Raw genomic sequence first — 700,554 nt, 5'->3', positions numbered from 1 at the left:
CGAGGTCTTCGCGAGCTTGCGAGCGAAGGCTCGTCAGAGCTTGCTCTGACGGTGGATGCGCATCGCAGGCCGCAGGCCGAGAAGCGCAATCGGCTGGGGAGGGTTGTGGCTGTCTGCGGTGCCGTGCGAGGCAGGTGCTGTTTCTGGCGGACTGAACGGGCGAGGCGGGCTCGCGTTTATCCAGTCGCCTGAGCGGCCCCTATCCGAAGCGGCCCCCGGCCGCGAGGATATGCCGCTCAGCGACCGCGAGCGCGTCGAGGGCTTTCAACGCCCACTGTTCCCTGCGGTTGCAGTCTTTTCTCCTGCTATCGAGCGCGCCGAAGAATTCCATCACCCAGCTAGATCTACAGTGAAAATACTACTCTAGCGTCGCGTTCGCGAGCGTCACCGACTGCGTGTCACCGCGCAGCGATCCCGTCCAGACGACGCGCACAGAATCACCGTCTTCCAGATGGAACCCGACGCTCCGGTCGCTGTCCAGGTAGCTCTCGTCGCCGTTCGAGTCCACGGACGGGTCGTCGACAGTCAACGAATCACCGGACTGGATCGGGTAGCCGGCCCCGCGCTTGGTCGGGCCGCGGTCGTCGCTCACCCACGTCACCCGTTCAGTGTTGCCGGCGCTCTCGTCGACGACGACCACTGACAGTCGCTCGGTCGTGCGGTCGACGACCGAGTCGCCGCCGGCGTGTTCGACGGTCAGCGCGCTTGCGTCGGAATCGTACGACACCGAGAAGTCGGCGTCGGGACTGGTGCGGCGAAACTCGTCGCCGAAGTAGGCGACCGAGCCGACGACGGCGGCAGTGATCGCGAGCACGACCAGCCAGACGACCCACCGCTCGACGCCCCCGCGCTCGTCGTCGACGAATCCAGAGCGACCGCTCATCAGTACCGTAACCCACTCGCGCCGGGTAGTTAGGTGTCGGGGTCGCGCAGTCGGGCACCAGTGGATTCGAGGAGAGGCTGTTGGTCTACCGACGGTCAGGTGATCGTCAACACGAGGAAGAAGGCGAGGACGACCTCGTTGACGATCCAGGCGTTGTCGTTCATCCAGTCGCGGACCCGGGGGAGCACCGTCTCGGCGCGAGCACCCAGCAGCGCGACCGCGATCGATGGCAGCGCCAGCAGCGAGAGCGTGAGCGCGACGAACGGCGTCGCGTCGACCAGCGGGAGGTCGTTCGCGACGAGGTGCGACCCGACGGCGACCGAGGTGACGATGTCGGTCGGAAACACGCCGAGCAGGAGAAAGCCGAGACGGAAGGAGAATCGCGGGGTGGCCTCCTCGAGTCTCCCCATCCACTTCGGCGGCTCGGAGTTCTCGCGTCCGAGGAACGTGGATATCATCGCGGCGACGATCAGCACGATGACCACCGTCGAAAGGAGTCCGTTCGACTCCCCGCCGCCGCCCACCGACACGCCGCCGAGGAGATAGGTCAGCGAGACCACCGCCGAGATCGAGAGCGCGGCCCCGAACACGAACAGCGCGGAGTTGCGGCGCCAGTCGCGGCTCGTCGCCAGAAAGATAGCGCTGAGCAACTGCGGCCCGGCGACCATCACGATCGCGAGCGGCAGTATCGTGAGGAAGCTCATCCGTCGGCGACCTCGCTGGGACCCGTCGCCGTCCCGCCGGCCGCTTCGTTGCCCCCCGGCTCGATTAGATGTAATTTCATAAACACGAATTCGACCAGACCCGGTATCGAGATGCTGCAAGCACTCTCAAGCCCGCGAACCGAAGTTCTGTCACAGTGGCGGTCCGCTCCGGGCGCTTCGGAACGAACGAGTCGACTTTGCAAACGAACGTCTAACGGGCAGAGCATTGAGGGGATGGGCCGCCGAGATACCGGTATGGCCGATTCCGCCATCGAGACGCTGACCGCTCGGCCCGCCCTGAGCTCCGCGACACTCGTCCCCGAACACGACGCGCTCGCGCAGTGGTACAGCGATCCGGACGGCGAGAAGCGGCTCCGGCTGTGCGACTACGAGAGCGGCGAGACGGAGCCGGTCCCGTTCGAGAGCGACGCGCTGGACCCAAGCGACGTGATTCGGACGTTATGGACGGGGTCGGCGTTCCTGCTCCAGTCCCGGCCGGACGTGTATCGAATGCCTATCGGCGGCGACCCCGAACCGTTCGAACTGCAGGACGAGTACACGCTCGTCGAAGACGTCGACGGCGCCGGCCGCCGGTTCCTCTACGTTCACTACGACGACCCGTGGACGCTCCGCCTCCGTGACCGCGACGCAGGTACCGACCGTCTGCTCACCCGACACCCAGAGCAGAGCGGCCACGCCGGATTCAGCCCCGACGACGAGCGGATCGCCTACCGGACGAACCCGGGCGAATCCTTCGGCGCCGGTCGGCAGGTCGTCGCGAGGGCCGACGGCGAGGTCGAGGCGGAGTTCACCGTCGGCGACCCCGAGTCGCGGACGCGACAGCGGGCGTGGCACCCCGACGGCAGGCGCATCCTCGTCGACGACCGCTCGACGGGCTGGTATCGGGCCGCCCTCCACGACTGGCGGACCGGTGAGACGACGTGGTACGGCACCGGCGACCTCAACGAACTCCCGGCGGCCATCTCGCCCGACGGTGAGACGCTCGTCACGGTCAGGCGCGAGGAGGGGCGCTGTTCGGCGGTTCGCTACCCGGTCGACGCGCCCGAGGACGGACGGCCGCTCGACGTCCCGGCCGGCGAGATCGACGCATCCGCGGTGACCGCCGTCGACCTGCCGAACGCGAGGAACGAGGTCCTGCTCCGAGTCGGGACCGCGACAAGGCCACTCAGAGCGTTCGCGTACGACCTCGACACGGACGAACGTCGGGTGCTGGCGGACACCACCACCGACGCGCTCGAAGCCGCCCCGCTGGTCGAACCCGAGTACGTCACCTACGAATCGACCGACGGGCTCGACGTCGACGCCGTGCTGTATCGCACGGACCGTGACGACGGGTCCGAACCGGGTGAGCCCGCGCCCGCGGTCGTCTTCGTCCACGGCGGCCCGGCGACGGCGGAGTGGTGCGACTTCGACCCGTTCGCCCAGTTCCTGGTCGATCGCGGGTATCACGTCCTCAAACCTAACTACCGCGGGTCGACGAACCGCGACCGTGCGTTCGAGGGAGCGCTCCGGGGTGACGCCGGGTACGGCGACGTGGACGACGTGGCCGAGGGCGGACAGTGGCTCGCCGCCCAGCCGTGGGTCGACGGCAACCGACTCGCAGTGATCGGTCACTCTTACGGTGCCGGTATCGCGGCACTCGAGTCGGTCCGCTATCCCGACCTGTGGAACGCCGCCGTGGTCGAGAACGGCAGTCTTGACCGCGTGGAGACACTCGGTGACCCGAACCAGTACGCCCGCCGTCGCATCATCGACGACCCCGAAGTGGAGACGACGGAAGCGTATCTCCGAGAGATTTCACCGGTCCACCGGACCGATGACGTGGGAACGTTCGTCTGCGTCGTCCATGGTGGCGAGGGACCGTGCCTGGAGATGGCTGAACGGTTCGTCGACGGCCTCCGCGACCGCGGCTGGACCGAGGGCGAACAGTTCCGATTCGAGGTGTTCGAGGACGAGGGCCACGTCATCGACGACGTGGAACCGTACTGGCGACTGGTGGCTGACGTGCTCGACGAGCGAGTGTGAAGGGGAGAATCCCCGAGTCACTCCCGATCAGTCGCTCGCCCCCTCGTGGAGCGCCTCGCCGCGATACAGCCGCTCGGCGATAGTGAACGTTTGTTCGGCCTCCCGACGCGTCGGGAAGTGGGCAGCCATGTACCGCGCCGGCGCGATCAGGGCCAGCCGGCGCTCGTGGTCGCTCTCGGCCGCTTCGAACTGCGCGAATCCGCCCTCGACGTTCTGGAGCGTGTGGAAGCCAGCGTCCTCCCGCAGGAGGCCCTCGGCTATCGTCCGCTTCAGGGTGTCGGGGTCGCCGCCGGCGTCGAAGTGCCGGCTCACGATCCGGCCGGCCTCGTCGACGCGACCCTGCTCGTCGAAGGTCGAGAGCAGGCGCTCTCGCAACTCGGCGGGGTCCTTGCCGCTCCCCTCGCCGGGATCCGGAAGGGGTGCCTTCGGCTGGTTGAGGAACCGGTCAAGGTACACGGACATCGCGCCTTGCCAGCAGGCACGGTAGCAGTCGTCGGCGTCCGTCCGACCCGCGAGCTGTTCGACTGCGTTAGCGAAGGAGAAGGTGTGATGGACCGTGTTCCAGTCGCTGAACTCGTTGCTCGTCGCGAAGTGCGCCACCCGGCGGAGCGCCGCCACGGCGACCGCGTGGGCCAGTTGTTCCGTCGTCGCGCCCGCTCGGATCGCGTCCCGAAGAGCCTCGTCGATGGCGTGCGGGTCGTCGCCGAGTAGCGTCTCGACGAAGTCGTCGGGCCGCTCCCAGGACTTCCCGTCGCCGGCGGTCGACAGCTCGGGAATGGCGTCGTCGGCGTCGAAGCACAGCTCCGCCACGTCGATCGGCTGGCGCCAGGCGTTCGTCTCCTCGGCGCGCGAGCCGTCTGTGATGGTGTCGACCGTCGACGCAAGCACGTCGTCAGCCCGGTCCCAGCCGACGTGGTCCAGCGTCTCGAACGCCTTGTTGATGAAGTCGACCGTGTGACTCGCGTTCATGTAGAGGTGGTCGGTCGCGGCGGCGACGAGTATCTCGACGACGTCCTCGGGCGGGAGCGTCGCCGTCGCCGCCCGCAGACAGCGCTCGGCGCCGTCGCTATCGCGGACCTCACAGGTCTCGCGGAACCACGACTTCAGCCGTTCCTTCGAGAGGTCCTCGTTGCCGAGCGCGTACTGGTCGAACCGCGGGGGTTCGCCGGCGCAGTTGGCTGCCACCTCGCGGACGCCGACGAACATGGCACGCTGCTTCTCGTCGTGGTCGACCTGGTCGTAGAGATTCGCCATCGCGCCGAGCGTGGTGAGCCCGCGGCCCCAGCCGTCGGCGCGGTACTTCGTCCCGAAGTCGACGGCGGTCGAAAGCGGCGTCGTGAACCCCTCCCCGTGGTGGTCGAGGTGGATCGCGCCCTTGGCCAGCACCAGCGAGAGGTTCTCGCGCATGCCGTCGACCAGCCGGTTGCGCCAGTGGACCTCCGGTGCCACGTCGGACTCTGGGTCGGGATCGACGTACACCTCCCCGTTCCGGACGGCCGTCGGGAACGTCTGCACGTCGTCGGCCCAGATGTCGAAGGTGTCCCCGCAGGAGAGTTCGAACCGCGCGTGGTGCCAGTGGCAGGTCAGCAGGCCGTCCTCGACGGTCCCCTTCGAGAGCGGGAACCCCATGTGCGGACAGCGGTTGTCGACGCCGTACACCTCGCCCTCGTGGTGGAACAGGGCGACGCTGTGGCCGCCGACGCTGGCCACCGCCCGTCCCTCCTCGCGCAGCGATTCCAGATCGGTCGCCCGCTCGTAGCCGTCCGGCACGTCTGTGGACTCTGTTGCCATGTCACATTGATCGCCCGCAGTTCCTATAGACGTTCGCTGAAGCGGCTTTTTGAAAGCGAGCGATCACGTCTGCCGAAGCGACGGTGCCCGTGCGGATCCGGGGAATGCAAGTCCGGACCGGAGAAAACGTGATGGACGACCGACGAGTATCCGGTCGGTATGGACGTCGCGACCGTCGTAACGGACGCGGGCATCCTCCTCGTCATCGCCGGCGCGTAGCGCTCGTCGGGTGGCTGATCTACATCAGGACGGGCCACCGAGAACACTACAGCCTCGGCTCGTTCGGGGAGACCGACCCGGACGCGATGACGAACTGCCCCCACTGCGGGGCTCGTAACGGTGACGATCGGGAGGTCTGCGAGTATTGCTCGGAACCGATCGGTCCCGAGACGGACGCTCCGGAAGCCGCCGCTGACGACCGCTGGGGCGCCGGTAAGCGGCCCGAGTGAGCCTAGCGGGAGCGTCGGGATCCACCCACAGACCTCCGACCGGCCACAGCGTTAACAGCGCAGGAGCCCTACAGACAGGAGATGCCAGACGACAAAGCGGGGAGAGAGAAACAGGCCCGAGACGAGGAGAACAGACAGCGAATGCGCGCGATGCTGGAGGAACTCGAACGCGGCGACGAGACCGAACCGCCGGTCGACGAGGAGGAACTCGACGACCTCGATCAGGAACTACAGACGGCCGAGTTCCCGGCGACGGGACTGGACGTCGTCGAGGCGTTCGGGTACCACGAGGTCGAGACCGAGGAGGGGACCTACGAGCTTGCCGAACTCGTCCCGCAGACGGAGGACGTGACCTTCGAGTCCGCCGAAGAGGTCCGCATGCGAGTCCAGCGCCCGACGGTCGCCGCGGCGATGAAGCGGGTGACCGAGGCCGCCGGGCGGCTGGACAACGCCCGGCTCGACGGCTCTCAGCGGAAAGCCTACGAGCGGACGTTCCGGGAGCTGAAGGCGGTCGACATCGTCGACGACGATGAGGGGATCACCGCGGTTGCCGACTGGATCGTTGCCCGGATCGAGGAGAAAGGAAAGCTCCCGGGGTCGCGAGACGTGCGCCGGCAGGGCGCGAAGGTCTGCCGCGAGAGCGGCTACGAGATCAGCAACGACGAGTGGCTCGGCGTGTAACCGGCCCCCAACGATTTCTCGCTCCCGACCGTCCGTCCGGGCGTGCAACGAGTCGCCATCGACGACCTGTCGCCCAGTCCGGGGCTGGACGCCGACCGCCGCGGCCTGTCCGGCCCGCTCGAAACGAGCGACGTGGCAATCAACCGCTACCGGGTCCCGCCCGGTGAGGGGCTGCCCAGCGGCCTCCACACCCACGTCGACCAGGAGGAGATCTTCGTCGTCCTCGACGGGACCGCGACCTTCGAGACCCTTCCCGAGTCCGATCGGCCCGACGACCCCGCCGATCCACCGCGCACCGGAAGCGAAGTGACCGTCACAGCCGGCGGAGCGGTCCGGTTCGCGCCCGGCGAGTACCAGTCCGGCCGCAACGCCGGCGAGACCGACCTCGTCGCGTTCGCGATCGGCGCCCCGCGCGAGAGCACGGATGTCCGCGTACCGGTGCGGTGTCCGGAGTGTGGCGACGTCGACCTCCGACTCGACGCCGGAGGAGATGCTCTCACGTTCGTCTGCCCCGACTGTGGCGCCGAGCGGGTTCCCGCATCGTGTCCCGACTGCGGCGCGGATGCGATGACGTTCACGCTCGACGACGAGGGAACGGTCGTCAGTGCCTGCGAGGACTGCGGCGTCGAGTTCGAGCGGCCGCCGTATCGGTAGTGTGAGAGCGTGACCGTTCGTGGCGGCCAGAAGACATTTACCATCGACTCCGGGAGCGTGTGTATGCGCCGTCGCCAGTTCGTCGCCGCCCTCCCGCTCGCGAGCGGCCTCGCCGGGTGTCTCGGCGAATCGGGACCGACGGATTCGGCCGGCACGTCGCCCGACTCTACCGAGACTGTGTCCACCGCGGCGGGCACACCCGAGACCGTGTCGGCGACACTCCGGTCGTCGTATCGCTACGGGATCAACGACGACGCGATCGGTGTCACTCCGCCCGAACAAGCGCAGTTCGCGTTCGTTCGACCGCCCGACGCAGCCGAGGAGCGATCGCCGGAGACCTATGCGCTGGAACTCGGCTCGGAACGCTTCGTGCCGGCCTCGTCAGTCACGGGGTTCATGTCGTGGACGCCCGGCATCGACTCGGTGTACACCGATGACCGCAGGTCCGGATCGCTCCGCTTCGATGTTCCCACCGTCGAAGCCGAGACCGCCGCGCTCGTCGGCGAAGACGAACGCTGGCCGCTAGAACAGTCCGCCCGCGAACACCTCGCCAGCGCGCCCGATCTCCGTCTCGAATCGATGCACGTCCCGAATTCCGTCGAGCCGACCGAGCGGATCGAGCTCGGCGTGACCGTCGCCAACGGCGGTGAGCGGACGGGGACGTTCCTCGCCGGCTTCCGGCGCGGCGGGTATCCGAAGACTATCGAGGTCACGGTAGACCCCGGCGACAGTAACTCCGGATCTGTAGCCTACGACGCGGGCGACAGCGAGGGAGAGCTATCGTTCGCCTACAGCGGTCCGGGAACCGACGACCGCGTCTCGGTGGCGGTCCAGGCCGAGACGGACACACCCCGGTCGACGACCGACCGGTAGGGCGTGACGGAGTCGGTGAATCCAGACCCGTTCTATTGAAGTGTCTCAATCTTGTACACCGCGACAAGCGATGAGCGAGGACTTCTACGAAGTGCTCGGGGTTTCCCGGGACGCCAGCGAGGACGAGATTCAGCAGGCCTACCGGGAGAAGGCCCGGGAGTACCACCCCGACGTGAGCGACGACCCCGACGCCGAGGAGAAGTTCAAGAAGGCCAAGAAGGCCAAGGAGGTCCTCACCGACGAGGAGCAGCGCCAGATGTACGACCAGCTGGGCCACGACCGTTACGTCGAGGCCGACAAGCACGGCGCCACCGACAACGGCGGCCGCGGCGCCGGCGGCATGGGCGGAATGGGTGGCGGCATGGGCGGCGGACAGGGCCCGTTCGGCGACATGTCCGACATCTTCGAGACGTTCTTCGGCGGCGGCGGTGGCCGCGGCAACTCTTCGCGTCCGCGACAGGGCCGCGACCTCCGCACGACACTCGAAATCGACCTCGAAGACGCCTACCACGGCGTCGAGAAGGAACTCAACGTCACGCGCCCGGACACCTGTCCCGACTGCAACGGCCAGGGCCACCCGCCGGACACCGACTCCCAGCAGTGTCCCGAGTGCAACGGCCGCGGACAGACCACGACCGTCCAGCAGACCCCGATGGGCCGCGTCCAGCAACGCCAGACCTGCCGGCGCTGCGAGGGCGAGGGCACCATCTTCGAGGAGACCTGCTCGACCTGCCGCGGCGACGGCGTCGTCCGCGAGGACGCGTCGCTCTCCGTCGAAGTCCCCGCAGGCATCGAGGACGGTCAGACCCTCCGGATGGAACGCGAGGGCGCCCCGGGCGAGCGCGGCGGTCCCAAGGGCGACCTCCTCATCGAGGTCGCCGTTCGCGACCATCCCGACTTCGAGCGCGACGGCGACGACCTCCACCGACAGGAGGCTATCTCCTTCCCGCAGGCGGTCTTCGGAGACACGATCGAAGTCCCGACCATCGACGGCGCCGTCGAACTGGACGTGCCCGAGGGCACCCAGAGCGGTGAGACCTTCCGCCTCTCCGGCAAGGGGATGCCTCGACTCCGCCGGCGCGGCAACGGCAACCTCTACGTCCAGGTGCAGGTCGTCACGCCCGAGAGCCTCAACGAGGAACAGCGCGAGGCCCTCGAGGCGTTCGCCGAGGCCGGCGGCGAGGAAGTCGACGTCGAACAGGGATTCTTCGAGAAGATCAAAAGCTCCTTCTGACCCCGGACGAAGAGCCGGCTAGTCGGGTTTTCCGCAGAGCTAGTCGTCGGTCAGCGATGCCACTCGGCGGGCCGCGTATCCGATCGATACGACGCGACAATTATATTCGGAAGTTCCCGAGGGCCACAGTATAAAATTCGAAAATCGTAGAGGTGCTCGCCGCACGGCCCGGATTTCCGTTTTCTCAATCCGGTGGCTTCGAACTCTCTCGTAGGAGTTGTATCGTCGTTCGATTTTGGCGAAAGCGAAACGTAGCGCCCTCGTATTTCTATTTTCCACGTATTGGATGCTGCGAAACCAATATACGTATTCGGAACCGAATACTGGTGATGACGAGGACTGACGGGTCACTGAAGTACAGCAACAAATCGCTCGCGTACGACGCGCTGTCCAGCCCTCGCCGCCGCGCTGTCGTGCGAGTGCTCGACGATACCGACGGGTCGCTGCCGCTGCGCGAACTCGCTGTAGAAGTCGCTCGCGAGGAAGCCCAGTCCGAAGACGACACCGACGAAGACGACCGGATCGAACGGATCCAGACGACTCTGTATCACGTCCACGTTCCGAAACTGGCCGACGCGGGCATCGTCCGGTACCGGGAAGAAAGCGAGCGGGTCACGCTCACGCACGCGGTCTCGCTCGATGCCATCGACGTCCTCGGCGACTAACTCGTCTGCCGACGGTTTGCTGTGTTCGAGGGGCCTGGGGAGACTTCCCACTCGACCCGTGGGGGACAACCCCCTCGATCCGCACCGCCCTGTAAACGCCCACGATAGCGGGTCGGACTCCTTTTCCCGCGACCGACCGAACCGGGGGTATGGACGTCATCGGGGATCTAGTCGCGCGAGAGCGGCGCACCGACGACCTCGCGGTCCGGACGGACAGCCGCGCCGGGTCCTACAGCTACGAGAAGTTCTGCACGAACGCCTGGAAGAGTGGGAACCTCCTCCGACACTACGGCGTCCGCGGCGGCGCGTCGGTGGCCATCGACCCCGGCGAGTCGCTGACGGTGCCCCCGCTGGTCGCCTTGTTCGGGTCCGCCCTGCTCGGGGCGACCGTCCGGTTCGACCCGCGAGCGGCCGCCGACGCGAAGGCGCTGCTCGTCCCCGGCGGGGCAGCCGACTCCTATGACCCGGAACCGGGCACGAAGACGCTCGGCTACGGTGACGTACCGAACGACCCCGAAGTCGCCCACTTCGAGGCCGAGATGTGGAGCGAGAACCCGACGAACCCGCCTGACGTGGTCGAACCGAACGACACGGCGCTCGCGACCGCCGACGAGCGGTTTACGCACCGCGAACTGCTCGACAGATCCGAACAGATCGTCGAAGACTTGGGCCTCGACGAGACCGACGAGGTCGCCATCCGTGCTCCACTTTCGGAACCCGGGACGGTCGTCGCGGGCATCCTGGCACCGATCTGGGCCGGTGCGACAGTGCTCCTCGATCGCGATCAGGCAGGGTCGGTGGCAGTCGCAGCCGACGAGGAAAAAGCGGAAGCGCCCGAGGAGACGGTTATCGACCCGGCGGACGTGTTCTGAGAGCGGCCGATCGATCGCTGGCTGCTCACTCGCCGGTCGGGCGGATGAAGTCCGCCAGCGCGACGGTGATGCCGAGCAGCCACCCCAGCGGGACTGAGACCCCGATCCAGATGAGGACGTAGGCGAACTCCGTCATGTCGAACCGCTCGGCGACGTCGTCACGCAGGCCGATCGGTTCGAGGATCTCCGTCCGGGCGAGTTCGGCGATCTGTTCGGCGTAGACGATGCTGAACTGCGCGACGTCGTCGGAGACGAGCGCGGCGACGACCGGCGGCAGGAAGATGGCCGTCATCCCGAACGGGTAGGCGAAGACGACCGTCGTGATCCGACCGCCGATGCTCCGGAACAGCACCGCGAGCGCCGACGAGATGACGGCCACGACGCTGGCCGCGATGATCGCGTTCGCCTCCTGGCTGGAGAACTGCGCCTGCAGCCGGAACTCGACGAGCGCGGACAGGCCGCCCCAGACGAGGATCGTCAGCAGGACGACGCCGACCGCACCGAGCTTCTCGACTGAAACGTCGATCTTGCGGGCGTGAAAGCGGACGATGACGCCGAACAGCGCGAGCGGATAGAGAACGGCGACGACGAGTGCGCCGAGCGCCGACCACGCCACGTACGATACCTTCTCGCGGGCCGTCTGCGGCTGCCACTTCCCGAGGACGGTGTCGCTCGCCCCCCGCTGGCGCGGATAGAGCAACCCCATCCAGGTCTCGTGGAACTTGTTCAGGTCGAAGCGAATCGCTTCGACGACCCCCTGACTGTTCCCGACGGACATATCGGATCGGTTTGGCAGCGCCGTGTATACCTCTTCTGTTGCTCGGCGACTCTCGGCACTGTTCTCGGCCGACAGGTCCGCTCTACGACAGGATCGAAGGGTTCGAAACGGAAGGCAGATCGTCCACGCCGGCCCCCGCGATCGGGCTTGACCGCGCTACTCGTCGGTCGACTCCTCGTCCGCGCCCGAATCGTCGTCGTCCTCCGAAACGTCCGCATCGTCGGTGTCGTCGGGAGCGTCTTCTCCCTCCACGACCGTCTGTGCGGCCTGGACGTCCTGGTTCTCGTCGGTCGCCGGCTCGGTAGTCTGCGGGCCGTCCCCACCGTCGTCGCCACCGTCGCCGGTGTCAGTCGGCGCAGCACCGCCGGCCTCCTCGTCGGGCCCGGCGACGTTCCCGTCGTCACCGGCGAGGAACCGGTTGTAGAGCACGCCGCCCCCGCCGAGCGCGAGGATCACCGCACCGACCCCGATCGTCACGAGCGAGAGCCCACCGTCGCCGGCGGCCGTCGTGGTTTCCGCACTCCCGTCGCCGGGCGCCTCGCCCCCGGCGCTCGCAGTCGTTCCGGTCGGCGTGGGAGCGCCCCCGTCGGCCCCGCCGTCGCCCGCTGCGACGGTCCCGTCGGAGTCGTCTGTCGGCGTCGGCGAGAACGTCGGCGTGTTCGAATCGGCCGGCGTGGCCGTCGGCGTCGGAGTCGGCGACGGCGTCCGCGTCGCGACCGCTTCGCCGCCGATCTTCACGCTCCAGGCGCTCGAGTGACCGTCGGCCGCCGCGTCGCCCACGGCGACGACGCCGCCATCGTCGGCCAGGTGGAACCCCGTGAAGCCGCTGGTGCTGTCGCCCCAGGTGCCCGACCACTTCATCGCACCGTCGATGCCGAGGTGGGCTGCGTAACCGCGCGCGTCCGTCCCGTTCCCGTCGGTGGCCGTCTCGCCGACGACGTAGTACTCGAGGTTCGTGTAGGTGATGTCGCGCAACTCCGTGTAGTTGTTCTCGGTGTAGCGCTTGTCCCAGAGCTTGCCGCCGTTGATGTTGAACTCCAGAGCCCACCCGCGCTGCTCGTTGGTCTTCGGGTCGAAGGCGTTGGCACCGACCGCGACGAACCCGTTTCGCGTCTCGGTGACGTCGTAGAAGACGTTGTAGTCGTCGTAGGGGTTGGTCGAACTCTCGGACTGCTTCTTGAACTGCTGGGAGAACTGCTGGGTGCCGTCCTCCCCGAGCTTGTTCGCCCATCCCACGGTGTTCCCGGACGTGTCGTCGGTCTCGCCGACGACGACGTAGCCGCCGTCCGAATCCGTGACGACGCCGTGATACCTGCTCCGGGACCCCGGCCCGTACCGCTTCGCCCAGTCGATATTGTTCTCGTCGGTCATCCGCACGACCCACGCGTCCTTGAACCGGCTGGTCCACCCCGCGAAGATAAACCGGCCGTCTCCGTCGACGTCGACCGCCCGTATCGTGTCGGTCGTGCCGGGTCGGACGTGGAACGTCCGGCGCCACTGCTCGGTCCCGTCGGCGTCGATCCGGAGTGCGACGGCGTCCTGCGCGTCGGCGTCGTCCTCCCGCGTGTGGCCGACGACGATGAACCCGTCATCGGCCCCAGCCACGTCGAACCCTTCGGTCACCGCGCGTTCCGCGAACGTCCGCTCCCAGACGACCTGCCCAGCGGTGGACAGCCGGGAGACCCAGATTTCCCGCTCGTTGTCGCTGTCCGCGGGTTCGATCGTCCCGACAGCGACGAACCCGCCGTCTCCCGTCGGTGCGATGGCTTCCGCCTCCGAAGCGGTCGCTTCGGAGTACGTCCGGTCCCAGCGCGTTTCCGGGGCCGACTTGCGTGTCGAGTCGGCGGCCGCGCCGGTCGCGAATCCACCCGCCGCCAGCGTCCCTGCGCCCGCGACACAGCACCCCCTGAGGAATCGTCGTCTGCTCTGCTCCCTGTGCATGCGAGTGAGCGCGGACTGGAGCGGTAAAATCTTGTTGGGTCGCAGACTCGCCGACTGACCGTCTTTCCGGGCTCAGACGCCGAGTCGCTCCCGCGCGAACCGCACGAGTAGCGGGAGGTCGTCCAGGTGGATCAGGTTCCGCATCGCGAGCCGGTCCCCGTTGTTGACCTTCGCGAGCGTGTCGCCGTCGGCCTCGCGCAGGTCGGCCATCAACCGGTCGTACCGCTCGTTCGGCGTGAGGTACAGCAGCTCGGTCATCAGCAGCCGGGTCTTCATCTTCGGCGCGACGTCCGTCTTCCAGAGCTTGTTGTAGATCTGCATCTGCTCGGCGGAGGTATCGACCGACCCCGTCAGTGCCCGATCGGCCGTCGCGGCCGCCGCCCGCGCCGACAGCATCCCCTTGTGGATGCCCTCGCCCCACAGCGGGTCGATCGTCGGGACGGTGTCGCCGATGGCGATGAAGCTATCCGTAGTCATCTGGCCCGGCTCCTGGATGTGCGCCGAGCCGCGGTGTTGCTTGCCGTCGAGACGGCGCGCGTCCTCGAACCGCGGGTCGGTCTCCAGCCAGTACTCCAGGTAGTCGTCGATACCCATGCCCTCGCGGGCGTAGTCGCGGTGGCTCTCGTTCTGGATGTAACAGAGGCCGACCTTCGCCGTGTCCTCGCCGGTGTGGAAGATCCACGAGTACCCGCCCGGTGCGAGGTCGTGGTCGAGCCGGAGCATCATCGCGTCCCGGCAGTCGGCGAACTCGGGATGGTCGACGTCGACGCCCTCGAACTCGTACTCGACGCCGATGGCCTGCCGGTCGCGCTTGAGATCCGTGACGCCGAGGTCCTTCGCGAGCGGCGCGGCCGGACCCGTGGCGTCGACCACCACGTCGGCGTAGACCTCCTTCTGCCCGTCGTAACGGACGCCGACCACGTCGCCGTCCTCGGTGATCGGCTTCGAGACGCGCGAGTCGAAGCGGTACTCCGCGCCGTTCTCACGGCCCTCCGCGACGAGCCAGCGCTTGAAGTCGGCGAACTCCAGGACCGCGCCGGGCTGGTCGCGCACGAAGTGGTCGTTCGGCGACTCCAGGACGACGGTCTCGGTGAAGTTCATGACCACCTCGTCCGGGACGTTGAACGACGCCATCATCGAGGGGAAGGTGCCCGCGGTCGACTTGTTGCTCTGACGCGGGAAGTCGACCTCGGGCTCGGTCTCGAGCACGAGGACGTCGTAATCTCTCGCCGCCAGATCGCGCGCGCACTGCGCTCCGGCGGGTCCCGCGCCCGCGATCACCACGTCAAAGCGGTCGCCCATAGACTTTGGTCCGGCGTCTGCGTCATTAGTGTTGCTGAACGGCCCGAACCCGTGCGACACGTTTCCGCCCGGCGCGGACCGGCTCACTCGCGCAGCAGCCAGACCAGCACGACCCCGCCGATCAGGAGCGCGACCACTCCGAGCGATCCCCCGCCGGGAACCGCCTCGAAGAGGAGGTAGCCGATTCCCGCGGTCAGCGTCGCGACCGTGACGCTCCCGACGGCGTGGAGCAGTTCGACCCGCGTCGTCGCCACCGCCGCGTCGGCGTCCCGGTCGATCCCGACGGCGAACGTCCCTAGGTCCGCCGCGACGACCGCACCGAAGGCACCGATCAGTACCGACTCGGCGTCCGCCGGACCGGTGGCCGCCAGCACCGCCGCGGCGAACAGCGTCGCGCCGGCGAAGACGACGGGCGGCTCCGACCGGCGGACCAGTCCCGCGACGAGCGCGACCGAGCCCGCGATTCCGATCAGGACGGCCAGCGTCGACCCGCGGACCGCCGACAGCACTGCCAGCGCCGCCACGACGGAGAGCGCGTGGCTGGCTCGCGGCCGGCGGCGGTCCCGATCCTGGTTCGGCTCCCGCTCGCGACTCACCGCCACTCGTCGTCACCTCCGTCGGTCGCGACGGCGGGGCCGGACGAACTGGACGCGCTCGGACGCGTTCCCGCGGCGTCTCGGGTTTCCCACTGGACGACCGAGACCCCAGCGCGGCGGCAGTCGTCGAGTCGAAGTCGGCGCTCGGTCGCGGCGAGTCGGCGGTAGGCGGAGTCGCTGGCGGTCACGTCCGGGCTCACGACGGTCACGTCGTGACCGCGGGCGTCGAGCGAGCGCGCGACCGACGCGGCTCTGTCGTCGACGAACGGGGAACAGAAGACGATCTGCGCGTCGCCGGGCAGCTGCGCGAGCAGGCGGTCGAACCCGTCGCCTTCCGAGGGAGCCGCAGCTCTCTCGGAGTCCAGTGACTCCCCGGGGGGACGCCAGCCGAACGCGTCGTGGGTCGTGAGCGCCTCGTGGACTCGCTCTCGGTGGCTCCGGCCCGACGCCGGCGGGAGCCAGCAGTTTCGCGGCGACAGCGCCGCCAGCCCGACGTGACAGCCGGCGTCCGCGAGGCCGCCCACGAGCGCGCCCGCCGCGTGGACGCAGGCGTCGACGGCCGGTCGCCGGCCGCGACCACTAGTCACGTACGCCTCCTGTCGCGCGTCGACGAGCAGGACGACTTTGACGGTGCGGGGCTGGTCGAACTGCCGCGTCGCGAGTTCGCCCTCCTTCGCGTAGCGGTTCCAGTCGACGCTCGACAGGGAGTCACCCGGGCGGTACTCCCGCACGGAGTGGAAAGAGATGCCCTCGCCCGTCTCGGCGACGGGCTGGTTCCCCGGCAACCGAGTCGCCAGCTCACCCAGCGGGGCCGAGTGCGATTCGTAGGCCGGTCGGCAGACGACGGTCGAGCGGTCGGTGGGCTGCCGCGCAGTCCGCCGGCTCGCGCCACTGAGGTCCCGCGTCACGACGGTGAGGCTGTCGAACTCGTGGCGGCCGCGGACCGCCTTGAACTCGTAAGCGATCGAGGCCCGCTTGCCCGGCCGGAGCGCGGTCGTGTGCCGAGCGGTCCCCTCGACGACTTCGAGGCCGGCGGGCACGTCGTCGCAAAAGCGCAGATCCGGGAGCATTCGCCCGCTCTCGTTCTCGACGGTGAGCGTGACCCGGACCGTCTCGCCGGGGTCCGGATCGGTATCGCTGATTCGGCGTTCGACGGCGAGCGCGGGATCCGGCGCCTCGGCGAAGCGGCTGTACGCCGCGAAGCCGACGCCCGCGAGGCCGGCGAGGATGGCGATGGGCTCCCCGACGACGATGGCGACGGCGGTAGCGGCGAGCGCGAGCGCGTGGATCCCGTCCCAGCGGCCGGTCCGTTCGAGTCGCTGCTCGCCGCGTGCGAGCCCGGCCCCCAGCGTCGCCTCAGTCATCGGCGACACCTCCCGAGCCCCGGGACACGCTGCTGCGGTCGTCGTCGGCCCCGAGCCGGGCGACGGCAGCGGCGGCTCGCTCGGCGCGGCGGTCGAATTCCGCTTCGACGCCGCTGTGGACCGAGTCGTCGTCCTCGGCGAACAGCGCCGTGGCGTCCGGGTCTTCGGTCCACGTCCCCTCGTCGAGTTTCGCTTCGGCCGCCGCCCGGCTGACTCCCTCGTACCGAGTCAGCGCGTCCACGGTGGCCGCCCGCAGTCGCTCGCGGATCCGGTCGCGCTCGGCCGCGTCGCGCTCGCTCGCGCCGACGGCACCGACCGCGTCGGCCAGATCGTCGCCCGGGACGTCGTAGGCCGGTCTTTCACCGGCTCTCGGGAGCGCGCCTATCGGTTCGTCGTCACTGTCGAGTCGCTCGAACGCCGCGAGGCCGACGCCGACCAGCGCGACCGCCCAGATCGCGAGCGACAGCACCATCGCGAAATCGAACCGAACCAGGTCGGGACGGAACGTCAATGCGATCCCGCCGACGACGGCGACGAAACCGAGGGCCAGCAGTCCGCGTCGGCGGTTCACGCCTCGTCACCCCCGGAGCGGCTGGCACCGTCCGCGTCGATCCGGTCGGCCAGTCGGTCCGCGCGTCGCTGCTGCTCCTCGGTGGGCGATTCCCGGCCGTACCTGACCGTCTCGAACTGTCCGGTGATCCCCTCGACGGCCTCCGTGGGGTAGCCGCGGTCGAGCGCCGCCGAGGCGGTCTCCCCGGGCGTCGTCGTGTCGTCGACGCCGTCGATCCGTTCGGTGAGCCCGCGCCACGCCCGTACGACCGCGTTGTCGGCGGGCGGGTCGTACGTCGGTTCGACCGGAGGTGTCGGCGGACCGGAGCTGGACCCGTCGTCGGTGCCGCCGTCCCGCGGCGGCGCACGGGTGTCGTCGTCGGTCAGCACGACCGTGAGGACGGCTGCTACGAGCAGGGCGCCGACGAGGCCCGCGACGATCAGCGACGAGACGCCGCCGTCGCCACCGCTGCCAGCGCCGGAATCGACCGGGACGCCCGTCGTCCGGTCGACGACTTCCGCGGACTGAGTGGCGTTGGGACTTCCGGCCCCACCACTCCTGTTCACGTCGATGGGGTCAGGCGGGATAGTCGTCGAATCGGCACCGAGCGTCGGCTGGTCGAAGCCGCTACTGAGAGAGCCGCTTGCTCCGGCGAGCGCGACCAGCGCAAGGAGGGCGATCAGGGCGGTCGCGAAACGTTTCACGAACGGAAGTGTTCGGGCCGTCTACAAGTTTTTAACGACCGTCGCTCGGCGGCTGTTCGGCGCTGTCGGTTCGTGTCGGTTCGGGGTCTCCGTCCACGGTTTCGGCAGCTTCGTCGAGCCTCTCGGCTGCAGTTTCCGCGTCTGCGACCGCCCCCTCGGTCGGCGTCTCGTCGCCGTACCGGACGTCACGAAAGCGGTCGGTGACTGTCGAGACGGCGTCGCCGGGCAACCGCCGCTTGACTGCTCGGGCGGCGACGTCACCGGGAGTCGCCGTCTCGTCGGCGTCGACGCGGTCGCGGAGGTCTCGCCACGCCGCGACCACCGCGTTCTCCCGAGTGGTTTCGTAGTCGGGATCGACAGCAGGCACTGGATCCTCGACTCCGAAGTCGTCGCCGTCGACGGGTAGGTCTGGCGCGCGCTCGTCGTTCCCGGTCAGGAGGACGACGAGGAGTCCGCCGGCCAGCACGGATCCGGTCACGGCCGGGACGACGAGCGGCGAGACACCGCCTCCGTCACTGGCCGCTCCCGCGGGCGTTTCGGGTGGCGTCTGCCGGAAGCCCGATTCGTTGCTGCCCACGGGTGCGTTCGTCGGCGGCGGCACGTCGGTGACAGTCGCCCGCCCGGATGGCGTCCCGTCCGCCGCGATCGACGGTCCCTCGACGGCGTCGAACGTGCCCGCTGCTCCGGCGAGCGCGACGACGGCGAGGACCGCGACCAGCGCGGTTCCGAGACGCTGCACGTCGACACCTGACGGTCGGGGCGGTCAAGTGATTTCCGACTGAAACGAAGTAGCCCGGTTGCAGTAGCGGGGCGGTGCGGAGCAGTCGTAGCTAGCGTCCGGCGCCGAAGGCGCCGGTTCACCGCTCGCGCTTCGCGCGAGCAGCTTTTTCACCCATGTTTTTGGCGGTCGGGTTCCCGCAGCGAGCCTTCGGCTCGCGAGGAAACCCGGCCGCGAAAAAGATGGTAACGAGGTGGTCTCTAGTAGAACTCGCGAACGAGATCCATCGCGTCTTCGGGAGCGCCGTCGGGGATGTCGGACATGTCCTGGTCGATGCCCTCGCGCTTTTCCCACGGGACGGACTCGTCGTCCTGGTAGATGACGCCCATGTACTCCTTGTCGCCCTCGAGGATCTTGTCCTTGGCCGCCTGGCGGTCGGTCGGGTCGTGATCCTCCTCGTCGAGGTCCACGATGGAGTCGCGGAAGTAGTCGTAGGTGTCGACGTCGTTGAACGTGACACACGGCGAGTAGGTGTTGACGAAGCCGAAGCCGTCGTGCTCGATGGCTTCCTGGATGATCTGGGCGTGACGCTGGGAGTCCGAGGAGAACGACTGGGCGATGAAGGTAGCTCCCGAGGCCAGGGCGAGCGCGAGCGGGTTGACCGGGGGCATCTGCGGGCCCTCGGGGGTCGTGCTCGTCTCGAAGTCCTGGCGGCTGGTCGGCGACGCCTGGCCCTTGGTGAGGCCGTAGATGCGGTTGTCCATGACGACGTAGGTCATGTCGACGTTCCGCCGGACGGCGTGGACGAAGTGGCCCGCGCCGATGGAGTACCCGTCACCGTCACCGCCCGCGACCATCACTTCGAGGTTCGGGTTGGCGAGCTTGACGCCGATACCGACGGGCAGGGCGCGACCGTGGACGCCGTGGAGCGCGTAGCTGTGCATGTAGGTGCCGATCTTGCCGGAACACCCGATGCCCGCGACCACGAACGTGTTGTCGGGGTCGTTGCCCGTCTCGGCGAGCGCTTTCATCATGCCGTTCATCGTCCCGAAGTCGCCGCAGCCGGGACACCACGTCGGTTGCTTGTCGGATTTGAAGTCTGTGAATCGAACGTCGGAGCTCATTCTGCCTCCACCTCCTGGGAGCCGGCGTCGGCTCCAGTGAGTGTGTTCTCGATCTCGGTCGCGAGTTCGTCCGCCTTGAAGCGGACGCCGTTGTACTTGTTGACCCGCTGGACGCGCTGGAGCACGTCGTGTTCGATGACGTCGGCGAACTGCCCCGTGGCGTTACACTCGACGACGATGACGTCTTCGGCCGCCTCGATCTCCTCGCTGAGGTCCGGACGCGGGAAGATGTAGGGCACCGAGATGAAGCGCACGTCGTGACCGCGCTCGGAGAGGAACCCGAGGGCTTCGCGCATGGCGCCCTCGTTCGAACCCCACGAGATGACGAGCGTGTCGGCGTCCTCGTCACCGAACTCGCGGTAGTCCCAGTCCTCCTCTTCCTTCGCGGTCTGGACCTTCTGGTTGCGCTTGTCGACCTGCTCGATGCGGACCTCCTCTTCCTCGGTCCGGCGACCGAGTTCGTCGTGCTCGAGGCCGGTGGTCATGTGCGCGCCCTCGGTCGTGCCGGGGAACGCCCGCGGGCTGATGCCGTCGGCGGACGGGAAGTGTGGCTGGAACTGCCCTTTCTCGTTGAGCCAGGAGTCGATCTCGTCCTCGTCGACGACCTTCCCGCGCTCGATCTCGACCTCGTCCATGTCGAACTCCTCGGGTGGGAACGTCTGTTCGGTCACCGCGAGCGCGAGGTCGGCGACCAGGAAGACCGGCGTCTGATACTTCTCGGCGTAGTTGAACGCCTCGACGGTCTTCCAGAAGCACTCCGAGACCGTCGTCGGCGCGACGACGAACCGCGGGATCTCGCCGTGGCCGCCGTACAGCGTCATGTTGAGGTCGCCCTGTTCCTGCTTGGTCGGCATCCCGGTCGAAGGACCGGAGCGCATCACGTCGCAGATGACAAGCGGCGTCTCAGAGGTGGCGACCAGCCCGAACGTCTCGGTCATCAGGTCGATACCGGGACCCGAGGTAGCCGTCATCGCGCGTGCGCCAGCGCGTGCCGCGCCGAGGGCCATGTTGATGGCGGAGAGTTCGTCCTCGGCCTGGACGACTTTGCCGCCGTACTGTTCGACGCGACCGGTCATGTACTCCATGACGTCCGTCGCGGGCGTGATGGGGTAGCCCGAGTAGAAGCGACAGCCGGCAGCGATGGCGCCCATCCCGATGGCCTCGTCGCCGTTGAGGAGGACGTAGTCGTTGTCCGTGGTCTCGATGTCGTAATCGAAGTCGTGGTCGTACTCCTCCTGGACGTGCTGCTGACCCAGGCGGGCGGCCTCCTTGTTGTTCTCGACGATGGCCTCGCCCTTGTCGCCGAAGCGCTTCTCCAGCGACTCGTCGAGGTTCTCGATCGGGAAGTTCGCCACTTCACAGGCCGCGCCGAGCGCGACGACGTTCGCCATGATGGCGCCGCCGGCGTCCTCGGCGAGGTCCTGGAGTGGGACCGATAGGCCGATCATCCCCTCGGGAACTTCGACGTCCTGCATCGTGGAGCGCTCGCCGTCGTAGATGATTACGCTCCCCTCGTGCAGTTCGTCCATGTTCTCGTCGATGGTGCGCTCGGTGAGCGCGATGAGGATGTCGAGCCTGTCGACGACGCTCTCGACGCGGTCGACCGACGTCCGGACCTTGTAGGCGGTGTACCCGCCCCGGATCCGCGACGCGAAGTCCTTCGAGGTGAAGACGTGACGGCCGGCACGTGAGAGTGCCTGAGCGAATATCTTCCCGGTAGAGTCGATCCCGTCACCGGCTTCACCGCCGATGGCCCAGTTCAGGTCCTCGGGCATATTGCATTGGAGTATCTTCCGCCCGGCAAAAAGACTTCTGTAATGGTCCCGTTCTCGGACCCTCGCTTTCGTCGCAGAAGTGGACAGATGGGCGGAAATCAGCGGTTTCGAACAACCGGTAACACTGTCCGCCAACGCCGAACGACGGTTCGTTCGACGAACGTCCAGCGGGATCGAATGTCGCCGGGAGGGAACGAAAGGACCTTGCGCCGGGGCGTGCGAACGGCGAGCATGGAAGACACCGAGGTCACCGTCGTCGCCGTCGAATCGGTCGGCGACGACGCCATCGCCATCGACTTCGAGACGCCAGACGGGTTCGACGCGCGCCCGGGGCAGTTCGTCAAGGTCGCCCTCGAGGGCGTCGAGGAGTCGCGCTTCTACACGATCTCGTCACCCGACGTGCACGAGACATTCGAGATCACCGTCGGCATCGACCCCGAGGGCGAGGTCGGGCCGCAACTGGAGGAACTCGAGGCCGGCGACGGTGTCGAGATCTCAGGCCCGTTCGGCAACGCCTACTACGAGGGCGAACAGCGAGTCCTCGTGCTCGCGGGCGGCCCCGGCGTCGGCCCGGCCATCGGCATCGCCGAGCGGGCGCTGGACGAGGACGGCGAGGCCGCGATCGTTTACCGGGACGCCGCGCCGATCCACGACGACCGACTGACGGAGCTGAACGAGCGCGGCGCGTCGATCGCGGTCCTCGCGCCGGAGTCGCCCCTCGAACAGTCCGTCGCGGACGTGCTGACCGACGACACGCAGGTGTTCGTCTACGGCTTCGCCGAGTTCCTCGACGACGCGACTGCAGCCATCGCGGCCGCGGGCGGCGAACCGGACGCCGCGAAGGTCGAGAACTTCGGGTGAGCGGTCGGCGCTCGTCCCCATTTCTCTGCACGGCGGCCACCGCCCAGCGACTTCGGGGCGCCGGCAACCGCAGTTGGCAACGGTTAAAAACCGTGAGAGGATACGGAGTGGTATGAGCGAGAGCCAACAGAAACGCCAGCAAAAGTGCGTCTCGTGCGGCATCAACATCGCCGGCACGAACGCCGCCGCGTTCAAGTGTCCCGAGTGCGGCCAGCAGATCTACCGCTGCGCGAAGTGCCGAAAACAGAGCAACCTCTACGAGTGCCCGGACTGCGGGTTCATGGGGCCGTAACAATGGGGAAAGTAGCCGCGCAGATCAAGGTCATGCCGCAGAGTCCCGAGGTCGATCTGGACGCGCTCCAGGAGCGCCTCGAACAGTCCCTGCCCGAAGGGGCGAAGATCAACGGCTTCGAGCGCGACGACGTGGCCTTCGGGCTCGTCGCTCTGCTCCCGACGGTCGTCGTCCCCGACGAGGCCGGCGGCACCGAAGCCGTCGAGGAAGCGTTCACCGAAGTCGAGGGCGTCGAATCCGTCGAAGTCGGCGACGTCGGGCGCCTCTAAGACGCACTGCGCTCTTTCTCCGGACGGCGACGACCGCCGAGCGACGGGACCAGTTTCATCAGTTGCCGTCGACTCGGGCGCTTGACCGCCACACCGCCCACCACTGAACGCAGTTCGTCTTTCGGTCGCCGCCGTTCACCCATCGTTGTTCGCCCACCCCGATTCTCGAAGTGTAAACTGGCCCTGTCGACTTCTCACCCGGTAAGGCCACCAATTTCGCCCCAGATAACTATTTATCATTGCTGATATTGCGCAGGAATATTTAACCCAACATGTACTGTCGGGAGTGCTATGGACCGTCGGATATCGAGATTCCTGCCGGATAGGGTCCGAAGCAGTTACGTTCGACAGTTTGCGACAGCCGTGGCCGTGATCCTCCTCGTACTCGTGTTGGTTCTCGGGGGAGTCTACGTGGCGGAAGCGAGTTCCCAGCGTGCGTCAGTACAGGACTCGCTTCAGTCCACGACGGACGGGAACGCGGCCGAGGTCGGAAACTGGAACAGCCAGTATCGATCGTCGACGCGACTCGTCTCGCAGTCGGGGAAACTCCGCCCCAGCGAGATGGGAACCATTGATACGCACCTCCAGAGCCTCGCCCGCTCGATGCCTGACGAGGTCGTCGACGTCCACTACATCAGGTGGGAGAACGGGAGCATCATGGGAAGTTCCGGGTCGATCCCGGAGGACCGCGACCAGCGCTTCCCCTGGCTCTCGGAGATCGACCTCGAAGGGGTCGGCGTGACCGCCGTCCAGACGACCGACGCCTACCGGGTGAACAACGACACGAGAATCACGTTCGTCAGCCCGACCCAGTACGGCATCGGGTACGCCGCGGCCATCGAGGTCTCCGTCTCGGAGTCGTTCGACTTCGAGGAACCGGTCGCGGGAAGCGAGACGAACCTGCTCTACCGGAACGCGACGTACCTCCACGGTGAGGACCCCGAGCGACTCGGGACCACCTACGAGGGACCGGACGCACAGGCACTGTACAATCGGACCGAGTTCATCCCCGCGCTCCGGAGCTTGAGTGCGAACACCGGCGCCGAGAACGCGACGCTCGTCCAGCAGGACGGGCGGGTCGTCAGTTACGCCGGCGTCTCCGACGCGCGCATGGCCGTAGTAACGACCGCCTCGACCGGCGTCTACGGCGTTCCCACCCAGACAAAGCTCTACCTCGGGCTGGTGTTCGTCTTCGTCGCGCTCAGCCTGGGGACGGTCGGCGTCCTCATCGAACGACCCGTCTCCCGGTCGATCAGCACGCTGGCCGACCGGACCGAAGCCATCGAGAACGGCGACCTCGACGTCGACCTCGAAACCCACCGGAAAGACGAGATCGGGACGCTCTACCGTCGGTTCGCCTCGATGCGCGACTCGCTGGCCGAGCGCATCGACCAGATCGAGACCGCACGCGAGGAGGCCAGGGCCGAGGCCGACGAGGCCCGCCGAGAGGCCGAACGCGAGCGCGAGGCCGCCGAGGAATTCACCGAACACCTCGAAGAGACCGCCGACGAGTACGGCGAGACGATCCGCGCCTGCGCCGACGGCGACCTGACCCGCCGGCTCGAACCGGACGGCGAGAGCGACGCGATGGCGGAGATCGCCCGCTCGTTCAACGACATGATGCACGACCTCCACGAGACGGTCGGCCGCGTGCTCGCGTTCACCGACGAGGTGGCCGAGTCGACGACGCAAGCGGCCGCCGCGACCCAGGAGGTCCGGACGACCAGCCGTGACGTGAGCGAGTCGGTGTCGAGCATCGCCGCTGACGCCACCGAGCAGGACGAGTACCTCGGCGAGGTGACCGAGGAGATGAACGACCTCTCGGCGACCGTCGAGGAAGTCGCTGCGACGACCGACACCGTCGCAGACCTCGCCGAGGAGACCGAGTCGCTCGCCGACGACGGCTCGACGGCCGCCACCGAGGCGATGGCCGAGATGGAGACCATCGAGTCCCGAACCGACGAGACCGCCGCAGAGATCCGCGCGCTCGACGAGGAAGTCGAGCAGGTCGCCGAGATCGTCGACCTCATCGACGACATCGCGAGCCAGACGAACACGCTCGCGCTGAACGCCTCGATCGAGGCCGCACGCGCCGGCGAATCCGGGTCCGGGTTCGCCGTCGTCGCCGCGGAAGTCAAGGAGCTCGCCGAGGAGACCAGCGAGGCGACCCAGGAGATCGACGACCTGCTGACCCAGCTCACCGACCGGACCGGCGAGGCCGTCTCCGACATCGAGTCGATGCAGTCCGACGTCGAGAGCGGCGTCGAGACCACCCAGCACGCTCTGGACGCGCTCGACGAGATCGCCGAGCAGGTGCGCGAGACCAACGACGGGGTTCAGGAGATCAGCGACGCGACGGCCGACCAGGCCGACTCCGCCCAGGAAGTCGTCTCGCTCGCCGACCAGGTCTCCGAGATCAGTGGCCGGACCGCCTCCAGCGCGGAGACGGTCGCCCAACAGACCGACGACCAGGTGACCAGCATCGAGGAGGTGGGCGACACCGCCGAGGACATCGAGTCGCAGGTCGAGGAACTGCGTGACCTGCTCGACAACTTCACGGTCGAGATAGACGACGGTACCGACGAGAGCGCCGAGATGGCCGTCGAACCGGTCGCCGACGGCGCCGGTGAAGAAGGCGGTGTCGTGGCCGTCGATCAGGGCGACGCGGACATCGAGCCGGGAGCGATCGACGCGGACGACGCCGCGGACGAACCGACGGATCTCGAATCGAAGGACGACACCACGAACGGCGACGTGGATAGTACGGACGGCGCAGCGGTCGAGAGCGACGAACCGGAGGAGACTACCGATTCGGAGGGAGCCGCCGATGCGGAGGAGACCGGCGAAGCAGAGACCGAAGTCGACGAAGCGGACGACGAGTCGGCTGACGCCGCCGGCGAATCGGACGACGCGGACGATGCTGACGGCGCAACAGGCGAGAGAGACGAGGAGACGCGCGATATCGACGACTCGGGCGAAGCCGACGGAGAAGAGTCCAACGTCGACGACGAACCGGACGATGTCGGCGACGAGAAAGCCGATATCGGTGACGAACCGTCCGAGAGCGACGGTGACGGCGACGCGGTGGCGGACGGCGGCCGCTCGGACTGACTGGTCCGACGACCGCGTAACGCACGTTTTATAACCGTGACCGGATAACGGAACCGCACGAATGCCTAACTCCAACGGACCCCAGAAGAAGTCGCGCAAGAAGCTCCGAAACAAGCCCCGAGAGAGCGGAACCTCCCCGCCCCAGCGAGCGGTCGCGGAGTACGAGGTCGGCGAGAAAGTCCACCTGAAGATCGACCCGAGCGTTCCCGAGGGCCGCTACCACCCGCGCTTCGACGGACGCACCGGCGAGGTCGTCGGCGAGCAGGGCGCGGCGTACAAGGTCGAGATCGTCGACGGTGACACCGAGAAGACGCTCATCGTCAAGCCCGCCCACATCCGCAGCCAGGCATGACGATCTTCAAAGAGAAGGTCGACGAAGAGTTCCTCACGGTCGCCGAGACCAAGGAGATCCTCGCCGAACTCGAACGCGAGCGGGCAGCCGACGAGGACCGGGAGATGCGCTACGAGCTCGCGCGCGCCATCGAGCACGTCAACCGATTCGCGACCCTCGACCCCGAGGAGTCCCGCGAGTTCGTCGACGAACTGCTCGACCTCGAGAAGGTCGACGAGCCGACCGCCTACAAGGTCGCGAACCTGCGACCGCGGGACCGAGACGAGCTGCGCGCCATCTACGCACAGGAGCGGTTCACGCTCTCGGGCGACGAACTCGACGCCATCCTCGAAGTCGTCGCGAAGTACGCCTGACTCCGGCGCTATTCTCCCGCGACCACCCGACTGCGGGGGTTTAAGTTCCGTCTCGCCCTACTCATCTGTCATGAGCGACACCGAGCGCGGCGACGACGCGTCGGGGGGTCCCACGGCCGTCGTCCTCGACTTTCTCGCACACGGCCGCACCGAGGACGACCGCCCGCAGTACCAGAAACAGCCCCTGGCCTACACGCTCGGGCGCGAGGACTTCCGCCTGTACGAGGTGGTCCTCGCACCCGACGCGGACGTCTCCATCGGCGACGACCTCGTCGTCGACCGGGCCGCCGACCACATCGAGCGCGCGGGCGAGGTGGAGTACGAGGACCTCCCCGGCGGCGCCCAGTCGGAACTCGACTACGCCGTCGAGGACCTGGTCACCGAAGAGGAGCGCCGGTTCGTCGACTTCTACAACGACGCCCAGCCCATCACGCTCCGGCTCCACCAGCTAAATCTCCTGCCGGGCATCGGGAAGAAACTCCGCAACTCGATCCTCGACGAGCGCAAGCGCGGCCCCTTCGAGAGCTTCGAGGATCTGGAGGAGCGCGTCGACGGCCTGCACAACCCCCGCGAGGTCGTCGTCGAGCGCATCCTCGAAGAGATCCGCGAGGACGACCTGAAGTATCGGACCTTCGCCCGGCGGGACGACGAGGAATGAACGGCGAGAACGCAGCCGATGCGGACGGCGACCCAGGTGCCCGCCGGGAAGCGGGCACCCGCGACCCGGACGCCCTCATTCGGCGGGCCGGCGTCCGCGGCGACCCCGACAGCGACCAGCACTTCCTCGTCGACGACCGCGTGCTCGATCGCCTCCCCGGGTACGCCGAGGAGGCCGACGTCGACCTCTCGCACGTCCTCGAAATCGGTGCCGGGACGGGCGCGCTGACAGACCGCCTGCTCGCGGTCGCCGACCGCGTGACCGCCATCGAGCGCGACCCCGACCTGGCGGCGTTCCTCCGTGAGGAGTTCGCCACGGCGATCGACGACGGGCGGCTCACCGTCGTCGAGGGCGACGCGCTGGAGGTCGACCTCCCGGACTTTTCGGCGTCCATCTCGAATCTCCCCTACGGTCCCTCCAGCGAACTCGCCTTCCGGCTGCTGCCCGAGGGAAAGCCGCTGATCCTGATGTTCCAGCGGGAGTTCGCCGAGCGGATGGCCGCCGAGCCGGGGGGCGACGACTACGGCCGCCTCTCGGTGACGGCTGGCCACTACGCGGACGTGGAGGTCGTCGAGCCCGTCCCCAAGGAGGCGTTCTCGCCGCCTCCCGCCGTCCAGAGCGCCGTCGTGCGGACGACGCCCCGGGACCCGGACTACGAGGCGCCGGACGTCGACTTCTTCATGGACTTCCTGAAGGCCGTGTTCACCCAGCGCCGCAAGACGATGCGCAACGCCGTCCGCAACACGGCCCACATCTCCGGACTGGGCGACCCCGACGCCGTTGTCGAAGCGGCGGACGAGGACCTGATGGGCCGCCGCGCCGGGAACGTGACGCCCGCGGAGTTCGCCGACCTGGCGGCGCTCGCCCGCGAGGTGGGCGAGCCGGGCGAGCATCCGTCGGCATGACCGACGGGAACGAAGCGGGCGGGGCTGACGGCGGTAGCGCGAACGGATCCGACGGTGGCGCGGACGGATCCGGTGGCAAGCCGGGCCTCGCCGACCGCCGCGGCGTCGAGCAGGTCTACCAGCCCGCCGAGGACTCGAAGCTGCTCGCCGACGCCGTGGTCGAGCACGTCGAAGCGGGCGAGCGGGCGCTCGACGTGGGAACCGGGTCGGGCTACGTCGCTGCGCGCCTGCGTGAGGCGGGTGCCGACGCGGTGGGCGCGGATCTCAACCCCCACGCCTGCCGGCAGGCCGCCGACGAGGGGATTCCTGTAGTCCGCGCCGACCTCACGACAGCGTTCCGCGAGGGGGCGTTCGACGTGGTGACGTTCAACCCGCCGTACCTCCCGACGGAGCCCGAACAGGAGTGGGACGACTGGATGGAGCGGGCGCTCTCGGGCGGCGAGGACGGTCGCGCCGCCATCGCCCCGTTCCTCGACGACGTGGCGCGCGTGCTGGCGCCGGACGGCGCGGCGTACCTGCTCGTCAGTTCGCTCACCGACCCCGACGCCGTGCGGGAACTCGCTGCGGAGAACGGGCTGGCGAGCGAGGACGTCGACAGCGAGTCCCACCCGTTCGAGACGCTACTGGTGATGCGATTCACTCGCGACGACGGTTGAGCGCTGGCTGCGTCCGCGCTGGTTGTGTCGACCGTCTCAACCCGGGGGCGGTCCCGAGTCGCGAGGCCCACGCTTTGATGATAACTGGTCTCGAATTCGTCCACAATGACTGACGGGAACAGATCGTCTCCGGTCGCGTTCGGCGTCTTCCTCATCCTCGCGTTCGGCTGGTCGTGGGCCTTCTGGGGACCGCAGGCGCTCGTCGAGACCGGTTATCTCGGCAGTTCTCCGAATCTCCCCCAACTGGGCGCCTTCGGCCCGTCCGTGGGCGGAATCGTCGTCATCGCGTGGCGACGCGGGCGCGCGGGGCTCTCCGACCTCGCTCGCAGGACCGTCGACGTCGGGTTCGCCCGGTGGCTCTGGGTGCCGATACTCGGCCTGTTTCCGGTCGTCGCCGCCGTCGCCGCGGGCTATGCTCGCCTCGCCGGTGCGGCGCTCCCGACGCCCCCCTGGGCGGGAGCGCCGGTGGCCCTCCCCGTCGCGTTCGGGTACATCCTGCTCCTCGGCGGCCCGCTCCAGGAGGAGTTCGGCTGGCGAGGGTACGCACTCGAACCACTGGTCGACCGGGCCGGACACCTGGGCGGGAGCGTCGTCCTCGGGCTGCTGTGGGGGCTGTGGCACCTCCCGCTGTTCTACATCCCCGGGCGGACGATCTACTACCAGAAACCGATCTGGGGCTTCGTCGCCTCCATCGTCATGGTGACGGTCGTGATGACCTGGCTCTACGACCTGACGGGCGGGAGCCTCCTCGCGATGCTCCTCGTCCACACGTCGTTCAACTGGACGACCTGGGCGATTCCGGTACTCGATGTCGATCCCGGCTCGCTCGCGTTCGTGATCGGACAGTTCGTCGTGGTCATCGCAATAGTTGCCCGATGGCGGTCGAACGGAGCGCTCCGTTCCCGAGCGCGTCCCGGTTCCGAGGGGTGACTGCGCGGCACCGATCGCCGGCTGAGACCAGCCCTCGCGGGACCGCCGCTCAGTCGACGTAGACGGTCCCGTCCGCTTCGACGCGGCCGTCCGTCCCGGTCCGGTACCACTCCTCGGCCGGCCGGCCGTCCGAACCGAGTCGGCCGACCGTCACCGTCGGACCGCGGACCAGCAGTTCGCCGTCCTCGGAGTGGGCGAACTCCAGGCCGGCCACGGGGCGGCCGGCCGTGCCCTCGAAGGACGCCTCGGGGGTCGCTATCGCACCCACGCCGGCGGTCCCGACCGTGCCGTAGAGGTTCCGGACGGGGATGCCGAACCCGGCGAACAGCGACAGGAGATGCTCGTCCAGACGGCCGGTGCCACAGAGGGCGTACTCCAGGTCTGCGAGTCCGAACTCCTCCCGGAGCGGTCCGTAGACGAGGCGGTTCGCGGCGGCGTATTTCAGCGGCGTCCCGCTGCCCTCCAGTTTGCCCCGGCCGTAGGAGGCGACGCGGCCGCCGACCTTGCGTTTCATCCAGTTCATCGACCCGATGCGGTCCTGGAGCGCGCCGTAGACGCGCTGATAGACGACCGGAGTGCCCACGAGGACCGACGGGCCGACCGCCGCGAGACTTTCGACGAGTCCCTCGGACCCGGCGTAGGCGACGGCGCCGCCCGTCGACCAGAGGTAGTACGTCGCGACGCGCTGGTAGACGTGCGCCAGCGGGAGGAAACACGTCCCCGTTGCGCCCGGGGCGACCGGCAGGTCGGCTTCGAGCGCCGCAGCGGCGGCCAGCAGCGACCGATGGGCGAGTGCGTGTCCCTCGGGGTCGGCGGCGGCGGGGTCGAACACGACCGTCGCCACCTCACCCCCACCGACCAAGCGGCCCGGTAACTGCCCCGGGTCCGCGCTCGGGAGGTCGTCGATGTCGGCCCGGACGGGCACGTCGGACAGCGGCCCGTCTCCCGGCGTCTCCGCGGTCACGACGCCGGCGAGACCGACGCGTTCGACGGCGCGACGCCGCTGGTCGACGTCGAAGGAGGGGAACAGCGGGACCGAGACGAACCCGGCGTACTGGCAGGCCAGGTCGGCGACCGACCACTCGTACCCGGGATCGGCGACGATCCCCACGCGGTCGCCGGGGTCAAGGTCGGTCTCCAGCAGGCCCGCCGCGACGCTGCGAGCGCGCCGGTCGAGGTCCGCGAACGTGTGCTCCTCGTAGCCGTCGGCCGCGGGGACCAGCGCGGCGGTCCGGTCCCCGTGGGTTTCGGCGACCGACGCGAACCAGTTCGCGACGGAGCCGTTGGGGACCTTCAGGGGATCCCCCTCGCTGGTCGGACCAGCGGGGGAGACGGCCTCGTCCGCTGGACCGGCGTCCGCCGGGTCCGCGGCGTCCCCGCCGGGACTGTCGGCCACCGCCGAGTGACGCTCCGTCCGGAGGGTCCCGGGGGCGTACTCGTAGTCGTCGTCGACCTCCGAGCGGTAGTAGTCGGCGTAGTTCTGGTCCTCGTCGAGGGCGGCGATGTGGGAGTCCAGCCAGTCCCGGAGGAAGGTCAGCACCTCCATCGTGACGTACTCGCCGTTCTCGTGTTTCTCGCGGAACTCGGCGACCCTGGCGGCGAAGTCCTCGTGCATCTCGCGGTGGTCGTAGAAGCAGTCGGCGCAGTCCATGGCGTACCCGCAGTCCTGCATGAACTCCTCCTCGTCCCCGAAGTGGTACTCGGTGTAGCGTTCGAGTTCCCGCAGAATGTCGCCGATCTCCTCCTCGGAGTGGCCCTCGTCCATGGCCGCGTGGAGGTCGTTGAGCAGTCCGAACAGGCGTCTGTGCTGCTCGTCGAACCGGTCGATGTGGGTGCTGTATCGCTCGCCGTCCCAGTCGGCGAACTGCTCGTCGGAGGGCGCTTGCATACCCACCGATCCCGAGCGTTCCCTGAAAACGCCGTTCCGCGTTCCCGATCGCTGGGAACGGGCCCCACTCACAACTCCGGGCCGGTGCTACAGTCTGACGGATGACTCCCCTCAGCGACGACGAGATCAGCGACCTGCTCGCCCGCAATGGGGTCGGAGTGATCGCGTTTCGCGGCCCCGTGGCTCCGTACCCGATCCCCGTCTCGTTCGGATACGACACCGCCTCTGATGTACTCGCCGTGCAACTCGAGGGCTCGGAGTCGGACCGCAAGTTCGACTGTCTGGACCGCTCGCCGGCGGTCGGGTTCACCGTCTACGAACACGACGAGAACGAGCGCGTCTGGCGCAGCGTCGTCGTCACCGGCCGCCTGGTAGAGACGGCCTACGGCGACGCCGAACCAGCGTTCGCCGCGCTCGCCCGCAACAGCCAGTCCGCACCGAACCCCGTCCGGTGGAGCGACGCGACCGACGTGACTCCGTTCGAACTCGTCGTCGACCGCTGGAGCGGCCGATCGTTCGACGTCTGAGAGCGAGCGACGGCACTCGCCTGCGACCGACCAGCGACTGATCCCCAGTCCGGCCACCCCGTGAAATAACTACTGGACATCAAATTAGATGAGAAATATTATAGGGCGTCATGTCGTAGCTCGCTTCAATGACGGAAGTAGTTTCCACGACGCCCGGGCTGTTCCCGTTACCGGACTGGGCGAAGGACGAGCTCGCGGATCTGAAGGGACGACAGAAGGGCGGTCTCGTCACCGGCGACGAGAGCCCGGAGATCGCAGACGCCTACGAACGAGCGCGCGAAGAGATCGTCGAGCTGCAGACCGACGCCGGCCTCGACCTGCCCGTCGAGGGCCAGCTGCGGTGGGACGACATGCTCACCCACCCGCTGTCGGTGGCCGACGCCGTGGAGACCCGCGGCATCGTCCGCTACTTCGACAACAACAACTTCTACCGGGAGCCGGTCGTCACCGACGACCTCTCGGCGACGGGCGACGTCGCCCGCGAACTCGAAGCGGCCGGTGACCTCACCGACGACGGCCTGAACGCCGTCCTCCCCGGCCCGTACACGCTCTCGCAGCTCGCGACCGACGAGCACTACGGCGACGAGGCCGCCTTCCTCTCGGCGCTCGCCGACTTCCTCGCCGCCGAAGCCGAGCAGTTCCCCGACGTCGAGACGCTGTTCCTGCTCGAACCGTCGCTGCTGGAGTCCCCGCCCGGCGACGGCGCGGACGAGCGCGCCAGCGAGGCCATCGACGCGGTCGCGCAGGCGGTCGAGGCCGACGTGGTCGCCCACACCTACTGGGAGTCCCACGGCGGCGACGGCGGCATCGACGAGAAGGTGTACGCCCATCTGATGGACGCTGATGTCGACGCCGTCGGCTTCGACTTCGTCGCCAATCACGAGGACAACGCCTACGTCCTCTCAGAGTACGGCGCCAAAGACGACATCGCGCTAGGCATCGTCGACGGGCAGAACACACTCGTCGAGGACGCCGAGGAGATCGAGGAACGCGTCGAGTGGACGCTCGACAACGCCCACGGCGTCGACTTCGAGACCGCCTACGCGACGATCAACACGCCGACGTTCTACCTGCCGTCGGGCAAGTTCGAGGAGAAGCTCGCGGCGCTCGGCGCCGTCGAGCGCACGGAGGTGAAAGCATGACCGACCGACCCGCCGACAACCGCGAGCAGTTCCGCCCGGCCGACCACGACAACGACCACTTCCTGCTGACCTCGGTCGTCGGCAGCTACAAGAAGCCCAAGTGGCTCGACCACGCCCGCGAACTGTACGAGGACGACGACGTCAACTTCGGCGACGAGGAGTGGGAAGAGGCCAAGGACGACGCCGCCCGTCTCATCACCGAGGAGCACGAACGCGCCGGCCTCGACACCGTCGTCGACGGCGAGATGCGTCGCAACGAGATGGTCGAGTACTTCGCCGAGCGCATCGAGGGCTACGAGTTCAACGGCCGCGTGAAGGTCTGGGGCCACAACTACTTCAACAAACCCAGCGTCGCCGACGAGGTCGAGTACGGCGAGCAGTGGCTCGTCGACGAGTTCGAGTTCACCGACGCCGTCGCCGACCGCCCCGTCAAGGTGCCCATCACCGGGCCGTACACGCTGGCCAACTGGACGTTCAACGAGGCCTACGAGGACGACGAAGCGCTGGCCTACGACCTGGCCGAACTCGTCAACGAGGAGATCGAGCAGCTCGTCGACGCCGGCGCTCGCTACATTCAGATCGACGAGCCCGCGCTCGCCACGACGCCCGACGACCACGCCATCGTCGGCGAGGCCCTCGAACGCATCGTCGAGGACATCCCCGAGGAGGTCCGCATCGGTCTCCACGTCTGTTACGGCGACTATTCGCGGATCTACCCCGAAGTGCTCGACTACCCGATCGACGAACTCGACCTCGAACTCACCAACGGCGACTACGAGCAGATCGACGTGTTCACCGATCCCGAGTTCACGCTCGACCTGGCCCTCGGCGTCGTCGACAACCACACCGCCGAAGTCGAGACCGTCGAGGAGATCAAGGAGAACATCAAACAGGGCTTCAAGGTCGTGCCCCCGGAGCAGCTCACCGTCTCCCCGGACTGCGGTCTGAAGCTCCTCCCCCGCGAGATCGCCTACCAGAAGATGGAGAACATGGTCACGGCCGCCCGCGAGATCGAGGCCGAACTCGACGCCGGCGAGATCGACGTGCCCGTCGCCGGCGAGACCGCCTCCGCCGACGACTGAGCCGGCCCCGATTTTTCGACCGATTCGGTTTCGAACTCGCGACTCCGGTTTGCTGGACGGCGCTGGTACCGGCTGGATCCGTCCGGCCAGTAAGTCCAGCTATCCGTGACCGACGGGCACGTATCCGCCCACTTAGGCCCCTAGGATCCCTCGAAGGGATCCCGCGGAAAGTGTTTTGAGGGGGCCACCCGAGGAATCGATCAAGTGAGAGACACCATGACCGACACAGACGGCTACCGAGTCGAACTCTACCTGCGCGGGGACACGTACGGCAGCTACGACCGCCAGCAGCGCGTCCTCGAACGCGTCGAGGATCTGGATGCCGACGGCGTCGTCGCCGACGCGGAGGTCGACGCCTCGTGGCAACGCATCCGGACGCCCGAACAGGACAGCCGCGACGAGGCGCTGGCCACCTACGAGGAGCTGCGCGAGTGGGCGAGCGAGAACGGCTATCGACTCGAACCGGCGTTCCAGCGCCGCCAGCGTTCCTACATCGGGACCGACGTCGTCCACGACGTGGTCGTGTTCCCGATGGCGTCGCTCGCGGTCTACGCCGAGAACGACCTGCAGGCGGTGTTCCCCTGCGCCGACGAATCGGGGGAGATCCACTACTCCGTGCAGGATTTCCTCGACGCCTTCGAGAGCGGCGAGACGGACTGGCTCGAGCAGTTCGCGCCGGTGACCGTCGACCGCGCCGAGCCGCGGCTGACCGCCGGCGCGGATTGAGCGGGCGTGCGGGCTAAGTGGTAGCTGGACCGGGGGTGACGCGGCCGAGATGCCGGCGATACCGACCGAGCGTCGGCGATATTAGTTTCGGCGCGTGGTCAACTTTCTTGAGCGGCTCGCGCAACCTCCCGGTATGGGTAGCTGGAACGGGTATCACCTGACGCTGGGAGTCGAACGGCGGGATCCGCACGCGGTCGCCGCCGAGTTGCGCCGGGAGATGGAACGACTCGTCCCGGAGTTCACCCACGAGCGGCGGGCGCGCGTAGAGGTCGAAGACGATGCCGTCCACTGGACGACCGGCAGGGAACACCGCGGGGGCGTCCTCGACGCCCTGTGGTTCAACGACTTCGTCACCGACCTCGACGCGCGGGCCGCGTGGGCGCTGGGGATCCGCGAACAGGAGGTCGAGTACAACGGCGGCGGGACCCTGTACGCCTGGATCGACGGCGGCTACGTCGAAGTCGACGACTACTGCGGAGTCTTCGGTCGGGGCGCCAGAGACGCGGTCGAACACTTCCGACGCCAGTGGGGCGTCGAGGGGGAGACGGTCGACTCGTGGTGAATCCCGACTCGCTTGCGGGGTTCGCTTCCCGCGTGACCGACGCCGACCCGGAGAGCCGCCGCGAGGCGCTCGCCGCGCTCCAGGAAGCCGACGAAGCGGCGATCGGTGACGAGCTACGGGCGCTGTTCGCCGTCGCCGCGGACGCCGACGACTCGGACCATCGCCACCGGGCGCTCGATGTCGCCTACGCCGTCGTCGAGGACGCGCTCTCGTCGCTCGACGCGCTCCCACCGGCGCTGTTCGCGTCGCTGACGGCCGACGAGACGCGGATACGTGCGAGCGCGGTCGTCCGGGCGCTCAACTGCTCGGCGGCGACCATCGAGGCCGCGCTCGACGCGGATGACCCAGCCAGGAGGCGTGCTGCGGCGCAGTACTTGCAGGTCGTCGCGGTCGACGAGACGCCGTTCGAGCGCCTCGAAGCGCTGCTCGCCGACCCGGACGCCGACGTGCGGGCGGCGGCCGCGAGGGCGCTGCTCCGAGCGATCGAGCGCGAACAGTGTAACGACCATTTCGGGGTCTCCCAGCAGTCCCGCGACGTCTTGCCGTCCCTGATCGAAGCGACCGAGGACGAGGGCCCGCGGGTCCGTGCGGCGGCGGCCGTCGCCGCGGGACACGTCGTCCTGGACGAGGAGGTACCGTCAGATCGCGCAGCGACGGCCGCACGGCGGCTGGGGCGTTCGCTGGGCGATACCGACGAACGGGTTCGCGAAGACGTGACGGAGTTCGTCGACGTGCACAGGCCGTTCGAAGAACGCGCGCCGGTGCTCGTGGTCCTGTGGTACGCAGTGGGTGTGGCCGAAGCGACCGTGGCCGACACCGCAACGCCGGACACCGGGGGCGAGGAAGTCGAGATCCCCGACCGCGCACGAGTGGGAGGGAACTACCTACCCGCGTCTGACGACCCGCAGTGCGAATCGGCGGTCGAGGAACTGATCCGACTCGGGTGGGACCCGGAGTCGCCCGCCCCTACCGCGCAGCGGCTGATCGCGCGGATCCCCGACGAGTATCACGAGGCGGTCGCCGCGTCGTTCGACCGCATCGGCGACGGCGTCACGCGGGGCGTCGGCGTCGAACACGGGGCGACCACCCTCGAAGCCATCGCGGCGGCGCACCCGGAGCGGACCGGGGAAGTCGTCGAGACGCTCCGGGAGTGTCTCCCCGACGAGTCGGCAGCCGCGCCGGCGCTGGCGAGCGTAGCGACGACGGCCGGTCGCGTCGACGACGTGATCGCGGATCTCCGCCGAACCGTCGAGACGGATCCGACGCCGGCGGCGGTCGACGGACTCGTAACAGCTACGGGCGGTGGGGGGACTCAAAGCGACGTCGACGCGCTGTGGCAGTGTGCGGACGAGGTGTCACACGACCGCGAGACGCGCCTGACTGCGGCGAGTGGCGTCGCGACGCTTCTGGAACGCGGGGCCGGGTCCGGAGGGAAGGTCGCAGCCGCCGGCGAGCCATTCACCGACCTGAACGCGCTGGTCGACCTCCTGGTGTCGTTCCTCGCGAGTCCCGAAGAGGCCGAACGGACCGAGGCAGCGACGGCGCTCGGGTCTATCGGCGCCGCCGAGACGGAAGCAGCGACACCCGAGAGCGCCGATGCCGCCGGAGTCGTCGACGCCTTCGCCGCGAGTTTCGGAGACGGCGGCGACGAAGAGCCGCTGGCGGTGCTCGCCGGTGCCGCGCCGGACCGTGCGCGGGACGTGGTCGCGACGCTCTGTTCGGCACTCTCGCCGGGAGACGACTGGCGGACCTTGGACCGGCTCGACCCGGTCGAGGAGGCGATCGAAGTCGACCCGAGCGTCGGCACGGCGGCCGTTGCAGACCTCGCCGCGGCCGCCCAGCCGTGGGGCACCGACCGGGGCCGGGCGAAGGCGCTCGACGCGCTCGCGGCCGTCGCCGAGAGCGAACCTGCCGCGGTCGCCGACGAGGTCACGTCGCTCACTGGCCTGTTGACCCACCGCAGCGAGCGGATCAGGGACGCCGCAGCGACCGTCGTCGCCTCGGTCGGTGCCGAACGGCCCTCGGCCGTCCCGCCGTCGCTCCGCTCCCTGGCGGAGACCGACCGCGACGACGACCGGTGGCCGATGGGCGTCCTCGCGCGCGACGCGCCCTCCGTCGCCGAGGCCGCCGTCGACGCGTCGCTGTCGGCCAGTCACTGGGACGGCGAGGCCGCCGCGCGCTTGCTCGCACAGGTCGGCCGGACGAATCGCGACGTCGCGACCGACGGCACCGACTGGATGGCGGACATGCTCTGGGGAGGCGTCAACGTCAGGTCGACCGCGTCCGTGGTCGAAGCGCTCGCCCCCCGCGATCCCTCGCTCGCAGTCCGCTGCGTCGAACCGCTCGCCGAACACGTCACCGAGGGGACGCCCCGCTGGGAGCGAGGCGCGGCGATAGAAGCGCTCGCAGCCGTTGCGGAGCATCGGCCGGAACCAGTGCGGGTCGCCGTCCGTAACGCCGTCGACCGCTCGCTAGTCGCGTTCCGGAAGGACATCTACTGGCAGTTCGAAGACGACGTGGAGGACCTGTTCGCGGCCGCTGGTCTCGAAGCGGACGGTTCGACCGGATCTAATCCCGCGGAAGACGAGGGTGCGCCGGACGACAGGGACAGGGGAACGAACACCACCGAATCAGGTTCAGACGGTGGCGCGGCCGCGTTCTGGGAGACTGTCGACCGGTACCGCCGATAGCGGAAAGCGGTGCCGGGTCAGCTCCGTAGCGCCTCGACCGGGCGCTCGTTGGCGGCCTTCCACGCCGGGTACAGCCCGCTGAGGAGGCTGGTCCCGACACCGAAGCCGAACGCGAGACCGATGTAGAGGAAGTTCTGCGGGCGGAACGCGGCCATCGCGTCGCCGGCGATGAAGTGGTTGATGGCCATGCCGGCGACGACGCTGAAGGCGACGCCGACGATACCGCCGAGGATGCCGAGCAGCACTGCCTCCGAGAGCATGATCTTCAGCACGTCGCGTTTCTGGAAGCCGACGGCGCGCAGGACGCCGATCTCCTGGCGGCGCTCGACGGTGCTCATGAGCATCACGTTGAGGATGCTCACGCCGGCGACCAGCAGTGAGATCGAGCCGATGCCGATCAGGAAGAGGTTCAGCGCCTGGAACGACTGGCCGATCTGGTCGGCGATCGACGAGTAGTCCCGTACCTGCACGCGCTCGCGGCGGTCGTTCAGCCGGGAGCGAATGGCCATCGCCGTCTCGTTCGCAGTGGTGCTGTCGCGCTCGGTGATCGTGATCGCGTTGTACCCGCGCTGGTCGAACTCCCGCGTCGGGAGGACGATCTGGTTGCTCGGGTTCGTGTAGCCGAAGCCCTGGCTGGGCGCGAGCACCGCGGAGATGCGTTCGGTCGATCCGTTGACCGAGATCGTGTCGCCGGGGGAGAGGTCGTACTCGTCGGCGAGTTGCGGGCCGACGAGCGCACCGCTCCGGTAGGGTTCGGGGATCGTCCCCTCGCGGGCCTCGAACAGTCGCCGCGGTTTGTCGATCCCCATTACCATCCGTGTCTCCGACGTCCCGCTCCCGTACGACACGAACGTGAACCGCCGTTTCGCCGGAGCGATGGTCGCGCCGGAACTCGCGGCCGACTCGATCTGGCGGAGGTCGCGCTCGGTGAGCAGTTCTGGCGCCTGCGCGGAGTCGGCCGGTTCGACCATAACCTGATTCCCGATACTCCCGAGGTTCTCCGTCATCTGGTACCGTAGTGTGAGCCCGAACATGCCGAGCGACGCGATGGCGATGACGCCGATGACGATGCCCAGCGCCGCCAGCACCGAACGGACCTTCGTCCGCCCGATGTTGCGACGGGCCATCAACAGCGCCGGGAACCGCCGGCGCAGCCAGCCCATCACGGCAGGTCACCCCCACTGCCGCTCTCGCTGGGGAGGGTCGCACCGTCGGAACCGGCCTGTTCGCCGCCGTCGGTCGGCACTTCTTCGCCCATGTAGCCGTCGACGAGTTCGACGGTCCGGTCGACGTACTCGTTGACGAGTTCGTCGTGCGTGACGGCGATGACGGCCACGTCGCGTTCGGTGATCTCGACGAACTCGTCGAGGATCTTCCGGCCGGTCTCTCGGTCGAGGTTCCCCGTCGGCTCGTCGGCAAGCAGCACGCGCGGTTCGTTGATGAGCGAGCGAGCGATGGCGACCCGCTGTTTCTGCCCGCCCGAGAGTTCGTCGGGTTTGTGGTCGAGGCGGTCGCCCAGTCCCATCCGCTCGAGCAGGTCGACCGACCGCTCCTCGACGGTCGGGTCGTGGTCGAACAGCGCGGGGATCTCGACGTTCTCCTTCGCCGTCAGCGTGGGGATGAGATAGAAGTTCTGGAAGACGAACCCGATGGTTCGCTTGCGCGCGGTGGTCTGTTCGCGGTCCGAGAGGCCGGTGACGTCTTCCCCGTCGAGCAGCACTTCCCCCTCGCTGGGGTCGTCGAGCAGGCCCAGCAGGTTCAGCAGGGTCGTCTTGCCACTCCCGCTGGGGCCCATGATCGAGACGAACTCGCCGGGTTCGACGGCGAAGTCGATCCCCTTCAGGGCCGTCAGCGTCTGGTCGCCGCTCCGGTAACGCTTGACGACGTTCCGGGTCTCAATCACCGCCACGACTCGCCCTCCAGGCGCGGACGATGAGCACGGCGACGCCCGCTGCGACGAGGAGGCCGATGACCGCCGGCAGGAGGAAGCCGCCGCCCCCGGAGCCACTCGGGTCCGGCTCGGGCCCGGCGGCGAGCGCGCGACTGGCGCCCGCGGCGTCGACCTCGACGGTCCGGGTGTGTTGCTCACCGTCGACGAGGTACTCGACGTCGAGCGGGACGGTCGAGACGTTGCCCTGCACGGTCGCGTACACGTCGAAGGAGACGAAGTCGCTCGCCGGGACCTTTCCGACGAAGTACTTGCGGTTGGGCGCGGTGGGCGTCACGCGTTCGGTGTCGGCCACGCTGACGACGACGCTCTGGGCGAGGGTCGTCCCGAGGTTGCTCGCGCTCCCGGAGATGCGCAGGCGGTTGCCCTCCGGGACGACTTCCAGTCCGGTGAGGCCGATGGTCCCCGGCGTCTGCGTCAGCGCCGTCGAACCGCTCGCCTGCCCGCGCTGCTCGCCGACGTCGTAGGTCGATCGGACGTCGACGGTCGCGCTGTTCTCCGACAGCGAGGCGTTCAGCCGGACGGTCCGCGACTCACCAGTCGCCACCCGGTCGAGCAGCGCCCGTCCGACGGTCGCGTTGGGCGACGAACCGCGGACGCTGACGTTCGACAGCGGCGCGTTGCCCTGGTTGAGCACCGTCACCTTCACGGCCTGTGAGTTGCCGCCCTCGGCCGAACTCAGATCGAGCGCGACGCGGTCGCGGAGCGGTTCGACCTCGACCGGGACCGTCTCGGTGACGGTACGGGTCGTGCCGCCGCGCGTCGAGTAGGTCAGCGTCGCCGTCAGTTCGTGTTCGCCGGCCTCGGCGGGCTGGAAGTCGAAGTTCGCCCGGGCCGACTCGCCGTCGGCGACGCGCGTGAACACCGACCGGTCGTTGCTGACCGTCACGCCGTCGCCGGAGACGGTCACTTCGGCGCTGGTGATCGCCGCTCCCAGCCCGTTAGCGACCCGCACCGTCCCCTCGGATTCGATCCCCGCGGTGGAGCCGTTCGTGTCGATGTCGAGCTGCGGGCGTTCCTCGGTCGTGCGGACGGACACCGTGTCGGTCACCGTGTCGGTCACGCCACCGGAGGTAGTGTAGGTGAGCGTCGCCGTCAGTTCGTGCGTTCCCGGTTCGTCGGCGCGGTAGTCGAACGAGACGGTGCGCGTCCCGTTGCTCGCGACGGACGCCAGCACGGAGCGACGGTTGGTGATCCCCACGTCCTCGCCGTCGACGGTGAGTTCCACGTTCTCGATGGAGCTTCCCAGACTGTTGGCGATCGTTACCGTCCCACCGGTGCGGACGCCCACCGCGGAGTCGTTCGCGTTCACGTCTACCTGGGGCTGGCGGTCCCTGACGGTGATCGTCAACGGATAACTTACCTGCGTCCGCTGGTCGTTCTCGGTTTCACGGCCGGACACCCGGACCCGGAGGTTGTACGTCCCGGGGTCCTCGAAGGTAGTCGAGAGCGGCACGGTTTTCGACCCGCCGATCGGGATCGTGCCGATGTCTTTCACGTCGGCGAACTCGTCGGGGTTATTGCCATCGTTGGCCTTCACAACGTGGACTCTGTCGACGAAGTAGCCCGCGGAGCTACTCTCGAAGTTCTCGATCGTCGCCTCGATCGCGACCTCGTCGCCCGGAACCGGCTCGGAGGGTCGGACGTCGACGTCCGAAACGGTCACGTCGACGCTGGCCGCGGCGGAGACGACCGGAAGCGTTGCGACTGCGAGCAGTACCACGAATGCGAGCGTCTGGTTTCGGTTCATTGTTCAGAAGAGCAAGGTTCCAACAGCGAACAGGGCCAGCTGGAGGACGACGACGATTCCGACCGGAATACCGACCGAGATGGCAGCTTGCCGGGTACTCACGTCCCGTGCCCGTTTCGTCGCGAACATCCAGATGAACGCCGCCCAGATCGTGAACAGGAGCCCGAGCACCGCCGTCAGTGTGACCAACGGCCCGCTCTGGGCCTCCTGGAGGGCCCGAGTGTACGCGAACGCCTGTTCGCCGGACATCTGCGACGGCGGCGTGTCGGCGATCCCGCTCGGGAACGTCACCGAGACGCCCCGGACGTTCCAGCGGTAGAACTGCACGAGCGCGGTCACCGCCGATCCCACGACCTGTGGGGCGAACCCGTAGCCGACGAACGCCAGAATCGTCTTGAAAGCCCCCTCACCGTCGAAGAGACCCGAAAGCAGGTAGAACAGCCCCGCGTAGAGGACCCACGCGAGGAAGGGGAGCGCGGCCGCTGTGGCGAACGCGATCGGTCCCGATCCGGCCCCCGACGCCGGCAGGCCCTGCTGGGAGACCAGCTCCGAGAGACCACGGGAGGTGATCACGCTCGCCGCCACTCGCAGGGCGGCGACCAGCGCGACGATCGCCAGGGGCCACTTCAGCGACAGCCCCGACGTCCGCGACCGGAAGAACCCGTCCGGATCGGTAAGCAACGACTGAATGGAGGGCATTTCGGCGGGAATTCCGTAGAGTGACGACTTAAAATCTTCGCATCTCCAACAAGTCTGCTGAGGAACAGATATCGGGACGGTTCGCGACCCGCCGGTCGCCGTTATCGCGGTACAGCGTCGAGGAGGCGGTCGAACTGCTGGCGGTACTGGAATTCGGCGCGCGCTCGGCCGAGGTCGTCCTCGTCGAAGGCGTCGTCGAAGCCGGTCATGCGCCACAGCAGCGTCGACAGCTGGTAGATCGGTTTGCACTGCTCGTAGTCCTCGCCGGGCTGGAACTCGTGGTGGGTTCGGTAGCCTTCGTAGAGCTTCCCGCGGAGCGTCTCCCGAACTGTCGGGTCGTCGAAGGTGGAGTCGATGTAGAGGAACTCCGACTGGGCGAGCTGGTAGTCCCGGTGAGCGGCGAGGGTGTCCTGCCAGTCCAGGACGGCGGTGATCGGGTCCGGCTCGTCGAGCATGCAGAGGAGGTTCGTCGGCTGCATGTCGTCGTGGACCAGCCGGGGCATCCCGTCTTCGGGCACCAGCGGGAGGGCGTCCTCGATGGCCTGGCGCGCTCGCGACTGGACGCCCTCGAACGGCGTCCCGTCGAGCCGATCGATGTGCGAGCGGGTGAGGTCGCCGAAGTACTCGCGCCAGTTGCCCCGCCAGTTGCGGATGGTGAGCCGGTCGTCGTAGAGGATCAGCCGGCCGAACGCCTCGAAGGCGATCTCCGAGTGGATGTCGCCCATGATCTCGCCGACCTGCTCGATGACCCGCTCCCAGTGGGACTGCTCCATCGCCCCGTACTGATCGGCGAGGTTCTCCCCGCGCACCCGTTCGGTGACGAAGTACGGCGGCACCGACCGCTCGGGTTCCTGCTTGAAGACGAGAATCCGAGGAATCGGGATGTCCGTCCGATCGGCGACGTACTCGTGGAGCTTCGGTTCGACCGCGAATCGCTTCTCGCCGGCCGGCTTGAACTTCACGTAGACCTCGTACTCGGTCCCCTCGTAGACGAGCGTGACCATGTACACGTCAGCCCGCGTCCCACCCGTCGCCGACTCGTAGCTGAAGTCCTCGTAGTCAGGCCCGGACTCGTCGAGGACGGCTTCGATGTCGGCCGCCGATGTCGTCTGCACGCACACGTATTGATCAGGGGGTGCCAAAAATGTATCAGTCCCGGCGACGCGGGCGCGCCGCTACGTTCGGGCGATCGAAGTAAGCCTCTCCAGCCAGCGAACGCTGTCGCTCACCGCGAAGCGTCGGGGAAAAGCGAGAGTGCGATTAGTGGTCTTCGTCTTCGTAGACCCAGGGTTCGTCCGCCCGGGTGTACTCGACCAGCTCGTCCTCGTCGAAGAACAGCTCGATCTCGCGTTCGTTGGCGCCCTCGTCCTCGTGGTCCGAGCCGTGGATGACGTTCTGGCTCAGGTCGAGGCCGTAGTCGCCGCGGATGGTGCCGGGAGCGGCCTCGGCGGGGTCGGTCGCGCCCATCATGCGGCGGACCTGTCGGGTCGCGTCGGCGCCTTCCCAGACCATCGCCATGACCGGACCCGAGGTGATGAACTCGACCAGGTCGTCGAAGAACGGCTTGTCCTCGTGCTCGCCGTAGTGCTGCTCGGCGAGGTCACGGTCGATCTGCATGAACTTCGCGGCGACGAGCTTCAGGCCGCGCTCCTCGAGGCGAGAGATGACCTCGCCGGTCAGGTTGCGCTGGACTCCGTCGGGCTTGACCATCACGAAGGTGCGCTCGTCGTGGTGGCTCATGCCTCGGCCTCCTCTTCGTCGGCCTCCGCCTCGTCGGCGTCGGCTTCGTCACTCTCGTCGTCGGCTGCTTCCTCACCCTCGTCAGCGTCGGCCTCGTCGGCTTCCGCCTCGGATTCGGCTTCCTCGGTCTCCGTCCCGTCCTCGGCCTCGTCGGCGTCGGCGGTCTCGGTGACCTCGGGCTCGGGTTCCTCGGTCTCGTCGACGTCGGCTTCGCGCTCCTCGCCGGCCCACTCGAGGTCGCGGGACTCGCGACCGAGGTTGGCGTTCTTCTCGCACTTCGAGGAGCAGTAGTGGATGGTCGAGCCGCTGGTCCGGACGAACATGGTGCCCGTCCCGGGCTCGATGTCGGTGCCGCAGTAGTCACATTCGCGCGTTCGTGGCATTATTGGCCTCCGATCTGGTCGGCCTCGCGCGCGGTCTCGCGGAGCTGGAGCACGTCACCCTCGCGGACCGGTCCGAGGACGTTTCGCGTGATGATGCGGCCCTGGTTCTCGCCGGCGCGGATCCGGCACTTGACCTGCATGGCCTCGCCGTGCATCCCCGTTCGGCCCACGACTTCGATGACTTCGGCGGCCGTGGAACCGCCGTCTCCGTCGTTTTCTTCAGCAGACATACCGAGTCACCTACCGGAGTTCCTCGACCTTGCCGGCGATGTCGTCGACGTCGTCCTGGGCGTCCCCGGCGTCGACGATTGCGGCGGCCGCGCTGCCGACCTCGAGGCCGGCCGCGTGACCGACGTCGTCCTGCGTCGCGATGAAGACGAACGGGATGTCTTTCTCGTCGGCGAGCTCGGGGAGGTGCATGACGATCTCCTCGGGCTGGACGTCCTCGGCGACGAAGACGAGCTCGGCGTTGCCGCGCTCGACGGCCTTGGTGGTCTCGTTGGTTCCTTTCTTCACTGTCCCTGTGTCTCGTGCGACCTCGAGGGCCTCGAGAGCGTCGTCTTCGAGGTCCGCGGGTACGTCGAAATCTACGTATACTGGCATTTGTGGATCACCTCCCGCGCGTGGGCTCGCGCTCCCCCGCCAGTCCGGGCGTTACCCGGGCACCGCGAGAAATCGCGGCGGAATATCCTGAGAGGCTAGGAGCATCATCAACCCCGCACGGGCTGTACACGCATCTGGCAGAGGAGTACTAAAAGCCCTTTCGAAGACGAAACGGCGTGTGAGGGGGCTGCACACGCTGCGACCGCTTGCGCTGGCCTCCCACGATCCGCCGCCGGGCGGCCGCTCTCGACGGCGACGTTTCACGGGGGAAGTTCGCAGTCGCCAGCGGGCTCGGCCAGCGGTCAGGAATGCCGCTGGGATACCGTTGCTCGTGACGCTTCTGCAGTCGCAACTGGACCGCTCTTGGACGCCGCTGGCTCTGTCGTAAAAACTTCCCGACAGTTCGAGGCCCGACGGCGAGCGGGTCCCTATCCGATCGGCGGTTCTTTGCCGCTCGACGGCGGACGGGGAGCCATGACCGTCGGTCGCGTCGCCGCCGCACTCCGCGAGGAAGCCCGCGCTACGAACGAGCGCCGCCTCCTCGTCCTCGCCGGCGACGCGGCTGCCACCCGCGAGGCAGCCGTCGAAGCGCTCGACGTCGCCGACGTCGACGCCCCGGATGCGACCTACGTCGGGGAGTCGACGGAGACGCCGTGGGAACGAGTACCGCCGGCGCGCGCCGGCGACCTGCTCGGGACGACCCACGCCGCGCTCGTGCTCGACTGTCACGAGGAGTGTCGTCCCAACGCGCTCGGCCGGGCGGTCGGCGCCGTCGACGGCGGTGGCCTGCTCGTCCTCTGTGTCCCGCCGCTGGACGAGTGGCCGAACCGCCGCGACGCTTTCGACGAGTCCCTCGCCGTCCCTCCGTTCGACGTCTCGGACGTGACCGGTCACTTCCGGTCGCGGCTGGTCGAACTCCTTCGCGCCCATCCGGGCACCGCGATCGTGACCGTCGACGCGGCGGGAACTGCAACCGTCGAGCGAGACGGCCTCACTGACCCGGCGCCGCGCGTCCCGTCACCTCCACCTGCACCGCCCGATGACCCCTTGTTCCCGCTCGACGTGTACGATCGGTGTCTCACCGGCGATCAGGTGAGCGCCGTCGAAGCGCTCGAAGCGCTCGGCGAGCCCGGCCACGCCGTCGTCGTCGAGGCCGACCGCGGCCGCGGGAAGTCGAGCGCCGCCGGGCTCGCCGCGGGCGCGCTCGCGCTCGACGGCCGCGACGTGCTCGTCACCGCGCCCCAGTACCGGAGCGCCGCCGAGGTGTTCGCCCGGGCGCAGGAAGTGCTCGCAGGCGCCGGCGCGCTGGCCGGCGACCCGAGCGAGTCCGATCCCGAACGGCTCGACGTAGTGGACGACTCCGCCGGCCGCGTCCGCTTCGAGACGCCCGCGACGGCCGCCGAACTCCCCGGCGACCCGGACGCCGTCGTCGTCGACGAGGCCGCGGCGCTCCCCGTCCGACTGCTCGAACGGTTCCTCGACGCGCCCGCGGCGGCGTTCGCCACGACCGTCCACGGCTACGAGGGTGCCGGACGCGGCTTCTCCGTGCGGTTCCGGGACCGCCTCGACGAGAGCGACTTCGACGTGGGTGAGGCGTCGATGACCGACCCGATCCGCTACGCCGCCGGCGACCCCGTGGAAGTGTGGGCGTTCCGCGCGCTCTTGTTGGACGCCAGTCCGGCCGTCGACCCGCTGGTCGAGGACGCCAGCACCGGCTCGGTCAGCTACGAAGGGTTCGAGGCCACCGACCTGCTCGCCGACGAGCACCTGCTCCGGGAGGTGTTCGGCCTGCTCGTCGCCGCACACTACCGGACCGAGCCGGACGATCTGGCCCGCCTGCTCGACGCACCGAACGTCGCCGTCCGCGCGCTCACGTTCGAGGGGCGCGTCGTCTCGGTGGCCCTGCTCGCCCGCGAGGGGAACCTCCCCGCGGACTTGCGAGCGCACATGTACGAGGGCGGCCGCGTCCGCGGGAACATGATCCCCGACGTGCTGACCAGTCAGTTGCGCGACGAGGAGGCGGGCGTCCCCGGGGGACTGCGCGTTCTCCGCATCGCTACCCACCACGCCGTCCGCTCGCGTGGGCTCGGGTCGCGCCTGCTCTCGGAGATCCGCGGGGAGTTCGCCGACGACGTGGACTGGCTGGGGACGGGCTACGGCGCGACGCCCGAACTCCTGCGCTTCTGGCGGGCGAACGGGTTCTCGACCGTCCACCTCTCGACGACGCGCAACGAGTCCAGCGGCGAGTACTCCGCGGTGATGGTGGCGCCGACGAGCGACGTGGGGCGAGCGCTCGCCGAGCGCCACGGCCGGTGGTTCGTCGACCGCGTCGCGGCCATGCTCTCGGACCCCCTCGACGATATGGATCAGGACGTGGTGCGCGCGGCGCTCCGGAGCGTCGACGCCACGCCCGCGCTCGACCTCTCGGAGTGGGAGTGGCGACTACTCGCCGGCATGACCGGTGGGGCCGGCATCTTCGACACCTCGCCGCGGCCGCTTCGCCGTCTCACGATCCGGTATCTCGTCGACGCCGGATCCGTAGACGACGACCCGCTCCTGAACCCTCGCCAGGAGCGCCTGCTCGTCAGGAAGGCGCTCCAGGGACACTCCTGGAACGCGGTCGCCGACGAACTGGACTTTCACTCGCTGGGACAGTGCATGCGGGCGCTCGGAGAAGCGGTGCGACCGCTGCTTTCACGGTTCGGCGGCGCCAACGTGGAGGCAGAACTGGAGCGATTCGAATGATGCAACTCCCCGCAGTCGGCGCCCTCCCCGTCGACCTGTTCGTGCTGGTCGCGTTCGTCCTGCTGATAGCCGGCGTCGTCGGCAGCGTCACGCCGCTGGTTCCCGGCGGCATCCTCTCGCTGGCCGGCGTCGTCGTCTACTGGTGGGGGTCGGGCTTCTCGGAGCCGAACCTGCTCGTCCTCTCGGGCGTGATCTTCGTGGCGCTCGTCGCCGTCCTGACGGACTGGCTGGCCGGCGCCATCTCCGCGAAGGCCGGCGGCGCGTCGCTGCGGACGACGGTGATCGCTACCCTCGTCGGCCTCGTCGGACTCACGTTCGGTCCGATCGGCTTTCTGCTCGGCACCGCCGGGACAGTGTTCCTGCTCGAACTCGCCGAGGGCGGCGAACTCGAGGAGAGCGCCCGCGCGGCCGGCGTGACGCTGCTGGGGATGCTCACTTCAAGCGTCCTCCAAATCCTGCTGACCGCCGGCGTCCTTGTCGCGATGGTCGGCGTCTACCTCCTGTAGGCGCCCGTCGCCGTCCTGCCGGCGGGAAAGACTCTCCTCGCGGCGCTCGTAGTGGACCCATGGTCGAGTGTGCGGAAGACGGCTGTGACGCCGAAGCCGCCGTCGAGTTACACGTGCCGTGGGCGGACAACCGCCTGGTCTGTGCGAGTCACGCGCGAGTGCTCGCCAGACAGGACGGCGTCGTCGCCGATCCGCTCGACGGCCGCGGGGACGCCTGGCCCTGAAAATCGCGTGATCCCGGTGTCACTCGGAGCACCGGCGGGCCCACTGCCCCGAATTCGTCGTGTTCACGACGTCGAGACAGCGTTCCAGTAGCGGTGCGGAGTGGTAGTGGACGACCCTCGGCCCGGGGTCGAAGTCGATCACCCCGGCGTCGTCGAGCTTCGGGAGATGGGTGTGATAGAGGGCCGGCGCCAGTTTCTCGGGGTCGTCCCCGGTTTCGGACGCGACGCCCTCGACCAGGACCGGGAGGTCGAGAGAGCCGTCGGGCGCCGTCCGCAACACCTCGATCACTGCACGCCGCCGCCCGTCCGCGAGCAGTTCGAATGCCGTGTCCAACCCGCCGTCCTCGTCGCCACCCATCATGTCGTTCGTGTTCGCGACTTTTCCATAAAAACGATTGTGGTGATACGCCAACCATCGGCGCGGATACGGCAGAAACTGCCGGATATCGGGTCTGAGTCAGGGCTTCGTCGCCAGCATGACCTCGTCGAGGTACTCGCCGCCGTACTTGTAGTGGTCCTCGCGGACCGCCTCGACCTCCCAGCCGTGGGCCTTCAGGAACTCGATGGCTCCCTCGTTCGAGTCCGGGACGCTGTTGTAGATCTTCTCGTAGCCGTTCTCGGTGGCCCAGTCCAGTCCGCGCTGGAGTAGCTCGCTCCCGATGCCGTGGCCGCGGTACTGTTCGAGGACGCCGACGGTGAGTTCGGCCGTGTGGTCCAGTTTCTCCGTCTCGTTCGTGTTGAGGTTCACCCAGCCGACGACGTCGTCTTCGACGGTCGCGACGAAGAACACTCGCGACTGGAGTTCGTTGTGCCGCAGGAGTACCTCCTCGTGGTCGACGACGTCGGCGACCGTCTCGGCGTCGACGTACGTCCCGTCGCCGATGGCCTGTCGAATGACGCCGACGAGTCCCGTCAGGTCCTCCTCGCGAGCCCGGCGGATCGTCACCTGTACGCCGTCGGACTTGAACTCCGCTTCGAGTTCGTCCTCGTAGGCGATGCGCAGCTCCCCCTCCGATTCGAGGAGCACGCCGTCGCGCTTGAGGATGGCAACGTGGTGACCGAACGCACGCGGTTCCATCTCCAGCGCCCGCCGGGCCTTCCCCGGTTTTACCGACCCGTGGCGCTCGACGTAATCGTAGATGTCTCGCCTGTCGTCGTGGTCGAAGGATAGCTCTGCCGTGAGTTCCATGTGGATCGGTACCATCCCACGCTACTTATCATTTATCACGGTTGATCAGTAAGGAACAACCGCTGTTTCCGCCGACTTCGGCTGTCTTCGGATCGGCCACCGCGACGGCAGAGTACCGACCGGGGACACGCAAATAGAGGCGGCGAACGGTTCGAGCGGGCGTCAGCGACCGTCGGATCGATCGGGGACGCTCGTCAGGATGCGGGCCACGTCGGCGACGTTGTGCGTGTCGATCAGTGCTTCCGCCGCGGTCCGGACGGAGTACTCGGCGTCGAGTTCGACGCCGTAACAGCGGGCGTACAGTTCGAGGTAGTCGTTCAGCGCCCGTTCCAGTCGGTCGAACTCCGCCTCGCCGAAGCGGTCCCACTCGCCGCTGCGGGCGTCGACGTAGACGGCGACGGCCTCGCCGACACCTTCGCGGCAAAACCGCATCGCACGCGCCTCATCGGGCGGTTCGGTCGGCGGGTCGAACGACTCGCGGGCGCGCTCGGCGTCCGCGGCGAGTTCGGCGATGCGGTCGCTGTACTGCGAGGACATGCTGGCCGACGCTCACCCCTCCTTGTACTCGACGCCCTTGCCACCCCGCGGGTGGGTCCAGTCGGTGTCGGCGACGACGGCGCAGGTGCCACACTCGACGCAGGGCTGGGTGTCGAGGCTGACGACGTGTTCCTCGCTCCCGTTCGTCCCGACGTACTCGTCGCGGTAGCAGCCGCCGCCGAAGTCCTCCGCGCTGACCGGACAGGCCGTCACGGCCGTCCCGCTGGCCTCGAAGGAGTTGTCCCGCAGTTCGATGTGCGGGTTACCCTGGTCGACGTCGTAGGTCAGCTCCCCGATGCGGTCGTCCAGTTCCGGCGGTTCGATGGTGTTGACGCCGTCGACTGGCTCGCCCAGTTCCTCGGCGATAACGGTTGGGACGGTGACGTACCCCATCCGCGTGTCAGGGAGCATCCCCATGAGGAACGGCGAGTTGAACAGCGACTCCGCCCGCTCGCCCAGCGCGGAGATGGCCGTCCGACCGACGACGGAGTCGGTCACCGCGTTCATCGCCGACGCGACGGGGCCGACCTCGCCGAGCCGCCCCAGCGTCTTGTATCGTCTCGGCCGGAGCTTGTCCATCACGCCCTCGGTTTCGAGCTTCGTCACGTAGCGCTCGCCCGCCGCCCCCGTGTCGCCGCGGGACTTGGCGTCGACGAACGCCTCCGCTGCGAGCGCACCCGCGGTGACGGCGTGGTTCATCCCCTTGATGATCGGACCCTGCGCCTGCATCTGCCCGGCCGCGTCCCCGACGAGGAGGAGTCGGTCGCGATACGGCGAGGGGTGGGCCACCTTCTTCGAGTCCGGTACGAGCTTCGCGGAGTACTCCAGTTCGGTGTACTCGTCGCCGAGCCAGTCGGCGAGCAGCGGATGAGTCAACAGGTTGTCGAGCAGTTTCTGAGGTTCGGCCCGCTCGTTCGCGATGGAATCGAGGTGGAAGACCGTCCCGATCGAGAGGGATCGATCGTTCGTGTAGAGGAACCCGCCGCCCCGGACGTTCTGGAACAGGTCGCCGGAGAAGAGGTGGGCGACGCCCTCCCCTTCAGCCACGTCGAACCGCTCCTCGATGGCGCCCTCGGGCATCTCGGCGACCGCCTTGACGCCCTGGAACCACTCGTCGGGTTCCTGCCAGTCCATCAACCCGGCGTCGCGCGCCAGTTCGGAGTTGACGCCGTCCGCGGCGATGATCACGTCCGCCTTGATGGGGTCGATCTCGTCGCAGGTGACGCCGACGATCTCCGCGCCTTCGCGGAGGAGCCCGTTGACGCGGACCTCGGTGAGGAGGCCGCCCCCGGTCTCGCGGGTCATCTCGTGGACCTCGCGGGCGAGCCACGAGTCCATCTTCCGCCGGAGGACGGAGTCGGCCCACTCGGTGTCGTGGTGATGCAGGTCGTGCAGGTCGAACGTCTTCACGTTCTGCCCGGCGATGTTGTGGATGTAGTGGTCGGTGACCTCGCGGTCGCTCGCCTCCGCGCGGAAGCCGGGGAACAGTTCGTCGATGGTGTACGGCGAGGACTCCTCCGCGTAGAGGAGGCCGCCCGAGACGTTCTTCGACCCGGCGTCGACGCCCCGCTCGAGTACCAGCGTCTCTACTCCGTTCCGTGCCAGCGTGGCGGCCGCGGCGGCGCCTCCGGGACCGGCGCCGACCACGACCGCTTCGTAGTGTTCGTAGTCGTCTGTCATGGTCAGTCGTCGCTCGCCTCCGCGAGTGCCGCCGCCAGTTCGCCCGACTCGACCGCCTCGGTCAAGCGGGGGAGCACCTCGAACAGGTCGCCCTCGATGTAGTAGTCCGAGAAGCCGCGGATGTCCGCGTCGGGGTCGGTGTTGATCGCGAGGATCGTGTCGGACTCGTCCATCCCGACCTTGTGCTGGATCGCCCCGGAGATGCCCGCGGCGATGTAGACGTCCGGTTCGACCACCTGCCCGGACTCGCCGATCTGGCGGTCCTCACCGACGTACTGCTCGACGTGGCCCTCGAAGTTGTACGAGGAGGTGATCACGCCCCGGGAGAGGCCGAACGCGGCGTCGTCGAACGCCTCGACCAGATCGAGACCGAGTTCGATGCCCTCGGTCGGCGAACGGCCGATGCCGCGGCCCATCGCCACGATCACGTCGTGGCCGGTCAGGTCGACGCCGCTGTCGAGCGTGTCGAACTCCGTCACGTCGACGCCGAACCACTCGTCGTGCAGGTCCATCTCGTGTTCGATCACCTCGCCCTCGCGCTCGGGGTCGGCCTCCGGGATCTCGAAGCTCCCCGGGATGACCGACGCGCCCTGCGGGTGGAAATCGCGGAAGGGCTTGTCGATGCAGAGGATCGTCGAGTACTCGAACCCGGAGAAGTCCGGCCGCTTCATGTGCAGGATGCGGTCGAACTCCTTGCTATCTCCGGGATTACCCGTCTTCGCGGGGTTCGAGATCATCGCGTCCTCGATGTACAGCCCCGAGCAGTCCGATGCCAGCCCGGAGTCGAGTTCGCCCTGCACGAGCGCCGAGAGGTCGCGGCCGTTGTTCGTCGCCGGGAAGACGGCGTAGCGCGGTTCGTCGTAGTCCTTCCATTCGACGTCCTCCTGGCCCTCGTCGGCGACCTGCCCGCCGGCGCGAGCCATCGAGCAGAAGATTTCGGTGTAGGGCCGGTGGCGGAACCGCTCCAGCCGGTCGTCTTCGAGATAGACGACCCGGTCGGCGCCGTACTCGACGACCTGCTCGGTAAGTTCGCTCACCCCGTCACCGATGAGGACCGCGACGACGTCCTCGGGTTCGCCGTCTTCGGATCCACCGTACTTTCCGGAAGACGAGTCTTCCGACTCCCCGCTCGCGTCGCTCGCGGGAACGTCGTTGTACTCGTCCATCAGCTGGCGGGCCTTCCCGAGCATCTCCATCGACACGTCGATGAGTTCGCCGTGCTGGGTCTCACAGTAGACCCACATGTCCCGGTACTCTCCGTCTTCGACGCTCTCGACCCACTGCTTGTCGTTGGTCGGGTGATCGAGGTCGGGATGTTTCTCCTCGGGCGGGACGTACTCCAGTTCCTCGCCATCGCCCTCCTCGCTGCCCTCGATGGACTCGATTCGGTCCTCGATCTGCCCCTTGGCGGTCTTGCGGTCCTGGCCGTCCTGCTCACGTTCGAGCAGGTCTTCGAGGACCGCCACGTCGTCGATATCTCTGACGAGGTTTGCGATGTCTGCGACGGTCAGGTCCGTCAGGTCGACCGTTTCGGGGTCGATCTCCTCGTCGTCGCCCTCGACCTTCTCGATTCGGTCCTCGATGAGCGTCTTGACGGGCGCGCGGTCCTCACCGCCCGCTTCGAGTTCCAGCATCTCCCGCAGCTCGTCGGCGTCGTCGACGTCCTTGATCTTCGGGCCCAGTTCCGCGATTTCGTGTTCTGTGGGGTCTATCTCCGGCATGGTCAGTCACCCGCCGCGTACGGCGTCAGTTCCCCGACGACCTGTTCCATCCCCTCGTCGTCTGCCGGGTCGACGATCGTGGCCTCCCGTTCGGAGGGGGCCTTCGGGATCGGATCGACCCCGGCGACGATGGTGGGCGAGCCGTCGAGGCCGATGTAGTCGGGGTCGAGGTTGAGCGCCGCGTGGTCCCACATCGTGAAGCGGTCGTAGTCGGCCGGATCGAGGTCGGTGTCGTCGTCGAGGTACTCCCCGAACTCGTCGGCTCGCTCCTGGGTCCGCTCGCGAAGGTCCTTGTGTTTCAACCGGTGTTCGGCCCGCCGGTAGGTGGGTTCGAACTCCGGGTCGGCGACGACGAACGCCGGCAGCGGCGCCTCGACGGTCTCGATCTCTTCCACGTCGCCCTCGACCAGCCGCTTCGCTCGCAGGGTCCCCTCCTCGTCGTCGATGTCGAGGGAGATGACGTGCGTGATGAGCGGCATGTCGAGACACCAGGCGGTCTGCGGGCCGGTGTGGCCGGTCTCCCCGTCGGCGGTCTTGAAGCCGGCGAACACCAGGTCCGGCGGGTCCTCCATCTTCTGGATACCGGTCGCGACGGTCATCGCGGTCGCCCACGTGTCCGCCGCGCCCATCTCGCGGTCGGAGAGGAGATACAGATCGTCGGCGTAGACGTCCCGCATTCCCTCCTGGAGCACTTCCATGTACCCCGGCGGGCCCATGCTCGTCAGCGAGACGGTCCCACCGTTGCGCACTTTCGTCTGGAGTGCCGCCCTGAGCGCGTGTTTGTCGTTCGGGTTCATCACCGTCGGCGTCTTGCCCCGCTCCAGATGGCCGTCCTCGTCGAAGGAGACCTGGCCTTCCCTGAAGTCGGGGACGCCTTTCGTCAGTACGACACTGTGCATGTTGTTATCACACAGTTTGGTAACCACACGGACAATGGGTAAGTTTTTCGTCCACCGAAAGTTCGAACGCGGGACGTGCCCCGCGTCAGCGGCGGCGGAACGGGTCAGTGCCGCGGCTCTGAAGCGGTGAGTTGTCCGTAGAACGACGTGACGGCCACCGAGGATTCGACGGCGTCAGATGCGACCGGCGCGGCCGGGGTCGACGTCGATGGCGTCGACGGGGCAGACGTCGACGCAGAGCATGCAGTCGATGCACTGGTCCTCGTGGGCCGGGTCGGCCTTGATCTCGCTCTCGGGGTGGTCGGGCGTGTCGACCCACTCGAAGACGTCGACCGGGCAGTCCTCGAGACAGGCGCCGTCGGCGATGCAGATGTCGAAGTCGACGGCGACGTGCGTCCCGTGGATGCCGAGGGTCTCCGGCTCCTCGACCGGTCCCCAGACGTCGTGTCCCTCGTGTTCTTCCACTACCTCGCGGTTGGTCTCGAACTCCGGATCGATGGCCATCGGTAGCTAGTTGCAGCGGTCCGGCGCACCTAAAGGTTGTCCCGTCACGTCGGGGCAGAACCCGGCGTTCGTCGGTCTTCGGGCGAAATCAGGCAATAACTCCCGGTTCGAACGGCCGGTTCAGCGCCCGGATGCCGCCCGAGTCGCCGATCAGGGATGCGTGTAGTACGCGACCGCCGGGTCCGCGTCCAGATCGTCCAGCCGAGCGAAGCCGACGCGCTCGAACTGGACCAGATCGCCCTCGTCGTAGTCGAGAACGCCCGGTTCTACGACACCCGTCGTGTCTCCGTCCATCGTCCGCAGACGGAGGCGCGGCCCCTCGGCCGGCGCCCAGTGGATCACCGACACGTCGCCCTCGCGGACCACGTCGAGGTCGTCGCCCGTCGCGACGAGTTCGCCGTCCTCCAGCCGGACGCAACCGTACCCCTTGAGCCAGACGCGCTCGCCCTCCTCGGGTTCGTCGGCCGCTTCGATCACGACCGAATCTTCCACGGGGACGTGGCGCCGACCGCGGTCCTCGTGGTTCGGGTGGACGAGCGGTTCGCCCGCGTCCCGGCCACCCGAAACCGGCAGTTCGATGGCACCCTCGGTACCCGGGCCGTCCTCGCGGACGAAGAAGGCGCGGTCGGTCTCCTCGTCGACGAGGTCGCGGTTGTTCGAGTAGATGGAGGACATCGCGAGATCGACGTTCGACGTCGAGGTGCCGAGTTCGGCCATCGCGTCGACGATGGCCTCGCCGCGGATGCCCCGCCGTCGCAGGCTCGCGATGGTGGGTGCCCGGGGGTCGTCCCAGCCCGTCAGCTGCCCGGACTCGATCTTCTCGATGATGGTCGAGGTGCTCATCGGCACGTCGTAGGCGTCGATCTGGACGTGGCCCCAGTGGACGACCTCGGGATACTCCCAGCCGAAGTAGTCGTAGACGAACCCCTGGCGCTTCGCCGAGTCCTGCAGGTCGATCCCACGGATGATGTGGGTGACGCCGGTCAGGTGGTCGTCGATCCCGCTCTGGAAGTCCAGCATCGGCCAGCAGCGGTACTCCGCGGCCGCCTCTCGGGGATGGGGCGTGTCGATCATCCGGAAGGCGACGAAGTCCCGCAGCGCGGGGTTCTTGTGCTCGATGTCGGTCTTCACGCGCAGGACCATCTCGCCGCTCTCGTACTCGCCGTCGACCATCGCCTCGAACTCCTCGCGGACCGTCTCGACGTCCTTGTCGCGGTGCGGGCAGGGCTCGCCCGAGTTCTTCAGCTCGGAGAACTCATCGCCCGGGCAGGAACAGGTGTATGCGCCGCCCAGATCGATGAGTTCGCGGGCGTGGTCGTAGTAGACGTCCACCCGGTCGCTCGCCTTGATCACTTCGTCCGGTTCGAAGCCGAGGTAGTCGATGGCGTCGAGAATTTCGTCGTAGGCGTCGAGGTCGGGGCGCTTGGTCTCGGGGTCGGTGTCGTCGAACCGGCAGAGCATCCACCCGTCGTACATGTCCTTGTACGTCCCGATGACCGCGGGCATCCGGGCGCTCCCGAGGTGCCACGGGCCGTTGGGGTTCGGCGCCAACCGCATCCGGATCTCGTCGTACTCCTCGGCGTTCGGCAGGTCCGGCAGGACCTGGTCGTCTTCTTCTTCTTCGGCGTCGAGTTCCTCGACCCGCTCGGGAGCGAGTTCCTCGAGGCGTTCGCGCTTCTCGGCGGCGTCCATCCCGTTGACCCGCTCGACGACGGGCGCGATCACGCCGGCTATCTCGTCGCCGTACTCGCGGAACTCGGGGTTCTGACCCATGAGCGGGCCCATGATGGCACCGACCTGCGCGTCGCTGTCGTGTTTCAGCGCGTTGAACAGCGCGTTGACCTCTGCGGCCTCCTCGGCCTGCTCGCGTACGTCGTCGTCCATTACCGAGGCGTTCGATTCCGGGGGTGAAAATCCCGTTGGGTTGGGGCCGGCGACGGCCGTCTGGACGGTACAGTTTTCATCTTCCCCGTTGGACCCCCGGACATGGCACGGGAAGTCGTCGCGTTCCTCGCGGGCTCGCCCGACCGCCTCGCCCTCCTCGAGTACCTCGTTGAGGAGCCCGCAGCGCCCCGGGACGTGGCCGACGCGCTCGACGTCTCCGGCAGGAGCGCCCAGCGCAACCTCGCCCAGTTCGCCGAGCGCGGCTGGACGGAGAAGCGCGACGGCGCGTACCACCTGACGACGCGCGGCCGCCTCGTCCGCGAGACCTACGCCGACTGCCTCGACCGGATCGCCCTGATCGACGACCTGGCCGGGTTCTACGAGCACCTCCCCGACGGCGACGACGCCCCGGACCCGGCGTGGCTCGCCGACGCGACCGTGGTCTCCGCCGACCCCGACCACCCGCAGGAGCCCGTGACCCGATACGTCGACGCCGTCAGGTCGCTCTCGACCGACCGAGTCAGGATGGTTTCGCCGGTGCTCTCGCGCATTTTCGAGCGGCCGCACGCGAAGCTCGTCCGCACGGGAGCGAGCACCGACCTCGTTCTCCCCGCCGACCGCGTCGCCGCCGCTCGCGAGAGGAACCCCGCGAAGTTCGACACGGTCGTCGCGGTCCCCTCGTTCTCGCTCTACGAGACCGACGACCCCGTCAACGTCGGCCTGACGATCACCGACGACCGGACGTTCGTCCTCGCCTACGACGGGGACGGCCACCTCCGGGCCTGCATCGACGGCACCGATCCCGACCTCCGGGCGTGGGCCGTCGACCGGTTCGAGAAGTACCGCCGCGATGCGCGGGAAGTCGACGGCCCGGGCCCGTTCTGATCGGGCCCCGCTCAACCGCGCCTCGTCGCTAGCGACAGCCCCTGTCGTCGGCGCCAGCGAATGACGTGAAGGTCGTCGCCGCCCCATCTGAACGTATGAACGTACTCGTCGCCGGCGGCACCGGCTTCGTCGGCACCGAACTCTGCCGCACGCTCGCCGACCGCGGCCACGACGTGACCGCGATGGCCCGGAACCTGGACGACGCATCGCTCCACGACGCGGTCGAGACGGTCGCGGGCGACGTGACTGACCGGGAGTCCGTCGCGGCGGCGGTCGACGGCCGCGACGCAGTGGTCAACCTCGTCGCCCTCTCGCCGCTGTTCGAACCCGACGGCGGGAATGAGGCGCACGACCGGGTCCACCGGGGCGGGACCGCGACCCTCGTCGCCGCCGCCGAGGACCGCGGCGTCGGCCGGTTCGTCCAGATGAGCGCGCTCGGGGCCGGCCCAGAGGCGTCGACGGCCTACCTACGGGCGAAAGGCGAGGCGGAGGAACTCGTCTGCGAGTCGGATCTCGACTGGACGATCGTCCGCCCGTCTGTGGTCTTCGGCGACGGCGGCGAGTTCGTCGGGTTCACGAAGCTCCTGACGACGCCGTACGTGACCGGACTGCCCGGCGGCGGGAAGACGCGCTTCCAGCCCATCTGGGTCGGCGACCTCGCGCCGCTGCTCGCCGACTGCGTGACCGACGACCGCCACGTGGGCCAGACGTACGAACTCGGCGGGCCCGAGGCGCTGACGCTCGCCGACGTGACTCGGGCGGTGTACCGCGCCGAGGGCAAGTCCACCGTGGTCCTGCCCGTCCCGATGCCCCTCGCGCGAATCGGCCTGACGCTCGCCGGGTTCGTCCCCGTTGTCCCCTTCGGCGCCGACCAGTACCGGTCGCTCCGCCTCAACAACACCGTCGACGACAACGACGTGACCGCCTTCGGTCGTGACCCCGAGTCGCTCCGCACGCTCGACGACTACCTCCGCGGCGACGCCACGGAGACGGACCTGTCACGTCCCGCGGCCGGCCGAACGGAACACCGGGGATAGCGTTCAGGACGAGACGCGCCTCCCGCGCGGGGTGTGTTCGATGTTCGGCCCGTCCGGCGGAGATTCACACTCTGTCGAGGGCTTTTCGCAACACCCGCCGGTCGATCTGTCGCGTCTGCTCCGGGGACGAGAGTATTCGGTCCGTGGACCAGAACGCGACCTCCGACGCTTCCTCACCGGGGGCGGGGCTCCCGTCCGTGGCCGAAACGTCCAGGGTGTACGTGATCATGTTGTAGTGAACCTCCCCCAGTGCGCTGTGGACGACCGAGAGGAGTTCCAGGTCGGACTCGCTCGCCGCGAGTCCGGTCTCCTCTTCGAGTTCCCGAACTGCCGCACGTGAGGGCTCTTCGTCGAACTCGGGGTGGCCACCGGGCAACTGCCAGGCGCCGTCACCCGGGGGGTCTATCAGCAGGACCTCCGTCCCCCTGCGAACGATGGTATCCACCGACGGGACGGCGTCCCGGAAGTGGAGGTGGCCACATTCGGGACACGACCGTCGTGCTCTCCCGTCGATCTGTCGCGTACCTAACTCTGCCCCGCACTGGTGACAGTACGACGGCTCAATCGCGACCATGGAGAGGTGTCTCTCGTCTAACATAGAAGTTCCTCCGGTCCGACATCGCCTCTGCCGGACGGATCGGTCACCGCTGTCACGTGGACTCAAAAGCCTTGCCGAACCGCGACCTACGGGACGTATGAGTGAGCGCGGCGACCGAATTGAACCGTTCTCGCGCCGCCGACGCGGGACGGTCGACTACATGCGCGCGGCGGGGCGGCGAAGCAACGTCCACGGTCTCGTCGAGATCGACGTCACCGAAGCGAGAAGCGCCATCCGGACCATCGAAGCGGAAACGGGCGAGGACGTCTCGTTCACCGCGTTCCTCGTGAACTGTCTCGGACGCGCCATCGAGGACCACCCCCGTCTGAACGCGTATCGTGACTGGCGGGGACGACTGCACGTCTTCGACGACGTCGACGTGAACGTGCTCGTCGAGACGGAGATCCGCGGCGAGCGGATCGGCGTCCCGCACGTCCTTCGCGGAGCGAATCGACGGTCGCTACGGTCGCTCCACGACGATATCCGGGCCGCACAGAAGTCGCCGGATCCCGCGGAACTCTCGCGACTGGCCGAACTGGCGCTCCGGCTCCCCGGACCTGTCCGGCGGCTCGTCTGGCGGCTCCCGCAGTGGTTCCCCCGCCGCTGGAAGGACACGGCGGGGACCGCCTCGGTGACCTCGGTGGGGATGTTCGGTCGCGGCGGTGGGTGGGCTATCAGCCCCACGAACTACACGGTGCAGTTGACCGTCGGCGGCATCGGCGAGCAACCGCGACTCGTCGACGGGGACGTCCGGAACCGCGAGTTCCTCCACCTCACGGTGACCGTCGACCACGACGTCGTCGACGGTGCAGCCGCGACCCGGTTCGTCCGACGGCTCGGAGAACTCGTCGAGGATGCATACGGCCTCGATTCGTGGACCGAACCGTGACCGGACTCGGCCGTGCGTCGGCAGCCACTGCCGACCTGCGGCCGTGAGTCGGAGAAAGCGAGAGAACCGTGAAACCGACTCGGACGCGAGCTAGTACTCGCGCTCGATGAGGTAGTCGGCGATGTCTTCGAGTCGGTCGCGGGCGGGGTTGTCGGGAAGCACCCGCAGATTGTCCTTGCCGCTGGCGATGAGGTCGCGAGCGGTCTCGCGGGCGTAGTCGATGCTGCCCGCCTCCCGCAGTCGGTCGACGGCGGCCTCGATCTCGGCCTCGTCGACTGCCTCGACGGACTCGGTCTCGACGAGGTTGTCGACGTCGACGCCCTGCTCGCGTGCGTGGAGCGTGATGAGCGTCTGCTTGCCCTCGACGAGGTCGGAGCCGCGCTGCTTGCCCAGTTTCTCGCTGGGGGTGGTCAGATCGAGCAGGTCGTCCTGGATCTGGAACGCGCGGCCGACGTCGAGGCCGTAGCCGTACAGCGAGTCGATGGTCTCGTCGTCGGCGCCGAGCAACATCGCGGGGATGGCCGCGCTCGCGGCGTACAGGACCGCGGTCTTGAGTTCGACCATCTCGAGGTACTCGTCGGTCGCGACTGCGTCGCGGGACTCGAAGTCGATGTCGAGAGACTGGCCCTCGCAGATCTTCGTGCACGCGGTCGAGAGCTGCATCAGCGCCGAGTTGGTGCGCTCGGGCTCGGCGCCGGTTTCGAGGAGGTGCTTGAAGGCTTTCGAGTAGAGGGTGTCCCCGGCGAGGATCGCCGTCGAGAGGTCGTACTCGCGGTGGACCGACGGGACGCCGCGACGGAGGTCGTCGTCGTCCATGATGTCGTCGTGGATGAGCGTAAAGGACTGGATGACTTCGACGCTCACCGCGGCCTTCAGCACGTCGACGTCGTCGCCGTCGGCCGGGAACGACCGGTAGTCGGCGGTCTCGGGGTCGGCGTCCACGTCGGCCAGCGACTCGGCGACGAGGAGGACGACGGTCGGGCGGAGCCGCTTGCCGCCGGCGTCGAGCAGGTACCGGGAGGCCTCGTAGAGGCGCTCGGGCTCGTCGATCGGCAGCTCCTCCGGGATGGCCTGGTTGACCCGCTCGCGGCGCGCGGCGATCGCCCGTTCGACGGCCGCCTGGGACTGCCCGCTCATGTTACTCGACCAGCTGGATCATGTTGCCGTTTCTCGTGACGTGCAGGTCACGGCCCATCTTGTACCCCTCGCTCTCGCAGAGGTTGACGTAGTCCGAGAAGCCGGAGAGGTCCTGGTGGGCGGGGATGACGTGCTGGGGCTGGAGCGCGTCGAGCATCTCGTAGTGGCCCTCCTTGTTCAGGTGGCCGGAGACGTGGATGTCGTCGTAGATGCGTGCGCCCTGCATGCCGAGCAGTTTCTCGGACTGGTAGCGCTGACCCTCGTTGGTCGGCTCGGGGATGACCCGCGCCGAGAAGATGACCTTGTCGCCGTCGTCGATCTCGTAGGGGGTCTCGCCGCGGCCCATGCGGGTGAGCATCGCGCGCGGTTCGCCCTGGTGACCGGTGACGATGGGCAGGAAGTTCTCCTTGCCCTCGTTCATGATCCGCTTGAACGTGCGGTCGACGGACTTGCGGTGGCCGTACATCCCCAGGTCGTCCGGGAAGTCGACGAAGTCGAGTCGCTCCGCGGTGCCGGAGTACTTCTCCATCGAGCGGCCGAGCAGGACGGGCTGGCGCCCGATGTCGTCGGCGAACTCGACCAGCGAGGTGACCCGCGCGATGTGGGAACTGAAGGTAGTGGCGATGATGCCGCCGTCGTAGTCCTCCAGGGAGTACATCACGTCCTTGAGGTGCTTGCGGGCGACCGACTCGGAGGGCGTGCGGCCCTTCTTGCCGGCGTTGGTACAGTCCTCGATGTAACAGAGGACGCCCTCGCCCTCGCGACCGATTTCGCGGAACCGGTCCATGTCGATGGGGTCGCCGATGACCGGCGTGTGGTCCATGCGCTTGTCCAGCCCGTAGACGATAGCGCCCTCGGGCGTGTGCAGGACCGGGTTGATCGCGTCGATGATCGAGTGGGTGACGTTGACGAACTCGAGTTCGTTCTTGTCGCCGATCGACATCGTCTCGCCGGCCTCCATCTTCTGGAGGTCGTTCTGGACGCCGAACTTCTCCTCGCCCTTGATCTGCTGTTTGACGAGTTCGATCGTGAACGGCGTCGCGACGATGGGTGCGTCGTAGCGATGGGCCAGTTTGGAGATGGCGCCGATGTGGTCGAGGTGGCCGTGGGTCGGCACGATGGCCTTCACGTCACCTTCCAGATCGGACATGACGCGGTCGTCGGGGATCGCGCCCATGTCGATCAGGTCGAGGCTGTGCATGCGTTCGGTCTCGACGTTGTCGTGGATGAGGACCTTCGAGAGGTTGAGGCCCATGTCGAACACCACGACGTCGTCGCCTGCGCGAACTGCCGTCATCTGGCGGCCGACTTCCTCGTAGCCGCCGATGGTTGCGATTTCGATTTCCATGGTTTGCACTCCGAGGAAGGCTCGCCCGCGGAGGCGGTGGCGACCGGCGAACAGTGGACGCTCGCGTGACTGGTGTGTTCCGGACCGTCACGGTCCGCCGACTCGCAGGCCGGGGGCGCCCCAGCCCGCGCGTCACCAGTGACGGTCGGAACCCAGTCCGCATCGGCGTCCGATGCGTCAGCCGGCCGCCCCTACCGCGACCCGGGCGGCCGTATACTCGGTTATACCCATCTATACGGCGAGGTTTTAAAAAGCGTACGACTCGTCTCCGAAGCCTGTCACTCTTCGTCGCCGATGTGCCCGGGGCCCGTGGTCCAGCCGCCGCTCGTGCCCCCGTCGTCCGCCTCGGTATCATCGTCGCTCCCATCGCCCACTGCACCGGCCGCCGAATCGTCGCGCGCGGCCGTATCATCGTCAGCGACGGACGGTTCTCCGTTCTCCTCGCCGGTCGCGGGCGACTCGTCCGTCGCCGGCGCCAGCGGATCCGACTCGCCGCCGGTGTCGGGAGCCAGCGGGTCGTCGTCCGCCCCTCCGCTCGGCGCCAGCGGATCCGACCCATCGTCGGCGTCGCCGGCCCGTTGGTCAGACGAGTCGTCCGTGTCCGGGGCCAGCGGATCTGCGGTGTCGCGGGAGTCCGGCGCGAGCGGGTCCGTTTCCCCGTCCGAGTCCGGTGCGAACGGGCTATGCTCGCCGTCCGCGCTGGATTCCGTCGGATCCGCTTCTCCGCCTTCGTCGGAGTCAGGATCGGCAGCACCGGAACCGGGATCGGCAGCGCTGGAACCGGATTCGGCCGGCGCGAGCGGATCCGAGTCCGCCCCGTCGGAGTCGTTCCAGTCGTTCGCGTCGTCTGTCTCCGCGGCCGCAGGGGGTTCGGGCTCCTCGGCGTGGGCGTCCGCCTGCCCGACCGCGTCGGGGTCGACCCTCGTCGGCGCGGACTCCAGTGCGTCGTCCGGTTCGGGGTCGGCATCGTCGCTACCGTGGAAACCCGCGTCGTTCATCTCCGTTCCCTCGGGCGCCGGTTCGCCGCGGCGAGGGGGCCCGCCGCCCTGTCCGAAGCCGAGTTCTTCCGCGATCTCGCTGTCGCTCGCCACGTCCTCCGGCGACTGGACCGAGCCGTCCGCGGCGTCGTCTCCGGCCGCTCCGCTGCTCTGACCGTCCGTGGCCGGGTCTTCGGCCGCCGGTTCCGCGTTCGGCGCCTCAGCCGCCGGTTCCGCGCTCGTCGATTCCGTGGCCGGCGAATCCCGAAACGCAGCCTCCTCTGGCGCTGTGTCGTCGCTCTCGGCGCCGACGGCCCCCGTCTCGCCGGCGTCCCCGTCGTCGAGCCCGCTGGCATCGACCGGCTCGTGGAACGGATCGTCGTCGGCCGACTCGGCGAACGTACCGTCCCCGACCGGCTCGCCGAGTCCACTGTCGTCACCTACCGTCGGTTCCGTCCGTTCTCCGGCCGATTCGTCGATCACGTCGGCCGACTGGTCACGTGGGTCCGAAACGTCCCGCTCCGCCGAATCGTCCGGGGTCCACGGGTCGTCGCTTTCGTCCTGTTCCGTCTCGACCGACTCGCTTCCGCCCGGCCCGGATTCGGCCGTCTCTCGGGAGGGCGGGTCGTCTCCAGCGGCCGAGGATCCGCCCGCCGCAGCACCCGCCGCGGCTTCACCGGTCGACGGCGTCTCGTCAGTGACGGTCCGCTCCGTCTGGTCCGGTTCGTCGGGGGTCGACGTCGTTCCCGAAGACTCCGCGGGGTCGGTTTCCCCAGTCTCGGTCGATTCCCCAGATTCCGGGCCAGTGCGGGCCTCGGCGCGGTGTTGCGTCCGCGGTTCCGGTTCGGGCCGTTCGTCGTCCCGGTCGCTGCCCGACTGAAGCGGATCGTCGCTGTTCGCACTCGGAGCGGTGGTCGTACTCTCGTCGTGGTCGGCCTCGGCTCCGGTGGAGTCACCGTCCGTCGCGTCGTCCGCGGCAGCGGCCGGATCCGCTGGGACCGCCCGGGCCACCCCGACGGTCGTCGCGTCGGCCACGAGCTTGTAGGCGAGTCCGGCCTGTCCGGCGCCGAAGACGAGCGCGCCGAGCACGACCGCGAAGCCGGCGACCGCGGCCACGGCGCCGTCCTCGTTCGCGCCGACGCTGCCGGTCTGGACCTGCTCCGAGAGCAACCAGCCGCCGCCGGCGACCAGCGCGGCGCAGACGACGAGCAACACGAGCCAGTACGAGAAGAGGTAGAAGCCGTAACGAAACGCCGATCGGCGGGGAACCGATGTCATATCACTCTCATTGCATAGCCCGACCTAATAGGTTACGACGGTCCGCCGCCGGAAGGCCCGCGTTCTCACCGTCGAGCGGGCAGGGCGACCTCGCTGCGCCGGGCCCGAACGTCACTCCGCGCCGTCGACGACCGTCCCGGGCGAGTCGCCGGCGAGAAACGCCGACAGCCCGTCGGGGCCGAAGACGTGCGCCGGCGCCGACAGCGCCAGCAGTTTCTCGACCTTGGCGGCCATGCCGCCGGTCACGTCCGTCGCGTCGCTCGCACCCACGGCGTCGGCCACGTCGGCGAAGCGCTCGACGCGGTCGATTACCGCGCCCGAGGCGTCGAGGACGCCGGGTACCGTCGAACACAGGCCGACGCGGTCGGCCTCCAGCCCGCGGGCGAGCGCGACGACGAGGTCGTCGCCGCTCGTGATCGTCACGCCCGAACCCGCCTGCACGACGCCGTCGCCGTGGAGAACGGGCGTGAACCCCTCCTCCAGCATCGTCGCGACGCTCCCCGTCGGCAGCGAGAGGTCGCCCTGAGCGTCCCGGCTGGCGACGGACAGCGGCCGGACCGGGAGGGCCTCGACTCCCTCGGCGTGTAGGGCGTCGAGGACGGCGCTGTTGAGCCGACCCATCGCGTCGTGGATCGCGACCGCGTCCGCGGCCGATCGGGTACCTTCGTCTGAGCTGACACCGCGTTCGGCGGCGGCGTGGTGGCCGAAGCTTCCGCCGCCGTGGACGAGGACGAGGTCGCCGTCGTAGTCGACCACGGCCGACGCGGCGCGGGCGAGCGCGTCCTCGTCGACGGTCTCGGGCGTGTCCTTCTCGGTGACGACGCTGCCGCCGAGTTTGAGGACGGTCGTCATTCGACCCGGACCCCTTCGGTGTCGAGTTCGGCCCGGAACGTCTCCTCGCAGCCGGGGAGGTAACGGAGGGCCGTCTCGGTCTCCGCGCTGTCGTCGAGCGCGACGACGCATCCGCCGCCGCCGGCGCCCGTGAGCTTCGCCCCGAACGCGCCCGCGTCCCGGGCGGCCCACACCATCGAATCGAGCGACCGCGAGGAGACGCCGAGCGCCGAGAGCAGCCCGTGGTTGAAGTCCATCAGCTGTCCGAGTTCCTCGATGTCGCCCGTCGCGAGGGCTTCCTCGCCCGCGCGAACGAGATCGCCGATGGCAGCCACCGTGTCGGCGGCGAAGTCGTACTCGTCTTTCAGTTCGCGGACGCCGGCGACGAGCGCGCCCGTATCGCCGGCGCCGCCGTCGAACCCGACGACCAGGGGGAGTTCCGGCGCATCGAGCGACCGGCAGTCGTCGCCCTCGACGCGCACTGCGCCCCCGGTCGCCGAGCAGAAGGTGTCCGCCCGCGAGGCGTTGCCCTCCTGAACGGCCAGTTCGGCACGGTACGCCCGATCGGCGACCTCCTCCGAGGAGAGATCGGTGTCGAGTTCGCGCGCCGCCGCGAGGATGCCCGCCGCGGTGACTGCGGCCGACGACCCAAGCCCGGCCCCGAGCGGGATCTCGCTCTCGATGGTGATGTCGAAGCCCGCCCTCGGGGCGTCTGCGGCCTCGCGGGCCTGCTCGACCGCGGCGTCGACGTACCCCGTGGCCGCCTCGACGAGCGACTGCGGGACGTTCACGTCGGGGTCCGCGTCGGTCGTGCCGCCGTACTCGACGGTGAAGCCGTCGAGGCTCAGGTCCTCGGCGTGCACCCGCAGGTGGTCGTCGTCGCGCTCCTCCACCGTCACCCGCGCGCGGCGGTCGATGGCACAGGGCACCGCCGGCTCGCCGTACACCACTGCGTGCTCCCCGAAGAGGTAGACCTTCCCGGGCGCGCTCGCGGTAACCATGCCCGCCCCTCGAACCCGCGGGGAGTTAGGGGTTTCCGAACGCCCGCGACTACAGCCAGCGGGCCGGATCGAGGTCCCAGTCGGTGTGTCGCCGCGCCCAGACCCCGACCGCGCCGCCGACTGTCGACAGCCCGACCGTGTACGCGAGAAACATCGCCGCGACGAGCGCGAGAAAGACCGGGTAGGCGGAGGAAGACGGCGCGACGCCCACACCGAGCCACGCAACCGCGCGGATCGCTGGCACCAGCAGGAGCGCGAGCGGCAGCGCCGCGAAGACGCCCGCGAGCAGCCCGAGACCGACGCCGTCGAGATACCCGCCCTCGCTTCGGTACGCCGCGACGGCACCGCCGGCGAGCGGTGAGAACGGGATCACCGAGAGCGCCAGCGTGACGATAGCGCCGTAGCCGGCGTCCCAGAGCGGACCGTCGCGGTTGCCGTCGCCCCGGCCGTCCGGCATCGATCAGAGTTCGATGTCGGTGTCGTACTTGATGTAGTTGCCGAGCCAGCCGCCGAGGGCGCTGAACCCGACCGTATAGACTGCCATCACTACGGAGATGAACACTACGATGACGCTGCCCAAGGCGAACGGGAAGATAGCATCAGCGCTCCCCAGCGAGATGAAGCCGATGAAACTGAGGATCAGGAAGAGGATGGCGACCACCGGAACGAGCGCGATCGCGCCCGAGATGGCACCGACTTTCGCGCCGTCGGAGCGGGTCCCGCCCTGAAAGTATCCGGCGAGCGCACCGCCGAGCACCGGCGCGAACGGGAGGAACGAGCTCGCCACTGCCGTCACCACTGCCCCAACGAACGCGTTGACGAGGGTGTCGCCTTCGTCCATGTCCAGTCGTTCACCCACTGGGGGCTTAAAACTCCGACTCCATTCGACAGGTCACAGGGGTCGGACGCCGGTGTCTCTTCACACCGAGACGGTCACGGAGTGCCACCCCGTCGACCCGCCGGGATGGGGACCGGTCTCCTCGCGAGTCTGTCGGTCCCCTTCCCCGTCCGTGGCACGAACGACGACGTCTTTCGGGCCGGAATCGGGCAAGTCTGCGACAATCCGGAACCGCCGCCAGGCGTGTGGAGAGGGCGGCGCTTCGAGGTCGGCGTCGGTCCACGAGTCACCGCCGTCGAGGCTCACCTCGACGCGGTCGATCCCGCGGCGTCCGGCGTAGGCGACGCCGCCGACCGCGACTCGATCCCCGCGGCGCTGGACTGCCCGAACGTACGAGAGCGTGTTGACGACCGCCTCTTCGACCCAGCCGCGGGCTTCCCAGTAGGCCTCGTGGTCGTCGGTACTGACCTCGATCGCCTCGACCCACTTGGTGGATTTCATGCCGTAGCGGCCGGGGATCAGGAGCCGCGCGGGGAACCCGTGTTCCTTCGGGAGCGTCTGCCCGTCCATCCCGACGGCGAGAACCACGTCCTCGCGGTCCCGGACGCCCTCCCAGGGGATCGCTTCGGTGTAGCCGTCCGCCGCCCGCGTCACCACGTCGACGGCGTCGTCGGCGACGCCCGCTTCCTCCAGCAGCGCGCGCACCGGCACCGCTCGCCACTCGACGGTGCTGATGAGGTTCCCGCCGACGTCGTTGGAGATACAGGCCGTCGTGACCGTCATATCCCTGGCCTCCGAGTGGTCCAGAAGGTCAGACATGCCGAGTTCGAACGACTCCGAGACTGCCCCGCGGACCGACAGCGACCATCGCCCGGCGTCGACGTTCGGATTCGAGACGGCTTTGTCCACGACGTAGTGGTCCTCGGCGTTTCCAACTGCTGGTGGCATCCCCGCGAAATCGTACCCGAACGGGGCCTCGGTGTCGGCGACCGAGACCACGACGTTCTCGGTCTTTCGGCGGTTCTCGACTGTCCCGCGGTCGGCCACTGGCGTCGCCGACCCCGTGTCGGGCGTCGTCGTCCCCTGATCCCGCTTCTCCGCGACCGCGTCGAGCGATTCGCCGGGCCGCGGCCCCGCGCCCGTTCGCTCGCCGCCGATCGACCGCGCTGCCAGCCCGCCGCCGACCGCGGCGCCCGCGGCGCCGACGACGTTCCGTAGCGTCCGGCGTCGACCGACGGCAGGTCGCCCCCCATCGCGGAACAACCGGAGAATGGCCGGCCCAGTGAGCGCGAGCGCCGTCGCGAGCGCCCACCGCCAGAATATCCCGTCGCCTGCGGCGCGGAACCCGGCCGCCGTGAGGACGACGACGAGCAGCGCCATCCCGTTTCTGAGGTGCTGCCGCTGACGGCGGTTCATTTCGTACCCATCGGCGAACGCGGCGATCCCGGCAGCGCCGGCCACGACGAGGATCGCGATCCCGGCCATTAGCGCCGGCTGGGCCAGCGACCCGAGCATCTCGATGGCGACCGTCGCGACCGGCCCCGGCGCCGCCTCGATCACGAACTGGGCGGCGACCGCGAGCGGGTGGCCCCCGACGAGCGGTGCGACCACAAGGATCCCGAGTAGCCACACCGCTGCCGCCGCGGCCCACCCAAACGCCGCACTGTCACGGCTGTCCATGTCACGCTCTCAGGACTGCGCGCGGTAATAGCTTGCGCGGCCGCTCGGCGGCGGTCAGTCGGTTTGCGACCGCAAGAGGTCGACGAGACACGTCGCTGTCGACAGGTAGTCTACGAGACCGGAAATTCGGAAAAACGGGCGTTAAATCTCGGTCTCGAAGTCGTCGAGCGAGTAGCTGGGCTCGGCGCCGCGCCGGTCCAGCGTCTCGTTGGCCAGCAGCCAGTAGACGACCGACAGGGCCTTGCGACCCTTGTTGTTCGTCGGGACAACCAGATCCACGTTGGACGTCTGGTTGTTGGAGTCGCACATCGCGATGACCGGGATGCCGACGGTGATGGCCTCCTTGACGGCCTGGGCGTCGCCGATCGGGTCGGTGACGACCACGACGTCCGGCTCGATGTAGCCCTCGTAGTCGGGGTTGGTCAGCGTGCCCGGGATGAAGCGGCCGGTGCGGGCGCGAGCGCCCACGGCGTCGGCGAACTTCTCCGCGGGGAAGCGACCGTACTGGCGCGACGACGCCACGAGGATCTGCTCGGGGTCGTAGTTGGCCAGGAAGTCCGCGGCCGTCCGGATGCGCTTGTCCGTCATGCTCACGTCGAGCACGTACAGCCCGTCCGTCCGGACGCGGTGGATGAACCGCTCCATGTCCTTGGTTTTCTGCTGGGTACCGATGTGGGCGCCTGCCGCGAGGTAGTCCTCGACGGGGATGAGGAGGTCTGCCTCGTCGTCGGGCATGACGTCCTCGTCGAGGGCCGGTCCCTCGTCGGCCTCGTCGGCCGCCTCGTCTTCGACGTCCTCGGCCACGTCGTCGGCCCCAGCGGCCGATTCCTCAGTCTCTGCCTCGGTAGCCACTTCCTCGTCGTCGACCTCGGGGTCGACGTCGGAGTCCGCGGCGTCGAGGCCTTCGTTTTCGTTTCCGCTCATACTGCGTTGTCCTCGATTCGGATGAGTTCGTTCAGCTTTGCGGTGCGCTCGCCGCCGACCGCGCCCGTCTTGATGAACGGGGCGTCGGTCGCGACGGCGAGGTGTGCGATCGTGGTGTCCTCCGTCTCGCCGCTGCGGTGGGAGACCACGTGGCCGTAGGCGTTCTCGACCGCCAGTTCGATGGCGTCGAACGCGTCCGACAGCGTCCCGATCTGGTTCGGCTTGATCAGGATGCTGTTGGCCGCGCCCTGCTGGATGCCGTCACCCAGCCGGCCGGTGTTGGTCACGAACAGATCGTCGCCACAGACCAGCGTCCGGTCGCCGACCTGCTCGGTGAGGTCGGCGAAGCCCTCGTAGTCGTCCTCGTCGAGGGGGTCCTCGACGTACTTGAGGTCGTACTCGCGCACGAGGTCGGCGATGTACTCGACCTGCTCCTCGGTGGAGCGCTCGCGGTCCGAGTACTGGTAGGCGCCGTCCTCGTACATCTCGGCGGCGGCCACGTCGAGTCCGAAGCGGATCTCGAAGCCCACCTCGTCGGCGACGGCCTTCGTCGCCTCGTCCATGATCTCGAAGGCCTCGCTGTCGTCGATGGAGGGCGCCCACGCGCCCTCGTCGCCCTTGCCGCTGGGCACGTCCCGGTCGATCAGGATGTCGTGGACCTTCTGGTGGACCGCCGCGTTGGCGAAGATGGCCTCGGAGACCGACGGCGCCCCGACGGGCGCCGAGAGGAACTCCTGAATGTCAGTCGCGTCGGCGGCGTGTTCGCCGCCGCCGATGACGTTCCCGAGCGGGATCGGGAAGGAGTTCCCGCGGAAGGTGCCGCCGAGGTGCTGGTACAGCGGCGCGCCGGTCACGCTGGCGCCGGCCTTCGCGGCGGCCATCGAGATGGCGACCGCACTGTTTGCGCCGATCCCGGAGAAGTCGTCCGTGCCGTCGGCGGCGTGCAGGGCCGCGTCGACCTCGCGCTGGTTGCCCGCGTGGACCTCCCCGACGAGTCGGGGAACCGCGTCCTCGCGAGCCTTCGCGATGGCCTCGCTCGCCGGCAGCTCGATGGCTTCGTACTCGCCGGTGGAGGCGCCGCTCGGTGCGGCGGCGCGGCCGAAGCCGCCCTCCTCGGTGAGCACGTCGGCCTCGACCGTCGGGTTGCCCCGCGAGTCGAGCACGCGGCGCAGACGGACGTCGGTGACGAGCGTCATTGCTCACCCCGACGGACGGTAAAGGGTAGCACGCCCTCGTCGTACTCCTCGGCGGCGATCAGGATGGGCTGGGTCTGCTCGCTGTCGACGAGCACGGGCGCCCCGTAGGCCACCTGCAGCGCTCGCGCGCCGATGATGCGTGCCTTCTCGTAGCGGTTGTACGACTGACTCATTGATAGGGTGCGACGATGTCGACCAGGTCCTTGTGCGAGACGAGCATCCGCCGGCAGCAGTGCCGTTCGACGCCCAGCTCGTCGAGGACCTTCTCCGGGTCCTCGGGCTCGTCGGCTTCGCGGGTGCGAGCCTTGAACTCCTCCCAGTGCTCGCCGACGACGTTACCACACGTGAAACACCGGACCGGGACCATCATGGCGAGATCACCTGTAGGACTTCTGGTAGCGGGCCCGTGCACCGGGACCGCCCCACTTCTTGGACTCGCTCTGGCGCACGTCGTTGACCAGCAGCGACCGGTCGAACTCCATGAACGCGTCGCGGAGTTCGGCATCGTTGGTGTGCTGGACGAGTCCGCGGGCGATCGCCGTGCGGGCCGCGTCCGCCTGGCCCATGACGCCGCCGCCCTGAACGTCGACGTCGACGTCGACGTCTTCGCGGAGCTCGTCGTCCGCCAGGCGGAACGGTTCGAGCATCTTCAGCTGGGCCAGCTCCGGCTCGGTCAACTCGACTGGCTGTGCGTTGATGCGCACACGGCCCTCACCCTCGCGAACCGTCGCGCGGGCTACGGCCGTCTTCTTCTTGCCTGAGGTGTTCGTTACCATGTTTTGTTCGCTCCCAGCGCCTCGCTCACGTCGCCGAGCGAGACGAACCTGATGTTCGATAGCCGGTCCAGCGAGGTGCCCTCGAGCACTTCGCCGTCCTCGTCGTAGGGGTTGCCCATGTAGACGCGGACGTTCTCGAAGGCCTCGCGACCGCGCGTGGTCTTGTACGGGACCATGCCGCGGATGGACCGCTTCAGGATGCCGTCCGGGCGCTTCGGGTAAGCCGGACCGCGGTCCGAACCGATCTCGCGGCGCTTCTCGAACGTCTCCATGATGTCGTCCTCGCCGCCGGTGATGACCGCCGCCTCGGCGTTGACGACCGCCACGCGCTCGCCGTCCATCGCTCGCTCGGCGACCTGCGAGGCCACGCGGCCGAGGATGCAGTCTCGCGCGTCGACGACCACGTCGGCGTCGAACTCGGCGAGGCTCATCGGATCACCCGCACGTTGGATCCGTCGGGATTGTCTTCGAGTGCCTGTTCTAGCGATGCCGCCTCGCCGACCTGGTCGATCTTCGTCCGGGCGGTCCCGGAGAAATCGACCGCGGCGACGGTGACGTCCTTCTGCAGGACACCACTACCGAGCACCTTGCCGGGCACGACCACGGTCTCGTCCTCCTGGGCGTATCGCTCGATGCGACCCAGGTTGACTTCGGCGTGGGTGCGCCGCGGACTCTCTAAGCGCTCGGCCACGTCGCCCCAGACGTCGCCGCCCGAATCGCGGGCGGTCGCCTTGAGGTCAGCGATGAGGCTACTGAGTCTCGGATTGCTCTTGCTCATACGTTTCTCCTAGAAAAGTGCAGGGAGCAGGATTTGAACCTGCGGACCCCTACGGGACAGCGCCCTGAACGCTGCGCCGTTGGCCTGACTTGGCTATCCCTGCTCGCGATTCCGTATTTCGTCGGCCCCCTCAAACCGCTTTCGATCCGGGCCCCGGATCGACTCCCCGTCCGCGCGTTTGCAGCCGGACGAGCGGGACGCTCGCGGCCGCCGGAGCACTCCGGCGACGGTGTGCGAACGCCGTGGGTCTGAGGGGTGTCGTTCATCGTTACAGTTGCACCGACTGTCGCAGTTCGTCCGCGCGGTCGCGCAGCGAGTCGATCGCCCGGACGACCAGATCGTCGACCGTCAGCGACCCGTCGGTCTCGACGTGGAAGACGAAGGCGTTGGGCACGTCCTCGACTTCCACCTCTTTGCCGGGGTAACGCTCGGTGAGGTCGTTATCGAACTCGTCGGTCGGGATCAGCTCGCCGTCTTCCTCGATGACCCCGCGCAGGATGTTGGGGTCGTCGTCGGCGAACTCGCCTTTGTCACCGACGACGTTGACCCGCTGCAGATGCCGGTAGCCGACGGCCACGCCGCCCTGGTGTTTGGCGTGTTCGCGGCCGCGGTCGAGCACCGCGTCGGCCTCGACTTCGAGCCGCTGACCGGCCTTGAGGTCGATGATCGGGATGTTGTCGTCGGCCGGTTCGACCAGGCCGTCGCTGGAGACGATGTCGCCCGAGTAGGCGGTCACCGTCTCGGTGGTCTCCTCTCGGCTCGGGCCCTCGACGTCGAGGGCCAGCGTCACCTCGTCGCCGATCTCGAACTCGTCGGCGGGAGTCGTCAGCGGGACGAGCCCGAGTCGGAGTCCGATCTGCTCGTCGAACATCACGCTGGAGTTCTCCACGACGCGCAGCTGGTCGATGGAGAAGGTCGGCACGTCCGCGATCATCGCGCGGCGGATGCCGTTGGCGAACGCGGGGGTGATCCCCCGCACCAGGAAGCGCGCTTCCCGGTCGCCGCGTTCGACGAACTCGACCTCGTAGTCCTGCATCGTTAGAAGCCCGTGTTCTTGGGACCGCGAGTGCCGTCGTGCGGGATCGGGGTGACGTCCTCGATCCGGCCGATCTCGAGCCCGGCTCGCGCCAGCGCACGGATGGTCGCCTGCGCGCCCGGACCGGGGTTGGTCTGCTGGTTGCCACCCGGACCGCGCACGCGGACGTGAACGCCCTCGACGCCCTGGGCCTGGACCTCTTCGGCGACGACTTCGGCCATCTGCATGGCGGCGTACGGCGACGCCTCGTCGCGGTTCTGCTTGACGACGGTCCCGCCCGAGGACTTCGCGAGCGTCTCGGCGCCCGTCTCGTCCGTGATCGTGATGATCGTGTTGTTGAACGATGCGTGCACGTGGGCGACGCCCCACTTGTCGTCCTGTGTCTCGCTCATGTTATTGCTCCTCCGCGCGTTCGGGGTGGAGTTCGTCCGTCAGCGGACTGTTCTCGTCGAACTCGACCGCACCCTGCTCGTCGACGGTGATCTTCTTCGACGGCCGGGTGACGCGTTGACCTTCGACGGTCACGTGCCCGTGACTGACGAACTGACGGGCCTGTCGCGTCGTGTTGGCCAGCCCCTTCCGGTAGACGACCGTCTGGAGTCGCCGTTCGAGGATGTCCGTCACGTCGAGCGACAGGATGTCGTCCAGCGAGTCGTTCTCGTCGAGGACGCCGATGCGCTTGAGTCGCGAGAGGAACTCGTCGGTCTCCTTGGCCGCGCCGGAGACGTCGGTCTGGCCGAGGAGCTTCCGCGCCTCGCGGCGGTACGCGCGCAGTTCGGACTGGGCGCGCCAGAGCTCTTCTTTGTTCTTGAGGCCGTACTGGCCGATCAGGCCGGACTCCTCGCTGATGCGTTCGCCCTGATAGGGATGGTTCGGCGTCTCGTAGAACTTGGTGTTGCTACCGAGCGCCATTATTCTTCATCCCCCTCTGCTTCGGCCGCTTCCGCCTGCTCTTCCTTGATCGCCTCGACGTTGACGCCGATGGTCCCCTCGGAGCGGCCGGTGGACTTCGTGCGCTGACCGCGGACCTTCTGTCCGCGCTTGTGTCGGACGCCCTTGTAGGAGTCGATCATCTTCATGCGGTTGATGTCCTGCCGGCGAGTCAGGTCGAGGTCGTTGCCGGTCTCGTGGGTGGTCTCGCCGGCGAAGAAGTCGTTCCGGTGGTTCGTGAGCCACTCGGGCGCCTCCTCGGCGAAGCCCTCCACGAGGTCGACGATCTCGTCGATGTCCTCCTCGTCGAGTTTGCCGAAGACGGCGCGGCGGTCGATGCCGGCCTCCTCGGCGATAATGCGGGCCGCGCGATGGCCGATGCCGTTCATGTCGGTGAGCGACCGCTCGACGGACTTCGTGCCGTCGAGGTCGGTCTGGCCGATTCGGACGAAATAGCGGATATCCTCCTCGTCATCCGCTCCGTCCGGGTCTTGGTCTTCTGCACTCATGTGTCTGTGATTCGAGTGTGAGCGTCGTGGCGGGGATTCGAACCCCGGAGGCTGTACGCCACAGAGTTAGCAACCCTGCGCCTTGGGCCAGGCTTGGCTACCACGACACGCACTTTGCCGCGTGCGGTTGTATACTACCGCCCTCACGCATACCGTCGCGTGGGACTCGGGACCCGGCGCCCCTGCACGAGCGTACCTGAATTAGCTACCGGCCTGTATTTAAACGTCACGAAGTGGTCCCCTCTCGTGAATTGCTGTCACAGTCTACCCCACGCCGATCCGTACACTCCCCCCGACACCGCCTCTCCGACATCACTGCTTTGGCAGTCCGTACCGAACTATCGGTATGACCGACAGCGACGCCGAGCCCGTCGACCCGACCGACACCGCGGCCGTCCGCGACCACCTCGACCGGTTCGCGGGCGCCGACGCCGTCTCCGAGCGCGACGACGGCGCGCTGGTCGCGCAGTTCCGCGGCGTCACACACGTGACCGTCCACGCCGACGGCCGCGTCGAGACGGGGATGCCGCTCCACGAGTTCTCGGGCGCGCCCGACCGCCTCGTCTTCGACCACGACGCCGGCGAACTCGGGGTCGAACGCGACGACGGCGTCTCCTACACCTTCCGCCGGCCGTGATCCGACCGAGCTAACACGGGTCCGCTCGACCGCCCACCGATGACGAACACCCCTCCCGACTTCTGCGGCTACTGCGGCCACGAACTCGCCGACTCCGACCTCGCCCCTGGTGCATACCGCTGTGAGTCCTGCGACCAGTACGTGTTCCACAGTCCCACGCCCGCCGCGAGCGTCACCGTCGTCGACGACGAGCGGGTCCTGCTCGTCCAGCGCGCGGTCAGCGACGACGCCGGCCAGTGGGGCACACCCGCCGGCCACGTCGACTGGGGCGAAGGCCCCGCACACGCGGCCGCGCGAGAACTGGAAGAAGAAACCGGACTCTCGGTCGACCGCCGGGACCTGACGCTGGTCGCCGGCCGCGGGACCTGGGTCGCCGAGGACAAGCACATGGTCGGGTTCGAGTACGCCGTCCACCGCGATGCGACCAGCGGCGTGTTGGAAGCGGGCTCCGACGCGCAGGCCGCGCGGTTCTGGTCGGCCGAGGAGTGGAGCGCCGCCGACGAGCGGATGCGCGACGTCTCTCGAAAGCGGTACGGGACGACCGACGTGGACGAGATCGTCGAGAAGACGCTCGCTGAACTGGACTGCTGACTAAATGGTATAGTTTCGACCGCTGCAGACAGTGAACGTCGAACGCGCTCGCTAGCAGTAACTGAGACCTCGACCGGATGGAACAGCAGGCGATGAAAGCCCTCGGCGCGTTCGCGGTCGCTGAGGCGAGATATCCGCGCTCTCGGCACCGCCCGCGCGGATAGTGCCCGCTCAGCCGACTGAACTGCACGCGAGCCCGCCTCGCCCGTTCAGTCCACCAGGACCGCAACCGCATGGCTCGGCACCCGCACAGCACCGCGGACGGCCACACGCCTCCCCAACCGATTCACTCAGTCGCTCCGCTCCATCGCTCATCCCTCGCACGACTATTTCGAGCGGCCCGCCAAGCGGCGGGCACGCTCGACAGCGCGCGCCAAGTAGAAAGTCACACAGCCGCCACCGACTCCGTCGGGAAGAGGTAGTTGTAAGACGGGGCGGTCGGAACTGCGGGCAACGAATGACGGGACCGGACGAGACGGTCGACAGGAAGGACGACCACGTCAGGATCGTACGCGAGGAGGACGTCGAGGAACCGGGAACTGGCTTCGCGGACGTCTCGCTCGTCCACGAGGCGCTCCCGGGGATCCACCGCGACGAGGTCGACACGAGCGTCGACTTCCTCGGCCACGAACTCGCAGCGCCGGTCGTCATCGAGAGCATGACCGGCGGCCACCCCAACACCACGGAACTCAACCGGGCGCTCGCGGCGGCCGCCGAGGAGGTCGGCATCGCGATGGGCGTCGGCAGCCAGCGCGCCGGCCTCGAAGACGAGGACACCGTCGAGTCCTACTCGGTCGTGCGCGAGGCCGCGCCGACCGCCTTCGTCTACGGCAACATCGGCGCCGCCCAGCTGGAGGAGTACGGCGTCGCCGGGGTCGAGCGCGCGGTCGAGATGATCGAGGCCGACGCGGTCGCCGTCCACTGCAACTTTCTGCAGGAGGCCGTCCAGCCCGAGGGCGACGTCGATGCCCGCGGGTGTCTCGACGCCATCGAGCGCGTCGCCGACGGCCTGTCGGTGCCCGTGATCGTCAAGGAGACCGGCAACGGCTTCTCCCGGGAGACCGCCGAGCGACTCGCCGAGGCCGGCGTCGACGCCATCGACGTGGCGGGGAAAGGGGGCACGACGTGGTCCGGCGTCGAGGCCTACCGCGCCGCGGCCCGCGACGAACCCCGGGGAGAGCGCCTCGGCGAGCGGTTCCGCCAGTGGGGGATCCCGACCGTCGCGAGCACGCTCGAATGCCTCGAAGCCCACGATACGGTGATCGCCAGCGGCGGCGTCCGCTCGGGGCTGGACGTCGCAAAGGCCATCGCCCTCGGCGCGACGGCGGGCGGCCTCGCGAAGCCGTTCCTCGCGCCGGCCGCACACGGGACCGACGCCGTCGTCGAGGTCGCCGAGGACGTGGTCAGGGAACTGGAGACCGCGATGTTCGTCACGGGGTCACCGACCGTTTCAGATCTCCAGGAAACCGAGGTCGTCGTCGGCGGACCGACGCGGCAGTACCTGACAGCGCGTGGCGTCACCGACTACTGATCGCCGTCAGATCAGAACCCAGACGAGCGCCGTCGTCGCGGCGGCGAACGCGACGGCAGCGACAGTTATCTTCGCGGCGTATTCGTGGTCGGCCCGCCGGTGTTCGGGATCGCCAACCGCCCCTGTCTTCCCGCCCCCGTCGCCCGTCGAGAAGTCGTAGCGGTTGAGGAACGCGAGCCTGACGCAGAACCCGGTCGACGCCTGGATAGCCCACTCGAAACCGACGGCGAGCGGCACGAAGACGCCGACGAGCAGCACTTCGGGAACGACCCCGGCGACGACAGCCCCGACGTAGACGGCCGCGCCGACGAAGGCGACCGCCGCCACGCGTAGTCGCCGGCGTCGCTGTCGCCGGCCGATGTTACACGACGCTGGCTGGTACGTGCTCACATCTGAACGGAGAACTCGAACCGATTCAGGGTTTTGCACCCGGCAAGGACCGATTCGGTCAGTCGTCGCTCCGGGCAGCCGTCTCCTCGGGGGACAGGCCGGGCTCGCCGCTCTCGTCGACGGACCGGTCGCCGCCGTCGAGGTACTTCTCGTTGACGACCCACTCGCCGTCCTCCTCGACCATGTACTCGCCGTAGAAGGGGACGCGGTTCGCGACGGTCTCACGGAAGGCTTCGCGGATCTCCGAGCGTGTCATCTCACCCATCGGCCGCAGGTCGTCGTTGCGATTCAGGCAGCCCTTCAGGTATCCTTCGTGCGTCACGCGCACGCGGTGGCAGTTCGCGCAGAACGTCGGGTTCTCGACGGGGTCGACGATCTCGACCATGCCCGCCCGCGACTCGTCGATCGTGCCGTCGTCGCTGCGGAGGTCGTCCGCATCGTCCACGCTGACCCCGTCGGGAGTCACCCAGTAGCGCGCCCGATCGTGCATCTCGCGGCGTTCGACGAAGTCGGCCTGTTTGCCCAGCCAGTCGTGGACGCGCTGGATGTCGATCGCCCACTCAGGGTGGCCAGCGATTTCGGGCATATACTCGATGAGCTGCAGGCGCAACCCCTCGTTCTCGGCGACGTGCTCGACCATCTCGGGGACGTACCCGGCGGTCTGCTCGAAGACGACCATGTTGAGCTTGACCGGCGCCAGCCCGGCCTCAAGCGCGGCGTCGACGCCTTCCAGCACGGCGTCGTAGGCTCCGGCCTGGGTCACCTGCTTGAACGTCTCCCGGTCGAGCGCGTCCTGGGAGACGTTCACGCGTTCGAGTCCCGCGTCGACCAGGTCCTCGGCGCGACCGGGCAGCATCGTCCCGTTCGTCGTCAGTGAGACCTCCATGTCCTCGGGCGTGCGGCGGACGATCTCCTCGACGTCCTCGCGCAGGAGCGGTTCGCCGCCAGTGAACTTCACCGAGTCGACGCCGAACTCGGAGACGACTTCGAGGAACCGAACCACGTCGTCGGTTCCCATCTCGTGCTCGCGGGGGGCCATGGGGCCGCGGGTGTCGCCGAGGCCCTCGTTGTGGCAGTAGACGCAGTCGAAGTTACACCGGTCGGTCAGCGAGACCCGAACCCCGGACACTTCCCGACCGAACTCGTCCGCGAGCATACCCCCACTTTCCGCCCTGCGGTAATAAGGCCGGTGCCCGTTCCAAGTTTTCTGGACACCCGGTCGCCCGCGTCGCAGGGATCGCCACTGACGACAGGTTCAAACGGCTATGCCACGCAGTAGCGTGACGTGACCGCCGATCGCCGCGGCACCGAATCGGCGCCCGACGAGCCCGGAACCGACGAAACGCCGGAGCCGGACGTTCCCTCACCGAGCGACGCGTTCGGCGCCCTCGGCGGCGAGACGAGACTCGACGTCGTCCGCGCGCTCGACGACGACGCGCCGCTGCCCTTCTCGGAACTGTTCGACGCGACGGACGAGGACACCTCGGCAGGTTTCGCCTACCACCTCCGCCAGCTCACCGACCGGTTCGTCCGCCAGCGCGACGACGAGCGATACGAGCTGACCGACGCCGGTCGATCGGCCGCACGCGCACTCAACGCGGGTACCTACACCACCAGCGTCGACCGCGACCCCATCGACCTGGACGACGACTGCCCGTTCTGCCGCGAGTCGGCGCTCGCCGCGACGGTCCACGACAACGTCGCCGAAATCACCTGTGACGCCTGCGGCGCACCGGTGCTCCGCCTCTCGGTTCCCCCGGGAGGCTTGGACGGACGCGACCCGGCGGACGTTCCCGACGCCCTCGACACGCACCATCGCCGGCGCATCGAATCCTTCAGCGACGGTGTCTGCCCCGACTGCGCCGGCACGGTCGCGACGGGAATGGAAGTGGTCGCCGAGGTGGAAGCCGACGAATCGGCTACCTCTCACGGGAGAGCATCGGGGAGCGATCCCACCGAGTCGGCGAACGCTCCCCTGCCCGTTCAGGTTGTCTTCGAATGTGAAACCTGCAGCGGAGACCTGCGCTGTCCCGTTTCGCTCACACTGTTGGGCCACCCCGCAGTCGTCGCATTCTACCACGACCACGCACGCGACGTCCGGGATCGCCCCATCTGGAACGTCGGCACCGAGTGGCGCGAGCGGGTAGTCTCCCGCGACCCGTGGTGCGTGGTCGTCAGCGTCCGCCTCGACGGCGAGGACCTGGTCCTCTACGTCGCCGGCGACGGCACCGTCGTCGATTACCGCCGCCCCGACCACGACGACTCCGAAACCCCCGGGAGACCCGCGGAAGTCACTGCCCCCGACGAGACGGGCACCGAGTCGGAATCCGGTCGCTCTCCCGACGGGGACCGTCACGGCGAAGACGGAGGGACCGAAGAAGCGGTCGCCTGAAACGGTCGGATCCGCCGCCTCACGACGCCGACGAGAGGTCCGCGCGGTCGAGCGCGGTCGCTCGTCGCTCCCGATCGAACGCTTCGAAGCCGCCCTCGTCGAGGACTGCCACGTCGACTTCCGACGCGACTAGATCGCTGTCGGTCCCCTGGTCGAGTGCCGCGAGCGCGAGCGAGACGCCCGCGTCGGCGCCCGTCCCTGCCTCGTACTCCGCTTCGAGATGGCTCCGGATCGCCTCGCTGCCGCTGCCGACTGCTGTCGCGCGCCACTCGCTCGGCGTCCCCGACGGGTCGATTTCGTAGAGCGCCGGGTCGCCGTCGACGACGCCGCCCACCAGCAGCGCCGCGCCGAACGGCCGCGTCCCGCCGGTCTGGGTGGACTCCTGGATCTGGTCGGCCACGGCCTTCGCGACCGGTTCGACGCCCGGCGCCTCGCCGTAGCGGAGTCGCTCGCGCTGGGCGTACTGCCGGCCGTAGTCGACGAGGCGGCGCGCGTCGGCGACGTGACCCGCCGTGGCGACCCCGAGTCTCCCGTCCAGGTCGTGGACCTTTTCGATGCTGTCCGGCTCCATCAGCGGCGACCGCGGTTTGCCGTGCGCGGCGAAGACCACGGCGTCATCGGTCCGCACGCCTACTACCGGGCTGCCGCGCTCGACTGCCTCGCGCGCGTACTCGACCTGATAGAGACGCCCGTCCGGCGAGAAGACGGTCACCCCGCGGTCGTAGGCTCGCTGATCGTTCGACTGCATCAGGCGACCTCCTCCGCGTCGCCGGCGTTACCGGACCCGTCTGCGGTATCGCCTGATTCGTCGAGGGCTTCGATCTCGACGCCGTCGGCCGAGATGGTGGCGACGGTCACGCCGTTCCCGCTGGCGGTGTCGCGCTCGCTCGCCGCCTCGACCGCGGCGCCCGCAGTCTCGGTCGCGTCGGCGACTGATGCTCCGGGCTCGTATCGGCCTTCGAGCACGCCGTAGGCGACTTGCATCCCGCTACCCCCCGCGGCGTAGTCGTCTTCCATCACGCTCCCACCGCCGTCGAGTTCGTAGACGTGTCCGCCGGTGTCGTCGACCCCTCCGAGAATCGGCGCGATCGGGAGTCCGCGCACGATGTGACCGGCGGTCTGCGAGAGCGCCCGCATACTCATCTGGTCGCCGCGGCGGGACTGGTAGAGACCCGCCTCGGCACGGATCGACCGGATCACGTCCTGCGCCGGCCCGACCGACCCCGAGATCGCCATCGCCGCTCGCGGGTGGACCCGGGAGATCTTCCGGACGTTCTTGTTGGCGGTGAACCGCCCGCCGAGACTCGCCCGCTGGTCGGCGGCCATCACAACGCCGTCGTCGGCGGTGACCGCGACGATTGTCGTCCCGGTGTCGAACGTCGGCGCGTCGCCCCCGGCGGTCGGTTCGGTGTTCCTGTGGTCGGCTGGCAAGTCGTGCAATCGCGACCCGCTGTGAGGGCCGAAGTCTGGCGGCGTCATCGACAGGGGGTCGGGTCGGAGTGGGGAAATATGTTATCTAAAATATATTTTAGCAGGTCGAGTGACAGGGCAAGTAGCTGGTCACTTCGCCGATCGATTATGCAGTGTTACGTTTCCGGCTGCCCTATCCATTTCCCTGACAAATTGCTCTTGAGAAGACGTCATATTGCTCTCAGTGTCCCAATACTGTTCGGTGAATTCGGGTCCGCTAATATCGCCCAAATAGTAATCGCGTGCCAGCGACGTATTGACGTATAGTGTTTTCGGGCTTGAATCCGTGTTATTCACCTCAGCGATCCGCAAACGGCTTGGGATCTTACCGTTGATCCGGCCGCTGTCGTGATAGAAGACAGTTTGTGCGTAACCGCTCGTCACCAGTGTATTTACTTGCTTTATCCTATGAAGTTCGTCTACAGAAGGGGCAGTCAAATTCATCGCCACTATCAAGACTTGGCCTTCAACTACCTCCCAGCCACGAATCCGTACTGGAACTTCAGCGTCAATTTCAGTTTCGCCGAAGAGCGTACTCACGAAATGGTCGTATAGATCGTTGGTCGCAAGGTCAGGAGTCGGAGATCTTGCAGGGGTAGGTGTTTCCGGAGGCAGAGAAGTGTCGGTAGGGCCTAAAGCCGGTGTTGCCGTTGGAGCCGTTGATCTGATCGGCGTAGGTCCCACTTGATCTGTGGGTACCGGGGCCGTCGTACTGGTTGATTCTTCCGGTTGTGGTGTAGGCTTAAATGTAGTTGTACTCATTTGGTCCTCAACCGAATCCGTGGGTCCTCCAAATACGATAGCAACAGCCACGACAGAACCTAAGAGAAGGGCTATTGCTATCACCAGCGCAACTATCGAACCCTGTGCACTAGTATCTCTCATTGAGGCCCCCCTTCCATCGGTCTGATTTAGGGATGAACGACATTATCAAAATCCTCCATATCCGCCCCGCCCGGGTGGGACTCGGCCTGTTCGGGTGTTAGGATCGTTTTCTTCGGTATCACTATCCTCGGTAGCATCGTTTTCTTCGTTATTACTGTTGTCAGTAGTGTCATCACCTCCGCTATTGTCACTGCTTTCACCTCCACCATCGGTATCTTCATTTCCATCTTCCCCATCGGTAGATCCATTGTCTCCATTATCGTCACTAGAAGACCCACCAAATCGGTTACTGTCATTGTCATCCTTCTCTGAGTCCGCTTCCTCTTGGTTGTCTGTATTTTCGGTAGTGTCAGTATCTGGATCAAGAATGACTTCATCGACATTGAGCGCACTTGTATACGCCTCTTGACTCTCGAATTCGACGACACCGTCGGTTGAATCGTAGGAAACACCATCGTGATTCTGTGCGAACTCTTCATCCATCGTCTGGCCGCCCCACTCCGTCGTCCCGTCGTTGTCGGTGTCAGAGATGGTAATGCCATTACTGTCGAGGGTCATCCGGTCGTTGTTGCAGTAGCGGTCGTCGTCTCTGTTGAATTGCGAGCATTCTCTCCCGGCGCTGTCACCCCCGGTAGTGCTTCTGCTCTCGGCAGTCGGTTCGTGGACGGTAACCGCTTTGGTCGCCGTTTGCTCCCGCCCGAGGCGGTCGACGACGGTCACACTGACCGTCTGGTCCCCGCTTGTCGAGAACGCGTGGAGATACGCGGCGGTCGCACTCTCGCCGGAGATCCCCGTCCGGTTCTGCCAGTTGCCGTCGACGCGCCACGTGACGGCCGTGAGTTCGGCGCTCCCAGCTTCGATGGAAGCCGAATATCCCACGACTTCACCCGCGTTCATTTCACCGGGCCCGGAGAGTGTCACGGTCGGCCCGTCTGACTCCTGCACGTGGACGCGCAACGTGTCGCTGCTGGTCGTACCGTCGTCGTCGGTAACGGTGACCGTCGCGTTGTATATCCCGACCTGCCGTGCGACGAAGGAAGTCCGGCCACACGTTCGACAATCCGGACGAGTGTAGGTGCCGTCCGGTCGTTCGAGTCGCCACTCGTAATCGGTGACTTCCCCATCGGGGTCGCGCGACCCGGAGGCGTCTAGATAGACGGTGGCGTTGACGGTGACGTTCTGGTCGAGTCCCGCTTCCGCTAACGGCGCCTCGTTTTCCGCCCCCGCAGCACCTGCGGTCCCCGACAACGTCACCCCCGCCACTGCTGCGACAAGGACGACACACAGCGCCGCCGTCACGCGTCGCCACCCACCAACAACCATCCTGTACTCGCTGTGTTCTCGCCCTTTACCATAAAAACGTTCGCAATAACACATTATCAGTATACACGAACGGCCGAGACGACTCGTACAGGGGGGAAATCCGAGATCAGTCATTTCGTGGGTGTGGAGCTATCGGACTCGGTCGCCGCGGCGAGCGAATCCGACGTCTTCACAATCCTTTTCGCTCGGACAGACGGAGACGACGTATGGACGAAGACGACGTGCTCGACCTGCTCGGGACGGTCGAGGACCCGGATCTGGGCGACGACATCGTCTCGCTGGGGCTAGTCAACTCGGTCGAGGTCACCGACGAGGAAGTGCACGTCTCGCTGGCGCTCGGGGCGCCCTACTCGCCGACCGAGACGGACATGGCGGGCGCGGTCCGCGAAGCGCTGGCGGACCTGGACCGGTCGATCGAGCTCGACGCGGACGTGGAAAGCGGCCTCGTCGCCGAGGGGTCGGTCCTCCCCGGCGTCGAGAACGTCATCGCGGTTGCCTCGGGGAAGGGCGGCGTCGGCAAGAGCACCATCGCCGTCAACCTCGCTGCCGGGCTGGCCCAGTTGGGCGCCCGCGTCGGGCTATTCGACGCCGACGTCTACGGCCCGAACGTCCCGCGGATGCTCGACGCCGACCAGCAGCCACAGGCGACGCCCGACGAGACGCTGGTCCCGCCGGAGCAGTACGGGATGAAGCTGATGAGCATGGACTTCCTGCTCGGCGAGGACGACCCCGTCATCTGGCGCGGTCCGATGGTCCACAAGGTGCTCACCCAGCTCTGGGAGGACGTCGAGTGGGGTGGTCTGGACTACATGGTCGTCGACCTGCCGCCGGGCACCGGCGACACGCAACTGACGCTGCTCCAGAGCGTCCCCGTCACCGGCGCCGTCATCGTGACGACGCCCCAGGAAGTCGCCATCGACGACGCTCGGAAGGGGCTGGAGATGTTCGGCGAGCACGAGACGCCCGTGCTCGGCATCGTCGAGAACATGAGTTCGTTCCGGTGTCCGGACTGCGGGAGCGACCACGCCATCTTCGGCGAGGGTGGCGGGGAAGCGTTCGCCGCGGACGCGCAGATGCCGTTCCTCGGGGAAATCCCGCTCGACCCAGCGATCCGCGAGGGCGGCGACGCCGGGGAACCGATGGTCCTCGACGAGGACAGCGAGACCGGCGAGGCGTTCCGCTCGTTCGTCAGGAAGACGGCGAACAATCAGGGCATCGTCCACCGGCGGCGCCACGCCGAGATGCACTGAACCGGATTCGAGAAAGGTCCGCAGTTATTCCTCGGGATACTCCAGTTCGCTCTGCTCGACGCGATAGACGACCACGTCGTTCCACTGCTTCTCGACGCTGACGCCGGCCATCGACTCGAACACCGAGAGCTCCTCTTGGGAGTAGCCGTGATCGTCGTTCGGCCCGTCTGCTCGCTCGTTCGACCCGACGTAGATGTACTCGACGTCGTACTGGTCGAGGTAGTACGCGCGCTGTGCCGGGGATCCGGTGTAGATGGTGTTCACGTGATCCACGCGCGTGCGGTACGGGTCGCCGCCGCGGTAGCCGACCTCGTGGGCCCAGCCGGCGATCGTCGGCACGCCGGTCAGGCTCGATATCGGGTTCGTCCACTGGTACATGTTCTGCCCCGGCGCGGACGCGATGTTGGGCTGGCCCTCCAGGTCCCCGAACCACTCGACGGCAGCGTACTCCTCGGGGTGGGTCTCGTTGATGAACGTGAACCCGTCGAGCGTCGGATCGTCGGGGTGATTGAAGCGGCTGAAATACGATTCGCCCGCGAAGTGTCCCGAGAGGGCGAAGGCGCCGAACACCGAGGTGCCGACGATGAGAACGACTGCGAGCGCCCGGAACGCCGTCTTCCACCGGTCGCCCGAGAGCGCGAGCGCAGGTGAGTGATTTTCCACGAGGTGTGCGAGGATGGCGCCGGCGGCGGTAGCCCAGAGGACCCACACGTCGGCGTACGTCTTGAAGACGGTGTTCATCCGCTCGGGACCGGCCTGTTCATTGATGTAGACGAACTCGACAATGACGACGATCCCAGCGCCGGCGATCACCAGCAGCGTCTCGAAGCCGACGACATCGCGGATACGCGTAACGGCGTTCGGGGCATCCGCGTCGGCCTGTCCGGTGGCGGTCGTCCCGCCGTCGGAGACCGCGCGCTTGGCTGACCCGGCCGCTCGCGAGCCCGCCCTGACGAGGTCGTCGGCCTGACTACGCAACAGAACCCAGGCGACGACGATCATCGGTCCGAAGACGGCGAGCGCGGCCGACGAGGCGCCCAGCCAGGCTATCACGACGCCGATAGCGAGCATGACCAGCGACTCCCCGAGGAACTCGCGGTCGATTTCCGGGATGGCGTGGCGAGCGAGGTAGGTCACGAAGAGAAGCACGAACCCGCCGTGAACGAGCAGGAGTTCGCTCAGCGTACTCTTCTCGGGCAGGAACGCGATCGACCGACCGCTGCCGTTGGCCGCGCCGAGCCAGAACGGCATCGACCACAGCGCACCGAGGGCGACGACCGTGACCGCTCCGGCGAGTGCGACGCCGTGCCGAGACAGTTCTCGCTGCCAGTTCTCCCGTCGCGGGATACGACCGACGACGGCGTCGGGGAGCAACGAGACCGGATCCGCTGGCGCGAGGGCGAGCGCGAGGAAGACCAGTCCGCCGACCGTCGCGAACGACCACGTGTTGACGACCGCAAGCATGCCAGCGAGCGGCGGGACGGTCCCCAGCACGAGCAGTAGTCGCCGTGTCCGGGCCTCCGCCGGCGTTCGATAGTAGCTGAACAGCAGCGCGGCGACGAGCAGGACGAACGGCGTGCTCATCATGTGGGCGTGCATGTCCCCGTTGAGCCACGCGAACAGCGGGAATTCGTTTATCGTCCCGTCGATGACGCGGCTCGCGTCCCAGTACCGAAACTCGCCCGGACCACCGGCGCCGACCCGCCCGAGTTCGGTGCCGAGGAGACCTGTCAGGAACGACGACAGGCCGTCGGGGAGGACCCAAGCGAGGAACTGGACCGGCGTCGAGAGGTTGCTCGCGAACCCGGCGAAAAAGGCGCCGAACGCGCCTGCACGGACCCGGGAGATGCCGCGGCTCGCCGCGATCGACCCGGCGAGGCCGTAGACGGCGGTGACGAGCATCCCGAAGAAGCCGGCGAGCGCGAGGTTGTAGGCGAACCGCGCCTGTGTTCCGGTGATCTTCGTCAGCAGCGCGGCGATCAGGTGGCCGCCGTAGTAGTACTTCACCGGGCGGCCGGCGAACCACATGTCCTCGGGAGGGAGCGCGTCGGCGCGGAGGATCGACTGCAGGAGGCCGAAATCGAGGAACTTCTCGCCGAGGAAGGGGTGGACCCCGGCGTCGACCGCCCGGACGGCGATCATGAACAGGAACGCGACGGTGAACACCGCGGCCGCTTCCCCGTAGCGGCGGCGGTTGAACTCGGCGCCGCGGTAGACCGCTGCCACGGCGGCGAGCGCGAGGAGTGCGAGGCCGGCGAACAATCCGGCGGTCAGCGAGACGTGCCCGACGAGGTAGGCGACGACCCAGAGGACTGCCAGCGCCGTCGGGAGCGCCACGCCCGCCCCGCGGTCCGCGAGGCGGGGGAACAGGACCGCCGCCAGCGGCATCCCCACCGCCATGAAGGCGAGGTACGTCACGAGCCACCAGAGGACGAGACCGTACTCCATTACCAGAGTGGGCGTCTGCGTGGCCTATACCTCTTGTGGACCGCTGTACCCGCGAACGACGGCCAGTCCGGGTTCGTCGGAGCAGTGGCAACCTCGGTCGGTGGTACTCGTCGGTCACGCCGCCACCGGCCGATTCCCCAGTTCCGAACAGTTTTTACTCGGCGCGGTGGTCACAACGGGCAATGAGCGCGTCCGTCGGTATCGTGGTCCCCGCCTTCCGTCCCGACGTCGATCGCCTCTCCTCGTACGTCCGGTCGCTCGACGCGGAACTCGACCCCGAGACCATCCGTATCGAACTCGACGACGCCGAGGAGGAGGTCGCCGCGGCGCTGGCGGACCTCCCCGCGACGATCAGTGTGTCTCCCTACCGCCGCGGCAAGGGCGCCGCGATAACCGCCGGCTTCGAGGCGCTTGAAACCGACGTCCTCGGCTTCGTCGATGCCGACGGCAGTACGGCACCCGAGGAGTTCGCGGACGTCGTTGCGGCCATCACAGACGGTGGCGCCGACGTGGCCGTCGGATCGCGCCGCCATCCCGACTCGGAGATCACCAGCCACCAGACCTTCGCCCGCCGCTTCCTCGGCGACGGCTTCGCCTGGCTCGCCCGCCGGATGCTCGACGCCGACCTCTACGACTACCAGTGCGGCGCGAAGGCCATCACCGCCGAATCGTGGGACGCCGTCCGCCAGCACCTCTACGAGCCGGGCTTCGCCTGGGACGTCGAACTCGTCGCGATGGCCGGCGCACTGGAACTCGACGTGGCGGAGGTCCCGATCACCTGGGAAGACCAGCCGGGTTCGACCGTCTCGCCGGTCCGCACGTCGCTTCGCCTCGCCCGCGCGTTGCTCTCCTCGCGCCACCGGGCGAAACAGATCCGCAACAGCCGCGTGCACAACGCCATCGCCGCCACGCGCGAAGACCCGACGGCGCTGGTGGAGAAGAATGACTGACGGGAACGAACCGATCGGGGCGCGCCTCTCCTCGCTGGTCTCGGGCGTCCGGTTCGGGAAGTTCGTCTCGGTCGGCGTCGTCGGATCGGTCTGTGACACGGCCGTCCTGATGGTTCTCTCGGAAGTTCTCGAAGCGCCCGCGACGCTCGCCTGGGCAGCAGGCGTCGAGACGGCGATCCTCGTGATGTTCCTGGTCAACGAGAACTGGACGTTCGCCGACCACAGCAGCGGGGGCCGGGAGTCGTTTTTCGCGCGACTCAAACGATCACACGCCGTCCGCGCGGTCGGCGTGACGACGCAGTTCGTCGTGTGGTGGACGATCTACAACCCGCTGTTCGTCGACCTGACGTTCGGCGACGTGGCAGCGCTGTCGGGCATCGCCGGGGCCGTCGGTCTGGCGTCGATGCTGTCGGGGATCGATCTGTGGCTGCTCGTCGCGAAGGGCTGTGGCGTCGCCATCGGGATGGTCGTCAACTACGTCTTCGAGAGTCTGTTCACCTGGCAGGTCCACGAAGGGTGACCGCGGGACTAATTCACGGACGGCGAACGAATCACAACCCTTAATGGGTGGTCGCCGGTATGAATGGGTAGCGGGATGGGATAGCCAGGAGATTCCGGCGGGCTCATAACCCGCAGATCGGTAGTTCAAATCTACCTCCCGCTATCATTCTTCGACTTCACTCGACCGTGAGTCCCTTTAATACCGAACGCGTCGCGAAATCCGAGTATCGCCGCTACCGTTTTGCGGACCTGCCACGAGCCGCTGAGCGACGGCTCCGCTATCGATAGGTATCGGCGGGTCGGGTGCCGAGAAGGAGAGTTGCGTCCGAGTGTCGGGAGCGTCCGGGCGTGGATTCAGGCGAACGACCGCAATCGAATGAGCCCGTCGCTCGTGACGACCACTTCGTAGCCGTGGTACTCGAACGAGAGCGTGGTCACCGAGGCCTCGCCGGCGTCGAGAAAGCCGTTGAGGAACTCGGGATCGATGCTGTCGCGCAGCGGTGGGAGCGACTGGGGGTCGGTCCCCAGCTCGTCGGCGATCGCCGTCAGGACTACCGTCCCGAACTCGTCGTCACGCGAGGGGTGTGCCTCGATGATGATGTCCGGTTCGCGGTCGTCGTTTGACTGGTTCATGGATTGCTGTTCGGATGCGCGTTACGCCGGCACGCGCGGGCCACCCCGGGTAGCGTCGCCACTCCCGCTGGGCAACGCTTTTACCGACGGGGGGAGAAGGACGACATGTCCTACCAAGCGCCTTCTCCGCGCACTCGCCGTTCTAGCAGTTCCTATACCACCGGTTGGGTTATTAGTTTTATTCTGCAAACATGATAATCGATGTGATGGTAAACGGATAGTTGCCTCGCCGTCCCGTGATTCGATGAAAATGTACAACATCTCTCTGAACTGTAATACGCGGGGCAAAGGGACAGCCGGGGCTCGAAGAGATCGGTCGTCCACCGAGTCCGTACACTAGACGTGTCCGCGGACCGACAGAGAGTCTTCGCGCTCGATCTTCTCCGATCAAGCGTGCGCCGACATCTGCAACACCAGCAGAGTGACCGGCGATCGATCCGGAGTTGCTTTGGCGGAACTGATCCGTATCGGGTGTCCACCCGTCAGTCGGTGATATCGTATCTATACCCAATCGCCGGGCTCGCGTAACCAGTCGGTAACAAAGTATCTCAGTACCGGCAGGGAAGGTATGGCCAGCGTTGCAGTCGTCGTGCTCGACACGCTCAGGTACGATACGTTCGAAGAGGCGTTCGATTGGCTCCCCGGCCGCCGGTTCACACGGGCGTACGCGCCCTCTCACTGGACGATCCCGGTCCACGGGTCGCTGTTCACCGGGCTGTACCCGAGCGAGGCCGGCGTCCACGGCCACTCCCCGTCGCTCGACTGTCCAGAGCCGACGCTGGCCGAGCGACTCCGCGAGGCCGGGTACACGACGCGGCTGTTCACCGCGAACACCCAGCTCCAGCACTACGAGGGGTGGGACCGCGGGTTCGACGAATTCGTCGGCTACTGGAGCCTGGAGGGCGGGAGAGACGAGGCATACGACTGGGGACAGTGCTTCGACGAGATCGACGCGAGCGGTCTCGAGAAATATCTCCGCGCCGTTATGCGGTGTATACGGGCCGATTGCGCGACGGTCTCCTCGCTCCGAAAGGGGGTCGAACTCTACACGCGGTCGGAGGCCGACGGCGGCGCACGACCGGTCCTCGACCGCATCCGGGCGACCGACTTCGGGGAAGCGGAGTTTTGCTTCGTCAACCTCATGGAGACGCACACGCCCTATCACCCGCCCTCGGAGGACGACGACCCGGTGACAGTCGTCGCCGCCGACGCGTTCGCCGACGACCCGATCGACCTCGACCACGTGCGGGAGGCGTATCACACGTCGGCCGCGTATCTCTCGGACGCGTACCGGGAGGTCTTCGGGGAACTCAGGGAAGAGTTCGACTACGTCGTCACGCTCGCCGACCACGGCGAACTGCTCGGGGAACACGGGATGGTGAACCACTCCTTCGGGCTGTGGCCGGAGCTAACGCACGTTCCACTCGTCGTCAGCGGACCGGACGTCACCGACGGGGTCGACAGCCGGGTGACGAGCCTCCTCGACGTCCATCAGACGGTCGCGGACCTCGCTGGGGTGTCGGTCGACTCGCGCGGCCAGAACCTGTTCCGGAACCGCGATCCGATGCCGGCGCTGTTCGAGTACCACGGGCTGCTCCCGTTCCACGAGGTGCAGTTCGAACGCAAGGACGTACCGGCCGTCGAGTACGAGCGTCGGGAGAGCCCGCTCCGGGGATTCGTCACCGAGAACGGGGCGTACGCCCACGAAACGCACACCCGCGGCTTCCGAACTATCGGTTCGTTCGAATCCGACCCGCGGTCGCTGCTCGAGCACTACTTCGCCGATCTCGACCAGCGCTCGGTCGGCGACGAGGAGATCGCCGTCTCCGACGATGTCATGGCCTCGCTGGAGGACCTCGGGTACGCGTGACCCGCCGACGGGCTACCCGTCGCCCTGGTCGTCGACGATGACGACCTCGCCGTCCTCGACGACGACGTTGATGAGCGTCTTCGCGTCGTATCCCGCGTCGGCGAGCTTGTTCTGCCCGTCGTCTTTCTTGATGACGCAGACGATGTCGACGATGTCGGCGCCGATCTCTTCGAGCGCACCGGTGATCCCCGAGAGCGTCCCCCCGGTCGAGAGCACGTCGTCGAGGACCAGCACGCGGTCGCCCTCGTAGACGTCGTTGACGTACATCTCCGACTCGGAGTAGCCGGTCACCTGCGACAGCGCCACTTCCCCGTCAAGCCCGTACTGGCGCTTCCGGATGACGACGATGGGGATGTCGGTCATCAGCGAGACGGCGGTGGAGATGTGGATGCCCATTGCGGCAGGCGTGACGATCTTGTCGACGTTCTCCAGTTCCGCCTTGCGGATGATCTTGATGACGATCTCGCGGAGCAACTCCGGGCGGAGCATCGGCACGCCGTCGCTGATCGGGTGGACGAAGTAGTGATAGCCCTCCTTCTCGACGATCGGGGCATCGAGCAGGGACTGCTTCAGACGATTCATGCCCGGTGAATGGAAACCCGAGGGGAAAAGCCTGACTAGGTCGGCCCGATCAGGCAGACGATAGCACGTCGGCGAGGCGGTCGACCACCGGGAGCGCGTACGGTCCGTACTGGAAGTAGACCAGCGCGGACAGCACGAGGAGGTCCGTCCCGAGCGCGGCCGCGAGCGCGCCCGTAGCGGCCGTCGCCCTGTCGAAGCGGTCGTCGAACGTGCTCGCCGTGACGACCAGTGCGAACGCGGCCGCGACGACGAGGCCGGCGATGGCATGCAGCTGGAGGGCACCGCCGCGTCCGAACGTCCCGACCGTCGCGAAGACGAACAGCAGTTGTGCACCGACGAGGACGCCCGCGAGATACGTCCACAGCGCCGTTCGACCGTGGGTATCGAGGGCACGACGGACCGACTGCTGTCGAAGGACCCCGTAGACCCCGAGGGGATACAGCGGGAGGAGATACCGGACCGTGACCTGTGCGTGCAGGGGAAGCCGCGGGATGTAGACGAGGAAAAACAGGACTGCGAGAAGCACCACAAACGCATCGGTCGCCCGGTCGGGAGTCAGCCGCCGAGATCGCGCCGCATCGACCACCCGCGTCGAGAGCGAGTGCCGCGATCCATCGGTCCTCGCCGCAGCGATCCGTCCTGCGGCCGTCCCAACGATCCCGACGATACCCGCGACCAGCGGCGCCGACTCGACGATCGTCAGGTTGATCGCCTGCTGGTTGTCCCGTCCGCTCACCGACGGGATGTAGCCGGCCCGCACGAGGGTCTGATAGACGTCGCCGGGCTGGGTCACCGCCGCGTGGGCACCGCCGACGAACGGTCCGAAGAGCAGTTCGGCTCGTCGTGAGAGTTCCGCTATCGGGCCGGCCAGCGCGGGCGGCACGAGCCCCGTTCCTCCGGCCCCGTCGCCCTCACCCGAACCGGATCCCGAACCCGACCCAGAGCCGAACGCCGAATCGTCGGCGAACTCGCCGAACTGGTCGAGCATTCGCGGCGGACGAACCGGGTCGCCGGAGATGAGCGCGTTCGTCAGGAAGAAGGGGACCAACGAGACGAAAAACGCTCCCGCCACGACCGCGAGCGTCCGTCGGTCGTTCGACCGTGCGGTCGGCAGGTCGACGGCGGCGAGCGCCAGGAACGCGACGAACCCCTCGCCAGCGTGGATCCAGGTCACCAATCCGACCAGCGCGTACGCGAGGCCGCGGAACCCTGTCGGCGAGAGGAACGAATCGCCGGTCGGTTCCGTCCGACTCCGATAGAAGGCGTAGACGACCCCGATCAGGAGGGCGACGACGTACCCGTGCCGTTTGGGGATTGTCGCCCAGAACCCGACCGGTGTCGCGAGGACGACCGCCGCGCCCGCTACGACACCCATTCGACGACCGTGCATCCGGACGAACAGCCTGTAGGCCGTGCTCGCCGCGAACGCCGTCGCGACCAGCGCGCTGAGCTGGAGCGCTGCGAGCGCAGCCAGGCTCGTCGTGAGCGGTTCGGCGAAGTGCGCGTTGAGAACGAACGCCGGGAGCGCCACCGCCGAGCCGACGGCTGCCATGAGTGCCGATCGGTCGAGGATCCGCCCGATCTGGACGGCGAGCGTGAGGACGAGTAGCGACCAGAGCGACGCGAAGACGAGACCGAAATCGGCGACGGTCAACGTCGCCCGGAGCGCCCAGAGGAACGGAACGGCGAACGCGACCTGCCCGTAGTTGCGACCGTAAACTCGCCCATCGTGGATCTGCATCCCCGGCGCCTCGAGCGACCCGTAGAGCGCCTCGTCGACGACTAAACTGCCATCTGCGAGCGCCGCGAGTGCGTTGGCGGGCGTGTAGTTGTCCGTGATGAAAAAGCCGAACCGCCAGGTGAGTCCGAACACGGCTAGCGTTCCGAGGAAGACGACGAGGCCGAGACGATCGCCGACCGCGATCCTGACGAGCGCGTCGGAGAGTTCTGCCGCCTGCTCTCGAGAACGCTCGAGGTCGAACGACCGTCCGCTGTCGGTGCTCATCCGGTCACCTCCACGGCAACCGACTCGTTGTAGAGGACGGATTTCCCCTCACTCGTTCGCATCACGAGGGATAACTCTCCCGCGTACGCTTCCCCGGGCGTGACTCCTTCGGAGAACGTATCGGTTTGCAGTGAGACCGAGACCCACCCCGTCCGGTCGCCGCTCAGGAAGTGCGTCGTCGATCGCGAGTAGTTGAACGCCGGGATCTCCAGCCCGTACGCGACCGTCGGCTTCCCCGATATCGACGAGAAGCGGATGCGAGCGTCGGGAACGTCGAGGTAGAACGTCTCGGACTGGTACTCGCGCTCGATAGAGACCGACGCCGGGGCATCGACGCGGTCGACCGTCGCGTTGCCCTCGCCGATCCCGGCCATATCGTACCGGGGCGTCGTCAGATCGACGAGCCCGATCGCCGGCCCCGACAGCAGCGTAACGCACAGAATCACTGCGGCAGTGGCGTAGACAAGCACCCGCGACCGGTTCATTGGCGAGTCACCGCTCCCGATCGGCATAAAGCCGTTGGCAGCAATCGAGCAAAAGCGGACGACAGGCGCGTACGGGAACTGGAATCGGCCATCGTGTTCCTATCGCTTGAACTGGTCGGGGGCGTACCCCTCGTCGCCGAGCCGCATGTCCGCGCCGCTGTAGGTATGGTACGCGGCGGCGACAGTAAATGTCGCGGCGATGACGGTCGCCCACTCGAGCGGTGTGAGTAACGTAAGCGGGAACAGATCCGTCCACAGCGCCGCGACGACGGCGCAACTGACGGACCCGAGCGAGAGATAAAACTCCCGCCAGGGGAACTCCGACCCGGGGACGATCTCCAGATAGACGGTCAGTTCCTCCGTGTACGGCGTCCGCCGCACGAGGTTCTGGTCGGTATCGTATTCGACGATGCCAGCGTCTTCCATCTTGCCGAGATGGGTCTGCTGGAGCGTCGTGTACACCCGCTTTTTCTGGTCGTTCGTCACCTCCTCGACTGGCGTCTGGTACTCCCAGGCGGCGACCTGCCTCGCGAGGTCGCTCAGCTCGACCGGTTCGTCGAACCGCTTGAGATATTCGAGGACGTATCGGCGCCGCTGGTTCTGCAAGACGTCGAATATCTCGCCCTTCGACAGCTCTCCCTCCCCGCGCGTCGGTAGTCGTCTCCGTTGATTACTCATAGTGTCGGACCCGTTCTCCCGGACGGAACCCCGGCCGCCCGTTCGGATGCTGTGAGTTAGATTGCTCATCCGCTAAGACAGTTTCGGGATGAACGACTCGCGCTGGCCACCGCATGGCCACGATGCTGGCCCCATCGCATTCACGGAGACGCCCGCGGATAGGGACGACAATATCAAACCCGAGATCGGTGATTTTGGATATCGATATCAAAGATGGAATAAAACGGTCGGCAGGCGGTCCGCGTCGACCGCCAAACGAACGCGTGAGATATGCCGAGCCGGTTAGGCCGTCGGGCCGGTCCACTCCTTCAGCGTCGAGGAGCTGTCGCCGGCTGTACTCTGCCAGACTACGCGGGCGTCGCCGTCGGAGCCCACGTCGGCGATCTCGATAGCCATACCTGCCTGAACGTCTGAAGTCGCGCCAATTGAGGAGCCGCCACCTGCGGTATTATAACTATCCCAGCTTTGACCTAAGCTAGCGCCGCCCGAACCAGGGGAACCGCGAATGTAGAGGTTCTGTGCCTGAATCGTCTCACCGCCATCGTGAGTGATCTCGAGCGGGGCCGTGCCACCCGCCTCACCGTTCCATTCGAAACTGAAGGATGCCTGGGGGGCTGTGCTGCTCACCTGGTCGCCGAGACCGAGGACGAACGTCGCGATGACGGCCGCGAGGATGACCGTGATCGCGACCATCAGGATGACGCCGATAACCGGCGACACCGCGTCGTCGTCCGCGAAGAGTTGGTTGAGTTTCATTGTTGTGTCGTCACGCCCGATGCGCGGGGCCGAACCCCTTCTCTCGCCATCGACCGGGGCGACCCCCAGCGCGGACGGCGATCGGTGCGTGTCATCTGTGGGTCACCCAGCCCCATACATAAGCCTCACTGCCGTATTATCAAAAACGTAAATTCAAGCCTTCCTGCCCGATTCCAAATTTGATTCTACGCAGTGTCGCCCGGCCTGAATCGTGCCAGTAGCGGGACGAGGTAGAAGGGTCTGCCGACAGAATTCGGTGCGCTCGGCGGTGGACGGTCGACGGAGACGAGAAGTGTTAAGTCCCGTCTCGAATCAGAAACGGGTGTGCAACCGGACCGGTTCGTAGTGCTCGCCGTGGTGGCACTTCCCTTTCTCGGAGCGGTGCTGGCACCGCTGATCCATCGCGTCCTCGGCGAGCGGACGGCTTACTTCGCTGCCGCCGTCGCCGCGGCCTGTCTCGGGCTGATCGCGTTCCTCGCGGACGCCGTCGGGACGCACGGCACCACGTTCGTCGTCCCGTGGATCCCGAACTACGGCGTCTCGCTCGCGTTCTACGTCGACGGGCTCTCACTGCTGATCGGGACGCTGGCCAGCGGCGTCGGCGTGCTCGTGTTCACCTACTCGGGTGGGTACATGCACGGCGAGCCGGGCCAGGCGAAATACTACGCGACGCTGCTTGCGTTCATGGGCTCGATGCTCGGCGTCGCCTTCGCCGCCGACCTCATCGCGCTGTTCGTCTTCTGGGAGCTGACGAGCGTCTCCTCGTTCCTGCTCATCGGCCACTACCAGGACGCCGACGCCTCCCAGTACGCCGCCCGCAAGTCGATGCTCATCACGGTGGCCGGCGGCCTGTTCATGCTCGTCGGCTTCCTCCTGCTGGCCGTCGTCGCCGCGGACGTCCCCGGGGTCGACTCGGCGTTCCGGCTCGCCGGCCACGGCTCCATCCTCGAAGCAGCGGAACCGATGGTCGACGCCCTGCGTGCGCAGGGACTGTTCGTTCCCGTCCTCCTGCTCGTCGGGGTCGGTGCGGCGACCAAGTCCGCGCAGATCCCATTCCACATCTGGCTCCCGAACGCCATGGAAGCCCCGACCCCCGTCTCGGCGTTCCTCCACTCGGCGACGATGGTCAAGGCCGGCGTCTACCTCGTCGGCCGGTTCCGCCCGCTTCTGTTGACCGACGAGTGGACGCTCGTCTTCGGGGTGCTGGGACTCGCGACGATGACCGTCACCGCCGTCCTCGCCGTCGGCGCCAGCGACATCAAGGAACTGCTGGCGTACTCGACGGCCTCCCATCTGGGGCTCATCGTCGCCGGCTACGGCATGTCGGGCTACCTCGGCGCAGAGACCGGCGCCTTCCACATCCTCAACCACGCGCTGTTCAAGGCCGCGCTGTTCCTCGTCGCCGGCATCGTCGCCCACGAAGCGGGCACGCGGGCCATCGACGAACTCGGCGGCCTCGCAGCTGACCTCCCGATAACCGCGGGCGTCACCGTGGTCGCCGCGCTCGGAATGGCCGGTGTCCCGCCGTTCAACGGCTTCTACTCAAAGGAGTTCCTCTTCCACGCCGTCTATGAGACAGCCCACCACTTCGTCGCGGACGGCGGCTCGGTCCTGTGGTGGGCACTGCCCGTCGTCGCGGTCCTCGGCAGCGTGTTCACCTTCCTGTACTCGATCCGCTTCGTGATGCTGTTCTTCGGCGACAAGCCCGACGCTCTCGGCGAAGTCCACTCCCCGCCGGTGGCGATGTGGCTACCGGCGGCCGTCCTCGGCACGCTCGCGCTCGTTGTCGGCCTCGGGGGCGTGACCGGAACGTTCGGCGTCCACCTCACACCGGTCGAGGACTTCGTCGGCGCGGTCATGGCGAGTTCGCTCGGCCACGGCGGCGGCGAACACGGCGAGTTCGCCTACTACCTCCCAACCGAGGTGCACCCGTGGGTGATCATGAGCGCCGCGACGATCGGTATCGGTGCGGTCGCCTACCCCTTCTTCGGCCGTATCCGCGACGGCGTCCGCGCCGTCCGGAGCGTCGACCCGCTCCGGCCGAACTGGTACTACGACGGCGTCACCGAAGGGCTCGACCGCTCGTCGGCCATCGACCTGATCCAGACGGGTCATCTCCGCACGTACGCGCTCGCGCTCTCGCTCGCGCTCGCGGGCCTCGCGCTGGGTGCGTACGCGGCCGCGGGCGTCGCGCTCCCCTCGATCACGTACGCCGGTCTCGAACCGGCGCTGGTCGTCGTCCTCGGCGTGGCGGTGATCGGCGCCCTCGCCGTCACGGCCGCGCCCTCACACATCTCCGGGGTGTTGACCCTCTCGATCCTCGGGTTCATGGTCGCTATCTTCTACATCCTCGGGAGCGCTCCGGACCTGGCGCTGACCCAGCTGGTCATCGAGACGCTCGTGCTCGTCATCTTCCTGCTGGTGCTCGACAAGCTGCCGGCGTTCTACGGGACGATAGACAGGGTCCGGGCGGCCCGGGACGCCGTCGTCGCGGGTGCGGTGGGACTCACCGTCGCAGTGACGGTGTTGCTCTCGACGGCGGGGACGCCCGACGATATGATCGCCCAGTACTTCGTCGAGAACGGCGGCGTCCCGGCCGAACACGGTCCGGTCTTCGTCGACGGAGGCGGTGGCGGAAACATCGTCAACGTCATCCTCGTCGACTTCCGGGCGTTCGACACGATGGGGGAGATATCGGTCGTCGCGATGGCCGCGCTGTCGGTCATCACGCTGATCGCGATGCGCGAACGAGGTGAATACCAGTGACACTCGACAGGGAACCGACGGTCATCGCCCGTACCGTGACGCGACTGGTCGTCCCGATGATACTCGTGACAGCCATCGCGCTGCTGTTGCAGGGTCACAACCTCCCCGGCGGCGGCTTCATCGCCGGCGTTCTCACGGTGACGGCGTTCGCGCTCGTCTACATCATCTACGGGCTCGACTACCTCGAGACCGAACTGCTCGACCGAACCGCCGCCGTCCGCTACGAGACCGAGTCGGGGATCGTCCGCGAGTACGGTCAGGTCTTCGCGCTCGGCCTCGCCGTCGCCGCCGGGAGCGGCGTCGCCGCGATGGCACTTGGCTATCCGTTCCTGACGCAGGCGGTCGCGTTCCTCGAACACCTCCCGGTGTACGGCGAACTCGAAGTCGCCTCGGCGCTCGTGTTCGACCTCGGCGTCTACGCCGTCGTCGTCGGGGCGCTGCTGACGATCCTCGCGGAGGTGGGCGCGGAATGACCCAGGTGATCCTCGCGGCGGTCCTCGGACTGCTGTTCGCGCTGGGGACTTTCCTGATCCTCCGGCGTGACGTGGTCCGGGTCGTCTGGGGCGTCACGATCATCAGCCAGGCCGCGAACGTCTACCTCGTGACGATGGGCGGACTGACGGGGCAGTCGCCGATCCTCGGGCACGGCGGCGAGCATCCGGTCGCCTGTTCGGTGCCCGACGCCGGTGCAGGGTGCGTGACCGACCCGCTCGTCCAGGCGCTGGTGCTGACCGCCATCGTCATCGGCTTCGGGACGACCGCCTTCGCGCTGGTGTTGACCTACCGGCTCTACGAGGAGCACGGCACGCTCGACCTCGGGGAGGTGACCGTCGAATGAGCGTCGACCTCGCGGTGTCGACCACCCACGTCGTCATCGCGCCGATGCTCGCCGCGCTGGTCACCGCCGTCGCGACGCTGGCGACCCGGCGCCACGACCGCCTCCAGCGCGCACTCAGCCTGCTGGGCATCGGCGCCTACGCCGTCGGGGTCACCGTCCTCGCCGACCGCATCCTGTCCGGCGGGACGCTGACCTACCAGCTGTCGGCCTGGCCGGCGCCGTTCGGCATCACCCTCGTCGCAGACGCCCTCGCGGTGTTCATGCTCTCGATGGCGGCGCTCGTGACGGTCGCGCTGCTGGTGTACTCGGTCGTCTACGTGGACGACCAGGGCCAGCGCGTCTCCTATCACCCCCTGTTCCACTTCATGCTGCTGGGGGTGTCCGGCTCCTTCCTCACCGGCGACGTGTTCAACCTCTTCGTCTGGTTCGAAGTGATGCTCATGCCGAGTTACGTCTTCGTCGTCTTCTACAGCGGACCGCGCCACACCGCCGCTGCGCTGCAGTACACCGTCCTCAACCTCTTCGGCAGTGCCCTGATGCTCGTCAGTATCGGCGGTCTCTACGCGACTACCGGGACGCTCAACATGGCCGACATCGCCAGACGGCTGGCCGCGCCGGCCGAGTTCGGGATCGACCCCGCGCCGGTCCTCGGGCTGTCGGCCATCCTGCTGGTCGTCTTCGCGCTGAAGGCGGGGATCGTCCCCTTCCAGTTCTGGGTCCCGCCCGCCTACCGCGCCGCCCCGGCGCCCATCTCCGCGTTCCTCGCCGGCGTCACCAAGAAGGTCGGAATCTACGCCATCGTCCGCCTGTACTTCACCGTCTTCGCCGCCGGCGCGGTCGAGGGCGGCCTCGGACTGCCCGGGCTCTCGGGCGAGTCGTTCCTCGCCTTCTTCGGGCCCGTTCTGTTCGCGATGGCGCTGGCGAGCATGCTCGTCGGCGGGGTCGGCGCCGTCAGCCGCGACAACCTGGACGACGTCTTCGCCTACTCCAGCATCGGTCAGGTCGGCTTCATCGTCCTGCCGCTGGCGGTCGTCGCGACCGTCCCCGACCCGGCGATACGGACGCTCGGCGTCGTCGCCGCGCTGATCTACTCGCTCAACCACGCCGTCGCGAAGTCGCTGCTGTTCCTCGTCAGCGGCGCCGTCTACGACGCGACCGGAACCACCGAATTCGACCGCCTCGGAGGGATCACGACCCGGTTCCCGGTCCTCGCGGGGTCGTTTTTCCTCGGGTCGCTGGCGCTCGTCGGAATCCCGCCGCTGTCGGGCTTTTTCGGCAAGCTACTGGTGTTCGACACGGGCGCGAGCGCCCTCGCGGCGGACGCGCCCGGAGCGGGGCTGGCGCTGGCCGGCGCGCTCGTGGGGGCGATATTCACCATCGCCTACCTCTCGCGGGCCTGGACGCGGGGATTCTGGGGCGAAGTCACGCCGTCGGTCGAGCACGGCTCGCAGTCGACTGTCCTCGTCGCCGTGGTCGCCGTACTCGCGCTGGTAGTCGTCGCCGTCGGTATCGGCTTCGACCCGGTCTACGGCTTTGCCGAGTCCGCAGCGCAGGCGGCGCTCGACACCGACGCGTACGTCGACGCCGTGGACCCGGAGGTGGTCGCCCATGAGTGACCGACCGCGCTCCGCTCGCGGGTGCCGGGAGGTGGCGCGATGAAGCGCTGGATCGGCGTCGGCACCGGACTGGCGGTCGTCTGGCTGTTCGTCCGCGGCGTTACACCCGATGTCGTCGTCGGCGAGTTCCTCATCGGACTCGCAGTCGGGCTCCCGATCGCGTTCGCCTTCCGGCGATTCTACCGGCCAAACCTGGCGGTCGGCGCACGCATTGGCGGTCTCCCCTACGTAGGCGCCTATCTCGTGACCTTCCTGTGGGAACTCCTGACGGCAAACGTCGACGTGGCGTACCGCGTGCTCGCGCCGTCGATGCCCATCGAACCCGACGTGATCGAGGTGCCGCTGCGCGTCGAGACAGATCTGGCCATCACCACCATCGCGAACAGCATCACGCTGACGCCGGGGACGCTGACGATGGACTACGACGCCGAGCGCAACTCCCTGTACGTCCACGCGATCGACAGCCGGGACCACGAGTCCGTCACGAACCCGATCCGGACGTGGGAGGACTACGCCCTGCGCATCTTCGACGAGGAGCGCGACCCCGGCGACCCGGTCCCGGACCCGGACCGCCGCGCCGCGGCCGACCACGAGGGCGAGACCGCCGAACCGGTGGCCGACGCGGGAGGTGAGACCGATGGCGAGTGAGCTTCCGGCGTTCCTCGAGACGGCTATTCTTGGCGGACTAATGCTGGCTACCGTCGTGACCCTGCTGGCGGGCTATCGGGTCATCAACGGCCCGACCGTCCCGGACCGCGTCGTGGGGCTGGACACTATCGGGACGAACGTCGTCGCCATCGCCGCGTTGTTCGCGCTCCAGACCGGCGAGGGACTGTTCGTCACCGTGAGCCTCGTCCTCGCGATCATCGGGTTCATCAGCACCATCGCCGTCGCGCGCTTCATCACAGAGGGTGACATCATCGAATGATCTCCACAGTTCAGGCAGTCGTCGTGACCGCGCTCGTCGTCGTCGGGAGTTTCTTCCTCCTCGTCGGGACGGTGGGACTCCTGCGACTTCCGAACGTGTACAACCGGATGCACGCGACGAGCAAGGCCGCCACGCTCGGTAGCTCGTCCATCCTGCTGGCCACCACCGTCTACTACGGTCCCGTCGGTGACGGACTGGCCGCGCTCGTGACCATCGTCTTCCTCTTTTTCACGGCGCCGACCGGTGCACACGTCATCTCGCGGGCCGCCCAGAAGATGGGCGTCCCCTTCCTGGAGAGCGGCGACTGGCCCGGAACCGTCCCGATGCGAGACGACGCCGAAGACGACTGACTATTCGGCCGTCACTCCGTCACACACCACCGCGTCGTTTTTGCCACCGGGCGTCGTCGCGCCGGTATGACCCACTGGACCGAGGTCGCCTACCGCGAGCAGTCGGAGATCTTCCGGCCCCACCTCGAACGACGGGTCGACGACGCCGCGTCGGAGACCGACGACCTGCTCGGGCTGCTGGCCGACCACGGGATCGACCCCGAGACGGCCCTCGACGTAGCCTGCGGCATCGGCCGTCACGCGGTCGAACTCGGCGAGCGCGGCGTCGACGTTCGCGGTATCGACATCTCCGAGAGTTACCTCGAGCGCGCCCGGGAGCGTATCGCCGAGCGCGGCGTCGGCGACCGAGTTACCGTCGACCGAGCGGACATGCGAGACCTCTCCGAGCGAGCCGGTCGATATGACCTCGTCTACAACCTCTGGACGTCGTTCGGGTACTACGACGACGCGACCAACCGCGAAGTCCTGCGGGGGATGTACGACCGGACGGCGGACGACGGCGCCCTCGTCCTCGAACTCGTCAACCGCGAGGGCGTCCTCGCCGACTTCCGCGCGGCGGCCGTCCCCGACGACGCCGAGGCCTTCGTCGTCGAGTCGGCCGAGTACGACCCCGAGACCGCGCGGATGGAGACGACCCGTCGCGTGTTCACGGAGACGGCCGACGGGTACGACTACGAGGGGGAGATGGTCTACGACGTGCGGCTGTACGCGCCGGTGGAGCTGGCGGCGAACTGTCGCGAAGCCGGCTTCACCGACGTGTCGCTGTACGCCGACCTCGACGGTGAACCGCTGAAGCGGGAGTCGACCCGGCTGGTCGTCGTCGCCGAGCCCTGACGGGCCACCAGTCCCGGTCCCCGCTGCCGGCCGTCGACGGCTCCCAGTCCCGTCGCGGTCCCGCGATCGTTGGCTCAAACGTCTCTTTGATGGGACGGAAGACATTCATACCGGTCGACAGTATCGGCGATTATGTCACTGCTGGGACGGCTGTGGGCGCGCCGGCGCGAGCGGCCGGCGCTGGTCTGCACCGTCGTCGCCCTCCTCGTCGCGCTGGCCGCCTACCCCTTCGTCGACTGGTGGCTGCGTGCGAACTTCGAGTTCGCCTCGACCTTCCGGTTCGGGGACTTCGGCGCGTACAACGCGGCCGTCGAGCGCTGGCAGTCCGGCGAGTCCCTCTACCGCCGCACCGACGACGGCGGTTTCTGGGGAAGCTACCTCTATCCGCCCGTGGTCGTCCTGCTGTTCTGGCCGTTCGCTACCCTGCTGGAGTTCCGCCCCGCCGCGATCGCGTGGGTCCTCTCGACGGCCCTGCTCCTGTGGGCCGGACTGCAGGCGCTGATCGCCGCGCTCGGCTACGACCTCCGCTGGTTCGAGCGACTCGGCCTCGCGTGGCTCGTCGCGGGCTTCCAGCCGGTACTGCTGGCCGCGAAGCTCGGGCAGACCGCCCTGTTCATGGGCGGACTCCTCTCGTTCGCGGGCGCTGCGATGATCTGGGACGGGCGCCGCGCGGCGGATCCCGCAGACGCGTCCCTGTTCGAGTCGTGGCTGGCGCTCGCGAGCGGCGCCGCGACGGCAGTCGTCGGCATCGTCAAGTTCGCCTACGCCCCCGTCGGCGCGCACCTCCTGCACGACCGGCGACGCATGGCGGGCGCGCTCCTGACGACGATTCCGGTCCTGTGGCTGTCGATCCGGTTTTTCGACGTCGGGTCCTACCGGACCTATCTGGAGGTGCTCCAGTGGGGCGTCCAGAAGGGCAGCGGCGGCGCGCGGTCGCCGACGCTCTGGCTCCCGCCGTACTTCAAGCCGCTCGCGTGGCTGCCCGGCGCGCAGGTGATCCGCGCCGTCGCCTGTCTCGCGATCGCTGGGCTGGCCGTGCTCGCACCGGCCCGCGCTCGGCGGAGCGTCTTCGCGCTTGGCGTCGCCGCCGTCCCGCTGTTTACGCCCCAGACCTACGCGTACTACTTCGTCGCCCTGCTCCCGGTCGCGGTGGTGCTGCTGGCCGTCGAGCTCGAACGCGACGGCTACCCCGAGCTCGTGGCGGTCGGCCTCCTGCTCGTGCACCTCCACGCCTACGGGTTGAAGTTCGTAGTCCACAACGTGCCCGACGCGATCCCCGCCTTCGAGGCGCTCCGGCCCGCGTACCTGCTCTTTCAGCCCGGCCTCTGGGGGAACGCACTGCTGGTGGGTCTCGCAGCACTCAGAGTCGCCCAGTCGACCGACCTCTCGACGACGCTCCAACCTGCCCTCGGCGGTGTGGGAAGTCGAGCGAACGAGAGGGACGGATAGCACACGGGGACGACGCCGAGAACCCCACAGGACGGAGAACCGGCGACGCCGCTCAGAGTTCGTCGACGAGTTCGTCCGCGATTCGAGCGCCGAGTCCCGCCTTCTCGCCCTCGTACTCGCTCACGTCGTCGGCGCGGACGATCAGCGCACGCGTCTCGTCGGCGGCCATCACGCTGGCGTCGTTGCCGACGACGAAGGCCATCTCGGCACGGTCGAGCAGGTTTTGGGCGGCCGCGACGACGTCCTCGTCGTCGCCGTCAGTTTCGGCCTTGAACCCGACGATGGGGAGGTCCGGGCGGGCCTCGCGGACGGAATCGACGAGTTTCGGCGTCGGTTCGAGTTCGAGCGTCAGCGACTCCTGTCCCGAACGGATCTTCGAGGGGCGGCGCTCGACGGTGTAATCGGAGATGGCTGCCGCCGAGACGAGCGCGTCGGCGTCGGCGACGGCATCGAGCGTCGCCTCGCACATCTCCGCCGCCGACTCGACGGACTCGACGGTCGCGTACGGAACGTCTTCCCCGTCGTAGACGAGCGTCACGTCCGCGCCACGGACGTAGCACGCCCGCGCGACGGCGCGACCGGTCTTGCCCGAAGCGCGGTTCGAGAGCGTCCGGATGGGATCGATCGACTCGGTCGTCGCGCCGCTGGTGACGACGACGTGACGGCCGGAGAGCGGGTCCGGCGTCGCCGCGCGAGCGGTCGCCAGCGCGATGGCGTCCTCGGTGGCGATCTTCGCCTTCCCTTCCTCGACGCGCGGGTCGACGAACTCGACGCCCCACGACTCGACGCGGTCGATGGCCTCCAGCACGCCGGGGTGGTCGTACATCGGTTCGTGCATCGCCGGGGCGACGACGACCGGGACGCCCGCGCCGAGCGCCGTCGTCGCACAGGTGGTAACCGGCGTGTCGTCGACGGCGGCGGCGATCTTCCCGACGGTGTTGGCGGTCGCGGGCGCGATCAGGAACACGTCGGCCCACCCCTCGCGGCCGCAGAGTTCGACGTGTTCGACGGCGCCGGTGATCTCCGTTACCACGGGCTCGTCGGTGGCGAACTCCAGCGCCCACGGGTGGACGATCCCTTCCGCGGCGCCCGTGGTGACGGCCCTGACGCTCGCGCCGCGGCGTCGCAGTTCGTGGGCGAGCTCCACTGTCTTCACGGCCGCGATCGAACCGGTGACACCGAGCGCGACGTTGACGCCGTCCAGCATCGCTCGCACGTTAGCCCCCGCGTGACTTATAAGAGACGGCTCGACACGGACGGAACGATAGAGAGCGGCGGACGCGGGGCTCACCGTGGACGCGTTCGAGAGAATCGGGGACCGAGAGGGGGGAGACGGGTGTTCGATCCGATAGGGATTGCCTCTGACACCCGTTCGATACTGGTCGGGAGCGTCCTAATGAGTGTTCCGTTCGTTGACGGTCGGGGCTACCCGTTGGACCCGTCCAAGGGCCGCAATACGGCGCCTCAAGGTCCGCAATACGACGTTTCAATCCGGAACGGTGGACGATTGATCGATATCTTCACCGCCGGACGGCGAACGCGAACGCGACGAACGAACACAGGACGAGGACGAGCGCGACCATCGCCCGGTCGTCGGGTATACGGAGCGGCACGGCGAAGTAGCCGACGGCGGTCGCGACCACGACGCCACCGAACAGGGCGCTCCCCGCGGCGGTCGCGTGGACGACTTCGGTCCGGGTCGACGGCCTGACACCCCCGAGGTCCCGGTCGAGGCCGACCGCGTGAACGCCCACGTCCCACACGAACAGGCAGACCGCCGCGCCGACCACGACCGCGACGGCGGGGAGGTCGTTCGAGAGCAACAGGGTGCCCGCGAGCAGCGCTACCGCGCTCACGCTGAACCCACCTCCCGCGGGGTCCGCGCCGTCGACGAGGACGTGGGCGCCGAGTATCAGCGCGGCCGTCGCGAGGAGCGAGACGAACACGCCGACCAGCGCCTGGAGGGCCGGGCCGAACGCGGCGAAGTTCGTTCCCGAACCGACCACGGCTAGCCCGTCAGCAGCCAGTCCGACTACGGCGAGGACGCCGACGGCCAAGGCACCGACGGCCCCGGCGAGACCGCCGGCCGCGAACGCCAGCGTGTACCCGGGCGACGTTCCCGTCCAGAAGACGACGGCCCGCTGGATGGACGAACACAGCGAGACGGCAGCGAGCGCGGCCGCCACAGCGGCGATCCCGATCTGTGTGGCCCCGGAGAGGAGCAGTATCTCCACGGCTCGCGCGGCTTCCGGGCGCGCGGCCAGGAACGGAGCGAGTGCGTCCGGCGCGAGCGTCGCGAAGACGAACTGCACGGCCAGTGCGACGAGGTACCAGCGCGGTACGTCCGAGAGCTGGAACCTGAACTGCGCCGCGAGCCCCTGGTCGAGCGCGGCGTCGGTCGGCGCCCACCTACCGACGACCCGCGCCGCCCGCTCGGCGAGCAGCCCGACGCAGAGCACCTCCACCTGTAGCCACCACAGTGCCACCAGCGCGGAGTACGTGGATAGCGACAGTGCCCTTCGGAGGAGTGCCGCAGCGAAGCCGGTCCCGAACAGGAACGCCGCGAGTCCGAACCCGATGCAGCTCACGACCGTCACGAATCCCGATTCCGAGACCGTGCGGTACAGCTCCGATATCACCTCGGCGTCGAACCCGTCCGACGCCGCGACTGCGGCGACGGTCGTCCCGACGAGAACGACGACGTATGCTGCGCCGTCCGTCTGAGCCACCAGTACGGTGCCGGCGAGGAGTGCGACGCTCCCGAGCACCAGCGCCACGCTCCCGGCCGCGACCCGTCGCTTGCGCTCGCCCGCGACCGCGCCGCTGCCCCAGCCAGCCGCCAGCGCGCCGGCGATGCCTGCACCAGCCGCTGGCACCGCGTCGATCCCGACGGCGACCAGCGCGGCCAGCCCGACCGTGACCGCGAGCGCCGCACGCATGGAGACGACGCCGCTCTGTCGAGCGCGCTCGGTCATGCGTCCCACCTCGCGCTCGCGCGGTCGACAGCCGCCTGCAGCGGTTCGTCCGGCGACCAGTCGACGACTCGCACTCGCTTCGTCCCGGTGACGGAGCCGAGCCGTTCCGAGCGGAGAACCCGCTCGACCGCGCCGCCCGGCGTCGACCCGTCGGTCACGTCGGGGCTGACGACGGTCGTCGCATGCTCGCGGGCCACCAGTTCGTCGACCGCACGGACCGCCACGTCGTCGAGCAGCGGCGTGACGAAGACCACCTGTGCGCCCTCCGGGAGTCGATCGAGGAGGCTGTTGCTGCCCCGAGTGGCGCTCTCCGACCCGGGGCCGGTCGCGGTGCGCTGTTCGTCATCAGCTTCGGCCCCGGATCCCGACTCTGCCCCGTGACGGGCGGAGACGTGCAGGTCGTCGACCTCGACGCCGAGTTCGCGTTCCAGCAGCGACCGGATCCGCAGCGACTGCTCCGTTCCGCGGTCGGGCGCAACCGTCCCGAGCGTCGCGAACTCTATCGACCGTCGGTGGTCGAACACCGACGCGCCGACGAGGTTCTGCTCGTCCAGCACGGCGTCAGCGATCCGGACCGCGGCATAACTGCAGAGTTCGCGTGGGGTAGGGTCCCCGGGTGCGCGCCGGCGGACGAAGCGGCCGTCGACGACGGCCATCACGGTCGCCGCCCTGGACTCCCGGTAGGTGACGGTCGTGAGTTCGCCCGTCGTCGCGTAGCGGTTCCAGTCGACGCGGCTCGCGGGGTCGCCGCGGGCGTACTCCCGCGTCGCGTAGAACTCGACGCCCTCGCCGCCGCTGTCGGTCTGCACGCGGCCCGCACCGATCCCCGTCTGCCCGGTCAGCGCCACGGATTCGACCGGTGTGTGGCAGACGAGCGTCTCGGCGGCGTCGTAGACCGTCCGCCGGACGCCGACGCCGCTCGCGCCGCGCGCGACCGCGACCACGTCGCCGAACCCGTGTTTCCCTCGGGTGACCCGCAGGTCGTAGTGCAGCTCCATCGTCTCGCCGGTTTCAACCGTGGCCGCCTTGCGAGTCTCCCCGTCGATCACCTCCAGCCCGGCGGGCGGGTCGTCGGCCAGTCGCAGGTCCGCGATCGGTGCCGACCCGACGTTTTCGGCCCGGACCGTCACCGAGACTCGATCGCCGGGTTTCGGCGCCACCGGGGCGACGACCCGCTCGACGACCAGCGCCGCCTCGGGCGGCCCCGTCAGCGAGACGTAGCCCGCGTAGACCAGCCCCACGATCGCCGCGAGGAACGCCCCCGTATTCGAGAGGACGACGCCGGCGCTCCCCGCGACCAGCGCGAGAGCGAGCCCGACCAGCCACCGACCTTCGCCGTCGGTCCCGATCGTCTCGGAGGCGGTCGTCGTCTGGGTCACCACGGGCTCGTCGCCGGGGCCGTCCGCGGCAGTCCCGCTTCGCTCCCACGCGTCCGATCGGTCAGCGTCCACACTCAATTCGCTACTCACGGCGACTCCACCTCCGTTTCGACGTCGGCGATGGCCGCGAGTTCGGCCACGGTCGCCTCCACCTGCCGCCGGTACGGATCGCCGCTGGCCCAGTCGATCACGCGGAGCCGCACCGGTAGTTCCACGTCGCCGATGTACGCGGCGGCGCGCGGGTCGTCGGTCCAGGTCCCCTCGTCGATCGCGACCGCCACGTCTTCGAACCCGGCGTCGGACTCGTTCCGGAGAACGTCGATCGCCAGCTCCCGGATCTCCCGCTCGACACCGATGCGTCCCCGCAGTCTGATCCCCTCCGACGGATCGGCGAGCCGCTGGAGCGTCTCGTCGACGCTTCCACCGACGATCCTGTCCGATATTTCGTCCGCGTCCCTGGGTGCCGGCAGCGTCGTCGGCCCCGCTTCCTCGCTGTCGCTCCGGGCCGTCCACAGCGACCAGAGCCCGAGCGCGACGGCCAGATGGGCAAAGAAGTAGACGAGCAGGCGCGCCGGAGCGGCCAGCGCGCCGACCGCGTCGTCGACCCGCGGGCCCCCGATGCCGGCGGCGATCGCCACCGCAGCTACGAACGAGAGCGCACCGACGACTCCCGCGACGTGGCGGGCGAACCGGTGGTCTCCGCCGAACGTCGCGACGAACCGCCCCGGATCCGGGCCGGGTGGATCCTCTGTCGAGCGGTCGCTCATCGGTCACCCTCCCGGCCCCGTTCGGCGAGGATGTCGCCGACGGCCTCGATGGCCGAGCGCGTTCGCTCGTCCGAGGACGGCTGTCCCCCGTAGCGCACGTCACGGAACACCCGGGTTAGCTGCCGGACCGGTTCGGACGGGTCCCCGTGTTCGATCCCCAGCCGCGCGAACTCGGCCGGAGTGCGTGCCTCGGGCCTGCTCGCGGGAAGCGGCTCGGCGAACGCTTCCCAGGCCTCCTCGACGGACCGGATGGCGTCGTCGGACTCCGACTCGGGATCGACGTCCGTCACCGAGCGAGCGTCCGCGGACGGTGAGTCGGTCGACCCACTGGTCGACTGACTGCCGCCCGCACCGGAGAACAGCCCCGCGAGCGAGAACGTCGGCCCGCTGGGCAGCGAGAACAGCCCCGTCAGTCCCCGACCGAGACCGCTCGTCAGCGATCGCGACCCCGCGCCGGCGACTAACGCGAGTCCACCCGCGACCTCACCCGCGATCGAACCGGCGGTGCCCAGCACCCGGGCCGTCCCCGTCGAAACGCCGACGAGCGCGACCATCGTGAACTGCGGGATCCGGGCGGCGATGCTCGTCGGCGAAGCGCCGCCCAATCCGCCGAGCCAGCCGAGAATGCCGGGGGATCCGGAAGACCCCCCGTCTGAACCGCGGCGAGCGGCCAGAAGCGCCTGGACAGTTCGGCCGAACACCAGAACGCCGACCGTCGTGACGAACAACAGCACGGCCCCACTCACGATCGAGTTCCAGTCGATCCCGCCCCCAGCGGGCGTCGGCGTCCCGTCCGGTATCGGCGTGGGGCTGGAGGTAGCGTTCGGGGTAGCTGTCGGCGTCGACGTGGCCCCCTCCGTCGCCGGCGTGTCCGGTGCGAGCGTCACTGTCTCGCTCGCGTCGGTCGGCCCGGCGTCCGGACCAGTTTCGCTCGAGTCGGGAGCAGTTCCTTCACCGGCGACGACCGTCCCGTCTCCGGACCGCGGCGTCGAATCACCCGCCGGTCCGTCGCCCGGAGCAGAGCCGGCCGGACCGACGAGGTCCGTCTCGGAGGCGGGTGCGGACCCGAATCCCGTCGCCGGGAAGAGGGCGCCCCCTAGCGCCACCGCGGCGACTCCCAGCGCCACCAGCACCGTCCGGTACCCTGATCGCGTCACACCGGACACTGGATTGTTCGAGACAAAACTGTTGCCTTCGCGAACTGTCCCATCGATCGGACAGTTTTTGCCACGGCACCGCGAACGCATTCGACGTGTCTCTCAGCAGCGACCGCGGGCTGGCGGTCAGGATGGTGGCTGCGCTGGCCACCGTACTCGTCGCCAACGCCCTGTTCGTCGGCGTGCTCGTCTATCTCGCCGCACCGTGGGTCGACGAGGCAGCACGCCGCGCCGTCGACGCGGTCGGTCTCCCGTCGGTAGCGGCCACGCTGTGGTGGCTCCCGCTGGCCGCGGTTCTCGTCACCGCCTGCGTCTGGGCGCAGTTGCGATACGTCCGCAGCGAGACCCTCGACGCCGTCGACGCGGAGCCCGCGACGGCGGACTCACATCTCGACCTCGACCGTCGAGTGACCCGACTGGCAGCGCAAGCGGACGTCCCGACGCCGGAGTGCTACGTCGTCGACAGCGAGACGCCCAACAGCTTCGCCCTCGGCGGCGCCGGGCGGCCGACGCTCGTGGTCAGTACCGGCCTGCTCGCGACGCTCGATGGCGACCGCCTCGACGCCGTCCTCGCGCACGAACTCGCGCACCTCCAGCACCGCGACGCGACGGTGATGACCCTCGCCTCGTTCCTCCCGGCGCTGACGAGCGACCGCCACTCGCTGCTCGATTCGCTGGGGCCGTGGGCCCGCAGCCGGATTCTCTGGGCGACCGCGCTCGGCGTGATCTACGTCGTCGGCGCCATCGCGGCCGGGACGAACCCCTTCGATCCCGGATACGCCTTCGGATTCGTCGTCGGCCTCGCGGCGGTCGTCGTCGGCGGCGGCATCGCACTCGGTGCGCTGGCCACCGCGGCCGTCATCGCAGCCCGCCGACTCTCCCACTACCGGGAGTTCGCCGCAGACGGCGGCGCCGCTGCCCTCACCGGCGACCCGGTCGCCCTCGCCGACGCGCTCGCGACGCTCGACGAGGAATCGGCGAGCGCCCCGAACGTGGACAAGCGCCTCGCCTACGACGAGGTCCGCGGCCTCTGTCTGCTCCCCCACGGGTTCGACAGCCCTGGCGACGGGGACGGCGATGGCGGAGATAGTGAGGAGTTCCACGTCGAGACGCGCTCGCATCCGCCGACCGACGAGCGCGTCGCGCGGCTCCGCGAACTGGTCGACCAGCTGTGACTCACTGAATTAGCTGGACCGCCCGAAAACGGGGCTCAGTCGAACCGTTCGTCCCGACTACGAGAGATCGAACCGCTCGGCGGCGGTCTCCATGTCCTTGTCGCCGCGGCCGCTGAGGTTAACGAGGATGGTCTCGTGGTCGGTCTCCTCGGCGACGCGCTTGGCCATCGCCAGCCCGTGGGCTGTCTCCAGCGCCGGGATGATCCCCTCCTCCTCGCTCAGCGCGCGGAAGGCCTCCAGCGCTTCGTCGTCGGTGATCGCGCGGTACTCCGCACGCCCCATCTCCCGGAACATCGCGTGTTCGGGGCCCACGCCGGGGTAGTCCAGCCCGGCCGACACCGAGTGGACCTCCGTGTCGTCGTCGATGACGCGGGTCTTCATCCCGTGGATCACGTCCTCGTGGCCGTCGTCGAGCGGCGCGGCGTGGCGGGCCGAGTCGCTCCCCTCACCGCCGCCCTCGCCGCCGTAGAACGCCACGTCGTCGTCGCGGAACGCGTGGAACAGGCCGATGGCGTTCGACCCGCCGCCGACGCAGGCCACGGCGGCGTCGGGGAGTTCACCCGTCCGCTCGCGGAACTGCTCGCGGGCCTCCCGGCCGATGACCGACTGGAACTCGCGGACCATCCGCGGGAACGGGTCCGGCCCCACCACGGAGCCGACGAGGTAGTGGGTGTCCTCGACGTTCTCGACGAAGTCCTCCAGCGCCGCGTCGACGGCGTCGGCCAGACCCTCGCCACCGCGGGTCACCTCGTTGACCTCCGCGCCCATCAGGCGCATCCGGAAGACGTTCATCTGCTGGCGCCGGACGTCTTTCCGACCCATGTAGATCTCCGTGTCAAGGTCGAACAGCGCGCCGACCATCGCGGTCGCCGTGCCGTGCTGGCCGGCGCCGGTCTCGGCGATCAGCCGCGATTTGCCGGCCTTCTCCGCGAGCAGCGCCTGCCCGACGGCGTTGTTGATCTTGTGGGCGCCGCCGTGAAGCAGGTCCTCGCGCTTGAGGTAGATCTCCGCGCCGTAGCGCTCCGAGAGATTCTCGGCGTGGTAGATGGGCGTCGGCCGCCCGGCGAACTCCTCCAGGATTGCGCGGAACTCGTCGCGGAACTCCTCCGTCTGCACGACCGTCTCGAAGGCGTCGGCCAGTTGCGCGAGCGGTTCCTGCATCGGTTCCGGCACGTGTCGACCGCCGAACCCACCGAACTCGTGGTCTGTATCGTCGCTCATGGAGTAGGCTGTCCACGTTCGTCCCTATAGGTCTGTCGCCGTCGTCCGGTTCGGCCGCATCCCACGATTCGCCATTTCAAACCCCGATACGGGCGGATTTAGCACATACGCTTATCGTGTGAGAGAACCTATAGATACTATGGCTACGAAATCTACGGATTCGTTCGTCGCACAGCGCGAGGGTGACTTCTGGGTGAACGCGCTCATCGGCGCCGTCGCGATGGTACTGCTGTCGTGGATCCCCTTCGCGACGATCATCGGCGGTGCCGTCGCCGGCTACCTGCAGCGGGGGACGCGCATGGACGGCGCGAAAGTCGGGGCGGTATCCGGGCTCATCGCCGCGATCCCGATCTTCGGGGGACTCGTCCTCGTCTTCAGCATCATCAGTTTCGGCACGGTCGTCGGCGGCGAGGCGCTGGGCACGGCGATCGTCATCGGGATCATGGTGTTCGCACTCGCCGTCACCGCGGCGGTCGTCGCGGGAACCGGCGCAGTCGGTGGCTACCTCGGCGTCGCGTTCCGGGAGCGCTCCGACGAGGGGGACGACTTCGGCGACGGGGTCGACGACACCGACGCGTACACCGTCGACACCGAAGTCGAGACGACCCACTGAGAGAGCGACCGGGCAACCCGACGTTTGGATTCGAACGCAGCAGCACCCGGGACTGACCGCTCCGCCGGGCCACGCGCGCCGAGACTATTAGTACGAGCGCTCCGCAGGGGACGTGTGGACGAAGTCGAGGTCAGCACGGTCGTCTACGTCGCACCCGAGGAGATGTACGACTTTATCGCCGACTTCCCGCGGTACGCGGACTACTCCGAGTACCTGAAGGAAGTCCGGGCCGACGGCGACGGCTCCCCCGGTACGCGCTACGCCATGCACTTCTCGTGGTGGAAGCTCAACTACACGGCCCACGCGGAGGTCGTCGCGACCGATCCGCCGAGCCGGCTCGACTGGCGAGTCACGAAGAACATCGACGCCGACGGCCGCTGGAGTGTCGAGGAAGTCTCCGACCCGCGACCGCCGGAGGTCGAGACCGCCTCTCGCGTGTCACTGCGGATCGAATACGACTCCGACTCGGTCAACGCCGGTAGCATCGACCTGCCGCGGTTCATCTCGCTGTCCCGCGTCGTCGAGAAGGTCAAACCGCTCATCCGAAAGGAAGCGACTCGAGTGGTCGAACGGATCGTCGCTGACGTGGAAGGCGAACCTCGCGACGTCGAACTGACGGTCCACACAGGACCGGACGCGATCTGATCGGAACCGGATTTTCGACGGTCGCGGCGCGGATAACTGGACCCGCTCGGCGGTTTCGACGGTCTCAGGCCTCGTCGTACTCGCCGTAGTCGCCGCCGTACTTGATGAAGAAGTACGCCAGTCCGAGCGTCGCCGCCATCCCGAACCCGGTGGCGACGCCGAGGGACTTCGCCGCGTCGGGTACTTCGGGCCGGCCACCACCGCCGCCACCCGTGTCAACCTCGACGGTGGAGACGTCCCCGCCGACGGCGATGCCGCCTTTCATGCCCTGGCCTTCGTGGGGGCCGCAGTAGTACGTGAACATCCCGCCGGTCTCCAGCGTCGCCGAGTAGGTCGTTCCCGAGGAGACGGTCTCGAACTCGCCGCCGTCGGTGCCGTCGAGGCTGCCGCCCTCGGGCTGGCTGTTCGGTTTCACGTTGTGGCCCGCTTCGACGAACTCGAAGTTCACCGTCGTCCCCGAGTCGACCCAGATCTTCGTCGGCCCGAACGCGAACCCGCCCGAGCCGACGCCGACCTCGACGGTCACCTCCGACTCGCCGCGCAGGTCCTCGTAGCCCTCGTCGTTCGCGTCGTCGAGGTACGACGGCCACTCCGGTCGGACGTTTCCACCGCCTCCGCCACCGCCGCCTTCGCCCTCGCCCTCGGTCCCTTCCTGGGCGGCGGCGGTGCCGGTACCCGCCGCGACTGCTGTGGCGCCTGCGCCAGCGCGCAGGAAGGCCCGACGTGACACGTCCGCACTCTGGTCGCTCATACCCGGGGCTTTGGGACCGTCCGTAGTGAATCCACCGGAACGAACCCGACACGACACCACCCGAACCCCGCGGGTATCCGCCAACCACGTCGGTCCCGCAGGTGAGAATGATTCCCGGAACCGGCGCACGGCGCGGTCGCTCACCGTCTCGGACGCGCGGTGCGGTGCCTTTTTGCCGAGGCCTCGCTACACTCCGGTGATGACGAACAGACCGGTCGTCGGCGTCGTCGGTGCCGACACCGACGCGGTCGTCGCCGCGGTGGAGGCCGCCGGCGGAACGCCGGCGGTCGGCCCCGCCCGGAACGTCGTCGACGACAGCGACGTGGTCGTCGCCGTCGGCGAATCTGCCCTCCTCGCAGTCGCCCGCGCGTCCCCCGCGATCCCCGTCCTACCGGTCGCGGCCGGACGCGGCGTCGAGTCCGTCCCGCTGGAAGCCGTCGACGAGGCCGTCGAAGCGCTTCTCGCTGACAAATTCGAACGGACAGCCCATCCCGTCCTCGACGTCAGCGTCGCCGATAGCACGCGGGCCAGCGCCGTCCTCGACGTGATGCTCGTCAGCGCCGAACCGGCGCAGATATCCGAGTACTCCGTCGAAAGCGCTGGTCGCCGAGTCGCACGCTTCCGCGCCGACGGCGTCGTCCTCGCGACCCCCGCCGGATCGAGCGGCTACGCGAGTTCCGCGGGTGGCCCGGTCCTCTCGCCGCGCACCGACGCTGCGGCGGTCGTGCCCGTCGCTCCGTTCGAGACGGACACCGACCACTGGATCGTTCCGACCGAGGAGGTTCGGGTGACCGTCGAGCGCGACGAGACGACCGTTCACCTCCTCGCCGACGACCGGGTCGTCGGCCCGGTCGATCCCGACGAACCCGTCAGCGTGACGGCGGACGGGACGCTCTCGATCGCGCTGGTCGCCGCGAGCCGGTCGCCGTACACGGCCTAGCGCGTCTCCGTCCCGCCGAGCGCCGCGCTGGATTGGAAAAACTCTAATGGCCCACGAACACATCTCCCGATATGGTTGCATACGAGCTGTTCGGGCCGATCGACGCCGCCCTCGGTGGCCACATCACCGAGAGCATCCTCGTCATCGAGGCGGTGCTGCTCGGTCTCGTGGTGTTGAACATCGCGGCACGGGCGCTCGCGCATCGACGCCACCTCTCGCAGGCCGAAAGCGGTGACGCCGACGCGCTCACTCGCCACCCGTTCCACATCCTCACCAACGTCGCGCTCGTCCTCGGGACGTTCTACTACATGACCGTCCACCACCACGCCGGGATGGTCGCCTCGACGATCGCTATCTTCGTCCTGCTGACCGACATCTTCGAGTTCGAGTCCCGGAAGGTCGAAGTCCGTCGGGAGATCGAGGTCGAGCGCCCCAAGGCCGCTATCGGCGCGTCGCTCGTCGCGCTGCTGTACGTCGGCTACGTCACGTTCTTCTACGGCCCCATCGGGCAGTTCCTGTAAGACCATCTTTTCACGACCGAGTTTCCTCGGTCGCGACGCTCTCCGCAGGAACCTGACCGGCAAAACATGGGTGAAAACACCGGCAGCGCAACGCTCTGACAGTGGATGAGCGACCGCAGGGGGGGGAGTGTGTGGCCGGCTGCGGTGCTGTGCGGGGCAGTCGCTGTTGCGGTGCGGTTCCTGGCGGACTGAACGGGCGAGGCCGTTCGCGTGCAGTTCAGTCGCCTGAGCGACCCCTATCCGAAGCGGACCCCGGCCGCGAGGGTTTGTCCCTTGGTTCGAGAGAGCTTCGCTCTCGCCCGATCCCGAAAATCTCCGATTTTCGGAGACAGCGGGCGTGCAGAGGGCTTTCAACCCTCCGCAATTCCTGCTACGGTAGCGGTTCCGCGAACTGTGATCGAACGCACCGAGGGCTGATACTGCTCGGCAGTGCTTCCGATCACGGTTCAGTAACCGACCGATCCCTTCGAGCAACTCCGCGATCGCAAACAACAGGCGCTACTCGGCGAGAAAACGCGAGAACCGGAGTCGTTAGTCCGAGCGCTCGGCGTAGGCGGTCCGGGCCTGTTCGATGGCCGGGATGAGGACCCAGAACGTCAGCACGCCGATGACGGCGAACCACGCCATCACGTCCATCAGTGCGATGCCGATCTGGTCGTAGATGGTGGGGTCGGAGAGTTCGACCGGCGCGATGAGCTGGACGCCGTCACCCTCGAAACTCGGCGTGCGATACCAGCCGGCCAGGGTCAGCCACGCCATGCCCGCGCCGGAGAGTATCGCCAACCCCTTCGCGAATTCGTCAGCCATTGTTTCAAGGTTCGTCGGTTTCGCCTTTAGCGTTTCCCATTCCCTCGGCGCGGAAGCGCGTCGAGAACGCGTAGGTGACCGCACCGAAGACGATCAGTCCGACACCGGCCAGCGCGATCAGGGGGTCGATCTCCGACAGCTCCGCGGTCGCTCGGTCGGTCGCGACGTCGAGCACGAGAAAGCCACCGACCACGGCGACGACCGCGATCAGCGTCGAGAAAACCGTCACGCGCTTGTAGACTGCCGTCGGTACGACGACGCTTCGGTCGTCTGCATCGTCGGCAGCAGTGTCCGTCCCGCCGGCGTCGGCGCCCCGGTCCGGGGAGTCACCGGAGGACGGTTGGTCGGCCATCTACTTCGGTGGCCGCAGCCGGTAGTACCGGCGGTTGAGGTTGAACATGTACCCTTCGCGCATCGTCCGGAGGACCGCGTACGCGAGGAACGCGGACAGGATCGGCAGGACGAACGTCAGGTCGAAGATCAGGTGCGCGTCCATCGAGATCAGGTTCTTGACCGACAGCGCCGCGATGGTGAACGCGAAGACGACGCCGCTCACGCCGATCGCGCCCCAGAAGGGCTGCTCGACGGGACGGCGCGCGCTCCCCTTGTTGAGGAAGGGGACGATGGCGACGAAGCCGACGACGACCAGGTTGGCAATGACGCCGTACGTGCGGTCGGCCATCAGCTTCTGCCCGCCCAGCAGGCTGATCTCTGGGTTGAGCGGCCCGAGTTTCAGCAGGCCGAACGACCAGTAGAGGTACCAGTCGGGCAGGATGACCGCCGGCGTCGACGACGAGTCGGCCGGCGGTCCGATGTGCGGCGGGAGCGCCGCCGCGAGGAAGATGGTCATGCCGACGAAGAAACTCGTCAGCGCGAGGTTGCGGATCATCTCGTGGGGCCAGGTCGGGAACGCCAGCACGTCGCGTTCGACGTAACTCGACTGCTGGCGCAGGTCCTGGTCCTCGCGGCGCGACCGCTCGAAGTACTCGTAGGTCAGCCGGGCGAGCCCCTGCTTGCGCGCCTTGCGCTCGCTCCAGGTCGGGGTCTCGTCGTCCGGCGGGACGATTCCCGTACCGTCGGTGCGAACTTCCTCGGAGTTGTCGTTGTCGCTCATTGTATCAGTGGGGTTCCGCGATGCCCTGCATCCAGACGATCCCGATGTGGACGGCGATGAGCCCGGTCGTCACGAACGGCAACACGAACACGTGGATGATGTACATCCGCTGGACCGTCGACTGACTGAGCGTGAAGCCGCCGAACAGCAACTGGGCGGCCCACTCGCCTATCAGCGGTATCGACAGCGCCATCTCGACGCCGATCTGGCCGGCCCAGAAGGCCAGCTGGTCCCACGGGAGCAGGTAGCCCGTGTACCCGAAGACCATCGTCAGCGAGATGAGCACGATGCCGATGATCCAGTTGAGCTCTCGGGGCTCCTTGTACGCGCCCGTGAAATACACGCGCAGCATGTGCAGGAACACGGCCGCGACCATCACCTGCGCCGACCAGCGGTGGAGACTCCGGAGGAAGAATCCGAAGTTCAGGTCGGTCATGATGTAGGTGATGGAGTTGTACGCCAGATCCGGTGTCCCGTTCGAGGCGCCCGCGCCCGGCGCGTAGTAGAAGCCGAGCAAGGCCCCCGAAATCGCTGCGACGACGTACGCGATGGTCGAGAACGACCCGAGCGCGTACAGGGGATACCAGTACCAGAACTTGTTGTCGAGGTTGTACTGCTCGGTGTGGCTCTTCGGCATCTGGAAATTGACCTTGTAGTACATGTTCTCAAGGATTTCCAGATAGTCGACGATTCGCAGGCGCCTGTCGAGCCACAGCAGTACCGTGAGGTAGATCTCCTCGATGGCCGTCAGGTCCCGGCTCTCCATCCACGCTTCGTGATCGTGTTCGTCCTTGCGTTCGATGCTCATCTATCTTAGTCCTCCGGCCGTGGCCGCGCGACGAACTGCACTTGCGTCGGACTGAACGGGTCGTAGACCGACTGGTGGCACTGACAGTACACGTCGTTCCCGGCCTCGAAGTTCTCACTCCCCTCCAGTTGCTTGTATCCCGGCACGCAACAGAAGTGGGTGCACTTGTTGACCCAGGCCATGAAGTCCTGGTCGGTCGCCGCGTCGACGAAACTCTGGACGCTGTCCGGGAGGCTGCTGTACTCGCCCTCGCCGTTGGCCATCTTCGAGACCTCGGGCGAACGGAGCACCTGCACCGGGATGGTCTTCGCATCCTCACCCTGCGAGCGCCAGGTGGCGCTCGCGGGCTTGCCGAGGCCGGACTGACCGATGCCGTTGCCCCACTCCTCGTAGTCGTCGAACATGTCGACGGTGAAGACGGTGCTGCCCTCGACGTCCTGCTGCCACTCGTAGGCTGGTGGCGGGCTGGACGCGGCGCGGAGGTAGTTGTCTGCGTCTGCGCCGGGCTGGACACCGTGATAGCCTTCGAGCCCGCAGTACTGGAACCACTGCGAGGAGTAGGTCACGCCGCCCAGGTCCATCTCGGCGATCGTCCGCTCGACGCCCTGGACGGTCTCTGTACTCGCTTCGGGGAAGATCCCCTGAAGCTCACCCGCATCGTTCACTTCGACCGGGATCATCGGCATCCCGCGCGGCGCGGGGCCGTCGATGTTCTCGATGGCGATGTATTGGGTCGGGCCGCCACCGCCGCCCGCCGCCGACGTCACTGTGTTGACGGCGGCCGCGCCGCCCGTGCCGACGCTCGCGAGCGCCGCACTGCCGACGACGCCTTTCACGAACCGGCGACGTCCCGTTTCTCCGGGGTACTTGTCTTCGTCGAGTGGCATTGTTTATCGTTTGTAGTAAGGGTAGACGGCTCGTTTCACGCTCTCCAGCGGGTCGTCTTCCGAGAGGGACGTCCCCTCGACGTCCTCCTCGCGAACGTAGAGGTCCTCCCACTTGCGGCGTCGCTTCTTGACGATCATCACGTCCGGCAGGAACTCCTTGCGGTACAGCATGAGGATGAACGCGAGGTCGATGAAGATGATCGCGAGGATGCCGCCGAGGTACATGTTTCCGAGGGGGCTGTATCCCCAACCGTTGACCAGTCCGAACGTGAACAGGCCGACGAAGACGACCTCGACGATCGTCAACAGGACGATGCCGACGGCCGCGGCCGTGCTCTCGCGGGCCGGCTCGTAGCGGTGGATGTCTCCGTAGGTGCTTCCCGAGGAGGACATCAGTTGTTCCCTCCCTTCGCGTTCGGCGATTCACCGTACTTCAGCACGAAGAACGTGAACAGGAGCGAGACCACCATCATCACGACGGTGGAGATGCCGACGTAATGCGGATGGAATGGCACGCCCATGTGCTCGGGGTTCAGCGGCGTCTGTCCGCCCGTCTCGACGGTGGAGACCTCTTCGCCGACGGCGATGCCGCCTTTCATGCCCTGGCCTTCGTGGGGGCCGCAGTAGTACGTGAACATCCCGCCGGTCTCCAGCGTCGCCGAGTAGGTCGTCCCCGATGGGACGGTCTCGAACTCGCCGCCGTCGGTTCCGGCGAGGCTGCCGCCTTCGGGCTGGCTGTTCGGTTTCACGTTGTGGCCCGCTTCGACGAACTCGAAGGTCACCGTCGTCCCCGAGTCGACCCAGATCTTCGTCGGGCCGAACGCGAACCCGCCCGAGCCGACGCCGACCTCGACGGTCACTTCCGACTCGCCGCGCAGGTCCTCGTAGCCCTGATCGTTCGCGTCGTCGAGGTACGACGGCCACTCCGGTCGGACGCTGCCGCCACCACCGCCTTCCTCCTGTGCGGCGGCGGTGCCGGCGCCGGCGGCAACGGCGGACGCACCACCCGCCGCGCCGCCCGCAGTCCGCAGAAAGTCCCGTCTATTCATACACGTCGGTTCTCGGTACCGAATTTGTATAAACCCACCGAATACGCGCGCAGGCGTGCGATTTGCCCCGGCCGAGCTGCTATGGACCCGCAGATATTCGGCCCGAAACCCGTCCGAACGCGCCGTCCCGCCACACCGCCGGTCTTCGTCGCCAGTGATCCGGACGTCCGCCCCCGATTGCGGTCAGGACGATTCGCCGTCTGCATCCCGCTCGCTGCCGGGCAGTCCGTCGGTCGCCTCACCGGGGATCCCGTCCGTCCGCTCGGTCGCTTCGGCGTCCTCGGGGAGGAAGTCGGGTCGCTCCCCGGGTTCGAGCTCGACGGCGCGTAGTCGGTTTCGGTATTCCTCGGCGCGGAACTTGTCCGAGAGCCGTGCGTTCGCGACGACCGAGAAGAGCAGGAGTCCGATCGCGAGAAAGACGACGCCGCCGGCGAGCATTCCGATGACGTTCAGCGACCGGACGCTCCCGCCGCCGGGCGGCTGGACCACGCCGAGACTGATCACCAGCCAGCCCCCGATCAGCAGGATGCCGGCGAGCACCTGAAATCCGGCCACGACCTGCAGCATGTTGTTGCCGAGTTCGCCGCTCCCTTCCGGGACCTCCTGGGGTTCGGGCAGCAGGTCGTCCGGGGGTGCCTCTGGCACCTCGTAGGAGTCCATGGAGGCCAGCGCGACCGTCGGTTTCACGTCGCGGAGGACGGTGCCGTGACCCTCGATGGAGCCGTCGGCGTAGACGGTGGCGTACCCCTCGTCGGAGTACGCCAGCACGCGGTCGTCCTGGCGCTCGACGCGGGCGAACACCTCTCGGTCGGCCACCCGGCGCTTGAGGTCGGCCTCGACCCGGTCGAGCAGCTCCTGGCCGGTGATCCACGAGTCCGGGTCGAAGACCGCCTCCCACTCGTCGGCCGACATCGACTCCATGTCGTTCGGGCCGAAGTTCTCGAAGTCGTACTCGGCCTCGACCTGCTCGCGCAACGCCTCGATGGACTCGGTGTCCGCAGGAGCGTCGCCGTCACCGCTCGCCTCGGCGACTCCGCTCGACCCGCCGGAGGCCTCACCCTCGTCCAGCTCGCGGTCGTCGGCCGCGTCGCTCATTGTCGGAAGTCGGTCCCCGAGGGGTAAAAGCGCCCCGACCGGACGCCGTGCACTCCGAGACGATCAGATGAAATCATGCGCGCACGCGAGGTTACAGTCCACACCGACTCCGTGACCGAGAACCGATCAGGCAATTCAGTTCAGATTTCATTCAATAGATCCTTCAGCGCGACAACGCATTACTTCCCTTCGACACAGCAAATGAGCTTCTAGTCGGATCACCCGGTCGACACCGGAATGATTAATTGAGGTTTCGTTCAACTAATAGTCGATGGATCAAGGGACGGAACGGCTACGGCGGTACCTCGACGACGAACTCGGCGAGTGTCGAAGCGAAGACGTCGAGCGTCGGCTCGAGGAGCTTGGCACGCTGGAGTCGGCCCTCGGCGCCGCACAGGTCGACGCCGAACTCGACGTGCTGTCGGCGCTCGCGAACGAGACGCGGTACACGCTGGTTCGCGTGCTCGTCGCGGCCGGCGAGGAACTGTGCGTCTGTGAGTTGAACGCCGTCGTCGACGTGTCCGAGAGCGGGCTCAGCCACGCGCTCTCGGCGCTGGTCGACGCCGGGCTCGTCGACGACCGCAAGGACGGCCGCTGGAAGAAGTACCGGGCGACCAACCGCGCGGTCGCGCTCGTCACCGTCCTCGACGGGAGCGTCGACGATGAGTGAGGCCGTCCACGAGCACGGCCCGAACTGCGGCTGCGAGAGCTGCGGCGACCCTGGGTCGATGGACTTCCTCGACAAGTACCTCACCGTCTGGATCTTCGCCGCGATGGGCATCGGGGTGGGACTGGGCTTCGTCGCCCCGTCGGTGACCCGGCCCATCCAGGACCTCCACCTCGTGGAGATCGGGCTCGTACTGATGATGTATCCGCCGCTGGCGAAGGCCGACTACTCCCGGCTCCCCACCGTCTTCCGCAACTGGCGCGTGCTCGGGCTGAGCCTCGTCCAGAACTGGCTCATCGGCCCGACGCTGATGTTCGGACTCGCCGTCTTCTTCTTCAGCGGCCTCGTCCCGGGGCTTCCGGCCCGGCCGGAGTTCTTCCTCGGCCTCGTCTTCATCGGGATGGCCCGTTGCATCGCGATGGTCCTCGTCTGGAACGAACTCGCGGAGGGCTCGACGGAGTACGTCACCGGACTGGTCGCGTTCAACAGCCTGTTCCAGATCCTTACCTACGGCGTCTACGTCTGGTTTTTCGGCCTGTTCCTGCCTCCACTTCTGGGGATGGACACGCTCGTCGCCGGTATCACGGTGTTCGACGTCACGCCGATGCAGGTCTTCGAGGCGATCGTCGTGTTCCTCGGGATCCCCTTCGCTGCCGGGTTCCTCAGCCGGTACGTCGGAACGCGGGTAAAGAGCGAGGAGTGGTACGACGAGCAGTTCGTCCCGGTGATCGACCCGCTGACGCTGGTCGCGCTGCTTTTCACCGTCGTCGTGATGTTCGCGACGCAGGGCGAGAACATCGTCGCCGCGCCGGGCGACGTCCTGCTCATCGCCGTGCCGCTGACGATCTACTTCGTCGTGATGTTCCTCGTGAGCTTCGGGATGGGGAAGGGAATCGGCGCGGACTACTCGACGACGACGGCCATCGGCTTCACCGCGGCGAGCAACAACTTCGAACTGGCCATCGCGGTCGCCGTCGCCGTCTTCGGCGTCGGGTCCGGCGTCGCCTTCACCACCGTCGTCGGCCCGCTCATCGAGGTCCCCGTCCTGCTCGGACTGGTCAACGTCGCGCTGTACTTCCAGCGCTCGTTCGACTGGAGCGACGCGTCCACCGACGCTCCCGACTCCGCAGGAAGCGAACCCGCGACCGACGACTGACCGACACCGAACTCCCACCACCCACCCACCCACTGACACACAATGTCCACCGAATCCGACACCACCGACCCGACCCGCATCGCCTTCATGTGCGTCCAGAACGCCGGCCGCTCGCAGATGTCCACCGCATTCGCCGAGCGCGAGCGCGAACGCCGCGGGCTCGACGACAGCGTCGAGATCCTGACCGGGGGAACTCACCCTGCCGACAGCGTCCACGAAGAAGTGATCGAAGTGATGAGCGAGGAAGGGTTCGACCTCTCGGGACGGACGCCACGGGAGATCACCGTCGACGAACTCCGGTCGTGCGACCACGTCGCGACGATGGGCTGCTCGACGCTCGACGTCGGCACCGTCGGCGACGACGTGACCGTGGCCGACTGGGCGCTCGACGACCCCGACGGGAAGGACCTCGAGCGCGTCCGCGAGATCCGCGACGAGATCGAAACGCGAGTCGCGGCGCTGTTCGACGACATCGAGTCCGGCGAGTGAGGGGATTTTCGGCACGGTTTAGGAGGCATAGCGGATAGAGTCGGCCATGGTCACGGACAGGGTCGTCGCGACGGTCGTCTTGGTGGCCGTGACGGCGAGTTTCCCCTGCTTCTTCTACGGCGCCTGGTACATCATCGAGACCGAACCGGTCACGTGGAACGTGCTGATGCACCACCTGAAGTTCGTCCTGACGGGGCTGGTGCTGACGACGGTCCCGATGCTGACGTGGATGGCGCCGCGGCTGCTCGACCAGTTCGGCGGGTTCGCGATGGTCCACGCCTTCCTCGGGATGCAGGCCTACGCGATGCTCGCGTTCGGGCTCACCGGGATCGTCCGCATCTTCTCCGCCAAGCGGCGCCACGACCTCTACAACGACTACGACGAGGACGTGCTGCTCGACGAGATCGGCTCGGACCAGATGGACCACTGGCGCAGTCGCGTACGGATCGGCGTCTTCGGCTACGTGATCTTCTGGGTCCTCGCCTACGGCGCCGGCCTCGCCCGGTACGTCCTGCGGTACAACGTCCTCGATTTCGTCCCCGGACTCTGAGGACAGCCACGCCGGGAACGGGACTCGACGAGCGAAACTCGCCTCCCGGCGGCCGACGGATGGGGTTTTTGGGGACGCCCGTCGAACTCGCGCTCCATGACCGCCGATTCGACGGCCGATCACCCCGAGGTACTGGTGTTGCGACAGAATATCCACGGCATCTCCCCGAAGGAGTACGTCGCGGCGCTGCGCGAGCGGCTGCCCGACCGGGAGGTGGGATACGCCGCGACGCCCGACCAGGAGCGCGAGATGCTCCCCGATGCCCGCGTCGTGGCCGGCTTCTCCCTCGACGAGGACGACATCGCACGCGCGGAGAACCTCGACATGTTCGCGTGCTCGTTCGCGGGCGTCGACCACCTGCCCCTCGACGCGTTCCGCGAGCGCGACATCGCCGTCACGAACGCCTCCGGCGTCCACGGCCCGAACATCGGCGAGTACGCCGTCGGCGCCATCCTCACGTTCACCCGCGAGTTCCTCGAGTCGCGGCGCCGCCAGCGCCGCCGCGAGTGGCGCTCGCACAAGACCCACGAACTCGCCGACAGCACGGTCGCCGTCGTCGGCATGGGACCGATCGGTGAGTCCATCGTCCAGCGCCTGGAGGGGTTCGACGTCGAGACGGTCGGCGTCCGCTACACGCCCGAGAAGGGCGGACCGACCGACGAAGTCTACGGCTACGAGGACATCGGGGAGGCGGTCGCCGACGCCGCCTACGTCGTCCTCGCCTGCCCGCTGACCGACGCGACCGAGCACCTGATCGACGCCGAGGTGTTCAAGACCATGCCGACGGACTCCGTCCTGATCAACGCCGCCCGCGGCGGCGTCGTCCACACGGGCGATCTGGTCGACGCGCTCCGCTCGAACAGCGTCCGCGGCGCGGCGCTCGACGTGACCGACCCCGAGCCGCTCCCCGAGGACCACGAACTCTGGACGTTCGAGAACGTGCTCGTCACGCCCCACAACGCGGGCCACACGCCCGAGTACTTCGAGCGCCTCGCCGACATCGTCGCCGACGCGATCGACACGGCCGAGGACTCGGGCGAGTGGGAGGACCTGCCGAACCAGGTCGTCTGATCAGGGATTCGTCCCGTCGGACCGCCTGCTGACTTCTGTCGACTCGCGGTAGCCGTCGCGCGCTTCGAGGAACAGGTACCCGAGCGCGACCGCGCCGCCGATACCGGCGATCAGTCCGTCGGTCGTCAGGGGACCCACGGTGCCCGGGTCGGTCAGGACCGCGACCCCACCGAGGGCGACGATCACCCCGACGGCGGCGACGAACCGCCAGCGAGCGGAGACCGGGACGAGTCCGTCCTCGCCGCGCCACGCGAGGTAGAGGTGGGCGCCCGCGAGGACGGTGCCGTTGAACGCGACGAGAGCGAGGGCCGCGAGCGGGCTCTCGGCGTCGAAGACGAGCGGGGACAGGGCGGCCATGCTGGCGAACGCCAGCAGCACGACCGTCACGTGGACGGCCGTGTCTCTGGAGACCATACTCGACTGTCGGTGCGACTCCTGAAAAGCGTTGAGCCCGTGCGTCCGCGCGGACGGTTACTCCCGCTCGTCGATCACGTCGTCTGCACCCAGGTCTTCGCCCTCCTGGATGGCCTGGGCCTGCTCTTCCATCTCCTCGACGTCGATCTCCGTCTGTTCGATCTCTCCGAGAATTTCCGAGATATCGTCGAGGCCGAGCAGTTCGCGCGTCGCGGGGTCGAAATCGAGACTGTCGAGCGCCCCGTCGCCGCTCGCTCCGGCGGCCTCGGCCACGTCGCTACCGGAGAGGTGCTTGCCGTAGCGGCCGACCAGCGAGGTGAGTTCCTGGGGCATGACGAACGTCGTCGACTCGCCCTGGCCGATGTTCTTGAGGGTCTCCATGCCTTTGTCGACGATGGCCCGCTCGCCCATCGACTCGGCGGATTTCGCGCGGAGGACCGTCGAGATGGCGTCACCCTGCGCTTCGAGGATCTGGCTCTGCTTCGACCCCTGTGCGCGGACGATGTCGGACTGCTTCTCGCCCTGGGCCTGCTCGATGGCGGAGCGGCGTTCACCCTGCGCTTCGAGGATCATCGCGCGGCGCCGACGTTCCGCGGAGGTCTGTTGCTCCATCGCGTTTTTGACCCCGGCCGCGGGGTTGACCTCGCGGACTTCGACGCTCTCGACGCGGATACCCCACTCGTCGGTGGGTTCGTCGAGTTCCTCGCGGATCCGCGCGTTGATCGATTCCCTCCGCGAAAGCGTATCGTCGAGCTCCATGTCGCCCAAGACGGCGCGGAGGGTCGTCTGCGCGAGGTTGGAGACCGCTCGCTTGTACTCCTCGACTTCGAGGAAGGCCCGCTTGGCGTCCATGACGCGGATATAGACGACCGCGTCGGCGGTCACCGGCGAGTTGTCGCGGGTGATCGCTTCCTGCTGTGGCACGTCGATCGTCTGCGTTCGCATGTCGAACGGGTACGTTCGGCTCACGAACGGCGGGATGACGTGGATCCCGGGTTCGAGCAGCCTGCGGTACTCGCCGAAGACCGTCAGCGCCTCCTTCTCGTAGGCCTCGACGATCTCGATCGCCGAGTACACCGCCGCGATGACGATCAGCAGGAGCAACAGACCCACGACGAGCAACGGCGAAAGCCCGGGTAACGACTGGAGCGGAGCGATGACCGAGAGGCCCATACGTGTGCTAGAGTGTTACAGACAGATAAGGAATCGCACCGCTCGCACCGGCGGATTCAGACCAGCGGTTCCTCGGGCGCGTCGCGCTCGTAGGTTTCGCGGAGCGTCTCGGCGAACCGCCCATCTTTGTCCAGTGCGATAGTGACGACGGTGAATGCGCCGTTGGTCGGTCGCAGGACGAACAATTCGCGGGGTGCGGGTTCGGTGTCGGCCTGGTCGTTGATCCGATCGACGAGCGGTTCGAGCGGGCGGGCGCCTCCGCGGAAGTCGTCGAAGACGCTCGGCTGGCCGGCGTCGGCGAAGACGTAACAGACGCCGTTGACTTTGTTGTCCGTGTTGTACGTCTGGGTGGCGTTCATGCCTTCGCCGGCCGCTCGCGTCTCCTCCCAGAGGTTCTGCGCCACTTCGAAGATCGGGTCGGCGTCCGCGACAAAGGTGTAGAGCGTCGGGCGAACGACCGAGAGCGACCGCACCGCCGGCACCTCCGATCCCCAGTCGAGCGTGGCGTTCACGAGGTAGCCTGGGTGGAGGTCCCCGACTGGCGCGTCGTGGCCCTCGATCGGAACCGCGACGGTCTCGAAGGTATCGCGGTCGAGAAAGCGCCACGTCTCGTCGTCGCGACCGGGCAACACGCGGTAGGTCCCCTCGTCCATGGTCGTCCTACGCGAGGTGGCGGGAAAACGTCGTCTGTTCGGACCCACGAGTCGGACCCCGGAGCCGTTACCGGAGGGAGGAGAGTCGGGAACCGTTCTCTGGTCAGTTTCAAGCGGCCATGATCGTTACGCATCGCACCCTTCACGAGGTTTCTTCGCGATATAGAGGAACTGAATCCCGCAGAACAGGAACTCGTCGGCTTCGTCGAGCTCCCGGAGGTCTGTCTCCCACGCGTCGATCTCCGACTGATCGATAGCCGAATGCTCCGAGAGAATCTCCCTGCGGACTTCGATTCCCCGTTCTACCTGTTCGTTAATCGCTGTCTGAACTATCGGGACGGCGTGTACATCTGAGACCGTGAATCCCACAGCCGGAAGGAGACTCCGCAAGCGAGCGCCGAGGCGGTCGTCTGGGCGAACGTCTCGATACGCGGCTTCGATGCGGTTCATCCGGTCGGGGTCGCCGGAATGTAACACCTGGGTATCCGAATCGCCCGCGACGACTGCGAGTCGCCCACCGGGTCGGAGTACCCTGTAGAGTTCCGAGAGCGCGGCGTCGACGTCGTCGACGAACTGCAACATCTGCTTGGCGACGGCGGCGTCGAACCGCCCGTCCGCGATCGGAAGGTCGGTGACATCTCCTAGTCCGAACGAGACCTGCGGACGGTCCGCGCACCGGCCACTCGGGGCCCGCAGGGTCGCTCCGTTCACGTCGACACCGAGAACGCGTCCCTCGTCGCCGACGTCTTCGGCGACCTCGGCCGTCTCGAATCCCGGCCCACACCCGACCGACAGGACGGACTCCTCGGGGGAGAAAGCGAGAGCGGTCACGACGAACTCGCGGAGGGCCTCGGCGCTCGATACCGTCGATATCCGCTCTAGCATCTCCGTTTCGTCGCGGTCGGACACGTTCGTCACTTCGGAGGCGGCACTAACGACAGTACGTTTCGACGCAGTTTCTGCGAGGACTCGGAAAAAACGCGGAAGCGGTCGACCGTGGAACGGACTACAGGTAGCCGGTGTCGAGCAGCAGTTCGCCGTTCAGCACGCTGGCGCCGGCAGCGCCGCGGAGCGTGTTATGGGCGAGACAGTTGAACTGCAGACCGTGGGTGGTCTCCTGCACGCCGCCGACGGAGACGGTCATGCCGTTGCCGAGGTTGCGGTCCATGCGAGGCTGGGGGCGGTCGGGCTCGTCGAAGACCTCGATGAGTTGGTCCGGCGAACTGGGGAGGTCCAGCGACGGGTACGCCTCCAGCGCTTCCTCGGCCTCGGAGGGACTGAGGTCTTCTTCGGTGTCGGTCCAGACGTTTTCGAGGTGCCCGTCGATGGTGGGGATCCGGTTACACGAGGCCGAGACGTCGGCGTCGTGCCACTCGACCTCGGCGCCGTCGAAGGTGCCGAGGAGCTTGCGGGACTCGGTCTCCATCTTCTTCTCTTCCTTGCCGATGTGGGGGATGGCGTTGTCGATGATCTCCATCGAGGAGACGCCGGAGTAGCCGGCGCCGGAGACGGCCTGCAGCGTAGCGACCTCGATGCGCTCGAGGCCGCCGGCGTCGTCGATGGCCGCCAGCGGCGGGACCATCGTGATCGTCGAGCAGTTGGGGTTCTTCACGAGAGCGCCGTCCCAGCCGCGCTCGTCGCGCTGGACCTCGATGAGGTCGAGGTGGTCGGCGTTGACTTCGGGGATGACCAGCGGCACGTCGTCGTCACTGCGGGCGTTCGAGGAGTTCGAGGAGACGACGTAGCCGGCCTCACAGAAGTCTGATTCGACCCGCTCGCCGACGCTGGAGGGGAGCGACGAGAAGATGAGTTCGACGTCGTCCGGAACGGAGTCGGGGTCGGTCGCGCCGACTTCCATCTCGGCGACGTCGTCGGGGATGGGCGCGTCGATGCGCCACTTGCTCGCCTCGCGGTACGTCTTGCCCGCGCTCGATTCGCTCGCGGTGAGTGCCTCGATCTCGAAGTCCGGGTTGGGGTCGAGTAACTGGATGAGTCGCTGCCCGACGGCGCCCGTCGCGCCGAGGATGCCTACGTTGACAGTCATTGATCCGGGATAGAGAGACGCCTCCTCAAAACAGTTTGGATACGTCTACCACGGTCAGGAACTATCATGCGCTTCGGGGCCGCGCGGCGCAGCCGCTCAGACGGCGACGGACGAAGAGAGAAAGAACCGCGCCTACGCTTCCGCGGGCTGGGCGTTCTTGCTGGTCACGTAGCCGGCGATCCGGTTCCGGACGCCCTTCGATTCGACGTTCGTGAGTTCGGTAACGACGTCCTTGTTGTGCTCGAAGTCGTCACCGAAGGCGTTCGGATATCGCTCCATCAGCATCTTTGCCGTCTTCTTGACGTAGGCGGGTTTGATGGCCATACTGGTCCTTTCAGCGCTCGCGCCCTAAAAGGATTCGAATCTGCGTGCCGGCCGGCGACCGGCGTCCAGCAGGCACATCCCCTCGAATCAGGACTCGGCCTCGACCGGTTCGAGGACGCCCGGCGAGTCGTTCGCGGGATCGTTCACGGCGGTCGAAACCGGATAGGCACGCATCCCCTCGTCCGGATACGGGTCTAGCAGCGACTCGACCTCGTCGGCGTCGCCGGCAAGCCAGCGGTCTTCTTCCTCCGGTCCGAGGATGACCGCCATCCGGTGGTGCAGGTCGGCGATCGTGTCGTTGGGCTCCGTCGTCAGGATCGTGAACGTCTCGACGGTATCGGGGTCGGCGTCCGGCTCCGTGCCACCGCCGAAGTCACCGAGACCGGTCTGGGTCTGCGGGGGCGTCCACCGCGTCCAGAGCCCCGCCATCGCGAAGAGTTCGTCGTCGCCGAGCGTGACGCGGTACGGCTGTTTCCCGCCGGATTCGGTCCACTCGTAGAAGCCGTCGGCGGGGACGAGACACCTGCGCTGCTCGAAGGCGTCGGCGAAACTGCGCTTCTTTCGCACAGTCTCCGCGCGTGCGTTGATGAACTCGAACGCTGATCGGTCCTCGGCCCACGAAGGGACGAACCCCCACTCCATCCGCTGGATGGTCTCGGACTCCTCGCCCGTGACGACGGGGAGTTCCTGGCTCGGTGCGGCGTTGTACCGCGGTTCGAACTCGAAGTCGAAGGTCGCGTCGAACCGCTGCTCGATCTCGTCCGGCGGCGCGAAGAGACTGTAGCGGCCACACATACCGATCGCTTCGGCGTCCAGCGCCATAACGGCACAGTCTCGTCCGTCGAAATCAGGGGATCACTCGTCGAGGGCGGCCGCGAGGAGGTTCGCGTCGGCGACGAGTTTGAACAGCGCACCGACGACGCCGCCGAAGAAGAACGTCGCCCCGACGAGAACGATCGCGAGTCCGATGAGCCGGCGAATCATCCGCGCGAGACCGCCGAAGACGTACGGGTCGACGAACATCGAGAGGCCGATCGGGAGCAGGAGCGTCCCGACGAGATAGAGGATGATGAGCCTGCGCATCTCCGGGTGGAGCGCGTAGGCGACGGCCGAGTCGAAGTCGACGGGCGAGCGCGCGAGCGTGTCTTCCGGTTCCGACATGGCCCCCAATGGCAGAGCACACTCATAGTAATTGATGGCTGTTCACCGACTATCGCGCGGCCATCCCGCACGTCAGGCTCCGCATTTGGCCACGGTAGCCGGTCTGTACTGGCGGTAGTCGTCCGATAGCAATGACAGGTGCGACCCCACCTGTGATCGATGGCAACTCACGGGGGAACGCGAACAGATCTGGCGGGGGGCGTGTGGGCGGTCGCACTGCTCACGTTCGGGGCGTTCGACGTCGTGCTGACCGCAGCGGCCGTCGGGACCGGGATAGCCGCGGAGGCACACCCGCTCGTCCGTGCGGGGATCCAGCGGTTCGGCCTGGCGATCCTCCCGGTCTGGAAAGCGGTCCTCCTCGCCGGGTTCTACCTGCTGTACCGGGCGACGCCGCGACCGTACGACGTTGGCGTCCCGATCGGACTCGCGACGACTGGCGTCGCCGTCGGCGTGTGGAACGTGGCCGTGGTCGTCCTCTCGGTCACGTAGGCCCGCTCGCGAAGCGCGGAGCCGCTAGATGGCGAGGAACTGCGTGACCAGCCACTTGGTGGCGGCGCCGGTGATCGAGCCGATCCACGTGAGCGCGACGAAGTGGATGTACGTGTTGATCTTGTGCCCGCCGTCGACCGTGCGGACCATCAGCGCGGAGAGCATCCCACCGAACATGATGATGATGACGAGGAGGAACTCGATGAGCGGGATGTTGTAGGACGCGGTGTTGATGAGACTGCCCGCGTCGAAGCTACTGGAGGACGAATCGAGGTCGAGGCTCATCGAGGCGAGGATGTTGACGACCTGGAGGCCGATGAAGAAGGCGAACGTCGAGGCGGCGGTGATCCCGTAGAGGAGACCGATCATCGTAGTGGTCGCCTGCGTCCGGCGCTGGCGGAGCTGCTGGACCTCCATCATGTTCTCTGAGATGAGTTCGCCCAGCAGTTTGGGGTCACCGCCCATCTCTCGGCCGATGAGGTACATCTCGGAGAACTTCTGGATGAGCGAGGAGCGGCACTCGGCGGTGAAGTGGCGCCACGCCTCGGTCGTCTCGATCCGCATGTTCAGCCGCTTGTAGAGGTTGTCGACGTCGTCGGTCAGCGGCCCGAAGTCCTTCTTGCGCAGCGTCTCCAGCACGGTCGAGGTCGTCGACTGCTTGGCGCCCTCGGTGGCCCCGAGCGCGCGGATGAAACTCGGGAACTCCTCGTCTCTCGCCTTGATCTTCTTCTCCTCGGCGTTGACGACGATCCCCGGGATCAGCAGGGGCAGCGTCGGGATGGCCGCGTAGAACGGCAGCGGGAGGGGATCGACGAAGAAGACCACGTCGTTCAGCGTGAGCGGGCTAACGCCGAGCATCCCTGCGAGCGAAAACAGGAGCAACAGTCCCGAGAGGGCCGAGCCCGCGATCGTGGCGTTGCGGATCTTCTCCTCGACCGGCGAGTCCTTGTCTTCGGGGTGGTACCAGAGGGGGTCGTGGGGCGCCATCGAGCGGATGGCGAGGTAAAACCCCGACTGGACGAACACGTAGAGGACGATGACGGCGCTGACGGTCATCGTCGGGTTCGTCCCCGTGAGGACGGGGAGGACGACCGCGAACACGAGGGCGAACGTCATCGAGAGGATCATCGACAGGTAGAGGTCCTTCATGACCTCCAGGTTGTCCAGCGTGCCCTGGTAGACGGTCTTGTAGTTCTGGATGATCTGGCTCTGCTCGGAGACGAGGTAGTCGTCGAGCGCCTGCCCGGCGCCGAGGGTGTAGCCGAGGCGGTCGAAGAAGTCGGAGACGGGCTCGCTGGGGACCTGTTTCGCCCGGCGGCGGCAGGCGTCGTCGAGGCTCTGGTTCCACGTGTCGACGAGTTCGACGACCCGGCCGATCTCGGCGGCCATCTCGCCGTACTGTTCCTGTTTCGCGAGCTGGCGGAACACCTCGATGCGGTCGATGTTGGTCGTCGACAGGACCGTCATGTGGGTGACGACGAGGTGGAACTGGTTGTTGAGTTCGCTCTTTCGCTGCGAGAGCAGGATCTTCGGGTAGAACAGCGCCGACACGAACATCAGCAGACCCAGCAGGGGGATCGGCCCGCGGATCATCAGCGGGAGATCGAGCAGGACGCTGATGCCGACAGTGACGAGGAAAAAGAGCGCCGAGGGGGCGAGGATGACGCCGAGGTACCGGTTCAGCGGCATCGGCATCTGCTGGTAGGCGTCGATCAGCCCCGAGAGGGCGCTGGTGACGGTGAGTTCGAGGTCGCCCGCGGGTTCGTCTGCTGACGCCATCAGTTCTCCCGATGGATGTCGAAGGGGAGGCCTTCGACGCCGTCGCGGTGGAAGTCCTCGATGAGTTCGTTGACCTCGTGGTAGCCGAGGATGCCCTCCTGGATGGCGCGCTCGATGACGCTCGCGCGGAAGTTCAGATCGTCGTAGATGTCACGGGTGTCCTCGTACCCCAGCAGGGTCGCGATCTGCTCTTCGAGGACGAAGGAGTTGTTCATCCCCTGGAAGACGATCTCGTCCTCGACGGGGTCCCAGTAGAACGACTGCCGGGTGACGACACCGTCCATCTCCTTGGAGTAGCCCTCGATCTCCTGGACGGACGTGACGCGACGCAGGACCTGATCGCCCTGCTTGACCCGGTTCTGGAACAGCGCCACGTCGGCGACGTCCATGAACGTCTCCGGGACGTTGATCGGTTCGCCGGTAAAGCGCTGGATCATCGAAACGATGTCGCTCGCGTGGAACGTCAGCATGACCGGGTGGCCGGTCTGTGCGGCCTGGAAGGCCATCCGACCCTCTTCGCCACGAACCTCACCGACGATGATGTAGTCGGGGCGGGAACGCAGCGCGGCCGCGACGAGGTCGAACATGTCGACGCTGGACCCCTCGTCTTCGCCCTCTCGGGTCAGGAGCTTCTGCCACGTGTCGTGGGGCGGCAGGACCTCTGCGGTGTCCTCCGCGGTGTAGATCTTCGCGTCGCGGGGGATGAACGCCATGATGGAGTTCAGCGTCGTCGTCTTCCCCGACGCCGTCTCCCCGACGACGAAGACGGTCTGCTCGTTCTCGAGACAGAGCCAGAGGTACGCCGCCAGTTGCGGCGACAGCGTACCCCACTTGGTAATCTGGAAGATCGACAGCGGCACGTCGTCGCCCTGACGGATGGTGAGCGAGGGGCCCTTGACCGAGACGTCGTCGGAGTAGATGAGGTTGAGACGCGACCCGTCCGGCAGGGTGGAGTCGACGATGGGGTCGGAGTCGGAGACGGGGTCGCCGATGCGCTCGCCCATGTTCTTGAGCCACTGGTCGTACTCCTCGGGAGTACCGAAGTCGACCGTCGTCGAGAGCATGCCGTAGACGGCGTGGTCGACGTGGCACTCGTGGGGGCCGATGACGTGAATGTCCTCGTTCGCGGGGTCGCGCATGACCGGTTCGAGCGGGCCGAGCCCGACGATGTCGCGGTTGAGCCGGTAGAGGATGTTCTCGTAGGTGTGTTCGTTGACCTCGACCGTGCCGAGGTTCGTGAGCTTCGAGAACCGCGAGAGGACGCCGCTCTCGTCGCTCGCGCCGCTTTTGACCGTCGTCGACTCCTGGAGGAGTTCCTCGATGCGGTCGTCGTACTCGTTGTCGCTGGTCGGCGCGGGCTTGGAGACGCTCTTCTGGAGGAGCTTGTTGCGGACCTTCTCGAAGACGACCTTCTCCTCGTCGTCGAGTTCCGGCTCGATGGCGTAGTACTTCATGTCCTGCCCGACGTCCCCATAGATGTGGCAGAAGATGGGGCCACCGACGGGGTAGAGGACGTTCGGCCGGTGGGACTCGTAGTCGTCGTCGGCCTCCTCGATGAACGTGGGGAACTCCCCGGTGATCTGCTTGAACTTCTTCAGGTGGTCCATCAGGTGGGGCCGCCGCGACGCGACCTGCCTGAGTTCGTCCGAGGGTTTGGGTCGTCCGTGGTCAGTCATGTGTGTGCTGTGCTCCGTGAGTTGGTTATGCGACGCTGCGCGATTCGATCACGATGCCGGTACCCGAACGGACCGAGTACCCGATCGAGTCGCCGACCTGCTCGCCCATCCCGGCAAAGCGGAGGACGCTGATCTGTCGGCGGACGTCGTTGCCGACCTCGACCATCTCCAGTTCGAGGAAGACGTCGGCGATGGCGCGGAACGGCCCGATGGCCTCCTCGTCGAGCGTCGAGGGGTCGACGGTGAGCATGATGACCTTCCCCTGGGAGATGATGTCCCGGAAGAAGGAGATGATCTCCAGGGCCGCCTGGCGCTCGTCGTTCTGGCGGACCAGCGCCTCGAACTTGGGGTCGTTGCGGAGGATTGCGTCGAACGTGTCGATGATGACGACCTCCGACTCCCACATCACCTCCGCTTCCATGAGCCGCTTCAGTAGTTCCTTGCGGTCGCCCTCGTCTTCCTGGCCCGAGAACGTGTTCCCGTCGCCGATGTCGGCGTGCAGGAACAGCATGTTCTCGTCGAGGAGGTGCTCGACCATGCCGTAGTCCAGCGAGTGCATCTGGTCGAGGAAGCTCCCGACCGTCAGCTCCGTCGAGAGCATCGTCACGGTGTGGCCCTCCTCGCAGAGGCCGTAGCCGAAGCGCTGACTGATGGCGGACTTGCCGGCCCCGTAGTCGCCCTCGACGAGGACGATGCTGCCCGGCGGGATGCCCCCGCCCAGCTCCTTGTTCAGTCGGTCGCGCTCCTTCAGTCCCAGCGAGAGTAGATCAGTCGTTGCGATGCTCATGTTCGGAACTCGAATACCTCCTCGTCGCCGTTGACGACCACCTTGACGCGGTGGTCCTCGTTGGTTCCCAGCGATGCCTCGATGTCCAGTCGCACCACCTCGCCGGGGCCCCAGCTCGGCGCGCCGTCGAGCAGGGTCACCACCACGTCCGACTTGAACAGTCCGTCGACGAAGACGTCGACGGCCCGACTGTCGGTGGCGAGCGTCTCCGACCCGGTGTTCTTGACGTGGATCGTCACGTTGTTCCCGTCGTAGATCCCGTCCGAGCCGCTGTCACTGATGATCTCGACGTCGGTTCGCACGTCCTGACTCACCTGGAGCCCCTGGTCGTCGATAGCGTTGCTCAGCTGTCCGACCGTATCGGTGAACACGCCCGCGACGCTCGCGGCGACCAGCATCGACGCGATGAACAGGATCATGTGCGAGACCGAGACGCTAGCCATGGCGAACCACCTCCGCCGTGTGGCCCCCGATGGCGCCGACGTGTAGCCCCAGGCCACGGGCGATCAGTGGCTCGCCGCCGACTGGCGACGGGCCGTCGGTCGAGCGGGCTGGCACGGCGATCATGGTCCCGTCACCACCGTGCTGTCGCTGACACCCGTCTCGCTGGTGACTTTCACCCGAGTCGGTTGGCTCGACTCGTTGAACTCCACGAACAATCGCTCGCCGGGGAGCCAGAGGTCGGTGGCCGCGTCGCCGTCGACGGTCGCGTTGTTCTCCCAGCCGGTCTCGTAGTCGTTGTCGATCAGGACGTCCGTCGGTCGGACCGAGAGGCTGGTCGACCCCGTGTTGTTGACGCCGAGATCGATCAGGTACCAGGTCCGGCCGTTGTGGTTCTTCGTCGTGTAACTCGCCGCATCGATGGCGATCGCCGTGTTCTGCTGGGCGAGCACGTCGTCGCTGTGGGCCTGCTGGGCGTCGGTGACGCGCTCGAAGCTGTTGGTGGCCGCCGTCTGCCACATCCCGAAGGCGATGAACAGGCCGACGAAGACGATGGCCGCCGATCCGCTAACGCTGAAGCCCATCGGCACCACCTCCGCGCCGCCCCGACAGTTTCGAGAGGGCGACGGCCTCGGCGGCGTCACCGTCGAGCTGGCTGATGTACCGCAGGCTCTCGGTGTGGTGGTCGATCGTCAGTCCGCCCTCGCCGCCGGAGCCGTCGAACCCGCGCAGGTACGTCTGCAGGTCCTCGGCGACCGGTTCGGACACCCAGTCGATCGTCTCGTAGTAGTCGATGGCGCGGGCGGCCTCGCGGACGCCCACCTGCTCGACGAGGTACTCCAGCCACTCGACGACGACGAGTTCGCTCGCCAGCCCCTCGGGCATCGTCGTCAGGTACGGCTTGCCGTCGTCGTCGGCGTCGTCCGCTCCGGACGCGTCCACGGCTCCGGTCGCAGTGGACTCGGCAGCCGCCGATTCTGCGTCGGTGTCGGTCGTCGACGCCGAATCGGTCTCGGTCGTCGCCGGTTCCGGCTCCGGGTCCGGTTCGGGCTCCGGCTCGGGTTCCGGCTCTGGCTCCGACGCAGGTTCGGGTTCCGGCTCGGTCTCGATAGCGTCGACCTCGTCACCCAGTCCGTCGTCCTCGCCGTCGAGTCCGTCGTCCTCGATGACCTCGTCGAAGAGGTCGTCGTCGGCGAGGTCGTCGTCCGCCGAGTCGTCGGCGTCCAGTAGTTCGTCGGCGTCGCCGAGGTCGTCTTCGAGCGCGTCGTCCGCCTCGAGGCCGTCCTCCTCTTCCTCGAGTTCGTCGGCCCATTCGGCGTCGCCGGACTCGTACTCGTCTTTCAGTTCCGCGAAGGACTTGCCGCCTTCGCCGTCGCCTGTTGATTCGCTCATGTCCTCACTGTCTCCGTCGAGGTCGTCAGCCCCGTCGTCGAAATCGTCGAAGTCGTCCAGATCGTCGCCCTCGTCGAGCGACCCGTCGTCGAAGGTCCCGCCGTCGTCCTCGAAGTCGCCGAGGTCGTCGTCCATGCCGCCGCCCATGACGTCGTCGACGCTGCCCTCCGGAGAAGCGTCGTCCTCGACGAGGTCCTCGTCGAAGAAGCCCTCCGCGTCGGCGTTGGCGATATCGTCGTCGAGGTCGTCGTCCGACTCCTCGTCGCCGCCGTCGTCGAACAGCCCGAAGTTGCCGCCACCGCCCCCGGCGCCGCCCATCCCGCCGGGCTCCATGTCGTCGGCGAACGGGTTGACGCCGCGGGTCACCATCTCGTAGATGTCCAGCAGCTTCCGCACGTTCTCCTCGACGTCGTCGACCGTCTCGGCGATCTGCTCGTTTTCGTTGCGCACGGTGTTGACGGTCGAGGAGAGGCTGCCGACTTCGGTCTCCAGCTCGTCGAGCCGGTGTTCGAGTTCGTCGGTGTCCGAGCCGCCCTCGTCCATATCGCCGAACCCGTCGTCACCGAACTCGCCGAAGTCGTCGCCCTCGTCGTCCAGCCCGCCGAAGCCGCCGAGCTCGTCGTCTTCGTCGCCCTCGTCGGCCATCAGGCCGCCGTCGGCCATGCTTTCGTCATCGTCGTCGCCGTCGTCGCCGTCGCCGAAGATGTCGATCATCTGCCGGATGCTCATCCCGACGGCGCCGGTAGCCAGCATCGCCACCAGCGCAGGGATCGCCTCCGACGCGCCCGGCGCGATAGGGCCGAACGACTGTGCGACGAGGCTCATTACGTCAGAGAGTCCACTCTGGTACCCTTCAATGTACCGTTTCTGGTATCATTACTGATAACAAATTCGTTAATACGACCTTACCGACGTTGAACTAACGGTCCGACCGAAGAAAGAAACGTCAGACGAAAATTTCGGCAGATTTTCGGCGAAAGCAGTGTGTTCCCTGGAGAGATGCGCGCGCCCCCGTCAGACACGCGTCAGACCTACGTTCCTATCCTATAGTGTGATCGCGTCACGGTTCGCGCTTTTGACGATGAGATCGCCGGTCGCCGCTTCGAGTCGGAGCGACCGGCCGTGGTCGCCTCCGACGTCTTCGCCGACGACGGGGATCTCGAACTCCTCGAGCGTTCGACGGCCCATCTCGACGTTACGCACGCCGATACCCGAACCGTTCTCGGAGAAGTCGAGCATGTCGCTGCCGCCGGCGATCTTCGCTTCCATCCGGTCGCGCTCGGCGCCGTACTCCTCCATCTCGTCGACGAGTTCGCGGATGCCCGAGTCGGCGAACTTGGCGCCGTTTTTCCCTTCCATCTCGTCGATCGAGGGGAGCATGACGTGGAGCAGCCCCGCGACGTCTTTCTTTTCGTCGTAGACTGCGACCCCGAGACAGGAGCCGAGGCCGCTCGTCGTCAGGATTGCGTCGCCGCTGGCGATCTTCGACTCGGCGATCCCGACCTTGATCCGCTCCGGCTGGGCCGTCGGTTCGCTCTCGGCCGTCGTCCCGTCGTACACCTTCATGTCTCAGAATATCTTTTCCACGTCGGCTTCGGTCTCGTCGGCGCGTTCGACGAGTAGCTCGTCGAGCGCCTGCCGTAACTCGGTTTCGTTCGGGAGCGCGTGGATCTCGGCGCCGAACTCGATATCGTCGGTCCGCATCTCCGAGTCGATGATGAACGCGTGCTCCTGGTGTTGGCCGACCTGCGCCGCGAGCGGATCCACGATGGCCCGACCCATGTCGTGGACCAGTCGCGGCGGCGTGTGCTCGACCGACGTCTGTAACACGTTCGCCCAGCCGTCGACGAACCCGGAGGTCATGATGTTGCCGAGCTCCTCGATCGCCATCTCGTGTTGCTCGGTCAGTTCGTCGGCGTCCATCTCGACGGGCATCATCGCCTCGGCGATGTGGACCGCCGACGCCTCGTCGAAGAGCACGAGGAGGAAGCCGCTCGGCACGCCCGTGAACTCGACGACCGTCCCGACGTAGGTGTCCGTCCCGACCTGCTTCGGTACGTCCTCGATGGGAGCGAAGCTCAGCTGGGTCACCTCGGCCTCCGTCTCGATCCCGGTCATCATCTCGACGTTGGCGGCGGCCTGTGCGGTGCCGTCCTTCGTCATCTCGTTGAAGACCTCGAGCTTGTCGACCGGGATCGCGTCGTCCTCGGTATCGGTCGTCTGCGACATCACGTCCGCGAGCGGTCCGTACTCGGGGAACATGTAGATGTAGAAGCTCACGGACTCCCCGACCCACTCGATCTCGCTTTTGAAGACGAACACGTGGTCGCGCTCCTCGTCGCTCGGCGGTTCGGGCAGCATCGCGGTCCCGTCGCCCTCGACGTAGTTCGGCGTGGAGTGCTGGATGGTCGTTTCGAGGAAGTCGGCCCAGCCGTCGATGAATCCGCTCATCATGATGTTGCCGATCTCCTCGACGCTCGATTTCGCCATGTCGGGGTCGTCCGAGCCGCCGGGGACGAGCGAGTCGACGATCGTCTCGCTGCCCGCGCGGTCGAAGACGAGGACCGTGTCGCCCGCCAGTTCACCGTCGAAGGCGAACTGGACGCCGACGTAGTCGCCGCCCGCGAGCTGTTCGCCCACGTCGGCGCGGTTGACCAGCGTGATCTTCGTCACGTCGACGGCGGCGTCCAGGCCGGTCATCTGGCACAGCGACTGGGTCGCCTGCTCGGCGCCCTCGTGGGCCAGACGGTTGAACGTCCCGAGCGACTGGACGTCGATCTTCATGAGGGGACGACGTCCTCGATCGCTTCGATCACGCTCGGTTTCTGGAACGGTTTCGTGATGTACCCGTCCGCGCCGGCCTTGACCGCCTCTTTCATCTTCTCCTCCTGCCCGACGCTCGTACACATGATGACGTTCGCGTCGGGGTTTGACGTCTTGATCTCGTCTGTCGCCTCGATCCCGTCACGAATGGGCATCACGATGTCCATCATGACGAGATCCGGGCTGTGCTCCTTGTACGTCTCGACCGCTTCGACTCCGTTTTCCACCTCCCCGACGATGTTGTGGTCTTCTTCCAGTATCTCGCGTAGCAGGTTTCGCATGAACTCCGAGTCGTCGGCTATCAATACGTCTGACATTGGCCTCTCACCTCTGTGGTACTGTGAAACCCAAGATAAACTCTTCCCGTAAATTATCGTCATTGATAGCAATACGCGGCGCCAACGCGCCGGGATCGGCGACGCGGGGTGCAGTTTGAACGGCCGTCGTGGACCGTTCGATACCGATTGCCGGAGCCCAGAACGGACGTAACGGACACCGGAATACGCGGTGAGGATACAGCGCAAGCGGTCTACGGCGTGAATCCGGCGGTTCGGATCCGTACGGATCCGGCGAATCAGATCCGGAATCCGTCCTCGTCGCCGACGGCGGCGATGAGGTCGGCGATCGAGTCGTCAGGGGACAGCTCCGTGGACTCGAGCAGGCGGCGGAGGCTCGCCGGCGGGTAGCGGACCGGGACGTTCGCCTCCATCAGGAGGATACCGAGGACCTCCTCGACGGGGGTCTTGCCGTCGATCTGCTGGGCGTACCAGAGGACGAGGCTCTCGAAGATCGTCGCCACGTCGTTCGAGACCATCTGTCGCTGCTGGACGGACCCGTCGAAGGTCGCCGTGATGTCGAACCCGTACCGCGACCCCGATTCCTCGAACTGCGTCTCGAGGAACTCGTGGACGTCGCCTTCAGTGAGTTCGGGGGATCGGTCTGTCTCCTCCGTCGCCGGTTCGGCCGGCGACGGGGAGGTCGCGTCGGCCCCGTCGTTTACCGTCGGGACGTCGTCGATCGGGCCCCCGGGAGAGACGACGTACCGGCCGTCGTCGATCTCCGCGACGTGCTCGTCGTCAGTGATGTCGAGTTCGTCGGGCGAGAGGACTCGACCGTCGTCGGTTTCCCCACTATCGTCGGGACCGCTTGCCATACCCTCCGTTATCCATGGTGGATAATAACTTCGTCGCCGCGACGGGGCCTCCGCTGTCCGTCGCTGGAAGCCTATGGAGATCGCTATAGCGCTGGTGCCCCCTCGGAACCGTCGACACCGTTATCCCCGTACACCATAACTTCCATCCGTGTACCGCAGGGACCGAGTATCGGATCTCGAGCGGCCCGATCGCCGCGGGCAGGGCTCTATCGGGTCGTTGATCGTGTTGATCGCGGCGCTGCTGATCGCTGCGACAACGGCGGGCGTGTTCCTCGAGGTCACCGGCAACTTCCAGCAGGATACGGAGGCCGTCGGCGACCGAGGCGCCGACCAGATCTCCTCTCGGATCGTCGTCGTCGGTACCACCGGGTACGTCAACAACACGGCCGAAACGGTCGACAACGTCACGCTCGTCGTCCGTTCGGACAGTCAGCACCTCGACCTGTCCGACGTCGTCGTCGAGTCGCCTGTGGGGTCCGCCAACAGCGCCGGTTCGACATCGGCGATTACCATCGAATCCCTCTCGGACGACGACGGGTCGCTCGATCGCGGCGTGTTGAACGCCGGGGACGACCGGGCGGGCATCCGGATCGAACTCTCGGAAATCGGGATCGGTTCTCTCTCGGCGGGCCAGAGCGAACGGCTCCGCCTGATAGCTCCCGACGGGGCGTCGACGGGCGTTCAACTGACCGTGCCGACGTCGCTTGCCGGTCAGGATACCGTCTCGCTGTAGCGGGGCGGGCCGCTTCCGGGACGGTCAGACCGCTGTCGTTCCGACCCTTGCAGTGAGAACCCCCGTGGATATCGCCGGCGTGACTGATTGGCTACCCAATCTCGAGTGTCATAGAATGGTTTGTAAGGGAGTCGGTTTCAGGACCATCGAGCCTGAATTTCCTGCTCAGTACGTGTGCGTAATGATCATTGTCTATTCCCACGATGAGAATCCGGAAAGCTAGATTCAGAGATGTTTAAACAAGTGGTAGAAAACTGTGTGGTGTATCCAAATCCACTCAGAAGCCAATCACTGGTCTGAAAATGATAGTTTTGGGGGGGAACCAGATGGCTTTTTTGGCCGGTTCATATCCAGGGTATTCTCAAACTGTTATCGGGGTGAGTGATTACTATAATTGGGATGTTTGATAAGTACACTCACAGTTCACCGTTCGTAATATCCTCGTACAGCCGAGCGTATTCCTCTGCGGCGTCTGACGCTGTAAACAACTTGGCTATCCGTTCGCGCGCCTGCTGCGCAAGCGCCTCTCGTTGCTCACTATCGTCATAGAGGGATTCCAAAGCATCTATTAAGCAATCTTCATCACTCGCATCAACGAGTACCCCCGCGTCGCCGACGACCTCACGGAGGACAGGGATGTCGTTCGTGATAACGGGGGTGCCAGCTGCCATCGCTTCCGCGTTCGCCATCCCAAACCCTTCGTAGTGAGAGGGGAACGCAAACACATCAATTGCGTTATAGAATGCATACACATCCGCTTGGTCAGGCAGCCATCCGAGAAAATGCACGTGGTCAGACACTCCCTGGGCGCGGGCACGCGACTCTAAGGCTACACGTCGTGGCCCGTCGCCAGTGAGAACAAGATGTATATCATCGGTGTTGCGCTCAGCGACAAGGCCTGCAATGGCGTCGATGAGGGTACTAAGGTTTTTCTGGGGTACGAGGCGACCGCCCGACCCTATAATGAAACCTGAGGGAAGTTCTGGTGGATCCCGACTGTCAATTGCGTGATCGATTCGGTCAAGGTTTGTGCCGTAAGGGATTATGGCGCGTGTTGTGTTTGCAGCGTTTAAGAGCTTCCTTTCCCAGTGAGGAAAGCTGTCGTTGGTTGCTTGCGAGTTGCTGACGACGACTTCTCGAAGCGTGCTTGAGGCCGCGTTTATGAGCGTTTTCACCGGTCCGTATGCTGTGTGGGGATTGTGTTCCGTTTTGATAACGGGTATATCTAAGAGTGACGCGATGACAGTTGCGCCTGCGCCGACTGCTATCGGATGCACATGCAGGAGGTCTGGCCGGACAGATTTTAGACGTTGATAGAGTTGATAATATCCACGGGGGTCGAATCGAGACGCTGCGTTAAGTCCAATGGGGGACAGGCCGTAGGGGGTTCCCTGTGGCGATCCCCATGCCCAGACATCGAGTTGTACGTCATCAGTTTGGGTTGTGGCGGCTGTTTCGAGCGGTGTGTTTCCCTCCGTAGCCCCAGTCAGGAGAACGACCACGTGCGTCGAATGATCCATAGTGTTACGAACCCATTACTGTTCTTGATGTTAAAATCGCGGAAATACGATCCAAAAAACGGTTGATTTCTAATAAGCCACGGCCGTGGACAGTGAGCGGATATTGGTGTTTCCGGACGACTGTCCCGCGTTGTTAGAGATGTCCCCTGCCCGAGAAAGTGTCATTTCGTCATATATTCACCATACTGACCGAAACTGGGGAGTGAAAAAACGGGCACGTGAACCGGTACCTGAAACTCTGATCCGATTGGCTATCGTCCGGAGAGAACGACAGAGACGGCCAGCTATCGGAGTTGGCGGTACGCGACCGCACCCATCCCAACGAGCGCGACGACGAGCGCGAGCAAGGCTATCTCGACGCGGTCGACCGGACCGCCCAGTCGGGCCGGGACTTCGTCGACAACTTCGACTGTCACCGGGTCGGACGTATCGTACAGTCCTCGCGTCTGCCGGTCGACGAGCTGGACCTGGAAGCCGTGGGTCCCGGTGGTGTTCGCGTCGAGCGGCTGGGAGACCGACGTCGACGCGCCGGGTTCGATCGCCGGCTCGCCGATCGCGAACACGCCCGTATCGTTGCCTGGATGAACGACGTTCAGGACGACTACCGGCGAGGCCGTCCGGTTGCCGACGTTCTCTATCGTCGCCGTGACCTCGCCGCTGTTACCGGCGACGAGTGGATCCTTCGACACCGACAGATCGGTCACACACACTTGGGAGCCGTTCACCACTCGGCACTCGTCCTGGGTCGCCGTTCCGTCCTGGGCTGCACCGACGCCGACGAACGCGGCCAACGCGACAGCCGCGATAATCAGCGCGATTCCGAAACCGTCTCTGGTCGACATACCCCTCGCTATCCCAGAGGATTACTAAAGGCTTCCCGCCGGAGTATCATCGGCGAAATTGTGGCGTCGTTGCCCCTCTCAGGCCGGGAGAATTATCGATCCGTAGCGACGCCACTCGGCGGTGGAGTTCAGGCAAAAAGCCGAAAGAGAAAGCGAGAGCTGCTTACAGCGAGACTGCTTCCTGGTTCGCCAGCGAGTCGGGCACGCGGACGAGCAGGGTCTTGGTCGCGCCGGACGGCGTCGTCATACTGATCTCGGTGGTCGTCCCGGGGTCGAGACGGCCGGGGTCGATGACGATCTTGAAGCGGTCACCGCTGGTTAGGACAGGCACGGTGCCGTCCTGGTCCTGCACGGCATTGATGGCGAACTGCTGGTTCTCGATGGTCTGTTCGCCGTAGGTCAGCTGGTGGCTACCGGACGGCGAGTTCATGTCGATGACCGTCTGGGTCATGTCGATGTCGTCGGCACCGGGGCTGGACGCGACGAGGATGTCGACCTGCGCGACGGCGTTCCCGTCGGTGAGGCTGCGGACGAACAGGAACCGGCTGTCTGTCTTGACGAAGTTGGCGCTCGCGCTCACGGATGCCGAGTCACCATCGGTGTCGAGTGCGACGGAACCTCCGGAGTCGGCGCCGAGCGTCCCCTCCGCGGAGACGGTGATGCTCGAACCGGTGTCCTCGTTAGTGACTGTGAACTCCTCGCTTTCGGAGTTGGGCGAGAACGTTAGCGTGTCGTCGACCGAGACGCCGAGCGTCTGGCTTTCACTGTTCACCAGGTCGCCGCCGGCGGTACTGACGGTAACTTCCTCGCCGTCGCTGATGACGAGGTTCGTTCCACTGCCACCTTCGAGCTGGATGAAGGACTCGGTCCGGGATTCGGCGTCGACAGCGACTGCCAGCGTGTTGCCGGCGGTACCGGGCTCGGTGAACGTACTCGTCGTGAGCGTGGTCTCACCGAAGATGTCGTCGGAGTAAGTGTACTCGAACTGGATGTCGTCAGCGGTACCGTCGGATTCGAGCTGCAGATCGTTGCTCGCGTCGAAGGAGACGGACGAGCCCGTGTCAGTGTTCGTGACGCGGATGTACGTGGTGTCGCCCTCCTCATACTGCTCGAACTCCAGCACGTTGGTGTCAGACACCGTGATCGAGCCAGACGTACTGGAACTAGTGACGATGACCTGGTTGTCACCGGTCGTGACTGATGCGGTCACTGTATCGCCCGAGTCAACCGGGACGTCGCCACCGATAGTTACCAGATCGGCGCTCGATCCGTCACCGCCGGCGACGATGCCTGTCGTCCCGATGACTTGCAGCTGGTTGGTTACTTGCTGACTGCTCTCCTCGCCCGTCTGCTCCGCACTCGACTGCAGGAAGCCGGCGGTGTTGATCAGCACACCGGCGGCGATGGCGGCGACCAGAACCATCGCGATGAACACGATGAGGGTCCCGATCCCGACCTGCCCGCGGTCGTTTCGTTTCTGTGTATTGTCGAACATTGTTGTTCAGTCCGCCCGAGCGCACGGTACGGCTCGGACTTACCACCGGATTTCGAGTTCCCGGTATTAAGCCTACCTTACCAAATATCGATAGTGAAAACAGTATCAAACGGCACAAATGTCGATTTCATCCGCGAAAATGCTGCGTAGAAAGTTTAAAACAGATAAATTCATTCGCGGCCAAACTACAAGTATCTATATCGAATCTTGGAACAGAATTCCGGTTCGGCTCTGCCTGTCACTCGTAGATGACCAGACTGTACATGACGAAGAGGAACCCGAAGGTCGTCAGTCCGCTGTTGACCAGCAACAGCGAGCGCGGGCCGGTGAAGTTCGTGATGAACGCGCTGATCATCGTCGCTGCCGAGCCGGCCACTGCCAGCGAGAACCCCAGCGAGAGGTGGAGCATTGCCTGTCTGGACGTCTGGACGTACGCGCGCATGGCCATCCCGACCATCGTCATTCCGGCGACTACGAAGACGATCGTCGATACGGCGTAGAGTGCTTCGATCACTGTAACCACGTTAATTCGGGACTTCTCGACATCCGGTATTAAATCCACCCTCAAAAATATCCCTCTTGATAATCGGCTGGAAAAACCGGATGAACCGGCCGATCTGGCGGTAAAACGATGGAAGGCGTCGGCCGGCGACTGCGGGCTGGGGACGGCTCGCGTGCGCGAGACTAACTCTCCGAGAGGGTCCGCCACGCTTCGTCGAGTTTGTTCGTGACCTCCGAGCGCTCCTCGATATCGACGGTCAGCGACTCCTCGAAGTCGATGTGTACAGTGTCGACGTTTCGGCGGTACACCTTAATACGCCGCCTGTCGTCCGAGAGGATGTTGTCGTGAAGCTCGAGCAGATCGTGTTCGGTCAGCTCGTCGATCCGTCGGTAACAGGTGGCGATCGGAATCCCCAGTTCGTCGCTCAGCTCCTGGGCGGACTGGGGCTCGTCCGTCGCGTCCAGGATCTCTGCACTGTATTTGTTCCCCAGTGTTTGTAGGATCTCGGCTGAAGCCATCCGTTATCAAAACGTATATTCACCAGAGTATAAATCTATCGCTGCTGGTACGGCCGGATTACGCCGCAGATCCGAACCCTTCGCGATATCCGGAAAACGGCTGCTTCAGGGCCGTATGAACGTATTTCACCGAGTAATAACCGATTACAAACGTGAAAATAGGGCCGCGAAGATTACAGCGGCGTGTCGTCTTCGCTCATCATCGAGAACGCGCTGGCGTTCTGATGGACGCGGATACCCCCCTGGGAGATCTCCATCGGGAAGATGTCCGTCTCGATGTCCTGCTTGCGCATCTTCGCCACCCAGACGTACCGGTTGACGCCCGACTCCGTCGGCGTCTGGATCAGGTAGATGTTTCCGTCGGTCAGGTAGTTCTCCAGCCCGATCTCGGTCTCGGGGAACACTGCACCCTGCTCGTTGGTCATCAGCGTCGTCAGGTCGTTCTCGCTCAGGATGTCGGTGAACTTGAGGAGGTACGTCCGTTTCTCCTGCTCGGTCTCGAAGAACAGCTCGAACATCGCGAGCGAGTCGAGGACGACCCGGTCGTAGTCGTTGTCCTCGAAGTCGTCGAGCAACAGCTCCAGCGACGAGGAGAAGTCGTTCTCCCGCAGCAGCACCTTCTTGTCGTAGACCTTGATGTCGCCGTTCTCGACGTGTTCGGCCCAGTTGTCGAACCCGAGGGACTCCGCGGCTTCCCGGAGGTCCTCCTCGTCTTCCTCGAAGGTGAGGTAGATGCCCTTCTCGTCGAACTGCTCGACGCCGTTGTAGATGAACTGCAGACAGAGGATGCTCTTGCCCGCCCCCGGGTTCCCGCTCACCAGTGTAGTCGAGTTCTTGACAATACCACCGTTCAGGATTTCGTCCAACCCGTCGATGCCGGTTTTCGTTAGTTCGATCATGTCTTCCGTTGATCCCCGCGGCGTTCGGCTTGTGGACCGTCGGTCGTCTTCGGTAAAAAGTCTTGTTCATGCGAGTAGTTACGACGCTGACGCCAACGCCCGGACACCCCCTGCCGACCGGATCTCCGCTCCCGGCCCGGCCGGGTCGATCGAAGCAGGTGGAGAGAGCGGTCTGCGGAACGCCGACTGCCAGTACGCACACACGGGGATGTCGGCGGGACGAGCGGGCGGCGGCTACGGAGTCGGAGTTCGGAGAAACGGAAAGTGTCCGGGAAGCGGTCCGGTCAGGCCGAATGGACGGCTTTCGGATCGACCCAGATGACGAAGTCGTCGTCGCGTTTGACGACCCCGCGGATCGCGTCTTTGTCCTGAGAGGGCGACTCGTCCACCTCGTCGCGGCTGATCTGGACCACCTGTGACACCTCGTCGACGATCCAGCCGGCGGCGCCCTGGTCGTTGACGATGGCCGGGTCGAAGACGATGATCCGGCGTTCGGAACTCTCGCCGTCGATACCGAAGACGACCTTGGGGTCGACGATAGAGGTCGTCCGCCCGCGCAGGTCCATCACGCCGCGGATGTGCGGGGGAGAGTTCGGGACGGTCGTTACGTCGCCGACGTCGACGATCTCGGTGACGTAGTCGATGCTGACGCAGTAGGTCTCCTCGCCGAGGGCGAACTCGAGGACCTGTCCGTCCGTCGCGCTCGTCGACGAGTGCTGGGTGTTGGATGCCATGGCTGGCCGTTGGCGAAAGTGCCCGGGACGGCGACTTAAGGGTGTCTCCCGGGTTATCAGCATTGATTTCGCGGGCGGAGTCTTTATGCCGGGCCTGCCGCAGAGTACGAACACGAATGGTGCCGGCTCCGGCGGGGTTCCGGGGACGTGTTTCGGGCCGTGCCCGAGCCGTCATCGGGGGCTCCACATGGCAGTAGGTTCGTCGCCGCGAGCGGTCGTCGCAGACGACTCGCACTTCATGCGGAGCGTCATCTCCGACATCCTCGAAGAGGGCGGGATCGACGTGGTCAGCATGGCGCGGAACGGTCGCGAGGCCGTCGAGGCCGTCGAAGCGACCGATCCCGACGTGGTGACGATGGACGTCGAGATGCCCGAGATGAACGGCATCGAGGCGACCGACCGGATCATGTCGACGCGACCGACCCCCATCCTGATGTTGAGTGCCCACACCGACGAGAACGCGGACGTGACCTTTCAGGCGCTCGACCGCGGCGCCGTCGACTTCTTCCGCAAACCCGGCGGGGAGGTCTCGATGGAGATGTCCCGCCTGAAGGACCAGCTCGTCGATATCGTGACCTCGGTCGCCGCCGTCGACCCGACCGACTCCTCGGACGTGGCCTCGGCCCGGACCGCCGGAGCGGACGTCACGGCCGACGCGAGCGCGGGGAGCGAATCCAGTGGCGGCGCCGCGGCCACGGGGACGCCAGCGTCCACCTACGTCGACAACCCGACGGTGGTCGTCGGCTCGTCGACCGGCGGGCCGACCGTCGTCGAGCAGGTCCTCTCGGACCTGCCGCTGGACGCGAACCTGCGCGTGCTGGTAGTCCAGCACATGCCGAGCGGGTTCACCGGTCGGTTCGCCGAGCGCCTCGACGCGCGGAGCGAGTACGACGTCCGCGAAGCGTCCGACGGGGCGAAGATCGGCGGCGGCGAGGCGCTCATCGCCGCGGGCGACTACCACATGGAAGTGACGAGCTACCGGCGCGGTCGACTCCGCGTCGGGCTCACGCAGGACCCGCCCGTCAACAACGTTCGGCCCGCCGTCGACGTGACGATGGAGACGGCGGCGGAGACGATCACGGACCCGCTCGCCGGCGTCATCCTGACCGGGATGGGCGAAGACGGCGCCGCGGGCGCCCGCGCCATCCACGACGCCGGCGGGTACGTCCTCGCACAGGACGAAGCGACGTCGGCGGTCTTCGGGATGCCCAAGCGGGCGATCGAAACCGGCTGCGTCGACGGCGTAGCACCGGTCAACGACGTGGCGGCGGCGATACTCGATGCATTCGAGGTGACATAAATGGACGACCAGTATCTCGACGCGTTTATACGCGAAAGTGAGGAGGCGATAACGAACCTGAACAACTCGCTGCTCGATCTGGAGAGCGATCCGGACGACCGCGAGGCGATGGACCAGATCTTCCGGACGGCCCACACGCTGAAGGGGAACTTCGGCGCGATGGGCTTCGAAGACGCGAGCAAACTGGCCCACGCGATCGAGGACCTCCTCGACGCGATGCGCCAGGACCAGATGGAGGTCACCGCCGAGCGGATGGACCTCATCTTCGCGGGCGTGGACCTGATCGAAGCGATCGTCCGCCAGATCGAGTCCGAAGGCGAATCGACGGTCGAAACCGAGGAGACGGTCGCGCAACTGCGCGCCGTCCTCGAAGAGAGCGACTTCGACGCCGAGACCGGCGCCACGGAACCGCAGATGGACGCCGGGGGCGCCGGGTCCGATTCGGCGGCATCTTCGGAATCTGCCGAGGACGACGGCATGGACCCCGAAACGCTCGGTGTCTCGCCCGGTGACGCCGACGAAGGGATCGTCCGCGCGCGCGTCTCGGTCGGCGACGGCGACATGCTCGGCGTCGACGCCATGCTCGCGCTCGACCGGATCACCGACGCCTTCGACCTGCTCGGTGCCGAGCCGGACCGCGAGGCGATCGAGGACGGCGACTTCGACGAGGACTTCGTCCTCGCGCTCGACGCGCCCGACGCGGACGCGGTCGCCGCCGAACTCGACGCGATCAGCGCCGTCGAGTCCGCAGACGCGACGGAACTGTCGATGGCCGACGACGGCAATGACGAAGCCGCCGAGACCGATTCCGGTCCCGCCAGCGACGGACCCGCCGCCGACGCCGAGGCGGACGGCGCCTCGGTCGACGAGATCAAGTCGGTCCGCGTCGACGTCGACCAGCTGGACGACCTGCACGGGCTGGTCGAACAGCTGGTCACCAGCCGGATCAAGCTCCGCCGGGCCGTCGAGACCGACGACCTCGCCGGGGCTTCCGAGAACCTCAACGAACTCGACAAGATCACGGCCAGCCTGCAGAACACCGTGATGGACATGCGGCTCATCCCGCTGAAGAAGGTCGTCGGGAAGTTCCCGCGAATGGTCCGGGACCTCTCCCGGGAACTCGACAAGGACGTCGAGTTCACCATCGAGGGCGAGGACATCGAACTCGACCGCACCATCCTGACCGAGATCTCGGACCCGCTGATGCACATCATCCGGAACTCGCTCGACCACGGGATCGAGGCGCCAGACGAGCGCGAGGAGGCCGGCAAGCCCAGAACCGGGCAGGTCGAACTCCGCGCCTCGCGCGAGCGCGACCACGTGATCATCGAGGTCGAGGACGACGGTGCGGGCCTCGACGTCGAGGGCATCAAGCAGAAGGCCGTCGAAAAGGGCGTCCGCTCGTCGGACGAGATCGAGGCGATGGACGACTCGTCGATCTACGATCTGGTCTTCCACCCCGGCTTCTCGACCGCCGACGAGGTCACCGACACCAGCGGCCGCGGCGTCGGCATGGACGTCGTCCACGACACCGTTACGCAGCTCGACGGGTCCGTCAGCGTCGACTCCACGCCCGGCGAGGGGACCACCGTCTCCCTGCGCCTGCCGGTGACGATGGCCATCGTCAAGGTCCTCTTCGTCGAGGTCGGCGACGAGGAGTACGGCGTCCCGCTGAAGAACGTCGACGAGATCACCAGCACCGACGAGGTCAAACAGATCAACGGCAACGACGTGATCAAGCACAACGACGACATCTACCCGGTCGTCGACCTCGCCGAGCGATTCAACGTCCCCGGGACCGCGGCGAGTCCGAACGCGGACGGCGAAACCGCGGCGACCGACGGCGGCGAACCGACCGACGTCGACGACGTCGCGGCGAGCGCGTCGGGCGCAGCCGCTGGCGCCGGCGAGGCCGTCGCTGCCGCCGCGGACGCGGGCAGTACCGCGGGCGACGGGATGCTCGTCCGCATTCGCGAGTCCGAGCGCCAGATCGCCCTCCGGTGCGACGCCGTTAACAGCCAGGAAGAGGTCGTGGTCAAGCCGCTGGAGGGCATCCTCAGCGGTACGCCGGGCCTCAGCGGAACGGCCGTCCTCGGGGACGGGAACATCGTCCACATCCTCGACGTGGTGACGCTTTAATGACCGTCAAGACGGAGCGATCGACGTGACCGACGCTACGAACACGGGGGACCGACGCACATGAGCCAGGACTCGAAGCGTTCGTTCGAGGAACTGCTCGGGTACATCGAGCGCGAGCTGGACTTCGAATCGGGCTTCTACAACGAGGCGTACCTCGACCGCCGGATCACCGCGCGGATGCGCCGCACCGACGTCGACGATTACCGGACCTACCAGGGCCTGCTCGAAGACGACGACGGCGAGCGCGAGGAACTGCTCGACTCGCTGTCGATCAACGTCACCGGGTTCTTCCGCAACCCCGACGCCTGGGAGTCGCTCCGGGGCGTTCTGCGGACCCTGACCGCGGACCAGCGGTCGGTGTCGATCTGGAGCGCGCCCTGTGCGGACGGCCGCGAGCCGTACTCGATCGCCATGCTGGCGCTCGACGACGACGAGATCGACGCCCGGAGCGTCGAAGTCCTCGGCACCGACATCAACCGCGACATCCTGCGAACCGCTCGAGACGGACAGTACGAGACCTCCCAGACGACCGACATCGAATCGGAGCTCGAACCGCTGTCGGCGCCCGAGCGGTGGGTCGACCGCGATGGCGACGTGTTCACCGTCACCGACCGGGTCAAGGACCTCGTGACCTTCGAGCGCCACGACCTCATCCGCGGCCGCGAGAAGCGCGGGTACGACCTGGTCCTCTGTCGGAACCTGCTCATCTACATCGATTCGGACTACAAGGTGCCGATCTTCGAGACGATCACCGGCTCGCTCGACGAAGACGGCTACCTGATGATCGGGATGACCGAGACCCTCCCCTCGGAGTTCCGCGGCCGGTACGAACCGGTCCAGAAGAAACACCGCATCTACAGACGCGCCTGATGTCACTCTACCAGCTCGAACGCGACGGCGACGTACAGGAACTCATCGGCGTCCTCCGGCGCAGCGACAACCCGGAGCTGCGGGCTCGCGCCGCCGAGTTGCTCGGGAACTTCCCCGAGCACGACGACCGCGTCGACGTCGTCAACGCCCTCTCCGGCGCCGCGGCAGACGACGGCAGCAGCGAAGTGACCGCGGCAGCCGTCGACTCACTCGATTCGCTGGGAGGCGACGCCATCGAGACGCTCATCGCCGACATGGCCGGCGTCGACTTCGGCGAGGGCGCCGACTGGATGAAGGCCAAGGCGTTCACCCGCGCGCTCGACGCCGAGGTCCCCGAACTGCGGATGGCCGCCGCGAACGGCCTCGGCGCGCTCGACGAGCCCGACGCCGTTCCCAAACTCGCCGAGCGGTTCGTCGACCCCGATCCCCGCGTCCGGGCCCGCGCGGCCCGTGCGTGCGGACAGATCGCCGACTCCCGGGCGACCGGGGGGCTCGAAGACCTGCTGCGGGACGACAACGCGACCGTTCGCCGGGAAGCCGCCGAGGCGCTCGGTAACATCGGCAACCGACAGGCCCTCTCGGCGCTGCTCCCGATGTACCAGGACGACAGCGAGCGGGTCCGCCGGATCGCCGTCGGCGCGTTCGGGAACTTCCCCAACGCCCAGCCCGTCGAGTACCTGGTCAGTTCCCTGACCGACGACTCGGCAGCCGTCCGACGGACCGCCGTCTACTCGCTGGTTGAACTGCTGGCGAACGTCCCGACCCAGCAGAGCCACGAGATCCGCGAGACCATCGTGGAACAGCTCAGCGAGACGGACGACCGCAACGTCGTCGTCCCGCTCGTGGAGATCCTCGAGGAGAGCACGCAGGCCGCCCAGCAGCGCAACACCGCCTGGCTGCTGGGCCGGGTCACCGAGGCCGAAGAGCGCGAACGTGTCATCGACGCGCTCGTCGGCGCGCTCCGGGCCGACGACCAGATGACGACCCAGTTCGCCGCGACGAGCCTCGCGGAACTCGGCGGCGAGGCCGTCGAGGACCGCTTGCTCGCGCTCGTCGGTGACAGCGACGCCCCCGCCGAGGCACGCGCGCAGGCCGTCTTCACGCTCGGGAAGGTCGGTGGCGAGCGCTCGCGCCAGCGCATCGACAAACTGCTCGACGAGACCGAGAACGAACAGATCCGCAAGCGCGCATTCTCGGCCATCTCGAAGCTGGGTGGTCGCGCGTGAGTCGCCGCCGTCGCTCACTGGTGGGGATCGACCGCCGAGTCGGTTCCCGAGCGGATGGGAGTGATCTCCAATGAGCGGCGGCGAGCGACCGCTCGCGGACACGAAAGGCCGGTTCGTCCAGGTCGTCACCAACGGCCGGAAGGTCAACGACCTCGAGTGGGTGGGCGGGCGGATCCTCCTCTCGAACAAGCGGCTCGTCCTCGCGAGCAACGAGGGCAAACGGCAGTTCCCGCTCTCGAAGATCACGACCGTCAAGAACCGCAAGAACGCGAACCAGGCGATGGCGGCCGTCTCGGGCTACTTCTCCGTCCAGCTCAGCTCCGACGTGTTCCTCGTCGCTCCCACGGACGTCGACGAGTTCGAGGAGCAGTTCTACACGGCGTTGCTGGACGGGCAGGCCGCCCTCGTGAAACACCCTGCCGTGGAGGGCGGCGTAGTGCAGGACACCCAGTGGACGAAAGGCCGGATCAACATCGAGGGCGACTCCGTCGGCCTCGCGGTCTCCAGCGGCCAGTTCGTCGAGGTCGAACTCGAAGACGTCGGCGCCGTCGAGACGCGGGAGACGACCATCCGCGGCGACGAGCGCCGCGTGCTCGAAATCGAACATACCGACGGCGAGGGGACGAGCGTCCAGACCTACGTCTCCGGCACCGCTCGCCACGTCTCGATCCTCGAATCGCTCGTCCGACAGGGCGAACTCCAGAACGCCACCGACGCCGACCTCGACCAGACGGACACGGAGGTGCTGATGGCCCTCTACTCGGGCGTCTCGCCGTTCGAGATCCCGGACTTCGTCGGGATGGACGTCGAGGAGGTCGAGGCAGTCTTCGACCGCCTCGTCGAGGAAGGCATCCTCCGGAAGAAACGCGTCCGCCGCGACGTCCGCCTCAAGGCCCGCGGCCGGAACATCGCCAGCGACGTCATCGCCGACCAGTAACTCGCCGCGGGTCGTCCCGCAGTACAGCCAGCCCGTCAGCGACCAGCTCGGCAGTTACAGCCCATCAGCTACAGGGGCGTGCCGCCGCGCTCGCCGTCGCTGCCGGTCGCAGCCGCGCCGAGCAGGTCCGCGACGGTCCCGCCGTACTCGTACCCGGGTACCACGCTCTCGACGTAGGTCCCCTCGACGTACTCGATGAACGTCTTCCCGACGGCGGCTGCGCGGTCGGCGTCGCCGAACGAGAACTCGTAGGTCACGACGACGGTGCCGTCCTCGCTTCGCACGTCGAACTCGTCGAGGTCGACCGACGCCCGCGTCGCCTTCGGCGCGTCCTCCAGCCTGCGCTTCATCGTGTCGAGCCAGCCGCGCTGGACGGCGTCGCCGACATCACCGTCGGTGACGGCGCTGTCGAGCGTCGGTACCTCCACGGTCACCGTGAAGTCAGTCGCGTAGTCCTCGCGCTCGCTGGCTGTCAGCGTAGCGTAGAAGTCGGTCGTCGTCAGCCGGTAGCCGTCGTCGGCCAGCTCGAACGCGTCGTGGGCCTCGAAGGCCTCGCGAGCCTCGTCCGGTAACTCGTCGGTCATTACCCCGCGATACGCTCCAGACCGGCAAAAGACCGTTGAGTCGGGACTGGTCGATGCAACGACGCAGAATGCGAGGGATGGGATTCGAACCCATGGACCCCTACGGGAGCGGGTCTTAAGCCCGCCGCCTTTGGCCTAGCTCAGCCACCCTCGCGCGTTCACCACTCCACCGTCCGCGGGAAAAGCGGTTACGGTCCGGGCACGAGTGCGCCCGAGGGGGCCGCCAACGGGGGGAAGGCCGAAGTCGCGGGACCGTCGGGTTCAGACCTCGACGTGGAGGTCCGTGAAGGGGATCCGGACGACGAGCAGCCGTCGGACCGGGCGGCGCTGCAGGCGAACGCGCAGCGCGACCGCGGCGACCGTCCACGAGATCGTAGCGAAGGCGACCAGCGAGATCGCGAGTTCGGGGTACATGAACGCCAGCGCACCGACGACGACCGCGAGCGAAACCGCGAGCGACGCGAGCAGGGTCCGCGCCAGACTGTACTCGGAGAGGGTCTCGGCGCGTGTGGCCGAGGGATGGTTCCGTCTCATCACATCCGGTACTACAGCCCCTGTCCCCATAATGGTAATCTGAAATACATTTCTGTAGGCGCGTTTACTGAACTCCGTTTCACGAGATCCGTTCGCACACGAAGCGGAGAGGGCCGGGGCAGGCGCGATCGGGGAACGTCGCTCGACCGTCCTCGGCCCGGAAGTCGAGGGCGGCCTCAGCTGGTCACGTCGTAGGCGTAGAAGGCTTCGGGATCGGGGAAGAAGTCAGACGGATCTTCGTGGTGGACGGTCCCGAGGTGGGTGTGGTCGAGGGTCTTGACGTGGGTGTACACCTCGTCGCGGTCCACCGCGGTCCGGACGAGTCCCCCGGCGAACCGCATGTCGTACGATCCCGCGACGAAGATGACGACGTCGTCGGTTGTGTTTATCAGCTCGGTCACCATGAAGACGAACCCGCCGCTCTCCAGCTGGTAGACCGCCGTCTCCTCGTAGGCGGATTCCTCGTAGAGTTCCTCGAAGTCGTCGGCGTAGTTGTCGGGGATGACGTGCGAGAGGCCCCAGGAGTCGTCCTCGCCCATGTCCGGGGTGAGCGCCGTCGTGTCGCCCGCGGGGATGGTCAGGGTGTCGTACCCCTTCGACTCGCGGTCGTCGGCCATCGCCTCCATGTCCTGCAGCGTCCGCTGCCAGTTGCTCTTTATCTCCTCGCTGTGCTGGGCGACGACCTCCCGCTCGTCCGGCGCGCCCGGACCGTCACTCTGATGCGGCATACCTGGGCTAATGCGGTTCGGACAGTAAAGGGTGGTGGGCCGGCCCGCTCGTGTCCGCCGTCGCCCGACTCACACCCGGATTCCCAGCCCGAACTCCATGTACACCGAGACTGCGAGGACGAGCAGACTGGTCGCGAACACTTTCGCGTTGCGACCCACGCGCTGGTCGAAGGGGACGCGGTCGTCGCGCAGCGGCGGGATCTCCTGGATGCGCGCCTCGAAGTCGTGTTCGTGCGACGACTCCAGCGACACCCGCTTCTCGTCTCTGTAGGACGGCGTCGGCTGGATCCCGATGCTCCCGAGGCCGAAGAGGAAGATACCGACGAGGAAAACCGCATACTTGGAAGCGACGAGCGTGCCGCCGACGAGGAAGCCGAGCGCGATAGCAGCCGTCGAAACGACCGCTCCCACGACGACGACCCAGAGGACGAACTCGACGTATCGGAGGCGATTACTCGGCATTCATTCGCCGTTCGAGGGTCGCGTCGACGCTCTCGTACTCGTCGCTGTGGCGGTGACAGTAGCTCAGCCGGTTGGTGTCGCTGACCGGGTACAGCTCCGGCCGGGTCGTGTCGCAGACGCTGTCGAACTGCTCGCTCATGTACTCCCGTGCCTGATCGGGGTAGCCTGCCTTGACGTACTCCGCCGCCTGTTCGACGTGCGAGCGTACCTCCGTGGAGACGTCGTCGTCGAACAGGTCGTCGACGGCCTCGTCGATGTCGTCGAACCGCGAGAACGTGCCGGTCCGGCGACGGATCCGGTTCCTGATGCTGAGGTCGATCCGGGTCCGCTCGCGGATCACCTCGCGGAACCGCTCGATCGAGTTCCAGGTGTCGGCGTCCAGATCCGCGTGCGTTTCCGGCCGGATCTTCGCCGGGCAGCGCGTCGTGAACTGACACCCGGTCGGCGGGTCCCGCGGGCTCGGCGGCGTCCCGGGCAGGGTGATCCGCTCCTTCTCGACCGTCGGGTCCGGTTCCGGAATGGCCGACAGGAGCGAGTGGGTGTACGGGTTCGCCGGGTCCGTGTACAGCTCTTCGGTCAACCCGAGTTCCATGATCTTCCCGAGGTACATCACCGCGACGCGGTCGCAGATGTGCCGAACCGCCGAGAGGTCGTGGGCGATGAACAGGTAGGTCAGGTCGTACTCGTCCTGCAAGTCTTCCAGCAGGTTGAGGATCTTCGCCTGCACGGACGTGTCCAGCGCGGAGACCGGCTCGTCGAGGACGACGAACTCGGGTTCCAGTGCGAGCGCGCGGGCGATACCGATGCGCTGGCGCTGCCCCCCGGAGAACTGGTGGGGGTAGCGGTAGTAATGCTCCGGCTGGAGGCCGACTTGCGCGAGCAGGTCCTTGACCTTCTCGCGGCGTTCGCGCGGGCTATCGACCTCGTGGACGTCGAGCGGCTCGCGGATGATCTCGCCGACCGTCATCCGGTCGTTGAGGCTCGAATCCGGGTCCTGGAAAACGATCTGCGCGTTGCGTCGCCACTCTTTCAGCTGCTTGCCCGACAGCTCGGTGATGTCCGTGCCGTCGAACTCGACGCTGCCCTCGGTGGCAGACTCTAGCTGGACCAGCGTCCGACCGAGCGTCGACTTGCCACAGCCCGACTCGCCGACGAGCCCGAGCGTCTCGCCGCGCTGGATGGTGAAGCTCACGCCGTCGACGGCCTTGACCGGCGGGTCGGCCAGCAGGCCCTGCCCGCCGTAGTACTTCTTCAGGTCCGTCACCTCGACGAGCGTCTCGCTCGTGGTCGCCGGGTCGGAACGACCTCGCTGCTGGGAGATTTCGCTCATCGGCGGTCACCTCCGTCTGACTCGTCTGACGAGCCTCGCACATCTCCGATGTGCTCACCTCCGTCGGCCGCGACGTCGCCGCTCTCCTCACGGGTTTCCTCGCTCTCCGAACTCAGTGGATCGTCCGACTCTCGGGCGATCCGCTGGTGGTAGGTGACGGCCTCGGCCGTCGTCTGATCCTCGGGGTAGAGGAGACAGGCCGCGGTGTGGTCGGTCTCGCCGTCGTTTACCTCGACGAGCTGTGGGTGAACTTCGGTGCAGTCCTCGAACTCCTTCGGGCAGCGCGGTGCGAACCGGCAGTAGGTCGCCGCCTCGTTCGGCGTCGGCACGTCGCCCTCGATGGTCCGCAGCCGGTCCTCGTCGGCGTGCTGGCCGGGGATCGCGTCGAGCAGCCCGTTCGTGTAGGGGTGTCGCGGGTTCGCGAACAGCTCCTCGGTCGGCGCCTTCTCGACGATTTCGCCGGCGTACATCACGTTCACGCGGTCGGTGACGTCGGCGATGACGCCCATGTCGTGGGTGATGAAGAGGATCGCCAGCCCGCGTTCCTCCTGTAGGTCGCGGAGGAGTTCGAGGATCTGGGCCTGGATCGTCACGTCGAGGGCGGTCGTCGGTTCGTCGCAGATCAGCACCTCCGGGTCGCACGCGAGCATCATGGCGATGACCGCCCGCTGGCGCATCCCGCCGGAGAACTCGTGAGGGTACTCCGAGAGCCTCCGGGAGGCGTCGGGGATCTGGACCGCTTCCAGCAGGTCGACCGCCTCTTCCCGCGCCTCCTCGCCGGTGATCCCGCGGTTGACCCGCAGGGCTTCCCTGATCTGGTTGCCGACGGTGAACACGGGGTTCAGCGACGACAGCGGGTCCTGGAAGACCATCCCGATGCCGCTCCCGCGGAGGTCCTGATACTGCTTGGTCGAGTAGCCGGTGATCTCCTCGCCCTTGAACTTGATCGACGACCCCGACAGCACCTCGCCGGGTTCCTCGACGAGGCCCATGATCGACCGCGCGGTGACGCTCTTGCCGGACCCGGACTCGCCGACGATGCCGACCGTCTCGCCCTCGTACAGGTCGAGGTCGATCCCGTCGACCGCGCGGATGGTCTCGCGGTCGGTTCGGAAGACGGTCCGCAAGTTACGGACCGAGAGCACCGGTTCCTCGCCCTCGCGACGGTCGGGAACGCGGCGTCGCTCGTCGCCGGATGTGGGCGCGCTCATCCTGCGGCACCTCCTGCGGCCGCTTCCTCTTCAGATCCTCCCTCGCTCTCGGGGTCGATCGCGTCGCGGATACCGTCACCGAACGCGTTGAGTCCCGTGACGAGGACGACGATGAGCATCCCGGGGATGAGCGCGATGTGCCACGACTGCGTGGACACGTAATTGCGGCCAAGCGAGATGGCCCGACCCCACGCGGGGGTCGGGGGGTTGATCCCGAGTCCGCTCCCGATGAACGAGAGCGCCGAGAGACCGATCACGATACCACCGACCGACATCGAGCCGTAGATCAGCAGGTACGGGAGTACGTAAGGTAACATGTGTTTTCGCATCGTGACGCTCGGCCGCTGGCCGAAGCTCTCGGCCGCGTCGATCCACTCCTCCTCGGAGACCTGCAGCGCCGGACCGCGGACTGCCCGCCACAGGTTCGGCCAGCCGGTGAGCCCGAACACCAGCGCGAGGAGGAACCCGCCGTTGAACACCCCGGAGAGCCAGTGCCCCTGGAACACCATCGCGACCATCAACAGCAACAGTAACTGCGGGATCGACGTGATGCCGTCCGCGGTGAGGATCGTCGCCAGGTCGACGATGCCCTTGTAGTACGCGGAGGCGAGCGACATGATGACCGCGATGATGGCGGACAGCGTGATCGCGAGCATCGAGACCGTCAGCGATATCCGCGCCCCCACGACGGAGAAGGTGAACAGGTCCCGTCCGTTTGTCAGCGTGCCGAACGGGTGGAAGCGGCCGAAGTCGTCGTAGGTCATCGGGGCGACGTTCTGGTCGCCGTTCCCCTTCGACTTCGAGTTGAAGTTCGCGTCCCCGACGAGCGCCGTCTGCACCTCGCCGCTCTCGGAGTCGAAGTACTGGAGCTCGTGGCTGTACGGCGACTGGATGTTTTGCTCGACGGTCGTCGGTCCCAGCGCCGGCGCGAACAGCGCCATCGTCGTGAATATCAGGACGACGACGATGCCGAACTGCGCCCAGCGGTGACTGCTAAGGCGGTCGACGACGTCGTCGCGGGGCGTCCAGTCGGCGTTCCGGTAGTGGTCGCGGAAGACCTGCCAGCCGCGGTACGCCCAGAAGGAGAGAACGAACGCGTAGACGTAGACCAGCATCACGCGGATCGCCCACGCGACCGCGGGTTCGAGGCCGAGGAACGTGTTCTTCCAGGGACCGTTCGGTCCGGTCTTGTACCCCTGATTCGGGATCGTCTCCCGGGACAGCAGCGTGGGGATTCCGTTCGCGGTGCTCCGCAGGCCGTCGAGAAACGCGGAGACCGACTGCTGGACGCCGAGGATCGTCTCCGAGGCGGCCGGCGAGAAGACCCCGATCAACACCTCGAAGAGCGCCGTCGTCCCCACCCACAACGCGTCGAGGACGAGCAGCAGGCCCGCGGCCAGCGCGCCGAACTCGAGTACGATCAGCACGAAGGCAACCGCGGCCCAGGTTGCAGCGGGCTTCGGATTGGCCGCGATCCGTTCGCGGAGCGTCGTCTCGTCGCGCAGGTCGCGGTCGCGGGTCGTATCAGTGACAGTTGCACACATTGTTTCTCACTCGTTCGTGCCTTCCAGCCCGATCCGCGGGTCGATGAACGTGTACGCGATGTCCTGTGCGATGTTGAAGAAGACGAGTATCAGGATGAACACGTAGGTCAGCGCACCGATGATCGGGATGTCCGACGCGAAGATCGCCGCGAGATAGAGGTTGCCCATCCCGCGGATACCGAACACCAACTCGACGAGCAGTGACCCGCCGATGAGCAGGTAGAACTCACCCATGATGACCGGCAAGAGCGGGATGAGGGCGTTCCGGGCGACGTGTTTCCCGATGATCGACCGCGCCGAGAGACCCTTCGCCTTCGCGGTGTCGATGTACGGCGCGTTGATGCTCTCTAAGACCGCGGTCCGGCCGATACGAACTTCGTTCCCCATCGACGACGAGCCGAGAACGAGCGCGGCGGGTAAGATCCACTTGAACGCGACCGCCCAGTTGTAGAAGTTCGGGACGGGTATCGATAGTCCACCGGCGATCTGGTAGCTCCCGAGCATGTTGCCGAGGGCGTCGGGCGTCCCGATCACGTCCGTCGGTATCAGGAACCCCCGGTAGAACGACAGCAGGCCGCCGGCCGAGAGCAGGCCGGTGAGCATGACCGCGAGCCAGAAGTTCGGCATCGCCCGCCAGACGATCCCACCGAAGGAGGCGGTGTAGTCGCCCCACGTGTTCGATCGGAGGCCGGCGTACAGCCCGATCGGGATGCCCAGGAAGAGCGCGACGACGACCGACCAGAAACCGAGCCAGATGGTTGCGGGCATCCGCTCCAGGATGAGTTGTCCGACGTTCTGTCCCCGCGTGACGACCCACGACTGGCCGAAGTTGAATGTAGTCGTCTCCACGAGGAAGTTCTTGTACTGGATCAACAGGGGTACTTGTGTTCCGTCCGGGTATCTGAGTCCGAGCGCGACGGCGAGTTGCCTGGCGGTCTCCGGGTCGGAGTCACGGCCCAGAATTGCCGTCATCGGGTCGAACGGCGACAGATAGAGGATGATGAATGTCATCGAAAGCCCGAACAGCACCACTGGCACCCCGAGGACGAGTCGTTTCGCGAGATACAGGAGTTTGTTCATGACGTGGTCTCCGTTATTCGTGTAGCTGCCGTGCTATCGGTGCCGGCGAGTAATACGTCCGTCGAAAGCGTTGAACGGTCATCGAAGCCGCCGGGGACGAATGCGGCGTTACTCCGACTGGTAGTGCTGGTCGTACGCCTCGATGCCGCCGGGGAAGATCTGCGGGGGCGTCAGGTGATACGCCGGCTCGAAGCGCTCTTTGAACACGTTCTCCATGAACTCCGGCTGGTTGATGACGTACGCCATCGCCTGCCGGACGGCACGCGGGACCTCCTCCATGTTGAACCCGACGTAGTAGGTGCCGATCTCCGGGACCTTCGCGAGGTTGACCGTCTCGCCGTTCTCGAGGTCGTAGGTACCGATCTCACGGCCGATGTCGTCCGTCTCGTCGATGGACACGGCGTCGGCCTGGTACTGGGAGGTCGGGACGCCGCCGAGGTCGGCGTTCTGGTTGAGGAAGCGGTTGTATCTCGCCTGGTCTTCCGAGAGGATCGCAGCGTCGATGCCGTCGAAGCTGGCACCGTCGCCGTGGTAGTCGTCGTAGGTGTCCAGCACGATTTCCCCACCGTTACCGGACTCCCAGCTGCCGAACTCGAAGGGACCACAGCCGACCGGGCCCTGGGAGAACTCCTCCCACTCCATCTCGCCGTCGTAGCCCTCGATGTCGCCGACGATGCCTTCGGGCACCGCGGAGAACGCCGAGTACGCCAGCACGGACAGCGAGAACGCGAAGGGCTTCTCGGTCGTGATCTCGAGCGTGTAGTCGTCGACCGCCTCGGCGGCGATGGAGTCCTGAACGACGTTGCCGTCGTCGTCGGTCTCGTGCTGGATGTTCATGACGCTCTCGGCGAACCGACCGTTCGTCGATTTTTCCGACGCCATCAGGCGCTTGATCGAGTAGACGAAGTCCTGCGCGGTGACCTCGTCGCCGTTGTGGAAGGTCGCGCCCTCCTTCAGCGTGAACGTGTAGGTGCGGTAGTCGTCGCTGAGTTCGTACTCCGTGGCCAGCAGGTTCTCGACCTCGGTGGTCCCGTTCCGGTAGTTGGTCAGGGCGTCGAACATGTCCATGATCTTGCTCCCACTCTCCGTGTTCCCGGAGACGATGGGGTCGAGACTGCTGAACGTGCCCGAAATCGTCGCGAGGCGGTCTTTGCCCTCGATGCCGGAAACCGAGACGTTGTGCTTTGCGCGCTCCGGACCCATCGGTCCCGGCGGGTTGTAGTCGACGTAGTCGTACCACATGCCCTCGGTGACCGACTGGTAGATCGGGATCAGGGCGGCTTCCTGCCACATGCCCTCTTCCATGTTCACCGCGGCCTCACCGCGGGTCTGGGCGGCCTCCTCGCTGTCCTCGGGGTTGTCCTCGATCCGCTTGAACTGCTCGGTCATGAACTCGCGGACTTCGGGGTCCGCTTCGGCGTCCTCCGACCAGAAGAGGCGTGCGCCGTTGGCCGAGGAGTTCTCGCCGTACATCGTGTTCTCCGGGTCGATCAGCTGGACGAAGTTCTGGGGACCGGGATAGTCGGCGATCCACCCGAGGGTGTACGCCTGGTGGTTCCCGTTCCGGGTGGCCTCCAGCAGCGGCGAGAACGCCGCTTCGCTCTGGTTCATGTCGATGTAGGCCGACTCCAGCCGGGAAGCGATCGTGTCCGCCATCTCCGTCCAGGTCGGACTCTGGTACTGGAGCCAGTCGAGTTCGAAGCGGTTGTCCGGACCGTATCCGGCCTCTTCCATCACCTGCTGGGCCTCCTAGACCTTCGTCTCGCCGACCCCGTACGGATAGCCGTCTACGTTGACCGGACCGGTGTCGGTTCCAGTGTTCGTTTCAGTCTCCTGATCGCCGCCGTCGTCCGGCGTCTCCGTTTCGTTTCCGCCCGATCCACACCCGGCGACTGCGGACGTCAGCGTCGCCGCGCCGGTCGCCTTCAGGAATCGTCGTCGGCTAGTTTCCGAATCGTCGGTATCACGAGGCATACTGTGTCATAGCCGATCATACTACTTAAATTGCGGTGGAACTTGCCGAAGCTTCCTTCGCTAATCGCCTGACTACGGCGGTCGAAAATTATCTTAAATTATATTCAACCCCATAGTATTATAACAGGAAATGAAGTGGATGGAAGGGGATTATCCAGCCATAGCAAGGGCTCAAGATATTAAAAGAGTATCGAGAGGCGGCCGACGAACGTCCGATATTATCGGCGGATGTCGACCGACTCGAGGAGAACAGTGTCGATCGGTCGATCGCTGGGGTCCGTCTCGACGGAGCCGATCTCTTCGACGACGTCCATCCCGTCGATCACTTCGCCGAAGACGGCGTGTTTGTCGTCGAGGTGCGGCTGGGCGTCGAGCGTGATGAAGAACTGCGAGCCGTTGGTGTCGGGGCCGCGGTTGGCCATCGAGAGCTTACCCCCCTCGTCGTGGCGCAGGTCGTCGTGGAACTCGTCGTCGAAGGTGTATCCCGGGCCGCCGCGGCCCGTGCCGGTCGGGTCGCCGACCTGCAGCATGAAGTCCTCGATGACGCGGTGGAACTCGACGTCGTCGTACAGCGGGTCGACGCGCTTCTCACCGCTCTCGGGGTCCTCCCACGCGCCTTCGCCCGGGCCGATCTCCGCCTCCTCGTAGTCGGACTCGGTGGCGTGGTCGACGAACGCCTCGACCGTGTTCGGCACCTTGTCCTCGAACAGTCGGACTTCGATGTCGCCTTTGGACGTGTGGAGTGTCGCAGTCAGATCGTCACTCATAGTTCGACTGAGCGCCGGCGCGAAGAAAACGCTGGTGGTAGCGCCCGCCGGCGGCCACTCCATCGGTATCGGCCACACCGGCCGTTCACATCGACGGCCCGACGCGCGTGATCGCCGACGATTCGAGACCGTGTTCCTCCGCACGTACCCGCTCGCCGCTCGCGACCGCTCGTATCCGGTCGAGCAGGTCCCCGGCGGACGCTTCCGTCGCGTCCACGTCGATGTCGTCGCCGACCGCCGCGAGCGTGGGCTCGTCGCCGGAGACCTTGAGGACCGGCGCGACGGGGTGGCCCGTCGGCACGCCCTCGCCGGTGACGTGGATCACGATCTGGGCCCCGGCCGCGACGAGCCCGGTGGCGGCCTCGGCGAACCGCGACGGAGCATCGACTACGGCCAGCCCTTCCTCGTGGGTCGCCCGTTCGCCGTAGGCGAGGACGTCCCGAACCGGCCGATCGCCCCACGCCCGCGTCACCGCGTCGAACTCGTGAGCGGCGGCGTCGCGGCCGACACGCGAGGCACGGGCGGGCTGGTCCCGGTGGCGCTCGATCAGCTCCCGGACGGCCGCCGCACTCTCGTCGTTCCCAGCCCGCGCTCGCGCGGCCTCCGGGTGGGTGACCATGCGCTCGCTCCCCGCCGCGACGACACGAGCGCCCGCGTCGACTAATTCGTCGACCACGGCACCGACCAGCGGATCGGCAGTTTCCCGGGTCGACTCGTCGAGGTCACCGGAGACGACGCCGACGGTCAGATCGGAGAGATCCGCGGTTCGCTCGTCGCCTGATCGCTCCGCGTTCCGGAGTTGTCCCGCCGCTTCGACGCCAGTCTCGACCGCCGCCTCGGTCCCGCCGGCGTCCTGAATCGCGGTTTCGCGGACCGGAACCCCGCGGTCGGCCAGCGCCGCGGCCACGTCGTCGCTCTGGATCGATTCGCAGCCGAGGCCGACGACAACGGTTCCGGCGACGTTGGGGTTCGGCCCGACGCCGAGGAACGCCCGGCGCGTCTGCGCCTTGTCGTCGCCGATCTGGGCACACCCGTGGTCGTGCGGCGCGCTCACCGCGCCGGGCACCGCCTCGGCGATCCGGTCGGCGACGATCCGCGAGCAGATGACCGACGGGAGCACGAGCACCCTGTCGCGCACGCCGACGCCGCGGTCACCGCGGTCGATTGCCTCGAACCCCTGCGTCAGGCTCACGACGTGTCACCCTCGTCAACGTCTTCTGGTCCCGCTCCGGCCGTCGCGGACTCCCCTCTGCCGTCCGCCGCCACGCGGTCACCTCGGCCCCGCGTACTCTCGCAGTTGTGGGTGTGGACCCACTCGCCGCGGGCGATGTCCTCCGACGCTTCCCCGACGATCTCGCCGTACTTGCGGACTTCCTCGCCGGCCTCGACGTCCGTGAGCGCGACCTTGTGGCCGAACGGGATCTCGTCGGCAACGGTCAGCGGCGGGTCGGCGTCGTCGAGACGGTCCCCGGGTTCGAGGTCCTCCAGTGCCGTCGCGACGTTGTCTTCCGCGGCCATCAGCAGCGCCCGACCGTCGAGCACCTCGCCTTTCATCGCCCGCCCTCCGCGGCCAGTTCGCGCGGCTGGCGCTCGTTTATCGCGAATTCCTCCAGCCGCCGGGTCTCCGCTGCCGTCTCGGCGCCGTCGGCGACCGACAGCAGGGTTCGATACACGCGCTCGCCCGCCTCCGAGAGCGGTTCGCCGTCGATGACCGTGCTCGCGTCGACGTCCATGTTCGACGCGAGGCGCTCGGCGGTCCGCGGGTTGCCGGTCACCTTGATCACCGGCGCGATGGGGTTCCCGGTGGTCGACCCGCGGCCGGTCGTGAACGCGATCACCTGCGCGCCGCCGGCGACCTTGCCGACGACGCTCTCGACGTCGTAGCCCGGCGTGTCCATCACCGTGACGCCGCCGCCGACGGGCAGTTCCTCCCCGTAGTCGACGACGTGGCGGATGGGCCGCGTGCCGCACTTGGCGATGGCGCCGAGGCTCTTCTCCTCGATGGTCGTCAGTCCGCCCTCCTGGTTGCCCGGCGTGGGTTGGGCGCCGCGCATGTCGACGCCCATCAGGTCGGCCAGTTCCTCGCGCCGACCAACGCGGTCGTAGAGCTTCTCGCGCGTCTCCTCGTCGACGCAGCGATCGGCGACGACGTGCTCGGCGCCGATGAACTCCGGCGTCTCGGAGATACAGGCCGTTCCGCCCGCGTCAACGAGACGGTCGGACGCGTCGCCAACTACGGGGTTGGCCGCGATGCCGCTCGTCGCGTCGCTGCCGCCGCACTCGACGCCGAAGACGAGTTCGCTCGCGTCGGCTTCCTCGCGGGACTGATCGCCGACCTCCGCCCAGAGGTCCGCGACGGTTTCGGCCCCCGCGTCGAGCGCGCCTGCCGTCCCGCCGGCTTCGCGGACGGCCAGCGTCTCGACGGGTTTGCCTGACTCCGCGACGTCGTCGGCGATCCGTTCGGCGTCTAGGTCCTCAGTCCCGAGTTCGACGACGAGCGCCGCACCGACGTTCGGGTTCTTTCCGATCCCAACGAGGACCGATCGGGTACGCTCGCGCCCGGCGTCCGGCTGGCTGGTGCCCATCTGGTGGGGCGTCGCACGCGCCCACCGGCCGGCGTCGCCGGCGATGCGGTCGGCGACCGGGCTCGCCGCGACCGACGTGGGCAGGACCGCGACGTGGTTGCGGACGCCGATCCGGCCGTCCGGTCGGCGATAGCCTCGAAAGGTGTCCATGGGAGTGGATACCACTGTGGGCGCAAGAAACTATCGCGCCCGGCGGGAACTTCCGAAACCCGGCGGAATCAGCGACTTCGGTTCAGAACGCCTGCAAGTCGTCGAGGACGTCAGCGGCGTCACCGCTGTCCAGTGCGTCGCGTGCCATCTCTAGCCCTTCGTCCAGCGAGTCGGCGTCCTCGCGGGCGTAGATCCGCAGCGCGGCGTTGAGCGCGACGGCGTCGGCGAACTGGTCGTCGCGCTCGCCGGCGAGGACTGCCTCGGTGATCTCCGCGGACTCGGCGGCCACGTCGTCGACGCCGAGGTCCTCGCTCTCGAAGTCCATCCCGTAGTTGGCGGTCTTGATCTCGAAGTCCTCTAGCTCCTCGTCGCCGCGGTTCCACTCGCCGACGACCGTCGTCCCCGGCCGCACGTCGTCGTAGCCTTCCATCCCCTGGAAGAACAGCGTCCGGGAGACGTTCTGGCGCTGGGCGGCCTGCAGCGTGTCGGTCATCTTCGTCGCGAACGCGAGGTGGTAGAAGGAGCCGAGATGCACGTCCGCGTTCGCGGGGTTGGCGAGCGTCTCGACGGTGTTGACGAACGAACGGACGCCCATGTTGTCGCGGCGCTCCCACAGCGCGTGGACGCCGGGGTTGAACTCCGGCTGGTAGTAGAACCCGAAGCCGACGTCGTCGACCATGTCCGCGCTCTCCTCGGGCGCGATCTCCGTCCGGACGCCGAGTTCGTCCAGCACGTGCTTGTAGGCGTCCTGTTTCTGCGTCGGAACGCGGTCGCCGCTGTGGACGACGACTGGCGTGCCCGCGGCCGCGGCGACGACGCCCGCCGCGACGCCGAGGATCGCCGAGCGGCCCTTGCCGTCGTAGTTGGCCCCGCAGTCGACGGGATCGGCGTCCGGTTCCGCCGTCTGGACGCTCTCCTCGCGCATCACGTCGACGTAGGCGGCCAGTTCCTCGGCGTTGTTGCGCTTCCAGCGGTTGGCGAGCCAGAACGCGCCGAGGGTCGTGTGGTCGGGTTCGCCGGCGAGGATGCGCTGGAACGCCTCGCGCGCCTGCTCGCGGGTCATGTCGTCGGCCGACTTGTGCCCGGACCCGACGACCTCGGTCATCAGCCGTTTCAACGGCCAGTCGCCGAACTCCTGCGTCGCTTGAGTCATACGAACTGATTCGGACTGGCGATTATAAAACGCCCCGCTTCCTGCGGTCCGGCGGGAGCGCGCCCGACGTTTTTTGTCCGATCGTGACGTACCCTGAGGGCTTGGTCTCGGTGGAAACTGTATCAGTGGGTTCGAACGCCGCCGATCAGCCTGGTTGGCCGTGAACGCGACAGACGCCGTCTCCCGGACCAGGTTTATCAGGTGCGCCGGCGACACGGCGAGGTATGGAGTACACGACCCTCGGCGACACGGGAATGACGGTGAGCCGGATCTGCCTCGGCTGTATGAGTTTCGGGTCGAACGACTACCGCGACTGGGTGCTCGACGAGGAGGACAGCCGGCCGATCATCGAACGCGCGATCGACCTCGGGATCAACTTCTTCGACACCGCGAACGTCTACTCGAACGGCGAGTCCGAACGCGTCCTCGGGAACGTCCTGAACGATTACGAGCGCGACGAACAGGTCATCGCGACGAAGGGCTACGGGGAGATGGACGAGGACAACCCGAACGCGAGCGGGCTCTCGCGGAAGGCCATCGAGCAGGAGCTCTCGAACAGCCTCGACCGGCTCGGCGTGGACACCGTCGACCTCTACCAGACTCACAGGTGGGACTACGACACGCCGATCGAACAGACGCTCCGCGCGCTCGACGACGCCGTTCGCCGGAACCAGGTCCGCTACATCGGAACCTCCTCGCAGTGGGCCCACCAGTTCGCTGACGCGCTCCACGCGAGCGACCGTCTCGGTCTCGAACGATTCCAGACGATGCAGAACCACTACAACCTCGCCTACCGCGAGGAGGAACGCGAGATGCTCCCGCTCTGTGAGCGCGAGGGGATCGGCGTGATCCCGTGGAGCCCGCTCGCTCGCGGCTATCTCACGCGGCCGCACGAGGAACTCGCCGAGACGGTCCGCGGCGAGTACATGGAGAACAGCCAGTTCGCCGAGCGGATCGCCACGTACCGCGCGAACGGCGGCGAGGAGATCAACGAACGCGTCGAAGAACTCGCGGCCGAGAAGGGCGTGACCATGGCCCAGATCTCGCTGGCGTGGCTCCTCCACCAGGACGCCGTCGACGCGCCGATCGTCGGTACCACGAGCGTCGAACACCTCGAAGACGCTGTCGAAGCACTCGACATCGACCTCTCCGACAGCGATCTGGAGTACCTGGAAGCGCCCTACCGCCCGGTCGAGATCAACGGTCACGACTGACGCGCCGGTCCCGGCGGCGGGCGCCAGACGCTGACGACGCGGAAGTGCCACGGAACCGACGGTCCGAAAGGGATAGGGCGCTGTGTTCCTAACTCCCGCCGAATGAGCCAGGGAACGGGCGACTGGCGGTCGCAGGTGGACGCGGTCGACGCGGCGCTGGTCGACGGCTGGCAGAGCGGGTTTCCAGTGACGGAGCGACCGTTCGAGACTGTCGCCGCCGACGTGGGCGTGGACGAGGGCGAGGCGCTGGAGCGGGTCCGGCGGCTCTACGACGAGGGTATCTTCCGGCGGTTCGGCCCCGTCCTCAACCCGCCGGTCATCGGCAGTTCGACGCTGGCGGCGGTGAAAGCGCCCGTCGACCGCTTCGACGAGATCGCGGCCGTCGTCAACGGCTACGAGCAGGTCAACCACAACTACGCCCGCGACCACGAGTGGAACATGTGGTTCGTGGTGACCGCCGCCTCGAAGGAGCGCCGCGACGCCATCCTCGCCGAGATCGAGGAGCGGACCGGCTGCGAGGTGCTCGTCCTCCCGATGCTGACCGACTTCTACATCGATCTCGAGTTCCCCGTCGTCAACACCGACCGCTTCGCCCGGGAGAGCCTCGCCGAGACGGACGTGGCGGCGACGACGATCAGCGAGCAGGCCGCCGCCGATCTCACGCCGCTGGACCGGCGGGTCCTCCTCGAAGTACAGGACGGCTTCCCGCTGACGGCCACGCCGTACCGCGACGTGGCCGAGGCGGCCGACGCGCCCGTCGAGGCGGTACTCGACAGCGTCGAGCGCCTGCTCGCCGACGGCTGCATCAAGCGGATCGGCTGCGTCGTCAACCATCTCGTGACGGGCTTCGACGCCAACTGCATGGTCGTGTGGGACGTACCCGACGGCGACCTCGACGACCGCGGCGTCGAGGTAGGCCGGCTTCCCTACGTGACGCTCTGTTACCACCGACCCCGCCGGCCCGACCAGGAGTGGCCGTACAACCTCTTCACGATGATCCACGGCCGCGAACAGGAGGCCGTGGACGCGAAAGTCGACGAGCTGGCCGCGGAGCACCTGCCATACGACCACGAGCGGCTCTACTCGACGGAGACGCTGAAACAGACCGGCGCGCGGTACGAGGACCTGGTGGCCGACGACGGGGCCTGACACGGCCGATTCCTATCTACCAGAACACAATAATTGACGGAAGGTTTTTGCGCACCGTTGTTCCATATGTCCACGTTCGAATGACGGGTACCGAGCGGGCGGTCGTGCTGATCGTCGACGACGAGCCCGCAGTCGCCGATTCGTACGCCGCGCAGATACGGGAACGCTACGCCGTACGGACCGCATACGGCGGGAAAGAGGCGCTCACGAAACTCGACGAGGAGGTCGACGTGGTACTGCTCGACCGGCGGATGCCGGACGTAGTGGGCGACGACGTGCTGGAGACGATCCGCGACCGAGGGCTGGACGCGCGGGTCGCGATGGTCACGGCCGTCGACGCCGACTTCGACATCGTCGACATGGAGTTCGACGACTACCTCGTCAAGCCGATCGGTCGCGAGGAGTTGCTTGAGACGATCGATCGGCTCCTGCGCTGTGCCGAGTACGAGCGGACGCTCCGGGAGTACTATCGGGTCACCCGGACGGCCGTCGCACTCCGGACGTCGAAGGACCGCGCCGCCCTCACGGACAACGAGGAGTTCCAGCGACTCGAGTCCCAGCGCGCGGAGTTGCGGGATTCGCTGTCGACCGCGGCCGAGCGCCTCGTCGACGAGGACTTCGAGGCGCTGTTCCGCGATCTGGAGGAGTGAGCGGCACGGTCGTCGTGGTCGGTGGGGCGTCCGGATCGGCAAGACCGACGGGCCTCACGCCGTGCGCTCATCGCCTGACGATCTCGAGGCGCCGTCACCGAGCGTGGCGAATACTCGGCTTTTCGAAAACACTATTCGGGGAAAGTCCTAAGCGGGGCGCAATGACTCCGCAACTGCCGGACGTCCAGGCGTCGAGCCCGGACGTGACCGTCGGCCTCAACCGCGTCGGCGTCACCGGCGTCGAGAAGCTCGTCGAGATCGCACGCGAGGACAAGCGTCCCTACGTGCTGATGGCCGAGTTCGAGGTGTTCGTCGACCTGCCCAGCTGGCGGAAGGGCGCCGATATGAGCCGCAACATGGAGGTCATCGACGAGACGCTCGAAGCGGCCGTCAGCCGCACCGATTACCGCCTCGAAGACATCTGCGGCAACGCCGCCGAGCGCCTCCTCGAGAAACACGACTACACCGAGCAGGCGGAGGTCCGCATGGAGGCCGAGTTCGTCACCCGCGAGCAGACCCCGGAGAGCGACCTCCCCACCCAGTCGACCGCCGACGTCATCGCCTCGGCGACCGCCACCGAGGACGGTACCGACGAGGAGATCGGCGCCAGCGTCACCGGGATGACGGTCTGCCCGTGCTCGCAGGGGATGTCCGCCGCCCGCGCCCGCGAAACGCTCCGCGAGCAGGGCGTCGACGACGAGACCATCGAGGAGTTCCTCCGCGAGGTGCCCCAGCCCGGCCACTCCCAGCGCGGTCACGCGACGATTACCATCGAGAGCGAGGGCGGCCCCGACGTAGATCTCGTCGACCTGATCGAAGTCGCCCGCGACTCGATGAGCGCGCGCATCTACAACCTCGCCAAGCGCCCCGACGAGGACCACATGACCTACCAGGCCCACCTCGACGCGAAGTTCGTCGAGGACTGCGTGCGCTCGATGGCCGAAGGCGTGGTCTCCGAGTTCCCGGATCTGGACGACGACGCGGTCGTCTACATGGAACAGTCGAACGACGAGTCCATCCACCAGCACAACGCCCACGCCGAGCGGATGGCCGACGTGGCGACGCTCCGCTCGGAGATCAACGGCGACGACTGAGAGGCGAAGGGCAGTTCGTTTCCGCAGTCAGGACGCCGATTCTTCGCGGTCGTTCGACCCGTTCTCCCGGTAGATGAGCACGTAGAACAGCGGGAGCGTGATCAGCAGGGCGCCGAAGGTGTTTCTGGGCTGGGCGAACACGTCCGGCGGGGCGAAGACCGTCCCCGCCATCATTGCGCTCAGGAGCGCGAGCAGCACGGTGAGCGCCAGTCGCTCGCGGTCCGACTGCGGGTGGGCGCGCTCGTCCCGGCGGGAGACGTACCAGACCAGCAGCGGCGGGAGGAGAGCGACGAGGAGCGCCGCCCGGACGGGATGATCACTCTCCCGGGCGACCGCGTCCAGGTACACCCACACGGCCAGCGTGGCCCACGCGAGCAAGGGGATCGCTGCCGCCGCGACGAGCGTCACCGTCGACTGCAGGGGTACCGAAGCGGTCACACCGACCGAAGCCGCCGGAACGGATAGCACGGCCTCGTGTATTCGCGGGGGCGTCCTAAGCCTTCCCCGTTGCCCGAACGCGCCGAAGATTGAAGCCCCGAGCGACTCGTATGTCACACATGGGCAAGCGAGTGCTCGTCCCGGTCGACGGGTCGGAGCAGGCACACAGGGCGTTCGAGTTCGTCACCGAGGAGTTCGACGACGCGGAGGTGGTCCTCCTGCACGTCGTCAACCCGGCCGAGGCGGGCTACAGCGCGCAGGCCTCGCTCCCGAGTTTCTCCGAGGAGTGGTACGAGAACCAGAAGGCCGCCGCCGAGGAACTGTTCGACGAGATCGACGACCTCGCAGCGGACACCGACCTCTCGATCACCCGCGAGATCGAGGTCGGCAAGCCGATCCGCGTCATCGTCGAGTTCGCCGAGGAGAACGACCTCGACCAGATCGTCATGGGCAGCCACGGCCGCTCCGGGGTCACCCGAATCCTCCTCGGGAGCGTCGCCGAGGCCGTCGTCCGGCGCTCGCCCGTCCCCGTCACCGTCGTCCGGTGAGCGGAAGCGAGCTTTCTCAGTCGTCCCCGGCGTGGCGGACGATGTGGACGTCGTAGCGTGGATCTTCCGAGACCGGCGCGCCCACGCTCGTGACCGGCGTCGAGACGCGCCCGGCGTTCTCGCTCCCGATGAAGACGATTTCGGCCCCCACGTCCTCGGCGACCGAACGGATCGTCCGCACCACGTCGGTCGTGACCGACGCGACGGAACTCACGTCTGCCGGCCGCTCGCACCGGAACGTCACGTCGGGCGCGACCGCCCTGATCTGCGTCTCCAGCCCGGACTCGATCTCGTCGGGGTCGTAGCGCTCGCGCTCGTCGATCCAGCCGCGCTCGACGGCGAACTCCCGTTCGTCGAGCGGGATGACGACCAGCGCGACGACCTCCTCGTCGGTCATCGCCGCGAACTCGGTCGCACGCTCAAGCGCCGCCTCCGCGAGCGCCGACCCGTCGAAGGGAACCAGATAGGTCATGGGACGAGGTGCGACCGCCCGAGCCTTATAATCGGCGGCCAGCCATCTGCGGCGTCGGCAATCCCGGAGTCTCGCCCGAAGCGACAGACGAAAGGTCCGTCGCCGCTCATCAACCGGTATGGCGGACGATGGACCGGTCGATCCGGCCACGATCGGCGAACGCGACGCGCCCCCCGTGGAGGAGAAGCCCTACAAGATCATCTTCGAGGCGAACAAGTGCTTCGGCGCCGGGAAGTGCGCCGAGGTCTCCGACAACTGGAAGCTCGACCTCTCGACGGGGATCGCCAAGCCGCAGGCGTACTTCATCGGCGAGGAAGACCTGGACGAGAACGTCCGTGCCGCGGAGATATGCCCCGCGAAGAAAGACCGCGGCGTCATCCACGTCGTCGACCGGCGCACCGACGAGGAGATCGCCCCCGATCCCGAAGGCGACGGCACCCTCTCGGTCGACTGGTGAGAGTGCGAGTCAGCTGCTAACTTTGGGCTAAATGCGGTGCAGCTGTTTCTGGTCGATTAGGTATGACCGGGAGCCGGATCGAAGCGACCGCTGCTAACAGCAGGCGATGAAAGCCCTCGACGCGCTCGCTAGGAGTTACTGCTACTACAGAGTGTACCGAGCCTTGAAAGCCCTCGACGCGCTCGCGGTCGCTGAGCGGGATATCCGCGCTCTCCGCACCGCCCGCGCGGATAGTGCCCGCTCAAGCGACTGAACTGCACGCGAGCGCGCCTCGCCCTTTCAGTCCACCAGGAACAGCAGAACTGCCCAGCACCGCAGACAGCCACACGCCTCCCCAGCCGATTCGCTCCCTTCGGTCGCTCATCCCTCGCGCACTTCTGTCGCGAGACGAGACTCGCGACAGCGCGCGCCACCGCGCTTCGATTGCTGGGTTCCCTGTAGCAAGCATCCGGCGCGCGAGGCGCGCCGGTTCACGCGAGCGGCTCAGCCGCTCGCGCTTTTTCACCCATGTTTTTGCCGTCCGGGTTCCCCGCAGGCGCGCTCCGCGCGCCGAGGAAACCCGGATGGCAAAAACATGGGTTCTAGAAGATATTCGCCTGCTCGTAGACGGAGATGCCGTCGAGCGTGATCTCGTAGGGCTTGGTCTCGCGGGAGTGGTTGGCGTTGCGTATCTTCTGGATTTCGACGGCGAGGCGAGTCTCCTGGGTCTCAGAGCGGACGTAGCGGAGGAGGAAGACGGCGTCGGTGAGGTACTCGATGATGCCGTGGCGTGAGGCGTAGGGGTTGTCTTCGTTGGCTTCGCTGGTGAGGACAGTGGTGACGCCGGCCTCCTTGAGGCTCTGGGTGAAGTCGAAGACCTCGGTCCGGCGGCGGGAGACGTCGTCGTACATCATCTCAAGCAGGGAGACCGAATCGAGGACGAACCGGTCGGCGTCGAAATCGGCGATGAGTTCGGGGAGTTCGCCGCGGATGTTGTCGAGGCTGTTGGCCATCTCGACGGGGTCGAGGTCGATGACCGCGAGGTTTCCCTCCTTCTCGTGGCGCTCGAACTCCCAGCCGCGCTCGGCGGCGGTCGCCATGATGTCGTCGTGGGTCTGTTCGAGCGTGATGAAGACGCCGCGGTCGGTGTCCTCCTTCTCGAGGCCGTGCTGGAGGAACTGGAGGCCGAAGGTCGTCTTGCCGGTGCCGGCGCCGCCGACGATGACGATGAGGTGGCGCAGCGGCAGGCCACCCTGGATCATGTTGTCGAGGCCTTCGATGCCGAGATCGAGACGGGGGATGTCCGACTCGAAGTCCTCGTCGTCGAAGTCGCCGTCGCCGCCCGCACCCCCCATCGCGTCGGCGAAGCTCTCGTCGAACAGTCCGCTCCCGTCGCCGCCGCCGAAGTCAGCGCCGCCACCGCCGAACTGGTCGGCGGCGTCGAAGTCGGCGCCGCTTCCCGTATCGCCGAACGCGCTCTCGCCGCCGGTTCCGACGTCGCCGAAGGCGCTCGCACCGCCCTCGCCGTCCGAGTCGTCGAACGCGCCCTCGTCCGCAGTCTCGAAGGGGCTGTCGTCGTCGGTATCGAAGGGCGACTCCGCGTCGATGCTGTCGCCGCCCGTCGCGGGGGAGCGCTCGTCCGTCCCGTCCCTGTCGGACGCTTCGTCCGCCGGGGTCGCGTCGGAGTCGTCGGGCTCCTCCTCGGCGAGCGCGCTCTCGAACCAGTCCTCGTCTGCGTCGTCGCTCATCGGCCTGACGCCCCCCGATCCGGGGTACTCATGGCCGGAGGTCAATCTCCGCACGCATTAATGTTGCCCGCCAGCTATCGCGGCTGATTCGGGCGGGGGTGCGCTGAAAACGGAAGGCGTGGGACCCGAGTCCCTCGTCGGGCCGACGGACGCCGAAGGGGTCGTTTATTGCGGAGGGGAGCCAAGTCGGGGCAGATGCGAGTCGGAATCGTCGGGCAGCGGGGCAACCGCCGCGCCGCGGCCATCGTCGCCGACCTGTACGAGCGCCTCGACGGGATGGGCGTCGACATCTCCGTCGACGAGGAATCGGCAGCGGACACCGCGGTCGAGCAACTCGACCATCCCGACCCGGACGACGTGGGCGTCCCCGTGGACCGGATGGACGAGTGCGACCTCGTGGTGAGTATCGGCGGCGACGGCACCTTCCTCTTTGCCGCTCGCGCGGCGGGAACGACGCCGATCATGGGCGTGAACCTCGGCGAGGTCGGGTTTCTCAACGCGGTCTCGCCCGAGAACGCCGTCGGCGCCGTCACCGCGGAAGTCGAGGAGTACCAGGAGCGCGGGGCCATCGAGACGCGGGACATGCCGCGCGTCGAGGCACGCGGTGACGGGTGGTCGCTACCGCCCGGGCTGAACGAGGTTGTCGTGCAGGGACCGCGGCGAGGCCACGGCGGCGGCGCGGCGTTCGAGGTGCGCGTCGACGGCTCACTGTACACCAGCGGGCAGGCCGACGGCGTCCTCGTCGCGACGCCGACCGGGAGCACGGCCTACAACCTGAGCGAGGGCGGGCCGCTGGTCCATCCGAACGTGTCGACGCTCGTCCTCACGGAGATGTGCGGTGAGGAGTCGATGCCGCCGCTGGCCGTCGACGTCGACAGCACCGTGACGATCCGGATCACCGACGCGGAGGGGGGATACGTCGTCAGCGACGGTCGCGTGCGGCAGGAACTGTCCGCGCCCGCGCAGGTGACGCTCGAACGCGCCGAGCGGCCGGTCCGGATCGCCGGCCCGCCGCTCGATTTCTTCGCCGCGCTCGGCAAGATCGAGTGAGCGAGAGCGGTCGAACTGGGAGTCGGAGAATACGGAGAACGGCGACGCGAACCGGCTGATTACTGCTGGGCGGTCGTGTAGAGGACGGGTGAGATCACCAGCAAGACGAGGCCGAGGACCTTGTACTGGAGGATGCTGCCGAGCAGGCTCAGCTCCTGTGGCGAGTACATGCTAGCGGGCGCGAGGAGAAAGAGCGCGCCGAAGGTGATGAGGTGCAACGTCAGCAGTTTCCGGGACCGCTGGGTCGCGACCGCGAACAATCCCAGAACGAACCCGACGATGAGCGCGTCGCCGAAGTTCACCTTCAGCAGGAACGAGTCGACCACCTGCAGCGGGATCGCGAGCATTCTTGTTCCGAAACTGGCCGTGATACAGTCTTTAAACTTCCGTTCCCGACGCGAAACGCGGACGAATCGCGCCGCGACGACCGAACACGTGGGGCTACCGGCCGGTGTCGTACTTGTAGGTCGCCTCGTCGGGGTCGATCCCGAAGTCCTCGGGTCCCTCTTCGGGCTCCTGGTCGTCGCGGGCGGCGGCCGCGCCCTTGAACGCCTCCCGGAGGCGGTCGGGCATCCGGAACCAGTCGGGCTCGATCTGGAGGGGGACCGCCTCGGGCGCGACGCCCTCGCGCTTCTCGTCGAGGCGCTCGGCCAGCCGGCCGGGGAGCCGCGACTCCTCGATGCGCTCGAAGCCGAACTGCGCGAGGTAGTCGGGTTCGTCGGTCAGCGAGTAGACGACGTCGAACCCCTCGCCGCCGGCCGTGTCGACGAGCCGCTCGACGACGTGCGCGCCGACGCCCTGCCCGCGCCAGCCGTCGAGGACGCCGATGCTCGTCAGTTCGCAGACCTCGCCGTCGTCGGTCTTGTGCACGCGATAGCGCCCGAACCCGGCCTTCTCGCTGGATTCCTCGTCGATCGCGATGACGTAGTCGCGCGAACGGAACGCTGTCTCGTCGAGCCCCATCGCCTCGATGTGGTCGAGCAGCCAGGCCTCGTCGCGGTTTTTCGCGTCCCGAACGTACATGTGCTACCCTCAGACGGCCACGTGAAAAGTCCTTGCGGGCGACATACGCGCCCCGTCCTGAACACCGACTCCGGTAGCCGACGAGACGATACGAGGGCGTCGGCAACCCGGAACCACACGATCGTTCGGGCAAGTGATTTGTGAGCGCTGAGCGAACCGTCGGGTATGGCGTCCGACTCACTGGCCGACATCGACGAGGTGGTCCACCGGCCGGACCGGGAGTTCGTCGAGTCGACCAACGTCTGGGAGTTCATGCAGGCGTACGACATCGACGACTACGAGGAACTCGTCGACCGGACGACGCGGGCGGACCCCGGCCGGCCCGCCTCGGGCGTCGACTGGTTCTGGGACGCGATGACCGACTACCTCGACGTCGAGTTCTTCGAGCCGTACGACCGGGTGCGGGACGACTCCGAGGGCCCCCAGTTCTCCGAGTGGTATCCCGGAGGGACGACCAACGTCGCCCACAACGTGCTGGACCGTCACGCCGCCCGCGACGCCGAGACGCGGAACAAGGTCGCCTGCATCTGGGAGGGCGAGCCGGTCGACGCGGACGGCAACGCGACCGAGATCCGGGAGGTGACCTTCCACGAACTCCACCGACAGGCGAACCAGGTGGCGAACTACCTCGATTCCCGGGGCGTCGGCGTGGGGGACACCGTCGGGCTCTACATGCCGATGGTCCCCGAAGTCGTCTCGATTCTCTACGGCTGCTTCAAGGTCGGTGCAATCGCCGTCCCAATCTTCTCGGGGTTCGGCGTCGACGCGACGGCCACCCGCATCGACGACGCCGAGTGCGCGGTGCTGTTCACCGGCGACGGATTCTACCGCCGCGGGAGCGAGGTCCGACTGAAGGGGACCGCCGACGACGCCGTCGCCGAGGCCGGTCACGTCGAGGAAGTCGTCGTCTACGACAGACTGGGCTCCAGGGGAGACGAATCGCGACACGACATCCCGTGGACCGAGGGCCGAGACCACTGGTGGGAGGAGGCCGTCGAGACGCAGGACGACGAGTTCGAGACGCGAGAACTCGGCGCCGAGCAGGAGTCGATGCTGTTGTACTCGTCGGGGACCACGGGCGAACCGAAGGGCATCGTCCACACGCACGCAGGCGTGAACGTCCAGTGCGCGAAGGAGCTGTACTTCGGCTTCGACCTGAAGCCCGCCGACCGCTTTTTCTGGGTGTCGGACATCGGCTGGATGATGGGGCCGTGGACGCTGATCGGCAACCACCACTTCGGCAACACCGTCTTCGTGTACGAGGGCGCGCCGGACTACCCCGAACCCGACCGCTACTGGGAGATGATCGACCGCCACGGGATCACCCAGTTCGGCATCTCCCCCACCGCGATCCGGGCGCTGCGCAAACACGGAGATGAGTGGGTCGACGGCCACGACCTGTCCTCGCTGCGCCTGCTCGGGTCGACCGGCGAACCGTGGGATCCCGAGTCGTGGCTGTGGTTCTACGAGAAAGTGGGCGGCGGCGAGGCGCCGATCATCAACATCTCCGGCGGCACCGAGATCTGTGGCTGTTTCCTGATGCCGATGCCCATTCAGGACCTCAAACCCTGCACGCTCGGCGGTCCCGGGCTGGGGATGGACGTCGACATCGTCAACGCGCAGGGCGAGAGCGTCGCCGACGACCACGAGCGGGGCTACCTCGTCGCCCGCGACTCCTGCCCGTCGATGACGAAGTCGCTCTGGCAGGGCGACGAGCGCTACCTCCGCGAGTACTGGTCGACGTGGGAGAACCTGTGGGATCACGGCGACTGGGCCCAGCAGGACGAGGACGGCTTCTGGTTCCTCCACGGCCGGGCCGACGACGCGCTGAACGTCGCCGGCCGGAAGGTCGGCCCCGCGGAGGTCGAGGGCGCCGCCATCGAACACGAGGCCGTCAACCAGGCGGCCGCCGTGGGCGTCCCCGACGACACGACCGGGACTGCCGTCGTCCTCTATGTCGTCGTCGAGGAGGGGTTCGAAGAGAGCGACAAGCTGCGGGGGGAGATCAGAGAGCTGGTCGGCGAGGAACTCGGCAAGCCGTTCCGGCCCCGCGAGGTGCTGTTCGTCGACGAGTTCCCCAAGACCCAGAGCGGGAAGATCGTCCGCCGCGCCATCCGCGGAACATATACCGGTGAGGACCCCGGCGACATGTCCAGCATCGAGAACCCCGACGCGCTGGGAGAGGTCGATGCCGCGCGGTAGCGGGCGACCCCCTCGGCTCGGGACGCCACGCTACAGGTCGAACAGGTACGCCCGCCCGGCCCGGTCGTCGTGGATGTCCGTCGGCGCCCCGACGAGTGCCGTCCCGTCCGCGAGCGCGACCCCGGCCCCGAACTCGTCGACCGGATAGCGCGGCTCGCCGACGAGCCGCATCGTCCGTTCCAGCCCGCCCTCCGTGTACTCCAGCCCGGCGACCTCGCCCGCAGCATCGTCGTGCGGGAGTCCGACGAGGACGGTCGTCCCCTCGACCGCGAGCGCGCTGATGTGGTCCGGCTCCTCGGGCTTGTCGGGCGGGGCGAACGTCGCTCGCTCGGTCCACCCCCTCGCGGTTCGCTCGAAGACGTAGATGGGGTCGGTTTCGTCGTGTCTCGTCGCCGCGACGACGGCGATGTCGCCGTCGAGGGCGACCAGCCCCCCGAAACCGGTATTGTCGGCGTCGATCGAGAGCGTCGTCTCCCGCTCCCACGTCCCGTCCGAGCGCTCGTAGACGTACACCGCCCCGTCCCGGTCGTGCTCGCCGCCCGCCGCTGGGGCGCTGACCAGGAGCGTCTCGCCAGAGATGGCGAGCCGCCGACCGAACAGGCTGTTGGCATCGGAACTGAAGGCCGCGACCTGTGACCATTCGTCGCCCGACCGCTCGAAGACGAAGACGTCACCCCGCCAGTGGACCATCGGTCCCGGGTTTTGGACGGCGCCGACGACCAGCGTTCCGTCGTCGTAAGCGACCGACTTCCCGAAGTCGACGTAGCCGTCCTCGGGTGGGTCGGTCGGGGTTATCTGTTCCCGACGGGACCACTCCCCGTCGCCTCGCTCCACGACGTTGACGGAGCCGTTCTCCGTGAGCGAGACACCGCCGAGAAACGCCGTCTCGCCGTCGAGTGCGATCGACGACGAGTATTCCGAGAACCCGCTCCCCGCCCCCTGTGACGACAGCGTCGCCGTCCGCTCCCACCCGTCGTCGCGCGACTCGAAGACCGAGAGCGGTCCCCCATAGACACCGACCAGCGCGACGCCGGACGACAGCGCTACCGAGTCCCCGAACCACTGCGGATGCGGTTCGGAAGACGGCGTCAGCGCCGCGGTCTCGACCCGTTCAAACGGTGGCGTTCCGGTCGGCGTCGGAGTGGCGGTCGCCGTGTCCGTCGGCGTTGGGGTGTCGGTTGGAGTATCCGTCGGCGTCGCCCGCCGTGTCGGAGTCTTTCCCGGTTCGGTCGGACCGGACGGCGAGGACGAGACGCCGCGATCCGGCGCGAGCGTCGCCGAAGGGGTGCGCGTCGCCGTGTCAGCCCCCGATTCGCCCGAGAAGACGCCGCGACAGCCCGCGAGACCGGCCGCCGTCGGTACGGCGACCCATCGGAGCAGATCACGTCTGGAGACCATCTATCTCGTCAACAGAACGAAACGTGATAAGACCGGGTGTTGTCGGTTCCGTGTCTCAGCCGCGGTCGAGCACGGCGTTGCAGTTCGGGCAGTTGGTGTGGCTGGCGTCGGCCGCGTAGGTCTCCCCGCAGATGGGGCAGAACTCGCTTTTCGTCGCGTCCTCGTCGGAGGCTCCGGTCGCCTCCTCGCCGACCGACCGCGTCGCGTCCGCACCGACGGCCGCGTCGTCCGCGTCGTCCGGCGGCGTGAACACCCGCGTCTGGCTGACGTTCTCCGCCTGCTCGTCGGCGTCACCGCCCGTCGAAGGGGCCCCGGCAGACGAGTCGTCGCCCGACGACGGACTCGGGGAATCGTCTGTCGCTGCCGATCCGGAGTCACCCGGCGCCACTTCGGTCTGGCCGCCTCCGCCGTCAGCGGCGGTTCCCATCGCGAGGCGGTCGGTCGTGCCAGGTCGGACGACCTTCGGGTAGCGCTGGCCGGCGCGGATCTCCGACCGCGGTACGTCGGGCCGGCGGATCCGCACGAGCAGGCTGGCGAACAGCTGCACCCACACGTAGGCGAACGCGAGGACGGCGGGCGTGGCGACGGCCGCCAGCGGGAGCGCGGGCGCCGAGACGCCAGCGCGGCTCACCGTCCCGAAGGCGACGTCGGCGATCCCGTAGCGGGCAACGACAGCTTCGACCAGTGCGGTCTGGCCGGCGAGGTCCGACGCGCGAGTGACCGCAGCCGTCGTCGCGACGACGGCCGAGACGAAGAGTAGCCCCTGCAGGAGCCGCGGGACCGAAAACGAGTAGACGCGGTAGCCGTAGGCGACGGTCCGCACGAGCAGGAGCGTGTTCGCGACGGCGAGCGCGGCGAGGACGTACCACGTCGCGACGCCGCGGACGGCGCCGACCGCGGCGGCGACGAGAAGGAGGGCGAGCGGCGGGACGAGCGCGACCAGCGGCCGGTCGAACCGGTAGCACTGCTCGACGTTCCCGCGCAGGTTCGTGACGTTCCCGACGACGTACCGGACGGCCGCGACCGACGGCAGGAGGACCCAGAGCACCGCGAACGTAACTGCAAGTGTGGCCGCCTCCGTCGACCAGGGGTCCACCGAGTACGAGCCGAAGGCGACGTCGGCGGCCTGCGAGACGGCGACGCCGGTGCCGGCCAGCCAGATGAGATACCCGGCGGCGCCGAAGACGAGCCCGGCGAAGAGCCACCGCTCCTCGTCTCCGAGGAGACGGATCGACCTGCCGAGTTCGCGTCTGGTGTCTCTGGTGTCCATGCTCGGGTTCGACCGCGGCGGGTCTCAGGGCGCCTGAACGCGCATCGTCGCGACGCCGGAGAGTTCGATCCGGTCGCCGGGCGAGACGGGGACGCGCTCGTCCTGATCGAGCGACTGGCCGTTCACGACGGTCGGGTTCTGCCCGAGCGCGACCAGGTGGAACTGGCCGCCCTCGCGGTCGAACCGGACGTGCTCCCGGTGGATGCTGAGCGCGTCGTCCTCGTCGCCTCCGGTGTTCATGACGATACTGCGGATCGTTCGACCGACCGTATCCCCGTCCCACACTTGAACCTCGCGGTTACGCACGACGAGCACCAGCGATTCCGGAGCGTCACCGGCCGAATCGTCGGAATCGTCCGTCGACTCGGTCGCGGCGACGTCGCGGTCTGCCCTCCCGGGATCGGCAGCCGCTTCGTCGCCGGCTGCCGCCTCGCTCTCCCCAGTGGAATCGGCGTCAGTGCCCGCGTCCGCTTCGGATTCGTCGGTCGCGGCGGCCGCATCTGTCCCTCTCGAGCGGTGCGCATCGAGGTCCTCGCCGCAGCTCGCACAGAAGTTGTCCTCGGGCTCGACGTCGGCGTCGCAGGACGGACACGCCGTCAGCGGGCCGGGTTCGAGGTCCGAGACGTCCGCGCCGCAGTTCGCACAGAAGTTGTCGTCGGCGGCGACCGCCTCGCCACAGCCCGGACAGGAAAGATCCGGTTCGTCGTCATCCGTCTCGTCCGCCGACCCTTCGTCGGCGTGGTCTCCGGACGGGTCGTCGGGCTCGGACGACTCGTCGGCTTCGGGTTCCGCATCGTCCGCGGACTGAGCGTCCGGCTCAGCGTCGGCCGCCGAGGCCGGCTCGCTCGCGGCGGATTCGGCGGACACGCCGTCCGTCTGTTCGGCGGATTCGGGAGCATCCGTGGGCTCGTCGCCATCGACCGGTTCGTCCGGTTCGACGGATTCGCCGTTTTCGGCAGGTTCGGCGGTCTCGGCCGACTCGTCTCCCGATCGATCGACCGCGTCGCCGGCGTCGTCGGTCCCGGACTCGGCGTCCGGGGTCTGGTCGTCGAGTTCCGTCTCCGGCTCCTCGAGTTCCGACTCGCGGGACCCGTCGTCCGTCCGGCCGTCGTCTCCCTGTGATCCTCCCGTCTCCTCGGCCGCGGCGGCTTCGTGCTGCCACTCCCCGCAGTCCGAGTTCGTACACCAACCCCCGGCGGCGGTCGGATCGAACGCCTCGCCGCAGATGGGGCATTCGACCGACTCGCTCGTACCGTGCGACATAGCTGTCGGAACATGCGGGCGTGCCATCAAAACAGTTGCCCTCACTCGCCGCGCGTCACCGAGTTACTGACAGCTACCGTACCAGTCGACTGCGGCGAAGCCGGCCGTCAGTCTCGCCCGCTGACGACGGTCCGCCGGTCTTCGAGCGGGGGTTCCGCGCCTGCGGCCCGTGGCGGCGGGTCGTCGGGCGTCTCCGGGAGCGTCCCGTCGCGGAGCAGGATCGTCGAGAGGTTGTCCTTGCCCCCGCGGTCGTTCGCCAGCTCGACCAGCCCGGCGGCCGCGGCGTCGAGCGACGGCGCCGAGAGGACGGCGTCGCGGATCTCCTCGTCTGTCACGGCGCGGTCGCGCACCACGGCGGCCATCTCCTCGTCGCGGTCGGCCTCGACGTACCACTCGTAGAGCTTCGCGGCCTCGGTCTGGGCGTCGAGCAGGCCGTCGCTCGTGACCAGCAGGACGTCCTCGCGGTACAGCGGCACCGTCGCGGTCTCGACCTCGACCGTCGCTGTCTCGACGTCCTCGCGCCCGCTGCCGCCGACTGCGCGGGTGATCTCGTTGCTCCGCGGGTGGACGAGCGCTTCCACGTCGTCGATCCGGTCGGCCTCGCGCAGGCGCTGGACGACGGCGTGGTCGGTCGTGAGCGGGACGATCTCCCCCCGGGCGGCGTTGATGAGGTAGGCGCGGCTGTCGCCCACCCAGCCGTAGTGCAGCGACCCCCCGACGACGACGCCGGCGACGATCGTCGCGTGGGCCTGCTGGCCGCTCTCGGATGCGTATTCGAGCACTTCCCGGTGGGCGGCGACGATGGCCTCGGCGACCGCCGATTCGAGGTCGTCCGCTCGGGGTTCCGGCCCCAGTGGTGCGTCGACCGAGACGTCGAACCCCGCCGGGTCGCTCCGGGCGGCACCGACGGCCGTGCCCGAAAGCCGCTCGCAGACCGCCGTCGTGGCGATGTACGAGGCCGCGTCGCCGGCGTCGTGGCCGCCCGCGCCGTCCGCGAGCGCGAACGCCGCGGCGCTCCGGTTCGTCGCCGTGTCGTCGGTGGTGTCCGCCGATCCGTTCCCCTCGGATTGCTGTTCGTCCCCTTCGGCCTGGTCGTCGGCGTCGTCGGCGGCGCGGTCGCGCTCGTACCCGCGGAACCCCTCGCGGTGGCCCTGTTCGAACACGGAGACGGCGACGCTGTCCTCGTTGATGCCGTCGTCGCGCTTGTGCTCGCCGACATCGTAGTGTGTCGCGTAGTTCACGTCTGATCACTCTCGAACTCGAACGTGACGCCGTAGCTCGGGTGGACGAGGGCGATCAGGTCCCCGTCGCGGAGCCCGTAGACTTCCGGCGGCACCTTCCCCTCTCGGTCGGTCGCGTCCTCGCCGCGGGCTTCGAGGCGCTCGCGGCCCTCCTCGCTGAGGACGCGCTGCCAGCCGTTGCCGGTCTGGACGTAGGTCCCGTTGAGACTGCGGTCGCGGATGAACCACTCGCCGTCCGCGTCGGTGTCGAACTGGACCTGCACCGTCGAGATGTACTCCCCCTCGTCCTCGACGACGATGGACGACCGCGGCCCCTCCGCGCGGCGCCGCCCGATCGTGTCGCCCGGATAGACGGTGAACGTCTCGCCTTCCTGCGTGTAGCGGACGGTCGCGGCTGGCGGCGGCGCCGGGTCCCGGGCTTCGAGCACGCGCTTCATCGCCGTCGCGTTGCGGTAGCGGTCCTCGTAGTCCGTCCGGGTCGCCACCTCGACGATCTCCGCGAGGTAGGGCTCGCACTCGGCGCCGAAGTCGCGCGGGTCGACGCCGTCCTTGCGCGGGACCGTCCCCTTGAGGAGGTAGAGGAGGATCTTCCCGACGGAGTAGACGTCCGACCACGGCCCCTGGCGCATCTCCGTCCGGTCGGCCTCGGCGACCTCCCGGGGCTTGTACGGGCCGACGATGGTCGTCTGGTCGGCGGCGTCGTCGGCCGCCTCGCCCGTGGAGAAGCCCGTCGCGGTGTTGAAGTCGATGAGCACCGGCGTCACCGTCCCCCCGCGGTGGGTGATCATCACGTTGTCGGGCTTCAGGTCGCGGTAGACGATCTCGTTCTCGTGGAGGAAGCTCATCGCGTCGCAGAGGTCGATCCCGATCTGGCGGACCTCGTCGACGTCGTCGAGCGGGCCGGTCCGGCGGATCGCGTCGTCGAGTTCGTACCCGTCGACGAGTTCGACGACGAGCACCGACGTACCGTCGTCCTCGGCCACGTCGAGCAGCGACATGACGTTCGGGTGGCCGCCGACCGCCCGGATCGCCTCCAGCGTCTCGGCCTCCTTCTGGAAGTAGGCGGTGACGATGTCGCGGTCGTTCTGGCTCCCCTCGTAGTTGGGGTACTTGACCGCGACCGACTCGCCCGTCTGGGTGTCGGTCGCGCTGAAGACCTTCGCGAACCCGCCCTCGCCGATCACCTCGCCGAGTTCGTAGCGGCCGACGACCAGGTCCCCCTGCGACGGCGTGCCGCTCATTCTATCCGGGAGTCGTCGACGATCCGCGTCGCGTCGTTGCGCTCCTCGCGACCGCCCTCGCTGACGAGGCGGGTCTGGCGCTTGGCCTCCTCGACCGCGTCGACGTCCTCGCCGTGGATCCGGGTCATCTTCTCGACCTCGGTCGCGGCCGCCTCGACGTTGCCCTTCCCGAGTTCCGTCCGCACGACCGTCTGGCGGTGGTCGACCGACACCGACTCGTTGTGCTCGGCGAGCAGCGCCGTGTCGTCGGTGTACTCCGCGACGATCTCGTCGGTGGCCTCGCGGCCCGACGCCGTGAGCGCCACGTCGACCAGCGTCTCTTCGCCGAGTTCCTCGCGGGCGGGCGCGTGGACCTTCAGGACGACGCGCTGGGACTCCCGCTCTGCGAGGTCGGGGAGCGGGACGCGAGCGGCGTTGCCCCGCCAGTCCACGTCGACTTCCTGAGCCTGCGGGAGCGCGCGGTACACCTCGCTGACTTCGACGCCCGGCGCGGCGTCGAGTCGGAGGCTCGCGTCGGTCGCGACGACCGACTGGGCCTGCTCGACGGCGGCGCCGAAGAACGATTCGATGTCGCCGGGCGATTCGAGGTGGGTCCACTCCCCGCGGGCGGCCGTCCCGAGCGTGCGGATCGTCTCCTCCTCGTAGTCCGTCCCGATGCCGGCCGAGAGGATGCGGATGCCCGACCCGTCGATCTCTTTCGCGAGCTGCCGGAAGTCCCCGGGCTCGTGGGAGTTGTCCTTGCCGTCCGAGAGCAGGAGGATGCGGCGGACGGCGTCGTCGGTCTCGGGGCGGTAGCCCAGCGAGTCCAGCGAGGTCCGCGCGGTGTCGAGGCCGTCGTACATGTCGGTGCCGCCGCCGGCGCCGAGGTCGTCGACGTGGCTCATCGCGGCTTCGCGGGAGGTCTCCCCCCAGCGTGTCGGCCGCATGACGACCGACGCGTCGGAGTCGAACGCGACGATGCCCACGTAGTCGTCGGGTTCGAGCAGTCCGAACACCCACGAAGCGCCCTCGCGGGCCTGGTCGAGTTTCGCCCCGTCCATCGACCCGCTGGTGTCCAGACAGAGGACGATGTGGCGCTCGCTCACCCCCGATTCCGCCCGTGCACCCGGTTCGACGTCGACCGTCGCCGTCAGCGTCGTGCCCTCGGCGGGGACGTACGGCCGGTTGACGTCGGTCTCGATTGCTACCATCGTTCGCCCAGTTGCTCCCCGCCCGTATGTACTTTTATCCGAGTCGCCGAACCGCGGGGCCCCACAGGACTGCCCACGGCGGGCCACAGGGAAGATGCGCTCGACGGGAACTACGCGAACAGGCTCTGGATTACATCGCCGAAGCGCACCAGAACGAACCCGCCCAGCAGCATCGCCAGCAGCCACAGCAGCGTGATGAGCACGCTCCTGCGCACGAACGGGTCCTCGATCCAAGTTGCCATACACCACGGTACGAGCGCCGGCCTTCAAAAAGACTCGCGTCGGCGCAGGTGGTTGCTGTCCGGCGACACCAGCGACTCGGCCGACTTTCCGCCGCAAACCAAACTTTGTACTACAAAGTTACTCTGCTGCGCAAACTTTATTGGAATAGAAACTAGTTTTCGTTTCGGGACGATGTTCCGCCCGAGACACCCCCCGCTCGAACCCCACAGGACAGCGACGACTCCACCGAATCCCGAGTCAAAGACGCTCAGTCGCCGGCAACAACCCATTCAACGCCGGCCCGCTCGGACACTCCGCCGCCTCCCACGGCAACCGGGGGTGACCGGCTAATGAGCGCCATCGAGATCGAGCACGTCTCGAAGCGATTCGGCGACGTGACCGCCGTCGAGGACCTCTCGCTGTCCGTCGAACAGGGCGAGGTCTTCGGCTTCCTCGGCCCGAACGGCGCCGGGAAGTCGACGACGATCAACGTGCTGCTGGGCTTCCTGACGCCGACCGCGGGATCGGTCCGCGTCCTCGGTTCGGACGTGACCGCGAACCCGCGGGACGTCCGCCGGCGCGTCGGGCTCCTTCCGGAGGGGTTCGACGGCGTCCCGAACCTCACCGCCCGCGAGCACGTCGAGATCGCCGTCGAAACGAAAGGCACCGACGACGACCCCGACGCGCTGCTCGACCGCGTGGGACTGGATCCCGACGACGCCCGCCGGCCCGCTGACGACTACTCGACGGGGATGCACCAGCGGATGGGGCTCGCCGTCGCGCTCGTCGGCGACCCGGATCTCATCGTCCTCGACGAGCCCTCCGCCGGCCTCGATCCCAACGGCGTCCAGCTGGTCCGTGACATCGTCCGCGAGGAGACCGAACGGGGCGCGACGGTGTTCTTCTCCAGCCACATCCTCGACGAGGTCGAGCGCGTCGCCGACCGCGTCGGCATCCTGCACGACGGGCGACTCGCCGCCGTCAACTCCGTCGAGAACCTCCGCGACGAACTGGGGATGGGCGCCGTCGTCGAAGCGACCGTCGAGGGGACGCCCGAGATCGAACAGGTCGCGGCGGTCGACGGCGTGACCGACGTGACGGCCGAGGACTCGGTTGTCCGGGTCGGCTGTGCGACGCCGCGGGCGAAGATGCCCGCTCTCCGCCGGATCGAGCGGAGCACGACCATCACAGACATCACCATCGAGGACGCCTCGCTGGAGGACCTGTTCGACGCGTACACTGCTGGCGACGACAGCGCCGGGGTACCCGAAACCGACGCATCGAGCGAGCACGCCACGGCTGCAGGAGGTGAACCGGCGTGAGCGCCGTCACCGTCGCGCGGGCGGACTTGCTGAGCATCCGCCGCTCGTCCGTCGTCGTCGGCGTCGTGGCGACGTTCGCGCTGGTCGTCGGGCTGGCCTTCCTCGGGTCGAGCGAGGTGCACCCTCATCCAGTCAGGACGACCTGGGGCTTCACGGCGCTGGTCGCGTGGGGGTTCCCGCTGCTCCTCGCGCCGCTGACGTACCTCGCCATCGCCGGCGACCGGTCCCGCGGATCGATTACGTATCACCTCGGGCTGCCGAACTCCCGGGCCGAGTACTTCGCCGGCAAGTACGCCACTCGGGCGGCCGTCGCCGTCGTGACGATGGTCCTCGGCGTCGTGGTCGCGTTCGCCGTCGCAGTCGCTACCTACGAGCACGCGCCCGATCCCGCCCGCTTCCTGACGCTGGGCGCGCTCTCGACGCTGTTCGCTCTCTCGATGGTCGGGATCTTCGTCGCGATGTCGGCCGTTGCCACCTCGCGCTCCCGCGCGATGATCGGCGTCCTCGGTGCCTACTTCCTCCTCTCGGCGTTCTGGATCGGGCCGCTGCCGGCCCTGAACCTCGAAACCGTGCTGGACGCACTGGCGTCGATCCCGGGCGTGACGATCTCTGAGTCGGCGCGCGCGCTGATCGGCGCGCTCTCCCCCGCTGGCGCGTTCTTCAACACCCTCCCGCGGCTCGTCTGGGCGGACGCCCCCGGCCAGTACGAGGTGTTCGCACAGTTCGACGGCGACTCCGAGTACCTCGGCCACAAAGCGTGGTTCAACGTCCTGACGATGGCGATCTGGGTCGTCGCCGCGCCGCTCGCGGGCTATCTGCGCTTCCGCGGGGCGGAACTCGGGTGAACGACCCGCCTCTCGACTGCCGGTCCCCGCCGGCGCTTCCGGAATCGACTTACCGGCCCTCCGACAATACCGCGCCAACGCATCGATCCACGCATGACCGCACGACGCTCCCGCGCTCGGGCGACCGCACCGGGTTTCGCCCGCGCTCGCCCACCCCGGCCGAGAACCGCACCGCCAGCAGCGGGCGGATCCACAGCAGCGATGCCCCGACGGCGGGGTGGTCGCGATGAGTGACGCGACTGACGAGGTCGACCCGGAGGACCTCCAGCGCCAGCTCTCGGATATCAAGGGTGCGATCGGACTGGCGGAGCAGTACCCGGGGCGAGCACGCCTCTGGCTGGTCGCCGGGCTGTTGATCGGCTTCGCCGCGGTACTCGTACAGGCGACGTTCTTCTTGTACGAGTCGCTCGGCGGGGCCGCCTACACCGCGATCTGGGGCGGGTTCTGCATCGTCGCGGTCGCGACGCTGTGGCTCGTGTCGACCCGGTTGCCCCAGCGTGAAGCGCCCTCCGGAGCACCGAGCTGGCGCGTCATCTACGGGTCACTGGCGGTGTTCCTGTTCGGGATCGCTGGCGTCGCCGGCGACGCGGCCACACAGGTCGGCGGCCTCGACCGCGCGCTGCTGTACTTCGGACTGGTGCTGGCGACGATCGGTCTCGCGCTGCTGGTGACGGGCGCCGTCCTCGTGAGTTACCGCGTCCGGCGCCGGGACCGGATGGTCTTCTACGTCGGCGGCGCGTGGGTGCTGGTGTACGCCTCGTGGATCCCCTACGTCCAGCTCCTCCGGTGGGTGGGCGTGGGCCTCTTCGGTATTCTCTTCGCCCTGTACGCGATAGCCGCCTACGTGTACCTGACGCGGACCTGACTCATGGACTTCGACAAACTCGTCCACCAGCCGACCCGGTTGCAGATCTTCGCCCACCTCTACCAGCACGGCGAGACGAGCTTCCCCGACCTCAAGGAGGCGCTGGACGTGACCGAGGGGAACCTCGCCAGCCACATCCAGCGGATGGAAGACGCCGACTGCGTCGCCGTCGAGAAGCAGTTCGTCGACCGCAAACCCCAGACGACCTACGAACTGACCGACTTCGGCCGCGAGAAGTTCGAGGAGCACATCGGGACGCTGGAGTCGCTGATCGAGGACCTGGACGGGTAGAGTCAGCGGCCGACCGGCGTCCGGTCAGTAGACGATTCCTTCGACCTCGACCTCGCCGTCCGATCCCACTGTCAGCGTCACGCGCTTGTATCCCGGAATGTCCTCGCTGTACGCCTCCTCGCCGTCGACGAGCAGCCGCACTCGACAGGACTCGGCGTCCTGCTTCCGCTCGACGAGGACCGACTCGCCGGGTTCGACGGCGAACGCTTCACTGCGGCAGTCGGCTTCGAGCGTCACGTCGCCCGAAAACCTCGAACTCACGTCTACTTCGACGATCTGCGAACCCTCGCACATGTCCGGCCACTGGCAGTCGTCGGTCGCGGTCGGAGCGGGGGACGTGGGTTGCGTCGTCGCAGTCGTCGGGATGTCGGTTGCCGTTTCGGTCTCCGTCGGCGTGGAGTTCTCGGTCTCGTCGTGGCTCGCGGGCGTCTCCGATCCGCGAGTGCGACAGCCGCAGAGCGAGGCGGAGAGGGCAGTCGCGGCGAGAAATCGGCGGCGGTTCATACAGGTAGCGCAGACGGTCACGGGAAGTGTCTTGTGGAGAGACAATCCAGTGCGTGATCACAACGTGAGCAGAAACGAACGACCACGCATCCGCCTGCCGAGAGCGTGCGGTTCATTGGACGCGAGCGAACGGAGTGAGCGACCCCGAAGGCGAACCGCAGGTCGCAGGGGTGCATCGGAACCCTGGAGTCACTGATCGGGGAGCTGGACGAGTAACGCGTTATACCCACATTTTTGCGTCGGGGATCGTCCTGGAACTGGAAAACAGTCACCTAGAAAGTCAGATATTTTTACATAATACTGTCGGTTTGTTCGATGGATTTTGGGTTTCCGGTCGGCCCATATACGCCTCCGCGAGTGGTTCCGGACATGGCCGCCGGATCGACCGCCCTCGGAGAGCAAGAACCGCTCGTCAGCCCGCCGTCCCATCCGGTCGGATACGTCGCCGTCATCGCGGCCGTCGTCACGGCGGCGTTTCACCTGCTGCTCGCACCGCAGTTCGTGGAGTTCGACCAGACGCTGGGGGTCCTCTTCGTCCTGAACGGCGTCGGCTTCCTCGGCGGGATCGTCCTGTATCTCAGCCGCTACTGGCGACGGGAGCTCTACCTCGTCGCCGCCGGCTACGCCCTCGTGACGTTCCTCGCGTTTTTCGTCTACGGCGGCTTCGAAGGCTTCGCCTCGGCGTTCTACGTGATGGGCGAGCTCAACTGGGACGCCGTCTGGTCGAAAGCAGCGGAAGTCGTGCTGTTCGTCGTAGCGCTGTATCTCTACGTGGAGGACGATTCCTGATATCGCCGCGGCGCTGAGGGAAGATTCACGATCCATGTCCCGTGAGCGGGACATCTATCCGGACAGGTGAGTCCCACTCAAACCAGTCGCCAGACCTATCCGTTCCCAAACCAAATAGTAGATCATGAGATGCGAGGACCCGCTCGAAGAGACACAGCGGACACTCTCGGAGCACCTCGACGCGGCGCTGGAGAACGCGACCGACGAGACGGCCGTCTTTCACCTCCGCCAGGCCAGACAGATGGCGACCGACCTGCCGGCGCTCGTCGCAGCGAAGACTGACGAGCACGCGGAGTGATCCAGACGGGGCGTCCCACAGTGTTTGGCCTGCGGTGAGTTCGCCGGCGATTTCTGTCGATGGATACCTCGCGAGCCGACGGCTCGTGACGGTCCATCGTAATCGCGAAACGGCCGGAGAGTGCCGCCAGCACCGTCACCCAGTGGAGGTGCCGCGGGCGAAAAAGACAGAACCGAGGTTTACATGTAACCGAGGTCGCGCAGGCGCTCCATCAGGTCCTCTTTGTCCTGGGCGCGGCCCGCGCGCTCGGTCGTCGACTCCAGATCCTGCTGCCAGGCGGGTTCCTCGGCGGCCTTGTCGGTCGAGACCTCGGAACCGAGCGAACGGAACCCGGCGAAGTACTTCGGCGAGACCGGAATGTCCTCCTGAGAGACGCCCTCGGGGAGGTCGTCGTCGGTCTCGGGGACGTAGCCCTCCTCGGGGAACTCCTCGACCGTGTCCGGGACGACGAAGTTCCAGAAGGCGTCCCAGACGGCGGCCTCGTCGAACTGGAGGATGGTCTGGATGCGGTCGTGGGGCGGGTAGATGTCCGGGTCGTGACGGGGCGAGAAGAACGTCTCGTCCGCGCGGGACTCCTGCTCGTCCCAGCGGATCCCGGAGATGATGCCGTCGACTTCGTGTTCCTCGATGGCGTCGTTGAGCGCGACGGTCTTGAGCAGGTGGTTGCCGACGTAGGTGTCCAGCAGGAACGGGAAGCTGTCCTCCTCGTACTCGAGGATGTCGCGGACGTGGTGCTGGTTGTGCTCGGAGAGCTCGTCGATCGGGATGTCGTCACCGGGTTCGAGGCCGTGCTCGTCGACGTAGTCGCCGACGTCCTCGTTGCGCGCCCAGATGACTTCCAGATCCCACTCGTCGGCCCAGTGCTCGACGAAGTCGATCAGCTCGTCGAAGTGCTGGTAGTGGTCGATGAAGACGACCGGCGGGACCTCCAGGTCGAACTGGTCGGCGACTTCCTTGACGAAGTACAGCGTCAGCGTCGAGTCCTTGCCGCCCGTCCACATCACGACCGGGTTCTCGTACTCCTCGAGGCCCTGTCGGGTGACCTCGATGGCTTTCTCGATCTTGTCGTTGACGTGGGGGTAGTCGGCAGGATCCTCGCCTTCGCCGGCGGTGTAATCGACGTTCAGGTAGTCGGGGAAGTCTGCTGACATCGGTAATGACATCTAATTAGTGGCCGGGTTAAGTTCTTTTTGGAGAACCTGTCGTCTGGCCCTTGCGAACAAGTCACGCGAAGGAGTGGGGACGTTCGTGTCAGTCGATGCAACGATATGGGTCGGGGTCGAAGTCGGCCGTGATGACCGCGAGCGCCGGCGAGAGCGAGCACGACGTGGGGGACGAGCGACCGGGTCGGTCCGCGTACGACAGCGTCCGGTTCAGGCGCTGGTTCGGCTGGCACCTTGTGGCGGCGCTGGCGGTCTTCTTCGCGAGCGCGTTCGCGGCGTACGCGCTCGTCGGGACCATCCCCATCGAGCAACTGGAAGCGCTGCTGGAGGACGCGCAGGCTGGCTTGCCGAGCGACAACCCGCTCCCGGAGCTGTCGTTCGTCCCGCTGCTCGTGAACAACCTGCGAGCGCTCCTGTTCATCGCGCTCGGGGCCGTCACGGGCGGATTGCTCTCGCTGTTCGGGCTGGTCGTGAACGGCGCCCTCGTCGGCGCCGTCGTTTCCTTTGCGGTCCGCCAGACCTCGTGGGCGGTCGTTCTCGCCGCGTTGCTCCCGCACGGTATCCTCGAGCTCTCTGCCTTCTTCGTGGCGGCGTCGATCGGCCTGCGTATCCCCCACCGGGTCGTCCGATACCTCCTCGGGTGGGACGAGACCCCGCTGTCACGCGTCGAACTCTTCGAACTGGGGGTCCTCGCGGTCGTGCTCGTCCTGATGATCGTCGTCGCCGCGTGGATCGAGGTCAACGTGACGCTCGACGTGGTCGAATGGGTCGCTGGAGAGGACGCGCTCGGCCCTGTTAGCCCTTGAGAATGTGAATTTTCCTTCGGTGGAGTTTTACGTTTCACGACGGAATCTGGGACTGATGACTCCGGCAGGTTCCGACCGAGCGGAAGACGCGGCTTCGCTCAGCGAGGCCGTGGTAACGTCGGTCGCGACACACAAGGACGTCGAAGTGATGTCGCTCCCATCGCTGTACGGCGTCCTCGACCCGGACGCCCTCGATAGCCTCTTCGACACGCCCGGTTCGAACCCGCACGGGCGCGTGACCTTCGACTACGCCGACTGTACTGTCGTCTGTACCAGCGACGGGACCGTCGACGTCCGCGACGCGGAAACGTAAGCGACGCAAGCGGAGAAGTCACTCGCAGTTTTTTCTCCTGAACGCCGGTGAGAACGGACTGCGAGCGACAGCGCCGCTTCGGTATCAGCCCGAGATGAATTCGTTGTCGCGCCAGTTGACGCCCTCGGAGTCCTCGTCTTCGCGAGGGTCCTCGACGACGTTGATCGAGGCTGGCAGGTCCTCGCCGTCGACGATGCGGACCGCTTCGAGGTCGTCGTCGTCCGAAGAGATGATGGCGGTGAGCGTGCCCTTCTCGGCGATCCGGGCGATGTCACAGAGAACGTTGAACATCTCGTACTGGAGCGTGCTGTTCTGCAGGACGGTCTCGCGGTCGCCCTTGAAACAGGCGTACTCGACGAGTTCCGACGGGGGCTCTTCCTCTTCCTCTTCGAGGGCGCCCCACTGCGGGCCACCGGCGGTGTCGGTGGTGTGGACCGGCCCGCTGTCGTCCTCCTCCTCCTCTTCTTCGATTTCCTCGTAGACTCGATTCTCCGTCACGCTGGCCTTCAACTGGGCCGTCGGCGTGTATTTGCTGATGCTCTCGTCGACCGAGACCGCGCTGATGATGAGCGTGTTGTTCCGGCGCGTGATGTCGACGTCCTCGACGTTATCCGGAAGATCCGGGTCGTCGAAGAAGTCGTACACGTCCTCCAGGGGCAGTTCCAGTGTCGAGTGGAGTCTGTATACGCGGCTCATATTTATGGGATCGCCGGCCGTCCGCTGACGACGGTGCTACACACCTGTAGAACTCCCACCCATATAGGGCCTACCCTTCCGACCAGCGGCCGTCGACGGGCGCGTCCCCGGCGAGAAGCGCTCCGCCGCCCGGGTATCGCGTGGATTTTTGACCGTAGAGGCCGGAGGGCGACTCGTGAAAGAGTACGAGCGCAAACAGCTCCTGGAGCGCATCGGCCGGGAGGGGGCGACGGTGGGCGCCGAGATCCCCGACCGTATCGAGGTCCAGGGGGAGCCGGTCGAGTTGCGCGAGTTCGTCTTCGAGATCAAGCGTAGGGACACGGTACCGGCGGGTGAGCGCGAGCGCGTCGATCAGGCGAAGACGAACCTCCGCCGCGAGCGCATCCGCCGCAAGGAACTGATCGAGGACGGCGATATCTCCCGCAAGGAGGGTGAACGGCAAGCACAGGCGATCATCGGGATCGACCGCGCGCTCAACGCCCTTGAAAACCTCGGGCCGACGAACCTCGAAGCCGAGATCAAGGCCCAGGAGACCGCCGACAAGAAGCGCTGGATGAGCTTCCTCAAGCAGGCGCTGGGCCACGACCAGGACAGCCAGGGCTCACACCGCTCGTCGAGGTCACCATGAGCGTCAACGACGACATCGCGGCCCGCTTGGAGGAGTTCGCCGACCTGCTGGAGGCGCAAGACGTCGAGTACAAACCCCGGGCGTACCGCCGAGCCGCCGAGAATATCCGGGAGTACCCCGACGACGTCGCCCGGTTGGCTCGCGGCGGCGAGGACGCGCTCGACGACATCGAGGGCGTCGGGGACGCCATCGCCTCGAAGGTCGTCGAGTACGTCGAGACCGGCGAGATCGCGGAGCTGGAGGAGCTTCGGGAGGAACTGCCGGTCGACATGGCCGAACTCACCCGCGTCGAGGGCGTCGGCCCGAAGACCGTCGGGTCGCTCTACGAGGCGCTGGGGATCGAGACGCTGGACGACCTCGAAGCCGCGGCGGAGGCCGGGGAGATCCAGGAGGTCAGCGGATTCGGTGCCAAGACCGAGCAGAACATCCTGGAGAACATCGAGTTCGCCCGCGAGGCGACCGAGCGTGAACTGATCGGTGAGGCCCGCCCGCGCGGGGAGAGCGTGGTCGAGTACCTCGCCGACACCCCGGAGGTCGACCGGATCGATCTGGCGGGGTCGCTGCGCCGCTGGAAGGAGACGATCGGCGACGTGGACGTGCTCGTCGCGAGCGACGAGGGGCAGGCGGTCGTCGACGCGTTCACCGACTGGCCGGGCGCCGACGCGGTCATCGAGGCCGGCGACCAGAAGGCGAGCGTCCGCTCGGGCGACGTACGGGTGGACCTGCGAGTAGTCGACCCGTCGGAGTTCGGGAGCGCGCTCCAGTACTTCACCGGGAGCAAAGAGCACAACGTCAAGATCCGCAACGTCGCCATCGACCGCGACCTGAAGATGAACGAGTACGGCGTCTTCGACGTCTCCGAGGTCGACGATCCCGACGCCGACCAGCGGGTGGGCGAGCGCGTCGCCGGCGAGACCGAGGAGGGGATGTACGAGGCGCTGGACATGCCGTGGATGCCCCCCGAGATCCGGGAGAACTGGGGCGAGATCGAGGCCGCGCGGGACGGCGAGTTGCCCGATCTGGTCGACGAAGGCGACGTCCGCGGGGACCTGCACGTCCACTCCGAGTGGTCCGACGGCGGCAACACGATCGCGGAGATGGTCGAGGGCGCCGCGGCCTTCGGCCACGAGTACGTCGCGATCACCGACCACGCGACCGGGCCGGGGATGGTCGGCGGCGTCGGCGTCCCCGACGACGAGTTGCGAGAGCAGATCGAGGAGGTCCGCGCGGTCGACGAGGAGGCGGACATCCCGGTGTTCAGCGGCGTCGAGGCCAACATCTCGACGGACGGCGATATTTCGGTGGCTGACGACGTGCTGACCGAACTCGACGTCGTCGTCGCCTCGCCCCACGCCGGGCTCGACGGCGACGGCACCGACCGACTGGTCGCCGCGGCCGAGCACCCGGAGGTCGACATCATCGGCCACCCGACCGGCCGGTACATCAACCAGCGGCCGGGACTGGACGTCGACGTCGAGCGCCTCGCGTCGGTCGCGGCCGATCACGACACTGCCCTGGAGATCAATGCGAACCCGGCGCGGCTGGATTTGGCGGGCAACGCGGTCAAGACGGCGGTCGAAGCGGGCGCGATGATCGCGATCAACACCGACGCTCATCAACCGGAAAGCTACGAACTGGTCCGGTACGGCGTCCATACGGCCCGTCGCGGCTGGGCCGCGGAGACCGACGTACTCAATACGCGAGACGTCGAAGGCCTGCGCGAGTTCCTCGAATGACCGGCGACGAGCCAGACCTCGACGAGCGCGCGCAGCCGGCGAGACCGAACACCGTGACCACCGAGGAGGAGATCCCACAGCGGCCGTCGGCGGAGACGGCGCTGCTGCTCGACACGATGCTCGGGAAGCTCGCCACGTATCTCCGGATGTGCGGCTACGACGCCGCCTACGCGGCCGAACGCGGGGTCGAGGCCGACGACGACGTGCTCGCGCTCGCCCACACCGAGGGCCGCGTACTCGTCACCCGCGACCGCGACCTCGCCGAGCGCGGCGAGCGGTCGCAACTCCTCTCGACCCGCGAGGTGACCGAGCAACTTCGCGAACTCCGGCGGTCGGGCTTCGACGTCGACCTCGCCGCGGAGCCGGCCCGTTGCAGCGCGTGCAACGGCCCGCTCGAACGGGTCGACCGGACGGAGCCCACGCCGGAGTACGCGCCGGAGACCCACGAGGAGACCGTCTGGCGCTGTCGCAACTGCGGGCAGCACTTCTGGAAGGGCAGCCACTGGGACGACGTCGCTGCCACCCTCGACGACCTCTGATCGGCGCCTGGGGCGGAGCGTTGCGGCCGGTCGCCGGCCACTCACCGGCAAGCAACACGGCTTAATAGCACATGTCCCTACCGGCGGACGAATGACGTTATCGGACGAGGCCCGCGAGCGACTCGCGGACGTGGTGGCGCTCCAGCCGACGAAAAACGCCGACCTGCAGGCCGAGTGGGACATGGACAGCGGGAGCGACGTCCACCAGTACCTCGAATCCGAACTGAAGGACTACTACTACCGCAACGAGGACAGCCTCATCTGCGCCACGCCCGAGGCCAACGAACTCGTCGGCGACGACGTGGAGGGCGAGATCAACGAACAGGTCGTCACCGCACCCCCGCTTCAGGCGGCAGTCATCGATGTCGTCCCCGACCACGACGCCGAACCCCAGAGCGTCGTCGCGACGCTCCACGACCTCCGCGACGCGGGATTCGAACCCGAACCCGACGTCGACGACGTCCGCTCCGCGCTGCGCTCACTCACAGAGAAGGGCGTCGTCGAACGCGTCCAGAAGACGGTCCCGACCTACCGCCTCGCCGTCGAACGCGACGCGCTCGACGTCGAACGCGTCGACGAGTAGCGCGCCTCGTTTTCGCCCGGCGTCAGTCGTGACTGGTTCGACCAACCAGCGTGCGGTGGCGCGCGCTGTCGAGCGTGTCCGCGCACTGCGCGGGCCGCTCGAAATAGCCGCGCGAGGGATGAGCGAGCCAGCGGCGAGCGAATCGGCTGGGGAGGCGCGTGGCCGTCTGCGGGGCTGTGCTGTACAAGCGTGGTGCTGCTCCTGGTGGACTGAAAGGGCGAGGCGGGCTCGCGTTCACTTGGTCGCCTGAGCGGGCCACTATCCGCGCGGGCGGTGCCGAGAGCGCGGATATCCCGCTTCAGCGACCGCGAGCCCGTCGAGGGCTTTCATCGCCTGCTGTTTCCTGCCGTAGTGTCTCTAGCTAGCGAGCGCGCCGAGGGCATTCAACACCCAGCGGTCTCTAGAGGTCCGCCGTCTTCGAATCCGACAGTCAAATCAAAAACTACGACTCGCCGTCAAATCCCGGCCGATTCCGCCGTCGTTGGCGGTCGAGCAGGCGCTTGATACCCTTGCCCGGGCCGCCGGAGATCGGCCAGTCACGCGAACGCCAGACGGGCGGTTCCGGTTCGAACGCCGAACACGAGCCCGAGCACTCGCCGGCGGTCTGGTGGCACTCCTTCGCGGCGCAGTACGGGAGGAATCCCGGCCGCTCGTCGGTGAGTCGGAAGTGCCGGCAGTCGGGGCGCATGGTGTCGGCGTAGGCGCGCCAGCCGCGGCCGAACGCCCGCTCGGCGAGTTCGAGGCGCTTGTCGCGCTTCCACTCGGGATCGGCGTACTCGAAGCGGGCCGCCGAGGCGTCGTGGGTGCCGCCGGAGGGGCGTTCGAGGATTCGCGTCCCCGGGTCGGCGACCGACAGCGTCCGGGGGTGCCAGGAGACGCTGGCGTCGCCGTCGGTGTCGACGGTGAGGATGCCGGCCTCGACGGGGACGTCCTCGATAAGCGCCGGCTCGACCGTCTCGCCGGTTTCGGTCGTCGCGACCCACACTTCGTCGGCCAGCGCGAGCGCCACGTCCCGTTCGAGTTGCGGGGCGAGCGCGCGGGCGGCGCTGGCGTCGAGATCGGGCTTGTTCTCGATGGCGACGATCCGCCGGATCCAGTCCGGGTACGGCGCGATCTGCCGAATCTGGATCCGGTTGTTCCGCTTGCGGGACTCGACGGCGCCGCGGTCGGCGGCGCGGTGGATCGCCTCGCGGACGTACCGCCACGGGTATCCCGGGTCCGGCAGCGCGTCGCGGTAGTAGGCCCACTCGGCCGGCGCGTTGCGGACGACGTGCAGGAGATCCGAGTCGAGTTCGTCCGGACCGAAGCGCGACCGCTGGCGCAGGCCGTCGGGATCGCACTCGACGACGACGGTGTCCCAGCGGCGGTCTCTGGTCCCGATCTGTCGGGCGACGACGGCCGCGGCGTCGCCGGTGAAGACGCCCTCGGGCGGCCACTCGCGTTCGGCCCACTGGCAGACACACAGCTCGAAGACGAACTCCGACCCGCCGAAGGCAGCGCCGTCCCCGGGTGACACGACCCGAGATAGGCGGTGGCGGCCGCTTATAGGTTTCGCGAGCACAGGCGCGGCCGTCGATCTGTGATAGAGTATACACGACAGCATTTATATAACATCGGCTGAAGAAACTGGCACATGGTTGGAAACCTGTTGGGAAGTGGAATCGGCACGATAGCACTGCAGACGAGTAGTGACGCCGCTGGCGGTGCGCTGTTCATGATGATCCTCGCCTTCTTCGGGGTCATGATGCTGATATCACTCGTCAGCCTCGCGGGGATGTGGAAGGTATTCACGAAGGCGGGCCAACCCGGCTGGGCCGCCATCATCCCGATATACAACACCTACATCCTGGTCTGCGAGATCGCTGACCGCGACGTGGTGTGGCTGCTGCTGAGCCTGTTCATCCCGTTCGCGGCCATCATCCCGTTCATCGACATCGCGAAAGCGTTCGGGAAGAGCACCGGGTACGGCCTCGGCCTGTTCTTCCTCAGCTTCATCTTCTTCCCGCTGCTGGGCTTCGGTGACGCCCGCTATCGCGGTGCGAGCGGTATCTGAGCGGCGGAGACCGAAACAGCGTTTTTCACTCGTCGTTGAGGACGCTCCCCAGCGCCCCGCCGATCATGTAGCCGACCGGCGAGAGGAAGATCAGTCCGAAGAGATTCATCAGTGCGCCGAGCCCTCGTGCGACCATCATCATGCCGGCGTCGGCACCGGTCGCTGCGCCCATCACGCCGCCGAGGAGGGACGTCGCGGGGATGTAGACGACGTTGAACGCCACGGCGGCGATCATGCCGGTGACGACGGTGAACTTGACCGCGTCTCCCGCGTCGGTGATCGAGGTGAACGCGACGACGACGAGGGCGCCGAGGAGGACCTCTTTGAACAGCGGGACGTACCTGATGAAGTTGACGATGGGGACGAACCCCGTGACCAGTAACGCGACGAAGATCGTCGCGACGGACTTCTTGAACGCGTCGTCGTCGAATCCGAGTATCATGACGACCCGCCGATATTCCGCCGACCGCAATGACTCTACTGGATTCGGACACGTCGGAGTAGCGTCTCGCCGGGGAGCAGCCGACGCTAACCCGGAACCCGACCGCTCGCTACCGACTACTCCCGAAACGATGGCACTGCTGACGGTCCATTCCCGGGAGACAGCGTGCTCGCGCTACTACCTCGCCGGCGGTCGATGGAGTAGTCAGCCCGCACCAGCCCTGTCTGGCCCTACTCCTCGTCGTCCTCGTCTGCTTCGAGCTTCTCGTCGAGGAACTCGTGGGCGTCCTCGAGGATCTCCCGTGGACCGTCCTGCGTGACGGTGTTGATGGCCTGTTCGTAGTCGCGCCACTGGAGGTCGCGGTGCTCGTGGGAGAGCTCGGCCGACGCCTCGAACGACCGGGCGATGAACAGGTGTACGGTCTTGTGGATGGTGTTACCGTTGGCTTCGAACACGTAGTCGTAGTCTTCTCGGAAGCCGTCCAAGAGCCGGAAATCACCGATTCCGGCCTCCTCTTTCACTTCGCGGATGGCGGTCTGCTGAAGCTCCTCGTCGCCCTCGACGCCCCCTTTCGGGAACTCCCAGTCGCCGGGGCGACTCTTCAGGAGCAGGTACTCCCGCCGGCCACGCGTATCGCGAAAGAGGATGGCTCCCGCGCTCGTGGCCTCTATCATGCCGATACGTACTCTATCACACCTTAAGTGAATATCGGAGCGTCGGTCAGCCGGGGCGACCCGCCGGTGACGGGCGCTGCGGCGGCAAACGCATCCCTTATCCGCCGCCCCGTCGACCGAACGGATATGCCGTTCGTCACGAAGCTCACGTTCACAAGCGGGGACCGGCGGCTCCTCGACGACATCGTCGACGGCGTCAAGTCCGCCGCCGAGCGCAAAGGCGTGGAGCTGAAAGGTCCCCACCCCCGGCCGCCGACCGACCACCGGGTGCCACAGACCAAGCGGCTCTCGGCCGACGGCGGCGCGTTCGAACCGTGGCAGTACACCGCCTACACCCGGACCGTCGAGATCCACGGCCACGACGAGTTCGCCCGGTCGGTCGCCGGCGACGACTACCCCGACCGCATCCACGTCGAGGCCGAGATCGAACAGGTCTGACCGCACGCCGCCGCCGCGCCACCGGTTTTCGCGTACGACCGGTTTTTCTGCACCAGCCCGTCAACCAGCCCGTCGGCCTCCGACACTCCCCTCCGAAACCGTCTACACCGTCGGCGTCCTCCCACCGGCCATGAGCCAACCGAGCCGCGACCGTCTGGTCGAGTTGCGCCGCGCGTTCCACCGCCGTCCCGAGCCGGCCTGGCGGGAGTTCTGGACGACCGCCCGCATCGTCGAGGAACTCGAATCGCTCGACGTCGACGAGGTCCGCGTCGGCCCCGAGGTACTCGCCGCCGACGAGCGTATCGCGGTCCCGGACGAGGGGGAACTCGACCGGTGGTTCCAGCAGGCGCTCGATGCAGACGCCGACCCCGAGACGCTGGAACGCCTTCGGGGTGGTCTCACCGGTGCGATGGCAACCGTCGAAGGCGGCGACGGCCCGACGATCGGCCTGCGCGTCGACATCGACGGCCTCCCGCGCGAGGAGTCGAGCGACGACGAGCACGCTCCCGCCCGCGATGGCTACCGCTCCGAACACGAGGGGGCGATGCACGCCTGCGGTCACGACGCCCACGCGACCATCGGACTGGGCGTGCTCGAAGCCGTCGCGAACAGCGACTTCGACGGGCGGCTCAAGGTGTTCTTCCAGCCCGCCGAGGAGGCGATCGGCGGCGGCAAGCCGATGGTCGAGAGCGGCGCTCTCGACGACGTCGACTACCTGCTCGCCGTCCACGTCGGCCTCGACCACCCGACGGGCGAGGTCGTCGCGGGCATCGAGGGGTTCCTCGCGGTCCACCAGTTCCGCGCCGACTTCTCGGGCGAACCCGCCCACGCCGGTGCGCGGCCCTCGGAGGGTCGAAACGCCGTCCAGGCGATGGCTGCGGCAGTCCAGAACCTCTACGCCATCCCGCGCCACGAGGGCGGTGCGACGCGGATCAACGCCGGCAAGGTCGGCGGCGGGAGCGCGACGAACGTCGTCCCCGAGGAGGCCCACATCGTCGGGGAAGTCCGCGGTGAGACGACCGAACTGATGGAGTACATGCGCGACCGCGCCTATTCGGTCCTCGAAGGCGCGGCCGAGATGTACGAGTGCGACGTCGAGATTACGTCGGAAGGCGAGGCGCCGGGCGCGGAGAGCGACGACGTCGTGGTCGACGTGATCGAGACGATCGCCGGACGCACCGACGGCGTCGACTCGGTCGTCCGCAACGACGACCTCGGCGGGAGCGAAGACGCCACGTACCTCATGCGGCGCGTGCAAGAGAACGGGGGCAAGGCCGCCTACGTGGGCATCGGGACCGACCACCCCGGCGGTCACCACACGGCGACGTTCGACGTCGACGAGGAGTCGCTCTCCATCGGCGTCGACACGCTGACCGAGACGGTCCGCGCGCTCGCCAGAGATCGTCCCTGACCGGGCGCTGGGCGACGCGGAGAGAAACGACCGGGATAGCTCGGTGGCGTCTACGCTGCCGGTCCCTTCCAGCGATAGAGAATATTCCCTTCGGAACCGTCGGAACTGGTCCAGACGACCGTCACTTCCGTCTCCGAGAGGTTTAGGCGGCCCCCCGGACAGACGTTGCCGGCCGTGACGTCGGCCCGCGTCCCCGCCATCACGTCCGACGAGGAGACGCCGAGTTCCCGCAGGTCGAACCGATCTGAGACCGTCCCGTGTGCGAGGCAGTTCGCGTTCGATACCTTCACCTTCACGTTCTCCCGGGCGACCACTTCGCCGCCGGTGAACTCGATAGCGAGTTCGTGGCCGCCGCTGTCGACCTCGAACTCGCCGGAGATCGCCACCGTGGGCGCGCCCATCCCCGACAGTGAGTCCTCGTACCCCATGAAGAACGTCGCCACTGTCGCCGCGAGGAGCACCGTGATCGCGACCATCAGGATGACCCCGATGACCGGTGATACCGCTCGCTCCGAATCTCGTGCGTTCATGATCTTCCCCACACGCGCCCCTGCGACCGCGGGCCCCGTCTGCGAAACCGGACTGCCACCCCGACGGGTCGCCCCCGGACCGTTCCCGTACGGCGCGTCCTATGTTCAATTAGTTGATCTTTGCATATAAATGTTTGTCAATGGGTAGCGATTTCACATTCTCAGACAGATCTCCGGCAGACCGACCCGGCGCGATAGTGGTTGCAACGCCGGATCAGACGATCAATCGACGGGTGGCAGGCCGAATGGTGGGCTGTCGGGACCGAGATAGGTTACGCAGGCTGAACGAGTACGTCGACCAACCGCAGGAACGCGGTCCGGATCGAATTCCGGTGAGAACCGGCGGTATCGACTGGGAAAGACGGTGAAGCGGACCGAGCCGACGGCGTCAGTACTTGGGGTCGGCGCCGGTGGTCGCGTAGACGTCGTCCATAATCGCGTCGCGGTCGGTCTGCCAGTCGGCGAACGCGGCGCGGCTGTCGGGATAGTCCTCGTAGTGGTCGAGGACGCGCTCTGCGAGCTGTTTCGTCTCGTAGAGGTCGTAGATGGTGCCCCAGTGGCCGACGGACTTCAGCGCCGTCTTGAGTTTCAGCCAGAGGCCGATCTCCGTCTCGCCCTCGTAGAGGCCCTCGGCGATCTTCTGGGCGGGTAGCGCCGCCAACATCCCCATCAGGTCGTCGATGTCGTAGGCCGTCACGAAGATGTTGTAGACGTCGAGCGTGGCGAAGCGCGCGCCGAAGTGGTCCATCACGTTCTTGTTGTACTCCCAGAGGCGGTCCTCGCTCACGTCGCCGGCTTCGATGGCCTCGATGGCCTGCTCGCCGGCGTACTGCCCCGAGTGGGCAGCGCCGCCGATGCCACCGCCGGTCGTCGGGTTGACCAGCCCTGCGGCGTCGCCCGCAGCGATAAAGCCCGGGGCGACCGCCGAGTCGTACGGTCGCCGGGTCGGGAGCGCGGCGCCGAGTTTGTCCTCGACCGTGGCGCCGTCGAACTCCTCGCGGTCCCGCAGGTCCCGTTTGAGGTCGTCGACGAGCTTCATCGGCTCCTCGGTCATCTGGAAGCCGAGGCCGGCGTTGATCTCGGTGTCGGTCCGCGGGAAGTACCACAGGTAGCCCGCGGCGCGCTCGGTCGGCTTGAACACGAGCGCGTCGTCCCACTCGACCGGCTCGTCGACGGTGACGACCTCCCGATACGCGGAACAGAACTGCTGGTAGCTGACGTTCGTGTCGAATGTCGACCCGTCGAAGTCGATGTTGTCCTGCAGGATCGACAGCGCGCCGGCGCCGTCGATGACGATCTCCGCCTCGTAGTCGACCTGCTCGCCCTTCCGCATCGCGCGGACGCCGGTGACGGTCCCGTCGTCGTCCTGGGTGACGTCCTGCACGAGCGTGTCGTAGTGGAGCTCGGCGCCGGCCTCCTCGGCGCCCTCGATGATCCGGCGGCCGTACTCCCAGCGGTCGATGACGGCCAGTTCACCGGGCACGGGGATCTCCAGGACGGTGTCCTCCTGGGGGATCTCGAAACGTCCGTGGTCGACGGCGGTGTTGGTCATCGCGGGTTCGATCTTGGACTGGGGGATCGCGTCCGGGAACGAGCCCGCGCCCTTGAGGGCGTCGCCGCAGGCGATGTGGCCCCCTTCGTCCTCGGGTTTGCGTTCGAGGACCGCGACGTCGTAGCCCTCGTTGGCGACGGTCGCCGCGGCGTAAGAGCCGGCAGTCCCCGCCCCGACGACGACGACGTCGTACTCGCGTGTAGTCATGGTCCACGTTTCGCGGGGGAGGGAAGAAAACTCTTTACCAACGCTCCGACCCACAGCAGCGGGTTTCCGTCGGTCTCTCGGCGACGCGGTCTGCCGACGGGCATAAAGAGTTTAGGCGGATACCACCGAACCCGTGGCCATGACCGACTACACCGTCGAGTTCGCGGGGACCGGCGAGGTGATCACGGTCTCCGACAAGGAGACCATCCTCAGCCGGTGCATCGAGGAAGGCATCGCCCAGGAGTACTCCTGCCGCGTCGGGATGTGTCTCGCCTGCTCGGCGAAGATCGAGGAGGGCGAGGTGACTCAGCCCGCCGCCCGCGGCCTCACCGACGAGGAAGCCGAGAACTACGCGCTGACCTGCATGGCTCGCCCGCAGTCGGACCTGGTCCTCCACCGCGGCAAGTACCCGCCCAGCATCGAGGACGACGTCGCCCGCGCCGCCGGCGCCGACCCCGCCTCCGCCGACGACTAACTGATGAAAGCTCTCCGAGCCGTCGGCGTCGCACTCTTGAGTCTCGTCGACGCGTTCGTGCCCGCAGTCGTCGCCGCGCTCGCGACACTGGCGTTCACAGCCGACGCGACAGTCGGCGTCTCGAACCCGCTCCTGTGGACCGGCGCCGTGGGCACCGTCGTCTTCGTCGCCGTTCTCGCCGTCGGGTTCGTCGCCACGCTCCTCGGATATGGCCCGTTCCCCGCCACTCGTGCGACGAAGCGGCTCTGGCAGTGGTGGCATCGACCGTGGTTCACCGGTGGCCGTGGCCGGTAGTATGCCATCAACCCACTCACTGGCACAAACGCTATTCGCGCGGCGGCTGACCGACCGTCCATGAGCGACGGCGCAGGGGAGTTCACCACCCCACCCGCAGCCGAACCGGGCGACCGAGTCGCAGTGATCGCACCCTCCAGCGGCGCGGCCACGGTTTTCCCCGACGTGCTGGAACTGGCGCTCGAACGACTCCGCGACCGGTTCGACCTGGAACCGGTCGTCTACGACACCGCCGAGGCCGCTCCCGACGAACTCCGTGAGAATCCGGGGCTGCGTGCCGCGGACGTCCACGAGGCGTTCCGCGACCCCGAGATCAGCGCCGTGTTCGCGACCATCGGCGGCGACGACCAGGTCCGCGTGCTGAAACACCTCGACGGCGACCTCCTGCGGGAACACCCGACGCGGTTCTTCGGGATGAGCGACAACACCTGCCTCGCGAGTTACCTGTGGACCCAGGGTGTCGTCTCGTTCTACGGCGGACAGCTGCTCAACAACGTCGCCATCGCCGGCGAGTTGCCCGAGTACTCCGAACGCTCCCTACGGCGGGCGCTCTTCGAGGAGTCATTCGGCGAACTGGAACCCGCCGAGACGTGGACCGACGACGTCGTGGAGTGGGGCAGCGACGCCTTTCCCGAGCGGACGCCCGAGTACGAGGACAACGGCGGTTGGCGATGGGACGTGCCCGACGAGTGGACTGGCGAGGCGATTTCGGGGCGACTCTGGGGCGGCTGCCTCACGGTGATCCAGTGGCTGCTCGCCGCCGACCGGGCGGTTCCCGACCCCGAGGCGCTCAACGGTGCGGTGCTCGCGCTGGAGACCTCCGAGGAACTGCCGACCGCCGAGGAGGTCCGGCGGATACTGACCTGTTTCGGCGAGCGCGGCTTGCTCGAGCAGTTCGACGCCGTCGTCGTCGGCCGCCCGCAGACGCGCAGCCGGGAAGACCCGCGGAGCGACGTGGAGCGAGAAGCGTACCGGACCGACCAGCGGGAAGCGATCCGGCAGTGGGTCCGAGAGTACAACCCCGACGTACCGATCGTCTTCGACCTCGACTTCGGCCACACGAACCCGAACGCGCCGATTCCGATCGGCGGCCGGATAGCAATCGACCCGAGCGAACAGCGTATCCGGTTCCCTTGAGCGGCGGCAGAAACGGCAGGATCGGTCGCGATACCGACAGTCGAGTCAGTTCCCGGTGACGATGTCGGCGACGCGGTCGCGGTCGAACAGCTGTTCTTCTTCGGGGATCTCGGGGTAGTCGTCGCCGTTCTCGTACCCGGGCCACTCGCCGAAGACGTCGGGGTAGAGCTGCTTCGCGGTCATCTCGATCTGGAAGAGGTTCATGAGCGGGCCCTGATAGCGCATGCCCTGCGCGTAGACGCGGTCGTTCTCGACCGCGGAGAGAGTCTGGCCGACGGAATGCGACTGGAGCTGCTCGCGGACCGAGTCCATGTCGTACCGCGGCGTCATGCCCCAGAGGTGGAGGATGACGTCGGGGTCGGCTTCGGCCATCGTCTCGTAGCCGACCGAGCCCCAGAGGCCGTCCCACTGCTCGGTCCCGAAGGCGTCGACAGCGCCGAGCGGCCGGGTGTCCGAGAGCCAGAAACCCGGACGGTTCAGGTGGTACGTCCAGAACTGGCCGTCGCCGAGCGTGACGCGCACGGCGGTCGGCCGTTCGTCTTCCGGCGGGAGGTCGGCCTCGATCGTCGAAAGGAGGTCGTTGTGGACGGCGTTGAGTTGCTCGTAGCGCTCCCGTTCCCTGAAGACGTCTGCGACGTGCCCGAACAGCTCCCAGAGCGTGTAATACTGGTAGCTGTCGGCGTAGGCCTCGGGCGGGTCGCTGTGGGTGCCGCTGTAGAAGTTCCCGAAGAACGGCCCGACGTTCTCGGTGATCTCCTCGACGTCGCTGCGGCTCCAGTTCTCCTGCGTGCTCGCCCAGGAGGGGTCGAGGAGGTGGACGTCGCTGTCGAGGCTGTAGAAGAACTCCTTCGAGAAGTCGTCGTAGGGGTTCGGGAGCCCTTCCCAGTCGAAGGAGACGCCGTCGAGGCGCTCGTAGTAGTGGTTCATGGTCGGGCCGCCCATCTCCGGCACGAACATCGAGTTGACGGCGTCGCCGTGGCCCAGCGCCACCAGCATGTCCGCGTACTGGTTGTACATCGTGAAGACGTTCTCCGGGACCGAATCGAACGCCACCTCGCCCGCCGGGGCGAGCGTCGCGGTGTGCGGCCCGTCGTCGGCCGCGGTCGATGTCGACTCCTCGGTCCCAGTCGACATGGTCGCGTCCGCCGGTGTCGGGGTCTGTGTCCCGTCGCCCGCAGCCGGCTCGGTAGCGGTCGGTTCGTCGGTCGCGGCGCCCTCGGGCGTCTCCTCGCCGCTGTTTGCGCAGCCGGCGAACAGCACGCTGCCGAGGAGTGCGCTTCCACCCGCGATGTACTGTCGGCGCGTCGGTCGGCTCTCGTCCCTGTCGTCCATGGATTAGGCAAGCCTAAATCAACGGATAGTAGTTTCGGATCGCGGCCGAGAGGGACTCCGCGGGGGCCGAACGCGTTCGTCAGTCCTCGTCGATGGGGTCGAAGGCGTTGTCCCGCGTCGGGAACTCGCCGGATTCGACCTCCTCGACGTACTTCGAGACCGCCTGTCGGATCTCCGCGTCGAGGTCGGCGTACTGCTTCGAGAGGCTGTACGGTTCGGCGCCGAGACCGAGTACGTCGGAGACGACGAGCACCTGTCCGTCGACGTACCGGCCGGAACCGATACCGATCGTGGGCACGTCGACGGCCTCGGTCACCTCGCGGGCGACGCCCTCGCTGACCGTCTCCAGCACGATGGAGAACGCGCCCGCTTCTTCCAGCCGCTGGGCGGTCTCGACGAGCGCCTCGCCCGGCGAGGACGTGTCGGTGTCGCGGCCCTGGACGTAGGCGCCGCCGATCTCGTTTTTCCGCTGGGGCGTGAGTCCGACGTGGCCCTGGACCGGGATGCCGAGTTCGGTGAGTCGATCCACGATCTCGATGGTCGTCTCGCCGTAGGGCGCTGTCTCGAGTTTCACCGCGTCGGCGTTCGCCTCCTTCAGGAATCGGCCGGCGTTCTGGACGGACTCCTCCATCGACGTGCCGTAAGTGAGGAAGGGCAGGTCGGCGACGACGAACGCCTCCTCGGTCCCGCGGACGACGGCGGCGGTGTTCGAGAGCGCTTCCTCCAGCGTGACCGGCAGCGTGTCGTCGTAGCCGAGGTGATTGTCGCCGGCGCTGTCGCCGACGAGGATCATGTCGACGCCGCCGCGGTCGACCTGCCGAGCGATCGGCGCGTCGTAGGCCGTCAGCATCGTCAGCGGCTCGCCCGCGTCGTACTTCTCGTAGAGGTCGGGGATGCTGTTGCGAGACATCGCGATTGATCGCTTTTCGGCTGCCTCCCGTTTATCAGTTGCCGAGCGACGCGAACGGGTCTCGGGTGCGCAAAACCCGGGAACCAGACGTCTGGCGCGCGCCGTCGCGCGCTTTTATGCGCGCGACGGAGTCGTGCGAGGGATGAGCGATGGAGCGAGCGAGTGAGTGAATCGGTTGGGGAGGCGTGTGGCCGGCTGCGGTGTCGTGCGGTTGTCGTCCTGGCGGACTGAAAGGGCGAGGCGGGCTCGCGTTCATGCAGTCGTCTGAGCGGGCACTATCCGCGCGGGCGGTGCGGAGAGCGCGGATATCCCGGTCAGCGACCGCGAGCGCGCCGAGGGCTTTCATCGGTTGCTGTCCGCGGCAGTTGAATCAATTGCTAGCGAGCGAGGCGAAATAACCGACCACACAACGGCGCTGACCCGAGACACTCACGCGACGACAGACGACTCTCGCCCTTCCAACCGTCCAATCACGTCGCGGATCAGGTCGGCGTCGGCTCTGTGAGTTCCGAACACCACCTCATCCGCGTACTCCCCGACCTGCCGCGCCAGTCCGGCCAGCCGCTCGGCCTCGGTCCCGGAGGTCGAGAACTGGAACGACAGCGAGGCGTCGAGATCGCCGATCTCCGAGGCAAACCCGCGGGCCAGCGACTCGACCCAGTAGGTGGTCTCGTAGCCGGTGCCGCAGAGGGGAACCAGAAATCCGTCGACGTGGTCCGAGAGCGCCGCGGGGTCCAGCCCGGCGCGTTCCCGCAGGTGGTCCGGATACGGGTCGGGATAGAGCGTCGCGACCACCTCACCGTCGACCCGTTCGCCCGCGTCGGCGACGAAGTCGGTAATCACTGCAGACCGCCACGCGACCCGATCCCCGAACTCGCTCTCGCTGAACAGCCGCTCACACCGTTCACACCGGCAGAAGTCGTCGCCGGGGAGCCCCGGTGTCGTGAGGCGCACGTCGCCGACGGTCCCGACTTCTTCGATCCGTTCCAACAGCGCGGCGCGGTAGTCGGAATCGGTCGGGCAGACGGTCCCCCAGTGGTGGCCCTCGACGTCGGGCGCGGCGCGGGTGCCGTCGTCCGTCACGGCAGCACGCTCGGGCGACTCCCGGACCGTCTCGGTGTCACCCCAGCAGGCGACGGAGTTGACGACGCCGTCGACGGGGTTGCGGCGGGCGCCCGAGACCCGCTCGGCGAAGTAGAACGTCCGGTCGCCGACGCCCTCGCGAGCGAGGTCGGCGTCGGCGGTGAGGATGCCGTACATGGCCGACCGTCCGCCGCGGACGGGCTTAAAACCGGGCGACCGGCGGTCAGTCGAGCCGCGACCAGTACAGCGACAGGTCGAGCGTCGTGTCTTCGAAGTCGACGGTTCGCTCGCCGACGCAGGCGTAGCCGAGCGACTCGTAGAACCCGCGGGCCTGCTCGTTGTCGACGCCGGTGTTGAGGACGAACGCCCGGTAGCCCGCGCGGCGAGCGCGCCGTTCGAGTTCCTCGACGATCTGGGTCGCGAAGCCCTGGCCCTGCATCTCGGGCTCGACGCGGATGCGCGAGAGCTCGGCGGTCCCCGCGGTCGCGTCGAACTGCTCGGCCATCCAGCCGTCGAGCGTCTCGTAAGCGCCGGTGGCGACGATGCGGGTCTCGGACTCCGGCGTGGTTTCGCCGACCAGGAACTCCCCGCCGTCGTTCAGGTAGTGGCCGCGCACGTCCAGCAGGTCCTCGTCGGGCGCGTCGGGCACCCACTCGGGCGTCTCGGCCATCGCGACGCGGTTCAGTTCGCGGACGCGCTCGCCGTCGCTCGGCCGGTAGCGGCGGATCCGTAGCGTCGACATGTTCATGTCGAAGCCACCGCCGCGTCATCGTAGACGGGGAACTGGCGGCACAGTTCGGCGACCGTTTCACGGGCGTCCTCGCGAACACCCCCGTCGCCGGGCGCGTCGAGCACGTCCGCCAGTGTGTCCGCGAGTCGCTCGGTCGCGGCCGCGTCGAACCCGCGGGTCGTGACGGCGGGCGTGCCGATCCGCAGGCCGCTCCCGACGGTCGCGCTCCGGTGGTCGCCGGGAACGGTCTGCTTGTTGGCGACCAGTCCGACCGATTCGAGGGCTTCCTCCGCGCGAGCACCGGTCAGGTCGGGGTAGGTCTCCCGCAGGTCGACGAGGACGAAGTGGACGTCGGTGCCGCCGGAGACGAGTTCGAAGCCCCGGTCCTGCAGACGGTCGGCGAGTGTCCACGCGTTCTCGACGATCTGGCGGGCGTACACGTCGAATTCGGGAGTCAACGCCTCGTCGAAGCCCGCGGCCTTCCCGGCGACGTTGTGCATCAGCGGGCCGCCCTGACAGCCCGGCATGACCGCCGTGTCGACGGCGTCGGCCAACTCCTCGGCGCAGAGAATCATCCCGCCGCGACCCGACCGGATGGTTTTGTGGGTCGATCCGGTCACGACGTCGGCGACGCCGACCGGCGAGGGGTGGACGCCCGCCGCGACCAGTCCCGTCAGGTGGGCGATGTCGGCGAGGTGGTAGGCGTCGACGCCGTCAGCGATGGCCTGCATGCGCTCCCAGTCGACCTGCCGCGGGTACGCCGAGTAGCCGGAGACGACGATGTCGGGGTCGGCTTCCTCGGCGCGGGCCTCAACGGCGTCGTAGTCGAGGCGGCCCGTCTCGGGGTCGACGCCGTAGTGGACCACGTCGAAGTGTTCGTCGACCGCGGTGTACGGCTGGCCGTGGCTGAGGTGCCCGCCGTGGCTCATCTCCAGCGAGAGGACGGTGTCGCCGGAGTCGAGCAGCGCCTGGTAGGCCGCGAGGTTGGCCTGCGTCCCCGAGTGAGGCTGGACGTTGGCGTGCTCCGCGCCGAACAGCTCGCGGGCCCGCTCCTGTGCGAGTCGCTCGACCCGGTTCGCGTGCTCGCAGCCGCCGTAGTAGCGCTCCCCTGGATTCCCCTCGGCGTACTTGTTCGTCAGCACTGACCCCTGGGCTGCGAGGACGGCCTCGCTCGCGTAGTTCTCGCTGGCGATCAGCGAGAGGGTCTCGCGCTGTCGGGTCCGCTCGTCGGCGAGCGCGTCCGCCAGCGCGTCGTCGACGGGTGAGAGATCCGTTGTCATACCTAGACGGTTGCGGGATACCGGTAAAGCCACTGTGCAGACAAAGCCCTGGATGACGTGACAATTGACACAATCGCCACAGTGTCGTCGTCGTCGCCAAGCGACCGCGCTACGGCCGCGATTGTACCGTTCAGTCGTCGAGGAAGTACTCGATGTCGTCGACGGCGTCGCCGTGGGCGTGGTAGGCGTCCTCCGGCACTTCGTCGAACCAGCCCAGTTCAAGGTCCGACCACTCGCCGAACACGGGATCCTTGGCCATCGGCTCGCCGCTGACGGGTTCAGTACCGATCACGGCGTCGAAACTCGTCGTGGTGCGCTCCGAGTCTGACCGTAGTTCGTGCGTAATCTCGGACACGCGGAGCACCTCGCTGGCAGTCACGTCGACCCCGGTCAGGATCTCGCCGATCTCCTCGGTCCGCGCCGACCAGTCACCACCGTCGTCGACGTGCCCGTACGGGAGTCGCCAGCCGTGCGGGCTGTTCATCAGCAGGACCGCACCGGCCTCGTTCGTGATGCCCACGGCGAGCAGTCCCGCGATGCCGTCGAAGTACTCGAAGGCGTCCTCGCCGTCCGTGGTCGTCGCCGCGCTGAACTCGACGTCCGGATCGCCCCGAAGCGTCGCCGGATCGCGTAACTCGTCCATACCGTGAGCATTGCCGGCCCCGGTATTTGGTCGTTAATGCCTCGGGTCCGGGACAGGAAGCACGGATCCGTAATATACGGTAACAAGCGACATATACGGTCGAGACGTAGGGAGAAGAACGTGGGAGTATGACAGACCAGTGGAGCGAGTCCCGGAGAACGGGGCCGAGGGCGGATCGATGGCAGAAATAACGGAGATCACCGAGGAACGCGGGCAAACGTACGTCTGCAGGACGTGCGAGGTCGAGTTCGTCGTCCCCCGAACGGAGACGGCGGTCTGCTGTCCTATCTGTCGCATGAACCGGATACGCACGGTAGATTGAGCGGTTCGAACAGCGTCTCGCTCGAGACGAGTCTTCGACGACCGTCCCGGTTACCACTCGAAGTCGCCGAGCGGGTCGTCGGCCTCGTAGTCGTCCCAGAATTCGCCGGCGCGGAACTCGTTCGCGGGGTGGAGCCGTTCGGGGGGTTCGGCGAACCACGCGGCGCCGTTGAGTTCGCCCGGCTGGACGGCGATGTGTCCGCCGGCGTACGCGGCGTCGAAGAAGACGTAGAGGGCGTGTAGCCGCTCGTCGTGATCGCCCGCGGAATCAGTTCTAAAGCGGCGGAACAGGAAGCAGTCGGTGATCTCACAGTCGATCCCCGTCTCCTCGCGGACCTCCCTGACCGCGGCCTCCTCGTAGGTCTCGCCGTCCTCGCGGCCGCCGCCCGCCAGCCCCCAGCGAGTTGCGCCGCGGCCGAGGATCATCAGGACCCGGCGACCGTCCTCGATACCATCGGGCATCGATTCGGTGAGCGCCGCCGTCTGCTCGGGTTCGCGAACGACCCACGCGTACGCGCCGCCGATGTACCCGCTCCTCGACCCCTCACGCAATCGCTCGAACCGGTCCGGGGGAACCTCCTCGTCGACCTCCTCGACGGTCACCTCACCGTAGTCGTCGCGTAACCGCTCCATTCGCCGCTCGACGGTCTCGCGGTTGACGTGCTCGGAGGGCATGGACTTCGGTCGTTGCGGCCAGCGAAGTAAAACCTACCGGCACCGTGCGAACACCGCTCGAGACAGGTGTTCGGTCAGGAACTGGGCATTCTGTCCTGAGTGACCGAGAACTCGATCGAACCCGTATACTCGACGTGGATCTCGGTGAACTCTCTGTCAGCGAATTCCCGTCGCTGTTCCGGTCCACCTCGAACGTCGAACGTGAACTTGACCGTCTCGGTGCCGAACACGTTCTCGTATCGAGCGTTCGGACCGTCTTCCGGATAGAGGAGTTCGGAGAACGTGTCGGTTTCGTCGAAAAGCGTCTCCCCAGTAGAAGCGTTTTCGACGGTAATCGTCGCGGTGGCGTCTGTGTCTCGAACCCAGATCACGATGTCGTTCGTACCGGGATTCTCGGTCGTCCCCGAACGTCGTCCACACCCGGCTACGGACCCTATCGATCCGGCCCCTACCATGGTCAAATACTCGCGGCGGCCGATCGTCTGCCGAGCCATCGGGTACTTCTTACAATTATATCATCTTCGCTCGGTATCGGTCTGTCGGTGGAGAAGGACTGGTCAGAACAGCAACACAACCAGTACGTCGAGTGAGGGCGCGTCGGGTTCGACGATAGGTTCGCTATTATGCGTCCGAACCTACCTCCAGTTGCGAACACCGAGGGGGGCCAGCACCGTCACTCGATCTCGGCCAGCGAGTCGAACCCGCTCCAGCACTCGCAGTCGAGGTCCTCGATGGAGGAGACCTCGTCGGGGAGGTTCGAGATCGGCATTCCGTCGTCGAATCGGTCGCACTCGTCGGTGTGGACCGAGAAGTCGTCGCTCGCCATGACCGGCATACCCCGCACTGAGGACGGCGCCCACCAAAAAGCCCGCGTTGCGATTTCACGGGAGATAACCGGCGGACTGCGGGCGGTTCTCGATCAGATAGTCAGCGCGGTGACGACCGCCGCGCTGACACTGTCGGCTGTGTCGGGACAATCGTTTTCCCGGAGGGCCGAGCAGGGGCGGGTATGGAAGTCGCCGAGCGCGTCCACCTGATCCCGGTGGGCTACGAGAACGACCGGATCGTCCTGCCGGCGGTCCGGTTGCGCGCCGACCGCGTCGTCCTCCTGCACTACGAGGACGACACCGACCACCCCTCCTACGCGGAGACGGTCCGCGACCGCTTCGACGACGAGGGGATCGACCACGAGACGGTCCCCTGCGACATCTTCGACTTCTACGACTCCATCGGGACCGTCGCCGAACTGGCGACCCGTTTTTCGGACCACGAGGTCTACGTCAACCTCGCCTCGGGGTCGAAGGTGACGGCCATCGGCGGGATGATCGCCTGCATGGCGACCGGCGCGACGCCCTACTACGTCCGTGCGCAGCGCTACGCCGCCCAGACCGACGGCGACGTTGCCGAAGGGATCCGCCAGATCACCGAACTCCCAACGTACCCGATGGAAAGCCCCGAGCCCCAGCACGTCGCGGTGATGGACTACCTCGACCGCGAGGACGGCACGCGCAAGCGGGACCTCATCGACTTCGGCAAGGAGGCGAGCCTGCCCTTCATCGCCGAGCGCGACGCCGCCAACCGGAAGAGCGAGTACCGCCTGCTCGACAGCCACGTCCTCGGCCCGCTGGATCAAAATGGCTACGTCGACCTCGAAACGGTCGGCCGGTCGACGCGCGTCTCGCTGACCGAGAGCGGCCGCAACACGCTCCGGGCGTTCCGCTACCTCATCGACGAGGACTGAGAGGACAGTGTTCAGTTCGTCGTGCGAACTGATCACCGCTCTCCTCCCGACGATCCACGTCCAATACATCAGTAGACGGCGGCAAAACACCACTGCGTTAGCTCAGCTGTCTGACTTCGGCGAACGATCCAACGGGGCCGTACTAGTCCGTCTCCACGTCGACTCGGTCTCTCACGAGGTCATATTGCTCTTTTAGATCCCGATAGATTGGTTCGTCTCCGATGTACGGTTCGGAGTTCTCGATGAAGAATTCCATCTTCTCTATTACATTCCGTCGTAGTTCTTCCGAGTCGCCCTTGTGGTAGTAGTTACTGTTGTCGAGAGTATCTGCAGCCTTGATGAGCACCGGTTCTCTCCCCATTTCGAAGCAGCGGTTCAGCGTATCCTTGTATCGCTCCGTATAGTCCTCTATCTCGCTATCGAAACTGGTAGCCTCCACGATGTCAGAGACTTCCTCCCCGAACTCCGACGCGATGTCCTCTTTCTTGACGGCTGTGTCCTCTATCAAATCGTGTAATATGCTAGCAACAACGACACGCTCTTCGTACCCTCGATCGTACAGTTCCATTCCGACCCGAATGCTGTGGAGGATGACTGGCTTCGGGTTGTCGCCAGACTCCTGAAAGGAATTGATCAGATAGACGATCGCTCGCTCAATCTCTTCATCCTCTTCTTTGTCCCTAATAAACTCCTCGTCCCGATCCAATTCACTCATATATGAATTGGTGGTAAAGACAGATATATAACATTTTGTGTATGAAATAGAAGTGTGGAGGTCGGGCCCCGCCTCCGTGAGGGAGTTTGCTCGAACCTCTCGGTCACTCTCTGTACTGACCGGTAACTGCTGACAGCGGGCGAACAGTTTTGGTGCCGGGGCGTCGACTCCGCCCATGCGCGCTGCCGCCCTCTCTCGGACCGTCTCCGCCCCGCCGAAGACCGTCGCGTATCGACTCACGCCGGAACGGGTCGTCGAGGCCGAAGGCGAGTTCCAAGTTCTCGACGTCTCGGCGGAGGACGGTCGGACCGTCGTGACCGTCTGGCCGAACGGCCGCATTCTCGCACCGCGGTTCGTCTTCGAGGACCGCCCCGACGGGTTCGTCTACCGCCGGATCCCCGAGGGAGACCCGCTCCTCCGGGCCGAGACGACCGTCGCGTTCACGCCCGACGGCGACGGGACGCGCGTCGACGTGCAGGCCGACGTGACGACGCGAGTCCCCCTGCCGTTTGTCGAACGCCTCGCCGCGCGCCGACGGCGCCGTGCGGTGAGACGCTTCGTCGACCGACTCGACGCGCTCGTGGCGTGAACGGCCGCTCGAAGACGGCGACGCCGCTGGAAGTCGTAAACTAATTGATGGCCCTGTGAGATGCGAGCGTATGACTTCCGAAGCAGGCCCCGCCGAGGAGCACCGACGCACTCGCCGACTGGAGACCGGCTGGCGGTTCCACCGCGGCGACGTCGACGGTGGCGAGGACCCCACGCTCGACGACGGCGACTGGGAGGCCGTCGAAGTTCCCCACGACTGGAGCATCGAGGGGCCGTGGGACCCGGACAATCCCGGCGACCAGCAGCAGGGCTTCGCGCCCGGCGGAGTCGGGTGGTACCGCCGGGAACTGCCCGAGGACATCGAAGGCGACCCGACGCTCCGGCTCGACGGCGTCTACCGCAACTTCGACGTGTACGTCGACGGCGAACACGTCGGCCACCGACCGTACGGCTACTCGACGGTCACCTACGACCTCGCCGAGTTCGGCGTCTCCGGCGGCGAGACGCTCGCGGTCCGCGTCGACAACGACGGGTACCCCCACAGCCGCTGGTACACGGGCTCGGGCATCTACCGCAACGCGTATCTCATCGAGACCGACGCGGTCGCTATCACGCCCTTCGGGACCGACGTGCGCACGACGGCCGCCAACGGCCGCCGCGCCGAGGTGCAGGTGCTCACCGAGATCGAGAACGCCGAGGGCGACGCCGCCGACTGCGCGCTGGAGACCGACATCGTCGACGAAGACGGCGAGATCGTGGCGACCGCCGGGAGCACGGCCACCGTCGAGAGCGGCGAGGCCCACGAGTTCGAGCAGCGCCTCTCGATCGCCGACCCCGACCGCTGGACGCTGGAGGACCCGACCCGCCACTTCGTCCGCAGCGTCGTCTACCGCGACGGCGAACCCGTCGACGACTACGTGACGCCGTTCGGCATCCGCACCTTCGAGTGGACCAGCGACCAGGGCTTCTACCTCAACGGCGAGCCGGTGACGATGAAGGGGGTCAACCTCCACCACGACGCCGGCTGTCTCGGCGCCGCGGTGCCCGAGCGCGCCCTCGAACGCCGCCTCGAGACCCTGCAGGACATCGGCTGCAACGCCATCCGGATGAGCCACAACCCGCCCCAGCCCGAACTGCTGGATCTGTGCGACCGGATGGGCTTTCTCGTCATCGACGAGGCCTTCGACAAGTGGCGCCACGAGGGCGCCGACGAGTGGTTCGACGAGTGGTGGCGCCGCGACCTGGCGGCGATGATCGACCGCGACCGCAACCACCCGTCGATCGTCTGCTGGAGCGTCGGCAACGAGTCCTACGACCAGGGCGCCGAGTCGATGCTCGACGATCTGGCGATGCTCACCGAGGCAACCAGCGAGATGGACCCGACGCGGCCGGTCACCTACGGCGCGGCGCCGTGGGGCGGCGACACCGCTGGCATGGTCGCCCAGCTCGAAGACATCGGCGAGCACGTCGACGTCCTCTCGTGTAACTACCAGGAGCAGTGGTTCGAGGACTTCCGCGACGCGGGCCTGGAGAAACCGATCATCAGCTCCGAGGCCAAGCCCTTTTTCCTCGGCGGCGAGGACGAGGACATCGGCTTCATCGCCGAGAACCCGTGGTTCGGCGTCGCCGACAACGACTTCGTCGCCGGCCAATTCATCTGGTCGGGGATCGACTACCTCGGCGAGTCCCGCGAGTGGCCGAACAAGGGCTGGGCGACCGGCCTGATCGACACGACCGGCGAGCCCAAGCCCGAGACGGGCTTCCACGAGAGCGTCTGGTCCGACGAGCCGATGGTCCAGATCGCCGCGTTCGACCCGGATCGCGAGCGGCCAGCCGGCCGCCCCAACTGGAGCTGGCCCGCCGTCTCCGAGCACTGGACGTTCCCCGACCGCGACGGCTCCCGCGATTTCGTCCACCTCGTCACCTTCACGAACGCCGAGACCGTCGAGCTGTACCGCAACGGCGAGTGGATGGGCGAGCGCGACCTCGCGGACACCTCCGACCGGATGATCGAGTGGTACGTCCCCTACGAGCCGGGGGAGGTGCGAGCAGTGGCGAAGGAAGACGGCGAGGTCGTCGCCGAGCACGAACTGGAGACCGCGGGCGAGCCCGCGCGGGTCGAACTCGACGCCGACCGCGAGACCATCGTCGCCGACGGCCGCGACCTCGTGTACGTCGAGGCGACCGTCACCGACGACGAGGGCGTCCGCGTCCCGCGCGCTGACCACGAAGTGACCTTCTCGGCTTCGGGCGCCGGCGAGATCGTCGGCGTCGACAACGGTGACCTCGACAGCAACGAACCCTACGTCGCCGAGTCGCGCTCGGCCTACCACGGCACCTGTATCGCCGTGGTACAGGCCGACCGCGAGGGCGGCCCGCTCGAGATCACGGCGGAAGCGGAGGGCCTCGACGGCGACAGCGTCAGCGTCGCCGTCGGCTCGGACGACTGACGGCGTCCGAGCTCCCCGTCCGAGTAACGACCGCTGCCGATCCACTGGCGCACGGGCTGGAATCGGATTTCCTGAGGTCGGATCGGCGCGGAAGCAGGCGTTTCTGTCGCGATATCGCGGTATCACAGCGTTCCGATATTCGGTGGGTAGAGCGGTGTAAGCGGTCTATTACAATGCGGGAATGCGGTGAGGGTCCGGACAGCAACCCATGCACACGGGTAACTCCGCGTCCGACGGTCCGGACGATCGACAGTCGGCGACCGACGGCGACCACGCGGTCTCCAGACGCACCGTCCTCCGGGGAGCGGCCGCCGCCGCCCTCGGCGGCACCGTGCTCGGCTTCACCTCCGGCGGCGCCCGCGCCGACCACGCCCCTCCGTCCGACTGGACGACGATCACCCTCGACGCCGAGGGCGCAAGCCACTCGTTCGGGAGCGCGCTCGCGTTCGACGCCGCGGGCGAGACGCTCGTCGTCGGTGACTCGACGCGACAGGACGGGGACGTCCCCACCGGCGGCGTGTCGGTGTACACCGCCGGAGAGAACGGCTGGAGCCGGGAGACGGTCCTCGATCCGGTCTACAGCGCGGAACTCGACTACGTCGGCGCGTCGGTCGCCGTCGACGCCGCCGGTGAGACCATCGTCGTCGGCGCCCCCGGCGAGGACGCGCTCGCCGGACAGTGCGGCGCGGTCTCGGTCTTCGTCCGCGAGGCCGGCGCGTGGAACCACGCGGCGAAACTCACGGCGGGGGACGAGGCGACCAACCGGGACCGCCTCGGCAGGGCCGTCGCCGTCGACGCCGCCGGCGAGCGGGTCGTCGCCGGCGCGCCCGCCGACGACGCGGACCCCGCGAGAGCGGGCGCGGCCTACGTTTTCGACCGCACCGAGGAGAGCGACGGCGACACTTCGTGGACCCGGACGACGAAACTGGAGCTACCGGAGGGCTCGGCCGGCGACATGGCCGGTGCGTCGGTCGCGATGGCGGCCGACGGCTCGACGGCTGTCGTCGGGGCGCCGGGCCTGAACGACGGCGCGGGTGGCGTCGCTGCGTTCACCGACGACCCGTGGGGCCACGTCAGGACCGCCGAGAACTCGGGGGACACCGCCACGGCGTTCGGTCAGGCCGTCGCGACCAACGGGACCGACAGCGTGCTCTGTGCGCCGCAGGCACCGCAGTCGTCGAGCGATGGCAACGGCGACGACTCGAACGCCCAGAGCGGCGCGGTCGGCTACGCGGGGGTGTACGGCGGCGTGTCGCTGGCCGCCGTCCAGGCGCTGTCGGTGGACGGTGGAACGACCGGCGAGCGCTTCGGGACGGACGCGTCGCTCGCGCTCGACGGCGACTGCGCCGTCGTCGGTGCCGTCGCCGGCGACTCGGCGGGATCGGACGACGGCGGGACCGAGGACGGTGAAACGGAGGATGTCCAGAGCGGCGACGGGTCGACACCGGCCGGCGGCGCTCTCGTCTTCGCGACCGGCGAGGACGGCTGGTATCACACCAGCCGCCTCGGACCGACCGACACCGGTTCTGTGTCGCGGTTCGGTCGGGCGGTCGCGGCCGACGGCGACGGGCACCGGATCGCGGTCGGCGGGCAGCGGGGGACGGAGGCGAGCGAAGGCGGCGTGAGCGGGACCGACACGGAGGCCGACTCCGAATCGTCGGCGACGGGGACGGTCACCGTGTTCACCCGCGAATCACCGGAGATCACCATCGATATCGAACCCGACGAGGAGTGGCCCGCGACCGTCCCGTACTCGGACGGCGGCGAGGTCGAGGTCTGTATCGAGCACACCGACGGCTTCGATCCGGCGGCAGTCGACGTGGGGACCCTGCGGTTCGGTCCGCCGCGAGTGGTCGACGAGGGCGACGGCGCCCGGGCGGTCGACGCCGGCAGCGTCGAAGACGCCGACGGGGACGGCGACGCCGACCTCCTCGTGCGCTTCCCCGCGGACGACGCCGGGTTCGACCCCGACGACTTCGCCGCCAGACTCGTCGGCGAGACCATCTACGGGACCCCCATCTCCGACCACGACTTCGTCGTGACTTCCGAGGACGGCGAGAGCAGCGAGGGCGACTCCGCCGGCAACGGGACCGGCGGATCCAGTGGCGGAGGTTCTTCCGGCAACGAAACGGGCGGGAGTTCGACTGGTAACGAGACAAGCGGGGACGCCGGGGGCGAAACCACGCCCGGAGGTGACCAGACCGACGGCAATCAGACCGACGGTAACCAGACCGGCGACGGCACGGACGGCGGCGCGCTGTAGCGCTGCCACCGGGTCGTCCTGTCGCGGCCGGTTACGCGAGCCGCTGGAGTCGCTTCCGGATCGGTGACTCGCCGGTTTCGATGCGGCCCATGGCCTCGATGGCGACCGTCGCCGTGGCGAGCGTGACGGCCCAGACGACCGACTCGCGGAGGGGGATCGACTCCGGGAGCGCGAACAGGACGGCGATGCCGACCAGAACGACCGCGAGGACTGCGGTCAGGCTCACGGCGTAGCGGAGGGCGGTGTGTTCGATGGCTGGCTCCGGCATGTCGAGTGGTGGTTGAACCCCGGGCGTGATAACGGGACCGCCGCCAACGGTTAAGGGTCGCCGTGCGAACATCCCACGTATGTTCGACCCCGACGACCTCGCGGCCATCCGGGAGGCCCGCGAGGAGTGGGAGGAGGAAACCCGGGGGCCGACCGTCGACCGCTTCGGGGAGCGCGAGGAGCGGTTCCTGACCGACACCGAAGGACAGGAAGTGGCCCCCATCTACACGCCCGCGGACGTGGCCGACCTCGACTACGAGGAGGACCTGGGATTCCCCGGCGAGGAGCCCTACACCCGCGGCGTCTACTCGACGATGTACCGCGGCCGATTGTGGACGATGCGCCAGTACGCCGGGATGGGCACCGCGACCGAGACAAACGAGCGCTTCCACTACCTCATGGACGAGGGCCAGACCGGCCTCTCGATGGCGTTCGACCTGCCGACGCAGATGGGCTACGACTCCGACGCGGGGATGGCTGCCGGCGAGGTCGGGAAGGCCGGCGTCGCCATCGACTCCCTGCGGGACATGGAGACTGTCTTCGACGGCATCCCGCTGGACGAGGTCTCGACCTCGATGACGATCAACGCTCCTGCAAGTGTGCTGCTCGCGATGTACATCGCCATCGGCGACCAGCAGGGCGTCCCGCGCGAGGAGCTCCGCGGGACTATCCAGAACGACGTGCTCAAGGAGTACATCGCCCGCAACACCTACATCTACCCGCCCGAGCCGTCGATGCGGATCATCACGGACATCTTCGAGTACTGCGCAGCGGAGGTGCCGAAGTTCAACACCATCTCCATCTCGGGCTATCACATCCGCGAGGCCGGCTCGACCGCCGCCCAGGAGATCGCCTTCACCCTCGCCGACGGCATCGAGTACGTCGAGGCCGCACAGGACGCCGGACTGGACGTCGACGAGTTCGCCCCGCAGCTCTCCTTCTTTTTCGCCTCGTACAACAACATCCTCGAAGAAGTCGCGAAGTTCCGCGCCGCTCGCCGGATGTGGGCGGCGATCATGGAGGAGCGCTTCGGCACCGAGAATCCGGCGTCCAAACAGCTGAAGTTTCACACCCAGACGGCCGGGTCGACGCTGACCGCCCAGCAGATCGAAAACAACGTCGTCCGGGTCGCCTACCAGGCGCTGGCGGCAGTGCTGGGCGGCACGCAGAGCCTCCACACCAACGGGAAAGACGAGGCGCTGTCGCTCCCCACCGAGAAGTCCGTCCGAACCGCCCTGCGGACCCAGCAGATCCTCGCCCACGAGTCGGGCGCCGCCGACACCGCCGACCCGCTCGGCGGCAGCTACTACGTCGAGTCGCTCACCGACGAGGTCGGGGCCGAGGCCCGCGAGATCCTCGACGAGGTCGACGCCCGCGGCGGCATGCGCGCGGCCATCGAGAGCGGGTGGGTCCAGCGGCAGATCCAGGACGTCGCCTACGAGCGCCAGGAGGAGATCGACTCCGGCGATCGAGTCATCGTCGGCGTCAACGAGTACACCGTCGAGGAGGACGCCCAGGACGCCGACGTCGAGGAGGTCTCCGAGGAGCAGGAACAGGCGCAGATCGAGCGGCTGGAGTCGGTGCGCGAGGAGCGCGACGACGAGGAAGTCGCGGAGGCGCTCGACGCCCTGGGTGAGGCCGCCCGCGGCGACGAGAACCTGCTACCGTACATCGTCGACGCCGTCAAGGCATACGCCACGACGGGCGAAATCTGCGACGAACTCCGCGAGGTCTTCGGCGAGTACCAGCCCGGCGCGGCGCTGTGAGTGCTTCGAGGGCCAGAGCGCTGTGAGCGGTGCTGCGGAACGGCTGGGACGGAATCGCGAGAGAGAGTCTCCCTGCTTCCATCCCCGTGATTTTTGCGCCGGGCGGGTGCAACTCGCGGTGTGTCCCAGTCCGAGTCCCCGTCCCGGTCGCAGTACGATCCCGCCCGGTCGCTGGTCCCGCCCTCGGTCGGCATCGTCGCCGTCATCGTCGCGTTCGGCGGCGTCGTCTTCGCGATGGCCGCCGCGCCGTGGTTCTCGCCGTTCTACTACGCCCTCTCGGATCTCGGTGCCCGCGGCGTCGCGACGGCGCCCATCTTCAACGGCGCCCTCCTCGTCGGCGGCGCGCTCGGCCTCGGCTTCGTCGCCTCCGTGCTCGCCAGCGTAGATCACCCCATCCGCGCCGCCGGCGCGCTGTTCGGCCTGCTCGCGATGGGATTCATGGCGCTCGTCGGCGTGTTCGCACTGCCACACCCACTGCACGGCGTCGTCGCTATCCCATTCTTCGTCTGTCTCACGCTGGGCGTCTTCCTCTGGGGTGCCGGCGACTACGCGGCCGGTCGACCGGTCCGCGGGCTCGTGCTGGTCCTCGCCGGCGTCCTGCACGTCGTCGCGTGGGTCTGGTGGGCGCTGTTCCCGTGGTTCCCGCCGGGTATCGCCATCCCCGAACTCGTCGGCTCGCTCGCGTTCGCGTGCTGGGGCGGGTGGCTCGCCGTCGACGAACTACAGCGCCTGCGCGTCGAGCGCGACCGGCTCTGAATGGTGAAGGGGCCAGTCACTCCGCGCCGCGGACCGCGGCCGCCCGTTCGACGTACGTCTCGGTGAACGAGGGCACGTCCGGGTGCTCGCGGAGTTCCGCTTCGGTGAGCCAGTGGACCGCCGCGACCTCGTCGAGGTCCTGCGGGCTGGCCTCGCCGCCCTCGTACTCGCACAGCGTGACGATATTGAGACACTGCTCGCCGGTGTCCGCCTCGAAGGTGCCGCTGCAGACGTACCGGACCTCGCCCACTTCGATCCCGACTTCCTCGGCGATCTCGCGGCGCGCCGTGGCCTCGATTGCGTCGTCGGTCCCGGGCGGTGCTTCCAGTTTGCCGCCCGGAAGTCCGAGGATTCCCGACGCGTGTTCTTCCTCGGCGCCGCGTTCGATCAGCAGGTATTCTCCGTCTCGTTGGAGGACCCCGTCGACGTTGACGACGTAGGCGTACTCTTCCATGCCTCCTCTGTCCTTCCGGGCGTGTAATTAATCCACTCAAGTCCGTGATTTTGGGTGATTGGGTGCTGGGTGTCTTCGGCGGGCTCTCTAGATGGATCCACTACCGCAGGGTACACTGGAAGTTGAAAGCCCTCGGCTCGCTCGCAAGGAGTAGTATCCACTACCGCGGGAATCAGTAAGCGATGAAAGCCCTCGGCTCGCTCGCGGTCGCTGAGGCGGGATATCCGCGCTCTCCGCACCGCCCGCGCGGATAGTGCCCGCGCAGGCGACTGCATAAATGCGAGCCCGCCTCGCCCTTTCAGTCCACCAGGAGAGCAAGCTCTCCTGAGCCCTCGTTCGCTTCGCTCACGAGGACGCCAGGGACAGCAGAACCGCACAGCACCGCAGACAGCCACACGCCTCTCCAACCGATTCGCTCGCTCCCTGCGGTCGCTCTCTCATCCCTCGCACGATGCTGTCGCGAGACGAGACGCGCGCCAGCGTGCGCCACTCCGGAAATTCAGAGCGCGTCGAGCAGGGCGTCGACGTCCTCGGCGGTGTTGAAGACGTGGACGGACGCGCGGACCGTCCCCGTCGGCGGGATGTCGCGCACCCGGATCCCGTCCTCGGCGAGTCGCTCGGCGGTCGCGACGGGGTCGTCGTCCGTGAACGAGACGAGGCCCGACTCGTAGGATTCGGCGGAGACGAGCCGGTCGCCGAGGCCCTCCTTCAGCCGGTCGGTCAGCCGCTCGATTCGGTCCGTGATGACGTCGTGACCGACATCCTCGATGGTCGCGATGCCCTCGCGCAGACCCGCGTAGGGGACCGGGGAGACGCTGCCGACTTCGAACCGGCGGGCGTCGGGCTTGAGTTCGCTCGGGTGGGCCTCCGGGTCTTCGACGCCCATGTAGCCGACCTGCGCGGGTTCGAGCGAGCGGGCGAACTCGTCGGTGACGTGGAGGAAGCCGGTCCCGGTTGGCGCGAGCAGCCACTTGTGCCCGGCGGCGGCGACGGCGTCGGCGCCCCACGCCTCGAAGTCGACCGGGCGCTGGCCGACTGACTGGACGGCGTCGACCAGCACGCGAGCGCCGGCCTCGCGGGCGATGTCGGTCAGCTCAGCGACGGGGAGACGACACCCGTCGGTCCAGCACAGTGAACTGAATACGGCGAGTTTCGCGTCACCGACCGCCTTGCGCCACTCGTCGCGATCGACGCTCCCGCCGCTCGCTTCGACGACGCGCACTTCGATGCCGGCGGTCTCGCGCAGGCGGTCCCACGGCAGGATGCCGGCGGAGTGCTCCTGATCGGTGCGGACGACGACGTCGCCGGGTTCCCAGTCCATCGCGGCGGCGATGCGGCCGATGCCGTCGGTGGTGCTCTGGGTGAGGGCGATCGATTCCGGCGCGACGCCGACGTGGTCGGCCACGGCCTCGCGCGTCTCGTCGAGTGCGTCGAACAGCGCGCCGTAGGTGCCGGCGCCGGCGGGCGCCTCGTACTCGTGGTACTCCAGTGCGGCCTCGGTCGCCTCGACGACGCGGCGGGGGCTCGGCCCGCCGGCGCCGGTGTTCAGATATATCGCCTCGTCCAGCGCGGGGATATCGGCGCGGAGTTCCTCGGGAGTCATGGTCGGATAGACGGACTCGGTCCGGGTAAATCTCCCGTCACACGGCTAGGAGCGCAGATACTCGCGGCTGGTAGCGTTCAGTAACGGCCAAGTGGTTCACGTAGCAGCGATCGAACCCCCAGATACCTGTCAGGAACGGCGTGCTGAATACAGAGTGTCTATTTGGCAACCCGCCCGCGACCATCACGAGTCAGACGAGAAGCACGCCGGTGACAGCAATCCGGTCGAGTCGACGACGAGCGAGTCGGAGTTGGCGGAGATTCCGACGAGGGCGATTACCGCGACGGTCGTGACAGGCATCAGTCCGAGAGGTGAAGTCGCGGCCCTCTCGTAGTTGGTTAGAAAACAGCGTCAGGGACGTCCAGATGCCGTCTCGGGGCCCCGTTGTTCGATACACTCGTAGACGGCGTCCCTGAGAGCAACCTCCCGGGGGTCGTCCTTCAGGTGGAGACCCAGCCTGTTCGGAGTGTAAGCAAAGCCCAGTTCCGCGTCGGGGTCCGCGAACCCGAACGACCCGCCTGCCCCCGGCGTGCCGAACGCGGCGTCGGAAGTTCCGAACCGGAAGTCGGGCGACGGTTTCGAGTACCCCATCGCGTACGCCGTCTCTTTGCCGATAACGACATCCCTCCGGTTACCTGACGGCGGCACCGGGGGTGCGGTCAATTCCGCGAACACGGCCTCGTCGAGACCAAGCGCTTCGCCGCCCGTCGCCAGGTCACCGTACAGTCGCGCCATCGAGCGGGCCGTCCCGATGCCGTTGGCCGAAGGGATCTCGACCGCGCGGAAGGACGGACTGTTGAGGTCGCTCGGCTGGCTGGTGGCGAGCACGTTCAGTGCTCGACTCGTCACGGACCACGGGTTGAAAAACGACAGGACGAAGCGGGGCGACAGCGTCCGGAGGTTCCGGAGCATATCCAACTTCCCGAACGCATCGAGGTCGGCAACGCGATCGGCCGGAATCTCCGGGGGAAGTCCGACGTAAAACTCGAGGCCGAGCGGCCCGGCCACCTCATCGGCGAAGAACTGGCCAAGTGTCCGTCCGTCGGTATGCCGGAGCAGCTCGCTCGCGTACCAGCCCAGCGTGAACGCGTGGTAGCCCTGGCGGGTGCCGGGCTCCCAGTCGAGTTCCTCACTCGCGAGCAGGGCGGAGAGGAACTCCGTGTCGGCGATTTGCTCGGGCGGTAGGCGCTCGTCAAGCGTCGCGAGTCCCGCCTGATGACTCAGCAACTGTCGGACCGTGACCTCACCCTTCCCGTGCTGGGCGAACGCCGGCCAGTGGTCGGCGATGCGGTCGTCGAGCGCGAACAGCCCCCGCGAGAGCGCGACGGCAATGGCCGCTGCCGTCATCCCCTTCGTCGCCGATGCCACGAGGACCATCGTCTCGACCTCCCACGGGTGCTCGCGGTCGGTGTCCCGGTAGCCACCCCAGAGGTCGACGACGAGTTCGCCGCGGTAGTAGACGGCGACGGCCGACCCCAGTTCGTCGCGGTCGCGGAAGTTCTCCGCGAACACTTCGCGGACGGGTTCGAACCCGGGTGCGACGGTTCCCTGAACCGTCACGGCGCCCGCAGACGGCGCCATTCCCTTTGACATGCCTTCTGCTACGCTCTCTGCAACGATAACTGTGACAGTCGACGATCGAGTTGTTGGCGCCTGGCCGATGTACGCCCTGTATTCACCACGGTTCCACCCAAATTGGAGACATCCGATATAAATGACAGTATTTGGTTCGCACGCTACGCTGAACGACGTCTCACCGGTCGACGCCGGGATTAAGCCCTCGACGGGCCAAGCGCCGCCATGGAGTTCGACCACGCGGGCATCGCGACCGACGACCGCGACGCACTCATCGACCTGTACGGGGGCGTCCTCGGCGCCTCCGTCGCCCACGAGGAACAGTTCGGAGAGCTACGGGTCGCGTTCCTCGACCTCGGTAACGGGTATCTCGAACTGCTCGAACCGACCGCCGACGCCGAGGGACCGATCCCGAACTACCTCGACAGCCGCGGCGCGGGCGTCCACCACCTCGCGCTCCGGACCGACGACATCGGCGACGCGCTCGACCGGGCCCGCGCCGCCGGTGTCGACCTCATCGACGAGGAGCCGCGGCCGGGCGCGTGGGGCCACGAGGTCGCGTTCCTCCACCCCGAGTCGACCGGCGGTATCCTGATCGAGTTCGTCGAGCACTGAGACGGCGGGTCGACTCGCCGCCGTCACCCGGGCAGCAGGTCGCCCAGCGCGGCGCCGATGGCCATCGGAACGAGCGCGACGCTGATCTGGCAGACCGCCAGTTCGGGGTTCGCCCAGTCGACGCGGCCCCAGGCGGTCATCACGACGACTGCGGTGACCAGCGGGATGGCGAGCACGCCAGCGAACTTCCGCGGGATGAACCCGAAGAGCGGGTTGTGGACTCGCACGTCCTGAAAGTCGGCCACGTAGAGGATACCGATTATGAGCGCGACCGTCAGCGCGTTCGTGAGGACGAAATACGGCGGATTGTGCAGGATGAACCTCGCGACCTCCTCGGTGCCGCCTTCGACGAACATCGGGATGCCGAACAGCAGCGACCCGAGCAGCGCCTCCGCGGCGTCGCTGCGGTCGAATCCGAACACGACGCGGCCGAACACGGGCGTCTCCTGTACCTCCATCGCCGTCCGCATCGTCTCCCGGACCTGCTCGCGCTCCTCGTGGGAGTCGACCGAGTCCGCCAGCGCTTCGAGGTCGTCGAACAGGTCGCCCATGTCCGGGCTCTCCTCGTCGGCAGACTGGGCCGACCGGCTCCGTTCCCGGCCGCCCTCTCGGTCGCTCATCCGCCGTCGGCGTCGTCTTCGGGGTCGACTGGGCTCTCTGAGCGCAGGTCGGGCCGCGGGTCCGGTTCGGCCGGCTCGACTGGCTCGCCGCTCTCCCAGACGTAGAACCCCTCGCCGGTCTTGCGCCCGAGGTTTCCGGCGGTCACCTTCTCCCGCAACACCGGAGGCGGGGTGAACCGCTCGCCAAGGGTCGCCGCAAGGTGCTCCAGCGCGTCGAGCGTCACGTCCAGACCGCGCTCGTCGGCGGCGGCGAGCGGCCCGACCGGGTGGTCGTGGCCCGCGGTCATCGCGCGGTCGACCGCCTCGACGCCGGCGGCCCGCTCGTCGATCATCTGCATCGCCTCGACCGCGAGCGCCATCCCCAGTCGGGTGGCGGCGAAGCCCGGCGTGTCCCGGACGACGATGGACTCCCGGCCGAGCCCGTCGACGAAGGAGACTGCCGCCTCGCGGGTGGGCTCTGTCGTCTGCTCGGCGACGACGATCTCGACCAGCGGCGTCTCCGGCGGGTCGACGAAGTGCAGGCCGACCGCGCGACCGGGGTTCCTGAGCCCGGCCGCGACGGCGGTGACCGACACCCCGGCGCCGCTGGTGGCGATGAGCGTCTCCTCGCCGATGCGCTCCTCCACGTCGGCGAAGCGCTTCTGGCGGGTCCCCCGGTCGGCGTCGGTCGCCTCGACGACGATGTCCGCGTCGGCGACGGCGCCGTCCAGTCCCGTCGTCGCTTCGATGCGCTCGACCGCGTCGTCGCGGGCGCCGGCATCGAGGGCGCCCGCGGTCACGGCGTCGTCCAGCCCTGCCTCGACCGCGTCGATCCCGTCCATGACGACGTTCGCGTCGTCGTCGTGGAGGGTCACGCCGTGGCCCGCGGCGGCACAGCACTGCGCGATTCCCCGGCCCGTCGCGCCCGCGCCCAGTACGGCAACGTCCATACACCCCATGCGAGCGCCGACCCGATTAAGCGTTGTTCCCCGGCGCCGCGCGCGGGCCGGCGCGGCCGTGATCGCCGGACTCTCGGCACTCGCGTCCTATCGAACCGACAATACGTCCAGGGCGCGCTCCCCGGGGGAACGTCGTCGTCATCCGTATGTCAGACGCGTGTCCCCTGTCTCCCCGCACCCGGCGATCCGACGCTTTCACCCGCCGTTGCCCCGAATATGTGCGTTTGGTGCCGTCGTGTCGTCTGACATACGACGGAAGTCGGGCGAAGGGTTTATATGTCCCCAAAATTTGTCTATATAAGAACAATGGAACGGCCGAGCCGCCAGCGCGAGCGCGTGGAGTCCCGGGAGAAAGAGGAGGAACAAGCGGACGAACAGGCCGAAAATCAGCAGTGCCCCGAATGCGAGTCGTCCGCGCTCGTCACGAGTGCGGACGGGGGCGAGGTAGTCTGCGAGGACTGCGGACTCATCATCGACGAGGGGAACATCGACCGCGGGCCCGAGTGGCGGGCGTTCAACCACAGCGAGCGACAGGAGAAATCGCGGGTGGGCGCGCCGACCACCCAGACGATGCACGACAAGGGGCTGACCACCCAGATCGACTGGAAGGACAAGGACGCCTACGGGCGTTCGCTGTCCTCCGAGAAGCGGTCCCAGATGCACCGGCTGCGCAAGTGGCAGGAGCGCATCCGGACCAAAGACGCCGGCGAGCGCAACCTCCAGTTCGCGCTCTCGGAGATCGACCGGATGGCCTCCGCGCTGGGCGTTCCCCGGTCGGTACGGGAGGTCGCTTCCGTCATCTACCGCCGCGCGCTCGACGAGGACCTCATCCGCGGCCGGTCCATCGAGGGCGTCGCCACCGCCTGTCTCTACGCCGCCTGCCGTCAGGAAGACATCCCGCGCAGCCTCGAAGAAGTCTCGGAGGTCTCCCGCGTCGAGCAGAAGGAGATCGGCCGCACCTATCGCTACGTGGCCCAGGAACTCAGCCTCAAGATGGAGCCGGTCGACCCCAAGCAGTACGTCCCCCGGTTCGTCTCCGAGCTCGAACTCAGCGAGGAAGTCCAGGCGAAGGCCAACGAGATCATCGACGTCACCGCCGAAAAGGGGCTGCTCTCGGGCAAGTCCCCCACCGGCTACGCCGCGGCCGCCATCTACGCCGCGTCGCTGCTCTGCAACGAGAAGAAGACCCAGCGCGAGGTCGCCGACGTCGCACAGGTGACAGAGGTCACCATCCGGAACCGCTATCAGGAACAGATCGAAGCGATGGGCATCCACTGATCGGCGCCCGCCGCCGGTCATCGGCACCGTTCGTCCGACACTGACGGCCTCGGGCCGTCGACTCCATTTTTCGCGCACCGACCGGTGAGCGGGAGCTACGGGGAGGACTCGCGAGCGGTGTTCGAATCGTCGCGACGAAAACCAGAATCCGGCCGGGTCAGTCCGCGGCGTTCGGGCCGTCGCCGATGGACGCGTCCACGTCGGCGACGTCGTCGCTCGCCGCGACCATGCTGGCGAAGTCGTTGATGAGGATGAGGCCGAAGCCGACTTTCGCCACCACGTCGATGTAGGTGACCACGAGCGCCGCCGTCTCGACGTCCATGACGCCGATACCCGCCGGCGCGAGTACCCAGATGACGGGGTAGACCAGCCACAGGACGACGACGAACGACCGCAGCTTCCTGAACAGCGCGGCCACGTCGTCGGCGCTCTCGTCGGCGAGGCGGTCCCCCTCGGTGAACAGGAGGTAGACGACGCCGGCGAAGCAGACGCTCCCGGCGAGGTACAGCACCCAGTTCAGCGGCGACCCGAGCGTCGCGCCGACGAACCCGAAGACGATGGTCAGCGCCTGCAGGGTCACGAGGCGGGCGATCAGTTTCGTCGACGCACCGACCACGAGCGCGATGATGGCGACGTGGACCGGGGTCGTGAGCAGCCAGTCGAGGTACCGCGGGACGAAGACGGTCGCCTCCTTCCCGGTGGAGAGCCCGCCGAACCCGAGGGCCATGACCGCGTACGCCACGGCGGCGATGGCGGGCACGACCGCCGCGAGGCCGAGCTGTCGTCGTCGTTCCGACGGGACGAACCGCAGGCCGTAGGCCAGCATGGCCGTCCCGACGACCATTCCGAGCGTACCGATGGTGAACCAGGTTGTGAGTCCGAGCATGGTCAGTCGTCCGTCGCCGCGGTCGCCGTCGATCCCGCGCCCTCGACGCCCGCTCGCGTCTCGAAGCGCGACAGTTCCGTCTCCAGTTCTTCCGCCCGCTCGCGCAGGTCCCGCGCCGAGGTCGCGACCTCGTCGATGGAGTGGGACTGGTCGTCGGCCGCCCCGGCCACCGTGTCGGCCTCGGTCGCGGTCTCCTGGCTGATCGCCGTCAGCTCGTCGATCGTCTCCATGACCTCCTGTGCCGTCCGCGCTTGCTCCTCGGTCGCGTGGTCGATCTCCTGAATGCCGGTGTCGACCTCCTCGGTGTACTCGACGATGGTCTCCAGCGCGTCGACGGCCTCCTCGACCGTCGAGACGCCGTCGGTGACGCGCTCGCTGGTCGACTCCATCCGATCGACCGTCTCGCTCGCCTGCGACTGGATCCCTTCGATCCGGCTCTCGATGTCGCCGGCGGCCTCCTTGGTCTCCTCGGCGAGCCCCTTGATCTCGTCGGCGACGACCGCGAAGCCGGCGCCGTCGCCGTCGGCGTGGGCCGCCTCGATCGAGGCGTTGAGCGCCAGCATGTTCGTCTGCTCGACGATCTCGGTGATGACGCTCACGATGTGACCGATCTCGTCGAGTTCGTCGTCCAGATCGTTGATCGCCCTGACCGTCTCCTCGGTCTCGTCCTCGATGGCGCTCATCTCCGCGATGGCGCGCTGGGCGGCCTCGCGACCGCCTTCCCCGACATCGGCGGCCTGCTCGGACGTCGTGGCGACCTGCTGGGCCGAGGAAGCGACCTGCTGGGCGGTCGCCGAGAGGTTCTCCATCTCACCGGCCGCGTCCTCCAGCCGGTCGGACTGTTCGGTAGTCCCGTCGAAGATCTCCGAGATCGACGCCGTCACCTGCTCGCTCGCGCGGTCGACCCGCTCGGCGTTGGTGCCGACCTGCTCGCTGGCCGCGGAGACGTCCCCCGCGAACGATTTCATCCGGTCGATCGTCTGCTCCAGCGCGTCGAGCGCTTCGTTGATGCTCCGACCGACCGACTGCATCGAGTCGTTGTCGCTCTCGGGGTCGGCCCTCCGCGTGAGGTCGCCGTCCGCCACGGCCGCGAGCACGTCGCCGTACTCCGCGGCCTTCGCTTCGAGGTGGGTCGTCATCGACTCCATCTCGGCGGCCTCGCGTTCGGCCTGCTTCCTGGCCTCCTCGGCGTCCTCGCGGGCCGATTCGGCCTCGGCCATCTTCTCGCGGATCGAGTCGCGCATGTCCTGGAACGACCGGTAGAGCGTCCCGATCTCGTCCTCCCGGGTTGTCGCGAGGTCGACTTCGAGGTCGCCGTCGGCCATCGCCTGCGCCCGCTCGGAGACGCGGCGCAGCGAGATGACGGTGTTGCTCCCGATGGTCACGCCGACGAGCCCGAGGTTGATGATCGCCAGCAGGACCAGCCCCACGAGGTCGGAGTTGATCTGCGCCCCCAGGGCGTAGGCCGTCGATTTCGGCGAGTGGATCATCACGACCCAGTCTTTGGTCTCCATGCGCGTGCTCGCCATGAGCGTCTCCCCGTGGTCCATGAAGGTGGCCTCGCCCGTCCCCACCATCGAGAGGTCCATCCCGTCGCTCTCGTGGGCGGTCAGGATCTTGCTCGCGTTCGGGTGGGCGACGTAGTCGCCCGCGGCGTTAACGACGACGGTCGAGGTGTCGTCGTTCCCGCCGGCGAGGGCCTCCGACCGGGCCGCGATGTCCGTCATGAACACGAGCGCGCGGTCCTCGGCGTCGGGTACCGGTGTCACGACGGCGACGACGGGGTGATCGGCGGCCGGCACCGTGAACGGCTCCGAGACGTACGTGTCGCTGGAACCGTCGAACGACGGCGGGTCGGTCGCGAAGGGCGCGCCCTGTTCGGCCGGACTCACCCCCTCGAATCGGTCGTCGGTGCTCTCGGTGAACGTCATCGACTCGGTGTCGAGGTAGTGGATCGCCACTACGTCCGGCGGGACGGCTCCCGAGTCGACGAGTCCGGTCAGTTCGCGGTCGACCGCGTCGCCGTCGCCCGACCGGACCGACTCCAGGCGAGCGGTGAGGACGGCTTCGCGCTGGACGTTGCCGAGCCACGAATCGAGTTCGCCCGTCCGGGTCTCCGAGAGCGTCTGCAGGTCCCGTTCCACGTCGTCCTGCAGCGTCGCGGAGGCCTGCGTGCTGATGACGGCCCCGAATCCGACCATCACCACCACCGCGACCGCGAGCGCCAGCCCGAGGCGAGCGGCGTACGACCGCCTGACCACCCCGGGCAGCAGCGAGGGATCATCCGATGTCATGTCCGGTACAGAGGAATACTCCGTGTAAAGCGTTCGTGCGCGGTTCTCAGTCCTGATAGTCCCAGTCGCGAGTCCGGATCCCGCGAGACGCCGCAGAAAAGCGAGGGGGTCCTCAGTTGTCGGGTTCGGCCCAGACGGGGCCGGCCCACGCCATGCCGCCGTCGGCCTGTTCGACTCGCAGGTAGTAGACGTCGGCGTCGCTGCCGCGTTCGCCGTCCCACGCCATCCCCCTAACTGGCTCGTCGTCGACGATTTCCCCGTCCTGGGTGAACGCGTCGAGCGACGCCGACTCGTCGGCCGTGCCCTCGACGACGTGCCAGTTCTCGTTGTTCTTGACGACCGTGACGCGCTCGATTGGCGCGGTCCCGGCGACCAGCCACTCGACGGTGCGGCCGCCGTCGGCGACGACAGTGCTGTCGTTCTCGCCGACCGCGACTCCGTCGACGGAAAAGTCGACGAGCGTCCGGTTGGGCTGGCTGGTCGCGTAGACGCGCCGCGAGCGCAGGCTCTCGAAGACGCTCTCGCGGGAGAGGTCGGAGGCGTAGAACCCCGTCAGTCCGCCGGGATAGCTGCCCTCGTCCCAGATGCGCCAGATGTGGCCCCAGCCGACGCCGTCCTCCCAGATGTCCGACAGCGAGGGGAGATGCGGCGGCAGGTGGATGTGCGAGCGGCCGGGCCGAGGCGCGTGGAAGTCCGACGAGCCCATCATGCCGACGCGGTAGCCGAGTTCGTGGGCGTCCTGCACGTAGTGGCCCGGGTCGCCCATCTCGCCCTGGCCCATCTGGACGGGCTTGGGGTTGTCTTCGGCGGCCGGCATCTCGCTGGATCCCCACTGGGAGTACACCTCGACCAGCGGCGCGATGTCGTCGTCGTAGTCCACGTTCGAGAAGTCGAAGGGGTACATCGCTTCCGCGGGGTGGTGCGGGATGGCGAGGACGTCGCCCTCGCTCTCCTCGCGCCACTCCTGCAGCCGGCGGAAGAGCTTCTCGTAGCGGTTCGTCTCGGTGTCGAGGGAGTCGAACAGCTCCGCCTCGTCGACGCCGTCGAAGTAGACGTTGATGTGGCCGCCCATGTTCGGCTGTTTCGTCCACTCGTAGCCGAACAGCGTCACGAACTCGCCGGGGTCGTGGTAGTGGCTCGTGACGGTCTTCATGTCCTCGAAGTACTCGTTGTGCATCCGGCGGCGCTGGAGCTTGGGCGGGATGAAAAAGCCCATCGTGTCGTGGTCGGTGTAGGCGACGACGTCGAGATCCATCACGTCCCGGCCGAACTCGAAGCCCTTGCTCATCGACCCGGCGCCGTCGGAGAACTGCGAGTGCAGGTGGATATCGCCCCAGTACAGGCGGTACTCGGGTTCGGACTCGGACACCTGGACGGGGTTGCTGGTGAACCGCCGCCCTTCCTCGTCGGTGAGGACGAGGTACTGGACGCCGGGCGTCTCGAAAGCGATCCCCTCCTGTTCGGCGATGGCCTCGTCGGTGAGGTCGAAGTCGAGCCGGTCGGGGTGGATCGCGTCGGGGTCGGTGCTCTCGATCGTGAACGCGCCGTCGTACTCCGGGAGGAGGCGGAGGTACTCGTCCCAGACCGACACCGTCGCCGACAGCGGTTCGTCGGTGACGACCCGGGAGGGGAGGACGCACTCGACGTCGTCGAACCGGCGGCGACGACCGCGTGCGATGTCGCCGAGGGAGGGTTTGTTGTCGGCGAAGACTTTCACGGACTCCAGGGCCTTCGTCAGCATCGGGACCACCGCCGGCAGGGGGCTCGCGCGGTCGGCGCGGCCGACGCAGCCGGCGCGGCCGGCACGACTGACCGGTTCCAGCGAGCGCGCATCTGGACGGACATATCACGGACGTGCGCCGGCGCGGGGATAAGGCTCCCGCCGACTGCGGCGACCGCCACACTCGTCGCTCTCGCGACAGGACCCAAACAGTCTTTACGGGGTATCCAGAAGATATCCGGGATACGTCGCGAGGAACGGCCGACGCGGCGAGCCCGACGATGACAGCGGACAGAGACGCGGCCGACGGACGCGAACACGACCCGCTGCTCGCGGTCGTCGCCGACCCCGAGCGCGGGCGCGACCGACTCCCGTACCTGCTGGACTCGCTCGGCACGGACGACCGCCAGCGCCGACTCCGGGCGTCGCTCGCACTCTGTCTCGCCGTCGATTCCTCGCCCGACCTGCTGGAACCGGTCGTCCGGGGATTGCTCGACCGCCTCGACGGCGACTCGCCGGCCGAGATCCCGCACGCGCTCGAGTACCTCGCCGCGCGATACCCTGACGCGGTCGCCAGCGACCTGCCGGACGAAGCGTACCAGCGGCTGCGCCGGTACCGCTCGGACTCTCGTGAAACGCATAGGAACCACCGGACCGAAAGCCCGTCCGGAGGCGATCGAGTAGGGGCCGCAAGCGGCGGCGACGAACCGTACTCCGGGCGAAATGGGGACGAGGAGACCGATACGGGAACACCGTCCTCGCGGAATCACGACACAGATGGACGCGACCCGACGCGCGGCGACCTGTCGGTGGTCGAGGACCGGTTGTCCGCCGTGATCGACGGAAGTCGCTTCGAAGAGATGCGCATCCGTTCGACCGGTCACCGGGGCCGGTTCGGCCGCCGCTACCGCGCAGTCGGAGCGATTGACGGCGAGGAACTCCCGCTTTCGGTGATCGTGTTCGGCATCCCCGAGGGTGACGGCAAGGCGTTCGCCCGCGCGCTCGGCGACGCGCTCGAAGCCTGGGCCGGTGTCGCCGACCGCGACACGATGCTGGCGGTCCGCGACTGGGGCCTGCGGCCCCGGCCGTGGGCTGCGGTCGAACACGCGGACGCGACAGTGGCCGACCGCGACGCGCTTGAACCGGCAGAAGCTGTCGCGAACGCGATCGACGTCGCCGACGCGCTCGCGCACGCCCACCAGCACGGCGTGGTCCACGGGGCGCTCGACCCGCTGACCGTCGCCTACCCGGACGCCGTTCTCGCCGAGTCCGAGCGCCGGCGCCCGCAGGTGACGGCCTTCGGCCTCGCCCGCGTCTACGCGGAATTTCAGGGTTTGGGCGCGTTCGTCGACCCGCGATACGCGGCGCCCGAGCACTACGACGGGCGCTTCGGCCGCGTCGACAACGTGACCGACGTGTACGCCCTCGGGGCGCTCCTCTACCGCCTCGTCACCGGCGAGACGCCCTTCGTCGGTCGCCCCGACGAGGTGGAGACCGGCGTCTGCTCGGATCGAACGCCGGTCCCGAGCGAGGTGGATCCGGACCTGCCTGCCGCCCTCGACCGGGTGGTCCGCAAAGCCATGGCGACCCGGAAGCTCACCCGCTACGAGACCGTGACGCACGTCCGCCGCGCACTGGAGGGGATCGACGCCGATGGCGGATGAGTTGACCTTCGGCCTCTATCTGGTTGCCGACAACCCGAACCTGACGTTCATCGCCTTCGTCGGCCTCGTCCTCCTCGCGGTCGTCGCCGTCCGCTTCGGGGCCTACGCCTACCTCAACGTCCGCGCGTCCGGGCCCGCCGGCCAGCGCGTCCTCTGGGAGTACCTGCTGTCGGTCGGCGTCGTCGCCGCCCTCTACGGGCTGGTCGGCGTCCTCGAAATCGTCTCCTCGATCCGGACACCGTACAAGAACGGCGTCATGCTCGCCGTCGTCCTCCTGCTCGCGCTCGCTGCCCGCGAGATCCACTTCAACGCCGCGCTCTCGACCGATGCGGCGGACCGGTCGGGCGGGTTCACCGGTCGTCGCCTCCTCGAAATCGCCTTCGTCGGCGTCGTCGCCGCCGTCGTCTTCGGCGTCGCCGTCGCCGGCCTCGTCCGCCCGCTGCTTGCCCTGCAGGGCGTCGGCGCGCTCGCAATCGCCGGCTACGGGTTCTGGTTCGGCCGCCGGCAGACCGCCGAGGCGATGGTCCGGGGCACGATGATCGACTCGCTGCTGCGCCATCTCCTGCCCGTCATGGCCTTCGCGGCGCTGGTCCCCGCCGCCGACCTGGCGACCGTCGCCGGCCTCGACCGCGCGGTCGTCATCCACGTCCAGGTCGTCTTCCTCATCATGACCGCCACCGCCCTGATGACCGCGACCATCAAACTCCGGCAGAATCTGGCGAGTCTGTGACTTCCGGGAATCGACCGACTGCCGTGGCGCGCGCTGTCGCGCGCTTTCATGCGCGCGACGGAGTCGTGCGAGGGATGAGAAGCGCAGCCTGCGAGCATCGCAATCGGTTGGGGAGGCGTGTGGCTGTCTGCGGTGTGGTGTTGTGCGGTCGTGGTTTCCTGGCGGACTGAACGGGCGAGGCGGGCTCGCGTGCAGTTCAGTCGCCTGAGCGGCCCCTACCCGAAGCGGCCGCAGGCCGCGAGGGTATGTCGCTCAGCGACCGCGAGCCCGTCGAGGGCTTTCAACGCTTGCTGTTCCCTGCGTTAATAACTCCAGCTAACGAGCACGCCGAGGGCTTTCAACGCTTGCTGTCCGTAGTAGTTGAGCCGACCACTATCCAGTCGAGAGCAGCCGAGGCCTACGTCTCAAACTCACTCACGGGACGGACAGTACGAGGGGTAGTCGGTCATCACGCCGTCGACGCCGGCGTCGCGGAGCGCCTCGGTCTGGCCGGACTCGCGTACCGTCCAGCCGTTGACGACCAGCCCGGCGTCGTGCGCCCGGTCGACCAGCGAAGCCGTACACGCGTCGAGATTTGCGTGCAGGAACGAACAGCCCAGTTCACTCGCGCGCTCGACGGCCCCTTCGGCCTCCCAGACGGCCAGCGCGGTCGGCAACTCCTCGACCTCCGAGACGGCCTCGGGATCGAACGACGAGACGACAACCTCACAGTCCGCCTCGCTCGCGATCCGCTCGACGCCCTCGCCGGTTCCGCGCTCTTTCAGTTCGGCGTGGAGTACAACACCGTCCGGGATCGCCGCGACGACTTCCTCGAACATCGGGACGCCGGCGTCAGACCCCTCGACCGAGAGGTCGGTGAGTTCAGCGGCGGTGTGTGCCGAGACGGGGCCACTGCCGTCGGTCGTCCGATCGACGGTCTCGTCGTGACAGACCACGAGTTCGCCGGAGCCGCAGATGCGCACGTCGACCTCGACGGCGTCCGCGCGCTGTACCGCGTCTTCGACGGCCGGGACGGTGTTCTCCGGGTTGACGCCGCAGAAGGCGCGATGGGCGATGCAGTCCATACTTCGGGTTCGGGTTGCGGACCGATAGTGGTTCGGAGGGGTTAGTCGTAAACGGACGGTGAATCGATGCGACGGGAGCGTTCGGTGAGAGGTGAAAGGGGTTAGCGCGCTCGCTAGCAGTCACTGCGACAGCAACCGCAGGGAACAGCAGGTGATGAAAGCCCTCGGCGCGCTCGCTAACAGTGACCGCTACCGCAGAGTACACGAGGAGATGGAATCCCCCGGCAAGCTCACGGTCGCTGCGGCGGGATATCCGCGCTCTCCGCATCGCCCACGCGGATAGTGGCTCGCTCAGACGACTCGATGAACGCGAGCCCGCCTCGCCCTTCCAGTCGGCCAAGAACAGTACCACACGCAACATCGCGACGCACATTTATCCAGTACCCGCCCGAACGTCGATCTATGTCAGCCGATTTCGACTTCGGGGAAAGCGTGGTGCTCGTGACCGGCGCCGGCGGGACGCTCGGCAGTTCGGTCTGCGAGGTGTTCGCCGACGCGGGGGCGACCGTCTGCGGCGCCGACGTGGTCGACCCCGACAGCGAGAACTTCGAACTCGACACCGACCGCGTTGACTTCTACCGGGGCGATTTCACCGACGAGGACGACGTGGCCGAGACGGTCGAAGCGGTCGTGGACGACCACGGCGGACTGGACGCGCTGGTCAACGTCGCGGGCACGTGGCGCGGCGGGACGCCGATCGACGAGACGGAGGCCGACACGTTCGACTTCCTGATGAACGTGAACCTGAAGACGATGTTCCTCGCCTCGAAACACGCGATCCCGCACCTCCGCGAGTCGGACGCGGCCGGGCAGGGTGCAATCGTCAGCGTCTCCGCGCGCGCCAGCCTCGAAGGGGGCGAGGGCGACGGGATCTACCGCGCGTCGAAAGCCGGCGTACGGATCCTCACCGAAACCATCGCGGAGGAGAACCTCGGCGAGGTCCGCGCCAACGCGGTCATGCCGAGCGTCATCGACACGCCGGCGAACCGCGAGATGATGCCGGATTCGGACCACGACAAGTGGGTCGATCCGTCGGAGATCGCCGAGACCATCCTGTACCTCTGCTCGGACGCCGCGAGCGTCACGAGCGGCGCGGCCGTCCCCGTCTACGGCGAAGCGTAGCGCCCCGAGGAGCCCGCGGGGAACCGCCGCTCAACAGCCGCCCGCGCCGCCGGCGGCGCCGGCGCCCGCGCAACTCGCGCTAGCCGCGCTCGCACCGGCCATCGCGGCTGCCGATCCGGTCACCACCGCCGCGTCGTCGTTGCGGCTGTAGTCGACGCACTCGCCCCACGCAACTGGCGCGATGAGGTCGTCGATGTCGTCGGCCTCCAGCATCGCGGACTTGAACGCCGCGGCGTCGAAGCCCGTCTCGGTGACCAGTCGATCGGCCAACTCCGGCGTGACCGCGATCCGGCGACACTCCTCGGCCTCGAAGAGGCCGTCGCCGTCGAAGGTGAACTGCACGTCGTAGTGGCGGACGAACACCCCCTCGAAGGCCGGTTGCATCGCACGGATCGCCTCGCTCGCGAGTTCCCACACGAGGTCGTAGTCCGGCGACTCGACGTCCTCGCCCAGCGAGAAGCGGGCGATGGGGACCGTGATCGGCTCCTCGTCGGGACCTTCGTTGACGACGGCGACGCCGGTCACCGCGCAGTCGTCGATGCCGTAGGCCTCCGGCGTGATGCGGTTCTGCAGTGACTCGTGGGCCTCGTCTTCGCGCTCTTGCAGGTCGATCCCTTCGTCGGTGTCGCCGTCGCCGAGCAATCGCTCTAGCAGGGAGGGCATACGCCCCTCCTGTCGCTCGGGCACGACTTAGCGTCTGGGGTCGTAGCTATTTTGAACGACTCCGACCGAGCATCGGTAGAGATGGTCGAACGAGAAACGTGGGCGACGCGGGTGGGGTTCCTCGTCGCCGCAATCGGGAGCGCAGTCGGCCTGGGGAACCTCTGGCAGTTCCCGTTCAAGACGGCCGCGAACGGCGGCGCCGCGTTCGTCGTCTTCTATCTGATCGCGGTAGTGCTGATCGGGTTCCCGGCGATGCTCGCGGAGTTCGTCATCGGACGGCGGACGAACCGCAACGTCGTCGGTTCCTTCGACGAACTCGGTGGATCGAGCTGGCGGATCCTCGGTGGACTGGCACTTCTCACCGGATTCTGGGTCCTCTCGTACTACAACGTCGTCGGTGGCTGGGTGCTGCGCTACGTCCTTGGAAGCGCGACCGGGGCGTACTTCGGCGATCCCGGCGGGTACTTCAACGCCATCGCGTCCGGTCCCGAAGCGATCGCCGCGCAGTTGCTCTTCCTGGGTATCTCCGTCGGCATCGTCGCACTGGGTATCGAGAACGGGATCGAGAAGGCGACGAAGGTGATGGTTCCCACTATCGTCGCCCTGATGATCGGGCTCGCGGCGTGGGCGTTCACGCTCGGCGGCGCGATGGAGGGGGTCAGCTACTTCCTCTCGCCCGACGTTGACTCGCTCATCTCGAACGCCGGGGCGGTCGTCCCCGACGCCGTCGGCCAGGCGTTCTTCACGCTCTCGCTCGGGATGGGGATCATGATCACCTACGCCTCGTATCTGGGCGAGGACGACAATCTACCCTTCGACGGCGGTATCATCGTCGTCTCGAACACGCTGATCGGCGTTCTGGCGGGGTTGGTCGTCTTCCCGCTCCTCTTTGCAAACAATCTCGACCCCGCGACCGGCGGGCCCGACGCGCTGTTCGTCGCGATCGCGTCGGCGTTCGCGAATCTCCCTGCCGGGCAGATACTCGGGATCGTCTTCTTCGGCGTCGTAGGGCTCGCGGCGCTGTCCTCGGCGATCAGTCTCCTCGAAGTCACAGTCTCGTACGCGACCGACAACTTCGACGTCTCCCGACCGATACTCTCGGTGAGCGCCGGAGTGCTGTTGTTCCTGCTCGGACTCCCCTCGACGCTCGATACCGGTGATGCCGGAGGGCCATCGGTCTGGTTCGGCTGGTTCGACGCCATGGCGTACAACCTGTTCCTGCCGCTGTCGGCGCTGTTCATCGTTGTCTTCGTCGGATGGCTACTCGCCCAAGAGGCCGTCACCGAACTGCGAGCGGGAAGCGAGTCCATCCCTTCCTTCAGTCCGATCTGGCTCTGGTCGCTCCGGACGGTCGTCTTCTTCGGTATCCTCGCGACGCTCGGGCTCGGCGTTCACACGCTCTTCCTGGCCGAGGACGCCGCCTTCTTCGCGCCGTTCTAAGGTGATCGAGAGGTCTTATTTCGAGGCGCTGACTTCCCCGGACTACCGAACCATTACGGGTCGTCGTCGGGCAAAAACCGACCGGGACCCGCCCAGCGGACGTAATCGCGCTCGACATCGAGAATGGTTCCTGCAGGCGGGGTCGACCGGAAGTCCGCCGCTGGTCTGCGCCGTCTCTCCGTGCCCGCCGATCCCGGCGTACTGCCCCAGTCGTGACCTACGGGCCTACGAACTCGTTCCGGCCGTTCGTCGTCGGACGACGTAGACGGCCGCGACGAACACGTTGAGTAACGGGACGGCGGTCAGGTAGTAGACCCTCGACGGACGCCAGCCGACGGCGCCAGCCCGGGCGCGCTCGCGATAGACGCCGAACGGCGCGACGAGCGACGTGAGCAGGAACGCGGGGACGAGCGCGTCGATGTAGGACTCCCGTGGCGACGTCGCGAAGACGCCGGCGGCGTGCAGTCCGTCGGCGATAGCGCTCGCCGCGAACATCCCCGCGATGACGACGAGTGGCGTCGCGACGGCGACCCACCACCGGCTCGGCCCCGCTTCGCCCACCTCTTCCGAGCGGCTTGGTGTCGTCTCCTCGCGGGCCTCGGTCCGGTCGCCGTCGACGTCGGCGGGGCTGTCCGTCGTCCCGTCGGCGGAGGAGTCCCCGACGCGTGGTTCGGCCTCGCCCACGTCGTGGGACTGCCGGAGGTGCTCCAGCCGATGCGCCATGCTCGGTGCCGGCCTCATGCGGTACTTCATGCCGCTGAGTCTGCCCGTGTGACCGCTACCGGGAGCGTCGGATCGCCGGTCCTGGCCCGGCTCACCGTTTCGGAAGGACACGAGGTCCGATCCCGACCGCTCGTAGGTCGCCACGACGGCTTCGGGGCCGAACTCGTCCGCAGTCTCGGCGTCCGCCGCGTAGGTGATCCGCTTCGCCTGCCGCGCCGCGAGAACCAGGACGAGCGTCAGGAGCGCGAGTACGCCGAGAGTCGCCGCACGCTCCGCGATCGGGCGCGGACCGGCCCGGAGACCGACTACCCCGGAGACGCCGTACAGGCTGACCAGGTAGAACGACCAGACAACCGACGAGTAGAGGATCAGGTGCGGGATGTACCACCGGCGATTGGCCGCGTCGGTCTGCGACAGCGCGACCGCCAGGTCGTCGTCGGTCACTCCTTCCAGCCACGATTCACGGACCACGAGTCGGCGGAACGGGCCGTGCCCACTGACGAACACTGGACTGGCGATCCGCTCGCGGACAGTCACTTCGACAGGCGGGCACGTCCCGCCGAACCGCTCGAAGGCCGCTTCCAGACGCGCGCGCTCGCCGTCGGTGGGAAGCCTGCTGACGACGGGAGCGAGGTGTCTCCAGTAGGAGAGGACCAGTGCACGGCCGAACACGACCCCGATGAATCCGGCGACTACCAGCCACACCTCGCCCGGAACGAGAGCGAACCGGTACGCCTGGACGACGAGTGCGAGGGCGAACACCGCCGCGCCATCGACCACGAGCCTGGCCCGCCACTGGCGTGGCCGGGTCGTGAATCCCGCACCGAGCGACGATGGAAGCGGGGCGAGCCCGCGATGCACCGCGGCGACGCCGACGAGCGCGACCAGCGCCGCGACGAGCGCGTTCGCGACGAGCGACCCGGTCGCGGAGGGGACGGCACCGACGGTCGCTCCGGCCGCTCCCAGTCCCCATATCGAGAGCGCACCCGCGACCGCGAGCCCCGAGTACGCTGCGAGCAGCGTTCCCGTCCAGTGGACCGTCGCCGACGCCGCGTCGGAGACTCGTCGGCCGACCTCGGCGCTCGTGCGGCCGAGGACGAACAGTCCCGCGACGAGCAGGAGCGAAATCGAGAGTGTGTCGATCAACGATATCACTTGTATCAGTCGACCGTCCAGTCCGATTAATGGATACCGGTCTGTCGGCCTCGGAACCCCTACGCCGGAGCCGGGCCGCCGAATTCGACTTGCGGGGTGAGTTGGTCCATGAACGGGGTACCCCCGGCGAACGCGGCCACGACGAGACCGAGGAGGAGGAATATCGGGATCGGTCCCGAGGACACCTCGAGACTGATGTACCCCAGCGAGACCGCGGCGACGAACAGGAGGAACGCCACGACGAGAAGCAGGTCGAGGATGAGCCGTACGGTGTCATCCGGCAGGATGTCCCCGATATCGTCTGGGAGGCCGACGTTCTCGTCGATCCACTCGGCGATGTCTTCGCCCTTCTCCTCGATGTAATCGACGATCGAGTCAGAGATATCGGTGCTGACGTCCAGGATCCACGCCGCTACGTCGTCGAGCGTCGAGACGACGTCCGACGGGATGTCCGTACAGGCGCGCTGGCAGTTCGTGTCGAACTCGTTCGGGAGCGTCCACTGGACTCGTGCGAGGTCCGCGATCCCGCTGAGTAGCTCCTCGAACGTGTCGCGGAGCCGGAGGTGCTCCGCTTCGTACTCCTCGGCCCGTTTGTAGAAGGTGACCTGTGGGTCCTTGACACTGCGCTCGAACTGCTCGAGGTCGAAGTCCGTGACGCGCTGGATCTCGTCGTACACCGACTGTTCGACGTCTTCGAGCCACAGGCCCACTTCGGCGCCCAGGTCCCGGAGTTGCGACGGCAGGTCCAGCGGGACCTCCCCCCAGTCGACCGGATCGTTCTGCACGAGCGCCGCCTTCTCGGCCATCTCGTCGAGGTGGTCGGGGTGAGCGATCCCCCGGGCTTCGACGTCGTCGTGTAACTCGATAGCGTACTCGAGCTCGTCGGACTCCCGCAGCGCAGTCTTGGACACCGCCAGCGCCTCCGAGCAGGTCGCTCCCCTATCCCTGGCGGTGACCATCCCCGCGTTGTCGAACGCTCGGCGCGTGTCGTACTGCGGCGGCATGTGCGGGTCGTACTCGTCGGGTGCGTCCCGGTAGTACGCTTCCAGATCGTCGCAGACCGCTTGCGCGTCTTCGTACGTCTCCGTCCTCTCGAGTTCCTCCTGATAGTACTCGGCAGCGTCCTCCAGCAGGAGATAGAGCGTGTACTCCGCCGCCTGGGCGTACTCGGCGAGCCACTTGTAGTCCTCCAGCGGGAGGCCGATGGCCTCGGTCCCGGCGACCCAGTACAGACACGTCGGATCCCAGGGGACCAGGCCCACCTGCAACGCGAACGGAATCTCGAGGTACGGCCCCATCGCCATGTCGACCGTGACGCCGAACATGACCGGACTGCCCGGTTTGTGCGCACACCGGTCGAAGTCGATCGATATCGGGAGGACGTTCTGGTTGAAGTAGTCCGTGATCGTTCTGTCCGCCGTGTTCCGGGCGGCACCCGGGCGCATGGTAGGACCCGGCGTCGAGTTCAACGAGGCAGTTCCCGGACGCGAACTCCCGGTGTCCGCGCGCCGGCCCCGGCCGCTCGTCGCAGCGGTTCCGTCGCGAGCCTGTGCGCGCCCAGCGGTCGTGACGGTGTCGAAATCGCGGTCCGCGAGCCTGTCGACGCCAGTGAGAGTCGACACGTCCCGTCGATCCGACTCGCTCACGTCGGCGTCCATCGTATCGATGACAGGCCAGGAAGGGTCGCCTTCCTCGAACGGCGTTTCGAACTCGAAGGGCAGGGCCATGTCGAGCGCCGGAAACGACGGCGAGAACGTCTCGTCGCTCGCGTCAAGCACCGTCTTCGTACCGTCCGTAACGGTGAACAACGGTTCGAGGAGCCGGTCTTTGATCTCCTCCGCCAGCGTCTTCAGTAGCCCGCTGACACCGTCCTGGAGGCGCTCCTCGACGAAGTCCTTGACACTTCCGTAAGTGTCGCTGATATGCGCGGGCACCTCTTCGATCTGCGAACGGGCGGCCTCCCAGGCGTCTTCCCCCCACTCACTCACTTCACTGGTGATCTCGTCGACCACACCGAGGCCGGGTAAACTGGTCTCAGTGCTGGCCGGACTCGCCGCGGCGCCCGCCCCGAAAAACGAGCCGCTGGGCGTCGACGTCGGCGTCGGCGTCGGTGTCTCGTCCTTGCTGGGATCGACGTTCCGGAGTTCTTCCAGCAGGGCGTTGCCCTCGTCGAGCAGGAACTCGATGTCCTCGACGACGGTCGGGACGCTGTCCGTGATCCAGTCTTTGACAGCGGATACGACGGAGTCTAGCTGGTCGAGACTACCCATCAGCCAGTTCTGCAGGTTTCTGACGACCTCCGCCCCGAGGTTCGAAGCCACCCGGGTGACCACCGAGTTTAGCTGCTCCTCGGGGTCCTCGGGTACGTCCTCGTCCACGTAGTCGAGCACGTCGAAGTCGAAATCCGGCTGTGTCGGGCCCCTTTCCGCCATTCCAAACCCGGTCGGCACGCCGTCCCGCTGCACGCCGGCGTTCGAGACCTCGGTCCCAACCTGTCCCCCGGCCCCCGACGCCGTCGCATGCCCGGTGAGCGGTGACAGAGCACCCATACCGGCCGCGAGCGCCTGAAGTATCTCTCGTCTATCCACGTCCTCCCCGTTCCCCTGCATGTATACATCAAGGTGCTTACCAGTAACTACTTAATATAAACGGTACGTGATTTGCGACGGTAACGTATCGGAAAGGGCGCGTGGCCCCTCTATACACCGTCAGCTCCGGCATCCAATGGCCGGGACTCCTGCGGGAGTCGACGGGTCACTCGCCGTCGTTCTCGTCGTCCCCGTCCCGCCAGAAGAGGTATCCGCCGCCGAGAGCCGCGGAAGACCCGAGGAACCCCGGCAAGAGCAGACCGATCCCGTCGTCGCCGTCGTCGTTCGCGTCCGTCGACTCCGTTTCGCCGGACCGTGCCGGCGTCCCGGCGTCCGTCGGTCCGGTCGGTGCGGAAGCGGCGTCCGTCTCCACGTCGGCTCTCGATTCGGAGGCGGTGCCGGCGTCGGAGGCGGTATCGGATGCTCCGGACGGCGTTCCGTCGTCGGTTCGCGCCTGTCCGGTCCCCGGAGCAGTAGTGCCCGCCTCGAACGGTTCGCCGGCGCTCTCGGCGAAGTACCCGAGTGTCTCACACGCGGCGCGGGCACCCTCGCTGGTTCCGTCGGTGTCGGTCCGTATCGCGTGTACCGCCGGTTCGTCGTCCCGGTCACCGACGATCAGCACGCCGTCGACGACCGTCGGCGAGGAGTAGATGGCGTCGTTGCTGGTCTCGAAGCGCCACAGTCGGTCGCCGCTCTCGACGTCGAACGCGTAGACGAACCCCGACCAGCCGGTGACGTAGAGCGTCGAGTCGACGACCGTGGGCGACGCGTAGACGTTCCCCTCGGCACTGGCGGTCCAGCGTTCCGTCCCGGACGACGCCTCGACCGCGTGGACCTGCTGTCCGTACGGGTCGGAGTTCCCGAAGAACACCTGGCCGTCCGCCACGGTCGGCGTCGACCAGATCTCCGTCTCCGTCTCCAGTGACCACGTCGCGGAACCGTCGTCCGCGCTGACCGCGTACAGCGTCGCGTCCCGACTCCCGACGAACACCGTCCCGTCGACGACCGTCGGTGATGTCAGCGCGCCGTCGGCGTCGTCGAACTGCCATCTCTCCCGCCCGTCTGCCGCGTCGACGGCGGAGAGCGTCCCGGCATCGGATCCGACGTAGACGGTCCCGTCGACGACCGTCGGCGAGGAGGTGATCGGCGCAGACCCGATCTCGACGTCCCACGCTCGCTCCCCGGATTCCGCGTCGAACGCGTGTAGCTTCCCGTCGTGCATCCCGACCAGTACCAGTCCGCCGTGTGTGGTCGGCGACGACGTCCACTCCAGCCTGGGCTCGTAGCGACCCTGCAGTTCGACGGACCACTGTCGCTCCCCGGATTCCGCGTCGAACGCGAACACCTTGCCGGTCAGGGTCGTGACGTACAGCCTCCCGTAGGCCGCTTCGACCGACGACGCGACGTTGAGTTCGGCGTTTCCGACCCACCGCTGCTCGCCCGTGCCAAGGTCGATGGCGTGGAGGTCCCCCGCCGAGTTGCCGACGTAGACTGTATCGTCGACGACCGTCGGCGACGACACGACCGTCGAGGTCCCGTCGTACTTCCACACTCGTTCGGCTTCGTACTCCGACTGTGACGCCGGTTCGAGGAACTCCGGAAGCGTGGTCCCGGTCGGTCCCCCCTCCGACGTATCGAATCTACCCCCACCGTTCATACTACCCGATTCTCCCTCCGGATAAAGAATGTACTGGTTTCTAACATTACGACCTGTCGTTCGGGCGGTCGTCGGTGAACCATGGCCCGAAGGCCGGCTGCCGTCGGGAAACTCCCGGCTCCGTGCGACGGGACGGGACGGGACGGGACGGGACGGGCCGACTGCCGTCGCTACGGGTCGGCACAGTCGTCGACGTCGCTTTCGTCACGTACCGGCCCGGTCACCGGTGACGACCCGAAACAGAGGTCCGGAGTGGCGGTCCGGTCGCCGACGCCGAGTCCGTCCGAGGGCGCCGCGACGACCAGCGGGGCGCGCGCGTCGAACGAGATCGACTCGGTCCGTCCGAGTCGGACGGTCGACCCGTCGACGTCTATCGATACCGTATCGCGCTCGCGGACGAACCGCATCGGGGTCGACGACCGGGGCGTACTCACCGACGACTCGGCCACGAATCGCTTGTACTGGCCCCGGACGCGGATATCCCAGCGGTTCGCCGTCAGCACGTTCCACTTCGGCACGTCGATCAGGTGGGTGCCCGACGGCGCCCTGTTCGGCGCGAACGCGTTCTCGTCGAGATCGCTGCGGAGCCACTGCTCCTCGGTTGCGGTCGTCCCCCGGGCGTCGAGCGAACGGTCGAGCGACGATGCGAGGCGTTCGGAGACCACGTCGTCGTCGACCTCGTCGAGTCGGCCGCGGACGCGCTCACCGAGCGCCTGCGTCGCGGGAGCGAGCGGTGACGACGTAACGTCGACGCGTCGGGTGGACCTGTCGAGACCGTACTTGATCGTCCCCTCCAGGTGCGAGTTGAACTGCCAGACGAGATAGTCGTACTCCGAATCTTCCGGGACCCGGAACCGGTCCGACACGGCGCTCGCGACCACCGCTCTGGCCGTCTCGTTCTCACCCATGCGTATCGCCTGCGTCTCCGTCGATCCCAGTTCCCGCATCTCCTCGCGGATAGCCGTCTCGAGTTCGTCGGATCCGAGGGGGAACACCCTCGCCGCGCTCGTTGCAGCCGACGCGGCGATCCGGTCGAGTTCGGTCTCGACCCCGTCCTCGAGCGCGTCGACGTTCCCGTCGTCCCAGTCCCCACCGACCACCGAATCCGTCGCTTTGCCCGCCTGAAGCACTTTCCCAGCGGTGACCAGGCCCGACGCACGAGACCCCTCGCCCGCCTCGGGTGCCGTGTAGTAGTTCTCCTCCGCGCCCGACAGCGGTGCGAACCCGTGAGTCGGATCGTCGACCGCCGGGACCTGTTCGTGCTGGACCCGGTCGAACGTGAGGTGGGTCGGCTCCCCGTCGGCCACGGTGATCTCTTCCCGCAGTAACTCGCTCTCGGGCACGTCCGCCGGCGGCACCTCGCGCGGCGACGGACCGAGTTGCCGGCGCGTGAACGCGGTCAGATCCGATAGGTCCGTCCCGTCGTATCCGTCCAGCGTCTCGTCGAGCCGCGTTTTGCGGAGTTCGTGCTGTTCGATCGCCTCGTCCACGCGCGTTCTGAGCCGGTTCAGCATCTCCAGGCGGGCCTCGGCCCTGACCTTGTCCGGGACGTTCTCGTACTCGCCGTCGAGGTACGGATACACATAGGCGTCGTCGTGGTCGTCGTCGATCTGCTGGCGCAACGCCCGGAAGGGGCTCCCGTCGTCGAGCAGTTCGTGGCGCGGGAACGTCGTCGAAACGGTCGAGACGTCTTCTTCCAGTGCGATGAGGTCCTCGACCAGCCACCCCTTGAGAACGTCGGGCGATGTCGGTTCGGCCCTGACCTCCGCGTCGCCGGCCGTGATCACGTCCAGCAGGTCCTGAGAATCCAGCACGGAGTGCGACCCGGTCGTCTCCGATTCGATGTGCGATTTGAGCTGCGTGCGGATCCGGTCCGCGTCGGTGACGCCCTCGAGAGTCGCCTCCGCGGCCGTTTCGGGGACGTCCGCGTAGTTCGATCCGTACACTGTATCGTCGGCCCCGTACGGTCCGGATTCGTAGTCGTAGTCGATCCCCGCATCCCTCGTGAGCGCGTCCGGGCTGTGCTCGCCGGTGACCGTCAGGTCGACGTCGTAGCGGACGGTACTCTCCGTTCCGCCGCGCTCGTACATCCCGACGAACACGACGTGGACCTCGTAGAGGTCCCGCTCCCTCGACGTCGAGTCCGGGTCGGCGACGCGTTCGACGCTCGGGATCATCACGTCTCGCCGCAGGAGCTGTTCGTTTTCGTCGTCCTCGTCTCCCGAACGGACGGTCGTTTCCACCGACGCGTCGGTTCCGACGTCCACCGTGTAGACGCGGTCTATCGCCGTCTCGACGGCATCCTCGACTGCGGCCTCGCCGAAGACGACCTCCGCCGTCTCGTCGAGTCCGACCGTCTCTCGCTGGTCGAGGTACGCCGTATCGGACGCGAGTTGCCGCCACGACGGGGCGCTATCGAAGGAGACGCTCGAGTCGCCGTAGATTTCGTTCGCTCCCTGGCAGTACGACCGGTCGGTCGCTTCGTCCAGGAGAGCGTCGACGTCGTCACTCCCGCCGTTTGCCGTCTCGTATATCCCCGCCGTATCCCGGCCGAGCATGCACGCGTACGAGCGGGCGAGCGTCTCCGTCGACCGCCGGTCCTCGTGACCGAACACGCGCCGTTGCGTCGCGAAGATCGCGTCGTTCGCCATCGTCTCGACGTGGCGCTGGGCCACGACCTCCCGGACCGGCGCCCCCTCGTTCTGGGCGTACCCGCGTGTGTAACTCAAGGCGGCCAGCCGCCCGCCGAGGTACTTCCCCAGCCCCTCGTACTCGCCCGTTCCGGCGTTGCCGAAGTCCATGTTCAGCTGGCGCTCGTACATGGTCGTGCGGTGATAGAGCTGGAAGAGGGGCGTTCCGACGGTCACCGTGACCGGCCGTGTGTCGCTCGCGACGACCTCGCCGTCGCGGACCGCTTCCATGCTGACGCCGTCGATCGTCGCCCGAACTTTCCCGTGGCCGAGGCTGTCGGTGTAGCTGTCACCGTACGAGAGGTCCTCCCCGCCGACGTGGAGGGTGACGGCGTCGATCGCCGCCGCGGCGTCGCTGGCGTCAGTCACCGGCGACAGCGAGACACGCGCCCGAGTCTCGTCGCCGACCGGCTGATCCACGCTTGTCACCTGTTCGTGTGCCTGCATGTAGACGAGCAGCTTCACGTATCTGACGAACACCGTCTCTCGGTCGGCTGCGTCCGGATCGCCGTCCGCCAGTACGCGTCCGAACTCGGTGTCTGCCGCCCGCGTCATCGGCTCTCTGGCGGCTCGCTCGCTCGCCGTCACGAGCGATTCCCGGAGTTCCCCCTGTGCGCTGGCGGCCGCACGGTCGATCGTCTCGCTCACGTCGACGTTCACTTGCGGCTCCGGTCGCGTCTGGAACGCGGCCACGAGCATCGAGCTCCCGAGTAGCAGGAACACACCGATGAGAGCGAAGGGAATCCGCGCGCGCTCGCTACTCGCTATCGAGACTACCCCCTTTCCACCCATTAGCTCCGCCCCAACATTCGTTCGATACCTGTGTTCTCAGAGACTGATATTTAAAAATGCCGTTGGCTGACAGGTGTGGCGGCCGGGCGTGTAGAATTTTATATAGCTGGGGTCGGCCAGATTCGATATGAAAACGGGCCACAGACGCCGACTCTCGACGACATCCTCCGCAGGGGCGGGGCCGATCGTCGCCCACTCGGACCGAGGGGACTGTGGTCACTGCTCCCCCGGGAGTGACGAAGCGTGAACGAACGGGGGATATCGACAGTCGTCGACGTGTCGATGGCGCTACTGATGGTGAGCGCCTCGGTGTTCCTCGTCGGGACGTTCGTCGTCTCAGACGAGTCGAGCGACGACCTGCGGTCGTCCGAACACGTCGCCGACACGCTCGAGGCCGCCACCGCGACGGTGGATTACACGCTCAGGCCGGTCGCGAGCGATCCCGACTTCGCGAACGACGGGTACCCTGTGTCGCGGTTCGAACGGCAGCGATACGGGTCGCTGACCGGACTGCTGGCCGACGCAGCAGTCGCTGACGTACGTATCGACGGCGACCCGCTGACAGCCGAAGGAGCGCAGTTCACGGACGCCGTTCGGGGTAACGTGCTCAACGCCGTGACAGCCACCGAAGAAAGCGTACGCGTGGTCTCGCTCTGGCGCCCGTACGACCGTTCGGGGATCGAGGGGCGTGTAAGCGTCGGTAAGGCTGTCCCGAACGACGAGGACGTCGAGACGACGACGATCACCGTCACGAACGGGTTTCCCGAGGTCACCGAGGACGAGGTTCGAGCGGCGTACGGTGCCAGCCGGAGCTTCGAACCCGTCGCGGACCTGATCGCCGAGCGGATCGTCGCGGGGTACTTCCCCCCGGCGGAGACCGAGATGGCACTCGAACGCGATCAGTTCGACCGCGCGTTGACGACGTATCGGTATCAGCAACTCGCCGCGATAGTCGAGAGCGAGCGCGATCCCGACTTCGATCCGGACGACCCCAGCGATCCGCTGAGTCGCCGGGGCGCGGACGCGACCGAGGCGAACGAGCGGCTGGCCGCTGGGCTGAGCGAGATAATCGCCGACGACATGCGTCGGACCTTCGACGCCGATATCTCGCCGGAAGCGCTCGCCGACGCAGTCTCTACCGAGGAGGTCCGGATCACGGTGTACCACTGGGACTGACGGGCGACCGTCGCGAACCGGTGCCAGAGCGTTCGGTCTCGACGCGCGGCCTTCCGGGACCGGCTGCGCCTACCGCACCATGTACGGGTCGTCGTCGGGCAGGAACCGGCCGAGGTCCGCCCGGCGGACGTAGTCGCGCTGGCGCAACTCGATCAGCGACTCGACGAGCGCCTCCTCGTCTTCGTCGGACCACTCGGCCGGGTCCTTGACGGGGACGATGAGCCACCCGCTGCCGGGGATCTCGGTCGCGTGCTGGGCCTCCACGTCGACGTCCTCGGGCGGTCGCGCGCTCATGTTCGCGAAGACGTGGCGAGTCGCGCGCTCGCCGACCGGCAGGAGGACGTGAGCGGTGATAGCGCGGATCTCCGAGTCGAAGATGTTCTCCACCTCGGCGTAGTCCCGCTCGCTCGGGACGCCGTCGGGCACGCAGGGGTAGAGATACGAGAAGAAGGTCTTCTCGACGACGGGGGGTTCGCCCGTCTCGGCCAGCAGGCCGCCCTCGGCGAGGGCACGCTGCAGTCGCTCGCTGGCGGCGAACTCCGTGAACGGGTAGCCCGTCTCGGCTCCGCCGTGAACGCCGGGATGGTCGCCGACGACGTGGAAGTCCGCGTTCGCGTCGCCGTAGCCGGCGACGAACGGTTCACACGGCGGCGAGAAGCCGAAGGGGTTCGACTGTCGGGCCGTGACGTTCTTCACGTCAGGCCGGAGTGGCGGCGGCGTCTAAACTCCGCCGGTTTCGCGTCCCGGACTGGTCAGCGAGTTCGGGCCGGAGTCCATCCGGTCGTCCCGCTCTTGCAGTCCCGAGACGTACTGCGACCACTGCAGTAGCAGGAAGGTCTCCCCCTGGTATTGGTTGAGCGACGCCTCGTTCGTGAACGTCACCGACGCCGTGTCGTGTTCGGCGTCGACGGTCGTGTCGACCGGCTCGATCAGCTGTGTCGTCCGGTTCAGCGTGGCCAGTCGGAGCGTCGACTCGTTCCCGTCTTCGACGGCGTCGTCGTCGTAGTGGACCCGGATCGTGACCGATTCAACCGTATCGAGCGAGAAGTAGTACCGCGCGATCTCGCCGACGCGGTAGCGGTTCAGGAACTCGTTCCGGAACATCGGATTGGAGCTGACCTCCGGCCCGACGGTGGCGTACCCGTCGAGTTCACCATGCGTCGCGGTCACGTCCATCTCTACCCGGCCGTCTTCACCCGTCGCGTTGTAGGTCCGCGTCACGATGTCGTCGGAGTCGGGTCGGGCGGCGACAGCTTTCGCCTCGTTCAGCCAGTCGGGCTCCGAGACGGTAGTCGACCCGACCTCGGTGAACCGCCGTCTAGCGGAGTGGACGAGCTGCCGATCCTCGATCTCGACGGTGACGGTCACTCCCAAGTACTTCACGTATCCCGCGTCGTCGACGACGTAGGTCAGGTTGAACGCCGTGACGTTCTCGGGGTCAACGTCGGTGGAATCGTTCCAGAGCCCGGTGTAGGAGTCGGCCGTGTAGACGGTCCCGTCGAACCCGTCGACCGTTCCCGAACCCCTCCGTTCGAGGGCGTCCGGATTGCCACGGGTCACCGTCAGGATCTGCGTCGTATTGATCGCGTCGCTACGCTCGGGCCCAAAGAACTTGCCGAGTCCAGTCTGGGTGAACGTCGCTCCGCTCCCGTTGCGATATCGTTCCCTGACGCCGCCGGAAAGCGGGTCGAGCCGGGTGTACGCGCGCCCGCTTCCGAAGTCGACCCGACCGAGCCGGACCTGCGTCCGCGTGACGGTACGGTTACCGGTGCGGATGGTCTGGACCGTCGTCGTGTTGACCGTCGCGCTCCCTGCGGCACGAAGGGCGGACAGGTGTGAGTCCCAGATCGCAGATTCATCACCCCCCACAGTGCTCCCGGTAGTCTCGGTCGCGGTTCCGGTCGCCGATCCGTTCGCATCGGCGCGAGCGGTCTCCGCCGACGCGGCGTCGGTCGCCTCCGGAGTCGCGTCCGCTCCAGCGCTCGTCGCCGTCTCCACCTCGCGGTCGGTCATCACACCCTGACACCCCGCAGTCACCACGAGCGTTCCGACGAACGCCAGCAGCACTGCGCTCCGAACCGTTGCAGTCATACGTCCGGACAGCGACACGACAGCGAATCAACGTTTCGCTTTCGCGCGGTTCGAGGGTAGCCAATCGGGTAACGCTTTTTTCCCGGACTCCCGATGTGTCTCCATGACTCACTCGACGCCGGCCCGCGGTGATCGGCCGTGACCCACGACGAGGACATCGAGGACCTGCGCGAGCGCAAGGAACGCGCCCGGAAGGGCGGCGGCGAGGAGCGCATCGAGGCCCAGCACGATCGGGGCAAGATGACCGCCCGCGAGCGGATCGACTACTTCCTCGACGACGGCACCTTCGTCGAGATCGACGCGCTCCGCGAGCACCGCTCGACGAACTTCGACATGGAGGAGCAGTCGTTCCCGGGCGACGGCGTCGTCACCGGCTACGGCGAGGTCGACGGCCGCACGGTCTTCGTGTTCGCCCACGACTTCACCGTCATGGGAGGGTCGCTCGGCGAGGCCTTCGCCCAGAAGGTCTGCAAGGTGATGGACAAGGCGATGGAGACCGGCGCGCCCATCGTCGGCCTCAACGACTCCGCCGGCGCACGCATCCAGGAAGGCGTCGACGCGCTGGCGGGCTACGCCGACATCTTCCACCGCAACCAGCTGGCCTCGGGCGTGGTGCCCCAGATCTCGGCGATCATGGGACCGTGCGCCGGCGGCGCCGTCTACTCCCCGGCCATCACGGACTTCATCTTCATGGTCGAGGAGACCAGCCACATGTTCATCACCGGGCCGGACGTCATCGAGACGGTCACCGGCGAGGAGGTGTCCTTCGACGAACTCGGCGGGGCCGCGACCCACACCGGCGACTCGGGCGTCGCGCACTTCGCACCCGCCGCGGAGGAGGAGGCGCTCGACGACATCCGCTATCTGCTCTCGTATCTCCCCGCGAACAACGCCGAGGACCCGCCGCGCGTCGAACCGTGGGACGACCCCGACCGGGCGGACGAGGGGCTCCGCGACGTGGTCCCGCAGGCGCCGCAGAAGCCCTACGATATGCACGAGGTCATCGACGGCATCGTCGACGAGGATTCGTTCTTCGAAGTCGCCGAGCGCTACGCTCGAAACCTCCTGACAGGGTTCGCGCGCCTCGACGGCCGCCCGGTCGGCGTCGTCGCCAACCAGCCGCGGGTCAACGCCGGGACGCTCGACATCGACTCCTCGCTGAAGGGGTCGCGGTTCGTCCGCTTCTGCGACGCGTTCAACATTCCACTCCTCACCTTCGTCGACGTGCCCGGGTTCATGCCCGGCAAGGATCAGGAGAAAGGCGGCATCATCAAACACGGCGCGAAACTGCTGTACGCCTACTCCGAGGCCACCGTGCCGCTCATGACCGTCATCACCCGGAAGGCCTACGGCGGCGCCTACGACGTGATGTCCTCGAAGCACGTCGGCAGCGACGTGAACTACGCGTGGCCGACCGCCGAAATCGCCGTGATGGGTCCCGAGGGGGCCGTCAACGTCCTCTACGACGACGAACTCGACGCGGCCGAACAGGTCGAGGAGAAACGGCAGGAACTCATCGACGAGTACCGCGACGCGTTCGCCAACCCCTACACCGCAGCCGAGCGGGGGTTCGTCGACGACGTGATCGAGCCACCGGAGACCCGCTCGCGGCTGATCGGCGATCTGGAGACGCTGGAGACCAAGCGCACGGACCACCCCGACCGGAAGCACGGGAACATTCCGCTGTAGTCGAGGGTAGAGTCCCGCTCCAGGGTCGCTAAAGCAACCTTTTTCGGAGATCGGCAGCCATACGTGACAGCGATACGATCGGTCTGTCGTAGCCATCCCCGCTATCGATGTTCACCAGCACACAGAAGCGTTCGATCGCCGCGATCTGTCTCGCACTGCTTGCGACGACCGCAGGCTGTAACGTCCTGAGCGGAACCGGCGATCAGTCGCCCGCCTCGACGTCGGCGGTGACAGACGCGACACCCACCGACCGCAACGAACCGACAGCGACCGCCACCTCTACGGAGCATCCGACGGCGTCGCCCCCAGACTCGGATTCGTCGGCCGGTGCCTCCGACGGTGGCGGTTCCGACGAGAGCGTTGCAGTCCGCGGAAAGAACCTCCCCGTGGACGCCGACCGCGTCCTCGACCGGATCGAACGGCTCCACGGCGTCGAGGTCGACTCACCGACGGTCACCGTCACGGAGTACGAATCCCGGCAGATCGAGGCCTTCCCCGCGCCGTTCTACCGGGCGTTCGGCGTGACCGGGAACGTCACGACGGCGGGCCAGGCCAGGCAGAGCGGGGACGTACTGCTGGATGCGGGCGCCGATCACCCCGAGAAGGTCCTCGCACACGAGTTCGCACACCACGTTCACCTTCAGAAGCGGTGGTGGCCGACCGGGCTCGAAAGCGTCCCCCAAGACGAACAGCGCGCCGCAACCAGTGTCACCGAGGGCGCCGCAGTCTACGTCACCGACGCCTACGTCGACGAGTACGACACCGATGCGGTCCGCGATAGCAAGGAAACCCGGACCGACTACGAGAACGGGAACGCCGCACTCAGGCTGACCACTTCCCACTATCTCGCCGGCGCGTCGTACGTCGACTCGCAGGTGACGGCCCCGGCGGACCTCGAATCGGTCCTGTCGAGCCCGCCGGGGACGACCGAAGCGGTCCTCCACCCCGGGCGAAGCGTCTCGCTCGGACACCTCACGATCGACGCGAGCGAGTCCGAGTTCTGGGCCGCGAAGACCGGCCACTTCCCCTCGGGAGCCGACAGACGAGGGGAACTCCTCGTCAGGGAACTCCTGCGGCTCGAACTGGAGAGGGCGGTCGCAGACTCGGCGGCAAACGGCTGGGACAATGATCGGAGTCTGACCTTCTCGGCCACGTCCAATGAACGCCGGAGGGGCATCGCGTGGGCGCTCCGGTGGGAGAACGCGTCGGAGGCCGACGAGTTCGCCGCAGCGTTCGATCGGTTCGCCGACCGCCGGAACGAGAGCGTCTCCGGCGTGTTCGCCACCGAGCGCGTCGCTCGCGAGACGGTCGTCGTCTTCGCCGGCAACGAGACGTTCGTCGAGAACGCGACTGCCAACGGGACGAACGAGTCGGTCTCCGTCGTCGCGCCCTCGGTGAACGGGACGGCGTCGACTGACGCCGCACGGCTGGCGTCGTCGGATTAGCGGTCAGCGGCGCGCCACCCGAGAACCCCGCAGAGCGCGAACCCGTAGGCGTTCAGTGACCCGTGGAGCGACACCATCCGACCGATGCTCAGGCCGAGCGGGTTCGGTCCGCCGAAGGCGGCGACGCCGTAGCCGAGCGCCAGTACCATCGACACCGGGAGCGCCAGCGCCGACAGACCGACCAGCGCGCCCGCAACGCCGCCGAGTGACGGAACGGCCCGGACGAGGACGAGTAGGCCGAACCCGGCGACTGCCAGCGTGAACGCGCCGACGGCGACGACCTCGACGAGTGGCGAGAACGAGATACCGACCGCGATGAGCGCCGGCCCGACGAGGATCGTCCCCGCAATCGGGCGCGCTGGGCCGTCGAATCCGCCGAGGTATCTTCCCGTGACGCCCGCGAGGACCGGGAGCGCGAACCCCGCGAAGTGGAAGTGGACGGCGGTCAGGAAGACGATGTCGGGGCGGAACCAGAACGTGATCCCGAGATGGGAGAGGACGAGCGCGACGGCACCGACCGGCGCGTACGCTAGCCCGGCTTCGACGAGCAACTCGGAGAGCGCGAGCGGTCGATCGAAGCCGCGGTCGAGTGCCCGCGAGACGCCGGCGAGTGCGAGGAATCCGGTGACGATCAGCCACTGCGCGGCCGCGATAGCGGCGAGCGCCCCAGATTCGACGACGAGCGACGCCACCGCGAGCGGAGCGCCGACCGGCGTGAGCGCGACCGCGACGTCGAGGAGCCGCCCCGAGCGCGAATCGAATCCCGCTCGCGGGACGAGTCCGACGCCGAGCGGGACGACCACCAGCGGCGCCAGCGCGAGCGCCCGCGCCGCTTCCCCGAGGTCGCCGGCTATCGCGACGATTGCCCACAGTCCCACGCCGAGCAGCGCGCTCAGGTCGGTGAGCGCGACACTGCCGACGGCGAGCCCCTCGTCCGACGCCGCTTCGGCGCCGAGCCGCTCGCTCATGGCGGGAGCGGATCGATCCCGGTCGTCGGCTTGAGATCGTCGGGGACGACGGCCATCTCCCGGCGCTCCTGCGTGAACGATCCCTCGTAGCCGAGGATGTGCCCGGCCACTCCGCTCTCGACCGTCGCGGTGACGGAGAAGCGCTCGTCGGCCTCGTCGTAGCGGTCCCGGACCGTCACGTCGACCGCCAGCGGCCCGGGCGTCGGGAGGTATCGGCCGCCGACGCGCGTCCACTGCTTGCCGCCCTCGACGACCAGCGCGCCGTCCTCGACGCGCGGGTGCAGCTCCGAGACGACGTGGCCGCCCGTCCCGAGGAAGTCGAACAGCCGCTCGCGGTTACGGTCCCAGACCGTCAGCGAGTCGAACCGCCGGATCTTGCCGTCGAAGTCGAACTCGCGGCGGGTCGTGAGCGCCTCGTAGCCCGCCGGGTCGCGGAAGCCGACTGTCGTCACCGAGAACGGAACTTCGGTCCCGGACTCGGGGAAGAGGAGGTTTCGCAGCGGCATCGCGTAGAGGACGGGCAGCGCGAGCGCTCCGCGGGTGATGTCCATCAGGCCCCGGCCCACCGTCGCGTGGTCGTCGTCCGGTCCGAGGCCGTAGCGGTCGCGGACCTTCGGATGCAGGTCCGCGGCCGCCTCGCCCAGCGCGCGTTCGTAGACGCCCGTCACTCGACCACCGCCGCAGTCGTTCGCTGAGCCACCTGTGTGTCCATGCCGTTCGCTGGCACGTCGGCACACAAAACCGTTTGTGGATACCGGGCGGAACAGGCGGCGAAAAACGGTCGGATCTGTCGGTCAGGACGCCTGCTGGACCATGTCGCGCGCCTCGTCGTCGCTCAGGTCCATGTCGTGTTTCTCCCGGGCGTGCTCTTTCACGTGCTCGATGACCTCCTGTTCGTCCTCGGACCGGATCATGAAGCCGTCGCCCTCGCTGCAGTCTACTTGGTATGCCATACGCGACCGAAAGGCCTCACGTGGCTTAGCTATACACCGGTTTCGGCCGGGTAAGGAAACGGCGGTCCCGAGTAACGGGCTACAGCGATCGAGTAAGCCGATCCCGGAACGGGCAAACTGGCCGTCGACGGCGGGCAGTCGAAGCTACGGGCCCCTTACTCGTCGCGCAAGAGCGCGTCGTCGCCATGGCGCTCGCGCAGGCCTCGCAGGTAGGCCCGCTGTTCGCGGACGCGCGGCATCGGATCCTCGTAGGCGTGTTCGAACCACCCCTCCGCGTCGGGTTCGTACGCTTCCGCCCCCTCGATCAGGTCGGCCACGCGCTCCCGATTTTCCGCCTCGATAGCGTCGATATCCTCGTCGTCGAGTAGACCGCGCTCGCGGAGGAACGTCTCCATCCGGGGGATCGGGTCCCGTTCTTTCCACCGCTCGACCTCGGCGTCGTCGCGGTACTTCGACGGGTCGTCCGCGGTCGTGTGCGCGCCGTAGCGGTACATCTCCGCCTCGATCAGCGTGGGGCGGCGTTCGCCGTCGTCCGGATCGCGCGCCTTCTCGGCGGCGGCTTCGGTTACCTGATACACCGCCAGCGGGTCCATCCCGTCGACGCGGACGCCCTCAAACCCGTAGGCCTCGGCTTTCTCGGCGATGGTCGCGCTCGCCGTCTGGCGCTCGCGGGGGACGGAGATAGCGTACTGGTTGTTGTTGCAGAAGAACACCGCGGGCGCGTCGAAGACGCCGGCGAAGTTGAGCGCTTCGTGGAAGTCCCCCTCCGAGGTGGCGCCGTCGCCGAAGTGGCAGCAGACGACGCGGTCGTCACCCCGTAGGCGTGCAGCCCACGCCATCCCCGTGGCGTGGGGGAGGTGGCTCGCGATGGAGATGTTCAACGGGAAGACGTTGCGGGAGGCCAGCCAGGCGTTGCCGACCTCGTGGCCCTTCCAGTAGAGCAGGTACTCCGGTTCGATACCCCGGACGACGACCGCGCCGTGCTCGCGGTACTGGTCGAGGATCCAGTCGTCGTCGCGCAGGGCGTGCGTCGACCCGATCTGGGCGCCCTCCTGTCCGGACAGCGGCGGGTACGTCCCCAGTCGGCCCTGGCGCTGGAGGCTCACCGCCCGCTCGTCGAGGTGGCGGGCGAGCCGCATCTGCGCGTACATCTCGACGAGCGTCTCCGGGGACAGGTCGGGGACGCTCGCGCCGTCCCGGACGCGCCCGTTCTCGTCGAGGACCTGCACCGCGTCGCCATCGGACGCGCGAACTCGCTCGTCGGTCACTGTGGGGCGAACGCACACGGCGGATAAAGTCGTTTTCCCGGGCGGGAGAGTCCAGCCTCACGGACTGAATCGGCGGGTCCGATCCCCGATTCCGATCAGATTTAAAGGGTGAGGCTCGGTACAGGGTCATATGTTCGAGAAGGTCCTCGTCGCGAACCGCGGCGAGATCGCCGTCCGCGTCATGCGAGCCTGCGAGGAGCTGGGCGTCGGGACGGTCGCCGTCTACAGCGAGGCCGACAAACACGCCGGCCACGTCCGCTACGCCGACGAGGCCTACAACGTCGGCCCCGCCCGCGCGGCCGACTCCTACAACGACCAGGAGGCGATCCTCGAGGCCGCCGAGCAGGCCGGCGCCGACGCCATCCACCCCGGCTACGGGTTCATGGCCGAGAACGCCGAGTTCGCCGCCAAGGTCGAGGAAGCCGAGGGGATCACGTGGATCGGCCCGTCCAGCGAGGCGATGGAACGCCTCGGCGAGAAGACCCACGCCCGTAAGGTGATGCAGGAAGCCGACGTGCCGATCGTCCCCGGTACGACCGAGCCCGTCGAGGATCCCGATGAGATCGTCGAGTTCGGCGAGGAGCACGGCTTCCCGGTCCTCATCAAGGCCGAGGGCGGGGGCGGCGGCATGGGCCAGGAGGTCGTCGAGAGCGCCGAGGAGGCCGAGGAGGCCCTGGAGACGGCCCAGCGCGAAGGCGAGGCGTACTTCTCGAACGCCTCCGTCTACATCGAGCGGTTCCTCGACAACGCCAGGCACGTCGAGGTGCAGATCATCGCGGACAAACACGGCAACGTCCGCCACGTCGGCGAGCGGGACTGCTCGCTGCAACGGCGCCAGCAGAAGGTCATCGAGGAGGGGCCGAGCCCCGCGCTGACCGACGAACTCCGCGAGCAGATCCGGGAGGCAGCCCGCCGTGGCGCCGACGCCGGCGACTACTACAACGCCGGCACCTTCGAGTTCCTCGTCGAGGACGAGGAGCGCAACGACGAGGGGCTGCTCGACGCCGACACCGACTTCTTCTTCCTCGAAGTCAACACGCGCATCCAGGTCGAACACACCGTCACGGAGGAGCTGACGGACATCGACCTCGTCAAGTGGCAGATCCGGATCGCCTCCGGGGAGGAACTCACCTTCGACCAGGACGAGGTGGAACTCGAAGGGCACGCGATGGAGTTCCGGATCAACGCCGAGAACGCCGCCACCGACTTCGCGCCGGCCACCGGCGGCGAGTACGAGGTGTACGACACGCCGGGCGGCATCGGCGTCCGGGTCGACGACGCCCACCGACAGGGCGACGATCTGGTCACCGACTACGACTCGATGGTCGCGAAGCTCATCACCTGGGGCGAGGACCGCGAGGAGTGCATCGCCCGCGGCAAGCGCGCCCTCGCCGACTACACCATCGAGGGCTTCCCGACGATCATCCCGTTCCACCGGCTGATGCTCACCGACGAGACGTTCCTCGAAGGCCGCCACACCACGAAGTACCTCGACGAGGACCTCGACCCCGAGCGCATCGACGAGGCCCAGGAGCGCTGGGGCGCCGGGAGCGAACCGAGCGGCGGCGGCGACGACGAGGAAGAGGTCGTCGAGCGGGAGTTCACGGTCGAGGTCAACGGCAAGCGCTTCGAGGTCGACCTCGAAGAGCGCGGCGCGCCGGCGATCCCGACCGGCGGTGACGGCGCCGGCGGCGGCCAGGCCCAGCGACCCCAGCCGGGCCGCGGCGGGTCCGACGGCGACTCCGGCGGCGTCGCCGCCGAGGGCCAGGAGGTCGCTGCGGAGATGCAGGGGACCATCCTCGAAGTCAACGTCGCCGAGGGCGACGAGGTGGCCGCGGGTGACGTCCTCTGCGTCCTCGAAGCGATGAAGATGGAGAACGACATCGTCGCCGAGAGCGCCGGCACCGTCACTCGCGTTGAGGTCGCCGAGGGCGATTCCGTCGACATGGGCGACACGATGTTCGTGATCGACTGACCGTGTCGGACGGCGAAGACGGGTCGCTGTGGCGGGCCGGGCTGGGCATCGTCCTCCTCCTCACGAACCTCGTGGTCGCGGTCGCCGCTGGCGTCGCCATCGCGCTCCGCGGCATTGTCTGGCTCCCTGACGCACTGGTCGGCGCCGGCCTCGTCGCCGAGATCACGACGCCGGTCGTCGTCGCCAGCATGCTCGTCGTCTTCCTGGTCGCGGGCCTCGTGATGTATACCGTCTTGATGCTCGGTCTCGCCGCCTCGAACGCGCTCGCGGAGCTACTGGGGTTCGAACTCCGGGAGTGACCGGCGCGGGCGATACAGTCACTGAAACGACAAGGGATTTTACCGTCACGGCCGAACCGCCGGTATGGCCGAGGGCCACGACTCGCGCGTCCGACTGGCCGACGAGGTCGCCGGGCTCATGTACGGGGCCGCGGGCTGGCTGCTCGTCTGGCTGGGACTGATTGGGATCGTCACCGTCGTCGGACGGGCGCTCGGCGGAACGATGTACTCGGTCGAGCCAGCGGCCGTCGTGCTCGCCCTCTCGCTGGTCGCGCTCGTCGCCGGCGTGGCGGTGAATCCCCGATTCGAACGTCGCCACCGTCTCACTCGGTTCGGCCGTGCTCCCGTGGTCGAGCGCCGGGCGATCCGACCGGACGAGGGGAGCGACGAACCCTGCGTCGTCTGCGACGATCCCGTCGAATCAGGTCTCTGCCGTCGCTACCGCGAAGAGACGGTCGTCGCCGGCGTCACCGTCGCCACGAGCGACGGCGAGGAGAACTACTACTGTCTCGACTGCGCGGCGAGCGAACTCGGACTCGACGTGGACGGAGACGCGGACGACAAGTTCGCTCTGGACTCCCGGACCGACGAGAGCGAACGCCTCGCCGACCCGGAGTGACGCGCCGCCGACCCTTCACCGGGGCGAACCCACATCTTCCCCGGAGCGAACTCTCATGGTGCCGCCGGGAGACGGGACGACCATGTCGACGCACACCGCCGTCCAGATCGGCTGTGGAAATCGCGGGCAGACCCACGCTCGCGCCCTACACGACAGCGACCGCTTCGAGGTCACCGCGGTCTGTGACCTCGACGAAGGGGCGGCCCGCGAGACGGCCGAACAGTTCGGCGTCCCGACGGTCTACACCGATCTGGACGAGGCGCTGGACGCCGAGGCGCCGAGACACGTCACGCTCGTCACGCCGGCGACCGTCCGTCGGGACGTGATCGCCGACGTGCTGGCCCACGAACCCGACTCGCTGCTGTTCGAGAAGCCGGTGGCGGTCACCCACGACGAAGTGGTCGAGATCGCCGACCTCGTGGCCGAGAGTGATGCGCGCGTCACGGTCTGTCACCAGCACGTCTACGGCGAGGAACTGCAGGCGCTGAAGCGGTGGATCGACGAGGGCAAACTCGGCGAGGTGGAGCGGCTGGTCGGCTCGACGAAGGGCGGCCTCTACGAGCACGGGACGCACTTCATCCACGCCGTCAACTGGCTACTCGGGACGGACCACGCGGGGGTCCGCGCCCACGCCGAGTGGGGCGAGCATCCGTTCGACGACTGGCACGCCGACGTCGAGCCGTCCGACGCACTGCTCGAGGTGAAATATCCCGCGAACAGGACGGCCACACTCCACTTCGGGCCCGACGCGCCGGACGTGCCCGCGCAGGCCGACACCTTCTGGCTGGAGTACCGCCTCGACGTCGTCGGGACCGAGGGTCACGGTCAGTTCGTCCTCGGCAGCCACGCCAGCGCCCGCTACGGCGACGACGGCCGCGACCGCGTCGAAGTCGATGGCTTCGACCCTGACGGCCGGTCAACCGGCCGGCTCTACGAGATTCTCGCCGAGTGCCTCTCTGGCGAGCGCGAGGACCACCCCTCGGACTTCGCGAGCGCGCTCGCCGTCCACCGGGTCGTCGAGGCGGCGCTGCAGTCCGCCGAGGAGGACCGCGCCGTGGCAGTCGACGAGATCGAGTAGGGAACGAGCGACCGCACCGAGGACCGCCGCGCTCCGGACCACTTACAACCGGGCGCGCGCAACTCCGGAGCATGCAGGAGACGCGAGAGCGCGTCCTCGACGCGCTCGCAGACGGGCCGGTCACCGGGCCGGAGCTGGCCGAGCGACTGGACGTCTCGCGGGCCGCGGTCTGGAAACACGTCGAGGCGCTCCGCGAGGAGGGGTTCGAAGTCGAGAGCGGCGCCGACGGCTACGCCATCGACGAGTTCCCCGAGTTCGGCGCCGCGACCGTCGAGTACGGGCTGGAAGCCCCCTTCGAGGTGGAGTTCCACGACTCCGTCCCGAGCACGAACGCCAGAGCGCGCGACCTCGCGCAAGCGGGCGACGACGACGTCGTCGTCCTCGCCGACGAGCAGACGGGCGGACGCGGCCGGCTGGACCGCGAGTGGTCCTCCCCGAGCGGGGGGATCTGGATGAGCGTCCTCACCCGGCCCGAGGTCCCCGCCACGCACGCCCCGGCGTACACGCTCGCGGCCGCGGTCGCGATCACGCGGGCGGCCCGCGAGGCCGGGGTCGACGCTCGGATCAAATGGCCCAACGACGTCGTCGTGCCGGACGCCGACGACGGGACCGGCGGCGACGGCGAGACTCCCGAGCGGAAGCTGGCCGGGATCCTGACCGAGATGGAAGGCGAGGCGGACCGCGTCTCGTGGATCGCCGCCGGGATCGGGATCAACGCGAACGTCGACCCAGCGGCCTTGCCCGGCGAGGCCGAGCCGACGACGCTCCGTGCCGAAGCCGGCGACGTGGACCGGCGGGTGTTCACCCAGCGGGTGCTGGAAGAATTTGACGACCTGCGAGGGGATCTGGACGCGGTCGTCCCGGCGTGGAGGGAGCACGCGACGACGCTGGGCAAGCGCGTGCGTGTCGACACGCCCGGCGGCGAGGTCGTGGGCGACGCCGTCGACGTGGCGTTCCCGGGCACGCTCGTCGTCGACACCGGCGACGAACGAGTGACCGTGACCGCCGGCGACTGCGAGCACCTCCGGCCGGTGGAGTGACTGCGAAAAGGGGAGCGTCTCGTTCTCGCGCTGGGTCTCGGTCAGGACCCTTCGACGCTCGGCGTCGGGTCCGCGTCGGGTTCGGTGACGCTCTCCGGCTCGGTGGCGGGCTCTGCCTCTCCGGCCGCTTCCGACTCGACGGCGGCAGCCGCGCCGCTGACGGGGACCGTCACCACCGGGACGGCCGACTTCCGGACCACCCGTTCGGCGACGCTCCCGAGGAGGAGCCGGTCGATCCCGCCGCGGCCGTGAGTGCCCATCACGACCACGTCCACGGGCTGTTTGCGCGTGTAGCGGACGATTTCCGTACTCGGCGTCCCCTCGACGGTCGTCGTCTCGACCGGGACGTCGTCGGGCGCGACCCGCCGCAACTGTTCGAGCGCCGTCTCTCCCTCCGATTCGAGCACCGTCCGGACCCCCTCCCAGGACGTCTCCATCGGCAGCCCCGTGAAGCTCGTCGCGTCGATGACGTACAGCCCCCGGATCGACGCGTCGTGGACCCGCGCTAGCTCCCCCGCGTGGTCGATCACCCGCTCGATCCCCGCCGACCCGTCCGTCGGCAGGAGGATCGTCTCGTAGATGCCCATGCTACCAAATACCACATGCGGCCGTAAAACACTTCGGCAGCGCCGAACTCGGCGAGGCGCGAAAAACGGGAGACGGACGGAGATCGCCGGGCTACAGCGGGGTCAGCGACGTAGGCGTCGGTCCGATCAGGCGCCGGCCATGCTCCGGCAGGACTCGGCGCACTCCCGGAGGACGTCGGCACAGACCTGGCAGTGGTCGGCGTCGTGCTGTTCGCACTCGTCGGCGCACGCCTCACAGGCGTCCGCGCAGGCCTCGGCGAGCTGGCCGCTTCGCGCCGAGCCCCGAGCCATGAATCGTGCGTGCAGCGACGCGAGGTCGGCGACGTCGCGACAGAGTCGTGCGCACTCCTCCATGTCCGAGTCGCCGAGACACTCGTCGGCGCACCACTCGCAGACCTCGGCGGCCTCGTTGCAATTCTCGATGCAGTCTCGCTGCTCGTCGCTCAGCCGGTCGATCTTGGAGACGGTCTCTGAGAGTGACATCGCGTCCGGAGTAGGGTCGGGAACGGGTTCAACAGCGAGCCTGTATCTCCAAGGCCACCGAGCACAGTTCCCGGGCAGGAACGCGCCCGGCGCTCACTGCCCGGAGAGGTACACCTCGGACACGTCGGCGACGCCGGCACGCCGGACCGCGGCGCGGACCGGATCCTTCGCGCCGGAGAGGTTGTCCGAGTCGCCGTCGAGGACGAGCAGGTTCGCGTCGCGACCGGGTTCGACCAGTCCAGTGTTCAGCCCCGCGATCTCCGCGCCGTTGACGGTCGCCATCCGGAGGACGTCGCGGGCGCTCACGTCCGCGATCTTCGCGGTGAACTCCATCTCTCGGAACATCGACGGGCTGTTGAGGAACACGTTGTCGGTCCCGAGCGCGACCGTCGTCCGTTCGAGCAACTCGGCGATCGGCGGGAAACCCACGTCGGTGACGAGGTTCGAGCGCGGGCAGACCGCGACGGGGATCTCGCTGTCGGCGACCCGATCGAGGTGCAGGTCCTCGGCGTGGACCATGTGGACCAGGAAGTCCGGGTCGAGGTCCAGGGCGGGGTTGATGTCCGAGGCGTCGACCTCGCCGGCGTGGATGCCGAACAGCTTCCCGGCGCGGGCGGTCGCGTTGCGCTCGCGGGAGAAGTCGGCGTCGTTGGCCCCGCTCGCACCGAACCCGTCGCTCGCTTCCATCGCCGCGACCGTCTCGCGCCCGAGGACCACCGGATCGACGTCGAGGCCGTCCGCGGCGCGCTCGATGGCTTCGACCCCCTCGACGCCGCCTTCACGGAACTCGATGAAGGCCGCGGTCCCGGACTCGACCATGAACTGCAGCGAGCGGTGCATCGCTTCGACCTTCTCCTCGGTGCTGGCCTGCCGGAGCAGGCGGTGTTTCAGGCCGTCCGGCGGCGCGACGAGTTCCTCCAGCGAGAGGCCGCCGCCGGCTTCCTTGGCGATGGAGTCGCCGATGTGGGTGTGAGCGTTGACGAACGCGGGCAGGATGACGTCGTCGCTGTGGGTCGACTCCTCCTCGATGGCTGTGATCTCGCCGTCTTCGACGACGACGCGACCCTCGACCGGTTCGAACTCGCGACCGCGCAGGACGGTTCCGGTGAACGTCGTGGAGTCGGTCATTACAGAGTGACTCCCGTGGCCTCAGTTAAAGTCGTCGAGGGTCGCGTGGACGCCCGGCCGCACGTCGCGGACTCTGGTGTCTTCCAGGTCGAGACCGAGCACGCGGACGGCCGCGTTACCGACCCGTTCGGCGGACTCCTCGGGCGCGTACACGCCCAGCCGCCACTGGTCGTGCTGGGCCGCCCGGAGCGCGCTGACGAGCGTCGACTGCTCGCCGAGTCGGCGCACTTCGCCGTTGACGAGCACGCGACTGCTGGACTCCCGCATCGACGGCCGGGGCGGCACGTCGATGACCACCGCGTCCGGGTCGACGTTCGCCTCCGCGGCCACCTCCTCCTCGCGCTCGCGGATCGTCTCGTGGTCCGCGTCGATCAGGGACTCGGGGACCGCTTCCATCTCCGCCCAGACAGCCCGCTTGTACAGATCCCGGCGGTCGAGGCGGTGGGCGAACGCCGCCGTCGCCTCGCACTCGCGGAGGGCGACCCGGAGTTCGTAGTCGTCCATCCGGCGGAGTTTCTCGCCGTCGATATCGGTGTGGACGAGCAGCCGCTGGGTCCCCCGGCGGAGCATCGCCTTCGCGATGCGGGAGACGTGGTGGCTGTAGACGGTCGGGTTCATCAGCGCGCGCGAGAGCAGGAGGCTCTCGGCGGCCTGCACGTTGCCCTCGTCGAGGACGAGTTCCCCGTCGACGAACCGGAGCGCCCGCACGAGCCGCTCGGCGTCGATGGTCCCGTAGGAGACGCCCGTGTGGTGGGCGTCCCTGACGAGGTAGTCCATCCGGTCGACGTCGAGTTCGCCCGAGACGATCTGGCCGAGTTCGCCGTCGCCGGCGACGAGCCCCGCGACGCTGTCGGGGTTCAGCCCGTGGTCGGTCAGGACGCGCGCGACCGGGCCGCTCCCGAGGAGGTCCCCGACGTCGTCGTGGTACTTCCCGGTGTGGCGGTGGATGATGTCCTCGATGTTGTGGCTGTATGGGGCGTGGCCCACGTCGTGGAGCATCGCCGCGGCGCGGACGCGTTCGGCCTGCTGGCCCTCGATGCCGAGGTGGGAAAGCGCCTCGGTAGCGAGGTGGTAGACGCCGAGGGAGTGCTCGAAGCGGGTGTGGTTGGCGGAGGGATAGACGTAGGTGACCGTACCGAGTTGCTTCACCCGGCGGAGCCGCTGGACGGGCGGCGTGTCCAGGAGATCCGCCGCGACGCCCTCGACCGCGATGTGGTCGTGGACGCTGTCCTTGATCGTCGTCATTGCCGTGACATTACGCTCCTCCCGACATAAGGGTCAGCATCCGCTCTCGGGAGCGGCGCCGTCGAACACGCCGGCGGCCCGGAGCGTCAGCCGAAGACGGCGAGCAGGTCGTACAGCTCCTGTTCGGTGGCGTTGCCCCTGTGGACTGGCTCGCGGGGTTTGCGGCCGGTCGACTCGACCGTCTCGATGGCGCGCTCGGGCTCGTAGCCCCTGTCGTGAGCGAGCCAGGCGGCCAGCACCTGCCCGGTGCGGCCGATCCCGTCGAGGCAGTGGACGACGATACGTTCGTCGGCGGCGACGGCGTCGTCGATGAAGGGGAGGAGTTCTCGTTCGAGGAGGGCGGGACTGACGAGGCGGCCGTCGGGGACGGGCGCGTGAAGTACGTTGTCCTCGCCGAAGACGTCGGTGTAGCTGTCGGTCTCGGAGTCGGGCGACTGCGCCGCGCCCGGCTGGAGGGAACAGACCCGTTCGATGTCGCTCGCGCGGACGACGGCGATCCAGTCGGCGAGGGCCTCGGAGTGGCCGGCGGCGCTGTGCCAGCCCGGGCTACACGCACCGTAGACGTGTTCCTCGTCCGGTGCAGCGGGGGCGAGCCGGTGTGCCTCTGCACCCGACTCTCGGTTGTGAACGTCTGGCATCGGATCCTGGTCGTTCCACTCGACCGCCCCCCTTGAGTCTAGAGGTGCAATTCTCAGGTCTGACAATGCTGGCGGCGTCTCTCGGGAGTGGGTCCCGGCACGCGGCGGCAGATCGGTACGTTCTGCCGGCGCGCCCGGACGCAAAGCTTTAGCCCGGGGTCACCCCTACGCCGGGGTATGGTGACGTTTCTGTCCGGTGGGACGGGCACGCCGAAGCTCCTGTCGGGCGCCGACGCCGTCTTCGACCCGGACGAGACCGCCGTCGTCGGCAACACCGGCGACGACGTGGAGCTCGGCGGCCACCTCGTCTGTCCGGACGTGGACACGGTCCTCTACCTCCGCGGCGACCGCCTCGATCGGGAGCTGTGGTGGGGCATCGCCGACGACACCGCGACCACTCACGAGGAACTGGTCTCGATCGCCGGGGCGGCGGGGATCGAATCGGAACCCAGATACCTCTCCGACGACCGCCAGACGGACGGCCGGCGGATCGCCCGCTGGCGCCGGTTCTCCGGCATCGGCGAGTTCATGCACATCGGCGACGCCGACCGCGCCGTTCACGTCACGCGGACGAGCCTGCTCGACGAAGGGAAGTCGCTCACCGAAGCGACTCGCGTCCTGGCAGACGCGTTCGACCTGACCGTCGACCTGCTCCCGATGAGCGACGACCCCGTGGCGACGCTCGTTCACACCGACGAGGGGCGGATGCACTTCCAGGAGTTCTGGGTCGCCCGCGGCGGCGAGCCAAATATCGAGTCCGTCGAGTTCCGCGGCGCCGAGGAGGCGACGGCGACGCCCGCCGTGCTCGACGCGCTGGCCGACCCCGTCGTCGTCGGCCCGTCGAACCCCATCACGAGCCTCGGGCCGATGCTGGCGCTGGACGGGATCCGCGATGCGCTCGCCGAGACGCCCGTCGTCGCCGTCTCGCCGTTCGTCGAGGATACCGTCTTCTCCGGGCCGGCGGACGACCTCATGGAGGCCGAGGGCTACGCGGCCAGCACCGCCGGCGTCGCGGAGGCGTACCCCTTCGCCGACGCGTTCGTGCTGGACGACGCCGACGGGACCGACCTCGACCGCCCGGTCGTCCGCACCGACACCCGGATGGACGACGAAGACGATGCGACCCGCGTCGCCCGTGCAGTAAACGAGGCGCTGGAGGCCGTCGAATGACCGCCGACGGGACCAGACCCGATGGATCGGGACAGTCGGATCAGCCTTTCGAACCGCGTCTCGCACTCGCCAGCCTGAGCGGCCGCTCCGACGCCGACTGGGCCCGCGCCGCGAGCGAGTACGCCGGCTGTGCCTTCCTCGGGGGGATCGCACTCGACGAGCAGACGCGCGAGGCTGCACGTGAACTGGTCGACCGCGACCGCGACGAGTTCCTCCCGGACGACCCGCTGGCGTTCGTCGACGGGCAGTTGGGCGCCCTCGCGGATGCGCCGCTCAGACCGGCGTTCAACGTCCGCGCGAGCGGACCGGAACCGATCCGGGACGCCGCCGCCGTCTGCGCCGACTACGACGCGATCGTCGAAGTCAACGCGCACTGCCGGCAGGGCGAGATGTGTACCGCCGGCGCCGGCGAGTCACTCCTGCGCGAGCCTGATCGGCTCGCATCGTACGTCAGCGCCGCCGCCGAGACGGACGCGACGGTGAGCGTCAAGGTGCGGACCGAACTCTCGGGCGTCGACCTGCCAGCGGTGGCCGCTCGCCTCGACGACGCCGGAGCGGATATCCTCCACATCGACGCGATGGACTCCGAAGCCGTCGTCGCCGACGTGGTCGCCGCGACCGACGCGTTCGTAATCGCCAACAACGAGGTCCGCGACCGAGCGACCGTCCACGAGTACCTCGACTACGGCGCCGACGCCGTCAGCGTCGGCCGCCCCAGCGACGACCCGCGAGTGCTCCAGCGAGTCCGCGCGGCAGTCGACGAGTGGTTCGAAAGCGCCGAGGAACGACCCACCGAGCAGGTCGCCAGGGTCGAATCGGGAGGACCGGGCACGTGAGGACGGCCGCCCAGAACGCAGAACTCGCGCTGCTGCTCGAGGTCGCCGGGACGCCGAAGCCCGGGAACGTCGACCGCCACCGGGAACACTCCGACCTTCGGTTCGAGCACTTCCTCGCCGGCGCGGTGGGCGCACGACCCGGTATAGAGGGGGCCGCCGCCGGCGAACCGGTCGGCGCGGCATTCCTGCATGCCATCGAGGGAATGGCCGAGCAGCGCGGCGGGAACACGCAGTTCGGCGCCGTCCTCCTGCAACTCCCGCTGGTAGCCGCTGCGGGCCGCGACGACCGGTCGCTCACGCCTGAGGGAGCGACGGCGGTCGTCGATACGACGACGGTCGACGACGCGGCGAACTTCTACCGTGCGTTCGAGGCGGTCGACGTGGCCGTCGACGACCCGCCGAACGGCATGGAGCCGCTCGACGTGCGTCGCGGGAGCGACGCCGTCCCGGACCTTCGTGATCGCGGGCTCACGCTCCGGGACGTCATGCAGCGCTCCGCCGACCACGACGGCGTCGCCCGGGAGTGGGTCGAGGGCTTCGAACGGGTCTTCGCCGCCGCCGACTCCATCGAACGCGGCGACGGACCGGTCGCCGACCGCGCCGCGCAGACGTTCCTCGAACTGCTCGCCGACGAGGTCGACACCTTCGTCGTGACGAAGCACGACCGAGCGACCGCCGAAGCGGTGACCGAACGAGCGCGGGCAGCGCTCGACGGCGAAGTCGATCCGGAGACGCTGGCCGACGAGTTCGTCGCCGAAGGCATCAATCCCGGGACGACCGCCGACGTCGTCGCTGCCGGGCTGTTCGTCGCACTTGAACGGGGGGTAACGGTGTGACTGCCGACGGACCGCGGGGCGGCGACAGCACCGTCGCGGCCGAGTGGCCCGTCGAGCTATCGGGCGTCGTCGAGTCCGCCGTCACCACCCTCGGTCCGAACGATCGGTGGAACGTCGCCGCGCTCGGCCTCCACGCCGGCGATCCGGTGACCGCACGCACCTACGGTCGCACGCGAACCCGGCGGAACTTCCGCGAGCGCGGCACTGGGTACGTGCAATTCACTCGCGACCCCGTCGACTTCGTCGACGCCGCGCTCGCCGTTCGCGAGAGCGACGACCCCATCCTCGACAGCGCCGACGCGTGGGTCGAAGTCGCTGTCGAACGGATCGACTCGACCACCGAGAGCGGAACGGAGATCGTCACCTGGCGCCTCGAACCGGTCGACAGCACCGTCGAGCGACGCGTCGTTCCGACGACGAATCGCGGGTTCTACGCCGTCGTCGAGGCCACCGTCGCCGCGTCCCGCCTCGATGTCGATTCTTACGACACCGAGGTCCTCCTCGAACGGCTGGCCTATTTCGAGCGCGTCGTCGAGACCGCGGGCGGCGAGCGAGAGCGGACAGCGTTCGACCGCATCGACGAACTGGTCGATGCGGAGTGGTAGCCGCAGATACCTGTTTGCCGCATCACTAGATCGGGCAACAGTGTTGGACCACGAACATTTATACCGGAGAGGGAACCACCCGCGGGTAGAGGATGCTCGCAGGGGGACGGGGGGTACCGACGGCGACGCTGTGGGTTATACTAGTCGTCGGGGCCGCAGTGAGTTGCGGGGCAGCAGTTGCTGACGCGGCGAGTTCGGGTAACGAGGCACCGCTGGCCGACGCGGGACTCGACCAGAACGTCACCGTCAATACGACCGTGTATCTGGACGCGACCGCGTCGCGCGATCCCGACGGGGAAGTCGCCGCGTACGAATGGCGTCTGGAGCAACCAAACGGGGAGTACACCCGACCGGACTGTCGGACCTGTGGCCGGACATCGTTCGTTCCTCGGCAGGTCGGCACGTACAACGCGACGGTCACGGTTACCGATAGTGATGGCGCGACCAGCAGCGATACGCTACGGGTGACCGTCACAGAGTCAGATGGACCTACGGTGACTCTCTCCGGACCGGAAGAGTTGAACGCCGGTGAAGTAGCTGAGTACACCGCATCTGTCGAGGCGGGAAACGCCGATCTCGCTGCCTTGACGTGGCGCACCGACGGTAACTGGCAAAATCGGACGCGTCTATCCGGAACAGACGCTAGCACCACGTATCTCCATGCGTTCACGACCAGTGGCGAGCACACGGTCAGTGTGACCGTCGTCGACCGACTCGGCCGCGAGGATATCGCGACCCAAGATGTCACCGTCCACGAAGCGGCCGCGGGTGGAATTGGCGGTGATTACAGTAGCGACGGCGGCGATTGTTCGCGATTCAACAGGGGTGACGACCTGTACTGCAACAACGACCGGATGACCGTAGACAGCAATGGTATCACCATCACCGATGCAGACAACGATGGGAACGTCCAGTGGGGAGGTCAAACCTTAGATGAAGAATTCGCCCAGAACAACGATGGTGTTTCCTACGACTCGACTGACGATGTCGTCGAATTCGACAGCCAAGAAGCGTACAGGGAATCTCTAGAAGTGGATACGGTTAATGTCGATCCTACGGCAGATATGAATCAGAACCAAGGGGGAGAAGATAGCGAAAACACCGGTAATGATGAAAATACCGTCTGGAAAGATATAGGCAACTCCAGTTCTGGTGAAAGCGGAGACAACAGCGATGAGGACTCTACAAACCCATTCGATGACATAATTGTCGGTGGAAGCACTGAAAACGGTGAAGATGAGGATGAGGATGGCTCAAGAGACGAAACGAATAGCGAGGCTAATACCCGAACTGGCCGTGTCCCGCCTAATAGGCGATATTAAAAATTCAATCATATGTACGATAGAGCAAAAACTCAGAGAACCCGAGCGCAGAGTACACTATTCGTTGCAGGAGTCCTCACAGTTATCATGATCGTAGCGGTAGCGGTTTCGGTGTTTGGATTCGGGGAACCCGAAAATCCAGAGGATACACAAACTTCTACTGAAATTCCTACACAGACAGATATACCCTCTCCAACTGAAAGCCGCCTATCAACACCAACACGGACTCAGGCAATGACTGTGATCGCAACACCAACAGCAACTGCCACTCCGACAACAATACCAGCTAATACGCCAACTGCAACAGTTACCCTAGATCCAGCGGCTAACGAAAGGTACAGCGAGTTTGTTGCAACCGTCTATGGCGAAACAGAAGTTGATGCTGACATCCCAGTTAGGACATCTGGATGGAGGGTGCTGGACAACAAGGTACTAGTGGTAGTAATGAATCTCACGGCGCCTTCTGAAGACGAAATACGTAGAGTGAAGCAGGTCAATACGCTCGTTACAAGTGGCTATTCCCAAGCAGTTGCTCACTACGACAACGGGAAAATTGGTGGTGATATACCCAACCAATTACGAATTGCCGAACTAAATAATACAGGTTCTCCGCCAAAGACCCTGTATGTCAACACGTCTTTGGTCCGTGAATATTACTCAGGTCAATTGACCGCGATGGAATTTACTGACCAGTACTGGTCTACCGAGACGAATATGACTGATGCACAAATAGAATATGTCTATGACATGTCTAACTCCGCAGGTAACTCTACGTTATACAACGGCGATGAAGAGTAGTGAATGCCGGATTTCCATTCAGTAGTTTCCCCTCACCCTCTCGACCGAGATCGCCAGCAAAGGCCGAAAACATTTGGTCGCGTCGGCCCGGAATCCGAACATGGATTACGACGAGGCGGGAGCGACCTGTCGGCGGATACTCGACGCCGTCGGCGAGGCGGTTATCGCCGACGAGCGGTTTCTGGAGAGCGTCCTGACGGGTATTCTCGCGCAGGGGCACGTCTTACTCGAAGACGTGCCGGGGACGGGGAAGACGCTGACCGCGCAATCGTTCGCCAGCGCGCTCAATCTCTCGTTTTCGCGGATTCAGTTCACGCCCGACCTACTGCCCTCTGATATTACGGGATCGAACGTCTACAACGAGGGGAAAGGGGAGTTCGAGTTCGTCCCGGGTCCGGTCTTCGCGAATCTCGTACTGGCCGACGAGATCAACCGCGCGCCGCCGAAGACCCAGGCCGCGTTGCTGGAGGCGATGGGCGAGGGGCAGGTGACGGTCGACGGCGAGACGACTGACCTCCCGAGTCCGTTTTTCGTCATCGCGACGCAGAACCCCATCGAGCAGGAAGGGACCTTCGGGTTGCCTGAAGCCCAGCGGGACCGGTTCGTGTTCAAGCTCGCGATGGGGTATCCCGAGTTCGACGACGAACGGACGCTCATCGACCGGCGGGCCGACCGAACGTCTCAGTCCCCCAGCGTCGAACCAGTCGTCGACCGGGAGACGGTCGCCGAGTTGCAGGCGGTTCCCGAACGGGTCTCGGTCGACGGGAAGTTACGGGACTACGTGGTCGAGCTCGGTCGGGCGACTCGCGCGGACGACCGCGTGGAAGTCGGCGTCTCGCCGCGTGGGGTACAGCGGCTGTTCGAGGCCGCACGGGCGTCAGCGGTGATCGACGGGCGGTCGTACGTGATCCCCGACGACGTACGGCGGGTCGTCTATCCGACGTTCGCCCATCGGCTCGTGCTCACGACGGAGGCGAGCGTCCGCGATGCGGATCCGGAGACGGTAGTCACAGACGTGCTCGACAGCGTCGCCGTCCCGGCGGTCGAAGAACGAGGGTAAATCGCCGAAGCGCGGCGACCCGCAGGTCACCGGAGCGCGGCAACGAGCAAGACGAGGGCGGCGACGACGACTGACAGGGCGAACGGGATCGTCGCGACGTCGGTGAAGACAGTCTCCGTCGCGACTCGATGTATCGCGAGCGCACCGAGCGCACCGAGCGCGCCGATGGCGACGGTGGCAGCGACGTGGACGACCTGGGGTGAGAGTGTGGAGCCCGCACGCCCGACTTCACGGCCGAGCGTAGCGCCGAATTCACCGGCGTCCCAGACGACGATGCTGGTGACCAGTCCGGTCAGAACGACGGGCGCGCCGAAGCCGGCACCGGCACCGAAGCCCACGGCGACGAACGTCCCGGTAGCCGCCAGCGCCGGGCCGGGGGCGGACTCGGGGAGAGCGCCGACTCCCAGCAGCAGCGCGAGCGCGATCGAAAGCGCGGCGGTCGCGCCGACGAGGGCCGCTGCGACGGTCAGAACGACCGCGAGTGGGCCGTAGAAGTCGACGACCGCACTCGACTGTCGGGTGAATGCGGTCGCGAACTGCCCCGGGAGTGCATCGGCAACGAAACCGAGCGTCGGCGAGAGGACGACGCCGTGGAGCACAGCTGCGAGCGTGACGACGGCCATGCCGCCGACTAGCGGCGTCAGCGCGACCGCGATGTCGCTCGAATCCGCACGCGCCAGACGTTTGAGCGACCAGATGGCGCCGGCCGTCCCCCCGGCGAAGCCGGCGATTCCCACGAGGAGGACACGGAGCAGCGGACTGGCGGTGATCCCGGCGATGAATCCGTACACCGGCGGCGTGAGCGCGGCCCGGATATTCGCCGGCGAGACGACGAATTCGACCAGCAGCAGCGGCACCGCGACGGCGGTGACGACCGCAACCCGGCGTGCGACGCGCGCGAGCGTCCTCGCGGCTCGTTCGATCCGGTCGTCGGTTCGACGGGTCGACAACTCCGCGATCGGGAGCGCGTCGATCGCGTAGGCGACTGCCGCACTCGCGAGTGCAAAGAGGAGACAGAACGAGACCAGGTGCGTCCGACCGGGAGCAGGAGCGACGAACGCGCCGACGGCGTCGACCGCTGGGGCGACCAGCGGCGCCTCACCCTCACCACCGAGGCGGCGGAACAGCGTCGATGCCAACAGGACGGCCGCAACCAGTAACGGGACGACGAACGTCTCGACGGCGAGTTTCGCGTAGGCCCACGCGGTCTCAGAGTCGAGACGGCCGCCGACCGTCGAGAGCGCGCCGACCATCCCGACGGTCGCACCGACGACGACTACCGTCGCGCTCGCCACGCGCAGCCCGCGCGGTCGGACCTGATCGAGCGTCGAAACCGGGTACAGCGCCGCGACGAGGTCCAGAACCGTGTAGCCGACGGCGGCGGCGAAACTCGCACCGACGAACAGCGCGAGTACGCCGGCGCCCGCGCTCGCAGCGACGGGCCACCGCTCCCGTGCGACCAGCCACAGGCTCGCCGCGAACGCCACGGCGTGTGCAAACGCGAGCGCGACGGCGAGAGTCGAGCCGACCAGTCCGATCGAGACCGCGGCGACGGCGACCGTGAGAACGACGACGATCGTGGTGCTCGTCCGCGAGGGAGTGTCCGCGAACCCGAAAGCGGTGGCGCGGTCGGCGGACACGTCGTCGTTCGACTGCGCGTCAGCCACGGGACCCTCCCGGCAGCGATGCCAGCGCGTCGGCGAGCGCCGCGTCGATCGACGCTTCTCGGTCCCAATCGACCACTGTCGCGTCGGTCGCAGCGACGTCCGTCAACCGAACGTCTCGCTCGTGTCCCGCGACTCGCTGCCCCAGCGAGTCCGCAGCGGTCGTCCCGGGGCTGACGACGGTTACCGGATACTCGCGCTGACGGACCCGTCGGACGAAGTCGACGGGCCAGTCGTCTATCAGGGGAGTGGCGAAGACGACGTGGGCCGTGGGAGGGAACTGCTCGAGCAGTTGGCTGACCTCGTCTGCGCCGCCGTCTGGCGCCGGCATCTCGGGGGCGCCACCGTCGTCACTCGTCGTCTCGCTGGGAGACTCGATCTCCGACGACTGGTCTGCTGGACTCGCGTCGCTTGCGTCCGTCCGGTCCGAGAGGTGCGCGCTACGCCGAATCCCCGGGCGGTTCTCCCCGGTATCGCGGAGGTCGAGCCCCGCCGGGACTTCGGTGGCGGATCCCGTGTCGGGGTCGTCGGAGACTCGCTGGATGGTCTCGAAGAGCATCCGGGCGCGGGCGGTCGCGTCGTCCCAGTCGCCGCCGACCCAGGGGACCGAGCCAGCGCCGGTCGAAGTGTCGAGGTCGGTGCCGTCGACGCCGAACGCCGCGACGCCGGTCGTCACGTCGGCGTCGACGAGCGTCTCGTAGATCCGCTCTGCGGCGTATCCGGACAGCGACGCCGCAGTCGGGGTTCCGGCCCGGGGCCTGACCCGACCGACCGGCCGGGCGTCCACCACGACGACCACCCTGACTGCCCGCTCCTCGCGATAGGAGACGGTCGTCAGTTCGTTCGTCTTCGCGAAGCGCCGCCAGTGGATCCGGCTGATCGAATCGCCGGGCCGATACTCCCGCGTCGAGTGAAACTCCAGCCCCTCGCCGCCGCTATCGGTGGGATGCGTCCCCGCACGGGCGAGCGTCGCGGACCCGACCGGCGCCGCCGAGACGGGATCGAGCGACGAGAGCGTGGTGTCGCCGGTCACTGGGACCGCCTCGGTGACGACTCGTCCGGCCGCGAGCGACCGGAGGCGGACGACCGGGTCGGCGAACTTGAAGTCACCACGCAGCGCCACGACGGCGTACGTCAGCGTCGCCGATTCGCCGGGACGGAGCGTGACGCACGTCCGGGGCGAACCGTCCACGATCGTCAACTCGTCCGGCACGCCATCCACGACGCGAACGTCGGCGAGCGTCCCCTCGGAGGCGTTTTCGACGGCCAGCTGTACCGTCACCGTCTCGCCCGGTTGCGGAGCCGCGTCGGCGAACGAGCGCTCGACCCGGATCGCTGCGTCCGCTGGAATAGACGAGAGCGCGCCGTAGGCGACGTATCCGAGCGGGACCGCCGTCGCGGCGAGAAGTATCGGCGACGCGTACAGCAACCCGAGCGCGACGAGCGCCGCTGCCGCGACGGCGCCGACCCGCCATCGGTAGACCCGCTCGTGGCTCACTCGCCGACACCCCCACCGCGGATCTGCGGGCCGCTGTCGTCGCTGGCTGCGCCGGCGGTTCCGGCGTCGCGGTCAGTGCCGTTGGATGTCGACTCGGAGATCGACTCGATCGCAGCGACCGTCCGACGGACCCGCCGGTCGCGCTCCGTCTCCGGGTCGAGCCAGAACCGGAGTCGCGACCGGAGGGAGTGAACGGGGCCAGCGTCCTCCGAGAGGAACGCGCCCGCGGTCCGGTCGTCGGTCCACTCTCCCGACGCGATCGATTCGTCGGAACAGCCGGCGCGGTCGAGACGAGCGGCCGCCAATCCTCGCAGTCGGTCGCGGACCCCGTCCATCGCGCGCCCGTCGCCGGCGACCGCCCGTTCGACGGCCGCGTCGAAGTCGTTCCCCGCCAGAGTCCGGTCGGAGGCCGTCACCGTCTCGGGTGGCTCCGCGAGGGCCCGTTCGAATCGGGCGACCCCGTCCCGGTCGTCCCCGACGAGGCGGGCTCCGGACGATCGCCACGACGAGACGGCGACGTAGAGCCCGACCGCGGCGCTGCCGAAGACGAACAGCGTCCGAGGGTCGATCCCCCCGAGCACGACGGCCAGTGTCGCCAGCGGTTCCGTCCCGGTGACGATCGACGGGGAAACGACGGCGACGACGCCGAGCAACGTCGCCAGCACACCGACGACTCCGAACGCGGTCCGGACGGGTCGGTGCATCAGTCGTCACCCCGGTCCGGGCCGGCATCGGCAACTGGCGGGTCCCCCGTTTCGTCGGCTGCCGGCGGATCGGTCGTGGCTTCGGACGAACCGACGGACCCGTCGGTCACCGGGCTGTCGTCCTCGGTAGCGTCGTCCGGTTCGATCGCCCGCTCGATCTGCTCGATGGCCGCCTCGACGGCCGGGACGGAGTCGTCGGGCGAGCGGGGACCGTACTCGACGGCGCGGAACTCGTCCCGAAGCGTCGAGACGGCGTCGGCCGGCAGGCCGTCGGTCGAGACGGCGTGGTCGGCGAGCTGTCCGGGCGTCTTCGTCCACGGTCGACGGACGGACACCAGTCGCAGGAACCGCCCCCAGGCCTCGCGGATCGTCACGTGTGCGGCCGCGACCTCCGGGGACTGCGACTGCTCGCCCGTGCTCCGCGGTCCGCGCTCGTTCGATCCGGGCTGTCCGTCCACGGAACTGCGCAGTCGATCCAGCCAGTCGGCGATCCACGTCCGGAAGGCCCGAACGAGATCGGCGGGCGATCGCTCCCCGGCGACCAGCGCCGCGAGGTGGTCGAGCGTCCGCTCGATCCGCGACGCCGCGACGATTCCGAGCCCGACGAACGCGCGAACGAACAGCCGGCCGGCCGCCCGGAGCGCGGCAGTGAGGTCGCCGGCGAGCGAGCGCGGGCCCAGCGAGCGCTTGCTCGCTGCGACAGTGCCGCCGACGGCGACGGCCAGCGCGGCTACGGCGACCGCGGCCGCGTTGACCAGCGGATTCGCGACTGTGGTCCGTGCCGTTTGGCCGTCCGATTCGACCGCGACCGCGACCGACGACTGGAGGGGCAACTCGGTCGTGAACGTCCCGTCGATGCCGGTTTCGCCCACCCGGTCACCGTCGATCCGGACCGGAGCGCCCGCGACGGATTCGTTGCCGATACTCGCGATCACCTCGACCGGCGTCCCCGCGACCGGGAGGGGCCAGACCGGATCCGCCGAGACGCTCACGGATTCGAGAGCGAGCGTTCGGTTTCCGGCGATCGGGTCCCGGGCGACCCTGAGCGTCACGTTTCCAGGCGACTCGGGGAGTTGTACCCGCGCCTGTCCGTCCCTGTCGGTCCGCGCGATGGGCTTGCCGTCCAGCGACAGCGTCGCGTCGCCGACCGGAACGCCGTCGACCACCGCGGTGACGAGCACGGTCTCACCGGGGCGCAGGGATCCCGACACCGAGAGGGCCGCCTCGGTCTGGACGTCGAACGAGCGCGTGGTGTTCTCGGCCTGCTCGTTCGCGGAGAACAGGGCTCCGTCCGGCGGCGGGAGGGCATACTGGACATCGTCGCCGGCCAGCGATGCGCCACCGGAGACTTCCGACTCGACGGTGCGTCCGTCCCCGACTGTGACCGAGAGATTCTCGGTGTACGGGACGCGCGCGGTGACCGTCCCTTCCCTGTCGGTCCGTCCGACCCGCTCGCCGTTGAAATCGACCAGCGCGCCGACGACCGGCTGGGCGCCCGCGGTCACCGACACCTCGACGACCGCGCCGGGCACGGCCGTCCGGTTGAGCGTCACCTCGTAGTCGCTCGACGAGGGCACCTGATCGTCCGGTACAGGCGTGTCCGCTCCCTCGCCGGGAGTCTCAGGCGTCGGCTGCGGTGTGACGATCGTCCCGTCGCTCGATCCCGGGTCTGTCGGAGACGCGGTCGCCGTCTCGTTGCCTTCCCCGGAGTTCGGCGAGAACGTCTCGCCCGGACTCCCCGATTCCTGGGGGCTGTACTCCCCGGGCGCACCGCTGTTCTCGTAGGACTGGGCTTCCTGCTGGAGTCGCTCGGTCCCCGGCGTCGGATCGAAGCGGACCCAGCCGACGTCCTCGAAGTAGACCTCGACCCACGCGTGGGCGTTCATCGCCCGCACCTGGAAGGTGTTCGCGCCGACCTGCTGGCCGGTCGAGTAGCCGACTACGTATCGCGCGGGGATCTCCTGCGAGCGCAACATCGCCGTCATCGCCGTCGCGAAGTACTCGCAGTAGCCGGCGTCCATCTGCGTGACGAACTCACGGGCGACGTGGTCGCCCGCCGGCTCGGAGACGTTCAGCGAGTACTCCTTGTTCGCTTCCAGCCACTGCTCGATCCGGTTCGCCGTCTCGTACGGCGTGTCCGCACCCGCGGTGATGTTGTTCGTGAAGGGGCGCAGCGACACCGCAGAGCTCGGCGGGAGTTTCGTGTACCGCTGCTCGATGGCGTCCGGGTAGTCCCGACCGCTCGCGCGCAGCAGCTCCGGGTCTCGCGGCGGTTTCCGGCTCACCCCCACGTACGACGTCCCGGCGGGCAGCGACTCGTTCGAACGCGCCATCCCGCCGTCGGTCAGTTCGAGGCCGTTCGCGCCCTCGACGCTCTCGGGTCGCCACACCGTCGGCGCCGAGGTGGTCGAGCGGGCCAGTTCCACGCGGTAACTGACCTGTCGGCCGTCGACCGGTGCGGTCGCGTCGCTCTCGCCGGATTGCGTCCAGCCGTCACCGACGTACGTGTCGTACGCGGCCGTCCGCCAGTAACTGGACTCCTCGCTGCGGACCTGGAAGTGAACTTCCGTGTTCTGCGAGCGGAACGGGTTGCCGTTGCTGTCCCCGAGTGATCCCCCGACGGAGGCCCTGTCGCCGAGGTTCAGCGCGCCGAACCCGTCGCCCGTTCCCGCGCCGGTGACGGCGCTCTCCGCGGCGGAGCGCTCCTCGGCGCCGGGCGGCATCGGGATCAGCGACTCCGCGGGAGCGTCCCCCAGTCCGACCGAGACGGCAGCGGGGACGAGGGCCGTCGCGAGGACAACCGCGACGAGACAGCCGACGACCAGGGCGACGGATCCGTACTCGCGGGCCGGCGCGTCGCCGGCGAACTCGAACCGCTCGTCGCCGCCGCTCATGCGTCGAACGATGTCGGAGCGCGCAACTGGATCGTCACGTTCCACTCCGGACGTTGCATTCACCGTTAAAAGGCTTGCCAGCAACAAATACTTCGTGGTTGCACCGTCTCGCTCCGGGTCGAGTCCGGCGGTTCCACCCCGAGTCAGCGGCTACAACGGGGGGAAGGGTTTTGTCCTCCGATGATCGAACGGAGGCATGATCGACGGATCGACCTGCCCCGACTGCGGGGGTCACGTCAGCACAGCCGACGGAACGACGTACGTCTGCGACGACTGCGGCCGCGAGTTCGACGCCGCCGACCTGTTTCTCCCCTGAGTGGAGAGCGCCGGTCGGTACGACAGGCGTGAGTCAGGCCGACGCTTCCAGACAGGACTCGTGGACGGTTTCGCCGTCCTCGTTGGGCTTGCGGCGCTGGCCTGCCACGATGGGTTCGCCACAGCTGGCACAGCGCAGCTGGTCGTCTTCGCCCTCGTCGGTCGCAATCGGCTCGGGACCGAACTCCTCTATCACGTCGGTGGACTCGCTCGTCGCCGTGTATCCGAGCGCGGCCGCCCCGAGGCCCGCGAGCGCACCTCGCGCCGGCTTGCGCTTCAGGAACGACCGTACCGCGACGACCGCCAGGACGGCGGCGAGACCAACGCGAGCGAGTCGACCACGATCTTCGAGCGGCTCGTTCTGCTCCATACGTCCAAATCGGACTCAGGCCTCTTGTAAGTCACCCGTCGCTTCCGGCAGCTCACCGGAGGCGTCGCTCGATGCTCACCGGGATTCGCCGGCCGGCAGTTCGGTCGAGGCGAAAAGAGCGGCGAAAACGTAACCCGGAAGTCCGGAACCGAGGTGTGGAAGGGGTCGAACCGCGGCCGCTGGGGTCAGTCCGAGGCCGCCTCCGGCGCCGATTGGTCGGGCAGGATCCCGCCGTCGTCGGACCCGCCGTCGGATCGCTCGCCGTCGATCGCGTCTTCGACGGTCACGAACTGGAACTCCTCGGCGGCGTCCTCTTCGGCGACACTGTCGCCCTCGGCTGTGCCCGTCGGCGTCTCGGTCCCCGCACCGACGCCGCCGTCGGCGGTCTCGGTTTCTTCACTAGTGGCGCCGTCGTCCGTGGGCGTCCCTTCCCTGTCGACCATCTCGGGGTAGAAGTACCCCATGGCGAATCCACTGTAGACAGCACCGCCTTCCGGCGAGATGCCCGCTTCCTGAACCGTGCTCTCGCCGTCCGTCTCTTCGGCCGTCGGGGTCTCGGTTTCGGCACCGACGCCGCCGTCCGTTTCCGTCTCCGTCTCACCGCCGACGCCGCCGCCCGCTTCGGTAGCGGTTTCGGTCTCGTTCCCGTCGTCTCCACCGCCGCCGAAGAGGCCACCGCCGTCACCGCTTTCGACCGCAGTGATCTCCAGCGCGTCGACGTCCAGAACCGCGTGGAAGACGCGAATCCGGGTCATGTCCGAACCGGCGTCGGTCTCGGTCTCCTGACCGACCGGGCTCTCGGTTCCGGTCTCGTTGCCCTGACCGATCATGCCATCGGCAGTCTCGGTGTCGGTCTCACCGGGCGTCTCCGCGTCGACGGTGTCGCCGGAGTCGTCGCCCGGCGCGGAGACGTCGTCTTCGAGCACGGCGACCTCGAACGCGCGTGACTCCTGTTCGCTCCCCGTCGCGTCGGTTTCGGTCTCGTCACCGATTCCGGCCGAGTCCGTCTCCGTTTCGGTTCCTGCGCCGACGCCGTCGTCGGTCTCGGTCTCCTCGCCGACAGAGTCGCCGCTGGCGGACGTCTCGCGGAACCCGAGTGTGTACTCGCCCGCCTCGAGTTCGAACGTCTCGGCGTCGCCGTATTCGAGTGAGTCGACTACCACCTGGTCGCCGTCCGTACCGCCGGCGTCGGTCTCGGTTTCTCCGCCGAGCACACCGTCGTCGTTGCCGCTCTCGTCGGAGTCCGTCGGCGTGTCCGCCTCGTCGGTCGTCACGCCGGCACCGTCGTCGGTTTCGGTCTCCTCGCCGATCCCGGGCGTGTCTGTCTCGGTGGACGTGTCGCCGAGGCCGGCCTCGGCGAGTTTCCCGTACGCCACGGCGGTGTAGGTCGTCCCGCCTTCCAGTTCGACTTCCTCGTCGTAGATGACCTGTTCCTCTTCCTCGCTGAAGATGCCTTCGAGGAACCCGGTGTTCTCCGTCGCCGTGATCTGGAGCTGATAGGTTCCCGGGTCGAGTTCGCTGTAGTCGCTGACGTCGCTGAACTGCAGCCCTTCGATGAGCGGTTCGTCGCCGTCCTCGGTGGCCGTGCCGGTTCCGTCACCATCGTCCGCCGTTCCGGTGGCGTCGTCGACGGATTCGAGGGCCACGGCGACACTCGGTGTGTCGGGCGACGCGTGCGCGACGCGGAGCGCAGCCTCGTCTTCCTGCACGGCGCGCGAACCGTCGTTCGCCGAGACGAGCGCGTTCCCGGCGACGCCGGCGACGCCGAGTGCTCCGACTCCCTGTATCAACCGCCGTCTCGTAACATTCGGACTCATGCGTTCGATAGATGGGGCTGGACGTCCTTTGTTAGTCAGCTCTATTTCACTAGGGCCCACACATATAATTTATTTAGTAATAGAAACAGCAAATTTCCACGAGTATATCTGACGACGTAAACGTAACTTGGGAGTTAATCAGGGCCAATTATCGCTTTTGAAGCGGGAAATCACGCTACCGATACCGTACCAGCCGGAAGGTCGACGGTCGATCCGCCGCCATCGGCGAAATAAAACCAGATACAATATATATTCTGATTTGTTATGTGTTTCGGCCGTTGGTCCCGACTGTTTCGAGCGTTTCGACGGGTCAGGCCTCCGAAAGCCCGGGTTATCGCAGCCGTTCCGACCCACCAGCCGGCGAACCGGAGCTGTCGTCAACGAACCGATCAGTCGGGGCGACTTTCGAAATCCTTTTTTCTCCCCTCCTCGCAGTCGAAGATGCGCACGACGGCGCGCCGCCTTAGCTCAGACTGGGAGAGCACTCGACTGAAGATCGAGCTGTCCCCGGTTCAAATCCGGGAGGCGGCATTTTCCTACGAACTGTGTGGGCGTAGCGATCGGACCGTGAGCGGTGAAATCATTCCTGACCGAATTCGAAGTGGACCGGAGCGCCGCCGCGGTGCGATCGTTTCCGTCACGGCTCAAATTCGGCAGGTCCCATTCCGAACACCTACTCTCGGTGGCCCGATGCTCTAGCGCGAACTCGCGTGACCGCGCCCCCGACCACGGCGTCGAGTATCGTAACGCTTTCAGGTGGTTTTCGTCGAGAGTGTGCCGTGCAGAGAGTCGTTCGGAGCTTCGGCTACGTGGCGCTGGTGGCGACGCCGACAGCGTTGCTCTCCAGGGCCTTTCTGACGTCGAATTCCACCTCCGTCGCCGAATTCGGTTTCGGTGGTGGCCTCGCGTTCGTCGGCGCGGTGACCGTGGCGGTAGAGCGGGGGCACGTCTTCGACGGCGTCGTGAAGTGGACGGTCGACGACACCGACCTCGCGGACGTCTTCTCCGCCGTCGTTGCGGCGGGCGTCACCTACTGGCTGAGCGTCCACGTCGGCCTCGGGCCGGTAGTCGCGTCGGCGCTCGTCGGTCTCGTGGCGGGCCTGGGACTCTCAGAGGGAGACGCCGCAGCCTACTGCGGGTCGTTCGTTGGAATGGCGTCCCCCGCGGTATTTCCCTCCGTCCCACTCGTTCTCGTCGCAGGATTCGTCGCGGGCGTCGCGTTCGTCGCCGCACGCGAAACGTTCGCCGGATTCGGCGGGAAACTCGGGACGCTGGCCCTGTTCGGCTGCCTGACGACGGGGCTCGCGACGGGAGCTGACTACGCCGTCGGCCCCGTGCTCACGGGGACCGACGCCGCGCTCGCAGTCCCAGTTGCGGCCGTCGGTGCAGTCACGACCGCCGATGCGAGCGAGCGCTTCGGTCTGGGACCGGTGGTCTCCTCAGCACTCGTGGGTCTCCTGGCCGGCGCCGTCCTCCCGGTCGCCTTCTCGGGCGTCGGCGGCGTGTTGGCTACTGTCGCGTTCTGCTCGTCGTTCGTCGGGATGTCGTCGAACGAGCGATTGGGAAACACGGTGACGGTCGGCTTCGCCGGGGCGCTGTGCGGCGTCGTGTTCGTCGCCGTCGCCCCCGCGTTCGCCGGGGCCGGCGGAAAGCTCGGCACTACCGCCTTCGTCACCTGTCTGGGCTGCTTCGGCGCCAAAAGGCTCCATGCGGCGCGGAACGCGTCTTCCCGATAGCACGTGACCGTTCCCGGTTCGAACTCGGGAAGCAGCGCTTTTCGATACCAGAGAAGTAGAGAGACGGTCCGGTCGCGAGTCAACTGTCCGCACCGCCCGCAATACGTCCAGCCAGCGCGGGCATCGCCGCTCTCAGAGACGACGAGCGAGATTCAGCTGACGCTAGGTCCGCCTGGGGGAGGGATGCTCGGTTCCGACGATCTGAATCACTGGCTGAACCACTTCGCCGGCGCGCAAACCTGCGATACATCTTTCGGGGAACGCGTCGCAGCGCGGTAACAATGCGTCGGAGCCGGACACGGACGAAAGAGGGACGAGGACGGTAATGACGCGGTCGGATCGAACACCGGGAGATGACGGAATCGATCGGCGGGCGCTCGTCGAACGACACGCGGTCACGCTGACAGACCCCGACCCGCTGGCGCCGTTGAGCGTCGGTAACGGCACGTTCACGTTCACCGCCGACGAGGAGGAGGCGGCTATCGACGGCCTGACAGGGTCGAGCAGACGCTGACCCTCTGGAACTCGCAGCAGATGTTCTGATCGCAGTCGGTGCTGCTTGATGGCGCCAGACCGCCACTGAGAGGGGCCCCGATTCAGGCGTGGAACGACCCGAGACAGTTGTAGAGCTGGCGCTCGTAGATGTCCGGCTGCTTGCTGATCCCCAGATGGGAGCCGATCTTGGCGTCGGCCCAGTGGGCCTTCTCGGAGCCCTGCAGTAGCCAGTCGAGCAGCCGCGGGTCGACCTCGAACTTCACGTATCCGTCGTACTGGTCGAGGTCCGGTGAGGTGACGAAGTCGTAGCCCTCGCCCTCGAAGGATAGCTCGACGTATTCGTCGCCGGTCAGGCTGATCAACGCGGTCGTCTCCGTCTCGAAGCCGACTTTCTCGCGGTTGTCCTCGAAGCTCTCGAAGGCCTCGGGGATGCGGTCGCGCAGGTCCTGCGGCTCGGGCATCGGTTCGTCCTCGTAATCGAAGCTCCGCTCGGCCAGCACCTCGTCGATGTACTCCCACTTTTTCTCCTGGTCGATCGGCTCGTAGGGCTTCGAGACCTCGCCGTCCGCGATGTCGAGGTACTCCCCGGAGTTGAGGAACACGCACTTGTGCTCGGAGGGGTCGATGTGCTCCTCGAACCACTCCAGCGCCTCGATCCGCGGGGGGTTCGCCGTGAACTCGTTGAGGTGGCCGAGACTCCCGGAGAGGACGTACTCGCCGGCGAACGGCATGTAGTAGTCCGGCTCGAACAGGTCGATGAACTCCGTGGCGAGTTCGTGCTTCTCGCGGATGACGTCGTCTCTGGCCTCCAGCTTCTCCTCGCGGGTGTAGTCTTCCATGCACTGCGGGTAGAACTGCGCGGCGCTGTACTGGTGACAGACCAGGTCGATGTCGCCGTACTGCTCTTTGATCTGCCGCATGCTCCGCTCGACCATCGGGTACGGGCAGTCGTTCATGTTCACCATCGTGTGTTCCCCGTCGTCGATGGCGGCCAGCGAGTCGACCTGGGTCGAGCTGAGCTCGGGGCTGTCGTCGACCCACGAGCATCCGAAGTAGTTGCCGCACAGTTCCGGGTCGCAGGCGTCGGCGGCGAGGATGTTGATGTGGAGGTCGCCGGCCAGGTGCTTGCGCTCGTTGTGCTTGAGTTCGGTGACCTCGAAGCCCAGTTCTTCGATCTCGTCTTTCAGGTAGTCCCAGCGGTAGTCGTGGATCAGGACCGGGATGTCCGAGTCCATCCGGCGGAGCGTCGCCGGGTCGAAGTGGTCCGGGTGGATGTGGGAGATGTAGATCGCGTCGACGTCGTTGAAGTCCTCGGGCTCGCATTCGAGCGGCGGGTAGTGCGACCACGAGCCGTAGAAGGCGCCGTCGACGAGCCACGGGTCACAGAGCAGCGATGCGTCCTCCGTCTCGACCAGGATGGCGGCCGAACTGAGATAGGTTACCTGCATGTGAGCCAGCGGCGTAACAGATGACAATAGTTATGTATCCGATACTCGGGGCTGAATCGCCGCCAGTGAGACGGGGATGAAAGTTAATGGGCGTCTGACCGACGCTAAAGGCTGACTTCCGAACCGGGACAGCGCTGTCTATCGGTGAGAATCGAGCGCCTGGAGTCACGTCACGTCTCAGTCGGCGGCGCTCGCGTCGACGGTCCGGCCGACGAACCGATCGATGGCTGCGGTGTACTCGTCGGGTTCGTCGAGGTTGCAGGCGTGGCCGGCGCCGTCGACGACCGACAGGGACCCGGCCTGCGCCGCCTCGGCGTGGTCGCGTTCCCCCAGTCGCATGACGAGGTCGAACTGCCCGTTGAGGACGAGCGACGGCCCCGGGAACGATGCGAGCGCCGCGCGGAAGTCCCGGTCGGCGATTTCCTCGCCCGCCTCTCCGAACGGCCGGAGGTCGAACCCCGCCTCGACGATCTCGGCTTCGAGTTCCGGCCGCAGGTCCCTGCTCCGAACGTAGCGCTCGGCCAGCCAGTCGGTGGCTCGCTCGGCGAGGTCGACCCTGGAGACCAGTTTCGTCGCCTTGCCGACGACGCGGCTGAGCGTCCCCAGCAGTCCGACGGGGTTCGCGCTGCTGCCCGAGAGGACGAGCCGGTCGACCTTGTCGGGGCGCCAGCGGGCGAACGCCGTCGCGACGTAGCCGCCGAGCGAGAGGCCGACGAGGTGGACGCTCCCGTCGGTCTGTGAGTCGACGATGCGGTCGAGCGTCCGCAGCGCCTCCTCCATCCGAAACGGTTCGTCTGCACGAGAGCCGTGGCCCGGCAGATCGGGCGCGATGACGCGGAACTCCTCCGCCAGCGCCTCGCGCTGTGGCGCCCACATCGTCCGGTTGAAGATCGTCCCGTGGACGAACAGTACCTCGTCGGCGTCGGTCGGACCAGTGACGTCTACTCCCCCACGTTCGCTCCCCGGTCGAGACATACGAACTCGGGTAAGAGTCCCAGTCACTTAGGCCGCGGGTCGAAGCCGTCTCGCCGGCGATTATCGGCTCCTGTGACGCGAACTAACTTCCGGGGAAGCCGATCCCCGACGTGCTCACGCGCCGGGGACGCCGACTGCCTCGAACGCGCTGATCCCCAGCACTGCGAGGACGTAGAGGACGGCGAGCGAAGCGATCCACGCAATGAGCGCGATGAGGATCGCCTCTCCCCAGCCGCCGGGATAGCGGAACTGGATGACGGCCACGTACGCGATCAGGACCAGCAGTGGACCGAGCAGGGGGATCCAGCCGAACAGGAACCCGACGACGCCCCAGATGATCGCCCCGATCAACGCCGTCACGATCGCGTACGTGTAGTCCTCGTAGTCGGTGATCACCCGGGCGCCGACGTAGATCCCGAGCGCCCCGACGAGCAGGCTCACCACGAACACGATTATCGAGTCGACGAGTGCCATATCGAACAGAGACGCCCCGAACCCGTAGTTACCACGCACCTACCGTCCAGAGCACCGCCAGATCGCTCCGAGAGCGGGCGTAAGCTCGCCGTATCGACACGCCATCGCACACGCCGGGCAGCTCCGTTCGGCGAACGCCCGGGTATCGGGGACCCGAACGCACTTGTGGGGCCCCGACCACGTCGGGACGAGAGGGATGGCTGGCGACGACATCCGGTTCCACCCCGCCGTTGCCGCGCTCTACGACCCGGTCCAGTCGTACTTCGAGCGGTTCCAGGCGCCCGAACACCGGGCGTACCTCGCGGCCGGTCTCGACGGTCGAGTGCTGGAGATAGGGGTCGGAACGGGTTCGATGGCGCCGTACTACGCGGAGGCGTTCGGCTCGAGCGCGGCTCTCCACGGCATCGAGCCGGACCCGGGAATGCGAACGCGCGCCCGCGAGACGTTCGCCGAGAACGGGCTCGACGTGTCACTGGTCAGCGGCCGCGGGGAGCGCCTGCCGTACGCCGACGATGCTTTCGACTACGTGGTCGAGTGCGGCGTGTTCTGTTCGGTCCCCGAGATGGAAGCGATGCTCGCGGAGATCGGTCGCGTTCTCCGACCGAGCGGCGAGTTCCGCTTTCTGGATCACGTTCGCTCGGACGGGCTCGTCGGCCGCACACAGGACGCGCTCACACCGCTCTGGCGGCGGATCGGTGGGAACTGCCACCTGAATCGACGGGTCCGACCCGTGATCGAGGCGTCGGACCGTCTCCGGGTGGTCGATATCGACACGCACACGGTCGGCTACTGGCCGATCCGTGAGTTCGTTCGCGGCACCGCTGCGGGAACGAGTGACGTGTAGTGTAGAGACGGCACAGCGAGACAGCAGGGCAGGGTTCGGCGGTTCGGGCGAGACGCCGCAGGAACACGGGTAAGTCGACGTTACTGAGCGATCCGCTCAGCGGCCCGCAGCAGGCTGCAACGGTGGGGAGTAAGCACTCAATTGCTATCGGTGTCGGCGTCCAAGTCCGGGCGACAATGGCTGCACAGCCGAACGTCGTCGTCGTGGTCGCCGACACGACGCGTGTCGACGACGCGTACGATCCGCAGGTCGCGCCGACGTTGACGGAACTCGCATCGACGGGGACGCGCGCTACACAGGCTTTCTCCGCCGCACCGTGGACGCTTCCCTCGCACGCCTCGCTGCTGACAGGCCTCCCGCCGTCAGCGCACGGCGCCCACGCAGACCACGAACGTCTCGACGACCGCCACCCGATGCTGTCCGAACTGTTCCGCGACGCCGGATACGACACCGTCTGCGTCTCGAACAACACCTGGCTGAGCGCCGAGTCCGGCTTCGACCGCGGCTTCGACGAATTCCGCCAGATGTGGCAGCTCGTCCAGTCCGAGAACGCGCTGAGCGAACTCGTCGACGTGACCGAGGAGAGCCGCACCCGCCTCGTCGCCCGGAAGCTGTTCGCCGGTAACCCGCTGGTCAACACGGCCAACGCCCTGTACCGGCGGTTCGTCCGCGACCGCGCCGACGACGGCGCCCAGCGGTCGACCTCGTGGATCGCCGACTGGCTCACCGACCGCTCGCGCGAGGATCCGTTCTTCCTGCTCGTCAACTACCTCGAACCTCACCTCGACTACGAACCCCCGCGGCAGACCACCGAGCGGCACCTGCCCGACGACGCCACCTACGAGGAAGCGATGGAGGTCCCCCAGGAGCCCTGGGAGTACCTCGCCGGTACACTCGATCTCTCCGATCGGGACCTGCGGCTCCTGCACGACCTCTACCGCGGCGAGATAACCTACTTCGACGAACAGCTGGCCGCGCTCAAGGAGGCGCTCGTGGCTGCGGATGAGTGGGAAGACACGATCCTCGTCGTCACCGCGGACCACGGCGAGAATATCGGCGAACACGGGCTGATGGACCACCAGTACTGCCTCTACGACACGCTGGTCCACGTCCCGCTGGTCGTCACCGGCGGCGCCTTCACCGGCCGGAGCGACCTCGACGACCTCGTGAGCCTGATGGACCTCCCGCCGACGCTCCTCGACGCCGCCGGCATCGACGCGCCGGAGGCCCGCGGGCGGTTCCACGGCAGCTCCTTCCACCCCGATTCCGACGCCCAGCCCCGGGAGTTCGTCGTCAGCGAGTACATGGCCCCCCAGCCGTCGATGGAGGCCCTCGAACGTCACATCGAGGAAGTACCCGAACACGTCCGGCGCTACGACCGCTCCCTGCGGGCGATCCGCACCGACGAGCACAAGCTGATCCGGGGATCGGACGGCTCCGAGCGGTGTTACGACGTCGCGTCCGACCCCGGTGAGACCGAAGACGTCGGGGACGCGCGGTCCGAGGTAGTCACCGAACTCGCCGACGCGCTCGACGACTGGCTGGAGACCGTCGACGCCGCGGGCGACCGCGAATCCGTGACCATCGGCGAGGACCGGAAGGCCCGCCTCGAACAGCTGGGCTACTTGCAGTAGCCGGAACGGCGGCGTCGCTGTCCCGTCGAGACCGCTCGCCTCCCCCGGTCACGGGTGGATCCCGACCGCCGCCCGTCGAAGCGAGTTGCACGGACATGCCGGCAGGTCACACATTCTCCTGTAGTTCCAATCGCGCCCGTGAACCGCTCAGATTCGGCGTCTTCGCCGGGCACCGCTCCGTCGTCGACCGCCCGACCGATTCTCCTCGCCGCCATCGTGGTGATGTCCGTCTGCATGGTCGGTGTCGCCGCCGGCCACCCCGCAGGCGAGGCGCCACAGTCCGATGCGATTGCCATCCAGCAGGACGAGGCGACGCAGGCGAACAACACGACCGCCCAGCGGAACGCCAGCGAACCGGTGTCGCTGTCGATCGAGAACGTGACGAGATGTGGCAGTCGGTGTCGGCTCGTGACGGCGAACCTGACGAACACCGGCAACGAGACGCTGGAGACCGTCACCGCGGACACGAAGATCAACGCGGGCGACCGGGACGTCTGGAGTCGGACCCACCGCTTCGGGAACGTCTCCGCGAACGAGTCGACCAACCGCACCGCCCGGATCCGCCTCTCGTTCGGCGAAGCGCTCGCGATCGCGAGCAACGACGGTCGGATCGCCATCAACAGCACCGTCCGCTGGGAGGGCGGCAACGCGACGTTCTCAGAACGCCGCCGAGTCATGGGATAGCCGGTTCCGGACTCGACAGATCCGCTCTTTCTGTGGGTACCTCTCAATTACTCCGGGGACGTGGACCGGCGTGACTGGCTAGATCGCCCCTCATGCCGGTAAGGAAGCGCTAGCTCCCGGGGCACACGTCGCGCTCTCGAAAACGGAGTCCGGCCTATTTGCGGGCGCGAGTTCCACCTGCGCACACGGGTCACGTACCCGAGATTCGTCATGCATCACGACCACACCGGATCCGATCAGCACGGCCGACAGACCCACGACCGCCAGCAGCGACAGGGACAGCAGCATCCCCAACAGGGCCACCAGCAGCAGGGCCAGCCGGGGCAGCAGCCCCAGCACGGCCAGCGCCAGCAGGGACAGCATCAGCAGACAGGCCAACACGGGATGCGACAGCACCAGCGCCGTGAGAACCGCCAGCAGATGGGGGCCGGCGAACAGCACCAGCAGCAGTCGGCCCACTGGAGCGGACAGGGCGCTCAGGGCCAGCAGCACGACATCGCCCAGCAGACCCAGCATCCGCAGGGAGGTGCCCAGTCCGGCCAGATGCCCCGGCAGGACGAGTTCCAGCATCACCGTCGAAACTCCGTGCGACCCCAGCACCAGCCGAACCAGCCGAGCGGACAGCATCAGTCGACGGGCGGGGGACAGCACCAGCAGCAGGGACAGCGCCAGCAGCAGGCACAGCACCAGCCCGGCCAGCAGCGACAGCAGGCGAGCAGTCACCAGCACCACCCGAGCAACCAGCAACAGCAGACCGGCGGTCACCAGCAGACCGGCGGTCACCAGCAGCCGAGTGGACAGCGCCACCAGCAGATGAGCCAGGGACATCAGCAGACGGGCAGCCAGCAGCGGACCCAGCAGACCGGTAGCGCCCAGTACGCGAGCAGTCCCCAGCACCACCCGAGCAACCAGCAGTATCGCCAGTCCGGTAGCCGACAGGGCCAGCAGACCGGCAGGCAGTCCCAGCAGACCGGGATGCACACCCAGCAGACCGGTCCCCAGTCACAGCAGATGCGGACCCAGCAGGGTCGCAGCCAGGGCGCGACGCGACAACAGCAGAGCCAGCACGACCACCGACAAACCGGGGCGCAACAGGGCCAGCAGGGACAGCCGCAGGACATCGACGACGTCGTCCCCGAATCCAACCAGCACTCCGGGTCCTGGTCGGAGGAGGGCCTGCTGTACGGGGGCGAGGCGCGCCACGACCACGACCCACAGCACGTCGGCAGCGAGCAGAGCTACGGTCGCTGAGCCGCCGTCGCCGTTACTCCCTTCTGAACACGGGCCAGCGGATCCCGAACTCGGGGAGCCGCCACCGTACTTCGACGGCGACCCACGCGAGCGCCGCGCCGAGGCCCAGTAGCGCCGCCGCGAATTCCGGTTGACCCATCCACACCGGCGAGAGGAAGATGACGCCGTTGACGACTCGCGACGGGACGACGAACGAGACGAGGTCGCTCAGCGGGTCGAACGGGTCGAATCCGCGCTCCGTAGAACGTGCTTCGTCCCTGGATTCGAGACCGAGGCTCGCCGCGCTCCCGCCACCGGTGCTCTCGTCGCCTGTCTCCAGCCGCTCGACCTCGTAGGGATGGGAGACGGGCACCGACCAGACTGTCTCACCCTGCTCGTCGACCTCGACGACGCGCTTGCCGTGGGTGTCGGCGATCAGCGTGTGACCGTTCGGCAGGCGGTCGGCGTCGCGGGGCCACTGGATCCGGGCGTCCTGCCACTGCCAGGTCCGGTTCCACGCGCCGTCTGTGGCGGTCGTCGGCTCGCCGGTGTCAGGATCGGCCCGCTGGTACTCGACGATCCGGCCGTTTTCGGAGTCCGCGACGAGGACGGCCGGGCCACCGCGCTCTGGCGGGATGTAGTCGGGGTTGTGCTGTTCGTAGATGGTGTCGTGATCGCCGTCGCTCCCGAGCGTCCAGTTCTCGAGTAGTCCCGTCTCGCGGTCGAGGAACACCACCTGGTCCTGATTGCGGAGGCTGACCATCACGCGACCGTCGTCGAGCAGCGACACGTCGTTGATGTGCGCCCAGTCTTCGGGATACCGCCCCCCGCCTTCGACGGGGAAGTCACTCTGGGCGTCCCAGCGCCACTCGACGAGTTCGGTCGTCGTGTTCACCACGAAGACCTGGTCGGCGACGATGTCGGCGATCAGGATCCGCTCGTCGTCGACGCGCACGTGGTCGTGCCACTCGGCGGCGAGTTCGCTGTCGTCGTAGCGCGCGTAGATCTCCCGCGTCTCGCCCGTCGAGAGGTTCACTCGCTCGATCACGTTCCGGGTACAGGGCGGGGATTCGCAGGTGGGGCCGCTTTCGTGGATCGTATCGGTCGCGGCGTACTCGACGGTCAGCGACTCGTTTTCCACCGGGTCGACGTCGAAGTACTTCGTGTGTTCGTCGTCGTAGTGGAGGAGGCTGCCGTTCGGCCGCCAGGCGATGATCGTCCCGAACTTGGCCGACTCGGTGACGACGGTGTGGCCGTCGCGCGGTTCCGGTCGCGGCACGGAGTCGGCGCTGGCCGTCGTCGGCGCCGTCGCCGCGCCGTAGGCGAGGCCAGCGATCGAGACGACCAGCAGCGTCGCGAGAAGGAGTCTGACGGTCCGGCGGGAGGCCATTCTGTACCTGAACCGTGGGGCGCGACGCCCATAAACGGGGCCGCCACCGCCGAGTGCGGTGGCCGGATCGACCGCAGTCGAGGGGACGGCATCCGTTGCGAAGGCAGGCCGAAGGGATACGACTCGAACGCCCGATCCTCCGACGTGAGCCAGAACAGCGACCCGGGCGCGTGGCAACGGACGCGCGACCACGAGGAGATCCAGGAGTGGGCGATGGAGCGCGACGCCGTCCCCGTCGACAGGGGCGCCAGCCAGCCCGACATCGCGCTCGAACCCGCTCCGGCGGACGGGATGACGTGGAGCCGGTTCTTCGGCGTCTTCGACAGCGAGGATCTGGTGTTCCGGTACCGTCCGGACGCCGACGGCGTCGAGTCAAACCACGAGATCACGGATCCGGACGCCCCCGACCGCGGCGAGGGCGGGCCGAAGGCCGACGAGACGCGCCTGACCCGCGACGAAGACACCGGACACCTCTCCCAGTCGGACACCGGCGAAGCGGAGCCCGTCACCGACGAGTCCGGCGGGGGTGTGGGAGACACGGACGCCGCGCCGCGGACGACGACCGCCGACGAGACACGAGCGCCGACGCCGGAGTCGGCACAGCTGATCCTCGACGGCGTCCACGAACACCGGCCCGGGCTCGGCGACTCCCAGGACGAACACGTCTCCTTCGAGAACGCCGGCGAGGAGCGACTGGACCTCTCTGGCTGGCGACTCCGCAACGGCGAGGGGCGAGCCTTCGAGTTCCCGTCGGGCGCGACGGTGGACCCCGGCGAGACCGTCCGCGTTCACAGCGGGGACGGTCGGGACGAACCGGGTGAGTACTACTGGGGCGCCGAGGACACGGTCTGGTCGACCCGCGGCGGGACCGTCGTCGTCGAAACGCCCGACGGTCGCCGCGTGCTCGAAGCGGACTACAAGGGCGGTTCGGACCCCAGATAAGTCTCCGCGGCCGATCCGGTAGCAGGCGGGCGACTCCGGCAGGTCAGGCGTCGAATGAGCCGAGTCGGTCGGCGAGGGGCGCGATGCGGTCGTCGGCCGCCAGGACGTCGCAGACCGCGTCGCGATCGGCGTCGAGCCGATAGCGAGGTCGCCCCTTCCCGGTCGCAGTGGTATCGTCTCGTTCCCCGTCGATGAGCCCCGCGGCGTCGAGTTCGTTGAGCGTCCGCGCTACCTCCGCCTCGGAGACGGTGCCGAGGACGTCGGCTTCGACGGCGTCCACCGCTTCGTTACACGTCCCGCGGACTTCGCCGGCGTGGGCCGGCGTCTCGTCGCGGATCGACAGTTCGACGACGCCCGCGAGTACCACCTGCGTCGACAGCGTCGGCGAATCGAGTTCGACTGGCTCGCTCATACCTGTCAGTCCGACCGGACATACCATAACAATTGGGTGGAATCGAACAGGGTTCCGTCAGGTCGTCGTCTGGGTCGTGTTCCGCTGGGGGATCTTCGGGATGAGCCACGCGAGGAACGCGTCCGGGCTCCGCGTCTGCGTCCAGACGGTGCCCTCGCCCTCGAACTCGCAGACCAGTCCCTCGCCGCTGAACAGCGTCGACTTCAGGCCGCCGACCTTCCGCACGTCGAACGACAGCGACTCCTCGAAGGCGACGATGTGGCCCGTGTCGACGATGTACGACTCCGTGCCGTCGAGTTCGTGCTCGTCGATGGCCCCGTAGCTCGACAGGAACAGCGGTCCCGTCCCCTCCATCCGCAGGAGGAACAGCCCCTCGCCCCCGAAGAACGTCTTCGTCCCGCCGAACTCGGTGTCGACGTCGATCGACGGGTCGGAGGCGAGGAACGACGACGACTGCACGTAGACCGTCTCGTCCTCGAGCGGGTGATACCGGACGTCACCGGACAGCGCCGGCGCGAGCTGGATCCGTCCCGGCTCCGAGGCGGTGAACGTGTTCATGAAAAAGGACTCGCCGCCGAACAGCGACCGCGAGAGCGACTTGAGGAGCCCGCCCTCGGCGCTCGTCTCGACGTCGATCCCCGGCGACTTGCTCACCATCGCGCCCGCTTCGGAGCGGATCGTCTCGCCGGCGTCGAGTTCGAGCGTCAGCTGTGCGTACGAGGGCCTGTGACCGATCTCGTGGTCCATGCCATCAGTACGCTGTCACCCCATTAATCAATTCTTGCTCTCTGGTTGCGACGAGCGGCGGAAATCGGGTTCAGAGGCGGCTGCTATCGCCCGAGAGCGCCGAGGCTGTCGGCGAGTACTCCGGTCTTACTCCAGCGCAGTCTGGCTGAGATCGTCGTCGTCGAGACAGGGGCTTCAGCACTCGTCCAGTTTGCCCGTCATAACAATCAGCGTCACACTTCGGCATCGGGTATGACGAACGATCCACCGAGCGAGACCCGCGGCCCAGTGGCCAGACGGACGCTGTTGCAAGCGCTCGCTGCGTTCGGCGCCGCCGGGACGGCGGCTACCGGTGCGGCCGTCGCGGCCGATGGACAGGGCGACCAGGACGGAGAGAGCGACGCCGAGCGGAAGTACGTCGTCGAGCAGGGCGACGACCGCTACGAGGTCACGCCGCTCTCCGGGGGCGGACCGGTCGAGTCGTTCTACGACCTGCGCATCCCCCAGAAGTACGTCGGCGAAAACGGCGCGAGGGACCCCGGGCAGGGACCGTACTACATGTCCGTCGGTACGCAGGACCTCCAGCGACCGTCGACCTCGCTGCTCTTTTTCTACGACGGTCCCGACGGCCTGAGCCTCGTCACTGTCCACGACGCCGACGGTGACGACGGCGGATCGGCCACGTGGACGGTCTCCGGCGTGCCGGCGGACGCACAGTGGCTCGTCAAGGACGACCTCTACCTGTTCGAGTCCGGCGAGAGACCGGAGACCAACTACGACAACTGGGACACCGACGGGTCCAACCACGAGATCGACTGGACGTGGGGCGCCACCAGAGGCGACGGCGGGGTCCTGGGCCATCTCGACGCGGGAACCTCCATCGGGATCAACCCCGCGTTCAACGAGCAGGCGGAGCTCTACGGCGAACACTACGAGGGGGAGATCGACGAGTGGCACCTCCTCTCCGCCGACGGCGAGGGCGGCGTCACCCGGTCGACGCTGGACCTCGACGCGCCGCTCACGGTCGCGGTCGAAGCGGCGTCGGCCGACGGCGAGCCTGCGGATCCGGACCTCGACCTCTCGGTGTCCCCTCCCGACGCGAAGATCAACGTCGAGAACGAAGGCGTCGTCCCGGTCGAGATCGACTGCCCGGACCCTTCGGAACTCGACGTGGACTCGATCCGGTTCGGCGCTCCGGAGGCCGTCGACGACGGCGACGGCGCCGCTCCGAGCCACCACGATGGCCACACGGACGAGGGCACGTGTACGATCCACTTCCCCACCGACGCGACCGACATCGACCCCGAGAACGCCCTCGCGAAACTCGAAGGGAAGATAGAGAGCAGCGGTGGGAAAGGGGAGAGCGACGGCGACTCCTCGTTCTCACTGACCGACGCTATCGACGCGTTCGATCCCACAGACGGCGGGAACGAGGGAGGCGGGAACGACGAAGATGACGACGAGAAGAACGAGGGCGAGTCGGGGAACGGCAACGGCCCGCCGGATCACGCGAATGGAAACGGGAATGGTGGGAAGGGCAACGGTGGAAAGGGCAACGGTGGGAAGGGTAACGGTGGAAAGGGCAACGGCAACGGGAACAATGGAAAGGGTAACGGGAACTGACCGATAGTCGGTCGGGACTTCAGTTGAGCGAGTCGACTTCTTCGGCCAGGTCGCCGGGGCCGTCGACCGGTCCGTTGACGAACAGGCCGTGGCCGATGAGTGCCACGGCGACCAGCCCGAACCCGAGGATCGAGGTCGTCGGGGAGACGTCGGTGAACGCGCCGACACCGTACCCGGCCGCCACGCTGACGAACACGCCGAGCAGGACGAGGTCGTAGTATTGCCAGGTGTAACCCATGATCGGTCTTGGGGGGGCACCCGGAAATACCCTCGCCATGCAAGCGCGGAATCCGAAATTTTCGATGGAGAACCGCGGACCGGCCGCTATTCGGCGACGAGCGGATCCGCTGCGCGGTAGGTGATCCCCATCGGCAACCCCTTCGCGTCGGTCGGCGGGTCGGCCGGGAGCGTCCGCAGGTCGGCGCTACCGGGCATGGCCGTGTACGCGAGCGCGACCGCGTCGAGCACGTCGACCACGGCGATCTCGTAGCCCTCGGTCGCGGCGGCGGCCGCCTGGACCGCCGGCGGTGCGTCGCGGTCGTACTGCGCGAGCGTCCGCATCCGCTCGGCGTACCCCGCCGCGTACGCGCCGGAGTGTTCCAGCGGCTCGCCCGCGAACGCCCGGTAACAGACCTCGGGATGGGACTCCGCGAACGCCGCGCTGGCCTCGGGGACGTTCTGGAGGAGCTCGTCGACGGCGGCGATACCGTCGCTCATCGCGAACGCCCGCTCGGAGATCCCGCGCCCGGCCTTGCGCTCGTTGACCCGCTGGGCGGCGGGGTAGCGGCGTTTCCGCGTCGCTTCGCGGACCGGGGGCGTGACGACGGCGTCGGCCATCGGCCCGAGGACCTCCCGGGCGAGCGCATCACACTGGCGCCCCGTCTCGCCCTCTTCGATCAGCCCGATCGGCAGGTCGACGAGGACGCGCTCGGCGACCTCCTCGTAGCGGACCCAGAGGTCACCGATCTCCGCGAACGCGGCGGCGTGGTCGAACCCCTCGCGGTCGAACGCCACCGCGAACCACGCCCCCTCCGACCAGTCCACGCCGACGTACAGCGGCGGCCCTGTCTCGCTCATGCCCGAAAATTTCGGGTCGGTAGACAAAAATCCCCTGCCCGCGACCGTCCGTCGCCAGATCCGGTGATCCGCTCCGCCACATCGTACAGCGACCCGACGGGTCGTGGTAACCCTTCTCTCGGAACTCTTATACATCCCCCGCTGTTGTGTTTAGAAGCAATGGCATCCGGTAAGGTTGATTTCTTCAACGACACGGGCGGTTACGGTTTCATCGAGACTGAGGACGCTGACGACGACGTTTTCTTCCACATGGAGGACGTGGGCGGTCCGGACCTCGAAGAGGGACAGGAAGTGGAGTTTGACATCGAGCAGGCCGACAAGGGCCCGCGAGCGACCAACCTGGAGCGCCTCTAACGATGGCGAAAGGTAAGGTCGACTTCTTCAACGACACTGGTGGCTACGGTTTCATCGAGACTGACGATGCGGACGACGACGTGTTCTTCCACATGGAAGACGTCGGCGGTCCTGACCTCGAGGAGGGGCAGGAAGTCGAGTTCGACATCGAGCAGGCCGACAAGGGCCCGCGAGCGACCAACCTGGAGCGCCTCTAATGGCCTCCGGCAAAGTCGACTTCTTCAACGACACGGGCGGCTACGGCTTCATCGAGACCGAGGACGCCGACGACGACGTGTTCTTCCACATGGAAGACGTCGGCGGCCCGGACCTCGAAGAGGGCCAGGAAGTGGAGTTCGACATCGAGCAGGCCGACAAGGGCCCGCGCGCGTCGAACCTCACGCGACAGTAAGTCGCACTCTCTAACTGCGGCGTCAGCGTTCCGCTGACTCCGAATTTTCACAGTATCACACCGCCCAGCGACGGCACTCGCTGTCGCTCGCGGCGGGTTCGCTACGTCGATACCGACTGGTTCCGGGAGAAGGAGGTGACCGATTACTGCGGGTCGATGTCGTCTAGCTTCGCCAGGTCGTCGTCGGTGAGTTCGATCTGCGAGGCAGCGACGTTCGATTCGAGGTGGTCGACGCTCGACGTGCCCGGGATGGGGAGCGTCACGTCCGAGTGCTCCAGCAGCCACGCGAGTGCGACCTGCCGCCGGCTCGCGTCGTGGGCCTCGCCGACCTCGTCGAGGACGCCCGCGACGCCCTCGTCGTCGACGGTGTAGAGCGGCCCCCAGGGGATGAACCCGACGTCGTACTCCTCGCAGGCCTGCAGGACGTCCTCGTCGTCACGATACCCGATATTGTACTGGTTCTGGACGGTAGCGATGTCGACGATGTCCCGTGCCGTGTCCAGCTGCTCGACGGTGACGTTCGAGAGGCCGACGTGGTCGACCTGACCCTCGTCTTTCATCTCGGCGAAGGCGTGGACGGAGTCCTCGAAGTCCGTGTCGGGGTCCGGCCGGTGGTACTGGTAGAGGTCGATGGAGTCGACGCCGAGGCGGTCCGTGCTGACCATCACCTGATTGTGGAGGTAGTCGGGGTCGCCGTGGGGCAGCCACTCGCCGTCGCGGTGGCGGAGCAGTCCCGCCTTCGTGGCGACGACCGGGTCGGCGTCGACCTCGGCCAGCGCCTCGCGGAGGATCCGCTCGCTGGCGCCGGGGCCGTAGGAGTCTGCCGTGTCGATGAGGTCCACGCCGAGTTCGACCGCTCGCTGGACGACGCTTCGGGCCGTCTCCTCGTCGTCGGGCCGGCCGATGATGTCTTCGCCGGTGAGCCGCATCGCGCCGAAGCCCAGCCGATGGACGGTCACCTCGCCGCCGATGTCGAACGTGTCGCTCTCGTTGTGTACGTCGTCAGCCATAGCATACACCGCTCGGGCTCCCAGCCACTAAGCGGTGGGGTTGCCGGAACGCAACGTGGGTTTTCGGGTAGCGTCCCTCAGCCGAAAAAGTGAGGGCGGCCGTCGTTCAGTTCGGCGCGGTGATCACTCGAGGTCGAAGCGGTCGTGAGTCATGACCTTGTGCCACGTCTCGACGAAGTCCTCGACGAACTTCTCTTCCTCGCTCCCGTAGACGTCCGCGATAGCTCGGAGCCGGGAGTTCGACCCGAAGAGGAGGTCGATGCGGGAGGCCTCCCACTCGACCTCGCCCGTCTCGCGGTCGCGGACCTCGTAGCGGTGTTCGTCCTCGTCGACTTCCACCCACTCGTAGCCCATGTCGAGCAGGTTCACGAAGAAGTCGTTGGACAGCGTGCCCGGCTCGTCGGTCATGACGCCCAGGTCCGAGTCCTGATAGTTCGCGCCCAGCGCGCGCATGCCGCCGACCAGCACTGTCATCTCCGCGGGCGACAGGTCAAGCAGGTCGGCGCGGTCGACCAGCAGGTCCTCGGGGGGCTGGTCGATGTCGCCCTCGATGTAGTTCCGGAAGCCGTCCGCGTTCGGCTTGAGCGCCTCGAAGGACTCCACGTCGGTCTGCTCCTGCGAAGCGTCCGTCCGGCCCGGTTCGAACGGGACCTCCACGTCGTGGCCGGCGTCGGCCGCGGCCTGCTCGATGGCCGCGTTGCCGCCCAGCACGACGAGGTCGGCCAGCGAGACGCGCACGTCGTCGTCGCGCGAGCCGTTGAACTCCTCCTGGATCCCCTCGTAGGTCTGGAGGACCTCCTCCAGTTCGTCCGGCTCGTTGACTTCCCAGCTCCGCTGGGGCTCCAGGCGGATGCGGCCGCCGTTAGCGCCGCCGCGGTTGTCGCTCTTGCGGTAGGTCGACGCGGCCGCCCAGGCGGTCTTGACCAGCTGGGACCGGGAGAGATCCGAGTCGAGGATCTGCTCTTTGAGGTGCTCGGCCTCCTCGTCGCCGACCAGTTCATAGTCGGCGTCGGGGACCGGGTCCTGCCAGGTGAACGTCTCCTCGGGGACCTCCGGGCCGAGGAAACGCTCGGGCGGGCCCATGTCGCGGTGGATCAGCTTGTACCACGCGCGAGCGAAGGCGTCCTGGAACTTGGCGGGGTCCTCGCGGAAGCTCTCGATGATCTCGCGGAACTCCGGATCCCGCTTGAGCGCCACGTCTGTCGTCATCATCATCGGCGCGTGCTTCTTCGAGGGGTCGTGGGCGTCCGGGACGGTCTGCTTGTCCTCGGCGTCGACCGGCTGCCACTGATTGGCGCCGGCGGGGCTCTCCGTCAGCTCCCACTCGTTTTCGAGCAGCGTGTCGAGGAAGGCGGTATCCCACATGGTGGGCGTGCTGTTCCAGGCGCCCTCGATGCCGCTTGTGACAGTATCGGGGCCCTTGCCGGAGTCGGTCCAGCCGAGGCTCTGGTCCTCGATGGGGGCCGCCTCGGGCTCGGGGCCCATGTCGTCGGTGTCGCGGGCGCCGTGAGCCTTCCCGAACGTGTGCCCGCCGGCGATGAGTGCGGCCGTCTCCTCCTCGTCCATCGCCATGCGACCGAACGCCTCTCGGATTCGGTCCGCGGATCCGAGCGGGTCCGGTTCACCGTCCGGCCCCTCGGGGTTGACGTAGATGAGTCCCATCACCGTGGCGCCCAGCGGCTCCTCGAGGTTGCCCTCGTCGTCGAAGCGCTCCGAGCCCTCCCACTCGGTCTCGGGGCCCCAGTAGACGGCCTCGTCGGGCTTGTAGTCGTCCTCGCGACCGCCGGCGAAGCCGACGGTCTCGAAGCCCATCGACTCGAGGGCGACGTTCCCGGTGAGCACGATCAGGTCCGCCCACGAGAGCTTGCGGCCGTACTTCTGCTTGATCGGCTCCAGCAGCCGGCGCGCCTTGTCCAGATTCACGTTGTCGGGCCAGCTGTTCAGCGGCGCGAACCGCTGGGTGCCGCCCGTCGCGCCCCCGCGACCGTCTGTCGTCCGGTAGGTCCCGGCGCTGTGCCAGGCCATCCGGATGAAAAGCGGGCCGTAGTGGCCGTAGTCGGCCGGCCACCAGTCCTGGGAATTCGTCATCAGTTCCTCGATGTCCGCCTTGACCGCTTCGAGGTCGAGGTCTTCGAACTCCTCGGCGTAGTCGAAGTCCTCGCCGTACGGGTTCAGGTCGGCGGCGTTGTCGTCGAGGATGTCCAGGTTCAGTGTGTCCGGCCACCACTCGTCGTTTCGATTCCCTAACTTTCGAGACGGTCTGTCCTCACTCATCTGTCGTTTGACTAGCGCGGCTATTCGAGGATAAGTTTTCCTTTGGCTACCAGCAATCCGGGCGGCGCTGCCGTGTCGTAGCCGCGCCTTACCCCCGCAAGAAGGGCTCTTTCCGGCATACGCCAGATTCTTCCATCCGCAGTCACAGCGGGATCGACTCGAGGAATCGACGGCGACGACCGGGGCTTTAACCCGTCCGCGACGTACGCCGAGGTATGCTCGCACTTCACGTCGCCTTCCTCGCCCTGCTCGTCGGGACCGAGGCGTTCTTCTCCTGGCTGGCAGTGCTGAACGTCCGCTACGGTGCTCGCGCGCTCGAGCGGGAAACCGCCGTGCGCGGCACGGACGGAGCGGACGACGGGGCCGCGACGACTGACACCGCGACGGACGAAGCCGCTGTTGACGACACCGAAACCGACGGGAGTAGCTGGTTCGACGAGCGCTTCGCCGTCGACGACGTCGACGAACTCCTCGGCTACCAGCGGGCGAAGGCCGGGGCCGGGCAGCTCGAAGCCTGGGTCGGTCTCGGACTCCTGGTGCTCGTCCTCTACTCGGGCCTGCTTTCCGACGCCGTCGCCGCCGTCGAGTCGCTCGGTCTCGGGACCGTCCCCTCGGGCGTCGTCTTCTTCCTCGGCGTCGTCCTCGCCGTCCAGCTGTCCTCGATCCCCTTCGACCTGTTCGATACGTTCGTCGTCGAGGAGATCTTCGGCTTCAACGAGCAGTCGCCGGGACTGTGGGTTCGCGACCAGGTGATCGGGCTGGTCGTCTCGCTGGTCATCAGCGGACTCCTCGCCGCGGCGGTCATGTGGGTCGTCGCCTCGTTCCCCGACCTGTGGTGGGTCGGCGCCTGGGCGCTGTTCGTCGCCTTCTCGCTCGTGATGATGGTCGTCTACCCGCGGGTCATCGCGCCGCTTTTCAACGACTTCGAGCCCGTCGAGTCCGGCGACCTCCACGACGCCGTCACCGAGGTGTTCGACCGCGCCGGCTTCTCCTGCTCGCAGATCTACGTCATGGACGCCAGCCGCCGGAGCGGCCACTCCAACGCCTACTTCGTCGGGTTCGGCGCGACCAAGCGCGTCGTCCTGTTCGACACGCTGGTCGAGCAGATGGAGACCGACGAACTCCAGAGCGTGCTCGCGCACGAGCTCGCCCACTGGAAGAAAGCCCACATCTGGAAGCGCGTGGGGACCTCGGCGCTGCGGATGGGCGTCGTCTTCTTCCTCGCCTACCAGCTGGTCACCGGCCCGTGGCTCTACGAGCTGTTCGGTCTCGCTTCCGGCGCCGGCCGGCCCGTCTACGCGGGACTGTTCCTCGCGGCGCTCGTCCTGTACCCGCTGAACCGGCTGACTAGCCCCCTCGAAAACAAGCTTTCGCTTGCACACGAGCGGGAGGCCGACGCGTTCGCCGTGGAAGTGATGGGCGACGGCGAGCCGATGGTCGACGCGCTCTGTCGGCTCGCCGGCGAAAACCTCTCGAATCCGTTCCCACACCCGCTCTACGAGACGTTCCACTACACCCACCCGCCGATCCCGGACCGCATCCGGAACATCCGCCGGCAGTCCGGGACCGCGGGGAGCGACGCCGACGAGGGGGCCGCCGCGAACGCGGGATAGGGGCGCTCAATCGGCATTTCGAGGGGAAGGGTCGTTCGAATCCAGCGCGCAGGTGCAAGCCGCGGCCATACCCCCCTGGCGGGGCAAATACGCGTAGTCCGTATGGAGAGGACACACCTGCGAGCCGACCGCGTCGAGGCGGATCTCGACCGCGTGCTCGCGACAGCGGGCGACGACCTCGTCGTCGCATCGAACCGGCAACCGTACAGGCACGATTACGACGACGACGGCGACGTGACTGTCGACCGGCCCGCGGGCGGACTGACGGCCGGCCTCGACGCAGTCATGCGGCGCGTCGAGGGCACGTGGATCGCCTGGGGCGACGGCGACGCCGACGCGACGGTCGTCGACGAGGACGACCGGGTCACCGTCCCGCCCGACGGCGACGACACCTACACCCTCCAGCGGCTCTGGCTCGACGACTCGGAGGTCGAGGGGTACTACTACGGGGTCGCCAACCAGGTGCTGTGGCCGATCTGCCACGCCGCGATCGGCACCGTCGAGAGCGACGGGAACGCCTGGGCAGACTACCGGCGCGTCAACGACCAGTTCGCCGCAGAACTGGCCGCGGCGAGCGACCCCGGCGACCTCCTCTGGCTCCACGACTACCACCTCGCGCTTGCCCCCCAGCAGGTCCGCGAACGCACTGACAGCGCGACCGCCGACACGACGGCCGACCGGACGCTCGCCCACACCTGGCACATCCCGTGGCCCGGCTGGGACACGTTCCGCGCCTGTCCCCACCGCGAGGAACTCCTCGACGGCCTGCTCGGCAACGACGTGATCCTCTTTCACGTCCCCCGCTACTGCGCGAACTTCCTCCGGTGCGTCGAGGCCGGCCTCTCGGGCGCCGAGGTCGACTACGACGCGGGCACCGTGACCCACCGCGGCCGGACGACGACCGTCCGCGCCGCGCCGATGGGCGTCCCCGCGGACCGCATCCGCGAGCAGGCCGGGAGCATGGAAGCGACCGGTTTCTGCGCCGCCTTCCGGAAGAACCGCGGTATCGACCGGGACACCCGGCTGGCCGTCGGCGTCGACCGCCTCGATTACACCAAGGGGATCGTCCAGCGACTCGACGCGCTCGAGCGCCTGTTCGAGGAGCGCCCCGACTACCGCGGCGAGGTGACGCTCGTCCAGATCGGCACCGAGAGCCGGTCGGCCATCGATGCCTACCACCGATACCAGCAGCGCGTCGAGGCCGCCGTCGAGCGGGTCAACTCCCGGTTCGGGACCGACGACTGGCAGCCCGTCGTCTACACCACCGACATGATCTCGAACGAGGGGCTGGCCGGCCTCTACCGCGAGTCCGACCTCGCCGTCGTCAGCCCCGTCCGGGACGGCATGAACCTCGTCGCTCAGGAGTACGTCGCCGCGCAGGACGACGACCCCGGCGTGCTCGTCCTGAGCGACCAGGCCGGCGCCCACGACGTCCTCGGCGAGTGGGCCGTCTCCGTCCGCCCGCACGACACCGTCGGGTTCGCCGACGCGCTCGAAGAAGCGCTGTCGATGAACGACCGCGAGCGCCTGCGCCGCGGCAACGCGCTGGCCGACTACGTGACCGACAACGACATCGAGTCGTGGGTCGGGACCGTCCTCGGGACCGTCGCGAACCTCGGCCACGCCGACGGGGGTGTCACCACGCGTGCAGACGACTGACGCTACCCCCCTCTGGCTCGACCGCGAGTCCGTCGCCGACCGCCTCGCGGCCGCGTCGGGCGTCGTCTGCGCGCTGGACTTCGACGGTACGCTCGCACCCATCGTCGACGAGCCCGACGCCGCACAGATGCCGCCGCCCGTCCGCGAGCGCGTCGAGCGACTCGCTTCGCTCCCCTCCGTCGACGTGGCCGTCGTCAGCGGTCGCGAACTGGCCGACCTGCGCGAGCGGGTCGCCGTCGACGGGATCGCCTACGCCGGCAACCACGGCCTCGAACTCCGCTACGACGGCCAGGAAGTCGTCAACCCGGAGGCGCGGCGCTGTCGCGACGCCGTCGACCGCGTCTGCGACCGCCTCGCCGACCGCCTCGCGCACGTCCCCGGCGTCGAGATCGAAGACAAGGGCCTGACCGCGACCGTCCACGTCCGGCAGGTGCCCGACGAGCGCGTCCCGGAAGTCGAGCGCACCGTCCGCGCCACCGTCGAGGAAGTGACGGCCAGCGGCGCGCCGCTGGAAATCCGCGACGGCAAGGCGATCTGCGAGATCCGCCCCGCCGTCGACTGGGACAAGGGCCGCGCCGTCGAACTGCTGACCGACGAAGCGCCCGACGAATTCCTGCCCATGTACGTCGGCGACGACGTCACCGACGAGGACGCCTTCCGCGTGCTCGAGGACGGCATCGGCGTCCTCGTCGGCGAGCGCGAGACCGCCGCCGACTACCGCCTCGAACGACCGCGCGACGTCCGCGAATTCCTGGACCTCGTCGTCGATACGCAGTGTGAGTGAGTAGTGATCGGAGCTCGTCGCTGCTTGCGGTGATGTCCCCCTGTCTCCGAGCGGAGGAACTACCCGATAGCGTTAAATGTTGTAGTGTTGAACAATCGCTATGCGTGCGTCTCCGCTCGCAACGACCGCCGTCGTCGCCCTCCTCGTCCTCGCAGGCTGTGCTGGACTTCCAGTCACGGGCGAGAACGAACCGACACCTGACGCGTCCCCCAGTGACTTCCCGAACGCGTCGGCCATCGACCACACCGTGTTCGACACCCACGCGAACGCGATGGGCAACGCGAATTTCACCCTCACGGTCGAGAACAACGTGACGAACCGCGAACCACAGAAACTGGGAGGGAACGCCTCGTATTTCAACGCCACACTCCGGTATCACGCTGAACCCGGTGCCTCACAGTACCTCTCACAGACAACTGGCTCAATGAACAGTAGCCTGAATAGCCAGTATTCGAACGGAAGCACGACGCACCTCAGATTGGGAGCAGGTAACAACTCGAAGGTACTGCCCACCCGCTATCCGACGTTCAACGAGTCGAGCGGGCAGTATCTCTGGCCCGGGTTGTTCAGTAATGAGTACACTCACGGTGCGATCAACGCCACCTACGAGCGCAAGGGCGTCGAAATGTTCCAGGGCGAAGCCGTGATGCGGTACGAGGCCAACGGCACCGATACACTGACCGGCCCATGGGCTCCGAGCGAGAACGCGACTTGGAACTACGAGAACTTCTCCGCGACACTCCTACTCGACACGGACGGCGTCATCCGCCACTACCAGTACACGTTCGAGAAACCGCCCGAGTTGCGCAATAATGTGCGGTATTCGCGGACGTACACCCTGTCCGACGTGGGGAGTACTGCCGTCGAGAAACCGGAGTGGGCGATGAACGTGACGACGGGGTCGTAACTACTCGGCCCGATACCGAGGGATCCAACTTCTCGCATTTCCTGTAAGCGCTTTTGTACGCCGCCAACAGTCTTGTAGGACCAAACCCAATCAGATGCCAATGCGGGACTTACTCGGGGATGTGTTCTCACCGACGCGGTACAACGTCGCCGCAGCGGTCGCCGTCGCGGTCCTGCTGATCGTCGCGTACGTCCTCGTCCCCCATCCGTACGTCCAGTACGGCGCGTGGCTGGTCATCTTCACCGTCTGGATGGTGTGGTTCGTCTACGTCGGCGTCGACCGGATCTACGGGATCGATTCCTGACGCGAAAACCGATTGCTGCGCGAAGATCCGCCGTCCTCAGTCGTCGTCCGCGGGCTGTTCGTCCCCGCCGTCGACGTCCTCGGACACGTCGACGCGTGGACCGCCGGCGTGACCCTCGTGAGCGACGGCGGTCGCGAGCAACTCCTGCGACATGGCGGGCACGTCGCCCGAGGAGACCGGGCCCAGTTCGTCGATGCCCTCTGTGGAGCGCGGGAACGGACGCAGGTCCATGTGGATCGCGATGCCGGCCTTCGCGCCCTGTCCCATCGCGACCGGGACCTGGTTGTGGCCGGGGGTCACGTCGCCGACGGCGTAGACGCCGTCGACACTGGTACGGCCGTGGTCGTCCACGTCGACGGTCCCGTCGTCGTTGAGGTCGCAGCCGAGCGACTCGGCGAGGTCGGTGTTGTACTCGGAGCCGAGCATCGGGAAGCCACCTCGGTACTCCCGTTCCGTGCCGTCCTCGAACTCGAAGGACTCCAGCCAGCCGTCCTCGTCGCGGTTGACCGCCGAGATGTCCTCGTAGACCACGTCAACGGGGTGGTTGGCCAGCATCTCGTCGGTGTCGTCGCTCCACTCGGGGTCGTCGCCGCGGAGCAACACGTCCACGTCGTCGGTGAAGTTCAGCATGATCATCGCGACGTAGGCCGCCGAGTCGCCGGTGCCCATCACGTAGACCGGCTCGTCGGCGAACATGTAGGCGTCGCAGTGCAGGCAGTAGTGCAGGCCGCGGCCAGTCGGCGGAAGCGGCGGGTCCGGGCGCACGTCCGAGAACCCCGTCGCGAGGACGACCCGGCGAGCGCCGTAGGTCGCGTCGCCGGTCTCGAGACGGAAGCGCGGGTCGCCGTCGCTCTCGTCGACTCGTTCGATCTCGCCGACGAACTCGCGGTGGACGTCGGCGCCGTAGGATTCGACCTGCTCGGTGGCCGTCCCGAGGAACTCGCCGCCGCTGACCTCCTCGGGGACGCCGATGACGTTGTGGGTCTCCTGCATCATCGCGGCGCGGCCGCCGCCGCGGTCGACGATCGCCGTGTCCAGCCCGAGTCGCGCGGTGTAGAGTGCGACGGTCAGTCCCGCCGGCCCGCCGCCTACCACGACGACGTCGTACTCGCTGTCGGTCATGTACGGGCCGCTAGCGAGCGAGTCGGTTTAAACCCCGCCAAAGCGGCACGCGCGGTTACTGACCGGTAATCCCGGTTTCGAGGCGGGGCGACCGCGCCGGTGCCGGTCCGACCGGACGCGGTCACCGGGTCTCCGAGCGGGTATCGTCCGAGAGCGTCCCGTTCCCGCACTCCCCCGTCCGGCGCAGGACGACGGTGTACTGGTCGACGCCCATGTCCTGCGGGTCGCCGTACTGCATGACCCGCGGCCGAGTCCCGATCCGGTAGAGCCGCTGCCACATGGGCGCTCGTCCGTCGCCGCGCAGGAACCGCGGTTCGCGGCCGTACTCGCCGGCGATCTCGTAGGGGTAGGTGTCCTCGGCGAGCAGGTCGCTGACGAACGCCTCGGTTCGCGGGTCCGAGAGGACGTCGGCCCGCTTGCCCCAGGAGTCGGGCGCGAGGTACAGCAGCGACTTGTGATAGTTGAGGACGACGTAGGCCGGACAGCGGTCCTCGAACGTCCCGACGCCGTACCCGGGACGGTGGTCGACGCGCTCGCTGTGGGGGACGGCGGCGTCCTGCGGGTCGCCGGTGTAGGTCTCGATGGTGTCGTTCGCGCCGCCGTGAGTCTGCAAGTAGTCGACGGCCTGATCCCGGGGCTGGGAGGCGTAGGCGAGCGTCCCGCCGCCGGCGTAGAACGCGCTCGACACCAGCAGGAACGCGACGACTCCGCGACCGATCGCGGGTCGACGCTCGCGCAGACGAACAAGCGCCACCGCGAGGACGAGCCCCAGCAGCGCGAACGTCGGCAGGAGGTGGTGGGTCCTGACGTAGCGCCACGTCGAGAAGACGAGGAGATACGTGCCGACGCCGGCCAGCGCGATCCGGATGCCGGCAGCGTCGAGTGACCGCTCGCGCAGTTGCGTGAAGGCCGCGACCACGCCGCCGACGTACCCGACAAGGAGCGGGATCCCCGGACCGTTGAGGTAGCCCCGCAGGATCCACCACCAGCTCGGCATGACGAGCCAGCCGTGGGGGTTCGACTTCGCGGAGAACGCGCGGCTGATCCGCCCGCCGAACTGCTCCGGGGCGCCGAAGATGATGCTGGGGAACCCCACGGCGACCGTCCCGACGCCGATCAGGACGCCGATACCCAGGAACTTCGGCCGGAGCGCGGCGGCGAGTAATCCCGTCTCCGATCGGCGAGCGCGGTGGAGGTGCGCGACCCCCAGCATCACGGCGCTCACCCCGCCGGAGAGCTTGAACGCGATCGAGATACCCCCGAAGACGCAGCCCCAGTAGAACAGGCGGTCGGCGCCGGACTCGACGTATCTGACCGCGAAGTACAGCGAGAGCAGGAGGAAAAACAGCGACGGGATGTCCTCACCGCCCTCGTGGGCGAGCACGAGAAACCCCCAGGTGACCGTCAACAACGACGCGGCGATCCGACCGGTCGCGCGGTCGCGCATCGTCGTCCCGATCCGGTAGGTGACGTAGACGCACCCGACGGCCATCGCGACGTTGGCGAGGCGGACGGGAAGAACGCTCCACCGCCATATCCAGCCGGGCGTCCGCAGCCAGTGGGGCCAGAAACCGACGCCGATGTGCCGGCCCATGTCCGCGAACTCGGGGAGCGCGTCGGCTGCGAGGACGACTACGAAGACGGGGACGAGCGCGATCGCGGAGAGATACATCGCCGAGCCGTAGGTCCGCCAGACCGCCACGCCGTCGGAGACCGAACCGAGTCCCGGGTCGTCGAGATACGTGGCCAGGACCTCGATCGGGTCGACGACGCGCCAGCGTTCGTCGCGCGTCGCGAAGTTGGGTAGCCGATGCCAGATCCAGAACGACGACAGCAGGAGGGCGGCGGCGAGGATGTACGGGAGGTACGGGTCGGCGCGGAGGTCCGCTGCGACCTGGCGCTTCGCCCGCTGGAGTGGCTCGGGGAGGGCCATCTGTACGTGTCCGTTCGACCGAGGGAGACGTTAAAAACGACCCGCCTTCGGAACGGTAACCCCCGGATACCAGCTACTGCCCGTGCTGGCGTGACTGTCGACTCGTCGCACGCGCTCGGCCACCTTTTTGATACGGGGTTGCGAACCGGGTGACGACATGACACACCACATCGCCATCGCCGGGATCGGGGCAGTCGCGACGATGCACGCCGAATCGATCGCCGACATCGAGGGCGCCGAACTCGTCGCCGGTTCCTGCCGCACCGAGGAGCGCGGCCGGGAGTTCGCCGCGGAGTACGACTGCGAGTACTTCCCCGACACAGAGTCGATGCTCGACGCCGAGGACGTCGACGTCCTCACCATCTGTACGCCGAGCGGCGCCCATCTCGAGCCCGCACTGGCGGCCGCCGACCGCGGGATCGACGTCCTCTGCGAGAAGCCGCTGGAGATAACGACCGAGCGCATCGACGAGATGGTCGCCGCGGCCGAGGAAGCGGGCGTCCGGCTCGGCGGGATCTTCAACCAGCGCTACAACCCCGTCGTCCGACAGCTTCACGAGGCCGCCGCGGACGGCCGGTTCGACGACCTCTCGGTCGCCAGCGCGTACGTCCCGTGGTGGCGCGAGGACGACTACTACGACGGCGCGTGGCAGGGCACGCAGGACCTCGACGGCGGCGGCGCGCTGATGAACCAGTCGATCCACGGCATCGACGCCGTCCAGTGGCTCGCGAGCGCGGCCGGCGCGGGCGCCGCGGACGGCGATGAGGACGGGACTGAGAATCCGAACCCCGTCGAGGAAGTCTTCGCGTACACCGACCGCCGCGCCCACAGTGACGACATCATGGAAGTCGAGGACACCGCGGTCGCCGTCCTCCGCTACCGCGACGGCACACTCGGGCAGATCCTCGGTGCGACCTCGATGTACCCGGGCTCGCTCAAGCGCATTCAACTGGCAGGTCGCGGCGGCACGGCAGAAATTCTGGAGGACGAACTCGTCACCTGGCAGTTCCGCGAGGAGCGCGAGGACGACCCCGAGATCCGCGAGGAGTTCGGCGAGACGGACTCCGGCGGGGGCGCGGCCGACCCGATGAGCATCGACTACGCCAACCACCGGCGCAACATCGAGGACTTCCTCGACGCGCGAGCGAACGACGAACCCTATATGCTCGACGCGAGCGAGGCCCGCAAGGCCGTGGAGATCATCGAAGCGATCTACGAGTCCGCGGAGCGGGGCGAGCCGGTGCGGCTCGAGTGAGCGGTCCAGTTTCGCATTAGAGATTCAGGAGTCGGCCGATATCGCTCACGAACCGCTGCGTCCGTTCGAAGAGTGAATCGATGTCTTCGTCGATCGGGGCGTATCCGTAGTCGGCCTGTTGTCGGAGGTCGGCAAGCGTCGTCAGAAGGCGGCCCTGCTCGCGAGACATGTCTCCATCGAGGACGAGGTGCTCGCCGAAGAGATTCCGAACTGCGCCGTGCGAAGACGGCTCGACGTTACGGTCATACAGCGCCGCTTGCGCTGCGTGAAAGCAGGCGTAGTAGAGGCGGTTCACGACACCGGCATCGCTTCCACCGCTGGTCACGAGAGATTCAGCGTCCCCCAGCGCCACCCTCGCTTTCGAAAATTCCTCTTCGACGTACTCCCGCTCAGCCATAGATAGGCTGTCTGTCCTCGGCCACAGTGCGGAAAAACGGGTGGTCCTCGCGGCGATTCAACGTCGATTCCGTCACCGCGTGAATGCTGAACGTGGCACCGCGTTCCAGCATCACGTCGTAAGCAATATCCCGCAATCGCTCTTCGACCGCAGAGACGTCAGCGCCGTCGTCGAGAACGGCGAAGATATCGATGTCGGAGTCCGATCGGTGGACTCCTCTCGCGACGCTCCCGAAGAGGTAAAGCCGCTGGACGGTGTCGAGATGGGCCTCGTCGACCCGGTCGACGAATGTGTCGACCGCCTCCCGATGGGGCAGGGTCGAATCGTCCATACCGGAACTTGCTCGCGACCGTATTTAAATTTCAGCCGCACGGCTGGGCAGCATGGCTACTGGCGGGAGCTTCCGCGGTGGCAAGACATACGGTCCCACGCTTCGACCGCGGAGGCATGTCAGACGCGCCCCTCGTGATCAGCGGATTCGCCGACGAGATCGCCTCCGACCTCGACGACCAGCTCTCGACGCTGGAATCCCTCGACGTCAGCCACCTCGACCTGCGCGGCGTCTGGGACGAGAACGCCCTCGATCTCTCCGAGGACCGGCTGGACGAACTGGAGGCGACCCTCGACGAGCGCGGCTTCTCGATCACTTCGATCGGGTCGCCGATCGGCAAGATCGGGATCGAGGACGACTTCGAACCGCACGTGGAACGGCTCGATCGGGCGCTGGAACTCGCGAACCGCTTCGACACCGACTACGTCCGCGTGTTCTCCTACTACCTCCCGGAGGGCGACGACCCCGCGGACCACCGCAAAGAGGTCATGCGGCGCACACGCGTCGCCGTCGACAAGGCCAAGGACGCCGGCGTGACGCTCGCGATGGAGAACGAGAAGGACATCTACGGCGACACGCCCGGCCGGATGCGGGATCTGCTGACGACCGTCGACTCGCCGCACCTCCGGGCGGTGTTCGACCCCGCGAACTACCTCGAAATCGGGGTGCGGCCGTACCCCGACGCGCTCCTGCAGGTCGTCGAGTACGTCGAGCAGGTCCACGTCAAGGACGCCGAGTACGGCGAGCGCGGCGAGATCCGGCCCGCCGGTGAGGGCGACGGCCGCATCGGCGAGACGGTGGCCGCGCTCCGGGACCGAGGCTTCGAGGGCGCGCTCTCGCTGGAGCCGCACCTCGCGGTCGCCGGGCAGGCGTCGGGCTACAGCGGCCCCGAGGGCTTCGAGGTGGCCGCCGAGGCGCTGAAGGACGTGCTGGACGAGCAGGGCCTCGAGTACGAGTAACACCGAGACGACAGCGGCGCCGGCCCGCGTTCACTTCCGCTCCGGACCCGTAGCCTTTTACCCGGCTTCGAACACAGGTCAGCGTATGACCGAGGCGACGGGTATCGTCGGGGAGTTCCTCGCGCTCAAGGAGGAGACCGACGCCGACATTCTCGCGATGCAGTGCGGCGACTTCTACGAGTTCTTCGCCGAAGACGCCGAGATCGTCGCCGACGAACTCGACCTGAAGATCTCTCAGAAGTCCTCCCACGGATCGTCCTATCCGATGGCGGGCGTGCCGCTCGACGACCTGACGCCGTACCTCTCGGCGCTGGTCGAACGCGGGTATCGGGTGGCCGTCGCCGACCAGTACGAGACTGGCGACGGCCACGCCCGCGATATCGAACGCGTCGTCACGCCGGGGACTCACCTCGCGACGACGGACGACGACGCGCAGTACCTCGCGGCCGTAGTCCGCGACGAATCGGGACGGAGCGGCGCGCGACGAGGTGCCACAGGACAGGGCGGCGACGACGCGACTTACGGCATCGCCGTGGCGGACGTGACGACGGGGCAGTTCCTCGTCACCGAACAGTCGGGCGCCGACGCGACGGCGGCGGCGCTGACGGAGTTATATAAATTCGACCCCGCGGAGGTGCTGCCCGGTCCCGAAGTCCGCTCGGACGACGAGTTCCTCGACGAGGTGCGCGAGCGAACGGACGCGTCTCTTTCGCTGCACACGACCGAGGCGTTCGCGTCGGGACGCGCCCGGCACCGGGTGCGCGAGCAGTTCGGCGAGGAGACGCTGGAGAGCGTCGGCATCGCCGACGCCGAGGCCGCGGTCCGGGCGGCCGGTGCGGTCATTTCCTACGTCGACGAGACGGGCGCGGGCGTGCTGGCGTCGATGACCCGGCTCCAGTCGTTCGACGAGTCGGCCTACGTCGACCTCGACGCGACGACCCAGCGCAACCTCGAACTCACCGAGACGATGCAGGGCGACCGCGACGGGTCCCTCTTTTCGACGGTCGACCACACCGTCACGAGCGCGGGCGGACGCCTGCTCCGCGAGTGGCTGCAGCGGCCCCGCCGGTCGCGCGGCGAGTTGACGCGCCGACAGTCCGCCGTGGAGGCGCTCTCCAAGGCCGCGATGGCCCGCGACCAGCTGCGCGAGACGCTCGGCGACGCCTACGACCTCGAACGGCTGGCCTCGAAGGCCGCCTCCGGAAGCGCCGATGCACGGGACCTCCGAGCAGTGCAGGAGACGCTCGCGCTGCTGCCCGCAGTAGGTGACCTCGTCGCCGAGACCGAACGACTGGCAGACTCGCCGCTCGCCAACGTACTGGAGCGGCCGGACAGGGCGGCCGCAGCCGAACTGGCCGCGGACCTCGACGACGCGCTCGTCGAGGACCCGCCGGGAACCGTCACGCAGGGCGGGCTGATCCGGCAGGGATTCGACGCGGAACTGGACGAGATCATCGAGTCCCACGAGTCCGCGCTCGCGTGGATCGAGGAGCTGCCCGATCGGGAGAAGCGCAAGACCGGGATCACCCACCTCTCGGTCGACCGCAACAAGACCGACGGGTACTACATCCAGGTCGGCAAGAGCGAAACCGACCGGGTGCCCGACGAGTACGAGCAAATCAAGACGCTGAAGAACTCCGAGCGGTACGTCATCGACAAACTGGAAGAGAAGGAGCGTGAGATCCTCCGCCTCGAAGAGCGCCGCCACGAGATGGAGCGGGAGATCTTCGACCGACTGCGCGACCGGGTGGCGGCCCACGCCGAAGTCCTGCAGGAGACCGGCCGGGCGCTCGCCGAGTGCGACGCGCTGGCCAGTCTGGCCGCCCACGCCGTCCGCAACGACTGGACGCGGCCGGAACTGACCGACGGTCGCGAACTCGACGTGAAGCAGGGCCGGCATCCGGTGGTCGAGCAGACGACGCAGTTCGTGCCGAACGACCTGCGGATGGACGAGGACCGACAGTTCCTGATCGTCACCGGCCCGAACATGAGCGGGAAGTCGACGTACATGCGACAGGCGGCGCTGATCACCCTGCTCGCGCAGGTCGGGAGCTTCGTCCCGGCGCGGTCTGCGCGAGTGGGGCTGGTCGACGGCATCTACACGAGAGTGGGAGCGCTGGACGAGCTGGCGCAGGGGCGTTCGACGTTCATGGTCGAGATGCAGGAGCTCTCGAACATCCTCCACTCCGCCAGCGAGGACTCGCTCGTGATCCTCGACGAGGTCGGCCGCGGGACGGCGACCTACGACGGCATCTCCATCGCGTGGGCCGCCACGGAGTATCTCGCCAACCGGATCCAGGCGAAGACCCTCTTCGCGACCCACTATCACGAACTCACGGCGCTGGGCGAGGAGTTGCCGACGGTGGAGAACGTCCACGTCGCCGCGGACGAATCCGACGGCGAGGTGACCTTCCTGCGGACGGTCCGCGATGGGCCCACGAATCGGTCCTATGGAGTTCACGTCGCGGATCTCGCCGGTGTCCCCGACCCAGTCGTCGACCGCTCGCGGGACGTTCTCGACAGACTCCGCGATGAGAAAGCGATCGAAGTCCAGGGGAGCGACCGAAGCGACGGTGAGGAGACGGAACAGGTCGTCTTCGACCTCGGGTCCGGTGAACTGGTCTCCGGGGACACGAGCAGTTCCCAGCAACAGGTCGCGACAGACGGGAGCCAGCTGGAGGCGCCGGCGACCGATGCGGGCGACCAGTCGCTCGATCCGGAGACCGAAGCCGTCCTCGACGAACTCGGCGATATCGACGTCAACGAGACGCCGCCCGTCGAACTGATGGCCAAAGTCCAGAACTGGCAGGAACAACTCGAGGAAAGCGACGCAGACGCGCGTTGAGCCCCGAGCCGGAGCGGCGAGCGTCTCCGGACTCCCCTGCCGGTTGGGCCCGTCCTCTCCCTCGATTCCGACCGTTCAACAGCGGTTGAACAAACCCATAGCACTAACCCCACGCTGTTCTTCGAACACGATGTCGAAATGTCATTGCTGCCCTCCTCAGGTTCGGAGTCCGAGTCGACCCAGGACGGGTCGCTCCGGCTCCTCGATATCGACGACGACGAAGCAGACGAAGTATTTGAGACACTCTCTTCGAAGACGACGCGGGCGATACTCGCGGAACTCCACCGAACGCCGCGGACGCCGGCGGAACTCGCCGAGCAGACCGACACCACGGTCCAGAACGCGATGTACCACCTCGAGAAGCTCGAAGACGCCGGCCTCGCCCGCGTCACCGAGATCAGGTACTCCTCCCGCGGCAAGGAGATGCGCGTCTACGCGCCGTCGGAGCACCCCGCCGTGGTGTTCCTCGGCACCGACGACAGGAAGTCGAGCCTGATAGCGAAACTCAAGCGGTTTCTCGGCGCTGTCGGCATACTCGGTATTCTCGGGTTCACTCTGGAACTGCTCGAAACAGTCGGGAAGGGCGTCGGGAACCACGTACTGAGCCCGCGGACCTCGCTCGTCGCAGCGACCAGCACGTTCCTCGCACTCGTTCTCTCCAGCAGTTCAGCCGACGATCCGACCCCCAGTATCGTCCCCCAGACACGACCCGAATTCAGTTCGATGAAGCGAAAGACCCTCCTGATGACCGGCATCCTCCTCGCGAGCGTGTGTGTGATGCCGGTTGCGTTGGCGCACAGCTCCGCGATCTCCGGCGAGTACATGACGTCGACGGCACCGGCGTCGACGACTGGACACCCGGCGAATGCCGGCGTGCCGGACGTAACCAACGAGACCGTCACTATCGTCGTTACGGGCGGTAAAGCAGACATTCAGTCGGGCGTTTCCCAGCAACTGGCACAGACGTTCCGAGACCGCGGTGCGACCGTCGAACAGGCGGACGAGATTCGGCCCGTCTCCGGCGATCTCTTCGTCGTCCAGCTCGCCGACAGCGAGGTCGATGCCGGTCGGTTCTCGCTGACGCCGCACGCGGATCTGACGGCGTACTTCGCGTACGTCGAGACCGGGAACGCGACGGTGGCCGAGTCGGTCCTCGCGCACGAGCGGGTCTCGGACGCCGGACCGCCGCTGTTCCGAACCGGGTTAGACGGCCGGGCCGCCGTCGGGTCGTTCTCGTTCGAGCGCGGCAATTCCGCGCTCATCGACGCGCTGAACACGATCAAACGTGGGGGCGTCGATCCTGAAGCGTTCAAGCGGGACATCGGAGCGACGGTGGCGAATGCGTCGACGAACCGCGCGTTCAGTGACCGCCTCTGGACGTAACCGCCATCGCGTGTTCCGATCGTCCCCTTCGAGGTGAAAGGCGAAGCGGCCCTCGCCAAGGGGACAAGAGAAGGCTACCGTCCGGGATCCGGGTAGGTCCGTGCAGACCGGATCAGTTTCACTGCACGGTCGAAGTAGAAGTGGCAGGCCCCGCGAACACGAGCATGGGCAAGTGGGAGCGACAGTACATTATCGTCGAACCGGGGGAGCGAGACGTCCGTTCCGTGGCGGGGCATCTCCGAGCGTCGCTCGCCTGGCTCGACTGTCCGGGAATTGATGACCCCGAGCGCGACGTGACGGTCAGGAACGGACGGGTCCACTGGGATAGCCACGAGCGACTGACCGGCCCCTGGAAACTCCTGCGGGATATCCACACCGACCTTGACGTCCCCTGTAAGTGGATAGTCGGAGTCATCCAGCACGAGGTCGAACACGCCGGTGGAGCCTCGCTGTTCACCTGGGTCGACGGTGACCTGGTCCCCGTCGAGGAGACGCCCACGACCAACTGGATCGGTGATAGGGCCGGACTTCGGCTTCTGAAACAGCAATGGGGGATCGACCCCGCGTTCGAACCGGACGAGGCCTTGCTCTCACCGTTGTCGAACCAAGCGTCGGCGGACCGGGATAATGAGTATTTCACGGCTGGTCCCCCGCCGCTGGCTTCGTTTGCGGCCGAACTTCGGGACGAACCGATCGAAACCCGGGAGCTAGCCCGAGCGGTGCTTGCGGCCACCCCAGCGGATGTACTCGCGTCGGCAGTGGACACCCTCACCGAGCGCATCGACCGGGGCGATCGCAGTGAGCGGATCGATGCGCTCGAACAGCTGTACGCGGCGGCCACCTCGTCGGTCGTCCCCGTCGAAGTAACCCCACGACCGGTGTTGGATCTGTTGGACGAGACAGGGCGGTCGGCAATGCTCGCGGCGGCTGTCGTGCGAGAGCTGACAACCGAAGATGCGGTTTCCGAGCTAACGAGCGACACCCCCGAAGTCCGGCGACAAGCAGCCAGATACCTCGGTCTGGTCGGGGCGCCAAAGACCGTCGACGACTCGATGATTGAGGCGCTGACCGACGAGGATCCACACGTCCGGGTCGGAGTCGCTCGGGCCCTGTTCAAACGGGTCTGGTCACAGTTGGATCGAACCTCGGTCGTCGACGGCGAAGTCAGTGAATCGGATCTGTTCGAGTCCCTCTCGAACGGCGTCGACGACGACGACCCGCGGGTGCGTTCGGCTGTGGCCCCTGCCCTCGCGTTACTCGCCGTTCACCACGACAGCGGAGACGAAGCCGTTGCACTGTCGGCGATCGCCAGCGGGCTAGACGGGGAACCAGCCACCCGCCGGTCCGTCGAGTGGTTGCTCGGGACCTACTTCTGGTCGACCGAGGGAGACCCCTCGTCGGTAGCAGCAGTCACGGCAGCGGCGATCCCAGCACTTGGCGAACAAATCGAGCACTTGGCCCGCGATAGCGGTCTGTTCGATACCGAGGTAATCGATGCCGCAGTGGCTCAACTCACCGAGGAGGGATGGGACCCTGCCGATGCTGACATCGGAACGCTCGCGGCGATCTGTACGGTGACGGATGGGCCGTTCGAGGCCGCTGACCGTATTGGTCGTGTCTTACTCGATCGCCTGGCGACGAACCCTCTTGAAGCGACAGAGGCGCTAGTGGCGATCACAGAGTGCGAACCGGCATCGCTCGACGAGGCTGTGGCGGAGCTAGCGGTGGCGGCCGACTCCGGATCGCCGGCAGCGACCGAGGCGCTGGCGAGGATTGCCAGCGCTCATCCCGAACTCATCCGCGATCACTGGGATACCGTTCGCCCGGCGCTCGTCTTCGACGGTGATCAAGCACGCCCTGCTGCTGCGGTGGTCGCCGCACTCGCTGCCGAGGATCCCGACGCGGGAATCCCTACCGCTGATGCCACCCGAGATGTGGTCTCCAACGCGATATCGACACTGTACGGTTTCCTTGACGCGCCCGACGAACAGGCACGCGAGGAGGTCGTCAGGTTGCTTGTCTCGCTCGGCAGCGTTGGGGCGTCCCCGGTCCCGTCGGGGATCGAGCCGTTCGTGGATCGCAGCGACGGAAAGACGGACGGCGGTGACGGACCGGAGCACGACCCCATCGAAGACCGTGACGTACTCGCCGTCGTGGCCGAACGCGATCCCGATGCGGCTACCGAAGCCCTTTCGTCGCTGCTGTCCACGCTTGACCCTTCGGACGACTCTCGGCAGTTCCGAACTGTAATACGGATCATCGAAGACCAGCCGGCAGTTGCCATCGAACTTGTCGACCGACTGGTCGAGTTTCTGGCCCGGCCAGTGGGCCGAGAACATCCCGTCGCGGCGGCCATCGCGGCAGCCGCGGAGCACGACCCCGCTGCCGTCGAGCCACACGTCGGAACTCTTCTGACGTGTCTCGCGGATTTTCGGTCGTATGTCCACGCTGCCGAAGCGCTGGCAGCAGTCGAAGCGGCTACGCCCGGTACCTTGCCGCAGTCGCTCGCGGACCTCACCGATGCTGGCCGCGGAGAAGACTGGCCTGTAGACGTGCTAGCAGCGTCGAGACCGCACCTCGTGGATCGGATGGTCCGTGACGCCGTCGCCGCGGAGCGTTCACGTGCCGCGGATTTCCTCGCGACGGTCACGGAGTACCGACCGGAAACCGCCCAGGAGGGCGTAACGAGACTCGTCGAACGGGCCGACTCCGTCGGATACAACAGTCACCTGTGGTCGACGCTGGAGGGGATCGCCGAGTCCAAGCCCGAACTGGCCGCGGTCGGACTGGACGAGATCGTCGAGAACACGGTCGAATCGGTCGATGCGCGGATGGGCCGCGGTCGAAAGCCCGCTCGCCCCCTGGTCGTCTTGGCCGAGCAGTACCCTCGACGGACCTGGGCGCTGTTGGAGAGATACGACCCCGAAAGCGATCCGACGACGCTCCCCGATCGGGCTCGTCGTTCGCGGGTCGAGGAGAAACTCGAGGCGATCCTCGATGCAGCGGGCCCCGAAGCATCTCTCTCCGAAGGGACCGAAACTGAATTCGACGGTGACTAACCGTGCTCTCGGTCGGTGCATGTCCGCAGTTCAGGAACGTGGATAGCGGATAGACGGCGGGCGACAGCGCCGAACGGTTACTGCTCGACGTCGACCTGTGCCGGGTTCGGATCCATCTTGAACACGACGCTCGGCTCCCAGAGCAGGCGGTGTTCCTTGTAGGTCCCCTTGCCCATGCCACCGTGTTCCTGATTGGACTCGGTGACCTCGAGGAAGGCGAGTTCGCTGAGCAGTCCCCGGATGGAGTCGGTCGTCAGGTCGTCGGCGCCTTCGGCGTCGCAGACCTTCTGGTAGACGTCGTAGATGACGGTCGTCCGGAACCAGTCCTGATCCTCCGACGTGTTCGCGGTGAGATTCGCGAGGGCGTAGAGGACGTATTTGCTGTGGGGCGGGAGCCCGGCGATGAGTTCCTTCAGCCGCTCGACTTCCGCCTGTTCCTGGGCCCGTTCGAGGTGGCTCTCGGTCACCTCGGCGATGCCGTTGTTCTTCGCGTAGTCGCCGGCGTGGCGAAGCAGGCGGATCGCCTTGCGCGCGTCGCCGTGGCGCTGGGCGGCGAGGGCGGCGGTCTTCGGGATGACGCCGGCGTTCAGGACGTCGTCGCGGAATGCGTCGCGCCGATTCTCGAGGATCTGTCGGAGCTGTTCGCCGTCGTACGGGTCGAAGATGAACTCGTTGTGACCGAGGCTGCTCTTGACGCGCTCGGTCATCTGCTCGCGGAAGTTGACCTTGTTCGAGATAGAGATGATGCCGATGGGAACGTCGACCTTCCCCGCTTCGCGGGCCCGCGAGAGCAACATCAGGACGTTGTCGTCGCCGAGCCGGTCGACCTCGTCGAGGGTGATGAGCGCCGCGTCGTACTCCCGGTCGAGGATCTCCCAGAGGCGATTGTAATACTCGTTCGTCGAGATGCCCCGTGTCGGGATGCGAACGCCGGTCTCGGGGGTGTTGATCCCCTCGGCGATGGTCTGGATGGTATCGGCCTCCCCCTTCGCCTGGGCGCAGTCGACGGTCACGGTGGCGAGGCGCTTGTCGCGGCGTTCGGCCTCGTTGCGGGCGCGCTCCATGACGTGATTCGCGACGAGGGACTTGCCCGAACCGGTCTTCCCGTAGAGGATCACCGAGTTCGGCGGCGAGCCGGTCACGGCCGGGCCGACTTCGTTGGCGAGATCGCGGATGTGCTCGTCGCGACCGACGATCCGGGTCTCGTCCGGAACGTGGTCGATGTTGAGCAACTCGCGGTTGGCGAAGATCGTATCGTCACCGCCCTCGTCCACTGACTGGAACAGCTCGTCCCCCTCCGCCGCGCCCGCGTTCCGACGCTCCTGCATGAGTTTCCTGTTCGGTGGCCCGCTGAAAAATGTTTCCACTACACTCCGAGTTAGTTACCCGGTAGTACGAGCTATCGTTCAGGATACGCGCAGGTCCGCGATAACTCCGAAGTCGGTTCTCCCCCAGTAGATTCCGAGTTAGCGGACGCAGACTCCTCGTCCGAACATGTGCCGATTGCCAAACGGGGCAAGTGAACCGGGATCGGGACTGGACGTTCGTCGGTCAGGGGAGCGTCCACACCTCACCGCTCGGTGTCACGACGCCCACACCGGCACGGGCACACCGGATTCCGAGTTACGAATCGAACGACTGCGAAGAGACACCCGGATTCGGAGACACACACCGGATTCCGAGTTAGTTCTCGCCAGTCTCCGTTCTCGGGCAGATCCAATCGGTCGTGCTCAACCGCGGTAGATCGCTATCGAGTCGTCGGTGGATCCGGTTCGGCCAGCACGGACACCCAATTCCGAGTTAGTTCGCGGGTGACCGTCGGGTTCTGCGAGAACTTTCCCAGAAGTTGCGATCCGCCGGACGGGGAGACCGCTGACACCGGACACACACCGGATTCCGAGTTAGTCCGGCAAATCGTCAGGGGGCGAATCAAGCGGACACACACCTGATTCCGAGTTAGTTTGATGACAGCACTGGGTATCAGGGAGAGAGCCACGTCGCCATCCATCGGGACGGTTACGGTTCTCAGTACCGCCAATCACTCACTATACCTCCAGTTACTCACTAGGCTGTGTCACTAACTAAACTGCATCACGAGAGATGCGTCCTGATCTCAATCAACTATTCTAGTCTCGATCTTCCACTGTCTCAACCGTCCACCATTCCACTACGCTACTACAACTAGAAACTAGCTGCTAGTCTAGTTCTAGAGCGAACACACCTCGTTCCGAGTTAGTTCACACGCCACAGGGACCCTCTCCCCAACCGAACCCCCCACTAACTCGGAATCAGGTGTGTGTCTCCCTCCGCCCATCTAACTGTCCCGCCGGAACTGTTCCATCGGGACAGTCAGAAGCCAGTCCCACTCGCGATTAGCCCCGTTCGTTACCGGGTTCGTCACAGAATCGTTCCGTATTGCGCCTCCGTGTCGTCGTTCTCGGGTATTCTCGCACATTGAGAGCGCGCTCGCTCTCTTATCCGATCCAACGACCGAGACTGAAGTATGAGCGACATCGGCAGGACGTGTTCGTACTGGTCGCCGGCGGACTGCGAAGGGTCGAGACACTGTCCGCCACGATGTCCCCGCTTCATCGACGCCGAGGGAGACCACTGGGTCGTTCGTCCGCCGACAGCCGACGACCGTGACGCCCTCGTCGAAATGTACGACGACTTCGCGCCCGGCGAGCGCGCGCAGGGGCTCCCTCCACACACCCGATCCCGGATCGAGGACTGGGTCGACGACTGTCTCGAACGGGGGTGTAACTTCGTCGTTACCAGTGACGACAGAGTCGTCGGACACGCCCTATACACGCCGACAGACGACCCCGAACCGGAGTTCGCGGTCTTCGTCCACCAGGACTACCAGCACCGCGGCGTCGGCACCGAAGTGAGCAAACACGTCCTCGCGGCCGCGTCCATCGCAAACCGCGACGCGCTCACTCTCGTGGTCGAGCCGCACAACCGCGCTGCGCGTGAGCTGTACGATACGCTCGGCTTCGAGACGGTCGGGGAGCCGTCCTACGACCGGACCGGCCGACCGACGGGCGTCCTCCGGATGCGTCGACCCTTCGACTCGCCGGACGATACCGTCGCGCTGCGACAGCCGCCCCTGGTGCGTGGTGATATGCCGCGACCCGGATCGGACCCGGCAGCCTCCGACTGATTCGGACGGACTCTCCATCGAGTGCATCTGCTCCGAAACCCGATCGGGAAGACGTCACAATAGGGCACAGAGAACTGCGGACAGCGAGGCCGGAATCGCGGTAGCTGTGGGCGTAAGTACGGGAGAAATGGATCAGCCGAGTGAGTCGGCCGTCATCCGAGAACGTATTCGAGGACGGGATAGCGCTCGACGAGCGACTGGCCGCCGACCTCGTAGTTCTCGATCCAGGCGTCGAGCCCGAGGATGCGACCGGCGCCGAAGGCGGCGACCGCGAGGAACACGAGCATGTACGCGAAGTCCCCGTTGATGACGCCGTGGGCGACGTCCCAGTTCCCGAAGTAGAACATGAACATCATCAGGGCGCCGAACAGGGCCGCGAGGCGGACCAGCGCGCCGACGAGCAGCCCGAGGCCGATGAGCAATTCACCGTACGGGACCGCGACGTTGGCGAACTCGACGAACCACGGCGTCGACCCCATCCACGCGAACATACCCGCGAGGGGGTTGCCGTTCGTCGCCGCGCTGTAAGTGAGGTACCCGCCGGAGTCGAACCCGCCCGCGGCGATCTTCGTGAACCCCGAGTAGGCGAACGCCCAGCCCATCATCAGACGGAGCGAGAGCACGAACCACGCGGACAGGCTGTGGGCGCGGCCGCCGACCGTGTAGCCGCCGATAGTGCTCTGGAACGTGTTGCGAGTGTCTGGGGAGGTAGTTGCTGCGGTCATGGTAGACGGAAGAGAACTTCCTATCTCTATAGACGATGGATGGGGTAATAAATTAATATGTATATGCGGTAGCATGGTTCTCGATAAGTTATAGAGATTATTACAGCGGTACCGCCGAGCCTCCGTCGCTTCGGCGTGCCCGCCGGCAATACCCGGGCAACGAGGACCGAAATCAGTACAGCGGTGCGATCTCCTCGGCGCCCTCGTTGAGCAACCGGTCGAGGTTGTCCTCGCGTTCGGACTGCAGCTGGTCGATGTTCTCCCGGGCCTCGATGGCGACCTGCTGGAGTTCCTTGACTCGTGGGACCTTGTGGACGCCGGAGAACAGGACGGCGCTGGCGACCCGTCCTGATTCGGGAAGGGGATAGTCGCCGCCGCGGACCTCCATGCTCCCGGTCTCCTCCTCCAGCCACGACCGGCCGCGCTCGATTCCCTTTCGATTGAGATGCGCAGGGGGACCACCGACAACGAGCAGCGAGCGCTCCGTTCCCGACAGGTCACAGGGGAGCGTCAGTCTGCCGAGCGCGGCCTTCCGGACAAGCGAGGTGATCCGATTGGTCGTGTTCGCTTCTCCCATGTCGTCGACGGCGCCGTCGTCGCCGCCGAAACACGAGAGGAGCCCGTCGTCGGTTCGATCGACCGTCTCGGAGGCGAATCCGACGGTCGAGACGCCGCCGCCGTCGAGCGTGTTGATGATCTCCGAGGAGTCGACGACGCTCTCGGCGACCTGCTCGTTGCCGACGGTCTCGCCGGCGCCGAACAGCATCCCGAACCGGCGCACGATCTCCCCGTTGATCTGGTCGTACCCGCCCGCCATCGACTCACCCGTCTGGCGCCACGCGTCGTTGTCGAACACGAGCACGTTGTCCGTCTCGCGCACGAACGTCTGGAACGAGCGGGCGGCGTTGAGCGTGTAGATGCCGCCCTCGTCGGCCGCCGGGAGGATCCCGAGGCCGAACACGGGCTCGGTGTAGATGCGCTTGAGGTGCTTGGCGAGCACCGGCGCGCCGCCGCTGCCGGTCCCGCCGCCGAGCCCCGCGACGATCAGGAACGCGTCGACCTCGTGGACCGGAATCTCGTCGAGGGCGCTCTGGACCTCGCCGATGTCCTGCTCGGCGATCTCCGCGCCGAGTTCGTTGTCCGCGCCGACGCCGTGGCCCTTCACGCGTGCCTGCCCGATGAGAACGCGATTGTCAGGGGGAACGTTCTCCAGTCCGCGGAGGTCCGTCTTCGCCGTGTTGACTGCGACGGGGGAACTGAAGATGTCCAGTCCCGTCCGCCGCTCGTAATCGACGAACTCGTCGACGATCTTGCCGCCCGCCTGTCCGAAGCCGATGAGTGCTACTTTCATGGTTTCCTCGTGACGGGGGTCAGTGGTCGACTCGCCGACCACGGTAAGCCCTCGATAGCCCGACGCCGACTTCGCCCCGTGTCGCTTCGGACACTCGGTCGACACGTGTATTGTTATGCGTCGTATTACCCGCGCCCGGCTGTCGAACCAGAAACGCCCGATCGCCGGATCCGGACGGGACCACGCTCGTCGAGCGACAGCGAGCCGCGCTGTTCGCCCGCGAATCGCGGGGACAAACCGTCGACGGCCGCACGGATTTACGCGTGGGGCCCCTACGGCAGAGTGCCATGAGCCACGGAGACGCCAGCCACGAGCCAGTCGACGAGCGCACCGAGAGCGGCCAGCAGCGCGATTCGAAAGGGGGCGAGGGAGCGGCCGGGACGCTGTCGAAATACGTCCGGAGGGGCGCCCGTTCGGGTGCGATCGCTGGGGTCAGCGGCGGTGCGACGGTGCTTCGGGGGATCCGTTCAATTCGGGCCGGTGACCGCGCTCGCGGCTTGCGGCGGCTCGTCGTCGGCGCCGGACTCCTCGCCGTCGCCGCCGTGCAGCGGCGTTCGGGTCGCGATCGGGGAGAACGGATCGACATCGACCAGTCGGACGTCGTCGAGACGAGCCCCGACCTCGAGAGTGTAGTAGACGAATCCAGCGCCGAACCCGCCCACGCCAGCGGTGACGAGGCGTCGTCGGTCGTCGAAACCGGCCCCGACATCGAGGACGCAGTCGAAGACGAGTCCGTCGAGTCCGGAACGGACGCGGAGTCGGGTTCGACCACTGAACCCGAAACAACAGACACGACCGAGACCGAAGACGCGGCGACCGAAACCGAGGAATCAGCAGCGGAGGCCGCGCCGCTGGCGGACGACCGGCTGGGCGAGGCGGCCTTCGACGAGGAGAGCAATCGGGTGCCGGCCCCCCAGCGGGCGTTCAATCAGGAGTTCCTCTCGATGAACGCCGAGGTGGTCTGGGGGATCCGCGACGACGACGCGGTCGTCGTCTCGCAACTGTTCGACCCGATCGAGGACGGCGACGACGTCCGGTACGTCGCCAGCACGCAGGTCGACGAGAACCGTCTCGTCACTATCCCCGACGAGGTGCTCGACCACTGGGAGACCGTCTCCGAAGGTGCCGGCGTCGTCGGCGGCGACGACATCGTCTTCGCGACGAGCGACGAACTGGCCGCAGACGAACAGTTGCTCGTCGTGCCCGCCGCGTGGGCCGAGGAGGTTATCGCCGACGCCTGACGGTCGGAGTCGCCCGTATCGGCTCGCGAAAGCGCCGTCGGCCCCCTGTTTCTGCACCCGTCAGTTCTCCCGGAACTGCGTTCCGGTCGCCCCCTCCGGCGGAGTGGCTTCGACCCAGTTCGACTCGTCGAGAACGAACCGGGAGGCGACGGCGGCGACCCGTCTGGCCGTCTGCTCGCGGCCGAACAGGGAGATGCTCCCCAGCGACGCGCCGACGCTCTTGCTCGCCTCGCGGGTCGGGAGCGCGGGGTCGCCGACCAGATCCTCTAGTTCGCGGGTGAGTCTCTCGTCGAGTTCCTTTCGAGCGGGTTTCGAAAGCTCGCTTCCCGCCGGCAGGAGGTCGTAGGTGACCGCGTACCCCTCCTCGTAGCGCTCGACGGCGAAAAACGGCGTCTCTTCGCGCTCCGCGCGCTCGTACTCGGCGTCCCGGGTCGCCTGATCCTCGTAACACGGGACCTCGGACGGCTCGTATCCCTCTGTCACACCAGTAACTTCGCACCTCGTTACCATAAATATCGTGTGAGGTCGCGGGGATCGAGGCCACTTTTGAAAGCTGGCCCCACCTATGCGAACGGATCCGGAATATTGGCCGCAGTGACACTCATTTCCGGCAGTTCTCCGATATCGGCCGATGACTAAAGGCGCCGTTTGAGTAAGCGAAACCTACTACGTAGTTGCGTGATTCAGATCGGTTACATGCCCCGATCGGAAACGACGACAGCCTGCCTGCTGGCCGCACTGATGGTCGCCGGCACCCTCGCAGCGGTGGTGCCGGCCGGTGCGGCCCCGGCAGGGCCCTCCAGTCCGTCGGCCGCCCAGGCCGACGCGCAGTCGGATAGTCCGTATGGAGACATCGTCCCACAGACGACGGTCGAGACAGACGACGGAGCGACCATCGTCGGTGGCGTCGAAATCCCGGAGAATTACAGCGTTCGGGCCGTTCCCCGGACGATCAACGGGTCGATCGCACGCGTCGAAGACGACCGACTCGCGTGGGAGCAGACGTTCTCGACGACGAACGCGAGCACGCAGGTCAGCTCCGTCGCCGTCGGAGACAACGGCGACGTCTTCGCGCTCGTCACGACCCAGGCCCGCCAGTCCGAGACCTACCCGCCCGAGACGACCGTCGAGGTCGTCCACCTCACCAGCGACGGTGACGTGACGTGGCGCAACGAACTGAACGCGAGCGCGCAGACGACGTCCGCGACCGGCGGTGAAACGCTACGTGCGACCGACCAGGGCGTCGCGGTGGCGTACGGCCTGCCCGGCGGTGACGGCGTTCGCCTGGCCGAGATCGCAGGCGGCAACGCGATCTGGAGCGAGACGTACGACCTCGCGGCGACCCCGGCGTCGCTCCGGACGACCGAGGACGGCTTCCTCGTGGCCGGGACCGTCGGCTACTCGAACCCATGGGTCCTCCGGACCGGCAAGTCCGGTCAGGTGCAGTTCAACAGCACGGTTCGCGGGGCCGTCGACCAGCGGGTGGTCGGCGCAGTCCCGACCGACGACGGCGGCGCGCTCCTCGCTGGCACCCAGACTAGCTTCGGAGGGTCCCACAGCACGAACACGTGGGTCAGCCGCGTCGACGACGACGGCGTCACTCGCTGGAGTCGCATCTACGGCGTCGGCAACGAGAGTCGCGTCCGGGGAGTCTACCCCCATCGAACCGGCGTGCTCCTGTTCGAACAGGGCCAGGGAGGCCTCAGCGGTGAAACCGAAATCGGAGTCCGCGGCGTCGACGACGACGGCAGTCAGCTGTTCGCCGAGACCGCCGCGTTCAACGGCTCGGTGACCGCAGCCCAGTACACCGGCGACGAGATGCGACTCGTCGGCGTGACCGGACTACTAACCGAGCGCCTCGAGGCCACCACGTCGACGCTCGACGTGCCCAACCGCGGCTCGGTCGACCGTGGCGGCCTCAGCGCCGACGCGGACGTCACGTCGAACGAGTCGGTCTACCGCGGACAGAACATCCGGTTCGCCGACCGCGGCGCCCGCGGCGACACCTACGACCTCGTCCGACTGCCCGGGGAACGGGACGACTTCGACGCCCAGGTGGTCCGCCGCGTCGACTTCGACGACGGCGAGGCGGTCCTCGAATCGGCGACGCTGCCCGCTGGCGAGTACGTCCTGCGCAACGCCGACGGCGAGGCGCTCGTCCTCGACGACGGCCGCGTGGTCGACACCGGCAGCGTCGACGACGCCGCGTTCGAACTCGACAGCCAGGACTTCTTCCACCTCGACACCAACCGTACGTTCGTCGACGCGGCGGCGGGCGAGAACCGCGTCTCGCTCTCGCTGCACTCGGAACGTCCCGACTACGTCCTGCACGCGTCGGTCGAGGACCACGCGGACGAATCGGTCTCCGCCGACGAACTCCGCGGCGCCTTCGACGACGTCGATACCTTCACCGGCGTCGAACGCGTCCGCGGTCGCCCCGTCGCGACCTTCGAAGTCAGCGGCGACGTCAACATGAACGCCTCGGCGGCGGCCTTCGACGCCGGACTCTACGAGGTCGAAGTCAGCGTCCCGGACACCGCCGAGGCCGGTGGGTCCGCGACGGGCCGACTCGTCGTCGCTCAGGACGCCAACCGCACCGTCGGGCTCTCGCTGAACGAGTCGTCGCTGACCGTCCCCACCGACGGTGAAGCGCGAACCAACCTCTCGCTGTCGGGCGTCGACAACGGCATCACGGCGCTGTCTCTCTCCGCGAACCGTACCGGCGACCCGGCCGTCTGGCCGGACATCGAACTGCAGATCAACGCGTCGCGTCTCTCCGCCAGCGCCGGCGGGAGTTCGGACCGCGCCGAGGCTTCCGCCACGGCGTTCGACGGTGAGACCCGCAACGGGACCGTCGAAGTCGGAACCTTCGGCGTCGAGACGGACACCTTCGGCAACGAGCCGGTGACGACCGGGAACAACACGATCACGCTCCGCGTCGACTGGGTCGTCGACGAGGACGGAACTCCCTACGCCGTCCCCGACCCGATCACGGTGCCGGTCGAAGTCGTCGAGTCGACTAACGAGACTACCGGCGACGACCCCGGCGAGGGCGGCGTGAACGTCCGCGGCGGCAGCGACGACGACACCGCCAGTGACGAGAGCGGCGACGATACCGCTAGCGCCGAAAGTGCGGGCAGTGAGGGTAGCTCGTCCGGGAACGAGACGGCCGCCGCAGCGGCGGAGTAAGTACCGTCGGCAGTCGCTACCCAACGGTAGCCACCGACACCGAACCCACGCGACCGCACACTACTCTTTTCGAACGTTCGTCTCATCCCACTCGCCCAATCGGCGACGAACCGAATCCCCTGATCTCGGTCACCACGCCGCGTCGAGGACCGCTTCGATGTCGGACGTCGTCGGGTCGAGCCCCGCGGGTGTGCCGTTCATCAGACTGTCGTCCCGGACTTCCGCGGCGATAGCGGGGAAATCGTCCCGGGAGAGCCCGTCTATCGCACGCAGCCGCGAGGGAAGTTTCAGGTCGTCCCTGACCGACGCGACCGCGTCGACGACTCGCTCGGCGAGTTCCCCGTCGTCGGCGCTCGCATCGTCCACGTCGAACGCCTTCGCGAGCAAGGCGCGCCGCCCGTCGACCTCGTCGAAGACGTACCGGAGGACGTGGGGCGCGAGAACGCCGTGGACCGTTCCCTGATGGGCATCGTAGTCGTGGGAGAAGCCGTGGCCGAACGCGTGGATGATCGACGCCCGGTAGGTCCCCGGCGTCGAGATGCCGTACTGCGCGAGGACGACCCCCGCGACGGCGTCGTACAGTTTCGCCTCGTCCATCGACGCCTCCGGGAGCGTCTCGAATCCCGACTGCATGAGCGACAGCGCCCGCATCGCGGTGCCGTCGGTCACGGGCGTCCGGTACCGGGAGTAGAGGCACTCGACGGCCTTGTCGAAGCCGTTCATCGCCGAGGCGCAGAGCACGCCCTTCGGCGTCGACTCGAACAGCGCCGGATCGTAGCACAGCGCCGTCGGCATCAGCCGCCGGTCGCCGACCGACCCGTTCGGTATCTCCCGATCCGGTCGCCCGGTCGGGTCCAGTGTGAGACCGACGCCCGCGATGACCGACAGGTCGGCGCCGGCCAGCGTCGTCGGGACGGCCACGATCGGCGTCGGATCGCCGTCAGGAGCGACGGCCACTTCCCCGGATTCGAGCGCTCGGTCCGCGGCGGCGTCGACGTCGTCGTGGCTCGTCAGCGCGCTGATCACCTTCGCCACGTCGAGGCTGCTCCCGCTTCCGACGGCGACGAGCGCGTCGATCCCGTCCGATTTGACCCGCCGGGCGCCGTCGAGACCCGTCCGCAGGTACTTCGCCGGCGTCGTCTCGTCGAAGACCCCCGCGAGTCGGTCGCCGAGTCCCGCTTCGACCGGGTCCATCACGTCCCTGTTCGCTCCGACGTTCGAACCGGTGACGACGAGCGCGTCCGCCAGGCCACGGTCAGCGAGTATCGATTCGAGGCCGGCTACGCACTCCCGAGCGCACCGGAGTTCGCCCGGATCGTAGTCGAACGTGAATCCGCGCTCGGAACCGCGCTCTTCGACCGTCATACAGTCGAATTCGGCCGATCCACTCATAAGTCCACCGAGCCGAACGGTCCGAGCGGTGCTCACGGCCTGTCGCCCGCATGCGAATCGCCTTCCGGATTCGACCGGTAGTAGAAACGGTTTTCCGGTTCCACGAGACAGCAACTGCCAGTACGGTGTCCGGTCGTCAGCAACGAGGGATCTATCACCGGTACGCCCGCAATCTTGCACGTGGCCACTGCCGTATTGTCTGAGAAACACATATAAGATCCATTTTATTACAAAATATTTACCAATTTAACGAGCAGTGAAAAGTAGTGGTATAGATGGCCTGTATCGGGCCATACCAAGACAACGAAGAAGTAAGGTCCGTTCTCTATTTTCAGCTACGAATTTCAAAATAACCGCTATAGATTAACAGAGGGGTACTATAAACAGTATTCAGGGCCCGCGACCCAAAATTCGTATAAGCAATCAATTATTAGATGGGTTTCCGATTGAGTCATCGTTCTTAGTCAAACAATCCACCGCTCCAATTAGCCCGGAGGGGAGATAACTAGGGGTCGCCCAGTCGCACCGCTGGGCAGTTCGGTCGGCAAGGAGTGCTGGGGCCCGAACCGGTGCGCCGAATCGGCGCGACGGCCGGAGACCCCAAATGGAAGCAGATAACAGCGATGTGGCCGACGTGGAGGGGTCAGGCCAGGGGTCGAACCGCAGGCGGCGACTGGCGAGCGGGTCGCCGCCGAGCCGGAGTCGGCCGGCTTATTCCGGCGGTTCGAACTCGGTGTTGTAGCTGGCTTCGGTCAGGCCGCCGAGGAGGAGGGCGGAGCTGATGCCGAAGCCGCGCTCGTAGTCGAATCCGCGGTGGCTCGCGTCCGGCCACTCGAAGTCGCGGACGTTGCCCCACGCGCCCCAGTTGTACTGGTGGAACACGAAGTGGGGGAGGTAGTAGTTGTAATACCGGGCGCATTTCCGGTACAGTTCCTGCAGCTGTTCCTCGGACGTCTCGGGAGCGCGGATGTCGTAGACGATCTCGGCCAGATTGATCTCTTCGCCGTCCGAGAGATCGGGGTTGACGCCGGCTTCGTCGGGGGCTTCGATGGAACCGACCTCCGAGGGGACCTGGACCTGGAGCGGCTTGCCCTGAGAGTCCCGCTCGGTGTCGCGATCGACCCGTTCGGTGGGCGATTCCTCTTTGCCCATGACGATGGTCCCGGCGAAGGTCCCGGCCGTACTGTTGTAGTACGAGAACGGGTTGGTGTACCCGTGCCAGAAGATCGAGGAGTCGTAGTTGAGGCCGTCCTCGGCGTTGAGGTTGCTCTGCCAGCTCGACCAGCCCTGACTGCTGAAGTTGACGCCGAAGCCGATCTCCGCCAGGTTCGCTTTGATCGTCTGGGCGGCGCCGGCGTAGTCGGCGATGGCGGACGGATAGATGACGTCGATGCTGGCGGTGTTGCCGTTGGGGCCGACCCACTGGCCGCCCTGCTTGCTGTAGCCGCCGCGTCGGAGGTATTCCTCGGCCGCTTCGTAGTCGGACTCGACCGGCCAACTGTGGAGGCTATCGAGGAAGTCGTTCGAGAACGCCGCCTGCGACTGGGCGTCGAGCAGGTACGTGTGGTTCTCGATCGGCACGGACCGTTCGGCACCCCAGCCGTTCGCACCGGCGGTCGACCAGTCGACGGCGGCCACGAGCGCGCGGCGCACCCAGAGATTCTGCAGGTGCTCGTTGTGCCAGTTGAGCCGCCACTTGTCACCGCCGGTCGAACGCAGCCAGCGGGTCAGCTCCTGCATGTGGTCCGGCAGGCTTTCACGCGGGAAGAGGCTGTTCGGCGCGACGATGTTCCCGTTGAGGTCGAGCGAGCCGTTGCCGGCGAGGGTCTGTCGGCGGTCGCCCTCGCCCCACATGAGGACGAGTTTCGAGACGTTGGTGTTGGCGGCGTTGGGGTGTGCAACTTCCGTGTCCCCGTTGCTGGCTGCGGCCTCGTCGCGAAGGCGAAGCGTGAGTCGAGCGGACCCGATGTCGTCCTCGGAGCGAAGTTCGTAGGGACCGCTCCCCCAGCCGTTTTCCATCAGGCGTTCGAGCGAGATACGGTCGCTCGTGAGGTCGTCAGTGATCGACTGGACCTCCTCGGCCGACGTGGCGTCCTGATACTGTTCGAGATACGGCCGCGTGAAGTCCGGGTGCAGCGGCATGTCGCCGTCGTTCGGCGCCGCGTCGGCTTCGAGGATGTGTCGGGCCTGCGGGTTATCTTCGAGCTTGCCGCTGCCGTCCGCGTTCCACCAGTGGTACTCCCACTGGCTGTTCGCCTCGTTCTGGAACGCCGTTTCCTCGTTGAACTTGTTCCCGTTCTGGAAGTAGTGGACGTGGTCGTGGATCTCCCGCGCCTCGGCGTCGAAGGGGTCGCCGTTCCAGAAGGTTGCGCGGTCGTCGTGGGACTCGTAGACGTCGTAGGGCGGCTCGATCTCGTAGTCCGTGTACCACGTCATGATCGAGACGCTGTCCTTGCCGGGCTTCCACGGCGTCTCGATCTCGAGCCCGCTGTAGAACAGCTCGCCCGTGTGGACGTTCCGGAGGGCGTGGAGATCTGTCATGAAGCCCATGCCGGTCGTGTTGTCCTGGGGCGCCCAGAGGTTCGCGTCGAACACGTCGGGCGAGTTCGCCTGGAAGATCCGGATCTCGTCAGTCACCGGCTCGCCTTCCGGCGTTGGCTCGGCGGTGTCCGTCGAGTCGCCGGACCCGGAAGCCGTTCCCGCCGGCGTCTCCGTCGGCGTCTCCTCCGGTGCGGCCGTCGTCCCGTCTCCACCCTGCGACGGACAGCCAGCGAGGCCGGTGATACCGACACCGGCCAGCAACTGTGCATACTGCCGTCGCGACAATCGGTCGCGCAGGTTGTCATACTCCCGCATAGTAACCACCTTCATCGCATTCTATATAAATGTTACTTACTAATTCATCGGCGCGTCGGCGCCTCTCGCCGGGGATCCGCGCGCGAGTGCGATCATCTCCGTGTGACGAGGCGGTCTCCAGCGTGACTGGCCTGTCCGCACTGCAGGTATCGAACCCGCTTCCGAACCGTGCGAAAACTCCGGTGGGCCAGTCAGCGCGATCGATAAAACGTCCCATCCCCGAAGAACTGATCAGTCCTCGTTCGGACGATCCGTAGCCACTCGTTCGGCTATCCACGGCCCGTTACAGGTCGACCGAGACATTTCCACTGCCCGTATCTGTCCAGTTGTTCAGGCCTACTATCCATATATAAATGCATTCTATACCGATCTGTGTCCCACCTTATGAAACGGTATCGAGGGTCGGCCCCGAGGTCGAAATATCTGTTTCTGCAAATACCGGGCCAAATGCCGGAGATTAGGTCACGATTACACGCCTATGACCGTAATAATCGGTCCTGTTCAAATCCGTGACGAGCGCTACCGAACGGCAGTCTGTTTCATAATATGGCACCAACTGCTGACCGTCGAGTCAGCTTTCGCGATCTCGGTGTGCAGTTACCCGCTGACCGAACAAGTGGTACTGTTCACTACGCGCCGGCCAGAAACGGTAATCTCGGATAGGCACGAAATACAGGAGAAGAGGCTCTCTCCCTCGATATCCCGAGCCCGGGATCGCTTCTAACGCGCGCGACGGACTGCAGCAAAACTACGGAGAGAGTCACCCACAACTCGCGTATTGCCGCCTCTCATAGCACTCCGTATCGCCGTGGATCCCTCGGAGGACCCGCTACACTGGGGAGATAATCCCGAATCCGGAATTACATCGCTACAACTGTAATCCCGTTTGTGGAGTCGGAAGTCAGTGCGAATCTGATCCGAGTATATCGGATCCATGATGCACAGTGGGACCGAGTCGCAGGAGCCACATTTATGTCGGCAGTCGTGGATCGGTCACACGGTATGTCGACATCGCTGTTCGATTACGATCCGAGAGACTGGGAAACCGGGGCGGACGGGACCGTTCGGTTCGCGCTGGTGGGAATCGGCTGGTGGACAAGCGAGTACGTCCTCCCGGCGATCGACGAGCTCGACAACTGCACGACGACTACCGTCGTCAGCAGCTCTACCGAAAAGACCGACCGCGTCCGCGAGGAGTACGACACCGTCGAACACGGCCTGACCTACGACGAGTTCGCCGATGGCGAGGCCGCAGACGCTTACGACGCGGTCTACGTCTGCACGCCCAACGCGACTCACCTCGAACACGTCGAGGCGGCGGCGCGCAACGGCAAGGCCGTCCTCTGCGAGAAGCCGATGGAAGCGACCGTCGAGCGCGCGGAGTCACTCGTCGAAGCCTGCGAAGACCACGACGCCCCGCTGATGATCGCCTACCGGATGCACACCGAACCCGCAGTCCGTCGGGCGCGGGAACTCGTCCGCGACGGCGTCATCGGCGAACCGCAGCTCGTCCACGGCGAGAACTCCCAGCCGCTCCTCGAGATGATCGAGAACCCCGACCAGTGGCGGCTGAACCCGGACCTGACCGGCTATGGTACCTCCGTGATGGACCTCGGTATCTACCCGCTGAACACCGCGCGGTTCATCCTCGACGCCGACCCCGTGCAGGTACAGTCCACGATGGCCTCCGAACACGAGGCCTTCGACGAGGTCCCCGACGAGGTCGCGACGTTCTCCGTCGTCTTCGACGACGGCACCCACGCCGCGTGCACGTCCTCGCAGAACGGTCACGACCACACGCGCCTGGAGATCGTCGGCACCGAGGGCCGAATCGAACTGGAACCGGCCTTCCACATGGAGACCTCGCTGACCGTCGCGCAGGGCGACACGACGGTGGACGTCGAGACCGAGCAGGTCGACCAGATGGCCGAGGAGTTCGACTACTTCGCCCAGAAACTCCTCGCCGACGAGCCGCTCTACGCGGACGGCGAGCACGGGCTCGTGGACATGAAAGCGATCGCGGCGATCCACGAGGCTGCGGAGTCGGGCGAGACGGTCGACGTCGAATAAAAAAAGCCGCTTCGGGGTTTTCTACGCGATTACCGCAGTTCGTCGGCGCGCTTCTCCCAGTCCTCTTCCCAGAGGTCGATGGTGTGGACCGAGTCCTCGGTGTACTCGTGCTTCTCGACGACGTCCATGTCCAGCTCGATGCCGAAGCCGGGACCCTCGGGCACCTGGATGTACCCGTCTTCGACCTCGAGCGGATCCACGAGCAGCTCGTCGACCCAGTCCTCGTCGTAGGTCTGGAACATCTCCTGGATGCGGAAGTTCGGGATCGAGGTGCAGAAGTGCGAGTAGATGGCGCCGGCGACCGGGCCCTGCGGGTTGTGCGGCGCGATGTCGACGTGGTCGGCCTCCGCGAGACCGGCGATCTTCTTGCCTTCCGTGATACCGCCCGTGTTCATCAGGTCGGGCTGGAAGACATCGATGTCCGTGCGCGTGACCAGGTCGAAGAACTCGTGTTTGGTCATGTGGCGCTCGCCGGTCACGACCGGGATCGGCGACTTTTCGGCGACCTCGCGCAGGCTGTTGATCGAGTCCGGGGGGCACGGCTCCTCGTACCAGGCCGGGTCGAACTGGTCGAGTTTGCGCGCGATGTCGACCGCCTGACTGGCGGAGAAGCGGCCGTGACACTCGATGAGCAGGTCGACATCCGGGCCGACGGCCTCTCGGACGGCGCCCACGATGTCGACGGCGTGGTTCTTCTCCTCGGTGGTCATCGACTGCCACGCGGTCCCGAACGGGTCGAACTTCATCGCGTCGTAGCCGTCGTCGACGACCTGTTCGGCGGCGCGGGCGAACCCTTCCGGCTCGCCGTCGGCGTCGGTGTACCAGCCGTTTGCGTAGGCGCGAAGCTCGGTGCCGTGCATAGCGCCGCCCAGCAGCTCGTAGACGGGCTTGTCCAGCACCTTGCCCTTGATGTCCCAGCAGGCCATGTCGACCGCCGAGACGACGGTCGTGTTGATGACGTTCTTGGAGAACCACTCGTTGCGGTACATCTCCAGCCAGAGGGCCTCGGTGTCGAACGGGTCGCGGCCGATGAAGAAGTCCTTCATCTCCTCGATGGCCGCCACGACCGTCCGGGGCTTGTCGTGGGTCGTCGCTTCCGCGATGCCGGTGACGCCCGCGTCCGTGTGCAGACGGACGAAGACCCACGGCTTCCACGGATTCGCTACTAAGTGTGTCTCGACGTCGGTAATTTCTACGTCCGACATGGTTGAACTCCTCCCGACCAATATATTAAAGATACCGGTGGAGACCGAACGAGTGCGGTTCGCCGGCCATCCGACGTTGTCGGACGATTAATGTAGGTCCGGCCCCGTGGTATCGGTATGCACGTCGAACGGGACCCGCCGATCAAGTCCACCGCGACGAGCCTCGACGTCATCGAGACGGTCCACGAGTTGGGCGGGGCGACGCTCCCCGAAATCGTCGACCAGTTCGACAAGCCGAGAAGTACCGTCCACGACCACCTGAAGACGCTCACCGAAGCCGGCTACCTCGTCAAAGACGACCGCACGTTCCGCGTCAGCGTCCGTTTTCTCAACCTCGGCGGGCGCGCACGCGCGCAATCACAGTTTTTTCAGGTCGCCGAGGGCGAGGTCCGGCAGCTCGCGAGCGACACCGGCGAGCACGCGAACCTGATGATCGAGGAGAACGGCCGCGGCATCTTCCTCTACAAGGTCAAGGGGTCGCGCTCTGTCAACCTCGACACCTACGAGGGGATGGAAGTCGACCTGCACACGACGGCGATGGGCAAGGCGATCCTCGCATGGGTGAGCGAGAGTCGCCGCGACGAAATCATCGAAGAGCGCGGCCTCGAACCGGTGACGAGCCGGACGATCACTGACCGCGACGAACTGGAGGAGAACCTCGAGACCATCCGGGAGCGAGGCTACGCTATCGACAACGAGGAGCGCGTCGAGGGGGTCCGCTGTGTCGCTGCCCCGATCGTCACCGACGACCGAGTCGTCGGCGCGGTGAGCGTCTCGGCGCCCAAGAGCCGCATGAACGGCGAACGCTTCGAGGAGACCATCCCCTCGGAGGTCCTCAGTACCGCGAACATCATCGAAGTCAATCTCCAGCACGCCTGATCCGACGATTCCGGATACGCCTTGTCTCACTTCCCCACGGTACCGATCGGCACTGTCCGACCACTCGATCCCAACAGTTCGCTTCCAGTCTGCAAGGTCTCCGCGCTGCCAGCCGACGGTGTTGTCGACACAGTGGTCCCCTACACAACGCCGGCAACACAATCTTTATAATTGAGAACTGACCATGAGGGACTATGCGTTACTATCGCATCGAGCGAGGGGAATCTCGGTCGCTGATCGCCGAAGACGACTCCGCCGCGTACGATCTCACGTCGACTGAATCCGCACCGACGTCGTTTCTCGAACTCGCCTCGGCCGCATCGCTGACGGACGAGTCCGTCGACGACGTGGCCCGCGGCCTCATCGAGGAGGCGCCGACAATCGAGCTCTCGACGGTCCGCGAGCACCTCATCCGCCCGATCGACCCCGACGAGATCTGGGGTGCGGGCGTCACCTACGCCATCAGCCAGGAGTCCCGCGAGGACGAGGGCGGACTCGCCGAGGCGTACCTGAACGCCTACGAGGCCGACCGCCCCGAGGTGTACTTCAAGGCGACGCCGAGCCGGACCGTCGGCCCGAACGAGACGGTCGGGATCCGCGGCGACTCCGACTGGGACGTCCCCGAGCCCGAGATGACGATCATCCTCTACGAGGACGAGATCGTCGGCTACACCGTCGGCAACGACATGTGTAGCCGCTCTATCGAGCGCGACAACCTCCTCTACCTGCCCCAGAGCAAGATCTACGCGAAGAGCTGCGCCATCGGCCCCTGCATCGCGACGGACGAGGCCATCGGCGACCCGCTCGACGTCGAGATGAACATGGAGATCCTCCGCGACGGCGACACCGTCTTCGCGGACTCCACCTCGACCAGCGAGATGGTCCGGACCTGCGAGGAACTGGTCGACTACTACACCCGCTACAACGAAGTCCCCGAGTCGACCGCGCTGCTCACCGGCACCTGCATCATCCCGCCGGACGACGTGACCCTCGAGGAAGACGACGAGATCCACATCGAGATCGAGAACGTCGGGACCCTCGAGAACACCGTCGAGCAACTGTAGACCGCGACCGGCGCGGTCACGACTTCCGTCTGTCCCATCCCGAGCGGCGTCTCTGCCGCCGATGCCGGCCATCTGTGCCGCTCGGACCGATCAATTTATACTGCGGCCTTTGAATATCATACTCCTGTATGGCAAACGCTCGCGTCACAGTTCACACAGAGGCAGGTATCGACCGTATCGAGCCCGAACTCCACGGGCACTTCGCCGAACATCTCGGGCGCTGTATCTACGACGGCATCTACACCGACGACTCCGTCGACGAGGAGGGCTTCCGCGAGGACGTCGTCGAACTGCTCGACGAACTGGAGATGCCGGTGCTGCGCTGGCCCGGCGGCTGTTTCGCCGACGACTACCAGTGGGAGGACGGCATCGGTCCGCAGGAGGAGCGACCGCGCCGCCGGAACCTCTTCTGGGGCCAGGGCCGCGAGATGATCCCCGAGGAGTCCAACCGCTTCGGGACCCACGAGTTCCTCGAGTTCTGCGAGCGTGTCGACACCGAGCCGTACCTCGCCGCCAACGTCGGCTCCGGTGACCCGCAGGAAGCGGCCGACTGGGTCGAGTACGTCAACTACGACGGCGACACGACGCTCGCCGACCGCCGCCGCGAGAACGGCCGTGAAGAGCCCTTCGACGTCAAGTACTGGGGTCTCGGCAACGAGAACTGGGGCTGTGGTGGGCAGATGGATCCCGAGCAGTACGCCCGGGAGTACCGCCGCTTCGCCACCTACGTCGGCACTCAGTCCGCGCACATGCTCGACTACGACCTCGATCTCATCGCCTGCGGGTTCGAGGGCCACGACTGGAACCACCAGTTCATGGAGGAAGTCGGCGGCACGCCGTGGGGCGTCGAGTACCCGCTCGACCACCTGACGCTGCACCACTACTACGGCCGCACGATGACCGTCTCCGAGTCCGACGAGGACGACTACGACCAGTTCCTCGTCGAGGCGCTGGAGATGGACCACCACATCGAGCGCCTGGCTTCGGCCATCAACGCCTTCGCGTCCACGCGCGACATCGGCGTCATCATCGACGAGTGGGGCTCGTGGCACCCCGAGGCCCAGGGCGGAACCGGCCTCGAACAGCCCGGGACGGTCCTCGACGCGCTGTCGGCCGCCGCCGTGCTGGACATCTTCAACCACCACGCGGACGTGATGACGATGTCCAACATCGCCCAGACGGTCAACGTCCTGCAGTGTCTCGTCGAGACCGACGGCGACGACGCCTTCGCCCGGCCGACCTACCGCGTCTACGACCTCTACAAGCCCCACAAGGGCAACGAGGCCGTCACCACCTCGATCGACGCGCCGACCCGCGAGGTCGACGACGAGGAACTGCCGCTCGTCGGCGCCTCCGCCTCGGTCGACGACGACGGCTCGGTGTTCGTCAGCGCGACGAACCTCGACACCCGCGCCGCTCATACCGTCGAGTTCACTGTCGAGGACGCCACCGGTGACGACGTCGACGCCCAGGTCCTCTTCGAGGGCCAGGAGCCGGACGTGGAAGTCGACGCCGACAACGCCGACGCGTTCGCCGCCGCCGAGCTCGACGTGAGCGTCGACAACGACGGCACCATCACCGCCGAACTCGAACCGGCCACAGTCGCCGGCATCTCCGTCGAGTAACGCGGTCCCAATCGGGCACCCCGCCCGGACGCCGCTGTCATGGATACATCGCGGCCGATACCTCCGCCGTCTTCCGTTTTTCTCCCGCTCTCCGCGTGGTCTGTGAGCGACCGACACTCGTTCGTACGCGGCAGGTCTGCCGATTTCACTGTGTCCCGACCTGTCAGTCGGTCGCACTGCTTGTGCCCGGTGGAACTCGACGCAGACTTGTCGACCTGATTCGACTGTTCGACATTCACAGCGAAGGCCGAGCGCTACTACCGGTTCATCTACGGAGATCGGTCCTCTCGTCCAGCGTCAGTGAGCCAGAACGCCCGTTCGCCGGCCGTGAGCGTCGCTGCGGTTCGAACGGACACGATCCGTCGGGCGATCCGGATCGTGAGCGCCACGAGCACGCGGCCGCCGAGGATTCGAGCGGTATTTTCGATTACCTGTCTGACCACACAGTAATACAGTGAGGGAACATTCCGGTGCCGTCCTGCGGTCACCCCTTCAGATCCGGACGGCGGGACGGAACTGACCTCCACCACGTAATGTACGCCCGGTCTGGGAGAGTTCGCCGATCCGGTGGTGATCTCAGGCGGTATCGACCGATGGAGAAGGTCCCGTGGTGGCCGGCAGAGAGGAACGGTGTCCCGCTTCGACAGAGCAGCCGGTTCTCGGTTCTGATGGTCGGCGCGTGCGTCTCGGGTCCCGGTCCCGAGACGGTTATCTGAACGACTATCCGCACCTCCCGAACGACATGTCCACGGATCCGAACAGAAATGGTGTATCGATCGCCGCCGATGTCGGGTGTGATCTCCTAGACGGCATTCCGTGGCCGGCTCACGTGCTTAGTCGTCGATACCGGCGCTGTCCGCCAGTCATTCCGAATCATTTATGTTGGTCGAATCGGGAACAATAGCCCATGCCATCAGATGGCAAGCCGACAGACAGGGCAGCAGAGCGACGGCGTCAGGTTTCGCGCCGGCATCTCCTCCATGCCAGCGCGATGGGCGGCGCAGCGGCACTCGCCGGATGTTCCAATGGTGGAGACGGCGGAGACGGTGAAGACGGAGGCGGCGACGGTACGTCCGACGGGACGGCCGGCGGCGACTTCCAGCCGGCCGACAACTCGTTCGTGGAGCCGGACACGATCGACCTCTCCAACTACCAGTTCAACCACCTGAACCTCTCGAACCCGTTCAACCACGCGCTGCAGAGCGACCCGCTCCAGCGCTACCACATCGGCAACGAGGAGTACTCCTCGTACGCGGTCGAAGTGGACAAGTTCGAGGGCGAGACGGCCGTGCTGAAGGTCCGCGACGGCCTCACGTGGCACAACGGCGATCCCGGTGACCCGGTCAACGCCGACGACCTCTACGCGAAGCTCGCGACGGACGCCATCATCGGCGACACGATCTCGACGCTGTGGGACGAGATCAACCGCGCCGGCGACAAGTCCGTCGAGCTCTCGCTCATCGGCACCGTCAACGAGGACCTGTTCATGGACTCGTTGAACTACTACTCCTTGGAGACGCCGTGGCGCCTCTACAAGGACTACATCGAGCGCTGGGAAGACGCGACGACCGACACCGCAACGGCCAGCGTCCGGAGCGACCTGCGCAACGACGCCTTCGACGAGCCGAAGGGGAACGGTCCGTTCCAGGTAAAGGACATCAGCTCCGACCGGATCCGGATGGAGAAGTACGAACACCACCCGGACGCCGAGAACATCAACTGGGACTACTGGGACATCGAACGCGTCTCGACGGACACCGCGAGCGTCATCATGGGGGAGCAGATCGACGGGATGCGCAACTACACCGCACCGGAGTCGGTGTTCAACAACGCCCCGGACGCCTTCGAGTATTCGCAGCTCCCCGCGCTGTGGGGGCACTCCCTGCCGTTCAACCACGAAGACGAGGACTTCGGCGACATCCGCGTCCGCCAGGCGATCGCCGAGTTCATCGACCGCGAAGCCTGTGCGAACTACTACGGCCAGTTCGGCGCGGCGGTCCAGGCGCCGAGCGGTCTCGTCGGCAACATCGACGGGCAGAACAAGCAGACCGACCGGTGGTCGAACAAGGTCTCCGACGAGATGGCCGAGCAGCTCCACCGCTACGACAACCCCAAGCGCGGCCGGCGGCTGCTCCGCGACGCCGGCTACCAGAAGGACGACGGCACTTGGTACAAGCCGAACGGCGACGTGTTCGAGGTCCCGATCAAGGTGCCCGCCGGCTACACCGACTGGCACCCCGTCTACGAGACGATCGTCGACAACCTCAAGAGCGAAGGCATCAAGGCCGAGATGCTCACCTTCGAGGCGTCCTCGTACTGGTCCGACCACTACCTCGCCGGCGACTTCAAGCTCGCCTCGACCGGCTGGACGCTCCAGCGGTCGAGCCCCTACTACGTGTTCGACATGTACTACAACATCGACACGGAGTTCATGAACCTGTCACCGGAGACGCTCGAAGCGCCCCCGGTCGGCGAACTCGACGGCGAACTCCAGGAGGTCGACGTCCGGGGCCTGATGGACGAACTGCTGACCGCCCGCGGCGACAAGGCCATCGAGCTCCGGGACAAGCTCGCGTGGTTCACCAACCAGTCGCTGCCGATGCTCCAGATCCAGGAGATCAACGACCCGGTCTGGTTCACCACTGACGACTGGGAGATCCCGCCGACGGACTCCGAGAAGTACCAGTCCAAGTGGCCGCTCTTCTGGTTCACGCGCTTCGGCGACCTGCAGGCCAAGCCGAAATAACCGGCCGCGTAACCGGATTTCGGGGCACGAGCGAAACAGTTATGGGTTACCAAACCGCCATTTTCCAATAATTAATGTACGTTGCAAAACGAGTGGGACAGGCGTTCATCACTTTCGTGGCAGTTATCACTGTCACGTTCGCGCTCGTTCGGTCGATCCCGGGTGGACCGGCCGACTTCATCCGAGCGCAAGTGATGCGGGACCGCGGCTCCCAGAGCGTCGACATGAGCCAGCTCAACGACCTGGTTGAATCGTATACGAACATCGATCCGTCGACACCGGTGTACGTCCAGTACTTCGACTACCTCACGAGCATCCTCCAGGGCGACCTGGGGCAGTCGATCCGGTACAGCAAGCCGGTCGCGTCGATCATCGTCGACGCAGCGCCGTGGACCGTGTTCCTGCTTTCGATCTCGATCCTGCTCACGTTCGCGATCGGGATCCTCCTCGGCGCCGCGATGGCCTACCTCGAGGGAACGCGCTTCGACGTCTCCTCGACGGTCGTCTCGATGTTCATGAACTCGGTCCCCTACTACGTCGCCGCCATCTTCCTGGTCTACGTCGTCTCGATCCAACTGGGTTGGCTGCCGCAGTCCGGGACGACTTCCAGCGGCATGGAGGCAGCGCTCACGCCGGCGTTCATCATCGACCTGTTCCGTCACGCTACACTTCCGATCGCCTCGCTGGTCCTCACCGGCTTCGGTGGGGTCGCGATCACGATGCGAGGGAACGCGATCCAGGAAATCGGCGAGGACTACATCCGCGTCGCACACCTCCGCGGCGTCCCTGGCCGTCGGATCGCGACCCGCTACGTCGGCCGAAACGCGATCCTGCCGATGTACACGAACTTCATGATCTCGATCGGGTTCATGTTCGGTGGGTCGGTCATCCTGGAGCAGATCTTCGCCTATCGCGGGCTTGGCTTCTATCTGCTGCGGGCGATCAGCGCCCGGGACTACCCGCTGATGATGGGTGGGTTCTTGATCATCGCGCTGGCCGTGCTGATCTGCATCCTCATCGCCGACCTGACCTACAGCAAGATCGATCCACGTATCAGCAACACGGGCTCACGGGAGGCATACTGAGATGGCGGAGAAGACGTCTTCGTTCAGCCAGTCCGACGAGGCATCGACTGCCGCCGGACAACCCGCATCACGGTCGGAGATCTACCGTGAGTGGGTCGACATCGCGATCCTGACGCCGGTGCGGGTCGCGTGGGACGACTGGCGGACGCAGCTCGGTTCGATCATCATCATGTTCTACGTGCTGATGGGAACCGTCGGCGTCTGGCTCGTCGAGCCACCGACGTCGGGGCAAGCAGAGAAGTACATGCAGCCGTTCCAGGACTGGTCGGTCCCGCTCGGGACGAACAATCTCGGTGCGAGCCTGCTGTCGGACGTCGTCCACGCCACGCCGCCGATGCTCGAGATGATCGCTGCAGGTGCCGTGTTCTCGACAGTAATCGCGACCATCGTCGGCACCGTCTCGGGGTACAAAGGCGGCCTCGCCGACCGCGTCCTGTCGACGGTCACCGACATCGCGATGACGATCCCCGGGCTTCCGCTCATCATCCTGCTCGTCGCGGTGTTCGAGCCCGAGAGCCCCGCCTTGATCGGTATCATCCTCTCGATCAACGGGTGGGCCGGCCTCGCCCGGTCGATCCGTTCGCAGGTCCTCTCGCTGCGCGACCACTCGTACGTCGAGGCCTCGCGCATCATGGGCGCGCCGACGCGGTGGATCCTCAAGGACGACATCCTGCCGAACATCATGCCGTACGTCCTGATCAACTTCGTGAACTCCGCCCGCGGGGTCATCTTCGGGTCGGTCGGGCTGTACTACCTCGGGCTGCTCGGCGGCTCCAATCTGAACTGGGGAATCACGCTCAACAGCGCCTACAACGACGCCGCCATCTACTCGCTCGATACGGTCTACTGGCTGATCATCCCGATGATGGCCATCGTGGGAATCTCCTTCGGGCTCGTGCTGTTCGCTCAGGGGACCGAGAAGCTGTTCAACCCGCGCATCCGAGCGCGACACGCTGAAACCGTCGAAGACGACGCACCCTACCAAGAATGACGATGCAACAGACACACACCGCGTCCGTCACGGACCCGATATTCGAAGTGCGAGACATCTCCGTCTCGTTCGACATGGACCGCGGGGAGTCGCGCGTCCTCGACGAGGTCGACATGGACATCCAGCGGGGCGAGATCCTCGGCGTCGTCGGCGAGTCCGGGTCGGGCAAGTCAATGTTCGCCTCGGCCCTGCTCGACGCCGTCGTCGACCCCGGCGTCCTCACGGGCGACATCACGTTCCACCCCGAGGACGGCGAGTCGATCGACCTGCTCGACGAAGAGGGGCGGGACATCAAGAACATTCGCTGGCGACAGATCGCGATGGTCTTCCAGGGGGCGATGAGCTCGTTCAACCCCACGATGACCATCGAGGAGCACTTCCGGGAGACCCTCTCCATCCACGACTACGACGTCGAGGAGGGGATGGAACGCGCTCGCGACCTGCTCTCGGATCTCTATCTCGAAGCCGACCAGGTGCTCGGTTCCCACCCTCACGAGCTGTCGGGTGGGATGAGCCAGCGGGCGCTCATCGCGCTCGCGCTCGTCCTCGAGCCCGAAGTCCTCGTGATGGACGAGCCGACCGCGGCGCTGGACCTGCTCATGCAGCGCTCTATCATCGAGCTGATCAAGGAGGTCGCAGAGGAGCGCGATCTGACCATCGTTTTCATCACGCACGACCTGCCGCTCGTGGCGAACCTCGCCGACCGGCTGGCCGTGCTCTACGCCTTCGAGTTCGTCGAGGTCGGCCCCGCGAACGACGTCCTGACCGGCGCGAAACACCCCTATACGCGGGCGCTGTTGAACGCGACGCCGAACCTCGACACGCCGCGCGAGGAGATGCGCCCGATCGAGGGGGCCGCGCCGGACCCGGTGAACGTTCCCGAGGGCTGTTCGTACCACCCGCGCTGTCCGCTGGCCGACGAGAAGTGCGTCCGCGAGGACCCGCCGCTGGACAGCGAGAGCGACGAGCACGCCGCTGCCTGCCACTACGTCGACCGCGTGCCAGAGGAAGTTCCGCTGACGCTCCAGGAGGTGACCGTCGATGAGTGACGACCACGTCGTCTCGCTCGAGAACCTGGAGGTCCACTTCGAGACCGAAGGATCGATGCTCCCGTGGGGCGACGATCCCGACGTCGTCAAGGCCGTCGACGGCATCTCGCTGGACATCCCCGAGAACGACGTCGTCGCGCTGGTCGGCGAGTCCGGCTGCGGGAAGACGACCCTCGGCAAGACCGCAATCGGGACCCAGCGCCCGACCGGCGGATCCGTGAAGTACCGCGGACAGGACGTCTGGGACGCCAAGGACGGCAACGGCGACGTCGAGATCCCCTTCGAGGAGATCCGCCAGTCGCTGCAGATCATCCACCAGGACCCCGGCGCGTCGCTCAACCCGAACAAGACGGTCCAGCACTCCCTCGAAGCGCCGCTCAAGCTGCGCAACCCCGACATGGACACCTTCGAGCGCCGCGAGCGCATCAGCGAGATGCTCGCCCGCGTGGGCATGGAGCCGCCGGAGGACTACGCAAAGCGCTTCCCGCACCAGCTCTCCGGTGGGGAACAGCAGCGCGTCGCGCTCATCCGTGCCCTGCTGATGAACCCGGACCTCATCCTCGCGGACGAGGCCGTCTCGGCGCTCGACGTGTCGCTGCGGATCGACATGATGGACCTCATGCTCGACCTGCAGGACACCTTCGACACCTCCTTTTTGTTCATCAGTCACAACCTCTCGAACGCGAGCTACATCGCGGGCAAGTCCGACGGTCGCATCGGCATCATGTACCTCGGCGAACTCGTCGAGATCGGCCCGATCGACGAGGTGCTCGGCGACCCACAGCACCCCTACACGAAGGCGCTGATGTGGGCGACGCCGAACCTCAACCCCAAGGCCGCCGACCGCGGCGAGTCGCCGCTCCGGAAGATCGACGTCCCGGACCCGCGCAACCCGCCGACGGGGTGTAGCTTCCACACCCGCTGTCCGGAGGCCCGCGAGGCCTGCACCGGCGAGATGCCCGAGCCGGTCACCGTCGGCACGGACCACGACGTCGCCTGTTATCGGGCCTACGACGACCACGAGTACTGGTCCAGCCCGGAACTCGGCGACGACGCGACCGACGGATTCGAGGCCGCCGGCGAGTCCACCGCGGACTGACGCGGGCCGACCGTCGGTTCCAGTAGTTCTTTACCCGCCACGGCGAAAGGACCGGGCATGCACGCGAGCAAAGGGATCTTCCGGGCGCTGCTCGCCGTGGGCCTGACGCTGTTCGTCCTGACCGTCGGACTGTTCGTTCTCCAGGAGCCCGGGACCCGCGGGTACGTCGTCACCATCCTCTCGCTCGGCACGCAGTTGATCATCATCGCCATCGGCGCCGCCGGGCTCTACTTCGAGTGGGAACCCCTCTCGGTGCTCGAGGAGTGACGAACGAGCCGGTAGCGGTCGGCAGGGGCCACCGAGGAGGCCCAGTCGTCGCCTACTGAACCGGAATCACTGAAAGAATAGTCGCGGCGTTTCTGTCGTCGAGGTCCGCTCAGGGAGCCGTCCCGGTCGTTGTCTAAGGGATCGTTACCGAGAGCGCGTCATCGGCCGCGATCGCGGTCACCACGGTCCCGATCGCGGTCCCGGTCGCCGCGGCAGCGGTCGCGGTCGTTGCCCCGGCCATCGCTGCCGTGGCCCTTTCCACGTCCCTTGCCGCCGTCGTCGCCGCAGTAGCTGTCGTGATACGGTTCGCCGTCGGGCGCAAGGTCGATGCCGTGCCAGACGCCGGTGTCGTCCACCGTGTCGGGGCGGCCCCGGTCGTTGTCGACGTAGAGCCTGACGACGGCAGCCGGATCGAGGTCGAGCGAGAGCGTGCCGTCCTCGGCGACCGTCTCCATCGACGTCTCGGCGACGTGGTTCGTCGGCTCCTGCCACGACTCGGGGAACGCGTGGGGAAGCGGGCGCGCCTCGGCGGTCGGCCGGATCGCGACCGCCTCGACGGACTTGCCGGCGTACCACTCGCCGAGGTCGAGGGTCACGTCGGCGCTCTCCCGGAGGTTCCGGTTCGTGAGGAAGACGGCCAGTTCCTTGCCGCGGCGGTTCTCCATCGCGGCGGCGTCGACGTAGGGAACGTCTTCCATACGTCGGATGCGCGGTCCGGTGTCCGGGATGGTTCGTGTTTCACCCCCGACGTCGACGTCGACGGCGTGCCACTCGGCCGTGCCCTCGAAGACCGCCGAGTACAGCGCCGTGACGGTTCCGGCGGGCGCCAGCGGGTTCGGGTCGGAGGGGGAATCCTCGTTGATCGGCGGGAACATCCGCACCGGAAGCCACGTCTGGGAGGCCTCTTTGACCGTCTCGCTCCGGCGGATGAAGGCGTTGAGCATGCCTGCGATGTACGAGCCGCCGGGCATCGTCTCCGGTCCGGGGTACGGTGCGCCCTGGTCGACCGTCGGGAAGAGGCCGTACTCGCCGACGTTGATCCGGAAGTCCTCGACGCCGGCGTCGGCCGCCTTGTCGCTCAGTTCGGCCATCAGCTGGTCGAACTGCGTCGGGAACATCACCAGCACCTCGTTGTAGTCGATAGGGCCGGCGTTGTTGGCCTCGTACCAGGCGTCACGCGGCTCCTGTTCCTCGATGCCCCAGTTGTAGCGATGCAGGTCGAAGCCGTCGAGGCGGTCGCCGGCTTCCTCGAACAGCGTCTCGTTCCACGTCGCCGGGTCGGGCGTGTTCGACTCGTTGTATCCCGGGTCCATCGCATCGGCGTAGACGAGGACGTCGTCGTCGACCTCCGTCATCGCGTCGTAGTACGCCGTGAAGCCGATCCGTTCCTCGGAGCCGCTTGCGTACTCCGAGGCGTCCTGGGTAGAACCGCGCTGCCACGGTCCCCACACCTCGTTGCCGACCTCCCAGTGGGTCACGTCGTAGGGTTCGGGGTGGCCGTTCTCGGCGCGGAGCTTGCCCATCTCGGTGTCCGTGTCGCCGTTGCAGTACTCCACCCAGTCGGCCGCGTCCTCGGGGAGCGTCTGCCGTTCGGAAGCCCACCCGGGTGGGTTGTCCCACCAACCGATCGTGATCCGCGGGGTGAGACCGGCTACTTCGCAGAGTTCGAGGTACTCGTCGGTCCCGAAGTAGTTGGGGTTGATGCCGCCCCAGGCGTGGTTGAACCGGACGGGGCGCTCTTCCTTCGGCCCGATCCCGTCGCGCCAGTTGTACTGGCTGACGTAGTTCCCGCCCGGCCACTTCAGCCAGGTGGTGTTCTGTTCGCGCATCAACTGGACCGTGTTCGGGTTGAACTTCCCGCGGATCGCGTCGTCGGCCGCGAGGTTGATCCAGTCGAGGTCGACGTAGCCGCTGCCCTCGGCCGAGAACTCGATTGCGTACTTCCCGTAGGGCGTGTCGACGTTTGCGACGGCGCCGGCGACGTACTGGTCGCCGCTGGCTTCGTCGAGTTCGAGGGTCACCTCGTGGCGCGTCCACTCCTCGGACACGTCTAGATCCGTCGACGCGAGCACGTCGCCCTCGAGGGTCCTCAGCGCCGCCTGCACCGTCTCGACGCCCTCGCCGCGGACGGAGACGGAGAGATCGTACCCGTACGTCCGGAAGTCCGGCAGGACGATCTTCTGGGAGATGCCGCCGCGAGCGCCGTCGAGCGAGACGCGCTGGTAATTGGTCGTTTCGACGGCGGCGACCCCGCCCTCGCGCTGTTCGAACGATACCCCTTCGTCGCCGACCGGTTCCCACGGGAACGGGATCCCGTCGACCTGTTCGATAGCCGAGGCGGGGTAGAACGTCCGCGGGCCGAAGAAGTCGTCCTCGCTGTAGGACCGCGGGTAAAACGAGGGGTTCTTGACGTGCTCGGAGTAGACGCCGGGGTAGATCGTCCCCGACTCGTAGCTCTCGCAGAGTCGCCCGAACAGCCCGTTCGACACCGGCTCGTCGGTCCGCTCCCCGGGATCGATCGAGACGGTGCTGTCGATAGTCGCCGCGTCGTCGCCCGACGCGCCCCCGACCGCGCCGGTCGCCGCGCCCGCGAGTACCGCCGACTGCAGCGCCATGAACGTTCGTCGAGACAGTCCACCTGTGGAATCGTTGCCACTACCCGCCCTCCCGTGAGGGTCGCGATCACTCACCATGCGGACCCAACATCATAACCACCATGCAAAAATATTACTGAATTTATTTTACCAAACAGCCGCAGGAGTCGCTTGCCGACGCGGCCCGCAGAAAACGGGAGACCGGTCCACGGCGCCGAATCGGATCTCCGTGAATCTATACGGGGAAGTGAGAAAATTTTAAGTGGAAAAATCGGCTACCCCGAACTGGCAGGCGGACTCCGACTCGTCGATAGGTTGGCACACCTACGTCCCCTCGTAGGCTGACATCCCCATGCCGTAACTCGATCCCTCGAACGCCTGCCAACCGTCTCTCTGCAGTCTTTCCAGGTCTCAGCCCGACTCGCCCGATCGTCACAGTTGCGCTCTCAGTTCACTATCCGATTAATCAAATCAACATAATACATCTGAATCAGATACGATCCAGCCGTCGGTCGATACTCGGGCGACCCGGATAGAGACCGAGATCCGAGCGTGGTCCTCCGGCCGAAACCAGCGGCGAGAAGACCGACCGCGGCAAGGTGTCAGTAACGGAATCAACAGCGATCGTCGAACACTCACGGTCAGCGAGAGGGGCCGGGGACGGACGGTTCCGGGGCTTAGAGCGCGTCGGACCACTCGGAGTAGGTCGTGTTGAACTCGACGACGCCGACCACGTTGCGGAGTCGAGAGGGGATCTCCGAGCGGAAGCGCTCGTCGGTCAGCCGTCCTGCCGGGCCGGAGACGCTGATCGCGCCCAGTAGTTCTCCCGACCGGTCGGAGATGGCCGATGCGACGCAGCGGACGCCCTCGTCGCGCTCCTCGTCGTCGAAGGCGACGCCGCGCTCGCGGATGTCCGCCAGCGACTCACGGAGCTCGTCGGGGTCGGTGATCGTGTTCGCGGTCCGCCGCGGGAGCGGGTTGTCGTCGAGCATCGCGTCGAGTTCCTCCTCCGGAAGTTCGGCGAGAAACGCCTTGCCTGCGGCCGTACAGTGGAGGTCCTCGACGGTCCCGGCGTAGGTGAGCGGGTCGTCGACGTTGTCCCCGGCCGCCTGATAGAGGGTGATCCCCCGGCCGTCGCGCTCGACGACGAGCCGCGCCTGCTCGCCCGTCGTATCGGCCAGCCGGTCGACGTTCGGCTTCGCGACGTGGTAGATCCGCTCCTGCGTCCGGGCCTGCGCGCCGAGGGTGAACAGGCCGAGCCCCAGCCGGTAGGTGCCGTCCTCGCGGACGAGGTAGTTGTCGGCCGCGAGCGTGCTCAGGTAGTGGTGGACGGTGCTCTTGGGCAGGTCGAGCGCGTCGGCGAGTTCCGTGACGCCGACCCGGTCGCGCTCGCGGACCGCCTGAAGGATTCGGAAGGCGGTCGCGACCGACTTGATCTGCTCGCCCCGCGGCTGTGAACTCCCGTCGCTCATGGGCGTCTCTCACGGTGTGGAGCCTTAAACCTGATCAGCCTCGTCGCTCAGACCCAGCCGTGGTCGGTCGCCTCGTAGATGGCGTCGACTACCCGCTGGACCGCGAGCGCCTGCTCGACGGTGCAGCGCTCCGGCGGTTCACCCGTTTCGACGGCCGCGAGGAACGTGGCCAGTTCGTCCCGGAACGGGTCGTTGGCGGGCGGGATCAGCTCGCTGTCGACGTAGTGGTCGATCACGTCGCTGCGCACCTCGTAGAGCCGGAAGTCCCGGACCTGCGTGACCGACGGATCGGTCGCCTCCAGCGGGTTCGTGATGTCGAGCGAGATGCCGGCCTCGGTACCGCGGATGTTGTACTCGTGACTTCGCCGGGCGTTGGCCGCCCACGCGGCTTCGAGGTGGGCCGTCCGGCCGCCCTCGAACTCGCAGAAGGCGGTGACCGAGTCCTCGACGTCGTACATCTTCGCCTCGTCGTCCTCGCCCCACATCTCCAGATAGGCGTAGTCCGAGCGGTTCCCGAAGTCCGAGCGAGCGGTGGCGATCACCTGCTCCAGTTCCGGCCAGTCGTAGAAATCGAGGACGAGGTCGATCAGGAAACACCCCACGTCGATGAGCGCGCCGCCGCCGGCGATCTCGCGCGACGTGTACCACGTGCCGCGACCGGGGACGCCCCGCCGGCGCATGTACCGGGCGTCGATGTGAGTAACATCGCCGAGTCGACCGCTGTCGACGTAGGCCTTCGCCAGCCGACAGCGGTTCCGGAACCGGTGGAAGTACCCGCACATGCAGATGCTGTCCGAGTCCGCGGCCGCCTCCGCGATCCGCTCGGCGCTGTCGAGGTCGTGGGCCAGCGGCTTCTCGATGAGCACGTCGAGCCCCATGTCGAAGGCCTTCAGCGCCGCCGTCTCGTGGAACTTGTTCGGCGTCGAGATGATCACCGCGTCGAGGCCGGCCTCGAACAGGGCGTCGAGCCCCTTGTACATTGTCGCGTCGTACTGGTCGAGAAACCGCTGTTTCGCCCGGGGGTCGAGGTCCACCGCGTGGACCGTGTGACCGAGCTCCTGGAGGAACTGCGCGTGCGTCTCCCCGTGCTCGCCGAGGCCAACGAGCCCGATGTCCATCCGGGGGGAGTCGTCGTCCATAGCCAACCCTCCGCGCCGACGGTTGTATTAATTTTGGTCGCGCCGCCCCCGAACGCGCCCGTTCTCCGCACAGAATACATAAAAAATCATACTGGTTGTGCTTCTGTACAGATAGGTTATCATTCGAGTGTGGATCGTTCGGCGTTCGGGATGGGGGCAAGCGGGTGGACGGACGACGCCCGGAGGAAACGTTCAAGGTCGTACGAGCAACAGTCCTCGTCAATGGGTGAGACGTACTTCAGGGGACACGTGACACAGCGCGGGATCGTCATCGGTCCCCGGGGAGACGTGCTGCTGGTCACGAGCGGACTGCGCCCGTGGACCTTTCCCGGCGGTCGGATCGAGTCCGGCGCCGAACCGGAAGCCGCGCTGCGGCGGACGCTCCACGAGCGGGTGGGCTTGCACACGACGGTCGAGGAACCAGTCAAGACCGTCACCGACATGTGGGGCAAGGGCGACGAGCCCGTCTACGCGGTGCTCTACCGGGTTCAGGCGCGCAGCCGCGACGTCGACCTCGACGGTACCCACGACGATTACTGCTGGTACACGCCGGAGGGCGCCATCGAGGAGATGCACTTCAAGTCGCTGGAGACGGCCGTCGAGCGCGCCGTCGCGAACCACGAGACCGATTCTGACTCTGGGGAGTAACTGCGGGGACGGCACTACGCTCCGGTGTCGCGAGCGTACCCGGCCACGACGACCGCGAGTCCGAAAACGAGCAGGACGAGCCCCGGCTTGGCCGTCGCGAGGGCCGCCGCTATCAGTTGAGCGACGCCGTCGACGGCCGCGGGCGCCCCGCCGGTGCCTGCGGGTTCGAGCAGCGGGCTTCCCGACGGCGTCGCCGCGACGAACCGGTCGCTGGCGTACTGGACGACCGCGCTGGCGGCCACCACCCCGGCGGTCGCTCCGAGGTACTCCTCGAGCGATCGGCGGGCGCGCTCGGACTCCTCGGCGATGACGACGGCGCCCTGTGCGGGCGCCCAGACGGTCATCTCCTTGCCCTTCTCCGAGTAGCGGGTGCCGACGGACTCCACGAGCGCCGCCGACTCCAGCTTCGTCAGGTGATAGGAGACGGTCTGGACGGACTTGTCGGTCGCTGCGGCCAGCGCGGACGGCGTCCGCGGCTCCTCGTGGAGCGCCCGATAGATGTGCCGCGCCGTCTCCGCGCTGAGCGCGTCGAACACCCTGTCTTCCTCCTCGCTACCCAGTTCGACGAACCGCGGCGTCGCGTCGCGGTCCGCCGTGCCGTGCCTGATCTGTGATATCTTGCTCATCAGTCTCGCCTCCGTGAGGTATCCGATCCGCGACCCCGCCCCGCTGCAACGACTGCGAATAACGGCCCCACGAGCAGCGCCAGCGGGACGATGTCCCGGAGTGAGCGGTCTGGACGCCCTGCCGACGGCGACGCGACGCTGTCGACGGTCGCACCGGCGTCGAGCAGCCCGCGACCCGCGATCGGATCGGCGCTCGCGGGGCCGACGTCCGTCGCCGACGATTCGAGCGCCCGCTCGACGCCGTCGGGGCCGAGCGACGGATCCGCGTCCATCGCGAGCGCCGCCGTCCCGCCGGCGTAGGCGGCCGCGGCGGACGTCCCCGTCCCGCCCCGTCCCGGCCACTCGTCCCAGAAACCAACCGGTGCGACGACGTCGACGCCGCGGCGCCCGTCGGTCGTGGGACCTCTGCCGCTGTGGGCCATGACATTGCCGGACTCCACGTCGTACGCGCCGACCGCGAGGGCGCCCTGGGCGGTCGCCGGCGACGCGACGCTCCCGGCCGGCCTCGCCTGCTCGAAGCTGTGCGTCGGCGATTCGAGGTCCAGTCGCACGTCGGACGCCGATGCTCGGGCCGACCCGCCGTCGATCCGGACGGTGACGAAGTGCGACCCCGGCTCGACCGAGGTCTTCAGCCGCTCGACCTCGACGTGCCCGGACCGCGGCGCGGCGGGCTCGACCCGTTCGGACCTGGCTACCAGTTCCGGCCCCGAGGGACCGGACCGGTAGAGTTCGAGCGTCAGGTCGAGGTCCGTCTCGGCCGTACCGTTCCAGGTCAGCCACACCCTGGCTTGCCCGGCGGTAGCCGACCGCGACGGCGCCAGGGGCTCGAGGTAGTTCCGGGCGCCGTCGGGGAACTCGTGGCTGCCGTCCTCCGGGCTGAGCGACCCCGACCAGTGACCGCGAGCCTGGTTACCCGTCGGGGCGACGACGACCGTCCCCGCCTCGCGGGCGTTTGTAACCGCCCGCGACAGCGGCGCCGTCCCGTCGTCCGGGGCGCCCAGCCGGTTGAACTGGACGACCACGACGTCGGCGTCGCGGTCGACAAGCCACTGCAGTCCGCGGACGGCGCCGTCGGGCGAGTTCGCGTTCGCGAGCAGCAGGTCGGCGTCCGGCGCGGTCGCGGCGACCGTTACTGCTGCTGCGGTCCCGTGACCGTTGACGCCGCCGTTGGCGAGCCGATTCCGCTGGCCGAACGACCGGGCGGCGACCACGCGGTCGCGGAGCGCCGGATTATCCGCGTCGAACCCCGTCGCGTCGAGGACGCCGACGGTGACGTTCGATCCGGTGATCCCGCGGTCGTGCAGCCCACTCGTCTCCTCGGGGAGCGTGAGGTTACCGCGGTCGACGGTGGTCGAATCGTCGGCTCCGAGCGCGCCGAGCGCGGGACCGAGCGCTGCCAGGGCGGCCGCGGCCGCGATCGCACCGACGATCACGCCGACCGCGAGCCAACCGAGATCCGTCGGTATCCCGCCGTTCTCACCTGCCTCCATGATCCCTCCCGCGGCGTCCACCGCCGACCGCTCGTCGTTCCCGCTGCCGACTTCTCGATCCCCAGCGGTCACTCTCCATTCTCGTCCTCCTCGACCCGGTCCATCAGTTTCCGGTACCTGGTCGTCGTCTGTTCCGGGCCGAACAGGTGCGGCTTCATGTGGAACTCGCCCTCGGCGGCCCAGTCGAGGACGTCCCGGACCTCCGATGACAGGTGGCCGTCGAGCGGGACGGTCGGGACCGCCCGCTCCATCTCCCAGCGCCGCGCTGCCACCTCCGGGCGGCAGAGCCAGTTTCCGTACCGCAGGCCGGCGAGCGGCCGCTTGCTCGCCGTGGGGACGACGGAGTAATAGCCGTTCAGGATCGCCCCCTCGGACGGGACGACGTACTCCAGCGGGACGCCCCGCTCGAAGCGCGCCTCGTAGAGCGCCGGGAGCGAAATCGACCCGACGACGGCGTCGCCGTCGGCGAAGACGTCCACGGCGGGCGCCCGGTCGCGGTCGTCGTGCCCGTCGACGAGTTTCGGTCGCTGGCGGCGCAGGACCGATTCCACCCGGTCGAAGTCCGGATCGCGCGGGTCCTCACCGGCGTACAGCGCGGCGATCTCCGGGTGCCCGTAGACGACGTCGGTGTCTATCAGAACCTCGCTCTCGTCGGCCCCGTCCCAGAGAGCGCTCCAGGAGTCGGGCGGGCGCTCGAAGTAGTCGGCGTTGTACACGAGCGGCGTTATCTGCGCCTCCACGGGGAGCGCGAACACGTCGCCGTCCACGCGGTGGGCCGGACCGGACCGGAACACGTCGAACACGCGGTCGAACGCGGGCACGTCCTCCGACGGCAGCGCGTGGAGGAGGTCGTCGCCGACGGCCTCGTCGACAGAGTCGATCGTCGTGACGACGTTGTCGAACGACCCGCCGGGCTCCTCCCGCGCGGTCGGTTCCGTGAACAGGCCTTTGACGCGCTCGAAGACCCTGCTGAGCAGTCCTGGCGGTTTCGCGCGGCCGCCGTACGACCGCGACGGATTCCAAGTGAACGTGCGGTAGTGCTGGACCGTGATGTTCGTCCGGTCGGCGAACGCCTCCGCGGCCCACGCCGACCACTGGTCGTAATAGTCGGCGGTCACCACCGTCGACGCACCGTCGTCGGGCGGCCACGAGTCGAGCTGCTGTGGCATCTCGGGGCTGTCCCGGCTGAGCAGGTGGCCGCCGCCGACGGCGGCCGCGCCGGCCGCGACGCCGACGCTCCGCAGCACCCGTCGACGCGAGAGCGGTCGCGAGCGTCGACCGCCGTCCACCTCGTCCATGGATGCCACGAGTAGCTGCCCTCACATATAGGTATAGAACAGTTCGAGCGCCGTCGAAGCCACCGGGGGGTTTTACTCCCAAGGTCGCTCACGTGGCGATACGATGGCTGCGCCCCGCGACCGGACCGACGCGAGCGAAGACCACCGAGGCGGTCGCCGCTCGGGCACGCCCAGTCACGCGCTCGGATCGGGCGACTCCGCGCTCTCGGTCGCGCGGCGCGATATCGCGGCCCTCCGCCGGTCGAAGCTGCTGTGGGCGACCGCACTGGTGCTAGTCGCGCTGACGGTCGCCCCGGTCCACGACCTGATCGGCCACCACATCCTGATCGACACGCACTACGACCTGTTGTCTCGGATTCCGGATCTCTACTACGTGACCGTAGGTGCCGTCGCAGCCGCGGTCGGCTACGCCGCGAACGGCGCCTCGCCCGCTGCCGGACAGCCGGGACCGCTTCGCAGCCGCGCGGTCGCCGTCTGGGAGTGGTCCCGACGGAGCCGGAGCCGGCAGGTCGCGTCGGCGGCCGCGGCCGCGTTCCTCGCCGCCCTCGCCTACGTCGCTATCATGCAGTTCGGTCCGAATCCGGTCGCGCTGGCGGCCCTCGCGCTCGGCCTCACGACGTACGTCGCGGCCGGCGGCGGAGTGGGTCTCCGAAGCGAGGCGAGCGGTCGCCGTTCCGGCGGCCTCCCCGCAGTGGGTCGGTCCGCGTTCCTCGGGTTCGCGCTGAGCCGGACGGTCGTTCTGCTCGCGCTCGTCCTGGGGACGTACCTGCTCCAGGGAGTGCTCGTCCTCGTGCTCCTCGGGGCGTTCGAGCCCGCGGCCTACTTCGCCAACGCCGGTTTGCTAGCCGTGTTCACCGTCATGTGGGCGGCCATCGCGGTCGGGTTCGGGGCGCTCGCGGCGACGCCCGGGCGGGCCTTCGCGGCCACGCTCGGTCTGTATCTCCTCGCGGACCTGACCCACTTCTGGCACAACACCGTCTCGAACGTCCTTGGCGCGCTGGTCCTCGGCGACGCCTACGACCTCCACGAACTCACCCGGCTCGGGAACCCCTACTCGGGCGACCCCTGGTGGGTGCTGTACCTCGGCTGGTTCAACCCCTTCGACGGGTTCCGGGGCGTCAGCAAGTGGCTGTCGGTCAAGCTCAGCTCGACCCACATCGTCATCGACGGCGAGGCCCGGGAGGTCACGATCGGCGGCGACCCCGTCCACGTAGCCTACGCCGTCGCGATCATGCTCTGCTGGATCGTGGCGTTCCTCGCAGTCGGCTACTACGTCTCCGGTCGCGACGAGCGCGCGTGACTCGATCCGCGTTCTCGCTCTCTCCGCGTTCTCGTACCCGTTCCACAGAGAAGAGAGCAATACCTGTCTGAAATAATATTATAAATCAATCGCCGTAGAGGCTTCGATCGCAGTCGAAACTATCGGATTGTTTACCGTCTCTCCGGGTCATCGACCGGACGGAATGACAGCTATCGAAACGACCGCCCTGACGAAGGAGTACGGCGACGTCCGCGCCGTCGACGGCCTCTCGCTCACGGTCGAGGAAGGAGAGATATTCGGATTCCTCGGCCCGAACGGCGCCGGTAAGTCGACGACGATCAACATGCTGCTGGACTACGTCCGGCCGACGAGCGGCGGCATCTCGGTGCTGGGAATCGATCCGCAGGAGCGGCCGCAGGCGGTCCGCGCCCGCCTCGGCGTCCTCCCCGAGGGATACGCCCTCTACGACCGGCTCTCGGCGCGCAAACACGTCCGCTTCGCCGCCGAGATGGAAGGCGTCGACGCCGACCCCGACGCGCTGCTCGAACGGGTCGGGATCGAGGGAGACGCCGATCGCCCGGTCGGCGGGTTCTCGAAGGGGATGACTCAGCGGCTCGCGCTCGCGATGGCGCTCGTCGGCGAACCTGATCTGCTCATCCTCGACGAGCCGTCGTCGGGGCTGGACCCCAACGGCGCCCGCGAGATGCGGGAGATCGTCCGCGCGGAACGCGACCGCGGTGCGACGGTCTTCTTCTCCAGCCACGTCATGGAGCAGGTCGAGGCCGTCTGCGACCGCGTCGGGATCATGAACGACGGCGACCTCGTAGCCGTCGACACCGTCGAGGGACTGCGCGGCCAACTGGGCGCCGAGTCGACGCTAGTCGTCACGGTCGACACCGTCCCCGACACCAGCGGCGTCGAAGCGATCGGGGGCGTGACCGACGTGACCGTCCGCGAGGGGGCCCTCCGGGTCTCCTGTACGGACCCCGGGGTGAAGGCGGAGGTCATCGAGCGCGTGAGCGCTGCGGGCGCGACGGTCCGCGACATCGACGTCGAGGAGGCGTCGCTCGAAGACCTCTTCAGCGAGTACACGAACGGCGGAGCCGACGCGTCGGCGGGGGTGACCGAAGCGTGACCGCTCGGGCACTCACCGTCGCGCGAAAGGACCTCACGGATCTGGCGCGGTCGAAGCTGCTGTGGGTGGCGGCGCTGATCATGCTCGCGCTGACGGTCCCCGAGACGTACAACCGGGCCACGGACTCGTGGAACGTCTTCGTCGACTCGACGCAGAACCGGCTTCTCGTCCCGTTCGTCCTGTTCGCCGGCCCGGTCGCGATCGTGGCCGCCTACGCCTCGATCGCCGGCGAGCGCGAGTCGGGGAGCCTCCGCGTCCTGCTGAGCTTCCCGACCGACCGCGGTGCGGTCCTCCTCGGCAAGGCCTTGAGTCGAACGGTCCTGCTGTTGACCCTGTCGCTGGGGACCTACCTCGTCCTCGGCGGCGTGTTGATCCAGACCTACGGGACGTTCGACGGCGCCGAGTACCTGCTCGACGCGGGGTTGCTGGCGGCGTTCACCTTCGCGTGGGCGGGCCTGTCCGTCGGCGTCTCGGCGGCCGTCGCGACGAAGGTCAGGGCGATAGCCGTCCTGTTCGGCACGTATCTGGCGCTCGGCCCGCTGGACCTCTGGCGGGCGACCGTGGTCCGGCTGGTCGGGATGGTCGTGGAAGGTCCCGGGTTCGACCCGTCGACGCTGCGGTCGCTCACCAACGCCGGCAGCGAGACGCCCGAGTGGTACCTGTACGTCGGACGGCTGAATCCGGTCGAGGCGACGCTGGCTGCGAACGACTGGACCAGCTACGTCCTGACGCCGTCGGTCTGGTCCACCGGCCCCACCACGCTGGCGCACAACGTCTTCGGCGTGGCCGCCGTCCTCGCGTGGGGCGTCGTCCCGCTGGCGATCGGCTACTGGCGCTTCGGTCGCGCGGACCTGGGGTGATCACGATGCGCGAGAACACACCCAGACAGCTGGCGCTGGTCGCGCTCGGCGTCGTCCTGCTCGCCGGGTCCGCCGTCGTCCCCGTCGGTACCGTCCTCTGGCACGACGCGTCGGCCGAACAGCCGGACTTCGCCGAAGGCAACGAGACGGCGCTGCGGGGTGAGGGCTACGACGTCGTCGCCTACGAGAACCTCTCCGAGCGAGGGCAGGAGCTGTACGTGACGACGCTGGAGAACGGCGGCGAGTACCGCGTCCCCGCCGGCGAAGGCACTGACGACTTCGAGTACCTGTCGCGGACGGACGTCGTCGAGACCGCGAACCGCTCCGGGTTCGATTTCCGGTCCGCGATGCAGGTCGCTATCGAGCGCCCAAACGGCAGTGACCTCCCGGACGCCGACGAGGACCTGCCCGACGCCCGGTACGACGTCATGCTGACGAAGACGGCGCCCCCACCGTTGTTCACGGTCGCTCGACTCCCGCAACTCCTGCTCGCGCTTGCGGGGCTCGCGACGCTCGGCTACAGCGGGTCGCGACTCCTGTCCCTGTAGGGGCGAAGGTCGGCAGCGTCGGACGGCCGCCAGTCGTGGTCGTCGACCGTCGCCGGTCGGCGGCCGGAGTACTCAAGGGCGTCGGCCGACCACGGAGGGGTAGATGAGCGACGACGCCCCGACCGGAACGATCCGGCGCCTCGACGAGGCGACCGTCGAGCGCATCGCGGCCGGCGAGGTGGTCGAACGCCCCGCCTCGGTCGTCAAGGAGCTCGTCGAGAACAGCCTCGACGCCGGCGCCTCCCGCGTCGAGGTGGCCGTCGAGCGCGGCGGCAAGGACGGTATCGTCGTGGCCGACGACGGCATCGGCATGACCGAGTCCGAGGTCCGCCGCGCCGTCGATGAACACACCACCTCGAAGATCAGCGACATCGACGACCTCGAATCGGGCGTCGCCACGCTGGGCTTCCGCGGCGAGGCGCTCCACGCCGTCGGCGCCGTCTCCCGGCTGACGATCACGACCCGGCCGCGCGCCGACCGCGACGTCGACTCCCCCCGCGGCACCGAACTGCGCGTCGAGGGCGGCGAGGTCACGAGCGTCGAACCCGCGGGCTGTCCGGAAGGGACCACCATCGAGGTAGAAGACCTCTTCTTCAACGTCCCCGCCCGCCGGAAGTACCTCAAACAGGACGGCACGGAGTTCGCCCACGTCAATACCGTCGTCACGAGCTACGCGCTCGCCAACCCCGACATCGCCGTCTCGCTGACCCACGACGGCCGCGAGACGTTCGCCACGACCGGACAGGGCGACCGCCGCGAGGCCGTCATGTCCGTCTACGGTCGCGACGTCGCCGAGTCGATGGTCGAAGTGACCGCCGACGGAGATGGCGACGGCGGCGTCGACCTGCCGGATGGCCCGCTCGACGGCGTAACGGGACTGGTCAGCCACCCCGAGACGACCCGGAGCACCCGCGAGTACTGCTCGACGTACGTCAACGGCCGATACGTCACCGCGACGGCCGTGCGCGACGCGGTCATCGAGGCCTACGGCCACCAGCTCGCCCCCGACCGGTATCCGTTCGCCGTCCTCTTCCTCGACGTGCCCGCCGGCGACGTGGACGTGAACGTCCACCCGCGGAAACTCGAAGTTCGCTTCGCCGACGAGGAAGGGGTCCGCGACCAGATCACGACCGCCGTCGAGTCGGCGCTGCTTGAGGAGGGGCTCCTCCGCAGCGGCGCTCCCCGCGGGAAGTCCGCGCCCGAACAGACCGAGATCAGGCCCGATCGGAGCAGACTGGACGACGACAACGAGCGTGAGGCCGAGGGCCCGGACGACGCGTCGACCGAAGGAGGGAGCGGGACCGAAGCAGGGGCCACGACTGACTCCGAGACCGCGACCGAGTCCAGCGGCGACCCGCCGAGCAGCAGTTCTCCCGGCGGGCGAGCGGAAGCCGCTGCGGATTCCGCAGGCGCCGCCGACCCCGGCTCCCCGTCCGATTCCGCCACCACCGTCGGCGGCGACGAGACGGTCGATTCCGCGGGCGAAAAGATATCGGGACCGACGTTCTCCTCCGACCCCTCGGCTCCGTCCCCCCGGTCGTCGTCGACAGACGCGCCGTCGACGGAGACAGGGTCCAGCGCGGAAGACGAAACGGACGACGACGCAATGGGCGACTTTGGGACCGACCGCGGGGTCGCGAGCAACGCTGGAAGCGAGTCGAGCGCGGCTGACCCGGCGGATGCGACTGACGCCGAGACATCTGAGACACAGGGAGAAGCCGACTCGGGCCCGGAATCGGACGGAGACGGGTCGCACGACCGCGGTCGCAAGTTCACGGGCGGCCACGGACAGGCACGTCTCGGCGGCGACGAGTCCGACCCCGAAGCGACGGACTACGGTTCGTTGCCGTCGATGCGGGTTCTCGGCCAGCTCCACGAGACGTACGTCCTCGCGGAGACCGACGAGGGCCTCGTGCTGATCGACCAGCACGCCGCCGACGAGCGGATCAACTACGAGCGCCTCCGCGAGGAGTTCACCGGCGAGACGACGACGCAGGCGCTCGCACGGCCCGTCGAGCTGTCGCTGACCGCCCGCGAGGCGGAGCTGTTCGAGACCTACGGCGAGGCGCTGGCGACGCTGGGCTTCCGCGCCGAGCGGGTCGGCGACCGGACCGTCGAGGTTCGCACAGTGCCGTCGCTGGTCGCCGACGCCGCCGATCCGGACCTCCTCCGGGACGCGCTGGCGGCGTTCGTGGAGGGCGAAGGCAGCGCCGCCCAGACCGTCGAGGCGGCCGCCGACGAACTGCTGGCGGATCTGGCCTGCTACCCGTCGATCACCGGCAACACGTCGCTGACGGAAGGGTCGGTCCGCGACCTGCTCGCCCGGCTGGACGACTGCGAGAACCCGTGGGCCTGTCCGCACGGCCGGCCCGTCGTCGTCGAGTTCGACAGCGACGAGATCGAGGCCCGCTTCGAGCGGGACTACCCCGGCCACGGCGGCCGCCGGGACTGACGGCGGTCGGACCGGTAACGGGGTCGTCTCCCTATGAATTATACCGGACGCTATCTTTGGACGGGGTATGACGGAGCTGGTCACGTTCGGAGAAACGTCGTTACGGGTGTCGCCGGTCGGGGACGAACGCCTCGAGACGGCCGGGGAGATGCGGATGCGGGTCTCGGGGACCGAGAGCAACGTCGCCGTCGCGGCGAGCGCGATGGGCGCCGAGGCGACGTGGCTCTCGAAGCTGCCGGACTCCCCGCTGGGTCGACGGGTCGAGCGAACGCTCAGCGAGTACGGCGTCGACACCGAAGTCGCGTGGGCCGACGAGGGCCGACAGGGGCTCCAGTTCGCCGAGCAGGGGCCCGAACCCCGCCAGAAGCGACTGCTGCAGGACCGTTCCCGCGCCGCGGCGGCGTCGGTCACGCCCGGTGAACTGCCGATGGACCGCGTCCAGCGGGCCGACGCCACGTTCGTCGCGGGGAGCACGCTGTCGCTCTCGGGCGACATCGTCGAGACGGCCGAGGCGGTTCTGCGCGCCGCCGGCAACGGACTCGTCGCGATGGATCTCGACTTCCAGCCCGGCCTCTGGTCGGTCGAGGAGGCCCGCGAGACGCTCGACGGCGTCTTCGACGCGGTGGACGTGCTGTTCGCAAACGAGGAGCAGGCTCGCGAGTTCTTCGACCGGACGGGCGAACCGCGGGAGATCGCTCACGCCATCGCGTCGACCCGGGAGTTCGATACGGTCGTCATCACCCGGAGCGAGCGCGGGGCGCTGGCGTGTCAGGGTAGCGTGATCCACGAACAGGACGGCGTCGAGGTCGACGCCGTCGACCCGGCCGGCCAGCACGAGGCGTTCATCGGCGCGTTCCTCGAACGCGTCCTCTCGGGCGCGAGCGCCGACGAGGCGCTGGCCTCCGGCGTCGCGGGCGCGACGCTGGCGCGGACGATCCCCGGCGCGATGACGACCGTCACCCGCGCGGAAGTCGACGCGCTGGTCGCGGACCTCCAGAGCGGTCGCTGACGGCGAACCGACTGTCGCCGCCCTCCTGACGACCGCTGTGTCCAGATTCTTCGGCTGAGCGCCGGACGGCGGGACGAACAGTCGACAAAGATATGGGGCCGCCGAATAAGGTACCAGTCATGACACGGGCACACTCGGGATTCGCGTCGCTGTTGCTGTCGCTGTTCGTCGTCGCCGCGTCGTTCGTCGGGGGCGTCGGCGCGTCGACGGGGGACAGCGCGACGCTGACAGTGACCGTCGTCGACCAGAGCGGGAACCCGCTGAGCGACGCTCAGCTCTCGGCGACGTGGGACGGGGGCAGCCCGGTCAACCGGACGACCGCCGGCAACGGGAAGGCGTTCCTCGACGTCGCGGAGGGGGCCGATGTCACTATCCGGATCGACCACCCCCACTACGTCCGCAACAAGCCCTACGTCGTCGAGAACGCGAGCGAGCGCGACGTGACCATCGAGGTCGCCAAGGAAGGGCAGGCGACCGTCACCGTCGAGGACGCGAGCGGCGGCGTGGGCAACGCCATCGTCCGCATGTTCCACGACGGCCAGCCGGTGGTCAACGCCCGGACGACCGCCGATGGGACGCTCACCACCGGCGGGATCGAACAGGGTAACTACACGCTCATCACGTTCAAAGAGGGGTACCTGCGCAACCGGACGACGCTCACCGTCGACGGACAGGTCTCCCAGTCGATGGCTATCGAACGCAGTTCGGTGCTCGTCAGCTTCAGCGTCACCGACGACCACTTCGACCCGCCGCAGGCGGTGACCGACGCTAACGTCACCATCCCCGGAGTCGCCGACGTGACCACGCAGGGGACCGGCAGCGTCACGGTCAGTCTCCCGGTCAACGACGCCTACGACGTGACGGTGACCAAGCCCGGCTACGAGAGCGTGACCCGAGAGCTGACCGTCCGCGAGTCCGAGACCGCGCTCAACGCGTCCATCCAGCGCGAACCCGCCGTGGTCGTTCAGGCCGACAGCGACCGCGTGGTCGTCGGTGAGCCCGTCCGGGTGACGGTCACCGACGAGTACGGCAACCCCGTCCCCGGCGCCTCGGTCAGCGCCGGCGACTCGTCCGTCGGCGAGACCGACGAGAACGGCGAGATCCGCGTCCCCATCGAGAGCGCCGGGAACGTCACCATCTCGGCCGAGTCCGAGGGACGCGAGGACACCGTGACCGTCGAGGGCGTGCAGGCCGGTGGCGGGGGCGATACGCCGACGGCGACGGCCAATGCGACCGCAACACCGTCTACCGACAGCCCGACGGAGACGAGCACCGGGTTCGGCCCCGGCTTCGGGATCACCGGCGCGCTGGTCGCGCTCCTGCTCGGCGCCATCGCTGCCCGGCGTCGCGACTGAGCCGACGGCCGCTACTCTCCTCTCGACCGGACTCGCCGGACGGGACGGCGGCGGCCGCTGAACCGGAAATCGTCGCCGCCTCACCGATCTTTAGGTCACGTGGTGTCAACCGTCGCGCATGGCAACCGAGACGCCGAGCGTCCGGTCGACCGTCAGGCAGTTCTTCTCGCTGGAACGGGACGTCCTCGTCCTCTCGCTGGCGATGTTCGCGTTCAGCCTCGGCTTCCAGATGACCGGGCGGTACCTCTCGGAGTACCTCGTCGTCCTCGGTGCGACGCCCTTCATCGTCGGACTGTACGGCTCGTTCGGCAACGTCATCAGCGCCGTCTACCCCTACGCAGGCGGCGTCTTCTCCGACCGCGTCGGCTCGCGGTACGCCCTGACGCTGTTCGGCCTGCTCTCGACGCTCGGGTTCCTCTTCTGGCTCGTCGCGCCCCTCGTCGGCCCCATCGATCTCGGTGCAGTCGTCCTCGAACCGTGGCTGTGGATCTTCGTCGGCCTGATCCTCGCGCAGGCCTGGAAGTCGTTCGGCCTCGGCGCGACCTTCGCCATCGTCAAACAGAGCGTCCCCGACGAGCGCCTCGCCCGCGGGTTCGCCAGTACCGAAACGTTCCGCCGGACGGCCTTCCTCATCGGCCCGGTGCTCGCCGCGGGCCTCCTCTTCGTCTTCTCGGGAGGGTCCAGCGAGGAGGACATCCTCCCCGGCTTCCTCTACGTCCTCGCGGTCGCCGTCGTCTTCGGCGCCGTCGCGACCGTCGTCCAGCACGTCCGCTACGAGACCGACGCCGACTCCTTCGGCAAGGAGTTCGAGGGCGTCGCCCAGATCCGCGACGACCTGGCGGACCTACCCGAGACGCTCCGGCCGCTGCTCGTCGCCGACACGCTCGTGCGGTTCGCCAACGGGATGGTCTACGGCTTCTTCATCCTCGTGATCACGCGCATCTACGAACTGGACGCGACCCTGTTCGGCTACTACCTCAATCCCGCCGTCTTCTTCGGCGTCTTGCTCGGCGTCGAGATGGTCGTCGCGCTGGTCTCGATGGTCCCCGCCGCCATCGTCGCCGAGCGCGTGGGGCTGAAGCCCGTCGTCGCGCTCGGCTTCGCCGTCTACGCCGTCTTCCCCGTCATGCTCATCTCCGCCCCGGCCGACCCGCTTGTCGTCGCGCTCCTCTTTGCGTTCTCGGGGCTGCGCTTCGCCGGGCTCCCCTCGCACAAGGCGCTCATCGTCGGTCCCGCGGAGCGCGACACGGGCGGCCGCGTCACGGGCGCGTACTACCTCCTTCGCAACACCATCGTCATCCCCAGCGCCGCCCTCGGCGGCTACCTCTACGACAGCGACTGGGCGGTCGACGTCCCCGTCGGCCCGCTGGACGTGCTGACGGCCGGTCCGGAGCTGGCCTTCAGCGTCGCGAGCGTCGTCGGCGTCGTCGGCGTCGTCTACTTCCTCGTCTTCGGCGAGGAGTTCGCGGCCTACGCCTGACCGGCGTCGCTGGCCTACCGACGACCCCCGCTCCCCGTGCCTGTCGGCGACAGTCCTATCTCCTCGCCAATGCTACGTTATGGCATGGCTATCGACGACGAAACTCCCGGCGCGGACCTGACGGACTGCGAGGTCGAGGCGTTGCACGAGGTGGAACTCGGGCTGGAGTGGCTGCGGCGCGCGCACGGCAAACTGGTGGAGTTCCACCACAACACCGGCCACGCGATGGAGCACCTCGACGAGGCCGAGACGCTGCTCCGCGAGAGCGGCCACGACGACCTCGCCGACGAGATCCGCGAGCGTCACCTCCCGCGGGGCGTCGTCGACGACCACCGCTGGTCCTACGACGTGCTGGAGTCGTTCGAGGACGACTTCATGGCCGACGTGACCGCCTTCGCGGAGCACACGCGCGCCGACCTCGCCGACGGCCGCCGCCACGTCGCCGAACGCCGCCAGGAGCGCGAGTGGAAGCGGGACGCCGACCGGGAGTGACGGTGCGACTCCGAACAGGAAGACGCGGACCACTCTCCGACCGTCGAGGCCGAACGGGTGACCGTCCCGCAGCCGTCCGCGAGAGGTGATGTTCGAAAATCACTTTCCGGACTCCGCTCGTTACCTGCGCGTATGGTCCCCGAAGCATCGAGGTGGTGGCGCTGAGGCGCGACCCCACCGACGAGCTCCGCCACTCGCTGCGGGCGCTCGTCTACTTCTCGCTCGGCATCGGACTGGTGTTGTCGCCGCCTTTCTCGGTACGGTCCACGATGCCTTCCACCCCGGCGATTCCTACGGCTACGAGGCGGTCGAGATAACGCCGGACGGTCGGTCGCTACAGTTCGAGTCCACGTCCCCTCGATTCGACTCCGCGTCCGCTCGTGCCGTCGGAGGTCTCCCCTCGCGCGGGATCGAAGGTATCGACTGCGTCGACTGGCCCACGCGCCTGTGCGAGATGGAGCGGGTCCTGCTCGTTGGGAACGGGACCGTCCACTCCGGATCCGATCCGCGCCAGCGCGCTCCCCGCTACGTCTGGCTGGATCGGCAACTCTACCAGCGCGTCAACGAACGGAACGACAGCGGGACCGTGATGGGGCTCGAACCGGTCTCGGGAGCGGCGGTCCTCGAGGACCTCGCCGTCCCGGTCGAGCGGAGCGCCGACCCGGCTGCGGCCCGCCGGATCGTCGATGCGGGGAACGCCACGCTCGACCGACCGCTGAAAGAACCGGGGCAGATCGTCGCGATGAACGGCTCCTACTACGGGTTCAGCCAGTACCTCAAAGACTCGCCGGCCGACACCGCCGGATTGCCCGAGGCCGTACTGGTCGTGGCGACCGGCTTCGCGACGGGACTCTGGGAGTTGCGGCGTGGCTGGGTTCACTACGATTCGGCTCGTGGTCAGCGAGTGGAGGCGTGAACGAGTGTCCGGTTCGCTCCGCGCGCCGCTAGTGATTCTGGATCGCGTCGATGACCATCGCCGCGGCGACGATGGGTTCCTTGGGGACGTTGGAGGCGTCGTCGATGGTGACGTCGTAGCGGTCGCGGATCGAGAAGTGCGCCTCGATGGTGCCGACGTGGCCGCCGTTCGGGTCGGAGATCTCGTACTTGTGGGGGATGAGACTCCCGAACGGGAGGTAGTGGCGGGCGAGAGTGTACAGCGCGCCGCGGGAGTCGAGCGTGGCGAGTTCCCGGCCGGTGTCGACGTCCCTGACCGTCCAGGTGTCCTGGAAGACGGAGAAGTCGTTGTCGAGGACGACCAGGTCCTGGCCGGTCTGTGAGTCGGTGAGGGTGTAGTTGCCGGCGACGTCAAGCATGCTCCCGGCCTTCACCGAGAAGACCTCGTTGCCGTCGCCGTCGACGAACGGGAACTCCTCTTTGAGCTTGAACATCTTCTGCTTGCCGCGCAGGACGACGTTCCCGGCGGAGTCGAGCGCCTTGTACTTGTTCCGGATCAGCGACTGTTCGACGGTGTAGTTGTCGTCGGAGAGTTCCAGTCCCGCGATGTCGTACGTTCCGGTCATGGTGTCCGGAACTGTCCCGTCTATTGTATATAAACGTCGACACGCACGTCGCGGAAACTGCCGAACCGACAGGGTTTCACCCGCCCGGTCCATGACGGAGGATAGATGAGCAAAGACGTCATCGAGGTCCGCGGGGCAGAGGAACACAACCTCAAGGACGTCGACGTGACGATCCCTCGCGAGGAGCTAACCGTGGTCACCGGCCTGTCCGGATCGGGGAAGTCCTCGCTCGCGTTCGACACCGTCTACGCCGAGGGCCAGCGGCGATACATCGAGTCGCTGTCGGCCTACGCGCGCAACTTCCTCGGGCAGATGGACAAGCCGAAGGTCGAGAACGTCGAGGGCCTGTCGCCGGCGATCTCCATCGACCAGAAGAACGCCGCGAACAACCCCCGCTCGACGGTCGGGACCGTCACCGAACTCCACGACTACCTCCGCCTCCTCTACGCTCGCGTCGGCACGCCGCACTGCCCCGAGTGCGGCCGCGAGGTCGGCGAGCAGTCCGCCCAGCACATGGTCGACCGCATCCTCGAACTCCCGGAGGACACCCGCGCGAAGATCCTCGCGCCGGTCGTCCGCGACCAGAAGGGCGCCTTCGAGGATCTGTTCGACGAACTCGTCGCCGAGGGGTACGCCCGCGTCGAGGTCGACGGCGAACAGCACGACCTCTCGCTCGACCGCCCCGACCTCGACGAGAACTACGACCACACCATCGACGTGGTCGTCGACCGCATCACCGTGAGCCCGGAAGCCCGCTCCCGGATCACGGATTCCGTCGAGACGGCGCTGGAAGAAGGCGAGGGTGTCCTCAAGGTCGTCGTCCCCGACCCGCCCGAGGACGTGGAACTCGGCGGGGCCGAGTCCCGCTCCGTCGGTGACCTCGGGACCACGGACGAGGAAGGGGAGGACGCGGACGACGGCGAGGACGACCGCCTCGTCGTCGAGTTTTCCGAGGACTTGGCCTGTACGCACTGCAACGTCGACATCAGCGAGATCGAGACGCGCTCGTTCTCGTTCAACAGCCCCTACGGGGCCTGTCCGGAGTGTGAGGGCCTCGGCGAGACCAAGGAAGTCAGCGAGGAACTGGTCATCCAGGACCCCTCGAAGCCACTCAAGCACGTCTTCGAGCCGTGGAGCTACGACCGGACGTACTACTCCCGACAGCTCGACAACGTCGCCGAGCACTTCGGCGTCGACCTGAACACCCCTTTCGAGGACCTCGACGAGGACATCCAGCGGCAGTTCCTCTACGGGACGGACTCGCGGGTCCACTTCGAGTGGCGGACCAAGAACGGCACGCGCGAGAAGACCGAGCGCTTCGAGGGGGTCATCCCGAACCTCGAACGACGCCACGTCGAGACCGACTCCGACCGCGCCCGCGAGCACATCGAGGAGTACATGGCGACCACGACGTGCCCCGAATGCGACGGCACCCGGCTGAAAGCCGAGTCCCGCGCCGTCCTCGTCGACGGCACTTCCATCACGGAGGTCAACCGGCTTTCCATCGGCGACGCGCTGGAGCACTTCGAGGGCGTCGAGGGGAACCTCGGCCCCCGCGAGACGAAGATCGCCGAGGAGATCCTCAAGGAGATCCGCGCCCGCCTCGGGTTCATGTGCGAGGTCGGCCTCGACTACCTCACGCTGGATCGGGAGGCCGCAACCCTCTCCGGCGGGGAGAGCCAGCGCATCCGCCTCGCCACCCAGATCGGCAGCGGCCTCGTCGGCGTGCTGTACGTCCTCGACGAGCCTTCGATCGGGCTGCACCAGCGGGACAACGACCGCCTGCTGAACACGCTCGCGGAACTGCGCGACCTCGGCAACACCCTCCTCGTCGTCGAGCACGACACCGAGACGATGCGCCGCGCGGACAACATCATCGACATGGGGCCCGGCCCCGGCAAGCGCGGCGGCGAGATCGTTACGAATGGCGACTTCGACGACGTGATCGCCGACGACGAGAGCATCACCGGCGACTACCTCTCCGGCGAGCGCGCCATCCCGGTCCCCGAAGAACGGCGCGACCCCGACGGCCACCTCACCATCGAGGGCGCCCGCCAGCACAACCTGAAGGACCTCGACGTGGACCTGCCGGTCGGCTCGTTCACCGCCATCACGGGCGTCTCCGGCTCGGGCAAGTCCACGCTGATGCACGACGTGCTCTACAAGGCGCTGGCCCGCGAGATGCACGGTAACTCAGACGTGAACCCGGGCGAGCACGACGGCCTCTCCGGCCTCGACGCCATCGAGACCGTCCGGCTGATCGACCAGTCGCCCATCGGCCGCACGCCGCGGTCGAACCCCGCGACCTACACCAACGTCTTCGACCACATCCGCGAGCTGTTCGCCGAGACCAACCTCGCCAAGCAGCGCGGCTACGAGAAGGGCCGCTTCTCGTTCAACGTCAAGGGCGGCCGCTGCGAGGAGTGCGGCGGGCAGGGCACCGTCACCATCGAGATGAACTTCCTCTCGGACGTGCAGGTCCCCTGCGAGGAGTGCGGCGGCGCGCGCTACAACCGCGAGACGCTGGACGTCACCTACAAGGACGCCACCATCGCCGACGTGCTCGACATGAGCATCGATGAGGCCTACGACTTCTTCGAGGGCCACAGCCAGATCCGACGCCGGCTGAAGCTCCTGAAGGACGTCGGCCTCGGGTACATGCAACTGGGACAGCCCTCGACCACCCTCTCCGGCGGCGAGGCCCAGCGCGTCAAGCTCGCCGAGGAGCTCGGCAAGAAGGACTCCGGCGAGACGCTGTACCTGCTCGACGAGCCGACCACCGGACTGCACCCCCACGACGAGCGCAAGCTCATCGACGTGCTCCACCGGCTCACCGACAACGGCAACACCGTCGTCGTCATCGAGCACGAACTCGACCTCGTGAAGAACGCCGACCACATCGTCGACCTCGGCCCCGAGGGCGGCGAGGCGGGCGGCGAACTCGTCGCCGAGGGAACTCCCGAGGAGGTGGCCCGCACCGAGGGCTCCTACACCGGGAAGTACCTGCGCGACCTGCTGCCCGACGTGGACATGGAAGGCCCGCGCGGCGACCGCGTCGTCACCGCGAACGCCGACGGTGAGGCCGAGACAGCGCCGCGAGCGGACGACGACTGAGTCCGAGAACGTGGGACTCGTCGGCCGTCAGGCCGACGGGTCGAGGAAGGCGAACTGCTGGTTGTCCGCGCTGGTCACGTTCCAGTGGCGGATGTCCGCGCCCGGTTCGGGGTCGCGCTCCCAGACGTCGGCCGCGAGGTCGGCGTGGGTCGGCTCGAGCGTGTAACCCCTGCCGCTCTTGGGCACCACCGCGAACTTCTGGTAGTCGGCGCCCTCCCACTGGCCGAGTTCGAGGTTCGTGCCGGTGTCCGCGCCGCCGTCGGCCGTCTCTAAGACGAGGTCGTCGGCGTCGGCCGCGGCGATGCGGTAGACGCCATCATCGAGTTCGGTCACCTCCCACGTCTGGCCGCTGGCCTCGCCCACGGTGTCGTTGTAGACGTTCGCCCCGTCGGCGAGTTCGCCGTCGACGCTCACTACGATGTCGTCGGCGTTGATCTGAGAGGTCAGACGGTAGGTCCCGTCCGTGAGGTCGACCGTGATCGGCTCAGAGTGCGACGTCGTGCAACCGCTTTCGGCGGTGGCGGTCAGCGTGACGGTGTACTCGCCGGGACCGTCGTAGCTATGCGTGGCTGACTGCCCCGTCGCGGTCGTGCCGTCGCCGAAGTCCCACGTCAGGGAGTCGATCGAGTACTCGCCGGAGACGTCCTCCGCCTCGAAGTCGATCGACTCGCCCGGGTCGACCTCGGTCGCGCTCGGGACGGGCCGGGCTATCGGCTCCGGCTCGCTGACTGTGATCGTCTCCAGGTCGGTCGTCGTCTCTCCCTTCTTGCCCGTCGCGGTCAGCGTGACGGAGTACGTGCCCAGTTCGTCGTAGGTGTGACTGACCGACCGACCCGTCGCGGTCGTGCCGTCGCCCAGATCCCACGAGAGAGAGCTGATCTTCTGGCCGTTGTCGGTCCGGTCGACCGCTTCGAACTGGACTTCGACGCAGGGCGTCGCATCGGTCGCGCTGGCGGATATCTCGGCGAATCGATCGGCGCCCGCCGGCTCGAACGAGGTCATGATGTCCGGCTTCGGCGGGTCGTCCATCCCGTGGCCGAGGAAGAAACTGGGCCACGGCGGCTGGTTGTACCCGGCGTTCTGGCGCGCGATGCCGGTCCGGTACTGTGGGTCGTGCAACAGCGTGTACAGCCGGTGGTTCGTCTCGTGCGGCGTCGCGTACAGGCGCAGGTGGCTGCTGTCCTCGGCCCGCCAGATGACCTCCTCGCGCCAGTCGCCGAGGATGTCCCCCGACAGGCAGGGGTTGCCCTTCGTCCAGTTGTTCGAGCGAGTGCCGTCGAACGATTTCAGGAGGTCGAGTTCCCGCGTTTCCGGGTTCCACTTGTCGATCCTGCCGATGCCGACGCCGTCGCCCTGCCAGTCGTGGTCGAGCAGTTCGCGGTGCAGGTCGCCGGTCCACCAGACCCCGGAGTTGATCGAGGGGATCGTCTCGTCCATCAGTTTCTGGCCGTTCGCGGTCCAGGTGCCGACGCCGCCGGTCGCCCAGGCTTCCGCGCCCGGGTAGTTCGGGTCGACGTCGGCGACCATCGCGCGGCCGGTGTCGCTGGCCTCGACCGACCAGATGTACTCGCCGGTCTCGGCGTCGCGCATCGATGCGCTCGGTTCGCCCTCGGGCGGATACTCCGCGGGAACGAAGATCTCCAGCCCCTCTCGATCGGGGAGGAAATCACCGCAGTGCTGGGCGTCGGGGTTCGACATCGTCGTCGTGTGCAGACCGGTGCCGTCGTGGTCGATGACCGCCCCGCCGAAGATGATCTCGTCTCTCCCGTCGTCGTCGACGTCGGCGGTGGCAAGGCTGTGTGCGCCCTTGCCCTCGTACTCCGGGTTCCCGTCGTCGCTGTCGAAGACCCAGCGCAACTCGAGTTCGCCTTGCCGGAAGTCCCACGCGGCGAGCATCGACTTCTCGTAGTAGCCACGGGTGAACACGATGCTCGGTCGCTCGCCGTCGAGGTAGGCGGTTCCCGCGAGGAACCGGTCGACGCGGTTCCCGTAGCAGTCGCCCCACTGGCAGGGGTCGCCGCGCGCGGGCTGGAAGTCCTGCGTCGCGAGTTCCTCGCCCGTCTCGCCGTCGAAGACGGTGAGGTACTCCGGTCCCTCGAGGACGTACCCGGAGTCGTTCGTCCAGTCGGCGTCCGGATCGCCGATGACGTTGCCGGCCGCGTCTTCGGTCCCATCGGCCGTCCGCACCGCCAGCTCCGACTTGCCGTCGCCGTCGAAGTCGTACACAAGGAACGGCGTGTAGTGCGCGCCGGCCCGGACGTTCTGGCCGAGGTTGATCCGCCAGAGGTGCTCCCCGTCCATCGTGTACGCGTCGATCAGGACGTCGCTCGTCTGTCCCGACTGGGAGTTATCCTTCGCGTTCGAGGGGGACCACTTCTGGACGATGTCGAGCGAACCGTCGCCCGTGAGGTCGCCCACGCTCGCGTCGTTCGCGTGGTACGTGACGGTCTCGCCGTTTTCGCCCTCAACCGGGTCGGGCTTGTTCAGCGGGATCTCCTTGTACTGGTCGTCCCACACCTCGACCGACTTCGACATCCCGGGCTTTCGGTCGTCGTCTTTGTCGTGGCGCTTCCCGCCGGCCCGACCGTTGCCGACCGCTCGAACGGCGTAGGTCGAGTCAGTCGTCCCGTCCGGGTCGAGGTAGTTCGTGCTGTCGGTGATCGGTTTGTCGTTCAGCCGCTCGCCGTCGCGGAAGACGTGGAAGCCGAGATCGGCTGGTTCGGTCCCGAACAGCCGCCACCGGAGCAACACTCCCCCGTCCGTCGGTACGGCGACGAGACCCCGATCGAGCGACTCCATCTGACGCCCACGGCGCTTGTCCTTCCCGTTCTGTTGCACCCTCCCGGCGTTCGCCGTGCCGACACCGCCGGCCCCCATCAATACCGCTCCGGCGGCGAGTCCCCCGAGGAACTGACGCCGGTTCTGTCGATACCTTCCGTCGTTCTCATCTGTGCTAGATGTTGTCTTTCTCGTCACAATGTCCCAAATTGAGGTCATTTAGTATGAAAGTTCGGGTGGAATAACTGCGTGAAACAATCGATACAGTGAACTGTGGGCCAGAAGTATTTCGATAGAGCCGTCCGCTTCGAACGCGTCCCTGCCGGAGAGCGGAGAGTCGATGCGGGTTAGACCCACACACTTTATCGACCGATCCCGTAGGATGAGGCATGACAACACTGTACGCTGCCCTGGACGACCGCCTGCTCGTCGTCCGCGGTGACGCCACCGAGGGCGTGTGGACCGCCAGCGAGCGCCTCCCGAACCTCGACTTCGAGTGTATCGCCGCCGGCGACGACCGGCCGGACAGGGCCTTCGCCGGCACCGTCGAGTCGGGGATCCAGCGGACGACCGACGGCGGCGATACGTGGGAGCGCGTCGCGCCCGACGTCGACGACCGCGTCACCTCGCTGGCCGTCAGTCCGCACGATCCCGAGACGGTCTGGGCCGGGACGGAACCCTCCGCAGTGTATCGCTCGACCGACGGCGGCGACTCCTGGGACACCTTGCCGCCGCTGACCGACCTCCCCTCCGAATCGGAGTGGTCCTTCCCGCCGCGACCGCACACCCATCACGTCCGCTGGCTGGAAGCCGACCCGCGCGACCCCGAGCGGCTCTACGTCGCCATCGAGGCGGGGGCGCTCGTCCGCACCGAGGACGGCGGCGAGTCGTGGCTCGACCGCCCCGAGGGAGCGCGGCGCGACAACCACACGCTGGCGACCCACCCCGACGCCGAGGGCCGGGTCTACACCGCCGCGGGGGACGGCTACGCCCAGTCCGAGGACGGCGGCGACACGTGGGCCTACCCGCAGGACGGCCTCGACCACCGCTACGTCTGGGGGATGGCCGTCCCACGCTCGGACCCCGACACCGTCGTCGTCTCCGTCGCCAGCGGCGCCCGGAGCGCCCACACTGTCTCGACCGCCGAGGCGTACGTCTACCGGACGACCGACGCAGCCACCGATGAATCCACAGCGTGGCACCTGGCCATGGACGGACTGCCGGATCCCGAGGGGACGGTTCGGTCAGTGCTGGCCGCCGGCGACGGATCGACGCTGTTCGCGCTCAACAACCGCGGACTCTACCGCTCGGACGACGCCGGCGCTTCGTGGAATCGCCTCGCGCTCGAGTGGCCCGACGAGTACGAGTCGCAGACGCCCCGCGGGCTCGCGGTGGTCTGAGCCAGCGGGCGACGGAGACGAGAAGTACCGTTCAGAGCGCCGCACCGACGCCGTAGAGGGCCATCGTCGCGACGACGGCCGCGGCTCCCGAGATCGCGATCACCTGAAACGCCCTGATCCGGTCGCGCTTGACCGCCTGTTCGTCGCCGACGCTCCCGGCCCCGCCTCCCGACCCCGAGAGGTCGTATCGCGCGAGCGCGCCGAAGGCCGCGCAAAAACCCATCCGGTCCTGAACGATACCGACGAACCCGCCGAACAGGAGCGGAAACGCCCCGAGCAGGAGTCCGTCGGGCCGGCCCGTCGCGAGGACGAACCCCGCGTATACCGCCGTGGCGAGAAGGGAGACCCCACCCGCTATCCGGCGCTTCTTCCGTTCATTCGCTCCGATGTTACAGACGCCCGGCTGGTATTCGGCCATGCTCGGCGCTGTGGACGGTGCCCGGATAAACCCACCAGCAAACAGCGTCGGCATCGGCCGCGGCTCCCAAGGACCCTGCGAAGCCGGGACAGACGCGATTCGGACTCGCCGGACTGAAAGATATTTCATCGCACCGTGTGACAACACGGTTATGCACGATTTCGCCGTCGTGGGCTGCGGTCCCGCTGGGTCGCGCTTCGCCCGCCGCGCCGCCGAGCGGGGCCACGACGTGATCGCCTTCGAGCAGGGCTCGGTGGGGGAACCGCTCGCCTGCTCGGGCCACGTCTCCACGGACATCTGGGAGTACACGCCCGAGGGCGCCCGCGACCGCCTCCTCCAGAACGTCGTCTACGGCGCGCGCTTCCACCTCGGCGGCCCGCGCGGCGACCCCCCGGGCGGACGGTCACGCCCCCGGAACCCCGGACCGCCGCTGGGACGACTACCCCGCCAGCGCCTACCCCTTCTACAAAGACGAGCAGATATCGAACGTCATCGACCGCGTCGGACTGGACAGGGAACTCGCCGACGCCGCCCGCGCCGCGGGCGCGGACGTCCGCGAGAACCACACCGTCGTCGACGTGGAGGAGCGCCCCGACCGCGTGCGCGTCGAAGTGAAGGGGCCCGACGGCGTCGAGACCCACGAGGCCCGGATGGTCGCGGGCTGCGACGGCCCGAAGTCGCGGGTCCGGCGCGAACTCGGGATGGACGAACCCGGCGAGTTGCTTCACGGCGTCCTCGGGTTCTCCGACGAGGACGACGACACGGACTTCGTCGACGTCCACCTCACCGTCCCGGAGTTTTTCGCCTGGCGGATCCCCCGCGGCGACGCGGGCGTCGAGTACGGGCTGGCGACGCCGCCGAGCGCCGACGTGCGCGAGCGATTCGAGCGGTTCACCGCGGACTACGGCGTCGAGACCGACCACCGGTGTTCGGGCCTGATCCCCATCGGCCCGCCCGAGTCGGTGACGAGTTCGCGGGCGTTCCTGATCGGCGACGCGGCCGCCCAGACCAAGCCGTTCACCGGCGGAGGCATCCTCTACGGGATGACCGCCGCGGACCACGCCGCCCGCGAGATCGACCCGCGCAGACCGGGGAGCCTCGCCGACTACGAGGACGCCTGGCGCGACGACCTCGAACGCGAGATCGAACTCGGCCACTGGCTCCGGCGCGCCTACTCGCTCCCGGAACCCGTCCAGCGGGCCGGCCTCCGCACGTTCTCCGGGGAGATCGGCGTCCACATGGACCGGCCGACCTCGCTGTTCTCCGTCGACCAGTTGAAGTCGCTGCTTCGCGGGTAGGCGGGGTTTTCACGGCATGCGTCACCGCGCTCGTTCGCTCCCATGTCGTCGGAAGCGTCGAAATCCTCATTTGATATCACTCCGAAGCGCCGTCATGGAATTCGACCTGCCGAAGACGGCCGCCGCGTTCGTCCTCGTCGTCGCGGTCGGCGTCGGCGGCCTGATCGGTGCGCCGATCCCGATGGAGACGTCGACGATCCTGATGATGGTCGCCCCGTCGATGCTCGTGTTCGGCCTGATCTGCCTCGGACTGGGCGTCAAGTACGGCGAGCACCGGGCGGGCAGCGCGCACTGAGTCCCCGTCAGTTCGACACCCGTTCGAGGTAGCGGCGGAACGCGAGCGTGCAGGTGGCGAACACGACGCCGAAGACGAGACCGCTCCAGAACGCTTCGCGCAACCCCTCGCTCGTGACCGTGGCCAGGAGGAGCCGTGCGGCGATGGGTGCGGCGACGAGGGCGAGGAAGTATGCGACGGCGTGGTCTTCGAGCCACTCGCCGGCGTCCGCGAGCGGGGCAGTGAGGCGAGACATGGAGGGCGTATCCGGACGGTCGCCCGCTCGGGACTTCACCGCTTCGCCGGTCCCGGAAGATGTAACCCGCCACCGTCCCCACACCGGGGTAATGACGGTCATCGAGTCGGTCCACGCGGACCACGGCGCGGAGTTCGAGGAGCGGGGCGGCCGCCGGGTGGCGGCCCACTACGGGCGACCCGATCGTACCCACGCCGCCGTCCGCAACGTCGTCGGCGTCGTCGAACACGGCTACGGCGTCCTCGTCGTCGAGGGCGAGGACCGCGTCGACTTCGTCGACAACGCCGTCTCCAACCGCGTCCCGGCGGCGGACGGGGAAGGCTGTTACGCGCTGTTGCTCGACCCCTCCGGCCGCATCGAGACGGACATGTACGTGTACAACGCGGCCGACGGCGACCGCCTGCTCCTCTTTCTCCCCCCGACCGAACACGAACGCGTCGCCGAGGACTGGCGCGAGAAGACGTTCATCCAGGACGTCGAGATCACCGACGCGACCGACGACTTCGGCGTCTTCGGCGTCTACGGCCCCCAGGCGACCGAGAAAATCGCGAGCGTCCTCAACGGCGCCGCCTCGCCGGACCACCCGCTCTCGTTCGTCCGCGGGTCGATGGGTGACGCCGGCGTCACCGTCATCCGCGACGACGGCCTGACCGGCGAGGAGGGGTACGAGGTCGTCTGCGCCGCGAGCGAGGCCGCAGACGTCTTCGACACGCTCGCGAACCTCGGGCAGGCCGCCGCGCCCTTCGGCTACCACACCTTGGAGACGCTGACGCTGGAAGCCGGGACGCCGCTGTTCGAGTCCGAGCTATCCGGTCGACTCCCCAACGACTGCGGCGTCCGCAACGCACTCGACTTCGAGAAGGGCTGTTACGTCGGCCAGGAAGTCGTCTCCCGGATCGAAAACCGCGGGCGCCCGAGCGAGCGACTCGTCGGCCTCAGCGCCGAGGCCGTTCCCGACGCGGGCGCTGCGGTCTTCGCCGACGACGCTGCCGTCGGCGAGGTGACCCGCGCCGCCGAGAGTCCCACCCGCGAGGAACCGATCGCGATGGCCGCGCTCGACGACGACGCCGCCACCGGCGACGCCGACCTGACCGTCCGCGTCGACGGCGACGAGCGCCCGGCGACTCGCGTCGAACTCCCGTTCGTCGAGGGCAGCGACGACTCCGCGCGGCGCCCGCGCTATCCCGACGAGTGAACGGCGGATCGCGGGGTTGTACGGCCGCTAGACCGCAATTCTGAACATCGGCGTCGCTCGGCCGCCGTTCTCGCGGCTGATACTCGCACGAAACGCTCAATATTTGTGCTGTGCAAGGTGGTCGTAACCCCGCCCATGTCGGAATCAGTCATCGCGGACTTCGTCGCCTCCTTCAACTCCGAAGCGTCGGCTCGCGCCGAGCCGGTGAAAGGGCGGATCCTGCTCAGCGAGAAACGACTCGTGCTCGCCGGCGACGAGGGGAAGGTGACGATCCCCCTCTCGTCTATCTTCGACATCGCCGTGGGCCATGTCCCCGACGGTCTCGGGGAGTTCTTCAGTTCGACGGTCACCATCGCCTTCGAGCGGTCGGGCAAGCGGATGGTCGCCGCCGTCGAGGCCGACGACGACAAGATCGAGAAGTTCACGACCGTCCTGTTCAAGGCCATCCTCAACGGCACCGACATGACGGTCAAACATCCCGCGCGAGTCGGTGGCCGCGTCACCGACGAATCGTTCGTCCCCGCGAAGCTGTTCCTCAAGCCGGGGTCGGTCCGCTTCCGCCGCGCCGACGACACTGTCGACATCGATCTCTCGACCGTCAGCGACTTCGAACGCACCAACCGCGAGATCAACGGCACGGACCGGGCCGTCCTCGCCGTCCGCCACCTCGATGGCGGGCAGGCGGCGCTCTCGCTGGCGGCCATGGACTCCCCGCGGAGGATGTCGATCCTCGGTCGGTTCCTGCGTCTGGAGTACAGCGACCTCATGGCCGACCTGGAAGACGTCTCCCTCTCGGACGACCAGGTCGAACTCCTCGTGGCCGTCTACTCGTCCGGCCCGGGCGTCTCGCTGGCCAGCGTCCTCGACATGGACGGCAGTCAGCTGACGATGGTGCTCAACGACCTGAAATCCGACGAACTCGTCGTCGACGGCGACGACGGCCCGAAGCTCACCCCCAAGGGCCGCGTCGTCGTCAGCAAACACCTCGAAGACGTCAACTCGTAGCGGCCCCACTCGGTGGGTCCGGTGCTCGATGGTGCAGCGAGTCGCGATCGCTAGCTACTGGAACGCTCAAACGGACAGTTCTCCCCGCAGCCTGAAAGAATTGGCTCGCTGCCGAGTTAATGACAGTTCGGAAGAATTAAACGGCGATACACTGATGCCAACATGCCCGGTCGTCGCGGGCACTCACGAGGCATCCGTGGTTCGGGGGCGGCTTCGTCGGCCGCTCCCGGTTTTCCGATCTTAGCCGTCCCAGGGTTCGCCGCTCGCCAGGTCGACCTCGTGGTCGAGTTTCGAGGACGGACAGCGGTCCTCGACGACGCACGATCCGCAGTCGGGGTTGCGGGCCGTACAGATCTCGCGGCCGTGGCTGATCAGCAGGTGGGTGTACCACTGCCACTCCTCCTCGGGGACGACGGGGAGCAGGTCCTGTTCGATGGCCTCCGGCCGCTGCTCCTCGGTGATGCCGAGCCGCCGCGAGAGGCGCTGGACGTGCGTGTCGACGACGATGCCCTCCACGAGGTCGTAGCCGTGCTGGAGGATGACGTTGGCCGTCTTCCGGCCGACCCCCTTCAGGTCGGTGAGTTCGTCCATCGTGTCCGGCACCTCGCCGTCGTGCTCGTCGATGATCGTCCGCGCCGAGGACTTGAGGTAGTCGGCCTTGCTGTTGTGGTAGGTGATCGATCCGATGTCCTCGGAGAGCTCGTCGACGTCGGCCTCGGCGTAGTCCTCCGGGGACTGGTACTTCTCGAAGAGGTGTTCGGTCGTCTCGTTGACGCGCTCGTCCGTGCACTGCGCCGAGAGCATGACGGCGACGAGCAGTTCCAGCCGGTTCGAGAAGTTCAGCGAGATGGTGGCGTCTGGGTACTCCTCCCAGAGCCGCTCGATGACCTCCTCGGCCTGCTCCTCGCGCGAGGGAAGTGGGGTGCCCATGGTGGAGGGATCATCGGCCGAATCTCGTTTGAGTGGTTCGGTCTCGGGCGCGGCAGAATCGGCAGAGGTGAAAAATTCGAGCGCGCTTGCGTCGGTTGCGGCCGTTACTCGACGTAGGTGTACTTCCGTTCGCCCATGCGGCCCCAGCCGTCGAAGACGAACTCCGACTCGGGGGAAGTGAACTGGTCGACGTCGCTGGCGCCGGCGTCCTCGTCGTGGTTGTGCACGTCGTGGACGTCCTCGTACTCGTCGAAGGTGAGCTCGTAGCGCGCGTCGAGTTGCTCGTCGACGTCGAGCGCCGCGATCTCGTCCTCCCAGCCGGACTGGACCGTCTCGGCGTGGATCTCCGCCTGCGCTCCCGAACCGTAGGAACCGACGAGTAGCTTCTCCCCGGTCAGGTCGACCCCGTCCTCGTAGGCGGCCTTCAGCCCGGAGAGCCGGGCGACGTGGACCGAACCGGTGTACCAGTTGCCGACCTCGCGGGAGATGGTGAGCGTGGGTTCGACCGTCTCGGCGTACCACTCGCGATACACGTCGGTGTCGGTCAGGTCGTCCGTGTAGTCGGCGGCGGCCTCACGGAAGGCCTCCTCGGTGTCGAAGGCCTCGTAGCGGGGCTGTCGGCCGATATCGTCGGCGAGACGCTCCTCGATCTCCGTGTCGCGGCTGAAGTGCCGGAACGCGAGCGCCGCAGCCTTGCGGACCATCCCCGGGAAGGGGGTGTGGAACGGCCCGAGCACGTAATCGTCGGGGTGGATGGTCTCGGTAACCGATTCGAAGTCCTCGATGGCCTCGCGCATCCGCGAGAGGTACACCTGCACCGAGCGCTTGCCGTCGACGCTCGGGAACTGCTGCTGAGGCTTGAGGAAGTCCGTCTCGTCCGCGCTGCCGTAGCCCTGTTCGGTCGAGAGTTCGACGAGATCCGGGTCCTCGGTGACCAGAAGCGCGACGGCCCCGGCGCCCTGCGTGGCCTCACCGGGGTCGTCCCGGGCGTACAGCGCGGTGTCGGTCGCGATGACCAGCGCGGCGCGGCCGCGATTGCGACCCGCGCGGATCCAGTTGTAGGCGTCGTCGAGGCTCTGGGTGCCCGAGATGCAGGCGAACTTGCGCTCGCCCTTGTTGGCGTGGTGGAAGTCGCCGTCGTACACCTGCTCCAGACAGCCGGCGATGTACGTCGAGACGGGCTTGGAGTTGTCGAACGCCGACTCCGTCGCCACGTCGATCCGGCCGATGTCTTCGGGTTCCAGGCCCTTTCGTTCCATGAGGCTGTGGGCCGCGTTGGCCCCCATCGTCACGATGTCCTCGTAGACGTCGGGGAACGAACTGGCGGTTAGGCCGAGCCCCTTCGTGTACTTCCCGGGGTCGTCGCCCTGCGCCGGCGCGAACGTCTCCGGCAGGTCGAGTCGAAGCTTCCCCGTTCGTATCTCCACGGCGTCGATACCGACCGATGTCATATCCCCTGATCCGTGAGACACCTACAAGTGCCTGTCGACTAGCACATCGACGAGTGTCGAACCCCACGATCGGAAGATCTCGTTCGGACGAGAAACGCAGTGAGGCGCCGTAACGGCGGGATTTTGGTCACGAGACGGTGACGGTGAACGTTTCGCTCCCGGTCGAACCGTCCGCGAGCTCGTAGGAGACAGTGACCTCGAACGACTCTCCGCTCATGTCGATCCGGTTGCCGCCGTTGTTCTCGAACTCGAAGAGCGAGACGCCGAACGTCGTCCCACTCGACGCCTCGGGGTTACCGTTGTTGCTGAATCCGTCGCTGTCCATGTCGAACGTGGCCGGGAGGGAGACGCCGTCGTTGTAATCGACCCAGCCGTCGCTCACGTCGCCGGTCACGTATATCTCGGTCCGCTGTCTCTCGTCGTTGGGCCTCACGCCGTCGCTTATCCGGCGGTTCCCGCCAATACCGGAGACCTCGACGCTCGTTATCTGCGCCCGCTGACTGAAGTCGTTCCTGACGGAGAACTCGACGCCGCCGGTCGTCGAGTCCGGATCGGGTCCGTCGACTGCCACCGCGTCGCCGTTGTAGACGAGCGATCCACTGCCCCCGCCGCCGCCGGATCCCGGTTCACGACCGCCCGCTTGCCCGCCGCCGACCGCCTTGCCGATCACGGAGATCTGCGGGTCGTCGACGAGCCACTGGTCGTTGGCTGCGTCTGCCGCGACCTGCCGGAACCGCAGCGAGAAGTTCCCGTGAAGCGCGTCGCTCCCCAGTCGAATCGCTCGGTGGTAGGTCGGGTTCTGCGGATTGTCCCCGCTCCCGCGGGCTTCGAGCAGGTCCGCTTGCACCCAGCCGCCCCCTGCGGTCCGGTACTCGACGGCGAGGTCCTCGTCGAGCCCCGTCTCGGCGTCGTTCGCCTCGGCACCGGCGTCCTGCGCCCAGTACTGGACGATCACCATTTCCGCGCCGCTCGTGTCGTACTGCGTCGTCACGAGCCCCCCGTCGTCGCCGCCGTCGATCAGCGCCGACTGCGAGCCCGTGTTGGCGTTCCGACTCGTCAGTTTGTCCGGATCGGACCCACGGAAGGTACCGAACACGCCGTAGTTCCCCAGATCCGATTCGAAGCTCTCGTACGACGGCGTGGACACGGCCCGGGTCGCGTTGGCCCCCGCGCTCTGGGTCCACAGCGTGGCGTTGCCCTCCGTCCGCTCGAACCGGACCGTCGTCCTCGCCGTCCCGTCGGAGTCGGTCGCGGTCACCCGCTCGTACGCGCGAACGAGGGCGGTATCGTTCGATCCGAAGCCGACCGGCGCGCCGATCTGCGGCGGGTCGGTCGCCGACTGCATCGTGACGTTACACGGGGCCGGCGTCGACGCACAGGACTCGCCGCTACTCGTCGTTCCCGGTACCGTCGTCGGTTCGGTCCAGCGCAGCGTGTAGCCAGCGCCGCCACCACCGCCGCCGCCTCCGAGCCCGCTCCGGTCCGCGTTCCGCACCGTCACGTTCATGCTGACGTTCTCCGGCTCCCCGCCAGCGAACGAATCCGCCCCCGAACCCGGCGTCACGGCGAAGCTCGCGTTAACTCTCCCTGCGACAGACGCGCCGTCGACGTTCGACGGAGCGCGATAGGTCAATCGTGCGCGGCCGTCGTCGCCCGTCTCCGTCCGCCTCGTTACCTCGCCCACGCCGTCGGTCGCCGCCCGCACCGTCACCCCGCTCACCGGGTTGTTGTACCGGTCGCGCACCTCGACGACGAACTGCGCCGTCCCGCCCTCGGGGACGTGCGTCCCGTTCCCCCGGATTTCGGTCACGTAGGCCGCTTCCGTCCCCGTCACTCGCGTCCCGACGCCGGCCTTCGCCATCCGGAGGTCGTAGGTCCCCGGGACGAGGTCGACGACGAGCATCCGATACTCGGACCCGCCGGGGATCGGGTTCGTCCGCACGTCGGTCACGTTCCCGCCCGCCCCGACGAACTCCTCTTCCAGCAGCGCCTCCCAGCGCGATTCGGGCAACCGCGTCGGCACCCGGACGGTCACGTTCGAGTCCGGGTTCGCGTTGCGCACCGCGACCGTGGTCGACGACGCGCTCACCGGGCGCACGTCCACCGACTTCGTCCCCGACGAGGACTCGCTGAGCGACCCGTTCAGCGCGACGAGCGAGACGACGTCCCCGTCGATCAGCGCCTGACTGCTCCGGGCGACGGTCGTCCCCTCGAAGGAAAACTCGTCGTACAGCACCGAGTTCTCGTAGCGCGTCGACGGCGGCTGGCCGTACTCGTTGTAGTTCGGCCGATAGGCGATCCCGCCGGTGTCGTAGTCCCGGCGAGTCCCGTTCCAGAAGTCGTCCGTCTCGGAATCCAGTGCCGTCGCGTTGGTCACCCCGACCGAAACTGCGGCGTCGGCCGTCCCGACCGTCCGCAACTGCCCGGCCGGCGGCGGCGGATTCACCGCCAGCACTCGCGACGGATACGTCGTCCCGAGCGTGACCGCCACCGACCGTCGTGACGAGTCGCCGACCGTCGACACCACCGCGTTGCGCAGGTCGAGCATGTCTCCCCGGAGTTGCTGGCTGTGGTCGAACTCGACCCGTTCGTTCTGCTGTGGGACGACCGACGCCTGGTAGAGCGCCAGCAGGAGGACGACTGCGGCGAAGATCAGGACCGCCCCGATCTGGATAGACTGGCCCCTGTCGTCCCACGACTCCATGTGCCCGCAGTTCCCGACGGGCGTGCAAAAACCTGTGTCCCCGATTTTCCGCCCTGATAACGACCCGTCGTCCGGAAACCCGGCACCACCGAGCCGGCCGGGACGACCGCGATGGCCCCGTTACTCGTCTTCCTCTTCGACGACTTCGGGGTCTTTCATCGCCGTCTGGAGGCTGTCGAGCCCGTTGACCCACTGGACCACCAGGCCCGGTTCCAGTTCCTCGGCCATCGCGGGGTCGAACTCGGCCCCGTCGATGACGAGCGTCCCCGCCTGGACGCAGTACGACAGCGCGGCGTCGAGGTCCTCCTCGGACTCGGCGTCGGCCGCGGCGCTGACGTAGTCCCCGATGCCGGCGTCCTCAGCGGTGCCGCCGACGACGTACTCCTCGGCCGCGTAGAAGACGCAGACGAGCGAGGTCTGGACGCTGTCCACCAGCATGAGCGCCTCCTCGTCGTCGAACGCTGGCTCGTCGAGGACGACCTCGCGCATGTCCTCGATCTCCGCGAGCGCCTCGTCCTCGTCGAGGACGCCCTCGTCGAAGTCGGAGACGACCTTGACCACGGCGATGGCCGTGTCGTCCTGCATGTTCCACAGCAGTTGCGCGGTGTCGTCGTCCTCGGGGTCGAGGTCCTCTTCCTCGATCCTGTTCAGCCAGTTCTGCCAGCGTTCGGGCGTGTAGTACTCCCCCGGCTGGTTGCTCATACAACTCCGTTCGTCGCTCCGGTCATATGGCTTTCGACCCCGATCCCATGTTTTTCGCTCGAGGGTCGTGCGTAGCGCGACCCCCGAGCCAAAAACATGGGTGAAAAAGGCCGAATTCGCGCTCCGCGCGAATTCGGTGAACCGGCGCCTGCGGCGCCGGATGCGAGCGTGGCGGGCCTGCCTTTCCCCGGGTCGCGCGGCCCGCGCGAGAGCGCGGGCACGCGCTCCCGGCCACCGCGACCGCAATGCTCTGCTCCGCGACCGCAACGCTCTGCTTTCAGTAGGGGTCGTCCGCCTCGATATCGGCGTAGAACCGGACCAGTCCACACTCGGGACACATCACCGTCTCGACCTCCTGGCGCTCGTTCATCCCGAGCTTGCCGAGCAGGCCCTCGCGCTTCTCTTCCGTCTTGACGTGGGGCTGCCACGCGTCGTTCATGCCGAACTCGACCGACTCCATCGAGACGCCGCAGTCGGGACAGCGATGGTCCATGCAGGCTGTTTCGCCCCGGGAAACGTAAATGTCGACTCCAACCGGCCCCTCGCGAACCCGCTACGCTTATCGTGTCAACGGCGGAGTGTAACGTATGCGACGGCGAATCTGCTGGACCCGGGGCGATCGTCCGCGGACTCAGGGGTCGATCGGACGGCGAAACGGATCGGAGCCGAGATGACTGTCGCCGCGGCGGCCAGCGCCACGCTGGTCGGTGCCGTGCTCCTGACGGTCGGCCTGTTCGGCGTGCTCCGGCCGTACACGGTCGCGCTGTGGCGCGAGCGCCTCGACGCCGTGGGGAGCACTCGGTCCTGGGACGACGTCGAACCCGCCGAGTGGCGGGTGACCATCGCCCGCTACACCTTCGCGATACTCCTCGCGGGCGGCGTTCTCTTCCTGTGGATGGCGGCTCAGCAGTGGCTGAAACTGCTGTGAGAAGGGCCGCCTACTCCAGCGTCGCTTCGGTGTCGATGCCGTAGACCGCCGCGGGAGTCTCCACGTGCGCACGCTCGATGGCTTCGTCGTGACCCTCTTCCAGCAGCCAGCGCACCCGCCGCGGGACGGTCTTGACGCCCAGCACCGCGCCCGGGCGGTCGGGGTCGTCGATGTAGTCGGTCTCCATCATGAACGGCTCGTCCTCCTCGATAGCGACCTGTAGGTCCTCCTTGTTCGAGATGACGCTCTTGGTGATCCCCTGCAGGCGCCCGCCGGAGTAGTGCTTGACGACGCGCTCGGGCGGGAGCCCGCGGTCTTCGGCCCACTCGGCGACCTCGCGGAAATCCTCGCCGCCCTCGGCGTGCAACTGGATGGCACAGCCCGCTTCCGCGGCGAGGTCGAATCCGTGTTTCATCACGTCGTTGGAGGCCGCCCAGACCTCGTCGGCGACGTCGTAGTGCGGTCGCCCGGACTTCAGCCCGAGCGCCGGGCCGTCGGCGACGTACTCGGCGGCGACGTCGAGACCGGCCTGCATGCGGTCGCGGGCGTCCTCCGGGTCGAGTCCGTCGTCGACGAGCTGTGAAACCAGCGCCGGGTGGACGCCCAGGACCGGCCACGCGCGGCCCGGAAGCACGTCGCTCGCCCGCTCGACCACGTCGACGGTGAGGTCGAACACCTCGCGGAAGCCCTCGCGGCCCTCGGGGAGGTCCTCCAGCAGGTGCCACGAGGGCTTGTTGACGACGAGCAGGTGGGTACCGCCGTTGTCGGCGAACTCCGCGGCGGCCTCGACCCCCCGTCCGTGGACCGGGTCGAGGTGCATGTGGTCGTCGAGGACCGGACCGTCGATCTCGGCGTTCATGTTTCCGCCTGTGGCGCGCCGGCGCAAAAACCGATCGCTGTCTCTCCGCCCGGCCGCCCCGTCAGCTACTGCCGTAGACGCCGCAGAGGTTGCCGGTCACGTAGACCTCGTTGTCGGTAGTCGTCTCGATGCCGATACCGATGCGGGTGGCGTTGGCGTAGGAGAGGCGCTCACGGTAGGGCTCGGTCTCGACCCACGACTCGAAGATCGCGGCGGCGACGGCCGACTCGTCGCCGTTGTAGCGGGTGCCGTTCCCCGTCTCGTAGGCGCGGCCGGCGTCGGTCTTCCCCAGGACTTCGAGGCGGTTGCGCGTCGGCGTGACGACGTACTGGGCCCCCGATTTCTTGAACTGGCAGGTCTCGAAGAGTTCGGCGTCGCGATAGCGGCCGGCGCTCGACCGGTTGTCGATCCGGTGGATCGTCTCGCCGCGGTCGGCCATGTCGACGCTGTGGGCCGTCGCCATCCGGTCGAGCTTCCGGACGACCGTCCCGTCGGGGTTCCCGAACGGGCGGAGTCCTCGTTCCTCGCGCCAGTCGTTCACCATCCGCCGGAGGTCGCGCTCGATCTCGTCGGTGTCGAACCGCCGGATCAGCATCGGCGTCCGCGTCGCCGTCGCGGTCGGATCCGGCGTCACCGTCGCCGTCGGCGTCGAGGTCGGCGTGGAGACCGTAGTCGGGGTTGTCGGTGCAGGCGTCACGGTCCGCGTCGGCGTCGCCGGGATAGCTGTCGCCGTCCCAGTCGCGGTCGGCACCTGGCTCGGCGTCGGCGTCGCGGCCCCCGGCGGAGTCGCGGTCGGAACACTGGTCCCGTCGGGCGGTCCCGACTGGCCCGTTCCGCCGCCGATGGCGAACCCGAGGGCCGCGCCGACGAGGAAGAGGCCCAGCGCGGACGCGACGAGGACGCGCCCGTCGATGCGAAGCATGCCCGAGGATTCCCGCAGCCCCGGTTAAAGACTGGCCCCCGATTATCAGGCCTTGAACGGGGTCTGGCGCGCGTTCGCCACGGTGGCCGTCGAGGTGGAAGTGTTACAGCACGCCCGCGACGGCGAGCCCGACCAGCAGGCCAAGCCCGAGCGCCCCGGCGAGCACGCCGACGAGAACGCGTTCGTCGATCCGGTACATACCCGACCGATTCGGCGCCGTGGAGTTAACTGTTGGCAGCGGCGCCGTCCCAGGGAACGAGGGCGAGAAGTGAGACGAAACGCTCGCCGGACAGCAACTACCCGAGGGTGATGTCCTCGTGGGCGGTGTTCCGGAGCGCGTCGGAGCGGCCGTGTTCGCCGGGCGCGATGGCGATGGTCGCCAGCCCGCGCTCGGCGGCGGCCTCCAGCACCGGCTTGAAGTCGGTGTCCCGCGAGGCGACCGCGAGCACGTCGATGGCCTCCTCCACGGTCGCCGCCGTCGCGTCGACGCCGAGTTTGACGTCGACGTCGCCGCTCGTCGTCACCACCTCGAACCCGCGCGCCTCGGCGGCCTGGATGAGCCCCGCCGGCGCGTTCTCGTCGAGGTAGAGGTGCGCGTACGAGCACTGCCCGTAGCGTTCCGCCGCCGCTCGCACGTCGTCCAGGTCCACGTCGAACTCCTCGCGGAGGACGTTCGGCCCGTCGACGTACAGCCCCACCCGCGGCTGGTCGTGTCCGCGAGACGTATCTCCGTCATCTGCGTCGTCACCTGCGGACCCCTCGCCGTCGCCCGCGGACCCGCCGTCCCCGCCGAACAGCCGCTCCAGCAAACGCATGCCCCGCCGTTGTCGAGCGCCGAGTATAGGCGTGACGTTTCGGGGCGTGCCGGCCGTGACGGCCGCGGGCGGCCGAACACGTAGAAGTCGGCGGCCCCAAACCGAAGCAAACCGATGTCCGACCACTCCAGCGGGCCGATGGACGACGGTGTCAACGACCCGGTCATCGACGTCGAACGGCTCTCGGTCGAGTACGGGAGCGTGACGGTACTCGATCGACTGGATCTGGCCGTCCAGCGCGGCGAGACTCTCGGCGTCGTCGGGGAGAGCGCGGCCGGCAAGACCACGCTCGCGACTGCGCTGGTCGACGGCGTCGCCTCCCCAGCCCACGTCACCGGGACGGTCACGTACCGCCCCGCGGAGGGCGACCCGATCAGCGTCGGCGGGCTCGACGAGGAGGCCCTCCAGCGATTCCGCCGTGAGACGGTTTCCGTCGTCAGCGGCGACCTCGGCGGGTTCGACCCGACTGCCACGATACGGTCGCAGTTCCGACCGGTACTCCGGGCGACCGACGCGGACGAAGCGCGCGCCCGGGATCTATTCGCGTCGGTCGGCCTCGACGCCGAGCGCGTCCTCGACGCCCGTCCGGGGGAACTGAGCGACGGCGCCAGAGAACTCGCACAGGTCGTCCGCGGCCTGCTCGGCGACCCCGCAGTCCTCGTCCTCGACGACCTCCCCTTCGCCTTCGCCTTCGACGTCGCTCGCGACGACCTGTCGGCCGTACTCGAACCGGACACGGACGGAAAATCGGCCGGCAGCGGCGGAACGACGGTCGCCGCGCTCGGTGGCGACCTGCCGGCGCTCGCGGCGGTTGCTGACCGGCTGGCCGTGCTTCACGACGGCCACGTCGTGGAAATCGGGCCGACCGGCCGGATTCTCGACGATCCGAGTCACCCGCACACGCGGACGCTCGTCGAGTTCTACGGCGGAACGCTGTAGCATTCTCCGGCACGGATTTTACCCGTCTGAGTGCCCAACCGGACACATGGCTCAGGCGGGAATCGACGTCGCGTTGCTCGCGGACGTGCTCTCGGTGTTCATCATCGCCGCCGGCGTCGGTATCTTCGTCGCCAAGGTCGGCCGGTTCCCCTACACCATCGCGCTCCTGATCGCCGGGTTCGCCGCGTCGATCGCGGGGATACACGTCGTCATCGATCTCTCGCACGACCTCATTCTGCTCGTGCTCCTCCCACCGCTGCTGTTCGAGGGGGCGGCGACGACCGACCTCGTGCGCCTGCGGCGCAACTTCACGCCGATCATCGTCCTCGCCGTCGTCGGGCTGATACTCTCGGTGCTCGCGCTCGGGTTCGTCGGGCAGTACGCCTTCGGCTTCGACCTGCTGATCGCGTTGCTGTTCGCCGCGATGATCCTCCCGACCGACCCCGTCTCCGTCCTCGCGCTGTTCGAGGAACTGGGCGCGCCCGACCGCCTCTCGGTCCTCGTCGAGGGCGAGAGTCTCATCAACGACGGTGTCGGCGTCGTCCTGTTTACTGCCCTGCTCGCCCGCGTCACCGCCGAGAACGGCGGTGGCGGCGGACACGGCGGTGGCGGGCCGGAACTGTTCTCGGTGGCCGGCGCGCTCGACGTCGGGCTCAACATCGCCGTCACCGCGGGTGGGGGCGCGCTGGTCGGCATCGTCGGCGGATACGCCGTCTACCGGGTGATGTCCGGCGTCGACGAGCACATGACCGAGATCGTCCTGACGATCATCCTCGCCTACGGCGTCTTCCTCGTCTCCGAGCACTACGTCGAGGTCCTGCTCGGCATCCACTTCAGCGGCGTCATCGCCACCGTCGCGGCGGGCCTGCTCATCGGGAACCGCGGCGCGGAGTTCGCGATGAGCCCGCGGACGAAGCTGTCGGTGTTCAACACGTGGGAGACGGGCGCGTTCATCGTCAACACGTTCATCTTCGTCATGATCGGCGTCACCACGCCGGTCAGCGACCTCCTCGCGAACTGGCGGCTCATCCTCATTGCAATCCCGCTGGTACTCGCCGCGCGGGCGCTGGTGGTCTATCCCCTCACGTGGCTGGTCAACCGCTTCAACGAGCCGACAGTGCCGTTCGACTACCAGCACGTCATGGTCTGGGGCGGCCTGCACGGCTCGATCCCCATCGCACTGGTACTCGGGATCGGGAGCGGGTCCGGGCTCTCTCCGGAGCTGCGGACCACGCTCCGGGCGATGGTCTTCGGCGTCGCCGCCTTCTCGCTCGTCGTCCAGGGGATGACGATGTCGAACCTGTTGAACGGCCTCGGTATCGTCACTCGGTCGGACGACGAGGAGCTGTACGAACTGCTGGTCGGCCGCGCTCGGGCGGTCGACGAGGCGCTGCAATCCGCCGAGGAACTCCACGAGAGCGGCGAGCTCCCGGCGGAGGTGTACGAGGACTTCACCGCCGAGTACGAGCGCGAGAAGGCCCAGCTCAACGACGCCATCGCGGAACTCCTGCGGAAACACCCCGAGCTCCGTCGCGAGCAGCTGCTCGCCGGCGAGCGGCAGGTGCTCCAGCGCGAGAAGTCGGCCATCAGCGACGCCATGCGCCACGGCGTGGTCAGCGACGACATCGGCGAGCGCCTCGTCGAGGAGACCGACCTCAAGCTCGATTACGTCCGCGACGGTCGCAGCACGGTCGAACAGCGCGAGGAGGGCTTCGAAGAGTTCTGGCGACGGCGCGCCCGCGAGTTCGGCCTCGAGGCCGTCGAGGGAACGCGGACCGGACGCGAGGAGGGCGAGCGACCGACCGACCCGGCCGACCGCGGGCCGGACGCCGAGTCGTAACCGAGTTAACCCAGTCCGTCGCAGGTGGTGGCAGATGCGCCGAATCGTCCTCCCGACCGCAGTCGTCGCGCTCCTGCTCGTCGTCCCCGTCAGCGCCGCCGCTAGCGCGGTTGCACCGGGCCAGACCGACGCGAGGGGCTCCCTCACCGGCCCCGGCGCGGCGACGCAGGTCTCGCTGCAAGACAGTCCGAACCCCTGCGTCGGAACGATGGAGCGAACGCCCGACCGAACGACCCTCTTCTCGATCCAGGGCGCCCACGGGAGCGAGAAGACGTCCGCGATGGTCGTCGGTGCCGATCCCGACGGGTCGGTCGTCGGCGTCCACAACGACACCGCCGCCGGGCGCTGGTGGACCTACGACGTCGACCTGCTCTCCAACGGCAACATCCTCCAGTCGACCACGCAGTCCCGCCACACCCTGATCGAGGAGGTCGACCCCGCGACCGGCGAGCACGTCTCCGAGCGCCACTTCCGTGACACGCTCGACACCCACGACGTCGACCTGATCAACGGCGACGAACTGCTCATGAACGACATGAGCCAGAACGGCGGGGACCGCGTGTTCGTCTACAACCTCACCCGCGAGGAGGTCGTCTGGGAGTACAACTTCTCGGACTACCCCGAACACTACCCCGAGTCCGGCGGCGGCGAGTACGGCGGCGACTGGACCCACAACAACGACGTCGAACGGATCGACGACGGCGTCTTCATGGTCTCGGTCCGCAACTTCGACAAAGTGGTCGCCATCAACCGCTCGACGAAGGACGTCGAGTGGACGCTCGGCGAAGACGACAACGCCACGATCCTCGACGAACAGCACAACCCGGACTACATCGAGAGCGAGGACGGCACGCCGACGGTCGTCGTCGCCGACAGCCTCAACGACCGCGTGGTCGAGTACCAGCGCGAAGGCGGTCGCTGGAACCTGACGTGGAGCCTGCGAGGCGGCGGCCTCGACGAACCGCGCGACGCCGACCGGCTACCGAACGGGAACACGCTGATCGCCGACCGCCGCGCCCACCGCATCGTCGAGGTGACACCCGAGGGCGACGTCGTCTGGGAGATGTACTCGCCGTACCAGCCGTACGACGTCGAGCGGGTCGGCACCGGCGACGAGTCCAGCGGGCCAGCGATGGCCGACGTCGGGGCGACCGGACCCACGGAGGTGAGCGGCAGCGCGGACTTCGACGAGTCGGACGTCGCGGCCTGCTACGACTACCTCACGTCGGTCGACAGCACCCGGCTGATCCCCGACGACGACCTCGACGCCGTCACGGGCCAAACGGCGACCGACGGCAGCGATACCGCGAGCGGCACTGACGGCAACACCGACGCTGGTGCCGGAGCTGGCGGACAGGACAACGGTGACACCGAGTCCGCCGACAGCGGCGACAGCGTGCTCGGCACGCCGACCGACGAGTCGGGGCCGGTGCCGCTCGGGACCGTCCTCGCGCTCGGCGCCGTGGGCTCGCTGCTCGCGGGTGCGCTCGTGCGTCTGCGACGGCGGTGAAACGCGGCGGCACCGAAAACGGCGATTCGCCGGTCTCTTCCTCAGTCCTGTGCCACGTGCGCGTCGGGCGACGCGGGTTCGTGCCGGACGGCGTCGACGCTCCCGTGGTTCGCCCACGTCAGCAGCAGGCTCGGCAGGACGAACACGGCGACCACGAACGACAGCGACAGCGCGAGGACGACGAGCGCCCCGAAGCTCTGGATCTGCGGGTGCGGGTGGAGCAGCAGGGCGCTGAACGCGCCGACCGACGTGAGCGTGCTCCCGAGCAGCGCCCCACCGGTGCCCGTGACGGCCGTCCGGAGCGCGCCGGTGACGGTCCCCCCGCGTTCGAGTTCCTGCGCGAACCGGTCGCTGACGTGGATGTTGTAGTCGATGCCGAGGCCGACGACGAGGCTCAACAGGAGCGCGGTCAGGAGCGTCAGCGGCACGTCGAGCAGGTACATCCCGCCGACGACCAGCGCGAGCACGAGCGTGATCGGGAGGGCCGTCACCGCGCCGAGGCTCGCGCTCCCGGTCGTGAGCCGATAGACGACCGTCAGCAGGACGGCGACGGCGGCCAGTGCGATGACCAGCGTCGTCACGATGCTGTCGGCGGTCTGGGACAGTTCGGCCTCGTTGAGCGTCCCGGCGCCGACTGCGATGGCACTGACGCCCTCGGCGTCGACGCTCCCGGCGACGGCCTGCATCGCGTCGCCCTGGTCGGTGTAGGTGGCCGCGTCGCTGATCGGAACGATCACCCGGAGCGAGCGGTACTCGCCATCGGTCCGCTCGATTACCCGGCCCGCCTGTTCGGGCGCCGCGCCGTACAGCGCGTCGTAGACGCCCGCGACGTTCCGTTCGGGAACGCCGTCGCCGTCTGTGTCAGCGCCGCGGTACACCCCCGCGAACTCCTCGTTCGAGGCGGCGACCGACTGCATGACCGACAGCGGCGAGACGGCAGGGACCGACCCGTCGCGCTTGAAGACTGCGTCCCGCTCGGCGGCCGAATCGTGGACCGTCTGGACGGCCGCGAGCGCGGCCGGCGAGGTCACCTCGCCTTCGAGGAGGACCTGCGAGCGCCGCTGGTCGTCCTCCGTGGCGGCGCGGTAGTGTTCGTCGACGTACCGGCTCTGTTCGTCGTACTCGTGGGTCTCCCAGCCGAGCGGCCCGGGCAGGTCCTGTTTCCACTCGGCGATCGGTTCGTTGGTCTGCTGGACCGACTGTCGGTCGAGGTCCGTCCAGGCGACGGCCCCGGCCGACCCGGCGACCAGCGCGAGGACGATCACTACCGGTGCGGCCCGTTTGGCGAGCGTCGCGCCGCTCGACAGGAACGGTTCGAGCAGCCGCATCTCGCCCAGCGTTCGCTTGCGCCGGTCGAGTCCGACCCATTCGAGGAGGCTATCGACGGTCACTTTCAGCGCCGGGACGAGCGTCAAGGAGATCACGAACGTCGAGATCACGCCGAACGTGATCCCGATGGCGAGCTGACGGATGACGCTGAACTCGTTCGTCGCGTTGGACATGAATCCGACAGCAGCGGTGAGCGTCACCAGCCCGAGGGCCACGGCGACCGAGGAGAGCCCGCGGAACATGGGCTCGCGGATGCCTTCGGCCTCGCCGCGTTCCTCGCGGTAGCGCATGAACACGTGCAATCCGTAGTCAACGCTCAGCCCGACGATGAGAACCGGACCGATGATCATCGTCATGCCGGCTGGGATCCCCATCCAGCCGAGGATACCGAACATCCACAACACCGAGCAGACGACGCCGGTGAACCCGACGATCACGTCCACCAGGTCGCGGTAGGAGAAGGCCAGCACCGCCAAGATGGCGAGCAGCGCGACCGGGACGATCAGCTCCGTCGTCTGCTGGCTGTAGAGCGCGTTCGACGCCGCGATGGCGTGCTCGCCCGTCGTGAAGTACTCGGGGTCCTCGCGGTCCTGCGCGGCCTCGTAGAGCGCGGCGGTCGCCGCGGTACGCGTCTCGGCGGCCGACCCGCCGTCGTCGGCGCTCCCGAACCTGAATAGCAGCCGACTGCTCTCGGCGATCGCCGACCCCGACTCGTAGTTGCTCGGGAGCAGCGCTTGCGCCTGCGGACGTTCGGCGAGCGTCTCCGCGACGAGGGTCTCGACCTCACCCTCGTCCGCCGCTTCCAGCGCGGCGATCTGCTCGTCGAGGCTCGCGTCGGGGTCACCGGCCGCACGCGTGGCGACCAGATTCGCGATTCCGACGGGGTCGCGGTCGCCGAGACTCGCGACGACCGACTCGTTTTCGAGCGCTTCCCGTTCGAACCGCAACGAATCCAGCAGTGCGGCCTTCGAGAGGACGTTCCCGCCGTCGGACCTGACGTAGACCGGTGCGGGACTGACGGCCGTCTCGTTCCCGTTCTCGTCGTCGTGGTCGTAGTTTGCCTGGATGTAATCCAGTTTCTGAGCGACTTCCGTGTCGCCGACGGCGCTGCTCGCGTTGGTCTGGCTCTGGGTCTGAAGCTGCCCGACCCCGGCGACGACCCCGGCCGTGGCTAGCAGCATGACGAGCAGGACGACCACGTTGTGCTCCGTGACGAACCGGAGCGGTCGTTCGAAGACGTCCCTCACGGCGCCACCTCCGAGCGCGTGCACGATGCGCCACCCGGTGGACGATTCCGGCCGGGCGGGAGGGCGATTCGACGGATCGACGTTCGGGGAACCATTGCGTACTACCCATCGCCCGGATCGATCATATAAAGGGGAACACAGTTTCTGGCCCAGAAGCCGTGCGAAACTGCCGCCGGTATCGGCTTGTTCCGGGCGAAACTGGCCTACCGGGGAAACCGGATAGCGGAATTCGCGACCGGCGACCCGCTCTCACTCGGCGGGTGCTGTCCCGACCGGGCCCGATTCGATATAGCTCCATAGGGTTGAGAGCGTCAGACGACGGGGTTCGATGGGGGTCAGCGCGCGCACGGGCGACGACAACAGTTACGTCGCTGGCGGGCGGAAATCGGCACATGACGCTCAGACAGCCGCCGCTCGCGGCGGTACACGAGAGCAGCGACGCGACGCTGACGGAGTTCGGGGGGTGGGAGATGCCCGTCGAGTTCGACTCGATCCGCCGGGAACACGAGGCGGTCCGCGAAACCGTCGGCCGGTTCGACGTCTCCCACATGGGCCAGATCGCCGTCACCGGCGACGAGGCCGGTCGCCTCACCAACCGGCTGGTCACCAACGACATTTCCGACCTCGACCCGGGCGAGTCGAACTACGCCGCGATCACCGACGACCGCGGCGTGATGCTCGACGATACCGTGGTCTACCGTCCGCCGGCCGACTGGTCGGTCGACGCCGACTACCTGGTGGTCCCCAACGCCGGCCACGACGTCGAGATGGCCGATCGCTGGACCGAACACCGCGAGGCCCGGGACCTCGACGCCACGGTGGAGAACCGCACGGAGTCGCTCGGGATGATCGCCCTCCAGGGGCCGGTCGCCGAGGACCTGCTGGCCGACGAGACCGACGGCGACCTGGGTTCGCTGGCCCGCTTCGAATCGTTCGTCGCGAACGTCGCCGGCGTCGAGACGCTGGTCTCCCGGACCGGATACACCGGCGAACCCGGTTTCGAGCTGATCGTCCCGTGGGAAGAAACCGAGACGGTCTGGAGTGCGCTGGACTGTCAGGCGTGCGGGCTCGGCGCCCGCGACACCCTCCGGCTGGAGATGGGATATCTGCTCTCCGGACAGGACTTCGACCCGGAGGACAACCCCCGTAACCCGTACGAAGCGGGCCTCGAGTTCGTCGTCGACCTCGACTCGGAGTTCGTCGGCCGCGACGCCCTCGAAGGTGCGGACGTTGAAGGCGTCGACGAGCGCCTCCGGGGCATCGAACTCGTCGACCGCGGCGTCCCCCGTGAGGGCTACGCGGTCACCACTGCCGAGGGCGACCCGCTCGGGGAGGTGACGAGCGGGACGATGAGCCCCACGCTGGGGAGCGGCATCGCGCTCGCGTACCTGCCGGTCGACCGGGTGGAACCCGGCGATCACGTCCGCGTCGAGGTCAGGGGCGAACCGAAGAAAGCACGTATCACGGCGCCCCCATTCCTCGATAGATGAGCTTCGACGTTCCCGACGACCTGCGCTATCTCGAATCCCACGAGTGGGTGCGGGTCGACGACGACAGCGCGCGCATCGGCATCTCCGAATTCGCCCAGGACGAGCTCGGCGACGTGGTCTTCGTCGACCTCCCGAGCGACGGCGAGGAGGTCACCGCCGACGAGGACTTCGGCGTCGTCGAGTCGATCAAGGCCGTCTCTGACATCTACGCACCCGTCTCCGGGACCGTGACCGCGGTCAACGACGACCTGGTCGACGCGCCCGAACTGATCAACGAAGATCCCTACGGCGACGGCTGGCTGATCGAGGTCGAACTGGCCGACGACGCCGAACTCGACGACCTGCTCTCGGCCGACGAGTACGAAGCACAGATCGCCTGACCCCGAGAACAGGGCCGCGGTCCGACCGACCCGACGGAACTTCTCTCGCATCCACTTTTGCGTTCAGATCCCCGCGTCGCGCGAGTTCGTCGCCCCGGTCCACGTTTCGGTCCGTTCGCTTCCGCGTTCGTGAATCGATATCCGCTATATCGAATACCGGGGTCGCTCGATCAGTGGGGACACAGCAGCCACCGAAAGACGCTCGGCACCGAACATGTTTAGGGGTGCCTAAAGATCGGTGCGCTTAATGGCATTTAGGTAGCCCTAAATCGTATGGAACGAAGCAGGCGCGAGGTGTTGACCGCAGGTGCGACGCTCTTCGCGACGGTGGGCGTCGCCGGGTGCAACGGAACGGACGGGAACGACGCTGAGACGGAAAGCGGCGAAACCGGGGACGGCGGCGACGGGGCTGCAGCCGCAACGAGCGGGGACACGCCGGCCACTGACCAAGAAACCGGTGGGGCGGCGTCGGTGGACGCCGCCGTCGCCGCGGAGTGGAACGCGATGCGCGCCCGCGTGTGGGACGCGGCCGTTCTCGGCTTCGCGGACGAGGCGGGCGCCGGCGCGTCGGTCGCACAGTCGACGTTCGCGCGCTTCGAGGAGGCAACCGGTGAGTACGGCGCTCACGAGGCCCTCGAACACACCAGCGAGGAGAATTACGCGGAGTTCGAGGAAGCGCTCGGCGAGTTACGGACGGAGGGGCTGGAACCGGGCGACACCCAGCGGGTTCGCGAAGAAGCGACGATCGCGAACACTGAGCTCTCGGAGGCACAGCAGGCCACCGTCGGGGAGTCGACCGCCGAGGCCCTCACGCTCCAGTTGTTCGGGGCACGCGCGCTCGACGCGGCCGCCCTCGCTGGCGCCGATAACCTCGACGGTGCCCACTCGGCCGTGGACGAAGCCATCAGCGGCTTCGAAGAATCGAGCGTCCACGACGCCCTCGAATCCGCCGATGGGGACGTCTACGAAACCTTCGAGAGCAGCCTCGAAGCGACGCGATCGGCCGCCGAGAGTGGAGACGCGGAGACCGTTCGGAACGAGGCGGAAGCCGCCTACGCCGCGGCGATCGACGGAAGCTACGTGCTGGCCGATACCGAAGCAGCCGCGGGAGCCGGTCACATCGCGTCCATCCAGGCGCGTGGCTGGGACGCCGCAGCCCTCGCTGCAGCGGGCGGCCCCTCGACGGACTTCGCCCACGCCGCCGGCCTGACGCTGTACCGCGCTCGCGCTGCCGACGCGCGCTGGCTCGCAGCCCACGGCGAGACCGACCGCGCCGCGACGGTCGCCAGCGACATCTTCGCGCACTTCGAAGAAGCGCGCGCCCACGAAGCGCTGGAGGAAGCCGACCACGAGGCCTACGAGGGCTTCGAATCGGGTCTCTCGAACCTACAGTCGGCGATCGAGGGAGGCGACGCCGGCGCGGTCGACGACGCGCTCGCCACGGTGGACGAGAATCTCGTGACCGGAATCGAGGCGCTAGCCGGCCCGAACGCGCCGCTGCTCGAGGCGGCGTTCGTCCGCGCTCGCCTCGCCGACGCCCGCGAGCGCTATCGACTGGGCGACGGGAGCGAGGCCGCCGCGATCGCACAGGGCGTCTTCGAGCGCTTCGAATCGAACGAGCTCGACTTCCACGAGACGGTCGAGGAGACCAGCGAAGACCTCTACCACGCCTTCGAGGAGGAGCATCTCGCCGGCCTGATCGACGCCTTCGAGAACGGCGACGACGAAGCCGTGGCGACCCACCACGAGGGCATCGAAACGACGCTCCTCGAGTTCGAGACGGCCGCCGGCACGGAGGCCACCGTCAGCGGCGTCGAAGCCGCCTACATGGGCGCCCGCGGCTTCGACGCCGCCGTTGTCGACGCTCTCGGTGACGACGGACGCGCGGAGACGATCGCCCAGAACGCCTTCGAGCACTTCGAGGCCGGGGCCGGCGGGTATCACGAAGCGCTGGAGGAGGCCGACGGCGAGATATACGAGTCCTTCGAGGAACGCCTCGGTGCGGTCTCGACCGCAGCCTCCGACGGCGAAGACGTCTACCCGGCGAGCAAATCCTTCGGCGAGGAGGCGCTGGCGTCGGCGTACGCGATCGTCGAGAGCGGCGGCGGATCGACGAGCGAGGCCGCTGCGACGGTCCTGCAGGACGCCTTCGCGCACTTCGAGGACGCGCGGGTCCACGAGCTCCTGGAGGAGTCGAGCCGCTCCGCCTACGAATCCTTCGAGCGCCAGCTCGACGCGTACATCACCGCCCTGCAGGACGGCGGCGACGTCGAGAGCGCAGCCGGGACGTTCGCGAACGCCGCCCAGTACGCCCAGTTCGCGCTGGTCGACGGCGTCGAGGAATTCCCCGTCGACCTGCGCCTCCCCGGTGCGAGCGGAGACGGCAGTAGCGAGGGCGGAAGCGGCGAAGGCGGCGATTCCGACCTTCAGGGCGGCCCGAACGTCGTCGAAGGCGTCCCAGACGACGCCGACCACGTCGTCGACCTACAAGCCGTCGCCTTCGAACCGTCGGAGCTGACGGTCTCGAAGGGCGACACGGTCGCCTGGAAACACGCCGCCGGCGAGCCCCACACCGTCACTGCCGTCGAGAGCGAACTCCCCGACGGGACCGACTACTGGTCGTCCGGCGACTTCGACTCCGAGGACGCGGCCCGAAACGGATGGGAAGAGGGTAGCGGCGCGGTCCAGTCCGGCCAGTCGTTCGTCCACACCTTCGAGACGACGGGCACCCACGAATACGTCTGTATCCCCCACGAAGCCGCTGGGATGACCGGGTCCGTCACCGTGGAGTAGTCAGAACGGGTCGCCGGCCGGCCGCCTTCACAGTCGTGACTTCGGTTGTCAGGCCGTCTCCAACGACGTTAGTTACCTAACGTGTCTTCGTTGTCAAGCAACCGGTTGACAGCCGTTCCCACCCTTTTCCCTACTGGGGATGATCGATGCAGTCAACCCCGTGCCTGTATCGAACCGGTCATCCCCACTTCCACCGACGGGCGAGAGAGCGACACCGGGGCAACTACCCCTCATCTCGCTACGGGGCGCAGGGTTGCTGGACTACACGGTTTTACTCGTCCGGTATCAGAAGTCGTAGACAAGTTCACACGAGAGGCTTCGGTGGAAGATACAGAAGCGTAGAACGCCGGAATCCGTTGTACTGGAGTGGGCCCGCTCGGGACAGTAGTATTTGCTAGTCGATGCATCCGGGTCGAAACGTAAAGCTTGCCTGCGGTCATGTCTATCTCAGTTTCCTGGTAGGTAGTCGCGTCGCTGTTCCATCTTTTCGCGTTTCGTGCGCCGGTCGTAGTGCTTGTCCAGCACCTTCCGGCTCACATCCATCCGGTCGCTCACGATCTCGTGCGGAACGTCCTCCAAGAGATGGGCGGTAATCGCCCCGCTCCGAACGTCGTGAGGCGACCGACTCGATGGACAAGTACTCGCTTGGTGGATGTGGGTAGCGTCGCAATCGTCCGGGTCGCGGTCGTGCGGACACCCCCCGCCGACCGCACAGGGGCGAGTGACGCAGTAAATCGCGTCCCGAAGGGTGGATGTCGTCGGGCGGCCGTGGCTCGTCGTTACCAGAGGGTCGCGCCCGTAGTCGTCGGTCACATCTTCTCGGGGGCCCTCGATGTAATCCTGTAGCACCCGAGCGATACGCTCCGAGAGAGCTACCCACCGCTCACCCCGCTCTTTGTTTTTGAGCGGCGTATCCTGTTCCGGCCGGTGGACCAACTCGACGCCCGGCGACCGCGTATCCAGCTGGCAGTCATCCAGATCGAGCGCTCGAAGCGCACCGACTCGCATCCCTGTGTGCCACAGCGTGAGGAAGATCACGTGTCGGCGGGAAGCGTACTGGTACCGGTCGAGATAAGCCAGTATGTCCTCGGCCCTCGCGGCGTCGAGAGACGTTTCACTCACCTGTTCCTCGGTGCTGACGGTTGGGAGCATGACCTTCGAGCGAAGGCCCTCCGGGACCGCGTTCACCGACGCACAGAAGCGCAGGAACGACCGGAGCGTGGACAGTTGCCCGCGGAGAGAGACCATTTTCAAATCACCTTCCTCACGGCGCCACACTCTGAATGCGTGAAGATCCCGGCCGCTCAGGTCGTTCAGGTTCGTGATGTTCTCTTCCTCGCACCACTCTACGAACTTGCCGAGTCGGTACTTGTGGCTCTGGAGCGTGTTATCGGACGCTTCACCGCGCCGCGTTTCGAGATACATGTCGAGCGCAGCGTCTGGAGCCATCGCCTCCAGGTCGTCGCTCATGCGGCCCACCTCCGACTATCAGATCGATTACTTTCGGCGCAATGCGCAGGCTTACAGTCGTTCCGCTGGTTGCATCGCATGGTGTACCTCACTCTATTGGGGGCACTGTGGACGCGCACCGCAGATGCCAGACCCGTCCAAAGTTCGGGCATCTGCGGCGGGCGACCACGAGCCAATGCGCATGTTCTGTCGGCCTTGTAAAAGGGCTCAGCCAGACGCGCGCAGTGAAAGTGAAAGTAATTGGTAACCAGACCCGTCCCACGAAAAACCGCCATACGGCGGGTGAAAGTGAAATCGGGGTCGGGGCAATTCTGCGTAGTACCTGACTTTTGGTAAGATGGGTGTTCCCTGTGCATGTGTTCGCTCGCAAGAGCGGCACCCAGCCGGCAGGGACTTCCTCGGCTGGCGGCACTACCTCACTCTGACCCACTCCCCTAACGACGGGTGTCTCGCTCTGCCAGCACGATTTAGTCAGTAGCTACTTGTAATTACCGTTGGCAATTGCCGTCCACACTTATTGTAAGCAATTACTAATGGACTAAAGTAGACTGATTACCGATGGCAATGGAGATGTGCAACAAGGGTCAAATCGTGCGCCTCGTACAGCCTACCGACTTCCTAATTCTGGAAGCTCTGGACGAACACGGCCGGAACGTCGCTCCGAATTTAGAACATCATACCGAGAAGAGTCGAAAGAATATCAATAACCGCCTACCCGTACTGGAAGACTACGGCCTAGTCGAAAAAGTCGGTCCTGCGGAAAACTCCGGGCTGTACGAGATCACGGAACGCGGCTTGCTGGCGCTCGAACATCGGGACGAGTACGATGAGGTGGACGATTTCGGGGAATATCTGGACAAGCAATAGCCCCGTCTCTCGTACACACGATAGCTAAATTCCGGCCTGAGGGAGTAACTCGACACCCGATTTCACTTAAAGCCCATACTGGCCCATAGCCCACAGCGGTCAATATACGCTCTCGAAGAACCATGTCCACTCGAATATGCACACCGCCAGATCTCGCTCGTGTGCATATCGTGGCGAGCTGTAGTCTTGACGTGCGACCGCTGGGGGTCGGATAGAAGAGGGGTGTCCGTCAGGGATTCGAGGCGGTCTGTTCGGTTCGCCAGTCCTGTTCGTAGTCAGCCGACTGACTCTGGCGATCTTGTGGGTCGGTGTGGCTAACGGTCTTCCCGGCAGCGCTCCCCTTGTGGATGCGCGTCGGAGAATCGCACGCGGAGCAGCGATGGGCGATGTTGTCCTCGTCACCGAACGTGCGCCGATAGTCCCGTGAGACGAAGTTCCCGCAATTCTGACACGCCGTGTGGCTTTTTCGCTGGCTACCCCGATTTCGCCGATCAGGAGCCGACATACTCGACCCTGTGAGACCACTCGGTGTAAATCAGGTTTCCCGCGCACCACGGAAGGTGAAAATCAAGAGAAGACGGATGAAATACGCTCTACCACCAGTTCTCGATCAACGACAGTTGGTGAATCGCACAGGGATAGATCTCAGGTTGACACTACGGATAGTGGAATCGCCAGACTGCAAGCCGGTGAAATCTGGAAAGTGTAACCGTCCCCCCTATAGAGTATTGTTCACTTTGACTCGTGTACCTGTGCGTGCTGCATTCAGATCTAGCACTGACAGACGTGAATACGCGCTATCTACCAGAGAACAAGTTCCGACAGCAATCAGTCCGCTCTCGATGTAGGTCCTACTGCAACAGAAGAATCTCAAAATCACAAGATAGCGGGCGATCCACGTCCGTTGCATCTTGCACACCCCCACCCGTGTTCTATAGCCCATCACGTGCGCTCGCTAGCAGGGCGAGCGAGGCACACCATGGGCCGTACCGCAAAATGGGCCGGGGGCGTGTATATATAAGACGCGCGATGAACCTCACCATTTCTGCCGACCCAGTTATTGTATCCAGAATTTGGTATACTAATGGGGAATTTTTATCTTAGTCTATATCAATTTACCATGACATGGCTACAAACAAGCCCCCTTATGATGCCACAGTTGAGAATATCCGCGAGCTTTGTCAATCGTGTCGAGATACCTCTAACGCTGAGAGTGACGATCTTGAAGAGGAAACCGAGGATCTAGAGGGCACCACATTTGATAGAAATCTAGAAGCTGCTGTCATCCTTGGGCTATTCAAAAAGGACGAGGACGGATTGTACACACCTACAAAAAGAGGAAAAAGGATTGGATACGGGCCGGACAACGGAGAGGAAGAAAAGATATTTCGGGAGATTGTGCGTGAAAATGAGTTTTACAATCAACTTCTCGAAATTGTGGGCGACAAACTGACTGAGAAGGACGGAGAGCATTATCTTTCCCGAGATGATGTGATGAAACAGATCGGAATCAACTTCGACTTTGGCGTGGGCGATAGGACATTAGAATCCGCTTCAGGCACGTTCCTGAAAGTATTAGATGCTGCCGGTCTTGGAGAGTATACCCAAGGTAGGTCGGGTTATCCAACTAGACTAGTGATTAACGACGAATTCACAGGATTTGTAGCGAATATAGAGGAAACCGAGGAGGAAGACAGCGAAGAACCAACGGAAGAACATCATTCTGGAACTGACGATGAGGCAGCTGATCAGGAAGCACCAGCAGAGGAAGCACCAGCAGAGGAAGTTGGAGATCCTGCCGAGATTCGTGCTAAAGTACAACCTTTTGAGGAAGCAGTAGACGAGGGATCAAAGGAAGAAACAGTTGAAGAAACGACCGTAGAGAAAACTCTGAATAATGGAGCGGTTGAGGTAGAAGTGAATATTGAGATATCATCCTCTGACTGGGATAGTGAAGAAGTTGTTGAACTGATCAACACGATACAATCTGAGTAATACCAGATGTTCCCTTCATATTTGGTGCCTCCCGAGGATATTGTCGAAGTGATTTTTGCGGTTTCTGAATTGGGCGAGGGAGCGTCCAATAAACAAATTAAAGAATTCACAGATATCTCAGAAAGAAAGGTACGGGAATCGATTAAGGTTCTTAGAGAGATAAACGTGATTGTTGGAGAAGAGGATTATACACTTGCGATTCAATATGATGACCTCGTACAGCAACTGCAACCACAAGACAGAGACGCTCTTATAGAGGAGGCCTTAGTGGATTATCAGCCCTTCGTTGATTATGCATCTTATATTAATCAAGGATATTCTTCTCAACAAGCCTCTCGGAAGGTGAATTCTGCTTACGATGTTGCAAAGTCACCAGAATACCTACAGAATTATTTAGAGCGCTTATCGCAGTACGCAGGCATCGTATCCGACAAAGATGAATTGAAGATTGATATAAGAAATATCCCAACCGATTCTACTGCCTCAGTTGAGGAACTCAGAGATGCCTTAGAATCGAAACTAGAAGTCAGAGTATTCTTAGACGAAATTTTGGAAGAAGAAATAATGACGTTCTTGGATGCAGACACGAAAAATGATCTAACAGAAGCATTCCTTAAACACTCAGATTCGCCTAGGGCTTCGATTAGTGCTTCTGGAAGGGCATTAGAGGATTTTCTTAGAAGTATTGGTGATACATACGGAGATGATGACCGCGATTATGCCAGCGCCTCTGGTATAATTCCCGTTTGTAACCATCTTCAGGGAGACAATCTAGTTGAAAAAATCCATAAACGCCGGATCTTTTCCTTTGCGGAGATCCGTAACAAAGGCGGCGCACACGGCGATGACGCAGAGAAACTGGAACGATGGACTACCACTCCAGAAGTGAGTCTAACTGAAGCATTCGATGCAACTCTACTAATTAGAAGTGTGTATCTCTATGCTGATCGTGAAGAATTGATCCTCTGACGGATATCATCGCGCTTTCAATTCTAAATCTCAACTCTACTGCCTGCCATGTGCGGTGTATTTTGATGATGTGGCCTTAGCCACACCCCTAAGTGGAAACGCGACCCCCGCGGTCGCGTTTCCGCTCGGGCGGTGGTCGTGGCCCATCGCCCATAGCCCATCGCGCCCGGCTCGACGTCCTCGATCTCCCGCGTCACTCCGAGGCGAAACCCGCAATAGAGGCGAAAATACCCGGAAAATAGAGGGGATCGAGAGTGTCGCCACTACCCGCGAACCGGGACGCTCCCGGTCCGCGGGCAGGCGACCGCTACGCCAGCAGCCTCCAGGCGTCCACCCGGCAGCACTCCCCGTCAGGTCGCGACCACTTCACGACCGCAGAGCGGAACCGCTCGGCATCCTGCTTCGCGTCGGTCCACAGGTTGAACGCTCGCTTCAGCAGGAATGACGGAGACGGGTCCGCGTCCGGGTCGAGCTCACCGAATCGGATTTTCATCCGCGCATCGCCCTTGTCTCGATAGTCGATGTTGTATCGGTCGCAGAACGCCAGCAGCGCGCTCGTCCGCTCATCTAACCCACGCTCCGCGGCCTCCAGAGCTTTTGCGCTGACCGATGCAGCGTCTCTCACCGCCTCTTCAGCGCGCTGCACTGCGTCGTGGACCAATTCAGCGACGTAGGTAGACCGCAGAGACACACTGCCGTACTCGCGCTCCACGAGATCGTCCATCCGGCGCAGCGCTTTCCGAACGCTATCGACGTGCCGGCCTTTCGCCTCCGCGATATCGGCCGGCGCTACGTTGCCTCCGTCAGTTACCAGCACCTCCAGCGACTCCCATTCCACGGGCGAGAGGCCGTCTTTGACGTGCTTGAGAACTACCGACTCCTGTTCGTGGTGGATGTGCGCCATGTCCAGTGTCGGCGGTTCCTCGAAGCCATCCGATACCTCCGCCTCGAAGTACGCATCTTCGACGAACGGGCCGCTTCCGTGGTCCGGGGCCACGTCGAGATCGGCGTCGATGAGGACGGCGTGGAGTACCCGGTCCAACTCGTGTTGCAGCTGGGCGAGTGCCTCCTGGTCGGCGCCGAGCGTATCGTCCCAACGACTTACCTGATACGAGACGCCCACCTTCGGATGCGCCAGCGGGTCGTCTCCGTCGCGCTCGTAGGCTTCGCGGGCGTAGTAGTGCTTCACCTCCACGGGTAGCTCATGCGATGGGAACGCCTCTCGAACGCGCTCAGGGCCGAGAGTCACCGTGTGGTAGTAGCCCGGCAGGTTCCGGCCGTGCTCGTCATCATCGTTCTGGACGACTTTGCGGTAGCCCGTTCGGTCATCTTCAAGCAAATGCCCCATCGTCGCGATCGGGCCGTCGCGCGAGTGAACGGGTCCGCTTTCGTCCTTGTGGACACGGACGTACCGCTCGGCGTCCTGAGTGTTCGAGAACTCCAGCGGATTCTCAAAGTACCCCATCGAGATCCCGACGGCCTCGGCTGCGCGCTTCAGCAGCGTCGAGTAGCGGAAGGCGTTGATGTTGCTCCCCTGAATGCGGACGTTGATCCCTTCGTCCATCTCGTCGGGTACGTCCATCTCGAAGCGCGTACCGTCGTCACTCTCGACTTCCATTCCTTGCCAGCGCGGAGCGAGGTGCACGTTGAACGACCGCTCTCCCACTGGGTCTTCCTCACTGGCCCGAGCGACGTGCAGTCGGAACTCCCGGATCTCGTCCAAGCGGAAGTCCGTCCCCGTGGGCGTAGATGGACCGGGGTGGACGATGCCGGAATCTTGATAGTATAGCTTCACGTTCCAACACTCGCCGGCAACCTCGAAGCGGGCTTGCTGACTCCCACCGCCCGCTTTGACCCGCGAATCCGCCGCGAAGTACGGCATCAAGCCGTCTTCGGCGAACAGGAGATTCGCCGCGTACTCGTGCCACGCGGGCTGTATCGCGCGCAACCTCACCCCTCCTGTTCGACTTCAGCGACGGCGCGCTGGACTCGCGCCTCGCTTTCTGCGACCGACTGTTGACCGCTCCAATCCCAGCGGACGCGCTCGCCCGCTTCTACGTCGTACAGCTGGGACGCACGGATGAACGTCACCGGAACACCTCCTGCCGCTCAGAGCGGCCAGAACGTGCCAGCAGGAACGACGCCAGCCGTAGGCATGCGTTGCCGGCCAGCACGAGTGACACGGCTAACATCCCCCACTCAACCGGGTTCACGCCGCCTCACCTCCGTTCAACCGCCGACGAGCGCGTCGTAGCAGGTTCCCGACTGTGCCGGGAGAGCGCCCGGTCTTGCGGGCGTACTCCCGCATCCCGTAGCCGTCCTGCTCGATCGCCTCGTACACCTCCCGCTGAGCATCCGAGAGCGCCGACAGATCCTCCTCATAGTGGAAGAGCGACGATTGGAACGTCACCACCACTCACTCCCGAAACACTCCGGATTCTCGCAGAGCTTGTAGTGCGGATACGCCGCGACGGGAACGTCAGTGAAGTCCGCATCACCACGGTAATCCGCCTCGACGCAGGCCGGTTCCGGCTCGTCGGCATCCGGGTCTGGGCGGTGAAGCGTGTCCGCGTACTGCGAGCGGTTCCGAACGGCCGTCTCAGGCACCTCATGGCCGTCCGCATCAGGGTGTGAGCGGCTCACGCCGCATCACCTCCGGCTACGGTAACCGCCGGACGTGAGGGGTGGCCGGTTAGCTCTTGGTTGAACTCCGGTTTGAGTGGGCCAGTCTCGAATCCACTTAACGCCTGATTATCACCTCCCGAGCGGCTATACAGGATGATTCTGTTCGAACACAGAACGCCGAGAAGTCGAGTGGGCCCGCTCGGCAAAGAAAATCTGCTATCTCGGCGGGCTCCAGCGATGCTAGCTCGTGGTCTGGGTGTGGTGGGTTCATGCTTCTGAATCGGTCTCGAATTCGAGGTTCTGGATGTACGGTCGACGACGTCGCTCCAGCCGCTCGCGCTTGGTTGCCTTGTCGTAGTGCTTCTCGATGACCCGCAGGTTCGCGTTCACGCGCTCCGCGACTACCTCAGCGGGTATCCCGCGGTCTCGTTGCCAAGTGATACTCCCCGTCCGAACGCGGTGGGGAGACACCGACGACGGGCACTTACTCGCCTCGTGGATGTGGACGTACTCGCAGCTCGATCGCGACTTTCCGTGCGGACAATCCTGACACAGACACGGCAGAGTAGCCATGTAGCACCAGGTCCGCACCGTATTGGTGCTGGTCCGGCCCTGCGAGGTCGTCAGCAGCGGGCGGCGGCCGTGATCGTCGAAACTGTCGACCCGTTGCTTCTGGATATACTCGTCCAGAACGTCGCACACCGACGCAGGCAGGCCGACCGCACGCTCGCCGTCACGGTCGTTCTTCAGCGGGGTGTCCTCCTTCGGTCGGTGTCGGAACTCCACATACTGCTCGTCACTGTGGTAGTCCTCGAGATCGAGCGCCCGGATGCCGCCCATCCGGGCCCCAGTGAACCACAGCAGTTCGAGAAGCGCGTGATTGGAGGTGGCCCGCCGCTCCGGGTGGTCACGGTACATCGAGATAATCGATCGCGCCATCGACGGATCGAGCATCTCGTCGTTGGACTCCTCGCCTTCCGGGACAGTCGGGACGTGGACCTTCTCGGGTAGTTCGCTGTCGACGACTTCGATGCGGGCGAGATACTCCAGCCAGTTCTTTAGCGTCTGCATCTCCCCGTTCAGCGTCGTTGCAGTGACGCCAGTCCCGCGCCGGTGGGTCTGGTACTCATCGAGGGTCCAGCCGTCCAGCTCGTTCATGCTCTCGATGCCCTTCCGGCCAGCCCACTCGACGAACAGTTTCAGCCGGTAGTGCCAGCCCTTCACCGTCGAGTCCTTCGCCTCCGTCCGGCGATGGTCCAGATACCGCTTCTTCGCTTCTCGGGGAGAGAGGTCCGGTGCGTCAGTCATCAGCTATCGCTGTTCCGCGGGTCTGGTTCTGTCGCGCCTGCTGGCGTTGTGCGTCCTTCACGACGCGCTTCGGCCGGGGGACCGTGTCCGGGGAGGGTTCACCGACGTACTCGGTCCGAACCTCTCGGATCTCCATGACCCGGCGCGGCGGGAACTTCGTGCGTTCACCCGACCACTCGGTCACGCGCACCCAGTCGCTCGACAGGATCTCGTAGTCTGCGACGAACGTGTCTCCGACACCGCTACCGCTCAACTGCACGATAGCCGGAGTGTACGTGTCGGGCAGGCGCTCCGGGTCCGGGCCGTCCTCGGGGTCCTGACCGCCGTCGGTCATCGCGTGCTGCTCGCCTTCGCCGGGGGTCTTGGCGGGAGCCTTCGAGACGGGCGTGACACCCATCAGACGGCCACAGGTAACGCACGTCCGGTCCATCTTCCCAGACCGGCGCTGCCGCCGTTCCTCGTGTTCGCAGTCGGGGCAGCGAAGAACGAACAGGTCGGGGCCGTGCGGGTCGTGCCGGTACCCCTCGGGGACGGCCGAGTTCATGGGCCGGCCTCCTCGTCGTCGTCAGTCTTTTCTCCGCTGCTCGCATCATCGAAACTGGGGGCTCCTGGCTCACTGGACATGATTTAGGCAGCCCCCTCGTCTCGAAGAACCTCTCCGTTCTCGTCCGTGCCGAGTTGCACGTTCGGTTTCTCTGCGTTGTTCGATTCGTGTTCTCGGACGCAGTGGCGAATGTACTCCGAGTAATTCATACCGTACTCGTCCTTGCTTTCCCGGATTTCGTCGTCAAGCGAAACCGGGACTGACAGCGTTACTGGAATGCTTCGGTCTGGCATGCGATAATAACTAAGTAACTAACAAGGATATAACTCTTTCCCATAGGAATAGCAAAGTCTTACTGGAATTCACCAACGCAATAATGGTTGCTTAGTTATTTATTAACGGTCAATGCGATATTCGGGAGACTGGATGGTACTTGCTGATGACCGTATTCTCGAATATATTCGAAATGAGGGTTCTGGAGGATCAACTGAAATGGCGAATAGTGGATATGTACGGTACTCTCAGGGGTATATTTCGAAACGGTGTAAAAAGCTAGTAGAGCATGGATTGTTGGAGCACCTTGGAAACGGTGTATATGTAATCACTGAACGTGGAGAGAGATATCTCGATGGAGAGATAGATACGTCTGAAGACGCGCCCGACGAGGTGGAATCGCACGCTGAGAATGGGAACGGGAACGGGTCGATGGGGGACAACCACGAGCAGGTATAACTCATGCCCGAGAGAAAGTCGGCCGACTGGATGACGATACTTGACGAGCGGATCTTAGAGTATATCGACAGCATGGGCTGGGTATCGCCACGTATACTTGCTTGTGAACGCGGATTTCCAGAAACGACAGGGCTAATCCGAGACCGATGCAAACGACTCCATTACACTGGATTCATAGAGCCGTTTCACGGCGAAATGTACGACATCACGATTGAGGGGAAATTGTATCTTGAAGGTGAAATAGACGCTCGTCATCAACCGTATCCGAAGGCGAGTGCAGTGTTTCAGCGGTGGGATTTTCCGGCGGGGTGGAGTTCTGGACCAGTTAGGATTCAGGATCCCTAACTTCTGCCCTGAGAACATCGCGGATATACGTATCCATCTCAAGATCGTCTGGTTTCGATTCTTCGAGGCGATCCCACGTTTCGGGCATCATCTTAATAGTCACATCTAGCACTCGATTTGCCATGTATTCAAAAACCGGCGGAACATTATTGAATGTTGTTGATAAGTTATCAATATCGGTGGCAGGGGGCCTGAATATGCTCTTTAGAGCCACTCGACTCACCCCAGTCGCAGACGCCCATCGCGTTTACGTCCTCGCTACGGAGACTTGCCAACCAGGTCCGCCGGATATCGTGAAAACCAACGTGCTTCCAGCCCATATCGTCGGCCGGTACCTACTTCCGCAGGTTCGTAACAGGCATCAGGTCTTCGAGTAGATCCGTCTCGAAGTCGCTATCTGCAACAACGAACTGATCGCCTGTCGTTCGGGCGGTCGCCGCAATTAGAAGATCGCGAGCTGCCATTCGCTCGCCGTCGTCGAGCAGTCGATCCTGCATCCGCGCCGCTTCTTGGGCGATGTCTTCGGTCAAGTCTAGCGATTTCACGCCGCTGAAGTCGTTACGAGCCGAAATGATGTCGGTCGAACCGGATCCGACTTTCCCGTTCAGAACCTCGAATACACAGACAGAAGAAGTCAGATACGGCGTCTCGTAGTCATCCATCTTCTGCACGGTTTCTGGAACTCCCTCGACCATATCGATGATGACCGACGAGTCGAGAAACGTCATCGCTCGAAGCTCTCTCGCGAACTCCGCACTGCCTCGCGAGCCTCGTCTGCTTCCTCACTGCTCCATGCACCGATGTTGATGGGTTCCTCGTCACCAGCAAGTCGGTGGAGTAGCTCGTCAAACGTCTCATCGTCGCGTTTCAGTCGCTCTAACAGTTCTTTCGTGTCGTCACTGACTCGGATGCTCGTGCTCATAGCTGATTGTATGCAGTCTGTATACAAACGTTTTGGCCCTCACAGCCACTCGACTTTTTCGCGCTCGCGCCGCTGCGCTTCGGGCGTGTGCGTCCCCCTGTAGTGGTCGAGGAACGTCTGTAGGTCGTCCCATCCGCCCCAGTCGCAGACAACCATCGCGTCTACGTCCTCGCTGCGGAGACTCGTCGCCCAGGTCCGCCGGAGATCGTGAAAGCCGACGTACTCCCAGCCGGGCTCTCCCGTCTCGTCGTGCAACTCGTCGGTGGCCTTCGCGGTCCACCGCCGGAGCGTCCGAGTGGATACGTCGACCACAGGCGCGTCTGCTGGCTCCTCACGCACGTCCCCGACCGTGCGGATGGTCGTGGCGAGGTTCGGCGGGATCGGCGTCTCGCGGTACTTGTCGGTCTTCGCGCTGCGCCACACGCGCAGCATTCGCCCGGCGTCGGTCTCGGCGACGTGCTCGGGCGCGACGCGGACCACCTCGTCGGAGCGGAGCCCGCACCGCACGCCCAGCCCCATCGCGATCCGCTTCTCCGTATCCTCGAACTGGTCGAGTAGCTGTTGTACTTCTCGCTCGGACAGCCATACTTTCATCCCCTCGTCATCGGGGTAGCTCTCTAAGTTCATGTCCGGTATCTCTGCTTTGCGGTCAGAAATCCTAGAATCTTGGGGTCAATCGGGGGTGAATCGGGGTGTGATCGGCCCGTATCTGTCCGAGAATGGGGACAGAACCGGACGCTATTTTCAGTAGGGAATTCGACGAAATTTCTGTTAAATCTGCCTTGTGAATTGAACAATTGAATCGAGCTATGATCTGAGGGAAGTGATGAACACTACGATCAGACCGATTCCGCCGAAGAGAATTCCTGAGTGCAGAACGTTCCTGGCCTCATCACCTTCGTAGACGCCAAACACCGTTAGGTGAAGGCTGAAGAGGATGATCGCAATGCCCAGTAGAGCGGTTATCAATTGGCTAGTGCCTGTAGAGTCACTGCCCATACCACTGAGTGAATACAGATACATATAGATGTAATGGCATGTACGCAGAATATCTGATGTTACGTTGACCTTCTGTACTGAGCACAGGAGTATCTGACTCTGGACGGAGAACCGGACACCGCTTAAAAAGCATAACTAGGGTATATATGGGGCAATTGAATTATTATTCTAAGTCTGATATACTCGCGCGCCAATTTGCGCGCGAATACACGCGCGCGAATAGAGCTACTGGGAAAGATAATAATGCTGCCAATACAGAGACTTTCGATTTCAAGGGTATTAAGCCCCTCAAAGGCAACAATATGGATGTCACCAAGAGGATGTGGCAAAGTAGTTATATACTATGATAACGCTTGATGAACTGTTATCGCAAGAAGAGACTACGCCTGAACAAGACTGTGAAGAGAGTATCCGCGTACCCACAGGTGCGGTAGGTGAGACGAAGGAAATCGAGTTGAGAATCAGATCTGGCAACATCTCGGCCAAATTGGTTGATCGAATGGAGAGGGTTGGGACACCTAGCCCCTTGATCTCCGATAATCGGGCGTTCGAGGGAGAGCTACTCAATCGAGAGAAGGAGTCACACGAATTTGAAATAAGGGATTGTCAACCAGGAAAGAATCTACGCTGGAACTCAAATGAGAGCGAAAAAAGGCGAAGGCGGAAGGAGTTGGTAACTAACAAAAAATAGGCGGTATCGTGATGACTTGATTGAAATTTGTTTGTGAACAGAGTCGTCACGAGTTTACAGACATGGCCGATTCTGGATGCAGAACCGGACACTAATTCACCGTTCTAAACTGGAACAGTGGTCGTTGGTAGAGTCAGCCGTCTCTAAAAGTAAGACTAGGGTTTTAATTTCGGGGAGATGGTATTGTCAGTAGAATATGAGAGTGGGATCCCCGTCTCAACTGATTCAGATTATTGAATTATTCTGGGCTATAGTGACGACTGGCCTGATTTTCACACCAGGGGTAGCATTTGGGCTTCAGTATGTACGCGGGATTGAAGCCACCTATTTTCGCCGGCTCCCGACTCCAGACTGGATGGAAGCCAGAGGGAATCCTGAGCTGTTATCGTTCCGTGACTCACCGGAGATCGAGACAGTAGATAGCATCTCAATGGTGATTGTAGCTGGAATCTTGACGATACCTATCGCACTTATAGCCCAGTATAGCCTGATGTCCGTCGCAACAGGATCGATGCTTGTTGGGTATCATCTACTCGGAGAGGTGCCAGACATTCAGCTAGTATTAGAGATTATGATAGCAATCTCGATGATGATCTCTATTTCTGTCTTTTACCGACTTCAAGAGATGATTTGTAGGGTGCGAAGTGGTTGGCATCGTAACCTCTGATAGATCTCTAATCATATCGATACAGCTTGTGATCGATTCGGTCTCCGATTCCCCGAGAACGAACCGGACGCTAATTCCCTGGCCCACTCCAATCCTTATCGACCTGCTGGACGAACTCGCCGTGGGAAAGTCCGTGTGTATCAGCGATGGCGTCGGTTAATTCCCAGGCACGCTCTACTCGCGGTTCACTGGCGTCTGCCGGTGGGTCGGTCCACTCGACAAGCGCCTCCATGATGATAATCCAGTCTTGCGGGTGGAACTCTGAGGTCGCTCGGTGATCTGGCACAGCCTTCTCTCGTCACTGATTCCTACTTCAAGTTCAGGGTTGACGAACAGTCTGTGCGAGAACGACGGTAAGCGGGCAGGGGTGATCCGACTTTGTCCCCAGATCCGGACACCGATCACGCCAGTTCAACCGGGGCATCTGGCAACCCCAGAACCGACAGCGGGTTCACCTTGGATGAGTCAGTCGGGTTCTCGATTCGCGGGGGGTTCCATCGGTCGTAACTATCGCTGCCCGTCTGCTTGCGCTCTTGATGAAACATCCGCGCGACCGCGCCGAAGTTCCGGCAAAGGGTCGGTTGGCACTCGACAGCCGACCCGTGCCCCCTGCGCGACTCCGCGAGATCGTGCTCAACCATGTGGACGCCATCCGGGCCGGCGTCGTCGAGGATCCGAAGAAAGAGGTCGTAGTCCTGGCAGAGCGAGAACTTCGAGCGATACCGATAGCCCGACTCGAACATCACAGACGAGTGGAAGATAGCACACCCGTCTTCGAGCTCCTCGCAGGGGAACGGCTCAGGCTCGACGTACTCGCCCGATGGCCCGATCTCGTTACGATACTTCGTGAGTTGCCCGACGAGCACGGCCTCGGTCTCCTGCAGAACGCGGCGCTGGTACTCAAGGCGGCCGGGACACATCCGGTCGTCATCATCGAGCACTGCGATGAACTCCCCTTTCGCCGCGTCAAGCAGCACGTTCCGGGACTCGGGGATCGATCCCTCGGTTCTGAAAGTCCGTCCACGCTCGGGGAACATCCCTCTGACCAGCCGGCGGACATACTCATGCCTGTCGTCGTGGCCGACCAACACCTCGATGTCGTCGACGTCTTGCTCGCGAATGGACTCCAACGCGGTGGGGAGGGTCTTCCGACCCATCGAGAGAATGCAGACAGAAATGGTCATCCTGAGATAAGACAGTCCCCGGAAACTTCCCACCACCCTTCAGACTCGTTCCAGACTACCCACACCATTTGACCGGTGTTGATCGCTACAGAGTTCGGTGGCATAGTAGACCCTTCGTGCCGGAACGAGGCATTTGAGTTATCGTCTATAGTACAGAGATCAGCTCCATAGTTTGCAATCACGAGGAAATTTCCGTCATCTGGCTCTGAACTGGAGAGGGTCAGATTACCCGCCTCGACAAAAATAAGGCCGTTGTAACTGCCGGAATGGGTGCTGATGCTCGTGTACCGGGCAAGGAGAGTCATTCCGCCTCCACCGGCGATCCCGCCGGTGTGGGTCTTACCACTCGGGTCGGTGAACTCACCGGTGGCTTCGACCTTCTCGAAGGTCAGTTCGGTTGATTGGTAGTGCTTCAGGTTGCCGTCTTCGTCGTAGACTGGTACGTAGTCCTCACTCATGGGTGTCTCCGTCGATGTCCGCTTCTTCGTCTTCTGCGCTCTCCAGGGCCGCCCGCATCGCTTCTTTCTCGCTCATCCCCGGCGGCGGCCGGTATGCCGGGATCGCCGCGAACATCGCCCGACCGAACCCGCGCAGACGCTCCTGAGCGTAGTAGGCCGGGCACAGCGAGCCCGCGAAGAACGAAACGATCATCGCCGCCAGCAGGGTGGTCGGGATGTCGTAGCCGAACATCACTCACCCTCTCCTGGCGGGCGTTTCCCGCCGTCGGTTCGCGGTAGCAGCTCCTCCTGCCGAAGCGCCCGCTCGTGGGTCCGCGTTCGGTCCTCTACCTCGTCGAGACGGGGGAGCACTCCGTCACCGTCGACTTCTTCCTCTCCGGTGAGCAGGCGAACCGCTTTCTTCGCGTGACGGTCGACCCGCCGCAGGTAGGCCGCAATTGGGATCCCCAGCGTCACGAGCGCCGAGAAGAACCCCGCGAGCGCACCGAGGAGGGCGGCCGAAGCCATCTCACTCGCCACCCCCGAGGTCGACGCCCCAGACGCTCCCGATCGCGGCGACGCCGATCACTTCCGAGATGGGGCCGGGTTCGATCACCAGGCCGGGGACCATCAGCACGAGGATGATCAGGGTCAGAAACCCCTTCTGGAGCGCGTCTTCGGACAGGTCGCCGTCGCTCATGCCGACCCTCCCGAACTCACTTCGCGGGCGATCAGGAACGCGACCGCCGCGATCGCGATCATCATCGGCCACGAGGTCGTCCGGCCGATCGCCTCGTCGACGTCACCGGCCGCCCAATCGCCTGCGGCACCGAGCGACTCCCAGAAGCCGTCTGCGAGACCACCGCCCGGCGTGTCATCGAACTGGCGGCCGACTGCTTCGTCCGTGCTGCCAGCGGCGTGGTCGGCTGCGCCAGCCACGGTGTCGTAGATGTTGCTGGCCGTCTCGGACGCACCAGCGCCGATACCGCCGCCTTCCTGATCATCGAACTGCCGACCGATCGCCTCGTCGGTCGACCCTGCGGCGTGATCGGCCACGCCCGCCACGGCGTCGTAGGTGCCTGTAGCGGTCTCGACCAGGCCATCACCGACACCGCCTCCCGGCGTATCATCGAACTGCCGGCCGATCGCCTCGTCGGTCGACCCCGCGGCGTGATCGGCAGCTCCAGCGACCGTGTCGTAGGCATCGCCAGCCGCCGACTGGATGCCGTCGAGCAACCCGGGCATGACTACGACCCCCGGTGAGTGTACACGTAGCCCCCTCCGAGCGCGACGACGCCCAGAAGGACCATCATCGGGTCGACACCGACCAGCGAACCGCTCCCGCTACTGCTGGACGACCCACCGCCCCCACTGCTCGGGGTCGACGTGAGGGCCGTGTAGGGGAGCGGACTGCTGGACTGCTCGGAGTCGCCCCCACTCTGCTGGTTCTGGCTGCCCGACGACGAGTCGGAGTTACTCGAGTCGATGTCACTCGACGAGTTGACGTTGCCGCCGTTCTCGGGGTGGCGAGTGAACGTCGCCGAGTCCATCTGACTGCCGTTGATCGAGACGGTGGCCGTGTACTGGCCGGGACTGAGACTCCGAGCGCCTTCGAAGGTGAAATCCAGCGACCGGCGGCCACCACCGCCGAGTTCCACCGTCTGGCTCTGGGACATTCCAGTCCCCGAGATCGCGGCCGTGACGGTCGCCGTACCGCCGCCGTCGGTCCCGGACGGCCCGTTGTTCATCACCTGGGCCGAGATGCTGACGGGGTCGCCCGGCCACGTGTTCTTGGTGACGTTCGCACCGGCGTCCCACTCGGGACCGCCCGAGTCGCTGGAGTTGTCCGAACCACTGGAGTCGTTCGAGTCGTTCGAGTCGTCCGAGTCGTCCGAAGCAGCGCGCTGGACGGCTTCAGCGACTCTCGACGTGTCTCCGGGCCGGCCCGCATCCACTTCACCGGTCTGGGTGTTCACGCTCGCGCCAGTACCGCCGTCTCCGCCGGTAACGCCCTCGGACGCGACTGCGGTTTCGGTCTTGTTGCCCGAATCGCTGTCGCTCGCGGTGACGTTGGGCTGGCTCTCTTCGGTGATGATCTTGTCGACGGCGGTACCTACTGCAGAGTGCTTGTCGCTCTCGATTTCTTCGGATCCCGCGTCTTCGTTGAGGCCTGCCCTCATGAAACCGCTCGCCGCTTGGGTGATACCGCCGCTGTCACCACCGTTCGGGCTGTTTCCGCTGTCCTGCTGGTCCTCCTCTTTCTCTTCTTCGGAGTCTGAGGAGTCCGATCCGCCTCCGCCGGTCATTGCAGTGAAGTTTCTGAGTGCCATGTGTCACCTCTCTCCGCTGTCGTCGTAGTCGAGCGAGTAGGCCACGAACGCGTCCAGATCGCTGCTGTCGCTGACGTTGTTCGCGGTGACGCCGATCTCCTGTCCCTCGAACACCTGGACGCTCAGGTCGAAGCGGTAGGTGTTGCCCGACCCAACGATGTATTCGGGGATATCCTCGCTCCGATCGGTCGACTTGGACCGCGTGACCGTGTCGCCGGCAGCGGTCAGCGTCAATTGCAGGTCGGCCGCGGTCCCCTTCGGGAAGAAGACGACGACACGCTCGATCGTGGCGTCCTCGTCGACTTCCTGCCGGTAGACTTCTTTTTCGCCCTGAGTGACCGCCAGGGGGAACGTGAACGGGACCATCCCGCTCATGATCGAACCTCCTTGATCGTGACGTAGATGAGTAGGGCCGTCTGGATAAGCGCGAGATACAGCTGCAGGTCCTCGGCAGTTAGCACTACTTCGGTGCCGTCTGCCATCGAAAAGGACACGGACGGGCCGGTCTCGGCCGCCGTTGCAGTCTGCTCGGTCCCGCGGCTATCCGCAGACGCCCCACCCTGCTCGATGAGTGGAACGCTCATGCTGGGTCATCCCTGAGTGGGGTCGATGATGTCCTGCTTGACTGCCTGCGACAGGTTCGGCAGGTCCTGAGTCGCCCGGTTGACCGGGATCGAGACCACCGCATTCGTCGCGGTCGTCCCCTGCCCGTTGCTCTCGTCGGAGTCGTCCCAGGCGAACGGGACCGGCCCCTCCGCGTAGATGTCGATGGTCCACTTCCGCGGGACCATCGGATCCAGCGGGTTGCCGTCGGTGAAGTCCATCTCCGGCGGCTCCTTGTTCTGGTTGCGCTCGTGGAGCATCGAGGTGGTCGCATCGAAGACGGTCTCCTCGACACGGCCTTGGGACTTCGGCGCGGTCTTGACGATCTCGACGTACACGGGGTCACGCGGGACGTAGAAGGCGTGCAGGTACTCCTGCGAGCCCGGCCCTGTGTAGGTGAACGAGTCGCCCGCATAGTCGACGTTGTCCGGCTGGACGCGGCTCCCGCCTTCGAACAGCACGAAGTCGGTCGTGTTGTTCGTCGGCAGTACGTCGTAGGACAGGTCGTAGGAAGTCTGACTTCCGTCGTCGGGGGTCTGAAACTCCTCGACGGTGACGAACGACAGACGCACGGACTCCTCGCGGAAGGCTAGCGGCGTCTCGACCTCGTAGCTCGCGATCTTCGTGCGAGCGCCGGATACGTCGGTCAGGTGGTCGAAGTCGCGGCGGTTGAGCCGCTGCTCCTTCGCCGGCATGTTCTCCAGCCGCTTGCGGATCTCTTTGGTCGTAGGCATCCGTGGTCACCCCGAGAACGGCTTCTCTTCGACACCCTCGCGCGGGATGTAGAACTCCGAGTTGCTCCAGTCGATCTGCTTGGAGCTTCTGACCTCGGCGCGGAGTACGTCCTTGTCGCGGACGTTCACGGCGTTGCCGTTCATGCGGACCTTCACCGCGTCGATGTTCTCCTCGTTTCGCTGTTCCTTGGTGCTGAGACCGTTCCACGCGGCGATGTTGTCCTCCTTGACGGAGACGGCCACGGGCGAGTCGTCGGTCGGTCGGACGACCCGGAAGATCAGTTCGGTGTCAGTCGGAAGCGGACCCTCGGTGGCCTGCAGATCGGCGATGATCGGAAGGCCGCGGGCCTCGCCGGTCGGGACGGAGTCGAGGAACCGAAGTCGGGTGCCGTTCTCCGGTTCGATCGTCAGGATCGGGCTGAGCTGACCGACGGCGTTGTTCTGCTGGGTGACTTCGTCGGAGAGGTGGCTGAGGGATTTCGCCATGTTCAGCTACCCCCTTGACCCAGCTGGGTGACGCGCTGCTTGACTCCGGCGCGCTGCAGGAGTTTGTCGACGGTGTAGGTCGCACCGCCGAGAGTGATCATGTTCGAGTAGGCCGGGCTCATCTGCCCCCCAGCCATCACGAGCACGCCATACAGTTCGTCCGGCGCGTCGAAAGGAGTGTTCGGTTCGATGACGTTGCGGGCCACAGACGGAGCGAGGAAGCCCGCCATCGTCGCGGCAGCCTCCTCCCACACGTCAGTATCGGCCACGGTTTCGAAAGCCTCGTTGAATGAAGCCATACGGGTCGGACAAGTCCGCCCGTTTATGTAAGATACCGACAAGATTGCGACGAGTAACCCGCGGACTGCCCGCGAGACTCGCGGAGATTGGTGTTCTACCAGAGTGGAGACGGTGTTCTGGAAGTCTTTCTTTCATCAACCGAAAAGCAGAATCTCGTGTTAAGTAGCTCTCGCGAACGGCGCAACTCACTCGACGATTTCGAACTCCGCCGCGCCTGGCATCTCAGCCTCGATCGCGTCCATGATCGCCTGCCGGGTCTCCTGAGAGAGGTCGGCGGCGTCGATGCCGTTGAGCGTCCACGTCACGACGTTGCCGCTGTACTCGCGGTCGGAACCAGTGTACCCCGACACGTCGGACTCCGCCGAGACGTTCTGTGCAGCCGCGTCCATCGCCCGATCGAGTCTGCTCTCAGGGGACGCAACCTCGTAGGGGAGCGTGAACCGAAAGGTGAAGCTCATGGCTCTTGGACCACTCGGAACCCGCCCCAGCGGAGTCGCCGGTCCGCGGCGGTGCTGTTGGTGACGTAGGCGGACATGATATCCATCGACTGGGTGGTCCCGGTCGGGATGGTCTGCGAGAGAGTCGCATCAGCCGGGTTTTCGGTGGGGTGCTTGTCCATCCAGATAGACACCTCCTCGCCTGCGTCGAGCTGCGCCCACAGTGTGTGGGCCGCACTCGTGCCCGTCCCGATATCGGAGAGGAGCGTGGCCCCGACAGTCTCTGCGGACCCGTCGTGCGCGACGGCCTTCGCTTCCCCGTTCTCGATTTTCATCCCGAAGCCGGGCTCTCCCTCGGCAACGCGGCCCGAGGTCAGGTAGTCGGTCCGGTCAGTTTCGGCGTCCATGATGTACCAGCCAATGCAGAACCAGCGGTTCTTGTCCCACGTCCACGGGACCGGCGTCAGGTCGCGGCCCTGCAACCCGAGGTGTAGGTGGGAAGTCGAGCCACTCGTCGAGCCCGTCGACACCTCGTCGGTCCAGTAGGAGTCTTTCGTCGAGCCGCTCCCAGTCGTGACCGAGTTGTAGAGGCCCGAGGGAACCTGATAGTAGTCGACGACGAGCGCCCGAGTGAGCGCCCTCCACGACGGATGGGAGATGTCGATGTTCGGCTCTTCGTCGTTGTAGATCTCCTCTGTACTGAACGTCTCTGACTCGAAACGATCCACCGAACTCGCGCCCGATCGTCGGCCGTGCGAGCGGACCACGTCAGGCCACCCCCTTCGCGCTCATCTCGACGACGTTCCGGGCCTGATCGAGGTAGGCGCGAACGTGCTGGTAGGAGGTCTCGAACTGCTCGATCATCTCGGTGTCGCTACTGTAGTTGATGGTCTCGAAGGTTCGCCACGTCTGGCCGTCTGTGGACACCTGAACCGTCAGCGTAGCCGATCCGGTCGTGTCTACGAACACGTCGAAGGCACTCCGGAGCGCGCCGAGGTCCAGCTCGGCAGCGTTGCCCGACCCCGTGCCGGAGTCGGTCGCCGTGACCACCTCCGCGTCGCCCTGGTCGAGCGGGTCGACCTGCGTCCCGGTGGTGTCTTCGAGCGCGACGGGGGTCTGTTGCTCGACGGGGAGCGTCCCGGCGCTCCACTGGGCGATCTCCCGCGAGAGCGTCGACGAGAGCGTTTCTTCGGTCGCGGGGTTGATCAGCGCCTCGTTCTTGTCCATGAGGCGCGTCTTCCCGTTGTTCCGGCCGGCGCGGTCGATGGGGTTGGTGTCCTGCGTGTCGTTGCCGTACTGTTGCGAGTTCGCCATCTCTACGGAGAGCCATCGCTTCTCTGAGACTTAACGAACCGACAAGATAAGACGCGAGAGTCGCGGAAACTCGGGTCTCGCCGCTGCTCAGTCGAGACTGTCCTCTGCGAGGTCGAGGAGCGTCCGAACGGTCTCGGCGTTCGAGGAGACCGACCCGGGCAGCTGCTCGTTCAGACGCTCCTTCATCTGTTCGGCGCGCTGTGCGTCGTCGCCGTAGAGTGTCGTGTGCCACTCGCTCATACTTTCAGCCCCTTGCCCTGTTTCCCGTAGTGCGTGCTGTCCATCTCGGCCGCGAGACCGCGCGTGTTGCGTCGCTCGCGGGTGCCCTCGTTGTCCGAGTAGATCCACTCGGACCCGACCGTATCGCCGTCCTCGACGTGCTTCTGCAGGCTCATCGGTTCGTCCCGGTTAGGCGGGAGCAACTCTTCGGGAGCTCGGGGGACGCTCCGGATCTGCGGGTTGTGCAGATCCTTCGGATACTCGGTGATATTCTCGACCTTGTTGAGGTCGGCACTGCTCTCGAAGCCGCCGAGAAGCCGGGCCTGACACTGGCTCACTACGTCCTCCTCTGCCTTCGAGAGGCGCTGCGTCACCCAGATCGAAGACGCGCCTTCACCGCGCCCCGTCGTCGCCAGCCCCGACACCGCCTCGGGGACCTTCTTCTTCTGGGGGGCGACGAAGTGCGCCTCGTCGATGACGATCAGCACGTCCCCCGTCCGGCGAGCGCCGGAGATCACGCGGGCGGCCATCTCTCGCCACTGCTCGGCACGAACGCGCTCGTGGCGGGCCAGCACGACCTTCCCGTTCTCCTCGATGAACTCCTTCCACGCCTCCGGACTCCACTTCAGTTCCCGCGGCCCGGCGATCCACCAGCGGGCGAGGCCCGCCTTCGGAAGCCCGCGATACTCGTCCTTGTAGTCGAGTACAACGACGTGCTCGTACTCAGGGATGTTCTCCTCCATCACGTGCTGGGCCTTGAACGACTTGCCCCAGCCGCTCTGTGCGGCCAGCAGTAGATTCATGGCTCTGTGTCGCCCTCCGCCGGGGGCGCGTCGATGACGATCGCCCCGTCGAGAACGAGGTCCCCACCGTGCCACCGGCTGATCTGGACGTTGTCGCCGTCTTCGAGGCGTTGCAGGTGGTCCTCCGATAGAGTCACCGACTGCTCGGTCCAGGTGCGCGGACTGTCGTCCGGGTCGGCCGAAAGGGTCTCGGCGACCCACCAGACGATGAGCCCGACGATGTAGCCGATGAACACCCAGTCCGACACAGAGAGCCGCCGAGTGTCGATTCTCACGCCTCTTCACCCCCTTCGACCGTCGCGGTAGCTGCTTGGATCCCGTCCTCGACGGCCTCGAAGTTGCCGGCGAGTATCGTCCGCATGGCCTCCTTACGGGTCCACCCGACGACTTCACGCTCGAACTCGCGGAGCGAGACACCGAACTTCCGCTCTACGTGCAGGCGGGCGAGGTCTTCGTCGGTCTTGTCCTCGAACTCGTCGCCGGCCCGATCGCGCCAGACGCTCGCCCACGTCTGTTTCTGTTCCTCCCAATCCTCGCTGTCGACACCGAGACCGGCGTAGCCCATCGCGTCGTCGACGTCGTCGAGGCGGTCACCGGCCACCTCGGTAAACCACCAGTCCTTGAACTCGCGACTCGCGATCGCGTCGACCAGATCGAGGAGTTGGTCTTCGCGCTCCTCCTGTGCGCCTTGGATGTCGACGCCGTCGATGTCCAGGGCGTCGTGCAGCTCCTCGACGGCCCGGAGTTGCCGGTACTCCAGAGTCACGAGGATATGCACGAGCGCCTGTATCAGTTCGCTCTCGGTCGGGTCCTGTGCCACCTGTCGAAGTTGCTGAAAGCGTTCCATTCCGTTTCCGAACATCAGAAATCAGCCTCCTCCAGCGCCTTGCTGGCAAGATCGGTTTTCGTCCCCACGACCACGACCATGAACATCGTGGTGCCGATGAGGAGCGCCTGTTCGGGGGGCATCTCGGACTTCCCGCGGCTCTGCATCCACTCGTCGAAATGCTCGTCCAGATGGAGCTGGCGGGCCAGGTCCTCCTCGACCGTCTCGGCGTCGTCGGTGCCGTGCTCCTCGATGATAGCGTTAGAGACGGTCGTCAGCGTCCCCACGTACATGTCGCCCCACGACTCGCCGCCCGTGGACATGTCGGTGTCTTCGACTGCCTCCTCGACGTCTTCCGCTGTCGCCCCGTCCGGTTCGGCCGTGTCGTCACTGTCGGCCCCCGCCTCTGCCTCTACCTCGTCCGCGATCGCGTCGAGGTCGGCATCGGCGAACTCCGACTCGTCCATCTCGGGCAGGTCATCGTCGCCGCCCGCGTCGGGATCTGCTGTCTCTTCCTGCTCTCCGGCCGCTTCACTCAATGAGGCTCACCTCCTCGCTGTCGGTGCTGCTGTCGTCTTCGGTGGTCTCGCTGTCGGGGACGGGTTCGGGGTCGGAGTCGTCTCCACCGCGGGACGCGACCACGTAGAGCAGTACGAGAACGCCGAGAACACCGACGAGAAGCATCATCGTCCGTCGGTCAAACGACGGGAGTGAGAACCCGCCGCTGGCGCTCTCGCTGGTGCTGTCGTCCTCGTCGCTGTCTTCGTCGCCGTCGTCCGTACTCCCCTCGTGCTGCTGCTGATACTCCTCTTCGGTGGGCATGTCGTCGTCCTCCTCGGGGTCGCTGTCCTCGGTCTCGGTGTCGTTCTCCTCTGTCTCGGTGTCGGTCTCCGCCGTGTCTTCTGTCTGTTCCGCTTCGTCAGGTTCGTCGGTCGTCTCGCCCTGTGCTTTCACCTCGGCCTTCAGGTCGCTCCACTCGTGAGCGTCGTCGGCGCTGCCGTTGATGTGGCCCTTCACGGAATCGAGGGCCTTCGGTTCGTCTTCGCCGTAGTCGCACCCCTCTACGGGGCAAGTGTAGTCTGTCATAGCGTCTCCTGACCGCCTTCAGCGACGGCAAATTCGTCGGGGATCTGCTGCTCGGTCCCTTCTCCGGTGGGACCGGTGTCGGTACTCGTCCGCTGGTCAGCCATCACGCCGCCGGGGTTCTCCTCGACGTTCTCCTCTACCTCGCCCTGTCCGCGCTTGCCCTGTTCGCCGCCGGCCAGCCGGGCCTGCGGGTCGGCCTGCTCGCCCGACAGTGTCTGCTGGTCGTCCGTCTCGATGACTGCCTCTCGGTCGGGCTGGCTGAAGTCCTGGTAGTGAGCGAGCGACCGAACCTCGGGTATGTTCGCCGGCATGTCGCCGAGGGCTTCGAGGAGATCGTGCAGGTCGTTCGGATGCAGCGGGTCCTGCCCGTGTCGCTCGCGGATGCTGTTGATCGCCTGCATCGCCTGTCGAGCGTTGATGACCGCCTCCCGCACGTCGTCCAGTTCCGTTCCGAGGCGAGCGACCGCCGATCGGTACCCCTGCCACGACCGGGACAGTGCCCCGGCTGTTTCCGGCGTCACGTCCATCTCGGGGAAATCACCCCCTCCAACCCGCACCAGTTCCTGTTGTTCGGTGGTGGTCTCCTCGCCCGTCTCGTCGAGCAGCTGGGAAACTTCCTCCTCGTCGTATCCGCACGTCTGCGTCAGAAACTCGCAGGCTTCGGGGTCCCCACTCTCGCAGTGCCCGCGGGCGTGGTCGCACCCCTCGTCCTGCGTGAGACGGGCGGCACGACCCGCCTTTTCAGTGGGTGTCTCGGTGGTCTCTCGACGGCGACCACCCCCCTCACGGCCTGCTCGTTCCATCACCTCCCGGTGTTCGTCCACCGTCAGGGTCGGGTCGTAGTGCGCCAGCCAGTCAGATACCCCCTCGTCCGCAGCGATTCCTTTCACACTGCGGGCGTGAGGGACTGACGCGCGGGCTTCGGAGAAGTCGATTTCCCCCCGTTCGTGGTCGCTCAGGGGTACCTGACCAGACCCCCCTTCCCGCTCGGAACGGGAGTCGAGAGCCTGTTGACGGGCCTGGTCGATGACGTGGTCGGGCGTATCGGACGCGAAGACCACCTCTTTCAGACGGCGATCGTCGTCGCTGCAGAGGTGGTCGGCGTACTCGTCTCTCACGGCGTCGGCCGCGGTCTTTGTTCCAAACTCGATGGTCGTCACAAGTTCCTCCGGGACAACCAACGAACACCTCAGGAATAAAACCTGTTAGCAAGTTAATAGATAATTAACTAACTAACCAAGACGGGACCGCTCGCGGGAGAGGTCGGAGAGGTGCGTCTGGCACAGGTCGGTGAGCGCGTCGACAGCGCGGGCGTCGACCCGGCTCATGTGGCTGGTGTCCTCGTCAGTCATCGGGCCACCTCGATCCGGACGGAATATTCGGGGCATACCCCCAGCGGAAGCCACAGCTTCGGCACCTCTGGCCGCCGATAGTCTCCTCAAGGGGGATCACTGTGACGCACGGACACCCGGTCACTGCGACCCCTCCTCATGCGAAGTACCCGTGGTCTCGTTAACGCTGGATTCAGTGCTGAACCACCGGGAATGAACCTCCGTCTCACCCGGCTTCTTGTCGACCACCGAGAGGTAGTCGTTGGACCGGCCGAGAGTGTTCCAGACGCCTACCTCCAGCCGCTCGTAGTCGAGCGAAGTCGGCATACAGGTCGTGGTGTACCCGAACTGGATCACGCGGCCGCCCGGGGCGAGCAGCTCGTCGAACTGCCGTTTCGCGACGGCGTCACTCCCTGCGACGACGGCCTCTCCGTCTTCGAGGTCGTACGTCTCGTTCGCCTGGTTCTGCGAGAACGGCGGGTCGTAGACGATCGTGTGGAACGACTCGGCCTCGAAGTGGTCCGCGATCTCGCATACGTCGACGTGGATGTCCGCGTCCCGGCTCTCGTCGAGGTCGTTCCGGACGATCTCGTGGTCGTTCGCGAGTTTCGTCCTCCCCGCGCAGGCGTTCAGAACACGGCCCTGAAGCCGACTTTCGACCCATCGGCGAATCTTCGCGGACTGGAAAGTCCACTTGTTCGGCCGGACCGTGTGATAGGAGAGCTCGAGGTCGGTCCAGTCGTCGCGGTCGGTGTCTTCCGCAGCTCCGAGCGCCCCCATCAGGCGTCACCCCCTGTGTCTACAGAGCGGTCGCCGCCGTCGGTGGCTGCTACAACCGCCTCCGTCAGGAACTGCTGCCGGTCTTCAACCCCATCCGGCAGAGGCACCTCCGGGAACGCCGGACAGTAGTGCAGAAGGTACTGCACCACTTCCCGAGGCATGGCGCTGCGGATCTCCTGCCGGCCCCAGTCTTCAGGGACGCCCTTCGTGCGGGCGAGCGGCTTCTTCGACTGCCAGTCTCCAGTGCGGGTGAAGTGGCCGGCCTTGGCCTCGCCGTCGTCGAGGCGGTCGGGGCACGGGAAACTTGTCTCGAAGTGGCGTTCAAGGTCGAAGGGAAGCCCGACACCGAACCCGTTGATGCGCGTCGGTTCCCGGATGTCCTCACAGTTCGCGACGTTCTCGATGATGTACTCGTCAGGGTCGATCGCTTCGAGGACTACGCGTACGTTCAGGTCAGCGAACGTCGGGTAGTACTCCCGTGGATCGTCGAATCCGAGCTGGTTGCAGTTCGACCAGGAGACCGTGGAGTACGCCAGGCAGGGCGGACTCATCCAGAGGATGACGACGTCGTAGTCCACCAGGTAGTACCAGACCGCGTTGATGACTTGGCCGACACTGCTGGCATCGCACTGGACGAAGTCACCCGGGTACGTGTCGCTGTAGTCGGTGATGTCGAGTCCGATGTGGTCGACTGGCAGATCGTGCTCCTCGATGATCGCGTCAAGGGCGTAGCCCACGCCACCCGGTCCGCTGTAGATATCGATGAACGCGACCCGCTCAGTGTCGCTCGTAGACTTATCACTCGCCATCGTCCACCTCCTCGAACTCGTCGCGCGGCGTCAGCGGATGCACGCCAACCTTCCCGGAGCGGACAGTGAGCAGTCCGCAGTCTACGAGTGGGTCGAGAACCTCGTCACGGACCACCTCTTTCGGCGTATTCGGGTGCGATTGCCGACAGATGATACTCTCTGCCTGCTCGACAGAGAACACACGCGATTCGTCGCCGGCAAGTGCGAGGTAGGCGTCGGCCAGTTCGGGATCGCGGGGAAGCACGTACTGCGACCGTTCGGACGCCGGGAGGTAGTCGTCGAGCGCGTCCCGGACCACCTCGCTCTTCTGGAGTCCGTGCGCTTCGAGGTAGTCGTTGAAGCGAGCGGCCAGTTCACCGGAGAGACGGGCTTCAGCGCGCTCTTCGTCCCGGTGTCGGTCGTTGCTCTCGGAGTCGCCGGGAAGCCGGCTTCCGCGGGCCTGACTCATGCTGTCCTCCTGTCCGCAGATCGGGGGACCTCTGCGGACACAGATGAAACGGGGGTTCGGAACCCCCGGATGCGGGGGGTGCCGATCACTGGGGTCGTTTCGCTTCGAGTGTATGGTGGCGGACACCCCCCCGCACCTCGCTCAGAGAGCGGGGTAGGGCACCCCCCGGTCATCGGTCGACACCTCCGAGGGTGTCGCGGGCTCGGCGAAGCAGGTTCCCGACTGTTCCCGCCGATCGGTCGCTCATCTCGGCATACTCGCGGTTGCCGAGGTTTCCGAGGTCACAGGTCAGGTAGGCGTCGAGTTCGGCAGAAGTGAGATCGTCGAAGCGGTTCGGGTCGTCATCGAGGGTGAGCCATGCTGGTGGGGCTGGGTACTCCCGGCTCGTGTCCAGATGGGAGACGACGATCTGCTCGCGGGTCCACTGCCACCACAGCGACGCGACGTGAGAGCACCAGCCGTCGTTGAACCGGTGCGCTTTGCAGTCACAGTCGGCCAGCAGTGTTTGGCCCTTCAGCGCGAAGGTCGCCCTGTGCGGGTGGTCTGAGCCGCTGAGGTAGACCATGCGCTCGGCGTCGTTGATGGGGCCGCCCTCGTCGCGCTCCCGCTGAGCGCGCTGCCACGGCGTCGAGAGCGTCCAGTCGTCGGGCATCGACAGCGTCGGCGGGCCACCGAGTCGGTCCGGGAGATCGTCGCTCGGTGCCCAGTTGGAGCTGGGCGTCTCGATGCTCATGGACGACACACCCCCCGGTCCTTCGCGGGGCACCGCTTCAGCGGTCGGTCGATGCGGCACCCGCAGAAGTCGCAGATTTCACCCTCTGGGAAGGGGGGATCGGTGGGGTCGAGGGCGGGGGTCACAGCGACCACCTCAACCCGCGAAAAAGCGGCAGAAACGGCCGCTTTCCTTTATACTGGTATGGGCCCGCTCGGATTTGAACCAAGGACGAAGCGGTTATGAGCCGCTCTCTCTAACCAGACTGAGATACGGGCCCTCTCGTCCCACGCTTTCGGACGCCGGCCCTTTAGCCTACCGGGTTCCGCCGCTCGACGGCCCGGGAACGCCTTTTAGCCCGTTCCGGACGGATCGTCGAACATGGACTTCGAGGTCATCCAAGGCGACATCGCACGGCAATCGGCGGACGCACTGGTCAACGCCGCGGGCACGAGCCTTGAGATGGGCAGCGGCGTCGCGGGTGCGCTCCGCCGGGGGGCCGGTGGGCCGATTAACGACGAGGCCACGTCGAAGGGGCCGGTCGACCTCGGCGCCGTCGCGGTCACCGACGCCTACGAACTCGACGCCGAGTACGTGATCCACGCCGCGGCGATGCCCCACTACGGCGACGGGCAGGCCACCCGCGAGTCCATCGCCGACGCGACCTGTAACGCCCTCGCTCGCGCCGACGAACTGGACTGCGAGTCGATCGTCGTCCCCGTCCTCGGAACCGGCGTCGCGGGCTTCTCGTTCGACGAGGGCGCCCGCATCGTCTGCGAGACGATCGCCGGCTACGAGAGCGACGGACTGGCGGACGTGCGCGTCATCGCCTACTCCGACGAGGAGTTCGAAGAACTGGAACGAGTCGCCGACGAGATTCGGGAGTAGTTACTCCTCGGCAGTCCGGCGAACGAGGTCGGCGAGGTCGTCCCAGAAGCCGTCGACGTACTTCGAGGCGTCGTCGATGGTGGGCCGGGCGTTGGTCTCGTTGACGACGGCGCGGCCGTCGGTCACGAGCAGGTCGACGCCGAGGAACTGGATGTCGAGCACGTCGGCCGCCCGCTCGGCGAGGTCGCGCAACTCGGGGTCGAGGTCGACGCGGCTGGCCTCGGCGCCCCGGTGGACGTTGTGTTTCCACTGACCGGCCTCCAGCGCGTCGTCGGGGAGACGGCGCTCGACGGCACCGATGTACTCGCCGTCGAGGACCATCACGCGGTAGTCAGTCGCGCCGGGCAGGTACTCCTGGACGAGATAGGACTTGTCGCCGGTCGCGTGGAAGTCGTGGACCAGATCGAGGTAGTCGACGACGCCGAGCAGCGAGTCGAGGTCGTGGGCCTTCGCGACGCCGACGCCGCGGGTCGTCGAGTTCGGCTTGACGACGACCGGCCGGTCGAAGTCTTCGACGGCGGCAGCGACCGCCGACTCGTCGACGGGGTTCGAGACCATCACCGTCTCGGGGACGGGCACACCGGCGTCGGCCAGCCGGGTGATCACGTCGGCCTTGTTGCGCGAGCGGAGGATCGCCTCGCGGTCGTTGACCCACGGGACGTCCAGTGCGGCGGCGGCGACGCCGCCTTCCATGAGTCGCGGCGGGTAGACGAACCCGACGTCGAACTCGCCCCACGGCGGGTCGGTGAGCGAGATCGCCCGCTCGCGCGACTGCACGTGCTCGGCGGTGATGCCACGGTCCGCGAGCGGGCCTTGCATCCGCTCGTACGTTTCGGCGTCCGTCGCCACCGCCAGCCTGACCATACGCTCCCCTTCGACCGGTAGCACCTCAATGTGACGCTCACCGACGGGAGTGCGCGGCGGTCCGAGTCTGATCGGGCCGATCCCACGGGTTGATTTTAACCGATCCCGGCGTGAATCCCGCGGCATGGGCTACCACGTCGTCGACCCGGACGGCCTCGACCCGGAACCGGATCGTCCCTCGGAGATGCGCTACGTAAGCGAAGCGGCCGACCTGGACAACCTCGGGCTGCGGACCTACCGCGTCGAGCCCGGCGAGGAGATCCCACTTTCCGGCCTCCACTACCACGATACGCAGGAAGAGGCGTTCTACGTCATCGACGGGACGCTCGCCGTCGAGACGCCCGAGGAGACGTATCGCGTCGAGACGGGCCAGTTCTTCGTCGCCGAACCGGAGAGCCCGCACCGCGCGCACAACCCCGCCGACGCCGACGATCCGGTCAGGGTGATCGGCATCGGCGCCCCGCCGGTGAGCGACGGCCACAGCTACGAGCGGTAAGGAAGAGAGACGAACCGGGAGTCAGTCGCCGGCGTCGTCCGCCCGGACGCGGTCGCTGCCGAATCGGTGCGGTCGCTCGGCGGCGAGCGATACCGAGAAAGCGAGATGAGCCGCGTTACGCGATCAGCAGTTCTTCGCCGCGTTCGACCTTGATGCGGCACGGCGGCGTGATCTTGTTGTACGCGCGGCGGAACGCTTCCTTGACCTCCTCGGCCTGGTCGACGTCGCAGTAGGCGGTGAACAGCTGCTCGTCGGCCTGGATGCGGGCGGCGGTGCCGACGATCTTCCCGAAGGCCTGTCGCATGCCGTCGGAGACACGGTCTGCGCCGGCGCCGGTCGCCTGTTTGTTCTCCCGGATGACCTGGTGGGGGAACTTCCGGAGGACCATCTTGTAGTTGCCCTCGCCGAGTTCTTTGATCAGGTGGCGGTTGGCCGAGAGGCGCGAGGCCTCCATCGAGCCGTGGCGCAGCTGGACGGACTCCTCAACGATGAGCGAGATCTGGACCGGGTAGTCGTCGGGGTCGGCGTTCTTGTCGCCCATCTGGTGCTGTGCGATCTTCGAACCGGGAATACCAGTGATGTACTCCCGTCGGGTGTACGCGGGCTTGTCGATGTCCCGGTACATCGAGGCTGGTTTCTCGGACATGGTCTTGGTGTAGACGTGGCCTAGCGTTGGTAAAAGGGCTTCGAACCCGCGCGGGGGTGTGCGCCTGCCTGCCACGAGTTCGCCACGGCTCTCCCGGCTGGCACCCCGCGGTCGCCGCTCACGACTCCGTCGATTCCTCGCCCGGGAGCGAAACTCCGGTCTCGTCGACCAGATCATCGATTTCAGCGGGGTCCACGACCCGGACCTCCCGGTCCGACGCCCGCTTGCGCGTCGCTTCCGGCAACTGGCCGCCGGCAGCGACCACTGCCTCGTCGAGGTCACCGTCCCGCTCGACGGCTTCGGCGATCCGGTCGACGTCGTCGGGATCGACTGCCGCGGCAGTGCCGGCGTCGACCGTCAGCACCGCGGCGGTGACCGTTACCGGTCGAGGGGTCGTCGCGCGCAGGTCGGTAGTCCCGAGCGACTCGCCGCGGGGTTCGGTCTCCCAGCCCGTCGCCTCGAACACCCTCGTGACGAGCGATCGGAACCCATCGGCGTCGAGCGAAGGGATATCTCTCCCAGACCCCTCACTGCCCGTCGACTCGGTCGGCACGGATCCCGACCGCTCGACCCGCGTCTCGGTGTCGAGGGGATCCGTGTCGGCGTCAGCGTCGCCCACGCCGGAATCCGAGCCGGCCTCGTCGCTATCGGCACTTTCGGCAGCGACGCCTTCGGTATCCGCGTCGGCCGTCCCCGTCCGGGTCGCCGAAACCCACTCGTCGTCCGTCTCGCCGTCGACGAACACCCACTCGTCTTCGTCGTGATCGTCGCCGCGCGATTCTTCACCGTCGGCGCGCGACTCCTCACCGTCGTCCCGCGCGTCATCCTCGGCGGGATCATCGTTGCTGTCCGGCGACTCCGCGCCAGCCGGGTCGCCGTCAACCCCCACTATCGCTTCGTCGACCGTCTCCGCGATGGAATCGCCGACCTCCTCGGCCATCGCGTCCGCGAGCGCGTTCGCGATCTCCTCGTCGACGTCTTCGGGCGTCTCCTCGACGCCAGCGTCCCCGTGACCGGCTTCGGCGTACCCGTCGTCGTCATCGACCGCTGTATCGCTTCCGTCGCCCGTCTCGCCCGCGTTGACTGTCTCATCCGCGTCGACCGTCTCGTCCCCGTCCACGTCGTTCGCCTCGTCGTCGGTCGCTTCCTCCGCGGACGGGATCACGACGGTCTCGCGAACGGCGGCGTCTCCGGAGTCGTCCACCGGTTCGTCGACCCGCGCGCGCTGCTCGTCGAGTCGGTTCCGCAGTTGTTCGACGGTGTCGACCGCTTCGGGGGCGCGTTCGCGCGCCACGTCGTGGGCGGCGTCGAGCGCTGCCTCCGCACGTTCGACCGCCGCGCCTGCCGCACTCGTCGGCGCGTCGTCGAGCAGGTCGATAGCCCGCCTGGCACGTTCACAGCGGGCGTCGACCAGTCGCTCGGCGACCGTGGCGAGGCGCTCGCGGATCCGCTCGCCGTCGAAACGGCGTTCGTCGCGACCCCAGTCCAGCGTCAGGAGCGTCTCGTACCGGTCGAGCGCGCGCTCCCACCACTCGACCGCGTCCGCAGGATCGTCGGCGGACGACGCCTCCTCGACGGCCGCGCGTGCTCGTTCCAGCGGGGCGCTCGCCAGCCGCGCGCGCTCGGCCGCGAGGAGGTCGCGGTGGCGCTCGATGGAGGCGTCGGTCGGCAAGTCCGCGTCGACCGACAGCGCCGCGGCGTAGCTCTCGTCCGCCCGCTCGAGGAAGTCCATCGCCGCTTCGTACTCGTCGTCTTCTCGACGGGCCTGGGCCCGTTCGCCCGCTCGTTCGGCCCGCTCGACGTGGACGCGCCGCTCGTACTGACGGAGTCGCGCCCGCGAGGAGTCGAACCGGTCCGCGAGCGACGCGGCGGCGCCGTCGAGTGACGCCGCCTCTTCCCGGGCGGCCGCCAGCGACTCGCGTGCGCCGTTGATGAGGTCGAGTGCTGCGTCGACGTCGCCGGAATCGAGCCGTTCGTCGGCGCGATCGAGCGCGTCCGCTGCAGTTTCGAGCCGGCGCTCTGCCCGCGCCCAGGTCCCCGCCGCCGCGTCGACGAACTCCCGGACGGCGTCGAGGTCGCCCCGCGTCGGGAATCGGTACTGCACCCCATCGACGGCGTCGAGGACGAGCGCACCCCCCAGGAAGCCGTCGTCCGTCCGCGCGTCGACCACGTCGGATAGCGGCACCGAGCGCGTCCGGTCGCCGTCGGCCCGACCGACCGCGAACAGCACCCGCACGTCCGTCACCAGCGCTGCCGCGCTGTGGTCGCCGTCCGGGACGATCCCCTCCCCCGTATCGGACGCGACCGCGTCTTCCCCCGCCGTTCGTTCGATCGATACCCCCTGTTTCTTGTTCCGGACGACGTAGCGCGGCGTCTCCGCGGACTCGACGTAGGCTGCCAGCGGCCGGTCCGCGAGCAACCCGCGCGCGAGGAGCCCACCGCCCCCCGTTCGTTCGAGCACCTCCGCATCGCCGTCCTCGACGTCGATTACGTGTTCCATCGGCCCACCCGTGTGCTGGCCCGTTCATCGCCGGGATGACACTAAACTCTTTGGCACTCGCCCCCGCAGAACCGCGGAATACGCGGTTACACGCGCGTCACTGGGGTTCTTTTGAACGTGGCGACCCTACGTGAATCCGTCATGAACAAACTCGTCGACGGCGAGTGGCGGACGGACGTCGAGGACTACACGAACGACGACGGCGAGTTCGAGCGCCAGGAGACGAGCTTCCGCGACCGGGTCGAGGACGACCCCGATGCGCGCTTCCAGCCCGAATCCGGCCGGTACCACCTCTACGTCTCCTATGCCTGCCCATGGGCGCACCGAACGCTGCTGATCCGGTCGCTGAAGGGCCTCGAAGACCACATCTCGGTCGACATCGTCGATCCCTACCGCGACGAGGGCGGCTGGCAGTTCACCCCCGACAAGGACGGGTGCACGCCCGACACGATCAACGGGAGCGACTACCTCCGCGAAGTCTACCAGAAAGCGGACCCGGACGCGACCTGCCGCGTGACGGTGCCGGTGCTCTGGGACAAGAAAGAGGAGACCATCGTCAACAACGAGTCCGCGGAGATCCTCCGGATGCTCGACACCGAGTTCGACGCCGTCGCCGAGCGCGACGTGGACCTGTACCCCGAGGGCTACCAGGACGAAGTCGACCGGATCATCGAGGACATCTACGACCCGATCAACAACGGCGTCTACCGCGCCGGGTTCGCCAGTTCGCAGAAGGCCTACGACCGGGCCATCGACGACCTGTTCGGCGCGCTCGACCACTGGGACGAGGTGCTCGAAGACCAGCGCTACCTCGCCGGCGACCGGCTGACCGAGGCGGACGTCTGCATGTTCACGACGCTGATCCGCTTCGACCACGTCTACCACACCCACTTCAAGTGCAACGTCAGGGCGATCCACGAGTACGACAACCTCTGGCCGTACCTGCGGGACCTCTACCAGACGCCGGGCGTCGCCGAGACGGTGCGGATGGACCACATCAAGGAGCACTACTACACGACCCACCCCGACGTCAACCCCAAGCGGCTGATCGCCCGCGGCCCGGACCTGCACCTCGACGCCGAGCACGACCGCGACGAACTCCCCGGCAGCCTGCCGACCGAACTGCTCCCGCTCGCGTAGTTCCCCCCGCTCTCTCAGTCGTCGGCGGCGGCCGGTCCCCGACCGGCGCTCCTGCCGACGCGCGCGACCGATTCAGAGCCGAGACACGTCCGGACGGCGGCGTCGCGGACTCCGGCGACGAACGCCGGTGTCGAAAGGCCGTAGGTCCGGGGGGCCGTCGCCCGTGCCATGACGCGCGTCACGGTCGGCTGTCGCCTCCACGTCGGCTTCCAGAACCTCTCGCTGGCGCACAACCGGCTCTACGGGGGCGTCGGCGTCGCGCTCGCCGAACCCCGGCTGGACCTGCGCGCCGAGCGCGCCGAGACCGTCGACTGCGACGACGAGGCGGTCACCCCGTACGTCCAGCGGGTCGTCGACCACCTCGAGGTACCCGGCGCGCGGGTCCGCGTCGACGACCGGCTCCCGCGCCACGCCGGCCTCGGCAGCGGGACGCAACTCGCGCTCGCCAGCCTCGCGGCCGTCGCGGGCGCCTACGATATCGACGCGGACCCGCGGGAGCACGCGCCGGCGCTCGGCCGGGGCGGCCGTAGCGGCATCGGGGTCGCCACCTTCGAATCCGGAGGGTTCGTCGTCGACGGGGGACACCCGACCGAGCGGTTCACGACTGCGCCGCCCGCCGAGGGCGAGTGGACGGTCCCGCCGGTCGTCGCCCGCCACGACCTGCCCGACGACTGGCGGTTCGTCCTCGCCATCCCGGACGCGGGGCCGGGCCGGAGCGGCGACGAGGAAGACGAGAGCATGCGCTCGGTCGTCGAGCGCGCCGACCCCGGGATCGCCGAGGAGATCGCACAGCTGGTGACCCAGCACCTCCTCCCCGCGGCGGCCACGGGCGACCGTTCCGGCTTCGGGGCCGCGATCGCCCGCCTCGGCCGGCTCAACGGCGCCTGGTACGCCGACGAACAGGGCGGCGTCTACCGGCCGCCGGCGGGCGCGATCATCGACCGACTCGCCGACGAGCCGACTGTCGCCGGCGCCGGGCAGTCGTCGTGGGGGCCGACCGTCTACGCGCTGACGGACGCCGACTACGCGGCGGACGTGGCCGACGCGGCCCGCGACGCCCTCGAGGAGGTCACCGACGGCGGGCGCGTGACGGTCGCTCGTCCGCGAAACGAGGGCGCCCGGATCGAACCGTCGTAGTCGAATCGGCGAACCGAGCGGTCGCTTCTGGATCGACCGATCGTGAGTTTCAGCGAGCGAGAACTGCGGCGAAACAGGTAAGCGGGAGGGGACGAACCTCGGCGCATGGATCGGATACCCTTCGGCGTCCGCCAGCTCGATACGACCCTCGGCGGCGGCGCGCCGGCGGGAAGCGTCGTCCTCGTCGCCGGCGAGGGCGGCGCGGGGTCGCGGGAGTTCCTGCACACGAGCGCGCTGATGAACGCCCTCGGACGGGCCGACGAGGACCTCCACAGCCTCTACTACGGCGATCCGGCGGCGAACGCGACGCCTCCCGAAGAAGTCCACTTCGTCTCGTTCACCGCCGGCGAGGAGCGCTTCGCCGACGAAGTGGGGATGACGATGGGCGACGACATCGTCGACGCCGGAATCGACGCGGTGCAGTATCACGACCTCTCCGAGCAGTACTTCCACCAGAGTCCCGTCCCCCGTGACTGGTACGCCGAAGCGACCGCCGACATCAAGGACCTCCGGGCGCGCCAGGAGCGCGACGACATCCTCGGCGAACTCGGGAGTCTGCTGGTCGAACACGCGCCGGGGAACCTCGTAGTCATCGACTCGGTGTCGGACCTGATCAGCACCGCCGGCCGCGACAAGACCGTCAACTGGTCGGACGTCGTCTTCCTCATCAAGGGCCTCCAGAAGGGCGCCAATCAGTGGAACGGGGTCATCCTCGCCCACGTCGGCCGGGAGACCGTCTCGAAGACCGAGTACGGCCAGCTCGTCGACAGCGTCGACGGGACACTGGAGTTCCAGTGGGCCAGCGGCGGGTCAACTCGCGCCCGGACGCTCGTCGTCAAGCAGTTCCGCGGCGTCCTCTCGACGATCGACGACGAGAACATCGTCCAGTTCGAGACCGAGATCGGCGACGGCGGCTTCGACATCAGCGACGTGCGCAAGATCCGATGACAGGAACGGCCCTACCGAAGTAGTGGAACTCCCGTCGAGATCGGTTTTTCCCGGCGGTCTCCAGATTCGATTTCCGAGAACCGGTGGCAAACCCTTAACTACCTCGTCGCGACAACACAGGACAATGGCGAGCGAGTCGTCGGACGACGCCGCGGTACACGCCTCCGTGCCCGCAGACGTGGCAGCGTGGCTCGACCGCAAGGCCGACGACCTGGGGGTCGACCGCGAGACCGTCGTCGTCCAGCTACTCGCATCCTATCGCGCCGCCGAGGAACTCGGGGACGAGAGCGTGAGCACCGCGCTCGAACCCGACGTGGAGTCGGAAGTCAGGGACGTCCTCGCGGAGCGACTCCCGGACATCGCCGACGCCGTCGCCGAGCAGTTCGACGCCGACGCGGCCGTCGACATCGGCGCGGTCGAGGAGGGGCTCAGCGCGGAGATCGACCGCATCGAAGCCGACTTCGCCGAGAAGATCGGGGACGTCCGCGAGCGGGTGGTGCAGGTCAAGCGGGAGGCCGACGCGAAGGCCGACGCCGACCACACTCACCCGGAGTTCGGCGAACTCGCGACGCTCTCGACCGCAGTCGACGACCTGGAATCGGCGCTGGACGGGCTCGAATACCGCGTCGAGGACGATTCTGCGGGAGAGGTCGACGACCGGCTCGACGAGATCGAGGACCGCGTCGCTGAGATCGAGCAGGCCACCGACCACCTCGACGAGATCGAGGAGCGACTGCGGACGGTCGCGTGGGTCGTCAGCGACCTGCGCGAGGCCGAACAGGCCCGGTCGGGTCGAGCCGACGCGGTCGAGCGGCTGAAGACCACCGCGGCGGAACTCGATGCGGACCGGGCGGTCTGCGAGAACTGTCGGGAGCCGGTCGACATCGCCCTGCTCCACGAGCCGAAGTGTCCGCACTGCGACGCGACAGTGAGCGACGTACAACTGCCGAGCGGCCTCTTCGGCAAGCCGAAGCTCACCGTCGCCCGCCGGCTCGAAGCCGGCGACGAGGCCGAGACCGACCGCTCGAACGTGCCCGACGCCGCCCAGCGGGAGTGACCGACGTGAGCGACGATTCCAGTTCCGACGACGACGGGGCCGCGGACTCCCGCGACGACGAGGCCGACGACGACGGCGGCGGCCGCGACCCTTTCGACTCCTTCGACGAGTATCGCGACCGAGCGGGCGACCCGTTCGACTCACTCGGCGGCGACTCAGCGGGTGAGTCCGGGGACTCTCGGGGTGCGGACGAGCGAGCGACAGACCCCACGGACGGACGGGAATCGGAGAGCGATGAGAACGGCGACCCGTTCGAATACGGGACCAGCCCTGAGAAGGACGAGATCGGCCACTCGTCCGACCCGACCCGGGCAAGCGCGGACGACCCGCTCGCGGACGTGGAGGTCTCCGACGAGGACCCCTTCGAATCGAACCCGAGCGCCTTCGAGCGGTCTGACGTCGAGGGCATCGACCCCGACGAGGTCTGGGAGCGCCTCACCGACGACGGCGAGTCCGAACCCGATCCGGAGTCGGACGGGGCCACAGGAGCGGAGGCCGCAAACGCCGACGGCCCGTCGTCCCCGGGCGACGAAGATGACGTCGTGGAGGTGTCGAAACACGCCTACTGTGAGGGCTGCGAACACTTCTCGCCGCCGCCGGACGTGACCTGCACGCACCCGGGGACGGAGATCCTGGCGTTCGTCGACGTCGACACCGTCCGCGTCGCCGACTGTCCGGTCGTCGCGGAGCGGCGTGAACTCGAAGACGACGCGTAGCGCGGCGGGCGACAGCGCGACCGTCGCGAGGGAGACGGGATATTGATGTGTCCGCGCGGACAACGGAGGAGACATGCAGTTTTGCGACGACTGCGGTTCGATGATGCACTCGGACGGCGACGAGATGGTCTGCAAGAGCTGCGGCGCGACCACCGGCGTCGACGAGGACCGCGCCGAGCAGTTCGTCACCACCGACGAACAGGCCGGCGACGAGGTCATCGAGACCGAGGAAGGGGCCAACTTCGAGGGGAAACCGACGGACAAGAGCGTCACTTGCGAGGAGTGCGGCCACGGCGTCGCCTGGTACACGATCAAACAGACCGGCGCCGCCGACGAGCCGCCGACGCGATTCTTCAAGTGCAAGGAGTGCGGGTATCGCTGGCGCGAGTACAACTAACCCGTCCAGATCTACAGCTACACGGTCCCCTGTCCGAAGTCGGCCGAAGAAGCGAAAGAGCGATTTCGGACTACGGAGTCAGATATTCTCGCTAACCTGGGCCACACCGTAGCCCGCGGAGGTGGATTGCTCGTTGACTACTTCGCCGTCCACGATAATCTGGGCTGTGAGCGTCCCGGAACCGTCGTCCTGTTTTTGCGCGTTGCCGGAGACGATGTCCGCACTGTTGTCGACGGGTAGGTGGCTATCACCTCGACCCGAGATACTCCGCTGGCCACTCGTAGTGCCGAGTGACCCTTGCCAGCTTCCACTGTAGAGCACCTTGAAACTCACGTACTGCGACGATTCCTCTCCGAACTCCTGATTCGACTTTTCGACACCATCGACGAAGTACGTGAGAGTGAAGTACCCGTTCTGCACCTCGTCGAACGCGACTGCTGTGAGGTCGTTGCCGTCGAATAGATCCAGCGTGACTTCTGCGGTCTCGCCACCTGCGATCGAGACACTGCGCTCGTCGGCGTGTTCGCCGTATAACCCGTCGGGACCGATGCCGAGGTTTACGGAGACGGTCGGTTCGAGCGCTTCCGATCCGGTGTTCTCGATAGTGAGCGTCGAAGTCGTGACCGTCCCGTTACTGCCGATCTCGTTGTCCGTGATCGTCAGATCGTCCGATCCCGAGCTGCCGCCGTCGTCGTCGTCACCACTGTCCCCACTGGTGCTATCGCCCGAACAGCCTGCAAGTGCGGCCGCACCGAGTGACGAGGCACAGGCGAGAAACGCCCGCCTCTCGTAGCCCGCCATCTCAAGCCCCGTCCTGACCCGATGGGGATTCCGCTCCACGGAATCCGGCCATCAGTTCCTTCAGAATTTCCCGGTTGTCCGCGGCCATCCGCTCGCCGAGGCCGCGCTTTCTAACTATCGAGAACATCGCCGGGACGAAGTTGAGCATGATCGAATAGCACCACACTATCGGTCGAACGAAAAGACCAGACAGCGGGATCTTCCCCGCTCCCTGCCCCAGAGAGAACGCTAGCTCCCGTCGCTCGTCTCCCGCGAAAACCATGTCCGAATCGTCGGTCATGACTGATAGTCGAATGACCGGTATATAAACCGCAGGCTATGAACATCAAATGTGATACTAATTGGTACGACGTGAGTCGCTGGGTACCGCGAACCGTCCAAAGCAGATTCGTCCCTCTCGATCCCGTGGGTAAGGCACAGGGAGTGCATCGCGGTGACGTCCATCAGAACTGGTTCAGCGCGTAGACGGTACCAGGACGGCCAAGAAAGCCGAGAGGGGCGTCGCACATGATGTGGGAACTGACTGTGGCGACCGACGACGGCTATCTCGCAGTCGGTCCCCTCCCGATGGTCCAGTAGGCGCCGCGGTGGCGGACCAGTTCCCGGTCTTCGAGTCGCGCGAGGACGACGCCGACGCTCCCCTGCGGGACGCCGGTGAGCCGGCCGATTTCGGTGGGCGTGAACGCCTGTTCGCGGCGCTCGGTGAGGAAGGCGAGCACGCGGTCGGCGTTCTCGGCGCCCGCGGCCTGCGGGCGGAGGCGGGGTTCGGGAGTGGTTTCGAACTCCTCGATACTGATGGGCATGCGTGACGCTACGGCGCCAGCGAGCATAGCGCTATCGCGCACGGTGACGAGCGCTCGACGGCGTCCCCGAGAACTATACCGGCCGGCCCGGTAGCCGACGTATGAGCGACGAGACGGACAACCCGCTGGAGGGGGTCGTGGCCGTCATCGCGGTCGCGACGCTCCCGCTCACGGCGCTGGCCGGGATCTTCTTCGGGGAAGCGGCGGCCGTGACCGTCGCCATCGTCGGGTGGCTGTTCCTCGTCCCCGTCATCGCCATCGTCTCCGAATACGTCGACGTCAAGGCGTGGCTCGACCAGCGCAACGCCGCGGAAGCGACCGGGGACGCGAACAACGACGCCGAAGACGACGCCCTCCAGCGGCTCCGCGAGAGCTACGCCGCGGGCGAGATCGACGACGTAGAGTTCGAACGCCGGCTCGAACGCCTGGTCGAGACCGAGGATCTGGATATCGCCGACGGCGGGACCGCCGACGACCGAGCGGCAGACGGAGACCGTCGGGCACGCGACCGCGATCGAGTCCCCGAGCGCGAGCCGGAGTGAAAGGCATTTGCCGCTCGACAGCGGACGGAGAGGCGTGTCCACGGACGCCCGCGTCGTCGAGGTCCACCCCGGCAAGGAGGCCGTGGTCGCGTTCGACCCCGCGCTCACCTTCGAGTGCGTCGAGGAGTGCACGTGGTGCTGTCACCACGGCGTCCTGCTGTACGAACCCGACTTCCTCGAACTCGCGAACGTCGCCGACCTCGCCGAAGCGACCACGCAGTTCCGCGGTGAGGACTTCGTCCGGAAGGAGGAGAAAGACCGCGACGAGCGCGTCGGCGAGGACGGCGCTGCCTGCTTCTTCCTGCGCGACGACGGCCTCTGCGCGCTCCACGACGAACACGACTGGAAGCCCGCGCGGTGTTCGGTCTTCCCGCTGGAAGTCACCGTCGGGGACGGCGACGCGACCGACCGCGACGGCAGTGACATCTACGTCTCCGTCCGCGAGGAAGCGCACGACCACTGCGACGGCCTCGGCGTCTCCGAGCGTCGCGTGATCGACCACCTCGACGCCTTCCTCCCCGCAGTCCTCTGGGACCTGGACGACCCGGAGACGAAACGAGAACTGTAGTCCTTCTATCGCCCGCAATCGACCGGCCCGATAGTTTAGGGAGAGACGACGAGCCACGCAGCGACGACGACGACGGCACCGACGACGGTGCTGCCGACGGCGTGGACGCGCAGGCGATCCAGCAGGTCGTGGGACTCCTCGTGGAGCGAACACACCTCGTCGATCTCCGAGCCGGCTTCACAGACGGGGAGGAAGTCCATCGCGATGTGGAGGAAGATGCCGGCCGCGAAGCCGAAGACGACGGCGTTCAGCGCAGCGATCGCGGGGACCGGCAGCGATGCGGTGGGGATCGCCGTGATCCCGACGCCGGCTGCGGGGAGCAGCAGGGCGGAGACGGGCTTGCCGTTGCGCCGGAGGCGGCGGGCGGCGGCGTATCCGGCCGGGCCCTTGTGGGAGACGATAGCCAGCCCGAGCAGGAGGCCGACCTCCTGCATCGACCCGTAGACGAGGCCGATGATGAGACCGGCCGAGAGCGCGTGGGCGGTGATCTGCGCGGTCGTCACGTCCATCGGGAGGTCCCGATGGGTGAGGCGGTGGCCGACGACGTGGCCGCTGTAGCCGACGACGATACCGGCCGCGATGCCGATGCCGCCGATCTGTGGCGCGCCCGCCGTGGCGCCGATGTTGATGGCCTGCGGCACGAGGAACATCGCGGCGCTGGTCACCATCGCGCCGCTCGCGAGTCCGTAGCCCCACACGAGCCGCTGTGGATTCGTCGAGTCGGCCCGGCCGCCGAGATACGCACCGACGACCATCGCCGCGAACGCCACCCATCCGATGACGAGAACCTTCCAGGTCTCCGTCACCGCCGCGACCACCGACAGCACCAGCAGCACGACGACACCGGCGGCGCCCACGGTCGAGAGACCACCGACCCAGTTATTAACCGACGACTCTTCGTTAATACCCATTACTTGTGAAGTCCGGGACACTTATTATTAAGTCTGTCGCTCCGGGAGGGCTGAACGGCGACTATTCCGCCGTCCCAGCCTTTCTCGAAGTTCCGACGGGGCTGTTGAAGGGCGGTTCGCATGGGAGCGGACCGGACGGGTTGGGCGCCTCCTTTTTGCCCGTCGGGTCGCAATCGACCGATGATGACATGGCGCTCGGGACGGGCTGACGGCGTGTCGGTGACGGTGGTCGGCGGCGGCGTCGGCGGGCTCTCTGCGGCGGCGTACCTCGCGGACGCCGGCGCCGACGTGACGCTCGTTGAGAAAAACGACCAGCTCGGCGGCCGCGCCAGCCGCCTCGAAGCCGATGGCTTCCGCTTCGACATGGGGCCGTCGTGGTACCTCATGCCCGACGTGTTCGAGCGCTTCTTCGGCCACTTCGGCAAGACGCCCGGCGACTACTACGACCTCGAACGACTGGACCCGCACTACCGTATCTTCTTCAAGGGCGAAACGGGCAGTGGCCCGTCCGACGAGGATTCGGGCGAACGGATCGACATCGCGGCCGACCGGGCGACCAACCGCGAGCTGTTCGAGTCCATAGAGCCGGGCGCGGGCGAAGCCTTCGACGAGTACCTCGCGACCAGCGAGCGCCACTACGGGACGGCGATGGAGAAGTTCGTCTACGAGGACCGCTCGTCGCTGCGCGACTGGATCGACCTGGACGTGATGCGCGCGACGCCGGTCGGGCTCACGCTCCTGCGGTCGATGCAGGGCCACGTCGAGAACTACTTCGAGAACCCGAAGCTCCAGCAGATCATGCAGTACACGCTGGTCTTCCTCGGCGGGTCACCCCGCAACACGCCCGCGCTCTACAACATGATGAGCCACGTCGATTTCAACATGGGCGTCTACTACCCCGTCGCGAACGAACCCGACGGAAACGGCGACCACCCCGGCGGCATCGGCGTCGTGATCGACGCCTTCGTCGACCTCTGTCGCGAACTCGGCGTGACCTTCGAGACGGGTAACGAGGTCGCGGAGATCACTCGCCGCAAGCGGGGGTTCTCCGTCGTCGACGAGCACGGGACCGAACGCCGGCCGGACCGCGTCGTCGTCAACGCCGACTACGCCCACGCCGAACAGGAACTCCTCCCCGAACACGAACGCCAGTACGACGCCGACTACTGGGCAGATCGAACCTACGCCCCCTCCGCGTACCTCCTCTATCTCGGCGTCGAGGGCGACGTGCCCGAACTCGCCCACCACACGCTCGTCCTCCCGGACGACTGGGACCCGCACTTCGACCGAATATTCGAGGAGCCGGCCTGGCCGGACGAACCCGCGTACTACCTCTGCGTGCCCTCGAAGACCGACGACACCGTCGCGCCGGAGGGCCACAGCAACCTCTTCGTCCTCGTGCCTATCGCGCCGGGGCTCGAGGACTCCCCGGCGCAGCGCGAGCGCTTCCGCGAGCAGATACTCGACGACGTGGCCGAGAACACGGGGACCGACCTCCGCGACCGCATCGTCTTCGAGGAGGAGTTCTGCGTCTCGGAGTTCGTCGACCGCTACAACGCGACCCGCGGGACCGCGCTCGGGCTCGCGCACACGCTCCGCCAGACTTCGCTTCTGCGGCCGCCCAACCGGTCGACGGCCGTCGACGGCCTGTACTTCACGGGCTCGTTCACGACCCCCGGCATCGGCGTCCCGATGTGTCTCATCAGCGGCCAGCACACCGCCGACGCGCTGGTCGAAGACCTCGCCTGAGCCGGCCAGTTAACTCGCTCCCGTACCTATGCCCGACGACCCGATGTCCGACGACGCGAAGCCGGCGGTCACGGCCCGCCTCGGCGCGCTCGCGCCCCCCGACACCACCGTCGGGTACCTCCTGCGCCTCTCGCGGCCGCGCTTCTGGCTCTACCTCGCCGGGCCGGCCGCCGTCGGCGCGGTGTTCGCGACCCGGGAGACCGCCGAACTGTTCACGCCGCTCACCGTCGCGCTCACCCTGTACTTCCTCGTCCCGGCCAACGTCTTCCTCTACGGCGTCAACGACGTCTTCGACGCCGACGTCGACGCGGAGAACCCGAAGAAGGAGGAGAAGGAAGTGCGCTACCGCGGCGGCCGGGCGGTCCTCGCCGCGATCGTCGCCAGCGGCGCGCTCGGACTGGCGTTCATCCCGGTGCTCCCGGTCGAGGCCGCCGTGGCGATGGTCGCGTTCCTCGCGCTGGCGACGGAGTACAGCGCGCCCCCACTGCGGTTCAAGACCACGCCCTTCCTCGATTCGCTCTCGAACGGGCTGTACGTCCTCCCCGGCGTCGTCGCCTTCGCGACCGTCTCGGGGTCGTTCCCGTCCGCGCTCGCGATCGCCGGCGCGTGGCTGTGGACGATGGCGATGCACACGTTCTCGGCCATCCCCGACATCGAACCCGACCGCGCCGCCGGCATCGAGACCACGGCGACCGTCCTCGGCGAGCGCCGGACCTACGCCTACTGCGGCGCCGTCTGGGCGCTCGCGGCGGCGGTCTTCGCTCTCGTCCACCCCCTCTGGGGCGGCCTGCTCGCCGTCTACCCGGTCTTCACCGCCGGCGTCGCGCTGACTGACGTGTCCGTCGAGCGCGCCTACTGGTGGTTCCCCGTGCTCAACACCGTCGTCGGCGCGCTCTTGACGATGGGCGGCCTCTGGAGGATCGTCAATGCCACCTGACCCCGCGGAGACTGCCGGTCTCCCGGCGCCCGGACGAGTCGACCGCGACTGGGTAGAAGCCCGGCTCGACCGGCTCGTCACCGAGAACCGATTCACCATCGCCGTGGTCTTCCCCGTCACCGGCGCCGTCCTCCTGCTCGCCAGCGCGCTCGGCTGGTTCGAACCGGCCGTCGCCGCGCTCCCGCCGGCGCTGGCTGCCGAACTCGCGTGGCTCCCCTCGGCGCTGGCGTTCAACCCGTGGCTCGTCCTCGTCGGCGTCGTCGTGATGCGCCTGCCGCTGGTCGCCGGCGTCGCGCCCCTCGTCGACAGGCGGGCGACGCTCGCGCTCGTCGCGCTGGCGGCCTACGCCTACGGGATCGAGTTCGTCGGCGTCACGACCGGCCAGCCCTACGGGGGCTTCGAGTACGGCGTCGCCCTCGGGCCGATGCTCGGCGGCGTCCCCCTCGCGCTCCCCGTCTTCTTCTTCCCGCTCGTCCTCAACAGCTACCTCCTGTGCCTCCTGCTGCTCGGCGACCGTGCCCGCTCGCCGTGGGTCCGCCTGCCCGCCGTCGTCGCGACCGTCCTCGCCGTCGACTTCGTGCTCGACCCGGGCGCGGTCGCGCTGGGCTTCTGGACCTACGACGGGGGCGGTTCGTTCTACGGCGTCCCCTGGAGCAACTACCGCGGATGGGTCCTCTCGGCGACCGTCGCCGTCGCGGCGTTCGACTGGGGACTGGACCGGGAGGCGCTGCTCGCCCGTCTGGAGTCCTGTCCGTTCATGCTCGACGACATGGTGAGCTTCGTGATCCTCTGGGGCGGCGTCAACGCGGCGTTCGGCAACTGGATCCCGGTCGCGCTGGCGGGGCTGTTCGGCGCCGGGCTGGTCGCCACGGACCGCTTCGACGTGCCGACGGGTCCGCGGTGAGCGACGTAGCCACTGGAGGCGAAGTGTTCTGATCGCGGGTGATTCCGAGCGCGGTCGGTCCGCGCCCGCGAGTCAGCCGCAGATGTCGTGGAGGTCGTCGAGCGAGTCGATGTCCCACGTGGGCCAGACGTTCAGGTCCCAGTCGGTGCGGTGGGGCCGGCGGATGAACGCCGAGTCGATGCCGGCGTTGTGGGCGGCCTGCACGTCGGACTCGTTGTCGCCGACGTACAGCGCCGAGTCGGCGTCGAGGTCCTCGAGCGCGCGCTCGAGGTAGTGCGGATTGGGTTTCCGGAGGTCGAGACTCTCGATGGTGTCCTCGCGGCCGTAGGCCGTGTCGAAGTGGTTCCCCAGTTCGAAGTGGTCGAGGAGGAAGTCGACGGTCTCCTGCTGGTTCGAGCTGACGATGCCGGCCGAGACGTCGAGGTCGGCCAGCGTCTCGACGTCGGGGTAGGGCGTCTTCCGGCCCGCGCGCGCTTCGTCCTGCTGTGCGCCGGAGACCGTGCTGTCGCGAGTGCGCCAGAACCGCTCGGGTTCGAAGCCGTACTCGTCGCTGATGGTGTTCACCTGCTCGGGCGTCGCGCCGATCGTCATGTCCTCGACGTGGGCGGGATCCGGCTCCGAGACGCCGAACTGCGCGAACGTCTCCGCGGTCGCCTCCCGGAGTACGTCGAACTGCGTCCGGCCCACGAGAACACCGTCGTTGTCGAATACGACGGTATCGTACGTCATGCAACCCACTGCGTGGCCGGACGCTAAAGGGCTTCCGGCCGACCACCCGCGCGAACGCCGCCGCCCCGCTGTCGCTTCGCTGCCTGTCGCAGTATCACCGCCCGCCGTCACGGTGCCCGCTGGCGAATACTCGCGCGGACGATAGAACTATGTGATTGTATCTCAAGGGTGTGAATGTATCGCAATGAAACCGTGCCACAACTGTCAGGCCGTCATCGACGAGTACACCCTGGACAAACAACTCGAACCCCTGCGTGAGCTGACAGTCGACGACTTCAACCTCTGCGGCGACTGCGTGACGATCGCCGACGGCGCGTGCCTGGAGTGCGGCGGTGCGGTCTACGTCCCCCGGAACGCCGACAGCAGACCCGACATCTGCCCGGCGTGTCGCTCCGATCTCATGGAGCAGACGGGCCGAGACCCCGGGTGGCACCTCGAATCGCCCTCGACGACCTGAGGGGCGGACTGCGGTGCGTTTTTGGGAGTTCGCTGAGATCCGGTAGCGACCGCTGAAATCTACCGGGTGAACGGAGTGACGACCAGCCCGGTTACGAATCGTCGTGCCGGCCTCCCAGAGCGTCAGCGACGCCGGCCGCGCGGCCGGCGAGTGCGAGTCCCACGAGGAAGAGGATCCATCGGGTTAGCGTGACGAGTCGACCGCCGGCCCACTCGGGCGCGAGCGGCTCCGACGACCTGAGCAACGAGACGTAGTAGTAGGAGACACCCTCCGACGTCGACCGGCGGACGATCGAGCGGTCGAGGTAGTCGCCCGGAAGCGTGATCTGGCCGCGATCGACCACCCGCTTGCGGTGCGGCCGCGGGTCGACGGGACCGATCTCGACCGGGAACGGCGACTCATATCGGACGGAGACGTTGTCGACGACCTCCCGCGTCGAAACCGGTGCCAGCCGGTAGGTGCCGTTCGACGGCGTGTAGATCCGTTCGTAGTAGCGGTCGTCGACACTCGTGTACCGCTGACCGGTGAGCCAGAAGTCACCGAACCGCGTTCCCGAGCGGTTCGGTGGGTCGACGTCGTGCGGCGTCCCGTCGAGGTTCGTCACGACAGCCGCGTCCACAGAGAGATCCACCGACCCCTGTTCGAGCGCCCGCGCGTCGAGCGCACACAGGGTCGTTCCCCGCGTGGTCCCGCTCCTGTCCTGCGGACAATCGACTCCCGGAAGGACGACAGGTTCGCTCCCGGATGCCGACGGGATGTCGACCCCTTCCTCGGAGACGGTGAGCGGTTCCGCCCGGTAGGTGTAGGAGGGCTGTTTCGGATGCGGGACGAGCAGCGGGTTCGCGATCAGGAGGAGGGCCGCGGCGAGTACCGCGATGCGTCGCCAGCGAGGGTCCATGCGGCGGGGGTCGAACCCGCGTCACTCAACGGCTTCGACTTCACGGGTCGTCCACGGGCGCGAACCCCGCAGACGACGAGAGTTGAATTATCTCTCGTGATACTGTCTGCACAACGCTTTTCTCGGGGTTTTCCTGCAGGGCAGTATGGCAAGCACTTCGACCGGACCGGGGACGGTCCGCTCCCGGGTCGACAACTTGGAGCATACGCTGCGGGAGTTCGTGGCGTACACGCCGAGCGGCGACTCGATCCCCGACGAGACCTGGCGCAGTCGCCATCGGAACATCCTCGCGGTACTGCTCGCACACGTCCCGTTCCTGCTCGTGCTCGGGACCTTCGAGGGGACGGAGTCGGCCGTCACGGGCGCGACTATCCCCGAGATCCCCCTCGTTCGCGTCCTCCTGCAGACCGGACTCGTCGTCGCGCTCGCGTTGCTGGCCGCGTGGCCGCGGTTCGGCCGACGGGCGCGTACCGGCATCGCGACGCTGGGCCTCGTGATGACGTCGGGATTCCTCGTGCATTTCTCCGGCGGCTACATCGAGGCGCACTTCCACTTCTTCGTCGTCATGGCCGTCGTCGCCGTCTACGAGGACTGGTTGCCCTTCTTGCTCGGCATCGCCTTCGTCGCGATCCAGCACGGCTACTTCGGCATGATCGAGCCGAGCCGCGTCTACAACCACGCGGCCGGTATCAACAACCCGTGGGCGTGGTCGTTCATCCACGCGACGTTCGTCCTGGCGCTCGCCGGCGCGCTGATGGGCCACTGGTACTCGACCGAGCGCTCGCGCGAACAAGCGAGCGAGCGGCTCCGCGAGGCCGACGAGAAGACCGCCGAGATCGAGGACCTGGAAGCGAAGCGCGAGGAGATCGAGCAAGCCAGAGCGGAGGCCGAGGAGACGCTGGCCGAGGCGGAAGCCCGCCAGCGGGAGGTCGAGCAGCTGAACGCCCACCTCGAAGCCAAGGCCGACGACTACAGCGCCGCGATGGCGCGGGCCGCCGACGGCGAACTGCACGTCCGGGTCGACGCCGACAGCGAGAGCGACGCGATGGCCCGGATCGGAGAGGCGTTCAACGAGATGCTCGACAACACCGAAAACGCGGTGGGAGAGATCCAGACCGTCGCCGACGAAGTCGGGGAGGCGAGCGACGGCGCGACCGCCGGCGCCGACGAGATCGAGCGGGCCAGCGCCGAGGTGAGCGAGTCCGTACAGGGGATCGCCGGCGACGCCGCCGAGCAGCGCGAGACGCTCGAAACCGTCTCCGGCGAGATGGACGATCTCGCGACGACCGTCGAGGAGGTCGCCGCCTCGGCCGAGACCGTCGCCCAGCGGTCCCACGAGACCGCCGAGATCGCGGAGGACAGCCAGGAGACGGCCGAGCGGGCGATCGACGGTTCCCGGGAAGTCCAGTCGGCCATCGACTCGACGGTGGCGAACGTCGAGACGCTCCACGAGCGGATGGAGGAGATCGGCGACATCGTCGGACTGATCGGCGACATCGCCGAGCAGACGAACATGCTCGCGCTGAACGCCAACATCGAGGCGGCTCGCGCCGGGTCCGGAGCGGGTGGGGCCGGCGGCGAGGGCTTCGCCGTCGTCGCCGACGAGGTCAAGCAACTCGCCGAGGAGACGCGAGCCTCGGCCACCGAGATCGAGCAGCTCATCGCCGAGACCCGCGATCAGACGGCGACGACCGTCGAAGAGGCGCGGGCGGCCGAACGCCACGTCGGCGAGAGCGTCGAGGCTGTCGAAGCGGTCGCCGACGCGTTCTCGCAGGTCGCGGACAACGCGGAGGAGACCGACAGCGGTATTCAGGAGATCCGGGCGGCGACCGACGAACAGGCCGCGAGCACCGAGGAAGTCGTCGCGATGGTCGCGGAGGCGGCGGACATCAGCCGCTCGACCGCCGACGAGACCGAGCGCGTCTCCGCCGCCGCCGAGGAGCAGGCGGCGTCGACCTCGCAGGTCAGCGCCAACGTGCGGTCGCTCGGCCAGCAGTCCGAGCGGCTCCAGTCGCTGCTCTCGCAGTTCGCGGTCCGGGGCGCCTGACGGACCGCGACCGCCCGATCGGACTTCGTCCTGATCGAGAAAGCGGCCGGCGTTGCGACCTGCGGGCGATACTTGAGTCGCCGGTCGCTAGCCCCGCCGATGACAGGTCTCTTCACCCCGCTCGAACTCCGGGACACGACCGTCCCGAACCGACTGATGGTCTCGCCGATGTGCCAGTACTCCGTCGAGGCGCGCGACGGGCTCCCGACCGAGTGGCACCACGTCCACCTCGGGTCCCGCGCGGTCGGCGGCGCCGGCCTCGTCATGTCCGAGGCCACCGCCGTCGAGAAGCGCGGCCGGATCACGCCGGAGGACCTCGGCATCTGGAACGACGCGCAGGCCGAGGCGCTCGAGCGGACGACGCGATTCGTCAAAGAGCAGGAGGCGGTCCCGGGCATCCAGCTCGCCCACGCCGGCCGCAAGGCCTCGAAGTCGCGACCGTGGGAGGGGAGCCGGCCGCTGTACCCCGACGACGGCGGCTGGGAAGTGATCGCCCCCAGCGCCGATCCCTGGCCCTACGAGGACGAGGACGGCGACTCGCTGGAGGCCCCTCCCACGCGCGAGATGGAGCAGGGCGACATCGAGCAGGTGATCGACTCCTTCCGGCAGGCGGCCGAGCGCGCCCGCGACGCCGGCTTCGAGGTCGCCGAGGTCCACGCGGCCCACGGCTACCTCCTCCACGAGTTCCTCTCGCCGGTCACCAACCACCGCGAGGACGACTACGGCGGCGACTTCGAGGGCCGCACGCGGCTCGTCCGCGAGGTCACCGAGGCCGTCCGCGAGGTCTGGCCCGACGAGAAACCGGTGTTCGTCCGCATCTCCGGGACCGACTGGTTCGACGACCGCGAGTCGTGGACCGCCGAGGACTCCGCGCGGCTGGCCGACCACCTCTACGAGGTGGGCGCGGACCTGATCGACGTCTCCAGCGGCGGCATCGCGCCCGGTTCGTTCCCCGGTCAGGTCGGCCCGAACTACCAGCTCCCGCTCGCCGAAGCCGTCCGCGAGGGCGCCGACAGCGACGTCGCCGTCGGGACCGTCGGCGGGATCACGACGCCCGAGCAGGCCCAGGCGGTCGTCGCCAACGACCGCGCCGATCTGGCCATCGTCGGCCGGCAGTTCCTCCGCGACCCGTACTTCGGACTCCACGCCGCCGACGCGCTCGACGCGACCGACGAGGTGTCCGGGCCGCTCCAGTACCGCCGCGCGTTCGGGTTCTGAGCGGACGCCATCGATTGCTCGGTGTGATTCGGCGCCGCCCGGTCAGTTTCGACAGTAAATCGGTGGAGAAAATCCGGCTTTGCGCCCAGAACCGATCCGTTCGGTAAAGTATACCTAGTGAGCGGTGCGGTTGGCGCGCGCTGTCGCGCGCTTTCATGCGCGCGTCGTAATCGTGCGAGGGATGAGTGCGCAGGAGCGCAGCGACGAGCAACGAATCGGTTGGGGAGGAATGTGGCTGTCTGCGGTGCTGTGCGGGGCGGTTGCTGTTGCGGTCGCGGTGCGGTCCCTGGTGGACTGAAAGGGCGAGGCGGGCTCGCGTTCATGTAGTCGCCTGAGCGGGCACTATCCGCGCGAGCGGTGCTGAGAGCGCGGATATCCCGCCTCAGCGACCGCGAGCCCGCCGAGGGCTTTCAACTCTCAGTGTGCCCTGCGGTTGCTGTCACGTGACTTCCTTCCAGCCCAACAGACCCAGAAACAGCTGCGACACATGCAGAACAGGGTTACCGGGACGTTCGTCGAGTACTCAGCTGAAATCGGTGTCCACTCTCACCGACGAGTCGGGTCCGCTCAGTACGGGTGCGTCTCTATCGAAATCGAACACCGACGAGATACAGGCCGTTTAGGGTGATGAACGACCCCACCACCGTGTGAAATAGTATTCCTGACAGTGGAACATTTCCAGCTCCCGCCGTCTCGGCCGCCCAGATGATGATCGGTAACCCGATAAGTACGATTGCGAATCCGAGCAGTTTTCGACTGAGCGACGTAGTGATGACCCGAACTGGGCCGAACGAACGGGAAGAACAAACCGTAGAATTTCGGGGGGGGGCACTACGGAATTAGTAGGTCATCCGGAAGGTGTAAACTTTCGGATCGCTCAAATTCCAGATCAGAGTTGCCGGGACGTTCGCCGAGCAGTCCACTGAAAGTAGTCTGTTCACGAACTATCGAGCGCGACGCGCAGGTCCTCGCCGATAGCCTCGACGGCCTCGTGGGCGCGCTCGACGCCTTCGTTCTCGGAGAGCATGCTGACGAAGCCGTGGACCATGGCGGGGTAGTTCCGGAAGCGCACGGAGACGCCGTCGCCGACCAGCTGCCGGGCGTACTCAATGCCGCCGTCGCGGAGCGGGTCGAACCCGGCCGTGACGACCGTCGCCGGCGGTACGCCGGAGAGGTCACAGGCCTTCGAGGGGTCCGCGTACGGGTTCCGCCGATGGATATCGCTCCCGTAGTAACAGCGGTCGAACCAGCGCATGTCGTCCTTAGAGAGGACGTAGCCGGTGTACTCCCGCATCGACTCCTGGTCCTCGTCGGTCCCCACCGCGGGGTAGACGAGCGTCTGGTAGTCGAGTTCCGGCCCGTCGCGCTCGGTGGCCATCAGCGACGCGACCGCCGCGAGGGTCCCGCCGGCGCTGTCGCCGGCGACCGCGAGCCCGCCGTCGGGGTCGAGGACCTCGGGGTCGTCGGCCGCCCACTCCAGCGCGGCGTAGGCGTCCTCGACGGCCGCCGGGAACGGGTGTTCCGGGGCCAGGCGGTAGTCGACGGAGACAACCTCGCAGTCGCTCTCGACTGTCAGCAGCCGGGCGAGGTGGTCGTGCGTGTCCAGGTTCCCGAGCACGAACCCGCCGCCGTGGTAGAAGACGACCGTCGAGTAGGGGCCGGCGCCCTCGGGGCGGTAGCGCCGGACGGCGATTTCGCCGTCCGGCCCGGGGATCGTCAGGTCCGCCGTCGCGCCGACTGCGGGGGGGTCCTCCCGCTGGAACCAGCCGGCGAGTTTCGTGAGGCGGCGAATATTGCGCGCGCCGATGGTCGACATCGAGACGGTCTGGAACAACCGACGGGACTCCATCACCGACTGGACGTCGGGATGGGGTTCATCGGCGGCGAGTCGCGCCCCGTCGAGGCGCTCCAATCCGCCGTCCGCGGGCGACGGCGACTCGTCCGTCGACTCGCGCTTCGAGCGATCCGTTCCCGACCGGAGGAGGTCCGCGACGTCCATGCCAGTCGATGTGTCTGCTCGGGACAACAACGTGTCGCTCTCGGCAGCCGAGACCGTGGACGGCAAACGGTTTGGACGGGCGCAGGGCGGCTAGGTCGGGCCGAGGTAGCCCCACGCCTGCAACCGGTCGCCGTCCCCGTCGATCCAGCGCTCGCCGATGTCGTCGCGATAGTACATGTTCGGCATGATGACGTCGTCGATGCGGCTGTAGGCCTGCTCGCGAGCCGCCTGCATCGTCTCGCCCTTCCCGGTGACGACGATTGGCATCCCGTTGTCGCCGGCGGCGCGCCACTGGCCGTCGACCCGTTTGGCGTCCTCGATGTGGATCCCCTCCCGGGATTCGGTCTCGAAGACGACCGCGGCGTTCCGGGAATTCTCGTCGTAGGTCTTCTCGTCGTCGAAGGGGAACGGCGGCAGGACGACGCGGACGCCGACCTGATACCCGCGGTGGACCTCCAGTTCGGGGTCCTCACCGTGGGCCAGAGCGTGGAAGAACTCCCCGGTGTTCGACTCGAAGGCCTCCTCCTGCAGCGTGATCGTCGGGTAGCCGAACCGCGGCGTGAACTCCAGCGGGTAGACGCCGCTGTCGTTGACGATGCAGTTGAGGTCGATGCTGCCGACGTACCCCTCCGCAGCGAGCCACGATTCAAGCTTCCCGAGCGTCTCCTCGTAGAGCCTGGTCTTGCCCGTCCAGAACATCGAGGTCCCCATCTCGCCGGTCTGCGGGCCGATGTTTCCGGGGAACAGCTTCTTGTGCTCGAAGTTCAGGTTGATCGGTTCGACGAACGCGTCGCCGTCGAAGAAGCCGGAGACCGCGACTTCCACGCCCTCGACGCGGCGCTGGAGCTGGAACCCCTTCATCCGGTGGCCCCACGCCTTCTCGTAGGCGCCCAGGACGTCGACCACGTCGCTGCCGTCGTCGTCGCGCCCGACGTACAGCAGGCGTTTCACGTTCTGCACCTCGCCCAGCGGCTTGATCACGTACGGCGCCGGGTTCTCCTCGACGAACTCGATCCCGGCCTGGAACTCGGAGAACTCGCGGTGTTCCATCGTGGCGACGCCGTGCTCCTCCAGCACGTCCATCGCGTAGCCGCGGTCCTCCTCCAGTCGGTCCGTGTTCGGCGTGCCGCCGACGACGGCGTGGCCCTCTGCCCTGAGGTCCCGTGCGATCTCACCCGTGCCGATGTCTGCCCCGACCCAGATGTCGTCGAAGATCACCACGTCGGCCCAGTCCAGTTCACCGCGCCAGTCGTCGGTCTTCGGAACGAACCCGTCGGCGATCTCCCGGTCGCTCTCGGCCTCGATGTAGTACTTCACGTCGTGGCCCTCGCGGTGGACCTGCCACGCGATATCGCCGATCAGCGCGGCGTCGAGCGAGCAGAAGAGGAAGTTTGCCATACCCACCGAGTGAGCGGCGGCCGGGTAAGGGTTTCCGTGCCGGTCGTCTGCGGGGGTCGCCAGTGGGACCGCCCCGATCAGTGGTCGAGTCGGGGTTTAAGAACGTGGTCGCCCAAATTACGGTATGGCAAAACTCGTGGTCGGGACGGACGCGGTGGCATCGAGCGAGGCGCTGGCGGCGTATCTCGTGGACGTCGCCGACCCGGAAGACACGGTGTACGTCGTGAACTCGCTGAAGGGCGGCGACGACACCAGCGGACAGGACATCCGCGACGGGGAGGCGGCCGTCGAGGCCGTCGCCGACGCGCTCGCCGACCTGCCCGTCACCGTGGAGACCCACCAGTTCGTGCGCGGGAACCAGCCAGTCGAGGACCTGCTGGACTTCGCCGACGATGTCGACGCCGACGAGTTCGTCGTCGGCATCCGCAAGCGCACGCCCGTCGGCAAGGTCGTCTTCGGGTCGACCGGCCAGAACCTCCTGCTCGGCGCCGACCGGCCCGTTCGCTGCGTCCCGCTGGTCGACTAGCGGTCCCCGCCGTCCCCCGGTTCGGGCCGATAACACTCGTGTCCCCTGATTACGGACACGTCCGCGAGAGCCTATTAGGCGGGCGAACGTAGCACTTTTCGACGCGTGACGGAAGTCACGGAGACACCTACTATGAACGTACTCCTACTCGGTGCGAGCGGCATGATCGGACAGCGTATCGCAGACGAACTCCTCGAGCGCGACCACGACGTGACCGGCACGTCGCGCGACGGCGAGGTCGAACAGGTCGACGGCGAGAACTTCGAGGCCGTCGCGCTCGACGCGACTGACGCCGACGAGATCGCCGACGCGGCCACCGGCCACGACGCCGTGGTCTCGGCGCTGGGCCCCAGCGAGGACGCCGATCTCGACATCCTCGTCGAGATGGCCGAGGCAGTCCTCGACGGCGTCCGCGCCGTCGAGACCGACCGACTGCTGTGGGTCGGCGGTGCCGGCAGTCTCCACGTCGACGAGGACACGCAGTTCATCGAGACCGACGGGTTCCCGGACGAGCTTGTCCCCCTCGCGCAGGCGCACATAGACGCCTTCGAGGTCGTCCGCGAGGCCGACGACGTCGAGTGGTCCTACCTCGCGCCGCCGGGGATCATCGAACCCGGCGAGCGGACCGGCGAGTACCGCACCGCGGAGGGCGAACTCGTCGTCGACGACGAGGGTGACAGCTACATCACCGCCGAGGACTACGCCGTCGCGCTCGCCGACGAACTCGAGTCCGGCGACGAGGTCCACACCCACCTCGGCGTCGGCTACTGACGGCCCGCGGATCCCCCCGGCCCACTGCTGACACGGTACCCCTACCCAACTTCCGCCCCTGCAACCCCCGACCCCCCGAAACCCCTAGCCAACCTCTCCCCCCAACCTACTCCCGAACCCCCGTCCCCCCGCCCGCTGCTGACACTCGACTTTCCCCCGCTTCAGGCGTTCTCGGCTTCTCCGGACGGGAGCGGATCCCAGTGACCGCAAGACTAATTCCGTCGATCTCCGTACCTAAAACTATCCTGGATTGACAGATGGTCCCCGATATTCGCCGACTCCTCGCCGACTGGGAGTTCTGGCACGCGCTGACGATGGTATCGCTCGCGGTCTGGATACTTGCGCGGACGAACCGGTACGCACTGATCGACTGGCTGTACGCGCTGGCCTGGCGCGGGGCCATCCCGTTCGTCTCCCGACTCGAACGCGACCAGATCCGGCCGGTCGTCGACGTCTTCGTCGAGATGTGGCTCCCTGTCGCGATCGCCTCGTTCCTCTGCGGTTTCTTCGTCTTTCACGCGGACGCCGAGTCGCGCCGGCGGGCCGAGAGCGACTGATCCCAGCCGAAGACGTGCTCCGCAAGTGTTAACGCGGGGAGCCGAGAACCGGCGACTATGACGCGCGAGAACCTCGCGGACGCCAGCGACACGCTCGAATCGGCAGCCGACGAAACCGAGGACGGCGACGCAGCCGAACGCCTCGACAGCCTCGCCGACCAGCTCGACACCCTCGCGACGCGCGACCGCGACCCGGACCACGGGCGCCTCGCCCGCATCGAGAACGCGCTGCACGACCTCGAAGACTCCGACGTGGGCAGTCAGGTCACCGACGCGCACGAGTCGGTCGTCGCCTTCCGCGAGACGGTCGAAGGCGTATAGGAGAGTACGAGAAAAGCGAATCCCGGAAGAGCCGGGAGACAGGGCAAACGGCAAGCGATGGGGTGATGACGATGATTCAGGAGCGGCGGCGCCGGCTTACTCGACCACCTCGCCGTCGGCGACTGCGATCTGTTCGCCGTCGTGGTAGACGACGACCTCGATGGTCGTCCCGGACGGGATACCGGTCATGTTGAATCCGCCGGTGAACCGTCCGTCTTCGCTTACGGTGGCGATAGCGCTCTTGAGGAACGGGTTTTTGCCACCGCTCGACACGACCCGGAGAGTCACGTTGGTCCCGGCCGAGAGATCCGTCTCGCCGGCGATTTTCTGGTCGATCGCGGACTCGACGGTCAGTTTGTCACCGTCGTAGTCGAGGGTCGTGTTGTGGTCTTCCTCGGCGACGCGACTGGACTCCGCGACGGTTCCGGTACGGTTCGTCGGGGTCGGGTCGGCAGTGGGCTCCTCGTTGATCCCGCCGACGACGATGCCCTCGGCGGACGCGAGCGTCTCGCCGTCGTGGCGGACGACGGCCTCGAAGGTCGAGCCGTTGGCGATGCCGACGAGGTCGACCGGCGCGGCGAACGCGCCATCCTCTCCGATAGTCGCCGTGTTCTGCACGAGGAACGGCGAGGCGTCGGAGGTCGAGGTGAGTCGGACGGTCACCTCGGAGCCGGCCGACAGGTTCGTCTCACCGCGCACGGTCTCGTTTTCGAGCGCCGCGAGCGTGAGGCGGTCGCCCTCGTACTCCAGCGACGGCGCACCGTCGGAGTCGGGGCCGTCGGTCGGGGTTTCACCCTCGACCGCGTCGATGCGGGCGCTGACGTTCGCGAGTTCGGTGCCGTTGCCGTAGACCGTGACCCACGCGTCGGCGTCCGCGTCGACGAGCGCGAGGTCGGTCGTCGCCGAGAACGCGCCGTCCTCGTCGACGGTCGTCGTCTCCGAGACGAGGAACGGGCTGGCGGGCTCGTCGGAGACGACCCGCACCGCCAGTTCAGTCCCCGGCGCGAGGTCGGTCTCGCCGCCGATCGTCTGGTTCGGCGCGCCCTCCAGCGAGAGGTGCGACCCGTCGTGGTGGACGACGGTCCCGTCGGCACCTCCGGGCGTCGCCGTCGCGTCGGCGGGCGCGTCGCCGCCGAGCGGGACGCCGCCCGCGGAGACGACGGCGAGAGCGGCCACGAGGACCACCGCCACGATACCGACGGTGCCGTACGTTTGGCGCTTCACGGGATCACCTCCGCTGTCCGGCGGGAGGGCTCCCTGCAGACGGACCACGGCGGTCCGTCCGCCTCGATGCTATCGCGGGGTGGGCGTTGTGGGCTCATCCCGCTCGGGACTACAGCGGACTGGTAAGTAGCCCCGACGGATGCTTAAAACGTGGTTTGAGTACGATCTGTCTACCGGGATACTCTCTCACTTCGCTCGCATCGATGCCCCGGACGGGGCGTGTCGTGGACTATCGACCTGACGAAGCGACCGGGCGAAACCGGCTCTTTGAGCCAAGCAACCTATTATAAGAAGCGGCACTCAACGTGATCTCTGTATGAAACGTAGGACGGTACTGGGGGGAGGGGCGTTGACTCTCCTGGGAGGGGGCGCCGTCGGGAGGACTCTCGGTGTCGGCCCCCTGGGCTCGAACTCCGACTCGCGACCGGCGTATCTCGAGTCAGAACCGATCACCTACGAGCGAGAACCGCTCCAGCTCCGGGCACCGACGGACGCCGTTCGTCGCGGGGAATCCATCACGTTCGAGATCCACCATACTGGCGAGTCAGAGGACGTCAGTTTGGGATGTAACATCCCGTGGGCCATCCAGACCGACGAAGACGGCGCGTGGAACCACCTCGTCTGGACCGACCAGCGATGGCTGCTCCTTTGCCTTACGATGCTCTCTCCCGGTGACACCGCCACGGTAACAGTCCCCCTTTCACCATCGGAGTTAGCTGACGGGCACGGTGTCAGCGAAGAAGAGGCCGACGTCACGTTCACGCCCGGGAAGTACCGGTTCGTCGTACTCTCGGATCCCCCCGTAGCGGTCAATTTCCGCGTCCTTCCGGCGGAATAGGCCCGCTTTTACCGAGGGGTGTCCTCGCTCATCCATTCGCTGCGGGTACCCGCCTCGAAAAAGATGGGGCAAAAAACGCACCTCGCGTCGCTCGGTGCGACCGCTACGCCTCGTCCAGCAGGTGATCCGCCAGAATCGGCACGAAGGTGCCGATGTCGGTGACCATCCCGACGGCCTGGTCGCTGCCGCGGTCGAGCAACTGGGTCACGGTTGCGGGGTTGATGTCGACGCAGACGGTCCGGGTGGTCGACGGCAGGCAGTTCCCCACCGCCACGGAGTGCAGCAGCGTCGAGAGCATGAGGACCAGATCGGCCTCGTGAGCCTGCTCACGGATGGCGTTCTGGGCTTCCATCGAGTCGGTGATGGTGTCCGGGAGCGGGCCGTCGTCGCGGATAGACCCGGCGATGACGAACGGGACGTCGTTCTCGACGCACTCGTACATGACGCCCGACTCGACGGTGCCGCTCTCGACGGCCTCCTCGATGCCGCCCTCGCGGATGATCTCCGAGATGGTGTAGATGTGGTGTTTGTGGCCCTTGCGCGGGTGGTCGAGCGTCTCGGTGTCCATGCCCAGCGAGGTGCCGTAGAGGTCGCGTTCGAGGTCGTGGACGGCGAAGCCGTTACCGATGGAGAGCATGTCGATGAAGCCCTCGCGGACGAGGCGAGCGAGATCCTCGCGGGCACCGGAGTGGATGAGCGCGGGGCCACAGACCGCGAGCACGTCGCCGCCCTCACGTTTGGTCTCCTCGATGGCCTCGCCGACCTGCCGGATGGTCGACTCCGAAGGCCGTTCCGAGGAGACGCCGCCCTGCATGAACCCGAACGCGCCCTCGCGGTCGCGCGGCCGCTCGGGCGGCCTCACGCGGATCCCCGTCTCGCCGGTGACGACGAGGTCGTCCTCCTCGACGGTGCTGAGGACCTTCGTGTAGGCACGCGGGCCGCCGTTCTCACCGTCTCTGTCTTCGACGACGACGGCGCAGTCCATCTCGATGTTCTCGACTTCGATCCACTCGCCGTCGACCCGGACCTCAGTCGGGTGGTTCGTCGTCGAGTAGAAGCCGTAGGGGACGACCTTGTCCTTCGGAGCACGCTGGAGCGTGACGTCCTTGGGGTCCGACGGGTTGGCGCCGTTCTGGTGGAGTTCGTGGACGATGGACTGCAGGGTCTCTTCGTCGTCGGCCTCGACGAGCAGACGGGCGTAGGACTCCTCGGTCTCCTTGCGGCCGATCCGGAACTCCTCGACGTCGAAGGAGCCGCCCATGTCCATGATGATCCCGAACGTGGCCTGCATCATCCCCGAGTCGATGATGTGGCCCTCCAGTTCGACTTCTCGCGCGGCAGTCATGCCCGGAGCATCGACGGCGGCGAGTAAGTCCCTTTGGATGTACGCAGTCGATTCACTGGGCGTGCCCTACAGGCCCCCACTATCTGTCACCGATCCAGATACGCCGCCGTCGCTGCGGATGCGAAGAAGATCCCGCTAAGCATCGTCAGATGATATCCCAGCATCGGAACGAATTCCTCGGCGTGAGCATTTATTGCGAGGTAGAACCGGACCGGGGGGACGATCACAACCGCAAGACTCGCGATAGCCAGCAGCGCCGTCACGATCCGCTTGTCCTGTCGTATTCTGTTTGCCACGATGGCGAGGACGACGGGGACTACCAGCGCGAATCGATCCCAGAAGAACCCGCTGTATTCCAGCGTCGATCGCCTGGTACCGGTCCCCACTATCGTCCCCATCCACGCCGAATACGCGCCGATGATCAGATACACAGCACCGATTCCGATACCAATTCGTTGCATAGTCTCTCTTTCAGGAGGCACTATCCGACTACTGACACCGAATTATCAAATAGGTGAATGGACGGGTAGTACACGAATTTGGAGAGCCGCGGCAGTTTCGAGTGGATCGGCGACACGCGCCGGGAACCTGTGCTCACGACGTGTTCGAGCCGCTACCACTGGCGCTGAATCACCGTACCGATCCGCTTACTTGCGACGGGAACGGAGTACAACCCAATGGACCGCGGAGACATCGCACTCGCGCTCGCGTTGCTCGTCGGGGTCGCGCTGACGGGACAGGTCGCCGGTCTCGTCCAGTCCGCCGGGCTGGTGGCCGCCAGCGACTTCGTCTGGCCGATCGGCTACGGCAGCATCGTCCTCACGGCATGGTACGTCTGGATCCGCCCGATCGACCTGCGCGCGCCCTCGCCCGACGACGGAGACATCTGGACAGCGGACGCCGACGAAACCGCAGACCCTGAGCGGTAGCGTAGAGTTATTAACTCAGGCTCGATCCACTAGCAATCCGTACTAGGAAACCCGGGTTTCGTAGCAGCGGGATTAATACCTCTTCGTCGCCTCGTTTCACGTATGACAGACGATGGCCCGGAAGCGGCGGACGACGGCGGTCCAAGTGACGACGGGACGGGCCACTGCGAGGACGGGTGCTGCGGAGACGCTACTGGCGTCGATTCCACCGACGCTCCTGCTGGCGAGCCCGTCGACGCCGCGGAAACCGAGATCTCGCTGTCGGTCCCCGACATGGACTGCTCGTCCTGTGCGAGCAAGGTCGACGGCGCGCTCGCCGCGCGCGAAGGGATCGTCGCGACCGACCTGCGACCGACGACGGGGACGGCGAAGATCACCTACGACGAGTCCCGACTCTCGCGGGCCGACATCGTTGCGGCGGTCGAGAGCGCCGGGTACGGCGTCGCCAGTCCAGACGGCGACGGCGCTGAAGACGACGCCGGGACCGAGAGCGTGTGGCAGACCAGCCGCGCCCGGAAGACCGCCGTCAGCGGTCTCTTCCTCGGGTTGGGCCTGCTCGTCCAGTTCGGCCTCGCGGGGCTGAACGACCCAGTAGTGGCCGCCGCGGGACGAGAACTGCTGCTCGCGGACGCGCTCTATCTGGTCGCGGTCCTCGCGGGCGGTGAAGTGATCGTCCGGAACGGCTACTACTCGGCGAAGAGCCTGAGCCTCGACATCGACTTCCTGATGTCAGTCGCCATCGTCGCGGCGACGGGCATCTCGCTGATCGTCCCGGAGATGCACTTCTACGTCGAGGGCGCGTCGCTCGCGTTCCTGTTCAACGTCGCCGAGCTGCTGGAACGGTACTCCGTCGACCGGGCGCGCAACTCACTCGAAGAGCTACTGACGCTCTCGCCGGACGTGGCGACCGTCCGCCGTGACGGCGACCAGGTCGAGGTCCCCGTCGAGGACGTCGCCGTCGGCGAGACGGTCCTCGTCCAGCCCGGCGAGAAGATCCCGATGGACGGCGCGGTGACGGAGGGGTCGAGCGCGGTCAACCAGGCGCCGATCACTGGCGAGAGCGTCCCCGTCGACAAGGAAGTCGGCGACGAAGTGTTCGCGGGGACGATCAACGAGCAGGGCTTCCTCGCCGTGGAGACGACGGCGCTGGCGGGCGACACGACCATCGATCGCATCGTCGAACTCGTCGAGGACGCCCAGGCGAACAAGACCGAGCGCGAGCAGTTCGTCGAGCGCTTCGCCGACTACTACACGCCTGCGGTCGTCGCCGCGGCGCTGCTGGCGACGTTCGTCGCGCCGGTCGTCTTCGGCGGCGGGTGGGCGACGTGGTTCGTCCGCGGCATCTCCCTGCTCGTCATTGCCTGCCCCTGCGCGTTCGTCATCTCGACGCCCGTCACCGTCGTCTCGGGCGTCACGAGCGCGGCGAAAAACGGCGTCCTGATCAAGGGGGGCAACCACCTCGAAGCGATGGGCGAGGTCGACGCCGTCGCCTTCGACAAGACGGGGACGCTGACGACCGGCGAACTCTCCGTGACCGACGTAGTCGGGCTCAACGGCAACGACGCGACCGACGTGCTCCAGTGCGCTCGCAGCATCGAGCGCCGGAGCGAACACCCCATCGGCGACGCCATCGTCGCCCACGCGGTCGAGCGCGACGTGCCCGACCGCGAGGTGACGGACTTCCAGAGCATCACGGGCAAGGGCGTCCGCGCGGACCTCGACGGCCGAACACACTACGCCGGCAAGCCGGGCCTGTTCGCGGATCTGGGATTCGATCTGGACCACGTGCACCTGACGACCGACGGTGGGGTCGCGGTGGCCGACGCCGACCCCGTCTGCGAGGGGCGCGACGACTGCGTCGACCTCGACGAGACGATCCCGCGGCTCCAGTCCGAGGGGAAGACGGTCGTGCTCGTCGGCACCGAAGACGAGATCGAGGGCCTGATCGCCATCGCCGACGAGGTCCGACCCGAAGCCCGCCGGACGATCGAGCGACTGCGCGAGCAGGGGATCGACCACCTCGTCATGCTCACGGGCGACAACGAGGGGACGGCCCGCACCGTTGCCGAGCGCGTGGGCGTCGACGACTTCGCCGCCGACCTGCTCCCCGAGGAGAAGGTCGCCCGCGTCGAGGCGCTGACTGAAGAGTACGAGGACGTCGCGATGGTCGGCGACGGCATCAACGACGCGCCCGCGCTGGCGACGGCCACCGTCGGCATCGCGATGGGCGCCGCGGGCACGGACACGGCGCTGGAGACCGCCGACGTGGCGTTGATGGGCGACGACCTCTCGAAGCTCCCGTACCTCCATCGCCTCGCCCACGCCGGCAACGGGATCATCCGCCAGAACATCTGGGGCAGTCTCCTCGTCAAGGCCGCGCTGGCCGTCGCCATCCCGCTCCCGTTCGTCGCCGTCCCGCTGTGGTTCGTCGTCCTCGCCGGCGACGTCGGCATGACGACCGCGGTCACCGCCAACGCGATGCGCCTCTCGCGCATGCGCCCGGACGACGCGGCCGCATCTCGGTGAGCGAACTAATACGTATCTGATCTATCTCAACTCGGATTCAGTCCGATATATTTTAATTTCGTCCCACTTAGTAACTTCATCTGTGAAACCCCAGTAACTGGCGGTATGTTGCGTTAATGCGCATTTATTCTCGATCGGAAGGTTACGTCCCACTCTATCTACCTCGATCTCTGAATACTCGCTGAGATCGACCGATAGAAGCGTCTTGTGGCCATATGTTCGAATATCTGTTCTGTACCCGCGATTCAAAAAACATCAGTTCGAAATAGTAGTATACTATTTTATATATGGGGTTTAGCCCACCTCCTCGTGAGAGGAATCGGGCGGCGTTGCTCGCGGGAGTTCGGTCGGCGATGGTGCCGGCTACCGGGACGAAATCCGGTCGTACTCGGACGTACCGGGTTGCACGAACGGAAGACCTATCAGCCAGTCCGTGGTAGCGATCCGTACATGACGAATCGACAGGACGAGCGCCCGGACAACAAGGTAGAGCGGGTCGTGCGCAAGTACGACCTCGGCGATCTGGGTCGAGAACTGGAGCGACGCTGGACGGGCGACGGCCGGGAGCGCCAGAGCCTCCGTGACCTCGCCGACTACTTCAACCGGCGCGTGCTCGAGAGCGCGATGGACGAAGCGGGCGTCGTGACCCTGCAGGGGGAACTGGAGAACATCTACGAGCTGCTCACTGAAGACGACGTGACCGAGGGGGCCCGAACGCAGGCGCGCAACCGCCTCGAACGCGAGGGGATCGACGTCGACGAACTCAGCAGCGACTTCGTGAGCCACTACGCCATCCACACGTATCTCCGGGAGTACCGCGACGCCGAGTACGAGGCGGGCGACGACGAGAACCAGCGCGAGAAGTCCGTCGAGACGATCCAGCGACTCACCAGCCGACTGAGCGCCGTCACCCGTCGCAACGTCGAGAACCTCCGCTCGACCGACCGGCTCGAGATCGGCCCAGTCGACGTCATCGCCGACGTACAGGTCGTCTGCCAGGAGTGTGGCCGCCAGGAAGACCCGATCGACCTCATCGAGCGCGGCGGCTGTCGCTGCCATGTCGAGGAATAACCATTACACTCGTATGTGTGTAATCCAAACTGGCCGCCACCGTTCGATAGCGTCGAACGGCATCTCCGTCGAAAGCGTCCGACCCGTACGAGATGACAATCATTGCAATACCTTTATAGACTGTTGAACGCACCGTAGACGTATGGGAGCGACTGATAGCATGGCGAAGTCTGTAGATGTCGCCGTGGAGAACGTGGGGGGGATCGACAGGACGTCGGTTTCGTTCACGTCCGGCGTGACGATCCTGACAGGACGGAACGCAACGAACCGAACGTCGCTGTTGCAGGCCATCATGGCCGGCCTCGGGAGCGACGACGTCTCGCTGAAAGGCGATGCCGACGAAGGACACGTCGAGATGACCGTCGGCGACACCACCTACACGCGGACGCTCGAACGGAAGAACGGAACCGTCGTCACCAGCGGGGACCCGTACCTCGAAGACTCGGAGATCGCGGACCTGTTCGTCTTCTTGCTCGAATCCAACGAAGCGCGCCGTGCCGTCGAACGCAGCGAGAATCTGCGCGATCTCATCATGCGGCCGGTCGACACCGCCGCCATCGAGGAGGAGATCGAGCAACTGCAGTCCGAGCGCGACGAACTGGAACAGCGCCTCGACGACCTGCAGTCGCTTCGGCACACGCTGCCGGACCTCGAGGAGCGACGCACCGAACTCGAAGCGGAGATCGAGCGGAAACGCGAGGAACTCGAGGAGAAGAAAGAGCAGATCGAGGACGCCGATCAGGACGTCGGGACGACCCGCGACCAGAAGGCTGAACTCGAGGACGCGCTGGAGTCGTTCCGCGACGCCCGGTCGGATCTCGAGGACGTGCGTTACAACATCGAGAGCGAACGCGAGAGCATCAGCGCGCTGGAGTCGGAGATCGACACCGTCGAGACCGAGCTCACGGACCTCCCACAGGAGGTAGACGGAGACGTCACCGAGGTCGAGGACCACATCGAACGCCTCCGCGAGCAGCGCCAGGCGCTCGACTCGACAGTCAACGAGCTCCAGAAGGTGATCCAGTTCAACGAGGAGATGCTCGACGGCACCAGTTCGGACGTCGTCGCGGCCCTGCGCGGCGGCGACGACGCCGAGCAGGTGACCGACCGCCTCGTGGACGACCAGGTCGTCTGCTGGACCTGCGGCAGCGAGGTCGACCGCGAGGACGTCGAGACCACGCTCGACCGCATCCGCGACCTGCGCCAGGAGAAACTCTCAGAGCGTCAGGATCTCCAGTCCGAAATCGACGACCTCAAGACTGAGAAGGCGACCTACCAGGAGCAGAAACGCCAGCGCTCGCAGCTCGAAGACCGCCTGCGCCGCGCCGAGTCCGAACTCGAACAGCGCCGCGACCGCGTCTCGGATCTGGAAGACGAGCGCGACCGCCTCGAAGAGCGCATCGACGAGCTGGAGACCGAAGTCGAGCAGCTCCAGGACGAGACCCAGAGCGACCTGCTCGACCTCCACCGCGAGGCCAACGAGCTGGAGTTCGAGATCAGTCGCCGGCAGGACGACCTAGAGGACGTCACCGAGGAGATCCAGCACATCGAGTCCGAACTCGACCGTCGGGACGATCTCAAGGAGGAGCGCGAGGATATCCAGGACGAGATCGAGGAGCTGCGCACCCGCATCGACCGGATCGAGACCGAAGCCGTCGAGCAGTTCAACGAGCACATGGAATCGGTTCTCGAGATGCTCGGATACGAGAACCTCGAGCGGATCTGGATCGAGCGGAAACAACAGCGCGTCAAGGAGGGCCGGCGCCGCGTCGAGAAGTCCGTCTTCGACCTCCACGTCGTCCGCAGCACCGACGACGGCACGACCTACGAGGACTCGATCGACCACCTCTCAGAGTCCGAACGGGAAGTGACGGGGCTCATCTTCGCGCTCGCGGGCTATCTCACCCACGATGTCTACGAGACCTGTCCGTTCCTCCTGCTGGACTCCATCGAGGCTATCGACTCCGACCGCATCGCCCGCCTCGTCGACTACGTCGCCGAGTACGCCGAGTACGTCGTCGTCGCCCTGCTCGAAGAGGACGCCCAGGCGCTCGACGACGCCTACCAGCGCGTCACCGAAGTCTGACTGTCTACTCACGCCGCTCTTTCCGATTTCCCGGATCCGATTCGTCCCCCTCGACAGCCCGCGTTTCTGACTCCACCCCATCGAGACAGCAGAACGGCAGGCCCCGAGATTCGCAGGAACGCAGGGGACTGAATATATTTACTCGAACTGTAGTAAATGTATGGGCAACAGTACCTTCGTCAGCGTATAACAGAACTGTAACGTTCTGATCGCGGTCGCGGATCCGTCGATACTCCGGTTCGAGACGATCCAGGACACGTCACTTCGAACGGTCGAGCCCGATCCGCTAGAATATCCGGCACGCGAATTTCCCACGCTCGAAGCGTGAGTGCCGCGATGTATGCGATCTCGAGACGGCCGCGAGAACCAGCCTCGACATCTCTGAACGGGCGTTCCGATAAACAGAACGGAGATTCGAATCGTTCGCGGATTAGATAGGAGTGGAATACCCATCAATGATCCACGTATCTATGAAAAATGAAACAATAGGGGCCCGGCATGAGCGACGCTCTGGGGGATCTACGGTGACTCCGTCGGAAGAAACTCTCAGTGCGGACCCGAATCGCGGTCGGTCAGGGTCGGACCGAACGGATCGCCGCCCGGACGCGACCGAGCGGGGCGTAGCGGGACCAGTAGATCTCCGTGCCGGCCCACCCGAGGGCGGCGAGGAGCGCGACGGCGCCGAACGCGAGGTCGGTGAACCGGACCCAGGACGGCGCGGCGTAGAGGAGGCCGTTGATGGCGATGCTCGGCGTCATCTCCTTGAGCCCGACCCAGAACGTCTCGACGACGGTGCGGTCGGGGTGGGTGATCTGGCCGGCGGGCGGGACTGCACCGGGGTCGGCGTCGTCGCTCGCGGGTTGGACGATGGGGACGCCGACGCCGGAGCGTGCGCCCGACCCGCCTTCCGTCGTCCCGCGGGCGGCGCGTATCGAACGCATGCTATGGCCGCCGGCGCTCTCGTCTCCCGTCCCGAGCCGTTCGACGTCGTAGGGCATGCCGACCGTGAGCGACCAGTTCACGCTCCCGTCGGGCGCGATTTCGGCGATCCGATCGCCGTGGGTGTCGACGATCAGCGAGTTCCCACCGGGCAGGCGGTCGACGTCGCGGGGCCACTGGACGCGACTGTCGCGCCAGCCCCACGAGCGGCGCCACTCGCCGTCGGGGCCGGTCGTCGTATTCCCCGTATCGGGGTCGACCCGCTGGAACTCGAGCACGCGGCTGTTCTCCGAGTCGGCGACCGTGATCGCCGGGCCGCCGCGCTCCGGCGGGATGTAGTCGGGGTTGTGCTGCTCGTAGAGGATGTCGTAGTCGTCCTCTTCGCCGAGCGTCCAGTTCGCGTCGACGCCCTCGCCGGGCTCGACGAAGACCACCCGGTCCATGTTGCGGACGCTCACCATGAACCGCCCGTCGTCGAGCACTTCGACGTCGTTGATGTGCGTCCAGTCGCCCTCCGCGCCACCGACGTCGGCGTCGAAGTGCGACGACGCATTCCACTCCCAGACCGTCTCGTCGGTCGTCGTGTTGACGACGCGTACGCTATCGCGCAGGATGTCCGCCACGGCGACGTGCGTGTCGTTGATCCGGTCGACGTCGTGCCAGCGCGCCGAGTAGATGCGCGGCGTCACCTCGCCGTAGACCTCGCGCTCCTCGCCGGTCGACATGTTGACCCGCGTGAACACGTTGTACGTGCAGCGCTCGGTCGAGACGTTCGCACAGGCTTCGCCGTCGCGGTGTTTCGACGCCAGATACTCGACCGTGTAGTCGGTCCCCTCGACGGGGTCCACGTCGAAGTACACGCGGTAGCTGTCGTCGTAGTAGGCGACGTCGCCCTCCCGGTCGAACGCGACCAGCTCGGCCTGCTCGTCGGAAGCGTAGAACCCCTGCGTGCCGACGACGGTCAGGTTCTCCGGGTCGTGCTCAGCGGGGTCGACGAGCGTTCGGCCGTCCGCCTGACTCGCCGAGCCGCCCGCCCACTCGTCGACAGCGTCGGTCGTCACCGATCCGTTCGCGTCCGGTTCCCGGTAGTCCGGCGGTTGGCGCTCGGGGGCAGCGACGCCGGTTTCACCGGGGGCTGCACCGCCGGCGTCGCCGAGCGACCCGTGCGCTCGCGCGACGTTCGTCTCAGCCGTCGCGTAACTACTCGCCACTGCGCCCGCCGCGAGGACCAGCACGACGGCGAACAGCGCGCGAGTCGTTCGTTCGGAGGGCCCGTTCATACCTGTCCAGTGTGCGAGCATTCGTTAAGTTTCTTTAGATCCGCGGACAGACGGCGCTCGCCGGGAAATCTCCCCACAGGCGGTATAGAAAACCAGTCCATCGATCCGGCCCGTCTCGGCGATTACGGGTTTGCCCGTTGCCGTCGTCCGGATTCGCTGTCCGTCCTCACTCCGGTGCCACGAACACGTCGCTGTCGAGGAGGTCGGTGACATGGTCGGCGAGCAACCGGAGGTTCTCGGTGTCGTCGCGGTTGTAGGAGACGAGCGTCTCCAGCGCGCTCTCGTCGCCGCGCTCGTACTCGCGCCAGAGCCGCACGGCGTCCTCGCCCGACAGGTCCGGACGGTCGCGCTCGATGCCGGTCTCTTTCTCGATCGCTTTGAGCCCGCCGGTGAGGCCCAGTCGCCGGCAGGGGTACATCAGGTCGACGTGGGGCACGTCGACGTCGACGCCGAAGGACTCCTCGAGGAAGGGCACGTCGAAGCGCTTGCCGTTGAACGTCACGAGGAGTTTCGCGTCGTCGAGGCGGCGCTGGAGGCGCGCTTCGGTGAGGTCCTGGCCGGCGACCATCACGTCGGTGTCGCCCGGCGAGTGGACGCCGACGACGGTCACGTCGTCGCGGCGCTGGTCCAGCCCCGTCGTCTCGATGTCGAGGAAACACGCCGCCTCGCGGAAGTTCTCGTAGCAGCGCCAGTGGCTCCCCGATGGGAACTGCTCGCGGAAGAAGCGGGCGTCGCCGTCGTCCAGTCGCTCGCTCGCGTCGGCGATGAACGACTCGATGTTCTCGGCCTGTCGGGCGCCCACCGCCCCGGGATCGAACGCGTCCCAGTGGGTGACGCCCGACTCCCAGAGGGACTGCTCGGTCCGCTCGCCCACGCCGTCGACCGGAATGAAGCTGTTCTCGATTCGCACACTTCCTCGGTTCGGCCCACCGGTCTTGGCTGTTTCGCTCACGGGCCGGCCGTCGATCGCCGCCGTCGGCCCTCGACCGCTGCGGCGTCCAGCCGATGCGGACTCCAGCCCGATCCACAGCGACCGTGGTACTGACCGGCACGCCGTTTATGTCCGTCTCGGCCGTAGTCGGACCAATGACCCGGCGTGTCGCGCTCGCAGTGGTGTTCGCGGTGGCGCTGGCCGGCTGTGGCGCGTTCGCGCCGACGGGCGACGCCGGGGCACCCGAGGAGACCGTGACGCCGCTTCCGGTCCCGACCGATACGGCGACGAGCGAGTCGCTGTCGCCGCCGCCCGGCGTCGCTGCCAACGGTTCGGTCTGGCCGTCGGTGATCGCTGCCGCCCATCACCGCGCGCTGGCCGACCGCTCGTTCACGTGGACGCTCGAGTACGAGCGGCGCGACGTGGACGCCGGCGTCGCCGTCGACTCGATCTCGAAGCGGATGCAGGTCGACGGCGACAGGTCGTACCTGATCCGGACGAACCGGTCGTCCGCCCGGCGAGCGGCGCTCTACGCCGACGAGGCGGGGACGTACTCCCGGGAAGTACGGAACGACTCGACGAGCGTGCGCCACGTGCCGAACCTCACGGACTACCGCACCCACCTGGCCACGGCGCAGTCGCTCCGGGCGTACCTGACGACGGCCGATGCGAGCGTCTCCCGGGTGGAACGGCGAGGCGAGCCGTACTACCGCGTTCACGTCACCGTCCTCCCGGTTCCGATCCGCGCCAACCACCCCAAACAGACGATCCACAACTACAGCGCGACCGCGTACCTGACGCCCGAGGGCCGAGTCGGCGCGCTGATCGTCCGCTACGACTACACCTTCGGGACCGACCACGTCGGCGTCTCCCTGCGGACCCGCTACGACCGCGTCGGCGGGACGACCGTCACGCGGCCGGACTGGGCGAACGAGACCATCGCGACCCCGACCGCGACAGACCGATGACGACGCGACGCCGCTGGGCGACGGTCGCCGTCGCGTTCCTTCTCGTCCTCGCCGGCTGTAACGTCCTCTCGTCGTCGGGCGGGGAATCGATCACGGAGACGGTGACGCCGGTTCCGGTCCCGTCGGCGGTCGACTCCGGGACACAGACGGAGACGGCAGCGACGACGACCGGTATCGGGGTCGGCGCGTTCCCGGGGATCTCGGCGCGGAGGGGCATCGACGTGGACCGGCTGCTATCGGCGCACGTGGTGTCTCTCGCGACGCAGTCGTACACGGTCGAGTGGGAGCGGTGGGCCGGCGGCGGGGCCGGGCCAGTCGCCGACCGGTTCCAGCGACGGGTCGAGATCGCGGACGACGGCACCTACCTCCGCCGGGAACGGGGAGTCCGCGACGGGAACGTCACGTCGATGTACGTCGGACCGGAGGGTGCCTACCACCGGACGGTGAGCGACGAGGAGACCGCCGTCACGTCCGTGTCGATCCGGGACGAGGACTCGGCCAACGAGCGCTTCGCCAAGCTCGTCACCTACGAGGTACGGGCGTTCCTCTCGGAGGGGTACGACACCCTCGACGTCGTCGAGCGGGGCGACCGCCGCTACGCACGCGTCTTCGTGACGCGGCCGCCGCCCGAACTCGCCGCGGTGTACGACGCGTACGCGCTCCGGAACTTCAGCGCGACCGTCTGGATCGCACCGGAGGGATACGTCCGGGCGCTGCACTACGAATTCGACCTCGTCGGTGCCCAGAGCGGCTTCGCCGTCGAGTGGCGCTACGCGTACTTCGCCGTCGGCGAGACGACCGTCGAGCGGCCACCGTGGGTACCGACGAACGGGACCGTCACGCCTCGAAACGGAACGGCCGGGTCCACCGACATTGAGAGAAGTCCGCTTCAGTCGACAGCAACGCCGACAGCGGACCCCTCACGCGTCCCGGTGCCCGACGCCGGCAACGCGACCGACGCGGATTGACGCCCGCTTCGATCCCGATCGTCCATCGAGATCCAGAATCGTGCTATTCCGTAACACTGGCCACGAGAGCCGCTGACGTGCCGAAACTTCTTTTTCGCTTCCGAGTTAATTTCTGCTAAAAAATTGTGAAAAGAACTATGCCGGTCCCGGGCGAACGGACGGATATGATACACGTCGGCGTCAACGGATACGGGACAATCGGAAAGCGCGTCGCGGACGCGGTGCGCGCCCAGCCGGACATGTCCGTCGCTGGTGTCGCCAAGACCAGCCCGAACTTCGAGGCGAAAGTCGCGATCGAACGCGGCTACCCCCTCTACGCGGTCGACGAGGACCGCGTCGACGAGTTCGCGGAAGCCGGCTTCGACGTCGCCGGCACCGTCGCCGAACTCGTCGGCGAGAGCGACGTCGTGGTCGACGCCACCCCCGCGGGCGTCGGCGAACAGAACGCCGAACTGTACCGCGAACACGACACGCCTGCGCTCTTCCAGGGCGGCGAGGACGCCGACGTGGCCGACGTGAGTTTCAACGCTCGCGCCAACTACGAGGCCGCCCGCGGCGCCGACTCCGCCCGCGTCGTCTCCTGCAACACGACCGGCCTCTCGCGACTGCTCGCGCCCATCATCGAGGAGTACGGCGTCGAGAAGGCCCGCGTCACGCTCGTCCGCCGCGGCGGCGACCCCTCACAGACGGGTCGCGGCCCGATCAACGACACGCTGCCGGACCCCGTCGAGATCCCCTCCCACCACGGCCCCGACCTGAACACCGTCTTCCCCGACATCACCGTCGACACGATGGGCATGAAGGTGCCCGCGACGCTGATGCACACCCACGCCGTCAACGTGACCCTGGAGTCGGAGACGGACGCCGAGTCCGTCCGCGAACTGCTCGACGCCGAGTCGCGCCTGTACGTCCTGCCGCCGGAACTGGACATCGACGGCGCGGGCAAGCTCAAGGAGTTCGCGCAGGACGCCGGCCGCCCCCGCGGCGACTGCTGGGAGAACTGCATCTGGGGCGACTCCATCACCGTCGACGGCCGCGACATGTACCTCTTCCAGGCGATCCACCAGGAAGCCGACGTGGTGCCCGAGAACGTCGACGCCATCCGCGCCGTCGTCGACACCGCCGACCAGGACGACAGCATGGCCCTGACCGAGGACGCGCTCGGCCTCGACGGGCAAATCGGCCAGTCGATGCGCGACCCCGTCGCCGAGGCGCCCACGCTCACCGACGGCGGCCGCGAGTCCGACGACTGACGACGCCCTGACGCTCTTTTTCGAAAGTTCCGCCGACGCCCTCAGAACAGTTCGAACCGCTCGATCTCGCCGCTGTCCGTGTCGAGGACGACCGCGTAGTGGCCGCCGGCGTCGCCGCCGAACGGGATGCCGCCGGGATTGATCCGGACGGTGCCGTCGCGGTCCTCGTGGACGAACTCGTGGGTGTGCCCGTGGAGCACGTAGTCGTAGCGGCCGCAGTCGACCAGCGCGTCGACGATCGGCTGGCCGGTACCGTGATAGACCGCGATTTCGCTCCCGTCGAAGGTCAGCTCGCCCACCTCGTCCAGGTAGGTGCCGAACTCCTCGACGGTCGACCGGAGCGCCCACTCGCCGTCGTTGTTGCCGCGAACGGCGTAGAAGTCGAAGCTCGCGTCGAAGGGCGTCGCCGAGAACGGGGCGACGATGTCCCCGCAGTGGACGACGGCGTCGACGCCCTCGCGTTCGAAGACCGCGACTGCCTCCTCGACCGCGTCGAGGTTGTCGTGCGTGTCGGAGACGATGCCGAGTTGCATGGATGGGTCGTCGTCCGGTCGCCAAATCAAGGCTTCCCTCCGGCATCTGTGGCGCCTCGGGCACGGCCCGGATTGAAGGGGGCTCACGTCGAACGGGGGGTATGGACGTACTCATCACGGGCGGCGCGGGCACGATCGGGACGGCGATCACCGAGCACGTCGAGGGTGACCACTCGTTCACCAGCCTCGACCTCCGGGAGCATCCCGACTCGGCCGTCGAGTCGGTCGTCGCCGACGCGACCGACGAGGAGGTCGTCCGCGAGCAGGTCGCCGACGCGGACGCCGTCGTCCACCTCGCGCGCGTCAACATGGAGGTCGGCGGCACCAGCGACCAGACGGTCATCTGGAGCGACGAGCACCTCGACAATCTGCGGCTCCATGCCTCCGTCTACAACGCGGCACTCGAAACCGGACTGGACACGTTCGTCTACGCCTCCTCGAACCACGCCGTCGGGATGTACGAGAAGCAAAACAGCCCCGAGATCTACTACGGGTCGGACTTCGAGGTGGACCACCGTGTCCAGCCCCGCCCCGACTCGATGTACGGCGTCGAGAAGGTCTACGGCGAGGGACTGGGCCGGCTGGCCGCCGAGTCGTCGGACCTGTCGGTGTACGCGCTCCGGATCTGCGCGGTCCGCGACGCCGAGTACGACCATCCCTTCGGCGACGCCGAGCGCGGCGTCGACAGAGGGAATTACGAACGCGGCTCGGACTCTTACGACCTGCAGGTCGCTCGGCTGCGGTGTATGTGGCACTCCCGCCGCGACTGCGCGCAGCTGATCGAGCGCTGTCTGGACGACGAGAGCGTCTCCTTCGACGTGTTCTACGGCGTCAGCGACAACGAGAACCGCTGGTTCGACATCGACCACGCCCGCGACGTGCTCGGGTACGAACCGCAGGACTCGGCCGAAGAGTGGGACGAACCGCCGAACTGACGACCGCCGGCCTCCGGCCGATCCGCTCTTTCTCCCCGACTTCCCCCGCCGATATCGAGAGATTAACTCGTCGGCGAGTTATTTTATTTCACTACTGCTAGAAAGAAATTTAGTCGTAGCCGCCCAACGGAGGGATATGCGAGACACCGGCGGCGACTGGACGCGGCGACACGCACGGCTCGACGGGAGCGAGGAGCGCGACGAAAGCGACCGCAGCGGGCGAGTCGTCAGAGCGGAGCCGCCGACGGACGACTGGGAGAGCCGACACGCCTGGTGTCGGCGATAGCGTCGGGAGGCCGTCGGCGAGTCGCGGGCGAAAATTCGCTCCGAACAGTTCTCCGGTCAGTTCCCGTCCTGCAGCGCCTCGACGCCGACGAGTCGCTCGCCGGTGAGCGCGCGGATGTACGCGCCGCCGGCGATGGAGACGTGGCCGAAGTCGTCCTCACTCAGCCCGTACATCTCGATGGCGCGGGACGTGTCGCCGCCGCCGACGACCGAGAAGCAGTCTGTCTCGGCGATGGCTTCGAGGACGCCGACGGTGCCGTCGGCGAAGCGCTCGTCCTCGAACAGGCCCAGCGCGCCTTTGACGAAGACGGCCTCTGAGTCCTCGACGAACCCGGCGTACTCCGAGACGGTGTTGGATCCGACGTCGAGGAACGCCCGGTCTTTCTCCTCGATGTCACCGACCTCGATCTCGTCGCGCTCGCCGTCCTCGTCCTCGAAGGCCAGGTCGAGGGCGAGGTGGATCTGGGTCTGGTACTCGTCGAGGAGGTGCTCGATGGTCTCCTGATTGTCGGCCCACTGCTCGTCGAAGAGGTCCATCCCTTCGAGGTCGCGTCCGACGGGCACGTCGGCCGCCCGGAGGAACAGTTCGCCGGCGATCCCGCCGAGGAGGAAGTCGTCGACCTTGTCCTCCAGCGCGGTCATCACGTCGATCACGTCGGTGGCTTTCGTCCCGCCGACGACCATCGTCACCGGCCCATCGAACTCCCGCTCGGCGATGGCCGTGTTGGCCTCGTACTCGGTCTCCATGACCCGGCCCGCATAGGCCGGGAGTTCGAGCGGGAAGCCCACGAGCGACGCGTGCGAGCGGTGGGCCGCCGAGTAAGCGTCGTTGACGTAGGCGTCGAACTCCGGCGCCAGTGCACGGACGAACTCCGTCTCGGCCTTTTCGGTGGGGGGCTCCTCGGGCAGTTCCTCGTCGCACATCCGCGTGTTCTCCAGCAGGAGGATCTCTCCCTGTTGTAGGTCGCGAATCGCCGAGATAGCGCGGTCGCCGAACGTGTCGGGGACGAACTGGACGGGCTGGCCGACGTGGTCGGCGAGGATGTCGGCGTGCTGTTCGAGCGAGACGAAGGTGTCCCGGCCGGGCCGGCCCTGGTGGGCCATGAGCACGACCGCGAAGTCCCGGTCGGCGAGTTCGCGCACCGTCTCGGCGTGGCGGTCGAAGCGGCGGTTGTCCTGCACCTGTCCGTCCTCGACCGGCGAGTTGAGGTCGAGGCGGACGAGGACGCGCTGTCCGTCCGTCAGGTCGTCGAGCGTCTTGAACGCGGGCATTGTCGTGTTCGGAGCGTCGCCCGGCGGAGAGAAAAAACCGCGTGGTCCGACCGAGTTCTAGCCGCCGGTGCGACTTGGCGATTCACGCCGACGCGGCCGCAGACATCTCTGTGGATGGATCACAGGCCTCCGGAAGACTTGTGCCCTCGCGGACACGTCTTTCGGCCGAAGAGGTGATCACCGATGTCCGACGAACTCGCCGCAATTTTAGACGACCTCCACGATCTGGGGTACGAGACGGTCGACCGCGTCGAGGGCTTCGAGAGCGAAGCGAGCGGCCGAGTGCCCCTGCCCGAGGAACACCGCCGGGAGCCAGCCACGGATTGGCGTCGGTACCTCCCCCGGATTCACTGTGACGCGGGCGACCCGGACCTCGTGCCCGATGACCTGCGAGCCGCGGTCGAGGCCCGTGGCTGGACCGTCCAGGCGATGGGGCGGAGCGACGACACGGTGACCGTGGTCGTCTCTGAAAACGGGGTCTAAGCCGACTGAATAACCGCCGAAGCGCGAAAAGAAGTCGAGTCGCGGAGTCGATTCAGTTTTCGGTGACGTACTCGGCGACGTCGAGCATGCGGTTCGAGAAGCCGAACTCGTTGTCGTACCAAGTGAGGATTTTCGTCATGCCGTTGACGATGTTCGTCGACTGCAGGTCGACCTGCGAGGAATAGGGCGTCCCCTGGATGTCCGAGGAGACGACCTCGTCGTCGGTGACGCCGAGCACGCCCTCCAGCTCGGCCCCGGCGGCCTCGCGGAACGCCTCGTTGACGTCTTCCTCGGTCACGTCCTCGTTCAGGTCGGCGACGAACTCGGTGATCGAGCCGTTCGGGACGGGGACGCGGATGGCCATCCCGTCGAGTTTGCCCTCCAGCTCGGGCAGGACCTCGGTGGCGGCCTGTGCGGCGCCCGTCGAGGTCGGGACGATGTTCTCGGCGGCAGCGCGCCCGCGGCGGGTCTTGGCCTTCGGGCCGTCGACGAGGTTCTGCGAGCCCGTGTAGGCATGGACCGTCGTCAGCTGGCCGGCCTCGATGCCGAACTCCTCGTTCAGGACCTTCGCGACGGGCGTGATGGAGTTCGTAGTGCAGGAGGCGTTGGAGACGACGTCCTCGCCGTCGTACTCGTCGTGGTTGACGCCGTAGACGATCTGCTTGACCGGCTTGTCGCCCTTCGGCGGCGCGGAGATGACGACCTTGTCGGCGCCCGCGTCGAGGTGCTTGCTCGCGTCGTCGTAGGTGCGGAAGATGCCGGTACACTCGAAGGCCACGTCGACGTCGAGGTCGTCCCACGGGAGCTCCGCGGGGTCGGTCTCCTCGTGGATCGACGCGGCAAAGTCGGTCCCGTCGACGGTGAGCACGCCCTCGTCGAGGGTGACGCCGTCGAGGGTCCCCATGACGGTGTCGTACCTCGCGAGATACTCCATGTCGTCGTCGTCCATCACGTCGTTGATGCCGACGACTTCGACGCGCGGATCGTCCAGTGACGCGCGGAAGACGTTGCGGCCGATTCGGCCGAAGCCGTTCAACCCGATCCGAACAGTCCCCTCGTTAGATCCGCTCATGCTGGCTAGACCGTATCACGTTGCGAGTATAGGGTTTTCGAAGACGAAACACACCGCCTCCGCGTTCGGCCCTGCGGATCGATCGGAGCGGCATCGACCCGCCTGAACCCGATTACGGCCGCCCCTGCGCGAGGCGGACCCGCCGTTCGCTGTCGGCCCGGTCGAGAAGTCGCTCAACGCGTTCGTCGGTCTCCGGGTGCGTCCGCAGCATGCGCGTCAGCGGCCCCTCTTCCTCGCCGTTGACGTACAGCGGCGACAGCAGCGACCACGGCGACTTGCTGGCCCGTTCGATCTTCCGCAACGCACGAGCGAGCGCGACCGGATTGCCCGTCACTTCCGCCGCCCGGTCGTCGGCCGCGAACTCCCGCCGGCGCGAGTGCGCCAGCAGCGCCAGCGTCAGCGCGAAGAACACGAGCGAGACCGAGCCCGCGACCGCTCGCTGGATCTTCCCCGGGACAGTTCGCGACCAGGCGTCCGGGCGGCCGCGGATCCACGCCACGCCGCGAGCGACGCCGGCCCCGATCACCAGTACCGGCGCCAGCACGAGGACGACTACGCCCGACAGCGTCTGCAGGACGCTGTATCCGAACGTCTGGACGAGGCTGTCCTTGCGCTCGATGTGCGCCAGTTCGTGCGCGCAGATGGCCGACAGCTCGTCGAGGGTGAGCAGCCCGAACAGTCGCCGGTCGACGACGACGTGGCCCGCGCCCAGCCCGCCGCCGAGCGCCAGCGCGTTCGGCTGCCCCATCTCGGCGACGAGTACGTCCGGCCGCTCGATCCCCATCCGGTCGCTGTAGGCGTCCAGCCGCTGGTACAGCGCCGCCGCGCGCGACTCCGGCAGCGTCCACACCTGCAGGTCCCGCAGGATCTGCGCCGTCCCCACCTGGTAGCTGACGAACGCGAAGAGGACCGTCGAGACGGCGAGATAGAGCGCCAGCGTCGACAGCGACGGGCGGAGCGCCCACACCGACTGCGCGAACAGGTAGACCAGATATGCGCCGGTCAGATACACGGCCAGCGTCACCACCCCGACGACCGCCATCAGCCCGCGCAGTATCCAGCGCATACCTAATCGTCTGCGTCCGTCCCTGAAAATCCTTCCTGGGTCGATAGTTACAGCAGCGGCGGCGTTGAACCGGCCGACCCCTCCGTTTCCACGTACACAGACTACCAACCAGCCGACATGGGTGGGAATGAAAGGGGCCGCCGTCTCGACGAACCCCGGCGATGTAAGCACCGCAGGGCGAAGTCCTCGTGAGCGTAGCGAACGAGGTCTCGTCAGAGCTTGCTCTGACGGTGCCCGAGGAGCGCAGCGAGCCGCGGGAGTCGAGACGGCGGGGGCTTTCACGCTGTTTGCGGTCGAAGTAGTCCTGCAGTTTGCGGTGCTGTCGTCGTTCACATCTACCCAGTTACCGCTCAACTCAATACTCCCATACTTTCGTAGCCAGCACGCTGATTTAGCTGCAGCAGAGACGTGGGAGTATGGACGGCGACACGGCGCTGAACGCGGTCGGGGCGGCGTTAGTGCTGGCCGTCGTCGCCGGGCTCGTCGTGGTCGGTCTGAACTTCGCCGGGGGCGCCTCGGGCGATGGCGCACCGGACGTGAACTGGACGGTCGAGCGGGTCGACGACACGTCGGTCAGCGTCACCCACGCCGGCGGGGAACCCGTGCCGGCCGAGGAGGTCAGGGTGACGGTCGACAGCGTGAGTCGGTCGACTGACTGGGACGGGATGGTCACGGAAAACGAGAGTGCGGTCGTCGATGCGAGCGAGGGGTCGCTCGTCAGGATCGTCTGGAACGGCGGCCGGGGCGACCGCGAACGAATGCACAGCGAACGGCTCTGAGCGACACGTCTCGGAAATCTCGCCCTCTCAGTCGCCGTCGGCGCGCGTGAAGTTCGCTACCCGCTCGACGCCGTCCGGGGCGACGCGGTAGCGGGCGCCGGCGTCGACCTCGAAGGACTCCTGCCGGCCGTCGGGCCAGGTCACGTCGAGCGTGGCCGTCTCCGCGTCAGCGAGGCCGACGTGGAGCGCGCGGCTCTCCTGGGAGAAGAAGTCGCTCTGGTCGGTCTGGCGGACGACGGTCTCCTCGCTGTCGGCCGTGACGGTGACGTTCGCGCCGAGGGCCGTCGCGCCGTCGTCGTCGACGACTTCGAACTGGACGGCGCTGCCCTCGTCGACGGTGTTCTCGTAGAGGACCGTCGGTCCCTCGTAGGTCGAGAGGACGATGTCCCGGTCGCCGTCGTTGTCGTAGTCGAGCGTCGTCATGCCGCGGCTGTCCTGGTGGGTCATGCCGTGGACGGACTTGTTGACCCGGGCGAAGCCGGTCTCGTTGCGCTGCCAGACCTGCGGGACCGTCCACTTCGGGTCGTCGTAGTCGACCTTGACGGTGTGCTGGGTGCTGTGGATGAGGTCGCGGCGGCCGTCGTTGTCGAAGTCGGTGAGGCTGGCCGACCACCCCCACCCGCCGTGGCGGACGCCGTACTCGCCGGCCCTGTCGACGAACTCGCCGTCGCCCTGGTTGATCATGAGCGTGTTACCTTTGGTCCGCCCGGACTTGATGACGTAGCTGAGGAAGCGTTTGAGCCGGTTGTAGCGGTCCTCGCCCATCTTCTGCTTGTCGATGGGGATGTAGATGTTCGTCACGAAGATGTCCATCCGGCCGTCGCCGTTGACGTCCGCGACCTCCGAGGCCATGCCGTTGCGGGCGGTCGCGCCGCCGAGCAGGCGCTGGGAGAACTCGCCGCCGCCCTCGTTGAGATAGATGGTATCGTTGTTGTAGTCGTTCGCGACGTGGATGTCCGGCCGGCCGTCGCCGTCGAAGTCGACGAAACTCGCCGCGAGGCTCCAGCGGTCGCCCTCGATGCCCTCGACGTCGACGCGCTCGAAGGTGCCGTCGCCCGTGTTCTCGTAGAGGAAGTTCGGGTTACCGTTGTCGTCGGGGACGTGGCCGGACTGGTAGAAGTGGCCCTTCGGTCGGTCCTCGTGCCAGTCGCCGGACTGGTAGACGAAGAGGTCGGTGTCACCGTCGCCGTCGTAGTCGGCCGCGGCGGCGCCGAGCGGGTAGGTCAGCTTGCCGATGCCGACGTCCGCCCGCTCGAAGGTGCCGTCGTCGTTGTGCAGCGCGACCGGGGGCGCCTGCTTGCGGAAAAAGAGGAGGTCATCCCACCCGTCGCCGTCGTAGTCGACGACCGAGGCGCTCTTGTGCCAGTCCTCTAGCTCCGGAAACGACGAAGCCCGCTCGAATTCGCCGCCAGTGTTGCGGTAGAGGACGGGCCGCTCGCCGCCCATGACGAGCAGGTCGTCCCACCCGTCGCGGTCGTAATCGAGGACATAGACGGCGTTGTTGCCGGCGCCCACGCCGGTGCCGGTCCCCTGATAGCTCAGCCCGGCCTCGGCGGTCGCGTTCTCGAAGGTGATCGACCGCGACGGGGCGTCGTCGCTGCTCCCGCCGAGGTCGCCGAGGGCGCCGGAACAGCCCGACAGGACGACCAGCGCGGTGACGGCGAGGACCAGCAGGCCGCGAGTACGACCCGAAGCGGACGCGCGGTTCGAACGGCGGGGGCGCACGAACTCAGCCCTCCGGGAGCGCGCGCTGCTCGCGCGTCGGGACGACGTAGGTCCCGCGGTCGACAGTCTCGAGGTAGTCGACGATGCCGTGGTCCTCCGGGTCGACGTCCACGTCGTACTCCTCGACGTTCATCGACTTGCGCGCCTCGACGAACGACTCCAGGCGCCGCTGGACAGAAGAGAAGTTGAAGCCCGTGTGTTCGGGCGCGTCGGTGGCAAATCCCTCCGAGCGCCGCAGGATCTTCGGTTCGAAGTCCTCGCCACGGGCGCGAGCGACCTTCTGCGTGTGGCCGATCACGCCGTGCTCCTCGGCGTCGTCGGGAATGCGGGAGACGTCCTCCTCGGTGACCCCGCTGTCGCTCCCGAGGCCGGAGCCGTCCGGGCCGACGTCTTCGGGGTCGTGGGCAGGGCAGAACATCCGTTCGGTGCGGCCCTCGTGGTCGTGGTCGTACCACGCGTCGAGGTTCAGCCGCAGGCGCGAGAGGGCGAGCGTCGTCCCGCCCGCGAACCGCCCCTCCTCGATCTTCACAGCGTCCTCGCTGGGGAGGCTGTCCGTGAACGCCGACTTGAACCCCATCGAGAGTGGCGCTGTCTCGGGGATCTCCTCGTGGTCGAGCTTCTCGGCGGGGATGCCCTTGCCCGCGAAGCCCGTCCGGCGCTTCGCCACGGAGAAGACGCCGTCGAGCGACCCCTCCACTTCGACCCCGTTGACGGTGTCTCTCCGACCCATCAGCGCCTCTTCGGCGCCGAGGACAGCCGACCCGACATCGCTGGTCAGCACGACCACGGCGTCGAAGCCGTCGGTCTTCTCGGGATCCTCGCCCACCTCCTCCAGCAGCGTCTCGGGGCGGACGAGCGAGTCCGGCACCTCGCCGACCCGCTCGAAGTACCGCGGTGCGTACCCGACGAGGTAGAGCAGGCCGCGGTTGAACGTCGCGCCCGTCCCGCCGCCGGTACCCCACTGGAAGGCCCGCTCCAGCGTCTCGAAGGCGGCGTCGACCTGCTCGCGCTCCTCCTCGGTCGGCGGCGTCGACCCCTCGTAGGAGAGCCCGAGCACGAGCTGCTGCTGGGGCGGGACCGTGTTGCCGTGGGCGTCCAGCACGAGGTACTCGCTCCACTTGTGGACGGCATCGGGGAGCGACGACGGATCGCCCCGGGGGAGCATCCGCGACCCCGCCTCCGAGTCGGTCTCCTCTGCTTCCGCTGTCGGCGTCTCCGTCTCCTCGTCACCGAGCAGCGATCGTTCGCGAGCCAGACACGCCGACAGTGCGCTCGATCCACCGATCGCGACTGCCGATCTGACGAACTGTCGCCGCGGTATCCCGCGTTCCCGGTCCGGTTGCATCACTATTGGTACCGATTCACGCAGTTAAATTCCTTTCCCCTCTGTTCCCGCGTACGCGCGCCCCCGACGGTGACTATCGACGGTTCGTCAGCGTCACAGCGGCCCCGTCAGCACGCTGCGTTCACCTGACCGCCACGTATATACGAGCGCCGGGGGTGTCTGGAGACATGTCTGACGGGTCTTCCGAGCCGCTTTCGGGAGTCGATCTCGAATCGCTGACCGCGACCGACGTCGACCGCGATGAGGTGCGCGCCGCGCTCGAATCCGACAACCCGGTCGTCCGCCAGCGGGGCACCCGCGTCTGTGCCACGCTCTCGGCCCGCGACGTCGACGCGATCCGCCCGCTCGCCGCGGATCTGCTCGCCCGACTCGACGACGAGAGTCTCGCCGTCGCCCGCCACGCCGGTACGGCCCTCGTGTCGCTCTCCGACGCCTACCCGGGAGAACTGCCCAGCGACGTCGAACCGGTCGTCGGCTTCGCCGAGAGCGACCTCGGCGGCGTCCGCATGGTCGGCGCGCGCATCCTCGGGAACCTCGTCGTCGACCACCCCGACGCGGTCGCTCCCTACGTCGACCGGATCGTCGCCGCCGTCGCGAACTCCGAGGGGACCTACGAGCAGTCCGACCTCGAGGGACACGCCGAAGCGGCCCAGGAGGCCGACGACGTGGCCGCCGAGAACGTCGTGCAGGCCAACAAGGAGGAGGCCCAGAAGCGCGTCGTCGCGCGGGCCGCCCTCGCCAACATCGTCGTCGCCGTCGCCGAAGACGACCCCGGCGCCGTCGCGCCCCTCGTCGACGAGGTGGTCCCGCTCCTCGACGACCCGGATCCGAACGTGGTGGGCGCCGCGCTCGATACGTTCGGCGCGCTCGCCGAGGCCGACCCCGATTCGGTCGCATCCGCGGTCGACGCCGTCGCCGACTGCCTCGACCACGACGACGAGATGCTGCGCGCTCGCGCTATCCGGACGCTCGGGTTCGCCGGTGCGACCGAGGCGGCCGACCGACTGCGAACGGTCGCCGAGACCGACGGGGACGAGGACGTTCGCGACCTCGCCGCTGAGACTGCCGAGTTCCTCGAAACGAGCTGAGCGAGCGGGGCCCTTCCCGGCGGTTCTCGGCACCGACGCAACAGTTCTCGAAGGAGCCCCATCAGTTCTCGACTGCGACCGAGCCGTTCTCCAAGACGAGTTGATCGTTCTCTCCGACCCTAGCTGCGTTCTTTCGCTACGATTCGCTCTGCTCGGTCTCGCCCTCTCTGTACCGTTCGCCGAGCGATTCGTCGTCGTCCATCTCCCGGCGTGTACAGTACCAGAACGTGCCTCCGAACAGAGCGAATCCGATTCCGAGGATCCCGACGTCGAGCAGCGCGATGTTGTAGGCCACGGTGTTGGGTTCGAGGTAGAGCAGGGAGAAGACCAGCAGCGCGGCCAGCACTGAGAGGACGAGCAAGAGCGGCTTGGCCTGCTCGCGCTGGCTGCAGGCCGCGTTGAGGACGGTCTCGCGTGCGGACATACCCGTCGAGAGGGGACGCCTCCCAATGAAGGTGGTGGGCGAACCGCACAGCGACCGAACTGCGGGACTGTGGGTCGACGCAGCCGAAAGAAAAGTCGCGAGTCGGACCGGTCGGCGCCGGCGGTTCAGTCTTCGAGTTCCGGGCTCGACCAGTACTCGTGGTCCTCGAGTTCACGGAAGCAAGCGGTCGCCTGCTGGGCGTCCTCGACCTCGTAGAGTGCCGGTTCCTCGTCCACGCAGGCCTCGCGTGCCTCGGGACAGCGGGTGTGGAACCGACAGCCCGACGGCGGGTCCACGGGGTCCGGGACGTCGATCTTCCGCATGGGCGGCTCGCCGGCCCGCTCGGCGTCGAGGCCGAGGTCCGGCGTCGCCCACCGCAGGACGTTCGTGTACGGGTGGTGCGGGTCGTCGATCATCCGCTGGGCCGACCCGATCTCGGCGATCTGGCCGAGGTACATGACGCCGATGCGCCCGCCGCCGTGCTCGCTGAAGTAGCGGGCGTTCGAGAGGTCGTGGCTGATGAACACGTAGGAGGTGTCGAACTCCTCCTGGAGTTCGAGCATCAGGTCCATCATCTCCACGCGCAGGCTCACGTCCAGCGCGCTGATGGCCTCGTCGGCGAGGATGACGTCCGGGTTCATCAGCAGGGCGCGACCGAGCGCGACCCGCTGTTGCTCGCCGCCCGAGAGCTGGTGGGGGTACCGGTCGGCGAAGTCCGGTGCCGGGTTCATCCCGACGCGTTCGAGCAGCGAGAAGATGCGCTCGCGTCGCTGGCCCGAGGAGAGGTTCGGGTGGGTCTGGCGGAGCGGCTCGCCGAGGATCTCGACGATCCGCCGGTTGGGGTTGAGCGAACTCCCCGGGTCCTGGTGGATGATCTGCAGCGACTTGCGGATCTCCGAGAAGGGGATATCGGCGTTGCCGCGCTTGGCCTCCCAGATATCGGTGCCGCGGTACTCGACGGTGCCCCCGGTCGGCTCCTGCAGGCCGATACAGGTCTTGCCGAGCGTGGTCTTCCCGCAGCCGGACTCGCCGACCAGCGTCACGACGTCCTTCTCGTAGATGTCGAGCGAGACGCCGTCGACCGCCTGCACCACCTGCGGCTCCTCGCGGAAGGACTCGACGATGCCCTGTTCCTCCTCGAAGTGCACCTCGACGTCGGTCAGCGAGAGGATCGGCTCCTCGTCGCGGTCGTCGATGGTCGCACCGCTCGCGGGCTGGCGCGCATCGCTCATCGACGCTCACCCCCGTCAGACGAGTTTGACGAACCTCGCGAATCGGAGATTCGCTCACCCCCGTCCGCGGCGACGTCGCCGGAGCCGCCCGAGTCACCGGCTTCCTCGAAGTTCAGCGGAATCTCGGCCTGTGCCGCTTCCCAGTGGTGACAGGCGGCGCCGTGGCCCTCCGAAACCGTGTAGAAATCGGGATCCTCGCTGACGCACTGGTCGTCGGCGAGCGGGCACCGCGGGTGATACGAGCAGCCGTCCGGGACGTTCACCGGTGCGGGGCTCTGGCCCTCGATGGGTTTCATCTCCTTCAGCGGCGCGTCGAGGTTCGGCGTCGCGTTCAGCAGCGCCCGCGTGTAGGGGTGGCCGGCGTCGCCGATCACCTCGTCGCGCGGACCGATCTCGACCATCTGGAAGGCGTACATCACGCCCATGCGGCTGGCCAGCGAGGCGACCAGCGGCAGGTCGTGCGTGATGAACACCATCGTCAGGTCGTACTTCTGCTGGAGGTCCTTCAGCAACATCAGGATCGACCGCTGCATCAGGAGATCCAGGGCGGCGGTCGGCTCGTCCATCACGAGCACCTCCGGTTCGAGCACGATGCTCAGGGCGATGAGCGCCCGCTGTTGCATCCCGCCGGAGAGCTCGTGGGAGTACGAGCCGAGCACGCGGTCGGCATCGAGATAGAGGTCGTCGAGCAGTTCCCGGGCGAACGCCATTCCCTCCTCGACGTTCTTGTCGTGGGCCTTCAGCGTCTCCCGGAAGTGCGCCCCCACCTTCATCGTGGGGTTGAACGAGCTCATCGCGCCCTGGAAGACCATCGAGATCTCCTCCCAGCGGAACTTGTAGAGGTCCTCGTGGTCGAGTTCGAGCACGTCGACGGTCTCGCCGTCGCCCTTGTGATACAGGACCTTCCCGCTGAGCAGTCCGGGGTCGGGGATGGCGTCGAGCATCGCCGAGGCGAACATGGACTTGCCCGAGCCGGACTCGCCGACGACGCCGAGGATCTCCCGGCGCTCGATGTCCATACTCACGTCGTCCAGCACGTACGTTTCGCCGTCGTCGTAGGTCACCTTGAGGTTGCGGACCTCGACGATCGGGTCGTCGGTCGTGAAGTGCGATTGTTGGTCTGTGGTAGCCATCTCACATCACCTTCCCGCCGAAGGTATCCTCGTCCTCTTCGGCCGCGGTCGATTCGGACTCCCCGGCCAGACGGGTGCGGACACGCGGGTTGAACACGCGGTCCAGCCCCTGTCCGAGGAGGATCAGTGCAAGCGACAGCAGGCCGATGGCGAGCATCGGCGCGAGCAGCCAGTGGGCCGCTTCCGGGGCGAACAGCGCGCCGCCGGAGTAGGCCCGCTGGAGCGTGAGTCCCCAGTTGGTCTGCTGGTAGGGCAACACGCCCAGGAAGAACAGCCCCACCGAGGCGAACACGACGTAACGAGCCGCGAACACGAAGTTGACCGTGATGTACGGCATCAGGTTGGGGATGATGTCCTTCCGGAGGATCCGGGGCGTCGACACCCCCATCGTGCGCGAGGCCTCGACGTAACTCTCCTCGCGTATCGTCAGCACCTGCGAGCGCAGCGACCGTCCGAGGCCGGCCCAGTAGTTGATGTTGATGATGATCCCGACGAAGATGGGGTTGCGCGGGTTGAACGTGAACGCGAGGATGATCACCAGCGGGAGCCCGGGGATCGCCATCACGAGGTCGGAGAAGGACATCAACACGCGGTCGACGGTGCCGCCCTTGTACCCGGCGAGCGTGCCGACGGCGACGGCCAGGCCGGTCGCCCAGACGCCGCCGGCGAGGATCATCAGCAGCATCTCGTCGGTCGAGTGGATGATCAGCGCCATGATGTCCACGCCGGAGTTCGTCGACCCCAGCGGGTACGCCCAGTTCTGGAACGGCTGCATGTACCGCTCGGGCGCCTGGCTGGAGGTCGGCTCGCGCCACAGACCCGCGATGGCGACGAACGCCATCAGCACGTAGACGCTCATCAGCAGGAGTCCGATGCGGGTCCGCGTGTCGCTCCAAGCGACGACTGCCGGCTTGTAGATGTTCTCCTCGTAGAACTCCCGGGCGCGGTCGCTCCGGGAGACCTCCGGTGCCGAGGACTCGTCGCTGGTCCACTCGACGCCGCCGACGGTCGAGTCCATCTCAGAACGCTTCATTGGACTCACCCGATTTGACCCGCGGGTCGATCTTGCCGTAGGTCAGGTCGGCGACGTAGACGCCGACGACCAGCGTCACCGTGATGATGAGGAACGTGCCCATCATCAGCGGGTAGTCGTTGCTGTCCAGCGCGTCGAACAGGTAGTAGCCCAGCCCCGTGTACGAGAAGATGTCTTCGAGGATGACCGTCCCGCCCAGGCGGAAGCCGAGCAGGAGCAGGAATCCGGTGTACATCGGGAGCACGGCGTTTCGCGCGACGTAGCGCGTCGCGATCCGCGTGTCGGCGATGCCGCGCAGTCGCGCGACGCGCACGTAGTCCTTCCCGAGGATCTGGATGCTGTTGCCCCGCATGGCGAGCATCTGGATCCCCGCTTCCGCGACGGTGTAAGAGAGGATCGGCAGGAACGCGTGCTGGAGCGCGCTGATCACGAAGCCGACCGAGAGGCTCTCGCCCCGGAAATCGGAGCCGACAGTCCCGGCGGTCGGCGTGACCCCCATCTGGTAGCTCAGGACGTAGAGCAGGAGGATAGCGTACACGTAGAAGGGGACCGACATGACGCTGATCGAAAGCACCGTCATCGCGCGGTCGAACCGCGACCCCTCCCAGTAGGCCTGCAGCGCGCCGAAGACGATCCCCAGCGCGAACACGAGGACCGTCGAGACGCCGACGACGAAGACGGTCCACGGGGCGGCCCTGGCGATGATATCCGCGACCGGCTCCTGGTAGTGGATCGACTGACCCAGGTTCCCCTGGAAGAAGCCGGCGATGTAATCGACGTACTGTTGCCACAGCGGTGCGTTCGGGTTGATGTTCTGTAGCGCCTGGATGCGTGCCTCGATCTCCTGGGCAGACATGCCCTGCCTGCGGAGGTTGTTCCGCAACTGGGAGTACGGGCCGCCGGGCAGCAAGCGGATCAGCCCGAAGGTCAGCGTCGCCACCAGATAGATGGTGACGAACACTCTGGCTGTTCGTCTCAGGTAATAGTTGCTCATGGATTATGGTTGTCAGTTGCGCCAATAAAATTTGTGTGAACGGTTATCGTGGACCGTTATTTCGCCTGCAGTTCGCCCTGTCGCGGCAGCCAGTTGGCCGGCCACTTGATCTGCAGGATGTCGTCGCCCTCCGAGGGAACCTCCCAGTCGTCGTTGGTCAGCCAGGACTGCTCGAGCTTCCCGACGCAGGACAGGAACGGCAGTTCCTGGTTGTTGTGGTAGGCCAGGTTCGTGATGAGTTCCTGAACCTCGGACTCGTCGGTGGTCGTCGCGAGTTGCTGGACGGCCGACTGCGGCGTGAGCGTCACCTCGCCGTTCGGGCCGCCCGAGAGGGTGAACTCCTGGTCGGCCGGGTAGTTGTGCCCGCCGTCGAACGCGGTGGCGAGCAGCTGGTGGCGCAGGACGAAATAGGGGAACGCCGAGCGCGGGTCGCCGGGCGTCCACGGGCGAGCGCCCATGCTGAAGTTGCCCTCGACGAACGCGTTCGTCCAGTCGCTGCCCGGCAGCGTGTTGACCGTCGCGTCGATGCCGAAGGCGGTGAGCTGGTCGACGACCGTCTCGGTGGCCGTCGTCCAGTCGGTCCACCCCGCCGGTGAGATGAACTCGACCGAGAGCGTCTCGCCGTCTTTCGACCAGGAGCCGCCGACCTCTCCCTCGTAGCCGGCCTCGCGCATGAGTTCCGCGGCCCGCTCGTTCTGTGAGGCGTCGACGCCGTAGTCCTCGAAGCTGTCCATCGAGTCGCCGATCCACGTCTCGATGTCGTCCGGCGTGATGCCGCAGGGCACCGAGGCCGCGACCTTCGTGTTCGGCCCGGCGTTGTCGACGATGGCCTGCCGGTTGACGACGTGGGCGACCGCCTGGCGGACCTCCCGCTGGCCGAAGTGCGGGTCCTCGTGGTTGAAACAGATGCCGTAGCCCCACTTGGCCGGCGGGTTCGCCTCGACGACGTGGTCCGGGAAGTTGTTGACGACTGGCGGCGGCGCGAACAGGCTGATGTGCACGTCGAGTTCGCCGCCGAGCAGCCCCTGATGGCCCTGCTCGTTGCCTTCGCGGTAGAGGTACTGGTACTCGCTGAAGTTGACGTTTCCGGCGTCCGGGTGGTCGCCGAACCGGGTCAGCGTGGCCTGCTGGTTGTCCTTGCCCTCGAACTGCCACGGCCCGCTGCCGATGACTTCCTGATCCTCACCGTGCCAGGTGAACCCCTGCAGCCCCTCGGCGTCGCCCTCGTACTCCGAGAAGATCTCGGACTTGGCGTCGATGCGGAGCTGGGCCAGCTGGTGGAGCAAGATGGTCTCGTTCGTCTCGCCGGTCAGCTCCAGCACGACCGTCTTGTCGCCGTCGGCCTCCCAGCTGTCGACGAAGTCCGCGACGGGGTCGTTGACCAGCGTGAGCATCTCGAACTGCGTGAGGATGTCCTCGGAGGTGACGTCGTCGCCGTCGTGCCAGACGAGGTCCTCGCGGATGTTGAGGGTGACCGTCGTCCCGTCGATCGTGTAGTCGCTGATCGCGTACGGGATGAACTCCCCGTTGGCCGCGTCGTATTTCATGTACTGGTCGAACAGGTCGTACGTCATGTACGTCCCCACGTTCTGCGTCGCGTACGTGTTGAAGTGCAGGTCCGACGGGACGCCGTTGTTGGTCGCGCCCACGAGCGTCACGTCCTGCACCTCGGTCGACCCACCGTCGCCGCCGTCGCCGCCGTCGCCGCCGTCGCCGCCGTCTCCACCATCTCCGCCGTCACCGCCATCTCCGCCGTCACCGCCATCTCCACCGTCACTGTCCCCATCTCCGGGGGTATCCGTTCCACCACCGCCACCACACCCTGCAAGCGCGGCAGCACCCGACACGCCTGTCAGCTCGACGAACCGACGGCGGCTAATTACGTCGCTGTAGTCTCTGTTATCGCTTGCCATGACTCACTAAATTCCGTACATCCATAGTTAATAAATGTTGTGGATGTTTCGCTACATTATGGCCCGAATGTCGATCATCTCCGGGATATCGGCCGTCACTGCCGCAAATCGGATCGCTCGCTAATCGCAAGCAGTGGCCGGGGTGACGGTCGCCCACGCGTTCTAGTATATAACTGTTCGCCTACCCCCGTGTCACGTCCCGGCCTCCGGAAAACAGGCCCAGTCTCGGGATCGGCCTTCCGCCGCGGTTCGGAGACTGCTCTCACGGTAGGCGGCGACTATCGTCCCGAGACGGACTCTCGGCCGGTGCTGGGCCAACCGACACCGGGTCCCGGCTCCCGGCACCGCGGGCGCGAGCGGCCCGGGCGCGCCCGATAGCACCTCGCAATATTTATATAGGTGACAGATATCCATGCGAACATGCCAGAGAGTGGACGGGAGGCAGAGTATCAACGCTCGGAACTCCCGGTTTCGCGACGCGTCGCGGATCTCCGCGACCGGATGACGCTCGAAGAGAAGGCGGGACAGCTCGTGGGGACGTGGGCGGGGTCGATGCACCGCGATCTCGACGTCGAGGACACGAAGGAGCTGATCAGGGACAATCACCTCGGCTGTGCGGCCCCCTTCGGGTGGGGGGGCTCAGCGGGGACCGAGGTCGGCGAGATCGTCGACATCGTCAACGAACTCCAGCGGGTGGCGACCGAGGAGACGCGACTCGGCATCCCGCTCTTTCTCAACGTCGACGCCGTCCACGGGCACGCGTACGTCGCGGACGCGACAGTCTTCCCGAACGGCCTCGGTGCGGCGGCGACGTGGGACCCCGAGACCATCGAGGAGGGCGCGGCGATCACCGCCGCCGAGATCACCGCGACCGGCGCCCACCAGAACTACTCGCCGACCTGCGACGTGGGCCGCGATCCCCGCTGGGGCCGGGTCTTCGAGACCTTCGGCGAGAGCCCCCGACTGGTCGCCGAGATGGCCGCCGCGAAGGTGCGGGGCTATCAGGGCGACGGGCTGGAGGCCGAGGACACGGTCGTCTCGACGGCCAAGCACTTCCCGGCCTACAGCGAGCCCGAGCGCGGCGAGGACGCCGCGCCGGTCGACGTCTCCGAGTACAAGCTCCGCAACACCTTCGTCCCGCCGTTCGAGGCGGCGCTCGACGCCGGCGTCGAGTCGGTGATGCCCTGCTACAACTCGATCAACGGCGAGCCGGTCCACGGCTCGGCCCGATGGCTCACCGACCTGCTCCGCGGCGACCTGGGCTTCGACGGCACCATCGTCTCGGACTGGGGCGGCGTCCGCCACCTCACCGACGACCACAAGACCGCCGCGGACCTGCGCGAGGCGACCTACGACGCGCGGACCGCCGGCCTCGACGTCGCCTCCGTCGGGAACGACCTCGAAGCCCAGGAACTGGTCGACCTCGTCGAGTCCGGTGACCTCGCCGAGTCCGTCCTCGACGCGAGCGTCGAACGCGTCCTCGAACGCAAGTTCCGCATGGGGCTGTTCGAGGACCCCTACGTCGACAAGGAGGACGCCCTCGAGACCGTCGGCGCCGCCGATCACCAGCAGACCGCGCTGGAGGTCGTCCGCGACTCGCTGACCCTCTGTAAGAACGACGACTTCCTCCCCCTCTCGGGCGACGAGGACGTCTTCGTCGGCGGACCGAACGCCGACGACCTCGTCCATCAGGTCGGCGGCTGGTCCGTCGAGTCCGAGGAACACGTCGACGGGACGACGATCCTCGAGGAGATCCGCGCCCACGTCGACGGCGACGTGACTCACGAGCAGGGCGCGGGCCTCCACGAGACCCGCGACGTCGATGCGGCCGCCGAGCAGGCCGCCGATGCGGACGTGGCCGTCCTCGCGCTCGGCGAGGGCTGGTACCTCCACGAGTTCGGCGCCGGCGGCCCGCGAACCGAAACCGGCGAGTTCCCGACGCGCGAGCAGATCGACATCCCGGAGGCCCAGCAGGAACTGGTCGATGCGGTCGTCGAGACGGGGACGCCCGTCGTCGGCGTGCTCGTCACCGGCCGCCCGCTGGCCGTCGAGCGCCTCGACGAGCAGGCCGAAGCGGTCCTGATGGCGTACTTCCCGGGGACGATGGGCGGCAAGGCCATCGCGGAGACGCTCGTCGGCGAGAACGACCCCAGTGGTCGGCTCCCGATCACCGTCCCGCGCTCGGGCACGCAGGTGGACGTCCACCACGACCACCTCCACCAGCCGCGACCTATCGGCGACTCCGAGCATCCGGACTCCTACGACCCGCTCTACCCCTTCGGTCACGGGCTGAGCTACACCGAGTTCGAGACCGGGAAGCTCGCCGTCTCCGAGGAAGTACTCGGCCCCGGCGACACCGTCGAACTCGACGTGACGGTGTCGAACGTCGGCGACCGCGCCGGCACCGAGGTCGTGCAGATCTACAGCACGACGGAGTCGAAATCGCTCGTCATGCCGGAGCGGCGACTCCAGGCCTTCGAGCGCGTCGACCTCGACGCGGGCGAGTCCGCCACCGTGACGCTGGAGGTTCCCGTCGAACAGTTGGGCGTCTACGCGCCGGACGACGGCCACCGCGTCCAGCCCGGCCACTACGACCTCGTCGTCGACGACGAGGCTATCACGGTGACCGTCGAAGGCGACTACGTCTAGGCGACGCGAACGGGTCGAACGCAGTCGTCCACGTCCGACCGCAGTCGCGCCCACAGATTCACGGGTCCGGCCGGGGGAGCGACCGATGTTCCCGGGGCGGCAGGAGGAAGTTGCCGCGCCGCCGGACGAAGACGTACTCCAGGATGCCGTTGTTGACCCGCTGGCGGACCGCCGGGTTGTCGGTCAGGTCCGTGCCGTTCATCGCCGAGCGGGTGGCGACGAAGTCCGAGATCTCCTCCTGCAGCGCGAGGAAGTGCAGGCCGGCCTCGCCGCCGTCCGTCGAGTCGAAGTCCCGGCGGAGGATGATGGGCGAGCCGTCCTCGCGGACGCGAGCATTCTTCTGGGCGTGGCCGACGCGCCCGTACTCCCGGGCGTGGGCCTCGATGTCGTCGACGCACTCGCCGACGCCGTTGTCGTTCCCGAGGTTCGCGCCGGTCCCCTCGACGCGCCCCTCCTCGGCGTGGGCGGGGCAGAACATCTCCGCGACGCGGTCGTGGTGGTCCTGCTCGCCGTACCAGTCGTCCAGTCGCAGTCGAAGCTTCGAGACGTGCTGCGTCGTACCGCCGGCGAAGGGGCCGTCGGTGATCGTCACACGGTCCTCGCTGGCCTGGTTCTTCTCGAAGCCGGACTCGAAGCCCATGAACAGCGGGGCGTCCTCGGGGACTGCCTCCGGATCCGGAATGCCCTCTACGTCGCTGTGCTCCGCGGGGAGACCCTCGCCGACGAAACCCGTCCGACGGGCGGGACCGCCGTCGGCCAGCGACGCCTCGGCGAACACGTCCGAGAGGTCCGTCTCCATCTCGACGCCGTTGACTTCGTTGCGTTCGCCGAACAGACCTTCCTCGGCGGCGAGGAGGGCCGATCCCTTGTCGCTGGCGAGGTGGACGATCGCGTCCGGGTCGTCGAGCGCGGGGTCCTCGAAGGTCGACAGCGCCTCGGGCGCGGGCAGGTCGACGCCCTCGGGGAGCGCGGCGTCGAAGCGTTCGAAGTAGGAGAGGGCGTAGCCGACGGTGAACAGCAGGCCGTCGCTGCTGCGGGCAAACGCGCGCTCCAGCGACTGGAATGCGGCCTCCGCCCGGCCGCGATCGTCGTCGGTCGGCGTCCCGGCGCCGGTATAATCGAGGTACAGGAGGAGGTGGTGGCGCGGCGGGACGTGGTTGCCGTGCTCGTCGGTCGAGAGCGCGTCGTTCCAGGCGTGCTGGCGGGAGGGGCGGGCCGGATCGGTGGTCGTCGGGGTCGCGGCGTCGTCCTCGCGGTCGAGACAGGCCGACAGCGCCGCGGACCCGCCGATAGCGACCGCGGCCTTGACGAACTCGCGCCGGGAGGGGTCGGTCGTGCGGGGAGCCATCACTGTGAATACAGGACCGCTCGGAAATGGACGTTGCGATTCCATCCATACGCGCGGCAGGCGCAGGTTCGCGCCGGAGACCGGCGGGACCGGACAAACCGCCCGGTTCGACTATTCGCGGCGCGAGCGTACGGCGGCCCCGATCCCGAGCAGGACGCCCAGCGCTGCCAGTGCGACGCCGAATCCGGAGCCGTCGTCCGCCGTAGTGCCCGCGGCATCGGCCCCGTCGGGCGTCGCGTCAGTAGCTGACCCCGGAGGCAGCGAACCCGTCGCCGTGGGAGATTCCGTGGCGGTATCCGACCCTTCGGGCGTCGCCGATGCGGGGGGCGCAGTCGTCACCGTCGGCGTGTTGATCACCGGTCCGCCGCTGGCCTCGTCGTCGGGCGCGACCACGATGTACGTACCGACGGTCCGGTCGCCGGCGGTGATCGATGGGTCCTCGGGACCGAAGGCGCCGTCGCCGTCGTCGCGGTGGGCGGCGACGTGGACGCGGAAGTCCGTCGGTTGCTCGGCGACGTACGACCGGTCGATCGGGACCGTCACGTTCTCGTGGCTCCCTGCGGGGAGCGAGCGCGTTCCAATGGTCTCGTTCGTCCCGACCGGGCTGACCGAGACGTGGCCGGATTCGGCGAGATCGACTCGCCTGACGGTGAGGTTTCCGTCGCCGACCGGCTGCGGGTCGAAGCGCATTCCGAGGACCCGCGCCTCCGCGCCGTCGCTCTTCCGGACGGTGATCTCCGTCCGCGCCGCGCGACTGCGCATCGCTGCGGAGGTGTCCGTGCCGATGTCGAACTCCTCGTTGCCGTCCATGTCGTCGTGGAGGACCGCCCAGACCGTCCTGTTGCCCGACCACTCGGCCCAGACGGACTCGTCTATCTCGACGGGGACGCTCGACATGTAGGTCATATCGGGCGTCCGGCCGACGTAGGTGTGGCCGATCGGGTCGCCGGGTCTGCCTCCGTCGTCGGCCCGGAGGACGACGAACCCGGGCGTCAGTGCCGAGACCGTCTCGACGACGACGGTGCCGTCACCGGTCACCTGCGAGTCGGCGGCGACGTGATCGCCGTGGGCCTGCACCGTCGCGACCGCGAGCGGCGTCGCGAGGACGAGGGCGACTGCGAGGACGGCGCCGAGCCGGAGAGAGATGCGCTCCGTCATGTCAGACGGTGAGCGTCACCTGATTCATCTGGAGGAACGCGCGTTCGTAGCCTTCGTGGCGGGCCAGCTGGGGCGGCGTGTCCACGGAGACGGTGATCTCGTCGCCCGACCGGGGCGCTTCCGGGACGGCCGCGCCGTAGTGGTATCCCAGTTCGGGGTCGAGCGTCCGGCGGAGTTCGCCCTCGAAGACCGTCTCGCCGTCCCGCGAGATCGTCGCCGACAGCCCCATCGCGGGCAGTACCAGCCGGTTGTACGGGGTCCGGGCCGAGACCGCGAGGTACGGGTCGCCGTCCGTGAGCCCGCTCACTGCGTCGGCCGCGAGGTGCGTCGTCACGAGCTTCGCGTCGTCGCTGCGGCCGGTACCGACGACTGTGCCGGGGAGATCCGCGGGCTCGGCCGCCAGCGGCTGGGGGAGCTCGCCCATCTCCATCGGGGCGAGCGCGCCGCGCTTGCCCGCCTCGTCGAGCTGTTCGGTCTGGAGCTGTTCGCGCGTCTGCTTGGACCAGTCGAACTCGACGTCGACGCGCTCGCCGTCGCCGAAGCGGTCGGCGAAATCGCCGGTCGTCCGCGCGCTGACGCCGCCGACGCTCAGTCGCGCGGTGTAGGTGCCGTCGCCGTCGAGTTCGAAGTTCGCGCCGTAGTGAAAGCCCATACGCTGGGAGAGCATCGGGTAGATGACCTCCTGAGAGACTAACTCGCCGTCGCGGGCGATCTCCACGGAGAGGTTCGAGTCGGGCAGGACGGTCCCCGTCTCGGGGTCCCAGACGGCCGCCATCAGGTGGACGTCGTCGCTCTCGCGGATGGACGTCACCGACCGCTCGTCGAGGGTGACCGTCCAGAAGCGGTGGGGAACTGCCACCAGCAGGGCGAATCGGTAGTCGCCCGCGGTCGCCGTCCCCGGCATCACCATCGTCTCGCGAAACGACTGGACGTAGACGCCGCTCGGCCCTTCGGGGGTCGGTGTCGGGGGGGCCGTCGGTTCGGCCGTGGACGGCTCGTCGGTGGGGGAGACCGTCGAGTCGGGCGGCGATCCAGTGGATTGAGTCGCCGTGGCGTCGCCCTCGCCGCCGTCGTTCAGACAACCGGCGAGTCCGAGCGCCGCGGCGCCCGTCGCGGAGTGGAGGAAGCTCCGTCGGTTCATCGCCCGGGAGTTGGGCCATGCGGCGGTTAACCGTTCTGGTATCTCCATCGACACGTTCGGACGAAAACGCCCGAGGGCGCCACGGTAGCTCCGGGACGGCGGAAAGTCGGGGCGGCGCTGTCGGACGCTGCAATTTCGCGCTCGCTATTTAAGTTCTCGCGGGGCGTGAGAGACGTATGGCATTCGACAACGTCACGCTGTTCGAAGTCCACCTCGACGGCGCGCAGTTCGGTCCGGCCACGACGTCCGACCGCGACGACGAGGGCCGATCGGAGCGGCCGGCCGCCCCGCGACGCGACTCGGAAACCCGCTCCGGGAAGTCGGCCCCCGTGACCGCCGCCGAACCCTCCGCTGAGTCGACTGACGACGGCGGGAGCGGGCGCAATCGGGTCGTCGCGCTCGTGGCCGCGAGCGTAGTCCTCTCAGTCATCGCCACGGTAGTCGCCAAGCGACTGGCCAGTCGCGGCGATCCCGATCTCGACGTCGATAGCCCCGAGAACGCCGAGAGCGAGCCGTACACGTCGGAAGGAGGCAGTCCCGTCGCGGGACCGTCGGCCCCTCGCGACCAGTAACTCGGTCGGTGAAAATTCTGTTTTAGTTTCAGGTGTCGTTATCACCCGACGGCTCCTTGGTCGGCGTGCGGTCGGCGCGCGCCCTCCACCCGGCGCTTGCCGTCCGCGTGCCCGACAACCCCACCCGCGACCCGACACGGAGCCGGCAGCACCGCGCTGCCGGCGCCAGGCTGTCCCGTCCCCGGCGGGACAGCCGCCACCTTCGTTCGGCCGGGCCTGTCACCCGCGGGCTCGGCCGGTCGTTGCGACACCGAGAGCAGTCGCTGTATCGCGGACTCGCTGCCCGTACTACTTATCCGAGCCGGCTGAACGAGGACGTGATGGACTCCCGGCGATCTGCCGTGCTCGCGGTCGTCGTCAGCACGTTCCTCGTCGGGATCGGCGGGACGTCTTTCCGATTTTGCCGAACCTCGGCGACCTCGGCATCGGGCACGGCCCGATGATCTCGCGTCCGATCGTGGCAGCGACGGGCTTCCCCCCAGCGTATTCCTCCTGTGTCGTGATCCCATCTCGCATAGGAAGGCTACTCGTCGTCGAACTCTCCTCCCGAACCGACCACGGCAACCCGCAGACGGCGACCATCTTAGCCGGGAAGTGACGCTGAATAACACAAATTCGTATGCTGTCTTGTATTGTTTATAGTCTGTATTACGATACAAATACCGGTAGCCCTACGCACGATACCAAACCGTGTACTATACTTCCCCCATTCGGAGTCCTGTACGGTGATTCGTGATTTCACGTTGGGGTGAGTGACCGAAACTCGGTAGTAACCTCGTTCCACATAGTACCGACTCTATTGCGAGATGAGTCCGCTTACCGAAGTTCTCCGATCGAATGTGGCTCTTCTATATCTCCTATTTTCATAAGAATTCAATCTATGTCGAGAGCAAGATAACACGATCGTTATCACGGTCGGATGGAGATCGAGCGGGTTATCCGTGGGCATCGGTGAGGGTGGGTGTGACCTCCACTGACTCCGACCCGGACGCGCCGGGCCCTCTGACGACCGATGCCTATCACGTCACTGTCGACGACGGCCGCGACTCGTTTTTCGCCCTGAGTATCGAACGCGAGGACAGCGAGACGGCGTGGCTGATGTCCGATACCGTCGTCGCGCTCGACGAGATGCGCTAGCCCGCGACTCGCCCGCTGGCGCGCTCTCCCGTAACCGCCCGTGGGAGTGATCCCCTCGCTCTTAAGAGAGGGCCGCTCACATTGGGTAGTATGCCCACAGAGCGCACACTCGAGGAGTTGCTGCCGACCGTCGCCGAGTACACCCTCGGACTCGACTTCGAGGAGTTCATCCAGGGCGAACGGCCGATGGTCCTCCGCGGCCTGCTGGCCACCGACGACGACGAACACACCGAGATCGCCGAGGAGTACATCGACAAGGCGGTCCGCTCGCAGTCGACGAAGGGCCAGCTCGCGTACGGCTCGATCGACGTCGTCCCCGAGTGGGACGAACACCGGATCTTCCGCCCGGTCCCGGACGCCGGCGCGTTCGGCTACCTCGTCCTCGACGTCTACGAGGACGACGGCCCCGAGTACTTCCTCGAGGCCGCCCGGCGGCAGTTCGAGTACTTCCACGAGGACGCCCCCCGCAGCGAGGCGGGCGGCATCTCCCACCACATCGACGACATCGAACTGTGGATCGACGCCGTCTACATGATGTGTCCGTTCATGGCCCGCTACGGCCAGATCACCGACACGCCCGAGGCGATCGAGGAAGCGGTCGACCAGATCCTCGTCCACCACGAGCACCTTGTCGACCCCAAGTCCGACCTCTACCGGCACATCTGGCGCGAGACGCCGGACAGCTACCCCGACGGCTCGCTGTGGCTCCGCGGCAACGGCTGGATGGCCAACGGCATCCTCGACACGCTCGACTACGTCCCCGAGGACCACCCCGAGCGCGATCGGCTGGAGGAGATCGTCACCGACCACCTCCTGAGCATGGCGGAGTACCAGGACCGCAGCGGCTTCTGGCACCACCTCATCGACGACCCGTCGATGTACCTCGAAACGTCGGGGACCATGCAGTACGCCTACGCCTTCACCGAGGCCGTCGATCGCGGCCTGCTCGACGAGGAGTACCGCGAACACGCCGAGCGCGCGATGAGCGCGGCGAAGACGGCCGTCACCAACGACGGCGCCGTCCAGCGCAACGCCGCCATGCCCGGCGGCCCCGAGGCCCCCCAGGCCGTGAATCTCTACGGTCAGGGCTGGTTCCTGATCTCCGGGACGCGACTGCGCGAATCCGGCGCCGAGTAACGACTGTCGAGCCCGGCGTTCGTCCAAATCTCGTTTTCAAACGCGTGGTCGATCGAGTCCGGGGCCGTTCAGTCGGCCGCCTGCCCGCCGTCGACGGGGATCGTGTGTCCGGTGATGTACGAGGCGTCGTCCGAGCAGAGGAAGGCGACGGCGCCGGCGATCTCCTCGGGGTCGGCGATGCGGTCCATCGGCACGTCCCGCATGGCTGACGTGTCGTAGTCGGCCGTGAGGGTCCGGATCGCGGTTCTGACGAGTTCGACGGCCCGTCGCACCCGACTCAGCAGCGACGAGTCGCCCGCGCCGAGGAAACTGTTCTGGATGTTCGTCTTCGTCGGTCCCGGCGCGACGGCGTTGACGCGAACGCCGCGGCCGGCGTACTCCAGCGCGACCGACTTCGTGAGACCGACCACGCCGTGTTTGCTGGCCGAGTAGCTGGAGAGTCCCGCGATCCCGACCAGCCCCGACTCGGAAGCAGTGTTGACGATGGCGCCGCTCCCCTGATCGAGCATCACCGGAAGTTCGGCTTTCATGCACGCCCAGACCCCCTTCAGGTTCACGTCGACGATCCGGTCCCAGTCGGCCTCCGAGATGGCCGTCGTCTCGTCGAACCCGGTGAGGATGCCCGCGTTGTTGTGCGCGAAGTCGAGCGCGCCGTAGGTCTCCACCGCCACGTCGACCATGCGTTCGACCGACGCCGTGTCGGAGACGTCGACCTCGACGGCGATCGCGTCCCCGCCTCGGTCGACGATGTCTTCGGCCGTCTCTTTCGCTGTCTCTGGGTCGAGGTCCGCGACGACGACGTTCGCTCCTTCCTCGGCGAACCGACGTGCGGACGCGCGTCCGATTCCCGATCCTGCGCCCGTCACGAGCGCGGTCTTACCTTCGAGTCCTTTCATTCTGGATCCCCCAGTACGTTCCGGCGTCTCGGACATATAAGTGACTGTGAGAGTGGCCGTGAATGGCGGGTAGCGAGCATCTTCGAACCCCTCGGCGCACTCGCTAGCCGACGGATCGACCACAGCAGACAGCAAGCGATGAAAGCCCTCGGCGCGCTCGCTAGCAGTAACTGAGACCGCGACCCCCGGGAACAACAGGCGTTGAAAGCCCTCGACGCGCTCGCGGTCGCTGAGACGGGATATCCGCGCTCTCGGCACCGCCCGCGCGGATAGTGCCCGCTCAGGCGACTACATGAACGCGAGCCCGCCTCGCCCTTTCAGTCCACCAGGAACCGCAATCACACCACACAGCACCGCAGACGGCCACACCCCTCCCCAGCCGATTCCTTCACTCGCGATGCTCGCTCAGTCATCCCTCGCACGATGCCGTCGCGCGACGAGACGCGCGACAGCGCGCGCCACTGTGGTCTGTTGAATCGCCGTCCCGCATCCGCGTGCCTACGGCGCACGGTTCACGCGAGCGGCGGAGCTGCTCGCGCTTTTTCACCCATGTTTTTGCGTCGGGGTGCCCGCAGCGCCCTTCGGGCGCGAGGACACGCCCGCCGGAAAAAGATGGTTAGAGGTGACTCCGGAGGGCCTCGTTCATCACGTCGACCGGCGCGTCCTCGCCGGTCCACGTCTCGAAGGCGTCGACGCCCTGGAACAGCAGCATCCACGCGCCGTCGATGGTCTGGGCGCCGGCGTTCGCGGCGTCCGTGAGGAACGTCGTGTCGAGCGGTTTGTAGACGGCGTCGAAGGCCACGCAGTCGCCGTGCCAGGCGTCGGCGGGCGCGACCGACTCGTCCGATTCGAGGCCGACGCTGGTGGCGTTGGCGACGACGTCGGCGTCGGCCATCAGGTCCGGCAGTTCGTCGAGGCCGTGGCCCGTCGCGCCGGGGACCTCGTCGGCGAGGTCGTGGGCCTTCGATTCGGTCCGGTTCGCGACCGCCACGCTGGCGCCGGCCTCCTCGAACCCGAATGCGAGTGCGCGGGCCGCGCCGCCTGCCCCGACCACGACAGCAGTGGCGCCGTCGAGATCGACGTCGTGGTGCTCGAACGCCCGGAGCGTCCCCGTCATGTCGGTGTTGTACCCGATCGGACCGTCGTCGGTGAAGTCGATGGTGTTGACCGCGCCGACGCGCTCGACCGACTCTTCGGGGTCGACGAACTCGTAAGCGTCGTGTTTGAACGGCAGCGTGACCGTCAGGCCGTCGATACCGAGCGCTTCCGCGCCCTGAAATGCCTCCTCGATCCGGTCGGGATCGGCCTCGAAGGTGACGAACTTGGCGTCGATGCCCAGATGGTCGAAGGCAGCCTGGTGCAGCGGCGGTGACAGCGAGTGTTCGACGGGATTCCCGATGATGCCGTAAACGTCCATACGCGTGTGCTCTCCGGGATGGGTAAAAAATGATCACGTTCGATCCCCGCGGACCGACAGCATCGCTCCCGAAGCGATCAGAAGTATCGTGCCCTCGGTACGGGATGCCGGAAAGAGAGTGTCCTGTCGATCCGACAGCGTGCCCTCCCGATATCGAAGTCGATCGCGACCGATCTACGATCCGTTACTCGGATCACTGGTGTCGATACTCTGAAAGACGGGCGTGAAATCGAGCGGGATCGCCGCCGCGGGAATCGTTCGACATCACGCGCCCGCATCGATCTCACTGTCCGGAAACACGCACCGCTGGCACCCTCCACCTGATTATCAAAGTCTGTACTCTGCCCAGTGACTTTATCGTGGGATAGTCGGCACACCCAGACATGAGCGATAGAAAGTATCCTGATAAGAATCGGACAGTCGCGATCTTGTTATCAGTTCTCGGAGTGTACGGATTACATCGGTTCTACCTGGGCGAGTTCAAGAAAGGCGCGATCTATCTCGTCTTCTTCTGGACGCTCGTCCCAATGGTTCTGGGGTTCTACGACGGGTATAAATACTACAAGAATCCCCAGTGGTTCGCTGACGGCGCTCAGACCGGAGGCGCTGAGACTACAGAAACCGACGCCCCGGCGACCACCGGTACCGAAAACGGAGACAGTGGCACGGCCGAACCCCTCCCGGACGACGCCGTGATGAGTGCCACCGGCGCGAACGGGAAGGTAACGCTCTATCAGGACCGGCTCGAGATCTCGAGAGAAGACATCGGGATGATCCACAAAATGCAGCACGGCTTCAAGGGCGACAAGGACATCCCGTACGAATCGATAACGAGTATTCAGCTGCGGAAACCGTCGTCGGTCACTCGCGGCTATATCCAGTTCGGACAGAGCGGCTACTCCGAAAGTGACGACGGACTGATGGACGCGACCTCGGACGAGAATACCGTTCTGTTCGACAAGGAATCGCTGAGCGAATTCGAGGAACTCCGCGCGAAAGTTCGCGAGTTGAAGAACGGAGACGTGGAGGAATCCACCGGGAGCATGGACGAAGCGATGGAAAAGCTCAGAAACCGATATGCAGAGGGTGAAATCGACGAGGAGGAATTCGAGCAGCGGAAAGACATCCTCCAGCAGGACGGATAGCTGGAGTTCGTTCCTCGCGTAGCTGCACAGCCAGCTTACTTTTCGGTCGATCCTTCGACCACGACTGAACCCGACTACGAAAGAGCGAAACGCACTCGCTCCGGGTGAGTAACTGAATGGGTTGGCCAGGAGTTGAACCTGGGGCCTGCTCCGTGTGAAGGAGCCGTCATAACCGGACTAGACCACCAACCCGGACACTCCCCGATAATCCACGGCCCACCTTAAGAATTGCTTTCCGTCGAGACGACTACCGGGGGCGACTCGACGCGGATCGAACCTATCGCAGGTCGACGCGTCCGCGATACGAACCGACCGTCGCGCGGACCTCGCGGACGGCGCCTCGCACGCGGCCCGCCAGTTTCTCTCGGGCCGTCTCGACCCGCCTCGGTTCGGGCTCCTCCGCCCGACCGGTCAGCTCCCGTACCTTCTTCTCGGCCGGCGCGACCTCCTCGGTCACGCCCTTCCTGGCCGCCCTCACCGCTCGCTTCAGGTAGTACAGGGTGTCTTCGAAGTGCCTGTTCATATCTGTCCTTACGCAGAGGACAGATATATGCTTTGCCCCACCACCGCAACGTTTATCTTGGTTTAGGCACACCTAAATCACGTCGGCGTCCGGTCGACCGCCAGGCCGGCGCCGTCTGTCTGTCCCAATACATCGAGACGTCCGCACACGACGGTGGGCATCGCCGTGTGCCGGCGATTTTTCGGGGGGACTCCCGCCACTCACTTACTGCACCGGCCGGTAACTGCCGGTGTGTTCGAACGAGTCTCCGTGCCGACGCCGTTCCAGGTCGGCCCAGTCAACGCGTACCTCGCCGGCCGGACCGTCGTCGACCCCGGTCCCGACAGCGAGGAGGCGTGGTCGCGGCTCACGGACGCGCTGGCCGAGCGCGACCTCGAACCGGACGACGTCGATCAGGTGCTCGTCACACACCCTCACCCGGACCACTTCGGGCTCGCGAGCCGGTTCCGCGAGCGCGGCGCGTCGGTCGTCGCACATCCCGACGCCGCGACGATCATGGCCGACTTCCCCGAACGGCTCGACGCCGAGCAGGCCTACTTCCGGGAGTTCTTCGAGCGCTGCGGCATGGAACCCTCGACGGCCGACACAGTCACCGAACTCCCCGGGGCGTTCGTCAACTACGCGCCGAGCGTCGAGACCGACCGCGAAGTCGCGGCTGGCGACACCGTCACCGTGGACGGCCGGCAGCTCCGCGTCGACGGACTCGTCGGCCACGCGGAGGGCGAAGTGCTCTTCGCGTTCGACGGCCCCGCTGGACGGGAGGCGGTCGTCGGCGACAACGTCCTCGCCGAGATCACGCCAAATCCCTTCCTCCAGCCGCCGCCAGAACCCGACGCCGAGCGGCCCCGCGTCCTCCCGGCGTACAACGAGCGCCTCGAATCGCTACGCGAGGACGGCTACGACCGCATGCACCCCGGCCACCGGGACCGGATCGAGGACCCGACCGCCCGGATCGACGCGATCCTCGACGAGCACGACGAGCGGACCGAGCGGGTGGCGGGCATGCTCGACGAACCCACAGCGCCCGTCGAGGTGATGACCGAACTGTTCGGCGACCTCCCCGTCACCGAGCAGTTCCCCGGCATGAGCGAAGCGGTCGGTCACCTCGACGTGCTCGAGGCCGCCGGACGAGTGACCGTCCGGGAGAGCGAGGGAACCATCGTCTACGAGCGCACCGACTGACCGGAAAACGGCGGGACGAACGCTCTGGCCGCTCAGTACGACGGTGATTCCTCGCGGACGCCCTCGCGTTTGTTCACCACGCGGGCAAGCGTGAAAAGCAGGTCCGAGAGGCGGTTGAGGTAGACGAGCGCGGTCTCGTTGACGCCCTCCTCGGCCTCGGCGAAGGCGACCGCCCGCCGCTCGGCGCGCCGACAGACCGCCCGCGCCTGGTGGAGCCGCGCCCCCGGTTCGGACCCGCTCGGGAGGATGAAACTCTCCAGCGGCTCCAGTTCCTCGTCGAACGTGTCGATGCTATCTTCGAGGTGTTCGACGTGCTCCTCGCGGACGCGAGGGTCGTCCTCGTCGGGATCGGGGTTGGCGAAGTCCGCCTGCGCGACGTGGAGGTGGTTCTGGACCTCCCGCAGGAGGTCGTCGACGTCGTCGTGGCCGGTCGGGCGGACGACGCCGACGAGCGCGTTGACCTCGTCGACGGTCCCGTAGGCCTCGATGCGCGGGTTCGTCTTCGAGACGCGGGACATGTCCCGCAGGTCCGTCAGCCCCTCGTCGCCACGACCAGTGTAGATCTTCATACCCACGGCTCGGACGGCCAGCGACTTAAATACGGAGCCGAATCCGTGACGCGAGAGCGTTCAGTTTCGTGCCGCCCACACCATCGCGCCGCGAAAAGATCAGCACGTTAAATTACCGCCGTGCTGAAGGCGGAGGTATGAGCGAGGTCATGCGACACGAGTGTCCGGTCTGTGGGACCGAGCGGGAGTTCTACCAGGCGGCGAGCATGCAGGTCCACATCGGGAAGAAGGTCAAGTGGCACTGCCCCGACTGTGACTACGGCTTCGTCCGCATCGACGAGACCGTCGACACGAGCAAGGCCACGGCCTGATCCGGCCGCGTTCGTTTTGCGAGACAGCGATACCGTTCGATAGCGTCGCTGCTCATTCGTCGGCGGGAATCAGCGAGAGAACGACTTCCGCGCCGCCGAGGTCGCTCTCCTCGAAGCGCAGCCGGCCGCCGCAAGAGTCGCACACCCAGCGGACCACCCACAGGCCGAGCCCGCTCGCGTGTTCGAGCTGGGTGATCTCGGTCGACTCGTCGACGACCGCCCGCTCCTGCTCGGGGATCCCGGGCCCGTCGTCGGCGACGCTGAGCACGACCCGCCCGTCCTCGCAGTCGGGTGCGACGCGGACCTGCACCTGCTCTGCGCCGTGTTCGGCGCTGTTCTCCAGCAGTTCGCCGAGCGCGAGTTCGAGCCGACCGTCGCCGACGACGGTCGCGTCGTCCACGTCGGTGGTGATCCGCAGGTCGGGGTAGTCTTCGCGGCATTCGTCGACCGATTCCTCGACGAGAGTTCCGATTTCGGTGGTCTCCTCCCGGAGCGACCCCTCGCGCATGGTGCGGTCGAGCGAGCGTGCCCGCTCGCTGAGCGAGGCCACGTCGGTGGCGGTTTCCACGAGCGTCTCCGCCCACTCGTCGACCGTCTCGTCGTCCACGCGCCGCGCGATCATCTCCGCGTACCCCATCACGACGTTGAGGTCGTTGCGGAGGTTGTGTCTGAGGACGCGGTTGAGCACCTGGAGCCGACGCTCGCGCTCCTTCTGGTCGGTGATGTCGGTGTAGATCCCGAAGCTGTTGATCCCCTCGTCGCCAGTCTCGAACGGGATTCCCCGGAAGAGGAAGTCCCGGTAGCCGTCGGCGGCCTCGCGGCGGATCTCCTCCTGAGTGATTTCGCCGCTGGCCGTCGCCCGATCGAGTTGGCGGCCGCTCTCGCGCTCGTCGGTCGGCAGGATGTAGTCGTTGAGCGAATCGCCCGAGATCGTCGCGGGGTCGTACCCGAACACGTCCCCGAAGGCGTCGTTGACGGCCGTGACGATCGGTTCGCCGGCCTCGTCGTGTGTCGCCTCGACGACGGCGTCGGGCAGGTTGTCGAAGAGGTAGGTGAACCGGTCGCGCTGGGTCTCCAGTTGCTCGCGCGTCTCGACGAGCTCGCTCCGGTCGCGGACGACGCCGACGGTTCCGGCGACGGCCTCGTCGGCGGGGAGCGGCGAGACCTCCACCTCGGCGGGGAGCCGTTCGCCGGCGTCGTACCGAAGCGCCGTCTGGACGAGGCTGCTCTCGGCGCCCCCGTCGCGGACGTCGTCGACCGCCGCTTCGAACGCCGCGTCGTCCTCGACCATGGACGCGACCGGCTGTCCGACGAGTTCCGACCGCTCGCTCCCCAGCCACTCGGCGAGCGGTTCCGTCACCAGCGAGAAGCGGCCCGTCTCGTCGGCGACGTACACCATGTCCTGCACGTTCTCCAGCACCGTCCGATACTGGACGAGCTCGTCCTCGTAGGCGACGCGGTCGAGCGCGACCGCCGCGTTCGAGGCCAGGATCTCGGCGAGCGAGCGGTCGCGCTCGTCGAGCGCGCCGCGTTCGGCCAGCCCGATGCTGAGGACGCCCTGGTCGCCGAGCGGGACGTAGAGCGTCTCCGCGAGCGGGGCCGGCAGGTCGAAGCCGCCGGACTCGAAGTCCTCGGGCGCGAGGAGTATCTCGCTCCGCTCGAACGCGCGGCCGGGCCCGCCCTCGCCGACCGCGTAGTCCGGTCGATTCGCGATCGTGACCCCGGACGCGTCGGATCCGGCGGCGATTTCGAGGCAGTCGCACTCCGGGTCGTACAGCCGGACGACGTTGAGGTCGTACCCGAGCGTCCCCGCCACGGCGTCGGCGACGATCTCGGCGACCCGCTCGCGGCTGTGGGCGGCCAGCAGCGCCCGCGACGTATCGAGCAGTTCGGCGAACTGCTCGCGGGCCTCCCGGAGCTCGCGCTCCCGCTCCTTCCGGTCGGAGATGTCGCGGATGACCCCGGCCGTCCCGACGAACTCGCCGTCGTCGGTCAGCATCGTCATGTGGTCTTCGGCCTCGAGCGGCCCGCCGGACTCGCGCTGGAGCGCGAGTTCGAACGTCGTCTCGACGGCGTTGCCGTAGACGAGTTCCCGGAGCTTGTTCTCGGCGAGCTGGACCGTCGGTTCGTCCTTGACGACGGACGTGTGCTCGCCGAGCAGCTCCTCGCGGTCGTAGCCCGTCAACTCGAGGAGCGCGTCGTTGACGACGTCAAAGTGTCCCGCCTCGTCCAGCGCGTAGACGCCGTCGTCGACGGCCTCGATGATCGACTCGTAGCGCTCCAGCTCGCGTGTCCGCTCGCGACGGTCGCTCACGTCGCGGATGACCCCTGCGAGGCCGGCGAACTCGCCGTCCTCGGTGACGAGGGTCGCGTGGTCTTCCGCCGGGAACGGCTCGTCGTCCTTGGGTACGATCGTCGTCGAGACCGTCACTGCCGACTCGTCGCCCCAGACGAGGTCGTCGACCGCGTCGAGCGCAGTATCCAGGGAGTCCTCGGAGAGTATCAGGCCCGACTCCGCGCCGACGAGTTCGTCCGGTGCGTAGCCGGTCATGTCGGCCAGCGACTCGTTGACGACGACGAACCGTCCCTGTCGATCGAGAACGTAGACGCCGTCCTCGACGGCGTCGAGCGCAGTCGCCGTCTCCTTGACACCGACGCTGCCGTCGCTTTCCCGGGCGGTCAACTCGGCTGTCCCGGCGGCCCGGTCGTCCCGTTCGTGGACGGAGCCGCCGTCTGCAGTCTCCGTGTGTGGTTCGAGAGAGAGGTGAGCCCGCACCCGTTCGGTGAGCGACTCGTCGGCGGTCGAGCCTGGATAGTACTCGGTGACGCCCAGGCGGGTCGCCGCCGCGGCGAGTTCGCCGTCCGGCTGTGTCGACGCGAGCACGACCGGACCGTCGTAGCCGTACTCCCGGACGGTCTCGACGGCGCCGAGCGGTCCGACTCCTTCGGTCGTGTCCGCGCGTGTGTCGGGTTCGGCGGCGACGACGCAATCGACGTCGAACTCGCTGAACGCCGAGAGGATCTCCCGCCGCGTCTCGGCACGCAAGAGGCGCCACTCCGTCGCTTCGAGCGCCTCGATCCACCCCGAATCGACCTGTCGCCCGACGACGAGTACCCGCTGTCCCATTCGTGAACCTGACCAACGACGCTTCCGTATATATCGGCTTCCCCCCGATTATCGAAAGGAAAACCGAACCGCGGACCGCCTACGGCGGCCGGGGTCGAACGGCTACTCGTCGAGCGCGTGCCAGGAGAGCCGCGGCTCGCGGGCGGCGCTGACCTGGTCTATCCGGCGGGCCGCGGTCCGCTCGGGCGCGGCCTGAAGCGTCGCGTCGTCCTCGGCCGCGACGGCGTTGAACGCCGCCGCGAGGTCGTCGAGCGACCCGCGCGGCTCTGCCTCCGTGGGTTCGGTCATCAGCGCCTCGTCGACGATTTCGGGCCACTTCGTCGTCGGCGGGTGGACGCCGTAGTCGAGCATCCGCTTGGCCGCGTCCGCGGCGTCCTGCTCGCCCGCGCTCGCGACGAACTCGTGGTGGAACGGGCCGTAGGGAACCTCGTAGTCGATCCGGCTGGCGAGGTAGTTGGCGTTCAGGACCGCCTTCGCGCTCGCGTCGGCCAGCCCCTCGTCGCCGAGACGCGCGATGTAGGCGTACGCCCGGACGAGGACGAGCCAGTTGCCCGCGAAGCCGTGGACCTTGCCGATGGACTGGTCGGGTTCGTAGCGCTCGTAGCCGCTGCCGTCCGGCTGTTCGCGGACGTGCGGCGTCGGCAGGAACGGCGCGAGTTCCTCGGTGACGCCGACCGGACCGGCGCCCGGACCGCCGCCGCCGTGGGGCGTCGCGAACGTCTTGTGGACGTTGTAGTGCATCACGTCGAATCCCATGTCACCGGGACGGGCGCGCCCGAGCAGCGCGTTGAGGTTCGCGCCGTCGTAGTAGAGCAGGCCGCCCGCGTCGTGGACGATCTCGGCGATCTCCTCGATGTCGCGCTCGAAGAGCCCGAGCGTGTTCGGGTTGGTGAGCATCAGCGCCGCGGTGTCGTCGCCGACCGCGGCCTCCAGCGCCTCGATGTCGACGCGACCGTCGTCGGCGCTTGGGAGTTCGACCACGTCGAAGCCGGACATGGCCGCCGTCGCGAAGTTCGTCCCGTGGGCGCTGTCGGGGATGACGACTTCGGTCCTGTCCTCGCCGTTGGCCTCGTGATAGGCCGCGGCGATCTGGATGCCGGTGAACTCCCCGGCCGCGCCCGCCGGCGGCTGGAGCGTCACGGCGTCCATCCCGCCGATGCGCCCGAGGTAGTCCTGCAGGTTCGCCTGCAGTTCGAGCGTCCCCTGGACGCTGCGCCCCGAGCGGTCGGGGTGGACGGCGGCGTCGGGCAGCGCGGCGACCTGCTCGCTGAACTTCGGGTTGTACTTCATCGTACACGACCCGAGCGGGAACGGCCCGCTGTCGACGCCGTAGTTCATCCCCGAGAGCCGCGTGTAGTGACGCGCGAGTTCAGGCTCGGCCAGCCCGGGCAGTTCGAGCGAGTCTCGCGTCAGGTCGTCCGGGAGCGGCGAGTCGTCGCCGATCTCGACCTCCGTCGAGTCCTTCTCCGACAGGAGCGGTTCGTACTCGCCGTCGTCGGTCCAGCGCGCCTGATCGTAGAGCGTGCCCGCCTCGGGCGCCTGCTCCTCCCGCTCGTCCTCTGCGTCGGCCGCGTCGCGTTCGTCGCTCATCTCAGGCCACCTCCTCGACCGCCTCGACGAAGCGGTCGATCGCGGGCTCGTTGGCGTCGGTGACGCAGACCTGGATGCGGTGGTCGCCGACGACGTGGACGGCGAACCCCTCCGCTTCGAGGTCGCTCGCCACCGCCTCGGCCGGCTGGTCGGTACGTGCCTGGAACTCACGGAAGTGATAGCGGTCGTGGACGGGCGCCTTGACGCCGGACACGTCGTCGAGCCTGTTCGCGAGATCCTCGGCCAGTCGGACGCAGTCCTCGGCGAGGTCGACGAGACCGTCCGGGCCGAGCGTGGCGGCGTGGATGGCCGCCCGGAGCGCCAGCAGCGCCTGGTTCGTGCAGATGTTGCTCGTCGCCCGCTCCTTCCGGATGTGCTGCTCGCGGGTCTGGAGCGTCAGCGTGAACGCCCGGCGGTCCGTGGCGTCTTCGCTGACGCCGACGAGCCGACCGGGCACCTGCCGGAGGTGTTCCTCGCGGGTCGCGAAGATGCCCATGCCCGTACCGTAGGCGGTCCCGAGGCCGAGCGAACTCGCCTCGCCGACGACCACGTCGGCGCCGACGTCGGCGGGCCGCTCCAGCAGCGCGAGCGCGACCGGATCCGACCCGACGACGAACAGCGCGTCGTGCTCGTCGGCGAGGTCGCCGACTGCACCGAGCGACTCCTCGATGGCCCCGCTGACGGTCGGATTCTCGGCGTAGACCATCGCAGCGTCGCCGTCCAGCGCGTCGGCGAGGCCGTCCACGTCGACGTTGCCGGCCTCGGTCGGGTAGGACTCGACCGAGAGGTCGGGACCGGCGGCGTACTGCTCCAGCACGGCGCGCTTGCCCTCGCGCAGCTGGTCGGGGACGAGGACGCGGTCGCCCGAGACCGAGCGGACCCGCTGGGAGAGCGTCGCGGCCTCGCCGAGCGCGGAGGCGGCGTCGTACATCGAGCAGTTGGCCACGTCGAGGCCCGTCAGCTCGACGAGCATCGACTGGTACTCGAACAGCGCCTGCAGGAACCCCTGTGCGACCTCGGGCTGGTACTGCGTGTAGGAGGTGAGAAACTCCTGGCGGCTCGCCAGGTCGTCGACCAGCGCCGGGACGTAGTGGTCGTAGTGGCCACGCCCCATGAACTCGGTGAGGTCGTCGTTGCGCCCGAGCGTCCGCTGGACCTGCCGCCGGACGGTCCGCTCCTCCCGGGCCTCGATGCCGAACTCGCCGTCGAAGCGGACCGGCTCGGGGATGTCGAACAGGTCCTCCTCGCTGTCCGCGCCGACGGCCGCGAGCATCGCCTCGGTGTCGGCCGCGTCGTGGGGGGCGTACGGGCTCCCGCGCGTCTGCCGTGTCATTGTGTTCCCTCGCGTGTCATCTGGAATCCTCCGTCGGGAGTGATGAGCGATCCTATCGGGTGCTCGCACATGAGCCTCCCGTTTCCCACCCTGTCGCGAGAAATCCAGTCGCCGGACGGTCGCCTCCGAATTTATCAGTCGCCGGGAACGGGTGTGCGCCTTTTTCCCCGACCGCCCCCGGATCACGCACATGAAAGTCGTCGCGAGCGAGGACCGGATGATCGACGCCGACCTCCTGAGAGATCGGCTGGGTGACGACGTGACCGTCACGGTCGCGGAGACGGACACGGAGCCAGCGGTCCGCGCGGCTGCCGCCGACGCCGTCGCGCTCGTCGCGAACGTCTCGACGCCAGTGACCGCCGACGTGCTCGACGCCTGCGCGGATCTGGAGATCGTCGCGCGGGCCGGCGTCGGGATCGACACTATCGACGTCGAGGCGGCCGCCGAGCGCGGCGTCGCGGTGTCGAACACGCCGGACTACTGCACCGACGAGGTGGCGAGCCACACCGTCTCGCTCCTGCTGGCTTCCCTGCGCCGCCTGGGCGCCTACGACCGCGACGTGAAGGCCGGCGGCTGGGACTGGGGCGTCGGCGGGACGGTCCACCGGCTGGCCGACCTCACCCTCGGGTTCGTCTCCTACGGGCCGATCGCCCGGCGCGTCCGCGAGCAGACCGACGGGTTCGGCGTCGACTACGTCGCCTACGACCCCTACGTCGACGCCGACGAGATGGCCGGCGACGGCGTCGAGCAGGTCGAGTTCGAGGCGCTGCTCGACCGGAGCGACCTCGTGTCGGTCAACGCGCCGCTGACCGGGGAGACGCGGAACATGGTCGACGCGGCGGCGTTCGAGCGACTCCCCGACCACGCCGTCGTCGTCAACACGGGTCGCGGCGGCGTCGTCGACGAGGCCGCGCTGGCTCGCGCGCTCGAAGCGGGAGAGATCGCGGCGGCGGGGCTAGACGTCTTCAGCGAGGAACCCCCCGAGAACTCGCCGCTGTTCGACCGAGACGACGCAATCCTGACGCCGCACGCGGCGTGGTACTCCGCGGAGGCCCTCGAGGACCTCAACCGGACGGTGGCCGAGAACGTCGCCGCCGCCCTCGCCGACGAGACGCCGCCGGACCGGATCGATCCGGAACTGGACTGGGTCTGAGCGGCGGGAGAGCGGAGTGGGGCTCTCTCGGCCAAACCGGCACTCAGTCTCCGACGTCGATCCGGGTCCCGGGCCGGGAGCCGTCGTCGGTGATGGGGAGCCGGACGGTCAGGACGTCGTCGTCGTAATCGGCGGTGATCGACTCCGCGTCGACCGACCGCGGAACCGAGACGTCGTGGTTGTACACGCGCGTCTCGCCGTCATCGGTCCGGTGTTCGGCGGCGACGTGGAGCCGGCCGTCGTGCCAGCGCAGGTCGATGTCCTCCCGGTCGTAGCCGGGGAGGTCGACGTACACCTCGTAGGCGTCGTCGTCCCTGTACAGTTCGACTTCGTGGTCCGGGTGGTGAGTCATGGGCGCTACCTGAACAGTGGGGCGCGAGCCATTTGAATCGCCGCGTCGATTCCCGTCTGTCGGGCACAGCGAAGCCGCACCGGCCGTGTCAGGCGTTGACTAACGGGTCAGTCAGTTCGGAATCTTTTTGACTGACCGGTCAGTTAAGGTCGTCAATGAGCGGAGAGACGGACAGCGCCGCGGCCGACGCCTCGGACACGCCCGAGGCGATCATGGAGGCCACCTATCGGGCGCTGTGCAAACACGGCTACGCCGATCTGACGATGCAGGACATCGCGGACGAATCGGACAAGAGCAAAGCCTCCCTCCACTATCACTTCGACACGAAAGAGGACCTGCTGCTGGCGTTTCTCGACCACCTCTACGCCTCGTTCACCGCCGACTTCGCGACGACCGAGGGCGACAACGCGGTCGATCGCCTCGTCTCGTTCGTCGACGAGGTGCTCTGTCAGTCGGACGTGGAAGGCACCGAGGAGTTCCAGACCGCACTCCTGGAGATCAAGGCGCAGGGCCCCTACGTCGAGGAATACCGTGAGGAACTGGAACGGGTCGACTCGTTCGTCCGCGAGCGGGTGCGCGAGATCGTCGCCGACGGGATCGAGGACGGGGTGATCCGTGAGGACGTCGACCCGGTCGACACCGCCGAGTTCGTGGTGACCATCGTCGACGGCGTCAACACCCGCCGCGTCGCCATCGGCGAGACCGACGGAAGCACGCGGAACATCTTCGTCGACTACGTCCGCGAGAACCTCGTCGCGCCCGACGCCGACGTCGCGCTCGAAGATGACGACGTCGGCGCCATCTCGGAGGGTGAGGACTGATGGCCGGCGACCGAGTCGACCGGTTCGTCAGCGCCGTCCGCAGGCGGGTGAACATGGTGTTCAAGGGTCGCGACGAGTTCGATCTGACCTCCGGGGGGATCGCCAAACCGCTGTTCTACCTCTCGATCCCTATCGTCGTGACCAACCTCCTGCAGACGATGTACAACCTCGTCGACACCATCTGGCTGGGCCGCTACAGCACGGAGGCGCTGGCGGCCATCAGCTTCGCGTTCCCCGTCGTCTTCTTCCTCATCTCGCTGGGGCTGGGCATCTCTATCGCGGGAAGTATCCTCGTCGCCCAGAACGTCGGCGCGGACGACGAACGGCAGGCGGAGTTCGCCGCGTCGCAGACGGTCACCTTCGCCATCATCGCGTCGCTGATACTCGGCACCGTCGGCTACTTCGTCGTCGGCGACATCCTCGCGCTGCTCGGTGCCTCCGACGACGTACTCCCCGGCGCGACGGCGTACCTGGAGATCATCTCCATCGGGATGGTGTTCATGTTCGCCTTCTTCGTGTTCATGTCGCTCATGCGCGGCTACGGCGACACGATCACGCCGATGCTGGTCATGTTCGTCACCGTCGTCGTCAACATGATCCTCGACCCGTTCCTCATCTTCGGGTGGGGGCCGTTCCCCCCGCTTGGCGTCGAGGGGGCCGCCTACGCGACGATCTTCTCGCGAGCGCTCGCGACAGCAATCGGTCTCGGCATCATGTTCCAGGGCACCCGCGGCGTCCAGATCCGCCTCGAAGACATGAAACCCGACCTGACATACCTGCGGAAGCTCCTGCGGGTCGGGGTGCCCGCGTCCATCGAGGGGACCGGCAACTCGATCGCCGTCAACCTCATGCTGATCATCGTCAGCGCGTTCCCGACCGCCGTCGTCGCCGCCTACGGCGTCGGCGTCCGGATGTTCTCGGTCATCTTCCTGCCGGCCATCGCGGTCGGCCGCGGCGTCGAGACGATGTCCGGGCAGAACATCGGCGCGAAGGAGCAGGAGCGGGCCGCCGCGGCCACCCACTTCGCCGCTCGCGCCATGTTCGTCGTCCTCGCCGGCGTCGGCGTGCTGACGTGGCTGGGCGCCGGGAACATCGTCGCCATCTTCTCCGACGACCCGGAAGTGGTCGAGGTCGGCCGGGTCTTCCTCCGCTACGTCGCCCCCACCTTCGGGTTCACCGGCATCTTCCACTCCTACAAGGGCGGGTTCCGCGGCGCCGGCAAGACGATGACCGCCGCGCTCATCTCCATCGCCATGCTCGGCGCCATCCGGCTCCCCGTCGCACTCTTTGCCTCGCAGTCGCTGGCCTTCGAGGGGACGTGGGCCGCCGACCTCGTCGACGCCATCCCGTTCGACCCGCTCGCCGCGCTCCTGCGGGCGCCCATCGAGTCCGTCGCGGCCTTCGAGATGGGTTACGAGGGCATCTGGCTCTCCTTCGCCGTCTCGAACATCTGCGGCGCCGCCATCGCCTTCGCCTGGTACATGCGCGGCACCTGGCGCGACGCCGATCTCACCGAGGAAGCAACCGGCGTGGCGGCTGCCGGTGCCGACGCCGATGCGGACGCCGAGCCCGCGACCGACGACTGAGTCGCGGCGGCCGTTCCACGACTGGCTCCGTTCGTCCGCGTTCCGCGCGAGAAGTTAAAAGGGATCGCGCCCTATCCACCGGCGAGGCGACCACATGACGGCGCGCGACCCCTCGTTCGCGATCCCGGGCCGGCCCGAGCGCAAGTACCCCCGGAGCGGCGGCGTCGAGTACGAGGGCGAAACGGTGTTCGTCCTGACGCCGGACGCCGACCGCTCCGACGGCGACCTCGAAGCCCTCGTCGCCTCCGTCCTCGACGACGGCCCCTACCGCTCGGGCGATTTCATGGAACTCCCGATGCTCCTCTATCTAGTTCGCGACGAGGAGACCACCGACGTGTTCCGCGTTACCGTCCGCAACTGCGCCGTCCAGTTGCACGTCCTCCCCGAGACCGACTCCGAGGGGCTGCGACGCTTCTACGACCGGCTCTGCGACCGATCGGACTGTGAGTGGTCGGTCGCCTGCCGGACGGACTTTGGATAGTAAAGCAAGGATAGCAGGGTGCTACTTACACTGAATCTCTCAGTTTCGGTGAGGTCAACCAGATAATTGATGCGGTCATATATACGAGCGCGAAGACGATAGACTTCATTAATGGATCATTTAAGGAGGGAAACCACGTGATCAAGGACGGTAAATATACGAATAAGTAATAGTTTGACAGGAATCCAAGCCCGATAGCGATGCTCACTCGTCTGCCGAAATTACGGAACACGTCCAAATCTGTCGGATTTTGCGGCCGCTTCACTCTCTTTCGCCGCCGCTGTTCTATCCACGAAGCGGGGAGTCCAAGGACTCTATCGAAAAACGTAGCTATTCCGTACGCTCCCCCAATACCCGCTAGATAACCCCCTAGTTCTGAGAGGGGCAGCCCTGCAAAATTGTTCGAAACCAGTACAAATGATCCCAGCAACACACCGGCAGTGGTGCTGGCAATGAATGAAGTAAATGAGGCTCCCTGGGACAGAATATAGTATCCTCCCGCGATCGCTGCATTAGTCGTTCCGCAGTCTCCAGAATAACTGCTCTCAACAGATCTGATCCGATTGAGACTCGGAAGCACCGAAGCAAGAGCTATTAGTCCCAAACCTATGTCCGAAAGGCCGACCATGTTTGTTGTCGACAGAGAAAGTGTTTAGACATATCTGATTTACGATGGTTATCGAACTCATCACTCTGGATCCGAATCGAAACAGTCGGGCAACGAACCCATGCGTTTACGAAATACTTCTGTGAGGATGTCTGAAAAGCCTAGGCCGGGATTTGAACCCGGGCTCTCGTCCTTACCAAGGACGCGCTTTACCTCTAAGCTACCCAGGCGCCATCACTCAGTTGCCGCGATTCGTCTTTAGGCGTTTCGATCCTTCTGCCGGCGTGTGGGCCCGCCACATGGGAGACGGCGACGGGACGCGGCCGACTCAGAACCGTTCGGCCAGCGCGGCTGGCGTCGTCTCGGAGAACAAGCCCTCGGCGAGGGGCAGTGTGCCCTCCGTCCGAGCGAGTTCACCGACGTGCGCCCGGAGATCCGCCGTGGCCTCGCCGCCGGCCGCGGTGGTTCCCGCGACCGCGGCGAGTTCGAACACGTCGGCTTCCAGGTTGCCGTCGAAGCGCTCGTCGCCGCTGACCCGACGGCGGGTCTGGTCGCCGCCGAACGAGCGGACGACCGCGACGGCTTCGCGGGCGGCCTCGGTCCGCGCGAGCAGGTAGAACCCGCGGGCGACCATCACGTCGGCCGCGAGGATGTCCATGTCCGCGGCGTCGGCCTCGGTGGGCGCGGCCGGGTCCGCCGGGACGCCCTCACCGTCTGAGAGGGCGACGTCTCCGCCGTCGGTCCACTCGCGGTGTTCGGACCCCGACGAGCCGCCGGGAACCCCGCCGCCGGAGGCCCCGTCGGTGGGTTCCTCACCGGCGGGGGCTGCCGAAGCGCCCTCGCGCTCCCACGGGGGGTCCCGCGAGAGCGTCCGCGTGAGGCGAAGTCCCTCGTAGATGAGCTGGACCCCGGCGCCGCGCTCGGCGATGCCGTCCAGTGATGCACCCTCTCCGTCGGCGTCTCCAGCGGCGACTGCACGCGCACTCAGCACCGTCAATACGCCAGGTGCCATCGACCCGTCTTCGAGGCGTTCGCGGATCCGCTCGCGGAGGCGGTCGGGCTCGACGTCGCCGACCGCGTCCGTCGCGGCCACACGGACCGCCGCGGCTTCCTCCATTGGCGTCGGCTAGCGGGGGCAAGGGCAAAGACCTTTGGAAACGATTCACCGAACGATACCGATGGCGACGCCTACGACGGGAGATCCGCCGTTCGCGACCGTTCGTTCCACTGGTGCGGGGGCCCCGCAGTGATCGAAACCGCCACCGACGGCGACGTCTGCGTGGTGACGCTCGACCGCCCCGAGCGACGCAACGCCCTCACCGTCGAGGCGCTCGACGACCTCGAAACCGCCATCGAAACGGCCGACGAACCCGTCGTCTTCCTCCGCGGTGCGGGTTCCGCGTTCTGCGCCGGCGCCGATCTGGATGCCGTCGCTTCGCTGGACGGACGGGAGGCCGCCGAGGCGTTCGCACGGCGGGGCCAGGAAGTCGCAGCGACGCTCGCCAGCGCAGACGCCATCGTCGTGGCGGGCGTCGACGGCGCGGCCAGAGGCGGCGGCGTCGAACTCACACTCGCCTGCGACGTGCGCGTCGCGACGACTGACGCGACCTTCGCCGAGACGGGCGCGACGATCGGCCTGTTCGGCGCCTGGGGCGGGACGGCTCGCCTCCCGGAGGTCGTCGGCCTCGGCGAGGCGATGGATCTCGCACTCTCCGGGCGCGTCGTCGACGCCGAGGAGGCGCTCCGGATGGGACTCGTCTCCCGCGTGGTCGACGCTCACCGGACCGTCGCCGAGGAGATCGCCGCCAACGACCCGGCCGCGCTGGCCGTGATCAAGGATCGACTGCGCGACCGTGCCGACCGCGCCGTCAAAGAACGCCGGGAGGCCGAGGCGTTCGCCGACCTGCACGCCGGCTTCGACCGGTAGAGTGACACCTCAGTGTGTTCTGTCACCCCGAGAACCGAAACCGTTGAAAGCACAGCCGACTCAGTGAGTGTAATGCCGGACTGCGACTACTGTGGGGCGACGTTCGACGGCGAGGAGGCCTATCTGGACCACCTCGCCGCGGAGCACAAGGGGGAACTGAAGTCGATCGACCAGCGACGGGTCGCCGAGCGCGACCCCGATTCGGACGGCGGATTCCCCCTCGGGCCGGCCATCCTCGTCGGGTTACTGGCGTTCTCGGGTGCGCTCGTCGTCTACGTCACCTTCATCATGGGCGGATCCGGCGGCACCGCGTCGGCGAGCGGCTTGCCCGACAGCGGTGACCAGTCGGTGATCTCGCAGGTCGAGACCGAGGCGTCGACCGGCAACAGCCACGTCCAGCCGGGAACGAACATCGACTACCAGACCGTCCCGCCGACCAGCGGCACCCACTACCGCGGTACCTGGGAGGACGCCGGCTTCTACACCGAGCAGAAACAACTGGGCTCGCTCGTCCACTCGCTCGAACACGGCGCGATCGTCGTCTACTACGACCCCGCCGAGATCTCAGACGCCGGCGAGGACGGCCTGCGCGGCTGGGCGAACAACCAGACCGGCCAGTGGCGGAACTTCATCGCCGTCCCCAACCCCAACGACGACCCCGAGGCGACCTACGTCCTCACCGCCTGGGAAAAGCGCCTGACGATGGACCAGTACGACGCCGGGAAAGTCCGCGCGTTCGTCGCCGAGTACGTCGGTCGCGGCCCGGAGAACCCAGTCCGGTAACGCCCTACTTCTCGCTCGGTACTCGGTGTTTCGACGCTCAGTGCAGCGGGTCGGGCTCGGGCGGCGCCGTTCGCTTGTGTTCACTGCGCTCGTAGAGGCCGCGAACTTTCTCGACGACATCCGCGTCGACGCCGATCGCGTCGGCGGTCACCGAGGTCGACAGCGGCCCGTCCACGTGTAGCGCGAGGATGGAGTCGAGCGTGTCGTAGTCCATCCCGAGTTCGCCCTCGTCGGTCTGGCCTTCCCAGAGCCCGGCGCTCGATTGCTTGCCCGCCAGGTCGTCGGGGACGCCGATGTGACGCGCGAGCTGGCGGACCTGCTGTTTGTAGAGGTTGCCGATCGGGTGGCAGTCGACCGCGCCGTCGCCGTACTTGGTGAAGTAGCCCACCAGCGCCTCGCTGCGGTTGCCCGTCCCGACGACCAGCCCGTCCTCGTGGTTGGCGACGAGGTAGTTCAACACGCCGCGGATCCGCGCCCGGAGGTTCCCCGTCGCGGTCGTATCATCGGCGGCATCGAGGTAGGAATCGAGGAACGAGTCGACCAGCGGGTTGATCCCGACCACGTCGTACTCCACGTCGAGCAGTTCGCTCGCCACTCGCTCGGCGTCACTCATGTTCTCCTCGCGGTTGACCTCGCTCGGCTGGACCAGCGCGTGGACGTTCTCGGCGCCGACCGCCTCGACGACCAGGTGGGAGGTCAGCGTGCTGTCGATGCCCCCGGAAAGGCCGATAATCGCCTGCTCGGCCCCCGCAGCCTCGTACTGGGCCTCGATGAACTCGACGATGTGCTCGCGGTGGGCATCGAGTTCGTCGGTCGAGAGCGTCAGGTCGATCGGATCGTCCGCTCGGGCGACCGTTTCTGTCGCAGTCATGGCAGACGCTTGGGGTGGCGGCGACTAATAGCCTCGCGTCGGCGTCTCTCGGTGACCGTCCGTTCACTCTCACGAAGCGCTACGTTCAAGTAATCGGACCTGCCACGTTCACCTGCACGGGCGCGCCGTTGGTCCAGTGGTAGGACATTAGCTTCCCAAGCTAATAGCCCGGGTTCAATTCCCGGACGGCGCATACGCCACCATCTTTTTCGCGGGCGGGTTTCCTTGGTCGCCAGCGGCGACCTGCGGGAACCCGCCCGCGAAAAAGATGGGTGAAAAAGCCGGGTGCAGCGGTCGCTTCGCTCCCTCGCACCCGGTACGACGGATCCAGACTCCGAACAGTCACTGCACCGCTGACAGCCACCGCACCGCAGACAGCCACCGCACCGCTGACAGCTACTGGACCGCCTACCGCTACCAGAGACAACTACCGCACCACAGCCACCACACCGACACTGTTCGGCGAGAACGGACTCCGAGGCCCGGACAGGCAGTGTCTCTCCGTCCGGCCGTTCCCCGCGATACTTGGGTTTAAGCCGATCGGAGCGAAAGACGTGGACAATGCAAGGGAGTGGGCGGGTTCTCGTGGCCGGTCGGCACACAGCGCGCGTGTCGACCCTCGCTGACGGGCTCGCGGCGGCCGGATCGCTGTCGACCGAGACGGCGACCGCGGCCGAACCGACCGAGATCGACGGCATCGAGCGCGCCGACTGCCTCGTCTGGGTGGGCGAGGCGACCGTCGACGGCCTCGCGGACCTCGTCGAACGGACGGACCGACAGTCGACGCCGGTCGTGATCGTGGACGACGGCGACATCACGCCGGCCGCGGCCTTCGACGCAGGCGTCGCCGATTACGTCCGGGCAGGCGACGGTGAGGCGTCTGTTCTCGCGCGCCGGGTCGAGCGATTGCTCGCGGGAACCGCCGAACCGGCCGACAGCGCGCCCGCGACGGCCGCGGACGGGCGCGGGGAACACGCTGAGCCGTCAGGAGGCAGTACGCTGGCGCCCGAAACGGGTGCCGAACTGCAGCGCAACGAACGAGCGTTGCGTGACCTCCAGCGGCTCGCATCGTCGCGCGACCTCTCGTTTCCGGAGAAACTCGAACGGGCGCTCGCGGTCGGCTGCGAGCGACTGGACCTCGATCTGGGCTATCTCACGCGGATCGAGGACGGCACGCAGACCGTCGTGGCCACCCACGGTGATCCCGAGGCGTTCGAACCGGGATCGAGCGCGCCGCTGTGCGAGACGTACTGCCGGCGAGCGCTCGACGCGGACGGGGTACTCGGGGTCGAAGACACCGTCGCTGCGGGCTGGGACGACGACCCCGCCGACGAGCGGTTCGGACTCCGGTGTTACCTCGGCGGGACGCTGGTCGTCGACGGCGAGCGCTACGGAACGCTCTGTTTCGGGGCCGACAGCGTCCGGGAGCGACCGTTCAGCGAGGCCGAGGAGACGTTTATCGAACTGCTCGTCGAGTGGGTGAGCTTCGAACTGGAACGGCGCGAGCACGACCGGGAACTGGGCCGCTACGAGACCATCGTCCGGTCGGTCGACGACGGCGTCTACGAACTCGACACCGAAGGTCGGTTCACGTTCGTCAACCCCGCGATGTCCCGGATCACCGGCTACGACCCGGACGAACTCGTCGGCGAGCACGTCTCGACGGTCAAGGGCGACGAGGCGACCGAGGAGGCCGTCGCGGCGCTGCTCGCGGGCGAGGAGACCGAGCGGACCGTCGAGTCCGTCGTCCAGCGCAAGCGCGGGCCGCCGGTCCCCTGCGAGGACAGCGTAACGGTCCGGACCGACGAAGACGGGGAGGTCCGCGCCGTCGTCGGTGTCGTCCGCGACGTGACCGAGCAGAAGGCCCACCGCGAGATGCTCTCCGAGCTGGTGACCTCCTCGCGGTCGCTCATGCAGGCCCGCGACCGCGAGGAAGTCGCGGAGATGGCCGCACAGGCGGTCAGGAACGTCCTCGGATACGAGTTGAACGTCGTCCGCCTGTTCGACCGCGACGAGGACCGCCTGTACCCCGCCGGGACGACCGACGCGGTCGTCGAGAGCGGAGCGGAGCCGGCGGCCTACGGCGTCGACGAGGGCGGGCCGGGCCGGGCGTTCGTCGACGGCGAGTTGATCGTCGACGAGGACCCGTCGTCGGACGCCTGCGATCACGGCATCGTCCGCTCGGCGCTGCACGTCCCGATGGGCGTCCACGGCACCATCAGCATCGGCTCGGAGGAGCCAGACGACTTCTCGGACACCGACCAGCGAGCGGCCCAGTTGCTTGCGACCAGCGCGGCCGCGGCGGCCAACCGCGCCAAGCGCGAACAGGAGGTCCGCGACGCGCGCGAGCGGGTGGACACGCTCGTCGACCGGATCAACGGTCTCATCGAGAACACCGTCGAGGTGCTCGTTCAGGCGGGCACCCGCGAGGAGCTCGAACGCGGCGTCGTCGAGCAACTCGTCGCGACCGAGCCCTACGCCTTCGCGTGGATCGGTCGGCCGGATCTGGCTGCCGACCGGGTCGAGGCGGCCGCGTGGGACGGCGACGTGCCCGCGCTTGAATCCGCAGTAGAGTCGCTCTCGCTGGACCGGGCGGCCGCCCGCGACGCCGCCGACCCCGCCGCGCTCGCGCTGGACGACGAGGCCATCCACATCGTCGACGACCTCGCCGACGCACCGGGCGACAGCGTCCACGCCACCGCTCACGAGGCCGGCCTCGGGTCGATGATCGCGGTCCCGCTCACGTACAAGGACGCCGGCTACGGCGTCCTCTGCGTGTACGCGCCGGAACCCGACGCCTTCGCCGACCGCGAGCAGGTCGTCCTCAGCGCGCTGGGCCGGGCGATCGCGAACGCCGTCAACGCTATCGAGAGCGGGCGCATCCTCTCGACCGACCGCGTCGTCGAACTGGAGTTCACCGTCCGCGACAGCGACCTCCTCTTCGGCCGCCTCTCGGCGCAGACGGACGCCGCGCTGGAGCTGACGGGTTCGGTCCACGAGTCCGACGGCAGTCTCCGGCTGTACATCGCAGCGAGCGGGGCCGACGCCGAGGCGCTCGAATCGGCGCTGGCCGCGGACGACGCCGTCACCTCCACGACGACTATCGTCGACCACGACGGTGAAGCCCTCCTCGAAGCCGTCGTCGAGGACTCGCTCGTGGCAGTGCTGGCCGACCACGGCGCGGTCACCCGCTCGGTCACCGCGGAGGACGGCGTAAGCCGGTACACCATCGAACTCCCCTACGAGGCCGAGGCCCGCGAGGTGTTCGAACTCGTCGCCGACCGCTACGAGGGGACGGACCTCGTGGGCTACCACGAACACGAGCGACCGGTCCGAACCCGTCAGGAGTTCCGCGAGGCCGTCACCGACCGGTTCACCGACCGTCAGGAGACCGCCATCCGGACGGCGTTCCTCGGCGGATTCTTCGAGTGGCCCCGCGACGTCGACGGCGACGACCTCGCCGAGTCGATGGACATCTCCCGGCCCACCTACCACCAGCACCTCCGCGCCGCTCAGCGCAAGGTCTTCGACGAGCTGTTCGATCCGCACTCCGGGCGGTAGCGAACGACCCTTCGAGACGAAACCGAGTCCGTGCGAGCGAGTTGCGGTGAGAACTGCTCGTTTCCCCAGCTATATCCCCTGACTGACCGCCCCGAGTGTATGGCCGCAACGTGGAACCCAGTTGAAATGACGTTCGAGGCCGCCGACCCGCCCGGCGACCCGTACGGACAGGAGGTCCTCGACGTCCGGTTCGAACACGAATCGGGCACGACTACCGTCGTGCCGGCCTTCTGGGACGGTGGTGACGTCTTCCGCGTCCGATTCGCCCCCTCCGAGACGGGCACCTGGACCTGGGAGAGCCTGACAGACGATCCGGGACTCGAAGCGACGGGCAGTTTCGTCGCCGATGCGGGCGACGCCGATTCCGCGCTTCACGAGCACGGCTATCTACAGGCCGGTGAGCGCGCGCTGTATCACACCGACGGCGAGCCGTTCTTCTGGCTCGCCGACACGGCCTGGACCGCGAGCACCCGCGCCACCGTCGAGGAGTGGGAGCAGTACCTGAACTACCGCGTCGAACAGGGGTACAACGTGGTTCAGGTGAACGCGCTCCGGCAACACGACGGGTCACGACCCCACGACCGGCTCCCTTTCGAGAACTGGGACCTCTCGCGACCGAACCTCGAGTACTTTCGACACCTCGACGAGCTCGTGTCGATGGCCCACGACCGCGGCGTCGTCCCGGCGCTGGTCGCGCTCTGGTTCGAGTACGCCGGCGAGAACCTCGACTGGGGCATCTCCGCCGAGTCACGCCACGAACACTCGCCCGAACAGGCGCGGACGCTCGGCCGCTATCTCGGCGCGCGCTACGGCGCGTACGGCGCCGCGTGGCTGGTCTCGGGGGACTCCGAGTTCGGCGAATCCTCGGTGGCTATCTACCGTGCGGCCGCCGAGGCGCTCGGCGACGCCTGCCAGTACCCGCTACGGACGGCCCATCAGCCCGGCGGACAGAACACGCCCGCGCTCGTCAACGACGAGGCGTGGCTGGACTTCCACATGTACCAGTCGGGGCACACCCACGACCTCGCCGTCCCAGAGAGCCAGGCCCGCGCGAATCGCGCGCTCCACCCGGCGCGACCGGTCCTCAACGGCGAACCCTGCTACGCCGACATGCAGGGCTACGCGAGCGACGAGGTGTTCGACCGCGAGACGGTCCGGGCAGCCGGGTGGCTGAGCGTCCTCGCGGGGGCGAACGCCGGACTCACCTACGGTGCGCTGGGCGTCTGGCCGTGGCATCGTACCGGAGACACGTTCGGGTCGGCGGGCCTCTGGGGCGACCCGAAACCGTGGGACGAGGCGATGAAACTGCCCAGCGCCGACGATTACGCACGGCTGGCAGCGTTCGTCGGCGAACGAAGGGTCGAGTCGCTCTCGCCGCGCCCAGACCTGCTCGCGGAGAGCGCGACGGGTGAGGCGGCAGCGGTCACGCCCGATGCGGTGCTGGTCTACCTGCGCGACGGGCGGGCGGTGACGCTACGGGACGCGCCACCGGTCACGGCCTGGGAGTGGCGCGACCCGGCCACCGGAGAAACGACAGGTGCGGAGGCGTCCGACACCGACGACCTTGAGATCACGGCGCCGCCCTTCGATGGTGACGCAGTACTCGTCGGGAACCGCGGTCGCTGACGTGAGGGCCGGGGCGGTGGTGTCGCGTGACACCACTGCCGATGGTCGTCGGTATTGCAGGTGCTCCGCCAGGCCACCGAACCGAGAGAGGTGGATTGATACGCTGGGGTCGCTTACCGACAGGCGATGGCCGACGAGGACAGCGAGGACGCGGCCGCGGCGGTCGAGGGGCCGCTGTGGACCGAGACGCACGCGCCGGCGCTCGACGACCTCCCGCAGCCGGAGGTGCGCGACCACCTGGAGAGCGTCGTCTCCGAGCCGATGAATCTGCTCGTCCACGGGCCGAAAGGCGCCGGCAAGACCGCCGCCGTCCGCGCGCTGGCCGACGAACTCCACGACAACCCCGACGCCGACCTCGTGGAGATCAACGTCGCCGACTTCTTCGACATGACCAAAAAGGAGGTGAGCCAGGACGACCGCTTCGCGCAGTTCATCGACTCGAAACGGCGCCGGGAGTCCTCGAAGGCCGACCTCATCAACCACGTCCTCAAGGAGTCGGCGAGCTACGCGCCCGTCTCGGGCAACTACAAGACCGTCCTGCTGGACAACGCCGAGGGCGTCCGCGAGGACTTCCAGCAGGCGCTGCGCCGCGTGATGGAGCAGTACTACGAAGCGACGCAGTTCGTCATCGCGACGCGCCAGCCCTCGGCGCTCATCCCGCCGATCCGCTCGCGGTGTTTCCCCGTCTCGGTCCGCAAGCCGACCCACGAAGAGACCGTCGCGGTCCTCGAGGACATCGTCGAGGCCGAGGGCGCCGACCACGACGACGAGGGCCTCGAGTACGTGGCGGGCTACGCCGACGGCGACCTCCGCGAGGCGATCCTCGCCGCCCAGACCACCTACGAGCAGGAAGGCGAGATCACGATGAACACCGCCTACGAGGTGCTGGGATCGCTCGGCGCCGACGAGCGCGTCCAGGAGATGATCACCGCCGCCGAGGCCGGCGAGTTCACCGACGCCCGCAAGACGCTCGACGACCTGCTCGTCGACGAGGGCCACAGCGGCGACGAAGTACTCGAAGACGTGCTGACGGTCGCGCGCTCGCGGTACTCCGGCGAGGAGCTTGCACGCGTTCACGAGCTCGCGGGCGAGATCGACCTCGACCTCCACGAGGGGACCAGCGACCGCATCCACGTCTCGCACCTGCTCGCGGAACTCGGCGAGATGCGCGCCGGTCGGTGACGAAGGTCCCAGTCGGAGCGCCGCGAGCGCCCCCGGACGCTTCGACGGGCGTCGCTGGCCGCGTTATTCGCTTCGAAATCCTTTTACCCGCTTCGCGGGGAGTATTGGACAACGAACCATGGACATCGACATCATCGAGGAAGCGGAGAATCCGATGTTGCATCGGACGGACGTGCGATTCGAGATGACTCACGACGAGGCCACGCCCTCGCGGCTCTCGGTCCGCGACTCGCTGGCGGCGAAGCTCAACAAGGACGCCGAAGAAGTCGTCGTCCACGAGCTCGACACTAAGTTCGGCATGCGCAAGACCGTCGGCTACGCGAAGGTCTACGACGACGCCGAGTACGCCCGCGACGTCGAGCAGGACCACATGCTCGAGCGCAACAAGATCGTCGCCGAGGACGGCGAGGCCGAAGAGGCCGAGGAGGCCTGAGATGGCGCGCAACGAGTTCTACGGCGACGACGGCACCACGGAACGCGAGCAGTGCCCCCGCTGCGGCGACACCTTCCTCGCCGACCACGGCGACCGCAAGCACTGCGGCAAGTGCAGCTACACCGAGTGGGAGTAACTCCCTCGTTTTCCGCGGTTTCACCCGTCCCATAGCCGCTGTACTCGGGCTTTCCGGCGCTCTCGACTCGTCGACCGGACAGAAGGTTGATGCCGGTGCCGTCTGGAGTTTCGGCTGAATGACCAGTCCCTCCACGCAGATGGCGAGCGACGGTTCGGGGCTCCGGGCCGTCGGCGCCGAGATGCGAAACCTCTGGACCGCGCTGGCCGCGATCGCCGCGTTTCTGGTCGGGAGCCTATCGACGTGGTTCGCGTTGCGGGTTTCCCTCTGGCCCGTGCTGAAGTCCGACCTGGCCACCGCGACCGACGTCACTATCGTCGCTACCACGCCGTGGGACGTGATCCTCATGCAGGCCCAGGTCGCGGCCGCGGTCGGACTGCTGCTCGCGGTCGAGACGGTCCTCTACCGGAGCCGTAGCGCGCTGCTGAGCGAACGGTGGTGGCCGGGCGCGCCGCTGCCCTCGGGAGTGCGAATCCTTCTCGCCGCCGTCGGCGTCGCTCTGTTGCCGGTCGGGGCCGCGCTGGGCTACGACCACGTCGTCCCCATCGTCGTCGACTTGCTCGCGGGCGAGGGCGCTACCTGGACCATCGTACAGTGGGGCCGAATCACGACAGGAATCGCCGCCGTGTCGGGACTGGCCGTCCAGACGGCGTTCGTCAGCGTCGTGGTCTCCCTCGGCGGCCGACCGAGATAGGTCGGCAGGTCCGTTCCAGACCGAAGTCGTCTTTTCCGTGCGCGGCCGAGCATCTGGAACCACATGGCCGCGAGCGCGTCGGACGGGGACGGTGACGGAGACATCCGCCGAGTGCTGGGCATCGAGGGGACCGCGTGGGCGGCCAGCGCCGCCGTCTACGAGGTCGAGACCGACGAGGTCACCATCGAGAGCGACCCGTACCAGCCCGACAGCGGCGGCATCCACCCTCGCGAGGCGGCCGAACACATGAGCGAAGCCGTCCCCGCAGTCGTCGAGACGGCAATCGAGACTGCTCGCGAGCGAGCGGCCGAGGACGGTCGCGACGCCGACGAATCGCCCATCGACGCCGTCGCCTTCTCGCGGGGGCCGGGCCTCGGTCCCTGCCTCCGGATCGTCGGGACCGCAGCGCGCGCCGTCGCCCAGCGATTCGACGTCCCGCTTGTCGGCGTCAACCACATGGTGGCCCACCTCGAAATCGGGCGCCACCGGTCGGGATTCGACGCGCCGGTCTGTCTCAACGCCAGCGGCGCGAACGCCCACGTGCTGGCCTACCGTAACGGCCGCTACCGCGTGCTGGGCGAGACGATGGACACCGGCGTCGGCAACGCGCTGGACAAGTTCACGCGTCACGTCGGCTGGTCTCACCCCGGCGGGCCGAAGGTCGAGACCCACGCGAAAGCGGGAGAGTACGTCGACCTGCCCTACGTCGTCAAGGGGATGGACTTCTCCTTCTCGGGGATCATGAGCGCGGCGAAGCAGGAACACGACGACGGAACCCCGGTCGAAGACGTCTGTCGCGGGCTGGAGGAGACGGTGTTCGCGATGCTCACTGAAGTGAGCGAGCGGGCACTGTCGCTGACGGGCCGGGACGAACTCGTCCTCGGCGGCGGCGTCGGCCAGAACGAGCGCCTGCAGGGGATGCTCCGGGAGATGTGCGAGCAGCGCGGCGCCGACCTGCACGTCCCCGAAAATCGCTTCCTGCGGGACAACGCCGGGATGATCGCCGTCCTCGGCGCGAAGATGGCCGCCGCGGGCGACACCCTCGAGATCGAGGAGTCGGCCATCGACTCCGACTTCCGGCCGGACGAGGTGCCTGTAACGTGGCGATCCGGCGAACCAGTGGACCGCGTGAGGGCGGGTACAGATGCGGACGCCGGAGCGAGCGCGACCGAACAGCAGGGCGCGGAGGCGACAGTCACCATCAAGGGCGACCGCGTCGTCAAGCGGCGGAATCCGCGGTCGTACCGTCATCCCGCGCTGGACGAACGACTGCGTAGCGAGCGGACGCGCATCGAGGCGCGACTGACCAGCGCAGCGCGCCGGGAGGGCGTTCCGACGCCGCTCGTTCGCGATATCGACACCGAGTCGGCGACCATCGTCTTCCAGCGGGTCGGCGACTGCGACCTCGACGGCGGGCTGACCGACGAGAACGTCCGCGCGGTCGGCCGCCACCTCGCGGCGATCCACGACGCGGGGTTCGTCCACGGTGACCCGACGACGCGGAACGTACGCGTCGGGTCCGCGGGCTCGGGTGACGACCGGGTGTTCCTCATCGATTTCGGGCTGGGCTATCACACCGGCCACGAGGAGGACCACGCGATGGACCTGCACGTCTTCGCCCAGAGCCTCGCGGGGACCGCAGACGACCACGAGCGCCTGCAGGCCGCGGCCGAGGAGGCCTATCGAGCCACGAGCGACCGCGCCGACACCGTACTCGACCGGCTCCGGGAGATCGAAGGCCGCGGGCGCTACCAGTAACGGAGAAGAGGGGCCGTTGCCGACCGGGCCGATCCGATCGTGGCTGTGTTAGCCGATACCACGGAGTTTTAAATATCCGTCCGTGAACATACGAACACTATGGAGCAACCACTGGTCGTGTACGACGACGAGAACACGGAGCTGTTGAAAGAAGCGGGGGAACTCGCAGCGGGCGTCGACGCGACGCTGACGATCGTCTCGCTGATGACCTCCGAGGAGTTCAGGGACGCGCGCGAGGCGCTCGACGTCGTCGCGAAGGAAGAGCACACGAGCTACGACGACAGCGTCGTCATCGACGCGGCCAAACGGCAGGCCAAAGACGCCGCCGAGGACGTCTTCGCGGACGTCGACGTCGACTGGCAAGTCATCGGCGCTCGCATCGGCGACAGCGAGAGCGAGGCCGACCGCATCCTCGAAGTCGCCGACGAGAACGACGTCGACCACGTGTTCATCACCGGTCAGAAGCGCTCGCCGACCGGGAAAGCCGTCTTCGGCGACCGCGCTCAGGCGATCATCCTGAACTTCGACGGACCGGTCACGAGCCTGCTCGGGTAACGGAAGACTTACTCCGCCCGACCGTTCTCCCGGATACATGGACGACCAGCAGACGCTGCGCCGGCGGACCCTCCTTCGCCGCGCAGGGACTGGCGCGCTCGCCCTCGCAACGCTCGGTGGTGCGGCCGGGACAGCGACTGCCGCCGCGACTGATGCGGACGGCGACGGAGCGGCCGACCGCTCGGCCGCCGGCGCCGCACCCGCTGCGCGCCAGACGGCCGACGTGTCCCCGACGCAGTGGCCGCAGTTTCAGGCCGACGCCCGCAACAGCGGCTTCACCGAGACGCCCGGCCCCGCGGAGGGGTCGGTCGCCTGGCGATTCGACACCGCCGAGCCCGGCGTGCGGACCGCGACGCCGCCCGCCACCGGCACGCCGTTCGACGAGCCGCCGGGCGACGCGCGCGACAACGTGGTTTCTTCCCCGGCTGTCGCCGACGGGACCGTCTACGTCGGCAGCAACGACGGCTCTCTCTACGCGATCGACACCGTCGACGGTGACGAAGAGTGGAGCTACGACATCGGCGAGGAAGTGATGTCCTCGCCGGCGGTCGTCGACGGCACCGTCTACGTCGGCAGTCACGACGGGCAACTCCACGCCGTCGGCGCCGACAGCGGCGAGGAGGAGTGGACGTTCGGAACCGACGGCACAGTCTTCGCCTCTCCTACCTATCACGACGGGACGCTCTACGTCGGCTCGCAGTCGGGCACGATGTACGCCGTCGACACCTCCGGCGAGGAGGTCTGGCAGCGGTCGGTGGCCGATCGGGTCGACTCGACCGCCGCCGTCGTCGACGACACCGTCTACGTCGGCCTGTGGAACGACGACCACACCGGGAGCGTCGTCGCGCTCGACGCGGCCGACGGGTCTCAGGTTCAGGAGTACCCCGCGGCGGGCGAGATCGCCTGTTCGCCGACGGTCGCCGACGGCGTCGTCTACTTCGGCGACTACGCGGGCGTCTTCTACGCGGTCGAGATCGGCACCGTCGAGGCCGTCTGGCGCCGCCAGTTCGGCGGCCCGATCCTCGCGTCCCCGGTCGTCGAAGGGGGAACCGTCTACGGGGCGGGCTCCGGCGGGCGACTCCTGGCGATGGACGTGACCAACGGGGACGTCCACTGGCAATTCGAGACGGGCAACCAGATCCTCTCCTCGCCCGCCGTCACCCGGGACGCGGTCTACGTCGGCAGCGCCGACGACTCGCTGTACGCGATCGACCGCGACACCGGCGATGAACTGTTCGCCATCGACGCCGACGACGACGTCCTCTCCTCGCCCGCCGTCACCGCCGGCGCCGTCTTCGTCGGCAGTAGCGACAGCCGCGTCTACGCGGTCGGCGACCCGACCGGCGGCGAATCCGTCGACGCAACGCCCCCGGGAACGACCGACTCGGCGGGGACCGCAACCGCGCCAACGGGCGGGTCCGGCACCACCACTGACGACGGTCCGGGCTTCGGCGCGCTCGGCGCGCTGGCGGGACTCGGGCTCGGTGCGTGGCAGCGAGCCCGTGCCGGACGGTCCGGCGACGACGAGTGAGGACGGCGCGGCGGCCCCGCTGGACGCGGTCGCGACGGCTGGCGGTGGAAAACCACTTAACCGATCCGCCCCAATCGTGGCGCATGGTCGACAAGCCCACTTCGGGTTCGCTTTTCGGCATTCCGTACAACTTCGAACAGCCGAGCCTCAAGCGTATGCTCTCGACGTACTGGCAGCCCGGCGAGGGCATGCTCGTCGAGAAGCCCTTCGGCGTCGGCTACACCCTGAACCTCGCGAGCTGGCGGTCGTGGGTCGTCCTCGCCGTCGCGGGCGCGCTCTGGTGGCAGCAGAGCCAGGGCGCCGGGACCACCGAGTTCGAAGACGAACGCGACGAACCCGTCGAAGTCGTCGTCGAGGACTGAACGCCCAGCCGCCCCGTTTTCCGCGTGCCTGTCCACCGGCCAGCGGCAGCGTCGTCCGACGAGACGCGCGAAACCAACGCGCCTATGACGACCGGAGCGCACTCCCCGGATATGACCATCCGGTTCGTCACGACGAATCCAGGGAAGGTCCGCGAGGCCCGGGAGTACCTCGCGGAGCCGGTCGAGCAGTTCGATTTCGACACGCCGGAGATCCAGAGCGACGACCTCGGCGCCATCGCCGCCCACAAGGCGCGAGCCGCCTACGAATACGCCGACGAACCCGTCTTCGTCGACGACGCGGGGCTGTTCGTCGAGGCCTTCGACGGGTTCCCGGGCCCGTACTCCTCGTACGTCCACGACACCGTCGGCGTCAAGCGAGTCTGGCGACTCGCCAGCGAGGAAGACGACCGCGCAGCCAGCTTCCGCGGCGTCGTCGCCTACTGTGACGGCGGGGGCTTCGAGGCGACGCCGGAGCCGGTCGACCGCGACGACCGCCGCGGACAGGACCTGTCGGCCGACGAGCGCGGGGCGGCGACGACCGACGAGCAGGTCCGGGAGGCCGACGACGGCGACCTACCCGTGAAGCTCTTCTACGGCGTCGTCCCCGGTGAGATCGTCGAGCCCCGGGGGTCGGGCGGATTCGGATACGATCCCATCTTCGAGTACGACGACCGCACGTTCGCCGAGATGGATGCAGACGAGAAAAACGCCGTCTCCCACCGCGGCCGGGCGCTGGCGAAGTTCGCCGAGTGGCTGGAGACCCGCGAGACGACCGACTGAGTGGCTGCATATCCCCTCCATCGAGGACTGCTCGTTGTTATGCTCGCGGGTCGCGGTCCGGCCCGGGGTACTCGCCGTCCTCGACCGCCTCGTACAGCGATTCCGGGTCGAACAGGGTCGCGAACGCCTTCGGGTGTTTGACGCTCGTCTCGACGCGACCGCGGACGGCCGCGCCGGCAGCCGCCGACTGGAGGTCCTCGTCGAACGTCAGGACGTGCATCGCGCCGCCATGGAGCGCCGAGGCCAGCGCGGGGTGGTCCCCGGCAGGGTGTTCGACGGGCTCGCGCAACGCCTCGATCCGGTCGCGCCAGTCCGCGGCGAGGTCGGGGTCGGCGAGGCCGGCGATCACCGCTTCGGCGTCGTCGAGCAGCGGGTCGCTGGCGACGAGCGCCGTCCACGAGTGCGAGCGGAGGCGGTCCAGCGCCTCGCGGGCGTCGCCGCCGACCAGGAGATCCGCTGCCAACACGTCCGCGTCGGCGACCACCCGCGCCGGACTGGGTTCGGTCACGGCTCTTCCTCCGCCCCTTCGCCGTCATCCCCGTCCGCGCCGCCACGTTCCGTTCGCTCCGTACGCCGGGTCGAGAGCGCCGCCCGGACGTCCTCGACAGTCACCTCGCGGTCGTTCGCCCGCTCGAACAGGTCGCCCCACGACATGTCCGAACAGACGGTGCTGGACGGGGTAAAACACACGGCTCGGCCAGGCAGTCACCTCGCTGCCGGACCGGGCGATTCGGTCAAAGCGGGAAAACCGACTGACTGCGGCGAGTCTGACACCCGTCCGACGGGTGCTTAAATGGACGGGCCGAGCAGGGGCGCGTGGGCGCGCAGCGACGGCCTCATTCCCATCCTCCCCACCGCGCGCCCGGTCAGCAACCGATCCAAGACGCCCCGCGGTCGCACGGTGCGACCGCGACCTTCGATCCCGAACAGCGCCGAGCCAGTCAGACCGCGGCCGCCTCGTCGCCGCGGAGGAACGCCCGGATCTCGGGGAGGTCCGCTGGCGCGGCCATCAGCGCCACGTTGTCGCCGGCCTCGATCTTCGTCTGGGGCAGCGGGATCTCCATCGGCTCGTCGCTCCGCCCGTGGGCGTAGATGTGGGCGTCGCCCTGCAGGTCGACCTCGACGACGCGGCGGCCGATGAGCGGCGACCCCTCGGGGATGGAGACGGTCGCGACCGACAGCTCCTCGGTCAGGTCCGCGAGGACGTTGAAGTCACCGCCCAGCAGCGCGGTCTTGGCACCCGCGGCGCCCAGCCGCTCGGGATAGATGATCTCGTCGACGTCCTCGGCGTACTTCTCGTAGATCTCCTGACGGTAGTCCTCGTCGATGCGCAGTGCGGTCCGCAGGCCGTAGTGCTTGCCGAGCATGCACGCCGAGAAGTTGGTGTTGAGGTCGCCGGTCAGCGCGCCGACGGCATCGGCGTCCCGGATCCCCGCCTCCTCCAGCGTCGACTCCTCCGCGCCGTCGCCCTCGACGACTGTGAACCCCTCCTCTCTGGCGCGCTCGACCTTCAGCGGGTCGTTGTCGACGACGACGAGGTCGTGGCCCTCGCTCTGCAGGATGCGGGCCGTCCGCATCCCCACGCGGCCGAAGCCGACGATGACGAACTTCATGGTAGTGTGTAACACCGCCGTCCCCAAAACTGTACTCCCGGGGCACTCCCCGAGGGGGGCCCGACCGTCAGCACCCCGAGTGTGATTCCTCGCTCACGGCGTCTCCGTCGCCGAATCGAAACCCCGTCCCCCGGTGGTCCTGCTCCCGTCGGAATCGCCGTCGTCGGCTTCGAACCGCCCGACGCCGACGCCCGCGACGACCGAGAGGGCCGCGACGAGGGCCGTCGAGACGAGCGCGTCGGGGATCGACGCCCCGATCGTCGCGAACGACAGGCCGCTCGTCCCGGCACCGCCGATCGTCACGTACCAGGTCACCACAGGCCACGCGACCAGCAGCCCGCCCAGTGCACCGGCCACGGCTGTCCCCAGAACGCGGCGCGACGCGGTCGTCACGCCGTACCGGCGGGCCGTCAGGGCCCCCAGCGCGACGCCGCCCCCGAGGAGGACGAGGTCGCTGGCGAGCCGCCCGGCCTGGAGGTAGGTCACGACAGTCGTCCCGATGCTCCCGAACTGCGGGAGCGACGCCGGGACTCCGACGCCGTCGCCCGCGACTATGGCGATGGTACCGACGGAATCCAGCACGTAGCCGGCCCCGACGAGGGCAGCCGCGCCGAGTCCGACCGACAGGAGCGGTCGCGTCGACCGGGCCGGTGCACCCTCCTCGCGAGCGGTCGCGAGCGCGACGCCGGCCAGCGCGGCCACCGTGAGGACGCCGGGAACGCCGACGAGCAGTGCCGTCACCGTGAGTAACTCCATAAAGGGGTTGGAACGCATCGTGCCGCCGGCGACGACGGTCCCCGCGAAGATGAGAAGCATCGTTGTCGCGCCGGCGGCGGCGACGACGCCGACGTACCGGAGATACGTCCGGCCGACGTCGCGGTGGCGGGCCTCTCGATATCCCAGCGCGCAGGCGCCGGCGAGCACGAGGGCCATTCCGACCGCGCCCAGCGCCGTCGAGACGGCGGCGGTCGCGGCGGGCGATCCGAACCCCGGGAGCCACTCGATGGTTCGACGGCGGTTCGCGACGACTCCGGGGAAAAACTGGACGGCGACGGCGAGGACTGTCAGGACTGCCGGGAGGAGGGCCGTGCGAGCGGCGCGGCGCATACCCGTCCGTTCGCCCGTCGGCCATATAAAGCGTTGGACTTCTCACACGTCTATCGCGGACTCGTCGGACGCTCTCGGACGGATCGCCGCATCCGTGGCACACAAGAGCCTCGCGGCCTTCTACTCACGTATGAGTCGAGAGATCACCGTTACGGGAATGAGCTGCGAAGGCTGCGAACAGAGCGTCGAAGACGCACTCGAAAGCGTGACGGGCGTGGAAGCCGCGACGGCCGACCGCGAGTCCGAGACGGCGACCGTCGAGGGCGACGCCGACGAAGGCGAGCTCGTGGCCGCGGTCGAGGACGCCGGCTACGAGGCGTCGGCCTGAAGCGCCAGAACGTTCTGCTGCGAGAACCGGTCGGAAATCCGGAGTCGGGTCAGTCGTCCAGCGCGATCGACGCCAGCAGCGCCTCCAGCTGGATGCGCTCGTTCGCGCCGGCGGTGATCCGGTACTCCGTCTCGCCGATGCGGTCGAGCAGGCGGACGGCGGCCTCGTCGCCGAGGTCGAACTCCCACACCGAGCGGTGAAGCTGGTCGATCACGTCGCCGCCGGCGATGCCCTCCTCGGTCAGGAGCCGATCGAGGGTCGAGCGCGCGGCGGTGAAGTCGCCGTCGAGCGCCTCGACGACCATCTCCTGGATCTCTTCGGGCCGGGCCGTCGAAGTCAGCGCGTAGACGGCGTCCTCGTCGACCACGCTACCCGTCACGGACGCGGCCTGGAGCGCGTTGATCGCCTTCCGCATGTCGCCGTCGGCGGCGTAGACGAGCGCGTCGACGCCCTCGTCGGTGAGTTCGATGCCCTCCTCGTCGGCGATGTGGCGCATCTCCTCGGCGACGGCCTCGTCCGAGAGCGGCGAGAAGCGGAAGACGGCACAGCGGGACTGGATGGGGTCGATGATCTGGCTGGAGTAGTTACACGAGAGGATGAAGCGGACGTTGTTAGAGAACTGCTCCATCGTCCGGCGCAGCGCCGACTGGGCGTCGGAGGTGAGCGCGTCGGCCTCGTCGAGGAAGATGATGCGGTAGTCGTAGCCGCCGAAAGAGGTGCGCGCGAAGCTCTTGATGCGGTCGCGCACGACGTCGATCCCGCGCTCGTCGGAGGCGTTGAGTTCGAGGAAGTTCTCCCCCCAGTCGTCGCCGTAGAGCTCGCGGGCGATGGCGGTGGCGCTCGTCGTCTTCCCGATGCCCGCCGGACCGGAGAACAGCATGTGGCTCAGGTCGTTGCGGTCGACGTAGCTCTGGAGTCGCTCGACGATGTCCTCCTGCCCGACGATCTCGTCGAGGGTCTGCGGGCGGTACTTCTCGATCCAGACTTCCTCCCGGCCCGCCCGCGACCCGGACTCCTGGTCGGCCTCGCTCATGAGATAGCGGAAGCGCGGGCCGTCCGTAAACCTACCGAGTGCCGACCGACGGACCGCGTCGAACCGACCAGTGCCGCCGCGTGACGACACGCTCAAGCCCGTTCGCCCGTATCACCGGATATGCGCGTCACGGTCGCCGTCGCCGGCGAGGACACCCGCGAGGTCGAAGTCGACGCCGACGCCACCTACGCCGACCTGCTCGACTCGCTCCCCTACGGTCCCCACGAGGTGTCCGTCCTCGTCGACGGCCGCCCCGTCCCGGAGGACGCTCCCGTCGAGGCCGACGAGGTGGAAGTGCTGCGGCTCGTCAAGGGCGGCTGACCGGCGGTACTTAAACGGGTTCGATAGTAACGGTGTACACTTATCTCGGGCACTGTCGAACTGGTCCGGTGAGATCACAACCGATGCCCACACCGGGAGACGATTCGACCGACGACGTGGCCGATTTCACACTCGAACACGCGAAGCCGTCGATCGTCTCGTATCTCGACGACCGGGACGGTCCCGTCGAGAACCTCACCCTCGTCTCGATCGCCGTCCGCGAACGGGAGTGCGACCGTCGCGACATCGACCCCTCCGAGCTACCGCTTCCGGCGGTCCACGATCGGGTCGTCACCACGCACCTGCCCGCGCTCTCCCGGGACGGCCTGATCGACTACGACCGGGGTGACGAGACGGTGACGCTCACCGCATCGCGGGAACAGATCGACCGGATCGTCGAGTAAGCGTCGCACTCGCGGCCGCACTGGCCGAAGACGACCACGCTTTTGGCCCGGGAAGATATACAGGGAGTCGATGAGCGGGACACAGCCGGCGCCGGCGTTCGAGTTACCCAACGTCGGACCGGGGCCGGACCCGTGCTCGCTGACGGCGCTGGCCGACGAGGAGTCGTTCGTCGTCCTCCTGTTGCATCACGACCACGACTGCCACGACTGTCGCTCCCAGGCCAAACGCGCCGGCGAGTCCTTCTCGGCGTTGCGCGCCCGGGGCGCCGTCGCCGTCTCCGTGCTCCCCGAGCCCCGGGAGCGCACCGAGGAGTGGCAAGAGCGGTTCGAGTTACCCCACCCGCTGCTGGTCGACCCGGAGGCGAGCGCCGGCGACGACTACGGCCAGCCCGCGCGACTGCAGTTCCTCGGCGAGCACGTCCCGATCTTCGGCCGACTGCCCGCGGTCGCCATCGTCGACGCCCGCGGCCGCGAGCCCGAGATCGCCTGGACCTACCGCGGGAGGTCCTCGTGGGACCACCCGTCGATGACGACCGTGCTCGACGCCCTCGACGACCTCCGGGAGTGACCGAACGACCGATGTCCCCCATGCTCCGATGACCCGCGACGTGACTGTCCGGCCGGCGACGCCCGACGACCTTTCGGGCGTCCTCGGCGTTCTCGACGCGGGTGCCCTCGAAACGGACGCCGGCCGCATCCGAGAGAGCATCGACCGTGGTAACGCGTTCGTCGCCGTCCGCGAGGGGAGCGGTGGCGATGCCGACGCGACCGTCCTCGGGGCGGTCGTGCTCGCCTCGGCGGCTGACGGTGAATCTGTGACCGAGATCGACGCTATCGCCGTCCGACGGCGCCGCCGCGGCCAGGGGATCGGTCGGGCGCTCGTCGCGGCGGGGGCCGAACGATACGACCGGCTCATCGCCGAGTTTGACCCGAAAGTCCGCCCGTTCTACGAGGCACTGGGGTTCTCCATACGACCGATCGACGATTCGGAGCGACTCGTCGGTCGACGGTGAACTGTCCGTCCATCTACTGGTCCGCGCCGTAATCATTTTGTAATGACTGTTCGATCGATCGGTTAGGATGTCGGACGGTGACGGAGACACCAAGGAGCAGATCATCCTCGCGACGCGCCGGGCGCTGGAGAAACACGGGTACGCCGGTCTCTCGATGGCGAAGATCGCCGCGGAGTTCGACGGGAGCCAGTCGACGTTGCACTACCACTTCGATACGAAAGCGGGACTCATCGAGGCGTACCTCCGGTACGGGCGCCGGGCGTTCGAGGAACGCGCCGCGTCGCTCCCCGACAATCCCGAGGCGCGACTGGACGCCCTTCTGGACGAGCTCGTCGAACTTGACCACTACGAGAGCCTCGGAAACATGGCCGCTATCCTGGAAATGTACGGCGCAGCCGAGCGGCGCGAACGGCTGCGGGCGGAACTACGTGAGTACGACGGACTCGCTCGGCAGTTGGTCCGGGAGACGATCGAAGACGGTCAGGAGGCCGAGGTTTTCGCAGACGTCGATGCCGAGGCGGTAACCTGGCTGATCTTCGCCGTCCATGAATCCGCTTTCCTCCGGGAGATAGTGGACGGCGACAGTCGACGCCTGAAAGCAGCCCTGGAAGCGTTCGTACTTTCGGAGGTGCGAAAATGACCCCCCGCAGGGGCAAAACGGTGGAGAGCGACGGGAATCCGGAGCGAGACGCGTTCGATAGTGGCGACGCGCCGGCGACGACGGCGCTACTCGGCGTGTTGCTCGCAGTATACATCGGCCAGCAGTTGCTCTCCGGCCGATTCGGCGGTGGATCGTACGCCCCGCTGGCCGTGCGGTCCGACCGTCTCTGGCTCGTCCCGACGTGGTTCACTGCGACCCTCATCCACGGTCCGCCCGTGCACCTTCTGCTCAACGGCTCCTTTCTCTACTTCTTCGGTCGGGGTGTCGAACGCACCTACGGGAGCCGCGTGCTCGTGGGGGTTTTCGTCACCACGGGCGCCATGACGGCGGTTTTTGGGACGGTCCTGGCCGGGCTGAACGATTGCGGGATCGCAGCGTTTCAGTCCATAGAGGGCTGTCATATCGTCGGCGGTGGGTCGAGCATGGGGCTCGCGGGGCTGGTGGGATACGTGACGCTGCGGCGTCCCACGGTGCCGTTTTCCTTCCTCCCTTCGAGCCGGTTGAGTGTCCCTCTCTGGACGTTCACAGCGGCGTTTCTGGCCGTGAGCATCCTCGGGATGTACACGTCTATCGACCCGATCCGTGGCCTGCTGGGGTTCCCGCCGGGGCACGCATATCACTTCGTAGGAATCCTCGCGGGCGGGGCGCTCGGGATCGTATGGACGCCATATTCGCAGGCCACGTAACCCCGAACGGGCCAGTGCTTCAGACCGGCGGTTCGGCCAGGTGTCAGCCGCCAAGAGCAGTTCGTCGGCCCGCTCCTGTGACTGGTTCCGGCATAAATCCGGAGTTTGGATCCGGTCTTGTTCGGGTGCATGAGCAATCAGGTCCCGTCCGCGAGGACGATGTTGAACCCGTCAACGGTCGAAACGTCCTCGACCGCGGCGCCGCCGAGTTCGACGCGGACGTGCGACCGTTCTACGAAGAACTCGGGTTCGCGGTGACGCCCGTCGACGGGAGCAAGCGGTTCCGCGGGGTTCTGGACTGCAATGGGCACTGACAGCAGCGGGCTCGACGCGGCGGTCCGGGAAGCGAGCGTTCATGACTCTCTGGGCGAAACGGGCGCTCGATGACCCACCCGCTCGCCGCCCCGGAGTTCCTGCTCGCGAACGTCGGGTCGGGACCGGACCCGTGTTCGCTGGCCGCGCTCGGGGACGCCGAGTTCGTCGTCCTCGCGTTCTTCCGGGACTTCCACTGCGACTGGTGTCGCAAGCAGGTGCGGACGCTCGCCGACGACTACGACGACTTCCGGGACCGGGACGCGGCTGTCGCCGCGGTCCTCCCCGAACCCGCCGAGCGCGCCCGCCGGTGGGTCGACAGGTACGACCCGCCGTTCCCGCTGCTCGCCGACCCCGACGGGACCGTGGCCGACGCCTACGACCAGCCCACGCAACTCGGCGGGCTCGGGGCCGCGAACGACTTCCTCGGCCGTCTCCCGGCGGTGTTCGTCCTCGACGCCCGCGGCGACGAACCGCGGTTCGCGTGGGCGCACCGGGGCGACTCGCCTCGGGACAGGCCCGACGCGGCGGAGGTCTGCGCGAAACTCGACGCGCTCCGTGGGTGACCGGGTTGCGCGAGAACAGCGAGGAACGGCCTACACGAGCGGTTCGACGAGGTCGCGGCCCGCCGCCAGCAGTTCGTCGACGCGCTCCTGCGAGCCGGCCTCGGCGTAGACGCGGAGCTTCGGTTCGGTGCCACTGGGACGCATCAGGAGCCAGGTGCCGTCGGCGAGGAAGACCTTGAACCCGTCGACGGTGGAGATGTCCTCGACAGCGGCGCCAGCGAGTTCGTCGGGCAGGGCGCCTTCGAGGTCGGCGAGGACCGGGTCCTTGCGCTCCTCGGGACAGTCGACGCTGACCCGGTCCTGGACGATCCCGCCGTGGCGGTCGAGCAGGGCATCAACGCGGGCGTCGTAGCCCTCGGCGGCCGCGATGGCGGCGGCGAGCGCGGCGACGGCGACGCCGTCCTTGTTCCGGACGTGGGCGGTCAGGCCGAAGCCGCCGCTCTCCTCGCCGCCCATGACTGCGTCGTGTTCGCCCATCGCCTCGGCGACCCACTTGAACCCGACCGCCGTCTCGTGGACCTCGTTCCCGTGCGCCTCGGCGACGCGGTCGACGATGCTGCTCGTGGAGACTGTCCGCACGACGTCGTCGCTCGTGGTCGCCTCCGACGACCATAGATCCTCGTCGAGCACCGCCTCGTAGGTCGCGGCGAAGAAGAGATTCGGGTCGAGCACGCCGCGTTCGGGCGTAACGACTGCAATGCGGTCGGCGTCGCCGTCGTTGGCGACGCCCAGGTCCGCCCCTCCGTCGGCGACGCGGTCGGCCAGCGTTTCGAGGTGAGCGGCCACTGGTTCCGGTGACTCGCCGCCGAACTCGGGGTCGCGCTCGCAGCGCAGGCGCTCGACGTCGGCGCCGGCGCGTTCGAGGAGGACGTCGGTGACGCCGCGGCCGCTCCCGTGCATCGCGTCGTAGACGACCGACAGACCGGAGAGGTCGGCGTCGACGGCATCGAGGACGTGTTCGGTGTACGGACCGACGAGGTCGGCCTCCTCCACGGTGCCCCACTCGTCCTCGTCGAGCGGGTCGGGTTCGGCGAGGCGGTCGGCGAGGGCGTCGGTCACCTCGGGGAGCGCTGGCGCGCCTCCGCTCGGGAGGAACTTCACGCCGTTGTACTCCGGAGGGTTGTGCGAGGCGGTGATCATCAGGCCGCCGGCAAGGTTGCGTTCCCGGACGGTCCAGGCGACGACCGGTGTGGGGAGGTCCCGGCCCGGAACGAGCACGTCGAAACCGTTCGCGGCGAGGACGCGCGCAAGGTCCTCGGCGAACCCGCGGGAAGATTCGCGGGCGTCGTAGCCCACCGCGACGGTCCCGGCGGTCCCGTCAGCGTCGGGCTCCCCCCGTTCCTCGCGCAGGTACGCGGCGACTGCCTGTCCGACCATGCGGACGCGCGGTGCGGTGAACTCGTCGAGCGTCGCCCGCCAGCCGTCGGTGCCGAAGTCGATGGCGTCGGCGTCTGCGGTCATACCAGAAGGCACCGATGCCGACCGGAAAAAGGTGTGTGCGTGGTGTGCTATCACGCGGTGCGTGCGGCGGCGGAATTCGACTCAGTGCGCGTCGTCGGCCACGAGCGACGGCGGGAGGTCGAGCGAGTCCGGGACGCCGCCGTCCGCGAGGAGGCGTTCCTTGGCGTCCCGCGAGCGCTGTTTGATCTCGTACTCGCGGGACATCGCCGCCGACTGCGAGTCGAACCCCTCGACGTGGACGAGTCGAACGGGCGCCCGGCCGCGGGTGTACTTGGCGCCGTCACCGGCGTCGTGTTCGCGGACGCGGCGCTCGACGTCGGTGGTGTAGCCGGTGTAGAACGTGTCGTCGCCACAGCGCAGGACGTACACGAAGTGGTCGGGGTCCGGGGTCCGCAGGTCGGTCATGTGGCTGTGCGGGGATCAGGCTTCGAGCGCGCGCTCTCTCGCGACTTCCGCGATGCCCGCGTTCGCTGAGCAACTCGGGCAGGCGTGGACCGCACCGCCCTCGTCGGCGAAGACGCGGGCGAACTGGTCGGAGACGTGCGCGCCGCAGTGATTACACGTTGGCATTGGTTTCTGCCGGCTGTCAACCGGTGGCAGATCCTTGGCGTGCCCCGGGTATAACGAGTGTACCAACGTGGTTTGGTGACGTCCGTGTAACCGGGTATTGAATGCCAGCGCGGGCATTCCGCGGACATCACTCGCCCCTCGCCTCGTCGATCCGTCGAGCGATCAGCCCCGCCTGCGCACCGGCGGTGAACCCGGCGTCGACGTTGACGACCGAGAGCGCGGTACAGGACTGGATCATCCCCGAGAGGGCCGCCTCGCCCTCGCCGGCGTGGCCGTACCCCGTCGAGACGGGGAGGCCGATGATCGGCACGTCGATCAATCCAGCGAGGACGGTCGGGAGCGCCCCCTCGCGGCCGGCGGCGACGACGAGCACGTCCTGATCCCGGAGGACGTCGAGTGAATCCACCACGCGCGCGAGCGACGCGACGCCGATGTCGTCGACGCGTTCGATCGTCGCGCCCATCTCCCGGGCGATGGCTGCCGCTTCCCCGGCGGGAATCGCGTCGGAGGTACCCGCTGTCACGACCCCGACCGTCGCGTCCAGATCCGGACGGTTGAACTCGGGCGTCCGCGCCACGACGACCCCTGAGCGGTCGTCGACCTCGATCGCCGCGTCGGGGTGGTCCGCACCGAGCACGTCCTCAACGGCCTCGGCCACTGCTTCGTCCGCCCGGGTCACGACGGCGCGACCGGTCGTCTCGACGGAGGTCGAGGCCAGCGCCGCGACCTCCGCCGGCGTCTTGCCGTCCGCCAGCACTGCCTCGGGCACGCCGCTGCGCTCCGTGCGGGCGGCGTCGAACCGCCCCGCCTCGCCGGTGGCGTAGCCCGCCAGCTTCGCCTCGGCCTCGGCCGGCGAGAGATCGCCCGCCGCGACCGCTTCGAGTAGTTCGCGCATATCCCCCCTCTGTGTTCGACCCACTTGACCGTCCCCCTCCCGATCGACCGCACCGGCCGGCCGATCCGCCACCTCGATCGCGGTCCGACCGCGTTTCGATCCGCGCCGACGTGGGCCCGCCCTGAGCGCGCGCGAGCGGACCCGTGGGGCCGCTCCGGCCCGATCCGGGCCGATCTGACCACCTGCCACCCACAAGATACTTAAATGAGCGTCATTCCCGCGGTCCGACATGCCGTGTTCGACGCTCAAACCCCCGACAAAGCCGGCGAGACTGCGTATAATTGGGAAAGTTTATAAACCATCCATCTGTTCTGTCGTCTTGTATGGCAGACCTCATTGTCAAGAACTCGGTCAAGGAAGCGCTCGAAGAGATGAACGTCTCCCGCGACTTTTACGACGCCCTCGACGAGGAAGTCGAAGAGCTCCTCGAGCGAGCCCAGCGACGTGCCGAAGCCAACGACCGGAAGACGGTCCAGCCGCGCGACCTGTAAGGTAAGCTTCGTTCGATTTTTTCGGAGGCGTCACGGGACGAACACGGTTACGTCCGCCTCCGTCCCGACGTGTACCTCGTCAGCGAAGTCGACGAACAGTCCGTGCTCTACGACACCGGGGAGCGCCGACAGGTCGGCGGCCAGTCCCGCCGGGTCGGGCATCGCACCGAAGTCGCAGTCGAGGATGAGGTTGCCGTTGTCGGAGACGACGGGACCGCTCTTGCGGTCGGCCCGGCGGAGTTCCGGCTGTCCGCCGAGTCGGCGGACGGCGTCGGCGACGGTCGCTCGCGCGTCGGGCAGCACTTCGACGGGGACCGGGTAGTCGAGCACGTCGACCTCCTTGGTCGGGTCGGCGACCACCAGCAGGCGGTCCGCTGCGGCGTCGACGATTTTCTCGCGTGCGTGTGCGCCGCCTCCGCCCTTGACGAGGTCGGCACCGTCGAACTGGTCGGCACCGTCGATGGCGAGGTCCACGTCGGCCTCGTCCAGCGTCGTCAGCGGGATCCCGACGTCGATCGCGATCTCGCGGGCCTGGAAAGAGGTCGGGACGCCCTGAATCTCCAGTCCGTCGTCGACCTCGCGACCGAGGGCGCGAATCGCGTGGGCCGCAGTGCTCCCGCTCCCGAGTCCGACCACGGTCCCGTCCTCGACTGCCGCGGCCGCGCTCTCGCCCGCGCGGCGCTTGGCCTCCTCGCGTTCGCTCTGGTTCATGCTCCACTCAAGACCGTCCCTCGGCAAAACGCTACTGGCAGCGCCCGCTCGGCACGTCGCCCGGTCCGAGAACAGCCGAACCGAACGCCGCGGGCGTCCGCCGCGGTATCAGCCGCTCCAGCCGCCCGCGACGTCCTCGGTGATGCGGTCGCGCCACGTGTCGAACTTCGCCTCGCAGTCCGGACTCTCGGTCGTGTGGTCGACGAACCCCGCACCGGGCGAGGCGAGCTTCGCGCCGCAGAACGGACACCGCTCCGGATCGCTCCAGGACTCTGAGGTTGCCATGTGCGAGAGGCGACCGGCGAGATACGTAAAGGTTTCCGGGGAATACCTAAGGTAATACCCGTGGTGATAATACACACACTTATATTTCCTCGCCCAATCGATTTACTCGATTTCGAGTTGATCATCTGTGGGAATCGTTCCCAATAGTGTGGCTGAGCGCCACAGGATGCCGGACAGACGACCTTATATTCTCAAATCAAAATAATAGGAACGCTTAAATCGGATGAAGATGTGTACGTCGATAATGGCAACACAGCAGTACGCGAGCGTCGGGGCCTTCGACTGTCCCGACTGCGACGGCGAAATCGACTTCGAACACCAGTCGTGGCAGTGCGACGAGTGCGGCTACGTGCCGCGCCACGGCGCCGACTGATCGGGGGGAGCGCGGTTCGCGCCGCGAATCGGCCGCGTCCGGGCGCCGGCCCGACGCGGACGGCCGAGTTTTTTGGTCCAGTCGTTCGAGGGTCAGGTATGTTCGGAACCAGCGGCATCCGGGGCCCCGTCGGTGAGGACGTGACCGCCGAGCTCGCGCTCTCGGTCGGCCGGGCGGTCGGCGTCGACGCCGACCGCGTCGTCGTCGGCAGAGACGCCCGCGAGAGCGGTCGCCTGCTCGTCGACGCCCTCGCCGCGGGCCTGCGGGAGTCCGGCACCGACGTCGTCGACCTCGGGTTCGCGGCCACGCCGACCGTCGCCCGGAGCGTCTCGCTGGAGGCCGCCGACGCCGGCGTCGCCGTCACCGCCTCGCACAACCCCGCGCCCGACAACGGCATCAAGCTCTGGCAGCCCTCCGGGCAAGCCTACGACGGCCCGCTCCGGGAGGAGATCTCCGAGCGCGTCCGCGAAGACGCGGCCGACCTCCAGGCCTGGGACGACCTCGGTGACCGCGAGCGCCGCGACGAGACGGAGCGTCACGTCGACGCGCTTGTCGACGCCGTCGACGTGGTCGAACCGCTCTCGGTCGTCGTCGACCTCGGCAACGGCGCCGGGGGCGTCACTGTCGACGCCCTCCAGCGGCTCGGCTGCCAGGTCGAAACGCTCAACGCCCAGCGCGACGGCTCGTTCCCCGGGCGACCGAGCGAGCCGACCGCCGAGAATTGCGAGTCCCTCGTCTCCCTCGTCGCCGCGAGCGATGCCGACCTGGGAATCGCCCACGACGGCGACGCCGACCGGATGCGCGCCGTCGCGGGCGACGGCACCTACGTCTCCGGCGACGTGACGCTCGCGCTCCTCGCCCGCGAGGCCGCCTCCGAGGGCGAGTCCGTCGCCGCGCCGGTCGACACCAGCCTCGCCGTCGACGACCACCTCGCGGACACAGGTGTCACCGTCGAGCGCACGAAAGTGGGCGACGTGTACGTGGCCGAGCGGGCCAGCGAGGCGGGCGTCGCCTTCGGCGGCGAGCCCAGCGGCGCCTGGATCTGGCCCGCGGAGACGCTCTGCCCCGACGGTCCGCTCGCGGCCTGCAAGCTCGCTGCGCTGGCGGCCGAGCGACCGCTCGCCGACCGCGTCGCCGACGTCGAGACCTACCCCATCCGTCGCGACTCCATCGAGACCGACGAGAAGGCCGCAGTGATGGACCGCGTGAGCGAGCGCGTCCTCGCGGAGTACGACGACGTGACGACGCTGGACGGCGTCCGCGTCGACCTCGGCGACGCGTGGTTCCTCCTGCGGGCAAGCGGGACCCAGCCGATCGTCCGCATCACCGCCGAGGCCCGCGACGAGGACCGCGCCGAGGAGGTCTTCGCAGAGGCCCGCGACCTGCTTCTCACTGCGATCGACGAGTGAATCGCGGATGCGACGGGGACGGCCACGGCTACCGCTGAAGGGAAGGACACAGGAGAAGCGTCCTGACGGCGTTCCGGGCGTCCCCCCGACTTCGCCAGACCGCCTCCCCCCAGGATTTCACGTCGATTCAGAAGCTACCCGCGACGGGTCGAGCGCGCTTCGCGAACGTCGGCCCCGTCGCGGATCTTGTCCTCACACTGAGGACAGACGCGAGGTGACTCGACCCCGTTCGGCGTAAACACCCGTGCGTAGTCTGCCGTAACGAAGGAACCGCAGTTCTGGCATTCCGGCATACGTTGTACCCTTCGAGTACTGGACCTTAATGGTTGGTGATTTGGTAGTAGCACTCACACGCCGTCGTTCCCGTTCCAGACCGGGTGAACTGCCGGATCACGTTTTGCCGGTAATCGACAGACGGCGCGGGCCGGTGGGGCGCGGTTTCCCTTCGAGCAAACGTCGCCGGGATCGATGGGCGGGCCCTGATCAGTGAGTCCGTCTGGACCAGGGCAAGTCGTCCGAGAGCGGTACGGTTAAATCCGAGACGCGGGTCCACTCGGACAACCGGAAGCCGTCCCTCGGAGCCGATTTCATGGACAGAGATTCACTCACGCGACCGCTGGTCGCTCGTCTCTGCGTGGTCGCCCTCATCGTGGCACTGCTGGTGCCCGCCGGCGTCTCGGCGTTCACGCACGAACCGATCGAACTCCAGAAGGGGACGATCGACGAACCCGCGAACGGCACGACCGTCATCGCCGTGCAGGGGTTCAAGGGTCGCGGCCAGAACAGCTCGAAAAAGCCCGCCCGCCTGGTCGCGGTCGGCCCCGAGGGCAACCTCGAGTGGCACTACGAGCCCCAGAGCGACGTGACGTGGTTCTACGACATCGATCCGCTCGAGGACGGAACCCTGCTCGTCGTCGGCGCCCGTCGGGGCGGCACCACCGTCTTCAAGTACGACCCGGAGACCGGCGAGCGGGTCTGGACGGAGCGGCTCGACATCCACGACACCCACGACGTGGACCTGATCAACGGCGACGAGTTGCTCGTCGCCAACATGCGCAACTACAACGAGTCGGCCGACCGCAACGACGACCGCATCTTCGTCTACAACCGTACCACCAACGAGACGGTCTGGGAGTACCGCTTCGAGCGCATCTACGACCGCGACGACGGGGACAGCTACACCGGCGACTGGACCCACGTCAACGACGTAGACAAGCTCGGCGAGGGCCGTTACATGGCCTCGCCGCGCAACATGGACGAGGTCGTCGTGATCAACCGTTCGACCAAGGAGGTCGAACTCTCGCTGGGGACGCCCGACAACCGCAGCGTCATGTACGAACAGCACAACCCCCAGTATCTCGAGAGCGAGGACGGGACGCCCACCATCGTCGTCGCCGACAGCGAGAACGACCGCGTCGTCGAGTACGAGTTGCGGAACGGGTCGGGCCGCAACGCCACCTGGGAGCGCACGTGGAACCTCGGTGTCGACGGCAGCCTCAACTGGCCGCGCGACGCCGACCGCCTCCCCAGCGGCAACACGCTCGTCACCGACTCGCTCAACCACCGCGTCATGGAGGTCACGCCGGAGGGCGAGGTCGTCTGGGAGTACTACGCTCCCTGGGGCACCTACGAGGCCGAACGGGTCCACCTCGGTGACGAACCCGGCGGCCCCACCATCGCCGACCAGAACGCAAGCGGGGGCCACGATCTGAACGGCAGCGCCGCCCTCACGCCCGGAACGACCGACCGCGCCACCTTCGCCGACTGGCTCTCCCGGACGTTCTCCGGCACGCCCGTCTCCGGGCAAGCCCACTGGATCGCCGAGCGCTGGGCGCACATCGCCCCGTGGATCCGCCCGACCTGGATGAACCCGTGGGCGTTCGTCTCCTTCCTCGGTGCCGCCGCACTCACCGTCGGCTGGGCCGGCGGCGAAGCCATCTATCACCGCCGCTGGCTTCGCGACCGCCTCCGCGCCGGCTACCGGCGCCTCCGCTCCTCGGGTGACGGTTCTTCGCCCACAGAATCAGACGACTGAAAGCCGTTAGAACTCGGCGGTGACCGACCCGTCCTCCGAGAGGTCGACGACGCCGTCGAAGCGCTCGCGGAACGTCTCGAGTTCGGCCTCGTCGTGAACCCCCTTCGCGAGGTGGAAGAGTCCGACCGCGTCGTGTTCCTCGAGCAGGTCGAGGATGGCGTCGACGGCCTCGCCCGCCCGCTCGGCGTCGGAGTAGTAGATCATCTCGGTGACCGAGTCGAGGCTGACCCGGCGTTTGCCCTCCGTCGATTCGAGGAACACGCGCGTCTCGTCGACGATCCCCTCCAGGTCGTCCGGCGCGGAGACGTACTTGACGTTCTCGGACTGGCGGCGGGTGTACCCGCGGTCGACCGACAGCGCGTCGAGGATGGTCGCTCGGTCCTCGTCGACCTCGTAGTGTTCGAGCTTCTGGCGCACCTCCCGCGCCGTGGTCCGCGTCGAGATGACCAGCATGCGGTCGGTGTCCGTGCTGAGAAAGTCCGTGTCGATCCGGTCTGTCTCGCCCGTACTCGGATGCACGAGGAGAATGCCCGTCCCACCGGGTACCGTGTCCGGCGCGTTCTCGATGGCGAGTCGGTAATCCATGTGCTACGGGGAGGGTGGAACCGCCTTAAGCCTGCGGGACCATCTTTTTCCCGACCGGGTTTCCTCGCGCGCCTGCGGCGCGCTGCGGGGAACCCGGCCGGCAAAAACACGGGTGAAAACGCGCGAGTAGCGCGGAACGAAGTTCCGCGGACCGTTCGAGCGGGCCGTGCCCGCGAGAAGACGCCAGCGGCGCTCGCGTGAACCGCGCGCCTGCGGCGCGCGGATGCTACCTGCAGGACGCGAAGGGCCGACGCTACCGAGCGTTAAATATTGGGGGCCCGGCCGAGGTGGTTACAGCGCAGCGTCTCAGGCCAGTATCAGCCGGAGGTTGTGGATCGTGATGACGGTTCCCAGCACCGCCAATATCAACGGTGGGGCGTAGTAGAGTTCCCAGTCGAGTTTCTCCGCGGCGTAGAGGCTGACGGCGAGACACCCGAAGAAGACGGCGTATTTGAGGAAGACGATCCCGTTCCGGCCGAATCCATCGAACACGGTCTGGACGAGCAGATTCGACTCCCGGACACCCAGATCGTCTCCGTACCCCAGTATCGCCAGTGTCGTGACGATGTCACCCACGCCGTACGCGACCGTCGCGGCGATCCACAACCAGTAGAACTCCTGTTCCCGTTCGACCACGGACTCTCCCCGGAGCGCCCGCGGAGTGAACCCCATCTGACACCACCAATATACAACTTCGAGAACTTATAAGTGGATGTGACAATAGTGCTGCGTAACTGTTCCGCGATCGTCGGCCACCGAGTAGCGACGCAGGAGAGCCGGGACAGCTGACCCCGAACAGCGCGTCAGAACACGGAGTCGGCGGTCGCGGCGCCGACGACGCTGAAGATGGCGCCGACGCTGACCGCGCGGGCGGTGATGCCGGCGCGCTCGGCGGTCGTGAGGCCGGGGTCGGTGAGGAACGTGCTCGGCGCGGTCAGGGTGAGCGCGAGGATAGCGACCGAGCCGAACGAGACGAGCATCAGCGAGACGAAGCGCAGGGGGACGCCGGCCACTTCCGCCTCCCGGTCGGGGTCGCGGTCGTCGTCGGCCTCGTAGAGCGCGCCGTAGCCGATGGCGAAGACGATGGCGACGGTGATCGCCGCGTGCCACCAGCTCATGTTGTCGGCGAGGGTCCACACCTCCTCGGTGACGACGAAGGGGCCGGCGAGCAGGAACCCGCCGACGACCTGCTGGGCGGTGTCGGCGAGTTTGTACCGCGGCGTCCGGGCCATGCCTCCCCGATTCCCGCCCACCAGCAAAACGCTGGCGGACACGGCGGTCGGCGGCTGGCCGGTCAGTTCACCGCGGCCGACCGCGAACGGCCACTGGCCGAGGTGAGCAGGTGGGTGACCGCGAACGAAAGGGCAAACAGCGGCGGGAACCAGAAGACCTGCGTGACCGGGTCCGGTGGCGAAGCGAGCGCGTCGATCAGGTAGGCGACGACCACTGCCGTGGCGTACGTCCCGGCCAGCCGCTCACGGCCGCTCGGCGGCGATTCGCGCGGCCCGTCGTCGCCGCGGACGAACCGGACGTACCAGTAGTGGACGGTCCCGACGACCAGCGACATGTAGATGAAGACATCGAGCGTCGAGGACCCTTTCGCCCGCGCTTCGCAACGCGCCCAGTAGGCGAGTACGAACGGGGCCGAGAGAACGATGAGCGCAGTCGCGCTCACCGCCACTGCGGCCAGCGGGCGGTCGACGAGGATGGAGGGAAGTTGCACGACGAGTGATATCTTCGGGCGGCCGGATAACTATTCGTGTCGTTGTGTCGAGCGACAGCACGGACGCCCACACCGACACAGAACCGTTTTCATCGCGCCGGCCCACGCCTCGACTATGAGCGTCAGCGAGGAGTTCGACGAGTGGGCGCGGGACGGCCGCGACGAGGGCATGGAGGAGCGACACTGGCATACGGCAAAGCACGCTCTCGCGCGGATGCCTGTCGAAGAGGGCGACACCGTACTTGACCTCGGCAGCGGCAGCGGCTACGCCGGGCGCGCGCTCCGGGAGACCAAGGGTGCCGCACGCACGTACGGACTCGACGCCTCACCGGAGATGACCCGCAACGCCCGGTCGTACACCGACGACGCCCGCTCCGGGTTCCTGAACGGCTACTTCGAACACCTCCCCTTCGACGACGACAGCGTCGACCACTGCTGGTCGATGGAGGCGTTCTTCTACGCGAGCGACCCCGACGCCGTGCTGGAGGAACTCCACCGGGTGCTCCGCTCGGGCGGCACGTTCTACTGCGCGGTCAACTACTGGGAGGAGAGCGTCCACACCCACCGCTGGGAGGAACTGGTCGACGTGCCGATGATCCGCTGGACCGAGCGGGAGTACCGCGAGCAGTTCCGCGAAGCGGGCTTCCACGTCGCCGGGCAGGACCGCATTCCCGACACCGAGACCGAACTGCCGCCGGCGAGCGAGTTCCCCATGGACGGCTTCGAGACGCGCGAGGAGATGGTCGAGCGCTACCGCGAGCACGGGACGCTGCTGACGGTCGGCGTCGTCCCGTGAGCGGCGAACGAACGGCGGGATCGCGGGTCGCGGGCCGCGAGGCAGTCGTGCCAAACGTTTTGTAGGCCTCGCACACAGGGAAGGGTATGGCATTGACGCAGCGCCAGCAGGTGCTGGGGGTCCTCTTCGTCGGGATCGGGGCGCTGACGCTGGGGATCCTGTCCCGAGTCCTCGGGACCGTCTTCTTCGCGATCACGGTCGCGTACGTCCTCTATCCGGTGCGTCGGATGCTCGTTGCGCGGGGTATCAACCGCCGGATCGCCGCCGCTCTCGCGACTGCCGTCGGGTTCCTGTTCGTCCTGCTGATCCTCACGCCGATCGTTTACGCCGTCTACATCCGCCAGTCGGTGCTGTTCGAGTTCTTCCGGACGATCCCGAGCGAACAACCGCTCACGCTCTTCGGGGAGACGTATGTCATCGACGTGAGCGCGCTGCTGACCGAGGCACGGGACGCGGTCCTCGACGTGGCCGTCGACACGGCCAGCGCGGCACCCGTGCTAGCGCTCAAGGCCTTCCTGTTCGTCTTTCTCATCTACGGGCTCCTCCTGCGGCCGGGGAACGTTCGCCGCGCGATGTTCCGACTCGTTCCCGGCGAGTACCACGACATCGTCCTCTCGTTGCACCACACCGTCCGCGACACGCTGTACGCGCTGTACGTCCTCCAGGCGGCGACCGCGCTGGGGACCTTCCTCGTCGCCTACGCCGTGTTCTGGCTGCTGGGGTACGACGCGGCGTTCACGCTCTCCTTTTTCTCTGGACTGCTGCAGTTCATCCCCGTCATCGGCCCGAGCCTGCTTATCGTCGCCGTCGCGGCCGGACAGGCGCTCGCCGGCGAGGTCACGGCGGCGCTCGTCGTCGCCATCGCCGGGCTCGTCCTGATCGGGTTCCTCCCCGACGCGCTCATCCGCCCGCGACTCGCCTCCGTGACGACCGGGATGTCCGCCAGCCTCTACTTCGTCGGGTTCACCGGCGGGACCCTGAGTCTCGGGGTCGTCGGCGTCATCGCCGGTCCGCTGATTGTGGCACTGCTGGCCGAGGTCGTCGAGATCATCACCGAGGAACGCACGACCGTCCAGCAGACCTTCGACGGGAGCGTAGTCAGTTCGACCGGGCGGTCCCCCGAGGGACCACCTCCGGACCAGCGACCCGACGAACCGCCGACCGACGAACGACCGACGGCCGAGAACAGTCCCGCTCCCGACGACAGGCCTGCCGACGATAGCCCCGCAGACGACGACTGACCGGGGACGAGATCGGTCTTCAGGGACGAACAGAGACCGACAGCGACCGCTCACTCGGTCGTTTCCAGTTCGCGACCGGCGGCCTTCCATTCGGTGAGGCTCCCCTCGTAAAACGCCAGGTCGGGGTACCCGAGGTGTCTGAGAACGGTGTAGGTGTGGCTGATGCGCCGGGCGGTGTTGCAGTACAGGACCACGCGCTTCTCGGGGACGACCCCTCGCTCGTCGAGGATCGCTTCGATCTCCTCGCGGGGCTTGAGCCCGCGGGTCTCGTCGTCGACGAGTTCGCGCCAGTCCAGCCGGACGGCGCCGGGGATATGTCCCTCCTCGTACTCCCAGTCCTCGCGGGTGTCGACGACGACGGTGTCGTCGCTTTCAGTGGCCGCGGCGACCTCCTCCATGCCGACGAGCGGCGTCTCCGCGGGCGAGTCGACGGTGTACTCCGAGCGTTCGAACTCGTCGACCTCGCTGGTCGTCTCGCGGTCGAGGCGCCACGCGGAGAAGTCGCCGTCGAGCAGGTGCAGGCGCTCGGGGTCGTGGCCGTAGAGTTCGGCGGTCACGAGGAACCGGGCGGCGAACACGCCGTGAGTGTCGTCGTAGGCGACGATGCGGTCTTCGGGGGTAATGCCAGCTTCGCTCAGCAGGTCGGCGAAGACGGCCGCGCCGGGGAGCATCCCCTGATCGGCGTCGGCCCCTTCCTCCTCCGCTCCGTCTTCGGCGGCGTGGGCGTCGGCGCGGAACGCGTCGAACGGGACGTTGACCGCGCCGGGGACGTGCCCGATGCCGTCGAACTCCCAGGCGTCGCGCACGTCGACGATCCGGACCTCGTCGAGTCGGTCGGCCACCCAGTCGGCCGGGACGACGATCTCGCTCATGTCCCGATGTCCGGGGAGGAGCCGCTTGAAGATGTCTGTCCGCGCCGCTCGGAGGTAGTGGCAAGTATGTCCGTAACGACCGATCACCACTGCCGACATAAACCCCGACCTGCACCTCCCGGAGGCCCCCACGTCGCAGCCGTCCGTCGGTCCCGGCGCCCGATCGCGAGCGCTATCGAGAGACCGTGAGAACTATAGTCACGCGTACTTTCGGCAACAATTTCCGCTATGGTCGTGAAGTGGCGGGACATGCCGCCAGTCCTAGGTGTATATAGCTGGTAGACTTACGGTTCCGTGAATCATGAGCGACTACGCCAAAGACGTACTCGTCTCGGCGGAGTGGGTGGAAGAGCATCTCGACGACTTCGAGAGCGACGACCCCGACTACCGACTGGTCGAGGTCGACGTGGACACGGAGCTGTACGACGAGAGCCACGCGCCCGGCGCCGTCGGCTGGAACTGGGAGACCGACCTGCAGGACCAGGTCGAGCGCGACATCCTCGAGAAGGAGGACTTCGAGGCCCTGCTGGGGTCGGCCGGCATCACCGAGGACACCACGGTCGTCCTCTACGGTGACAACGCCAACTGGTTCGCGGCCTACACCTACTGGCAGTTCAAGTACTACGGCCACGACGACGTGAAGCTCCTCGACGGCGGCCGCGACTACTGGGTCGAGAACGACTACTCCCTCACGGACGAGGTCCCCGAGTTCTCCGAGGTCGAGTACAACGCTTCGGGTCCGCGCGAGTCCATCCGCGCCTACCGCGACGACGTCGAGAACGCCGTCGAGAAGGGCCTGCCGCTCGTCGACGTCCGCTCGCCCGAGGAGTTCTCCGGCGAGGTCCTCGCGCCGCCGGGCCTGCAGGAGACCGCCCAGCGCGGCGGTCACGTCCCGGGCGCCAGCAACATCTCGTGGGCGGCCGTCACCAACGACGACGGCACCTTCAAGGACGCCGACGAGATCGAGGAACTCTACGCCGAGGAGGGCATCGACGGCGACGAGACGACCGTCGCCTACTGCCGCATCGGCGAGCGCTCGTCGGTCGCCTGGTTCGCCCTGCACGAGCTGCTGGGCTACGACGACGCCATCAACTACGACGGCTCCTGGACGGAGTGGGGCAACCTCGTGGGCGCCCCGATCGAGAAGGGCGAGTGAGGCCACAGAGCGCGTCTCGTCGCGCTCGAATCGTCAGTCCCCTTCTCGCAGAGAAGGGCGAGTAAGCCGTTCGAACCCGACGTTTTTTCGACGCGCGAGACTGTGAGCGACTGCGCTGCGGTTCACACCGACTGCGAAACCACGTAGCGACGCGTGGCGTTCGGGTGGTCGGCGACGACCGCGACGGAACCGTCGGGGACGACCTGCAGTTCCACAGGCCCCGAGAGGATGCGCGCGAGGGCGGCGAGGTCGGGGCCGTACCGGTTCTCGCAGTCGGGGCCGGAGACGGTCGCCTCGAGCGTGCCGCGGCCGCGCATCTCCTCGCCGACCACCGAGAGACGGAACTCGCCGTCCGAGACGACGACCGGGAGTCCGTCGTCGCCGACGATGTCGGCGGCTGCGGCGAGTCGCGCCAGCGTCTCGGCGTCGGTCTCGACGCGCGTCGGCGCCGGCTCCCCGTCGGGCGCGAACACGCCGTCGGTGAACGCCGACGGGCGGCCCGCGGACAGGTCGTGATCGACCACGTCACTGGGAAGCGGGCCGACTTCGACGATGTCGGTCCCGTCGTCGAGTTCGATGGCACGCACGAGCCCGTCTTCGCCGAGCAGCCGGACGGTGACCTCGCCGCCGTCGAACCACTCCAGCCAGCGCAGCGTCGCTTCGGTCCCCAGACCAGCCAGTACGACCCCGTCCGGCGCATCGAACGACGAGAAGTAGCCCGGGTCGTAGCGGGCCTCGAAGGCCGGTCCGTCGCCGCCGGTCGGCGTCGTGGCTTCGAGTCCGTCGCGGGTGACCGAGAGTCGCGCGACCCGATAGCGGGCCGAGTCGGGCCCCGGCGCGACCGCCGTCTCCCCGACGAGTCGGCGGAGTCGCCCGACCGGTGCCCGCAGCGTCGCGAGTTCGTCCATGCAGGGCCGTTCGTACACGCCGTAATAACTCCCCGCGCCCCAGTTCAATCGGCGATAACGAGCGCGCGGCAGGCCCCGTTGTCGGCCCGGAACTGATCGAACGTCCACGAAACGTCATCCTCTTGGCCGACGACCCGGACTCGGAGACGTGGACCGTCACGCCGTCCAGACGTCGCTGCACGCGGGCGCCCTGCTTTCGGTGACGGGCCTCGTCGCCTGGCTCACGGGGACGCCGTTCGTGTTCCCGAGCCTCGGGCCGACGGCGTACCTGCTGGCGACCCAGCGGACGCGCTCCCGTGACCGGCTCGTGCAGGTCGTCGCCGGACACGCTATCGGCGTCGTCGCCGGACTCGGGGCGTACCGACTGCTTGGGTCCGGTGTCGTCGTCACGGCCGACCTCCCTCCCCAGTCGCCGGCCCTCGCGGCCCTCGTCGCCAGCGGCGTCCTCGCGCTCTCGCTCACGAGCGCCGGGATGCTCGCGTTCGACGCCGTTCACCCGCCGGCCTGCGCGACGACACTCATCGTCTCGCTCGGGCTGCTCCCGACCGTCCGCGAGGGGTTGCTCATCGTCGTCGCCGTCTGCGTTCTCGTCGGGGCGCACGTCCTGACGACGCATGCGACGCCCGACGTCGCGACGTGACCGCCGACGAGAAGATTCATGGTTCGCCGCTGACACCATCCGGTATGGACGATACGCTTCGCGAAGTGCTCGAATCCGACGACGTGCTCGGGGACGCCGCTGCAGTCGTCCTCGACCGCGCCGAATCGGGCGACGGCACCGTCGCGTGGGTGGACGTGAGCGACGCCGTCCCGGCCGAACAGTGGGGCCGACTCCTCGAACGCGAGGTCGTCGTCGCGACGGAAGGTGGATTCGTCATTGAAGACCCCGACGCCGTCCGGGCCGCCGTCAGTGACCGCGACCCCTCCGAGGCGGTCGCCGACGACGCCGGCGAGACCGAGGAATCCGCAGGATGGTCGACGACCGACAAGCTGGCCGGCGTCGCCGCCCTCTGTCTGATGGCCAGCTATCAGGTGCCGATGGCGCGCGACGCCGTCGGCAGCACCGCCCACCTCCTGCTCGGGCCGGTCGAAGCGGCCTTGCCGTTCGGCGCGACCATCACGCTGCTGGCCGTCGCGAGCACCGTCGTCTCGACGACGCTTCGGAAGCGGCTGACCGACGGTGACCCGCAGGCGGAGCTCAAAGCGCGGATGAACACCGTCGAGGAGCGGCTGGAGGCCGCCCGCGAGCGCGGCGACGACGAGGCCGTCGAACGGCTGCGCTCGCGCCAGCAGGAGCTACTCGCCGAGCAACTCGGCGCGATGAAACAGATGATCCGACCGATGGTGTACGGGATGCTGGTCACGATCCCCGTCTTCCTGTGGATCACGTGGCTCACCGTCAACCCCGCGGCGGCGATCACCCCGGCGGCGCAGGTGCTCCCGCTCGCCGGTCGCGTCGTCTGGACGGCCCGCCTCGTCGGCCCGATTCAGGTCTGGACCGCGTGGTACATCGCCTGCTCGGTCCTCTCGGGCATCGCGGGCAAGCGCGTGGCGAAGAAGGTCGGTCCCGTCGTAGCGGACTACCGGTCTACGTTCTGAACGTCCCTCCTTTTTGGTCCTTTTCGGCCGTTCGCCACGGCAGCCGCCGAGACGATGGTTACAAGCCGCGGCCGTCCGACCCTCCGGACATGGATTCACAGGAGTTCGCCGAGACGGTCCGCGACGAGGCGGCGACGCCGCTCTCGCGGCTCGGCTCCTCGAAAGCGCTGTACGCCGACACCGAGGGCGAGATGGACGAGGAGGCCGTCCTGCGAGCGGCCGCCGACCGCGCACACTACGCGGCAGAGCGCTTCGACGCGTGGGCCGACGAGGAGGACGGGGACGTCGCCGAACTGTTCGCCGACGCGGCCGAGACCGAGCGCGACCGCGCCGACGCCGCCGCCGACGAGCACGGCGACTACGAACCGGGCGAGGAGCCGGCCGTTCAGGGGCATCTCGCCGGGGTCGAAGGCACCATCGACCGCCTCGGCGCGTTCGTCGGCTGGGCGCTCGCCGCCGGGAACAACGTCGACCAGGTCGTCGGCTTTTTCGTCGGGCAGGCCAGTCCGCGGACCGCGAGCACGTTCCGTTCGTTCGGCGACGACTTCGACGACTCCGTCGAGTCGGCGGGGGACCTGCTGGAAGCGGTCTGCGACGACGAGGCCGACTGGGAGCGAGCGGTCGACGCCGCGGTCGCCGCGATCGAGGCCGACTACGAGGCGTACTTCGAGACGCTGGAGTCGCTCGGCGTCAATCCGAAGCCGGTCTGTTAGCGCCAGCGCTCGGCGCCCACACTCGTCGGATGAGCAACTGTTTTCACGGCGGGCACTCACAGGGAGCGTGTGCGACGGGTCCTGGCACTGGCGGTGCTGGGGATCGTCATCGTCGCGGGCGTCGGGGCACTGGGAGCGAAGACCGTAGACGCCCGCGGCCACGCCACCGCACCGCCGAACGGGTCGGCAGACGAGACCACCCCGACCGCAGAGGGGGCCAATAGCGACCCGCTTCTCGACAAACTCGACGAGTTCGCCTTCGTATCCAAGTCGACCACGAACGGCTCCGGGCCCGCCACCGGGGAGCGTCCTGCGGCGACAGCAACCCCGGCGAGCGAGACCGAGCCCACCCCCAGTCCGCCTGGCGAGGTGAACGGGACCGACCCGCCGCTCGATTCCGACGGCGACGGCCTCACCGACCCCCAGGAGCAGGAGATGGGCACGGATCCGTTCGATCCCGACACGGACGGCGACGGCCTCGAAGACGGTCGCGAGCAGTCCCTCGGCACCGATCCGCTCGACCCCGACACGGACGGCGACGGCGTCTCCGACGGGAAGGAGATCGAGCGCGGGACGAGCCCGACGGCGATCGACGCCGACGGCGACGGGCTGACCGACGAGCGCGAACTCGAACTGGGGACCGACCCGTTCGACACCGACACCGACGACGACGGCCTCCGCGACTGGCGCGAGATCAGACTCGGGACGGACCCGATCGACCCCGACACCGACGGTGACAGGCTCCTCGACGGCTGGGAGTACCGCAATCGGACGGCCGACGGCGCGAAACTCCCGGACAGCGACCCGCTGGCGATGGACGTCTACGTGCAGGTCGACTACGCCAGCGGCGTCCAGACCCGCTCCCCCGAGTTCTACGACCGGATCGAGGCCGCGTTCGCCGAGATGCCGATCAGGCGGCCGAACGAGACGGGGATCGACGTGCACGTCCGAGAAGGCGGCCGCATCAACGAAACCGCCGTCTACACCGGCGACAACTTCTGGTCGCTCAAAGAGCGGCTCTACCGGGACCGCCTCGGCCCGCGCTCGGGCCGCTACCACCACGTCGTGATGACTCGCTTCGCCACCGACGAGGTCGGCTACGGCGAGGTCGGCGGTCGCTTCTCGGTCGTCGACGCCGGGGCCTCTACCGCGACGGAGCGGCACGTGATCGTCCACGAACTCCTCCACAACGTCGTCGGCCGCATCGAGGCGCCCGGCGCCTGCGAGGGCGACCCTCACCACTACTGCGACGGCGGTTGGCTCACGCCCCGGATCACCCCCGGCGAGAACGAGTACCTCCCCGGTCCCCTCGCCGGCGAGATCGAGCGGCAGGGCTTCCAGCCTTGAATCACCGGCTGTCAGCTGGTCGCAGCCGCGCTACTTCGGCGGCTGCGTGGGCTGGGGCCGAGCGGCCACACCCCCGTGCTGGTTCTGTTGGTTCTGCTGACCCTGCTGGGGCGGCGCCAGCCCGACCTGCGGGGTAACGCCCTTAGGTAGCACGTACCACAGCCGATCGTGCGGCACGAACCCGACCTGCTGGGGGTCGTCCGTCTCGTAGCGCTCGCGGTCGCGCTGCTCCTCGGTTCCGTAGAGGACGAGCCCGTACTCGTTGACTTCGTATCGTGCGCACTCGAAAACCGTACCGTCGGTACAGTAGACGTGCATCGCGGCCGCGCTAGGGGCGCGAGCCGGTTGAACCTGCTGTCGGTCGCGGCGATCGTGTTCAGTTCGTCTGCGAGTATATCATCATGAAGATTGTATATTGTCCCAGTTCGGGGAACAAATGTGAGTGGTATAACACCATTCAACCGTCGGCGTGTTGCAGGATATGCCGTGATTGCGGCTGTATTAGGCGGCTTAGTCGGCTATCTCGAACAGGGTTCACTTGGTGGTGGACTTGTACTTGGACTGGTAGCTGGAGTAGCGGTTCCGCTGGGTCTTCTCCTTGCCACCTCGGTTTCTCGTTACATCGATAGATGACACCCCCGTATTGAACGCCGTCGCGGCAGCGTCTCGGAGCAAACACACCCCTCAAGTCGTTGCAGCCCTACCCTCGGATAATGAGCGACACCGAGGGTCCCCTGTCCCCGGACAGACCGGAGGAGGAGAGCGACTTCCGCGTGGACGCGCCCTTCGAACCGGCGGGCGACCAGCCCGACGCGATCCGGCAACTCGCCGACGGCTACCGGCGGGGCATGGACGAGCAGACCCTGCTCGGCGTGACCGGGTCGGGCAAGACCAACACCGTCTCGTGGCTGATCGAGGAGATCCAGAAGCCGACGCTGGTCATCGCCCACAACAAGACGCTCGCGGCGCAGCTGTACGAGGAGTTCCGCGAGTTGTTCCCCGACAACGCCGTCGAGTACTTCGTCTCCTATTACGACTACTACCAGCCGGAGGCCTACGTCGAACAGACGGACAAGTACATCGAGAAAGACGCCTCCATCAACGACGAGATCGACAAGCTGCGCCACTCCGCGACCCGCTCGCTGCTGACGCGCGATGACGTCATCGTCGTCGCCTCGGTCTCGGCCATCTACGGCCTCGGCGACCCGCAGAACTACGTCGACATGAGCCTCGAACTCGAGGTCGGCCAACAGATCGACCGCGACGAGGTGCTCTCGCGGCTCGTCGACCTGAACTACGAGCGCAACGACGTCGACTTCACGCAGGGCACTTTCCGGGTGCGGGGCGACACCCTGGAGATCTTCCCGATGTACGGCCGCTACGCCGTCCGCGTCGAGTTCTGGGGCGAGGAGATCGACCGGATGCTGAAGGTCGACCCGCTGGAAGGCGAGGTGAAATCCACCGAGCCTGCGGTCCTCATCCACCCGGCGGAGCACTACTCGATCCCGGAACAGCGCCTCCAGCGCGCGATCGCGGAGATCGAGGACCTGAAGGAGGAACGGGTCCGGTACTTCGAGCGAAACGGCGACCACGTCGCCGCCCAGCGCATCGACGAGCGGACCACCTTCGACCTGGAGATGATGCGCGAGACCGGCTACTGCTCGGGAATCGAGAACTACTCCGTCCACCTGTCGGAACGGGACTCCGGCGATCCGCCGTACACCCTCATGGACTACTTCCCCGACGACTTCCTCACGGTCATCGACGAGTCCCACCAGACCATCCCGCAGATCAAGGGCCAGTTCGCCGGCGACCGCTCCCGCAAGGAGTCGCTGATCGACAACGGGTTCCGCCTGCCCACCGCCTACGACAACCGCCCGCTCACCTTCGAGGAGTTCGAGGAGAAGACCGACAAGACCCTCTACGTGAGCGCGACGCCCGCCGACTACGAGCGCGAACACAGCGACCAGATCGTCGAACAGATCGTCCGCCCCACCCACCTCGTCGACCCCGCGGTCGAGGTCTCGCCCGCCGAGGGGCAGATAGACGACCTCATGGACCGGATCGACGACCGCGTCGAGCGCGACGAGCGCGTCCTCGTCACCACGCTCACCAAGCGGATGGCCGAGGACCTCACCGAGTATCTCGAAGAGGCCGGCGTCGCCGTCGAGTACATGCACGACGAGACCGACACGCTCGAACGCCACGAACTCATCCGCTCGCTCCGCCTCGGCGAGATCGACGTCCTCGTCGGCATCAACCTGCTCCGCGAGGGGCTGGACATCCCCGAGGTCTCGCTGGTCGCCATCCTCGACGCCGACCAGGAAGGGTTCCTCCGCTCGGAGACGACGCTCGTCCAGACGATGGGCCGCGCCGCCCGCAACGTCAACGGCGAGGTCGTCCTCTACGCCGACGACCCCAGCGATGCCATGGAGTCAGCCATCGCGGAGACCAACCGCCGCCGCCGCATCCAGGAGGAGTACAACGAGGAGCACGGATTCGAACCGACCACCATCGAGAAGGAGATCGGCGAGTCCTCGCTCCCCGGCTCGAAGACCGAGACCGAGGGCACCTCGTCGCTCGACCCCGACGACGACGAGGAGGCCGCCCGCGCTATCGAGCGCCTCCAGGACCGCATGGAGGAGGCCGCCGACAACCTCGAGTTCGAACTCGCCGCCGACATCCGCGACCGGATCCACAGGCTCCGCGAGGAGTACGATCTGGCCGGCGGCGAGGACGAAGCGGGCGTTGTCCCCGAGCCCGTCGACGAATTCTGAGACCGCCAGGCCTCCGCCTTTTCCCCGGCGAGGTGTCTTCGCTGGCTTCGCTCGGCGATGTGACCGCTCCGGCTCGGCGGGAAACCAATTCTCTTGTGTTAGTGAAACAGCTGTTGTCGACCCGTATTCCCCATGCGCCGGACAGAGGCGAACGCACCGCGAACGGTCGTAATCGGTGGATCGTAGCGTCCGGTAGCCGATCGACTGCGTGTGCCGCCTAGCCACCGAGAGTGACGACACTATCCACGAGTCCGCTGAGCGGGCAGTCGACGATCCGTTCCGGAGCGAGTACGCACAGGCCACGAAGTCGTCATCGACAACGAGGTGCTGGACGGCTTTGTCGAATCGATCGGGCGATCGCCGAGGCCGAGGGCGGCGACGGACTCGACGGCGCGTATCCGACCGCCACCGGCCCGCCCCGCACAGGTACCAACGGAAAGTTATTTCCCGAGACTCGACAGTTGTCCCGCGTATGGAACGGGCACAGGGCACGCGCGGGCAGACAGCGGACAGAACGGACGGACTGAACGGGGACGCGACGGCCGACGCCGCAGCGGTCGAGACCGATCCGAGCACAGACAGGCGACGATTCATGGGCGCGCTCGCTGGAGGTCTCGTAGGTGCTGGATTCGTCGGTGACGTGGCGGCTGGGTCCAGCACCTCGGGGATCGACACCGACGGAAGTAAGGCCGCCGGTGCCGGCGGGGCAGCGGCCGCCACGACGCACACCGAATGGCCGATGTTCGGGCAGAACGCCACCAACCGCAGTACGACGAACGACCGAGGACCTGCAGACGGCATCGATATCGGCTGGCGCGCCGATCACACCGCGACGACGGGGGCCGCGCTGAAGGACGGCCGGCTCGTCTTCGGGACGAGCGACGGGATCGTGGCCGTCGGCGTGGACGAGGGTGAGGAGCAGTGGACCTTCGAGACCGACGCTCCGATCGGCGGTTGTCCGGCAATCTACGACCGGGAGGTCTTCGTCGGCACCGAGGGCGGAACCGTCCACGCGATGGACCTCGGGGACCCAGCGGAGCCGTGGTCGTTCGATGTCGAGGGCGGTGCGACCGCCGCGCCCGCCCTGTCCACCGCCGTCAGCGACACCGAACTGTACGTGGCCACCGACGCCGGGTACGTCTACGAGTTCGACCCGGTTCGGAGGAAGAAAAACTGGGAGTTCGACGCCGGAGACCGGAGGTTCTCGTCGGCCGTGGCCGTGGCTTCGGCGACCGAGACGACCTACGCGGTATCCGAGTCCGGTGTGGTCTACGGGCTCGATTACCAGACGGGTCGCGAGCGGTGGTCGAAAGACCTTGGCGACGATGTCCGGGGCTCGATCGCTATCGACGGCAACTTCCTGTACGTCGGGACCGACGCCGGGACCCTCTACGGCCTGGATTCGCGGAACGGCAACGAGCGCTGGACGCTGGACGTCGACGGAGCGATCGCGGGGACGCCGGCGTTCAAGAGTCGGCGGGTCTACGCTGCCACGGATGCGGGGGCGCTGTACGCCGTGCGCGACCAGAGCGGCGAAGAGCTCTGGCAGGCGGAGGTCGGCGAGGCGGTGACCGCTCCGCCGGCCGTCGCCGACAACGGGATCTTCGTCACCACGGAGACGGGGACTGTCGTCGGATTCGACCGCTACGGCGACGAGCTGTGGCGCGCCCAGTTGTCGGTCGAGGCGCCCGCCCTCACCGTCTCGAAGTCAGTCTATGCGGTCGGGGAGGGTCTCACCGCGATCGATCAGGGAAACCAGACGACGATCACGACCGAGACGCCCACGCCGAGTCCGACGCCTACGGGGACGCCGACTTCCACGCCGGCCGAGACGTCCACGGCTACGCCGGCCGAGACGCCGGCTCCGACCCCGACTGAGACCCCGACAGCCACACCGGCCGAAACGCCGACGGAGACGCCGACGCAAACTCCGAGAGCCACGCCAACAGCGAGTCCGACGCCGACGGCAACGCCCACAGCCACCGCGACGCCGGAGACGGGCGATAGCGGCGACGAGGCGGCCACTACAAGCGGTAACGGAGCGCTCCCGTTCTGGGCCGCGCTGGCCGGGATCGGCGGCCTCACTGCGCTCGGACTGCGGGAGTCCGGGCCGGGCGGAGACGACGCGGGCGGCGACGGCGCGTGACCCGTCGGTTCGACAAGATATTTGGCGGCCCGGGTCGACCACTCGGCAGAGGGCCGCTGGATGGAAGACACGACCCCGCACACGGAAACTACACGCCCCGATCCGACGCGACGGCGATTCCTGGCCGGACTGGCCGCGACTGGCGCGGCCGGACCGGCGCTGGTCTCGTCGGCCGCCGGTGACCGGGACCCGCTCTCCACTCGCGAAACCGCCGCTTCCTCCCGGGAGTGGCCGATGCACGCGTTCGACGCCGCGAACACGGGCTACAGTAGCGCGCGTGCGCCGAACACAGGTATCTCGATCGGGTGGGACCGGGCGATCGACGCGACTGGAGAACCGACTTTCGACGGGACGAACGCCTACGTTCGTAGCGGTGACGGCAGCCTCTACGCGCTGGACCCGTCGACGGGCGAGACGAAGTGGCGCTATAGGACCGACTCGTCGAACGACGACCCGTCGGCAGCAGCCATCGCTAATGGAACCGCGTTCATGGACGACGGCGAAGCCGTCCTTGCCATCAGGACCGGGTCCCAACGGGAGTACTGGCGGACCGAACTCGACGGCGCCGTCTCGGCGCCGGTGACGGTGAGCGAGGACCGCGTTCTCGTCGGTACCGACGCCGGAACGGTGTACTCGCTCGGCCGAGACGCCGGCAGCGAGCGCTGGACGCTGGACGCCGGGGACACCGTCGAGGCGGCACCGGCTCGGGGGGGCCGCCGCGTGTTCGTCGCCGCCGTCGACGGCACCGTCTACGCGCACGACCACCAGAGCGGAAACAGCCGCTGGGAGTTCAGCGCCGACGCGCCGACAGAAGACGTAACACCCGTCGTCAGAGGCGACGTCGTCTACATCGGCGACACCGGCGGGACCGTCTACGCGCTCGACAAGACCGACGGCCGCGTCCGCTGGCGAGTCGACCTCGAGGCCGCCGTCGTCGGTGGCCCGAGCGTCACGTCGAATACGGTGTTCGTGCCGACGGGCGACGGGACGGTCTACGCGCTGAACAGGACCGGCGGGAACGAGCGGTGGACGGCCGACCTCGGCGCGGCGCCGATCCGGAAGCCCGTCGTCACCGACAACGCCGTTTACGTCGCGACGAACGACGACGGCGTCGTGGCGCTGTCCCGGTCCACGGGCGAGGAGACCTGGCGTGCGGAACTCCCGGTCAACGAACCGCACCTGTCGGTCGTCGACGGACTGGTCGCCGTGATCGGCGGTCTCTCGGTCGGGCTGGAGCAAGGCTCACAGACCGAGATCACGCGCGATACGTTCGACGCGGTCACGACCCAGTGGACGTACGAGACCGAGGCGACCGCCTCGGGGTCGCCGGCGCTGACCGACGACGCGTTCTACGTCGCCGACGCCGCGGAGACCTGTTACGCCCTCTCGCCGACAGAAGGCGAGGAGCTCTGGCGATACGAGGCCGACACGGGGCTGACCGGCCCTGCCGCCGACGCCGATGGCGTCTACCTCGGTGGCGCAGACGGTACCGTACGTGGCCTCTCGGCGGCCGATGGGGACGAGTCGTGGGTCGTCGAGACCGACGACCCCGTCCCCGCGGATCCGATCCGCTGGGGCGAGTTCGTGATCGCTCTCGACAAAGGGGGGCGACTCTACGCGCTCGATCCGAGCGACGGGAGTCGACAGTGGACGGGCCGCGTCGACAGCGGCGGCGGACGACCGACGGTTGGCGGTAACCGCGTCTTCGCGAGTTCGCCCAGCGGCGTCGTCTCGGCGTTCGAGGCGTCAACTGGCGACGAACTGTGGGGGTTCCGGGCGAGCAGTACCGTTACGGAGCCCGAAGCCACCAGCGACACGCTCTACGTCGGCGACAGGAACGGGCAACTGTACGCAGTCGCCGCGCGGAACGGCGAAAAGCGCTGGTCGGTCGACCTCGGCGCAGCCGTCAGGGCCGCACCGTCGGTCGCCGGCGACACGGTCTACGCCGGGACCGTCGATGGGACGCTCCACGCCTACGACCTCGAGGGCAACCAGCAATGGACCGCCGACGCAGGCGAGGCGATCCGTGCGAAACCCGGTATCGCGGGCGATCTCGTCACCGTCGGAAGCGAAGACGAGAGCCTCTACGCATTCGACGCGTCGGACGGCGCCCAGCGGTGGTCCTACAACACCGCTGCGCCGCTCCGATCGACGGCGGCGTTCGGTAACGACTCGGTCTACGTCGCCAGCGCGGAGGTCGCTTCACTCGACCCGCCGGGGGCGGTCCAGACGCCGACCCCGACGGCGACGCCCGACAACACGCCCACGGCCACCCCGACGGAGACACCCGAGGATACGTCGACTCCGACCGAGACGCCCCCGGGGACGACGCCCACAGAGACGCCCACGGATACGTCTGGGAACGCCGGAAATCCGACACCGACGCCGACCGCGACGCCGAACCAGAACCCGACACCCACCCCGACGGCTACGACGACGGCCGGAGAGACGGACGCAGTCGGTGGAACCGGCGGAACGGCCACACCGACCGGAACGCCGACGACGACTGCGACCCCGACTACGTCGACCGGCCAGGGCGGCGACGGGGGCGGTCCGCTCGGCGACATCTCCGGCGAGTGGCTCCCGTACGCCGGCGCCGGTGCAGTGACCGCAGCGGTCGCCCTCGGGGCGCTCGTCAAGCGGTTTGGCGGTGGTGGCAGTGGTGGCGGCGGCCCAGGCGGCGGGAAACGGGCCGACGCGCTCGACTGGGGCAGCGGCCTCGACGACGACGAATAGCAACCGACCGTTTTCTCTCCTTCTCACCCGCCGAGCGGCTGCTTTCGTCATCGGGTCCCGACGCCGCAGACACCCAACTCGATCCGCACATTCTTGGCGCGGTTATAAGCCTACAAACGACACAAGAGATGACTGGCTTCTATACCTTGAAGAAAATCCTGAAATCAATTTACGGCTGCGACTCGAAACCAGATGAGTACGTTACCTGATGCGAAATAGTGAAAAAATGTACTGCTGCTTAGCGATGTCACTCACGATCTTCGAACCCAGCTACGAGAATTCGCGGCTACCCGATATCGCGCAGGAACTCACCGAGCGCCCGCACAAACGTCTTCGCCGTCAACACTGGCGGTGAGCGGATATCCCCGTCCAGCGCCACCTTGATCAGGTAGTCCGTCAATCGCCAGAGGTTGTAAATCAAGGACGCGAGAACAAAGTTACAGAGACGAACTCGGTAATCCTTCGAGGATGTCTTCGGCAGGAAATCCTTCACGGATTTATACTGGTCCTCTATATCTCACCTTCGTCGGTATCCGTTACACACGCTCTTAATCTCGTCATGCTCAACACGATCCCGATTCGTCACGAACACAGCGTACTTTCCGTCAGCATCATCGCTCCGACTCGGGACGTACATGAACTCCGCACGGTGATGGACCTCGCCATCGTGACCAAACGGAACGCCGTGGTTCACAGCTGCATCAGCCGTCTCATGCGCCTCGATATTCTCGATGACCTCGTAATCATCCTCGTACTTCGGCACCGGCGACGTATAAATCAGACCGCGGTCGTGTACGGTCGCATACACGTCGTTACTGTAGAACCCACGGTCGAACAGGACCTCATCGAGATCAACAAACCGTTCGGCCTTCTCCAGAAGCCGGTCCACGAGCAAGTCACGGGGCGTTGACTGTCGATGAATATCGTATGACTGACCGATCCCGTCCAGTAGCTGGTACAGTGTTTTGAATCCTGTGTAGTCTTCCCAGCAGTTCACGTACTGCGTGTTTAGGTTAACTACATTGCGACATAGTTCTTCGACTAGGAACTGTTCGATGCAGGATTTCCCGACGCCGGATGGTCCGCAGAGCAGGGTCGGTTCGACGGTTTTGCCGTCTGTGACTGGAGTGAGAATGCTGGAAAGGTAGTTCACTTCGTTATCCCTGTGCTTGACTTCCTTTGGGATGAATTCCTGTTGGAGGACTCGTGCATCAGTTATCATGATTCGGCGTCGACACAGAGGTCAGGGGTAATAAATGGAAGTGTATAATTTCCGAATTTCCGGAACTGCTGAGCCGACGACGAATCGTTCACCCCTGCTCCTCTGGATTATCGGCCCATTCTCCTAACGAACGGGGGAAAGTGGAGCTGTGGTGTTTCCGAATTCCCGATGTTTTAAGACTGCTCCTCAGCTGCGGGAAGAATCTACCAATGATTACCTCTAGATGCTTTCGTCTATCGTGTGCACTGCGGGTTCCATAGTCACAGTTTCTCGATCCGGCTCAAATAGCAGTGAGATTCCCAGAAGTAGTATTCCGAGTACTACTAGACCGCCGAAGGCTACACTGTAACTGCCGGTGGTGTCTCAAAGAATTCCTGCGACGAATGGGCCGAGTACCGCGATGAGATAGCCGCCGCCGAGCATCAGAGAGGTAAGGCCATCCGTGGCCGTCGGGCTGGCCGCGTACATTACTGGCAACGTCAACGCGAGCGTGAACAGTCCTCCAGCACCAATCCCGAGCGCTATTGCCCAGATCCATGGAGCGAACCTTGGCGCAAGTGCTACCCCGAGCGCTCCACCAACGATCAAGAACAGCATCATGCCGAACAGCGGGCGCTGGTCAGTCAGTCTGTCGCCGACTGCGGAGACGGCGAGATCTCCACCGATCTGAGTGAGGAGAAACACCGATAAGAGGAGACCTGCTTGACTCGCTTTCCAGCCGAGCGCCACGTATCGCGGGGCCAGCCAAGTTAGCACGAAGAAGAACACTGTTGAGGGCCCACCGAAAAAGATGGTTAGCAAGACCGCCCAGGTATTCCGCCACGGAAGTTGCGGTCGGTCAGTCTCAGTATTTGAACCGGCGTCACGTTGAGCCGCCCATTTCCAGCAGAAATACCAGATGGGAACAGCGAGAGTAGCCGGGAGCGCCCACGAAGCAAGCTCCGCCGGCCGTGATTCGAAGTAGTTTCCCATCGGTGCCGTCACTCCGCTGGCGAGCGCTGCTCCAACGGTTAAACTTGCCGTGTAGAGCCCGGTCGCAAACGACTCTCGATTATCGAAGTATGCCGTGACAAGGGATGGGTGAAGCGCCTGCGTGACAGCAATCCCGATTCCCACTAAGATGGATCCCGATTCCCACTAAGATGGTACTCCCAAACAACACGAGAGCGTGCTGACTCCCAACGCGGACCGCCGTTGCCCCAGTGATAAGGACGACGCCCCAGAACACCCCTCGTTCCCGACCGATCCGGTTGGTGATTGTCGGAATCGTGAGTGCGAAGATGCCCATGCAGAGCGTTGGGATCGTCGTGAGTGAACTCACGGCCGTATACATAACCCGATGTCCTCACGAATTGTCTCAAGCACGGGAGAGACCGATGCGACGGCTGGGGGAGACTTAATGCTACAACCAGAATCCCCAGCAACAGAATCCACTGAGACCGTTTCATTCGTCCTCTATTATTCCTGTTCTCCAGCTGCAAGACGACGTTCCAGATCGAGCTCCGTTTCGTACCCCGCTTGCGACAGGGCTTCCTGGGCTGCTTCGAAACTCTCCGTCTCGGTCACGTACTCATCAAGGTCGGACGTGGCTGCGACGGCGTCCGGGTCGAGATAGAACGTGACGGTACTCGCGGGCGTGAGTTCGACCGAGCGAGCACCATCCCGAATCACGGCATCGCCGAGTTTGCCGCGTGCGACCTCGACCGGGAGCCGGCTTGCTTCCGTCGTCACAACTTCCAGCAGTTCGCCGAGTTCGTCAACGATCCGCGGCGTCAGTCCCCATGCACCGAGTAGTCCATCGTGTTCAGCGGCGCGGGCGATCCCGCCAGTGACTTCCTCAAGCGTGAGCTCACCATCACTCCCGTATCCATACATCCCGAGACAAGCGTCTACCTCTAAATGCGTGAGGACCGACAGCATGACAGCATCGGTCAACGGACTCTTGATGCCTGGTTCGTCCCCGGCAGCAAGGACATCACCGCCAGCGTCCGTACCGACGACAAGGTCGATATCAAGCTGCTCACAAGCATCGTTAAGGCCAGCAGCTACCCCACGGGCTCCGCCGCCGATGTCGATGAGAACGACGTCTTCATCGTAGTGGCGAGCCACGTTCGTCTCAGCGAACTCAATACCATCGGTAGTTCGGGTATCTTCGGTTGCGAGCGCGACGGTATTGTTGAGCTGGTCGATGTTCTCAATCTCGTCGAAGTGGCGTGGGCCGGGTTGGGGATCTACGACAACGCGTTCCCATGCGACTCCACCGAGCAGAACTTCGACACCGTGCGATTCGAGGAGCCGAGCCGTAGGGATGGTACTGACAACGTCTCCGCACCCCCCAACACCAAATACGAGGGCGCGCTCACATTCGAACGCGGATTCGAGGGTCTTCATGTACGGCTCTACCTCATTCAGGCAAAAAGTGGTACGCATTTCTACCGACTGTGGCGAGGGGAATTCGTTAGACAAGACCGGGATTCCGATGTCATGTTAACTATCGGTCAGATATTCGATATCTATTTATTGGCCGACAACAAAATCATATCTATGCCATCGTCAACCATACTACTCTCCAAAGGATACTCAAGACTGTTCTTCGGATGGTTGACGCTTTCGATCTTCGCAGTGACTGGCGTGTTGGTCGCACTGGCAGAACGGAACCTATTACCGCGAGAAGCCCTTGTCGCCGGGTTTCCGGCAGTTATCGCAACGATGCTTTTTGATACCTTCCTCTTCAACGAGTTCCTGATTCGGACTGGTGAGGGTATCTGGGTACTCCTGTACACCTTCCTCTACATTCAGGCAATCATCGCCGCCGCCGTCATAACGTGGTTCTCTCAAGCTTGGAATAAGCGCGGACCAAGTACATCTCCCAATTAAACGTCCGAACGGCCTCCGAAACAGTACCCCTCTGTATCACTCTGCGGCTTTACACTGATCTCTGAATAGCACAAGTTGGTAGCGCGGTTTTCTGGGTTCCATTTTGACTCAGGCTCACCATGTACCTGCGATGTTAAACCCATTCAGACTAGCAAGTCGGGGCACCAAAAAAACAATAATAGCAACAGTATTAAGTTATCATCACCCGTGCTATTTCCGCCTTCACAATTGCAGTCTCTTCACATTCTCACTATAGGTTCGCTGCCCCTCGTCGTCCTCCCAGTACTTCTCGAACTTACGGTACTTGCGCGCGGGGTATACACCCGTGATTCCACCGATATCGTGCTCGCTGCCGTCGCGGTGCCCTGCCTCCTCGTCTCTATGTGGGCCGTCATGGAGAGCCTGAACCCATCCGGTGGCGTCTACTGGGGCGGCTTGGTCTCCGTAGCGGTTGGTGGGCTTCTGATATTCCTCGTTGTGGTGGACGCCGTCATAGGATTCCTCCTCCGGGGACGCGCCACGAAGTAACAATCCTGTATTGACATGACGTTGTCAGGGCCATCTTAGCAATTACCAACTACTGACCCATCTCTCCCTACTGACCTCTACATATAGACTGAGTTAACCCCGCTGGCAGAGATTATTACTCTGATTTAATGTATGCGAACTAGTGGTTTGCTGTTTCTACCTTCCGAACTTGTGGATCCGGTCGCTCCACGATTCGATATAGCGGATACTGGTTCATTGCGAAAGCAACCCTCACATACGTGAACGAGCTGTAGTCTGGATAGAGCATTCGAACAGTCCGATATCGGGGGTGTAACCGCCGAGAGCACTTGACTGGGCGCGAGAGATCTGCGTCGAGGGAGAACGCTGTCGACAGCGCGGTTCGAACCGCGGCGAGAGGCGAACGGGGAAGCGGCTGGGACGCCCACAGAATCGAACGGACGTACCGGATCGCGGCCATCGAGGGCCACCGGCTGCACGGCGTCGCGGGCGACCGCGACCGGACCCGCTCGTGCTCTCCACGGTAGATCGTCGGCGCTGGAAAGTGCAGCTGGATCGCGTTCGGGACTCGTGCAACTACCGCGTCCCCACGCCAGATTTCGTCGGCCACGACCCCCAGCGAGAAACCGGGGCGACCGGCTCGCTGGCCGCCCCGGCGAAACCGACGTTCGTTGCACCTGTGGAGTTGGAGGCGCCCGCGCTCTCCAGCGTCTCGATGGGCAGCGGATCAGCTCGCGGGTACGACCCGGTCGTTCCGTCGGTAGGTCGGCGTGTGGTGATCGACCGCACCGATCCCGACGAAAGCCAGCGAACGGGGAACTCACGGCGTAGTTGCGGTGACGACCGTCTCCGTCAAAGCGGCGACCGCGTCGACGCGCCGAAGGCGGGAGATCAGGACGGCAACCCCGGGGGACTGCGTCTACAATCCGGACGATCACCCGGGAGTGAGACGACGCGATCTGGGAAGCAGCCAAACGGCGCGCGGACGAAGCGGTCCGGCGCTTCTGGACGCGGAAGTCACGAAAGTGGAACAGTGGACGGACTTCACCGCTCGGGTGGACGACCTGAAGTCTCAACGCCGCTGCTGCTCAGCGAGATCGACGGGGTGTCCCCACCGCTGGATCGAGCGGGCAGCCGCCCGAGTCTCGACAGCGAATACCCACCTGCTCGCCGAGTGTGGACACGGAGGGCTCGCGAGCGCTCGGAAACTGCCGTCATCGTGATCCGGGCGTTGGTGTCCCGGGGGTCGATCCCCTCCCCGGCGGATCGGTTCATCGACTGAGATCGGGCCATCGACCGGGATCGGTTCGTCTACTGGACCGATTCGACCTCGGAATCGCGAGAACGACCGGTTCTGACCACCAGGGACGGAAGCAGCCCGCTGACCGCCGTTCGCGCCGCAATGCAGCAGTATCGAGATCCCGATCCAGTCCCCGATAAACCACATGCCGGGATACAAAAATTCGAGTCGGGGTCGATCCCGACCCTGGAGCGATCCGCGCTCAGAGCGCGTCACGTCGGGGAAAACGGCTGTCGACGTGAAAAGGTGACTGTTACTACCGGTCAGCGGCCCATCCCGGGAACGATCGATGGGAGGGATCCGAGGAGTTGATCGCCGACAGGCGGTCCGGGCTCCCTGTTCGACGGCTCCCCGACAACGTCCGGGCAATGCCTGCCCGTTCGGGGTGGTCTGGACGGGGTAGCTATCTCGAACGCACCGTCTCCAGAAACGTATCGAACGCGCCGCTCTCGGGATGGCAGTGACAGTAGGTGCCGACCGTCCGGTACTCGGTGAGACCGTCGCGGCCGTCGGCGATGCCGTCGCCCCGCTCGACGTCGAAGGCGAAGCGGGCGTCCGATGCGGTCTCGGCGGAAGAGTAGTGGAACTCGTGGCCGCGGCGTCGCTCGCTGGCCGCGGCGGTGAGCGTATCTTCCCGCGCCCGCAGTTCGACGTGGTCGAGCGCCTGATAGCGGTCGTGCATCTGTAGTTCGGCGGGGAGGACCCCCGCCATCTCGAACGTCTCGCCGTCGGTAGTCGTCAGCGACTCGGACAGCGCCATCAACCCGCCGCACTCCCCGAGAACGGGCAGGCCGTCGGCGGCGCGGTCGGCCAGCGAGTCGAGCGCCGGCCCCTCGGCCAGAGCGGCGGCGTGTCGCTCGGGATAGCCGCCGGGGAGATACACCCCGTCGCAGTCGGGAAGATCGTCGCCGTCCGCCGGTTCGAACGTGACCACCTCGGCCCGCTCGTCGAGGCGCTCCAGCGTCGCCGGGTAGACGAAACAGAACGCCTCGTCTCGTGCGACGGCGATGCGTGGCTCGTCGGCGCCGGCGGACTCACCTGTCGTCTCGTGATCAACGCCCGTCGACCCCGGTTCTGGCGGCGTCCGGACGACCTCGCGGAACTGGTCGGTCCGGAGGTGGTCAGCGGCGGCGTCGAGCGCCTCGTCGTCGAGCGGCGACTCGCTCCCCATGTGGAGACCGAGGTGCCGATCCGGGATTTCCAGGTCGTCCCGCGGCGGGATCCGACCGAAGTAGGTCATGTCGTCGGGGAGCGCGCTGCGGATGCCCTCGGCGTGGCGGCCTCCGTGGGCGCGCTGGGCGACGACGCCGGCCACGTCGATATCGCGGCCGGCAGTCTCGGCGTACTCCCGGAATCCCAGCGCCGCCGCGGCGACGCTCTCCATCCCGGCGCTGGCGTCGACGACGAGGACGACCGGGAGGTCGAGCGCCTCGGCGACCATCGCCGTGCTGGAGCCGTCGCCGTCGTACAGGCCCATCACGCCCTCGACGACGCAGATAGCGGGGGACCGCGTCCCCCGAGTGGACGGATCCAATCCGTCCACGCCCGCGCCGCGGTGGTAGTTGCGGCGGAGGCCGTCCTCGCCCTGGAGCCAGCGGTCGAGCGTCCGCGACGGGCGGCCGGCGACTCGTTCGTGGTGGCTCGGGTCGATGAAGTCGGGGCCGGCCTTGGCCGGTTGGACGGTGATACCCTCACGCTCTAACGCCCGGATCACGGCCAGCGTCGCCACCGTCTTGCCGACGCCCGAACTCGTGCCGCCGAGGACGAACCCCTTCACGGTCTCGCCCCCTCCGGAACGTCGGTATCGGCGCGCACGACCAGCACGGAGAGATCGGAAAAGGGCGACTCCTCCGGACCGGTCCCGCCGGCGTGAGTTGCCAGTTCGTCCAGCGTGGTTTCCGTGACGGCCTCGTCGTCGTGGGTCAGCCGCTCGTAGACCAGCGCCGTGAGCGATCCCGAGGCGCCGGCGTCGAGCAGGTCGGCGGCGATGTCGCCGGGCATCACGTCGTAAGGGCGCGGCAGGACGAGCAGGTGACGGTCGCCGGCGTCGGCGCGGAGCCGTTCGCGGTCGGCGGCGAGGTCGCCCCGTTTGTGAAGGGTCACGAACGTCGACTCCTCCATGGGCGTGCGAGCGCGGCTCGCGGCGATCTGGAGCGAGGAGATGCCGGGGACGACGCGGACCGGCCGGCCGACCGCGGCCTCGACGTGACCGAGGAGCTGGTAGCCCGAGAAGTTGGGGTCACCCATCAGGACCGCCGTCCCCGCGGCGCCGTCGGCGACTCGGTCGGCGAAGGTACTCAGAGTCTCCTCCTGATCGTCGTAGCCGCAGGCGAGGGTCTCCCCCTCGGTCAGGTCGCGGACGTAGTCGACCACCGTCTCGAAGCCGACGACGGCGTCGGCTTCGCGGATCGCACGCTCGCCGCGCCCGGTGAGATACTCGGGGTTCCCCGGGCCGATACCGACGGCGTGGACGGGGTCGTCGGCGTCCGGTCGCTCGGGCACCGCGGCTGCGATGGCTTCGGGGGACAGTTCGTCGAGGCTGGAGGCGGATTCGTCACTCACGTGTTGCCCCCGACCACGGAGAGCGGCCGGTTGACTGTTGCGGACGAGGGGAACTGTTTTGCCCGTTCCCTCCGACCCCGCATGCCATGAACGTCGGCGTCTGTTACTTCCCGGAGCACTGGCCCCGGGAGCAGTGGGAAGCGCAGGTCGAGCAGATGGCTGAAGCTGGCCTCGAATACGTCCGCATGGGCGAGTTTGCGTGGTCGCGCTACGAGCCCGAACCGGGCGTCTACGACCTGGACTGGCTGGAGGAAGCCGTCGATCTGATCGGCGAGCACGGCATGAAGGCGGTCCTCTGTACGCCGACCGCCACCCCGCCCAAGTGGTTGAGCGACGAACACCCGAGCATCCTGCGGGAGACCCGGGACGGGACGACGCAGGGGTTCGGCAGCCGCCGCCAGTACTGTTTCAACTCGCCGGTGTACCGCCGGGAGAGTGCGCGCATCGTCGAGCGCATGGCCGAGCGCTTCGCCGGCCACGACGCCGTCGCCGGCTGGCAGACCGACAACGAGTACGGCTGCCACGGGACGACGCGCTGTTACTGCGACGACTGCGCAACCGCCTTCCGCGAGTGGCTCCGCGAGCGCTACGACGATATCGACGACCTCAACGAGTCGTGGGGTAACGCCTTCTGGAGCCAGGAGTACACCGGCTTCCACGAGGTCGACCCGCCGCGGTCGACGCCCGCCGGCCACCACCCCGCGCGCCTGCTCGACTACTACCGCTTCTGTAGCGACAGCGTCGTCGAGTTCAACCGCGAGCAGGTCGAGATCCTCCGCGCGGCGGACGACGACTGGTTCGTCACCCACAACGACATGTCGCTGTTCGGCGCGTACGACGCCTACGACCTCGGCGAGGACCTGGACTTCCTCTCGTGGGACTCCTACCCGACGGGCCACGTCCAGCACGCTCACGGCGAAGACGCCTCACCCGACTCCCTCCGCGCCGGCGACCCCGATGTCGTCGGCATCGACCACGCCATCTACCGCGACGCCGCCGACGGCGAGTTCTGGGTGATGGAGCAACAGCCCGGCGGCGTCAACTGGCCGCCGCACCCGACTCAGCCCGGCGAGGGCGCGATGGCGCTCTGGGCGCACTACGCCAGCGCCTACGGCGCCGAGACGGTCTCCTATTTCCGCTGGCAGCGCTGCGACATGGGTCAGGAGCAGTACCACGCCGGCCTCCGGAATCAGGACGGGTCACCCGACCGCGGGTACCACGACGCCGCGCGCGCGGCCGAGGAACTGGACGAGCTATCGGACCTGCTCGACGGCGGGACCGACAACGACGCCCGCGTCGCCCTGCTTCACGACTACGAGAACATCTGGGCGCTGGACATCGAACCCGCGTCGGTCGATTTCGACTACTGGGACCACCTGCTGACCTACTACGCGGCGCTGCGCCGCCACGGCGTCGCCGTCGACGTGCTCCCGACCGACGCCGACCTCGACGGCTACGACGCCGTCGTCGGTCCGACGCTCTACCTCGCCGACGAGGACCTCGCCGACAGCCTCGACGCCTTCGCACGGGACGGCGGCGAGGTACTCGTGACCGTCCGCTCGGGCGTCAAGAACGAACACAACCGGCTCCGCCCGACGCTGCCCGGCCCGCTCGGCGACGTGGTCGGCGCGACGGTCGAGCAGTACGAGGGCTACCGCGGCGACGCCGAACCCGAGATCGAGTACCGCGGCGAGACCTACGCCTTCCGGACGTGGGGCGAGTGGCTCGACGCGGATTCGGCCGCGGTCGTCGCGACCCACGAGACCGGTCCCGCAGCGGGAACCGCAGCCATCACTCGCAACGAACGTGGCGACGGCGCGGTCACCTACCTCGGCGTCTGGCCCGAGGAGCCGCTCGCCAACGCCGTCATCGGGGACTTCCTCGAAGACGCAGGCGTCCCCACTACCGGACCGCTCCCCGACGGCGTCCGCCTCCAGCGCCGGGGCGGCCTGACGTGGGTGTCGAACTTCACCAGCGACGTCGTACGCGCGGATGCGCCGGCCGACGCGACGTGGCACCTCGGTGACGGCGAAGTCGGCGAATTCGACGTCGCAGTGACCGACGCTCGGCCTGCCGACGTGAGCGTCGACAACCAGTAAATCGGGTGTCGACCGACAGGTTACGAGTCGGCCGTCGCGTTCACTGCCCAGTCCGGTTTCTCGACGTCGGTGCTTCCGACGTCGGAGAGAGTGTACGACTGCGCGACCCTCCGGGTGTTGTACTCCGACCAGACGAACTCGTACTCGTAGTGGCGGATGACGCCGTTTTCGTCGAGCAGGAGCGTCGACGAGAAGTCCTCGTACCACGAACTCGTATTCTCGCCGCCCGCCCACGAGTCGGCGAGCGCGTCGACGCCGGTGGCCTCGTAGCGCATCACCGGGACGCCTCGGAAGGTCTCGACGCCTTTGCGCTCGAAGGTGGCGTCGATCGCGGCGTGATCGAGCTGCATCCCGGTGTCGTTACTGAACAACCCCCGCCAGAGATATCGGTCACTCGATTCGTTGAACACCGACACGGGGGAGAGGGTCCGCACCGTCGTGCGGTCGTCCTCGGACAGCCTGTACCGCCAGTTTCCGTTCGAGTACGTGCTCCCGTTCCCCGTAACGGAGTCGGTGGTGTGGAGGAGGTACTGTGAGTCGCCGGGCTCGGCGAGGAGCCGACTCGAGCTGTTCATGTGCTTGAAGTCCTCCTCGGACGTGTGGAGAATGCGGTCCGTCCGGTTTCTGACGGTTGTGAGCGTAAAATTCGTGTTTCCCATCGCGGTCGCATGGCCCTCGAACACCGACTGATCGATGGCCGACGCGTTCGGGAATTCGTCGGGAGACACGTTCGGCGAGGGCGTGTCCCCTCCACCTGGAAGCCCAGCACAGCCCGCGAAGATCAGGAGGGCGGCGACGGCGACCGCTGAGAGCGGAGACGTGCGCATAGGAGACTATTCAATCGTCTCACAGTTAACGCTGCTGTAATCCCATTCTTCGGACAGCAGACCGGGACGGTAGTTTCAGAAACGGCGATTCAGGCGCTCACAGCAGCAGTTCGATCCTGACCGATCTTCCCGGAGATCCACGATCCGACGAGGCCGCCGAGGAGACCGAAGATCGCGGCAGTGCCGAGGACGAAGCCGCTGAAGAGGACGACCAGCGCCGGTTTCACGGGCGCGAACGACCACGCGTCGGCGAAGCTCTCGGCACTGACGAGGATCGTGGGCGCGATCCAGACGTAGCCGGCCAGACCGCCGATCACGCCGGCCCGGAGACTCGCGGCGCTCACGTCGGCCGAGTACCGGCGGGCGAGGAAGCCGGCGATCAGGCCGCCGACGATGACCATGTTGAACGAGAAGTGGTTGCTCGCGCCGGAACTCCAGTAGGCGGCGAGCGTGAGCGGCATCGACACGACGCCGCCGACGAGGGCGTACTGCCACGTCAGCGAGAGCGAACCCGGGAGGGGACCAGTTCGGGGCATAGTTGCTCAACTGACAGTACCCCCCGTGACGTAATAAATCACGCGCCGCTGGACCGAACCGGCGGTCGCCCGGGATTCACAGCCGCTCGGCGAGGGTCTCGGCGGTCTTCGAGCCGACGCCGTCGACGCGCTGGAGTTCGTCCTCTGAGGCCGAACGGACGTTCTCCACGGAGCCGAATCGACGCAGCAGGCGCTTGCGAGTCGCCGGGCCGACCCCGTCGATGTCGTCCAGCACCGTCGAAACCTCGTCGCGGAGCGTCTGGTGGTACTGGACGGCGAAGCGGTGGGCCTCGTCGCGGACGCGCTGGAGGAGATGCAGGTGGGAGGCGTCGTCGGGCCAGTCGTAGACGCCCGTGGGTGTGACGACCAGTTCCTCGTCTTTCGCCAGCGCGATGGCGGGGACGTCCCAGCCGGCGGCGTCGAGCGCGTCGCGGGCGGCGCCGAGCTGGCCCTCGCCGCCGTCGATGAGGAGCAGGTCGGGATCGGGGCGCTCGTCGCGGCCCTCGACAGCGCGGTCGGCGCGCCAGCGAACGAGCGACCGCATGTTCGCGTAGTCGTCGTTCTCGTCGTCGAGCTTCTTCCGCCGGTAGTCGGACTTCTCGGGGCTGCCGTCGACGAACGTCACGTCGCTCCCGACGGCGGCTTTCCCCTGAGCGTGGCTCACGTCGAAGCCCTCGATGCGGCCCACGCGGGAATCGAGGCCGAGCGCGTCGGCCAGCGCCCGGCCCTCGTCGTCGCGGCGCTCCCGGCTGCGGGCGTTCTTCAGCGCGAGGTCGACGAGCGTCGACTCGCGGCCGGTGCCAGGGACCCGCAGCGCGACTCCCTCCCGCTCCAGCCACGCTTCCAGATCCGCGTCGTCGGGGTGGTCGGAGCAGAGGATCGCGTCGGGAAGCTCGCGCTCGGCGTAGTACTGGGCGATGAACGCCGCGAGGACCGCCCCGGAGCGCTCGCCCTCCGGGGCATCGAGGCGGTGGCGGTCGCGCTCGACGAGCTTGCCGTCCTCGCTGTGGAGGCGGGCGACGGTCCCGGTCTCGCCCTCGACGGCGACCCCGAGCACGTCGACCACGCGCTCGCGGTCGGACCCTTCGTGACGGCCCTCGCTGGCGACGGCGTCGCCGGACTCGCCGTGGATCGCCTCGACGGCGTCGAGGCGGTCACGGAGGTTGGCCGCACGCTCGAAGTTCTGGTCGGCCGCGGCGGCTTCCATCTCTCGGCGGACCGGGTCGGCGAGCGCGCCGGTCTCGCCCTCGAAGAACCGTTCGACCGTCTTCACGTCTCCGATGTACGACTCCGCGTCCACGTCGGTCTCGGCGACGCAGGGGCCGGTGCAGAGGCCGATGTCGTAGTCGAGGCACGGCCGGTCGCGGTTGGCGAACTTGTGGTCCGAACAGCCCCGCAGGCCGTAGCTCTCCCGGACGGCCTTGACGACCGTCTCCAGTCGGCCCTTGTCGGTGAACGGGCCGAAAACCGTCGCGCCGGGGTCGGGGTCGCGAGTGATCTCGATGCGGGGGAACTCGTGGTCGGTCAGCTGGACGAGCGGGTAGGACTTGTCGTCTTTCAGCCGGACGTTGTAGCGCGGCCGGTGGCGTTTGATGAGGTTCGCCTCTAAGAGGAGCGCCTGCGTCTCGGTGTCGGTGACGGCCACGTCGACCGAATCGGCCTCGGCGACCATCCGGCGGATGCGCTGGCTGCGGGGGTCGGCGTACGACCGCACCCGACTCCGCAGGTCGACCGCCTTCCCGACGTAGAGGACGCGCTCGTAGGACTCGTCGCCGCCCATCCCGGCGTCGTCGGTGAGCGCCGCGCCCGGCGCGCCGTAGACGGCAGTTCCCTCGGATTCGTCGGTAGCGTCGCTCGCGTCTCCGTTCTCGCCGGTTCCGTCGGTCCCGGCGCCGCCCCTCCCGCGGGACTCGCGGGCGAGGAACTGGTAGACGCCGGGCTCGGCGGGGAGGTCGCTCGCTCGGTCCCGGACGGCGTCGGGATCCATCGCTCTCCCGTAGCGACTCGGAGAATTTGAACCCTGCGTCCGCGGATTCCGACGGCCGACGGCGAAGGCGGATTCGGCGGGTCAGCCGCCGAATTCGAACCCGGGATCCGAGGCGTCGTCGCGGTCGTCGTCCGCGTCCTCGGATGTGTCCTCGTCGGTGTTCTCGGGGATGCGCTCGTTTGCATCCCCGAAGCCGTCGCCGTCGGATTCCGGATCGTCGGAGGCGCCCTCGACGACGCGGTCGACCGCCTCCGTGAAGTCGGTCTGGTTCGTCTCGCGGACGGCCCGCTCCACGTCCGCCCCGGAGTCGCGAGCGGCCGCGTCCCGGGGTTTGGCTGTTCCGTCGGCGGGTCGGGTCACACCGTCGGTGGGTTGCGTCACACTTTCGACCTCCGACTGCTCGGCGTCCGCGACGAACCCCTGACTCTCGACCGCGCCGGACCCCGGGGACAGCGGGTCCGATTCGGCGCCGACGCCCGATTCCGGACTCGATGGCGTCTCATCGGTCGTCGAGCCCGCAGCGGCACCGCTCCCGAACAGCACGACTTCGAGGTCGGCGACCGCGGCGTCGAGGCCGTCGTCGTCGGCCGGAACCCGGATCGGGTCCTCGTCGCCGGCGACGTCGATCACGAGGACGCGGTCGCGCGTGACGACATAGACGCCGAAGACGAAGACGGCAAAGAGCAGGAGGACGGCGCCGATCAGCCGGGCGAACTCGTCGATGCGCGCGATCACGTCGAGGAACTGCTGGAGCATCGCGAGCAGGCCGCCCATCCCGAGCTGTCCCGCCGCACCGGTCTCTCCGAAGGCGTCCGTCGGGACGAACGAGGCGAAGTCGACGAACACGCCGAGCGCGAGGAGGACGACCCCGTAGACGAGAATCCGGCCGCCCATCCAGAGCAGGTTGCGCTCGCCCTCGTGGCCGACGCGAACGTCGGTGACGTTTGGGAGGTCGATATCACGGTAGTTCTCGCCGCTGCCGTCCGGTGTGAACGCCAGCAGGCGGTGGCTCGTCACGACGACGCGGTCGTCGCCGCCCAGATCGACGCGCTGCTCGACCGTCTCGCCGTCGTAGAGGAGGTCCTCCGCCGATCCGGCCCACGCCCGCCCCCGCTCGCCCCCGATGCCGTCGAAGAGCCGGCCGAACCAGGACATGCCCTAGGGAGGCGGACACACCGTCTTAAAGGGTGCGCTGGCGCGACCCCGCCTCGGTCCGCAACAGCGGTGTAACCGGCTATCGCTCCGGCCCCTGACCGGTCGCGGTCACCGCACCTCCGCCAGTTCCGAACGCCCGGCGTTCGCCGGGCAGTAACCGGCGTATAACCAAGTGATCCACCCGGCGAACGCGAGACGTGCCCGACTGGGATCGGATTCGGACGGAACGGGTCGTGGCCGCCTGCCGGTGGGTGCTCGTGCTCGCGCTCGCTGGCCTCGAAGTGGCGACGCTCGCCCTCTGGCTGGCGCTGATCGAGGGCTCCTCGCCGCTGTCGCGGGCGGCCGGGGTTGGCGTCGTCGTCCTCGTCGTCGGCCTGCAGGTCGAGCACTTCCTGACGGACCTGGCCGCCAACGGCTCGGCCGTCGGCTTCCCGCTCGGTCGGACCCTCGCGGTCAGCGTCACGGAGGCGCTGCTGTGGATCGGCTGGTTCGCGGTCGCGAAGGTGCTAGGCGGGCTGCGCGGCGTCTTCGTCGCGGGCGTCGCCTTCGCCGTCGCGCTGGCCGTCCAGCACACCGTCGAGGCCAACGCCCTGCGCGGCCGACCGCTCTCCGCTCGCCTGTTCGACCCCGCGACGGTCGGCTTCAGCCTCGTCTCCGGCGCCGGCGCCTCGCTCTGGCTGCTGTTTTCCACGGCGGTCGAGGGCGCCGAACCCCTGACCCTGTTCGTCGCCGGGGCCGGCATCGACCCCGCGACCGCAGGCGGGGTCGCGCTCGCCGCGGCGCTGCTCGTCGAGCGTCTGCTGGTCGTCCGGTTCGCCCGTCGCGACCGCACCGAGCACACGATCCCCGCACGGCGGACGAGCGGCTCGTGGTCGCGCGCCCGGTGACCGGGAACGGCGCCGCGCGCTCTCCCGCGTTCGCTGACCGGGACCGCCGGCTACAAGCCAGCCCGGCGCCCACGGACGCGTATGAGCGACGACACCGTCAGGTGCTGGCTGGTGGACCGACAGTCCCGCGACGAGAACCTCGTTACGCTGGTGTACGCGACGCTAGACGGCCAGCGCCACCTCACGAAACAGCTCTCCTTCCAGCTGCTCTCGCGCAAGCCGACGACCGCCGCGATCGACGTCGATCCCGAGCGACTCGAACCGACGCCGGACCCCGGCGAGCGGGAGCGCTACGCCACGCAGGCCCAGTCGATGGCCGAGCAACACGACCCCGATGACGAGGTCTGACGCGCCGGTTTCGTACTTATGAAAACCTATAAATGAGGGCGCGAAAGGCCCGGCCATGCCAGCCATCGAACTCGACGGCCTGACCAAGCGCTACGGCGACGTCGCCGCGCTGCGGGGGGTCGACATGACCGTCGAGGACGGGGACGTGTTCGGGTTCCTGGGGCCGAACGGCGCCGGCAAGACCACGACGATCGATATCCTCCTCGACTTCGTCCGCCCGACCGCCGGGTCGGCCGAAGTGCTCGGGATGGACGCCCGCGAGGAGTCGGAGGCCATCCGGGAGCGACTGGGCGTGCTCCCCGACGGCTACGACCTCTACGACCGACTGACCGGCCGACAACACCTCGAATTCGTCGGCGAGGCCAAGCGGACCGACCCCGACGTGGAAGGGCTGCTCGACCGCGTCGGCCTCGACGCCGAGGACGCCGACCGCAAGGCCGGCGGGTACTCCCGCGGGATGCAACAGCGCCTCGCGCTCGCGATGGCGCTCGTCGGCGAACCCGACCTGCTCGTCCTCGACGAGCCCTCCTCGGGACTGGACCCCAACGGCGCCCGACTGATGCGCCGGATCGTCCGCGAGGAGAACGAGCGCGGCGCGACCGTGTTCTTCTCCAGCCACATCCTCGGGCAGGTCGAGTCGGTCTGCGACCGCGTCGCCATCCTGCAGGACGGCCAGATCGTCGCCGAGGACAGCGTCGAGGGCCTGCGTGAGGCCACCGACACCGGGACGAAACTGGTCGTGAACGTCGCGCCCGGCGAGGCCGAACAGGCCGCCGACGCCGCCCGGGGACTCGCCGTCGTCTCCGGTGCGACCGTCGAGGGCGACGACCTCGTGGTCGACTGCGAGAGCGACGCGAAGATGGACGTGCTGACGGCCATCGAGGACGCCGGCATCGAGGTCGAGGACTTCGAGACCCGCGAGGCGTCGCTCGAAGACCTCTTCGCCGCCTACACCGACGCCGAGGGCCGGCCGACGGCCGGTGACGCCGAAGTAGTCGACGCGGACGCCGACGCGGCGGGTTCGGACGGCGAACCGACAGATGCAGACGCCGAGGCCGAGGAGAGTGGTGCGCGATGAGCACCGAGAACGACGGGCTCGACGGCGCGCTGCTCGAGACCTTCGACTGGTACCCGGTCGCGAAAAAGGAGTTCCGCGACGCCATCCGCTCGAAGGGGCTGTGGATCCTCTCGTTCCTGTTCACCGCCCTGTTCCTGCTCCCCGCCGGCCGCGCGCTGTTTTTCGGCGGGAACGTCAGGCAGGACGTCGCCCAGATCGGGATGCAGTACTTCATCTCCTCGTTTTACCTGACCACCGTCACGCTGCTGGTACCAATCATCGTCATCTTCGCCGGGTACGCGGCGGTCTCGGACGAGCGGGTGAGCGGGTCGATGAAGGTGCTCCTCTCGCTGCCGTTCTCGCGCCGCGACGTGATCATCGGGAAGGTCGTCGGCCGCAGCGCCGTCGTCGGCGTCCCGCTCCTGCTTGCGATCGGACTGACGGGCGTGTTCTTCGCCCTCTCGCAGTTCCAGTTCAAGGCCGACGTGTTCGCGTGGTTCACCCTCTTCACACTCGCGTTCACGCTGGTGTTCACCGCCTTCGTCGTGAGCATCTCCGGCGCGGCGTCGACGAACCTGCGCTCGCTCATGGGCGCCGGCCTCGTCTACTTCTATCTCTCCTTTGGCTGGAACTCGCTGGCCAACTGGATCGGCGACCTGCTCGCCGACTACGTCGGCGTCGCCGATGCGCTCCGCTGGCAGGTCGTCCTGTTCGTCAAACTGCTGAGCCCGACGCAGGCGTACAAGACGCTGACGCGCTCGCGCGTCCTCGGCGGCGAGAACGCGGCGCTCACCTCTCGCTTCCAGATGTTCCAGCAGGACCCCGACACGATGGGCGTCATCTGCGGCGACGTGCTCTCCGGAAGTCCCCAGACTGTCCAGAGCATGTTCGGCAACCGGACCGTCTGTGAATCGGCCGGGTCGTCCATCCCGCTGTACTTCTCCGACCCCGCGGTGTTCCTGAGCTTCATCCTCTGGATCGGCGTCGCCGCCGCCATCAGCTACTACACGTTCGACAAGGTCGATCTGTAGTCGGCGTTCGCTTCCGACCGAATTCAGTTCGTGCGAGCCTGTCAGCGACACGTCTCGCCGGTATCGGTGGTACCGAGAGTGCCTCGCCGTGTCGGTCGAGATCGCGACGTGCGGGCGTGCTACAGTACCACGTCGAGTACCGCCAGGATCATCTGGAGGAAGAAGAACGCGGCGGTGAGCGCGAAGGATCCGGCCACTGTGACGATGACGACCGTCTGAAGGATCGAATCCCCGGACCCCGTCCCGTCTCCGTCGTCCCTGCCCACTTCGGCTCCGCTATCGGTGTATCCCATCGACCGGAGGGCCCCGGATGCGGAGCCGTCCTCCGAACCCCCTTCCGTTTGGTCCGCATTCCCCGTTCCCGTGGGGTTCAGTCCCCCTATCTCGCCGTCCACCCCACTGGCGCCGTCTCCGTCCATATTCTTTCACATCGATAGACACTAATAAGCCTTCTCCGGCGAGCCGTCCGCGATTTCCGTCGCGACGCCGGCGTCAGGCCGCTATCTCGACGCCGTACTCCCGCAGTTTCTCCTCGAACGCCTCGACGCCGTCGAGCGTCGGTACGTCGTGCTCGGCGGCGTCGTCGCGCTTGCTCTGGCCCGGGTTCGACCCCGTGACGAGGTAGTCTGTGTTGCTCGACACGCTGCTGGTCGCCGAGCCGCCCGCGCGCTCCACGAGGTCCTGTGCTTCGCTGCGGGTGTAGCCGTCCAGCGAGCCCGTGAAGACGAAGGTCAGCCCGTCCAGGGCGTCACCGGTCGTCGTCTCGGCCTCCTGCGGGTCGACGTGGGCGAGGAGGCGGTCGAGCACGTCCGCGTTGGCCTCGCTGTCGAAGAACTCACGGACCTCGCGGGCGACCGTCGGTCCCACGTCTTCAACGGCCTGCAACTCGTCCTCGTCGGCGTCCCGAACTTCCCCAAAGGTCCCGAAGTGCCGCGCCAGCGAGGCGGCGACGGTCTGGCCGACCTCGGGAATGCCGATGGCGGTGAGGAAGTCCGCGAGCGGCGGCTCGCGGGCCGCGTCGAGTTCCGCGACGAGGTTCTCGGCGCTGGTCTCGCCCCACCCTTCGAGGTCGGTGAGGTCGTCGACGGTGAGTTCGTAGAGGTCGGCCACGTCCGAGACGAGACCGGCGTCGAGCAGTTGCTGGACGCGCTCCTCGCCCACGCCCTCGACGTCCAGCCCCTTCCGGGAGGCGTAGTGCTGGACCGACCGCTCGCGCTGGGCGCGACAGCCGAGGCCACCCGTGCAGAAGGCCATCGGGCCGTCGCGCTCGACGGGGCTGCCGCAGACCGGGCACTCTTCGGGGAACTCGAAGTGGCCGTCGCCGTCGGGCTCGGTGACTTCCGCCACCTCGGGGATCACGTCGCCGGCGCGGCGGACGCGCACCTCGTCCCCGATACCGACGCCCAGTCGCTCGATCTCGGCGGGGTTGTGCAGCGAGGCCCGGGAGACGGTGACGCCGCCGACCTGGACCGGGTCCATGAGCGCCACGGGGGTCAGCCGACCGGTCCTGCCCACCTGCACCACCACGTCGCGGACCGTCGTGTGTTCGCTGCGGGCGGGGAACTTGTAGGCGAACGCCCACCGCGGCGCTCGGGATGTCGTCCCCAGTTCGTCGCAGGCGTCGGTGTCGTTCACGGAGATGACGACGCCGTCGATCTCGTAGTCGAGGGCGTCCCGTTCGTCGAGGCGGGCGTCGCGGTAGTCGATCGCCGCCTCGATATCGTCGACCAGTTCCGTCCGTTCGCAGACCCGCAGCCCCCACTCGGGGAAGGTCTCGTGCATCTCCCAGCGGGTATCGAACTCGGCCCCGTCGAGCACGTCGAAGAAGAACATCGAGAGCGGGCGCTCGGCGGTGACCGAGGGGTCGAGCTGGCGCAGGGTGCCCGCGGCGGCGTTGCGCGGGTTGGCGAACGGGTCGTCGCCGCGCTCGACCAGCTCGCGGTTGTACGCCTGGAAGGCCTCTTTCGGCATGTACACCTCACCGCGGACCGCGAGGAAGTCGGGGTAGTCGCCGCGGAGGCGCTGGGGCACGCTCGGGATGGTCCGGACGTTCGCGGTCACGTCGTCGCCCACCTCGCCGTCGCCGCGGGTCGCCGCCCGCTGGAAGACGCCGTCCTCGTAGACGACCTCGACGGAGAGTCCGTCGAACTTCGGCTCGCAGTAGTAGTCGATTTCCCCGTCGTAGTCGGCGGTTTCCAGCCGCTCGCGGACCCGGCGGTCGAACTCGCGGACCTCCTCGGCCTCGCCGCCCTGGTCGATCGACCGCATCGGCGCGACGTGTTCCACGTCCGGGAGTTCGTCGCGGGGCGCGCCGCCGACCCGCTGTGTCGGGCTGTCGGCGGTCTGGATGTCGAACCGCTCTTCGAGGTCGCGCAGTCGGGAGAACAAAGCGTCGTACACCCGGTCGTCGATCACGGGGTCGTTCTCGACGTAGTAGCGGTGGTCGTGATAGCGGATGGCCTCGCGGAGGCGCTCGGCCTGCTCGCGGGCCGCGTCCTCGCCGAGGTCCTCGACCGGGTGGAAGTCGGTCGACGGGTCGTCGACGTACGGGTTGTCCGGGCGCGTCTGGGCCGCCTCGTCCGTCATTACCCCCCTCTCGCGGCGGCATCCTCTTTGAACCGTCGGTCGGGGCGAACGGTGCGGCCGCCGCTCAGGCCGTCACTTTCCAGGTGGTGCTGTCCGAGCGACCCCACTGTTCGATCTCGACCTCGCGGGTACGGTCCTGCAGGAGGCCCATGTTGATCCCGACCTCCTTGGGCGAGAGGCCCAGCTCCTCGGCGATGTACTTCGCCTTGAAGTAGGCAGTCCCGTCGACCTGCTCGCGGAGGTGCGCGAGGATCTGCGACTGCGTCTCGGTCAGCGACGGGGCCGCGATCGCGCCGTCACGGCGTGTTGGCGTCGGCATAGTTCACGCTCGGCGGGGATTCACCATTGTTATGCGTCGACTTCGGCCGAAAAACGGCGATACGATCCCGTTGGCGGACGTGGCGGGAGGTCAGTCGCTGCCGGTCGCGCCCGCGCCCGTCTCGGATCCGACCGCGTCGAGGATGGCCTCGCCGGTGTCGTCGACAGCGATCGCGTCGACGTTCGCGAACAGGAAGCCCGCGAACCCGGCGCGGATCAGCAGGTCCATGTACGCGCTGATAGTGCTGAGGACGAACTCGTCGAACACTTGCGCGACCCCGAGCAGGGAGAACGCGATGAGCATCCCGATCAGGAAGAGGAGGAGGTTTCGCGCTTTCCAGTGGAGGAGGCGCTGCCGGTCGGGGACCCGCTGGGCGCGCTCCCAGACCTGACCGAGCATGAGGTACGCGAACAGCACGTGCCCGGCAACCATGACGAGCAGGCCGGCGATCCCGGCCACGCCACCGACGATCACTCCGCCATTGAACGTGACGACCTGGATCACCGGGACGACGACGAAGACGCCGACCATCCGGCGAGATTCGCCAGCGAGGAGGGCCGTTACCCCCCACAGCACGGAGTACGCGATCAGGTCGTCGGCGATCCCCGGCGCGTCGAGGGTCGTCCCGGCGACGTCTGTACCGATGCCGAGCGCGATCAGCACCGTTGCGACGAGCGAGACGCCGAGGACGAACAGGACGGGATAGCAGTACCGCCGGCGGGACGCGGCGATCCCCCGGAGCCAGCCGAGCAGGACGACGAGTGTGAGCGCCTGCACGGCGGCCGAGACCCAGAAGACGACCGACGACTCAGTCATCGTCGCCTCCCGCGAGCGTGACGGCGTTCGGACTGGGTCCGTCGCCGGCCGCGTCCACGTCGCGCGTCTCGAAGTCCGCGAGGCGGTCGAGGAGGTCGTCCGTCCGCGCGGAGAGGTCGTCGGCGCGCTCGCGCACGTCGGCCATCGTCCCCGCGGTCTCGGAAGCGGTGTCGGCCAGTTCGTGCGAGCGGTCCGCGACGCGTCGGGCCACCTCGCCGACCGAGTCGACGGTCGCGGCGACCTCTTCGGTGGCGGCCGCGCCGTCGTCGGTGGCGCGGGCGATCTCGCCCATCGCGGCGTCGACGTCGTCGACCGTGTCGGTCAGCGAGCCGAGCGTGTCGCCGGCGTCGGTCACCGTGTCGACGCTCGCGTCGATGCGCTCGCGGGTCCGGTCCATCTCGTCGGTGACGTCGTCGACGTCGGTCCGGGCGCCCTCGACGATCGACTCGATCTCGTCGATGGCGGACTGGGTCTCCTCGGCGAGTTGCTTGACCTCGTCGGCGACGACAGCGAAGCCGTCACCGCCCACGTCGGCGTGGGATGCCTCGATGTTGGCGTTCAGCGCGAGGATGTTGGTCTGCTCGGCGATGTCGTCGATGATGCCGGTCGTGTCGGCCACGTCGTCCATCCGGTCGTCGAGTTCCGTCACCAGACGGTCGAGTTCGTCGACCGTCTCCGCGACGGTCTGGATGGCCTCGATGGCTTCTTCGGCGCGCTCGGCGCCGGTCGCGCCCACGTCGGAGGCCTCGGCGGCCTGGTCGGCGATCTCGTCGGTCGTCGCGGCGACTTCCTCGATGGTCGCCGAGAGGTCGTCGACCTCGGCGACGGCGCTCTCTAACTGTTCGGCCTGGTCTTCGAGGTCGGTCGCCAGCTCGCGGATGTCGTCGGCCAGCCGCTCGTTGAGGTCCTGGACCTCCGCGGACTCCGCGGCGACCGTCGTGCTGGACTCCTCGACGCGCTCGGCGAACGTCCGGATCTCCTCGACGGTCTCGGAAAGGCCGACGGCCATCTCGTCGTAGGCGTCGGCAATCCGGTCGACGGCGTCGACGTCGGTGTCGGTCGCGAGGTCGCGCGTGAAGTCGCCCTCGGCGGCGGCGGTCATCGCGTCGCCGATGCGCTCGGCGTGGTCGAGCAGCTCCTCGTTGAACGCCTCGGCCTGCTCGGTCGCGGCCTCGGCCTCCTCGCGAGCTTGCTCGGCCTCCTTGCGAGCCTCGTCGGACTCGTCGAGGGCGTCGCCGAGCGACTGACGCATGCTGTCGAAGGTGTTCGCGAGTCGCCCGAACTCGTCCGAGCGGTCGACCTCCGCGGACGCGTCGAGGTCGCCGTCCTCGACGGCCTCGGCCGCGTCGGTCAGCCGGCGGAGCGCGACGGCCGCGTTGCCGCCGAGTACGATAGCCAGAAGCCCGAGATTGAGGACGAGGACGAACAGCGTCCCCGCGACCGCGGAGACGCCCGCGGCCGACTCCGTCGCGGAGGCCGCGTGGTCCGCGAACACGGCCCCGAGCGCCACGGTCGCGGCCGCCGTCAGCGCCACCGCCGCGGCGATGCGCCGACTGTAGTGGTTTCCGATCGCTGATACTGTCGCCGTATTCATCACTAGCCTCCCGTTTCGTGACCGGTCCTTTATTCGTATCTCCCCCAATTTCTGATCTGATAACTACGGCATGATTGAGTGTGTAGTACAGTGTCCGAAAACACCGATCGCTCTATAGAATCAAGAACGATATTCGGGGGACGTCGCCCTGCCCCAATCAGTCGTCGCCGAGGATCCCTTCGGCGACGGCCATGTCGTCGACGTCGGGGTCGTCGGCGGTCCCGCGCAGGACGAACCGTTTGCGGACCAGGTCAGCGGCGAACAGCGCGGTGCCGGCGATGATCATCGTGTCGCCGGGCAGGCGCGCCCAGAAGAGGTTCTGGACGATGGGCTGGTTGTAGAACGCGAGGCTCCGACCGGCGGCGTAGCTCTCGGTGAAGATGGCCTCCAGTTGCAGGAAGCCGACCGGGAGCACGGAGATGAACACCATCAGCGCGAGGCCGACGTTCCACAGCCAGAACGCGCCGCGCAGCCACGAGCCGTCCCAGCGTTCGGGACGGATCGAGATGCGGAGCATGTAGGTGACCATCCCCAGCGCGAGGAAGCCGAACGCGCCGAACATGGCCGCGTGGGCGTGGCCGACCGTGAGGTAGGTGCCGTGCTCGTAGTAGTTGATCAGCGGGAGGTTGATGAAGAAGCCGAGGACGCCGGCGCCCACGAAGTTCCAGACCCCGCTGGCGACGATGAACATGAACGGGAGCTTGTAGGGGAACGTCTCCCCGCCGCCGGCCATCGCGCGGTACTGGCCGATGGCCTCGTAGAGGATGAACACGAGCGGGATCAGCTCAAGCGTCGAGAAGACGCTCCCGATGGGCACCCACAGGTCGGGCATCCCGACCCACCAGTAGTGGTGGGAAACGCCGATGACGCCCGTCGACATGACCAGCAGCGCCTGCAGCATGACCGCCTTCTCGGCGCTGCGGCGGGTGAGGAGGTTCATCGAGACCAGCGTCAGGCCGACGATGGCGACGATGAAGAACTCGAAGGCGCCCTCGACCCACATGTGGACGACCCACCAGCGCCAGAACTCGGTGACGGCGATGTTGGTATCGGGGGTGAACAGGAACCCGGCCGTGAACAGCAGGGCGATGGAGCCGCCGGCGTAGAGGATCATGTGCGCGAGGCCGTAGACGGGCTCGCGGTCGAGCATCGGCTTGAGGCCCCGGATCGAGAGAGCGGCCCACGTGACGAAGCCGACCAGCAGGCCGACCTGCCAGACCTTCCCGACTTCGAGGTACTCCAGGCCCTCGTTGCCGACGAGCCACCACAGCGCGCCGTCGAGGTAGCCGTTCGAGCCGAGCCAGATGCCGGCGAGGCCGCCGACGGTGACGACGACGATGGCGCCGAGCAGCCCGTTGACGAACGTCGACTGGCGCTTGGGCTCGTGGCCGGTCAAAAGCGGCGGGAGGAACAGCCCAGCGCCCAGCCACGTCGCTGCGATCCAGAGGATCCCCAGGTCGATGTGCCACGTCTTCGCGATGGCGAAGGGCAACACCTGGAGGATGGAGACGCCGAATATCTCCTCGACGCCGAAGAAGCCGGCCCGCTCGATGTAGAAGTGCGCGAGCAGTCCACCGAGCAACACCTGCGCGAGGAACAACCCGGCCGCGACCGGGACGAACCGCATCGCCGCCCGCTGGCTCGGGAAGACGCTCACGTCCGCAGGTTTCGGCACGGAGATGCCCTCGGCGGACGGTTCGGGGAGTTCGACGGACTTGTAGAGCCAGATGCCCGCGCCGGCGCCGCCGACGAGCAGGACCATCGCGATGACGCTCCAGGTCATCGCGGCGGCGGTGGCGTCGTTGCCGGCGGTCGGCTGGTAGGGCCAGTCGTTCGTGTAGGAGTGGTCGGCGCCGGGCCGGTCAGTGTGGGAGAACCAGGCCGTCCACAGCGCGAAGTCGGCGAACTGGCGGGCCTCCTCCTCGGAGTCGATCATGTCGACGGGGACGCCGCGCTCGTGGTCGCCCTCGTGGTAGCGCTCGACGTACTCTTCTCTGACCTGCTCGTGGGCGTAGGTCTCGGCCGCGGAGTACTCGATGGCGCCGCCGTCGTAGGTGCCGTCCAGATCGGACTGGACGTCGTCGTCGACGGCGGCCTGCTCGGCGGAGTCGAGCGACTCGTACTCGCCGCCGTAGCGCTCGTCGGCGTAGTAATCGCGCATGTGCTCGACTTTCAGGTCGAGCGTGTCGGCGGTGTAGTCGGCGCCGTAGTACGCACCGTTGCCCAGTATCGACCCGTGGTTCATCAGCCCGTCCCGCTGGAAGGCCTTCTTGCCCTCCCGGACGTCCTCACCGGTCATGACCGTCTGGCCGTCGGGTCCGACGACCTTCTCGGGAATCGGCGGCGCCTCCTGGTAGGCCAGCCAGGCACCCCCTGCCATCACGATCAGGTTGAACACGAAGGCCGCCGCGAGGGCCTTCGCGATCGTGGCTCGCGTGACTCTCATATGCGCCGCTTCGGTCGCGTCACTTACGTCACCCTCCCCGGCTCTCGTCGGCCGGCAACGCGGGCGAACATGTTCGATCGATGGACGGGACTGTCCAGCCGACGGTCGGGCGTCCGACCCGACGTTCGCGGCGGCCGCCTACCGCTGTGAATCCCGCAGGATCAGCGGTTCGATGGCGAGCGTCCGCTTCGTGACGGTGAGGATGCGTAGCAGATAGGAGACGAACAGCAGGAACGGGACGAGCGTCACCGCGAACGCCCCGCCCACCACGAGGATGATGGTGTCGATGCCGAACGTGGTCCCGGGGAACGTCCCGGCGTCGACGACCGCGAGCATGATCCCCGAGACGGCGAGGGCAGGGACCGCCGCGTAGAGGATCAACTGCGAGAGTTCGATCAGCGCCCACTGGAAGTAGAGCGTCTTGACGTGCTCGCGCGCCGGGGCGAACAGCGACAGCGCCGCCTTCAGGTCCGCGAGCAGTTCCCGCTGGTCCGCATCGAGTTCGCCCTCGTACTCGTTTGCGATGCGCTCGACCTGAAAGATCTTCCAGCTGTAGTTGAAGTTCAGGGCGGCGAAGACCACGTCGAACGAGCCGAACTGGGCGTCGTCGAGCTGATCGGTCACGGCCTCGGCGTTCCCGACGACGCTGTCGGCGAACTCGTTCACCTCTTCGCGGAAGACGTGGTCGTCCGTCCCTTCTAGCGAGTCGCGGAGCGCCTCCGCGCGCTGGGCCGTCACCTCGATGATCTCCGCGAGGAACTCGGAGGGGGTCGGGGGACTCGGCGACCCGATCAGCTCCTCCGTGAAGTCCCGGAAATCCATCGAGTTGCTCATGCGCTCGTGCTGGTCGCCGAGCGGTCCCTCCTCCTGGGTGAGCACGAGTTGACCGAGGGAGACGACGAACGTCGCCCCGGTCACGACGGCGGTGATCATCGTCGAGAACATCGTCTCGATCGTGTCTCCCGACCGTATCTGCTGGGCGAACGGCGGCGAGAGGACGGCGACGAACAGGACGAAGGCGACGAACACGGCGCCAGTCAGAGCGGCGGTGAGAGCGAGTCGGTTCATCCCCACCAGCAGCCAGAGTTTCGTCCGACTCTCGCCGGCCCGCTCGCGCATCGTGTCGGCGGTCCCGGTCTCCCCGTCGTCGGTCATGTCAGTCGCCGGCTCGCGCCGGTCGCTTGAACACGAGGTACTTGGTGCCGCCCCCCTCGTAGTCGACGGTCGCGGCGAGTTCCCACCCCTCCGCGCCGAGTTCGTTCAGCTCCGCCTGCGGGTCGTCGGCCTCCTTTCGCGTCTCGTCCCGCGGCGGACGAAGCGTCTCGTACTCCCAGCGGACGGGTTCGGCGTCGGGCATCACCCTCCGCTAGGTGCTCCAGCCCCCTATACGTCCGTGCCGGGCCGGCGGTCCCGAGGAAGATCCGCGGTCAGCCCGCTCGCTCGATGTACTCCCGCCAGACGAGCGTCCCGACCGCGGAGCCGACGACGTACGCCCCGAGCAGCGTCCACGGCTGCGAGCGGATGAGGATCAGCCACAGGACGACGAACGCGCCGACGACGAGCCCGAGGAACCACATGAGGTAGCGCCCGCTCTCGGTCTCGACTTTGAGTTCCATCCCCGTCGCCAGCCGGATCCCGATCATCGAGAGCGTCAGGACTGCCCAGGTGGCCAGCGGCAACCCGAGTGCGGTGAGCGCGCTGGCGTCGATCCGGTCGGTCGAGGAGATGATCAGCGACCAGCCGACCAGACCGACGGCGATCCAGACGACACTCCGCCAGAGCTCCTCGCTAACTACACGTTTCGATTCGACGTTCACAGCGTATTGTAATTCATATGAATGTATTAAAATTTTAACATCTGCTGTCTGTCGACGTCACGTCGGCGAAACCGCTGGAGACGCGAACGCTCGGGCGACAGGATCGCCAAGCACGCGACCCGGTCCGGCCCGTCTGGGATCGATGCCGACTACAGTTCGGCCACGTCTTCGATGGCGTCGGTGAGTTCCTTGATGCTCTCCAGATCGTGTTCGCCCATGTGCCCGATGCGGAACGTCTTTTCGCCGAGCTGGGAGCCGTACCCGTTGGAGAACACGAAGTCGTACTTCTCCGAGACCTCCTCGATGGTCGCGGCGACGTCGATGTCCTGCGTGTTCTCGATGCAGGAGACCGTCTGGGAGCGGTACCCCTCCTCCGCGAACAGATCGAAGTGCTCGCGAGCCCAGTCGTGGACGTACTCGGTCATCTCCTGGTGGCGCTGGTCGCGAGCGCGGTGGCCCTCCTCGAGCATGTGCTTCATCTGCTTGCGGTAGGCGAGCATGACCGGGATGGCGGGCGTCGAGTGGGTCTGACCCTTCCGCTCGTAGTAGTCGAGCGTTCGCTGGAAGCCGCCGTACCACGACGCCGACTCTTTCTCCAGTTCGCGGTCGTAGGCCTCGTCGCTGACGACGCAGACGGCGAGTCCCGGCGGCATCGCGAACGCCTTCTGCGTCGAGGCGAAGATGACGTCGATGTTGTGCTCGTCGATGTCGACGTAGTCGCCGCCCAGCGCGGAGACGGCGTCGACGACGAAGTAGGTGTCCGGGTACTCGGCGACGACGTCGCCGATCTCCTCGATGGGGTTGCGGACGCCGGTCGACGATTCGTTCATGACCGTCGCGACCACGTCGTAGTGCTTGTCGCTGTTTTCGAGTTCCGCGCGGATGTCCTCGGGTTTGATCGCCTCGCCCCAGTCGTACTCGAGGCGGTCGACGTCCTTGCCGAGCCGTTCGGCGACGTTGGCGTGGCGCTCGCTGAAGCTCCCGCAGGTCGGCACGAGGATGTTCTCGTCGACGAGGTTGAGCGTCGAGGCCTCCCAGAACTCCGTGCCGGAGGCGGTGAGGATGACGACCTCGTGGTCGGTGTCGAGGAACTCCTTCGTGTCCTCGACGATAGTCGTGTAGAGGTCGGTCATGCGGTCCATCCGGTGGCCGAACATCGGCTGGGCCATCTCGTCGATGACGTCCTCGCGGACTTCGGTCGGACCGGGGATGTACAGCGTCTTGTCGTCGTAATCGCCTGTGTATTCCTGTTTCTTGGGCACTGGAACCACCGTTTGCTATCGAGAGCGTCGGCGCGAGGTGGTATGGTAGTTTTGATGCCACGGCGACACCGTCGACGCAGTCGACACAGTCTGTGGCGCTACTGGGGCCGTACCGAGGGTATTCACCGCCGGGACTATTACGTTCAGTTACGTAGTGACAGTGATTACAATGCCCATCGACGTCGAGGAGTTCGAGGAAGCACCGGAATCCGAACTCCGGGCGACTGGGAGCGGTCCGACTAACGCGGAGCGGGTGCTCTCGTTCCTCAGTGAGCACGACGATCAGGCGTTCACGCCGAAGGAGATCAGGATGGAGACCGGCATCCCTCGAGGAAGCATCGGGGTCGTGCTGAGCCGACTGGAGGACAGCGGGCTCGTCCGACACCGTGGAGAGTACTGGGCGCTCGCACCGGATACCGACGTCTCCCGAGCACTCGAGAGTGCGCACGTGGCCCGTGCGGCGAGCGATCGACTCGGTGCCGAGGACCCGGCAGAGTGGGGCCCCGGTCTCGACGAGTCGGAGGACGCGTAGATGCCTTCGCGGGGCGACGTCCACTGGGGACCCGCACCGCACAAAGACACCCCGGCGTATCGACCCTGGCTGATTCTCAGCACCGACAGCCACCCGTTTGCGGACGAAGAATGCATCTGCGTCGCGATGACGACCCAGGCCCACGACGAGGGCATCCCCGTCACCGACGACGCGTGGACCGCAGGCGGGTCTGCGAAACAAGCCTACGTCTCGCCGTGGTACGTCGCGACGATCAAACACGCCGCGTTCGATAGACAGCAAGGAGCGCTTGCTGACTCGCTCGTCGACCGGGTAGTCGCGACACTCCACGAGTATACGCCCGAATCCTCGACGTCGTGATCGGTTATCCCTCACCCCAACGACGGCGAGAGGTGGACGTGGAACAGCTTCTGACAGTCGGACTCACCGCAGACGGGACACTCTTCCGTGTCGACCGACGCCTGGTCAGGAGTCGGTTCGTCTGCAGCGGCCGCCGTCGCGACGATGCGACTGCCGGCGTGGCCGAGTTCGTAGCCCTCGTCGGTCTCGCGCACGAAGTACTCGCAGAGCCGGCGGAGGTGGTAACTGAAGCGGCCGGAGTCGCGGACGCCTGCGCGCTCGCGGAGACGGGAGAACGGGAGCGGTCCATCGGCGTCGGCCAGCGCCCGCAAGATGTCGAGGCGCGTCTCGTCGCCGAGGGCCGCGAAGGCGTCCGCGGGGTCGTCGACGGAACCGGTCATGGTCGACCGTGCGGACGGGCCTGTCCTGTACTTTGTGGCCGTCGCTAGACGGAGAGGAGCCGTCACGGGAGACAGACGGGTAACGACGAGAGACGAGCCGGTGGGTTCCGGGAGCAGCGACCGGGCGCGACTACGACAGGTCGATGTTGGCCGAGTCGTCGGCGCGGTCGAACGTCACTTCGAGGATGCCGTTGTTGTACGACGCCGAGGCGGAGTGCTCGTCGACCCGCGTCGGCAGGCGGACGCGCTCGTGGTACTCGCGGGCGGCGCCCGCGGCGTCGAGGGTGAGCACTTCGCCGTCGCAGCGGAGGTCGATGTCCTCCTTGTCGACGCCGGGGACGTCCGCGACGACCCGCAGCTGATCGTCTTCCTCGTAGACGTCGAGGTGGACGTCCGCCCCGCTGGGGTCGGACGGGCCGGCGCCGGCGTTCGAGCCGCCGCGAGCGCGCGCGTCGTCCATCACGTCGTTCATCATCCGCTCTATCTCCCGGAAGAACTCGTCGAAGGGGTCGTCGCGGTCGTCGCGTCGCATGCGAGACGCTATGTCGATCGATGGCAAAAACTTTCGGCTCTCGGATCCGGAAGCGATACCGCCGATCCGCCGGTCGGGATCGACGCCCGGAGGGGCAGACCCCAGCATATTTGCCGTTGCTGGTTCATCCGTGGGACGTGCGTCTCGTCCAGATCACGATCCCGACCGGCAAGCGGGAAGCGGTAACCCGCGCGCTCGACGACGAGGACGTCGACTACATCGTCACGGACGAGACCAGCGAGCGATCCTACGCCGCCGTGGCCTACGTCCCGCTCCCGACGAACGCGGTCGAGCCGGTGCTGGATACCCTCCGGACGGCCGGCATCGACGAGAGCACCTACACCGTCGTGCTGGACGCCGAGACGGTCGTCTCCAGGGACTTCGAGGCGCTCGAGGAGCGATTCGCCGAGGAGGAAGACACCGACCGGATCGCCCGCGAGGAACTCGTCACGGCCGCCGAGGACCTCCTCATGGCGATGCCGACCTACATCGTGATGACGGTCGTCAGCGCCGTCATCGCGACCGCGGGCCTGCTACTGAACTCGCCGGCGGTCGTCGTCGGCTCGATGGTGATCGCGCCGCTCATCGGCCCCGCGATGGCCGCGAGCGTCGGGACTGTCGTCGTCGACAACGAACTGTTCGCGGAGGGCGTCAAACTCCAGGCCATCGGTGTCGTCGTCTCCGTCGCGGCCGCGGCCGTCTTCGCGTGGATCGTCAAGACCGTCCACCTGATCCCGCCCTACACCGACGTGACCGCGATCCCGCAGGTCCGCAGTCGGCTCTATCCCGATTTCCTCTCGCTCGTGGTCGCGCTGGGTGCGGGCGTCGCGGGGTCGCTGTCGCTGACGGCGGGCGTCTCCTCGGCGCTCGTGGGCGTGATGATCGCCGTCGCGCTCATCCCGCCGGCGGCCACCGTCGGCATCGGTATCGCGTGGGGCAAGCCGATCGTCACCTTCGGGTCCAGCGTCCTCGTGCTGGTGAACCTGCTGTCGATCAATCTCGCCGCACTGGTCATCCTCCGCTACAGCGGCTACCGGCCGACCGACTGGTTCCAGCTCGACACGGCCCGCGGGGCGACTATCCGCCGCGTGGCCGTCCTCGTCGCCGCCATCGTCATGCTGTCGGTGTTCCTCGGCGGCGTCACCTACGACTCCTTCCGCGGCGCGACGACCGAAGAGCGCATCCAGGACGCGACCACCGACGCCATCAACGCGTCGGCGACGAACGCCGAACTGATCTCTCTGGAGGTCAACCGGAGCAGCAACTTCCTGCTGCACCACCCCGTGGCTATCACTGTGGAGATCGGCGTCGAGGACCAGGAGTACCCGCGGATGGCCGACCCCATCGACCGCGCCGTCGAGCGCGAGATCGACCGCGAAGTCGAGACCCACGTCAGATACGTCGTCGTCGACTCCGCGTGACAGCCGTCCGTCACTCGATCTCGAAACGACGGCTCCGAACGAGCCCGTCTGACGGGCGTCAGACGCCCGATTTCGATCCTTCAAAGACGCGTTTGAGTTAACCTGATCTCTATTTGATAGCGGGTCGTCGGGACGGACGCATGAACTCACGAGCCACGATCGCTGGCGTCGCCGTCGTCGCGGCGCTTCTGGTAACCGCGGGCGCCGCTGCGGCGTTCACGTCCGGCGGCGCGCCGGTCCAGGCACAGCAGCCCGCCGAGCAGGACAGCATGAGCAACACGATCACCGTCGGCGCCTCCGGGCAGGTCCAGACCCAGGCCGACCGCGCGGTGGTCAACCTCGGGATCGTCGCGACCGGTGACAACATCGAGACGGTCCGCGAACAGCTCTCGAGCAATGCCAGCCAGATGCGCACCGCCCTGAACGAGATGGGCGTCGACAGCAGCCAGATCCGCACGGGCTACTACGACATCTCGACCAACCGCCGCTACGGCGGCGGCGAGTCCGAACAGCCCGAGTACCGCGCCGTCCACTCGTTCGCCATCACGGTCGAGGACCCCGACAGCGTCGGTGAGGTCATCGACACCGCCGTGACCAACGGCGCCAACGAGGTCGACGGCGTCGAGTTCACCCTCTCGGCGGACAAGCGCGAGGAACTCCGCCAGGAGGCCCTCGACAAGGCGATGGACACGGCCCGCGGTGAGGCCAGCACGATCGCCTCCGCCGAGGATCTGAGCATCAACGGCGTCGACCGCGTCTCCACCACGGAGTACCACTCCCGGACGTACTCCGTCGAGACCGCCGCGATGGCCGGCGACGCCAGTGGCGGCACCTCCATCGACAGCGGCCCGGTGACGGTCAGCGCCTCGGTCAACGTCGTCTACGAGACGAGTTCCGAGTGACCGAGCGGTCGAAACGAACCGTCCCCGCCCCCGCTGCCGTTCGGCCCGGTCCCCGTTGACGGCCCTCCCGAGACCCCGCTGCGGCCCGTCCGGAGTCCCCGCTGACGCCATCGAGTTGGTCCCCGCTGGCGCTTCTTTCCGGTCTCCACTGACGCCATCGAGTTGGTCCCCGCTGCGCTCCGCGCTCCATTCTCTGACGCTCCCCGCCGTTTCGACCCCTACTGTCTCGACGCTTCGCCGGTACTCCGGACGTTCCGGTCGCTACGCCGGACCTGTTCTCTCATTCGTCGAGTTCCGCAGACAGAAGATCGGCGCGGGCGGCTACTGCCCGTCGTAGGGCAGTTCCGGCTCGTAGTCGACGGCCTCGACGGCGGCGTCGAGCACGCCGTCGACGTTGTCGTCCTCGGTGACGCTCATGTACAGGTCGGCCTCGACGTCCCGCGAGCGGTCGGACTTGTTGCAGACGGTGAGGACCGGCACGTCGAAGCGGGCCTCGATGTCGTCGCGGAGCGCCAGTTGCAGGTCGAGCGGGTAGCCGCACTCCTCGCTGGCGTCGACGAGGACGAGGACGGCGTCGGCGAGGTGCTCGACGGCGCTCGCGGCCTGTGCCTCCACGTCGTTGCGCTCCTCGGGCGCGCGGTCGAGCAGGCCCGGGGTGTCGACGATCTGGTAGCGGATGTGGCCGTCGTCGAAGTGACCGACCCGAATTTCCGTCGTGGTGAACGGGTACGAGGCCGTCTCGTTGCGAGCGTTCGTCACCGCGTTGACGAATGTGGACTTGCCGACGTTGGGGTAGCCGGCGACGACGATGGTCGGCTCGTCGGGGCGGATGTCGGGCAGGGTTTTCAGATCGTCTCGCGCGGCGCCGACCGCGGCGAGGTCGTCCTCCACTTCCTCGACCACGTCGGCGATGCGGGCGAACGCCTGCTTGCGGAGCTTGCGGGCGGTGTCGATGTCGCCGGTGGCGATCCGGCCCTGGTACTCGTCGCGGATCTCGGAGGTCTTCTGGCTCGCCCAGTTGATCTCCGAGAGGTGCTGGCGGACGGCGTCGATGCCGCCGATGTCGGGGGCGTCCTCGCCAGTGGTGTTCGACGCGATGACGGCGTCGGCCAGTTCCTCGTAGAACGGGTCCAGATCGTCGAAGTCGGGCCAGGCGGTGACGACGTTCTCCAGGTTGTCGGAGGCGATATTAGAAGCGGTCTGCAGCATCGACAGGGGGGCGTCGTGGCCGCTCTTGGCCCGCCCCGCGCGCGCGGCCCGCGAAAACGCCTTGTCCACCAGCTCCTCGGCGGTTGGCGTCGTCGGCAGGTCCTCGAACGGTTGGCTCATTGCCCCCCGATACACGGCCGGCGCGTAAAAGGCCGTTTACTCGCGGCGAGTACGCCGCTCACGTGGCACGCCGGTCCGCCTGCTGGCGTATCCCTGCGGGACGCCTATCAGGCCCGGCGGTGTACGCCCGTGGTATGACCGACTGGAGCGCCGTCGTCTGGGGATTCGTCGCCGGCATCGTCGCCGGAATCGCCGCCTTCCTCGTCCCGGTGGTCGGCCACATCGGTGCCGGCCTGATCGCGGGGTTCGTCGCCGGCTACCTCGCCGGCGGCGACCTCGGTCGCGGTCTCTGGCACGGCCTGCTCGCCGGAGCGCTCGGCGGTATCGTCCTCGTCGTCCTCACAGCGCCCATCGCGAGCCTGCTCGGCGGGGCACTCGGCGGTCCGATCGGCGGCGTCTTCGGCGGGCTCGGCGTGCTCGTCGTCGGCGTCGTCATCGCGTTCGTGTTCGCGCTCGACAGCGCCGTCGGCGGCGCCATCGGGGCGCTCCTCGCCGACTGACCGGCCGCACTGGGTTCTCCCGCCGGAGTCACGCTTTTCCCGGTCCCGTCCCGACTCTCGGTATGGCGCAGATCGACGCGAGCGACCTCCTGCCGAACGGGCACGTCCAGCAACTGGCCGCCGACGGAGCGATCACCCAGATGCACCGCGGACACGAGTACGCCGACGAGGGCGACACCTTCGAGATCGACGGTCGGACGTTCGAAGTGACCGACGTGACCCGACGGACGCTCGGCGACCTCACCGACGAGGACGCACAGCGCGAGGGGTCGGAGGATCTGGACGCGTACCGCGAGCGGCTGAACCGCGTCCACGACGAGTTCGAGTGGGACGACGACAGCGAAGTCGTCCGCCACCGCTTCGAGCCGCGAGAACAGTAGTTACCGTCGCTCGGCCAGCTCGTCTCGCAGGTCCGCGAGATCCATGTCCTTCATCGCGAGCAGGACGAGCAGGTGGTAGACGATGTCGGCGGACTCGTGGGCGATCTCCTCGCGGTCGTCGTCTTTGGCGGCGAGCAGTAGTTCCGTGCTCTCCTCGCCGAGCTTCTCCAGCACGGCGTTCTCGCCTTTCTCGTGGTCGAACAGCGAGGCAGTGTAGGAGTCCTCGGGGAGGTTCTGCTTGCGGTCCTCGATGACGGCGAACAGCTCGTCGAGCACGTCGTCGGTCATTACACGGCCCGTCGACGCGCTCCGGTAAGTCCCCTCGGGTTCGCGCTCGCGGGGTGCGCGGGAGGACCGACGATCACTGACGACCCGACAGCGAGGGCACTGCGGCGTCAGGACCGCGTCCGGTGGAGGAGCTTCGCCCGCCGTTCGTCGAACTCCTCCTCGTCGATCTCGCCGCGGGCGTACCGTCGTTCGAGCGTGATCACCGGATCTGTCGGCTCGCTCGGGTTCCGATTGTCTGTCCGCGTGGCGAGCAAGTACAGTCCCGCCGTGAAGAGACCGATCCAGAGGGCGATCCACAGCAGGCCCCAGGGGGCGGCGAATTCCATTCCGCCGCCCCCGAACGGTCCCATCGCGCCGCCGTGTGGTCCGTGATGCGGTCCCGTCTGGAGCAGTAGTGTGATCGTGTCGGTCATGGCGGTCACCTCACGTGTAGACAGAGACGGGCTACGGATTTATCTCAGACGGGAATTGTCACGGGCTGGGAACGGCCGCGGTCCCGTAACTCGCAGTGTCGCGATTCGCTTCCCACGACCTGCGCTTGCGCACCTGGCCGCTTCGGCGAGATGGCCCCGCTCTTCGACGCCGCGTACCGCGTTCACGGCCTCGCTAATCGAGGCTGCTCCCCGTGGTCGCCGCCTCGCTCTCGAAGAACGCCAGGTCGTGGATCCGGTAGTCGTCGGTCAGTTCCGGGTGGAACGAGGTCCCGACGACGGGACCGTCCCGCACCGCGACGGCGCGGCCGTCCCACTCGGCGAGCACCTCGGCGTCGTCCACCGAGTCGATGAGCGGCGCGCGGATGAACACGGCGGGGAACGGCTCGTCGAGGCCGGTCACGTCCAGCGGGGCCTCGAAGCTGTCCGCCTGTCGACCGAAGGCGTTGCGCTCGACGGTCACGTCGATGAGATCGAGGGAAGTGACTCGATCGTCGTTCGGGTCGGCCGAGGCGACGATGAGCCCGGCGCACGTCGCGAGAACCGGCTTGCCGGCTTCGACGTGGTCGACGATCTCGGGCGCGATGCCCTCGCGCTGGAGGTGTCGGGAGATGGCCGTCGACTCGCCGCCGGGGAGCAACAGCAGGTCGCAGTCCGGCACGACGCCGGACTGGCGGATCTCGACGACCTCCGTCGACTCGTCGTGGCTGGCCGCGGCTCGTCGGATGGCATCGGCGTGTTCGCTCACGTCGCCCTGAACGGCGACGACGCCCGCCCTGATGGTCATACCCCTCGCTACCGGACGCGGCGCGAAAAACCTCTCGCTCCCCGCAGGAATTCCAGCGACCGGCCGTCCATCGGCGGTCGCCGGCAGTCGGTCGTGACCGCGACCGCGTTCAGTCGTCCGCCGATTCCGCCGCCGTCTCGTCGTCTTCGTCCTCGTCTGTGGGCGGCGCGGAGTAGAGCATCCCGCGGCTCGCGCTGACTCGTGTCATTACCCGTGAGTCGCCGACTCACACTGATAACCATACCCCTGAATGGGATATGAGGTGTTAACCCACACCTAGAGGATATAAGGTCTGCCGTTCGCCGCGGACGGCGCGTGACGCGCGGAGTACGGCCCAACTGTTAGGCCAGGGGAAGCCCAACGAGTGAACCATGTCAGACAGTCGGGATCCGGTCGAGGCGCGCGCGGAGAAGGGGCGCGACCTCTACGAGGTGTCGACGTGGGAGCCGCGAACGCTGTTCGACAAACTGTCGGTCGGCCTCTACTCGGCCGGCGTCTCGGCGGCGCGGCTGTTCGTCGTCCTCGTCGCGCTGGCGATCCTCGTCTTCCAGTTCGCACTCGGTGGCCTCGGCGCCATCACCGACCAACCGATCATCAGCGTGTTCGTTCTGCTGTCCGCCGTCCCGGCGTTGGGCCTCGCGGCCTACGTCTGGTACGCCGACGTGACGACCCAGGAACCGCTCGAACTGCTCGTCGGGACGTTCGTCCTCGGCGTGCTGTTCGCCGGGTTCGCCGGCATCCTCAACGGCATCGCCGACTGGGGCATCCAGTCGCTGGGGCTGACCGCCGGCATCGTCGGGTTCGTCTTCCAGGTCCTCTTTTTCTTCGTCGTCGTCGGGCCGGTCGAGGAGACGGTGAAACTGCTCGCGGTGTGGCTGTACCCCTACCGAAAGCCCCAGTTCGACGCCGTCGTGGACGGCGCGGTCTACGGCGCGATGGCCGGACTGGGCTTCGCGACTATCGAGAACGCCATCTACATCTCCGGCCAGACGCAGGGAATCGCCGACCCCCTGGGTCTGATCGCGACGGGCAGCGCCATCTCGGCCGTTCGCGCGCTCGCTGGCCCGGGCCACGTCATCTACTCCGCGTTCGCGGGCTACTACCTCGGGCTCGCGAAGTTCAACCGCGAGAACGCCGGTCCCATCGTGGTGAAGGGGCTGCTCATCGCCGCGCTCGTCCACGCGACCTACAACACGCTGTCGAGCGTCGTCCCGGCGATCGTCGCCAACCTCACCGGGATCCCCTGGTTCGTCGCCTTCCTCGGGTTCATCATCGTCTACGACGGGATCTTCGGGCTCCTCCTCATCCGGAAGATATCGAAGTATCGGAAGGCCTACCACGAGACCCACGACGACGGCCCCGGCGGGCAGAGCCCCGAACTCACCGAGTTCGACGGCTGAAAGGGCACTGCCGCGATGCGACTACCGGAACTCACCGAGCGCCTCGCGCACGGCGCCCACGTCGGCGCCGGCCTCGGCGTCGCGGTCGGCCAGTCCGAGCATCCGCTCGACGTACTTCGCGAAGACGTCCACCTCGACGTGGACTTCCTCGCCCGGTTCCTTCTCGGAGAGCGTCGTCTCGTGATAGGTGGTCGGGATGATCGCTACCGAGAACGTCCCGGCAGCCTCGTCGAGTGACGCGACCGTCAGGCTGATCCCGTCGAGGGCGATCGACCCCTTCTCGACGACGTACTGCGCCAGACCCGGGGGCAACTCGAAGGTGTACGCCCAGTCTTCGCCCACCCGTTCGATGTCGACGATCTCCGTCGTCCCGTCGACGTGCCCCTGTACGACGTGTCCGTCGAAGCGCTCGTCAGCCGCGAGCGCGCGCTCCAGGTTGACCTCCTGACCCTCGACGACGGAATCGAAGGTCGTCCGGTCGAGCGTCTCGGCGGCCAGGAACACCGAGAACCACTCGCCCGGTTCCTGCTCCTCGACGGTGAGGCAGGCCCCGTCGACGCTGACGCTCTGTCCGCCCTCCAGCCCGGAGAAGCCCGTCCCGATCCGGAGCCGTCGGCCGGCGTCCGTGTCCTCGATCCCGACGATCTCGCCCGTCTCCTCGACGATCCCGGTGAACATACGCGACGGTTGGGAACTTCGTCACAAAAGGATTATCGTCCCCAGATGTGGGACGTTCGCGGCCTGACAGCGACCGGGGAGAGCCGCGAGGCTTTTGCCGGTCGGGGCGGTACCCGGGGCTATGGCGCGGAGCATCCTCGGACTCGTCGGGCTGGGAGCGACGCTCGTGTTGGCGATCCCGGTGGCCATGCTCGGGTTCGACTACCTCGTGATCCAAGACGGGAAGACGGCGACCGGTGCCGCGCTACTCATCGCTGCGGGGCTGATGATCGCCATCGAGGAGTACGTCACGACGCCCGGCGACCTGACGGGTGTCGTCCTCGATAAGACGGTCGGCACCGTCGCGAAGTCGCCGGACGACGACGAGTAGGAGCGCTGGAGACGAGGGCGACTATCGATTATTCGCGAGCGGGAAGGCGCCGATGCAGTCGCCGGGGTCCGCTGCTTCGGCAGACACCGCTCACCTTCGCGGTACCCCGATGGGAAAGATCCAAGCGTTAAAATTGTGAGGACGTGACACGGCGGATATGCGCCGCTCCGACTCCGAGTCAGCCGCCGGCGACGACGCCAGTGACGCCCCGGACGCGTCCGAGCCCTCCCCCGACGCCGACCCGCCCGAGGACTCCGATCGCCCCGAATCCGATCCCGACGGCGATAGATCCACGCTGTTGAGCCGCTTCGACGAGGCGACCCGCTGGGTGCTCGGCCTCGTGGTCGCCGGGCTCGTCGTCCGGCTCGTCCTCCTCGCCGATCGCGTCGCACACTACGACGAGGGGCGAGTCGCCTGGTGGGCCGATTACTTCCTCGACACCGGCCAGTTCGAGTACCGCTACATCATCCACGGCCCGCTCGTCCAGCACGTCAACAAGTTCGTCTTCGATTTCCTCGGCGCTAACGACTTCACGATGCGGCTGTTCGTCGCCGTCGTCGGCGCCCTGCTGCCGCTGTCCGCGCTCCTCTTCCGCGAGCACCTCGACCGCGACGAGATCGTGGGCGTGGCCTTCTTCCTCTCGCTGTGTCCACTGCTCGTGTACTACTCGCGCTTTTTCCGGAGCACGCTGCTCGCGGCCGGGTTCGCCTTCGTCGCCTTCGGCCTGCTCGTCCGCGCCTACGACGAGCGGGCCGTCCGCTACGTCTACGGCGCGGTGGTCTTCATCGCGCTCGCGTTCACCGCGAAGGAGAACACCGCGGTGTACCTGCTGGTGTGGACCGGCGCGACGGCTCTGCTGGTCGACCAGCTGCTCTTCCGGACGGGCGACGACCGGTCGGGCTTCGAGTGGCTCCGCGAGCGCTACGCGGCGTTCGACCGCCGACCGCTGGCGGAGTACGTCGCCGACTTCATCTGGCACTTCGCCGTGGCGACCGTCCTCTTCCTCGGAGTCACGCTGTACTTCTACGCGCCGCGGGAACCGACGTCGTCGGCGGTCGGGTTCTGGCAGGCCGTCACGAATCCGACCCTGTTCCCCGAACTGTTCGACCGGACGCTCGACGACGTCGTCGAGGGGTACAGTTACTGGTTCGGGGGAACGACCGACGCCGGCTGCCGGAAGGACAACGTCATCGACGCCTACCTCTGCTTCCTCGGACAGGAGGTCCACGCGATGGCCCAGGCGGCGTTCGCCCTCACGGCGATGGCCGTCGTCGGCTTCATCGCCGAGCGCTGGGGGCGCGCCCGCTCGCGTGGCGTCGTCCTCTTCTGCGCCTACTGGGGCTTTGTCTCGGTCATCGGGTACCCGCTCGGGACGGACATCGCCAACGCCTGGATCGCAGTCAACGCGCTCGTCCCGCTGGCTGTCCCGGCCGGCGTCGGCATCGCGCTCGTGGTCGACCGCGCGCGCGACTCGCTCCACACCGGCTCGGTCCGCTTCGGCATAACCGCGTTCGTCCTCTTGCTGATCGGCGGCTACATGGCCGTCTCGATGGCCGGCGGCGTGTACCTCGACCCGGCGAGCGACGACAACGAACTCGTCCAGTACGCACAGCCCGCCGACGACTTCCGGCCGTCGATGCAAGTGCTCGAAGAACACGCCGCCGACCACGAGGGGACGGACGTGCTCTTCGTCGGATCGACCTACGTCCGTGACAGCCCGCGGCGAAAAGGACTTGATCCCAACTGTTCGCAGATCAAAAACACCCTCCCCTTGCAGTGGTACGTCGAAATCTACGGCGGCGAAGGCGACTGCATTCAAGATCCCGAGGAAGCCGTCGGACAACTGCAAGGGGAACCCCTCGATCCGCTCGTCGTCATCGCGCCCAACTCGCTCCAGAGCGATCTGAACCCCGCACTAGAGGGGTACGACAGCGAGGTCCACCGCCTGCGGAGGTACGGTAGCGAAGCCGTCTTCTACGTTGACCAGTCCCCGGAGACTGGAGGGACTGCCGGGAACACGACAGCACCGCAACCAGCGGGCGATTAGTCGCTAGCGCGTCCGCAACGCTTCTCACCTATTCTGTGACCGCGCCGCAGAACGTCTCCGCTATCGCAGCCCGCAATCGCGCTCCCACGCCCGAAGCAAGGCAGTCAGCGTCTCGTTGACCGGGACCGGGACCTCGGCGCGATCGACGACAGCGCCGTTTATCGCGTCAACCTCGGTCCGCTCGCCGGCGTCCACGTCCTGTAGCATCGACGATCGGTTGGCGGCCGTCGCGTCGGCGACCCGCTCGACTGCGCTCGCAGCCTCCTCGTCGGAGAGGTCGATCCCTCGTCCGCGGGCGACGGTGGCCGTCTCGATGGCGGCCTGCCGGGCCGGACCGCGAGCCGGTCCATCGCCGAGCGCGCCGTTCTCGACGCGGGCGAGCGCCGTCACGGCATTGATCCCTGCGTTGACCGCGAGTTTCTTCCAGAGGCGACGCGGCATGTCCGCGGCGACCGTCGTCTCGACACCGGCCGCGTCGAACGCTGCCCCCACTCGGTCCGCCAACGCGGAGTCACCACCGCCAGGAGGACCGAGCACGACCTCGCCGCGACCAGTACACTCGACGCGACCGGGTCCGCGCAACCGCGCGCCGTACGTACACGTCCCCGCCAGAACCGGAACCGCTAGCGTGTCGACCAGTCGCTCCTCGTTTCCGAGCCCGTTCTGTAGCGAGAGTACACCGTCGAGAGCGACGCCCGCGAGCGCGTCGGCGGCCGCCCCCGTGTCGAACGCCTTCACCGTCACGACGGCGAGGTCGAACCGACCGTCGGGGACAGCCGTCGTCGCTGCCGGATCGACGTGTTCCGAGGTACACCCGTCGATGCGGAGCCCGTCGCTACTGACGCGTTCGGCGTGGGGATCACGGCCGACCAGTGTGACGTCGTGCGCCCGTGCGAGTAAGCCACCGACGAGACTCCCGAGGCTGCCGGCCCCGAAGACGAGAACGTCCACAGGGGGTCAGTCTTCGATCCAGTAGTAGATCTCTTCGCGCGCGGCGCCGCAGCTGGGGCACTCCTCGGGGAGTTCTTCCATGTCGCCCATCTCACCGCACTCCCAGCAGCGCCACATCAGTTCCGCCTCGCCGGTCTCGGCGCTGGTCGCGAGATGCTGGCCCGACAGCGCCCCGATCCCGTCGTCGGTCGTCACGTAAAATCCGTGCTCGTCGAACCCGCGGACGGTTCCCAGCCGGTTCCCCTCGTCGTCGAAGACCTTCTGTCCGAACCCGATCTCGGTCTCCTCGTCCGTCTCGCTCATACCGGATCTTCTCACGATGGCCGCATAAAAGTACGTGTCAGCACCGCTATCAGTCGTCACGTTCATCGCTCCAGCGTCCGCGCCTCCGAGCGCCATCAGGTACCGTCCCGAAGTCACGTCCCGCGAGTCGTCGGGAGCGTAGCAAGGCTCAACCCGTAGTTCTGCGAGTTCGTCATCGATCGGTGACCGACGCACGGGCTCCGTTACACTCGACGACCGCATCGCAGAGGATACGGAACGTCTCTACGGACGTCTGATCGTGGGCGTCGGGGTCGAGATGGAAGAAGACGACGCCGTTCACCTGTCTGGTCACTTCGCCCAGCGTGTATACGAACTTGAACGCCGTCGATTCGTCGACGTGCCGGAGGACGCCGGTCAGCGAATGGACTGCGACGGCGATCTCGTCGCCCGCCTCGTCCGCACGTTCGAGTACGTCGCTGATCCGACGGCCCACCCCCTCCAGATCGGTCGGATCGGAGACGCGTTCGACCGTCGCTTCGGATACGTCGCCACCCGTGTTCACCGTCGAGCGCGTGTCCTCGTCGACGTCGACGCAGGTGACCGGCATCGTCGCGGATACCGGCTTGCGCTCCCACTGCGCGAGCCACTCGGATGCCGACCGACCGATGGTCACCGCCGCCGCGCGGTCGATCTGTTCGTCGATACGCCGGAACGCCCGTACACACGCATCTACCGAACGGTTCTGTGCGCTGGGCACCAACAGCAAGACGGTCGTCGTGTCCTCGAAACTGGTGTCTCTATCGACTCCTACGGTCATCTCGCTCCCCCACGAACCCCTGTCGTCATTGCTATGCCAACAACGGATCGGATCGACAATGAATTTTATTATTCTCTGACATCCTATTGACTATCGAACCGATAGATAGGCGCTATGAGATCAGCGCACTCATGGCCTGAAGGTGGGTTTTCTAATCTCTCTCGTGTATACTGATAATACAACGGTTAATTTATCTCTAATTTTTAGATAAATTCAATCACATACGCGATAAATAAATTGGTGGCTATGAGCCAAGAATCAACGCGACTCCGCGAATTCCTCGAAGAGAACCCCAAATGGATCGGCGTCATGTTCAGTGCCCTGTTGCTGCTCTCGCAGGCTGGCTCTGCGGCGGCTGCGAACGGTACTTCGATGACCGGCCCCTGAGTTTAGAGGTTAGTTAGTTCCTTACTCCAGCGAAGTGAGTCCTCGATCTCAACGGGGATGTCCTGTTTGTGTAAGAATTCAAGGGTGTCTGATTTGCCTAGCGTATACGTTCTCATTTGACCAGAGTTGATACAGAAAGAGGTAACTCCCTCGATCTGTGGAAGAAACATCGTCCCCATTGGAACTGACAGTGTCGGGTATCCGAATAGCGATAAGTCATACTGGTTCGAACTCTTCTCTTCAACGATGGCTTTGTTCGGTGTCCCCGATCGGTTTTCCACGATAGAGGCACTGGCGTCGCCGACCACGAGATAGTGATGTCCAATCTGTTCGTACTCCTTGATGATCGAAACCGTCGCTGCGAGCGAGAATCCCTGGTTGAGTAGCTTTGCGACGGTCCGTCCGACAGAGGTGGCGGCCTCGTTGACGATGTCCGTTACTGTCGCGATGCCGGCCATAGCTCCTGAATCGACGAGACCCCGTCCCTGCTCGTAGGAGTCGCAGGCGTTGAGGAGGAAGGCGCTGACATTCACTTCCGAGAGGTGGCGCGTGTCAAGGTAGCCGTCCGTACAGCGGATCCCCTCGTCGTCGACGTGGCCGATGTAGTGCAGGAAGTCGATATCCGACTCCAGCACCTCGCGCATCTCCATCGCCGTCAACTGGTCCTTGAAGGAGATATCGAACTCCACCCAGTCGCGGGTTCCGTAGATGTCCGAGACGATGTTCTCGTCGGTCATTTCCTCATCGTTGCAGACGACTGCGACCTCGATCTGGGGATCAGTGGTCGGTTCGAACGAGAGGCGACGGTAGTAGGCGTCGACGGTCATCTTGCTCGCCCCGACGGGCAGCCCGTCGCCGATATACGCTTGCTCGATGCTATCGGCTGGTTCGGGACGGAAGATATCGGTCTCTGTCGTCGATGCGGACGACCGGGTCGAGCGCGCCTGCGTGCTCCGGCGAAGCGCCTGCGGGTTGTTTCGGAAGAACGACTCGACCTGTTCGGAGAGGTCTTCCAGCGCCTCGTCGTCTCCGAGCACTGCACCGGGACAGCGGACGATGGCAAGTTCGTTCGCGAGGAACGGGAGTGCACTGACGTACTCGGCGTGCGGTCGTACGTCCGCGGTCAGTTTCCACTTTGGAACGATGTCTGCGAGCGTGTCGTACGGAATTTCGAGGTACGCCCAGAGCTGTTCCGGCAGCGATCGCTCGTACAGGTCCGCGAAGTCGATATCGACTCGGTCCTCTACCTCGGTGCGCTCGTGAAGGTCGACCTGATAGTACCCTTCCGTTCTGGTGACGCAGTCCAGCAGGAGTACCTGTTTGAGGGTTTGAGCGACTGCGCTTTCGAATCCGTCGTCACCGTCCAGCGGGTACGACCATTCGTCGGTGACGATCCGGGGCGACGGACCAGACTGTAGGGTCGCCCCGAGGTAGTAGACGAGCGGGACGACGGGGTAGATGAATTCCTCGATCGGCGGGACTTCTATCGTAACGCCAGTGTCAGGCGATTCGATCTCTTCGGGGATCGAGAGTTCGTCGCCAAGTTCGACGAGCGGGGGGTGACCGCGTAACGACGGGAACGAGCGCTCACAACTCGTCGTTTTCAGCGCCGACCCGAGCGTCGAAAGCGCGGCCATGAGATCCTCTGGATCCTCGGTTGTCGTTACGGTCGCGGCGGGCTGTTCGTGGACTGAGCGCGCGCCGACGTGCAGGTGGTTCGTTTCTGAGAGTGAGAGACGAACGCAGTCTTCGAGTGAGGTGACTGCGATCCCACCGTCGATTGCGAGCTGAAGTTTGACCTGCGTCGTCGCCAACTCGACGTTGTATCGAGCGGGCGGGAGGGTCACGGACTTCTTATCGTTCACCTCTGCGACGATGTTACCTTCATGGTCCCGGATCCAGATACCGACGAAATACGGTGTCTCGACAGTGTCGGTTCGGATCGTCGCGGCAGTGTCGGCAGGGAAATAGAATCGATCGGTATCGCAGTCGGATATCTTGGGCTGGTCGGGCGTGAGCAGGGAAAACTGCGTCTCCTGGATCGGGTCGACGATCTGCGCGCCGTCGCGGCTCGGATGCGGGCGGATCTGCGGTCTCGTCGCGTCCAGGTCGATTGTCATGCTATGGAGGCTCCTCCTCGTGGGGTCGCGGCGTCCCCTGTGCCCGTCCCCCGGAACGAGTATCCGAGCAAACGAAGTCGGGAGAAAAAAGCTTGTTGGCCGTTAAACTCGTCAATCAGAGAACAGGCTCGTGTGTACGGGGGCGAACGACGGGTCGTCGTCCTCGGGGGGCTCGTCCGTGTCGGTGACGGCCGTCCCGTCGACGCCGTCGGCGAGGAAATCGGCGAGCGGCGGGCCGACGTTCTCCGGTTCGACGAGGAACGCGTCGTGGCCGTGGTCGGACTCGACGACGTGATGGGCCGAGCGGACGTCCGCCGCGCGTAGCGAGTCGGCCAGCTCCTCGGCTTGCGTCGGGGTGAAGTGCCAGTCACCGGTGAACGACATGACGAGCGCCTCGCCCTCGAAGGCCGCGAGCGCGTCCTCGTCGGACTCGAAGCCCGCCGAGAGGTCGTAGTTGTCCATCGCGCGGGTGAGATAGAGGTACGAGTTGGCGTCGAAGCGCTCGACGAACGACTCGGCGTTGTAGTCGAGGTACGACTCCACGTCCCGGTAGGGGAAGAAGCCGGCCGCCGGGTCGGTCGGGAACGACCGCGCGGCGTCACGACCGGCCGCGCGGCGGCTGAACTTCTGCTCCATCGAGGCCTTCGAGAGGTACATGACGTGGCCGATCTGGCGGGCGAGCGCGAGTCCGTCGTCGGGGCTCGGACCGTCGCCGTAGTAGTCGCCGCCCTGCCAGTCGTCGTCGGTCGTGATAGCCCGGCGGGCGATGGCGTCGAGAGCGAGACACTGCACGTCGAGGCGCGCGGCCGCGGCGATGGGGGCGATGCGCTCGACGTGGTCGGGGTGCTGTTTCGCCCACTCGAGGACGTTCATGCCACCGACGCTGCCGCCGACGACCGCGTGGAGGTGCGGGATCCCGAGTTCGTCGAGGAGTCGGCGCTGGGCGTTCGTCCAGTCGGTCACGGTGACCGCGGGGAAGTCGGTCCCGTAGGGCTCGCCGGTCTCGGGGTTCTCGCTGGCAGGGCCAGTGGTGCCGTAGCAGGAGCCGGGAACGTTCGCACAGATCGCGTAGTACTCGCGGGTGTCGATGGCCTTGCCCGGGCCGACGATGTCGTCCCACCAGGCGCGGGCCTGGCCGTCCGTCTCGTGGTCGGGGTGGCGGCCGGCGACGTGGGCGCTCCCGGTCAGCGCGTGACAGACGAGGACGGCGTTGTCGCCGGTGAACTCGCCGTAGGCCTCGTAGGAAACCTCGAGTTCGGGGATCGAGCGGCCGCACTCGAACTCGAACTCACCGATCGAGACCGAATCGCGTTCGATCTCCATCGCTCAGTCACCTGTTTCGTTCGCGCGTCCGATCGCACCGTCGACGTCCGCGACGACGTCGTCGATGTCCTCGATCCCCACCGAGAGGCGGACGAGGTCGGGCGTGACGCCGCTCGCGCGCTGTTCCTCCTCGGAGAGTTGCGCGTGGGTGGTACTCGCGGGGTGGATGACGAGAGTCTTCGCGTCGCCGATGTTGGCGAGGAACTGCGCCAGGTCGGTCTCCTCGCAGAAGCGCTTGCCCGCCTCGAACCCGCCCGTGAGACCGAAGGCGATCATGCCGCCGTAGCCGCCGTCGAGGTACTTCGAGGCGTTGTCGTGGGTTTCGTGGGACTGCAGGCCGGGGTAGGTGACCCACTCGACGCCGTCGTGGTCGGCGAGGAACTCCGCGACCGCCTGTGCGTTCTCGCAGTGGCGTTCCATCCGGAGCGAGAGTGTCTCGGTGCCCTGCAGCGTCGCCCACGCGTCGAAGGGCTTCTGGCCGTCACCCAGCGAGCGGACGCCGCGCTGGCGGGCGGCCATCGCGAAGGCCTTGTCGCCGAAGCGGTCGGCGAAGGTGACGCCGTCGAAGGCGTCGTTGGGCGCGCCGATCTCGGGGAACTTCTCGGGGTAGTCCGTCCACGGGAACGATCCGCCGTCGACGAGGACGCCGCCGACCGTGGTGCCCGACCCGTGGATCCACTTGGTCGTCGATTCCCAGACGATGTCCGCGCCGTGGTCGAGGGGGTTGCAGAGCGCGGGGGTGCCGAAGGTGTTGTCGACGAAGACGGGGACGCCGCGCTCGTGGGCGACCTCGGCGATCGCCTCCATCGGGGGCGTGACGAGCGAGGGGTTGCCGATGGTCTCGAAGTGGACGTACGCGGTGTGTTCGTCGATGGCCTCGGCGTAGGCGTCGGGATCGAGCGTATCGACGAAGCGGGTCTCGACACCGCGGCGACTCCCCATGTTCGAGAGATAGGAGTGCGTCCCGCCGTAGATAGAGGAGGCGGTGACGACGTTGTCGCCGGCGCTGGCGAGGATAGAGGTGCCGGCGTCCAGCGCCGCCATGCCGGACCCGGTCGCGACGGCGGCGGTCCCGTTTTCGAGCGACGCGAGGCGGCGTTCGAGCGTCGACACCGTCGGGTTGTCGAACCGCGAGTAGACGTTCCCACCGTCGTCGAGCGCGTACCGGTCGGCCGCCGTGTCCGCTTCGTCGAAGACGTACGAGGTCGTCTGGTAGATCGGCGGGGCGCGGGCTCCTGTCGCCGGGTCGACCTCCTGCCCGGCGTGGACACAGCGCGTCCCGAAAGCGTACGGATCGGTCATGTGTGTCGTGCATATATCCACAAACATCTATAACCACGAGTTACGGCAAATATCTCAGTGTCAGAGAATCACACGGGCCCCGATACGGCGTCGGAATGGCGGACGAAGGGCTGTGTTCAGACTCGCTCGGTGTCGATGACGGCCAGCGAGCGGTCGACGGTCACGTCGAGACGTTCGTTACTCGCCTCGATGGGGACGGTCACGCGGAGGGGGTCACGCTGGATGACCTCGATGTCGTTCGGGTCACAGAGGTCGACGGTCCAGAGCAGGTCCGCCAGCGCGTCCGGTGCGTTCGCTGCGACGAACGGCAGTACCGCGGGGTGGTAGACGAGCACTTCGGGGAGGTCCGTCGAGAAGAAGTTCTTGCAGTACGAGCAGTGGTGGACGACCGCCGGGCCGGGCATCGCGTGCTCGAGGTCGCTCGATTTCTCCTCGTCGGGGACCACGTCGTGGTACATCTCGCTCGCACACGTCGGGCAGACGTCGCTGGCGACGGTCATGAGATCGCGGCGCGCGTAGACGCTCGCCGCCGATAGCACGGCGTCGGGGTCGTTCGACCGGATCGCACCCGGCGGGAGGTGGTACTTGAACGCGAGCGTCCCGCAGTCCGGACAGCGCACCACGAGCATGCTGTTGCGGTAGGTCGCTTCCAGCCCGCTCCCGCAGTCCTGACAGGTCGAGTCGACCGGGAACGGTTCGACCGTCGTCCGATCGGTGAAGCTGTCGGCCTTGATCGCCTGGTAGAGGATGACCCCGGGATACAGCAGGCCGTACCCCTCCGCTTTCTCCGTGACGAAGACGTCGAGCAACTCCTGCAGGTGGTAGTTGAACCGGCCGCTGTCGGTCACGTCGCACCGGCGGCGTAGCTCCTCGAAGGGGAGCGGTCGCGGCTGGCTCCCCTCTTTGGCGTCGCCGAGTTCGAGGATGATGGACACGCGGAGTTCGTTGCCCAGGAGGGAGAACGCCTCGGCGGGCGGGACGGAGCGTCGCTCGGAGACCTGAAATCCGTCGCTCATGGCGAACAACGTCGTAGCCGCAGCCATTTAGCAGTGTCTCTCGATCACGCCGAGCGGTCGACTTTTACCCGTCGACCCCCGTCCATCGACCGACTCATGGCGTGGTACGTCTGGACGCCGTGGAACGGCGAGTTCGCAGTCGCCCGCCTGCTCCTCCAGCGCGGGACCGCGCTCACCTACCTCGTCGCCTTCCTCGTCGCCGCCCGGCAGTTCCGCCCGCTCGCCGGCGAGGACGGACTGCTCCCCATCCACCAGTACGTCGAGCGCTACGAGTTCCGACAGAAGCCATCGCTGTTCTACTACTTCGACAGCGACCGCGCGCTCGCCGCGGGCGCGTGGCTCGGCGTCGCCCTCGCCACGCTCGCGGTCGCCGGGATTCCGGGCCGGTTCGGCACGCCCGTCTACGTCCTCGTCTGGACGACGATGTGGGCGCTGTACCTCTCGTTCGTCAACGCCGGGCAGACCTTCTACGGCTTCGGCTGGGAGTCGATGCTCTGCGAGGCGGGCTTCCTCGCCATCTTCCTCGGCGCACCGGATCTGATCGCTCCCGCCGTCGTGATCTACCTCTTCCGGTGGGTCGAGTTCCGCAACATGCTCGGCGCGGGGCTCATCAAGATCCGCGGCGACGACTGCTGGCGCGAGTTGACCTGTATGGACTACCACTACGAGACCCAGCCGATGCCGAATCCCCTCTCGTGGGTCGCTCACCGCCTGCCCGACCGCTTCCACCGCGTCGAGGTGTTCGGCAACCACGTCGTCGAACTCGCCGTCCCGTTCCTCTACTTCGGTCCACCTCGCATCGCTGCCGCGGCAGGACTCGCCACGGTCGGCTTCCACCTCTGGCTCATGCTCACCGGTAACTTCGCGTTCCTGAGCTTCCTCAGCATCGTCCTCGCCGGGAGCCTCTTCGCCGACGCCGTCGTCGCGGACGCGCTACCGATTTCACCACCCTCGCCCGACGTACTCGCACCGCTGCCGCTGTGGTACCAGGTCACCATCGCCGGCCTCGTCGTCCTCGTCGCCGCGCTGAGTTACTACCCCGTCAAGAACATGGTCTCCTCGACGCAGGCGATGAACCGTGCGTTCGACCCGCTAAACCTCGTGAACACCTACGGCGCGTTCGGGTCGATCACCCGCACCCGCTACGAACTCGTCGTCCAGGGGACCGCCGACGCCGTCGTCACCGAAGACACCGAGTGGGAGACCTACGAGTTCCCCGGCAAGCCTACCGATCCCGGGAGCCTCCCCCGGCAGTGGGCGCCGTATCACCTCCGGCTGGACTGGCAGCTCTGGTTCGCCGCGATGTCGCCCTCTCCCGCGCGCCACCCCTGGCTCGTCCACTTCCTCGCCAAACTGCTCGCCGGCGACGACGGCGCGCGCTCGCTCCTCCGGACGGACCCGTTCCCCGACGACCCGCCGCGACACGTCCGCGTCCTGCGCTATCGCTACGAGTTCACCTCCTTGCCGGAACTCCGGGAGACCGGCCAGTGGTGGTCCCGCGAGCGCGTCGGTACCTACTACGGCCCCGTCTCGCTCGACGACTCCCGGTTCCGCCTCGCGCTGCAACGGCGCGGCTGGGACGTGCCCGAACCGGAGCGAGACGAAGAGACGGAACAAGCAGCTGTCGCCCGGATCACCGAAATAGAGTGAACAGACAGTGTGCGGTGGCGCGCGCTGTCGCGCGCTCTCGTGCGCGCGACGAAGACCGCGCGAGGGGTGAGTGAGTGAGCGGAGCGAACGAGCGAATCGGCTGGGGAGGCGTGTGGCCGTCTGCGGTGGTGTCGGGGTGGGTGGGAATGAAAGGGGCGACCGGCTTCGGGAAGCACGGCGACGGTAGCCGAACGAAGTGAGGCGAACAGCCGGGAGAGCACGCTCTCCCGGAACAAGCACCGCAGACGAGCGAAGCGAGTCGAGGAGCGCAGCGAGCCGCGCGACCGAAGCCGGTCGGGGCTTTCAACTCTCGATGAAGGTTATCGACGAAGAGCTTCAGCGATCGGTTTCACTGGTGAAATCGAGAAATCCTAGAACGCCACCGCCAGGACTCGAACCTGGGACAACCTCGTTAACAGCGAGGTGCTCTACCAACTGAGCTACGGCGGCACGCATTCATCCATAGCCGGAGTTGTTGTATATGGATTTCGCTTTGGATCCGTTACGTCACTGAGTGACGTACGGCGGCCGGCCGGCGACTCCTGTCGCCGGTCGCTATCTGCGCATCCTTCGAACCGACCGGATCCCTATCCGAGATGGCCGCCCCGACCGTCGTCGAACGACACGTACCGCCACGCCGCGTACGCCAGAATCGGCAAGAGCGCTGCGAAGACGCCACCGAGTAGCGTCCCCGGGATCAGAACCATGTAGCCGAACAGTGCGAGCGAGGCGACGGCGGTCGCAACCGCGGCGAACCGGATCGGTGTGGCGTCCATGGACGAGAGTACCGTCCGGCCAGTGATAAGTGTTGTCGAGGAAGTATTTTTGGGAATCATTCCGATGCGACATCCGAATGCCGCCGCGCATCAGACAGATTTTCACGGGTCCCGCCGAACCGACGCACATGAGTGACGAGTTCGATGCGGTCGTCGAGCGGGTCCGCGAGCGGGTCGAACCCGACGCGGCCGAGCGCGAGCGACTCGACCGGGTCGCCGACGACCTCCGCGAACGTGCCCGGGCCGCCGTCGCCGACCTGCCGGTCGACGCCGAGGTGATACAGGTCGGGTCGACGGCCCGCGACACGTGGCTGGCGGGCGACCGCGATATCGACCTGTTCGTCTCGTTCCCGCCCGACATCGGCCGGGAGGAACTGGAGTCCTACGGGCTCGATGTCGGTCACGCAGTGCTACCCGACGGCCACGAGGAGTACGCCGAACACCCGTACGTCAAGGGTACGCACGACGGATTCGACGTCGACCTCGTCCCCTGCTACGCGGTCGAGGACGCGACGAAGATCCAGTCGGCGGTCGACCGCACGCCCTACCACAACGAGTACCTCGCCGAGCGCATCGACGCAGCGCTCGCGGGCGAGGTGCGCGTCGCCAAGCAGTTCCTGACCGGCATCGGCGTCTACGGCAGCGACCTCCGCACGCGCGGGTTCTCCGGTTATCTGACTGAACTGCTCGTCCACGAGTACGGCGGCTTCCGCGCGTTCGTCGAGGCCGCGGCCGACTGGCACCCACAGGTCGAACTCGACCCCGAGGACCACGGACGGGAGCGCGAGACGGCAAAGCCGTCTCGGAATGACGAGGTCGGCAGAGCCGACCTCGCTTTCGACGACCCGCTCGTGGTCATCGATCCGACGGACCCCGAACGCAACGTCGCCGCGGTCTGCTCGGCCGAGGCCGTCGCGCGACTCCAGCACTACGCCCGCGACCTCCTCGCGGACCCGCGCGAGGCGCTGTTCTTCCCGACCGATCCCGACCCACTGGACGCGGAAGCAGTCCGCGAAGCCTTCGAGCGGCGCGGGACAACGCCGGTCGCGCTCAGGTTCGACGCGCCCGACGTGGTGGACGACCAGCTCTACCCGCAGCTCGACCGGTCGCTCGGCGGGGTCACGAGCGAACTCGACCGGCGGGGATTCGACGTGCTGCGCGCGGCGGCGTGGGCCGACGAGACCGTCGTGCTGCTGGTCGAACTCGAAGTCGCCGAGCGGCCGGCCGTCGAGCGCCACGAGGGGCCGCCGGTCCACGTCCGCGACCACGCGGAGGGATTCTACGAGGCCTACGCGGACGCGGATCCGGAGAACGACGGCACGTACGGCCCGTACCTCGACGGCGAGCGGTACGTCGTCGAGCGCCCGCGGGAGTTCGAGACGGCCGTCGGATTTCTGGAGAGCGACGCCGTCTTCGACGTGGCGCTAGGCGCGCACGTTGAGTCGGCGATGGAATCGGACTACACCGTCCTCGCGGGCGGATCGGTCGGCGATCTCGCCGCGGAGTTCGGCGTCGAGTTCGCGGGCTATCTGGACCCGCGTCCATGAGTCCGCAAAAATCAGCCGGAACGCGGCCGACACGGTGGGGTGTGGGTGGTCACTCGGTGTCGATCGCGTAGAGTCGCTGGCGGGCGTCTGCGGGGTAAATCCGTTCCTCGACGAGGTCCGCGTCGGTCAGGTCCGACAGCGCGCTGCGGACGCTGCGCTGGGACAGGCGCGTCTCCTCGGCGAGCGTTTTCTGGGTCAGCGGTCCCTCGTACTCGAGGACCGTGTAGACGAACTTCGCGCTCGGCGTCAGGTCTTCGAGTTCCGATTCCCAGTCACGATACGTTTGTTCCGTACAGCAACACACGGGGTGAAGTCACCAAGAGACTCGTTCCGTGTACACACTTGTATAGGTTTCCGCCGTTCGTTGATATGTAGGAAATTACTGATCAGGTGAGCGACACCCGACTCACCGGTATCTGGGGATTACTCGCGGCGCTCGTCGACAGCTTCTCAGTACACCAGAATACTCCGGTATCCGACCTGACGCGTTCGCCGCTGCATCCGTCACCCCGCGGCCCACTCTCGTCCGCGGACGTTCCCGAACTCACTCGCCGCCCAGGTCGAATCCCTGCGTCTTCACGTCCTCGATGACCTGCTGAGCGGCCTCCTGGACGTCCTCGTCGGGTTCGGCGGGCTCGTAGCCGTCGAACACCTCGTGGACGGTCCGGATGCTCTCGGTCAGGGTGTCGAGACCGTACCCGCCTTCGAGGACGAACCCGAACCCGGCGTCGATTCGGTCGGCGAACGTCGACAGCCGGTGGGCCAGACAGCCGTAGCCCTCCGTCGAGACGCGCATCCGCGAGATGGGGTCGTGTTCGTGAGCGTCGAAGCCCGCGGAGACGAGGAGGAGATCCGGCTCGAACGCCTCGAAGGCGGGGACGATCAGGTCCTCGACCGCGGCGAGGTAGCCGGCGGTCCGCGTCCCCGGCGGGAACGGGACGTTCATCGTCGTTCCTTCGCCGGGGCCCGAACCGATCTCGGTCACGTCGCCGGTTCCGGGGTAGATGCCGTCCTCGTGGATAGAGACGAAGAACACGTCCTCGCGGTCCTCGAAGATGTCCTGCGTGCCGTTGCCGTGGTGGACGTCCCAGTCGACGATGGCGACGCGGTCGACGTCGCGGTCGTCGAGGGCGTGCTGGGCCGCGACGGCGACGTTGTTGAAGAAGCAAAACCCCATCGCGTCGTCGTAGACGGCGTGGTGACCCGGCGGGCGGCCGAGCGCGAAGGGCGTGTCACGGCCGTCGGCGCCGTCGAGGGCCGCGTCGGCGACCCAGTTGGCCATCCCCGCGGCCGCGAGCGCGGCGTCCCACGTGGCCTCGACGGCGACGGTGTCGGCGTCCCAGTCGCCGCCACCGTCGGCGCAGAAGTCCTTGACCTCCTGGACGTAGTCGGCGTCGTGGGCGGCGGCGATCTGCTCCTCGGTCGCGTCGTCGGGAGAGACGTACTTGACGCCGTGGGACTCCGAGAGGCCCTGGCGGATGGCGCGCAGGCGGTCGGGGCTCTCGGGGTGGCGCTTGCCGGTGTCGTGGTCGAGACAGACGTCCCGGTAACCGAAGTTCATGACGAGGTTACTCGTAGTACTGTGCTAATCGAAAGTAGGCCTCGACGTCCTCCGCCTTGACCGTCCGGCGGTCGGCGTGGCGGGCGAGGTCGGCGGCGGCCGCGGCCACGCGGTCGGCGTACGTCTCCAGTTCGGAGGCCAGCGCGACGCGGGCGTCCATGGAGACGCGGTAGTCGTCGATGTCGAGGCGAGCGATGCGGTCGACGGGAGCGATCGGCAGTTCGAGGTCGTCCTTATCGGCGGTGGCATCGACGCCGAAATCCGACGCCATCAGCGTCTTCCGCCCGTCCGCGGTCGCCACCTTCGCCGCCTCGGTCGCCAACTCGGCCCCCCGCTGCTGAATGCGACGGGCGAGTTCCTCGGCGGCCTCGGCGCTGACCCGCAAACTCCCGGCGTTGCGCCGGATTATCGTGTCGACCGGCGCGAACGGTAGCTCGACGCTCATACACCACAAGCGGTCTGTTCCGGCCTTAAGCGTTTCCGAAACCCCCTGTGCGCTGTCGTCGGGGCGTGAGTACCGGCACGTCACCTCCGATCGGTAGTAACTTCCACCCCGTCGACCCGCCGTCGAACGGTCCTTCGCCGCCGAGCGCGGCCGTTTCGCGGTCGAGCCTGTCAGAAGACGTCGTCGGCATCGAGGCGGTCGTCGCGCACCGACCCGCGTGCGGTCACTTCCTGCCCGAGCGTCAGCGCCGCGTCCGTCTCGACCTGCATCGTCTCCTGCCCGTCGTCCAGAATCACGGGATCGCCCGTCTGGACGACCGTCCCCGTGAACTCGACTTCCTCCGCCGCGGCGGCCGTTGCCCCGCCGTCCGCGCTGGCACCGCCGGCCTCCGAGTCGCTCGCGTCCGCGCTCGACCCGCTGCTCGAATCGCCCTCCTCGTCACCGGTGAACGCGCCGAGGCCGGCCGACTCCGAGTCGCCCGACCCGCCGGAGTCGCCGCTGCCGCCCGTACCGCCGGGCGAGGGCGCGGCCGCGCCGGCGCCGGTGTTCTCGTCGAGGACGACGACCGTCGACTGCCAGCCCGCCGAGGCCTCCAGGTCGTCCTGCCACCCGTCCTGGATCTCGGCGTCGGCGACGAACACCTCGTCGCCGGGCGCGATCTCCTTGTCGGCCTTCTCGCCCCACAGCGCGACGCGGATGTCGCCCGTGTCGTCCTGCACGCGGATGTTCCGGACCTGTCCCTCGGAGCCGTCGTCGCGGTCGAACGTCCGTTTCGGGTCGGCCGAGCGCACGACGCCCGCCAGGTCGACGACCTGATCCATCTCGACGCTGGCGATGGCGTCGGCCTCGGGGACGAACTCGACGGTCTCGTCGATCTCGTCGACGGCGCCGTGGTCGCCGACGTGGAGTTCGAGGTCGCCCTCGCGCTCGCGGACGTACCCGTCGACGACTTCGACGGCCGTCCCCGGTTCCAGTTCCTCGGCGCGCTCGGCGCGGTCGTCCCACAGCGTCACGCGCACGCGACCGGTCTCGTCGCCGAGCAGGAAGTTCGCGACCTTCCCCTCCGAGCCGTCGTCGCGGTCGAACGTCCGGATCGACTCGGTCTCCAGCACGATGCCGGTGACGTTCACGTCGGACTGGCCCATCGTCAGGCCCTCGACGGACGACCCGTCGCCGAGCTGGACGTCTATCTCGGTGTCCTCGTCGGGCTCGGCCTTGTCGACGGAGACTTCGAGGCCGTTGTAGCCGTCCTTGGGTCGGCCGGCGATGCGGAGGACCTCTCCCTCCTCCAGCATGCCCCCGGCGATGGACTCGGCCTGCTCGTCCCAGAACGCGAGGCGGACCGAGTCGGTCTCGTCGGCCGCTTCGACGTTGATGACCCGACCTTCCTCGTCCTCCCCGTCGCGCTCGAATGTCCGCATATCGCCGATAGAGACGACTTTGGCGAGGAACTTCACTTCCTCCATGCCGGGTTCGATGTCCGCGACGGTGTCTACTTCCCCCTCGTTGAGTTCGTGGGCGAGGAGCATCGCCGCCGTCTCCTCGTCGGCGAGTCCGCCCATCTGCTCGACCTTCTCCTCGACGGCCTCGCGGAACTCCTCCTCGGAGACGTCGGTCTCCAGATCCGCGTAGATCTCCTCGATCGCTCCCATTAGTCTAGCCGTTGGCAGGGTATCTCGCCGCTTAAGCGTTGTCGTTGCCGCGCTACCCCGCTCTCCTCGGCCGATTTCGCCGTCGCGACGGTCCCGCCCGCGACCGCCCAGAGGGCCCCTCCGACCGCCGGTATCGCTCCGTGCATGGGTCTGCGTGGTCGCCCCTTCCGGGATAAAATCGAGGGTCGAATGGGGGCGGTGTTCAGAACAGAGAATAAGTGAGCGGTTCGATGCGGTGGCGCGCGCTGTCGCGCGTTTTCATGCGCGCGACGTAGCCGTGCGAGGGATGAGCGAGCGTCGCGAGCGAATCGGCTGGGGAGGCGTGTGGCCCGTTGCGGTGCTGGGCGGGTGCAGTTGCTGTTGCGGTCCTGGCGGACTGAAAGGGCGAGGCGGGCTCGCGTTTATGTAGTCGCCTGAGCAGGCGACTATCCGCGCGGGCGGTGCGGAGAGCGCGGATATCCCGCTCAGCGACCGCGAGCGCGCCGAGGGATTTCATCGCTCGCTAATTTCTGTGGTAGTGAATACTACTAGTGGGCGCGCCGAGGGCTTTCAACGCTCGCTAATTTCTGCGGTCGCGTTCCAACTTCACCACTCCACGCAAGACACAGATTCGAACAGAGCCGCGGTCCACTCTCGTTATCGGTCGGTCGACGTGACGTGCGTGTCCTCGCCGTCGTGCTGGTGGACGACCGTCACCGTCTCGGGGAGCGCGCTCTCCAGCGCGACCGTCGCCTCGTAGTCGATTTCCGTGATGCATTCGGCGCACATGGTATCGGTCCCGGCGTCGGACTCGGCACCGACGGTGACAGTGAGCGTCCCCCCGTCGAGGCGCACGTCCGCGAGGGTCGCGGTGTAGCAGGCGTCGTTGCCCCAGATCGTCCCGGTGACGGTGACCGTCCCGCCGTCTTCGTCGAACGCGACCGAGGCCTCGTCGGTCTCGGTGCCGCACTCGTTGCGGGTGACCGAAAGCGACTCGTCGGCGATCCCGCTCGGCGTCGCGGACGGCTCGCTGTCGGGCGTCTCGCTCACCGTATCCACCGGTACGTCACTCGGCGTGTCGCTGCCGTCCGGGTCGGGTTCTGTAACCGTATCGCCGGGTCCGTCGCTCTGTGTGTCTTCGGGGGAGTCCACGTCGGTGCCCTCGCCGGATCCGTCGGTCGTTGCGGGGACATTGGTATCGGTCGGTGCAGGGGAGTCGGTTTCGGTCGGTTCGTCGGTCTCCGTCGACTGACTGCCGGAATCGTCGGCCAGACAGCCTGTAATCGTCAGTGCGCCCGCGGCGGAGAGACCGCGGAGGAGGGTGCGTCGCTTCACGTATCGACCATCGCGGGGTCGAATAAAGGGTCTTCTCGACTATCAAGCGATCCTTTGACACTCGCCGGACGGATCGTAACCCCTTTACAATCAACCGCGGTACGTAGAAGTGAGTCCGGATAGGGTAGTGGACTATCCTCTTGGCTTGCGGAGCCAGGGACCGGAGTTCGAATCTCCGTCCGGACGTTCCTTTCCGAAGTCACCTCGCGAGCGTTGCGTACGTTTCCCCGTGTCGCTGTGGAGGGTCAGCGTCGCTTCTTCGAATCGATCAAAGACAGAGTCACGTCAGACGAGTCTGGTGGCCAGGAAGCCGCCCAGCGCGCCGAGGCCGGCGTTGATCGCCAAGCCGAGCAGTTCGCCGGCGACGAGGATCACGGCGAGGACGGCGCCGCTCGCGGCGTCGCCGATCGCTCCGCCCCCGGCGACGAATCCGACGGCGAGGAAGACCAGAAGCGGGAACGTCAGCGCCCACACGACCAGTCCCGATGCGGCGCCGACGCGCGTCTCGGCGTCGCCGTGGAGGTACGCCGCGGCGCCGCCACCGACGATCGCCGAACCGGGAACGAACGAGACCAGTGCCGTTATCGCCGCGCCGTAGACGCTGCTCGCCCAGAACGTGGCGGTCGTTCCGCCCTCGCGGACGACCCGGTCGCGGGTGCGCCGGCGCGCGACGGCGAACGCCACGGCGCCGGCGACGAAGACGAGGCCGGTCAGCGCGACGCCGATCCCGACCCAGTCGACGAACGGAACCCCGGCGGCGATGGCTTCCGCGCGCGTAATCCCGTTCACCTCCACTCCCTCGGCCATGATGATCTCGGTGATCAGCGCCCGGTCGACCCGGGTGTACAGCCAGACGCCGACAGCCGTCAGGGTGAGACCGATCGCTCCAGCGACGAGCGCGAGTAACCAGTCGACCACCGCCGGGACGGGGTCGCGCCCCTCGGTCGGTTCGTCGGTCAAGCGCTGGTCGGCGTCGTGAACGGTATCTACGTCCGTCATACCTCTCGATAGGAGTGCCAACGGGGTATACCCTATCGCAACGCTTCACGACCGGCAAGGGGGCGAACGCTTTAAGTAGTTCGAGGAGGCGTACGCGGTGGATCGGCCGCTTCGGGCGAGGGATGGGTCCTGTCCACAGAGATTTGTAGCGCGGCCCGGATCGGTCGGTATGAAGCGAGTGAGCTTCGACGACGCCGAGACATACGAACCGGACGAGGGATGGCGTCGCGTCGCGCTCGCGGGCGACGACGACGTGAGCCTGGAGTGGTTCGAGAAACCGCCCGGGCACAGCTCGCCGATGCACGACCACGAGAACGGGCAGGTCTGTCTCGTCCTCGATGGCGAGCTTACCGTCCACACCGAGGGCGATAGCGAGCGCTTAACGCGCTACGACTCGGTGTGGCTCGACCCGTGGGAGTCCCACCGCGTCGAGAACGAGGGCGAGGAAACCGCGGTCGGCCTCGACATCTTCGTCCCCGGACGCTCGTTCGAGTTCTGGACGGACCGCGAGGAGTGAACCGACGGGCGACAGCAGCGTTTAACCCGTCGCTCTCCGACGGATCGCTCGATGACACTGCGACACACCGCGATCCAGGTCGAGGACGTCGAGGCCAGCGTGGCGTTCTACGAGGACCTGTTCGGCTACGAGGTGCTCCGGGAGTTCGAGACCGACGACGGTACGCGGAACGTCTTCGTCGGCGACCCTGCCGACGAGGACACCGACGACCCCGCCGCGCTCCAGTTCGTCGAGGCCGGCGGACCGGTCGAGACGGGCGAGTTCGAACACGTCGCGATCACCGTCGCGGACGTGGACGCGGCGCTGGACCAGCTGGACGACGACCGGATCGACGACGGCCCGATCACGATGGAGGAGTACGACTCCCGCGTCGCCTTCGTCACCGGCCCCGAAGGGTGGGGCATCGAACTCGTCGAGGACCTGTAGGGGCGAACCTCACCCCGCCGACTTTTCACGTCTCTCTGCGAAGCCACAGTATGGACGACTCCACGCGAGCGCGAGTCTGGCGTGCGTTCTGGGAGCGCCACGCCAACCCCTGGAGCGGCTGGTCGCGGACGCTGACGCTCCCGGCGCTGCTGTACGCCGTGTACCACCGCCGGTGGCGACTGCTCGCCGCGACGGTGGCGTTCGCGGTGTTCAACCCGGTCATGTTCCCGAGGCCGGACGACGCCGACGCCTGGATGACGAAGGTCGTCCTCGCCGAACGGTACTGGCGCGAGAGCGGCGACCGACTGGGCGCGCTGCAGGCGCTCAACGTCGGGAACGGACTGGCGACCCTGTACGCCGTCTATGCCGCCTACCGCCGGGACGTGGGCGGTGCCACGGTCGCGGGCGCGGCGGCGATGACGCTGAAGTTCGCGTTCGTCGCCGCCCTGGTCAGGCGCTACGAGGAGGAGATCGAGTGGCCGGCGGGCCCCCGGGTTCGCCCGACCCGGTTGCGGAGTGACCGCAGTGCGGTGGCCACTCGTCGGGTCGTGCCCTCCGCTTATTGCGACTAGCTACCAAGTTACGGAGGTGTCGACGACAGTGCCATCGGAACGGCTCGCGGAGTTCCTCTGGGAGCGCCACGCCAACCCGTGGAGCGGCTGGACGCGCGTGTTCGCGTTCCCGGTGGTGGTGTACGCGATCCTGACCCGCCGCAAGCGGCTGCTGGTCGCGGCGGTGGCCGCCATCGCGGTGAACCCGGTCGTCCTCCCGAAGCCCGACGACGCGCGGGCGTGGACGAACGACGTCGTCCAGGCCGAGCGCTACTGGACCGACCACGGGAAAAGCGGGACGCTCCTCCGGACGCTCGACGCGGCGACCCTGCCCGTCACGGTCGCGGCGCTCTACGCGGCCTACCGCCGCAAACCCCGCTCGACCGCGGTGCTGACGGCCCTGTCGATGGCGCTGAAGTTCGCGTTCGTCAACGCGCTCGTCCGCCACTACGAGGCGGCGACAGTGGCCGACCGGGCCGCCGATAGCGACGCGGGAACCACCGGCGAACCCGCGTCGTAGGGGTTTTCGGCCGGGCGGGCGAACGAACCGACATGGACGCACAGCTCCGGGCGGGGGTCGCCGTCTACAACGCGGGCCAGTATCACGCCGCCCACGACGCGTGGGAAGAGCGGTGGCTCGAACTGCCCGAGGGCGACGACGAGCGATTCCTCCACGGGCTCATTCAGTTCACCGCCGCCGTCCACCACGCCCGCGAACGCAACTGGTCGGGCGCGACCGGCCTCGCCGACAGCGCCGGCGACTACCTCGCCGACCTCCCCGCGACTTACCGCGGCGTGAACGTCGGGACTGTGCGGGACCACCTCGACCGCCTCGCACGCGACCCGGAGCGCATCGAACGCGGACCGCTGCCGGCGCTCACCGTCGACGGCGACGCGCTGGAGCTGGCCGACCTCGACGTCGAGGCCACGTTCGTCGCCGCCATCGTCCTCGCGGAGGAGTTCGGCTACGACGAAGCGGTGATCGAACGGGCGATCGGCTACGCTCGCGCGGATCTGGAGGCCGGCGACGACGGGAGCGAGTTCGTCACCTTCCTGCTGGATTTCGTTCGTGACCCCGACAGCCGCGCCATCGTCGCCCAGCGGCTCGCCGAGCACGTCGACCGGCGCGAACACCGCGAGTCGGACGTCGACGGGCTGTTCGAGGAGCGGTAAGGCCGGACGAACAGACGGGTGCCGCCCCTGTGTTCGACGCGACAGGGACCGAGCGGCCCGTCCGGCGTCGCCGACGAACACCAGCGGATCGTATCCGGTCGACGGATTTGTAACAGCGCCGGCCCGACTGCCGTCCATGGAGTCGAACGTCGGCGGCCGCGATCGTCTCGCGCGTGGAATCGTCGCGGTCCTGTGTACCGTCCTCGCGGTGAAGGCCCTCGCCAGCGGGAACCGCTCGCGCGGACTCGTGCTCGGTATCGCCGCCGTCGGCATGGGGTTCAACGCGGTGACCTGTTTCTGCGGGCTGAACCGAGCGCTCGGGATCGACACGACCGCGGAGTGAGGTCGAGATCAGGTCGCGAGCGGGGCGGCCCGGTCAACTGTTTTCCGCCGTCGAATCCTACGTCGGACCATGAGGGACGAGGACACCGACGGCGAGTCAGACCGAGCGGCCGCCGAAGAGGAACCCGACGAATCGACCGAAGAGTTCGAATCCGAGCGCACGGCGACGCGGGCCGAGGCCGCCGCGGTCCTCCGCGGGCTCGCCGACGGCGTCGACGCGGGCGCCGTCGCGATCGGATCCGGCGAGGACGCCGTCACCGCGACGGTCCCCGACGAGTTCGACTTCGAACTCGAATACGAGACCGACGGCGACGAGGCCGAGATCGAGGTCGAACTGGAGTGGGTGCGCGAGGACGAGCCTCCGATGAGTGAGGTCGTTCCCGGGGACACGTCCGCTGAGACTGCTGGGTCGGACGACGGGGGCGAGCCGGAGGCCGACGTGTCCGGGTCAGCGAACGACGGGGACGAACCGAGCGACGCGGAGGCCGGCGAGAGCGAACAGCCCGCTACTGAGACGGCGACAGTCGAGGCGGCAGCCGACGCTGGCGAGACGAGCAGCGAATCGGGGTCGGACGAGCAGACCATCGTCGAGCCGGTCGCGCCGCTGTCGAGTCAGGCGCGGTTCGAGGTCTTTCGGGACCGGGCGGACGAGTGGCGCTGGCGGCTCGTCCACCGGAATGGGAACGTCATCGCCACAAGTGGCGAGGGCTACACGCGCAGACACAACGCGGAGAAGGGATTGCGGAGCGTGGTTCGAAACGCGCCCGATGCCGACGTCGTCGAAGACGATCGGTAATCGACGGGCACGCGCGACGGAGCGGACCCGAGTCGTCGCACGACAGCTCGGCATGCCACGAGCGGCCAGCGGACGCGGCGGGCCGCCGGTACGTGGCGGTGAGTGCTGGGCAGTACGACCGCGTTACCGGGTCACTACGCGCCGGCTAACAGGTCGCCGACGGCGAACGCGTCGGCCAGGTCGTGCGAGACGACGCCCTCGTCGGGGTCGTAGTCGACCAGTCCCGCCTCGTCGAGTTTCGGCAGGTGGACGTGGTGCAGCTGGATCTCGACGTCGCGGACGTCGTCCGCGGACGCCTCGCTCGCGGCCACATCGCGTGCCAGCGTGGCGCGCGCGACGGGATTCGTGTGAGATTCGAGGGCGTCGATGACTGCTCGGCGCTCCCTGTCTGTCACACACGAGCGGACGTCGTCCCAGGTGTCGCCGTCGCGATGGAGGAGATCGGCGAAGCACTCGTCGAACAGCGGATGGTCGGTCGGTGCGGCGGTCGCCTCGTCCCGGTTCCACGAGACGAGGTCGGCGTCTTCGAGCGCCGGCAGGTGAACGTGGTGCAGTTCCGTGCGAAGCGCCCGGATCTCGTCGTCATCGGCATCCCCCTCGGCGAGTTCGGCGGCGATCGCTCGCTCGGTAAGCGCGTCTGCGTCGGCCAGCGCGACGAGTATCCCCCGCTTGGTGTCGTCGTCGACCGCGGCCAGCGACTGGTTACCGAGCTGTTGCGTGAACTCCTTTCCCAGTGTGCTCATCGTAACTCTTCCTTATCTCTCCCGGGGGAAGTACGACCCGCCTAAGCATTTTGGAGAAACCCGGTATTCGGAGTTTTCCGAGCCATACAGCCATCATACTGGGCTTTTCTGGTACGTATTCGATACGCATAGGACCGGGTAGTCCCGTCGGCCCCGGGTTGTCCATCTTCGGACGTGCGCGCACGAGGAATTCGGCCGCGCGAGTCACTCGGACTCGCGGTCGGACTCCAGGGGCGTCCACGAGGCCGAGTCGTCGTCTGACGCCTCGCCGTCGCGGAACAGCGCCTCGAAGAGTTTCCGCTCGGCGGCTCGCAGGTGCTGGGTGAACGTCGCGGGCGAGACGCCGAGGCGGTCGGCGACGTCCTCGCCGGTGGACGTGCGCGGCCAGTCGAAAAAGCCCGCGAAGACCGCCGTCTCGACCGCGGCGCGTTGCTTCTCGGTGAGCCGGTCGTCGATGACCGAAGCGGCGGTGTCGACGTCGGCGTCGTCGCGCTGGACGGTCCGCTGGGCGCGAGGGGTGGCGCCGGGGCAGTGGTCTTCGACGAGGTCGACCAGTTGGCGCTTGTCGCGCCCGCGTGGGAACCCGACGACGAATCGGAACTCCCCGCTGGCGACCGTCGCGCCGGATATCTGGCCGCCGTGGGTGGCGACGGCCGTCACCAGCGACGTGATGGCGTCGGTCACGAGTTCGAACCCAAGATCGTCGCCCTCCGAGGAGAGAAAGCGGAAGTCGCCGATCAGGTCCGCGCGCTCGAAGGCGTCGGCGAGTTCGTCCCGCGAGACGCCGTCGGCCTGCCCGTAGGCGACGACGCCCTCGTCGCTCCGGACGACCGTCTCGACGTCGATGGCGGCGTCGGTGCCCGCGGTGAGCGCAGTCAGTTCCCCGGCGACGCCCGTCGTCGTGAACTCCAGTTCGAGGACCTCGTCGCTCACCAGAGCGTCCCTGCGCTCGACGGCCGTGATCGCGTGGCCGATCACGTCCCCGAGCCGGCCGAGAACCTCGACTTCCGGGTCCGAAAAGGCGCTCGGCGACTCCGCGTAGACCACGAGCAGCCCGTAGAATAGATCCTCGTGGGCGATCGGGATCGCGGCGACAGACTCAAAGTCCCGGTCGCCGGCGATCTCGCGCCAGGGCTCGAACGACGGATCCGTCCGCACGTCCTGAACGACCTGGACCTCCCCGGTCCGGACGGCCGCGGCGGCCGGTCCCTCGGACCCGGAGTCGTCGAGGGAGATCGTGACGTCGTCGAGGTACCCCTCCTCGACGCCCGCGGACACCCGCGGTGTCACCTGGTCGGTCGAGCGGTTCACCTCGCCGATCCAGGCGAATCGGTAGGCGTCAGAGGCGACGAGGCGCTCGCAGACGGTCCGTTCGAGGTCCTCGCGGGCCTCCGTCGTGATGACGGCGTGGGTGACGTCCTGGCTGACGCGGTTGAGTCGGTTGAGCGCTTCCAGCTGTTCGAGCCGGCGGGCGCGCTCGCGCTCCTGTCGGTTGCGCTCGATCGCGTGGTGGATCGACCGCACCAGCAGGTCGCTCGTGACCTCGTCTTTGACGAGGTAGTCCTGGGCGCCGCGCTGGACCGCCTCGATCCCGACCTCCTCGTCGCGCAGCCCGGTGAGGACGACGATCGGGACGAACTCGGTCGCGTCGAGCACCGATTCGAGCGTGTCGAGTCCCGTGCTCTCGGGGAGCCCGAGGTCGAGCAGCAGCACGTCGGCACCGGACTCAGCGAGGGCGTCGAGGCCGTCCGTGAGCGTCGTCTCGTGGTGGAACTGCGAGCCGTCCGCGGCGCCGGCGTCGGCCTCGACGCGGCGACGGAGGTCGCCGGCCTCGCGGATCATCTCCTCGATGAGTCGGGCGTCGCCGGGGTTGTCCTCGATCAGGAGGACGTCGAGTTCGTCGCCCGGCATCACTCCACCTCGTCCGGCGGGAGCCGGACGACCTCGAGCCAGAACGCCCGGAAGCGTCTGACCGTCTCGATGAACTCGCTCGGGTCGACTGGTTTCGTGAGGTAGGCGTTGGCCTGTAGCTCGTACGACTGGACGACGTCTTCCTCGGCCTCCGAACTCGTCAGGATGATGACCGGGATACACGAGAGGTCGTCGTCGTCGCGGATCTCGGCGAGCACCTCCTCGCCGTTCTTGCGCGGGAGGTTCAGATCGAGCAGGACGATGTCGGGCCGCGGGGCGTCGGCGTGTTCCCCGCGCTGGTGCAGGAACTCGAGCGCTTCGACGCCGTCGGTCGTGACGTGGAGGGAGTTCGAGATGTTGCCCTCCTCGAAGGCTTCCCGCGTGAGGCGGACGTCGCCGGGGTTGTCCTCGACGAGCAGGATATCGGCCGAGGCGCCGGGTCGCTCACTCATTCTCGTCCTCCGGTGCCGGGAGCGTGAACGAAAAGGTTGCGCCTTCGCCCGGTCGGGAGTCGACCCAGATGTCGCCGCCGTGGCGCTCGATGACGCGCTCGCAGAGCGCGAGGCCGATGCCGGTCCCGTCGTAGCTCGAGCGGTCGTGCAGGCTCTGGAACACCTCGAAGGCGCGGTCGGCGTCGTCGGGGTCGATCCCGATTCCCTCGTCGCTGACCGAGATCTCCCACCAGTCGCCGGCCCGCTCGGCCGAGACCTCCACTCGCGGGCGGCCCTCGCCGCTGTACTCGATGGCGTTGTCCAGCAGGTTCTGGAACACCTGCCGTAACTGCCCGGGGTCGCCCTCGACCTGCGGCAGGTCCGCGACCGCAATCTCGGCGTTCGTCTCGGCGATCTTCATCCCGAGATCCTCGCGGGCCTCCGCGACCACCGCGTCGAGGGCAACCGGCTCGAAGGGGTCGCCCCGCGTCTCGACCCGGGAGTACTGGAGCAGCCCGTCGATCATCTCGCGCATCCGGTCGGCGCCGTCGACCGCGTACGCGATGAACTCCTCCCCCTCCTCGTCGAGTTCGTCCTCGTATCGGCGCTCGATCAGCTGGAGATAGCTGGAGACCATCCGCAGCGGCTCCTGCAGGTCGTGGGAGGCGGCGTAGGCGAACTGTTCCAGTCGCTCGTTGGACTCCTCGAGCATCTGCTCGTACTCGCGGCGCTCGGTGATGTCCTGCGCGAAGCTCAGTCCGGCGAAGATCTCGCCGTCGACGTTTCGCAGCGGCGTCGCCCAGACCCGCCAGTAGCGGCCGCCGAACTCGGTGGTCGTGTTCCCCGTTTCGCCCTCCTCCACGGCCGCCCGGAAGAGGGGTTCGAGATCGGCGACGGTGTGCTCGGGGAAGACGTCGGGCAGACGGCTGCCTTCGAGCACGTCCGCCGGGGGGAGTTCCGTGCCCATCTTGGCCCCCGCGGCGAGGGTGTACTCCAGATCGTCGTCGTACACGCCGACCGCGCCGTTGGGGAAGTGCTCGGCGAGCGTCCGGTAGCGCCGCTCGGACTCCCTGAGCGCCCGCTCGCGCTCCTTGCGCTCGGTGATGTCCTGGGCCATCGTCATGCCCGCGAAGACGTCGCCCCGTTCGTCGCTAATCGGCACCCCCCGGAGCACCCAGTCGCGGCCCTCGTACTCGAGTTCGACCGCCTCCTCACGGCCGTCGAGCGCGGCCTGGAAGGCCGGCTCGAGCGCTTCGGCCGTCTCCTCGGGCCAGACGTCGTAGAGCCGCTCGCCCTCCAGGTCCTCGGGATCGACCGGGATCCAGTCGAACCCCTGTCCGGCGGCCAGCGTGTACTCGAGGTCGTCGTCGAACAGCGTCACGATGCCGTTGGGGAAGTACTCGGCGAGCGTCCGGTAGCGCTGTTCGGACTGGGCGAGCCGTCGCTCGTACTCGCGGCGCTCGGTGACGTCGCGGTCGGAGACGATGATCGAGACGACGTTCCCGTCCTCGTCGGTGACCGGCCGGAAGTACCCCTCGAGCGTGTACTGCTGGCCGTCCGGCCGCGTGAGGTCGGCCTGGAAGTCGACGTATTCGCCGGCCGCGGCGCGCTCGGTCCACTCCCTGACGTCGGACTGGACGTCGTCACCCATCCCCCACCACGGCGTCTCCCAGAACAGGTCGCCGCGGACGTCCGCGAGGTCGGCGTCGATGTACTCCATCGCCGTCTCGTTGATGTCCACGACCGTCCCGTCCGGTTCCAGCAACCCGACGAGGATGTTCGGGTCCTCGAAGACCGCCTCGAAGCGCCGCTCGGTCTCCCGCAGTTCGCGTTCGCGCTCTTTCCTGTCTGTGACGTCCTGCACGACGCCGTCGAAGTACAGCTCGCCGTCTTCCTCCGTCGTGATCCCGGTCACGGAGATCCATATCTCCCTGCCGTCGAGCGTCTCCTGCCGTAACTCGAAGTCCTTGACGATTCCCTCCGCTTCGAGGCGTTCGCTCAGTTCCTCGCGCTTGGAGGGATCCGTGTAGAGGTCCCTGACCGGGACCTCCATCAGTTCCTCCCGCGAGTCGGCGCCGAAGATCCGCGCCAGCGCGTCGTTCATCTCGACGAACTCGCCGCCGGGTTCGGGCGTGTTGCGATAGACGCCGACGGGGAGGTTCTCGACGAGGCGCTCGTAGCGCTGGAGCTCCCGCTCGCGCTCCTTCCGCTCGGAAATGTCACGGACGACACCGACGCGGCGTTGCTCCGCCCCCGGCGTCGGGAGCATCGCGAACGTCGCCTCCGCCGGGATCCGCTCGCCATCGGCCGCCTCCATCTCCGCCTCGATGGACGCCATCTCGGTGGTCCCCTCCCGTAGCGCGGCCTCCTGTTCCCTCGCTTGCTCCTGGATGGACTCGTCGACGACCATCGAGACCTGTTCGCCGACCAGTTCCGTGGGTTCGTAGCCGAGCATCTCCGCGTAGGCGTCGTTGACCATCGTGAACTCCCCGTCCTCGTCGACGACGTACAGGCCGTCGTTGACGGCCTGGAAGATGGCCTCGTAGCGGCGCAACTCGCGCTCGCGCTCCTTGCGCTCGGAGGTATCGCGGACGACGCCGACGCGCTGTTGTGCCCCGTCGTCCGTTTCTAGCACCGCAAACGTCGCCTCGGCAGGGAGTCGCTCGCCGTCGGCGGTCTCCATTTCCGCCTCCAGCGCGGGGCCGTCCAGTTGCTCGTCGCGGTCGGCAGTCTCCTCCCGGCGCGCTCGCTCGACCACCTCCTCGTCGACGACCAGCGACGCGTGCTCGCCGACCAGTTCCTCGGGGTCGTAGCCGAGCATCTCCGCGTAGGCGTCGTTGACCATCGTGAACTTCCCGTCCTCGTCTTTGACGTAGATGCCGTCGTCGATGGTCTCGACGATGGTCTCGTAGCGGCGCAGTTCCTGCTCGCGCTCCTTGCGCTCGGTGATGTCGACCAGATAGCCGAGGTAGTGGTCCACCTCGCCGGCGTCGTCGCGGACGATCTTCGTGGTGTCTTTCACCCAGCGCACGTCGCCGTCGCTCGTCCGAACGCGGTAGGGCTCGTGGCTGAACCGGTCGGTCTGTCCGTCGGTGTGGGCCTCGACCTCCGCGGCGATGCGGTCGATCTCCTCGTCGAGCAGCAGGTCCGTGTACGGGACTTCGCCCGATTCGAGCGCCGACGGTTCGTAGCCGAGAATGTCGGTGACGTTCTCGGAGACGTACTCGACGGGCCACCCCTCTTCGTTGCGCCAGCGGAAGACGATCGCCGGGCCTTCCGCGAACATGTCCCGTTCCTCGGCGAGTCGGCGCTCGGCACGCACCTCCTCGGTGACGTCGATGACGACGCCCTCGAGTCCGGTAGTGTCGCCGACCCCCTCGGTCAGACGACCGCGCTCGCGCACCCACCGGATCTCTCCGTCGGCCGTCTCGATGCGATAGGTGACGAGGTACTGGCCGTCGTCGGCCAGCCCCTCCTGGATCTCCTCCCAGAGTCCCCCGCGGTCTTCCTCGACAACGACGTCCTCGCCGAACGATACCTCGCCGCGCTCCAGCGCGGCTGGGTCGTAGCCGGTGAGGTCGCGGGACCCATCACTGACGAACTCCATCGGCCAGCCGCGCTCGTTGCGACAGCGATACACCATCCCCGGGACGTTGCTCATCAGCGTCGAGAGTCGCTGTTCCTGCTCAGCGATGCGCCGCTCGCGCTCCTTGCGCTCGGTACTCTCCCGGAAGTACACCGACAGGCCGCTCTCGGAGGGGTAGGCCCGCACCTCGAACCACGCGTCGATCGGATCCGGGTAGTACTCCTCGAAGGTGACCGTCTCCTGCTCGTACATCGCCCGCTCGTAGTTCGGTTTGAACGCCCGGTCGGTCGCCTCCGGGAACCGATCCCAGACCTCCTCGCCGATCAGATCACGCCCCTCCGGGTTGATCAGCTCGTTCGCCCGCTCGTTGAGATAGGTGAACCGCCACTGCTCGTCGAGCGCGAAGAACCCGTCGGAGATGCGGCCGTAGACCTCCTCGAGCCGGCTGTGCGTCTCCGCGCGCTCGACGACCGACCCGACGACGTTGGCGACGTTCCGGACGAACGTCGCGTCGCCGTCGCAGAACTCCCGCTGGTCAGTCGCGTGGGCCCCCAGCACCCCCCACGGGTCCGTGGCCGGCCCGACGGTCACCGTGATGCCGCTGACGACGCCGCGCTCGACGAGAAAGTCGTCGCCGTCGAACCGCTCTTCGCCCGACAGCGATTCCACGACCACTGCCCCCTCCGCGTGGAGCGTGTAGCCGGTCTGTGAGTCGGTCTCGGCCGGGATCGTGACCGGATCGACTTCCCCCTCGGACCACCCTGCGCCCTCCCTGAGCGTGAACCGTTCGCCTTCGGGCCCGAGTTCGAACACCTCGCAGTAGTCGACGTCGAGCGTCTCCGTTACCGCCGTGACCGCGTCGTGCATCACCCTCTCGAGTTCGTCTGCATCCAGCGCCCGCCTCCCCAGGCCGGCCAGCGCCTCTTGCTGGCGGACGCGGCGCTGTAATTCGGCGTCACTCCGCGAAGAGGAACTCATGTAGCGGATCCAGACGTGCAGGGGCCGTAAGAATTCCGCCGTCGTCACCCCGCACGCCTCGAAGTCCCGAACTGCGAGCCAAGGCGAACGGGCGAACCTGACGCGGAGATCCACGGCTGCACGCCGCCCCAGTCCAGCTATTCAGGGATCGGTTCTGTGTCTCCGGTGAAACCGGCCGAACGCCTCGCGGGGACGAGGCCGGTCTCCATCGAAACCGACTGGAAAAACCACCGGCTCGGGTCCCACCGCTCGTCTACCCACCCAGTTACAGCCCCACTCGTCTGCGGTCCCGTGTCCCCGTTTTCGGCGCGTTCTACGCACTCTCTCGTCCGGTGTCACACGTTCACCGCTGTTCTATTCGCCACCGGTATGCGTCTCTCTCGGTACCGAACAGCGGCGTTATTCAGGCATTTCCAGCGTTTGTTCTCCAGTAGCGAGAGGCTTCGACGTATCAGCGAACGAGGACGGATCGTAGTGAGAAACTGTTTTTCCGACCGGGACGTCAACTTGTCCCATGCCACCGGCCGATTGCTACCCGGACACAGCGGAGGCGGTCGACGAGGTCTTCGACGTGCTACGCCATCATCTCCGTCGGGAGGTCATCAACTACTTCGAGAACGCCGTCGACGAGCCCGCCTCGAACACCGAGGAAATCGCGGGTCACATCGATTCCCGGCTGCCCGATCACGTCGACGGCCCCCTGCCGGATCGAGACCGGACGGAGATCCACACGGCACTCGTCCACGTCCACCTCCCGAAACTCGAATCGGCCGACTGGGTCGAGTTCGACCAGCGAAGCGGAGAAGTCAGATACCGCGGCCGCGACTCGGCGCCGGAACTGGTCGAGAAGGTTCAGACGATCTTCGACGAATAGCCGTGCCAGCAGAGTGACGTTGTACGGAACCGAGGCCGGTGGCCGATCTATCGAGGTGGATACCGTCGCGTGGGCGTCTCAGTCTTCCGCAGCGACCTTCTCGTCGCCGTCCCACTCGGCGGAGTTGTCCTGCGGGTCGTAGCCGAGTACCTCGCGGGCGCGCTCGATGGAGTAGTACTTGCGGTCGTTGTCCGAGATGCCGTAGACGATCTCGAAGCCGTAGTCGGCTTCCAGCGCGCAGCGGTGGATACGCGCGCAGTCGGGGTAGGAGAGCCACATCGCCTGCCCGCGCTCGTAGTCGATGGGCGGGTGGCCCTTCGTGAGGTTCCCGATGCGGATGTTGCAGACGGAGATGCCGTACTCGTCGTGGTAGTAGCGGCCGAGGATCTCGCCGGTTGCCTTCGAGACGCCGTAGTGGTTGCCCGGACGGGGGAACTCGGTCCCGTCGAGGCGGAACTCGTCGTGACTGCGGTACATCTCGGGCGTTCGCTCGTCGGTCTCGTAGTGGCCGACGGCGTGGTTCGAGGAGGCGTAGACGAACTTCTCGACGCCCTCCTCGATGGCCGCCTCGTACATCTTCTGGGTGCCGTCGATGTTGTTCGTGAGCACCGAGGACCACGGCGCGCTCGGTCGCGGGTCGCCAGCGAGGTGGATGACCGCGCCGACGCCCTCCATCGCCTCGGCGACGGTGTCCTCGTCGGTCACGTCGCCGATGAGGTACTCGTGGTCCGGTTCCTCGTCCGGCGGGCTGTGGAGGAGGAGTTTCCACTCGTACTCGTCTTCGAGCCCCCGTAGCACGGCCTGCCCAACGCGTCCGCCCGCCCCAGTGAGTAAGACCGGCTCGTCCATTCAGGTGAATCCTTGCGACCGGTCAGTAAGTAAGGTACGGTTCCGTGCGCCGGATGTCACACTGACGACAGGTGAGGAGACACCGATCGGTCGACGCGCCGAGCCGACACTGATTACAGCGCGGCGCTTCAGCGGCTGGTATGGATCCCACCGACGCCCAGACCGCCTGCTTCGAGGCGGGCATCAAGTTCGGGTCGCTGTACCACCAGTTCGCCGGCACGCCCGTCAGCCCCGCGAGCGCGGACAGCCTCGCCCGTGCGATGGAGGAAGCGATCGAGAACCAGCCTCACTGCGAGTCGGTCACCGTCGACGTGCTGACCGGGGAACTCGACGCCGAACTCGGCGAGTCGGCCGCCGATTACACCGAACTAACCGGCCGGTTCCTCGACGTCGAGATGGTCATCGACTACGAGGGCCACGAGGTCCGGACGCGCATGGACATGCAGGACGGCTATCCGCTCATGCGCGTCGAGGACGTTCGCTCGGGCGAGTGACGCCCCGTCCGGCCGACGGACCGACCACGAAAGATATGTAATAGGGCGGACAAGGGGCCGGGTATGTCCCTCGCTGCCCTGGACGACCTCGGTGACGCCATCGAGGCGACGAAGCGGTTCCTCACGCCGTTCGACCGCGTGCGCTGGTTCCGGCTGGCAGTGGTGATGTTCTTCGTCGGCGGCGCCGGGTTCTCGGCGCCCGGGTTCCCCGGGTTCGGCGGTGGCGGCGGGGGCTCCGATCCCGTCGAACCGACGCCCGGCGGTCCCGGCCCCGACATCACGCCCCAGATTACGCCGGAACTGATCGCCCTGATACTCGGCGTCGTCGTGGTCGGCCTCCTCGCCTTTCTCCTGTATTCCATCGCGGGCGCGACGATGGAGTTCGTCTTCGTCGGCTCGCTGCGCGACGAGGAGGTCCGACTCCGGCGGAACTTCAAACGGTACTGGCGTCGGGGTGCTCGCCTGTTCGCCTTCCGCTTTCTCACCGGGACGCTGACCACCGGGGCGGCCGTGGGCGTCCTGCTCGGTGTCGGCACCGCGATGAGCGGGTGGCCGCCGATGCAGTGGAGCGATAGCACGATCCTGGCCGTCATCCTGCTGGCGATCCCGGTCTTCCTCCTGCTTGCGGTCGTGGTCGGGACGCTCCTGGGGTTCACGACGATGTTCGTCGTCCCGGTAATGCTCAAAGAGGACCGCGGCGTGATCGGCGCGTGGCGTCGGTTCTGGCCCACGCTCGTCGGGAACCTCTTCGAGTTCCTCGCGTACCTGATCGTGAGCTTCCTGGTGAGCATCGCGGTGAGCATGGCGGTCGGGTTCCTCGTCGTCCTCGCGGCCATCGCGCTGGCGGTCCCGTTCCTCGTCGTCGGCGTGCCGCTGGCGCTGGTACTCGGTTTCTCCGGCGCCGGCGGACTGGTCGTCGTCGTGCTCGTGTTGGCCTATCTGGTCCTGCTGTTCGTCGTCGGGTTGCTCGTCCAGGTGCCCTTCCAGACGTTCTACCGCTACTACGCGCTGCTCGTGCTCGGCGACATCGAGGAGTCGTTCGACGTGATCCCCGAGACTCGCCGTGCCGTGCGCGCCGACGGCGGGAACGACGATGGGAACGATGGTGTTGGTTCCCCCGACGTCAGCGGCGGCGGAAGCGGCCCGGACGATCCCGGAACCGGCGGAACGGACGCGACCGCGGACGAGGAGACCGACCCCGACTGGAACGTCGGGCGCGACGAGTGGGGCGACCGCGACGACCGGTCGTGAGGAGCGGCCACGGGGAGATCGATAGCGGCCGATCGTAACTGATCGGCCCCGACCACAGTATCGGCGCTTTCAGCCCTCAAAAGACGGTTTTTCACTTTCAGTTTCAGGCGTGTTTTTAAACCGTCGGGGGCCGAAGGGGGAGACATGAGTCAAGCGACGCTCGACAACGACGAGCTCTTCGAGGACGCGGCGAACGAGATGCGCGAGGACGTCGAGGCGAGCCTCGACGAGGCCCGCGAGGCGCTGCCCGACGCCGACGGCATCTGGGACGTCGACGCCGACAACACGCTGGGCGTGCTCAACGCGCTGCGGTCGGCGCTCGACGTCGAGGACGCCGAGGACCACCTGGTCGACGCCAAGAAGTGGTACACGATGGGCGAGCGCGCCGACGCCTTCGAGGACGCCGAGGACCTCGCCGAAGAGATCGAGGCCGTCGAGGAGGTCCTCGACGACGTGACCGAGGCCCACGACCAGGTCAGCGACCTCGCGAGCACGGTCCCGCAGCTCCGGAGCGCGCTGGAGGAGTTCGGCGAGGCGGACGACGATGCGGAGACAGACGAGGAAGCGGACGCCGAGGCGGACGAGGAGGCCGAAGAAGAGGCCGACACCGACGCGGACGCCGACGAGGCCGAAGCGGAAGCCTGACTGACGGACCAGCGCGGTTCGCGCCTCGCTGGGCCGTCCAGCCTCAGCGGTCGGCCGATCGCTCGCGCGCCGCGATCCGGTCGAGCAGCGTCGCTACCTTTTCAGCCGCCCGTTCGTGGAGCCACGCGCCGAGCTCCGCGGTCCCTCCGCGCGGGTCGCCCACCGCTCCGTTCTCGGAGAACTCCGACGAGTCGTAGGCGAGGTTCGTCCCAGCGACCCACTCGCCCCAGCCGTCGGCGGCGCCGGCCGCCGCGTCGTCGAGGCGGTCCTCGCGGATCAGGTCGGGGGCGACCGCCCGCACGAGCGCCGTCTCGACCGGGCCGCCGTGGCCCATGGCGATCTCGTCGAGGTCGACCGGCGGCGCGTCGGGGTCGCCGGTCCAGTCGCGGTCGAGCGGGACGGCGTCGAACCACGTGAACGGGGCGGCGTAGGCGTCGTCGTGGCGGGTGACGCGTCCGCAGACCTCGCGGAGCGCCGCGACGTTGCCGCCGTGGCCGTTGACGACGACGACGCGGTCCCAGCCGTGGTGGGAGAGACTCTGGATCGTTTCGCGGACGTAGTCGCGAAAGGTGTCCTCGCTGACCCAGAGCGTGCCCGCGAAGTGGCGGTGTTCCTCGGCGACGCCGACGGGGATCGGCGGGGCGACGACGACCTCGCCGTCGTAGGCGTCGGCGCCGGCGTCGGCGACGGCTTCGGCGGTCAGCGCGTCCGTCCCGAGGGGCGCGTGCGGGCCGTGCTGTTCCGTGCTCCCGACGGGCAGGAGCGCGAGATCCGTCTCGACCGCGTCGGCGTCGGTCCACGTCGACTCCGAGAGATGCATATCGGCCACTCGCGCGGCCGGCGGTTAAGCGGTGCGCACGACAGCCAGCGGACGTGACGAACCGAGGGTATCAGCCGATGCGCCGCGACCCGTCACTCGGTGCGCCACGCGTCAGGTTCGACGCCGAGGGACGTGACGATCGGTCGATAGACCGCGACGATGACGACGATGACGGCGAGTTCGGCCCAGAACCCGAGCTCGACGAAGTTGCGGAGCGCGGCCAGGACGACCGTCACCACGACGAGAATGACGACGTAGTGGGCGGCGAGTTCGAGGAGGTCCCGTTTGTCTACCATGCCGGACGTAGAGCGCCGCCGCACAAAAACGGTCGTATCGGTCGCTGGCGGCCGCTCGGCGCTGATCGCGAGGTCTCGACGGACCGCATCTCCCGGACCCGGACGGATCTGAGGTCAGACGAGCGTGTCGGGCCGGGTCGCGAGGTACTCGAAGACGGCGCCGAGCCCGAGCCCGTACACCCAGTGTGCGACGAGGGTGACCGCGAGGTAGCCGACGAGGGCGAGACCGGTGTAGCCGTCGTAGAACGCGAAGACGAACCCGGTCCACAGCGCCGTCCCGAAGGCGATCCCGTGGATGGGGTCGCGGGCGCCCGGGAGGTACTCCTTCAGGGAGGCGAACAGCAGCGGCCAGGGGAACATCCCGGCGAGGACGAAGATGACGTAGCCGGCGGTCACCTCGGGGAAGACGCCGTCGAGACCGACCATCTGGGTCACGGTCGCGAACGACGAGCGCGTGAAGACGCCGAACGACTCGCCGATGAGCAACACGACCGTCATCAGCGTCGTCCCGACCAGCCCCCCCGCTGCGCCGATGACGCCGTCCGCGACGATGCCGAACAGCCGATCGTAGTCGTCGTCCCTGACCGCCGGGTCCTCGAACCGCTCTTCCTCCGTAGTCCGATCGTCGAGCTCGCGTGTGTCTGCCATGGTATCACGTACCACTTGGCCGGGGAAAAACCCTCGGCAGATAGGGTACGATCCGAACCTGTTCGCCTCACTGAAAGAGGTACGTGCCAACTTCCCCCAAACGATAAGACCGGGAGAGTCGTTGGTGATCGAATATGGAAGAATCCGGTGGACACGCGGTCGGCGACGCCGTGCTCGCTGGCACCAGCGGGATCAGGGCGCCAGCGGAGGTGTTCAACAGCATCTTCGTCGTGTTCCTGGGGCTGGGAACCCTGGTCGGGGTCGTCGTCATCTCGTACACGTTGTACAACGCGTACAAGTACCGGTATCGCGAGGACGAAGACCCCGCACCGGACGTCGACCGGCCGGAACTCGGGGAGCTTCCCGAGGGCGGAGGCAAGGGCAAGAAACTGTTCCTCTCGTTCGGCATCAGCGCACTCATCGTCCTCTCGCTGGTCATCTGGACGTACGCGTCGCTGCTGTACGTCGAGGGGAAGCCGGCGGAGATCCGGGAGAACGGCGGCGAGATGATCACTATCGACGTCGAAGGGTTCCGCTTCGGCTGGCAGTTCACCTACCCGAACGGCGCCCAGACGAACACGCTCCGGGTGCCGAACGGGACGGCGGTCAACCTCTCGGTGACCTCCCGGGACGTGTTCCACAACTTCGGGATCCCGGAGTTGCGCGCGAAGGCCGACGCCATCCCTGGCCAGACCACGAACGCGTGGTTCGTCGCCAACGAGACGGGCACCTACACCGCGAACTGCTACGAGATCTGCGGCGAGGGCCACTCCGGGATGACCGCCGACGTCGTCGTGATGGAGGCCGACGCCTTCGAGGAGTGGTACGCTGACACCGAAGCCAGCAACGAGACCGCCGGAACGGACGCCGCGAACGGCACCCAGACCGCCACGGGCGATGGCGGGCATGCGCTCGCCCCCGACCGCACGCGCGCTCTCGGGGCGGGGACAGTCGACGCGCCAGAAGTCGGACCAGACCGCGTCGGAGGAACGCCATGAGCCACGGGGAAGCCGGTGGTCACGACTTCCCGCCGAAGAGTTCGATCCGGCGCTGGTTCGTCACGACCAACCACAAGGACATCGGCGTCCTCTACACGATCACCGCCCTCTTCTTCCTCGTGCTGGGCGGCGTACTCGCCTTGCTGATGCGCGTCCAGTTGTGGGGACCGGGCGAGAGTATCCTCAGCGCCGGCGCGTACAACCAGGCCGTCTCCGCACACGGCCTGTTGATGGTCTTCTGGTTCATCTCCCCGTTCGCCTTCGGTTTCGCCAACTACTTCGTCCCGCTGCAGATCGGAGCCGACGACCTGGCGTTCCCGCGGCTGAACGCGATGAGCTACTGGGCGTACCTCTTCTCGGGGCTGCTGTTCGTCGCCTCCTTCTTCCAGGGGAGCACCTTCGCCGGCGGCTGGACGATGTACGCCCCGCTGAACGTGCCGACCTACATGCCCAACGTCGGCGGGACGACGGTCGTGCTCGCGCTCATCATGTTCATCGCCGCGGTGACGATGGGGTCGGTCAACTTCCTGACGACGATGTACCGGATGCGCGCCGAGGGACTGCGGATGCGCGACCTGCCGATGTTCTCGATGTCCATCCTGCTGACGGTGTGGATGATGCTGTTCGCCTTCGCCGCGCTGCTGGCGGCGCTTTTGATCCTCGGCGCCCAGCGGCTGTTCGGCGTCACCTACTTCACCGCCGACGGCGGGACGCTGCTGTGGACGCACCTGTTCTGGTTCTTCGGCCACCCGGAGGTGTACATCGTCTTCTTCCCGGCGCTGGGCATCATGGCCGAGTGCTTCCAGACGTTCACCGGCCAGCGGCTCGTCGGGCGCAAGTGGTTCGTCCTCGCGATGGTGCTGGTCGCGCTCCAGAGCTTCGTCGTCTGGATGCACCACATGTTCCTGACCGGGATCAACCTTGAGATCAAGACGCTGTTCATGGTCACGACCATCGGCATCTCGCTTCCCTTCGACCTGATGGTCTTCTCGCTGATCTACACGATGATCAAGGGCCGCATCCGCTTTACGACGCCGTTCCTGTTCTCGCTGGGCGCGCTAATCTTGTTCATCATCGGCGGGATCACCGGCGTGTTCCTCGGCGCGGTCGTCCTCGACTACGAGTTCCGCGGCACCTACTGGGTCGTCGCGCACTTCCACTACGTGATGGTCGGCGGCGCGACGGGGCTGTTCGCGGGCATCTATTACTGGTTCCCGAAGATGACCGGCCGGATGTACGACGAGTTCCTCGGCAAGCTCCACTTCGGCCTGTACTTCGTCGGGTTCAACCTGCTCTACTTCCCGATGTTCGGCGCGTGGGAGACGCCGCGGCGCGTGTTCGACTACGCGCCCGGCCTCTCGGGCTGGCACCAGGTCGCGACGATCGGCGGGTTCCTGCTCGGCGCCTCGTTCCTCGTCATGTTCTACAACCTGTTCAAGAGCGTGGCCGTCGGCGAGGAGGTCGGGGACCAGCCGTGGGAGTACGCCACCACCGCGGAGTGGGCCGTCTCCTCGCCGCCGCCGCTGGAGAACTTCCCGGGCAAGCCGAGCTACGCGAGCGGGAAACTCACCTTCCGCGACGCGCCGGAACTGACCGCCGACGGCAGCGGCGACGGCGAGCCCGCGAATCGTCCGTCGGCCGACGACGCCACCACGACAGACGGCGGCACCACGACCGACGGTGGCGTCCGGGCCGAGGGCGCGACCACCGGAAGCGGCGGGGCACTGGTCACCGGACCCGACGCCGTCACCCCGAGCGCGACCGGCGGCGCGACGGCCCACGCCGGGGAAGAACACGCCGACCACGCGAGCGTGTGGCCGTTCGTGATCGGGCTGGCCGGCTTCCTCGCGTTCCTCGGCGTCTCGGGCATCAACGACGGCGGGGCCTACTACTGGCTGACCGGGGCTGGCGGCGTCCTCAGCGCCGTCGGGTTCGTCGGCCTCGCCCGCGAGCCGTTCCACGTGCCCGAGCCGACGGTCGCCGAGCAGTGGCCCTTCGAGGGCGTCGAGAACATGAAACTCGGGATGTGGACGTTCCTGGCCTCCGACGTGGTGCTGTTCGGGGGCTTCATCGGCTCGTACCTGTTCCTGCGGGTCGCCAACGGCTGGATGCACTGGCACCACGCGTTCATCCCGGAGGAACACGTCGTCATGCCCGGCCTGATCAACACCTACCTGCTGCTGGCGAGCAGTTTCGCGGTCGTGCTCGCGCTGGTCGCCGCGCACAGAAACAGCAGCCGGGGCGTCGTCGCGGCCCTCTCGGCGACGTGGCTGCTCGGCGTCGGCTTCCTGATCAACAAGGGACTGGAGTGGCAGCACCTGTTCCACGTCTCGTCGGAGGCGTTCCCGAACGGCTGGGACGTGGGGACGAACGTCGCCTCGTCGACGTTCTACCTGACGACCGGGCTGCACGGCGCCCACGTCATCGTCGGGCTGATCATGCTCACGTACATGATCCCGCGGGCGATGAACGGGGCCTACCTCGGCGACGACGAGACGTCGATCGAGTACTTCGGGCTGTACTGGCACTTCGTGGACATCGTGTGGCTGTTCCTGTTCCCGCTGTTCTACATCCTGTGAAACAATGGCACGATTCAAGCTGTACTCGGCGATATTCGTGGTACTGATGGCCCTGTCGACCACGCAGGCGCTCGTCGAGCGGACGGGCATGGTCGACTTCGGGAACCCGAACACCTACTGGACGGCCTTCGGGATCATCCTCGTCCTGTCGTTCGTCAAGGCGACGTTCGTGGCCACCTACTACATGCACCTCCGGTGGGAGCCCCGGTCGGTCACCTACCTGATGCTCGGTGGCCTGTTCGTCGCGCTCGCGCTCACCACCGCCGCGGCCTACTCCATCCTGTAGCCCGCGAGCGGCCCTGCCAGCGACTCCTGTCACTCGGCCGAACCAGTTCGGGCCTGATCGCCAGCGTTTATCCCGTCGACGGCAACTGTCTCGACAGTCATGTCAGAGGCCGGTTCACCGAGCCCGGGATCGGGCGGAACGAACGGGGGAAGCGGCGGGTCGCGGCTGGGGGCGCTCGTCGCCACCTGGCCCCGGAAGGTCGGGGTCGCGCTGATCGCGCTCGTCGGGGTAGTGATCGTCCTCTACCTGCTGGGGATCGTCGGGGCGCCGTCGGCCGGACTGGTCGACCGCGGCGACTGGGGGGAAGTGAACGACGAGCGCACGGAGATCGTCACGACCGTCTGGGTCGACAACCCGAACCCCGTCGGCGTCTCGCTGGGTAACGCCGTTACCGCGGAGTACGACCTCGTCCTCAACGACGTCCTGCTCGCGGAGGGTGAGAAGTCGGACATCGAAGTACCGAAGGGCAACAGCACGACCGAACTGCGGACGGAGGTCGTCAACGACCGGCTGTCGAACTGGTGGGTCTCGTTCATCCGGGCCGACGAGACAGTCCACCTCGACGCGAACGCGACCGTGAACGTGAACACGCCGGTCGGGACGGTTCCCTACGACGTCCACCGCCAGCGGACGATGCTCGACGATTCGACGCCGGTCATCGACGCGCTGTCGGCGTCGGTCAACGAGACCACCGGGAGCTACACCGAGTCCGCAAGCGCGAGCAGCGTCGACGACTCCTTGCTCGGCGACTCGCTGGGCGACAGCGACACCGTGACGGTCGGCTACGAGGTCCAGCGCGGCTGGGCGACGTGGGGAGAGGTGACCGAGAACGAGACGACCGTGCAGTTCCACATGCGCGTGCACAACCCCGGTGACGTCCCGGTCGCGGCCGCACCGGACGGGGTCGGCGTCAGCGTCGATATGAACGACGTGCGCACCTTCGAGGCCGAGAGCGGCGAGCTCTCGACCGACAGCATCGGCGCCGACACCGTGATCCCGCCCGGCGAGACGCGGGAGATCACCTACACCGTGACCATGGACAACGAGAAAGTCGACGACTGGTTCACCAGCCACGTCCGCGCGGACGCCGGCCCCGGAGCCGAGGCAACCGCGGTGAGCGCCCACTTCCAGGTCGTCTTCGAGAACCCCGCCACCGGCAGTGAGTTCCGCTTCCCGCGTGACTCGCCTGTCACCTACGACTGCTCGTTCCAGACCGCCATCCTCGTCGACGGTCAGAACAGCACGTCGACCTGCGAACCGCCGACCGTCCCGTCCGCGAACTGAGAGCGGCGTTCGGATTTCAAAGCCCGGTTAACATTCTACAGTGGCGCGCGCTGTCGAGCGGTGCGAGGCGCGACTTGGGAGCGCCTCGATGCGAACGGCTCTGCCGTGAGCGTACCCGCCTCGTGGCGGGCCGCTCGAAATAGTCGTGCGAGGTCTTCGCGAGCATTGTGAGCGAAGGCTCGTCAGCGCTTGCTCTGACGGTGGATGAGCGACCGCAGAGAGCGAATCGGCTGGGGAGGCGTGTGGCTGTCTGCGGTGCTGTGCGGGTACGGTTCCTGGCGTTCGCGCGGGCTCGGGAGAGCTTTGCTCTCCCGGTGGACTGAAAGGGCGAGGCGGGCTCGCGTGCAGTTCAGTCGGCTGAGCGGGCACTATCCGCGCGGGCGGTGCCGAGAGCGCAGATATCCCGTCTCAGCGACCGCGAGCACGTCGAGGGCTTTCATCTCTCAGTAGTTCTTGCGTTAGTCTCTCCAGCTCAAGCCCTAGCGCACGTCGTATCCACACTCACTCCCCACGCCGCTCAATCACGAACGACGGGAAGCCGGGTCGCCAGTACAACAGGGCGACCGAGGCGAGAAACGCGACAGTCGAGACGTCGACCGAATACGCGACCGCCGTCGACATGAGAGTGACCCAGCTTCCGAGAAATCCGGTCGCGAAGGAGGCGAGGATGGGAAACGAGCAACTGAGACAGGAGACGAACCCGAGCGCGCCCGAGGCGACGACGCCGCTGGCGTCGAGGACGGCGGCGTACACGAGGTAGGTCAGTCCGAGGTAGCCGATCACCCGGTAGGGGACGAACGAGACGAAGAAGACGCGGGTGATGAGCCGCACCCGACCCCAGCCGGGCGAGCCGGCGCCGACGCTCAGTCCGAGGACGCCCTCTGGAATGGGATGGTGGCCGCCGACGGTCAGCCCCACCAGTCCGGCCCAGTTGGCGAGCAGGAGGAAATACGCCGCGGCGAGAATCCCGGCCACCAGGTGGCGACGGCGCGACGCCGCGGGAATCGGGGTCCGGTAGGCGGCGACGAGGACGGCGTTGATCCAGACGAACGGATAGAGGACGTATCGAGGGACAGTCACGTCGCCGGGGGTGGCGAGGAAGTAGCCGGCGACGAGGACGCCTTCGAGCGCGACGGCTGCGGCCAGCGGGGCGGTCCCGGTCGGCCACGGCCACGTGGTATCCCGGGTCGAGTGGGCCATCGGTCAGCTCGTGACGAGCACGACGGTGATCGTGAGGACGACGAGCATCCCCGTCGCTGCGGCGCTGCCGGCCGCGGCCTGCGCGCTCGGGCGGCCGTGCTCGCGCAGCGCGACGTAGACGCCGACCACCAGGAAGGAGGCGACGAGCGCCACGACCGCACCGATGACTGCCGGGCCGGTGATCGCGCCGCCGGCGTAGGCCATCGCGCCCGCGAGGAACCCGAGGACGAGGACGACGTACGCGGCCGTCCACGTGCTCGTTCGCCCAGCGATCTGCGCGGCGCCGCTCGTCGGTCCTCCCGCGGCCAACTCGCGGTAGGAGAGCCGGGGCGCGTAGTGGTGCCACGGGCGCGAGCGCAGTGACAGGACGACCACGCCCATCCCCAGGAGTGCCGTCACGAGCGAAATCACGAGGTAGGCCGTGTCGACCATGGTACGTGTCTGCATACCACTTCCCCGCCAACAATAATAATAATTCGTGTTCGATGGAGTGAGTCCGGTACTGTTGCCGAGCGGATCTGTAGTGGAGGTCGACTCTGTCTTCGGAGTTTCCGGGCGAAGTAGCGGCAGAAAGTACTTGCGACCCACCTGAGATATCGGAGACGTATGCCCTCTCGACGACGGATGCTCCGGCTCGCCGGAGCGACGGCGACCATCGGTTCGATTACCGGTTGCCTCGGCGGGGGCAACGGGGGAAGCGTCGGCGTCCGTATCGAGAACAGGAACGACCAGCAGCGTACCGTCGACGTCACGTTCGAGACCGAGAGTGAGACCGTATTCAGCGATCAGTACGCGGTCCCCGCGGACGAGGAGACCGCGATCTCCGACGTCGTGAACGCGGGCGAGTATCTGGTGACGGCCGAACTGGACGCTTCGAACACGGCGACAGTCGACTTCGCGATGAGCGGCTGTGACTCGAATTCGGTCTTCGTCGCCATCCACGAGGACGGCGAACTGGAGGCGGGCATTCTGGACGAGTGCTGAGCCGACGCTAATCGGTTCGAAAGCGGATCTGGCGCTACCCCTCCCCGTGGATCCCCGAAGGAGCGGCGACGCCGGGACGGTGCGAGCGCGACGCCGACACGCTTTTTCGGGGCGCCGACAGAGTGGAGAGCATGACAGACGGACCGGCGACGGGCGAGGGCGAGGAGGCCACGGACCGGGAGTCGCCCGACCCCGAAGGTCGAACGGACGCCGACGGGGCGAGCGATACCGACCGCGGCGATACTGATGAGCAAGCGGCCGGCGAGGACACCACAGCGGGCGCCACGACCGACGAGGGCGCGGCAGACACCACGGCGGAGACCGCCGTAGAGAACGCGGCGGACACCGCTGAAGGCGGCGCGGCGGACACCACCGAAGACGACGCGACTACCGACGCACAACCGGCTGATGGCCCCGACGACGCCCCGAGTTCCGACCTCCCGCCGGACGTCCAGAAGTACGACCGCTTCAAGAAAATCGACGGCGGGACCTACGACCGCGCCAACGACTTCCTGCGCGACCGCACCTACATCACGGCCCGCGAGTGGGCCATCGCGCGCCTCTGCGCGGACTTCCGGACGGAGACCGGCGTCGAGATGACGAAGATCGGCGAGAACCTGCCGGAACTCGTCCCGTTCATGACCGACACCTACACCCCGCAGGCGGTCAACCAGGCCCGCGCCTCCTTCGAGGAGAAGGTCCGGAAGGCCGGCGCGACCTTCCTCTACGGCGCGATGTGCGACTTCTTCACCGCGGAGGAGCTCGACGACGTGATGTACGAGGCGACCGAGGTCGCGAAGTTCCTCCTCGAAGTCGAGGGCGTCGAGCTCTCCGTCGAGGAAGAGCTGGAAGCCGAAGACGAGATCTCCGAGGTCATGCGCGAGGTGCGCGAGAACTCCTCCGCGCTGCGTCACGACGAGGTGACCTGTCCGGAGTGCGGTCACGACATCGAAGCCGACCAGTAAGCGGACCGGCATCCGATCGGGACCGAAAGCCTATCACACCGGCCGAGGAACGATTTTGCGAATGATAGGTGGATCAGTCCGGTCGGTGATCTGGGGAGACCTCTTCGTCGGGACGATGGCGATCATCGCGGGCGCCCTCTCTGCGGTGGGCGTCAGGATCACCGCCGACCAGTGGTGGATCGGCGTCGCTGCGACCGCACTCACGGCGGCGCTCATGGCCGCTTCCGACCGCAGTCGGACCGGCCTCTGGGTGCTGGTCGGCGTCGGCATGCTGGCCATGGCCGGCATCGTCTGGAGCGCGGCGAGCGACGGTATCCCGAGGGCTATCCTGCCGCTCGGGATGATCGGCCTGGGTGCCGGGACGGTGCTCAACCGACTGGTCTTCGGCGTCGTCCGCAGCGTTCCGGACGCGCGACTCGCCCGGCAGGGCGGTCTCGGCGGCTCGCAGTCCTGAGTGGAGTCGGATCCCGGCTGCCGACCACTTTATTTACCGGGCGGTTGACGAGACCGGTATGGAGGCTGCCCGACGCATCGTGCTCTTCGAGGCCGGGATGGGCGCCGCCTGGATACTGCTCGGCGTCCTCAACGCCGGCCCGGACGGACTCCGCGATGGCTGGTGGCTCGCCGTCGCCGCCTTCGTCGCGACTGCCGGGGCCACCTACGCCGACGAGCACCGACTGGTCGACGTGGACGAGTGGCACCGCTACGCGTTCGCCATCGTCAGCGTCGTCGCGGCGACCGCCGGCTGCGCGGTCGTAATCGTCGCGACCGACATGGCCGTCTTGACCGTCGTCGGCGTCGGCTTCGTCGGGATGGGCGCCGGGCTGGTCGTGTATCGAGTCGTGTACGGCGTCGTCCGACCCCTCCCCGAGTCGCGGCTCGAAGGCGCCAGAGACCGGGCAGTCTGAAAACTCGACTCGACGGGTATCGAACCCGGTCAGGAACGGTCGTCGTCGGGCGACTCCTCGACGACCTCGGCGGCGAGATCCGCGATGGATTCCGTCTCCCCATCACGGACGGGTCCGGTCCCGTCGTCGTCGGAGTCGTCCGCACTGCCGACCCGCACGTTCTCGCCGACGGGATCCCCGAACGACTCGCTCTGCCCGCCGGGGCGGTCGTCGGCGTCGCGTTCGTAGACGACAGTTCCGCGGACCAGCGTGAGTTCCGGGAAGACGCCCTCGCGGCCCTCGAAGGGCGTCCAGTCGCACTTGGTGTGCAGGCGGTCGGCACGGATAGGGTGGGTCTTCCCCGGGTCGACGAGCACGAGGTCGGCGTCCATCCCCTCGGCGACGCGGCCCTTGTGCGGGAGGTCGAACACCTCGGCGGGATTCGCGGCGGTCAGGTCGCGGACGCGCTCGTAGGTCAGGTCGCCGGTGCGAGCGTCGGCGAGCAGGAGCGGAAGCGCCGTCTCGACGCCGGGGACGCCCGAGGGAGCCTCCCAGATGTCGGCGTCTTTCTCCTCGGCGGTATGGGGGGCGTGGTCGGTCGCGACCATGTCGACCTGTCCCTCGACGACGCGGTCGTAGACGCGCTGGCGGCGCTTCTCGCGGCGCAGCGGCGGGTTCATCCGCCCGTGGGTGCCCAGCTCGCGCAGGTCGTTCCGCGAGAGGTACATGTGGTGGGGCGTGACCTCGCAGGTCATCCCGGCGTCGGCGGCGGCGTCGATACCCTCGGGTGTCGAGGTGTGAGCGACGTGAATTCGGGTGTTCCGGTCGATGGCGACCTCGCAGGCGCGGCGGATCGCGGCGGCCTCCGCGCGGGCGGTCCGGTAGGCGCTCCAGGCGTCGGCGTCGTCGCGCTCCTTCGCGGAGATATTGAAGAGGCCGGCGTCCTCGGCGTGGACGGTGACGGTCACGTCCCGGGCGTCGGCCTCGGCGAGCGCGTCGACGAACAGCGGTTCCTCGATGCCCATGTTCCCGGTGGAGTCGGCGAGGAACACCTCGCCGAGGGCGAACACGTCCCGCTCCAGCAGCGAGTCGGGGTCCCAGTCGGCGTTGACGCCGCCGTTGATGCCGAAGTCCACCAGCGAATCCGCCGCGAGGCCGACCTTCTCGTCGAAGGCGGCGCCGTCGACGGTCGGCGGCGAGGTGTTAGGCTGGTCGACGACGGTCGTCACGCCGCCCGCGGCGGCGCTGCGGGACCCGGTCGCCCACGTCTCCTTGTGCGAGTCGCCGGGTTCGCGGAAGTGGACGTGGGCGTCGATCATGCCGGGGAGGAGGCGCTTGCCCGTCGCGTCGACCACACGTTCCCCCTCGCGGGCATCTACCCCCTCACCCACCGCCGCGATCGTCTCGTCCGACACGCGGACGTCCCGGCGGCGTCCGTCCGCGAGCGTCGCGTTCCGGAATAGCATACCCCACCTCTGACGCGCGTGGCCCTAAATCTCCCGGACTGTACCGCCCCCGACTCCTCCCCAGCGACGAGTCCTCAGGCCGGCGTTCCGTTCGCCGACTCGCCCGGCGCGCCGGTGGGTCTGTCCGCCGCGACGACGACCGTCCCGGCGAACCGGTCACCGATCCGCTGGCGTCGGTCGCTGATTAGCATCGAACCGACCCCGAGGACGTAGAGTCCCGGCTGGGAGTCGACGATGCGCAGGATCGAACGCACGAACGCGGCCCGGTACCCGATCGGCGATCCGTCGGTCCCGACGACGACTAACCCGAGGATCAACTTGCCGACCGACGCGCCGACTGCGCCTTCCGTGACCGTGAAGTACGCGACTGTCGTGGCCGTCCAGGCGACGCCGAACGCGGCGGCCGCGGCGGCGATGGCGAACTCGGTACCTTCCCCACCGGCGACGGCGGAGAGCGGTGCCTCGAAGATGCCAAGTTCCGCGCCGGCACCGAGCGCCGCCCCCACGACGCCGAGGACGGACGACCCGAGGGTGACGAGGAGGCCGAACACGAGGAACTGGTCGACGGCGAAGGCGGCGACCCGGCGGGCGACGACGTCGTCTTCCGTCCCGATCCGGGGATTCGGACGGCGGAGCGTGAGTCGCATACTGAAAAGTTGTATCCTGAAACGAATGAATGTGTCGCTGGTATCACAGGCCCGCTCGATCGGACCGTCCGCCGGCGTCACTCCCTGCCGACTCGCTCCACACCGTCCGGTTCTGCGTCCAGCAGCGCCCGCTCGACGACGTCGATCACCGGATCGGGCTCGGACGGGCCGCCCGCTCGCGCGACGCTCCCGACGGTTTCAGGCGCGAAGGGCACGTCGAGCGCATCGTAGACGGGATCGAGGACGGCCGCGACCTCCTCGTGGTCACGAACGACGAGCACGCCCGCGACGACCGCCGCGTCGGCGCGGACGCGCTGTGCCAGCCCCGCGAGTTTCCGTGCTCGACAGCCGTCGTCGGCCTGTACCGAGTGGGTCCCCGGACAGAAGGAGTCGGGCGGTTCGCCCTCGCTGGCGTCGACGCCGAGTTCGTCGAGTGCGGCGAGCAGATCGGCGGTCGCCCCCTCGTAGCGGTCCTGCAACCCCGACCGGAAATCCTCGACGGGCGTCACGCGGGCGAACGCGACCGTCGACCCGGTGTAGGCGACCGCGCGGCCGCCGACATCGCGCTCGACGGCCGGGAACCCGCGCTCTTCGGCGGCCTGCCGGGCGCGGTCGTAGCCGTCCGCTCGCGCGTCCCGACGACCGAACGCGATCTGCCGTGGCGGCCGCCAGACGCGCACGGCGGGCTCGCCGTCGTCGGCGACCCGGTCGACCAGCCGCTCCGAGACGGCGCGGTCGGCCTCGATGGCCTCGGCTCGACCGCGGTAGACGCGCATACCGACGGTTCGGCCCCGACGCCGAAAACCGCAGCGGTGCCCCGACGAGGACCAGACCCGAGCGGGACCGTAATGAGGGCCACGGCCGAACTGCCTCCGATGGCCGTCACGCTGTCAGCCGAGGTGCTGTCGCGCTACCCGCGACTGTCCCTGTACAACTCCCCGTTCGCTGCTCACGACCGCGGCCGCGCCGTCGACCTCTACCCGGGCGACAGCGGCGGTGACGCGATCCGGCCGAACCCCGAGGACGGCGCCCCGATCGACGCACCGTCGCCCGTCGCCGGCGAGGTGCTCGAAACGCGGACGGTGACCGCGCCGTCCCAGCCCTACGCCGCCGACGAGGACCACCTGATCCTCGTCGACACCGGCGAGCGCGTCGCGCGGATCCTGCACGTCGATCCCGCGGTCGCGGCGGGCGATACCGTCTCGGTCGGCGACTCGCTCGGGCGGCTGGTCCGCGCGGGGTTCTTCGCCCCGTGGGTCGCCAACCACCTCCACCTCGGCTTCCGCGAGTACGGGACCGACTATCACCGTGCGGCGGGGTCGCTTCCGCTCGAAATCGACCCGAACCTCGATATCGGCGCGCTCCAGTGGGACGGTACCGGGACCGTCGTCGCGGCGGGCGAGACCTACGCGGTCCTCGACTCGCCGACCCACCCAGCGCCCGGCGACCGGTTCGCCGGCCTCGCGGCGACCGACGCGGCCGGAACCTCCGTCGGCGTCCTCGACGGCGGCCTCCCCCACTACGACGGCGGCGGGCTGTTGCGCCGTCGCTCCGGCGCGGCCGCTGACGAGGTGTTCCTCGCCGGGAGGCGCATCGGCCGCGCGGACGGCCGCGACGTGGCCTGGAGCGACGTGACCGTCCGCGCGAACGGCGATCCGATCACGGGCATCGCGCTCGCGCTCAGTCGGGACCGGGCGGGCGCGAAACTCGTCGGCGAGTCCGTCGATCTGCCGGTCGGGACATCGGTGACGGTCAGGGTCGAAACTGCCCGGCCGTGACGCGGCAAGCGGCGGCTACTCCCCGTGGCGTTCGCGGTGTTCGCGTCTGGCTTCCTCGTAGGTCTCGTCGTCTCGAACGCGGTCGAGGTACTCCCGATAGACGAGTGCGATCTCCCGTTTCTCCGGGTCGTACCACTCTTCTGGGTCGCGCTCGACGCGCTCGCCGTCGTCGTTCGTCTCGTACTTGTTCCCGCCGGGATATTTCGCGTAGCGCATCGCCCGCGTCCAGCCCATCTGGAGGTACTTGCGGGCCATATCCATCCCGACGAACTCCCCGTCGGCGCGGTACTCGCGGTAGCGCTCGTAGATCGCATCGGCGCCATCCTCGGCGTCTTCCAGCGTCGCGATCCCCCACTCGGGGAGGAGTTCGCTCTTGTACGGCTCGATCTTGAACGCGCCGCGCTCGTCGGGCGTGTGCCGGTAGCGTTCGGGGTGCTCACGGAAGTTCAGGTCCCATTCGGGGCCGTCCGCGACCTCCCGAACCTCGCCGCGGACGGGATCGCTCACTCGCGGGCCCCTCCCGGTGTCGCTGACCCGCCGTCGTCGAGCGCCTTCTCGAACCGGATCAGTTCGTACTCACCCTCCGTCCGGTGGTCGGTGCCCACGTAGCCCCGGGACCGATAGAACGCCACCGCGGACCGCTGGCGCTGTGCCGTCCACAGGAACACCCGGTCGAGGCCGCGTTCTCGAGCCGCGTCTTCCAGGCCGGCGACGATAGCGCTCCCGCACCCCGCTCGCTGGTGGTCGGGGTGGACTGCGATCCGCAAGAGTTCGCCCGCCCCAGTGGGAATCTCCGGGCCTTCAACTGCGAGGCCCCCCATCGCGACTACCTCGCCGTCGCGCTCGACCACCAGAAACTCGCCGCCGGCGTCGACGTAGTTCCCCTCGACGTCCCGGATGTCGTCGCTGTTCGGCACGTCATCGGGGTCCGACCCCGCCTCGCGCAGCGCCGTCCGGTGGAGGTGCCAGACCGCGTCGCGGTCGGAGGGTTCGTACCGCCGAAGCGTTCCGGGGGTGTCCCGGACCATTCAGGCGAACTCGATCTCGTCGAGCGGCGTCACTTCGCCGAACAGGAAGTCGGCGTGGTCCAGCGCGTATTCGCGGTGGTCCTCCTCGATGCAGCCGACGGCGTCCTCGACCAGAACGGGACGGAAGTCGCGCAGCCCGGCACTGGAAGCCGTGTGCAGGACGCAGACGTTGGCGAGCGTCCCGCAAATGACCAGATCGTCGATCCCGTGGGCGTCGAGGTACCCCTCCAGTTGCGTCTCGTAGAAGGCGTCGTAGGTGTGTTTCACGACGATCAGGTCCTCCTCGGCGGGGTCGAGTTCCTCGACGATCTCGGCTTCCCAGGAGCCTTCGAGGACGTGCTCGCCCCAGCGCTCGAACTCGTCGTAGTAGTGAGCGTCCTCGAACTGTTCGGGCGGGTGGACGTCGCGGGTCCAGACGACCTCGGCGCCCGCCGCCCGCGCCCGGTCGACCGCCTGCGCGACCGGTTCGATGGCCTCCTCGCTACCCGGTGCGTAGAGGCTGCCGTCGGGGTGGCAGAAGCCGTTCTGCATGTCCACCACGACGACGGCCACGGCGTCGGCGTCCAGTTGCATACGCGGACGTACGGACGGTTCGCCAATAGGTTTGCCGTCAGCGGACGGAATCGCGAGGCGGACGAGTGAGGTTACACGTCGTGCAGCGGTCCGTCCGGTCGCTCGCCGCCGGGGTACAGCGTCGAGTTGGCCAGTCGCTTCGGCTGGGCGAGCGGCCCGTCGCCGGGCGCGTCGAGGCCGATGTCCTCGTCGCCGAAGACGTGGGCGGTGTCGTCGTCCAGAATGATCACCTGCTCCGTCCCGCGGCCGAGCAGGTCGCCGTGGATCAGGTAGCCGTCCTCGGGGAAGGTGACGACCGGGTCGAGGTGGCCGTCGTACAGCGTCGGGTTCGTCCCGCCGCCGCGGCGCCAGGCTAAGATGTAGTCCAGGTCCGCGTCGTCCCACGCGGTCATCGGTTCGACGATGGTGAGCCAGCCGCCGGGGTCCCGATCCTCGGTGCAGACCGTCTCGCCGTCGCGGTCGACGAGGAAGATGCCGTCCTGCCCGGTCTGGTCGGGACCGCCGCGGACGATGCGGTCCAGTCCCGCGACCTGCAGGCCCTCGACGTCCTCGCGGAAGTTCCCCGGCGCGATGTGCTGGACCTCTCTGGGTTCGCGGTTGCGCCAGCGCTCCGTACCGCCGGGAGTGTAGGCGTAGACGCCGCCCTCGCCGATCACGATCTCGGGATTGCGGGCTTCGTCGGAACTCCCGTCCTCGTCGAGGTCGGCCACCCAGATGCAGTCGGCGTGCTCGTCGGGAATGTCCGCGGTCCACAGCCGCTCGCCGTCAGAGTCGAGGAAGGAGTACCCGGCCATCACCTCGTCGCGGCCGTCGCCGTCGACGTCGTGCGGCCACGGGTAGTGGCCCGTGTTCCCCTCGTGGGTCCACAGGACCTCGAAGTCCGAGTCGAGTGCCCATACCTGCTGGTAGCGGTCTTTGACGATCAGGTCGTGGCGGCCGTCGCCGCCAGTCAGATTGGCGGGGACGATGCAGTCGTGGGCCTGCGGCGCGGGCAGTTCGGCCGTTCGCTGGATCTCGCCCGTCCGGCCGTCGATCACGCGGAACTCGTCGTCCATCACGCAGACGACCTCGTTGTACCCGTCGCCGTCGAAGTCCCAGATCTGCGCGGGGAAGTCCGCGCCGTGACTCCCGCCCTTCGGGTCCGGGTCGCCGACCTGCCAGCGGACCTCGCCGTCGAGGTCGACAGCCGTGAGCGAAATCACCTGATGGGGGTCGTAGGTCGCGTCGATGTCGTCGCCCTGCACGAAGAGTAGCTCCATCCGGCCGTCGCCGATCAGGTCGCCGAGCAGCACTTTCGGTCGACCGCCGGCGGCGCCGACGTCGAGCGTCGCCAGTCGAGCCGGTCGGCGACCGTCTGATTCGCCGGTCATCGGTCCGCCTGTCCGCTCCGTTCGACGGCTGTTCGACTGTCCAAGCGGCACCTTTCTGGGACGTCCGAGCGGTGGTTCACGGTACGATACAGTCGGCAACTCCACATCAATCCGATCGTGTTCGAGTTGATACTTCGGCCGACCCCCGGCGGATCGCCTCCGCCGATAAGTACGGATCCCACAGCCGTCGGCGGCGGATTCAGGATCGAGAGAGGACCTTCGCCAGCGCGGCGCTCGTACTCATCTCGACGACCCCGAAGACGACGGCCGGGAGCGCGGCGAGCGTCGGGAGACCGGCGCCGACGACGAGCGCGGCGGCGACCGCGAAGTCGCGCATCCCAACCGAGAACAGGGCTGCGACGCGCTCCTCGCGGGAGAACGGCCGCGACGCGAGCCAGCCGCCGGCGTAGCCGACGGCGTTCAGTGCGACAGCCCCGACGGCGACCAGCGGAACGGTCGATCCCCCGGTGCGGAGCACCCCCGCGTTGGCGGCGGTCACGATCCCGATGACGAGGATCACCATCAGCGCGGAGACCGACGGATAGAAATCGTCGTATCGACCGACCCGGGCGGGGAAACGGGCGCGAACCGCGACGGCGACCGCCATCGGCCCGACGACCGCCAGCAGGAGTTGCTCGACCACGCGCGCCGTCTCGAAGGCGACCGACTCGCCGACGAGGACGCGCACCGAGAGCGGGACGAGCGCGAGCGTCCCGACGCCGACGACCACGAGCGCCGCGGTCGCGAGCGCGGTGTCGCCGTCGCCCAGTTCGGTCATCACCGGCGCGACGAGTTCAGGCGTGACGGCCCCGAGGACCACGAACCCGACCGTCAGGGCGGGATCGAGGCCGAGCGCGCGGGCGAGGAGGAACCCCGCGATTGGCATCCCAGTCTGGACGACGAGGATCGTCGCGAGGGGTCGCGGGCGGACCGCCCGGAACGCCGCGGGAGAGAGCGTCAGCGAGATGCTGCCGATCATCACCGCGAGGATCGGGGTCGCGAGCGGCGTCAGCACCGCGATGTCGGGGACGAGGACGCCGACCGCGACCGAGCAGAGCACCCACAGCAGCAGGTAGTCGTCGACGGCGTCGGCGGCGCTCGCCAGTGCGGTGGACACGTCTGGGTGTGCTGGCGAGCGGGCGCCAAAAGAACTGTCGGAGCCGAGGCGTCTCGACGCTTCGACCGCTCAGGCCGCCGCACCCACGCGCTCACCGATCTCGTCGACGATCGCGTCGGCGTCGTAGTCGTCCGTCTCCTTGTCGAAGACGACCTCGCCGTCCGCCCGGACTTCGAAGATTCCGTCGTCGCCGGTCACCAGCGAGACGGCCGCGACGCGCTGGCTGAACGCCTCCAGGATCGCCGTCTGCAGGTCGACGGCGCGGTCGCGCATGCCACACGGAACGCAGTATTCGATCTCGACTGTCGTCATAGTCGATCGACAGTTCGACCGCGCGACTGGTAAATGCTAGCGTGGCGGACGGACGTGCCGGTAGATCGGGGTCAGTCCCCGGATTCGCGATCCACAGCCTCGACGACTGACGCCTCGAACCCGACCTGCTCGGCGTCCTCCGCGGCGCGGTCGATGGCCGCGTCGAGGTCGAAGTCGCGGACGACCTCGCCGTCGCGGACGAGCGGTTCGAGGAGCGGTTCGGCGTCCTCCGGCGCGTCGTCCGTGGCGAGCGCGACGTGGTGGTCGCCGTCGTCGGTCCGATAGACCTCCTTCTTCCCGGTGAGTTTACCGCGCTTGGCGGCGAGTTCGCCGTCGAGTTCGACGATGTCCAGCGCGAAGTCGACAGGGTCGGCGTTGCTGACGTGGCTGCCGACGCCGAATCCCTCGACGTACTCGCGGAGTTCGACAAGTTCCTCGGGGCCGAGCCCGCCGCTGACGAAGATGCCGACGTCCTCGAAGCCCTCGGCGTCGAGCGTCCAGCGGACCTCGCGGATGATGTGCTCGAAGTCCCCGCGGCGCGAGGAGGTAGTGTCGATCCGCACCGAGTCGAGGGCATCGACCGCCTCGGCGGCGCGGACGGACTCGTCGGCCTCGTCGCTGTAGGTGTCGGTGAGCGCGATCCGCGGCACGTCCTCGCCGACCGCCTCGTCGAATGCCTGCCACGCCGCCTCCTGGTTGCCGCGCCCGAAGCAGATCACGAGCGCGTGGGGCATCGTCCCGCCGGCCTCCCGGCCGATCACGTCGCCCGCGGCGACGTTCGAGAAGCCGTCGAGCCCGCCCAAAAGCGCCGACCGCTCGACCATCGCCCCGATCGACGGGTGGACGTGCCGGGACCCGAAGCTCAGCACCGTCGAGTCGGGCGCGGCGGCGCGGGCTTCGAGCGCCGCCGTGGCGACACCGGTCGAGTGTGAGAGGAAGCCGAGCAGCGCGGTCTCCAGCCGGCAGAACTCCAGGTACGGCCCCTCGATCCGCATGACTGGGCCGCCGTCGAACAGCCGGCCCTCGCGGATCGCGTCGACGTCGACCGCGCGTCCCTCGAAGAGGCGCGCGGCGTCTTTCACGCCCGCCAGGAGCTCCCACTCGCCGGTGGGGAACTGGTCGGCCGTCACTTCCGCGACGACGTGGGGGTTCCGGTCGGCGTATTCGAGCGTCTCGACCGTCCGGTCGAAGTAGGCGTCCGTGGCTCGTCCCTCGGCGATGGCCTCCGGCGGGACGATGTCGAAGCCCGACTCGTCAGTCATGCCTCCCTCTTCCGGTGCGACCGCCAAAAACGGTCCGCGTTCGATCTGCCCGGTGAGCGCGACACCCCCGCGATCACTGGCGCCGACGACCGCCGCAGGGGGCCGAACTCACCCGGACCGCGAGTGAACGTCGTCGAGGTCGTCGACCGAGGGCGCGTTGACGACGCGAACTTTGTCGCCGTTGCGGACGACGCGGAAGGCGTCGCCGAACTCGCTGTCGTCCGGGACGACGTAGACGTTCCCGCGGGGGTTCCGGGCGTCGTGCTCGTCGAGCACGTCCAGATACGCATCGTGGAACTGTTTGGCGTCCTTCTCGGAGTCCCAGACGGTCTTCCAGACGTAGCCGCCGGCCGTGCCGTTCGTGTAGGGGACGACGCTGTCGCCTCCCCAGCCCGCCGAGGGAGTGGACTCGTAGCCGTATCGCTCGCTGGGGCTCACCGCGCCGTTGTGGACGAACATCGCGTAGATGGAGGCCTCGCCGACGGTGTCGGCGACGGGGTCGTGGTCGAAGCGGTGCCACTCGCCGCCGGAGCGGTCGGCGACGCTCACGTTGACAGGCTTCTCGTCGGGATATTTGTCGGGGTGGATGACCTGCTCGGTGCTGTCGGGGCGGGCGTCGTAGAGGTCGTTGACCGAATCCCAGCCGCCGTCGGAGCGGACTTCGTCGACGAACTGCCACCCCGCGGCGTAGGGTGTGTAGATGGTGAGGAACAGCCCCTGGTTGTAGCTCGCGCCGCCGGAGCCGCCACTGTCGCCGTCGCTCGGCGGGTCGGGAATGCACGACCACCGGGTGTCACAGCGGTCCCGGTAGATCAAGTCGACGTAGCGGGCGTCGCCCTCGGTGACGCCGCGGTTGGCGAGTTGCTGGTCCTGCGTCTCGCCCTCGGCGCCGAAGCTGAAGTGCTGGTCCTGCAGCGCGTGGACGAGTTCGTGGGCGAGCGTCACCCGGTCGATGGTCGGGGTCGTGGAGTCGCTGACGAGGACGATGGCGTCCTTGCCGGGCGAGTAGTAGCCCTGGACGGTCTGGCCGAGCGTCTCGTCGGAGCTGTTGGAGTACGACGAGCGCTCGCCGACGACGAACAGCGACTCCCAGACCTGGTCGTTCCAGCGCTCGTACGCGCTCGACCCGTTGCCGCTGGTGCGGTTTTCGAGGTACTGTTCGCGGGAGACGACCTCGACGGGAACGGTCTGGTTGAACTCCAGGTCGCGGATCCGTTCGACGCGGGCCATCGTCCGGGCGACCACGGCCTCGCGCTCGCTCGCGTTGTACCCGTCGTCGTGGGTGACGTTCACCTCGTCGTCGTACCAGTAGCCGTTCTCCCAACCGATCCGGTCGTCGCCCGGATCGTCCGACTGGTGGCCGCCGAGCCGTTCCAGCCCGGCGCAGCCGGAAAGCAGGGCGACCACGACGACGGCTACGAGCGCGAAGCGTGCCCGACGCGAATCACGTTCCCGGAGTCCCATCGAACGGACTCACTCCCGTCGGCGCAGCACGAGGCCGGCGAGGGCGAGCGCCGCGAACGCGGCCGCGGCGCCGAATCCGGGACCGTCGCTGGCCGTGGTCTCGACCGCGTCGGTCGAGCCGTCGTCGTCACCGTCCGCCCCGCCGTCGCCCGCACCGTCCGCGGGGATGGGCGTCGCGGTGGCGGTCGACGCGCCGGTATCGGGGGTTTCCGTGGTCGTCTGTTCGCCGTCTCCGTCGGTCGCCGTCGCTTCGTCGCCCGGTTCGCTCGTCGCGGTGTCGGTGGGCGTCTCGTTCGGTTCGTCAGTCGCGGTATCTGTGTCGGTCGCCGTCTCCTGGTCGTCGCCGTCGTCGGGCGCTGCACCCGCGCGGACCTCGCTCAGTTCGTCGATCGAGGGCGCGTTGACGAGCGTCACCGTCGTCCCGGTGTGGTTGACGTAGAAGGCGTCGGCGTACTCGCCGTCGGGGATCCGGTAGGTGTTCGTGCTGTCGTTGACCGCCTCGGCACCGCGATAGTCGAGGAGCATCGTGTAGCCCTCGACGAAGTCAGCGGCGTCTTTCTCGGAGTCCCAGACGGTCTTCCAGACGTAGCCCGTCTCGTTGGTCTCGGCGGACTCGTTCGTGACGTACGGGTAGAGCCTGTCACCGTCCCAGCCGTCGGTGTAGCGCGTCGTGTAGTTGAACGGGTCGTAGTTGCTGATCTGAGGATAGTTGGTGTAATTCAAGAACGACCGTAGACCGACGACTGGCGACTCCTGGCCGCCCGATTCGTAGGTGGGGTAGAACAGCATCGTCGCCAGCCCGGCCTCACCGAACTCCGCGTAGTCGACGGTCCCGTTCTCTAGGTGGGGGACCGCCCACTCCTCGTTCGACCGGTCGGTGAACGTCACGTTCGCGGGCTCGTCCTCGCCGTACTTCTCGGGGTGGATGACCTGCTCGGTGCTGGCGGGCGGGTTGTCGTAGACAGCGTTGACGCCGTCCCAGCCCTCGGTCTGGTAGATCCTGTCGACGAACTTCGGCCCGTCGCTGTAGGGCTGGAAGCTGACGAAGTACATCCCGTAGTGGATGTCAGGTTGGCCACCCTCGTTTCCGCTTTCGGTCTGTGGCATGAGACAGTTCCACTCCGCCTGGCACCGCTTCTGGTAGAGGCTGTCGACGAGGTTGCCGTCGCCCTCTATGATGCCGTCGCGGGCGTTGTGGAGTTCGCGGGTGGTCTGGTTGAACGACGAGAGGTTGAACTGCTGGTCCTGCAGCGCGTGGAACAGTTCTTGAGAGAGGGTCACCTCGTTCATCTCCGGGGACTCGGTGTTCTCGGAGACGATGACGATCCGCTCCTGCTGGGGGCTGTAGTAGCCGAGGACCGACGATCCCGTGTTGGACTGCTGCACCGAGACGGCGTCGGTGTCTTCCCCGACCATCAGCATCGCTTCCCACTTGACGTTCTGGTGGAGGGTGTTGTTGACCGTCGAGTTCACGCCGGTCGCGTTGCTCTGGCGGAACTCCTCGCGGGAGATAACCTCGACGGGAACGGTCTGGTTGAACTCCAGCTCGCGGACCTGCTCGACGCGGGCCATCGCGCGGCTGACGACCGCATCGAGTTCGGTATCGTTGAGACCGTCGGACCGGTCCACGTCGACAGACTCGTTGAACCAACAGCCGTTCTCCCACCCGAGGGTGTCGTTTTCGGGGTCCTCGGGGGTACTGCCGTTCGAAAGCGGGGCGCAATCGTCGTCGGCCTGCGCCGCCGCCTGGGCGCCGATACCGCTCGTCTCGGAGGGTCGATCCATCGCTTCGTCGATCGGTCCGGCGCTGGCGACGGGGGTGGCGGCCACCGTCGACAGCAACACGAGACCGACGACGACTGCGGAGAGGGCGGAACGCATGTCTATCGGAACTATCGGGTGGGTACCATAAAAATCGCCGCACTGTCCGACCACGAAGGGGCGAACGGACCGACGGCCTTAATCGTGGGAGCGGTCTACGCTCGGGTGGCAGAGGGAGCCCGGCCTCCGTGCTCCAGCACCCTTCGCGGGCAAGGATCACGAGGAAAGTCCCCCCACCGTCCGGGCAGGTGACCGGGTGCAAACCCGGAGCGGGAGACCGCTGGCGCTGGAACAGAAACGAGACCGCTCCGCCCGACCGATGACGTGCGCGAACCCCGAGCGAGGCCGTCGCCGAAGCGAGGGGGAGCTAACCCACAGAGGGTCGACGGTGGAGAACGGATGGAACGGCGAAACCTCACCGGTGCAAGTCCGCGCCGCAAGGTAGCCCGGACAGGGCGCGGACGCTCAGCCGAATGCCGGGCCGAACAGAAGGGGGCTTACTCCCCTCAGCCGCCTCAGACCGCCGAGCGGCGGCATTCTCGAGTGCGATCGTCCGCTATCGTCGTTTTTAGAACGCTACTGACACGACGGTTCGAGACAGGGTTTTACCCCTCACTCGGAGAGTCGACGGCCAGAGTGTACAGCCAATAGGCGATTACACTTCCAGTTACGACGCCGAAGACGCCAGCCAACCAGTCTCCAGTAGAGACGTACTCGACCACACCCCACGTAGCGCCTCGAAACGCGATTAGAACGAGCAAAACGAGCGCTAAACGGCGAACAGAGAACAGGCGTTCAGTCGCCGAGTTCGAGTTCCCCGTGTTCATGTTAGAATGTTCTGTGTGTCTCACAATAGGTCTTCTCCCGCTCAGTTCGCAGACGTACGTAACGGATCAGCCGTCTGTTACGGGGACCGGGCTGAACGGCGAAACTCGGGACTCGACTGCCGCTAACAGCACTCCGCACCGCGTGCTATCGCCCACTCGACAAGCGGTTGCAGTCGCTCGCCGAGTTCCGCGCCCTCGTCGCTCAGTTCGTACTCGACGCGGGGCGGAATCTCGGCGTAGCGCTCGCGCTCGACCAATCCGGCCTCGACGAGTTCGTCCAGCCGCGTCGACAGCGTCGACGTGCTCGCCTCCGGGAGGTGGTCCTCGATCTCGCCGAATCGCACCGTCCCGTGGTTCGCGACGACGCAGACGATGTCCATCACGTACTTGCGGCCGAGCAGCGCCATCGGCTCCGACAGCAGGCAGTGACACGCCGGGTCCTCGCACTCACAGCCCGTCTCAGCCATCGCTTCGGATTCGCGCATCTGGATCGATACTTTGGACTTGACAGCTTAATAACTTTGGTCTACGAAGTATAGGCGCATGTGGGTTGATGCAGGAGATTCGAACGGAACCGAACCGAAGACGACTCTCGCAGACGTGTCTCTGCCGCCGGAGGTCGGCGACGGGTTCGCGCGGCTCTACGGGAGCGACGACCGACCGGAGACGGCCGCCGAGTGGGTCGCGGACATGCGGGAGGCTATCGAGCGGGCGCACGGCCGGAGTCCGACCGTCGACGACCTCTGTACGGTCGACGACGGTGACCACGCCTTCGTCGGGGAGGACCGCTCGCAACGGTACATCTGTGTCCTCGACCCGCTGGTCTATCCGTTCCTGACTGGAGAGACGGGAACCGTCGTGTCGACGACGCCCGTGCGCGGAACCGAGATCACGTTCGAGACGGAGGGCGACCGAGCAACGGTCTCACACGACGACGCGCTCGTCTCGATCGGCGTCTCCGACGACGTGGAACGGACGGACGACATCGCGATCGAGGACGTCTACCGCGAGGTCTGCGGGTACATCCAGACGTTCGCGGACAGCGAGGAGTACGAGACGTGGGCCGCCGAGGCCGACGCGGCGACGACAGCTATCCCGGCCGAGGAAGGCGTCGCGGTCGCCCGAGGGCTGGCCGACGCGCTCTTCGACGCCGACACGACGGCGGGTGACGACGCATCGGAAGACGGCGAGTGCTGTCCCGATAGCACCTGCTGCTGAGCGGTGCTCTCAAACGGGAGCAGAAGAGGAGGGGACGGATGATGCGACGCCGGCGGTCAGTGCCCGCCGTCGCCGTTCGTGATGGTCGTGTGTGCGCCGATGAGCGCGCCGGCGAGGTCGAGGTTCTCGATGCGGGTGTCGCGGTCGATGATCGACTCGCGGATGTCGCAGTCGCGCAGTTCGGCCTCGGGGAAGACGATCGAGTTGTCCAGATGCGAGTCGACGACCGTCGAGTCCTCGAGGACGTGGACGTTCTCGCCGATCTCCGTGTTCTCGACGGTGGCGCTCTCGGCGATCTGCGTGCCGCCGTCGAGGTGCCACGCGACGGCGTCGAGGTAGCTCTCGGGCGTCCCGATGTCGAACCACGCCTCGTCGAAGGGGAAGGCGTACACCGAGTCGCGCTCGACGAGCCACTGGAGGAACCAGCCGGGCTCGTCGGGGTTGTTGCCGTCTTCGAGGTACTCGCCGAACCGCACCTGGTCGGAGGGGAAGACGTAGCAGGCGATGGAAACCAGCGTGCTGTTGGGACTCTCGGGCTTCTCCTGGAAGTCGACGACCTCGTCGCCGTCGAGGGTGACCAGCCCGTAGGACTTTGCCTTCTCGCGCGAACCGACGTCGTAGGCGGCGAGGGTCGTCCCGCCTTTCTCCTGGTAGAAGTCGATGAAGTCGCTGACGTCGAAGCTGATGAGGTTGTCACCGGCGATGACGAGCAGGTCCTCGTCGTCGACTCCCTCGCGGTCGACGAGCTGGGCGAGCGCGCCGATGACGCCGAACTTCTCGTCCTCATCGGTGGTGTCCTCGACCGACAGCTTGGGCTTCTCGTAGTCGCGCTCGGCGAGGTGAGCCTCGAAGTCGGGGGCGAACCGCTCGTTCGTGCTGACGTAGACGTCCTCGATCCGGTCGTCGGATTCGAGCTCCGAGAGCACGCGATCGATGACGGTCGTCTCGCCCACCGGTAGCATCATCTTCGGCCGATGGCGCGTGATCGGCCAGAGGCGGGTGGCATACCCACCCGCGAGTACGACAGCGTCCATACCAACTCCTCCTCAGGGGTCCGTCAAGGTCTTTTTCATTGCCATGCCGTACCACGGTCGTCCCCGGTGGCGATTAGCCGGCGGTCTGGGGCTATCGGCAGAAAGGATTTGTCACCGCTTCCCCAACCTCCGGTATGCGCGAGGCCACCCGGACGACGCGCCAGCGAATCGCCGACCGCCTGCGGGACGAACCGATGGCCGCCGGCGCGCTCGCCCGCGAGTTCGAGGTCCGGACCGACGCCGCGCTCGACCACGTCGAACACATCTCCCAGTCGCTCGAAGCCACCGACGAGACGCTCCTCGTCGCCCCGCCGACGTGCGAGGACTGTGGATTCGACGAGTTCGATGATCTCGTCAACCGCCCGGCGCGCTGCCCGGAGTGCAAGTGCGAGTCCGTCACCGAACCGACGTTCGTCATCGAGTAGGTCCGCTCTCCGCGGGAGCCAGAGGACCTGCTATAGAATCACGTTCGAGGACGACGAGAGATCGTCGTCGTCGCTTTCGACCGGCCCCTCGCCGACGTACTCGTACTCCTCGTCGGCGAGATAAACGCCGCCGTCAGCGACCCGGACGTCGATCTCGTTCAGGAACGCGCCCTCGCAGGGGCCGTAGGTACACTCCCCCGAGCCGGCCTCGAACAGCGCGCCGTGGTTGACGCAGATGACCTCGCCGTCCCGGACCGGCGCGCCCGAGCCCTTGTCTAGTTTGATGTGGGTCATGTGCTGGCAGTAGTTCAGCCAGCAGGCCACGTCGTCGGCGGGGTCGCCGTCCGCTGTCGCCAGCCGCAACAGGATCGCTTCGCGCACGTCGTCGTCCTGTTTCATGTCGTCGGGCATCGCGATGCCGTCGTCCGCGTCGCCGTCCTCGGCATTTGCAGCGGTCGACTCGTCGGATCTGAGCGCGGCGTCGCCGCTCGCCACGGCGTCGTCCGAGCGCACGCGAAAGAGGAAGGTGTCGTCGGTCGAGAGGTCCGCCAGGTCGGCGATCCGCGTCCCGTCCATACCTCAGGGTGGAGCCGTCGCCGTTTGAACGGATCGGTTGCCGCAACCCCGTCGGAGCCACCGCGAACCGGGCGGACGAGATAGCTGCACACCACACGTTTTTCCACGTACCCGTCGAACGCGGGGACGATGGCCGATCTCCTCGTCTACGGCTCGTACGGATACACCGGGTCCCTGATAGTCGACGAAGCGATCGACCGGGGACTGGAGGTGATCGTCGCCGGTCGCGACCGCAACGCCGTCGAGAACCAGGCGATCAGACAGAAGTGCGACGAGCGGGTCTTCTCGCTGGACGAGCCGCGACTGGTAGACCACGCGCTGGAGGAAGTCGAGGCGGTCCTCCACTGCGCGGGCCCGTTCGCAGACACCGCCGAACCGATGGTCGAGGGGTGTCTCCGGACCGGGACGCACTACCTCGACATCACCGGGGAGATCGAGGTGTTCGAGCGACTGGCGGGCTACGACGACGAGGCCGCGGAAGCGGGCGCGATGGTCCTTCCGGGCGTCGGGTTCGACGTGGTGCCGACGGACTGTCTGGCGGCCCACCTCGCCGAGCGCTTGCCCGACGCAGACCGGATCGCCCTCGGGTTCGAGGCATCCGGCGGAATCTCCCCGGGGACCGCGAAGACGGCCGTCCGCGGACTCGGCGACGGCGGCGCGGTCAGGCGGAAGGGGCGCATCGAGGTGGTGCCGATCGGGAGCGACACTCGCCGGATCGACTTCGGCCGAGGCGAACGCACCGCGATGGCGATCCCCTGGGGCGACGTGTCGACCGCCTACCACACGACCGGGATCGAAACCGTCTCCGTCTACACCGCCGTCCCCTCGTGGGTCCCCCGTGCGGCCCGTCTGGCCGAACTGTTCGGCCCGCTCGCCGGTTCCGGCCCGGTGCAGTCGCTACTCGAATCGCTGGTCGACGCCCGCGTCGACGGCCCGGACGAGCGCACGCGACGAGAGGGGCGAAGCTACGTCTGGGGCGAGGCCGAGACCGACGACGGCGAACGGGCGGTCTCGCGGCTCGTCGCGCCGGAGACCTATCGCCTCACGAAGCTCACCGCGGTCGAGATCGCCGAGCGCGTCGCCGACGGCGACGCCCCAGCGGGGTTCCAGACGCCCGCGGGCGCGTACGGGGCGGACCTGATCCTCGACATCGAAGGCGTCGAGCGGACCGACGACCCGATCGAGACCGTCCGAGAAAACCCCTGATACGCCGTTCTATTCGTCGCCACCGGCGTCCCCGGCGTCGGTGGGCGCACGGTCGTCGGTTCCCTCCTCTACATCCTCGCTCTGCTCGGTGTCGTAGTGCGTGCGCTCGACGCGCTCGTCGTACAGCCGGGCGAGGAGTTTCGTCATCGGGCCGATGCCAACGTCGATGCCGTCGACGCTCTCGATGGGGCGAATCTCCCACGTCGAGTTGGTCAGGAACGCCTCGTCGGCGTCCCGCAGGTCGTCGAGCGTGTAGCGGCTCGTCCGGACCGAGAAGCCCTCGCTCTCGGCGAGGTCGATGACGACCGAGCGGGTGACGCCCGGCAGGATCGGCAAGTCGGCGCTCGGCGTCTTCAGGACCCCCTCGTCGACGAAGAAGAGGTTACTCGTCGCGCCCTCGGCGAGGGAGCCGTCGGTCGTCCGCATCACGGCCTCGTCGGCGGCGAACTCGTCGGTGGCGGCCCGCCTGAGTTCGATACGCGCGAGGATCCCCGGCAGGTAGTTGTGGGTCTTCGCGTCGGAGGGGAACGACTCCGCGGGCGGCCGGCGCGTCCGGACGGTCTGGACCGTCGCGGGGCCGTCCCAGACGGGGTCGCCCTCGACCCCGCCGCGACCGAGCGGCGAGACGTAGACGACGACCGTCGGGTCCACGTCGGGGTCGGGCGTCAGTTTCCCGGGCTGGACGCCGCGCGTGACCGAGACCTTCAGGTACGCTTCCGAGAGGTCGTTCGCGGCGAGCGTCTCGTCGACTCGTTCGCGCAGGTCGTCGGGGACTGCATCCGCGAAGCCCAACGTCTCGGCCGTCCGCTGTAGGCGGTCGCGGTGGGCGTCCCACGCGAACGGCTCGCCGCCGTAGACCCGGAGCGTCTCGAAAGCGCCGTCGCCGTACATGAACCCGCGGTCGCGGACCGAGACGGTGGCGTCGCCCGCGGGGACGAGGTCGCCGTTCACGTGATAGGTCAGTTCGTCGTCGGGTTTCTCGCTCACAGCGATCCCTCCAGCGCCGCGCGACAGAAGCTCTCGATCATCTGTTTGCCGTGTTCGGTGAGGATGCTCTCGGGGTGGAACTGGACGCCGACGTGGGGCCGCTCGTCGTGGCGGACGCCCATCACGACCCCTTCCTCGTCGTCCGTGTGGGCTGTCTCGATCAGGCAGTCGGGCAGGTCTACCCGCTCGACGGCTAGCGAGTGATAGCGGCCGACCTCGAAGCGGTCAGGGAGGCCCGCGAAGACGCCGCGGCCGTCGTGGCTGACCGTCGAGGGCTTGCCGTGGACGACCGCCTCGGCGTGGCGCACGGGCGCACCGTTGACCGCACAGAGCGCCTGGTGGCCGAGACAGACGCCGAGCGTCGGGTAGTCGAGGTCGCGGAAGATCGGCATCGAGACGCCCGCCTCCTCGGGGGTACCCGGCCCCGGCGAGACGACGATCGCATCGGGGTCGAGTTCGCGGATCCCGGCGACGTCGACGGCGTCGTTGCGGCGGACGACCACCTCGCCGTCGGCGACCTCGGGGAGCCAGTCGGCGGTCGTGACCACCTCGCCCAGGTACTGGACGAGGTTGTATGCGAACGAATCGTAGTTGTCGACGACGAGGACGGTCATCTCTCCCGCGGTGTCGACGGCCGTCGCGTCGGCGGCGAGTTCGGTCTCGTCCGCGAGCGACTCGCCGACGGTACCGGCCGCGGCCTCGGGCGCGGAAGGATCAGTCATGGTCCTCCACCGTGAAGGCGGCCCGGGCGCCGAGCGCCTCGTCGACGGCGGTGACGAGCGCCCGACCCTTGTCGAGCGTCTCCTCGTACTCGCGGTCGGGGACCGAGTCGTGGACGATCCCGGCCCCCACGCGGAGGTGGTACTCCTCGCCGTAGCGGACGAGCGTCCGGATCACGATGTTGAGCGTCGCCCGCCCGTCGAACCCGAAGATGCCGATGCTGCCGGTGTAGGGCCCCCTGCGGGTCGCCTCGACCTCGTCGATGATCTCCATCGTCCGGGGCTTCGGCGCGCCGGTGATGGTACCACCGGGGAACACGGCCGCGACGGCGTCGCCGAGGTCGAACTCGGGCCGCAGGCGGCCCTCGACCAGCGAGACGAGGTGCATCACCTCGGAGTAGCGGTCGACGCGGCGGTACTCGCTGACCTCGACGCTTCCGTACTCGCTGACCTTCCCGAGGTCGTTGCGTTCGAGGTCGACCAGCATCGCGTGCTCGGCGCGCTCTTTCTCGTCGGACGTGAGGTCCTCCGCGAGGAACTCGTCCTCTTCGGGCGTGTCACCGCGCGGGCGCGTCCCGGCGATGGGTTCGGTGAGGAGGCGCCCCCCCTCGCGTTCGAGCAGGAGTTCCGGGCTCGCGCTCACCAGATCCACGCCGGGGAACTCCACCAGTGCGGAGTACGGCGCCGGGTTCACGCTCCGGAGCGCGTCGAAGGCCGCGACCGGGTGGACGGCCGCGGGGGCGGTCAGTCGCTGGGAGACGTTCGCCTGGAACGTGTCGCCCTCACGGATATACTGCTTGACGCGGCGGACGCGGTCGGCGAACGCCTCCCGGCCGCAGTCGCTCTCGAACTCGGCTTCGTCGGTCGCTACGGGAGGGTCGCCGACCGCGGGGTCGCCGTCGACCGCGTCCCGGGCGAGTGCGAGCGAACGCTCGCGGCCGTACTCGTAGGCTTCGGCCGGACCGCGCGCGTCGGAGTCGTCGCCTCCGACGCGGGGACAGGCGGTGATCCGGAGCGTCGTCTCCCCGTCTCTCGGTTCTTCCCACGCGGCGAGGCAGTCGTAGACGCCGATCTGGAGTCGCGGTAGCTCCCGGTCGGGGTCGGCGCTCTCCGGTAGGTCCTCGAGTTCGCGGGCAACGTCGTAGGAGAGCCAGCCGACGGCGCCGCAGGGGTAGGGCACCTCGCAATCGCCGCGGGCGAGGGACTCCCGATCGAGTCGGTCGACGAGCGCCGCGATGCTCGGGGACTCTCCGCTGGGGGCGTCCGAGACGTCCTCCGGCCAGACGGTGAAGCGGTCGACCGGCTCGACGCCGAAGTATCCCCAGCCGGACTGCCCGCCGGTCGTTTCGAGGTGGAACCCGCCGGGGCCGTCGCGGGCGCGGCGGTAGGCGTCGAACGGGTCGGACACGGTGACGCGGACTTCGACGGGGACGCGGGCGCCGGCCGGACCCGCGGCTGCGGCGCGCTCGAAGGCGTCCCTGCCCGTCACGACCCGTGGCTCGGTCATCGCGTGGACAGAACAGGTGCGGGAGTAACCGTTTTGCGGTCGCCGCAAGCGACGGACGCGGCCGACGGCTCAGTAGAGTTTCGCCTGCTCGACCCAGTTCTCGACGCGCGAAGCGGCGATGTCGGTCTCCTCGGCGACTTCGGACGGATCCGCGGACGCGAGCCCGCCGACCCCGTCGATCCCCGCAGCGCGGAGCCGTTCGGCGTACGTCGGGCCGATCCCCTTGATGTCCTCGAGTTCGGCGTCGGGCGCCGGTTCCTCCGGGCTGGGAGACGCCCCGTCGCTGTCGCCCGTCTCCGCGGCCTCGGCCCCCTCGTCCGATTCAGCCGCGTCGTCCGATTCAGCCGTGTCGGCTTCCCCGGCCGGTTCCGCTTGCTCGTCCGGTTCGGCTTCGTCGGTCCCCTCGTCGACCTGTTCGGCTTCGTCGTCAGATTCCGCTTCCCCGTCGGATTCTGTCTCCTCGTCCGGTTCGGCTTCTTCGATCGGTTCGGTGGCGTCCCCCTCGGACGGCTCGTCGGTCTCGAGTCCCTCTGCGGCGGTGTCGGGGTCGATCGCCGCGCTCGCCGAGTCGGTGTCGGCTGTCGGACCGGTATCGCCGGCGGTGTCAGTCCCCTTGACAGCGTCTTCGCTGGCGGTCGCCGGTTCGTGCTCGACGGTCACGTCGACCCCGTCGCCCCGATGCGGTCCGTCGGTGGAGGACGCTGCAGACTGAGAATTCGACGCAGACGTGCCCAGCCCGAGTGCAGATTTGATTCGCTCGATAAGCCCCATAGCTGACAATAGCGTACCCCATCACTTAACCTCTTTCTGCACTCTCGCGGGAACTGACCGCCCGTACCGGTCCCGTCCGGCAGTACGTGTCAGATTTTTGAACGGATCGTCTCGTTCATCGCTTCGACCGGCGCGTCGCGACCGGTCCAGCGCTCGAAGGCCTCGACGCCCTGATAGAGAAGCATCCAGGCGCCGTCGACCGTCGTCGCGCCCGCCCGTCCGGCGTCTCGGAGCAGCCGCGTCTCCAGCGGCCGGTACACCGCGTCGAGGACGCCCAGATCGCCGTGGAGCGCCTCGGCGGGAACCGGGGTCTCGTCTTCTTCCATCCCGACGCTCGTCGCATTGACCAGCACGTCCGCGTCCGCGAGCAACTCGGCGAGCGCGTCGAGGCCGTGGCCGGTCACATCGGGACCGTCTCCGTCGCCGCGCACGTCCGCAGCAAGGTCGTGAGCCTTCGACTCCGTGCGGTTGGCGATGCGGACCTCCATCCCCTCGTCCGCGAGGCCGAACGCGACGGCGCGCCCGGCGCCGCCGGCGCCGACGACGACTGCCGTTCCGTCGAGTGCAACGTCGTGCGCGCGGAGGGCCCGCGTGGCACCGACGGCGTCGGTGTTGTGGCCAGTGGGTTTCTCGCCGGAGAAGTCGACGGTGTTGACCGCGCCGATGCGACGCGCGAGCGGGTCGGGGTCGACGGCGTCGAGCACGTCCTGCTTGAACGGGATCGTGACGTTGAGGCCGGCGACACCCAGATCGGCGGCGCCCTCGACCGCGGCCGTGGCGCCGTCTTTCGGCGGTTCGAACGTGACGTAGCGGGCGTCGAGGCCGAGCGCCTCGTAGCCCGCCTCGTGCATCGGCGGGGACAGCGAGTGGCCCACCGGGTTGCCGATGAGTCCGTAGACGTCCATACCGGCCTCTGTGGAGCGGCCGACATAATCGATGCGCTCCGTTCGTCGGCTCCGATTCAGGGGTACCGTGCCCGTCGATACGGACGGGTGCCCGGGTGGCGCCCTTTCGCAACTATTTCATACGGACACGGCGTGACCCTCGGTAGTGAGTCGTCTCAGTCACCCACTGGTTCAGGTCGCCGCCGCAGTGGTCCTCACCGCGGGCTGGGTCGTCGTCTTCTTCGGCGGCGCCGCCCTCCCGGTCGTACCGACGTACGAGGAACTGGGCGTCGTCCTGACAGTCGCGGTCAGCGGCGTCGCCGTCCTCGGTGCCTCGTTCCTGCTCGCGTGGGGCGCTGAGACGGCAGAGAAAGACGTCCCACGGGCGTTCGCGATCGCTATCCTCGCGGTGCTGGCGGTCGCCCCGGAGTACGCCGTCGACGCGCTGTACGCCTGGAACGCCGGCGCGGGCGGTGCGACGACCGCGGCCTGCGCTGATCTCTCGTCCACCGCGATCGAGAACGGCGGGACCGAACTCGCCCGCGCCTGTCACGACGCCAACCTCGCCGTCGCGAACATGACCGGCGCCAACCGTATCCTCATCGGCATCGGGTGGGCCGGCATCGCCGTATTCACGGTCTGGAGGGCCGCCAAGACACGCGACACGGCCGTCCGCGACCGCGAGGGTTGGCTCGCCGACGCGGTCACGCTCGACCGCGACATCGCCACCGAGGTCGCCTTCCTCTTCCTGGCGACCGTCTGGGCCTTCTTCGTCCCGCTCGGCGGCGGCATCGACGCGCTGGATACGCTGTTGCTCGTCGGCCTGTACGTCACCTACATCGGGATCATCATCCGCGGCGACATCGAGGCCGAGGAGGAGCACGTCGGCGTCCCGAAGTACTTCCAGAGCTGGTCGCTACCGTGGCGGCCGCTGGTCGTCCTCACGCTGTTTGCCTACTCGGGCGCGATGATCTTCACCGCCGTCGAGCCGTTCGCCCACGGCCTGGAGACCATCGGCGTCAACAACGGCATCCCCGAGTTCTTCATGATCCAGTGGATCGCGCCGCTGGCCTCCGAGAGCCCGGAACTCATCGTCGTCGTCGTGCTGGTCAACAAGGCGCGCTCGACCGCCGGGTTCAACGCCCTCATCTCCTCGAAGCTCAACCAGTGGACGCTGCTCATCGGGACGCTCTCGGTCGTCTTCTCGCTGGCCTACGGGCAGTACGGCGTCCTGCCGTTCGACTCGAAGCAGGCCGCCGAGATCTGGATCACGGCCGCCCAGTCGTACTTCGCGCTGTCAGTCCTCGTCAACTTCGAGATCAGCGTCCGCGAGGCGCTGACCATCTTCGTCCTCTTCATCTCACAGGTGCTGCTGGAGTTCGTCATCATCCGCGATATCGTCGCGGTCCCCCTGACGAGTCACGAACTCCTGCTCGTCTACGCGGCGGCGTACGTTCTCATCGGGACGGTGCTGTTCGCCATCCGCCGCAAGGCGCTCAGGCGGATGCTCGGACTGGCCGCCGACGCCGGCCGGACAGCCATCGGCCGCGAACCGATCCACCCGGAGCACGCCGACTGAGATGCTCGCCGTCGTCGTCTCCCGTGCGGACTCCGCGTCCGTCCACATCGGCGAGCGCCTGCGTGAGGTGACCGACTGGACCGAACACACGGACGGGAACCGGTCTGATGCCGACGGAGGCGGGACCGTCTATCGCACCGGCTCGGTCGAACTCCGGGAGTTCGACGCCCTGCACCTCGACATCGACGACGCGGCCGAGGCCTTCGGTCGGGTCGACGGCGAGGGCGCGGTTCGCGAACCCGACCTGCTCGTCTTCGCCTCCCGCCACGCGGGCGAGACGGACGAACTCCTGACCGCTCACCCGACCGGTAACTTCGGCCCCGCCGAGTACGGTGGGAAGCCGGGTCATTTCGCGCGGACGTGTCCGAACGCGCACACCCGCGTCGTCGAGGCGCTGGAAGCCCACGCGCCGCCGGGCTACGATGTCGGCGTCGAATGTACTCACCACGGTCCGACCGCGGTCGGCGTCCCCTCGATGTTCGTCGAGGTCGGCAGCGCCGAACCCCAGTGGGAAGACCCCGATGCGGCGGAGGCCGTCGCGCGCGCCATCCTCTCGATCTCCGACGTAGTGCCGGACGCACCGCCCGAGAACGGGCACCGGCGCCACCTCGTCGGCTTCGGCGGCGGCCACTACGCGCCCCGGTTCGAGCGGGTCGTCCGCGAGACCGACTGGACGGTCGGTCACGTCGCCGCCGACTGGTGCCTCGACGCGATGGGCGACCCTACCGCCAATCGCGACGTGATCCGCCGGGCCTTCGAAGCGAGCGCCGCCGAGTACGGCCTCGTCGAGGGCGACCGCCCGGACCTGAAACGGGTCGTCGCCGACCTCGGCTATCGCGTCGTGAGCGAGACGTGGGTCCGGGAGACCGCGGGCGTTCCGCTCGCGCTGGTCGACGCCGTCGAGGACCGACTGGACACGGTCGGCGAGGGCGTCCGGTTCGGCGACCGAGCGGTGGCCTACGAACGCGACATCGGCCACGGCGAGTTGCAGGCGGATCTCACCGTGGTCGACCTCCCCACTGAACTCGTTTCTGCAGCTGCAGGTGTCGACAGCGACGCGACGCGCGAGGCAGTCGCCGAGTCGACGATCGCGTACGAGACGACCGAGGGTGGAACTCGGCTCGGCGACCGGGCCGTCGTCGACGGCGACCACGATGCGGACGCGCTCGTCGCCGACCTCGCCGGCGTCCTCGAAGCGGGGTACGACGCCGTCGAGCGTGAGGACGGCGTCGTGGTCGCCCGCGAGACCGCGTTCGATCCCGAACGCGCCCGGACGCTCGGCGTCCCGGACGGCCCGAAGTTCGGGAAACTGGCCGACGGCGAGGCCGTCACTGTCAACGGCGACCGGATCGACCCCTCGGTCGTCCACGTCGACCGCGAACACCGCTTCTCCGTCGACGACCTCGTCACTGAGTGACGCAGGCGGACCACTGTCGCTCCGCTGAACTTTCCTCTCACCAGAACCTCGCTTCCGACGCACTGCTACGGGCCCGCGATCGCGAAGTGGTACCGTTAGATTATGCGTCGCGTCTTCCCGGATCACCCGCGCAGCGGGCGCACCCGACCCGCGAAATCTGCGCGCTGGTAGTATCTGACTGCTAACTGGGACGTATCCGATCTCCACTCGAAACATACCCTGCCGCGCGGCGGCGATTCTGACGTTTCAGGTGGAGATCGGCCGAGGCGTCGATCCCCGGCGGTAACGCGGGCTTACGGGGCTGTCGACGCCGGTACGGTCGTGCTACCAATCGTCAGTCAGCCGTCTGACGCTCAGGAGAAGCTTAATAAATGTTGGCCATCAACGGGAACTTAAATTATGGACTCTATAATAGACGACGCGATCGACGAGGCGGAGGAAGAGCGCGAGGCTGCGTCCCAGCAACAGGACGCTCAGGGCCAGGAGAGCACGGGGGCGACGGGGCGAGACGAGATGTCGACGTCGGGGCAGATGTCCGACGAGGAGCTGGCCGACGTCGTCAAAGATCTGGAGACGAAGATCACCGTCGTCGGCTGCGGGGGCGCCGGCGGCAACACCGTTACGCGGATGATGGAAGAGGGGATCCACGGGGCGAAGCTCGTCGCCGCGAACACGGACGCCCAGCACCTCGCCGACGAGGTGGCCGCGGACACGAAGATCCTCATCGGCCGCAAGCGCACGGGCGGTCGCGGGGCCGGTTCGGTCCCGAAGATCGGCGAGGAAGCGGCCCAGGAGAACATCGAGGACATCCAGCAGTCCATCGACGGCTCGGACATGGTGTTCGTCACCGCCGGCCTCGGCGGCGGGACCGGTACCGGCTCGGCGCCGGTCGTCGCGCAGGCCGCACAGGACCAGGACGCACTCACCATCTCTATCGTCACGATTCCCTTCACCGCGGAAGGTGAGCGACGGCGCGCCAACGCCGACGCCGGACTCGAGCGTCTGCGCGCGGTCTCGGACACGGTCATCGTCGTCCCGAACGACCGCCTGCTCGACTACGCGCCGAGCATGCCTCTGCAGGACGCATTCAAGATCTGCGACCGCGTCCTGATGCGCTCGGTCAAGGGCATGACCGAACTGATCACCAAGCCCGGCCTCGTCAACGTCGACTTCGCCGACGTTCGCACGATCATGGAGAACGGCGGCGTCGCCATGATCGGCCTCGGCGAGTCCGACAGCGAGAACAAGGCCCAGGACTCCATCCGTTCGGCCCTGCGCTCGCCGCTGCTGGACGTGGAGTTCGACGGCGCCAACTCCGCGCTCGTCAACGTCGTCGGCGGCCCCGACATGTCCATCGAGGAGGCCGAGGGCGTCGTCGAGGAGATCTACGACCGCATCGACCCCGACGCCCGCATCATCTGGGGCGCCTCCGTCAACAACGAGTTCGAGGGCAAGATGGAGACGATGATCGTCGTCACCGGCGTCGAGAGCCCGCAGATCTACGGCAAGAGCGAGGCCGAGAAGGAACGCGCCGCGAAGGAACTCGGCGACGACATCGACTACGTCGAGTAGTCGGATTCGAACCCCGAACTTTCCGTTTCCTTTCTCTCAGTAGCGAGAGCGTTCGTCCGGTATTTGATCAACATAAAACACTTTTGAGAGGGTGGTGAACGCGCCGGTATGTCACCCTCGCCCTCCCTCCGTGCGGCCGCCCACGGCGCCGCCGTCGCGCTGATAGCAGGCGCGATCGTACTTGGGATCGGTTCGGCTACCGCGCTCGGCGCCGGCGGTCCCGGAAGCGGAATAGACGGTCACGCCGGCGACGAAGTCGCGACGGGGTCGGTCTCGAACGGGACGAACGCGACGGTCATGGTCGCACCTCGAGGGACGGTCGACCGGTTCACGTCTGCCGAGGCCATCGATAGGGTCCGCGAAGACGGGCGATTGACGCGGTCGCCCCTCATCGCCATGGGAGACACGGTCGTGTTCCGGTTGACACTACCCGGGATCGCCGACGCGGTCGTGAACGCCTCGGGAGACACCGACGACTCGCGATTCCGGTCGTTCCTCGGCCGCGAGAACGTGTCGCTCCGCGCCGTCCAGAAGCACGTCAGTCCGCAACGGCCGCGCCACTACTTCTATCTCAACGGGTCGGTCGGACAGACGGTCGTCGCCGATCCCGGTAACGACACCTACTACGTCGCCGCCGACCTGACGGACGTTCCGAGTTCCGGACAGCATTCCGATATCGACCGCCACCCCGTGGGTGACTTCGTTCCGCGCCTCGTCGTCGACGGCGAACATCGATTGAATCCCGGCGACCTCGACGGGGAGAACCAGACGGGCGAGTTCGAACTCCTGTCCCGCGATGCCGCGCCGAGCGGCGTCGAGAACGATGCACGACTCGATCCCGGGTTCGCGGCCGCGTCGAACCAGACGGTGACCGGGTACACGACGCTCGCTCCGGGGTCGACCGTCACCGTCAGGGTGACGAACGCCACAGGTGTCGAGACGCCCCGGACCGCGACGGCCCGAGTGACGCGGGAGACAGTCGACCCCGACGAGTACGGGCCGCCGAAATTCGTCTTCGAGACCGCACTGAACCTCAGCGGCGTCGAACCCGGGACCGACGTCGGCCTCCTCCTCGCGTCGAACGGAACTACCTTCGACGTCTACGATCACGACCAGTACCTCGCGCCCGTCGACGACCCGACCGCGGCGGTAGACCTCCCTGCCGACCCGATAATCGACGACTCGGTCCGGATCGACCGAGCGACACTGCCCGACGGCGGTTTCGTCACCGTCGTCCGGCCGAGCGACGATACGGTCGTCGGCAGCAGCGACTATCTCGATCCCGGCACTCACGAGGGGCTACGTGTGGATGTCAGCGAACATGTCACCGACAACTCGACCCTCCGGGTCGCCCTCGCTCACGACTCCGACGGCGACGGAAATCACTTCGTCGGTGCCGACCGGTACTACGCCGACTCGATGCGACCGGTGGGGACGACCGTCTCGTGGAACGCCACCGCAGCGGCGATCGATACCCAGACCACGCGACCGAACGCGACGGTCATGGTCGCGCCGGACGGGAAACGGGAGGCGCTGTCATCGCGGGCGGCCATCCGTCGGGCGCAGCGGGAGGGGTGGCTCACGCGCTCGGACCATCTGGCGATCGGGGATACGTTCGTCCTCCGACTGACCGCACCGGGCATCGCCGGCGCGGTCGCAAACCAGACAGGGTCCACAGACGAAGCGCGATTCGAGTCCTTCCTCGCGGATTCGAACACGTCGCTGCTGGTGAGCGAAAAACACCTCAGTCCGTCACGCTATCGACGACACCTCCACCTCGACGCGGCGAACGTGACGACGGTCGTCGCCGACCCCGACAACGACACCTACTACGTCGCGACCGATCTTACGGCGCTTCCGTGGTCCTCCGGAGACAGCGGGGAACGGTCGTTCTCCGAACCGCGTCTGGCCGACGGCGACGAGTACGTCCCGCGCTTCGTCGTCGACGGACATCACCGATTGAATCCCGGCGACATCGGCGAACCGAACCAGACCGGACAGTTCACGGTTTCTATCCCCGATGCGACGGTAGCGTTCTCGAACGAGACGACGGAGACGGTTCGGATCGGACCGGCGTCGAATCAGACGATCACTGGACTCACGAACATCGCACCCGGATCGACAGTGACCGTCCGACTGTTCAACGGATCGGGCGAACCGTTTCCCGTCACCGACACGGTGCGGACGAAGCGGCGGTCCGAGGGCGGTGAGGGTTCACAGTTCCGGGCGACGTACGACCTCAGTAGCGCGGATCCGGGGACCGAGTTCGACGTCGAAATCCGAGCGAACGATACCCTGATCGGTGACGTGTACAACGGTTACGTCGACCCGGAACTCGCACCGGCGCCGACACCGACTCCGACCGAGACGCCGGTACCGTCGCCGACTGCAACCGAGACGCCGACTGCCACCGTCCACGACGATCCGGGCAACACGCCCTCACGCGTGCGAACGACCGAAACGACACCGACGACTACGGGAGACGGCCCCGGATTCGGGCCGGTCGTGGCGCTGGTCGGTGTCATCGGCACCGTGATACTCGCATCCCGGCGCCGCGGCTCTCACGAGTAGCGGATATTCGGGGATGAGCACTTCCGCGACCGCCGCCGGAAGGTTTACCCGCCCTCGATGGGACCGGTCGCGCATGCACGTTCACACCGAGACCGACGCCGCGGACTGGCAGGTGACTCGATGACGATCAACAGCGACTGGGGCGAGTGGTGGGCCCGCGAGGAGTTCAACGGCCCCGACGTGGAGGGCGTGTCGCTGTGGTTCCTCGGCGTGACCGGCTGGGCGATCCGGACGCCCGAGACCACGCTGTTCATCGACCCGTACTTCAGCACCGAGCGCGACCGCGAGTACATCGCGCGGATGCCGCCGGTGCCGATGGAACCGCAGTGGGCCGACTCGTGCGACGCCGTGTTCTGCACGCACGACCACCGCGACCACTTCTGGCCGCCGTCGTTCGGCCCGCTCCTCGATATCGACGGCGCCTCGATCCACGCGCCGGACGCGTGCTATGAGAACCACGACATCAGCGAGATCGCCGACGACCAGCAGGAAGTCGTCGAACCCGGTGACAGCTACGAGGTCGGCGACCTGACGGTCCACGTCCGGGGCGGCCGCGACCCCGACGCAGACGGGAGCGTCACCTACGTCCTCGAACACGACGAGGGGACCATCTTCCACGGCGGCGACAACCGCCCCTGCGACGCGTTCGAGGCCGTCGGCGAGGAGTTCGACGTCGACATGGGCATGCTCTCGTACGGGACGAGCGCGCGCCTCTATCAGGACGGCGAGGTCGTCCGGCGGAAGCTGTACAACGACGCCCAGGACGTGATCGACGCCGCGAACATGGTCGGGATCGACCGGCTCGTTCCGACGCACTGGCGGCGCTGGCGAGCGATCCAGGCCGACCCGGGCGCGCTCTCGAAGGCAGCGACCACCTTCGAATACCCCCGGATCATCGAGGAGATCGAGGTGGGCGACCGCCTCCGTCTCGGCCAGCCCGGCATCGTCCAGCCGACGCGCCTCGGCGGGGAGTAGACCGCCCGGCAGGGGCGATATCTGGTGTAATTCACCCTCGCCCGAACACTTCCGTGAAGCGGTTCGTGGCTTCGTCCGGTCCGGCGACGACGAGATCGTCGTCGGTCTGCGGTCGGAAGTCGGGGCCCAGATCGGTGAGGACGGTGCCGTTGCGCTCGACGGCGACGACGGTGACGCCGGTCCGGTCGCGTACGTCCGCCTCGCCGAGCGAGTGGCCGACGAGGCCGGGCGCGCGGGTGCGGACGACCTCGACCTGCGTGTCGAGGGAGATGACGTCCTCGTCTTCGAGGACGACCGAGGCGACCATCCGGCCGGTGACGGTCCCGAGCGAGAGGACGTAGTCGGCGCCGGCGCGGTACATCTTCTGGACGGACTCGGCCTCCTCGGCGCGGCCGATGATCTCGACGGCGGTGCTCTCGTCCCGGACGACCAGCGTGGCGAACTCCGCGGCGGTGTCGTCGGGAATCGCGAGGATGACCGACCGCGCGGTAGAGAGTCCCGCCCGTTCGAGTACCTCCGGATCGGTAGCGTCGCCGACCACGTCGACGCCCGGCTCGTCATTCTGGTCGACGACGGTGTAGGGCAAGCTGGCCTCGTCGAGGACCCCCGTGATCGTCCGACCGACCTCGCCGTAGCCGACGACGATGGTCTCGCCGGGAGCGTGTCGGCGCACCTTCGAGCGGGTTCGGTCGGCGAGCCGTTCGAGCTGTGACTTCTCGCCGGTCAGCAACAGGACGGTCCCCGGCTCGATGACGGAGTCTGGCGCGGGCGGGCTCTCGAACTCGCCGTCGAACCACGCGCCGATGACGTTGACGCTGGCGCGCTCGCGCAGGCCGCTCTCGGCGAGGGTGCTGCCCGCGAGGTCCGCGCCGCGGTGGACCGGCAGCTCGACGACGTCGAAGTCCTCGCCGAGTTCGACCGCGCTGCCCA

General features: G+C 67.2%; 700 protein-coding genes, 11 tRNA genes, 1 other RNA gene and 4 pseudogenes (1 of these 716 only partly in view). 313 read left to right on the top strand and 403 right to left on the bottom strand.

Annotated features, from left to right (window positions below):
- Positions 1-199: 199 nt before the first annotated feature.
- The 3 genes from AB2U09_RS23245 to AB2U09_RS23235 all read right to left on the bottom strand — a co-directional run bounded on the left by AB2U09_RS23245 (position 200) and on the right by AB2U09_RS23235 (position 1,587).
- On the bottom strand, positions 200-331 hold the full coding sequence (locus AB2U09_RS23245) for a hypothetical protein (protein ID WP_459195128.1): 132 nt from the start codon (positions 329-331) through the stop codon (positions 200-202).
- A 27-nt stretch (positions 332-358) separates the two neighbouring features.
- Positions 359-883 (bottom strand): type IV pilin domain-containing protein, encoded by a 525-nt coding sequence (locus AB2U09_RS23240; RefSeq protein ID WP_459195127.1) that lies wholly within the window; start codon positions 881-883, stop codon positions 359-361.
- 95 nt (positions 884-978) lie between these two features.
- Complete coding sequence (locus AB2U09_RS23235) at positions 979-1,587, bottom strand: GAP family protein (protein ID WP_459195126.1); 609 nt, start codon at positions 1,585-1,587, stop codon at positions 979-981.
- Between the two features lie 255 nt (positions 1,588-1,842).
- On the opposite strand from AB2U09_RS23235, the gene AB2U09_RS23230 reads away from it, so the two are divergent.
- The gene (locus tag AB2U09_RS23230) at positions 1,843-3,633 is read left to right on the top strand and encodes a S9 family peptidase (RefSeq protein WP_459195125.1); all 1,791 of its coding nucleotides are present in this window, start codon (positions 1,843-1,845) and stop codon (positions 3,631-3,633) included.
- A gap of 27 nt (positions 3,634-3,660) precedes the next feature.
- Here the strand turns inward: AB2U09_RS23230 and AB2U09_RS23225 are convergent, their stop codons facing one another.
- Entirely contained in the window at positions 3,661-5,424 is a 1,764-nt protein-coding gene (locus AB2U09_RS23225; protein ID WP_459195124.1) for a Rieske (2Fe-2S) protein, read from the bottom strand.
- 530 nt (positions 5,425-5,954) lie between these two features.
- Here AB2U09_RS23225 and AB2U09_RS23220 point away from each other — a divergent pair.
- The 6 genes from AB2U09_RS23220 to AB2U09_RS23195 all read left to right on the top strand — a co-directional run bounded on the left by AB2U09_RS23220 (position 5,955) and on the right by AB2U09_RS23195 (position 10,852).
- A complete protein-coding gene (locus AB2U09_RS23220) occupies positions 5,955-6,554 on the top strand; it encodes a DUF5789 family protein (RefSeq protein ID WP_459195123.1) in 600 nt (199 codons plus the stop codon).
- A 42-nt stretch (positions 6,555-6,596) separates the two neighbouring features.
- Positions 6,597-7,208, top strand: coding sequence for a cupin domain-containing protein (locus AB2U09_RS23215; RefSeq protein ID WP_459195122.1), 612 nt, complete (start codon positions 6,597-6,599; stop codon positions 7,206-7,208).
- 63 nt (positions 7,209-7,271) lie between these two features.
- Complete coding sequence (locus tag AB2U09_RS23210) at positions 7,272-8,081, top strand: hypothetical protein (protein ID WP_459195121.1); 810 nt, start codon at positions 7,272-7,274, stop codon at positions 8,079-8,081.
- Positions 8,082-8,151: 70 nt separating this feature from the next.
- Positions 8,152-9,315, top strand: a complete 1,164-nt coding sequence (dnaJ, locus tag AB2U09_RS23205) for a molecular chaperone DnaJ (protein ID WP_459195120.1) — start codon at positions 8,152-8,154, stop codon at positions 9,313-9,315.
- A 329-nt stretch (positions 9,316-9,644) separates the two neighbouring features.
- The gene (locus AB2U09_RS23200; RefSeq protein WP_459195119.1) at positions 9,645-9,980 is read left to right on the top strand and encodes a DUF7344 domain-containing protein; all 336 of its coding nucleotides are present in this window, start codon (positions 9,645-9,647) and stop codon (positions 9,978-9,980) included.
- Between the two features lie 149 nt (positions 9,981-10,129).
- Positions 10,130-10,852 (top strand): acyl-CoA synthetase family protein, encoded by a 723-nt coding sequence (locus AB2U09_RS23195; RefSeq protein ID WP_459195118.1) that lies wholly within the window; start codon positions 10,130-10,132, stop codon positions 10,850-10,852.
- A 25-nt stretch (positions 10,853-10,877) separates the two neighbouring features.
- Here AB2U09_RS23195 and AB2U09_RS23190 read toward each other — a convergent pair whose 3' ends face one another.
- The 10 genes from AB2U09_RS23190 to AB2U09_RS23145 form a co-directional block, all read right to left on the bottom strand.
- Entirely contained in the window at positions 10,878-11,630 is a 753-nt protein-coding gene (locus AB2U09_RS23190) for a hypothetical protein (RefSeq protein ID WP_459195117.1), read from the bottom strand.
- A gap of 156 nt (positions 11,631-11,786) precedes the next feature.
- Entirely contained in the window at positions 11,787-13,571 is a 1,785-nt protein-coding gene (locus AB2U09_RS23185; RefSeq protein ID WP_459195116.1) for a flagellar basal body-associated FliL family protein, read from the bottom strand.
- 72 nt (positions 13,572-13,643) lie between these two features.
- Positions 13,644-14,873, bottom strand: a complete 1,230-nt coding sequence (locus AB2U09_RS23180) for a digeranylgeranylglycerophospholipid reductase (RefSeq protein WP_459195115.1) — start codon at positions 14,871-14,873, stop codon at positions 13,644-13,646.
- An 83-nt stretch (positions 14,874-14,956) separates the two neighbouring features.
- Positions 14,957-15,475, bottom strand: a complete 519-nt coding sequence (locus AB2U09_RS23175; RefSeq protein ID WP_459195114.1) for a DUF7519 family protein — start codon at positions 15,473-15,475, stop codon at positions 14,957-14,959.
- On the bottom strand, positions 15,466-16,833 hold the full coding sequence (locus tag AB2U09_RS23170; protein ID WP_459195113.1) for a DUF58 domain-containing protein: 1,368 nt from the start codon (positions 16,831-16,833) through the stop codon (positions 15,466-15,468). Before AB2U09_RS23170 ends, AB2U09_RS23175 begins: the two co-directional genes overlap by 10 nt.
- Positions 16,826-17,404 (bottom strand): DUF7269 family protein, encoded by a 579-nt coding sequence (locus AB2U09_RS23165; protein ID WP_459195112.1) that lies wholly within the window; start codon positions 17,402-17,404, stop codon positions 16,826-16,828. Before AB2U09_RS23165 ends, AB2U09_RS23170 begins: the two co-directional genes overlap by 8 nt.
- Positions 17,401-18,087, bottom strand: coding sequence for a DUF4129 domain-containing protein (locus tag AB2U09_RS23160; RefSeq protein WP_459195111.1), 687 nt, complete (start codon positions 18,085-18,087; stop codon positions 17,401-17,403). Before AB2U09_RS23160 ends, AB2U09_RS23165 begins: the two co-directional genes overlap by 4 nt.
- A 31-nt stretch (positions 18,088-18,118) precedes the next feature.
- Complete coding sequence (locus tag AB2U09_RS23155; protein WP_459195110.1) at positions 18,119-18,826, bottom strand: DUF4129 domain-containing protein; 708 nt, start codon at positions 18,824-18,826, stop codon at positions 18,119-18,121.
- Positions 18,827-19,065: 239 nt separating this feature from the next.
- Positions 19,066-19,929 carry a 2-oxoacid:ferredoxin oxidoreductase subunit beta gene (locus tag AB2U09_RS23150; protein WP_459195109.1) on the bottom strand — a complete coding sequence of 288 codons (864 nt, stop codon included), beginning with the start codon at positions 19,927-19,929 and terminating at the stop codon, positions 19,066-19,068.
- A complete protein-coding gene (locus AB2U09_RS23145) occupies positions 19,926-21,704 on the bottom strand; it encodes a 2-oxoacid:acceptor oxidoreductase subunit alpha (RefSeq protein WP_459195108.1) in 1,779 nt (592 codons plus the stop codon). Before AB2U09_RS23145 ends, AB2U09_RS23150 begins: the two co-directional genes overlap by 4 nt.
- 231 nt (positions 21,705-21,935) lie before the next feature.
- On the opposite strand from AB2U09_RS23145, the gene AB2U09_RS23140 reads away from it, so the two are divergent.
- The 10 genes from AB2U09_RS23140 (at position 21,936) to AB2U09_RS23095 (ending at position 30,091) form a co-directional block, all read left to right on the top strand.
- Positions 21,936-22,565: an FAD-dependent oxidoreductase gene (locus tag AB2U09_RS23140; RefSeq protein WP_459195107.1), complete on the top strand. Its 630-nt coding sequence runs from the start codon at positions 21,936-21,938 to the stop codon at positions 22,563-22,565.
- Positions 22,566-22,677: 112 nt separating this feature from the next.
- The gene (locus AB2U09_RS23135) at positions 22,678-22,857 is read left to right on the top strand and encodes an HVO_2753 family zinc finger protein (protein WP_459195106.1); all 180 of its coding nucleotides are present in this window, start codon (positions 22,678-22,680) and stop codon (positions 22,855-22,857) included.
- A 2-nt stretch (positions 22,858-22,859) separates the two neighbouring features.
- Positions 22,860-23,126, top strand: a complete 267-nt coding sequence (locus AB2U09_RS23130; RefSeq protein ID WP_274323478.1) for an elongation factor 1-beta — start codon at positions 22,860-22,862, stop codon at positions 23,124-23,126.
- A 369-nt stretch (positions 23,127-23,495) separates the two neighbouring features.
- Positions 23,496-26,237 (top strand): methyl-accepting chemotaxis protein, encoded by a 2,742-nt coding sequence (locus tag AB2U09_RS23125; RefSeq protein WP_459195105.1) that lies wholly within the window; start codon positions 23,496-23,498, stop codon positions 26,235-26,237.
- A gap of 61 nt (positions 26,238-26,298) precedes the next feature.
- Positions 26,299-26,589: a 50S ribosomal protein L21e gene (locus AB2U09_RS23120; protein ID WP_459195104.1), complete on the top strand. Its 291-nt coding sequence runs from the start codon at positions 26,299-26,301 to the stop codon at positions 26,587-26,589.
- Positions 26,586-26,942, top strand: a complete 357-nt coding sequence (locus AB2U09_RS23115) for an RNA polymerase Rpb4 family protein (protein ID WP_459195103.1) — start codon at positions 26,586-26,588, stop codon at positions 26,940-26,942. The genes AB2U09_RS23120 and AB2U09_RS23115 overlap by 4 nt, the downstream gene beginning before the upstream one ends.
- 70 nt (positions 26,943-27,012) lie before the next feature.
- Complete coding sequence (locus AB2U09_RS23110) at positions 27,013-27,600, top strand: DUF655 domain-containing protein (RefSeq protein ID WP_459195102.1); 588 nt, start codon at positions 27,013-27,015, stop codon at positions 27,598-27,600.
- Complete coding sequence (locus AB2U09_RS23105; RefSeq protein WP_459195101.1) at positions 27,597-28,505, top strand: 16S ribosomal RNA methyltransferase A; 909 nt, start codon at positions 27,597-27,599, stop codon at positions 28,503-28,505. The genes AB2U09_RS23110 and AB2U09_RS23105 overlap by 4 nt, the downstream gene beginning before the upstream one ends.
- The gene (locus AB2U09_RS23100) at positions 28,502-29,161 is read left to right on the top strand and encodes a HemK2/MTQ2 family protein methyltransferase (protein ID WP_459195100.1); all 660 of its coding nucleotides are present in this window, start codon (positions 28,502-28,504) and stop codon (positions 29,159-29,161) included. The genes AB2U09_RS23105 and AB2U09_RS23100 overlap by 4 nt, the downstream gene beginning before the upstream one ends.
- Before the next feature lie 105 nt (positions 29,162-29,266).
- The gene (locus AB2U09_RS23095; protein WP_459195099.1) at positions 29,267-30,091 is read left to right on the top strand and encodes a CPBP family glutamic-type intramembrane protease; all 825 of its coding nucleotides are present in this window, start codon (positions 29,267-29,269) and stop codon (positions 30,089-30,091) included.
- Between the two features lie 49 nt (positions 30,092-30,140).
- Here the strand turns inward: AB2U09_RS23095 and AB2U09_RS23090 are convergent, their stop codons facing one another.
- On the bottom strand, positions 30,141-31,979 hold the full coding sequence (locus tag AB2U09_RS23090; protein WP_459195098.1) for a bacteriohemerythrin: 1,839 nt from the start codon (positions 31,977-31,979) through the stop codon (positions 30,141-30,143).
- A gap of 101 nt (positions 31,980-32,080) precedes the next feature.
- On the opposite strand from AB2U09_RS23090, the gene AB2U09_RS23085 reads away from it, so the two are divergent.
- The 6 genes from AB2U09_RS23085 (at position 32,081) to AB2U09_RS23060 (ending at position 38,708) form a co-directional block, all read left to right on the top strand.
- Entirely contained in the window at positions 32,081-32,506 is a 426-nt protein-coding gene (locus AB2U09_RS23085) for a pyridoxamine 5'-phosphate oxidase family protein (RefSeq protein WP_459195097.1), read from the top strand.
- A gap of 128 nt (positions 32,507-32,634) precedes the next feature.
- Entirely contained in the window at positions 32,635-33,648 is a 1,014-nt protein-coding gene (locus AB2U09_RS23080) for a 5-methyltetrahydropteroyltriglutamate--homocysteine methyltransferase (protein WP_459195096.1), read from the top strand.
- Positions 33,645-34,730, top strand: a complete 1,086-nt coding sequence (locus AB2U09_RS23075; RefSeq protein ID WP_459195095.1) for a methionine synthase — start codon at positions 33,645-33,647, stop codon at positions 34,728-34,730. Before AB2U09_RS23080 ends, AB2U09_RS23075 begins: the two co-directional genes overlap by 4 nt.
- Before the next feature lie 216 nt (positions 34,731-34,946).
- Complete coding sequence (locus AB2U09_RS23070) at positions 34,947-35,456, top strand: HTH domain-containing protein (RefSeq protein WP_459195094.1); 510 nt, start codon at positions 34,947-34,949, stop codon at positions 35,454-35,456.
- A gap of 133 nt (positions 35,457-35,589) precedes the next feature.
- Entirely contained in the window at positions 35,590-36,018 is a 429-nt protein-coding gene (locus tag AB2U09_RS23065) for a hypothetical protein (protein WP_459195093.1), read from the top strand.
- Entirely contained in the window at positions 36,015-38,708 is a 2,694-nt protein-coding gene (locus AB2U09_RS23060; RefSeq protein WP_459195092.1) for a HEAT repeat domain-containing protein, read from the top strand. The genes AB2U09_RS23065 and AB2U09_RS23060 overlap by 4 nt, the downstream gene beginning before the upstream one ends.
- A gap of 17 nt (positions 38,709-38,725) precedes the next feature.
- Here the strand turns inward: AB2U09_RS23060 and AB2U09_RS23055 are convergent, their stop codons facing one another.
- From AB2U09_RS23055 to rpl7ae, 9 genes are all read right to left on the bottom strand, one after another.
- Positions 38,726-39,871: an ABC transporter permease gene (locus AB2U09_RS23055; RefSeq protein WP_459195091.1), complete on the bottom strand. Its 1,146-nt coding sequence runs from the start codon at positions 39,869-39,871 to the stop codon at positions 38,726-38,728.
- Positions 39,871-40,617, bottom strand: a complete 747-nt coding sequence (locus tag AB2U09_RS23050; RefSeq protein WP_459195090.1) for an ABC transporter ATP-binding protein — start codon at positions 40,615-40,617, stop codon at positions 39,871-39,873. Before AB2U09_RS23050 ends, AB2U09_RS23055 begins: the two co-directional genes overlap by 1 nt.
- A complete protein-coding gene (locus AB2U09_RS23045; RefSeq protein WP_459195089.1) occupies positions 40,604-42,406 on the bottom strand; it encodes a COG1361 family protein in 1,803 nt (600 codons plus the stop codon). The genes AB2U09_RS23050 and AB2U09_RS23045 overlap by 14 nt, the downstream gene beginning before the upstream one ends.
- Positions 42,407-42,409: 3 nt before the next feature.
- Complete coding sequence (locus AB2U09_RS23040) at positions 42,410-43,105, bottom strand: YIP1 family protein (protein ID WP_459195088.1); 696 nt, start codon at positions 43,103-43,105, stop codon at positions 42,410-42,412.
- A gap of 101 nt (positions 43,106-43,206) precedes the next feature.
- Positions 43,207-44,220 carry a phosphotransferase family protein gene (locus AB2U09_RS23035; protein WP_459195087.1) on the bottom strand — a complete coding sequence of 338 codons (1,014 nt, stop codon included), beginning with the start codon at positions 44,218-44,220 and terminating at the stop codon, positions 43,207-43,209.
- A gap of 145 nt (positions 44,221-44,365) precedes the next feature.
- On the bottom strand, positions 44,366-44,845 hold the full coding sequence (ndk, locus tag AB2U09_RS23030; RefSeq protein ID WP_459195086.1) for a nucleoside-diphosphate kinase: 480 nt from the start codon (positions 44,843-44,845) through the stop codon (positions 44,366-44,368).
- On the bottom strand, positions 44,842-45,228 hold the full coding sequence (locus AB2U09_RS23025) for a 50S ribosomal protein L24e (protein ID WP_459195085.1): 387 nt from the start codon (positions 45,226-45,228) through the stop codon (positions 44,842-44,844). Before AB2U09_RS23025 ends, ndk begins: the two co-directional genes overlap by 4 nt.
- Positions 45,228-45,458 (bottom strand): 30S ribosomal protein S28e, encoded by a 231-nt coding sequence (locus tag AB2U09_RS23020; RefSeq protein WP_459195084.1) that lies wholly within the window; start codon positions 45,456-45,458, stop codon positions 45,228-45,230. Before AB2U09_RS23020 ends, AB2U09_RS23025 begins: the two co-directional genes overlap by 1 nt.
- A gap of 10 nt (positions 45,459-45,468) precedes the next feature.
- Positions 45,469-45,831, bottom strand: coding sequence for a 50S ribosomal protein L7Ae (rpl7ae, locus tag AB2U09_RS23015; protein ID WP_459195083.1), 363 nt, complete (start codon positions 45,829-45,831; stop codon positions 45,469-45,471).
- A 474-nt stretch (positions 45,832-46,305) separates the two neighbouring features.
- Between rpl7ae and tmcA the strand changes: the two genes are divergently transcribed.
- From tmcA to AB2U09_RS23000, 3 genes are read left to right on the top strand one after another with little or no spacing between them, the layout of a single operon-like run.
- Positions 46,306-48,576, top strand: coding sequence for a tRNA(Met) cytidine acetyltransferase TmcA (tmcA, locus tag AB2U09_RS23010; RefSeq protein ID WP_459195082.1), 2,271 nt, complete (start codon positions 46,306-46,308; stop codon positions 48,574-48,576).
- Positions 48,576-49,082, top strand: coding sequence for a DUF456 domain-containing protein (locus tag AB2U09_RS23005; protein WP_459195081.1), 507 nt, complete (start codon positions 48,576-48,578; stop codon positions 49,080-49,082). The genes tmcA and AB2U09_RS23005 overlap by 1 nt, the downstream gene beginning before the upstream one ends.
- Before the next feature lie 59 nt (positions 49,083-49,141).
- Positions 49,142-49,306 (top strand): DUF8014 family protein, encoded by a 165-nt coding sequence (locus tag AB2U09_RS23000; protein ID WP_459195080.1) that lies wholly within the window; start codon positions 49,142-49,144, stop codon positions 49,304-49,306.
- A 19-nt stretch (positions 49,307-49,325) separates the two neighbouring features.
- Here AB2U09_RS23000 and AB2U09_RS22995 read toward each other — a convergent pair whose 3' ends face one another.
- The 8 genes from AB2U09_RS22995 to AB2U09_RS22960 form a co-directional block, all read right to left on the bottom strand.
- Positions 49,326-49,667, bottom strand: coding sequence for a DUF7344 domain-containing protein (locus AB2U09_RS22995; protein WP_459195079.1), 342 nt, complete (start codon positions 49,665-49,667; stop codon positions 49,326-49,328).
- A 96-nt stretch (positions 49,668-49,763) separates the two neighbouring features.
- Complete coding sequence (locus AB2U09_RS22990; protein WP_459195078.1) at positions 49,764-50,495, bottom strand: GNAT family N-acetyltransferase; 732 nt, start codon at positions 50,493-50,495, stop codon at positions 49,764-49,766.
- A gap of 162 nt (positions 50,496-50,657) precedes the next feature.
- A complete protein-coding gene (locus AB2U09_RS22985) occupies positions 50,658-51,032 on the bottom strand; it encodes a DUF8055 family protein (protein WP_459195077.1) in 375 nt (124 codons plus the stop codon).
- A gap of 12 nt (positions 51,033-51,044) precedes the next feature.
- Positions 51,045-52,712 (bottom strand): FAD-dependent monooxygenase, encoded by a 1,668-nt coding sequence (locus AB2U09_RS22980; protein WP_459195076.1) that lies wholly within the window; start codon positions 52,710-52,712, stop codon positions 51,045-51,047.
- Positions 52,713-52,714: 2 nt separating this feature from the next.
- The gene (locus AB2U09_RS22975; RefSeq protein ID WP_459195075.1) at positions 52,715-54,433 is read right to left on the bottom strand and encodes an electron transfer flavoprotein subunit alpha/FixB family protein; all 1,719 of its coding nucleotides are present in this window, start codon (positions 54,431-54,433) and stop codon (positions 52,715-52,717) included.
- Between the two features lie 2 nt (positions 54,434-54,435).
- Complete coding sequence (locus AB2U09_RS22970; protein WP_459195074.1) at positions 54,436-55,332, bottom strand: electron transfer flavoprotein subunit beta/FixA family protein; 897 nt, start codon at positions 55,330-55,332, stop codon at positions 54,436-54,438.
- A 174-nt stretch (positions 55,333-55,506) separates the two neighbouring features.
- The gene (locus tag AB2U09_RS22965) at positions 55,507-55,836 is read right to left on the bottom strand and encodes a 4Fe-4S dicluster domain-containing protein (protein WP_274323447.1); all 330 of its coding nucleotides are present in this window, start codon (positions 55,834-55,836) and stop codon (positions 55,507-55,509) included.
- 150 nt (positions 55,837-55,986) lie between these two features.
- Positions 55,987-57,720, bottom strand: coding sequence for a glutamate--tRNA ligase (locus tag AB2U09_RS22960; RefSeq protein WP_459195073.1), 1,734 nt, complete (start codon positions 57,718-57,720; stop codon positions 55,987-55,989).
- A 102-nt stretch (positions 57,721-57,822) separates the two neighbouring features.
- On the opposite strand from AB2U09_RS22960, the gene AB2U09_RS22955 reads away from it, so the two are divergent.
- Positions 57,823-58,605 (top strand): helix-turn-helix transcriptional regulator, encoded by a 783-nt coding sequence (locus AB2U09_RS22955; protein WP_459195072.1) that lies wholly within the window; start codon positions 57,823-57,825, stop codon positions 58,603-58,605.
- A 95-nt stretch (positions 58,606-58,700) separates the two neighbouring features.
- Positions 58,701-59,642, top strand: coding sequence for a complex I NDUFA9 subunit family protein (locus tag AB2U09_RS22950; protein WP_459195071.1), 942 nt, complete (start codon positions 58,701-58,703; stop codon positions 59,640-59,642).
- Positions 59,643-59,706: 64 nt separating this feature from the next.
- Here AB2U09_RS22950 and AB2U09_RS22945 read toward each other — a convergent pair whose 3' ends face one another.
- Positions 59,707-60,240 (bottom strand): NUDIX hydrolase, encoded by a 534-nt coding sequence (locus tag AB2U09_RS22945; protein WP_459195070.1) that lies wholly within the window; start codon positions 60,238-60,240, stop codon positions 59,707-59,709.
- A 97-nt stretch (positions 60,241-60,337) separates the two neighbouring features.
- On the opposite strand from AB2U09_RS22945, the gene AB2U09_RS22940 reads away from it, so the two are divergent.
- Complete coding sequence (locus AB2U09_RS22940; RefSeq protein WP_459195069.1) at positions 60,338-61,129, top strand: 2-oxo acid dehydrogenase subunit E2; 792 nt, start codon at positions 60,338-60,340, stop codon at positions 61,127-61,129.
- 90 nt (positions 61,130-61,219) lie between these two features.
- Here the strand turns inward: AB2U09_RS22940 and idsA3 are convergent, their stop codons facing one another.
- From idsA3 to AB2U09_RS22835, 21 genes are all read right to left on the bottom strand, one after another.
- The gene (gene idsA3 / locus AB2U09_RS22935; RefSeq protein WP_459195068.1) at positions 61,220-62,266 is read right to left on the bottom strand and encodes a geranylfarnesyl diphosphate synthase; all 1,047 of its coding nucleotides are present in this window, start codon (positions 62,264-62,266) and stop codon (positions 61,220-61,222) included.
- A 1-nt stretch (position 62,267) separates the two neighbouring features.
- On the bottom strand, positions 62,268-63,614 hold the full coding sequence (locus AB2U09_RS22930; RefSeq protein WP_459195067.1) for an RNase J family beta-CASP ribonuclease: 1,347 nt from the start codon (positions 63,612-63,614) through the stop codon (positions 62,268-62,270).
- Positions 63,615-63,892: 278 nt separating this feature from the next.
- Entirely contained in the window at positions 63,893-65,869 is a 1,977-nt protein-coding gene (locus tag AB2U09_RS22925) for a hypothetical protein (protein ID WP_459195066.1), read from the bottom strand.
- Positions 65,870-65,980: 111 nt separating this feature from the next.
- The gene (locus AB2U09_RS22920; RefSeq protein WP_459195065.1) at positions 65,981-66,721 is read right to left on the bottom strand and encodes an isopentenyl phosphate kinase; all 741 of its coding nucleotides are present in this window, start codon (positions 66,719-66,721) and stop codon (positions 65,981-65,983) included.
- Positions 66,718-67,701, bottom strand: coding sequence for a mevalonate kinase (mvk, locus tag AB2U09_RS22915; protein WP_459195064.1), 984 nt, complete (start codon positions 67,699-67,701; stop codon positions 66,718-66,720). Before mvk ends, AB2U09_RS22920 begins: the two co-directional genes overlap by 4 nt.
- Before the next feature lie 49 nt (positions 67,702-67,750).
- Positions 67,751-68,158: a DUF5518 domain-containing protein gene (locus AB2U09_RS22910; RefSeq protein ID WP_459195063.1), complete on the bottom strand. Its 408-nt coding sequence runs from the start codon at positions 68,156-68,158 to the stop codon at positions 67,751-67,753.
- 3 nt (positions 68,159-68,161) lie between these two features.
- Positions 68,162-68,542 (bottom strand): DUF5518 domain-containing protein, encoded by a 381-nt coding sequence (locus AB2U09_RS22905; RefSeq protein ID WP_459195062.1) that lies wholly within the window; start codon positions 68,540-68,542, stop codon positions 68,162-68,164.
- A gap of 78 nt (positions 68,543-68,620) precedes the next feature.
- Positions 68,621-70,219 carry a molybdopterin-dependent oxidoreductase gene (locus tag AB2U09_RS22900; protein WP_459195061.1) on the bottom strand — a complete coding sequence of 533 codons (1,599 nt, stop codon included), beginning with the start codon at positions 70,217-70,219 and terminating at the stop codon, positions 68,621-68,623.
- Positions 70,220-70,360: 141 nt separating this feature from the next.
- Positions 70,361-71,143, bottom strand: a complete 783-nt coding sequence (rpsB, locus tag AB2U09_RS22895; protein ID WP_459195060.1) for a 30S ribosomal protein S2 — start codon at positions 71,141-71,143, stop codon at positions 70,361-70,363.
- Complete coding sequence (gene eno / locus AB2U09_RS22890) at positions 71,140-72,339, bottom strand: phosphopyruvate hydratase (protein ID WP_459195059.1); 1,200 nt, start codon at positions 72,337-72,339, stop codon at positions 71,140-71,142. The genes rpsB and eno overlap by 4 nt, the downstream gene beginning before the upstream one ends.
- Positions 72,336-72,512, bottom strand: coding sequence for a DNA-directed RNA polymerase subunit K (locus tag AB2U09_RS22885; RefSeq protein ID WP_459195058.1), 177 nt, complete (start codon positions 72,510-72,512; stop codon positions 72,336-72,338). The genes eno and AB2U09_RS22885 overlap by 4 nt, the downstream gene beginning before the upstream one ends.
- Positions 72,509-72,709 (bottom strand): DNA-directed RNA polymerase subunit N, encoded by a 201-nt coding sequence (locus tag AB2U09_RS22880; protein ID WP_274323431.1) that lies wholly within the window; start codon positions 72,707-72,709, stop codon positions 72,509-72,511. Before AB2U09_RS22880 ends, AB2U09_RS22885 begins: the two co-directional genes overlap by 4 nt.
- A 7-nt stretch (positions 72,710-72,716) precedes the next feature.
- Positions 72,717-73,115 carry a 30S ribosomal protein S9 gene (locus AB2U09_RS22875; RefSeq protein WP_459195057.1) on the bottom strand — a complete coding sequence of 133 codons (399 nt, stop codon included), beginning with the start codon at positions 73,113-73,115 and terminating at the stop codon, positions 72,717-72,719.
- Positions 73,109-73,546: a 50S ribosomal protein L13 gene (locus AB2U09_RS22870; protein ID WP_459195056.1), complete on the bottom strand. Its 438-nt coding sequence runs from the start codon at positions 73,544-73,546 to the stop codon at positions 73,109-73,111. Before AB2U09_RS22870 ends, AB2U09_RS22875 begins: the two co-directional genes overlap by 7 nt.
- Positions 73,543-73,893, bottom strand: coding sequence for a 50S ribosomal protein L18e (locus AB2U09_RS22865; protein ID WP_459195055.1), 351 nt, complete (start codon positions 73,891-73,893; stop codon positions 73,543-73,545). Before AB2U09_RS22865 ends, AB2U09_RS22870 begins: the two co-directional genes overlap by 4 nt.
- Positions 73,894-73,911: 18 nt before the next feature.
- Positions 73,912-73,996: transfer RNA gene (locus AB2U09_RS22860), tRNA-Leu, on the bottom strand.
- A gap of 165 nt (positions 73,997-74,161) precedes the next feature.
- Positions 74,162-74,929 (bottom strand): DNA-directed RNA polymerase subunit D, encoded by a 768-nt coding sequence (locus AB2U09_RS22855; protein ID WP_459195054.1) that lies wholly within the window; start codon positions 74,927-74,929, stop codon positions 74,162-74,164.
- Positions 74,930-74,931: 2 nt separating this feature from the next.
- Positions 74,932-75,321, bottom strand: a complete 390-nt coding sequence (locus AB2U09_RS22850) for a 30S ribosomal protein S11 (protein WP_459195053.1) — start codon at positions 75,319-75,321, stop codon at positions 74,932-74,934.
- A gap of 1 nt (position 75,322) precedes the next feature.
- A complete protein-coding gene (locus tag AB2U09_RS22845) occupies positions 75,323-75,841 on the bottom strand; it encodes a 30S ribosomal protein S4 (protein ID WP_459195052.1) in 519 nt (172 codons plus the stop codon).
- A complete protein-coding gene (locus tag AB2U09_RS22840; RefSeq protein ID WP_459195051.1) occupies positions 75,841-76,368 on the bottom strand; it encodes a 30S ribosomal protein S13 in 528 nt (175 codons plus the stop codon). Before AB2U09_RS22840 ends, AB2U09_RS22845 begins: the two co-directional genes overlap by 1 nt.
- A 22-nt stretch (positions 76,369-76,390) precedes the next feature.
- A tRNA-Ser gene (locus tag AB2U09_RS22835) sits at positions 76,391-76,475 on the bottom strand.
- Between the two features lie 239 nt (positions 76,476-76,714).
- Here AB2U09_RS22835 and AB2U09_RS22830 point away from each other — a divergent pair.
- From AB2U09_RS22830 to fni, 3 genes are all read left to right on the top strand, one after another.
- On the top strand, positions 76,715-77,005 hold the full coding sequence (locus AB2U09_RS22830; RefSeq protein ID WP_459195050.1) for a hypothetical protein: 291 nt from the start codon (positions 76,715-76,717) through the stop codon (positions 77,003-77,005).
- A gap of 39 nt (positions 77,006-77,044) precedes the next feature.
- Complete coding sequence (locus AB2U09_RS22825; RefSeq protein ID WP_459195049.1) at positions 77,045-77,596, top strand: NUDIX domain-containing protein; 552 nt, start codon at positions 77,045-77,047, stop codon at positions 77,594-77,596.
- A gap of 457 nt (positions 77,597-78,053) precedes the next feature.
- Complete coding sequence (gene fni, locus AB2U09_RS22820) at positions 78,054-79,127, top strand: type 2 isopentenyl-diphosphate Delta-isomerase (RefSeq protein WP_459195048.1); 1,074 nt, start codon at positions 78,054-78,056, stop codon at positions 79,125-79,127.
- A gap of 6 nt (positions 79,128-79,133) precedes the next feature.
- Here fni and AB2U09_RS22815 read toward each other — a convergent pair whose 3' ends face one another.
- Both AB2U09_RS22815 and moaA read right to left on the bottom strand, forming a co-directional pair.
- Positions 79,134-79,517 (bottom strand): hypothetical protein, encoded by a 384-nt coding sequence (locus AB2U09_RS22815; protein ID WP_459195047.1) that lies wholly within the window; start codon positions 79,515-79,517, stop codon positions 79,134-79,136.
- A 58-nt stretch (positions 79,518-79,575) separates the two neighbouring features.
- A complete protein-coding gene (gene moaA, locus AB2U09_RS22810; RefSeq protein ID WP_459195046.1) occupies positions 79,576-80,673 on the bottom strand; it encodes a GTP 3',8-cyclase MoaA in 1,098 nt (365 codons plus the stop codon).
- Between the two features lie 129 nt (positions 80,674-80,802).
- Here moaA and AB2U09_RS22805 point away from each other — a divergent pair, with 129 nt between their 5' ends.
- Positions 80,803-81,909: an ArsR/SmtB family transcription factor gene (locus tag AB2U09_RS22805; protein WP_459195045.1), complete on the top strand. Its 1,107-nt coding sequence runs from the start codon at positions 80,803-80,805 to the stop codon at positions 81,907-81,909.
- Positions 81,910-81,928: 19 nt separating this feature from the next.
- Here the strand turns inward: AB2U09_RS22805 and AB2U09_RS22800 are convergent, their stop codons facing one another.
- The 4 genes from AB2U09_RS22800 to AB2U09_RS22785 all read right to left on the bottom strand — a co-directional run bounded on the left by AB2U09_RS22800 (position 81,929) and on the right by AB2U09_RS22785 (position 85,563).
- Positions 81,929-82,657: an archaeal proteasome endopeptidase complex subunit alpha gene (locus AB2U09_RS22800; RefSeq protein WP_459195044.1), complete on the bottom strand. Its 729-nt coding sequence runs from the start codon at positions 82,655-82,657 to the stop codon at positions 81,929-81,931.
- Positions 82,657-83,388 carry an Ntn hydrolase family protein gene (locus AB2U09_RS22795; protein WP_459195043.1) on the bottom strand — a complete coding sequence of 244 codons (732 nt, stop codon included), beginning with the start codon at positions 83,386-83,388 and terminating at the stop codon, positions 82,657-82,659. The genes AB2U09_RS22800 and AB2U09_RS22795 overlap by 1 nt, the downstream gene beginning before the upstream one ends.
- Positions 83,389-83,469: 81 nt before the next feature.
- Positions 83,470-83,919, bottom strand: coding sequence for a hypothetical protein (locus AB2U09_RS22790; RefSeq protein WP_459195042.1), 450 nt, complete (start codon positions 83,917-83,919; stop codon positions 83,470-83,472).
- 390 nt (positions 83,920-84,309) lie between these two features.
- Positions 84,310-85,563 (bottom strand): PKD domain-containing protein, encoded by a 1,254-nt coding sequence (locus tag AB2U09_RS22785; protein ID WP_459195041.1) that lies wholly within the window; start codon positions 85,561-85,563, stop codon positions 84,310-84,312.
- A 230-nt stretch (positions 85,564-85,793) separates the two neighbouring features.
- On the opposite strand from AB2U09_RS22785, the gene AB2U09_RS22780 reads away from it, so the two are divergent.
- Positions 85,794-86,837 carry an Mrp/NBP35 family ATP-binding protein gene (locus tag AB2U09_RS22780; protein ID WP_459195040.1) on the top strand — a complete coding sequence of 348 codons (1,044 nt, stop codon included), beginning with the start codon at positions 85,794-85,796 and terminating at the stop codon, positions 86,835-86,837.
- Positions 86,838-86,861: 24 nt separating this feature from the next.
- Here the strand turns inward: AB2U09_RS22780 and AB2U09_RS22775 are convergent, their stop codons facing one another.
- Entirely contained in the window at positions 86,862-89,285 is a 2,424-nt protein-coding gene (locus AB2U09_RS22775; protein WP_459195039.1) for a DUF2298 domain-containing protein, read from the bottom strand.
- 182 nt (positions 89,286-89,467) lie between these two features.
- Between AB2U09_RS22775 and AB2U09_RS22770 the strand changes: the two genes are divergently transcribed.
- The 3 genes from AB2U09_RS22770 (at position 89,468) to AB2U09_RS22760 (ending at position 90,899) form a co-directional block, all read left to right on the top strand.
- Positions 89,468-90,235 carry a glycosyltransferase gene (locus tag AB2U09_RS22770; RefSeq protein ID WP_459195038.1) on the top strand — a complete coding sequence of 256 codons (768 nt, stop codon included), beginning with the start codon at positions 89,468-89,470 and terminating at the stop codon, positions 90,233-90,235.
- Positions 90,228-90,755, top strand: coding sequence for a GtrA family protein (locus tag AB2U09_RS22765; RefSeq protein ID WP_459195037.1), 528 nt, complete (start codon positions 90,228-90,230; stop codon positions 90,753-90,755). Before AB2U09_RS22770 ends, AB2U09_RS22765 begins: the two co-directional genes overlap by 8 nt.
- A 69-nt stretch (positions 90,756-90,824) precedes the next feature.
- Positions 90,825-90,899: transfer RNA gene (locus tag AB2U09_RS22760), tRNA-Met, on the top strand.
- Between the two features lie 191 nt (positions 90,900-91,090).
- Here AB2U09_RS22760 and AB2U09_RS22755 read toward each other — a convergent pair.
- On the bottom strand, positions 91,091-91,369 hold the full coding sequence (locus AB2U09_RS22755; RefSeq protein ID WP_459195036.1) for a HalOD1 output domain-containing protein: 279 nt from the start codon (positions 91,367-91,369) through the stop codon (positions 91,091-91,093).
- Between the two features lie 568 nt (positions 91,370-91,937).
- Between AB2U09_RS22755 and AB2U09_RS22750 the strand changes: the two genes are divergently transcribed.
- Positions 91,938-93,239 carry a sulfatase-like hydrolase/transferase gene (locus tag AB2U09_RS22750; RefSeq protein WP_459195035.1) on the top strand — a complete coding sequence of 434 codons (1,302 nt, stop codon included), beginning with the start codon at positions 91,938-91,940 and terminating at the stop codon, positions 93,237-93,239.
- A 12-nt stretch (positions 93,240-93,251) separates the two neighbouring features.
- Here AB2U09_RS22750 and hpt read toward each other — a convergent pair whose 3' ends face one another.
- The 5 genes from hpt to AB2U09_RS22725 all read right to left on the bottom strand — a co-directional run bounded on the left by hpt (position 93,252) and on the right by AB2U09_RS22725 (position 97,745).
- Complete coding sequence (gene hpt / locus AB2U09_RS22745; RefSeq protein WP_459195034.1) at positions 93,252-93,821, bottom strand: hypoxanthine/guanine phosphoribosyltransferase; 570 nt, start codon at positions 93,819-93,821, stop codon at positions 93,252-93,254.
- A gap of 49 nt (positions 93,822-93,870) precedes the next feature.
- Positions 93,871-95,826, bottom strand: a complete 1,956-nt coding sequence (locus AB2U09_RS22740) for a hypothetical protein (protein ID WP_459195033.1) — start codon at positions 95,824-95,826, stop codon at positions 93,871-93,873.
- Complete coding sequence (locus tag AB2U09_RS22735) at positions 95,823-96,311, bottom strand: hypothetical protein (RefSeq protein WP_459195032.1); 489 nt, start codon at positions 96,309-96,311, stop codon at positions 95,823-95,825. The genes AB2U09_RS22740 and AB2U09_RS22735 overlap by 4 nt, the downstream gene beginning before the upstream one ends.
- 99 nt (positions 96,312-96,410) lie before the next feature.
- Entirely contained in the window at positions 96,411-96,989 is a 579-nt protein-coding gene (locus AB2U09_RS22730; protein ID WP_459195031.1) for a DUF7344 domain-containing protein, read from the bottom strand.
- Between the two features lie 282 nt (positions 96,990-97,271).
- A complete protein-coding gene (locus AB2U09_RS22725) occupies positions 97,272-97,745 on the bottom strand; it encodes a type IV pilin domain-containing protein (protein ID WP_459195030.1) in 474 nt (157 codons plus the stop codon).
- A gap of 324 nt (positions 97,746-98,069) precedes the next feature.
- Here AB2U09_RS22725 and mbhE point away from each other — a divergent pair, with 324 nt between their 5' ends.
- The 9 genes from mbhE (at position 98,070) to AB2U09_RS22680 (ending at position 106,526) form a co-directional block, all read left to right on the top strand.
- Positions 98,070-100,511, top strand: a complete 2,442-nt coding sequence (gene mbhE, locus AB2U09_RS22720) for a hydrogen gas-evolving membrane-bound hydrogenase subunit E (protein ID WP_459195029.1) — start codon at positions 98,070-98,072, stop codon at positions 100,509-100,511.
- A gap of 56 nt (positions 100,512-100,567) precedes the next feature.
- A complete protein-coding gene (locus tag AB2U09_RS22715; RefSeq protein ID WP_459195134.1) occupies positions 100,568-100,984 on the top strand; it encodes an MnhB domain-containing protein in 417 nt (138 codons plus the stop codon).
- Entirely contained in the window at positions 100,981-101,349 is a 369-nt protein-coding gene (locus AB2U09_RS22710; protein WP_459195028.1) for a sodium:proton antiporter, read from the top strand. Before AB2U09_RS22715 ends, AB2U09_RS22710 begins: the two co-directional genes overlap by 4 nt.
- Positions 101,346-102,965: a complex I subunit 5 family protein gene (locus tag AB2U09_RS22705; RefSeq protein WP_459195027.1), complete on the top strand. Its 1,620-nt coding sequence runs from the start codon at positions 101,346-101,348 to the stop codon at positions 102,963-102,965. The genes AB2U09_RS22710 and AB2U09_RS22705 overlap by 4 nt, the downstream gene beginning before the upstream one ends.
- A gap of 39 nt (positions 102,966-103,004) precedes the next feature.
- The gene (locus AB2U09_RS22700; RefSeq protein ID WP_459195026.1) at positions 103,005-103,613 is read left to right on the top strand and encodes a Na+/H+ antiporter subunit E; all 609 of its coding nucleotides are present in this window, start codon (positions 103,005-103,007) and stop codon (positions 103,611-103,613) included.
- Positions 103,603-103,893, top strand: coding sequence for an MrpF/PhaF family protein (locus AB2U09_RS22695; protein WP_459195025.1), 291 nt, complete (start codon positions 103,603-103,605; stop codon positions 103,891-103,893). The genes AB2U09_RS22700 and AB2U09_RS22695 overlap by 11 nt, the downstream gene beginning before the upstream one ends.
- Positions 103,890-104,243, top strand: a complete 354-nt coding sequence (gene mnhG / locus AB2U09_RS22690) for a monovalent cation/H(+) antiporter subunit G (RefSeq protein ID WP_459195024.1) — start codon at positions 103,890-103,892, stop codon at positions 104,241-104,243. The genes AB2U09_RS22695 and mnhG overlap by 4 nt, the downstream gene beginning before the upstream one ends.
- Positions 104,244-104,309: 66 nt before the next feature.
- Positions 104,310-105,077, top strand: coding sequence for a class I SAM-dependent methyltransferase (locus AB2U09_RS22685; protein ID WP_459195023.1), 768 nt, complete (start codon positions 104,310-104,312; stop codon positions 105,075-105,077).
- A gap of 132 nt (positions 105,078-105,209) precedes the next feature.
- Positions 105,210-106,526, top strand: a complete 1,317-nt coding sequence (locus AB2U09_RS22680) for a glycosyltransferase family 87 protein (protein ID WP_459195022.1) — start codon at positions 105,210-105,212, stop codon at positions 106,524-106,526.
- Between the two features lie 52 nt (positions 106,527-106,578).
- Here AB2U09_RS22680 and coaBC read toward each other — a convergent pair whose 3' ends face one another.
- The 5 genes from coaBC to AB2U09_RS22655 form a co-directional block, all read right to left on the bottom strand.
- Entirely contained in the window at positions 106,579-107,733 is a 1,155-nt protein-coding gene (gene coaBC, locus AB2U09_RS22675; protein WP_459195021.1) for a bifunctional phosphopantothenoylcysteine decarboxylase/phosphopantothenate--cysteine ligase CoaBC, read from the bottom strand.
- Between the two features lie 313 nt (positions 107,734-108,046).
- A complete protein-coding gene (locus AB2U09_RS22670) occupies positions 108,047-109,501 on the bottom strand; it encodes a hypothetical protein (protein ID WP_459195020.1) in 1,455 nt (484 codons plus the stop codon).
- Positions 109,498-110,970 carry a DUF58 domain-containing protein gene (locus tag AB2U09_RS22665; RefSeq protein WP_459195019.1) on the bottom strand — a complete coding sequence of 491 codons (1,473 nt, stop codon included), beginning with the start codon at positions 110,968-110,970 and terminating at the stop codon, positions 109,498-109,500. The genes AB2U09_RS22670 and AB2U09_RS22665 overlap by 4 nt, the downstream gene beginning before the upstream one ends.
- Complete coding sequence (locus AB2U09_RS22660) at positions 110,967-111,647, bottom strand: DUF7269 family protein (protein WP_459195018.1); 681 nt, start codon at positions 111,645-111,647, stop codon at positions 110,967-110,969. Before AB2U09_RS22660 ends, AB2U09_RS22665 begins: the two co-directional genes overlap by 4 nt.
- Entirely contained in the window at positions 111,644-112,804 is a 1,161-nt protein-coding gene (locus AB2U09_RS22655; RefSeq protein WP_459195017.1) for a DUF4129 domain-containing protein, read from the bottom strand. The genes AB2U09_RS22660 and AB2U09_RS22655 overlap by 4 nt, the downstream gene beginning before the upstream one ends.
- A 95-nt stretch (positions 112,805-112,899) precedes the next feature.
- Here AB2U09_RS22655 and AB2U09_RS22650 point away from each other — a divergent pair, with 95 nt between their 5' ends.
- Positions 112,900-113,979, top strand: a complete 1,080-nt coding sequence (locus tag AB2U09_RS22650) for a M48 family metalloprotease (protein ID WP_459195016.1) — start codon at positions 112,900-112,902, stop codon at positions 113,977-113,979.
- Between the two features lie 57 nt (positions 113,980-114,036).
- On the opposite strand, the gene trpB is transcribed toward AB2U09_RS22650, so the two are convergent.
- The gene (trpB, locus tag AB2U09_RS22645; protein WP_459195015.1) at positions 114,037-115,200 is read right to left on the bottom strand and encodes a tryptophan synthase subunit beta; all 1,164 of its coding nucleotides are present in this window, start codon (positions 115,198-115,200) and stop codon (positions 114,037-114,039) included.
- A gap of 139 nt (positions 115,201-115,339) precedes the next feature.
- Here trpB and AB2U09_RS22640 point away from each other — a divergent pair, with 139 nt between their 5' ends.
- Both AB2U09_RS22640 and AB2U09_RS22635 read left to right on the top strand, forming a co-directional pair.
- The gene (locus tag AB2U09_RS22640; protein WP_459195014.1) at positions 115,340-115,813 is read left to right on the top strand and encodes a DUF5518 domain-containing protein; all 474 of its coding nucleotides are present in this window, start codon (positions 115,340-115,342) and stop codon (positions 115,811-115,813) included.
- Positions 115,814-115,927: 114 nt separating this feature from the next.
- Positions 115,928-116,458, top strand: coding sequence for an SRPBCC family protein (locus tag AB2U09_RS22635; RefSeq protein ID WP_459195013.1), 531 nt, complete (start codon positions 115,928-115,930; stop codon positions 116,456-116,458).
- Between the two features lie 64 nt (positions 116,459-116,522).
- Here AB2U09_RS22635 and AB2U09_RS22630 read toward each other — a convergent pair whose 3' ends face one another.
- Positions 116,523-117,209, bottom strand: coding sequence for a plastocyanin/azurin family copper-binding protein (locus AB2U09_RS22630; protein ID WP_459195012.1), 687 nt, complete (start codon positions 117,207-117,209; stop codon positions 116,523-116,525).
- A gap of 199 nt (positions 117,210-117,408) precedes the next feature.
- On the opposite strand from AB2U09_RS22630, the gene AB2U09_RS22625 reads away from it, so the two are divergent.
- Positions 117,409-118,149 carry an NAD(+)/NADH kinase gene (locus AB2U09_RS22625; RefSeq protein WP_459195011.1) on the top strand — a complete coding sequence of 247 codons (741 nt, stop codon included), beginning with the start codon at positions 117,409-117,411 and terminating at the stop codon, positions 118,147-118,149.
- A 71-nt stretch (positions 118,150-118,220) separates the two neighbouring features.
- Complete coding sequence (locus AB2U09_RS22620) at positions 118,221-118,670, top strand: DUF7313 family protein (protein WP_459195010.1); 450 nt, start codon at positions 118,221-118,223, stop codon at positions 118,668-118,670.
- Between the two features lie 531 nt (positions 118,671-119,201).
- Here the strand turns inward: AB2U09_RS22620 and AB2U09_RS22615 are convergent.
- The 8 genes from AB2U09_RS22615 to AB2U09_RS22580 all read right to left on the bottom strand — a co-directional run bounded on the left by AB2U09_RS22615 (position 119,202) and on the right by AB2U09_RS22580 (position 124,430).
- Positions 119,202-119,477 carry a DUF7314 family protein gene (locus AB2U09_RS22615; protein ID WP_459195009.1) on the bottom strand — a complete coding sequence of 92 codons (276 nt, stop codon included), beginning with the start codon at positions 119,475-119,477 and terminating at the stop codon, positions 119,202-119,204.
- Between the two features lie 4 nt (positions 119,478-119,481).
- On the bottom strand, positions 119,482-119,829 hold the full coding sequence (locus AB2U09_RS22610) for a DUF7315 family membrane protein (protein WP_459195008.1): 348 nt from the start codon (positions 119,827-119,829) through the stop codon (positions 119,482-119,484).
- Positions 119,830-120,591 carry a cytochrome b family protein gene (locus tag AB2U09_RS22605; protein WP_459195007.1) on the bottom strand — a complete coding sequence of 254 codons (762 nt, stop codon included), beginning with the start codon at positions 120,589-120,591 and terminating at the stop codon, positions 119,830-119,832.
- A 4-nt stretch (positions 120,592-120,595) separates the two neighbouring features.
- On the bottom strand, positions 120,596-121,399 hold the full coding sequence (locus tag AB2U09_RS22600) for a cytochrome b (protein ID WP_459195006.1): 804 nt from the start codon (positions 121,397-121,399) through the stop codon (positions 120,596-120,598).
- A 5-nt stretch (positions 121,400-121,404) separates the two neighbouring features.
- On the bottom strand, positions 121,405-122,286 hold the full coding sequence (locus tag AB2U09_RS22595) for a ubiquinol-cytochrome c reductase iron-sulfur subunit (RefSeq protein WP_459195005.1): 882 nt from the start codon (positions 122,284-122,286) through the stop codon (positions 121,405-121,407).
- A 3-nt stretch (positions 122,287-122,289) separates the two neighbouring features.
- Positions 122,290-122,679, bottom strand: a complete 390-nt coding sequence (locus tag AB2U09_RS22590) for a DUF7318 family protein (protein ID WP_459195004.1) — start codon at positions 122,677-122,679, stop codon at positions 122,290-122,292.
- The gene (locus AB2U09_RS22585) at positions 122,679-123,335 is read right to left on the bottom strand and encodes a plastocyanin/azurin family copper-binding protein (RefSeq protein WP_459195003.1); all 657 of its coding nucleotides are present in this window, start codon (positions 123,333-123,335) and stop codon (positions 122,679-122,681) included. Before AB2U09_RS22585 ends, AB2U09_RS22590 begins: the two co-directional genes overlap by 1 nt.
- A 183-nt stretch (positions 123,336-123,518) precedes the next feature.
- Positions 123,519-124,430, bottom strand: a complete 912-nt coding sequence (locus AB2U09_RS22580; protein ID WP_459195002.1) for a DUF7319 domain-containing protein — start codon at positions 124,428-124,430, stop codon at positions 123,519-123,521.
- A 271-nt stretch (positions 124,431-124,701) separates the two neighbouring features.
- Between AB2U09_RS22580 and AB2U09_RS22575 the strand changes: the two genes are divergently transcribed.
- From AB2U09_RS22575 to AB2U09_RS22555, 5 genes are all read left to right on the top strand, one after another.
- Positions 124,702-125,100, top strand: coding sequence for an ArsR/SmtB family transcription factor (locus AB2U09_RS22575; protein WP_459195001.1), 399 nt, complete (start codon positions 124,702-124,704; stop codon positions 125,098-125,100).
- Complete coding sequence (arsB, locus tag AB2U09_RS22570) at positions 125,093-126,253, top strand: ACR3 family arsenite efflux transporter (RefSeq protein WP_459195000.1); 1,161 nt, start codon at positions 125,093-125,095, stop codon at positions 126,251-126,253. Before AB2U09_RS22575 ends, arsB begins: the two co-directional genes overlap by 8 nt.
- A gap of 42 nt (positions 126,254-126,295) precedes the next feature.
- Complete coding sequence (locus tag AB2U09_RS22565; protein WP_459194999.1) at positions 126,296-126,742, top strand: low molecular weight phosphatase family protein; 447 nt, start codon at positions 126,296-126,298, stop codon at positions 126,740-126,742.
- A gap of 46 nt (positions 126,743-126,788) precedes the next feature.
- Complete coding sequence (locus AB2U09_RS22560) at positions 126,789-127,292, top strand: DUF7321 family protein (RefSeq protein ID WP_459194998.1); 504 nt, start codon at positions 126,789-126,791, stop codon at positions 127,290-127,292.
- A gap of 96 nt (positions 127,293-127,388) precedes the next feature.
- Complete coding sequence (locus tag AB2U09_RS22555) at positions 127,389-128,363, top strand: D-2-hydroxyacid dehydrogenase (RefSeq protein ID WP_459194997.1); 975 nt, start codon at positions 127,389-127,391, stop codon at positions 128,361-128,363.
- Here AB2U09_RS22555 and AB2U09_RS22550 read toward each other — a convergent pair whose 3' ends face one another.
- The 8 genes from AB2U09_RS22550 to AB2U09_RS22515 all read right to left on the bottom strand — a co-directional run bounded on the left by AB2U09_RS22550 (position 128,364) and on the right by AB2U09_RS22515 (position 134,132).
- Positions 128,364-128,777 (bottom strand): hypothetical protein, encoded by a 414-nt coding sequence (locus tag AB2U09_RS22550; RefSeq protein ID WP_459194996.1) that lies wholly within the window; start codon positions 128,775-128,777, stop codon positions 128,364-128,366.
- A 57-nt stretch (positions 128,778-128,834) separates the two neighbouring features.
- Positions 128,835-129,950 (bottom strand): SPFH domain-containing protein, encoded by a 1,116-nt coding sequence (locus tag AB2U09_RS22545; protein WP_459194995.1) that lies wholly within the window; start codon positions 129,948-129,950, stop codon positions 128,835-128,837.
- A 56-nt stretch (positions 129,951-130,006) separates the two neighbouring features.
- Positions 130,007-130,603 carry a DUF6663 family protein gene (locus tag AB2U09_RS22540; RefSeq protein WP_459194994.1) on the bottom strand — a complete coding sequence of 199 codons (597 nt, stop codon included), beginning with the start codon at positions 130,601-130,603 and terminating at the stop codon, positions 130,007-130,009.
- A 126-nt stretch (positions 130,604-130,729) separates the two neighbouring features.
- Entirely contained in the window at positions 130,730-131,512 is a 783-nt protein-coding gene (locus tag AB2U09_RS22535) for a methyltransferase domain-containing protein (RefSeq protein ID WP_459194993.1), read from the bottom strand.
- 97 nt (positions 131,513-131,609) lie between these two features.
- Entirely contained in the window at positions 131,610-132,647 is a 1,038-nt protein-coding gene (asd, locus tag AB2U09_RS22530; protein ID WP_459194992.1) for an aspartate-semialdehyde dehydrogenase, read from the bottom strand.
- 132 nt (positions 132,648-132,779) lie between these two features.
- The gene (locus AB2U09_RS22525) at positions 132,780-132,971 is read right to left on the bottom strand and encodes a 30S ribosomal protein S17e (protein ID WP_459194991.1); all 192 of its coding nucleotides are present in this window, start codon (positions 132,969-132,971) and stop codon (positions 132,780-132,782) included.
- A gap of 87 nt (positions 132,972-133,058) precedes the next feature.
- The gene (locus AB2U09_RS22520) at positions 133,059-133,766 is read right to left on the bottom strand and encodes an SOS response-associated peptidase (RefSeq protein ID WP_459195133.1); all 708 of its coding nucleotides are present in this window, start codon (positions 133,764-133,766) and stop codon (positions 133,059-133,061) included.
- A gap of 60 nt (positions 133,767-133,826) precedes the next feature.
- Complete coding sequence (locus tag AB2U09_RS22515; protein WP_459194990.1) at positions 133,827-134,132, bottom strand: hypothetical protein; 306 nt, start codon at positions 134,130-134,132, stop codon at positions 133,827-133,829.
- Positions 134,133-134,291: 159 nt separating this feature from the next.
- On the opposite strand from AB2U09_RS22515, the gene AB2U09_RS22510 reads away from it, so the two are divergent.
- Positions 134,292-134,621 carry a DUF5658 family protein gene (locus tag AB2U09_RS22510; RefSeq protein ID WP_459194989.1) on the top strand — a complete coding sequence of 110 codons (330 nt, stop codon included), beginning with the start codon at positions 134,292-134,294 and terminating at the stop codon, positions 134,619-134,621.
- Positions 134,622-134,645: 24 nt separating this feature from the next.
- On the opposite strand, the gene arlJ is transcribed toward AB2U09_RS22510, so the two are convergent.
- The 11 genes from arlJ to AB2U09_RS22455 all read right to left on the bottom strand — a co-directional run bounded on the left by arlJ (position 134,646) and on the right by AB2U09_RS22455 (position 144,672).
- Complete coding sequence (arlJ, locus tag AB2U09_RS22505) at positions 134,646-136,400, bottom strand: archaellar assembly protein ArlJ/FlaJ (RefSeq protein WP_459194988.1); 1,755 nt, start codon at positions 136,398-136,400, stop codon at positions 134,646-134,648.
- On the bottom strand, positions 136,400-138,076 hold the full coding sequence (flaI, locus tag AB2U09_RS22500) for an archaellum flagellar ATPase motor FlaI (protein ID WP_459194987.1): 1,677 nt from the start codon (positions 138,074-138,076) through the stop codon (positions 136,400-136,402). The genes arlJ and flaI overlap by 1 nt, the downstream gene beginning before the upstream one ends.
- A 25-nt stretch (positions 138,077-138,101) precedes the next feature.
- Positions 138,102-138,863 carry an archaellum protein ArlH gene (gene arlH / locus AB2U09_RS22495; protein WP_459194986.1) on the bottom strand — a complete coding sequence of 254 codons (762 nt, stop codon included), beginning with the start codon at positions 138,861-138,863 and terminating at the stop codon, positions 138,102-138,104.
- Complete coding sequence (arlG, locus tag AB2U09_RS22490) at positions 138,860-139,306, bottom strand: archaellum stator protein ArlG (protein WP_459194985.1); 447 nt, start codon at positions 139,304-139,306, stop codon at positions 138,860-138,862. The genes arlH and arlG overlap by 4 nt, the downstream gene beginning before the upstream one ends.
- On the bottom strand, positions 139,299-139,430 hold the full coding sequence (locus AB2U09_RS22485; protein WP_459194984.1) for a hypothetical protein: 132 nt from the start codon (positions 139,428-139,430) through the stop codon (positions 139,299-139,301). Before AB2U09_RS22485 ends, arlG begins: the two co-directional genes overlap by 8 nt.
- A complete protein-coding gene (gene arlF / locus AB2U09_RS22480; protein ID WP_459194983.1) occupies positions 139,427-139,888 on the bottom strand; it encodes an archaellum stator protein ArlF in 462 nt (153 codons plus the stop codon). Before arlF ends, AB2U09_RS22485 begins: the two co-directional genes overlap by 4 nt.
- Positions 139,872-141,521 carry a FlaD/FlaE family flagellar protein gene (locus AB2U09_RS22475; protein ID WP_459194982.1) on the bottom strand — a complete coding sequence of 550 codons (1,650 nt, stop codon included), beginning with the start codon at positions 141,519-141,521 and terminating at the stop codon, positions 139,872-139,874. Before AB2U09_RS22475 ends, arlF begins: the two co-directional genes overlap by 17 nt.
- Positions 141,522-141,740: 219 nt before the next feature.
- Positions 141,741-142,262, bottom strand: a complete 522-nt coding sequence (locus AB2U09_RS22470) for a chemotaxis protein CheD (RefSeq protein ID WP_459194981.1) — start codon at positions 142,260-142,262, stop codon at positions 141,741-141,743.
- A gap of 3 nt (positions 142,263-142,265) precedes the next feature.
- Positions 142,266-143,480 carry a chemotaxis protein CheC gene (locus AB2U09_RS22465; RefSeq protein WP_459194980.1) on the bottom strand — a complete coding sequence of 405 codons (1,215 nt, stop codon included), beginning with the start codon at positions 143,478-143,480 and terminating at the stop codon, positions 142,266-142,268.
- The gene (cheY, locus tag AB2U09_RS22460; RefSeq protein WP_459194979.1) at positions 143,477-143,836 is read right to left on the bottom strand and encodes a chemotaxis protein CheY; all 360 of its coding nucleotides are present in this window, start codon (positions 143,834-143,836) and stop codon (positions 143,477-143,479) included. Before cheY ends, AB2U09_RS22465 begins: the two co-directional genes overlap by 4 nt.
- A 257-nt stretch (positions 143,837-144,093) precedes the next feature.
- The gene (locus AB2U09_RS22455; protein WP_459194978.1) at positions 144,094-144,672 is read right to left on the bottom strand and encodes a DUF7500 family protein; all 579 of its coding nucleotides are present in this window, start codon (positions 144,670-144,672) and stop codon (positions 144,094-144,096) included.
- A gap of 148 nt (positions 144,673-144,820) precedes the next feature.
- Between AB2U09_RS22455 and AB2U09_RS22450 the strand changes: the two genes are divergently transcribed.
- On the top strand, positions 144,821-145,405 hold the full coding sequence (locus AB2U09_RS22450) for an archaellin family protein (protein WP_459194977.1): 585 nt from the start codon (positions 144,821-144,823) through the stop codon (positions 145,403-145,405).
- A 416-nt stretch (positions 145,406-145,821) separates the two neighbouring features.
- Here the strand turns inward: AB2U09_RS22450 and AB2U09_RS22445 are convergent, their stop codons facing one another.
- From AB2U09_RS22445 to AB2U09_RS22410, 8 genes and pseudogenes are all read right to left on the bottom strand, one after another.
- Positions 145,822-146,925 carry a glycosyltransferase family 4 protein gene (locus AB2U09_RS22445; RefSeq protein ID WP_459194976.1) on the bottom strand — a complete coding sequence of 368 codons (1,104 nt, stop codon included), beginning with the start codon at positions 146,923-146,925 and terminating at the stop codon, positions 145,822-145,824.
- A 284-nt stretch (positions 146,926-147,209) separates the two neighbouring features.
- A complete protein-coding gene (locus tag AB2U09_RS22440) occupies positions 147,210-147,767 on the bottom strand; it encodes a COG1361 family protein (RefSeq protein ID WP_459194975.1) in 558 nt (185 codons plus the stop codon).
- A 163-nt stretch (positions 147,768-147,930) separates the two neighbouring features.
- On the bottom strand, positions 147,931-148,890 hold the full coding sequence (locus AB2U09_RS22435) for an archaellin family protein (RefSeq protein ID WP_459195132.1): 960 nt from the start codon (positions 148,888-148,890) through the stop codon (positions 147,931-147,933).
- A pseudogene (locus AB2U09_RS22430) lies at positions 148,864-149,262 on the bottom strand (flagellin); the annotation flags it as partial. The gene AB2U09_RS22435 and the pseudogene AB2U09_RS22430, both read right to left, overlap by 27 nt.
- A 238-nt stretch (positions 149,263-149,500) precedes the next feature.
- A complete protein-coding gene (locus tag AB2U09_RS22425; protein WP_459195131.1) occupies positions 149,501-149,776 on the bottom strand; it encodes a DUF7521 family protein in 276 nt (91 codons plus the stop codon).
- 170 nt (positions 149,777-149,946) lie between these two features.
- Entirely contained in the window at positions 149,947-150,282 is a 336-nt protein-coding gene (locus AB2U09_RS22420) for an ArsR/SmtB family transcription factor (protein ID WP_415382774.1), read from the bottom strand.
- 173 nt (positions 150,283-150,455) lie between these two features.
- Complete coding sequence (locus AB2U09_RS22415; protein ID WP_459194974.1) at positions 150,456-151,181, bottom strand: RAD55 family ATPase; 726 nt, start codon at positions 151,179-151,181, stop codon at positions 150,456-150,458.
- A gap of 284 nt (positions 151,182-151,465) precedes the next feature.
- Positions 151,466-151,915: a chemotaxis protein CheW gene (locus tag AB2U09_RS22410; RefSeq protein WP_459194973.1), complete on the bottom strand. Its 450-nt coding sequence runs from the start codon at positions 151,913-151,915 to the stop codon at positions 151,466-151,468.
- A 187-nt stretch (positions 151,916-152,102) separates the two neighbouring features.
- On the opposite strand from AB2U09_RS22410, the gene cheB reads away from it, so the two are divergent.
- The 5 genes from cheB to AB2U09_RS22380 all read left to right on the top strand — a co-directional run bounded on the left by cheB (position 152,103) and on the right by AB2U09_RS22380 (position 158,387).
- The gene (gene cheB, locus AB2U09_RS22405) at positions 152,103-153,215 is read left to right on the top strand and encodes a chemotaxis-specific protein-glutamate methyltransferase CheB (protein WP_459194972.1); all 1,113 of its coding nucleotides are present in this window, start codon (positions 152,103-152,105) and stop codon (positions 153,213-153,215) included.
- Positions 153,216-155,354 carry an ATP-binding protein gene (locus AB2U09_RS23260; RefSeq protein ID WP_510172083.1) on the top strand — a complete coding sequence of 713 codons (2,139 nt, stop codon included), beginning with the start codon at positions 153,216-153,218 and terminating at the stop codon, positions 155,352-155,354.
- 60 nt (positions 155,355-155,414) lie between these two features.
- Complete coding sequence (locus AB2U09_RS22390; protein ID WP_459194971.1) at positions 155,415-156,224, top strand: CheR family methyltransferase; 810 nt, start codon at positions 155,415-155,417, stop codon at positions 156,222-156,224.
- Positions 156,224-157,450: a HEAT repeat domain-containing protein gene (locus AB2U09_RS22385; protein WP_459194970.1), complete on the top strand. Its 1,227-nt coding sequence runs from the start codon at positions 156,224-156,226 to the stop codon at positions 157,448-157,450. Before AB2U09_RS22390 ends, AB2U09_RS22385 begins: the two co-directional genes overlap by 1 nt.
- 70 nt (positions 157,451-157,520) lie before the next feature.
- Complete coding sequence (locus AB2U09_RS22380) at positions 157,521-158,387, top strand: CheF family chemotaxis protein (RefSeq protein ID WP_459194969.1); 867 nt, start codon at positions 157,521-157,523, stop codon at positions 158,385-158,387.
- 68 nt (positions 158,388-158,455) lie between these two features.
- Here AB2U09_RS22380 and AB2U09_RS22375 read toward each other — a convergent pair whose 3' ends face one another.
- From AB2U09_RS22375 to AB2U09_RS22300, 16 genes are all read right to left on the bottom strand, one after another.
- Positions 158,456-158,971, bottom strand: coding sequence for a DUF5813 family protein (locus AB2U09_RS22375; RefSeq protein ID WP_459194968.1), 516 nt, complete (start codon positions 158,969-158,971; stop codon positions 158,456-158,458).
- Positions 158,972-159,040: 69 nt separating this feature from the next.
- Positions 159,041-159,125: transfer RNA gene (locus tag AB2U09_RS22370), tRNA-Leu, on the bottom strand.
- Between the two features lie 107 nt (positions 159,126-159,232).
- On the bottom strand, positions 159,233-159,505 hold the full coding sequence (locus AB2U09_RS22365; protein WP_459194967.1) for a hypothetical protein: 273 nt from the start codon (positions 159,503-159,505) through the stop codon (positions 159,233-159,235).
- A 176-nt stretch (positions 159,506-159,681) separates the two neighbouring features.
- The gene (locus tag AB2U09_RS22360; protein ID WP_459194966.1) at positions 159,682-160,233 is read right to left on the bottom strand and encodes a DUF7529 family protein; all 552 of its coding nucleotides are present in this window, start codon (positions 160,231-160,233) and stop codon (positions 159,682-159,684) included.
- A 69-nt stretch (positions 160,234-160,302) separates the two neighbouring features.
- On the bottom strand, positions 160,303-160,695 hold the full coding sequence (locus tag AB2U09_RS22355) for a DUF7555 family protein (protein WP_459194965.1): 393 nt from the start codon (positions 160,693-160,695) through the stop codon (positions 160,303-160,305).
- Positions 160,685-162,025: an ABC transporter ATP-binding protein gene (locus tag AB2U09_RS22350; RefSeq protein ID WP_459194964.1), complete on the bottom strand. Its 1,341-nt coding sequence runs from the start codon at positions 162,023-162,025 to the stop codon at positions 160,685-160,687. Before AB2U09_RS22350 ends, AB2U09_RS22355 begins: the two co-directional genes overlap by 11 nt.
- Entirely contained in the window at positions 162,022-163,236 is a 1,215-nt protein-coding gene (locus tag AB2U09_RS22345) for an ABC transporter ATP-binding protein (protein WP_459194963.1), read from the bottom strand. The genes AB2U09_RS22350 and AB2U09_RS22345 overlap by 4 nt, the downstream gene beginning before the upstream one ends.
- Entirely contained in the window at positions 163,233-164,780 is a 1,548-nt protein-coding gene (locus tag AB2U09_RS22340) for an ABC transporter permease (RefSeq protein WP_459194962.1), read from the bottom strand. Before AB2U09_RS22340 ends, AB2U09_RS22345 begins: the two co-directional genes overlap by 4 nt.
- 6 nt (positions 164,781-164,786) lie before the next feature.
- Positions 164,787-165,860, bottom strand: coding sequence for an ABC transporter permease (locus AB2U09_RS22335; RefSeq protein ID WP_459194961.1), 1,074 nt, complete (start codon positions 165,858-165,860; stop codon positions 164,787-164,789).
- 108 nt (positions 165,861-165,968) lie between these two features.
- Positions 165,969-167,597 carry an ABC transporter substrate-binding protein gene (locus tag AB2U09_RS22330; protein ID WP_459194960.1) on the bottom strand — a complete coding sequence of 543 codons (1,629 nt, stop codon included), beginning with the start codon at positions 167,595-167,597 and terminating at the stop codon, positions 165,969-165,971.
- A gap of 12 nt (positions 167,598-167,609) precedes the next feature.
- Positions 167,610-167,834: a twin-arginine translocation signal domain-containing protein gene (locus AB2U09_RS22325; protein ID WP_459194959.1), complete on the bottom strand. Its 225-nt coding sequence runs from the start codon at positions 167,832-167,834 to the stop codon at positions 167,610-167,612.
- A 218-nt stretch (positions 167,835-168,052) separates the two neighbouring features.
- Positions 168,053-168,601: a peptidylprolyl isomerase gene (locus AB2U09_RS22320; protein ID WP_459194958.1), complete on the bottom strand. Its 549-nt coding sequence runs from the start codon at positions 168,599-168,601 to the stop codon at positions 168,053-168,055.
- Positions 168,602-168,686: 85 nt separating this feature from the next.
- Positions 168,687-169,793 (bottom strand): UxaA family hydrolase, encoded by a 1,107-nt coding sequence (locus AB2U09_RS22315; RefSeq protein WP_459194957.1) that lies wholly within the window; start codon positions 169,791-169,793, stop codon positions 168,687-168,689.
- Entirely contained in the window at positions 169,790-170,155 is a 366-nt protein-coding gene (locus AB2U09_RS22310; RefSeq protein WP_459194956.1) for a UxaA family hydrolase, read from the bottom strand. The genes AB2U09_RS22315 and AB2U09_RS22310 overlap by 4 nt, the downstream gene beginning before the upstream one ends.
- On the bottom strand, positions 170,152-171,336 hold the full coding sequence (locus AB2U09_RS22305) for a UxaA family hydrolase (RefSeq protein WP_459194955.1): 1,185 nt from the start codon (positions 171,334-171,336) through the stop codon (positions 170,152-170,154). The genes AB2U09_RS22310 and AB2U09_RS22305 overlap by 4 nt, the downstream gene beginning before the upstream one ends.
- A gap of 82 nt (positions 171,337-171,418) precedes the next feature.
- Entirely contained in the window at positions 171,419-172,489 is a 1,071-nt protein-coding gene (locus AB2U09_RS22300) for an anthranilate phosphoribosyltransferase (RefSeq protein ID WP_459194954.1), read from the bottom strand.
- 224 nt (positions 172,490-172,713) lie between these two features.
- Between AB2U09_RS22300 and AB2U09_RS22295 the strand changes: the two genes are divergently transcribed.
- The 4 genes from AB2U09_RS22295 (at position 172,714) to mptA (ending at position 176,596) form a co-directional block, all read left to right on the top strand.
- A complete protein-coding gene (locus AB2U09_RS22295) occupies positions 172,714-173,703 on the top strand; it encodes an aldo/keto reductase (protein ID WP_459194953.1) in 990 nt (329 codons plus the stop codon).
- Positions 173,704-173,805: 102 nt separating this feature from the next.
- Positions 173,806-174,852 (top strand): siroheme decarboxylase subunit beta, encoded by a 1,047-nt coding sequence (gene ahbB, locus AB2U09_RS22290; protein WP_459194952.1) that lies wholly within the window; start codon positions 173,806-173,808, stop codon positions 174,850-174,852.
- Positions 174,853-174,932: 80 nt separating this feature from the next.
- A complete protein-coding gene (locus tag AB2U09_RS22285) occupies positions 174,933-175,502 on the top strand; it encodes a response regulator (RefSeq protein ID WP_459194951.1) in 570 nt (189 codons plus the stop codon).
- A 161-nt stretch (positions 175,503-175,663) separates the two neighbouring features.
- Entirely contained in the window at positions 175,664-176,596 is a 933-nt protein-coding gene (gene mptA, locus AB2U09_RS22280) for a GTP cyclohydrolase MptA (protein ID WP_459194950.1), read from the top strand.
- A gap of 27 nt (positions 176,597-176,623) precedes the next feature.
- Here the strand turns inward: mptA and AB2U09_RS22275 are convergent, their stop codons facing one another.
- A complete protein-coding gene (locus AB2U09_RS22275) occupies positions 176,624-177,064 on the bottom strand; it encodes a hypothetical protein (RefSeq protein ID WP_459194949.1) in 441 nt (146 codons plus the stop codon).
- A gap of 89 nt (positions 177,065-177,153) precedes the next feature.
- Between AB2U09_RS22275 and AB2U09_RS22270 the strand changes: the two genes are divergently transcribed.
- Positions 177,154-177,582: a universal stress protein gene (locus tag AB2U09_RS22270; protein ID WP_459194948.1), complete on the top strand. Its 429-nt coding sequence runs from the start codon at positions 177,154-177,156 to the stop codon at positions 177,580-177,582.
- Positions 177,583-177,598: 16 nt separating this feature from the next.
- Here the strand turns inward: AB2U09_RS22270 and AB2U09_RS22265 are convergent, their stop codons facing one another.
- Entirely contained in the window at positions 177,599-178,054 is a 456-nt protein-coding gene (locus AB2U09_RS22265) for a universal stress protein (protein WP_459194947.1), read from the bottom strand.
- Positions 178,055-178,172: 118 nt separating this feature from the next.
- On the opposite strand from AB2U09_RS22265, the gene AB2U09_RS22260 reads away from it, so the two are divergent.
- Complete coding sequence (locus AB2U09_RS22260; protein WP_459194946.1) at positions 178,173-178,511, top strand: ferredoxin; 339 nt, start codon at positions 178,173-178,175, stop codon at positions 178,509-178,511.
- 106 nt (positions 178,512-178,617) lie between these two features.
- A complete protein-coding gene (locus tag AB2U09_RS22255; protein ID WP_459194945.1) occupies positions 178,618-178,764 on the top strand; it encodes a hypothetical protein in 147 nt (48 codons plus the stop codon).
- 328 nt (positions 178,765-179,092) lie between these two features.
- Here the strand turns inward: AB2U09_RS22255 and AB2U09_RS22250 are convergent, their stop codons facing one another.
- Positions 179,093-180,238 carry a KaiC domain-containing protein gene (locus tag AB2U09_RS22250; RefSeq protein WP_459194944.1) on the bottom strand — a complete coding sequence of 382 codons (1,146 nt, stop codon included), beginning with the start codon at positions 180,236-180,238 and terminating at the stop codon, positions 179,093-179,095.
- 195 nt (positions 180,239-180,433) lie between these two features.
- Here AB2U09_RS22250 and AB2U09_RS22245 point away from each other — a divergent pair, with 195 nt between their 5' ends.
- On the top strand, positions 180,434-181,288 hold the full coding sequence (locus tag AB2U09_RS22245) for an NAD(+)/NADH kinase (RefSeq protein ID WP_459194943.1): 855 nt from the start codon (positions 180,434-180,436) through the stop codon (positions 181,286-181,288).
- A gap of 59 nt (positions 181,289-181,347) precedes the next feature.
- Here the strand turns inward: AB2U09_RS22245 and AB2U09_RS22240 are convergent, their stop codons facing one another.
- Positions 181,348-181,635, bottom strand: coding sequence for a DUF8006 family protein (locus tag AB2U09_RS22240; protein ID WP_459194942.1), 288 nt, complete (start codon positions 181,633-181,635; stop codon positions 181,348-181,350).
- 94 nt (positions 181,636-181,729) lie between these two features.
- Positions 181,730-182,311 carry a GNAT family N-acetyltransferase gene (locus AB2U09_RS22235; protein WP_459194941.1) on the bottom strand — a complete coding sequence of 194 codons (582 nt, stop codon included), beginning with the start codon at positions 182,309-182,311 and terminating at the stop codon, positions 181,730-181,732.
- A gap of 165 nt (positions 182,312-182,476) precedes the next feature.
- Here AB2U09_RS22235 and AB2U09_RS22230 point away from each other — a divergent pair, with 165 nt between their 5' ends.
- A complete protein-coding gene (locus AB2U09_RS22230; protein ID WP_459194940.1) occupies positions 182,477-184,513 on the top strand; it encodes an AMP-binding protein in 2,037 nt (678 codons plus the stop codon).
- A 30-nt stretch (positions 184,514-184,543) separates the two neighbouring features.
- On the opposite strand, the gene AB2U09_RS22225 is transcribed toward AB2U09_RS22230, so the two are convergent.
- The 7 genes from AB2U09_RS22225 to AB2U09_RS22195 all read right to left on the bottom strand — a co-directional run bounded on the left by AB2U09_RS22225 (position 184,544) and on the right by AB2U09_RS22195 (position 192,358).
- A complete protein-coding gene (locus AB2U09_RS22225; protein WP_459194939.1) occupies positions 184,544-185,911 on the bottom strand; it encodes an FG-GAP repeat protein in 1,368 nt (455 codons plus the stop codon).
- Between the two features lie 55 nt (positions 185,912-185,966).
- The gene (locus tag AB2U09_RS22220) at positions 185,967-187,181 is read right to left on the bottom strand and encodes a hypothetical protein (protein WP_459194938.1); all 1,215 of its coding nucleotides are present in this window, start codon (positions 187,179-187,181) and stop codon (positions 185,967-185,969) included.
- Positions 187,182-187,205: 24 nt separating this feature from the next.
- Positions 187,206-188,444 carry a double zinc ribbon and FHA domain-containing protein gene (locus AB2U09_RS22215; protein WP_459194937.1) on the bottom strand — a complete coding sequence of 413 codons (1,239 nt, stop codon included), beginning with the start codon at positions 188,442-188,444 and terminating at the stop codon, positions 187,206-187,208.
- A gap of 107 nt (positions 188,445-188,551) precedes the next feature.
- Complete coding sequence (locus AB2U09_RS22210; RefSeq protein WP_459194936.1) at positions 188,552-189,685, bottom strand: PP2C family protein-serine/threonine phosphatase; 1,134 nt, start codon at positions 189,683-189,685, stop codon at positions 188,552-188,554.
- The gene (locus AB2U09_RS22205; protein ID WP_459194935.1) at positions 189,682-190,926 is read right to left on the bottom strand and encodes a serine/threonine protein kinase; all 1,245 of its coding nucleotides are present in this window, start codon (positions 190,924-190,926) and stop codon (positions 189,682-189,684) included. The genes AB2U09_RS22210 and AB2U09_RS22205 overlap by 4 nt, the downstream gene beginning before the upstream one ends.
- On the bottom strand, positions 190,923-192,116 hold the full coding sequence (locus AB2U09_RS22200) for a vWA domain-containing protein (RefSeq protein WP_459194934.1): 1,194 nt from the start codon (positions 192,114-192,116) through the stop codon (positions 190,923-190,925). The genes AB2U09_RS22205 and AB2U09_RS22200 overlap by 4 nt, the downstream gene beginning before the upstream one ends.
- Before the next feature lie 110 nt (positions 192,117-192,226).
- Positions 192,227-192,358 carry a hypothetical protein gene (locus AB2U09_RS22195; protein WP_459194933.1) on the bottom strand — a complete coding sequence of 44 codons (132 nt, stop codon included), beginning with the start codon at positions 192,356-192,358 and terminating at the stop codon, positions 192,227-192,229.
- Positions 192,359-192,688: 330 nt separating this feature from the next.
- On the opposite strand from AB2U09_RS22195, the gene AB2U09_RS22190 reads away from it, so the two are divergent.
- The 4 genes from AB2U09_RS22190 (at position 192,689) to AB2U09_RS22175 (ending at position 195,661) form a co-directional block, all read left to right on the top strand.
- A complete protein-coding gene (locus tag AB2U09_RS22190) occupies positions 192,689-193,660 on the top strand; it encodes an ABC transporter ATP-binding protein (protein ID WP_459194932.1) in 972 nt (323 codons plus the stop codon).
- Entirely contained in the window at positions 193,657-194,505 is an 849-nt protein-coding gene (locus AB2U09_RS22185) for an ABC transporter permease (RefSeq protein WP_459194931.1), read from the top strand. Before AB2U09_RS22190 ends, AB2U09_RS22185 begins: the two co-directional genes overlap by 4 nt.
- Positions 194,506-194,731: 226 nt before the next feature.
- Positions 194,732-195,370, top strand: coding sequence for a hypothetical protein (locus tag AB2U09_RS22180; RefSeq protein ID WP_459194930.1), 639 nt, complete (start codon positions 194,732-194,734; stop codon positions 195,368-195,370).
- A gap of 3 nt (positions 195,371-195,373) precedes the next feature.
- Complete coding sequence (locus AB2U09_RS22175) at positions 195,374-195,661, top strand: transcriptional regulator (RefSeq protein WP_459194929.1); 288 nt, start codon at positions 195,374-195,376, stop codon at positions 195,659-195,661.
- 24 nt (positions 195,662-195,685) lie between these two features.
- On the opposite strand, the gene AB2U09_RS22170 is transcribed toward AB2U09_RS22175, so the two are convergent.
- Positions 195,686-196,165 (bottom strand): hypothetical protein, encoded by a 480-nt coding sequence (locus tag AB2U09_RS22170; RefSeq protein ID WP_459194928.1) that lies wholly within the window; start codon positions 196,163-196,165, stop codon positions 195,686-195,688.
- Between the two features lie 369 nt (positions 196,166-196,534).
- Between AB2U09_RS22170 and AB2U09_RS22165 the strand changes: the two genes are divergently transcribed.
- Together AB2U09_RS22165 and AB2U09_RS22160 are read left to right on the top strand one after the other, a co-directional pair.
- Positions 196,535-196,954 (top strand): DUF7475 family protein, encoded by a 420-nt coding sequence (locus AB2U09_RS22165; protein ID WP_459194927.1) that lies wholly within the window; start codon positions 196,535-196,537, stop codon positions 196,952-196,954.
- A gap of 124 nt (positions 196,955-197,078) precedes the next feature.
- Positions 197,079-197,252 (top strand): hypothetical protein, encoded by a 174-nt coding sequence (locus AB2U09_RS22160; protein WP_459194926.1) that lies wholly within the window; start codon positions 197,079-197,081, stop codon positions 197,250-197,252.
- A gap of 179 nt (positions 197,253-197,431) precedes the next feature.
- On the opposite strand, the gene AB2U09_RS22155 is transcribed toward AB2U09_RS22160, so the two are convergent.
- On the bottom strand, positions 197,432-198,403 hold the full coding sequence (locus AB2U09_RS22155) for a phosphoadenosine phosphosulfate reductase family protein (protein ID WP_459194925.1): 972 nt from the start codon (positions 198,401-198,403) through the stop codon (positions 197,432-197,434).
- Positions 198,404-198,510: 107 nt separating this feature from the next.
- Here AB2U09_RS22155 and AB2U09_RS22150 point away from each other — a divergent pair, with 107 nt between their 5' ends.
- Both AB2U09_RS22150 and ddfA read left to right on the top strand, forming a co-directional pair.
- Complete coding sequence (locus AB2U09_RS22150) at positions 198,511-199,221, top strand: stage II sporulation protein M (protein WP_459194924.1); 711 nt, start codon at positions 198,511-198,513, stop codon at positions 199,219-199,221.
- A 55-nt stretch (positions 199,222-199,276) separates the two neighbouring features.
- Positions 199,277-199,534, top strand: a complete 258-nt coding sequence (ddfA, locus tag AB2U09_RS22145; RefSeq protein ID WP_459194923.1) for a DdfA family disk-determining factor — start codon at positions 199,277-199,279, stop codon at positions 199,532-199,534.
- 84 nt (positions 199,535-199,618) lie between these two features.
- On the opposite strand, the gene AB2U09_RS22140 is transcribed toward ddfA, so the two are convergent.
- Entirely contained in the window at positions 199,619-200,230 is a 612-nt protein-coding gene (locus AB2U09_RS22140) for a DUF7110 family protein (protein WP_459194922.1), read from the bottom strand.
- 175 nt (positions 200,231-200,405) lie between these two features.
- On the opposite strand from AB2U09_RS22140, the gene AB2U09_RS22135 reads away from it, so the two are divergent.
- The 4 genes from AB2U09_RS22135 to AB2U09_RS22120 all read left to right on the top strand — a co-directional run bounded on the left by AB2U09_RS22135 (position 200,406) and on the right by AB2U09_RS22120 (position 203,716).
- Complete coding sequence (locus AB2U09_RS22135; protein ID WP_459194921.1) at positions 200,406-200,858, top strand: DUF5788 family protein; 453 nt, start codon at positions 200,406-200,408, stop codon at positions 200,856-200,858.
- On the top strand, positions 200,855-202,594 hold the full coding sequence (polX, locus tag AB2U09_RS22130) for a DNA polymerase/3'-5' exonuclease PolX (protein WP_459194920.1): 1,740 nt from the start codon (positions 200,855-200,857) through the stop codon (positions 202,592-202,594). The genes AB2U09_RS22135 and polX overlap by 4 nt, the downstream gene beginning before the upstream one ends.
- On the top strand, positions 202,591-203,133 hold the full coding sequence (locus AB2U09_RS22125; protein WP_459194919.1) for a DUF5615 family PIN-like protein: 543 nt from the start codon (positions 202,591-202,593) through the stop codon (positions 203,131-203,133). Before polX ends, AB2U09_RS22125 begins: the two co-directional genes overlap by 4 nt.
- A gap of 91 nt (positions 203,134-203,224) precedes the next feature.
- The gene (locus tag AB2U09_RS22120; protein ID WP_459194918.1) at positions 203,225-203,716 is read left to right on the top strand and encodes a DUF5797 family protein; all 492 of its coding nucleotides are present in this window, start codon (positions 203,225-203,227) and stop codon (positions 203,714-203,716) included.
- Positions 203,717-204,158: 442 nt separating this feature from the next.
- Here AB2U09_RS22120 and AB2U09_RS22115 read toward each other — a convergent pair whose 3' ends face one another.
- On the bottom strand, positions 204,159-205,232 hold the full coding sequence (locus AB2U09_RS22115) for a DUF5787 family protein (protein WP_459194917.1): 1,074 nt from the start codon (positions 205,230-205,232) through the stop codon (positions 204,159-204,161).
- Positions 205,233-205,349: 117 nt separating this feature from the next.
- Between AB2U09_RS22115 and AB2U09_RS22110 the strand changes: the two genes are divergently transcribed.
- Positions 205,350-205,769: a DUF5684 domain-containing protein gene (locus AB2U09_RS22110; RefSeq protein ID WP_459194916.1), complete on the top strand. Its 420-nt coding sequence runs from the start codon at positions 205,350-205,352 to the stop codon at positions 205,767-205,769.
- Positions 205,770-205,794: 25 nt separating this feature from the next.
- Here AB2U09_RS22110 and AB2U09_RS22105 read toward each other — a convergent pair whose 3' ends face one another.
- Positions 205,795-206,211, bottom strand: coding sequence for a hypothetical protein (locus AB2U09_RS22105; protein ID WP_459194915.1), 417 nt, complete (start codon positions 206,209-206,211; stop codon positions 205,795-205,797).
- Positions 206,212-206,441: 230 nt separating this feature from the next.
- Positions 206,442-206,885, bottom strand: a complete 444-nt coding sequence (locus AB2U09_RS22100) for a bis(5'-nucleosyl)-tetraphosphatase (RefSeq protein ID WP_459194914.1) — start codon at positions 206,883-206,885, stop codon at positions 206,442-206,444.
- A 126-nt stretch (positions 206,886-207,011) separates the two neighbouring features.
- On the opposite strand from AB2U09_RS22100, the gene AB2U09_RS22095 reads away from it, so the two are divergent.
- The gene (locus AB2U09_RS22095) at positions 207,012-207,323 is read left to right on the top strand and encodes a 30S ribosomal protein S10 (protein ID WP_459194913.1); all 312 of its coding nucleotides are present in this window, start codon (positions 207,012-207,014) and stop codon (positions 207,321-207,323) included.
- Between the two features lie 130 nt (positions 207,324-207,453).
- Entirely contained in the window at positions 207,454-208,734 is a 1,281-nt protein-coding gene (locus AB2U09_RS22090; RefSeq protein ID WP_459194912.1) for an amidohydrolase, read from the top strand.
- Between the two features lie 50 nt (positions 208,735-208,784).
- Here the strand turns inward: AB2U09_RS22090 and AB2U09_RS22085 are convergent, their stop codons facing one another.
- Positions 208,785-209,264 carry an archaellin/type IV pilin N-terminal domain-containing protein gene (locus AB2U09_RS22085; RefSeq protein WP_459194911.1) on the bottom strand — a complete coding sequence of 160 codons (480 nt, stop codon included), beginning with the start codon at positions 209,262-209,264 and terminating at the stop codon, positions 208,785-208,787.
- 388 nt (positions 209,265-209,652) lie between these two features.
- Positions 209,653-211,023, bottom strand: coding sequence for a geranylgeranyl reductase family protein (locus tag AB2U09_RS22080; RefSeq protein ID WP_459194910.1), 1,371 nt, complete (start codon positions 211,021-211,023; stop codon positions 209,653-209,655).
- 139 nt (positions 211,024-211,162) lie between these two features.
- Between AB2U09_RS22080 and AB2U09_RS22075 the strand changes: the two genes are divergently transcribed.
- Genes AB2U09_RS22075 through AB2U09_RS22065 form a run of 3 tightly spaced genes read left to right on the top strand, consistent with a single transcriptional unit; the run spans position 211,163 to position 212,929 of the window.
- The gene (locus tag AB2U09_RS22075) at positions 211,163-211,498 is read left to right on the top strand and encodes a 2Fe-2S iron-sulfur cluster-binding protein (RefSeq protein WP_459194909.1); all 336 of its coding nucleotides are present in this window, start codon (positions 211,163-211,165) and stop codon (positions 211,496-211,498) included.
- Positions 211,499-211,501: 3 nt separating this feature from the next.
- Positions 211,502-211,792, top strand: coding sequence for a hypothetical protein (locus AB2U09_RS22070; protein WP_459194908.1), 291 nt, complete (start codon positions 211,502-211,504; stop codon positions 211,790-211,792).
- A 60-nt stretch (positions 211,793-211,852) separates the two neighbouring features.
- The gene (locus AB2U09_RS22065) at positions 211,853-212,929 is read left to right on the top strand and encodes a S66 family peptidase (protein WP_459194907.1); all 1,077 of its coding nucleotides are present in this window, start codon (positions 211,853-211,855) and stop codon (positions 212,927-212,929) included.
- A gap of 45 nt (positions 212,930-212,974) precedes the next feature.
- On the opposite strand, the gene AB2U09_RS22060 is transcribed toward AB2U09_RS22065, so the two are convergent.
- The 6 genes from AB2U09_RS22060 to AB2U09_RS22035 all read right to left on the bottom strand — a co-directional run bounded on the left by AB2U09_RS22060 (position 212,975) and on the right by AB2U09_RS22035 (position 218,907).
- Positions 212,975-214,261 (bottom strand): ABC transporter substrate-binding protein, encoded by a 1,287-nt coding sequence (locus AB2U09_RS22060; RefSeq protein ID WP_459194906.1) that lies wholly within the window; start codon positions 214,259-214,261, stop codon positions 212,975-212,977.
- Between the two features lie 79 nt (positions 214,262-214,340).
- A complete protein-coding gene (panB, locus tag AB2U09_RS22055) occupies positions 214,341-215,171 on the bottom strand; it encodes a 3-methyl-2-oxobutanoate hydroxymethyltransferase (RefSeq protein WP_459194905.1) in 831 nt (276 codons plus the stop codon).
- Positions 215,172-215,600: 429 nt separating this feature from the next.
- Positions 215,601-216,431, bottom strand: coding sequence for a hypothetical protein (locus tag AB2U09_RS22050; RefSeq protein WP_459194904.1), 831 nt, complete (start codon positions 216,429-216,431; stop codon positions 215,601-215,603).
- A 46-nt stretch (positions 216,432-216,477) separates the two neighbouring features.
- Entirely contained in the window at positions 216,478-217,002 is a 525-nt protein-coding gene (locus AB2U09_RS22045) for a GNAT family N-acetyltransferase (protein ID WP_459194903.1), read from the bottom strand.
- A complete protein-coding gene (gene glyA / locus AB2U09_RS22040) occupies positions 216,999-218,264 on the bottom strand; it encodes a serine hydroxymethyltransferase (protein ID WP_459194902.1) in 1,266 nt (421 codons plus the stop codon). The genes AB2U09_RS22045 and glyA overlap by 4 nt, the downstream gene beginning before the upstream one ends.
- 130 nt (positions 218,265-218,394) lie before the next feature.
- Positions 218,395-218,907: an NUDIX hydrolase gene (locus AB2U09_RS22035; RefSeq protein ID WP_459194901.1), complete on the bottom strand. Its 513-nt coding sequence runs from the start codon at positions 218,905-218,907 to the stop codon at positions 218,395-218,397.
- Positions 218,908-219,085: 178 nt separating this feature from the next.
- Here AB2U09_RS22035 and AB2U09_RS22030 point away from each other — a divergent pair, with 178 nt between their 5' ends.
- Complete coding sequence (locus AB2U09_RS22030) at positions 219,086-219,229, top strand: hypothetical protein (RefSeq protein ID WP_459194900.1); 144 nt, start codon at positions 219,086-219,088, stop codon at positions 219,227-219,229.
- Positions 219,230-219,279: 50 nt separating this feature from the next.
- Here the strand turns inward: AB2U09_RS22030 and AB2U09_RS22025 are convergent, their stop codons facing one another.
- The gene (locus tag AB2U09_RS22025) at positions 219,280-219,903 is read right to left on the bottom strand and encodes an NUDIX hydrolase (protein WP_459194899.1); all 624 of its coding nucleotides are present in this window, start codon (positions 219,901-219,903) and stop codon (positions 219,280-219,282) included.
- Between the two features lie 134 nt (positions 219,904-220,037).
- Between AB2U09_RS22025 and AB2U09_RS22020 the strand changes: the two genes are divergently transcribed.
- The gene (locus AB2U09_RS22020; protein WP_459194898.1) at positions 220,038-220,493 is read left to right on the top strand and encodes a hypothetical protein; all 456 of its coding nucleotides are present in this window, start codon (positions 220,038-220,040) and stop codon (positions 220,491-220,493) included.
- 83 nt (positions 220,494-220,576) lie between these two features.
- Here the strand turns inward: AB2U09_RS22020 and AB2U09_RS22015 are convergent, their stop codons facing one another.
- Complete coding sequence (locus AB2U09_RS22015) at positions 220,577-220,738, bottom strand: hypothetical protein (RefSeq protein WP_459194897.1); 162 nt, start codon at positions 220,736-220,738, stop codon at positions 220,577-220,579.
- A 174-nt stretch (positions 220,739-220,912) separates the two neighbouring features.
- On the opposite strand from AB2U09_RS22015, the gene AB2U09_RS22010 reads away from it, so the two are divergent.
- Positions 220,913-221,644, top strand: coding sequence for an HFX_2341 family transcriptional regulator domain-containing protein (locus tag AB2U09_RS22010; RefSeq protein WP_459194896.1), 732 nt, complete (start codon positions 220,913-220,915; stop codon positions 221,642-221,644).
- A gap of 142 nt (positions 221,645-221,786) precedes the next feature.
- On the opposite strand, the gene AB2U09_RS22005 is transcribed toward AB2U09_RS22010, so the two are convergent.
- The gene (locus tag AB2U09_RS22005) at positions 221,787-222,359 is read right to left on the bottom strand and encodes an HD domain-containing protein (protein WP_459194895.1); all 573 of its coding nucleotides are present in this window, start codon (positions 222,357-222,359) and stop codon (positions 221,787-221,789) included.
- Positions 222,360-222,534: 175 nt separating this feature from the next.
- Here AB2U09_RS22005 and AB2U09_RS22000 point away from each other — a divergent pair, with 175 nt between their 5' ends.
- The 3 genes from AB2U09_RS22000 to AB2U09_RS21990 all read left to right on the top strand — a co-directional run bounded on the left by AB2U09_RS22000 (position 222,535) and on the right by AB2U09_RS21990 (position 227,621).
- Positions 222,535-222,948, top strand: a complete 414-nt coding sequence (locus AB2U09_RS22000) for an SRPBCC family protein (protein WP_459194894.1) — start codon at positions 222,535-222,537, stop codon at positions 222,946-222,948.
- Between the two features lie 70 nt (positions 222,949-223,018).
- Complete coding sequence (locus AB2U09_RS21995) at positions 223,019-225,358, top strand: glycoside hydrolase family 2 TIM barrel-domain containing protein (RefSeq protein WP_459194893.1); 2,340 nt, start codon at positions 223,019-223,021, stop codon at positions 225,356-225,358.
- Between the two features lie 208 nt (positions 225,359-225,566).
- Complete coding sequence (locus AB2U09_RS21990; RefSeq protein WP_459194892.1) at positions 225,567-227,621, top strand: FG-GAP repeat protein; 2,055 nt, start codon at positions 225,567-225,569, stop codon at positions 227,619-227,621.
- A gap of 31 nt (positions 227,622-227,652) precedes the next feature.
- Here AB2U09_RS21990 and AB2U09_RS21985 read toward each other — a convergent pair whose 3' ends face one another.
- Positions 227,653-227,889, bottom strand: coding sequence for a hypothetical protein (locus AB2U09_RS21985; RefSeq protein ID WP_459194891.1), 237 nt, complete (start codon positions 227,887-227,889; stop codon positions 227,653-227,655).
- A gap of 79 nt (positions 227,890-227,968) precedes the next feature.
- On the opposite strand from AB2U09_RS21985, the gene AB2U09_RS21980 reads away from it, so the two are divergent.
- Together AB2U09_RS21980 and AB2U09_RS21975 are read left to right on the top strand one after the other, a co-directional pair.
- Positions 227,969-229,654, top strand: a complete 1,686-nt coding sequence (locus AB2U09_RS21980; protein WP_459194890.1) for an acyl-CoA mutase large subunit family protein — start codon at positions 227,969-227,971, stop codon at positions 229,652-229,654.
- A gap of 120 nt (positions 229,655-229,774) precedes the next feature.
- Positions 229,775-230,410: a DUF998 domain-containing protein gene (locus AB2U09_RS21975; protein WP_459194889.1), complete on the top strand. Its 636-nt coding sequence runs from the start codon at positions 229,775-229,777 to the stop codon at positions 230,408-230,410.
- Positions 230,411-230,426: 16 nt separating this feature from the next.
- On the opposite strand, the gene AB2U09_RS21970 is transcribed toward AB2U09_RS21975, so the two are convergent.
- From AB2U09_RS21970 to AB2U09_RS21960, 3 genes are all read right to left on the bottom strand, one after another.
- On the bottom strand, positions 230,427-230,864 hold the full coding sequence (locus AB2U09_RS21970) for an NUDIX hydrolase (protein ID WP_459194888.1): 438 nt from the start codon (positions 230,862-230,864) through the stop codon (positions 230,427-230,429).
- A gap of 499 nt (positions 230,865-231,363) precedes the next feature.
- The gene (locus AB2U09_RS21965; RefSeq protein ID WP_459194887.1) at positions 231,364-232,467 is read right to left on the bottom strand and encodes an aminotransferase class V-fold PLP-dependent enzyme; all 1,104 of its coding nucleotides are present in this window, start codon (positions 232,465-232,467) and stop codon (positions 231,364-231,366) included.
- A 351-nt stretch (positions 232,468-232,818) separates the two neighbouring features.
- The gene (locus AB2U09_RS21960; protein ID WP_459194886.1) at positions 232,819-234,060 is read right to left on the bottom strand and encodes a serine hydrolase domain-containing protein; all 1,242 of its coding nucleotides are present in this window, start codon (positions 234,058-234,060) and stop codon (positions 232,819-232,821) included.
- Positions 234,061-234,267: 207 nt separating this feature from the next.
- Between AB2U09_RS21960 and mce the strand changes: the two genes are divergently transcribed.
- Positions 234,268-234,657, top strand: a complete 390-nt coding sequence (mce, locus tag AB2U09_RS21955) for a methylmalonyl-CoA epimerase (RefSeq protein WP_459194885.1) — start codon at positions 234,268-234,270, stop codon at positions 234,655-234,657.
- 23 nt (positions 234,658-234,680) lie between these two features.
- Here mce and AB2U09_RS21950 read toward each other — a convergent pair whose 3' ends face one another.
- Positions 234,681-235,277, bottom strand: coding sequence for a DUF2391 family protein (locus tag AB2U09_RS21950; RefSeq protein ID WP_459194884.1), 597 nt, complete (start codon positions 235,275-235,277; stop codon positions 234,681-234,683).
- On the bottom strand, positions 235,274-236,206 hold the full coding sequence (locus tag AB2U09_RS21945) for a 3-hydroxyacyl-CoA dehydrogenase family protein (protein ID WP_459194883.1): 933 nt from the start codon (positions 236,204-236,206) through the stop codon (positions 235,274-235,276). The genes AB2U09_RS21950 and AB2U09_RS21945 overlap by 4 nt, the downstream gene beginning before the upstream one ends.
- A gap of 315 nt (positions 236,207-236,521) precedes the next feature.
- Here AB2U09_RS21945 and AB2U09_RS21940 point away from each other — a divergent pair, with 315 nt between their 5' ends.
- Positions 236,522-237,493, top strand: coding sequence for a transcription initiation factor IIB (locus AB2U09_RS21940; RefSeq protein ID WP_459194882.1), 972 nt, complete (start codon positions 236,522-236,524; stop codon positions 237,491-237,493).
- 157 nt (positions 237,494-237,650) lie between these two features.
- On the opposite strand, the gene AB2U09_RS21935 is transcribed toward AB2U09_RS21940, so the two are convergent.
- The 3 genes from AB2U09_RS21935 to AB2U09_RS21925 all read right to left on the bottom strand — a co-directional run bounded on the left by AB2U09_RS21935 (position 237,651) and on the right by AB2U09_RS21925 (position 242,414).
- On the bottom strand, positions 237,651-238,379 hold the full coding sequence (locus AB2U09_RS21935; protein ID WP_459194881.1) for a bacteriorhodopsin: 729 nt from the start codon (positions 238,377-238,379) through the stop codon (positions 237,651-237,653).
- Between the two features lie 2 nt (positions 238,380-238,381).
- Entirely contained in the window at positions 238,382-240,673 is a 2,292-nt protein-coding gene (locus AB2U09_RS21930; protein WP_459194880.1) for a methyl-accepting chemotaxis protein, read from the bottom strand.
- Positions 240,674-240,785: 112 nt separating this feature from the next.
- Positions 240,786-242,414 carry a DUF3604 domain-containing protein gene (locus tag AB2U09_RS21925; RefSeq protein WP_459194879.1) on the bottom strand — a complete coding sequence of 543 codons (1,629 nt, stop codon included), beginning with the start codon at positions 242,412-242,414 and terminating at the stop codon, positions 240,786-240,788.
- A 260-nt stretch (positions 242,415-242,674) separates the two neighbouring features.
- Between AB2U09_RS21925 and AB2U09_RS21920 the strand changes: the two genes are divergently transcribed.
- Together AB2U09_RS21920 and AB2U09_RS21915 are read left to right on the top strand one after the other, a co-directional pair.
- Positions 242,675-244,057 carry a protein kinase domain-containing protein gene (locus tag AB2U09_RS21920; protein ID WP_459194878.1) on the top strand — a complete coding sequence of 461 codons (1,383 nt, stop codon included), beginning with the start codon at positions 242,675-242,677 and terminating at the stop codon, positions 244,055-244,057.
- Positions 244,047-244,787 (top strand): hypothetical protein, encoded by a 741-nt coding sequence (locus AB2U09_RS21915; protein ID WP_459194877.1) that lies wholly within the window; start codon positions 244,047-244,049, stop codon positions 244,785-244,787. The genes AB2U09_RS21920 and AB2U09_RS21915 overlap by 11 nt, the downstream gene beginning before the upstream one ends.
- 410 nt (positions 244,788-245,197) lie before the next feature.
- Here AB2U09_RS21915 and AB2U09_RS21910 read toward each other — a convergent pair whose 3' ends face one another.
- Positions 245,198-245,851 carry a glycerophosphodiester phosphodiesterase gene (locus AB2U09_RS21910; RefSeq protein ID WP_459194876.1) on the bottom strand — a complete coding sequence of 218 codons (654 nt, stop codon included), beginning with the start codon at positions 245,849-245,851 and terminating at the stop codon, positions 245,198-245,200.
- A 402-nt stretch (positions 245,852-246,253) separates the two neighbouring features.
- On the opposite strand from AB2U09_RS21910, the gene AB2U09_RS21905 reads away from it, so the two are divergent.
- Complete coding sequence (locus AB2U09_RS21905; protein WP_459194875.1) at positions 246,254-246,973, top strand: SDR family oxidoreductase; 720 nt, start codon at positions 246,254-246,256, stop codon at positions 246,971-246,973.
- Positions 246,974-247,003: 30 nt separating this feature from the next.
- Here the strand turns inward: AB2U09_RS21905 and AB2U09_RS21900 are convergent, their stop codons facing one another.
- Positions 247,004-247,636 (bottom strand): hypothetical protein, encoded by a 633-nt coding sequence (locus tag AB2U09_RS21900; protein WP_459194874.1) that lies wholly within the window; start codon positions 247,634-247,636, stop codon positions 247,004-247,006.
- An 81-nt stretch (positions 247,637-247,717) separates the two neighbouring features.
- Here AB2U09_RS21900 and AB2U09_RS21895 point away from each other — a divergent pair, with 81 nt between their 5' ends.
- Positions 247,718-249,076 carry a sodium-dependent transporter gene (locus AB2U09_RS21895; RefSeq protein ID WP_459194873.1) on the top strand — a complete coding sequence of 453 codons (1,359 nt, stop codon included), beginning with the start codon at positions 247,718-247,720 and terminating at the stop codon, positions 249,074-249,076.
- Positions 249,077-249,301: 225 nt separating this feature from the next.
- On the opposite strand, the gene AB2U09_RS21890 is transcribed toward AB2U09_RS21895, so the two are convergent.
- The 4 genes from AB2U09_RS21890 to AB2U09_RS21875 all read right to left on the bottom strand — a co-directional run bounded on the left by AB2U09_RS21890 (position 249,302) and on the right by AB2U09_RS21875 (position 258,681).
- Entirely contained in the window at positions 249,302-250,954 is a 1,653-nt protein-coding gene (locus AB2U09_RS21890) for a hypothetical protein (RefSeq protein ID WP_459194872.1), read from the bottom strand.
- Positions 250,955-251,013: 59 nt separating this feature from the next.
- The gene (locus AB2U09_RS21885) at positions 251,014-253,563 is read right to left on the bottom strand and encodes a hypothetical protein (RefSeq protein WP_459194871.1); all 2,550 of its coding nucleotides are present in this window, start codon (positions 253,561-253,563) and stop codon (positions 251,014-251,016) included.
- Between the two features lie 145 nt (positions 253,564-253,708).
- Positions 253,709-255,199 (bottom strand): outer membrane protein assembly factor BamB family protein, encoded by a 1,491-nt coding sequence (locus AB2U09_RS21880; protein ID WP_459194870.1) that lies wholly within the window; start codon positions 255,197-255,199, stop codon positions 253,709-253,711.
- Between the two features lie 170 nt (positions 255,200-255,369).
- Positions 255,370-258,681, bottom strand: coding sequence for a DUF7286 family protein (locus tag AB2U09_RS21875; RefSeq protein WP_459194869.1), 3,312 nt, complete (start codon positions 258,679-258,681; stop codon positions 255,370-255,372).
- A gap of 243 nt (positions 258,682-258,924) precedes the next feature.
- Between AB2U09_RS21875 and AB2U09_RS21870 the strand changes: the two genes are divergently transcribed.
- A complete protein-coding gene (locus tag AB2U09_RS21870) occupies positions 258,925-259,857 on the top strand; it encodes a DUF7284 family protein (RefSeq protein ID WP_459194868.1) in 933 nt (310 codons plus the stop codon).
- Positions 259,858-259,926: 69 nt separating this feature from the next.
- Here AB2U09_RS21870 and AB2U09_RS21865 read toward each other — a convergent pair whose 3' ends face one another.
- Together AB2U09_RS21865 and AB2U09_RS21860 are read right to left on the bottom strand one after the other, a co-directional pair.
- Positions 259,927-260,553 (bottom strand): uracil-DNA glycosylase family protein, encoded by a 627-nt coding sequence (locus AB2U09_RS21865; protein WP_459194867.1) that lies wholly within the window; start codon positions 260,551-260,553, stop codon positions 259,927-259,929.
- A 24-nt stretch (positions 260,554-260,577) separates the two neighbouring features.
- Positions 260,578-261,948: a DUF7537 family lipoprotein gene (locus AB2U09_RS21860; RefSeq protein ID WP_459194866.1), complete on the bottom strand. Its 1,371-nt coding sequence runs from the start codon at positions 261,946-261,948 to the stop codon at positions 260,578-260,580.
- A 138-nt stretch (positions 261,949-262,086) separates the two neighbouring features.
- On the opposite strand from AB2U09_RS21860, the gene AB2U09_RS21855 reads away from it, so the two are divergent.
- Together AB2U09_RS21855 and AB2U09_RS21850 are read left to right on the top strand one after the other, a co-directional pair.
- Entirely contained in the window at positions 262,087-263,637 is a 1,551-nt protein-coding gene (locus AB2U09_RS21855; protein WP_459194865.1) for an acyl-CoA carboxylase subunit beta, read from the top strand.
- Between the two features lie 107 nt (positions 263,638-263,744).
- Positions 263,745-265,082 (top strand): hypothetical protein, encoded by a 1,338-nt coding sequence (locus AB2U09_RS21850; protein ID WP_459194864.1) that lies wholly within the window; start codon positions 263,745-263,747, stop codon positions 265,080-265,082.
- Here AB2U09_RS21850 and AB2U09_RS21845 read toward each other — a convergent pair.
- From AB2U09_RS21845 to pdhA, 4 genes are all read right to left on the bottom strand, one after another.
- A complete protein-coding gene (locus AB2U09_RS21845; protein ID WP_459194863.1) occupies positions 265,079-266,050 on the bottom strand; it encodes a YndJ family transporter in 972 nt (323 codons plus the stop codon). The genes AB2U09_RS21850 and AB2U09_RS21845 overlap by 4 nt on opposite strands.
- Positions 266,047-266,718: a DUF4166 domain-containing protein gene (locus AB2U09_RS21840; RefSeq protein WP_459194862.1), complete on the bottom strand. Its 672-nt coding sequence runs from the start codon at positions 266,716-266,718 to the stop codon at positions 266,047-266,049. Before AB2U09_RS21840 ends, AB2U09_RS21845 begins: the two co-directional genes overlap by 4 nt.
- 126 nt (positions 266,719-266,844) lie before the next feature.
- The gene (locus tag AB2U09_RS21835; protein WP_459194861.1) at positions 266,845-267,003 is read right to left on the bottom strand and encodes a DUF1059 domain-containing protein; all 159 of its coding nucleotides are present in this window, start codon (positions 267,001-267,003) and stop codon (positions 266,845-266,847) included.
- A 155-nt stretch (positions 267,004-267,158) separates the two neighbouring features.
- Positions 267,159-268,271 (bottom strand): pyruvate dehydrogenase (acetyl-transferring) E1 component subunit alpha, encoded by a 1,113-nt coding sequence (pdhA, locus tag AB2U09_RS21830; RefSeq protein WP_459194860.1) that lies wholly within the window; start codon positions 268,269-268,271, stop codon positions 267,159-267,161.
- A gap of 130 nt (positions 268,272-268,401) precedes the next feature.
- On the opposite strand from pdhA, the gene AB2U09_RS21825 reads away from it, so the two are divergent.
- The 5 genes from AB2U09_RS21825 to AB2U09_RS21805 all read left to right on the top strand — a co-directional run bounded on the left by AB2U09_RS21825 (position 268,402) and on the right by AB2U09_RS21805 (position 273,261).
- Positions 268,402-270,246: an acetyl/propionyl/methylcrotonyl-CoA carboxylase subunit alpha gene (locus tag AB2U09_RS21825; RefSeq protein WP_459194859.1), complete on the top strand. Its 1,845-nt coding sequence runs from the start codon at positions 268,402-268,404 to the stop codon at positions 270,244-270,246.
- A 2-nt stretch (positions 270,247-270,248) separates the two neighbouring features.
- A complete protein-coding gene (locus AB2U09_RS21820) occupies positions 270,249-270,545 on the top strand; it encodes a hypothetical protein (protein WP_459194858.1) in 297 nt (98 codons plus the stop codon).
- Between the two features lie 64 nt (positions 270,546-270,609).
- Positions 270,610-271,143: a DUF8108 domain-containing protein gene (locus tag AB2U09_RS21815; protein ID WP_459194857.1), complete on the top strand. Its 534-nt coding sequence runs from the start codon at positions 270,610-270,612 to the stop codon at positions 271,141-271,143.
- Positions 271,144-271,225: 82 nt separating this feature from the next.
- Entirely contained in the window at positions 271,226-272,221 is a 996-nt protein-coding gene (locus AB2U09_RS21810) for a Gfo/Idh/MocA family protein (RefSeq protein ID WP_459194856.1), read from the top strand.
- A 71-nt stretch (positions 272,222-272,292) separates the two neighbouring features.
- A complete protein-coding gene (locus AB2U09_RS21805) occupies positions 272,293-273,261 on the top strand; it encodes a biotin--[acetyl-CoA-carboxylase] ligase (protein WP_459194855.1) in 969 nt (322 codons plus the stop codon).
- A gap of 41 nt (positions 273,262-273,302) precedes the next feature.
- Here the strand turns inward: AB2U09_RS21805 and AB2U09_RS21800 are convergent, their stop codons facing one another.
- The 5 genes from AB2U09_RS21800 to AB2U09_RS21780 all read right to left on the bottom strand — a co-directional run bounded on the left by AB2U09_RS21800 (position 273,303) and on the right by AB2U09_RS21780 (position 277,342).
- On the bottom strand, positions 273,303-273,848 hold the full coding sequence (locus tag AB2U09_RS21800; RefSeq protein ID WP_459194854.1) for a universal stress protein: 546 nt from the start codon (positions 273,846-273,848) through the stop codon (positions 273,303-273,305).
- Positions 273,849-273,974: 126 nt separating this feature from the next.
- A complete protein-coding gene (locus tag AB2U09_RS21795) occupies positions 273,975-274,331 on the bottom strand; it encodes a four-helix bundle copper-binding protein (RefSeq protein ID WP_459194853.1) in 357 nt (118 codons plus the stop codon).
- Positions 274,332-274,424: 93 nt separating this feature from the next.
- Positions 274,425-275,459: an amidohydrolase family protein gene (locus AB2U09_RS21790; protein WP_459194852.1), complete on the bottom strand. Its 1,035-nt coding sequence runs from the start codon at positions 275,457-275,459 to the stop codon at positions 274,425-274,427.
- Between the two features lie 21 nt (positions 275,460-275,480).
- The gene (locus tag AB2U09_RS21785; protein ID WP_459194851.1) at positions 275,481-276,704 is read right to left on the bottom strand and encodes an HD domain-containing protein; all 1,224 of its coding nucleotides are present in this window, start codon (positions 276,702-276,704) and stop codon (positions 275,481-275,483) included.
- Positions 276,705-276,790: 86 nt separating this feature from the next.
- The gene (locus tag AB2U09_RS21780) at positions 276,791-277,342 is read right to left on the bottom strand and encodes a protein-tyrosine phosphatase family protein (RefSeq protein WP_459194850.1); all 552 of its coding nucleotides are present in this window, start codon (positions 277,340-277,342) and stop codon (positions 276,791-276,793) included.
- Between the two features lie 177 nt (positions 277,343-277,519).
- Here AB2U09_RS21780 and cofD point away from each other — a divergent pair, with 177 nt between their 5' ends.
- The 7 genes from cofD (at position 277,520) to AB2U09_RS21745 (ending at position 283,969) form a co-directional block, all read left to right on the top strand.
- Positions 277,520-278,512, top strand: a complete 993-nt coding sequence (cofD, locus tag AB2U09_RS21775; RefSeq protein WP_459194849.1) for a 2-phospho-L-lactate transferase — start codon at positions 277,520-277,522, stop codon at positions 278,510-278,512.
- Positions 278,509-279,348: a tRNA-dihydrouridine synthase gene (locus AB2U09_RS21770; RefSeq protein WP_459194848.1), complete on the top strand. Its 840-nt coding sequence runs from the start codon at positions 278,509-278,511 to the stop codon at positions 279,346-279,348. Before cofD ends, AB2U09_RS21770 begins: the two co-directional genes overlap by 4 nt.
- Positions 279,345-280,184, top strand: coding sequence for a triphosphoribosyl-dephospho-CoA synthase (locus AB2U09_RS21765; protein ID WP_459194847.1), 840 nt, complete (start codon positions 279,345-279,347; stop codon positions 280,182-280,184). The genes AB2U09_RS21770 and AB2U09_RS21765 overlap by 4 nt, the downstream gene beginning before the upstream one ends.
- Positions 280,181-280,789: a DUF447 domain-containing protein gene (locus AB2U09_RS21760; protein WP_459194846.1), complete on the top strand. Its 609-nt coding sequence runs from the start codon at positions 280,181-280,183 to the stop codon at positions 280,787-280,789. The genes AB2U09_RS21765 and AB2U09_RS21760 overlap by 4 nt, the downstream gene beginning before the upstream one ends.
- A gap of 92 nt (positions 280,790-280,881) precedes the next feature.
- Positions 280,882-282,111 (top strand): PKD domain-containing protein, encoded by a 1,230-nt coding sequence (locus AB2U09_RS21755; protein ID WP_459194845.1) that lies wholly within the window; start codon positions 280,882-280,884, stop codon positions 282,109-282,111.
- A gap of 12 nt (positions 282,112-282,123) precedes the next feature.
- A complete protein-coding gene (locus AB2U09_RS21750) occupies positions 282,124-282,909 on the top strand; it encodes a hypothetical protein (protein ID WP_459194844.1) in 786 nt (261 codons plus the stop codon).
- A gap of 100 nt (positions 282,910-283,009) precedes the next feature.
- On the top strand, positions 283,010-283,969 hold the full coding sequence (locus AB2U09_RS21745; protein ID WP_459194843.1) for an AAA family ATPase: 960 nt from the start codon (positions 283,010-283,012) through the stop codon (positions 283,967-283,969).
- A 26-nt stretch (positions 283,970-283,995) separates the two neighbouring features.
- Here the strand turns inward: AB2U09_RS21745 and AB2U09_RS21740 are convergent, their stop codons facing one another.
- The 6 genes from AB2U09_RS21740 to AB2U09_RS21715 form a co-directional block, all read right to left on the bottom strand.
- Positions 283,996-285,636 carry a DUF7519 family protein gene (locus tag AB2U09_RS21740; RefSeq protein ID WP_459194842.1) on the bottom strand — a complete coding sequence of 547 codons (1,641 nt, stop codon included), beginning with the start codon at positions 285,634-285,636 and terminating at the stop codon, positions 283,996-283,998.
- Positions 285,629-287,131: a DUF58 domain-containing protein gene (locus tag AB2U09_RS21735; RefSeq protein ID WP_459194841.1), complete on the bottom strand. Its 1,503-nt coding sequence runs from the start codon at positions 287,129-287,131 to the stop codon at positions 285,629-285,631. The genes AB2U09_RS21740 and AB2U09_RS21735 overlap by 8 nt, the downstream gene beginning before the upstream one ends.
- A complete protein-coding gene (locus AB2U09_RS21730) occupies positions 287,128-287,835 on the bottom strand; it encodes a DUF7269 family protein (protein WP_459194840.1) in 708 nt (235 codons plus the stop codon). The genes AB2U09_RS21735 and AB2U09_RS21730 overlap by 4 nt, the downstream gene beginning before the upstream one ends.
- A complete protein-coding gene (locus tag AB2U09_RS21725; RefSeq protein WP_459194839.1) occupies positions 287,835-290,729 on the bottom strand; it encodes a transglutaminase TgpA family protein in 2,895 nt (964 codons plus the stop codon). Before AB2U09_RS21725 ends, AB2U09_RS21730 begins: the two co-directional genes overlap by 1 nt.
- Before the next feature lie 349 nt (positions 290,730-291,078).
- Positions 291,079-291,414 (bottom strand): hypothetical protein, encoded by a 336-nt coding sequence (locus tag AB2U09_RS21720; protein ID WP_459194838.1) that lies wholly within the window; start codon positions 291,412-291,414, stop codon positions 291,079-291,081.
- Between the two features lie 185 nt (positions 291,415-291,599).
- Complete coding sequence (locus AB2U09_RS21715; RefSeq protein ID WP_459194837.1) at positions 291,600-293,231, bottom strand: DUF4397 domain-containing protein; 1,632 nt, start codon at positions 293,229-293,231, stop codon at positions 291,600-291,602.
- Between the two features lie 457 nt (positions 293,232-293,688).
- Between AB2U09_RS21715 and AB2U09_RS21710 the strand changes: the two genes are divergently transcribed.
- The 3 genes from AB2U09_RS21710 to AB2U09_RS21700 all read left to right on the top strand — a co-directional run bounded on the left by AB2U09_RS21710 (position 293,689) and on the right by AB2U09_RS21700 (position 295,481).
- Positions 293,689-293,762, top strand: a tRNA-Phe gene (locus tag AB2U09_RS21710).
- A 248-nt stretch (positions 293,763-294,010) separates the two neighbouring features.
- A complete protein-coding gene (locus AB2U09_RS21705) occupies positions 294,011-294,967 on the top strand; it encodes a hypothetical protein (RefSeq protein ID WP_459194836.1) in 957 nt (318 codons plus the stop codon).
- A gap of 325 nt (positions 294,968-295,292) precedes the next feature.
- Positions 295,293-295,481, top strand: a complete 189-nt coding sequence (locus AB2U09_RS21700) for a hypothetical protein (RefSeq protein ID WP_459194835.1) — start codon at positions 295,293-295,295, stop codon at positions 295,479-295,481.
- An 82-nt stretch (positions 295,482-295,563) separates the two neighbouring features.
- On the opposite strand, the gene AB2U09_RS21695 is transcribed toward AB2U09_RS21700, so the two are convergent.
- The 3 genes from AB2U09_RS21695 to AB2U09_RS21685 all read right to left on the bottom strand — a co-directional run bounded on the left by AB2U09_RS21695 (position 295,564) and on the right by AB2U09_RS21685 (position 298,359).
- The gene (locus AB2U09_RS21695; RefSeq protein ID WP_459194834.1) at positions 295,564-296,910 is read right to left on the bottom strand and encodes an MBL fold metallo-hydrolase; all 1,347 of its coding nucleotides are present in this window, start codon (positions 296,908-296,910) and stop codon (positions 295,564-295,566) included.
- Positions 296,911-297,087: 177 nt separating this feature from the next.
- A complete protein-coding gene (locus AB2U09_RS21690; RefSeq protein WP_459194833.1) occupies positions 297,088-297,885 on the bottom strand; it encodes an alpha/beta fold hydrolase in 798 nt (265 codons plus the stop codon).
- Between the two features lie 114 nt (positions 297,886-297,999).
- Positions 298,000-298,359: a hypothetical protein gene (locus tag AB2U09_RS21685; RefSeq protein ID WP_459194832.1), complete on the bottom strand. Its 360-nt coding sequence runs from the start codon at positions 298,357-298,359 to the stop codon at positions 298,000-298,002.
- 196 nt (positions 298,360-298,555) lie between these two features.
- Here AB2U09_RS21685 and AB2U09_RS21680 point away from each other — a divergent pair, with 196 nt between their 5' ends.
- From AB2U09_RS21680 to AB2U09_RS21670, 3 genes are all read left to right on the top strand, one after another.
- Positions 298,556-299,203: a class I SAM-dependent methyltransferase gene (locus tag AB2U09_RS21680; protein WP_459194831.1), complete on the top strand. Its 648-nt coding sequence runs from the start codon at positions 298,556-298,558 to the stop codon at positions 299,201-299,203.
- A 176-nt stretch (positions 299,204-299,379) separates the two neighbouring features.
- Complete coding sequence (locus AB2U09_RS21675; protein WP_459194830.1) at positions 299,380-300,837, top strand: sulfatase family protein; 1,458 nt, start codon at positions 299,380-299,382, stop codon at positions 300,835-300,837.
- 234 nt (positions 300,838-301,071) lie between these two features.
- Complete coding sequence (locus AB2U09_RS21670) at positions 301,072-301,521, top strand: hypothetical protein (protein ID WP_459194829.1); 450 nt, start codon at positions 301,072-301,074, stop codon at positions 301,519-301,521.
- Between the two features lie 90 nt (positions 301,522-301,611).
- Here the strand turns inward: AB2U09_RS21670 and AB2U09_RS21665 are convergent, their stop codons facing one another.
- On the bottom strand, positions 301,612-302,349 hold the full coding sequence (locus AB2U09_RS21665; RefSeq protein ID WP_459194828.1) for a hypothetical protein: 738 nt from the start codon (positions 302,347-302,349) through the stop codon (positions 301,612-301,614).
- On the opposite strand from AB2U09_RS21665, the gene AB2U09_RS21660 reads away from it, so the two are divergent.
- The gene (locus AB2U09_RS21660) at positions 302,335-302,772 is read left to right on the top strand and encodes a hypothetical protein (protein ID WP_459194827.1); all 438 of its coding nucleotides are present in this window, start codon (positions 302,335-302,337) and stop codon (positions 302,770-302,772) included. The genes AB2U09_RS21665 and AB2U09_RS21660 overlap by 15 nt on opposite strands.
- A gap of 13 nt (positions 302,773-302,785) precedes the next feature.
- Here the strand turns inward: AB2U09_RS21660 and AB2U09_RS21655 are convergent, their stop codons facing one another.
- Entirely contained in the window at positions 302,786-304,141 is a 1,356-nt protein-coding gene (locus AB2U09_RS21655; RefSeq protein WP_459194826.1) for an arylsulfotransferase family protein, read from the bottom strand.
- Between the two features lie 144 nt (positions 304,142-304,285).
- On the opposite strand from AB2U09_RS21655, the gene AB2U09_RS21650 reads away from it, so the two are divergent.
- Entirely contained in the window at positions 304,286-305,083 is a 798-nt protein-coding gene (locus tag AB2U09_RS21650) for a lamin tail domain-containing protein (RefSeq protein ID WP_459194825.1), read from the top strand.
- Positions 305,084-305,126: 43 nt separating this feature from the next.
- Here AB2U09_RS21650 and AB2U09_RS21645 read toward each other — a convergent pair whose 3' ends face one another.
- On the bottom strand, positions 305,127-305,495 hold the full coding sequence (locus AB2U09_RS21645) for a Cdc6/Cdc18 family protein (protein WP_459194824.1): 369 nt from the start codon (positions 305,493-305,495) through the stop codon (positions 305,127-305,129).
- Between the two features lie 57 nt (positions 305,496-305,552).
- On the bottom strand, positions 305,553-306,242 hold the full coding sequence (locus AB2U09_RS21640; protein ID WP_459194823.1) for a TIGR00266 family protein: 690 nt from the start codon (positions 306,240-306,242) through the stop codon (positions 305,553-305,555).
- 231 nt (positions 306,243-306,473) lie between these two features.
- Between AB2U09_RS21640 and AB2U09_RS21635 the strand changes: the two genes are divergently transcribed.
- Complete coding sequence (locus tag AB2U09_RS21635; protein WP_459194822.1) at positions 306,474-307,844, top strand: hypothetical protein; 1,371 nt, start codon at positions 306,474-306,476, stop codon at positions 307,842-307,844.
- A 19-nt stretch (positions 307,845-307,863) separates the two neighbouring features.
- Here the strand turns inward: AB2U09_RS21635 and AB2U09_RS21630 are convergent, their stop codons facing one another.
- Both AB2U09_RS21630 and AB2U09_RS21625 read right to left on the bottom strand, forming a co-directional pair.
- Positions 307,864-308,082 carry a DUF8015 family protein gene (locus AB2U09_RS21630; protein WP_459194821.1) on the bottom strand — a complete coding sequence of 73 codons (219 nt, stop codon included), beginning with the start codon at positions 308,080-308,082 and terminating at the stop codon, positions 307,864-307,866.
- Positions 308,083-308,168: 86 nt separating this feature from the next.
- Positions 308,169-308,921 carry a DUF429 domain-containing protein gene (locus tag AB2U09_RS21625; protein WP_459194820.1) on the bottom strand — a complete coding sequence of 251 codons (753 nt, stop codon included), beginning with the start codon at positions 308,919-308,921 and terminating at the stop codon, positions 308,169-308,171.
- Between the two features lie 159 nt (positions 308,922-309,080).
- On the opposite strand from AB2U09_RS21625, the gene AB2U09_RS21620 reads away from it, so the two are divergent.
- Genes AB2U09_RS21620 through AB2U09_RS21610 form a run of 3 tightly spaced genes read left to right on the top strand, consistent with a single transcriptional unit; the run spans position 309,081 to position 309,666 of the window.
- The gene (locus AB2U09_RS21620; protein ID WP_006883278.1) at positions 309,081-309,275 is read left to right on the top strand and encodes a cold-shock protein; all 195 of its coding nucleotides are present in this window, start codon (positions 309,081-309,083) and stop codon (positions 309,273-309,275) included.
- A 2-nt stretch (positions 309,276-309,277) separates the two neighbouring features.
- Positions 309,278-309,472, top strand: a complete 195-nt coding sequence (locus AB2U09_RS21615; RefSeq protein ID WP_415382978.1) for a cold-shock protein — start codon at positions 309,278-309,280, stop codon at positions 309,470-309,472.
- Positions 309,472-309,666, top strand: a complete 195-nt coding sequence (locus AB2U09_RS21610) for a cold-shock protein (RefSeq protein ID WP_415382979.1) — start codon at positions 309,472-309,474, stop codon at positions 309,664-309,666. Before AB2U09_RS21615 ends, AB2U09_RS21610 begins: the two co-directional genes overlap by 1 nt.
- Positions 309,667-309,809: 143 nt before the next feature.
- Here the strand turns inward: AB2U09_RS21610 and AB2U09_RS21605 are convergent, their stop codons facing one another.
- Together AB2U09_RS21605 and katG are read right to left on the bottom strand one after the other, a co-directional pair.
- A complete protein-coding gene (locus tag AB2U09_RS21605; RefSeq protein ID WP_459194819.1) occupies positions 309,810-310,676 on the bottom strand; it encodes an aldo/keto reductase in 867 nt (288 codons plus the stop codon).
- A 123-nt stretch (positions 310,677-310,799) separates the two neighbouring features.
- Positions 310,800-312,950 (bottom strand): catalase/peroxidase HPI, encoded by a 2,151-nt coding sequence (katG, locus tag AB2U09_RS21600; RefSeq protein WP_459194818.1) that lies wholly within the window; start codon positions 312,948-312,950, stop codon positions 310,800-310,802.
- A gap of 215 nt (positions 312,951-313,165) precedes the next feature.
- On the opposite strand from katG, the gene AB2U09_RS21595 reads away from it, so the two are divergent.
- The 5 genes from AB2U09_RS21595 to AB2U09_RS21575 all read left to right on the top strand — a co-directional run bounded on the left by AB2U09_RS21595 (position 313,166) and on the right by AB2U09_RS21575 (position 318,217).
- Positions 313,166-314,563: a M48 family metallopeptidase gene (locus tag AB2U09_RS21595; protein ID WP_459194817.1), complete on the top strand. Its 1,398-nt coding sequence runs from the start codon at positions 313,166-313,168 to the stop codon at positions 314,561-314,563.
- A 102-nt stretch (positions 314,564-314,665) separates the two neighbouring features.
- Positions 314,666-316,222 (top strand): alpha,alpha-trehalose-phosphate synthase (UDP-forming), encoded by a 1,557-nt coding sequence (locus AB2U09_RS21590; RefSeq protein ID WP_459194816.1) that lies wholly within the window; start codon positions 314,666-314,668, stop codon positions 316,220-316,222.
- Complete coding sequence (otsB, locus tag AB2U09_RS21585; protein ID WP_459194815.1) at positions 316,209-317,006, top strand: trehalose-phosphatase; 798 nt, start codon at positions 316,209-316,211, stop codon at positions 317,004-317,006. Before AB2U09_RS21590 ends, otsB begins: the two co-directional genes overlap by 14 nt.
- A 100-nt stretch (positions 317,007-317,106) precedes the next feature.
- Positions 317,107-317,913 carry a DUF7537 family lipoprotein gene (locus AB2U09_RS21580; protein WP_459194814.1) on the top strand — a complete coding sequence of 269 codons (807 nt, stop codon included), beginning with the start codon at positions 317,107-317,109 and terminating at the stop codon, positions 317,911-317,913.
- A gap of 100 nt (positions 317,914-318,013) precedes the next feature.
- The gene (locus AB2U09_RS21575) at positions 318,014-318,217 is read left to right on the top strand and encodes a hypothetical protein (RefSeq protein WP_459194813.1); all 204 of its coding nucleotides are present in this window, start codon (positions 318,014-318,016) and stop codon (positions 318,215-318,217) included.
- Between the two features lie 36 nt (positions 318,218-318,253).
- Here the strand turns inward: AB2U09_RS21575 and AB2U09_RS21570 are convergent, their stop codons facing one another.
- Together AB2U09_RS21570 and agl22 are read right to left on the bottom strand one after the other, a co-directional pair.
- Complete coding sequence (locus tag AB2U09_RS21570) at positions 318,254-319,339, bottom strand: NAD(P)/FAD-dependent oxidoreductase (protein WP_459194812.1); 1,086 nt, start codon at positions 319,337-319,339, stop codon at positions 318,254-318,256.
- 121 nt (positions 319,340-319,460) lie between these two features.
- Positions 319,461-321,272 (bottom strand): glucose-alpha-(1,4)-galactose-dolichol phosphate synthase Agl22, encoded by a 1,812-nt coding sequence (gene agl22 / locus AB2U09_RS21565; RefSeq protein WP_459194811.1) that lies wholly within the window; start codon positions 321,270-321,272, stop codon positions 319,461-319,463.
- A 157-nt stretch (positions 321,273-321,429) separates the two neighbouring features.
- Here agl22 and AB2U09_RS21560 point away from each other — a divergent pair, with 157 nt between their 5' ends.
- Positions 321,430-322,527: a Gfo/Idh/MocA family protein gene (locus AB2U09_RS21560; RefSeq protein WP_459194810.1), complete on the top strand. Its 1,098-nt coding sequence runs from the start codon at positions 321,430-321,432 to the stop codon at positions 322,525-322,527.
- A gap of 16 nt (positions 322,528-322,543) precedes the next feature.
- On the opposite strand, the gene AB2U09_RS21555 is transcribed toward AB2U09_RS21560, so the two are convergent.
- Both AB2U09_RS21555 and AB2U09_RS21550 read right to left on the bottom strand, forming a co-directional pair.
- Entirely contained in the window at positions 322,544-322,924 is a 381-nt protein-coding gene (locus AB2U09_RS21555) for a HEPN domain-containing protein (protein ID WP_459194809.1), read from the bottom strand.
- Entirely contained in the window at positions 322,917-323,255 is a 339-nt protein-coding gene (locus AB2U09_RS21550; protein WP_459194808.1) for a nucleotidyltransferase domain-containing protein, read from the bottom strand. The genes AB2U09_RS21555 and AB2U09_RS21550 overlap by 8 nt, the downstream gene beginning before the upstream one ends.
- A 116-nt stretch (positions 323,256-323,371) precedes the next feature.
- On the opposite strand from AB2U09_RS21550, the gene AB2U09_RS21545 reads away from it, so the two are divergent.
- The 4 genes from AB2U09_RS21545 to AB2U09_RS21530 all read left to right on the top strand — a co-directional run bounded on the left by AB2U09_RS21545 (position 323,372) and on the right by AB2U09_RS21530 (position 331,501).
- Positions 323,372-324,214, top strand: a complete 843-nt coding sequence (locus AB2U09_RS21545) for a sugar phosphate isomerase/epimerase family protein (protein ID WP_459194807.1) — start codon at positions 323,372-323,374, stop codon at positions 324,212-324,214.
- An 85-nt stretch (positions 324,215-324,299) separates the two neighbouring features.
- Positions 324,300-327,059, top strand: coding sequence for a DNA mismatch repair protein MutS (gene mutS / locus AB2U09_RS21540; RefSeq protein WP_459194806.1), 2,760 nt, complete (start codon positions 324,300-324,302; stop codon positions 327,057-327,059).
- 138 nt (positions 327,060-327,197) lie between these two features.
- The gene (locus tag AB2U09_RS21535; protein ID WP_459194805.1) at positions 327,198-328,442 is read left to right on the top strand and encodes an ArsR/SmtB family transcription factor; all 1,245 of its coding nucleotides are present in this window, start codon (positions 327,198-327,200) and stop codon (positions 328,440-328,442) included.
- 140 nt (positions 328,443-328,582) lie between these two features.
- Positions 328,583-331,501: a HEAT repeat domain-containing protein gene (locus AB2U09_RS21530; protein ID WP_459194804.1), complete on the top strand. Its 2,919-nt coding sequence runs from the start codon at positions 328,583-328,585 to the stop codon at positions 331,499-331,501.
- 77 nt (positions 331,502-331,578) lie between these two features.
- On the opposite strand, the gene AB2U09_RS21525 is transcribed toward AB2U09_RS21530, so the two are convergent.
- Positions 331,579-332,829: an orc1/cdc6 family replication initiation protein gene (locus AB2U09_RS21525; RefSeq protein WP_459194803.1), complete on the bottom strand. Its 1,251-nt coding sequence runs from the start codon at positions 332,827-332,829 to the stop codon at positions 331,579-331,581.
- Between the two features lie 1,175 nt (positions 332,830-334,004).
- Here AB2U09_RS21525 and AB2U09_RS21520 point away from each other — a divergent pair.
- The gene (locus AB2U09_RS21520) at positions 334,005-334,664 is read left to right on the top strand and encodes a GNAT family N-acetyltransferase (protein WP_459194802.1); all 660 of its coding nucleotides are present in this window, start codon (positions 334,005-334,007) and stop codon (positions 334,662-334,664) included.
- A 152-nt stretch (positions 334,665-334,816) separates the two neighbouring features.
- On the opposite strand, the gene AB2U09_RS21515 is transcribed toward AB2U09_RS21520, so the two are convergent.
- Positions 334,817-335,389: a DoxX family membrane protein gene (locus AB2U09_RS21515; protein ID WP_459194801.1), complete on the bottom strand. Its 573-nt coding sequence runs from the start codon at positions 335,387-335,389 to the stop codon at positions 334,817-334,819.
- 172 nt (positions 335,390-335,561) lie between these two features.
- The gene (locus AB2U09_RS21510; protein ID WP_459194800.1) at positions 335,562-336,740 is read right to left on the bottom strand and encodes a tubulin/FtsZ family protein; all 1,179 of its coding nucleotides are present in this window, start codon (positions 336,738-336,740) and stop codon (positions 335,562-335,564) included.
- A gap of 287 nt (positions 336,741-337,027) precedes the next feature.
- On the opposite strand from AB2U09_RS21510, the gene AB2U09_RS21505 reads away from it, so the two are divergent.
- Positions 337,028-337,981: a hypothetical protein gene (locus AB2U09_RS21505; RefSeq protein ID WP_459194799.1), complete on the top strand. Its 954-nt coding sequence runs from the start codon at positions 337,028-337,030 to the stop codon at positions 337,979-337,981.
- A gap of 60 nt (positions 337,982-338,041) precedes the next feature.
- Here AB2U09_RS21505 and AB2U09_RS21500 read toward each other — a convergent pair whose 3' ends face one another.
- Entirely contained in the window at positions 338,042-338,464 is a 423-nt protein-coding gene (locus tag AB2U09_RS21500; RefSeq protein ID WP_459194798.1) for a hypothetical protein, read from the bottom strand.
- Between the two features lie 213 nt (positions 338,465-338,677).
- Between AB2U09_RS21500 and AB2U09_RS21495 the strand changes: the two genes are divergently transcribed.
- The gene (locus tag AB2U09_RS21495) at positions 338,678-341,170 is read left to right on the top strand and encodes a hypothetical protein (RefSeq protein WP_459194797.1); all 2,493 of its coding nucleotides are present in this window, start codon (positions 338,678-338,680) and stop codon (positions 341,168-341,170) included.
- Between the two features lie 129 nt (positions 341,171-341,299).
- Here AB2U09_RS21495 and AB2U09_RS21490 read toward each other — a convergent pair whose 3' ends face one another.
- Both AB2U09_RS21490 and AB2U09_RS21485 read right to left on the bottom strand, forming a co-directional pair.
- Positions 341,300-342,535, bottom strand: a complete 1,236-nt coding sequence (locus tag AB2U09_RS21490) for an iron-containing alcohol dehydrogenase family protein (RefSeq protein ID WP_459194796.1) — start codon at positions 342,533-342,535, stop codon at positions 341,300-341,302.
- A 738-nt stretch (positions 342,536-343,273) separates the two neighbouring features.
- Complete coding sequence (locus AB2U09_RS21485) at positions 343,274-345,418, bottom strand: ABC transporter substrate-binding protein (RefSeq protein WP_459194795.1); 2,145 nt, start codon at positions 345,416-345,418, stop codon at positions 343,274-343,276.
- A gap of 1,002 nt (positions 345,419-346,420) precedes the next feature.
- Here AB2U09_RS21485 and gfo6 point away from each other — a divergent pair.
- Positions 346,421-347,488 carry a D-xylose 1-dehydrogenase Gfo6 gene (gene gfo6 / locus AB2U09_RS21480; protein WP_459194794.1) on the top strand — a complete coding sequence of 356 codons (1,068 nt, stop codon included), beginning with the start codon at positions 346,421-346,423 and terminating at the stop codon, positions 347,486-347,488.
- Between the two features lie 29 nt (positions 347,489-347,517).
- Here gfo6 and AB2U09_RS21475 read toward each other — a convergent pair whose 3' ends face one another.
- Complete coding sequence (locus AB2U09_RS21475; protein ID WP_459194793.1) at positions 347,518-348,693, bottom strand: mandelate racemase/muconate lactonizing enzyme family protein; 1,176 nt, start codon at positions 348,691-348,693, stop codon at positions 347,518-347,520.
- A gap of 117 nt (positions 348,694-348,810) precedes the next feature.
- Here AB2U09_RS21475 and AB2U09_RS21470 point away from each other — a divergent pair, with 117 nt between their 5' ends.
- From AB2U09_RS21470 to AB2U09_RS21430, 9 genes are all read left to right on the top strand, one after another.
- Positions 348,811-349,572 (top strand): IclR family transcriptional regulator, encoded by a 762-nt coding sequence (locus AB2U09_RS21470; protein ID WP_459194792.1) that lies wholly within the window; start codon positions 348,811-348,813, stop codon positions 349,570-349,572.
- 194 nt (positions 349,573-349,766) lie between these two features.
- The gene (locus tag AB2U09_RS21465) at positions 349,767-350,636 is read left to right on the top strand and encodes a fumarylacetoacetate hydrolase family protein (RefSeq protein WP_459194791.1); all 870 of its coding nucleotides are present in this window, start codon (positions 349,767-349,769) and stop codon (positions 350,634-350,636) included.
- 128 nt (positions 350,637-350,764) lie between these two features.
- A complete protein-coding gene (locus AB2U09_RS21460) occupies positions 350,765-352,261 on the top strand; it encodes an alpha-N-arabinofuranosidase (protein ID WP_459194790.1) in 1,497 nt (498 codons plus the stop codon).
- A gap of 907 nt (positions 352,262-353,168) precedes the next feature.
- Positions 353,169-355,007: an ABC transporter substrate-binding protein gene (locus tag AB2U09_RS21455; RefSeq protein ID WP_459194789.1), complete on the top strand. Its 1,839-nt coding sequence runs from the start codon at positions 353,169-353,171 to the stop codon at positions 355,005-355,007.
- A 74-nt stretch (positions 355,008-355,081) separates the two neighbouring features.
- Positions 355,082-356,092, top strand: coding sequence for an ABC transporter permease (locus AB2U09_RS21450; RefSeq protein WP_459194788.1), 1,011 nt, complete (start codon positions 355,082-355,084; stop codon positions 356,090-356,092).
- A gap of 1 nt (position 356,093) precedes the next feature.
- Positions 356,094-357,083, top strand: a complete 990-nt coding sequence (locus AB2U09_RS21445) for an ABC transporter permease (protein ID WP_459194787.1) — start codon at positions 356,094-356,096, stop codon at positions 357,081-357,083.
- Between the two features lie 2 nt (positions 357,084-357,085).
- Entirely contained in the window at positions 357,086-358,132 is a 1,047-nt protein-coding gene (locus AB2U09_RS21440) for an ABC transporter ATP-binding protein (protein WP_459194786.1), read from the top strand.
- Complete coding sequence (locus AB2U09_RS21435) at positions 358,125-359,231, top strand: ABC transporter ATP-binding protein (RefSeq protein WP_459194785.1); 1,107 nt, start codon at positions 358,125-358,127, stop codon at positions 359,229-359,231. The genes AB2U09_RS21440 and AB2U09_RS21435 overlap by 8 nt, the downstream gene beginning before the upstream one ends.
- 57 nt (positions 359,232-359,288) lie before the next feature.
- Positions 359,289-359,498 (top strand): hypothetical protein, encoded by a 210-nt coding sequence (locus AB2U09_RS21430; protein WP_459194784.1) that lies wholly within the window; start codon positions 359,289-359,291, stop codon positions 359,496-359,498.
- A 158-nt stretch (positions 359,499-359,656) separates the two neighbouring features.
- Here AB2U09_RS21430 and AB2U09_RS21425 read toward each other — a convergent pair whose 3' ends face one another.
- From AB2U09_RS21425 to AB2U09_RS21415, 3 genes are all read right to left on the bottom strand, one after another.
- Positions 359,657-362,113: an alpha-L-arabinofuranosidase family protein gene (locus AB2U09_RS21425; RefSeq protein ID WP_459194783.1), complete on the bottom strand. Its 2,457-nt coding sequence runs from the start codon at positions 362,111-362,113 to the stop codon at positions 359,657-359,659.
- A gap of 656 nt (positions 362,114-362,769) precedes the next feature.
- A complete protein-coding gene (locus AB2U09_RS21420; protein ID WP_459194782.1) occupies positions 362,770-363,564 on the bottom strand; it encodes an IclR family transcriptional regulator in 795 nt (264 codons plus the stop codon).
- Between the two features lie 47 nt (positions 363,565-363,611).
- Positions 363,612-364,703, bottom strand: a complete 1,092-nt coding sequence (locus AB2U09_RS21415; RefSeq protein ID WP_459194781.1) for a Gfo/Idh/MocA family protein — start codon at positions 364,701-364,703, stop codon at positions 363,612-363,614.
- Positions 364,704-364,925: 222 nt separating this feature from the next.
- On the opposite strand from AB2U09_RS21415, the gene AB2U09_RS21410 reads away from it, so the two are divergent.
- Entirely contained in the window at positions 364,926-365,351 is a 426-nt protein-coding gene (locus AB2U09_RS21410) for an NUDIX hydrolase (protein ID WP_459194780.1), read from the top strand.
- 14 nt (positions 365,352-365,365) lie between these two features.
- Here the strand turns inward: AB2U09_RS21410 and AB2U09_RS21405 are convergent, their stop codons facing one another.
- Genes AB2U09_RS21405 through AB2U09_RS21395 form a run of 3 tightly spaced genes read right to left on the bottom strand, consistent with a single transcriptional unit; the run spans position 365,366 to position 368,765 of the window.
- A complete protein-coding gene (locus AB2U09_RS21405; RefSeq protein WP_459194779.1) occupies positions 365,366-365,977 on the bottom strand; it encodes an ArsR/SmtB family transcription factor in 612 nt (203 codons plus the stop codon).
- Positions 365,977-367,539 (bottom strand): S8 family serine peptidase, encoded by a 1,563-nt coding sequence (locus tag AB2U09_RS21400; RefSeq protein ID WP_459194778.1) that lies wholly within the window; start codon positions 367,537-367,539, stop codon positions 365,977-365,979. The genes AB2U09_RS21405 and AB2U09_RS21400 overlap by 1 nt, the downstream gene beginning before the upstream one ends.
- On the bottom strand, positions 367,536-368,765 hold the full coding sequence (locus tag AB2U09_RS21395) for an ABC transporter substrate-binding protein (protein WP_459194777.1): 1,230 nt from the start codon (positions 368,763-368,765) through the stop codon (positions 367,536-367,538). Before AB2U09_RS21395 ends, AB2U09_RS21400 begins: the two co-directional genes overlap by 4 nt.
- Before the next feature lie 103 nt (positions 368,766-368,868).
- Between AB2U09_RS21395 and AB2U09_RS21390 the strand changes: the two genes are divergently transcribed.
- The 10 genes from AB2U09_RS21390 (at position 368,869) to AB2U09_RS21345 (ending at position 380,273) form a co-directional block, all read left to right on the top strand.
- Positions 368,869-370,065, top strand: a complete 1,197-nt coding sequence (locus tag AB2U09_RS21390; RefSeq protein WP_459194776.1) for a hypothetical protein — start codon at positions 368,869-368,871, stop codon at positions 370,063-370,065.
- Between the two features lie 163 nt (positions 370,066-370,228).
- Positions 370,229-371,161, top strand: a complete 933-nt coding sequence (locus tag AB2U09_RS21385) for an ABC transporter ATP-binding protein (RefSeq protein WP_459194775.1) — start codon at positions 370,229-370,231, stop codon at positions 371,159-371,161.
- Positions 371,158-372,021: an ABC transporter permease gene (locus AB2U09_RS21380; protein ID WP_459194774.1), complete on the top strand. Its 864-nt coding sequence runs from the start codon at positions 371,158-371,160 to the stop codon at positions 372,019-372,021. The genes AB2U09_RS21385 and AB2U09_RS21380 overlap by 4 nt, the downstream gene beginning before the upstream one ends.
- Before the next feature lie 5 nt (positions 372,022-372,026).
- The gene (locus tag AB2U09_RS21375; RefSeq protein WP_459194773.1) at positions 372,027-372,569 is read left to right on the top strand and encodes a hypothetical protein; all 543 of its coding nucleotides are present in this window, start codon (positions 372,027-372,029) and stop codon (positions 372,567-372,569) included.
- Positions 372,570-372,672: 103 nt separating this feature from the next.
- Positions 372,673-375,021 (top strand): DNA mismatch repair endonuclease MutL, encoded by a 2,349-nt coding sequence (gene mutL / locus AB2U09_RS21370; RefSeq protein WP_459194772.1) that lies wholly within the window; start codon positions 372,673-372,675, stop codon positions 375,019-375,021.
- Between the two features lie 67 nt (positions 375,022-375,088).
- Positions 375,089-376,030 (top strand): sugar kinase, encoded by a 942-nt coding sequence (locus AB2U09_RS21365; protein WP_459194771.1) that lies wholly within the window; start codon positions 375,089-375,091, stop codon positions 376,028-376,030.
- Positions 376,031-376,149: 119 nt separating this feature from the next.
- A complete protein-coding gene (locus AB2U09_RS21360; RefSeq protein WP_459194770.1) occupies positions 376,150-377,385 on the top strand; it encodes a PGF-CTERM sorting domain-containing protein in 1,236 nt (411 codons plus the stop codon).
- Positions 377,386-377,503: 118 nt separating this feature from the next.
- Positions 377,504-378,865, top strand: a complete 1,362-nt coding sequence (locus AB2U09_RS21355; RefSeq protein WP_459194769.1) for an MFS transporter — start codon at positions 377,504-377,506, stop codon at positions 378,863-378,865.
- Between the two features lie 84 nt (positions 378,866-378,949).
- Positions 378,950-379,357 carry a hypothetical protein gene (locus tag AB2U09_RS21350; protein WP_459194768.1) on the top strand — a complete coding sequence of 136 codons (408 nt, stop codon included), beginning with the start codon at positions 378,950-378,952 and terminating at the stop codon, positions 379,355-379,357.
- 454 nt (positions 379,358-379,811) lie between these two features.
- Positions 379,812-380,273 carry a DUF8127 domain-containing protein gene (locus AB2U09_RS21345; protein WP_459194767.1) on the top strand — a complete coding sequence of 154 codons (462 nt, stop codon included), beginning with the start codon at positions 379,812-379,814 and terminating at the stop codon, positions 380,271-380,273.
- A gap of 28 nt (positions 380,274-380,301) precedes the next feature.
- Here AB2U09_RS21345 and AB2U09_RS21340 read toward each other — a convergent pair whose 3' ends face one another.
- The gene (locus tag AB2U09_RS21340; RefSeq protein ID WP_459194766.1) at positions 380,302-380,877 is read right to left on the bottom strand and encodes an LURP-one-related/scramblase family protein; all 576 of its coding nucleotides are present in this window, start codon (positions 380,875-380,877) and stop codon (positions 380,302-380,304) included.
- 105 nt (positions 380,878-380,982) lie between these two features.
- On the opposite strand from AB2U09_RS21340, the gene uvrA reads away from it, so the two are divergent.
- Positions 380,983-383,991: an excinuclease ABC subunit UvrA gene (uvrA, locus tag AB2U09_RS21335; protein ID WP_459194765.1), complete on the top strand. Its 3,009-nt coding sequence runs from the start codon at positions 380,983-380,985 to the stop codon at positions 383,989-383,991.
- A 27-nt stretch (positions 383,992-384,018) separates the two neighbouring features.
- On the opposite strand, the gene AB2U09_RS21330 is transcribed toward uvrA, so the two are convergent.
- Positions 384,019-386,988 carry a rhamnogalacturonan lyase family protein gene (locus tag AB2U09_RS21330; RefSeq protein ID WP_459194764.1) on the bottom strand — a complete coding sequence of 990 codons (2,970 nt, stop codon included), beginning with the start codon at positions 386,986-386,988 and terminating at the stop codon, positions 384,019-384,021.
- Positions 386,989-387,158: 170 nt separating this feature from the next.
- Here AB2U09_RS21330 and AB2U09_RS21325 point away from each other — a divergent pair, with 170 nt between their 5' ends.
- Complete coding sequence (locus AB2U09_RS21325; protein ID WP_459194763.1) at positions 387,159-388,169, top strand: WD40/YVTN/BNR-like repeat-containing protein; 1,011 nt, start codon at positions 387,159-387,161, stop codon at positions 388,167-388,169.
- Between the two features lie 31 nt (positions 388,170-388,200).
- Here the strand turns inward: AB2U09_RS21325 and AB2U09_RS21320 are convergent, their stop codons facing one another.
- A complete protein-coding gene (locus tag AB2U09_RS21320; RefSeq protein WP_459194762.1) occupies positions 388,201-388,587 on the bottom strand; it encodes a hypothetical protein in 387 nt (128 codons plus the stop codon).
- Between the two features lie 151 nt (positions 388,588-388,738).
- On the opposite strand from AB2U09_RS21320, the pseudogene AB2U09_RS21315 reads away from it, so the two are divergent.
- Positions 388,739-389,885 (top strand): annotated as a pseudogene (locus AB2U09_RS21315) (geranylgeranyl reductase family protein).
- 94 nt (positions 389,886-389,979) lie between these two features.
- Positions 389,980-390,180 (top strand): DUF7333 family protein, encoded by a 201-nt coding sequence (locus tag AB2U09_RS21310; RefSeq protein ID WP_459194761.1) that lies wholly within the window; start codon positions 389,980-389,982, stop codon positions 390,178-390,180.
- 7 nt (positions 390,181-390,187) lie between these two features.
- Here AB2U09_RS21310 and AB2U09_RS21305 read toward each other — a convergent pair whose 3' ends face one another.
- Positions 390,188-390,415 (bottom strand): hypothetical protein, encoded by a 228-nt coding sequence (locus tag AB2U09_RS21305; protein ID WP_459194760.1) that lies wholly within the window; start codon positions 390,413-390,415, stop codon positions 390,188-390,190.
- A 91-nt stretch (positions 390,416-390,506) separates the two neighbouring features.
- Here AB2U09_RS21305 and ygfZ point away from each other — a divergent pair, with 91 nt between their 5' ends.
- Positions 390,507-391,610 (top strand): CAF17-like 4Fe-4S cluster assembly/insertion protein YgfZ, encoded by a 1,104-nt coding sequence (gene ygfZ / locus AB2U09_RS21300; protein ID WP_459194759.1) that lies wholly within the window; start codon positions 390,507-390,509, stop codon positions 391,608-391,610.
- Between the two features lie 135 nt (positions 391,611-391,745).
- Positions 391,746-392,615, top strand: a complete 870-nt coding sequence (locus AB2U09_RS21295; RefSeq protein WP_459194758.1) for a CheF family chemotaxis protein — start codon at positions 391,746-391,748, stop codon at positions 392,613-392,615.
- A gap of 240 nt (positions 392,616-392,855) precedes the next feature.
- Here AB2U09_RS21295 and nth read toward each other — a convergent pair whose 3' ends face one another.
- The 5 genes from nth to AB2U09_RS21270 form a co-directional block, all read right to left on the bottom strand.
- The gene (nth, locus tag AB2U09_RS21290; protein ID WP_459194757.1) at positions 392,856-393,545 is read right to left on the bottom strand and encodes an endonuclease III; all 690 of its coding nucleotides are present in this window, start codon (positions 393,543-393,545) and stop codon (positions 392,856-392,858) included.
- Positions 393,546-393,649: 104 nt separating this feature from the next.
- Positions 393,650-394,996: a hydroxymethylglutaryl-CoA synthase gene (hmgB, locus tag AB2U09_RS21285; protein ID WP_459194756.1), complete on the bottom strand. Its 1,347-nt coding sequence runs from the start codon at positions 394,994-394,996 to the stop codon at positions 393,650-393,652.
- Positions 394,997-395,123: 127 nt separating this feature from the next.
- On the bottom strand, positions 395,124-397,700 hold the full coding sequence (locus AB2U09_RS21280; RefSeq protein ID WP_459194755.1) for a hypothetical protein: 2,577 nt from the start codon (positions 397,698-397,700) through the stop codon (positions 395,124-395,126).
- A gap of 120 nt (positions 397,701-397,820) precedes the next feature.
- On the bottom strand, positions 397,821-398,402 hold the full coding sequence (locus AB2U09_RS21275) for a DUF2150 family protein (RefSeq protein ID WP_459194754.1): 582 nt from the start codon (positions 398,400-398,402) through the stop codon (positions 397,821-397,823).
- 277 nt (positions 398,403-398,679) lie between these two features.
- Positions 398,680-398,895, bottom strand: coding sequence for a hypothetical protein (locus AB2U09_RS21270; RefSeq protein WP_459194753.1), 216 nt, complete (start codon positions 398,893-398,895; stop codon positions 398,680-398,682).
- A gap of 177 nt (positions 398,896-399,072) precedes the next feature.
- Here AB2U09_RS21270 and AB2U09_RS21265 point away from each other — a divergent pair, with 177 nt between their 5' ends.
- Entirely contained in the window at positions 399,073-399,330 is a 258-nt protein-coding gene (locus AB2U09_RS21265) for a DUF6199 family natural product biosynthesis protein (RefSeq protein WP_459194752.1), read from the top strand.
- A 10-nt stretch (positions 399,331-399,340) separates the two neighbouring features.
- Here AB2U09_RS21265 and AB2U09_RS21260 read toward each other — a convergent pair whose 3' ends face one another.
- From AB2U09_RS21260 to AB2U09_RS21250, 3 genes are all read right to left on the bottom strand, one after another.
- Positions 399,341-400,189: a TatD family hydrolase gene (locus AB2U09_RS21260; RefSeq protein ID WP_459194751.1), complete on the bottom strand. Its 849-nt coding sequence runs from the start codon at positions 400,187-400,189 to the stop codon at positions 399,341-399,343.
- Between the two features lie 61 nt (positions 400,190-400,250).
- Positions 400,251-401,111: a CAP domain-containing protein gene (locus tag AB2U09_RS21255; protein WP_459194750.1), complete on the bottom strand. Its 861-nt coding sequence runs from the start codon at positions 401,109-401,111 to the stop codon at positions 400,251-400,253.
- A 296-nt stretch (positions 401,112-401,407) separates the two neighbouring features.
- Complete coding sequence (locus tag AB2U09_RS21250) at positions 401,408-401,926, bottom strand: NYN domain-containing protein (RefSeq protein ID WP_459194749.1); 519 nt, start codon at positions 401,924-401,926, stop codon at positions 401,408-401,410.
- 114 nt (positions 401,927-402,040) lie between these two features.
- Here AB2U09_RS21250 and AB2U09_RS21245 point away from each other — a divergent pair, with 114 nt between their 5' ends.
- Genes AB2U09_RS21245 through AB2U09_RS21235 form a run of 3 tightly spaced genes read left to right on the top strand, consistent with a single transcriptional unit; the run spans position 402,041 to position 406,215 of the window.
- Positions 402,041-402,865, top strand: coding sequence for an ATP-binding cassette domain-containing protein (locus tag AB2U09_RS21245; RefSeq protein ID WP_459194748.1), 825 nt, complete (start codon positions 402,041-402,043; stop codon positions 402,863-402,865).
- A 46-nt stretch (positions 402,866-402,911) separates the two neighbouring features.
- Entirely contained in the window at positions 402,912-404,705 is a 1,794-nt protein-coding gene (locus tag AB2U09_RS21240; RefSeq protein ID WP_459194747.1) for a cation:proton antiporter, read from the top strand.
- Between the two features lie 34 nt (positions 404,706-404,739).
- Positions 404,740-406,215, top strand: coding sequence for an aryl-sulfate sulfotransferase (locus tag AB2U09_RS21235; RefSeq protein ID WP_459194746.1), 1,476 nt, complete (start codon positions 404,740-404,742; stop codon positions 406,213-406,215).
- Positions 406,216-406,256: 41 nt separating this feature from the next.
- On the opposite strand, the gene AB2U09_RS21230 is transcribed toward AB2U09_RS21235, so the two are convergent.
- A complete protein-coding gene (locus AB2U09_RS21230) occupies positions 406,257-408,791 on the bottom strand; it encodes an efflux RND transporter permease subunit (RefSeq protein ID WP_459194745.1) in 2,535 nt (844 codons plus the stop codon).
- A gap of 392 nt (positions 408,792-409,183) precedes the next feature.
- On the opposite strand from AB2U09_RS21230, the gene gcvT reads away from it, so the two are divergent.
- The 3 genes from gcvT (at position 409,184) to AB2U09_RS21215 (ending at position 413,454) form a co-directional block, all read left to right on the top strand.
- Positions 409,184-410,281 (top strand): glycine cleavage system aminomethyltransferase GcvT, encoded by a 1,098-nt coding sequence (gene gcvT / locus AB2U09_RS21225; RefSeq protein ID WP_459194744.1) that lies wholly within the window; start codon positions 409,184-409,186, stop codon positions 410,279-410,281.
- A complete protein-coding gene (gene gcvH / locus AB2U09_RS21220; RefSeq protein WP_459194743.1) occupies positions 410,278-410,661 on the top strand; it encodes a glycine cleavage system protein GcvH in 384 nt (127 codons plus the stop codon). Before gcvT ends, gcvH begins: the two co-directional genes overlap by 4 nt.
- A gap of 273 nt (positions 410,662-410,934) precedes the next feature.
- Positions 410,935-413,454 carry a DUF5059 domain-containing protein gene (locus tag AB2U09_RS21215; RefSeq protein WP_459194742.1) on the top strand — a complete coding sequence of 840 codons (2,520 nt, stop codon included), beginning with the start codon at positions 410,935-410,937 and terminating at the stop codon, positions 413,452-413,454.
- Positions 413,455-413,901: 447 nt separating this feature from the next.
- Here AB2U09_RS21215 and AB2U09_RS21210 read toward each other — a convergent pair whose 3' ends face one another.
- Complete coding sequence (locus tag AB2U09_RS21210) at positions 413,902-414,924, bottom strand: tyrosine-type recombinase/integrase (RefSeq protein WP_459194741.1); 1,023 nt, start codon at positions 414,922-414,924, stop codon at positions 413,902-413,904.
- A gap of 591 nt (positions 414,925-415,515) precedes the next feature.
- On the opposite strand from AB2U09_RS21210, the pseudogene AB2U09_RS21205 reads away from it, so the two are divergent.
- Positions 415,516-415,782, top strand: a pseudogene (locus tag AB2U09_RS21205) (ArsR family transcriptional regulator); the annotation flags it as partial.
- A 238-nt stretch (positions 415,783-416,020) separates the two neighbouring features.
- Here the strand turns inward: AB2U09_RS21205 and AB2U09_RS21200 are convergent.
- The gene (locus AB2U09_RS21200; protein ID WP_459194740.1) at positions 416,021-416,296 is read right to left on the bottom strand and encodes a DUF7563 family protein; all 276 of its coding nucleotides are present in this window, start codon (positions 416,294-416,296) and stop codon (positions 416,021-416,023) included.
- Between the two features lie 620 nt (positions 416,297-416,916).
- On the opposite strand from AB2U09_RS21200, the gene AB2U09_RS21195 reads away from it, so the two are divergent.
- Positions 416,917-417,786: a hypothetical protein gene (locus AB2U09_RS21195; RefSeq protein WP_459194739.1), complete on the top strand. Its 870-nt coding sequence runs from the start codon at positions 416,917-416,919 to the stop codon at positions 417,784-417,786.
- Between the two features lie 24 nt (positions 417,787-417,810).
- Positions 417,811-418,755 carry a hypothetical protein gene (locus AB2U09_RS21190; protein WP_459194738.1) on the top strand — a complete coding sequence of 315 codons (945 nt, stop codon included), beginning with the start codon at positions 417,811-417,813 and terminating at the stop codon, positions 418,753-418,755.
- A gap of 307 nt (positions 418,756-419,062) precedes the next feature.
- On the opposite strand, the gene AB2U09_RS21185 is transcribed toward AB2U09_RS21190, so the two are convergent.
- From AB2U09_RS21185 to AB2U09_RS21155, 7 genes are all read right to left on the bottom strand, one after another.
- Positions 419,063-420,703, bottom strand: a complete 1,641-nt coding sequence (locus AB2U09_RS21185) for a DUF7845 domain-containing protein (RefSeq protein WP_459194737.1) — start codon at positions 420,701-420,703, stop codon at positions 419,063-419,065.
- 2 nt (positions 420,704-420,705) lie between these two features.
- The gene (locus AB2U09_RS21180) at positions 420,706-420,846 is read right to left on the bottom strand and encodes a hypothetical protein (RefSeq protein WP_459194736.1); all 141 of its coding nucleotides are present in this window, start codon (positions 420,844-420,846) and stop codon (positions 420,706-420,708) included.
- A 118-nt stretch (positions 420,847-420,964) separates the two neighbouring features.
- A complete protein-coding gene (locus tag AB2U09_RS21175) occupies positions 420,965-421,165 on the bottom strand; it encodes a sigma factor-like helix-turn-helix DNA-binding protein (RefSeq protein ID WP_459194735.1) in 201 nt (66 codons plus the stop codon).
- On the bottom strand, positions 421,162-421,398 hold the full coding sequence (locus AB2U09_RS21170; protein ID WP_459194734.1) for a hypothetical protein: 237 nt from the start codon (positions 421,396-421,398) through the stop codon (positions 421,162-421,164). The genes AB2U09_RS21175 and AB2U09_RS21170 overlap by 4 nt, the downstream gene beginning before the upstream one ends.
- Before the next feature lie 249 nt (positions 421,399-421,647).
- Positions 421,648-422,688 carry a tyrosine-type recombinase/integrase gene (locus AB2U09_RS21165; RefSeq protein ID WP_459194733.1) on the bottom strand — a complete coding sequence of 347 codons (1,041 nt, stop codon included), beginning with the start codon at positions 422,686-422,688 and terminating at the stop codon, positions 421,648-421,650.
- Positions 422,681-423,232: a hypothetical protein gene (locus AB2U09_RS21160; RefSeq protein ID WP_459194732.1), complete on the bottom strand. Its 552-nt coding sequence runs from the start codon at positions 423,230-423,232 to the stop codon at positions 422,681-422,683. The genes AB2U09_RS21165 and AB2U09_RS21160 overlap by 8 nt, the downstream gene beginning before the upstream one ends.
- Positions 423,233-423,315: 83 nt before the next feature.
- Positions 423,316-423,525: a CopG family transcriptional regulator gene (locus AB2U09_RS21155; protein WP_459194731.1), complete on the bottom strand. Its 210-nt coding sequence runs from the start codon at positions 423,523-423,525 to the stop codon at positions 423,316-423,318.
- Between the two features lie 112 nt (positions 423,526-423,637).
- On the opposite strand from AB2U09_RS21155, the gene AB2U09_RS21150 reads away from it, so the two are divergent.
- On the top strand, positions 423,638-423,964 hold the full coding sequence (locus tag AB2U09_RS21150) for a winged helix-turn-helix domain-containing protein (protein ID WP_459194730.1): 327 nt from the start codon (positions 423,638-423,640) through the stop codon (positions 423,962-423,964).
- Between the two features lie 325 nt (positions 423,965-424,289).
- Here AB2U09_RS21150 and AB2U09_RS21145 read toward each other — a convergent pair whose 3' ends face one another.
- The 32 genes from AB2U09_RS21145 to AB2U09_RS20990 all read right to left on the bottom strand — a co-directional run bounded on the left by AB2U09_RS21145 (position 424,290) and on the right by AB2U09_RS20990 (position 442,707).
- On the bottom strand, positions 424,290-424,523 hold the full coding sequence (locus tag AB2U09_RS21145) for a hypothetical protein (protein WP_459194729.1): 234 nt from the start codon (positions 424,521-424,523) through the stop codon (positions 424,290-424,292).
- A gap of 121 nt (positions 424,524-424,644) precedes the next feature.
- Entirely contained in the window at positions 424,645-425,037 is a 393-nt protein-coding gene (locus AB2U09_RS21140) for a PIN domain-containing protein (protein ID WP_459194728.1), read from the bottom strand.
- Positions 425,034-425,231, bottom strand: a complete 198-nt coding sequence (locus AB2U09_RS21135) for a DUF7557 family protein (RefSeq protein WP_459194727.1) — start codon at positions 425,229-425,231, stop codon at positions 425,034-425,036. Before AB2U09_RS21135 ends, AB2U09_RS21140 begins: the two co-directional genes overlap by 4 nt.
- A 39-nt stretch (positions 425,232-425,270) precedes the next feature.
- On the bottom strand, positions 425,271-425,858 hold the full coding sequence (locus AB2U09_RS21130) for a tyrosine-type recombinase/integrase (protein WP_459194726.1): 588 nt from the start codon (positions 425,856-425,858) through the stop codon (positions 425,271-425,273).
- A gap of 180 nt (positions 425,859-426,038) precedes the next feature.
- Complete coding sequence (locus tag AB2U09_RS21125) at positions 426,039-426,230, bottom strand: hypothetical protein (protein WP_459194725.1); 192 nt, start codon at positions 426,228-426,230, stop codon at positions 426,039-426,041.
- A 1,759-nt stretch (positions 426,231-427,989) separates the two neighbouring features.
- Entirely contained in the window at positions 427,990-428,805 is an 816-nt protein-coding gene (locus AB2U09_RS21120) for a glycosyltransferase family A protein (protein ID WP_459194724.1), read from the bottom strand.
- Positions 428,769-429,230 carry a hypothetical protein gene (locus AB2U09_RS21115; RefSeq protein WP_459194723.1) on the bottom strand — a complete coding sequence of 154 codons (462 nt, stop codon included), beginning with the start codon at positions 429,228-429,230 and terminating at the stop codon, positions 428,769-428,771. The genes AB2U09_RS21120 and AB2U09_RS21115 overlap by 37 nt, the downstream gene beginning before the upstream one ends.
- Positions 429,223-429,462 (bottom strand): hypothetical protein, encoded by a 240-nt coding sequence (locus AB2U09_RS21110; RefSeq protein ID WP_459194722.1) that lies wholly within the window; start codon positions 429,460-429,462, stop codon positions 429,223-429,225. The genes AB2U09_RS21115 and AB2U09_RS21110 overlap by 8 nt, the downstream gene beginning before the upstream one ends.
- Entirely contained in the window at positions 429,462-429,737 is a 276-nt protein-coding gene (locus AB2U09_RS21105) for a hypothetical protein (RefSeq protein WP_459194721.1), read from the bottom strand. Before AB2U09_RS21105 ends, AB2U09_RS21110 begins: the two co-directional genes overlap by 1 nt.
- Before the next feature lies 1 nt (position 429,738).
- Positions 429,739-429,909, bottom strand: coding sequence for a hypothetical protein (locus AB2U09_RS21100; RefSeq protein WP_459194720.1), 171 nt, complete (start codon positions 429,907-429,909; stop codon positions 429,739-429,741).
- Positions 429,906-430,454 carry a hypothetical protein gene (locus AB2U09_RS21095; RefSeq protein ID WP_459194719.1) on the bottom strand — a complete coding sequence of 183 codons (549 nt, stop codon included), beginning with the start codon at positions 430,452-430,454 and terminating at the stop codon, positions 429,906-429,908. The genes AB2U09_RS21100 and AB2U09_RS21095 overlap by 4 nt, the downstream gene beginning before the upstream one ends.
- 2 nt (positions 430,455-430,456) lie before the next feature.
- Complete coding sequence (locus AB2U09_RS21090) at positions 430,457-431,539, bottom strand: hypothetical protein (protein ID WP_459194718.1); 1,083 nt, start codon at positions 431,537-431,539, stop codon at positions 430,457-430,459.
- Between the two features lie 3 nt (positions 431,540-431,542).
- Entirely contained in the window at positions 431,543-431,914 is a 372-nt protein-coding gene (locus AB2U09_RS21085; protein ID WP_459194717.1) for a hypothetical protein, read from the bottom strand.
- Positions 431,911-432,123: a hypothetical protein gene (locus AB2U09_RS21080; protein WP_459194716.1), complete on the bottom strand. Its 213-nt coding sequence runs from the start codon at positions 432,121-432,123 to the stop codon at positions 431,911-431,913. Before AB2U09_RS21080 ends, AB2U09_RS21085 begins: the two co-directional genes overlap by 4 nt.
- Before the next feature lie 6 nt (positions 432,124-432,129).
- Positions 432,130-432,876 carry a hypothetical protein gene (locus AB2U09_RS21075; RefSeq protein ID WP_459194715.1) on the bottom strand — a complete coding sequence of 249 codons (747 nt, stop codon included), beginning with the start codon at positions 432,874-432,876 and terminating at the stop codon, positions 432,130-432,132.
- A gap of 6 nt (positions 432,877-432,882) precedes the next feature.
- Positions 432,883-433,362 (bottom strand): hypothetical protein, encoded by a 480-nt coding sequence (locus tag AB2U09_RS21070; RefSeq protein WP_459194714.1) that lies wholly within the window; start codon positions 433,360-433,362, stop codon positions 432,883-432,885.
- 2 nt (positions 433,363-433,364) lie between these two features.
- Positions 433,365-433,661 carry a hypothetical protein gene (locus AB2U09_RS21065; RefSeq protein ID WP_459194713.1) on the bottom strand — a complete coding sequence of 99 codons (297 nt, stop codon included), beginning with the start codon at positions 433,659-433,661 and terminating at the stop codon, positions 433,365-433,367.
- A 186-nt stretch (positions 433,662-433,847) separates the two neighbouring features.
- On the bottom strand, positions 433,848-434,120 hold the full coding sequence (locus AB2U09_RS21060; protein WP_459194712.1) for a hypothetical protein: 273 nt from the start codon (positions 434,118-434,120) through the stop codon (positions 433,848-433,850).
- Complete coding sequence (locus AB2U09_RS21055; protein WP_459194711.1) at positions 434,117-434,827, bottom strand: hypothetical protein; 711 nt, start codon at positions 434,825-434,827, stop codon at positions 434,117-434,119. The genes AB2U09_RS21060 and AB2U09_RS21055 overlap by 4 nt, the downstream gene beginning before the upstream one ends.
- A 40-nt stretch (positions 434,828-434,867) precedes the next feature.
- Complete coding sequence (locus AB2U09_RS21050) at positions 434,868-435,413, bottom strand: hypothetical protein (RefSeq protein ID WP_459194710.1); 546 nt, start codon at positions 435,411-435,413, stop codon at positions 434,868-434,870.
- Between the two features lie 87 nt (positions 435,414-435,500).
- On the bottom strand, positions 435,501-435,653 hold the full coding sequence (locus tag AB2U09_RS21045; RefSeq protein WP_459194709.1) for a hypothetical protein: 153 nt from the start codon (positions 435,651-435,653) through the stop codon (positions 435,501-435,503).
- Positions 435,650-436,435, bottom strand: a complete 786-nt coding sequence (locus AB2U09_RS21040; protein WP_459194708.1) for an ATP-binding protein — start codon at positions 436,433-436,435, stop codon at positions 435,650-435,652. Before AB2U09_RS21040 ends, AB2U09_RS21045 begins: the two co-directional genes overlap by 4 nt.
- Positions 436,432-436,710: a hypothetical protein gene (locus AB2U09_RS21035; protein WP_459194707.1), complete on the bottom strand. Its 279-nt coding sequence runs from the start codon at positions 436,708-436,710 to the stop codon at positions 436,432-436,434. Before AB2U09_RS21035 ends, AB2U09_RS21040 begins: the two co-directional genes overlap by 4 nt.
- Positions 436,707-437,297 (bottom strand): hypothetical protein, encoded by a 591-nt coding sequence (locus AB2U09_RS21030; protein ID WP_459194706.1) that lies wholly within the window; start codon positions 437,295-437,297, stop codon positions 436,707-436,709. Before AB2U09_RS21030 ends, AB2U09_RS21035 begins: the two co-directional genes overlap by 4 nt.
- Positions 437,297-437,800, bottom strand: coding sequence for a hypothetical protein (locus tag AB2U09_RS21025; protein WP_459194705.1), 504 nt, complete (start codon positions 437,798-437,800; stop codon positions 437,297-437,299). The genes AB2U09_RS21030 and AB2U09_RS21025 overlap by 1 nt, the downstream gene beginning before the upstream one ends.
- On the bottom strand, positions 437,793-438,347 hold the full coding sequence (locus AB2U09_RS21020) for a hypothetical protein (RefSeq protein ID WP_459194704.1): 555 nt from the start codon (positions 438,345-438,347) through the stop codon (positions 437,793-437,795). Before AB2U09_RS21020 ends, AB2U09_RS21025 begins: the two co-directional genes overlap by 8 nt.
- Positions 438,344-439,507, bottom strand: a complete 1,164-nt coding sequence (locus AB2U09_RS21015) for a hypothetical protein (protein ID WP_459194703.1) — start codon at positions 439,505-439,507, stop codon at positions 438,344-438,346. The genes AB2U09_RS21020 and AB2U09_RS21015 overlap by 4 nt, the downstream gene beginning before the upstream one ends.
- Positions 439,508-439,819: 312 nt before the next feature.
- The gene (locus AB2U09_RS21010; protein ID WP_459194702.1) at positions 439,820-440,458 is read right to left on the bottom strand and encodes an SAM-dependent methyltransferase; all 639 of its coding nucleotides are present in this window, start codon (positions 440,456-440,458) and stop codon (positions 439,820-439,822) included.
- Positions 440,458-441,267 carry a class I SAM-dependent methyltransferase gene (locus AB2U09_RS21005; protein ID WP_459194701.1) on the bottom strand — a complete coding sequence of 270 codons (810 nt, stop codon included), beginning with the start codon at positions 441,265-441,267 and terminating at the stop codon, positions 440,458-440,460. The genes AB2U09_RS21010 and AB2U09_RS21005 overlap by 1 nt, the downstream gene beginning before the upstream one ends.
- Positions 441,257-441,715, bottom strand: coding sequence for a hypothetical protein (locus tag AB2U09_RS21000; RefSeq protein ID WP_459194700.1), 459 nt, complete (start codon positions 441,713-441,715; stop codon positions 441,257-441,259). Before AB2U09_RS21000 ends, AB2U09_RS21005 begins: the two co-directional genes overlap by 11 nt.
- Positions 441,716-441,884: 169 nt before the next feature.
- On the bottom strand, positions 441,885-442,448 hold the full coding sequence (locus AB2U09_RS20995; protein ID WP_459194699.1) for an SWIM zinc finger family protein: 564 nt from the start codon (positions 442,446-442,448) through the stop codon (positions 441,885-441,887).
- Between the two features lie 184 nt (positions 442,449-442,632).
- Positions 442,633-442,707, bottom strand: a tRNA-Ile gene (locus AB2U09_RS20990).
- Positions 442,708-442,808: 101 nt separating this feature from the next.
- On the opposite strand from AB2U09_RS20990, the gene AB2U09_RS20985 reads away from it, so the two are divergent.
- Positions 442,809-443,315, top strand: a complete 507-nt coding sequence (locus tag AB2U09_RS20985; protein WP_459194698.1) for a macro domain-containing protein — start codon at positions 442,809-442,811, stop codon at positions 443,313-443,315.
- Here AB2U09_RS20985 and AB2U09_RS20980 read toward each other — a convergent pair whose 3' ends face one another.
- Positions 443,316-444,179, bottom strand: a complete 864-nt coding sequence (locus tag AB2U09_RS20980) for an ATP-grasp domain-containing protein (protein WP_459194697.1) — start codon at positions 444,177-444,179, stop codon at positions 443,316-443,318.
- A 124-nt stretch (positions 444,180-444,303) separates the two neighbouring features.
- On the opposite strand from AB2U09_RS20980, the gene AB2U09_RS20975 reads away from it, so the two are divergent.
- On the top strand, positions 444,304-444,675 hold the full coding sequence (locus AB2U09_RS20975) for a cupin domain-containing protein (RefSeq protein WP_459194696.1): 372 nt from the start codon (positions 444,304-444,306) through the stop codon (positions 444,673-444,675).
- Between the two features lie 115 nt (positions 444,676-444,790).
- Here AB2U09_RS20975 and AB2U09_RS20970 read toward each other — a convergent pair whose 3' ends face one another.
- Positions 444,791-445,321 carry a 50S ribosomal protein L16 gene (locus AB2U09_RS20970; RefSeq protein ID WP_459194695.1) on the bottom strand — a complete coding sequence of 177 codons (531 nt, stop codon included), beginning with the start codon at positions 445,319-445,321 and terminating at the stop codon, positions 444,791-444,793.
- 118 nt (positions 445,322-445,439) lie between these two features.
- Entirely contained in the window at positions 445,440-447,821 is a 2,382-nt protein-coding gene (locus AB2U09_RS20965; RefSeq protein ID WP_459194694.1) for a coiled-coil domain-containing protein, read from the bottom strand.
- 141 nt (positions 447,822-447,962) lie between these two features.
- Between AB2U09_RS20965 and AB2U09_RS20960 the strand changes: the two genes are divergently transcribed.
- On the top strand, positions 447,963-448,961 hold the full coding sequence (locus AB2U09_RS20960) for a glutathione S-transferase family protein (protein WP_459194693.1): 999 nt from the start codon (positions 447,963-447,965) through the stop codon (positions 448,959-448,961).
- A gap of 14 nt (positions 448,962-448,975) precedes the next feature.
- Here AB2U09_RS20960 and AB2U09_RS20955 read toward each other — a convergent pair whose 3' ends face one another.
- The gene (locus tag AB2U09_RS20955; RefSeq protein ID WP_459194692.1) at positions 448,976-449,131 is read right to left on the bottom strand and encodes a hypothetical protein; all 156 of its coding nucleotides are present in this window, start codon (positions 449,129-449,131) and stop codon (positions 448,976-448,978) included.
- Here AB2U09_RS20955 and AB2U09_RS20950 point away from each other — a divergent pair.
- The 5 genes from AB2U09_RS20950 (at position 449,130) to AB2U09_RS20930 (ending at position 453,216) form a co-directional block, all read left to right on the top strand.
- Positions 449,130-450,098, top strand: a complete 969-nt coding sequence (locus AB2U09_RS20950) for a beta-ribofuranosylaminobenzene 5'-phosphate synthase family protein (protein ID WP_459194691.1) — start codon at positions 449,130-449,132, stop codon at positions 450,096-450,098. The genes AB2U09_RS20955 and AB2U09_RS20950 overlap by 2 nt on opposite strands.
- Before the next feature lie 105 nt (positions 450,099-450,203).
- Positions 450,204-451,046 (top strand): RAD55 family ATPase, encoded by an 843-nt coding sequence (locus AB2U09_RS20945; protein ID WP_459194690.1) that lies wholly within the window; start codon positions 450,204-450,206, stop codon positions 451,044-451,046.
- Between the two features lie 124 nt (positions 451,047-451,170).
- Positions 451,171-452,103: a hypothetical protein gene (locus AB2U09_RS20940; RefSeq protein WP_459194689.1), complete on the top strand. Its 933-nt coding sequence runs from the start codon at positions 451,171-451,173 to the stop codon at positions 452,101-452,103.
- Positions 452,104-452,108: 5 nt separating this feature from the next.
- A complete protein-coding gene (locus AB2U09_RS20935) occupies positions 452,109-452,819 on the top strand; it encodes a DUF8135 domain-containing protein (protein ID WP_459194688.1) in 711 nt (236 codons plus the stop codon).
- 73 nt (positions 452,820-452,892) lie between these two features.
- Entirely contained in the window at positions 452,893-453,216 is a 324-nt protein-coding gene (locus tag AB2U09_RS20930; protein ID WP_459194687.1) for a transcription factor S, read from the top strand.
- A gap of 78 nt (positions 453,217-453,294) precedes the next feature.
- On the opposite strand, the gene AB2U09_RS20925 is transcribed toward AB2U09_RS20930, so the two are convergent.
- The 3 genes from AB2U09_RS20925 to AB2U09_RS20915 form a co-directional block, all read right to left on the bottom strand.
- On the bottom strand, positions 453,295-454,017 hold the full coding sequence (locus AB2U09_RS20925; RefSeq protein ID WP_459194686.1) for a hypothetical protein: 723 nt from the start codon (positions 454,015-454,017) through the stop codon (positions 453,295-453,297).
- Between the two features lies 1 nt (position 454,018).
- Positions 454,019-454,297: a hypothetical protein gene (locus AB2U09_RS20920; RefSeq protein ID WP_459194685.1), complete on the bottom strand. Its 279-nt coding sequence runs from the start codon at positions 454,295-454,297 to the stop codon at positions 454,019-454,021.
- A gap of 262 nt (positions 454,298-454,559) precedes the next feature.
- A complete protein-coding gene (locus AB2U09_RS20915) occupies positions 454,560-454,820 on the bottom strand; it encodes a MarR family transcriptional regulator (RefSeq protein ID WP_459194684.1) in 261 nt (86 codons plus the stop codon).
- Between the two features lie 101 nt (positions 454,821-454,921).
- On the opposite strand from AB2U09_RS20915, the gene AB2U09_RS20910 reads away from it, so the two are divergent.
- A complete protein-coding gene (locus AB2U09_RS20910) occupies positions 454,922-455,362 on the top strand; it encodes an SHOCT domain-containing protein (RefSeq protein WP_459194683.1) in 441 nt (146 codons plus the stop codon).
- A 34-nt stretch (positions 455,363-455,396) separates the two neighbouring features.
- Entirely contained in the window at positions 455,397-455,930 is a 534-nt protein-coding gene (locus AB2U09_RS20905) for a YkgJ family cysteine cluster protein (protein ID WP_459194682.1), read from the top strand.
- 35 nt (positions 455,931-455,965) lie between these two features.
- Here AB2U09_RS20905 and AB2U09_RS20900 read toward each other — a convergent pair whose 3' ends face one another.
- A complete protein-coding gene (locus tag AB2U09_RS20900) occupies positions 455,966-456,841 on the bottom strand; it encodes a ZIP family metal transporter (protein ID WP_459194681.1) in 876 nt (291 codons plus the stop codon).
- Between the two features lie 183 nt (positions 456,842-457,024).
- Here AB2U09_RS20900 and crtID point away from each other — a divergent pair, with 183 nt between their 5' ends.
- Genes crtID through cruF form a run of 3 tightly spaced genes read left to right on the top strand, consistent with a single transcriptional unit; the run spans position 457,025 to position 460,431 of the window.
- The gene (gene crtID, locus AB2U09_RS20895; RefSeq protein WP_459194680.1) at positions 457,025-458,590 is read left to right on the top strand and encodes a bifunctional phytoene desaturase/3,4-desaturase; all 1,566 of its coding nucleotides are present in this window, start codon (positions 457,025-457,027) and stop codon (positions 458,588-458,590) included.
- 43 nt (positions 458,591-458,633) lie between these two features.
- Positions 458,634-459,527 (top strand): prenyltransferase, encoded by an 894-nt coding sequence (locus AB2U09_RS20890; RefSeq protein ID WP_459194679.1) that lies wholly within the window; start codon positions 458,634-458,636, stop codon positions 459,525-459,527.
- Entirely contained in the window at positions 459,517-460,431 is a 915-nt protein-coding gene (cruF, locus tag AB2U09_RS20885) for a bisanhydrobacterioruberin hydratase (RefSeq protein WP_459194678.1), read from the top strand. The genes AB2U09_RS20890 and cruF overlap by 11 nt, the downstream gene beginning before the upstream one ends.
- Before the next feature lie 72 nt (positions 460,432-460,503).
- Here cruF and AB2U09_RS20880 read toward each other — a convergent pair whose 3' ends face one another.
- On the bottom strand, positions 460,504-461,160 hold the full coding sequence (locus AB2U09_RS20880; RefSeq protein WP_459194677.1) for an HAD family hydrolase: 657 nt from the start codon (positions 461,158-461,160) through the stop codon (positions 460,504-460,506).
- 184 nt (positions 461,161-461,344) lie between these two features.
- On the opposite strand from AB2U09_RS20880, the gene AB2U09_RS20875 reads away from it, so the two are divergent.
- Positions 461,345-461,617, top strand: coding sequence for a DUF7571 family protein (locus AB2U09_RS20875; RefSeq protein WP_459194676.1), 273 nt, complete (start codon positions 461,345-461,347; stop codon positions 461,615-461,617).
- A gap of 91 nt (positions 461,618-461,708) precedes the next feature.
- Here the strand turns inward: AB2U09_RS20875 and AB2U09_RS20870 are convergent, their stop codons facing one another.
- Positions 461,709-462,515, bottom strand: a complete 807-nt coding sequence (locus AB2U09_RS20870; protein ID WP_459194675.1) for a hypothetical protein — start codon at positions 462,513-462,515, stop codon at positions 461,709-461,711.
- 145 nt (positions 462,516-462,660) lie between these two features.
- Here AB2U09_RS20870 and AB2U09_RS20865 point away from each other — a divergent pair, with 145 nt between their 5' ends.
- Both AB2U09_RS20865 and AB2U09_RS20860 read left to right on the top strand, forming a co-directional pair.
- Positions 462,661-464,562, top strand: a complete 1,902-nt coding sequence (locus AB2U09_RS20865) for a methyl-accepting chemotaxis protein (RefSeq protein ID WP_459194674.1) — start codon at positions 462,661-462,663, stop codon at positions 464,560-464,562.
- A 99-nt stretch (positions 464,563-464,661) separates the two neighbouring features.
- Positions 464,662-465,780 carry an NADH:flavin oxidoreductase/NADH oxidase gene (locus tag AB2U09_RS20860; protein ID WP_459194673.1) on the top strand — a complete coding sequence of 373 codons (1,119 nt, stop codon included), beginning with the start codon at positions 464,662-464,664 and terminating at the stop codon, positions 465,778-465,780.
- Positions 465,781-466,717: 937 nt separating this feature from the next.
- On the opposite strand, the gene lipP1 is transcribed toward AB2U09_RS20860, so the two are convergent.
- Positions 466,718-467,779, bottom strand: coding sequence for a LipP1 family hormone-sensitive lipase (lipP1, locus tag AB2U09_RS20855; protein WP_459194672.1), 1,062 nt, complete (start codon positions 467,777-467,779; stop codon positions 466,718-466,720).
- A 90-nt stretch (positions 467,780-467,869) separates the two neighbouring features.
- On the bottom strand, positions 467,870-469,177 hold the full coding sequence (locus tag AB2U09_RS20850; protein WP_459194671.1) for a phosphoribosylamine--glycine ligase: 1,308 nt from the start codon (positions 469,175-469,177) through the stop codon (positions 467,870-467,872).
- A 124-nt stretch (positions 469,178-469,301) separates the two neighbouring features.
- Here AB2U09_RS20850 and AB2U09_RS20845 point away from each other — a divergent pair, with 124 nt between their 5' ends.
- The 4 genes from AB2U09_RS20845 (at position 469,302) to AB2U09_RS20830 (ending at position 471,352) form a co-directional block, all read left to right on the top strand.
- The gene (locus AB2U09_RS20845) at positions 469,302-469,703 is read left to right on the top strand and encodes a universal stress protein (RefSeq protein ID WP_459194670.1); all 402 of its coding nucleotides are present in this window, start codon (positions 469,302-469,304) and stop codon (positions 469,701-469,703) included.
- Positions 469,704-469,835: 132 nt separating this feature from the next.
- Positions 469,836-470,474, top strand: a complete 639-nt coding sequence (locus AB2U09_RS20840; RefSeq protein WP_459194669.1) for an NAD(P)-dependent oxidoreductase — start codon at positions 469,836-469,838, stop codon at positions 470,472-470,474.
- A 257-nt stretch (positions 470,475-470,731) separates the two neighbouring features.
- Positions 470,732-471,031: a hypothetical protein gene (locus AB2U09_RS20835; RefSeq protein WP_459194668.1), complete on the top strand. Its 300-nt coding sequence runs from the start codon at positions 470,732-470,734 to the stop codon at positions 471,029-471,031.
- 57 nt (positions 471,032-471,088) lie between these two features.
- Complete coding sequence (locus AB2U09_RS20830) at positions 471,089-471,352, top strand: DUF7553 family protein (RefSeq protein ID WP_459194667.1); 264 nt, start codon at positions 471,089-471,091, stop codon at positions 471,350-471,352.
- 96 nt (positions 471,353-471,448) lie between these two features.
- On the opposite strand, the gene AB2U09_RS20825 is transcribed toward AB2U09_RS20830, so the two are convergent.
- Positions 471,449-472,576 carry a BGTF surface domain-containing protein gene (locus tag AB2U09_RS20825; RefSeq protein ID WP_459194666.1) on the bottom strand — a complete coding sequence of 376 codons (1,128 nt, stop codon included), beginning with the start codon at positions 472,574-472,576 and terminating at the stop codon, positions 471,449-471,451.
- Positions 472,577-472,892: 316 nt separating this feature from the next.
- Here AB2U09_RS20825 and AB2U09_RS20820 point away from each other — a divergent pair, with 316 nt between their 5' ends.
- Positions 472,893-473,414 (top strand): hypothetical protein, encoded by a 522-nt coding sequence (locus AB2U09_RS20820; protein WP_459194665.1) that lies wholly within the window; start codon positions 472,893-472,895, stop codon positions 473,412-473,414.
- A gap of 103 nt (positions 473,415-473,517) precedes the next feature.
- On the opposite strand, the gene AB2U09_RS20815 is transcribed toward AB2U09_RS20820, so the two are convergent.
- Both AB2U09_RS20815 and AB2U09_RS20810 read right to left on the bottom strand, forming a co-directional pair.
- The gene (locus AB2U09_RS20815) at positions 473,518-474,759 is read right to left on the bottom strand and encodes an ornithine cyclodeaminase, nickel-pincer nucleotide-dependent (protein ID WP_459194664.1); all 1,242 of its coding nucleotides are present in this window, start codon (positions 474,757-474,759) and stop codon (positions 473,518-473,520) included.
- Positions 474,760-474,845: 86 nt separating this feature from the next.
- Entirely contained in the window at positions 474,846-475,190 is a 345-nt protein-coding gene (locus AB2U09_RS20810; protein WP_459194663.1) for a hypothetical protein, read from the bottom strand.
- Between the two features lie 246 nt (positions 475,191-475,436).
- Between AB2U09_RS20810 and AB2U09_RS20805 the strand changes: the two genes are divergently transcribed.
- From AB2U09_RS20805 to AB2U09_RS20790, 4 genes are all read left to right on the top strand, one after another.
- A complete protein-coding gene (locus AB2U09_RS20805; RefSeq protein ID WP_459194662.1) occupies positions 475,437-475,688 on the top strand; it encodes a DUF7996 family protein in 252 nt (83 codons plus the stop codon).
- A 102-nt stretch (positions 475,689-475,790) separates the two neighbouring features.
- On the top strand, positions 475,791-478,214 hold the full coding sequence (locus tag AB2U09_RS20800; protein WP_459194661.1) for a heavy metal translocating P-type ATPase: 2,424 nt from the start codon (positions 475,791-475,793) through the stop codon (positions 478,212-478,214).
- Between the two features lie 450 nt (positions 478,215-478,664).
- Positions 478,665-479,285, top strand: a complete 621-nt coding sequence (gene rdfA / locus AB2U09_RS20795) for a rod-determining factor RdfA (RefSeq protein WP_459194660.1) — start codon at positions 478,665-478,667, stop codon at positions 479,283-479,285.
- A gap of 142 nt (positions 479,286-479,427) precedes the next feature.
- Complete coding sequence (locus AB2U09_RS20790; RefSeq protein ID WP_459194659.1) at positions 479,428-481,371, top strand: archaea-specific SMC-related protein; 1,944 nt, start codon at positions 479,428-479,430, stop codon at positions 481,369-481,371.
- Positions 481,372-481,943: 572 nt separating this feature from the next.
- On the opposite strand, the gene AB2U09_RS20785 is transcribed toward AB2U09_RS20790, so the two are convergent.
- Positions 481,944-483,590, bottom strand: coding sequence for an aryl-sulfate sulfotransferase (locus AB2U09_RS20785; RefSeq protein WP_459194658.1), 1,647 nt, complete (start codon positions 483,588-483,590; stop codon positions 481,944-481,946).
- A gap of 166 nt (positions 483,591-483,756) precedes the next feature.
- Entirely contained in the window at positions 483,757-484,500 is a 744-nt protein-coding gene (locus AB2U09_RS20780) for a ribonuclease H-like domain-containing protein (protein WP_459194657.1), read from the bottom strand.
- A 176-nt stretch (positions 484,501-484,676) separates the two neighbouring features.
- Between AB2U09_RS20780 and AB2U09_RS20775 the strand changes: the two genes are divergently transcribed.
- From AB2U09_RS20775 to AB2U09_RS20765, 3 genes are all read left to right on the top strand, one after another.
- On the top strand, positions 484,677-485,489 hold the full coding sequence (locus AB2U09_RS20775; RefSeq protein ID WP_459194656.1) for a DUF7537 family lipoprotein: 813 nt from the start codon (positions 484,677-484,679) through the stop codon (positions 485,487-485,489).
- Positions 485,486-486,457, top strand: a complete 972-nt coding sequence (locus AB2U09_RS20770; protein ID WP_459194655.1) for a DUF7537 family lipoprotein — start codon at positions 485,486-485,488, stop codon at positions 486,455-486,457. Before AB2U09_RS20775 ends, AB2U09_RS20770 begins: the two co-directional genes overlap by 4 nt.
- A gap of 164 nt (positions 486,458-486,621) precedes the next feature.
- Positions 486,622-487,710 carry a type II glyceraldehyde-3-phosphate dehydrogenase gene (locus tag AB2U09_RS20765; protein ID WP_459194654.1) on the top strand — a complete coding sequence of 363 codons (1,089 nt, stop codon included), beginning with the start codon at positions 486,622-486,624 and terminating at the stop codon, positions 487,708-487,710.
- 41 nt (positions 487,711-487,751) lie between these two features.
- Here AB2U09_RS20765 and AB2U09_RS20760 read toward each other — a convergent pair whose 3' ends face one another.
- Positions 487,752-488,243: a metallophosphoesterase gene (locus AB2U09_RS20760; protein WP_459194653.1), complete on the bottom strand. Its 492-nt coding sequence runs from the start codon at positions 488,241-488,243 to the stop codon at positions 487,752-487,754.
- Between the two features lie 101 nt (positions 488,244-488,344).
- Between AB2U09_RS20760 and AB2U09_RS20755 the strand changes: the two genes are divergently transcribed.
- Positions 488,345-489,178 carry an NAD-dependent epimerase/dehydratase family protein gene (locus AB2U09_RS20755; RefSeq protein WP_459194652.1) on the top strand — a complete coding sequence of 278 codons (834 nt, stop codon included), beginning with the start codon at positions 488,345-488,347 and terminating at the stop codon, positions 489,176-489,178.
- A gap of 136 nt (positions 489,179-489,314) precedes the next feature.
- Positions 489,315-489,464, top strand: a complete 150-nt coding sequence (locus AB2U09_RS20750; protein ID WP_459194651.1) for a hypothetical protein — start codon at positions 489,315-489,317, stop codon at positions 489,462-489,464.
- Positions 489,465-489,520: 56 nt separating this feature from the next.
- Here AB2U09_RS20750 and AB2U09_RS20745 read toward each other — a convergent pair whose 3' ends face one another.
- On the bottom strand, positions 489,521-490,735 hold the full coding sequence (locus tag AB2U09_RS20745) for a phosphoglycerate kinase (protein ID WP_459194650.1): 1,215 nt from the start codon (positions 490,733-490,735) through the stop codon (positions 489,521-489,523).
- A 183-nt stretch (positions 490,736-490,918) separates the two neighbouring features.
- Between AB2U09_RS20745 and AB2U09_RS20740 the strand changes: the two genes are divergently transcribed.
- The gene (locus tag AB2U09_RS20740) at positions 490,919-491,218 is read left to right on the top strand and encodes a hypothetical protein (RefSeq protein ID WP_459194649.1); all 300 of its coding nucleotides are present in this window, start codon (positions 490,919-490,921) and stop codon (positions 491,216-491,218) included.
- Between the two features lie 52 nt (positions 491,219-491,270).
- Here the strand turns inward: AB2U09_RS20740 and gap are convergent, their stop codons facing one another.
- Positions 491,271-492,290, bottom strand: a complete 1,020-nt coding sequence (gap, locus tag AB2U09_RS20735; RefSeq protein WP_459194648.1) for a type I glyceraldehyde-3-phosphate dehydrogenase — start codon at positions 492,288-492,290, stop codon at positions 491,271-491,273.
- A gap of 112 nt (positions 492,291-492,402) precedes the next feature.
- Positions 492,403-493,356, bottom strand: a complete 954-nt coding sequence (locus tag AB2U09_RS20730; RefSeq protein ID WP_459194647.1) for a M48 family metallopeptidase — start codon at positions 493,354-493,356, stop codon at positions 492,403-492,405.
- Positions 493,357-493,772: 416 nt separating this feature from the next.
- Between AB2U09_RS20730 and AB2U09_RS20725 the strand changes: the two genes are divergently transcribed.
- A complete protein-coding gene (locus AB2U09_RS20725; protein ID WP_459194646.1) occupies positions 493,773-494,135 on the top strand; it encodes a hypothetical protein in 363 nt (120 codons plus the stop codon).
- Positions 494,136-494,162: 27 nt separating this feature from the next.
- On the opposite strand, the gene AB2U09_RS20720 is transcribed toward AB2U09_RS20725, so the two are convergent.
- Positions 494,163-495,860 carry a CRTAC1 family protein gene (locus tag AB2U09_RS20720; RefSeq protein WP_459194645.1) on the bottom strand — a complete coding sequence of 566 codons (1,698 nt, stop codon included), beginning with the start codon at positions 495,858-495,860 and terminating at the stop codon, positions 494,163-494,165.
- 4 nt (positions 495,861-495,864) lie between these two features.
- Positions 495,865-497,205: a DUF7405 family protein gene (locus tag AB2U09_RS20715; RefSeq protein WP_459194644.1), complete on the bottom strand. Its 1,341-nt coding sequence runs from the start codon at positions 497,203-497,205 to the stop codon at positions 495,865-495,867.
- Positions 497,206-497,372: 167 nt separating this feature from the next.
- On the opposite strand from AB2U09_RS20715, the gene AB2U09_RS20710 reads away from it, so the two are divergent.
- Positions 497,373-498,293: a HEAT repeat domain-containing protein gene (locus tag AB2U09_RS20710; RefSeq protein ID WP_459194643.1), complete on the top strand. Its 921-nt coding sequence runs from the start codon at positions 497,373-497,375 to the stop codon at positions 498,291-498,293.
- Positions 498,294-498,429: 136 nt separating this feature from the next.
- Here AB2U09_RS20710 and AB2U09_RS20705 read toward each other — a convergent pair whose 3' ends face one another.
- From AB2U09_RS20705 to AB2U09_RS20680, 6 genes are all read right to left on the bottom strand, one after another.
- A complete protein-coding gene (locus tag AB2U09_RS20705; RefSeq protein WP_459194642.1) occupies positions 498,430-498,717 on the bottom strand; it encodes a hypothetical protein in 288 nt (95 codons plus the stop codon).
- A 125-nt stretch (positions 498,718-498,842) separates the two neighbouring features.
- On the bottom strand, positions 498,843-499,949 hold the full coding sequence (locus AB2U09_RS20700) for an oligopeptide/dipeptide ABC transporter ATP-binding protein (RefSeq protein WP_459194641.1): 1,107 nt from the start codon (positions 499,947-499,949) through the stop codon (positions 498,843-498,845).
- On the bottom strand, positions 499,946-501,082 hold the full coding sequence (locus AB2U09_RS20695) for an ABC transporter ATP-binding protein (protein ID WP_459194640.1): 1,137 nt from the start codon (positions 501,080-501,082) through the stop codon (positions 499,946-499,948). The genes AB2U09_RS20700 and AB2U09_RS20695 overlap by 4 nt, the downstream gene beginning before the upstream one ends.
- Position 501,083: 1 nt before the next feature.
- Complete coding sequence (locus AB2U09_RS20690; RefSeq protein ID WP_459194639.1) at positions 501,084-502,115, bottom strand: ABC transporter permease; 1,032 nt, start codon at positions 502,113-502,115, stop codon at positions 501,084-501,086.
- A complete protein-coding gene (locus AB2U09_RS20685; protein ID WP_459194638.1) occupies positions 502,102-503,109 on the bottom strand; it encodes an ABC transporter permease in 1,008 nt (335 codons plus the stop codon). The genes AB2U09_RS20690 and AB2U09_RS20685 overlap by 14 nt, the downstream gene beginning before the upstream one ends.
- A gap of 56 nt (positions 503,110-503,165) precedes the next feature.
- Positions 503,166-505,022, bottom strand: a complete 1,857-nt coding sequence (locus AB2U09_RS20680; RefSeq protein ID WP_459194637.1) for an ABC transporter substrate-binding protein — start codon at positions 505,020-505,022, stop codon at positions 503,166-503,168.
- 420 nt (positions 505,023-505,442) lie between these two features.
- Between AB2U09_RS20680 and AB2U09_RS20675 the strand changes: the two genes are divergently transcribed.
- On the top strand, positions 505,443-507,671 hold the full coding sequence (locus tag AB2U09_RS20675; protein WP_459194636.1) for a glycoside hydrolase family 3 N-terminal domain-containing protein: 2,229 nt from the start codon (positions 505,443-505,445) through the stop codon (positions 507,669-507,671).
- A gap of 58 nt (positions 507,672-507,729) precedes the next feature.
- Here AB2U09_RS20675 and AB2U09_RS20670 read toward each other — a convergent pair whose 3' ends face one another.
- From AB2U09_RS20670 to AB2U09_RS20660, 3 genes are all read right to left on the bottom strand, one after another.
- Positions 507,730-509,019, bottom strand: a complete 1,290-nt coding sequence (locus AB2U09_RS20670) for a DUF7405 family protein (RefSeq protein ID WP_459194635.1) — start codon at positions 509,017-509,019, stop codon at positions 507,730-507,732.
- 111 nt (positions 509,020-509,130) lie between these two features.
- Positions 509,131-510,177 (bottom strand): DUF7282 domain-containing protein, encoded by a 1,047-nt coding sequence (locus AB2U09_RS20665; protein ID WP_459194634.1) that lies wholly within the window; start codon positions 510,175-510,177, stop codon positions 509,131-509,133.
- Position 510,178: 1 nt separating this feature from the next.
- Positions 510,179-511,318 (bottom strand): DUF7350 domain-containing protein, encoded by a 1,140-nt coding sequence (locus AB2U09_RS20660; protein WP_459194633.1) that lies wholly within the window; start codon positions 511,316-511,318, stop codon positions 510,179-510,181.
- Positions 511,319-511,494: 176 nt separating this feature from the next.
- Here AB2U09_RS20660 and AB2U09_RS20655 point away from each other — a divergent pair, with 176 nt between their 5' ends.
- The 3 genes from AB2U09_RS20655 to AB2U09_RS20645 all read left to right on the top strand — a co-directional run bounded on the left by AB2U09_RS20655 (position 511,495) and on the right by AB2U09_RS20645 (position 514,164).
- Entirely contained in the window at positions 511,495-511,890 is a 396-nt protein-coding gene (locus tag AB2U09_RS20655) for a hypothetical protein (RefSeq protein WP_459194632.1), read from the top strand.
- Positions 511,891-512,853: 963 nt separating this feature from the next.
- Positions 512,854-513,027 carry a hypothetical protein gene (locus tag AB2U09_RS20650; RefSeq protein ID WP_459194631.1) on the top strand — a complete coding sequence of 58 codons (174 nt, stop codon included), beginning with the start codon at positions 512,854-512,856 and terminating at the stop codon, positions 513,025-513,027.
- A gap of 90 nt (positions 513,028-513,117) precedes the next feature.
- On the top strand, positions 513,118-514,164 hold the full coding sequence (locus AB2U09_RS20645; protein ID WP_459194630.1) for a glycoside hydrolase family 88/105 protein: 1,047 nt from the start codon (positions 513,118-513,120) through the stop codon (positions 514,162-514,164).
- Positions 514,165-514,232: 68 nt separating this feature from the next.
- Here AB2U09_RS20645 and AB2U09_RS20640 read toward each other — a convergent pair whose 3' ends face one another.
- Positions 514,233-515,060, bottom strand: a complete 828-nt coding sequence (locus AB2U09_RS20640) for an SDR family NAD(P)-dependent oxidoreductase (RefSeq protein WP_459194629.1) — start codon at positions 515,058-515,060, stop codon at positions 514,233-514,235.
- A gap of 616 nt (positions 515,061-515,676) precedes the next feature.
- Positions 515,677-516,477 (bottom strand): shikimate dehydrogenase, encoded by an 801-nt coding sequence (aroE, locus tag AB2U09_RS20635; protein ID WP_459194628.1) that lies wholly within the window; start codon positions 516,475-516,477, stop codon positions 515,677-515,679.
- A gap of 383 nt (positions 516,478-516,860) precedes the next feature.
- Between aroE and AB2U09_RS20630 the strand changes: the two genes are divergently transcribed.
- The gene (locus AB2U09_RS20630; protein WP_459194627.1) at positions 516,861-517,622 is read left to right on the top strand and encodes an NINE protein; all 762 of its coding nucleotides are present in this window, start codon (positions 516,861-516,863) and stop codon (positions 517,620-517,622) included.
- A 117-nt stretch (positions 517,623-517,739) separates the two neighbouring features.
- Here AB2U09_RS20630 and AB2U09_RS20625 read toward each other — a convergent pair.
- Both AB2U09_RS20625 and AB2U09_RS20620 read right to left on the bottom strand, forming a co-directional pair.
- Positions 517,740-517,814: transfer RNA gene (locus AB2U09_RS20625), tRNA-Val, on the bottom strand.
- 85 nt (positions 517,815-517,899) lie between these two features.
- A complete protein-coding gene (locus AB2U09_RS20620; RefSeq protein WP_459194626.1) occupies positions 517,900-518,145 on the bottom strand; it encodes a DUF7553 family protein in 246 nt (81 codons plus the stop codon).
- 231 nt (positions 518,146-518,376) lie between these two features.
- On the opposite strand from AB2U09_RS20620, the gene AB2U09_RS20615 reads away from it, so the two are divergent.
- The gene (locus AB2U09_RS20615; protein ID WP_459194625.1) at positions 518,377-519,327 is read left to right on the top strand and encodes an MBL fold metallo-hydrolase; all 951 of its coding nucleotides are present in this window, start codon (positions 518,377-518,379) and stop codon (positions 519,325-519,327) included.
- A gap of 32 nt (positions 519,328-519,359) precedes the next feature.
- On the opposite strand, the gene AB2U09_RS20610 is transcribed toward AB2U09_RS20615, so the two are convergent.
- On the bottom strand, positions 519,360-519,896 hold the full coding sequence (locus AB2U09_RS20610) for a cob(I)yrinic acid a,c-diamide adenosyltransferase (RefSeq protein ID WP_459194624.1): 537 nt from the start codon (positions 519,894-519,896) through the stop codon (positions 519,360-519,362).
- A 137-nt stretch (positions 519,897-520,033) separates the two neighbouring features.
- Between AB2U09_RS20610 and AB2U09_RS20605 the strand changes: the two genes are divergently transcribed.
- Complete coding sequence (locus AB2U09_RS20605; RefSeq protein WP_459194623.1) at positions 520,034-520,207, top strand: DUF7838 family putative zinc beta-ribbon protein; 174 nt, start codon at positions 520,034-520,036, stop codon at positions 520,205-520,207.
- A gap of 52 nt (positions 520,208-520,259) precedes the next feature.
- On the opposite strand, the gene AB2U09_RS20600 is transcribed toward AB2U09_RS20605, so the two are convergent.
- The 3 genes from AB2U09_RS20600 to gcvPA form a co-directional block, all read right to left on the bottom strand.
- On the bottom strand, positions 520,260-523,334 hold the full coding sequence (locus AB2U09_RS20600) for a PAS domain S-box protein (RefSeq protein ID WP_459194622.1): 3,075 nt from the start codon (positions 523,332-523,334) through the stop codon (positions 520,260-520,262).
- A 102-nt stretch (positions 523,335-523,436) separates the two neighbouring features.
- A complete protein-coding gene (gene gcvPB / locus AB2U09_RS20595; protein WP_459194621.1) occupies positions 523,437-524,924 on the bottom strand; it encodes an aminomethyl-transferring glycine dehydrogenase subunit GcvPB in 1,488 nt (495 codons plus the stop codon).
- Position 524,925: 1 nt separating this feature from the next.
- A complete protein-coding gene (gene gcvPA / locus AB2U09_RS20590; protein WP_459194620.1) occupies positions 524,926-526,257 on the bottom strand; it encodes an aminomethyl-transferring glycine dehydrogenase subunit GcvPA in 1,332 nt (443 codons plus the stop codon).
- A 190-nt stretch (positions 526,258-526,447) separates the two neighbouring features.
- On the opposite strand from gcvPA, the gene AB2U09_RS20585 reads away from it, so the two are divergent.
- Positions 526,448-527,410, top strand: a complete 963-nt coding sequence (locus tag AB2U09_RS20585) for a C-terminal binding protein (RefSeq protein ID WP_459194619.1) — start codon at positions 526,448-526,450, stop codon at positions 527,408-527,410.
- A 43-nt stretch (positions 527,411-527,453) separates the two neighbouring features.
- Here the strand turns inward: AB2U09_RS20585 and AB2U09_RS20580 are convergent, their stop codons facing one another.
- A complete protein-coding gene (locus AB2U09_RS20580; RefSeq protein WP_459194618.1) occupies positions 527,454-527,762 on the bottom strand; it encodes an Hsp20/alpha crystallin family protein in 309 nt (102 codons plus the stop codon).
- A 155-nt stretch (positions 527,763-527,917) separates the two neighbouring features.
- On the opposite strand from AB2U09_RS20580, the gene AB2U09_RS20575 reads away from it, so the two are divergent.
- From AB2U09_RS20575 to AB2U09_RS20565, 3 genes are all read left to right on the top strand, one after another.
- Positions 527,918-528,583, top strand: coding sequence for a TetR/AcrR family transcriptional regulator (locus AB2U09_RS20575; RefSeq protein ID WP_459194617.1), 666 nt, complete (start codon positions 527,918-527,920; stop codon positions 528,581-528,583).
- Positions 528,583-530,169, top strand: a complete 1,587-nt coding sequence (locus tag AB2U09_RS20570) for an MATE family efflux transporter (RefSeq protein WP_459194616.1) — start codon at positions 528,583-528,585, stop codon at positions 530,167-530,169. The genes AB2U09_RS20575 and AB2U09_RS20570 overlap by 1 nt, the downstream gene beginning before the upstream one ends.
- A 94-nt stretch (positions 530,170-530,263) precedes the next feature.
- A complete protein-coding gene (locus AB2U09_RS20565) occupies positions 530,264-530,650 on the top strand; it encodes a hypothetical protein (RefSeq protein WP_459194615.1) in 387 nt (128 codons plus the stop codon).
- 765 nt (positions 530,651-531,415) lie between these two features.
- Here the strand turns inward: AB2U09_RS20565 and AB2U09_RS20560 are convergent.
- Both AB2U09_RS20560 and AB2U09_RS20555 read right to left on the bottom strand, forming a co-directional pair.
- Positions 531,416-531,487 (bottom strand) — tRNA-Thr (locus AB2U09_RS20560).
- 98 nt (positions 531,488-531,585) lie between these two features.
- Positions 531,586-532,374, bottom strand: a complete 789-nt coding sequence (locus AB2U09_RS20555) for a DUF7114 family protein (protein WP_459194614.1) — start codon at positions 532,372-532,374, stop codon at positions 531,586-531,588.
- A 129-nt stretch (positions 532,375-532,503) separates the two neighbouring features.
- Between AB2U09_RS20555 and AB2U09_RS20550 the strand changes: the two genes are divergently transcribed.
- Both AB2U09_RS20550 and AB2U09_RS20545 read left to right on the top strand, forming a co-directional pair.
- Complete coding sequence (locus AB2U09_RS20550; RefSeq protein ID WP_459194613.1) at positions 532,504-533,184, top strand: enoyl-CoA hydratase/isomerase family protein; 681 nt, start codon at positions 532,504-532,506, stop codon at positions 533,182-533,184.
- A 72-nt stretch (positions 533,185-533,256) separates the two neighbouring features.
- The gene (locus AB2U09_RS20545; protein ID WP_459194612.1) at positions 533,257-533,967 is read left to right on the top strand and encodes a thioredoxin-like domain-containing protein; all 711 of its coding nucleotides are present in this window, start codon (positions 533,257-533,259) and stop codon (positions 533,965-533,967) included.
- A 37-nt stretch (positions 533,968-534,004) separates the two neighbouring features.
- Here the strand turns inward: AB2U09_RS20545 and AB2U09_RS20540 are convergent, their stop codons facing one another.
- Positions 534,005-534,838: an NAD+ synthase gene (locus tag AB2U09_RS20540; RefSeq protein WP_459194611.1), complete on the bottom strand. Its 834-nt coding sequence runs from the start codon at positions 534,836-534,838 to the stop codon at positions 534,005-534,007.
- 122 nt (positions 534,839-534,960) lie between these two features.
- Between AB2U09_RS20540 and AB2U09_RS20535 the strand changes: the two genes are divergently transcribed.
- The 12 genes from AB2U09_RS20535 (at position 534,961) to AB2U09_RS20480 (ending at position 547,456) form a co-directional block, all read left to right on the top strand.
- Positions 534,961-535,031: transfer RNA gene (locus tag AB2U09_RS20535), tRNA-Gly, on the top strand.
- 368 nt (positions 535,032-535,399) lie between these two features.
- On the top strand, positions 535,400-538,399 hold the full coding sequence (locus AB2U09_RS20530; protein ID WP_459194610.1) for a bacterio-opsin activator domain-containing protein: 3,000 nt from the start codon (positions 535,400-535,402) through the stop codon (positions 538,397-538,399).
- 99 nt (positions 538,400-538,498) lie between these two features.
- The gene (locus AB2U09_RS20525; protein ID WP_459194609.1) at positions 538,499-540,025 is read left to right on the top strand and encodes a glycoside hydrolase family 140 protein; all 1,527 of its coding nucleotides are present in this window, start codon (positions 538,499-538,501) and stop codon (positions 540,023-540,025) included.
- Positions 540,026-540,151: 126 nt separating this feature from the next.
- Positions 540,152-541,207, top strand: a complete 1,056-nt coding sequence (locus tag AB2U09_RS20520; RefSeq protein ID WP_459194608.1) for an AAA family ATPase — start codon at positions 540,152-540,154, stop codon at positions 541,205-541,207.
- A gap of 118 nt (positions 541,208-541,325) precedes the next feature.
- Positions 541,326-541,640, top strand: a complete 315-nt coding sequence (locus tag AB2U09_RS20515) for a 30S ribosomal protein S24e (protein WP_459194607.1) — start codon at positions 541,326-541,328, stop codon at positions 541,638-541,640.
- A gap of 1 nt (position 541,641) precedes the next feature.
- A complete protein-coding gene (locus AB2U09_RS20510; RefSeq protein WP_459194606.1) occupies positions 541,642-541,776 on the top strand; it encodes a 30S ribosomal protein S27ae in 135 nt (44 codons plus the stop codon).
- 118 nt (positions 541,777-541,894) lie between these two features.
- Positions 541,895-542,470 carry a twin-arginine translocase subunit TatC gene (locus AB2U09_RS20505; protein ID WP_459194605.1) on the top strand — a complete coding sequence of 192 codons (576 nt, stop codon included), beginning with the start codon at positions 541,895-541,897 and terminating at the stop codon, positions 542,468-542,470.
- Positions 542,471-542,533: 63 nt separating this feature from the next.
- On the top strand, positions 542,534-544,228 hold the full coding sequence (locus AB2U09_RS20500) for a bifunctional N(6)-L-threonylcarbamoyladenine synthase/serine/threonine protein kinase (protein ID WP_459194604.1): 1,695 nt from the start codon (positions 542,534-542,536) through the stop codon (positions 544,226-544,228).
- A gap of 99 nt (positions 544,229-544,327) precedes the next feature.
- The gene (locus AB2U09_RS20495; RefSeq protein WP_459194603.1) at positions 544,328-544,783 is read left to right on the top strand and encodes a universal stress protein; all 456 of its coding nucleotides are present in this window, start codon (positions 544,328-544,330) and stop codon (positions 544,781-544,783) included.
- Positions 544,784-544,820: 37 nt separating this feature from the next.
- Positions 544,821-546,314, top strand: coding sequence for an outer membrane protein assembly factor BamB family protein (locus tag AB2U09_RS20490; protein WP_459194602.1), 1,494 nt, complete (start codon positions 544,821-544,823; stop codon positions 546,312-546,314).
- A gap of 83 nt (positions 546,315-546,397) precedes the next feature.
- The gene (locus AB2U09_RS20485) at positions 546,398-546,676 is read left to right on the top strand and encodes a DUF5808 domain-containing protein (protein ID WP_459194601.1); all 279 of its coding nucleotides are present in this window, start codon (positions 546,398-546,400) and stop codon (positions 546,674-546,676) included.
- Positions 546,677-546,787: 111 nt separating this feature from the next.
- A complete protein-coding gene (locus tag AB2U09_RS20480; protein WP_459194600.1) occupies positions 546,788-547,456 on the top strand; it encodes a non-canonical purine NTP pyrophosphatase in 669 nt (222 codons plus the stop codon).
- Between the two features lie 37 nt (positions 547,457-547,493).
- Here the strand turns inward: AB2U09_RS20480 and AB2U09_RS20475 are convergent, their stop codons facing one another.
- The 4 genes from AB2U09_RS20475 to AB2U09_RS20460 all read right to left on the bottom strand — a co-directional run bounded on the left by AB2U09_RS20475 (position 547,494) and on the right by AB2U09_RS20460 (position 550,176).
- Entirely contained in the window at positions 547,494-547,964 is a 471-nt protein-coding gene (locus tag AB2U09_RS20475) for a DUF7384 family protein (protein ID WP_459194599.1), read from the bottom strand.
- The gene (locus AB2U09_RS20470; RefSeq protein ID WP_459194598.1) at positions 547,961-548,110 is read right to left on the bottom strand and encodes a hypothetical protein; all 150 of its coding nucleotides are present in this window, start codon (positions 548,108-548,110) and stop codon (positions 547,961-547,963) included. The genes AB2U09_RS20475 and AB2U09_RS20470 overlap by 4 nt, the downstream gene beginning before the upstream one ends.
- Before the next feature lie 287 nt (positions 548,111-548,397).
- Positions 548,398-549,069 (bottom strand): potassium channel family protein, encoded by a 672-nt coding sequence (locus tag AB2U09_RS20465; RefSeq protein ID WP_459194597.1) that lies wholly within the window; start codon positions 549,067-549,069, stop codon positions 548,398-548,400.
- 93 nt (positions 549,070-549,162) lie between these two features.
- A complete protein-coding gene (locus tag AB2U09_RS20460) occupies positions 549,163-550,176 on the bottom strand; it encodes a hypothetical protein (protein ID WP_459194596.1) in 1,014 nt (337 codons plus the stop codon).
- A gap of 130 nt (positions 550,177-550,306) precedes the next feature.
- On the opposite strand from AB2U09_RS20460, the gene AB2U09_RS20455 reads away from it, so the two are divergent.
- Positions 550,307-550,504, top strand: a complete 198-nt coding sequence (locus AB2U09_RS20455) for a heavy-metal-associated domain-containing protein (protein ID WP_459194595.1) — start codon at positions 550,307-550,309, stop codon at positions 550,502-550,504.
- Positions 550,505-550,553: 49 nt separating this feature from the next.
- Here the strand turns inward: AB2U09_RS20455 and AB2U09_RS20450 are convergent, their stop codons facing one another.
- On the bottom strand, positions 550,554-551,537 hold the full coding sequence (locus tag AB2U09_RS20450; RefSeq protein ID WP_459194594.1) for a replication factor C small subunit: 984 nt from the start codon (positions 551,535-551,537) through the stop codon (positions 550,554-550,556).
- A 120-nt stretch (positions 551,538-551,657) separates the two neighbouring features.
- Here AB2U09_RS20450 and samp2 point away from each other — a divergent pair, with 120 nt between their 5' ends.
- The 8 genes from samp2 to AB2U09_RS20410 all read left to right on the top strand — a co-directional run bounded on the left by samp2 (position 551,658) and on the right by AB2U09_RS20410 (position 555,500).
- Entirely contained in the window at positions 551,658-551,858 is a 201-nt protein-coding gene (samp2, locus tag AB2U09_RS20445; RefSeq protein ID WP_459194593.1) for a ubiquitin-like small modifier protein SAMP2, read from the top strand.
- A 68-nt stretch (positions 551,859-551,926) separates the two neighbouring features.
- The gene (locus AB2U09_RS20440; RefSeq protein ID WP_459194592.1) at positions 551,927-552,262 is read left to right on the top strand and encodes a hypothetical protein; all 336 of its coding nucleotides are present in this window, start codon (positions 551,927-551,929) and stop codon (positions 552,260-552,262) included.
- A 70-nt stretch (positions 552,263-552,332) separates the two neighbouring features.
- The gene (locus tag AB2U09_RS20435; protein WP_459194591.1) at positions 552,333-552,830 is read left to right on the top strand and encodes a peroxiredoxin family protein; all 498 of its coding nucleotides are present in this window, start codon (positions 552,333-552,335) and stop codon (positions 552,828-552,830) included.
- Positions 552,831-552,870: 40 nt separating this feature from the next.
- Positions 552,871-553,275: a GNAT family N-acetyltransferase gene (locus tag AB2U09_RS20430; RefSeq protein WP_459194590.1), complete on the top strand. Its 405-nt coding sequence runs from the start codon at positions 552,871-552,873 to the stop codon at positions 553,273-553,275.
- A 67-nt stretch (positions 553,276-553,342) separates the two neighbouring features.
- Positions 553,343-553,915, top strand: a complete 573-nt coding sequence (locus tag AB2U09_RS20425) for a TetR/AcrR family transcriptional regulator (RefSeq protein WP_459194589.1) — start codon at positions 553,343-553,345, stop codon at positions 553,913-553,915.
- Positions 553,912-554,622, top strand: coding sequence for a rhomboid family intramembrane serine protease (locus AB2U09_RS20420; protein WP_459194588.1), 711 nt, complete (start codon positions 553,912-553,914; stop codon positions 554,620-554,622). The genes AB2U09_RS20425 and AB2U09_RS20420 overlap by 4 nt, the downstream gene beginning before the upstream one ends.
- A 125-nt stretch (positions 554,623-554,747) precedes the next feature.
- The gene (locus AB2U09_RS20415; RefSeq protein WP_459194587.1) at positions 554,748-554,936 is read left to right on the top strand and encodes a hypothetical protein; all 189 of its coding nucleotides are present in this window, start codon (positions 554,748-554,750) and stop codon (positions 554,934-554,936) included.
- Positions 554,937-555,005: 69 nt separating this feature from the next.
- Positions 555,006-555,500 (top strand): peroxiredoxin family protein, encoded by a 495-nt coding sequence (locus AB2U09_RS20410; RefSeq protein ID WP_459194586.1) that lies wholly within the window; start codon positions 555,006-555,008, stop codon positions 555,498-555,500.
- Between the two features lie 30 nt (positions 555,501-555,530).
- Here the strand turns inward: AB2U09_RS20410 and AB2U09_RS20405 are convergent, their stop codons facing one another.
- The 4 genes from AB2U09_RS20405 to larB all read right to left on the bottom strand — a co-directional run bounded on the left by AB2U09_RS20405 (position 555,531) and on the right by larB (position 558,426).
- The gene (locus tag AB2U09_RS20405; protein ID WP_459194585.1) at positions 555,531-556,961 is read right to left on the bottom strand and encodes a phosphohexomutase domain-containing protein; all 1,431 of its coding nucleotides are present in this window, start codon (positions 556,959-556,961) and stop codon (positions 555,531-555,533) included.
- 81 nt (positions 556,962-557,042) lie between these two features.
- Positions 557,043-557,366: a GIY-YIG nuclease family protein gene (locus AB2U09_RS20400; RefSeq protein WP_459194584.1), complete on the bottom strand. Its 324-nt coding sequence runs from the start codon at positions 557,364-557,366 to the stop codon at positions 557,043-557,045.
- A 15-nt stretch (positions 557,367-557,381) separates the two neighbouring features.
- A complete protein-coding gene (locus tag AB2U09_RS20395; protein ID WP_274325719.1) occupies positions 557,382-557,531 on the bottom strand; it encodes a DUF7563 family protein in 150 nt (49 codons plus the stop codon).
- A 127-nt stretch (positions 557,532-557,658) separates the two neighbouring features.
- Positions 557,659-558,426: a nickel pincer cofactor biosynthesis protein LarB gene (gene larB, locus AB2U09_RS20390; RefSeq protein ID WP_459194583.1), complete on the bottom strand. Its 768-nt coding sequence runs from the start codon at positions 558,424-558,426 to the stop codon at positions 557,659-557,661.
- 323 nt (positions 558,427-558,749) lie between these two features.
- Between larB and AB2U09_RS20385 the strand changes: the two genes are divergently transcribed.
- Positions 558,750-558,917 (top strand): DUF1931 family protein, encoded by a 168-nt coding sequence (locus tag AB2U09_RS20385; protein WP_415378562.1) that lies wholly within the window; start codon positions 558,750-558,752, stop codon positions 558,915-558,917.
- A gap of 30 nt (positions 558,918-558,947) precedes the next feature.
- Here AB2U09_RS20385 and rpiA read toward each other — a convergent pair whose 3' ends face one another.
- Positions 558,948-559,628 carry a ribose-5-phosphate isomerase RpiA gene (gene rpiA, locus AB2U09_RS20380; RefSeq protein WP_459194582.1) on the bottom strand — a complete coding sequence of 227 codons (681 nt, stop codon included), beginning with the start codon at positions 559,626-559,628 and terminating at the stop codon, positions 558,948-558,950.
- Positions 559,629-559,736: 108 nt separating this feature from the next.
- Positions 559,737-559,913, bottom strand: a complete 177-nt coding sequence (locus AB2U09_RS20375) for a DUF7501 family protein (RefSeq protein WP_459194581.1) — start codon at positions 559,911-559,913, stop codon at positions 559,737-559,739.
- A gap of 244 nt (positions 559,914-560,157) precedes the next feature.
- Between AB2U09_RS20375 and AB2U09_RS20370 the strand changes: the two genes are divergently transcribed.
- The gene (locus AB2U09_RS20370; RefSeq protein ID WP_459194580.1) at positions 560,158-560,286 is read left to right on the top strand and encodes a hypothetical protein; all 129 of its coding nucleotides are present in this window, start codon (positions 560,158-560,160) and stop codon (positions 560,284-560,286) included.
- A gap of 98 nt (positions 560,287-560,384) precedes the next feature.
- A complete protein-coding gene (gene glmM, locus AB2U09_RS20365; RefSeq protein WP_459194579.1) occupies positions 560,385-561,695 on the top strand; it encodes a phosphoglucosamine mutase in 1,311 nt (436 codons plus the stop codon).
- Positions 561,696-561,829: 134 nt separating this feature from the next.
- Here the strand turns inward: glmM and AB2U09_RS20360 are convergent, their stop codons facing one another.
- Positions 561,830-561,988, bottom strand: coding sequence for a DUF7563 family protein (locus AB2U09_RS20360; RefSeq protein WP_006883194.1), 159 nt, complete (start codon positions 561,986-561,988; stop codon positions 561,830-561,832).
- Positions 561,989-562,284: 296 nt separating this feature from the next.
- On the opposite strand from AB2U09_RS20360, the gene AB2U09_RS20355 reads away from it, so the two are divergent.
- Positions 562,285-563,730, top strand: coding sequence for an aryl-sulfate sulfotransferase (locus AB2U09_RS20355; RefSeq protein WP_459194578.1), 1,446 nt, complete (start codon positions 562,285-562,287; stop codon positions 563,728-563,730).
- A gap of 6 nt (positions 563,731-563,736) precedes the next feature.
- Here the strand turns inward: AB2U09_RS20355 and AB2U09_RS20350 are convergent, their stop codons facing one another.
- The 4 genes from AB2U09_RS20350 to AB2U09_RS20335 all read right to left on the bottom strand — a co-directional run bounded on the left by AB2U09_RS20350 (position 563,737) and on the right by AB2U09_RS20335 (position 566,038).
- Entirely contained in the window at positions 563,737-564,315 is a 579-nt protein-coding gene (locus AB2U09_RS20350; RefSeq protein ID WP_459194577.1) for a DUF7090 family protein, read from the bottom strand.
- Positions 564,316-564,621: 306 nt separating this feature from the next.
- The gene (locus AB2U09_RS20345) at positions 564,622-564,987 is read right to left on the bottom strand and encodes a DUF5658 family protein (protein WP_459194576.1); all 366 of its coding nucleotides are present in this window, start codon (positions 564,985-564,987) and stop codon (positions 564,622-564,624) included.
- A gap of 131 nt (positions 564,988-565,118) precedes the next feature.
- Positions 565,119-565,547 carry a DUF2391 family protein gene (locus AB2U09_RS20340; RefSeq protein WP_459194575.1) on the bottom strand — a complete coding sequence of 143 codons (429 nt, stop codon included), beginning with the start codon at positions 565,545-565,547 and terminating at the stop codon, positions 565,119-565,121.
- 62 nt (positions 565,548-565,609) lie between these two features.
- Positions 565,610-566,038, bottom strand: a complete 429-nt coding sequence (locus AB2U09_RS20335) for a DUF7534 family protein (protein WP_459194574.1) — start codon at positions 566,036-566,038, stop codon at positions 565,610-565,612.
- A gap of 115 nt (positions 566,039-566,153) precedes the next feature.
- On the opposite strand from AB2U09_RS20335, the gene AB2U09_RS20330 reads away from it, so the two are divergent.
- Positions 566,154-566,834 (top strand): class I SAM-dependent methyltransferase, encoded by a 681-nt coding sequence (locus AB2U09_RS20330; RefSeq protein ID WP_459194573.1) that lies wholly within the window; start codon positions 566,154-566,156, stop codon positions 566,832-566,834.
- Between the two features lie 86 nt (positions 566,835-566,920).
- A complete protein-coding gene (locus tag AB2U09_RS20325) occupies positions 566,921-568,075 on the top strand; it encodes an AI-2E family transporter (RefSeq protein WP_459194572.1) in 1,155 nt (384 codons plus the stop codon).
- Positions 568,076-568,125: 50 nt separating this feature from the next.
- On the opposite strand, the gene AB2U09_RS20320 is transcribed toward AB2U09_RS20325, so the two are convergent.
- Positions 568,126-568,947 (bottom strand): sulfurtransferase, encoded by an 822-nt coding sequence (locus AB2U09_RS20320; RefSeq protein WP_459194571.1) that lies wholly within the window; start codon positions 568,945-568,947, stop codon positions 568,126-568,128.
- 301 nt (positions 568,948-569,248) lie between these two features.
- Between AB2U09_RS20320 and AB2U09_RS20315 the strand changes: the two genes are divergently transcribed.
- The gene (locus AB2U09_RS20315) at positions 569,249-570,103 is read left to right on the top strand and encodes a sulfurtransferase (RefSeq protein WP_459194570.1); all 855 of its coding nucleotides are present in this window, start codon (positions 569,249-569,251) and stop codon (positions 570,101-570,103) included.
- 122 nt (positions 570,104-570,225) lie between these two features.
- Here the strand turns inward: AB2U09_RS20315 and AB2U09_RS20310 are convergent, their stop codons facing one another.
- Positions 570,226-571,011 carry a hypothetical protein gene (locus AB2U09_RS20310; protein ID WP_459194569.1) on the bottom strand — a complete coding sequence of 262 codons (786 nt, stop codon included), beginning with the start codon at positions 571,009-571,011 and terminating at the stop codon, positions 570,226-570,228.
- Between the two features lie 148 nt (positions 571,012-571,159).
- Between AB2U09_RS20310 and AB2U09_RS20305 the strand changes: the two genes are divergently transcribed.
- The 4 genes from AB2U09_RS20305 (at position 571,160) to AB2U09_RS20290 (ending at position 574,670) form a co-directional block, all read left to right on the top strand.
- Complete coding sequence (locus AB2U09_RS20305) at positions 571,160-571,651, top strand: HPP family protein (protein WP_459194568.1); 492 nt, start codon at positions 571,160-571,162, stop codon at positions 571,649-571,651.
- A gap of 44 nt (positions 571,652-571,695) precedes the next feature.
- Complete coding sequence (locus AB2U09_RS20300; protein WP_459194567.1) at positions 571,696-572,610, top strand: DUF106 domain-containing protein; 915 nt, start codon at positions 571,696-571,698, stop codon at positions 572,608-572,610.
- Positions 572,611-572,699: 89 nt separating this feature from the next.
- Positions 572,700-573,323, top strand: coding sequence for a rubrerythrin family protein (locus tag AB2U09_RS20295; protein WP_459194566.1), 624 nt, complete (start codon positions 572,700-572,702; stop codon positions 573,321-573,323).
- Positions 573,324-573,392: 69 nt separating this feature from the next.
- Entirely contained in the window at positions 573,393-574,670 is a 1,278-nt protein-coding gene (locus tag AB2U09_RS20290; RefSeq protein WP_459194565.1) for a hypothetical protein, read from the top strand.
- Positions 574,671-574,700: 30 nt separating this feature from the next.
- On the opposite strand, the gene AB2U09_RS20285 is transcribed toward AB2U09_RS20290, so the two are convergent.
- A complete protein-coding gene (locus tag AB2U09_RS20285; RefSeq protein WP_459194564.1) occupies positions 574,701-574,988 on the bottom strand; it encodes a hypothetical protein in 288 nt (95 codons plus the stop codon).
- 395 nt (positions 574,989-575,383) lie between these two features.
- Between AB2U09_RS20285 and uvrB the strand changes: the two genes are divergently transcribed.
- From uvrB to AB2U09_RS20270, 3 genes are all read left to right on the top strand, one after another.
- Positions 575,384-577,447, top strand: coding sequence for an excinuclease ABC subunit UvrB (gene uvrB / locus AB2U09_RS20280; protein WP_459194563.1), 2,064 nt, complete (start codon positions 575,384-575,386; stop codon positions 577,445-577,447).
- A gap of 472 nt (positions 577,448-577,919) precedes the next feature.
- A complete protein-coding gene (locus tag AB2U09_RS20275) occupies positions 577,920-579,593 on the top strand; it encodes an outer membrane protein assembly factor BamB family protein (protein WP_459194562.1) in 1,674 nt (557 codons plus the stop codon).
- 60 nt (positions 579,594-579,653) lie between these two features.
- On the top strand, positions 579,654-582,329 hold the full coding sequence (locus AB2U09_RS20270; RefSeq protein ID WP_459194561.1) for an outer membrane protein assembly factor BamB family protein: 2,676 nt from the start codon (positions 579,654-579,656) through the stop codon (positions 582,327-582,329).
- 286 nt (positions 582,330-582,615) lie between these two features.
- Here AB2U09_RS20270 and AB2U09_RS20265 read toward each other — a convergent pair.
- The 3 genes and pseudogenes from AB2U09_RS20265 to AB2U09_RS20255 all read right to left on the bottom strand — a co-directional run.
- A pseudogene (locus AB2U09_RS20265) lies at positions 582,616-583,242 on the bottom strand (transposase); the annotation flags it as partial.
- 672 nt (positions 583,243-583,914) lie between these two features.
- Positions 583,915-584,667, bottom strand: coding sequence for an MFS transporter (locus tag AB2U09_RS20260; protein ID WP_459194560.1), 753 nt, complete (start codon positions 584,665-584,667; stop codon positions 583,915-583,917).
- 342 nt (positions 584,668-585,009) lie between these two features.
- Positions 585,010-585,942 (bottom strand): DUF1152 domain-containing protein, encoded by a 933-nt coding sequence (locus AB2U09_RS20255; protein WP_459194559.1) that lies wholly within the window; start codon positions 585,940-585,942, stop codon positions 585,010-585,012.
- 153 nt (positions 585,943-586,095) lie between these two features.
- Between AB2U09_RS20255 and AB2U09_RS20250 the strand changes: the two genes are divergently transcribed.
- The gene (locus AB2U09_RS20250; protein ID WP_459194558.1) at positions 586,096-586,428 is read left to right on the top strand and encodes a hypothetical protein; all 333 of its coding nucleotides are present in this window, start codon (positions 586,096-586,098) and stop codon (positions 586,426-586,428) included.
- Between the two features lie 342 nt (positions 586,429-586,770).
- Positions 586,771-586,956, top strand: a complete 186-nt coding sequence (locus AB2U09_RS20245) for a hypothetical protein (RefSeq protein WP_459194557.1) — start codon at positions 586,771-586,773, stop codon at positions 586,954-586,956.
- 1,682 nt (positions 586,957-588,638) lie between these two features.
- Here AB2U09_RS20245 and AB2U09_RS20240 read toward each other — a convergent pair.
- Together AB2U09_RS20240 and AB2U09_RS20235 are read right to left on the bottom strand one after the other, a co-directional pair.
- Positions 588,639-590,012 (bottom strand): cobyrinic acid a,c-diamide synthase, encoded by a 1,374-nt coding sequence (locus AB2U09_RS20240; protein WP_459194556.1) that lies wholly within the window; start codon positions 590,010-590,012, stop codon positions 588,639-588,641.
- On the bottom strand, positions 590,009-590,797 hold the full coding sequence (locus AB2U09_RS20235; RefSeq protein WP_459194555.1) for a cobalt-precorrin-7 (C(5))-methyltransferase: 789 nt from the start codon (positions 590,795-590,797) through the stop codon (positions 590,009-590,011). The genes AB2U09_RS20240 and AB2U09_RS20235 overlap by 4 nt, the downstream gene beginning before the upstream one ends.
- 86 nt (positions 590,798-590,883) lie before the next feature.
- On the opposite strand from AB2U09_RS20235, the gene AB2U09_RS20230 reads away from it, so the two are divergent.
- A complete protein-coding gene (locus tag AB2U09_RS20230; RefSeq protein ID WP_459194554.1) occupies positions 590,884-592,896 on the top strand; it encodes a beta-galactosidase in 2,013 nt (670 codons plus the stop codon).
- Positions 592,897-592,916: 20 nt separating this feature from the next.
- Here the strand turns inward: AB2U09_RS20230 and AB2U09_RS20225 are convergent, their stop codons facing one another.
- From AB2U09_RS20225 to AB2U09_RS20210, 4 genes are all read right to left on the bottom strand, one after another.
- Positions 592,917-593,723 (bottom strand): DUF7537 family lipoprotein, encoded by an 807-nt coding sequence (locus tag AB2U09_RS20225; RefSeq protein WP_459194553.1) that lies wholly within the window; start codon positions 593,721-593,723, stop codon positions 592,917-592,919.
- Between the two features lie 89 nt (positions 593,724-593,812).
- Entirely contained in the window at positions 593,813-594,259 is a 447-nt protein-coding gene (locus AB2U09_RS20220; protein WP_459194552.1) for a DUF5518 domain-containing protein, read from the bottom strand.
- Between the two features lie 76 nt (positions 594,260-594,335).
- The gene (locus AB2U09_RS20215) at positions 594,336-596,246 is read right to left on the bottom strand and encodes an excinuclease ABC subunit C (protein ID WP_459194551.1); all 1,911 of its coding nucleotides are present in this window, start codon (positions 596,244-596,246) and stop codon (positions 594,336-594,338) included.
- Positions 596,247-596,327: 81 nt separating this feature from the next.
- Positions 596,328-597,401: a hypothetical protein gene (locus tag AB2U09_RS20210; protein WP_459194550.1), complete on the bottom strand. Its 1,074-nt coding sequence runs from the start codon at positions 597,399-597,401 to the stop codon at positions 596,328-596,330.
- 197 nt (positions 597,402-597,598) lie between these two features.
- Here AB2U09_RS20210 and AB2U09_RS20205 point away from each other — a divergent pair, with 197 nt between their 5' ends.
- The 4 genes from AB2U09_RS20205 (at position 597,599) to AB2U09_RS20190 (ending at position 600,724) form a co-directional block, all read left to right on the top strand.
- Complete coding sequence (locus AB2U09_RS20205) at positions 597,599-598,288, top strand: hypothetical protein (protein WP_459194549.1); 690 nt, start codon at positions 597,599-597,601, stop codon at positions 598,286-598,288.
- A gap of 81 nt (positions 598,289-598,369) precedes the next feature.
- Positions 598,370-598,636, top strand: a complete 267-nt coding sequence (locus AB2U09_RS20200; protein WP_459194548.1) for a DUF7967 family protein — start codon at positions 598,370-598,372, stop codon at positions 598,634-598,636.
- Between the two features lie 55 nt (positions 598,637-598,691).
- Positions 598,692-599,714 carry an ABC transporter ATP-binding protein gene (locus AB2U09_RS20195; protein WP_459194547.1) on the top strand — a complete coding sequence of 341 codons (1,023 nt, stop codon included), beginning with the start codon at positions 598,692-598,694 and terminating at the stop codon, positions 599,712-599,714.
- Positions 599,711-600,724 (top strand): ABC transporter permease subunit, encoded by a 1,014-nt coding sequence (locus AB2U09_RS20190; RefSeq protein ID WP_459194546.1) that lies wholly within the window; start codon positions 599,711-599,713, stop codon positions 600,722-600,724. The genes AB2U09_RS20195 and AB2U09_RS20190 overlap by 4 nt, the downstream gene beginning before the upstream one ends.
- 119 nt (positions 600,725-600,843) lie before the next feature.
- On the opposite strand, the gene AB2U09_RS20185 is transcribed toward AB2U09_RS20190, so the two are convergent.
- The 10 genes from AB2U09_RS20185 to AB2U09_RS20140 form a co-directional block, all read right to left on the bottom strand.
- The gene (locus AB2U09_RS20185; RefSeq protein WP_459194545.1) at positions 600,844-601,143 is read right to left on the bottom strand and encodes a hypothetical protein; all 300 of its coding nucleotides are present in this window, start codon (positions 601,141-601,143) and stop codon (positions 600,844-600,846) included.
- A 73-nt stretch (positions 601,144-601,216) separates the two neighbouring features.
- Positions 601,217-603,310, bottom strand: coding sequence for an NAD-dependent DNA ligase LigA (gene ligA, locus AB2U09_RS20180; RefSeq protein WP_459194544.1), 2,094 nt, complete (start codon positions 603,308-603,310; stop codon positions 601,217-601,219).
- A gap of 64 nt (positions 603,311-603,374) precedes the next feature.
- Positions 603,375-603,629: a DUF7123 family protein gene (locus AB2U09_RS20175; RefSeq protein ID WP_459194543.1), complete on the bottom strand. Its 255-nt coding sequence runs from the start codon at positions 603,627-603,629 to the stop codon at positions 603,375-603,377.
- A gap of 90 nt (positions 603,630-603,719) precedes the next feature.
- Positions 603,720-604,445 carry a G protein-coupled receptor family protein gene (locus AB2U09_RS20170; protein ID WP_459194542.1) on the bottom strand — a complete coding sequence of 242 codons (726 nt, stop codon included), beginning with the start codon at positions 604,443-604,445 and terminating at the stop codon, positions 603,720-603,722.
- Positions 604,438-606,039, bottom strand: coding sequence for a methyl-accepting chemotaxis protein (locus AB2U09_RS20165; RefSeq protein WP_459194541.1), 1,602 nt, complete (start codon positions 606,037-606,039; stop codon positions 604,438-604,440). The genes AB2U09_RS20170 and AB2U09_RS20165 overlap by 8 nt, the downstream gene beginning before the upstream one ends.
- 157 nt (positions 606,040-606,196) lie before the next feature.
- Positions 606,197-608,485, bottom strand: a complete 2,289-nt coding sequence (locus AB2U09_RS20160) for a nitric-oxide reductase large subunit (protein ID WP_459194540.1) — start codon at positions 608,483-608,485, stop codon at positions 606,197-606,199.
- Positions 608,486-608,623: 138 nt separating this feature from the next.
- Positions 608,624-609,640 (bottom strand): DUF7972 family membrane protein, encoded by a 1,017-nt coding sequence (locus AB2U09_RS20155; RefSeq protein WP_459194539.1) that lies wholly within the window; start codon positions 609,638-609,640, stop codon positions 608,624-608,626.
- A 1-nt stretch (position 609,641) separates the two neighbouring features.
- The gene (gene sp36 / locus AB2U09_RS20150; protein WP_459194538.1) at positions 609,642-609,842 is read right to left on the bottom strand and encodes a Sp36 family protein; all 201 of its coding nucleotides are present in this window, start codon (positions 609,840-609,842) and stop codon (positions 609,642-609,644) included.
- Between the two features lie 70 nt (positions 609,843-609,912).
- Positions 609,913-610,302, bottom strand: coding sequence for a hypothetical protein (locus AB2U09_RS20145; RefSeq protein WP_459194537.1), 390 nt, complete (start codon positions 610,300-610,302; stop codon positions 609,913-609,915).
- Positions 610,303-610,451: 149 nt separating this feature from the next.
- Positions 610,452-611,564, bottom strand: coding sequence for a pyridoxal-phosphate-dependent aminotransferase family protein (locus AB2U09_RS20140; RefSeq protein WP_459194536.1), 1,113 nt, complete (start codon positions 611,562-611,564; stop codon positions 610,452-610,454).
- A 169-nt stretch (positions 611,565-611,733) separates the two neighbouring features.
- On the opposite strand from AB2U09_RS20140, the gene AB2U09_RS20135 reads away from it, so the two are divergent.
- Both AB2U09_RS20135 and AB2U09_RS20130 read left to right on the top strand, forming a co-directional pair.
- Positions 611,734-612,096, top strand: coding sequence for a MarR family transcriptional regulator (locus AB2U09_RS20135; RefSeq protein ID WP_459194535.1), 363 nt, complete (start codon positions 611,734-611,736; stop codon positions 612,094-612,096).
- Positions 612,097-612,435, top strand: a complete 339-nt coding sequence (locus tag AB2U09_RS20130) for a type II toxin-antitoxin system PemK/MazF family toxin (protein ID WP_459194534.1) — start codon at positions 612,097-612,099, stop codon at positions 612,433-612,435.
- Between the two features lie 11 nt (positions 612,436-612,446).
- Here the strand turns inward: AB2U09_RS20130 and AB2U09_RS20125 are convergent, their stop codons facing one another.
- Positions 612,447-612,815, bottom strand: coding sequence for an ArsR/SmtB family transcription factor (locus AB2U09_RS20125; protein WP_459194533.1), 369 nt, complete (start codon positions 612,813-612,815; stop codon positions 612,447-612,449).
- Between the two features lie 130 nt (positions 612,816-612,945).
- A complete protein-coding gene (locus AB2U09_RS20120) occupies positions 612,946-613,347 on the bottom strand; it encodes an Hsp20/alpha crystallin family protein (RefSeq protein WP_459194532.1) in 402 nt (133 codons plus the stop codon).
- Between the two features lie 137 nt (positions 613,348-613,484).
- Between AB2U09_RS20120 and AB2U09_RS20115 the strand changes: the two genes are divergently transcribed.
- Together AB2U09_RS20115 and AB2U09_RS20110 are read left to right on the top strand one after the other, a co-directional pair.
- The gene (locus AB2U09_RS20115) at positions 613,485-614,768 is read left to right on the top strand and encodes a TIGR00341 family protein (RefSeq protein ID WP_459194531.1); all 1,284 of its coding nucleotides are present in this window, start codon (positions 613,485-613,487) and stop codon (positions 614,766-614,768) included.
- 140 nt (positions 614,769-614,908) lie between these two features.
- Positions 614,909-615,670, top strand: a complete 762-nt coding sequence (locus AB2U09_RS20110) for an SIMPL domain-containing protein (RefSeq protein WP_459194530.1) — start codon at positions 614,909-614,911, stop codon at positions 615,668-615,670.
- 321 nt (positions 615,671-615,991) lie between these two features.
- Here AB2U09_RS20110 and AB2U09_RS20105 read toward each other — a convergent pair whose 3' ends face one another.
- Positions 615,992-616,999 carry an NOG1 family protein gene (locus tag AB2U09_RS20105; protein ID WP_459194529.1) on the bottom strand — a complete coding sequence of 336 codons (1,008 nt, stop codon included), beginning with the start codon at positions 616,997-616,999 and terminating at the stop codon, positions 615,992-615,994.
- Between the two features lie 134 nt (positions 617,000-617,133).
- On the opposite strand from AB2U09_RS20105, the gene AB2U09_RS20100 reads away from it, so the two are divergent.
- Positions 617,134-617,499 (top strand): DUF5518 domain-containing protein, encoded by a 366-nt coding sequence (locus AB2U09_RS20100; RefSeq protein WP_459194528.1) that lies wholly within the window; start codon positions 617,134-617,136, stop codon positions 617,497-617,499.
- Between the two features lie 62 nt (positions 617,500-617,561).
- Positions 617,562-617,879 carry an ASCH domain-containing protein gene (locus tag AB2U09_RS20095; protein WP_459194527.1) on the top strand — a complete coding sequence of 106 codons (318 nt, stop codon included), beginning with the start codon at positions 617,562-617,564 and terminating at the stop codon, positions 617,877-617,879.
- Here the strand turns inward: AB2U09_RS20095 and hisE are convergent, their stop codons facing one another.
- The 3 genes from hisE to pdxT form a co-directional block, all read right to left on the bottom strand.
- Positions 617,880-618,167, bottom strand: coding sequence for a phosphoribosyl-ATP diphosphatase (hisE, locus tag AB2U09_RS20090; protein WP_459194526.1), 288 nt, complete (start codon positions 618,165-618,167; stop codon positions 617,880-617,882).
- A 107-nt stretch (positions 618,168-618,274) separates the two neighbouring features.
- A complete protein-coding gene (locus AB2U09_RS20085; RefSeq protein WP_459194525.1) occupies positions 618,275-618,580 on the bottom strand; it encodes an SHOCT domain-containing protein in 306 nt (101 codons plus the stop codon).
- Between the two features lie 193 nt (positions 618,581-618,773).
- Positions 618,774-619,385 (bottom strand): pyridoxal 5'-phosphate synthase glutaminase subunit PdxT, encoded by a 612-nt coding sequence (gene pdxT, locus AB2U09_RS20080; protein ID WP_459194524.1) that lies wholly within the window; start codon positions 619,383-619,385, stop codon positions 618,774-618,776.
- Positions 619,386-619,756: 371 nt separating this feature from the next.
- On the opposite strand from pdxT, the gene AB2U09_RS20075 reads away from it, so the two are divergent.
- Positions 619,757-620,785, top strand: coding sequence for a PrsW family intramembrane metalloprotease (locus tag AB2U09_RS20075; RefSeq protein ID WP_459194523.1), 1,029 nt, complete (start codon positions 619,757-619,759; stop codon positions 620,783-620,785).
- A 21-nt stretch (positions 620,786-620,806) separates the two neighbouring features.
- On the opposite strand, the gene AB2U09_RS20070 is transcribed toward AB2U09_RS20075, so the two are convergent.
- Positions 620,807-621,463, bottom strand: coding sequence for a riboflavin synthase (locus tag AB2U09_RS20070; protein WP_459194522.1), 657 nt, complete (start codon positions 621,461-621,463; stop codon positions 620,807-620,809).
- 121 nt (positions 621,464-621,584) lie between these two features.
- On the opposite strand from AB2U09_RS20070, the gene AB2U09_RS20065 reads away from it, so the two are divergent.
- Together AB2U09_RS20065 and AB2U09_RS20060 are read left to right on the top strand one after the other, a co-directional pair.
- Entirely contained in the window at positions 621,585-621,833 is a 249-nt protein-coding gene (locus AB2U09_RS20065) for a DUF7533 family protein (RefSeq protein ID WP_459194521.1), read from the top strand.
- A 157-nt stretch (positions 621,834-621,990) separates the two neighbouring features.
- A complete protein-coding gene (locus tag AB2U09_RS20060; protein WP_459194520.1) occupies positions 621,991-623,880 on the top strand; it encodes a flippase activity-associated protein Agl23 in 1,890 nt (629 codons plus the stop codon).
- 60 nt (positions 623,881-623,940) lie between these two features.
- On the opposite strand, the gene AB2U09_RS20055 is transcribed toward AB2U09_RS20060, so the two are convergent.
- The 3 genes from AB2U09_RS20055 to AB2U09_RS20045 form a co-directional block, all read right to left on the bottom strand.
- The gene (locus tag AB2U09_RS20055; RefSeq protein ID WP_459194519.1) at positions 623,941-624,831 is read right to left on the bottom strand and encodes a ketopantoate reductase family protein; all 891 of its coding nucleotides are present in this window, start codon (positions 624,829-624,831) and stop codon (positions 623,941-623,943) included.
- A 6-nt stretch (positions 624,832-624,837) separates the two neighbouring features.
- Entirely contained in the window at positions 624,838-625,134 is a 297-nt protein-coding gene (locus tag AB2U09_RS20050; protein ID WP_459194518.1) for a DUF7130 family rubredoxin-like protein, read from the bottom strand.
- A 172-nt stretch (positions 625,135-625,306) separates the two neighbouring features.
- Positions 625,307-625,912, bottom strand: coding sequence for a DUF7504 family protein (locus tag AB2U09_RS20045; protein ID WP_459194517.1), 606 nt, complete (start codon positions 625,910-625,912; stop codon positions 625,307-625,309).
- A gap of 246 nt (positions 625,913-626,158) precedes the next feature.
- Between AB2U09_RS20045 and AB2U09_RS20040 the strand changes: the two genes are divergently transcribed.
- Complete coding sequence (locus AB2U09_RS20040) at positions 626,159-626,299, top strand: DUF7503 family protein (RefSeq protein ID WP_459194516.1); 141 nt, start codon at positions 626,159-626,161, stop codon at positions 626,297-626,299.
- A gap of 2 nt (positions 626,300-626,301) precedes the next feature.
- Here the strand turns inward: AB2U09_RS20040 and AB2U09_RS20035 are convergent, their stop codons facing one another.
- The 4 genes from AB2U09_RS20035 to AB2U09_RS20020 form a co-directional block, all read right to left on the bottom strand.
- Positions 626,302-628,419 carry a hypothetical protein gene (locus AB2U09_RS20035; protein ID WP_459194515.1) on the bottom strand — a complete coding sequence of 706 codons (2,118 nt, stop codon included), beginning with the start codon at positions 628,417-628,419 and terminating at the stop codon, positions 626,302-626,304.
- 111 nt (positions 628,420-628,530) lie between these two features.
- Positions 628,531-629,742: a homoserine O-acetyltransferase MetX gene (metX, locus tag AB2U09_RS20030; RefSeq protein ID WP_459194514.1), complete on the bottom strand. Its 1,212-nt coding sequence runs from the start codon at positions 629,740-629,742 to the stop codon at positions 628,531-628,533.
- A gap of 3 nt (positions 629,743-629,745) precedes the next feature.
- Positions 629,746-631,044, bottom strand: a complete 1,299-nt coding sequence (locus AB2U09_RS20025) for an O-acetylhomoserine aminocarboxypropyltransferase/cysteine synthase family protein (RefSeq protein ID WP_459194513.1) — start codon at positions 631,042-631,044, stop codon at positions 629,746-629,748.
- A 116-nt stretch (positions 631,045-631,160) separates the two neighbouring features.
- Entirely contained in the window at positions 631,161-632,060 is a 900-nt protein-coding gene (locus tag AB2U09_RS20020; RefSeq protein WP_459194512.1) for a DUF7351 domain-containing protein, read from the bottom strand.
- A gap of 96 nt (positions 632,061-632,156) precedes the next feature.
- On the opposite strand from AB2U09_RS20020, the gene AB2U09_RS20015 reads away from it, so the two are divergent.
- On the top strand, positions 632,157-633,710 hold the full coding sequence (locus AB2U09_RS20015) for a lipase maturation factor family protein (RefSeq protein ID WP_459194511.1): 1,554 nt from the start codon (positions 632,157-632,159) through the stop codon (positions 633,708-633,710).
- Between the two features lie 377 nt (positions 633,711-634,087).
- Here AB2U09_RS20015 and AB2U09_RS20010 read toward each other — a convergent pair.
- A tRNA-Asn gene (locus AB2U09_RS20010) sits at positions 634,088-634,160 on the bottom strand.
- A 137-nt stretch (positions 634,161-634,297) separates the two neighbouring features.
- Positions 634,298-634,486: a hypothetical protein gene (locus AB2U09_RS20005; RefSeq protein ID WP_459194510.1), complete on the bottom strand. Its 189-nt coding sequence runs from the start codon at positions 634,484-634,486 to the stop codon at positions 634,298-634,300.
- A gap of 128 nt (positions 634,487-634,614) precedes the next feature.
- Between AB2U09_RS20005 and cca the strand changes: the two genes are divergently transcribed.
- Positions 634,615-636,033, top strand: coding sequence for a CCA tRNA nucleotidyltransferase (cca, locus tag AB2U09_RS20000; RefSeq protein ID WP_459194509.1), 1,419 nt, complete (start codon positions 634,615-634,617; stop codon positions 636,031-636,033).
- Between the two features lie 49 nt (positions 636,034-636,082).
- On the opposite strand, the gene AB2U09_RS19995 is transcribed toward cca, so the two are convergent.
- From AB2U09_RS19995 to AB2U09_RS19975, 5 genes are all read right to left on the bottom strand, one after another.
- Positions 636,083-636,337, bottom strand: a complete 255-nt coding sequence (locus AB2U09_RS19995; protein ID WP_459194508.1) for a MarR family transcriptional regulator — start codon at positions 636,335-636,337, stop codon at positions 636,083-636,085.
- Between the two features lie 240 nt (positions 636,338-636,577).
- Positions 636,578-637,594 carry a histone deacetylase family protein gene (locus AB2U09_RS19990; RefSeq protein ID WP_459194507.1) on the bottom strand — a complete coding sequence of 339 codons (1,017 nt, stop codon included), beginning with the start codon at positions 637,592-637,594 and terminating at the stop codon, positions 636,578-636,580.
- A 7-nt stretch (positions 637,595-637,601) separates the two neighbouring features.
- Entirely contained in the window at positions 637,602-638,039 is a 438-nt protein-coding gene (locus AB2U09_RS19985; protein WP_459194506.1) for a histone, read from the bottom strand.
- Between the two features lie 170 nt (positions 638,040-638,209).
- Positions 638,210-639,691, bottom strand: a complete 1,482-nt coding sequence (locus AB2U09_RS19980; protein WP_459194505.1) for a single-stranded DNA binding protein — start codon at positions 639,689-639,691, stop codon at positions 638,210-638,212.
- Between the two features lie 636 nt (positions 639,692-640,327).
- Complete coding sequence (locus AB2U09_RS19975; protein ID WP_459194504.1) at positions 640,328-641,005, bottom strand: hypothetical protein; 678 nt, start codon at positions 641,003-641,005, stop codon at positions 640,328-640,330.
- Between the two features lie 113 nt (positions 641,006-641,118).
- On the opposite strand from AB2U09_RS19975, the gene AB2U09_RS19970 reads away from it, so the two are divergent.
- Positions 641,119-641,191: transfer RNA gene (locus AB2U09_RS19970), tRNA-Arg, on the top strand.
- 99 nt (positions 641,192-641,290) lie between these two features.
- On the opposite strand, the gene AB2U09_RS19965 is transcribed toward AB2U09_RS19970, so the two are convergent.
- Positions 641,291-642,004, bottom strand: coding sequence for a hypothetical protein (locus tag AB2U09_RS19965; RefSeq protein ID WP_459194503.1), 714 nt, complete (start codon positions 642,002-642,004; stop codon positions 641,291-641,293).
- Between the two features lie 169 nt (positions 642,005-642,173).
- On the opposite strand from AB2U09_RS19965, the gene AB2U09_RS19960 reads away from it, so the two are divergent.
- From AB2U09_RS19960 to AB2U09_RS19930, 7 genes are all read left to right on the top strand, one after another.
- Positions 642,174-642,521 (top strand): cupin domain-containing protein, encoded by a 348-nt coding sequence (locus AB2U09_RS19960; protein WP_459194502.1) that lies wholly within the window; start codon positions 642,174-642,176, stop codon positions 642,519-642,521.
- A gap of 51 nt (positions 642,522-642,572) precedes the next feature.
- Positions 642,573-642,947: a VOC family protein gene (locus AB2U09_RS19955; protein WP_459194501.1), complete on the top strand. Its 375-nt coding sequence runs from the start codon at positions 642,573-642,575 to the stop codon at positions 642,945-642,947.
- Positions 642,948-642,997: 50 nt separating this feature from the next.
- Positions 642,998-643,519: a DUF6653 family protein gene (locus AB2U09_RS19950; protein ID WP_459194500.1), complete on the top strand. Its 522-nt coding sequence runs from the start codon at positions 642,998-643,000 to the stop codon at positions 643,517-643,519.
- Positions 643,520-643,547: 28 nt separating this feature from the next.
- Entirely contained in the window at positions 643,548-644,018 is a 471-nt protein-coding gene (locus AB2U09_RS19945) for a DUF6653 family protein (protein ID WP_459194499.1), read from the top strand.
- Between the two features lie 32 nt (positions 644,019-644,050).
- Positions 644,051-644,671, top strand: a complete 621-nt coding sequence (locus tag AB2U09_RS19940) for a DUF309 domain-containing protein (protein WP_459194498.1) — start codon at positions 644,051-644,053, stop codon at positions 644,669-644,671.
- A gap of 136 nt (positions 644,672-644,807) precedes the next feature.
- Complete coding sequence (locus AB2U09_RS19935; RefSeq protein ID WP_459194497.1) at positions 644,808-645,014, top strand: YgaP family membrane protein; 207 nt, start codon at positions 644,808-644,810, stop codon at positions 645,012-645,014.
- Positions 645,015-645,083: 69 nt separating this feature from the next.
- Positions 645,084-645,809, top strand: a complete 726-nt coding sequence (locus AB2U09_RS19930; RefSeq protein ID WP_459194496.1) for an HVO_2922 family protein — start codon at positions 645,084-645,086, stop codon at positions 645,807-645,809.
- A 134-nt stretch (positions 645,810-645,943) separates the two neighbouring features.
- Here AB2U09_RS19930 and AB2U09_RS19925 read toward each other — a convergent pair whose 3' ends face one another.
- The 4 genes from AB2U09_RS19925 to AB2U09_RS19910 all read right to left on the bottom strand — a co-directional run bounded on the left by AB2U09_RS19925 (position 645,944) and on the right by AB2U09_RS19910 (position 653,458).
- Positions 645,944-646,552 (bottom strand): DUF7344 domain-containing protein, encoded by a 609-nt coding sequence (locus AB2U09_RS19925; protein WP_459194495.1) that lies wholly within the window; start codon positions 646,550-646,552, stop codon positions 645,944-645,946.
- Positions 646,553-646,756: 204 nt separating this feature from the next.
- The gene (locus AB2U09_RS19920; RefSeq protein WP_459194494.1) at positions 646,757-648,463 is read right to left on the bottom strand and encodes a bacterio-opsin activator domain-containing protein; all 1,707 of its coding nucleotides are present in this window, start codon (positions 648,461-648,463) and stop codon (positions 646,757-646,759) included.
- The gene (locus tag AB2U09_RS19915; protein WP_459194493.1) at positions 648,463-648,915 is read right to left on the bottom strand and encodes a response regulator; all 453 of its coding nucleotides are present in this window, start codon (positions 648,913-648,915) and stop codon (positions 648,463-648,465) included. The genes AB2U09_RS19920 and AB2U09_RS19915 overlap by 1 nt, the downstream gene beginning before the upstream one ends.
- Positions 648,908-653,458, bottom strand: a complete 4,551-nt coding sequence (locus tag AB2U09_RS19910) for a PAS domain S-box protein (RefSeq protein WP_459194492.1) — start codon at positions 653,456-653,458, stop codon at positions 648,908-648,910. The genes AB2U09_RS19915 and AB2U09_RS19910 overlap by 8 nt, the downstream gene beginning before the upstream one ends.
- A gap of 514 nt (positions 653,459-653,972) precedes the next feature.
- Here AB2U09_RS19910 and AB2U09_RS19905 point away from each other — a divergent pair.
- The gene (locus tag AB2U09_RS19905; RefSeq protein WP_459194491.1) at positions 653,973-654,332 is read left to right on the top strand and encodes a DUF7344 domain-containing protein; all 360 of its coding nucleotides are present in this window, start codon (positions 653,973-653,975) and stop codon (positions 654,330-654,332) included.
- 78 nt (positions 654,333-654,410) lie between these two features.
- Here AB2U09_RS19905 and azf read toward each other — a convergent pair whose 3' ends face one another.
- Positions 654,411-655,181 carry an NAD-dependent glucose-6-phosphate dehydrogenase Azf gene (azf, locus tag AB2U09_RS19900; protein WP_459194490.1) on the bottom strand — a complete coding sequence of 257 codons (771 nt, stop codon included), beginning with the start codon at positions 655,179-655,181 and terminating at the stop codon, positions 654,411-654,413.
- A 140-nt stretch (positions 655,182-655,321) separates the two neighbouring features.
- Between azf and AB2U09_RS19895 the strand changes: the two genes are divergently transcribed.
- The 3 genes from AB2U09_RS19895 to AB2U09_RS19885 all read left to right on the top strand — a co-directional run bounded on the left by AB2U09_RS19895 (position 655,322) and on the right by AB2U09_RS19885 (position 657,571).
- Complete coding sequence (locus AB2U09_RS19895; protein WP_459194489.1) at positions 655,322-655,675, top strand: dihydroneopterin aldolase family protein; 354 nt, start codon at positions 655,322-655,324, stop codon at positions 655,673-655,675.
- Positions 655,676-655,738: 63 nt separating this feature from the next.
- Positions 655,739-656,926, top strand: a complete 1,188-nt coding sequence (locus tag AB2U09_RS19890) for a DUF7544 domain-containing protein (protein WP_459194488.1) — start codon at positions 655,739-655,741, stop codon at positions 656,924-656,926.
- Between the two features lie 144 nt (positions 656,927-657,070).
- Positions 657,071-657,571 (top strand): DUF5790 family protein, encoded by a 501-nt coding sequence (locus AB2U09_RS19885; protein ID WP_459194487.1) that lies wholly within the window; start codon positions 657,071-657,073, stop codon positions 657,569-657,571.
- Positions 657,572-657,614: 43 nt separating this feature from the next.
- Here AB2U09_RS19885 and AB2U09_RS19880 read toward each other — a convergent pair whose 3' ends face one another.
- From AB2U09_RS19880 to AB2U09_RS19870, 3 genes are all read right to left on the bottom strand, one after another.
- The gene (locus AB2U09_RS19880; RefSeq protein ID WP_459194486.1) at positions 657,615-658,391 is read right to left on the bottom strand and encodes a creatininase family protein; all 777 of its coding nucleotides are present in this window, start codon (positions 658,389-658,391) and stop codon (positions 657,615-657,617) included.
- A gap of 92 nt (positions 658,392-658,483) precedes the next feature.
- On the bottom strand, positions 658,484-658,687 hold the full coding sequence (locus tag AB2U09_RS19875) for a hypothetical protein (protein ID WP_459194485.1): 204 nt from the start codon (positions 658,685-658,687) through the stop codon (positions 658,484-658,486).
- Between the two features lie 114 nt (positions 658,688-658,801).
- Positions 658,802-659,335 carry a DUF6789 family protein gene (locus AB2U09_RS19870; RefSeq protein WP_459194484.1) on the bottom strand — a complete coding sequence of 178 codons (534 nt, stop codon included), beginning with the start codon at positions 659,333-659,335 and terminating at the stop codon, positions 658,802-658,804.
- Positions 659,336-659,469: 134 nt separating this feature from the next.
- Here AB2U09_RS19870 and coxB point away from each other — a divergent pair, with 134 nt between their 5' ends.
- The 4 genes from coxB to AB2U09_RS19850 all read left to right on the top strand — a co-directional run bounded on the left by coxB (position 659,470) and on the right by AB2U09_RS19850 (position 664,482).
- Positions 659,470-660,333 (top strand): cytochrome c oxidase subunit II, encoded by an 864-nt coding sequence (gene coxB / locus AB2U09_RS19865; protein ID WP_459194483.1) that lies wholly within the window; start codon positions 659,470-659,472, stop codon positions 660,331-660,333.
- Complete coding sequence (locus AB2U09_RS19860) at positions 660,330-662,912, top strand: cbb3-type cytochrome c oxidase subunit I (RefSeq protein WP_459194482.1); 2,583 nt, start codon at positions 660,330-660,332, stop codon at positions 662,910-662,912. The genes coxB and AB2U09_RS19860 overlap by 4 nt, the downstream gene beginning before the upstream one ends.
- Positions 662,913-662,916: 4 nt before the next feature.
- Positions 662,917-663,198, top strand: coding sequence for a cytochrome C oxidase subunit IV family protein (locus AB2U09_RS19855; protein ID WP_459194481.1), 282 nt, complete (start codon positions 662,917-662,919; stop codon positions 663,196-663,198).
- Positions 663,199-663,297: 99 nt separating this feature from the next.
- A complete protein-coding gene (locus AB2U09_RS19850) occupies positions 663,298-664,482 on the top strand; it encodes an LEA/WHy family protein (protein WP_459194480.1) in 1,185 nt (394 codons plus the stop codon).
- Between the two features lie 501 nt (positions 664,483-664,983).
- Here AB2U09_RS19850 and AB2U09_RS19845 read toward each other — a convergent pair.
- Positions 664,984-665,682, bottom strand: coding sequence for a DUF7546 family protein (locus AB2U09_RS19845; protein WP_459194479.1), 699 nt, complete (start codon positions 665,680-665,682; stop codon positions 664,984-664,986).
- Positions 665,683-665,685: 3 nt separating this feature from the next.
- Positions 665,686-666,129, bottom strand: coding sequence for a hypothetical protein (locus tag AB2U09_RS19840; protein WP_459194478.1), 444 nt, complete (start codon positions 666,127-666,129; stop codon positions 665,686-665,688).
- A 159-nt stretch (positions 666,130-666,288) separates the two neighbouring features.
- On the opposite strand from AB2U09_RS19840, the gene AB2U09_RS19835 reads away from it, so the two are divergent.
- The 4 genes from AB2U09_RS19835 (at position 666,289) to AB2U09_RS19820 (ending at position 668,539) form a co-directional block, all read left to right on the top strand.
- Positions 666,289-666,666 carry an Ig-like domain-containing protein gene (locus AB2U09_RS19835; RefSeq protein ID WP_459194477.1) on the top strand — a complete coding sequence of 126 codons (378 nt, stop codon included), beginning with the start codon at positions 666,289-666,291 and terminating at the stop codon, positions 666,664-666,666.
- Positions 666,667-666,797: 131 nt separating this feature from the next.
- Positions 666,798-667,631: a DUF5806 family protein gene (locus AB2U09_RS19830; RefSeq protein ID WP_459194476.1), complete on the top strand. Its 834-nt coding sequence runs from the start codon at positions 666,798-666,800 to the stop codon at positions 667,629-667,631.
- Between the two features lie 61 nt (positions 667,632-667,692).
- Positions 667,693-668,085 carry a hypothetical protein gene (locus tag AB2U09_RS19825; RefSeq protein ID WP_459194475.1) on the top strand — a complete coding sequence of 131 codons (393 nt, stop codon included), beginning with the start codon at positions 667,693-667,695 and terminating at the stop codon, positions 668,083-668,085.
- A 58-nt stretch (positions 668,086-668,143) separates the two neighbouring features.
- Positions 668,144-668,539, top strand: coding sequence for a hypothetical protein (locus tag AB2U09_RS19820; RefSeq protein ID WP_459194474.1), 396 nt, complete (start codon positions 668,144-668,146; stop codon positions 668,537-668,539).
- A gap of 29 nt (positions 668,540-668,568) precedes the next feature.
- On the opposite strand, the gene AB2U09_RS19815 is transcribed toward AB2U09_RS19820, so the two are convergent.
- The 3 genes from AB2U09_RS19815 to AB2U09_RS19805 all read right to left on the bottom strand — a co-directional run bounded on the left by AB2U09_RS19815 (position 668,569) and on the right by AB2U09_RS19805 (position 671,407).
- Positions 668,569-669,984, bottom strand: a complete 1,416-nt coding sequence (locus AB2U09_RS19815) for a dihydroorotase (protein WP_459194473.1) — start codon at positions 669,982-669,984, stop codon at positions 668,569-668,571.
- A gap of 74 nt (positions 669,985-670,058) precedes the next feature.
- A complete protein-coding gene (locus AB2U09_RS19810) occupies positions 670,059-670,631 on the bottom strand; it encodes an RDD family protein (protein ID WP_459194472.1) in 573 nt (190 codons plus the stop codon).
- Between the two features lie 77 nt (positions 670,632-670,708).
- Entirely contained in the window at positions 670,709-671,407 is a 699-nt protein-coding gene (locus AB2U09_RS19805) for a lipoyl protein ligase domain-containing protein (RefSeq protein ID WP_459194471.1), read from the bottom strand.
- Between the two features lie 99 nt (positions 671,408-671,506).
- Here AB2U09_RS19805 and AB2U09_RS19800 point away from each other — a divergent pair, with 99 nt between their 5' ends.
- Entirely contained in the window at positions 671,507-672,409 is a 903-nt protein-coding gene (locus AB2U09_RS19800; protein WP_459194470.1) for a DUF8155 domain-containing protein, read from the top strand.
- 15 nt (positions 672,410-672,424) lie between these two features.
- On the opposite strand, the gene AB2U09_RS19795 is transcribed toward AB2U09_RS19800, so the two are convergent.
- From AB2U09_RS19795 to AB2U09_RS19755, 9 genes are all read right to left on the bottom strand, one after another.
- Positions 672,425-672,916, bottom strand: a complete 492-nt coding sequence (locus AB2U09_RS19795; RefSeq protein ID WP_459194469.1) for a DUF4385 family protein — start codon at positions 672,914-672,916, stop codon at positions 672,425-672,427.
- A complete protein-coding gene (locus AB2U09_RS19790; protein WP_459194468.1) occupies positions 672,913-673,437 on the bottom strand; it encodes a GNAT family N-acetyltransferase in 525 nt (174 codons plus the stop codon). Before AB2U09_RS19790 ends, AB2U09_RS19795 begins: the two co-directional genes overlap by 4 nt.
- On the bottom strand, positions 673,438-674,010 hold the full coding sequence (locus AB2U09_RS19785; protein WP_459194467.1) for a cysteine hydrolase family protein: 573 nt from the start codon (positions 674,008-674,010) through the stop codon (positions 673,438-673,440).
- Positions 674,011-674,081: 71 nt separating this feature from the next.
- On the bottom strand, positions 674,082-675,380 hold the full coding sequence (locus AB2U09_RS19780) for a rhamnogalacturonan lyase family protein (protein WP_459194466.1): 1,299 nt from the start codon (positions 675,378-675,380) through the stop codon (positions 674,082-674,084).
- Between the two features lie 199 nt (positions 675,381-675,579).
- Positions 675,580-676,497 carry a bile acid:sodium symporter family protein gene (locus tag AB2U09_RS19775; RefSeq protein WP_459194465.1) on the bottom strand — a complete coding sequence of 306 codons (918 nt, stop codon included), beginning with the start codon at positions 676,495-676,497 and terminating at the stop codon, positions 675,580-675,582.
- Between the two features lie 69 nt (positions 676,498-676,566).
- Positions 676,567-676,809 carry a SelT/SelW/SelH family protein gene (locus tag AB2U09_RS19770; RefSeq protein ID WP_459194464.1) on the bottom strand — a complete coding sequence of 81 codons (243 nt, stop codon included), beginning with the start codon at positions 676,807-676,809 and terminating at the stop codon, positions 676,567-676,569.
- 71 nt (positions 676,810-676,880) lie between these two features.
- Positions 676,881-678,071: a nicotinate phosphoribosyltransferase gene (locus tag AB2U09_RS19765; protein ID WP_459194463.1), complete on the bottom strand. Its 1,191-nt coding sequence runs from the start codon at positions 678,069-678,071 to the stop codon at positions 676,881-676,883.
- 108 nt (positions 678,072-678,179) lie between these two features.
- Positions 678,180-679,535 (bottom strand): Hvo_1808 family surface protein, encoded by a 1,356-nt coding sequence (locus tag AB2U09_RS19760; RefSeq protein WP_459194462.1) that lies wholly within the window; start codon positions 679,533-679,535, stop codon positions 678,180-678,182.
- Between the two features lie 9 nt (positions 679,536-679,544).
- Complete coding sequence (locus AB2U09_RS19755) at positions 679,545-681,416, bottom strand: Hvo_1808 family surface protein (protein ID WP_459194461.1); 1,872 nt, start codon at positions 681,414-681,416, stop codon at positions 679,545-679,547.
- A gap of 107 nt (positions 681,417-681,523) precedes the next feature.
- Here AB2U09_RS19755 and rnpB point away from each other — a divergent pair.
- Positions 681,524-681,868: RNase P RNA component (gene rnpB / locus AB2U09_RS19750), an RNA gene on the top strand.
- 437 nt (positions 681,869-682,305) lie between these two features.
- Here the strand turns inward: rnpB and AB2U09_RS19745 are convergent.
- Positions 682,306-682,668: a winged helix-turn-helix transcriptional regulator gene (locus AB2U09_RS19745; RefSeq protein WP_459194460.1), complete on the bottom strand. Its 363-nt coding sequence runs from the start codon at positions 682,666-682,668 to the stop codon at positions 682,306-682,308.
- Between the two features lie 58 nt (positions 682,669-682,726).
- On the opposite strand from AB2U09_RS19745, the gene merB reads away from it, so the two are divergent.
- Positions 682,727-683,401, top strand: coding sequence for an organomercurial lyase (gene merB, locus AB2U09_RS19740; protein ID WP_459194459.1), 675 nt, complete (start codon positions 682,727-682,729; stop codon positions 683,399-683,401).
- Between the two features lie 56 nt (positions 683,402-683,457).
- On the opposite strand, the gene AB2U09_RS19735 is transcribed toward merB, so the two are convergent.
- Positions 683,458-684,435, bottom strand: a complete 978-nt coding sequence (locus AB2U09_RS19735; RefSeq protein WP_459194458.1) for a nucleotidyltransferase family protein — start codon at positions 684,433-684,435, stop codon at positions 683,458-683,460.
- Between the two features lie 134 nt (positions 684,436-684,569).
- Here AB2U09_RS19735 and AB2U09_RS19730 point away from each other — a divergent pair, with 134 nt between their 5' ends.
- Positions 684,570-684,860, top strand: coding sequence for a transcriptional regulator (locus AB2U09_RS19730; RefSeq protein ID WP_459194457.1), 291 nt, complete (start codon positions 684,570-684,572; stop codon positions 684,858-684,860).
- A gap of 30 nt (positions 684,861-684,890) precedes the next feature.
- Here AB2U09_RS19730 and AB2U09_RS19725 read toward each other — a convergent pair whose 3' ends face one another.
- Positions 684,891-685,436, bottom strand: coding sequence for a Rieske (2Fe-2S) protein (locus AB2U09_RS19725; protein WP_459194456.1), 546 nt, complete (start codon positions 685,434-685,436; stop codon positions 684,891-684,893).
- 129 nt (positions 685,437-685,565) lie between these two features.
- Between AB2U09_RS19725 and AB2U09_RS19720 the strand changes: the two genes are divergently transcribed.
- Positions 685,566-686,642: a saccharopine dehydrogenase family protein gene (locus tag AB2U09_RS19720; protein ID WP_459194455.1), complete on the top strand. Its 1,077-nt coding sequence runs from the start codon at positions 685,566-685,568 to the stop codon at positions 686,640-686,642.
- 9 nt (positions 686,643-686,651) lie between these two features.
- Here AB2U09_RS19720 and AB2U09_RS19715 read toward each other — a convergent pair whose 3' ends face one another.
- From AB2U09_RS19715 to AB2U09_RS19695, 5 genes are all read right to left on the bottom strand, one after another.
- The gene (locus AB2U09_RS19715) at positions 686,652-687,605 is read right to left on the bottom strand and encodes an aminotransferase class IV (protein WP_459195130.1); all 954 of its coding nucleotides are present in this window, start codon (positions 687,603-687,605) and stop codon (positions 686,652-686,654) included.
- A 20-nt stretch (positions 687,606-687,625) separates the two neighbouring features.
- Positions 687,626-688,351, bottom strand: coding sequence for an anthranilate synthase component II (locus tag AB2U09_RS19710; RefSeq protein WP_459194454.1), 726 nt, complete (start codon positions 688,349-688,351; stop codon positions 687,626-687,628).
- Positions 688,344-689,855, bottom strand: coding sequence for an aminodeoxychorismate synthase, component I (gene pabB, locus AB2U09_RS19705; protein ID WP_459194453.1), 1,512 nt, complete (start codon positions 689,853-689,855; stop codon positions 688,344-688,346). Before pabB ends, AB2U09_RS19710 begins: the two co-directional genes overlap by 8 nt.
- A gap of 69 nt (positions 689,856-689,924) precedes the next feature.
- Positions 689,925-690,626 carry a helix-hairpin-helix domain-containing protein gene (locus AB2U09_RS19700; RefSeq protein ID WP_459194452.1) on the bottom strand — a complete coding sequence of 234 codons (702 nt, stop codon included), beginning with the start codon at positions 690,624-690,626 and terminating at the stop codon, positions 689,925-689,927.
- 89 nt (positions 690,627-690,715) lie between these two features.
- Positions 690,716-691,531 carry a shikimate dehydrogenase gene (locus AB2U09_RS19695; protein WP_459194451.1) on the bottom strand — a complete coding sequence of 272 codons (816 nt, stop codon included), beginning with the start codon at positions 691,529-691,531 and terminating at the stop codon, positions 690,716-690,718.
- Positions 691,532-691,676: 145 nt separating this feature from the next.
- Here AB2U09_RS19695 and AB2U09_RS19690 point away from each other — a divergent pair, with 145 nt between their 5' ends.
- The 5 genes from AB2U09_RS19690 (at position 691,677) to AB2U09_RS19670 (ending at position 699,624) form a co-directional block, all read left to right on the top strand.
- The gene (locus AB2U09_RS19690) at positions 691,677-693,089 is read left to right on the top strand and encodes a calcium:cation antiporter family protein (RefSeq protein ID WP_459194450.1); all 1,413 of its coding nucleotides are present in this window, start codon (positions 691,677-691,679) and stop codon (positions 693,087-693,089) included.
- Position 693,090: 1 nt separating this feature from the next.
- Entirely contained in the window at positions 693,091-694,506 is a 1,416-nt protein-coding gene (locus tag AB2U09_RS19685) for a D-aminoacyl-tRNA deacylase (protein ID WP_459194449.1), read from the top strand.
- Between the two features lie 399 nt (positions 694,507-694,905).
- Positions 694,906-696,078 carry a cell division protein FtsZ gene (gene ftsZ / locus AB2U09_RS19680; RefSeq protein ID WP_459194448.1) on the top strand — a complete coding sequence of 391 codons (1,173 nt, stop codon included), beginning with the start codon at positions 694,906-694,908 and terminating at the stop codon, positions 696,076-696,078.
- A gap of 108 nt (positions 696,079-696,186) precedes the next feature.
- On the top strand, positions 696,187-698,649 hold the full coding sequence (locus tag AB2U09_RS19675) for a BGTF surface domain-containing protein (RefSeq protein ID WP_459194447.1): 2,463 nt from the start codon (positions 696,187-696,189) through the stop codon (positions 698,647-698,649).
- A 120-nt stretch (positions 698,650-698,769) separates the two neighbouring features.
- Positions 698,770-699,624: an MBL fold metallo-hydrolase gene (locus AB2U09_RS19670; RefSeq protein ID WP_459194446.1), complete on the top strand. Its 855-nt coding sequence runs from the start codon at positions 698,770-698,772 to the stop codon at positions 699,622-699,624.
- Positions 699,625-699,655: 31 nt separating this feature from the next.
- On the opposite strand, the gene AB2U09_RS19665 is transcribed toward AB2U09_RS19670, so the two are convergent.
- Positions 699,656-700,554, bottom strand: the 3' portion of a protein-coding gene (locus AB2U09_RS19665) for a potassium channel family protein (protein WP_459194445.1). The gene runs 742 nt beyond the window's last position; only the last 899 of its 1,641 coding nucleotides appear in the window; the start codon falls outside the window, past its right edge; the stop codon is at positions 699,656-699,658.

This window comes from Halosimplex yunnanense, from assembly GCF_054504345.1.
Note: the sequence above shows the minus strand (reverse complement) of the source record. Positions and strands in the feature narration are given on the sequence as shown.

What these genes read in the sequence shown, in the direction of transcription:
- AB2U09_RS23245 (WP_459195128.1), bottom strand. Translation starts at nt 331, where the DNA reads ATGGAATTCTTCGGCGCGCTCGATAGCAGGAGAAAAGACTGCAACCGC.
- AB2U09_RS23240 (WP_459195127.1), bottom strand. Translation starts at nt 883, where the DNA reads ATGAGCGGTCGCTCTGGATTCGTCGACGACGAGCGCGGGGGCGTCGAG.
- AB2U09_RS23235 (WP_459195126.1), bottom strand. Translation starts at nt 1,587, where the DNA reads ATGAGCTTCCTCACGATACTGCCGCTCGCGATCGTGATGGTCGCCGGG.
- AB2U09_RS23230 (WP_459195125.1), top strand. Translation starts at nt 1,843, where the DNA reads ATGGCCGATTCCGCCATCGAGACGCTGACCGCTCGGCCCGCCCTGAGC.
- AB2U09_RS23225 (WP_459195124.1), bottom strand. Translation starts at nt 5,424, where the DNA reads ATGGCAACAGAGTCCACAGACGTGCCGGACGGCTACGAGCGGGCGACC.
- AB2U09_RS23220 (WP_459195123.1), top strand. Translation starts at nt 5,955, where the DNA reads ATGCCAGACGACAAAGCGGGGAGAGAGAAACAGGCCCGAGACGAGGAG.
- AB2U09_RS23210 (WP_459195121.1), top strand. Translation starts at nt 7,272, where the DNA reads ATGCGCCGTCGCCAGTTCGTCGCCGCCCTCCCGCTCGCGAGCGGCCTC.
- dnaJ (WP_459195120.1), top strand. Translation starts at nt 8,152, where the DNA reads ATGAGCGAGGACTTCTACGAAGTGCTCGGGGTTTCCCGGGACGCCAGC.
- AB2U09_RS23200 (WP_459195119.1), top strand. Translation starts at nt 9,645, where the DNA reads ATGACGAGGACTGACGGGTCACTGAAGTACAGCAACAAATCGCTCGCG.
- AB2U09_RS23195 (WP_459195118.1), top strand. Translation starts at nt 10,130, where the DNA reads ATGGACGTCATCGGGGATCTAGTCGCGCGAGAGCGGCGCACCGACGAC.
- AB2U09_RS23190 (WP_459195117.1), bottom strand. Translation starts at nt 11,630, where the DNA reads ATGTCCGTCGGGAACAGTCAGGGGGTCGTCGAAGCGATTCGCTTCGAC.
- AB2U09_RS23185 (WP_459195116.1), bottom strand. Translation starts at nt 13,571, where the DNA reads ATGCACAGGGAGCAGAGCAGACGACGATTCCTCAGGGGGTGCTGTGTC.
- AB2U09_RS23180 (WP_459195115.1), bottom strand. Translation starts at nt 14,873, where the DNA reads ATGGGCGACCGCTTTGACGTGGTGATCGCGGGCGCGGGACCCGCCGGA.
- AB2U09_RS23170 (WP_459195113.1), bottom strand. Translation starts at nt 16,833, where the DNA reads ATGACTGAGGCGACGCTGGGGGCCGGGCTCGCACGCGGCGAGCAGCGA.
- AB2U09_RS23150 (WP_459195109.1), bottom strand. Translation starts at nt 19,929, where the DNA reads ATGAGCTCCGACGTTCGATTCACAGACTTCAAATCCGACAAGCAACCG.
- AB2U09_RS23145 (WP_459195108.1), bottom strand. Translation starts at nt 21,704, where the DNA reads ATGCCCGAGGACCTGAACTGGGCCATCGGCGGTGAAGCCGGTGACGGG.
- AB2U09_RS23140 (WP_459195107.1), top strand. Translation starts at nt 21,936, where the DNA reads ATGGAAGACACCGAGGTCACCGTCGTCGCCGTCGAATCGGTCGGCGAC.
- AB2U09_RS23135 (WP_459195106.1), top strand. Translation starts at nt 22,678, where the DNA reads ATGAGCGAGAGCCAACAGAAACGCCAGCAAAAGTGCGTCTCGTGCGGC.
- AB2U09_RS23130 (WP_274323478.1), top strand. Translation starts at nt 22,860, where the DNA reads ATGGGGAAAGTAGCCGCGCAGATCAAGGTCATGCCGCAGAGTCCCGAG.
- AB2U09_RS23120 (WP_459195104.1), top strand. Translation starts at nt 26,299, where the DNA reads ATGCCTAACTCCAACGGACCCCAGAAGAAGTCGCGCAAGAAGCTCCGA.
- AB2U09_RS23115 (WP_459195103.1), top strand. Translation starts at nt 26,586, where the DNA reads ATGACGATCTTCAAAGAGAAGGTCGACGAAGAGTTCCTCACGGTCGCC.
- AB2U09_RS23110 (WP_459195102.1), top strand. Translation starts at nt 27,013, where the DNA reads ATGAGCGACACCGAGCGCGGCGACGACGCGTCGGGGGGTCCCACGGCC.
- AB2U09_RS23105 (WP_459195101.1), top strand. Translation starts at nt 27,597, where the DNA reads ATGAACGGCGAGAACGCAGCCGATGCGGACGGCGACCCAGGTGCCCGC.
- AB2U09_RS23100 (WP_459195100.1), top strand. Translation starts at nt 28,502, where the DNA reads ATGACCGACGGGAACGAAGCGGGCGGGGCTGACGGCGGTAGCGCGAAC.
- AB2U09_RS23095 (WP_459195099.1), top strand. Translation starts at nt 29,267, where the DNA reads ATGACTGACGGGAACAGATCGTCTCCGGTCGCGTTCGGCGTCTTCCTC.
- AB2U09_RS23090 (WP_459195098.1), bottom strand. Translation starts at nt 31,979, where the DNA reads ATGCAAGCGCCCTCCGACGAGCAGTTCGCCGACTGGGACGGCGAGCGA.
- AB2U09_RS23085 (WP_459195097.1), top strand. Translation starts at nt 32,081, where the DNA reads ATGACTCCCCTCAGCGACGACGAGATCAGCGACCTGCTCGCCCGCAAT.
- AB2U09_RS23080 (WP_459195096.1), top strand. Translation starts at nt 32,635, where the DNA reads ATGACGGAAGTAGTTTCCACGACGCCCGGGCTGTTCCCGTTACCGGAC.
- AB2U09_RS23075 (WP_459195095.1), top strand. Translation starts at nt 33,645, where the DNA reads ATGACCGACCGACCCGCCGACAACCGCGAGCAGTTCCGCCCGGCCGAC.
- AB2U09_RS23070 (WP_459195094.1), top strand. Translation starts at nt 34,947, where the DNA reads ATGACCGACACAGACGGCTACCGAGTCGAACTCTACCTGCGCGGGGAC.
- AB2U09_RS23065 (WP_459195093.1), top strand. Translation starts at nt 35,590, where the DNA reads ATGGGTAGCTGGAACGGGTATCACCTGACGCTGGGAGTCGAACGGCGG.
- AB2U09_RS23055 (WP_459195091.1), bottom strand. Translation starts at nt 39,871, where the DNA reads ATGGGCTGGCTGCGCCGGCGGTTCCCGGCGCTGTTGATGGCCCGTCGC.
- AB2U09_RS23045 (WP_459195089.1), bottom strand. Translation starts at nt 42,406, where the DNA reads ATGAACCGAAACCAGACGCTCGCATTCGTGGTACTGCTCGCAGTCGCA.
- AB2U09_RS23040 (WP_459195088.1), bottom strand. Translation starts at nt 43,105, where the DNA reads ATGCCCTCCATTCAGTCGTTGCTTACCGATCCGGACGGGTTCTTCCGG.
- ndk (WP_459195086.1), bottom strand. Translation starts at nt 44,845, where the DNA reads ATGAGCCACCACGACGAGCGCACCTTCGTGATGGTCAAGCCCGACGGA.
- AB2U09_RS23025 (WP_459195085.1), bottom strand. Translation starts at nt 45,228, where the DNA reads ATGCCACGAACGCGCGAATGTGACTACTGCGGCACCGACATCGAGCCC.
- AB2U09_RS23020 (WP_459195084.1), bottom strand. Translation starts at nt 45,458, where the DNA reads ATGTCTGCTGAAGAAAACGACGGAGACGGCGGTTCCACGGCCGCCGAA.
- rpl7ae (WP_459195083.1), bottom strand. Translation starts at nt 45,831, where the DNA reads ATGCCAGTATACGTAGATTTCGACGTACCCGCGGACCTCGAAGACGAC.
- tmcA (WP_459195082.1), top strand. Translation starts at nt 46,306, where the DNA reads ATGACCGTCGGTCGCGTCGCCGCCGCACTCCGCGAGGAAGCCCGCGCT.
- AB2U09_RS23005 (WP_459195081.1), top strand. Translation starts at nt 48,576, where the DNA reads ATGCAACTCCCCGCAGTCGGCGCCCTCCCCGTCGACCTGTTCGTGCTG.
- AB2U09_RS23000 (WP_459195080.1), top strand. Translation starts at nt 49,142, where the DNA reads ATGGTCGAGTGTGCGGAAGACGGCTGTGACGCCGAAGCCGCCGTCGAG.
- AB2U09_RS22995 (WP_459195079.1), bottom strand. Translation starts at nt 49,667, where the DNA reads ATGATGGGTGGCGACGAGGACGGCGGGTTGGACACGGCATTCGAACTG.
- AB2U09_RS22990 (WP_459195078.1), bottom strand. Translation starts at nt 50,495, where the DNA reads ATGGAACTCACGGCAGAGCTATCCTTCGACCACGACGACAGGCGAGAC.
- AB2U09_RS22985 (WP_459195077.1), bottom strand. Translation starts at nt 51,032, where the DNA reads ATGTCCTCGCAGTACAGCGACCGCATCGCCGAACTCGCCGCGGACGCC.
- AB2U09_RS22980 (WP_459195076.1), bottom strand. Translation starts at nt 52,712, where the DNA reads ATGACAGACGACTACGAACACTACGAAGCGGTCGTGGTCGGCGCCGGT.
- AB2U09_RS22975 (WP_459195075.1), bottom strand. Translation starts at nt 54,433, where the DNA reads ATGCCGGAGATAGACCCCACAGAACACGAAATCGCGGAACTGGGCCCG.
- AB2U09_RS22970 (WP_459195074.1), bottom strand. Translation starts at nt 55,332, where the DNA reads ATGCACAGTGTCGTACTGACGAAAGGCGTCCCCGACTTCAGGGAAGGC.
- AB2U09_RS22965 (WP_274323447.1), bottom strand. Translation starts at nt 55,836, where the DNA reads ATGGCCATCGATCCGGAGTTCGAGACCAACCGCGAGGTAGTGGAAGAA.
- AB2U09_RS22960 (WP_459195073.1), bottom strand. Translation starts at nt 57,720, where the DNA reads ATGGACGACGACGTACGCGAGCAGGCCGAGGAGGCCGCAGAGGTCAAC.
- AB2U09_RS22955 (WP_459195072.1), top strand. Translation starts at nt 57,823, where the DNA reads ATGGCACGGGAAGTCGTCGCGTTCCTCGCGGGCTCGCCCGACCGCCTC.
- AB2U09_RS22950 (WP_459195071.1), top strand. Translation starts at nt 58,701, where the DNA reads ATGAACGTACTCGTCGCCGGCGGCACCGGCTTCGTCGGCACCGAACTC.
- AB2U09_RS22945 (WP_459195070.1), bottom strand. Translation starts at nt 60,240, where the DNA reads ATGTTAGACGAGAGACACCTCTCCATGGTCGCGATTGAGCCGTCGTAC.
- AB2U09_RS22940 (WP_459195069.1), top strand. Translation starts at nt 60,338, where the DNA reads ATGAGTGAGCGCGGCGACCGAATTGAACCGTTCTCGCGCCGCCGACGC.
- idsA3 (WP_459195068.1), bottom strand. Translation starts at nt 62,266, where the DNA reads ATGAGCGGGCAGTCCCAGGCGGCCGTCGAACGGGCGATCGCCGCGCGC.
- AB2U09_RS22930 (WP_459195067.1), bottom strand. Translation starts at nt 63,614, where the DNA reads ATGGAAATCGAAATCGCAACCATCGGCGGCTACGAGGAAGTCGGCCGC.
- AB2U09_RS22925 (WP_459195066.1), bottom strand. Translation starts at nt 65,869, where the DNA reads ATGACATCGGTTCCCCGCCGATCGGCGTTTCGTTACGGCTTCTACCTC.
- AB2U09_RS22920 (WP_459195065.1), bottom strand. Translation starts at nt 66,721, where the DNA reads ATGACGACCGTCCTCAAACTCGGCGGCAGCGTCGTCACCGAGAAGGAC.
- mvk (WP_459195064.1), bottom strand. Translation starts at nt 67,701, where the DNA reads ATGGTTACCGCGAGCGCGCCCGGGAAGGTCTACCTCTTCGGGGAGCAC.
- AB2U09_RS22910 (WP_459195063.1), bottom strand. Translation starts at nt 68,158, where the DNA reads ATGCCGGACGGCCGGGGCGACGGCAACCGCGACGGTCCGCTCTGGGAC.
- AB2U09_RS22905 (WP_459195062.1), bottom strand. Translation starts at nt 68,542, where the DNA reads ATGGACGAAGGCGACACCCTCGTCAACGCGTTCGTTGGGGCAGTGGTG.
- AB2U09_RS22900 (WP_459195061.1), bottom strand. Translation starts at nt 70,219, where the DNA reads ATGGACAGCCGTGACAGTGCGGCGTTTGGGTGGGCCGCGGCGGCAGCG.
- rpsB (WP_459195060.1), bottom strand. Translation starts at nt 71,143, where the DNA reads ATGAGCGGAAACGAAAACGAAGGCCTCGACGCCGCGGACTCCGACGTC.
- eno (WP_459195059.1), bottom strand. Translation starts at nt 72,339, where the DNA reads ATGACGCTCGTCACCGACGTCCGTCTGCGCCGCGTGCTCGACTCGCGG.
- AB2U09_RS22885 (WP_459195058.1), bottom strand. Translation starts at nt 72,512, where the DNA reads ATGAGTCAGTCGTACAACCGCTACGAGAAGGCACGCATCATCGGCGCG.
- AB2U09_RS22880 (WP_274323431.1), bottom strand. Translation starts at nt 72,709, where the DNA reads ATGATGGTCCCGGTCCGGTGTTTCACGTGTGGTAACGTCGTCGGCGAG.
- AB2U09_RS22875 (WP_459195057.1), bottom strand. Translation starts at nt 73,115, where the DNA reads ATGGTAACGAACACCTCAGGCAAGAAGAAGACGGCCGTAGCCCGCGCG.
- AB2U09_RS22870 (WP_459195056.1), bottom strand. Translation starts at nt 73,546, where the DNA reads ATGAGCCTCGCCGAGTTCGACGCCGACGTGGTCGTCGACGCGCGAGAC.
- AB2U09_RS22865 (WP_459195055.1), bottom strand. Translation starts at nt 73,893, where the DNA reads ATGAGCAAGAGCAATCCGAGACTCAGTAGCCTCATCGCTGACCTCAAG.
- AB2U09_RS22855 (WP_459195054.1), bottom strand. Translation starts at nt 74,929, where the DNA reads ATGCAGGACTACGAGGTCGAGTTCGTCGAACGCGGCGACCGGGAAGCG.
- AB2U09_RS22850 (WP_459195053.1), bottom strand. Translation starts at nt 75,321, where the DNA reads ATGAGCGAGACACAGGACGACAAGTGGGGCGTCGCCCACGTGCACGCA.
- AB2U09_RS22845 (WP_459195052.1), bottom strand. Translation starts at nt 75,841, where the DNA reads ATGGCGCTCGGTAGCAACACCAAGTTCTACGAGACGCCGAACCATCCC.
- AB2U09_RS22840 (WP_459195051.1), bottom strand. Translation starts at nt 76,368, where the DNA reads ATGAGTGCAGAAGACCAAGACCCGGACGGAGCGGATGACGAGGAGGAT.
- AB2U09_RS22830 (WP_459195050.1), top strand. Translation starts at nt 76,715, where the DNA reads ATGACCGACAGCGACGCCGAGCCCGTCGACCCGACCGACACCGCGGCC.
- AB2U09_RS22825 (WP_459195049.1), top strand. Translation starts at nt 77,045, where the DNA reads ATGACGAACACCCCTCCCGACTTCTGCGGCTACTGCGGCCACGAACTC.
- fni (WP_459195048.1), top strand. Translation starts at nt 78,054, where the DNA reads ATGACGGGACCGGACGAGACGGTCGACAGGAAGGACGACCACGTCAGG.
- moaA (WP_459195046.1), bottom strand. Translation starts at nt 80,673, where the DNA reads ATGCTCGCGGACGAGTTCGGTCGGGAAGTGTCCGGGGTTCGGGTCTCG.
- AB2U09_RS22800 (WP_459195044.1), bottom strand. Translation starts at nt 82,657, where the DNA reads ATGCAGTCGAACGATCAGCGAGCCTACGACCGCGGGGTGACCGTCTTC.
- AB2U09_RS22795 (WP_459195043.1), bottom strand. Translation starts at nt 83,388, where the DNA reads ATGACGCCGCCAGACTTCGGCCCTCACAGCGGGTCGCGATTGCACGAC.
- AB2U09_RS22780 (WP_459195040.1), top strand. Translation starts at nt 85,794, where the DNA reads ATGGACGAAGACGACGTGCTCGACCTGCTCGGGACGGTCGAGGACCCG.
- AB2U09_RS22775 (WP_459195039.1), bottom strand. Translation starts at nt 89,285, where the DNA reads ATGGAGTACGGTCTCGTCCTCTGGTGGCTCGTGACGTACCTCGCCTTC.
- AB2U09_RS22770 (WP_459195038.1), top strand. Translation starts at nt 89,468, where the DNA reads ATGAGCGCGTCCGTCGGTATCGTGGTCCCCGCCTTCCGTCCCGACGTC.
- AB2U09_RS22765 (WP_459195037.1), top strand. Translation starts at nt 90,228, where the DNA reads ATGACTGACGGGAACGAACCGATCGGGGCGCGCCTCTCCTCGCTGGTC.
- AB2U09_RS22755 (WP_459195036.1), bottom strand. Translation starts at nt 91,369, where the DNA reads ATGAACCAGTCAAACGACGACCGCGAACCGGACATCATCATCGAGGCA.
- AB2U09_RS22750 (WP_459195035.1), top strand. Translation starts at nt 91,938, where the DNA reads ATGGCCAGCGTTGCAGTCGTCGTGCTCGACACGCTCAGGTACGATACG.
- hpt (WP_459195034.1), bottom strand. Translation starts at nt 93,821, where the DNA reads ATGAATCGTCTGAAGCAGTCCCTGCTCGATGCCCCGATCGTCGAGAAG.
- AB2U09_RS22740 (WP_459195033.1), bottom strand. Translation starts at nt 95,826, where the DNA reads ATGAGCACCGACAGCGGACGGTCGTTCGACCTCGAGCGTTCTCGAGAG.
- AB2U09_RS22735 (WP_459195032.1), bottom strand. Translation starts at nt 96,311, where the DNA reads ATGAACCGGTCGCGGGTGCTTGTCTACGCCACTGCCGCAGTGATTCTG.
- AB2U09_RS22730 (WP_459195031.1), bottom strand. Translation starts at nt 96,989, where the DNA reads ATGAGTAATCAACGGAGACGACTACCGACGCGCGGGGAGGGAGAGCTG.
- AB2U09_RS22725 (WP_459195030.1), bottom strand. Translation starts at nt 97,745, where the DNA reads ATGAAACTCAACCAACTCTTCGCGGACGACGACGCGGTGTCGCCGGTT.
- AB2U09_RS22715 (WP_459195134.1), top strand. Translation starts at nt 100,568, where the DNA reads ATGATACTCGTGACAGCCATCGCGCTGCTGTTGCAGGGTCACAACCTC.
- AB2U09_RS22710 (WP_459195028.1), top strand. Translation starts at nt 100,981, where the DNA reads ATGACCCAGGTGATCCTCGCGGCGGTCCTCGGACTGCTGTTCGCGCTG.
- AB2U09_RS22705 (WP_459195027.1), top strand. Translation starts at nt 101,346, where the DNA reads ATGAGCGTCGACCTCGCGGTGTCGACCACCCACGTCGTCATCGCGCCG.
- AB2U09_RS22700 (WP_459195026.1), top strand. Translation starts at nt 103,005, where the DNA reads ATGAAGCGCTGGATCGGCGTCGGCACCGGACTGGCGGTCGTCTGGCTG.
- AB2U09_RS22695 (WP_459195025.1), top strand. Translation starts at nt 103,603, where the DNA reads ATGGCGAGTGAGCTTCCGGCGTTCCTCGAGACGGCTATTCTTGGCGGA.
- mnhG (WP_459195024.1), top strand. Translation starts at nt 103,890, where the DNA reads ATGATCTCCACAGTTCAGGCAGTCGTCGTGACCGCGCTCGTCGTCGTC.
- AB2U09_RS22685 (WP_459195023.1), top strand. Translation starts at nt 104,310, where the DNA reads ATGACCCACTGGACCGAGGTCGCCTACCGCGAGCAGTCGGAGATCTTC.
- AB2U09_RS22680 (WP_459195022.1), top strand. Translation starts at nt 105,210, where the DNA reads ATGTCACTGCTGGGACGGCTGTGGGCGCGCCGGCGCGAGCGGCCGGCG.
- coaBC (WP_459195021.1), bottom strand. Translation starts at nt 107,733, where the DNA reads ATGCTGGACGGCGTCAACGTCGCGCTCGGTGTCACCGGTTCGATCGCG.
- AB2U09_RS22670 (WP_459195020.1), bottom strand. Translation starts at nt 109,501, where the DNA reads ATGACCGAGCGCGCTCGACAGAGCGGCGTCGTCTCCATGCGTGCGGCG.
- AB2U09_RS22660 (WP_459195018.1), bottom strand. Translation starts at nt 111,647, where the DNA reads ATGAGCGACCGCTCGACAGAGGATCCACCCGGCCCGGATCCGGGGCGG.
- trpB (WP_459195015.1), bottom strand. Translation starts at nt 115,200, where the DNA reads ATGAGCGACGATACAGACCACGAGTTCGGTGGGTTCGGCGGTCGACAC.
- AB2U09_RS22640 (WP_459195014.1), top strand. Translation starts at nt 115,340, where the DNA reads ATGGCTACGAAATCTACGGATTCGTTCGTCGCACAGCGCGAGGGTGAC.
- AB2U09_RS22630 (WP_459195012.1), bottom strand. Translation starts at nt 117,209, where the DNA reads ATGAGCGACCAGAGTGCGGACGTGTCACGTCGGGCCTTCCTGCGCGCT.
- AB2U09_RS22625 (WP_459195011.1), top strand. Translation starts at nt 117,409, where the DNA reads ATGACGAACAGACCGGTCGTCGGCGTCGTCGGTGCCGACACCGACGCG.
- AB2U09_RS22620 (WP_459195010.1), top strand. Translation starts at nt 118,221, where the DNA reads ATGGTTGCATACGAGCTGTTCGGGCCGATCGACGCCGCCCTCGGTGGC.
- AB2U09_RS22615 (WP_459195009.1), bottom strand. Translation starts at nt 119,477, where the DNA reads ATGGCTGACGAATTCGCGAAGGGGTTGGCGATACTCTCCGGCGCGGGC.
- AB2U09_RS22610 (WP_459195008.1), bottom strand. Translation starts at nt 119,829, where the DNA reads ATGGCCGACCAACCGTCCTCCGGTGACTCCCCGGACCGGGGCGCCGAC.
- AB2U09_RS22605 (WP_459195007.1), bottom strand. Translation starts at nt 120,591, where the DNA reads ATGAGCGACAACGACAACTCCGAGGAAGTTCGCACCGACGGTACGGGA.
- AB2U09_RS22600 (WP_459195006.1), bottom strand. Translation starts at nt 121,399, where the DNA reads ATGAGCATCGAACGCAAGGACGAACACGATCACGAAGCGTGGATGGAG.
- AB2U09_RS22595 (WP_459195005.1), bottom strand. Translation starts at nt 122,286, where the DNA reads ATGCCACTCGACGAAGACAAGTACCCCGGAGAAACGGGACGTCGCCGG.
- AB2U09_RS22590 (WP_459195004.1), bottom strand. Translation starts at nt 122,679, where the DNA reads ATGTCCTCCTCGGGAAGCACCTACGGAGACATCCACCGCTACGAGCCG.
- AB2U09_RS22585 (WP_459195003.1), bottom strand. Translation starts at nt 123,335, where the DNA reads ATGAATAGACGGGACTTTCTGCGGACTGCGGGCGGCGCGGCGGGTGGT.
- AB2U09_RS22580 (WP_459195002.1), bottom strand. Translation starts at nt 124,430, where the DNA reads ATGAGCGACGCGGCCGACGACCGCGAGCTGGACGAGGGTGAGGCCTCC.
- AB2U09_RS22575 (WP_459195001.1), top strand. Translation starts at nt 124,702, where the DNA reads ATGGATCAAGGGACGGAACGGCTACGGCGGTACCTCGACGACGAACTC.
- arsB (WP_459195000.1), top strand. Translation starts at nt 125,093, where the DNA reads ATGAGTGAGGCCGTCCACGAGCACGGCCCGAACTGCGGCTGCGAGAGC.
- AB2U09_RS22565 (WP_459194999.1), top strand. Translation starts at nt 126,296, where the DNA reads ATGTCCACCGAATCCGACACCACCGACCCGACCCGCATCGCCTTCATG.
- AB2U09_RS22560 (WP_459194998.1), top strand. Translation starts at nt 126,789, where the DNA reads ATGGTCACGGACAGGGTCGTCGCGACGGTCGTCTTGGTGGCCGTGACG.
- AB2U09_RS22555 (WP_459194997.1), top strand. Translation starts at nt 127,389, where the DNA reads ATGACCGCCGATTCGACGGCCGATCACCCCGAGGTACTGGTGTTGCGA.
- AB2U09_RS22550 (WP_459194996.1), bottom strand. Translation starts at nt 128,777, where the DNA reads ATGGTCTCCAGAGACACGGCCGTCCACGTGACGGTCGTGCTGCTGGCG.
- AB2U09_RS22545 (WP_459194995.1), bottom strand. Translation starts at nt 129,950, where the DNA reads ATGGGCCTCTCGGTCATCGCTCCGCTCCAGTCGTTACCCGGGCTTTCG.
- AB2U09_RS22540 (WP_459194994.1), bottom strand. Translation starts at nt 130,603, where the DNA reads ATGGACGAGGGGACCTACCGCGTGTTGCCCGGTCGCGACGACGAGACG.
- asd (WP_459194992.1), bottom strand. Translation starts at nt 132,647, where the DNA reads ATGACTGTCAACGTAGGCATCCTCGGCGCGACGGGCGCCGTCGGGCAG.
- AB2U09_RS22525 (WP_459194991.1), bottom strand. Translation starts at nt 132,971, where the DNA reads ATGGCCATCAAACCCGCCTACGTCAAGAAGACGGCAAAGATGCTGATG.
- AB2U09_RS22520 (WP_459195133.1), bottom strand. Translation starts at nt 133,766, where the DNA reads ATGTGTGGCCGCTACAGTCTCTTCGCGCCGCCGGACGAGATCGAGCAG.
- AB2U09_RS22515 (WP_459194990.1), bottom strand. Translation starts at nt 134,132, where the DNA reads ATGTCGGAACCGGAAGACACGCTCGCGCGCTCGCCCGTCGACTTCGAC.
- AB2U09_RS22510 (WP_459194989.1), top strand. Translation starts at nt 134,292, where the DNA reads ATGGCAACTCACGGGGGAACGCGAACAGATCTGGCGGGGGGCGTGTGG.
- arlJ (WP_459194988.1), bottom strand. Translation starts at nt 136,400, where the DNA reads ATGGCGTCAGCAGACGAACCCGCGGGCGACCTCGAACTCACCGTCACC.
- flaI (WP_459194987.1), bottom strand. Translation starts at nt 138,076, where the DNA reads ATGACTGACCACGGACGACCCAAACCCTCGGACGAACTCAGGCAGGTC.
- arlH (WP_459194986.1), bottom strand. Translation starts at nt 138,863, where the DNA reads ATGAGCATCGCAACGACTGATCTACTCTCGCTGGGACTGAAGGAGCGC.
- arlG (WP_459194985.1), bottom strand. Translation starts at nt 139,306, where the DNA reads ATGGCTAGCGTCTCGGTCTCGCACATGATCCTGTTCATCGCGTCGATG.
- AB2U09_RS22485 (WP_459194984.1), bottom strand. Translation starts at nt 139,430, where the DNA reads ATGATCGCCGTGCCAGCCCGCTCGACCGACGGCCCGTCGCCAGTCGGC.
- arlF (WP_459194983.1), bottom strand. Translation starts at nt 139,888, where the DNA reads ATGGGCTTCAGCGTTAGCGGATCGGCGGCCATCGTCTTCGTCGGCCTG.
- AB2U09_RS22475 (WP_459194982.1), bottom strand. Translation starts at nt 141,521, where the DNA reads ATGAGCCTCGTCGCACAGTCGTTCGGCCCTATCGCGCCGGGCGCGTCG.
- AB2U09_RS22470 (WP_459194981.1), bottom strand. Translation starts at nt 142,262, where the DNA reads ATGAAGGTGTACGACGGGACGACGGCCGAGAGCGAACCGACGGCCCAG.
- AB2U09_RS22465 (WP_459194980.1), bottom strand. Translation starts at nt 143,480, where the DNA reads ATGAAGATCGACGTCCAGTCGCTCGGGACGTTCAACCGTCTGGCCCAC.
- cheY (WP_459194979.1), bottom strand. Translation starts at nt 143,836, where the DNA reads ATGTCAGACGTATTGATAGCCGACGACTCGGAGTTCATGCGAAACCTG.
- AB2U09_RS22455 (WP_459194978.1), bottom strand. Translation starts at nt 144,672, where the DNA reads ATGGCAAGCGGTCCCGACGATAGTGGGGAAACCGACGACGGTCGAGTC.
- AB2U09_RS22445 (WP_459194976.1), bottom strand. Translation starts at nt 146,925, where the DNA reads ATGGATCATTCGACGCACGTGGTCGTTCTCCTGACTGGGGCTACGGAG.
- AB2U09_RS22440 (WP_459194975.1), bottom strand. Translation starts at nt 147,767, where the DNA reads ATGTCGACCAGAGACGGTTTCGGAATCGCGCTGATTATCGCGGCTGTC.
- AB2U09_RS22420 (WP_415382774.1), bottom strand. Translation starts at nt 150,282, where the DNA reads ATGGCTTCAGCCGAGATCCTACAAACACTGGGGAACAAATACAGTGCA.
- AB2U09_RS22415 (WP_459194974.1), bottom strand. Translation starts at nt 151,181, where the DNA reads ATGATCGAACTAACGAAAACCGGCATCGACGGGTTGGACGAAATCCTG.
- AB2U09_RS22410 (WP_459194973.1), bottom strand. Translation starts at nt 151,915, where the DNA reads ATGGCATCCAACACCCAGCACTCGTCGACGAGCGCGACGGACGGACAG.
- cheB (WP_459194972.1), top strand. Translation starts at nt 152,103, where the DNA reads ATGGCAGTAGGTTCGTCGCCGCGAGCGGTCGTCGCAGACGACTCGCAC.
- AB2U09_RS23260 (WP_510172083.1), top strand. Translation starts at nt 153,216, where the DNA reads ATGGACGACCAGTATCTCGACGCGTTTATACGCGAAAGTGAGGAGGCG.
- AB2U09_RS22390 (WP_459194971.1), top strand. Translation starts at nt 155,415, where the DNA reads ATGAGCCAGGACTCGAAGCGTTCGTTCGAGGAACTGCTCGGGTACATC.
- AB2U09_RS22385 (WP_459194970.1), top strand. Translation starts at nt 156,224, where the DNA reads ATGTCACTCTACCAGCTCGAACGCGACGGCGACGTACAGGAACTCATC.
- AB2U09_RS22380 (WP_459194969.1), top strand. Translation starts at nt 157,521, where the DNA reads ATGAGCGGCGGCGAGCGACCGCTCGCGGACACGAAAGGCCGGTTCGTC.
- AB2U09_RS22375 (WP_459194968.1), bottom strand. Translation starts at nt 158,971, where the DNA reads ATGACCGACGAGTTACCGGACGAGGCTCGCGAGGCCTTCGAGGCCCAC.
- AB2U09_RS22365 (WP_459194967.1), bottom strand. Translation starts at nt 159,505, where the DNA reads ATGAGACGGAACCATCCCTCGGCCACACGCGCCGAGACCCTCTCCGAG.
- AB2U09_RS22360 (WP_459194966.1), bottom strand. Translation starts at nt 160,233, where the DNA reads ATGCCGCATCAGAGTGACGGTCCGGGCGCGCCGGACGAGCGGGAGGTC.
- AB2U09_RS22355 (WP_459194965.1), bottom strand. Translation starts at nt 160,695, where the DNA reads ATGCCGAGTAATCGCCTCCGATACGTCGAGTTCGTCCTCTGGGTCGTC.
- AB2U09_RS22350 (WP_459194964.1), bottom strand. Translation starts at nt 162,025, where the DNA reads ATGAGCGAAATCTCCCAGCAGCGAGGTCGTTCCGACCCGGCGACCACG.
- AB2U09_RS22345 (WP_459194963.1), bottom strand. Translation starts at nt 163,236, where the DNA reads ATGAGCGCGCCCACATCCGGCGACGAGCGACGCCGCGTTCCCGACCGT.
- AB2U09_RS22340 (WP_459194962.1), bottom strand. Translation starts at nt 164,780, where the DNA reads ATGTGTGCAACTGTCACTGATACGACCCGCGACCGCGACCTGCGCGAC.
- AB2U09_RS22335 (WP_459194961.1), bottom strand. Translation starts at nt 165,860, where the DNA reads ATGAACAAACTCCTGTATCTCGCGAAACGACTCGTCCTCGGGGTGCCA.
- AB2U09_RS22325 (WP_459194959.1), bottom strand. Translation starts at nt 167,834, where the DNA reads ATGCCTCGTGATACCGACGATTCGGAAACTAGCCGACGACGATTCCTG.
- AB2U09_RS22320 (WP_459194958.1), bottom strand. Translation starts at nt 168,601, where the DNA reads ATGAGTGACGATCTGACTGCGACACTCCACACGTCCAAAGGCGACATC.
- AB2U09_RS22310 (WP_459194956.1), bottom strand. Translation starts at nt 170,155, where the DNA reads ATGAAAGGCGAGGTGCTCGACGGTCGGGCGCTGCTGATGGCCGCGGAA.
- AB2U09_RS22305 (WP_459194955.1), bottom strand. Translation starts at nt 171,336, where the DNA reads ATGGACACCTTTCGAGGCTATCGCCGACCGGACGGCCGGATCGGCGTC.
- AB2U09_RS22300 (WP_459194954.1), bottom strand. Translation starts at nt 172,489, where the DNA reads ATGACTCAAGCGACGCAGGAGTTCGGCGACTGGCCGTTGAAACGGCTG.
- AB2U09_RS22295 (WP_459194953.1), top strand. Translation starts at nt 172,714, where the DNA reads ATGGAGTACACGACCCTCGGCGACACGGGAATGACGGTGAGCCGGATC.
- ahbB (WP_459194952.1), top strand. Translation starts at nt 173,806, where the DNA reads ATGAGCCAGGGAACGGGCGACTGGCGGTCGCAGGTGGACGCGGTCGAC.
- AB2U09_RS22285 (WP_459194951.1), top strand. Translation starts at nt 174,933, where the DNA reads ATGACGGGTACCGAGCGGGCGGTCGTGCTGATCGTCGACGACGAGCCC.
- mptA (WP_459194950.1), top strand. Translation starts at nt 175,664, where the DNA reads ATGACTCCGCAACTGCCGGACGTCCAGGCGTCGAGCCCGGACGTGACC.
- AB2U09_RS22270 (WP_459194948.1), top strand. Translation starts at nt 177,154, where the DNA reads ATGGGCAAGCGAGTGCTCGTCCCGGTCGACGGGTCGGAGCAGGCACAC.
- AB2U09_RS22265 (WP_459194947.1), bottom strand. Translation starts at nt 178,054, where the DNA reads ATGACCTATCTGGTTCCCTTCGACGGGTCGGCGCTCGCGGAGGCGGCG.
- AB2U09_RS22260 (WP_459194946.1), top strand. Translation starts at nt 178,173, where the DNA reads ATGGCGGACGATGGACCGGTCGATCCGGCCACGATCGGCGAACGCGAC.
- AB2U09_RS22255 (WP_459194945.1), top strand. Translation starts at nt 178,618, where the DNA reads ATGAAAGCCCTCGACGCGCTCGCTAGGAGTTACTGCTACTACAGAGTG.
- AB2U09_RS22250 (WP_459194944.1), bottom strand. Translation starts at nt 180,238, where the DNA reads ATGAGCGACGACGCAGACGAGGACTGGTTCGAGAGCGCGCTCGCCGAG.
- AB2U09_RS22245 (WP_459194943.1), top strand. Translation starts at nt 180,434, where the DNA reads ATGCGAGTCGGAATCGTCGGGCAGCGGGGCAACCGCCGCGCCGCGGCC.
- AB2U09_RS22240 (WP_459194942.1), bottom strand. Translation starts at nt 181,635, where the DNA reads ATGCTCGCGATCCCGCTGCAGGTGGTCGACTCGTTCCTGCTGAAGGTG.
- AB2U09_RS22235 (WP_459194941.1), bottom strand. Translation starts at nt 182,311, where the DNA reads ATGTACGTTCGGGACGCGAAAAACCGCGACGAGGCCTGGCTGCTCGAC.
- AB2U09_RS22230 (WP_459194940.1), top strand. Translation starts at nt 182,477, where the DNA reads ATGGCGTCCGACTCACTGGCCGACATCGACGAGGTGGTCCACCGGCCG.
- AB2U09_RS22225 (WP_459194939.1), bottom strand. Translation starts at nt 185,911, where the DNA reads ATGGTCTCCAGACGTGATCTGCTCCGATGGGTCGCCGTACCGACGGCG.
- AB2U09_RS22220 (WP_459194938.1), bottom strand. Translation starts at nt 187,181, where the DNA reads ATGGACACCAGAGACACCAGACGCGAACTCGGCAGGTCGATCCGTCTC.
- AB2U09_RS22215 (WP_459194937.1), bottom strand. Translation starts at nt 188,444, where the DNA reads ATGTCGCACGGTACGAGCGAGTCGGTCGAATGCCCCATCTGCGGCGAG.
- AB2U09_RS22205 (WP_459194935.1), bottom strand. Translation starts at nt 190,926, where the DNA reads ATGAGCGGCACGCCGTCGCAGGGGGACCTGGTCGTCGGCCGCTACGAA.
- AB2U09_RS22200 (WP_459194934.1), bottom strand. Translation starts at nt 192,116, where the DNA reads ATGGTAGCAATCGAGACCGACGTCAACCGGCCGTACGTCCCCGCCGAG.
- AB2U09_RS22195 (WP_459194933.1), bottom strand. Translation starts at nt 192,358, where the DNA reads ATGGCAACTTGGATCGAGGACCCGTTCGTGCGCAGGAGCGTGCTCATC.
- AB2U09_RS22190 (WP_459194932.1), top strand. Translation starts at nt 192,689, where the DNA reads ATGAGCGCCATCGAGATCGAGCACGTCTCGAAGCGATTCGGCGACGTG.
- AB2U09_RS22180 (WP_459194930.1), top strand. Translation starts at nt 194,732, where the DNA reads ATGAGTGACGCGACTGACGAGGTCGACCCGGAGGACCTCCAGCGCCAG.
- AB2U09_RS22175 (WP_459194929.1), top strand. Translation starts at nt 195,374, where the DNA reads ATGGACTTCGACAAACTCGTCCACCAGCCGACCCGGTTGCAGATCTTC.
- AB2U09_RS22170 (WP_459194928.1), bottom strand. Translation starts at nt 196,165, where the DNA reads ATGAACCGCCGCCGATTTCTCGCCGCGACTGCCCTCTCCGCCTCGCTC.
- AB2U09_RS22165 (WP_459194927.1), top strand. Translation starts at nt 196,535, where the DNA reads ATGGCCGCCGGATCGACCGCCCTCGGAGAGCAAGAACCGCTCGTCAGC.
- AB2U09_RS22160 (WP_459194926.1), top strand. Translation starts at nt 197,079, where the DNA reads ATGAGATGCGAGGACCCGCTCGAAGAGACACAGCGGACACTCTCGGAG.
- AB2U09_RS22155 (WP_459194925.1), bottom strand. Translation starts at nt 198,403, where the DNA reads ATGTCAGCAGACTTCCCCGACTACCTGAACGTCGATTACACCGCCGGC.
- AB2U09_RS22150 (WP_459194924.1), top strand. Translation starts at nt 198,511, where the DNA reads ATGCAACGATATGGGTCGGGGTCGAAGTCGGCCGTGATGACCGCGAGC.
- ddfA (WP_459194923.1), top strand. Translation starts at nt 199,277, where the DNA reads ATGACTCCGGCAGGTTCCGACCGAGCGGAAGACGCGGCTTCGCTCAGC.
- AB2U09_RS22140 (WP_459194922.1), bottom strand. Translation starts at nt 200,230, where the DNA reads ATGAGCCGCGTATACAGACTCCACTCGACACTGGAACTGCCCCTGGAG.
- polX (WP_459194920.1), top strand. Translation starts at nt 200,855, where the DNA reads ATGAGCGTCAACGACGACATCGCGGCCCGCTTGGAGGAGTTCGCCGAC.
- AB2U09_RS22125 (WP_459194919.1), top strand. Translation starts at nt 202,591, where the DNA reads ATGACCGGCGACGAGCCAGACCTCGACGAGCGCGCGCAGCCGGCGAGA.
- AB2U09_RS22120 (WP_459194918.1), top strand. Translation starts at nt 203,225, where the DNA reads ATGACGTTATCGGACGAGGCCCGCGAGCGACTCGCGGACGTGGTGGCG.
- AB2U09_RS22110 (WP_459194916.1), top strand. Translation starts at nt 205,350, where the DNA reads ATGGTTGGAAACCTGTTGGGAAGTGGAATCGGCACGATAGCACTGCAG.
- AB2U09_RS22105 (WP_459194915.1), bottom strand. Translation starts at nt 206,211, where the DNA reads ATGATACTCGGATTCGACGACGACGCGTTCAAGAAGTCCGTCGCGACG.
- AB2U09_RS22100 (WP_459194914.1), bottom strand. Translation starts at nt 206,885, where the DNA reads ATGATAGAGGCCACGAGCGCGGGAGCCATCCTCTTTCGCGATACGCGT.
- AB2U09_RS22095 (WP_459194913.1), top strand. Translation starts at nt 207,012, where the DNA reads ATGCCGTTCGTCACGAAGCTCACGTTCACAAGCGGGGACCGGCGGCTC.
- AB2U09_RS22090 (WP_459194912.1), top strand. Translation starts at nt 207,454, where the DNA reads ATGAGCCAACCGAGCCGCGACCGTCTGGTCGAGTTGCGCCGCGCGTTC.
- AB2U09_RS22085 (WP_459194911.1), bottom strand. Translation starts at nt 209,264, where the DNA reads ATGAACGCACGAGATTCGGAGCGAGCGGTATCACCGGTCATCGGGGTC.
- AB2U09_RS22080 (WP_459194910.1), bottom strand. Translation starts at nt 211,023, where the DNA reads ATGACTACACGCGAGTACGACGTCGTCGTCGTCGGGGCGGGGACTGCC.
- AB2U09_RS22075 (WP_459194909.1), top strand. Translation starts at nt 211,163, where the DNA reads ATGACCGACTACACCGTCGAGTTCGCGGGGACCGGCGAGGTGATCACG.
- AB2U09_RS22070 (WP_459194908.1), top strand. Translation starts at nt 211,502, where the DNA reads ATGAAAGCTCTCCGAGCCGTCGGCGTCGCACTCTTGAGTCTCGTCGAC.
- AB2U09_RS22065 (WP_459194907.1), top strand. Translation starts at nt 211,853, where the DNA reads ATGAGCGACGGCGCAGGGGAGTTCACCACCCCACCCGCAGCCGAACCG.
- AB2U09_RS22060 (WP_459194906.1), bottom strand. Translation starts at nt 214,261, where the DNA reads ATGGACGACAGGGACGAGAGCCGACCGACGCGCCGACAGTACATCGCG.
- panB (WP_459194905.1), bottom strand. Translation starts at nt 215,171, where the DNA reads ATGTCTCGCAACAGCATCCCCGACCTCTACGAGAAGTACGACGCGGGC.
- AB2U09_RS22050 (WP_459194904.1), bottom strand. Translation starts at nt 216,431, where the DNA reads ATGTACGGCATCCTCACCGCCGACGCCGACCTCGCTCGCGAGGGCGTC.
- AB2U09_RS22045 (WP_459194903.1), bottom strand. Translation starts at nt 217,002, where the DNA reads ATGAACATGTCGACGCTACGGATCCGCCGCTACCGGCCGAGCGACGGC.
- glyA (WP_459194902.1), bottom strand. Translation starts at nt 218,264, where the DNA reads ATGACAACGGATCTCTCACCCGTCGACGACGCGCTGGCGGACGCGCTC.
- AB2U09_RS22035 (WP_459194901.1), bottom strand. Translation starts at nt 218,907, where the DNA reads ATGGACGAGTTACGCGATCCGGCGACGCTTCGGGGCGATCCGGACGTC.
- AB2U09_RS22030 (WP_459194900.1), top strand. Translation starts at nt 219,086, where the DNA reads ATGGCAGAAATAACGGAGATCACCGAGGAACGCGGGCAAACGTACGTC.
- AB2U09_RS22025 (WP_459194899.1), bottom strand. Translation starts at nt 219,903, where the DNA reads ATGCCCTCCGAGCACGTCAACCGCGAGACCGTCGAGCGGCGAATGGAG.
- AB2U09_RS22015 (WP_459194897.1), bottom strand. Translation starts at nt 220,738, where the DNA reads ATGCCGGTCATGGCGAGCGACGACTTCTCGGTCCACACCGACGAGTGC.
- AB2U09_RS22010 (WP_459194896.1), top strand. Translation starts at nt 220,913, where the DNA reads ATGGAAGTCGCCGAGCGCGTCCACCTGATCCCGGTGGGCTACGAGAAC.
- AB2U09_RS22005 (WP_459194895.1), bottom strand. Translation starts at nt 222,359, where the DNA reads ATGAGTGAATTGGATCGGGACGAGGAGTTTATTAGGGACAAAGAAGAG.
- AB2U09_RS22000 (WP_459194894.1), top strand. Translation starts at nt 222,535, where the DNA reads ATGCGCGCTGCCGCCCTCTCTCGGACCGTCTCCGCCCCGCCGAAGACC.
- AB2U09_RS21995 (WP_459194893.1), top strand. Translation starts at nt 223,019, where the DNA reads ATGACTTCCGAAGCAGGCCCCGCCGAGGAGCACCGACGCACTCGCCGA.
- AB2U09_RS21990 (WP_459194892.1), top strand. Translation starts at nt 225,567, where the DNA reads ATGCACACGGGTAACTCCGCGTCCGACGGTCCGGACGATCGACAGTCG.
- AB2U09_RS21985 (WP_459194891.1), bottom strand. Translation starts at nt 227,889, where the DNA reads ATGCCGGAGCCAGCCATCGAACACACCGCCCTCCGCTACGCCGTGAGC.
- AB2U09_RS21980 (WP_459194890.1), top strand. Translation starts at nt 227,969, where the DNA reads ATGTTCGACCCCGACGACCTCGCGGCCATCCGGGAGGCCCGCGAGGAG.
- AB2U09_RS21970 (WP_459194888.1), bottom strand. Translation starts at nt 230,864, where the DNA reads ATGGAAGAGTACGCCTACGTCGTCAACGTCGACGGGGTCCTCCAACGA.
- AB2U09_RS21965 (WP_459194887.1), bottom strand. Translation starts at nt 232,467, where the DNA reads ATGACTCCCGAGGAACTCCGCGCCGATATCCCCGCGCTGGACGAGGCG.
- AB2U09_RS21960 (WP_459194886.1), bottom strand. Translation starts at nt 234,060, where the DNA reads ATGTCAAAGGGAATGGCGCCGTCTGCGGGCGCCGTGACGGTTCAGGGA.
- mce (WP_459194885.1), top strand. Translation starts at nt 234,268, where the DNA reads ATGGAGTTCGACCACGCGGGCATCGCGACCGACGACCGCGACGCACTC.
- AB2U09_RS21950 (WP_459194884.1), bottom strand. Translation starts at nt 235,277, where the DNA reads ATGAGCGACCGAGAGGGCGGCCGGGAACGGAGCCGGTCGGCCCAGTCT.
- AB2U09_RS21945 (WP_459194883.1), bottom strand. Translation starts at nt 236,206, where the DNA reads ATGGACGTTGCCGTACTGGGCGCGGGCGCGACGGGCCGGGGAATCGCG.
- AB2U09_RS21940 (WP_459194882.1), top strand. Translation starts at nt 236,522, where the DNA reads ATGGAACGGCCGAGCCGCCAGCGCGAGCGCGTGGAGTCCCGGGAGAAA.
- AB2U09_RS21935 (WP_459194881.1), bottom strand. Translation starts at nt 238,379, where the DNA reads ATGCTCGGACTCACAACCTGGTTCACCATCGGTACGCTCGGAATGGTC.
- AB2U09_RS21930 (WP_459194880.1), bottom strand. Translation starts at nt 240,673, where the DNA reads ATGACATCGGATGATCCCTCGCTGCTGCCCGGGGTGGTCAGGCGGTCG.
- AB2U09_RS21925 (WP_459194879.1), bottom strand. Translation starts at nt 242,414, where the DNA reads ATGCTGACGAAGGCCCTGGAGTCCGTGAAAGTCTTCGCCGACAACAAA.
- AB2U09_RS21920 (WP_459194878.1), top strand. Translation starts at nt 242,675, where the DNA reads ATGACAGCGGACAGAGACGCGGCCGACGGACGCGAACACGACCCGCTG.
- AB2U09_RS21915 (WP_459194877.1), top strand. Translation starts at nt 244,047, where the DNA reads ATGGCGGATGAGTTGACCTTCGGCCTCTATCTGGTTGCCGACAACCCG.
- AB2U09_RS21910 (WP_459194876.1), bottom strand. Translation starts at nt 245,851, where the DNA reads ATGGACTGCATCGCCCATCGCGCCTTCTGCGGCGTCAACCCGGAGAAC.
- AB2U09_RS21905 (WP_459194875.1), top strand. Translation starts at nt 246,254, where the DNA reads ATGTCAGCCGATTTCGACTTCGGGGAAAGCGTGGTGCTCGTGACCGGC.
- AB2U09_RS21900 (WP_459194874.1), bottom strand. Translation starts at nt 247,636, where the DNA reads ATGCCCTCCCTGCTAGAGCGATTGCTCGGCGACGGCGACACCGACGAA.
- AB2U09_RS21895 (WP_459194873.1), top strand. Translation starts at nt 247,718, where the DNA reads ATGGTCGAACGAGAAACGTGGGCGACGCGGGTGGGGTTCCTCGTCGCC.
- AB2U09_RS21885 (WP_459194871.1), bottom strand. Translation starts at nt 253,563, where the DNA reads ATGCAGGGGAACGGGGAGGACGTGGATAGACGAGAGATACTTCAGGCG.
- AB2U09_RS21880 (WP_459194870.1), bottom strand. Translation starts at nt 255,199, where the DNA reads ATGAACGGTGGGGGTAGATTCGATACGTCGGAGGGGGGACCGACCGGG.
- AB2U09_RS21875 (WP_459194869.1), bottom strand. Translation starts at nt 258,681, where the DNA reads ATGGGTGGAAAGGGGGTAGTCTCGATAGCGAGTAGCGAGCGCGCGCGG.
- AB2U09_RS21860 (WP_459194866.1), bottom strand. Translation starts at nt 261,948, where the DNA reads ATGACTGCAACGGTTCGGAGCGCAGTGCTGCTGGCGTTCGTCGGAACG.
- AB2U09_RS21850 (WP_459194864.1), top strand. Translation starts at nt 263,745, where the DNA reads ATGTTCACCAGCACACAGAAGCGTTCGATCGCCGCGATCTGTCTCGCA.
- AB2U09_RS21845 (WP_459194863.1), bottom strand. Translation starts at nt 266,050, where the DNA reads ATGAGCGAGCGGCTCGGCGCCGAAGCGGCGTCGGACGAGGGGCTCGCC.
- AB2U09_RS21835 (WP_459194861.1), bottom strand. Translation starts at nt 267,003, where the DNA reads ATGGCATACCAAGTAGACTGCAGCGAGGGCGACGGCTTCATGATCCGG.
- AB2U09_RS21825 (WP_459194859.1), top strand. Translation starts at nt 268,402, where the DNA reads ATGTTCGAGAAGGTCCTCGTCGCGAACCGCGGCGAGATCGCCGTCCGC.
- AB2U09_RS21815 (WP_459194857.1), top strand. Translation starts at nt 270,610, where the DNA reads ATGGCCGAGGGCCACGACTCGCGCGTCCGACTGGCCGACGAGGTCGCC.
- AB2U09_RS21810 (WP_459194856.1), top strand. Translation starts at nt 271,226, where the DNA reads ATGTCGACGCACACCGCCGTCCAGATCGGCTGTGGAAATCGCGGGCAG.
- AB2U09_RS21805 (WP_459194855.1), top strand. Translation starts at nt 272,293, where the DNA reads ATGCAGGAGACGCGAGAGCGCGTCCTCGACGCGCTCGCAGACGGGCCG.
- AB2U09_RS21800 (WP_459194854.1), bottom strand. Translation starts at nt 273,848, where the DNA reads ATGGGCATCTACGAGACGATCCTCCTGCCGACGGACGGGTCGGCGGGG.
- AB2U09_RS21795 (WP_459194853.1), bottom strand. Translation starts at nt 274,331, where the DNA reads ATGTCACTCTCAGAGACCGTCTCCAAGATCGACCGGCTGAGCGACGAG.
- AB2U09_RS21790 (WP_459194852.1), bottom strand. Translation starts at nt 275,459, where the DNA reads ATGACCGACTCCACGACGTTCACCGGAACCGTCCTGCGCGGTCGCGAG.
- AB2U09_RS21785 (WP_459194851.1), bottom strand. Translation starts at nt 276,704, where the DNA reads ATGACGACGATCAAGGACAGCGTCCACGACCACATCGCGGTCGAGGGC.
- AB2U09_RS21780 (WP_459194850.1), bottom strand. Translation starts at nt 277,342, where the DNA reads ATGCCAGACGTTCACAACCGAGAGTCGGGTGCAGAGGCACACCGGCTC.
- cofD (WP_459194849.1), top strand. Translation starts at nt 277,520, where the DNA reads ATGGTGACGTTTCTGTCCGGTGGGACGGGCACGCCGAAGCTCCTGTCG.
- AB2U09_RS21770 (WP_459194848.1), top strand. Translation starts at nt 278,509, where the DNA reads ATGACCGCCGACGGGACCAGACCCGATGGATCGGGACAGTCGGATCAG.
- AB2U09_RS21755 (WP_459194845.1), top strand. Translation starts at nt 280,882, where the DNA reads ATGCTCGCAGGGGGACGGGGGGTACCGACGGCGACGCTGTGGGTTATA.
- AB2U09_RS21750 (WP_459194844.1), top strand. Translation starts at nt 282,124, where the DNA reads ATGTACGATAGAGCAAAAACTCAGAGAACCCGAGCGCAGAGTACACTA.
- AB2U09_RS21745 (WP_459194843.1), top strand. Translation starts at nt 283,010, where the DNA reads ATGGATTACGACGAGGCGGGAGCGACCTGTCGGCGGATACTCGACGCC.
- AB2U09_RS21730 (WP_459194840.1), bottom strand. Translation starts at nt 287,835, where the DNA reads ATGCACCGACCCGTCCGGACCGCGTTCGGAGTCGTCGGTGTGCTGGCG.
- AB2U09_RS21725 (WP_459194839.1), bottom strand. Translation starts at nt 290,729, where the DNA reads ATGAGCGGCGGCGACGAGCGGTTCGAGTTCGCCGGCGACGCGCCGGCC.
- AB2U09_RS21720 (WP_459194838.1), bottom strand. Translation starts at nt 291,414, where the DNA reads ATGGAGCAGAACGAGCCGCTCGAAGATCGTGGTCGACTCGCTCGCGTT.
- AB2U09_RS21715 (WP_459194837.1), bottom strand. Translation starts at nt 293,231, where the DNA reads ATGAGTCCGAATGTTACGAGACGGCGGTTGATACAGGGAGTCGGAGCA.
- AB2U09_RS21700 (WP_459194835.1), top strand. Translation starts at nt 295,293, where the DNA reads ATGACGCGGTCGGATCGAACACCGGGAGATGACGGAATCGATCGGCGG.
- AB2U09_RS21695 (WP_459194834.1), bottom strand. Translation starts at nt 296,910, where the DNA reads ATGCAGGTAACCTATCTCAGTTCGGCCGCCATCCTGGTCGAGACGGAG.
- AB2U09_RS21690 (WP_459194833.1), bottom strand. Translation starts at nt 297,885, where the DNA reads ATGTCTCGACCGGGGAGCGAACGTGGGGGAGTAGACGTCACTGGTCCG.
- AB2U09_RS21685 (WP_459194832.1), bottom strand. Translation starts at nt 298,359, where the DNA reads ATGGCACTCGTCGACTCGATAATCGTGTTCGTGGTGAGCCTGCTCGTC.
- AB2U09_RS21680 (WP_459194831.1), top strand. Translation starts at nt 298,556, where the DNA reads ATGGCTGGCGACGACATCCGGTTCCACCCCGCCGTTGCCGCGCTCTAC.
- AB2U09_RS21675 (WP_459194830.1), top strand. Translation starts at nt 299,380, where the DNA reads ATGGCTGCACAGCCGAACGTCGTCGTCGTGGTCGCCGACACGACGCGT.
- AB2U09_RS21670 (WP_459194829.1), top strand. Translation starts at nt 301,072, where the DNA reads ATGGTCGGTGTCGCCGCCGGCCACCCCGCAGGCGAGGCGCCACAGTCC.
- AB2U09_RS21660 (WP_459194827.1), top strand. Translation starts at nt 302,335, where the DNA reads ATGAGCCAGGGACATCAGCAGACGGGCAGCCAGCAGCGGACCCAGCAG.
- AB2U09_RS21665 (WP_459194828.1), bottom strand. Translation starts at nt 302,349, where the DNA reads ATGTCCCTGGCTCATCTGCTGGTGGCGCTGTCCACTCGGCTGCTGGTG.
- AB2U09_RS21655 (WP_459194826.1), bottom strand. Translation starts at nt 304,141, where the DNA reads ATGGCCTCCCGCCGGACCGTCAGACTCCTTCTCGCGACGCTGCTGGTC.
- AB2U09_RS21645 (WP_459194824.1), bottom strand. Translation starts at nt 305,495, where the DNA reads ATGAGCGAGCCAGTCGAACTCGATTCGCCGACGCTGTCGACGCAGGTG.
- AB2U09_RS21640 (WP_459194823.1), bottom strand. Translation starts at nt 306,242, where the DNA reads ATGGACCACGAGATCGGTCACAGGCCCTCGTACGCACAGCTGACGCTC.
- AB2U09_RS21635 (WP_459194822.1), top strand. Translation starts at nt 306,474, where the DNA reads ATGACGAACGATCCACCGAGCGAGACCCGCGGCCCAGTGGCCAGACGG.
- AB2U09_RS21630 (WP_459194821.1), bottom strand. Translation starts at nt 308,082, where the DNA reads ATGGGTTACACCTGGCAATACTACGACCTCGTCCTGCTCGGCGTGTTC.
- AB2U09_RS21625 (WP_459194820.1), bottom strand. Translation starts at nt 308,921, where the DNA reads ATGAGCGAGACAGGGCCGCCGCTGTACGTCGGCGTGGACTGGTCGGAG.
- AB2U09_RS21620 (WP_006883278.1), top strand. Translation starts at nt 309,081, where the DNA reads ATGGCATCCGGTAAGGTTGATTTCTTCAACGACACGGGCGGTTACGGT.
- AB2U09_RS21615 (WP_415382978.1), top strand. Translation starts at nt 309,278, where the DNA reads ATGGCGAAAGGTAAGGTCGACTTCTTCAACGACACTGGTGGCTACGGT.
- AB2U09_RS21610 (WP_415382979.1), top strand. Translation starts at nt 309,472, where the DNA reads ATGGCCTCCGGCAAAGTCGACTTCTTCAACGACACGGGCGGCTACGGC.
- AB2U09_RS21605 (WP_459194819.1), bottom strand. Translation starts at nt 310,676, where the DNA reads ATGGCTGACGACGTACACAACGAGAGCGACACGTTCGACATCGGCGGC.
- katG (WP_459194818.1), bottom strand. Translation starts at nt 312,950, where the DNA reads ATGAGTGAGGACAGACCGTCTCGAAAGTTAGGGAATCGAAACGACGAG.
- AB2U09_RS21595 (WP_459194817.1), top strand. Translation starts at nt 313,166, where the DNA reads ATGCTCGCACTTCACGTCGCCTTCCTCGCCCTGCTCGTCGGGACCGAG.
- AB2U09_RS21590 (WP_459194816.1), top strand. Translation starts at nt 314,666, where the DNA reads ATGGAGAGGACACACCTGCGAGCCGACCGCGTCGAGGCGGATCTCGAC.
- AB2U09_RS21580 (WP_459194814.1), top strand. Translation starts at nt 317,107, where the DNA reads ATGCGTGCGTCTCCGCTCGCAACGACCGCCGTCGTCGCCCTCCTCGTC.
- AB2U09_RS21575 (WP_459194813.1), top strand. Translation starts at nt 318,014, where the DNA reads ATGCGGGACTTACTCGGGGATGTGTTCTCACCGACGCGGTACAACGTC.
- AB2U09_RS21570 (WP_459194812.1), bottom strand. Translation starts at nt 319,339, where the DNA reads ATGACCGACAGCGAGTACGACGTCGTCGTGGTAGGCGGCGGGCCGGCG.
- agl22 (WP_459194811.1), bottom strand. Translation starts at nt 321,272, where the DNA reads ATGGCCCTCCCCGAGCCACTCCAGCGGGCGAAGCGCCAGGTCGCAGCG.
- AB2U09_RS21560 (WP_459194810.1), top strand. Translation starts at nt 321,430, where the DNA reads ATGACACACCACATCGCCATCGCCGGGATCGGGGCAGTCGCGACGATG.
- AB2U09_RS21555 (WP_459194809.1), bottom strand. Translation starts at nt 322,924, where the DNA reads ATGGCTGAGCGGGAGTACGTCGAAGAGGAATTTTCGAAAGCGAGGGTG.
- AB2U09_RS21550 (WP_459194808.1), bottom strand. Translation starts at nt 323,255, where the DNA reads ATGGACGATTCGACCCTGCCCCATCGGGAGGCGGTCGACACATTCGTC.
- AB2U09_RS21545 (WP_459194807.1), top strand. Translation starts at nt 323,372, where the DNA reads ATGTCAGACGCGCCCCTCGTGATCAGCGGATTCGCCGACGAGATCGCC.
- mutS (WP_459194806.1), top strand. Translation starts at nt 324,300, where the DNA reads ATGACCGAGGCGACGGGTATCGTCGGGGAGTTCCTCGCGCTCAAGGAG.
- AB2U09_RS21535 (WP_459194805.1), top strand. Translation starts at nt 327,198, where the DNA reads ATGTCATTGCTGCCCTCCTCAGGTTCGGAGTCCGAGTCGACCCAGGAC.
- AB2U09_RS21525 (WP_459194803.1), bottom strand. Translation starts at nt 332,829, where the DNA reads ATGCAGGAGCGTCGGAACGCGGGCGCGGCGGAGGGGGACGAGCTGTTC.
- AB2U09_RS21520 (WP_459194802.1), top strand. Translation starts at nt 334,005, where the DNA reads ATGAGCGACATCGGCAGGACGTGTTCGTACTGGTCGCCGGCGGACTGC.
- AB2U09_RS21515 (WP_459194801.1), bottom strand. Translation starts at nt 335,389, where the DNA reads ATGACCGCAGCAACTACCTCCCCAGACACTCGCAACACGTTCCAGAGC.
- AB2U09_RS21510 (WP_459194800.1), bottom strand. Translation starts at nt 336,740, where the DNA reads ATGAAAGTAGCACTCATCGGCTTCGGACAGGCGGGCGGCAAGATCGTC.
- AB2U09_RS21505 (WP_459194799.1), top strand. Translation starts at nt 337,028, where the DNA reads ATGAGCCACGGAGACGCCAGCCACGAGCCAGTCGACGAGCGCACCGAG.
- AB2U09_RS21495 (WP_459194797.1), top strand. Translation starts at nt 338,678, where the DNA reads ATGCCCCGATCGGAAACGACGACAGCCTGCCTGCTGGCCGCACTGATG.
- AB2U09_RS21490 (WP_459194796.1), bottom strand. Translation starts at nt 342,535, where the DNA reads ATGACGGTCGAAGAGCGCGGTTCCGAGCGCGGATTCACGTTCGACTAC.
- AB2U09_RS21485 (WP_459194795.1), bottom strand. Translation starts at nt 345,418, where the DNA reads ATGCGGGAGTATGACAACCTGCGCGACCGATTGTCGCGACGGCAGTAT.
- gfo6 (WP_459194794.1), top strand. Translation starts at nt 346,421, where the DNA reads ATGTCGACATCGCTGTTCGATTACGATCCGAGAGACTGGGAAACCGGG.
- AB2U09_RS21475 (WP_459194793.1), bottom strand. Translation starts at nt 348,693, where the DNA reads ATGTCGGACGTAGAAATTACCGACGTCGAGACACACTTAGTAGCGAAT.
- AB2U09_RS21470 (WP_459194792.1), top strand. Translation starts at nt 348,811, where the DNA reads ATGCACGTCGAACGGGACCCGCCGATCAAGTCCACCGCGACGAGCCTC.
- AB2U09_RS21465 (WP_459194791.1), top strand. Translation starts at nt 349,767, where the DNA reads ATGCGTTACTATCGCATCGAGCGAGGGGAATCTCGGTCGCTGATCGCC.
- AB2U09_RS21460 (WP_459194790.1), top strand. Translation starts at nt 350,765, where the DNA reads ATGGCAAACGCTCGCGTCACAGTTCACACAGAGGCAGGTATCGACCGT.
- AB2U09_RS21455 (WP_459194789.1), top strand. Translation starts at nt 353,169, where the DNA reads ATGCCATCAGATGGCAAGCCGACAGACAGGGCAGCAGAGCGACGGCGT.
- AB2U09_RS21450 (WP_459194788.1), top strand. Translation starts at nt 355,082, where the DNA reads ATGTACGTTGCAAAACGAGTGGGACAGGCGTTCATCACTTTCGTGGCA.
- AB2U09_RS21445 (WP_459194787.1), top strand. Translation starts at nt 356,094, where the DNA reads ATGGCGGAGAAGACGTCTTCGTTCAGCCAGTCCGACGAGGCATCGACT.
- AB2U09_RS21440 (WP_459194786.1), top strand. Translation starts at nt 357,086, where the DNA reads ATGCAACAGACACACACCGCGTCCGTCACGGACCCGATATTCGAAGTG.
- AB2U09_RS21435 (WP_459194785.1), top strand. Translation starts at nt 358,125, where the DNA reads ATGAGTGACGACCACGTCGTCTCGCTCGAGAACCTGGAGGTCCACTTC.
- AB2U09_RS21430 (WP_459194784.1), top strand. Translation starts at nt 359,289, where the DNA reads ATGCACGCGAGCAAAGGGATCTTCCGGGCGCTGCTCGCCGTGGGCCTG.
- AB2U09_RS21425 (WP_459194783.1), bottom strand. Translation starts at nt 362,113, where the DNA reads ATGGCGCTGCAGTCGGCGGTACTCGCGGGCGCGGCGACCGGCGCGGTC.
- AB2U09_RS21420 (WP_459194782.1), bottom strand. Translation starts at nt 363,564, where the DNA reads ATGAGCGACGGGAGTTCACAGCCGCGGGGCGAGCAGATCAAGTCGGTC.
- AB2U09_RS21415 (WP_459194781.1), bottom strand. Translation starts at nt 364,703, where the DNA reads ATGGACGACGACTCCCCCCGGATGGACATCGGGCTCGTTGGCCTCGGC.
- AB2U09_RS21410 (WP_459194780.1), top strand. Translation starts at nt 364,926, where the DNA reads ATGGGTGAGACGTACTTCAGGGGACACGTGACACAGCGCGGGATCGTC.
- AB2U09_RS21405 (WP_459194779.1), bottom strand. Translation starts at nt 365,977, where the DNA reads ATGAGCAAGATATCACAGATCAGGCACGGCACGGCGGACCGCGACGCG.
- AB2U09_RS21395 (WP_459194777.1), bottom strand. Translation starts at nt 368,765, where the DNA reads ATGGACGAGGTGGACGGCGGTCGACGCTCGCGACCGCTCTCGCGTCGA.
- AB2U09_RS21390 (WP_459194776.1), top strand. Translation starts at nt 368,869, where the DNA reads ATGGCTGCGCCCCGCGACCGGACCGACGCGAGCGAAGACCACCGAGGC.
- AB2U09_RS21385 (WP_459194775.1), top strand. Translation starts at nt 370,229, where the DNA reads ATGACAGCTATCGAAACGACCGCCCTGACGAAGGAGTACGGCGACGTC.
- AB2U09_RS21375 (WP_459194773.1), top strand. Translation starts at nt 372,027, where the DNA reads ATGCGCGAGAACACACCCAGACAGCTGGCGCTGGTCGCGCTCGGCGTC.
- mutL (WP_459194772.1), top strand. Translation starts at nt 372,673, where the DNA reads ATGAGCGACGACGCCCCGACCGGAACGATCCGGCGCCTCGACGAGGCG.
- AB2U09_RS21365 (WP_459194771.1), top strand. Translation starts at nt 375,089, where the DNA reads ATGACGGAGCTGGTCACGTTCGGAGAAACGTCGTTACGGGTGTCGCCG.
- AB2U09_RS21360 (WP_459194770.1), top strand. Translation starts at nt 376,150, where the DNA reads ATGACACGGGCACACTCGGGATTCGCGTCGCTGTTGCTGTCGCTGTTC.
- AB2U09_RS21355 (WP_459194769.1), top strand. Translation starts at nt 377,504, where the DNA reads ATGGCAACCGAGACGCCGAGCGTCCGGTCGACCGTCAGGCAGTTCTTC.
- AB2U09_RS21350 (WP_459194768.1), top strand. Translation starts at nt 378,950, where the DNA reads ATGGCTATCGACGACGAAACTCCCGGCGCGGACCTGACGGACTGCGAG.
- AB2U09_RS21345 (WP_459194767.1), top strand. Translation starts at nt 379,812, where the DNA reads ATGGAGCGGGTCCTGCTCGTTGGGAACGGGACCGTCCACTCCGGATCC.
- AB2U09_RS21340 (WP_459194766.1), bottom strand. Translation starts at nt 380,877, where the DNA reads ATGACCGGAACGTACGACATCGCGGGACTGGAACTCTCCGACGACAAC.
- uvrA (WP_459194765.1), top strand. Translation starts at nt 380,983, where the DNA reads ATGAGCAAAGACGTCATCGAGGTCCGCGGGGCAGAGGAACACAACCTC.
- AB2U09_RS21330 (WP_459194764.1), bottom strand. Translation starts at nt 386,988, where the DNA reads ATGACCTCAATTTGGGACATTGTGACGAGAAAGACAACATCTAGCACA.
- AB2U09_RS21325 (WP_459194763.1), top strand. Translation starts at nt 387,159, where the DNA reads ATGACAACACTGTACGCTGCCCTGGACGACCGCCTGCTCGTCGTCCGC.
- AB2U09_RS21320 (WP_459194762.1), bottom strand. Translation starts at nt 388,587, where the DNA reads ATGGCCGAATACCAGCCGGGCGTCTGTAACATCGGAGCGAATGAACGG.
- AB2U09_RS21310 (WP_459194761.1), top strand. Translation starts at nt 389,980, where the DNA reads ATGGAATTCGACCTGCCGAAGACGGCCGCCGCGTTCGTCCTCGTCGTC.
- AB2U09_RS21305 (WP_459194760.1), bottom strand. Translation starts at nt 390,415, where the DNA reads ATGTCTCGCCTCACTGCCCCGCTCGCGGACGCCGGCGAGTGGCTCGAA.
- ygfZ (WP_459194759.1), top strand. Translation starts at nt 390,507, where the DNA reads ATGACGGTCATCGAGTCGGTCCACGCGGACCACGGCGCGGAGTTCGAG.
- AB2U09_RS21295 (WP_459194758.1), top strand. Translation starts at nt 391,746, where the DNA reads ATGTCGGAATCAGTCATCGCGGACTTCGTCGCCTCCTTCAACTCCGAA.
- nth (WP_459194757.1), bottom strand. Translation starts at nt 393,545, where the DNA reads ATGGGCACCCCACTTCCCTCGCGCGAGGAGCAGGCCGAGGAGGTCATC.
- hmgB (WP_459194756.1), bottom strand. Translation starts at nt 394,996, where the DNA reads ATGACATCGGTCGGTATCGACGCCGTGGAGATACGAACGGGGAAGCTT.
- AB2U09_RS21280 (WP_459194755.1), bottom strand. Translation starts at nt 397,700, where the DNA reads ATGGAGTCGTGGGACGACAGGGGCCAGTCTATCCAGATCGGGGCGGTC.
- AB2U09_RS21275 (WP_459194754.1), bottom strand. Translation starts at nt 398,402, where the DNA reads ATGAGCAACCAGCCGGGGGAGTACTACACGCCCGAACGCTGGCAGAAC.
- AB2U09_RS21270 (WP_459194753.1), bottom strand. Translation starts at nt 398,895, where the DNA reads ATGGACCATCGCTGTCCCGACTGCGGCGTCTCGATGGAGTCGGTCGAG.
- AB2U09_RS21265 (WP_459194752.1), top strand. Translation starts at nt 399,073, where the DNA reads ATGACTGTCGCCGCGGCGGCCAGCGCCACGCTGGTCGGTGCCGTGCTC.
- AB2U09_RS21260 (WP_459194751.1), bottom strand. Translation starts at nt 400,189, where the DNA reads ATGAACGCCGAGATCGACGGTCCGGTCCTCGACGACCACATGCACCTC.
- AB2U09_RS21255 (WP_459194750.1), bottom strand. Translation starts at nt 401,111, where the DNA reads ATGCTTCGCATCGACGGGCGCGTCCTCGTCGCGTCCGCGCTGGGCCTC.
- AB2U09_RS21250 (WP_459194749.1), bottom strand. Translation starts at nt 401,926, where the DNA reads ATGCGTTTGCTGGAGCGGCTGTTCGGCGGGGACGGCGGGTCCGCGGGC.
- AB2U09_RS21245 (WP_459194748.1), top strand. Translation starts at nt 402,041, where the DNA reads ATGTCCGACCACTCCAGCGGGCCGATGGACGACGGTGTCAACGACCCG.
- AB2U09_RS21240 (WP_459194747.1), top strand. Translation starts at nt 402,912, where the DNA reads ATGGCTCAGGCGGGAATCGACGTCGCGTTGCTCGCGGACGTGCTCTCG.
- AB2U09_RS21235 (WP_459194746.1), top strand. Translation starts at nt 404,740, where the DNA reads ATGCGCCGAATCGTCCTCCCGACCGCAGTCGTCGCGCTCCTGCTCGTC.
- gcvT (WP_459194744.1), top strand. Translation starts at nt 409,184, where the DNA reads ATGACGCTCAGACAGCCGCCGCTCGCGGCGGTACACGAGAGCAGCGAC.
- gcvH (WP_459194743.1), top strand. Translation starts at nt 410,278, where the DNA reads ATGAGCTTCGACGTTCCCGACGACCTGCGCTATCTCGAATCCCACGAG.
- AB2U09_RS21215 (WP_459194742.1), top strand. Translation starts at nt 410,935, where the DNA reads ATGGAACGAAGCAGGCGCGAGGTGTTGACCGCAGGTGCGACGCTCTTC.
- AB2U09_RS21210 (WP_459194741.1), bottom strand. Translation starts at nt 414,924, where the DNA reads ATGAGCGACGACCTGGAGGCGATGGCTCCAGACGCTGCGCTCGACATG.
- AB2U09_RS21200 (WP_459194740.1), bottom strand. Translation starts at nt 416,296, where the DNA reads ATGTCGGCTCCTGATCGGCGAAATCGGGGTAGCCAGCGAAAAAGCCAC.
- AB2U09_RS21195 (WP_459194739.1), top strand. Translation starts at nt 416,917, where the DNA reads ATGGCTACAAACAAGCCCCCTTATGATGCCACAGTTGAGAATATCCGC.
- AB2U09_RS21165 (WP_459194733.1), bottom strand. Translation starts at nt 422,688, where the DNA reads ATGACTGACGCACCGGACCTCTCTCCCCGAGAAGCGAAGAAGCGGTAT.
- AB2U09_RS21160 (WP_459194732.1), bottom strand. Translation starts at nt 423,232, where the DNA reads ATGAACTCGGCCGTCCCCGAGGGGTACCGGCACGACCCGCACGGCCCC.
- AB2U09_RS21155 (WP_459194731.1), bottom strand. Translation starts at nt 423,525, where the DNA reads ATGCCAGACCGAAGCATTCCAGTAACGCTGTCAGTCCCGGTTTCGCTT.
- AB2U09_RS21150 (WP_459194730.1), top strand. Translation starts at nt 423,638, where the DNA reads ATGCGATATTCGGGAGACTGGATGGTACTTGCTGATGACCGTATTCTC.
- AB2U09_RS21140 (WP_459194728.1), bottom strand. Translation starts at nt 425,037, where the DNA reads ATGACGTTTCTCGACTCGTCGGTCATCATCGATATGGTCGAGGGAGTT.
- AB2U09_RS21135 (WP_459194727.1), bottom strand. Translation starts at nt 425,231, where the DNA reads ATGAGCACGAGCATCCGAGTCAGTGACGACACGAAAGAACTGTTAGAG.
- AB2U09_RS21130 (WP_459194726.1), bottom strand. Translation starts at nt 425,858, where the DNA reads ATGAACTTAGAGAGCTACCCCGATGACGAGGGGATGAAAGTATGGCTG.
- AB2U09_RS21125 (WP_459194725.1), bottom strand. Translation starts at nt 426,230, where the DNA reads ATGGGCAGTGACTCTACAGGCACTAGCCAATTGATAACCGCTCTACTG.
- AB2U09_RS21115 (WP_459194723.1), bottom strand. Translation starts at nt 429,230, where the DNA reads ATGAGTGAGGACTACGTACCAGTCTACGACGAAGACGGCAACCTGAAG.
- AB2U09_RS21110 (WP_459194722.1), bottom strand. Translation starts at nt 429,462, where the DNA reads ATGTTCGGCTACGACATCCCGACCACCCTGCTGGCGGCGATGATCGTT.
- AB2U09_RS21105 (WP_459194721.1), bottom strand. Translation starts at nt 429,737, where the DNA reads ATGGCTTCGGCCGCCCTCCTCGGTGCGCTCGCGGGGTTCTTCTCGGCG.
- AB2U09_RS21100 (WP_459194720.1), bottom strand. Translation starts at nt 429,909, where the DNA reads ATGAGCGACGGCGACCTGTCCGAAGACGCGCTCCAGAAGGGGTTTCTG.
- AB2U09_RS21095 (WP_459194719.1), bottom strand. Translation starts at nt 430,454, where the DNA reads ATGCCCGGGTTGCTCGACGGCATCCAGTCGGCGGCTGGCGATGCCTAC.
- AB2U09_RS21090 (WP_459194718.1), bottom strand. Translation starts at nt 431,539, where the DNA reads ATGGCACTCAGAAACTTCACTGCAATGACCGGCGGAGGCGGATCGGAC.
- AB2U09_RS21085 (WP_459194717.1), bottom strand. Translation starts at nt 431,914, where the DNA reads ATGAGCGGGATGGTCCCGTTCACGTTCCCCCTGGCGGTCACTCAGGGC.
- AB2U09_RS21080 (WP_459194716.1), bottom strand. Translation starts at nt 432,123, where the DNA reads ATGAGCGTTCCACTCATCGAGCAGGGTGGGGCGTCTGCGGATAGCCGC.
- AB2U09_RS21075 (WP_459194715.1), bottom strand. Translation starts at nt 432,876, where the DNA reads ATGCCTACGACCAAAGAGATCCGCAAGCGGCTGGAGAACATGCCGGCG.
- AB2U09_RS21070 (WP_459194714.1), bottom strand. Translation starts at nt 433,362, where the DNA reads ATGGCGAAATCCCTCAGCCACCTCTCCGACGAAGTCACCCAGCAGAAC.
- AB2U09_RS21065 (WP_459194713.1), bottom strand. Translation starts at nt 433,661, where the DNA reads ATGGCTTCATTCAACGAGGCTTTCGAAACCGTGGCCGATACTGACGTG.
- AB2U09_RS21060 (WP_459194712.1), bottom strand. Translation starts at nt 434,120, where the DNA reads ATGAGCTTCACCTTTCGGTTCACGCTCCCCTACGAGGTTGCGTCCCCT.
- AB2U09_RS21050 (WP_459194710.1), bottom strand. Translation starts at nt 435,413, where the DNA reads ATGGCGAACTCGCAACAGTACGGCAACGACACGCAGGACACCAACCCC.
- AB2U09_RS21045 (WP_459194709.1), bottom strand. Translation starts at nt 435,653, where the DNA reads ATGAGCGAGTGGCACACGACACTCTACGGCGACGACGCACAGCGCGCC.
- AB2U09_RS21040 (WP_459194708.1), bottom strand. Translation starts at nt 436,435, where the DNA reads ATGAATCTACTGCTGGCCGCACAGAGCGGCTGGGGCAAGTCGTTCAAG.
- AB2U09_RS21030 (WP_459194706.1), bottom strand. Translation starts at nt 437,297, where the DNA reads ATGTTCGGAAACGGAATGGAACGCTTTCAGCAACTTCGACAGGTGGCA.
- AB2U09_RS21020 (WP_459194704.1), bottom strand. Translation starts at nt 438,347, where the DNA reads ATGACAGACTACACTTGCCCCGTAGAGGGGTGCGACTACGGCGAAGAC.
- AB2U09_RS21010 (WP_459194702.1), bottom strand. Translation starts at nt 440,458, where the DNA reads ATGGGGGCGCTCGGAGCTGCGGAAGACACCGACCGCGACGACTGGACC.
- AB2U09_RS21005 (WP_459194701.1), bottom strand. Translation starts at nt 441,267, where the DNA reads ATGGCGAGTGATAAGTCTACGAGCGACACTGAGCGGGTCGCGTTCATC.
- AB2U09_RS21000 (WP_459194700.1), bottom strand. Translation starts at nt 441,715, where the DNA reads ATGAGTCAGGCCCGCGGAAGCCGGCTTCCCGGCGACTCCGAGAGCAAC.
- AB2U09_RS20995 (WP_459194699.1), bottom strand. Translation starts at nt 442,448, where the DNA reads ATGAGCATCGAGACGCCCAGCTCCAACTGGGCACCGAGCGACGATCTC.
- AB2U09_RS20985 (WP_459194698.1), top strand. Translation starts at nt 442,809, where the DNA reads ATGGACTTCGAGGTCATCCAAGGCGACATCGCACGGCAATCGGCGGAC.
- AB2U09_RS20980 (WP_459194697.1), bottom strand. Translation starts at nt 444,179, where the DNA reads ATGGTCAGGCTGGCGGTGGCGACGGACGCCGAAACGTACGAGCGGATG.
- AB2U09_RS20975 (WP_459194696.1), top strand. Translation starts at nt 444,304, where the DNA reads ATGGGCTACCACGTCGTCGACCCGGACGGCCTCGACCCGGAACCGGAT.
- AB2U09_RS20970 (WP_459194695.1), bottom strand. Translation starts at nt 445,321, where the DNA reads ATGTCCGAGAAACCAGCCTCGATGTACCGGGACATCGACAAGCCCGCG.
- AB2U09_RS20965 (WP_459194694.1), bottom strand. Translation starts at nt 447,821, where the DNA reads ATGGAACACGTAATCGACGTCGAGGACGGCGATGCGGAGGTGCTCGAA.
- AB2U09_RS20960 (WP_459194693.1), top strand. Translation starts at nt 447,963, where the DNA reads ATGAACAAACTCGTCGACGGCGAGTGGCGGACGGACGTCGAGGACTAC.
- AB2U09_RS20950 (WP_459194691.1), top strand. Translation starts at nt 449,130, where the DNA reads ATGACGCGCGTCACGGTCGGCTGTCGCCTCCACGTCGGCTTCCAGAAC.
- AB2U09_RS20955 (WP_459194692.1), bottom strand. Translation starts at nt 449,131, where the DNA reads ATGGCACGGGCGACGGCCCCCCGGACCTACGGCCTTTCGACACCGGCG.
- AB2U09_RS20945 (WP_459194690.1), top strand. Translation starts at nt 450,204, where the DNA reads ATGGATCGGATACCCTTCGGCGTCCGCCAGCTCGATACGACCCTCGGC.
- AB2U09_RS20940 (WP_459194689.1), top strand. Translation starts at nt 451,171, where the DNA reads ATGGCGAGCGAGTCGTCGGACGACGCCGCGGTACACGCCTCCGTGCCC.
- AB2U09_RS20930 (WP_459194687.1), top strand. Translation starts at nt 452,893, where the DNA reads ATGCAGTTTTGCGACGACTGCGGTTCGATGATGCACTCGGACGGCGAC.
- AB2U09_RS20925 (WP_459194686.1), bottom strand. Translation starts at nt 454,017, where the DNA reads ATGGCGGGCTACGAGAGGCGGGCGTTTCTCGCCTGTGCCTCGTCACTC.
- AB2U09_RS20920 (WP_459194685.1), bottom strand. Translation starts at nt 454,297, where the DNA reads ATGACCGACGATTCGGACATGGTTTTCGCGGGAGACGAGCGACGGGAG.
- AB2U09_RS20915 (WP_459194684.1), bottom strand. Translation starts at nt 454,820, where the DNA reads ATGCCCATCAGTATCGAGGAGTTCGAAACCACTCCCGAACCCCGCCTC.
- AB2U09_RS20910 (WP_459194683.1), top strand. Translation starts at nt 454,922, where the DNA reads ATGAGCGACGAGACGGACAACCCGCTGGAGGGGGTCGTGGCCGTCATC.
- AB2U09_RS20900 (WP_459194681.1), bottom strand. Translation starts at nt 456,841, where the DNA reads ATGGGTATTAACGAAGAGTCGTCGGTTAATAACTGGGTCGGTGGTCTC.
- crtID (WP_459194680.1), top strand. Translation starts at nt 457,025, where the DNA reads ATGACATGGCGCTCGGGACGGGCTGACGGCGTGTCGGTGACGGTGGTC.
- AB2U09_RS20890 (WP_459194679.1), top strand. Translation starts at nt 458,634, where the DNA reads ATGTCCGACGACGCGAAGCCGGCGGTCACGGCCCGCCTCGGCGCGCTC.
- cruF (WP_459194678.1), top strand. Translation starts at nt 459,517, where the DNA reads ATGCCACCTGACCCCGCGGAGACTGCCGGTCTCCCGGCGCCCGGACGA.
- AB2U09_RS20880 (WP_459194677.1), bottom strand. Translation starts at nt 461,160, where the DNA reads ATGACGTACGATACCGTCGTATTCGACAACGACGGTGTTCTCGTGGGC.
- AB2U09_RS20875 (WP_459194676.1), top strand. Translation starts at nt 461,345, where the DNA reads ATGAAACCGTGCCACAACTGTCAGGCCGTCATCGACGAGTACACCCTG.
- AB2U09_RS20870 (WP_459194675.1), bottom strand. Translation starts at nt 462,515, where the DNA reads ATGGACCCTCGCTGGCGACGCATCGCGGTACTCGCCGCGGCCCTCCTC.
- AB2U09_RS20865 (WP_459194674.1), top strand. Translation starts at nt 462,661, where the DNA reads ATGGCAAGCACTTCGACCGGACCGGGGACGGTCCGCTCCCGGGTCGAC.
- AB2U09_RS20860 (WP_459194673.1), top strand. Translation starts at nt 464,662, where the DNA reads ATGACAGGTCTCTTCACCCCGCTCGAACTCCGGGACACGACCGTCCCG.
- lipP1 (WP_459194672.1), bottom strand. Translation starts at nt 467,779, where the DNA reads ATGGACGTCGCGGACCTCCTCCGGTCGGGAACGGATCGCTCGAAGCGC.
- AB2U09_RS20850 (WP_459194671.1), bottom strand. Translation starts at nt 469,177, where the DNA reads ATGGCAAACTTCCTCTTCTGCTCGCTCGACGCCGCGCTGATCGGCGAT.
- AB2U09_RS20845 (WP_459194670.1), top strand. Translation starts at nt 469,302, where the DNA reads ATGGCAAAACTCGTGGTCGGGACGGACGCGGTGGCATCGAGCGAGGCG.
- AB2U09_RS20840 (WP_459194669.1), top strand. Translation starts at nt 469,836, where the DNA reads ATGAACGTACTCCTACTCGGTGCGAGCGGCATGATCGGACAGCGTATC.
- AB2U09_RS20835 (WP_459194668.1), top strand. Translation starts at nt 470,732, where the DNA reads ATGGTCCCCGATATTCGCCGACTCCTCGCCGACTGGGAGTTCTGGCAC.
- AB2U09_RS20830 (WP_459194667.1), top strand. Translation starts at nt 471,089, where the DNA reads ATGACGCGCGAGAACCTCGCGGACGCCAGCGACACGCTCGAATCGGCA.
- AB2U09_RS20820 (WP_459194665.1), top strand. Translation starts at nt 472,893, where the DNA reads ATGAAACGTAGGACGGTACTGGGGGGAGGGGCGTTGACTCTCCTGGGA.
- AB2U09_RS20815 (WP_459194664.1), bottom strand. Translation starts at nt 474,759, where the DNA reads ATGACTGCCGCGCGAGAAGTCGAACTGGAGGGCCACATCATCGACTCG.
- AB2U09_RS20805 (WP_459194662.1), top strand. Translation starts at nt 475,437, where the DNA reads ATGGACCGCGGAGACATCGCACTCGCGCTCGCGTTGCTCGTCGGGGTC.
- AB2U09_RS20800 (WP_459194661.1), top strand. Translation starts at nt 475,791, where the DNA reads ATGACAGACGATGGCCCGGAAGCGGCGGACGACGGCGGTCCAAGTGAC.
- rdfA (WP_459194660.1), top strand. Translation starts at nt 478,665, where the DNA reads ATGACGAATCGACAGGACGAGCGCCCGGACAACAAGGTAGAGCGGGTC.
- AB2U09_RS20790 (WP_459194659.1), top strand. Translation starts at nt 479,428, where the DNA reads ATGGGAGCGACTGATAGCATGGCGAAGTCTGTAGATGTCGCCGTGGAG.
- AB2U09_RS20785 (WP_459194658.1), bottom strand. Translation starts at nt 483,590, where the DNA reads ATGAACGGGCCCTCCGAACGAACGACTCGCGCGCTGTTCGCCGTCGTG.
- AB2U09_RS20775 (WP_459194656.1), top strand. Translation starts at nt 484,677, where the DNA reads ATGACCCGGCGTGTCGCGCTCGCAGTGGTGTTCGCGGTGGCGCTGGCC.
- AB2U09_RS20770 (WP_459194655.1), top strand. Translation starts at nt 485,486, where the DNA reads ATGACGACGCGACGCCGCTGGGCGACGGTCGCCGTCGCGTTCCTTCTC.
- AB2U09_RS20765 (WP_459194654.1), top strand. Translation starts at nt 486,622, where the DNA reads ATGATACACGTCGGCGTCAACGGATACGGGACAATCGGAAAGCGCGTC.
- AB2U09_RS20760 (WP_459194653.1), bottom strand. Translation starts at nt 488,243, where the DNA reads ATGCAACTCGGCATCGTCTCCGACACGCACGACAACCTCGACGCGGTC.
- AB2U09_RS20755 (WP_459194652.1), top strand. Translation starts at nt 488,345, where the DNA reads ATGGACGTACTCATCACGGGCGGCGCGGGCACGATCGGGACGGCGATC.
- AB2U09_RS20750 (WP_459194651.1), top strand. Translation starts at nt 489,315, where the DNA reads ATGCGAGACACCGGCGGCGACTGGACGCGGCGACACGCACGGCTCGAC.
- AB2U09_RS20745 (WP_459194650.1), bottom strand. Translation starts at nt 490,735, where the DNA reads ATGCCCGCGTTCAAGACGCTCGACGACCTGACGGACGGACAGCGCGTC.
- AB2U09_RS20740 (WP_459194649.1), top strand. Translation starts at nt 490,919, where the DNA reads ATGTCCGACGAACTCGCCGCAATTTTAGACGACCTCCACGATCTGGGG.
- gap (WP_459194648.1), bottom strand. Translation starts at nt 492,290, where the DNA reads ATGAGCGGATCTAACGAGGGGACTGTTCGGATCGGGTTGAACGGCTTC.
- AB2U09_RS20730 (WP_459194647.1), bottom strand. Translation starts at nt 493,356, where the DNA reads ATGCGCTGGATACTGCGCGGGCTGATGGCGGTCGTCGGGGTGGTGACG.
- AB2U09_RS20725 (WP_459194646.1), top strand. Translation starts at nt 493,773, where the DNA reads ATGGACGGCGACACGGCGCTGAACGCGGTCGGGGCGGCGTTAGTGCTG.
- AB2U09_RS20715 (WP_459194644.1), bottom strand. Translation starts at nt 497,205, where the DNA reads ATGCAACCGGACCGGGAACGCGGGATACCGCGGCGACAGTTCGTCAGA.
- AB2U09_RS20710 (WP_459194643.1), top strand. Translation starts at nt 497,373, where the DNA reads ATGTCTGACGGGTCTTCCGAGCCGCTTTCGGGAGTCGATCTCGAATCG.
- AB2U09_RS20705 (WP_459194642.1), bottom strand. Translation starts at nt 498,717, where the DNA reads ATGTCCGCACGCGAGACCGTCCTCAACGCGGCCTGCAGCCAGCGCGAG.
- AB2U09_RS20700 (WP_459194641.1), bottom strand. Translation starts at nt 499,949, where the DNA reads ATGAGCGATGCGCGCCAGCCCGCGAGCGGTGCGACCATCGACGACCGC.
- AB2U09_RS20695 (WP_459194640.1), bottom strand. Translation starts at nt 501,082, where the DNA reads ATGGCTACCACAGACCAACAATCGCACTTCACGACCGACGACCCGATC.
- AB2U09_RS20690 (WP_459194639.1), bottom strand. Translation starts at nt 502,115, where the DNA reads ATGAAGCGTTCTGAGATGGACTCGACCGTCGGCGGCGTCGAGTGGACC.
- AB2U09_RS20685 (WP_459194638.1), bottom strand. Translation starts at nt 503,109, where the DNA reads ATGAGCAACTATTACCTGAGACGAACAGCCAGAGTGTTCGTCACCATC.
- AB2U09_RS20680 (WP_459194637.1), bottom strand. Translation starts at nt 505,022, where the DNA reads ATGGCAAGCGATAACAGAGACTACAGCGACGTAATTAGCCGCCGTCGG.
- AB2U09_RS20675 (WP_459194636.1), top strand. Translation starts at nt 505,443, where the DNA reads ATGCCAGAGAGTGGACGGGAGGCAGAGTATCAACGCTCGGAACTCCCG.
- AB2U09_RS20670 (WP_459194635.1), bottom strand. Translation starts at nt 509,019, where the DNA reads ATGGCTCCCCGCACGACCGACCCCTCCCGGCGCGAGTTCGTCAAGGCC.
- AB2U09_RS20665 (WP_459194634.1), bottom strand. Translation starts at nt 510,177, where the DNA reads ATGACGGAGCGCATCTCTCTCCGGCTCGGCGCCGTCCTCGCAGTCGCC.
- AB2U09_RS20660 (WP_459194633.1), bottom strand. Translation starts at nt 511,318, where the DNA reads ATGAACCGACGGAGCTTCCTCCACTCCGCGACGGGCGCCGCGGCGCTC.
- AB2U09_RS20655 (WP_459194632.1), top strand. Translation starts at nt 511,495, where the DNA reads ATGGCATTCGACAACGTCACGCTGTTCGAAGTCCACCTCGACGGCGCG.
- AB2U09_RS20645 (WP_459194630.1), top strand. Translation starts at nt 513,118, where the DNA reads ATGCCCACAGAGCGCACACTCGAGGAGTTGCTGCCGACCGTCGCCGAG.
- AB2U09_RS20640 (WP_459194629.1), bottom strand. Translation starts at nt 515,060, where the DNA reads ATGAAAGGACTCGAAGGTAAGACCGCGCTCGTGACGGGCGCAGGATCG.
- aroE (WP_459194628.1), bottom strand. Translation starts at nt 516,477, where the DNA reads ATGGACGTTTACGGCATCATCGGGAATCCCGTCGAACACTCGCTGTCA.
- AB2U09_RS20630 (WP_459194627.1), top strand. Translation starts at nt 516,861, where the DNA reads ATGAGCGATAGAAAGTATCCTGATAAGAATCGGACAGTCGCGATCTTG.
- AB2U09_RS20620 (WP_459194626.1), bottom strand. Translation starts at nt 518,145, where the DNA reads ATGAACAGGCACTTCGAAGACACCCTGTACTACCTGAAGCGAGCGGTG.
- AB2U09_RS20610 (WP_459194624.1), bottom strand. Translation starts at nt 519,896, where the DNA reads ATGAAGATCTACACTGGTCGTGGCGACGAGGGGCTGACGGACCTGCGG.
- AB2U09_RS20605 (WP_459194623.1), top strand. Translation starts at nt 520,034, where the DNA reads ATGAGCGAGGTCATGCGACACGAGTGTCCGGTCTGTGGGACCGAGCGG.
- AB2U09_RS20600 (WP_459194622.1), bottom strand. Translation starts at nt 523,334, where the DNA reads ATGGGACAGCGGGTACTCGTCGTCGGGCGACAGGTCGATTCGGGGTGG.
- gcvPB (WP_459194621.1), bottom strand. Translation starts at nt 524,924, where the DNA reads ATGAGCGACGAACGCGACGCGGCCGACGCAGAGGACGAGCGGGAGGAG.
- gcvPA (WP_459194620.1), bottom strand. Translation starts at nt 526,257, where the DNA reads ATGACACGGCAGACGCGCGGGAGCCCGTACGCCCCCCACGACGCGGCC.
- AB2U09_RS20585 (WP_459194619.1), top strand. Translation starts at nt 526,448, where the DNA reads ATGAAAGTCGTCGCGAGCGAGGACCGGATGATCGACGCCGACCTCCTG.
- AB2U09_RS20580 (WP_459194618.1), bottom strand. Translation starts at nt 527,762, where the DNA reads ATGACTCACCACCCGGACCACGAAGTCGAACTGTACAGGGACGACGAC.
- AB2U09_RS20575 (WP_459194617.1), top strand. Translation starts at nt 527,918, where the DNA reads ATGAGCGGAGAGACGGACAGCGCCGCGGCCGACGCCTCGGACACGCCC.
- AB2U09_RS20570 (WP_459194616.1), top strand. Translation starts at nt 528,583, where the DNA reads ATGGCCGGCGACCGAGTCGACCGGTTCGTCAGCGCCGTCCGCAGGCGG.
- AB2U09_RS20565 (WP_459194615.1), top strand. Translation starts at nt 530,264, where the DNA reads ATGACGGCGCGCGACCCCTCGTTCGCGATCCCGGGCCGGCCCGAGCGC.
- AB2U09_RS20555 (WP_459194614.1), bottom strand. Translation starts at nt 532,374, where the DNA reads ATGGAGGAAGCCGCGGCGGTCCGTGTGGCCGCGACGGACGCGGTCGGC.
- AB2U09_RS20545 (WP_459194612.1), top strand. Translation starts at nt 533,257, where the DNA reads ATGCCGGACTGCGACTACTGTGGGGCGACGTTCGACGGCGAGGAGGCC.
- AB2U09_RS20540 (WP_459194611.1), bottom strand. Translation starts at nt 534,838, where the DNA reads ATGACTGCGACAGAAACGGTCGCCCGAGCGGACGATCCGATCGACCTG.
- AB2U09_RS20530 (WP_459194610.1), top strand. Translation starts at nt 535,400, where the DNA reads ATGCAAGGGAGTGGGCGGGTTCTCGTGGCCGGTCGGCACACAGCGCGC.
- AB2U09_RS20525 (WP_459194609.1), top strand. Translation starts at nt 538,499, where the DNA reads ATGGCCGCAACGTGGAACCCAGTTGAAATGACGTTCGAGGCCGCCGAC.
- AB2U09_RS20520 (WP_459194608.1), top strand. Translation starts at nt 540,152, where the DNA reads ATGGCCGACGAGGACAGCGAGGACGCGGCCGCGGCGGTCGAGGGGCCG.
- AB2U09_RS20515 (WP_459194607.1), top strand. Translation starts at nt 541,326, where the DNA reads ATGGACATCGACATCATCGAGGAAGCGGAGAATCCGATGTTGCATCGG.
- AB2U09_RS20510 (WP_459194606.1), top strand. Translation starts at nt 541,642, where the DNA reads ATGGCGCGCAACGAGTTCTACGGCGACGACGGCACCACGGAACGCGAG.
- AB2U09_RS20505 (WP_459194605.1), top strand. Translation starts at nt 541,895, where the DNA reads ATGACCAGTCCCTCCACGCAGATGGCGAGCGACGGTTCGGGGCTCCGG.
- AB2U09_RS20500 (WP_459194604.1), top strand. Translation starts at nt 542,534, where the DNA reads ATGGCCGCGAGCGCGTCGGACGGGGACGGTGACGGAGACATCCGCCGA.
- AB2U09_RS20495 (WP_459194603.1), top strand. Translation starts at nt 544,328, where the DNA reads ATGGAGCAACCACTGGTCGTGTACGACGACGAGAACACGGAGCTGTTG.
- AB2U09_RS20490 (WP_459194602.1), top strand. Translation starts at nt 544,821, where the DNA reads ATGGACGACCAGCAGACGCTGCGCCGGCGGACCCTCCTTCGCCGCGCA.
- AB2U09_RS20485 (WP_459194601.1), top strand. Translation starts at nt 546,398, where the DNA reads ATGGTCGACAAGCCCACTTCGGGTTCGCTTTTCGGCATTCCGTACAAC.
- AB2U09_RS20480 (WP_459194600.1), top strand. Translation starts at nt 546,788, where the DNA reads ATGACCATCCGGTTCGTCACGACGAATCCAGGGAAGGTCCGCGAGGCC.
- AB2U09_RS20470 (WP_459194598.1), bottom strand. Translation starts at nt 548,110, where the DNA reads ATGTCGTGGGGCGACCTGTTCGAGCGGGCGAACGACCGCGAGGTGACT.
- AB2U09_RS20465 (WP_459194597.1), bottom strand. Translation starts at nt 549,069, where the DNA reads ATGAAGTTCGTCATCGTCGGCTTCGGCCGCGTGGGGATGCGGACGGCC.
- AB2U09_RS20460 (WP_459194596.1), bottom strand. Translation starts at nt 550,176, where the DNA reads ATGCGCCGCGCCGCTCGCACGGCCCTCCTCCCGGCAGTCCTGACAGTC.
- AB2U09_RS20455 (WP_459194595.1), top strand. Translation starts at nt 550,307, where the DNA reads ATGAGTCGAGAGATCACCGTTACGGGAATGAGCTGCGAAGGCTGCGAA.
- AB2U09_RS20450 (WP_459194594.1), bottom strand. Translation starts at nt 551,537, where the DNA reads ATGAGCGAGGCCGACCAGGAGTCCGGGTCGCGGGCGGGCCGGGAGGAA.
- samp2 (WP_459194593.1), top strand. Translation starts at nt 551,658, where the DNA reads ATGCGCGTCACGGTCGCCGTCGCCGGCGAGGACACCCGCGAGGTCGAA.
- AB2U09_RS20435 (WP_459194591.1), top strand. Translation starts at nt 552,333, where the DNA reads ATGAGCGGGACACAGCCGGCGCCGGCGTTCGAGTTACCCAACGTCGGA.
- AB2U09_RS20425 (WP_459194589.1), top strand. Translation starts at nt 553,343, where the DNA reads ATGTCGGACGGTGACGGAGACACCAAGGAGCAGATCATCCTCGCGACG.
- AB2U09_RS20420 (WP_459194588.1), top strand. Translation starts at nt 553,912, where the DNA reads ATGACCCCCCGCAGGGGCAAAACGGTGGAGAGCGACGGGAATCCGGAG.
- AB2U09_RS20410 (WP_459194586.1), top strand. Translation starts at nt 555,006, where the DNA reads ATGACCCACCCGCTCGCCGCCCCGGAGTTCCTGCTCGCGAACGTCGGG.
- AB2U09_RS20405 (WP_459194585.1), bottom strand. Translation starts at nt 556,961, where the DNA reads ATGACCGCAGACGCCGACGCCATCGACTTCGGCACCGACGGCTGGCGG.
- AB2U09_RS20400 (WP_459194584.1), bottom strand. Translation starts at nt 557,366, where the DNA reads ATGACCGACCTGCGGACCCCGGACCCCGACCACTTCGTGTACGTCCTG.
- AB2U09_RS20395 (WP_274325719.1), bottom strand. Translation starts at nt 557,531, where the DNA reads ATGCCAACGTGTAATCACTGCGGCGCGCACGTCTCCGACCAGTTCGCC.
- larB (WP_459194583.1), bottom strand. Translation starts at nt 558,426, where the DNA reads ATGCGCGAACTACTCGAAGCGGTCGCGGCGGGCGATCTCTCGCCGGCC.
- AB2U09_RS20385 (WP_415378562.1), top strand. Translation starts at nt 558,750, where the DNA reads ATGGCAGACCTCATTGTCAAGAACTCGGTCAAGGAAGCGCTCGAAGAG.
- rpiA (WP_459194582.1), bottom strand. Translation starts at nt 559,628, where the DNA reads ATGAACCAGAGCGAACGCGAGGAGGCCAAGCGCCGCGCGGGCGAGAGC.
- AB2U09_RS20375 (WP_459194581.1), bottom strand. Translation starts at nt 559,913, where the DNA reads ATGGCAACCTCAGAGTCCTGGAGCGATCCGGAGCGGTGTCCGTTCTGC.
- AB2U09_RS20370 (WP_459194580.1), top strand. Translation starts at nt 560,158, where the DNA reads ATGGCAACACAGCAGTACGCGAGCGTCGGGGCCTTCGACTGTCCCGAC.
- glmM (WP_459194579.1), top strand. Translation starts at nt 560,385, where the DNA reads ATGTTCGGAACCAGCGGCATCCGGGGCCCCGTCGGTGAGGACGTGACC.
- AB2U09_RS20360 (WP_006883194.1), bottom strand. Translation starts at nt 561,988, where the DNA reads ATGCCGGAATGCCAGAACTGCGGTTCCTTCGTTACGGCAGACTACGCA.
- AB2U09_RS20355 (WP_459194578.1), top strand. Translation starts at nt 562,285, where the DNA reads ATGGACAGAGATTCACTCACGCGACCGCTGGTCGCTCGTCTCTGCGTG.
- AB2U09_RS20350 (WP_459194577.1), bottom strand. Translation starts at nt 564,315, where the DNA reads ATGGATTACCGACTCGCCATCGAGAACGCGCCGGACACGGTACCCGGT.
- AB2U09_RS20345 (WP_459194576.1), bottom strand. Translation starts at nt 564,987, where the DNA reads ATGGGGTTCACTCCGCGGGCGCTCCGGGGAGAGTCCGTGGTCGAACGG.
- AB2U09_RS20340 (WP_459194575.1), bottom strand. Translation starts at nt 565,547, where the DNA reads ATGGCCCGGACGCCGCGGTACAAACTCGCCGACACCGCCCAGCAGGTC.
- AB2U09_RS20330 (WP_459194573.1), top strand. Translation starts at nt 566,154, where the DNA reads ATGAGCGTCAGCGAGGAGTTCGACGAGTGGGCGCGGGACGGCCGCGAC.
- AB2U09_RS20325 (WP_459194572.1), top strand. Translation starts at nt 566,921, where the DNA reads ATGGCATTGACGCAGCGCCAGCAGGTGCTGGGGGTCCTCTTCGTCGGG.
- AB2U09_RS20320 (WP_459194571.1), bottom strand. Translation starts at nt 568,947, where the DNA reads ATGAGCGAGATCGTCGTCCCGGCCGACTGGGTGGCCGACCGACTCGAC.
- AB2U09_RS20315 (WP_459194570.1), top strand. Translation starts at nt 569,249, where the DNA reads ATGAGCGACTACGCCAAAGACGTACTCGTCTCGGCGGAGTGGGTGGAA.
- AB2U09_RS20310 (WP_459194569.1), bottom strand. Translation starts at nt 571,011, where the DNA reads ATGGACGAACTCGCGACGCTGCGGGCACCGGTCGGGCGACTCCGCCGA.
- AB2U09_RS20300 (WP_459194567.1), top strand. Translation starts at nt 571,696, where the DNA reads ATGGACGATACGCTTCGCGAAGTGCTCGAATCCGACGACGTGCTCGGG.
- AB2U09_RS20295 (WP_459194566.1), top strand. Translation starts at nt 572,700, where the DNA reads ATGGATTCACAGGAGTTCGCCGAGACGGTCCGCGACGAGGCGGCGACG.
- AB2U09_RS20285 (WP_459194564.1), bottom strand. Translation starts at nt 574,988, where the DNA reads ATGCACGTCTACTGTACCGACGGTACGGTTTTCGAGTGCGCACGATAC.
- uvrB (WP_459194563.1), top strand. Translation starts at nt 575,384, where the DNA reads ATGAGCGACACCGAGGGTCCCCTGTCCCCGGACAGACCGGAGGAGGAG.
- AB2U09_RS20275 (WP_459194562.1), top strand. Translation starts at nt 577,920, where the DNA reads ATGGAACGGGCACAGGGCACGCGCGGGCAGACAGCGGACAGAACGGAC.
- AB2U09_RS20270 (WP_459194561.1), top strand. Translation starts at nt 579,654, where the DNA reads ATGGAAGACACGACCCCGCACACGGAAACTACACGCCCCGATCCGACG.
- AB2U09_RS20255 (WP_459194559.1), bottom strand. Translation starts at nt 585,942, where the DNA reads ATGAAGACCCTCGAATCCGCGTTCGAATGTGAGCGCGCCCTCGTATTT.
- AB2U09_RS20250 (WP_459194558.1), top strand. Translation starts at nt 586,096, where the DNA reads ATGCCATCGTCAACCATACTACTCTCCAAAGGATACTCAAGACTGTTC.
- AB2U09_RS20230 (WP_459194554.1), top strand. Translation starts at nt 590,884, where the DNA reads ATGAACGTCGGCGTCTGTTACTTCCCGGAGCACTGGCCCCGGGAGCAG.
- AB2U09_RS20225 (WP_459194553.1), bottom strand. Translation starts at nt 593,723, where the DNA reads ATGCGCACGTCTCCGCTCTCAGCGGTCGCCGTCGCCGCCCTCCTGATC.
- AB2U09_RS20220 (WP_459194552.1), bottom strand. Translation starts at nt 594,259, where the DNA reads ATGCCCCGAACTGGTCCCCTCCCGGGTTCGCTCTCGCTGACGTGGCAG.
- AB2U09_RS20215 (WP_459194551.1), bottom strand. Translation starts at nt 596,246, where the DNA reads ATGGATCCCGACGCCGTCCGGGACCGAGCGAGCGACCTCCCCGCCGAG.
- AB2U09_RS20210 (WP_459194550.1), bottom strand. Translation starts at nt 597,401, where the DNA reads ATGTCCTGGTTCGGCCGGCTCTTCGACGGCATCGGGGGCGAGCGGGGG.
- AB2U09_RS20200 (WP_459194548.1), top strand. Translation starts at nt 598,370, where the DNA reads ATGAGCGACGACACCGTCAGGTGCTGGCTGGTGGACCGACAGTCCCGC.
- AB2U09_RS20195 (WP_459194547.1), top strand. Translation starts at nt 598,692, where the DNA reads ATGCCAGCCATCGAACTCGACGGCCTGACCAAGCGCTACGGCGACGTC.
- AB2U09_RS20190 (WP_459194546.1), top strand. Translation starts at nt 599,711, where the DNA reads ATGAGCACCGAGAACGACGGGCTCGACGGCGCGCTGCTCGAGACCTTC.
- AB2U09_RS20185 (WP_459194545.1), bottom strand. Translation starts at nt 601,143, where the DNA reads ATGGACGGAGACGGCGCCAGTGGGGTGGACGGCGAGATAGGGGGACTG.
- ligA (WP_459194544.1), bottom strand. Translation starts at nt 603,310, where the DNA reads ATGACGGACGAGGCGGCCCAGACGCGCCCGGACAACCCGTACGTCGAC.
- AB2U09_RS20175 (WP_459194543.1), bottom strand. Translation starts at nt 603,629, where the DNA reads ATGCCGACGCCAACACGCCGTGACGGCGCGATCGCGGCCCCGTCGCTG.
- AB2U09_RS20170 (WP_459194542.1), bottom strand. Translation starts at nt 604,445, where the DNA reads ATGACTGAGTCGTCGGTCGTCTTCTGGGTCTCGGCCGCCGTGCAGGCG.
- AB2U09_RS20165 (WP_459194541.1), bottom strand. Translation starts at nt 606,039, where the DNA reads ATGAATACGGCGACAGTATCAGCGATCGGAAACCACTACAGTCGGCGC.
- AB2U09_RS20160 (WP_459194540.1), bottom strand. Translation starts at nt 608,485, where the DNA reads ATGAGAGTCACGCGAGCCACGATCGCGAAGGCCCTCGCGGCGGCCTTC.
- AB2U09_RS20155 (WP_459194539.1), bottom strand. Translation starts at nt 609,640, where the DNA reads ATGACCGACGACGGGGAGACCGGGACCGCCGACACGATGCGCGAGCGG.
- sp36 (WP_459194538.1), bottom strand. Translation starts at nt 609,842, where the DNA reads ATGCCCGACGCCGAACCCGTCCGCTGGGAGTACGAGACGCTTCGTCCG.
- AB2U09_RS20135 (WP_459194535.1), top strand. Translation starts at nt 611,734, where the DNA reads ATGCCCATCGACGTCGAGGAGTTCGAGGAAGCACCGGAATCCGAACTC.
- AB2U09_RS20130 (WP_459194534.1), top strand. Translation starts at nt 612,097, where the DNA reads ATGCCTTCGCGGGGCGACGTCCACTGGGGACCCGCACCGCACAAAGAC.
- AB2U09_RS20125 (WP_459194533.1), bottom strand. Translation starts at nt 612,815, where the DNA reads ATGACCGGTTCCGTCGACGACCCCGCGGACGCCTTCGCGGCCCTCGGC.
- AB2U09_RS20120 (WP_459194532.1), bottom strand. Translation starts at nt 613,347, where the DNA reads ATGCGACGCGACGACCGCGACGACCCCTTCGACGAGTTCTTCCGGGAG.
- AB2U09_RS20110 (WP_459194530.1), top strand. Translation starts at nt 614,909, where the DNA reads ATGAACTCACGAGCCACGATCGCTGGCGTCGCCGTCGTCGCGGCGCTT.
- AB2U09_RS20105 (WP_459194529.1), bottom strand. Translation starts at nt 616,999, where the DNA reads ATGAGCCAACCGTTCGAGGACCTGCCGACGACGCCAACCGCCGAGGAG.
- AB2U09_RS20100 (WP_459194528.1), top strand. Translation starts at nt 617,134, where the DNA reads ATGACCGACTGGAGCGCCGTCGTCTGGGGATTCGTCGCCGGCATCGTC.
- AB2U09_RS20095 (WP_459194527.1), top strand. Translation starts at nt 617,562, where the DNA reads ATGGCGCAGATCGACGCGAGCGACCTCCTGCCGAACGGGCACGTCCAG.
- hisE (WP_459194526.1), bottom strand. Translation starts at nt 618,167, where the DNA reads ATGACCGACGACGTGCTCGACGAGCTGTTCGCCGTCATCGAGGACCGC.
- AB2U09_RS20085 (WP_459194525.1), bottom strand. Translation starts at nt 618,580, where the DNA reads ATGACCGACACGATCACACTACTGCTCCAGACGGGACCGCATCACGGA.
- pdxT (WP_459194524.1), bottom strand. Translation starts at nt 619,385, where the DNA reads ATGACCATCAGGGCGGGCGTCGTCGCCGTTCAGGGCGACGTGAGCGAA.
- AB2U09_RS20075 (WP_459194523.1), top strand. Translation starts at nt 619,757, where the DNA reads ATGTCAGACAGTCGGGATCCGGTCGAGGCGCGCGCGGAGAAGGGGCGC.
- AB2U09_RS20070 (WP_459194522.1), bottom strand. Translation starts at nt 621,463, where the DNA reads ATGTTCACCGGGATCGTCGAGGAGACGGGCGAGATCGTCGGGATCGAG.
- AB2U09_RS20065 (WP_459194521.1), top strand. Translation starts at nt 621,585, where the DNA reads ATGGCGCGGAGCATCCTCGGACTCGTCGGGCTGGGAGCGACGCTCGTG.
- AB2U09_RS20060 (WP_459194520.1), top strand. Translation starts at nt 621,991, where the DNA reads ATGCGCCGCTCCGACTCCGAGTCAGCCGCCGGCGACGACGCCAGTGAC.
- AB2U09_RS20050 (WP_459194518.1), bottom strand. Translation starts at nt 625,134, where the DNA reads ATGAGCGAGACGGACGAGGAGACCGAGATCGGGTTCGGACAGAAGGTC.
- AB2U09_RS20045 (WP_459194517.1), bottom strand. Translation starts at nt 625,912, where the DNA reads ATGACCGTAGGAGTCGATAGAGACACCAGTTTCGAGGACACGACGACC.
- AB2U09_RS20040 (WP_459194516.1), top strand. Translation starts at nt 626,159, where the DNA reads ATGAGCCAAGAATCAACGCGACTCCGCGAATTCCTCGAAGAGAACCCC.
- AB2U09_RS20035 (WP_459194515.1), bottom strand. Translation starts at nt 628,419, where the DNA reads ATGACAATCGACCTGGACGCGACGAGACCGCAGATCCGCCCGCATCCG.
- metX (WP_459194514.1), bottom strand. Translation starts at nt 629,742, where the DNA reads ATGGAGATCGAACGCGATTCGGTCTCGATCGGTGAGTTCGAGTTCGAG.
- AB2U09_RS20025 (WP_459194513.1), bottom strand. Translation starts at nt 631,044, where the DNA reads ATGACCGATCCGTACGCTTTCGGGACGCGCTGTGTCCACGCCGGGCAG.
- AB2U09_RS20020 (WP_459194512.1), bottom strand. Translation starts at nt 632,060, where the DNA reads ATGAGCGACGGATTTCAGGTCTCCGAGCGACGCTCCGTCCCGCCCGCC.
- AB2U09_RS20015 (WP_459194511.1), top strand. Translation starts at nt 632,157, where the DNA reads ATGGCGTGGTACGTCTGGACGCCGTGGAACGGCGAGTTCGCAGTCGCC.
- AB2U09_RS20005 (WP_459194510.1), bottom strand. Translation starts at nt 634,486, where the DNA reads ATGGACGCCACACCGATCCGGTTCGCCGCGGTTGCGACCGCCGTCGCC.
- cca (WP_459194509.1), top strand. Translation starts at nt 634,615, where the DNA reads ATGAGTGACGAGTTCGATGCGGTCGTCGAGCGGGTCCGCGAGCGGGTC.
- AB2U09_RS19990 (WP_459194507.1), bottom strand. Translation starts at nt 637,594, where the DNA reads ATGAACTTCGGTTACCGGGACGTCTGTCTCGACCACGACACCGGCAAG.
- AB2U09_RS19985 (WP_459194506.1), bottom strand. Translation starts at nt 638,039, where the DNA reads ATGAGCGTCGAGCTACCGTTCGCGCCGGTCGACACGATAATCCGGCGC.
- AB2U09_RS19980 (WP_459194505.1), bottom strand. Translation starts at nt 639,691, where the DNA reads ATGGGAGCGATCGAGGAGATCTACGCGGATCTGGAGACCGACGTCTCC.
- AB2U09_RS19965 (WP_459194503.1), bottom strand. Translation starts at nt 642,004, where the DNA reads ATGACGGACGTAGATACCGTTCACGACGCCGACCAGCGCTTGACCGAC.
- AB2U09_RS19960 (WP_459194502.1), top strand. Translation starts at nt 642,174, where the DNA reads ATGAAGCGAGTGAGCTTCGACGACGCCGAGACATACGAACCGGACGAG.
- AB2U09_RS19955 (WP_459194501.1), top strand. Translation starts at nt 642,573, where the DNA reads ATGACACTGCGACACACCGCGATCCAGGTCGAGGACGTCGAGGCCAGC.
- AB2U09_RS19950 (WP_459194500.1), top strand. Translation starts at nt 642,998, where the DNA reads ATGGACGACTCCACGCGAGCGCGAGTCTGGCGTGCGTTCTGGGAGCGC.
- AB2U09_RS19940 (WP_459194498.1), top strand. Translation starts at nt 644,051, where the DNA reads ATGGACGCACAGCTCCGGGCGGGGGTCGCCGTCTACAACGCGGGCCAG.
- AB2U09_RS19935 (WP_459194497.1), top strand. Translation starts at nt 644,808, where the DNA reads ATGGAGTCGAACGTCGGCGGCCGCGATCGTCTCGCGCGTGGAATCGTC.
- AB2U09_RS19930 (WP_459194496.1), top strand. Translation starts at nt 645,084, where the DNA reads ATGAGGGACGAGGACACCGACGGCGAGTCAGACCGAGCGGCCGCCGAA.
- AB2U09_RS19925 (WP_459194495.1), bottom strand. Translation starts at nt 646,552, where the DNA reads ATGAGCACACTGGGAAAGGAGTTCACGCAACAGCTCGGTAACCAGTCG.
- AB2U09_RS19920 (WP_459194494.1), bottom strand. Translation starts at nt 648,463, where the DNA reads ATGCCGGGCGACGAACTCGACGTCCTCCTGATCGAGGACAACCCCGGC.
- AB2U09_RS19915 (WP_459194493.1), bottom strand. Translation starts at nt 648,915, where the DNA reads ATGAGTGAGCGACCCGGCGCCTCGGCCGATATCCTGCTCGTCGAGGAC.
- AB2U09_RS19910 (WP_459194492.1), bottom strand. Translation starts at nt 653,458, where the DNA reads ATGAGTTCCTCTTCGCGGAGTGACGCCGAATTACAGCGCCGCGTCCGC.
- AB2U09_RS19905 (WP_459194491.1), top strand. Translation starts at nt 653,973, where the DNA reads ATGCCACCGGCCGATTGCTACCCGGACACAGCGGAGGCGGTCGACGAG.
- azf (WP_459194490.1), bottom strand. Translation starts at nt 655,181, where the DNA reads ATGGACGAGCCGGTCTTACTCACTGGGGCGGGCGGACGCGTTGGGCAG.
- AB2U09_RS19895 (WP_459194489.1), top strand. Translation starts at nt 655,322, where the DNA reads ATGGATCCCACCGACGCCCAGACCGCCTGCTTCGAGGCGGGCATCAAG.
- AB2U09_RS19890 (WP_459194488.1), top strand. Translation starts at nt 655,739, where the DNA reads ATGTCCCTCGCTGCCCTGGACGACCTCGGTGACGCCATCGAGGCGACG.
- AB2U09_RS19885 (WP_459194487.1), top strand. Translation starts at nt 657,071, where the DNA reads ATGAGTCAAGCGACGCTCGACAACGACGAGCTCTTCGAGGACGCGGCG.
- AB2U09_RS19880 (WP_459194486.1), bottom strand. Translation starts at nt 658,391, where the DNA reads ATGCATCTCTCGGAGTCGACGTGGACCGACGCCGACGCGGTCGAGACG.
- AB2U09_RS19875 (WP_459194485.1), bottom strand. Translation starts at nt 658,687, where the DNA reads ATGGTAGACAAACGGGACCTCCTCGAACTCGCCGCCCACTACGTCGTC.
- AB2U09_RS19870 (WP_459194484.1), bottom strand. Translation starts at nt 659,335, where the DNA reads ATGGCAGACACACGCGAGCTCGACGATCGGACTACGGAGGAAGAGCGG.
- coxB (WP_459194483.1), top strand. Translation starts at nt 659,470, where the DNA reads ATGGAAGAATCCGGTGGACACGCGGTCGGCGACGCCGTGCTCGCTGGC.
- AB2U09_RS19860 (WP_459194482.1), top strand. Translation starts at nt 660,330, where the DNA reads ATGAGCCACGGGGAAGCCGGTGGTCACGACTTCCCGCCGAAGAGTTCG.
- AB2U09_RS19855 (WP_459194481.1), top strand. Translation starts at nt 662,917, where the DNA reads ATGGCACGATTCAAGCTGTACTCGGCGATATTCGTGGTACTGATGGCC.
- AB2U09_RS19850 (WP_459194480.1), top strand. Translation starts at nt 663,298, where the DNA reads ATGTCAGAGGCCGGTTCACCGAGCCCGGGATCGGGCGGAACGAACGGG.
- AB2U09_RS19845 (WP_459194479.1), bottom strand. Translation starts at nt 665,682, where the DNA reads ATGGCCCACTCGACCCGGGATACCACGTGGCCGTGGCCGACCGGGACC.
- AB2U09_RS19840 (WP_459194478.1), bottom strand. Translation starts at nt 666,129, where the DNA reads ATGCAGACACGTACCATGGTCGACACGGCCTACCTCGTGATTTCGCTC.
- AB2U09_RS19835 (WP_459194477.1), top strand. Translation starts at nt 666,289, where the DNA reads ATGCCCTCTCGACGACGGATGCTCCGGCTCGCCGGAGCGACGGCGACC.
- AB2U09_RS19830 (WP_459194476.1), top strand. Translation starts at nt 666,798, where the DNA reads ATGACAGACGGACCGGCGACGGGCGAGGGCGAGGAGGCCACGGACCGG.
- AB2U09_RS19825 (WP_459194475.1), top strand. Translation starts at nt 667,693, where the DNA reads ATGATAGGTGGATCAGTCCGGTCGGTGATCTGGGGAGACCTCTTCGTC.
- AB2U09_RS19820 (WP_459194474.1), top strand. Translation starts at nt 668,144, where the DNA reads ATGGAGGCTGCCCGACGCATCGTGCTCTTCGAGGCCGGGATGGGCGCC.
- AB2U09_RS19815 (WP_459194473.1), bottom strand. Translation starts at nt 669,984, where the DNA reads ATGCTATTCCGGAACGCGACGCTCGCGGACGGACGCCGCCGGGACGTC.
- AB2U09_RS19810 (WP_459194472.1), bottom strand. Translation starts at nt 670,631, where the DNA reads ATGCGACTCACGCTCCGCCGTCCGAATCCCCGGATCGGGACGGAAGAC.
- AB2U09_RS19805 (WP_459194471.1), bottom strand. Translation starts at nt 671,407, where the DNA reads ATGCGCGTCTACCGCGGTCGAGCCGAGGCCATCGAGGCCGACCGCGCC.
- AB2U09_RS19800 (WP_459194470.1), top strand. Translation starts at nt 671,507, where the DNA reads ATGGCCGTCACGCTGTCAGCCGAGGTGCTGTCGCGCTACCCGCGACTG.
- AB2U09_RS19790 (WP_459194468.1), bottom strand. Translation starts at nt 673,437, where the DNA reads ATGGTCCGGGACACCCCCGGAACGCTTCGGCGGTACGAACCCTCCGAC.
- AB2U09_RS19785 (WP_459194467.1), bottom strand. Translation starts at nt 674,010, where the DNA reads ATGCAACTGGACGCCGACGCCGTGGCCGTCGTCGTGGTGGACATGCAG.
- AB2U09_RS19780 (WP_459194466.1), bottom strand. Translation starts at nt 675,380, where the DNA reads ATGACCGGCGAATCAGACGGTCGCCGACCGGCTCGACTGGCGACGCTC.
- AB2U09_RS19770 (WP_459194464.1), bottom strand. Translation starts at nt 676,809, where the DNA reads ATGACGACAGTCGAGATCGAATACTGCGTTCCGTGTGGCATGCGCGAC.
- AB2U09_RS19765 (WP_459194463.1), bottom strand. Translation starts at nt 678,071, where the DNA reads ATGACTGACGAGTCGGGCTTCGACATCGTCCCGCCGGAGGCCATCGCC.
- AB2U09_RS19760 (WP_459194462.1), bottom strand. Translation starts at nt 679,535, where the DNA reads ATGGGACTCCGGGAACGTGATTCGCGTCGGGCACGCTTCGCGCTCGTA.
- AB2U09_RS19755 (WP_459194461.1), bottom strand. Translation starts at nt 681,416, where the DNA reads ATGCGTTCCGCCCTCTCCGCAGTCGTCGTCGGTCTCGTGTTGCTGTCG.
- AB2U09_RS19745 (WP_459194460.1), bottom strand. Translation starts at nt 682,668, where the DNA reads ATGCGCGAATCCGAAGCGATGGCTGAGACGGGCTGTGAGTGCGAGGAC.
- merB (WP_459194459.1), top strand. Translation starts at nt 682,727, where the DNA reads ATGTGGGTTGATGCAGGAGATTCGAACGGAACCGAACCGAAGACGACT.
- AB2U09_RS19735 (WP_459194458.1), bottom strand. Translation starts at nt 684,435, where the DNA reads ATGGACGCTGTCGTACTCGCGGGTGGGTATGCCACCCGCCTCTGGCCG.
- AB2U09_RS19730 (WP_459194457.1), top strand. Translation starts at nt 684,570, where the DNA reads ATGCGCGAGGCCACCCGGACGACGCGCCAGCGAATCGCCGACCGCCTG.
- AB2U09_RS19725 (WP_459194456.1), bottom strand. Translation starts at nt 685,436, where the DNA reads ATGGACGGGACGCGGATCGCCGACCTGGCGGACCTCTCGACCGACGAC.
- AB2U09_RS19720 (WP_459194455.1), top strand. Translation starts at nt 685,566, where the DNA reads ATGGCCGATCTCCTCGTCTACGGCTCGTACGGATACACCGGGTCCCTG.
- AB2U09_RS19710 (WP_459194454.1), bottom strand. Translation starts at nt 688,351, where the DNA reads ATGACTGATCCTTCCGCGCCCGAGGCCGCGGCCGGTACCGTCGGCGAG.
- pabB (WP_459194453.1), bottom strand. Translation starts at nt 689,855, where the DNA reads ATGACCGAGCCACGGGTCGTGACGGGCAGGGACGCCTTCGAGCGCGCC.
- AB2U09_RS19700 (WP_459194452.1), bottom strand. Translation starts at nt 690,626, where the DNA reads ATGGGGCTTATCGAGCGAATCAAATCTGCACTCGGGCTGGGCACGTCT.
- AB2U09_RS19695 (WP_459194451.1), bottom strand. Translation starts at nt 691,531, where the DNA reads ATGGACGTCTACGGACTCATCGGCAACCCGGTGGGCCACTCGCTGTCC.
- AB2U09_RS19685 (WP_459194449.1), top strand. Translation starts at nt 693,091, where the DNA reads ATGCTCGCCGTCGTCGTCTCCCGTGCGGACTCCGCGTCCGTCCACATC.
- ftsZ (WP_459194448.1), top strand. Translation starts at nt 694,906, where the DNA reads ATGGACTCTATAATAGACGACGCGATCGACGAGGCGGAGGAAGAGCGC.
- AB2U09_RS19675 (WP_459194447.1), top strand. Translation starts at nt 696,187, where the DNA reads ATGTCACCCTCGCCCTCCCTCCGTGCGGCCGCCCACGGCGCCGCCGTC.
- AB2U09_RS19670 (WP_459194446.1), top strand. Translation starts at nt 698,770, where the DNA reads ATGACGATCAACAGCGACTGGGGCGAGTGGTGGGCCCGCGAGGAGTTC.